General features: G+C 39.2%; 810 protein-coding genes, 32 tRNA genes, 12 rRNA genes, 1 other RNA gene, 2 pseudogenes, 1 CRISPR repeat array, 8 riboswitches and 7 other annotated features (2 of these 873 running past the window's edge). Of the genes and pseudogenes, 389 read left to right on the top strand and 468 right to left on the bottom strand.

Annotation, left to right across the window (positions count from 1 at the left end; all coding sequences use genetic code 11):
* A CRISPR array of direct repeats spans nt 1-2,943; the repeat unit is 29 nt; unit sequence ATTTACATCTCACGTAGTGCAGATAAAAC; it reaches 704 nt to the left of the window's first position.
* A gap of 183 nt (nt 2,944-3,126) precedes the next feature.
* The 13 genes from cas2 to Gferi_RS15585 all read right to left on the bottom strand — a co-directional run bounded on the left by cas2 (nt 3,127) and on the right by Gferi_RS15585 (nt 17,541).
* Nucleotides 3,127-3,390 carry a CRISPR-associated endonuclease Cas2 gene (gene cas2 / locus Gferi_RS15645; RefSeq protein WP_069978091.1) on the bottom strand — a complete coding sequence of 88 codons (264 nt, stop codon included), beginning with the start codon at nt 3,388-3,390 and terminating at the stop codon, nt 3,127-3,129.
* Nucleotide 3,391: 1 nt separating this feature from the next.
* Complete coding sequence (cas1b, locus tag Gferi_RS15640) at nt 3,392-4,372, bottom strand: type I-B CRISPR-associated endonuclease Cas1b (protein WP_069978089.1); 981 nt, start codon at nt 4,370-4,372, stop codon at nt 3,392-3,394.
* Nucleotides 4,369-4,893, bottom strand: coding sequence for a CRISPR-associated protein Cas4 (gene cas4, locus Gferi_RS15635; RefSeq protein ID WP_069978087.1), 525 nt, complete (start codon nt 4,891-4,893; stop codon nt 4,369-4,371). Before cas4 ends, cas1b begins: the two co-directional genes overlap by 4 nt.
* A gap of 30 nt (nt 4,894-4,923) precedes the next feature.
* Entirely contained in the window at nt 4,924-7,170 is a 2,247-nt protein-coding gene (locus Gferi_RS15630; protein WP_069978085.1) for a CRISPR-associated helicase/endonuclease Cas3, read from the bottom strand.
* A gap of 29 nt (nt 7,171-7,199) precedes the next feature.
* The gene (gene cas5b / locus Gferi_RS15625) at nt 7,200-7,877 is read right to left on the bottom strand and encodes a type I-B CRISPR-associated protein Cas5b (RefSeq protein WP_069978083.1); all 678 of its coding nucleotides are present in this window, start codon (nt 7,875-7,877) and stop codon (nt 7,200-7,202) included.
* A 3-nt stretch (nt 7,878-7,880) separates the two neighbouring features.
* Nucleotides 7,881-8,792 (bottom strand): type I-B CRISPR-associated protein Cas7/Cst2/DevR, encoded by a 912-nt coding sequence (cas7i, locus tag Gferi_RS15620; protein WP_069978078.1) that lies wholly within the window; start codon nt 8,790-8,792, stop codon nt 7,881-7,883.
* Nucleotide 8,793: 1 nt separating this feature from the next.
* Nucleotides 8,794-10,560: a type I-B CRISPR-associated protein Cas8b1/Cst1 gene (gene cas8a1, locus Gferi_RS15615; protein WP_156782412.1), complete on the bottom strand. Its 1,767-nt coding sequence runs from the start codon at nt 10,558-10,560 to the stop codon at nt 8,794-8,796.
* 39 nt (nt 10,561-10,599) lie between these two features.
* Nucleotides 10,600-11,328: a CRISPR-associated endoribonuclease Cas6 gene (cas6, locus tag Gferi_RS15610; RefSeq protein WP_069978074.1), complete on the bottom strand. Its 729-nt coding sequence runs from the start codon at nt 11,326-11,328 to the stop codon at nt 10,600-10,602.
* 65 nt (nt 11,329-11,393) lie between these two features.
* Entirely contained in the window at nt 11,394-12,350 is a 957-nt protein-coding gene (locus Gferi_RS15605) for a helix-turn-helix transcriptional regulator (protein WP_069978072.1), read from the bottom strand.
* A 231-nt stretch (nt 12,351-12,581) separates the two neighbouring features.
* Nucleotides 12,582-13,046, bottom strand: a complete 465-nt coding sequence (locus tag Gferi_RS15600) for a QueT transporter family protein (protein WP_069978066.1) — start codon at nt 13,044-13,046, stop codon at nt 12,582-12,584.
* A 211-nt stretch (nt 13,047-13,257) separates the two neighbouring features.
* Complete coding sequence (locus tag Gferi_RS15595) at nt 13,258-14,892, bottom strand: peptide ABC transporter substrate-binding protein (protein WP_069978065.1); 1,635 nt, start codon at nt 14,890-14,892, stop codon at nt 13,258-13,260.
* 282 nt (nt 14,893-15,174) lie between these two features.
* Nucleotides 15,175-15,360, bottom strand: a complete 186-nt coding sequence (locus Gferi_RS15590; RefSeq protein ID WP_069978064.1) for a hypothetical protein — start codon at nt 15,358-15,360, stop codon at nt 15,175-15,177.
* Nucleotides 15,361-15,441: 81 nt separating this feature from the next.
* On the bottom strand, nt 15,442-17,541 hold the full coding sequence (locus Gferi_RS15585; protein ID WP_069978063.1) for a PAS domain-containing sensor histidine kinase: 2,100 nt from the start codon (nt 17,539-17,541) through the stop codon (nt 15,442-15,444).
* Nucleotides 17,542-17,818: 277 nt separating this feature from the next.
* Here Gferi_RS15585 and Gferi_RS15580 point away from each other — a divergent pair, with 277 nt between their 5' ends.
* The gene (locus Gferi_RS15580) at nt 17,819-18,346 is read left to right on the top strand and encodes a GNAT family N-acetyltransferase (RefSeq protein WP_069978061.1); all 528 of its coding nucleotides are present in this window, start codon (nt 17,819-17,821) and stop codon (nt 18,344-18,346) included.
* A 49-nt stretch (nt 18,347-18,395) separates the two neighbouring features.
* Here Gferi_RS15580 and Gferi_RS15575 read toward each other — a convergent pair whose 3' ends face one another.
* Nucleotides 18,396-19,325: a DUF6612 family protein gene (locus Gferi_RS15575; protein WP_069978059.1), complete on the bottom strand. Its 930-nt coding sequence runs from the start codon at nt 19,323-19,325 to the stop codon at nt 18,396-18,398.
* 248 nt (nt 19,326-19,573) lie between these two features.
* Here Gferi_RS15575 and Gferi_RS15570 point away from each other — a divergent pair, with 248 nt between their 5' ends.
* From Gferi_RS15570 to tyrS, 3 genes are all read left to right on the top strand, one after another.
* Nucleotides 19,574-20,608, top strand: a complete 1,035-nt coding sequence (locus tag Gferi_RS15570; protein WP_069978058.1) for a PocR ligand-binding domain-containing protein — start codon at nt 19,574-19,576, stop codon at nt 20,606-20,608.
* A gap of 59 nt (nt 20,609-20,667) precedes the next feature.
* Nucleotides 20,668-21,165, top strand: a complete 498-nt coding sequence (locus Gferi_RS15565; protein ID WP_069978056.1) for a chemotaxis protein CheW — start codon at nt 20,668-20,670, stop codon at nt 21,163-21,165.
* A gap of 67 nt (nt 21,166-21,232) precedes the next feature.
* Nucleotides 21,233-21,438: a binding site (T-box leader), on the top strand.
* Between the two features lie 50 nt (nt 21,439-21,488).
* Nucleotides 21,489-22,715, top strand: coding sequence for a tyrosine--tRNA ligase (gene tyrS, locus Gferi_RS15560; RefSeq protein ID WP_069978054.1), 1,227 nt, complete (start codon nt 21,489-21,491; stop codon nt 22,713-22,715).
* 53 nt (nt 22,716-22,768) lie between these two features.
* Here tyrS and Gferi_RS15555 read toward each other — a convergent pair whose 3' ends face one another.
* From Gferi_RS15555 to murQ, 9 genes are all read right to left on the bottom strand, one after another.
* Nucleotides 22,769-23,269 (bottom strand): GAF domain-containing protein, encoded by a 501-nt coding sequence (locus Gferi_RS15555; RefSeq protein WP_069978048.1) that lies wholly within the window; start codon nt 23,267-23,269, stop codon nt 22,769-22,771.
* Between the two features lie 61 nt (nt 23,270-23,330).
* Nucleotides 23,331-24,518 carry a class I SAM-dependent methyltransferase gene (locus tag Gferi_RS15550; RefSeq protein ID WP_069978047.1) on the bottom strand — a complete coding sequence of 396 codons (1,188 nt, stop codon included), beginning with the start codon at nt 24,516-24,518 and terminating at the stop codon, nt 23,331-23,333.
* A 117-nt stretch (nt 24,519-24,635) separates the two neighbouring features.
* Nucleotides 24,636-25,370 carry a glucosamine-6-phosphate deaminase gene (nagB, locus tag Gferi_RS15545; RefSeq protein ID WP_069978046.1) on the bottom strand — a complete coding sequence of 245 codons (735 nt, stop codon included), beginning with the start codon at nt 25,368-25,370 and terminating at the stop codon, nt 24,636-24,638.
* A gap of 41 nt (nt 25,371-25,411) precedes the next feature.
* Nucleotides 25,412-25,891, bottom strand: coding sequence for a PTS sugar transporter subunit IIA (locus tag Gferi_RS15540; protein ID WP_069978045.1), 480 nt, complete (start codon nt 25,889-25,891; stop codon nt 25,412-25,414).
* A gap of 32 nt (nt 25,892-25,923) precedes the next feature.
* Nucleotides 25,924-26,835: a DUF7916 family protein gene (locus Gferi_RS15535; RefSeq protein ID WP_069978044.1), complete on the bottom strand. Its 912-nt coding sequence runs from the start codon at nt 26,833-26,835 to the stop codon at nt 25,924-25,926.
* A gap of 17 nt (nt 26,836-26,852) precedes the next feature.
* Nucleotides 26,853-28,001: an N-acetylglucosamine-6-phosphate deacetylase gene (gene nagA / locus Gferi_RS15530; protein WP_069978042.1), complete on the bottom strand. Its 1,149-nt coding sequence runs from the start codon at nt 27,999-28,001 to the stop codon at nt 26,853-26,855.
* Between the two features lie 73 nt (nt 28,002-28,074).
* Nucleotides 28,075-29,460 carry an N-acetylglucosamine-specific PTS transporter subunit IIBC gene (gene nagE / locus Gferi_RS15525; protein ID WP_069978040.1) on the bottom strand — a complete coding sequence of 462 codons (1,386 nt, stop codon included), beginning with the start codon at nt 29,458-29,460 and terminating at the stop codon, nt 28,075-28,077.
* Nucleotides 29,461-29,508: 48 nt separating this feature from the next.
* Nucleotides 29,509-30,243 carry a GntR family transcriptional regulator gene (locus tag Gferi_RS15520; protein ID WP_207645758.1) on the bottom strand — a complete coding sequence of 245 codons (735 nt, stop codon included), beginning with the start codon at nt 30,241-30,243 and terminating at the stop codon, nt 29,509-29,511.
* A gap of 83 nt (nt 30,244-30,326) precedes the next feature.
* Complete coding sequence (gene murQ, locus Gferi_RS15515; RefSeq protein ID WP_069978036.1) at nt 30,327-31,220, bottom strand: N-acetylmuramic acid 6-phosphate etherase; 894 nt, start codon at nt 31,218-31,220, stop codon at nt 30,327-30,329.
* Between the two features lie 283 nt (nt 31,221-31,503).
* Between murQ and Gferi_RS15510 the strand changes: the two genes are divergently transcribed.
* Nucleotides 31,504-33,264, top strand: coding sequence for a putative bifunctional diguanylate cyclase/phosphodiesterase (locus tag Gferi_RS15510; RefSeq protein WP_069978034.1), 1,761 nt, complete (start codon nt 31,504-31,506; stop codon nt 33,262-33,264).
* Nucleotides 33,265-33,365: 101 nt separating this feature from the next.
* On the opposite strand, the gene Gferi_RS15505 is transcribed toward Gferi_RS15510, so the two are convergent.
* The 3 genes from Gferi_RS15505 to Gferi_RS15495 form a co-directional block, all read right to left on the bottom strand.
* The gene (locus Gferi_RS15505) at nt 33,366-34,754 is read right to left on the bottom strand and encodes an MATE family efflux transporter (RefSeq protein WP_069978032.1); all 1,389 of its coding nucleotides are present in this window, start codon (nt 34,752-34,754) and stop codon (nt 33,366-33,368) included.
* Between the two features lie 4 nt (nt 34,755-34,758).
* On the bottom strand, nt 34,759-35,211 hold the full coding sequence (locus tag Gferi_RS15500) for a MarR family winged helix-turn-helix transcriptional regulator (protein ID WP_169833004.1): 453 nt from the start codon (nt 35,209-35,211) through the stop codon (nt 34,759-34,761).
* A gap of 124 nt (nt 35,212-35,335) precedes the next feature.
* Nucleotides 35,336-36,778 carry an NAD-dependent succinate-semialdehyde dehydrogenase gene (locus tag Gferi_RS15495; protein WP_236932610.1) on the bottom strand — a complete coding sequence of 481 codons (1,443 nt, stop codon included), beginning with the start codon at nt 36,776-36,778 and terminating at the stop codon, nt 35,336-35,338.
* A gap of 175 nt (nt 36,779-36,953) precedes the next feature.
* On the opposite strand from Gferi_RS15495, the gene Gferi_RS15490 reads away from it, so the two are divergent.
* The 3 genes from Gferi_RS15490 (at nt 36,954) to Gferi_RS15480 (ending at nt 40,733) form a co-directional block, all read left to right on the top strand.
* On the top strand, nt 36,954-37,448 hold the full coding sequence (locus Gferi_RS15490; protein WP_069978028.1) for a ferritin family protein: 495 nt from the start codon (nt 36,954-36,956) through the stop codon (nt 37,446-37,448).
* A 167-nt stretch (nt 37,449-37,615) separates the two neighbouring features.
* Nucleotides 37,616-37,827: a binding site (T-box leader), on the top strand.
* A gap of 192 nt (nt 37,828-38,019) precedes the next feature.
* Entirely contained in the window at nt 38,020-39,300 is a 1,281-nt protein-coding gene (larAH10, locus tag Gferi_RS15485) for an NPN-dependent 2-hydroxyacid racemase, LarAH10 family (protein WP_069978026.1), read from the top strand.
* Between the two features lie 11 nt (nt 39,301-39,311).
* Nucleotides 39,312-40,733, top strand: a complete 1,422-nt coding sequence (locus Gferi_RS15480; protein WP_069978023.1) for a sodium:solute symporter family protein — start codon at nt 39,312-39,314, stop codon at nt 40,731-40,733.
* Between the two features lie 143 nt (nt 40,734-40,876).
* Here the strand turns inward: Gferi_RS15480 and Gferi_RS15475 are convergent, their stop codons facing one another.
* The 6 genes from Gferi_RS15475 to Gferi_RS15450 all read right to left on the bottom strand — a co-directional run bounded on the left by Gferi_RS15475 (nt 40,877) and on the right by Gferi_RS15450 (nt 50,129).
* On the bottom strand, nt 40,877-42,853 hold the full coding sequence (locus tag Gferi_RS15475; RefSeq protein ID WP_069978022.1) for a glycine betaine ABC transporter substrate-binding protein: 1,977 nt from the start codon (nt 42,851-42,853) through the stop codon (nt 40,877-40,879).
* A gap of 147 nt (nt 42,854-43,000) precedes the next feature.
* Nucleotides 43,001-44,845 (bottom strand): nitrilase-related carbon-nitrogen hydrolase, encoded by a 1,845-nt coding sequence (locus Gferi_RS15470; protein ID WP_236932609.1) that lies wholly within the window; start codon nt 44,843-44,845, stop codon nt 43,001-43,003.
* A gap of 109 nt (nt 44,846-44,954) precedes the next feature.
* Complete coding sequence (locus Gferi_RS15465; RefSeq protein ID WP_069978020.1) at nt 44,955-46,430, bottom strand: sodium/glutamate symporter; 1,476 nt, start codon at nt 46,428-46,430, stop codon at nt 44,955-44,957.
* A 368-nt stretch (nt 46,431-46,798) separates the two neighbouring features.
* Nucleotides 46,799-48,019 carry an NAD/NADP-dependent octopine/nopaline dehydrogenase family protein gene (locus Gferi_RS15460; protein ID WP_069978018.1) on the bottom strand — a complete coding sequence of 407 codons (1,221 nt, stop codon included), beginning with the start codon at nt 48,017-48,019 and terminating at the stop codon, nt 46,799-46,801.
* Nucleotides 48,020-48,430: 411 nt separating this feature from the next.
* The gene (locus Gferi_RS15455) at nt 48,431-48,850 is read right to left on the bottom strand and encodes an aconitase X swivel domain-containing protein (RefSeq protein ID WP_069978016.1); all 420 of its coding nucleotides are present in this window, start codon (nt 48,848-48,850) and stop codon (nt 48,431-48,433) included.
* Entirely contained in the window at nt 48,843-50,129 is a 1,287-nt protein-coding gene (locus Gferi_RS15450) for an aconitase X (protein ID WP_069978013.1), read from the bottom strand. Before Gferi_RS15450 ends, Gferi_RS15455 begins: the two co-directional genes overlap by 8 nt.
* A gap of 480 nt (nt 50,130-50,609) precedes the next feature.
* On the opposite strand from Gferi_RS15450, the gene Gferi_RS15445 reads away from it, so the two are divergent.
* On the top strand, nt 50,610-52,397 hold the full coding sequence (locus Gferi_RS15445; protein ID WP_069978011.1) for a sigma 54-interacting transcriptional regulator: 1,788 nt from the start codon (nt 50,610-50,612) through the stop codon (nt 52,395-52,397).
* Between the two features lie 94 nt (nt 52,398-52,491).
* Here Gferi_RS15445 and Gferi_RS15440 read toward each other — a convergent pair whose 3' ends face one another.
* The 5 genes from Gferi_RS15440 to Gferi_RS15420 all read right to left on the bottom strand — a co-directional run bounded on the left by Gferi_RS15440 (nt 52,492) and on the right by Gferi_RS15420 (nt 58,717).
* Complete coding sequence (locus tag Gferi_RS15440; RefSeq protein ID WP_069978010.1) at nt 52,492-53,133, bottom strand: cobalamin B12-binding domain-containing protein; 642 nt, start codon at nt 53,131-53,133, stop codon at nt 52,492-52,494.
* Nucleotides 53,134-53,210: 77 nt separating this feature from the next.
* Nucleotides 53,211-54,020: a methyltetrahydrofolate cobalamin methyltransferase gene (locus tag Gferi_RS15435; protein ID WP_069978008.1), complete on the bottom strand. Its 810-nt coding sequence runs from the start codon at nt 54,018-54,020 to the stop codon at nt 53,211-53,213.
* 32 nt (nt 54,021-54,052) lie between these two features.
* Entirely contained in the window at nt 54,053-55,447 is a 1,395-nt protein-coding gene (locus tag Gferi_RS15430; protein ID WP_069978007.1) for a trimethylamine methyltransferase family protein, read from the bottom strand.
* A 59-nt stretch (nt 55,448-55,506) separates the two neighbouring features.
* Nucleotides 55,507-56,961, bottom strand: coding sequence for a trimethylamine methyltransferase family protein (locus Gferi_RS15425; RefSeq protein WP_236932608.1), 1,455 nt, complete (start codon nt 56,959-56,961; stop codon nt 55,507-55,509).
* Nucleotides 56,962-57,370: 409 nt separating this feature from the next.
* Entirely contained in the window at nt 57,371-58,717 is a 1,347-nt protein-coding gene (locus tag Gferi_RS15420; RefSeq protein WP_069978003.1) for an MmgE/PrpD family protein, read from the bottom strand.
* Between the two features lie 160 nt (nt 58,718-58,877).
* Between Gferi_RS15420 and Gferi_RS15415 the strand changes: the two genes are divergently transcribed.
* Together Gferi_RS15415 and Gferi_RS15410 are read left to right on the top strand one after the other, a co-directional pair.
* A complete protein-coding gene (locus Gferi_RS15415; RefSeq protein WP_069977997.1) occupies nt 58,878-59,519 on the top strand; it encodes a TetR/AcrR family transcriptional regulator in 642 nt (213 codons plus the stop codon).
* Nucleotides 59,520-59,542: 23 nt separating this feature from the next.
* Complete coding sequence (locus tag Gferi_RS15410; protein ID WP_069977995.1) at nt 59,543-60,199, top strand: DUF1638 domain-containing protein; 657 nt, start codon at nt 59,543-59,545, stop codon at nt 60,197-60,199.
* A gap of 177 nt (nt 60,200-60,376) precedes the next feature.
* Here Gferi_RS15410 and Gferi_RS15405 read toward each other — a convergent pair whose 3' ends face one another.
* The 7 genes from Gferi_RS15405 to Gferi_RS15380 all read right to left on the bottom strand — a co-directional run bounded on the left by Gferi_RS15405 (nt 60,377) and on the right by Gferi_RS15380 (nt 66,996).
* Nucleotides 60,377-61,003, bottom strand: a complete 627-nt coding sequence (locus Gferi_RS15405; protein ID WP_069977993.1) for an HD-GYP domain-containing protein — start codon at nt 61,001-61,003, stop codon at nt 60,377-60,379.
* Between the two features lie 59 nt (nt 61,004-61,062).
* Nucleotides 61,063-61,452, bottom strand: coding sequence for a transcriptional repressor (locus Gferi_RS15400; RefSeq protein WP_069977991.1), 390 nt, complete (start codon nt 61,450-61,452; stop codon nt 61,063-61,065).
* A gap of 489 nt (nt 61,453-61,941) precedes the next feature.
* Entirely contained in the window at nt 61,942-62,097 is a 156-nt protein-coding gene (locus tag Gferi_RS27665) for a FeoB-associated Cys-rich membrane protein (protein WP_083273591.1), read from the bottom strand.
* Between the two features lie 60 nt (nt 62,098-62,157).
* Nucleotides 62,158-64,215 (bottom strand): ferrous iron transport protein B, encoded by a 2,058-nt coding sequence (feoB, locus tag Gferi_RS15395; protein WP_069977990.1) that lies wholly within the window; start codon nt 64,213-64,215, stop codon nt 62,158-62,160.
* A 19-nt stretch (nt 64,216-64,234) separates the two neighbouring features.
* Nucleotides 64,235-64,465, bottom strand: a complete 231-nt coding sequence (locus Gferi_RS15390; protein ID WP_069977989.1) for a FeoA family protein — start codon at nt 64,463-64,465, stop codon at nt 64,235-64,237.
* Nucleotides 64,466-64,546: 81 nt separating this feature from the next.
* On the bottom strand, nt 64,547-64,762 hold the full coding sequence (locus tag Gferi_RS15385) for a FeoA family protein (protein WP_083273590.1): 216 nt from the start codon (nt 64,760-64,762) through the stop codon (nt 64,547-64,549).
* 500 nt (nt 64,763-65,262) lie between these two features.
* Nucleotides 65,263-66,996, bottom strand: coding sequence for an ABC transporter ATP-binding protein (locus Gferi_RS15380; RefSeq protein WP_069977988.1), 1,734 nt, complete (start codon nt 66,994-66,996; stop codon nt 65,263-65,265).
* Nucleotides 66,997-67,145: 149 nt separating this feature from the next.
* On the opposite strand from Gferi_RS15380, the gene Gferi_RS15375 reads away from it, so the two are divergent.
* Nucleotides 67,146-68,480, top strand: a complete 1,335-nt coding sequence (locus tag Gferi_RS15375) for an aminotransferase class V-fold PLP-dependent enzyme (protein ID WP_069977987.1) — start codon at nt 67,146-67,148, stop codon at nt 68,478-68,480.
* A 130-nt stretch (nt 68,481-68,610) separates the two neighbouring features.
* Nucleotides 68,611-69,087 carry a DsrE/DsrF/DrsH-like family protein gene (locus Gferi_RS15370; protein ID WP_069977986.1) on the top strand — a complete coding sequence of 159 codons (477 nt, stop codon included), beginning with the start codon at nt 68,611-68,613 and terminating at the stop codon, nt 69,085-69,087.
* A gap of 56 nt (nt 69,088-69,143) precedes the next feature.
* Here the strand turns inward: Gferi_RS15370 and Gferi_RS15365 are convergent, their stop codons facing one another.
* The 7 genes from Gferi_RS15365 to Gferi_RS15335 all read right to left on the bottom strand — a co-directional run bounded on the left by Gferi_RS15365 (nt 69,144) and on the right by Gferi_RS15335 (nt 75,511).
* Nucleotides 69,144-69,947 (bottom strand): GNAT family N-acetyltransferase, encoded by an 804-nt coding sequence (locus Gferi_RS15365; RefSeq protein ID WP_069977985.1) that lies wholly within the window; start codon nt 69,945-69,947, stop codon nt 69,144-69,146.
* Between the two features lie 216 nt (nt 69,948-70,163).
* A complete protein-coding gene (locus Gferi_RS15360) occupies nt 70,164-70,655 on the bottom strand; it encodes a pyridoxamine 5'-phosphate oxidase family protein (RefSeq protein WP_069977983.1) in 492 nt (163 codons plus the stop codon).
* Nucleotides 70,656-70,779: 124 nt separating this feature from the next.
* Entirely contained in the window at nt 70,780-71,478 is a 699-nt protein-coding gene (locus Gferi_RS15355) for a TVP38/TMEM64 family protein (RefSeq protein WP_069977981.1), read from the bottom strand.
* Between the two features lie 16 nt (nt 71,479-71,494).
* Complete coding sequence (locus tag Gferi_RS15350) at nt 71,495-72,118, bottom strand: cyclase family protein (RefSeq protein WP_069977979.1); 624 nt, start codon at nt 72,116-72,118, stop codon at nt 71,495-71,497.
* Between the two features lie 14 nt (nt 72,119-72,132).
* A complete protein-coding gene (gene zwf / locus Gferi_RS15345; protein ID WP_207645756.1) occupies nt 72,133-73,584 on the bottom strand; it encodes a glucose-6-phosphate dehydrogenase in 1,452 nt (483 codons plus the stop codon).
* A 14-nt stretch (nt 73,585-73,598) separates the two neighbouring features.
* Nucleotides 73,599-74,537 carry a phosphogluconate dehydrogenase (NAD(+)-dependent, decarboxylating) gene (gene gnd, locus Gferi_RS15340; RefSeq protein WP_257785944.1) on the bottom strand — a complete coding sequence of 313 codons (939 nt, stop codon included), beginning with the start codon at nt 74,535-74,537 and terminating at the stop codon, nt 73,599-73,601.
* Between the two features lie 176 nt (nt 74,538-74,713).
* Nucleotides 74,714-75,511: an undecaprenyl-diphosphate phosphatase gene (locus tag Gferi_RS15335; RefSeq protein WP_069977977.1), complete on the bottom strand. Its 798-nt coding sequence runs from the start codon at nt 75,509-75,511 to the stop codon at nt 74,714-74,716.
* Nucleotides 75,512-75,766: 255 nt separating this feature from the next.
* Nucleotides 75,767-76,010 (top strand) — a binding site (T-box leader).
* Nucleotides 76,011-76,140: 130 nt separating this feature from the next.
* Between Gferi_RS15335 and Gferi_RS15330 the strand changes: the two genes are divergently transcribed.
* Nucleotides 76,141-76,353 (top strand): hypothetical protein, encoded by a 213-nt coding sequence (locus Gferi_RS15330; RefSeq protein WP_069977975.1) that lies wholly within the window; start codon nt 76,141-76,143, stop codon nt 76,351-76,353.
* Nucleotides 76,354-76,490: 137 nt separating this feature from the next.
* On the opposite strand, the gene Gferi_RS15325 is transcribed toward Gferi_RS15330, so the two are convergent.
* Nucleotides 76,491-77,603: a GIY-YIG nuclease family protein gene (locus tag Gferi_RS15325; RefSeq protein ID WP_069977973.1), complete on the bottom strand. Its 1,113-nt coding sequence runs from the start codon at nt 77,601-77,603 to the stop codon at nt 76,491-76,493.
* 22 nt (nt 77,604-77,625) lie between these two features.
* Nucleotides 77,626-78,171 (bottom strand): RNA 2',3'-cyclic phosphodiesterase, encoded by a 546-nt coding sequence (thpR, locus tag Gferi_RS15320; protein ID WP_069977971.1) that lies wholly within the window; start codon nt 78,169-78,171, stop codon nt 77,626-77,628.
* Nucleotides 78,172-78,425: 254 nt separating this feature from the next.
* Between thpR and Gferi_RS15315 the strand changes: the two genes are divergently transcribed.
* The 3 genes from Gferi_RS15315 to Gferi_RS15305 all read left to right on the top strand — a co-directional run bounded on the left by Gferi_RS15315 (nt 78,426) and on the right by Gferi_RS15305 (nt 81,189).
* On the top strand, nt 78,426-78,899 hold the full coding sequence (locus Gferi_RS15315; RefSeq protein WP_069977969.1) for a DUF4342 domain-containing protein: 474 nt from the start codon (nt 78,426-78,428) through the stop codon (nt 78,897-78,899).
* Between the two features lie 111 nt (nt 78,900-79,010).
* A complete protein-coding gene (locus Gferi_RS15310; protein ID WP_069977967.1) occupies nt 79,011-79,703 on the top strand; it encodes a response regulator transcription factor in 693 nt (230 codons plus the stop codon).
* A gap of 13 nt (nt 79,704-79,716) precedes the next feature.
* On the top strand, nt 79,717-81,189 hold the full coding sequence (locus tag Gferi_RS15305) for a sensor histidine kinase (RefSeq protein ID WP_069981461.1): 1,473 nt from the start codon (nt 79,717-79,719) through the stop codon (nt 81,187-81,189).
* Nucleotides 81,190-81,319: 130 nt separating this feature from the next.
* On the opposite strand, the gene pepF is transcribed toward Gferi_RS15305, so the two are convergent.
* From pepF to Gferi_RS15285, 4 genes are all read right to left on the bottom strand, one after another.
* Complete coding sequence (pepF, locus tag Gferi_RS15300) at nt 81,320-83,212, bottom strand: oligoendopeptidase F (protein WP_236932607.1); 1,893 nt, start codon at nt 83,210-83,212, stop codon at nt 81,320-81,322.
* A 168-nt stretch (nt 83,213-83,380) separates the two neighbouring features.
* On the bottom strand, nt 83,381-85,126 hold the full coding sequence (locus Gferi_RS15295) for a glutamine--tRNA ligase/YqeY domain fusion protein (RefSeq protein ID WP_083273588.1): 1,746 nt from the start codon (nt 85,124-85,126) through the stop codon (nt 83,381-83,383).
* Nucleotides 85,127-85,319: 193 nt separating this feature from the next.
* The gene (locus Gferi_RS15290; protein WP_069977966.1) at nt 85,320-85,829 is read right to left on the bottom strand and encodes a spore coat protein; all 510 of its coding nucleotides are present in this window, start codon (nt 85,827-85,829) and stop codon (nt 85,320-85,322) included.
* A gap of 86 nt (nt 85,830-85,915) precedes the next feature.
* The gene (locus tag Gferi_RS15285; RefSeq protein ID WP_069977964.1) at nt 85,916-86,932 is read right to left on the bottom strand and encodes a hypothetical protein; all 1,017 of its coding nucleotides are present in this window, start codon (nt 86,930-86,932) and stop codon (nt 85,916-85,918) included.
* 132 nt (nt 86,933-87,064) lie between these two features.
* On the opposite strand from Gferi_RS15285, the gene Gferi_RS15280 reads away from it, so the two are divergent.
* Nucleotides 87,065-87,141, top strand: a tRNA-Lys gene (locus tag Gferi_RS15280).
* 543 nt (nt 87,142-87,684) lie between these two features.
* Here Gferi_RS15280 and Gferi_RS15270 read toward each other — a convergent pair.
* From Gferi_RS15270 to Gferi_RS15115, 32 genes are all read right to left on the bottom strand, one after another.
* The gene (locus tag Gferi_RS15270; RefSeq protein ID WP_069977961.1) at nt 87,685-88,320 is read right to left on the bottom strand and encodes a hypothetical protein; all 636 of its coding nucleotides are present in this window, start codon (nt 88,318-88,320) and stop codon (nt 87,685-87,687) included.
* Between the two features lie 102 nt (nt 88,321-88,422).
* Nucleotides 88,423-88,614 (bottom strand): hypothetical protein, encoded by a 192-nt coding sequence (locus tag Gferi_RS15265; protein WP_069977959.1) that lies wholly within the window; start codon nt 88,612-88,614, stop codon nt 88,423-88,425.
* Between the two features lie 220 nt (nt 88,615-88,834).
* The gene (cobT, locus tag Gferi_RS15260) at nt 88,835-89,884 is read right to left on the bottom strand and encodes a nicotinate-nucleotide--dimethylbenzimidazole phosphoribosyltransferase (protein WP_069977957.1); all 1,050 of its coding nucleotides are present in this window, start codon (nt 89,882-89,884) and stop codon (nt 88,835-88,837) included.
* Nucleotides 89,885-89,979: 95 nt separating this feature from the next.
* Nucleotides 89,980-90,158, bottom strand: a riboswitch (cobalamin riboswitch).
* A 48-nt stretch (nt 90,159-90,206) separates the two neighbouring features.
* On the bottom strand, nt 90,207-91,133 hold the full coding sequence (locus tag Gferi_RS15255) for a ketopantoate reductase family protein (protein ID WP_069977955.1): 927 nt from the start codon (nt 91,131-91,133) through the stop codon (nt 90,207-90,209).
* Between the two features lie 95 nt (nt 91,134-91,228).
* Nucleotides 91,229-93,373: a transporter substrate-binding domain-containing diguanylate cyclase gene (locus Gferi_RS15250; protein ID WP_069977952.1), complete on the bottom strand. Its 2,145-nt coding sequence runs from the start codon at nt 93,371-93,373 to the stop codon at nt 91,229-91,231.
* 239 nt (nt 93,374-93,612) lie between these two features.
* The gene (locus tag Gferi_RS15245) at nt 93,613-95,406 is read right to left on the bottom strand and encodes a lytic transglycosylase domain-containing protein (protein ID WP_083273587.1); all 1,794 of its coding nucleotides are present in this window, start codon (nt 95,404-95,406) and stop codon (nt 93,613-93,615) included.
* A 144-nt stretch (nt 95,407-95,550) separates the two neighbouring features.
* Nucleotides 95,551-95,847, bottom strand: coding sequence for a hypothetical protein (locus Gferi_RS15240; protein ID WP_069977950.1), 297 nt, complete (start codon nt 95,845-95,847; stop codon nt 95,551-95,553).
* 59 nt (nt 95,848-95,906) lie between these two features.
* Nucleotides 95,907-96,389, bottom strand: coding sequence for a peptide-methionine (S)-S-oxide reductase MsrA (gene msrA, locus Gferi_RS15235; protein WP_069977948.1), 483 nt, complete (start codon nt 96,387-96,389; stop codon nt 95,907-95,909).
* Between the two features lie 271 nt (nt 96,390-96,660).
* Nucleotides 96,661-98,010: a Na+/H+ antiporter NhaC family protein gene (locus tag Gferi_RS15230; RefSeq protein ID WP_069977946.1), complete on the bottom strand. Its 1,350-nt coding sequence runs from the start codon at nt 98,008-98,010 to the stop codon at nt 96,661-96,663.
* Between the two features lie 63 nt (nt 98,011-98,073).
* On the bottom strand, nt 98,074-98,448 hold the full coding sequence (locus Gferi_RS15225) for a VOC family protein (protein ID WP_069977945.1): 375 nt from the start codon (nt 98,446-98,448) through the stop codon (nt 98,074-98,076).
* Between the two features lie 213 nt (nt 98,449-98,661).
* The gene (locus Gferi_RS15220) at nt 98,662-99,285 is read right to left on the bottom strand and encodes a DUF3298 and DUF4163 domain-containing protein (RefSeq protein WP_069977943.1); all 624 of its coding nucleotides are present in this window, start codon (nt 99,283-99,285) and stop codon (nt 98,662-98,664) included.
* A gap of 91 nt (nt 99,286-99,376) precedes the next feature.
* Nucleotides 99,377-101,236 carry an ABC transporter ATP-binding protein gene (locus Gferi_RS15215; RefSeq protein ID WP_156782411.1) on the bottom strand — a complete coding sequence of 620 codons (1,860 nt, stop codon included), beginning with the start codon at nt 101,234-101,236 and terminating at the stop codon, nt 99,377-99,379.
* Entirely contained in the window at nt 101,226-102,965 is a 1,740-nt protein-coding gene (locus Gferi_RS15210; protein ID WP_069977941.1) for an ABC transporter ATP-binding protein, read from the bottom strand. Before Gferi_RS15210 ends, Gferi_RS15215 begins: the two co-directional genes overlap by 11 nt.
* Before the next feature lie 169 nt (nt 102,966-103,134).
* A 5S ribosomal RNA gene (gene rrf, locus Gferi_RS15205) occupies nt 103,135-103,251 on the bottom strand.
* Nucleotides 103,252-103,314: 63 nt separating this feature from the next.
* Nucleotides 103,315-106,239: ribosomal RNA gene (locus Gferi_RS15200) — 23S ribosomal RNA — on the bottom strand.
* Between the two features lie 107 nt (nt 106,240-106,346).
* A 16S ribosomal RNA gene (locus Gferi_RS15195) occupies nt 106,347-107,865 on the bottom strand.
* Between the two features lie 249 nt (nt 107,866-108,114).
* Nucleotides 108,115-108,190 (bottom strand) — tRNA-Phe (locus Gferi_RS15190).
* Between the two features lie 5 nt (nt 108,191-108,195).
* Nucleotides 108,196-108,272 (bottom strand) — tRNA-Ile (locus Gferi_RS15185).
* A 6-nt stretch (nt 108,273-108,278) separates the two neighbouring features.
* Nucleotides 108,279-108,355: transfer RNA gene (locus tag Gferi_RS15180), tRNA-Pro, on the bottom strand.
* Between the two features lie 37 nt (nt 108,356-108,392).
* Nucleotides 108,393-108,481: transfer RNA gene (locus tag Gferi_RS15175), tRNA-Ser, on the bottom strand.
* A gap of 109 nt (nt 108,482-108,590) precedes the next feature.
* Nucleotides 108,591-108,666 (bottom strand) — tRNA-Lys (locus Gferi_RS15170).
* Between the two features lie 4 nt (nt 108,667-108,670).
* A tRNA-Gln gene (locus Gferi_RS15165) sits at nt 108,671-108,747 on the bottom strand.
* A gap of 9 nt (nt 108,748-108,756) precedes the next feature.
* A tRNA-Arg gene (locus Gferi_RS15160) sits at nt 108,757-108,833 on the bottom strand.
* A 5-nt stretch (nt 108,834-108,838) separates the two neighbouring features.
* A tRNA-Gly gene (locus tag Gferi_RS15155) sits at nt 108,839-108,912 on the bottom strand.
* Nucleotides 108,913-108,921: 9 nt separating this feature from the next.
* Nucleotides 108,922-108,996 (bottom strand) — tRNA-Gly (locus tag Gferi_RS15150).
* A gap of 5 nt (nt 108,997-109,001) precedes the next feature.
* Nucleotides 109,002-109,085, bottom strand: a tRNA-Leu gene (locus Gferi_RS15145).
* Between the two features lie 15 nt (nt 109,086-109,100).
* Nucleotides 109,101-109,176: transfer RNA gene (locus Gferi_RS15140), tRNA-Val, on the bottom strand.
* Nucleotides 109,177-109,183: 7 nt separating this feature from the next.
* Nucleotides 109,184-109,258 (bottom strand) — tRNA-Glu (locus Gferi_RS15135).
* A gap of 4 nt (nt 109,259-109,262) precedes the next feature.
* Nucleotides 109,263-109,338, bottom strand: a tRNA-Met gene (locus Gferi_RS15130).
* Nucleotides 109,339-109,344: 6 nt separating this feature from the next.
* Nucleotides 109,345-109,432, bottom strand: a tRNA-Leu gene (locus Gferi_RS15125).
* 142 nt (nt 109,433-109,574) lie between these two features.
* Entirely contained in the window at nt 109,575-109,787 is a 213-nt protein-coding gene (locus Gferi_RS15120) for a hypothetical protein (protein WP_069977939.1), read from the bottom strand.
* Nucleotides 109,788-109,979: 192 nt separating this feature from the next.
* Nucleotides 109,980-110,225 carry a hypothetical protein gene (locus tag Gferi_RS15115; RefSeq protein WP_069977937.1) on the bottom strand — a complete coding sequence of 82 codons (246 nt, stop codon included), beginning with the start codon at nt 110,223-110,225 and terminating at the stop codon, nt 109,980-109,982.
* A gap of 328 nt (nt 110,226-110,553) precedes the next feature.
* On the opposite strand from Gferi_RS15115, the gene Gferi_RS15110 reads away from it, so the two are divergent.
* Nucleotides 110,554-112,110, top strand: a complete 1,557-nt coding sequence (locus Gferi_RS15110; RefSeq protein WP_069977935.1) for an ABC-F family ATP-binding cassette domain-containing protein — start codon at nt 110,554-110,556, stop codon at nt 112,108-112,110.
* Nucleotides 112,111-112,158: 48 nt separating this feature from the next.
* Here Gferi_RS15110 and Gferi_RS15105 read toward each other — a convergent pair whose 3' ends face one another.
* Nucleotides 112,159-112,881, bottom strand: coding sequence for a GntR family transcriptional regulator (locus Gferi_RS15105; protein ID WP_083273585.1), 723 nt, complete (start codon nt 112,879-112,881; stop codon nt 112,159-112,161).
* Nucleotides 112,882-113,097: 216 nt separating this feature from the next.
* Nucleotides 113,098-115,047, bottom strand: coding sequence for an endonuclease MutS2 (locus tag Gferi_RS15100; RefSeq protein ID WP_069977933.1), 1,950 nt, complete (start codon nt 115,045-115,047; stop codon nt 113,098-113,100).
* Between the two features lie 655 nt (nt 115,048-115,702).
* Here Gferi_RS15100 and Gferi_RS15095 point away from each other — a divergent pair.
* Nucleotides 115,703-116,779, top strand: coding sequence for a M24 family metallopeptidase (locus tag Gferi_RS15095; RefSeq protein WP_069977931.1), 1,077 nt, complete (start codon nt 115,703-115,705; stop codon nt 116,777-116,779).
* An 85-nt stretch (nt 116,780-116,864) separates the two neighbouring features.
* Here the strand turns inward: Gferi_RS15095 and Gferi_RS28185 are convergent, their stop codons facing one another.
* The 5 genes from Gferi_RS28185 to Gferi_RS15070 all read right to left on the bottom strand — a co-directional run bounded on the left by Gferi_RS28185 (nt 116,865) and on the right by Gferi_RS15070 (nt 123,777).
* Nucleotides 116,865-117,023: a hypothetical protein gene (locus Gferi_RS28185; protein ID WP_156782410.1), complete on the bottom strand. Its 159-nt coding sequence runs from the start codon at nt 117,021-117,023 to the stop codon at nt 116,865-116,867.
* 225 nt (nt 117,024-117,248) lie between these two features.
* On the bottom strand, nt 117,249-118,493 hold the full coding sequence (gene mtnK, locus Gferi_RS15085) for an S-methyl-5-thioribose kinase (protein WP_069977928.1): 1,245 nt from the start codon (nt 118,491-118,493) through the stop codon (nt 117,249-117,251).
* 172 nt (nt 118,494-118,665) lie between these two features.
* Nucleotides 118,666-120,855 carry a DNA topoisomerase III gene (locus Gferi_RS15080; RefSeq protein ID WP_069981455.1) on the bottom strand — a complete coding sequence of 730 codons (2,190 nt, stop codon included), beginning with the start codon at nt 120,853-120,855 and terminating at the stop codon, nt 118,666-118,668.
* Between the two features lie 14 nt (nt 120,856-120,869).
* Nucleotides 120,870-121,832 carry a 1,4-dihydroxy-2-naphthoate polyprenyltransferase gene (gene menA, locus Gferi_RS15075; RefSeq protein ID WP_069977926.1) on the bottom strand — a complete coding sequence of 321 codons (963 nt, stop codon included), beginning with the start codon at nt 121,830-121,832 and terminating at the stop codon, nt 120,870-120,872.
* A gap of 91 nt (nt 121,833-121,923) precedes the next feature.
* On the bottom strand, nt 121,924-123,777 hold the full coding sequence (locus tag Gferi_RS15070) for a MutS family DNA mismatch repair protein (protein ID WP_069977924.1): 1,854 nt from the start codon (nt 123,775-123,777) through the stop codon (nt 121,924-121,926).
* A gap of 227 nt (nt 123,778-124,004) precedes the next feature.
* Between Gferi_RS15070 and Gferi_RS15065 the strand changes: the two genes are divergently transcribed.
* The 3 genes from Gferi_RS15065 to Gferi_RS15055 all read left to right on the top strand — a co-directional run bounded on the left by Gferi_RS15065 (nt 124,005) and on the right by Gferi_RS15055 (nt 127,584).
* Nucleotides 124,005-125,594, top strand: coding sequence for an ABC-F family ATP-binding cassette domain-containing protein (locus Gferi_RS15065; protein ID WP_069977919.1), 1,590 nt, complete (start codon nt 124,005-124,007; stop codon nt 125,592-125,594).
* A 105-nt stretch (nt 125,595-125,699) separates the two neighbouring features.
* Nucleotides 125,700-125,791: riboswitch (glycine riboswitch) on the top strand.
* Nucleotides 125,792-125,940: 149 nt separating this feature from the next.
* Nucleotides 125,941-126,210, top strand: coding sequence for an ACT domain-containing protein (locus Gferi_RS15060; protein ID WP_069977914.1), 270 nt, complete (start codon nt 125,941-125,943; stop codon nt 126,208-126,210).
* Nucleotides 126,211-126,225: 15 nt separating this feature from the next.
* The gene (locus tag Gferi_RS15055) at nt 126,226-127,584 is read left to right on the top strand and encodes a PFL family protein (protein WP_069977913.1); all 1,359 of its coding nucleotides are present in this window, start codon (nt 126,226-126,228) and stop codon (nt 127,582-127,584) included.
* Nucleotides 127,585-127,829: 245 nt separating this feature from the next.
* Here Gferi_RS15055 and Gferi_RS15050 read toward each other — a convergent pair whose 3' ends face one another.
* The 3 genes from Gferi_RS15050 to Gferi_RS15040 are packed head-to-tail and all read right to left on the bottom strand — an operon-like array spanning nt 127,830 to nt 133,867.
* Nucleotides 127,830-128,984, bottom strand: a complete 1,155-nt coding sequence (locus Gferi_RS15050; RefSeq protein WP_069977911.1) for a CheR family methyltransferase — start codon at nt 128,982-128,984, stop codon at nt 127,830-127,832.
* A gap of 15 nt (nt 128,985-128,999) precedes the next feature.
* Nucleotides 129,000-132,548 (bottom strand): response regulator, encoded by a 3,549-nt coding sequence (locus tag Gferi_RS15045; RefSeq protein WP_069977909.1) that lies wholly within the window; start codon nt 132,546-132,548, stop codon nt 129,000-129,002.
* A 29-nt stretch (nt 132,549-132,577) separates the two neighbouring features.
* A complete protein-coding gene (locus tag Gferi_RS15040; RefSeq protein WP_069977904.1) occupies nt 132,578-133,867 on the bottom strand; it encodes a hybrid sensor histidine kinase/response regulator in 1,290 nt (429 codons plus the stop codon).
* Nucleotides 133,868-134,082: 215 nt separating this feature from the next.
* Nucleotides 134,083-134,258: riboswitch (Lysine riboswitch) on the top strand.
* Between the two features lie 101 nt (nt 134,259-134,359).
* Here Gferi_RS15040 and Gferi_RS15035 point away from each other — a divergent pair.
* From Gferi_RS15035 to Gferi_RS15020, 4 genes are all read left to right on the top strand, one after another.
* The gene (locus Gferi_RS15035) at nt 134,360-135,679 is read left to right on the top strand and encodes an FAD-dependent oxidoreductase (RefSeq protein ID WP_069977900.1); all 1,320 of its coding nucleotides are present in this window, start codon (nt 134,360-134,362) and stop codon (nt 135,677-135,679) included.
* 114 nt (nt 135,680-135,793) lie between these two features.
* A complete protein-coding gene (locus tag Gferi_RS15030; protein WP_069977898.1) occupies nt 135,794-137,158 on the top strand; it encodes a hypothetical protein in 1,365 nt (454 codons plus the stop codon).
* Between the two features lie 140 nt (nt 137,159-137,298).
* Entirely contained in the window at nt 137,299-139,482 is a 2,184-nt protein-coding gene (locus tag Gferi_RS15025; RefSeq protein WP_069977896.1) for a glycoside hydrolase family 3 N-terminal domain-containing protein, read from the top strand.
* A 143-nt stretch (nt 139,483-139,625) separates the two neighbouring features.
* Nucleotides 139,626-139,889, top strand: a complete 264-nt coding sequence (locus tag Gferi_RS15020) for a glutaredoxin domain-containing protein (RefSeq protein WP_069977894.1) — start codon at nt 139,626-139,628, stop codon at nt 139,887-139,889.
* Nucleotides 139,890-139,930: 41 nt separating this feature from the next.
* Here Gferi_RS15020 and Gferi_RS15015 read toward each other — a convergent pair whose 3' ends face one another.
* Both Gferi_RS15015 and Gferi_RS15010 read right to left on the bottom strand, forming a co-directional pair.
* Nucleotides 139,931-141,856: an ABC-F family ATP-binding cassette domain-containing protein gene (locus Gferi_RS15015; protein ID WP_069977892.1), complete on the bottom strand. Its 1,926-nt coding sequence runs from the start codon at nt 141,854-141,856 to the stop codon at nt 139,931-139,933.
* A gap of 142 nt (nt 141,857-141,998) precedes the next feature.
* Nucleotides 141,999-143,711 (bottom strand): methyl-accepting chemotaxis protein, encoded by a 1,713-nt coding sequence (locus Gferi_RS15010; protein WP_069981454.1) that lies wholly within the window; start codon nt 143,709-143,711, stop codon nt 141,999-142,001.
* A gap of 256 nt (nt 143,712-143,967) precedes the next feature.
* Nucleotides 143,968-144,217 (top strand) — a binding site (T-box leader).
* A 109-nt stretch (nt 144,218-144,326) separates the two neighbouring features.
* Here Gferi_RS15010 and ilvA point away from each other — a divergent pair.
* Nucleotides 144,327-145,571, top strand: coding sequence for a threonine ammonia-lyase (gene ilvA / locus Gferi_RS15005; protein ID WP_236932606.1), 1,245 nt, complete (start codon nt 144,327-144,329; stop codon nt 145,569-145,571).
* A gap of 29 nt (nt 145,572-145,600) precedes the next feature.
* Here ilvA and Gferi_RS15000 read toward each other — a convergent pair whose 3' ends face one another.
* The 8 genes from Gferi_RS15000 to Gferi_RS14965 all read right to left on the bottom strand — a co-directional run bounded on the left by Gferi_RS15000 (nt 145,601) and on the right by Gferi_RS14965 (nt 154,673).
* Nucleotides 145,601-146,962: a B12-binding domain-containing radical SAM protein gene (locus Gferi_RS15000; protein ID WP_069977890.1), complete on the bottom strand. Its 1,362-nt coding sequence runs from the start codon at nt 146,960-146,962 to the stop codon at nt 145,601-145,603.
* Nucleotides 146,963-146,975: 13 nt separating this feature from the next.
* Nucleotides 146,976-148,292 (bottom strand): B12-binding domain-containing radical SAM protein, encoded by a 1,317-nt coding sequence (locus Gferi_RS14995; RefSeq protein ID WP_069977888.1) that lies wholly within the window; start codon nt 148,290-148,292, stop codon nt 146,976-146,978.
* Nucleotide 148,293: 1 nt separating this feature from the next.
* Complete coding sequence (locus tag Gferi_RS14990; protein WP_069977886.1) at nt 148,294-149,643, bottom strand: B12-binding domain-containing radical SAM protein; 1,350 nt, start codon at nt 149,641-149,643, stop codon at nt 148,294-148,296.
* Nucleotides 149,640-150,272, bottom strand: coding sequence for a class I SAM-dependent methyltransferase (locus Gferi_RS14985; protein ID WP_069977884.1), 633 nt, complete (start codon nt 150,270-150,272; stop codon nt 149,640-149,642). Before Gferi_RS14985 ends, Gferi_RS14990 begins: the two co-directional genes overlap by 4 nt.
* Nucleotides 150,265-151,590, bottom strand: coding sequence for a B12-binding domain-containing radical SAM protein (locus Gferi_RS14980; RefSeq protein ID WP_069977882.1), 1,326 nt, complete (start codon nt 151,588-151,590; stop codon nt 150,265-150,267). The genes Gferi_RS14985 and Gferi_RS14980 overlap by 8 nt, the downstream gene beginning before the upstream one ends.
* A complete protein-coding gene (locus Gferi_RS14975; protein ID WP_069977880.1) occupies nt 151,562-152,569 on the bottom strand; it encodes a GNAT family N-acetyltransferase in 1,008 nt (335 codons plus the stop codon). The genes Gferi_RS14980 and Gferi_RS14975 overlap by 29 nt, the downstream gene beginning before the upstream one ends.
* A gap of 61 nt (nt 152,570-152,630) precedes the next feature.
* A complete protein-coding gene (locus Gferi_RS14970; RefSeq protein ID WP_069977878.1) occupies nt 152,631-153,707 on the bottom strand; it encodes a GNAT family N-acetyltransferase in 1,077 nt (358 codons plus the stop codon).
* 186 nt (nt 153,708-153,893) lie between these two features.
* The gene (locus tag Gferi_RS14965; RefSeq protein ID WP_069977876.1) at nt 153,894-154,673 is read right to left on the bottom strand and encodes a prolyl oligopeptidase family serine peptidase; all 780 of its coding nucleotides are present in this window, start codon (nt 154,671-154,673) and stop codon (nt 153,894-153,896) included.
* Between the two features lie 316 nt (nt 154,674-154,989).
* Here Gferi_RS14965 and Gferi_RS14960 point away from each other — a divergent pair, with 316 nt between their 5' ends.
* Nucleotides 154,990-155,190, top strand: coding sequence for a cold-shock protein (locus Gferi_RS14960; RefSeq protein ID WP_069977874.1), 201 nt, complete (start codon nt 154,990-154,992; stop codon nt 155,188-155,190).
* Between the two features lie 112 nt (nt 155,191-155,302).
* Here the strand turns inward: Gferi_RS14960 and Gferi_RS14955 are convergent, their stop codons facing one another.
* The 13 genes from Gferi_RS14955 to Gferi_RS14900 form a co-directional block, all read right to left on the bottom strand.
* Nucleotides 155,303-156,727: an amidohydrolase family protein gene (locus Gferi_RS14955; protein ID WP_069977872.1), complete on the bottom strand. Its 1,425-nt coding sequence runs from the start codon at nt 156,725-156,727 to the stop codon at nt 155,303-155,305.
* Between the two features lie 32 nt (nt 156,728-156,759).
* Nucleotides 156,760-158,310, bottom strand: a complete 1,551-nt coding sequence (locus Gferi_RS14950; RefSeq protein ID WP_069977870.1) for a Na+/H+ antiporter NhaC family protein — start codon at nt 158,308-158,310, stop codon at nt 156,760-156,762.
* Nucleotides 158,311-158,471: 161 nt separating this feature from the next.
* Nucleotides 158,472-159,836 carry a sigma-54 interaction domain-containing protein gene (locus Gferi_RS14945; protein WP_069977869.1) on the bottom strand — a complete coding sequence of 455 codons (1,365 nt, stop codon included), beginning with the start codon at nt 159,834-159,836 and terminating at the stop codon, nt 158,472-158,474.
* Nucleotides 159,837-160,090: 254 nt separating this feature from the next.
* On the bottom strand, nt 160,091-160,270 hold the full coding sequence (locus Gferi_RS14940; RefSeq protein WP_156782409.1) for a hypothetical protein: 180 nt from the start codon (nt 160,268-160,270) through the stop codon (nt 160,091-160,093).
* Between the two features lie 255 nt (nt 160,271-160,525).
* Complete coding sequence (locus Gferi_RS28180) at nt 160,526-160,672, bottom strand: hypothetical protein (RefSeq protein ID WP_156782408.1); 147 nt, start codon at nt 160,670-160,672, stop codon at nt 160,526-160,528.
* Nucleotides 160,673-160,848: 176 nt separating this feature from the next.
* Nucleotides 160,849-161,466, bottom strand: coding sequence for a GTP pyrophosphokinase (locus Gferi_RS14935; protein WP_069981452.1), 618 nt, complete (start codon nt 161,464-161,466; stop codon nt 160,849-160,851).
* 364 nt (nt 161,467-161,830) lie between these two features.
* The gene (gene mglC / locus Gferi_RS14930; protein ID WP_330389292.1) at nt 161,831-162,871 is read right to left on the bottom strand and encodes a galactose/methyl galactoside ABC transporter permease MglC; all 1,041 of its coding nucleotides are present in this window, start codon (nt 162,869-162,871) and stop codon (nt 161,831-161,833) included.
* 17 nt (nt 162,872-162,888) lie between these two features.
* A complete protein-coding gene (gene mglA, locus Gferi_RS14925) occupies nt 162,889-164,415 on the bottom strand; it encodes a galactose/methyl galactoside ABC transporter ATP-binding protein MglA (RefSeq protein WP_257785949.1) in 1,527 nt (508 codons plus the stop codon).
* A 91-nt stretch (nt 164,416-164,506) separates the two neighbouring features.
* Nucleotides 164,507-165,550, bottom strand: a complete 1,044-nt coding sequence (mglB, locus tag Gferi_RS14920; protein WP_069977865.1) for a galactose/glucose ABC transporter substrate-binding protein MglB — start codon at nt 165,548-165,550, stop codon at nt 164,507-164,509.
* A 418-nt stretch (nt 165,551-165,968) separates the two neighbouring features.
* Complete coding sequence (locus Gferi_RS14915) at nt 165,969-167,066, bottom strand: sugar ABC transporter substrate-binding protein (RefSeq protein ID WP_069977862.1); 1,098 nt, start codon at nt 167,064-167,066, stop codon at nt 165,969-165,971.
* A gap of 2 nt (nt 167,067-167,068) precedes the next feature.
* Entirely contained in the window at nt 167,069-168,673 is a 1,605-nt protein-coding gene (locus Gferi_RS29120; protein ID WP_069977860.1) for a response regulator transcription factor, read from the bottom strand.
* A complete protein-coding gene (locus Gferi_RS14905) occupies nt 168,651-170,177 on the bottom strand; it encodes a sensor histidine kinase (RefSeq protein WP_069977859.1) in 1,527 nt (508 codons plus the stop codon). Before Gferi_RS14905 ends, Gferi_RS29120 begins: the two co-directional genes overlap by 23 nt.
* 11 nt (nt 170,178-170,188) lie before the next feature.
* Entirely contained in the window at nt 170,189-171,199 is a 1,011-nt protein-coding gene (locus Gferi_RS14900) for a substrate-binding domain-containing protein (RefSeq protein ID WP_069977858.1), read from the bottom strand.
* Between the two features lie 308 nt (nt 171,200-171,507).
* Between Gferi_RS14900 and Gferi_RS14895 the strand changes: the two genes are divergently transcribed.
* Entirely contained in the window at nt 171,508-172,200 is a 693-nt protein-coding gene (locus Gferi_RS14895; protein WP_069977855.1) for a response regulator transcription factor, read from the top strand.
* A complete protein-coding gene (locus Gferi_RS14890) occupies nt 172,178-174,355 on the top strand; it encodes a sensor histidine kinase (RefSeq protein WP_069977853.1) in 2,178 nt (725 codons plus the stop codon). Before Gferi_RS14895 ends, Gferi_RS14890 begins: the two co-directional genes overlap by 23 nt.
* Nucleotides 174,356-174,402: 47 nt before the next feature.
* Here Gferi_RS14890 and Gferi_RS14885 read toward each other — a convergent pair whose 3' ends face one another.
* The 14 genes from Gferi_RS14885 to Gferi_RS14820 all read right to left on the bottom strand — a co-directional run bounded on the left by Gferi_RS14885 (nt 174,403) and on the right by Gferi_RS14820 (nt 193,736).
* Entirely contained in the window at nt 174,403-175,632 is a 1,230-nt protein-coding gene (locus tag Gferi_RS14885) for an aminopeptidase (protein WP_069977851.1), read from the bottom strand.
* Between the two features lie 135 nt (nt 175,633-175,767).
* Nucleotides 175,768-176,784, bottom strand: coding sequence for a formimidoylglutamase (gene hutG, locus Gferi_RS14880; RefSeq protein ID WP_069977844.1), 1,017 nt, complete (start codon nt 176,782-176,784; stop codon nt 175,768-175,770).
* A 296-nt stretch (nt 176,785-177,080) separates the two neighbouring features.
* Nucleotides 177,081-179,408, bottom strand: coding sequence for a HelD family protein (locus tag Gferi_RS14875; protein WP_330389291.1), 2,328 nt, complete (start codon nt 179,406-179,408; stop codon nt 177,081-177,083).
* On the bottom strand, nt 179,351-179,959 hold the full coding sequence (locus tag Gferi_RS14870; RefSeq protein WP_069977842.1) for a TetR/AcrR family transcriptional regulator: 609 nt from the start codon (nt 179,957-179,959) through the stop codon (nt 179,351-179,353). Before Gferi_RS14870 ends, Gferi_RS14875 begins: the two co-directional genes overlap by 58 nt.
* Nucleotides 179,960-180,178: 219 nt before the next feature.
* A complete protein-coding gene (locus Gferi_RS14865; RefSeq protein WP_069977839.1) occupies nt 180,179-180,553 on the bottom strand; it encodes a hypothetical protein in 375 nt (124 codons plus the stop codon).
* 773 nt (nt 180,554-181,326) lie between these two features.
* A complete protein-coding gene (locus Gferi_RS14860; protein ID WP_069977837.1) occupies nt 181,327-182,736 on the bottom strand; it encodes an NAD(P)/FAD-dependent oxidoreductase in 1,410 nt (469 codons plus the stop codon).
* Between the two features lie 79 nt (nt 182,737-182,815).
* Nucleotides 182,816-182,919, bottom strand: a riboswitch (purine riboswitch).
* A 677-nt stretch (nt 182,920-183,596) separates the two neighbouring features.
* Complete coding sequence (gene thrC, locus Gferi_RS14855) at nt 183,597-184,808, bottom strand: threonine synthase (RefSeq protein WP_069977835.1); 1,212 nt, start codon at nt 184,806-184,808, stop codon at nt 183,597-183,599.
* Nucleotides 184,809-184,950: 142 nt separating this feature from the next.
* Nucleotides 184,951-186,390, bottom strand: coding sequence for a glycosyl hydrolase family 18 protein (locus Gferi_RS14850; protein ID WP_069977833.1), 1,440 nt, complete (start codon nt 186,388-186,390; stop codon nt 184,951-184,953).
* Between the two features lie 293 nt (nt 186,391-186,683).
* Nucleotides 186,684-187,838 (bottom strand): iron-containing alcohol dehydrogenase, encoded by a 1,155-nt coding sequence (locus tag Gferi_RS14845; protein WP_069977831.1) that lies wholly within the window; start codon nt 187,836-187,838, stop codon nt 186,684-186,686.
* Nucleotides 187,839-188,012: 174 nt separating this feature from the next.
* Nucleotides 188,013-189,944 carry a sigma-54-dependent Fis family transcriptional regulator gene (locus Gferi_RS14840; protein WP_069977829.1) on the bottom strand — a complete coding sequence of 644 codons (1,932 nt, stop codon included), beginning with the start codon at nt 189,942-189,944 and terminating at the stop codon, nt 188,013-188,015.
* Between the two features lie 66 nt (nt 189,945-190,010).
* Nucleotides 190,011-190,766 carry an exodeoxyribonuclease III gene (locus Gferi_RS14835; protein ID WP_069977828.1) on the bottom strand — a complete coding sequence of 252 codons (756 nt, stop codon included), beginning with the start codon at nt 190,764-190,766 and terminating at the stop codon, nt 190,011-190,013.
* A gap of 108 nt (nt 190,767-190,874) precedes the next feature.
* Nucleotides 190,875-191,144, bottom strand: coding sequence for a hypothetical protein (locus Gferi_RS14830; protein WP_069977826.1), 270 nt, complete (start codon nt 191,142-191,144; stop codon nt 190,875-190,877).
* A 42-nt stretch (nt 191,145-191,186) separates the two neighbouring features.
* On the bottom strand, nt 191,187-192,122 hold the full coding sequence (locus Gferi_RS14825) for a DMT family transporter (RefSeq protein WP_069977824.1): 936 nt from the start codon (nt 192,120-192,122) through the stop codon (nt 191,187-191,189).
* A 480-nt stretch (nt 192,123-192,602) separates the two neighbouring features.
* Nucleotides 192,603-193,736 (bottom strand): GerAB/ArcD/ProY family transporter, encoded by a 1,134-nt coding sequence (locus tag Gferi_RS14820; RefSeq protein ID WP_069977822.1) that lies wholly within the window; start codon nt 193,734-193,736, stop codon nt 192,603-192,605.
* 89 nt (nt 193,737-193,825) lie between these two features.
* Here Gferi_RS14820 and Gferi_RS14815 point away from each other — a divergent pair, with 89 nt between their 5' ends.
* The 6 genes from Gferi_RS14815 (at nt 193,826) to Gferi_RS14790 (ending at nt 199,767) form a co-directional block, all read left to right on the top strand.
* The gene (locus Gferi_RS14815) at nt 193,826-195,454 is read left to right on the top strand and encodes a spore germination protein (RefSeq protein ID WP_083273579.1); all 1,629 of its coding nucleotides are present in this window, start codon (nt 193,826-193,828) and stop codon (nt 195,452-195,454) included.
* Nucleotides 195,451-196,602 carry a Ger(x)C family spore germination protein gene (locus Gferi_RS14810; RefSeq protein ID WP_069977820.1) on the top strand — a complete coding sequence of 384 codons (1,152 nt, stop codon included), beginning with the start codon at nt 195,451-195,453 and terminating at the stop codon, nt 196,600-196,602. Before Gferi_RS14815 ends, Gferi_RS14810 begins: the two co-directional genes overlap by 4 nt.
* Nucleotides 196,602-196,826, top strand: a complete 225-nt coding sequence (locus Gferi_RS14805) for a hypothetical protein (protein WP_069977818.1) — start codon at nt 196,602-196,604, stop codon at nt 196,824-196,826. The genes Gferi_RS14810 and Gferi_RS14805 overlap by 1 nt, the downstream gene beginning before the upstream one ends.
* Before the next feature lie 158 nt (nt 196,827-196,984).
* Nucleotides 196,985-197,446: a redoxin domain-containing protein gene (locus Gferi_RS14800; protein WP_069977816.1), complete on the top strand. Its 462-nt coding sequence runs from the start codon at nt 196,985-196,987 to the stop codon at nt 197,444-197,446.
* A 173-nt stretch (nt 197,447-197,619) separates the two neighbouring features.
* Nucleotides 197,620-198,927, top strand: coding sequence for an aspartate kinase (locus Gferi_RS14795; protein WP_069977814.1), 1,308 nt, complete (start codon nt 197,620-197,622; stop codon nt 198,925-198,927).
* Between the two features lie 60 nt (nt 198,928-198,987).
* A complete protein-coding gene (locus Gferi_RS14790; protein WP_083273578.1) occupies nt 198,988-199,767 on the top strand; it encodes an ABC transporter ATP-binding protein in 780 nt (259 codons plus the stop codon).
* A gap of 78 nt (nt 199,768-199,845) precedes the next feature.
* On the opposite strand, the gene Gferi_RS14785 is transcribed toward Gferi_RS14790, so the two are convergent.
* The 7 genes from Gferi_RS14785 to Gferi_RS14755 form a co-directional block, all read right to left on the bottom strand.
* Nucleotides 199,846-200,328: a flavodoxin domain-containing protein gene (locus tag Gferi_RS14785; RefSeq protein WP_069977812.1), complete on the bottom strand. Its 483-nt coding sequence runs from the start codon at nt 200,326-200,328 to the stop codon at nt 199,846-199,848.
* Nucleotides 200,329-200,377: 49 nt separating this feature from the next.
* On the bottom strand, nt 200,378-200,785 hold the full coding sequence (locus Gferi_RS14780; protein ID WP_069977810.1) for an FMN-binding protein: 408 nt from the start codon (nt 200,783-200,785) through the stop codon (nt 200,378-200,380).
* Nucleotides 200,786-200,787: 2 nt separating this feature from the next.
* Nucleotides 200,788-201,036 carry a hypothetical protein gene (locus tag Gferi_RS14775; protein ID WP_069977807.1) on the bottom strand — a complete coding sequence of 83 codons (249 nt, stop codon included), beginning with the start codon at nt 201,034-201,036 and terminating at the stop codon, nt 200,788-200,790.
* A 68-nt stretch (nt 201,037-201,104) separates the two neighbouring features.
* Nucleotides 201,105-201,791 carry a response regulator transcription factor gene (locus Gferi_RS14770; RefSeq protein WP_069977805.1) on the bottom strand — a complete coding sequence of 229 codons (687 nt, stop codon included), beginning with the start codon at nt 201,789-201,791 and terminating at the stop codon, nt 201,105-201,107.
* Nucleotides 201,792-201,810: 19 nt separating this feature from the next.
* Nucleotides 201,811-202,926: a sensor histidine kinase gene (locus Gferi_RS14765; protein ID WP_069977804.1), complete on the bottom strand. Its 1,116-nt coding sequence runs from the start codon at nt 202,924-202,926 to the stop codon at nt 201,811-201,813.
* A 158-nt stretch (nt 202,927-203,084) separates the two neighbouring features.
* A complete protein-coding gene (locus Gferi_RS14760; RefSeq protein ID WP_069977802.1) occupies nt 203,085-203,756 on the bottom strand; it encodes a hypothetical protein in 672 nt (223 codons plus the stop codon).
* A 267-nt stretch (nt 203,757-204,023) separates the two neighbouring features.
* Nucleotides 204,024-204,443, bottom strand: a complete 420-nt coding sequence (locus tag Gferi_RS14755; RefSeq protein ID WP_069977800.1) for a DUF3785 family protein — start codon at nt 204,441-204,443, stop codon at nt 204,024-204,026.
* A gap of 330 nt (nt 204,444-204,773) precedes the next feature.
* Here Gferi_RS14755 and Gferi_RS14750 point away from each other — a divergent pair, with 330 nt between their 5' ends.
* The 3 genes from Gferi_RS14750 to Gferi_RS14740 are packed head-to-tail and all read left to right on the top strand — an operon-like array spanning nt 204,774 to nt 208,034.
* On the top strand, nt 204,774-205,157 hold the full coding sequence (locus Gferi_RS14750) for a GntR family transcriptional regulator (RefSeq protein ID WP_069977798.1): 384 nt from the start codon (nt 204,774-204,776) through the stop codon (nt 205,155-205,157).
* The gene (locus tag Gferi_RS14745; protein ID WP_069977796.1) at nt 205,154-206,053 is read left to right on the top strand and encodes an ABC transporter ATP-binding protein; all 900 of its coding nucleotides are present in this window, start codon (nt 205,154-205,156) and stop codon (nt 206,051-206,053) included. Before Gferi_RS14750 ends, Gferi_RS14745 begins: the two co-directional genes overlap by 4 nt.
* Complete coding sequence (locus Gferi_RS14740) at nt 206,028-208,034, top strand: DUF6449 domain-containing protein (protein ID WP_069977794.1); 2,007 nt, start codon at nt 206,028-206,030, stop codon at nt 208,032-208,034. The genes Gferi_RS14745 and Gferi_RS14740 overlap by 26 nt, the downstream gene beginning before the upstream one ends.
* A 71-nt stretch (nt 208,035-208,105) precedes the next feature.
* Here the strand turns inward: Gferi_RS14740 and Gferi_RS14735 are convergent, their stop codons facing one another.
* A complete protein-coding gene (locus tag Gferi_RS14735; RefSeq protein ID WP_069977792.1) occupies nt 208,106-209,053 on the bottom strand; it encodes a sugar kinase in 948 nt (315 codons plus the stop codon).
* A gap of 445 nt (nt 209,054-209,498) precedes the next feature.
* Here Gferi_RS14735 and istA (Gferi_RS14730) point away from each other — a divergent pair, with 445 nt between their 5' ends.
* Nucleotides 209,499-210,740 (top strand): IS21 family transposase, encoded by a 1,242-nt coding sequence (gene istA, locus Gferi_RS14730; RefSeq protein ID WP_069976170.1) that lies wholly within the window; start codon nt 209,499-209,501, stop codon nt 210,738-210,740.
* Complete coding sequence (istB, locus tag Gferi_RS14725; protein WP_069977786.1) at nt 210,740-211,519, top strand: IS21-like element helper ATPase IstB; 780 nt, start codon at nt 210,740-210,742, stop codon at nt 211,517-211,519. Before istA (Gferi_RS14730) ends, istB (Gferi_RS14725) begins: the two co-directional genes overlap by 1 nt.
* 135 nt (nt 211,520-211,654) lie before the next feature.
* On the opposite strand, the gene Gferi_RS28175 is transcribed toward istB (Gferi_RS14725), so the two are convergent.
* From Gferi_RS28175 to Gferi_RS14695, 6 genes are all read right to left on the bottom strand, one after another.
* Entirely contained in the window at nt 211,655-211,816 is a 162-nt protein-coding gene (locus Gferi_RS28175; RefSeq protein ID WP_156782406.1) for a hypothetical protein, read from the bottom strand.
* 155 nt (nt 211,817-211,971) lie between these two features.
* On the bottom strand, nt 211,972-212,826 hold the full coding sequence (locus Gferi_RS14715; protein WP_069977783.1) for an SDR family oxidoreductase: 855 nt from the start codon (nt 212,824-212,826) through the stop codon (nt 211,972-211,974).
* 63 nt (nt 212,827-212,889) lie between these two features.
* Nucleotides 212,890-213,906 (bottom strand): zinc-binding alcohol dehydrogenase family protein, encoded by a 1,017-nt coding sequence (locus tag Gferi_RS14710; RefSeq protein ID WP_069977781.1) that lies wholly within the window; start codon nt 213,904-213,906, stop codon nt 212,890-212,892.
* Between the two features lie 36 nt (nt 213,907-213,942).
* A complete protein-coding gene (locus Gferi_RS14705) occupies nt 213,943-215,223 on the bottom strand; it encodes a TRAP transporter large permease (protein WP_069977779.1) in 1,281 nt (426 codons plus the stop codon).
* Nucleotides 215,220-215,705: a TRAP transporter small permease gene (locus Gferi_RS14700; protein WP_069977777.1), complete on the bottom strand. Its 486-nt coding sequence runs from the start codon at nt 215,703-215,705 to the stop codon at nt 215,220-215,222. The genes Gferi_RS14705 and Gferi_RS14700 overlap by 4 nt, the downstream gene beginning before the upstream one ends.
* A 313-nt stretch (nt 215,706-216,018) precedes the next feature.
* Nucleotides 216,019-217,050: a TRAP transporter substrate-binding protein gene (locus Gferi_RS14695; RefSeq protein ID WP_069977775.1), complete on the bottom strand. Its 1,032-nt coding sequence runs from the start codon at nt 217,048-217,050 to the stop codon at nt 216,019-216,021.
* A 538-nt stretch (nt 217,051-217,588) separates the two neighbouring features.
* Here Gferi_RS14695 and uxuA point away from each other — a divergent pair.
* On the top strand, nt 217,589-218,668 hold the full coding sequence (gene uxuA / locus Gferi_RS14690) for a mannonate dehydratase (protein ID WP_069977774.1): 1,080 nt from the start codon (nt 217,589-217,591) through the stop codon (nt 218,666-218,668).
* 195 nt (nt 218,669-218,863) lie between these two features.
* Here the strand turns inward: uxuA and Gferi_RS14685 are convergent, their stop codons facing one another.
* From Gferi_RS14685 to Gferi_RS14495, 39 genes are all read right to left on the bottom strand, one after another.
* Nucleotides 218,864-219,553 carry a GntR family transcriptional regulator gene (locus Gferi_RS14685; protein ID WP_069977772.1) on the bottom strand — a complete coding sequence of 230 codons (690 nt, stop codon included), beginning with the start codon at nt 219,551-219,553 and terminating at the stop codon, nt 218,864-218,866.
* A 341-nt stretch (nt 219,554-219,894) separates the two neighbouring features.
* Nucleotides 219,895-221,862 carry a glycine betaine ABC transporter substrate-binding protein gene (locus Gferi_RS14680; protein WP_156782405.1) on the bottom strand — a complete coding sequence of 656 codons (1,968 nt, stop codon included), beginning with the start codon at nt 221,860-221,862 and terminating at the stop codon, nt 219,895-219,897.
* Nucleotides 221,863-222,023: 161 nt separating this feature from the next.
* A complete protein-coding gene (locus Gferi_RS14675; RefSeq protein ID WP_069977768.1) occupies nt 222,024-222,266 on the bottom strand; it encodes a hypothetical protein in 243 nt (80 codons plus the stop codon).
* A gap of 1 nt (nt 222,267) precedes the next feature.
* Complete coding sequence (locus Gferi_RS14670) at nt 222,268-223,818, bottom strand: HAL/PAL/TAL family ammonia-lyase (protein WP_236932605.1); 1,551 nt, start codon at nt 223,816-223,818, stop codon at nt 222,268-222,270.
* Nucleotides 223,819-223,910: 92 nt separating this feature from the next.
* Complete coding sequence (locus Gferi_RS14665; protein ID WP_069977766.1) at nt 223,911-224,882, bottom strand: 4Fe-4S binding protein; 972 nt, start codon at nt 224,880-224,882, stop codon at nt 223,911-223,913.
* Nucleotides 224,883-224,956: 74 nt separating this feature from the next.
* Nucleotides 224,957-226,525, bottom strand: a complete 1,569-nt coding sequence (locus Gferi_RS14660; protein ID WP_069977765.1) for a BCCT family transporter — start codon at nt 226,523-226,525, stop codon at nt 224,957-224,959.
* Between the two features lie 515 nt (nt 226,526-227,040).
* Nucleotides 227,041-227,802: a 2-dehydro-3-deoxy-D-gluconate 5-dehydrogenase KduD gene (kduD, locus tag Gferi_RS14655; RefSeq protein WP_069977763.1), complete on the bottom strand. Its 762-nt coding sequence runs from the start codon at nt 227,800-227,802 to the stop codon at nt 227,041-227,043.
* 34 nt (nt 227,803-227,836) lie between these two features.
* A complete protein-coding gene (kduI, locus tag Gferi_RS14650) occupies nt 227,837-228,679 on the bottom strand; it encodes a 5-dehydro-4-deoxy-D-glucuronate isomerase (protein ID WP_069977761.1) in 843 nt (280 codons plus the stop codon).
* 58 nt (nt 228,680-228,737) lie between these two features.
* Nucleotides 228,738-229,418, bottom strand: a complete 681-nt coding sequence (locus Gferi_RS14645; protein WP_069977760.1) for a GntR family transcriptional regulator — start codon at nt 229,416-229,418, stop codon at nt 228,738-228,740.
* Nucleotides 229,419-229,750: 332 nt separating this feature from the next.
* Nucleotides 229,751-230,920, bottom strand: a complete 1,170-nt coding sequence (locus Gferi_RS14640) for a TraB/GumN family protein (RefSeq protein WP_069977758.1) — start codon at nt 230,918-230,920, stop codon at nt 229,751-229,753.
* Between the two features lie 274 nt (nt 230,921-231,194).
* Nucleotides 231,195-232,565 carry an MATE family efflux transporter gene (locus Gferi_RS14635; protein WP_069977756.1) on the bottom strand — a complete coding sequence of 457 codons (1,371 nt, stop codon included), beginning with the start codon at nt 232,563-232,565 and terminating at the stop codon, nt 231,195-231,197.
* A 64-nt stretch (nt 232,566-232,629) separates the two neighbouring features.
* The gene (locus Gferi_RS14630) at nt 232,630-232,824 is read right to left on the bottom strand and encodes a heavy-metal-associated domain-containing protein (protein ID WP_069977754.1); all 195 of its coding nucleotides are present in this window, start codon (nt 232,822-232,824) and stop codon (nt 232,630-232,632) included.
* Nucleotides 232,825-232,896: 72 nt separating this feature from the next.
* The gene (locus Gferi_RS14625; RefSeq protein WP_069977752.1) at nt 232,897-234,012 is read right to left on the bottom strand and encodes a TMEM165/GDT1 family protein; all 1,116 of its coding nucleotides are present in this window, start codon (nt 234,010-234,012) and stop codon (nt 232,897-232,899) included.
* Between the two features lie 394 nt (nt 234,013-234,406).
* Nucleotides 234,407-236,242: a UbiD family decarboxylase gene (locus tag Gferi_RS14620; protein ID WP_069977750.1), complete on the bottom strand. Its 1,836-nt coding sequence runs from the start codon at nt 236,240-236,242 to the stop codon at nt 234,407-234,409.
* 308 nt (nt 236,243-236,550) lie between these two features.
* A complete protein-coding gene (locus tag Gferi_RS14615; protein WP_069977748.1) occupies nt 236,551-236,895 on the bottom strand; it encodes a hypothetical protein in 345 nt (114 codons plus the stop codon).
* 32 nt (nt 236,896-236,927) lie between these two features.
* Nucleotides 236,928-237,182, bottom strand: coding sequence for a hemolysin XhlA family protein (locus tag Gferi_RS14610; RefSeq protein WP_069977746.1), 255 nt, complete (start codon nt 237,180-237,182; stop codon nt 236,928-236,930).
* Between the two features lie 278 nt (nt 237,183-237,460).
* Complete coding sequence (locus Gferi_RS14605; protein WP_069977744.1) at nt 237,461-238,282, bottom strand: hypothetical protein; 822 nt, start codon at nt 238,280-238,282, stop codon at nt 237,461-237,463.
* Nucleotides 238,282-238,668: a hypothetical protein gene (locus tag Gferi_RS14600; RefSeq protein ID WP_069977742.1), complete on the bottom strand. Its 387-nt coding sequence runs from the start codon at nt 238,666-238,668 to the stop codon at nt 238,282-238,284. The genes Gferi_RS14605 and Gferi_RS14600 overlap by 1 nt, the downstream gene beginning before the upstream one ends.
* 2 nt (nt 238,669-238,670) lie before the next feature.
* Nucleotides 238,671-239,225: a YmfQ family protein gene (locus Gferi_RS14595; RefSeq protein ID WP_236932604.1), complete on the bottom strand. Its 555-nt coding sequence runs from the start codon at nt 239,223-239,225 to the stop codon at nt 238,671-238,673.
* On the bottom strand, nt 239,218-240,291 hold the full coding sequence (locus Gferi_RS14590) for a baseplate J/gp47 family protein (RefSeq protein WP_069977738.1): 1,074 nt from the start codon (nt 240,289-240,291) through the stop codon (nt 239,218-239,220). The genes Gferi_RS14595 and Gferi_RS14590 overlap by 8 nt, the downstream gene beginning before the upstream one ends.
* Nucleotides 240,291-240,719, bottom strand: a complete 429-nt coding sequence (locus Gferi_RS14585) for a DUF2634 domain-containing protein (protein ID WP_069977737.1) — start codon at nt 240,717-240,719, stop codon at nt 240,291-240,293. Before Gferi_RS14585 ends, Gferi_RS14590 begins: the two co-directional genes overlap by 1 nt.
* Nucleotides 240,719-241,156, bottom strand: a complete 438-nt coding sequence (locus Gferi_RS14580; protein ID WP_083273577.1) for a DUF2577 domain-containing protein — start codon at nt 241,154-241,156, stop codon at nt 240,719-240,721. The genes Gferi_RS14585 and Gferi_RS14580 overlap by 1 nt, the downstream gene beginning before the upstream one ends.
* The gene (locus Gferi_RS14575; protein ID WP_069977735.1) at nt 241,153-242,121 is read right to left on the bottom strand and encodes an XkdQ/YqbQ family protein; all 969 of its coding nucleotides are present in this window, start codon (nt 242,119-242,121) and stop codon (nt 241,153-241,155) included. Before Gferi_RS14575 ends, Gferi_RS14580 begins: the two co-directional genes overlap by 4 nt.
* A 1-nt stretch (nt 242,122) precedes the next feature.
* The gene (locus Gferi_RS14570) at nt 242,123-242,542 is read right to left on the bottom strand and encodes a hypothetical protein (RefSeq protein WP_069977729.1); all 420 of its coding nucleotides are present in this window, start codon (nt 242,540-242,542) and stop codon (nt 242,123-242,125) included.
* Between the two features lie 14 nt (nt 242,543-242,556).
* Nucleotides 242,557-243,729: a hypothetical protein gene (locus Gferi_RS14565; protein ID WP_069977727.1), complete on the bottom strand. Its 1,173-nt coding sequence runs from the start codon at nt 243,727-243,729 to the stop codon at nt 242,557-242,559.
* Between the two features lie 254 nt (nt 243,730-243,983).
* Nucleotides 243,984-244,379, bottom strand: a complete 396-nt coding sequence (locus Gferi_RS14560) for a phage tail assembly chaperone (RefSeq protein WP_069977725.1) — start codon at nt 244,377-244,379, stop codon at nt 243,984-243,986.
* Between the two features lie 10 nt (nt 244,380-244,389).
* Nucleotides 244,390-244,836 (bottom strand): phage tail tube protein, encoded by a 447-nt coding sequence (locus Gferi_RS14555; RefSeq protein ID WP_156782404.1) that lies wholly within the window; start codon nt 244,834-244,836, stop codon nt 244,390-244,392.
* A gap of 16 nt (nt 244,837-244,852) precedes the next feature.
* Nucleotides 244,853-245,911: a phage tail sheath C-terminal domain-containing protein gene (locus tag Gferi_RS14550; RefSeq protein WP_069977723.1), complete on the bottom strand. Its 1,059-nt coding sequence runs from the start codon at nt 245,909-245,911 to the stop codon at nt 244,853-244,855.
* Nucleotides 245,912-245,913: 2 nt separating this feature from the next.
* Nucleotides 245,914-246,351: a phage tail terminator family protein gene (locus Gferi_RS14545; RefSeq protein WP_069977721.1), complete on the bottom strand. Its 438-nt coding sequence runs from the start codon at nt 246,349-246,351 to the stop codon at nt 245,914-245,916.
* A gap of 32 nt (nt 246,352-246,383) precedes the next feature.
* Entirely contained in the window at nt 246,384-246,914 is a 531-nt protein-coding gene (locus Gferi_RS14540; RefSeq protein WP_069977718.1) for a phage scaffolding protein, read from the bottom strand.
* A gap of 124 nt (nt 246,915-247,038) precedes the next feature.
* A complete protein-coding gene (locus Gferi_RS14535) occupies nt 247,039-247,482 on the bottom strand; it encodes a YcbK family protein (RefSeq protein WP_069977716.1) in 444 nt (147 codons plus the stop codon).
* A 243-nt stretch (nt 247,483-247,725) separates the two neighbouring features.
* Nucleotides 247,726-248,493 carry a hypothetical protein gene (locus Gferi_RS14530; RefSeq protein WP_069977706.1) on the bottom strand — a complete coding sequence of 256 codons (768 nt, stop codon included), beginning with the start codon at nt 248,491-248,493 and terminating at the stop codon, nt 247,726-247,728.
* A 13-nt stretch (nt 248,494-248,506) separates the two neighbouring features.
* Complete coding sequence (locus Gferi_RS14525) at nt 248,507-250,162, bottom strand: Kelch repeat-containing protein (RefSeq protein WP_069977704.1); 1,656 nt, start codon at nt 250,160-250,162, stop codon at nt 248,507-248,509.
* A 13-nt stretch (nt 250,163-250,175) separates the two neighbouring features.
* The gene (locus tag Gferi_RS14520; protein ID WP_069977702.1) at nt 250,176-250,814 is read right to left on the bottom strand and encodes a hypothetical protein; all 639 of its coding nucleotides are present in this window, start codon (nt 250,812-250,814) and stop codon (nt 250,176-250,178) included.
* Nucleotides 250,815-250,833: 19 nt separating this feature from the next.
* The gene (locus tag Gferi_RS14515; RefSeq protein ID WP_069977700.1) at nt 250,834-251,136 is read right to left on the bottom strand and encodes a hypothetical protein; all 303 of its coding nucleotides are present in this window, start codon (nt 251,134-251,136) and stop codon (nt 250,834-250,836) included.
* Nucleotides 251,137-251,170: 34 nt separating this feature from the next.
* Entirely contained in the window at nt 251,171-251,704 is a 534-nt protein-coding gene (locus Gferi_RS14510; protein ID WP_083273576.1) for a putative phage tail protein, read from the bottom strand.
* Nucleotides 251,694-252,764 (bottom strand): baseplate J/gp47 family protein, encoded by a 1,071-nt coding sequence (locus Gferi_RS14505; RefSeq protein ID WP_083273575.1) that lies wholly within the window; start codon nt 252,762-252,764, stop codon nt 251,694-251,696. Before Gferi_RS14505 ends, Gferi_RS14510 begins: the two co-directional genes overlap by 11 nt.
* Nucleotides 252,765-252,996: 232 nt before the next feature.
* Complete coding sequence (locus tag Gferi_RS14500) at nt 252,997-253,488, bottom strand: hypothetical protein (RefSeq protein WP_069977698.1); 492 nt, start codon at nt 253,486-253,488, stop codon at nt 252,997-252,999.
* Nucleotides 253,489-254,303: 815 nt separating this feature from the next.
* Nucleotides 254,304-254,906 carry a SurA N-terminal domain-containing protein gene (locus Gferi_RS14495; protein ID WP_069977696.1) on the bottom strand — a complete coding sequence of 201 codons (603 nt, stop codon included), beginning with the start codon at nt 254,904-254,906 and terminating at the stop codon, nt 254,304-254,306.
* 226 nt (nt 254,907-255,132) lie between these two features.
* On the opposite strand from Gferi_RS14495, the gene Gferi_RS14490 reads away from it, so the two are divergent.
* Entirely contained in the window at nt 255,133-255,828 is a 696-nt protein-coding gene (locus tag Gferi_RS14490) for a response regulator transcription factor (protein ID WP_069977692.1), read from the top strand.
* Nucleotides 255,829-255,832: 4 nt separating this feature from the next.
* Nucleotides 255,833-257,290 (top strand): sensor histidine kinase, encoded by a 1,458-nt coding sequence (locus Gferi_RS14485; protein ID WP_069977690.1) that lies wholly within the window; start codon nt 255,833-255,835, stop codon nt 257,288-257,290.
* Nucleotides 257,291-257,532: 242 nt separating this feature from the next.
* Here the strand turns inward: Gferi_RS14485 and Gferi_RS14480 are convergent, their stop codons facing one another.
* The 7 genes from Gferi_RS14480 to Gferi_RS14450 all read right to left on the bottom strand — a co-directional run bounded on the left by Gferi_RS14480 (nt 257,533) and on the right by Gferi_RS14450 (nt 265,500).
* Nucleotides 257,533-258,051, bottom strand: coding sequence for a nitroreductase family protein (locus Gferi_RS14480; protein WP_069977688.1), 519 nt, complete (start codon nt 258,049-258,051; stop codon nt 257,533-257,535).
* Nucleotides 258,052-258,566: 515 nt separating this feature from the next.
* On the bottom strand, nt 258,567-260,246 hold the full coding sequence (locus tag Gferi_RS14475; RefSeq protein ID WP_069977685.1) for a LolA family protein: 1,680 nt from the start codon (nt 260,244-260,246) through the stop codon (nt 258,567-258,569).
* Nucleotides 260,247-260,264: 18 nt separating this feature from the next.
* Nucleotides 260,265-260,801 carry an RNA polymerase sigma factor gene (locus tag Gferi_RS14470; protein WP_069977683.1) on the bottom strand — a complete coding sequence of 179 codons (537 nt, stop codon included), beginning with the start codon at nt 260,799-260,801 and terminating at the stop codon, nt 260,265-260,267.
* 219 nt (nt 260,802-261,020) lie between these two features.
* Complete coding sequence (locus Gferi_RS14465) at nt 261,021-262,946, bottom strand: sensor histidine kinase (RefSeq protein ID WP_069977681.1); 1,926 nt, start codon at nt 262,944-262,946, stop codon at nt 261,021-261,023.
* The gene (locus tag Gferi_RS14460) at nt 262,943-263,623 is read right to left on the bottom strand and encodes a response regulator transcription factor (protein WP_069977680.1); all 681 of its coding nucleotides are present in this window, start codon (nt 263,621-263,623) and stop codon (nt 262,943-262,945) included. The genes Gferi_RS14465 and Gferi_RS14460 overlap by 4 nt, the downstream gene beginning before the upstream one ends.
* A gap of 147 nt (nt 263,624-263,770) precedes the next feature.
* Nucleotides 263,771-264,565 carry a hypothetical protein gene (locus Gferi_RS14455; protein ID WP_069977678.1) on the bottom strand — a complete coding sequence of 265 codons (795 nt, stop codon included), beginning with the start codon at nt 264,563-264,565 and terminating at the stop codon, nt 263,771-263,773.
* 380 nt (nt 264,566-264,945) lie between these two features.
* Nucleotides 264,946-265,500, bottom strand: a complete 555-nt coding sequence (locus tag Gferi_RS14450) for a helix-turn-helix domain-containing protein (protein WP_069977676.1) — start codon at nt 265,498-265,500, stop codon at nt 264,946-264,948.
* 179 nt (nt 265,501-265,679) lie between these two features.
* Between Gferi_RS14450 and Gferi_RS14445 the strand changes: the two genes are divergently transcribed.
* Nucleotides 265,680-266,393: an AzlC family ABC transporter permease gene (locus Gferi_RS14445; RefSeq protein ID WP_069977674.1), complete on the top strand. Its 714-nt coding sequence runs from the start codon at nt 265,680-265,682 to the stop codon at nt 266,391-266,393.
* Complete coding sequence (locus Gferi_RS14440) at nt 266,390-266,692, top strand: AzlD domain-containing protein (RefSeq protein ID WP_069977672.1); 303 nt, start codon at nt 266,390-266,392, stop codon at nt 266,690-266,692. The genes Gferi_RS14445 and Gferi_RS14440 overlap by 4 nt, the downstream gene beginning before the upstream one ends.
* A gap of 126 nt (nt 266,693-266,818) precedes the next feature.
* Here the strand turns inward: Gferi_RS14440 and Gferi_RS14435 are convergent, their stop codons facing one another.
* Entirely contained in the window at nt 266,819-267,796 is a 978-nt protein-coding gene (locus tag Gferi_RS14435) for a LysR family transcriptional regulator (RefSeq protein ID WP_069977670.1), read from the bottom strand.
* Between the two features lie 166 nt (nt 267,797-267,962).
* Here Gferi_RS14435 and Gferi_RS14430 point away from each other — a divergent pair, with 166 nt between their 5' ends.
* Nucleotides 267,963-268,505, top strand: coding sequence for a DUF2284 domain-containing protein (locus Gferi_RS14430; RefSeq protein ID WP_236932603.1), 543 nt, complete (start codon nt 267,963-267,965; stop codon nt 268,503-268,505).
* 333 nt (nt 268,506-268,838) lie between these two features.
* On the opposite strand, the gene Gferi_RS14425 is transcribed toward Gferi_RS14430, so the two are convergent.
* From Gferi_RS14425 to Gferi_RS14370, 12 genes are all read right to left on the bottom strand, one after another.
* Nucleotides 268,839-269,354 carry an NUDIX hydrolase gene (locus Gferi_RS14425; RefSeq protein ID WP_069977656.1) on the bottom strand — a complete coding sequence of 172 codons (516 nt, stop codon included), beginning with the start codon at nt 269,352-269,354 and terminating at the stop codon, nt 268,839-268,841.
* Between the two features lie 35 nt (nt 269,355-269,389).
* On the bottom strand, nt 269,390-270,559 hold the full coding sequence (locus tag Gferi_RS14420; protein WP_169833003.1) for an MFS transporter: 1,170 nt from the start codon (nt 270,557-270,559) through the stop codon (nt 269,390-269,392).
* A gap of 142 nt (nt 270,560-270,701) precedes the next feature.
* Nucleotides 270,702-272,345 (bottom strand): PocR ligand-binding domain-containing protein, encoded by a 1,644-nt coding sequence (locus Gferi_RS14415; protein ID WP_069977652.1) that lies wholly within the window; start codon nt 272,343-272,345, stop codon nt 270,702-270,704.
* Between the two features lie 114 nt (nt 272,346-272,459).
* Complete coding sequence (locus tag Gferi_RS14410) at nt 272,460-273,419, bottom strand: bile acid:sodium symporter family protein (RefSeq protein WP_069977650.1); 960 nt, start codon at nt 273,417-273,419, stop codon at nt 272,460-272,462.
* 16 nt (nt 273,420-273,435) lie between these two features.
* Nucleotides 273,436-275,106 carry a dihydroxy-acid dehydratase gene (gene ilvD, locus Gferi_RS14405; RefSeq protein WP_069977648.1) on the bottom strand — a complete coding sequence of 557 codons (1,671 nt, stop codon included), beginning with the start codon at nt 275,104-275,106 and terminating at the stop codon, nt 273,436-273,438.
* Between the two features lie 482 nt (nt 275,107-275,588).
* Nucleotides 275,589-276,230 (bottom strand): GntR family transcriptional regulator, encoded by a 642-nt coding sequence (locus Gferi_RS14400; RefSeq protein WP_083273574.1) that lies wholly within the window; start codon nt 276,228-276,230, stop codon nt 275,589-275,591.
* 115 nt (nt 276,231-276,345) lie between these two features.
* Nucleotides 276,346-277,041: an RraA family protein gene (locus Gferi_RS14395; RefSeq protein ID WP_069977644.1), complete on the bottom strand. Its 696-nt coding sequence runs from the start codon at nt 277,039-277,041 to the stop codon at nt 276,346-276,348.
* Nucleotides 277,042-277,215: 174 nt separating this feature from the next.
* Nucleotides 277,216-279,090: a TRAP transporter permease gene (locus Gferi_RS14390; RefSeq protein ID WP_069977642.1), complete on the bottom strand. Its 1,875-nt coding sequence runs from the start codon at nt 279,088-279,090 to the stop codon at nt 277,216-277,218.
* 48 nt (nt 279,091-279,138) lie between these two features.
* Nucleotides 279,139-280,155, bottom strand: coding sequence for a TAXI family TRAP transporter solute-binding subunit (locus Gferi_RS14385; protein WP_069977640.1), 1,017 nt, complete (start codon nt 280,153-280,155; stop codon nt 279,139-279,141).
* Between the two features lie 28 nt (nt 280,156-280,183).
* Nucleotides 280,184-280,906 carry a PIG-L deacetylase family protein gene (locus Gferi_RS14380; protein ID WP_236932602.1) on the bottom strand — a complete coding sequence of 241 codons (723 nt, stop codon included), beginning with the start codon at nt 280,904-280,906 and terminating at the stop codon, nt 280,184-280,186.
* 14 nt (nt 280,907-280,920) lie between these two features.
* Nucleotides 280,921-281,802, bottom strand: coding sequence for a DUF6282 family protein (locus tag Gferi_RS14375; protein WP_069977638.1), 882 nt, complete (start codon nt 281,800-281,802; stop codon nt 280,921-280,923).
* 251 nt (nt 281,803-282,053) lie between these two features.
* Nucleotides 282,054-283,112, bottom strand: a complete 1,059-nt coding sequence (locus tag Gferi_RS14370; protein WP_069977636.1) for an AbrB family transcriptional regulator — start codon at nt 283,110-283,112, stop codon at nt 282,054-282,056.
* A gap of 623 nt (nt 283,113-283,735) precedes the next feature.
* Between Gferi_RS14370 and Gferi_RS14365 the strand changes: the two genes are divergently transcribed.
* The gene (locus Gferi_RS14365; RefSeq protein WP_169833002.1) at nt 283,736-285,130 is read left to right on the top strand and encodes a methyl-accepting chemotaxis protein; all 1,395 of its coding nucleotides are present in this window, start codon (nt 283,736-283,738) and stop codon (nt 285,128-285,130) included.
* 122 nt (nt 285,131-285,252) lie between these two features.
* Here Gferi_RS14365 and Gferi_RS14360 read toward each other — a convergent pair whose 3' ends face one another.
* Both Gferi_RS14360 and mgtE read right to left on the bottom strand, forming a co-directional pair.
* Nucleotides 285,253-286,116, bottom strand: a complete 864-nt coding sequence (locus Gferi_RS14360; protein ID WP_069977632.1) for a PhzF family phenazine biosynthesis protein — start codon at nt 286,114-286,116, stop codon at nt 285,253-285,255.
* A 138-nt stretch (nt 286,117-286,254) separates the two neighbouring features.
* Nucleotides 286,255-287,598, bottom strand: a complete 1,344-nt coding sequence (mgtE, locus tag Gferi_RS14355; protein WP_069977630.1) for a magnesium transporter — start codon at nt 287,596-287,598, stop codon at nt 286,255-286,257.
* A gap of 397 nt (nt 287,599-287,995) precedes the next feature.
* On the opposite strand from mgtE, the gene Gferi_RS14350 reads away from it, so the two are divergent.
* Together Gferi_RS14350 and Gferi_RS14345 are read left to right on the top strand one after the other, a co-directional pair.
* Nucleotides 287,996-288,508: a DUF6323 family protein gene (locus Gferi_RS14350; protein ID WP_083273571.1), complete on the top strand. Its 513-nt coding sequence runs from the start codon at nt 287,996-287,998 to the stop codon at nt 288,506-288,508.
* Entirely contained in the window at nt 288,496-289,893 is a 1,398-nt protein-coding gene (locus Gferi_RS14345) for a DUF6179 domain-containing protein (protein ID WP_069977628.1), read from the top strand. The genes Gferi_RS14350 and Gferi_RS14345 overlap by 13 nt, the downstream gene beginning before the upstream one ends.
* A gap of 156 nt (nt 289,894-290,049) precedes the next feature.
* On the opposite strand, the gene Gferi_RS14340 is transcribed toward Gferi_RS14345, so the two are convergent.
* The 23 genes from Gferi_RS14340 to Gferi_RS14240 form a co-directional block, all read right to left on the bottom strand.
* On the bottom strand, nt 290,050-290,622 hold the full coding sequence (locus Gferi_RS14340; RefSeq protein WP_069977626.1) for a nitroreductase family protein: 573 nt from the start codon (nt 290,620-290,622) through the stop codon (nt 290,050-290,052).
* A gap of 154 nt (nt 290,623-290,776) precedes the next feature.
* Nucleotides 290,777-291,022, bottom strand: coding sequence for an MGMT family protein (locus tag Gferi_RS14335; RefSeq protein ID WP_236932601.1), 246 nt, complete (start codon nt 291,020-291,022; stop codon nt 290,777-290,779).
* A 78-nt stretch (nt 291,023-291,100) separates the two neighbouring features.
* A complete protein-coding gene (locus Gferi_RS14330; RefSeq protein ID WP_069977620.1) occupies nt 291,101-291,802 on the bottom strand; it encodes a B3/B4 domain-containing protein in 702 nt (233 codons plus the stop codon).
* Between the two features lie 135 nt (nt 291,803-291,937).
* Complete coding sequence (locus Gferi_RS14325) at nt 291,938-293,158, bottom strand: hypothetical protein (RefSeq protein ID WP_156782401.1); 1,221 nt, start codon at nt 293,156-293,158, stop codon at nt 291,938-291,940.
* Nucleotides 293,159-293,870: 712 nt separating this feature from the next.
* Nucleotides 293,871-294,368, bottom strand: coding sequence for a hypothetical protein (locus Gferi_RS14320; RefSeq protein ID WP_069977616.1), 498 nt, complete (start codon nt 294,366-294,368; stop codon nt 293,871-293,873).
* A 414-nt stretch (nt 294,369-294,782) separates the two neighbouring features.
* Complete coding sequence (locus tag Gferi_RS14315) at nt 294,783-295,463, bottom strand: epoxyqueuosine reductase (protein ID WP_069977614.1); 681 nt, start codon at nt 295,461-295,463, stop codon at nt 294,783-294,785.
* Between the two features lie 26 nt (nt 295,464-295,489).
* Entirely contained in the window at nt 295,490-295,654 is a 165-nt protein-coding gene (locus tag Gferi_RS28170; RefSeq protein ID WP_236932600.1) for a helix-turn-helix domain-containing protein, read from the bottom strand.
* A gap of 342 nt (nt 295,655-295,996) precedes the next feature.
* Complete coding sequence (locus Gferi_RS14310; protein WP_069977613.1) at nt 295,997-296,470, bottom strand: hypothetical protein; 474 nt, start codon at nt 296,468-296,470, stop codon at nt 295,997-295,999.
* A 562-nt stretch (nt 296,471-297,032) separates the two neighbouring features.
* Nucleotides 297,033-297,698, bottom strand: coding sequence for an HAD family hydrolase (locus Gferi_RS14305; protein WP_069977610.1), 666 nt, complete (start codon nt 297,696-297,698; stop codon nt 297,033-297,035).
* 360 nt (nt 297,699-298,058) lie between these two features.
* Nucleotides 298,059-298,550, bottom strand: coding sequence for a hypothetical protein (locus Gferi_RS14300; protein WP_069977608.1), 492 nt, complete (start codon nt 298,548-298,550; stop codon nt 298,059-298,061).
* Nucleotides 298,551-298,661: 111 nt separating this feature from the next.
* Nucleotides 298,662-298,889, bottom strand: a complete 228-nt coding sequence (locus tag Gferi_RS29290) for a tyrosine-type recombinase/integrase (RefSeq protein WP_083273569.1) — start codon at nt 298,887-298,889, stop codon at nt 298,662-298,664.
* A 778-nt stretch (nt 298,890-299,667) separates the two neighbouring features.
* Nucleotides 299,668-300,723, bottom strand: a complete 1,056-nt coding sequence (locus Gferi_RS14295) for a calcium/sodium antiporter (RefSeq protein WP_069977606.1) — start codon at nt 300,721-300,723, stop codon at nt 299,668-299,670.
* 352 nt (nt 300,724-301,075) lie between these two features.
* The gene (locus Gferi_RS14290) at nt 301,076-302,419 is read right to left on the bottom strand and encodes a hypothetical protein (protein ID WP_069977603.1); all 1,344 of its coding nucleotides are present in this window, start codon (nt 302,417-302,419) and stop codon (nt 301,076-301,078) included.
* Nucleotides 302,412-302,957 (bottom strand): sigma-70 family RNA polymerase sigma factor, encoded by a 546-nt coding sequence (locus tag Gferi_RS14285; RefSeq protein WP_069977601.1) that lies wholly within the window; start codon nt 302,955-302,957, stop codon nt 302,412-302,414. Before Gferi_RS14285 ends, Gferi_RS14290 begins: the two co-directional genes overlap by 8 nt.
* 196 nt (nt 302,958-303,153) lie before the next feature.
* Nucleotides 303,154-303,573, bottom strand: coding sequence for a helix-turn-helix domain-containing protein (locus Gferi_RS14280; RefSeq protein ID WP_069977599.1), 420 nt, complete (start codon nt 303,571-303,573; stop codon nt 303,154-303,156).
* Nucleotides 303,574-303,664: 91 nt separating this feature from the next.
* Complete coding sequence (locus tag Gferi_RS14275; RefSeq protein WP_069977597.1) at nt 303,665-304,609, bottom strand: SPFH domain-containing protein; 945 nt, start codon at nt 304,607-304,609, stop codon at nt 303,665-303,667.
* A 30-nt stretch (nt 304,610-304,639) separates the two neighbouring features.
* A complete protein-coding gene (locus Gferi_RS14270; RefSeq protein ID WP_207645755.1) occupies nt 304,640-305,449 on the bottom strand; it encodes a TPM domain-containing protein in 810 nt (269 codons plus the stop codon).
* Complete coding sequence (locus Gferi_RS14265; RefSeq protein WP_069977594.1) at nt 305,449-306,474, bottom strand: TFIIB-type zinc ribbon-containing protein; 1,026 nt, start codon at nt 306,472-306,474, stop codon at nt 305,449-305,451. Before Gferi_RS14265 ends, Gferi_RS14270 begins: the two co-directional genes overlap by 1 nt.
* 123 nt (nt 306,475-306,597) lie before the next feature.
* Nucleotides 306,598-307,272 carry a PspA/IM30 family protein gene (locus Gferi_RS14260; RefSeq protein ID WP_069977592.1) on the bottom strand — a complete coding sequence of 225 codons (675 nt, stop codon included), beginning with the start codon at nt 307,270-307,272 and terminating at the stop codon, nt 306,598-306,600.
* A gap of 231 nt (nt 307,273-307,503) precedes the next feature.
* Nucleotides 307,504-308,604 carry a hypothetical protein gene (locus tag Gferi_RS14255; protein ID WP_069977590.1) on the bottom strand — a complete coding sequence of 367 codons (1,101 nt, stop codon included), beginning with the start codon at nt 308,602-308,604 and terminating at the stop codon, nt 307,504-307,506.
* Nucleotides 308,601-310,382, bottom strand: a complete 1,782-nt coding sequence (locus Gferi_RS14250; RefSeq protein WP_069977588.1) for an HSP90 family protein — start codon at nt 310,380-310,382, stop codon at nt 308,601-308,603. The genes Gferi_RS14255 and Gferi_RS14250 overlap by 4 nt, the downstream gene beginning before the upstream one ends.
* A gap of 217 nt (nt 310,383-310,599) precedes the next feature.
* Nucleotides 310,600-311,217 carry a DUF2812 domain-containing protein gene (locus Gferi_RS14245; protein ID WP_069977586.1) on the bottom strand — a complete coding sequence of 206 codons (618 nt, stop codon included), beginning with the start codon at nt 311,215-311,217 and terminating at the stop codon, nt 310,600-310,602.
* Nucleotides 311,214-311,540 carry a PadR family transcriptional regulator gene (locus Gferi_RS14240; protein WP_069977584.1) on the bottom strand — a complete coding sequence of 109 codons (327 nt, stop codon included), beginning with the start codon at nt 311,538-311,540 and terminating at the stop codon, nt 311,214-311,216. The genes Gferi_RS14245 and Gferi_RS14240 overlap by 4 nt, the downstream gene beginning before the upstream one ends.
* 297 nt (nt 311,541-311,837) lie before the next feature.
* Here Gferi_RS14240 and Gferi_RS14235 point away from each other — a divergent pair, with 297 nt between their 5' ends.
* Together Gferi_RS14235 and Gferi_RS14230 are read left to right on the top strand one after the other, a co-directional pair.
* Nucleotides 311,838-312,365 (top strand): RNA polymerase sigma factor, encoded by a 528-nt coding sequence (locus Gferi_RS14235; protein WP_069977582.1) that lies wholly within the window; start codon nt 311,838-311,840, stop codon nt 312,363-312,365.
* Complete coding sequence (locus Gferi_RS14230; protein ID WP_069977580.1) at nt 312,346-313,395, top strand: DUF4179 domain-containing protein; 1,050 nt, start codon at nt 312,346-312,348, stop codon at nt 313,393-313,395. Before Gferi_RS14235 ends, Gferi_RS14230 begins: the two co-directional genes overlap by 20 nt.
* Before the next feature lie 207 nt (nt 313,396-313,602).
* Here Gferi_RS14230 and Gferi_RS14225 read toward each other — a convergent pair whose 3' ends face one another.
* The 11 genes from Gferi_RS14225 to Gferi_RS14175 form a co-directional block, all read right to left on the bottom strand.
* Complete coding sequence (locus Gferi_RS14225; protein ID WP_069977579.1) at nt 313,603-314,460, bottom strand: ROK family protein; 858 nt, start codon at nt 314,458-314,460, stop codon at nt 313,603-313,605.
* A gap of 29 nt (nt 314,461-314,489) precedes the next feature.
* On the bottom strand, nt 314,490-315,440 hold the full coding sequence (locus Gferi_RS14220; protein ID WP_069977577.1) for an ROK family protein: 951 nt from the start codon (nt 315,438-315,440) through the stop codon (nt 314,490-314,492).
* Nucleotides 315,437-316,093 (bottom strand): D-sedoheptulose-7-phosphate isomerase, encoded by a 657-nt coding sequence (locus tag Gferi_RS14215; RefSeq protein WP_236932598.1) that lies wholly within the window; start codon nt 316,091-316,093, stop codon nt 315,437-315,439. Before Gferi_RS14215 ends, Gferi_RS14220 begins: the two co-directional genes overlap by 4 nt.
* 127 nt (nt 316,094-316,220) lie before the next feature.
* Nucleotides 316,221-317,156, bottom strand: a complete 936-nt coding sequence (locus Gferi_RS14210; protein ID WP_069977575.1) for an ABC transporter substrate-binding protein — start codon at nt 317,154-317,156, stop codon at nt 316,221-316,223.
* 55 nt (nt 317,157-317,211) lie between these two features.
* Nucleotides 317,212-318,225 (bottom strand): ABC transporter permease, encoded by a 1,014-nt coding sequence (locus tag Gferi_RS14205; protein WP_069977573.1) that lies wholly within the window; start codon nt 318,223-318,225, stop codon nt 317,212-317,214.
* A gap of 23 nt (nt 318,226-318,248) precedes the next feature.
* Complete coding sequence (locus tag Gferi_RS14200) at nt 318,249-319,766, bottom strand: sugar ABC transporter ATP-binding protein (RefSeq protein WP_069977572.1); 1,518 nt, start codon at nt 319,764-319,766, stop codon at nt 318,249-318,251.
* 119 nt (nt 319,767-319,885) lie between these two features.
* On the bottom strand, nt 319,886-321,322 hold the full coding sequence (locus tag Gferi_RS14195) for an ATP-binding cassette domain-containing protein (protein WP_069977570.1): 1,437 nt from the start codon (nt 321,320-321,322) through the stop codon (nt 319,886-319,888).
* Nucleotides 321,323-321,354: 32 nt separating this feature from the next.
* Entirely contained in the window at nt 321,355-322,362 is a 1,008-nt protein-coding gene (locus Gferi_RS14190; RefSeq protein WP_069977568.1) for a sensor histidine kinase, read from the bottom strand.
* A 9-nt stretch (nt 322,363-322,371) separates the two neighbouring features.
* Nucleotides 322,372-323,979 (bottom strand): response regulator transcription factor, encoded by a 1,608-nt coding sequence (locus Gferi_RS14185; RefSeq protein WP_069977566.1) that lies wholly within the window; start codon nt 323,977-323,979, stop codon nt 322,372-322,374.
* A 212-nt stretch (nt 323,980-324,191) separates the two neighbouring features.
* Nucleotides 324,192-324,506 (bottom strand): AzlD domain-containing protein, encoded by a 315-nt coding sequence (locus Gferi_RS14180; protein WP_069977564.1) that lies wholly within the window; start codon nt 324,504-324,506, stop codon nt 324,192-324,194.
* A complete protein-coding gene (locus Gferi_RS14175) occupies nt 324,496-325,221 on the bottom strand; it encodes an AzlC family ABC transporter permease (protein ID WP_083273855.1) in 726 nt (241 codons plus the stop codon). The genes Gferi_RS14180 and Gferi_RS14175 overlap by 11 nt, the downstream gene beginning before the upstream one ends.
* A gap of 119 nt (nt 325,222-325,340) precedes the next feature.
* Between Gferi_RS14175 and pdxR the strand changes: the two genes are divergently transcribed.
* Nucleotides 325,341-326,849 carry a MocR-like pyridoxine biosynthesis transcription factor PdxR gene (gene pdxR, locus Gferi_RS14170; RefSeq protein WP_069977562.1) on the top strand — a complete coding sequence of 503 codons (1,509 nt, stop codon included), beginning with the start codon at nt 325,341-325,343 and terminating at the stop codon, nt 326,847-326,849.
* Between the two features lie 188 nt (nt 326,850-327,037).
* Here the strand turns inward: pdxR and Gferi_RS14165 are convergent, their stop codons facing one another.
* The 3 genes from Gferi_RS14165 to Gferi_RS14155 all read right to left on the bottom strand — a co-directional run bounded on the left by Gferi_RS14165 (nt 327,038) and on the right by Gferi_RS14155 (nt 330,235).
* Nucleotides 327,038-328,741 (bottom strand): S41 family peptidase, encoded by a 1,704-nt coding sequence (locus tag Gferi_RS14165; RefSeq protein ID WP_069977560.1) that lies wholly within the window; start codon nt 328,739-328,741, stop codon nt 327,038-327,040.
* Between the two features lie 229 nt (nt 328,742-328,970).
* Nucleotides 328,971-329,378, bottom strand: a complete 408-nt coding sequence (locus Gferi_RS14160; RefSeq protein WP_069977558.1) for a DUF2000 domain-containing protein — start codon at nt 329,376-329,378, stop codon at nt 328,971-328,973.
* A 68-nt stretch (nt 329,379-329,446) separates the two neighbouring features.
* Nucleotides 329,447-330,235: a helix-turn-helix transcriptional regulator gene (locus Gferi_RS14155; protein WP_069977556.1), complete on the bottom strand. Its 789-nt coding sequence runs from the start codon at nt 330,233-330,235 to the stop codon at nt 329,447-329,449.
* 147 nt (nt 330,236-330,382) lie between these two features.
* On the opposite strand from Gferi_RS14155, the gene Gferi_RS14150 reads away from it, so the two are divergent.
* Nucleotides 330,383-331,174 (top strand): acetoacetate decarboxylase family protein, encoded by a 792-nt coding sequence (locus tag Gferi_RS14150; protein WP_069977554.1) that lies wholly within the window; start codon nt 330,383-330,385, stop codon nt 331,172-331,174.
* 210 nt (nt 331,175-331,384) lie between these two features.
* On the opposite strand, the gene Gferi_RS14145 is transcribed toward Gferi_RS14150, so the two are convergent.
* The 3 genes from Gferi_RS14145 to Gferi_RS14135 form a co-directional block, all read right to left on the bottom strand.
* Nucleotides 331,385-332,326: a TDT family transporter gene (locus Gferi_RS14145; protein WP_069977552.1), complete on the bottom strand. Its 942-nt coding sequence runs from the start codon at nt 332,324-332,326 to the stop codon at nt 331,385-331,387.
* Nucleotides 332,327-332,400: 74 nt separating this feature from the next.
* A complete protein-coding gene (locus Gferi_RS14140) occupies nt 332,401-332,874 on the bottom strand; it encodes a C-GCAxxG-C-C family protein (protein WP_069977548.1) in 474 nt (157 codons plus the stop codon).
* Nucleotides 332,875-333,033: 159 nt separating this feature from the next.
* A complete protein-coding gene (locus Gferi_RS14135; RefSeq protein WP_083273567.1) occupies nt 333,034-333,960 on the bottom strand; it encodes a LysR family transcriptional regulator in 927 nt (308 codons plus the stop codon).
* Nucleotides 333,961-334,085: 125 nt separating this feature from the next.
* On the opposite strand from Gferi_RS14135, the gene Gferi_RS14130 reads away from it, so the two are divergent.
* Complete coding sequence (locus tag Gferi_RS14130) at nt 334,086-334,946, top strand: DMT family transporter (RefSeq protein WP_069977546.1); 861 nt, start codon at nt 334,086-334,088, stop codon at nt 334,944-334,946.
* A gap of 238 nt (nt 334,947-335,184) precedes the next feature.
* Here Gferi_RS14130 and Gferi_RS14125 read toward each other — a convergent pair whose 3' ends face one another.
* Complete coding sequence (locus Gferi_RS14125) at nt 335,185-336,501, bottom strand: pyridoxal phosphate-dependent aminotransferase (protein WP_069977544.1); 1,317 nt, start codon at nt 336,499-336,501, stop codon at nt 335,185-335,187.
* Nucleotides 336,502-336,945: 444 nt separating this feature from the next.
* Here Gferi_RS14125 and Gferi_RS14120 point away from each other — a divergent pair, with 444 nt between their 5' ends.
* The gene (locus Gferi_RS14120) at nt 336,946-337,809 is read left to right on the top strand and encodes a hypothetical protein (RefSeq protein ID WP_069977542.1); all 864 of its coding nucleotides are present in this window, start codon (nt 336,946-336,948) and stop codon (nt 337,807-337,809) included.
* 558 nt (nt 337,810-338,367) lie between these two features.
* Here Gferi_RS14120 and Gferi_RS14110 read toward each other — a convergent pair.
* From Gferi_RS14110 to Gferi_RS14065, 10 genes are all read right to left on the bottom strand, one after another.
* Nucleotides 338,368-339,222 carry a Nif3-like dinuclear metal center hexameric protein gene (locus tag Gferi_RS14110; protein ID WP_069977538.1) on the bottom strand — a complete coding sequence of 285 codons (855 nt, stop codon included), beginning with the start codon at nt 339,220-339,222 and terminating at the stop codon, nt 338,368-338,370.
* Nucleotides 339,223-339,382: 160 nt separating this feature from the next.
* The gene (locus tag Gferi_RS14105; RefSeq protein ID WP_069977531.1) at nt 339,383-340,162 is read right to left on the bottom strand and encodes an EFR1 family ferrodoxin; all 780 of its coding nucleotides are present in this window, start codon (nt 340,160-340,162) and stop codon (nt 339,383-339,385) included.
* A gap of 286 nt (nt 340,163-340,448) precedes the next feature.
* Nucleotides 340,449-342,047, bottom strand: coding sequence for an ABC transporter permease (locus Gferi_RS14100; protein ID WP_069977529.1), 1,599 nt, complete (start codon nt 342,045-342,047; stop codon nt 340,449-340,451).
* Entirely contained in the window at nt 342,044-342,967 is a 924-nt protein-coding gene (locus Gferi_RS14095) for an ABC transporter ATP-binding protein (RefSeq protein ID WP_069977527.1), read from the bottom strand. The genes Gferi_RS14100 and Gferi_RS14095 overlap by 4 nt, the downstream gene beginning before the upstream one ends.
* Before the next feature lie 101 nt (nt 342,968-343,068).
* Nucleotides 343,069-343,701: a TetR/AcrR family transcriptional regulator gene (locus Gferi_RS14090; protein WP_179948103.1), complete on the bottom strand. Its 633-nt coding sequence runs from the start codon at nt 343,699-343,701 to the stop codon at nt 343,069-343,071.
* 473 nt (nt 343,702-344,174) lie between these two features.
* Entirely contained in the window at nt 344,175-344,525 is a 351-nt protein-coding gene (locus Gferi_RS14085; protein WP_069977525.1) for a DUF2200 domain-containing protein, read from the bottom strand.
* Between the two features lie 452 nt (nt 344,526-344,977).
* Nucleotides 344,978-346,618: a hypothetical protein gene (locus tag Gferi_RS14080; protein ID WP_069977523.1), complete on the bottom strand. Its 1,641-nt coding sequence runs from the start codon at nt 346,616-346,618 to the stop codon at nt 344,978-344,980.
* 1 nt (nt 346,619) lies between these two features.
* Nucleotides 346,620-347,411, bottom strand: coding sequence for an ABC transporter ATP-binding protein (locus Gferi_RS14075; protein WP_069977522.1), 792 nt, complete (start codon nt 347,409-347,411; stop codon nt 346,620-346,622).
* A gap of 333 nt (nt 347,412-347,744) precedes the next feature.
* Nucleotides 347,745-348,203, bottom strand: coding sequence for a flavodoxin family protein (locus Gferi_RS14070; protein ID WP_069977521.1), 459 nt, complete (start codon nt 348,201-348,203; stop codon nt 347,745-347,747).
* Nucleotides 348,204-348,248: 45 nt separating this feature from the next.
* Nucleotides 348,249-348,992, bottom strand: coding sequence for a DUF2271 domain-containing protein (locus Gferi_RS14065; protein WP_083273566.1), 744 nt, complete (start codon nt 348,990-348,992; stop codon nt 348,249-348,251).
* 405 nt (nt 348,993-349,397) lie between these two features.
* Here Gferi_RS14065 and Gferi_RS14060 point away from each other — a divergent pair, with 405 nt between their 5' ends.
* Nucleotides 349,398-349,598, top strand: a complete 201-nt coding sequence (locus Gferi_RS14060) for a hypothetical protein (RefSeq protein ID WP_069977519.1) — start codon at nt 349,398-349,400, stop codon at nt 349,596-349,598.
* A gap of 48 nt (nt 349,599-349,646) precedes the next feature.
* On the opposite strand, the gene Gferi_RS14055 is transcribed toward Gferi_RS14060, so the two are convergent.
* The 7 genes from Gferi_RS14055 to Gferi_RS14025 form a co-directional block, all read right to left on the bottom strand.
* On the bottom strand, nt 349,647-350,213 hold the full coding sequence (locus Gferi_RS14055) for a TetR/AcrR family transcriptional regulator (protein ID WP_069977517.1): 567 nt from the start codon (nt 350,211-350,213) through the stop codon (nt 349,647-349,649).
* A 10-nt stretch (nt 350,214-350,223) separates the two neighbouring features.
* Entirely contained in the window at nt 350,224-351,198 is a 975-nt protein-coding gene (locus Gferi_RS14050) for an alpha/beta fold hydrolase (RefSeq protein ID WP_069977514.1), read from the bottom strand.
* A gap of 265 nt (nt 351,199-351,463) precedes the next feature.
* Nucleotides 351,464-352,720 (bottom strand): acyl-CoA thioesterase/bile acid-CoA:amino acid N-acyltransferase family protein, encoded by a 1,257-nt coding sequence (locus Gferi_RS14045; protein WP_069977512.1) that lies wholly within the window; start codon nt 352,718-352,720, stop codon nt 351,464-351,466.
* 58 nt (nt 352,721-352,778) lie between these two features.
* Nucleotides 352,779-353,348, bottom strand: coding sequence for a PadR family transcriptional regulator (locus tag Gferi_RS14040; RefSeq protein WP_069977511.1), 570 nt, complete (start codon nt 353,346-353,348; stop codon nt 352,779-352,781).
* Between the two features lie 218 nt (nt 353,349-353,566).
* Nucleotides 353,567-354,760, bottom strand: a complete 1,194-nt coding sequence (locus tag Gferi_RS14035) for a TolB-like translocation protein (RefSeq protein WP_069977510.1) — start codon at nt 354,758-354,760, stop codon at nt 353,567-353,569.
* Complete coding sequence (locus tag Gferi_RS14030) at nt 354,732-356,186, bottom strand: sensor histidine kinase (protein WP_069977503.1); 1,455 nt, start codon at nt 356,184-356,186, stop codon at nt 354,732-354,734. The genes Gferi_RS14035 and Gferi_RS14030 overlap by 29 nt, the downstream gene beginning before the upstream one ends.
* Before the next feature lie 18 nt (nt 356,187-356,204).
* Complete coding sequence (locus Gferi_RS14025; protein WP_069977501.1) at nt 356,205-356,900, bottom strand: response regulator transcription factor; 696 nt, start codon at nt 356,898-356,900, stop codon at nt 356,205-356,207.
* 207 nt (nt 356,901-357,107) lie between these two features.
* On the opposite strand from Gferi_RS14025, the gene Gferi_RS14020 reads away from it, so the two are divergent.
* A complete protein-coding gene (locus Gferi_RS14020) occupies nt 357,108-358,067 on the top strand; it encodes a M15 family metallopeptidase (protein WP_207645754.1) in 960 nt (319 codons plus the stop codon).
* Nucleotides 358,068-358,889: 822 nt separating this feature from the next.
* On the opposite strand, the gene Gferi_RS14015 is transcribed toward Gferi_RS14020, so the two are convergent.
* Nucleotides 358,890-360,020: a hypothetical protein gene (locus tag Gferi_RS14015; protein WP_069977499.1), complete on the bottom strand. Its 1,131-nt coding sequence runs from the start codon at nt 360,018-360,020 to the stop codon at nt 358,890-358,892.
* Between the two features lie 83 nt (nt 360,021-360,103).
* Nucleotides 360,104-360,379, bottom strand: a complete 276-nt coding sequence (locus Gferi_RS14010) for a helix-turn-helix transcriptional regulator (protein ID WP_069977497.1) — start codon at nt 360,377-360,379, stop codon at nt 360,104-360,106.
* Nucleotides 360,380-361,181: 802 nt separating this feature from the next.
* Between Gferi_RS14010 and Gferi_RS14005 the strand changes: the two genes are divergently transcribed.
* Nucleotides 361,182-362,006 (top strand): MBL fold metallo-hydrolase, encoded by an 825-nt coding sequence (locus Gferi_RS14005; protein ID WP_069981434.1) that lies wholly within the window; start codon nt 361,182-361,184, stop codon nt 362,004-362,006.
* A gap of 566 nt (nt 362,007-362,572) precedes the next feature.
* Here the strand turns inward: Gferi_RS14005 and istB (Gferi_RS14000) are convergent.
* From istB (Gferi_RS14000) to Gferi_RS13975, 6 genes are all read right to left on the bottom strand, one after another.
* Nucleotides 362,573-363,304, bottom strand: coding sequence for an IS21-like element helper ATPase IstB (gene istB / locus Gferi_RS14000; protein ID WP_069977490.1), 732 nt, complete (start codon nt 363,302-363,304; stop codon nt 362,573-362,575).
* Nucleotides 363,301-364,809 (bottom strand): IS21 family transposase, encoded by a 1,509-nt coding sequence (gene istA, locus Gferi_RS13995; RefSeq protein ID WP_069981433.1) that lies wholly within the window; start codon nt 364,807-364,809, stop codon nt 363,301-363,303. The genes istB (Gferi_RS14000) and istA (Gferi_RS13995) overlap by 4 nt, the downstream gene beginning before the upstream one ends.
* 215 nt (nt 364,810-365,024) lie before the next feature.
* Complete coding sequence (locus Gferi_RS13990) at nt 365,025-366,683, bottom strand: peptide ABC transporter substrate-binding protein (protein ID WP_069977488.1); 1,659 nt, start codon at nt 366,681-366,683, stop codon at nt 365,025-365,027.
* A gap of 109 nt (nt 366,684-366,792) precedes the next feature.
* Nucleotides 366,793-367,557 (bottom strand): gamma-glutamyl-gamma-aminobutyrate hydrolase family protein, encoded by a 765-nt coding sequence (locus tag Gferi_RS13985; RefSeq protein ID WP_169833001.1) that lies wholly within the window; start codon nt 367,555-367,557, stop codon nt 366,793-366,795.
* A 189-nt stretch (nt 367,558-367,746) separates the two neighbouring features.
* Nucleotides 367,747-369,837 carry a sigma-54 interaction domain-containing protein gene (locus Gferi_RS13980; protein WP_236932765.1) on the bottom strand — a complete coding sequence of 697 codons (2,091 nt, stop codon included), beginning with the start codon at nt 369,835-369,837 and terminating at the stop codon, nt 367,747-367,749.
* A 101-nt stretch (nt 369,838-369,938) separates the two neighbouring features.
* Nucleotides 369,939-370,751, bottom strand: a complete 813-nt coding sequence (locus tag Gferi_RS13975; protein WP_069977480.1) for a transposase — start codon at nt 370,749-370,751, stop codon at nt 369,939-369,941.
* A gap of 339 nt (nt 370,752-371,090) precedes the next feature.
* On the opposite strand from Gferi_RS13975, the gene Gferi_RS13970 reads away from it, so the two are divergent.
* The 4 genes from Gferi_RS13970 (at nt 371,091) to Gferi_RS13955 (ending at nt 374,150) form a co-directional block, all read left to right on the top strand.
* Nucleotides 371,091-372,359: an IS110 family RNA-guided transposase gene (locus Gferi_RS13970; protein ID WP_069975005.1), complete on the top strand. Its 1,269-nt coding sequence runs from the start codon at nt 371,091-371,093 to the stop codon at nt 372,357-372,359.
* 229 nt (nt 372,360-372,588) lie between these two features.
* On the top strand, nt 372,589-372,912 hold the full coding sequence (locus Gferi_RS29180) for a transposase (RefSeq protein WP_069977478.1): 324 nt from the start codon (nt 372,589-372,591) through the stop codon (nt 372,910-372,912).
* The gene (locus tag Gferi_RS13960; RefSeq protein WP_330389695.1) at nt 372,869-373,738 is read left to right on the top strand and encodes an IS3 family transposase; all 870 of its coding nucleotides are present in this window, start codon (nt 372,869-372,871) and stop codon (nt 373,736-373,738) included. Before Gferi_RS29180 ends, Gferi_RS13960 begins: the two co-directional genes overlap by 44 nt.
* Before the next feature lie 52 nt (nt 373,739-373,790).
* The gene (locus Gferi_RS13955; protein ID WP_069977471.1) at nt 373,791-374,150 is read left to right on the top strand and encodes an ATP-binding protein; all 360 of its coding nucleotides are present in this window, start codon (nt 373,791-373,793) and stop codon (nt 374,148-374,150) included.
* A 286-nt stretch (nt 374,151-374,436) separates the two neighbouring features.
* On the opposite strand, the gene Gferi_RS13950 is transcribed toward Gferi_RS13955, so the two are convergent.
* The 12 genes and pseudogenes from Gferi_RS13950 to Gferi_RS13895 all read right to left on the bottom strand — a co-directional run bounded on the left by Gferi_RS13950 (nt 374,437) and on the right by Gferi_RS13895 (nt 387,282).
* Complete coding sequence (locus Gferi_RS13950) at nt 374,437-375,717, bottom strand: HAD-IIIA family hydrolase (RefSeq protein WP_069977468.1); 1,281 nt, start codon at nt 375,715-375,717, stop codon at nt 374,437-374,439.
* A 32-nt stretch (nt 375,718-375,749) separates the two neighbouring features.
* On the bottom strand, nt 375,750-376,694 hold the full coding sequence (locus Gferi_RS13945) for an NAD-dependent epimerase/dehydratase family protein (protein ID WP_169833000.1): 945 nt from the start codon (nt 376,692-376,694) through the stop codon (nt 375,750-375,752).
* Between the two features lie 61 nt (nt 376,695-376,755).
* Complete coding sequence (locus tag Gferi_RS13940) at nt 376,756-377,553, bottom strand: NUDIX hydrolase (protein WP_069977464.1); 798 nt, start codon at nt 377,551-377,553, stop codon at nt 376,756-376,758.
* Nucleotides 377,554-377,579: 26 nt separating this feature from the next.
* Nucleotides 377,580-378,746, bottom strand: a complete 1,167-nt coding sequence (locus tag Gferi_RS13935) for an ATP-grasp domain-containing protein (protein ID WP_069977462.1) — start codon at nt 378,744-378,746, stop codon at nt 377,580-377,582.
* 21 nt (nt 378,747-378,767) lie between these two features.
* Nucleotides 378,768-379,967: an ATP-grasp domain-containing protein gene (locus Gferi_RS13930; RefSeq protein ID WP_069977458.1), complete on the bottom strand. Its 1,200-nt coding sequence runs from the start codon at nt 379,965-379,967 to the stop codon at nt 378,768-378,770.
* A 418-nt stretch (nt 379,968-380,385) separates the two neighbouring features.
* Nucleotides 380,386-381,565, bottom strand: a pseudogene (locus Gferi_RS13925) (IS110 family RNA-guided transposase).
* 140 nt (nt 381,566-381,705) lie between these two features.
* Entirely contained in the window at nt 381,706-382,542 is an 837-nt protein-coding gene (locus Gferi_RS13920) for an ABC transporter permease (RefSeq protein WP_069977456.1), read from the bottom strand.
* A 1-nt stretch (nt 382,543) separates the two neighbouring features.
* Nucleotides 382,544-383,323 (bottom strand): ABC transporter permease, encoded by a 780-nt coding sequence (locus tag Gferi_RS13915; RefSeq protein WP_069977453.1) that lies wholly within the window; start codon nt 383,321-383,323, stop codon nt 382,544-382,546.
* Nucleotides 383,316-384,284: an ABC transporter ATP-binding protein gene (locus Gferi_RS13910; protein ID WP_069977451.1), complete on the bottom strand. Its 969-nt coding sequence runs from the start codon at nt 384,282-384,284 to the stop codon at nt 383,316-383,318. Before Gferi_RS13910 ends, Gferi_RS13915 begins: the two co-directional genes overlap by 8 nt.
* A 23-nt stretch (nt 384,285-384,307) precedes the next feature.
* Nucleotides 384,308-385,543, bottom strand: a complete 1,236-nt coding sequence (locus Gferi_RS13905) for an ATP-grasp domain-containing protein (RefSeq protein ID WP_069977449.1) — start codon at nt 385,541-385,543, stop codon at nt 384,308-384,310.
* Nucleotides 385,544-385,689: 146 nt separating this feature from the next.
* Complete coding sequence (locus Gferi_RS13900; protein ID WP_069977447.1) at nt 385,690-386,292, bottom strand: D-sedoheptulose-7-phosphate isomerase; 603 nt, start codon at nt 386,290-386,292, stop codon at nt 385,690-385,692.
* An 18-nt stretch (nt 386,293-386,310) separates the two neighbouring features.
* Nucleotides 386,311-387,282, bottom strand: a complete 972-nt coding sequence (locus Gferi_RS13895) for a GHMP family kinase ATP-binding protein (RefSeq protein ID WP_069977445.1) — start codon at nt 387,280-387,282, stop codon at nt 386,311-386,313.
* Between the two features lie 113 nt (nt 387,283-387,395).
* On the opposite strand from Gferi_RS13895, the gene Gferi_RS28160 reads away from it, so the two are divergent.
* The 4 genes from Gferi_RS28160 to Gferi_RS29485 are packed head-to-tail and all read left to right on the top strand — an operon-like array spanning nt 387,396 to nt 388,546.
* The gene (locus Gferi_RS28160; RefSeq protein WP_156782399.1) at nt 387,396-387,539 is read left to right on the top strand and encodes a hypothetical protein; all 144 of its coding nucleotides are present in this window, start codon (nt 387,396-387,398) and stop codon (nt 387,537-387,539) included.
* Entirely contained in the window at nt 387,524-388,042 is a 519-nt protein-coding gene (locus Gferi_RS27645; protein ID WP_156782398.1) for an IS3 family transposase, read from the top strand. Before Gferi_RS28160 ends, Gferi_RS27645 begins: the two co-directional genes overlap by 16 nt.
* 60 nt (nt 388,043-388,102) lie before the next feature.
* Nucleotides 388,103-388,474 (top strand): DDE-type integrase/transposase/recombinase, encoded by a 372-nt coding sequence (locus Gferi_RS27640; protein ID WP_083273559.1) that lies wholly within the window; start codon nt 388,103-388,105, stop codon nt 388,472-388,474.
* A gap of 15 nt (nt 388,475-388,489) precedes the next feature.
* On the top strand, nt 388,490-388,546 hold the full coding sequence (locus Gferi_RS29485) for a hypothetical protein (RefSeq protein ID WP_408607509.1): 57 nt from the start codon (nt 388,490-388,492) through the stop codon (nt 388,544-388,546).
* Nucleotides 388,547-389,044: 498 nt separating this feature from the next.
* Here Gferi_RS29485 and Gferi_RS13885 read toward each other — a convergent pair whose 3' ends face one another.
* From Gferi_RS13885 to Gferi_RS13835, 12 genes and pseudogenes are all read right to left on the bottom strand, one after another.
* The gene (locus Gferi_RS13885) at nt 389,045-389,569 is read right to left on the bottom strand and encodes an integrase core domain-containing protein (RefSeq protein ID WP_069977443.1); all 525 of its coding nucleotides are present in this window, start codon (nt 389,567-389,569) and stop codon (nt 389,045-389,047) included.
* Between the two features lie 166 nt (nt 389,570-389,735).
* Nucleotides 389,736-389,915, bottom strand: a pseudogene (locus Gferi_RS13880) (IS200/IS605 family transposase); the annotation flags it as partial.
* Nucleotides 389,916-390,073: 158 nt separating this feature from the next.
* Nucleotides 390,074-390,208: a hypothetical protein gene (locus tag Gferi_RS29035; protein WP_257785943.1), complete on the bottom strand. Its 135-nt coding sequence runs from the start codon at nt 390,206-390,208 to the stop codon at nt 390,074-390,076.
* A gap of 56 nt (nt 390,209-390,264) precedes the next feature.
* On the bottom strand, nt 390,265-391,416 hold the full coding sequence (locus Gferi_RS13875; RefSeq protein ID WP_069977439.1) for an IS91 family transposase: 1,152 nt from the start codon (nt 391,414-391,416) through the stop codon (nt 390,265-390,267).
* Complete coding sequence (locus Gferi_RS13870; RefSeq protein ID WP_069977437.1) at nt 391,413-392,279, bottom strand: tyrosine-type recombinase/integrase; 867 nt, start codon at nt 392,277-392,279, stop codon at nt 391,413-391,415. The genes Gferi_RS13875 and Gferi_RS13870 overlap by 4 nt, the downstream gene beginning before the upstream one ends.
* Before the next feature lie 275 nt (nt 392,280-392,554).
* Nucleotides 392,555-393,367 (bottom strand): transposase, encoded by an 813-nt coding sequence (locus Gferi_RS13865; protein WP_069977435.1) that lies wholly within the window; start codon nt 393,365-393,367, stop codon nt 392,555-392,557.
* An 87-nt stretch (nt 393,368-393,454) separates the two neighbouring features.
* Nucleotides 393,455-394,321, bottom strand: coding sequence for a damage-control phosphatase ARMT1 family protein (locus Gferi_RS13860; protein ID WP_069977433.1), 867 nt, complete (start codon nt 394,319-394,321; stop codon nt 393,455-393,457).
* A 160-nt stretch (nt 394,322-394,481) separates the two neighbouring features.
* A complete protein-coding gene (locus Gferi_RS28155) occupies nt 394,482-394,775 on the bottom strand; it encodes a hypothetical protein (RefSeq protein WP_156782397.1) in 294 nt (97 codons plus the stop codon).
* A 288-nt stretch (nt 394,776-395,063) separates the two neighbouring features.
* Complete coding sequence (locus tag Gferi_RS13850; RefSeq protein ID WP_069977429.1) at nt 395,064-395,618, bottom strand: DUF1697 domain-containing protein; 555 nt, start codon at nt 395,616-395,618, stop codon at nt 395,064-395,066.
* Between the two features lie 483 nt (nt 395,619-396,101).
* Nucleotides 396,102-396,446 (bottom strand): HepT-like ribonuclease domain-containing protein, encoded by a 345-nt coding sequence (locus tag Gferi_RS13845; RefSeq protein ID WP_069977427.1) that lies wholly within the window; start codon nt 396,444-396,446, stop codon nt 396,102-396,104.
* A complete protein-coding gene (locus Gferi_RS13840; RefSeq protein WP_069977425.1) occupies nt 396,430-396,732 on the bottom strand; it encodes a nucleotidyltransferase family protein in 303 nt (100 codons plus the stop codon). Before Gferi_RS13840 ends, Gferi_RS13845 begins: the two co-directional genes overlap by 17 nt.
* A gap of 231 nt (nt 396,733-396,963) precedes the next feature.
* Nucleotides 396,964-397,467, bottom strand: coding sequence for a hypothetical protein (locus tag Gferi_RS13835; RefSeq protein WP_069977423.1), 504 nt, complete (start codon nt 397,465-397,467; stop codon nt 396,964-396,966).
* Nucleotides 397,468-397,891: 424 nt separating this feature from the next.
* Here Gferi_RS13835 and Gferi_RS13830 point away from each other — a divergent pair, with 424 nt between their 5' ends.
* Both Gferi_RS13830 and Gferi_RS13825 read left to right on the top strand, forming a co-directional pair.
* Entirely contained in the window at nt 397,892-398,089 is a 198-nt protein-coding gene (locus Gferi_RS13830) for an SEFIR domain-containing protein (RefSeq protein WP_069977421.1), read from the top strand.
* Nucleotides 398,090-398,097: 8 nt separating this feature from the next.
* On the top strand, nt 398,098-399,117 hold the full coding sequence (locus Gferi_RS13825; RefSeq protein WP_069977419.1) for a hypothetical protein: 1,020 nt from the start codon (nt 398,098-398,100) through the stop codon (nt 399,115-399,117).
* A gap of 187 nt (nt 399,118-399,304) precedes the next feature.
* Here the strand turns inward: Gferi_RS13825 and Gferi_RS27635 are convergent, their stop codons facing one another.
* The 14 genes from Gferi_RS27635 to Gferi_RS13760 all read right to left on the bottom strand — a co-directional run bounded on the left by Gferi_RS27635 (nt 399,305) and on the right by Gferi_RS13760 (nt 411,783).
* Entirely contained in the window at nt 399,305-399,418 is a 114-nt protein-coding gene (locus tag Gferi_RS27635; protein WP_334292676.1) for a hypothetical protein, read from the bottom strand.
* A gap of 78 nt (nt 399,419-399,496) precedes the next feature.
* Nucleotides 399,497-399,781, bottom strand: coding sequence for a hypothetical protein (locus tag Gferi_RS13820; RefSeq protein ID WP_069977417.1), 285 nt, complete (start codon nt 399,779-399,781; stop codon nt 399,497-399,499).
* Between the two features lie 147 nt (nt 399,782-399,928).
* The gene (locus Gferi_RS13815) at nt 399,929-400,567 is read right to left on the bottom strand and encodes a chloramphenicol acetyltransferase (protein ID WP_069977415.1); all 639 of its coding nucleotides are present in this window, start codon (nt 400,565-400,567) and stop codon (nt 399,929-399,931) included.
* Between the two features lie 182 nt (nt 400,568-400,749).
* A complete protein-coding gene (rlmH, locus tag Gferi_RS13810; protein WP_069977413.1) occupies nt 400,750-401,229 on the bottom strand; it encodes a 23S rRNA (pseudouridine(1915)-N(3))-methyltransferase RlmH in 480 nt (159 codons plus the stop codon).
* 46 nt (nt 401,230-401,275) lie between these two features.
* Nucleotides 401,276-401,443: a CxxH/CxxC protein gene (locus Gferi_RS13805; protein WP_069977411.1), complete on the bottom strand. Its 168-nt coding sequence runs from the start codon at nt 401,441-401,443 to the stop codon at nt 401,276-401,278.
* 62 nt (nt 401,444-401,505) lie between these two features.
* On the bottom strand, nt 401,506-402,768 hold the full coding sequence (htrA, locus tag Gferi_RS13800) for a serine protease HtrA (RefSeq protein WP_236932597.1): 1,263 nt from the start codon (nt 402,766-402,768) through the stop codon (nt 401,506-401,508).
* Between the two features lie 22 nt (nt 402,769-402,790).
* Nucleotides 402,791-403,597, bottom strand: coding sequence for an MBL fold metallo-hydrolase (locus Gferi_RS13795; protein ID WP_069977409.1), 807 nt, complete (start codon nt 403,595-403,597; stop codon nt 402,791-402,793).
* A gap of 111 nt (nt 403,598-403,708) precedes the next feature.
* Nucleotides 403,709-404,962 carry a UDP-N-acetylglucosamine 1-carboxyvinyltransferase gene (locus Gferi_RS13790; protein ID WP_069977407.1) on the bottom strand — a complete coding sequence of 418 codons (1,254 nt, stop codon included), beginning with the start codon at nt 404,960-404,962 and terminating at the stop codon, nt 403,709-403,711.
* Between the two features lie 228 nt (nt 404,963-405,190).
* A complete protein-coding gene (gene yycI, locus Gferi_RS13785) occupies nt 405,191-406,027 on the bottom strand; it encodes a two-component system regulatory protein YycI (protein ID WP_069977406.1) in 837 nt (278 codons plus the stop codon).
* Between the two features lie 17 nt (nt 406,028-406,044).
* Nucleotides 406,045-407,487: a YycH family regulatory protein gene (locus Gferi_RS13780; protein WP_069977404.1), complete on the bottom strand. Its 1,443-nt coding sequence runs from the start codon at nt 407,485-407,487 to the stop codon at nt 406,045-406,047.
* 23 nt (nt 407,488-407,510) lie between these two features.
* Nucleotides 407,511-408,002, bottom strand: coding sequence for a hypothetical protein (locus tag Gferi_RS13775; RefSeq protein ID WP_069977402.1), 492 nt, complete (start codon nt 408,000-408,002; stop codon nt 407,511-407,513).
* A 92-nt stretch (nt 408,003-408,094) separates the two neighbouring features.
* Nucleotides 408,095-409,900, bottom strand: coding sequence for an ATP-binding protein (locus Gferi_RS13770; protein ID WP_069977400.1), 1,806 nt, complete (start codon nt 409,898-409,900; stop codon nt 408,095-408,097).
* Between the two features lies 1 nt (nt 409,901).
* On the bottom strand, nt 409,902-410,591 hold the full coding sequence (gene yycF, locus Gferi_RS13765) for a response regulator YycF (RefSeq protein WP_069977398.1): 690 nt from the start codon (nt 410,589-410,591) through the stop codon (nt 409,902-409,904).
* Between the two features lie 364 nt (nt 410,592-410,955).
* Nucleotides 410,956-411,783 carry a peptidase MA family metallohydrolase gene (locus Gferi_RS13760; protein WP_069977396.1) on the bottom strand — a complete coding sequence of 276 codons (828 nt, stop codon included), beginning with the start codon at nt 411,781-411,783 and terminating at the stop codon, nt 410,956-410,958.
* Nucleotides 411,784-411,972: 189 nt separating this feature from the next.
* On the opposite strand from Gferi_RS13760, the gene Gferi_RS13755 reads away from it, so the two are divergent.
* On the top strand, nt 411,973-413,277 hold the full coding sequence (locus tag Gferi_RS13755; protein WP_069977394.1) for a S8 family peptidase: 1,305 nt from the start codon (nt 411,973-411,975) through the stop codon (nt 413,275-413,277).
* 58 nt (nt 413,278-413,335) lie between these two features.
* Here Gferi_RS13755 and Gferi_RS13750 read toward each other — a convergent pair whose 3' ends face one another.
* Nucleotides 413,336-414,733, bottom strand: a complete 1,398-nt coding sequence (locus Gferi_RS13750; RefSeq protein WP_069977393.1) for a LysM peptidoglycan-binding domain-containing M23 family metallopeptidase — start codon at nt 414,731-414,733, stop codon at nt 413,336-413,338.
* A gap of 208 nt (nt 414,734-414,941) precedes the next feature.
* Nucleotides 414,942-416,456 (bottom strand): M1 family metallopeptidase, encoded by a 1,515-nt coding sequence (locus Gferi_RS13745; protein WP_069977392.1) that lies wholly within the window; start codon nt 416,454-416,456, stop codon nt 414,942-414,944.
* Nucleotides 416,457-416,594: 138 nt separating this feature from the next.
* Between Gferi_RS13745 and Gferi_RS13740 the strand changes: the two genes are divergently transcribed.
* The 4 genes from Gferi_RS13740 to Gferi_RS13725 all read left to right on the top strand — a co-directional run bounded on the left by Gferi_RS13740 (nt 416,595) and on the right by Gferi_RS13725 (nt 419,035).
* On the top strand, nt 416,595-417,653 hold the full coding sequence (locus Gferi_RS13740) for a DnaD domain-containing protein (RefSeq protein ID WP_236932596.1): 1,059 nt from the start codon (nt 416,595-416,597) through the stop codon (nt 417,651-417,653).
* Between the two features lie 14 nt (nt 417,654-417,667).
* Nucleotides 417,668-418,651, top strand: coding sequence for an ATP-binding protein (locus Gferi_RS13735; RefSeq protein WP_069977390.1), 984 nt, complete (start codon nt 417,668-417,670; stop codon nt 418,649-418,651).
* Between the two features lie 228 nt (nt 418,652-418,879).
* Nucleotides 418,880-418,955, top strand: a tRNA-Lys gene (locus tag Gferi_RS13730).
* 5 nt (nt 418,956-418,960) lie between these two features.
* Nucleotides 418,961-419,035 (top strand) — tRNA-Thr (locus Gferi_RS13725).
* A 136-nt stretch (nt 419,036-419,171) separates the two neighbouring features.
* Here Gferi_RS13725 and Gferi_RS13720 read toward each other — a convergent pair.
* The 34 genes from Gferi_RS13720 to Gferi_RS13555 form a co-directional block, all read right to left on the bottom strand.
* Nucleotides 419,172-420,458, bottom strand: a complete 1,287-nt coding sequence (locus Gferi_RS13720; RefSeq protein WP_069977389.1) for an adenylosuccinate synthase — start codon at nt 420,456-420,458, stop codon at nt 419,172-419,174.
* Between the two features lie 204 nt (nt 420,459-420,662).
* Entirely contained in the window at nt 420,663-421,328 is a 666-nt protein-coding gene (locus tag Gferi_RS13715; RefSeq protein WP_069977388.1) for a DUF421 domain-containing protein, read from the bottom strand.
* Nucleotides 421,329-421,426: 98 nt separating this feature from the next.
* Nucleotides 421,427-421,636, bottom strand: coding sequence for a DUF1858 domain-containing protein (locus tag Gferi_RS13710; RefSeq protein ID WP_069977387.1), 210 nt, complete (start codon nt 421,634-421,636; stop codon nt 421,427-421,429).
* Between the two features lie 202 nt (nt 421,637-421,838).
* Nucleotides 421,839-422,471, bottom strand: a complete 633-nt coding sequence (locus Gferi_RS13705; RefSeq protein WP_083273553.1) for a GNAT family N-acetyltransferase — start codon at nt 422,469-422,471, stop codon at nt 421,839-421,841.
* Between the two features lie 154 nt (nt 422,472-422,625).
* Nucleotides 422,626-423,828 (bottom strand): NAD(P)/FAD-dependent oxidoreductase, encoded by a 1,203-nt coding sequence (locus tag Gferi_RS13700; RefSeq protein WP_069977386.1) that lies wholly within the window; start codon nt 423,826-423,828, stop codon nt 422,626-422,628.
* Nucleotides 423,829-423,840: 12 nt separating this feature from the next.
* Nucleotides 423,841-424,329: a ferritin family protein gene (locus tag Gferi_RS13695; RefSeq protein ID WP_069977384.1), complete on the bottom strand. Its 489-nt coding sequence runs from the start codon at nt 424,327-424,329 to the stop codon at nt 423,841-423,843.
* A gap of 157 nt (nt 424,330-424,486) precedes the next feature.
* A complete protein-coding gene (gene dnaB / locus Gferi_RS13690) occupies nt 424,487-425,818 on the bottom strand; it encodes a replicative DNA helicase (RefSeq protein ID WP_069977382.1) in 1,332 nt (443 codons plus the stop codon).
* A gap of 113 nt (nt 425,819-425,931) precedes the next feature.
* Nucleotides 425,932-427,848, bottom strand: coding sequence for a Lon family ATP-dependent protease (lonC, locus tag Gferi_RS13685; RefSeq protein WP_069977380.1), 1,917 nt, complete (start codon nt 427,846-427,848; stop codon nt 425,932-425,934).
* A gap of 13 nt (nt 427,849-427,861) precedes the next feature.
* Nucleotides 427,862-428,308, bottom strand: a complete 447-nt coding sequence (rplI, locus tag Gferi_RS13680; protein WP_069977379.1) for a 50S ribosomal protein L9 — start codon at nt 428,306-428,308, stop codon at nt 427,862-427,864.
* Complete coding sequence (locus tag Gferi_RS13675; RefSeq protein WP_069977377.1) at nt 428,308-430,299, bottom strand: DHH family phosphoesterase; 1,992 nt, start codon at nt 430,297-430,299, stop codon at nt 428,308-428,310. The genes rplI and Gferi_RS13675 overlap by 1 nt, the downstream gene beginning before the upstream one ends.
* 18 nt (nt 430,300-430,317) lie before the next feature.
* Complete coding sequence (locus Gferi_RS13670) at nt 430,318-431,268, bottom strand: YybS family protein (RefSeq protein WP_069977375.1); 951 nt, start codon at nt 431,266-431,268, stop codon at nt 430,318-430,320.
* Nucleotides 431,269-431,280: 12 nt separating this feature from the next.
* A complete protein-coding gene (locus Gferi_RS13665; RefSeq protein ID WP_069981430.1) occupies nt 431,281-431,610 on the bottom strand; it encodes a MazG-like family protein in 330 nt (109 codons plus the stop codon).
* Nucleotides 431,611-431,775: 165 nt separating this feature from the next.
* The gene (locus tag Gferi_RS13660) at nt 431,776-432,291 is read right to left on the bottom strand and encodes an ECF transporter S component (protein ID WP_156782396.1); all 516 of its coding nucleotides are present in this window, start codon (nt 432,289-432,291) and stop codon (nt 431,776-431,778) included.
* Between the two features lie 87 nt (nt 432,292-432,378).
* The gene (rpsR, locus tag Gferi_RS13655) at nt 432,379-432,606 is read right to left on the bottom strand and encodes a 30S ribosomal protein S18 (protein ID WP_069981428.1); all 228 of its coding nucleotides are present in this window, start codon (nt 432,604-432,606) and stop codon (nt 432,379-432,381) included.
* 21 nt (nt 432,607-432,627) lie between these two features.
* A complete protein-coding gene (locus Gferi_RS13650; RefSeq protein ID WP_069977374.1) occupies nt 432,628-433,029 on the bottom strand; it encodes a single-stranded DNA-binding protein in 402 nt (133 codons plus the stop codon).
* 25 nt (nt 433,030-433,054) lie between these two features.
* Nucleotides 433,055-433,342, bottom strand: a complete 288-nt coding sequence (rpsF, locus tag Gferi_RS13645) for a 30S ribosomal protein S6 (protein ID WP_069977372.1) — start codon at nt 433,340-433,342, stop codon at nt 433,055-433,057.
* Between the two features lie 241 nt (nt 433,343-433,583).
* Nucleotides 433,584-435,200 carry a gamma-glutamyltransferase family protein gene (locus tag Gferi_RS13640; RefSeq protein ID WP_456297978.1) on the bottom strand — a complete coding sequence of 539 codons (1,617 nt, stop codon included), beginning with the start codon at nt 435,198-435,200 and terminating at the stop codon, nt 433,584-433,586.
* Nucleotides 435,201-435,273: 73 nt separating this feature from the next.
* Nucleotides 435,274-437,235 carry a TRAP transporter permease gene (locus Gferi_RS13635; protein ID WP_069977368.1) on the bottom strand — a complete coding sequence of 654 codons (1,962 nt, stop codon included), beginning with the start codon at nt 437,233-437,235 and terminating at the stop codon, nt 435,274-435,276.
* Entirely contained in the window at nt 437,217-437,750 is a 534-nt protein-coding gene (locus Gferi_RS13630; RefSeq protein WP_069977366.1) for a DUF1850 domain-containing protein, read from the bottom strand. Before Gferi_RS13630 ends, Gferi_RS13635 begins: the two co-directional genes overlap by 19 nt.
* Before the next feature lies 1 nt (nt 437,751).
* On the bottom strand, nt 437,752-438,768 hold the full coding sequence (locus tag Gferi_RS13625; protein WP_069977363.1) for a TAXI family TRAP transporter solute-binding subunit: 1,017 nt from the start codon (nt 438,766-438,768) through the stop codon (nt 437,752-437,754).
* A gap of 158 nt (nt 438,769-438,926) precedes the next feature.
* Nucleotides 438,927-440,279 (bottom strand): sigma-54-dependent transcriptional regulator, encoded by a 1,353-nt coding sequence (locus Gferi_RS13620; RefSeq protein ID WP_069977361.1) that lies wholly within the window; start codon nt 440,277-440,279, stop codon nt 438,927-438,929.
* Nucleotides 440,276-442,288 carry a transporter substrate-binding domain-containing protein gene (locus tag Gferi_RS13615; RefSeq protein ID WP_069977353.1) on the bottom strand — a complete coding sequence of 671 codons (2,013 nt, stop codon included), beginning with the start codon at nt 442,286-442,288 and terminating at the stop codon, nt 440,276-440,278. The genes Gferi_RS13620 and Gferi_RS13615 overlap by 4 nt, the downstream gene beginning before the upstream one ends.
* 155 nt (nt 442,289-442,443) lie before the next feature.
* Nucleotides 442,444-443,631 (bottom strand): aminotransferase-like domain-containing protein, encoded by a 1,188-nt coding sequence (locus Gferi_RS13610; RefSeq protein WP_069977351.1) that lies wholly within the window; start codon nt 443,629-443,631, stop codon nt 442,444-442,446.
* A gap of 171 nt (nt 443,632-443,802) precedes the next feature.
* Nucleotides 443,803-443,997 carry a DUF951 domain-containing protein gene (locus Gferi_RS13605; protein ID WP_069977349.1) on the bottom strand — a complete coding sequence of 65 codons (195 nt, stop codon included), beginning with the start codon at nt 443,995-443,997 and terminating at the stop codon, nt 443,803-443,805.
* A 193-nt stretch (nt 443,998-444,190) separates the two neighbouring features.
* On the bottom strand, nt 444,191-445,069 hold the full coding sequence (locus Gferi_RS13600) for a mechanosensitive ion channel family protein (RefSeq protein WP_069977344.1): 879 nt from the start codon (nt 445,067-445,069) through the stop codon (nt 444,191-444,193).
* Nucleotides 445,070-445,084: 15 nt separating this feature from the next.
* Nucleotides 445,085-445,345 carry a DUF3343 domain-containing protein gene (locus Gferi_RS13595; RefSeq protein WP_069977343.1) on the bottom strand — a complete coding sequence of 87 codons (261 nt, stop codon included), beginning with the start codon at nt 445,343-445,345 and terminating at the stop codon, nt 445,085-445,087.
* Nucleotides 445,346-445,358: 13 nt separating this feature from the next.
* Nucleotides 445,359-445,946, bottom strand: coding sequence for a sulfurtransferase-like selenium metabolism protein YedF (yedF, locus tag Gferi_RS13590; protein ID WP_069977342.1), 588 nt, complete (start codon nt 445,944-445,946; stop codon nt 445,359-445,361).
* A 146-nt stretch (nt 445,947-446,092) separates the two neighbouring features.
* A complete protein-coding gene (locus Gferi_RS13585) occupies nt 446,093-446,788 on the bottom strand; it encodes a CvpA family protein (RefSeq protein ID WP_069977339.1) in 696 nt (231 codons plus the stop codon).
* Between the two features lie 13 nt (nt 446,789-446,801).
* A complete protein-coding gene (locus Gferi_RS13580) occupies nt 446,802-447,890 on the bottom strand; it encodes a DUF5711 family protein (protein ID WP_156782395.1) in 1,089 nt (362 codons plus the stop codon).
* Between the two features lie 213 nt (nt 447,891-448,103).
* Nucleotides 448,104-449,222: a PP2C family protein-serine/threonine phosphatase gene (locus Gferi_RS13575; RefSeq protein ID WP_169832999.1), complete on the bottom strand. Its 1,119-nt coding sequence runs from the start codon at nt 449,220-449,222 to the stop codon at nt 448,104-448,106.
* Between the two features lie 86 nt (nt 449,223-449,308).
* Nucleotides 449,309-450,337: a YkvI family membrane protein gene (locus Gferi_RS13570; RefSeq protein ID WP_069977330.1), complete on the bottom strand. Its 1,029-nt coding sequence runs from the start codon at nt 450,335-450,337 to the stop codon at nt 449,309-449,311.
* A 73-nt stretch (nt 450,338-450,410) separates the two neighbouring features.
* On the bottom strand, nt 450,411-451,364 hold the full coding sequence (locus Gferi_RS13565; RefSeq protein ID WP_069977328.1) for a calcium/sodium antiporter: 954 nt from the start codon (nt 451,362-451,364) through the stop codon (nt 450,411-450,413).
* 139 nt (nt 451,365-451,503) lie between these two features.
* Nucleotides 451,504-452,139 (bottom strand): SdpI family protein, encoded by a 636-nt coding sequence (locus Gferi_RS13560; protein WP_069977326.1) that lies wholly within the window; start codon nt 452,137-452,139, stop codon nt 451,504-451,506.
* Complete coding sequence (locus Gferi_RS13555; protein ID WP_069977325.1) at nt 452,136-452,405, bottom strand: autorepressor SdpR family transcription factor; 270 nt, start codon at nt 452,403-452,405, stop codon at nt 452,136-452,138. The genes Gferi_RS13560 and Gferi_RS13555 overlap by 4 nt, the downstream gene beginning before the upstream one ends.
* 185 nt (nt 452,406-452,590) lie before the next feature.
* On the opposite strand from Gferi_RS13555, the gene Gferi_RS13550 reads away from it, so the two are divergent.
* A complete protein-coding gene (locus Gferi_RS13550; RefSeq protein ID WP_069977323.1) occupies nt 452,591-453,313 on the top strand; it encodes a lysophospholipid acyltransferase family protein in 723 nt (240 codons plus the stop codon).
* Here Gferi_RS13550 and speB read toward each other — a convergent pair.
* The gene (gene speB / locus Gferi_RS13545) at nt 453,310-454,254 is read right to left on the bottom strand and encodes an agmatinase (protein ID WP_069977321.1); all 945 of its coding nucleotides are present in this window, start codon (nt 454,252-454,254) and stop codon (nt 453,310-453,312) included. The genes Gferi_RS13550 and speB overlap by 4 nt on opposite strands.
* Before the next feature lie 201 nt (nt 454,255-454,455).
* A riboswitch (cyclic di-GMP riboswitch) is annotated at nt 454,456-454,546 on the top strand.
* Between the two features lie 147 nt (nt 454,547-454,693).
* Between speB and Gferi_RS13540 the strand changes: the two genes are divergently transcribed.
* On the top strand, nt 454,694-456,394 hold the full coding sequence (locus Gferi_RS13540; RefSeq protein ID WP_069981426.1) for a methyl-accepting chemotaxis protein: 1,701 nt from the start codon (nt 454,694-454,696) through the stop codon (nt 456,392-456,394).
* Nucleotides 456,395-456,449: 55 nt separating this feature from the next.
* Here the strand turns inward: Gferi_RS13540 and Gferi_RS13535 are convergent, their stop codons facing one another.
* The 19 genes from Gferi_RS13535 to aroD all read right to left on the bottom strand — a co-directional run bounded on the left by Gferi_RS13535 (nt 456,450) and on the right by aroD (nt 478,552).
* Nucleotides 456,450-457,478: a 5-oxoprolinase subunit C family protein gene (locus tag Gferi_RS13535; protein ID WP_069977319.1), complete on the bottom strand. Its 1,029-nt coding sequence runs from the start codon at nt 457,476-457,478 to the stop codon at nt 456,450-456,452.
* 1 nt (nt 457,479) lies between these two features.
* Nucleotides 457,480-458,220 (bottom strand): 5-oxoprolinase subunit PxpB, encoded by a 741-nt coding sequence (pxpB, locus tag Gferi_RS13530; RefSeq protein ID WP_069977318.1) that lies wholly within the window; start codon nt 458,218-458,220, stop codon nt 457,480-457,482.
* 41 nt (nt 458,221-458,261) lie between these two features.
* A complete protein-coding gene (locus Gferi_RS13525; protein ID WP_083273549.1) occupies nt 458,262-459,491 on the bottom strand; it encodes an NRAMP family divalent metal transporter in 1,230 nt (409 codons plus the stop codon).
* A 13-nt stretch (nt 459,492-459,504) separates the two neighbouring features.
* The gene (locus Gferi_RS13520) at nt 459,505-460,275 is read right to left on the bottom strand and encodes a LamB/YcsF family protein (RefSeq protein ID WP_069977317.1); all 771 of its coding nucleotides are present in this window, start codon (nt 460,273-460,275) and stop codon (nt 459,505-459,507) included.
* 179 nt (nt 460,276-460,454) lie between these two features.
* Nucleotides 460,455-461,837, bottom strand: coding sequence for a sigma-54-dependent transcriptional regulator (locus Gferi_RS13515; RefSeq protein WP_069977316.1), 1,383 nt, complete (start codon nt 461,835-461,837; stop codon nt 460,455-460,457).
* Nucleotide 461,838: 1 nt separating this feature from the next.
* On the bottom strand, nt 461,839-463,602 hold the full coding sequence (locus Gferi_RS13510; protein ID WP_169832998.1) for a sensor histidine kinase: 1,764 nt from the start codon (nt 463,600-463,602) through the stop codon (nt 461,839-461,841).
* Entirely contained in the window at nt 463,586-465,073 is a 1,488-nt protein-coding gene (locus tag Gferi_RS13505) for a sodium:solute symporter family protein (RefSeq protein WP_069977313.1), read from the bottom strand. The genes Gferi_RS13510 and Gferi_RS13505 overlap by 17 nt, the downstream gene beginning before the upstream one ends.
* Entirely contained in the window at nt 465,066-465,203 is a 138-nt protein-coding gene (locus tag Gferi_RS28150) for a hypothetical protein (RefSeq protein WP_156782393.1), read from the bottom strand. The genes Gferi_RS13505 and Gferi_RS28150 overlap by 8 nt, the downstream gene beginning before the upstream one ends.
* Nucleotides 465,204-465,486: 283 nt before the next feature.
* The gene (locus Gferi_RS13500) at nt 465,487-466,899 is read right to left on the bottom strand and encodes an aldehyde dehydrogenase family protein (RefSeq protein WP_069977309.1); all 1,413 of its coding nucleotides are present in this window, start codon (nt 466,897-466,899) and stop codon (nt 465,487-465,489) included.
* Nucleotides 466,900-466,961: 62 nt separating this feature from the next.
* Entirely contained in the window at nt 466,962-467,909 is a 948-nt protein-coding gene (locus tag Gferi_RS13495; RefSeq protein WP_236932733.1) for a hydroxymethylglutaryl-CoA lyase, read from the bottom strand.
* A gap of 66 nt (nt 467,910-467,975) precedes the next feature.
* Entirely contained in the window at nt 467,976-469,658 is a 1,683-nt protein-coding gene (locus Gferi_RS13490; RefSeq protein WP_069977307.1) for a methyl-accepting chemotaxis protein, read from the bottom strand.
* Nucleotides 469,659-469,832: 174 nt separating this feature from the next.
* Complete coding sequence (locus tag Gferi_RS13485; RefSeq protein ID WP_069977304.1) at nt 469,833-470,783, bottom strand: DMT family transporter; 951 nt, start codon at nt 470,781-470,783, stop codon at nt 469,833-469,835.
* 13 nt (nt 470,784-470,796) lie between these two features.
* Nucleotides 470,797-471,660: a shikimate dehydrogenase gene (locus tag Gferi_RS13480; RefSeq protein WP_069977303.1), complete on the bottom strand. Its 864-nt coding sequence runs from the start codon at nt 471,658-471,660 to the stop codon at nt 470,797-470,799.
* 22 nt (nt 471,661-471,682) lie between these two features.
* On the bottom strand, nt 471,683-472,468 hold the full coding sequence (locus Gferi_RS13475; RefSeq protein ID WP_069977301.1) for an IclR family transcriptional regulator: 786 nt from the start codon (nt 472,466-472,468) through the stop codon (nt 471,683-471,685).
* Between the two features lie 105 nt (nt 472,469-472,573).
* A complete protein-coding gene (locus Gferi_RS13470; protein ID WP_236932732.1) occupies nt 472,574-474,106 on the bottom strand; it encodes a tripartite tricarboxylate transporter permease in 1,533 nt (510 codons plus the stop codon).
* 12 nt (nt 474,107-474,118) lie between these two features.
* On the bottom strand, nt 474,119-474,589 hold the full coding sequence (locus Gferi_RS13465; protein ID WP_069977299.1) for a tripartite tricarboxylate transporter TctB family protein: 471 nt from the start codon (nt 474,587-474,589) through the stop codon (nt 474,119-474,121).
* 21 nt (nt 474,590-474,610) lie between these two features.
* A complete protein-coding gene (locus tag Gferi_RS13460; RefSeq protein ID WP_169832997.1) occupies nt 474,611-475,663 on the bottom strand; it encodes a Bug family tripartite tricarboxylate transporter substrate binding protein in 1,053 nt (350 codons plus the stop codon).
* Between the two features lie 266 nt (nt 475,664-475,929).
* Entirely contained in the window at nt 475,930-477,732 is a 1,803-nt protein-coding gene (locus Gferi_RS13455) for a thiamine pyrophosphate-binding protein (protein ID WP_069977298.1), read from the bottom strand.
* Nucleotides 477,733-477,778: 46 nt separating this feature from the next.
* On the bottom strand, nt 477,779-478,552 hold the full coding sequence (gene aroD / locus Gferi_RS13450) for a type I 3-dehydroquinate dehydratase (RefSeq protein WP_069977297.1): 774 nt from the start codon (nt 478,550-478,552) through the stop codon (nt 477,779-477,781).
* Between the two features lie 406 nt (nt 478,553-478,958).
* Here aroD and Gferi_RS13445 point away from each other — a divergent pair, with 406 nt between their 5' ends.
* Nucleotides 478,959-479,777: a sugar phosphate isomerase/epimerase family protein gene (locus Gferi_RS13445; RefSeq protein WP_069977295.1), complete on the top strand. Its 819-nt coding sequence runs from the start codon at nt 478,959-478,961 to the stop codon at nt 479,775-479,777.
* A gap of 280 nt (nt 479,778-480,057) precedes the next feature.
* On the opposite strand, the gene Gferi_RS13440 is transcribed toward Gferi_RS13445, so the two are convergent.
* From Gferi_RS13440 to Gferi_RS13380, 13 genes are all read right to left on the bottom strand, one after another.
* Entirely contained in the window at nt 480,058-481,113 is a 1,056-nt protein-coding gene (locus Gferi_RS13440; protein ID WP_083273547.1) for a Bug family tripartite tricarboxylate transporter substrate binding protein, read from the bottom strand.
* Between the two features lie 302 nt (nt 481,114-481,415).
* Nucleotides 481,416-482,198 carry a chorismate mutase gene (locus Gferi_RS13435; RefSeq protein WP_169832996.1) on the bottom strand — a complete coding sequence of 261 codons (783 nt, stop codon included), beginning with the start codon at nt 482,196-482,198 and terminating at the stop codon, nt 481,416-481,418.
* A 72-nt stretch (nt 482,199-482,270) separates the two neighbouring features.
* Entirely contained in the window at nt 482,271-483,317 is a 1,047-nt protein-coding gene (gene aroB, locus Gferi_RS13430; protein WP_069977288.1) for a 3-dehydroquinate synthase, read from the bottom strand.
* Nucleotides 483,293-484,435, bottom strand: a complete 1,143-nt coding sequence (gene aroC / locus Gferi_RS13425; RefSeq protein WP_069977287.1) for a chorismate synthase — start codon at nt 484,433-484,435, stop codon at nt 483,293-483,295. The genes aroB and aroC overlap by 25 nt, the downstream gene beginning before the upstream one ends.
* The gene (gene pheA, locus Gferi_RS13420) at nt 484,436-485,290 is read right to left on the bottom strand and encodes a prephenate dehydratase (protein WP_069977286.1); all 855 of its coding nucleotides are present in this window, start codon (nt 485,288-485,290) and stop codon (nt 484,436-484,438) included.
* 23 nt (nt 485,291-485,313) lie between these two features.
* Nucleotides 485,314-486,594, bottom strand: coding sequence for a 3-phosphoshikimate 1-carboxyvinyltransferase (aroA, locus tag Gferi_RS13415; RefSeq protein WP_236932731.1), 1,281 nt, complete (start codon nt 486,592-486,594; stop codon nt 485,314-485,316).
* A complete protein-coding gene (locus Gferi_RS13410) occupies nt 486,569-487,702 on the bottom strand; it encodes a prephenate dehydrogenase (protein ID WP_069977285.1) in 1,134 nt (377 codons plus the stop codon). Before Gferi_RS13410 ends, aroA begins: the two co-directional genes overlap by 26 nt.
* A 28-nt stretch (nt 487,703-487,730) precedes the next feature.
* The gene (aroF, locus tag Gferi_RS13405; RefSeq protein WP_069977284.1) at nt 487,731-488,732 is read right to left on the bottom strand and encodes a 3-deoxy-7-phosphoheptulonate synthase; all 1,002 of its coding nucleotides are present in this window, start codon (nt 488,730-488,732) and stop codon (nt 487,731-487,733) included.
* A 486-nt stretch (nt 488,733-489,218) separates the two neighbouring features.
* Complete coding sequence (gene orr, locus Gferi_RS13400; RefSeq protein ID WP_069977283.1) at nt 489,219-490,283, bottom strand: ornithine racemase Orr; 1,065 nt, start codon at nt 490,281-490,283, stop codon at nt 489,219-489,221.
* A 36-nt stretch (nt 490,284-490,319) separates the two neighbouring features.
* On the bottom strand, nt 490,320-491,624 hold the full coding sequence (locus Gferi_RS13395) for a tetratricopeptide repeat protein (protein WP_069977282.1): 1,305 nt from the start codon (nt 491,622-491,624) through the stop codon (nt 490,320-490,322).
* Between the two features lie 82 nt (nt 491,625-491,706).
* Complete coding sequence (locus Gferi_RS13390) at nt 491,707-492,780, bottom strand: NAD(P)/FAD-dependent oxidoreductase (protein WP_069977281.1); 1,074 nt, start codon at nt 492,778-492,780, stop codon at nt 491,707-491,709.
* Nucleotides 492,781-493,003: 223 nt separating this feature from the next.
* A complete protein-coding gene (locus Gferi_RS13385) occupies nt 493,004-494,092 on the bottom strand; it encodes an efflux RND transporter periplasmic adaptor subunit (RefSeq protein WP_069977279.1) in 1,089 nt (362 codons plus the stop codon).
* On the bottom strand, nt 494,058-497,453 hold the full coding sequence (locus Gferi_RS13380; protein ID WP_069977277.1) for an efflux RND transporter permease subunit: 3,396 nt from the start codon (nt 497,451-497,453) through the stop codon (nt 494,058-494,060). The genes Gferi_RS13385 and Gferi_RS13380 overlap by 35 nt, the downstream gene beginning before the upstream one ends.
* Nucleotides 497,454-497,847: 394 nt before the next feature.
* Between Gferi_RS13380 and yyaC the strand changes: the two genes are divergently transcribed.
* Nucleotides 497,848-498,450 carry a spore protease YyaC gene (yyaC, locus tag Gferi_RS13375; RefSeq protein WP_069977273.1) on the top strand — a complete coding sequence of 201 codons (603 nt, stop codon included), beginning with the start codon at nt 497,848-497,850 and terminating at the stop codon, nt 498,448-498,450.
* 29 nt (nt 498,451-498,479) lie between these two features.
* Here yyaC and Gferi_RS13370 read toward each other — a convergent pair whose 3' ends face one another.
* The 16 genes from Gferi_RS13370 to Gferi_RS13315 all read right to left on the bottom strand — a co-directional run bounded on the left by Gferi_RS13370 (nt 498,480) and on the right by Gferi_RS13315 (nt 508,045).
* Nucleotides 498,480-498,746 (bottom strand): YkuS family protein, encoded by a 267-nt coding sequence (locus tag Gferi_RS13370; RefSeq protein WP_069977271.1) that lies wholly within the window; start codon nt 498,744-498,746, stop codon nt 498,480-498,482.
* Nucleotides 498,747-498,980: 234 nt separating this feature from the next.
* Entirely contained in the window at nt 498,981-499,859 is an 879-nt protein-coding gene (locus tag Gferi_RS13365) for a diacylglycerol/lipid kinase family protein (RefSeq protein ID WP_069977269.1), read from the bottom strand.
* A 10-nt stretch (nt 499,860-499,869) separates the two neighbouring features.
* A complete protein-coding gene (locus tag Gferi_RS13360; RefSeq protein WP_069977267.1) occupies nt 499,870-500,397 on the bottom strand; it encodes a DUF4446 family protein in 528 nt (175 codons plus the stop codon).
* A gap of 122 nt (nt 500,398-500,519) precedes the next feature.
* On the bottom strand, nt 500,520-501,668 hold the full coding sequence (locus Gferi_RS13355) for an aminotransferase class V-fold PLP-dependent enzyme (protein ID WP_069977265.1): 1,149 nt from the start codon (nt 501,666-501,668) through the stop codon (nt 500,520-500,522).
* A gap of 275 nt (nt 501,669-501,943) precedes the next feature.
* Nucleotides 501,944-502,069: a zinc ribbon domain-containing protein gene (locus Gferi_RS29285; protein WP_236932763.1), complete on the bottom strand. Its 126-nt coding sequence runs from the start codon at nt 502,067-502,069 to the stop codon at nt 501,944-501,946.
* Nucleotides 502,070-502,135: 66 nt separating this feature from the next.
* Entirely contained in the window at nt 502,136-502,594 is a 459-nt protein-coding gene (locus tag Gferi_RS13350; protein ID WP_069977263.1) for a GNAT family N-acetyltransferase, read from the bottom strand.
* 195 nt (nt 502,595-502,789) lie between these two features.
* Entirely contained in the window at nt 502,790-503,311 is a 522-nt protein-coding gene (locus Gferi_RS13345; RefSeq protein WP_069977261.1) for a GNAT family N-acetyltransferase, read from the bottom strand.
* A 256-nt stretch (nt 503,312-503,567) separates the two neighbouring features.
* A complete protein-coding gene (locus tag Gferi_RS28145) occupies nt 503,568-503,741 on the bottom strand; it encodes a hypothetical protein (RefSeq protein ID WP_156782392.1) in 174 nt (57 codons plus the stop codon).
* Nucleotides 503,742-503,761: 20 nt separating this feature from the next.
* Complete coding sequence (locus tag Gferi_RS28140) at nt 503,762-503,905, bottom strand: hypothetical protein (protein ID WP_156782391.1); 144 nt, start codon at nt 503,903-503,905, stop codon at nt 503,762-503,764.
* 72 nt (nt 503,906-503,977) lie between these two features.
* A complete protein-coding gene (locus tag Gferi_RS28135; protein WP_156782390.1) occupies nt 503,978-504,145 on the bottom strand; it encodes a hypothetical protein in 168 nt (55 codons plus the stop codon).
* 131 nt (nt 504,146-504,276) lie between these two features.
* Nucleotides 504,277-504,513 (bottom strand): hypothetical protein, encoded by a 237-nt coding sequence (locus tag Gferi_RS13340; RefSeq protein ID WP_069977259.1) that lies wholly within the window; start codon nt 504,511-504,513, stop codon nt 504,277-504,279.
* A gap of 12 nt (nt 504,514-504,525) precedes the next feature.
* A complete protein-coding gene (locus tag Gferi_RS13335; RefSeq protein ID WP_069977258.1) occupies nt 504,526-504,804 on the bottom strand; it encodes a sodium ion-translocating decarboxylase subunit beta in 279 nt (92 codons plus the stop codon).
* Between the two features lie 37 nt (nt 504,805-504,841).
* Nucleotides 504,842-505,054 (bottom strand): hypothetical protein, encoded by a 213-nt coding sequence (locus Gferi_RS13330; protein WP_069977257.1) that lies wholly within the window; start codon nt 505,052-505,054, stop codon nt 504,842-504,844.
* A 239-nt stretch (nt 505,055-505,293) separates the two neighbouring features.
* Entirely contained in the window at nt 505,294-506,205 is a 912-nt protein-coding gene (locus Gferi_RS13325) for a PhzF family phenazine biosynthesis protein (RefSeq protein ID WP_069981419.1), read from the bottom strand.
* Nucleotides 506,206-506,398: 193 nt separating this feature from the next.
* A complete protein-coding gene (locus Gferi_RS13320) occupies nt 506,399-507,262 on the bottom strand; it encodes a ParB/RepB/Spo0J family partition protein (RefSeq protein ID WP_069981418.1) in 864 nt (287 codons plus the stop codon).
* A 9-nt stretch (nt 507,263-507,271) separates the two neighbouring features.
* Nucleotides 507,272-508,045: a ParA family protein gene (locus Gferi_RS13315; RefSeq protein ID WP_069977256.1), complete on the bottom strand. Its 774-nt coding sequence runs from the start codon at nt 508,043-508,045 to the stop codon at nt 507,272-507,274.
* A gap of 158 nt (nt 508,046-508,203) precedes the next feature.
* On the opposite strand from Gferi_RS13315, the gene Gferi_RS13310 reads away from it, so the two are divergent.
* On the top strand, nt 508,204-508,473 hold the full coding sequence (locus tag Gferi_RS13310) for a TMEM165/GDT1 family protein (RefSeq protein ID WP_069977250.1): 270 nt from the start codon (nt 508,204-508,206) through the stop codon (nt 508,471-508,473).
* A gap of 27 nt (nt 508,474-508,500) precedes the next feature.
* Here the strand turns inward: Gferi_RS13310 and noc are convergent, their stop codons facing one another.
* The 9 genes from noc to rpmH all read right to left on the bottom strand — a co-directional run bounded on the left by noc (nt 508,501) and on the right by rpmH (nt 515,681).
* The gene (gene noc / locus Gferi_RS13305; protein ID WP_069977243.1) at nt 508,501-509,298 is read right to left on the bottom strand and encodes a nucleoid occlusion protein; all 798 of its coding nucleotides are present in this window, start codon (nt 509,296-509,298) and stop codon (nt 508,501-508,503) included.
* A 128-nt stretch (nt 509,299-509,426) separates the two neighbouring features.
* Complete coding sequence (gene rsmG, locus Gferi_RS13300) at nt 509,427-510,146, bottom strand: 16S rRNA (guanine(527)-N(7))-methyltransferase RsmG (protein ID WP_069981417.1); 720 nt, start codon at nt 510,144-510,146, stop codon at nt 509,427-509,429.
* Nucleotides 510,139-512,034 carry a tRNA uridine-5-carboxymethylaminomethyl(34) synthesis enzyme MnmG gene (gene mnmG / locus Gferi_RS13295; protein ID WP_069977241.1) on the bottom strand — a complete coding sequence of 632 codons (1,896 nt, stop codon included), beginning with the start codon at nt 512,032-512,034 and terminating at the stop codon, nt 510,139-510,141. The genes rsmG and mnmG overlap by 8 nt, the downstream gene beginning before the upstream one ends.
* A 14-nt stretch (nt 512,035-512,048) precedes the next feature.
* Nucleotides 512,049-513,431 (bottom strand): tRNA uridine-5-carboxymethylaminomethyl(34) synthesis GTPase MnmE, encoded by a 1,383-nt coding sequence (gene mnmE / locus Gferi_RS13290; protein ID WP_069977239.1) that lies wholly within the window; start codon nt 513,429-513,431, stop codon nt 512,049-512,051.
* Between the two features lie 113 nt (nt 513,432-513,544).
* Nucleotides 513,545-514,162: an RNA-binding cell elongation regulator Jag/EloR gene (jag, locus tag Gferi_RS13285; RefSeq protein ID WP_069977232.1), complete on the bottom strand. Its 618-nt coding sequence runs from the start codon at nt 514,160-514,162 to the stop codon at nt 513,545-513,547.
* A 1-nt stretch (nt 514,163) separates the two neighbouring features.
* A complete protein-coding gene (locus tag Gferi_RS13280) occupies nt 514,164-514,817 on the bottom strand; it encodes a YidC/Oxa1 family membrane protein insertase (protein WP_236932730.1) in 654 nt (217 codons plus the stop codon).
* Nucleotides 514,818-514,838: 21 nt separating this feature from the next.
* Nucleotides 514,839-515,048, bottom strand: coding sequence for a membrane protein insertion efficiency factor YidD (gene yidD / locus Gferi_RS13275; protein ID WP_069977222.1), 210 nt, complete (start codon nt 515,046-515,048; stop codon nt 514,839-514,841).
* A gap of 10 nt (nt 515,049-515,058) precedes the next feature.
* Complete coding sequence (gene rnpA, locus Gferi_RS13270; RefSeq protein ID WP_069977220.1) at nt 515,059-515,394, bottom strand: ribonuclease P protein component; 336 nt, start codon at nt 515,392-515,394, stop codon at nt 515,059-515,061.
* A gap of 152 nt (nt 515,395-515,546) precedes the next feature.
* Nucleotides 515,547-515,681: a 50S ribosomal protein L34 gene (gene rpmH / locus Gferi_RS13265; RefSeq protein WP_069977218.1), complete on the bottom strand. Its 135-nt coding sequence runs from the start codon at nt 515,679-515,681 to the stop codon at nt 515,547-515,549.
* A 593-nt stretch (nt 515,682-516,274) separates the two neighbouring features.
* Here rpmH and dnaA point away from each other — a divergent pair.
* The 11 genes from dnaA to Gferi_RS13205 all read left to right on the top strand — a co-directional run bounded on the left by dnaA (nt 516,275) and on the right by Gferi_RS13205 (nt 528,381).
* On the top strand, nt 516,275-517,609 hold the full coding sequence (gene dnaA, locus Gferi_RS13260) for a chromosomal replication initiator protein DnaA (RefSeq protein ID WP_069977216.1): 1,335 nt from the start codon (nt 516,275-516,277) through the stop codon (nt 517,607-517,609).
* A gap of 233 nt (nt 517,610-517,842) precedes the next feature.
* Nucleotides 517,843-518,946, top strand: coding sequence for a DNA polymerase III subunit beta (dnaN, locus tag Gferi_RS13255; protein WP_069977214.1), 1,104 nt, complete (start codon nt 517,843-517,845; stop codon nt 518,944-518,946).
* Nucleotides 518,947-519,082: 136 nt separating this feature from the next.
* The gene (locus Gferi_RS13250; protein WP_069977212.1) at nt 519,083-519,292 is read left to right on the top strand and encodes an RNA-binding S4 domain-containing protein; all 210 of its coding nucleotides are present in this window, start codon (nt 519,083-519,085) and stop codon (nt 519,290-519,292) included.
* 57 nt (nt 519,293-519,349) lie between these two features.
* Complete coding sequence (recF, locus tag Gferi_RS13245) at nt 519,350-520,465, top strand: DNA replication/repair protein RecF (protein WP_069977210.1); 1,116 nt, start codon at nt 519,350-519,352, stop codon at nt 520,463-520,465.
* Between the two features lie 96 nt (nt 520,466-520,561).
* Nucleotides 520,562-520,858, top strand: coding sequence for an extracellular matrix regulator RemB (remB, locus tag Gferi_RS13240; RefSeq protein WP_069977208.1), 297 nt, complete (start codon nt 520,562-520,564; stop codon nt 520,856-520,858).
* 130 nt (nt 520,859-520,988) lie between these two features.
* Nucleotides 520,989-522,899 carry a DNA topoisomerase (ATP-hydrolyzing) subunit B gene (gene gyrB, locus Gferi_RS13235; protein WP_069977206.1) on the top strand — a complete coding sequence of 637 codons (1,911 nt, stop codon included), beginning with the start codon at nt 520,989-520,991 and terminating at the stop codon, nt 522,897-522,899.
* Between the two features lie 15 nt (nt 522,900-522,914).
* Nucleotides 522,915-525,356 carry a DNA gyrase subunit A gene (gene gyrA / locus Gferi_RS13230; RefSeq protein ID WP_069977204.1) on the top strand — a complete coding sequence of 814 codons (2,442 nt, stop codon included), beginning with the start codon at nt 522,915-522,917 and terminating at the stop codon, nt 525,354-525,356.
* Nucleotides 525,357-525,750: 394 nt separating this feature from the next.
* Entirely contained in the window at nt 525,751-526,068 is a 318-nt protein-coding gene (locus Gferi_RS13220; RefSeq protein WP_069977201.1) for an STAS domain-containing protein, read from the top strand.
* A gap of 11 nt (nt 526,069-526,079) precedes the next feature.
* The gene (locus Gferi_RS13215; protein ID WP_069977199.1) at nt 526,080-526,532 is read left to right on the top strand and encodes an ATP-binding protein; all 453 of its coding nucleotides are present in this window, start codon (nt 526,080-526,082) and stop codon (nt 526,530-526,532) included.
* Nucleotides 526,532-527,329 (top strand): SigB/SigF/SigG family RNA polymerase sigma factor, encoded by a 798-nt coding sequence (locus tag Gferi_RS13210; protein ID WP_083273544.1) that lies wholly within the window; start codon nt 526,532-526,534, stop codon nt 527,327-527,329. The genes Gferi_RS13215 and Gferi_RS13210 overlap by 1 nt, the downstream gene beginning before the upstream one ends.
* 203 nt (nt 527,330-527,532) lie before the next feature.
* Nucleotides 527,533-528,381 (top strand): 4Fe-4S binding protein, encoded by an 849-nt coding sequence (locus Gferi_RS13205; protein WP_069977197.1) that lies wholly within the window; start codon nt 527,533-527,535, stop codon nt 528,379-528,381.
* A gap of 53 nt (nt 528,382-528,434) precedes the next feature.
* On the opposite strand, the gene Gferi_RS13200 is transcribed toward Gferi_RS13205, so the two are convergent.
* Nucleotides 528,435-528,662: a hypothetical protein gene (locus Gferi_RS13200; RefSeq protein ID WP_069977195.1), complete on the bottom strand. Its 228-nt coding sequence runs from the start codon at nt 528,660-528,662 to the stop codon at nt 528,435-528,437.
* Between the two features lie 179 nt (nt 528,663-528,841).
* A complete protein-coding gene (trpS, locus tag Gferi_RS13195) occupies nt 528,842-529,825 on the bottom strand; it encodes a tryptophan--tRNA ligase (RefSeq protein ID WP_069977193.1) in 984 nt (327 codons plus the stop codon).
* Nucleotides 529,826-530,126: 301 nt separating this feature from the next.
* Here trpS and Gferi_RS13190 point away from each other — a divergent pair, with 301 nt between their 5' ends.
* From Gferi_RS13190 to Gferi_RS13165, 6 genes are all read left to right on the top strand, one after another.
* Nucleotides 530,127-531,308, top strand: a complete 1,182-nt coding sequence (locus tag Gferi_RS13190; protein ID WP_069977191.1) for an ABC transporter substrate-binding protein — start codon at nt 530,127-530,129, stop codon at nt 531,306-531,308.
* Nucleotides 531,309-531,406: 98 nt separating this feature from the next.
* Nucleotides 531,407-532,309, top strand: a complete 903-nt coding sequence (locus Gferi_RS13185) for a branched-chain amino acid ABC transporter permease (protein ID WP_330389683.1) — start codon at nt 531,407-531,409, stop codon at nt 532,307-532,309.
* Nucleotides 532,310-532,312: 3 nt separating this feature from the next.
* The gene (locus Gferi_RS13180; protein WP_069977189.1) at nt 532,313-533,368 is read left to right on the top strand and encodes a branched-chain amino acid ABC transporter permease; all 1,056 of its coding nucleotides are present in this window, start codon (nt 532,313-532,315) and stop codon (nt 533,366-533,368) included.
* A complete protein-coding gene (locus Gferi_RS13175) occupies nt 533,365-534,165 on the top strand; it encodes an ABC transporter ATP-binding protein (RefSeq protein WP_069977186.1) in 801 nt (266 codons plus the stop codon). The genes Gferi_RS13180 and Gferi_RS13175 overlap by 4 nt, the downstream gene beginning before the upstream one ends.
* Nucleotides 534,166-534,876, top strand: a complete 711-nt coding sequence (locus Gferi_RS13170; protein ID WP_069977184.1) for an ABC transporter ATP-binding protein — start codon at nt 534,166-534,168, stop codon at nt 534,874-534,876. It begins immediately after the preceding gene.
* Between the two features lie 106 nt (nt 534,877-534,982).
* Nucleotides 534,983-535,984 (top strand): polyprenyl synthetase family protein, encoded by a 1,002-nt coding sequence (locus Gferi_RS13165; RefSeq protein ID WP_083273543.1) that lies wholly within the window; start codon nt 534,983-534,985, stop codon nt 535,982-535,984.
* Between the two features lies 1 nt (nt 535,985).
* Here Gferi_RS13165 and Gferi_RS13160 read toward each other — a convergent pair whose 3' ends face one another.
* Nucleotides 535,986-537,059: a tetraprenyl-beta-curcumene synthase family protein gene (locus Gferi_RS13160; RefSeq protein WP_236932729.1), complete on the bottom strand. Its 1,074-nt coding sequence runs from the start codon at nt 537,057-537,059 to the stop codon at nt 535,986-535,988.
* Nucleotides 537,060-537,163: 104 nt separating this feature from the next.
* On the opposite strand from Gferi_RS13160, the gene Gferi_RS13155 reads away from it, so the two are divergent.
* The 4 genes from Gferi_RS13155 (at nt 537,164) to nifJ (ending at nt 542,618) form a co-directional block, all read left to right on the top strand.
* Entirely contained in the window at nt 537,164-537,721 is a 558-nt protein-coding gene (locus Gferi_RS13155) for a uracil-DNA glycosylase (protein WP_069977177.1), read from the top strand.
* A 12-nt stretch (nt 537,722-537,733) separates the two neighbouring features.
* The gene (locus Gferi_RS13150) at nt 537,734-538,300 is read left to right on the top strand and encodes a uracil-DNA glycosylase (RefSeq protein ID WP_069977175.1); all 567 of its coding nucleotides are present in this window, start codon (nt 537,734-537,736) and stop codon (nt 538,298-538,300) included.
* 2 nt (nt 538,301-538,302) lie between these two features.
* Nucleotides 538,303-538,944 (top strand): cyclase family protein, encoded by a 642-nt coding sequence (locus Gferi_RS13145; protein ID WP_069977173.1) that lies wholly within the window; start codon nt 538,303-538,305, stop codon nt 538,942-538,944.
* Nucleotides 538,945-539,093: 149 nt separating this feature from the next.
* Entirely contained in the window at nt 539,094-542,618 is a 3,525-nt protein-coding gene (gene nifJ / locus Gferi_RS13140; protein WP_069977171.1) for a pyruvate:ferredoxin (flavodoxin) oxidoreductase, read from the top strand.
* A 75-nt stretch (nt 542,619-542,693) separates the two neighbouring features.
* On the opposite strand, the gene Gferi_RS13135 is transcribed toward nifJ, so the two are convergent.
* A complete protein-coding gene (locus Gferi_RS13135) occupies nt 542,694-542,861 on the bottom strand; it encodes a CDIF630_02480 family spore surface protein (RefSeq protein WP_069977170.1) in 168 nt (55 codons plus the stop codon).
* A gap of 210 nt (nt 542,862-543,071) precedes the next feature.
* Between Gferi_RS13135 and Gferi_RS13130 the strand changes: the two genes are divergently transcribed.
* From Gferi_RS13130 to phnD, 23 genes are all read left to right on the top strand, one after another.
* On the top strand, nt 543,072-543,677 hold the full coding sequence (locus tag Gferi_RS13130; protein WP_069977168.1) for a CD3073 family putative ECF transporter S component: 606 nt from the start codon (nt 543,072-543,074) through the stop codon (nt 543,675-543,677).
* A complete protein-coding gene (locus tag Gferi_RS13125) occupies nt 543,670-544,161 on the top strand; it encodes a CD3072 family TudS-related putative desulfidase (RefSeq protein WP_069977167.1) in 492 nt (163 codons plus the stop codon). Before Gferi_RS13130 ends, Gferi_RS13125 begins: the two co-directional genes overlap by 8 nt.
* 422 nt (nt 544,162-544,583) lie before the next feature.
* A 16S ribosomal RNA gene (locus tag Gferi_RS13120) occupies nt 544,584-546,102 on the top strand.
* 107 nt (nt 546,103-546,209) lie between these two features.
* Nucleotides 546,210-549,272, top strand: a 23S ribosomal RNA gene (locus Gferi_RS13115).
* 61 nt (nt 549,273-549,333) lie between these two features.
* Nucleotides 549,334-549,450 (top strand): 5S ribosomal RNA (gene rrf / locus Gferi_RS13110).
* Between the two features lie 188 nt (nt 549,451-549,638).
* The gene (locus tag Gferi_RS13105) at nt 549,639-550,127 is read left to right on the top strand and encodes a ferritin family protein (protein ID WP_069977166.1); all 489 of its coding nucleotides are present in this window, start codon (nt 549,639-549,641) and stop codon (nt 550,125-550,127) included.
* A 167-nt stretch (nt 550,128-550,294) separates the two neighbouring features.
* On the top strand, nt 550,295-552,328 hold the full coding sequence (locus Gferi_RS13100; protein ID WP_207645822.1) for a sigma 54-interacting transcriptional regulator: 2,034 nt from the start codon (nt 550,295-550,297) through the stop codon (nt 552,326-552,328).
* A gap of 230 nt (nt 552,329-552,558) precedes the next feature.
* Entirely contained in the window at nt 552,559-553,554 is a 996-nt protein-coding gene (gene dhaK, locus Gferi_RS13095; RefSeq protein WP_069977165.1) for a dihydroxyacetone kinase subunit DhaK, read from the top strand.
* A 189-nt stretch (nt 553,555-553,743) separates the two neighbouring features.
* Nucleotides 553,744-554,379, top strand: coding sequence for a dihydroxyacetone kinase subunit DhaL (gene dhaL / locus Gferi_RS13090; RefSeq protein ID WP_069977164.1), 636 nt, complete (start codon nt 553,744-553,746; stop codon nt 554,377-554,379).
* A gap of 2 nt (nt 554,380-554,381) precedes the next feature.
* Complete coding sequence (dhaM, locus tag Gferi_RS13085; protein ID WP_069977163.1) at nt 554,382-554,774, top strand: dihydroxyacetone kinase phosphoryl donor subunit DhaM; 393 nt, start codon at nt 554,382-554,384, stop codon at nt 554,772-554,774.
* A gap of 13 nt (nt 554,775-554,787) precedes the next feature.
* The gene (locus Gferi_RS13080) at nt 554,788-555,057 is read left to right on the top strand and encodes an HPr family phosphocarrier protein (protein ID WP_069977162.1); all 270 of its coding nucleotides are present in this window, start codon (nt 554,788-554,790) and stop codon (nt 555,055-555,057) included.
* A 123-nt stretch (nt 555,058-555,180) separates the two neighbouring features.
* Nucleotides 555,181-556,803, top strand: coding sequence for an alkaline phosphatase (locus Gferi_RS13075; RefSeq protein ID WP_069977161.1), 1,623 nt, complete (start codon nt 555,181-555,183; stop codon nt 556,801-556,803).
* 527 nt (nt 556,804-557,330) lie between these two features.
* Complete coding sequence (locus Gferi_RS13070) at nt 557,331-557,510, top strand: hypothetical protein (RefSeq protein WP_207645821.1); 180 nt, start codon at nt 557,331-557,333, stop codon at nt 557,508-557,510.
* A 215-nt stretch (nt 557,511-557,725) separates the two neighbouring features.
* On the top strand, nt 557,726-558,184 hold the full coding sequence (locus tag Gferi_RS13065) for a hypothetical protein (RefSeq protein ID WP_069977158.1): 459 nt from the start codon (nt 557,726-557,728) through the stop codon (nt 558,182-558,184).
* Nucleotides 558,185-558,676: 492 nt separating this feature from the next.
* Nucleotides 558,677-559,243 (top strand): glycerol-3-phosphate responsive antiterminator, encoded by a 567-nt coding sequence (locus Gferi_RS13060; RefSeq protein ID WP_069977156.1) that lies wholly within the window; start codon nt 558,677-558,679, stop codon nt 559,241-559,243.
* 78 nt (nt 559,244-559,321) lie between these two features.
* Nucleotides 559,322-559,696: a Lin0368 family putative glycerol transporter subunit gene (locus Gferi_RS13055; RefSeq protein ID WP_069977154.1), complete on the top strand. Its 375-nt coding sequence runs from the start codon at nt 559,322-559,324 to the stop codon at nt 559,694-559,696.
* A 37-nt stretch (nt 559,697-559,733) separates the two neighbouring features.
* On the top strand, nt 559,734-560,069 hold the full coding sequence (locus Gferi_RS13050) for a Lin0368 family putative glycerol transporter subunit (protein ID WP_069977152.1): 336 nt from the start codon (nt 559,734-559,736) through the stop codon (nt 560,067-560,069).
* A gap of 84 nt (nt 560,070-560,153) precedes the next feature.
* The gene (gene glpK / locus Gferi_RS13045) at nt 560,154-561,647 is read left to right on the top strand and encodes a glycerol kinase GlpK (RefSeq protein WP_069977150.1); all 1,494 of its coding nucleotides are present in this window, start codon (nt 560,154-560,156) and stop codon (nt 561,645-561,647) included.
* 359 nt (nt 561,648-562,006) lie between these two features.
* Nucleotides 562,007-563,488, top strand: a complete 1,482-nt coding sequence (locus tag Gferi_RS13040) for an NAD(P)/FAD-dependent oxidoreductase (RefSeq protein WP_069977149.1) — start codon at nt 562,007-562,009, stop codon at nt 563,486-563,488.
* A gap of 14 nt (nt 563,489-563,502) precedes the next feature.
* On the top strand, nt 563,503-564,768 hold the full coding sequence (locus Gferi_RS13035) for an NAD(P)/FAD-dependent oxidoreductase (RefSeq protein WP_179948125.1): 1,266 nt from the start codon (nt 563,503-563,505) through the stop codon (nt 564,766-564,768).
* Nucleotides 564,768-565,130: a DUF1667 domain-containing protein gene (locus Gferi_RS13030; protein WP_069977148.1), complete on the top strand. Its 363-nt coding sequence runs from the start codon at nt 564,768-564,770 to the stop codon at nt 565,128-565,130. The genes Gferi_RS13035 and Gferi_RS13030 overlap by 1 nt, the downstream gene beginning before the upstream one ends.
* Before the next feature lie 17 nt (nt 565,131-565,147).
* On the top strand, nt 565,148-566,569 hold the full coding sequence (locus Gferi_RS13025) for a sigma-54 interaction domain-containing protein (RefSeq protein WP_169832995.1): 1,422 nt from the start codon (nt 565,148-565,150) through the stop codon (nt 566,567-566,569).
* Between the two features lie 350 nt (nt 566,570-566,919).
* Nucleotides 566,920-568,803 (top strand): phosphate/phosphite/phosphonate ABC transporter substrate-binding protein, encoded by a 1,884-nt coding sequence (gene phnD / locus Gferi_RS13020; RefSeq protein WP_069977146.1) that lies wholly within the window; start codon nt 566,920-566,922, stop codon nt 568,801-568,803.
* Between the two features lie 100 nt (nt 568,804-568,903).
* Here the strand turns inward: phnD and argH are convergent, their stop codons facing one another.
* Nucleotides 568,904-570,280: an argininosuccinate lyase gene (argH, locus tag Gferi_RS13015; protein WP_069977145.1), complete on the bottom strand. Its 1,377-nt coding sequence runs from the start codon at nt 570,278-570,280 to the stop codon at nt 568,904-568,906.
* The gene (locus Gferi_RS13010) at nt 570,277-571,512 is read right to left on the bottom strand and encodes an argininosuccinate synthase (protein ID WP_069977144.1); all 1,236 of its coding nucleotides are present in this window, start codon (nt 571,510-571,512) and stop codon (nt 570,277-570,279) included. Before Gferi_RS13010 ends, argH begins: the two co-directional genes overlap by 4 nt.
* A 656-nt stretch (nt 571,513-572,168) precedes the next feature.
* Here Gferi_RS13010 and Gferi_RS13005 point away from each other — a divergent pair.
* From Gferi_RS13005 to Gferi_RS12950, 12 genes are all read left to right on the top strand, one after another.
* Nucleotides 572,169-572,840 carry a GntR family transcriptional regulator gene (locus tag Gferi_RS13005; RefSeq protein ID WP_069977143.1) on the top strand — a complete coding sequence of 224 codons (672 nt, stop codon included), beginning with the start codon at nt 572,169-572,171 and terminating at the stop codon, nt 572,838-572,840.
* Nucleotides 572,841-572,991: 151 nt separating this feature from the next.
* Complete coding sequence (locus Gferi_RS13000) at nt 572,992-575,427, top strand: M28 family peptidase (protein ID WP_069977142.1); 2,436 nt, start codon at nt 572,992-572,994, stop codon at nt 575,425-575,427.
* A complete protein-coding gene (locus Gferi_RS12995; protein ID WP_069977141.1) occupies nt 575,424-577,724 on the top strand; it encodes an ABC transporter permease subunit in 2,301 nt (766 codons plus the stop codon). Before Gferi_RS13000 ends, Gferi_RS12995 begins: the two co-directional genes overlap by 4 nt.
* Nucleotides 577,725-577,738: 14 nt before the next feature.
* On the top strand, nt 577,739-578,713 hold the full coding sequence (locus tag Gferi_RS12990; protein ID WP_069977140.1) for an ABC transporter ATP-binding protein: 975 nt from the start codon (nt 577,739-577,741) through the stop codon (nt 578,711-578,713).
* A complete protein-coding gene (locus Gferi_RS12985) occupies nt 578,713-579,492 on the top strand; it encodes an ATP-binding cassette domain-containing protein (RefSeq protein WP_069977138.1) in 780 nt (259 codons plus the stop codon). Before Gferi_RS12990 ends, Gferi_RS12985 begins: the two co-directional genes overlap by 1 nt.
* A 250-nt stretch (nt 579,493-579,742) precedes the next feature.
* Nucleotides 579,743-581,821, top strand: coding sequence for a methyl-accepting chemotaxis protein (locus tag Gferi_RS12980; RefSeq protein WP_069977136.1), 2,079 nt, complete (start codon nt 579,743-579,745; stop codon nt 581,819-581,821).
* A gap of 203 nt (nt 581,822-582,024) precedes the next feature.
* Nucleotides 582,025-582,246 carry a nucleotidyltransferase family protein gene (locus Gferi_RS12975; RefSeq protein ID WP_069977134.1) on the top strand — a complete coding sequence of 74 codons (222 nt, stop codon included), beginning with the start codon at nt 582,025-582,027 and terminating at the stop codon, nt 582,244-582,246.
* Nucleotides 582,247-582,378: 132 nt separating this feature from the next.
* Complete coding sequence (locus tag Gferi_RS12970) at nt 582,379-584,493, top strand: CapA family protein (RefSeq protein WP_069977132.1); 2,115 nt, start codon at nt 582,379-582,381, stop codon at nt 584,491-584,493.
* A gap of 201 nt (nt 584,494-584,694) precedes the next feature.
* Nucleotides 584,695-585,228: a transcription repressor NadR gene (locus Gferi_RS12965; RefSeq protein ID WP_069977130.1), complete on the top strand. Its 534-nt coding sequence runs from the start codon at nt 584,695-584,697 to the stop codon at nt 585,226-585,228.
* A 205-nt stretch (nt 585,229-585,433) separates the two neighbouring features.
* Nucleotides 585,434-586,345, top strand: a complete 912-nt coding sequence (gene nadA, locus Gferi_RS12960) for a quinolinate synthase NadA (protein WP_069977127.1) — start codon at nt 585,434-585,436, stop codon at nt 586,343-586,345.
* A 32-nt stretch (nt 586,346-586,377) separates the two neighbouring features.
* The gene (locus Gferi_RS12955; protein WP_083273541.1) at nt 586,378-587,421 is read left to right on the top strand and encodes a PTS transporter subunit IIC; all 1,044 of its coding nucleotides are present in this window, start codon (nt 586,378-586,380) and stop codon (nt 587,419-587,421) included.
* Nucleotides 587,422-587,540: 119 nt separating this feature from the next.
* Nucleotides 587,541-590,288: a UPF0182 family membrane protein gene (locus tag Gferi_RS12950; protein ID WP_069977123.1), complete on the top strand. Its 2,748-nt coding sequence runs from the start codon at nt 587,541-587,543 to the stop codon at nt 590,286-590,288.
* 330 nt (nt 590,289-590,618) lie between these two features.
* Here the strand turns inward: Gferi_RS12950 and Gferi_RS12945 are convergent, their stop codons facing one another.
* The 3 genes from Gferi_RS12945 to Gferi_RS12935 all read right to left on the bottom strand — a co-directional run bounded on the left by Gferi_RS12945 (nt 590,619) and on the right by Gferi_RS12935 (nt 592,488).
* On the bottom strand, nt 590,619-591,248 hold the full coding sequence (locus tag Gferi_RS12945; RefSeq protein ID WP_069977121.1) for a site-2 protease family protein: 630 nt from the start codon (nt 591,246-591,248) through the stop codon (nt 590,619-590,621).
* 72 nt (nt 591,249-591,320) lie between these two features.
* Entirely contained in the window at nt 591,321-592,109 is a 789-nt protein-coding gene (locus Gferi_RS12940; protein ID WP_069977119.1) for a hypothetical protein, read from the bottom strand.
* A gap of 187 nt (nt 592,110-592,296) precedes the next feature.
* Entirely contained in the window at nt 592,297-592,488 is a 192-nt protein-coding gene (locus Gferi_RS12935; RefSeq protein ID WP_083273540.1) for a hypothetical protein, read from the bottom strand.
* Between the two features lie 203 nt (nt 592,489-592,691).
* On the opposite strand from Gferi_RS12935, the gene Gferi_RS12930 reads away from it, so the two are divergent.
* From Gferi_RS12930 to Gferi_RS12915, 4 genes are all read left to right on the top strand, one after another.
* Entirely contained in the window at nt 592,692-593,210 is a 519-nt protein-coding gene (locus Gferi_RS12930; protein WP_069977115.1) for a hypothetical protein, read from the top strand.
* A 47-nt stretch (nt 593,211-593,257) separates the two neighbouring features.
* Nucleotides 593,258-593,474: a binding site (T-box leader), on the top strand.
* 51 nt (nt 593,475-593,525) lie between these two features.
* Nucleotides 593,526-594,803, top strand: coding sequence for a serine--tRNA ligase (gene serS / locus Gferi_RS12925; RefSeq protein WP_069977112.1), 1,278 nt, complete (start codon nt 593,526-593,528; stop codon nt 594,801-594,803).
* A gap of 213 nt (nt 594,804-595,016) precedes the next feature.
* Nucleotides 595,017-596,708 carry a phosphoenolpyruvate--protein phosphotransferase gene (ptsP, locus tag Gferi_RS12920; RefSeq protein ID WP_069977111.1) on the top strand — a complete coding sequence of 564 codons (1,692 nt, stop codon included), beginning with the start codon at nt 595,017-595,019 and terminating at the stop codon, nt 596,706-596,708.
* 116 nt (nt 596,709-596,824) lie between these two features.
* On the top strand, nt 596,825-597,766 hold the full coding sequence (locus tag Gferi_RS12915; RefSeq protein ID WP_069977110.1) for an AEC family transporter: 942 nt from the start codon (nt 596,825-596,827) through the stop codon (nt 597,764-597,766).
* A 51-nt stretch (nt 597,767-597,817) separates the two neighbouring features.
* On the opposite strand, the gene Gferi_RS12910 is transcribed toward Gferi_RS12915, so the two are convergent.
* Entirely contained in the window at nt 597,818-598,681 is an 864-nt protein-coding gene (locus Gferi_RS12910; protein ID WP_069977109.1) for a DUF4438 domain-containing protein, read from the bottom strand.
* A gap of 185 nt (nt 598,682-598,866) precedes the next feature.
* Between Gferi_RS12910 and Gferi_RS12905 the strand changes: the two genes are divergently transcribed.
* From Gferi_RS12905 to rrf (Gferi_RS12835), 15 genes are all read left to right on the top strand, one after another.
* Nucleotides 598,867-600,363: a hypothetical protein gene (locus tag Gferi_RS12905; protein ID WP_069977108.1), complete on the top strand. Its 1,497-nt coding sequence runs from the start codon at nt 598,867-598,869 to the stop codon at nt 600,361-600,363.
* Between the two features lie 90 nt (nt 600,364-600,453).
* Nucleotides 600,454-600,792: a glutaredoxin family protein gene (locus tag Gferi_RS27625; RefSeq protein WP_083273539.1), complete on the top strand. Its 339-nt coding sequence runs from the start codon at nt 600,454-600,456 to the stop codon at nt 600,790-600,792.
* Between the two features lie 120 nt (nt 600,793-600,912).
* Nucleotides 600,913-600,987, top strand: a tRNA-Asn gene (locus tag Gferi_RS12900).
* Between the two features lie 4 nt (nt 600,988-600,991).
* A tRNA-Glu gene (locus Gferi_RS12895) sits at nt 600,992-601,066 on the top strand.
* 7 nt (nt 601,067-601,073) lie between these two features.
* Nucleotides 601,074-601,149: transfer RNA gene (locus Gferi_RS12890), tRNA-Val, on the top strand.
* 88 nt (nt 601,150-601,237) lie between these two features.
* Nucleotides 601,238-601,311: transfer RNA gene (locus tag Gferi_RS12880), tRNA-Gly, on the top strand.
* Nucleotides 601,312-601,327: 16 nt separating this feature from the next.
* A tRNA-Ser gene (locus Gferi_RS12875) sits at nt 601,328-601,419 on the top strand.
* A gap of 19 nt (nt 601,420-601,438) precedes the next feature.
* A tRNA-Trp gene (locus Gferi_RS12870) sits at nt 601,439-601,514 on the top strand.
* 16 nt (nt 601,515-601,530) lie between these two features.
* A tRNA-Pro gene (locus tag Gferi_RS12865) sits at nt 601,531-601,607 on the top strand.
* A 6-nt stretch (nt 601,608-601,613) separates the two neighbouring features.
* Nucleotides 601,614-601,690 (top strand) — tRNA-Ile (locus Gferi_RS12860).
* Nucleotides 601,691-601,697: 7 nt separating this feature from the next.
* Nucleotides 601,698-601,774: transfer RNA gene (locus Gferi_RS12855), tRNA-Ile, on the top strand.
* A 5-nt stretch (nt 601,775-601,779) separates the two neighbouring features.
* Nucleotides 601,780-601,855 (top strand) — tRNA-Phe (locus Gferi_RS12850).
* A gap of 249 nt (nt 601,856-602,104) precedes the next feature.
* Nucleotides 602,105-603,623, top strand: a 16S ribosomal RNA gene (locus Gferi_RS12845).
* A 107-nt stretch (nt 603,624-603,730) separates the two neighbouring features.
* A 23S ribosomal RNA gene (locus tag Gferi_RS12840) occupies nt 603,731-606,655 on the top strand.
* Between the two features lie 63 nt (nt 606,656-606,718).
* Nucleotides 606,719-606,835, top strand: a 5S ribosomal RNA gene (rrf, locus tag Gferi_RS12835).
* A gap of 123 nt (nt 606,836-606,958) precedes the next feature.
* Here rrf (Gferi_RS12835) and Gferi_RS28130 read toward each other — a convergent pair.
* From Gferi_RS28130 to argC, 3 genes are all read right to left on the bottom strand, one after another.
* Complete coding sequence (locus Gferi_RS28130; protein ID WP_156782387.1) at nt 606,959-607,099, bottom strand: hypothetical protein; 141 nt, start codon at nt 607,097-607,099, stop codon at nt 606,959-606,961.
* A 448-nt stretch (nt 607,100-607,547) separates the two neighbouring features.
* The gene (gene argJ / locus Gferi_RS12830) at nt 607,548-608,765 is read right to left on the bottom strand and encodes a bifunctional glutamate N-acetyltransferase/amino-acid acetyltransferase ArgJ (protein WP_069977107.1); all 1,218 of its coding nucleotides are present in this window, start codon (nt 608,763-608,765) and stop codon (nt 607,548-607,550) included.
* A 101-nt stretch (nt 608,766-608,866) separates the two neighbouring features.
* A complete protein-coding gene (gene argC / locus Gferi_RS12825) occupies nt 608,867-609,904 on the bottom strand; it encodes an N-acetyl-gamma-glutamyl-phosphate reductase (protein WP_069977106.1) in 1,038 nt (345 codons plus the stop codon).
* A 160-nt stretch (nt 609,905-610,064) separates the two neighbouring features.
* On the opposite strand from argC, the gene argB reads away from it, so the two are divergent.
* From argB to Gferi_RS12720, 22 genes are all read left to right on the top strand, one after another.
* The gene (gene argB, locus Gferi_RS28125; RefSeq protein WP_069977105.1) at nt 610,065-610,940 is read left to right on the top strand and encodes an acetylglutamate kinase; all 876 of its coding nucleotides are present in this window, start codon (nt 610,065-610,067) and stop codon (nt 610,938-610,940) included.
* The gene (locus Gferi_RS28120) at nt 610,941-612,107 is read left to right on the top strand and encodes an aspartate aminotransferase family protein (protein ID WP_069977104.1); all 1,167 of its coding nucleotides are present in this window, start codon (nt 610,941-610,943) and stop codon (nt 612,105-612,107) included.
* A gap of 566 nt (nt 612,108-612,673) precedes the next feature.
* Nucleotides 612,674-613,156 (top strand): glutamine amidotransferase-related protein, encoded by a 483-nt coding sequence (locus tag Gferi_RS12810; RefSeq protein ID WP_069977102.1) that lies wholly within the window; start codon nt 612,674-612,676, stop codon nt 613,154-613,156.
* 105 nt (nt 613,157-613,261) lie between these two features.
* Nucleotides 613,262-614,341, top strand: a complete 1,080-nt coding sequence (gene carA / locus Gferi_RS12805) for a glutamine-hydrolyzing carbamoyl-phosphate synthase small subunit (protein ID WP_069977100.1) — start codon at nt 613,262-613,264, stop codon at nt 614,339-614,341.
* Nucleotides 614,332-617,550, top strand: coding sequence for a carbamoyl-phosphate synthase (glutamine-hydrolyzing) large subunit (carB, locus tag Gferi_RS12800; protein WP_069977099.1), 3,219 nt, complete (start codon nt 614,332-614,334; stop codon nt 617,548-617,550). Before carA ends, carB begins: the two co-directional genes overlap by 10 nt.
* Nucleotides 617,551-617,632: 82 nt before the next feature.
* Nucleotides 617,633-617,836 (top strand) — a binding site (T-box leader).
* Nucleotides 617,837-617,888: 52 nt separating this feature from the next.
* Nucleotides 617,889-618,962: a pyridoxal-phosphate-dependent aminotransferase family protein gene (locus Gferi_RS12795; RefSeq protein ID WP_069977097.1), complete on the top strand. Its 1,074-nt coding sequence runs from the start codon at nt 617,889-617,891 to the stop codon at nt 618,960-618,962.
* Nucleotides 618,963-619,039: 77 nt separating this feature from the next.
* The gene (gene serA, locus Gferi_RS12790; RefSeq protein ID WP_069977091.1) at nt 619,040-620,632 is read left to right on the top strand and encodes a phosphoglycerate dehydrogenase; all 1,593 of its coding nucleotides are present in this window, start codon (nt 619,040-619,042) and stop codon (nt 620,630-620,632) included.
* Nucleotides 620,633-620,654: 22 nt separating this feature from the next.
* Nucleotides 620,655-621,464: a sugar phosphate isomerase/epimerase family protein gene (locus tag Gferi_RS12785; RefSeq protein ID WP_069977090.1), complete on the top strand. Its 810-nt coding sequence runs from the start codon at nt 620,655-620,657 to the stop codon at nt 621,462-621,464.
* Nucleotides 621,465-621,816: 352 nt separating this feature from the next.
* Complete coding sequence (locus Gferi_RS12780) at nt 621,817-623,724, top strand: BglG family transcription antiterminator (protein WP_069977089.1); 1,908 nt, start codon at nt 621,817-621,819, stop codon at nt 623,722-623,724.
* Between the two features lie 37 nt (nt 623,725-623,761).
* Nucleotides 623,762-624,238, top strand: coding sequence for a PTS sugar transporter subunit IIA (locus Gferi_RS12775; RefSeq protein WP_069977086.1), 477 nt, complete (start codon nt 623,762-623,764; stop codon nt 624,236-624,238).
* A gap of 20 nt (nt 624,239-624,258) precedes the next feature.
* A complete protein-coding gene (locus Gferi_RS12770) occupies nt 624,259-624,570 on the top strand; it encodes a PTS fructose transporter subunit IIB (RefSeq protein ID WP_069977084.1) in 312 nt (103 codons plus the stop codon).
* A gap of 124 nt (nt 624,571-624,694) precedes the next feature.
* Complete coding sequence (locus tag Gferi_RS12765) at nt 624,695-625,876, top strand: PTS fructose transporter subunit IIC (RefSeq protein ID WP_069977082.1); 1,182 nt, start codon at nt 624,695-624,697, stop codon at nt 625,874-625,876.
* Nucleotides 625,877-625,940: 64 nt separating this feature from the next.
* Nucleotides 625,941-627,011, top strand: coding sequence for a M24 family metallopeptidase (locus tag Gferi_RS12760; RefSeq protein ID WP_069977080.1), 1,071 nt, complete (start codon nt 625,941-625,943; stop codon nt 627,009-627,011).
* Nucleotides 627,012-627,016: 5 nt separating this feature from the next.
* Entirely contained in the window at nt 627,017-628,228 is a 1,212-nt protein-coding gene (locus Gferi_RS12755) for a MalY/PatB family protein (protein WP_069977079.1), read from the top strand.
* 150 nt (nt 628,229-628,378) lie between these two features.
* The gene (manA, locus tag Gferi_RS12750; RefSeq protein ID WP_069977078.1) at nt 628,379-629,386 is read left to right on the top strand and encodes a mannose-6-phosphate isomerase, class I; all 1,008 of its coding nucleotides are present in this window, start codon (nt 628,379-628,381) and stop codon (nt 629,384-629,386) included.
* A gap of 148 nt (nt 629,387-629,534) precedes the next feature.
* The gene (locus tag Gferi_RS12745) at nt 629,535-631,049 is read left to right on the top strand and encodes a M1 family metallopeptidase (protein ID WP_083273537.1); all 1,515 of its coding nucleotides are present in this window, start codon (nt 629,535-629,537) and stop codon (nt 631,047-631,049) included.
* Nucleotides 631,050-631,140: 91 nt separating this feature from the next.
* Nucleotides 631,141-632,343, top strand: a complete 1,203-nt coding sequence (locus tag Gferi_RS12740) for a D-alanyl-D-alanine carboxypeptidase family protein (RefSeq protein ID WP_169832994.1) — start codon at nt 631,141-631,143, stop codon at nt 632,341-632,343.
* A 112-nt stretch (nt 632,344-632,455) separates the two neighbouring features.
* On the top strand, nt 632,456-632,740 hold the full coding sequence (locus Gferi_RS12735; protein ID WP_069977076.1) for a CC/Se motif family (seleno)protein: 285 nt from the start codon (nt 632,456-632,458) through the stop codon (nt 632,738-632,740).
* 349 nt (nt 632,741-633,089) lie between these two features.
* Nucleotides 633,090-633,166: transfer RNA gene (locus Gferi_RS12730), tRNA-Arg, on the top strand.
* A 121-nt stretch (nt 633,167-633,287) separates the two neighbouring features.
* Nucleotides 633,288-633,364: transfer RNA gene (locus Gferi_RS12725), tRNA-Arg, on the top strand.
* A 597-nt stretch (nt 633,365-633,961) separates the two neighbouring features.
* Nucleotides 633,962-634,153 carry a hypothetical protein gene (locus Gferi_RS29480; RefSeq protein ID WP_408607496.1) on the top strand — a complete coding sequence of 64 codons (192 nt, stop codon included), beginning with the start codon at nt 633,962-633,964 and terminating at the stop codon, nt 634,151-634,153.
* Nucleotides 634,154-634,470: 317 nt separating this feature from the next.
* On the top strand, nt 634,471-634,890 hold the full coding sequence (locus tag Gferi_RS12720) for a hypothetical protein (RefSeq protein WP_069977074.1): 420 nt from the start codon (nt 634,471-634,473) through the stop codon (nt 634,888-634,890).
* A 46-nt stretch (nt 634,891-634,936) separates the two neighbouring features.
* Here the strand turns inward: Gferi_RS12720 and Gferi_RS12715 are convergent, their stop codons facing one another.
* Nucleotides 634,937-635,698: a transposase gene (locus Gferi_RS12715; RefSeq protein ID WP_069977070.1), complete on the bottom strand. Its 762-nt coding sequence runs from the start codon at nt 635,696-635,698 to the stop codon at nt 634,937-634,939.
* A gap of 319 nt (nt 635,699-636,017) precedes the next feature.
* On the opposite strand from Gferi_RS12715, the gene Gferi_RS12710 reads away from it, so the two are divergent.
* Complete coding sequence (locus tag Gferi_RS12710; protein ID WP_069977069.1) at nt 636,018-636,413, top strand: hypothetical protein; 396 nt, start codon at nt 636,018-636,020, stop codon at nt 636,411-636,413.
* 36 nt (nt 636,414-636,449) lie between these two features.
* On the opposite strand, the gene Gferi_RS12705 is transcribed toward Gferi_RS12710, so the two are convergent.
* A complete protein-coding gene (locus Gferi_RS12705) occupies nt 636,450-636,974 on the bottom strand; it encodes a hypothetical protein (protein ID WP_069977068.1) in 525 nt (174 codons plus the stop codon).
* Between the two features lie 317 nt (nt 636,975-637,291).
* On the opposite strand from Gferi_RS12705, the gene Gferi_RS12700 reads away from it, so the two are divergent.
* The 8 genes from Gferi_RS12700 to Gferi_RS12670 all read left to right on the top strand — a co-directional run bounded on the left by Gferi_RS12700 (nt 637,292) and on the right by Gferi_RS12670 (nt 645,908).
* Entirely contained in the window at nt 637,292-637,828 is a 537-nt protein-coding gene (locus tag Gferi_RS12700; RefSeq protein ID WP_069977061.1) for a sigma factor-like helix-turn-helix DNA-binding protein, read from the top strand.
* A 2-nt stretch (nt 637,829-637,830) separates the two neighbouring features.
* Nucleotides 637,831-637,977, top strand: a complete 147-nt coding sequence (locus tag Gferi_RS27615; protein ID WP_083273535.1) for a YvrJ family protein — start codon at nt 637,831-637,833, stop codon at nt 637,975-637,977.
* 13 nt (nt 637,978-637,990) lie between these two features.
* Nucleotides 637,991-638,215 (top strand): helix-turn-helix domain-containing protein, encoded by a 225-nt coding sequence (locus tag Gferi_RS12695; RefSeq protein ID WP_236932728.1) that lies wholly within the window; start codon nt 637,991-637,993, stop codon nt 638,213-638,215.
* Between the two features lie 567 nt (nt 638,216-638,782).
* Nucleotides 638,783-640,888, top strand: coding sequence for a sensor histidine kinase (locus Gferi_RS12690; protein ID WP_069977059.1), 2,106 nt, complete (start codon nt 638,783-638,785; stop codon nt 640,886-640,888).
* Nucleotides 640,889-641,154: 266 nt separating this feature from the next.
* Complete coding sequence (locus Gferi_RS12685; RefSeq protein WP_069977057.1) at nt 641,155-641,922, top strand: GNAT family N-acetyltransferase; 768 nt, start codon at nt 641,155-641,157, stop codon at nt 641,920-641,922.
* Nucleotides 641,923-642,077: 155 nt separating this feature from the next.
* Nucleotides 642,078-643,127: a P1 family peptidase gene (locus Gferi_RS12680; RefSeq protein ID WP_069977055.1), complete on the top strand. Its 1,050-nt coding sequence runs from the start codon at nt 642,078-642,080 to the stop codon at nt 643,125-643,127.
* A 169-nt stretch (nt 643,128-643,296) separates the two neighbouring features.
* Complete coding sequence (locus Gferi_RS12675) at nt 643,297-645,009, top strand: methyl-accepting chemotaxis protein (RefSeq protein WP_069977050.1); 1,713 nt, start codon at nt 643,297-643,299, stop codon at nt 645,007-645,009.
* A gap of 158 nt (nt 645,010-645,167) precedes the next feature.
* Nucleotides 645,168-645,908: a CAP domain-containing protein gene (locus Gferi_RS12670; protein WP_069977048.1), complete on the top strand. Its 741-nt coding sequence runs from the start codon at nt 645,168-645,170 to the stop codon at nt 645,906-645,908.
* Nucleotides 645,909-646,039: 131 nt separating this feature from the next.
* Here the strand turns inward: Gferi_RS12670 and Gferi_RS12665 are convergent, their stop codons facing one another.
* Genes Gferi_RS12665 through yedE form a run of 3 tightly spaced genes read right to left on the bottom strand, consistent with a single transcriptional unit; the run spans nt 646,040 to nt 647,572 of the window.
* Entirely contained in the window at nt 646,040-646,282 is a 243-nt protein-coding gene (locus tag Gferi_RS12665) for a DUF3343 domain-containing protein (RefSeq protein WP_069977046.1), read from the bottom strand.
* A gap of 2 nt (nt 646,283-646,284) precedes the next feature.
* Nucleotides 646,285-646,497, bottom strand: coding sequence for a sulfurtransferase TusA family protein (locus Gferi_RS12660; RefSeq protein WP_069977044.1), 213 nt, complete (start codon nt 646,495-646,497; stop codon nt 646,285-646,287).
* A complete protein-coding gene (gene yedE / locus Gferi_RS12655; protein WP_069977042.1) occupies nt 646,487-647,572 on the bottom strand; it encodes a YedE family putative selenium transporter in 1,086 nt (361 codons plus the stop codon). The genes Gferi_RS12660 and yedE overlap by 11 nt, the downstream gene beginning before the upstream one ends.
* 182 nt (nt 647,573-647,754) lie before the next feature.
* Here yedE and Gferi_RS12650 point away from each other — a divergent pair, with 182 nt between their 5' ends.
* Nucleotides 647,755-648,909 carry an aminotransferase class V-fold PLP-dependent enzyme gene (locus Gferi_RS12650; protein WP_069977040.1) on the top strand — a complete coding sequence of 385 codons (1,155 nt, stop codon included), beginning with the start codon at nt 647,755-647,757 and terminating at the stop codon, nt 648,907-648,909.
* 110 nt (nt 648,910-649,019) lie between these two features.
* Here Gferi_RS12650 and Gferi_RS12645 read toward each other — a convergent pair whose 3' ends face one another.
* The gene (locus Gferi_RS12645) at nt 649,020-649,763 is read right to left on the bottom strand and encodes an SIMPL domain-containing protein (protein WP_069977038.1); all 744 of its coding nucleotides are present in this window, start codon (nt 649,761-649,763) and stop codon (nt 649,020-649,022) included.
* 301 nt (nt 649,764-650,064) lie between these two features.
* Here Gferi_RS12645 and yhfZ point away from each other — a divergent pair, with 301 nt between their 5' ends.
* The 13 genes from yhfZ to Gferi_RS12580 all read left to right on the top strand — a co-directional run bounded on the left by yhfZ (nt 650,065) and on the right by Gferi_RS12580 (nt 660,488).
* On the top strand, nt 650,065-651,003 hold the full coding sequence (gene yhfZ / locus Gferi_RS12640; protein WP_069977037.1) for a GntR family transcriptional regulator YhfZ: 939 nt from the start codon (nt 650,065-650,067) through the stop codon (nt 651,001-651,003).
* 63 nt (nt 651,004-651,066) lie between these two features.
* Nucleotides 651,067-651,456: a PRD domain-containing protein gene (locus Gferi_RS12635; RefSeq protein WP_069977036.1), complete on the top strand. Its 390-nt coding sequence runs from the start codon at nt 651,067-651,069 to the stop codon at nt 651,454-651,456.
* On the top strand, nt 651,449-651,811 hold the full coding sequence (locus Gferi_RS12630; protein WP_069977035.1) for a DUF2620 domain-containing protein: 363 nt from the start codon (nt 651,449-651,451) through the stop codon (nt 651,809-651,811). The genes Gferi_RS12635 and Gferi_RS12630 overlap by 8 nt, the downstream gene beginning before the upstream one ends.
* 22 nt (nt 651,812-651,833) lie before the next feature.
* Nucleotides 651,834-653,114, top strand: coding sequence for a YhfT family protein (locus tag Gferi_RS12625; RefSeq protein ID WP_069977034.1), 1,281 nt, complete (start codon nt 651,834-651,836; stop codon nt 653,112-653,114).
* A gap of 100 nt (nt 653,115-653,214) precedes the next feature.
* Nucleotides 653,215-654,357, top strand: a complete 1,143-nt coding sequence (locus Gferi_RS12620) for an amidase family protein (RefSeq protein ID WP_069977032.1) — start codon at nt 653,215-653,217, stop codon at nt 654,355-654,357.
* Nucleotides 654,354-655,262, top strand: coding sequence for a phosphotriesterase family protein (locus Gferi_RS12615; protein ID WP_069977031.1), 909 nt, complete (start codon nt 654,354-654,356; stop codon nt 655,260-655,262). The genes Gferi_RS12620 and Gferi_RS12615 overlap by 4 nt, the downstream gene beginning before the upstream one ends.
* A gap of 13 nt (nt 655,263-655,275) precedes the next feature.
* On the top strand, nt 655,276-656,382 hold the full coding sequence (locus Gferi_RS12610) for an aminotransferase class V-fold PLP-dependent enzyme (protein ID WP_069977030.1): 1,107 nt from the start codon (nt 655,276-655,278) through the stop codon (nt 656,380-656,382).
* Nucleotides 656,383-657,558 (top strand): YhfX family PLP-dependent enzyme, encoded by a 1,176-nt coding sequence (locus Gferi_RS12605; RefSeq protein WP_069977029.1) that lies wholly within the window; start codon nt 656,383-656,385, stop codon nt 657,556-657,558.
* Between the two features lie 12 nt (nt 657,559-657,570).
* Entirely contained in the window at nt 657,571-658,791 is a 1,221-nt protein-coding gene (locus Gferi_RS12600) for a phosphopentomutase (protein WP_069977028.1), read from the top strand.
* Entirely contained in the window at nt 658,788-659,513 is a 726-nt protein-coding gene (nagB, locus tag Gferi_RS12595; protein WP_069977027.1) for a glucosamine-6-phosphate deaminase, read from the top strand. Before Gferi_RS12600 ends, nagB (Gferi_RS12595) begins: the two co-directional genes overlap by 4 nt.
* Nucleotides 659,514-659,558: 45 nt before the next feature.
* Nucleotides 659,559-659,825, top strand: a complete 267-nt coding sequence (locus Gferi_RS12590) for an HPr family phosphocarrier protein (protein WP_069977026.1) — start codon at nt 659,559-659,561, stop codon at nt 659,823-659,825.
* A gap of 125 nt (nt 659,826-659,950) precedes the next feature.
* Nucleotides 659,951-660,388 carry a tRNA adenosine(34) deaminase TadA gene (gene tadA / locus Gferi_RS12585; protein WP_069981407.1) on the top strand — a complete coding sequence of 146 codons (438 nt, stop codon included), beginning with the start codon at nt 659,951-659,953 and terminating at the stop codon, nt 660,386-660,388.
* A gap of 7 nt (nt 660,389-660,395) precedes the next feature.
* Nucleotides 660,396-660,488, top strand: a tRNA-Ser gene (locus Gferi_RS12580).
* Nucleotides 660,489-660,608: 120 nt separating this feature from the next.
* On the opposite strand, the gene Gferi_RS12575 is transcribed toward Gferi_RS12580, so the two are convergent.
* Nucleotides 660,609-661,151 carry a GNAT family N-acetyltransferase gene (locus tag Gferi_RS12575; RefSeq protein WP_069977025.1) on the bottom strand — a complete coding sequence of 181 codons (543 nt, stop codon included), beginning with the start codon at nt 661,149-661,151 and terminating at the stop codon, nt 660,609-660,611.
* 145 nt (nt 661,152-661,296) lie between these two features.
* Here Gferi_RS12575 and Gferi_RS12570 point away from each other — a divergent pair, with 145 nt between their 5' ends.
* The 8 genes from Gferi_RS12570 (at nt 661,297) to Gferi_RS12535 (ending at nt 672,013) form a co-directional block, all read left to right on the top strand.
* On the top strand, nt 661,297-661,644 hold the full coding sequence (locus Gferi_RS12570; protein ID WP_069977022.1) for a winged helix-turn-helix transcriptional regulator: 348 nt from the start codon (nt 661,297-661,299) through the stop codon (nt 661,642-661,644).
* Nucleotides 661,645-661,719: 75 nt separating this feature from the next.
* The gene (locus Gferi_RS12565; protein ID WP_207645820.1) at nt 661,720-662,403 is read left to right on the top strand and encodes a SanA/YdcF family protein; all 684 of its coding nucleotides are present in this window, start codon (nt 661,720-661,722) and stop codon (nt 662,401-662,403) included.
* Between the two features lie 93 nt (nt 662,404-662,496).
* Nucleotides 662,497-663,726, top strand: coding sequence for an MFS transporter (locus tag Gferi_RS12560; RefSeq protein WP_069977021.1), 1,230 nt, complete (start codon nt 662,497-662,499; stop codon nt 663,724-663,726).
* Nucleotides 663,727-664,536: 810 nt separating this feature from the next.
* A complete protein-coding gene (gene recQ / locus Gferi_RS12555; protein ID WP_069977019.1) occupies nt 664,537-666,693 on the top strand; it encodes a DNA helicase RecQ in 2,157 nt (718 codons plus the stop codon).
* Between the two features lie 284 nt (nt 666,694-666,977).
* Nucleotides 666,978-667,682: an ABC transporter ATP-binding protein gene (locus Gferi_RS12550; protein ID WP_069977017.1), complete on the top strand. Its 705-nt coding sequence runs from the start codon at nt 666,978-666,980 to the stop codon at nt 667,680-667,682.
* Nucleotides 667,682-670,060 (top strand): ABC transporter permease, encoded by a 2,379-nt coding sequence (locus tag Gferi_RS12545; protein ID WP_069977015.1) that lies wholly within the window; start codon nt 667,682-667,684, stop codon nt 670,058-670,060. The genes Gferi_RS12550 and Gferi_RS12545 overlap by 1 nt, the downstream gene beginning before the upstream one ends.
* A 51-nt stretch (nt 670,061-670,111) precedes the next feature.
* Nucleotides 670,112-671,353 (top strand): efflux RND transporter periplasmic adaptor subunit, encoded by a 1,242-nt coding sequence (locus Gferi_RS12540; protein WP_069977013.1) that lies wholly within the window; start codon nt 670,112-670,114, stop codon nt 671,351-671,353.
* Nucleotides 671,354-671,392: 39 nt separating this feature from the next.
* The gene (locus Gferi_RS12535) at nt 671,393-672,013 is read left to right on the top strand and encodes a TetR/AcrR family transcriptional regulator (protein WP_069977011.1); all 621 of its coding nucleotides are present in this window, start codon (nt 671,393-671,395) and stop codon (nt 672,011-672,013) included.
* A 192-nt stretch (nt 672,014-672,205) separates the two neighbouring features.
* Here the strand turns inward: Gferi_RS12535 and Gferi_RS12530 are convergent, their stop codons facing one another.
* Nucleotides 672,206-673,420 carry an HD-GYP domain-containing protein gene (locus tag Gferi_RS12530; protein ID WP_069977010.1) on the bottom strand — a complete coding sequence of 405 codons (1,215 nt, stop codon included), beginning with the start codon at nt 673,418-673,420 and terminating at the stop codon, nt 672,206-672,208.
* Nucleotides 673,421-673,981: 561 nt separating this feature from the next.
* Between Gferi_RS12530 and Gferi_RS12525 the strand changes: the two genes are divergently transcribed.
* The 3 genes from Gferi_RS12525 (at nt 673,982) to Gferi_RS12515 (ending at nt 675,907) form a co-directional block, all read left to right on the top strand.
* The gene (locus Gferi_RS12525; RefSeq protein WP_069981405.1) at nt 673,982-674,506 is read left to right on the top strand and encodes an FmdE family protein; all 525 of its coding nucleotides are present in this window, start codon (nt 673,982-673,984) and stop codon (nt 674,504-674,506) included.
* Between the two features lie 256 nt (nt 674,507-674,762).
* Nucleotides 674,763-675,299 (top strand): ECF transporter S component, encoded by a 537-nt coding sequence (locus Gferi_RS12520; protein WP_069977009.1) that lies wholly within the window; start codon nt 674,763-674,765, stop codon nt 675,297-675,299.
* Nucleotides 675,296-675,907: a class I SAM-dependent methyltransferase gene (locus tag Gferi_RS12515; protein WP_207645819.1), complete on the top strand. Its 612-nt coding sequence runs from the start codon at nt 675,296-675,298 to the stop codon at nt 675,905-675,907. Before Gferi_RS12520 ends, Gferi_RS12515 begins: the two co-directional genes overlap by 4 nt.
* A 117-nt stretch (nt 675,908-676,024) precedes the next feature.
* Here the strand turns inward: Gferi_RS12515 and Gferi_RS12510 are convergent, their stop codons facing one another.
* Nucleotides 676,025-677,281 (bottom strand): sensor histidine kinase, encoded by a 1,257-nt coding sequence (locus tag Gferi_RS12510; protein WP_069977008.1) that lies wholly within the window; start codon nt 677,279-677,281, stop codon nt 676,025-676,027.
* Nucleotides 677,282-677,959 (bottom strand): response regulator transcription factor, encoded by a 678-nt coding sequence (locus tag Gferi_RS12505; RefSeq protein ID WP_069977007.1) that lies wholly within the window; start codon nt 677,957-677,959, stop codon nt 677,282-677,284.
* A gap of 213 nt (nt 677,960-678,172) precedes the next feature.
* Between Gferi_RS12505 and Gferi_RS12500 the strand changes: the two genes are divergently transcribed.
* From Gferi_RS12500 to htpG, 6 genes are all read left to right on the top strand, one after another.
* Nucleotides 678,173-678,961, top strand: a complete 789-nt coding sequence (locus tag Gferi_RS12500; RefSeq protein WP_069977005.1) for a polyphosphate polymerase domain-containing protein — start codon at nt 678,173-678,175, stop codon at nt 678,959-678,961.
* Nucleotides 678,910-679,596 (top strand): DUF4956 domain-containing protein, encoded by a 687-nt coding sequence (locus Gferi_RS12495; RefSeq protein ID WP_069977003.1) that lies wholly within the window; start codon nt 678,910-678,912, stop codon nt 679,594-679,596. The genes Gferi_RS12500 and Gferi_RS12495 overlap by 52 nt, the downstream gene beginning before the upstream one ends.
* Before the next feature lie 18 nt (nt 679,597-679,614).
* Nucleotides 679,615-681,186 (top strand): CotH kinase family protein, encoded by a 1,572-nt coding sequence (locus Gferi_RS12490; protein WP_069977001.1) that lies wholly within the window; start codon nt 679,615-679,617, stop codon nt 681,184-681,186.
* Nucleotides 681,187-681,405: 219 nt separating this feature from the next.
* A complete protein-coding gene (locus Gferi_RS12485; protein WP_069976999.1) occupies nt 681,406-681,837 on the top strand; it encodes a MarR family winged helix-turn-helix transcriptional regulator in 432 nt (143 codons plus the stop codon).
* Nucleotides 681,838-681,911: 74 nt separating this feature from the next.
* Nucleotides 681,912-683,255 (top strand): MATE family efflux transporter, encoded by a 1,344-nt coding sequence (locus Gferi_RS12480; protein ID WP_069976997.1) that lies wholly within the window; start codon nt 681,912-681,914, stop codon nt 683,253-683,255.
* Between the two features lie 188 nt (nt 683,256-683,443).
* Nucleotides 683,444-685,330, top strand: coding sequence for a molecular chaperone HtpG (gene htpG / locus Gferi_RS12475; protein ID WP_069976987.1), 1,887 nt, complete (start codon nt 683,444-683,446; stop codon nt 685,328-685,330).
* A gap of 136 nt (nt 685,331-685,466) precedes the next feature.
* On the opposite strand, the gene Gferi_RS12470 is transcribed toward htpG, so the two are convergent.
* On the bottom strand, nt 685,467-686,108 hold the full coding sequence (locus Gferi_RS12470; RefSeq protein ID WP_069976984.1) for a lactate utilization protein: 642 nt from the start codon (nt 686,106-686,108) through the stop codon (nt 685,467-685,469).
* A 477-nt stretch (nt 686,109-686,585) separates the two neighbouring features.
* Between Gferi_RS12470 and rocF the strand changes: the two genes are divergently transcribed.
* The 18 genes from rocF to thiT all read left to right on the top strand — a co-directional run bounded on the left by rocF (nt 686,586) and on the right by thiT (nt 706,039).
* Entirely contained in the window at nt 686,586-687,485 is a 900-nt protein-coding gene (gene rocF, locus Gferi_RS12465) for an arginase (protein WP_069976983.1), read from the top strand.
* Nucleotides 687,486-687,652: 167 nt separating this feature from the next.
* A complete protein-coding gene (locus Gferi_RS12460) occupies nt 687,653-688,237 on the top strand; it encodes a DUF2284 domain-containing protein (RefSeq protein ID WP_069976982.1) in 585 nt (194 codons plus the stop codon).
* Nucleotides 688,234-689,415, top strand: a complete 1,182-nt coding sequence (locus tag Gferi_RS12455) for a MalY/PatB family protein (RefSeq protein WP_069976979.1) — start codon at nt 688,234-688,236, stop codon at nt 689,413-689,415. Before Gferi_RS12460 ends, Gferi_RS12455 begins: the two co-directional genes overlap by 4 nt.
* 114 nt (nt 689,416-689,529) lie before the next feature.
* Complete coding sequence (locus Gferi_RS12450; RefSeq protein ID WP_069976978.1) at nt 689,530-691,083, top strand: alanine/glycine:cation symporter family protein; 1,554 nt, start codon at nt 689,530-689,532, stop codon at nt 691,081-691,083.
* 467 nt (nt 691,084-691,550) lie between these two features.
* On the top strand, nt 691,551-692,747 hold the full coding sequence (locus Gferi_RS12445; RefSeq protein ID WP_069976976.1) for a copper amine oxidase N-terminal domain-containing protein: 1,197 nt from the start codon (nt 691,551-691,553) through the stop codon (nt 692,745-692,747).
* 188 nt (nt 692,748-692,935) lie between these two features.
* Entirely contained in the window at nt 692,936-693,562 is a 627-nt protein-coding gene (locus tag Gferi_RS12440; RefSeq protein WP_069976975.1) for a TetR/AcrR family transcriptional regulator, read from the top strand.
* 106 nt (nt 693,563-693,668) lie between these two features.
* Nucleotides 693,669-694,859 carry an efflux RND transporter periplasmic adaptor subunit gene (locus Gferi_RS12435; protein ID WP_069976974.1) on the top strand — a complete coding sequence of 397 codons (1,191 nt, stop codon included), beginning with the start codon at nt 693,669-693,671 and terminating at the stop codon, nt 694,857-694,859.
* Nucleotides 694,860-694,872: 13 nt separating this feature from the next.
* The gene (locus tag Gferi_RS12430; protein WP_169832993.1) at nt 694,873-697,947 is read left to right on the top strand and encodes an efflux RND transporter permease subunit; all 3,075 of its coding nucleotides are present in this window, start codon (nt 694,873-694,875) and stop codon (nt 697,945-697,947) included.
* Between the two features lie 190 nt (nt 697,948-698,137).
* Nucleotides 698,138-698,872, top strand: a complete 735-nt coding sequence (locus Gferi_RS12425; protein WP_069976973.1) for a GntR family transcriptional regulator — start codon at nt 698,138-698,140, stop codon at nt 698,870-698,872.
* Nucleotides 698,873-698,884: 12 nt separating this feature from the next.
* Nucleotides 698,885-699,379: a PTS system mannose/fructose/N-acetylgalactosamine-transporter subunit IIB gene (locus tag Gferi_RS12420; RefSeq protein WP_069976972.1), complete on the top strand. Its 495-nt coding sequence runs from the start codon at nt 698,885-698,887 to the stop codon at nt 699,377-699,379.
* Between the two features lie 59 nt (nt 699,380-699,438).
* Nucleotides 699,439-700,194 carry a PTS mannose/fructose/sorbose/N-acetylgalactosamine transporter subunit IIC gene (locus Gferi_RS12415; protein ID WP_083273532.1) on the top strand — a complete coding sequence of 252 codons (756 nt, stop codon included), beginning with the start codon at nt 699,439-699,441 and terminating at the stop codon, nt 700,192-700,194.
* Nucleotides 700,195-701,007 (top strand): PTS system mannose/fructose/sorbose family transporter subunit IID, encoded by an 813-nt coding sequence (locus tag Gferi_RS12410; RefSeq protein ID WP_069976968.1) that lies wholly within the window; start codon nt 700,195-700,197, stop codon nt 701,005-701,007.
* A gap of 67 nt (nt 701,008-701,074) precedes the next feature.
* The gene (locus tag Gferi_RS12405) at nt 701,075-701,836 is read left to right on the top strand and encodes a sugar isomerase domain-containing protein (protein WP_069976966.1); all 762 of its coding nucleotides are present in this window, start codon (nt 701,075-701,077) and stop codon (nt 701,834-701,836) included.
* Nucleotides 701,837-701,848: 12 nt separating this feature from the next.
* Nucleotides 701,849-702,274: a PTS sugar transporter subunit IIA gene (locus tag Gferi_RS12400; RefSeq protein ID WP_069976964.1), complete on the top strand. Its 426-nt coding sequence runs from the start codon at nt 701,849-701,851 to the stop codon at nt 702,272-702,274.
* 109 nt (nt 702,275-702,383) lie between these two features.
* A complete protein-coding gene (gene nagA, locus Gferi_RS12395; protein WP_069976963.1) occupies nt 702,384-703,523 on the top strand; it encodes an N-acetylglucosamine-6-phosphate deacetylase in 1,140 nt (379 codons plus the stop codon).
* Between the two features lie 4 nt (nt 703,524-703,527).
* Nucleotides 703,528-704,250, top strand: coding sequence for a glucosamine-6-phosphate deaminase (gene nagB, locus Gferi_RS12390; RefSeq protein WP_069976962.1), 723 nt, complete (start codon nt 703,528-703,530; stop codon nt 704,248-704,250).
* Between the two features lie 62 nt (nt 704,251-704,312).
* Complete coding sequence (locus Gferi_RS12385; RefSeq protein WP_069976961.1) at nt 704,313-705,248, top strand: helix-turn-helix transcriptional regulator; 936 nt, start codon at nt 704,313-704,315, stop codon at nt 705,246-705,248.
* A 97-nt stretch (nt 705,249-705,345) separates the two neighbouring features.
* Nucleotides 705,346-705,457: riboswitch (TPP riboswitch) on the top strand.
* A 60-nt stretch (nt 705,458-705,517) separates the two neighbouring features.
* On the top strand, nt 705,518-706,039 hold the full coding sequence (gene thiT / locus Gferi_RS12380; RefSeq protein ID WP_069976959.1) for an energy-coupled thiamine transporter ThiT: 522 nt from the start codon (nt 705,518-705,520) through the stop codon (nt 706,037-706,039).
* A 45-nt stretch (nt 706,040-706,084) separates the two neighbouring features.
* Here the strand turns inward: thiT and Gferi_RS12375 are convergent, their stop codons facing one another.
* The 4 genes from Gferi_RS12375 to Gferi_RS12360 all read right to left on the bottom strand — a co-directional run bounded on the left by Gferi_RS12375 (nt 706,085) and on the right by Gferi_RS12360 (nt 711,742).
* The gene (locus tag Gferi_RS12375) at nt 706,085-707,620 is read right to left on the bottom strand and encodes an FAD-dependent oxidoreductase (RefSeq protein ID WP_069976957.1); all 1,536 of its coding nucleotides are present in this window, start codon (nt 707,618-707,620) and stop codon (nt 706,085-706,087) included.
* Nucleotides 707,621-707,748: 128 nt separating this feature from the next.
* A complete protein-coding gene (locus Gferi_RS12370) occupies nt 707,749-708,783 on the bottom strand; it encodes an acyl-CoA dehydratase activase (RefSeq protein WP_069976955.1) in 1,035 nt (344 codons plus the stop codon).
* Nucleotides 708,761-710,932 carry an acyl-CoA dehydratase activase-related protein gene (locus Gferi_RS12365; RefSeq protein WP_069976953.1) on the bottom strand — a complete coding sequence of 724 codons (2,172 nt, stop codon included), beginning with the start codon at nt 710,930-710,932 and terminating at the stop codon, nt 708,761-708,763. The genes Gferi_RS12370 and Gferi_RS12365 overlap by 23 nt, the downstream gene beginning before the upstream one ends.
* Before the next feature lie 102 nt (nt 710,933-711,034).
* Nucleotides 711,035-711,742 carry a DUF421 domain-containing protein gene (locus tag Gferi_RS12360; RefSeq protein ID WP_069976951.1) on the bottom strand — a complete coding sequence of 236 codons (708 nt, stop codon included), beginning with the start codon at nt 711,740-711,742 and terminating at the stop codon, nt 711,035-711,037.
* Between the two features lie 282 nt (nt 711,743-712,024).
* Between Gferi_RS12360 and Gferi_RS12355 the strand changes: the two genes are divergently transcribed.
* Nucleotides 712,025-712,603 (top strand): RNA polymerase sigma factor, encoded by a 579-nt coding sequence (locus Gferi_RS12355; protein WP_236932727.1) that lies wholly within the window; start codon nt 712,025-712,027, stop codon nt 712,601-712,603.
* On the top strand, nt 712,596-713,342 hold the full coding sequence (locus Gferi_RS12350; RefSeq protein WP_069976947.1) for a DUF4367 domain-containing protein: 747 nt from the start codon (nt 712,596-712,598) through the stop codon (nt 713,340-713,342). The genes Gferi_RS12355 and Gferi_RS12350 overlap by 8 nt, the downstream gene beginning before the upstream one ends.
* Nucleotides 713,343-713,427: 85 nt before the next feature.
* On the opposite strand, the gene speD is transcribed toward Gferi_RS12350, so the two are convergent.
* Nucleotides 713,428-714,240: an adenosylmethionine decarboxylase gene (speD, locus tag Gferi_RS12345; protein WP_069976945.1), complete on the bottom strand. Its 813-nt coding sequence runs from the start codon at nt 714,238-714,240 to the stop codon at nt 713,428-713,430.
* 273 nt (nt 714,241-714,513) lie between these two features.
* On the bottom strand, nt 714,514-714,723 hold the full coding sequence (locus Gferi_RS12340; RefSeq protein WP_069976943.1) for a hypothetical protein: 210 nt from the start codon (nt 714,721-714,723) through the stop codon (nt 714,514-714,516).
* Nucleotides 714,724-714,972: 249 nt separating this feature from the next.
* Here Gferi_RS12340 and Gferi_RS12335 point away from each other — a divergent pair.
* From Gferi_RS12335 to Gferi_RS12310, 6 genes are all read left to right on the top strand, one after another.
* Nucleotides 714,973-715,061, top strand: a tRNA-Ser gene (locus tag Gferi_RS12335).
* A gap of 21 nt (nt 715,062-715,082) precedes the next feature.
* An RNA gene (ffs, locus tag Gferi_RS12330) (signal recognition particle sRNA large type) lies at nt 715,083-715,347 on the top strand.
* Between the two features lie 128 nt (nt 715,348-715,475).
* On the top strand, nt 715,476-717,122 hold the full coding sequence (dnaX, locus tag Gferi_RS12325; RefSeq protein WP_069976941.1) for a DNA polymerase III subunit gamma/tau: 1,647 nt from the start codon (nt 715,476-715,478) through the stop codon (nt 717,120-717,122).
* A gap of 106 nt (nt 717,123-717,228) precedes the next feature.
* Complete coding sequence (locus Gferi_RS12320) at nt 717,229-717,543, top strand: YbaB/EbfC family nucleoid-associated protein (protein WP_330389694.1); 315 nt, start codon at nt 717,229-717,231, stop codon at nt 717,541-717,543.
* Nucleotides 717,544-717,642: 99 nt separating this feature from the next.
* Nucleotides 717,643-718,242, top strand: a complete 600-nt coding sequence (gene recR, locus Gferi_RS12315) for a recombination mediator RecR (protein WP_069976937.1) — start codon at nt 717,643-717,645, stop codon at nt 718,240-718,242.
* Nucleotides 718,243-718,497: 255 nt separating this feature from the next.
* A complete protein-coding gene (locus tag Gferi_RS12310; RefSeq protein WP_069976935.1) occupies nt 718,498-719,919 on the top strand; it encodes a CehA/McbA family metallohydrolase in 1,422 nt (473 codons plus the stop codon).
* A 92-nt stretch (nt 719,920-720,011) separates the two neighbouring features.
* On the opposite strand, the gene Gferi_RS12305 is transcribed toward Gferi_RS12310, so the two are convergent.
* The gene (locus Gferi_RS12305; RefSeq protein ID WP_069976933.1) at nt 720,012-720,626 is read right to left on the bottom strand and encodes a superoxide dismutase; all 615 of its coding nucleotides are present in this window, start codon (nt 720,624-720,626) and stop codon (nt 720,012-720,014) included.
* Nucleotides 720,627-720,989: 363 nt separating this feature from the next.
* Here Gferi_RS12305 and Gferi_RS12300 point away from each other — a divergent pair, with 363 nt between their 5' ends.
* The 6 genes from Gferi_RS12300 to Gferi_RS12275 all read left to right on the top strand — a co-directional run bounded on the left by Gferi_RS12300 (nt 720,990) and on the right by Gferi_RS12275 (nt 725,203).
* Nucleotides 720,990-721,292 carry a YaaL family protein gene (locus Gferi_RS12300; RefSeq protein WP_236932726.1) on the top strand — a complete coding sequence of 101 codons (303 nt, stop codon included), beginning with the start codon at nt 720,990-720,992 and terminating at the stop codon, nt 721,290-721,292.
* A 176-nt stretch (nt 721,293-721,468) separates the two neighbouring features.
* Nucleotides 721,469-721,741: a pro-sigmaK processing inhibitor BofA family protein gene (locus Gferi_RS12295; protein ID WP_069976930.1), complete on the top strand. Its 273-nt coding sequence runs from the start codon at nt 721,469-721,471 to the stop codon at nt 721,739-721,741.
* 431 nt (nt 721,742-722,172) lie between these two features.
* The gene (locus Gferi_RS12290) at nt 722,173-722,751 is read left to right on the top strand and encodes a 2-oxoacid:acceptor oxidoreductase family protein (RefSeq protein ID WP_069976928.1); all 579 of its coding nucleotides are present in this window, start codon (nt 722,173-722,175) and stop codon (nt 722,749-722,751) included.
* Complete coding sequence (locus tag Gferi_RS12285) at nt 722,751-723,059, top strand: 4Fe-4S binding protein (protein WP_069976926.1); 309 nt, start codon at nt 722,751-722,753, stop codon at nt 723,057-723,059. Before Gferi_RS12290 ends, Gferi_RS12285 begins: the two co-directional genes overlap by 1 nt.
* A 15-nt stretch (nt 723,060-723,074) precedes the next feature.
* On the top strand, nt 723,075-724,256 hold the full coding sequence (locus Gferi_RS12280; protein ID WP_069976924.1) for a pyruvate ferredoxin oxidoreductase: 1,182 nt from the start codon (nt 723,075-723,077) through the stop codon (nt 724,254-724,256).
* Between the two features lie 11 nt (nt 724,257-724,267).
* Nucleotides 724,268-725,203: a thiamine pyrophosphate-dependent enzyme gene (locus Gferi_RS12275; protein WP_069976921.1), complete on the top strand. Its 936-nt coding sequence runs from the start codon at nt 724,268-724,270 to the stop codon at nt 725,201-725,203.
* Between the two features lie 75 nt (nt 725,204-725,278).
* On the opposite strand, the gene Gferi_RS12270 is transcribed toward Gferi_RS12275, so the two are convergent.
* The 3 genes from Gferi_RS12270 to Gferi_RS12260 are packed head-to-tail and all read right to left on the bottom strand — an operon-like array spanning nt 725,279 to nt 729,048.
* Nucleotides 725,279-726,415, bottom strand: coding sequence for a Ger(x)C family spore germination protein (locus Gferi_RS12270; protein ID WP_083273528.1), 1,137 nt, complete (start codon nt 726,413-726,415; stop codon nt 725,279-725,281).
* Nucleotides 726,378-727,493, bottom strand: a complete 1,116-nt coding sequence (locus Gferi_RS12265) for a GerAB/ArcD/ProY family transporter (RefSeq protein WP_069976918.1) — start codon at nt 727,491-727,493, stop codon at nt 726,378-726,380. The genes Gferi_RS12270 and Gferi_RS12265 overlap by 38 nt, the downstream gene beginning before the upstream one ends.
* Complete coding sequence (locus tag Gferi_RS12260; protein WP_083273527.1) at nt 727,486-729,048, bottom strand: spore germination protein; 1,563 nt, start codon at nt 729,046-729,048, stop codon at nt 727,486-727,488. The genes Gferi_RS12265 and Gferi_RS12260 overlap by 8 nt, the downstream gene beginning before the upstream one ends.
* A gap of 209 nt (nt 729,049-729,257) precedes the next feature.
* Between Gferi_RS12260 and Gferi_RS12255 the strand changes: the two genes are divergently transcribed.
* From Gferi_RS12255 to Gferi_RS12165, 19 genes are all read left to right on the top strand, one after another.
* Nucleotides 729,258-729,869 carry a 50S ribosomal protein L25 gene (locus Gferi_RS12255; RefSeq protein WP_069976914.1) on the top strand — a complete coding sequence of 204 codons (612 nt, stop codon included), beginning with the start codon at nt 729,258-729,260 and terminating at the stop codon, nt 729,867-729,869.
* Between the two features lie 160 nt (nt 729,870-730,029).
* On the top strand, nt 730,030-730,647 hold the full coding sequence (locus Gferi_RS12250; protein WP_069976908.1) for a 50S ribosomal protein L25: 618 nt from the start codon (nt 730,030-730,032) through the stop codon (nt 730,645-730,647).
* A 673-nt stretch (nt 730,648-731,320) separates the two neighbouring features.
* A 16S ribosomal RNA gene (locus Gferi_RS12245) occupies nt 731,321-732,839 on the top strand.
* A gap of 65 nt (nt 732,840-732,904) precedes the next feature.
* Nucleotides 732,905-732,980: transfer RNA gene (locus tag Gferi_RS12240), tRNA-Ala, on the top strand.
* Nucleotides 732,981-733,031: 51 nt separating this feature from the next.
* Nucleotides 733,032-736,094 (top strand): 23S ribosomal RNA (locus tag Gferi_RS12235).
* 63 nt (nt 736,095-736,157) lie between these two features.
* Nucleotides 736,158-736,274, top strand: a 5S ribosomal RNA gene (gene rrf, locus Gferi_RS12230).
* Between the two features lie 240 nt (nt 736,275-736,514).
* A complete protein-coding gene (locus Gferi_RS12225) occupies nt 736,515-736,697 on the top strand; it encodes a hypothetical protein (RefSeq protein ID WP_069976907.1) in 183 nt (60 codons plus the stop codon).
* A gap of 136 nt (nt 736,698-736,833) precedes the next feature.
* Nucleotides 736,834-737,325, top strand: a complete 492-nt coding sequence (locus Gferi_RS12220; RefSeq protein WP_069976906.1) for a hypothetical protein — start codon at nt 736,834-736,836, stop codon at nt 737,323-737,325.
* 205 nt (nt 737,326-737,530) lie between these two features.
* Nucleotides 737,531-737,740, top strand: a complete 210-nt coding sequence (locus tag Gferi_RS12215) for a sigma factor G inhibitor Gin (RefSeq protein ID WP_169832992.1) — start codon at nt 737,531-737,533, stop codon at nt 737,738-737,740.
* A gap of 95 nt (nt 737,741-737,835) precedes the next feature.
* Nucleotides 737,836-739,284 (top strand): aminotransferase class I/II-fold pyridoxal phosphate-dependent enzyme, encoded by a 1,449-nt coding sequence (locus Gferi_RS12210; RefSeq protein ID WP_069976902.1) that lies wholly within the window; start codon nt 737,836-737,838, stop codon nt 739,282-739,284.
* Between the two features lie 21 nt (nt 739,285-739,305).
* Nucleotides 739,306-739,929 carry a dTMP kinase gene (gene tmk, locus Gferi_RS12205; protein ID WP_069976900.1) on the top strand — a complete coding sequence of 208 codons (624 nt, stop codon included), beginning with the start codon at nt 739,306-739,308 and terminating at the stop codon, nt 739,927-739,929.
* A gap of 35 nt (nt 739,930-739,964) precedes the next feature.
* Nucleotides 739,965-740,294: a cyclic-di-AMP receptor gene (locus Gferi_RS12200; RefSeq protein ID WP_069976898.1), complete on the top strand. Its 330-nt coding sequence runs from the start codon at nt 739,965-739,967 to the stop codon at nt 740,292-740,294.
* 28 nt (nt 740,295-740,322) lie between these two features.
* Complete coding sequence (gene holB / locus Gferi_RS12195) at nt 740,323-741,303, top strand: DNA polymerase III subunit delta' (protein ID WP_069976896.1); 981 nt, start codon at nt 740,323-740,325, stop codon at nt 741,301-741,303.
* Between the two features lies 1 nt (nt 741,304).
* Nucleotides 741,305-742,207, top strand: a complete 903-nt coding sequence (locus tag Gferi_RS12190; RefSeq protein ID WP_069976894.1) for a PSP1 domain-containing protein — start codon at nt 741,305-741,307, stop codon at nt 742,205-742,207.
* Nucleotides 742,208-742,300: 93 nt separating this feature from the next.
* Nucleotides 742,301-742,474 (top strand): DUF362 domain-containing protein, encoded by a 174-nt coding sequence (locus Gferi_RS12185; protein ID WP_069976892.1) that lies wholly within the window; start codon nt 742,301-742,303, stop codon nt 742,472-742,474.
* A 147-nt stretch (nt 742,475-742,621) separates the two neighbouring features.
* Nucleotides 742,622-743,275 carry a TlpA family protein disulfide reductase gene (locus tag Gferi_RS12180; RefSeq protein ID WP_169832991.1) on the top strand — a complete coding sequence of 218 codons (654 nt, stop codon included), beginning with the start codon at nt 742,622-742,624 and terminating at the stop codon, nt 743,273-743,275.
* A 236-nt stretch (nt 743,276-743,511) separates the two neighbouring features.
* Nucleotides 743,512-744,282, top strand: coding sequence for a tRNA1(Val) (adenine(37)-N6)-methyltransferase (locus Gferi_RS12175; protein WP_069976884.1), 771 nt, complete (start codon nt 743,512-743,514; stop codon nt 744,280-744,282).
* Complete coding sequence (rsmI, locus tag Gferi_RS12170; RefSeq protein WP_069976877.1) at nt 744,282-745,133, top strand: 16S rRNA (cytidine(1402)-2'-O)-methyltransferase; 852 nt, start codon at nt 744,282-744,284, stop codon at nt 745,131-745,133. The genes Gferi_RS12175 and rsmI overlap by 1 nt, the downstream gene beginning before the upstream one ends.
* 73 nt (nt 745,134-745,206) lie before the next feature.
* A complete protein-coding gene (locus Gferi_RS12165; protein WP_069976867.1) occupies nt 745,207-745,401 on the top strand; it encodes a DUF1858 domain-containing protein in 195 nt (64 codons plus the stop codon).
* A gap of 53 nt (nt 745,402-745,454) precedes the next feature.
* On the opposite strand, the gene Gferi_RS12160 is transcribed toward Gferi_RS12165, so the two are convergent.
* Complete coding sequence (locus Gferi_RS12160; protein ID WP_069976864.1) at nt 745,455-745,691, bottom strand: AbrB/MazE/SpoVT family DNA-binding domain-containing protein; 237 nt, start codon at nt 745,689-745,691, stop codon at nt 745,455-745,457.
* A 242-nt stretch (nt 745,692-745,933) separates the two neighbouring features.
* On the opposite strand from Gferi_RS12160, the gene Gferi_RS12155 reads away from it, so the two are divergent.
* Nucleotides 745,934-747,370, top strand: a complete 1,437-nt coding sequence (locus tag Gferi_RS12155) for a CCA tRNA nucleotidyltransferase (RefSeq protein WP_069976857.1) — start codon at nt 745,934-745,936, stop codon at nt 747,368-747,370.
* 32 nt (nt 747,371-747,402) lie between these two features.
* Here Gferi_RS12155 and Gferi_RS12150 read toward each other — a convergent pair whose 3' ends face one another.
* Together Gferi_RS12150 and Gferi_RS12145 are read right to left on the bottom strand one after the other, a co-directional pair.
* Nucleotides 747,403-747,798: a DUF948 domain-containing protein gene (locus tag Gferi_RS12150; protein WP_069976852.1), complete on the bottom strand. Its 396-nt coding sequence runs from the start codon at nt 747,796-747,798 to the stop codon at nt 747,403-747,405.
* A gap of 14 nt (nt 747,799-747,812) precedes the next feature.
* Nucleotides 747,813-748,172 carry a YtxH domain-containing protein gene (locus tag Gferi_RS12145; protein WP_069976850.1) on the bottom strand — a complete coding sequence of 120 codons (360 nt, stop codon included), beginning with the start codon at nt 748,170-748,172 and terminating at the stop codon, nt 747,813-747,815.
* A gap of 267 nt (nt 748,173-748,439) precedes the next feature.
* Here Gferi_RS12145 and Gferi_RS12140 point away from each other — a divergent pair, with 267 nt between their 5' ends.
* The 11 genes from Gferi_RS12140 (at nt 748,440) to Gferi_RS12090 (ending at nt 760,662) form a co-directional block, all read left to right on the top strand.
* On the top strand, nt 748,440-749,018 hold the full coding sequence (locus Gferi_RS12140) for a nucleoside recognition domain-containing protein (RefSeq protein WP_330389669.1): 579 nt from the start codon (nt 748,440-748,442) through the stop codon (nt 749,016-749,018).
* Between the two features lie 2 nt (nt 749,019-749,020).
* Nucleotides 749,021-749,554: a spore maturation protein gene (locus Gferi_RS12135; RefSeq protein WP_069976848.1), complete on the top strand. Its 534-nt coding sequence runs from the start codon at nt 749,021-749,023 to the stop codon at nt 749,552-749,554.
* A gap of 109 nt (nt 749,555-749,663) precedes the next feature.
* Nucleotides 749,664-751,118 (top strand): phospholipase D family protein, encoded by a 1,455-nt coding sequence (locus tag Gferi_RS12130; protein ID WP_083273523.1) that lies wholly within the window; start codon nt 749,664-749,666, stop codon nt 751,116-751,118.
* 264 nt (nt 751,119-751,382) lie between these two features.
* Nucleotides 751,383-751,625, top strand: a binding site (T-box leader).
* A gap of 50 nt (nt 751,626-751,675) precedes the next feature.
* Nucleotides 751,676-751,963, top strand: a complete 288-nt coding sequence (locus Gferi_RS12125; protein ID WP_069976846.1) for a hypothetical protein — start codon at nt 751,676-751,678, stop codon at nt 751,961-751,963.
* Nucleotides 751,956-753,926 carry a methionine--tRNA ligase gene (gene metG, locus Gferi_RS12120; RefSeq protein ID WP_069976844.1) on the top strand — a complete coding sequence of 657 codons (1,971 nt, stop codon included), beginning with the start codon at nt 751,956-751,958 and terminating at the stop codon, nt 753,924-753,926. Before Gferi_RS12125 ends, metG begins: the two co-directional genes overlap by 8 nt.
* Nucleotides 753,927-753,939: 13 nt before the next feature.
* Complete coding sequence (locus tag Gferi_RS12115; protein ID WP_069976842.1) at nt 753,940-754,707, top strand: TatD family hydrolase; 768 nt, start codon at nt 753,940-753,942, stop codon at nt 754,705-754,707.
* A 420-nt stretch (nt 754,708-755,127) separates the two neighbouring features.
* Nucleotides 755,128-756,162, top strand: coding sequence for a 3D domain-containing protein (locus tag Gferi_RS12110; RefSeq protein WP_069976840.1), 1,035 nt, complete (start codon nt 755,128-755,130; stop codon nt 756,160-756,162).
* A gap of 96 nt (nt 756,163-756,258) precedes the next feature.
* Nucleotides 756,259-756,792, top strand: a complete 534-nt coding sequence (gene rnmV, locus Gferi_RS12105) for a ribonuclease M5 (RefSeq protein WP_069981399.1) — start codon at nt 756,259-756,261, stop codon at nt 756,790-756,792.
* A gap of 13 nt (nt 756,793-756,805) precedes the next feature.
* Nucleotides 756,806-757,678 carry a 16S rRNA (adenine(1518)-N(6)/adenine(1519)-N(6))-dimethyltransferase RsmA gene (gene rsmA, locus Gferi_RS12100; protein ID WP_069976838.1) on the top strand — a complete coding sequence of 291 codons (873 nt, stop codon included), beginning with the start codon at nt 756,806-756,808 and terminating at the stop codon, nt 757,676-757,678.
* 262 nt (nt 757,679-757,940) lie between these two features.
* On the top strand, nt 757,941-759,518 hold the full coding sequence (locus tag Gferi_RS12095) for a hypothetical protein (protein WP_069976836.1): 1,578 nt from the start codon (nt 757,941-757,943) through the stop codon (nt 759,516-759,518).
* A 127-nt stretch (nt 759,519-759,645) separates the two neighbouring features.
* Nucleotides 759,646-760,662 (top strand): M14 family zinc carboxypeptidase, encoded by a 1,017-nt coding sequence (locus tag Gferi_RS12090; RefSeq protein WP_069976834.1) that lies wholly within the window; start codon nt 759,646-759,648, stop codon nt 760,660-760,662.
* A gap of 41 nt (nt 760,663-760,703) precedes the next feature.
* On the opposite strand, the gene Gferi_RS12085 is transcribed toward Gferi_RS12090, so the two are convergent.
* Nucleotides 760,704-760,913: a DUF1657 domain-containing protein gene (locus tag Gferi_RS12085; protein ID WP_069976832.1), complete on the bottom strand. Its 210-nt coding sequence runs from the start codon at nt 760,911-760,913 to the stop codon at nt 760,704-760,706.
* A gap of 502 nt (nt 760,914-761,415) precedes the next feature.
* On the opposite strand from Gferi_RS12085, the gene Gferi_RS12080 reads away from it, so the two are divergent.
* A complete protein-coding gene (locus Gferi_RS12080; RefSeq protein ID WP_069976830.1) occupies nt 761,416-762,663 on the top strand; it encodes an ammonium transporter in 1,248 nt (415 codons plus the stop codon).
* 40 nt (nt 762,664-762,703) lie between these two features.
* Entirely contained in the window at nt 762,704-763,054 is a 351-nt protein-coding gene (locus Gferi_RS12075; protein ID WP_069976828.1) for a P-II family nitrogen regulator, read from the top strand.
* 47 nt (nt 763,055-763,101) lie between these two features.
* On the opposite strand, the gene Gferi_RS27610 is transcribed toward Gferi_RS12075, so the two are convergent.
* Complete coding sequence (locus Gferi_RS27610; protein ID WP_083273522.1) at nt 763,102-763,539, bottom strand: rhodanese-like domain-containing protein; 438 nt, start codon at nt 763,537-763,539, stop codon at nt 763,102-763,104.
* Nucleotides 763,540-763,706: 167 nt separating this feature from the next.
* Here Gferi_RS27610 and Gferi_RS12065 point away from each other — a divergent pair, with 167 nt between their 5' ends.
* Complete coding sequence (locus Gferi_RS12065; RefSeq protein ID WP_069976826.1) at nt 763,707-764,093, top strand: hypothetical protein; 387 nt, start codon at nt 763,707-763,709, stop codon at nt 764,091-764,093.
* Between the two features lie 89 nt (nt 764,094-764,182).
* On the opposite strand, the gene Gferi_RS12060 is transcribed toward Gferi_RS12065, so the two are convergent.
* A complete protein-coding gene (locus Gferi_RS12060) occupies nt 764,183-765,094 on the bottom strand; it encodes a putative nucleotide-diphospho-sugar transferase (RefSeq protein ID WP_069976824.1) in 912 nt (303 codons plus the stop codon).
* A 293-nt stretch (nt 765,095-765,387) separates the two neighbouring features.
* On the opposite strand from Gferi_RS12060, the gene Gferi_RS12055 reads away from it, so the two are divergent.
* From Gferi_RS12055 to Gferi_RS12045, 3 genes are read left to right on the top strand one after another with little or no spacing between them, the layout of a single operon-like run.
* A complete protein-coding gene (locus Gferi_RS12055; RefSeq protein ID WP_069976822.1) occupies nt 765,388-767,040 on the top strand; it encodes an FAD-dependent oxidoreductase in 1,653 nt (550 codons plus the stop codon).
* Nucleotides 767,041-767,064: 24 nt separating this feature from the next.
* On the top strand, nt 767,065-767,289 hold the full coding sequence (locus tag Gferi_RS12050) for a sulfurtransferase TusA family protein (protein WP_069976820.1): 225 nt from the start codon (nt 767,065-767,067) through the stop codon (nt 767,287-767,289).
* Nucleotides 767,290-767,301: 12 nt separating this feature from the next.
* Nucleotides 767,302-767,775, top strand: coding sequence for a DsrE/DsrF/DrsH-like family protein (locus tag Gferi_RS12045; RefSeq protein WP_069976818.1), 474 nt, complete (start codon nt 767,302-767,304; stop codon nt 767,773-767,775).
* A gap of 49 nt (nt 767,776-767,824) precedes the next feature.
* On the opposite strand, the gene Gferi_RS12040 is transcribed toward Gferi_RS12045, so the two are convergent.
* Nucleotides 767,825-769,039: a phosphate ABC transporter substrate-binding protein PstS family protein gene (locus Gferi_RS12040; protein WP_069976816.1), complete on the bottom strand. Its 1,215-nt coding sequence runs from the start codon at nt 769,037-769,039 to the stop codon at nt 767,825-767,827.
* A 245-nt stretch (nt 769,040-769,284) separates the two neighbouring features.
* Here Gferi_RS12040 and Gferi_RS12035 point away from each other — a divergent pair, with 245 nt between their 5' ends.
* Nucleotides 769,285-769,557 (top strand): metal-sensitive transcriptional regulator, encoded by a 273-nt coding sequence (locus Gferi_RS12035; RefSeq protein WP_069976814.1) that lies wholly within the window; start codon nt 769,285-769,287, stop codon nt 769,555-769,557.
* 4 nt (nt 769,558-769,561) lie between these two features.
* Here the strand turns inward: Gferi_RS12035 and Gferi_RS12030 are convergent, their stop codons facing one another.
* Nucleotides 769,562-770,020: a DUF3189 family protein gene (locus Gferi_RS12030; protein WP_069976812.1), complete on the bottom strand. Its 459-nt coding sequence runs from the start codon at nt 770,018-770,020 to the stop codon at nt 769,562-769,564.
* A 720-nt stretch (nt 770,021-770,740) separates the two neighbouring features.
* Between Gferi_RS12030 and Gferi_RS12020 the strand changes: the two genes are divergently transcribed.
* From Gferi_RS12020 to Gferi_RS11940, 17 genes are all read left to right on the top strand, one after another.
* On the top strand, nt 770,741-772,303 hold the full coding sequence (locus Gferi_RS12020; RefSeq protein WP_069976809.1) for an AbgT family transporter: 1,563 nt from the start codon (nt 770,741-770,743) through the stop codon (nt 772,301-772,303).
* A gap of 136 nt (nt 772,304-772,439) precedes the next feature.
* Entirely contained in the window at nt 772,440-773,552 is a 1,113-nt protein-coding gene (locus tag Gferi_RS12015) for a M20/M25/M40 family metallo-hydrolase (protein WP_069976807.1), read from the top strand.
* Between the two features lie 134 nt (nt 773,553-773,686).
* On the top strand, nt 773,687-773,908 hold the full coding sequence (locus Gferi_RS12010) for a small, acid-soluble spore protein, alpha/beta type (RefSeq protein WP_069976805.1): 222 nt from the start codon (nt 773,687-773,689) through the stop codon (nt 773,906-773,908).
* Nucleotides 773,909-774,016: 108 nt separating this feature from the next.
* Nucleotides 774,017-774,634, top strand: a complete 618-nt coding sequence (locus Gferi_RS12005; protein ID WP_069976803.1) for an NUDIX hydrolase — start codon at nt 774,017-774,019, stop codon at nt 774,632-774,634.
* Between the two features lie 24 nt (nt 774,635-774,658).
* A complete protein-coding gene (locus tag Gferi_RS12000) occupies nt 774,659-775,480 on the top strand; it encodes a metallophosphoesterase (RefSeq protein ID WP_069976801.1) in 822 nt (273 codons plus the stop codon).
* Between the two features lie 155 nt (nt 775,481-775,635).
* Complete coding sequence (locus Gferi_RS11995) at nt 775,636-777,105, top strand: aminotransferase class I/II-fold pyridoxal phosphate-dependent enzyme (RefSeq protein ID WP_069976799.1); 1,470 nt, start codon at nt 775,636-775,638, stop codon at nt 777,103-777,105.
* A 502-nt stretch (nt 777,106-777,607) separates the two neighbouring features.
* Complete coding sequence (locus Gferi_RS11990; protein ID WP_069976797.1) at nt 777,608-778,555, top strand: DMT family transporter; 948 nt, start codon at nt 777,608-777,610, stop codon at nt 778,553-778,555.
* Between the two features lie 325 nt (nt 778,556-778,880).
* Nucleotides 778,881-779,918, top strand: a complete 1,038-nt coding sequence (locus tag Gferi_RS11985) for an acyl-CoA dehydratase activase-related protein (protein ID WP_069976795.1) — start codon at nt 778,881-778,883, stop codon at nt 779,916-779,918.
* Nucleotides 779,875-780,975 carry an acyl-CoA dehydratase activase-related protein gene (locus tag Gferi_RS11980; protein ID WP_069976789.1) on the top strand — a complete coding sequence of 367 codons (1,101 nt, stop codon included), beginning with the start codon at nt 779,875-779,877 and terminating at the stop codon, nt 780,973-780,975. Before Gferi_RS11985 ends, Gferi_RS11980 begins: the two co-directional genes overlap by 44 nt.
* 17 nt (nt 780,976-780,992) lie before the next feature.
* Entirely contained in the window at nt 780,993-781,964 is a 972-nt protein-coding gene (locus tag Gferi_RS11975; protein WP_069976788.1) for an acyl-CoA dehydratase activase, read from the top strand.
* A gap of 111 nt (nt 781,965-782,075) precedes the next feature.
* Nucleotides 782,076-782,258: a cold-inducible protein YdjO-related protein gene (locus Gferi_RS11970; protein ID WP_069976787.1), complete on the top strand. Its 183-nt coding sequence runs from the start codon at nt 782,076-782,078 to the stop codon at nt 782,256-782,258.
* Between the two features lie 125 nt (nt 782,259-782,383).
* Nucleotides 782,384-782,965 (top strand): DUF4230 domain-containing protein, encoded by a 582-nt coding sequence (locus tag Gferi_RS11965; protein ID WP_069976786.1) that lies wholly within the window; start codon nt 782,384-782,386, stop codon nt 782,963-782,965.
* A gap of 175 nt (nt 782,966-783,140) precedes the next feature.
* On the top strand, nt 783,141-783,575 hold the full coding sequence (locus Gferi_RS11960; protein WP_069976784.1) for a tetratricopeptide repeat protein: 435 nt from the start codon (nt 783,141-783,143) through the stop codon (nt 783,573-783,575).
* 122 nt (nt 783,576-783,697) lie between these two features.
* Nucleotides 783,698-786,229, top strand: coding sequence for an ABC transporter permease (locus tag Gferi_RS11955; RefSeq protein WP_169832990.1), 2,532 nt, complete (start codon nt 783,698-783,700; stop codon nt 786,227-786,229).
* Complete coding sequence (locus Gferi_RS11950; protein ID WP_069976782.1) at nt 786,222-786,917, top strand: ABC transporter ATP-binding protein; 696 nt, start codon at nt 786,222-786,224, stop codon at nt 786,915-786,917. Before Gferi_RS11955 ends, Gferi_RS11950 begins: the two co-directional genes overlap by 8 nt.
* Nucleotides 786,914-787,942, top strand: a complete 1,029-nt coding sequence (locus Gferi_RS11945) for an HlyD family secretion protein (protein ID WP_069976780.1) — start codon at nt 786,914-786,916, stop codon at nt 787,940-787,942. The genes Gferi_RS11950 and Gferi_RS11945 overlap by 4 nt, the downstream gene beginning before the upstream one ends.
* Nucleotides 787,943-788,096: 154 nt before the next feature.
* Nucleotides 788,097-788,585, top strand: coding sequence for a hypothetical protein (locus tag Gferi_RS11940; RefSeq protein WP_069976778.1), 489 nt, complete (start codon nt 788,097-788,099; stop codon nt 788,583-788,585).
* A 32-nt stretch (nt 788,586-788,617) separates the two neighbouring features.
* Here Gferi_RS11940 and Gferi_RS11935 read toward each other — a convergent pair whose 3' ends face one another.
* From Gferi_RS11935 to Gferi_RS27605, 3 genes are all read right to left on the bottom strand, one after another.
* Nucleotides 788,618-789,718, bottom strand: a complete 1,101-nt coding sequence (locus tag Gferi_RS11935) for a DUF3810 domain-containing protein (RefSeq protein WP_069976776.1) — start codon at nt 789,716-789,718, stop codon at nt 788,618-788,620.
* Nucleotides 789,719-789,738: 20 nt separating this feature from the next.
* Nucleotides 789,739-790,281 carry a ribonuclease H family protein gene (locus Gferi_RS11930; protein WP_069976774.1) on the bottom strand — a complete coding sequence of 181 codons (543 nt, stop codon included), beginning with the start codon at nt 790,279-790,281 and terminating at the stop codon, nt 789,739-789,741.
* A 156-nt stretch (nt 790,282-790,437) separates the two neighbouring features.
* Nucleotides 790,438-792,567 (bottom strand): DNRLRE domain-containing protein, encoded by a 2,130-nt coding sequence (locus Gferi_RS27605; RefSeq protein WP_179948123.1) that lies wholly within the window; start codon nt 792,565-792,567, stop codon nt 790,438-790,440.
* 244 nt (nt 792,568-792,811) lie between these two features.
* On the opposite strand from Gferi_RS27605, the gene Gferi_RS11920 reads away from it, so the two are divergent.
* The 13 genes from Gferi_RS11920 to Gferi_RS11860 all read left to right on the top strand — a co-directional run bounded on the left by Gferi_RS11920 (nt 792,812) and on the right by Gferi_RS11860 (nt 806,611).
* Entirely contained in the window at nt 792,812-793,153 is a 342-nt protein-coding gene (locus Gferi_RS11920; RefSeq protein WP_069976772.1) for a hypothetical protein, read from the top strand.
* 364 nt (nt 793,154-793,517) lie between these two features.
* On the top strand, nt 793,518-794,288 hold the full coding sequence (locus Gferi_RS11915; protein WP_069976761.1) for a formate/nitrite transporter family protein: 771 nt from the start codon (nt 793,518-793,520) through the stop codon (nt 794,286-794,288).
* 28 nt (nt 794,289-794,316) lie between these two features.
* Nucleotides 794,317-795,327 (top strand): anaerobic sulfite reductase subunit AsrA, encoded by a 1,011-nt coding sequence (gene asrA, locus Gferi_RS11910; RefSeq protein ID WP_069976759.1) that lies wholly within the window; start codon nt 794,317-794,319, stop codon nt 795,325-795,327.
* A 2-nt stretch (nt 795,328-795,329) separates the two neighbouring features.
* Nucleotides 795,330-796,127, top strand: coding sequence for an anaerobic sulfite reductase subunit AsrB (asrB, locus tag Gferi_RS11905; protein WP_069976757.1), 798 nt, complete (start codon nt 795,330-795,332; stop codon nt 796,125-796,127).
* Between the two features lie 12 nt (nt 796,128-796,139).
* A complete protein-coding gene (asrC, locus tag Gferi_RS11900; RefSeq protein ID WP_069976755.1) occupies nt 796,140-797,147 on the top strand; it encodes a sulfite reductase subunit C in 1,008 nt (335 codons plus the stop codon).
* A 193-nt stretch (nt 797,148-797,340) separates the two neighbouring features.
* Entirely contained in the window at nt 797,341-798,198 is an 858-nt protein-coding gene (locus Gferi_RS11895) for a lytic transglycosylase domain-containing protein (RefSeq protein ID WP_069976753.1), read from the top strand.
* A gap of 21 nt (nt 798,199-798,219) precedes the next feature.
* Nucleotides 798,220-798,912 carry a response regulator transcription factor gene (locus Gferi_RS11890; RefSeq protein WP_069976751.1) on the top strand — a complete coding sequence of 231 codons (693 nt, stop codon included), beginning with the start codon at nt 798,220-798,222 and terminating at the stop codon, nt 798,910-798,912.
* On the top strand, nt 798,905-800,323 hold the full coding sequence (locus Gferi_RS11885) for a sensor histidine kinase (RefSeq protein WP_069976749.1): 1,419 nt from the start codon (nt 798,905-798,907) through the stop codon (nt 800,321-800,323). Before Gferi_RS11890 ends, Gferi_RS11885 begins: the two co-directional genes overlap by 8 nt.
* A gap of 194 nt (nt 800,324-800,517) precedes the next feature.
* Nucleotides 800,518-801,744 carry a serine protease HtrA gene (gene htrA / locus Gferi_RS11880; protein ID WP_083273519.1) on the top strand — a complete coding sequence of 409 codons (1,227 nt, stop codon included), beginning with the start codon at nt 800,518-800,520 and terminating at the stop codon, nt 801,742-801,744.
* A 98-nt stretch (nt 801,745-801,842) separates the two neighbouring features.
* Entirely contained in the window at nt 801,843-803,429 is a 1,587-nt protein-coding gene (locus Gferi_RS11875; protein WP_083273518.1) for a spore germination protein, read from the top strand.
* Nucleotides 803,419-804,666 (top strand): Ger(x)C family spore germination protein, encoded by a 1,248-nt coding sequence (locus Gferi_RS11870; protein WP_069976748.1) that lies wholly within the window; start codon nt 803,419-803,421, stop codon nt 804,664-804,666. Before Gferi_RS11875 ends, Gferi_RS11870 begins: the two co-directional genes overlap by 11 nt.
* A 20-nt stretch (nt 804,667-804,686) precedes the next feature.
* Nucleotides 804,687-805,787, top strand: a complete 1,101-nt coding sequence (locus tag Gferi_RS11865) for a GerAB/ArcD/ProY family transporter (RefSeq protein WP_069976746.1) — start codon at nt 804,687-804,689, stop codon at nt 805,785-805,787.
* 470 nt (nt 805,788-806,257) lie between these two features.
* Nucleotides 806,258-806,611, top strand: a complete 354-nt coding sequence (locus Gferi_RS11860; protein ID WP_069976744.1) for a cupin domain-containing protein — start codon at nt 806,258-806,260, stop codon at nt 806,609-806,611.
* A gap of 304 nt (nt 806,612-806,915) precedes the next feature.
* Here the strand turns inward: Gferi_RS11860 and Gferi_RS11855 are convergent, their stop codons facing one another.
* Nucleotides 806,916-807,470, bottom strand: coding sequence for a hemerythrin domain-containing protein (locus Gferi_RS11855; protein WP_069976742.1), 555 nt, complete (start codon nt 807,468-807,470; stop codon nt 806,916-806,918).
* A 167-nt stretch (nt 807,471-807,637) separates the two neighbouring features.
* Here Gferi_RS11855 and Gferi_RS11850 point away from each other — a divergent pair, with 167 nt between their 5' ends.
* The 3 genes from Gferi_RS11850 (at nt 807,638) to glnA (ending at nt 810,087) form a co-directional block, all read left to right on the top strand.
* Nucleotides 807,638-807,817, top strand: a complete 180-nt coding sequence (locus Gferi_RS11850) for an asparagine synthase (RefSeq protein ID WP_069976739.1) — start codon at nt 807,638-807,640, stop codon at nt 807,815-807,817.
* 385 nt (nt 807,818-808,202) lie between these two features.
* The gene (locus tag Gferi_RS11845) at nt 808,203-808,640 is read left to right on the top strand and encodes an Lrp/AsnC family transcriptional regulator (protein WP_069976737.1); all 438 of its coding nucleotides are present in this window, start codon (nt 808,203-808,205) and stop codon (nt 808,638-808,640) included.
* 16 nt (nt 808,641-808,656) lie between these two features.
* A complete protein-coding gene (gene glnA / locus Gferi_RS11840; protein WP_069976735.1) occupies nt 808,657-810,087 on the top strand; it encodes a type I glutamate--ammonia ligase in 1,431 nt (476 codons plus the stop codon).
* A gap of 39 nt (nt 810,088-810,126) precedes the next feature.
* Here glnA and cooS read toward each other — a convergent pair whose 3' ends face one another.
* Nucleotides 810,127-812,259, bottom strand: a complete 2,133-nt coding sequence (cooS, locus tag Gferi_RS11835) for an anaerobic carbon-monoxide dehydrogenase catalytic subunit (RefSeq protein WP_069974581.1) — start codon at nt 812,257-812,259, stop codon at nt 810,127-810,129.
* A 186-nt stretch (nt 812,260-812,445) separates the two neighbouring features.
* Between cooS and Gferi_RS11830 the strand changes: the two genes are divergently transcribed.
* A complete protein-coding gene (locus Gferi_RS11830) occupies nt 812,446-813,264 on the top strand; it encodes a nitroreductase family protein (RefSeq protein ID WP_069976733.1) in 819 nt (272 codons plus the stop codon).
* A 173-nt stretch (nt 813,265-813,437) separates the two neighbouring features.
* Here Gferi_RS11830 and Gferi_RS11825 read toward each other — a convergent pair whose 3' ends face one another.
* A complete protein-coding gene (locus Gferi_RS11825; protein WP_069976731.1) occupies nt 813,438-813,629 on the bottom strand; it encodes a hypothetical protein in 192 nt (63 codons plus the stop codon).
* Between the two features lie 231 nt (nt 813,630-813,860).
* Between Gferi_RS11825 and Gferi_RS11820 the strand changes: the two genes are divergently transcribed.
* Nucleotides 813,861-814,430 (top strand): YhcN/YlaJ family sporulation lipoprotein, encoded by a 570-nt coding sequence (locus Gferi_RS11820; protein ID WP_069976729.1) that lies wholly within the window; start codon nt 813,861-813,863, stop codon nt 814,428-814,430.
* Nucleotides 814,431-814,488: 58 nt separating this feature from the next.
* Here Gferi_RS11820 and Gferi_RS29095 read toward each other — a convergent pair whose 3' ends face one another.
* A complete protein-coding gene (locus Gferi_RS29095; RefSeq protein ID WP_069976727.1) occupies nt 814,489-815,166 on the bottom strand; it encodes a hypothetical protein in 678 nt (225 codons plus the stop codon).
* A gap of 153 nt (nt 815,167-815,319) precedes the next feature.
* Between Gferi_RS29095 and Gferi_RS11810 the strand changes: the two genes are divergently transcribed.
* Nucleotides 815,320-817,149, top strand: coding sequence for an S-layer homology domain-containing protein (locus Gferi_RS11810; protein WP_069976725.1), 1,830 nt, complete (start codon nt 815,320-815,322; stop codon nt 817,147-817,149).
* 278 nt (nt 817,150-817,427) lie between these two features.
* Complete coding sequence (locus tag Gferi_RS11805; RefSeq protein ID WP_069976723.1) at nt 817,428-818,795, top strand: urease accessory protein UreH domain-containing protein; 1,368 nt, start codon at nt 817,428-817,430, stop codon at nt 818,793-818,795.
* 35 nt (nt 818,796-818,830) lie between these two features.
* Here Gferi_RS11805 and Gferi_RS11800 read toward each other — a convergent pair whose 3' ends face one another.
* Nucleotides 818,831-820,303, bottom strand: coding sequence for an FMN-binding glutamate synthase family protein (locus Gferi_RS11800; RefSeq protein ID WP_069976721.1), 1,473 nt, complete (start codon nt 820,301-820,303; stop codon nt 818,831-818,833).
* Between the two features lie 222 nt (nt 820,304-820,525).
* Between Gferi_RS11800 and Gferi_RS11795 the strand changes: the two genes are divergently transcribed.
* From Gferi_RS11795 to Gferi_RS11770, 6 genes are all read left to right on the top strand, one after another.
* On the top strand, nt 820,526-822,694 hold the full coding sequence (locus Gferi_RS11795; protein WP_069976719.1) for a heavy metal translocating P-type ATPase: 2,169 nt from the start codon (nt 820,526-820,528) through the stop codon (nt 822,692-822,694).
* A 220-nt stretch (nt 822,695-822,914) separates the two neighbouring features.
* On the top strand, nt 822,915-824,249 hold the full coding sequence (locus Gferi_RS11790; protein ID WP_069976717.1) for a metal ABC transporter solute-binding protein, Zn/Mn family: 1,335 nt from the start codon (nt 822,915-822,917) through the stop codon (nt 824,247-824,249).
* A gap of 3 nt (nt 824,250-824,252) precedes the next feature.
* The gene (locus Gferi_RS11785; RefSeq protein ID WP_069976715.1) at nt 824,253-825,008 is read left to right on the top strand and encodes a metal ABC transporter ATP-binding protein; all 756 of its coding nucleotides are present in this window, start codon (nt 824,253-824,255) and stop codon (nt 825,006-825,008) included.
* An 18-nt stretch (nt 825,009-825,026) separates the two neighbouring features.
* Entirely contained in the window at nt 825,027-825,881 is an 855-nt protein-coding gene (locus Gferi_RS11780; RefSeq protein ID WP_069976713.1) for a metal ABC transporter permease, read from the top strand.
* A 262-nt stretch (nt 825,882-826,143) separates the two neighbouring features.
* Entirely contained in the window at nt 826,144-827,172 is a 1,029-nt protein-coding gene (locus Gferi_RS11775; RefSeq protein ID WP_156782383.1) for a permease, read from the top strand.
* A 12-nt stretch (nt 827,173-827,184) separates the two neighbouring features.
* Nucleotides 827,185-827,937: a TIGR03943 family putative permease subunit gene (locus Gferi_RS11770; RefSeq protein WP_069976711.1), complete on the top strand. Its 753-nt coding sequence runs from the start codon at nt 827,185-827,187 to the stop codon at nt 827,935-827,937.
* 204 nt (nt 827,938-828,141) lie between these two features.
* Here Gferi_RS11770 and Gferi_RS11765 read toward each other — a convergent pair whose 3' ends face one another.
* Both Gferi_RS11765 and Gferi_RS11760 read right to left on the bottom strand, forming a co-directional pair.
* Nucleotides 828,142-829,326: a GNAT family N-acetyltransferase gene (locus Gferi_RS11765; protein ID WP_069976709.1), complete on the bottom strand. Its 1,185-nt coding sequence runs from the start codon at nt 829,324-829,326 to the stop codon at nt 828,142-828,144.
* A gap of 9 nt (nt 829,327-829,335) precedes the next feature.
* On the bottom strand, nt 829,336-830,274 hold the full coding sequence (locus Gferi_RS11760; protein WP_083273514.1) for a DUF2156 domain-containing protein: 939 nt from the start codon (nt 830,272-830,274) through the stop codon (nt 829,336-829,338).
* A gap of 253 nt (nt 830,275-830,527) precedes the next feature.
* Between Gferi_RS11760 and Gferi_RS11755 the strand changes: the two genes are divergently transcribed.
* Nucleotides 830,528-831,133 (top strand): DUF3793 family protein, encoded by a 606-nt coding sequence (locus tag Gferi_RS11755; RefSeq protein WP_069976707.1) that lies wholly within the window; start codon nt 830,528-830,530, stop codon nt 831,131-831,133.
* Between the two features lie 51 nt (nt 831,134-831,184).
* Here the strand turns inward: Gferi_RS11755 and Gferi_RS11750 are convergent, their stop codons facing one another.
* Nucleotides 831,185-831,613 carry a Fur family transcriptional regulator gene (locus Gferi_RS11750; RefSeq protein ID WP_169832988.1) on the bottom strand — a complete coding sequence of 143 codons (429 nt, stop codon included), beginning with the start codon at nt 831,611-831,613 and terminating at the stop codon, nt 831,185-831,187.
* Nucleotides 831,614-832,146: 533 nt separating this feature from the next.
* Between Gferi_RS11750 and Gferi_RS11745 the strand changes: the two genes are divergently transcribed.
* The 49 genes from Gferi_RS11745 (at nt 832,147) to Gferi_RS11505 (ending at nt 896,572) form a co-directional block, all read left to right on the top strand.
* Nucleotides 832,147-832,752 carry a YhcN/YlaJ family sporulation lipoprotein gene (locus Gferi_RS11745; protein ID WP_069976704.1) on the top strand — a complete coding sequence of 202 codons (606 nt, stop codon included), beginning with the start codon at nt 832,147-832,149 and terminating at the stop codon, nt 832,750-832,752.
* A gap of 572 nt (nt 832,753-833,324) precedes the next feature.
* A complete protein-coding gene (locus Gferi_RS11740) occupies nt 833,325-833,741 on the top strand; it encodes a MaoC family dehydratase (protein WP_069976703.1) in 417 nt (138 codons plus the stop codon).
* 429 nt (nt 833,742-834,170) lie between these two features.
* Nucleotides 834,171-835,769 carry an acyl CoA:acetate/3-ketoacid CoA transferase gene (locus Gferi_RS11735; protein WP_069976702.1) on the top strand — a complete coding sequence of 533 codons (1,599 nt, stop codon included), beginning with the start codon at nt 834,171-834,173 and terminating at the stop codon, nt 835,767-835,769.
* A gap of 150 nt (nt 835,770-835,919) precedes the next feature.
* Complete coding sequence (locus Gferi_RS11730; protein ID WP_207645818.1) at nt 835,920-837,314, top strand: GntP family permease; 1,395 nt, start codon at nt 835,920-835,922, stop codon at nt 837,312-837,314.
* Nucleotides 837,315-837,665: 351 nt separating this feature from the next.
* Nucleotides 837,666-839,120, top strand: a complete 1,455-nt coding sequence (locus Gferi_RS11725; protein WP_069976698.1) for a recombinase family protein — start codon at nt 837,666-837,668, stop codon at nt 839,118-839,120.
* 162 nt (nt 839,121-839,282) lie between these two features.
* A complete protein-coding gene (locus Gferi_RS11720; RefSeq protein ID WP_069976696.1) occupies nt 839,283-840,461 on the top strand; it encodes an acetyl-CoA C-acetyltransferase in 1,179 nt (392 codons plus the stop codon).
* A 94-nt stretch (nt 840,462-840,555) separates the two neighbouring features.
* On the top strand, nt 840,556-842,277 hold the full coding sequence (locus Gferi_RS11715) for a sigma 54-interacting transcriptional regulator (protein WP_069981393.1): 1,722 nt from the start codon (nt 840,556-840,558) through the stop codon (nt 842,275-842,277).
* A gap of 279 nt (nt 842,278-842,556) precedes the next feature.
* On the top strand, nt 842,557-843,297 hold the full coding sequence (gene fabG, locus Gferi_RS11710; RefSeq protein WP_069976694.1) for a 3-oxoacyl-[acyl-carrier-protein] reductase: 741 nt from the start codon (nt 842,557-842,559) through the stop codon (nt 843,295-843,297).
* Between the two features lie 126 nt (nt 843,298-843,423).
* Entirely contained in the window at nt 843,424-844,164 is a 741-nt protein-coding gene (locus Gferi_RS11705) for a YkgJ family cysteine cluster protein (protein WP_069976692.1), read from the top strand.
* 254 nt (nt 844,165-844,418) lie between these two features.
* Nucleotides 844,419-845,852, top strand: a complete 1,434-nt coding sequence (gene spoIID / locus Gferi_RS11700) for a stage II sporulation protein D (protein WP_069976690.1) — start codon at nt 844,419-844,421, stop codon at nt 845,850-845,852.
* 169 nt (nt 845,853-846,021) lie between these two features.
* Entirely contained in the window at nt 846,022-846,288 is a 267-nt protein-coding gene (locus Gferi_RS11695; RefSeq protein ID WP_069976688.1) for a Veg family protein, read from the top strand.
* 169 nt (nt 846,289-846,457) lie between these two features.
* Nucleotides 846,458-847,171, top strand: a complete 714-nt coding sequence (locus Gferi_RS11690) for an ABC transporter ATP-binding protein (protein WP_069976686.1) — start codon at nt 846,458-846,460, stop codon at nt 847,169-847,171.
* Nucleotides 847,168-849,192, top strand: coding sequence for a COG1361 S-layer family protein (locus Gferi_RS11685; RefSeq protein WP_069976684.1), 2,025 nt, complete (start codon nt 847,168-847,170; stop codon nt 849,190-849,192). Before Gferi_RS11690 ends, Gferi_RS11685 begins: the two co-directional genes overlap by 4 nt.
* Nucleotides 849,185-850,537 carry an ABC transporter permease gene (locus tag Gferi_RS11680; RefSeq protein WP_069981392.1) on the top strand — a complete coding sequence of 451 codons (1,353 nt, stop codon included), beginning with the start codon at nt 849,185-849,187 and terminating at the stop codon, nt 850,535-850,537. Before Gferi_RS11685 ends, Gferi_RS11680 begins: the two co-directional genes overlap by 8 nt.
* 366 nt (nt 850,538-850,903) lie before the next feature.
* Complete coding sequence (gene nhaC, locus Gferi_RS11675) at nt 850,904-852,307, top strand: Na+/H+ antiporter NhaC (RefSeq protein ID WP_069976682.1); 1,404 nt, start codon at nt 850,904-850,906, stop codon at nt 852,305-852,307.
* A 522-nt stretch (nt 852,308-852,829) separates the two neighbouring features.
* Nucleotides 852,830-854,059 carry an arginine deiminase gene (gene arcA / locus Gferi_RS11665; protein WP_069976673.1) on the top strand — a complete coding sequence of 410 codons (1,230 nt, stop codon included), beginning with the start codon at nt 852,830-852,832 and terminating at the stop codon, nt 854,057-854,059.
* A gap of 79 nt (nt 854,060-854,138) precedes the next feature.
* Nucleotides 854,139-855,134, top strand: a complete 996-nt coding sequence (gene argF, locus Gferi_RS11660) for an ornithine carbamoyltransferase (protein WP_069976666.1) — start codon at nt 854,139-854,141, stop codon at nt 855,132-855,134.
* 30 nt (nt 855,135-855,164) lie between these two features.
* Complete coding sequence (gene arcC, locus Gferi_RS11655; RefSeq protein ID WP_069976664.1) at nt 855,165-856,109, top strand: carbamate kinase; 945 nt, start codon at nt 855,165-855,167, stop codon at nt 856,107-856,109.
* Between the two features lie 426 nt (nt 856,110-856,535).
* On the top strand, nt 856,536-858,956 hold the full coding sequence (locus Gferi_RS11650) for a YcdB/YcdC domain-containing protein (RefSeq protein ID WP_169832987.1): 2,421 nt from the start codon (nt 856,536-856,538) through the stop codon (nt 858,954-858,956).
* 83 nt (nt 858,957-859,039) lie between these two features.
* Nucleotides 859,040-861,319, top strand: coding sequence for an S-layer homology domain-containing protein (locus tag Gferi_RS11645; protein ID WP_069976660.1), 2,280 nt, complete (start codon nt 859,040-859,042; stop codon nt 861,317-861,319).
* Nucleotides 861,320-861,505: 186 nt separating this feature from the next.
* A complete protein-coding gene (locus tag Gferi_RS11640; RefSeq protein ID WP_069976658.1) occupies nt 861,506-863,080 on the top strand; it encodes a DUF3794 and LysM peptidoglycan-binding domain-containing protein in 1,575 nt (524 codons plus the stop codon).
* 427 nt (nt 863,081-863,507) lie between these two features.
* Nucleotides 863,508-863,595, top strand: a riboswitch (cyclic di-GMP riboswitch).
* Nucleotides 863,596-863,660: 65 nt separating this feature from the next.
* A complete protein-coding gene (locus tag Gferi_RS11635; RefSeq protein WP_069976656.1) occupies nt 863,661-864,506 on the top strand; it encodes a transglutaminase-like domain-containing protein in 846 nt (281 codons plus the stop codon).
* A gap of 177 nt (nt 864,507-864,683) precedes the next feature.
* Nucleotides 864,684-864,767: riboswitch (cyclic di-GMP riboswitch) on the top strand.
* Between the two features lie 164 nt (nt 864,768-864,931).
* Nucleotides 864,932-866,653 (top strand): sensor histidine kinase, encoded by a 1,722-nt coding sequence (locus tag Gferi_RS11630; RefSeq protein WP_069976654.1) that lies wholly within the window; start codon nt 864,932-864,934, stop codon nt 866,651-866,653.
* Complete coding sequence (locus tag Gferi_RS11625) at nt 866,650-867,264, top strand: response regulator (RefSeq protein WP_069976648.1); 615 nt, start codon at nt 866,650-866,652, stop codon at nt 867,262-867,264. The genes Gferi_RS11630 and Gferi_RS11625 overlap by 4 nt, the downstream gene beginning before the upstream one ends.
* Nucleotides 867,265-867,639: 375 nt before the next feature.
* Nucleotides 867,640-868,209 (top strand): signal peptidase I, encoded by a 570-nt coding sequence (locus Gferi_RS11620; RefSeq protein ID WP_069976647.1) that lies wholly within the window; start codon nt 867,640-867,642, stop codon nt 868,207-868,209.
* A gap of 209 nt (nt 868,210-868,418) precedes the next feature.
* Nucleotides 868,419-869,426 (top strand): hypothetical protein, encoded by a 1,008-nt coding sequence (locus Gferi_RS11615; protein WP_069976645.1) that lies wholly within the window; start codon nt 868,419-868,421, stop codon nt 869,424-869,426.
* Nucleotides 869,427-869,549: 123 nt separating this feature from the next.
* A complete protein-coding gene (locus tag Gferi_RS11610) occupies nt 869,550-870,755 on the top strand; it encodes an S-layer homology domain-containing protein (RefSeq protein ID WP_069976643.1) in 1,206 nt (401 codons plus the stop codon).
* A 33-nt stretch (nt 870,756-870,788) separates the two neighbouring features.
* Entirely contained in the window at nt 870,789-872,492 is a 1,704-nt protein-coding gene (locus tag Gferi_RS11605; RefSeq protein ID WP_069976641.1) for a hypothetical protein, read from the top strand.
* 170 nt (nt 872,493-872,662) lie between these two features.
* The gene (gene ispE, locus Gferi_RS11600; RefSeq protein WP_069976639.1) at nt 872,663-873,529 is read left to right on the top strand and encodes a 4-(cytidine 5'-diphospho)-2-C-methyl-D-erythritol kinase; all 867 of its coding nucleotides are present in this window, start codon (nt 872,663-872,665) and stop codon (nt 873,527-873,529) included.
* Nucleotides 873,529-874,215: a GntR family transcriptional regulator gene (locus Gferi_RS11595; RefSeq protein ID WP_069976637.1), complete on the top strand. Its 687-nt coding sequence runs from the start codon at nt 873,529-873,531 to the stop codon at nt 874,213-874,215. Before ispE ends, Gferi_RS11595 begins: the two co-directional genes overlap by 1 nt.
* Nucleotides 874,216-874,239: 24 nt before the next feature.
* Complete coding sequence (locus tag Gferi_RS11590) at nt 874,240-874,974, top strand: nucleotidyltransferase family protein (RefSeq protein WP_069976631.1); 735 nt, start codon at nt 874,240-874,242, stop codon at nt 874,972-874,974.
* Nucleotides 874,975-875,276: 302 nt separating this feature from the next.
* On the top strand, nt 875,277-875,405 hold the full coding sequence (locus Gferi_RS29475; protein WP_408607494.1) for a CLC_0170 family protein: 129 nt from the start codon (nt 875,277-875,279) through the stop codon (nt 875,403-875,405).
* Between the two features lie 137 nt (nt 875,406-875,542).
* Nucleotides 875,543-877,117 (top strand): spore germination protein, encoded by a 1,575-nt coding sequence (locus Gferi_RS11585; protein WP_069976627.1) that lies wholly within the window; start codon nt 875,543-875,545, stop codon nt 877,115-877,117.
* Nucleotide 877,118: 1 nt separating this feature from the next.
* Nucleotides 877,119-878,228 (top strand): GerAB/ArcD/ProY family transporter, encoded by a 1,110-nt coding sequence (locus tag Gferi_RS11580; protein ID WP_069976624.1) that lies wholly within the window; start codon nt 877,119-877,121, stop codon nt 878,226-878,228.
* Nucleotides 878,218-879,393 carry a Ger(x)C family spore germination protein gene (locus Gferi_RS11575; RefSeq protein WP_069976622.1) on the top strand — a complete coding sequence of 392 codons (1,176 nt, stop codon included), beginning with the start codon at nt 878,218-878,220 and terminating at the stop codon, nt 879,391-879,393. The genes Gferi_RS11580 and Gferi_RS11575 overlap by 11 nt, the downstream gene beginning before the upstream one ends.
* Nucleotides 879,394-879,503: 110 nt before the next feature.
* Nucleotides 879,504-880,202 (top strand): stage II sporulation protein R, encoded by a 699-nt coding sequence (gene spoIIR / locus Gferi_RS11570; RefSeq protein ID WP_236932725.1) that lies wholly within the window; start codon nt 879,504-879,506, stop codon nt 880,200-880,202.
* Nucleotides 880,203-880,369: 167 nt separating this feature from the next.
* On the top strand, nt 880,370-881,074 hold the full coding sequence (sleB, locus tag Gferi_RS11565; RefSeq protein WP_069976620.1) for a spore cortex-lytic enzyme: 705 nt from the start codon (nt 880,370-880,372) through the stop codon (nt 881,072-881,074).
* 19 nt (nt 881,075-881,093) lie between these two features.
* Complete coding sequence (gene ypeB, locus Gferi_RS11560; RefSeq protein ID WP_069976618.1) at nt 881,094-882,455, top strand: germination protein YpeB; 1,362 nt, start codon at nt 881,094-881,096, stop codon at nt 882,453-882,455.
* Nucleotides 882,456-882,760: 305 nt separating this feature from the next.
* A complete protein-coding gene (locus tag Gferi_RS11555; RefSeq protein WP_069976615.1) occupies nt 882,761-883,870 on the top strand; it encodes a D-alanine--D-alanine ligase in 1,110 nt (369 codons plus the stop codon).
* 117 nt (nt 883,871-883,987) lie between these two features.
* The gene (locus Gferi_RS11550) at nt 883,988-884,404 is read left to right on the top strand and encodes a DUF1934 domain-containing protein (protein WP_069976613.1); all 417 of its coding nucleotides are present in this window, start codon (nt 883,988-883,990) and stop codon (nt 884,402-884,404) included.
* A 9-nt stretch (nt 884,405-884,413) separates the two neighbouring features.
* Nucleotides 884,414-885,172: a DALR anticodon-binding domain-containing protein gene (locus tag Gferi_RS11545; protein WP_069976611.1), complete on the top strand. Its 759-nt coding sequence runs from the start codon at nt 884,414-884,416 to the stop codon at nt 885,170-885,172.
* A 90-nt stretch (nt 885,173-885,262) separates the two neighbouring features.
* Nucleotides 885,263-886,660: a sigma-54 interaction domain-containing protein gene (locus Gferi_RS11540; protein WP_069976610.1), complete on the top strand. Its 1,398-nt coding sequence runs from the start codon at nt 885,263-885,265 to the stop codon at nt 886,658-886,660.
* Nucleotides 886,661-886,939: 279 nt separating this feature from the next.
* Entirely contained in the window at nt 886,940-887,977 is a 1,038-nt protein-coding gene (gene kdd / locus Gferi_RS11535) for an L-erythro-3,5-diaminohexanoate dehydrogenase (protein ID WP_069976608.1), read from the top strand.
* 18 nt (nt 887,978-887,995) lie between these two features.
* A complete protein-coding gene (gene kamA, locus Gferi_RS11530) occupies nt 887,996-889,249 on the top strand; it encodes a lysine 2,3-aminomutase (protein ID WP_069976606.1) in 1,254 nt (417 codons plus the stop codon).
* A 156-nt stretch (nt 889,250-889,405) separates the two neighbouring features.
* Nucleotides 889,406-890,443 carry a lysine 5,6-aminomutase reactivase subunit KamB gene (gene kamB / locus Gferi_RS11525; protein WP_069976604.1) on the top strand — a complete coding sequence of 346 codons (1,038 nt, stop codon included), beginning with the start codon at nt 889,406-889,408 and terminating at the stop codon, nt 890,441-890,443.
* A complete protein-coding gene (gene kamC / locus Gferi_RS11520) occupies nt 890,443-892,065 on the top strand; it encodes a lysine 5,6-aminomutase reactivase ATPase KamC (protein ID WP_069976598.1) in 1,623 nt (540 codons plus the stop codon). The genes kamB and kamC overlap by 1 nt, the downstream gene beginning before the upstream one ends.
* 297 nt (nt 892,066-892,362) lie before the next feature.
* Nucleotides 892,363-893,919: a lysine 5,6-aminomutase subunit alpha gene (gene kamD / locus Gferi_RS11515; protein ID WP_069976597.1), complete on the top strand. Its 1,557-nt coding sequence runs from the start codon at nt 892,363-892,365 to the stop codon at nt 893,917-893,919.
* Nucleotides 893,919-894,674 (top strand): lysine 5,6-aminomutase subunit beta, encoded by a 756-nt coding sequence (gene kamE, locus Gferi_RS11510; RefSeq protein WP_069976596.1) that lies wholly within the window; start codon nt 893,919-893,921, stop codon nt 894,672-894,674. Before kamD ends, kamE begins: the two co-directional genes overlap by 1 nt.
* An 815-nt stretch (nt 894,675-895,489) precedes the next feature.
* Complete coding sequence (locus Gferi_RS11505) at nt 895,490-896,572, top strand: L,D-transpeptidase (RefSeq protein WP_069976595.1); 1,083 nt, start codon at nt 895,490-895,492, stop codon at nt 896,570-896,572.
* A 170-nt stretch (nt 896,573-896,742) separates the two neighbouring features.
* On the opposite strand, the gene Gferi_RS11500 is transcribed toward Gferi_RS11505, so the two are convergent.
* Together Gferi_RS11500 and Gferi_RS11495 are read right to left on the bottom strand one after the other, a co-directional pair.
* On the bottom strand, nt 896,743-897,312 hold the full coding sequence (locus tag Gferi_RS11500) for an S-layer homology domain-containing protein (RefSeq protein ID WP_169832986.1): 570 nt from the start codon (nt 897,310-897,312) through the stop codon (nt 896,743-896,745).
* Nucleotides 897,313-897,482: 170 nt separating this feature from the next.
* The gene (locus Gferi_RS11495) at nt 897,483-899,897 is read right to left on the bottom strand and encodes a stalk domain-containing protein (protein ID WP_069976592.1); all 2,415 of its coding nucleotides are present in this window, start codon (nt 899,895-899,897) and stop codon (nt 897,483-897,485) included.
* A 264-nt stretch (nt 899,898-900,161) separates the two neighbouring features.
* Here Gferi_RS11495 and Gferi_RS11490 point away from each other — a divergent pair, with 264 nt between their 5' ends.
* The 8 genes from Gferi_RS11490 to Gferi_RS11455 all read left to right on the top strand — a co-directional run bounded on the left by Gferi_RS11490 (nt 900,162) and on the right by Gferi_RS11455 (nt 917,474).
* Nucleotides 900,162-906,530, top strand: a complete 6,369-nt coding sequence (locus Gferi_RS11490; protein ID WP_069976590.1) for an IPT/TIG domain-containing protein — start codon at nt 900,162-900,164, stop codon at nt 906,528-906,530.
* A gap of 230 nt (nt 906,531-906,760) precedes the next feature.
* Nucleotides 906,761-909,559 carry an S-layer homology domain-containing protein gene (locus Gferi_RS11485; protein WP_069976588.1) on the top strand — a complete coding sequence of 933 codons (2,799 nt, stop codon included), beginning with the start codon at nt 906,761-906,763 and terminating at the stop codon, nt 909,557-909,559.
* Between the two features lie 13 nt (nt 909,560-909,572).
* A complete protein-coding gene (locus Gferi_RS11480; protein WP_069976586.1) occupies nt 909,573-911,054 on the top strand; it encodes an S-layer homology domain-containing protein in 1,482 nt (493 codons plus the stop codon).
* 399 nt (nt 911,055-911,453) lie between these two features.
* Nucleotides 911,454-912,866 carry a S41 family peptidase gene (locus Gferi_RS11475; protein ID WP_069976583.1) on the top strand — a complete coding sequence of 471 codons (1,413 nt, stop codon included), beginning with the start codon at nt 911,454-911,456 and terminating at the stop codon, nt 912,864-912,866.
* A gap of 334 nt (nt 912,867-913,200) precedes the next feature.
* Nucleotides 913,201-914,805, top strand: coding sequence for a CTP synthase (locus tag Gferi_RS11470; protein WP_156782382.1), 1,605 nt, complete (start codon nt 913,201-913,203; stop codon nt 914,803-914,805).
* 98 nt (nt 914,806-914,903) lie between these two features.
* A complete protein-coding gene (locus Gferi_RS11465; RefSeq protein WP_069976581.1) occupies nt 914,904-915,413 on the top strand; it encodes a hypothetical protein in 510 nt (169 codons plus the stop codon).
* A 313-nt stretch (nt 915,414-915,726) separates the two neighbouring features.
* Nucleotides 915,727-917,082, top strand: coding sequence for a hypothetical protein (locus Gferi_RS11460; protein ID WP_069976579.1), 1,356 nt, complete (start codon nt 915,727-915,729; stop codon nt 917,080-917,082).
* A gap of 101 nt (nt 917,083-917,183) precedes the next feature.
* The gene (locus Gferi_RS11455) at nt 917,184-917,474 is read left to right on the top strand and encodes a hypothetical protein (protein WP_069976572.1); all 291 of its coding nucleotides are present in this window, start codon (nt 917,184-917,186) and stop codon (nt 917,472-917,474) included.
* A 168-nt stretch (nt 917,475-917,642) separates the two neighbouring features.
* Here the strand turns inward: Gferi_RS11455 and Gferi_RS11450 are convergent, their stop codons facing one another.
* The 4 genes from Gferi_RS11450 to Gferi_RS11435 form a co-directional block, all read right to left on the bottom strand.
* Nucleotides 917,643-918,833, bottom strand: a complete 1,191-nt coding sequence (locus Gferi_RS11450) for an AarF/UbiB family protein (RefSeq protein WP_169832985.1) — start codon at nt 918,831-918,833, stop codon at nt 917,643-917,645.
* 4 nt (nt 918,834-918,837) lie between these two features.
* Nucleotides 918,838-919,932: a DUF362 domain-containing protein gene (locus Gferi_RS11445; RefSeq protein WP_069976569.1), complete on the bottom strand. Its 1,095-nt coding sequence runs from the start codon at nt 919,930-919,932 to the stop codon at nt 918,838-918,840.
* A gap of 123 nt (nt 919,933-920,055) precedes the next feature.
* Nucleotides 920,056-921,009 (bottom strand): lysylphosphatidylglycerol synthase transmembrane domain-containing protein, encoded by a 954-nt coding sequence (locus Gferi_RS11440; RefSeq protein ID WP_069976567.1) that lies wholly within the window; start codon nt 921,007-921,009, stop codon nt 920,056-920,058.
* A gap of 129 nt (nt 921,010-921,138) precedes the next feature.
* Nucleotides 921,139-922,041 carry a decaprenyl-phosphate phosphoribosyltransferase gene (locus Gferi_RS11435; RefSeq protein WP_069976566.1) on the bottom strand — a complete coding sequence of 301 codons (903 nt, stop codon included), beginning with the start codon at nt 922,039-922,041 and terminating at the stop codon, nt 921,139-921,141.
* Between the two features lie 685 nt (nt 922,042-922,726).
* Between Gferi_RS11435 and Gferi_RS11430 the strand changes: the two genes are divergently transcribed.
* Nucleotides 922,727-922,746: the beginning of a stalk domain-containing protein gene (locus Gferi_RS11430; protein WP_069976565.1), read on the top strand. 2,266 nt of this gene lie beyond the right edge of the window; the window shows 20 of its 2,286 coding nt (coding positions 1-20); it begins with the start codon at nt 922,727-922,729; the stop codon falls past the right edge of the window.

The following is a 922,746-nucleotide window of genomic DNA, read 5'->3' as shown; positions in this document are numbered from 1 at the left end:
GCGAAGAAGGATATTCGATTTACATCTCACGTAGTGCAGATAAAACTGTATACTTTTTGGTGATTGTATGGTGTTTGTGGTATATTTACATCTCACGTAGTGCAGATAAAACGAAACTCGGCAACCATACATAAAGGGAGCGAATATAATTTACATCTCACGTAGTGCAGATAAAACAATTATTATAAAAAATCACATAATTCCAATCTTTATGATTTACATCTCACGTAGTGCAGATAAAACATACTTAGTGATATTGTTTAGTGTATCCCAAGTTGAGATTTACATCTCACGTAGTGCAGATAAAACCATGATGTTATGACTTTCTCAGAAGCTTCTGACTTAATTTACATCTCACGTAGTGCAGATAAAACTTTGAGCATAAAAAATCCTCGGTTCATTATCTTCCGATTTACATCTCACGTAGTGCAGATAAAACTTGATGAATTCACCAGTAATAATCTCTGTTGCACCCATTTACATCTCACGTAGTGCAGATAAAACGAAATATGCAGGATACCTCCTTCCTATAGAGAATTAATTTACATCTCACGTAGTGCAGATAAAACGCATCTGCAATGCGGATGTGTATCCATTACTACCCTATTTACATCTCACGTAGTGCAGATAAAACTGTACAAACTTCAAGAGCTAATTTTCCATCCTTATCCTATTTACATCTCACGTAGTGCAGATAAAACAAAACCATATCTGAAAGATCAAGAACCTTTCTATTTATTTACATCTCACGTAGTGCAGATAAAACTCTGGAAGGTGAAACCTGCTTGTGGGTCCTTAAACTCATTTACATCTCACGTAGTGCAGATAAAACTCTACAAAAGATCGTCCTTATCATAAGGTTAGTGAAGACATTTACATCTCACGTAGTGCAGATAAAACTTGGCTGAAAATGTGACATATTCTAGTAGTTTTACAATTTACATCTCACGTAGTGCAGATAAAACTGGTGTATGAAATTTAGTTTGTTTAGGCTGCTGTTTAATATTTACATCTCACGTAGTGCAGATAAAACCTGTAAACTCAACAGAGGGCTTCCTGCGCCGGCTAATCAAATTTACATCTCACGTAGTGCAGATAAAACTTGTTCGCTTCTCATGCCTTTCCCTTGCTATCGCTGATTTACATCTCACGTAGTGCAGATAAAACAAAATTCCAAATAAGAATATTTCCATCATAGATCATTAATTTACATCTCACGTAGTGCAGATAAAACTCATTTCCTTCCGAATGTTGTATATATTGATAATCCCAATTTACATCTCACGTAGTGCAGATAAAACAGATGGATAGAAGCATGGAACAGCAAAGGCCTAGGAATTTACATCTCACGTAGTGCAGATAAAACTTGCCTTTTTTTATGCTGACGCTTATGAGCTAGACTAAATTTACATCTCACGTAGTGCAGATAAAACGAAAAGATATATAAAAGAATTAGAAAAGACTCTATAATTTACATCTCACGTAGTGCAGATAAAACTTAATAGAATGAATAAAAAACTTAACAAGGTTTTAACATTTACATCTCACGTAGTGCAGATAAAACAAAGACATTCAAGAAAATAAAGTTAATACAAATCTAAATTTACATCTCACGTAGTGCAGATAAAACTGTACGTCTTTATCCTTAACCTTATCAATCTTCCAAATTTACATCTCACGTAGTGCAGATAAAACTGAGTAAGTTAGAAAATGCATTTGCTAAAAAAGATTGATTTACATCTCACGTAGTGCAGATAAAACGAAGCTTTTGAAGCTACTGTAAAAGCCTTGCAAAATAATTTACATCTCACGTAGTGCAGATAAAACCAAGCCTGGAAGGAGGTGAATAAAGTGGAAGATATTAATTTACATCTCACGTAGTGCAGATAAAACGCAGAAGGAGATACTGATGAAATTCTCGAGTTAGCATCATTTACATCTCACGTAGTGCAGATAAAACATGCCCTTTCCTCTGCCACTGCCCTTTCTTCTGCTTGATTTACATCTCACGTAGTGCAGATAAAACGAAAAGGTATGTAAGCTAGTTGAAAAGGTTGGATACGAATTTACATCTCACGTAGTGCAGATAAAACAATCGGTGCATGGTTCGCCTTTACGACAGGAGAACTAATTTACATCTCACGTAGTGCAGATAAAACGAATGAAAAGAATGTAAATAAAAAAGAAATATATAGATTTACATCTCACGTAGTGCAGATAAAACGTACCTAAGGGTATTGTATCCTACACTAAGTATCAGATTTACATCTCACGTAGTGCAGATAAAACTTATTTTCAGAATCACTCCAAATTGGAACAAAAGCAATTTACATCTCACGTAGTGCAGATAAAACGAATCATCAACTTTCGTCCGATCTCTCCCCATGCCGAATTTACATCTCACGTAGTGCAGATAAAACTTACCTTCCTATACCATACATAAGAGCTGTCGCATTTAATTTACATCTCACGTAGTGCAGATAAAACTGGGATAATATCATGCTTCAGTATGCTGCTATTATAATTTACATCTCACGTAGTGCAGATAAAACTTGCTTGTCATAATACCATTTCTCATTATGTTTATAATTTACATCTCACGTAGTGCAGATAAAACACTTGGGGTCAATGTGGAAGCAGGGAGAGTTCCAGATTTACATCTCACGTAGTGCAGATAAAACCGAATAGATCGAAGAAGGTGATATAACCATCATCTAACATTTACATCTCACGTAGTGCAGATAAAACTTTGCCTGCAAAATCCATGTCAATTATGTAGTATTCATTTACATCTCACGTAGTGCAGATAAAACTCTCCAATATCCACAGTATCCACATCCTTTACTTAAATTTACATCTCACGTAGTGCAGATAAAACCAGCCACATTTCAATAAGTTTGCTCAGATTACACGAATTTACATCTCACGTAGTGCAGATAAAACCCCAAAAACTAAAATAGCTGTATATATTCATTTTAGCCGATTTGCGTTGCTTTGAGAACTGTTTAAAACTCACTTTGTTGCAGTAAACCTTATATAATGTATGTTAATTTTGTAACAACACATTCAAATTCGAGCTTTTTCAATACATTTAAATACTTTCTAAAAAATAGTGGTTTACTGCAATTATAAAAACATATCATCAACATTCTTTTCTTCTCCAATGATATCCTTTGTAATTTGACTAGGTATTTTTATTTTATAAACATAGATCGAATCTTCATGTTTATTAATTTTTCTACTTAGTTCCATCAAACATTTCTCCAGTTTTCCTTCTGTTATTTCCCCTTCAAAAACAGAATTCTGCACCCATATCAAATACTTTTTTAAATGTTTGCGTACCTTATTTACTCTTTTTTCACCTACATCATAAGTCACTATAACAAACATTTTACCACCAAGCTTTCAGCGGTTTATAAATTTCATCGTCTACAAGATGTTTAATCAGCTTATAACACTCTAGCCGTATAAATGTTTTGTAGGATACTTTTCGACCTAATTTTCTGTGTGTAATGGTTGTCTCCAACTTTGCTTCAAATTCTTTTAAGAACTTTTTCTTTCCTTGTTCGTTTAAAAAGCATACCTCTTCTTCTTCATCAAAATCATCTTCTGTGATCATTCTGTTATTGGCTAGGCGAAATATAATTGGATCAATAATCAAGGGCTTAAATATTTCTGCCAAATCTAGACTAAGGGAGAATCTTTTTGTTGAAGGTTGATGTAAGTAGCTGATAGTGGGTTCTAGTTGAGTTTTATAGATTTCTCCTAGAACTGTCGTATAGATCATACTATTTCCAAAAGAAATGAGAGCATTTACGGGATCTGTGGGAGGCCTTTTCTGTCTTTTTTCTAAGCAAAATCCATTTTTCAAGACTTTATTAAAAGCTTCATAATATATTTTTCTAATCCTTCCCTCAGTACCCATCAATTCATCAATTTGACTGGACTTATATATATTGTTTCTCTCAGTTTCTATCTTTTCAATAAATTCTTCTGTTCCCGCATAATTTCTTAAGTTCCTTAAGATATGAAACACTGCACTATCAATAAAAGATTTTGCTAAATATAACCGTTTACTTAAATTGCTATAATGTTCCGCCTGCTTGACCAGTAAAAAACCGGATACATTCTTTTTCCTGGAATAAAAAGTACCGGTATAAAATCCATGGTAGTTGTAAAAATTTAGCAAAATTCCGTATTTGGACACATAGTTCAATAATTTGCTGTTTAGATCTGTTTCTCCAAAGAAATGTATTTTGTCTACATCTTCAACAGGCAATGCCCTTCTAGCACCAATAGCATCTTCAAAATATATGGTATTATCCTTTCTCATGATTCTTCCATTACTAAAAATATAATAATCCCTACTCATTTATCATCATCCTCTTTAATATAACAAAATCCGTAATAAGCACACTTTTTACAATAAGGTAGTTTTTCAAGTCTAGGAGGCTTGTCCCGAGACAAGATATCGTTAATATCAATTAGAGTCTTCTCAATTTCCTTTTCTAATTCCTCTGTTAATTCAATCTCTTCCCTTTTTCTCTCCTTTACGTAATTGATCATTCCTTTTTTCTTGATCCCCAGTTGTTTTAAATAGTATAGATAGTAAACTGTCTGCATATAATCAGCATTAGTCATTTTACTGGAGATTTTAATCTCTCGAATAAAGTCATTATCCATGATATCGATTTTCAACATATCATCTATCAAAATCTCCCTTGTTTCAATCCTGGGATATGAGCTTTCATGAAGGATCTTTCCCTGCAACACTCGATCACTATTATCCTCCATGGAAATTCCCTTATCAAAAAACCACAGCTTTCGTTTACAGATATAGTAATAGTTTACCTTTGTACCTTGGGTTTTTAGTTTTTCAAAATCATAGTCCATAATATCACCTTCTGAGTATACAATTCTCTACTAAAACATGTTGGATAGAGCCTCGTCTACAATGACACCTTTTCCCTTCATAATATCTTCGGGAAAATCATACTCTCTTTCCAAAATCACAAAATTTTCTAGCCCTGCTATGTTTATCGGACTCACAGCGCCTTTATTCTTTTTTACCTTGTAAAGGGGAACATTTACAGTGTACTTGCTAATCTCTCTTCTCAATCTTTTCCTTTCGTTTTTATCAGCTTCAGCTTTATACTTCTGAAGCAAGTCATCAATGCTTTCATAAATCTCTCTTGGTATCGTATTTATACTTTCAATATCTCGCAAAACTCGCTGTGCCTCGTTAGAAGATAGTTCATAATCATTGTTTGTATCTAAAAAACTAAGAGCATTTTTGAATGTCTTTAAGAATCTTGTCTCTTTTAGATTTTCTTCTGAATAAAGATGATCCACCATGTTCACTTTATCACGCTCTGATAATTCTTTAAAGTTGTATTCCGTGATTGCTGCTTTGCCCATATTCCAAATATCCTTGTCATAAATCGTACCTATGCCTTTTACTTCTTCTGTGTAAATATAAGCATTAGGCTCGCTTAAATCAAATTTCCTCTTTCTATAGCATCTTCCCAAACGTTGGAATAAGCTATCCAACGCAGATAATTCCGTAAATAAATAGTCAAAATCTACATCCAGAGATGCCTCCACAATCTGTGTTGTAATCCAGATGCCTTTTGTGTCTGACATATTTGCAAAGTCTTTAATCTGTCTTTCCAAATAGCTCCTATGCTTTTGTATAAATAGAGAATGCAGCAAATATACATCCGCTTCTCCTGTTCTCGACAGCTCTCCGTAAAGTTCTATTGCCCTATCCACCGTATTTACTATAACAAGTACTTTTTTCTCCTTTCCTCGTTTGATAATCTCATCAATATCACTCATGATGGCTTTGTCTTTAACTTCAATTTTATGTCTTATCCTATCACTCAAATATTCTCCCATCACAAAGTCATCTTGAGTTAATACACCTCTTTCCTGTAAGGTTTGAATATATAGCTTAGGGAGAGTTGCTGTCATGATCATAAATTTTCCACCTATCTGATGTATCATTTCTAATCCCTTTAATAATACTGCTGCTATATCCGGACTATATGCTTGTATTTCGTCAATTACTACTTTAGAATAAGCCATTGTTGCATACAACTTTTCATATCCTCGGTACTTAAAAGGAAATTTAAAGATTTGATCTATCGTTGTAAACGTCAGTTTGCTTGACAATATTCTTGAATGATCATATATTTCTTCCCAATTTTCGTAGCCCGCTTCATCTAAGTGGTCCATACTCGTTGAATGGAGCAATCCTGTATATTCATAGCCCATGCCATCTTCTTTCTTCTCTATATCTTCTTTTTTTGTTACTCTATCATACAGAGCATTGATACTGACCCTTAAGGGCAGAGTAAAAAACGCTTTATCATTGTCTATCCATAACAGCGCAGATTCTGTTTTACCCATTCCCGTAGAGGCAACCACAATTAAATTTTTTTCTTTATTATTTTGAGAAAATATCTGTACATCTCTCAACGGATAGTTTTTCCTTGTCAAATAGTCTGAAGTATATTGGGCTACATTTTTATTCACATCTCTTTCTATTTCTTCAAAATAATCTTGTAAAGATGCAGAAGCAGAGTGATCAATTCTATGAAGCAACCCTTTAATTAAGACATACAGAAAGTAATTTTCATCATCTGATTTTATGCGTTTTAAGGATGAAATATATGCCGTGTATTGAGACATTAATTTGTCTGGAACCTCTACTAACAATTCATTTCTTACATTCTCTATCTTATATTGTAAGTCTTGTTCTATAATGTCTCTTATTTTTAAAGTATCCGGTTCTTGATTCCTTTCATGATGATAGGCAATAGCTTGAACTAACACCTGAAATTCTTTCTTTGAAAGACCTAAATCTTTAAAATGAGGTAAAAACGCAGGGGATAAATAATTATGTGGTAAATCATAATCAACAATTTGTTCTACTCCTTGAATTTCCGCTTTATATTCTTTACGTATATTCTCAATAATTTTATTTTGAAATTGACAATAGATTTTTCCTGCATCATGATATCGTACCGCTGTTAACAACATATTCCACATTTTAGGATTCTGTATTTTCTTTCCATAGCATTCTTGAAGAAGATAATAATTTCGAATTAGTTTATCTGTATGCTCCTTCAAACTTTCAATAGGTTTTGACTTTGCATATATCATCATATATAAACCTCCTTGAGCAAACACCACACTTAGATAAGTGTGGTGTTAAAATAAATCAAATCTCCAGGCTCCCCGTCATTATCTACTTGTACTTCGTCTGTTATCTCTGTACCTTCTTCTACATATTTGACATCAATTTTATCCCATTGTCTCAGTCCATTCACTACATTGTACTTCCAATTTAATCTATAATTAATACCATCTACATCAGAAGGCAAAGAATCTACAGGAATATATATAGGGTTTTGAATAATGAATGACTCTCCCTCTAAATCTGGATCATATGATTTTACTTCAACATATTTTACTTCATCAATCCTCACAAGGTCCTCTTTTCGTCCCAAACTCAAATGTTCCTCTAAGTTCTTCAGTCCTTCAACAATACGGTTTAAGACTTCTTCTACTGCATCTACATGTATAATCAATTGCACATTATACAAAAGATGTATATTTAATGGCATTTTTGTTGTTTCATTTGGCTTAAAAAAATACATACTTTGATAATTCACAAATTTGCTTTCATAATTGCCTTGAATAGAAATCCTCATCGGTACTGGTGGCGATCCTTCTTCTACCTTTAAAATTTTATGAAGCATGCCTTTTACTGTTGAATATGGCGGTAAGGGGTAAGTTTCCCCTACTTTGAATGCAAAAGGCTTTTTATAGCATGCCGTTTCTTGAAATAGCTTTAGTTTTAAAACTTTCATATACTACCTCTGATGATAAATTTCATCTAATTTTTCTTCTAGAGCTTTAAAGTATTTCTCCACAGACAGCACCTGATTAGGTAGAATTTTTTTGAACTCAGCCTTATTGGCAAATATATCATCAACCATACCGATGATTGTGTCCTCTTTGATGGACTTGTCAAATAGCGTTGTCTCTAAAGCACTTTCTATTGGCTTTATTTTAATAGAATATTTATCGCCTTTGGTTTCTAAATCAATTCTTCCTTGAAAAAATGGATTTGCTATATCATAAATACCACCTATTACAAACAACGGAGCTAATGTTTCCTGTCTTCCTCGTATGTTTCTATTTAATAGCTTTACGATCGTAAGCAGTTCCTTAACTCTTTTCTGTTTCTCAGAATTATCTAATATAACCTTTCCATCTACCCCAACCTTATCCAGGTCAATTGTAATGGTGTATGTATAATAGCTTTGATGCTGTTCCACATTGACAGGGTCACATTGTTCATGGATACGATCGGCAAGTCCTTTACTTGTCATAAAGTCCATATCACTTTTATATGGTTCTACTGATATTGCATGACTTATCCTTGCCGCAGCGGATCGAGTATCTGCTCCACCTTTTTCATTGTCTCCTTTAGCTTTTGTCTTCATATAACCGAATAAATCCATTTCCGGTGAATCTTTAATTGTATACTCATCTTTAAACTGCATTGTTCCTTTGCTTTTATCAACAACTTGCAGATTCCAACTAAATAATTCGTGTCCCAGTCTTGCAATATCATATCTCAAGCACTGCCTCGATGCGTAGGTATAAACATTTCCGTTTCCTCTTCTTAATTTTTTTAATTCCGAAATATTTCCGATTCCTTCACCGTAATTTAATGAACCAGCTTGAAAAATCACTGTCATTGAAAGTCCTTTTGCCATATTATTTATCCTCCTTTACACCATGATTTTCACTTGAGATTAATCCGGATACAAATGCATGGGCAACCGTTTCAAATTCTAAATCTTGTTCATGCATTACATTTAAAAAGATTGAAGGTACTTCTTTACCTGCAGTCATATAAATCCTTAATAGCGAATCCAAGAATTCCTTTTTATTACCTGCCTTGCTTGCATTTAAAAGACGATATGCGATTCCCTGAATTTTGTTCTCTGATTGATTTCTTTTGAAATAAGTATTCAATTCTTGTCCGCTCTTGTAGATAACCCATATTTTCTTACTATCCACTTTTTCACACCCTTCCTTCGTTCTATTAAACTTATGTTTTGCTATGGTAGCCAGTAGGGCATCATACGCCGAGTATTTTTCGGAAGAGATAATACTTCTCAACTTGACTTCTATCAATCGCTCAATATTATTGGCAATCTGTTCTTTACCTTTACTTTTCTCATTGTATTGATACGTTATGGTCTTGATAGTCTTATTATCTAACATTAATGCAACGAGGTCCTTCTTAAACGTCTTGTCTTTTATTTCACCTAAATCATTTTGTGCGTGCTTTTTGAAATACGAGGCCACATTTTTAGGGATATTAAAGTAGTTTAATTTGCAATTTTTAGAGTCTATATCCATTTTAAACTCTATAAACAATATATTTTGAAGCATCCACTTACTCTTTTCCCTTGCCTCACTGACAATATCATATATCAAGCTCTCAAAAACATTATCTTCTTCTTTTTTAAGTCTTAAGTTTTCATTCTGTCTGAATAATTCATATACATCTGTATCTAGATTTACAAATCCAAAATACTCATCCTGCATATCAACAGTACCGGCAGGAGTACAAAGCAATATAAGCTTTGCTATATCGCTGATAGGATAGAATGTACAAAAATCCCACATATAATTTTTTGCATTGTTATTACTGACTGCAAGAGGTGCGAAAACGCCTTCTGTGAAATCATTGGTTGCTCTGAAATTTTCCCATACGGAGCAGTACAGCATATCTTCATAAAAACATTTTTTGACCGCTTCCAATGAATCCCTTGTTTTGGCAAGTCCAGATATCGTTTTTAACATTTTTTCATAATTTTTTGACAGACTACTGTCTTTCAATTCATTTTCAAGGTTCATCTTCAATGCGTCAATGTCTTTGCTCTGATCCATTAATTCACTCAACCCAATCACAGGCTTTATATAATCTCTGAACATTATCTCACTTTGCTCTTCTACAGATTTAGCAGCACATGGCTTTTGTAAAAAACTAGCTTGTCCAAAATACTGTTTGGAAAAAATACTTCTTACAAAATTAATTGACAATTTATTATTTACATCTTTTACTGTCATAAGTTTCTTAAATTGTGAAACGCTGTCCTTTAATTCTTCTATCTGATCTGCTTTCTTAATTTTGCTGAGGTTCTTATAAATTTCATCAAATTGCTGTTCAAATACCTTATTTTCAAGCTTTCCCTTTATCTTTTTACGATTATTATCTACAACCCCTTTTATCCAATCAGTAGCATTTTTAAACTTATCTTCCTTCTGAGCGATCAACAGATATCGGTCAATCTTTTCACATTCCCGAACGGATATATCATATCTTTTTAGAAAATAGTCAAAATAGTTTTTATGAAAATCCTCTAATAATTCACTGTTGAATTCTATATAGTTGTTTTTCATCTTTTTTATGTCATTATCATCGATTTTACCTGCTTCCTTCAAAATCCTGATAAAGCCAATCAATCCCATATTAATAAACCAATCATTCAAATACAATTTTAGTTTCAGTTAAATCACCTCCACCATTCCAAATCCCTGATTTCTCTTAAAGCTGATCCCTAATGCATATAAATCTTTTAGATCATCTACATTACCCTTTAGTTTAAAAGTGCCTGCATAGGCATGGATCTGTAAATGCTTGTCTCCTGTATTAGCTTTGTAGTCTCTGATTTCTTCTTTAACAACCGTCTTCTTCATCTGTAAAGGTATAAAATCCAGTTTTTCTTGTAATCCTTGTCCACGATAGTTTCGCAGTACAATATCAGCAATGTAGTTCAATTCATCTACATAGGTTTCATCTTCCGGTTTCATAAATCGATGATTTTTTGTTTTGATACATATGGGAGATAGAGTTTTTAACATTACTTCACTGCTTGTAATTTCTTTTTCTTTCACTAAGTCTATTCTGATCTTGTTTAATAAATAGTCTTTATACTTGAACTGATTGAGCTTCAGCAAACCATTATATACCTTAATCATAAATTCTAAATCCGGTGAACTGATATTTAATACAACTTTATCTTTGATGCTAAATATTTCATCTGCAATTTCGTAATCTTTCATGTATACGGCAAAGGTAAAATTCTTGCTCTGTTTGTTTGCCGCATCTCCATACTTGTACAGTTTTTGAAAATAATCACTATCTGAAATTTTCAAAGCCTCCTTGATTAGGCTTACAAACATCATCTGGTAGGTAATGGGTATTTTGCTGGCTTTGTATTCACATTTTAGACGCATTTTTTCACCTCCTCATATTTTCATTGTACTGATCAACCTGGTCAGATATCAGCACATAATAAAATTTAATAAATTTTGTGCATATTTTTTATTTCATTTTTTATTTTATCCGCTAGGAATTGAGGACTGATTACTTTCACCTTGCTTCCCATACTCAAAATCCAACTCTTAATCTCTTCAACCCCTTTCATCGTTGCCTCATATATAATAGAATGATCTTCTTCATTTTCTGTGATGATTTGATTTTCTACCCATATTTTTTCTTTCACGATCTGTGACATTGGATGATATACCTTCAATTTGATATGGATTTCATCATCTTTGAAAATACCAATGCAATTTTTCATGTACTCGTCCAGATCAAAAGATTTATCCGCTAAAAACTTTTCATTAAGAACGGTATATTCATGTATTCTGCATAGCTTGAAATCTGCAATAGCTTGTTTTCTCTCACAGTATCCTGTAAAGTACATATCTCCTTTGTACTGTATCGTTGCATAGGGTCTTACAATTCTTTCTGTCAAACCTGAACTCAAAGAAGTATATTGAATTTGTATTTTATTTTTGGTTAAAGCAGCGGCATGGATATCGATCAATTTTTTCCTTTCTTCATTTATGTTAATATTTGCTTTTGTTCCTTTCGCGATGAAATTAAAAATATTGATCCTGTCTTTTTCGTTTTTCCCACTTATATACACTTGTTGAATTTTTTGCAATGCAGAATCATAGTCTTTCAAAACAACATGGTTTGATTTTTCCAGTTCTTCTTTTATCATTAGAAATGTCAAATATTCTTCACAAGTCAAATTGAGGCCAAGAAGATAATTGTCATTGTGAAGATAATATCCACCATGTTTTCCTGCCTGTGAGTCTATATATATCATTGCCTGTTCTAAGTCATCCCGATATCTTCTTACGGTTCTCTCATCAACCTCTAATTCTTTTGCTATATCCCTTATTTTCATTTTACCTTTACTTTGAAGCAATAAGTATAGTTTCAGAGCATTTCCTATGGAGCTCATTAGAAAAAGCACCTGCTTTCCTTTTTATTTCGTTAACCCAAGCATATGTAATTATTTCGACTGAAATATTTTTTATCCTCCACTAATATACATAAATTCCAAATTATCTACAAAAGTCCGTTATTAACCATTTATTCTTGATCCTTCTTTATACTATATTTCTCTAATACATCTTTAGTTTAAGGTCTTCACATAAAAAACAGAGGTCGGACTTTCGTCCAACCTCTGTTTTTATCTAAAGATCTTATCTCTATATCTCTCTAGCAGTCCTATCAAGGGATAACCTAACCCGTAGCATGCTATCGTCTGACCCAATGTTACCCAGCCCATTGCAGCAAGTAAGGGAACCTGATATAAATAGTTTAATATAAACCCTACTACGATCCCATTCACAACAATCGGCGGAATCGGCACCATCCACTTCTTCGGCACCTTATAGGACAAAAATGCCGCCAGCAGTGTTGCCAGACTGCCAAATACAATGTCCACAGGTCCTCCGCCACCGTAGATGTTGGCTACGATACAACCTACAAACAATCCCGGTATAGCCGCCGGTGTAAAGAAGGGCAAGATCGTCAGGGCCTCAGAAATCCTCACCTGGATCTCCCCATAACTAATGGGTGCAAAAGCAATGGTAATCACGGCATAGATCGCCCCGATCAGTGCAGCCTGCACCAAAAATACTGTTTTTTTCATTTTTCAACCCTCCGTAGTTTTGTTTTAAGTCAGGATAATTGCGAACTGACTAATTATTCTTATGTATTTTGCCTTATGCTTAGACGTATAATAACGATAGGAAACACTCTTTCAATAGTACCATGTACTTTCCTTCTTTGTCAAATAGAGTCATCTTCGTTTGCAAACCATTATAAAAAGATGGTACTGAACATACCATCTTTTTTCACTGCTACTTTAAAATATCTGCTCCATCTCCAAAATACAAATATCCGCCTGAGGTCCTTTCCCAACCTTTCACATAATCTCTGACCATCATTGGATCGGTATAGTAGTAAAGAGGCATTACAATCATTTCTTCCATCATGATGTCTTGTGCTTTATAGAGTAAATCAAATCTTTTCTGTCCGACAGCTAGTTTTGAGTCTTCAATCAACTTGTCAAACTCTGGGCTTTTCCACTTTCCATCATTGAGGGCAGAAGATGAAGTCCAGAGTTCAAGCATGGCAACGGGATCTGCATAGTCTCCCATCCAACCGGCCCTTGCAATGTGAAAGTTGCCTTGAGATCTTTGGTCCATGAACACTACCCATTCCTGGCTAATCAGCTTTACCTTGATCCCCAGATTTTTCTGCCACATTTCCTGTATCGTTTCTGCAATCAGTTTATTTGCTTCGCTGGTATTATAAAGAAGTTCAACTTCAGGGAAGTCTTTCCCTTCCGCATACCCCGCTTCTGCTAATAGTTTTTTTGCTTCCTCTATTCTTGCGTCATTAGGATCAATTCCATAGTTTCCTGCAGTTTTATGGAATTCTCTGCCTTCCATATCCACCAATCCCGGAGGTGTAAATCCGGTGGCTGGAATCTGTCCGCCCTGTATGTATTGGTCAATTAAAACCTTACGATTAACAGCTAGAGAAAGTGCTTTTCTCACTAGCTTGTTATCTAAAGGGGCCTTTGAGGTATTAAAAACATAATAGGCAGTCCCGACCTGGGGAAAGTTGTAGAAATTGGGCTCTTCGGCTTGAAGTCTTGAGATTTCACTAACAGGTATTGAGTTTAAAATATCTACCTCTCCGGAGTAATATGCAGTTAGGGCTGCATCTTCATCCGGCACAAATAACACATGAATTTTATCAAGTTTTACATCCCCAGCTTTCCAGTATTCAGCGTTTTTCTTTAAAAGTGCCTTACCGGCGCTATCATAGGCTTCCAGTACAAAAGGGCCGTTTGAAACAGCTTTTTGTGGATCTATGCTCCAACCTTCCTCCGATTTTTCTACTCCATCTTTTCTAACAGGCATCAGCATGGGTAATGAAAGAATGCTTAGGAATTGCGGCATCGGCTCTTTCAATACTACTTCCAAAGTACGGTCGTCTACTGCTTTAATCCCTACTTGTTCAGCAGTTCCAAGGGATTGGTTATAGTCTTCAGCACCCTTTACCCCATACAGCATAAAAGCCATCTCTGCAGTTGTCTGAGGATCTAATAATCGCTTCCATGCATATTCAAAATCTCCGGCTGTTACCGGTTTTCCATCGGACCAGTTTGTATTTCTTAGCTTGAAGGTATATCTCATGCCATCCTTTGACACCTCATAGCTTTCCGCAGCAGCCGGCTCCAGCTTTCCTTTTACTTCTCTCATTAATCCTTCATACAGATTATTGATTACAGTACCTTCTGAGGTGCTAATACATAGCTGCGGATCTAATCCTCGGGATATAAATGGCAATTCTACGGTCAGTACTTTTTCATTCTTTGCTTTTTCCCCAGCTTGTTTATCGTATATACCTTCTGCAAATGAAACACCTGTAAACACACTTACATAGAGCAACAATACTACTAATGCCTTTGCAACACTTCTCATGATACATCTCCTCTCTTAGAATTTTTGTGGATTGGATAAACTGTTGTACATACCCTCAAGATAAATCCTCTGTCTAAGAAGACGATTTTCTAAAGCAAATTGTTTCAGAAAAATTTATATATAAGTTGCAATAAATATGTTACATTCGCTACGCCACGAGGACAGTTCCTCAGGCACATAAAAAACATCTGTGCCAGACGAACCGTCCCTATGACTCCGCTATCTCACATAATCGGCGCATATAAATACCTTAAAGAATAAAACCCTCTATACAAGAGGGCCTTATTCTTTATCTTCCGGTGTGCTGCTGGTAGCTCCAGCCGTATTGATTTGGTTTTCTGTCCCAGCGATAGCACCGGATTTTAAAGGTCTTTTATTGAAATGCAGCTGTTGAATATCTTCTACTGCACCTGGCTCAGCAAATCTATTTTCTAGAAATATCTCCGGTTCCTTTTTTTCTTTTTTCATAACTTCATCACCTCATCTTTATTCTTTGACGACATAAAGCAAGGTATTCAGTTTTCTTTCAAAAGCTTTGCAAAAGTATTTCTAAAAATAAATATCGGAAAACTCGATGTTGATTCGCTCTGCCTGATTGGTCCATGCATTCACTCCCGCTGGCTCATCATTAGGCTTCTCCTCATGCGTCACAGGCAGTCTTACGGTAAATACGCTGCCTTTTCCATATTCACTTTTTACTGTGATATAGCCGCCATGCATTTCTACCAGCGCTTTTACGATGGAAAGCCCGATCCCGCTGCCCTCTTGATTTCTAGAGAGCGACTTATCTATCTGATGAAATCTTTCAAATATAATTTTTTGTTTTTCTTGTGGTATGCCAATGCCTGTATCCATAACAGATAATACGATGTATCCTTCCACTTCATCTTCGCCCAGGAATACATCTATTCTACCGCCTTGGTCTGTAAATTTAATCGCATTGGAAATGAGATTCAGAAGAACGCGCTCGATATGGTCCGGATCACAGGTTATTCTTTTTTGAGGGATAGACATATGACATTCAATGATAACGCCCTTGAGGTGAGCGTAGTCTTGAACAGAAGATGTGATATCTTTTACCATTTTTGTGATATCCTCATTTTGCAGCCTCATCTGCATATAGCCACAGTCTATCTTTGTAATGTCAATCAGGTTATTTACTAACCGGATCAATCGATAGCTGTTTTGCTTAATCATTTTTATATTTTTCTGAGTCGTCTCTAGCGGTGCAGTCTTGCCCTTATTCAGGTACAGCTCTTGAAGCTGTACTGCTCCCAGAATTACATTCAATGGTGTCTTTAGTTCATGGGATATGTTTGCAAAAAACTCGCTTTTTAACTTATCATATTCTACCGCTTCAATAAGTCTTCGATTACTTTCATCTACCTCATTCTTCAGCTTGTCCAATTTTTTTCTCTCGCTAATATCCCTGGCAATAAGAAGATAAGTCATTTTATCATCATAGTAGATATACGTACCTGCCACCTCTACATCTACCAGAGACCCGTCTAAACGTACAAATCGTTGTTCTGTAGGCAGTGCATTTTTTCGTTCATTTTTCATCATATTAATTCTTTGCTCGTAAAATTCACGAAGATCAGGATGAACAAAGTCTGTATGTTCTCTTCCAATCACCTCGTCCACTTTTTCTGCACCCAAAAGCTCTGCCGCAGCCTTGTTGACCAGTAAGATCTTTTCTTCATCAATGACAAACAACGCTTCCGGACAAAACTTAAAGAGCTTACGGTATCTTAATTCACTTTGCCGTAATCTCTCTTCAATTTCTTTTCTCCTGGAAATGTTTCGTATAATCCATAGGATATATTGTTGGTCATGAAGTTCAAAATGTTTTAAGCTGATCTCTACAGGAATATACCTTCCTGCCTTTGTACTAACGTAGGTTTCTAATAACTGCTCTCCGGAAATACGGTTCTCTGTGCATAAATCGGACATCAGTTGTTTTATCCGGTTTCCTTCACAGCAAATAAGGGAAAAATCTATTTCCATCAGCTCTTCTCTTGTATATTCCAGCATTCTACATGCTTGATCATTGGCTTCTATAAATTTAGAGCCATGGATATCTGTAATCTTATCCAGAATAATGCCGCTGCTCGAATTATGAAAAACCTCCCGATATTTTTTCTCGCTCATTTTTAGTTCTTCGTCTCTGCGTCTATGTTCTGTAATCTCACAGCTAGCGCCCACATACCCTTGGAACCTTCCCACCTTATCCATAGTAGGCCTTCCCGTATCAATCATCCAGTAATATTCCCCACTCCGATGTCTTAAACGATATTCTCTGGTAAAGGGAATACAATGACTTGCCGCATTTTGATAAATATGGTTATATTCTATCCAATCATCTTTATGGATGGCTTTTCTCCATTCGCCGCCTAACACATCTGTCAATTCCAGCCCTACAAAATCTAGCCAACTTTTGTTACAATAGATTGCTTCTCCGGAAGCATTCGATTGCCAAAGCAGTGAAGGTGATTGATCAATAAAGCGGTAGAAAAAGTTCAACTCCCTATTTAGTGAATCCTCTTTATTTTTTTGTACCGTAAGGCTTTGTTCCAGTTCTAATACTCTCTGTCTTAAGGTTTCATTTTCTGTCATAAGGGATGCCATGTTTTGTTCCGATTCTTTCATCCTAAATACCTCCAAGACCTATTACTGACTTTTATTTTATCATACTTTTTATGGTATTTGACAATAGGTAGTTGGAATTAATTTCTTTTTTAGTAAATATTTTATATATATGATAATTTTAATACTTGGATCGATGATGGCGTTGCGCTTACCGCTTCATTTAACTCTCAAAATGTTTATCTATATTATCGAGTAATTATTTTGGAAAAAGGTTTCATATTTTTTTTATAGAATACTATGATAAATGTCTATATTATTCTATACAGAGGAGGTCAATATGAGAATACCCATCCTTGAATCTGATAAGCTTCTTCTTCTTGAAACAGCATATGATGACTTAGATACTGTTTTATCTATAGAAAACAGCGGGGATGCAAAAAAGTTTGTCTATGCGTGGCCTAAAGATAGGCATCTAATGGCTATAAAAAATCCTGATGAAGCACATCTGCTTATACAGGAAAAAAGTACCGGTGAAACCATCGGCTATGCACTTTTATCCGGTCTTACCAATGAGGATCAGTCCATAGAGTTTCGTAGAATCACACTCTATAAAAGAGGACTGGGATATGGTCAAGAAGCTTTAGAACTTATTCAGAAACTCTGCTTTGACCAGTACAACTGCCATCGGCTATGGTTGGACGTATTTGAGGACAATCAACGGGCGCTTCATCTATACCGTAAAATGGGTTTTATACAGGAAGGTGTCCTTCGGGAATGCAAAAAGTCAGATTTTGGTTACCGGTCTATGATCATCATGTCTATGTTGGCGCAAGAATATGACAAAGTCAAGTTCAATCTTAAGTAAAAAAATTTTGCAAAAGACAAGGACAGGAAAAATATCCTGTCCTTACAGTTTACTCCATTTTATTCATTTCTTTGATGTCTTCCGGTTTGATTTCCGGGAAAGTCACTTCGCCATTAAAATCATAATACTTATAGGTTCCTTCGCTGCTGGTATGACTTTTCATCTCTCCCATATTCATTTGAAGGGTTTGCTTGATTTTCATATCCTCAAACAATTTTGTTTCCTTGTCAATGTACATGGAATACTCCATTTCCATTTCCATCATGCTAATCATTTCTACAATTTGTTTCTTTATGACTTCCGGATCTACCTGCGGCTGCTCTTCTCCTTCTTTCACTGCCATCTCTGCAAACTGAGGCATGATCTTTTCCATGACTTCCTGGTACATCTTTTTGAAGGCTTCCTGATCCATGTTGACATTAATTACATAATAAGTTTTTCCATCCTTCACAACATCTTGACCGTAGGTAGCATACATACCTAATGCGGCCATTTGCTCTTTTGACATCACAGCACCGCCCATTTCCTGGCTGCCTGTTAGTTTTTGAATTTCCTTCAGCAGTGGGTCCATATCCATTTTGATCCACTGTTCCTCCTGTCCGTCACGTATGTACATTGTATTGTCATTCATGTATACTTCAGTTGTCCGATCTCCTCCTGGAAGTTCCATATTCAGAATCTTTCCGGTTGTCTTTCCATAAACCTGCTGTGGTTTTTTGAATACGCCTTCTTGCACTATTTCCATTTTCATCTCTTGCTTTTCTTCTCCAGGTACATCCATTTTCATTTCCATATTTAACACGCCATTATATTTATAGGTGTCAAATGCATCCATCTTTTCACTTGCCAGCTGCATCATCTCCATTGCACTTAACCCTTCACGAGTGAGGTTTGCAGCTTCTGTTTGTGCCATGGCTACTGAAGTCACGGATAAGACCATCATCATAGCCAATAATAAGACAACTTTTTTGTTTTTCATAATCTCTCCTCCATTATCTTTTTTCAATTTCCCTTAAGCACATTCTATTATATACCACTTGTAAGGATTTGAAAACCAGATTATGGAACTATTTCTTTTCATTATTCAATTCTTCTGACATCTGTACTAAAAAGTTAATATTTTATCTTATTTTGTCAATTTTTTGCTCTTTTTGTAGAATATTCGTCGTGATATAATAAATAAACATAATTTTCAAAATATTCCTTATCGGAAGGGGGATCTGTAGAATGAAGGAAAACGTATTCTCAGGACAAGATGTAGTTAATTTAAAGGAGATCATTGACTTAGCCTTCTTACAGCAGTTTCAGGATGATTTTGCAAAAAGTATCGGCGTGGCCAGTATTGCAGTAGACCTAGAAGGAAACCCCATCACTGAACCCAGTTGCTTTACCCGTTTTTGTATGGACTATACCAGAGGAAGCAAAGAAGGCCTGCAGCGCTGTGCAAAATGCGACCGTGAAGCCGGTGAAATCTCTGCCCGTACAGGCAAGCCCTATGTTTATGAATGTCATGCAGGGCTTGTAGATTTTGGTGCACCGATTATGCTTCATGGCAAGCAAGTCGGTTCCATTTTGGGTGGGCAAGTACTGACAGAAGTCCCTGACGAAAATAAATTCAGGCGTATTGCGCAGGAAATCGGCGTAGATCCAGATGAATACATAGAAGCTTTAAAGGAGATACATCCCATACCAAGGGAACGTATAGAATCCGCTGCCAATCTCCTTTATTCCGTTATCAACAATTTATCGAAAACCTGGTATCAACAAAGCCGTTTGAAAGATATGTCCAACATACTCCACAGCAGTCTTGAGCAAATCGCGGCTACTATGGAACAAATGGCCGCTTCCTCTGTAGAGGTCAGCAGCAACCAGGTAGAGTTAAATCAGGAAATTCAACAGGTCAACACAATGTCTGAGCAGATTAATGAAGTAATTGAGTTTATAAAAGAGATTGCTGATGAAACACGGCTTTTAGGATTAAATGCTTCTATTGAAGCAGCAAAGGCTGGCAGTGCAGGCCTTGGTTTTGGCGTAGTAGCAGAGGAAATTCGAAAACTTTCAACAGATTCGAAGCAAACCGTTGGTAAGATTCGTGAGTTTACAAAACGCATACAAGAGTCTGTAGCAAAAACAGCAGCGATGGGCAGTTCTACTATGTTGAATACAGAACAGCAAGCAGCTGCAGTAGAAGAATTAACTGCAAGCGTTCAGGAGATCACTGCACTTTCAGAGAGTCTAAAGGCATTAGCAGAAGAAGATTAGTCAGGGATAAGATATTATCTCGCTAGCAATAAGAGAAATATTGAATAGGAGAGATAGATATGATGGAAATCCGTTATGTGCTTTTCAGTATAGGCGAGCAAGAATACTGTATAGATATTGACTGTGTCGAAGGCATTAATAAGTTAAAGGATTTCAAGGTTTTAAAAGTACCGAATACGCAAAGCTATATTGAAGGAATTATCAATCTTCGAGGAAGTGTGATCCCCCTATATAATCTCCGAAAAAAATTTCAATTCGAAGATCAGCAGTATTCTAGGGATTGCGAAATCCTCATCGTATCTATGAAAGGCATGAAGGTCGGCTTCATTGTGGACACGGTTTTAGATATCATTAAACTAAATGAATCAAATATTGATTTGGCATCTGATCTCTTCACCCAGATCAACAGTGAGTTCATCTATGGGATCGGAAAATCTGAAAATAAGATGTTGATTCTTCTAGATGTCCAGCATATACTAACAAGAGAAGAACGAGATCATATCATTCCACTGGCAAAAGAGAAAGTACAAACTGAAGAAGATCTATTAACCTCATAATCTTCTAGAATTAAATCTTGTCATATTGCTCATACTTATGATAATATAGGGTAAAATAGTTTCACTGGAAAAGACATTGAAGGAGCCTAGTAGTCTTCATGGTTACAACTCAGAGAGCAGACCGGTTGCTGAGAGGCCTGCAGTACATGAATAGATGAAATTACACCTCCGGAGTTTCGAAGCAAAACTTCGACGGTTTCCCATCCGTTATCATGGTTAGAGGCATTTTATAATGCGAATTAAGGTGGTACCACGGGTCTGCTCGTCCTTATGCTCAGGATGAACAGGCTCTTTTTTATTATGGAAAGTAAGGAGGGTTTACATTGACAAATGTATTTGATGTACTAAAGGAGCGTGGTTTCATACAGCAAACCACTCATGAAGATGAAATCCGTGAATTGCTAGGAAAGGAATCTGTGACCTTCTATACCGGTTATGACCCTACGGCCGACAGCCTCCATGTAGGTCATTTTCTACAACTGATCGCCATGGCCCATCTGCAGCGGGCAGGCCATCGTCCCATCCTTCTGATCGGAGGCGGTACAGCGATGGTTGGTGATCCTTCTGGAAGAACAGATATGCGCAAAATGCTGACACTAGAGGATATTCAACACAATGGAGAATGCTTTAAAAATCAGTGCAGCAACTTCCTTGATTTCTCAGAAGGCAAGGGAATCTTAGCCAATAATGCAGATTGGCTGATGAATCTCACTTATGTTCCTTTTTTAAGAGAAATCGGAAAGCACTTTTCTGTCAATCGAATGCTCACTGCAGAATGCTTTAAGAGCCGTATGGAAAAAGGCTTGTCCTTTTTAGAATTTAACTATATGATCATGCAATCCTATGATTTCCTTGAGCTTTATAGAAGATACGGCTGTAAGCTTCAGCTAGGCGGCGATGATCAGTGGTCCAATATTATTCACGGTGCTGATTTGATCCGTAGAGTAGAAGGTGCTCCAGCCTATGGGATGACCTTTACGCTGTTAACAAATAGCGAGGGAAATAAAATGGGTAAAACACAATCCGGCGCCGTCTGGTTAAGCCCTGAAAAAACCTCCCCCTATGAGTTCTACCAGTACTGGAGAAATGTAGATGACAGAGATGTAGAAAAATGTCTTTCACTGCTGACCTTCCTGCCAATGGAGGAGGTTAGACGCCTGGGCGCTCTAGAAGGCTCTGAGATTAACAAAGCGAAGGAAGTCCTGGCCTTTGAGGTTACACAGCTGGTCCACGGGACAGAAGAAGCAAAAAAAGCTGAAGAGGCTGCTAAAGCACTCTTTGGAAAGGGCGCAATGTCTGAATCTATTCCTTTTACTGAGATTGCCCAAGAAGAGTTTCAGGATGGAATGGAGATTTTGACATTGTTGGCAAAAGCAGGTTTAATACCGTCCCGCAGTGAGGGCAGACGACTTGTACAGCAGGGTGGCGTTGCTGTGAATGATCAAAAGATTGAAGATGCAAATCATATCATCCAGCTTACTGATTTTACAGATGGTACACTGATGATTAAAAAGGGTAAGAAAGTATATCACCAAATAAGAATCAACTAAAAGGCAAAGCTATCCACTTTCTTGTGGATAGCTCTTCTTTTTTCTTATATTTATCAACAGATTTGCGACCACTTCACATACTTGCTGAGGATATCTACAAACTTCTGCAGTCCCGCAGCGTCCTTTTCGTCAAATCTTTCTTTGATAGGTGCATCGATGTCTAGCACACCGATTAACTGCTCCTCGTGGATAATCGGTACGACGATCTCAGATTGGGAGGCTGCATCACAAGCGATATGCCCGGCAAAAAGATGTACATCCGGTACTAGCTGGGTTTTTCGTTCTTGTGCAGCAGTGCCGCAAACCCCTTTACCAAGTGCGATATGGGTGCATGCCGGTTTTCCTTGAAAGGGTCCCAATACCAGCTCTCCATTTTTATAAAGATAAAAGCCTGCCCAGTTGATATCTTCCAGCAGTAAGTACAGTAAAGCTGCTGCGTTGGATAGGTTGGCCAGCCAATCCGGCTCTTCACAGATCAAACCGGTCAGCTTTAGGTTTAAATAGTTATAAAATTTCCCTTTATCTGCAGTTTCTATTTTTTTTATATCGTTCATAGTCTAATCCCGCCTTTTTCCATACTTTTGATTCATTGAAATAAATTGTTTTTAAAACATGCTATTCTCCCTTTTTTATCACCAGCCGCTCCTTCAGCCGCTCGCCCAGGACCTTTTCCAAATAAGGTTCTATCTTCCAAAAACTTTTGAAATTAATATATTCTTCCACAGCTTCCTGCGTATTCCTGCCTCCCTTTACAGCACGAATCAATAAATTTTTTGCCGTATGCTCCATACTGATAAACTCCAGAATTTGAGTGGTATATCCCATGATTTCTAAGATATTGGCCCGCACACTGTCTGTCACCAAAGAAGACAGCCTTTCTTTAATGATGCCATGCTTCTCCATAGGCTTCATAACTTCATTATGCAGCTGACCCAAAAGCTCATGCTGGCAGCAGGGAACGGATAGGATCACCTCTGCATCCCACTCCAGAGCTTTAATCAGTGCCGCATCGGTGGCTGTATCACAGGCATGCAAGCTAACCACCATATGAATCTTCTCTTTGCCCGTGTACTGCCGGATATCTCCGGTAATAAATTTCAGCTGCTCATATCCCAAATCACAGGCAATAACATTGCAATGGTTGACAACATCCTCCTTTAGGTCCAAGCCCAGTATATTTACCTTCATGTCCAGGATGGCCGTCAGGTAGTGGTAGAGGGCAAAGGTCAGGTAAGATTTTCCGCAGCCAAAATCTACAATTTGAAGGGGTTCTCCTTTGTTTTTCAGGTGGGGGACAATATCCGCGACCATCTCTAAGAAGCGATTGATTTGCCGAAACTTATCATATTTATTGGCGAGTACTTTCCCCTTTTCATTCATAACCCCTAGCCGCTTCATAAAGGGACAAGGTTCATTCTCCGGAATGATGTAGCTCTTTTTACGGTTATGACTTAGATCTTGAGCTTCTTTTGTAGGAGGCTTTTTCAAGACAGCAGCACTCCCTTTTTTGCTGATCAGTATTTGATAATCCGCTTCAGCAGTATAGAGCTGACCTTGGCGAAAGTACTGCTCCATAAGTTCTCTAAGCTTATTCACGGCTGCTGCACCTTCCAGGTTTTCATGAATCACCTTTTTGGGATAATGATAACTAAACTGATACACCCGGCCACCCTTTATGATGATGGGACGCACATCTACCTTCTGATATTCTACTGCATCTTTCTTACGCAGATTGCTCAATATCCCTGAGATTAGGATTTCCTGATCTATGATCGTATCGATAAGCTGAAATACTTTATCCATTTTCCTGCTTCTTCCTTTCCCTTTTGTCTGTCTATATTATACCAAAGTGAAAATTAAAAGTGCTGTCCTTTTTAGGATACAGCACTAGTTTTTGTGGATTGACGGTTTTCGATGCATCTATATTTCCTTTAGTTCCCCGGCAGCCTTCTGATCTAATATGACTACCACATCATTGTGCAGCTGCAGCACAGAGGCAGGAAGCTCCGGTAAAATTTTTCCCTCCAATGCCTTTTGAACTATCTCTCTTTTTTCATGGCCGCTGGCAAGAAGGACAATCTTCTTGGCTTGCATAATGGTTTTTATCCCCATACTGATAGCTTGTGTGGGTACTTTATCTATAGAATCGAAAAACCTTGCATTGGCTTGTATCGTATCCGCATCCAAGTGCACCAAATGGGTGGTTGCTTCAAACTTTACATCCGGTTCGTTAAACCCGATGTGTCCGTTTCTTCCGATGCCCAATACCTGCAGATCAATTCCCCCCGCTTGCCTGATGAGCCCTTCATAACGGCTGCATGCCTCTTCTATGTCAGATGCCTCTCCATCAGGGATATGGATATTCTCCTTCCGGATATTAACATGCTTAAAGAGGTTTTCCATCATGTAGTAATGATAGCTCTGGGGATTTTCCTTTTCCAAGCCGTAATACTCATCTAAATTAAAGGTTTTTATCTCTCTAAAATCCAGATCCTCCCTTTGGTGCATGGCAACCAGTTCGCGGTACATCCCCAAAGGCGTATCTCCCGTGGCCAATCCTAATACGCTGTCCGGTTTGAGTCTAATCTGACTGGCTAAGATATAAGCTGCTTTTTTGCTTAGCTTTTGATAGTTGTCTTCCACATAGATCTTCATCATCCTTCACCTCGGCTTCATCCTGACATCCATCTGTCTCTCTATTTTAACTGAACTTCCATCAATACTTCTGTAGATGACTCCTTATGCTTTGTAATTCCTTTTACTTTTTCCGACATATTTGTGATTACAACAGGAGTGACAAGAGATTTCCCCTGGACTTCTATATAACTTCTATCAAAGGAGACCAATTTATCCCCTTTTTTTACTGTATCTCCATTCTTTACAAAGCTAGTAAAGCCTTTCCCTTTTAACAGCACCGTATCCAGACCGATATGAATGAGTACCTCCAGCCCCTCCTCTGTCCCCACGGCTACCGCATGCAGACTATTGGCAATGTGAAGTATTGTGCCATCACAGGGTGCTGCAATTACATTTCCTTCTGGAATTACTGCCACACCATCTCCTAAATATTTTTGTGAGAATACTTCATCCGGTGCTTCTGTAATATCGATTACCTTACCGGGAACCGGTTTATAGAGGATTATTTTGTTTTCTTTTTTCTTGAAAAAATTTAGCATTTGTCTTCTCCTTACTTCGATGTTTTTTAGTCTTACACCCGCATGGCCATTCTCCTATAAGTATGTCTCCTGCCACGGATAGCAATGGAATATGCCATAATATTTTCAGGCACTGCAATTCCTGTATAACCTGCATCACCAATATGATGGAGGTCCGCTCCAGCCATTTTGGCATAAAGGGCAATACTTTTAATGGTATCTTCGCCGGCCCCCTCCTGTGAGGTCCCTATGGTAGTCAGCAGCAATGCGCCCCTCTGATGGATAAAATCTCCCATTTCTTTTACAAATTCTAAGGTAATGCCAGGTACAGTTCCCGGAGCAGGCAGCAGGATCACATCTGCTCCGGCTTCTAGAAATCTGCCTATCACGGCTTTGCTGATAATGTCCTCGCCCATTTCTCCGGCAGTACCGGCACTATGCATTTTTCCTGCAATGAGGATCACCCTGTCTCCTAATTCTTCTCTTGCTTCTCTGATAGCGCCTTCGATCCGGTCATTGGAAACACCTGTCTTAGGATTTCCCGTCAAAGTAATGATTTGTGTCCCTTGTTCATAGGCTTTTCGCATGTTTTCCCGCGTAGCGATTCGTCCGGGTTCTAGCATACTCCTCTGCCCCATTACCTTTTGCTCCGGATCTACAGGCTCCAGGTTGATTCCTACAGCTCTTCCCGTAAGCTTTTTGACGGCTTGAATAGGACTTTCACCAGGCATTGGTGCAACCCCAAATATAGCCGGTTTCTGCGTATCGTAAAAATTAAGCAGGATAATATCAGCACCAAAGGCTCCAACCAGCTCTGCATTGGTCACGTCCATCAGCAGGGGCATCACAGGGCAGAGGATTTCACAAATAATCGTTCTCCCCTCTGCCGCCCGTATACTTTCCAGCAGTTGTCTCCCATCCAGGTTTACCAAATCCTTTGGCCGCATATCTAAAATCCGGTCCATACTTCTTCCCCCCAGGTCTATTGAATATTCTCAGCGTTATATACTTCTCTTCCTTTGACAAAGGTACGTTGAATATTTAAGTCCTCATCAAACAGAATCATATCTGCATCCTTTCCCACTTCAATACTTCCTTTTCGGTTTTCCAATCCAAGAATCTTGGCCGGATTTAATGTAACCATTTCAATGGCATCTTCCAAAGGAATTCCGGTAGTTGCAGCAAAATTCTTCACAGCCTTATTCACTGTCAGGATACTGCCCGCTAAGGTGCCGTCCGCGAGACGGGCAGTATCATCTTTCACAATCACCTGCTGTCCCCCCAGATCAAAAATACCATTTTTCAGTAAACATGCCCGCATGGCGTCTGTAATCAATACCATTTTCTCCAGTCCCTTAGCCCGAAATACGATCCGCTGCGCGGCTTTATGGGAATGAATATTGTCAGCAATCAATTCACAAGTCACATCACTGTCCATAGCCGCCCCTACAACGCCAGGATTTCTATGATGAAATGGCGCCATGCCGTTAAAAACATGGGTGACATGGCTTACACCTGCCTCTATCGCTTCCATGGCCTCTTCATAGGTAGCATTACTGTGTCCGATGGAAGCAATGATATTATGTTCTGTACAGCACTGAATAAAGGTATGCTTTTCGTCAAGTTCCGGAGCGAAGGTGACGATTTTTATTACATCGGTATAGGCTTTGATTTGGTCGAAGTTAGGAGGACGCATATATTTTTCATCCTGTGCACCTTTATATCTGTGATTGATAAAGGGTCCTTCCAAATGGCAGCCTAAGATTTCAGCTCCCTCCTGCAAATTCATAGCTCTTCGAATCCGTATTAAAGCACTTTCAATTTTCTCAAAGGCCATGGTCATGGTGGTCGGCAAAAAGGAAGTCACCCCGGTGGAAACAACAGATTTCCGGATGGCAGATAAGGCAGATTCCTCTTCATCCATCACATCACAACCATTACAGCCATGGATATGAAGATCAATAAACCCGGCAGATATATAGGCCCCATACCCATCAATCCACGCCTCTATTTGACCGTGTAGTAGGTCTTCTTCCGGAACAACCGCTTCAATTTTCTCATCAAAGACTACAGCAAATCCCGACATTATTTTTCTGCCGCTGATCAGTCTTATATTTCGGATAGCTTTCATTGTTTTCACCCTTTATATATTTTTTGCAAATTTTTTTCAAAAAGAATGGTGACAGATTGTCACCATTCTCCTATTATGCTTTTACCTTTTTGATTGCTTTTTTCATTTCATCGGCAATAAGTTCTGCCTTGGTACCCACAATAACCTGCAGCATATTGCCTTTTTTAATCATTCCCTTGGCACCTATCGCCTTCAAGCTATTTTCTTCGATAATGTCAGGGTTTTTCACTGTCAGTCTCAAACGTGTAATGCACGCATCCAGACTTTCAATATTCTCTGCTCCCCCCAGCGTTTCTACCAACAGTACGGCCGCTTCGCTTACATTCTCAAAGGACTCTCCCGTTTCTTCATCCAATCGCCCCGGTGTAAGAATATCAAATTTATTGATGGCCCATACGAATACAAAGTAATACAGCGCAGCAAAAGCAAGACCCGCTGGAATAATCAGAATGGGCTTTGTAGCTAACCCCCAGTTAAGGGCAAAATCAATCATCCCTGCAGAGAAAGTAAATCCGTGAAGTGATCCCAGCATGTAGGAAACAACTAAAGCCAAACCTGTGAATATTGCATGGAAGAAATAGAGCATCGGTGCCAGGAATAAGAACATGAATTCAATCGGCTCAGTAATCCCTGTTAAAAATGCAGTAAAAGCAACGGATACCAATGCGCCTCCCAGGGCTTTACGGTTTTCCGGTTTTGCGCATTTATACATGGCCAATGCTGCTGCAGGCAGTGCAAACATGAAGATGATGAAAAATCCTGCCATAAAATTCCCTGCCGTCGGATCTCCCGCAAAGAAGCGGCCTAAATCACCGGTAGCTACCTTCCCTGCTGCATCGCTATATTCCCCAAATACAAACCAAATAAAACTGTTGAGCACATGATGTAAACCAACTGGAATCAATAGACGGTTAAAGAAGCCAAAAGCAAATACACCAACAACGCCTGCACCAATAATCCATTCCCCAATGGCATGGATGCCGTTCTGAATCGGTGCCCAAATGATACCAAAGATGCCTGCTAATACGATGCAGGCTCCAGCTGTCACAATGGGTACAAATCTCTTGCCGCCAAAGAATCCTAGAAATTCCGGAAGCTGAATGTTATAAAACTTATTATAAAGTCCGCCAGCTAACACTCCTACCAAAATCCCCGCCAATACACTCATGTTGAGATCCGGATTAATGGTCTTTAACCCATTGACCAGTACGAAATAACCAACCATTCCTGCAATTCCTGCCGCCCCATTGTTGTCATGGGCTAAGCCTACCGCGATACCGATTGCAAATAATAAAGCCAAGTTGCTAAATACAGCTCCTCCTGCCTCCATGACAAAAGGAATGTTTAAAACATCCGGCGCTCCCAGCCTCAATAGAAGCCCTGCAGCCGGAAGTACTGCGATCGGCAGCATTAACGCTTTTCCCAGCTTGGATAATCTTGCAAATCCATTTTTACTCATGTGGTTTTCCCCCTTTTTTATTTATTTCTTACGCCGCATGGCGCAAAATTAACGTTTTAACATGACTTCATACTTATATTTATCGCTTCTGTAGATGGCTTTGGTTAACTCCATGGGGGTGTGGTCCTTGAGATAGGTTTTTCTGGAGAAGAGTAATCCTAAAGTATTTTTTTCTACCCGCAACAGCTGACTCTCATAATCATCGATAATAACCGGCTCTATGGTTTGATAGGCATACTCCATTTCCAGATTGTAATGCTCTGCTAAAATTGCATAGAGCGAATTGTTTTCCAGTTCTTCTTTTGTTAAATTTTCACATAGATTTGCAGGAATGTAGGCCGTTTCTAATGCATAAGGCTCACCGGATACAATTCGCAGTCTTCTGATTTCGAATACTTGCTGCCCCGTTTTCAGTTGTAGCGCTTTTTCTATCTTTTTTGTAACAGGTTTTCTTTGAAAAGAGATCATCTTTGTCTCTACGGTCATCCCCTGGCGCCGCATATCCTCTGTAAAGCTTCGCAGCGCAGACAATGAATGTCTTTCTTTCGGCCTCGCTACAAAGGTTCCTTTGCCTTGTTCCCTGTACAGCATCCCCTCTGAGACCAAGCTTGTAATCGCTTTGTTTACAGTCATACGGCTAATGCCATGATACTCGCACAACTCTCTCTCCGATGGAATAGGATCCTGGGGTTTTAGTTCTTCATTTTCAATTAATTCTGTAATAATATCCTTTAGCTGGTAGTACAGTGGAACAAAGGAATTTTTATTTACTCTTTTCATCATTTCCTCCTGACATGTTGACATGTTGTATATACCACTTTAATTATATTTTATCACCTTTTTTTGGAAATGCAATGGTTTTTTAATTATTTTTGAAGCGCTTTCCAAAGAATTCCCTCATGTGCCCTTAAAACTTCTTCTGCCTGCTCCCTCGGCAGCCGGGACAATCCCATAAACACTGCTAGTTTAGCAGCATAGCCGGTTTCTGTCAACAGTCTTTCTGCCTCTTCCTCCGTGACATCCGCTGCCAAAGCAACCATTCTTTTGCATCGGTTCTTTAGTTTTTCATTACTGGCTTCTACGTCGATCATCAAATTTTTATATACTTTTCCCAACTTCACCATAGTTCCGGTGGAGAGCATATTGACTACCATTTTCTGTGCTGTACCGGCCTTCATCCTGGTAGATCCCATGATTACCTCCGGCCCGACTACCGGCGCAATAGAAATATCTGCGCGATTGGCCATTTCCGATTGAGGGTTGCAAGTAACAGCAATGATGGATGCTCCAAGCTTCCTTGCATACTCCATGCCGCTGATTACATAAGGAGTCTTCCCACTGGCTGCAATGCCGACCAGTATATCCTTTCCATTGAAGGCAATACGTTTTAAGTCTGCAATTCCTTCCCCGGCCAAATCCTCCGCTCCATCCCGGGGCAAATAGATGGCCTCAATTCCCCCTGCTATGAGCGCCTGCACTATAGACAAATCCACACCATAGGTTGAAGGACATTCTGCGGCATCCAACACCCCAATACGCCCACTGGTCCCTGCCCCCATATAAATGAGTCTTCCCCCTTGTTGGATTTTCTTCACAATTAGATCAACCGCCTTCGCAATCATAGGAATTTCTTTTTCTACTGCAAATGCTACCGTTTTATCCTCTTCATTGATCATGCGGATCATTTCTTCGGTTGGAACGCAATCAATATCAATGGTATTCGGATTCACACCTTCCGTTGTTAATGCTTTAAAATCCATTCTTATTTCCCCCTATTTTTCAAAATATAAAATGCACCTTTCACACTTAACTATATTCCATTTGTTCTTTAAATACAATAAAAGGCTTCCTTGTTTTTCCACCGGACTTTTTTCCCATTTTTTGTACATTTAAAGGATATTTTTACATTTCTGTAGAATTATTGTCATAAGACAATCATTTTTGCCTTATTTTATCAATTTTAGTTGTTGAGCGTGTTCTACCTGGGTATACATACTAAAAGTATCATGATTTGCATTTTTATAAGGGGGAGTGATCCGTTCTATGTCTAAAAAAGTACAACAAGACTTTGATAAGAAGGATATGAAATCCAAGTTCATAAGAGGGACATTTTACATATCGGACCATATTCTCAAATCAGACCATATCCAGAGTTCAAGTCTTGCTGCATTAAAGATCACCTTAATATATGCATTCATCGGTATCTTATGGATTTTATTTTCTGATGAGGTCTTAAAGTATTTTGCACAAGATATTAACGGGCTGACAGATTTGCAAACCTTTAAAGGCTGGTTCTATGTAACTGCTACTGCATCACTGCTATATGTTTTGATCTATCGTCATATGAAAAACACCCTTTACTGGTCAAAAGAACTAATGGATAGCTATGAAGAGTTAGAAGCGATTACCGAAGAACTGCTGGCCGCGGAGGAGGAGCAAAATCAACAATTGATGAAATTGAAAGAAAGTGAAGAAGCGCTTCGGGTCAGCGAAGCACGAGTTTTTGACTTATCCTACTATGATCCCCTTACCGGCCTGCCTAACCAAACACTCTTTTATGATAAGCTCACCCAGGCACTTTCCCAGGCACAGATAAAAAACCATAAAGCCGCTCTTCTTTACTTAGACTTGGATTATTTTAAATTCATTAATGAAACTGCAGGCCACAATACGGGGAATGAATTGTTGGTTAAAGTCGGGGCTGCACTAAAGGCATGTCTTCATGAAATCCACACGGTCACCCGTTATAGTAGAGATGAATTTGCCATACTGCTTCCGGTGATCTTCGATCCTGAGAGCGTGACAGACATCGCAAATAATATTCTAAAGCTGTTTGAAAGCCCTTGGATGCTCAATCAACAAGAAATCTATATTACTGCCAGCATTGGTATTGCCATCTACCCTGATGATTCCCATGAAGGATATGATTTGCTTCAGAAGTCTGAAACTGCCATGTGCTATGCCAAGGATCAGGGCAGGAACTGCCATCAATTCTATTCTCAAAAACTAAATGTTCCTTTGTTGGAAAAATTCCAGTTGGAGACCCATCTGCGTTCTGCCCTGAGAAATAATGAGTTTTTTCTTCACTACCAGCCCCTTGCGGATTTAACCAGCGGCAGAATTGTCGGTGCAGAAGCGCTGCTTCGCTGGCAGCACCCCCTTATGGGTCTAATTCCACCTATGAAATTTATCCCGCTGGCGGAAGCATCCAATCTTATTCTGCCCATCGGTGAATGGGTACTCCGGACTGCCTGCAAACAGTTAAAAACCTGGAAGGATCAAGGACATCCTACGATCGTCATATCTATCAATCTCTCTGCACGCCAATTTCAGCAGAGCAATCTGGTAGATCTGGTGACTTCCATATTGACAGAATATCAAATCGAACCCCATTGTCTAGAGATAGAAATCACTGAAAGTATTGTTCTGCACAATCTGGAGCTTGTCATTGAAGCCCTCCATCACTTTAAGCAGATGGGAATTCGCATTGCACTGGATGATTTTGGCACGGGATACTCTTCATTAAACTATCTAAAACAGCTCCCCATAGATACCATAAAAATTGACAAATCTTTTATCAGCGGTATCATGAAGGACCCTAAAGAAGAGGCTATTGCCAAGGCAATCATCAACTTAGCTCACAATCTAGGACTTTCTGTTACAGGAGAAGGAATTGAAACCAAGGAGCAGCTGTTGTTCTTAAGAAATCGTTTTTGTGATAAGGCTCAAGGCTACTTTATAAGCAAACCTTTGCCTTCTGAAGAATTAGAAAAAGCTTTTATTAAAAACATAAATTTGATTTAGGAAATAATTAATAAGCGCCTGCATTTTTATATGCAGGCGCTATTATATGCAATATCCATTTCCAGCTTGTCAACCCCCGTTATGCTAACGCCGAAACCATCCTACTGTTCAGGTTGTATATGTTCTCTTTTTATTTGAACATCTGCATGACTGTCGCTCAAATGTTTTATTTCAAAAGCCAGCCATATACCGGTAATTACAGAAGATACCAGGTCTGCAGCCGGTGCAGCTGCCCAAACTCCCGTAAGACCATACATATTTGGCAGGATCAGCAAAGCAGGAATAAACACCAAAACCTGCCTGGATAAGCTTAGGATCATGGCTTGTTTCGGTTTTCCAACAGCCTGGAAGTAGTTTGCACTCACAATTTGAAAACCAATGATCGGAAGCATCATCAAGAAAATCTTAATTCCCTGTGTACCAAAAGCAATTAATTCCTGATCCTTGTTATTAAATAATCGGAATAGATTTTCCGGGAAAACCTGAATGACCACAAATCCGACCAGTACGATTGCAGAAGCTGCCACAATAGCCAAGGTAAGGGCTTTTTTCACCCGGTCGTATTTCTTTGCTCCGTAGTTAAATCCGATAATCGGCTGAGCGCCTTGATTGATTCCAAAGATCGGCATCATGATCATCATAGCAATACTATGAATGATACCCATGGCGGAAATTGAAACATCTCCCCCAAAGATTCGCAGCTGGTGATTCAGCAGCGCCATTACTGCACTGGCAGCAACTTGCATGGCAAAGGGTGCAGAACCAATCGCAATAATTTTCATTACGATAGCTCTTTGCAGCTTTGCATTTTTCATACGCATCTTAAGGGAACTTTGATCACTAAATAGATATCGAAGCACCCATAGGGCTGAAACTGCTTGTGAAAGAATGGTTGCTAAGGCTGCTCCCTCGATACCCCAGCCAAATACAAAGATAAAAAGGGGGTCTAACAGGGTATTCAATATGGCCCCAATCAGCATCGTCATCATTGCTGTATGTGGATTTCCTTGGGCACGTATCATGTTGTTCATTCCGAATCCTACGCCTTGAAATACGGCGCCGATCAGAATAATTCTTAAATAAGTTTTTGCGTAGGGCAGTACTTCAGCACTAGCCCCAAAGATTCTCAACATTGGATTTAAAAAAATAAGTCCCAAAACAGAAGCACCCAGTAGAAGCATAATCAGCACCACAAGTGCATTGGTCATGATCAACTCTGCTTCTTCCTTCTTGTTCTCTCCCAGTCGGATAGAAACTAAAGAAGTAGCTCCTAACCCTACCAGCATCCCCAATGCCATCAAAATAGTCATCACCGGGAACCCTATCGTAATCCCTGCAATGGCCAAAGTACCTACGCCCCTGCCGATAAAAATTCTATCTACAATATTGTATAATGCATTTACCAGCATCCCTACGATTGCCGGAATGGAAAACTTCAGCAACAGTTTCCAGACCCGTTCCTCTCCCAATTGTTTTGCACGTTCGTCCATAATTTCACTCCTTAAATTTTTTCATCATTTCTACGGTAGCTTTAACATTCACTGCAAAATCCTCTATTTCATCTTCCCCAAGATTACTAAACATCGCAATGATGCTTTTTTCGAACTCTTTCATCTTAGCATCCATGTACTTTTTTCCTTGGTTTGTCAGATCAATCCAAGTTTTTCTCCGGTCTGTCTCATCTGACTGCCTAAAAATCAGACCCATCTCTTCCAGGCTATCTATCATTGTTGTTAGACTTCCCTTTTTCATGTCTAAACACTGTCCCAGCATAGTGGAAGTCATTCTACCCTTTTTTCCCACAATCATCAGTGCCTTGTTTTGACTCTTGGTACAGGAATATTCAGAATGGCTGCTGCTGCGAAAAACATGACCGAATTTTTGATGGAACAAGGCATTGAATTCCATCAATCCTTGATAAACTTCCTTGAGGTTTTTCTCACGCATTCCTATATAAACTCCTTTCTCGCTATCTTTCGGTATATCTTTCGAACCCAAAAAGGTTAGAATTCTAATAATTAGAATTCTAACCTTTTTGATTGTTCCTGTCAAGGCGGATTCACATAAATTTTTATATGCCAATAGATATATACTTTGTTTCCAAGAATGCATCTATACCATAATGACCGCCTTCTCTCCCTATTCCGCTTTCTTTAAAGCCTCCAAAAGGTGCTTGGGCAGTAGCGGGCAATCCATCATTTACACCGATGATGCCATACTCCAGTTTTTCCGATACCCGGAACGCACGAGACAGGGATTGCGTAAATAGATAGGCTGCAAGGCCATAGGGTGTATCATTAGCCGCTTGAAGAACCTCTTCCTCCGTTTTAAAGGCAACAATAGGGATCAGCGGTCCAAAGGTTTCCTCTGACATCACTGCCATATGCTCTTTAACTCCTGTCAGTACGGTGGGTTCAAAGAAAAATCCGGCATCCTCGTGGTCTGCACGATGATAGCCCTGCCCTCCTGCTGCAATCTGAGCACCCTTTTCCACTGCATCCCGAATATGACTTTCTACCTTCTCAAAGCCCCTACGATCAATCATTGGTCCGATTAGCACGCCTTCCTCCATACCATTTCCGATTTTATAATCCCGTAGACGAAGCTTCAGTTTTTCCACAAAAGCTTCCAAGATGCCTTCCTGTACGTAGAATCGGTTGGAAGCAATACATACCTGCCCACAATTGCGCAGCTTTGATGCAGCTGCACCCTCTACAGCCTGCTCGATATCTGCATCGTCAAACACGATTAACGGCGCATGTCCTCCCAATTCCATAGATACTCTTTTCACCGTGTCAGCTGATTGCTTAATAAGAACTTTTCCCACTTCTGTAGAACCTGTAAAGGTGATTTTTCGTACTCTTGGATCTTCCATCAGTGTATTTCCAACCTCTCCTGCCGAACCCGTAACTAGATTGACAACACCCTTTGGAAGACCTGCCATTTCCAATAATTCAAAGATTTTAACCGCAGTCAGGGGCGTTTGAGATGCAGGTTTTAGGATAACCGTACATCCTGCAGCCAAGGCTGGAGCCAGCTTTCGTGTTACCATGGCAGCAGGGAAATTCCAAGGTGTAATGGCGGCAGTCACGCCGACGGGTTGCCTCAATACCATAATTCTTTTATTTTCTTTTGATGCAGGGATCATCTCTCCATAAATTCTCTTAGCCTCTTCTGCATACCATTCCATAAAGCTGGCTGCATACATTACTTCTCCCTTTGCTTCTGCAAGGGGTTTACCCTGCTCTAAGGTCATGATCTGTGCAATTTCATCTTGATGGTCAACCATAAGATCATATGCTTTCTTTAAGTACGCTGCCCGGCTGGCTGCAGTTAAAGATGCCCAACCGGAAAATGCATCATGAGCAGCTTGAATCGCACTTTCTGCTTCCACTTTTCCTCCCTTGGGCACAGTCCCTAAAACCTCCCCGGTGGCCGGATTAATTACTTCTAAACTTTTTTGCCCTTGCGCCTCTATCCACTCACCATTAATATACATTTTATAATGCTTCATTTTCATTCCTCCTTCTGTACTAAAGAACTCGCGTCCTTTTACTACAATTTCCTCAATAAACAGAAACCTATGCAAATCTGATTCCATTATCTTTCCAATTATTATACCATAATTTTGTTTTAGCTAAAGGAGGAGGGGTATAATTATACAAAATGAAATAAGGAGCGTGACGCCCATGGCGATTCAATTTGATGGCAGTAAATTGCTGCAAACGATCATTCGCAACGAGGCAAAGGTTGCAGAATTCTATTCCAATCTGGCTGCTCAAATGGAAGAGGGAAAAGGGAAAAAAATATTTGAATCCCTGGCCCAAGATGAGTTAAAGCACGAAAAAATTTATACAGGCCTTCTCAATCGCTTGCCTGATGAAGGAAGACTGGAACTGACAGAAGACGACGCATCCTACATAGCGTTATTAATTGAAACCGATATATTTTCACAAAGTGATGATGTATTGACAAAAATACAGGGAAAATTCTCTAAAGAAGATGCCTTGCACATTGCCGAAAAAATTGAACGAGATGCTATCCTATATATCAATGAATTAAAGCTTCTTTTTCCTGAATTGGCACCGGATGAAATCAATATTGTCTTGGCTGAGGAAAAAAAGCATTTACGGATGGTATTATCCAAAGAAGCTGACGCTTCCGTCAAGCTGCTCGGGCTGTAATATTTTCACTACACCACTTTAATAATTTACTTTGGTAAATTATTAAGCAATCAAGAGATTTGTTGAGGATAATCAAATAATATAGAGCTGCTTTCAGTAGAAACCCTATTTTGAAGATTGCCTTTATCATTGTCTCTTTAATATACTTATACTCAATAACATCACGCATAAAAATGTTGACGGAAAGAAGTAATTATGGGATTCATGCAGAGAGCCGATGGATGGTGCAAATCGGTTGATGATCATAATGAAATACATTCCTGAATTGCAGGCTGAACAGTAATTAGTAGGCTGAGCCGTTTTATTCCCACGTTACGGGAAAAGAGTGGATCTATTTGCATCAAATAGGGTGGTACCGCGAAGTATATTCGTCCCTTTCTTTTCGAAAGGGACTTTTTTATTTTACTATGCGCCTGTCCTCTTTATTTTTTACATTTAGATCAACAAGGGTGGTACCGCGATAAACATTCGTCCCTTTTTTGCACGAATGTTTTTTTTATTACTTAAAAATCCCTTGTCTCACCTGCATCGTTAACTGATTTAATCAAATTATTGATAGAGGAGGAACAATATGGATAATACATTTGCACTAAAGTATGGCAGTAATTCTCTAGAGATCAACCTTGAAGGCTTTAAAACCCTTGAGGTTCTTCACTCTAATGAAATGGCTCCTATTGAAGATCTTAAAGAAGCAGTTTGCAAGGCTTTAGATCATCCAATTGGTTCAAAGCCCTTCGATGAGCTTTTTAGTAAAGGGGATCAAGTAGTCATCGTAGTCAGTGACATTACGCGGCTTTGGATTCGTCATGACTTATTTCTTCCCCATATTGTAGAAAGATTAAACACACTGGGTATTCCCGATGAAAACATCATTGTTCTAGTAGCTACAGGCACCCACCGGGGCCAAACCGATGAAGAAAGATGCAAAATCGTTGGTAAAGAATTGTACTCCCGACTGCAAATTATTGACCACAACTGCGACGCCCCGGATCTGGTTCATGTAGGTACTACTACACGAGGGACAGAGGTCAAGATTAACAAATTACTTACTGAAAGAAAAACCATTCTTACGGGAGGTATCGTTCATCACCTAATGGCTGGTTTTGGCGGAGGGCGGAAATCTATTGTTCCTGGTGTAGCTGGTCGAGATACCATCGCCCAAAATCATCTCCATGCCCTAGACCCCCATGCTGAAACTTCTAATCCTAAGATCGGAGTGGGTGTTTTAGCCGATAATCCTCTACATTTAGATATGGTCGAAAGTGCAGCTTTGGTAGATCCACTTTTCCTATTCAATGTAGTCGTAGATACCAAGGGAAGTCCGGCTAAATTTGTTGCCGGCCATTGGTTAGATGCTTGGGAAGCCGGCTGTCAGTGGGCTGACGTAAAATTTGGTGTACCGATCGATGAAAAAGCTGATCTGGTAATCGCCAGCTGCGGCGGCTTTCCAAAGGACATGTCCCTTTATCAGGCAACGAAAACCCTCTTTAATGCGGCACTTGCGGTAAAACCCGGCGGAATCATTCTTCTGTTGGCTGAATGCAGGGAAGGTGCAGGAGCAGATGCTTTCTTTAACTGGAGTACTCCTTTAAAAGAAGGACAATTGGATGCTGCCTTACGAAAAGATTTTACTATACCAGGCTACATCTTTTACGCAGCTGTAGAACTCGCCTGCAAAGCAAAGGTGATCTTATTATCTACCATTGATCCAGCTTTAACTCAGCCTATGGGTATAGAGGCAGTCCATTCTTTAGAAGAAGCACTAAAGCGTGTAGATATAGAAAATATAAATCAAAAAGTTATATTGATGCCTTACGGCGGAAATACAATTCCTATTCAAAAAATAAGATGAGGTGATTATGTATGAACATTCCATTGTTGATTGTTATCTGTTATATCATTGCATTATTTGCAATCAGCGCCTTTGCTAGAAAGCTGGCAGCTAAAGGTTCCGAGGATTTTATTCTTGCAGGAAGAAAGCTCACTACCCCTCTGGTTGCCGTCACAATCACAGGACTTGCCATCGGAGGTGCTTCAACCATAGGCGTTTCAGAACAAGCCTATAATGTAGGTTTGGCTGCAGGCTGGTATAACGTGGCATGGGCTGCAGGCGCTATTGTAATGGGCCTGGTTGCAGCAGCAAGATACCGTTCTCTCAATATCTCCACAGTACCGGAGCTGTTTGAAAAATTTTATGATACCAAAGGTCGTGTCATCTGCGTTATCGGTCAAATCATTATTCAATTGGTTATTACCTCTCTTCAATACGTAGCTGGTGGTGCCATATTGGCTGCACTGCTGCCGGAGATTTTTACCTTCAAGTCCGGCATGCTGGTTAGTGCCATTGTTTTTATCAGCATTACTTTCATCGGCGGTATGTGGTCTGCAGGCTTATCCAATCTTTTGAATGTAGCACTTATTTATTTAGGAACCACGATTGCAGCTATTATGAGTATTGTTGGCCAGGGTGGTCTCAATACAATTCGTCTCGAACTTCCTGCCGAAGTGCCTTATTTGCACCCGATTAATGGTTTAGGCTGGATTGTCATAGCCGGTTGGTTTGCCGTAATGATTACACAAGTATTATCTCTACAGGGAACTGTACAGATCTCCTGCGGTGCCAAGGATGAAAAATCAGCTCGCCGCGGCTTTATTATCGGAGGAATGCTGATGATTCCTATTGGTTTTTTATCAGCACTCATGGGTATCGCAGCAAAGGTTGCCTTTCCTGATATCAGCGCTACCCTTGCACTTCCGAAGATCATTATGTCGTTAAACCCGGTAATCGCAGGCTTGACCCTTGCTGCCCTGTGGGCTGCAGATGTGTCCACTGCCTGTAACCTGCTATTGGGCTCCGCAACCCTATTTTCACAGGATATTTATAAGCGCTTTATTCGCCCGGATAGCACCGAAAAGCATTTTATGCTGATTACGAAAGCATCTATTTGCGTACTTGGACTCTTAACCCTTTTTATGGCTTTTACCGTTGTCGGTATTTTAAAAACCCTGTTAATTGGCCTCAGCCTAACAACAGCCTTTACCGTAGTCTTCCTCTTTACGATTTTCACACCGGGACTTTGCAGAAAAAACTCTGCTTTTTATACAACACTGGCAGGAATGCTGGTACTCATTCTATGGCAGTTTGTACCTGCTATAAGAATTCTACCTCATGTTATCTATCTGGAATGGCTGGTTTGCGTAAGCGTATTCCTACTGATGCCCTTATTGGATAAACGGCCTATCCATAACATCGGCATGCTGAATCCTGGAGATAGTATATCTTAATTTTTTTAATAGAATCAAAAAACCCATAATGCTATGGGTTTTTTGATTACTTTGTTTTTTTCTTTCGTACAACATCTATTTAAAATCCAGTCTGTAATTTGAATGAAATTCTTCCACAATCTGAGATTTATTTTGTTATTTGTTTAGTTTTTGCTTATATACCAATCTGCCGCTTTAGAGAAGCTCATTCCTTTATCAATATGATGCAAAGCCTCATGTATGGCTTTTATGTCTAGTTTAAAATCCTTTATAATCTCATAAACCTCAGGATAATCTTTCTGAAAATCTTTTCTGATCAATGTTGTACAATATTCTTCCTTTCCGAATACTTCCTGGGGATCCTGTAAAAATTTTAATTGATACGTACCAAATATCTTGTGGGGCTGCCATCCTGTAATCACAACAGGCTCTTTCTTTTTAATTCTCAACTCTAGCTCTGCAAGCATTCCATTCTCATCTTTATGTTCTATGTGGAAGCCCTGCAAATTGTATGCTCTCAATGTCTCTGCGGCTAAAGCACCTACCTTTGTTCTCCTTTGTATCGAATAAATTGTTTCTTTAACGTCCATACGAATCTTATTCAAATCCTGAATTGTATTGGCTTCAACATATTCTGGCACAACTAAGCCATATTTACATCCGTACAGGTTTCCTCCTAAATCATCTATACACGCTTTATATTTCTGTGCTAAAGAAGCCCATGAGTAGGGCATCCATGGAGATAAAGAGCATTCAACCTTTCCTTCTGCAAGACTCCTCCATATTTCATTACTATTCAACTGAACAGCTTCCACTGCCAAGCCTAGCCTCTTTTGAACAATTTTTTTAAATATCTCTGCTTGAAGAATGGCGAAATCAAATTCTGTATGCGCAATTTTTATATATTGGAATTTTTCAAGTTTTTGAGATACGCCCTTCACCTTTTGACTAAACTCTAATACCCGTTCATTAATTAGAGCAATGGAAGCCGCCTGTTCTTCTATACTGGCACCAACTTCTTGAGCCCCGGCAGCGGTTTCCTCTGTTACAGCAGAAATGTTTTCTATTGCTCTGTAGCTGTTCGTACTGTACTGATTCAATTCTTTTATTTTACTAAAAATACTGTTGATTTCATTATTTATAGCGGTCACGGAAGTATTTATAAGACGAAATGCTTCTTCTGTATCTTTAATCATATGCTCCTGTGCTTCCACTGTTTTACTGCTCGCATTTACTACTTCTACAATTTGTGTGATTTCCTTTGTAATTTTGGCAACAAGCCTGTTAATTCTTTCTGTTGACAACTTTGAGTTGTCCGATAGTTTTTTAATTTCATTTGCTACTACTGTAAATCCTCTTCCGCCCTCCCCTGCCCGTGCTGCCTCAATCGTGGCATTTAAAGCTAATAAATTTGTTTGTTCCGAAACCATAGAAATCGTATGTGTGATTTCATTAATTTCCATGGCTACTGCTTCTAGCTGAACGGTTTTCTCCTGTATCTTTCGGAAATGCTTAATACTGCCTGTTATGCTTCGTCTCTGGCCTTCTATAATAGCCTGTCCTTCATCAACTGCTTTCGTCATTTTTATTCCATAGTCCTGTATACCCTCCATGTCCAATTGGACCTGCTGAACAAAGCGGTCTGTACTTGCAATATTTCGGCTGGTGTCGCTAACCAAATTCACGATGTGGCTGTTCCCTGCAGCAACCTCTCCCACTGCCGTCGCTACCTGTTGGGCAGAGAGTTCAATCGTAGCTACGTCCTGAGATAGTACATAACCCATTCCTTCTGCACTCCTAATCATTCCATAGATATCTGCAGTCAAACTACGCAACTGGTTTATAAAATCGTATAATGTTTTTTCCCACCCCATCCGGTCATTTGTTTTTTTTGTTTGGGATAAGTCGAATTGCAATAAACGAGCTACTTCTTCTTCCATCTGATTATTTTTAGTTCTTCGATAAAAAGTCAGCCCGATTACGCCCATGATAAGGATTTGTGCTACAATAAAGGAAAAGGTATCTGATAATCCTATTTTTTGTAACAACTTGAATTGATGCATAATATTAACACTAATGCATAGGAAACTACCTAAAAAAAATGGGAATATTTTTTTTAGGTAGTTTAGAACTTTTTCCATTTTTTCACCTTCTCATCCGTCAAAATTCTTTTTCTTATTCTTAATAAATTTATTAGGAAATTCTGTTTGATAATGTATAGATTTCTCAAAGAAAGGCGCCAATTGGCGCCTTTCTTTGACTGCTATTACTTTTTTAGAAACTATTATTTATTTTGCAGACTGAATCAGTGGCTTATAGAAATAGGTCCTTCTGGATTCAATTAATCTTTGCTGATTAAACCACCAGTCATTTTGTAAAGTTTTAATATCCATTAGCAACAGGTCTTCTTGATTCTTTCGTGCTGCCAGCGGTTGATCCAATCCATATAAGGGATCTAGTGTATATAAGCCGCTTTGCCCAAAATAGTTGCTGTCTGTACCGATAAGATTTGAAACAATGGTATAAGCCTGAGCACTCATTGCCACAGAATCCCAAAGACTCATGGCCCCTGCAGGGTATTTATTGGCTGAAATATTTGGATTCATTTCAATTTCTCTATCAAAAATACCATTCCATCGGGCAGGCATTGCTATAATGTCGGCTCTCCTAACGGCCATAATTCCTGCTACTTCTGGAAATGCTGCATCATATCCAATCATTACTCCGATTTTTCCTATATCAGTTGAGAATACTTTTAATGCATTCCCCGGAGTTGCCCATGTCTTATCTGTCTCATTTAAATGGGCTTGCCGATAAGATCCAATCACTTCTCCCTTAGGACCTACAAGGACAGCGCTGTTATATAGCTTATCTCCTTCTTTTTCAATCATTCCAAATACAATATGCAGATGATTCTCTTTAGCTATTTTTTCAAAAAACTTTACAGTTGTTCCATCTAAATCCTCCGCTGCATTCTTGATCGTATCTAATTCTTTGATAGGACCTGTGGCTGACAGTTCTGGCAAGACAACCAGTTGAACTGCCTTTCCCTTTTGTTTTCCTTCTTGCAGGGATTTCTGGAGTAATGTACTGATTTTGTCTAAGTTTTCATCCTTATTGCCAATAACAGGTTCATATTGGATTACTGCAGCGGTTATATCATGCGAATCATTATTTTTGCTATAATCCCACGGGGCAATATATAGCATTAAATCTTTATATAATTCCGGCCTTCTTTCCTTTAATCTCTTTTTACCCTGATTATTGTATTGCATCCGATCAATTTCTCCATAGATAATCGTCGATTCATGGATATCCTCATTGGGAGACGGAACAAATGCTGCTTCAGCTAATTTCTTTCCTTCCGGTGACCAAATGGCACTGGCGCCAATCATATGAAAACCATTTTCTGTGTTGGATCGGTTTGCACTGACAATGTAGAGTCCGTTTTGAATCGCTCTAGCCTGCAGTGCTGCGATTGCCTGTGCGGAAGAATTGGTAGGGAAGGCTAAAATGTCCGCCCCATTTACAGCAGCTAGTCTGGCAGATTCGAAATAGGCTGAGTCCATGCAGATATTCATTGCAATTTTTCCTATTTTTGTATCATAAACCGGTACTCCCAGATCCCCCCATGCTGCCCAGTGTTCCTCTGTTTCCCATTGATGTGTTTTTCTGTATTTGCCGATATACCCCTCTGGTCCTACAAGAGCAGCCGCATTATAATATAGCTCAGTTTCCGGATCTACCTCCGGCATCCCAATCACGATATAGATATCATATTTTTTTGCTACTTCTTCAAATTTCTTGGTTGTATATCCCGGTATCGTATCCACGAAAGGTGCAATGGCATCCCTATTTGCATAATAATATCCTGTGGTTGCCATCTCTGGTGTTACAATCAATTTGGCATCCTGCTTCGCTGCCTCAATAACAACCTCCAGAAGTCCCTCAATATTCTGATCCCGTTCATTTAATTGCGGGTTAAATTGTACTGCCGCTGCTTTAAAGGTCATTGTACTGTCTTCCATAATCGCCTCACTCAATTGTCTTTGGTAATAACCCGATAGTATCAATACGAACAAAAATATAAGTATACAGCTAGTGAATCTCATGAACCTTTTTTCCAAAATCATATGACAGCCTCCTCGTTTAATTAGTGAGAGGAATTGAGTCATGCACAAAGATATTTCATGGCAGACAGCCTGGAATTCCACTTGGCTATCCGCCATGAAAAGAGGAATGCTATGCTTGTTGTCTTGCTTCGCGATCTCTATTGTATTGCTCGATAATCTCTGCTTCGCCTTCTCTCAATTCATCCATCTTTCCTTTATGTACACCATATTTCAGAATGGTTAATCCTACAAGACCTAAGAAGATCAAAGTGAGAACAGCACCGGTAGAGAACATCTGCCCTTTTGCTACAAACACAGGCACCATGGATACAATGAATACCTCTATAACCGAAATGAATACATAGGCCATTCCATAATCCTCTAAGGTTTTACTTCTAAATTCAGGGTCGACAATTCTAAGCAGTGTAACACCCATAGCTACAACACCGGATGCCCAGCCGTAAATGAATATGGATCTTTCAAACCAGAAGTTATGAAACAGTTTTCTTCCAATAACAAATACATAGAATACACAGAAAAAGACTCCACCTAAAACCATGATCAAAATCGGCATGGCATACTGCATCACTACAGATATCCTGATAGAAGCTACTCCAAAGGCTACCAGGTAGTCTGTTACGGAACTTCCGATTCTTGTAATCACTCGCTTATCTACATATTGTCCCAAACCTAATGCATTAAGGATCAACTGCAATAACACCCCTGCCAACATGGATAAACACATCATCGGCAAGCTGATTTTCGGTGCAATAACTTTGAAAGCTTCAAAGGAATAGTACCCTCCAGCTGAAGCAATTAATACGAGAAGTAGATGCCAAGTCAATGGATCGATTGCCATTGGACTTACAGTTTGATTTCCTAGAGAAATTTGCTCTTCTTTTGGTACTAAGCCAGTTTGCATGCTTTGCGGCAGCTGCGCCATAGTCTTGATAAAACGGGTGGCCTTCGCACGGGTTGCAATATTTATCAGCACGAGTCCTCCCAAAATTCCTGTTAAAAGACCAATCGTTGCAAAGGTTTGCCCAATGATTACAGCTTCTTCCCATCCAGCCATATCCTTCAGGGTACCTCCAATAGCTGCTGCATAGCCATGTCCGCCTACAAATCCCGCCGGCAGCATAAGGGCGAAGGCTTGATGAACATCGGGGAATAATTTCGTTAATATAAAGCCTCCAAAAAGAATTGCAAGACCAAACTGTCCAAACTCAACTGCCATATTCAATGTAAAGGTGTCACCCACCTCATTGATAACCTTCTTAAAGGACTGTTTTTCTGAATTACCGATATATAAGGAAGCAAAGAGTACAACAACTAACATATATGGATAGCTTCCAATGTTATTGGTAAAAGGGAGCCATCCTAGGAACTGACTGCTGAGAAATAACCCCATAAAGCCTGCCAAGAGAGAAGAAGGTAGGTATAGATTTTGAACCAGCTTTATTTTCGCTCTCATAAATTGTGCAATGAACAGTAATACAGACATCAGTGCAAAATCCATTAACATATTATATGGTCCAAAAGGAGGAGGATCTGCCGCCTTAGCAAGCATATTTAATGCGCCTAAATTTGTATACAAGATACTCATAGTTGACCACCTTTCCATGTATAAAATTTTCCGAAGATGTACTGAAAGTAGCATAGTGCTCTACAAGTGCTGCGCAGATGTCTTTCTTGAATGAATGATCTTTATATAATCATCATTCATTCTTTTCAAGTGAATCCATTAACACTTGTAATGGTCATGTGGTCACCTCCTTTATTCTGCAGTTAGTCATTACGCGCTGTATGATTCATCATAATTTTTTCTCAGAATAATAAAATGAAGCTGAATTCAGTATGAGCTTTACGCTGTATGAATTGTAACTGAACCATTTTTATGCTATCAGCATATTGAGATTTTCATAATTATAACATTATTTTTGAACATCAATATGCTGATTTTAGTATCCTCTATTATTTGTAAGTTCCCTCATTCAGATATGCCAGCAATTCTTCCTTGCTCATATTGTCTATGCCTATATATTCAAGTGTGTATCCTTCACTGAAGTAGTCTTTACCAAGCATTGCAGATGCAATCGTAATCATAGAGTCGATAATTGGAGTTTTTACACCGTACTTAACCCCGAGTTCATGATATACTTTACATCCTACCGGGACATCTTCCGTTACATATCTATGATAAATACTATTTGGTCCTGTATTTGCCTCAGTCGTAGGCTCGTCTAGGGGCAAATGCATATTCCCTTTACCCATGTATTCTATTGAAAGTACACTCCTTCTTGAAAAGAAATCTTCTTTATCGTATCTGTCAAGATCTACACCAATAGCATCTGCAAGATTAATCTCCTCATGATAGAATTTGTATTGAACTTCACATATAGAAGGACATAAAGCATGAGCATACATTGAATAGCCCGTCTTATCAAAATCACCAAAAATTTTCCCCCAATTCTCCATCGTCGAGACCCCTAGCAGTGTTGCAGGTACGTGGATAACAGGATTAATATTGCTAAAACCGATATCAAGCACTGTCTTAGCCTTTACAGGACCATTTCCATAGGTTACAGCATCCATACACCCTAGGAACTTAACCGTTTCCATAAAATCATCGATATCGGTCATAGGCATGGTTGCACCTCTTAAAGATATGGCTCTGTATTTGATACCACACTTCGGAAAAATGAATCCTCCTGCAGTTTCAACTCTTGTACCGAAAGGAGAACTAGACCAACCGCCTACGATTATCTTTTTAGTACAGTTCATTTCTCTCATTAATTTTCTAAGCAGCAATGTGCCGTAGTTATCCGTAAAAATATGTATGACTTGCCCATCCTCAAGATAAGGTATTACTTGTCTAAATAATACTTCATGTCCGATTGCCGGCATTGCAATAATGATCATTCCTGCTCCCTCTACAGCTTTCTGAATATCCGTTGTAATCATTGCAAGTTTTGCTACTCCGGATCTTTTAAAGTTGTAGAAGTTCCTCTGGATACCATCAATCTCTATACCGGTTCTTTCAACATTGCGTAAGGTTGTTTCTGCGAAAGGAAGCATATCAAAAAGCCTTACCTCTTGTCCTGCCAATGCACAATCAGCTGCACAGGTCTTACCTACTGCTCCACCCCCCAATACTGCAATAGGCTTCTCTTTTAAATAATCCATTTTGCTCATTTAGATTCCTCCATCTCAAGATATGATTTTATACAGTTTAATTTTTACTCATATCTTTTAATAAGCAAAAACCATTCCAAATTTAAGCGGCTTAATATTTAATACTTTTAAAATCTTATAATCCTTGATTTTACGTTAAAAGCTGTATATTAAACATTCTAAATTGATTTACATTTTTTTATCTCAGATCATAATCCTATCTATCATATTTGACATCTATGTCATCTTGACACAATAATTTCGTAGAAGTGTTCTAATATCTGGCCTTTGGCTATCCACATATTAATTGTGTCAATATTATTTTTATCTCACTTTGACACAATAATTTTTTAAAAGTATCTCTTTAAAATAGTACCACTTTACAAGTAAAGGCAATGTTACCATTGCCTTTAAAAGTATTTTTACGAACAGCTATTTTCTCGTAATTTCTATAATTCCTGTATTCCCATTAACTTTTACCCAGTCTCCGTCTTTAATGATTTCAACAGGGTCTACTTCTTCAAAATCAGATACGGCAGGAATATTCAGTGATGCAACAGCCACTCCAAGCCTTGAATCTATTTTTGTTAGGATCCAGCCTTTGGGACCCATACCCATAAGCTGCGCTGATTTACAATGAGCTGAAAATCCAGTGGATCCTTTTGAACAAGGTAATACTAAAATTTTGTCTTTTATAGATTGACCTTTTGCGGCGTTGCCTCTTTCTGCAACAACTCCATTTAAATCTCCCAATCCTCCTGAATTTCCTGAAATACTATCTGGACATACCATTGCCGCTCCTTCTGCAATACCTCCCATTGTTGGTCTTCCTTTTATAATGATCTTATTCATGTTCCCCCTCCCATCTACCGCTTATTGCAGCGTCTATGCATTTATAGATATCACCAAAATAGACTTTCGCTCTAGTCTGAGGCTTTATTGCATGGGCTTGCTTTGCTCCATTAATCACCATTGCTTTTGCATGTTTATGACTCTCTTCTCTCATTACTACCGGACAACTGCTTGTTAAAACATATCCCCCTGTATCTTCTATCACCTTTGTATAGCCATTCACATTTGCCATTTCTTTGATCGCATAGTCTGTCCATATTAGTAATTCAACATTTTCTTTTACCTTTTTATTTTCCATATACAATGCAATGTCCCTTAGTTCATTTAAGGATAAATGGGGACATCCTATGCTAACATAGTCTATTTCTCCACTTCCAGGATCGCAGATCATTTTTACTGACGTTTTATACTCCTTCTCCGTAATATCAACGATTTTTATAGGTACTTTTCCTCCTAAGGCACTCTCTAAGGTTGGAGCTTCCGGTGTGATGCCAACTACATGGCAAATTTCAGCTGCACTAGTAGTCGCGAGGGTTGAAAAACACTGCCTTAATTTATCTATATCCGGTCTTTTAAAGTTTCCATTGATAATGGGTTTTTCATGCGGCGGTAAAACCCTGCCTATGGTATATCCAATAATATCCCAGTCATAAACCGTATCTGCATTACACTGAATATTAAAAACAACTGTACCGTATCTATTTTCTTTTACGTGATTTCCCCATAGAGGTGTTCTGCCAGTTATAGCTGAACATACGGATGCCTCAATTCCATCAGCGTTACCGTAGGCACCAAAAACTGAATTGCTCATTACCACATTACTAGACTCTGTAGTTACAAAGTGTTCTCCCATAAGAGGTATCCATCCTATATAATAAGGGGTACAAGAATTTACAATGTTGACGCCAACTTCTTTTGTTATTTGCAGAAATCTATTGTTTTTATCGAAAAATTCTTTGGATAGGTGGGTAGTCTTATAATCATGCAAATCACATGCTGCTGCACAGGTCTGACAAATACAGTTCTCCGAGAATTGTTCTATTTTTACTTTCTTATCACTACTAAAGTAAAATTTTGAAAAAATTTCATCATAATCACCGGTTTCAAAACAATCTAAGTAATGCTGTGCTCCAATAAATAATGTAGCTCTTGTTACTTCACATAACTCCTCCGCGCCTAAAACATTGGCATATTTCACGATAAACTCCAATGCCTTCTGTTTAAACTCCCCCATTTCCCCATTAAGCATTCTCTGTTCATAGTCTGTTAACTTTACCAATAGTACACACCCCCAGGCAATAAGATATAAGTAATTGTTTTTTTACACAGATATAATATTTTTTTAGATTTTAACCTGTATAAAATTTCAAGATCATTATATCATCTTAGCAAAAACACGGCAATCGTTTTTCATAATATTTAAAATATTTATATTGCACTGAAAAATCATCCATTGTATTATATAATTATTACATGGCTTTACTCTTTTTTGATTCAGCAGCTTAACCTTTGTGAAAACGGTATCATCCAGTGCCTTTTACCCCAAAAGAAGTTTAATATTCAACCCGATTTAAGTCCTTGATCCTGGTAGGAGAGGAGCTGTGGTCCTCCCGAAAATGCAGCGGGCAGACACAAGGCCTGCCCCTACGGTCTTGGATGGATAAGTAAGCTTTCTCAGTCACACATCTATAGATATAATACCGCTTAAATGAGTAATTATCTTGCTTTTTTCATTATACCTACGCTGGAGGTATTCTTAATGATAACAATTAATAACATAATTGATTCTGTTAAGGAACTTGCTGAAGCTACACGGGCAGCATTTAAAATCGATGTAATGGTTGTAGATTCCAATAAAACGATTATTGTTGCCACTGGGATGCTTGAAAGCATGCTCAATAATAAAATAATCGAATCCGGTATTATAAACAGGGAAATGTTTCAGCACAGACAAAAATATTTTATTTTGACAAATCCGCAAAATGATCATATATGTGTCGGTTGCGACAGATACCAAAAAACCTGCATATATAAAAATGTTGTAGCTACAACCATCTATAATGGAGATACCATTGCAGGCGTAATATCTATAAATGCCATTACGGAAGATCAACGGGCTTTTATGGCTAACAATGAACAAAATATACTTGATTTTTTAATCAGAATTTCCCATCTTCTTAGCGCTAAACTATCTGAAAATAAAATGATCAGAGAATTAAAAAAGAATACCGCTTTTCTTGACAATATTTACAATAAAATCAATAAAGGCATTCTCATTACTACGCTTGACTATAAGGTAATAAAGACCAATGATTATATGAAGAAAATGCTGTCTCTTGAAGATTCAGAGTTACTAGATACACATGTAAAAGAAATATTCCCGGATCTGCCTGTTGATGGTACTATAGGAAACTTAGAAAACCCTAAGTATAATGAAATATCCAGAAATGTAAATGGTCAAAGAAAATTTTTTCTCTACACTGCTACCTCTATATTTTTAGACGGAAATATAGAGGCGATCATATATATTTTTGAAGATCCCAAAGCCTTTAACAATATCCTTTATCAAATTTCCGCAAAAAGTAACTGCATTACTTTAGACGATATCATCGGCGAAGATAGCGCCCTAATCGAATTTAAAAAGAAGATAAAAAAAATTTCCCTTAATGATTCAACAGTCCTTTTATGTGGAGAAACCGGTACGGGAAAAGAACTCTTCGCAAGAGCTATACATAATGAAAGTCCAAGATCATCAGAACCTTTTATTGCAATAAATTGCGCCGCTATTCCTGAGACTCTTATTGAGAGCGAATTATTTGGATATGAGAAAGGTACTTTCACAGGTGCTCTCACAAAAGGAAAACACGGAAAATTTTATTTGGCAGATAAAGGCACTATATTTCTTGATGAAGTAGAGTCAATGCCATTATATCTTCAACAAAAACTATTGCGTTTTATCGAAAGAAAGGAAATTGAAAGGATTGGCAGTAATGAGTGCATTGCCGTTGACGTAAGAATCGTTTCAGCAACAAATATTGATCTTTATGAAATGGTTAAAAGGAAAGAGTTTAGAGAGGATCTGTTCCACCGGTTAAATGTCGTAGGATTATTTATTCCCCCCCTTAGGGAAAGAGGCAGAGATCCCTTAGTCCTGGCAAACTTCTTTATCGAAAAGTTTAATAAAAAATTTAATAAAAACATTTTGGGATTAAGCAAAGAAGCAGAAGCCTTGTTTTTAGAATATGATTGGAGTGGAAATGTAAGAGAACTCCAAAACTCAGTGGAATATGCCATCAATATGGAAACCTCCGAATATATCAAGGTTAATAATTTACCGGCTAATTTGAGAAGTTACAAAAAAGTTAGTTCTAATACCAAACAAAAAACAAATATTATTGCACTTGAAGCTTCTGAAAAAGCGAATATTATTAATGCCTTGAATTTATACGGCTATAACGATAAAGGCATCATTAAAGCTGCAAAAAAACTTGGCATCAGCCGTTCTACTTTATATCGTAGAATTGCCAAGTATCAAATTAAGCAGTAAACAGCTTATTCAAGCATTAAATACTACTTTCCATTACAAAAAAGCAGAACACCCCTTCAGTAAAGATTTACTTTTGGGGTGTTCTTTTCATATCTTATTGCTTACTCCAACTTTGGCAGATCTTTACGCCTTCTGCGGCATTGGTTGTGAAAGCATCTGCGCCAATCTGCTCACATGCTTCTTTTGTCACCGGATTTCCACCAATAATAACTTTTACATCGTTTCTTAGTCCTGCATTATTCAACTCTGCTACTGTAACTTTCATAGCATCCAGGGCAAGGGTAAGAACGCCGCTCATTCCTACGATCTGCGGCTTTATCTCTTTTACCTTTTCTACAAAAGCACTTGCAGGTACGTCAATACCTAGATCATATACTTCAAAACCAGCTGCATCTGCCATACTTTTAAATATATGCTTCCCAATGTCGTGTAAATCTCCTTCTACTGTGCCTAAAACGATCTTTCCTACCTTTGCGCCACTTCCTCTTCCGATAACAGGCTTTAATACATTAATCGCACTTGTAAGTAATTCCCCTGCAAAGATCAAATCTCCCACAAAGTACTCCCCTTTGTCAAAGAAATCTCCTACTAAGGCCATTCCCTGTTGACATGCGCCGACTACCTTCTGCGCTTCCTCTTCACCCGGCTTTGTGGCTACAAAATCATTTAACATATCTAATACTGCCTCTTCATCAAGGTCTCCTACTGCCCGTGTTAAAACACTTAAATCCATCATGAACATATATCCCCCTTATTTAAATAATTTTTTCCTTATCATCTGCTAAACATCTTAAGACATGATTTATTAGAAATTTATTCCTCTTTTATAGGTCCAATTTTATTCTTTCTGTATGCAGTGGAATATTTTCTACAGTACTTGTCCCTTCCTAAAAGGGCTTCCGTTGCAAGAAGTGTTGCCAGCATGTCTCTATTGCTTGGGTCCATAATCGCAGAATCCATCCCCACAAAGGCAGCAATGGTTAAGAAACCTTGATTTACAACTTTCCTTAAAGGCATGCTGAAAGAAATATTACTTAAACCTGAAGTAACTTTAATCGTAGGATACAGTGTTTTGATCGTCCTGGTAGTCTCTACAAAGTTCATCAAAGATGTATTGTCTGTTGAAAGGGCCATTACAAGTGGATCGATATGTATTCTGTCTGGTGTGATATCATATTTTTGCGCCTTCTCTACCAATATTTTCGTAATATCTACCCTGGTCTTTACGTCGCAGGGGATGCCGTTATTATCACAGGTTAAACCGATTACCTGCCACTGTGTCCCCTGAATCAACGGATAAATTACTTCACATTTATCGCCCTCTTCAGATACAGAGTTAATAATGCCTGGTTTTTGGGCATACTTGAATACAGCTTCAATGGTTCTAGCATTTGGGCTGTCAATGCATACCGGCTTATCCACTGTATCCTGAACAATGTCCATCAGCCATTTTAAAGTCTCCACCTCAAATTCAGGTGCCGTACTTGCACAGACATCGATATAGTCTGCACCTGCCTCCACCTGTTTGATGGCCAGATTGCGGATAAATTCCCCGTCCTTGGCTTCGATGGCTTTTTTTACACTTGGAATGGTTCCATTGATCTTCTCACCGATCACAATCATTTAAATTCCCACCTTTACGATTTGTATGCGCTCTATCTAAATGCTGCTGGAATAAATTTATCTAATAGTTTTTCCTGCTCTGCTGTATTCTCGGGATCAATACATTTTTCCAATCTTTCAAGATAGATTTTATGAGCCTTTTCCATGACTGTTGGCGATCCACTTTCAACCCAGTTGTTTGTATTGCAATTGTTGAATGCAGGATTAATGAAGAATTCTTTTCGATAATATTTAGATGTTCTTAAATTGATAAAGTTTCCCCCAGGACCAACCTTTTCAATATCTTTCATCAGGAAGCTGTCTTCATCTACCGGCATATCACTTAACTGATTCAGGATTCCTTTAATTAACAACTCATCAAGAATGAATTTTTCTGTTCCAACAGCATTGATTGTATCCAAAATCCCTGCACCCATAATAAAGAAGTCACTGCCTGAAGCAAGTGAGGCAAATAAATTGGAATAGGTCTCCGCTCCAGCCTGATAGTCTACTTGCTTCGCATCGTTAACACTACCGCCTGAACGGCTTGGAAGCCCATAATAATTTGCAATGGCCTTGGTCAGATAAATAGATTTTGCTGTTGCAAAATTACCGTAAACTTTCGTAATTTCTTTTAAGTTAGAGCTGCTTCCCTGACACCCATAAATCACCGGATTTCCGGGATTAATTAACTGGATTAGAACAATCCCTGCTAATGTTGCGGCATTATTAACAGTAAATGCACCAAGTAAACTGGATGGGGTACTCAGTCCAAGAATCCCTCCGGCCGTTAGCAGAATACCCTGATTCTCCTTGGCATACTCAATTAAAGCTTCAACCATATCCGTTGCATATCTTAGGGGATCAATTGCATTGATTAATCCAACCAAAACAACCTTGTCATTCACTCCATAAAATTCTTTTGCCATTTGAATTGAATCTCTGGATGATTCCCTTCCGGCGGTCATACCCATAACTGGCTTTGTATGATATTTTAAAGTTGTGGCTATACGGTAATTGCTGCGAATATCAGCCGGCACTTCCCATGGTTCTAAAATATAAGGTGTACCCCCATCTAAAACATCACTGGTTTCATGAAGTCTGTGAAAGTTCTTAAAATCATTAATGTCAGGTTTTCTCATCACGTTGTTTTCAATAACATAGTTTGGACCATAAGATGGAAATACCAGACTTTTTCCACCCCCAACAGTCACCGAATTACCCCGGCCATACCATTCAAATTGACTTGGGCAGGCTTTTAGTGCATCTTCTACCATTCTTCTTGGAATAAAGACCTTTTCTCCTTCAACTTTAGCTCCATGGTTTTTGAAAATTTCACAAGCCTCTGCACTCTGCATGGCAACACCGATGTTTTCTAACAAGTACAAGGACTTTTCATGAATCTTTTCAATACTCTCTTGATCCGCAAATGTTACATTAATTTTCATACTTTCTCTCCCCCTTTTTAATTCTGTTATTTTTGAACTCAATATAAAGAACTTGATTCTTAGATCTTGTTCTTGTATTTCTCCGGTAAATAGCGGCTCAGTAATTTTTCCTGTTCTGCGGAAATTTCAGGTGGGCAATAGCTTTCCAACCTCTTTTTCACTCCTTCTTTTGCCGCATCTCTTACTGACCTGGAACCATTGCTTTGCCATTGATTTGGGTCATCTTTATTCAAGTAAGCGGAAAGATAGAAATCTTGGCGATAGCTTTTTGGCGTCCGTCCCTTCAAAAAGCTTCCCCGCGGCCCCACCTTTTCAATTTCTGTCATTGAAAAATTTTGATCCTCGCAGTCAATTCCTCTGTAAATGCGTTTATTCATCATATAAATTTCTTCATCTAATAAGAACTTTTCAAAGCTTACAATATTAAAAGTCCCAATCGTTCCACATCCGTGGTGAATAAAATCTGCACCACAATCCAGTGAGGCCTGGATCATCATATTCGATTCAATTCCTGCCTGAATATCAAAATCTTTGGCATCGCTTAATCCCCCACCCGCTCTAAACGGCAAATTGTATAGATCTGCCAAACCGGCTGTTGCGTAGCAAACAAGGGCCGTTTCAGGCGTTCCAATCGTTAACTGAAGTGTCCGCATATCTGTTGAACCAGATGTGTTTCCATAAATAAAAGGAACCTCAGGGTTTACTAATTTGCATAGTATATAGCCTGCCAACACTTCTGCATTGGTCACAGCAATCATTCCTGCCAATGATCCGGGAGCCGTCAACAACGGCATGGCACAGGGAGTAAGCCATAGGGCTTGATTTTCTTTGCAAATGGCTAGTGCCATTTCAATTTGTCCCCCATGAATCGCCAATGGTGTCAATGTGCTCATAATGCCAATATGTACAATTTTATTTGATTCTTCAACACCCTCAAAAGACTTAATAATTTTAAGACCTTTCGTATACTCTTTATAGATTTCTGATTCATTCACATTAAACATATCCGGTCTCGCCAAGGCTGTGCACTTATTACTATATTTCAATTGCGTGGCCAAATTTCCGAACATTTTCTGATCGCTGCTTAAATTACTTCTATCCACGAGAAAATTCATATTGCTTAAAGAAATAACGGCACTCGTATCTGACAGCTTAAATTGATTGATAACATCCTCGTCTGTCATTTTACGGATTTTTCCATCTTCGTTCATATAAATATTGCTGGATGCCGGTCCAACAAGAGCACTTCCGCCGCCAACGGGAATGGCTTCTTCGAGTTTTGAAGAATAAAGATCGAATTTAGGCTTCGCAAGTTTCAGTGCATCAACAACCATTTTTTCAGGGATTTTGACAGTATGGCCCTCTACATTGGCGCCGTGCTTTTTAAATAACTCACAGGCTTCGGCATGTTCTATTTGAATGCCTACATTTTCTAAAATATAAAGTGTTTTTTCATGAATTTTTTCAATCGATTCTTTTGAAATAAACCTTTCATAATTTTTCATTTTCTTCATTTTCCCTCCTTTATCTGAGAAACAGCACAGGAGCCCTCCGAGGCCACAGAGAAGGTCCCCCCTTATGCTAAGACACCCATCAAAACTTTTTCAATACCCGCGAACCCTTCTCTCTATATATTGGATTTAAAGTTTATTTTGTTTAAGCCTACCTAGGAAGTTAAAGCCGTTGTATGCTGGTTTGCCTTCACATAGTATCCTGTTTTGAATAAATTATACTGTATAAAATTTTAATTGTCAATCAATTTTGAACAGTATAATTTTTTTATTTTATACTGTATAATTTTATGTAACTATATAAAATTTATCGATATGCATAGGATTTAAATTAAAAGATGATTCCTATTTTTTATAGAAATCATCTTTTTAAAATTGCTTGGCTTTTTTATGTAATTGACAAAATGTAAGTTTAATGGATTATAATCTCTTTTTCTTCCGGTTTTCTAAAATGGATCATCATTTGAATGATTTCATCCATTCTCACATCGGTATCCGGATTCTTTAAAATATCTAATAACTTTTCCTGGCTGCTTTCTGAATAGACAGACTCTGTTAATTTATTAAATTTCACAATGATATCATCGATTGAAATATTGTCTTTCGGTTCTCCAATAGGCTGGCATAAACCGGATTTATAAACTGAGCCGTCCTTCAATATAATTTCTACTTCACATAAACGCTTTGCAGGGAATGCTTTTTCAAACGCATCATCAATAATAAACTTCATTTTGTCCATCATATCTAAAATTTTAGGGTCAACTATTTTATCATCTAAAACTTGGGCAGGGCCTACTTCTCCATAGACGATCGCTGCTGCAATTGGATAAGCAACATTATATTGGGCTTCCTCTGTATCTGTCGGTTTTCCTTTATATAATGCCTCTGCAGCTTTAAAGGTCAAAACATTAACGTTACTAATATCTCTGTAATCTATTTGATTCTTTTTCATAAGTTCAATACTTCCGCAAATTGGTCCGTGAGCCCACCGACAACATGTGAAAAATTTAAAGTAGAGATCTAAAAATTTATAATCCTCTCCCAGGCTATGAATATACTCAGCATATTTTTCTTCGTGAAGAATATAACGCCTGGCTGTAGTTCCTTCTTGCGCCATAATAACTGCTGCCGCACCAATCAAACTTCCTCCATAAACTCCGTCTTTTCCCATTGCAGGCGTTTCTACCGACCGCATCACGGGAGTTAATGGGGCATTAAAATCAGCAATTCCTAGAGCTTCCCGGATCTGCTCCTCGGGCATTTCTAATATTCTCGCCATACCGGCTGCCATACCAAAGGCCGCCCATGATCCTGACCCGTGATAATAATTATAGAAATCATGAAGTGCCAATCCATGACGAATGGAGGTTTCATATGCTACAATCAAAGCTGTTAAGAATTCTTTATAACTGATTTTTTTATATTCTCCTGCTGCAAGAAGTCCTGAAAAAATACCGCACCCGGGATGTCCCTTTAGCATACTGTAGCCATCATCAATATCCAGCGCATTGGCGACCATGCCATTGGCAAGGGCTGCCCCCGTTATGCTGCTTTTTTCCCCCGTCACTAATAACGTGGCTTCATCGCCTGAAAACAACCGCTTCGCACTGTTTGTCATTCTTAGAGATGAAGATGTCTTATAGCCTACAGATACAGCTCCAATAAGATCGATCATACATTTAATTGCCTGTTCCTGTACCTTTTTAGAAAGCTTCTCCCATGCTTCGTTCAGTATATACGCCTCGACCGTCCTGTACATTTTTTGTTTCACTCCTTTTCATTAATTTTATACTGTATAAATATAATTTTTTAAATTATACTGTACAATTTTTTTGTTGTCAATTAATTTTATACTGTATAATATATATTATTTTAGATTAGATATGCTATAATAGAATCATCAATTTGGAGGTATCGTTATGGCATATAAAAAAAGTAAAGAAACTAGAGACAGGCTCATTGCAGTTGCAAGGGATCTTTTTTACGAGCAGGGCTTTAAAAAAACATCTGTCCGTCAAATATGCAAAGAGGTAAATATCAATCACTCTTTGATATATTATTATTTTAAAAACGGTAAATATGGTATCGGTCAGTTTCTAATAAACGACCACATGCGTCGCTGCATCCGTGCAATTTCAAAGTATTTTCCTTATAGAGACAATTACTTGCTTTACAATCTTTTACTCATCCGTTTTATTTTTAGGGAGATCAGCCAAGACCCGATTGACCTGGAATGCTATATTGCCACTTGGGAGGAGGAACAGATTCATCGTCCTTTTCTAATCGAAACCTACTCCATCACAAAAGAATTAAAACTCAATGTAAACTATACGGATGTAAAAACTGCCGTTTTAATGAGTGATTATGTTTGGCGGGGACTGTATGAAGCCAAGCACAACGGGAATCTTGATCTTACAGATAAAAAAATAAGAGATCTTACAGACATTACCCGTTGGACAAATCTCGGTCTAGATAAAGAATCCCTCATGAAGGAAATAGAAAATGCAGAAAGGCTCCTTGAAACGATCCCTATACAGCATATTCATTTAATTAAACCATAGTCCTGCAGGTGAGGAGGATTAAAATGTCAAAAGCGATTATTTCTTGTAAAGTATTCAAACCTGAAATTGATGCACTGTTGAAACGCTTTAACTATGATTACAAATGCATATATCTAGAGGAGCAACTCCATAATACACCTTCTGATTTGCATGATCAATTACAGGCTGCCATTGATTCTCTTGAAAATATCGAAACAATCTATTTAACGTATGGAAATTGCGGAAACAGTATACTGGGACTAAAGGCTACAACCGCTGCTATCGTATTTCCTAAAACCGATGACTGTATTCATACACTATTGTATTACAACAAAGACTTCCCCAACATGAGAAGAGATACATATTTTTCCTCAAAAGGTTGGTTATTAGGAAAAGAGGATTTAGGGTTTGAATATGATCGAATGAAAGAAAAGTACGGAGAAGCCAGAGCTTTAAGAATTGTTAGGGCTATGTATACTAATTATAAATATTTGTGTTACATAGAAACTGTTGATGAGGATAAAGAAATCACAGAAAAACGATGTGCTTTTAAAGCTGAAAAGTTTGGGCTTGCATTCGTAAAAACAACGGGATCTCTAAAGCTTCTGGAAGACTTGTTAAGAGGAGTCATCGATGAGCGGTTTGTAAAAATTGAGAAAGGTTCTTCCGTCCCATTAAATTTAAGATTTATTACATTTTGAATAGGTTCAATAGAAAGTGGTATCAGCAATATACCCGTTTTAAATATTCATACCCTTCTATTAACGCTTCTGCTTATAGGACCATTAATAAAAAACTCCCGTCGGGAGTTTTTACGCTGTGTCAACAATACATCTAGCCTATCAGGACTATTACCATCTGACATAGGGCAATTAAGATCATATATTCAAATGATCCATTAAATTCTTATTCGTGCGTTTTGATAACCGTTCCCAGGAATCCCATAGATTCCCTATTTCTTCTACTAAGTATGGATCAAATTGCAATCCTTTATTTATTTCAACTTCCTGCTTGCATTTTTCCCATGAAAAAGCACTTCTGTAGGATCTGCTGGAAGTCATCGCATCTATGGCATCACAGATTGCAATAACCCTCGATCCCAAAGGTATATGTTCTCCGGTAAGTCCTTTGCAATATCCTTTCCCGTCCCAGCGTTCGTGGTGGTATAAAACAATATTGGCTATGTCCTTTAGACTGTCTGAGCGATTTAGGATATTATATCCCATTTCTGGATGCTTCTTAATGCATAACCATTCGTCCATCGTTAATTTTTCAGTTTTATTTAAGATATGATCTGGAACACCTATCTTTCCAATGTCATGCAGATGCGCTGCTATATGAATATCTTCCAGCTCTTTCCCCTGTATCCCAATCTTTCTAGCCAGGTCATAGGACATATCTGCAACTCTATTAGAATGGCCGCTCACATATAAATCTTTTGCTTCCAGTGCTCCAACAAGGCATTCAATTACATCATGATAGATTTCTTTTGCAATGCATTTCATTCAATTCCGTCCCCTTTATAAAAAATGATTTTATCCTATTCTAGCGTGTACCCTAACAATTAACTGCATTTTTGACAGAGACCAGAACAATCAATCTGTCCTCCTACGACATAAAAATTCATCAAAGGTTTACCTGTGTATGTGCAATGAACTTCTGAAATTGTTTTACGTTTCCAACCGCATATGCGACAGGTCATTTCAATATAATAATAGTTGGTTAACATAAAATATCGCGTTCCATCTTTTAAACTACTACAGTAAATCTTTCTTTTTAATTGCAGTTGCTCAATCATTCTATAGACGGTTCTTAATGCAATAATCTGTTTGTCTATATTGATAGCAGATAGAACATCATACACACTAAGTTCTTCACCTGCCTTTTCCTTAAAAAGTTGATATATGATCTCTTCATATCTCGATATCCTCGAAGTTTTAGCACTTAACTTCATTGTAATTTGCTCCTTTATCCACTAGGATTTGGTTGTTTACCGGGTCCAATATTTATTGACACCTTTCGAAGGCAAAGATGTAATGATATTAATTATCATTTTCAAAAAGGGGGGAATATTTTATCTTATGTCACATATCCACCATTTTCGTACACGAGTGATTTATGAATTTTACATAGGTGTTCAAATAATGAGTATTGTAATTTAGGGTGGACTATAAGCGGCGGTGTTAGAAACAGCTCCTATTGCAGTCCCTCTTGTCAACAGCATGCGTTTTTAGATTCGGTAGACAGACTTCTCTATGAAGCAAAATCCTCCGGCAAAAATCAAATCCGATCTGCGTAGCCCTAAACCATTGATACCCCAAAGTTTTCTTTATATTTAAAAGGACCTATATAGGTCCTTTTAAATGTTTATTTCCATAGACATGCAGGCAAAAGGCCGCCCCAAAGGTTATTTCCGGGGCAGTCTGCCTTTTCATCAGAAGTGTCATTTATGTGATTGATGGCTTTCACATTGATCAGATACACTACAGGAATCGCCGCAGCTGTCGCAGCCTCCTCCTGATTTCTGTCTCTTAATATAGCGATAGATACTAAAAGCTACAATAGCAGCGATCAATCCGCCAACAATAAAATCAGCCATTTTTTTCCCTTCCTTTCTTCATGGGTTGAGAACGTATAGAGATTTTTTTCATTCATCAACCTATGCCAATCCAATACCTAATAAACTTCCTATTTGATATACCAGCATGGATACAAACCAAGCGATCCCGCATTGATAGGCAACAGTAAACAAAGTCCATTTCCATGAATCCAATTCCTTTTTGGCTGTTGCAATTGCTGCAAAGCAAGGGGCATACAGCAGAACAAATACCATTAGTGAATAGGCGGCCAGTGGAGTAAAATGCGCCTCTAGGGCGGTTCCTAAAGCACTTGTCAATTCTTCCAACTCTTGGCCGATATACAGAATACCCAATGTACCTACAACAGCTTCTTTCGCCACTAAACCAGTAAGCAAGGCCGCTCCGATTTGCCAATGAATCTCTGACGTTCCTTTAATCACGCCAAAACCGTTTAGTGTAAACAGAGGTGCAAGCCATCCGCCAATTACACCAAAAATACTTTCTGCAGAATCCTCAACCATCCGGAAAGAGAAGTCGAAGGTTTGACAGAACCAAATAACCACCATCATGGAAAGTAAAACTGTACCAACTTTTACAACATAACCCTTTGCCTTATCCCATGTATGTATAAGAACAGATTTTATGCTGGGAATCCGGTAAGGCGGAAGCTCCATCACGAAAGGAGGCGCCTCTCCCTTAAATACAGTTCGGTTTAAAAGGATGCAGGACAGCATGGCAACCACCACACCCAAGGCATAGATACTAAATACGATCGTTCCTTGGTTTGATGCAAAGAAAGCTCCTGCAAATACAGCATATACCGGTATTCTTGCTCCACAAGACATAAAGGGCATCAATGTGATCGTCAGTCTTCTGCTTTTTTCATCTTCTAAGGTTCTTGTACCCATAATCGCAGGAATTGCACAACCATAACCCATCAGCAGGGGCACAAAAGCCTTTCCTGAAAGCCCAAAGGGTCTGAATACCCTATCCATTACAAAGGCCACTCTTGCCATATAACCGCTGTCTTCCAATACTGAAAGACATAAAAACAATAATAGTATTAAAGGCAGAAAGCCCAGCAGTGCTCCCAAGCCTGCAAATATTCCATCAACTACAAGACTCATTAGGATATCTGATACCCCAATGCTTTCCAGAAAGCCTGCCACTGCTTCCGGTATCACCTCTCCGGTAAATTCTGCAAAGGGATCTGCAATCGCTGTACCGATAGGTCCTAAGGCAATTTGGAAAATAGCATACATAACTAAAAAGAAAATAGGTAATCCTAGTATTCGGCTCGTGACGATATTGTCAATTTTATCGGAAAAAGAAAGTTCGCCTTGCACTCTTCCCTTTTTAATATATTTTGAAGTAATTTCACTGATATATTTATACCTTAAATCAGCAATCATGGTTTCTATTTCTTCTTCACCTTTGCCTTCACTTGCTGCAGCCATTTCATCAATGGATTTAAACAATGCCGGGTCTATTTTCAATTTTTCCTCAATAATACTGTCCTTTTCCAGCAATTTTACTGCGTAATAAAGGGTGTTGCCGTATCCGGCTTTTTTTAGGATTTCACGAACACTTTCAATCGCAGCTCCCAGTTGTGTCTTCTCTAGAGCAGTCTTGCCCAGAGGCTTAGGATTTTTTGCAGATTCTATTGCTTTCTCCACAAGTTCTTTAATTCCATGTCCTTTTACCGCAGTGATGGGCACTACCGGTACCCCTAATTCTTTTTCCAATCCTGCTGCATCAATAACATCTCCATGTTTGTTTACTTCATCCATCATGTTTAAAGCAATCACCATTGGTATTTCCAGCTCAATCAATTGTGTTGTCAAGTAAAGATTTCTTTCAATATTTGTTGCATCTACGATATTGATGATTAAGTCCGGTGCCTCTTGTGAAAGATAATCCCGGGCAATCACTTCTTCCGGCGTATAGGGTGAAAGTGAATAAATTCCGGGCAAGTCAATAATATGAATCTCTTCCTTAGATTTTTTACACTTTCCTTCTTTTCTCTCTACTGTAACACCGGGCCAGTTTCCTACGTGTGCATTACTTCCGGTTAAATTGTTAAAAAGCGTTGTTTTCCCGCTATTCGGGTTTCCTGCTAATGCAAAACGATAAGCCATTTTTTGCCCCCCTTATTTTCTATATCTTCTCTACTGTAACCTGATCGGCTTCAGCTTTTCTAATGCTCAATTCATAGCCCCTTATGTTTACTTCAATGGGATCTCCTAACGGTGCCACCTTTTTCATAATGATCTTAGCACCGGGTGTTATGCCCATATCCATGAGCCTTCTCCGAATGGGTCCACTCCCACCAATGCTTTTAATGGTTCCGCTTTCATTTGGTTTTAAATCCTTTAAAGAAACTACCACAATTCATTCCCCCTTATTTGATATCTGTATTAATCTGATATCGATATTCATTATCATTAATGATTTAAAATTTTTTTCCCTCTATACCTGTACCATAAGTTGTTGGGCAATTCCTTTGTTTAAGGCCACTCTTGAACCTCTAATACATACAATCAAGTCGCCATTTATTTCAGCTAATACGGATATGGCTGTCCCTGGCAAAATCCCCAATCCTTCAAGAAATTTTTTCGTAGTCTCCTTAGCTACACATCTGTTCACAACGGCTTCCTTTCCTACAGGCAACATGGTTAAGGGCATAATGTTCACTCCTTATAATTATTTTAATAACGATAATCATTATCATCATATGTCCTAAAAAAAATACTATTCCTGACAATTCCGAACAGTAATGATTTTGATCCTTGGATTCGCATATCATTAAATTCTGATTATTGTAGAAGGCATACCTGTGCTACAAAATATCAAAATTCCCTTTTATTATGTACAGTAAATACGGACCCTAACTTCGCTGTTATTGTACCATGTTTTTTTGACAACTGTCAATATTTTCATGAAAAAAAGCACATTTTTTCCTTCCAATCCATCATACTGAAATTTAATTCATTGCTTGTCTTTCCTAATGATTTAGGGGTAAACCCGTATAGGAGTGTGACTGAGAAGTTTTATATTCAACGGAACGGTGAAACACCGTTCCCTACGTAAATCTAAAACAGGAATGCAGGGATCGACGCCCTCACCGTTCCGAGAAATATTAAATTTCCCAGTCACACATCTATATCGCATCTCTTTATAGATGTTTATGCTACATCTGGGATAAACCCATCAAATTGTGCTTTATATAGTCTGGCATAAATACCATTGTTATTTAATAATGTCTCATGGCTGCCTTCTTCTACAATCCCCTCATCCGTCAATACCATAATTCTATCCGCTTTTCGAATGGTAGCCAACCGATGGGCAATAATCAGCGTAGTCCGATTTTCTGACAACTGATAAAGGGATTCTTGAATTACCTGCTCTGTTTCATTATCCAAAGCAGAGGTAGCTTCATCCAGTATCAAAATCGGTGGATTTTTCAAGAATATCCGTGCAATGGAAACTCGTTGTTTCTGTCCTCCGGATAGTTTGACACCACGCTCACCAATATAGGTATCATATCCGTTTTCCAAACCCATGATAAATTCATGGGCATTGGCCAGCTTTGCTGCCGCTATGATTTCTTCATCACTTGTACCTATTTTTCCATAGGCAATGTTTTCTTTTATGGTCCCGGAAAATAGGAATACATCCTGTTGTACAATCCCGATATTCTCTCGGAGAGATTTCTGGGTGATCTTTCGGATATCTATGCCATCAACTCTTATACTCCCCTGATCGATCTCATAGAATCTTGGTATCAGGCTGCAAAGCGTGGTCTTTCCACCACCGGATGGGCCTACTAGTGCTACGGTTTCCCCTGCTCTGATTTGCAGGCTGATATCATGCAGTACGTCCTTTTTGTTATTGTAGCTAAAGGTTACATTCTCAAAGCGAAGATCCCCTTGGATCCTTCCTACAGTCATCGCATCCTTATCATCTTGGATATCCGGTTGGAGATCTAATGTTTCCGTAAAGCGGTTAAACCCTGCCATTCCCTTCTGGAGGTTTTCCACCAAGGTGGTTATCCGCCGGATAGGCTGTAAAAACATGTTGACATATAATAGAAACCCTACCAGTTCTCCAGTCGTTAACTGATCATAGTATAGAAATATTCCTCCAAAAATCACTACCACTAAACTAATGAGATTAGAAAAAAAGTTGATGCCTGAAAAAAACTGTGCCATTACTTTAAAAGCATTTTCTCTCGATACTCTAAAGTTGGTATTGCCTACTTCAAACTTTTTTTCCTCATACCATTCATTGGTAAAGGACTTTACTACTCTGACTCCTGAGATGCTGTCTTCTACCTGGGCATTGATATCAGCTACTTTTAGCCGCATTTCTTTAAAAGCGTTTTGCATATGTTTATTCTTCGAAATAGCAAACCAGAGCATGATAGGCACGATGGTAAAGGTTATCAGTGCCAAGGGCCAGTGAACTGTCAGCAAAATGATGAAAGCGCCCATCAGGGTTACTGTAGCAATAAATAAATCCTCCGGGCCATGGTGGGCCAACTCTGATATCTCATTTAGGTCATTGACCAGTCTTGACATAATGTGTCCTGTCTTTGTGTTATCAAAATAGGTGAAGGAAAGCTTGTGAATATGATTAAACAGATCCTTTCGCATATCATATTCCATTCGCACCCCCAATACATGCCCCCAATAATCTACTACGTAATTTAAAACATACCTCAGTATATACAAGATTAGCAGTACTGCACCCATGATCAGCATTACGCGCAGGTTTTTGTTCGGTAAAACATCATCGATCAGTTTTCCCACTGCCATGGGAAAAACCAGGTCTAAGCCTGCAATGAGAAATGCACAGCCAAAATCCAAAAAAAACAAAGGCATATGTGCACGATAATACTTTGAAAATCTTCGAATCATATCTCTCTACCCCTTTTAGTCCCATTTGTTTCGATCTTCTAAATAGTTACCTCAAATTATTATATCATATCTTTCTTTGTTCCTATCACACATCTTCGGCTGCTGCATAAAATAATTATTAACGCTACAAAATGAGTAGGTGAAATGATATGAAAGCTGTTCCCAGCTATAGAGATCATGTTGTCGGTGTAGAAACACCCATTCCTTTAATGAACGGAACGATCGCAAAAGCAATTAATTTTGACAATGCTGCCACTACACCGCCCTTTATCTCCGTCATACAGGCCATTGTCAATTTCTCCCCCTGGTATTCTTCCATACACAGGGGTACCGGATGTAAGTCGCAATTTTCTTCTAAGCTTTATGAGGAAGCCCGGGAAGAGATTGCGGAGTTTGTCCGGGCAACCGGCTCATCACAAACCGTTATTTTCGTTAAAAATGCTACGGAAGCCATCAACAAGCTTGCCTATCGCCTATGCGACAGTCAAGATCATGGAGTCGTTTTATCCTCCTGCATGGAGCATCATTCCAATGATTTGCCTTGGCGGGAAAAATATACGGTAGATTATATTGACATTGACGAACAGGGCAGATTGTCTCTTCGCGATTTAGCGGCTAAGTTGGAACAATATCAAGGTCGTGTCAAGTTAGTTACCGTGACAGGGGCTTCTAATGTAACAGGCTATCGCAATCCCATACATCAAGTGGCTGCTATGACCCATAACTATGGCGCCAAGATTCTTGTGGACGGTGCACAGTTGGTTCCCCATACTCCCTTTGATATGAAGCCTGTAAGTTCTCCCGAACATATTGATTTTTTAGTTTTCTCTGCTCATAAAATGTACGCTCCCTTTGGCATTGGCGTCTTGATTGGTCCTAAGTCCGCCTTTGAAGAAAGCTGTCCGGATTACAAGGGAGGCGGCACGGTTGATCTTGTAACCCATGACTTTGTCCGTTGGGCACCGCCTCCACAAAAAGAGGAAGCAGGCACTCCTAACTTAATGGGCGTTATGGCCTTAAAGGAATCCATACGGACCTTATCCAGTTTTGGAATGGATAAGATTGATCGATATGAAACTTTTCTGCTTTACTATGCACTTGAAAAGTTACGAAGGATTCCCGATATCGAGCTTATCGGCAGCCACGAACATCAGAACCGCGTAGCTATTATTCCTTTTAATATTTCCGGAATGCCTCACGGCACCACAGCAGCTATTCTCTCCTATGAAGGAGGTATCGCTGTACGCAGCGGATGTTTCTGCGCCCAGCCCTATGTACAGCGGCTGTTAAAGATTCCTCCTGAAGAAATTCACGAACGGATCAAAGATCCTCATGTTCCCCATCCTGGTTTGGTGAGAATCAGCTTTGGATTATATAATACCCGTGAGGAAATAGATACCTTAGCTGCTTTATTGCAGCATATTGTACTTCATAAAAAAGCTTATTTAGATAAATATCAAGCCATCTCCCCTCCCATTCATTAACTTTTTTTCTTCAAAACCCTTCCGCGGAAGGGTTTTTTCCTGCTTTCTTTTCTTATAAAATTCCTCTTTTGGGATACAATAATATTACGCATTGAAAGCATATACCCATGCATAAGGGAGGACAATCGTTTTGGAAAAAAAAATGAATCTGCTGATGTTCAGCGGAGATTATGACAAGGCACTGGCTGCACTCATTTTGGCCAACAGTGCTCGTGAAATGAATGTGGATGTAACAATGTTTTTTGCTTTTTGGGGACTTTTCTTACTGCGAAATCCAGAGACATTTACCCTTGAGGAAAAGACTGTGTATGAAAAAATGTTCAGCATGATGACACCCAAAGGTCCTGAGGACCTTCCCCTTTCTAAAATGAATATGAGCGGTATCGGCAAACAAATGCTGCTAGAAATGATGGATGATAACGAAGCACCTCATCTTTCTGATTTTTTAAAGGGTGCCTTGAAAAAAGGTGTAAAATTTCGCGGTTGTAAACTATCCATGGAAATCATGGGCTTTAAGCAGGAAGAGATGATCCCCGAGTTGGAAATTGTCGATGCGAAGGAATATTTAAAGGATGCCCTTGAAGCGGATATGCAGCTGTTTATCTAAGGCACAATAAAACACCTCCTATTGGTAAACCTATAAATCCCAGGAGGTGTTCTTATTTATTCAGCTGGTTTCCCATATATGATGTCAAAGCCCTCTGCTTTTTTAATTAATTGATATCCTATAAAGCCCTGCTGCAGCAACTGCTGCTGTTTTTCGATATCTCTATTGGAGAAGACAACTTGTTCAACAAAGTCTATTCGACTGGGTTTTCGAAGATCTCTAGCCAATAAAAACCTCAGCTTTCCCTCGTACACACCGCTCCGATTCTTTAAATCCCGTATCACAAGGCCTGTATCCATCACATTTTTTAGACTTGGATAATTATAAGGAGAAATGGTAGAAAAGACATGATAATATCCTAGGCTTTCCAGCAATGGGATCGTGTGCTTCAATAACCTTGCCTGTAATCTATTTCCCCGATACTGGGGATGTACGACGGTTGCCTCTAAAATAGATACCTTTCCAAGCTCTTCTTCAGGAATATTACATTCCCTGCCTAAGTTGTAGTCACTATCCGGTTTTGGAAACGAAATATTTCGATAGGCAATCAGCTTTCCTTCAGAAAAAACACCAATCATTCTACCTCTGCCCGGTGCTAAGATCTCCTCCCGCATAAACGTTTCCGAATCAGCAACAAATGTCTGTTCATTTTCCAAGTGATTACTTACAAAAGCTTGCAACGCCAACACATCATTTAAATAAGCTGCATCGATTAGCATCATTTCATAGGGTACTCTGATTCGTTTTTCTCCTTCGATCTTATTCAGGATCCCTTGCTCTAATAAATGTTTTACCCGCTGAGCTCTTTCTTTTAACGGCATGCTATACAAAATTCGTTTTTGTTTTACTAAATTTTTCATCCGTTCTCCTCCTTTATCGAATTTTTGTCCTCATCTCCTTTAGATTCGTATTCTTGTCTACTATATTTATTTCTTTTTCTTCCCCGTTATTCCTGCTTTTAATCATTTTTTACCCGCATTCCCCTCAATCAAAAAATAAAGACAGCAGGAGGCCGCCTTCATCGATCATTTATTTAACGCAATGATCTACATTTCATCTGTGCTAATTTTCTACCTCTAGTGCAGGGTAATAAAAGACTCTTCTTTAACAATAACTTGATTGTTTTTAAGAATTTGTTTTGTCCGCTCCCCTTCATCAATAGAATCTAAATACACGATTTCCGAAGGTACAATTTTGATCGCTTTTAGAGACTCTCTCTCATGCTCTATAAAAAATGGATCGGGAACATAAGCCTTTGCCTCGTCAAATATTTCAGATTGTTGAATGCTTGTGGTAGCTTTTCCAAAAACCTGCACCCCTTTAATCCTTCTAGGACTGATATATTCAGTATTGACGAGTAGGCATACATTGGGATTTTCATCAATCGCATGAAACTTTTCCCCGCCGGCGGAGAAGATATAAATGTTCATGTCTTCACCGATAGAATATTGTACAGGACTGCTTCTTGGTATATTGTTGAGGCTGGTTGCCAGAGAAGCTTCTCGATGTTCTTTCAAAAATCCCTGAATATGCTCTTTTAATTCTGCTGCAGACATGGCTTTGTCCATATCAAATCCTCCCTTATCATCATGAATCAATGGTTTCTACCGGATACAAGCAGGCAACTGCATTTATAGTATTCGTATTTCGCTAAATCCTATTCAGTTCAGCCCATAAAGATCTACAAAAAAGTCATTGATGGAATTTCTTCTTTTTTTTCTTCTTAATAAGAATCGGAAGCAACGAAAAAGCAGCCAACATTAAAAAGAAAGCAATAATTTTAGGCGAAAATAAATCCTTTGTGGATTGAATGCCTCCTAAATTTTTCCCTGCAATTGTATAAATAATTGATCCGGGAAGGCCTCCTAAAGCTGTTGTCCAGAAGAAGGTTTTAGCAGAAACGTTGGTAACTCCTGCCAAAATATTGATCAAAAAAAAGGGAAGTATGGGAATAAACCGTATGGTTAGTAAATAGTTTTTCCCATATTCCTCTAATTCCCGATTTAGTTTTGAAATTTTCTTTCCATATTTTTTATATACCCATTCTTTTCCTAAATACCGAGCCATTAGGAAGCAAAAAACAGCACCTCCTGTAGCACCAATATTTACATAAATCATTGCGGGTAGCACCCCAAACAAAAATCCTCCAGTAAGGCTTAGAAGAATAGCTCCTGGAATTGCAGTGGCCGCTACAAGAATGTATAGCAAAACATATCCAGTTGCTGAAATAACATAATGTTGTGCTACATAGTCTTTTAACAATTCTTTATTCTGCTGTAAGTTTTCCAAGGTAATCCAATCTACTAGCCGGGTCTGGCTTAAAACCAAAGAAGCTGCTATGATAAATAAGAGAATCCATCCTGTTTTGTCGTACTTTTTAATTGACTTCATCTTTTTCTCCTAATAGTTAAAAGTTCTCCAGTAAAAGGGCTCGAACAGGTGCTGCTTCTGCCTCCGGAATGAAAAGTGGGGGAGCAATAAGAAAATATTCTCCTTCCTGAATTTTTGCCAATCTCAAACCCTCTAAAATGATGACCTCTGCTCCCAGTAATATTTTATGGGTTACATGATTTGATTGTGCTCTTTCAATGCCAAGAGCATCAATTCCTACACCCACAACCTTTTTTTCCTTTAAGTAGGATGCCCCTAATTCATCTAAATAGACAAATTCAAAATCGAAATCCTGCTGGTAGGAGTTTTTTGTTTTAAATAACAAGAAATCTCCTATTTCGATCTGCTTTTTCTCTAAATCCGGTTTTGATATCTTTTCTGACAACGCTGTAAAATCAAAAACCTTACAAGGCCTAATCACTTTTTCTAAATCTAATGCTTCAATAGTTTTTCCTCCCTCCAACATATGTAAGGGCATGTCTAGATGGGTACCTGTATGCATTTCCAGTGAAATTTTAGATTCAAAAGCAGAAGAAGTTTCATAGTCTCTTATTATTTCCAACTTTGGCCTTTTTTCTTCCTTGTTTTTATAAACCGTCATGGCTGAATGGATTGGCATAGAAATATCATAAATTTTCATCAATGGGCCCTCCTTTATAGGTTCCACCACTTACGTCCGCTTCTCTCAATTAATTGCTGCCCCTGCTGCGGCCCCCAACTTCCCGCTGAATAGTTCTCTATCAATTCTGCTTTATTGCTGCAGCAGTTAGAAATCTCATCAATAAAGCGCCATGAGTACTCTACCTCATCCCAGCGTGTAAAGCGGGATGCATCCCCTGACATTACATCTAATAGCAGCTTCTCATAGGCTTCTGGAGAATTATTCTCCAAATTGCAGTTTTGACAGAAATTCATTCCCACAGGGAGTATTTGCTGCAGGTTCCCTGGCTTTTTAGCATTAAACTGAAGTACAGTACCTTCCTCAGGCTGAATTTTAATCACCAGCAAATTCGGATTACAACCCTCTTCACATTCCTTGTAGAAGGGTTTAGGCGGCTGCTTAAACTGCACCACGATCTGAGATGTCTTCTGTTCTAACTTCTTACCGGTCCGAATATAAAAGGGTACGCCACGCCACCGGTCACAGTCTAAGAACAGCTTTAAAGCTACATAGGTTTCTGTTGTAGATTGCGGAGATACTTTTTCTTCCTGTCGATAGCCGCTATACTGACCTAGGGCTACATGCCGGCCAATGGCAGAAGCCTTTGGAAAGTGGATCGCCCTCAATATTCTTACCTTTTCATCCCGTATAGATTCAGCATCATTTTTTTCAGGTGGCTCCATAGCTGCTATTGCCAATAGTTGAAGCAGATGGTTCTGGACCATATCCCTTAGTGCCCCTGCTTTTTCATAATATCCTCCACGGCTGCCTACCCCTTCTGTTTCAGCTGCCGTAATCTGAATATGATCAATATATTGATAATTCCAAAGAGGTTCAAATATTGTATTGGCGAATCTGATTACCATAATATTTTGGATCATTTCTTTGCCTAAATAATGATCAATCCGGTAGGTATCCTTTTCAGAAAAAACCTTTCCGATTCTTTTGTTCAAACGTTGTGCTGAAGGTAAATCCTGCCCAAAAGGTTTCTCAATAACAACCCGCTGCCACCCTTCGTTTTCCGGGATTAGATTATGTTCTTTTATCTTTTCCACAATGGGTGCAAAATTTTCTGGAGATACGGCCAAATAGTACAACCGATTTCCTGCTGTATTATACATTTGATCGATCTGCAATAAATCTGCTTTTAATTTTTCATAGCCGTCTTCCTCATCGAAGGAAAATGCCCGATAGTATATTCTTTCACTCAATCGATCCCAGAGCACTTTCTGTACTTGAAATCGAGAATACTTCAGTACAGATTGGTAAAGTTCTTCTCTGTAATCCGTATTGCTCTTTTGTTGCCTGCCTACAGAAATTACTGTAAAACCTTCTGGAAGCATGCCTTGATACATTAGATGATAGAGGGCTGGGATGAGCTTCCGATGTGTCAGATCTCCAGTTCCTCCAAATATGATCATGCTGCAGGATTGATTTATTGTCAAAATCATCGTCCCCCTTATAGCTTTTCAACACCATGCCCACCGAATTGATGCCTTAAACCAGCGATCAGCTTTCCAGAAAAAGTATCCTGCTGTTCTGAACGATACCTTACAAATAGAGAATCTGTAATCACAGGAGCAGGTACCTTTAGCCGCAAAGCTTCCTCTACTGTCCATAACCCCTCTCCTGAGGAATGAATAACTCCTTTGATTGTTTCCAGTGAAGGATCTTCCTCAAAAACCTTCTGAGTTAATTCCATAAGCCATCCTCGAATCACTGAGCCATGATTCCATACCTGTGTAATTTGTTTATGATCAAAATTAAATTCACTTTTCTCCAAGATCTCGAAACCCTCACCGATTGCTTGCATCATTCCATACTCAATGCCATTGTGGATCATTTTGACATAGTGTCCAGCACCTGTTTTGCCTACGTGGGCATATCCATTCTCCAAGCAGGCATCTCGAAAGAGCAGTTCTAGATAACAAAATACTTCTTTTGCTGCACCGATCATCATACAAGCACCATTTCGTGCGCCTTCTATACCGCCACTGGTTCCTACATCTACATAATCAATCTTCGCATCCTTTAACCGTTCATACCTGCGAAGCGTATCCAAATAATTGGAGTTTCCCCCATCAATGAGGATATCTCCAGGATTTAACCGCGGCATAAGGGATTCTATAAGGTTATCTACCTCTGATCCTGCAGGAATCATCATCCAGATTACCTTTCTTTCCTCTAGGCTGCCGGTTAAGTCCTCCAGGGTATAGGCTCCCAGGATTCCCTCGCCCTCAATCTTCTTGATCTTATCAGTACTTCTGTTATGGGCGATTACTTCATGACCCTTATCCCTTAGATTCAATGCTAAATTATAACCCATCTTTCCTAAACCAATTAGTCCTATTTTCAAGCTTTCCACTCCCTTTATGCATTCTCCCTTCAGAATACACATTTTAATACATTCATATCCCTAGGCAACTATTTTAAACATTCCTTTTGCTATGGTATGCGGTCTTCTGCTAAAACTTTCTTCTATCTTATTAGGATTCCCATCAGATTTTCTTTTCGATGCAAAAAAACAGCCCCCTTTTACGGAAGCTGCCGGATAAACTCGTTATTATGATCAATCTATCGTAGCAATACCAGAATCAGTATCCCTAGAATGATCCGATAATAACCAAAGGGTTTAAAATCTTTTCTGCGGATGTATCCCATAAACATAGAGATCACTACCAATGCTACGAAAAAGGATACAATAAATCCAACGGCTAAAAGCATCCACTGTTCCCCCGTCATCATGGTTGCTGACTTAAGCAAGGAGTAGCCTGAAGCCGCTGCCATTGTTGGAATTGCCAGAAAAAATGAGAACTCTGCTGCTACATTTCGTGACGCGCCCAGAGCCATTGCACCAATAATGGTTGCAGCAGACCTGGATGTTCCGGGAACCATGGCCAAGCACTGGAATATACCGATTAGAAAGACCGTTCCATATCTTAATTCTTCTAAGTAATTGATCCGATAGCTTTTTCTGCGGCTCTCCATCCAAATCAGAATAATACCGCCAACGACTAGTGCAATTGCAACGGTATAGGGATTAAAAAGATATTCTTCAATCAGATCTGCAAAAAGCGCACCCAACACCAATGCCGGAATAACGCCCACAGCGGTTTTCTTCCACAGGCGCCAAATGTCTCTGCGTTGACGTATGGTCTTATTTCCTGAAAAAGGAATCAATTTGTCATGAAAATATATAACCACGGATAGGATTGCTCCTAATTGGATTACTACGTTAAACATATTTCCAAAGCTTCCTTCCAGGTTAAACCACTGGTTCGCAATGATTAGATGACCTGTAGAGGATATGGGTAGAAATTCTGTAAACCCTTCAATAATCCCCAGTATAATTGCTGTAATAATTTTATTCATACTTTTACACCCTTTCCGCTTTCCCGATAATCCTATTGATTATGCCTTATCGAGAAGTGTTGTCTGAAAAACATAGTCAATTTATTATAACAAATATATGCGCACTTTTCTGTTAAAAATAAAAATCTGTAACACTTTTCAAGGGAATGGTAAATATTACAAGGAAAACGTTTATTTCTGAAAATTTTAAATATTATAAAATTTTCCTATTGACTCTGCTTTTGATCCCTGATACAATACATTTAATCGAAATATTTTTATGCGATGACGGAGAAGTGTATTTTGAACATCAGTTCCAGAGAGTCGGTGGTCGCTGCGAACCGATACTGAGCCTTAATACAAATCACTCCTGAGCAGTATCTGCGAAAGTCTCCCAGTAGTGGATACCGATTAGCCTCGATAACGGCTTAGGTTTAAATGAACCGACAGAGAGGCATTTCTTGTCGAAAGGCAGAAATGCAAAGCAGGTGGTACCGCGGGTGAACAGCTCGTCCTTGCAATAGTCATTTATTGTGAGGATGGGCTTTTTATTTTGGTAGAACATGGGAAGGGGGAATTTAAATAACGCTGATTGCGCTTTATAGAGACTATTTGTATAGAATCAACAATAATAGAATGGAGGAATTCCTATGTCAATGGTTCAAATGAAATATGAAAATGCTGTAAACCCAACAAATACTGAAGTTATTTTAAAAGAAGAAAAACAGAAAAGCAATACTTGCGTTGCTGGCCAAGAATCTCAAACCCAAGCCAATAACCCTATGAATGGATTTTCTGTTAACTATTGGGGTGCTGGTTCAAAGACAGATGAACTCTGTTGGGATCTCTGCTGGGACGATTAGACTTATCTACTTTCATTGCTTATTTGTGGTATTTATATACTGTCTTCGTCAAAACCTTAGCATGCTGCTAAGTTTTTTTTTGCACTTTTCCATATTTATCTATCCCTATTGGTTCCGCCTGTGGTAATCCTCCTCTCCTATTCTTCTATACAACCAATCTGATGATATAACTTCTCTACAAGTTTTTCTAAATCCTCTTCCAACTTCCTGCTAGCCTTTTGGGAAAAAGGATGTTTGGGCAGCTTCATGGAAAACAAATTTTTTCTTTTTCCTTGTAAGTAATGATATAAAATTTGCGCCTCATCGAGGGCCTCCCGTTTGAGTCTTTTCTGTTTTTCCGTATTTTCTTCATTTAATTGCAGAAAAATAAACTCTTTTAATTCCTCCAATAGGACCTCTTTACTTTTTCCTTCCAATAATATTCTTCTTTTGAGCCACAGCTTATAGTTGCGAATATAAAATAGCTTTGCTTGCTTCCCATTTAGAAGCTCTACCGCCAACAGATCTCTTTGTTTTTCTATTGTTTTTATTGCCTTTTGGCGCTGATTTAGCATTTTGGCCAAGGCTAATTCATCGCGATAAATAGCCGCTTTGTGATATTCTAGCTGTGCTGCTGCCGCTGCCATTTTTTCCTGTAAAAATATTAAAAGGGATTGATCTCTTCCTTCCAAAAAAGAGACTGCTTTATCGATTTCTTCTCTATAGGCCTTATGGTCACAACTTTCTATACAAGCACCTAAGCAGTTGTGCAGCTGGTAGTTCAAGCATCCTCCCCCTTTAGGAATGCGTTGGCTGCTGCATCTTCTGATCTGAAAATACTTATGAATCAGTTCCAATATCTTTTCTGCCATACTGCTCTTCGCAAAAGGTCCGAAGTAAAGTCCCTGATCCGCAGGGTTATACACAATTGACAACCGTGGAAATTCATCTTCTATGGAAATATGGATATAGGCATAACCTTGATCATTTTTCATCAAACGATTATAAAAAGGCTTGATCTCTTTAATCAATCTGCATTCCAACACCAATGCCTCTAACTCTGTATCCGTAACAATATACTGAAAATCTTTTACAACTCCCATCATGCGTTCAACCTTAGGAGATTGAGATTTCATACTTTGAAAATATTGCTTTACCCGCTGCCGTAGATTTTTAGATTTTCCTACATAAATCACATGATCCATGGCATCTTTCATCAGATAAACTCCAGCTTTCTCCGGCAACAGTTTTGCCTTTTCCTTCAAATTCAACGATAACAACTCCCTAATTAGATCATTTAAGTTCTTTTACAAAAATCGGCACATACTGCAGAACACTGTTGATTCTTGTACTTTCCATTAACGAAATCTTTGCTACCTTAATTGCTTTTGGTACCGTATCTAACTCTCTTGCTAAATCAACCGTGTCCTTTTCCAATACGACTTCTCTCCCTAAGGTAATGTGTGGCGTTAAACCTTTTGCCTCCCTGGAAAATCCGCGTTTTTCCAAGGCTGCTTCCAGACGCTCAAATAAATCCTTTAGCGATTGCAGACCTTCAGAAATTCCAATCCAGAGGATTCGCTTATTCCCCCTTGGAAATTCTCCCATGGCACCTAATTTCATATAAAATAAATCCTTTTTTTCTACAGCCTCTTCCATGGCACTTTCTATCCGCTGAATGTCATTTCTGTCTATTTCTCCAATGAATCGCAGGGTTAAGTGAAGATTTTCCCTTCTTGTAAAATTTCCTTTTTTGCTGTTTTTCCGAATAATTCGCTGCTGGTCTATCAGATAATTTCTGATTCCCTCTTCCAACTCTATGGCAATAAATACACGCATGCATCTCATCCTTTTCTAGGTATTTTCATGGTCTTACGATTTAGCTTATCTTATTGTCTTCCTATTCATTAGCATAGCATATTTTTTAATATTCTATAGGCGTAAAGCTATTTTTTCTAATCTAATTCTAATCTTTCCCTAAGAATCTTCTAATCCCTGACGCTTATAATAAAAATATGAACAGCGAAAACCTTTAAATGCTAAATCATCTATTCATAAGAGGTTTTCACAAATTATATACGGAGGGATATGCAATGAGTATTACACTTGAAAAGATCGATTTACTAAGAGAACGGGCACATGTAAGCTACCAGGATGCCAAAGAGGCACTGGAACGATGCAATAATGACATCGTTGAAGCCCTTGTGTATTTGGAACAGGATCACAAGGTAAAACCAGAAAAAAAAGCTTCCTGTGAAAGCAAGTTTTTCAGTAAAGTTAAAACGGTAGTTCAAAAGGGCAATGAAACAAAGTTGGTTATCGCAGGTAAAAAGGATAATTTAATCAATATTCCCCTAACCGCAGCAATCCTCATCACCATTGTAGCTACACCTGTTGTAATCGTAGGCGTTCCCGTGGCATTGCTGACAAACCACAAAATCAGAATTGAAAAAAAAGATGGCCAGGACGTAGAAGTCAATGAAATTCTAGATAAAATGTCCTCTGCAGTCAGCAGTGTGAAAGAGAAGTTTACTTCCGAGGATCACCCTGTAGAAGAAAAACATTAACCTACATACTTTTGTAGGTTTTTTCTTTCATCTAAAGTTTAATCTATATTTTTTATGAAAAAATACGTTATAATGAAGAAAAGAAATCCTTCATCTTGAGGAGGCATTTTTATGGAATCTTATAAAATATTGTTGGTTGAAGATGAGCTGAAAATTGCCCGATTTGTTGAGCTTGAGCTGAAATATGAGGGTTATCTGGTAGAGCAGGCCCATGATGGAAGAACTGGCTTAGAGAAAGCCCTGCAGCCGGATATTGATCTAGTGCTTTTAGATGTGATGCTTCCAGAGTTAAATGGGATGGAGGTCTGCCGCCGCATCCGTCAATCTTCGGAAGTTCCCGTCATCATGCTGACAGCAAAAGATGAGATTACCGATAAGGTTATGGGATTAGATTTAGGTGCGGATGACTATATTACAAAGCCCTTTGCCATTGAAGAGCTTTTAGCACGGATTAGAGTCGCATTAAAAAGGAAACGTACAGTCACGACTTCCACAAAAACACTGTGTTGCGGCAATCTGTTGTTAGATCTGGATAAACATCTTGTTACCTTCAGCGGTGAATCGATTGACCTGACTAAGAGAGAATATGACTTACTTCAATATCTGATAGAAAACCAGAATATTGTCCTAACAAGGGAAAAAATTCTGGAAACCGTATGGGGATATGACTATTTGGGAGATACCAATGTGGTAGATGTCTATATCCGCTACCTGCGCAGCAAAATTGATGAAAAATACAATAAAAAACTGATTCATACCGTACGAGGGGTGGGATATCTTTTAAAAGATGAACCGCAAAAATAAACAAGGATTGTTCATGAAACTGCTATCATGGCTGTGGCTGTTGCTCCAATTTCTTTTAAAAATTATTCCTTTTCTTCTAAGGATTATTTTCTCTCTGGTAGGGAAGTTGCTGAACCCTACCTTTAAAAAACTTAAGAAGCTTTTTCGTTTTTCTATAACCTTTAAAATAACAGTGGTGTATAGTTTCATCTTTGCATTGTTATTGCTTCTTTCCACCGCCATGATCTTGATAGGCTTTCGTTTCTTCCTGTTCCAGCAGGTACGTCAGTCAATGGATATGACCAGTAGAATTGTGGAAGATTATCTCCATCAGAGTCAAGAAATTCCTGAAACTTCTCTAGAAGAATTGGCTCGCCGCAATGGTGCAGTAATCATCATTTTTGATAATCAGAGAGAATCGATATACAGCAGCACCTCCAAAACCCGAATAACTGGATTTTGGGAAGGTCCCTCTTCTCCTTCTCTATTGCGGCTGGAAGCAAGGCAAATCATATTGTCCAACCGCCAGATTCTCTGGAAAGGTCAAACCCTCCATCTACAGGTCTATAAGGACTTGGAAAGAGAAAATAATTATATTGGAATCTTGTTCGTCATATTGCTGATTGCCAATGGCACTGGTATTCTGGTTACCACTCTTATTGGTTCTAGGGTCAGCAGAAGAATGCTCAGTCCTATTGCAAAGATGACAGAAACCGTTAAAGCCATCACCATACAGGATTTAGACATGCGCTTAGATGTAGGCAGCTCTCAGGATGAATTGAAAGATCTGGCAGAAACTTTTAATGAGATGATTGATCGTATCCAATCTTCCTACGAGCAGCAAAACCGATTTGTGTCCGATGCATCCCATGAATTAAGAACACCGATCTCCGTCATACAAGGCTACGCCAGTCTGATGGACCGTTGGGGAAAAAATGACCGGGAGGTTCTGGAGGAGTCTATTAGCGCCATCAAAGGTGAGTCTGAAAATATGAAGGATTTGACTGAAAAACTTCTTTTCTTGGCTAGAAATGATAAAAATCTTTTAAAGCTGGAAAGGGAATCTTTTCTTCTCAACGAACTCATTGAAGAGGTAGCCAAGGAAACTAGGTTGATTGACACTAAGCATCGGATTTCCACAGCCCTAAATGGAGAGATTATACTGAATGCGGATCGCAAACTGTTAAAGCAGGCCTTTCGTATTCTAGTAGATAATAGTGTAAAATACACTCCTGAGAATGGCAGCATTAAAATTATCTCTTATATACGTAAGAAACAGGTCATTTTGGAGGTTGCTGATACCGGTGTAGGTATCCCGAAGGAGGACTTGCCCCAAATCTTTAACCGCTTCTATCGTGCAGACAAATCTAGGGCAAAAGAAAGCGGCGGACATGGTTTGGGATTATCTATCGCTAAGTTGATTATTGACAAGCATGAAGGCAAAATTGAAGTGGAAAGTACACTGCAAGTGGGTACTACTGTGCGTATGATTTTACCTATGCAATAAAGTCAGCCCTTTTGGTGCACATTGTTGACCGCTACAGCCTATCCCTTTTTCATTTATATAAATTTATTTATATCAGAAAAGCCCTCAGTGCATTGGATTTGCGAGGGCTTTTCAATTCTTTTCCCCTATGTTATTCTTGCATCAGCGATTCGAATTCATCCAGGAGATCATTAAATTTTACCAAGGCTTTTTCTACAGGCTCCGGATTAGATAGATCCACCCCTACTGCCTTCAGCATTTCTACAGGATAATCAGAACCGCCGGCTTTTAAGAAGTTCAGATAAGCATCTCTTGCCGGTTTTCCTTCTGTAGCAATCTTATCCGATAGGATAATCCCTGCAGAAAGTCCTGTAGCATATTTATAGACATAGAAATTCCAATAGAAATGTGGAATTCTTGACCACCAAACCTTTGCCAGCTCATCCACCTCAAAATCTTCTCCATAATATTTCTTCATCAGACTGCCCCATGTCTCGTTTAAGAAGGTGGCATTTAATGCTTCTCCTGATTCTACCGCATCATGAATTTCTTTTTCGAATTCAGCATACATAATTTGCGTATAGATAGATCCTCTGATCTGCTCTAAATAGGAATTGATCAGATACATTTTTTCCTGTTTTGTTTCGGCATTTTTGATGAGGTAATCCAGCATCAATGCTTCATTGGTAGTTGAAGCAACTTCTGCTGTAAAAATCGGGTATTCTGCCTTGGCATAGGGTTGATGTTGATTGGAATAATAGGTGTTTAATGCATGCCCCATCTCATGAGCCAGCGTACTTACAGCATCCAGAGTGCCGTTATAATTCAACAGCACATAGGGATGTGTATCGTAGGCACCCCAAGAATAAGCTCCTGAGTATTTATTTTGTGTCTCATAGACATCAATCCACCCAGAAGATAAGCCCTTCTTCAAATCGGAAATATATTCTTCTCCCAGTGCGCTTAGTGCTTCAAGCATCATTTGCTGTCCATCCTCATACTTGATATCAGAAGCTACAGAGGGCACCATGGATACATACATATCATAGAAATGCACCTTATCCCCAATTCCTAGAAGCTTCTTACGTAAGGAAACATATCGATGGAGGGGTTCTAGATTGTTATTAACCGCTTCGATCAAGCTATTGTAAACCTCCGGTTGAATATTATCCGGGGCAAGAGCTGCTTCTAATGCCGAATCATATTTCCTGGCTTTCGCAAAGAAGACATTAGACTTTACTTCCCCCGAGAGGGCTGCTGCAAGTACATTAATGCTTTCCTTAAAGCTTGTAAACTCTGCTTCAAAAGCCTTTTTGCGCATATCCCGGTTTGGGTGCTCCAGCATCCCACTGTAAGTAGCCGGTGACACTTTGACTTTTTTCCCTTCTTCGTCCTCTATTTCACCAATTCTCCGATCTACGTAGCGGAAGGATGTATAAACATTTTCCGGTGCTGCAGCCATTTCTCCCGCAAGGGCTAACAGGGCTTCTTCGGTTTCTGAAAGCCGATGGGCTTTCGTTCGAAGCAGGTTGTCAAAATATAAGCTGTAATCTTTTAATTCTGCCTTTTGCATATAATCTTTCAAGGTATCCTCTGGAAATTTCAGAATTTCAGGTTCTATGAAGGCTGCAGCTGCCTTCAGTTTGGCAGTTATACCATCGGCACGATCCACCATGGCTCCGTATGTATCATTAGCATTGTCTTCATCACTCTTCATGCCCGCATATACAGTCAATTTATCACTAATCCGCAGCATATCCTCTCTAAGTTTGAAGGCAGCTATCAATTGGTCTGTCTGAGCAAGCTTCCCCTTATAGGTATCCATCTTGGGAATCATCTCTTCCAGTTTTTTATAATCCTTCTCCCAATCCCCATCTGTAGGATAAATGTGTTCCAATTTCCATTTATACTGTGAAGCGATCTGATCTCTGCTAGAAATCTCTCCCTGTGATGCAAAGACTGTAAAGCTGGAAAAAAGCATTACAAATAAGAGTGTCCATACCAGGCCTTTCATGCTGCTCACACTCTTTCGCAAAAATAACATCTCTACTTCCCCCTTCACCCACAATGTTTTTAATTTTTAGAAAATTATAGCCCTATTTACAGAAGATGTCAATTTATTTCATATGACACAATTTTATTATATGTCACATTTTCTTCATACAAAAAGAAACAGCCACTCTAATAGAGGGCCGTTTTTTATACTAATAAATTATGCTTTTGTAATCTTTGACCAAGAGTCTTTTAATCCTACAATACGGTTAAATACCAATTTATCCTTGGAGGAACCCTTTGTGTCTACACAGAAGTAGCCTTGACGCAAGAATTGATATCGGCTTCCCGGCACTGCCTCTGCAAGATTTGACTCTACATAGCATGTTGTTAATTTCTCGAGGGAATTTTTATTTAGTTGTTCCTTCCAGTCAGACGCTTCTTCTTCCTTCTTTTGTTCTTCATCTAAAATCAGGTAGTCATATAGGCGCACCTCTGCTTGTAGACCATGAAGCGCAGATACCCAGTGCAGTGTTCCTTTTACCTTTCTGCCGCTGTTCGCACCGCCACTCTTTGTTTCAGAATCATAAGTGCAGCGGAGTTCCAAGATTTCTCCTGTAGCTTCATCTTTAATTACTTCTTCACATTTGATAATATAGGCATGTTTTAATCGTACTTCTTGGCCCGGTGCCAGTCGGAAAAATTTTTTTGGGGGATTCTCCATAAAGTCATCCTGCTCAATGTATAGTTCCCGGGAGAAAGGCAGCTTTCTGGAACCCATTTCCGGACATTCAGGATTATTTTCTGCATCCAGCAGCTCTACTTGACCTTCCGGATAGTTGGTCAGTACAACTTTTAATGGCCTCAGTACTGCCATAACCCTTGGCGCCTTGGCATTTAGGTCCTCTCTTATGCAGTGTTCCAACAGCGCCGCATCTACAATGCTATTACTCTTGGCAACACCAATACGATCGCAAAAATCCCGAATAGCTGCCGGTGTAAAGCCTCTTCTCCTCAAACCTGAAATGGTAGGCATCCTTGGGTCATCCCATCCGTCTACATAGTTTTGTTCTACCAGCTCTCTAAGATAGCGTTTGCTCATGATGGTGTTTGTTAGGTTTAACCGTGCAAATTCGATCTGCCTTGGTCTTGGCTTAATGCCTAGTGTATCGAGGGTCCAGTCATAAAGTGGCCGGTGGTCTTCAAACTCTAAAGTACAAATCGAATGGGTAATGTTTTCAATGGCATCGGACAACGGATGGGCATAGTCATACATTGGATAGATACACCAATCATCCCCTGTACGATGATGGTGGGCACGCATAATCCTGTAAAGTACAGGATCTCTCATATTCATATTTGGTGATGCCATATCTATTTTTGCACGGAGTACTCTGGAACCATCTGGGAATTCGCCTGCACGCATTCCTCTGAATAGAGCTAGATTCTCCTCTATCGAACGATTTCTATAAGGACTCTCTTTTCCTGGTTCTGTTAATGTACCTCTATATTCCCTCATTTCCTGTGCACTTAAATCACAAACATAAGCATTTCCAGATTGAATGAGCTGCATTGCATAATCATATAATCGCTCAAAGTAGTCAGAGGCATAGTAAAGCCTTTCTTCCCAGTCAAAACCAAGCCAGCGGATATCCTCCTGGATCGACTCCACAAACTCTACTTCCTCTTTACTAGGATTGGTATCATCAAAACGCAGGTTGCATAGTCCCCTATTTTCTGCTGCAATACCAAAATTTAAAGCGATAGACTTAGCATGTCCTATGTGTAAATATCCGTTAGGCTCTGGCGGGAAACGGGTATGTACGCGATCATATACATGCTCTTTTAAATCGTCATTAATAATACTTTGAATAAAATTGGTTGAGGGAACAGAAGCGGATTTTCCATTGTCCTCTGCTTGCTCCTCTACTTTATTCTTATTGTGTTCTTCATTTGACAGGCTCATGTCTTTACTCCTCCCCATGTAGAATTTCCTATGATCTATCTATTGAATATTCGATTTCAGCATAAACTTACTATAATAATACACAATGTATACAAGATGCGCAAGTCCTCCGTAAGATTCTTCCTTCATCTAAAATAAAAGACAGACTTTTAAGGATATTTATCCCAGTCTGCCCTTCTGTCGGTAACCCTTGTTACTGTGGTTGATACATTCCTTTACTGTTCATATACATGTAGATATCTTCTCCATGCTGCTGTTCCTCTTTCTGAATATGATTAAGGGTTTGACGAATATTGGTATCTGTAAACTCAAAGATAGCTGTATCATAAGCTCCTGAAACGTATTTCTCTGTCATCAGCAAATCGTTGCAAAGAAAGGCATCTTGTTGGTTGTATCCGCTGCTTTGGGGTTGTCCCTGAGAATTGTTCTGCATGCCGCCGCTCTGGCTTCCTGATTGGTCTTGCTGTTGCCCCTGTTGCTGTCCTTGCTGATTTTGCTGGGTATTTGGCATTTTACCGCTTAAAATGTCATTGATGGTATTCAAGTGCTGCTGTTCCTGAGAAGCATGGTTTTTGAACAGCTGTTTTAACTGGGAGTCTTCGGCCTTCATGGCATAATCTGAATATTTTTGGATACACATCTCTTCATGCTTTTTTTGATCCTGCAACAGCATTGTTTCTTTTTGTGTCAATTTAATCGTCACAGAAAACACCTCCTGTAACTATTTTTGGATTCTCTGCAAAATTCTATACCTGAAGAAATAAAATATGTTTAGATTTATACTTAAATTTAATATAAAGGCACTTCCCTTTCGTAAATGAAACCGGCCTGGTCCTCCAGCTTTACCCGAACGCTCACGTCACCCCGCAGAACATCTTGAATTTCAAGGATACTGTCGTAGGTAATTGATTCTTCCACTATCTCTCCCTGTTGATCCGCTCCCGAAGATCTTCCTTCCTTTATTAAATCCACAGTTTTCACTTTATGATCGTTTACAAAAATTTCTGCTACAGCAGTTTTCAACTTTAGCTGGTCTTTCGTAATCTTTACTTTTTCCCTGAAAAAATATCCCCGGTCTTCTATAAAATTCGTTACCTGGATATTCAGCTGGAGTTTTTTCCCATCAGGGGAAAATGTATGTCCATAAACTTGTATTCGTTCCGCTAGCATACTATAGGGATTAAACTCCGTCAATTCTGCAGAACGAATCCCTTCTTTGCTCTCCGCTACTGCTTCAAATATATAGCTGCCTTGAAGCGGTAAGGTTAAATCCATTTGATAGACAAGGTCTGTCTCATCCTCAATCGGATACTTCTCCCATACTACTTCAGCCTTCGTATCCTGGAGGATTCTCTTCCCTACTCGCAAGAACACCTTCTCTTCCTTTTGCAGATGATTAAACTGCCAAAACACTCTGACTTCCATTTGTTTTAAATCCTCAGATATACTCATCAGCTCTGCATTAGCCGTCCTGATCCACTGGTTTTCAAGCTTCCAGCTGTTCATGGTGCCAGATACCGAAGAACTTATGTTACTTATGGTATTTCTAAGGTTGTCGTACTGATTCATTTGATGATCCATCCGGTTTGACAGTTCCTTCATTAGACTTAACTGATAAAAATTTAATCCTATTAGCACAATCCCTAAACCCAGAATTCCTTTTGTCGTACGCGTCATCGTTTTTTCCTTTCTTAAAGCGGCGTATTTAAAATATTTTCCACCTTTAATTTTATAGTATTCCTGCTTATACTTCCATACGTAAATAGGACGGTTTTCCCGCCTATTTGTTCCCATTTTACCAGTCATTTCTCTATGCATCTTTAAAATTCAATATAAAAACTTTCTATCGTTGTTGCTCCAATTATTGAATTTTTCTCTATTTATTTACAGATACTATATGCAGTGTTACAATAAAAAACGTAAGAAAAAATTTATCTTACTCTATTAGCTCAGCTGGCTAGAGCACCTGACTCTTAATCAGGGGGTCCAGGGTTCGAATCCCTGATGGAGTACCATAACGTAGAAAACGTGTATTTCAGCCAATTTGAAATGCACGTTTTTTCTTTACTTTGAAATTCTGACAATAGGATTTTTGATGTTTTTTTGTAATCACAACGTCCGATTGGACGTTATTGAAACACACGTTTACCTGTCATTCTTGAAGTTGGGCTTTATTCCTACAAAATAATTGAAGCCGGGGTTTCCCCCAGCCTCAATTACTGCTACCGACGACAACCAAAGAATACAAATAGCACAACGATAATGATAATGATCAGCACGAAACCATTATCACCATCAACTCCACCAACTCCTAATAATAATAGTAAAATGACTATTATCAAAAGGAACATCCAGTCAAAGTTCTTACGACAGTGATATGGTGGTGGATAGTAGCTTTGTTTGAAATAGCTATTCATATAGACACCTCTTTTCATAGGATGTCCCAAGCCCCTCTGGCACTACAATAATATGCTAGTCCATAGAAAAGGTGTATCATTATATTTATAATATTAAAAAAGATCAAATGGTAATAAACACCAGATGATCTTCTTGGATTGTTACTTATTTGTTTTTTTGATTTCATTTACTATTTCAATAGCTTGTTCTACTATGCTTTCAATATTACCAGGATCGATATTCTTTTGTTCGTCTAGATCTTTTAATTTATTTGTTATATTTTCAATTGTATCCGTATCAACTTTTCCTTTAGAATTTTTTATAGCATCTACTACATTGGGGTCTTTTTTCAGTTCATTTGCTATTTCAATAGCTTGTTTTATTATATCTGCAAAGTTACTAGGATTTATATCTCTATCGGACATTATGGGCTGACCTCCTTTATTTCTAGTTTTATTTAATGTATTTATTATTGGGCGCCTATCAGAATTACTCTTTTCTGTCTTAAGCATTCCTAATATATTGAGTATCTTTCCAATGTCCAAGTTGTATTTATTTATAAAATCTTTTGTATTCAAGATTCCTCCTTTAGAAAATATCCCTATCAAAAAAACTGTTACAGCCACTAAGTGTTCTAATGTCACATGAATACTAATTGTATTATAGGAATTAGCTGGATAATTTTGCTTTTGAGTAAATTCTCTAGATCTATTATAAGGATTTTCTATAGGTCTAAAATAAGGACTTTCTATTTCAACATTATTGCAGCGTGGGGTTACCTGTATAGTACTTATCATTTTCTCTCCTCCCTTCAATGAATTTGTTAGTAAATACTTTGGACTCCTGCGAAAGTTTAAGTTTAATTGGAAGCTGGGGTTTCCCCCTAGCTTCCATTACCACTACCAACAATAACCAAAGAATACAAATAACACAACGATAATGATAATGATCAGCACGAAATTATTGTCACCATCAAATCCACCAATTCCTAATAATAATAGTAAAATGACTACTATCAAAAGGAACATCCAGTCAAAGTTCTTACCACAGTAATATGGTGGATAGTGTTTTGCTCTCATTTGGTTATACATATAGGCACCTCCCCTTTTAAATGTTCAGGGGGCTTGGGCACTACAATAATATGCTAGTCCATAGAAAAGGTGCATTATAATGAATTAAATATCCTCTCTATTATTAGCTTACCAAGATAGGGCACCTGAGTCTTAATCAGGGGCTCCAGGGCTCGAATCCCTGATGGAGTACCAACAAAAATAAAAACCACATGGCTGCCATGTGGTTTTTTTATTAATCTTATACGACACCAATCCCTGCCTCTTGGAAGGTAATCATTTTTTCACTCATAAAGGCGGCTGCCTCAATAATATTAAAGGCTAAAGCTGCGCCGGTTCCTTCGCCTAACCGCATATCAAGATTTAGCATCGGTTCAAAGCTCATAAAAGCAGATGCTTTGGCAGCTCCCTTTTCCTCGGATGCATGTGAACAAATCAGATAATCCCGCACCTTCGGCTCAATGGCTACTGCAATAATAGCTGCTGCTGTTGATATATACCCATCTACTACCACCGGAACACGATTTGCTGCTCCTGCCAGCATAACCCCAGCCATTCCTGCAATATCTAATCCTCCAATTTTAGCAAGTACATCAATGCCATCGTTTTTGTCAGGCTTGTTGATCTCTATGGCTCTATGGATAACAGCAATTTTGTTGTCCAGCTGCTGCTTTGGCAGGTTTGCACCCACCCCGGTGATTTCTTCAGGATCTGTTCCGCTCATCACAGCCAGGATCGCTGTACTGGGTGTTGTATTGCCAATCCCCATCTCACCCGTGCCTAATAGATTTCTACCATTCTTGATTTCCTGTTCCGCGATCTCAATCCCAACTTCAATGGCCTTTATCGCTTCTTCTCTGCTCATAGCAGGGCCCTTAGCAATATTACCGGTACCGTGGCGAATCTTTTTATGTAGGATCTTCGAATCTTCAAGATCTCCTGCTACACCGATATCCACCGTAATTACCTGTGCTCTCGCTTGAGCCGCTAAAGCACACACACCACTGACCCCATTAGCTATATAGCCAGTCATTAGTTTGGTAACCGCCTGCGGTGCTGCAGAAATGCCTTCTTCACATACACCATTATCTGCAGCCATAACAATGATCGCCTTGCTGTCCAGCTTTGGATGCAGTTTTCCTGTGATCCCAGACAATTGCACCGCGATATCCTCCAGTTTGCCAAGGCTTTTCTGCGGTTTAATCAAATGATCAATTCTGTTTCGTGCCTCCTCCATAGCCTGCTGATTAAGTCCTTGGATTTTTTCCAAGGTTTGATTTAGCTTTTCCATTATATATCCCCCTTTTTTATACAAATAAAAAAAACCACACCAATAAAAGGCGTGGATTTTCCATCATCCTCACCAAAGCCGACTTTACACACGAATCGACCGGTTCATTTTAGGCAGGTCTCCTGACTTAAGATCATCGTCTTATGCCGCCTTCCCTCTTTACGAGGTGACATACTGGCACTTACTCCCTCTTTACAGTGGCGGGCCCGTTCGGGACTTGCACCCGATTCCCTATTCTCCCAGCTTTCTGGGCACCTAAAGGCTTTTCCTATTCATTTATCAATATTATTATATGAATAATTTTCAGAATCGTCAATAGAAATTAGCGCTCTTGATTCATCTCTTCTAAAACCCGGATCATACGGAAGAGCATATCATTCACCGGGGTCTTTACCCCATGCTTTTTCCCTAGGTTCATTACCGTCCCTGCCAGCATTTCCACTTCAGTCTTCCTGCCTGCTTCCACATCTTGGAGCATGGAGGTCTTTCCTTCAGGCGCCAAAGTATTTAATATTTTAAAGAACTCTTCCATATCTTCCGGCTTCAGATTCACCCCCTCTTTTTGAGACAAAATCAAGACTTCCTCCATGGCCATCTTCATTAATTCTCTAGCATCCTCCATCTCATGAAAAACACCATAGGGTGCCTTTAAAACCGCAGAGACCTGGTTAACCCCTACATTGAGGGCATATTTCCACCATAAGGTCCGCAGCATATCTTCGGGGATATGGTAGGGGATACCTGCTTGGTCGAATAATTCTTTTACTACTTCTACTCTGGAAGACAGTGTAGCATTTTGCTTTTCCCCAAAGTTTATCTTGCCGATATTTGTATAGGAGATGACAGACCCTTCCCGTACCGCGTCAATACCCACACAGCTGCCGTAAAGCATTTTCTCCATGCCATAAACACTGCCCAGAATTTCCTCACTGCTAATGCCATTTAACAATGATAAAATCATCGTATCCTTTTCCACATAATTTCGGATATCTTCGATTACCTGAGGCAGGTCATGAAATTTTACAGCTACAATTATCATATCTACAGGCATGCCCTTTTCTTCCGGCTGTACATAATTAAAATCATAGGGTTTCCCATTAATTGTAAAACCGGTACGCCGGTATCTCTCTGCACGCTCCTGATTGGCAATAAATTTTACAGACTGTGGATTTATATCGTACAGTTTACTTGCATAAGCGGCACCAATGGCACCTAATCCGGCTACGGCTATGGTCTCAATTTTTTTCATTGTCTATTAACCTCCTTTAAGGTCTTCTTCAAGGTTTCCATATGTATCCCCCTTTTTCCTTTTTTATTATATAGTTGTATCATGAATCTTTTTATCTATGTTATTTCCTTTTCTTTTCGCTTATCGCTGTACATATTTTTATCTGCTAATTGAATTAGCTCCTCTATATTCACTTCATTGGATTCTCTCGTTGCAAACCCGAAAGCGGACTCCACCGCAATAGGATTATTTTCAACAATGGATATGGGGTTATTGGCATTTATCCGCTTGATCTCTTCGATAATCTGTTCCACATCACGTTCCTCCATCGCTGTCAAAAGAATCAGGAATTCATCTCCCCCCATCCGGATGATTACACTGTCGGCGGGACAAACAGCCCTTATTGAGTCTGCAAAAGTCTTCAGCAATTCGTCCCCAACATGGTGCCCATACTGATCATTAACAACTTTTAAATTATTGATATCACAGATGATAGCCGTCTGCGGATACCCTTGTTGGTCCATCTGTTCCTTAATTTTTCTTTTAAAATAATTGCGATTATGGAGTTCCGTTAGTGCATCGGTATATAAAAACTGCTCCCTCTGTCTCAGCAGTTCTGTTTCTGTTTTCTCTTTTATCAAGTCATTGATCAACTTAATTACATAGAGAATTATAGCAATAAGCAATATAACCAGTCCTATGATCAGCGCAACCAGCTTTTTATAGGATTCCTGGTCATACCGGTGAGGCACCTCTCTATATCCTTCTTTGAATAATGCATCTATATCCAGTAACGGAATAGCCTTGTCGATAATACCGGCCAGTTCTGGTTGTCTCTGGGCAATACCATAATATAAATAAGAATCTGTACTGGTAACGCCTTTTTCTGTCAGGTCATATAAGCGCAAGTCTTCTATATAGTACCGTGCAACTGTAGGATTTTCAATGAGATAATCCGCCTTTTTACTATGAACAAGCTTTAAGGATTCCTGGATATTATTGGTTTCAATAATTTTTACATTTGTAAGGTTTTTTATCAAATGCTCTCCATGCCAGAACCCTTTTATAACCGCAACTGTTTTTCCTTCTAATCCATATACATCCAGCGCATCCTCGCTTTCCTTTCTTCCGATAATCACATCTCTTTCCGTACTGTAAGGCCTAGGGAAATGGAAACGCTTTATTCGCTCTTCCGTTCTGGCAATGTTGAGCAGGTCTATCTCATCTTTTTCTAGCAGTTCATACAAAATATCAAAGTCTTCATATTTTCCAATAAACTGGATTCCGGTAATTCTGGAAATTTCTTTGATAATCTGCCCGCTAATCCCCATATACTGGCCATTTTTATAATAATCAAAGGGCAAATAATCCTTAGTAACGCCGTAAATTGCTACACCATCCTTGCTTAACCATTCTCTTTCTGACTCCGTTAGATTCATGATTTTTTTATAGTAACCTACCTCTGCCTGTTGAATTAGCTTAGGCAATACAGTATTGCTCATTTGAGCAATTTTTTTATCCAACATCCTTGCCAAAATTTCATCTTCTTTTCTGGTAGAAAGGGTCATATCCGAGGTAATGGTACGAATAGATGCAACTTGTCTTAAATCTGGATAGTTATATATAAACTCATTGATTACAGCGCCGCCGGTTATGATAAAAGCGTCTATCTGATCCTCTAACAATGCCTGTATTCCTTCCTCTTGATCAGAGAATCTTCTTTGGTTATATTTGATATTTTTATATTTTTCAGGCAATAAGTCTATAGCCGCATCCCCATCAATAAATCCTACAATCCTATTATCAATATCCCCAAGGGTATGAATACTGCCATTTACCTTCGCTACGACGGCATATGGATATTGATGCACCGGTCGGGTAAAAGACATCATTTTCTTCCTATCAGGGGTTTCATTGGCGCCACAGAGAATATCTATAGAGCCATTTTGCAATCCCTGATAGATCTGAGACCAGTTTTGATCAGCCTCTATTCTTATCTGCAGCCCCAACTCTTCCTCAAGGGACTTTTTCAACTCCAACAGATATCCCTTATCCTCTCCATTGTACTGATAGTAGTCCGTTCCTGAGTAGGGTACCACTCCCATAATCAATGTACGGCCCTTATTTTCTAAAAGCCATTCTTTTTCTTGTTCCGTCAAGTTTATCGAATGGGTAGGATCCCATTTTTGCGCATTGCCATTAATAAAAGACGTGCAAAAAAATATACATACAATTATAAAAAGGTGTTTTATTCTGTTCATAGAGTCATCTCCCCTCTTGGTGGGTATTGCTCATTTCAATTATTTACAGCACTACATCTATTTATATTTTTTGTATAATATCCATAATTTCAACAATGTATATTATTTATCATAATATATTCATACTATTTTTACAATCTAAGCCTTTCTCTTTACGTTACAAGATGCCTTCCTGAAAACGATCAAAAATAAAACAGCCAAAGTTGAATTGACTGTTTTATTTATTCATCCTCTAATATTTATTTTTCATGAATCCACTCAAGGGTATGTTGGGTATTTTTTACTTTTGTAATATATTCTCTCGTCTCTTGAAAAGTAATCGCCGTAGGAAAATCTGTCTTTGATTTTCCTACCTTGCTTTCACTCCAACGTCTTACATTCCCTGGCCCTCCATTGTAAGCGGCCAGAGCTTTGTCTTCATCATCTCCAAACATGTTTAGCATAGACCTCAGGTAGTACGCACCAAAACGAATATTTACTTCTGGCTTTAGCAGATCTCCATCTTCAAAGGGTACCTTTAACCGTGCTGCAATATCCTTTCCAGTGGCAGGCATAACCTGCATCAATCCTACCGCCCCCACAGGAGAATATACATCTGCACGATAATGGCTTTCCTCTCGCATCACTGCCCAAATCATATTCGGGTCAAGATTAAATTCCTTTGCTGCTTTTTGTACTTCTTCTTCATAGGGTCTCTGATAGGCCAACTCATAAGCCCGCTTGCTTGGCTGCTCCCGCAGGGCTCTAATCCCCCAAAGTACCGCTTGATAATACTTTTCCTGTTCTAAATACCAATCCCCTAGTGCTAACTTATCGGAGTTATCTGCAAATCTTTCACCAATTATCAACTCTATATCTGCCAGTTTCCCTCTGCCACTCTCCCGGTAGATCTCTACCCGATCAATAAACACTGGTCTTTCATAGGAGACTACCGGTACAATCTCCCATTCTGCCTTCTTATTCAACCGTGCGGCCCAAGCTGGGCGCTTTTTCAAGAAGGATAGCAATTCTTCTGTTTCTTGTTTTCCCATTCGCTGCATGAGTATATAGGCACGATAGGCAGCATCATCTTGGTGTATATCCTCCTCTTTTGCAAGGCTCAGATAAATTTCCAATGCTTTTTCTCTCTTGCCCAGCTCTTCCCAAAGTCGGGCGCCCTTCCATCGGGAAATATTTTCACTGCTGCTGCTGAATACTGCTGCTGCAGTCTCTAATGCGCCATCCTTCTCCAGCAATAATCCTAAACGGTAGGCACCCCGGGCATCCAATGATTGATATACCTTTTTCGCCTGTTCCGTTTGCCCCGTTCCTTCCAAGGCTCGCCCATACCACCACTGCAGCTCCTGATCCCACAGGTTTGAAACCATTAAGGGTTCTAATGCCAGTAATGTATCTTTATAAAGACCTAATTCTCCTAGAGCCTTTGCATATTGCTTCTGCAACAGCACCTTTACTTGGACCTCTTCTGTTTGCTCCAAATAAGGCTTTATAAATTCTGCTGCTCTTTTCCACTGTTTACGCTCCAATAACCATTCTCCTAATGCAATTGGTTGGATTTCCAGGTTTAGCAGAGCTAGGCAGGCTTCTTCGTCAGGAATCAACAACTTATATTGCGCTACAGCTTCTTCCTTTCTTCCTTGTTCAACGAGAGCTGCAGCTAATTTGTAACGTACTTCTTTTGTATCGTATAACTCCAATGCCTGTCGATAATAGCTGGTAGGATCCTTCCTCAATGTTGAAATCCTCTCCGCCAATAAAATATTGGCCTGATATCCTACCGCGTCTTTTCTATTGGTTAGTGCTTTCAGTCCTTCTATAGATTCTTGATTTTTCTCTTGCTCCAGCGCTTCCAATAATAGAACTTCTTTTAAAAGATCGTCCTCCTGAGAGTTGCTCCCATCCGCTTGAACAACCCGTTCCTTTTCTCCATTGATATGGGGCAGCAAAATTGAGAAACTGATCCATGCAACTATACCCAATACGAAAACACCTATCAACAAAGGAAACGAAATAAACGACTTTTTTTTCATCATTTTATAATTCCTTTCTATTTGATTGCTTGTGATATCCTTTAAAAAATAAAAACTTCTTAGGTATAAATATATGCATACATCAGTATATATACCTATTCTTTCTTAGGGCAAAAACAAAAGAGCAGAGACTGCTGCTCTGCCGCTTCATATTCCTAGCCACAGACTTATCACCAACCACCAGGCAATAAGGGTCCATATAAAAGAAATACTGTTTAATAGGATTCCCAATAGATCCACTGGGTTTTTCTTTTTTTGCCAACCACTGATCGATATTCCTGCGCCTATCAAATAAAGGGGTGTCAAGTAGAAAAAAGTGTATAGAGGTGAGAGCATTGGAATTCCGATCAATCCAATAATAACAGAGACCCATGCTAAATGGTTTTTTTCTTTTTTACGGCTACGTCTTGTTCTGTATCTCCCATCGGTTAAAAATTCATCCATTGATTCAACCCCTTTTGCAAGGCTAGCAAGTCATGCTTACTTTCATTATACCAAACTTTTTAGTCAGTGGCATCTAAATCAATATGGCAGTATCCCCCAGGATTTTTTTCCAGATACCTCTGGTGATATTCTTCTGCAGGATAAAAGCATCTCAAAGCTTCTATCTCTGTTACAATAGGTATTGGATATCGCTTTTCCTGCTCGGCTTTCGTTTTAAAGATAATTTCCAAATCTTCTTTATCCTTGTAATAGATCCCTGTACGATACTGCGCTCCTATATCTGGTCCTTGTCTATTTAAAACAGTAGGGTCGATAATCTTCCAAAAATGGTTTAAAAGCTTCTCTAAACTAATCACAATTTCATCGTATCGTACATAGCAGGCTTCCGTGTGTCCTGTTTCAGCAGTACAAACCTGTTGGTAGGTGGGATTCTCTATGTGTCCATTGGCATAGCCAACTTTTGTTTCTACTACACCCTCAAGTCTGGACAGGTAGGCTTCTACACCCCAAAAACATCCTCCAGCCAGTATAATCTCTTTCATGAATAAAGCTCCTTTCAAAATCATCACAGTAGTTTATTTTGATCAATGCGTCTACTATTCAATATACCCAAATTTCCTTTATAATTTAACTAGATTTCTCTAGAACTCAAACTTTTTAGATCAATATGCTTTTAAGTGATTTTTTCAAGATTTAGACCTATACTTACAGACTTATTATATAATAGGTTTTCTCAATTCATAGTATTCCAGCAAATAGATGATAAAAAGGACTTGCCTAAACAAGTCTCTTTTATTCATTCATAATTCCTTCTTAAGTTAGTGGTAAGGCACTTTTTTCCTTATGATATCTCCTATCCATGATTCTATAATATAAGACATTCCAGAGGGGAATCAGATAAAGGTAAATGGCAAAGGGGATATAGGCTGTACTGCTTACGTCCATAGTAGTCGTAGGCACTAAGGCTGCAATATTCCATGGAATCAAGGCTGCCAGTACAACACTGGTATTTTCAATATCAAGAGCCAATTGATGTTTATCCAGTTCTCTTTCAGTGTAGGTTCCCTCCATAAGCTGATTTGTCAAAACAATAGATATGGATTGGCTGCATCCAAAAGCTCCAGTCGCAATACTCGTTAAGGTCGTATAGATAAATACAGCAGATTTAGAGTTTGCACGTCTAAGAAATCTTTCAATATACTGAAGCATTTCAGTCCCTTCAAAGATTCCGGCCAAAGCGCAAGATACAAATACTACTAAAGAGGGTTTCCACATAGATAAGATTCCTCCTCCTTTGATAATATTATACAATGTGCTTTGCTCTGACAGTTTGAATCCGAATACGGTATACTGTAGTATTTCCCAAAGGGCGTAACGTTGCAGTACGATGGCTATGGCACCTGCAGTAATAATGCTGATCATCATAGATTTCTTTACATCAATACGAAAAGCAGCTAATATAAGTATCATCAACGCTGGAAGCAAAACAGTCCAGTGGACAGTAAAAACCTGACTGATTTCACTATCTATCGAAGTCCCAGAAAAATTTAGCGGTTGTTGAAAAGAAAGAATTCCATAAAATATAACTGAAAGGGCCAGGGGCATTCCTGCACTTTTAAACATATTTTTTATATTGATATATAGGTCTGTTTTTGTAAGATTTGCTACTAAATGGGCACTAGAGGACATGGGAGAACATCGATCTCCAAAATAAGCACCTGCAATCAGTGCTCCTGCAACAATCGCGGTATCTACATTTCCACTTTTCGCCATCATCATAAAAGAAATACCTACCGTGCTGATCGTTCCAAAGGAGGTTCCCAACAAAAATGAAACGACTACGCTAATTAGAAAAGCATATAGGATAAAATAGTTGGGATTCATAAGCTGTATCCCATAATATACAATTCCCGGAACGGTTCCTGATGCCATCCAGGCCGCAGTAATTGCCCCGATCAATAGAAATATTTTTAAAACAATAAGGGCTTTTTTCCCGCCCCTATAGGCCATGACTGCAGTACTTTGCCATGAAAATCCTCTTCTCCACGCTACGACAGCAAATACCAATAGACATCCTGAAAGTATGTATCCAATAAAAATTCCCCTGTACACGCCATAAACCAATGCCACAAATGCTATTCCTATGCTAATTAGCAGATCCATTGTATCCCTCACTTATTTATATCTTCAATTTACCGATCGTCTACTTTATGTTGTTATAAAAATCTATTTAATTACCTCCATTAATTCGATTCTCTCTCCATCAGGCCCTTGAACAAACATAACCCGCCAACCGAAGACCTCTCTAACCGTATCTGACAAAACTACCACCTGATGTTCTTTCAATTTTTGCATTGCTGCATCTAAATCTTCCACAAAAAAAGCCATATGATCCACTGGCCCATCTGCCCGTTTTTCGTATTCTCCATTTTTTAGTTGCAACAGCTCGATCTCCGTATCGCCAAGCTGAAGAAAGACTACATAGAATCTTTCCGTTTCCTCTCTTCGTGAAAATGGAATGCCTAGAATATCTCTATAAAATTTAGTAGACAATTCAATGTCTCTTGTTCGGATAGAGATATGTCCTAAGTTTCGTATCATACAAATCGCCCCTTATCTACGGTATTTTCAAAAATCCTATATACATATTCTATCCGCAACCTTATATTTCCTTCTTTATTGCGCAGTATAGACTTTCTGCAATTCATATCAAGCTGAGTATATTCGAAGTCATGACTGAGTAATCACAATATAAGCCAAGAAGTTCATTCTTGGCTTATTGCAGTCAGTAATATTGATACTCTTCCGAATTTTTCAGTCATTAACTGCCATAACACCTAATGGCCCATCCTCTCTGATAATATCTTGAATTTCATACACTGAGATAGGAAACATCGGAAAACCGAAGGCATAGGCTGTCAATTCATAAAGCTGATAGTAAATTACCAAGCATTTATCAGCAATATAAAAATCCTGATCCGAAGAGATATCCTTAAAATCATCTAAAAGAAAGATATCTCTATCTTTGATCTGTCTCCGAATAATTGCCGACAACACTTTAACATAATCACTTCCAGGCTTAAATAAGTCTCCAAGGGTGTACACCTTTCCTGTTTGGATATCAAAGGTTAACGACTTTATCACAGTTAATCCGTGGGCGGCTCCTTGCGTATAAGCAAAGTTAATAATATTAAGGCTTAATATTCCCCGCTGATTGTTTTTGATTTCATACCAGCCTTCCACAGAAGTTTGATAGTTCTGATAGTATCCCTGGTCAATAATGATCTTGTTCACTAAACGACGAATGGCTATGTTCATCTGATGTTGTACCGCAGTATCAACCATTCCTACAATTACCGGGTACTCAATATTTAATCGCTGATCGGAGGAAACCATTCGCTGTGTAATAATTTGTACGGGATTCTTTATAAAACTCATATTACACCTTCTTTTCGCCAGAATATATACTTTCATTCTATGCAATAGAAAAAAGAATGGTGATCATGAGATACTCTCTGCTATCTTTTATTTATGATACTTGTCGATGAAATTGACTCATATACAATTGATGATAGAATCCTTTTTTCTGCAGCAGCTCTTCATGGGTACCCTGCTCTCGAATCTCTCCCCTATCGATTACCACAATTTTATCCGCATCCCGTATTGTACTCAATCGATGGGCAATCACAAAGCTGGTGCGCCCCTTCATTAGATTGAGCATTGCCTGCTGGATCTGTACTTCTGTACGGGTATCCACACTGCTGGTGGCCTCATCTAGAATTAATATGGCCGGATCTGCCAAGATAGCCCTCGCAATCGCCAGAAGCTGTCGCTGCCCTTGGCTTAAATTCCCTCCATCTTCCGACAAAACAGTATCATAGCCTTGAGACAGGCGCCGTATAAATCCATCGGCATTAGCTAATCGTGCTGCTGCTTCAATTTCTTCGTCAGTTGCATCCAATCTTCCATAACGGATGTTTTCTTTCACTGATTCTGAAAACAAATATGTATCTTGTAGTACAATACCTAAAGAAGTACGGAGATCATTCCTTTTGATTGTTTTGATCTCTTGTCCGTCAATTCTAATTTGTCCCTGACTCACATCATAAAATCGCATTAAAAGGTTAATGATTGTCGTTTTGCCTGCTCCCGTAGGTCCTACTAGTGCAATGGCCTGCCCCGGCTTTACATGCAAGTCGATGCCTTTGAGTACCGGAACCTCCTCTTTATACCCAAAGGAAACCTGATCAAAGTCTACTTCCCCAGCAATATTGTCAAGCTTCACTGCATTTGGCGAATCTATCGTTTCCGGCTTTTCGTCCATAATTTCAAAAACCCTTTCTGCTCCTGCAATTGCTGATTGGATCATGTTAAATTGATTGGCAAGCTCATTCAAAGGACGGGTAAACTGCTTTGCATAGCTAATAAAGCTGGCAATGATTCCCACAGTTATAACACCTTCTACCGCTAACCATCCTCCTGCACCGGCCACAATTGCCAGACTTAGGTTATTAAGCACATTCATCAGGGGAGGTATTAAACCGGAAAAGATTTGTGCCCGCATACCCGCCTCTCTTAATTGAAGATTATACGCATCAAATTTTTCAATAACTTTTTTTTCCCTAGAAAATACCTTCACCACCCGTTGACCCGAAATAGTTTCTTCTATTAATCCATTTAATTCTCCTAAATGCTTCTGCTGTTCTGAGAAGTAGTTTCTCGTCCTTTTTGCTATAAGCTTGGTACAGGCTGCCATAAGGGGTATGACAATAATACTTAGCAGAGTTAATGCAGGACTGAGCCACAGCATAAATAGGAATGTTCCTACAATGGTAATTATACTGGAAAAAATTTGTGTCGTACTGGTATTTAAGGTATTACTGATGTTTTCAATATCATTAGTTAGCCGACTCATTAGCTCACCATGAGGTTTATTATCGAAAAAACTCAAAGGTAGTGTCTGCAGCTTATTAAATAAGTCTTTGCGCATATGTAAAACCGTATTCTGAGCCATTCCGATCATCCAATAGTTCTGCAGCCATGTACTTACTACATTGAGTCCGTAGATTGCAATCATCACCAAGGCAATATACTGCAGTCCTTCAAAGTCACCGGGTATAATATAACGGTCAATGGCAACACCTATTAAATAAGGTCCCAGCAAATTTAACAGGGCACCGATCAATACAAAGGTAAATACGGTAAGCAGAGTACTCTTCTGTCTGCCCAAATAGTACCAGAGCCTGCATAATGTTGCCTTTACATCCTTTGCCTTTACCACTGGTCCCATCATCATTTTGTGATGCCTACTTCCCATACCGCCTGGACGTCCACCTGGTATTTTCACCATTCCTCCATGATTGTCTTTTTCAGATTCATTATTCGACATGATAGGCAGCCCCCTCTCCCATTTGAGATTGATAGATGTCCTGGTAAATCGCACTTGTTTCAAGAAGTTGCTGATGAATGCCCTCTGCAGCAATTCTACCATCTTCCAGTACAAGGATTTTATCCGCATCCATTACAGAACTAATTCTCTGTGCAATCAGAAATACAGTAGGTTTTTCCTTTCTTTGATTCAGGGCAGCCCGGATTCTTAATTCAGTTCCTAAATCTACTGCACTGGTACTATCATCAAGGATTAGAATGGGAGGCTTTTTAAGTAAGGCTCTCGCAATCGCTAACCGTTGTTTCTGGCCTCCAGAGAGGTTTACACCCTTTTGTCCCAGCTGCGTATTATAACCCTCCGGAAAACTCATAATAAAATCATGGGCTTGTGCCATTTGAGCAACCCTTTCAATCTCTGTATCAGAAGCATTCTCTTTTCCCCAACACAAATTCTCTCTAATAGATCCTGTAAACAAGACTGATTCTTGAAGCACGAAGCCCACTGACCCCCGCAGTAAATCTAGGGGAATATTTCGTACGTCCTGTCCATCGATCAATACCCGTCCTTCTGTTGCATCGTAAAGACGAGGAATAAGACTAACCAAAGTAGTTTTTCCGGAACCTATGCCCCCGAGAATGGCTATCGTTTGTCCTGGATCTGCTGTAAAGCTGATGTTTTTCAGTATAGGCTCACCCTTCGAGCCCGTATAATGGAAACTAACATTCTCAAAAACTACTCCTCCTTGTTTAATAAAGGCAGTGCTTTCTTGAGGCAAATCTTTCAGATCTATTTCTGTCTGTAGTACCTCTTGAATGCGATCTGCTGAAGCTTTGGCACGGGAAAGCATAATAAAAACAAAGGCTACCAGCATAAGGGAAAATAGTATCTGTGTCATATAATTGATAAATGCAACCACTTCACCCACCTGCATCTGTCCATTATTTACCTGAATACCTCCAAACCATAAGATCGCTACGATGCTCAAGTGCATCACCAGCATGATAAAAGGCATAGTTAACGCCATAATCCGAGAGGCTTTTACAGTGATTTCCATCAGCGCTTCATTTGCAGAAGCAAATCTCTCCTTTTCCAGGTCACTTCTTACAAAGGCTTTTACAACTCTAATTCCTGCCAGATTTTCCCGCATTACATCATTTACACGGTCTAGCCTGGCCTGCACCTTAGAGAATAGAGGAAATCCCCTTCGGGCAACAAAGGCTAATACAAATGCCAGGACTGGAATGGCAATCAAAAGAATCCTAGCCAGGCGAGGATTAATACTTACGGCCATAATAATGCCGCCTATTGATAAAAGGGGTGCCCGTACCATAATCCGCAAAGACATCAGTACAACATTCTGTACCTGTGTAACATCGTTGGTCAAGCGGGTAATTAGAGAAGATGTCTTGAACGTATCTAGGTTTGCGAAAGAAAAGCTCTGGACTTTTTTAAACAACGCTGATCGCAAATCAGCACCAAAGCTTTGGCTTGCAATTCCTGATGCAATAACACATCCGAATCCTCCCATGAGTCCTATGATTGCAATCCCGATCATTAATAATCCAGTTCTCATAATATAATCCATATCGCCTGTTGCAATCCCGTAGTCAATAATATTTGCCACTAATTTCGGCTGCAACAGATCTGTAACCACCTCAATCAGCATCAACAACGGTGCTAAAAGTACGGCCTTCCAATAGGGTTTTAAGTATGAGAGTAGCTTCAACATAATAAATCCTCCAGTTAACATTTACTGCCAATCATAAATCCATCGTACCTTGCTGCAGTTTATCTGTCAATCATGATAATATAATGTTTTTTCTTCCTTTTATATAATAGACCTTATTCAAAAACAATAAAACAAAAACCTCAGAAGAAAATCTTCTGAGGTTTTTTAAAACCAGCAACGACCTACTCTCCCAAGGCGCTTCCGCCTAAGTACCATCAGCGCTGAAGGGCTTAACTGCTGTGTTCGGTATGGGAACAGGTGTGACCCCTTCGCTGTAGTCACTGGATTTTATGAAGTTAGAAGGCATATACCTTCAAAACTGAACCATGAAGTTAGAGAAAAAATACATTTGGTCAAGTCCTCGACCTATTAGTATCGGTCAGCTGAAGACATTACTGCCCTTACACCTCCGACCTATCAACCAGATAGTCTATCTGGGGTCTTACTCCTTGCGGATGGGAAATCTAATCTTGAGGGGGGCTTCGCGCTTAGATGCCTTCAGCGCTTATCCCGTCCGTACATAGCTACTCAGCCGTGCTCCTGGCGGAACAACTGATACACCAGAGGTACGTCCATCCCGGTCCTCTCGTACTAAGGACAGCTCCTCTCAAATTTCCTGCGCCCACAGCGGATAGGGACCGAACTGTCTCACGACGTTCTGAACCCAGCTCGCGTGCCTCTTTAATGGGCGAACAGCCCAACCCTTGGGACCTACTACAGCCCCAGGATGAGACGAGCCGACATCGAGGTGCCAAACCTCCCCGTCGATGTGGACTCTTGGGGGAGATAAGCCTGTTATCCCCGGGGTAGCTTTTATCCGTTGAGCGATGGCCCTTCCACTCGGAACCACCGGATCACTAAGCCCGACTTTCGTCCTTGCTCGACCTGTACGTCTCGCAATCAAGCTCCCTTCTGCCTTTACACTCTACGCGCGATTTCCAACCGCGCTGAGGGAACCTTTGGGCGCCTCCGTTACTTTTTGGGAGGCGACCGCCCCAGTCAAACTGCCCACCTGACAGTGTCCCAAAGCCGGATTCACGGCTTATGGTTAGAACTCCAGTATTACAAGAGTGGTATCCCAAGGTTGACTCCACCTAGACTGGCGTCCAAGCTTCCAAATCTCCCACCTATCCTGTACATGCAATACCAAAATCCAGTGTCAGGCTACAGTAAAGCTCCACGGGGTCTTTCCGTCCTGCTGCGGGTAACCAGCATCTTCACTGGTACTACAATTTCACCGAGTCTATTGTTGAGACAGTGCCCAAATCGTTACGCCTTTCGTGCGGGTCGGAACTTACCCGACAAGGAATTTCGCTACCTTAGGACCGTTATAGTTACGGCCGCCGTTTACTGGGGCTTAAGTTCAGTGCTTCACCTTGCGGTTAACACGTCCCCTTAACCTTCCAGCACCGGGCAGGCGTCAGCCCCTATACATCGTCTTTCGACTTAGCAGAGACCTGTGTTTTTGTTAAACAGTCGCTTGGGCCTATTCTCTGCGGCCACCTCGGGCTTTAACACCCTACCGTGGCACCCCTTCTCCCGAAGTTACGGGGTCATTTTGCCGAGTTCCTTAACAATAGTTCTCTCGCTCGTCTTAGGATTCTCTCCTCACCTACCTGTGTCGGTTTGCGGTACGGGCACCTAGATCTAACTAGAGGCTTTTCTTGACAGTGTGGAATCAGTCAGTTCGCTACTTAAATTTCACTCCCCATCACCTTTTAGGATTGTTAGAACGGATTTGCCTATCCTAACTCCCTACGGGCTTAGACGCACACGACCAACGGTGCGCATGACCTATCCTCCTGTGTCACCCCATTGCTCAAACAATCTTCGGTGGTACAGGAATTTCAACCTGTTGTCCATCGCCTACGACTTTCGTCCTCGGCTTAGGTCCCGACTAACCCTGAGCGGACGAACCTTCCTCAGGAAACCTTAGGTTTTCGACGGGTGGGATTCTCACCCACCTCTCGCTACTCATGCCAACATTCTCTCTTGTATGCAGTCCACCACTCCTTACGGTGTGACTTCTACCCGCATACAATGCTCCCCTACCCAGCGCTGACGCGCTGCCGTAGCTTCGGTGACAGGTTTGAGCCCCGGACATCTTTGGCGCAGGATCACTCGACTAGTGAGCTATTACGCACTCTTTAAATGAGTGGCTGCTTCTAAGCCAACATCCTAGTTGTCTGTGCAATCCCACATCCTTTTCCACTTAACCTGTACTTTGGGACCTTAGCTGACGGTCTGGGCTGTTTCCCTTTTGACCACGAAACTTATCTCACGTAGTCTGACTCCCAAATATAAGAATACGGCATTCGGAGTTTGATAAGCTTTGGTAACCGGTGAGGGCCCCTAGGCTATTCAGTGCTCTACCTCCGCATCTCTTCATTTGAGGCTAGCCCTAAAGCTATTTCGGGGAGAACCAGCTATCTCCGGGTTCGATTGGAATTTCTCCGCTATCCACAAGTCATCCCAGCCTTTTTCAACAGACATGGGTTCGGACCTCCACGAAATTTTACTTCCGCTTCATCCTGCTCATGGATAGGTCACCCGGTTTCGGGTCTACGGCATGCAACTGTATCGCCCTCTTAAGACTCGCTTTCGCTGCGGCTCCGCTGCATAACAGCTTAACCTTGCTGCATACCGTAACTCGTTGGCCCGTTCTACAAAAAGTACGCGATCGTCCATATAAAGGACTTTCACTGCTTGTAAACATAGGGTTTCAGGTTCTCTTTCACTCCCCTCCCGGGGTTCTTTTCACCTTTCCCTCACGGTACTATACGCTATCGGTCACCAGGTAGTATTTAGCCTTGGGGGGTGGTCCCCCCTGCTTCCCACAAGGTTTCACGTGTCTCGTGGTACTCTGGAGTATACTCAAGACTTTAGTCGTTTCATCTACAGGACTCTTACCTCCTATGGTGGGCCTTTCCAGACCGCTTCGACTACAACTGCCATCTCTTAACGAGTATATCCGCAACCCCAAGAAGAAATCTTCTTGGTTTGGGCTAATCCCCTTTCGCTCGCCGCTACTTAGGGAATCGAGTTTTCTTTCTCTTCCTCAGGGTACTTAGATGTTTCAGTTCCCCTGGTATGCCTCCTCACTACCTATGGATTGAGTAGTGGGTAACTGGGTATTACCCCAGCTGGGTTCCCCCATTCGGAAATCCCCGGATCAATGCCTGCTTGCGGCTTCCCGAGGCTTATCGCAGCTTACCGCGTCCTTCTTCGGCTCCTGGTGCCAAGGCATTCGCCCTATGCTCTTTATAACTTGACCAGAAATTGTATTTTGATTCTCTCTTCATTGTTCAGTTTTCAAGGTACATTTGAAAGACATTAGTCTCTCAAAACTAGACAGTGTAAGAAAAAGCCTTAGCTCCTTAGAAAGGAGGTGATCCAGCCGCACCTTCCGATACGGCTACCTTGTTACGACTTCACCCCAGTCACTCATTTCACCTTCGGCAGCTGCTTCCTTTCGGTTAGCCCACTGACTTCGGGTGCCCTGAGCTCCCATGGTGTGACGGGCGGTGTGTACAAGACCCGGGAACGCATTCACCGCGGCATTCTGATCCACGATTACTAGCAACTCCAGCTTCATGTGGGCGAGTTGCAGCCCACAATCCGAACTGAGACTGGCTTTTAGGATTTGCTCCGGATTACTCCTTCGCTTCCCGTTGTACCAGCCATTGTAGCACGTGTGTAGCCCAGAACATAAGGGGCATGATGATTTGACGTCATCCCCACCTTCCTCCGAGTTATCCCCGGCAGTCTCTCTAGAGTGCCCAGCTTCACCTGCTGGCAACTAAAGACAAGGGTTGCGCTCGTTGCGGGACTTAACCCAACATCTCACGACACGAGCTGACGACAACCATGCACCACCTGTCTCTCCGTCCCCGAAGGGATTTCACCCGTTACGGCTAATGCGGAGGATGTCAAGTCCTGGTAAGGTTCTTCGCGTTGCTTCGAATTAAACCACATGCTCCGCTGCTTGTGCGGGTCCCCGTCAATTCCTTTGAGTTTCACTCTTGCGAGCGTACTCCCCAGGCGGAGTGCTTAATGCGTTAGCTGCGGCACCGAGGGCTGTCGCCCCCGACACCTAGCACTCATCGTTTACGGCGTGGACTACCAGGGTATCTAATCCTGTTCGCTCCCCACGCTTTCGTGCCTCAGCGTCAGTTACAGTCCAGTAAGTCGCCTTCGCCACTGGTGTTCCTCCTAATATCTACGCATTTCACCGCTACACTAGGAATTCCACTTACCTCTCCTGCACTCAAGCCAATAAGTTTCCAAGGCTTACTACGGTTAAGCCGTAGCCTTTCACCCCAGACTTTATCGGCCGCCTACGCACCCTTTACGCCCAGTGATTCCGGATAACGCTTGCCCCCTACGTATTACCGCGGCTGCTGGCACGTAGTTAGCCGGGGCTTCCTCCTAAGGTACCGTCATTCTTCTTCCCTTAGGACAGAGCTTTACGACCCGAAGGCCTTCATCGCTCACGCGGCGTTGCTGCATCAGGGTTTCCCCCATTGTGCAATATTCCCCACTGCTGCCTCCCGTAGGAGTCTGGACCGTGTCTCAGTTCCAGTGTGGCCGATCACCCTCTCAGGTCGGCTACTGATCGTTGCCTTGGTGAGCCTTTACCTCACCAACTAGCTAATCAGACGCGGGCCCATCCTATACCGATAAATCTTTGACCGGCGCTCCATGCGAAGCATCGGTGTTATGGGGTATTAGCACACCTTTCGGTGTGTTATCCCCCTGTATAGGGTAGGTTGCCCACGCGTTACTCACCCGTCCGCCGCTAGATTGCTTCGTAGCAAGCTACTCCACAATCCCGCTCGACTTGCATGTGTTAGGCACGCCGCCAGCGTTCATCCTGAGCCAGGATCAAACTCTCAAATAAAAATTGCGAGTTGCGCTATGCGCTTTAAACATTTATTGCTGGCTTTAATTCTTACACTGTTTAGTTTTCAAAGACCAATTTGTTCTCGCTGTTTTGCAGCGACTTGTTCTATATTACTAGAACTTTTTCATTATGTCAACCACTTTTTTTATTGGAAGTTTTTACTTATTTCCTGTAGTGACGACAAAATATATCTTATCATAACACATAATGAAAATCAACTGGTAAATCATGCTATTGATTAAAACCTGGTGCCCAGAGGCGGAATCGAACCACCGACACGGGGATTTTCAGTCCCCTGCTCTACCGACTGAGCTATCTGGGCGAAGATGGTGGGCTTAGGAGGACTCGAACCTCCGACCTCACGCTTATCAGGCGTGCGCTCTAACCACCTGAGCTATAAGCCCATACTATGGTCGGGGTGGCAGGATTTGAACCCGCGGCCCTCTGGTCCCAAACCAGATGCGCTACCAAACTGCGCTACACCCCGATTCATTATTGCTATACTACACTAAACTGCAGTATTATGGCGGAGAGGGTGGGATTCGAACCCACGGCCCCTTTCGGAGTCACTGGTTTTCAAGACCAGCTCCTTAAACCGCTCGGACACCTCTCCCTATAGAAGTTGGAAGTTAGAGGTCGGAGGTCAGAATTAGGGTAACTTCTTCGAAGCAAACCTAAAAATCTTTTCTCACTTCTCACCTCTGATTCCTCACTTCTCATTTTGGTGACCCATCCGCGGCTCGAACGCGGGACACCTTGATTAAAAGTCAAGTGCTCTACCTGCTGAGCTAATGGGTCATAATGGCTGGGGTAGCTGGACTCGAACCAACGGAATGCCAGAGTCAAAGTCTGGTGCCTTACCGACTTGGCTATACCCCAATATTAAAGTGGTGAGCCCACAGGGATTCGAACCCCGGACACACGGCTTAGAAGGCCGTTGCTCTATCCAACTGAGCTATGAGCCCACATATGGAGCGGATGATGGGAATCGAACCCACGCTATCAGCTTGGAAGGCTGAAGTTCTACCATTGAACTACATCCGCACAAAAAAATGGAGCGGAAGACGAGATTCGAACTCGCGACCCTCGCCTTGGCAAGGCGATGCTCTACCCCTGAGCCACTTCCGCAAGATTGGTGCGGGTGGAGGGACTTGAACCCCCACGCACGTGGCGCTAGATCCTAAGTCTAGTGCGTCTGCCAATTCCGCCACACCCGCATGTTAAGTTGTAAATGGTGGTCGCAATAGGGATCGAACCTATGACCCCCTGCTTGTAAGGCAGGTGCTCTCCCAGCTGAGCTATGCGACCTTAATATTGGTGACCCATCCGGGAATCGAACCCGGGTTACCGCCGTGAAAGGGCGGTGTCTTGACCGCTTGACCAATGGGCCTTAATGGTTGCGGAGACAGGACTTGAACCTGTGACCTTCGGGTTATGAGCCCGACGAGCTGCCAACTGCTCCACTCCGCGATGTTATGGTGCCGGGGACCGGAATCGAACCGGTACGGTCTTGAGGACCGCAGGATTTTAAGTCCTGTGCGTCTGCCAGTTCCGCCACCCCGGCAACTTCATTACTCCTTGAAGATAACTCTCAATGCTTAACCTGCCGGTTAACAGCCAAGTGCTCCATCATTGAGCTATTCAGAAGTATTTGTGCGTCGTCTTGAAGCGACAATAAACATGTTATCATATCTATTCACTGTTGTCTAGATGTAAATTTTTACAGTTTTTTCATCATTTCTACAAATAATACAGTCATTATCTTCTGGATGTACCCGGTCTTTCGTATATTCAAATCTTACTTTTTCTTCACGGTCATAGCCAAACATCATTAATGCCTTTTCTGAATAGGTCACACCTTTCTTGCTTGAGTGAACAAGCTTATATATTGTTCTCCTATACACATTTCTTGCAAACACGTTTTTATTCTCATACTTCCACTCCTACCCTTGATGCATATGTCGTTCTTAATTTTATGATTATTTCGACATTTTCCGGTTTTTTCCTGTTTTTTTATTGTTTTTTGTCCTTATTCACCTACTGCTGTATATAAAAAAAAATAAAACCTCTTATCTGAGATTCTAGATAAGAGGTTGTTTAGCAGATCTATCTTATAGTATTTTTCTAAGCTTTGCTGCTTCAAACTGTTTAAAGGATTTGATATTGCCTTGATCTACACAAAGGAGTTCTACCATTTGGTCTGTTACATTCATTACTTTTCCTTTAATTTTTGTTCCAATTACATTTACCGGTGCTTTTTTGACAAGATCTTTGAAATTCGGTGATTGACAGTAACTGCATTCTCCGTTAAAAGCAGCAATCCTTCTGCAATCCATACAATAATGCAAGTTTTTCATACACATAACCCCCATTTTTAGTAAGTTGAATTAGAAGTTTGACTTCGCATCGGTTTTGAATACAACCATACTATGTATATTATAGAAAATTATGAAAATTCCTCTAAATTTTAAATTTTTTTTTAATTTTTTTATAAGTAGCCGCTTGTTTTTACATCAAGGTGAATTACCCTGAACTTTCCTGCTTTTTTTAGCAAATTTCTCTTTGAAACAGCAGCTATCTCGTATATAATCTATTATGTATGTTTTCATAAAGTCAAAGCCCGTATTTTGTATGAATTAAATAATATAGTTATCTGAATATATGTAATTAGGAAAGGAGTCTGCAATGAGTATCTTAACCGTAAAAAACTTAAGCCACGGTTTTGGAGACCGTGCCATCTTCAATAATGTATCCTTTCGTCTCCTAAAAGGTGAACATATTGGTCTTATTGGAGCTAATGGCGAAGGAAAATCTACCTTCATGAACATTGTGACCGGAAAACTTGAACCAGATGATGGACAAATTGAGTGGTCTAAGCGTGTTCGTGTAGGATATCTGGATCAACACACTGTCTTAGAAAAAGGCATGTCTATTCGAGATGTGTTAAAGGGTGCATTCCAGTACCTATTTGATTTAGAAACAGAAATGAACCAAATCTGTGATAAAATGGCAGATGCTTCTCCAGAGGAACTGGAACGCTTGCTGGAGGATATGGGTACCATCCAAGATCTTCTGGATAACAATAATTTTTATATCATCGACTCCAAGGTAGAAGAAATCGGGAGAGGCCTGGGACTAGAAGATATTGGTCTGGATAAAGATGTTCATGATCTCAGCGGAGGTCAGAGAACCAAGGTTTTGCTGGCCAAGCTTCTTCTAGAGAAACCGGACATTCTGCTTCTGGACGAGCCTACCAACTATTTGGATGAACAGCATATTGAATGGCTAAAAAGATATTTACAGGAATATGAAAATGCATTTATATTGATTTCCCATGACATCCCCTTCTTAAACAGTGTAATCAATCTGATTTATCACATGGAAAATCAAGAATTAAATCGTTATGTGGGAGACTATAATAACTTCCTTCAGGTTTATGAAGCAAAAAAGCAGCAGCTTGAATCTGCATACAAAAAACAGCAGCAGGAAATCGCAGAATTAAAGGATTTTGTTGCCCGTAATAAAGCTCGGGTTGCCACACGGAACATGGCTATGTCTCGCCAAAAAAAGCTGGATAAGATGGATGTGATCGAACTGGCTAGAGAAAAGCCAAAACCTGAGTTTAACTTTAAGGAGGCCCGAGCTTCTGGTAAATTGGTTTTCGAAACAAAAGATCTTGTAATTGGATATGACGAACCTCTTACAAAACCTCTAAATCTTCGAATGGAGAGAGGCCAAAAGATCGCATTAATGGGTGCCAACGGCCTTGGAAAGACTACACTGCTAAAAAGTATTCTAGGACAAATCCCTTCCATTTCAGGTTCTGTTGAACTAGGAGAATATCTTTATATTGGCTACTTTGAGCAGGAAATCAAGGAAGCCAACTATAACTCCTGTATTGAAGAAGTATGGAAGGACTTTCCGGCCTACAGCCAGTATGAGGTACGGGCTGCATTGGCGAAATGCGGTTTAACCACTAAGCATATCGAGAGTAAGGTATTGGTGTTAAGCGGTGGAGAGCAGGCCAAGGTGCGACTTTGTAAACTGATTAATAGAGAAACAAATATTTTGATTCTAGATGAGCCAACCAACCATTTAGATGTAGATGCCAAGGAAGAGCTTAAACGAGCTCTAAAGGCTTATAAGGGCAGCATATTGCTGATCTGTCACGAACCCGAATTCTATCGTGATGTAACTACTGATGTCTGGAATTGTGAATCCTGGACAACAAAGAATATATAAAAACAAAAGGAAATCCCCGGAAGCTTGATATTTTCCGGGGATTTCCTTTTATATAACTCCGTTCGCATCCTTTATCAAAAAATATTCAGGATACTTTATCATCATCTCTTTCTCTTCATCAATTAGTTTTCTAAGGTGTTTTTGCAATATGAATCGTGCCTGCTCTATGTTCCTTTTTTTAATAGCATCCAATAGCATATCGTGCTGTTCTATCAAAGCATTTAATGCTTCCTTACTCCAAAGCGTCATTACACGAATGCGCTTGTAATGGCCACTTACATCCTGTATAATCTGCCAGCATATTTCCCTTTTGCAGCCATAAAAAATCGTTCGGTGAAATTCTTGATCTAATTCAAGAAAGCGCTCATAATCCACACTCTCTATGCATTCATGTTGATGCTTTAAGTTTTGCTCAAGTATAGGAATGATATCTGTCGGAAAACAGGTCATCGCCTTGTCTAATACAGCAAGTTCAAGACTTTCTCTTATAAAACGCTCCTCTTCCACACGATCAAGATCAATTTTGGATACAACTGTTCCCCGTTGAGGCAATACCTCCACTAAACCTTCTTTTGTCATCTTAATGAATGCCTCCCTAACAGGCATCCGGCTTACACCCAATTGCTCAGATATTCCTTTTTCACTTATCATGACTCCCGGTTTTATGTTCCAATTAATAATATTTTCTCTGATCGTCTTATATACAAAATCGCTAACATTTAAATTGTCTGGCGGCTTTGATATTTCAATTTGATATTTAATAATAATCACCTTCTATATAATACTATAATCTGATTAAGCAGTTTCATTCACAAATCTTTACTTTCATACGTATAGCACAACTTGAATACTAGTATTGTAACATCCTAGTATGTATGAAGTCAATGATATCGTTTTCATAAATTTTGAAAATGATATTTTAAATAACTTTTCCGTTATCATTATAGAGTCCTTCCCCTTTTGTAATATAATATACCTCAAATTCCTCTAACAATCCTCGTATTCTATTCTGACTCCACGCCCTGTTCCTTTTTCTATCTTTTTTTTCTTTTTTCGATTTTCCTTACTTTCCAACAGGATGTCAAAATCATAGTCCTCGGGGTATAATTCTTCACTGTCAATATAGAGGGACAAGCGTTTATGATTGATCTTAAATCTCTTTTTCATCACCAGCACGCCCACTTCCCCTCTGCTGTTTTCAGCTTCGCAGACAATTCCTGGCCTATCCATGGTACTGATATGCACACAATCCCCTACCTTAAATCGTTGCCGAACCTCTTGTTTTTCCGTATTAACTTTTCTTTCCGCCCCCTCCTTTTTTCGCAGAATCTGCTCATAGCTGTTTTCTAAGATCCCATCTTGTATTATTGGTGCGGTTTCAATTTCCTGCATAGAATAGTCCTTATTTTCCTTATAGGTGATTTGATGGGCTCTTTCAATCATCTCTTTTTTCATGCCTAGCTTTAATGCGATCAGAAATGCATTGCTTTCTCCTGGTTTTCCGATACTTAACCGGTATAAGGGTTTTAAAGTTCTAATATCAAAGTCCATACAGCCGTTGATAAAGCCCTCATGCTTTAATGCAAAATCTTTGATTTCACTATAGTGGGTCGTAGCAAGAGTAGTCACTTCTTTCCTGTACAGGTCTTCTAAAACTGCAGTACCGATCCCCATACCTTCTCCAGGGTCTGTTCCCGCTCCTACTTCATCTAAAATCACTAAGGTATTTCTATCCGCACCGGCAAGAATGCTAATAATGTTTTTAATATGCGCAGAAAAAGTGCTTAAGTTTTGCTCGATGCTTTGACCATCGCCGATGTCAGCAAGAATATCGGTAAATACAGCAAAGCTGCTTTCCTCTCCCACAGGTACATGAAGACCTGATTGTACCATCATTGTCAGGAGACCCACGGTTTTTAGTACTACAGTCTTTCCGCCTGTGTTCGGCCCAGTAATAATCAAACTGCGATAGTTATCGCCAATGGCAAAATCCAAAGGTACGGCAGTATTTCCCAGAAGCGGGTGCCGCCCCTGGCGGATGCAAATAGAGTTTTTATCATTTACTGCAGCACACCTTCCATCTATTGCTTTGCTGAATTTTCCTTTAGCAAACAGGAAATCATAGTGGATCATAGTTTCCCGGTTGATGGAAATCTCCCTCTGGTATTGAAGAACATATACTGTAAGCGTGGATAAAATCTTATAAATCTCCTTTTCCTCTTCAAAGTGCAGGGTGCTTAATTCATCCTGCAGCTTCTTCACCTCTGCCGGTTCAACAAATACCGTAGAGCCGCTGCCAGAAGTATCCAGCACATTGCCTTCGATATTTCTTTTGTATTCACTTTTTACCGGAATAACATATCTCCCATCCCTCTGACTGACTGTATGGCTCTGGATATAACTGCTGTAGGCACTGCCCTTCAGATAGGTATCCAGCTTACTCTTGATTCTTCCTTCTACAATGGTAATTCTTTTTCTAATCTTAGCTAAAGTACTGCTTGCCCGGTCATCTACCCGTCCCCGGGTAATGCATCGGTCGATTTCTTCCGTGACATCATCCAGTTCTGCAATAGATTGAGCATACTTGCTGATATGGGGCCCTGCATGTTCCTTATCTTTCATAAATCCCTTCAACCTTCTGCCTTCTCGAATAAACCCCGATAGCAGTTCTAGCTCTTCCGGCGACAGAATAGCCCCTTTTTCAAGGCCCGTTTGCAATTTTGTCATACCCTTTAAGCTGTGCAAAGGGATACTGGAAATAATATTGACAATAGCCCTTGCCTCAGTCGTTTCTTTCAATAGGCGCTCAATAACTGGAAGTTCTATATAAGGGCTCAAAGTATCTATCATCTCTTTTGCTGCCTCTGACAGGGCATAATTTTTCAGTTGTTCCTTGATTTTATGATATTCCATTAATTCCATAGCATTTTTATTCATTTTAGCTATCTCCATTCTATTAATATTTTTAAAGCAAGTCTATCGCCTTAGTTCACACGCAACATATTTACACCTCCAGAAAAAATAAATATAAAAAGGCCGCAAATGAACACAGTTCACCTGCAGCCTATATCCTGATTTTATTAAATACAATTATTTTTATGTCCTACAAACAGCTTATATGGATGTATGATTGAGATGACTACCATATAGCATTTATGGACATAAAAATACCGTGCAGAGCACGGTAAGAATCGCATATTCACCAATGAAAAAACATTGGTTTCATAAGGGCGGCTATTTCGTGTTCTTTAACTAACAGTGACTGAAAGGTACACCAAATAAACCTGACATCAGCAGGCTCTTGAGCACTTTGCAAATCACTTTATTAAATTTGTTAGTTAAGAACAAACTCACTCATCAAAAAAACTCCTTTATTGCATCTTATTAAGATTTTACACTATAAATAAAGTAAGATCAATAGATAGGATGCTCAATTTTTACAAAAACATACTATTAGAAGAGAATCCCAATGCAGATGTATCATTGCGTCTCTTCTTTTCACTTTTTTGTTATGATCGTGAAGGAATATAGATTCTTGTCTAGAAAAGATAGATAAGGTTGTCTCGCAAATCATCATAAAGGAGTGAAGGAAATGCATAAAGAACGCGTTGAAAAGGTTTTGTCCGCAATGCAGCAGCAGCATATCTCTCAAATGATTATCTCAGATCCGGCATCTATATTCTATCTGCTGGGCAAATGGATTCATCCAGGCGAGCGGATGTTGGTTCTTTATTTAAGCTTGGAGGAAAATCATAAACTTTTTATTAATGAGCTTTTTCCGGTCCATGAAGATTTAGGAGTGGATAAGGTCTGGTTTAAGGATACTGACCAGCCTGTAACTCTCCTGGCACAGCATATGGAGGGCGAAAATGTAGTAGGTATTGATAAAAACTGGCCGTCACATTTTTTATTAACGCTAATGGAGCATAAATCCGATTGTAATTATGTTAACGGTTCTCTTCTAATTGACCAAATCCGCTCAGTAAAAGATTCTTTAGAAAGAGATTTGATGCGCAAAGCATCCAGCTTCAACGATACTGCCATGGGCAGCATTATTCATCTCTTATCTTCTACCCATACAGAGAAAGAAATGGCACAAAAGCTGTTGGCTATTTACGAAGAGCTCGGTACAGAAGGCCCTTCCTTTGATCCGATCATCGCTTACGGGGCCAATGCAGCTGATCCTCATCACGGTCCCGGCAATGGGATATTGAAGGAAGGAGACAGCATTATTATTGATATCGGTTGCAAACACGCCTCCTACTGTGCCGACATGACACGAACGTTTTTCTATAAATCTGCATCAGAAAAAGCGCAAAAGGTCTATAATATCGTTAAAGAAGCCAATGCGCGAGCTATCTCTATTATAAAACCGGGAGTAAGGTTTTGCGATATTGATGCTGCTGCCCGAAGCTATATAGAAGAACAAGGCTATGGCAAATACTTTACCCATCGTACAGGTCATTCCATCGGTATTGAGGTGCATGATTTCGGCGATGTCTCTGCGGTTAATACTGACAGTGTAGCTCCCGGAATGATTTTCTCCATAGAGCCGGGCATTTATCTTCCTGGAGAATTTGGTGTCCGGATCGAAGATTTGGTGTTGGTGACTGAGGATGGTTGCGAGGTGCTGAATAAGTTCAGCAAAGAACTAAGCGTTATCGGATAGAAATTCATATATAAGCCCGTGCATAGCAAAAGGAGGGTATGACAAACACCCTCCTTTTGCTATGTAATACTTATATAATTTCTTATCATTTGCCGAGAGCTTCAAACTGCTCTAACTTCAACTCCATATCTTTTAAGTCATCTGCAATTTGCTTTATGTAAGATTCAAGTCTTTCTAATCTTTTCTTATTCTCTCTTTCGTTTTGTTGAAGAACATCAATTCCATATGGGTTTTTATACTTCATTTTAAATCTCCTCCTTTTTTTTATCAATATTGAGAGATGGTCAGAGTACAGACTTTGATCCATCTTTAATTTCATACTACTTTTATATCCAAAAAGTAAAAGTCTAAACAGTTTTTTAATAATTTTTTTTAACGGATATTTATTCTCCTTTGTCATCTTCTCTCATTCTAACTATTCCTTATGTCTTTAGAAAATAAAACAGCTTTGGCAGATACCAAAGCTGTTTTATTTTAGGAGCGTATTTTTTATATAATCTTTCCGAATATCTAAAATGATATGGATCAGCTCATCAATAGATTTTATTTTACTCCTGTTAAGCAGCATAAATTGATCTATGACAATGGATAAACCCTGGGCATTGCATTTATCCGCCATCTCCTCCATCACATCATAATCTGGATAACCGGCTAGTGATATGAGCCTGATCATATTGGCACAGGCAGCAAAACCGATTACCTCCGATAAAAATGTATCTAAAATGGATTCCTTGTAGCCTTTTACACTTCTATACTCTTCTTTTAAATCCTTCTCCCAGCATTCATTAAAGTAATGCACATAATATTCATACATTTCCTTAATGGTATTCAGCAGGTAGCAGCAGTAGTTTTCTTTTTGCTCTTCGCCTATATTCGATTTAAAGGTGAACGCTGAAAACTGAGATACAAAATTAGCGATGAGATATCCCATATCAAAGGAATAGGGGCCCATGAAGGTATATTCCATATCAATGATCTTCATGCGGTCACAATCAATGAAAATATTTGAGGTATGTAAATCTCCATGAATGAGGCACTCACCTCTTTTCATAAAAATATCCCTCATTTTATAGCACTCTAGAATAATTTCCTCCTTCGACCATACGCGTTCCGATACATTTAACAGCCTTTTGTTGGGCGTGTTATAATCAATCTCTGCAAAGGCACCTCTTATGAAGGCAGCATTTTCCATAATGGATCGCATATCTGCATTAATAAAAGAGGCTTGAAGAAGTCTATGCGTTTCTGCATCCAGATAAAGTTCCGATGTATAGAAGTTTGACTTGGCTAGATATTCCCCTATCTGCTTGGAAAATTTGGGAAAGTACATCATTTTATTTAACTGGAAACGCATTACCTTTAAATAAGATAAATCCTCCATAATGAAAATATTGTTTTCCTTATCAATAAAAAAAGTCTTTGGCGTATATTGAGGAACAATTCCCCCTCTTAACTTTAGGGTTTCATGTTCCAGAAGATTCCTCAACGGTGTGAGCGTATAGCTTTCTCCGAAATATTTCAGATAGGGTCTTGCCTGCTTGACGATAACAGATTTTTCGTGATTATAAACTCTGTAGATATAGTTTACAAAACCTTCTTTTTCTTCTTGAGGGTTAAAATCACTGATATCCTCTACACACAATTGCCTCGTAGTAAATAACTCTGTGTTCTTCAGAACATATTCAACGATATTATCTGTTGTAATGATCATCATTTGTCGTCACCTACTCCCACTTGTTGGGAAAATGATATCATGCCCCTTATTGGTTGTCAATAAAGGTAAAAGGATACAATTTTGCCTACTTGTTATACTTTTTTGTGTTCTGGCAAAGCAGTAATCCCTATTGTTTGCAAAAGAGTACCCCTTCGTCAGAAGGGGTACTCACCTACTTCAGCTTCAGCTTTGCCAGCGCCTCGGCCAAGGCTGTATTCACCGGCTCATCCTGTACCTTTTTCTGTTGATTTAGATACTTGGCTACATCCTTTTTGGATACCTTGTTACTGTCCTGCTTCTTTCGTTCCTGGAAGGCAGAAAGCTTTTCACGATGACCGCAGGGGCAGACAAATATCTGTCCTTCTCCTTCGCCTCTCAGTTCCAGCTTTTTATGACAATTTGGGCATCGTGCATTTGTAACGGTAGCAAGACGCTTTCGATGACCGCAATCCCGATCCTGACAAACCAGCATCTTTCCTTTTTTTCCTTTTACCTCCAGCATATATTTTCCGCATTCAGGACACTTTGTTTTTGTAAGATTGTCGTGACGGAAATTCTCTTCACTGTTTTTAATCTCCTGTACCACTTCTTTTGCATAGATCCTCATCTCTTGAAGAAAAGTGTCTTTTTTCAAGCTCCCTTTGGCAATGGCACCCAGTTTTTGTTCCCACTGGGCCGTTAGCGAAGGAGATTTGAGTTCCTCTGGAACCAATTCCAGCAGTTGTTTTCCCTTAGACGTAATCCAAATGTCTTTTCCTCTTTTTTCAATCAAAAAACTGTTAAAAAGCTTTTCAATAATATCTGCCCGTGTAGCTACAGTACCTAAACCTCCCGTCTCACCAATGGTTTTAATTAGTTCCTTAGCTTCACCTGCCATGTATTTTACCGGATTTTCCATAGCTGAAAGCAGAGTTCCTTCATTAAATGGTGCCGGAGGTTTTGTCTGTCCCTTTGTTTGTACAAGGACTATAACTGGAAGTTTATCTCCTTGATTTACAAGCGGCAGTGTTTGTTCTGAAACATCCTCTTTTTGGCCTTCCTCTTCAAAGTGATTGCCATATACCTCTTTCCATCCTTGAGCAATCACTCTTTTTCCCTTTGCAATAAACAGTTCTTCTCCGATTTTTGCTTTGATCGTTGTCTGTTCGTATTCAAAGGGGGGATAGAGTACGGCAAAAAAACGCTTTACAACCAAATCGTATATTTTTCTTTCCTTATCATTCAAATCTCCTAAAAAGGCAGTCTGTTCTGTGGGTATGATGGCATGATGATCAGATACCTTGCCGTCATCCACAAAGCTTTTATTTGCCTTGACCGGCTGTCTCAAAAGCTTGCCCCCTATTGCAGCATAAGGCCCTACGCTGCAGCCTTTAATCCGGTCTTTTAAGGTATCTACAATATCTGTTGAAAGATATCGTGAATCTGTTCTCGGGTAAGTTAACAGCTTATGCTGTTCATAAAGTTTTTGCATAATCGAAAGCGTTTCCTTGGCCGAATATCCAAATACCCGGTTGGCGTCTCTTTGCAGCTCTGTCAAGTCATAGAGCTGGGGTGAAAAACTTTTTTTATGAACTTTATCTACCTCTATCACTTGGGCATCTTTCTTTTGTAAATCTATTAAGATTTTGTCAACTTTGTCCTTGTCAAAGCTTTTTACATCTTTTGACTGTTTATCCTGCCAGGTAAGCTTTAGTTTCTCTGTATCTGCGGTAATCCCATAAAAAGTCTTGGGTTGAAAGCTTTGAATCTCCTGTTCTCTTCTAGCGATTATTGCCAGTGTCGGCGTCTGTACCCTGCCGCAAGATAGTTGGGCATTATACTTGCAAGTCAAGGCGCGGGTAGCATTGATCCCAACCAGCCAATCCGCCTCAGACCGGGCTACTGCTGAGGCATATAGGTTTTCATATTCTTTTCCGTTCCGCAGCTTCTGAAATCCTTCACGGATAGCTTTATCGGTTACCGAAGAAATCCATAGTCTTTTGATGGGTTTCTTAACCTGTGCTTTTTCGATAATCCAACGGGCTACCAATTCTCCCTCTCGGCCTGCATCTGTAGCAATGATGATTTCATTGACATCCCTTCTGCCCATTAGCTCCTTGACCGTATGATATTGTTTGCTGCTCTGCTTGATGACCACAAGCTTAAGATGCTGGGGCAGCATAGGCAAATCTTCTATCTTCCAAGCAGCATATTTTTGATCATAAACTTCTGGGTCTGCTAAGGTTACTAAATGTCCTAAGGCCCAGGTAACAATATACCGTTCTCCTTCGAAATAACCGTTTCCTTTTTTATTACAATTCAATACCCTGGCAATATCTCTTCCAACGGAAGGCTTTTCTGCCAGTACGATCGCTTTACTCATCATAACAATCCCTTCTAGTGAATTAGGAAAAAATTAATCAATAATGCAGTTCCAATGGTAAAAATTCTACTGACGTTAATGATTATAAAATTCTTCACAGCCAATATAAAGGTATCCCGCTTCGTCTGCCTCTCATAAAAAATCTTTAAATTTTTTCTGACCGGAATCAGCGTCAGCAGCATCAATAGAGAAATCATAGGCTCTACACCTACAATCAGTAGTAGAATAATATCTGCATAAGTGATATAGTATAAGGCTTTAAACAGCTTTAATGCATTTTCCTTTCCGATATAAATCGGTAACGTATACCGCTTATTCTCCATATCATCCTCTATGTCGCAGATATTGTTGGCCAGCATGATATTGGCAATCCCCATCACGGCCGGTACAGACATCAAAAAGAGGTATAACAGCTCCACAATATTCATCTCTAATCTAAGCATGCCATCATGATACAGCAGTGTAATGATATTTTTGTCATATACATGTATATAAGCAGAGATAAATACAATAACAAAACCCATAAAAAGACCGGAGAAAATTTCCCCCAAGGGCATCCTTGATATAGGCATCGGTCCAAAAGAATACAATACCCCTACGATAAAGGAGATGACACCTAATAATAGTACGACCTTATTGGTATTCAGAAAGAGTAAGAAGCCTACACATACAGCAATTGCCAATAGGATTGCAATCGTTGCTATAACAATAGATTCTTTCAAGTCATATTTTACGATTGCATTATGGGTTTCATAGTTGAATCCATGGGTTTTGATTGCCTTTTTATAATCTAAATAATTGTTGATTACTGTTGTTACCATATCAAAAGCCAACAAGGAAATAAACATGAGCAGAAAGTTCTTTAAGTTGAACTGCTGGAACCGATACAGTGCATAGAGAGTCCCTAAAGAAAAGGGAATTGCGCTGGCAACTTTTGTTTGAATCTCTACTAATTTTAAGAAACAACTTAATGACATGGATAAATCCTCCTTATTATCTACCTCCACAGTATCAACTTGCTTATTTAATATTTATCACAGCCCCATTGCTATTGTCAACTTGCTCCAATCAGGGTTTTGCATTTACAGCATGCTTTTCCGCTAAAACTTCTTCTCCATCTTCAAATTCTACACCGGCCATTTTCATGAGGTATAATGCATTTCTAGTGGTTGATATTCCTGGTCGTAGCTTATAATCAAAATAGATTTGATTGTCTCTATAGTGCTCCTGAAAGTGATAGTTTTTTACGATCTGCCCACTTTCTTTTTCCAGTTCTCCCAGTTCCAGGTCATGGGTAGAAACCAGTCCAATAGCATTATTATGATGTAACTGCTGTATCAACATCTTCGCACCCATATGACGATCATGAGAATTGGTCCCTTTAAAAATTTCATCTAACAAAAAGAACACTTGTCCATCTTTCTTACTAGCCTCAACAATTCTTTTAATTCTCAATAGTTCTCCATAAAAGGAAGAGATGCTTTTCTCAAGGTTGTCACTGATTCTCATGCAGGTATAGATCTGCAGCATAGAGCATTCCATAATTTTTGCACAAACAGGAGCTCCGGCATAGGCCAGCACAAGGTTAATTCCTAAGGTTCTTAGCAAAGTACTTTTCCCAGACATATTGGACCCTGTAATTAACAATACCTTGGCTGGTGTATCGATAGCTACATCGTTACATACCTGCTTATTGGTCAGCAGCGGATGTCCGATCGTCTTCGCATTTAACCTGGAAGGCGTTTTTGTGATCTCCGGCATCACCCACTGCGGATAATCGTATCTGATCAGTGCCAAGCTGGCAAGTCCTTCTATCTCTCCAATAACTTCCAGATATCTTCGCAGCATGGGTCCTGCCTGCTGTTTCCAATCCTCTACTGCAAGCATACACTGGTAGTCCCATAAAACCAGCAAATTAATCGGAAAAAAGGCCATGTTGTTTCTATTCAAAATCTGATCTACAACCCCCTCTAACTTCTTGATCTGTGCTACAGCAGTAACTCCTCTCGAGTCCATCAACCGCTCCTTTAAGCTGCCTAAATAGCTTGACTCAAAATGAACTTTTTCGAAATGACTCAATATTTTTCCATAGACCTTAATACTGTTTTTGCATCGGTAAATCAGCGCCAGCTCTTGTGTTCTTTTTTTTACATCATAGGAAAGCAAGAAAAAGTGAACTGCAAGTAACAGCAGCGGAATATATCTTGCCAAAAGATTCGTTGAAAAGGCCAGCAACAGTGTAATGGTTGTAACAACAGGAAGCAGCCGCAAGAAGATCCTCACCCAGGTTCTTGAATAAAGAGGATGATCATTTTCTGCCCACTGCAGCAATTCCTCTATATCCTGCGCCTCTTCTCCCTTCAACATGCTTTCTGCCTGAAGCCGTTGACGCCACCAACGTTTCTGAGCCAGTTCCTGAATAGCAGCCTGCCTCTCCTCTATTTGCACTTTATCCTTACAGGGACTTGTCAGCATCTCTGCCAATTTTGCTTTTCCCATACAGGTATTGGCCGTGCTGGTCCACTGATAAAGAGATCCTTGTCCAAAGATATCCAAATCCTTTGAAAAATCATGGTCTTCCTCTTGAAAGACATCTCCTTTATCGGGAAATTCTTTCCACTCTCCGTTTATCCGCTTCATAGAAGTTTCATTTACTTCCTTTAACATGATTAAATACCGGTTGACGCTCTTCATTCGATGATGCATATAGACCAGATATATAAATATGATAAAGAACAAAAATCCAATTCCCCAAGTTACATAATTTATAGCTGTTTTAGACAAGAATATCATACTGAAAACAGCTGCTGCTGCAGTAAATATACGCAAGTGACTAACCCTATTCATTTCCTTTAGTAATTTTGATGACTTTTTCTCATAATGTTCTATTCTTTTTTTATAAGTTTCCTTTGCAGTCTTCAAGTTTTTCTCTCCCCATACATGTTTTTCAGCCTCTGTCTATTATTCTCTTTATTTTTTCCAGATTTTATGATTCTTTCTTAATCCTATTATATCCTATGTTTATTGATCCTTTTAAAAAAAGTTCAACTTTATATGGCTTTACAATTTATTCCTTGATGTAATACAATTCAATATGTGGTATAATATCGCGAAGATTAATTAAATTCATATAGAAGGATGGTAATCAAGTGATCACAGTAACCAATATAAGCTTAAGATATGGAGAACGTAAACTCTTTGAAGATGTAAATCTAAAATTCACACCGGGTAACTGCTATGGCGTAATCGGAGCCAACGGAGCAGGAAAGAGTACTTTCCTAAAGATCCTATCTGGAGAGATCGAACCTAATACAGGGGACGTAAGCATTCCTTCCACCATTCGAATGTCTGTCCTAAAACAGGATCACTACCAGTATGATGAAAATCAGGTACTCGAAACGGTTATTATGGGAAATGCCAGATTATATGAGATCATGAAAGAAAAGGATGCCATTTATGCAAAGGAAGACTTTACAGATGAAGATGGCATCAAGGCATCGGAGCTTGAAGGTGAGTTTGCAGAATTAAATGGTTGGGAAGCAGAAGCAGAAGCATCTTCCCTGCTTCAGGGTCTTGGAATTGGTACAGCACTACACGATAAAAAGGTAGCGGATCTCTCCGGTGCAGAAAAAGTAAAGGTACTCCTTGCACAAGCTTTGTTTGGCAAGCCAGGAATCCTGATCCTGGATGAGCCTACCAATCACTTGGACATAAAGTCTATTAACTGGCTGGAGGAATTCCTTATTGAATTTGAAGGAATCGTCATTGTTGTATCCCATGATAGACATTTCTTGAATAAGGTTTGTACCCATATGGCAGATGTTGACTTCGGCAAGATTAAGTTGTTTGTAGGTAACTACGATTTCTGGTATGAGTCCAGTCAGCTCGCCCTGCAGATGATGAAGGATCAAAATAAGAAAAAGGAAGAAAAAATAAAAGAGCTTCAGGAGTTTATTGCTCGCTTTAGCGCCAATGCATCAAAATCCAAGCAAGCAACCTCCCGGAAAAAACTGTTGGAAAAAATCACAATTGATGATATTCAACCTTCCAGTAGAAAATATCCTTATGTGGGCTTCAAACCGGAACGGGAAGTTGGGAATGACATTCTTTTCGTAGAGGGATTAACAAAAACGATTGATGGTGAAAAAATATTGGACAATGTCAGCTTTACTGTATCCAAAGGAGATAAAATCGCCTTTGTAGGCAGCCGCGAAATCGTTAATACCACACTTTTTAAAATTCTGATGGGAGAAATGGAAGCTGACAGCGGCACCTTCAAATGGGGTGTTACCATCACGAAGGCTTACTTTCCAAAGGATAACTCCGAATTCTTTAATGATGTAGAGTTGAACTTAGTGGACTGGATGCGCCAGTTTTCTGAAGAAAAATCTGAAAGCTATCTGCGCGGCTTCTTGGGCAGAATGCTTTTCTCCGGAGAAGAAGCCCTCAAGCAGGCTAAGGTACTTTCTGGAGGTGAGCGGGTAAGATGCATGCTTTCCAGAATGATGTTAAGCAGTGCCAATGTATTGATTTTAGATCAGCCTACAAACCATTTGGACCTAGAATCCATTACTGCAGTAAACAACGGTTTAAGAGATTTTAAGAGTAATGTACTCTTTACTTCCCATGACCACCAGTTTATCCAGACAATTGCCAATAGAATTATTGAAATCACCCCTTCTGGCATCATCGATAAGCAAATGACCTACGATGAATACCTGGAGAGCATCGGGTTATAAATAAGGTTGCTTTTTATAAAATGTTTGTGTTATAATAGGTTTTAATTTCCATAAAATTTCAAAGAAATCGGTTGAAGGCAGCGGAATACTGGTTAGACCGCTGCTGGACGAGCCTCTGGAGAGACTCATAAGAGCACCGAAGGGGAAAGCCAAGCTTGCTTGGTGAAACTCTCAGGTAAAAGGACAGGGGAATTTTTATTAAGGGAATTATATCTCTTGCTTTTTGTGTATACAATAAGCAGAATATATTCTTTTAGTATGAATTCTAATTTTCCAGAGACAAAATGATTCCATTTGGTCTCTTATTTTTTTCCGGAAAAACTTAATAAAGGAGGAGATTTTTTAAATGAAAGCTTTCATCACTGTGATTGGAAAAGACAAGATTGGTATTATTCATGGGGTAACAACGGTATTAAAAGCGTACCAGATTAACATCCTGGACATCACCCAAACTCTTTTGCAAGAGTATTTTACCATGATCATGCTCGTAGATTTAGAATCCATGACCATCGATTTTAAAGAATTGAAGACAAAACTGGAGGAATCCGGACAGGATTTGGGCATGTCCATCCGAATTCAGCATGAAGATATTTTTCATTCCATGCATACCATATAGACTGGAGTTGAGCAGATGATTAATTATAAAAATATCATGGAAACCATTCGAATGATTGAGAAGGAAAAATTGGATATTCGTACGATCACCATGGGCATCTCCCTTTTAGATTGCTGTGACAGCGATGGAAAGAAATCAAGGATAAAAATTTATGATAAGATTACAAAATGCGCTGAAAATCTTGTGAAAGTAGGCGATGAGATTGAAACAGAATACGGTATCCCCATCATCAATAAAAGAATCTCTGTTACACCGATTGCACTTGTGGCACAATCCAGTCAAGACCCTGATTATGTTGCTTATGCTAAAACTTTAGACCAGGCAGCTGAGACGGTAGGCATCAACTTTATCGGCGGTTACTCTGCTCTGGTACAGAAGGGCTACACAAAAGGAGATCGGACATTGATCCATTCAATTCCTGAAGCATTATCCGTAACAGAAAAAGTATGTGCATCCATCAATGTAGGCTGTACGAAATCCGGTATCAATATGGACGCTGTTCGTGATTTAGGACTCATCATTAAAAAAACTGCTGATCTTACAAAGGATAGGGATAGCATCGGTTGTGCAAAACTGGTGGTATTCGCCAATGCAGTTGAGGATAACCCCTTTATGGCAGGGGCATTTCATGGTGTCGGAGAAGCTGAATGCATCATTAACGTTGGTATTAGCGGCCCCGGTGTGGTAAAGTCAGCACTGGAAGGCACCAAGGGCCAGCCCTTTGATGTAGTAGCTGAAACCATCAAAAAAACAGCTTTTAAAATTACCCGTGTGGGCCAGTTGGTGGCCCAAGAAGCTTCGAAACGCCTTCAGGTTCCCTTTGGGATTGTAGATTTATCCTTAGCGCCTACTCCAGCCATTGGTGACAGTGTCGGTAGAATTTTAGAGGAAATGGGTTTGGAAAGCTGCGGCTGCCATGGCACAACAGCCGCCTTGGCCCTGCTGAACGATGCAGTAAAAAAAGGGGGTATCATGGCATCCTCCCATGTGGGAGGACTCAGCGGCGCCTTTATCCCTGTCAGTGAAGACGAAGGCATGATTCATGCAGTGAACATTGGCTCATTGAGTCTTGATAAACTAGAGGCTATGACCGCTGTATGCTCTGTAGGTATCGATATGGTTGCAGTCCCGGGAGATACTCCGGCTTCCACCTTATCGGCCATCATTGCCGATGAAGCTGCCATTGGGGTAATTAATAATAAGACTACAGGAGTCAGGATTATTCCTGTACATGGAAAGTCCCTAGGGGATACGGTAGAATTTGGCGGCCTTCTCGGCCATGCGCCCATCATGGCTGTCAGCAAATTTTCAAGCAATGATTTCATCAGCCGCGGAGGCAGAATCCCAGCACCGGTTCACAGCTTTAAAAATTAATAAAAAAGAGCTTGCAGTATTTTTATCTGCAAGCTCTTTTTTAATTTCATTCTCTATATTTTTTTCTGCCTTCCCTATCGCTGCCAAGCGCTCCAAATGGGACATGGACTCTTAAACGGACATTCCTTCCTGATGCAGGGCGGATGAAAGGCATGAATGATTAGAATGCAGGTGTGTAATCATCTATTCATCCTCATTGTTTTTATAAGTTACCTTCATTTTGATTTACTTATAGGGAGAATCTGCTATGCCTCTTTTAGTGCTCTTCTCCTGAACATTCGGTTTTCCGGGTCATAATTGCAAAAATATTGATGTCCCCCATTATTTAATATTCCTTCCCTTTTGCCTAATATTAAAAATCCATTTTGGTTTAGGGAGCAGTAGAAGTTCTTTAAAATATTTTTCTGTAGATCCGGGGAAAAATAAATCAGTACATTTCTGCAAAGAATCAATTGAAACTCATTGATGCTCCCACTATTCACCAGGCTATGCTGAAAGAATAGAATACTTTTTTTTAGCCTCACGTCTATTTCCATATATGTCTCTTTTACCTTAAAATACTTCATGAAGCTTTTTGAGCCCTTTGCATTTCTATAATTTCTTATATTATTCTCTATTCCAGCCAGCGGATATAGACCATTTTCTGCTTCTTCTACTACAAAGGGATTAATGTCCGTAGCATATATCTGGGTTTTATTCAGCATGTTGAGCTCATCCAGCATTATTGCAAGGGAATAGGCTTCTTGCCCTGTAGAACACCCGGCACACCATATCTTAATGTGATGAAAAGAATCTAAATAGGGTAGTATCTTATCTCTAATTGCTGCAAAGACCTCCGGGTCCCTAAAAAAATCCGTAATATTGATGGAAAAATCCAGAAAAAGACGCTCAAATACTTCTTCATTCTCTAGTACAACCCTTTTGAATACTTCAAAGCTCTGTATATTTTCTTTCAGCATACAGAGCTTAATCCTCCTCATAATACTATCTATTTGGTACTGGGTATAATCATACCCGTACTGATCATATATTGCCGTTAAAAAATCCATCACCTGCTGTGCATAAAGCGCCTTACTATTTCTGGTTGTCACTTCCGACTCCTTTTTACATCCCTCAGGTTCCTGTGCAACATAATAGCTGCGAATACCTATTTTAGACAAATAAGCATAAAGATAGGGCTTTAATACAAATACTCTAGACCGCTTATGCTTCTGTAAGGCGTATAATTTTTCTATAATGCTCCAATGAAGTATACTGCTATCAAAAAAAGTTATATGTGTTTCTTCTATGTTTTGCTCCATGTGACTTAAAAGTTGTTGGATTTTTTCCCGTGTATCTAACTCCCCAATGATGGCCATATGTCTGATCCCTTTTCCGTCATAGTGGATATTTATATTCATAACGTTTTCTCCTTCTTACTTATTTATCCACGCTTTTACTAATCGGATGAGAACATCATAATCAACCGGTTTGGAAACATAATCATTTGCCCCAGCTGCAATGCATTTAGCTCTATCTTCCTTTAAGGATTTTGCAGTTATTGCAATAATCGGGATATTTTGAAGGCTTTTATCCTCCCGGATTTTTTTCATGGTCTCTAATCCGTCCATAACTGGCATCATAACATCCATCAGAATCAAATCCACTGCCTGTCGATTCAACTTTTTAAGTGCCGCTTCCCCGTTTTCAGCTTCAAGAATTTCTGCTCCATATTCTTCAAGTGCCGTTGCCAAAACAAAGAGATTTCTAGGATCGTCATCGACAATCAGTATCTTTTTTCCATCCAATCGCAGTGCATAGTCCTTGTTTGTCTTGGAAAGCAGATATTGATCTCTTTCTTCCCTCTTCTTCACTTGGTGCAAAAATAAGGTTACTTCATCCAGTAATCGCGCATCGGAGTTTGCTGTTTTTATAATAATGCTGTCTGTATATTTTCTAATCTCTTTTTCCTGCTGGACTGTCAAATCGCTTCCTGTATAAACGATAACAGGGGTTTCCAGTTTTTTCTCCTCAATATACTTGCAAATGTTGATTCCATCCCCCGATCCAAGTCCCAAATCTAAAATAATGGCATCATAGATCCCTTTATCGATTTCCAATATTGCCTCTTCTTCCGTACCTGCAGTTTGAATCTGCACATCTTCTCCGGAAATTAATGCTTCCATGGCTTTACGCTGTGCTTCATTATCTTCGATAATTAACAGTTGTTTTTGTTTCTTATTTGAAAAATCTACCAGCTTTGAAATGCTCTCTACAAGATCTTGCTCTTCTACCGGTTTTTGCTGGTAGCCGATGGCTCCCATTTTTTGAAGGAGATTGTTCTTATCCTTTGCTGAAATTACATGAACAGGAATTTTTCTAAGCGCTGCTGTACGCTTCAATTCTCTTAAAACGTCAATTCCACTCATATCTGGAAGCATTAAATCTAATAAAATACCGTCAACAGGGTATTCTTTTGCATAATGCAGGCCTTCCTTTCCACTTTTTCCAACAATCGTATCAAATCCCATGGCCTTATTCATTTCCATAATGTGATTCGCAAAATTCTCATCGTCTTCAATGATCAAGATTACTTTCTCTGACTTCTGTACAAAGTTTGACTCACTGGTTGCCGCCGCACATTCCTGCAGGGCATCCGTATATTCCTTGGCTGCGTAGTTTTCCTTCGATAGCAGGCTGCTGTCTTTTAAGTATAACGTAAAGGTACTTCCCTCCCCTACTTTACTGCTTACCTGAATTTCTCCGCCCAGCAATTCCGCAAGTTTCTTAGAAATAGAGAGCCCTAGTCCCGTCCCCCCAAATTTTCGGGAGATAGACCCATCCCCTTGCTGAAATTCCTGAAAAATTCTAGACATGTTTTCTTCGCTAACTCCAATACCTGTATCGGTTACGGAAAACTTAACCCTGTTGTTCTGTTGCTTATCGGCCATTATTCTAAGTGAGACAGAGCCTTTCTCCGTAAACTTTATGGCATTGGATATGAAATTACGCAGTATTTGTGAAATCTTATCCCGATCTCCTGAAAGGACAGCGTTGAGCTCATCCACTACGTTAAATTCTATTTTCTTTTCCTGTGCAATACTTTCAAACAGCTGCCGCAGCTCTGTAGCTAAAGCCTTTGTATGAAATTCTGCCTGGTTTATATCCATTTTTCCTGCTTCTATCTTAGATAAATCCAGAATATCGTTGATCAGGCGCAGCAATTCTTGTCCTGAATTGTAAATAACATTTATTTTTTCGTAGTTTTCTTTTCCCAGTCCATCCTTATCCTTTCTCATGAGCAGTCTGGATAATAAAATAATTGAATTCAATGGTGTCCGCAGTTCATGGGACATATTGGCTAAAAACTCAGACTTATATTTATTTGAGATTTCAAGCTGCTTGGACCGTTTCTGCAGCTCACCCCTTGATATTTCCAAGTCGCGGTTTCTCTTATTTAAAAGTACGGATTGTTCTTCCAGCTGTTGCTGCTGTTCTTCCAGTTGAGAATTGGTCTGCTGCAATTCTTCACTTTGCTGCTGCAGCTGTTGCTGCTGTTCTTCCAACTCAGCATTGGTTTTCTGTAATTCTTCTGTCTGCTGCTGTAATAGCACCTGCTGTTCTTCTAATGTCCTATTGGCACGCTTTAATTGATCTGCTGCAGTTCTCGCTTCTCTTTGGGCTTCTTCAGAAATCGCGAGCAAATCTTTTACCTTTTGATTCTGGATTGCTGAGTAGAGATTAATGGCAACAATATTCGCCCCCTCATTCAAAAACTCTTGCTTTAATTCATCAAAGGGCTCAAAAGATGCCAGTTCAATAACCCCATACAGCTCCGCCTCATGTATTAATGGAAAAGTATATACATTGAGGGGAGCTTCATGAAGCACGCCTGTTTCAATATACATTTCTTGTTTATTGATATTTTTAAGAAGAATTGGCTTTTTTTCCAGAGCAACCTGTCCAATAATTCCTTCCCCTAACCGGTAGCAATTGGACAGATGCTCCCTTTGTGTAAATGCAAAAGAAGCGTGGAGATGAAGGGATTTTTCCTTCGGATCATATAAATAGAAAGTGCCTTTTCCAGCATTTAACTCCCTGGCTAAAAGATTTAAGGCCCTCTGGGTTAACCCATCTAATGAAAGGGTTCCTGACATTTCATGATTTAATAAATTCTGGTTGTCTTTTATCCAGAACTGGTTTTCAAGCTTTTGAACCAAAAGGTTGTAGAACTTAGACATTTCTGTAATTTCATTGTCTCCAGCCAAATCTGCTTTCTCAAGCTTTCCTGTCACAGTGCTTCTATTCATAGCAGCCTTTAACATCTCAATAGGTCTCAAAATGCTGCGTATATTCAGCCAGACAAAAAGAGTAAACATAATACCCAAGCCAATAATCAGTAAAATAAGAACAAGCCTAAGATTCTTTTCGATCTGCCGGGCTTGGAGGACCAGGCTGTCGGCAAAGTTTTGGGCATTGTAGTCAATCTGCATTAGCTTCGCATCCATCTGCTCTACCAGAGGACTATTTTGCAGCCTTGTGATGCTAGCAGCCTCTTCCTGTCTGTTTTCTAAAACCAGTGCATAAACTTGCTCATGGCTTTTTCTCCATTTAAGAAATAATTCTCTTACTTCCTTTTCAGCCTCCTGGTTCTCTTTCAGTCCTGCCTGCTGCTTAATGATGTTTAAACACTCTAATACTCTATTCCCTAGAACCTCTACATCCTGCATTTCTTCATTCGCTGCTTCGTCCTTTGGGGAAAGGATAAAACCCTTTATGGCTCTCTGTATCTTTATTATATTGACCCTGGCTTCGACAGCCGCATTAGACACAGTTAGAGGGTCCTCATAGATTCTACTGGTTACGGTCCCCAGGCGATTCATTCCTATGATTGTAAAAATGCCAAAACCGCAAAATACAACTATGGAAAATAATACTATACTGATTAATCTGCTTCGGATACTCAAATCCCTTAGCCATTGCACTCAAATTCCCCCTTCTCGAAGATTTTTATCTATCCTATAGCATCAAGAAAATAGATGTCGGAAAATTCTACTTGGATTTTTTGAACGACACTTTCATTCGGCATGTACCCTGCGCTGCAATCCTCTGAAACCTGCATGCATTTCAAATTGACCGGCAGTTCAACAATAAACTCACTGCCTTTTTGATATTCACTATGAACATAGATACGTCCATCATGCATCTCAACCAGGGATTTTATAAGACTAAGGCCGATTCCGCTTCCCTCCTGCTTCCTCGTCAATAGCTCGTCCACCTGCTTGAATCTTTCAAAGACAAGGTGTACTTTATCTTCTTCAATGCCTATTCCTGTATCCCTTACAGATATCTTCACACGGTCTTGAAGGTCCTCTACATCTACATAAATGTTTCCGCCGGTCTGCGTAAATTTAATTGCATTGGATAATAGATTAAGAATGATGCGTTCTATAGCATCCAAATCGCAGGCTATTATTTTTTCTTCAACATTTGTATCAAATATCAAACGAATCCCTTTATCCTCCACATACTCAGCTACCGATAAGGCAATGGCCTCTACAATCTGGACAATATTGCACTTGCTCATAGAGATTTCAAAATGACCCGTGTCTATTTTGGAAATATCGATAATATTATTTACAAGCCGCAAAAGACGATAGCAGTTTTGCACCTGCATATCCACTTTCTTTCGAATTTGGTCCCGGTCTATTTCCTTATCGCTGCGAAGATATAAATTCAACATTTGTGTTGTCCCCAGTATAATGTTCAAAGGGGTTCTTAATTCGTGGGAAATATTGGCCAAAAAAATATCCTTAGCAGCATTTGCTGCTTCCGCCTCTTCTTTTGCCTTCTGCAGGGCGCTTGTCTGCTCCTTTACCTTCTGTTCCAGCAGAATATTCATATTTCTTTCTTTCTCTATAAGCTTTAGATAAATATTAATCCGGTTGATTAATTGGTATTCATCAATGGGCTTTGTCAAATAGTCCACAGCACCAATTTGGAATCCCCTCTTTTTGAACTCTTCTCCAATATAAGAGGCCGTCAAAAAAACGATGGGGATATCTTTCGTTTTCTTTCTCTGTTTGATCAGAGAAGCGATTTCAAAACCATCCATATCTTCCATCTGAACATCTAATATGATCAAATCTACTACATTCCCTGATATTTCTTGAAGTGCTTTTTTTCCGCTGTCTGCCTCAATAACTTCTGCATCTATGTACTCTTCAATCAGGGTTCTTAAGGAAAATAAATTGTTATGATTATCATCTACAATTAATATTTTATAGGGTGTATTTCTTTTCATCCCATATCCCTTTCCTTATTGATAAAATATTAAGATTATTTCTCCTAGTCTATTTTACAGCAAAATTTGGTAAATTACTATGAATTATCATCCAATTTTTGCCTTTTAATATTTCATAAATAATTTCTTCTTAAAAAAGTTCCATTTATTGTTAAATAGCAATATTGGTTGACACATCCCATGGATTTTGATATCATACATACTAATTAATAATTATTCATGATAGAGGTGTGCCTGACAAGAGTAGGCATGGGGAGGTTTTAGAGAAGCCTGAAATCCATGTTGAAAGGGGAGGGCACCGAAGGGTGAATTGACTCTACAATTCATGCCTGGTTCCAGGGTTAAGAGCTCTGTGACTGTCACCAAAACCTGGTGGAGTGCTATCTTGTTTGTGTCTCGAGTAGCTTTGTGCTATTTTTTGTGATGACAGGCAATTGGTATTCTATACCAATTGCCTTATTTTATTGAAGCAAATATTGAGGAGGAAAATAGATGACAAAAATCGTAGTAATCGGTGGCGGATGGGCTGGCTGTGCTGCAGCAGTAAGTGCTGCAAAAGCCGGTGCACAAGTAACATTGCTCGAAAGAACAGACATGCTCTTAGGTACAGGTCTCGTTGGAGGTATCATGCGAAACAATGGCAGGTTTACTGCTACAGAGGAGCTGATCGCCATGGGCGGTGGTGACCTTTTTCAAATATGCGATCAACACAGCCGGCATAAGAATATTTCATTTCCAGGTCATGATCATGTAAATCTTTACGATATTGCAGATACCCATGGAGCGGTTTTAGGTCATCTGCAGCACTTGGATGTTCATATCGTATTTGAATCCAGAGTAAATAAAGCAGTAATGCAAGAAAAGCAGATCACTGCAGTAGAAGACCAATCCGGCCGGGTCTTCCATGGAGATACTTTTATTGATACCACAGGGACTGCAGGACCTATGCATAATTGTGTAAAGTATGGCAATGGCTGTGCAATGTGTATCTTGAGATGTCCGAGCTTCGGAGGCCGGGTAAGTATAGCCAATCTGGCGGGCATTGAGGAAATGGTCGGCAAAAAGGCTGATGGCAGCATCGGTGCTATGAGCGGTGCCTGTAAGCTGTACAAAGAATCCCTTTCTCAGGAAATACAAGATGCATTGTCTACAAAGGGTGTTGCCATCATTCCGCTTTCGCAGGAACTCATTGAAGATCATTTGGGGGTAAAAGCCTGTCAGCAATATGCCCTGCAGGAATTCAAAGACAATATTATTTTATTAGATACAGGACATGCAAAATTAATGGCCCCTTACTTTAGCTTGGAACGGCTGCGCAAAATCCCCGGATTTGAATATGCAAGATATGAAGATCCCTATGCTGGAGGAAAAGGAAACTCTATGCGATATTTCAGCATGGCACCACGAGATAATCATCTAAAGGTAGAAGGGGTAGACAATCTGTTCTGTGCCGGTGAGAAAGCAGGCTTGTTGGTAGGTCATACAGAGGCTATTATCACAGGCACTCTCGCAGGACATAACAGTGTAAGACAAGCCTTGAACAAGCCGCTTCTCCAACTCTCCAAAGAAACCGCTATCGGAGATGCCATTGCCTTCGTAAAGGAAATGATGACAACTGAGGCAGGTATGGGAAAAAAATATACCTTCTCCGGAAGTATCTATTTTGAAAGAATGAAGGAAAAAGGATTGTACCGCAAAGAGCAAAAGCAGATTTCTAAAGATATCGAAGCCCTTGGATATACTGGCATTTTTGCTCAGAAACTTATAAAAGATATGGACAGTGAAATAATAAAGAGCAAAATTTGTTCATAGCAATCTCGATTTCCGCCCTTATTGGCAATCTGGACATGAACAATCAAGATGAATGATAGAAAGATTCTATTCTCGTATAAAAACTATGAAATGTAAAAATAAGGGGGAAATCAGATGGTTCAATTAACAATGCTGCATTACGCATACTTTTTCATTGTATTGATTATCATGGTTACAATGGCTTTTCGGAAGGATACGGTACTTCCCTGTATATTGGGAATTTTTGCGATTGGCTTTCTTTCATCGGGAAGCCTGCTTACAGGTGTGCAGGTAGTCTATAATGCCTTGATCGCTGCCGGAAATGAATTTTGGGGAATTATCGTCGTTATATCCCTTGTGGTTGCCATGTCCCATGCACTCCAAGACATCGGCGCTGATGAGCTGATGATGGCACCGATTAAGAAATTGATGATTAACCCAGTAGTTGCTTTCTTTGGTTTAGGCTTTATGATGATGTTTTTTTCATGGTTTATCTGGCCGTCTCCTTCCGTAGCTTTAGTGGGGGCTATTATGCTGCCGGCGGCACTGAAAGCTGGCCTGCCTCCTATATGGGCTGCAGTAGCCATGAATATTTTTGGACATGGCGTTGCCCTATCCAGTGATTATTTCATTCAAGGCGCTCCCTCGATTACTGCAAAGGCTGCAGCTATTGAAAATCCATTGATGTTGATTCAAGCAAGCATTCCTTTGTGGCTAACCATGAGTATCGTTACCGTTGCCTGTTCCTTTTTTATGATGCGTAGGGACATGAAAGGTTTTGAGGAAATTGCCGTGGCCGTAGAAGCAGAAGAAATAACAAAGCCTACAATGGGCGTGTATTTGGTTGCAATCCTTACGCCGCTGATCTTCCTGCTGGATGTTTATGTGATGTACAAATATAAGCTACGAGGTGGAGATGCAACAGCTCTGGTAGGTGGGACAGCTATTTTAGTAATGAGTTTCGTAGCCATCGTACAGCACAGCCTAATCGACTCCCTAGAAAAAATAACAGATTATGTTCGAGGTGGTTTTATTTTTGGAATCAAGATCTTTGCCCCTGTTATTATCATCGGTGCCTTTTTCTTCCTAGGCAGTGAAGAAATCGCAAAGCAGATTTTAGGTGAAAATGCCACTGGCTTATTATCCGATTTAGGCATGTATCTGGCAGACCGCATCGCATTATCTAAGTTTCCTGTAGCCATGATCCAAATGATTATCGGTGGTATAACAGGTTTGGATGGTTCCGGTTTCTCTGGTCTTCCACTGGTGGGCTCCTTGGCTCAAACTTTTTCATCTGCCATTAGCATTAACAAAGAGTCTTTAGCTGTATTGGGACAAATTTCTGCGATCTGGGTAGGTGGTGGTACCATTATTCCTTGGGGAATTATTCCTGTTGCCGCCATTTGTAATGTAAGTCCATTGGACCTGGCAAGAAAAAATATCATTCCTGTCGCGGTGGGATTAATAGCAACTTTCATTGTATCCATGTTTATTTTATAGTAAAAATATCAATACCCTCCTTTAAAAGAGTCTTCATACAAGAAACATGCAAGTTTTCTACTTGCATGTTTTTTTATTGTCTAGGAAGATATATAATAGAAGAAAATGGAAATTCAAATACATATATGGAGGTTATAAAAATGTCTGAGATTTATAAAGATCCCTCTTATACCCCCACAGAAAGAGCCCAGGATTTGCTCAGTCGAATGACGATGGAAGAAAAGGTCGGACAAATGTGTCAAGTAGATGGAAGAATCGATGCGGACACATGGATTTATGAGAAGCATATCGGTTCCTTTCTCCATGTAACCGGTGACGCACCCATTTATCTTCAGGAAAAAGCTGCCCATACAAGACTAGGCATTCCTATCTTCTTTGGTATTGATGCTATTCATGGCCATGCTTTTTGCAGCGGCGCTACCGTATTTCCCTCACCACTGGCCATGTCCTGCAGCTGGAATCCTGAGCTTTTAGAAACTGTCGCCCACATTACTGCTTGCGAAGTAATCATGACAGGCCTTCATTGGACCTTCTCACCAGTTCTATGTATAGGTAGAGACCTGCGATGGGGCCGTATTGACGAAACCTTTGGAGAGGACCCTTATTTAATCGGCGTTCTTGCCCGAGCCATGATTAAGGGTTATCAAGGAGAGAAGCTCTCAGATCCCTATAGTATCCTTGCCTGTGCTAAACATTTTGCTGCTTATGGTGAAACTCAAGGAGGCAGAGATTCTGCAGAAGCCGATGTTTCGGAAAGAAAACTCCGTTCAGTTTTTCTACCACCTTTTAGAGAAGCAGTTGATGCCGGTTGCGCTACTTTTATGGCTGGCTATAATGCCATAGACGGTATCCCTTGCTCTGCAAACCGCTGGCTGCTCAATGATGTATTAAAAGAAGAATGGAGCTTTAAGGGCTTCGTTGTAACCGATTGGAACAATGTAGGTCATCTGCACACTACACAGAAAGTCGCACCGACCTTTGAAAAAGCCTGTGAGATTGCAGTATGGGCAGGAAATGATATGATGATGTCTACGCCTGACTTTTATGAAAAAACTGTAGCTTTAGTAAAGGAAGGGGTTATTGGAGAAGCACAGTTGAATGCAGCATGTTTGCGAATTTTGGAACTGAAATTCGCTTTAGGCCTCTTTGATCATAAACGCTTTCCTGACCGCAGCAAAGCCGCTGATATCGTTGGATGTGAAGCCCATAAAAAAGCAGCCTATGAAGCCGCCCTTCAATCCATCGTTCTTTTGAAAAATGATAACCATGTACTGCCACTCTCTAAAGATGTAAAACGTATTGCCCTCATAGGTCCTAACTGCGAAAATGTACAGTCTCAGCTGGGAGATTGGTCCTTTGGTACAAGAGAATATCCGGAACAACCCACTCTCGACTATCATCCGGAATATGATATCTCCCCAATTGTTACTGTTTTAAAAGGTATTCAACAGCGTGCCGGAAAAGGCATCCAAGTGGTTTATGAAAAGGGTTGTGATCTGCTGGATAATAAGGAGCATAATTTCCCGGCAGCTGTAAAAGCAGCAGAGGAATCAGATGTAATCATCGCTGTAGTAGGTGATACAAATACATTAAACGGTGAAACGCGGGACCGGGCAGATTTAAATCTAACAGGGGCGCAACAAAAGCTTTTGGAGACGCTTAAGGAAATAGGAAAGCCTTTAGTAGTTATATTGATTAACGGCAAACCTCTTACAATACCCTGGGTCAAGGATAATGCCGATGCTATTTTAGAAGCCTGGAATCCCGGCATGGAAGGCGGGAATGCGGTCGCCGCTATTCTCTTTGGTGACTTTAATCCTTGCGGCAAACTTACAATCTCTTTCCCCTGTCACGTAGGCCAACAACCTGTTTATTATAACCAGCTGCCTGGATGGCATGGAGGCAAGTATGTGGAAATATCCGAAGATCCATTATTCCCCTTTGGTTTTGGTTTGTCCTATACCCGCTACGAATACAGTAATTTAACTTTATCCTCAACGATGCTGAAAGAAGACGATACACTTATTGTTTCTGTAGACATATGCAACGTGGGAAATTATACAGGTACTGAAATTGTACAGCTTTATGTCAATGACCTCTACAGCTCTGTTACCATACCCATTAAGGAACTAAAAGGCTTTACCCGCGTTACACTCAATCCAGGAGAGCAGCAACGGATATCCATCCATCTGCCCATTGCCTCCCTTTCATTGGTTGACAGACAATGCAGATCAATCGTAGAGCCGGGTGAATTCGAGATTATGGTGGGTAGTTCTTCAAGGGATGAAGATTTATTGAAGAAAGTTATTCGGGTCATGGAATAATTAAATAAAAGATTGATTAATCTTCGTTGAGATGGGAATAAAATGACTATGAAGAAAATTAGCAATAAGCTTCTACGCTATGAATTAAAGAGTGAATTAAGTTTTTTCTATTACATTAATCTCATAAAGGCGGTGCATATTCAATGAAACCAATACTTATGTTTATGATGGATTCTTGTCCCTACTGTAAAGAGGCTTTTAGATGGATGGAGGAACTCAAGAGAGAAGATTCTAGGTACCAGTCTCTGGAAATCAATATGATTGATGAACGGCTCCAGCCGGATTTAGCCAACCAGTATGACTATTATTACGTCCCTACCTACTATGTGGACGGTATAAAGCTCCACGAGGGGGCTGCTACAAAAGAGAAGATTCGAAGTGTTTTTGAAAATGCACTAGGAAAATAAATAAAAAATGATCCCCTGCAATGCAGAGGATCATTTTTTATTTATTTTCTCTTCTCAATTTCTTCAGCCAATTCATTCAGATAAACCCATCTTTTCATTTTCTCATCCAATTGCTTTTCTAAGGCTTCCTTTTCCTCCAGCAGCTGCTGTAAAAGTGTATATTCGGAGGTTGTCTGTTTTATTTTTTCTTCTACGGTCTGTATTTGAGCTTCCAGGCCGGAAATAATCCCGTCAATCTCTTCAAATTCTCTTTGCTCCTTAAAGGAAAACTTTAATGTTTTTTCCTTTGTTGAATTCAACTGATTTTTATTTGAAGGATGGTTATTTCTGCTCTCCTTTTCCCGGTCTTTCCCTGCGGTTTTGTTCTCTATCGGAGTATTTTGCAAATCCCCTATATGGTTCTCTTTAAATTCTGTATAGTTTCCCGTATATTGCCGTATCCTGCCCTTTCCCGTGAACACAAATATCTTTTCAGCTACCTTGTCTAAAAAATACCTGTCATGGGAGACTGCAATCACGGCCCCCTGAAAGTCCTCTAGGTAATCCTCCAGAATTGTCAGGGTTTCTATATCCAAGTCGTTGGTTGGTTCGTCCAAAAGCAGCACATTGGGGCCTTCCATAAGAACCCTCAGTAAATAAAGTCTCCTTTTTTCTCCTCCTGACAGCTTTCCGATCGGGGCCCACTGCATAGACGGCGGAAAAAGAAATCTCTCTAACATTTGTGATGCGGTAATTTTAAGTCCATCGGCAGTGGTTAAGTATTCACTTCCCTCCCGGATATATTCTATCACCCTGGCATGATCATCCATATGATCGGTTTCTTGAGAAAAAAGACCGATTTTCACTGTTTCCCCTATTTCTATTTTTCCGCTGTCGGGTTTTATTTTTCCAGACAATATATTGATGAAGGTAGTCTTTCCTGTTCCATTCGGACCAAGAATCCCTACCCGGTCATTTCTTAATAAAATATAACTAAAATCTTCAATGACTGTCTTTTCATCAAAAGCCTTATAAATATGCTCTAGCTCCACCACTTTTTTACCAAGTCTGCTGCCCGCTATAGATATTTCAAGCCTATTTTCATTCAAATCTGCTGCACTTGCACTTAGTTTCTCAAATCTCTCGATTCTGGCTTTTTGTTTTGTGGTTCTAGCCTTTGCACCTCGTCGAATCCAAGCCAGCTCTTTTCTGAACAATCCTTGCCGCTTTCTTTCATTAGCTGCCACAAGCTCTTCTCTTTCAAGTTTTTTTTCTAAAAAATTATTGTAGTTGCCCTTATATGCATAGAGACTTCCCTGATCCAGTTCAATGATCTGATTAACCACACGATCCAAAAAATATCTGTCATGGGTAATCATTAGCAGTGCCCCTTTTCTTCTATTGAGGTAATCTTCCAGCCAATCGATGGTTTCATGATCCAAATGGTTGGTAGGTTCATCTAGAATCAGCAGATCCGATGGATTGATCAATGCCGCCGCTAAAGCAATCCGTTTTTTCTGCCCTCCTGATAGGGTCCTGATTTTAGCACTAAATTCTGTAATGCCCAGCTTTGTCAATACGGCCTTTGCCTCGTTCTCTAAATTCCAGGCATTCAGGGTATCCATATCATGGGTAAGCTTAATTATGGTTTCATTAGAGGTGCTTGGATTCTGAAGCGCTTCCTCATAAGTTCGAATAAGCTGCATTAAAGGAGAGTCTCCCCGAAAAACCTGCTCCAATACGGTGGCATCTGTATCAAAACAAATATCCTGGGGCAGATATTCAATGCGTACATCATTCCCTTTGATTAAGCGGCCTTCATCTGCTTGCTCTGCCCCGGCAATAATTTTGAGCAGAGTAGTTTTCCCCGTGCCGTTAATCCCGATGATCCCAATCTTATCTCCTTCATCTATGCCAAAGCTAATATGCTTCAACAGCGGTTTTTCACTGTAACTCTTTGAAAGATTCTCTGCACTTAATAGATTCATATTCTTTCCTTTCTGTAGCTTCCTGCGATTTCAATAAATCTATGCTTTAAAAATAAAATGTATTTTTGTATTTATTATATCATAATAGAATGAATAATTTCCTATATAAGATAAAACAGGCAGACATAAGGTCTGCCTTTGGTTAAACTTTAAACCGCTGGATCATTTCATTCAGCTTTTCAGCAATCTCCGCCTGCTCCTGGGATACTTTTGCTGCTTTTTCCAATGCATCTACTACCTGAGATACATTGCTGGATATTTCTTGTGAACTGGCGGTGGTTTCTTCTGAGGTTGCTGAAACCGATTCGATCGCTTCACTGACTTCATTGGTAATCAATGAAATACGCTCTATCTTTAAGCTAAAATCTTCGATGAGTTCATTGATAAATTCTGCATCCTTTTTATATTGAAGACCTGTTTTTTCCAGGGTATCATAGTCCTTTTTCACCTTTTCATCAATAAATTGCAATATTTCGTTTGCATTGCCCGACAGATTCATAAATGCAGTATGTACCTGCTGAATGACACCTTGGATACGGGCCACCGTTTTTGAAGATTCTTCAGCTAACTTTCTTACCTCCTCTGCTACTACTGCAAAGCCTCTTCCATGTTCGCCTGCTCTTGCTGCCTCAATGGCTGCATTTAAAGACAGCAGGTTAATTCGTTCTGCGATAGAGGAAATCCCGCTGGCCATGACCTCAATCTCCTTAACAACCCGTCCATCTTCTATGGCTGTTAAAATCTTATTCTGTTTCTCCTGGTAGATTTTTTCAGCGGCCTCTTTTGATTGCTCCGCCTCACGTTTCATTTGATCTGCTCTCTGCTTAATTTCTACAGCAGCATTACTTCCTTCTCTTGCTTTTTGTACGAGCTGACCTGTTGTTTCAGAAACCTTTTGCGAGGAAGTACTTACTTGTTCTAAAGCAACACTTGCATCCTCTGTTCCTCTTGAAATCCCGTTGGTCGCTGTATCAATATGCTGCATCTGTGCCAATACTTCTTCTGTTGCCGCAGATAATTCTTCACTGGAAACATGCATCTCAGAAGAACTTAAAATAATTTCTTTCAGCAGGCTTTGTATATTGGTTACTGATTTATCGAGAGCTGCAATCAACAGGCCAATTTCATCCCTGCGGTCTATCCTTATTTGTTGTGTCAAATCTCCATTTCCAAAATCCTCAGCAAACCGTAAACTCCTCTTCAATGGTTTTGTTATAATAACAGACAGTATACTTCCGAATAAGACCGCAATGATGACAGCACCTACAATGATCGCAATCATATTCACAACAGATTTTTTATACAAATCATCACTGCGAAACTTAATCTCTTCACCCGATTGATTGTTAAAGTTGATGAGATGATCTAAAGATTGCTGGACCGCATCTCCTGTCTTTTTTATATTCTCAAAAGCAATAGCTGCGCCGCTCATATTGTTGCTCTCCACCAATGCCACATACTTGCTTTGGGCATATCCGTATTCCGTAAGATGATTGGTAAACTGCTGTAGCAGTTGCTCTTCTTCTTCTACTAATGCAATGGAAGTATATCTTTTAATCAGTTCATCAGTTTCATCTTTCAGTTCATTAATAATTTTCTTTACTTCAGAAACAGATAGTTTGTTTTCATACATCAACAGATGAAATAGATTCATACGGATAGACATTACATTTTTCTGGATCTCTCCTAATAGTTGGATGGGAATCAGCCGGTCATGATACATAACATTCATACCTTCATTAATTACCTTCATATTTGTTATCCCAATAAATCCAACTAAGCCTATTAAGATAGACAAAATAAGAAAACCTGAGATAATTTTTGTCCCTGTTTTGAGATTCAAGTACCATTTCATGATTGCACAGCCCCTTTCCATCCTGCTATATTTATGCAAAATTTTAAATATTGTTTCAATTATATATACTTTTTCACTGTTATGCAACAAATTTTTCCTCTAATTTTAAACTGCTTCATGATTGATTTTTTATCCCATAACCTGCGATAAGCAATAATTGATATTAAAACTTTTTATAAAATACATTAAATTTTTCCTTGACAGCCATCAAAAATCGTGATATCTTATTACTTAAATATTTTAAAAATTTCATCAATCCATGGCGAAGATGGAGAGCGGTGTTCTATGCCAAACAGTTTCAGAGAGTCGGTGGTCGCTGCGAACCGATACTGTACTTGAATACAAATCACTCCTGAGCCGTATCTTTGAACATGATAGGGAAGGCTTCTATCAGTAAAAGATACCGTCTAGTCCCGTTATCGACTTAGGTTTGTTAGAACTGAAAAAGGGGTATTTATATTATGAATACAACCAAGGTGGTACCGCGGGTAATCCTCGTCCTTGAAAGCTTATACTTTCATGGGCGAGTTTTTTATTGCCTACATCAGTCTATTCGAACCTATGCAGGGTGTACAATGATAAAAATTATTCGAAATCAATCAAGGAGGTATGAAAATGTCAAATGCAAGCTACTCAACACAGGTTCGAGGGGGGGATGTGGCAGATTCTCTGCAATTTAAGGAGGCAAGGGATCGGTTAAAAAATGTTGTGGAAGAAACCAATCTGCTGTATAGCGCCGTTTTCAGCAGTGAGTTCGGTAATAATGTCTATATTAAACCAGAAAATCTTCAAAAAACCGGTGCTTTTAAAATTCGAGGTGCCTACAATAAAATCAGCAAGCTTTCTCTAAAAGAAAGACAGAAAGGATTGATTTCCTCTTCTGCTGGCAATCATGCCCAAGGTGTGGCCTATGCAGCCCAACAGCTTGGTGTGAAAGCTACTTTGGTGATGCCCAAAACGACTCCCCTGATCAAGGTAGAGGCCACCAGAAACTATGGGGCCCAGGTCGTGCTGTCAGGAGATTGCTATGATGAAGCCTATGCAGAAGCCCTACGACTGCAGAAAGAAAATCAGTCTCTTTTTATCCACCCTTTTAATGATTTGGACGTCATTGAAGGACAGGGAACCATTGGGCTGGAAATTCTTGAAGAACTAGAAAACGTAGATTGCATACTGGTTCCTATAGGTGGCGGCGGGCTCATCGCCGGTATCGCCGCAGCTGTGAAATCGTTAAGGCCGGATATCAAAATTATCGGCGTAGAGCCAGAGGGCGCGAAAGCCATGAAGCTCTCCATGGAGAATAACAAGCTTACCTACCTAAAAACAGTGGATACCATCGCCGATGGTGTTGCAGTAAAGAAACCAGGGGACTTAACCTTTTCCATCATCAAGGATTATGTGGATGAAATTGTGACAGTTTCTGATTTTGATATTATGGAAGCCTTTCTCCTTTTATTAGAAAAACATAAATTGATTGGGGAAAATGCGGGTGTATTATCTCTGGCTGGCCTCAAGAAGATCCAGGAAAAAAACAAAAACGTCGTATGTGTGGTCAGCGGCGGAAATATTGATGTATTAACCATATCCTCGCTGATTAACCGGGGGCTTGTATCTAGAGGGCGTATTTTCTGTTTCTCTGTGGACCTTCCCGATAAACCGGGTGAACTTTTGAGAATCTCAGAAATTCTGGCAAAGTTAAATGCCAATGTTATTAAATTAAACCACAACCAGTTTAAATCACTGGATAGATTGATGGATGTACAGTTGGAAGTAACCGTAGAAACTAATGGACATAAGCATATTGAACAGATTATCCATGAAATGAGTCAGATGGGTTACGAAATTGAGAAAGTCTATTAACAACCAAAAGGGACGATTAGCTCGTCCCTTTATTGCATCATTAGTTTCATATATCTTCTCAATAGTTTTATCGACCCCTTACCCAGTCGAAAGACGGTATTAAAACCAAATTTGCGGATCATATAGCCCGTATTGTTTTGAAACAGATTTACATAGAGATTGGTTTTCAGCATCTCATAGTAGTATCTTTGCAGGCTCATTTTTGAAGGCCTTATAATTACTTGTCCAAAGCTCCAGCTTTCATAATCTTCCTTTTCTACTAAAAGGCGTTCCTTGTATTCCCCATATAAAGGCAGGTTTGGAAAAGGTGTTAGGGGTGAAAAGGTAGAAATCTCCGGCTGCAGGGCTTTCAAATACTTACGGAGGCCTTTGAAATCTTCAGTACTCCAATCGGGATGAAGCATAAAGGAGGCCCAAACATCCAATCCAATTTCCTTCATAAACCTACTGGCTTTCAGATTATCTTCAATGCTGGATTTTTTCTCGTAAGCCTCTAGTTCTTCCTGCTTAAAGGTTTCATAGCCTACCAGCACGGCCTTTAGTCCCAGTCCTTTAAAGCGGCGGATTGCCGTTTGATTCTTAAGAATGCTGTTGACACTGGCATAGCAAATAAAGTTTTTATAGATTTTTTCTTCTTCTAAGAAATCACATAGAGCTTCTATTCGCTCTCCATTATGCAATAAATCATTATCAAAAACCATAATGGTATCTTCTTGAATGCTTCGAATCTCTTCTTTCACAAAATCCAGGGGAAAGTATTTTTCTGTATATCCTTCTATTCGCCATCGGAGACAAAAACGACAGGTTTTAGCACAACCTTGAGCCGTTCCCATGATCGCCGCAGGCTTATATCCAAAATAAGAGTACTGGCTCCGGTATTTTGCGGTAGAAGTTCGATTTGGATGAATATATTCATTGATCCCGCAAACCTTTGTGCTTTGGAACCCATTGCTGCGACTGCAGACGCCATCCAGCAGCGGAGGACTTTCCTTGTTTTCCAGATAGGAAAATAATTTTTCTACGTTCTCCCGAGTGGTATATTTCATTACATGGTCTACTGCATCGATAAAAAATGCTTCACTATTCAGATAGGTTTGCGTACCCCCAATGATGGTGATGATCTCCGGGTTAACCTGTTTCACTCTTTCTGCCAGATCTTTAACTGCAGGTACGTCAATGCACAGCGTAGTGATCCCTACTGCTTCGGGATGAAAGCCGCTCAATTTGGCTTCCAGGGATTCTCCTTCAGACATCAAGTCCAGGATTTCTACCTCATGCCGTTCCTCCAACATAGCATAGATCATTTCTAAGCCGATGGGTTCACTATACATGAACTCACCTAAAGTAATGGCTTGTTTCATTCTCGGGGGCCTTACCAAAAGTACCTTCATCTTCTCTGCCTCACTAAATTATATTTGGGGTAATTTTTCTCTTGATTTGATATCTATAGTAGAGATTGACTAAAAAATAGAATAAATACCGATCCTTTTTTTTCAAAAACTCTTTTCGCAGAATTGTCCGCTTGAAGATAGAAACAAAGGAAAACACTTCATTATAAAGCTCCCAATAAGCTCGCGTCAGCTTCTCCGGACTCATATTTTTCGGTATATGGACAGCTTCGCTTCCATTATAGGAATACATGTCCTCATTGCAAATTCGATTCTCGTCTTTCATCTTATCATAATATTTTGTTCCCGGAATAGGCGTCAGGATATAAAATCTGGGAACTACTACCTTATTCGCCTCGATAAAGCGGGCTGTTTCTTTGATAGACTGCAATGTGTCTCCATCTGCCCCCACTACCATCTCTGTAGATATATCGATTCCTGCTTCTTGAATATTCTTGATTAGTTCTGCATATCTGGCGGGCTTTGCCCAAGCCTTGTCCATGCACTGGAGGCTTTCGGCAGAGATACTCTCCAATCCAAAGCTAAGGGCCGTGCAGCCACTTTCCGCCACCCATTGTAAAAGCTCTGAATCCTCTCCGATCGTGATTGAACATTGGGAAGTCCATTCCATGCCCAGTGACTTAATCTCCTTGCACAGCGCCATAAGATATTCCCGGTCTGAAACAATATTATCATCTAGCAATAAAAACTTTCGAAATCCTAATTCCTTTACCTGTCGAATATCTCTTACAACCTCTGCAATATCTCTTTTCAAGTACCGGTTCTTGTACAGGCAGTATACAGAACAAAAACTGCAGGAATTGGGACAGCCGCGCCCGGCTTGCACGGGTAAAAAATCCCCTATATTCTTTTCTACGATCAGGTCAAATCTTGGCGGCGGGGTTGACAGTGCAGTCAATTCTTCTCGGTAAAAATCCTTCAAATTGTTTGTCTCATAATCCCGCAGAAGCCTTTTCCATATTTTTTCTGCATCGCCGATTACCACACTATCACAATACTGTTTCGCTTCCTCAGCCATCAGACTTACCATGTATCCTCCCATGATCACCGTTTTGCCCCGCCGCTTAAACTCCGTAGCAATATCAATGGATCGGATGACGGCATGTCCCATACTGCCAATGGCGATAAGGTCTGCATCCGTGTCAAAAGGAATATCCTCAATGGTCTCCAGGATTATTTCTACCTGCCAATCCTCCGGCGTTAAAGCAGCTAAAAGGGGCAAGCCTAATCCAACAAAATAGAGTTTTTTCTTTTTAATCAGTTTACGATCCCCATCGTAGGGTGTGGATTGAATCAACAGCAGCTTTTTCATACTATCTCCCCCTTACCATCTTTTGTAGATACTGCAGGGTTACAACACTGCTTCCCCAAGACAGCTTCCATACTTCCGCAAAACCGTACCTTCGGATCAGTTTCCATACATTTTGAGGCGCCATAGTGATCTGATAATATAATTTTATCATTTCAAAATAGTACCGACGCACAGACATTTCCCGAGGTTCCAGAACTAAATGGGCCAGATCCCATTTCTCATATTCCGCCGGGTCTACAATAAAATCCTCTCGATACTGTTCGTAGATCTCCGTCCCCTTTAAAGGTGTAAGGGGTTGTAGATTAACAAAGATAAGTCCTAATCTCTTGATCCATTGATATAAGTTTTGAAAATCTTTTTTAGAAAAATCCATATCCAAAATCAGCGTTCCGTAAATCTCTATATCATATTTTTGCAATATACGAATCGCTTCCTCATTATCTCTAATGCTTGTTCGCTTATTGTACCTGTCTAAATCTTCATTCTTAAAAGACTCCAATCCCACAATCACTGCCCTCAATCCATGATCTCGGAAGACTTGGATCACCGATTCATGCTTACAGATAAAATCCGCTCTGCCATAGACCAAAAACTTTTTATAGATATGATTCTCCCTTATCTTCTGGCAAAATTCCAATATCCGATCCTTTGAAAACAGAAAATCATCATCCACAATATAGATTTCCTGTTCCGGGATCTCTTTAAGCTCTTCAATGACTGAATCAATAGACCGGGTGAAGTACTTTCCATCAGTGATTTCCTTGCAAAAACAAAAGCTGCAGCTGTAGGGACATCCGAAGGAGGTCTTAATCAGTGCGCAGGGATTGTGGAACATATAATAATATCGGCGGCGATATTTTTCTACCTTCTTTCGGTCTGGAAATCGATAGGAAAAATCCATTTCCTTGGAACTCTTTTTTCCCGCGTAATAAGTGCCCTCAATTTCTTTTCCATCGGGATTCTTTATGATTTGGTTAAAGGTCTTAAGTCCATTGGCAGTACAGATAAAATCGATAGCCCCACAGAGAAAATTCTGGGGTACTACCTCTGCATGAACACCGCCTACTACAATTTTGCATTGGGGTTGTATCTTTTTGATTCTTTCAGCATAGTCCTTGATCACATTGACATGCGTAATATATCCGCTCATACCCACAATATCCGGTCTGTATTTTTCAATGAAATGTTCTAAGGGCTTCTTTTCTAGAATCATATCCAGGATTTCAACCTCTGCATGGGGATTATCTATATTTCCTGCAATATATTCCAGCTCCAGGGGCTCACAAATCATTACATGCTGTAATCCAATCGTCTCCGGGTCTGGTTTAGGCCGAATAAGCAAAATTTTCATAGATCCATCCCCTTTAGTATGAAGAAATAGATAGAGGGCATATAGAACCTTGCCTTTATTCTTATGATGCCCTCACATTGAAAAAGTTTCTTTGTCATAGCAAGGACTTCTTTTACACTTGGATATTTCGCTTTACCGGTAGTAAATTTTACAAAAAACATGGTTAAGGCATCATAAGCATTATTCTGAGAGGCTTGTGCCAAAAGCAGGTATCCTTCTGATTTCAAAAGCGCTCTAAAATCCTTTATAGCTAAATCCTGATTCTCATAATATGGAAAGGAATGGGTGCATAGGATAAGGTCATATTGCTGATCTAACCCTTTGATCTCTCTCACATTCATCTGCTGAAAAGTAATTTCATGATCCGGTATTTTTGCCCGTTCAATCATGGCCTTTGAAAAATCAATGCCGAAAAGTTCCAGGTCATATTCAATAAATGCCTCATGGATTTCACAGAGCAATTGTCCTGTTCCACAGCCTACATCTAGAATTCTATACTTCTTTTCCTTTTTCAATATCTCTTTCAAAAAATTTAATATTTCCCTTCTGGTGGGGCCTAAGGAAACTTTTTGTACCCATAAACCTTCATAGTACTTTGACCAAAAATCCCAAACTTTTTGTTTACGCATGTTTGCCTCCAAATGGTAAAATGCTTCGCCAACGATTGAGCAGAAAGCTTCTTATATATTTGCTTCGAAAAAATTGTTCTAAATAGATGCAATAGAATTGAAAATAGAAGGAAAGTGCATGCATTCGGGTAGGTTTTAAAGTCAAATGCAAAAAATCGTATTTAGCTGGGTCATGGGTCAACAAGCGGCTTTTGTAATCCTCATAATAGGCCATTCCTTTAATGGGCGTAAAGATGGAGGCCGTATAGCTCTGCAGATCCATTTTTCGAATCCACCTGCGGAGATTGCGAAAATCCTTCCAGCTAAAATCTATCCCCACAATAAACAAAGCGGTTAGTTGAATATGGTGTTTTTTTAAGATCCCTACGGCTTTGAGATTTTCATACGCAGAGCAAGCCTTTTGATATTCCTTCAGCATTTGATCCTCTACAGCTTCCATCCCAACGATTAGCTCAACAAGTCCTATGTCAGCAAGGCTTTGAATAATATCTTCATTTTTTGCAATAAAATCTACTCTCGAATAGGCAATGAACTTCTTTTTGATATCACTTTTCTTTACTTTTTTAATAAATTCCTGGATTCTTTTTCGATCAATCAAAAATGTATCATCTACAATCCAGATAACTTCTGCAGTGATGCCTCGGATTTCCTCAATTACAGCATCTATGCTTCTGGTGTTATATACGCCTCCGTTTAACTGCTTGCAGTAGCAGAAGCTGCATTGATATGGACAAGACAGGGCTGTTTTCACAATGGCAACGGGACTATAATGCATATATTTTGTTCTGCTTTGATATTTTTCAAAATAGCCCCGATTGGGCATAGGTAGTGCAGATAGGTCTGTAAGCTCCTTGCCATTTATTTTCCACTTTTTATTTTCCCGATAGGCAATACCCTCAATCCCTGCCAAAATTTCTGTTTCAAACCCATTCCTTAGTATCTTTTCCAATGCAGTTAGACCATTGGCGTGAAAAACGATATCGATGGTTCCCACACAAAAATCTTCATAGTTTACTTCTGCATGAATACCCCCTACAAGGACCTTCACCGCTGGATTTTGCCGTTTCGCAACCTTAGAAGCTTCTATAATCACATCGACTGCGGTTATATAGCCGCTCAATAACAACACATCCGGCTCATAGGATTTGAAAACTTCAAGGAAATTGCTTCCTTCCAACAATGGGTCATAGATTCGATGGCCAATTTGCAGATATTCCAATAAAGCAGATAAATATTCCAACTCCAGTGGCTCCGTGACTGCCGGCTCAAATTTGGAATAAATCGTTTTTTTATGGCATTTTGCCAGCAGAATTCTCATCCTTTTCCCCCTTAAATACTTTGTGAAAAACTTCATATTTCTTATATGAAAAAGGCGCTACCCGGGAACTGATGATTTTATTCAAGAGATTATTGCTGTGATGGACATACATCCGCTGGGGATACTGAATCGCTCCCAGCTTCAGCTTGGTTTCCTCGGCAGTCTGCCCTAGATCGATAGAATGACAACCCTGCTCAATTCCGTATCGAATAATTTGCAGCAGCATATTCATATAGAGATCGTATTTTTGATTGATGCTGTGATCGAAACCTCCAAACAGAAAAATTAACTCTTTCTTTTTCTCTAACAGCTGTACAAATCCTACAATTTTTCCATGGACTTTAAACGTAAAGATTGTAGCCGGAAATTCTCTAAAAAAATGAATCGTTAGTTTTTCTAACTTTTCCTTAGAATTCTCATACACGGCTTCATAAAGACAATACATTTCTTCATCAAATAACCCCACATCCGCTAATTTCTCTATTTTCACCTCGGAAAATTTTTCTATAGCTTTCTTAACCCGATAACGGTAGTGACTGCGCATGCTGTTCACATAGCACCCAAAAGTATACCATCCAAGGTCAATCTTGCAGGTGGGAAGGGTATTGCCGCTGGCCAGCCGTAGGCCCTCCCCGGCGTTCAACACTACATAGAAGCCCTGCAAGGAACGGATATATAGACTCAACTCCTCCAGGTCCTCTGGTTCCGCCTTATAACCCCTTCCAGATACAGAGAGGGGGATTCCGATAACCCGTATCGGCAGCTTTAGCGAGAATCCCTCTGCGAAGGTGAAAATATCCAGCTTTATTTGATAAGATACTAATGCCAACTTTTTTTCCCGATGAAGATGATATTGTTGTCTGCAAGGATTCAGTTTTTCCAACTTTTCTAAAACCCTTTTAGATAAGAAAAATTGGTCTGCAACCACTGCATCCCATCTTTCCGGCAATTCCTCAGCATGTTGGTAGGTTTTAAACATAGAAAGCTTCTCCTTTTAAACATCAGAATATCACTAGCGCCATATTCTATCATTAAATAATTTAAACAGGAATTCGAAATACTTTAAAATGCTTGTACTCTTTATCCGCCCACCGATATCCTAATCCTCTGGATGCCCGATTGTGCTCCAGGATCCATCCAGATTCACAATAGTCATACCGATCTCCAACAAATTCACGACATTTGTGAAAAAGCGCGAATACAGCGCCGTTTTTCTGATACTCAGGAAGAATCCCCAACTCAACAATTTTAAATTTTCTAATCTTATGAGCACAAAGTTTGTGTTTAATGAGGGTTTTTATACCCAGAGACTCTCCCGGTCCCATCAGTTCATGATAATCGGGATACCAAAGCATAAAACCAATAGGTTTTCCATTATGCTCTAGGAACAATAGATTTTCTTCTCGAAGCAGCAGCTTAAATTCCTGAAAAAGCTCCAGGTCCTCTTCAGTTCTTCTTTCATAGTAAAATTTATGATTTTGAAAGGCTTGATTGTTTAGCTCAGTATAAATACCTGCCTCTCTCTTAATCTCTTTGAAACTGGCTTTCCGCACCTGGTATTTTTTATTGATCTTATTGATCATTCGATCTTTTATACCGAAATCAAAGCCTTTCATTCTTGCCACATAACTGACCAGATTAAATTCCTCTCCACCAAGACGCTGAAAATAGTCAATATAGTAGGATGGATTATAGGCAGAACCAAAACCTTGTACCTGCTCATATTGATCGGCTAGGAGACCTAGTCCGTAATTGACATGAAAATTTAAGCCGATAAGGATTTCTTTAATCCCATGGGCTTTTGCCAGAGCCTTTCCATAGGTGATCATCTGTTCCACAGCCTTGTCTTGATGAGGAAGGGCTTCAAAGTAAGTAAGCTGTAAAGTATCCTTCATTCGATCCACAATGGCAAAAGTACATACAGCTGCAATTCGCCCTTCCTCCAACACCATGATGGGAACAATCCTACTGTTTTTACAGATTTCTGCTTTCCCCTTTAGAATGCTTGTTAGAACCCTACTCATACTGTCCCGATAATATATATTTCGGCGATAAATTGATTTACAAAAAGAGATATAGGCACTAACAGATGCCTGATCTACTACTCTAATCTCCATACCTCACCTCAAATCGAAGTTAAATGATTGAATAATACATAAATACCCATAAAAATCTGCATTTCCTTTTCATTATAACATTTTTCGTCATTTATTTATTGCTTTGGAAGTACGCTATTTTTTTCCTAATCTAAACAAAAGCTGCTCCTACAAAAAAACTTATTTGTTGGAACAGCGCATTATTTCCTATAGATATTTTTTTAACCATATAATGGCTTCTTCCATCATCCCTGTACTGATATAATGATCCATATTTTGAATTTCCACAAGTCTAAGTCGCTCAGGGCATTCTTTATAATGATAGGATGCACTTTGATAGAATAATCTTTGGCTATTAATAGGCACCGAAGAATCCCGATTTCCATGCAGCATTAAAATGGGCCTTAACTGGAGATTTTCTTTGTTTAGCATAGGATCATAAGGGGATAATTCTTGCATTTCCTCCGGTGTCATAGATAGCCGCTTTGATTTCCGCCGAAATATCTCTTCTGCCTTTACCCAAGCACAAGAACCGTTAAAATTGATTAAACATTTCAAATTTTTGTTCTGCACAAATATTCCTGAAGCACTAAATCCCCCCATAGAACTTCCAATTACAGCCATCCGGCGGGGATCTCCCTGATGCTCTTCAATAATTCCTGCTATAAGCTGCTCCGATTCCTGAACATTCTGAAGAATGACTTTCCAGAAATATGCCTCTAGCATATTCGGATCATCGTGATCGATAGGGTCTCTCTCTCCATGATAGATTGCATCGGGTACAATTACCTGATAGCCATAGCTGGCCAGGACGGTGCCCTTAAATCTTTGATAGACCTTACCAGAGTGCCAGCCATGATAATATAGAATTGTAGGCAATCGTTCCTCTTGGATACCTTTAGGCTTAAACTTTAAGCAAGGTATCTTCTTTATAAGAATTTCCTCTACTGTTACAAATTCATTTTCAAACGAAAAAATAGTCCTCATGTTACTATCCCTCTTTCAGACTGATCTGCATACAAATTCCTGAGATCTCACATATTATAATAATCCCTAATCTATCATATATCAAGTCATAACATCTGTCGATATTCTATTGAAACAAAACATTTTTTTATTCCAATTCTTTCTTCTCAATATTTTTTATTTTTAAATTTCTAGCATAAAAAATTAAAATTTGGGCAATAGTAATATTGCGTGTAGGTTTATCCTATATTTTTATTTTGTTTGACATAAATGAATATTCGTGATAACCTTACATAGTAACAAAGTTACAAAACTTAAATTTTTTGGAGGTTTTTTAATGAAAACAGGTGTAGTTAAATGGTTTAACAGCGAAAAAGGCTTTGGCTTCATTACAGTTGATGGAGGAGAAGATGTTTTCGTACATTTCTCAGCAATCCAAGGTGATGGCTTCAAAAGCTTAGAAGAAGGACAAAAGGTTGAATTTGAAGTAGTAAAAGGTGACAGAGGCCTTCAAGCTGCTAATGTAGCTAAAATATAATAGAATATAATTCATATTTTATATATGTAGACTACTATAAAAGCCCTAAAATTTTAGGGCTTTTATTTTTTAATGACCGATATTGATTTTTGTACCCACTTTACAGTATGGCCTAGAGCTTGCCCTCTGCCATAAATTGTGCATTGGTTCCGTTGATCTCAAAAAATTCCTTGGCTGCCCTCTGTCCAATACCAGCCGGATAACGGGATACGGTCTTAAGGTAATCCTCTTCCTCAATGGTAAGTATCTTTCCGTCCCGCATAATTACCATTCCGTCCACAGCTACGAGAGAAACTTCCTGTCCTCTTGCGCTGTAAACCAGATTTGGTACCATATTCCTCATAGGATAGGTGAAAATGGGCAGCATAGACGGACAACTCAAATCAATAGCAATAAAATCTGCCTGTTTTCCCACCTCTAAGGAACCTACCCTATCTCCTAGTCCAACAGCCCTGGCACCTTCTATGGTTGCCATACGCAACGCTCTCCAAGCAGGCATGACTTCCGGGTTTCCATATTTGATTTTATTGAATAAAGCTACATTTTTCATTTCATTAATGATATTGTGGCAATTATTTCCCGGCGCCTGATCCGAGCCCAAAGCCACATTGCCTCCGGCTTCTTGAAATGCCACAGAAGGTGGAACGATTCCATCAATAATGGCAATGGAACCTGGACAAAGGATCATAGAAGCTCCACTTTTTGCCACTACAGCAGCTTCTTCATCGCTACAGTCGGTCAGATGAACGGCCATCAAGCTTTCATCCAAGTATCCCAAACTCTCTAAGAATGCTACCGGTCTTTTGCCATAACGGTTTACGATCTGATAGGTCTCGCGATCCCCTTGCTGTGTATGCATATGGATTTTTGTTTTTCTTTCTTTTACAATTTTCTGTATCTTTAAAAGCATTTCCGGACTCACAAAGTCAGCCCCCTGAGGACCAAACAATATTTTAATTCTGCCGCCGGCTTTGTTATGCCATCTGTCATAGAGTGCCAAGTTTCTTGTCAGGCTTTCTGTGCCCAGCTCGTCATCAAATTCATAGAGTTCACCCGGTTGATATACTCTGCGCTTCGCCGCGCGAATAGTCTGAGTAATATTGCCTCGGGCACCCACTTTTTCAATAAAGTGACATACATTATCCATTTTGGATTCATAATCTCCCAAAGTGGTCGTACCTGCTTTGATAGCCTCAATAATAGCTACATAGCTTCCGACATCTCTTTCTTCATCAGATATGGCATTATCAAAAGGCTGCAGTCCATACATCATCCAATGATTCGTGTCTTGTGCCAATCCACGCATAATGTTGCACGCCGTATGCATATGTGCATCAATGAATCCTGGGAAGATGGCATGGTGATCCATATCCAGCTCCTCTGCCCCCTTGTAGTTTGCTAAAATCCTTCCTGTTTCTGCAATTTCTATAATTTTACCCCCATCTACTACCATCGCTACCTCTGTTCTGTATCCTACTCCGTCTCCTTCCATCGTATAAAAATGCGGTGCTTTAACAATCATATCTACATTTTTCATTTATTCACCTCAAATTATTTTTAAATAAAATCCTATAGGTGGGCCAATTCCGTACTTTCTATATTCTTGTGTTTAGAAACCTTAGTCAATATAAACAAAGCAGCGTATAGGACAATAGCTGTAACAGCTATGCTCAACATGTATTGACCGGTCAGTCCGCCGACCAGGAATCCAATGAATGCAGATACTCCAACAGCTAACCCGTAAGGGAGCTGCGTCATAACGTGTACCACGTGATTACAAGAGGCTCCAGTAGAAGACAAAATGGTAGTATCGGAAATGGGAGAACATTGGTCTCCAAACATCCCGCCACTGATTACAGCCCCTACTACATAGGGAATCGGTAAGTTAAATGCTACGGCCATTGGAAATGCAATCGGCATCATAATCGACCACACCCCCCAGGAAGAACCTGTTGCAAAGGAGATCGCTGATCCGAAGATAAATACCATAGCCGGTACAAGGCCCGCCGCCAAGTGGTTCTGAACAACCCCTGCCATATAGTTCCCCACTTCCATGGTTCCTGTAATTTTTCCCATAGACCATGCACAGATTAAAATGAAAGGGACGGAGATTAGTTCTGCCATACCATCGACAAAATGATTGAATGCCTTTGCAGGTGTGAACAATTTTGTAGTAACACCCATTACTCCTGCACCTATTCCTCCTGCCAGAAAGCCCATGCAAATTGCCAGTGTAATATTTCCGTTTAAGAATGCTCCTTTCAAACCATTTTCCGCAAAATTACCCGTCCAGAAAATAGTTGCAAATAAAGCAAGAAACAGAGAAGTCATAGGTATTATAAAATTCCACACACTTAATTTATACCCTTCCGGCAAAACATTTTTCATTTCCGGAACCAGCGGATCTACACCGTCAGCCAAAAGCTTTCCAGTTTCTCTTGCTCTCTTTTCTTCTGCATACATCGGTCCAATATTCAGACCAAATACAGCTACAATAATCACGGTAATCATTGCAAATAAGCTGTACATGTTAAAGGGAAGCATTTGGGCCCAGATGGCCCATTCGTTTCCTTTGATTCCGGCTTCCGCCAACTGCGTGGCGATCAACCCTGCAATAAAGGGTCCATAGCTGCTAATGGGAGAAAAGGAGGCTAAATTACATCCCATAGAATCCAGGATATAAGCCAACTTTGCTCTGGATACTCTTACTGCGTCCGTTACCGGCCTCATAATGGTCCCTAAGATAAGACACGGCTCTGTGTAAGAAAAGATGAATGCGCTGAGGCAAGTCACGATCTGTCCTTTTTTCGCATTGTTAATGCTCCTGGTCACCAAAGCTGCAAAGGCCTGTGCCGCACCGATCACCCGCAGCATAGCGATCAACCCCCCAGAGAAGGTAACCAAAACCAGCAGACTGGCGTTCCACTCGCTGGCGATAGCCGGAACCATATAATCGGAAATAATCTTTACAAATCCGACAATAGGATTCCAGCCGTTAATCATGGTGGAGCCAAGCCAAGTAGCTACAAATAGCGAAAGAATTGTCTGCTTGGTGATGAGTGCTAATACGATGGCGACAATCGGCGGTAATAAACATAAAATGCCAAAGGTGGTGCTCATGTTATCATTCCTCCTTTTATTATGGTACTTATACGCTACTCAATTAGAAGCAATAACCATGCCAAGAGAAAAAATTTTGGATTTTCAAGGTTTTCCGTCAAATTTGTTATTTTGTCGTAAAAATTTTTTTCCAGCCAAAGAATTTGGCTGGAAAAAAATTTTTACCCCTTTAGACCATATTTCGTTAATTTATAATTCAATGCCTGCTTGGAAATCTTTAATTTATCAGCAGCAGCAGTCACAGACGGTGAAGAGTCCAGTGCTGCCATAATCAACCTTTTCTCGTAAAGCTCTACCTTTTCTGCCAAAGACAAATTCCGATTACATGCTTCTAGGCGCTCTGATTCCCGATCATACCTGCTAATAAGGTATTGAGGCAGATTTTCTTTTTGTATAAACCGGGAACCTATGATATTAAATGCACCCTCGATAATATTTCGAAGCTCCCGCACGTTGCCCGGCCAATTATAATATTCGAAAATTTCCTTTACTTCCTCCGTTACTCCCAGTACATTCTTATTCATCTTAGAATTATAAACGGCAATAAAATAGTCGGTTAGGTACGAAATATCAGCAATACGTTCTCTCAGCGGCGGAATATCAATCTGTACCGTATTCAGCCGATAAAACAGGTCTTCTCTCAGTTTTTTCAATTTTACGCACCCATAGGGATCTTCGTTGACTGCAGATATAATCTTAACATCAACATATATTGGTTTATTATCTCCGATTCTTGTAATCTTCTTCTCTTCAATAGCCTTCAAGATCTTTACCTGCATGACCATATCCATGGAATTAATTTCATCTAGAAACAATGTACCCCCATTGGCTGATTCAAAGAGTCCGGGCCGATCTTCCGCTCCCGTATAGCTTCCTTTCACAGTACCGAAGAGTATGCTCTCGAGCAGCGTAGTGGGAATCGCTGCGCAATTCTGAGATATAAACTTTTTACTAATCCGATTTCCGCCGGTATGAATGCTCTGGGCAATCAGTTCTTTCCCGGTACCCGTCTCCCCATAAATTAAAACCGACGAATCTGTATTGGCAATCCTAGGGATTAACTGCTTAATCCCTTTCATTTTGGAGGAAGTGGTAATGATATCATTGGCATGATAGAGATTTTCACTGCCATCCACTTCATATTTCGGCAAAACGATATTTTTACGCTGGTTTCCTTCAGCTATACAGCGTGATAAATCGATGGCCCCTATGATTTTTCCATTTTGAATAATCGGCAGTGTACTGTAAATATTTGTGATCTCCTGTCCATGGGGAGTCGTAAGGGTTTCGATATGGTCATAAATTGGTACGCCATCCTTCAGCACCTTCATGATGCTGCTATCCTCTTCTTTCATTTCCGGATGAATTTCTAAAATGGTCTTTCCTACGATCTCTTTTAATTTCAAATCATAGAGATCTGTTCTGAAGTTGGAATAATATAGGATAACACCCTTTTCATCGGTAATGATCGCTCCATCAAAATAATTATACATGTTCAGTATCCGTTCGATATTCAGCGTCCCCATGTAATTCCCCCTTTATGCAGTCTTTAGGGATTGCTTTCAACTCTTTCCGTTTTTTTTATTTTACTGCATTTCACCCTTCCAGAGAAGTAAGTTTCTGAAAATTTATAAAAAAAAGCAATTCGGTGTTTTATAGTCTGAATTGCTTTTCTTCTGAGAATTTTACGGCTGTTATCCTTTAGAGCACATAAATAATGTCGGGTCTACGCCCATAATCTTTTAGCATTATCACCTTTGCTATCCGTACATAGTTATAGTTATCTCGTGCAATTTTCCTTTGCAATATAAATGGCTCTTCTTACTGCTTCTGCCTCTGTAAAGGGAGGTCTGGAAACATGATGGTAATGGGGTGTAGTTTGCCCTTTTTTAATACATTCTTTTCTCAAGAAATCTATAATTTCTCCGTTTTCTGCATGAACAAATACTGTAAGTGTCAAATATAAGGCCCCCATAGCTCCCATAGAAAATATAGCAAAAGGTTTCGGCTCTTTAAATTCCTCCGGCATCCTATTTTATTTGATCCTTTTCTTATCTCTTTCAAACCATTCATTCTTCCGACTATACTTTTTGCTATTTTTCCTACACTTTTGGATACTATTTTTGTGTTGCTTTTCCGTACTTTCCCATATAAAAAGAGAGTATTACTCCCTAGGTGTAATACTCTCTTGGCTTATCTGTTCCTTTACAATTCATCAAAATTGATTTTGCTGGTAGAAAGCGGCATGCACTGCAAAAGCTGTGTTTCTCGCACTATAGATAATCCAGCGTGTACTGTCGGTTTCTGCCGTTCCCACCTGCCATTTTTGCAGCATCCATTCACTTTCCTCTAAATAAGCCACGGGATCACACCTCTCTCTTCTTATCACTGATATTTTCCTATTTATTATCCAATGCTTCAAGCTTGTCCTTTCTTGAGTCCTCCTGCTCTTGCTCTATCTTTTATCCGATGACTAACAACCCCTGGTTCAACTAACATTCAGGTGAAGTCAAAACTCCATCTGAATAAAGTTTCACTTTATTTGTATTGTTCCAATTCATCTTTAATGAATAACATTTTATTGTCTAGGTGTGTAATAACATCGGCACATTCTTTTAACTGCTTTGTTATATATCCGGGAACCGCCTTGTTAAACTTGTAAAAGATTTTATGCTCTAAGCTCGCCCAAAAATCCATTGCAATGGTTCGTATTTGTATTTCCACTTTTGCCTCTTCAATTCTGTCTGAAAGGAATACAGGAATTTCCACAATTAAGTGCAAACTTTGATAACCATTAGGCTTCGGATTTCTAATGTAGTCCTTTACTTCGATTACTTTCACATCACTTTGATTTTGTATTAGATCATATATTAAATAAATATCGGACACAAATGAACAGATAATCCGTATCCCAGCAATATCATAGATATATTCTTTAGCATTCTGAATCGTCGGCTCATAGCCTTTTCTTTTCAGCTTCTCTATAATACTCTCTGGCGTTTTCACTCTGGACTTGATATATTCAATCGGATTATGCAAATGAATAAATTGAAATTCTTCATTAAGAATATTTAATTTCGTATCAATCTCTTTTAATGCAAATCGGTTCATCAGTATTAAGTTTTTCCAATCATTGATATCTCTTGCTAGCATCATTGGTTCCAAAACAGCTCACTCCTTTTGTGCGAATAAACAACCTTCCATATACCCATTCCTATTAAAGGAATCCTATAAAAGAAAAGTACAGACTCATTCCTTCCTTTTCTATTATAGCATATAGAAAATACTGCATTGCTGGCAAGATCTATTGCAAATTATTTTACTTTCCTTTTATTTTAGTGCTTTAGAGCTTGCCATACATGCGAAAACTAACGCCACTCTATAAGCGTTAAATAAGTTCACTGTAACCCCTCTACCTATTTACAGACCCATGTGCAGGAATCGATTTAACACCTATAAAGCAAATGGAGAACCTTGATCAAGATTCTCCATTTGCTTTGTCAAAATACAGCCCTATCTTTTACTTCTTCTTAATATATTTACGGGTATCGATTGCAACTGCTGTAATGATAATGAGTCCTTTTATGATGTATTGCAGGTATGGGTTTACGCCAATAAAGGCCAATCCATAGTTGATAACCTGGAAGATCAATACCCCTGTGACGACTCCTGCTACGGTACCTACTCCTCCGCTGAAGGATACCCCTCCTACTACGCAGGCTGCTATGGCATCCAGTTCATACATGTTTCCTGTGTTGTTGGTGGCACTCCCTACTCTCGCCGCTTCTAATGACCCTGCAAATCCATAGAGCATTCCTGCCAGTACGAAGACGATGATGATGGTTTTTGCTTTGTTTACTCCTGAGACTACTGCCGCATCCGGATTCCCTCCTACCGCATAGATGTTTTTCCCAAAGCGGGTTTTGTTCCATAGTACCCATATGAATAGGGTTACTGCTGCCGCATAGAGGACCAGGTAGGGCAGGATGAATCCTCCTATGTTAAAGCTGCCTTGGGCAAATTTCATGTATCTTGGGTCCAGTCCTCCGATCGGTTGCGCCCCGTAGGGGGGTCTGTCAAAGTAGATGGAGGTTACTCCATAGACGATGATCTGGGTCCCTAGTGTGGTGATAAAGGGGGTTACGTTGAGTTTGGATATGATAAATCCGTTAATGAGTCCAAATACTCCTGCTACTGCTGCTGCCAGCAGGATGGGCAGCAGGATGGGCAGTGCCGGCAGCTCCGGGTACATTCTGTAGGCATAGCTGGGTGCCTGCAGCAGGGATGCGGAGATGACTGCCGACAATCCTACGATTCGTCCTGCGGATAGGTCCGTTCCCTGCAGGATGATGATGCCCCCCACTCCTAATGCGATGATGATCCGGGTTGAGGCTTGGGTTAGGATGTTTCGGAAGTTGTTCATGGTGACAAAGTCCGGGGATATGGTGATGATTACCAGCAGTAATACCAGTAATACGAGAAAGATTGCATTGTTCATCATCCAGGCTAGGATGTCTTTGGTGGTTATTTTCTTTGTTTTTTTTGTTTTTTCCTGTATCACTTTTCTCTCTCCTTATCCTATAGATACTTAGCTGATAGGCGTAATATTTCTTCTTGTGTTGTTTTTTTGGTTTCTACGATCCCTGCCACCCGGCCGTTGCTCATTACTAGTATTCTATCGGTGATTCCTAGGAGTTCCGGCATTTCTGATGAGATCATGAGGATGCCTTTTCCCATTTTCGCCAGTTCTATCATGAGTTGGTAGATTTCATATTTTGCTCCTACGTCGATTCCACGGGTGGGTTCGTCCAGCATGAGTACTTCCGGTTGTGTCAGCAGCCACCGCCCTAAGATTACTTTTTGTTGGTTCCCTCCGGACAGGCTGTTGATCATGGTCTTTTGTCCCGGGGTTTTTACGCTCATGCTGTCGATGACCCATTGGGTGTCTTCTTTTGTTTTTTCTTCTTTCAGGAGTCCTATGGGGTTTGTGTATTTTTCCATGTTGGCGATGGTCGCGTTAAAGAGGATGTTTAGTACGCCGAAGATTCCTGTTGTCCTCCTCTCTTCGGTTACCAGGGCAAATCCGTTTTGGATTGCGGCCTCCGGGGTCTTGTTTTTGATTTCTTTCCCATGGAGGATGATCTGCCCCTTTTTGATTTGTCTTATGCCAAAGAGGGCTTCTACGATGTCTGTGCGTTTTGAGCCTACCAGGCCGGCTATGCCCAGGATTTCTCCTTTTTTCAGTTCAAAGTTTATTTCTTGTATGGAGGGTTGATACTGGGCTGTCACTTCTTTTATCTGCAGGATGGTCTCTCCCGGTTCGTTGGTTTTTTCCGGGAACCGGTGGGTCAGGTCTCTTCCTACCATCAGGTTGATGATTCTGTCGGTTGTCAGTTCTTTTGCCCCTTGGGTTGTGATCCACTTGCCGTCTCTCATGACGGTTACTTCGTCTGAGATTTGTAGGATTTCTTCCATTTTATGTGAGATATAGATGATCCCTACTCCTTTTTCTTTTAGGGCTGTGATGATTTTAAACAGGTGGGCTACTTCTTTTTCTGTCAGGGAGGAGGTGGGTTCATCCATAACGATTATTTTCGAGTTGTAGGATACTGCTTTTGCGATTTCTACCATTTGCATTTCTGATACGGTTAGTTTTTCTACTTTTTCCCGGGGGTCCAGCTGGATGTCCAGTTCTTCAAAGATTTTCTTTGTGTCTTTATGCATTTTTTCTTCGTCGATGAAGGGGCCTTTTCTGGGATACCGGCCCAGCCATATGTTGTCGGTGATGCTTCGCTGGCGTACTTGGTTTAGTTCCTGGTGCACCATGGATACTCCGTTGTCTAGGGCTTGTTTTGCTGATGTGAAGTTTACTTTTTTTCCTTCCAGGTAGATTTCTCCTTCGTCTGCATGGTAGATTCCGAATAGGCATTTCATCAGGGTAGATTTCCCTGCACCATTTTCTCCCATCAGCGCGTGCACTGTTCCTTTGTTGACTCTCAGTTCTACCCGGTCTAATGCTTTTACTCCCGGAAATTCTTTTGAGATACCGATCATTTCCAGCAGGTAGTTTTCTTTGTTTTGTTCTTCTTTTTGTTTGGTCTGCACAGGTTTCACCCCTTTCTATTTCTCTATTTCTATTTAAAAACAAGGATGCATGCTCATACATCCTTGTTTTTTCTGTTCTTTTGGTTGTTGCTTATTTGTATGCTTCTTCTGCTATGGCCAGATTGTCTAATGTGATCCCCACATAGGGTACTCTTACGGCTTTTTTGTCATCTAATGTCCATTTGGTTCCTTCTAATGGGTCTTTTCCATTGGCTACGTTTAATGCCAGGTCTAATGTTGCCTGTCCTTGGTTTTTCGCGTCGTTCAATACGGTTCCTACCATGAGGCCCCCTTTGATTTGTTCTAATGCATCTGGGATGGCATCTACTCCTACTACCGGCATGAATTTGCCGTTTTCAAAGTATCCATTGGCTTTTAGTGAGGATACGGCTCCCAATGCCATGGCATCGTTGTTGGCGATGATGTATTCGATTTTGTCTCCATGTTTTGCCAACCATGCATCTACCAGTTCTTTTCCTTTTACGCTATCCCACATTCCGGTTTGCAGTTCAAGTTCTTCTACTTCGATTCCGGATTTTTTTATTTCTTCGATTACGTATTTTGTACGGGCTTCAGCGTCCGGATGGCCTGGTTCTCCCTTTAGCAGTACGTACTGGATTTTTCCGTCCCCGTTTTTATCCCAATCCGGATTTGCTTTCCAGGAGTCTGCTACGATTTTTCCTTGCATGACTCCCGATTCTGAGGATGTTGTTCCTACATACCATGTATGGTCATAGCTTGCCAATGCTGCTGCATCCGGCTCTTTGTTAAAGAAGACTACCGGCAGGTTTGCCCCTCTTGCTTTTTCTATGATCGATGGTGCTGCTTGTGGGTCAACCAGGTTGATGGCTAAGGATTTTACTCCTTTTGAGATCATCATGTCTACTTGCTCATTTTGGGTTGCCTGGTTGTTTTGTGAGTCGTTTAGGATCAGTTCTGCTTTATCCTTCCCACCGGTCTCAATTGCACGGCGTACAAAGGACATAAAGTTGTCATCAAATTTGTAAATGGTTACTCCTATCTTTGGAACGCCTGCATCCCCACCGGCTGCTGGAGCTTCCGCAGGCTTTTGACCGCATGCAGCCAATGTAAGTACCATTGTCAATGCCAGCAGTAATGCCAATATTTTTTTCATACATACTTCCCCCTCTTAGAATACTTTTATTTAGCGTGCTGCAGAATCCTGCAACTCACATAAATACTGCATTGAAATGTGTTGAAATGATCAATCCTCCATTTTGGGGTATCTATATAATACCCAAGGCAGATTGTGGAAATATTCAGGAAACGTTTGCCCGCTTCTTTAAAAAATTGCTGGCATTCATATCCCAGCTTACAGGCTTGTGCATTGGCTTCCTATGCATCTTACTAAACTCTATTTATTTAATTCGCCTTTCATGCTGGTTTGCCTCTGTAGCTTTTTACGTTCACCTTTTCTATTTTATCTGTTAGCGATTTATGTCCGGTCCCTATAGTATTTTTTTAACACAAAAAAATATAGTTCCCTATTTTTTACAGGGAACTATATTTATACAAACAAGATTTCTGAATCCTTAATTTATATGCTCATTTTCAGGTGAATTTCTATATACCTCATCCCGCATATGAAATCCATCTTTGATGATTGTATCTTCTATATTGCTTTTATCTACGGCAATAGGCTCCAATACATAATAGGGAACACTGTACTTTCCATCATACATGGTCGTTTGAATATTGTTCAAAGATTCGCCTTTCGCTAGCTGAATAGCCGTTTTTGCGGCAGCATCAGCCAGTTTTTCTATAGGCTTATATACTGTCATCAGCTGTGTTCCTTCAACAATTCTTTGACAGGCGGCCAAGTCAGCATCTTGGCCAACAACAATAGTCTTCCCTGCCATTCTGTGTTCCGACAGTGCCTCAATGACCCCATCTGCCAGGCCATCATTTCCAGCAATAATTCCATCTATTTTGCTCTTATTTTGAAGCAGTTCATCCGTAACCTTAAAAGCATACTCCTTCATCCAGTTCGGTGACCAATATTCCTCTATGACTTTAATATTCTGCTCCTCTCCTTGTAACTGCAGCACCTGATCATAGCCATACTTAATCATCTGCGTATTATGATCAGATGTGGCGCCATTTATAATTAGTATATTTCCGTTCTGAACCTGATCCACGATGTATTGTGCCATTAGCGCTCCAACCTCTGTGCTATCAAAGGATATGTAAATATCTACATTTGAATTCAGTACCAGCCTGTCATAGGAAATGACCTTTACGCCTTGCCTTTTTGCCAGTTCAACAGCAGATGCAGCTTTTATCAGGTCATTGGGCACAATAATCAGCACATCAATATTCTGTTCCAGCAGATATTTTACCTGCTTTAATTGATCTTGGTCATCATTATTGGCATTTTGCACAATAATCTCTGCGCCCAGTTCTTTCACCTTTGCCATAATAATATCCCGGTCCTTAATCCAGCGCTCCTCTTTTAATGTTCCCAGGGAAAAGCCGATCTTTATTTTATCGCTCCCCTGTACTGTTGTCCCAGTCTGGTTCCGGTTAACGTAATTCGCATATATATTTCTTCCCAGCAAGTAGATAAGGGATACAAATATAATCAGGAGTATAATTAATATTCCCAGCTTCAGTACTTCTTTTGGCTTCATCCTCACATCACCTCTTGTGACAAGGGATTCGATCTAAATTCCGTAGGTGTCATGCCCGTTACTTTTTTAAATATCTTACAGAAATAATTAGGGTCGCTGTATCCGATCTCATGGCAGATGTCTTTAATACTGGCCGATACATCCTTTAACAGTTCCTTTGACCGTTCGATCCGTATTTCCGTTAGATAATCAACAAAATTCTTTCCTGTCGTTTCTTTAAAAAACTTACTGAAATAGTGATAGCTCATATTCACTTCTTTGGCTACATCATCCAGGCTGATATTTTTTTGATAGTTGTTGTTGATATACTTTAATGATTTTAATATGAGTCCGCTCAATTCTTTTTCCCGGTTTTCTCCGATGGCCAGCGTAGTATTTTTCAAATAATTTGTATAGCTGGCTTTAAGCTCTCTGATATTCTGAATTTTTAGCAGCTCTATAAACTGTCCTTGTTCAGGAACATCGCTTTCCTTAGCTTCATAGGGAATTGACCGTTTTACGACCACCAATAATTCCAGCAGCTTTGACTTGATTTTATCCATATCATCTTTATAGTTTACAGTAAGCCACCAGAAAATCTCTTCAAAGCTTTCCAAAACTCCATTCAAATCTCCGGTGAGCATTTTATGGATCAGCGTTTTCTCTTTATTGGTTGGATAAGTGTCCACTGCGTTTACCGATAAAATCACATCTTCATAATGGACCATCAAATCCTTATTGGCTACAGCTGCTGCCATATAAGCCTCATTGGAGGATTTTAAAAAATTGCTGATATCATATCTTCTTCCTAATCCAATTTTATAATGAATATTGATACTTTTATTGATTCGGCGGATAAGCTTTTGAGCTATTTCGATGGCCATATTTCTAGCTGTATAGCTGTCTTCATTCATATTAACCGGAATATACGCCACAGTCCGGTCCAGCATAGGGGGCCCGATCAGGCAAGGCGTAAGGTTTTTCAGTTCCAGGCTAAAAATATCATAGAATCGCTGCTTGTCGAGACTGTTTTTCAAGGTTTCCTCTCTTTCATAGCTTTCAGACTCCTCCACAATTGCCATCATGACATATCCATGTCCCAACGCCATGGCAAAAACCTCTTCATAGAATGCGATATCCTTGATTATTCTACCGCTAAACAACTGGGAATAGACAAATTGCCCTTCCATATGGGGAATAATTTTATTGATTTTTTCCCTTAACAACATCTCCCTTTGGATGGCGCTTCTTTTAGAGCGTATCAGCTGTGCTGCACTGTTGACGGTTTCCATTACCCGATGCTTGTTTACAGGTTTTAACAGGTATTCATGAACACCTAGATTTACAGCATCCTTTGCATAATTAAAGTATTCGTAAGCAGTAACAATTACAAATACTACATCTCCATTGGTAGCCTTGATTTGACGAATTGCCTCAATCCCGTCAATTCCAGGCATACGTATATCCATAAACACAATATCGGGCTTTAACTCTACTGCCTTTTCAATCGCTTCTCTTCCTGACCGGGCTATACCAACAACCTCTGTCTCATCAGTATATTTTTCAATGATAAATCGAATGGATTCAACCACCAAATGTTCATCGTCAGCGATTAAAAGCTTTATCATCTTCTTTCACCCCCTCAAGGTATGGAATTTTTAAGGTGATTTTCGTCCCATATCCCAATTTACTTTCTATTTCTATCACATCATGTATATCTGCTATATTGTAGAATAATCTTAAGCGGTCGATTACATTATGGATACCTATCCCGGTAACATGTCTTCGGGATAAATCCTCTTTTGCATCCATAAAGAGTATGGATTTCACCCGGTCTTTATCCATTCCCATTCCATTGTCGATTATCTCAATATGAATTTCTGAGGACTGTTTTCTCACATTCAGGTAGATTGCTCCATTTCTCTCCATATTCTCCAATCCGTGAATGTATGCATTTTCTACAATGGGCTGCAGAATTGTACACGGAATCTTTACACCCATAACATCTTCTTCAATATCTTCAAAAAATTGGATCCTGTCTCCAAATCTTGTTTTTAAGATATACATATAGTTTTTTACATATTTAACCTCGTCTGCTAAAGTAACCGGCTCATCCAACCTTCTCAAGTTATAACGGAACAGTTCTGCAATATTTTCGATAAATTCTGAGGCACGATCTGCGCCTTCCATCATAGAAAGCTGAGAGGCCGCGTTTAGTGTGTTAAATAAAAAATGCGGATGAATCTGTGATTGAAGAGACTTCAGTTCTGCATCCTTTAAGAGGCTCTTCATCTTAAAATTTTGCATTTCCTGTTCTTTCAACCTATTTTCAAATTCTGCCTGCTTTTTTATTTCATCTATATAATTTTTGATACTAATCACCATCTTATCAAAGGCAGCTGCCAGGATACTGATTTCGTCATCGGTTTCAATCTTCGTTGGCTGAATATCAAAATCTCCCTTTGAAATTCTTTCTGCTGAATGAGATAGATCAACAATCGGTTTTGTGAGACGGTAAGTAAAAAAAATGGCAAGAAAAATATTAATAAATACGGACAGAATAATAATGGTTAAGTTAATATAACTGACAACAGTCAGGCTTTTTGTTATTTCATCATATCCTAGAGACCCTTTTTGCAGCTTTCGATTCAAAAGTGTATTGATATAGAATTTTATATATTCGCTGATCTGGTTTGCCCTGGAAAAATGTGCAATATATTCGCTGCTGATTCTTCCTCTTTTTGCTCTTACTGCATGATCCGTTTCATTCAGAAGTTCGTCAATCATATAGCCGATATCTTTGAGCATCAGACTGTCTAGGTCATATACAGCCTTTCTGGGAATGTTTCTTGATTTTTCCTGCAATGCATTCAAGGTTGTATAGTAGTTCAGTATAGACTCAGAAGATTTCGTAGTAAGATATTCTTCAACTTCTGTCATTAGTGCATTTACGTCATTATTCAAACTGTTGAGATATACATAATCTCTTATAATGGTCTTTAATCCTGTTAATACAATCCTTGCATTGTAATAAGAAAAAACACTGGTAACACCTAATAAAACAGTCGTTATTAAATAATAGGCAATGAGCTTTTTTCTAATGCCTGTAAAATGAAAAATATCCTTATTCATATATTCACCAACTATTCGACCAAGTCTGCTTTCATCTCATATTCATCCAGATTTCCTTTTGTAATAATCTTTACACCTGTATCAATAAAGGTTGAAACATTATTTTTTTCCTTAATATCCAATAATGCTTTTACGCCTTCGTAACCCATCTTATAAGGATCACTCATTACTGTACCATAAATAATGTTGTTCTTGATATATCTCAAGATATTCACTGTATCACCATAGCCCACCAGTGTAATGGTTCCAACCTTATTTTGATCTACAATGAGCTGAGCTGCACCAAATGTATCTACGGAATTCGTTGTAAGAACCGCATTAATATCTAATTGCCGGTTAATAATCGATTGAGTTATTTCTTCAGCACTCAGAATTCCCATTCTTGACACATATATTTGTGCTACATTCATCCCGGGATAATCCTTGATAGTGCTTAGGAAACCACTTATTTTCAAATTTTGGCTGGCACTGTCCATCTCGTAATCATTACTGACAATAATTACAATATTTGCTTTTCCATTGGTTGCATCAATCATTAACTTTGCGGCTTCTTTTCCCAATACAAAACTGTTGGTACCTACAAAGGCATTCCGGTTGCTGTTCTTCGCATCATTTTCTATAGTAACAACGGGAATCCCCAAATCATAGGCCTTATCAATTAAGGCTGTAAAGCTCTCGTCATTGGAAACATGGGTAATAATGCCGTCAACATTTGATGTAATGGCTATATCCAGATACATCTGTTCCTCTTGGGGATTGTTAAATCTTGGCGCATTAAACTCTACAACAACATTATGATCCCTTGCTGCACTTTCTGCCCCTTGCCGGACTTCTTTCCAAAAAGGATCTACAGAGTTTTGTCCTACAAGATAGAAATGATATGCCGGCTTTGCGGACGGAACCACTGTATCTTCCTGCTGCAGCCAGAGCAGCATTGTGCTCGTTATTGCAATTAAGATGATTAAAATGAGAATGATATGCTTCTTGTTAATCAGGTATAAAATCTTTTTTATGATTTTCATTAATAGCTTATTACCCCCTAGCTGCTTTTCAACAAAGTCATTACAGGTCCCGTAATCAGTTTTATTATCTATTCTATTTATTCACCTAATATCCTTCTATCTATATCTGCTTGCGTCTTAACATTTTTTTACTTTTTAAATGGACAGCCATTTGCTTTCCAATGATTTAAGGCACTTTATCAATTTGTTCAGAAATTCTTAAGAAATATGAGGAGTTTTTTGTAAAAGCTTCATTATACAATAGGAATAAAGCTGCAGCAAGGGGGGGAACAAAGATGGTATAATGGGAGCGAAAGGGTGTGGAGAATATGTCAAAATATAGTGTTTTAGTTGTAGACGATGATGAGGAGATCAGCGATGCCATCGAAATCTATTTAAAAAATGAAAATATAAAGGTCTTTAAGGCAAAGGACGGAATCGACGCGCTGATGATTCTTGAAGAAGAAGAAATTCATCTGATTTTAATGGATATCATGATGCCGCGGATGGATGGCATCAAGGCCACGTTTAAAATCAGGGAAACAAAAAATATTCCGATTATCATGCTTTCAGCAAAATCTGAGGATACGGATAAGATCCTCGGTCTAAATATCGGTGCTGATGATTATGTTACAAAACCTTTTAATCCCTTAGAACTCGTAGCACGGGTAAAATCCCAACTTCGCCGCTACACCAATCTGGGAAACTATAAAACCGGTGAGGATGAGATTACTGTACGGGGATTGTCCTTGAATAAAAGTACAAAAATGATTATCGTGGATGGGGAAGAGGTTCGGCTTACACCTACGGAATATAAGATGCTGGAATTATTAATGGAAAATAAGGGCCGGGTTTTCTCCATCGAAGAAATCTATGAAAGAGTTTGGAAGGAACCCTATTATAATTCTGAAAATACAGTAGCTGTACACATTCGAAGAATCCGTGAAAAAATTGAAATCGATCCAAAAGATCCAAAATATCTAAAGGTGGTGTGGGGTATTGGATATAAAATTGAAAAATAAATATTCTGCCGGAATTGCTTTGCTGTTATGCATCTACCTGCTGGCCCTTTCCTATATGATCATCTTTGACGTGGCCAGTCATGAGAACTATTTGGGCCAAAATCCTTACTTTAACAGTAGCACATTTAAAAATGAGCTTCGGCACTACTTTGAACAGATTAAAGCCTCCCATATCGATTATCAAAATTTTCGGCAGCTTCCTGACGAGGAAAAAGTAACAATGGATGAAATCACCGAGCAAAAAGAACAGTTGGAAGCAAAATTATGGGAAAAAGAGCAGGAAATATTAAGTACCTATGGGATGTATATTAATGAAGCAGAAAATATGGGCAATAAAGACCGCGCACAACTTCTGACAGAGGAACGGGATGCCCAGCTAAAGGAATATCGTGAGAAAACCATTAAGACTACCGATGAAATTAGAGAATCCATCCTGCTGGATAAAACAAAACATTATGAGGAACTGAAAAAGAGTTTATCTAACAAAAATGATCCTATTAAGTATTATATCCAGGATAGCGAAAGAGGAGAAATCTATTCCAACTTAGATGATGTCAAAGATATTGAGCAGTATGTAAGGGAGCATTCTCTATACAGTCTAAAGCTGCCTCAGGCAAACTTTAGAGATCCTTACCTGGGTTGGGTAAACAACAGCTTCCAAGAACTTCGTTGGAGCGGATATTTTATCGTCCCTCTGCAGATTGAAGGATATAGTCAATTACACGTTAATTACCGCTATTATAACGAAATCCGAGAGAGATTGTTTATCGAGATTTTTCTATTGATTTTAGTTACCGGGTTAACGATCTTCTTATTTATCCAAATGAAGAAAAAGAACTTATTGGATTTAACCTATGTTGATCAAATCGGAAGGTTTTATAGAAAAGTCCCTTTGGATATAAGGGCATTTATCCTCTTCGTTTACTCCCTGGGAATGATCGGCTATGCAGTAGAAATATCCTTCTTTAATTCTCCGTTTAGGTTGAGCCATATCCTCAAAATTACTTTTACCGCAGTCTACATCCTGTACCTTATCGTAAATATACGGGAGATACAATGGATGAAAAAGTACAAGGGAGAACTTAAAAATCAATGGCACGGCAGTATTTTACATCGCATTAAACGCCTTCTGAGTGAAAGCTTTGTAAACCGCAGCATATTCTTTAAGGTAATCCTTGTACTCCTCCTCACAGCACTCTTAGGACCCTTTGCCGTCATTGGCTTAATGGGATTATCCGGTCATAATGGGTTTTTCCTCTTGATCTCCTTGGGGTATGCGGGAATATATCTATTCATGGTATTTCCCTATATATTAAAGAATTTAGCCTTTTTAAACCGAATCTTAAAGGGAACCGATGAAATGGTCTCAGGAAATCTGAACTATGTGATTGAAGAAAAGGGGAATGGCGCCCTGGCTCAACTAGCTCGCAATATCAACAACATAAAGCTGGGCCTGAAGGCCTCTGTAGAAAACCAAATGAAAAGTGAACGGCTTAAATCCGAATTGATTACCAATGTATCTCATGATCTAAAAACCCCTTTGACTTCTATCATAAATTATGTAGATTTATTAAAAAACGAAGAACTGCCAAGGGAAGAAATTCAAAACTATGTGCAGATTCTCGATAGGAAATCCCAACGGCTAAAGGTTCTTATCGACGACCTGTTTGAAGCTTCTAAAATGGCCAGTGGTGCGGTAGAGCTCAATATGGAAAAAGTCGATGTGGTCGCTTTATTAAATCAAGCCCTGGCAGAATATGATGAGAAAATTCAACAGTCTACTTTAACCTTCAAAGTAAATATCGAAAAACAAAAAATCTTTGTACAGCTGGACGGAAAGAAGACCTGGAGAGTATTTGACAACCTCATCAGTAATGCTTTAAAATACTCACAGCCGAATACCAGAGTATATGTTTCTCTATCAGAAGAAGCCAATAAAACAGTCTTTACAATTAAGAACATATCCGCCTATGAAATGGATTTCGATGTAGATGAGATTTTTGAAAGGTTTAAGCGGGGAGACACTTCCAGAAATACAGAAGGCTCCGGCCTAGGACTGGCGATTGCAAAAAGCATCGTCGATTTGCAAGGGGGTCAATTGGATATCCAAGTTGACGGAGATCTCTTTAAAGCAATCGTAACCTTTTATAAATAAAAAATTGGGAGGACCAGTGTTCCCCCCCAATTTTTTTATTTGCTATTTTAAAATGCAAAGTTGCCCTGTTTAAAGACAGGAATCTCTTCTCCCGATGCAGTAACGCCGGTAATCTCCAGATCTTTCGTGCCAATCATAAAATCTTCATGAACCAAGGAATCATTCATCCCTAGGGTTTCCAGTTCTTCTTTGCTCATGTTCTCCGCATTCTGGATACATACAGGATAGGCCTTTCCTAAAGCTAAGTGACAGGATGCATTTTCATCAAATAAGGTATTATAAAATAGGATATTGGAATTTGAAATAGGCGAATCATAGGGAACCAGCGCTACCTCTCCGAGATACCGGGCGCCCGCATCCGCCTCGATAAGATTTTTTAATGTTTCATACCCGGCTTCAGCGGTAAAATCAATTACTCTTCCTTCCTCAAAAGTAAGGGAAAACTGATCAATGAGATTGCCATTATAGTTTAACGGCCTGGAACTTACAACCTTTCCGTTTACTCCAGTTTTTTTGGGCAAAGTAAAGACTTCCTCCGTTGGCATGTTGGCAATAAATTCGACGCCTCCTTTTGTGTATTCGGAACCACCCAGCCATATATGCCCCTCCGGCAGTTCAATTTTCAGGTCGGTACCGGATCCGCTCTTAATATAAAGCAGCCGGAATGCTTTCTTGTTCAAAAAGTCCATCCGTTTCTTTAGATTTTCTTTATGGATTTCCCATGCGTCTACGGGGTCCTCCTGATCCACCCTTACCGTCTTAAAAATTGCTTCCCAAAGTCTTTCAACAGCCGCCTCTGCCGGTAGATCCGGAAATACCTTTTTTGCCCACGCTTCAGTGGGAATGGACGCTACACACCAGGAATTTTGGTTGCTCATAAGCTTTTCACGGTATTCTGTTAGTGCCATGTTGTTGGCTTTACGGGCTTTTGCAATTCTTTCAGGATTCACGTCCTTCATCAGCTCCGGATCTGACGCAGAGATGGTTAAAAATGCAGCTCCCTCATGTACATAAGACAGGTAAAAGGTTTTCTGCCATTCAGGGAATTCATCGAAGATTTCCTCCGGCCCATGAATATATCTAATTTTCGAAAACAATTCATCCTTCCAGCTGATCACCACATCTCTTGCCCCTTCCCGATAGGCCTGTTCAGCAACGATACGGGTAAAGGGGGCACACTCGATGGGAGAAAAGACTACCAACGTCTGATTTCTTTGAATGTTAATTCCGGTTTTTACGATCAATCGCGCATATTTTTCAAGCAGGTTATTATCCATATTACAGCTCCTTTCATCATACTCTTTCTATGAATTTTAGTATGCTTCTTATTCCGATTATTATAGAAATAATATATCATACAATTAATAACTGGTCAAAAATACCAGCCTGCCATGGATAAAAAAAGTCCCTTTCTAATCAAGGGACAGATTGTGAATTTGAGACAGTGTATTCACAATGGAAAAAATCAGTACAGCTGCCAGGTTTGCAGTAGTGTTATCCTGATCGAATCTTGGTGAAACTTCAGCAATGTCAAAGCTAATGACTTTGTTGGTCCTCAGTAGATACTTCAAAAACTTCAAAACCCGTTCCGGGTCTAGTCCTAGGGGCTGTGTAGCACTAACCCCCGGCGCAAATGCTGAAGAAAATACATCAGAACAAATGGTAATATATATATGTTGATTTTTTTTCACGAAGTCATCTAATTTCTCCAATACATTCCAATCATCGCTGTCAATGATATCCTTCGCTAAAATATACTTGGCACCCAATCGGTCTGCCGTTTTAAACAATTCAATCGTATTGCTGTGTTTTTGAATTCCAAGACAAAGGTAGGCATACTTTAACTCTTTTTCTTCACATAAGTCTGCGATCTGCCGAAACATGGTTCCAGAACTGCCTCCGTTTGGATAAGGCCTAAGGTCAAAATGGGCATCAAAATTGATAATTCCAATGGTTGGTTTCTCTTCCTGCTTCATTAAATTTTCTAAGATTCCTTTATAGTGCCCAAAAGCTACTTCATGGCCTCCCCCCAGGACTATAGGAAACAGGTTCAGTCCTAATAGTTTTTCCACTGCTGCTGCAAGAGCATTTTGGCTTTCCTCTAATGTGCAGCTTTCACACAATATATCTCCAGCATCAAAGAGCTTTACTGCTGGGTCAAATCGACAAGGAAGGTTGGCCATTTCTTTTCGTATAGCCTGGGGTCCATTTGCAGCCCCTGTTCTTCCTCGATTGCGTCCTACTCCCTCGTCACAGCAAAACCCGATGAATGCAATGCCTAATTCTCCTTCAAAGGGAAGTATATCATTCTTTGATAAGTCAATAGGTTCTATCCATTGATGCCACCGAAACGCGTCATAATTGCTGTCGCTGTCAACCCTTCCCTGCCATGTACCTGCTTTTATTGCTCTATAATTTGCGTTAATCATTTTGTCCCCCCATAGTTTGTTTACATGATTACTTTAACATTAATAGAATATCCTTTAGCCTGTCAATGGTATATTTTGGGGTTTTAAAGGTTGTATCTTTTTGTCCCCTCAGTAAAGCTAAAAGTATCCACTTCCGCCTCTGATCTTAGAGCATATCAGAAATGTAGGGGAGACCTGTGGTCGCCCGATATACATATTAACGGACGACCACAGGTCGTCCTTACATTTTCCAACCTGGTCTCCTACTATCCTCTGTCTGCCGCAAATTGAGCCTTCTAAAAAACAAATCTTCTTTCCTAATCAGGCAAAATTGGACTCCTACTGCCTGTATAACAAAGAATTAGTCTGTGCAGGGCACGGGTACATGCAACATACAGCAGCCTTCTATCCGCAGCATTGTTATAATTATCTGCCGATACATTATATACCACTACAGCGTCAAATTCTAAACCCTTCGCTAGATATACGGGTAAAATCATTGTACCGGTTTCTACGGCTTCTTCATTCCCCAAGATCAGCTTCAAATCCAGCACATCCTTCAGCTGATGATACAGGTTCTCGGATTCTGCTGCCGTTTTACATAATAGGGCAATCGTACCCCATTTCTCTTCCTGAAGCTCTTTTATCCGGGAAATCATCGCTGCTATTAGTTCCAGTCTCCTCTCTTCATAAATAATAGCAGGCCTGGTTCCTTTTCGTTCAAAGTGAATATGTTCTTGCGGGCATCTTAGCAGTTTCTGTGCAAAACTGCTGATTTCATGAGATGAGCGATAGCTTTTGTTTAGAAATAATTGTACGGCTTTCTGCTTCGCCATGATCTCGACGATTGTTTGATATAGGGAGAGATCTCCTTCTCGATCAATCGACTGATAAATATCTCCCAGAACCGTCCATCGGCTGTCTCTAAATAACAGATGAAAAACCTCATACTGCATAGGTGTGTAATCTTGCGCCTCGTCAATCACCACCTGCTTAATTTCCCTAAATTCATCACTGCCCTCCAGCTTTAACTTGAGAAATAACAAGGGTGCACAATCCTCATAAGCCAGGTACCCCCTATCAAGGTTTTCCTTTGTCTCTTCAATGATTTCTTTAATCTCCCCAGGCAAGTCTATCTCTTTGGCTAATTTCTCAAACAACCCATTCTCCGTAAACAACAGCCGGTATACTTCAAAAGCACTTACCTCTGTCATCTTCCTAATCTTCTTCAGCCGCACACTGGATTCTTTCATGGATAGCAGTCTGCTAAATGCCTTGATCTCAAGCTCATGTCCATCCATTTGCTGTACCAGCTTTTCAATTTTTCCTATTCTCAGCTTTCTCTGTTCATGAATCCTATCCAATAAGATGTTTTCAATTCTTTTTAATCGCTTTGCCATGGGTCTTCCAATCTTGTTCTGAAGAAATTGGTTTTTTAATAATTGCTTGGTTGCTATAACCTGCCCATCATAATAGACATCCTCAAAGGGAATATACTTTCTTTCATAGGTTAGAATCAATCGCTCCAGAATCTGGGCAAAGAATCTAGAGCCTTTGAAAACACTGGCTGTCTTTCTCCTTTCCAGCTTCTTGGAAGGATTGCACGCCATAAGTGTTTCCAACCATAATTGCCGTTTCTCAACCTTCAGTTGATCTCCCAAAAGTTTCTTCACCAAAGCATCAAAGGTAATCTGCTGCACATTCTCCTCACCCAGCTCCGGCAGTACTCCCGAAATGTATTGGCTAAAGATTTCATTTGGGGAGAGGATAAGAATATTATTGGAGTATAAATTCTCAATCATGCCATGATAGAGCAAATATGCAATACGATGCAATGCAATGGAGGTTTTTCCGCTTCCTGCAACGCCTTGTACAAGCAACAGTTCGTTGTCTAAGTCCCGAATCACTTGGTTCTGCTCTTTCTGAATGGTTTCAACAATATTGCGCATTCTCGGTGAAGCATTTTGGCTCAAAACCTGCTGCAGCATTTCGTCGTCAATTTTCAGACTGCTGTCAAAATAATACTGTAATTCCCCTTGGTGAATCTTGTACTGTCTTTTTAAGCTAACCTTTCCCTTAATGATGCCTTGCGGTGACCTGTAGGATGCAGGCCCCAATTCGCTTTGGTAAAATATACTAGAAATTGGAGCCCGCCAATCATAGACAAGGATATCATAAGTTTCAGCATCCACAACATTATGAAGGCCTATATAGATTTTTTCTTCTTCCTCCAGCTCTTCCTCTGTAAAATCAAATCTCCCAAAGTATGGAGCGGAAAGCATTTTCTTATATTTGATTATTTGCTTAAAGGTACTATCATAGCTAGTCGTTTGACCCTGATGAAGGCTAAGGTATTGATTAATTTCTGTCATACGTGTGAAATCAGTAGAAAAGTGGACCGTATTCTCATACATCTCTTTTCGCAGCGCCAGCAGCTCATTTTTTTTGTCCGTCAGCTTTTCCGCTTCCCGATCCAGTTCGCCGCGGATAAAGGCCAAGGTTTTCTTCAGATATTCTTTTTCCCTCTCCAGATTTTCTTCATACCTCTCCATACATTTATTCGCCCCTTCCCATACGCCTTCATTGTCTACTGAAAAAGCTTTGTAATGCCGAAAAGATGATACCGGTTCATCCATTGCAGGCATTGTCGTGTTTCCTCAATGCTCCGGGTATTCTCTATAATCCGCAGCGTCATATCGATAAGATTTTCATAAAGAATTTTTAGAAGAAGGCTACCTTCCTTTCCATAACAGAAATGCCCTCCTTGTTGGAGATCACTGGACTTTACTTCTTCTAACAAAAAATCTACTAATTCTTCCTTTGTATTTTCATATCGTGTTCCTTTTCCTTTATGGAGTACGATTAAAATCTGCAGTCGTTTTTTTACCATGAAGGTAATAACCTCTTCATTTACTAACCAAAATTCATCAAAAGTCTCTCTTTCTTGTAAGTTTACATGCTTACTCGATACAATTTTATCTTTCAACAGCTTTTTCAGCTCTTCCGGAAAGCTTTCAGGTATATTCGTATAAAAAATTTCCTCTTTGCTTTTGTAGTAACGATAGATATTTCCTATAGATACACCTGCCTTCTCTGCAATATCTGCAATTTTCGTTCCTGTATATCCCTTCTCTGCAAATACTTCCAATGCCGCAAAATCAATTTTCTCCTTTACTTCATCCTTTTTATACTGCATGTTTTTCTCCTCCAAAAGCGAACGTATTATTCTCTTTTATTATATGCTTTATTAGAAAAATGTAAACAGCCGGACAAAAAAAGAGTCGAAAAAATGATATGCTCCCCTTGTGGTAGACAGTTTAAATAATAGAAACTGTTCACTATAAGGAGGAGCATATCATTTCTCCTGATGACTCCTCTTTCTATTTTTATATGTGCTACAGTACAGTAAAAACAGTTAAATACTTTTACCAATCGATTGTATCTTATTTAGAGTTTTTCCAATAGCTCCTGTTTGCATTTCTGCTATTTTCCCTTGATGCATGGCTATTCCGGCAATCATCTGTACATCAAAGGGCCTCATCCCTGTAACCCGATGCGCTACCTTTCGAACAAGGGCGAAGGCCTCCGGCAAAAGCTGATCCGGAGAAACACCCTCTTGTACCTGCCGTTTAAGCCCTGCTGACATATTCTTAAGACCTTCATTTCTCAAAGTACTTAATTGGATTTTATCTATATCTGCTAGCAGTCTTTGATAGGGTTCTAGATCATAAGATCCTGGTTTATAGAGGTTTTGAATCGTATTTTTGAATGAAAACAAATTTTTAAACATAAGATCCCTCCTGTAATTTTCCAAACGTCAATAGAGCTCCTGTAAATATGTTTAATTTACACGAACTTCAAAGCTATTTATAATCTGTTCTGTTTAGACTTTGAATTATTTTACAGAAAGGATTTTTGTCAGTTTAAGCGTCTGATAAAGAACCAGCATGATCATACTGAAGAGAAAAATAATATCTAAAGAAATAATGAGGTGGTTAGAAAAATGCAAGCAGCTGCTGACGGCAATTTCCGGCTCCTCCAACAGTCTTTTTATGAAAAGGTAATCATGTTGAATGGTAGTATTCGCAAGAGACAAATGGAATAAAATCGGGCATGTCATTAGAGCCTTATTGATTGAAAAAAACGCATATCCATAAAGCTGTCAACTGATTTTACAACTGCATGTATCATTACCAGCATTACAATCATAATGATCATGGATCTATATGCTCCTTTATCCTGAATCCTGCAAAGTAATAGGTTCTATCCCTATTATAACATACACAGATAGAATAAATACCTGGTGAAAACTTCTTTTCACCTTCTCGAATATAGTTATGCGATTGAAAAAGCTTATTTTATCTTGATTTTTTTAGGGTAAAGATCCCCTCCTCTAAGCGTTAGCGTAGGTGGGATTTTAAAATCAGGTGGAGTAGACTCTCCACCTGATTCCCCGATGTTTCAGCTTGCTGGAACGAGTTCACTTGGGGCAGCACAAGGCCGCCCCCTATGAAAGAATCTTATCATTCTTAAGCAAATCCGTCACTTCACTCTCTCGTTCAATTACCGATGCATTTCAGCAAGCATCTGCCCCATCAAGACTCCCATGACAGATGCCATCATAAGTCCCCTTGTCCAACCGCTGGAATCTCCAAGGCAGTATAATCCTCTGATATTGGTTTGAAAATCTTCATTAAGGTTGATCTTATTGCTGTAGAACTTGATCTCCGGACCGTACAATAATGTCTCTCTGCTGGCAAATCCGGGAACGACCGTATTCATCGACTTGATAAAGTTTAAAATGTTTACCATCGGTCTATAGGGAATGGCAGAGGTGATATCTCCTGCTACCGCATCAGGCAATGTAGGCTCTACGTTGGATTGAGCCAGTTCATGCTGCCAGGTCCTTTTTCCGTCCAATATATCTCCATATCTTTGCACCAAAATCTTTCCATTTCCTAACATATTCATCAGTTCTGCCACTTTTTTTCCATACTGTATCGGCTGGTTAAAAGGCTCTGAGAAATTGTGAGAACTTAATATGGCCAAATTTGTATTCTCTGACTTTCTATCTTTATAAGAATGTCCATTGACAATTGCTAAATCATTATCGTAGTTTTCCTGGGAAACGAATCCGCCGGGATTCTGACAGAAGGTTCTGACCTTATTTCTAAAAGGCTCCGGATAACCGATCAATTTTGACTCATAAAGAACATTATTAACCTTTTCCATTACTTCATTTCGCACTTCTACCCGCACACCAATATCCACAGTACCTGAGCTGTGGTGAATGTCATGCTGAATGCACATCTCCTTTAACCAGTCCGCTCCCTTTCTGCCTGAAGCTACAATAATTTGATCCCCATACAATATTTCTTCTTCTTTTTTTGTTCGTGCATTTATGGTTTTAACACCCTTTGCAATCCCATCTTCAATATACAGATCTTCAACAGCTGTATTAAATCTAATTTCTACGCCTGCTTCCATCAGATAGTTTTGTATTTTAAGATAAATCTCCTGTGCTTTTTCTGTGCCTAAATGACGAATTGGACAATCCACTAACTTTAATCCTGCTTCTATAGCTTTTCTTCTAATTTCCTTAATTTGTTCGTTATTTTCCAATCCCTCTACCTTGGGATCAGCACCAAATTCCAGATAAATTTTATCTGTATACTCAATATACTCTTGAGCTTTACGGCTGCCTATCAGCGCAGGCAGGTCTCCCCCTACTTCATAGCTTAAAGACAGCTTTCCGTCGGAAAAAGCTCCAGCACCGGAAAAGCCCGTTGTAATATGGCAATAGGGTTTACAGGAAACACACTTTTTGGTCTGCTCCTTAGGACAAGATCGTTTATCAATGCTGCTCCCTTTTTCAATGATCAATATTTTACAGGAAGGTTTCTGGCGAATCAATTCCAAAGCTGTAAAAATACCTGAAGGGCCTGCTCCTACTATCATTACATCGTACCGCAAAATTATCATCTCCTCTGAAAAATTATAGTTTCCATCTTTAAATTGCAGCTTAACTTTCAGATAAAAATAAAGCTGTAGTACTCATAAGAAAAACACTTATAGCCTACAACTTTTTACGGTAGTTCGGTAGATACACCCAGCCCATATTGCCAGATTTATATAAGTAAACTTTTTGTTTTCAGTTTTCTATATTGTTCGTCTTTTCAATAAGATTATACCGTATTCCTTCTATTAATTCAATATATTTATGTTATATGCAGGTTAATTTTCGAACTTTAATTGCAAACATTTAGTTGTCGTTCGCTCATTGACCTCCTTCTCTCTTATAGATCTGTGACTGAGAAGTTAACATTTACCGGAACGGCACAAGGGCCGTTCCCTACATAAACCTCAATAGGGACGTAGGGATATCCGCATATAAATAAGGTTTCTCAATCACACATCTATATATAGATTTATGCTTCTAAAAGGGGAAATATAAGTAGGGAATGACCCCTGTGTTATTCCGGAAAACGGGCGGACACCTAGGTCTGTATCTACGAAAGAAAATAGATTATATTTAAAAAGCGTATATCTATAAAAATGATAATGATACTTTTATCTTTTCTATAAAGATTAAATTTTCAATCTATATTTCAATCTATACAATATAGTTTTGTTCTTTTTACAGGTTTTTTAAATAAAAAATTAGATACCGCAGCTATAGACAATCTTCTTCAAAATATTTCCTGCCCCAACACATTTCCCGGGAAATTTAACAAAATAATACAAATGACTTACAGCACATATAAAAGGTACTATTCTAATTCGAATAGCACCCCAAAAATTCACGGATTTATGTTTTGTTGTATTTTAATTTATTAAAATCTATCTTTTATAAAACTGCTTAACTCCTCTAAATTACATTCCTTTACATCAAGCTGATGTCGCTCAAGAGCAGCTGTATATTTCAATCCGCTTCCCGTCACAACACAAACAACGGTTTCATCTGCTTTTATGTAATTCTCTTCTCGAAGCTTCTTTGCAGCCGCCAGTGGCACTGCTGATGCAGGCTGCCCAAATATTCCTTCCTCTGCCAGCATTGCTTGTGCTTTGATAATTTCTTCATCAGAAACAGCTACTGCAGTGCCTTTATTTTCCCGTATCATTTTCAATACACGGTTTCCGCTGGGAGGATACGGGTTTTCAATGGCATGGGCAATGGTATTTGGATTTTCTACCCTTGAAATCTTTTCCGCCCTCTTATGGTAGGCATTAAAAATAGGTGAACAACCGCTGGCTTGGGCACATAGAATCTTCGGAATTTCATCAATCAAGCCGCATGTAAAAAACTCCCGAAACCCTTTTTCTATTCCCCGAATATTCCCTCCTGCACTGGTAGGTACAATAACATAATCCGGCATCCTGAAATTTAACTGCTCACAAATTTCAAAGGCTACGGTTTTAGATCCTTCTACACGGAGAGGCACGTCGGAGTTTATAAAGTAGATCTCGTTTTCCTCCCCAATTCTCAAACTTTCAAAATAGAGGTTTCCATAATCTCCTTCAACCTTTATTAAATGAGGATGATAGATGGCAATGGGTTTTAACTTCTCCACTGCAATCCCTTTACTCACGAATATAAAGGTCTCTAGGTTGGCTTTTGCTCCATAGGCAGCTACAGAGGTAGCCATATTCCCGGTAGAAGCAGTTCCGATTCTTTTATAGCCCAGCTGTAGCGCATGCGCCACACCTGCTGCTGTCCCACGATCTTTAAAGGACCAAGTAGGATTCTGGCTTTCGTTTTTAAAGTATAGTTTTTGTATGCATAAATCTTTTGCAAGCTTTTTTGATTCTACTATAGGGGTAAACCCTTCTCCCAGTGAATTGTTCTGCTCTATATCTAAAAAGGGGAAAAAATCTGCATACCGCTCCAACATACTTTGATTGATTGCACTTCCCTCTCTAATTTTTCCTTGTTTAATCTCTTCTACTTCTAAGGGTTCATTGCAGGCACCGCAGCGATGTCGCAACAGATCGATCCTATAGCTTTTTCCACAACCTGTGCAATAAAATTTTATATCCCTGCCCATCGTACACACTCCTAACATGCTTTTCTATTGATATTTATTTCTTATACATTTAGACTTCCTTCTATTCCTATGTCTTTTGTTGAGAAAATCAGAACAGAGATCCTTTTGAGATCTCTGCAGTAATTTAACTTTTCACTAAAGACTATTCTTTTATATATTTTAGTCCTATTGTATCTATGATTTGTGTCCAAGCATTTAGGAATAATTCACCATTATCTGTCATATCTGGGTATTCAGGAATTCTTCCCAAGGACCATAGAGATATTCCACCGATTCCTGCTTCCTTCGCTTTTATAATTTTTTCTGTGATACTGCGGCTATCCTCATACAGAATAAAATTGAATGATTGGTCTTCACTGTTGTAATAGCTTATATAAGGACTACCTAGCACCTCAATATAGTTTGGAATTCCTCTGTCTACATCTCTGGTCATTCTGCTATGGATCTGGCTGTAAGAAGGTGTTGTATGCACACCTTGGGTTTCACCAACTATATTTGACCAATCTTCTTGACTCTTCACGTTGTTAAATTTCCACTGGGCTGTGCCAAAAGAAATTTGCAACAATATCTTTTGCGGATCTTCTACCCCTGTCTCCTTGTCCGTTAGGGCTTGAATTGCCTTTTCAACTCTGTTTATAGGTGCAAGAGAGTTTACAAGGTTGGGATTTTTCAGATACAGCAGCACATCTGATTTTTTAATATTTCCCTTTGGCTCGTAATCATGGGCCATCAAAATTATTTTATCTGCAACAGCTCCGAGCTCCCTGTAATTATATCCGTCATAATAGGGAGAATAAGGGACTGCGATATACAAGTCCTTGCTGGAATCTTGGATGTGTATTCTCTCCTTTAAATCTTTCAAGAAGGTTACATATAGCTCACTCATGTACTTCCCATCATAGGCAACCTTTTCAGCGACTCCAGTACCTGCGCTTATTTGCGTATCCCTAAGCTCTTCAAAATCAATAACTAAACCATCCCAGTACAGCTGGCCATCTATTATTTCCTCATCTAACAACCGGAGGATGCTGTCAATTAGATAATCCCTCTTCTCTTGATACGGTAAAATATTTTTTAGTGCGTTCATTGTGGAAAGTATATTCAGCCGAATAGGGATATGATTTTCTTTTGCCTGCTTTAATGCATCTATGTGTTCTTCTGTAAGCGCTGCCTTGCTTATCTTTATTCCATAGTTTTCTGCAGATAAAGAGTCAAATTTAACATCTGCAAATGCAAAACTAATATCATCAAAGTATTTTATAAGATGCTTTTGGTTCATTTGATTTGATTTAAAAATTTCCTTTGGATAGAACCCGTGAAGTGTTAAAGGACCGATCTGCTGCATAAGTATTTCTGAATCATTTAGGTCGATCACTCCATCTCCATTTAGATCCATAGCATTGTCGTAGCTTAGGTCATTGCTGTTTACTCCATGGCTTTCTGATAATAAGAGAAGGTCATTTCTATTCACCACGCCATTGCCATTAATATCTCCCGGAATTTGTTGGTTCGTCTGTCCGTGGACCACAAAAGATGTAAGGATCAATGCCGTAATGATAAACAAATACATATAGCGTTTCATAAATCTGCAATCCCTCCTAACGGATTCTTCACTCTAACTACTTGTCAATCAGCTTTCAAAAAATCTTATATATATATCCTTCGGCAAAAAAAGACTATTTCCTCCAAAATTTTCATTTTAATTAAAAAAAGACAGACTACTTCTTTTAGAAATCGTCTGTCTAGATGCTTAACAGGTTAGCGTATTCTGCACTTATGGCTATGTGATTGAGAATCCCTATTTATGTTTACGTAGAAAACGATGCCCTCACCGTTCCGAGAAATATTAAATTTCACAGTCACATATCTATAAATCTATAATGCACCTTTATAAATAGCAATAATATCTTCTTTGCTCGGAGTCTTAGGATTACCCGGAGTACATGCATCTGCAAGGGCCATATCTGCCATCGTCTCCAAATCATCTTCTCGTACACCAAGCTCTGCTAATCCTGATGGAATTCCCACATCCTTTGAAAGCTTTTCAATGGCGCTGATGGCAACTGAATTCGCTGCTTCCACAGACAAACCCTCTACCGGCTCTCCCATAGCTATTGCTACATTTCTCAACTTATCCCCTACAGCCGAAGCGTTATATTTTACAACATGGGGCAGCAGCACCGCATTGCAAACACCGTGAGGCAAATCATAAAGGCCTCCTAATTGATGGGCCATAGAATGTACAATTCCCAGACCACAATTGCTAAAGGCCATCCCTGTTATGTATTGCCCGTAAGCCATCTTGCTTCTGGCCTCCAAATCCCCGCCATCTTTAACTGCATCTCTTAAACTGGAGGCAATAATTCTAATGGATTCTAAATTTAATGCATCCGTTAATAAGGAAGCCCCCTGGGTCAAGTACCCTTCTATTGCATGGGTTAGCGCATCCATTCCCGTAGCTGCCGTTAAAGACTTAGGCATTTTCACCATGAGTTCCGGATCATTCACCGCTATGGATGCCAGACTATTGGTGTCTACCAGTACCATTTTTACTTTTCTATCCTCATCGGTTATAACATAATTAATCGTTGCTTCGCTGGCTGTCCCTGCGGTTGTATTGACCGCAACAATCGGCAATCCTCTGTTTTCTGTTTTGTTGACACCCTCATAAGCCCTTAGATCTCCGGGGTTTGTTGCAAGTATGGCAATTCCCTTAGCACAATCCTGAGGAGAGCCTCCACCGATGGATATTACAAAGTCACATTTGTTCTCTTTTAATACTTCCAATCCATTGTATACATTTTTTGTGGTTGGATTGGGTTTTACATCTGAAAACACTACATATTCAATCTGACTTTCATCCAAGATCTTCAATACCGCTTGTGCTACCCCAATGTCCAACAGTACCTGGTCTGTCACGATAAGCGCTTTCCCAACCTTCATTTTTTTGATTTCCGGCCCAATTTCCTTGACACATCCAGGGCCAAGCAAGGCTAACGGCGGAATATACATTCTTCTTGCCTGTAACATTTCATCACTCCTCATTCTATATTTAATAGAATATAAAGCAATAATAATGCCAATTGAAGAAGTTCTTATTTCCGCAATTGATGAGAGCTCTTTTATTTTCTAAAAATAAAAATGTTTAAATATCATACATATCTTTCGCAAGTATATGTCTAAAATTTAAACATTGTCTAAATATTATGCACTCTCTATTTTATATTTCTTTATCTTCGCATATAATGTTGATCTGGTTATCCCAAGAATTTTGGCAGCCATGGAGTAGTTTTGATTACATGCATGCAAGCAGTTTTTGATGGCTTCTTTTTCAATACTTTCTAGGGATTGAAGTCTATCCTCTTGTATATACGCAGCTTCCTGAGGTTGGCTGTCTGCCAAATTATCCGCATCAATTGCGAATGACATTTCTCCATCAAAGTTAACAATATTTTCAATACAATTTTCCAATTCCCTGATGTTTCCCGGCCAATGGTAGGCCAGCAATTTTTTATATAGGGCCCCTTTGATTTGTGGGATTTCCTTTCTTAGAGAAATCGCTTTGTTTCTTAAAAAATATTCTATTAAAAGGCCAATATCTCCAGACCTGTCACGTAAAGGAGGCAGATAGATAGGAATAACACTTAACCGATAATATAAATCTTCTCGGAATCTTCCCATTTTTACTTCTTCCTTTAAATCCTTATTGGTTGCTGCTATTATCCGGACATCCAAATAAATTACCTTATTATCCCCTAATCTCGTGATTCTTCCCTCTTGAAGAAATCGAAGCAGATGTACCTGCATATGGAGAGGCATTTCTCCAATTTCATCTAGGAATAGGGTTCCTTTGTCTGCCAGAGCCAATTTCCCTGAATATCCACCTTTTCTCGCTCCCGTAAAAGCCCCTTCCACGTATCCAAACAATTCGCTCTCTATAAGACTATTGGGTATAGCTCCGCAGTTTATCGCTACAAAACTGTTATGTGCTCTATCGCTGTTGTTATGAATGGCTTGGGCCAGAAGCTCTTTCCCGGTTCCGCTTTCCCCTTGAATCAATATGGTTGAAGGACTCTTTGATACCTTCTTGGCATATTCCTTTACCTGCAGGAGTTCTGGACTCTTTCCTATGATCATGTCAAAATCATACTGTGCAGTCATTCCAACATACTGGTTAACTAATTTAAAGACTGTTCTTATGTCCTTTAAAATAATAATATATCCTGACAGTTTATGATTTTTGTCATAGCTTTGGTTGGAACTAAGAACGAATTTCTTTGTTCTACCGCTTATAACAATATTTATTTCCTTGTTTTCAACCTGCTTCCCCTTGACCAGCAGCCTTCGCAGTTCCATTCCATCTTCGATGAGCTGAAATATATTATGTCCTACAGCCTCTTCTTTATATATATTGATCATCTTGCAAGCGGCATAATTAATCAGCTTAATCCTTCCGTCGAAATCTACAGCTAGAATCCCTATATCTAGAGAATTCATGATGGTATTGGTATAGTTATAAGCCTCCGTTAACTCATTCTGTTTTCTGCCTACCTTTATCTGATTTTCAATAGACCTTACTGCTGCAACCACCAAAGCCAAGGTATGCTTATGAACCCGATTGGACCAACCGGTAAGATTAATGCAGCCAATAATATTTCTCTCTTCGTTATGTACGACTGCAGCAGAGCAAGTAAATTGATGAAAAATTTCTAGATAGTGCTCTTCTCCAACCAATTGAATTGGGCAATCCTCTTGTAGGGCAAGAGAAATAGCATTGGTGCCCGCACTTTTTTCACTCATATCCGTCCCCACAATCATATTCATATCCAGAGATCTTTTCTCAATGTCATCATCCCCGATAATATTGAGAATAATGCCGTTCTTATCAATGACTTCCAGGAAGAATCCCGTATCTTTTACATAATTGTATAGGGTCTCTGTGATCGGCTTTGATATTCTCAATAGTTCTTCATTCTCCAGCAGTAACTCCTCTAACCTTTTTCCTTTAAAGCCATCGGGGATATATGTTGTATCCTTTTTTACTCCATAGTCCTCAGATCGCTTATGAGAGTCCTCTACTAGACTTCTATGAATTTCGTACCTTTCAATAAACCTATGGGCTGCAATTTTTTCCATTTTCCAACCCCCTATCCCTCAGGCTTACCTTACATGCCCGTCTGACTCCCCTTAGAACCTCTCTTTTTATATATTCATTTCCAGCACTACTGGACAATGGTCGCTGCCTATAATACTTGAATGGATCTGTGCATCTATTAATTTATCCTTTAATTTTTCAGATACAATAAAATAGTCAATTCTCCAACCCACATTCTTCGCCCTTGCCCGTCCCATATAGGACCACCACGTATAAGCATCTTTCTGGTCTGGATAAAAATATCTGAATGTATCTATAAAACCAGCTTCCAATAATGCTGTCATTTTTTCCCGTTCTTCATCTGTAAAACCCGCATTTCTTCTATTGGTTTTTGGATTTTTTAGATCGATTTCCTTATGGGCAACATTTAAATCACCACATAGAATAACCGGCTTTATCCTGTCCAATTCCTTCAGGTAATTTCTAAAAACATCCTCCCAAACCATTCTGTAATCGAGTCTTGCCAACTCACGTTGAGCATTTGGCGTATATACATTTACCAAATAGAATTCTTCAAACTCTAAAGTAATAACTCTTCCCTCCAACTCATGTTCGGCAATTCCTACACCATATTGCACCGATAGAGGCTTTTTCTTTGTAAATATGGCTGTTCCCGAGTAACCTTTTTTCACTGCATAATTCCAATATTGTTCATAACCTTCCAGATTGAGTTGAATTTGCCCTTCCTGAAGCTTGGTTTCCTGAACACAGAACATATCTGCATCAACATCTTTAAAATATTCTAAAAACCCTTTCTCTACACAGGCTCTCAGCCCATTTACATTCCAAGAAATTAATTTCATATTTCATCCTCCGCAAACAGATTTTTCTTCTGATTTCTTATAAGAATATTGTACTACAAAACAAAGTGAGTCAAAAAGAATTTTTCTCTTTGACTCATAGCTTCATATCTAATGTGTATATACATCCACAACCTTTGCCACATAATCATCGAACCCTGCTTTCACCAAGATTAAAATAGATTCCTCTTGTTTCCCCGAGATTTGTGCTTTATAGGCTTCTGCACCATTCTTATCCAGTCCTTTGACTCTATTTACTGTAACGGTCTCCTGATTCGCAGCTTCATAATCCTCAAGGATTTCAGTAATTCTGGATTCTAATTCTCCTGTTGGACATTCTAAGACTTTAATTCGTTCTATCGCATCTGTAAGTCCTGCCATATTCTTATCCTCCTGAAAAGCTTATTTTCTTTTATTATCTCTCTAAGCTTTATTTTGATTCCTTGAGGTTTTTTGATTCTCTAATTCTCTTTTGGCTGCCAGCCTTCGTTCCAGCATACCCGTTGTTAAATATACGCCAATAAAAACAAGAAGCCCTCCTCCGAATTGCGATGCCGTCACCGGTTCTCCAAGGATCCAGCTAATCAGGGCTGTAAAAACAGGAATTAAGTTTAAAAATATTCCTGCCTGAGTAGCACCGATTTCCCGTACGGACATATTCCAGAAAACAAATGAGCCTACAGAGGGAAAGATAATCATATACAGAATTCCTATAATTGCCAAAGAACTAATGTTTCCCATATCAATTCCCTGGACAATGGCAAAGGGAGCCATCATAATGGCGGATAAAAAAGCTGACACTGCCGTAGCGGTAATGGGGGGTACTTCCTTGAGCTGCTTCCCCATAACAGAATATAAGGTCCACATTAGCACAGCTGCCAGCATGAGTAAATCTCCCCGATTATATGCAGTTTGAAACACCCGTGTTAGGTTCCCCCCAGTCAGTACTGCCAGTACACCGATCAGGGAAACCCCTATGCCGCTAACCTGGATTTTTGAGATTTTCTCTTTCAGCATATACAGAGAAAATATTGCAATCATGCCAGGTCCTAGAGCACTTACCAGCGCAGCATTTGTTGAAGAAGTATAATCCAAGGCTGAATAAAGGACCATGTTATAGCCGACAAATCCTAGCAGTCCCAATACAACTAATGCAGGCCACTGTTTTAATACAGCCCTCCAATCAGGCTTCTCATGAAAATGAGCTATGGTCAATAAAATAACGGATGCCACCGCCCACCGGGAAAATGTAATCCACAGAGGACTCATTTCTGCTACTACATATTTTCCAAACACATAATTTCCTGCCCAAAATAAATTACAAATCACTAGCAGAAACCAAGTTTGATATTTGCTCATATCCGTTTCACTCCTTTGACAAATCACATAAGGGCTTCTATACTGCGGCAGGCCTTCAAGCCTATCCAACTCTTATTCTATGATTTTTCTTTTTAACCCTGCCTAGTTAAATAAAGATCATTCATATATATAAGTCACACTAAAAGTGCATTACATCCGCTTCGCCAGGGGGACAGTTCCATCGTCTTCCCTCCGGACCTTCGCTATGCTTCGGTGACGCTCGAACTGTCCCCCTGACTCCGCTACTTTGTGACTGACTGTAATATACTTAGTGTTATTTATATAGTTAAAATTTACTTTACCATATTTTCAATTCTTTGTCTTCAGGAAGAATAGCTTTTATTAAAAAAGATGGCTTCTATATTAAATATATCAGCCATCTTTTTAGGCGATTCCTTTAAATTCCTCTGATCTATGCAAAGCTAATCATTCTATATGATAGATCCGTCTCGATACAATGGGTTTCAAAAAAGAAATAAATCATACCATAGGATCTCCTTGTGTATTGTTTTTCCCTTTGTTTTTTATTTTTATCGTTATAAAAATCAGCAGCGGTATAGGAAAAAACAATGGTATGGAAGAGAAAAAGTAGGGTACTACTGTTTTTAAGATAATATCAAATCTGGGGATTAAAAAAGGCATAGATATGCCAATCATAACTGCAACCGGTATTGAAAAATCTTTCGGCCTCCCTGTCTGAAAGTAGTCTGAAATAATTTCACAAATAACGTAATAGGTCAAAATAAATTTAATAAAGGTAGTTCCATAAAACACCGCTAATAGCAGTGCATCCAGCCTCTCTAGAATATCCCCGATCTCTATCAATCGGATGGTGCTAAAGGGAGGATAAGTAAGGGTTATTAGTGTTGCTTCATCAAATGCAGCAACAGAAGCCATTGATCGCAGAGAAAGAAGTACAGTTGCCATAAAAATTGCTGCAAAGATGGACTTTAGAAACTTTCGGCTGCCCCGTGACTCACTTCTGGTATATCTATAAAAAAATGCTACGGGCAATATCTGGGCGTAGGGAAAGTTCATATTCGGGATAGCGCCTGCCAATACCGGCTTCATTCCTTCTGATAAGACCGGCATTAGGTTCCCAAAGTCTAATTTCGGCATTACTAGCAAAAAAAGTGTGCAGTAAATCACTATAAGCAAAGGCAGAAGAAATTCCAGTAGTCGAGCAATCGTCTCTAGTCCCAGCTTTATCGCATAAACTGCAGGAATAAGAAAAAATATAATAAAGATATATCCCGGAGTTTCAGGCATCGTTATCTTTCCAAAATAAAAAACATCAGATATGATCAAGCAGCACAAAATAAAGAAGAAAAAAAAGTAATAAAGATTCACGAATCCTCCCAGAAATCTGCCCCAATATTTATTTAACGTTTCAGTCATGGAGCAGTTAGGGCACAGAGATAGGGGTAGATAATGACTATATACGACAATATATCCTACTATGGAAGCAACAATGTTAGAAATCCAAACATCTCTTCCTGCCTCTGCCACTCCGGGCAGGTAGATGATCGCTGCCCCTCCCAGTTGTGCCAATGTCAACAAGAAAAGCTGCCTAAAAGATATTATTTCTTTATTTTGATCTTCTGTACTGTTCACAATACTTCATCACCTTCTCTCTTTGATAGTCTTTGATATTTCCAACAAAAAATGTACAAAATATTCATATTAAGGCAGGTGTGAGAAGAATGAAACAATCTATGCTGGGACTACTAAAAAGTATTGTTGATAGATTAGAAAAAAAAACAAAATACAAATCTGAAAGTAATGAGTTTAAAAAAGATGAACCTACATACTTCTTAGCTGATATAGATAAAAATATTAACATTCTTCAATCTTTTTTATGTGAAAGTGATGATATTGTCTTTAGGACCTTTCAGATAACTACACTCCCCAGTATAAAAGCTGCTGTTGTATTTATCGAAAGCCTGGTAGATACCAGCGAACTAGAATCTTCAGTATTATCTCCCCTCACTCTGGGTATTGGCGAAAAATCTCTAGAAGAAAGGAAAGTCCTCTCTTCGGACACAGCAGCTTTGATTGAAAAAAACTTGATAAATATCAATATTTCATTTTATCAACAAGCAGAGATGGCTATTGACGAAATACTGAAGGGAAATGGTATTTTGCTTATCAATGGATTCCCTAAGGCTATATCCATTGATATATCTAAAATCATCGGCAAAAAACATGCTGAACCAAAAACAGAAAAAGTTGTGAAGGGACCTCAGCAGGGTTTCGTCGAAGATATTGCTACCAATATTGCTATCATTAGAAGGCGCATTAAATCTCCCCATCTTGCGATCAAGGCGCTTCAATTAGGAAGAGTCTCCAAATCCGAAGTAAAAGTCCTTTATCTGGATAATATTGCAGATCTGTCTATTGTAGAAGAATTGTTTAGAAGATTAAAAAGAATTGATGTGGATGGAATCATGGGTTCTTCCATGATTGAGGAGTATATCACTGATTCACCTGTAAATCTGTTTCCAACAACCTACTATACGGAACGGCCGGACAGGGTGCAGGCGATGCTTTTAGATGGTAGAGTGGCCATTGTTTATGACGGCACACCCTTTGTCATTGTTATCCCTGCTATTGTGTCAGATTTTTTTACTACTCCGGAAGATTACTATCAGAATTATTATTTTTCTACTTTTAATAGGCTTCTAGGGTATTTTGGAGCGCTGATCCTCACATTCTTACCCTCAATTTATATTGCTTTTACCACCTTTCACCAAGAAATGATTCCTACCCGCCTTGCCCTCAGCCTTGCAGGTACAAAGGCAGGTGTACCTTATCCCGCCTTTGTAGAGGCATTGATCATGGAATTTTCTTTCGAGGCTTTAAGGGAGGCAGGCATTCGCCTTCCAATTCATATGGGACAAGCAGTTAGTATTGTAGGGGCACTGATCATTGGACAAGCTGCTGTCGAAGCGGGATTGGTTTCTCCAACCGTTGTCATTATTGTGGCTATCACTGCAATTTTTTCCTTTACCATGCCCTATAACAATTTTTCACTAAGCCTAAGATTAATCCGATTTATCAATATGGCTTTGGCAGCAACACTGGGTATCTATGGCATTATGACCAGCGCTCTCATCATCGCATTGAGTCTTACATCTTTAAGATCCTTTGGTGTTCCTTTCATGGTTCCCTTTGCCCCTTTGAGCCTTCAGGATATGAAAGATTGGGTACTTCGATTTCCTGATTGGTCTATCACGAAAAGATCACCTCATATTGTAAACAACAATATAACCAAAAAAGCAAAAAATCTAAAACCTAGCCCTTCAGGCAATGAAAGGAAAAAAGAGCTATGAGAAAGTTCAGGATCTTGCTGATTATACTTATATCTTGTATTCTCACTACCTCCTGCTGGAGCCGCCGAGAAATAGAAAACCTTGGATTTGTCATGGGAATAGGGATATCTAAAACAGATAAGGGCCTGTATACCGTCGTGGCTCAGGTTGCCAATCCGAAGGCAATCCATGCTGATATACCAACACAAAGAGATGTATACACAATGATGGAAGCAGAGGGCCTTACCGTCTTTGATGCCTTAAGGAATCTATCTCTAATTGCTGCGAGACGTCTGTACTTGGCTCATATTCAATCCATTCTAATAGATGAGTCTATCGCCCGGGAGGGAATCGGCGAGATCGTTGGTTTTCTGGTACAAGACATGGAGCTAAGATTATCTTCTCAAGTATTTATTACCAGAAACAATCCAAAGGATACTTTAGATTCTCCAAACATCTTAGGCCAAATCCCGGCTACCGTATTAGAACTTGCAGCAAAAAACTATGGTGCCCATTCTAAAATATCTGTATCTGATCTTCGGAGAACTGTTGAATCTGTAAATAATCCCGTGATGAACTATACCACTGCCCTTGTTGAAAAAATACCAGCACCAACAAACTACGAACAAAGTCGGCTGAAGCTGACTCAAATGGCTGTTTTCGATCATGATCAATTAAAAGGTTATCTTACCTATGAAGAAGGTCAAGGCTTTAACCTGATTACCAATAAGTTCAAAAATGGGCTAATTGTCTTTGAGTGCAATCAAACTGGTGATAAAATCACCATAGAAATTTTGGAATCCAAAACAAAAATTACACCGAAATATGAAAACCAAACTGTCGTTTTCGATATCGAACTCAAGGTGAAAGGAAATGTAGCAGAAAGAATTACCCAAATGAATCAAATTCATGAATTGGATATCGAAGCTGCACAAAAGCAACTGGATCAAATTTTAAAAGATAAGCTTAAGCAATCTATCACTGCTGCACAAAAAAAGTATAAAATTGATTATTTCAACTTGAGCAAAGATTTCTCTAAAAAATACCCCCATGACTTCAAAGCATTGAAAAGTGAATGGAACGATGCATTTGCTTCTGCCGATATCAATATCAAGGCAGAAAGCACCATTATTCATTCTGCTTTAAATATAAACAGGGGGAGGATCTGATGAATATACTCTTAGTTCTATTCGTTTCACTCATACTGTTGATTGATTTTGTTAAATTAAAAAAAGATGACAAAGCAGTTCCGTATATCTATATTGCCATGACAGCTATCATTCTAACCATTGCTTTGGCACATAAATACCAGTTTTTTCGAACAAGTCCTATTGAGGTATGGATAGAAAAAATGAAACCTCTTACAGACTGGATAGAAACACATCTAAAATAAAGCTTATGGAATGAACCGTTTCAATTCATGAAGATATGTTCAAATTTATCCTCTCCCCATTTAAGATAAAAGAAATATTTTTCCCCTACGCCTATAGACAATTATAAAATCTAGCTGCCCCGGAGATGCTATAACCATTACAGAAAGGAGGTTGATCTATGAAACCTATCGCAGTAGGTGAGCATGCACCGGATTTTGCTTTGATGGATCAGCATGAAAACAACATCCGCTTATCTGATTATAAAGGAAGAAAAGTGTTGCTTTCTTGGCATCCCCTTGCATGGACACCCGTCTGTACAGATCAGATGCGGGCTTTAGAAAATAATTGGCAGGCTTTTCAAAAACTGAACACCATTCCCCTCGGCTTTAGTGTTGATCCCCAGCCAAGTAAGAAAGCTTGGGCAACTGCCATTGTAGTGAACAATGTTAGCCTTCCCTCTGATTTTTGGCCCCATGGAAAAGTTACACAAGCATATGGCCTATTTAACGAGAGTCAAGGTGCATCAGAACGTGCCAATGTTATCGTCGATGAAAATGGCATCATCAAATGGGTGAAGGTCTATTATACCCAGGAACTGCCGGATATCAATGAGGTGCTCCAGGTTCTCTCTACAATGTAAGTAAAAACCGGTGGCAAATATGAACGCAAACGCATTCATGTCTGCCACCGGTTTTTTAATTTCACCGCAAAAAATGGAAAGGAAAATATCTTCCACAAAGTTATGGTTGACTTTTAGCGATACTATCATTATACTATTTCTAATATTCTTACTAATTTAGGAGGTTGACCCCATTGAAATTAAAAGTAGCTAAATTCGGCGGAAGCTCTCTCGCCAATGCCGACCAGTTTCGTAAAGTCCGTTCCATTGTCCTGGCTGATGAAAGCCGCCGATATGTGATTCCATCTGCTCCCGGCAAGCGTTATGCAGAAGACAGCAAAATAACAGACCTGCTTTACTTGTGTCATGCGCATGTACAGCACGCTGTGCCTTTTGAGGAAGTATTTCAGATTATTACCGACCGCTATTTAGGAATTGTGGCCGAACTGGGGCTCGATTTAGATATAGGCGCAGAGTTGAAAATAATAAAAGAAAAAATTAAAAACCATGCATCCTTGGACTATATTGCAAGCAGAGGCGAATACCTTAACGGAATCATTCTAGCCAATTACTTAAACTATGCCTTTGTCGATGCTGCAGAAGTTGTATTTTTTAAACAGAATGGCAGTTTTGATGCAGAACGTACCAATGTAGTCATTGCCCAACGGCTATCCAAATATCCAAAGGCTGTCATTCCAGGTTTCTACGGATCAACACCTAACGGGGAAATCAAGATCTTTTCCAGGGGCGGCTCTGATATAACCGGAGCTATTGTTGCAAGAGGCGTACAAGCTGATATCTATGAGAATTGGACAGATGTATCCGGGTTTTTGATGGCCGATCCCAGAATCATTGACAATCCAAAACCCATTGAAACCATTACTTATCGCGAATTACGGGAGCTATCCTACATGGGTGCCAGCGTACTTCATGAAGAGACTATTTTTCCCGTTAGAAAAGCAGGTATTCCTATTAACATAAAGAATACAAATGATCCCGTTCACCCAGGTACCCTAATTGTAAATGAAGCAAAACGAACAGCAGCTATAACAGGAATTGCCGGCAGAAAAGACTTTACTGTAATCCACCTGGAAAAAAATCTTATGAAATCGGATATCGGATTTGTTAGAAAGCTGCTTACAATTTTTGAAATGAATGGTGTATATTTTGAGCACATTCCCTCTAGTATAGATACTTTATCGATTGTTATAACAGACTATCAGATTGAAAATAAATTGGACAAGATCATTAGGGAAATCCAACAGCAGTGCAATCCTGACGCACTGGAGGTTTATCCAAACATGGCATTGATTGCAACCGTTGGACAGGGCATGTCCTATACTCCGGGTATGGCTGCAAAGCTTTTTACTGCGTTAGCCAACGCCAATATCAATATCCGGATGATTGACCAGGGTTCTAGCGAGATAAATATTATCGTGGGTATTGAAACTCAGGATTTTGAGAAGGCTGTACATGCAATATATAATGCCTTCGTTGAATAGTAAGCGTACTTATAAACGATTATTATTATTGATATATTGTCTATAAAGGGGAGAATTCATTTGGTTATTCAAGCACAGCAAGTTTCTGTAATAAAAGATACAAAAACCATCTTAAAAGATATCAACTGGACTGTTTCTCCCGGCGAGCATTGGGCTATTTTGGGGTTAAATGGTTCAGGTAAAACGACATTATTAAATATGGTAAACGGTTATCTTTTTCCTTCAAAAGGAGAGCTCGCAGTTTTAGGTAAAGTCTTTGGAAAGTTTGATTTGAGAGAGTTAAGAAAATCCATTGGTTGGGTCAGCACTGCACTTCAAGAGAAGCTTTATGTGTCTGAGTCAGTGGAAGACATTGTTTTAAGCGGTAAATTTGCTACCATCGGCTTATATGAACAACCCAAGCTTGAGGACCGGGAATTTGCCATACATTTACTGGAACGCTTAGATATCGGTCATTTTGCAAACCGTACCTATCAGTCTTTATCACAGGGAGAAAAGCAACGGGTATTAATCGCAAGAGGACTTATGTCTGCCCCCCGTTTATTGATTCTGGACGAACCCTGTACAGGTCTGGATATCTTTGCAAAGGAACAACTGCTTTCGATAGTGGAAAAATTAAGTACTGAAAAGGATGCACCAACACTCATCTATGTTACCCACCGTACGGAAGAAATCCTTCCTGTTTTTAGTCATACTTTATTGCTTCGCAGAGGAGAAATTCATTCTTCCGGAAAGACAGAGACTGTTTTGACGGCAAACACACTCTCTGATTTCTTCGAGGCACCCATCCTCTTCGAACAATCCCAGAACCGCTTCTGGCTGCGTCCTGCTTCTCAATAATACAAATCATAGACAAAGGACCATCCGTTTAAAAAGATGGTCCTCCTGTTTTTTATCAGAACGAATAGCAGCAATTGCCTAACAGTCGCTGTTCATAGCCTTTGCAAACCTGTTAATCCGCTCTTCTGAAATATTAAATATATCCTTGTCGGTTTTTGATACCTTCTTAGCAATAAAGCGGTCTATAAAGCTCATTTTATCAAATGTAAATGCTCCTCCAAAGTATTCACATGCAATACTATTGCTTAAAAGCTCATGGGGAAAGGAATTATACAATTGCTTTTCTGCAGTATCTCCCTCCTGCATACAGCATATATATAAGCCGATCTTTTTATCTTTTAAACTACTTATATTCTTTAGGCAAAACGCGTTAATTTCTTTTTGAATTCTGCCCATATAAATAGATCCACCAACAATGATGCGGTCATACTGGGTAAGATCTACCTCCTCTACTGCCTTCAAATCAAAAAGTTCCACTTCTCCATCCAGCTGTTCTGACAGCATGGCAGCACACCTTTCAGTGCTACCGTATTTCGTTCTATAAGCAATTAATGTTCTCATCTTCAAACCTCCATTTTAAAATAATTTGATAAGATTAATACAGATACTTCTATAACCCTTTTTCTAAAGCATTTTCTATTGCCTTTAGTATGATTGTGCTGCTTCCAGTGGCTCCTGAAATCACATCTACCTGCAAGCTTTGCCCATTAATGACACTGTCAGTAATACGCTCTGCCTTCTTCCCTTTTCCATTCTTATGTTCAACAAAATTGATAGCTGCAATCTTGTTGTTTTTTACCGTTACATTTACCACAGCTCCTACAAGATCATTTACATAATATTCCCCTTGATATATCCCATCAGCAATCTTAGATAAATCAATCTCTTGAATTTCAATCTTGCTGATTTCTTCTCTAAATTCCTTCAGCTTGGTTTGAAGTCCTACATAAAAGGCAGCGGACAAGCCCAATGTAAGAATCAGTACAATTGTTAGCACCTTCTTCGATCTTCTACCCATTGTTACACCTCTTTACCTTTCATCAAAAATTCTATTTCCCTTCTGATCGAAGTAATCATAGCCTCCAATCCGTCCATACTTCTCCCTTGTATGAAAAAGAGCAGCTTTCCATGAACGGAAGACCCGATCAATTCACTTACCAAATCAATATGTTTCTCTTCTAAATAGCCTCGCCACGCACAGGCCAGAACGTTCTCTCTAAGCAGCATCCCTACAGACGGCTGCATACCATTTTTCAAAAGTTTCTCCAAGGGTTTCCCCAATTCATCTACAAATATTAACTTGAACATATATTTATTTTAAATATCTATGAAACGCATTAGGAATTAAATCTGTACCCTGCCCCCCAAATGGTTTCAATATACTCTGGATTTGATGAATCTTTTTCAATTTTCTTTCTGATTTTTTGGATATGCACAGCTACGGTTGCTGTATCTCCATAGTATTCTTCACCCCATATGGTATCGAAGATTTGATCCTTACTAAATACAATATTAGGATTGGATGCCAGAAACAATAAAAGCTCATATTCTTTCGCTGTCATTTGAATTTCTTTCCCATTTATATAAATCTTATGGGCTGCAGTATTTATTTCCAGGCCCCTGTGGTTTATGACTTCGTTTGTTGTCTTGGTTCCCATCAGACGTTCATACCTCTTGATATGAGACTTAACCCTTGCAACCAATTCTGCCGGGCTAAAGGGTTTTGTCAGATAATCATCAGCACCAAAACCCAATCCTCTGATTTTATCAATATCTTCGTTTCGGGCAGAAATAACGATGACCGGAATCTCTAAAACCTTTCGAATCTCCTGTATAATCTCATATCCATTTTTATTCGGCAGCATCAAATCTACAAGGACTACATCATAAAAGCCGGATATGGCCTTTTTAAGCCCCTGCATTCCATCTTGAACAATATCTGCTTTATAACCATTAAGTTGAAGATAATCTCGCTCTAATTCTGCGATGTTGATATCATCTTCAATAATCAATATTTGTTTCATAGACAATACTCCCCTCGTACTATTTGACAACTGGAAGCATGATTGTAAAACAGCTTCCTTCTTCTGCAATGCTTGACACAGTGATTTTGCCGCCATGTGCCTCTACGAGTTCTTTGGCGATTGCTAACCCAAGGCCTGTACTCATAAAATCCTTGGTACGTTCATGATCGATTCGGTAAAATCTATTAAAAATATAAGGGAGCTTATCCGTAGAGATTCCTGGTCCATTGTCTTTTATTTCAATACATACAAGATCATTCTGAAAAAGCAGTCCTACCTCTATCGCCAGATTCTCTTTATTCCCATATTTAACTGCATTGCCGATAATATTTCTTATTGCCTGCTGAATCCTTTTTCTATCTAAGCGAACATAATGTTTCGAAGCCACCTTATCCTTATACGTAAATTGAATTTGCCTCTCCTCTAAATCAAATTTGAACTCTTCCATCAGGTCTTCCATATAAGGACGAATCTCTATATCTTCGTATTGAAAATCCAGCTTTTCCATATCTAACTTGGAAAAGAGGAAAAGATCATCAATGAGCTTATTCATATAGATAGTGTTATGGTGTATGATTTTAAGGTATTTATTGACTTTTTCCTGTGATTCAACAAAGCCATCCCGAATTGCCTCTATATATCCCTGAATAGATGCGATGGGTGTTTTCAGGTCATGGGAAATATTTGCAATCAGTGTCTTCCGATTTTCTTCATAGGCCAGTTTTACTTTCTCACTTTGCTGTAACTGCTCTGCCATCTTATTAAAAGAATGTATTAGTACGCCAAATTCATTGGTTACCTCATATTCAACTTTTACATTGTAATTGCCTTTTGCAATTTCATCCACTGCCGCTTTAAGCTGATCCATAGGTTTAAATATTTTATTCTCTAACCGCCACAGAAAGGATAGATGAATGATTTCCTTAATACTGATAAACACTGCAAAAAAAATGCTGACTGTTTGATTGCCAATCCATTTAAACAACAAATACAAGATAGACAGATGAAAAATAAAAACCAATGGCCTTCCCCATCGAAGACATCGATGGTATAGATGAAAATCTTTATGATACCAGCAGCGCTGTTCATAATCCATATGAAAACATTGATGCATATATTTACGTCTTGTATACATATTGATCCCCTTATATACTAATTTTTTCCTCTATTATAACACTTTTTTTCTATAGAATATAAGGGCGTTAAAATGCTTATTTTTAACACCCTTATATTCATAAGTTATCCCTAAATATTTTCCTTATAGATGTGTGACTGAGAAACTTAAGATTCCCTTTACCAAATTAAGTTTAACTCAGCTTCTATATTGATATCCTTCTGTTCTCCCGATTCATTTTTCTGCTTCCCGCCGACAATCACTACTGCCTTTTCTAACTCGCTGTCCTTGTTAATTTGTATTTTTATAAATACATTTATATCTTCTGTAAAACAGAAATCTTTCATGCAGCAGCATTGCTGTTCGCTTCCATGTTGTTCCTCCTTATGCTGTATCTTTTCTTGGAGGACATTTTTTAATTCTTCCGGCACTTCATCAATATGGACGGATAGCAGTACCCCCTTGTCCTCCAGCTCCTCTACCTGCATATTGTTCAGCACATTAAGTATGAATGCAAGCTTTGACAGCTTACTTTTGACCCCGCAGCATTTCATTCCCTCATGGCGATGATGCCCATGCATTTTTCTCATAAAATCATGGTGCTTGCTGTCACAACAATCCTGCAGGTTAAACTCCGTACTGCTTTCATGTTTTATGCTTTTTCCTTCATAGTCCAACATGGTACTAATTTTTGATTTGACTTGACCACTAACAGTATTTTTCTCAAAATCTTTTATGAGGCTAAACACTTTTACCTGGTCTTTCTTCGCTTCTGCTTTTAATGTACCCTTAAAAACCTGCTTTTCTTTTAAAGTCTTTACCACATCATACATTAATTTGATTTTGTTCATAAAAAAATGACCTCCTTTTTATTGATGAGATCATTATAAAAAATGAAATTAAATTCCAAATAAAGCAAATATAAAAATTTCATAAAAATATATTAAATATTTAAATCTATGTATAGATCTGTGACTGAGAAATTTAAGACTCCTTGTTTTTCAGATCTTGGCAGGGGACGACCTATGTGTCGTCCCCTACGGTCTTGGATGGATAAATAAGGATTCTCAGTTTTCCGGCACGACACGAGGTCAATCCTTTCAAAAATACATTTATTTTCATATTTCACATTGTTCAATTTCTATAGAATAGCTCCCGCAGTTCATACATAAGATAATACTTGCAATATAGCTGTTATCCGCTTTCTCCTTCTTTAGCAGTTTATCAAAGGAGGTATCCTTATAGGCTGGTGATATGCTGCTCATTATATATTCACCATTTTTTGCAAAAAGATAAAAGTGATATTCCAAGAATGGAAAATGTTTCGCTTTCTCAGTTTTATTGGCCAAGCAATCAGGGCAAGGCTCACCATAATAGGTGATATCAAAATCAACCTCTTCATGTTGACTTAGCAGTTCTAGTATATCGACAATTTCAATTCCTTTAACGGGATGTATTTCATCATTGATCCATTCACTACAGTTTTCTTGACTAAGGGTATAGATTTTTTCATTAAAAATAAATTGATATTTTTCCACAATGCACCTCCAATATCTAATCGTGTTTATATTACAGATACTTCTCTTTTAGTTCCCTTATTCCTTCAAGAAATTTCCGTTTTTCCCCTTGGGCAGGATGTCTCACCTTATTTTATCTTCTTCATCATACAATCAATCCTTTATGTATTTTATATCCCTCCATATCATTATATATGTTGATCTTTTCTTGTTCAATGCCGTGTAAAATTTACTAAATTAGACGATCTTCCCCGGTGCTTTTTAAATAAATTCTTGACAGGAATAGCGTATGGATATATAATACAACTGTATTAAGTGTATTATTGTTTATAGTACAGTTAGGAGGTGCCTATGTTCCAGTTAGATTTTAAAGACCGGAGACCCTTGTATGAGCAAATTAAAGAAAAAATGAAGTTTCTAATGATTAATGGAGTTTTGAAAGCCAATGAGAAGATTCCATCAGTGCGTGAACTGGCTCAAACCCTTACGATCAATCCCAACACCATTCAAAAATCCTATAAGGATCTTGAAACGGAGGGATTTATTTACTCCATCCGGGGGAAAGGAAGCTTTGTAACACCATTGGATAATACAGTAAATCAAGGCAGATGCAATGAACTGATGGCAGAACTGGAGAGAATTGCCGCAGAACTAATGTATTTGAATGTACAAAAGGAGCAGCTTATACGCTGTATCGATGCTATTTTTCAAAAGGGGGGAAATAATACCGAATGATTGAAGTAAAAGAGCTAACCAAACACTTCGGTGAATTTAAAGCACTGGACAGTCTTAATTTACATGTAAAAGAAGGGTCTGTTTATGGACTTTTAGGACCTAACGGAGCAGGAAAAACTACACTGATTAAACATCTCATCGGTATATATCAACAAGATTCAGGTACCGTTCTGGTCCAGGGGAAACCGGTCTATGAGAATCCTGATATTAAATCTTCTATCGGATACATATCAGACGATCTATATTTCTTTTCCCAGTATACAATTGATGACATGGCAAAATTTTATGCCAGCATATATCCAAATTGGAGTTGGGAAAGATATGAACTTTTAAAACAAGTATTCCCGATTAACAGCAATAGAAGAATTACCCGCCTCTCTAAGGGAATGCAAAAGCAGGTAGCCTTTTGGCTAAGCATCTGCACGATTCCTCAGTTGATGATTCTAGATGAACCTGTTGACGGACTAGATCCTGTAATGCGGAAAAAAGTTTGGAATCTGCTGCTCCAAGATGTGGCAGAGCAGCAAACAACCGTATTGGTATCCTCCCATAATCTCAGAGAATTGGAGGATGTCTGCGATCATGTGGGAATCCTGCACAACGGTAAAATTGTAGTTGAAAGAGAATTAGACAATGTCAAGTCTGATATCCACAAACTGCAGATTGCCTTCTCTAGTGAGGTTCCTAAAGAATTTCTCTCTAAGGAGGAGGTTCTCCATTCTTCCCAGAACGGCAGCGTTCTGCTCCTGATTGTGAAGGGAAACAAAGAAAAGTTGTTATCTAAGGTACAAAAAGAAAATCCTGTGGTACTTGATATATTACCTCTAACACTGGAGGAAATTTTTATTTATGAGTTGGGGGGTATGGGCTATGACATCCAAAATATCACTATTTAGTAAGGGCTTATTCACCGCCAATATAAAACGGTTTTGGTGGGTTAGTGCCCTATATGCATTCATCCTGTTTTTTATCGTTCCTTTTCGCTATATGATGTTTGATCCCAATGCTCAAAATGAATGGAAAAGGGACTTGTTAGAAGCCACTATAAACTTTTTCTCCGGTCGTAACGATATTCAGATGATTATGATTGCTGCCCTGCCTACCGCATTGGCCGTATTGCTCTTTAGATATTTAATGAGCGGCAAGGCTACCGCCATGATCCACAGCCTTCCCTACAGCCGGAGAACATTGTATTTCAATCAGCTTACGGCAGGATTCCTATTGCTCACAGCCCCGGTTCTTTTGATAGGAGTCATTATGGCGGGATTGAAAATTTTTACGCCTTTGGGGATATATTATTCCATGCTCAGTCTATTGCAATGGATGGGAATGACCATACTATTCAATACGCTGTTTTTCTCTATTGCTGTCTTCGTGGGAATGTTTACAGGCAACTCTGTGGCGCATATTGCCTTCACCTATATTCTGCATCTGCTGCCGGTAGCGATTTACGTGCTTGTTCGGGATAATATTGCGGCTTGGTTATACGGTTTTAGCGTCAGCAATAATTATGACCCTTTTTTCGATAAGCTTCCCTGGTTTGTGCTCTTTAACAATTCTCCAGCGCAACCCTTTCTTCCTTGGAAGAATGTATTCGGATATTTGACCGTTGTGTTATTATTCTTGGCAGCAGCAGGATATGCCTATGAAAAAAGAAAATTGGAAGCAGCCGGAGACATTATTGCCTTTACCTTCTTCCGCCCTATTTTTAAATATGGGTTAACTATTTGCGCCATGCTGATGGGTGGATTATATTTTAGGAGCATCTCGGAAGGCGCCTTGTCTATATTCTTAATGGGATATCTGCTGAGCTCCCTGCTGGCCTATGGGACAGCAGAGATATTGATGCAGAAATCGTTCAAGGTTTGGCATACTTACAGAGGGTATCTTGTATACCTGGCAGTAGTTTCGGCGCTGCTGGTAAGCATGCAGGCGGATGTCTTCGGATATGCCCGCCAGATACCGGAATTAGATGAAGTAGAGAAGGTTTACTTTGGCTATTATGCAAATATTTGGACCAGTGAAGATCCTGCGACCGATCCACGGTATAAGAACATGCATCATGAAGCAAACACGTTCTTTAGTGATCCTGAAAATATGAAAAATATCATAGCACTTCACACACAATTGGTTCAACAGCCTAGACAGAAAGTGACGGGTCCCAGCCCTTATATCGTATATATACTGAAAAACGGAAAGTATCAGGTCCGTCAATATACGATCGATGAAAAGCAGTATGCGTCTCTGTTGAAACCTATCTATGAATCCAGGGAGTATAAAAAGGCAAAATATCCGATTGTTGTACAAAAACCTGAAGAGATTAAGTGGATTCAAATCAATGATAACCGAACCTCCAAAAAACCGCTGATTTTAGCGGATAGTCCTGAAATGCGGGAGTTTATGGGTCTTTTTCAGGATGAGGTTCGTTCAATGACCTTTGAGGAAATGTCTGCTCCTTCTAATGGTAATGTTTATATGCAAATTGCAGACAACAAGGATAAGTATTATTATTATGAACTACGTAAGGATTTTAAATCGATGATTGCATGGCTTGAAGAAAAGGATTACTATGAAAATCTGGTACTGCTGCCCAAAGATATTGAATATGCCGTACTGAGAAAAGAAGGGGTAATCGCGCAGGCCGGTAGAAATGGCACTGCATCGAATGCACCTGATAGTGTAGAAATAAAAGATCCGGAAATCCTTAGGGAACTGCTGGAAATTAGTGAAACCGCCCAATATACTTATGAACGGGTATCAATTTATGTAGATTTTTACATCAGAGGACCCTATGGTCCTCATTCCTACCGGACACCATTATACACCAATGTACCTATTTCCGATGCGCTAAAAAGTTATATAGAGACATTGAATTAATCCCAGTCCATAAAAAACCCAGCCTTGACAATAACGTCAATGCCGGGTTTTTTTATTTCTCTGTATAACCTCTAGCGGTCAACATATCCGGTTTTTCCGATAAAGGTCATTAACTGCTCATAGGTTGGAAATCCCTCCATATCTCCGCTCACCAAAGTTGCCATTGCCCCTACTCCGTTTCCATACTCAGCAGCCTCCCGCAGCCCTAGCCCCCTTAGAATCCCAGCAAGAAATCCAGCGGAAAATCCATCTCCTGCGCCTACCGTATCCTCTACTTTCTCAATCAAATATCCTTCTACATAAGCCTTTTCCTTAAGATTTTCCGCATAGCATCCTTTTTTGCCCAGCTTGACGACTACCGTGCTGCATCCTTTATTCATAAAAGCCTCCGCTATCTTTTCCGGTACTTCCGTACCTATCAGCAGCTTCCCTTCATCTTCTCCGATCAGTAAAATATCTGCTTTACTGGCGATTTCTAATAATATTGGTTTTGCGGTCTCTATATTCCAAAGCTTTAACCGAATGTTCGGATCAAAAGAAATGAGAACATTACTCTCTTTAGCTATTCTAATAGCTTCAAAAACTGCTCCCCTGGCTGCAGGAGACAGGGCTGGGGTAATACCCGTTATGTGTAATATCCTGACGCCGCTGATATATGCTGCATCTAAGTCTGCTGCTGATAAGGAACTGGCTGCAGAATCCTTCCTGTAGTAATAGATATTGGGATTTGAAAATCCGAAGCGTTCTTTGAAAAGCAGTCCCGTATTTCTGGCAGGGTCAGTTAGAACTCTTGAAACGTCTACGCCCTCCCCCCGGATTACAGATAGTATATATCGGCCAAATTCATCTGCACCAAGCTTTGAAAACCATCCAACAGAATGGCCCAATCTTGCCATGGCGATAGCAACATTAGACTCTGCACCTGCAATGGTTTTCCTAAAGCTAGTAGCATAGCGCAATGGGCCTGTAGCATCTGGATAGAACAAAACCATACTTTCTCCAAAAGTAATTACTTCCATATAAGATACTCCCTTCCGCAGACTTATATTATTGATAGTTTTGAGCATAGTTGTCTGACGTCTTATGTTATATTAATAATATATTATTTTTCTTTAAAAATCAATGTATATCCCAAGATTTACATACTCATCTTATTCATGGATTTAACCTCGCTTAAACAACTTCTTCGCAACGGCTTAGAATGACGCTTCGATAGGATTTTATGGTAAAATGTAAGCATAGGTTGACGCCTATGGGCCTGCCCCTACGATCTTGGATGGATAAATAGGCTTTCTTAGTCGCATATCTATACTTTTTTGGATTTTGTAAAATAATACTTTACCCACAAAATATGCCACCTTCAATATGAAGGTGGCATTGTCAAAATCGATGATAAAATACCAATAAAAAACGGTTGAAATTTCCCTCTGAAAAACGGTACACTCTTTCCGAAAGGAGAGAGCTATGGTACAGACAGAGGAGATGTTTATGATAAAAGATATGCGAAGTAAAGGGATGTATATTAAAGATATTGCAAAGCTTACGGGTAGAGATCCTAAAACCATTAGAAAATATATAGATTCAAAGGATCTGCCTGAATATAAACGAAGTGTCAACAAAGAATCAAAACTAGATTCATTTAAAGAATATATCTTAAATAGAATGCAGGAAGGCTGCGTTAATGCAGTAGTAATTCAAGAAGAAATAGAAGCCATGGGCTATACAGGTAAGACTACAATTCTACGGGAATTTATGAAGCCCCATAGAGAAAAGAGTTTGGCGAAAGCCAGTATTCGTTATGAAACACCGCCAGGGAAGCAAGCCCAAGTAGATTGGGGCGAATTCACTGTTGAAGATATAAATGGGAAACTAAAGAAAGTACATGGATTTCTAATGATCATGGGCTACTCAAGACAAAAGTATCTGGAGTTTACGGAAGATGAGAAGATAGATACCCTCATCGGGTGCCATGAAAGAGCCTTCGAGTTCTTCGGTGGTCTTCCTGATACAATCCTTTATGACAACATGAAAACCGTTGTAAGATATGCCCATCAGAAGGGAGAAAATAAATGGAATGAGAAGTTTTTAGCCTTTGCTAAACACCAAGGATTTTCACCCATTAGATGCCGTCCCTACGCTCCGCGTACTAAGGGAAAAGTAGAAAACGGTATCAAATACATAAAGAAGAATTTCTGGGTAAGGATCAAATCCATTAGCAGTATAGCAGACCTTAATCATATGGCACTGAACTGGGTTGTTGAGAAGGCAAACAAGCGAGTCCATGGTACAACAAAGGAAGTCCCTGAAGAAAGATTTAAAAGAGAAGTTCTAAAACCTTACAATTCTGCTCCATTCCTATTGGAATATCACGAGCAGAGAAAGGTAATGAATGATTGCATGATCTCCTATGAGACCAATCGTTATTCGGTACCATATCAGTATGTGGGGAGCTATATTGGTGTGAGAGACTTAAGAAATGGAATATTAGAGTTTTACGATGGTTCTGGAAAGTGTATTGCAAGGCATGAAAAGATAATAGGTAAAAACAAAAGCAGCTACAATAAAAAACACTTTGAGAATATTGTTTCAGGGAGTCAGAAAAAGGTTGCCGCCACAGCACCAAAACTCAATCCTGATACAACACCCAAAGTGCAAGAACGCCCACTTGAAGTGTACGATAAGCTTCTTTGTCGGGAGGTGATCTAATGCTCATCGAACGACTTAAAAGCGCCTTTGATGAACTAGGATTCATTCATATTCCACAGATTTATGACCACCTTGCAGAAGAAGCATCTAAAGGAAGTATACCCTATTTGGAGTTTCTAGACAAGCTCTTATGGGCAGAAATTGATGCAAAACAACAGCGAGCCATTAAGACTAATATGAAACTGGCAAAGCTACCCTACGTTAAAACTATAGAAGAGTTTGAATTTGATTTTCAGCCAAGTGTAGATGAAAGGCGAATAAAGGAGCTTATGACCCTGGCATTTGTAAATCGCAGTGAAAATGTGATACTGTTAGGTCCTCCCGGTGTAGGGAAAACCCACTTAGCCGTAGGCTTGGCAGTCCATGCCCTAAAGAATCGGCATACAGCCTACTTTCTCAGTGCCCATGAACTGATTGGTATAATCAAGGACAACATACGCAGTGGGAGGATAAGTAGAAAGATCAAGACCCTGCAAAAGCCTGATGTACTAATTATTGACGAAGTAGGCTATCAAGCTATGGAGGCTGAAGTCGCCCATTACTTCTTCCAAATCGTTTCCGAACGATATGAAAAGGGCTCTATCATACTGACTTCTAACAAGTCCTACGGACAATGGGGTGAGGTGTTTGGAGATCATGTGGTGGCAACAGCCATCCTTGATCGGCTCCTCCATCACTCCACAACCATCAATATCAAAGGCGACAGCTACAGAATCAAAGAAAAGAAAAAAGCTGGATTCTATGATTCCAGCAAGATTAGTGACCAACAGAAACGGTAAAAAAGGGAATTTTCGACCGATGATTTAAAGGAATTTCAAAACGTAATTGACAGCATATTTTCAATGTTTTAGATATTTACAATATTTTTTCATTTACTTGATAAATAAACATAAAGGAGAAATATCTTTACCACATTAAGAGGATCTATTTTTACTCTTAGGGTTCTTTTCTGTGAGCAGTTTTTTATTATGCATCATATCCTCATGATCAATAGCTCCAATGTCTCCTGCAAGCTCATAATTCATCTCTTTAAAAAAATTCTTATCTATAGTTCTGTCACTATGTTTTTTACTCACGCTAATCACCTCATATTTATTTTTTGTTGCAGACTTTTTTCGCATACAAGGTAATTTTAGGGATAAACGTTTAATAACTTCTTTTCTTAGGATTTGGAAGGATTTGATCTCAATAAAAAGACTTGTATGAAATTCATACAAGTCTTTTTATTGGCTTATACTCCTGAATAAGCTAAAAATCCACCATCAACAGGAATAATCGTACCTGTTACAAACCCGGATGCGCGGTGGTCAACCAACCATAAAAGAGTTCCAACCAATTCCTCTGGATTCCCCAATCTTCCCATCGGCGTTTGACTGATAATCTTATTGCCGCGATCGGTATAACTTCCATCCTCACGGGTAAGAAGATCTCTATTTTGCTCTGTTAAAAAGAAACCCGGAGCTATGGCATTTACGCGAACGCCAACCTTTGACATGTGTACCGCCAACCATTGTGTAAAGTTGCTAATTGCTGCCTTCGCACCACTATAGGCTGGTACTTTTGTCATCGGTGCGTAAGCACTCATGGAAGAAATGTTTATAATAACAGCTTCTTTCTTCCCAACCATATCTTTTCCGAAAATCTGTGATGGAAGAAGGGTTCCAAGGAAATTCAAGTTAAACACATATCCTACCCCTTCTGGATCTAGATCAAAAAAGGTAGTATTTCCACTGTCTTTTGAAAAGCTCTCTAGGTTAAAATATTCTTCAGACGTTATGCCCTTTGGATGATTTCCGCCTGCAGCATTGATTAATATATCGCAGGTGCCTAACTTCTCCGTGATGATTTTTTTTGCATTTTCCAAGCTCTCAACGCTCAGCACATCTCCAGATATCCCTAATGCAATACCTCCGGAAGCATTAATTTTTTCAGCAACCTTTTCTGCCTTTTCCTTTGTCCGATTAATAATAGCTACCTTTGCACCACACTGTGCCAAAGCCTCACAAAATGCCGTACCAAGAATACCACCGCCGCCAGTGACAATAGCTACTTTATCTTTTAAATCTACATGAAATGGTATTTTCATAAAAACATCTCCTCTTTAAAAAATCATAAATAAATATTCTATGTGCTTTTTGATTTCGATGTATTAGAACTTTAAAATAACCTTGCAGGTTTTCTCGCTTTGCGTTTCGATAAGCTTTATCGCTTCTTCAATTTGATCGAACTGGAAAGTATGACTGATTAAGGCTCTTGGATTTAGCGCTTTTTTGTTGAAAAGTTCAACGACCTCTGGAAACTTATTATTTTGCAATCTTGAACCTACTATTGTAAGTTCTCTTTTGGTTATTGGTAATTGTGGAATTTGTGAAGGCGCTACACCAAAACCTAATACAACAACTCTTCCTGCCACCGAAGTTACCTCTACTGCCTGCTCAAAGGTTTTAGGAATACATACAGCATCTAAGGTAACATTGGCACCCATTCCTTGAGTAATCTTTAAAACTTCCTCAACAACATCCATTTGCCCAGCGTGAAGAATATAATCTGCACCTAATTTTTTCGCAATCTCTAATCTATCGATATCTAAATCTGAAATCATACAGATTGCACCTTTATGCTTTGCATATTGGAGTAGACATAGCCCGATCGGTCCTGCCCCCATAATAAATACATAATCCCCTTTTCTTACATCTCCGCGCCAGGTAGACTGTGCGGCGATTGTAAAAGGCTCTATCATTACAGCCTCTTCCCAGTCTAAATGTTCATCAAATTTATGAGCATTTTTTTCCGGTACTACAACAAATTCTTGAAATCCACCATCTCTATGAACACCCATTACTTCAAGCTTTTCACATACATTCTGTCTTTCTGTTCTACATGCATAACATTCCCCACAGTAGAGTATGGGTTCAATTGTGACTCTGTCTCCCGCTTTAACGCGCGTTACTCCTGCACCCGTTTCAACTACTTCGCCAACAAATTCATGGCCGATGACTCTGGGATATGTTGCCAACGGATTTGTTCCATGATAAATATGCATATCTGATCCACAAATTCCTACAGCTTTAATTCGCACGAGTATTTCATTTTCAGATTGAATTTTAGGCAAGTCTTTTTCTATGATATCTATTTTCCCTGGCGCTGTTACCATAATGGCCTTCATGAGAAATCCTCCTTTTTGTTTACTTCAGACAAATGCTTATCTTGCTGCCATTAAACTTGGTAAAAACAAACTTATCGCAGGTACATAACTGACTAAAGCCAATATAATTAAACTAACTAATAAGAATGGCAGAATGGCCTTTGTCGCTTGTGCAAGGGATATTTTACCGATACTTGCTGCAACAAATAGACAAACCCCTACTGGCGGTGTGGTTAAACCAATTACCAAGTTTAGTACTGACATTACGCCAAACTGTATTGGGTCCATTCCTACACTGATAGCAACAGGTAACAATACAGGGAAGAGGATTACTAAAGCTGCAATGGTTTCCATAAATGTACCTACAAATAATAAAAGTATATTAATCATAAGGATTACGATGATTTTATTTGTGGAAATAGACAAGATGGTTCTAGCGATCAATTGCGGAATCTGTTCACTTGCCATAATCCAAGCAAATACATTAGCAAATCCAACAAGGATCATGATAGAAGCCGTCATCCTCATAGATTCAATAATAACCCTGGGTATGTCTCTAAATTTCAACTCTTTATAAATAAATTTTCCTACAATGACTGCATACACCACTGCAATGATAGATGCTTCCGTTGGTGTAAATACACCGCCTAGTATTCCATATAGAATCAGTATTGTCATAAATATGGCCCAAAATGCTCCATAAAAAGATTTAACAATAAAGCTAAAGGGTTTCCTTTCTCCTTTTGGATGATTACGCTTTACAGATATAAAGTAAGATACACCCATTAAAGATAATCCAAGGAGCAATCCCGGAATCGCACCTGCTAGAAATAATTTTCCTACAGATATCCCTGTTAACGTTCCTGCTATAATCATAGGTAAGCTTGGCGGAATAATTGGTCCAACCGTTGATGAAGATGCTGTAACTGCTGAAGAAAAGTCTGGCTCATATCCTTCCTCAACCATAGCCGGTATCAAAATTCCCCCGATACTTGCCGTATCTGCAAGAGCTGTCCCAGATATTCCGGCAAAAAGCATGGATGCAGCAACATTGGCTAATCCCAATCCACCTCTAATAAATCCTAGTACCGCATTAGAAAATTCAATAATCCTCTTGGTAATTCCACCGGTATTCATCAAGTTTCCTGCCAGAATAAATCCCGGTATACAGATAAGCACAAAGGAGTCAATACCGGCGTACATCTTCTGTGCTGCAATGCTTAGGGGAATATCCATCATAATAAGGTATAATACTGAAGAAAGTCCTAATGAAAAAGCTACAGGAACACCTACAAAAATCAAAATAATAAATGAAAAGAATAAGACTAATGCCATCATGTTCTATCACCTCTATCTCTCATCCCTCGAATGTCACTTACAAAATTATAGATTCCATAAATCATAATAAAAAAGGATGTTATAGCTATACTTGAATAAATACGATACATCGGTATTCCCAACGTTGCAGATGTTTGTCCCATACCCAATTTTGCAAACTCAATTCCCTTTATAAAAACAACTCCAAATAGACCGATAGATGCAATCTGTATCAATAGTTCTATAGCTTTTCGCATACCTTTCGGCATAATATTTAGCAACATATCTACATTAACATACTCTCTTTTTTTCATAGCGAGGGGAGCTGCAAATACAACAGAATAGATGAAGAGGAATCGTGAAGCCTCTTCTGTCCATACAACGGTTACAGATGGAATTAAGAATCTTGTTACAACTTGAATGGTTACGTTGACTACTAAGGCACCAAATGCTAAAGAAGTACCTAGTTCCAGTATTCGCTCTATTATATCTTTGTTTTTCATTTCATCACCTCTAGCCTGTCGCAATATTTTATTAGCAATAACTTTCCATATAGCTTTCCTACTAGATTCTATCTAAGATGAGCATCCTCAGATACTTCCATCATTTTATCCATATAACATAATCAGTTCAAAATGGGAGGATTAAAATTTCTTCGGATATTTTATTATTCTACAAAATATGCTATTTCAGCCTATTTGTAGTATTTCTTGGAACAAAAATTGAATAGAATTTCACTAAGTTTACGCGAAACTTAGTGAAATTCTATGTGAGATTGTCCTAGAGTAAATATTTTCAAATAATTAATGCTATTTATTACTGAAAGTTTACAATTCTCTCATATAAGTCTGCTTGTTCCGCATCTAATTTACCTTTTACACCCGGCTCCATAGCCTTTTGGAATGCTTCTTTATCTACATTTGAATTAAATTCCATACCTTTTTCCATCAGTTGGTTCTTAAATCCTGTAGTTTCCTCTTCGAATAATCCATCTGCGTATGTTTGTGCTTCTGCAGCTGCTTCTACTACTGCACTTCTTAAATCATCAGATAAAGATTCTAATTGCTTGTTTCCAATTAGAACATACACCCATCCATTTACGTGCTCTGTTTCGTTAACATACTTTTGTACTTCATAGAATCCAGCACTATAGATTAAGTCAACTGGATTTTCTTGTCCATTGATTACACCTTGTTGTAATGCAGTAAACACTTCACTAAATGCCATAGCTTGTGGGTTCGCTCCTGCAGCTTTCCAAGCTTCTACGAAAATTGGTACGTTAGGAACACGCATCTTGAAGCCTTTTAAGTCTTCTGGCTTGCTGATTGGCTTATTTGATGTAAGATTTCTTGGTGCTCTCACGTGATAGTAAAGTGGTGTGATACCAACTTTTTCTTTGATTTGATCGGCAATTTCTTGTCCAAGATCACTTTCAATAACTTTTCTCATATGTGCTGTGTCTCTAAATGCATAAGGCACAGCCATTAAAGCTGCCTTTGGTGCCCAGTTTTGCATAGATTCTCCTGAAACTACTAAATCTGCAGTACCTGCTTTTACCATGTTAATTGTATCAATCTCATTACCTAACTGTTCATTTGGATAAACCTTTATTTCGATTTGTCCATTCGTTTTTTCATCAACTAATTCAGCAAACTTAAGTGCTGTCTTATTCCAAATATGCTCCTCATTGCCAAGGTGCCCTAATTTCCAAACAATTTTCTCTGCAGGCGGCTGTGGTTGTTCAGGTTGCGGCTGTCCACCAGCATTATTTCCAGCACAACCGGACAAAGTTACTGCGAATAATGCCATTACCAACATTAAAGATAAAAATTTAAAACTCTTTTTCATTTTTTCCCCTCCTAAATTATTGTACTGATTATTTGCATTGTAGAAGTTTCCTGTAGAATGAATATGTAGTGCAAATAGGAAATTCTACATAAATGCCCACTGGATTTTTTCGCTTCTTTTCCTCTCTTATAATAGGTTACACCGGATTGTTCTTATATATTAAAACTTAAAACGTTTTCTTAATAGGTCTTATAAATATGATTATATCATATACTACCATACTAGTATAGTTAAGGTCAATTATGAAATTATATATTTTAATCTTTGTTTCCCTTCAGACATCTCTTAATTTTAAGAAAGTTTTCTCTAGAAAGCTATAATGCTGATAATAATAAAATCTCCTGATCAAAATAAAAACATAACAGGATGTAAGTTATAGGTCGACCATGTCAAAATAATAGACATTAAGCCATTTTATGTAGTTATTTTAAAAGTTGCATCTCTATAAAAAATAAATAGTTGAATACAGACATCTGATATGGTAGTATACTAATATATCAGATGTTAATGAATATATTGATGAATAGGAAGTGATTACATGAAAATGACCTTTCGCTGGTTCGGTGTAGACAATGACAGTGTTACACTGGATCAGATAAAGCAAATTCCTGGCATGACCGGAGTTGTAGGTTCTTTGTTTGATGTTCCTGTAGGCGAAGTATGGCCTATGGAAAAAATAAAAGCTTTAAAAGAAACTGTTGTAAATGCCGGACTAGAACTAGAGGTTATAGAAAGTGTAAATATCCATGAAGATATTAAATTAGGTCTTCCCACACGAGACCACTACATCGAGAATTATAAGCAAACCCTAAGACATTTAAGTAAATTTGGTATAAAAGTTGTGTGCTACAATTTTATGCCTGTATTTGACTGGACTCGTTCGGATCTGGCTAAGGTCTTGCCTGACGGTTCCAACGTTTTATCCTATGACCATAATAAAATTCAAACGATAGACCCCAATAAAATGTTAGAAGATATGGATGCAAATTCTAATGGATATGACCTCCCCGGTTGGGAGCCAGAAAGATTAAAAACTATTAAAACTTTATTCACTGCCTACCAAGATGTAAACGAAGAAAAGTTACTTGAGAATTTAGGATATTTCTTAAAAGAAATAATACCGGTGGCGGAACAGTGCGATATTAAAATGGCTATTCATCCGGATGATCCACCTTGGTCAATCTTTGGACTTCCAAGAATTGTGACAAGCAAAGAAAGATTAGAACAAATTGTTAATTTAGTAGATAGTCCTTACAACGGTCTTACTTTATGCAGTGGTTGTCTGGGCGCAAACCCTAATAACAATATTCCTGAAATCGTACGATATTTTGGAGGGAAAGGACGAATTCATTTTGCCCATGTCCGAAATGTGAAGATCTATGAGGGCGGCAACTTTGACGAAGCATCTCATTTATCAAGCGATGGTTCTTTAGATATGTTTGAAATTATGAAGGCTTACCACGACATTGATTTTAAAGGATATATCCGACCTGATCACGGAAGAATGATTTGGGGCGAAAAAGCAAGGCCAGGATACGGACTATATGATCGTGCCCTGGGTGTAACTTATCTTAACGGAGTATGGGAAGCTATCGGAAAAATGAAAAAGCAGAAGTAGCAATGATCCTTCCAAATAAAAGCATGATACTCCCCTTTAGCATAATTTTTTGATAAACCACTTCAACTGAAGTGGTTTATCTTTTTACTGAAAAATAAATACTTGGCATAAAAAAGAGAATTCTTTTTGTTTTAAAAAAATTCTCTTCCCTTATGTTTGTATCTTTATGTTTTCTTTTCTAAGAGAACAGTTACCTTATTCCTTAATAAAGTACTGTGGGTATTTTTCTTTTAATTCTACCTGTTCGAAGATCAGCTTTTTTAAATGTTTCGTAATGATAGCCTGGCCTTTTTCTTCATCTTTATTTCTTATACTGTCTATGATTTGTCCATGTTGTTCGATAACAGCTTTCCAATTAACATCGGCTATAAAAGTAAGCATGCGAACCCGCTTGTATTCAGTATCAATTTGCTCTATGAAAGACCAGGTTCTTGCTTTATTACACCCTGCAAATATCGTTTTATGAAATGCAGCATCAAACTCAAGAAACTTAGAAAACTGTTTTTCTTCTATTAAACGCTTTTGTATCTTTAGATTTTCTTCAAGAATTTCTAGAAGCTCTGTTGGAAATCTTTCTGTTGCGATTTTCATTACAGACCTTTCCAAGCTTTCTCGAACAAATCTTGCTTCCTCAACGGCATCTAAATCTATATAGGATATATACGTTCCCCGCTGCGGAAGAACATATAAGAGCCCTTCTTTAGACAGCTTGATAAAAGCTTCTCTAACAGGAGTCCTGCTTACATTTAGCCGTTCAGAGATTTCTTTTTCACTCACCCTGTTGCCAGGAGTCATGTTTAGATTAATAATATTTTTCTTAATAATCTCATAGACATATTCACCCACTGAGACGCCCTCTTTAGGTCTATCTATTTCTAGGTTCATATACACACTTCCTCAACACTAAACTCTTATTGAATACCTCAATATGCTACCATACAAGAATACTGCTGTCAATAATAATATTGTTTTCATTCAATGGCAAATAATATACCATGATATCAGAATTATATTTACTTCCATAGCACTATAAAATCAATAATACTACGGACCTTTGTACTCTGTCCTAATCTAAAATGTTCACCTAATGGCTATTCGTTACAGGTCATAGAAAAGAATTCTAACACCTGGCAATTTGCTTTAAAAACACAACTCCCTGTTCCTCTTGGAAGTCAATGGAAACAGGGAGTTATTTATGGTATAAATAAAGAATGACTTAAGCTATATCACAACTTTCTCGTAATTAAATTCACATGCTTTAATGCCGCATCCTTGATATTTATACCTTTATGTATCTCACTCAATGCTTTATTTACAATATCCATATCCAGTTCGAAGTCTTTAAGCACTTGATATAATTCAGTATGCTCTTCTTTCAGTCCTTTTCTCACTAAGGTTGTACAATATTCTTCCTTGCCAAATATCTCTTTAGGGTCTGTTAAAAACTTTAGATCATAGACTCCAAATTTATAGTGGGGCTGCCAACCGGTTATGATAATCCATTCTTGATTCTTAATGGCTTTATCTAAGGCTTGCAGCATGATCTCCTCCTCGTTATACTCTACATTAAAATCATACAGGTCATATGCTTTTAAAACTTCTCTCGCCAGTTGCCCTACACCTGTACGTCTTTGAAGGGTATATACTTTATTGTTAAATTTATTGGCATAGTTTTTCATCTCCGTGATGCTGTCTATTGTCACATAGGAAGGTACCACCATGCCCATCTTGCAGCCTTTTAGGTTTGAGCCTAGATTTTCTAAACGATTCCCGTACTGCTTTTCCAGATACGCGTCTGAATTCGGCATCCAAGGCACTATGGTAGCATCTGCTTTGCCTTCTGCAACACTTCTCCATACTTCATGGTTATTTACCAGTATTCCTTCTACTGCTATTCCATATTTCCGCTTAATAATTTCCTTTAGTACTTCCAATCGAAAATAAGATTCTGTATATTCATTATGGGCAATTTTAATAAACTTGTAATGTTCCAATTGCTTTGAAATAACCTGAATCTTCTTTGTGAATTCACTGAATTTCTCTGTTATTTCCCCGATTGAGTCCGCATTTTCCTGCATAGATGCACTTATTTCTTCGGAACTAGCTGCGGATTCCTGACATACTGCAGAAATATTTTCCATCTCTTCACTGATGCTTTCACTAAAAGAAGTAAGCTCATTAATTCTATTCAATATCTCTTTAATATCTTCTCCCACAGTGTGCATAGAGTTGTTTATATCCAAAAAAGCTTCTTCAGTATTTTTTAAATAACTTTCTTGCTCCAAAATTATTTCATTGTTTGTATTTATTACCTCAATAGATTTATCTACCTCTGTGTTGACTTTATTAATTAAGTCCCTTACCTTCGAGGCAGAAGTATTTGACTCCTCTGCTAATTTTCTTATTTCTCCTGCAACGACCGCAAAACCTTTACCTGCTTCACCAGCACGGGCTGCTTCTATAGCTGCATTTAATGCCAGCAGATTTGTTTGTGCGGATATGCTGGAAATCGTGTCCGCAATGGAATGAATCTCTGACGCCATATTTTTTAGATTTCCGATTACACTGCTTACCTGCTTAATTGACTCAATACTTTCGTATAGCTTCTTACTTTGAGTTTTAAGTGCATCGTTTCCCCTATCTACCATTCCTATTGTGTTTTTTGAATTTTCGTTTATTCCTGTTATTTGATGCTTTATATCTACTATAAACTGATGGTTTTTTGTCATTTTATCGGATGCTTTCAGAACTGAATTTGCAACCTCAGAATTTCCACCAGCCATTTCGTTTATGGCTGTTGATATATTGTTCATTCCTCCAGAAACATTATTAATATCTTCCTGCAGCAGGATACCCATACTATCTGCAATTCGTACGACACCATATATTTCTGCCATGGTATGTCTCATCTTACCGACAAACTGTTTAAGTTTTGTTCCAATCACATCTGATTTTTCTGCTGATTTAGCGTCGAATAGATTTCCGTCTGTTAGATTATCAATTATTTTAGAAACATCCTCATTTTTGCCTCCTTTAGGAAGCATCTTACCGCTAATGTATACAGACAGCAGGATGCATGCTTGCGTAGCAATAAAAATCAGTATACTATAGTCCTTATTTGCTCGCATGGATATGAAAAAAATGATATTGAATACAAAACATATACTAGAAATAATTACAGGTCTAAGAAACATATTCAATCCCCCCAGAATTGTCGTTAATTAGAATTAAAACCACCACAACGCGTCTCTATCCTCAGAATCTATCCTTCTCTCATAAAATATTGAATAAGAGCAGTCCGATCTTTGGACTGCTCTTGCTCAATGAAACATACACTCCTCTATAATGATTCTAACTACTTTTTATAAAAATCTTTTTTCCTAAAAACTGATCGCAGGAAGACAATCCACCCCCAGGAAATCGTCAAGGCAGGCAAAGCTGCTGTTAACCCTGCTTCCAAGGGAGGTATTTGAGAAAATCTCAGTGGTCCGAAAAATAGAATGAAGGTAATCACCATTACGAGAAACAGTGTAACGCGCTCATACATGGTTGACGGCGGCGTTAAAAAGATTTTTCTAATGTCAATTTCTACCTTCATTTCACACCAGCTTTCCGATCTTTTCTTCCACCAGATCTATAATTTTTCCTGAATGAATTAAATCTCTCAAGCTATTGATATGAGGATAGAGATACATATCTTCTTCCATCTTGGGCACAGTCAGTGCAATTTCATCCAGAACCGCCTTGGAAGCAGCCCCAGGCAGGATACCTTCTGCCATAAATTGATGGGCTTGAAATACAGATAAAAGCTCAATCGCTAAAATGAATTCAAGCTTTTCTGCAATCTGTCTTGCTTTTTTTGAAGCATTATAACCCATTGCAACATAATCCTCCTGTCCGCCACAGGTGGGTATGCCATCTACAGTGGCGGGATGTGAGAGAATCTTCATATCGTTTAGCAAACCCGCTTGCGTGTATTGAGGTATCATCAGGCCCGAGTTAAGTCCTGGATTCTTGATTAGAAACCAAGGGTACTGGGAAAGACTGCCGTCAACCAATCGGTTGTTTCTTCTCTCCGACATCTTTGCAATCATCGTTGCAGCAATACAGGCCGAATCCATCTCAATCCCAATATAAGAAGAATCCGCATTACATCCTGAAATCGTCTCGCCATCCTCTCCATTGGGCCAGATAATAGGATTATCACAACAGGCATTCATTTCTATTTCGATGGTTTTTAGCGCATCCTTGAAAGTTTTCTTCGCCGCACCGTGGAGCTGAGGAATACATCGAAGGGATAACGCATCCTGCAAGCGATGATGCTCAAAATGCTTGGCAATCTCCGAATCCTCCAGCAACTTTCTCACATTTTCAGCGGTCTTGTGCTGATCCTCATGGGGCCGGACCTGCATTAACCGATTATCGAAGGCTCTGGTAGTCCCTTTCAGTACTTCTAAAGCCATTGCACCTATAACATCTGCTGTTATGGATGCATTTATCATATCATAAAGAGCTAATGCCCCAATAGCAGTGACACTTGTGGTTCCAGATACCAGTGTCAATCCTTCCTTGGATGCAAGTACTGTCGGCATTAAACCTGCCCTTTTTAGAGCTTCTTTAGCAGGTAGAAGCTCTCCATTCAAATAGGCTTTGCCTTCACCGATCAACACCAGTGCCATGTGTGCTTCGGGACTGAGATATCCGACAGAGCCCTCTTTCGGCGCAAAAGGTATAATGCCGCGATTTAAAAATTGTCTATATAATTCCATTGTCTCCATACGGGCTCCTGCATAGCCTTGCCCTACATTCATCAGTACCATTAACATAGTACCTCGAACTTCCTCAATAGAGAGAGGTTCCCCTACAGAGGTAGCATGTGACAGAATGATATTTCTTTGCAGCTTTGCCGTGTCTTCCTTCGATATGACCTGAGTACACAGTGCGCCGAAACCTGTAGTAATCCCATACATAATGCGGCCTTCTTCAGTCCATTTTTCAACGAGACTGCGTGATTTCTTCACACGGGCAATATACGCATCTGAAAACTCTACAATGGCACCATGCCGAGCTACTGCAACAAATTCCTCTATACTGATATGGCCATCAAGAATAATCTTATCAATTTCCTTGGCCGGTATTTTTCTAGTCAATGGCAGCCTCCCCCTTATACATCTTAAATTCAGATTGATACTTTACTGGTTTTTTACATTTTCTTAAGCTGGCTACATAGATAAAATTATTTTTACAGTGGTAATTCATGCTCCACAGAATAGATAATTGCGCCTTTTGGACAATTCTCTGCACATACGGTACATGACCAACATTTTTCCCTATCAAAGTTTACTTTGTTTCCTTCAATCTTATAGAATGCGCCAAAGTTACACATCTTTACGCACTTTCCACAATGAATACATTTTTCTTCATTCCAGTAAATAACATGCGTCGCTTTAGGCCATTTCTTTTTAGATCCAAGCACCCCGGCTGCTCGAAACGGATAGCAGCAGCAGCCATCACAATTGCACAGGGCCTCATCTTCACCAGAATGTATGAGCCCACCTTTATTTGCTTCCTTTAAAACTTCTTTTGCCATTTCCTTTGTCAGCTTTTCTCCCCATCCTCGGTCTGCCGGGGTATTGATCTCACATCCAAACTGAATACATGTATTTTTCGGTTTACTGCAGTTTAGTGCGATGGCCCTGCAGTTACAGGGTTGCAGATATATTTCTCTTTCCATGCTGTCAATCATCTCTTGTGCTTCTTTTAAAGTCATTATATTGCTATTATGAAGGGGGATATTTTCACCCTTGATTTTCTTCTCAATCGTTTCCCGTATATCCTCTACATAGGTTTTAAAACACCATTCGTCCAGTTTTTGTCTCTCATCTTTTGCAATCGCTTGCCACGTTTTCGATTCATATTGGGCAAAATAGGATAGGCGGGTATAAAAGCGATCCACTTTAAAATAAATATTATGATCTTGTTCAAATTTTTTAATAATCGCCCGCTTATAACAGTTTTTTAAAAACGAATCACTATTCTGGTCGAAATTCTCACGAATCAGATTCTCCAACTGCTCAAGATCGAAGGCTTCTCTACCCATAAGACTGATGAGTTTTATTTCATTTTCTAACAGCATGAGCTCGATAAGATGATGGAACGGTTCTGGTACTTCGTAATATTCTATAGCTCTTATATATCGTTCATCATAAGTCATTTTTGACCTCCCTGAAAGGAATAAGGAAGAAGAGAATGAACTCCTCTTCCTAACACTATCTCATAACAAATATTCTATTCCTCAACCTTATCAATAAAGAACATTTTAATACAAGACACTACTTGAAGAACAAACACGAAAAGTACTACGAACCCACCTGCTGCAGAAAGATATTTAACTCCGTTAACACCTTGTGAACCACCGGCGAATGCTACCATTAGGTATGCAATCGTCCCAACAGAGATTCCCCAAAGTAATTTTTGCCAAGTAGCAGGTTCCTCATCATGCTCGATTCCTTTTGTACAAAGAGAAGCAACGGTTCTATTGATAGAATCTGCTGCGGTTGAGAAGGATAATACAAGGGTAATCATTACAATTGGGATAATGACAGCGCCCAGCGGTATATGTCCTAAGAAGGCCCATAGTGCAGCAACCGCACCGTTATTATTAATCGTACCGACTAAATCTAATGTACCATCTGTCTGCCAATAGATGGCAGTGCCTCCCCAGATACCAAACCAAACTACACTAAACAATGATGGCATAATCCAGTTAATAATCATAAATTCACGGATCGTTCTTCCGTAAGAAATAATCGCAAGGAATATACCCATGAGCGGTGCATAAGCGATCCAAATCGCCCAGTCATATAATGTCCACCACATAACTAAGGCTTCGCCACCGATATCAATTGGATCCAGTCCCCATATCCAGAAATTCTGCAGCCAGTATGCCATACCTGCAGTAGACATTCTTAGGATATATAGGGTCGGTCCAACAAGGAACAAGAAAACTAAAAGAATATAGAATATTTTTGAGTTCAAGCTGGAGCACCATTTGATTCCTTTATCAATCCCTAATAAGGATGATACGGTAAAAGTAGCAGTGATCACCAGTGCTAAAGCCAGCCACACGAAAGAACTCTGTGCAATACCGTAAGTCATTTCCAACCCTGAACTTACCAATGTCAGCCCCGCACCAAGGGAAGCAGATAATCCCAATGCGATTCCTAAAAGTGCAAGTGTATCCACCACATCTGCCCAAACTCCTTCAGTAACCTTATCCCCAAATAGCGGAATAAGGGATGATGTAACAGATAATGGCTTTTTACGGTTAAAGTACATATAGGCTACTACAAGTCCGCATAATGAGTACATTGCATAAGGTATAAATGTCCAGTTAAAAAATACACGGGCAAGAGCGAAAACTGCTGCTGTTACGGATCCAGCAGTTACACCAGTTTGTTCCAGTTCTCCCCATACATTTCCGAAGTAAACGATCGGTTCATTTACCCCCCATGTGATAACACCTGTAGCAATACCCCCAGTAAGGGCCATGGCAAACCAAGTTCCAAAAGAATACTTTGGCTTTGCATCAGCACCTCCAAAACGAATTTTACCAAGCTTAGAAAAAGTAATAATGCCAATAAGGATTAATGCCATAATGGAAATAATTTGATAGAGCCAACCAAAGCTTCTAAGTGTCCATAAAAAGGTATTTGTTGCAACTTCAGTTAATAATTCGTTATTAAAAAGTCCTAACACTGCTGAACCACCAATTACAATAATCGATGGCCAGAAAACGCCTTTACGTAATGGTTTTGCTGGTTTTACATCAGGTTTTGTATTTGCCTCTTGTAACATTCACCTTTCCTCCTTTGTTTGTTATTTGTACTGTTAATGAGATTGATCCCCCTTACTGTCTTCACCTCCATTTTTCAGGTATATCGAATACAGTCATCCAATTCGATAACAGGGTTACCAATAATCTATAGCAAGAATAATGCCATTTATATTTTTTTGCCTGAAATTTGTCAAAGCCTTGCAATCAGTTGTTGTTTGATTTAGAATTTTTAGAAAGGTGTTGCTGAGCATGCAAAATTATTTTGCCCTTTTAAGATTGTGCTGCTGAAACCCTGAAAAAATCGCAAGTGAGAGGTGCCTGTTTTTTTTGCACTGCAGCAAAATTATTTTGCGCATTTATTCCATCTAAAAAATGTAACTCTATCTATATTATAGAATGTAATACATACTAAAAACAGAGTCAAAAGGAGATCTCCTTTTGACTCTGTTTTACTGGTTTAACCAACGAGGTTTAAAGCGATTGTCTTTTCGATATATTTTTTTCCCTGCATCCAAGGCTAAGAATGGGTTACCGATTATCGTGCCAGCCAGCCACCATCTACTGCAATTGTATAGCCATTTACATAGTCCGATGCAGAAGATGAGAGAAATACAGCAGCTCCCTTTAAGTCTTCAGGCGATCCCCACTTTCCTGCGGGAATTCTTCCCAGTATTTCCCGGTTTCTTGATTCATCAGCTCTTAAAGCAGCTGTGTTGTCGGTTTCCATATACCCTGGTGCAATGGCATTCACATTAATATTGTGTTTTGCCCATTCATTTGCCATGAGTCTTGTAATACCCATAACCCCAGATTTTGACGCTGTGTAGGAAGGCACTCTGATCCCACCTTGAAAGGAAAGCATAGAGGCGATGTTTATAATTTTACCGCCAGTGTTTTGCTCGATAAACTTCTTTGCTGCTGCCTGACTTAGAAAGAATACCATTTTTACATTGATATCCATCACTTCGTCCCAGTCTTTTTCCGAGAAATTAATCGCATCTTCACGGCGAATGATTCCAGCGTTATTTACTAAAATATCTATTTTTCCGAAATTGCTGATAGCAGCGTCTATAACCTTTGGGATCGCATCCATTTCCATAAGATTTGCCTGAACACCAACAAATCTTCTTCCCAGCTTTTCTACAAGTGTCTTTGTCTCCTCTAAATCACTAGATCCAACTCCAAGTATATCAGCTCCGGCTTCTGCAAGTCCTAAGGCTATGCCTTGTCCTAATCCTGTTCTACAGCCCGTTACGATAGCCATCTTTCCATCTAATTTAAAACGATCTAAAATCATATCTATTCTCCCTTACTTAATTGTATTTTAAATATTATCGTAAGTCACTGGCTTTGATATGATCCATATCAGTAAAGGTTCTATTCTCCCCTGCCATCGACCATATAAATGCGTAGTTGCTAGTCCCGCATCCACTGTGTATAGACCAGCTCGGTGATATGACTGCCTGCTCATTTTGGATGACAATATTGCGTGTTTGCTGCGGCTCTCCCATAAAATGAAATACTACATTCTCCTCAGTAAGATTGAAGTACATATATACTTCCATCCTTCTTTCATGGGTGTGACATGGCATTGAATTCCACACACAGCCCGTATCCAGAACAGTACATCCCATAGATAATTGACAGGTCTCCAGAACTTCAGGGTGAATAAACTGATAAATCACTCGTTTGTTTGAGGTTTCAAATGCACCCATTTCTACTTTGTTTGCCAGCTCTAAAGTTATCAGTTTCGTTTCAAATTTTTTATGTGCAGGAGTAGAACACATGTAAAATTTCGCTGGATTTGAAGGATCCTCACTGCTAAACCTTATATTTTTAGACTCTTTTCCTATATATAACCCATTCATTTTTTCCAGCTTGTACGCTTCATCCCCTACCAATACGCTTCCAGTACCGCCAATGTTGATAATTCCAAGCTCTCTTCTTTCTAGAAAATACTCCACGCCAAGATTTTTCCGGCAGTTTATGCTCTTTTCAAGTGCTATTACTTGAGATACCGGCATAACTCCCATGGTAATGATTCTGTCAATGTGTGAGTAAGTTGAAAGCACCTCGTCTGCTTCAAATAATTTCTCGATCAGAAACTCTTCTCTCAGTTTCTGTGTATCATACCCCTTAACATCTGCCTGATTTGCACCATATCTTATATCCATATTTACCTCCTATTAATAAATCCTAAATTTTTTAAAACCAATTACAGAAAATCTTTCCTTACATAAAATAATCTTTTAACTCATTGTGTATCTTATCCCCCAATCTATTGATATTTCCATGGAGATGCCGTTCCATCATCTCGTCCAGTCTTTCTTTGTCTCCGCTTTTGATAATATCAAACAGCTCACAATGTTCTTCATACAACCTGTCAAATCGGCCTACTGCAACAATATCAAGCATTCTAAACCGCGTATAATACACTTGGAATTCCTGTATGATCTGCCAGAGTCTTGTCTTTCCTGCAAAGTCAAACAATATCCCGTGAAATTGACTATCTATTTTATAAAATTCACTTGGATCAATATCCGGCTGCTTCACAATCTCTTCCTGTTTCTTTAGATTATCAGATAACTTGCAAAGGATTTCCGCCGGGACATTTCCAAGTACGCCTTTGATTACCGTAGTCTCAAGAACTGTGCGCATGTAAATAATCTCTTTGATCAGCTCCATATCCAGTAAGGTAACATAAGTACCCTTTTGTGGAACAATTTCAATATACTTTTCACTGCTGAGTCTTAAAAAAGCTGTCTTAACCGGTGTCCTGGAAACATTGTACTTTTTTGAGATCTCGTTTTCACTGATCAGCTGACCGGGGGTAAGCCTGAGATTTAGAATATCTTTCTTCAAAGCGTGATAAATCTCGTCACTATTCATACTTTTAAAATGGTTATTTGTCATTCTAACACCTACTTATCGCATATAGTTGGCCATTCCTTTTGCTATGAAAATCCAAGTTTTCGTCAACTGATTCCTGCTATTTTTCACAATCTATCTTACTTCTTGAATTCTTGAATGCTTGAATGCAAGTTTTATAAATAGAATACCATTCCATAATTATATTGTAAAGACTCTTTACAACATAATTTCTTTTTAGAAAAACAAATTATATTTTTATGTATAAATATATTCCCAAAAAGTTATAACAAATATAAGGAAGGGACAGATAATTTTCCCTTCCTTATATTGTCTTTTAACAAGTTCATTTCTTGTTGATGTTGAGGAGCAGCAGCTTACTGGATATTTTTAATAAACAAACGGATTACATCAGCTCCACCAATCACGGTTCCTAATGTACTTCCCAAGTTTGTCAAGGTTACGATCAGCAAAATGCGCGTTACTTTATTTCTCCAGAAGCCTTTTATGGTAAAAACATCCTCTGTCAAATTTTCAAAATCTTCTACGCTTGGACGACGGATATAGGCTTCAACGATTCCCGCAAACCAGCCCGCTGCCACTAATGGATTTAAAGAACTCAAAGGCGCTACAACAAAAGCAGTAAGAATGGTAAAGGGGTGTCCAAAAGCGATTAGGGCACCCATTGCCGAAAATAATCCATTCCATAACACCCAGCTCATTGTTTGATCAACGCCTGCTGAACGGTTTGCATAAAAAGTATATCCAATAACCGCAAGTATAAGCAGCGGAATGGTCCAAGCAATCATTTTAGGAACTTTAGATTTGTCAGGCAGCTGGGATAATGCTGCTAAATCGTGGTCTTTTCTGATTTCTTCTTTAATTCCAGGAACATGTGCAGCTCCCAGAACTGCAACAATCTTATTTCCCGGAGCTTCTTTGATTTTTTGCGCCAGATACTGGTCCCGTTCGTCAATTAAGGGAACTTTTAATTTAGGGAAGGATACCGTGAAATCTTCGAGCATGGCATCCAACATATCTTGCGATTTCAATTTTTCCAGTTCTTCTTCTGAAATATTCTCATCATTAAAAATACTAAGGAAAATTTGCATGAGAAGTTTAGCCTTTCCCCATAGACCGATTCCATGCCAAATCCGCGAAAAAGTTATTTGTATATTCCGATCAACCAAGACCAGGTTTGCACCTACTTCCCTAGCGGATTCAATTCCCTGAATCATTTCTTGTCCGGGTTTAATACCAAACTGCTTTGCCACCCGCTTTTGAAAGGAGGATATTACAAGGTTCATTAAAAGAAAAGTAGCTTTCCTTTGCTTAATAACCTTAAAAATATCCATTTCCTTCCATCTGTCTCCAGCCATAATAGACTGATATCTTTGCTCATCCAACTCTATGCAAACAGAATCCGGCCTTTCCGATTCAATAACTTCTTTTACCTGCTCTGCACTTTGCTTTGACACATGGGCCGTTCCGATCAGTATAAGTTCCTTATCCTCTAGGTATATTCTCGTAATATTTTCTTCAGACATAAGCTACCTTCCTTTTTACAGATTTCTCTATCGATAATAATCTTTCTTTAATACCTGGCAAAATTCTTTCCGGCATACTACAATTATGTGCTAGAATACAATAAATTTCAACCGCCATTTATTTGTTCTTTTTCTTTTATGTTATAAATCCTGCCTTTTTATTATTTACAAACAGTTTAATATCATCCGCTTTGCAAATGCCTGTTATTCTTTCTGATTTAATCTCCTATAAAATAAGACGGGTCAAAATAAATAACACTTTTGACCCGTCTTATTAAATGTATTCTGCCTTCACCCTAGCGGATTTATAATTCTTTTTTAAATATACCATAAACCAGGTTGTTAATATAAGGCCTTTCAATATACTGCTTATACTGATACTCCACCAGACACCATTCAAGCCCAGTAAATTTTCATTGGATAAAATTAGGGCCGCTGGTATTCTAAGGGCATTCAGTACGATTCCGATAATAGCTGGCGGAACCGTTCTTCCTAACCCATTAAAGGCGCCTGTAGTAGCAATTTCCATACACATAAAAAACTGTGATACGCCCAGTATTTTTAAATAAACAATCCCATAGCCTATTGCTTCCTCCTCAGAAATAAAAATTGAGAAAACAGGCTTTGCACCGAATATTAAAAGAACTGTTGCAAAAATTCCTATAGTACCTACGATGCCCATGGCAACAAAATATCCACGATATATTCTTTCATGTTTTTCCGCCCCATAGTTCTGGCCTACAAAGGCACTTAGGGCTGTTGAAAAGCCTCCCGCTGTCATCCATGAAACAGCTTCTATCTGAGAACCTATTTTCTGGACTGCAATAGCCACCGGTCCCCATTGGGCAATGATTCTTGCAATAATCATCGCAAAAATGGTAAAACAACCGCTTTGGAGGGCAACAGGAATACCCAGTTTAAAAAAAGTCATGATCCGTTCTTTATGAGGTTTTTGAAGGATCTTTATTTGTTTGAATAAAGGCATTATTTCCTTGAGCTTAAATAAAAAAACCACCATGACCAAAAACTGCGCACCCACTGTTGCTATCGCTGCACCTGTAACCCCCATAGCCGGGAATGGTCCAATCCCTAGGATAAGGACGGGATCAAGAATCATATTGATAATCAATCCAATAACATTAATATAAAATGGCGTTGTACTATTGCCATAGCCATTGAGAATTGCAGTAAATATAGGATTCATAAAATTGAAGATCATTCCAAAGGCAATGATGACTAAGTAATTCTTTGCCATCTGAATGACCTCAATGTCTCCTAAATTAAAGAAGCCGATCAATTGCTCCTTGAAAAGAATTAAAGGAATGCTATATAAAAGGGCCAATACAGCACCGATTTGCAATGCATGTACAATGTGCTCTTTTGTTGCAGCAACATCTTTTCTGCCTACAGACTGCGCTACCCCAACTTCTGCCCCAATTTTAGGTATCAATATAAATGCCATTGCCAGCCATGTGAAAAATCCTGCAGTTCCAACAGCTGCAACAGCTTTACTTCCTATTCTCCCGATCCATATCATATCTGTCATGTTATAAGCCATCTGGACAAAAGATGTGCTCATAATAGGCAGTGACAGCTTCACCAATGCCCGCCATATACTTCCTTCTGTAAGATTATTTGCTTTCATAGACTTTACGGAATTCTCCTTATACTGGATTTAGCGCTATACCTGATTTTTTCAGCAGCTTCTATTATATCTCATAATTTATAAAGGAAGCAAGCCAAGAGGTCCTTGCTTCCTTTATAAATTTTACAATCTTTACTTTGCTGGCGTTAAAAAGCATTTCCACCATTTTCACGCCGCTCATTTTTTTAACTGCACCTTCAATTTTCGTTATACAAATAGGACATGTCAAGGTTTCTAATTGATAAGTTTTTGTTGTCATTGTGATTCCTTCTAACCGGTTTTATTTATTGCTTTGTTTCTTCATTATAAACAAAAAATGGATGATAATCCTTTAATAATTTATCGTTTTAAAAATTCTAACCGCACTAGGCTTATCCATATCGATCAAACATCGTTTATACTCCTCCCAGCTATTCATATGTTCGATGCTTCTGTTGAATAGCAGGATTTCAAGCTTCTTTCTTATTTCATGAATATTTTCATATTCATTACTACAGGGGTTTTTCTTGAGTAATGCAAGTGTCAACCTCAAGCTCTCCAATACTTGCTCTTTATCATAATGCTTGCTCGAAACGCCTTCTGCAGGTACAAAAGCTTCGTGCTGTAAGATTCCGTCTTCTTCGATACCCTGCTTAATCAATGTTTTGGTAAAACCTACTATGCAGTTATTGCCCTGACAGGCTTTACAGGTTTCTATACCCAGGCAGATTTTATCTATGCTTTCTTCAACCTGCTGGTAATAATTATACAGTTCTCTTGATTTTCTTCTAAATACAGATTCCTGCCCTTGTTTTCTTCTTACTATCATTGGTCTTAGCATTATAAAAACCGCAATAGATACTATTCCGATAAATATAGAGATACTTTGTAAACTTATATACGCACTGGGCAAGTTTTGATGTAACTTGGTTATTCCAAAAAACATAAATACAGAAGCTGCTATTATTTTTATTGCGAATTCAGGTATTTTATCCCCTAGCTTTTTACCAATAATGATGCCGATTCCACCCGTAACAATCATACCTAAAACGGTTCCACATAATATTAATAGCGGGTAGGCAGCAGCAGTTGCCAGTGTTATGGCTGTTAATTGTGTCTTGTCGCCTAATTCGCCTATAAAAAACGCCAAGGCCACTGTTAGCACCGGCCCAAACCTAGATTTTTGTTCTTCATCTTTATCTTCATTCTCATCGGATTTTAATGTCCAAAGCGCAAATCCAACAAAGGCAAACCCGGCAGCTATTTGGATTGTATTCACCGGAATAAAGCTTGAAATGTAACTGCCTAAAATTACAGCTAATCCATGGTTCAGAAAAGAACCTAAAAAGATCCCCATCAGTACTTTTTTTACCGGAAATCGTGTAGCAAAGGCCATTGCTAATATTTGAGTCTTGTCCCCCATTTCTGCTATAAAAATAAGAATAAATGCCTTTAATAATTCATGCATATCCGCTTTCACCTCATTGTATTCATATTTAAATAATCACTTGATAATCATTAAGCCTCATATTTCATGAACGCTGTTCAGGACTTTTTTCTATGTAGCTTCTTTAATAATCATTCCCAAAACACATATGGCTTCCTCCCTTCCCTTATAAAGTAATAAAAGCGAGACAAATAGATTAACAAACCATTGTTTAATGGCTTACTAATCTAAAAGTCTCGCTCCTTTAAGTCACGCTTAAAGTAAATAAAACCAGGATTTCTCCAGTATGTTGATTTTATTTATCGGCTTCGCCACAGCTACTCCCTTTTAGAACTTATCCATAATTTATCACATCATCTGCATCCTGTCAATAGCATTCGGGCCTGCTCCTTCTGCGGTTAACATTCTTTCCGTTTCAATTTACCTTCACTTTGCTTAAGCTCCCTCCCTTTACAAATAAACCTTCGATCTTCTTTTCAACTGACGGATCAGGAATTAATGGCGGTGCATGGTGTGGTTTCACGCGGGCATCGATAATCATATTATCACAGGCCCAGTGCTTGTTTTCATAATAGCTGTTAACGCCATAAATATCATGTGAAGGATTGCTTCGCGTAAATGCGGCCCAGAAAAAGTTTTGGAGTGAACCGCTCATAAATGAACTGTCATCGCAGAGGATAATCATTGGACAACCCTGCATCGTGCCCCTTGCCTGAATAGCCGAGCATAACTCCCCCAATTGCTTTTGTGCCTGCTGATAGCCCGAAAATACCGGTCCTTCAATCGCAACGATCCCAGGCATCACCAACCGTGGATTTTTAAAATCACATAGATCCTTCAACTGTTCCGGGACTCCTTTGCACAAATTTCTTTTTTGATCACCGTAGGCGGCAATGATCACTTTACTGCCTGTATTTAATCCTGTTCCCGAATAATCAAGGGTATCTATCGTTGTATTAGTTTGAAAATGAATGTCACGGCGAAGATCCATCCGTTCAAGGATATAAGTTAAAAAATTTATTTCTTTATGTGTATCCAGCGGATGGTTTTCTTCAGCTGTAATAAATAAATACTTGGCCAGGCTCAGCTGTCCTGTTCCTAGAATCCGGTTTGCAATGGTAAGTATTTCTGCCGGCTCTTTGACGTTGCGGTATGGTGTATAGCGCTCGCTGCCGATTACAAATAGCAAGGGATGAACACCCGCTGCATCTACGGCATGGACTTCTTTCACTCCGGGAATCTCCTGTCTTACCGCATGGCCTGTTATCTCATGGATGAGCTCCCCGAAGGCAGTATCTTCCTGGGGGGGGCGGCCAACAACTGTAAAGGGCCAGATCCCGTTGGATTTTGCAAATACTTTATGCACCCTCATGAAAGGAAAGTCATGGATAAGGCTGTAATAGCCTATATGATCACCAAAAGGCCCTTCCGGTTTCGTTTCCCCCGGATGGACTTCACCTGTAATTACAAAGTCAGCATCTAGGCTGATACAATAACCGTCCACATAGCAATAACGAAAATTACGCCCGGAAAGCAAACCGGCAAAGGTCATTTCACTTAATCCTTCAGGCAACGGCATGATTGCAGCTAGCGTATGAGCCGGAGGACCTCCGATAAAAATACTTACTTTTAACGGAACCCCCAGCCTGTTCGCTTTTTCCTGGTGGACACCGATTCCCCGGTGAATCTGATAGTGCAGGCCCATTTCTTTATTCATTTTATAATCGTTACCGCTAAGCTGAACACGGTACATTCCTAAATTGCTGTTTATAATCCCAGGCTTTTCCGGATCCTCTGTATAAACCTGCGGCAAAGTGATAAATGCTCCCCCATCATCCGGCCAATGGTGGATCAGCGGAAGGTCGGAAATTTGTATTTCCTGAAACCCAGTCCGTTTACTGCTTATTTTTTTCAAAGGAAGTGCCTTTGAAGCCGCCCACCCTGTGTGGAAGTGTTTGAAAGGATTTTTCAATAGGTTCATTGGATCATTGCGTAACGCAATCACATCCTTTGCTGCCTCTAAGGTATTCCTAAAAATAAATTTACTCCGCTCCAAGTTCCCGAATAAGTTGGATACGGCCCGGAATTTCGAACCTTTTACATTTTCAAACAGCAGTGCAGGACCCCCGGCTGCGTTAACTCTCCTATGAATAGCTGCCATTTCAAGATTCGGGTCCACTTCCTCGTGTACCCTGACTAATTGGCCGGCTTTTTCTAAATCAAGAATACATTCTTCCAAATTATGATACATCCTTTACGATCCCCATTTCTGTTGTTTAACTGTTCATTTAGTATCCCTAGAAAATCATTTATCTGACTTAATATACTCCCGTCATAGGTCTTTGTATAATTAATTTCCCCATATTTTTTTTAATATTGATTAAATTTATCCTTCGGGAAGCTTTCCCTAATAAATGTTTCTTCAACCGGCGAAAAAAAACACCACTTTGAAGAGTCCCGCCTTTAATCCGTATAATATGCTGCAGTTAATAATTTTCTACAGATGCTGCTTATTTTCCTTTAGGATATATCACAAAAATCCTATCCGCTCACCTTTTTCTATATATGTTTGCAGCATTCCCCTTCATATCCAACTAGGTTTTTTCCCTGTGCCAAATAGGCTTTTAAATACTTCACCGCTTCCTCAATCATTCTGTCAAGCTCTTTTTCTGTTAAGAACCATCTAAAGGATAAGGGCACAATACGGTATATTTTTTCTACAACCATGGCATACTTTAACTCTCCTGTGCCGCTGCCCAGTTGTTTTTCAGCCTGGACTACCAGCACAAGAATGATTTTTTTCAGCAGGTCTTTTCGGTTTATACTGTACAAATACACCAGCGTCAGTATTCCTGCCAATACAAGGACCAACGCTGCAGCGTTGGCCTTCAATAAATCCAACATATTCATTCTCCTTTCAACGGACTATTTCTTTGCTATCGCAGCAGTAATTGCTGAACTGCATAAAAAAAGAACCCCAGCAAGCTTGTTGCAAAAAGTCCCATGAACCATTTCATTGTTGTGATCAAATCTTTAACCTGTTCACATAAATTCTGAATCTGAATTTTATACTCCCTGCTGTCTTCAGAAAGGTGATCCAGCTGGTCAGAATGCTTATTGAGGCGTTTTTCATGCAGGTTCAGCCGTTCTTCTATTTGTTTGTGTTTTTCTTTGCAAAGTGCTTCATTCATGTCGAGCCTCCTGTTGTAAAAAATCTATGCGCTTTGTATTCTTGTGATGCATTAATATCCAAAACTAATATGAAATGTTCATAGAAAATATATTACCACTTCACACAATTTTCATTTCACTTCCAATAACTGAATTTTCTCTTTTTCTGTAATTAATCCAAGAGAAACAGTTTTTTATGTCAGCTATTATTACATGATAGGCTAATTATTATATTTTCAAGTTTCTTTTTATCTTTATTGCATAATATTCATCACATCATTAATATACACCTTTTTCATTATTCATTACCTCCGTATCCATATTCATTAATAGGCGTATATGCAAGTCTAACGTTATAAAGCCTAGTTCGAATACTACTAGCATCAGTTTTTGTAGTTATCGTAATTACGTCTCCTTGTTTTATATTTAATAGAGTACTAGATTGATCTCTATCGTAGTCTGCTGAACCATACAATGTATGAATACTGTATTCAACACCATTTACATTTACAGCTACTCCACTACTTTGTGTTACGCTAAATTCTGTTCTATATATTCTAAAATATAAACGCAAAGACCCTGATATTGGAGAAATTACAGTGCCAAATATTGTGTTTGCTCCTTGGTATCTCGTATAATCTATTGATAAAATATGTTGGACTGTTTGGGATGCCTTACCAATTTTAACACAGCTTGAACTTGTCACAGCATCATATACTTTTCTTAAATACCCCATAATGGTTGTCGTATCTGCTGTTGGGTTTGTAACACCGATTAGATCAAGCTTTCCTATTCTTGTAGTTGTCAAGTTGGTTGACATGTAATCATAAATCTGTTTCAATCTTCCAAATACAGTTGTAGTTCCTGCGACATCAATGTTTGTGCCAACTTTACTGTTAATACTTGATACATTCGTATTAACAGTATTTACCGTTGTGTTCACAGTATCAATAACATCAATTTTTGATGCTCTTGTTGTTGAAAGGTTAGTTGTTAAGTAATCATAAATTTGTTTCAACCTGGCGAATACAGTTACTGTCCCACTTGTATCTACATTTGTTCCAACTTTCGTATTGACAGAATCTAAAGTAGTTTTGTCTGCTATTTGTATTTGTGGCATTATACCGCCTCCTCATAATTAAACATTACTATCCCATTCGCTACACTAAGTCCCCATCTATACGTAGTACCATTATCAACAAATCTGTGTGGCATAGTTTCAGCCTTATGTGCAGCAACCTCATTACTTAACTGCTCCATGGACTTCGTTGGTGGATCCCACCAGTTTCCCTTGCCCACGATAGCTTTAATCCTATTTGCAAAATAACTGGTCCAGTCAACGATTTTAAAAGGTCCGTTTGAAGCCGGAATTTTCGCAGGGTCTGCCTCCGGGGTTAAAGCGGCATCAATTTTTGCATTATCCTCCATAAAGTCCTGCCGCTTCGGATATTCGTTGCCCAACCATTGATTCAAACCATAATTGGTTGTTTTATTCATACTTGGCATGATTATTCCTCCTTATAGCATTCTAGCTGTTCCCAGGTCAAATTCAATGCATCCCATTGATCCCAGGTTTTATTTGCTTGATCGTATTCATCCCATATCAAATAAGTATAGTGATACACTGCAGTCAGATGGGCCGGTTTAATTTCTTCGATAGCCTTCTTTAAATCATCCATATTGGGGGGAATCCCCCTGACCCCGACAAACTTGATGGTAAAACGATAGCTTTCAGGATTTTCAACTACCTCTACCTCTCCATTGATAAAGGATTCTGATACATTTTTAATAAGCTCTACGGTCACCGTCCCTGAACCTCTCAGCTTGCTGGTAATGACAGACCGCCTGTAGGCTATCGGCTTTGTATTGTTAACTGGAATTCCCAGTTCTCTTTCCCACCGCTCAAGAGTATAGGTAGCCGTATCCACAAAGAATTGGCTGCATGTTTCCTCTAATTTCTGCTGAAAGTTTTCCACTTCCTGTCCTTCCATACCCGTAAGGCTTGTGATTACCTTACTGGTCCGGTAATAAGGGGGCATATATTTTGTCAACAGATTACTCAAAGCTGATCGCCCCCAATACCGGAATTTCATTCTCCTGAAGGATGATATTTTCTATTCCCCAGCAGATGGTCCCCGTTGCTTCTTCTTGAATGCCTATGTTCAGACTGCCATATTCCTGAACCTTATCGGCTTCCAACAGCCTGCTTCCTAAAATGGCATAGCTCACATGATTTTGGTGAAAAGCAATCTCCTTAAAGTATTCTTCCGCTTTTCTTTCCAGGTTTCTGAGAACCTCTTCATAATCAGCATTATCCGTATCCCATGTAAAAGAAGCCCTTATATAAATGGGCACTTCCTGAACGCTTTCAACGATGACTTTTGCCCCAATGGGTCGGCGTTCTTCGATATAGTCAAATACCTGGCCAATAAGCTCCGGCTCTGCTTTTCTTTTACTGCTGTCAATAATTACGACCTTCACGGTTCCGGACAGCTCTGGAAAAGTAAAAACCTTTGCATCTCCAACGCCGGAGACCTCCCTGGCCCAGTTTTTATAATGATGCTTATTGCCGCTGGTAGCAGGCGTCCTGATCTTGTCAAAATACCGCTGCCTTAGCTCTGCATCCGTCTCTCCCGGATAGCCGTTTTTAACCGCTTCAGGATTTGTCACACTGACAATCCCGGATAATGTGATGGGGAAGTACCGGATAGCCCCCTTCGGTACATTTCCTATACTGCCGCATTCTTCGCATTCTACAGGCACTTCCGCCTGTCCGTTGACATCTATGGTTTTACTCTCTGTACAAACATAGGTCACTGCATCGCTGGCAACTTTATCCCCTGCCTGAATGCTCACGCCCGCTGCTCCGGTTATGGTTACAACCGTCGTGGCCTTCGTAGGTCTTTTTCTGTATACGCCCTGCTCGGCAGCTTTCTTATCCAACCATTCCCCTTCAGCGGTCTCTCCAAAGCCTTTATCAAGAATTTCTTCCAGCCGCCGATAGGCCGTTTCCAACTCTATAGCTATGGGTTTTACCGCATCATAAAAAAAAGACCCCTCACTGGTGTCATATTCTTCCGGAATTCCTGCTAGCATTCTGTTCTGTATCGTTGTTCTGTCTGCTTCCATTAAAAAATCACCTCCTGACCGAAGGTATTTCCCTGCACAAGATTGACGGTAAATTCAATCATTACCTTCTCTCCGTCTATGGAGAGATTCAGGTTCGATATGCTTTTAATCATCGGATGCTTTTCCAATGCAGTCCTAATTTCCCGTTTCAGCTCGCTCTCCACAAAATCCCTTGGCAAAGTCTGCCCGATAAGATCCTCCAATCCCGTACCGTAGTCTGTATCCTCATAGATTTTAAATTTACCTCTTTCTGTCTTTAACACCTTCATGATCCATACCTTTAAGGCTTCAATTCCATCGGTTTTTATCAGCCGTCCATCCCGCAGTACAAAATCTCCCTGCTGAAAATCAAACAGAAAGGATTTTCCAAAGTCCTCTGCGGCTTTTGTCTCTGTATGAAACTCCAATTGCGCAATCTCAGGCAACATTATAATCTCACCGCCTTATCCACAAGATAATATTTCTGGTTGTCGTTTGAGGGTATGAGAATCACTTTATCTCCCTCCTTCAAGGTATCTGTATATTTTAGGGCTCCCTCTGATTTTGAGGTAGTGCCCGCCGGCAAGGAGAACCCGGTGATGGTATAATTCTGCGGAGGCGGGTTTCCTGTCAGGTGAAAGCTCATATTGCCGCTGCTGGAGCTGACTCCTGTGTTTGTGATGCCGGTTGCTTCAATCTCCCTTTGATATCCGTCCAGGACATGGGCAGCCAGAATCAGATCTTCCTTATCTAATATGATTTTGTCTCCCAGCCCTACCTTGATATTGGGCGGCGGAGAAATTACCGTTCCTAACTGCGGGCCCATGTATAGGATATTTTCCCTTTCCTTAAAAAGCATGGCCAGTTCAGATATTGCATCCATCATACCGCCTCCAATCCTACCGACATGCGGTGAATACCTTTTTCCACCCTGTGGATGACATCCTTCACCAGGTATTTTCCAATCATTCCCGTAATGGGTTCTTCCAGCTCCAGGGTTCTCCCTGCCCGTACCTGGTCATTCCCCGGCAGCTCTATGGAGTTCTCTTCAAAAATCTTTCCCAAGTCCTCCAACATTTTTTGTGCGATATTTTTTGCCTGCACCTTATCCTTATTGCTGATCTGCATAAACTCCTGCAAAACCCCATATTTTCTGATCAGATCCTGATCCTCCTTCGTCTCGATGATCTGGTCATTCAGCAGTATCCCGACACGGTTTTTCATTTCTTCAATGGATCTTTTCCGTGATGGGTTGGATATGGCGCGGGTAACATCATAAGCAGCAATATTTTCTGCTAATTTGAAGGTCGCTTTGACCAGCAAATCCTCTTTCTTTTCAATATGGAGTTTTCCTCTTCTCATTTCCATCCTGTATTTGACTCCTGTTTCTTTTTCCTCGATATCAATAAGGTCTCTGATGATATCACTCACAGGCTCATTTACATATATTTTTTTGATCACCGTATTTAACTGGCTGATATTGCCGATGGGAATCTTGTGCTCTGTTAGAATCATCTCTATGGCTTTTTTGGCAGCTATTTTATTGAACTGGTAGACTGCCTTGTTCTTATTGAGATAAAAGGCATAATCAAAACAGGTATACTGTATAGGTTGTCTTCCGTTTTTCTGCTCTGTGACCACCACGCCTCTGAATAGCTCCTCCTGATTGACCAGGCAAATAGCATTTCCTATGTCCACCGGGTTTTTGGGGAAGTATTGGGCATCATTAAAAGCAATATCAAAATCCAGCTGGTCTCCCAGCTCATTGATATTGCTTCTCCATTGGATGCTTCCTATCAGGGGCGTGATATCAGTCTCAAGGTTCTCTGAGATATTTAAAATCCGATGCATGCTACACACTCCTTTTCCCCAGCTCTATGAACTTGAACTCGCTGAGGGTAAGGGTATAGTAGATATCCCCCGAACCATCCTGCAAGCCATATTCAAAGGATTCAATGGTACATGCCATATTGACAGGCGTATCGCTGATGACAAGCCTTATGGGCACCCTTCTGGTTTTCCAGGACTCCAGCATGTTTATATACTCCCAGCCTTTGTAGGTCCTGTCCTTCAGGAAGGAATAGTCCTTGGACGGAAAAAAGGATTGGATGGATATGGATTTTAATGTCTCCATCCCGATCAGTTTGATTTCCCCCTGGCTGATGGTATCATAGGTGTCGTTTTTCATACCGGATTGTATCCGGAATTCCGTAGGGAGTACAGGTAATGTGATTAACTGCTCCCGGTTGTTAATGGATAGATAGATATCCATGGGTCATCCCTCCTTTATACTGCAGCCCCTGCCGTGTTGGCCAGTGACAATTTTAGCTGGGGTACCAGCTCGTTTATGATCTCATTGGTTGTTTTATTCATACCTGCAATATTTACCACAAAGCTATTATTATTTACTGAATTATTTTTTTGTTGAAGAGCGGATTCCTTATGCCCCTGATCTTTTAGACTCATTGTTTTTACTTTATTCTGTCCTGTACTCTGAGGATTGTACAACTTAAATATGCTGCTGTCATCCTTTCCACTCTGTAGATTTGGGCGTCTGTTGTTCTTGGTATCAATTCTATTTCCCAGGATAAGGGCACCCGGTTGACTGCGCTTCTGTTCTATCGTTTCTATTTGTTTCTTCGTTAGTTCATTAGTCTTTCTATGAATTAACTGCGGCAGCGTTTCCATTGGTTTCCCTTCCTGAGCCATCTTTTCAAGATATCTTGCTTTTTCATGCTTGCTGTTCTGTTTGTCCATTTTTGAATAATTTTTCTCCAGTGCAGCAATGAATTTATCATTATTAAATACCTTCGGCCGTTCTGGTATATCCGGTGCTTTAACCCAACTATCCGCTGATATCCGCTCATCCGATGATTTTGTATAATGATCCTCTTTAAACATTTGGTCTAAAACCCGTCTCCCCTTGTCTTCCAATATTTCATCATAAACATATGTCCCTACAGTATTAACTGTAGAGGTTATGAAGGGTATAGGCGTAGGACCTACCAACATTGTAGCTGTGCCTGCTAAGTCAAGCCGGGCAAGACCCTTTTTGAAATCGCTTTCTTCTTCTTTTACAAGGGTATAAACATTCAGCCCTGCTCCCAATGCAGTACCACCTATTTTTGCCCATTTGCCACTTATATCAACAACTTGCTCCATGGTTTTCATCATCTGTGGATTTTTTCTTAGAACATTCATCAAATCATCACTGTATTGAGGAAAGTATTTTAGCATATCATCTATATTGTAGGGTAACTGCACAACATAATTTATATTGGATACAGTTGTTGCATATTCCTCCATCCACTGGTCCAACTGAATTATCCCTGCATACATATCTTTACGGTAACCTAACAGCAACTCCTGCTGTGCTTTATATGCACGTTCCATCTCTATACGCTTTTTACTGTTATTTTTAATCATATTGCCCATTGTATTGTTCATCTCTTTTTCCATTCGTTCACCACCCCTCGGTTAAAAGCTAGTGAAAAGCAGCCGGTGATCCGGCCTGCCCTTCACCTATTACAAATTTCCTATATGATTATCAAAAGCTTGTACCTATCCTTCCATCTGCCTTTCTTTCACTTCCTGATGAAAGAACCCCATGATCAGGACCAGTTCACCTTTCGGCATGTTATAAAACACAGAAGGCCTGATACCTTTTGTCTTCCAGTAATAATACATCATCTGGGCCAGGCCGTCTGTGTTAATTAGTTTTTTATTTCTTCTATCGCCCCGCCGTCAAAGCCGCTGAGTTCGCCGACCATATTGTAGAGGGTCAGTATTTCCCCGGGTAATAGGATTTTTTTAATCAAATCCTTTGGGGTATAGACATTGAATTTATCCATCAATTCCTTGGATTTAAAGTTTGGGTCCTTGGTCCCCTCCACTACGGTCATGATTTGCAGCTCTGCCATGTTGATATGATCTGTATTTTTATCTATGGACATTTCCTGAATCTCATCCATTTTTGCCGGCGTTAAGGCCTCGATTCTGAAGACCACTTTGCTTCCGGTCAGTTCAGAAAGTCTTTTCACTTCTACTTCTTTACTTGGTTTTTTAAGCTTTTGCTCATCCAATTGCAGTAATAAATCCAATGTATTCATAGTTTTCCTCCTATTCCGGTTTGATTACATCTGTAAAGTCATAGTCGATAAATGTAAAAGGACACTCGATTTCACCCAGTGCCTTTGCCTCGAACTGTGCCAAAGTCAGGTCATCAAAGCTGACATCCTTCAGTACTACCCGTTCTGCCTGTGCATTGGCAGTATCAGGATCAGCCAGCTTCGATACGATAATAAACCGTAAATCCCTGCCTTTTTTCACTGCATCTCCCAGCTTCACAGCCATCCTTGAATTCACCTTATAAAGCTTTAATGTCCCTGTGCCTTCCCAGCCTGTAATCTTCGTATCCTTGGCCAATACACCGCACATCGTTACGTCTTCTTTCTGAATGGTGATCTTTGCCTCAAGTCCCTTTAATTCACTGACCTTGTCTCCATCCAGCCAGATTTCTCCCCATGTTCCGTTAATCACTCTATATCCTGGTATTTTATTTGCCATCTTCTTTCCCTCCTATTTACATATAGATCAGCATTTGCAAATCTTCCATTGCGTCTAAAAACTTGACGTTGGCCTTTGCAAATACCTTTGAATCCGTATTGTATTCCTTGATTTCCTGTTCTTCCAGCGCTTCCACGTCTACGCCCTTCGTCATCAGATACAGTCTTTGGGATTCTGCATCGAGTTCTGCCTTGTTGGTAAAGGCCGGATCCAATACATCAATTCTCTCCAGCTCTCCAAAGTATGCATTGACTGCTGTCATAAACAGTACCTTGTTATCGTAGGAGTTGATAATCTTTCCTACATAGGCATTGTTAAAGGTATCCCGGATATCATCATGGACAAGGTCCACTGCATCGACAATTTTAATTTTCTTAAATTCCCTGCCCTTGGATGCAGTCAGGGTTGTCAGTGAATTCACACCCCTGCCGATTTTAATTCGGGTTCCGTCGTTGATCAGGATCAGTTTTCCATTATCAATATCCGTACCAGGCTCTTCCGACTCCTGGATGCTTTCCACTTCATTCAAAGCAAAATATGTGGAACTGCGAGTAAATGGCAGTCCTGCCATGATGCCGGCAATCCTGCAGGTATATTCACCGGCACTGTAAACCTTCTCTCCCACTTTGATATTCTCTGTGGCAAAATTAATGATCCCTTCATGATCTGCCTGAATATTTGGCAGTACTGCCTTAAAGGTTTTCTTGTTAATGTCTCTTTCTGTCTTGATCCAGGTAGCAATGTTGGTCACAGCTGCACCAGCCACTCCCGGCACTGCCAGGTAGTTCCACTTTTTGCTCTTTAGCCTGGATAGGGCTGCAGAATAGTCAGCGTCCGTTGTTGGAATCCGCTCGACAAGAATTTTGCTCGGCGTGCCCATAAAAGTTTTTTCAATATAATCTTTATTTTCAGGTGTCCAGTCCTCGGCCTTCACCTCGTCAATGGATTTATATACGATAGAATCAAAGTCTTGGGTATCATCTTTTAAAACCAGCGCTACGATCCCCCTTGCGCTCCGTTGTACTGCTGTCAATCCTTGTGTTTTAAACTCTATTAAAATCTCTGGTAATCCCATAATTAATCCTCCTTTATTAATAGTTCTTCCATGTATTCATAATCCTGATAATCATAAGCCTTTTCCTCATCAATACTATCGCTGAATTCAATATCAAAGGTGAAACAAAGAACATTTTCCTCAATAATGGTTCTCGTCTCCTCCACCATCAGCTTTCGGTTTCCTGCCATAAGAAAAGAATCAAAGAGCTCATTCAGCAGATCCGCCATATTCAGATTTTCCAGATGGGTTTCATTCCGGGAAAAGTAACGGATCTCTACATTGATTTTCCTGTTTCTGTAATACTTATTTTCCACCCTTGTGGAGACGGGTAAAATGTGCATAAAAAAAGCAGGTCTGGTAATTTCCTGCGGCATTTCTCCTACATATATTGGATATGCAGGAAAGTTTGTATTCAGTTTGTCATCCACTGCATTCTGGATTTCCGCCAGTTTTATCATACTTTCCTCCTTTGATTTCTTCATGCTGCATTTTACAGTTTTTGAAGCATCCTCCCATGCATCAAAGCCTCTACATAATCATGTATCTTTTCCAAATAGGACAAGGTATCTTCTCCAAATAGAAATGGCTTACTTTCCTGCAGGACCTTCAACTGTTCTTCCAAGCCAATAACCCTTCCATCTTCAAGCAGAACCAAGCCTTCTCTCTTGATGAGTCTGCCGACTGCATCCGTATTTTTCGCATTTATCTTGTGGGCCTGAAGATGGATAGCTGTTATTAGGCTCCTTTCCTTGATTTTTTCATTCTGCTGCTTAAGTTTTTCATTATCATCCTGAAGTTTTTTTACAAGTTCTTCATGCTTCCGGACGATTTTTTGAAGTTCTTTCAGTTTGCCGCTTAGAAGCTTTATTTGATCTTTGTAGGCATTCTTTTTCTGAATAACCTTGTTGAACCGACTCTGGGGGATCAGATTCCCTTCATCCAGCATGATTCTCTTGTCCTTTGTTTTTTCTCTAACCTGCTGATATAAAGCCTCTCCCAACAGGTCTTTCAACTGCTCCATAAGCACTCCTCCGATCCCGGATACTCCGTTTTACGTGTCACGGCACGAATAGTTTTGATTTTTATAACATCTTCCAATGGACAGCCCATGAATTTGTTCCTTCTATAGCCCATTGGGTTTGTTGTTATTTTGTTCGCTCATCCCAAAATGCAGCTGTCTTTCGACTGTCTAAATGAAAAAAGGTGTTGTAAAAACCAACGCCTCCGCCCAGACCATCTGCATTGCATAACTGTGTCCATTTGTCTCTTATGTTATTTAGAAATTCATTTCTTCTCGCCGGGGTATATCCGGAAAACTCCGCCATAGGCAAAGCGATATCCGCTGCAATACCCTGTATGTGATAGCTGTTCGCTGCACCTCCGATTTGTTTATTATAGGCTGGTGTCCGGTACCCGCTATTCACCAACATAGGTCTGCCATACCAATCCCTGAATTTTTCAAGCCTCCGGATATGGTCAATGACCGCTGCATTGACCAGTACTTCCCCATTTGCTTTACACCTGAATTCTTTTATATTGAAATGGGGCGTGATCTGACCGTCAAATACCTGAATGTCCAGCTTCTCCATACTTTCCCCCCTCTCTACAGATTATTTCATTCTTTCGAATTTGGCTGGTTGATGCATGATGTGCTCGATATTTTTGTGCTAAGTTTTGATTAGATCGTCCTATGTCCCAATAATATCTAGATATTGACAGTGAAAATTTATCAACTACTACATCCTGTAACTCAGTTGCATAAGATTTTCTTGAAAAGAACTGTTTTGATTTAAAGGCATTTATTATTTCACCTCTTTTTATTTTATAATTATTTATTGATCTTTTTTCTGTAGATTAAAAGATTGCATTAACCAAGAACCTATAGGACTTGTTTCTCCAAAATGATCTATTACATAGCTAACGATTCCTTTTTCAATACATGCTAACATCATTGTTTCGAACTGCCCTAAGATATTATTTGTAGCTCCAATATCAACACTTTGACCAGCTATATGAAGAACATTATAAGCCTCAATTGCATATCTTTTTGTTAATGAAAGTAATTGGTTTGAATCTTTACTATCTTTATCAAAAGAACTATCATCTAATTCAGTTTTTATTTTGGACCATATTTCAAGTTCTCTTACTCTATCTACTCCTTGTTTTTGCATATATTCTAATTTAAAAGCAAGTTCTTGTTTTTCAAGAGATTTGATTCCTATTTGAGCCTCTATCTTTTTTATTTGCCAAGGCTTTAATTCTAGATTGGTCAATATATCTTCTAACTCTTCTATTTCTGCTTCTTTGATTACGATCTCTCCCTGTGTTTTTCTGTAATTAAAAGATAATTGCATAAGCTGTTCGAAGAATACCATTTGCTCTGTTTTTGCTTGATGATACTTAGAAGCTTTATCTGGAAACATTTTATTTTGCAATACAGAGTATTTTATTTCTGTTTCTGTTCTCCAAACTGTACTCGTATTAAAATTATGTTTTAATTCTGGCAACAAATCATTTACTATTTGCATTTTTTCTGGAGGCAGTAAATTTGCTTTCTTTATTTCTTCTAACGAGTTATTGACTATTTGTAATTCTAACATTTTAAATCCCCCTTTAAGTTCTTAAATAAATCTGTGTATATGCTCTTATATATCCGTTATCACAACCACCAACAGCGACACCTCTATCACTACTAGTAGCACTAGAACCTGCACTTGATAATAAAACCATAGGAGATGCAGAAGTCCAAGTAGAACCATTAAATCTTTCAGTCGTTGCAAGTTGGACTGTTGTACTACTTTCACCGCCAGCAATAATTGCGTTATTATAAGCCGTGCCTACGTTAAATGGGTATTTTCTATCAGAAGACAAACGAGTAAGTTCAACCCAACTTGTTCCATTAAAATATTCTACACGATTTGTTGAACCGCTACTCGTGTAATAGCCACCAGCAAATATAAAAGATGATGCGATACCAACTGCAGCTCCACCATATGTCGGAGTTATTTTGGAAGCTGTTAAAGTGGCGGCAGTGCCATTCCACAATTCAGATGTATAAACAACTGAACTACTATAACTATCTCCAACATTAATATGATTATTTTGAACTCCACAACAGCCATGGTTCTGTCTTGTGTCTGTCATATTACCAGATTGAGACCAGCTAGTGCCATTGTAATATAATATCGTACGCCTTCTATTTGCCGCCATCCTTCCTCCACCTGTAACAGCTACAGCACTTTGGTTAGCTCCAGTTGAAGCATGTCGTGAGTTTGAGGAGGGCATTGAACCTGCACTTGAATAAGAAACACCATTCCATAATTGGCATGAAAATGTATCTGATGAACTACTATCGCCTCCACTAATAACACAACCATAAAAAGTACCGCCAGCCGCATGATTATAATATCCATTAGGTAATATTGAACCACTTGCTATCCATTGTCCTGTACTCCATCCTGTCGGCATAGGTGTTAAAGTTCCAGTAACACCAAATATATTTACTCCCAATTTGATATTTTCTGCTGAAAGATTAGTACTTCCTGCAACTGATAGACTGCTCATATATCCTGAACTTCTTGTTTGTGTAGTAGCACCAGGAGTAATTGTAATAGCTCCATGGTTAGGCATTGTTCCCGCTGTTCCTGCTATAGTCGTACCTGTTAATACCCTTGAAGCATCAAAAGTTACTGCGGATACTATTCCAGAACCATTGTGGTAGCCTGCGGAAATAGTTTGATTTGAATTTGACGGTGTTATTGTAACTGCTCCTCGATTGGGCATTGTGCCTACGATTTCTCCAGCATCCGTAGTAGCTGTCTTGCCAGAGAGAAGGTCGGATGCTGTAGCGTTTCCACTTGCTCCTTCACCCTGTAATATAAAATTTGTGCCATCATACCTCAATGTATAAACACTATTTAATACAAGCTTCCCTGATGTGAGCACATTCCCTTTGCTATCTCTTATAGATTTTGCACCTACTCCATTAATGTTGATTGTCGATGCTCCTGTATTGGCAGCATGGATTTTAACAGCAACGCATACACCTGCTGTATATGCTGTAAGAGCAGGATTAAGTGTAAGTGTGTAGGTATTAGCACTTCCTGAGGTTACTCCATAGCCCGGTTGTCTCACGTAATCAGCCAAATGAGCTTCTATAGATTGCCCGCTTTGGGTAATCACATTGGAAGCCTTTGTAACCGGATACAGGTTATCCCATGCTGTATTGGCTGGGTTTCTCTTTTTTATCTCTACATTGTAATTTGCCATTTCAAAAATCCTCCTAACTCAATACCTCGAAAAATAGTTCTCCAGCTATTGGCGTTGACGGCGCTGTGGCACTGACGGTAATTTCTTTCTGTGCACCTAGCTCAGCTGCAGTAACTGCGCCCCATGATGCAGTCCCGCTCGATCCCCCGTATTTTAATACCTGTCCTGTTGCACCGCCTGTAGGTATATGCTTGTTTCCTGCCGTAGTGGGATGTACATAATTATTTGCTCCTGCACCTATACCCTCTAGTTTTGCCTTATCCGAAGCAGACATAAGTCCGTCTATACTCGTAGTTACTGGTGGAATTGCATCAGACCCTCCAGTCAAATGGGTATCTTTATGTGCAGTTGGTGTTCCTGATGCATGACTGTGACTTGTAATTACACCAGTAAGTTTTGCTTCGATTTCAGCCTTGGTTATGTCACTGTTTTTCTGCGCGTTTACAGGTGCATGTGACGAATCAGAGTGAGTTTTAGCTGTATTCCATGAACTTCTGTCGGTTGATGATACGTGACTGACACCATCAGTTACGTGCTGTTCCACACTTCCTCCGGTTACTTCAACTAAACTCCCCTTTGTCTTGGGATATAAATTATCCCATCCGCTGTTTTCCGCATTTCTTTGCTTGATTTGAATATTTTTATCTGCCATTTTCTCACCTCATTTAAATTTATATATTTTCAAACCATAAATCAGAATCTGGTGGTATATCACTATTAGTGGCGTTCAAAACAGCTATACCACCTCCTTCACCGCCTAAATTAAAATCCGTTTCACCTACATTTCTAATCCAAAAAGTGTTACTGTTTGGATTTTGTGGTTCTATCTCGCTAAATTCAATCTTTACATGACTAACCAAATGCGACGTAATGTTGCTGTCAATCACGTCCATATTATAATTAGCGTGATTCTCCTGATCAAAATAATCATTGGGTTCTGGCTTTTTTAGTCCAAGATGGCTCGTATATTTCATCTGCATCTCCCCTTTCAAAATTTAATTTTTCTTTTTAAAAATCATGAAGCTTAATCTGCCTATAGCTTCGGTTGCCTAGAGCCCCATAGGTGAATGCACCCAGCTCTCCATAGGTGATATAGACATAAACAATCTGCACCCTTAGATGGGCCGGCTTAATTTCTTCGATACTATTGAGCAAATCCTGTATGCCGGTCATGGTCTCATTGACTCCCAAGAGGTAAATGGTAATCGCATGGTTAAACACGACCAATACTTCCCCTACGGCATAGGATTCTGCAATCAACTGTATCAGGGCCCTATCCACCTTTCCTATTCCCCGCCACTTGGCTATGATTGCGTTTCTGCGCTCCTCATCGCTCTTGTGGATGTCTGTTTGGATGCCTAGTTCCTGTTCATAGTTTTCAAGCCCCCAGGTAGCGGTGTGAATCAACAACTGTTTTTTCAGCTGCTCTATCTGCCCATCTTCCTGATCCAGTTCTTTTCCAGCTGCATTCATGATCCCTTGAAAGACCTTTGATTTTCGCTCATAGGCGGGCAAATAGGCCATCATTCGTTTATTCCTCAATGTGAATCACTCCCAAAACTGCCACTTCATCTTCAGCAATGGCGATATTTCCCGTTTGTCCGTTAATTTTTAAACCGATAAAATCAACGATTCCCCTGGAGTCCAATATAATGCTGCCAATTCTGTTATAGCTTATAATACTTTCTTTAAATGCAGCCTGTTTGATATATTGTTCGATATTCTTTCTGATATTTTCGGATCTTTCCGCATCGGTTACAGCCGTATCCTTTACAGCTTTAAAAGTGATGTCCAGACTTTTGCCCACAGCACCAACTACAGTACAGTAAGCACCTATCGGGGCTTTGCCTTCCCCTAAGCCCTCCATGCCGGGATCAATATATTCCTGGACCTGTGCAATCAGCTCTGCATCGGCAGGCTGTTTGTTTGCGTCGATGATGATGATCTTGACGGTATTGTCTCCATTCCATAGGGGTACTACCTTCACGTCCCCAACTCCCGTTACTTCCTTTGCCCAATCTCTATAATGATATTTGTTTCCTGAAGTAATGGGAGTTTGGATTCGTTCAAAATAACGGGCTAAAAGCTCCTGGTCTCCTTCTTCCTCATATCCGCTGGTAAAATCCTCATGATTGGTCACACTTACAAGCCCTGGAAGAGTCATGGGAAAATACCGGATCATCCCGGCAGGTACATTTCCTATGACACCATATGCCTGGCATTCAACCAGCACTTCCGCCTGCCCGTTTTGACCCAGGATTTTCGTTTCTTTGACAATAAAATGAACCGTTTCACTGGCAACAATGCTGTTTTCCTGTACCCGTGCACCAGCGGTTCCTTTAATGGTTACATGTCCCCGGGCCTTGGTTGCAGGCTTCCTCTTTATACCGGTTCTTTCAAATATAAACTGTTCCAGCTCCTGTCCTGTGAGTTTTTCAACCCTTAATTTCTCCTTTACCGACGAAATGCTCTGATGTACGGTTTCCAGTTCAATGGCCATAGGCGCTAAAGCGTCATAAAAAAAAGACCCTTCTGTTTTATCAAACTGGCCTTGTATATTTCCAAGCATACGGTTGAGTATTGTTTTTTGGTCTGCTATCATTATGATTCACCTCCTATAGCAGTTCTTATCTGATTTCTTCTTCATTGCACGGCAGATGGATTTACAATCCCTTAGATTACCTGTAAATCCATCTGTTTTGCCCACAGTCTGTATAGAGACCTGTATGTCCGCTGATATTTATGTCATGCACCCTCACCCCCTTTGGCTCATCCTTAAAATCTAATAAAATATACAGGACACTTCATATTGAAGCAGTATAGTATCCTATTCATTAGTCACTTGTTTTCAGTATATTTAATATCTTGCTTAAGGTTTTATTCTTTATCTCTCTGCATTGTCTCTCTTCCAGATTAATATCAAAGGTTATGTATCTCCATATCTTATTTTCAATGTATTTCTTCTGAATAATCTGCTTCTCTAGTTCTGTTAAGCTGTCGATTGCATTCCACACCCGCTTGATAAACCGCTCAAGATGTCTTTTTTCATATTCCAGCAGTTCAATTTTGTTCTGTAGTTCGGTATCTTCCATTACCTGCATCTCCGTTTTAGAAAAGATATTGTTTGTCCTTATGATATTTTCATAATTAATTCCTTTAAGGCATAGACCCTGCATGTCCTTATACTCTTCGATTTGGATTTCTATTTCTTTGATTTTGGCCTCATACTGTTTTAAGTTTTTCAATATGCTTTCAAGTTCTTTTATGTTTAGTACTTTCTTTTGGCTAAAAGCATCTTTATTTTGATATACATAATTTGTATTCATGATTACTCACCACCTATAATTGTTAATCTTTCCTGCTTGCTTTTGATATGGGTTCCTATTTTAAAGTATACTATGGACAAATCGATCATTTGGGCATACTTGCGGCAATTTTTCGGAGATGTTTATTCCTGTAATAGCTATTGTCTTCTGATAATCTTTTAAGCTTTCCTTATTTTACAGTATATTATAGCTTTACAGTAAATATTGGCGTACTTCCGGCAGATTATCGGAGACATACCAGCGTATTTTGATTGTTCTATTTTTATTTTCACAATGCCCTTCTCTTGTAGATCTCTTTTCTTCTAAATATACTTGCTTGTCATCTTTAAATTTTCAAGACACGCCTCGAACAGCTTGTTTATTGAAATCTCCTCCTTCGTAGTTTTTAAAAATGGCGAAAACGTTGATTTTCTAGGTATTACCTTTTTTGGTAACTTTATTATACCACATAATCGAACATATGTTCGGTATTTGTTCAAAAAAAATCCCTTTTTTTCAATTTAGAACTTAAAGACTATAGCAAACAACACTGGATAACAAGTAAAGTTTTAGATCAAACTGACATCTTAAACCATAAATTCAAAGAGGATAACCAAGTTGAATTGATCCCTATAAGTTAGACAGTATGGTAAACTGCAACTTCGTCAGGATACATTCGACTTTGGCTATCCTCTTATATATACGCCTTTTAAATATCATCTATTTTCTTTCGTAGGCACAGACCTGGGTGTCTGCCCGTTTTCCGGAACGACACAAAGGTCGTTCCCTACTTATATTCCCTTTTAAAAGTGTAAATCTATAGTGATTCAATCCGCTTATTCAATCATGTTTTCGATTTTGTACTCATTATACTTAGCTTGAAGCCAGGTCTCATAGGCTGCCGGTAGTTTTTGTTCTACTAAAATGTCTCTTACTTTATCTTTATTTTCTTCATAACTGGCTTCTTCATTTTCTTCTTCTGTAAACATCTCTTTATTTTCTTCGAAGTAGCTTTGCATTTCTTCTTCTGTTATTGAAACTTCCTGTTCAAGCAGTTTTTTCACCTTTAGGTTCATTTCAATATTCTTTTTTACATCTGTTAATGAATATCCGTACATTTCCATTACTTGGTTGAATTCTTCTTCTCCTCCATATTCTGCTATAATTTTATTGATCTCATTTTCAATATCCCCTTCATTCACTGCAATATTTTGCTTCTGAATTTCCATATCCATAATCTTATCTGCAATTAATGAATCTAACACTTGCGATCCATACTGGTCAACTAAAAGCTGGTACAGCTCCTCCTTGGTAATCACCTGATCGTTTACACGGGCTACGATTTCTTTATTGGAACAAGCCGTTGTCGTTAAAATAACCAACAGCAGCAAACTAAATAAAATAATCCGCCCCACGCTTCTGTTTGTTCTCTTTTTCATCAAATCTCTATCTCCCTTCCTATACTCGTTTTATTTTCTACAGATATTTATTCCTAAAAACCACCACCCACCCTGCTTTCTAAGTTTTTTTCGTCATATCTTTATTTTACCTTACATTCCTCTAATAATTCTTGGCAAAACTGTGGCAATGTTAAAACAAAAATAGATTTTAAAGGATACGATAATTTTTTCATGGTAAAATTATTAAAGAGGTGAATGAAACACTATGGAAAAGAAATTAATATACATCGCAGATGATGAGGTAAATATTTGCAACATTATAAAGTCCTTTCTTGTCAGGGAAGGTTTTGAGGTGGAGACTTTCAACGACGGCCTTTCCATTCTTGAAGCCTTTAACAAAAAACCCGCGGACATGCTTATTCTGGACATTATGATGCCGGAAATAGATGGCTATGCTCTTTGTTCATTAATTCGGAAAAAAAGTCGTGTTCCCATTATCATCGTATCTGCAAAGGATACAGAACCAAATAAAATCGCAGGGCTTACCCTGGGCAGCGATGATTATCTTACAAAACCCTTTAGCCCCATGGAACTGGTAGCTAGAATCAAAAGTATCTTTCGAAGAATTGAATTTGAAAAAACAACCGGAGAAACCAAACAAACTCTGAAAATCTGCAACACGGTAATCAATCCCGATACGAAATTAGTAGAGGTAAACGGAAAAGATATCGGTCTTACGGGGATGGAATTCTCCTTACTCTACTATTTGGCAGAACATAGGGATCGCGCGGTTAGCCGGAGCGAGCTTCTGGATAAAATCTGGGGTTTCGAAAATGAAGTGGAGACTCGGGCAACCGATGATATGATCAAAAGGGTCCGAAAAAAACTATCAGATACCGGTTCAACACTTAAAATAGATACGGTTTGGGGATTTGGCTTCAGAATACAAAATAAGGAATGAGATTATGAAGAAAAATACAATCAAATGGAGAATTTTCAAATATAATCTGATCATCATTGTCCTTTTAATTACACTGACCACTTTTATATTTAATGCGGCAGTCCGTCTTTATATCGAGAGAGATCTAATGCAGCAATTAAGCAGAATTGCATCCAGTACTGTAGACACTGCCCTTCGGCAAGGTCCGTATTTTTTCTCCTCACAAATAATCATCCCTCATTCCTATATGCAAAATCATGATGAACTCATCAAATACTATTTTCGCTTGGACCGTTCACTAAGAGAACCGCTTACGATTTTGAATGCCGATTATATTTTATTGGATAAAAATAAAAACAGAATCATTCCTTTTCCGGAAGACTTCTTTACAGCTTCTGCGGATCAATTGGATGAGATCACTGCTGCCATCCGTCAGTCTGCAAGCTTTCAGCAGGAGGAATTTATAAGCTTTTATATATCCGGCAATAAATACATGGCGGTCATTAAACCGGTATCTCAAACCAATACTTTACAGCTCGGCTGGGTAATCATATACTCCAGCCTCCAAAAGGTAAACCAGCTGCAGTGGGGAATAAACCTTGTGCTTTTTGCTATTCTCAGCATTTCTGCCCTTATTATTGTAATATTTTCTTCTATCCTGTCTAAAAAGATATCTGCACCCTTTTCTTCTCTTAATCAGCATATAAGGGATATCGCAGAAAGAAATTTTGGTACAAAAATCCACATCCCTGTAGACGACGAGCTTCAGGAGCTTGTGAATAATATTAATGTTATGTCAGAAAAACTTGAAACCTATGATCAAGCCCAAAAAACCTTTCTGCAGAACGTTTCTCACGAATTCAGAACCCCGCTCATGTCCATACAGAGCTATGCGGAAGGCATCTTATATGACGTAGTTGATCATCATAATGCTGCAAATATTATTATTGATGAAACCAAACGCATGACGCATCTGGTATCAGACCTGCTATATTTATCCCGTCTGGATACGCTGGAGGAAAATTATCACTTTGATTCTTTGAATCTGAATGAGCTTATCAGTAGCTGTATTGAACGCACCAGCGGCATTGCAATGAAAAACAATATAGAAATACGCCTGGACCAAGAAGACCAAGGGATTGAAATATATGGAGATGAAGAAAAGCTTTCCCGTGCCATCACAAACATTCTTAGCAACTGCATACGTTATGCCCGTGAAGAAATTTCCATCACTACAAAAGCAGGCCAAAGGAATGAGGCAGAAATCAAAATATCCGATGATGGCCCCGGCTTTGATGCCAATGATCTTCCAAATCTGTTTGAAAGATTTTATAAGGGAAAAAAGGGGAATTTCGGGCTAGGTTTGGCTATCAGCAAAAATGTTATTGAAAAACATAATGGGAAAATTTCTGCGCAGAATTCAGACTCAGGTGCATTGTTTATCATTGAATTGCCGCTTCTTTCCGAACAAATCCCTAAATAAGATCCTACGGAACGGTGAAAGACCGTTCCCTACGTAAATCTAAAACAGGAATGTAGGGATCGACGCCCTCGCCGATCCTTATTTGTCCATCCAAGACCGTAGGGACAGATCTGTGTGTCTGCCCTCTTTATTTTCGGGAGGACACACAGGTCCTCACCTTCCGAAACCCGGGAATCAAATCAGGTTGAATGTTAAATTTCTCAGTCACACATCTATATTTTATCTAATCTCTTGATTCTAAGTTAATATTTTTCATAATGCACTATTTCCTGCAGGGGTTTTCTTGTTGTGCTGTGCCGGTCGGGGGATGCGCTTTCTCCCGCAGGATATCCTACTGCTAAAATATTTACTGCTTCGATATGTTCAGGCAAGTCGAATTCCTTTCTTAAAATTTCAGGGTCAAAATAGCAGATCCAAACGCTTCCTAATCCCAGATCAGCTGCTTGAAGCATCATATGATCCGTTACAATGCTGATATCAATATCTAATACATCTTTGCCGTCAAAGGGCCGCTTCCAGGACAGGTTGTGATCTCCGCAAATAATCATTGCAAGGGGTGCTCCATAGATATTTGCACACTTCTTCAATCTGTCCAGCCCTTCCTGCTCCTGAACAACGATGATACTATGGGGCTGGTAATTTGCTGCTGTTGGGGCAATCCTCCCTGCTTCAAGTATCTTAAGTACCTTCTCTTCCTCTACTTTTCTTGCTTCATACTTACGCACAGAATAACGTCTCCTTGCCAGTTCCAAAAATTCCATTATAATTCTCTCCTTCCATATTTATCTATAATTGCATCATATACCATACAGGCTACGCTATCAAGGCCTTACCATTTTGTAATATTGAATGAGTACGAGTAAAAGCGGTTTATTACTATTATCACAAACATAAAAAATAAATGTGTACTTCATAAAAGAAGCCTATAGATATGTGACTGAGAAATTTAATTTTACCCGGGACGACACAAGGCCGTCCCCTACAATATCCGATTTTCGTAGGGGCAGGCCTTGTGTCTGCCCGCTATATTTTCAGCACTGCTAGCAGTGACTCTTCTATCTGTTGAAATCAGGAAAATAACGGGCATAAATAAGGATTCTCAATCACACATCTATATTTTCAATGACGATTCAGAAAAGAATAAATCTATTGACCATGATGATTAATAGATTGCAATTCATATCCTCTACCGGGCTTTTATAATAGTAAAATATTGCTGCAGGCAAATATCTTATAGATTACAAGGGGAGGACCCGTGTGTCATCTCTATATATTCTCACTGCTTTGCAGCTGCCGGATCATATCCTACCACAGTCCATACCCCTGTAGCATCTTGCCGTATAAGCCGTTTTAGATACACTTTTTTGATCGGTGCAGTACTTCCACTGACCTCTACAACTGCTTCTGTTCCAGTGTTTTGGACTATTTTCAGATCCTCTTCCCCAATAGGGTACTCTCCTTGAATGCCTTGTGGAGAGATTTCCAGGCTGACGAAAACTTGAGCTACAAAAGCAGGGTCTAATTTCCATGGAGAGTGACCTGAGTCAGCATTTTTCTGATCTCCTTTTTCCACTTCCAAATCTACAGGTACTTCAACTTGAGGTTTAGCTAAGGATGAATCTTCCGGTACTGATAACTCCACTGATTCACTGGTTAATCCTTGAATAAATTGCGTTAATTCCTCTAATGAAATATTCCCTATTACGGCATATTCAAAGCTCTCCTGCTGCCATCGGACAGAATTTATATTTGTTACGCCTGCATAAATTCCGCCGCCTCCAAGAATCCCAGCTTCATCTTGTACCGGTGCTTGAATTTCTGCAATATTGCCATCTATTTTTCCCAGCATTGCCATAGAAGCCGGTTTCAATTCACCAGCAGCCTTTCCCTGCAATAATACCACCCTTTTCCGGTTATCCTGTGAGATATAGGTGTTTTTAACAACCTTCATATCATTCCCAACAGCGATTGTGTCCCAGATATATCCTGCTGGTATATTCTGCGGCACTCTAGGCATGAATCCTACAATTCCCTGTGCTTCTTCCAGATTGTTCACCTGTTGTTCCGGGTTCCTCTCCATCTCTCTGAATCCTGCAGGCACGCTGTATACTAAAAGTTCCTCTGGTATCCTTTCCATAAAATCAATCTGCGTATAGGATACTTTGTACTGCAGTGAATACGTCATGGCAAATTCTTTCTGCAATGGCATTTTAGTCTCTGCATCAATCCATATTCTATAAGGACTTCCTCCCTGAGGCGTTACTTCCACAACAGCAGCCGTCCTTCCGGCAACGGTATCTTCCACGATTACCTTAGTTTTAAGTGCATTCTTTACATCGTCAATTTCTTTTCCCAATTCAAATGTAAAACTATAAGGGTCAGGAAAAGCCGGAAATATGCTTACCTGTTCTTGATCCGGTTGGATCTGCCACTTTTTTTGTCCGTCATTTACTGTAATAAAACCTTGTTGAAAACCATCCAATCCTTTAACATAATAACGGCCTTCTTTATCGGCCCAAACTGCTATTCTTGCTTGTGTAGAGGTTTTTCCCTCTGCGTTGGTCTCTGCAATTTCAAGAATTCCATGATATGCCTTTACTTCCTGAAAAGCTTTCTCCATTGCATGAACGATATTGTTTTTTCCTAAAGGTGCCAGCATATTGAACAGAAATAAAACCGCTAAAGCTGCTGCAACCGATGCTGCACCAAAAAACCAGGATCTTTTTGATCTCTCTGGTGACTTCTTCACAGCTAATCGCTTATTCAGGTCAACCGCTAATGTTTTGGGATAATCTGACTCTGGCAAGCTGGGTTCTTTTAAACTTTTAACCATTCTAACCGTTTCAAAAAGCTGTTTCATCTCTAGTGCCTCTATTTCACTGTCATGCTCTTCCGGTTTTTTCTCTTCATTTAAACGATCGATATAATCTGATAATCTTTTTTCATCATTACTCATTAATTATATACACCTCCGCTATTTACTGTCATTTTTGAGGATCTTTGTAAGGTTCTGCAGGGCTCTATGCTGCAATACACGAACATAATTTTCTTTTTTGTCCATCAACTTGGCAGTATCTGCCACTGAATATCCTCTTATAATTCTTAAATCTATCACTGTGCGTTGTTCCTCATTAAGATGATTGAGTGCATTTTCTATCGCTTCACGTTCTGCTACCGCTTCCGTAGGGTCTCCTAATGCAGTATCTTTTGGGTTTATTGTTTCAAGATTTACATTTATTCTCTGACGTTTATTTTTCCGCCACTTATCTCTCAGCACATTTAATGCTACAGTTTTTAAAAAAGCAATGTGCTTATCTATTCTGATATTGCTTTTCTGCATATATGAAATTGCTTTAAAGTAGGTTTCTTGGGTAATATCTTCTGCTTCTTCACGGTTTTGAACCTTGTAGTATATAAAGCGATATAACGGTTCCCAAGTAACTGAACAGATTTCTTCGATTGCCTTAATATCTCCCTCTTGCGCTTTAATAATTTTTTCACCCTCCATCATAGATTTGACTCCTTCTTCCCTAGCTAGGTACTTACACTAATAATGACGTTAAAAGATTATAAAAATTACAGTTAATATTATTTTTTTTATTTTTCCAGATTTTAATATAATTTTTATTTTTCACAGATCTGCTATGAAGAGTATATTAAACATATAAAAATGGCCTGCAGCGATATCCTTGCAGGCCATTTTGTATAAAACCAGATCACTATGTCGTTCTTATAAGTTTTTTTCAGCAGTCATTTCCAGGGAAAAGTAAAACATTACACCTTTTTCCGTATTCTTTACACCATAATCACTGCCATGCAGCTCCAAAATATTTTTTACAATCGCTAATCCCAGTCCGGTCCCTCCTGATTTACGATCCCTGGATTCCTCTACCCGATAAAATCTGTCCCAGATATGATTTAATTTGTCCCCTTGAATGTTATCCCCTTCATTTTCAATGGTGATATAAATTTTCTCACGGTCTTTCTCTATGCCGATATGAATAAATCCTCCTATTTTTACATGTCTTATGGCATTGCTAATGATATTGGTTATTACCTGCTCTATTCTTTTTTTATCCGCTCTAACCATAAAATCCTCTGAATCGTAGCTATGGCATACCTCAATGTTTTTTTCCTCTATCTGTTGAATAAATCTATTTTTTACTACTTGCATCAGCGGATTAATATAAAAGTTCTCCTCTACCAGCAGGTATGCTTTGGACTCAAGCTTAGATAAATCCAGCATGTCTAATACCAGTGCATCCATTTTTTCTATTTCTTCCAATATAACATCCAGATAATAGTCCTTTTTTTCAATAGCGATCTCATCTTTAAGGCCTTCGGTAAAACCTCTCATGATGCCTAAAGGTGTTTTTAATTCATGGGAAGCACTAGAGACAAACTCTTTTCTCATCTTCTCTAAAGTCCGCTCCCTTTCTATTTCCACCTTAAGTCTCTCGTTGGTATCCCGTAGTGTTTTCATATTCTTATGCAGACTTGAGGCCAATTTATTTATACTATTGGCTAAATTTCCAATTTCATCGTCAGATTTAACATCACATTCTACGGAAAAATCTAACTCCGCCATTCTTAAAGCTACATTATTAATTCTTATCAAAGGCTCCGCGATCAGCCTGGAATAAATATAGGCTAAGAGCAGGATGATGAATATTGCTGCTAAAAATCCATAAATATAATAATCCTTCATTACACCAATTGCTTCTCCTACAGGTTGTAGAGAGGACATGGCAAATACCATTTCATTCAATACACCATTATGAAAAATCGGTTTGATCATAACGATGTTATCGATTCCATTGATCGGACTTTTATATTTGTAACGAATAACTTTTTCATTTTCTATAACAAAATCCTTCCCCTTTGAAACCCAGAACCAATGATCCATTGCGGTCCAGAGCATACTTTCTCTATAGGGCATCATAAAATCCTTTTGTGCCGGAAAATTCAATTCTACGATCTTGCCTTGAACCTCTCTCATCTTGGCTTTCACAATCCCTTGCACCGCTTCCCTGCTGGCAATGGCAAAGTTACTGGGGATTGCTTTTGATACCTCAGTAAAACCGCCCTCCAAAAGTGTTCGATTTTTATTAATCACAGTAATACTGGGAGTTCCAAGGACCTCGTCACCTTCTGTTTGCTCTGCTGCTTGACTTAAAGCCTCCCATCTGCTTTCCTTGCCTGCGATGCTAAAGGGATATAATGTGTTGTATTCATTATTTGAATAAATTCCTTCAACCACAATTGAATACCCTATTGAAAGATTTAATTCTTGTAGGGCTTCCACTAAAAGCATATTGTTTAGAGGCACCACTACCTTATTTTTATCTTCTGTTTCAATAATTATATTGAATAGAGGAAGGTATTTGGCTGCTGCTTTGTCATTTAAGATTGCGATTTGTGCATTACTTTTATTGATAAAGTCATTAATGTTTTTTGTGATTGTCGCTTGATCCCAATCTTCTTTGTCATATTTCCGGGCAAATTCTTCTAAGCTTCTCTCTAATCTGCTAATTTTTCGATTTATATAAAATTTTTCAAAAAACAAAGATTGACTAAGGACTACAATCATTAAGAAAATTATAAAAAAAGTAGTTGTTATAATAAAAAGCTTGAAGGTGATGCTTTTCTTTTTCATCTATTCACCTCAAATTTATAACCTACTTTATTCATGGTATTGATATGCTTTGCTTTATCTCCTAGCTTGGCTCTAAGCTTTTTTATATGGGTATCAATGGTGCGCAGGTCCCCAAAATAGTCATAACCCCACACGTGATTGAGAATATTTTCCCTTGTCAACACCATTTCTTTATTTTCTATCAGATAAACCAGCAGATCAAATTCCTTTGGAGCCAGCTCTATCAATTCATTATCTATTTTAACCGTTCGGGATAATTTATTCACTTCAATATCCGCACATAAAATCAAGCCATTCTCCTTTACTACATTGCCTTCAGCCCGTTTAAGAAGCATTTTGGATTTTGCAACCAACACCTTAGGGCTAAAGGGTTTTGTCACATAGTCGTCTGCGCCTAACTCATAACCCATAAGTTTATCCTCTTCATCAGAGCGGGCAGTTAACATAATAATGGGTACTCCGGATTCTTTGCGCATCCTTTTACATACAGCCCAACCGTCTATTTCCGGTATCATTATATCCAGGATTACCAAGTGAATGTTGTTGGTCTCAAACAGTTCCAGCGCCGCTCTTCCATTATCTGCTTCAAATATGGTAAAATTTTCACGCTTGAAATAGTCTACTAATATCTCTCTCATTCTTTTTTCATCTTCGATTAATAACAGGTTTCTATACATGAAAACTTCCTCCTGGCCGTGATAAAACTCTAAATGAATACTTTCGTAAAATTTCAGGTTTTTGAATGTCTCCTAATGGATTATAAAAAAATACCTACTTATTCATTATAGCGTATAAGTAGGCATCTAAGTAAATTGAATATTTTACTATTCCAGGGTTAAAGCTGCCGGTATGGCTTTTATCATCATTTGGGGCAGGCTGATAGTTCTATTGTTAACCGTAATTTCCTGGGGTAAAAATACATCTCCGCCAATAGGCGCTCCTTTCACAGCCATTGTTTCAGTTCCTTCTTCATCTATCTTGAATGCTTTTCCAAGACGCTCTTTCAGTTCGCCGGACAGTTCCTGACCCTTTTCGAATACCCTGATATTTCCGAATTCTTTTATTTTTTCCGGATCAATATCTTCCTTTAATTCTTTAAGTACAATGTCTCCACCTTTTGCTTTTATTTCTTCCAGTTTATCTTTGTCAATTCGCATCGACTCTACCTTCAGTTCTCCTTTTGTTTCAAATGTAGATATAAGCGCATCTTTAATTTCCCTCGTTTTCGCTACGTTTAAATCAAGGTCACCTTCATTAGCATCTAATTGGCTGCCATTACGGGCTATTCTGACCATTTGTACAGATTCCAGCTTAGATAAATCTTTCCCGGTTATGGATACTTTCTGTCCTACCTGAACATCTACAGCCTGATATTCTTCAAGGTCTTTAATACCTAAAACGGGTACCGTATATTCCTTGCCCTCAAGATCCTCTACTACCCAATTAAAATCCCCAATTTCCTTAATCGTACCTTCTAAAACATCCCACTCAATCTCTTGCCGTACCGATAGCACATCACCTAAATCCTCCTGTTTATCTAGTTCCTTTGCAGAAACAGGTGAAGTAAATAGGCTCGTAGATAAGGTTAACAATAAAGCTGTTGATAAAATTCTTTTCATGTTGATTCCTCCTTGCATAAAATGTATTTAACTTCTTTACATTTTCTAGTTTAATCTTTTATTGTGTTCTTTCTGTGAACAAATCTGGAACTTTTTATGAAATATCTCAAATCTTAATTAAAGCCTGTTTTATCTAAGAAAACCCAAGGAAAAACCACCCTTGCAACTTGACTAGCAATGTAGATATGTTCTAAAAATATACTGTTATTTGCTGCCAGAAGGACTTGACCCCATGAAAAAATAAGGATCTCCGATTAATGGAGATCCTTATTTTTTCATGGGATTTACCAGCCCATTCCTTTTACGAAAAGTCTATGGAGCATAGTCAGGGCTTCTGCCCGCTTCAGGTCATTGTCAGGTTTGTCGATAGAAAATTCTGTTTATACAGGATAGTAAATAACCATACTGATTCGTATTAATGCATCGGATTTATTATGATAAGCGTGAAGTCTATCCGCCCTGAATTTAATAGCGTCACCCGCTTTTACAATGTATTCTTCATCTTCCACATAGAGAGTTAGTTCGCCTTCATATACTGTAATAAATTCTTGGGTCCTTTCACCATGGGCATTTGAAGAAAATGAGCAGCCCTTCTCTAACTCTACAGTATATATTTCAAACCTGCGTCCTTCTTCAGAAGGAAAAATAGAATAGACCTGATACTTTCCATCATCCTCAATTTGAGGCTCAATATCAGACCTGGAAACAACAAATGTATCCGGTTGGGGGGCATTAATGATAGAAGTATAAGGGACTTTCAAGCCTGTCGCAATCTTCCACACCGTATTAATGGTTGGACTGGACTCGCCTGTCTCAATCTGTCTAAGCATAGCTTTACTTACGCCGGTAATATCCGCTGTCTTTTCAAGGCTTAATTTCATTTCTTCTCTTATTCGTTTCAAATTATTCGCTACGATTGAATTTAAATCTTTCAAAAAATTCTCCCCTCTGCTTGTTATTTATTCCTTAGGATTATATAATAGAATCATTAGTTTGTTATATTATCCAAAACATGCTAATATAACAAACATTTTTTAAAATGTTCTTTGTGTCTAGTATAGCATATTCCGTGTTGCACAAAACAAATATTGGGAAATCGTAAGGAGGTAATAAAATGGAAACAGAAAACAGGATATCAGCGCATTTAAAAGAGGGATTCATTTCAGCACTTCCACTAATGTTGGGGTATTTCCCTGTAGCTATGTCCTTTGGTTTGCTTTCTAAAACTACAGATATTTCCTTTAGGGACAGCAGCTTGTTTTCGTTATTGGTTTTCGCCGGAGCCAGCCAATTTATGGCATTAGATCTGATAAAAACAGGTGTTGCAGCAGGAAATATTATTCTTGCCACATTTCTCCTTAATTTACGGCATTTAATGATGAGTGCCTCCTTGTCCCTGCGCCTTAGAGAAATTAAAAAGCATTGGCTGATTTTCATAGCCTTTGGAATAACGGATGAATTTTTTTCAATTACATCTTTAAGCAACAGAAAATTGACTGCACCTTTTTTACTGGCTCTCCATGGAGCTTCTTATTGTTCCTGGGTATTCGGCACAATGGCTGGATATCTGGCAGGTGCAGTGTTGCCGATGACTGTTCAGAGCAGTTTAGGAATCGGCTTATATGCTACTTTTGCAGCTTTATTGGTGCCTGAAATAAAAAAATCACAACCTGTTTTGTTTTTATCCATTGTTTCCGCCATGATCTATATAATCATTGATTATTTTAAAATTATTTCACCCTCATGGAGCCTTATTACTGCAATCATTGTTGCGTCAGCCATTGGTGTTTTATGCATAAAGGATGATGTGAAGGAGGTAGAAGTATGAAAAGTTATTTACCCCTGATTATTGGTATGATGGCTGTAACCTATTTACCAAGATTAATCCCGCTGCTTATCATGACGGAACGCCCTTTGCACCCATTATTAAGACGGTTTTTACTGTACATCCCCTATACGGCGCTGAGTGTCTTGATTGTGCGCGGTATCATGCAGCCAGCTTCTGATATGCGGTTGGTAACACTTGCAGGAATCAGTGCAGCCGCTATTTATTCGTGGTTTAAGGGCGGTTTGGTATTCCCGGTGCTCCTCTCTATTATTACAGCATTTATCCTTTTACACGTTTAGTAGTTGCAGCAAATGCAGCCGGATACGGAAATGCCATGGCGGATTGTGCTGTAGCCTTGGAAAACATGATGTTGGCAGTTGCTGGATTAATCAACTGAAATGGCTAGGTGGCAAACCAGCACTTATTCAGCCCTTTACCATTTCTTGAGCAGAAGAAAATTCACCCCACGCTAGAGGCTCCAGCGGCATTTCACATCTGCATTCCGCTTCAGGTGAAGCCAAGCTCTCACGTACCACATCTATGAACGCTAACATGGGAGGAGAAAGCCACTTGTTTTTATGATAGACGATCTGGGTTGCGATGTCGAAATCTTGACCGACCCAGCGAAGTACGGCCAATTCCTTTCTTTTTACTTCCTCTTGAACGGTTATAAATGGCAACGCGGTAATCCCCAAGCCGCCGATAACACATTTTTTGATTGCTTCTACACTGCCGTATTCCAATATTGCTTTAGGCTGAACCCCAGCCTTGTTGATCATTTCCTCAAAAACGACACGGTAACAGCTATTGGCCAGACCTTTATCGGTAAGAATTAAGTGTTCCCCATTCATATCTTCGGGCGTTACCGCATCCTTTTCCGCCAAGGGATGACCCGGTTCGCTTAAAATAACTATGGGTTCAGATATAAGGGACTCGGTTATAAGATATGGATAAGAAAGTTTCCGGCCAATCATAAAGGATATATCAATATCATCATTTTTCAGCCAAGACAGCATTTCTGTACAGGCACCGGTCCTAACGACAATTTCAACATCCGGGTAGCGGTTGCGGTACGCTGCCAATATTTTGGGTAAACGATATACGCACAGGGACTCTGGTGCACTGATCGTCAGCGTTCCTTTCGTCGAAGACCCTTTTATAACCTCCTTTGCTTCAGAAGAAAGGTTAATAATTTGCCGTGCATAGACCAGCAGGCGCTTACCGCTTTTGGAGAGGAGAATATTCCGTCCCAGGCGTTCAAAAAGCTTTGTTTCCAGTTCTTCTTCCAGGGATTGAATTTGAGCAGTTATACTGGATTGGGCATAACCCAATGCTTCTGCCGCTTTGGTAAAGCTGCCGGTTTCTGCTATGACACAGAATGTCTTCAGCTGGCGCAATTCCATTTTACCCCCTCCTTTCTATCATATATTTCGATAGATTAATTCGAAACTATCAATTTTACTAAACCCTATCACAATGGTAAGATTTTTTCAAGAGCGCTCTGGCTAATGATGGCTGTAGAAGCATTACAGACCATCATCGTTAAAAATAATAAAATAAGGGGGAAAAATGATGTTAGAAAAAGAAGAACTGGAGAAATTATTCAATCAGCATGGGTTCGCAGACTTTAAATGGATTCATCCAAAAGATATCATTGTTTCACAATGGGTTCGCTTTCGCTGTATGTACGGATGTTCCTCCTACGGCAAATGCGGAACATGTCCGCCTCACACACCGCCAGTCGATGAGTGCCGCAAGATGATCTCCGAATATAAGGAAGCGGTCGTTTTTCACATTCAAAAAGCTGTTGAGAATCCGGAGGACCGCAAACCATGGAGCAGAAAAGTCATATTGAAGCTCCTGGCACTAGAGAGAGAAGTGTTTCTTTCAGGATATCACAAAACATTTATCATAACTTTTGATAATTGCGGGCTTTGTGAAGTATGCAGCGGCAGCAGAATTGATTGCAAGAATCCCAAAATGGTCCGCCCCGGAGCAGATTCCCTGGGAATAGATGTGTACTCAACCGTCAGGGGTATCGGCTATCCTATTCAAGTTTTAAAAGACTACAGTGAGACCATGAACAGATATGCTTTCCTGCTTATTGAATAACCTTTTGAACCTGTACACCAATCAGATAACCGCTAGGTTGTCCGAGTAAATTTATTTATACAGAAGAAAACTTACTTCTGTGGACTTAAGATAAAAAAGAGGCTGTCTTTTAGTGATTTTTTCATCACTGGAAATCAGCCTCAGTAGTTATTTGTTTTATACGGCAGCAGAAAGCCTCAATTATCAGTGATAGAATACCTCTTTCCAGCTTCTATAGCAGCCGCCCCATTATAATGGTATCATGAAAAACTCCATCTATATAATTTTCATTTTTTAATCGTCCTTCGATCTTAAATCCTACCTTCTCATATTTTGTTTTTCTTCTCTCCATTTTCACGCCGGTATATCTGCATTTGTACTTTTTATCTTCAAATATTTTCTTAATGTAATAACATGCATAGGATAAAAATGTTTTTCTTTTTTGTCCAGCAATTCTTCAAGCTCTTCAAGTGAAACCCACCGCATGTTCCTTGCTTCATCCGATTTATCTAGAAGCTCCCCTGCAGCTCTGCAAATAAAAATCTGTACCATAATTGGATAAGTTCCTTCAATGTTTTGGATACTACAAAAAGGCGTGTAGTTCAAAACTTTATACCCATTGCCTTCGTAGACCAATGTATCGCCTTCCCCCTCAATCATAGTAATCTCTAGGCCCGTTTCTTCCCGCACTTCTCTTCTGAGGCAGTTGTAAATATTCTCAAAAGCTTGAATCTTCCCGGCAGGTATTTCTATCAAGCCACGCTCCAGCGGACAATCTGCCTTATACCGATCCTGTATCAGTATATAAGTTACACTATCCACTACCTTTTCGATAATACCGCCTACACCCGGTATAGCAAATGTCTCCATCCCAAGTTCCTCCTTAGTCCTTTTAAATCTCTCAATCACAGCGCTTTATTCATTTTGTTCATCTTCTTATATATTAAAAAAACCATATATCCGCAGCCTGCAATCAGCGCACATGCAGCAAATCCAATCTCCATGGATAAATCAGCAGCCTTTCCAATGAAGGGGTTTATTATTGCAGCAACGAAGTTTCCTGCCATCGCATATATAGATAACATGGTTGCTCTGTCTCCTGTAACAATGGACTTATTCTGTATCTCTAAAACAATAGGATTGATTAAAGACATACTTCCTGAAACCATCATGATGAATACTACAGACAATACTGGATTTTGAGTAAATATAAGCGAAAAGCAGCAAAGGGTTATGCAAAGCATTAATATCTCAATACTTTTATTTTTTCCAAGCTTGTTACTTAGAGCATGAGACCTGTCAGAACTTAAATTTCCAATTTGTATAACTACAGCCAGTATTCCAAAATATCTCATATCGATTCCACTTCTTACATACTGAAGCTGATTTAAAAACACACTTGCCGCTTGTGATATTTCACGAATGAAAGCAATGGCAATAATTAAAAGGATAATCTGCTTATTTCTGAAAATATTTCTAAAGCTGTCTTTTAGCTTTACCCTTTCTTTCATATTTTCCTGTACATCCTTAATGAACAAAGTGAATCCTATTGCTATCCCATAAGGAAAAATTGTGAAAAAGCCTGCTTTATCAATAGAATGCTTCACGATTACCGTAGACATTAGAGACGCAATTATATATCCTAAAGTGGATAAAGCATAATATCTTCCAAATACCTTTTGCGATTCCCCTTCCTCTGTGAAAGCATATAACAAAGCCGCATCACAGCCTGATAAGCCAGATATAGCTATTGCCAGCAATACTCTTTCAAAAAGGAACATTTCAAAAGAAAAGGCTTTGTAGAAAACAATCTTCGATATGAAAAATATTATATTTGATATTAACAGTGTTCTTTTATATCCAAATCTATCGGCGAACCATCCCCAGGGAATTTCAAAGGCTATCATAAGTATCCAAAACACAGATTCTATTAGGAAAATCTGATACATCGAAATCCCTCTGCCCTGCCTGTACAGGGTTGCAACGGGCCCATAAAAAACAAACCCTTGAAAAAAGACAATTAAATACATACAATAGATGTTTAGTCTACTGCTAGACCTCGCTATCTTATCCAATTTAAACACCTCCATAAATTACACTACAAAAAGACCTTTTTAGAAGGCCTAAGTATGAAGAATATGGAAGTTCTTTTAAATTGGATTAACCATAACGATATCTCCTTGCTTAACCGATTTTAAAAACTTTAACAATATTTAATTATCCTATAGGATTTTTTCTGTATTCATTTGGTGTCATTCCTACATTTTTTTTAAATACATTTACAAAGTAACTATTATTTTTAAATCCAACCTTTTTAGCAATATCGCATACTTTTATTGGGGTACTTCTTAAATATTTTTTCCCTTCCTCAATTCTTAGATTCTGTACATAGTCACTAAAGGATATGCGGTTTTTTTCGTTAAACAGAGAACTTAGATAGTTCGGGCTGATATAGAATATCTCCGCTATCAGATTTAAACTCAGATCCTCCTTATAGTGGGTGTTAATATACATATTGATATTATCGATCAATTCTCTCCGGTTACTTTGTCTGATCTTTTTATATTCTTCAATACAATCCATACAAAAACATTTAAGAATTTCCCACGGGTCCTCTTTTTTGATTTGCTGCAGGTGTTTATCATATTTTTTTCTCATCTGTGATATGATTTCTATATTTTCTAAGCTTCTCATAGCAGTTCTGGATAAAACTATAATCATTTCCTGCACTATATTTTCGCTATCAATATATTTATTCCTACAATCATCAATACTCTTTTCTATTTTTTCCAGATCAAGTTCTTTGATCGCATTTTCTAAAATAATTTCCACATCATAAGGATATACAAATTCTTTCGTTATGTTTGCACCACCTGCAAAGATTTTATCATGATATATTTTATGATTTGCTTTTTTAAGTGCGTCTTTTAATTGTATTTTCTCTTTTGTACTCATTAATATTTCATTGTCTTTCTCTGTCAATTCCTGCTCAAAAACACTCCGTTCCAACATTACCTGTGTGAATTGTGCAGCGATGACTAGGTGCTCCTGTATTACATAAATACGGCTTTTAATAATATCAGGGATTTTTTTGTAAATGGTCCAAATAGGATCTCGATCTATTCCTAATCTTTCTTGGATTGCATCAATTTTTTTATCAATTTCTTCGGAATTGCTTAAAACAAAGCTGCCGCTTTTAATGTAACCTAAAATATTATCATTTAAAGTAATCGGGACCTCAAGTTCTATTAAATCGTAATCACATTTATACATGTTATCAGATAATAGATTGCTACTGTCACTGGTATATTTTCGTTTATTACACGGATGCATAGAACTGCAGATTTTGCAAAATTCATTTTCCTCATTATCTTGCGTAAGAAGTTGATGATTCCCATCATAAATATGAATGATGAGCTTTAAAAGCTCTGATAACTGTTCTTTAATATTTTGCAGTATTTCTAGCGGAATCAAATCCTGTATATTTTTATACGCTGCCACAGTATAGGGTTTTTGTAATTGTATTAATTTTATGGGTACATACACAACGACGAAGATCAAGTCCTCTTTCCCTGTGTTGAATACCTCATGTTCTGAATGGGGGGGAATATATACAATCATGGGTTTATAAACATCTTCTTTTTTCCCATTGGTAATAAAGCTTCCCTGCCCTTGCACGACATAAAAGAGTTGCTCTTCTCCTAAATGAAAATGCTTCTCTTGCTGGCATCCCGGATAAATTTTTACTTGTGCCACGCTTAACCTTCCGTACGGCGAATCAATGGGTTCATGCATCCATGAGATTTCTCCCCACTCAAATTTTTGCTTATCATATATGTTCGTGCTGTCAAGTAAGTTCATATCATTCACCCCTAATCATATTATAAGAGCTGATGTATATATATTATAGTCCATCAATAAAAAAAGCAAATCTATTCTATAAGATTTGCTTTTCATGACAGCATATTTTTGTCTTTATTGAGCGTGCGAGGTTTCCTTTTCAAGAGATTTTGCAACCCAGGCAAAAACCGCACCGGATATATTGTGCCATGCGCTAAATAAGGCGGCAGGAACTGCTGCCAACGGCATTGCCGCAAACTGGCTGGCTGCTAATGATGCTGCCAAGCCTGAGTTTTGCATACCTACCTCAACCGCAAGGGTAATACTCTTTTTACGATCCATACCCGTCAATTTACCTACTAAGAAGCCCAGCGCATAACCACATGCATTATGAAGAATAACTACTAAGACGATTAACCCTAAAGAACTTAATATTTTTGCTGCATTTGCCCCAATTACACCTCCAACAATACATGCAATGGAGATTGTAGAAACTGCCGGCATGTAGCTCTCAACAACATCTGCTTTTTCTTTTATAACCGCTTTTACAATTAAGCCCACTGTAATTGGCAGCAGCACTACTTGTATAATACTCATAAACATGCTTACAGGACTAAAGCTTACAGTTTGCTTAATCAGCAAATAGGTAAGTGTCGGTGTTAAAATAGGTGCCAGTAATGTGGACACTGTCGTCATAGCCACAGACAAGGCTACGTCTCCGCCTGCCATATAGGAAATAACATTGGAAGCCGTTCCTCCGGGGCAAGTCCCCACCAATACCACCCCTACCATCAATGCCTCTTCTAATCCAAAGAGTTTTGACAGGAATAATGCCAGCACAGGCATAATAATAAACTGTGCAGCGGTTCCTTTTAAGACATCCAGCGGCCTTTTCAGCACAATTTTGAAATCATTTAAGCTTAATGTCATACCCATACCAAACATAATGATCCCCAGCAAAATATTAATGACAGGCTGTCCAAACAGTTTTGATGTTACCCACTTAAATGCACCTGGTGTTACAAATCCAAGTATCATAAAGACAATAATGATAACTCCAAAATACTTAGAAATGATCCTTGCTATTTTTTGCAAGCACATGACCCCCTTGTTATTTTTTATTTACTTCTAAAACAGCGCCTCTATTGCCTGATGTTACCAGGGACGCATAACGCTCCAGGTAGCCTGTTGTAATCCTTGGCTGCCTTGGAACCCAATTTGCTCTTCTCTTCGCCAGTTCCTCTTCCGTTATATCAAAGCTTATAGTGTTCGCCATAATATCGATCTGAATCATATCGCCCTCTTCTACAAGTGCTATATTTCCTCCTACCGCAGCTTCCGGCGATACATGACCTATGGATGCCCCTCTTGATGCACCGCTGAAACGCCCGTCCGTTACAAGAGCCACCGAGCTGCCTAAGCCCATACCTGCAATTGCTGAAGTTGGATTGAGCATTTCCCGCATGCCTGGCCCTCCCTTTGGCCCTTCATATCTGATGACGACTACATCTCCCGCCACGATTTTTCCGCCCTTGATTGCTTCAATGGCATCTTCTTCACAGTCAAATACCCTTGCCGGTCCTTGATGCTTCATCATTTCCGGCACAACTGCAGAGCGCTTTACCACACAGGAGTCTGGTGCTAAATTTCCTTTAAGCACCGCTATGCCGCCGGTTTCACTGTATGAATTTTCAATGGGCCGGATAACCTCCGGGTCCTTATTGATACAGCCTTTTATATTTTCTGCTACGGTTTTTCCAGTACATGTGATAATGTCTATTTTCAGCAGGCCTTTTTTGTCCAGCTCATTCATGACAGCATATACTCCCCCGGCTTCATCCAGATCTTCCATATATGTATGTCCTGCCGGTGCCAAGTGACATAGATTGGGAGTCTTTGCACTGATGGCGTTTGCAACATCCATCTCTAGTTCTATCCCTGCTTCATGGGCAATGGCCGGCAAGTGCAGCATACTGTTTGTGCTGCATCCCAATGCCATATCTACAGTAAGTGCATTCATAAATGCCTCTTTTGTCATAATATCCCTTGGCTTAATATCTTTTTTAAGCAGTTCCATAATTTGCATTCCTGCTTGTTTCGCCAGCTGTATCCTTGCCGAATATACGGCCGGTATGGTTCCATTTCCCCTGAGTCCCATGCCCAGGGCTTCTGTTAGGCAGTTCATACTATTCGCCGTGTACATACCTGAACAGGAACCACAGGTTGGACATACTTTTCTTTCATATTCTTGCACCTCTTCAAGGGACATATTTCCTGCTGCATAGGCGCCTACTGCTTCAAACATGGAGGACAGGCTTGTTTTTTCTCCTTTGACCCTCCCCGCCAGCATTGGTCCGCCGCTGACAAATATCGTCGGAATGTTGAGCCTTGCTGCAGCCATTAAAAGCCCCGGTACGTTTTTATCACAGTTGGGTATCATCACCAATGCGTCAAAGGCATGTGCCATTGTCATGGCCTCTGTCGAGTCTGCAATTAACTCCCTTGTTACCAGGGAATATTTCATTCCCTGATGTCCCATGGCAATACCATCGCATACCGCAATTGCCGGGAATACGATTGGCGTTCCGCCGGCCATGGCAACTCCCAGTTTTACTGCATCTACAATTTTGTCCAAGTTCATATGCCCTGGTACAATTTCATTATAAGAACTGACAATACCCACTAATGGCCTGTTCATCTCCTCTTGTGTCATTCCAAGTGCATTGAACAAAGAACGGTGTGGTGCCTGCTGCATCCCTTTTGTTACTGAATCGCTTCTCATTTTTTTCATTCCTTTCTTGGCTAGTTTTAGAAAATGGGGATATATTCGTAAATATCTCAGTGTCGATCATCTAAAATGCTTGGAAACTATCGATAAAACCTTTGAATTCCTGTCACAGATCGAATCAATTTATTTTAGAAAATACAAATAATTTCGCCAATTCTCTAGCATCAGTATAATATAATTCAATTCTAAATACTTACAAGATCTATTTAAATATATTACGAAAATCATCATACTAAAAAGTTAAGAATTATATCAAAAAAATAAGATATTTCACTTTTCGTAACATATTTTATCATAAGACAATGCCATAATAGATGGTATCTTATTTTTAGGGTATACGGCTTAACAGATTAAACCATAAATCATTTATTAAATAAAATACTTTAAAAAAACTTTAAAAAACAAAAAACCTGTCAAGGTCTGATTTTCCGTACATTTTAACCTTGACAAGCTTTTATTTTAAGTCTACTTTACACTTAGAAGAGCATGCTATAGTTTTCTTTCAATGTGTGGCGTACGTTTGCAATGTGCTGACGCATTACTCTCTCTGCCTCTTCTGGATTATGCGCTTCTAACGCTTTGAATATTGCTTCGTGCTCGCTATAGGATCCGGTACTTCTCCCGGAGATTAAGATCGTTCTTTTGTTATAGCGCCTTAGTTGTAATTTTATAGATTGAATCATTTCTACTGCTTCTCTGTTGGGGCATATATCATAGATTGTCTTGTGAAGGATGTCATTTATGGCTGAGTATTCGACTAGCTTATTTTCTTTTATTAGCGCTTTCATTTCTTCTAAATTAGTTTTCATAATATCCAGTTCTTTATCTGTGATCACTTGAGCTGCCCTGTAAGCTATTAACCCTTCTAATCTTTCCCTGATTTCAAGCAGGTGTACAGCTTCTTCCATTGTTAGAGATTTGACTCTGGCACTTTTATTGGCTTCCAGTTCTACTAATTTTTCATTAACCAGTTGCATCAAAGCCTTTTTCACAGTATTTCTACTTACCTCTAGTTCCTCTGCTAGTGCAGATTCAACTAAAGTTTGAGATGGAACATAGATATGATCAATAATTCTTTGCTTAATTATCTCATATACTTTTTCTCCTGATGATGACAATGGGTTACCCTTCCTTTCAATCTAAATATTTCATAATTATGCTAATTATACCACAAAACTACTGATTCCGAAACTAATCATACCTAGCATCCATCGGAAGTACCTTTTTAATATATTACCCGATTACTCCTGCCTTTCTAAGTGCTTCATCTATATCTGGTTTTGTGATTACCCCACGCAAAATTTCTTCCATTCTTTTATTGTCTTTCTCTAATTTTGCTTCTGCACCTTTCAGAACTTCATCTATTATGCTTGGATCAATAACCACGATTCCATTTGCATCACCTACAATTATATCCCCTGGGTTGACCGGTACACCTCCACATGATATCGGTGCATTTATTTCTCCTGGCCCACCTTTATCTCCTACTGCCGGGGTAACACATTTTGCAAATATTGGCGCTTTACTTCTTTTAAGTTCCAATACATCTCTTACGCCACCATCTATTACTATTCCTGCGATTCCTTTTTTCACAGCCGCTGTTGCCATTAAATCTCCCAGCACTGAGTTTGACTCGCAACCACAGGTATCTACCACGATTACATCTCCTGCCTGGGCCATACCAATAGCTTTGTGGAGCATTAAGTTATCTCCTGGTCTCATTCTTACTGTTATTGCATTTCCTGCTATTTTTACCTCTTCATAAACCGGTTTTATTGCGTGATGCATCGTATTAAACTTATTTAGTCCATCGCTTATCGCACATGTCCCTACATTTTTTAGTCTTTCAAGTATATCTCTGTCGCTTCTTTTTATATCTCCATAGATTCTAAATCCGATTTTTCCCTGGTTCAATGCTTTAATATCCATATGATTCTCTCCATTCATTACTTTTATAGCGTTACACTCCAAAATTTTGATTTATTAATATTATTTCAATGTTTGACGCTCTGGGCTTGTATAAAAATACTGCAAGGCTATTGCACATATAGCCCTTTTTTTCTAGCTTGTCTTTTATTTGTTCCCACACAATAATCTCTCACTTTAGGATTTTGCCAACTTTTTTTTCTTTACGAAAAATTCTATTCCAAGTATTGCAGTTGCTAAAATACTCCCCAATATATTCACCATAAATGGATTCGTTACAAATAGCATGATTGAACATGGGAATAGAAGGATTCTGCTTATTATTGAAATATTGTGTTTGAACCAACCTATAAGGGCTATAGCCAACAGTATGCATCCTATTGTTGCTGTAATAAGCCCTATCAATATTTCTAAAGGTTGTCCTACTAACAATAATTCTTGATTAAATACATAGATAAATGGAATTATAAATCCTGTTGCGGCCAGCTTCATTGAGTCTATTCCTGTTTTCCAGATATTCGCTCCTGCTATACCTGCTGCGGCAAAAGTAGATAGCGCTACTGGCGGAGTAATCGTTGATAATGCACCAAAATAAAGAATAAACAGATGTGCTGCCAATACGGATGAACCCATGCTAATGATTGCTGGTGCCACTAAGACTGCAAGTATCATATACGCCGCTGATGTTGGCAAGCCCATACCTAGTACTAAGCTTGTTAACATTGCAAGAATAAGTCCCACAACTAGCCTGCCTGCTGCAATTCCTTCAATGATTCCACTGATTTTTAGTCCTAATCCTGTAAGATTTATTACGCCCATAATTACTCCCGCTAGGATACAAGCCGCTGCTATTGGTGCGATGCCATCTGCAGCACTCTTGAACGCTTTGAGGAAATTCTTTACTTTCATCCTTTCTTTATCTACTATAAATCCAACGACCAAGGTTGCTATAATGGCACCAAATGCTGATCTTTGGGGACTAAAGCCCTTAAATAATAAAACTACTAGTATTATTAAAGGAACAAAGTATAACCATCCTGCTTTGAAAGTCTTTTTAAAATCTGCTAACTCTTCTTTTGGAATTGCAGGGATATTCTCTTTTCTGGCAGTAAGATAAACTGCTGATGATAGCGTTAAATAATATAGGGCAGCGGGTATTAATGACGCTTTTGCTATCGCTGCATATTCAATGCCTGTGATTTCACTCATTAAAAAGGCTACCGCGCCCATTACCGGGGGCATGATTTGGCCGCCGCTTGAAGCCACTGCTTCTATGGCACCTGACATGCTTGGCGTAAACCCTACTTTTTTCATAAGGGGGATTGTAAATGTACCCGTTGTTACTACATTTGCAGCTCCAGAGCCATTGATTGTACCCATAAGCATACTGGAATAAATTGCTGCCTGAGCCGGGCCGCCTCTTGAACGTCCAGTTAACGAAAATGCTATATCTACAAAAAAGTTTCCGGCACCAGTTAAATCCAGTATCGCTCCAAATAAAACAAATAAGAATATGAATTGAGCTGATACAAGTAGTGTTTGTCCATATAATCCATCGGTAGACGTATAAAGATAAGGCGCGATTCTATTCATTGAAAAATTTATCGTCTTAAACAGGCCTACAAGGTGTGAACCGTATAATGCATAGGCTACAAATAATACTGAAATAACCGGAAGTATTAAACCGATTACCCGTCGTGCTACTTCTATTGCTATTAAAATGGCTAGAACGGATAATATTACTTCAAATTTTGTATATATTCCTGACCTAAATATCATTTCTTCCTGAATTATGAATTGGTAATAAGTTAGGTATGCTGTTACTGATAAAATAATAATATCAATTGCCCTGCCAAATTTAAATTTTAATGGTTTCGTTAGGAGTATATATGCTGCCACCAACGCCCAATGCACAGATGATTGGGCGTATCCTGGCAATATGCCGAAAGAGGCTGTATATAAATGAAATGCAGCTAGAGCAACCGAAACCAAGATTATACTCGTATCAATAATATTTGTTTTTTTGCTTTGATTATTATCTAATGGTGCCATTTGAAACCTCCTATAAGTTGGTGATATCTCGATTCGGCAAATTTTAAATTATTTTAAAACTCCAATCTCCCGATAATACTTTTCCGCACCCGGGTGTAATGGGACTGGAACTTTCCAGGCTGTTTCAGGGGTAATTTCTTTTACAACAGTATGAGCACTTGTATAATCTGCCACCCCTTCAAGTGCATGTTTAACAAATTCATAGGCTGCTTCATCTGATAATGTTGATTTAGCAAAAATATTGGTCATAATTTTTAAAGTTCTAATATCTTTATCTATACCTTTATAAGTATTTGCCGGAATCGTGTACTTTTCAAAATAAGGAAATTCATTAGCTATTTTATCTAATATCGCATCTTCTACATCTAATAGATCAACGCCGCCAGTTGAGCTTGCATTCATAAGCGCAGCTGTTGGAACTCCTGCCACGAAGAAACTTGCATCTACATCCCCGTCTACCAGCTTTGATACGCCTTCGTCAAATGATAAATAGAATGGTTTGATGTCTTTATCCGGGTCTACTCCGTGTTCTCTTAAAATAGCTTTTGACATTTCCACGATCGTTGTACTTGGAGGTCCAAGGACTACTTTTTTACCTTTCAAATCAGCGTAGCTATTTATTCCTGAGTTCTTTTTTACTACCATATGTCCAGCACTCATATAAAGAGACATTAATCCAACAATATCTTGCTTGCCTCCTTTTTCATAGCTGCCTGTTCCATAGTATCCATCAAATACGCCATCTGCATTTGACATGCCCAGTTGCATTTCTCCTACACTTGTTAAGTTGATGTTTTCCATTGAACCTTTGGTAGCTTGAACAATTATATTTAACTTATCCGAACGCTCTGAAACTACCTTACCCATCGCAGCACCTACAATGTAGTAAGTTCCCGCAGTTCCTCCAGTTCCAAATATTAGTTCTTCTGTACCTCCTGTTGGCGCTGGTGTTGCCGTTTCATTTTGTGACGGGGCTGGATTTGCTGGTTGCGTACATGCTGTTAAAATAAGGACAAGTAATAAAAGCAAACTAATTACTAATTTAAACTTATTTGATTTTTTCATTATTTACACCCTTCCTATATTTGTTTTATCAGAATTCACTTGCAACTCTTGGAAAGAAGTTTGAAAAACTTTCTGCATACTTATACTCCTTTACACCCGAAAGCCGTCTAGCATGATTTCCCCTCATAAATGCCCTTTGCGTATAATATTCTATCAGGTGCCCTTGAGCCTTGAAGCACTTCATTGCTTCAACTTTTTGCTCATATGTTTCTGTGATATCTATAAATGTTCCTGGCTTGAAATCACTTATTTCTGTTTGATGTGGTTCAAATCCAAACAGCATCATTTGCTTGGTAACTGGGAATCCAGGAGTTATTACACCTGCTGAATTTGACATGATACTAGATTGGAAAACGTAATTTCTAACTGCATCATGATCTGGATTAAGTCCATCTTTTTTATCATGAGTAAGAATGATATCCGGCCTTGTTTCTCTTATTTTTTGAGCGAGCCTGTCCAATCGCCCTCTTGTGATTTCCATTGGGTAATCTTCAAAGTCCCAATACTCTATATTTTTTACACCTAATATTTCTGCTGCTTTTGAGGATTCTTCAAGTCTAATCTTCTTAACATTTTCCACTGTTTGATTTTCCTCTTTCCATAGATCATTAGATTCGCCTCTAACACCAAAGCTTAGCACTACCACATGGACCTCCGCACCATGTTTGATGTATTTTGCAATTGTCCCACCGGATCTCCAAACAAAGTCTGCGGCATGTGCACTGACTACTAACATTTTTTTTCCTTGCAATTCAAAAACCTCCCTTACTTTAATAATGTAGTGTTATTGTGAACTGTCATTTTTTCTACTTCTGCTTCTTTTATACCTGCGTCTACCAGTTTTTGTGCAAAGAGCAAAAGCCCTTCATCTGGATATAGTCCTGCAGGCTGCCCTAAATCTGTTCCTAATACTACATGATCAGCTCCTATTGCTTTGATTTGCTCTAATGTTGTTTCAAAGTCTACTTTACCAGTAGCCCATGTCGTATAAACATGTTCCATATATGCACCTAGAGCCACTAGCTCTTTTTGTTCTTCAATTGTATAGAAAGTAGTTGGAAAATCCACATGGGTAACAATAATTCTTTCTACATTTCTTTTCTTAGCCTCTTTTACCAAAGCAAGGGTTTCTCCGTGCGATAGATGTGCCGTTGCCAATATCATTTTGTGTTTCGCTATTATTTCCAACACTTGTATTGTATTGTCAGTTAATTTTCCATTTTCTAATACTGAGAGTGTAGGTGTAATGATTCCCTCTTCTTTCATTTGTATTACTATTTGTGCCCAGTACGGTAATTTTTTGTTTGCATCTCCTGAAAAAACATGTTTTTGCTCGTATGCTCCATCACAGGTTGGAAACCACACAATCTTAGCACCTGCTCTTCCAGCCATTTCAACAGCAGATGGATTAATCCCCCCCACGGAGTTATTTAGTGTAATGGTACCCACAACATGGCATTCTGGATAAAGCTGATTAACCAGGGCAGCTCTTTCAGCAGTGCAAAAGTAGTGAGATTTGGCAGCGTAACCTTTCATTCCCGCTTTAATAATCCTTTGGGCCATTTCTAAATCATCCATTTTTCTAGGCAGTACATCTGGTGCTGAGTGGACGTGTAAATCATAAGCGCCATCAATTAATGATTTCATGCTATCTCTCCTTTATATTTAAAATCGTTTTCCTTTATTGTAGACACTATTGTTCTACAATCTTGTATGCACATTATATCACTCGCTTATTTTTATTGTCAATACATTACTTGATTATTTAGAATATTAGCTGTCGGCAGCAAAGATTGAGCACTCATATCCTATTTTAAACAATCTATCTATAGGAAAGGGCTTCCCAATTCTGCAAAATATACACGCATCTAAAAAGCCCAAATGAAAGCAGTATCTTCCTAATGAATAAAATTTAATAAAGTTTTGATGATAATAGGGTAAAAAGCAATTACACTTACAACTCTTGCGAATTGCAATGTAGCAACTTTAGGAGCATCTGCTCCCATCTCACTTGCTATGATCGCCATATCCGTAAGCCCTCCTGCCGCTGATGCATATAGTGATGTAATTATATCTAAAGTACTATGCTTTGAAATTAAGAATGCTAATAGAAAATTAAGTGCAATATACCCTACTATTACAACAGAAATTATCAGGAGTAAATCTTTCATAGCTACAACCTGCTCCATTGTAATTCTGGCACCTATAAGTGCCCCTCCTAGAAATTGAATACTCTTACGCAAATGAATGGACATATATGCTTTTGAAGTTCTGACGTTGTAAAAAGCACAAGCAACCATTGCAAAACTGATAATTCCAGCAGGGACACCTAAAAAATAACCTATACATCCGGAAATAATACCTACGGACAACGTATAAATGGTTCTTTTAACAACTTCTTTGAAATCGTTATTTGTATCAGTATTTACGCTTATTTCTTCCCGGGAATCATCAAAGCTTTCAACTATATTGACTTTTGCTGCCAGGTGCTTAATAAGCATCGGCATAATTGCAATTACAGATATGAGTCTGATAAGTTGCAACGCTGCAACCTTAGAAGAATCTGCACCAAAATCCACTGAAATCAGCGTCATATCTGTAACCCCAGCAGGAGCTGTTGCAAAAAGTGCCGTTACTAAATCGATATTTGTATAATTTGTTAGGAATATACTCACAGCAATATTAAATACACACATAGTAACGGTTAAAATTATTGCTGGGATAATTGTTTTTTTCAACTCAACAACATCTTTTTTACAGATACGTGAACCTATATATGTACCTGTTCCAATCTGGGTTATCATTTTAAACTCCTGTGGAAATACCGCTTTACCCGTCAAAAGATTAAATACTACTACTGCAAGCAAGGAGCCTATTATTGCACCCGCCGGTACTTTTAACTTAGTAGCTGTTAAGCCCCCTACTGCCGCAACAAGAATTGTAATCATTACCCACATATGAATGCCTCCTTTTATATACCACCTTAAATAACACAAGAAAAAGGCAATTTTTACAATTGCCTTATGTTGGACTGATATTTTAACACGCAAAATTATTTGTTTTATTAAAAAATATCCAAATAAATGGCTGGACATGAAAGCAATATATTTATAAACCCAGAATTCATAATGATATTGATTATCTAATATCATTAGAAATCAATGGGATCAAATGTTTTTTTAAATTTACACCACCCACCCGGAAAAATGTTCAACAATATTGATAACATAATTGTATCAACATCAAATATTTTCGTCAATACAAATTCTTATCAATACATCAAGGGAGAGCACATTTTGCCCTCTCCCTATCAATTAATTTTTAACAACAGATGTATAGAATTTTCTCATTTCACGATGTGATATATTTGGTCTTTACTCTTTCCTCCAACTTTTCTCAACATATGAAATACCTCTCTTTTAATCTTAAAACACTAAACGCGATAGATATTGATAACAATTTTGTTGATCAATATTGGTTGTAATATTGTAAATCATCTGATAAAATATATTCTATCGACAAACTTTTACAGTTTTCTCAGATTTATACAACCTTTATCTATAATATGGGAGGTGTATTCGTGTTTAGCAAACTTAAAGAAAGAAAATATAATAGCATTCATGTTGAACAGGAAGGCAAAGATCTAGCGGAATTACTTTATTTGTTCAAAGAATTGGAAGCAGGAAAAATTGTATTGGCAGATAAATCTAAATTTAAAAATGAAGCATTGGCAACTGTTTGGAATGACATGGTTAACAGCATATATCTGGAAAAGAAGAATAAAATGCTAGAAGTAAATAAAATACTAGGATATATTACTGAAATGACCTATGTAAAAGACATGATAAATGAAGCCAGAGCTCAGAATGACGCAATACATATGATAACTGCAAGCAGCGAGGAAATGAGTGCATCTATAGAAGATGTCTCGTCACGTGCTCAAAATGTTGCAGGTTTTATTAGCAATACATTAGAGGTAACGTCTGAGTCTAATGCTAACATGCTGGATGCATTTTCATTTGTTCAGAAGTCCTTTGAAACAGTGAAAACAATAAGCACAGACATGAATATTCTAATAGATGAAATGAAGCAAATTGATCAAGTCGTGGATATAATAAAAGAAATTGCCAATCAGACTAATTTGCTAGCCTTAAATGCTGCTATAGAGTCTGCAAGAGCAGGAGAACACGGTAAAGGCTTTGGTGTAGTTGCATCAGAAGTAAAAAAACTAGCTGAACATACAAAATCTTCAGTAAACATCATACAAAACAATATAAAAACCTTAAGTGATGAACTATCAAAGGTTGTATCCCATACCGGCAAAACGGCTAGTGAGCTTGAAACGGGTTCTATTCTTGTAAATCAAGTCATTGAAGCAAATAAAAAGGTGGTTGAATCTATAAAACAGTTGAATAATGAGGCAATTCAAATTGCAGCGAATACACAGGAACAAACGGCTGTTACCGAAGAGTTTGCCAGCAGGGCCGCAGAATTGTCTCAATCAGCAGATAATATCCTTACAACTTGTAATAAAACCGGACAGGGAATTTTTAAGGTTAGCCAGTTGAACAATCAAATAAGGCTGGGCATGATTAAGGATACACAACATCTTGCCATAAACGATATCTTAGCGTTATCTAGGACAGATCACCTAAATTTAAGATGGCGTATTTATAATATGCTGCTTGGTTATGAAACAATTGATGTAAATATAGTGGGAAACTACAAGGAATGTAGACTTGGCAAATGGTATTATGGTGAGGGCAGAGATATTTTTAAAGATAATGCTATTTTTAAGAAAATTGAGCAGCCCCATGTGCGTTTGCATGAATGGGCAAAGGAATCTGTAGTAGCGGTCGCCTCAAATGATATGGCTAAAGCAGAAGCCGCCTTTAAAGAGATGGATTCATATTCCGATCAAGTAATTGAAGCATTAGATGAATTGAATCAATATGTATTGAAGACCCTGCTATAAAATATAAAGTTAACTCCCTTCTGGTAAAAATATATAGGCCCTTGAGGAAACCGCTGTTCTCAAAGGCCTATATAAGCATACAAAAATTTATAAATCCCTTTTTCTGAAATTTGATGCACCTTTCATATGTGCCTATCTTGTTCATCCAGATTTAATTCACCTTTAAAGACGATCCGTGCATCTCCAATAATCTCTAATCTATTAGAATCTTTTATTCTTAAAGTCATCTCGCCGCCTCTATAGGAGGCCTGGTGTACTTTTAGTTCATTTATGCCTAAAATTCTTGACCAATAAGCTGCTAATGCCGTATGTACCGAACCGGTCACAGGATCTTCATTGACTCCCGCCCAAGGATTAAAATATCTTGTGATAAAATGGTATTGATTATTGTACGTGGAAGTAATTCCAACGCCTTTTATTCCTTCAACATTTAGCTTTTTCATCTCTTCATATTTGGGTTGAACATTTATAACTTCTTCCTGGCTCTTTAAATGTATAATAAGTTTTTTTGTACTTCTGCCCAATACTATATTTTCATAGGCTGAAATGCCCATAGCTTTTAAAAGTTCACTATACGGGTGAACCGATACTTCTTCCGGTTCATCAAGCGGAAAATCCAAACTAATTCCATAAATATCTTTCTTTGCCTTAAGAATTCCACTTTCTGAATAATATATTATTTCATCAGAAGAAATTCTTTTATGGTCAAATAATACTTGTGATGCTGCAAGGGTTGCATGACCACATAATGGTACTTCTTTTTGGGGTGTAAACCACCGGATTGCATATTCATTATTATTTTCTTTAGGCAGCAAAAACGCTGTTTCTGACAGGTTAAATTCAAAAGCAATTTTTTGCATGAATGCATCCTCTATTTTTTTATCTAAAATACATACCATTGCTGGGTTTCCTCTAAATATTTCTTTCGTAAAAGCATCTACCAGAAATATTTTAATGGTTTCTGCATGCTTTCCGTTCCTCTTCATATAACCACACTCCCTTGCATAAGCCTTAGTCACGGGGACATTTTACCTGTCACCCTTGCCATCATTATATCCCTTTACTTTAGCATAACATAATAAAAACAAGGAAACAAATGGGAAGCTCCCGCACCTTTTTGCCTTTTACATCAGCAGCGGCAAGAACATCTTTGCCAGGCCCAAAAACAAAAAAAATCCAAAAACATCGGTTGCTGTCGTTAAAAATATAGCCGATGCCAAAGCCGGATCTATCCCAAACACCTTCAATAATAATGGAATTAAAAATCCAAAAAACCCTGCTATCACTAAGTTTCCGATCATCGCAGCAAAGATTATTAGACCAAGATAAGGATTGCCATACTTCATATAAAGGATTATACCTGTCAAAATCCCCGTAGTTGCCCCATTAATTACACCAAGGGCAATTTCTTTAAATACCAGCTTCCAATTCTTTTTTAAACTGACTTCCCCAAGGGCAATACTTCTAATTACCACTGACAGCGTCTGGGTTCCTGCATTTCCTCCCATTCCTGCTACAATAGGCATGGCAGCAGCCAAAGCAACTACTTGCGCGATAACGTCTTCAAATAACCCTACGGTAAAAGCAGCTAAAAAAGCCGTTCCCAGATTAATAAACAGCCAGGGCAGCCTCTTTTTAATAGAGGTTGTTAATGCACTATCCACCCTTTCCTCCTTGCTTACGCCGCCTAAACGCAGCATATCCTCTGTCTGTTCTTCTATAATAACATCAATGATGTCATCAACGGTTATAATGCCTAAAAGAGAACGCTTGTGATTAATAACAGGAATAGCCTTTAAATCATATTTTGAAACAAGCAAGGATACCTTTTCTTGGTCCTCTTCAGGATTAACAGAGATTACATTATCATTCATTATGTCGATTAACTTCTTATCTTCAGGAGCAATCAATATATCCCGTAAATCTGCAGTTCCAATCAATCCTTTATTTTTATTCAATACAAATATGGTTTCAATCACTTCTGTTTTCGGTCCAATCTCCTTAATTTTTTTTAAAGATTCCCCTATGGTTAAATCTCCTTTTAATGCAATATACTCTGTTGTCATAATACCACCGGCACTATCTTCCTCATAACCTAACAGTTCTTGTAACTGCTGCGTATCTCCGTCCTTCATCATCTTTAATAAATCTTTTCTCATTTGGATGGGGAGATTCCCCAAAATATCGGCAATATCGTCATTGGACATATAGGAAAATAAGCTTACGATAGCTTTGAAATCGAATAATTTAATCATTCTAACCTGTAATTCCTCACTGGCCTGTTCTATGATCTCAGCCATAAGCGCATCATCTATTAGCGAAAAAAACTTCAATAGGCTTTTATCGTCAAACTCCTCTAAAATTATGGCAATATCTATGGGATACATGTTATCAATCATCCCGTATATTTTATCTCTATCGTTTTCCTTCACACCATCTATTAATGTTTCCTGCTTTTCTTCAAACATATTTGTACACCCCTCTCAAATCTTATTGACACTTCATGCTGATTCTCTCTGTTCATACTGCTACTATTCTCCCCACCTTCTGAAATAAAAAAACCCCATCATAGCTTGAATATGATCGGGTTTTCCAAACGATTTTTTCATTTCTTTTAACTTTATATCCCATATTATACCATAATAGTTTTTAGCAAACAAAAAGTCAAAAAGAATGATGTCTTTTTGACTTTTTATCTATTTAAATAAAATAGACATTTTAGGAGTTGACTTAATATCTAAAAACAAGTATAATTAAAATAACGTCCATTTTTGCAAATGTTACAATATCTCTATTTTATTATATCATATTTTTTATAATTTGTAAATATATTTTTGAAAATTTATTTGAAAGTGAGGGATCTTTATGTATTTTCTTAATATTTTTCATGCTACAGAATTGTCTTTAATGGAAGACATGGCCCATGAAATTATGCTTACAAATGAACTTTCAACACTTTTTGGATTGTATCTCTCCCTACAGGATTCCCGGGAAATTATAACCGCCCGGAACACTATTCTAAAGGAATATAGCCGGGTCGAAATAGATACTGAAATCACGCGCAAAATCATTGCGCAATTTTGCTCGTCACCTTATATTCAACAAACGGATTATGCAGAGACACTGATTGAGATTCAGGAATTGTTTCATTATATAAAAAATGAGTTGGATGATGATATAGGCGATGACACATTGATTGAAAAATTGGCAGAATTGTATAATCATAAATGCTTTGGTGTTATGGATCTGCTAAAAGGAAGGGAAACAGAAAAGATCATTAGGTACTATAGATTTGGAGAGGAAGAGGATCAGGATATTGATGAGGAGACGGATGAGGATCTGTTAGAAAGTTGGGAGGATGCATTATGGGATCAATAATTGGAATAAATAAGGAAAAACTGAATCATGATCAGTACTTTGCTTCACTTGTAAACGAAGGTGTGCGGGGCAGATTATTGCCTTTAGATCTTGCAAAGAATATTCCTCTTGAATTAATGGAAGTTTTCAAAGAAGTGATGAGAATGTATACAAAGGGAGAAAGTTCTACTTTAAAAGCTGAAACAGCAGAAGATTTGATGAAATCCATTGTCTATTCACTAGACCTTTATTTAATGAAGCATCTTAATCCGGAGGATGCCATCAGCCATTTACAGTCCTGCAATATAAAAACCTTATATAAAGAAGCAATGATCTATGCCGAAGATTATTTCGAAAGTACAAAAAATTTATATCAATCCGTCGAAACAAAACGTGTGGCAGTGCCAAATATTGTCTATAACGAAACCTTTACAAAGGCAATACCCAATTTCTTTTTAGATTATGACATACTTTTTTCAGCCCATAATACTTCCAGCGATATAGACTACCCTTTAGTCTTCGATGACATGTCCGTAAAAGGAATCGCTTACATCAGAAGCTATCTTGCTGCCTTTGAATTAGAAAATGACTTTTGCCGCAAGTTTGATTCTAAAAGTATAACCCTACTGCTCCAAGCCTATGGAAAATCCAACAGACTAAATTATGAACAAACACCCATAAACTTATTTGAGCTTGTATTCAATAACCTTGTTTTTCTAACATTACTGGATAAAGGCTACGAAAACCTTTTAATTTCCCCTATAGGGCTTGAAATGATTAAGGCGGAGCTGAGTGGAATAAGCAAAACTAACTTAAAACATCTTATTTCCAATATTTTAGATAAAATCATAAACCGCTTAGAGATCACAGTACCTGACCTTATTGACTTAATTTACCGGTACTCGGAATCTATGGTAGAACGTCTAAATAATGCGTTAGAATATGATCATCTTGTAAATATGATGGTTTTAGAAACCGTGGCTCACCATAAGGAAAAAACCGTTCTAGAAACAGGTTCCAAAATGAATAATAGGATCTTTAGATTTATCTATAAAAAAATAACAGATTGTTCCACTGTTGAAGATAAAATGATTATATTAACAAAGTATGTTAATTCTTTAGAGGATTTTGTTGATTTGCTGAAAGCAGACTGTTTTTATGAAAAAGAGTATGATCACCTCTTCAATAGTTTAGGAAATCTGGAAATAAGTACATTAATCACTAGTAGCTTTAAGGAATATATGTTAAGAGGAGAAGAAAAGCTTCCTACATTCCTTTCAAATTCCATTGCTCACAGCTATGCCTGGGAAACAGCTTTTTTCGATTGGTTAAGAAAATTAGATAAAAGCCGTATTCAGGAAATTGAACTGCTGGTCCATGAAAATCTTGCTTCGGAAATCGTTTAATAAAAACAACCTTGTGAATTACAAGGTTGTTTTCTTAGCATATTCATTATGGCCAATGTACAAATCACAGAAGGCCGCCAGACTGTGCAGGAACTGTCACTCTAAACTTTTTTAGTCCTGTATCTTCTTATACTGTATCTTAAAAAGAGGTGTAGACTATTCTATAAATCTTACCTTTGATTCTATGCTTTTTCTTGTAGGTGCTTGTCCAATATGTTCAGGGTAACCTAGGCAAATAATGGCAACGGGGTCCTTATCCTCATCAATTTCAAATATCTTCCGGACATCCTTTTTTTCAAACAGAGAAAGCCATAAGGACTCCAATCCCATGCTATGGGCAGCCAAAAGCATGTTTTGAATTGCTGCGCTGCAAGCATGCTCATACCCTTGACTGGGTTCTTCAAGAAATTGTTCAGCACCATTTTTACTTGGATCTCCAACCACCACGATTAATGTAGGGGCTTGATTAATAAAGTCAACATTGTATTTAGGTACCCATGACCATCCGCTTTTCTCTGCAATCTTCTCTTTTGACCGCTCTACAGCATCTTTTAGTTTTTGATTGTATTCAGGATTCTCTACCACAATAAATTCCCATGGCTGTTTATTGGCAGGAGAAGGTGCATATAATGCACATTCTAAAATTGCAGTAATCTTTCCCTCTTCTATCTTCTGATTTTTAAAACTGCGGCAGCTTCGCCTTCCTAAAATGGCTTCGATACAATCCACTTTTCTCATCTCCTTTAAGATTAAACCTGATTTTGTCGTGCAAATCGTTAATCAGCTGACTTGCTCTTTGATCTGCATATCGCTAATTCAGCACAAATATATGCCTTTCTTTCCATACACCATTTAAGCTCTTAGCATCTATTTCCCTGCTCCCTTATGGGTGCCACTGGTATTTGTCTAAGTCAATATTTCCGTTTATATCTATTTCAATACCCTCGATCTCTAGAATCATCATTTGTTCATTGTAAGGCCCATCACTTGGCAGCGTAATCTGTCCTTTTCTGTTAATGACCCGATGCCACGGCAGCCCATGCTTCCTGCTCATCGAGTGGAGTATACGGACAACCTGACGGGCAGCCCGAGGATTTCCTGCAAATCCTGCAATCTGTCCATAAGTCATGACCCTCCCTCGGGGGATGCTTAATATAATATTAATCACTTTTTCGGTAAAGGGCGTCACAATAATAGTTCCTTTCCGTTAAAATTCAATACTCGGATTATCTTGATTTACTATGTACCGTTGGCATGTACCGCCAAACCTTTCTACAATAAGCGCTTCCAATGAATCCAGAGCTTTTGTCAGCTGACTGCCCTCATTGCCTTCAAAGCTCACCAATTGAAAGAAAACATCTTTTGTATCCAGCATCATTTTGCCCAGTTCACTCTGACGCCAGATCCATTTTCTTGTCTGAACAATATTTCCGCTGGTAAAAACCAGTTCCCGATCTTCTACCTCTTCATATTCTTTTGCACCAAAAGGCAAAAACCTTTCAGTCCCTTTACTGAAGCAAACGCTCAAATCCTCCTGTATATCTCTTAGATCATGGCCGCCCAGTGAAATCTGATTTTCCAGGGAAACTGCATTGCACAAATCCACTAATGCATTGATTGTAGGTAGTGAAGAACCTTTTAATACCCTTTTCATCATAGCTTCCGTGGATGGAGGATATTTATTGGGGTTTATTCCTGCCTTTTCCATGGTATTTCGGTAATCTCGTATAGTGGGAAGATTTCGGACTTCTTCTTCTCTAATGGTTTGCCTGACATAATTCTCCGCATTTCTAAGCACATCCGTGTCTGAAGGCAATGACGCCGTATTGCTAAGCCCTTTTCCTACCAGAACTCCGAAGTGCAATCTTGGATCGAGCTCAAACACTTCTGGCTTTATCGTATAACGCATGATATCCCCTCCTTTTAAATTCTATATACCTCTAAAGCCACGCATGCCTTTAGATTATTAGCTTTTATTATATCCTTTAATACAAAAATAGTCTAAAGAAATCTCTTCTTACTACTGGAATTTCAACAATATAGCTTACGGTTTACTCAATATTTTCCTGAAAAATTCTAATTCATCCTGTCTAATCTCCTCAGTTATTTCATGTCCTATCCCTTTATATAGAACGAATTCGCTTTTATCTATATTTAACATATCAAAGGTCTCTTTGATTTTTAAAAACCTATCTATTAGAATCTTCCCGTCATACGCCCTAAATAATATTTCCTTTTGTTCTACATCCGTTAGATTTCCTTCAACACAAATCGGTTTAGCACGTTTTTTCAAGCTTTCAATTAGTTGAGGCGCTTCAAATTTCTCATAATATTCTTTCCCTGTACATCTGATTTTTTTACCATTTTCTACCCATAATTGCCATCCGCCTTCATCTTCCGCTCCTTTAAATATATATCTATATACATCCCCTATTAAATTCACATCAAATTCCCTACCTGTAATTTTTTCATAATCATAAATTCCTATGGGGTATGGAATATTCTCTCCATTTAGATTTTTATAAGGAATAATATTGTCACTTCCGCCAATAACAGCGGCCTTTACCATTTCAGGGTGTAGAAAGGTGAACCTATCCACAAAATCTCCTGAAGCAGAAAATCCCGACATGAATATTTTCTCATCAACCATAATCCCTTTTTCCGATAATATCCGCTTAGCATCATCTATCATTGCTATGAGCTGCAAATCCAACCTTTTTAATTCATTGATATTTGTAAAAATCGTTTCTCTGTCAAGGGCGTGGGTATACAATTCATTGTGACTTTCAGGCCTAGGGAAAATAGGTACCAAGAGGGGTATTCCCAGGTCTTCCGCTAATGTTGCTTTATATATAATCAGTTCTTTTGCTTTTTCTTTATGAACATCAATAAGATCGCTGACTTTTCCTGTATTGTTAGGTACGACTAAGAGCTTGCTTTCTTTTATTTTACTTGGAATATATAGCAAGTAATCCCAATAAAAGCTCTTTGATGGATCACTTGGAATAATGCTGTAACCCTCATTAGGAAATGCATTTATTCTAACTATATTTTCATAGCCTAAGGCAGCGGCACCTGTAAAATTAGAAATATTTATGCTCAATATGTATCTTCCTTGCCTTAGAGCTACAAGGTATTCATCTTTCATTTGGTTTGCTTTTTTGCTAAAATAAATTTCCCCCTTTTTATCAGTTATTGTTATCTCAATGCTTCCGGTCAAACTTCTCCACCATAGATTTAATTCTAATTCTTTAGCCTCATCCATAAGAAACTCAATTTTATGACTTGCATTATATAATGGATGCTGTATCATCGTCCAATTGCTATATCCTCCATTGGCTGCAGCTTTTTTATATTGACCTATAATTAGGATGTAATTAATTACTACAAAGATCATAAAGATGGACAGCATAAGAAAAATTCTCTTCATCTTTTTCATTTTCCCCCATCCTAAGCTTTCTTATAAAATTCTACCATAAATTTACTGTTTATGTAATTAATACACTAGGATGATTCTTGTTCGTTTTATTTCCTTCACCTTCTTTTATCTAAATCCGTCGTGTATTTCAAAATATTTGCCCATAAAAAAACCGCAGTCATTTATGGTACGGTTCAGCGTATCATTGTATCAGCGGTTTTTTATAAGCCAAAGAGGTCAAAGGAAATACCATCTTTTTCAGCGACATAGTAGATCTATCTTTACAGCTTCTCTTAGTTATCATCGTAAGCATAAAGGCAAACAAGAACCATCCCCTTCGACCTAACCCACTTGCTATGTATGACTTTTGCCTTCAAAAGCATATCTTCTATTAGCAAAAGGCATGACAACTGTCAAGTTAGGTCGAAGGCGCAGCCAGAGCCGCAAATCCTCGTATTACACGACGGACCGAGCCTCAAAGCTAAGAGCAGCATGGTGCTGCGGTCAATGCCTCATCCTGTAGACTTTCACCAAATACTTTAATTGCCTTTTTTTAACTTTACTTCACAGGAATATATATATCCATATAGTGAACACCATCTATATCATATTCTTCTTCAAATGCAATTCTATTCTCCCATGAAGTAGCTTTATATTCTCCACTGTTTACAAACTCCATCAATATTTCATATCCCTTTGGTATTTTTTCAAAAGAATTACTATGGGGATCTGTTACTGTTAAAGTTGCATATGTATCTTCATTTATGTATGCTATTTCTACTCCTCCACATTCAGGTTTAAAATTCTCTGGAATAATGTATGCACTCACATAACCACGAAGTCCAAACTGTTCTGATTGTTGTTTAGACACAAACGGGAAATCCCAACCTATTCTTCTTGGCTTATAATCTTTAAAATCCAATAACCCACTATTTTTTGCCCAGTTATCCATGTAAGAAATCACATCATGTTCTGGATTGGGACTAATAATAACATATCTTGCAACTTGCATCTTTGGTACTTTTACAATCTTAATTTCGCTATAAACACCTTCCATTTTATTACCCCCTTAAATTTATTTCACTGTAGTTTAGTAAGCGCTAATATTTTAAATTTATTCTATGTATTCCTTGTGAAACACCTACCTTAATACTTATCATGCCAGGACGGTGCCCAAGTTAATCGATCTGTTGTGTAACGTCTCGCATTTGTGACGCCTTCGAACTGGACCCCATAGGAATACCCCTTAGCGGAGCTTCGCTCCCAGTGAGAAGATGTGGTGCTAAACCTGCCCCAAAAACGTGCTTCCAGCACCTTTATGCAAATGCATTGTTCTCCGATGCCATACGTCCCGTGATTCAGAGGGCGACAGGACGTCGCACCCTTAAATCTATTATTTATAGCATACATAACATTTTAGAATACATTACGACTTTTTTAAAAAAGCAAACCAATTTAATCACACATCATGCTAATCACTTTTCTTTCCTTGTCTCATTGGGCAAATTACCCTGCATTTATTGCAGTTAACAGTATTAAAGCCTCTGTCATTGGTTCCATATGTATTCGGTCTGCATTTTGCCTGATTTGCGTTTCGGCCGTCCAATGCTTGAGACGGGCAGTTTTCGATACATAGATTGCAACCATCTATACAGATACTCTCCGCAAGCGAGTCGGAGACAAGATCAAGCTCTGTAAGAACTATTCCCAAAGTCAACAGATTACCATGCTTTTCGTTTAGTAGTAATGTATTTTTACCTAGTGTTCCTAGTCCTGCGAGTACGGCGGCATGTTTCATGGATATCAGACCACGGCCTTCCAGTTTTTCTGCATCCCAGTATTCATAAGGACCGTCTGAGGGAAGCGGTACAGCATAGCCACTAGAGATCCTTTCAATCTCTTTTGCAGCTCTTAATGCGACCCAATCAACCTCTGGACATGTGCTATAATTGAAATGACCGTATATCAGCCTTGGTTCTATCATTGTCAGCCCTTTTGGAAGAGCTATGCCAAACACAATGATCGATTTGCAGTCGGAAAATATATCTCTTGGGTGAAAGCCTGCTGGTGCTTCGGAAAAGCGGTCAACATTAGCGACACCACACACATCCGCACCAAGATTTAATATAAATTCTTTGATTTGCTTCTTCACTCTTAAGCCCCCCTTTTACATATATGCTATATACATAATTCTTGTTTTGCAGTTTTGTACAAATTTTCCCAACTTGATACCATCTCCCATGTAACACTAAGTTTTTCTGCTAATGCTTTTTGAGAAAGGTCTGCACCCTTTCTTTTCTTCAATATATTTTCACCAACTACATTTATTTCCTTTGAATTCAAGTCTATCGCTCCTTTTAATTTGAAACTTAACTACATTGATATTTATGATAGCCCCTTTGCAAACAAACCAATTGACCCCATTACCTTGCTCCGATATTGGAGTGTCATCTAACGTCTCCGTGTTCAAGACGCCATAAATACTTAGCCAGACTTGGCTTAGTATTTATGGTGTGCGCAGCTCTGCTCCAGAGACTTCACCTACCGCACGAACTTGAACACATTGTTAGACGGCGTCTCTGACGGAAATAACCAGCAACTTAAACTTCTAAGATAATTTAAACTACTTTGTTTCTGTTATTTGCACTCTTTCGAATAAAATTTCAAATTACTATATGAGAAAATTTATTTTTCTACAAGCAATAATATTTCTTGAAGTAACTTATCACCATCGATAATATCATAAGCCACTTTGTCACTAGTCTCATACCAAATATTAAAATTGCCCAGTATAATATGCTTAGGTTTATTATTCTGATGAATTGATATCTCTGCAATTACATCCCCTGTTGTATATGGAAAATAATTGGATTTACTTTTTTTGCATTTGTATTTTGTTAATATTTTAAATAGTTTATTATTATCTACAATATGACCAACATCATTAACCTTAATATAGGTAGCATTATCAGATGCTTTTATTTCGGCAACAACTTTGTTATTTTCAGTATAAGTCGACGAAGTGATGTTAATCTGCTCTTCATCGATCAAATTATATATTTTGCCATATATCCGCTTGTCATTCAGATAGGCAGCAGTAATAATAATGCTGATTACTATTATCGTAATTACTATATATAAATATTTTTTCTGTTTCATTTTCCCTCCCCATTTTTACAATCCACTACCCTATTGCAAAAAAATCTAGTCAGATATGCCGTCTAACGTCTCCGCACTCAAGACTTTTCTCAGCCTTAGATAGCTCTTATCTTAGGCTGAGAAATGTGCTTTGCTTCTTCCAAGGGATGACCCCAAATAGGCAAAGCGAACTTGAGTGCAATGTTATGTAAAGAAGATGTATTAGAAGAAAAATAAAAGATATTATTATTTTCAATTTTTCGTGGTTTTAGCGTAGCTTTCTGATTTGGAAAACCATCCCCATCAATCGACGCTATAACGCCACTTTCTGCATTTTAATGAATTTAAGTATTTCTTCAACCGATTTCATGCGTCAACCTCCGACATAACTATTAAATAAATAATCTCTGTTTCTAAAACTAATATGCCATATCATATAACGTTTCGTTTTCACGACGCCGACGAACCGGGCCAGCGGAGCCTTTCCCTTTAGCGGCGCTTACCGCCCGGTGAGGCGGTGTGGCAGAAACGACCCGTGAGCACGCCCGAAGCGTTGAAAACATTGTTTTGAACTGACCTTTATCTATTTATTAAACCACTCGTAGTCAATTTGATGAAAATGCGTAATTATTGGATATTTGTCTATCCATGAATTATAATCACCACTATTTGAATCTACAATTATCACCTTCCCAGCACCAGCCGCCTCAGCTGCTTTTATTCCAGAAATAGAATCCTCAAAAATGATCGTATCCTTTCCTTCTATTCCCAATATACCCATGGCTCTAAGAAACAGATCCGGGAAAGGCTTACCTCTCATGGAACCGTCATTATAAACGATATGCTCTTTTTTAAACCACTTATTCAGTTCAAGTTCCCTAATGTAAAATTCAATATTCTCTATTCCAGATGCTGTTGCAATCACAAAGGGAATGTCCTGTTCCTTAAGCTTATTAAGCAATTCGATTACACCTTCAGCTAATGAAAATTCATTAATCTCCTTACACAGCCTCTGATATTCGTACTCTTTTTCAAGGGCATAACGTTCAATTTCCTCTCTGGTCAACTTGCTTTCAAATAAGTCCTTCAATATCTCGCTATTCAGTCTACCGTGGATACGTTGATGCTTTTCTTCGTCAGACAAAGAGAAACCATGATTCTTAAGAAAATTATCCCATGCTCTGTTATGTAGCTGAGTATCCCATAAAAGGGTTCCATTAAAATCAAAAATAATTCCCTTTCTTTTCATATAATAAAACACCCATCTCTTTCTATCATATTTTTATCTTGCGCATATTAAACAACCAAAGACATTTTTAAATCCACCATAGAACGCGGTGTCTTTTACGTCCCATTTTCGATAACATCTCGCATTTGCGAGGCCTTCGAACTGGACCCTAAAGGATTACCCCCTTGGCGGTGCTTGCCACCCAGTGAGAAGGTGCGGTACTCTGACCTTTCCCTTAAAACGTGCTTCCAGCACCCCTGTGCAAACACATTGTTCTCCGATGTCATACGCCCCTTGACTCAGAGGGCGACAGGACGTCGCCCCCTTAAACTTTTCATTTGGCAATAAAGCACAACATATACATATTGTGTAATATGTCGATTAAATTGTATATTCAAATTTTTCTTCAATGCTAATAACTTTTCCGTCTTGGACTTCAATAAAATAAGGTATTGTTTGTTCAAAAAGCGGAATATCATTTAAATTATACTCACCTAAATGTTTAAGAAATTCATCTTTCTTTGTTGTAATATATACCCTATCATCTTCTGATTCTTCTACAAAATTAAGGTATACATCAGTAAATTTATAAACTACTTTATCTGCTAATTCATAAGTTGTTCTTTCTTGATTTTCATTTATAATCGCATATCCACTTGGCACATCGCTTTCATCTAAATCAAGCTCTTCCATTCTTTCTTTGTCTTCCCTTTTTACAATCTCAACCTGGTCAAAATGCAAATTATTATCTTCTATAACTATATATCCTATTAGTACTTCTATTTCATTTTCAGGATCTTCTACTTCAGTTTTAACACATCCTATCATTGAAAATAATAATACACTAATTAATAAAATAATTGATTTTTTCATAAAATTACCCCTTTTAGAATTAAATTACTTGAACATAAATATACAAATGTGTAGTAAGAAAGCTCTTAAAGTCATCTTCCCCTATCCGCGGCAGGACGCCGCGTCCTTTGCTTATGGTTTCGGAGAACTACTATATTTCCGACCCAAAGTTCGTTTTTTATTCCAAAATAGAAGGATTTGCGAACCATGGTTCGGGAATATCTCCTTATAGTTGTATATTCTATCTTTTCTACCCTTTCCTTGTCTTATATGCATTAGCATTCTATCACTATCAATATCATCTACCTTTAGTCTTACTACTTCACCGACTCTAAGACTTGCTGAATAAGTTAAGAACAATTTATGCTTTTAACATTATTAGGACCTACCCAGCATTTTTTATGCGGCTGCCACCGCCTTCCTTCAACCTTCTTAATCTTTTTTACCAATTCATCATTATACTCAAATGATACGTGAATTTCTCTATCATTCATTCTTTTAATTTTTATCCCATATACGCTCCTCTTTCCTAAGAGATTTCTTTAAAGATAAATTTAATCTGCTTCTATAGTTCTATAAAGCCTATATAAATCCTTTGATTTTTTTACAAATAATAGCAATTTTTGTATTAAAATCTAGGTAAGAAAAAAGCCGAGAGTTTAGTTCTCGACTTTTTGTTGTAGCAATATATAGTTCATCCTTTTTAATTAAAGTTAAGCAGTCCTTGTCCACCATCTTAGCAATTTCGCTATTGAATTATTTGACCTTTTCTATTGCAGTTCTTCCAACCGCTTCAACCTTTTTAACTACTTCCCCTCTAATAGCATTTAATTCATTCTGAAGGTCTGAAAGTACTTCTTTTGCTATTGCCCCCATTGAATCTTGAACCCGTACCATATCCCAAATAAGCACACCCCAGCATATAACCTATTTTCCTTACTTCATATAAGATAATGATTAAAATGCAATTATATAAGCTTAATACATCTAAGTATTTCCAATGCTTCCACCAAAAAACCGCCATCATTTATGATACGGTTCATCTTATCACAAATGACGGCGGTTTCTATTGATAACACTTTGCTTGATTTGAAATATTATTGCCTATATTCCCGGAAAACTCCTTCTCTATATACTATTAAAGCCATGTAAAGTTTAATATTAGATAAACAAAGTAGATGAGAAAGAGTATAAAGCCTTCTTTTTTAGTAATTTCTTCATTGTCACCTTTTGAAAATAACCGGAAGGCAATCAGAATGATCAGCATCGTTGGAATCTGGAGCTTATAGAAATTTAATGGGACATCTAATCCCCCTGATGTTACAGCGGCAGCACTGCCGACTACAAAGAGTACATTCAAAATATCTGCCCCAACAATATTGCCAATAGCAAGCTCACCATGTCCTTTTCTCACAGCAGTAATAGCAGTTACTAACTCAGGCAAACTCGTTCCGAAAGCAATTAAGGTTGCTGCGATGATACTTTGTGGGATTCCAACGCGAACAGCTGAGATTTCCACTGCTGGTATAAGAATTTTTGATGAACCTATAACCAGTGCTATGCCTGCAAATAACTCTAATATTTGAATAATCAAAGGACTTTTTTCCTCGGCTAAAATATCTTCACTCAAGATATGCTCTTCTACCGTAAAGGCAGTTTCCATTTCCATAGATGATCCATCTAAAACCGGGTTTTTAGACCATTTAATTGAGCTATAGATATAGATTATTAATAAAACTATAAATAACCAGCCAACCCATCTGCTGATATTTCCATTACCTCCGGAAAAGAAAGGAAGGCTGACAACTGCAAGTAAAATACCCGCCCATACCTGGACCTTTCCTTGACGTTCTACAACAACCCGGTCTACAGGCAGACGCCCAATAAGCGCAGCTAATCCAAGAATCAGACCCGTATCAGCAATAATAGATCCAATAGCATTGCCCAATGCCAAGTCAGGGTTTCCATTGATTGCTGCCAGCACGGAGACGGTAGCTTCGGGAAGCGTTGTACCTAAGGATACAATTGTAGCTCCGATAATCATTTTAGGAACACCCCAGTGAAGAGAAAGGCTGACAGCCTTATCTACCAACAGGTCTGCCCCTTTACTCAGAATATATAGCATTACGGAAATTATAAGAACTAAAACAAATGTTGGAAACGAAGCTAAATAAGTATGAATCACTGCTTCCATTAAAAATACGCCTCCTTTTGGTATTGGCATCCCTGTGTGGCAATAATGTGCTGTTAGAAAGTTCTAAGCAAAAACAAGAGACTCTACAGAGAATATAAGCTAAATTTGCATTAGCTTATATTCTCTGTAGAGTCTCACCAGGCATACTGCCATTAAAGCCGGGAAATTGTTGTTTCCGGAATGACGACTTTAATCCCTTATAAAGGTCAGTTACTCCCTCTAACTATTTAAGTATAAGTAAAAGAAAAGTATTTGTCAATTCCTTTTGAAATCTAAATTTCAGCAATTGCAAGTGGACCGCTGCAACAGTCCCCTTGTTCCTACCAGCTGAAGGATTGTTTTCTACTCATGCTTACTGCATATCAATGATCCAATTTCCATTTATCACAAAATTAGGATAACTAATTTCAAGATTGGTAGCAGCGAGCTTTTCATCAAATTCTAAAGTCATTGTAGCTTTATCTCCATTAAATTCTGTAGATGCTTTCTTTATATCAGGGCTGTAAAAACTAAACGATCTTATACGAATTTTTTCATTAGCACCGATATTTAACTGAAATTCTACTTCCGCAGATGTCGGTGATATTCTTTTAATATTTTTAACTATAGCTTTTTGAATAGTAAAGTCGATTTCTTTATTCACTGCTACTTCCCCTTTATCAGGAATGTCAAGGGAGAATGAACCGACTGTTTCATGATAAGCAGCAATGATTGCAGGTAATTTCAGTGTAAGCTTTTTATCTTTGGGTGCATTTGTTTCAAATACCGTTACCGGACGGCCTTTTGAATCTTTTGGAGTTTCAAGCCTGTATTCATTACCGGTTCCGTCAAATACATAAAGGTCATCGGTTCGTAATCCGCTACCGCTGCTTACTAAACCATCCTTCCCTAGATTTTCGAATGTTCCTGATGCTCTTGCTTCTGTTGGTTTACCATATTTAGCCAACCTTAAATTTTTATCTTCAAAGGAGGCAATCAGCTGAATGTTTAATTTTTCATTTCCCTCAATGATTTTAGCCCCAATGTTTATACCTTCCAAACCGTTTGTGGCTGCATTAGAAGTATAAATTCCGCTGCCTGCATCTAAACTTTTAGCTTTTTCCAATGAAATCTCATAGGAGTTTCCTGCAATGATAAGTTTAAAATCCTTAAAAGGCTTAATATTGTAGTTTTCTTCTGTTTTATTCATAAAGAGAAAGTAATATTTCTCCTGCTCCTCAGAATACCCTCCTGGAAAATAAACTGTATCCGGATTATTTTTGGGTATAATGTTTATATCCTTTAATTCCTTAGAGTCTAAATTTGAGGTTATTTCCATTTCCAAGTTGCCTTCGGACACCATTATACTTTCTAGAGTAATATGATCATTTAGCGCGTATCTTTCTTTCAAGTAATAGGCTTCTCCATCGACAATCGTTGAATATATTGGCGTTTTATTAAAAAATGATTTTATTGCCTGTGAAATATCATTGGCATATATGGTTGTTACACTTAACAGGCATAGACAGGCGACAGCTGCATATGCAAATCTTTTTCTGCCTTTCATCTTTTTATTGTTCCTGTTTAGTTTTTGGTGAGCTTTTTTATTTATAGAATCCATATCTATTTCCACTCCGTCTAATAGTTTATCCATTTCTTGTTCCACCAAATCATCATCCAAACTGTTTAACAGGTGAATTAGTTTATCTTCATTCATAATTTAATGCCTCCTTTATTATTTTTCTACCTCTCAGAAGCCTATTGTCTATAGCCGATCTGGATAAATTAAAAGTTTTTTCCAAATCACTTATTTTTTCATCAAAAAAATATCTTCTGAAAAATATTTCTTTGTCTATTCGGTTGAAAGAATTGATTATTTCTACAACCTTTTCCTGGTCTTGCCTTAAAAAGAATTGTTTCTCCAGGTTATAGCTGTCCTTTATTTGAAACTCCTCAATATCAACGACATTTTTTGTTGCTTTCTTGCGTTTATATGTAAGTGCTTTATATTTTGTTAGAATGAAAAGCCATGTTCTGAAATTTCCTTTTTCCTGGTTAAATTCATCGATTTTAATCCATGCATCCAGAAATACATCCGATACACACTCTTCAATATCCTCCTTACCAAGCGCCGGCGACAAAATATTATAGGCCAAATAATAAATTGTCTTTGTATATTTGTTTATCATATAGTTGTAAGCAGCCACATCCTTTGCCTTTATTCCTTCCACAAGCGCACTTTGTGAGTATTCCAAAATATTCACCCCTTTACTGATTTTTTATGACCGGTCTTTCATATATTACTACGCACAAAATATTCCCCTTCTCTTAAAAATTTTATATAATTTTTCCCGAATAAAAAAGCCTGTAGAATATTCTCCGCTCCATTGAAATATTCTACAGACTCTGTTAATTTTATTATTTTAAACTCATTTCATAATTTAAAATCCTTTAAAAGTGAAGGCTATAGGCATAATTTAGAAGTTTTCCAATATATGCCCCCATAGTGTATATTAAATTCAAAGCGCCAAACACAATAATGATTCCTGTACAAATTATAACCATCCATACAATAATTTGATAAGAATAAGAAATCTTCTTAAATGAACGATTGATTAAAATCCAAATATCTTTTAAATCTAATTTTATACTGTCGTTGTTTACTGCAATATGATTATCTTCTCTCAATAAATCATCTAAGGATACTTTGAAAATATCACTTAGGAGGATTATTTTATCGATTTCCGGGTAGCCTTGTCCTGACTCCCACTTGGAAACAGCTTGTCGTGACACCCCTAATTCACCTGCAAGTTGTTCTTGTGATAAGCCATTCCTTTTTCTCAATTTTTGTAGTTTTTCATAGAAATTCATTTCAATCACCTCAATCAAATAATACCTAAAATCAAAAATTGATGCTACCAACTTAAACTTGCAAGATGTCAACTTTAAGTTGCAATCGACGTTATATTAGTTTTTCTCCACAGTTGGAGCAAAAATTGCCTTCACCTGTTTTGGTGCCACAGTTAGGACAAAAATTCGGCCTTTTTTGCGAAGCCGTTTTTTGATCCTGATTCATTTGTTTCATCATTTCACTGGCTACATTCATTCCCATCATCATACCGACCATATCAGAAGCGGCACCTCCTCCTTTAACCCGTCCCGATGCAATGCCGTCCACCATTTCTACTTGCTGGTATTTTCCCATATCTCCAACCATACTGTGGGAAGCCGTTTTAGTGATCATTTTTTGTATTTCTTCAGGATAATTAAAGCTAATAATATTAAATCCGGTAATCGTAAGTCCATCCTTCAAGATAATCATATCTAAATCTTCTCTTATTCCTTTAGCAATATCAAAAGCATTGGCTTGAAGATTAAACATATCTTTTCCTTCTCTGCTAATCCATTTCATTAGAAGCTGGTCCAAAGCAGACACGATCCTTAGTTTTACATCCTCTACAAAATAAGCTTCCTTTATCCCGGCAATTTTGTCTATTAACGCCACATAATCATGGACTTTCACATTAAATGTACCGTTCGCCCGTATAGGTATACCTCCTGGTAGTTGCGGGTGGGGTATATGAATAGCATTTTTCGTGCCCCATTTTACTGTAAATTCCTTAGTATTTACAAACAATACTTCTGCCCGCATTCCGCTGTTGAATCCAAACTTAAACCCCTTCAGTGTAGATAGGAATGGAATAATTTGTGACTCAATATCATAATCTCCTTCATCTTTAAATATTCCTTCCACTCTTCCGGAATTTAAAAATATGGCATCTTGCCCCGGCCGAATAATTAACCTGCTCCCTTTTTTTATTTCCCGGTTACTCCATTTCCAAAAAATCATGTCATCTCTAAATTCTTCCCACTCTACTACATTGGCAAATTGCTTTCTAAAAATCATATTGATCCTTCCCTCCACATGGCTGTAATATTAGAAACTTCCCCTGCTTCCGCTATGAGAATGTCCGCCTCCGGACATGCCTCCACCAAAGCTGCCTCCTCCAAGACTGCCGCCGCCGCTCTTTTTCTCATTAGACGGTTTTTTTCGTTTGGTGGTTTCCGTCCTTATATAGACATCTCTTCGATTGGTTATCCCTGAATTCTTGGCATCCAAATAGGTACTCCCTCCAGTGGTAGACCTGCCCCCAGAATGGTATGCCATCGTCACAACACTGACACTGGCAACGATTATGGCAACAAGTACTTGAAACCATAACTTAAATAATATTTTTTCCGGGTTTACTCCTGGCTTTATGCCCATATATTGATAAGATAGTTTTATAAAAGAATGGAAAGCTTCATAATAGTTTCCTCCAGATAAATCTGGGGTTATTTTCTTCCGGATCAAATCGCACCTGCTATCATCCAGATATTTCTCTCCTTTATAAAAACCTGCAACATACACTTCCCGGTGCTCCATGTCAATGGTCAAAATCACAGTATTCCCATGGGGCTTGTCGTATCCCAATCCTTTTTCGTCATAAAAGTCTTCCATATACGTTACAACATCTTTACCTTGCGTATCCTTGGCGGTTAATATGATAATATCTACCTGTCTTTTTTGACTGTATTTATCTGATATCCCCTCTAGTTTTGCTGCTTCCTCTGCCGTTAAAAGCTCGGCAAAATCATAAACTTTTTGATTTGCCTTTTCTGCAGCCATTACGGGATGAACACCAAACACCATAAATATTATCAACATAATCACTGAAAATCTTCTTAAATACAACCGGTTTTTCACTAAAAGCCACCTCCGCTGATCCATGCTGCCGATTTCAGTACGATAAATGTAATGCCGGCAATACCTGCAAACCAGGCAGCCACTTTTCCATAACTGACCGGAGGTTTTCCTACGATCTTCCCTGTCTGACCATTCATTGCAAAAATATGTTCCGACTGATTATAGTCATAGCATACCATCCATACGGGAAATAGTGTATAATAAGCATGTTTTTGCCTCGTATCAATATGCTTGCTCCTATATGCCGTAGTACTGTATCCAGTAATCGTAGAGCTGATATAGGATTCTACATAGTTGTCTATTCTAGACTTTACCCTTGAAAACAACTGCTTATCATTATAATTATATTTCTCAGCAATATAGCCTGCTAAGTAGGGGGTATTAAAATCCTTTAGATGATTATAATCATAGGGCTCCAGCTTATCCATTAACTGATCGTTCATTTTTTCCGATGCATCTACCGGTACCTTTATATAATGAAGATCTAGGCTTCGGTGCACATCATAATAACTGGTCTCTGTATATATGTAATCCCCTCTGCTGTAGCTTCTGACCTTTGTGCAGACAGCATCTGCATGGGCTTTACTGTTCAAATCATATAACCAGAAAGGAACATAGATTCCTGTTATACTCTTTATCCTATCTGCTGTCATAAATCCCTTTGGTGTCAAGAGTCCATTTTTGCACCAAGCTTTGAATGCTTGCATAGCCTTCTCTTTGCTAATTGTAAAGGGGATAACTTTAGCAGGAGCCATATTGCCAGCCAGTCTGTCACCCAGTACAACACCTGCTCCGCAAAAGCTGCAAGTCGTCGCCGTAGTATCTGCATCCGTCAATATCACTGCCCCACAGTTTTTACAATGATACTCCACAGCTTCTCCTTCTGCAAATGCATTCAATATAAACTCTTTTGGAAAATCTTCTACATTGTTCTTTCTTCCACAACTATCACAGGATAACTTTCCTGATTCACTATCAAAAACCATATCCGCACCACAATCCGGGCACTTATAATGGATGACCATCTTTCCCACCTCCCACTATAGATAGAACCTTAAAAATACCAGAGAAGACCCCTTAATAAATTCATCGTTTCCAGCATATCATAAAAGCTGTAGATCACGGCTACAGCTTCATTTGTATAAAGACTACTTGTTTTTTAAACTTGCCTTTAGGGCCTCCAATTCGCTATCTATGTTTGTAGTATTATCATATTTAGCCTCTAAATCTTTTATGTCGTCCTTTGGTCCTGCATTTAGATCTGCCATGGCATTTGCTTTATCAAGAGCCAGATTTGCCTTCTCTTCCATTCTATCAAAAGCGGATAGGGAATTATTGGCACTATTTACAGAAGAACTGATTCTGTTTATTCTTTCCTGCGTTTTTGCAACAGCCAGTTTTCCCTTAATCATGTCCTTACGGGATTCCAGCTCCCGGATATCGGTAACCAGTTTATCATGCATTTCTCTCATTTTACCAGCATTGGATGCTGCTAACTCATAGGCTTCCTTAAGCCCCGCTTCCTTTGCTGCTAAAGTAGATTTTCTTTCTAAAAACTTTCTGGCATCTTTTTCATTATTTTCCTCTAAAGCTCTGACAGCATAATTCTGCATTTTGCTCATCTCTTCTATAAGTTCATCCAATGCTCTTTTGGCCCGGTACTCTTCTGCTATAATCGCAGCCGTTTCAGCTTTAACTTTTCCCAAATCACTATTGAGATTTCGCAAACACTGCTCTATCATCTTTTCAGGATCTTCTACTTTATCCAATAACGCGTTGATGTTACTTGTCATAATATCTCTGAATCTTGTCAAAATAGCCATACGTATCCTCCCCTGTTTTGGTATATTTTCCAAGTAGCCCTCATGAGAACAATATATCATAATATAGAATTCTTTACAATTGTATCATGTATAGATATATAATTGAGAAGCTTAGGGTTTAACAAAACGCTGAGGGCACCGTTCCCTACAAAAACCTAAAACAGGAGCGTAGGGATCGATGCCCTCGTCGATCCGCCATAAAATAAGCAGTCACAAACCTTCTTAGAGTCCCTAAAGCCCCCTACGGGACATAATGGCCGTCCTTATTTCATCAATATATTTCGATCCCGTCGGCTGCCCGTCCCTTTTATCAAATTTAGCAGCTATACTTAAAGCCTGATTTTTACAATGTTCCATTATCTCCTCTACTTTGTATTTTCCATCCTGCTCCGTGAATGGTGCATTTTGGGGCAGCTTCAATACATACTCTTTCCGTTTACTCCGCAGGCTGACATTTTCCCACAGCATCCAGGAAGCTGCATAAAAGCTTAATTTACTCCACTCCTTTTTTGAGTCTAAGACCCACTGAAGATGCCTGGAAAAAATTTTTATACCTTTAATTGGATCGGTAATTGCGTAATAGAGAAGATGTCCATCCAAGTCTCCAAGAAAAGCCTGGTTTTTATAGATTAGTTTATAGGATTTGTCCAGTATTTTTTCTGCTTCTTCCAATTTACCCTTTGTAACATAGTGGTAAAGAAATTTCTGATAGGTCTCATGGGGTACGTGACCACACTTTTTTTCCCCTGAAAATAAAGGTTTTGCTGTTTCCAGCGCCTCCTCCAATTGATCAAAATGAAGGTAGCAAGCCACATCAAAGCTTAGCTCACAGGCTTCACAGTTGCTTAAACGGTCTCTCTTACAAGATTGATATTTGCTAAAGAACTCTCTGATTTCCTCATCTCTACTAAAATAAATGCCATATGCAGCCTGCATAAAATAATAAAATCTTAAAGAATAACCATACTGAATACAGCGGTTTTTAAACTCTTCACACAAAGCGTAAATCTTTTCCCATGGAATTTGATAGAAACTTATCCCATTATTTATTACATATTTAAAGGCCCATAATAAGTCATAATGTTCATTTCTGCCAACTTTGTCACTATTCTCATCGATCAGGGACAGATATCTGGGAAAAGTAGTGATGATTTTAAAAGCATCTCCATAGTAGCCGCTTTGATATATGAGCTGCTCCCTTAAGGCCAGCTGCTGCCTTAAATTGTTCTCACAGTCTGCAAGTCTGATTGCTTCCTCAATAAGAGGAATCTTTGCAAGACCATCCGGTGCCTTCTCGATTATATCCAACAATGCATCTAACTGACTGCTCATTTATTGATCCCCCATTCAATCAGTGATATGATTCCATTATTTAAAACCCGCATCTCATTATATCTCAAAGGGAAATGACCCATAAGAAGAGATTGCACATATAATAGTTCAACTGCATTTTTTAAAGCAACTTCCTCTGTTAGCGTCATTAGTTTTTGAATAAGAGGATTATCAAAGTTAAAGCATAGATTAGAATAGGAACTTCCCTCATATTCATCAATAAATCCGTCCAAAATATCACCAAAGGAACTACGGCTCTTTTCTTTATTCTCTATCAAGTCCCTATAGAACATGGCGTGGGTATCCATTGTATAAAGGGTTGGCATTTCCTTCGGTTTAAAGTGCTTTATACTTGCTTGGCAATTAAATTTGTTCAGAACGATATTAGCTATCTTTAGTAAGCCATAAGAAAATTCTTCTTCTTCATAGGTTAAATCCTCCATGATCTCAACCACATCATCGGTATTCACCAACTCTACCTTGACTTCTTCATGCAAATATCCTAGCATTTCAATCAATTCTGCAATATATACATATCCCCCATTTATCAATAATTTATCTTGAGCTGTAAAAATAGGTGAGATTTGTTTAAACTTATCTACCGAGTTGGTATATTGAAGGATTTTATATTGTGTTCTCAGCTCATAGCCGCTTTTGGTTCCTTGAGATGTTTGAAATAGCAGATAATCAAAAAATACTTTATGCAAGTTGTCATTCTCTACCGCAAGGCTTTTTATCGCCAAATCATGGATACTCACGATTTGAGAAAGCTTTTCTGTATCGGTAACAGCAATATTGGACAAATAGTGTATGATACATTCTCCTAATTCATCACGGGTCTTATCCAGTAAATCATCTTCATAAAAGGTTTCTCTGGATGCCGTAGGCCTGAGTAAATTTGTATTAATAATACACTTCACAAAAAAAGCCCACTCGGGAAGTAAATTATCTCCTTTCTCTGTCAGCAGCATACTTTTAAGATAAATCCTATGGGAGTTTTTTGCCTTAATACCTACTTTTCGAGAAACAATGTAGGCAATCCCCTTAACCTGGGCACTTTTCGATTCCATAGGTATATAGTCAATAAATTCCTCATTAAATATTTCTTTGCCCATAGCCAGGACATCATTTTTTGATAAAGATCTGTCATCCCATATAAAGGTACTTTCGTTTATCCTGCGTTCACTTCCGTTTTTGTTGAAAAATATTGGAATCGGCAGTGCCAGACCATAGTATCGAATCAGTTGGACCAGGTTTTCATCATTGTAATAAACTTCACTACCCTTTTTGCCCCTAAGGTATATGATTGTTCCATAACCAATTTCACCGGCGATCCTTTTTATACTATAGGTTCCATCAGGTTTACCGGTCCAATGATAGCCAGATTCTTCATTTATAGACCGTGTAACTAAATTAATTTCATCTGAAATCATGAAACAAGATAATAATCCGATACCAAATTTTCCAATATAGTCATCTTCTATCTTGCCGCTTATTAAATCTTTTTTCGAAGACTCCCCTATTATAGCAACAAACTTATGTATCTCTTCTTCTGTCAAACCGATGCCATTATCCTCGAAGATAATGGTATCTTCTATTAAGCTTATGGTAATCTTTCCATCCGGCCAAAAATTCTCTGACTTCTTTCTGGCATTTATAGCATCTACTGCATTTTGCAAGAGTTCCCGTACAAAAACATCCGGACTGCTATACAGATGATTGGACAATATATCGATCATCCCACCTAGGTTCACCTTGAACCTATAATCCTTTTCCATAAAAATCCTCCGATAATTTTATATATTGGTATCCCCTAAGAATATCTCCTCTTAAAATTATTCTATATACTGTCGCAAGCTCCTTTTAGACTTTTAGCAAATAGTATCATGGGCCTAATCCCATAAAAATAACCTGCCTCCAAACAACAACCGCCTCAATATAATGATATAGAATCCTGTCATCAGATTGAGGCGGTATTATGTCCTTAGGCAGTACTTAAATTTCCTTTTGAGCAACCTTATACAAATACTGAGCTTTTAATGAAAAGTAAATATACATAATAACTAAAGCCAGAATGAAAAACCATAAGAATCCTCTCATAAGTGCAAATGGTGTCTCAAATATAAATGCTTTCCAAAACTGAAATCCGCTTTTTTCCCATAAACCAGGTGTATAATATAACAACTTTGGATGAACTATCGCATTTACATCAATAGCATTGGAAAAAATTAGTGCCATGATTATTGGCATATAGGAGATAGCTGCCATTAACCATATACGCGATAAACGCTTATATCGTTCTGCTTTAGAGGATGCATCTGAAAAGATATCTTCACTCCCATTTTCACTGATTTTCTTAAAATACTGGGTTGTTGAATTTTTACCTCCTGCAATATGCTTCCAACCACTATCTTCAAACATCGTACAATAATCTGTGAAATCTTTGCTGCTTTTAAAAGTCCGGTGGTCAATTCTAATATTGGCATCTTGTGGTTTTGTCTCTTTAAACTGATACCCCCAAGATACGTTCACCAGTTCATAACCTTGTTTAGCTATCTGGTTCAACCATTCTTCTTCCTTATTGCAGTCGATAAAGATCTTATATTTCTTCACGATTCTTCCCTCCCATGAAATTGGCTTTCTGTTACTGCAATCATATGTTTCATTCTCTCCATGTCCAACCTTAAAATTTCTTTTCCCTCTTCTGTGATGGAATAGACCTTTCGCCTGCTATCTTCGCTTTTGACAGGTTGGATGTATTTTAGCTTTAGTAAATTTTCAATAGCTCCATACAGTGTTCCGGCCGCCATCCGCACATCTCCGTTGCTTAATTCTTCAATCCGCTGGATAATTAAGTACCCGTGGGCAGGTTCCAATAAGGACAACAAAATATAATATACGGTTTCCGTTAATGGTAAATTCTTATTTCTTTTCATACCCTCTTCCTTTCTTTATATAATAAGACTATACAGTCTAGCTGTATAGTCTTATTATATAAAGTGTAACTGTATATGTCAATATCAAAATGGCGGTATGAATCATTTTTAGAAATACAGCTGCTTTATCAATATATAACGATATAGATATGTGACTGAATTGAAAATAAGTTTATACTATAAGCAGTATAATTTTCATCTCAACTTAAAATGAACCATTTACCCTTTCGTGACTAAATAAAGATGAAAGGGTAATTGGAAAGGAGGTTTTTCAAAAATGCTGAAAGGATGGTTCTTATGAACCCTGAACACTTAGATAGCCTTGTTGGCCAGTATGGCAATTCTCTATACAAGTTTTGCCGTAAGCTTGCCCTAAGCAAAGTGGATGCAGATGACTTATATCAGGAAACTTTTTTAAAAGCAGTAGAGCAATGTCATAAAATTGATGCAAGCAACAATCCCAAAGGATACCTCATCTCGATTGCAATATACATATGGAAAAGCAAAGGGCGCAAGTATGCCCGACGGCAAAGGCTAGTCCCTAACACAGGCATTGATGACATCTCTTCACAAGCAGATAACTACAATTTAGAAAATGATATTATTTCTAGAGACCTAAGCGATTGTGTTAAAAATATTGTGGATTGCCTTGACGATAAATTTAAAATACCCCTCTATCTGTATTACACCGTTGAAATGACAGTAGAAGAAATTGCATCCACTTTGAGAGTTCCACAGGGCACAGTAAAAAGCCGATTGCACAAGGCTCGAGCCCTTATAAGAAAAAGACTGGAGGCTGTTGGATATGAAGCAACATCAACATGATTCCATAGATTTGCTATTAAAAAAGACCCTTTCTTCAGCACATGCTCCAGATGAACTATTAAATCAGAGAACAAAAAATCTTATGAAGGAGAAGATGGTCTTGAAAAAAACAAGTAAAAAGTCCATGTCAAGAATGATTTTGATTGCATCGATGCTGACTATAGCTATGTCAGTAACTGCTTTCGCAATATGGAATTTGCTTTCAGCTGACGAATTCGCCGATCACGTCCAATACCCAGTCCTAGCCGAGGCCTTTAGAAGTGAAGGGGCTATACAAATCAATGAATCGGTAACTTCTAACGGATATAAAATTACACTGCTGGGTATTGTTTCGGGGAAGGGACTTACTCCGCTTCCAGACAATGCTGATATAGAGGCTGAAAAAAGCTATGCTGTCGTAGCTATTGAAAATCTGAATGGAAAAATGCCAGATACTTCCGAGGCAGCGTACGACGATGTGCCCTTTTTTATCTCCCCTCTTGTCAAAGGTCTGATCCCTTGGCATATCAATATAGCCACAATGAGCGGAGGTTATTCTTCATCAGTTATTGACGGTGTTATGTATCGATTGATTGAATGTGACTCGATTGAAATGTTTGCCGACAGAGGCCTTTACCTTGCAGTATCTTCCTCAACTTTTTATGATACAGAAGCCTTTGTGTTTGATTTCCAAACCGGTGAAATAAGTCCAAATCCTGACTATAAGGGTGTCAATGTACTTTTTGATTTGCCGATTGATAAGACGAAGGCCGATCCACAAAAATCTCAGCAGTTCTTGGAAGACCGGTACGGTGGAGATTATAAGAAGGAAATGAAACAAATTGAAATCCATGTCAAAGTTCAACAGTATTTAGATGAAAATTACCGGGGAGACCGTACAGAGGATGAAGTAAGGGCTAAAATTACTCAGTTTTTGGAAGAACGATACAAAGGGGATTATACAGAGGAAATGATTAAAGAAATGGTTGAGGGGGCTATGCTAAAAGAGAGAAGTGATAGCTCTAAAATAATTCTGAATGAAGAATCTTGAGGAAACATTGCTTACAATGTAGAATAGTCAAAAAAGATTCCAATTTTCCAAATCAAGTACCTTCGAAAAAATCTGTAAAAACAGCTTTCTATGATAAAATCAATTGATCATAGAAAGCTGTTTTTGTTAGTATTATAAAATCTTTGACCACATAGATGTATGATGGCGAAATCTAATCCATCTTCATTCTTTCTTAAAATACTTATTTTATAAAATTCGTTGGGCTAATATTAAACCGCCCACGATGGCTGCATGATCCCCTAATGAAGGTGTTACGATATATGAATCTAAATCTGGGGTTTCAACGTAGTTTGCCAATAGTAAAGAAAACTCTTCTCTGACTAAATCGATCATCCTGGCCTGATTCATAACACCTCCTCCTAATATAATCTTTTCTGGTCTTAATATCAGTGTATAGTTCATCAAAGCTTGTGCCAAATAATATGCAATCATCCTCCAGACTTTGTGATCAGCATCCAAATTTTGTGCTTTTATGCCATATCGTTTTTCAATGGATGGACCCGCTGCAAGCCCTTCAAGACAATTTTTATGAAAGGGACACACACCTTCAAAATCATCCTCCGGGTGATTACGGATGATAATATGGCCCATCTCTGTATGACCAAATCCCTCTACAATTTTTCCATTTAAGATTGCGCCGCCGCCAATTCCAGTTCCCACCGTTAGATACAGGCAGCTACTGTTATCTGAAGCACTTCCAACTTCATATTCTCCTAGGCAAGCTGCATTTACATCTGTCGTCCATCCGATAGGTATGTCATAATGCCTTTTCATCGCTCCCAGAAAATTAAAGTTTCTCCAATTTGTTTTGGGCGTGGAAGTAATATAACCATATGTTTTTGAATCTTTATTTATGTCAATCGGCCCAAAGGAACCTATTCCGATGGCTTTTAAATTTCCACAAGTATCAAAAAAATCAAAAATCCTTTGTAAAGTTTCCTCCGGGTATGTTGTAGAAAAAGAAATCTTATCAAGTATTTTAAAATCATCATCTCCCACTGCACAAACAAATTTTGTACCACCTGCTTCAACAGCAGCTAACATGTCCATTCCTCCCCATTTAAATAATCTATTTATGCCAGTGCAGTTACTACCGCTCCATAATCTCCAATTTTTTCACCTAATTGTGCAGGAACGATTTTAACTGCCTTTCTGGAAGACTCTAATGCTTGAATTTCAATCTCTTTGTACATCTCTTCATTTAAAAATTTGCCTGCGCGTACATATATACTGCCTACTACGATGATTTCAGGATTTAAAATGTCTATGATTATGGATAACCCTCTCCCAAAATACTTGCCTGAAGTTCTAAACACATCTAATGCATCCCGGTTTCCTGCTTCGGCAGATTCAGCAACATCCTTCGCTGTAATATCATTCATTTCAGTCTTAATAAATGATGCTTTTATCCCTTGCTTTTCCAGTTCATAGGCTTTTAATTTTGCTATTTGAGCGATTCCGCCACCACTGCAAAAGCCCTCAAAACTTCCACCTTTTCCATATCCGATTGGCCCGTGATCTTCCAAAGGGATATGTCCTACTTCTCCTGCCATATTGCTGGCACCCGTATATAAATTTCCGTTAAGAATCAATCCTGCCCCTAAACCGGTTCCAAAGGTAAGAAAAATCAAATTTTCATATCCTCTACCTGCCCCATATTTCCATTCTGCCAGAGCACAGGCATCCGCATCATTTTGAAGCTTTGCCCAAACACCCAGCTTTTCATAGATATAATCAATGATAGGAACATTGTCCCACCCCGGAAGGTTCGGTGGTGACTGTATCATACCTTTTTTGCTATCCAGCGGCCCGCCGCAGGAAATACCTATTTTGAAATTTTCAACCTTTTTGCCATTTCTTTTGAACATAGCTTTTCCTTCTGCTATTAGATGATCGATCATTTCCTTCCAGTTGCTTGTGGTTCTAATTTCTTTCCGGTCTAGAAAATGAATGCTGTCATTAGATCCTTCTGCTAATACTACAGCAGACTTTGTTCCGCCTATATCAAATCCTAAAACAATCATAAGTCCCCTCCAAACATCTCATATTCGAGAGCCCTACAGATCAAATGATATAAAGGCAGATGATATTCCTGTACCTTAAAAGTCTCCCGTGCAGGGACATTTAATAAAATATCACTTAATTTTTTAAGCTCTCCCCCGGTTTCTCCCGTAAGCGAAACCACTAAAACGTCTTTCGCCTTAGCTACCTTTGCAGCATAACAAAGATTCGATGCGTTTCCAGATGTAGACAATCCGATCAATATATCATTCTTTTCTCCATAAGCATATACCTGCTGTGCATAAGCCATGTCGAAGCTTACATCATTTCCATAGGCGGTTAGAAATCCCGTCTGTGACACCAATGATACTGCCGGGATTGCCCCTTGAAGGCATTCTGTCATGTAATTGAATTCACTTTCATGTACATACCCTTTGAGTCTTGCTCTGAAATTTTTATCCACCGGCCTTTTTATATAAAATTCTTTTAAAAGTTCCCCTACAATATGTTCACTATCAGAAGAGCTCCCGCCATTTCCGCAAACAAGTATTTTGCCTCCCAGCTTTATTCTGTCTGCTGCCTGCTCGATTAAATTTCTAATGGCTTCTTCCAGGTAGGCCATCATCGGATACTTTTCTTTAAATTCCTTCAACACCAATTCCGTTTTATTTTTCAAATGTTCTCACCCTCATCATATAAATATGCCTCTGCCAATAATACACGCTGCCCTTTGTGCATAAAAATGATTTATAGCGTTTTAAAGAGGTTACCTAAGTAACCCCTTTATTGAAATGGATCTTCTTCTATAAAGAATCTTTGGTGATAACAGAAACCCCTGTATCCACATAGGCTTTGTCAACCGTATTTCCTTCAAGTACTTTCACTGCGGTCTTCATGCCTTCATATCCCATAACATCAGGATTCTGTGACATAGTAGCTAGAAGGTGTCCTTCTTTAATCAGTTGTAATATGGTATCCGATTTATCAAAACCAACGCCTATAACTTCTCCGCCCGCTTCTTTAATTGCGTTTCCTGTTCCTACGGTTGACCCTTCATTTCCTCCAAATATACCAACAACGCCTTCCGTAATATAGTTCGCTGCTATATCTTTTGATTTTGCTGCATCTCCGTCTCCATACTGTGTCTGGAGAATTTCGAAACCTTTTCCTTCAAAAGCTGCTCTAAATCCTTTTTCTCTCGCAACGGTTGAAGCAGTGGAAGCGTTTACATTTACGATACCAATCTTACCGGATGTTATGCCTTTTGCTGCTAAAGCCTTAAGCATTTCTTCTCCAGCAGTTTTACCGGCTGCTTCATTATCCGTAGCTAATGTTTGTACTGCTGGAAAATCAGCAGGTGAGTCAACATATACGATTTTGATGCCTTCTGCCTCTGCCTCTTTAAGCGCTGAGGTTACTGCAGTTGGTCCGTTTGCTGCTAAAAGGATTGCATGGGCACCACCAGCGATGGCGTTATTGATACTCTCGATTTGTTTTGCATCATCTTTTACATCAGGAGCAAGCCATGTATAGTCTACATTGCCAAGTTCCTGTGCAGCTTTTTTTGCCCCCTGGTCAACAGTAACCCAGTGCTGGTCCATTTGATCCATCGTGATGAGATAAACCTTATAGTTTCCTTCTTCACCGCCTTGCTTGCTTGTACCTGTATTGCTTGCGCACCCCACTACCCCAACGATTAGTACGAAAGTTAAAACTACCGCTAAAAGTTTTTTCTTCATATTTACTCCCCCATTTTATTTATTTTAAAGCTCTCGCTTTAATAACTTAAGTGCCCTAAGCTTTGCTTTTTGCTTTTTTGGTCTTATTCTTATTGGCTCTTACAACGATATCCAGGAGTACAGATATAATAACAATAATACCTATCACGATATTTCTGATGGCTACAGGGGCACCGGCAAATTGCAGCCCATTTTGCAATACGCCCCAGATAGATGCACCTACGATTGTTCCAAGAAGTATTCCCTGCCCTCCAAGGGTGCTGACACCTCCTATTACAGAAGCCGCTACCGCATACAGCTCATAGGTTGTTCCTGCATCCATAGTGCCCATACCGCTAACAGCTGTCATTATAAGCCCTACGGTGGCAGAACATATGGAGCTTACTACATAAGCTTTTGTCACTGTACTGGATATATCCACCCCCGATAGATGGGCAGCATGGATGTTACTGCCTACTGCGTATATATGCCTCCCTGTTCTGGTTCTGCTAAGTATAAAATTAAAAACCATCCAAAAAGCAAGGGCGATCCATATGGTATTGTATAGTCCGAAGGTTTTTCCGTAATAAAAGAAGTCTCTAAACCCTTCAGCCGCCGGTCCTATAGAATCCGTATTGTAATTGTTGTTGACGATCTGCGCTACGCCCCTCGCAATGGTCATGGTGCCCAGGGTTGCTATGAAAGCCGGAAGCTTAGCCTTTGATATCAGCTGGCCATTTAACAGCCCTATAACGAGGGCGGATACATAAGTGACACCTACTGCTAGCCAGGGATTCATACCCTTTGTCATCAGTGTAGCTGAAATCATACAGCTCATTCCTACAAGGGACCCTATGGACAAATCAATATTTCCTGTAATCAATACATAGGACTGTCCGATACCGATAAGTATAATCGGCGCAATTTGTCTTAATAGGTTAGAAATATTTCTATTGGAAAAAAAATTAGGATTCAGCATACCAAACACGATAATCAGGACTAAAAGCCCAACAGATACTGTAACAACTTGCATCATTCCTCTTTTAGATAAGAACTTCATAAATCTATCCGTTTTTTTTCTGTTTTCCATACTATAATCTCCCCCACTTTTTCTCAAGCTTCCATTTCTTCTTTAATCTTTTTCTCAAATTTGGTGGCATATTCAAGGATAATGTCCTGCGTAGCCTCTTGAATATCAAGCTCCTTGGTGATTCTTCCATCTGCCATTATCAGAATTCTATCACTGATTCCAAGAATCTCCGGCATCTCAGATGAAACGAAAAGCACGCCTATTCCCTGACTTTTTAATTCATTCATGAGATTATAGATTTCGACCTTTGAAGCGACATCAATTCCCCTCGTTGGTTCATCAAATATAACAACTCTGGAATTTCTCACCAGCCATTTACCGACAACAACCTTTTGCTGGTTTCCGCCGGAAAGACTGTCTGCATCTACCTCTGCATTCGCCAACCTTATATCCAGATTCTCTATAGATCGTTTTGTTATTTCTTCCTCTTTTTTTCTGTTCACAATACCTAATTTATCCGCGATGATGTCAAGATTCGGAAGGGCGATATTATCCCTTATACTAAGCTTTACGCATAATCCGTCTTTTTTTCTGTTTTCAGGAGCCAATACAATTCCCGCTTTTATTGCATCTATGGGCTTATTAATTTCCACTGCTGCTCCATCAACGATGATTTCTCCCGATTCTTTAGGGTCAACGCCAAATAGGGCTCTGGTGGTTTCTGTTCTTCCTGCACCCATTAACCCGGCGATTCCAACGATTTCCCCTTCAAAAAGAGAAAAATTAATATCCCTAACCATTTTTCCTGCATTTAAATTTTTTACTTCCAGTATTTTTTTTCCTGCACTTTTATCTATCCGTGGGAATTTCTCAGTGATTTCCCTTCCCACCATATAAGAGATGATCTCTTTCAGATTGGTGTCTTTATAGTTCATAGACGTTATATATTGTCCGTCTCTTAAAATCATCACCCGATCCACGATATACTGGAGCTCTTCAAGTCTGTGGGATATATATATGATTCCGCATCCTTCATCCTTCAACTTGTTAATAATCTTAAATAAATCATCAATTTCCCTGGAGGTTAAAGCAGATGTAGGCTCATCCATTATCAGTATTTTTGCCTTTGTAGATAGGGCTTTTGCAATTTCCACCATTTGTTGCTTAGATATGGATAAGTCTCCAACGATGGTTTCGGGATCAATATCAATATTTAGCCCATTAAGAATCTTCCCAGCCTCATCATTCATTTCCCTGTCGGATAAAATACCTCTCCTGGTCACTTCTCTTCCCAGGAAAATATTTTGCGCAACGGTAAGGTGGTCGCACATATTCAGTTCCTGATGAATAATTGCTATGCCTAATTCATGGGCTTTAACCGGATTCATATCATCAATGGTTTCCCCGAATATTTTCATTGTACCTTTATCCCTGGTGTACACACCGGACAATATTTTCATAAGTGTAGATTTACCTGCTCCATTTTCTCCAAGCAATGCAAGAACTTCTCCCGACTTTAGCTGTAAAGAAACATGATCAAGCGCCTTTACGCCCGGAAAGCTTTTGCAAACGTTTTCTAATTCGACAATATAATTTTCCATAAAAACCCCCTAATCCAGTTTCCCCCATGTAATTCTTTAAATAGATCATATCATAATTTAAAAAATAACATGGTAGAGATTCTTTTGAATTAGGGGGACATTTATTAGATCTTTTCTTTTTAAAGATCCAGTTCTTTTTTATCATAATTTTTTAGTAGTCTGCCATCTTCCATAACCAAGAGTCTATCCGAAACCGTTAAGGTATCCGATATATTCACTGCAAGAATAATCACTACAATCCCTTTTTTCTTAAGCTTATTGATAAGTTCTATGATTCGCCCTCTTAAATACATATCTGCATCCGTAAAGGGCTGCATGATAAAAACAACCTTAGGATTGAATATATGTATTCTATAATAGACTAAGTCATATAAGGATTTCACATCCAATCCTGCAAGATCCCGTGCATCTACGTCATTTCCTACGATTGCTCTATACTCTTCCTTTACATTCTTTAATATCTTTTTGCTTATAATACTTTTATTCAGCTTATAGTCTATAAGAAATGTAAGATTTTCCAAGTAGGACATATTATAAAACAGTGTCTTCTTAACAGGATTTTCAGGTATAAATACCACCTTATTCAACAATAAATTTGTAGCATTCATAGGAGCAACAGAATGGTTATCCAATAGGATCTCTCCATCTACCGGCTGGCTTGATCCGTTAAACATTTCAACGATATCCTGAATTCCTTTATTGTTAATATCAAGAATCGTTACACATTCACTTCTCTTTACAGAGAAACTTATGCCTTTAAGATTTTCAGTAACAAAATTTCTGAACTCAAATATTCCTGAATCTTCACGCGGTTCATTCAATCCTGTATTATTGCTGAAGGATATAATATAAGGCTTCAAAATCGCATCAGAAAAATCTTTTTTGTCTATTACCTTTATGATCCTTCCGTTTTCTAAAAGACAAGCCCTGTCACATATTTTAAAAGCCTCCTCATGATGATTGGCCATGTAGAGAAAAGAGATTCCCTGTTGTGTATAATATCGAATTAGCTTTTGAAAGTCTGCAAGCTCTTCAATACTTAAAAAGCTGGACAGTTCGTTGAGTATTACCAATTGTGCACCATTTATAACCGCTTTGATCAGCTCAATAATGGTCTTTTCAAAGATGGATAATTCAGAAACATATGCATGGGTTTCTATTTTTATCCCCAATGCTTTCAACAATGCATCCGTTTTTACTTTTAATTTCTTTTCTCTTATAATGTGGTCATGAAAATTGTGGTTCAGAACGTTAATGTTATCTGTTACCCTAAGATCTTCTACCAGTTTCGTCTCTTTATCAATGGTATAGACTTTGTTATTGGTCATGTTGCTGTGTTCATAATAATTTACAAGCTCTTCATTAAAGTATATTCTTCCAAAATTAATGGATACATTTTGTGATATAAGTTCTATCAACTGTCTTTTTCCATGATTATTCAACGGCATTAAACCCATTATTTCCCCTTTAAAAACATGGAAGTTTATATTGTCCAGATAGGTAATCCCATCTATCCTTCTTGTTACATTTTCTATTCTTAGCAACTCTTCCCTCATAACCCCGTCCTCATCATACACCTGTTAAAATATTAATTCATTATATAGGGCATTGTGATTTCAACATCTGTCCCCGCTCCCACTTTGCTATATACATAAATTCCATATTCATCACCGAAAATAAGCTTGATCCGGTTATTTACATTGAGCAATGCGATTCCGCCTTTGTTTTTATCCTCTTTCATATATTCAAGTGAGGCCCCTCTAAGCTTTTTATTCAGTCTTTTTACCCTTTCTTCTTCTATGCCTGCACCATTATCCGATATTGTAATAATAAGTCTTTTCGCTGTAGCAAGAATTTTCAATGTCAATAGTCCTTTTCCCATCTTCCGTTCTACCCCATGAAAAATAGCATTCTCAAAAATAGGTTGTAAGGTAAGCTTTGGTATTTTTGCTTTAAGTACTTCTTTATCCTGATCATCTTGGAATTCGATGCTAAAATCCAGTTTCTCGCCAAATCTAAATTTTTGTATTTTATAATAGTTTTCTACATTTGTGATTTCATCTTCAAGACTTACAAGCTTATCTACATTTGATATTGTATATCTGAAAAAAGTTGCCAGCGTTTCTGTCATATTCGCAATGCTGTCTACCCCTTCAATCAGGGCTTCACTTCTGATTCCTTCCAATGTATTGTACAAAAAGTGCGGATTAATCTGATTCTGAAGCGCTAAATATTCAGCATGTTTTTTGGAGCCTTCTATAAGTTCTTTTGTATCAATAATCTCCTTAAACTTCTGAAAGGCAAGGAATGATTCACGGTTGAAATGTACTCTAAGGTCAAAAACACCTTTGAAAATATAGCCTTCGTGAAAGAGCCTTAATACTTTGTTGCTTTCTTTATAAGGTCTATAAATCCATTTATAGGAGAAATATAAAACTCCGGCTATGAAAACCGTATAGATCAATAAAAAAATATATGTTCCCCTGCTGATAGCAGTAACTATCAAGTGTAAAAAAGTTATCAAAAGTATCATCATGATGCTAATGAGAACAACAAGTATTCTATCAAATAAATAAAGCCCTTTTTTATCCTTCATGCCATTCTCCTATGCGAATATTTTTCTATATTCATTAGGTTTTAGGCCTGTATGCTTAATAAATGATTTGGTAAAGTATTTGGCATCATTATATCCCACCATTAAGCATACATCCTGTATCCTTAAATCCGATTCCCTTAACAGATCCTTAGCCTTCTCTATCCTAATCTTAGAAAGATACTCGATAAAGGAAGTCCCTGTTTCCTTTTTAAAAAGGCTGCTGAAATAGCTTGGGTTAAATCCTATGTGTGCACCCAAATCCTCCAAAGTGATATTTTTCATATAATTCTCTTCTATATATTTTCTGGCCTGCTTTATTTGTTTAAGGTTATTATGGTATTTCTCCCCGGCTATAACCGTCAATGAAGCGGTTATATGCTCCACCAGCTCACCAAACAAGCAGTCTATAGAGCTGCAATTATCTATTATATTTTTAAGGCTTTGATCGTCACCGGGAGTACTGTCCACCTTTATATGATTACTTTTCATTGTGATGTAATAAACATTCCCTGTTTCATGGATCAGTTTTTTTAATTCAGCGCCCCTTATCCTTTTCCCCCGTATATCCTTCTTAAAATGAAAGATTGTCTTTTTTACCTCATCCACATCTAATAATTCTACCGCTTTAATAAATTTTTTTGAGAAGTTATAGAAAATATCTTCTATTTCAGTCTGATTCGTTCTTTGCCCATCCATTTCTATTATTTTTCCTGTTCCTTTTAGGATTCTATCTTCTATTAACAGTTCTGCCGTTTTAAAGGATCCTGTAATGTCTCTTAAATCTCTGACTTCTTCTCCAAGTGCAATGGTGATTTCCAGTTTTTCAGCAATAAAAATTTTTTGATGAAACCATGCCAGAATCTTTAAAAAAGCCGTCTCAATTTGTTTTTTCTCATTTTGGCCGTAATTTATCAAAATATATAAGCTGCTTTTGTTATAAATAATATCTGTTTCGTAAGTAATGTTTTGTAATTTTGATTTAACCATGTCTATGGTTTCGTTCACTATGTTCTTTATATTATTGGAATAGCCTTTGGTATGGTCAATCTTTAAAGCTGCTATATTAAAAAAGCCCTCCCGAAAATTGAAATGATAGTTTTCGTTAACCTCACTTAAAGTATACTCATTAAAGCTTTCCGGATTGAATCGTATAAGCTTGTTTAAAAATGCCTCTCTGATTTTATTTACATCATTTTTAAGTATCGATTCATACTCTTTCTCTAAACGAATCTGTCCCTTTTTCTTTTTAACACATTCTCCTGCTTTTATTAGAGCCTTGTGTAAATCGTCTTTGTTTATAGGCTTCAAAAGATATTCTTTTACTCCAAAAGCGATTGCTTTCTTGGCATATTCAAATTCGCCATACCCACTGATGATAATAAATTCCAATTCATTATTTATTTTTTTCGCCTTTTCTATCATCTCTAATCCATCATAACCAGGCATTCTTATGTCTGTAATAACAATATCCGGATTTTCCTTTTCAATAAGTTCCAGTGCTTCGATCCCATTACTGGCAGTCCCTATGATAAGCATACCGATCTGATCCCAATCTATAAGTTTCATGATAAGCTTGCATATTCGAGCTTCATCATCCGCTATTATCACTCTGATCATATGCTTCAACTCCCATTATAGATTTTTGCTTAAAATCCTTTAATTTCTCAGAGGTTATTACTTAACCTTTTCAATACACTTTTATGATTTTATTATACAATCATGGTTCTGCGTCCGTCAAACCACATATAAATTAGCTTAAATTCTCTTTATCGTAACGATAAAGAGAATTTCCAATGACGCAGACCATTGGAAGATACATTTCTTCAGTATCACTTGCTCGCAAATATCATTATGGCCATTCCTATAATAATGGTCGTTAATACATTTTTAGTTTTATACGCTGTAAATGCGGCAACCATTCCTGCTAAAAGATAACTATTGTTAAATGATATATCCAGATACCCCTTAGGCAGTAAAATAGCCGGTGTTATCAGTGCTGCCAGAAATGCTGTTGGTACGTGTTTCAACCACTTCTCCAGACAAGCTGGCATTCCCGTACTGGCAAAGATAAGCTGTGCTCCAATGCGCGTAACGAACGTTACCAAAGCCATGCCTATTATAATAGAGATTAGTTTAAAGTTCATTGTCTCTTCCCCTTTCCATGAGTCCTCCAACAATACTGGCAACAACAGCGGCTAGAATAATATACCACTTGCCAGGCAGATATAAGGCCCCCAAAACAGCTGTCAGCGCAGAGACTAGAGCTACAAGCAGGGCAGTGAGGTTAATCAGTCTGGGCATTAACAAAACCAGAAAGGTTAATGGTATGATAAAATCAAGTCCCCATTCCAGCGGGTTAGGGATATTGTGATAAAGTGCAGCTCCTAAAAAAGTAGAAGAAACCCATATAAGGTATAAAAAATAGCTTGCTCCTAACTGGTAATATACTTCATAGCCCTTTTTTTCAATCCGGTTGACCGTCAACGCATAACTTTCATCCGTCATACTGAAGGCTAAGAGATACTGTAGGATTTTAGACTGCTTGAAAAGATAAGGTGATAAGGATGCACCCATTAACAAGTGCCGTAGGTTAATTAAAAAAGTAGTAAAGACCAGTACACCCCAGTTGACAATACCGGAATTAATCATGGCAATCGCCATAAACTGGGCGGCTCCTGCAAAAACTGTCATGGACATAAGGGTTATTTCAAAAGTTGAAAAGCCTGCTGTTTTGCCCATTATACCACAGGTCAAGCCAAAGGGAATAATCCCTGCAGTAATGGGTAAGCAGTCTTTTAATACGTCCTTCCAAATAATTGTATTCCAATTTGATAAAGTGTAAGATGTATTTTTATCCACTAGCAATTTCAACTCCTTTCATTAATAAATTTATTATAATTTAAAAGGAAATATCAAATAAATATCCAATTATAATATTATTCTGTTAAATTGGATACCAAAGGAGTGAAAATCGAGAAATGGATATATCCAAATTGATCATTCATACAAAGTTGGACACTGCTTCACCCTATTACCTGCAGATTGCTGCTCTTATAAAATCGAAGATTGTTGACGGCTCCCTGGAAGCAGGCGAAAAACTTCCTGCCGAAAGAGAACTGGCTTTATTGTTCGAAGTCAGTAGAACCACGGCCATCAATGCATATCGCCATCTAGAAAAGGATGGCTACGTCAGTATAAAAAATGGCAGCGGTACATATGTCAGCGATAGATATTCTTTTGAAAGCAGCACCAATACTGAAATACCCTGGCCTCAACTGCTAAAACCTTATATTCAGTCCTCAATGGCTTCACTGATGAGTGAACTGATGGTTAGCAATGTGCTGGAGGATAAAATTTCCCTTGATGCCGGTATGCCGGATCCTGATTATTATCCGGTCGATATATTTTCTAAACTTCACAGGGATTACTCGGCAGAGTTAGATCCTAGGGATTTTGGACATATTCCTATTCACGGCTATGAACCCTTGAGACATACAATTACTCAAATGTTAGCTTCAGAAGGTATCCGGTGCCATGCTGATGAAGTAGTCATTCTTTCAGGGTCTCAACAGGGTTTATACCTTACTGCAAGGGTATTGATCGAGCCCGGTGATTATGTGGTTATTCAGGCACCTACTTATCTGGGAGCTATCCAAGTTTTTCAATCATTGGGGGCAAGGGTATTGAGCCTGCCGCAAAGGGAGGATTTTCCGCTTGAAATATTGGAAGATTATTTGGCCCGCTACAGGCCAAAATTATTGTACTGTATTCCCACCTTCCGAAATCCTGACGGTACGGTTATGAATACTGGGGAAAGAAAGAAGCTTATCCAGCTCGCAGCGCGTTATAGGTTGGCGATTCTGGAAGACGATCCTTACAGCAACTACTACTATGAAGATACGCCACCAGCAAGCTTGAAATCTCTGGATGACTATGGCGGGGTGGTATACTTAAGCACCTTTTCAAAAATACTGATGCCGGGATTAAGACTGGGATACATGGTTGCCCATCCCTCATTGATTAATAGAATTATTTTGGAGAAACAGTATGTTGATTTGCACAGCAATAATATTTCACAATGGCTGCTTGACTTATTTATTAAGGATGGATACCTGGCAAATCACCTGATAAAGATGCGGGGAATCTATAGGAACCGGAGAAATGTTATGGTTGATGCACTTAACCTGGGACTGAAATCAAAGCTTTCCTTTCAGATCCCTCAGGGAGGGTTTTACGTATGGTGTAAAATCAATGAAAATATTTCACCAAAAAAACTGTTGCAAGAGGCTTTAAAAATGGGCGTATCTTTCGTTCCGGGAGAAGCGTTCTATGCAGCCGCAGGAGAAGAATATGAATTTCGTCTCTGCTTCTCCCGGCATAACGAAAAGATAATATTAGAGGGGATAAGCAGATTGGAAAAAGCAATAGGCAAACTAAGAAAAGGCCAGTTTTCTACTCCTAAAAAAGAAATGCGGCCAATTATCTAAGGGGCATTTGACGCCTCAATCCGTAAAAATTCGAGCAATAATGCTAACTTATCAGACAATAATTAGCATTATTGCTCCAAATACAGCAATCAAAAACCACTAGCATGTGGGACAGATGAGGTCACTAACACTAAATCAGATACCCTGTTAAATATATTACTTAATAAAACTCAAAACTTATACCCGTGTCAGTTGATGATAAGTTCTAGTGCCTTTTCCAAAAGCTCGTCTCTTCCCTCTTTTATTCCTTGTATAGTAGGCTCTATATAAATATCCGGTGATAATCCTACTCTTTGGGTTTCTGATTTATCAGGATAGTAAATTCCAACTCCTGTGATGGCGGTCTCTATTCCTCCCGGCAGCCTAAATACCGCTATATTACCGTCTGTACCGCTTGAATTGCTTCCTATAACCTGTGCATTCGGTGCCTTTCTCAATGCCATAGTTGTAAACTCAGCCTGACTTTGAGTAGATTCGTTTATGATTATAATGACTTTCCCCTTGTAATAATTTGGATTATTGCTTCCAACCTTCAAATCTTCATCAAATACAAATTCTCCCGGCACAGACGGGTTTGCTACGGTTACTTTTGAAAAAACAACTTTTTGAGCCATAAGATAATTCCCCAAACTATAAACAATAAAATCTGAGGGGTAATGTCTTAAATCTACGATAAGTCCTTTCGTATCCCTATACTTACTCATAATATTATCTATTTCGCCCTTTTCTAATGCACCTGGATTGATATATCCTATATTTCCTTCCAAAAGTCTATGGGACTTTTCATTTGCCTCAAACATATTTGTAAGATTATAGCAATTAATATTTTCTTTTAAGGTCTTGCCATCTCTCTCCAGCGTAAGGATTAAGCTGTTGTCAGATGTTCTGAATAAATAGTAAAGCATATTCCTTATAATTCCCTTATCATTTGAAGCAGATATATATTTTGATCTTTCTTTTATGACTTCAAATACATCTTTATCATGAATCTTTAATATAATGTCGCCCTTTTGTATATTGGAATCCATTGCATACTTTTCTGCTTTATCTGTAACAACAATTTTATTCTCAACCAATTGAAATTTTATAGGAGCTACATTATATCCCCAATATTTTTCTAATTCCCTGCTATAATCCCTAACCCACCCATGAGAGTCATGTATTTTCGTTGTTAATTCTGCAACTGTAAGCTTATAGGATATTGAGTCCCTGCATTGGACAAACCTAGGTATAAACGCTGTTAAAACGCCATCCCAATCTTCTCCCATTACGGTTCTGTACGGATAATAATACTCAATGATATTCCAATATCTAAACAAGCTGAGGAGCTTATATCCATCATCGTCAAATTGCATATTTGGATAAGGCTTTTCATTTTTAAAGTCTACAAAAATTGAATCTTTTTCAAAGCGGGTATAGGCTTTATTTCTTTTTGAAATATAGGTTTTTGAAATTTTTACTAATAAATCACTTAACTCCTTGCTTAAAAACTTGTCGTCTTTTATCCAGTCTATATCCGGTGTCACCATAACATCTTTTTTATCAGGCCTGATGCCTTCTTTCACTTTTCCTAAGTTATTAACCCAATTATATAGAACTTTATCCACTTCACCGGAATCTTTTACTTCAATAACCTTGGGTATTATTCTGAACAGCTCATAGTCCCAATTTACTGAAGCGGCTATAACCTTTGGATGATGATATTTAACAAAGCCCCAAACTTTACATAACTTATGCAAATTTTCAACTTGGTCCTCATTTAGGTGCTCAATGCTAATACCACTTTCCTTATCCAGAAGTCCTCTATTTTTCATCATCCCCAAACTTACCAATATAGTAAGCGCAACCAAACCAATTAATAAGCTTCTTCCGACCCACAGATTTTTTCGCATCTATATCCCCCCATAAAATCTAAACTCTACCATCCATATAAATAATTATATGTCAATGTAATTTTAAAGAAAATAAAAAGCCTACTTCTGGCATAAGTAAGCTTTTAAAATACTTGCATATAATAATTATCCGTTTCCTCTAAAGATCGTAATTCCAAGGAGCAACACAAAAACAACAAAATAAGCAGTTGAAGCAACATCTGGTACAGTAAAAAAATCTTTTATACTATCATCTTAACATTTTTAAGTTTCCTGTTAATTTATTAATTTTTTTCTTTGGTCCATAAAGACATAGACCTAAATAATTTATCTGTTGTCTGTTCATTGCAGACAACTTTATTTCATAATCATCATAGCTTAAGGACTTTTGCGCCACCTCACTAAAACCAATAACCTGGATCTCCGGATCCTTATTTTCCAGCAATATATCATATTTTTCCTTAATCTCTTCTTTAGATAAAGTTAATATTGGAATCGGTATGTTTGTAATACCTTCATGAATCCTATCATCCTTATCTGCTACTTTTTTGCCAATTAAATTTTTTGTTTCACTGGCTAAACTAATACCTAATGCTGCCGTAGTGTTTGCTATTATACCCATTGGCAAACTTCCGTCAACAATCATCACGCATTTCATATATCAATACCTCCTTCTATAAAATGATTATAGAGGTATTTTCTATTGCTTTATTGTATAATATTGCTTTAAAATTTTAACGACTTATGATATTGAAGCGGGGTTATCCCATAGGCTTTTTTAAATTCCTTGGTAAAATGAGCTTGATCGTAAAAACCTGACCTTAGGGCAATATCTACTATATTGCTGCTGCTTTTCAGAAGATATTTCCCATAATTAATCTTAAGCTGCAGCTGGTAGGCATTGGGAGTGGTATTAAACTTATCCTTGAAATTTCTAATTAATGCAAATTTATTCATACTAAAATGTTCCTCCATATCCTTCAGATTCAAAGGCTGAAGAAAATGCTCCTTTATATAGGTCTTAACTGCATGGATCTTCCGGCTGCTTTCAAGCTTTATAGCTACATCACAGGTGTCAAATAAATGAATAAGCGTACTGATTAGTTCAACTTCCTTATCAAATCCGCTGACATCGCTCTTTAGAGTATCCACCAAATGCTTAATCTGATTAAACTCATATTCACCTAGTTTTTTTATGCCAATGGAATGCTTTGTATCCAGGTCATCAAAAATCCCCTTACAAAACGCATTGTCTACATAAATCATTGTAAATTGCCATTCGGTAATGTCTAATGGCTGACACCTATGACTTACATAGGGATATATGATTATGGCATCCCCAGCGCTAATATCATAGTTTTTTCCGTTTACATGCAATACCGTTGTTCCCTTTTCTATATAACCTATGGATAATTCCTGATGAAGATGATCTTTATATGCATGTACATCATTTGCACAGGTTTTAATCTCAACCATATTGCATGCATCTGCCCGATAATAATGTATCCCCTTCATAAACACCATCCTACATAAAATATATAATTCATTATATCATTGATTTAACGCTTTAAATTATTAACTATTGCAATATTTTACAATACAGGGTTTTAATTCCCTTATAAAATGTAGGTGTATTCAATATTTATGGCAAGGAGGTAAAAAATGATTAAAGGATATACCCTTCCACGGACACCTACAGGTGAGTCCAGCCTCGTGCCAAGCCCGCCTTGGCATTATGCAGGTAATGTACTGGCTGTAGAATACACAGCAGATCAAGAGAAAGCTGCAGCTTTTTTACCGGAAGGCCTTAGGCTTGCCAGCAGCCAATGTGGAATTTACTTCATCGAATGGCAATATACAAGCGATTCAGAGGAGGTCTATCTGGACCCAGTCTGCAGCCAGTACCGAGAAACGATTATTTTATTATCAGCAATCTATAATGAAACGCCAGTAGCCTATTGTCCTTTTATTTGGGTGGATCAGGACAAATCCCTTATGCGGGGGTTAATTCAAGGCTGGCCCAAGCAGATTGGAGAAACCTGGATAACCCGTTCTTATGATATACCTTCCAAAGCTTCTCCTATTATAGGAAAAGGGGGCAGGTTTGGTGCTGCGCTATCGGTTGGAGGCCGCCGGCTGGCAGAAGCAAAAGTAACGCTGATTGAGGAAAGCAATTCCCTGCCTACCCCAACATTTGCATCTGCTGTAAACGTAAGGTATTTCCCAGAGCTTACCAAAGGTAAGTATTTTGAACCTGCCGTTCACGAGCTTGTTCAGCTTAAATCTCGGAATGTAAACATATCTCCGGTCTGGAAGGGCGAAGCTTCCATGAAAATATTCGATCATCCCTATACTGAACTGCCCGATTTAAAACCCCTAAACGTCATTGCAGGCTACCGGTTTTCAGTGGCCCTTACGGTTGATGATCTGATCTGCCTTCGTGACTTGAGGTAGGAGAATCTATACAATAAATTTATTCTACAAATGGATAAGGTATTTTACTATCCCTTGTCCTTATTTCGGGTTTTTGCAAACCATCACTATTTTCTTTAGGCCAATATAAAATATATTTATTCCTCCTTATTTTAATTAACAAAATAAAGAAAGCAAGGAACATACCCATCTTCTCTTTACTTTGGGATATTCCTTGCTGTTTTTACCGTCTTAAGCTTTTGCTGCTGTAGTCGTTTTAGCAGCCTCTGGGCTTGAAGTCATAAAGAGAATGTATCTTATTAACACATATAGAACCATAATAACTGCCCAAAGCTCCAATATATTTATAAAATAACCCGCAAAAGGTATACCGGGTCCAGTCTCTGTCAGATACGCACGGGTACCCTTCATGGCAATAGCGGTAATGACAAATGGAAAGGTAAAGGCCGAATAGCTTGGATAAAACTTTAACTTAAACAGCTTAGGCATATTCATAATAACAAAAATAAACATTGATAATGAAAGAACGGTTAAAAAGCCTACCATCAATATGCTTTTGCTTTGAAAGGAATTTAGGTAACCGGCCAGGCACAGACTTGCCGGCGCAGTATAGATTGCTAATGTAGGCATTGCCGGCTCAGGAATTTCTTTGACAATAAAAGTTCTATATAAAACAATCGGTAATAACACTAAATAGCATACAAACCCAAACCAGAAAATATATTGACCAAGCTGTGCTAAGTTAAATGCAGGTGCAGTTACACTGGCACATACAATTCCAACATAAACGATAAAATAGCTTGGAAATACCTTCTTTACGTTGAAGTTTACTATATATTTCATTGTAAAGAGCACAATTAATATAATATGCAGGGCCAAACCCAGCAGCCATAAGCCGTATGCTGCTGAAGCGGCATAGGGTTTAATATAAGTTGATAATAATATCAACCCCATCGAAAAAGTAGGGATTATACTGGCAATCACAGGGTTTTCGAAACCTTCCTTGACAGCTTTCGGCATTATGAATATTTTTGTTAATAATAATAGTAGTACAATCCCCGACATAATACCAAATATATTTCTATAAATACTTCCATAAGAAAGCAAAAGATTCCCCGTTGCTGCCAAAGCCAATATTAGTCCGGCTATGGGAAGAGGCAATTTTTTAATCATAAACGAATCATTCTCCTTCTTAAAGTTTATGAATATTTTATTCTTAACCATTCCTCATACTTAATAAAGTTGGATTAGGCTTGTGCAGCTTCGATTTTTTCCGAAACATCAGGGTCCTCCAACAGCTTTTCAGCTATCCATGCAGCTACCTCACCGGTAATTTGGACACAGTGTGCTTTTCTTTCCGGGCTGGTAAACTCATAGCCTTTCACAAGAACTCTGCAACATGTACTTTTGTATATCTCCTTGATGTGATCATGAAGGGCTGCTGAAACAGGAAACATTTTTTCATTCATTGCCTCACCATGCTTCCTTCCGTAAGCCATACCCAGCGCCATGGAACCTCCGCTTACAGCGCCGCACAAACATCCGGATTTTCCCAGTCCAATCGGAAATGCAGACGCAAGCTTAACCACATCTTCTTGGAAGGGGCGGCCCAGGAATTCATTAATCGTATGCACAACAGCTTCTGAACAGAAGAACTCTCCCCGTTGAAAATAACCTTCTGCCTCCTTGCGAACAGCTTCAATGCGTTTGTTTTTCTCCATTTTATTCCCTCCAAATAGTAGTGTAAAAATCTACGATAAGTATATTAAACCGTGTTTGATAATACAAATAGAAAAAATATATAAAACTACTAAATTGAATAGGAATAATCTATAGATAATAGTATTAAATGAAAGGTTTTGCTGAATGGTTGATTCCCTTTATTCATAAATACTGCTTACCCGAAAATTTAAATTTTCCTTATCTGTTGGATATGCAACTCTGGCATAGTTTTCTAAAATTTCTAAGCACTCCAGCTTCATGTTGTTCATATGCTTATGTCTAATCTTATAACATATTCTTGATGGTGCCGAGGATTCAAGCTTTTGAATAACAAATTTTTTGTATGTCATAAAATGATTTGCTACTGATTTTGGTACAATTGTCCACTGATTTTCATCATACATTAGTGAAAAAATCAGTGCGGCAGTATCCACCATTATTCGCGAACCAGGTGTTGTCTCCCACCATTTTTCATGCCAAATTTGATAAGAAGGGCCCCAGTTCATAAAAATTTCATGGTTACTATCCAGTTTTTCAGGTGAAATTAACTCATTAGGCGTCCTGTAATTCGTTGCTAAACGAATCACAACCATTTCATCTTCATAAAAAGGTTCAACCAATATATTCGGTATAATTTTTTCCTTTTTTACAAAAGCAATATCTACGTCCCGCCGTACAACACTTTCATAAGACTCGTCAGTATGCTGGGACAGAATTGTCATATTTACTGTTGGCTTGTGTTGACACATCTTTTGGTACAGGGGAGGCAATATATAACTATTAAAACTATCCGCCGCACCTATAATGATGCTTTTTCGATTCCCTCTTCTTTTAAGTATTTCGGTTTCCTGTTGGAGGCTCATCCACCGCTCGGCAATGCTAATGAATTCTTCTCCAAAAGGCGTGAGTAGTATTTCTTGAAGGCCTTTTTCTCTCACTAAAAGTTTTTTACCAATCTCCTGCTCCAGCATTTTTAGCCTGTAGCTTATCGTTGACTGTGAAAGATGCAATTCATCGGCCGCCTTCGTCAAAGTCCTGGTTTTAACAATTGTTAAAAAAGCTTCGATTCCAAGATAATTCAGCATCCCTATCCCCCATTTATCAAATTTATCGATATTTATTATCTATTTTTTGCGCTTAACATCTATTATTTCTATATATATACTTACCATATTAAGAAAATTTCATCAATGGTATTGGGGGATCTAAAATGACAAGCATAGGCTTCATACTCATTATTTTTTCTGCAATTTGTCATGCAACATGGAACTATACTACAAAAAAGATTAAGAGTAATACAACTTTCATTTGGCTATTTTCAGCGATTTCTTCAGTTATTTATTTGCCATTTGTTTTGACATTATTATTTGTTTATAAGATCAATTTTCAATTTTTCTTTATTTTCTTTATTACGGGAAGCGCAGCATTACATTCTGCTTATTTTATATTACTAAACAAGGGCTATCGTTCTGGAAATCTTTCTGTAATATACCCTTTGGCCAGAGGCACAGGTCCGCTATTTTCAACGGTGATCGCTATTGTTTTTTTAAAGGAAAGTGCATCTCCAGCTGCAATCGTTGCTATTCTTCTAATAATATCAGGAATTGTTTCAATCACAGGGAACCCTGCCTTAATTCTAAATTCAAGCAAAGATAATTCTCTTATTTATGCTTTTCTATGCGGGCTTACGATTGCTTCCTATACTATTTTTGATAAAATAGCAGTAAGTACACTCATGCTGCCACCCATTCTCCTGGACTGGCTAGTGAATTTAGGCCGGGTTTTGCTCCTTACACCTTACGCATTGCGTAGAAGAGATCAACTAAAAGGATTAATGCTTTACCATAAAAAGGAAGTGCTTACGGTAGCAGCATTATCTCCACTGTCATATATTCTAGTTTTAACCGCTATGGTTTCCACCCCCGTTTACTATGTTGCCCCCATAAGAGAACTTAGCATATTAATTGGTACCTTTTTTGGTGTTCGATTTCTTTCAGAAGATTTGACTACAATAAAGCTGATGGGCATATGCCTGATGGTAATAGGAATAATTACCCTTTCCCTTGCATGAATAATAGAGTATCAGCAGACTTAGTCAAGCAAACTGTCCTCACCCTTTCGAGAAATATTAAACTTCTCAGTCACACATCTATAATTAGAAATGTAAATATCAAACTTTCTTAGAGGATTTGCAATATATTCTGCTATATTAAATATTCACACAGCCTGCGTCCTCCAGTCCTATTATATAAAAAACCGCCAGCTTAGCCGGCGGTCATGATTCAAACTAGTACTATATATTATATGCTTTATCTTTGTGCTTCAAACTGTCTTAAAAGTTTAACAAACAATTCAGGAATCTTTGCCATTTTTTCAGGGGTTTCTACAAATGAAATTCGGAATTGCGTGCTTCCTGGATTTTCCTCTCCTGCTTGAATATCATAGAATCCCTTCATCGGTGCTACCAGAAGCGTTGTTTCAACTCCATCGATTTCTACAGACCCTTCTCCTGCACAGTATAAGACAAAATCAATTGCATCAAACCCGGGTTTTACTACTTTTCTAACGTCAATTACAGTGTATATGGATGCATCAGGGCTGGAAACAATCAAACCAGGTTCCTGCTCCTTCAAGCCTTTATACACACCCACGATTTGTTCTCTGTAGTACTCTCGAATATTTTTGCACCATTCAGCGATTTGTTCCTTGCTCTCATGCGCCAGTGCCCCGAATATATACTGTCCGATTACATTGGCGCAAAGGTTTGCAGTATACTCAGCTACGGAGCGGTTGTTGAATTCAGCATTGTCCGTAATCAAAGCACCGATTCTTAAACCGCAGGCATTCCATACCTTTGACGCAGTCTCGATGCTAATTCTCCTGCCTTCAATGCCAGGAACATCTGCATCTGTAACTCCCCAGATACTCACAAGTTTGCTGTCTCCTACATAATAGAGTTCACGATAGGCTTCATCGCTGACCATCCACATGTTATATTTCACACACAATTTAGCCAGTTCTTTAAGGGTTTCATAATCATAGTACTGTCCTGTAGGATTGTCATAAGGAATGACAAGAAGCGCTCCAGGATTATGTGCTTTAATTGCCTCTTCAATTTTATTTAGTTCCGGAAGGTTGTACTTGCCGTCTTCGCCTAAATTACGCTTTACTGTAACGGTTTTACGTCCGATTCTTTCTGCAAAAGAAATATAATTGGTATAGGCTGGATCGATCATCATAAGGGGTTTGTCTCCAGTACCTGCAGCTCCACATACACCTACTAAAAGCAATTCCATAGCCGCAGATCCGCCGTCGGTTACCTGAACAAACAATTTGCTTGTATCGAAACCTTCACACTTAAGGATATTTTTAAACGCATCCTGACACTCTGTATAACCAGCGGTAGTTGAATATCTCACAACACCCTTTGCAAACGGGCTATCCGGTGCATCAAGGCCAAACATCCTTTTTTGCATAGCGGGATTTGTTGGGAGTGAAACGTTACCGATACCTACATTGATTACAGCCTCGGGTTTGACTTTTCGCTCCTCATATTTCATTTGTGCCAGTCGAACAGCTGATGGTTTTCTTGATTCAAAGTGAGCTGATAGAATTGGTTTACTCATTAATAAATCCCCTTTTCTAAAAGTATTTTTTAATTTTCGAGCCGCTTTACTTTAAGTATTCGAGTATAACGTTTTCTTTGTATACTCAGTACTATTTTACCACCAATTTATATTCATTTCACTTTTTTTTTATATGTTTCTTTGATGAAAAATGAATTCCCAAAATCACTTACTTTAGGGTGCGGAACAGTCCCCTGCAATTTTTGTCTGATTGCTAAATGGATATTATTTTGTAACTTCTTTGTAACGACTTATTCTTTAAAAATATATAAAATTTATTTCTAGGAGGAGCATTGTTTTAGGTTAGACATACGCACCGGTAAGAAATAGCAAAGTGGAAAGCGGAGTCTATTCCAGATTTAATCCTCCTTTTTTAGGGTGGAATGTAGTGAAAATCTTATACAGCAGGTTTAGTAAAAATAGTATCATACGGAGGGATAAAAATTGAAAAAATTAATAGTAATTATTTTGACATTCACCATTATATTAACTGGCTGCTCTACCAACAATAATGTAACTGAAACTACGCAACCGGAGAACCGTCAAGATCTTCAAAATGATATAGGGGACAGCAGCAATACCAATTCCAACATACCCGATAATATCAATACGGCTGGCAGCCTTTTTGAAAAAGGATATTATGATTATCAAGGGACTATAAACAATGATATAACAATCCGCATGAGTCTCTATCCGCTAGAAAAAGATATTGTCGGTTCATATTTTTATGAAAGTCAAAAAAAGGAAATTGATCTGAAAGGAAAAGCTGGAGGAGAAGATATTTTGTTGTATGAATACGATGAAACCGGCAAAAATACCGGTGTTTTTAGAGGAAGTATGGATACGGTTGATAAAATTGAAGGAACTTGGACAAGTGCAGATAATAAAAAAAATTATCCTTTTACACTATCCCTCATAAGTAATCTTCCCGGGGCCGAATATGGAAAAAGATATGCCATTGCAGCTCTTAAGGCCAGCGATCAGGATGTGGAAAACTTTATCAATAAAGTTCAAGATTATGTAATGAATAATAAAAAGGAAGAATTATCCAAACAAATAAGCTATCCTATCACCGTAAAAATTGATGGGAAGGCTACAACAATACAAAATAAAGATGACTTTATTAAACATTATGATAAAATTTTCTATTTAGATTATAAACAGGTAATTGGCAGTGCTTCTACAAAATATATGTTCGCAAATTGGCAAGGCATAATGTTTGGCACAGGTTCAAGCAATATTTGGATTAATGAACTGACGGCTACAGATGGTAATCAAAAATTGATGATTACTGCTATAAATCATTAAGATAAATAAATACACTCCCTTAAAGAACGCAGAGACGGCAGACCGCATGAAAATGGAAAATGGTTGGGATGTTCACACGGTCTGCCGCTTCTGCACCTCTATCAAGATTCACAGGAGTTTGAGTTGTCTGTTTGTGCTCTGTACCAATGTCAGGCACTTTATTTAACTAAAGTGCAAGCTAAATTCTTTTATACAAAACCAAAAGGACCCCAAGAATAAAAAAGATAAATATAAAAGTAATAAAATTTAATTTTTTCATTTGAAGTTTTGTCCAAAGGTTTTTATTAACAAATATCAAAGCCGGCAAATAGATGGCACTTAAAAATATTGATAGGATTAAGAATACGACGAACAGTCCTTCATCCAATGTAGGGTCTATTATCCATCCAAAAGACTCAGCGACATACATAAAGGTCATCATCCACGAGAGAGCTACAAAGAAGAATAAACCTCCAAAAATAAAATTAAATAAACCAGAGAATAAAATGTAGATTGTTTTCATTTAATACCCCTGACGCTATATCACAAATTTAATTTTCCCGTCTCATAAATAAAAATTTACAAATCCTCTAAGAAATATTTACCCTCTAAAAACGCTGCACATATTCCTAACTTTTCAAAATAATCAACCATAGATATACATGCATATTTTTCAGTTGAGTAATGGGTTGCCCCAATAACATTGATTTGATTATCTTTTACTATTTTGTGAAATTCCATTGTCGGTTCAAAATACTGTAGCGGTTTTGTAAAACCAGTTAAATATACATTAATGCCCAGGTCTGCTAATTCTGTTGCTACAAACGGATATGATCCTCCGCCTGCCGCTATTGCAATCTTTCCGTTTCTTATATCCGCCTCGCCATAATTTCGTAATTTTATATCATGTCCAATCACTTTTCCAACATGATCTGAAAAATCCAAAACTGATTTGAAACTTGTCTTACAAATAACTCCTACCTTAATATTATCGTATTGACAAAACTCATCAACCACTTCCAGATTCAATGCTTTTGCTAAGCTTACGGATGTTGAGTACTCCCCGTTTCTATCAAGCGGTGCATGAAGCATATAGAAAGAAATACGCCTTTTTTTCATTTCCTCCAGGTACGCAAGGGGGATATTATAAAATGGAAATCCTTCTGCATTTCCCCTGTAACCCATAGCATGATGAGAAAACAATAAAAGATCAAACGCATTGGTATCTAGAATCCTCTCAATAATCTCTTTATCAGGAAAAGTTGCCGTATAGACCTTTTCAATATTATGGGAGTTGTCTAAAATAAGGCCCATATATTTTGATTTGAAAGTTGGAACAATATAGCTATTAAAGTCCATAAAACTCCAATCATCTCTGATATTCTTAATGTCAAAATCCTCGTCTAGCCGGTTATATAATTCATTGGCAAGCATGCAATCCCCTCCTGAATATCCCTTTAACCCATCAAAAATGCATAATAGACAATTACTTGTTTCAAGCCTATTGTATAACAGTATTTTTACATATTATACCACAACATATGTTTGTGTACACCGTGTATATAAAAGCAATGCCCTTTTATACAACACTAAACTATTTTATAAACTCCTTGAGACTCACAAAGGGATTCGTATACCGTTCACGTTCTTGAGTTTTCTTACCGTACTGGATAGCTTGTTTGGGACACCATTGAATACAGGCAAGACATTGCTCACATTTATGGTTCCAAACTGGCTTCCCTTCCTTGATCTCTATATTATCAGCGGGGCAAACTTTATTACATATTCCACAGTGATCACATCTGCTATCCACCCAAAAATCCTTATCCATTTTGGGAAAATGGGGCATAGATACACTATAAAGAGCCTTACTTAAGAAAAAGTTGGCTAAGATTGACCCAGATTCTATACCATGCTCTTCTTGTTTTTTAATGGTGTTTGCTATATGTCCCATTCTATTAACCCAATTCTCGAACATTTTCTTTTGCCGTTCCTCAGATATCGCTCCCCCCCATATAATATAGTTTGTAGGCATTTGTACCACAAAACCCGATGAAAGCTTTATATTTTGCCGGGCAAGCTTTTTCTGGGTCTGTAGCAGAGTTCCTGCGGCAGACCCTCCACAGGTCGCTATGGCAAAAAAGTATTTTGCATGCTCTTTCCTAAGCTTTTTAACAAACTCAGTAACCATCAAGGGCATTCCCCAGCAGTAGACAGGAAATACTATTCCTATGTTGTCCACGGATGTATCCGGCCCTGATTTTATTGCTTTTGGAATAGAGGTTAGTGTTGTTTCTCCTAGTTTCTCCGATATGTCCTTTGCCACTTTTAAAGAATTGCCCGTTCCAGAGAAATAGTAAATATTTGTTTTCATAAAAACACATCTCCCGTTCTAATATTATTTTTGAATATTATATTTCATCCTAATAATACGTTAATACGCTATCATTTGTTTCCATTGTCCTTCAATTCTTCTATACTCTTTAAATATAATCCTGCTATATCTTAGGCTCCACATAGATGACAGCAATCTTTTCAGCAGGATTAATTCGTGTTTTTGACATAGAAAATGCTCCTCCTTATGATAGACAATTTTATTATTTTATCTGTCTACCATAAGGGGAGCATATCAACCACTAAAAAACAGCCCCTTTCATATACTAATTGGTCAGATCACGGCGCTTTAGTCCATAGAATCCTAAAATTACTAGAACAGCTGACAATAGAGTGAGCCCTGCAAAAGTCATGGCACTTGGCCGAAAGTAGGGATTCACATGGGCGAATGGTGATAACACTAAGAACAGCCATTCTGGCAATAACTTCATCTTTACAATAATCTCAGTTATGATGCCCACAGCAAGGGCGGTCCACCCAATAACGTTGCTGACCCGGCCTAATAGCCCAAAAGCTGCCATGGTAATTCCCACGATCACCCATACGGCAGGTACCAAAGAGGTTGTAAGCCTTAACATCCGTGCAATATCCCCGCTGAGATCATTGCTTTGGACGCCGTTGCCTAGCCCGAATCCAAAGCCCAAGATTACTAGAAGAATCACTGGTGCTCCAATTCCAAATGCCAAGTGACTGGCAGCCCATCTACCACGGTTCACTGATGTTGTCAGAATCATCTCCGCTGTACCTTCTGCCTCATCTGATCGCATACGCAGGGTGGCCATGATCGCATACATGGCGATAGGAAAAACCATGACAAAGACCAAATAAGTGAAAAAGGCATCCGTTGGATTCGCAACATTGATGGCAGCAGCATACTCCTGCAGCCACTGGCTTTGGGCGTACTCCTTCATAGCACTTGGACCGACAAAGCCGGAGGGAAGGGCAATAATTGTAATTAACCCAATCCAGAAAAACAGCATACGTCGTTGCAATCTCCATGCCAACCCAATGGGATTTCGTAACCCTGCTGGGGCAGTGGCGGGGCCATTTCTGGCAGGTATCAATCCTGCACCTAAGTCCCGTCTCCCTGCCAGCCTAAAGGCAAGCCTTAGCAGCAGAATTACAAAAACTGCAATTAATCCAAATATCCACCAACGCTCACCGGCAAAGGGGCGCACACGCTCAAGCCATCCATTGGGAACAAGCCATCCCAACCAATCAAGAGACTCTCCTCCCATATCACTGATACCGCGTACGAAGTGAAAACCATAAAAAAGTACAATAGCACTCACACTCGCCACGCCAGAGTTCTCTGTCAACTGGGCAGCTACAGCAGCCATAGCAGCTGCAATCCAGACCGCTGACCCTACTACTAACCCAAGCGCTAGGGACCCAGCCATGGGGAAACCAATACCTATCAATCCAATGCTTGAAACTGCAGCAAGAATGACGCCAGCTCCCAGTACAACAGTTAGGGCAGCAGCAAGGGGGGCATGTCGCCCTACCACGGTGGAGCCAATCAACTCGCGGCGTCCCGTCTGCTCTTCCTTACGGGTATGACGTACCAGAAACAAAGCACTGCCCAAGGCTGCTAAAATTGTGGTACCTCCAAAAGCTTGCTGGGTAACTAGAGCACCTGGACTTATATCAAACGCTTTACTTTGAAAAAGCATAAACATTGGGATATTCATGACCTGATCAAAGCGCTCTTGCCTTGCCTCCACAGTAGGATAGACATTTTCAATAGTGGCAGCGCCCCCCAGTATGATGCTTAAGGTAACCAGCATCCATAATAATAGCAAAATTCGATCACGACGCAGAATAAGACGAATCAGCCCACCCGTTCCGATCAGATCCTTCTTCATCTTTTTCCACCTCCAGCTTTATTTCCTTTTCCTTGGCCTGAATCATTGCTGTAATGACTCATGAACAGTTCTTCTAGGGTAGGGGGTGTACTGGTCAAAGAACGTAGTCCAAATGAAGTTACCTGCTGCATAATACGATCCAACTCCCCAGCATCCACCTGAAAATTTGCCCTCAATCCCTCTACACTCAGGTTGTGAATACCTGTCATTCCCTCAAGACCTGAAATTGGCTTGCTCGTTTCCACCGCTACAGTTGTTCGTGTAAAGTGGCGTAGTTCTGCAAGGGTTCCAGACTCAATAATCTCGCCATTCCGAATGATACTCACTTTGTCACACACTGCCTCTACCTCGGCTAAAATATGACTAGACAGCAGGACAGTCTTTCCAGCTTTCTTTAGTTCAGCTACACACTGCCCAAAAACTGCCGCCATCAAAGGGTCTAACCCAGTGGTTGGTTCGTCAAAGATAAACAACTCGGCGTTGGATGAAAAAGCCGAAACCAGCGCCACCTTCTGACGGTTTCCCTTGGAATAGGTGCGACATTTTTTTCTAGGATCTAACTCAAAACGTTGCAGCAGTTTATTGCGATTTTCAATATCAAATCCGCCTCGCATTCTGCCTAGCAGATCAATAACTTCTCCCCCCGTCAGATTCGGCCATAATGTCACATCGCCAGGTACATAGGCTATTCGGCGGTGAATCTCAGCTGCGTCATTCCAGGGGTCCCTCCCAAAAACACGGACTTCTCCTCCACTTTTTCGTATTAATCCAAGTAAAATCCGTATCGTTGTAGACTTGCCTGCCCCATTTGGCCCTAAAAACCCCATCACCTCTCCTTCCTTTACGCTAAGATCCACTCCTCGAAGGGCTTGATGTTTACCATAGGCCTTGGTAAGTTTATTGATTTCAATAATATTCATAGTAAACACCTCCATATATTATTTATTTTAAAGTTAGATGATATTGATCAATGTATATATACTATAAAACTACCTTGAACGAAAATAAGCTTAGATTCTTGCTAATTATAGGCCCATACTTTGAGAATGTCCAAATAAGCATCGAATTCCTCTAACACTTTATCATAGTCAGGTTCTTCTAGCTCTGATGCCTTTACTTCCTCAATCACCTTATTCGTATATCCTCCAATTGCCCAGAAGATAATATTTTTAGCCTTTTCAACATCAATTCCCTTCTTGAATTTTGATTCATCAATGTTTTCAAACATCTTCGCAAACCCCATGGATTCCATTTCCAGTTTCCTACTTTCCAGTTCCTTTTTCACATCTTTGGAATCTGTAGAAGCTGCAACCGCACTAAACTGGAATAACCATGGATATTCGTGAATTAGTTCTATCTTAAGCAGATACACTTGACGCAGTCTTACAAAGATGTCCTTATCCTTTGTGTTGATCATATCAAAATACTCTGTTTTGATAATCTTCATGCTGTAGTCATAGAGAAATAGGAAAAGATCTTTCTTCGTATTAAAATAGTGAAACAAAAGACCTTTAGAGATGCCCGCTTCTTTGACGATTTCAATGGTAGAAGCATCATCGTAACCCTTACGGGCAAATTCCTTTAGCGCAGCATTTAAAACACGCTGTTGTTTTTCTTTATCTAAGTTTAAGAACTTTGAAAATATTGGCTCCACCTTCTTTCTATTTCATCAACATCATGATCGTATTGTTGTCCAAACCAGTTAATAATATCAAGGAAATATTATCTTATAAGGTCAATCATAATTAAATTTATTGACCGTTATGGTTAATAATATAATATCACCATTGTCCATAATGGTCAATAGTGACATTATATTATTTATTCCTTACTACATCAAAAATACTTGGAGTACTCCAAATCATAACTCAAATAAACTCATCTCTTCGTATGCCCTTAATTTTCCTTAATTCATATAAATCAATAACTAAAAAGCAAATATATTAATCTCTTTTCATCCTAGTATCTTCAATGCTTCAATCAAAAAACCGCCATCATATAGGTGATATAACTTTGCTATACCGGATTACTAGACTCGTTTGCCTGAAGTTTCAATATTATTGCCGATTCAACAAAAAAACACCGATTCTTTTATATAAGAAATCAGTGTTTCTTGGTTTTTAATTATTATTTCCGCAAAATCTTATCCATCGCTTTTCCCTTTGCTAACTCATCGATCAGCTTATCCAAATAGCGAATTTCCTGCATAGTCGGTTCTTGGATGTCTTCCACTCGGACACCGCAGACCACACCTTTGATCAAAGCCCGCGAAGGATTCAGTTGGGGAGCTTCCTCAAAGAAGGTCTCAAAGTCTGTCTGTTTTTCCAGCTGCGCTTCTAACTCTTCCTGGCTATATCCTGTCAACCAACGGATGATTTCATTGACTTCTGTTTTCGTACGTCCTTTTTTCTCCGCCTTCGTAACATAATGGGGATAGACACTTGCGACACTCATTGTATAGATATGATGTTTGGGCATGATACATCCTCGCTTATATGGTTTTCTTTATAGTATCACTAAAAATAGTCGGATTCAAACGAAAGTTGCCTTTATTTTTTATTATTCATATTAAGAGTTTTTAAGCCTTAATTTTTTATGTAAAATAATGGCGAGCTCCTTTATACTCACTTCACAGCCTAGTGTAATTAATTAAGAATAGTTATCAAATAAAGTTTCACATGTCATTTCAACATGAGTTCTTACGAAGAAAACCGCCGTCATTTATGATACGATTCAGCATATCCTAAATAACTGCGGTTTTAGGGATGAAGGCTAAGTCAAAAGAATCGTCTCTTTAACTCCGTTCAAAAAATAAACAATACAGTACACGACTTCATGGCAAAATTTCCCTTAAAATGCTTTTCGTCTAAGTGAACAATACTTTCATTTTAAAATGAAACCCTTCGCTGAACCATAAGCTGCACTATTTCCTACTCTACTAGAGTCTCCCATGATATTTTAAAAGCTGTTCTCCATAGAACTGCATTTATCAATAATGCCACAATAATATAAATATATATCCCAAAAGGTATCCATTTCGAAAGAAAATGAATTCCTCCTAAAATACCCAGCAGCAGCATAAGAAGAAATACAGCTCCTCCAGTTCCTTGCTGTCCAGTTTGAAAAGCCCGGGTAAAAGGCAACTCTTTTTTGAAAGCTTTAAAACATATCACCGTATAGATATAAATATTGAGAAGTACTGCGATTAAATCTGGGAAAATACGAACGCCAAATATCCAAATAAAAATTATACATTCAAATACATATAGAGGTAATAACAGATTCACTAGGAAAGCTTTCAGTGTTCCTTTAAAAACAGACTCCAGTTCATTGATAGGCATGACCTTATAGATCCATGCTCCTTTATAATTGGCAGAATACCGCATCATCAAAACTACAGTAGGTAAGAACAGGGCGCAAAAATAAATATTAAAATATGCATTACTCGAAGCTATACGCTCAAAGCCTCCATCTCTCATTCCGTTGGCCAGAAAAATAAAGGGAAAAATAAAAGCAAAACCTAGGGTAGGGTATACACGCAACTTAAATTCTCTTTCATTTTTCACCATCTTGGAAGCAAAATGAAAAAAGCTTCTTTCTTCTTTAGTTGAACATACGATGGCTGCGATCCAAGATACTAACTTTTCTTTACTTCTTCTATTTCTACCGTTATGATTATTTAGTTTTTGCAGGTTTCTTTCAAAAACTGGGATCAGCTTTATATATAGGAAAATAGAAAGAATAGGAACGACCAATGCAAACATGGAGAATATAATGTAGTGTATATTCAAATCCCCGCGGAGCAAAACCTCAAAAGGAGCGCCAAACCAGGTGGGAATCACAAAATACTGCCACCATTTAGGTTGAAATGTTATATTCAAATCTATAAAATTAAACAATCGTCCGATGAGCTGGTAACCTATGGTTATCACCATAGATAAACCGATTTGCACGTAGTTGATAATATCTTTTAGCTTCTCTCCGTCAAAAAAACGCAGTATCCCTAAGTACAACAACGCCGTTAAAGCCACTATGAAAAAATCTAATAAAATGATCTCTGCAAAGAATAAAAGAAAAAACATAACTCCATGTCGTATGACCGCTGCTACCAAGGCAGGACCTACCAATGCCATGGTGATGAAAAATAAATATACAACAATATGGATCATTTTTGCCATATTTAATGTTATATTGTTTACAGGCTTTGAAAGAATAAGATTCTTATCCTTAACGTCTAACATCACCGAAGAAAAATCAGATATGAGGGAAGTCATTACCATAAACATTGTAATGCCAAATACAAGACTCATTTGAAAGATATAGCTTTCATTCATCATGACGAGAACAACATTTATTATTCCCATCAATACATAGATCCATAGGGATTTAATGAAGCCATTCTCTGTTTCTTGATCTTTTTTTTTAGCATTTCCTATGACAACAGGGACTTTTCTGCCGTCCATCACAAATTTTACTTGAAGGATTCTTCTCATCAGATCGTAATCTACTCCCATTTTTTCAAAGGCTTTTCGGAAGTGATCCAGTATTTTTAACGTTTTGAACTCTTTCATATCAATGCTCCTCTGTAATTATGGATATAAACTCTTCTACAATTGACTGATGTTCATTAAATCCCGTAAGTTGGTTGAAAATCTGCTCTAAGGACTTATCTTGTGACTGTCTTCTTAGTTCCTCAAAGCTTCCATCCGCCAAAATTTCTCCATCCCTCAGTAAGATAATCCGATTACTGATTTTCTCGACGACATCCATAATATGGGATGAGTAAAAGATCGTCTTTCCTTGCTTTGCCAATGCAGCCAGTAACTCCTTTACAAGAATAACACTATTAGCATCCAAACCACTTAATGGTTCATCTAAAAATAGTATGTCCGGATTATGCAACAAGCTTGAAATAATCATCGTCTTTTGCTTCATCCCTTTGGAATATGACGATATTCTTGCATCAATTACCTCTTCAATTCCAAAAATTTTCATTAATTTCGCTGCTTTTTTTTCTATTTGTTTTGGATCCTTACCATAAAGATCTCCAATAAACATTAAATATTCTCTAGCGGTAAGCGTATCATAAATCTCCGCACTTTCAGGTACATATCCGATTCTTTTCTTGTATTCGATATTATCTTTTAACAGCTCATTCCCGAAGATTTTAATATCTCCTTTATATCCTTCCAACAACCCAAGCATGATCTTTATCGTGGTACTTTTTCCCGCTCCATTAGGCCCAATATATCCAATAATCTGTCCGGGATATATCTCGAGGGAGATTCCCTTTAACACTTCTTTAGTGCCAAAGCTCATTTGTAAATTTTCAATCTTTATGACAGCTTCTTTCTTATTTTCCATGGGTCCGTTCTCCATTTCTATTGTATTGAGAAATACAGAGACGTTTCGTCTGTGTTCGCTTTTAAATAAATTATTTTACTATTTCTATTTTATAGCTGTTCCCCAGTTTCAGGATATCATAAAAATATTGCTCAGACAATCAAATGGGCCCTATGTCTAATTCCTTTTTTGCCCTAGTATCTTCCATTGCTTCCATCAAGTAACCGCAGTCACTTATGGTACAGTTCGCCGTATTGCTGTAACTGCGGTTTTTTATAAAGTTTTAGCAGTTATTCTTTTAGCTCAATTGCAACTAAAAGGGACAATGTGCCTGTCCCCTTGTCCTTTATCTTTTCAGTTTGACATCACTTTCTTTAGCAAATCATGGGCAAATTCCCTTGCTTTAAGCAGGTCTTTTTCATTGGGACGACCTTTTCCTATCCCGCCAATCCATTTGAATAAGCCATAGATATTATAACCCCTACAGGAAAATTCACCGACCAGATTAGCACCTTTACTTGCTAAAATATCTGCTAATACTTTATTATATTTTATCTGACCACTTCCACTTGTTGAAAAAATAAAAGTATCCTTTCCCTTAACATTTATATTTTGAGCTATTTTAATAGCGGTATGGTGATGCCTCCCATGAAAGATTCCTGAGCCAAAGCCAATCAAATCATAATCCTCCAATATATTCTCCCTAAAGTCGCTAAATTGTACTAAATCTCCTTGAAGGATATTGCTGATTTCCTTAGCAATTTTTTCTGTATTACCATGATGTATGGAAGAGTATATTACTAATGCTTTCATAGTTTGATACTCCTTTCGATTCCTAAAAAAGTAAACAACTATAATTTATCGGTTTATTGTGAAAGCAATTTTGTCAACAATGTTCTTCGCTGTTGTCAACTTAGTTAGATCGCTATACAGGTTTCCATTACTTCCATCAGGACTACTATGTCCTATCGGTACTAATTCATATGTTTTATTGTCAGCAGCATTTATAGTAGCAGCGTATATTATTGATGGCTGACCGCTCCCAAATTCACCGCCGGAATAATTATTATCCCCTTGGATTGCTTCTTTTGGGTAGTATTCGTTAAAATCAGTTGACATGTTTATTTCTGCTAAAACAACAAATTGATCTTTTGCTGTATTTAGTTTTGTATTAAGTTCTAAATTGCCCTTTGGAGTTGCGGAGGTAATAGCATCAGGCGCTATTTGGCTGTCCCCCCGTTTATGGGTCCAGTATGGAAGAGATTCTTTACGCTGAATTTGATCTTTTAAAGTAGGATCGGAGGGAGCCTTACTCCAGCTTTGATTAACGGTTTTCCTTGTAACATAAAGAGTATCAATATAATTTCCCTCTAGATCTTCAACCCATATAGCCATCTGGGGTGGCGTCTTTATAGTAATCAAATAATTTACTTTAAAATCATGGAGATAATGTTCTCCTTTATAAATGTCTACTATAACACTACTGCCAGCCATGTCATTCTTTAAGTTTATAACTTTTTTTCCTTCCGGGCTTATTATGAAAAATATAATTATACATATGACTAAAATCATAGTGCCTAAAATAATCTTCCGTTTTTTCATGTTCCTCAACTCCTATCTATATTAACTTATTTTTCAATAGAACGAAGTAAGAATTTGAAAGCTTCATCTACCAATTCTGACGGTTTTTTGTTGTGATAATGAATTAAATACTTTTCCTTCTTTTTAGATGTATTCAATACCCCTACTATGCTTGCCACAAAACGAGAGCTGTATTTACTACATCAATGCTCTCTAAGATAGTGCCTTCTTTAATTCCCTCATCTAATGCGTCTTTTAAAAAATTAAATAACTTTTCCCCTTCGCCATAACATTCTTGTACCAACTTATCATCATTCTTTTGGGGTCAAGCTCAAAGGCTTCGACAAAGCGAAATGTTAGGTGAACAATTCAACAGGGAAAAAACAGAAAACTTAAGATGCTAAAATAAAGAAGGAGAGGTTTTTTATGTTCAACGATGTAAGAAGTAAAAAAATAGCATTTGTATGTCATTGTGTTCTAAATCCAAATTCAATCTCTGATGGAACAGCTGACTTTCCAGGTACAAATGCGGAAATTGTAAAAAGACTGATGGATACAAAAGTAGGTGTTGTACAGATGCCCCATCGGCATAGGCCCTGTTCTATTTCTTACTTACCCTTTTGGTAGCTAGATATAGCATTTTCATAAGACTTTCATCATTGTTGAGAGAGATTGCTAGATACGTAATGTCTTTAGAAAAACTTCCATTATTTCCTCGTAATCATCTAATGCATTAGTATGAGAATTATCTTGTTCTTCACCCAAGTACTTTCTTAATCCGCCTTCTTTCAGAAAGACATATTGAATTGGCGCAATAACTTGAATAGCAAGATATTTGATCTCTTTTTCCGATAAATCAGGTTTTATTTCTTTTAACAGACCTACAATTGTTTCTGGTGTGCTGAAACGATCACTGAGTATCTCATCTCTAATAAGTACACTTGTATACTTTTGGTACTTACATACCACCATAGCCATAGCTTTCAAAAATGTCCTCAGTTGCTGTTTTGGAGTGTCGTTAAGATTTGACAATGTCTGAAAGGCTTCGGTGGCAGCATCATCGATTATGGAAGAAATAGCTGCCACAATCAAGTTCCATTTGCTACCAAAATGATAATTAATCAACCCAGTAGATATATGTGCTTCGTATGCGATCTGCCTAACAGTTAACTCTTCAACGTCAAACCCGTCATCAAGCAAGGCTATGACCGATCTAATTAGTTGTGCTTTTATTTCTAACATAGTAACCTCCTTAAAACCCGTTGCTAAAAAAATGCTTTATAGCTTCAGAAATTTCCTCATGATGGCTGAAAAACATATGTCCACCTTCCTTAAAAGAGAGCAAAGTAGAATTTGGAATTTTTTCGTGAGTGTATTCAGCATAATAAAACGGCTGTAGCGTATCATCTTCAGCATGAATCACCAATGTTGGCGCTTTTATCTCCCAAATCGGATAGTCTTCAGGTGACAATTCTTTAAATTGAATATTTGCATTGAAAATCCCTTTTTTTCTCAAGGAAATAGGATTCATCATTTCAAAAAATTCCTTAGCCATCTGTATTTCATCTTCTGTCATTTTTTCCTGAACTTTTTTAGATACCCCCAATACATTCAACAAATCTGACTGGATATACTCTGTAATCATCCAGAATAGAAAATCATTATGAAATATCGTTCCAAAAACGATTGACTGAACAGTTGTCAGCTTTGGTGGCGTTTTACTTTTTGCGCACATCATTGTAAGTGATTTCACACGTTCTGGATACTTTATGGTAAATTTCAACCCAGAGGGTCCTCCATCAGAGACAGCTACTACATGAACTTTGTTTATTCCCAATTTATCCAGTAAGTCCCTATAGAGAGTGGCTTGATGATCTGGGGTAGGCTCTTCTGGCAATGGAGTATCTAGATATCCGAATCTGGACACTGCAATCACCATGGAATCCTTTGGCAGGAATCTGTCTGCCAGCAGCAAGCCTTGGTCATATCCGCCTCCAGCACCATGAATCATTAGAACAGGATCTCCTTTGCCAGAGATTGCATATTCAATGGTTCCCTCCTCAGTTTCAACTACGATACTTTTACCCTTCGCTTTCTCAATCTGGTCCAATTTAACTTTTGAAAATCGCTTGTGCTGAATCCCTAGAAAAACAACAGTTGTGCTTATTAATACAAAAATGATAATCACTGCTATTTTTTTTATGGTAATTCTATTTATTGTACTCATCTTCATTCTCCCTTCTTGAACACGTTCAATCGTTATAAGTATAACTTGGAGAATGAATAAAATCAATCAACGTAAGTTCAAATTGAATCCATTGAAAAGACTGCATTATGGTAATTCGTTCAACACATTCTAAATACCAAATTTCTATAAAAAAAACCGCAGTCATTTATGGTACGGTTCTCCGTAACAGGTATAACGGTGGTTTTTATTTGGTTAATATTACTTTATTAGAATCATTTTAGTAGATATTATCGGAACTGTTCACTTAATTTGTTTTCAAATTAATATCTAAAAACTCTACTGACTTATCCCATGCTACTCTATTTGCCCTACTAACATCTGCTGGCATTACTTTGCAACTATCTACAATAGGTGGAATATTAGGTACAAAGAAAGCATGTCCCATCTCAGAGAAGTTAAGATGTTCATGTTTATAAGAATAACTTTTCATATCTAAAGTTCTTTTTATGCTGTCGCACATCTCCTTTGAAGGCCAAGTATGATCCTTCTCACCTGAAATCATGAGGATAGGGCAATTTATTTTTTCAACTTTTATTCGAGATTCTTCTTTTTGTTGAGGAGAAGCTTGCCTTAATGCTCTTGCATGGATTTCCAATAGCGTAGCAGAATCCATATTCATATTAAAGGACGTGTCTTCAGGATATCTAATAAAGTTCATAGGCTCTCCATTAAAAGACCATGAGGACTTCTTCGGGTGCTCACCCATAGCAATTCCTTCAAAAATATGGGAAGAAGGCGAATATGCAATTACTCCAGCTAGACTATATGATGAAATAGAAGCAATTAATAATGATAGCTCGGCACCCTTAGAAATTCCTATTATACCTATTTTATTCGTATTAACTTCAGGTCGATTACGTAACCAATCTAATGCTTTCAATGAATATTCTAATGGAATTTCTATAAGTTGATTCGGTACACCATAGGTTGATTGATAGTCAAAGTAATTTAAAGCTAGAGCCGCATATCCCCTTGAACTAAGTACAGAGGCTACTTGCTCTGACCATATAAACCCACCTGAAGACCCACCTAAAACAAGTATAGCAGGCAGATTTGTTTTGTTACTTGGTCTAAAATACTTTCCAATAATCTCGTTTTCGATTGTAACCATTTCAGTATTAGGATCAAGAAAATCCATTTGTATAATTTTTTCATCTAACACTACTTCTTCTGATATCAAGCGTAAGGTGATTTTAAAAGGTTTTAAGGTAGTTTTTAAGAATAATGGTAGCTCATTATTATTCTCTGGTGTCATAGACCATAGAAGTCCTTCTGGGCTGCAATTCATATAACTGCCCTTTATAGGAGAACTTTTATCTAATTCAATATTCCCATTTTCATCTGCTATAAAAATCCCAAATGATTTCCATGTGCGGCCAATATCATCTTGTGCTTCTGCTTGTAATGTTACCTCTTGATATGAAGATAATCCCTTTATATTGAATTGTAGATGCCCATCAATCATTATACGTTTTTCTTTAATTGATATAATATCTTTCATTAATACATTTCTCCCTTCAAATAGTTAAGTTTAACTATATTTTTAAAATTATAAGGAGTTATATTTCTCCTTTTTCATCGCATTCTTTAATATAATTTAGAATTGTTTCAAGATTATCTTTAATATAATATAGCAGCTTTAAATCAGCTTTTATATGCTCAATTCCATTTTCAAATATTGCATTGAGAGGTTCTTTCATACTAAAATGCTTTGTCTTTTTTTCTTTCCCCCGCTCCCATAGAGAGATATCCTTCTCTAAGGAGCTAATATTTTTTTGTATTGCTACCCTAATTTCACTTTTAGGTAATACATTTAAAAAAGATAGTGATGTATAGATATCCGCAGGGTATCTGCGAAATGGAGTACCTAAAGCCCCTTTTAAAAGTCTGAAAAACTCTTTCTTTCCTTCCTCAGTAATTTCATATATTACACGAGTTCTATGTCCTGTTTTTTCAGTATTTCTTACTTTTACAAATCCCTCCTTTTGCATTTGTTTTAGTGCAAAGTATATTGAATTAGGCAAAAGATTCGCCCATAAGTCTATACGTTCTTCTTGTAGAATTTGTTGCATCTCATACCCATGCATAGGACTCTTGAATAATAAACCAAGAACAATTATTCTAGACATTTGCAATCTCCAATCAATAAATATAGTTAATATTTAATATTTAATATTAACTATATTGTACAGATTTTAATTAAAATATTCAATAATTAAGTAGCTTCTTTATTAAAAATTTTACATGTTCCCGCTCTCTATTGAAACTTTCCTATGCTAGTGTTCACCGTATCACTGTAACTGCGGTTTCTTGTATAAAATAGAGCCAAGAGAAACCGTCTTTGACTCTATAATCTTTTAAAATTAAATCTCAGTATTTCACTTCTACTAATATTGTCACTTACATAATAAAGCTGATTTCCTCCTTTAGTCCACCCTATGAAGGTTACATAATTTGTATCTATATATATTATTTCATCAGATTTAATCATTTCACCATCATAATAGGCAATGTGTAATTCATTGGAGCCTTTTGTATTCTGAAGTATATAGGCAAGTTTGCCATCGGAGGTAATATCAAAATAATAGATGTTCCCCTTTATAATTGTCTTGTAGGTTTTGTCTTCGGTGTTATAAATAAAAATCCCCTCTTCGCCGTTAATATTTCCTCTGAGCATTAAATTTCTGCTGCTTACTAGAGTAAAATCAACAACAAATCCTGTAGATAATACCTCCAATGAATTATCATTATTTAAATCCAACATATATATCGCTACACCGTCTCCATAAGAGGCTAGAAAATATACCTTGTTTCCATCTATTGAAAACTTATATTTGGTAGATATTAAATGCTTTAGATTGATACCATTAATACTTTTATTAATTTCTTGAGTCCCTTTTTGTTTTTCATAAAAAGCTGATAAGCTAATTATATTCTTTTTCATGCCGCTTTCTATTTCTTGTATAAATAGATTATCATCATCCATTCCAATATAGCGATTTCCATCAGGTAGTATTTGATGCCCAGTACCCTTAAAGGATTTTACAACCTCTTGCTTTTCTAGATCATATATTTGAGTTTCTCTAGTATCGTTACCAGTAGTATATAGCAAAATCTTTCCATCAGGTGAAGAGCTAAAAGAATAGGCATTTTCATTAACTATTTGATGAGCTGTCTTGTTAACTATATTTAATAGTTGAAGACTTAAAGAATTCTCGCGGAAGGAACCTCTCTTTTCTCTGTCTTCAAGTGTGATATACAGCAAGGAATTACTATCTAAAATGTTTATATTCAAAATATGATATGGGGAACTGAATTTATCTAAGCTCTCCACTACTAGCTTTAGTTCAGGTCTTAATGTATTATCATCGAATATGCTTTTATCCAAGATAATTGTTTTAGACTTTGTGGTATCTATAAAACTATTGCTTAAGATATAAAAGGTAAAAACAAACACGCCTAAGGCTAATACAAAATTAATTAAGCTTTGGTATTTTTTAAAATATCCTTTTTTAAATATTGCCCTCACCTCCAAATACAATAATAACTACTGTTCCTTCGTTTAACTTGCTTTTTATGTCAATAGTACCACCATGGTTTTCTATAATATTTTTAACAATAGTTAACCCCAAGCCAGCGCTGCCTTTTTCCTTTGAAGTGTTCGATGAAATTCTATAAAAAGGTTCAAAGATTTTGTTAATATGCTTTTCCGAAATCCCTTCACCCTGATCTTTAATTTTTATTATAATAGCTCCATCTTGTCTGTAAGCGTCCACATCAATGGAGGAATTAACTCTTCCATATTTAATTGCATTATCAAGCAAGTTAATTAGTACTTCCTTAAGCTTATTTTTATCACCCTTTAGAAACAGGTCCTTCTGAAGGCTGTAATGAATAGCAATATTGTACTTTTTACCCTTCATCTTCATTTCATCACAAGTCTCGGCAATTAACTCTGTTAAATTGACCTTTTCATAATGATAGCTGAAATCCATTGTAGCGGTCTTAGAAAGCTCTAGTATTTCAATAACCAATTTATTTAGTCTTTTACTCTCGTTAATAATGTAGGATGTCCCTTTATCAAAAAAGTCTTTATCAGAAAATCCATTTTCCTTTAACACCTGGGCATAACCCATTATTGTAGTTAAAGGAGTCTTCAATTCATGCGTTACATTATCAAAAAAGACTTTACTTTGAGCTTGAACCTCCTTCAGCTTATCTCTATCTCCTTGTATAATTTCAATTTGTTCTTTGATTCTCTGAGCCATAAACTTGAACCTATCAGCCAGTTCTCCTATTTCATCAGGTGAGTTAATATTAATATTTAAATTGTAATCTCCAGTTGAAATTTGCTCTGACCCCTTTATAAGCTGTCTTATCGGTTTTGTTAGTTGCCTAGATAAGTAAAAGGAAGTAAGGAATATAAGAACAAAAATAGCAATAGCAAAATAATTTATTACATTATTAAATCTCCTATTGTAATTGAAAAGCTCAGTATAGTCTTTTGTGCTTCTCATAATGCCTATGATATTCTTATTTAATTCGATGGGATAAGATAAAGTAACAAAAACTCTATTTTCTTCATGACTAATTGTATATGCTGTTTCACCCAGTAATGCTCGTAAAAAATCTTCTTCTAATGCAATTTCTTCTTCTAAAAAGTCCCTTCCGTTTTTTCCTGTAAGACTATTTATTTCTATCATACTTCCTATCTGAGCACTTAAACCCTTAGATAGCTTTTCTGCTTCAGCTTCCAGAGATATTTTATTTAATTCTAAATTATTAATTAAAAAATACTGCCTCAAATATAAGTCGAGACTTTTTCTATCTCCAATCATATCCTTCTCTACAACTTGTAAGGTGTTTTGTTTATTTATGTTATATGAAACAAAAAGTAGAGAAGTCATTCCAATGAATATGACTAGTATAAAGGGGATCAATATTTTATACTGAATTGAATATCTCATAGGATCAACTGTCCTTTTTTACAATATTTTATAACCAATTCCGAAAACAGTCTCTATAATAGAACTGTTCTTATTTTCATCCAACTTCTTTCTAAGCCTTTGCACATGTATATCCACGGTTCTTGTGTCTCCAGCAAATTCAAACCCCCAAACTCTATCCAATAAATCTGCCCGTGAAAAGACTCTTCCTTTACTTTCTGCTAGAAATACTAATAATTCGTATTCTTTGTTGGTAAGCTCTACTCTAGTATTATCTTTAAATACCTCTCTCTTTTCCTTAAATATTTCAATATTTTTTCCTATCCTTATACCTTCAAACTCGTTGTTTTCTCCTGCTTCTGAAATTAAATCAATCCGTCTGAAGACTGCCTTTATTCTTGCGATGACCTCCCTTATATCAAAGGGCTTTGTAATATAATCATCGGCACCCAATTCCATTCCTAAAATCTTATCAACTGTATCTGATTTGGCAGTAATCATTATGATTGGTATGATGTATTCCCTTGTTATAGTTTTACATATTTCAAATCCGCTGATATCAGGCAGCATCAAATCTAATATTATCAAGTCCGGCTTAAACTCCTTTAAAAGCTTTAGTCCTTCCTCTCCATTAGCAGCAACATTTGTGATAAATCCTTCTTTTTTCAAAGAATATGAAATAAGATTTGATATTGCTTCTTCATCTTCTATAATGAGTATCTTCTTATTCGCCATAGCTATACCTCCCTCCCCTTATCATACCTTATTTTCTATCTCTAGTTTATTGAATATCTATATAATTTACAAATTAGATACAAGTTATTTATAAGTTATATACAGTTATGTAAACTTCAGATACATTTGCCCTTTATAATTAGCACTATAGCTTGTCTAGATAATTACTAACTTGTAGAACAAAGGATAAAAAAGGGGGTATATAAAATGATTCAAGATAAAAGAAACGATGGTTCAATGGCACCTAGAACCAGTAAGAGAAGTAAAAGGAGTATGATGAAAAGAAGGAAAAGAAATATGATGAAAAGAAGGCTACTGACATTAGCTGTAATGTGTATTTCAGCTTTGGTAATTACAATTTTTTGGAATAATAATCAGGTTGATGCAAAAGTAATTGCTATTGAACAAAAACCTGCACCGATTGAAGCAAATGATAAAATTACTTCCTCTAAGCCTCAAGAAATAACACCTGTAGATACGAATAATAGAGAAGACATTATAAAAGAAGAAATAGAAGTAAAACCACCTGTGAAAACTTCTAATTCCAATACAGAAGAAAAGTTACCTCCTACTCAAAAGGATTTGAATGATATTCTTATCCTGGTTAACAAAACAAATGGGTTTCCGTCTGATTATAAACCAAACGATTTAACAGTCCCTAATGTTAGATTTAGCTTTGAAGGTCCGCATGAAAAGCAAAACATGAGAAAAGAAGCGGCACAAGCACTGGAAAGCTTATTTAAGTCCGCTGAAAGAGAAGGAATTTACCTTTATGCAGTATCTGGCTTTAGATCCTATAGTAGGCAGCAAGCTATCTATAAAAACAATGTTCAAAAATTAGGACAAATAGAAGCAGATAGGGTTTCTGCAAAGTCAGGTCATAGTGAACATCAAACAGGCTTAGCAATGGATATAACAAGTAAAGGGGCAGGTTTCGCACTTTCAGAGGAGTTTGCCTTTACACGTGAGGGTGAATGGGTGGCTGAAAATGCACATAAATATGGTTATATTATAAGGTATGAAAAAGGTAAGGAGCATTTAACTGGATACAAATATGAGCCTTGGCATCTTAGATATGTAGGAGCGGATGCAGCAAAAGAAATATATGAAAAGGATTTAACTTTAGAGGCTTATCTAGAAGGTAAGGCATTGTCTCAAAACAGATAAATCAAAAAATATAACAGCACTATTATACTTAGAGTCTGTAAATAACTTTGTACTTAAAGGTATAGAACCTTTCTGACAAGATATTAATGATGAGGTTAATGAGAAAAATATTTGCTTTTATATTTGCCAAGAGTATGCAGTCATATGCATAAAATTGTATAATTTTGGAAATAGTTTTAATTATTGGGACATTACTATACTTTGCTACCTCCTAAAATTCCCTCTCTACCTAAGAAATGAATTTCTTTAAAAATCTTCCAGTTGTATTTGTCGACATCAAATTATTTAAAATTCTCTCTTGTTGTCAGCTCATTTAATTTTTTCCAATTAATACTTTTATTTGATGTTGAACCATAAGATATTATTTTCTCCATTCTTTACTTACAAACATGTCTTCAACCCAACCAATTTTCAAGTCACCTTCCTTAATCACGTATAATAGACTTGCGGCTATAATTTGATCTTCCCTAAGGACTAATATCCCCCTAAAATCGGTTTTTTTCTTAAATTCCAATTTCTATTTAGACGTTCAGAAATGAGTGTCTATTTTATTGCCCTAATGGCATGCAATAGGAGCAAATACAGCTTTGTACTATGCGGCTTTTCGGGTATGTTTTCGACGGGGAAGGAGTCGACGCTAAAAGTAAAAGGCTTGTTGTCGCAAGGGCAACAAGATTGTCTTTACCGTTTCCACAGAATTCCTCCATAAGTTTGATTGCGTTTTCGTATTTGCTCATTTTTAATTTCCTCCATTCAAAATATAAACTTTTTTTAACTCAAACACTTTTCCGTTAATCATACGGAAAGTGCTTATTTTCTTAATTAACACGACACCTCATTATCAAGCCATGTTTCAATATTCCTGCTGATATTTAATATTGAGCCATCCAAAGGTATGCGAAACCCCTGACAACCGCCCTGACAGGGTTCATTACGCAGCTTCCTGTCACAGCCATATCCCTTTGCAATTTTTTCCTGTAAAGATAAAGAGAATTTTTCAATAACATCCGCATATTTATCTGTTTTTTTGGCTCTTATAACTAAACAATAACCATATCTCGTAGATAAAGCAAACTCCCATACTCTTAGCTGATATACATCCCGTGAGGATAAGACCCGCCGGCTATTCTTTATATATGAATAAGCAAAATGAACTTCGAATGTTGATATGATCGTTACGCAAGTCATTCCCATATCTATATAACGCTGATGTAATTCTAAGGCGAGCTTTTGGACTTTTTCGGGTAACGGATGTAAAAAATCTTTCAAAACATCGAGTACATCCGTATCTTCTGCTTTCATTAACCTGTAATCGCACCGTAAAAGATTATCGTGATTATTATCGTTCTTATATCTTTTCGTTCGCAGTTCTATATCTGCAATCGACATGGCTTTTAACCCCGTCAGCAAGACAGAAGCATTCGGATATGATACTTCTAATAATTGTACTTCCGAAATATTAAGCGTCTTTGCTTCTAAATCAATACCGGTAAAAACAAAACCACAGAGAGCTAAAAACCGCAAACATTCAATTAGCTTAGAAACAGAGTTTTTAGGCTTCTTTATATTTCCTTTCTCATCAATTGAGGCGGTAAATGACGGTATTTCAGTTATCAATAATGAATCGCCGCTTTCAGCCAGTTTACTATGATAACCTATGTCAGCTAACAGGTCTGTAACATTATATAAAAATGGATAATCTATCGCATTCTTCGGATTTTTTTGCGGCTTGACATATAAATGTCCGTCTGAGATTAAGCGGTCACAAAATAAATATAAAAAATCCCTGAAAGCAATAACGCCATTTCGTATATTTTCTTCGCTTGCAACGTTCTCAAACATGGGTTTCAGCGCATAAGTCTCAGGTATATTCGCCGGTATCAAGTTTTTTATGTATTTAGCGATTTCACTGATGGGTTTTTGCGTTACTGGGCCGCCGTGATATGTACTCATTTTTTCGCTCCTTCTGTTTTTGTTATTATACTGTTTCTAATGTGACAACAGTATGTCATATTTGATAATATAAATGCTGTTCTTCACACTCGTTCAACCATTGCCCGCGTAAAGGTCTCATGGTTGCCAAAGCCATATTCCACCGCGATGTCGAGTATACGGTTTCCCTTGTCGCGAAGCACATCGCGGGCCCTGGCCAACCGGTGTAGCTCGATATATTCCCGTACATAATATTTGGCTGTTGTATCTAAATCTCCAAATACAATAGCATCATTTACATTAAGCATTTTAAGTTTATAAACATCATCAGATGATGAATTGAAAGGCATCAACACAAATATAAATTTCTTCTCGTTCATTTTTCTCACCTTCTTTTCCTCTAGAAAATGCAAATGCATTATTCAAGTCATTTCTTTTTTATGCATTATATCGTTTTGCAAACCCATCACAACTAAGAGAGGCAAGGGGTCAGGTTCATAGTCCTACAAATACCCATTGCCAACTATTTGAGTCATAAAGATACTCCTTTTTTAAATAAATTTACTTATATTCTTACAAACTCCTCTGTTTTTCGTTCGCCTTATTTCGACATATATAATTATCATAAATATAACTACTGATATGAATAATATCATTTCTCCAACTTATCGTTTCGATTAGTGGAGCCACCTTCCCCCAACAAGACCCACACATGCAAAAAAGCCGCATAAAATGTGGCTTTTTTGCTATAGTGTATTTGAATGGTGGAAGCGGTGCGTGGCAGGTGAAATCCACTCATTAGGGAGATAACTCACCTATCCCTACGTCCCATTAGATCAAACTGTACCACATGCCAATCTGATACACTAGTTTATATACCTAGCCTACAGAGAAAATCGCAATCATTTATGATACGGTTCACCGTAACGGATATAATGGCGGTTTTTTTAATAGTTAAGTTTACTATTAATAACTTATCTAATGTTTAATAACTATCTTTTATCGTATAAAACTCTATTCATTGTAAAATACTCAATTTGTTTTTTCTCCATGGGTAAATTAGAATTTGATTCTGAATTATTATTGAAGGATATTTTAAATTTTTATAGAACATTTACAATTCAAGGTATAAAGTTTTTTGTAGACATGAAAAATACTAACTTAGTGGAGGTATATAGTATCGTGATTTTATTTAAAAATAAATATATAAACATATTCCAGAGTCCATTATTTCAAACCAACTCATCTATTATTGAAACAGAAGATATGGTTCTTGTTGTTGATCCAACAACGTTACCTCATGAAATAATAGAAATTAGAAATTATGTATCCAGTATTCGCAAAGATCGTCCTGTATACGTTTTTTTTACTCATTCAGATTGGGACCATATCCTAGGATATAATGGTATTGGAGAAGTAATATATATCGGCAGTGAAAAAATGATGATTCGAAATGATAAAGAAAGAATTCTTGAACAAATAAACTCTTTCGATGATCAATATTATTTAGTAAGAGACTATGAAGTGAGCTATCCACACATAAACTATTTAGTTAGTAAAGATGGTCAACAATTGAAGATTGGAAATACAACTATTACCTTTTATACATCTCCAGGTCATACAGATGATAGTTTATTCGCAATCATTGAACCTATTGGAATTTTACTCTCAGGAGATTATCTATCTGACATTGAGTTTCCGTACATATATCACAATAGTTATGAGTACGAAAACACAATGAATAAAGTGGATAGCATACTTTTAAATCATTCAATTAATTTGCTGGTTCCAGGTCATGGAAATCCGACAGAGGATAGTCAGGAAATCCTTAAAAGGAAAACAGATTCTTTAGCGTATATCCGTGAGCTTAGAAGTTCTTTGAAAAATGAAGATGAACAAAGAGCAGATAAACTTTCACAAGGATGGCAATTTCCAAAAATAATGGGAGAATTCCACAAGGGAAATAAAGACCTTATCAAAAAGGAATTACAAACCTCTAAATATTAAGTTTCTTTACCCTATCATAAAGGCCTAATACACCTTTAATATCTGATTTTTATTAGATATTAAATAAACTTTATTTCTTTTAAGCTCCTTATACACCATTTTTGGCATATCAATTCTATGGTTAAAATAGTTAACAATAAACTTCTAAAGGAAATCATTATTTATCACTAGATACCCTCTCATTTTACAAGTTTATTTTGTAGAAACTTTTACATCATGCGTATTTATCTATATATTACAAAAACCGCAGTTACTTATGGTACGGTTCACCGTACCGTTGTATCGGCGGTTTTTACACCTGTCAATCTAGCAAGCAAGGACCGTCCCCACTTGCATATATCATAGTCCTGTCTTCTTTCCAATTTACCTTGCTTTAATTTCAGCACACATGCCTTTTCACTAATCCATAATCTCTATGTCGAATCTTAGGCCAAGTTTACTAATAGTAGAGAACTGTCCCCATACTACTACTATGTGGGCTTTATTTGACGGATACAGTATAAATGTTTTTGGCAAGTACCTTTCCGTACACTTCGGAACTTAATTTTCCGAGCACCCCATTTCCATTACTGGGATTTCATGGTTGAATGTGTTAGTCTATGACTTGGGCCTGTATAAACCAGCAGATGGCTATGATGAACCAGTCTATCAATAATGGCGCTGGTTAGCTTTTCGTCATAGAAAATACCATTCCACTTACTGAATTCCAAATTTGTTGTGATGATGACACTTCTTCTCTCGTAACATTCTGATATGACTTGGAACAGAAGCTGTGAACCCTCCTTCTCAAAGGGAATATATCCCCATTCATCACATATCAATAAATCTGTCTTTTCTACCAGTCTCATGAAGCGTTTTAGTTCCCCCTTTGCTTTAGCTTCACTAAGTTGATTCACCAGGGATGCTGTACGGAAGAATCTCACTCTCTTACCACTGCTGCAGGCTGCAACACCTATTGCAGTGGCCAGATGGGACTTGCCTGTCCCCACTGGGCCATAAAGGATCAAGTTCTCTTTCCTATCAATAAAGCCTGCTGTCTTTAGCTGTTCAATATCAAGTGCCGGGGGTATTTGTATCAGACTGAAGCTGTAGCCCTCGAAGGTCTTGATCACATCAAAACCAGCAGCTTTTAAGTTTCGGTTCTTACGTGTCAGTTCTCTATTCTCCAGTTCAAGCTTTAATAGCTGTGCCAGAAAGTCTGCATAATCGATAGCCTGTATCTTTTTGTAGTTCTCATAGAGGTTTCTGCCAAACCGAAGTTCTTTGCAGTAGTGTTTAATTAAGGCATCCGAGTTCATAGTCCTAATCCTCCGGAAGTGATCAATTCATCATAGATGTTAATATCTGGAGTGAATCTATTAAGTTGTGGAACTGTATCCGGAAGAGATATATCCATTACCGGCAAACTTCCGGAGTTTATGCGACAATAGGTAGCCCATATACTGTCTGCATCCTTTGCTCCGCATCGGATTCCTTCGTCAATGGCTTCTATCGCTGTAGCCATGCCCGTATCTGCTACCATACGGGTAAATATCTTTAGGGTTTGCTTCTTGCATTCATAATCGCACTCTTTTAAAAACTGTTTTAGGCTCAGCGGAAGCTGATTGAATAGACTCGTGTACTTTAGTGCTGTAGGTCTTCTCGCCATTAATTCCAGGTAAGGAATCCAGATCATTGATTCTTTCTCCTGACCATATAGTCTTTTGTGTCTGACAATCAGATTACAGTTATTATCCAGAATTGCAACATCATAGGCTCCTGCCTTTATCATCACTTGAGTGCCTGCGGCAGCAGGAGAGGATGAATAGGTTCTCGTGTCGAATTTAACCTTGCCATAGTTATCAGCTTTTGCAAACTCATGTAAATATACTTCAAAGGGAACTTCCGGAAGCTTGAAGAATTCCTTTTTATCTTCCTCAAACAGTTCTTTAATGAGGCCAAGGCCCTTGTAATGCTGTCTTTGCATATCCTTATCACAGCGATTTAGAAGTTCTTTGTTGTATTCTCGTAAGTCCTTAAATTCCGGAACCGGCACAAAGAGATTCCGGCGGTGATAGCCTACCTTGTTTTCAACCGAACCCTTCTCATTTCCACTGTTGGGGTTACAGAAGTTACTCTTAAATCCGTAGTGCATCATAAATCTTAAGAATCCTTTGGTTAGGTCCCGCTCACCATAATCCTTGATTTTCTTAACAGCTGTAGACATATTATCAAACCATATGGCGGTTGGCACGCCGCCAATATGCTCAAATATTGTTTTTAGGCCCTCAAGGAGACATTCTTGATTTTCGCTTTTGAATAGCTGTGTATGTCCACCATTGCTGTGTGGGTAGGATATGTTTAGATAATGACCATCATATGTAATTCCATTCTCGATAAATCTTGCTTTGCCAAAATCTACTTGAGCTTCTCCTGGAGGATGCTCAAGTGGAAGTGAGCCATTGGTATCCATCTTCAGTTCCTTCTTAAGCTTTGCAACAAAGTTTCTTACTGACCTTTCTGAGACATCGAATTCATCGGGATAGATCTCACGCAGCCTATCATATACTCTTTTGGCAGTATGCCGTTGCTTATGGGGTGCTTTCCCATCATCGGTCAGCCACTGGAGTACTAACTCCCTATAGGGAGACAGTTTTCCTGTTCTGACTTGCTTAGGGCGGATTTCTATATTAAAATTGGCCTTTTGAACATACTTCTTTACAGTTTCAAAGTCATGACCTGTAATATCTGCTATTTTTCTTAAACTTTTCCCTTCAAATTTCTTCAGATTTCTGATACGATATATTTGCTCCATTGTTAGCATCTCCTTATGCTCCTTTTCAGTTTGGTCACTAAAAAGGATAGTATTTTTCCGGGGTGCTTGCAATGGAGTTTTTCCATTTTTTGCAGGGATTTTTAACTTCCGCTGTGCTTGGTTTCTATTCTACCAAAAACAGTATAAAAGCAGACCATCGCTTTATTTATTAGTAAACAATGATCTGCTTTCTATTTTTTTACTAAGGATTAAAATCTTTTATCCTATTTAACTATATCTGTTGTACCAAAATACCAGTTGCCTAAGGCAGTAGTCTTCTTCCAATCCTTCACATAATCCTTTACTAACATCTTATCTGTATGATGGAAGATTGGCATGAATAGCTGCTCATCGAATAACATCTTTTCAGCTGCATATAAGGCTTCATCCCTTTTAATTGGGTCATTTTCAGTCTTAATCTTATTCATTAGCTCATTATACTCTTTGCTTACCCATTGTGAAGAAGTATTTCCACCATCTGAATTATAAAGATCTAAGAAGGTTACTGGATCTGCATAGTCTCCTATCCAATTATGGCGAGCAACATAGAAGTTACCATTTCTTCTATTATTAGCAAATACTGACCACTCTTGATTTGTTAATGTAGCATGAATATTTAAGTTCTTTTTCCACATTTCCTGTATTGCCTCTACTATAGCTTTATTAGATTCGCTTGTATTATAGGATATATCTATTTCTGGGAAGCCTTTACCATCAGGATATCCAGCTTCAGCGAGAAGTCTCTTGGCCTCATCAACCTTGCTTGAATCTATAGCGATTCCATAATCTGGAGCCATTTCTCTGAAAACATTTCCTCTAGTATCCTTCATCCCTGCAACAGGTGGTACAAATCCTACAGCTGGCATTTCCCCGCCCTTTGTTACATTATCAACTATTAATTTTCTATCTATCGCTAATGTAAGTGCCTTTCTAACTCTTATATCATCTAGAGGTGGTTTTTTTACATTGAACACATAAAAGCTTGTTCCATTTCTCTGAGTAATGTGAAACTCAGGGTTATTGACCATAATTTCAGGTACTTCTTGTAATGGAATATTTGTAATTATATCTAAATCTCCAGATTCATATGCAGTTAAGGAAGTAGATTCCTCTACTATGATATAACACACTATCTCATCTAATTTGACATTATCTGCATTCCAATAATTTTCATTCTTAGCCAAAACTGCCATATCTCCCATTTTATATTCCGCAAGCTTGAAAGGTCCATTTGTTACAATAAGCTCAGGATTTTTTGCCCATCCCTCAGGATCCTTTTCAACCACATCCTGTCTTACGGGCATAAAGGTATAAAATGCCGTTAACTCCAAGAAGAATGGTGTAGGAGCTGCAAGCGTAACCTCTAGTGTTTTATCATCTAAAGCCTTAACCTTAACATCTTCAGAACTTCCTTCACCGTTGAAGAACTCATATCCACCAGCTATATAATACATTAAATTAGCATAGTCAGATGCAGTAGTTGGATCAGCTGCTCTTTTCCATGAATACACAAAGTCATGAGCTGTAATAGGTTGTCCATCTGACCATTTAGCATCCCTCAAATGGAAAGTGTATGTAAGTCCATCATCACTAACTTCATAGGATTCTGCAATACCTGGAACATACTTACCATCAACTTCCCTCATAAGACCTTCATATATATTGTTAATAATATCTCCTGCTTTTATTGAGGAGTTCAATTGTGGGTCTAATGTCCTTGGATCTTCTGCCATGTTATATTTAAGGATCTTTTTTTCCACTTTAGCTTCAGTATTTTCATTGGCGTTGCCACCCGCTGGTCCTGTCTCTTTAGTCTGACATCCAGGTAATAGCATTAGAATCATAACAATTACCAAAAGTAACGATAATACTCTTCTCTTCAAAATCGTCCCCTCCCTCTTAATAGAAAACCCCCACTATTACAACTTATCTGCTAATATATTCTGTGCGATGATATATTAGACTACATTGTATACACTTTAACTAATCCACCTACACCTCCAATTTTAATATTTTCACTTCATTAACAAACAGCCTAAAAAGTTTTAAATGCTCTTCATATTTATCAACCATAGCCTCGGGATGCCATTGTACTCCAACCACAAAGGGATAATCAATATGCTCTATTCCTTCAACCATTCCATCCTCTGCCCAAGCTGTCTTCTTCAACCCATCTCCAATTTTGTCAACTCCTTGATGATGAAAGCTATTAACCATAATCTTGTTTCTTCCAAAAGCTGTATATATTTTACTGTTTGTGTCAACATTGATAGAGTGACAATAACTAAACTTAGGTAGCATTGTTCCCCTATGTTCAATAGTGGTAAACTTGGTTTCCTTTAAGTCTTGATACAATGTACCCCCGAAAAATACATTGATAATTTGAAGTCCTCTACAAATACCCAATATTGGTTTGTTAAGTTCTAAAGCTTTTTTACAAAGCTTTAATTCAAATATATCCCTTTCAGGTACAACTGTACCTAGGCCTATTTTTACGTCTTGGCCATACTCTTCCGGATGTATATCTGAACCTCCGGTTAATAATATCCCATCCAATCTTTCAATGATTTCTGTTATATATTCATCATTATCTTCAAAAACCGGGATAGGTATAGGGATTCCTCCTGATTTTTCTATACATTTGATATTATCCATAGTGCACAGCAACATATCCTGCCCAATAAGACCCTGATCTCTATCCTTGCCTAATTCCCTATCTTTGATATAGTAACTGGTTATCCCAATTAAAGGCTTCAAATCCATCCCCTCCAATCTGTGTATGATAAATCCTAATGCAATATCTATACCATTCTTAAGACTTTTAATCGTATATTTTTACAACTAGTTATTTCTCGGTTATTGAGCTTCACTTGATACCGATAATCTCTGGTGTAATTTTTATCCTCAAAATAATTAATGGGTTAAATGGGTGTTTTATAACCCCAATTAACCCATTTGTTTCAATACTTTTAATGTCTTTCTACCGAATTCTGTTATCTTTGTACCGCCTCTCCCCTTTATTACTTCAACCATGGAGTAGCCATTTAAAGTGTGTAGAATCCTTCTAATCTCTTGCTCAGTTAGAAATAATCCCACTTCCGTTGCTTTTGCCTCTAAACTTCTCCTGCCTACATTTTCCTTTGAAATATAGCTTTTTTCAAGTTTTTCTAAAATAAATCGATAAATTTTAACATCTCGATTCATAGAATTTATAAATCTATTAATAATTATTATTTCTTCTTCCGGTATTTTTTGTAGTTCCTCCCTTGTATTAAAAAAATTAAAGGGAAGGTGCATGGGTTCTATTATTTTTTCTCCTAGATTTGAAATATACTCAATATAGTTTCTTAGTTCCCTAACATTACCCTTCCAATCATGTTCAAAGAACAGCTTATTCGTAGGAACTGATAGTTCAAAACTTGAACCAAACTCCGTCATAAATTCATTAATTAATATATCTAAATCCTCTTTTCTCTGGTTTAAGCTTGGTATCCTTAATGTTAAAACATTTAATCTATAATAAAGGTCTTGTCTAAAATTACCTTTCTCAACCAGCTTATCTAAGTCTCTATTTGTTGCGGTAATAATCCTAGTATCAACATTGATTATACTGTCTCCACCGATTCTCATAACTTCCTTCTCTTGTAATACCCTTAAAAGCCTCCCTTGCAAGCTTATAGGCATTTCACCTATTTCATCAAGAAACAATGTTCCCATATGGGCTAGCTCAAATAAACCTGGCTTACCCCCTTTTCTAGCTCCTGTAAAGGCACCCTCTTCATATCCAAACAGCTCACTTTCCAATAGACTTTCAGGTAATGCAGCACAGTTTATTGCTACAAACTGATAATCCTTTCTTAAAGAAGCATTATGTATCGCTTGAGCAAATAGCTCCTTACCTGTTCCACTTTCCCCAAGAATTAAGATAGAAGAATCGGATTTTGCCATTCGTTTAGCTATATCCTTTGTTTTATTAATTTCCACACTGTCCCCTAAGATATCCTTAAAGGTATACTTAGCTTTATGTCCCTTTCCGATCAACTGAGCCCTTAATTTATACTGTTTCTTTTCCAAATCACTAAACTTTCTAATTGTAGCAATTCCCCCATATAAGGTGTTAGAATTACATAGTGTATTAGAATCACAAATCGGCACCACTGTAGCCACAACATCTATATCTCGTATTTTAATCAATCGTTCCTTTATAGGATTAGATGTTTTTAAAACATCTCTAAAGGGTATTGTAGAAAATATCTCTTCACACCTTTTACCAATAATACTTTCCTTATTAACCCCAAACATCTTTGATGCACTTTCATTACAGGAATGTATTATCCCATCTGAATCTACAGCTATTATCCCTTCATCTAACATTTTCAGCAAGATATCGAATTGACTTTGAAGCCTGTTTGTTTTTCCCATTATTCTATTTAACCCTGTGCTTTCTGATATTACCTCTTTAAAATATTTATTCGTATTCTCATTATTTAATATATGTTCAAGCTTAAGTTTAACTCCTATATCTATTATGGTACTTACATCTAAAACCCTATCTCCTATATCAATAATAGTAGTTATTTTGTCTGGTACATATTTTGCTTCGCCAGGTGTAATCGCTATATCAATATCAGGTATGTTTTCTGTTCCAGGATAAAAAGGAGTCAGTTCAATATGCTTTCCTCCCAATTGATATATTGTAGCTATAGTATCAATTGCCATCTCTACACTAACGTTGACCAGAATTGCTTTGGTACCCTTTGGTAAGCTCATTATTTTTTGAAGTGCCTTCTTTGATATTGTTCTTTTAGCAACGACAATTTCTGGATTGCCCTTAAGATATCTTTTAATAGCGTCATAGGTATCAAAGGATGGAACCAATAATAAATCCGCTACAATATCTTCTTCTATTGTTCTATCCTCAAAACAATACCTATTAACATCTACATAGTCCCCAAATAAATCTTTAATTTGTTGATAATAAAATTCCCCAGAATTTCTATATAATGTTGCAACTGCAATCTTCTTCAAAGTATTCACCCCACAATTACACCTTATTCCTATCTCCCTTATTCTTTTATTCAACAAAGTATCTCACTTAACACCGTAAGGGCAAGCGGGGACGGTCCTTGCTTGCCAATCTAACCATTCAATATTCTACTTATCCTTGATTCACTTATGCCTCCAACAATTTGTCCTATTTCTTTTAGCGTTAGATTTGAATTTTTTCGTAGGTATCTTATCATTTCATTACGTATGTCCTTATTTAAAAGACATTCCTCCATCAAAAGATTTCTATCTGCTAGCATATATGTTACAGTTTCTCTTGCATCGTTAATGGAATCTATAAATACAGTGTTTTCTTTTACATGTTCATGATGATCTTCAATGTCTATTATCTCTACTGTATTCCCTATCTTATTGACATAATTTTGATATTCCTTGATCGCTTTGCTTCTTGTATTAGAAAAACCATCTAATATTTTATCTGTATCAATGAATCCCAATGTTCCATTCCGCATATAGTCTCCATAGCTGCTCCATCTATAGGCCTCCGGCTGTTGCACTATATTAACCTTCACAGGATTGTTATGAATATATTTGCTTACCTCTACTAAATATGTATCATCAGTAATTAATTCGCTTATGAACCGATTTTGAAAGAAGTGTCCATACCTTTTGTATTTTCGATTGAAATATAAGACATAGCTTACATTAATACTTTTCATGATTTTGGATATATCATTGCCGTTATCATTCATTAATAGATGTACATGGTTATCCATCAGGCAATAAGCATAGATTATAAAATTATATTTGTTCTTCATCTTAATCAAGGTTTCTATAAATCGGTTTTTATCATAATCAGATAAAAAAATTTCTTTTCTATCGTTCCCTCGCTGTATGATATGATAGGTCGAAAATTCTCCTTTTTCTCTTGCTTGTCTAGGCAATCTTCCCACCCCCATATCTCCAGTTTATTCCATACCTATACCTATGTCAATCTAGCAAGCAAGGACCGTCCCTTGTAATATGTAGTTAGAAGGATTATTCATTTTAAGATTTTAAAAGTCCGAACAATCATCAAAAAGGGTATATGCATTTTGAAGAATATAAATGTAACCGTCCCAGGGAAGAATTTTCTATACCCGACATTCAGACTATTATTCCATTTCAAAAGCATATACGTTTTGGCTGGTTGGGATCACTTATTCCCGTTTAACGCGCAAGGCTGTAATCTCTAGGGAATGGAATGGATAATCCTTCAAAACTATACTAAGGAGGAATTTCATATGAAAGGAGAATTTCCAGTAATAGGGGCTGATGTGGCAAAAGACTTTTGCTACTATGCTGCGCTTTCTCCAACAGGTGAAACTTATCTCAAACCATTTAAGGCTTTAAACACAGGAGAAGGACTAGCTTCAGTCATCAACCAAATAGAAAAAGTGGAGAAAGCCTTTAATAGGAAACCAGTAATCGTCTTAGAATCCACTGGTCACTATTCAAATCGCCTCGTCCACTTCTTCACACGCCATAACTTGAAGGTATATTTAATTAACCCTCTCCTATCTCATTCTATCAAAAATTCCACGGTTAGGAAAGTCAAAACAGATAAGGTAGACGCTGAGGAACTTGCAAAGATGTACTTCTTTATGAACTTAAAAGAACATCAAATGCAGGATGAGTACCTTGAGAACCTAAAGATATTAACCCGTACCCATTATCATCTTTCAGAGCAAAGAGTTAGTGTAATGAATCAGTTAAAAGCTGCTATCGAACAGGTTATGCCCGGATTTACAAAGGTTTTTAAAAGTATTTCCTGTAAAACATCCCTAGAATTATTAGTTCGTTATCCGTCTCCAACATCTTTTCTAGAAGGAACCAAAGATGATATTGTTCAAATCGTCAGAACTACCTCGAGAACATCTATGGCCTATGCTACGAAAAAATATGAACTCATTCTGAAGAGTGCACAGGAAGGGAAGGAGACTGGAATTCTATTAACTGCCTATGAACAAATCATCATTGTCTATGCAAATCATTTAAAGCATATTAATGAACAACTTGATTTGATAGATAAAAAGATAGAGGCTTTAGCAATCAACATACCTGCAATTCAGCTACTTCGTAGTATTCCTGGTATAGGTAAAAATCTAGCTCCTATCATAGCTGGAGAGATTGGAAGCATTGCAAGGTTTCAAAGTTCTAAGCAGCTTGTAGCCTATTGTGGCATTGACCCATCCGTTAAACAATCAGGTAACTTCATTGGGACAAAGAATAAATTTACAAAGGGAGGATCTAGATTTATTCGCAAGGCACTCTATATTGCAGCCACAGTAGCCATTAGACAAAACCCTAACGGGCAGTACGTCAACAAAGTTATTTATGACTACTATCACAAAAAGATACAGATCAAAGCTAAAAAACAAGCTTTAGGAGCAGTGATGAACAAACTCGTAAGGATCATATTTTCTGTACTTAAAAATGAGAATCCATTTGTCTTAATCACGCCTGAAGAGCAAGTGAAAATGCATCGGTCTAATGTGAAGATAGTAGCCTAGAGAAATGTATTAGCTAAACTGAATATTTTACTTTAGCTCTTTTAAAAAGTTCGGCAGAATAAAAGGGCTGATTCCTATGCCCCTTATCAGTAAATCGTTATTTTAAATTTACTCTTGACATCAGTTAGCTGGTCTACTTGCTTTCTGAACTACTCAACGATCTTGTGGTTGCATATAATAAACCCATAGGGTGAGACACATAATCTGAAATTTAAGTTATAATGATCTTATGAAAAAGAGAACTAATTATACACCAGAGTTTAAAGCTAAAGTTGTACTGGAAATCTTAGCAGAGACATCGACCATAAATGAACTAGCTGCTAAGCATGATATAAGTCCTTTCGTATTATCCCGCTGGAAAAAAGAATTCCTTGAGCGAGCTTCTGAAGTATTTAAGAAAGGGCCTTCAGAATCCGAAAAGGAGCTTGAAGAAAGCAAGGAACATGTAGCTGAACTGGAGAGAAAGGTTGGCCAGCTTACCTATGAGGTAGACTGGTTGAAAAAAAAATCTGAAGAACTCCTCGGACCCAACTGGAAGAAAAAATCTCGTTGATTTTAGTGATACTAACATCTCCATTAAGAGACAGGCTGAACTATTAAGTGTCAATCGTACAAGCCTATATCGTGATCCTCCAAAAGAAATAAGCATTTCAGAAGAGGACTTAAAAGTCATGCACAAAATTGATGAACTTCATACAGATCACCCCACATGGGGTTATAGGATGCTCACAAAAACCATCCGCCGTGAATTAAATGTGATCATCAATAAGAAGAAAGTCCGTAGGATGATGACGGATATGGGAGTTTATACAATCTACCCTAAGCCAAATCTTAGTAAGCGGTATCATGCCCAGTACAAGAGGCCGTACCTACTCAGAAACCTAAATATCAGTCGCCCTAACCAGGTTTGGGGCGTTGATATTACCTACATAAGAATGAACAAGGGCTTTATGTATCTATTCATTATTATTGATTGGTACAGCAGATGCATTGTAGACTATGAGTTATCCACCACCTTAGAGAAGACCTTTGTGATGGACTGCTTAAAAAGGGCATTATCCACAAGAAAACCAGAGATTATCAATAGTGACCAGGGAAGTCACTTTACCAATCCTGACTATATTGAACTTCTTGAATCCGTAGACGTAAAGATTTCAATGGATGGAAAAGGTCAAGCCCTGGACAATGTAAGAACCGAGCGCTTATTTAGAACCCTTAAGTACGATTTAATCTATATTCATGAATTTGAAACCCCGAAGGCCCTAAGACGGGCACTGGGTCAATACATCCATGAGTACAACACCTATAGACCCCATTCTTCCATAGGAGATTTATGCCCTATGGAAGTCTATAATGGAAAACTACCCGAAGTCGCCTAAATATCCAATAGAAAGGAGCATAACTTAAAAAAGTTCATTTCGTGTCTTGACATTGGGGGGCATTATAGCAAGAGGTGAAGGCACATACAAAAAACTGATTAAAACCTATCAAAAGGTAAATCTTTTGATTTTGGATGAGTGGCTCCTAAAACCCCTTAGTACAGACCAGGCCATGGATCTATTTGAAATCATCGAAGCCAGAACGAGACAAGGGTCCATGATTTTCTGTACTCAGTTTGATCCAAGGGGCTGGTATGAGCGTATTGGAGCTAGCGAGGATAGTACCGTGTCGGAAGCCATCATCGATCGTATCAAGCATAATGCTTATGAAATTCTCATTGACGGGAAAGAGTCAATGCGTGAGCGACATGGGCTAAAGCATCAAAGATCTAACAGCAGCATTTCTGATTAAATCTAGTCATTTCAAAGAATACAGGAGCCATCTACTTGGGTGGCCCTGTGTTCCGAAAAAGGCGGCTCAGTTTTAGCGTGAGGGCGGTTCACTTTTGACGACAAAGTGGTACTCTCTCATCGAAATATTCATTATCAAACAACCAAATAAATTGTATAATAAGTGATGAAGATATCTTCATGGGAATCTCTCCTTTGTGATTTGGTCGTCACTTTGAGATTCCCATTTTTTATGCTTTTTTGCAAATGTAATTTTTACCTTGGAATAACATGGGTTAGGTTAACGCCTATGAATTACAAATAAAATTTGCTGCATCTAGTAAATTGTCAAATATATGATCAGGATTGCAATCATTATCCATACATCCATAACCAGTTTTTACCCCTATTGTTGTTAATCCAATTCTTTTTCCACATTCTATATCCCTATAAGAATCACCAATAATAAACGAAGAATTTAAATCTATATTGAAGTCTTTTACAGCTTGAAGAATCATCCCAGGCTCAGGCTTTCTGCAAGAACATTTGATTTTATATTTCCTATTTTCTTCTTTGAACCCAATATCTGGGTGGTGAGGACAGTAATATATAGCATCTATCTTAGCATTCATTTTCCCTAATAAATATTCCATCTTATTATGTATTATTTGAAGCTCACCAATACTGCACATATTTTTTGCTATACCTGGTTGATTAGTCACTACAACAACTAAATATTCTGTATCATTAATCAATTTAATTGCTTCAACTACTAAAGGTAAAAGTTCAAAATCATCACTTCTACAAATAATATTCTTCTCAACATTAATTACTCCATCTCTATCTAGAAAAACAGCTTTCCTTTTATTTATCATATTCATTCTCTCAATTTTGCCTGATAAATAATCTTCTGTTACCTTTTGTAATCTATATGGAGTTCCTATATCCTTTATGTATTCAGCTGTTATGTAGCCAAACATTTTCAACTTGTCAAATATAAACGGGAATATATCTTTTCCAAAGTCTGATTTTTTTCCACTTTCAATATATTGTAAAATACTTGGTGAAAAAATATAAATTGCAGCATTTACAAGGTTTCTGTAATAATTATTCTTATTACGGTATTTGGGATAAAAGTTAATAATTCTATTATTACTATCAATTTCAACAAGATCACTATCATCGGGGTGATCATTAGGATGTAATACAAGCGTACATTCACTATTTTTTTCTGCATGAAACTTCTTTAAATTATCAAGATCAATATCAAAGATAACATCTCCATATATAACAAAAAAATCTTCTCTTAGTTGTTTTTCTATAGCCTTTATTCCACCTGTTGTACCTAAAGGTTCCTTCTCAATAAAATAAGATATATTAACCCCCAAGTTTGAACCGTCGCCAAAATAGTTCTCAATATAGGATGACATATATCCAGTGATAAGAACTATATCACAAATATCGTACTTTTTAAGTATATTAATTTGTATCTCTAATAGAGATTTACCACCAATTAACCTCATTGGTTTAGGGACATCTTTTGATCCAAGTCTAGTACCTTTACCACCAGCAAGTATTATTGCTTTCATAATATATTCCTCTACTAACCTATATAAAATTATTAAGCTAGAATTCGCCTAATTGTTTCACGTACAGCCCCTTCTGAATTTATATTTGGTAGCCAGTCACATTCTTGAATTTTTCTAATATCAAGCATTAATCTTGGTACATCTCCCTTCCAGCCATAATCGTCATCAGATGTCTCTATATGAGTAATATTTTTATACCCCATTTCTTCTATTGCTATTTCTGCAATTCTACGAGCTGAAATTGTATCTTTGTTGGCAATATTTAGTACACAACATTGTTTACTTCCATTTGATAAGTATGCTTTATGAATAGCCTTGACACAATCATCTATTAGTAAATAGCTTCTTTCTTGACAACCATTACCAAGAATTTTTAAACAACTGTAATCATTCTTTAGATTATTAACAAAATCAAATATAATTCCCCTACTCATTCTACCTCCTATTATATTTGATAATCTGCAAATTACTGAATTAATATTAAAAAGATAAGTATAAGCGCTAATTAATGCTTCACAACTTAACTTTGAAGCCCCAAATATTGAAACTGGGAGCAATGGACCATGCTCTTCGGAAATTATTATATTATTCTTAGTTTCACCATAAACAAGTTGGCTTGAAGTAAAAACAATGTTTTTTACTTTATTTTCCACCATGGCTTCAAGTAAATTTTTAGTAGCAATAAATCCATTATTGATTGTTAATTCTCTTGCTGACATACTTGCTTTAGTATCACTATAAGCAGCAAGATGAAATACAACGTCAGTACCTTTTATGCTATCTTTCAATTTTTCTTCATCATTTAAATCTCCATCGATTATTTGCAAATTATCATTCTTGATTGCTGATAGCTTGTTTTCAGCATTTGCGAAATTATCATATACTGTTATATTATAATTATTTAAACTAGTTAAATACTCAACAAAATGACTACCAATGAATCCATTTCCACCAGTCACAAAACATTTAATACTCATATACATTCCTCTTTCTTAATAATAAAATAATAAAAAATACGTTTTTTACATAGATATTCATTTATTCAATCGGATCCGATTTACTATTAAAATAATCTGCAATCTTATTAACTACCTTATTTGTAAACAACTTAACCCCTACGCTATAACTCCATGTAACTTCTATATTGAATTTGTTAAAGCCACCATTACAAACATCATCTAGAGATAAAAAAAGTAAAAACTCCGACTCATCTCTATCCTTTGCATTACTCCATGCACTTATTATTTGCTCTTTAGTAACATTTACTACTGCTGTAGAAAATAGCTCTGGATGACAATAAACTGGGTCATAGGCTAGTCCGATAAAATTAAAATACAGAAATTCATTTGCACCTAATTCTTCATTAACTTCCCTTAATGCTTCATTCATTAAATTAATGCTATTTTTTTCATCAAATTTTGGTTCTGCATACCCCCCACAGAAATATAATTTATTTGGGTTTTGCTCCATTTTTGCAGATCTTTTAGTAATAACTATATTTCTATCTGATGTAATTGGAATTATAGTCATACCAATAGGATTCGCTCTGATTCCTGTTAAACATCTTTCTTTAAAAACTGGATCCCTTGTTCCAATATAATGTGAATAATATGTTATCCCAGTATACAATTTCAAAATCTCATCTTCTTTATTCCAAGAACTAAGTCTTAAAAGTTTGCTATCATAATGCTTTGCTCTTTTTTTGCAATATTCAGACCAAATATCATTTATATATATTTTTGTTTTTTCATCATTCTCAACTAAAGCATTGTCAAATATGACATTTACTTTATTATTCTCCCATGGACCATATGCTAAAATATCATTATTATTCATAAAACACCTCACATTTTATTTTATATTTATAGAATTAATTTTTTGCTATTTTTTAGGCATAAATTATTTATATCATCAATAAAACATTCACATTTACCTTGTTCAATTAAGCCTCTAAGCCGTGGTGACAAAGAGCCTCCCTTTACTTTCGCAGTCACTTTTCCCAAATATCTTTGCGGTGTTTTTGAATAATAAACGTGTATTTCGTCATCATTAATCAACGGAATATTTTGGTAAAAAGGAAACTCTATGACCTTACTAATAGCATCGATCTTGTTATTGAATTCACTTATGCTTAATACCTTTCTTAAGGATAAAGAATACGGATTTACATCTGTAGCCATTGATATCATACGTGTTGTCCCACATAATCGTGCATTAATTTCAGTAACTAGTAAAGTCTTATCGTCACATAAGAACATTTCTACCTCTGCCCATCCAGTGCTTTTTACTGCTTCTACTGCAGCTACTGCAGTAGAAATTATCTGATTTAGTTGCTCTTCTCCCCAATCATATGGACAAATTCTTAATTTATTTAAAGCATGGTCTGATGTAATAGACGTATCCCCCTTGTAAACAGGAGGGTAGCAAAAGTGTTTATCATTGTGCGTAAATATATTAACACTAATCTCAATAGCGTTAATAAACTTCTCCACGATTATTGGATATTCAATACTGTCTAATTTATCTTTTTGAATCTGGTCAGGAACTATAACCAACTGCCCAATTCCAGACCAACTCTTTAATCTTTTGCAGATTATAGGCTGATCTGTAGCTTTTATTATTTTATATAATTCTTCTTCACAATTGCATAATACACTTTTAACTATTGGTACATTATTATAATTTAGTACTGCCTTTGTTAGCCATTTGTCATAACATATAATTGAACTTTCAGTTGATTGTCCAATAAATGGTATATTTATTGAATTACAATATTCTCTAAGATTGCTATCTAAAATAACAAGATCGTCATACCCAGAGGTAGAAAAACAGAAATCTATTTTTTCGTCTACCAATATTTTTTGTACTAATTGAAGATATTTGTACTGATCATGTTCAAATGTTACTTCTGGTATGTCAAATCCAACTAAAGGTTGAGAGCATTCAACTATTCTTAATTCAATATTTAACTCTTCAAATGCTGCTTTAATCATATCCAATCTATCAATTTTTGTAATAAGCCCTTTCAAAATTCCCACCTCCGTATGTAGTTAGCTTTCACATTCCAGCATAAATTGTTCTTCAACCCACATAAGTCTATTAAGTACTTCTCTAGAAGATTTGCCAATTACAACAAATTCTGCTATAGAATCACTACTATATTTGGCATTAGAAAGTACCTGACCAACTTTTACATTAATTTTTTTAAATGGTATCCACGGTTTATCAAACTCTCTAGTGTCAGAAACCTTTTTTATAACCCCTTTTTTAGGAAGTAGAATTATATATCCACTCAAATAACCAGTATTTTTTACTTTAGATAATTGCTGTCCCAATTCTAAGCATATAGCCGCTTTATGTAAATTAATAGTATACGCTTGTTCGTATGCAGGAATAATAGTTGCTCCTCCGGGCCTAGCTGCAATTTCACAAAATGTTATTGTGCCAAATTTATCTATAAACAGTTCTAAATGAGAAACTCCATTTCTAAATCCTAGCGCCTTTATAACGTCTTTATTAAAGGATCTTATGTTTTTATCTAATAAATCATCATCTAACATAAACCCGCCGCCAAATCTATTTGATTCATAATCCATAATTGAATTAATATACTTCATAAAAGAACAAAACATAACTTTTCCATCTTGGACCACAGTATCACAATGATAAAGCTCTCCTTCTATAAACTCTTCAATTTCATAACTCATTATATCTTCGGATATAATTGGCAATATAGTTTGAAGATCTTCCATGCTCTCAATTACAAACGTATTCTCAGATCCCATTCCCTGTCTAGGTTTTATAATTACTTTATTATATTTACTTATAAAATCAACAATATCTTCAACCTGCTTTATCTCTACATAATCTGGAACCTTAATATTAGCTTTTTTTAAAATACTTTTCATTGTACATTTATCTCTGAAAGGATAAATATCATTGTACGTCATACCTGAAATATTACAATATTCCCTAATTAGTCCAGCAGTCAATAAGTTTCTTTCTGATAAAGCAAGCACTTTATCTAATTTATATTTGTTGTGTAATTCCTTTGCAATTTCAATCACTCTTTCATCATTATTTAAGTCTAATGAGATTAATTCTACATAATCATTCACTGGGATTGATTTTGCATGTATTTTTTTTGTCAAAATAAAAACATTATACTTACTATAATCTATTACTGGTTTGTCATTATCATAATAATTACTGAAATCTATTCTATTAAGTATTAAAATATTTTTTTTCATAGACTATAACACCTCCCTCTATAAATTAAGTTTTTCTTTAAAATACTCACTCATTCTTAGAATTTCTTTATCTTTTAAAAGAAGTCCCTTGGATATTTATTTAATATATTCAAATTTCTGGTATTTAGGTTTGACTTTTCATAAGGCTACGCCTAGCTTAGCTAAATATGATCGCCAATGGATCTCCACAATAGCTCATGGTGATTACCCTCCCATGTCTCGCAGGATCAAATCGTCCCTAAATTCCTTCGTTCTATCTATCCATGAGGTGGAGGCTGGAAATGCTCCTTTACAGGATCAATGTCCTTATGGAATATATACCTACCAGCTGCTCCGAGCTTCTTTTATCAAGGTTCAAAGTTCTAAGACATTTCAATACTGTTACCGTGACAAATCAAATACTGTTTTTGAACAACGATTAAGCTACTTGTAAATCTACTGTAGAAGCATTCATATCCTTTAATAGTTTCTGTGAACTGTACATAGTACCCTTTGTGCCTAAAGCAAATAATACCCTAATCAACTTACAACATAATGCAATAAGAGATTGCTTTTTCTTTAATGGGTTATGCGCCCTCGTTGTGTAATATCTATGCAATTCCTTAAACTCAGGATTCTTAGCAACAATTGGCATAATTGCCCTAAACAAGAGTGCCCTTAATTTGTGCCTTCCTCGTTTAGTTATAGTTGTTTGTCCCTTATGTTCACCAGAACTGTTTTCCTTCAAATTTAAACCTGCAAGCTTTTGTATTTGCTTTGGATGTCCATAGTTTTTTAAATCTCCCACTTCAGCCAAAAAACCAGCCACAGTAGTTACACCCAATCCCGACATAGAAAGCATTGCATCTGATCCTGGAATAGTTGATAGAATACTTTCAATCTGTCCCATTAATCCTTCCATTTGAGCATTCAAAAGTTCATATCTATCTAATAGATTATTCAATTGTTTTCTAGCCATTGTAAGTCCAGAATCAATACCAATAGAAACATTAGCGGCTTCCATAAGACTACGAGCTCTTTTAGTGCCTACGGCTCTCTTGACATCTTCTTTCCAAATTCTAAGAATTTGATGTTCTCCAAGTGTTAAAATATCTTTAGGAAATGGAAACTTTCTTAGGGTAATTAAAGAAGCTTTACCTTCCCAATCCTTAAATACTGTTAGAAACTCTGGAAAGTATTTATCAAGCCAACGATGAATCTTGTTCTTAATTGAATTTAGAGAATCGCTAATATCCTTTCTTTCATCCATAGCTACTCGAAGCTCCCCGTAGGGTCCTTCAGGAATGATAGGTTCAGAATATCTACCATCTTTAACTAATTGAGCAATTACTTTTGCATCTTTAAGATCATTTTTTGTAGGAGAATTATCGTCTAATTCCTTAGATTTCTTGACATGCATGGGATTTACTAGGACCAATTTAATATTCTTTTCTTTTAAGAAGTGTCCTATGTTAAATCAATAATGACCTGTGGGTACCATACTCAAAGCCTCTAAAGTCTTGGGCTCTAGCAACATGCTTGTGTTTCGCAATATCAACACCAATAATTAAAGTTCTTTCATTTATTTGAAAAACCTTTCTGTTTTGTGTATAATTCATATTAGAATACCTCCTGTTATTTAAATTTAAGGGTCAGTTTTCCTCGCGAGACTATCTGACACCTCGTATTTTAACAGGTGATATTTCTTTTTTCAAAGTCCATTTTTATTTATTACAGGAATGCTCCTTTTCTATTTTCTTTAATATAAATCAATACTTCCAGCATGTTTTGAATTTAATTCTAAAATTCTAAAAAATATATAACCTAAAATTAAATAGATTGTACCAATAAAAAATTCTTCAACTAGAAGAATTTTTATTTGTTGGAAATCATATCCAATCATAACTTTTCTTATAGCTTCTAATCCATGCGTTAGTGGAAGTATATAGGCAAACTTTTGAATTAATGAAGGCAAACTGGTTACAGGAAAATTTACCCCGCAACATACCAAAAGTATATAATAAATTAAATTTGAAAGAAGATTTACCTCTCTTAATGCTAGTCCAAAACTGCCAATTAATAATCCCAAACCTGACATTGAAAATATTGTTATAAAAATGCAGCACAGAACCAAAAAAATATTAACATTGTTGAAGCTTAAATTTAAAAATACATATCCAAATAAAAATCCTATGCCAGTGGTTATAAGTCCATCTATAATATGTAAAGCAGAACGACTTACAAAAATTCTAACACGATTTGCTGGAGTTCCTAAAATTAAAGCTAAAGTACCTTCTGTTCTTTCTGAGGCTACTGTCATAGCTACCCCATTTATAGCACTAATTGCAGAAATCTGAACAGCATTTCCAATTATATAATAAAGATTTCCACTTCCTTTTATATAATAACTTCCTAAATAAGTAAAAAAGATAATTTGAAAAAGTGGACTTACTATTTTAGTTAAAATATAAATTTTAGGTTCTAACCAAGCAAAAAGAGCTTTATACGAGTATAGAGTTGCTCTCAAAAAGCGTAAAATATATTCTGTAAAAAACATGTTTGAAGTTCTATTATTTTTTAAAAATTTGTTACTCATATTAAAATACCCCCAAGGTTGCAGATTTTTTAGCTTTGTTCTCTACAATTTTGAATAACCAAAGAGATAAAATAATATAAAATATTGTTAATACAATTAAAATTGCTAAATCCATTTTGTAATCAGCCCAATTATTAATTCCTCCACTAGTCTTTTTTAGTGCTTCAATCCCCCACGTTAAGCTTAAGATATAAGATGCAGGTCGAGACCAAAATGGAAGAATTGTTATTGGAAACATAATACCTGATAATAAAAAAATAGGAGTTTCCATAATATTAATTAACCCTCTTGCTGCACGGGACAAAGTGAATAGAGTACATACAATCATTCCTATAGCTGAAACAGAGATTAAAGTAATAATAAGCGTTAAGCAAAATAGTAACGGATGTTTTATAATTACTTGCTGATTAAAGGACAATATGGTTAAATACGCTAATATCATAGAAAATATACCAGAAAAGCTATTAGTCAAAGCTTTTCCCATAATAATTGTTGAAAGTGATGTAGGAGATCCAACTAACATCTCTAATGTTCCCCACTGACGTTCTCTTTCAATATCAGCTCCTGATGAAAATAAAATAGAACTCCATGTCCCCATCATTCCGGCTCCAATAATAGTATCAACAGTATAAATTTTCCTATCACTTCCTTTAAGTATCATCCAAATCATAAATAAATAGAGCAATGGCTGAATAAATACTACAAAGATCCACATATGACTTGTTTTTCGCATAATTAATTGAACTCTTGCTATATTTATAACTTTTAGTATCTTAATCACTAGTTCCATCCCCCACCAACTTTATGTATGCATCTTCTAACGTAGGACGTCTGTTTGTAATTGCCTTAATCCCATTATCATCAATAATTGATAATATACTACTTATATTACACTCTTTTTTTAATTGAATTTGCAAAAGTTTACTATTTTCATTTGAATCAATTTGTAAATTCTGCACAAATTCAAGGTTTCTAATTTTGTTAATTTTATCATTGTCAATGTCATAAACTTCTACCTCAAAAATATTAGAGTCTTTGACTAAGCTTTTTAAAGCTTCGGGTTTATCGTTCGCTAGTATTTTGCCTTTATTTATAACTGCAATCCTTTTACATAATAAATCGGCTTCGTACATATAGTGTGTTGTAAGTAATATTGTTTTGTCTAAATTCAAGAGATTTTGTATTATTTCTCTCAAATCTTTTGCTCCAACAGGATCCAATCCTAAAGTAGGTTCATCTAAAAATATCACTTCAGGATCATTTATTAATGCCTTTCCAATATGCAATCTTTGCTTCATACCTTTAGAATAATTTTCAACTCTTTCATTCTTCCACTCTTTAAGTCCAATGATTTCTAAAATTCTATTAATCCTCTTGTTAGCAATATCCGTAGGCACATTGTATAAATCAGCAAAATATTTCAAATTATCCATTCCTGAAAGTCTCCAATATAATCCTCGTTCTCCACCAAAAGTGAAATTAATTTGATTACGAATCTTTTTAGCATCTTTTCTAATATCTAATCCCATTATATTAACGGTACCTTCTGTAGGAAATAGCAATGTTGTTAATATCTTAATTGTTGTGGTTTTGCCAGCACCATTTGGCCCTAATAATCCAAACATTTCTCCTTTATTGACCTGAAATGATATATTATTAACTGCCACATACTCTTCATTTTTTTTTAATAAGTTCTTTTTTTTGTATCTACGTACTAATTCTTCGACATTTATAGCTATCATATAAAACCTTCTTTAAACGTAATTTAAGAAGGATTCACCTCCTCAGCTTCAACGTATTTTATTTTTATTAAATCTTCTGCTGTACAAGCAGTTTTATATGCTTTTTCTCCAGTAATATCACAAGTAACTACATATCCCATACGTGTAAAGAATCCTTCTGGAGGAACTTTTAATAACCCAAATGGCGGCTTAAACCTTAATTCATGTACATTTGATAACTTTATTACATCTACAAAATCGGGATATTCTAAAATTTCACATGAAGATGGAGGAACAAAAAATTTAATTGCAGAACCTTTTATGAATTTATATTCAAAATCCGGATTTTGACCTAATGCAACCTTAATAGCATTTCTAGCCAGATTTATACCTGTAGCTAGTTGTATTAAATATGGTATTTTATCCCCACCAAGTCTTGCTCCAATCTCTACGATAACAGGACCTGAAGGGGTTAATCTTAATTCTGTATGGGTTACTCCACTATTAATCCCTAAAGCTTCAATACCTTTAGCCGTAACATTAAGTGTATTTTCAATCAAATCATCAGGTAGTTCTGCCGGAAAAGAATGTCCAACTTCTTCAAAATAAGGTTCATTACAAATGTATTTTTGAACAATACCGTAATGATGAATTTTTTTATTAAATATCACAGATTCTACGCTAACTTCATTACCTATAAGATATTCCTCCAAAATAAAAGTAGGTTCAGTTTCAGTAAATTTATTTTTAGAGATTTTCTCAAAGATACCTTTAAGCTCTTCCCATTTTTCAACTTTTATAACTCCAATACTTCCCCAACCATCAATTGGTTTAATAACTACTGGTAATTTTAAACTATCTTGTGCATATTGTAGATCTTCAATGGATCGTATTTTTACATAGTTTGGTGTCTTTAATCCACTCTCTTCAAATCTTTTTCTCATCACATATTTATTTCTAGCTGCCTGAGCTGTCTGTACAGAAATAAAAGGTAATCCTAATATTTGGGCTAATTGCGCAGTAGGATAAACTGCTTCTTCTACATACGTAAATATCCCATTTATACTATTAATATCAATAGATTTTGAGAGCCTTTCATACATAGCAGCAGCATTGTCTATATTAGAAAAAATAATTTTCTTGCATAAACCTATCTCCCAAGTAGCAGACCTATTAGAAACTAAAATAATTTCTAACCCCATTTGAACCGCAGTTTCCAAAATATATCGACGATAATTTTCCGATCCACTTCCTATAACTAATAATCTTTTTTTCTCCAAATTTAATACCACCTTTATATCATTCTATAATATAATAAATATTCTGTAATGGAATGAAAAGTATTTGCTATTTACCTTAAAAATTGATTTTATCCCATGAGTCTTATATTTTCTAAATGCTTCATAATTCGCTATCTTTATATTGTTTATGTTAAACTTAATGCAAATGTATTTCCTTTGCTGTTTACAAAGTAACACTTAAGCATCAGTGATATCATATGGCATATTGATAAATGAACATCTTCTACAACCCCATAGTTATAATTATCTATTAAAATATAGTTATCTAATTTTTCTAAAACCTCCCCACCATCAAACCCTAACAAACCAATAGAATATATATTGTTTTCCTGTGCAAATTTAACTGCTTCTATTATATTTGATGAGTTTCCTGAAGCAGTTAATACTATTAGAATGTCCCCTCCTTGTGATACTCTAGACATTTGATCACTAAAAATCATCTTATAATCAATATCATTAGCGATAGCTGTAAGTATTGCACTACTATCATTTAAACAAATTGCTCTGAGTCCCTTACCAAATTTATCTGCAATTTTTGCTAAATCACATGCTAAATGTGAAGCTGTAGCTGCACTTCCTCCATTGCCTACAATATAAATGCCTTTATCATTCATATAGCAATTGTATATCGCCTCAACAATCTTTATAAGTTCATCATTTTTAATTTTCTGAATTTGTAAAATCAAATCTTTTCTATATTGTTGATAAATTTTTAAATAATTGTACACACCCCTTCATCCTTTCATCTATACTATTTCTATAAAACTTCCATTATCAACATAATTAAAAAATATTTCTTGCAGATCAGACAATTCCTCTCTTACACTTTGCTGATACTCTTGTGGACAATACAGTAATAACATACCTCCACCACCTGCACCTGTAATTTTCCCTCCAATGGCACCTGCTCTTTTAGCTCTAGTATAGAGTTCATTAAGAGAATCAGAGCTAATTTTATCCGACAATCTTTTTTTACACTCCCATCCATGGTCCAACAAATCACCTATCTCTGCTAAACAACCTCTATTTTCAATAATTCTTTTTATTTTTTCCGCCTGTCTACACATTAAATCCAATTCCTGTAACCTAAGGCTAATATTACGCATCTGATCACCTAATATATCGTCTGCTGAACGTTGTATTCCAGTATAAAATAATAAAACTTCCCCATTTATCCATTGTTTTTGCTTTTCTGTTAATTTCAGAGGAATCGTTGTAACTGTGTCATCAGAATTGAATTGAAAATAATTACATCCTCCAAATGCAGCTGCATACTGGTCTTGCTTTCCTATAGGTTTATTCATTATATCAATCTCAATTTTACAGGCTGTTTCTGCTAATATTTGCGAATTTACTTGTTGGTCTTTATATTTATAAAGTGCATTTACTAATCCTACGGTAAAACTGCTAGAAGATCCTAACCCGGTTCCTCCTGGTACATCTCCACAAGATATTATCTCAATGCCTCCACTTATATTGAAAACTTTTAATGCTTCTTTAATGATAGGATGTTCTAATAGTTCTATATTCTCTACAATCTCTTCACGTGATGAATAACTCAATTTTATTCTTTTTTCATCGTAGTTTTTAATGATTACATAAATATACTTATCAATAGTAAAGCTTGTAACAGCTCCATAACCTTTCCGATAATAACTGTGTAAATCGGTTCCACCCCCAGCTAAACTAATTCTTAACGGAGTCTTTGATTTAATCATACAATATCCTTTCTGCCTAGAATTGTTCCTTATTTAGCAATATAGTGTTAGTGTAGAATCGTGGACACGAAAAGTAGGATATAATAACTATATCTAAAAGGAAGTGTGTCCCCATGAAACAAAATGTCAAACGATATGATGAGGATTTCAAGCGCATACTTGTAAACCTTTACAATATCACTAACCATAGCTACAAAAGTCTCGAAAGCGAATATGGCGTAGCAGCTGCAACCATTCAGCGATGGTTAAGGATTTGACTCCTGTTAATCCTTCCGACGAGAGTTCATTAAGTCCTCGCGAAATAGCTGAACTCAAGGAGAAAATTGCGCAGTTCGCGCGGGAGAACGAAATCTTTAAAAAAGGCAATGACCCTATTGGCGAAAAAATAGTGAAAAGCAGTATCTTTGAGACTATCAACACCTTAATAACTCAATATCCAGTTAAAGCCGTTTATAAAACTTTAGGGATTCCACGTAGTTCATATTATGATTTTCAAAAGCCACAACGCTCTCCTAGGGCAATGGATAATAAGCTAATCAAAGAACACATTCTCAAAACTCATTTAGAAAGCAATCATCGATATGGATCATCTAAAATTCATGAATATATGAAGAAAAAGGAAAAACTTCACAAAATACCTGGCCTCAAAAGAATTCAACGATTCATAAAACATATGGGCTTATTTGCTGTGGTCATCAAACGCCTCAATCGCAAGAATAGCAAGACTACCAAAGAAGATCTTCCAAATCTATTGAAGTAAGATTTTTCTACGACAAGATTGAATCAGAAATGGGTGTCAGATATTACCTAAATTCATACAATGCAAGATGGTTGGTGTTACTTAGCCTACATTCTTGATTTGCATAGCCAAAAAATCATTAGTTATGAATTCAGCAGGAGATTGGATGAATCTATTGTTCTGAATGCTTTAGACAAAGCGACACTTAAACAAGGAAAACCTAAAAATGTCATTATTCATACTAATCGTGGAAACCAATATTTGAGCAGAAATTATATCAAATCAATAGAAAATTATGGAGTAAAAAGGTCCTATACTACCAAAGGAAATCCTTATGGTAATGCCGTAATTGAGTCATTTCATGCAATTCTAAGGAAAGAAGAAATCTACCGGAATATCTATCAAACATACAAGAAAGCAAATTTAGCGATATTTGAGTTCATTGAATCTTGATACAATAACAAAAGAATTCATAGCAGCATTGGATATCTTACTCCAAATGAATTTGAAAAACTTGCTGCTTGAGATATCACACTTTTATATCCAAACCATTGACCCTGATCCATAATTTATTAATTATACCATTTAATGGTTATTTTCCATTTTTTTATATAATAACTTAATTATTCCAAAATTTCAACATTAAGTTATCGACAAACGTTGTCATATTATTACACTTTATGTATTTTTTTATCATCTGCCTTTTAGTAGGTAATTAATTTGGAGAAACTACTCCTCTTTAATGAACTTTAAAACTGTATTTGTCAACATAGTTGTCGCTAAATCTCTAATATTTTTTATCACTGAAATGTTAGGCTACCATTTTATTCCACGGTCCTCTTGACAATGAGCCTCCCATGATATGTTCTAGGGCAACAGTGGCATCCCCTTCATTTAAGCAGGATAAGGCTTTGTAAGAGGATGCCGCCCGCAAAACAGTCTAACATATCATGCCTCATTGTAAAGAGGCTTTCGCGGCATAAAACTTCTGATTTTAAAAAATCGAGGTATACCTGGATAATTTTAGGAAGATTTCTCTTTTTCTTCTACGATTTCAGATGATTTTTCTGGGTTAAGCCAAACCTCTTCATCTAAATCCCAATTTCTAATTTCCCTAGACCATCTCTCTGGATGCTTTGATTTAGCTTCTTCATAGACCTTTTTCCTTTGCTCTAGAATTTGTTCAGCTAGTCCATTATGTCTCTGATTTGGAGTCAAGAAATTAAGCCCACTGTGCCTGTGTTCTTGGTTGTACCATCTTACAAAGGATAGCACCCATGTTCTGGCCTGGGTTAGATCCACAAATCCCTTTGATGGATAACTTGGATGATATTTACAGGTTCTAAAGATGGATTCTGCGTAAGGATTGTCATTACTGACTCTCGGACGGCTTCTAGATGGACTTATCCCCAGCTGATAGAGGGTTTCTAATAGGGAAGAGCCCTTCATTGGGCTGCCATTATCAGAGTGTAGTACATAAAATATCATAGCAAGTGGGGACGGCAGACCGTGTAATAATGCTAAAATATTCCAATCCTGTTTTATCAAAATTTGGTTATCTTCATGAGATAAAATGGGTATCTCAAAATCAAAACTACCCGCTCAGCGGATAGTTTGTTCAGCCCTAGAAGGGCATGTTACTCGCTTGAGCCTTAAGGCTCATTGACTGGTTCGCCAACTGTTTACATTTACAGGCTGCTGCTAAAGCAGCTTGTTATTTTTTCTTGCCTTTTTCTACTTGCTCACCCGTAAACAGGTCAATATATTCTTGAAGGCTTATTTGATCGTTGGCTATATCTTCTTGTATTTGGTTCTTTACATATTCCCCAATTTTCTTTTCATTGCGTCCCACTGTATCCACATAATAGCCCCGGCACCAGAAATGCCTATTCCCACAAGCAAGTGGGGACGGTCCTTGAAGGGTTCAATCGGAAGTTTTGCCCCTGAAATAAGACCTAAACATTAGTAAATATCTAGTGTTTAGGTCTTCATATTTCCTTTAGCTACATGTGCAAAATTTTTGATTGCCCTAGAAGAAGGAAGTCGCGGTGATTAGGGCAAATGTGTTTGACCTATGGGGTTTAAATCTTTTAACTTTGCATCTTTTTGTGTTGATATTGTTGTTTTGATGCCTGTTTTGTCGATACAGCCTGTATTTTTGTTCAATATTTCTTGATTTTGGCACATCTCCCCCCTCCCCACTAAAGAGGCCTTTTTGCAGTATGTATTCAATTTCATTGGTGTTATGGTGATGCTCCCGGTAATAAAGTACGGGTTTGCTGGAATTTACCTATCCGGCATGTAGGATACATCCGTACATCCCTACCCACTAATAGACAAAGAATCTCAATGGTTGAATGGCTTTCAAATTGGGGCTTGTAAACTGAACTTACGGTTAATTTTCTGCAAAGGGCTAGCTTCGTTTTTTTGTTGCGGTTGGCAAGCAGCCCGTAGTGTCTGATCTTAACAAAACCCTTAGGAAGTATGTGCATCAAGAACCGCCGAATAAATTCAACGCCTTCCATGACAATTGTCTTTGTCTTGTTTTTATCTTTGTAATCTTTTACGGTAATGGTTACTGTATGCTCATCCATAGAAACAATTCTGTTGTTAGATATAGCGATTCGATGGGTGTACCTGCCTAAATACTTTACAACCGCTAAAGGACCTGAGAAGGTTCTTTGTGTGTAAGTATACCAGTCCTTGGCATAGCATTGCTCAAGTAAGTGATAGAAATTCTTTGGCTGTAGGTATTTGACTGCATCCCCATAAAACTCAAGTTGACTTTGTCTGTAGTATTGCTTTAGGAAATAGATGAATTTGCCTCGAAATTTCTTTGCCAATACCTTCACCGGAATAAAGAATTTTTTGCTGGTCTGAGTCCATTGATTGTGCTTTGTTAGTCCACCAGCTAGTACTACTGTATGAATATGGGGGTGATAGTGCATATCCTGCCCCCATGTATGTAGTAAAGAGAAAAAGCCTATCTGAGCACCTAGGTATTGAGTATCCTTAGAAAGCTCCGAGAGGGTTTCTTCAACGGCCCTGTACATCAACGCATATAATAGTTTCTGGTTTTGATAAATTAGTGGATGAAGCTTGTGGGGTATTGTAAAAACTAGATGAAAATAAGGGGCACTCAGGATATCCTTTCTTCTTTGATCGATCCAAATCGCTTTCGTAATCCCTTGGCATAAAGGGCAATGTCGATTCCGACAGGAATTGTACTGCACAGTAATCCTCCTATATTCTTCACATTCATAAACATGTCCACCTAAAGCTGCACTTCTACAGCTCATGATATCTCTTGCAGCCTTTGCTTGCTGTGCAGATGGGGTATAGTTTTGTTTGTACTGAGAATAAAATCTAAGGAAGATTTCCTGTACCGTACTCATTTTATTTGACCTGTGTCCAGAGGACTTTTAATACCCATCAGGCTTTTTGAGGTCATGTGAAGATAACTTGTTGTAGTTCTAAGATTTTTATGTCCTAGCATTTGCTGTATAAAGACAGGATCTACTCCATCTTCTAAGGCATGGGTGGCAAAGCAGTGTCTTAGTGTATGGGCAGAAATATTCTTGTCAAGTTTAAGGCGATTACGTAGCTTGATCAGGGTATTCTTTATGGTCTTAATATGAATATGTTCACTTTTGTTTTTTCCTGGAAACAGCCAATCATCCAGAATGTAACTCTTATCGGAAAAATGAGCCTTGAAATATTCCCGCAGGAGCTTAAGTGAGGTTTCTGATAAGATCGTATAGCGATTGGTGTTGTGTTTTGCATGGTCTACTCTAATTCTCATGGTTTTGCTGCAAATATCACTAATTTTTAATTTAGCTACTTCGCTGACGCGTAAACCGCTTCCATAAATCAACATTAAAATGGCTTTATGCTTAAGATTAGTGGTTGCCTCTAAGATAGCCAACACATCTTCTTTAGGAGGAATTACAGGAAATTCATGAGGCCTTTTCATTCGGGGGATTTTCAAAGCATCCCATTCTCTACCAAGTACATAAGTATAGAAAAATTTGATAGCAGAAATATAGTTATTGATCGTTCCAGCACAAAGACATCTTTCTTTTTTCAGAAAAAGAATGTATTGTTGGATATCACTTGTGGTGATATCTTCCATAGATATTTGACGATCTTGTATGAATTTAATAAAGGTATTCATCCTTCTCAAATATGATTCTTTTGAAGAATCTGGTGTGCCCTTAAGTTCAAAATATAGATCGACTTGTTGTTCATAGTGATTCATGAAACTACCTCCTTGTAATTGATTTTTTATGAATCAATCAGAAGGCAGGCGGTGCTCTGGTAGTGCTATAAAAGAATTGTGTTTGTATGTTTCTACATGATATAATCATAAAAGTGAAAAGTATGTCTCCTTTCTGTGGCTTGTTTTCTTTGGCGATTAAACAATATCACAAAAGCACATACTTTTCACTTTTTTTTATATGTTTTTTATGCAGTTAATGTTTTTAATAGCCATCGCGGTAGCGATTTCGTTCTTCTTGCTTGCTAATCTATAATCTAAGAACTCGATATCCGGCTTATCCTTGATTCACTTATGCCTCCAACAATTTGTCCTATTTCTTTTAGCGTTAGATTTGAATTTTTTCGTAGGTATCTTATCATTTCATTACGTATATCTTTATTTACAAGGCATTCCTCCATCAAAAGATTTCTATCTGCTAGCATATATGTTAAAGTTTCTCTTGCATCAGTAATGGAATCTATGAATACAGTGTTTTCATTTACACCTTCATGATGATCTTCAATGTCTATTATCTCTACTGTATTCCCTATCTTATTGACATAATTTTGATATTCCTTGATCGCTTTGCTTCTTGTATTAGAAAAACCATCTAATATTTTATCTGTATCAATGAATCCCAATGTTCCATTCCGCATATAGTCTCCATAGCTGCTCCATCTATAGGCCTCCGGCTGTTGCACTATATTAACCTTCACAGGATTGTTATGAATATATTTGCTTACCTCTACTAAATATGTATCATCAGTAATTAATTCGCTTATGAACCGATTTTGAAAGAAGTGTCCATACCTTTTGTATTTTCGATTGAAATATAGCACATAGCTTACATTAATACTTTTCATGATTTTGGATATATCATTGCCGTTGTCATTAATTAATAAATGCACATGATTGTCCATAAGACAATAGGCATAGATTATAAAATTATATTTGTTCTTCATCTTAATCAAGGTTTCTATAAATCGGTTTTTATCATAATCAGATAAAAAAATTTCTTTTCTATCGTTCCCTCGCTGTATGATATGATAGGTCGAAAATTCTCCTTTTTCTCTTGCTTGTCTAGGCAATCTTCCCACCCCCATATCTCCAGTTTATTCCATACCTATACCTATGTCAATCTAGCAAGCAAGGACCGTCCCTACTTGCTTCCATACCTAACTGCTATAATTAGTAAGCACATAGTCCATGTGTTTACATCCTATAGCAGCGGCAACTGAACTGCATTTTGCTCTCAATAGGTAGAATATAGTCTTATCTTTAATGTCACTCAATGTTTCAAAGTTTGCTTGTCCTTTACTTATTATAAGATCTGCTTTACTAAATTCATCCTTAAATGTACTTGAGCAGTCCTTTAGTACCATTCCTTGTGCAGAATGTCCATTGTCAATAACCTTCACTAAATCTACAACACCTGTGCTTATTGCGTCCTCCATAGTTGCGTCATTAACTATGGGCTCACCCTTAACTACATAAGTAACCTTATCTACGGGAAGATTTTTTAATAGGAATTTATCGAATATGATTTCACCAGCATTATCAGCAATATACATAATTCTCTCTGACTTTTCTACTGCTTCTCTTAGGGCAGCTGTTCCAGTTCCAAAAATATCATGCTTGATACTGTCCTCTACTGACTTAACAATATCTGACGGCTCTAACCTTAATCCAACTGAAAAATCCATAATATTTCCTGCAATAGCCAGCCTACAAGCCATATCAAAGGTATTTTCAGCCTTATCTAACCATTTTTCCTCAGTAATTCTATCGTATATCGCTTTAGCAATTTCATTGTATTGTTCCTTCAATCTTAGATAGGGATCATTAATTCCGGCGATATCCTTGGCATGCTGATGCATCCTAAAGGCTATTTCAGGTGCTGTTTCGTTGAAGTCCATTTCTCCTAATTCTCTCAAAGATCTTTTTATTATTGCTTCTTGCATTGTTACATCACTTGTGGCTTCTTCAGCTATTTCTACAGCCTGTCTAGCAAGGCAGTGAATGCATTCGCGCGATATCTTCATATAATCTTCCTCCTTAGAGTACTACGATCTTGTTATCCTAGGCATTATATATAAGAAAAAAAGATGATTAGTTCCCATCTTATTTCTTGGTATTAAGTGTAAATTCCTTCTTGTATTTCTATTTGTCTAATTGATAATCCATATCTATCTCTTAGCTCTCTTATATATGCATTTCTTTTGTATGTACCAAGATTTTGAAGTTCTGCTCCATAACTAACTTTACAATGATCCATAATGATTTTATCGCAGCATCCTCCGTTATTTGCTGCTTTTCCTGCATAGCCAGACATTCATCCTTGTTTCGTTTTGCCATATGCGCAATAAAAACGCTTATTGCTTTTTCTCTATCTAAATTATTGAAAATACCTAACGCAAAATCCGTGTCAGTCCTATTACTTCCGTGGATATAATCAATGTAATTCGTCCATTTGTATTGATGATGTTCATTTGCCAAACCGGCCTTTAACAGGTTTTGTAGTATATACCTGAGGACTGTTAGAAAATATCGGTCATCCTCTACCGGCTCACTTTTAAACCGGTCCTGAAATAAGTGCCCGATTCTCCCGTACTTTTTGTTGTAACATAATACAAAGCTGTCACATATCTGCGCATCACTGTTTCTAATGGTCCCGTACCTTCCATAAGCAGTATATGCAGATGATTACCCATTAAGCAATATGCATTTTCTTTGCCACTGCTTTCTTACCAAGAAACTACCCCTACCCATAGTTTTATCCTTGATTTATTGAGAAGACCTACTTAATTCTTGCATAATTTCATAGATCCTTCTGGTGGTATTGACATTTCTAACAGTCATTTTCTTATATAGGGCAGTACCTACGATCTTCGTCAATCCGCTTTTGGTTACATTTTCTTTATCAACAGACCAAAATATCACTCCTGGGGCAAATAAGACGGTGTCTATATTATGCCTAATTACTAGCATGGAGTCCACTGTCTCTTGATCAAGTTCATCCCATAGAAATAGTACATCTCCTTTCATAGCCCCGTCATTTTTCCAAGATGCAGGCAAGATCCCCATCATAGATTCAAAATCATTCATGCTGCGGACCAAGACCTTTATTTCTATGTTAAAGTCCTCATATATCCCTTTCTCTAAAAGGAATGATATCTCAGGCTTTGTATACCTCTCGTCAATAAAAATAACATTTCCAGAATTAATGTATGTAGTTACTGACCCCATCCCTAGGCGTCCAAAGGTTTCTTTCAGAAGCTTCATGTCAATTTTGTTTTTTCCACCAACATTTATCCCTCGTAACAGAGCTACGTAGATCATGATTGTCCCTCCTCCACATCATCAGAATATCTATAGCTAATCATCATGTACTCCTATCAAATGTTAATTTGTAGCCTAAATTAATAATAAAATTATAAACTATGCTCGTTTTAGAAACCCTCATCCTTTTTATAAATGAATGGAGAGAATAAAAGCTTATTCTAAACCATATATACCTTTCATATAGTTCTTTATCACTCATATTTTTGGATGAAATGCCACTCTAGTCTATCCATATTTATTTCTTGATTTTCAGGTGTTACACTTCTTCATTTATCCGAGAATCTTTTTTGCGGCTTAGTAGCCGATCTTTCTATATTACAACAACCTCGTTATGATTATGGGTTTTCAATATTAGACCTAGCCCAAATATTAAAATCAATTAAACCCGGCAAATAACGCAGTCATTTGTGGTACGGTTCACTGTATTGCTTTATATAGTAAAAGGTCATAGTGAAAGGGATAGGCATGAGCCTATCCCTATTAATCAATTATATTCATCTGTAGCTCTATAACGGCAGCTTGTAGCGGCTGTAGCTTATTTTCGATGACATCCCAAACGATATTCATATTAACCCCAAAGTATTCATGAATCAAAATGTCACGAAGTCCAGCAATCTTCTTCCACGGTATATCCTTATAATTGATTCGTATATCATCTGGAATCTTTTTAACTGCTTCACCGATGACTTCCAGATTCCTTATTACAGCATCCTGTACGAGTTCATTTCTTATTAAATCTTCCTTTGACATGCCCGTGGTATATTTTCTAATCTTTCCAATGGCTGTGATTATATCTTCAATATATATTTTAAGCTCCCTTTGCATATTTAACACTCCTCAAAATGCTAGGTTTCACTAATGGCTTTATTGAATTTAAAATAACCACATCCACTTTTCTATGAAATAACGCTTCCAAATAAAACTTCAAGTCCATATAATTATCAAAAGTCTCATAGCCCTCTTTAAATTCAACTAAAATATCAATATCACTTTTATCGTTTTGCTCATCCCTGGCAAAGGAGCCAAAAAGACCTATCTTTGAAATATGAAATTTTTCTATGTTGTTCATATTGCTATTCAACATTTCCATTATTTCATTTGAAGTATACATAATTTACTCCTTATTTATATTGGACTAATTTTTTATAGATATATTTGCATACTCTTTCTTCTATTATTATATCACAAGTATATTTATCTCAATATAAAACTTTAATTCTTTTTCTGAATCAACAGAGCGGCCTAAAGCTCTCCCTTGACATACTCAAAATTTGGTGTATCATACAGCTAAGGCAATTCGCTGATTTATTGAGTCGTGGGGACGGTTTTTTTTGGCTCGCTTTTACTCTTTGCTTGTTCTTTGCACAACATTTCTATCCAAGCCTAATGCCTCTGCTATTTTCCTTATTGGATAACCTGCGCTTTCTTTAAGTATTAGGATCAATTCATCTCTAAATTCTTTATCTTTTCTTAATCCCTGAATGTCTATATTCTTTTCCTGAAGAAAGCTTTTTATCACTACTTCTAACCCGTCCTCTCTCGCTTCTTTCAATTCTATATCTAGAAAGTCATTATTATCCTTTTGACATGTATATTCAATCATTCGCTGGACTGCGCTCTTTCTATTTTGCCAATACATCTCTAATATTTCGCTGCAAGCAATTAGACCTGATTTATAGCTGCTGCAGTCCAAATACAAAGGAAAGCTACTCCAAGGATATTTCTTTGGTTCAGCAACCAGTCTAGCCTTTACTGGATTATTATGGACATATCTTATTGCTTCTAGTAAGTAGATTACTTGCTCAATGGCCTCACTTTTATACCGATCCTGAAAGACATGTCCCACCCTATCATATTTTTATTATAATAGCTGGCATAACTTGTATTAATCCGTTTCATGATTCGTGCTATCTTCGTCTTCATTAAAGATGACTTTTCTCTCATTTTCCCTTACCATCACATGATAAATCCCCGTACTGCTATATTCCCGAGGTTTTCTAGGCATATATTCCACCTCCTCATTATTATAGGAATAATATGCTAGACAGAAGAAACAGAGTCGAAAGAACCGTCTCCTTGACTCTGAACATTTCTTACAAGAGAAAATTGATCACGCCATGCATATTCACTAAACTTTTATACTAACTGTAAATATGTTCAATGCATCTGATATCAAAATTTTATTTGTAAATATCTCTTAATTATTCTAAAATGATACTGTACTCTTTATGAGGACTTTATTGATATTAAGGTGCTAAAGAGGTCATCTAATGACTGATAAGATCACTACTGCTTTTTTAAGTTATAGTTGGGACAGCCCTGATCACGAAAAATGGGTAATAAATTTGACAAATAGATTACGGATAGAGGGCGGAATTGATGCAAATTGTGATAAATTCGAAATCTATACACAAACTACAGACTTATATTCAATGATGTTTCATCTATTAAGGAAAATGACTACGTAATTATTGTTTTGACAGAAAATTATGCTAAAAAGGCTGACTCTAGACAAGGTGGTGTTGGCTTTGAGACAATGCTAACAACTCCCGTACTTCTAGAAAATAAGGATAAGTTAGTATTTATCACCAGACATAACGGTGATAGATCTAAAGCTATCCCTTTCCACTTAAAATCTTTCTACGTAATTGACTTTTCTGACGGTACAAAATTTAACGAGAAGTTTAAAGAACTACTACATAGAATATATAAGGTTCCTCTTTATGAAAAAGCTATTATTGGAAAAAAGCCTAATTTACACCCTGAAAAGATAGAAATAGGTGACAATACTGAAATAGCACCAGATTTAGAAGTTATAAATACGGATGATTCAGAGCGAGTTATATGGCTACTTCCGAGGGGTTTTCTAATTTTTGATGACATTACATATGAAAAGTATGATCATTGGAGTGTAGTATCTAACTACTATGACTATACTGGTGAGTGGCATCATGGCACCCATTATCATGAAAGCTATAGAGATACCTGGGATAAAAATATTGAAATTCAACTACGAAAACTTAGTATTCCTTCAGGAGATTGGCTATTTGCACGTCCTGCATTACGATTTCTCCAAGAATTACGAGAAGTACCATCTAAGATAGATATGGAGGCTGAGGTTGAGAAGTTAAAGAATTCTGGGAGACACGTATATTACTACCCCCCTTCAACGCCTGCCTTCTTACCTTCATTACCTGAAGAATATCGTAACTTATCAGATACTGGAGACTTGAGGGATATTGCTGCAGATATATACTCTCTAATATTCGATATCTCCACCAATGTTATAGTTAGGCCAGAAATTCGTAGCACTATTCAAGTATTAAGAAGGCGAGCCCATTTGTGGATTTTCAGCCATTATGATAAGGATCATCCAGCAGTAGGTTTTATAAATGAAGTTAATAATAAATATAGTGATACCATGTCTTCCGCCGAGCTTAAAGAGTGGATAAAAGAATTCCATAGTACTATAAACGATATACTATATACAGGCTAAACCTATTAGCGAATTAATCTTAAAAATATAGAAATATATTATTTCTCATGTTGTGTTACCATGATGTTACCACCAAATAAAATATTGAAATACCATATTTAAAAGGGCTGTATTGACGTAAACGGTGTAAACGGTAAACCATCCGTACTAATATAAATAAGGCCGCCATTGCTGGCGGCTGATTGAACTATTGATTCTGTTTTCTGCATTCAACGGGAAGCTTTTCGGACCACGGCAGAAGATCATCTAGGAAATCAAGATTCGTATCTTCCATGTGTTTCGGGATTTCAGTTAGGAGCAACTCAAAATAATGATAGGGCTTTAGATTATTCGCTTTTATTCAGAAGCCTTTATTTTTATAAAAGGTAGTAATATTATATTATTTATAAAAGCTCTTTCTAAGCTCGTCTAAATAACTATCAAATTCTACACGTATTTTTTCAAAATCAAAGTTCATAATTTCTACATTTTTCGTCTCTTCTATTCGATGGGTTGTATATCCTAAAATGCACCAATAAATAAGTTTTTTGCATTTTTCGACGTCTAACCCTTCTCTAAATTTAGATTCATCTATATTATCAAACATAACTTCATAGCCTTCTGCATTTCCTTTTATTATTCTGCCCTCCAGCTCTTTTTTAACTTCAGTAGATTCTGTTAGCATAGCAACTTTTATAAATTCAAAAACATGAGGATATTTAAGTATTACATCTATTTTAAGGAGATAAGTTTGACGAAATCTCTCCAGTATATCCCTTTCCTAGAAATTAATCAGATCAAAATATTCTTCCATTAATATCTATTAGAAAAACTATAAACTTTCACCTGGTTTATTTAAAGCCTCTTGTAACTCCTCAAAATATTTTCCCACATGGAAACCATCCATTAATGCATGATTTACTTGGACTGAAAAAGGTAACTTTAATTCTCCATTATCTTTAAAGAACTTTCCCCATGAAATTCTTGGTATTGAATCGGTTGGTGATAAATGTATTGGGTGTGTAACACTTGTAAATGAAATCCAAGGAATACTAGTTATAAATATTAAATCATCTCTATTCGGTTCATCTTCAACATCAACATTACCATTTAATAAAACCTTTTTTTCTTCCACCTTATTATTAAAGCAATGAAAATCTCCTGTATAATCTACAGTACAAAAGCTAAACACCTCTGGTTTCGTCATAATTGTAAAAGATGGATGGGTAATATTATACTCAGCAATTTTTTCTCCTTGTATCCTATATCTAAACTCTGGTATATTATTTACTACTTTCGAAGTTAAGAATACCATTGCTTTGAAAAATGGTATTTCATTATTCTTTATATAAGAATACGTTTTTGTTATATCTAAATTTGCACATATATTAAAATGAGGATAATCCATCTGTTTAAAAAGCTTGTATTGTGCCTTTCGTGGCCATGATTCTATATCTATATACTTTTTCATTTCTAGACTCCTATCTACTTAATTTTGTAACCATATTTAAGTTACTCACTTTTATCTATAGTACTTAAGAATAGCTAGCTAGTTGGTTTATTTTTTTATTTTATTATATCAAACCTAAGACACAATTTAAAACATTAAAATCAACCTACATATTGGAATCAATTCATTTATAAAAACCGCAATTACTTGTGGTAAGGTTCATTCTTCATAATCCTAAAGCCCCGATAAATCTGTTCCAATAGGATGACCCGCATCAATTGATGAGGAAAGGTCATGTGTGAAAATGAAAGTCTGTAATCAGCCCTGCTCAATACTTTCCCGGATAGTCCCAGTGACCCGCCTATAACAAATGTAATGCTGCTATTCCCCTGCAGGCCCAGGTCTTCTATCATCTCTGCAAACTTCTCTGAGGATAACATCTTTCCCTGGATGTCTAATACAATAACATACATCCCTTCCTTCACATGCTTTAAGATACTTTCGCCCTCTGCTCCTTTGATTTGCTCCATTTCCTTTTCGCTTAAATTCTCCGGAGCCTTTTCATCCGGGACCTCTACGATCGACAGCTTGCAGTATCGGCTGAGGCGCTTCGTATATTCCTCTACCGCACTAACCATAAACTTTTCCTTAATCTTTCCTACGCTAATAATGATAATATTCATACGTTTATTCCTCCATAAAAAATTGACGAGGATTTCCTCGTCAACATTATACCACTAAGTATTTAGGGGAATGCCCACAAAAATCACAGGTATGGGGACTGGTCCACTCAGTAAAAGTGACCTTATCCAACTCATAGAGATCCGGCGGCTGTTCATATACTTCTATAAACTCGTCAATGGCTTCGGGTAAGTGCTCCGTACACACTACATACATCTTGTTCACTCCAAGTCACTTTTTTGTTTATTCTTCCGTTCATTTCTTAAGCTTATACATTTCTATTCGCTTCTTGGTGCCGCTTCTAATAGAACGTCTAGTGTCACCGGCTCACCGTCTCGAATAATCTCTATTTTTACGCTGTCGCCAGGTCTGTATTTATACATCTGCCGCACCAGTTGCCCCATCGTATCTATCTTTTGACCCGCTATTTTAACGATTACATCACCATCCTGCATACCGGCTCTAGCTACTGGAGTTTCCGGCGTCACTTGATGTACGTATACGCCCTGCTTTGTGCCTAGCTGGTCTCCATAACTTTGGATATACTGCTGTACATTAATCCCCCGGATTCCTAAGTAAACCTTTGTAAATTCACCCCGTTCGATAAACTCATCTACAATCGGCCTTGCAGTGTTTATTGGAATGGCAAATCCTAACCCTTCACCGGTTTGAATTTTTGCCGTATTAATGCCGATAACAGCCCCTTCTGCATTGAGCAACGGCCCTCCACTGTTACCTGGATTAATAGAGGCATCTGTTTGAATCAATCCTTCGATGCTTTCAAACTGGGTTAGGGGAATGCTCCGCTCCAGACCGCTAATGATTCCCGCTGTAACGGTTCTTTCAAAGGTTAATCCCAAAGGATTTCCAATCGCAACGGCAATCTCTCCTACTGTCAGTTTATCTGAATCTCCTAAATCTGCTACCGGCAAATTTTGCGCTGCTACCTTTAACACCGCTAAATCCAACATAGGATCGTTCCATAATACATCGGCTTTCAGATTTTCTCCATCATAAAAAAGTACCATGACCTCCTCGGAGCGTCCATCATTGACCACATGGGAATTAGTTAGGATATAGCCTCGGCTGTCTACGATTACTCCCGTTCCAACCCCTTGGCCTCTTCTCGTTCTAGAAAAGATATCCCGCTCCAGGGTAACAGTGGTAATACCCACCACCGAAGGCAATGCCTTTTTGGCTACTGCAGGTATCACCGTCAGTTCTTCCCCCCGGGTAACAATTTCAACCCGCTGAGGTGCGCCTTGGATACCAGGTGCCTGGGGATAGGGAATATATCTTCCATAAAGATAGTTTGGCGCTACATAAGCTCCAATCACGCTACCAATCATTGCAGAAATCAACGCCAGCAGAATCATTAAAAAATAGGGTGGACGTTTTTGCTTGTAATAATAAGTGGGATTCGGACGGTTGACATAGTAGGCGGAAGATTGTTGTTCCTCTTGTCTTTGACTTATCTGCCCTTGCTCTTCTATCCTTTTCTCAAATTCACTTTGCTGGTGATCTCGGTTATGAAAGTCCACAAAGATCCCTTCTTTCTAACAATTATTTATGAATACTATATACCCTACTTACCCGGTCTCTATAGGTTAAATCAATATTTATATCCAGACCAATTTTTATATTTCTCGCCTCTAGAATAGACTTAACCGTTTCATAGGCAAGCTCTGGAAAGTTATTTTCCTTACTAAGATGCCCCAATAACACATTGGAGATTCGTCCCTGTCCTTCCAGCAAGTCAGCAATGACATGTCCGGCGGTTTCATTGGATAAGTGACCGTAGTCTCCTAGAATTCGCTGTTTTAAAAACCATGGATATTTACCCATCTTTAACATTTCAATATCATGATTTGATTCTAACATCAGCAAATCTGCATCCCGCAGTTCTCCCATAATCCTTTCGTCTACATGGCCTAAATCTGTTGCAATGCTGATCTTAGCCCCCTCATGCTGAAAAGAAAATGCCACAGGTTCAGCAGCATCATGAGCAATGGCATAACTTTTAATCATAATATCTCCGATGACAAAAGTTTCCCCGGTTGTAAAGGTTCTTTTGTTTTCTTCCTTGACCAATCCAATTTTACCGCTCATCTCTTCCCATGTATTATTGTTAGCATATATTGGCAAATTAAAACGTCTTGAAAGAATTCCAATACCTCGTATGTGATCACTGTGCTCATGACTGACGAGTATTCCTTCTATTTTTTCGGCTTGTTCTCCGATAGATTCCATACATTCAACAATGCGTTTTCCGGCTAATCCTACATCTAATAAAATTCGCGCTTCTTCACTGGCGATAAACTGACAGTTACCGCTGCTGCCACTGGCCAAGGAGCAAAATCTTAGTCCCATAGTATCCTCCATATCTTTTGTACACTATTCTATCTAAGCATTTTATATCATTATAACTGATTGTTCTAAAATAGAAAAGACAGGCTTAACAACCTCATGCCTGTCCTGATCTTATACTCGCTTTATTTTTGCTCCCAGACTGAGAAGCTTGTTTTCGATGCTGTCATATCCTCTATCGATATATTGTACATTTTCTACTTCTGTTACTCCCTCAGCCATGAGTCCCGCTACTACTAAAGCTGCCCCTGCCCGTAAATCTGTAGCAGATACTGTAGCTCCTGACAGACGGCTAGTTCCTTCAATCACAGCTACACGGCCTTCCACCTTAATTTTAGCACCCATTCGCTTGAGTTCATCTACGTGTTTAAACCGGCCTTCATAAATGGTTTCCGCCACAATACTCGTACCATTGGCAACGGTCAGCAGGGCCGACATGGGCTGTTGCAAATCTGTGGGAAACCCAGGGTAAACTAAAGTTTTGATGTTGCAGGCCTTTAATTTGCTGTTACTGACAACCCGCAAAGATTCTCCATTTTCTTCTATTTCCATACCCATCTCTCTCAGCTTTGCCGTAATGGGATCTAAATGCTTAGGAATTATATTATCAATAATAACGTCTCCACCTGTAGCTGCAGCCATAATCATAAATGTTCCTGCCTCAATCTGATCAGGAATAACACTATAAGTACATCCGTGCATTTTCTCAACACCATGAATTTTGATTACATCGGTGCCTGCACCTCGAATATCTGCTCCCATGGAATTCAGAAAGTTTGCTACATCCACTACATGGGGCTCCTTTGCTGCATTGTCAATGATCGTAGTTCCTTTGGCCATACATGCGGCTAACATGATATTGATGGTTGCGCCTACACTAACGACATCCAGATAAATTTCGGCACCTACCAATTCCTCTGCTTCTGCATGGATGATTCCGTGTTCAATGACTACCTTTGCGCCTAGCGCCTCAAACCCTTTAATATGCTGATCTATAGGTCTTGTCCCAATGTCACAGCCTCCTGGGAATGCAACCTGTGCTTTTTTAAATCTTCCCAATGCCGCTCCTAGTAAATAATAGGAAGCCCTCAGCTTTTTTGCCATTTCATAGGTTGCATGACAGCTTAAAACCAATTCAGTATCTACTTCCATGACTTTCTTTTCTCCATCAAAGGCTACAGTTGCACCTAGTTCTTCAAGAATCTCTCCCAATACATGTACATCTCGAATATTCGGCAGGTTTTCTATTACACATTTGTCTCCTGCCAATATAGAGGCAGGTATAATTGCCACTGCCGCATTTTTAAATCCACTAATGCTTATTTTACCTGTCAGTTTATGGCCACCTTCAATCAATAATTTTCTCATTTATTCTTTCCAACCCTTCCAACAGATGAATATTTATCTTCATATAAATAAACTAATTTACCGCATTTTATTAATCTACAGCTTTTTCCAATTATATAATTTTTCAGTCTTTCACCATTATATCATCATTGACGCAATTTGGTAAGTATCTATTGATTGGAAATCTTTTCATTTTTACAAAAAAAAAGCAAAAGACATAAATAAATGCCTTTGCCCTTTCTTCTCTTTCTAATAATTCTCGTAAGCATCTATAAAAATCGTTTCACCATCCTTTAGGGTCATTCTCCACGCAGGCAATGCCCTACCGGACTTGATGTTTTCCCAGTTGGTTAAGCTTATCTTAGAGGGATCAAACAAATAACCTAAGCTGATTTCAGTAATAATCGTTTCCTGCTCCCAATCCTCCAGCACATTCATTACTTTTAGCAGGGCTTTTGTAGCAGGCATAATTTCATTCTTATGCTCTCCTAGCTGGAGAGGCTTTAACCACATTCTCTCAAACTCCGTTACCCCTGCCTGGGTGACAATCAGCCGCATATAGCTCATTTCCAGGAAGTACCCTTTATATTTCTGTTTATAAATTACCTCGTACTGTCCTTCTTCTTCGAAGGTATTCCAGTATTCTACATCCTGCCGCATATAGCCATGATCTTTTATAAATCTTTCTGCCTCTTCTCGTGCCTTACTTTCATTAATGTTTTTTATTCGAATATCCCTACTGTTGTTTTTGTAGATAATAATTTTATTTTTCGTAACTTCGATCTGTTCTTGACTATTGTTTTGAGAAATTGGGCCTCCACGACCAAAGCGCTGTACCACCTTTTCCTCGTTATAGGTTTCGTACTCTACATCCAGCACAGGCATTTGAAGGAGAATTCTTGGAATTTCCGCTTCTACCTTAATATTTCTGTCAGCTAAAATAGCGACAACATCCTCAATATTCCGATCCTTTAATACGGACAACGAATTGTTTTCGTATAAATTGCTCTGAATATTAAAGATCAAAAAAAGATTCGTAATAATAAAGGCAATAATCAATATATTTTTTGCTTTTGACCAATCCATAGGGTTTCCACCATCCGTTATAATTCAGATCTATTGAGTATTGTTCCTTTATAAGCGTCAAAGTAATATTGATACGTTTTTAATTTGATAATCCAAATAGGAATCAGACTATCCCGCTCTCCCATCGGTTGCTCATAGTACCCCAGCTCTACACCGTCTATAGAGGAAAGGATTTCTTTTAATACCTCATTTTCCTCGATCTCCTCGTCTGTCTCCATTACTTCTCCTAAAAATATGCTTTTAATATAATCAAAATTTATATCTAATACCTGCTGAGGAGTAAGAATGGTTCGATTATCCAACTTTTCTATAAACGTAACATCAATCTTCTCCCTTTTTACATATCTCTTATAAGCGGTTACCTGTCGCCCAGTCACTTCTACCTCGATCGGTGCCCGGATCACTTTATCATAATAATATATTGGCAATCCATTAATGCGATACCCGAAAAGGAATAGGTATCCTCTCTTTTTGTCCCGTTCCACGATTCCCTTTAAATATGCCTCCTTCGGCCAATCTCCGTGCTCTGTGACAAATTTCACTGCAGCTCTCAGCGCCTCTGTTACCTCCGCAGTGAGTACAGGTCGACCATCTGCTTCTTCGTTATACTCTACCGTACCAGAGGCATCAATTTTTAATGCCTTCTGTCCATAGCCATACATATAAATCACAGTACCGCTGGTTTCTGTAATCTTGCGAACAAAGTCAAAATTTTCTCCGAAGAAGGTACCCGCGAGAGGCTCTACCTGCCGCGTATTGGTGGTATCCACTTCTTGTACTACTTTTATCTTAGAGATATCTTCGCTAAGTGCGATCGGCATTAGCGTATTATTTTCAACGCCCATAATATCCTTTACCGCAAAATAATGATCAAAACCGTTCTGCTCTATAGTATTAATAATCTCTGCCATGCTGCCATTTACTTCTCTTGCTCTGACACGATAGAATTTGCTCTCTGCCGGACTGCTTATGTAAAGGGTAGCTTCTTCAGTTACAGGAATGAGTAAACTTCTAAAGCTGCTGATTTTTCCTTGCAGGCCCAAGTCCTTTCCTTGTACCACATTTTTCAAGACAGAAATCGGCATATCATAATCAAAATCCACCCGTATCGACCGGAAGTCATTGACGCTGGTCCAGCGCTCCATATTAATTTCTTCTATTGCAACCTCTTGTTCAAAATATGCCTTTAATATAGGCACAGCCTCTGACCAGATATTATATGCATCTGAAAAAAACACCGTATGATAACCACCCCCAAAGTTAATGGCAAAACTTTGGGGGCTTATTACATTCATCATAAGTGTCGTTATATCGTAGTTCTTTATTTCATTGTTTTCAACATCCTTTGTAGCCGGCAAGATTTCCGCCATGGGAATTCCTACCCAAAGCTGCTGAGTCAAACCAACACTAAGAACAAAAAGCATTGTCAACAAAAGGGTTTTAAAGCCTTCCTTACGCATATGCATCCTCTCGCTTCAATCACCTATTTGTTAAATAGGATATCTTTCAATACGTTTGTATTCATAATATTATTGAGTGATTTCGTCATCTCTTCATCTTTATTCTTAACTGTAAAATATTTTACTACGGGATCTTTTTTGTTTCCATCTTTATCCTTCACTTCAAAAACCATTTTGTATTTGCCCGGAGATAAATCTTTAATTTGCTTATTATAGAACTTCAGATTCTCACCTTGATCTACTTTTTCCGGTCCAAAGATTAACTCATCATCTGTATCTTGCTTATAGATTTTTAATGTTACAGATGCATTGTCCAGTACCTGTACAGAGATCAGAAGACTGTCTTGAACGATCACATCTCCCTTCGGGCTGATGATTTCAATAAGGCCTTGGTTTATTTCTGTATTTGATCTATATTTAATTTGGGCAAACTGCCGATGGGCGGCATAAGCTGTAGTATTTGAAGCGCTTATGATTACCAGAACCAAGGCTCCAGTAATTGCCTTTTTGTACATATGGATTCCTCCCAGTAAGTGCATTGGTGTACTATATTTTACATTATACTCTATTATTATTACAAACGTATTACACCCATTTTAAATTCCGATTACACAACTTTTTCCTGTAGCGGTAAATTAATCACAACCTCCGTACCTTCCCCATAATTGCTTAATATTTCTATTTGCCCCTGATGGGCTTCCACAATTTGCCTTGCAATAGAAAGTCCTAATCCTGTTCCTCCCAGTTCCCGGGATCTGGCCTTGTCTACCCGGTAAAACCGTTCAAAAATTCTTGGTTGGTCCTCCGCTGGAATTCCAATACCATTGTCAACCACTCGGAGTTTCGCACTATTTTCATCATGGGTCAAGTACACATCTATTTCTCCACCATCCGGCGTATACTTGATGGCATTGCTCATAATGTTTAATACAACCTGTTCAATCTTGTCTATGTCCATATAGCCTACTACAGGAACACCTTCACTGACAAACTTTATTTTTTGTTGTTTATTTTTTGCAGTCATGTTTAGTTTTAGTACACAACTTTCCACAATTTTTACAAGATCTGCATTTTTTTTGTTCCATTTTACCTGTTTATAATCCAAACTTGAAAGCTGGAGCAAATCTTTGACCAGACGACTCATACGGTCTGCTTCACTATTCACTACCTGTAAAAATTGTTCTGACAGCTCACGGTTATCCAAAGCACCATCCAGCAGTGTTTCTGTATAGCTCTTGATGCTCGTCAGCGGCGTTTTTAATTCATGAGAAACATTCGCCACAAATTCCTTGCGCATATTATCCAGCTTCTGTCTTTCTGTGATGTCCTGCAGTACCATAACAACACCTGTCTTCTCACCGTTTTCATCCTTAAAAGGAGCATAATTGGCTTGATATATAGCGTCCTGCAGTCGGATCACTTCACTGCCTACCCAGTCAGAATCATTTTCTTCAATACAGCGCAAGGTTAATCGCTCGTTCAGATGTCCAATCAGCTCATCGTAGGACTTTGTTTCGGTTTCTTCCTTTGTAAGATTCAGCATGCTTAAGGCAGTTGGATTCGCATGGACAATCGAGCCTTCATTATTCACAGCAATCAAACCATCGGCCATATAATTCAGGATGGTTTCCAACTTGCTCTTTTCTCTTGAAATCTCAGATAAAGTAATCTTCAACTTCTCTCGGAGATAGTTAAACATTCCTGCCAGTTGTCCAATCTCATCATCAGATTTTACTTCTACAATCTGATCAAAATCTCCACGGGCCATTTTTGCCGCCTTTACTGTCACATCACTGATAGGCTCCGTAACGCTTCTCGCGATTAAAAACCCTAAAACCACTGTAATAAGCAATGCTAGAAGGGTAGCTTGAATTAAGATCATTCTGGATTCATCCAATGTTTTATAAATATCTGACAAGTCTGCCCGGAAATATAAAATTCCAATTACCTTTCCACCAGCATTCTTGATTGGAAAAACGATATTCTTTACATTAATAGGTTTATCTCCACCCGTATTGATCAGTTTATCCTTCTCAGAAATCTGGCCTCTTCGGGCATCAGAAAGCAATATGTGCTCCAATACATCCACTGCACTTTTATCTACCAGAAGTTCATTGCTGCTGGCAATAATCTGAAAATCCGGATTGACAATAAATACCTCTTCTTTAAACTTTAAACCCTTGGTATAAGTATCCACATAATCCTGGATCTTGGCTTTATTCTCATCCAAGTCCTCGTAGCTTTCCAGTTCAGGAACAAAGTAATCACGGGCAATCTTCGTCAGGTTTTCACTGACAACTCCCAGATGATAGTCTTGAAATTGTTGGATAATAAATACACCTACAATTACCATTGCCATAAATACCAGTAAAAAGTAGATGGTGATAAACTTCCATTGCATACTTTTAAACATCCTAAGCCCTCCTAAAGTAATATCCTATACCTCTCTTCGTTAAGATATATTTAGGATTGCTGGAGTTGTCTTCAATTTTTTCCCGCAGTCTTCTAACAGTAACATCAACAGTACGAATATCTCCATAGTATTCGTAACCCCAAACCTCTTCTAATAGCTGCTCTCTTGTGAAAACCAGATCCTCTTGAGTAGCTAAAAACTTTAACAATTCAAATTCCCTTAGCGTTAATTCTACTGTTTCGTTTCTTTTCTTCACTTCATATTTTGTCAAATCAATGGATAATTCTCCAGAAGAAATCATATTGGATCTTCCATTTCCAGGGGTAGTTCCTACCCGCCGGATGTTGGCCTTCACTCTTGCCACCAATTCCCGTATACTAAAAGGCTTTGTAATATAATCGTCAGCCCCTAGTTCAAGGCCTAATACCTTATCCACCTCTTCTTCTTTTGCTGTTAGCATCAAAATAGGCGTATTGAAGCTCTCTCTTATTTTCTTACACACTTGAAAGCCATCCATTTTCGGCAGCATGATATCTAATAAAATTAAGTCCGGTTCAAATTGATACACCTTACGGATTGCATCTTCTCCATCAAAGGCTACACCTACTTCATAGCCTTCCTTTTCCAGGTTGAACTTCACAATATCGGAGATCGGCTTTTCGTCATCTACCACTAATACTTTTCTATTCATCCCTATACCACCTCATCAAATTTGTATCGTGTATTATATTCTTTTTTTTTTTCTTGAATCCTCTTCTTTTGTAGGATTTCTCTATGATTTTACACGGGGTTCATGTACAAATATCCTTAATTCATATATAAAGGGAAATTTTTAGTTCTAAATTTCTTTTTTAGTCCTTTAGACCTATAAAAATCCGACAACTTCTTCATGTTTTATTTACCCAATTCATATATACTATACGTAGAAGAAAAATAACGATTATAGTGGTTGATCATTTTACTTACTAAAGACAGTTTATTCTGAAAAGACTCCTCCTTTTTCATAGATCATTTTGTAGGATCTGTTGTTTCCAACAGATCCTATCTTTTTTGTCTTATTCAAAATATATTTTTAGCACATCCTCTTTAAAAGCCTCTCTTTTTGCTGCTGATAATGTTTTTCCACTGCCTAGACTTTCCAACACTTGCTTCATCCCTTCAAAACCATGATTTTCAATGATATCACGAACAATCTCAAAGGAACGTTTATAGGCAAGCATTTCATCTAAGTTTCCAAACTCTTCCGTCAACTGCTGAAGAGTGTAGGGTCTATCCTCTGGATATCTCAGGTCTTTACCCCATTCATATCCTGTTTGTACATACTCTTGATATAAGGCCATTCCCTCTGTAAACCACAGCGGATAATTTCCTTTTGCCATGTCGTCTACCAGCAGATGAGTAAATTCATGGACCATAGGCCCTTCATTCAGAAATACCTCCCGCATATCCTCATGCTCATTTACCCATAAACGGGGTGAGAGCAACTGTACGGTTGATGCATAATATACACCCATTGGAGGTTTTCCTTTACCCAGATTGGAATTTGTCATTAAAGCAGCAGGATCATTATATAGGATTACTACTGTTTTTCTTTCTGGTCGATAGTTGAACATGTCAACCATTTCTTCATAATGTTTTTCAGATGCTTCAGCCACCAAGTCGATAACCTCTTGGTCTTCTTGATCATATCGGATCACAAAGTTTTCTGTTTCTATTGCCTGATAGTCTCTTGTCTTAAATAAAATCCACTGATATTGAAGCTCTCTCAAATGTGGGTAGAAAAAAGTCTTTAGTGCACCCACATGGAAAGAAGTAGCAAAGACTATAAAAGCCAGTGCGAATATCAACAGGCTGGAAGCAGTTGTTTTCAATACTCTTTTCATGTGTATCCCCTCCCCCTTTAAGAGTATGTATATGAGCGGATACACTGCTATTATAACACATTATTATGTCAACTTCATTGACAATAATAGGAATACCCCTTATTCCTTTTAAGCCATCATTTTGCTTTAACACTTTATGGACTTACTGCATACATTGTATTGAAAATATAATGATATGGAGTGAGCAATATGCCTATGAGATATACGACCAATCGATTTATCGACCCCGTTGTAGCGACAAAAATGTCAGCTGAGCCAAACAAAATGCTGTCTGTTATCGTGCATAGCAGCGACGCTTGTACCCATGTCCACCAATGTATTGAATCTCTAGGGGGTAAGGTAAAGTACGTTCTCCCCTTAATTGGAGCAGTTGCAGCGGAAATCCCCGCAAGCCAAATCGAACGCCTGTCCCTGGAACACGAAGTCGAATATATTAACCATGATTCCAATGTATTCAAGTGCATGGATGTTGCCTCTCTAGCAGTTGAATCTGATTATGTCAATGAAAGCGGTTATACGGGAAAGGGCATAGGGGTTGCAGTTATTGATACTGGGGTCATTAACCATGATGACTTTGTAAGACCGACAAATCGAATCGTCGCTTTTAAAGATTTTGTGAACGGTCGTGCCAACCCCTATGATGATGATGGCCATGGTACCCATGTTGCCGGGATCATCGCCGGAAATGGTTTCATAAAAGAAGATTATAAGGGAATTGCACCAGAAGCCAGCATTATTGGTGTAAAGGTGTTAGACGAAAATGGCAGCGGAAAAACTTCCGATATCCTTGCAGGGCTTCAATGGGTTATTGATACCAAAGATATGTACAACACCAAGGTAGTCTGCATGTCGCTTGGTTCTCCTGCTGAAAATCCCTATAACAAAGATCCTCTTGCAAGAGCCGTCAGCGCCGCTGTGCAACAAGGACTCACTGTGGTAGTAGCAGCCGGTAACAGTGGCCCCGAACGCCGAACCATCACCAGTCCCGGGATTAGCCCCTCTGCCATCACCGTAGGGGCTACAGATGATAACAGAACTGTCACCTTAGAAGACGATTTTATTGCCAAGTTCTCCGGTAGGGGACCCACCATTGACGGCAATGTCAAACCCGATGTGGTAGCCCCAGGTGTTGACATCATGTCCTGCTCCTACAAGAGCCCAACTTCCTACGTAGCTTATTCAGGCACCTCCATGGCTGCCCCAATCGTAGCCGGTGCTGCAGTACTCCTGTATCAAAAGTACCCCAATATCAGCCCAGCAGAAGTAAAGTCCAGACTCGTTCAGTCTGCGATCCCTATAGATCGCAGCCCATACAATCAAGGTGCAGGCTGCATCCGAATACGTCAAGCTATAGGCGTTGAAAAAAAAGAGAATCCACAGCAGCAACAACCTCAAAGTCCTACGCCTCACCCCAGGCAAAGACAACTCCCTTATTGGTGGAGATTCTGGGGACGCGGCATGTTCATGCTGCTTCAACTCATTTTCTTCATTTAGAGGGAATACTGTAAGATAATGAAAAGAAAGCCTGGCACAATGCCAGGCTTTTACTGTTTTAATATTTTACGTAGTTTAGCGGATTCACAGGGGTTCCGTTCTTTCTTACCTCGAAATGAAGGTGCGGCCCTGTGGTTCTTCCCGTATTGCCTACTTCTGCGATTTTTTGTCCCTTATGTACCTTCGTTCCCGTAGATACTACAATTTTGCTGTTATGTGCATAATAGGTCTGATAACCGCCGCCATGGTCAATGATAACCAGCTTTCCATAATTCCCTCTCGTTCCTGCAAATGTCACCTTACCGCCATCTGCAGCATGAACAGCCGTGCCGATTTTCGCAGCGATATCAATCCCTTCATGCTTGCTGCCCCAGCGCCAGCCGAATCGGGAGCTCAAGCTTCCTCTTGTAGGATTGCTAAAAGTCCCTGTTCCCACCTTTGGCGGAACATCCTTAGTTCCCTTTAACACAATCTGCTTTTTCGGATCCTCAAGAATATTTTCCTCCAATATATTTCTGGATACTTCTATGCCGTTCTGTTTTACGATTTCTGCCAAGATCTGTCTTCTACCGTCTTTTCCTTCAACCTTTATGCGGGTCTCTCCTTTGAAAAGTACGGCGGTTTCTTCAAATTCAACATCAAAAGGAATTTTTTCATCTAACCGGGTTTTTTCTATTGTTGCAATTGTAATCAACGGCTTGGGTACAACCAAACTAACTTCTTGCTTTAGCTGTAGTTTATCCGGATTGATACCGGGATTTGCCTTTATTAGATCGTCAACCTTTAAATCATACTTTTTCGCAATACTCCAGAAGCTTTCTCCTTTTTCCACCTGGTGAATTTTCACTTCTTCTGTTCCCTGTTGAATAAGCTTCATGGTATCTTCATAATTTTTAAGTTCTTTCGTCTCTGTAGACACTTCTTCAATCGTCACATTTTCTCCAAAATAAATCTTCTCTACCGATGCGCCTTCAGCAGGTGTATAATTCTTCTTTAAGTCTGCTAAGACACGTTCAGCCTCTTCCTGGGTAGCCAATACAGCAATCACCTGATCATTGACCTTGATCCCGTGGGCCTTTACCTTGAAATTCATGAATGCTTGAACGGATTTTTGCAAAGTACTTTGATCCGTCAACGCCTCGTCTTTAGCTCTTGTTTTTTCATAGGTAATGTTTTGGTTGAAGACGACCTCTGTATTGTAGGCGTTATGTAAATTCCTCTCTATTCTCTCAATGATACTGGAGAAATCTTCCTTTTTCCTGACAACTCCAACTACTTTTCCGTCAACCTTTACCGTGAAGGCCTGATTTTGATGATAGATCACTGTTATTATTGGAACAATCACTAATAAAGCTAGCATTCCAATCATAATTCTTTTTCTGTTTCGTCGGCTAAGTTTTTTATAAAAGGATATCATCTGTCTTTGGATTTGTTCAGGGAATTTACGTATAGGCATCAACTAAAACTCCCTTCTTTTTTCTGTAGTTCTAGAGTCCTAGAATTCTACAAATAGGTTTCTAATTCCTTCTTTTTTGTAATACAATTGTAATAATTTTACCCGGCATTTTTTATTATATCATAGTTTTGATATCAATCAACCGTTCAGAATGATTTTTAATCTCACAGGACAAGTTATATACTTATCATATGCTAAATATTGGATATTATTCCTGATTATAGTTTAGCCACTTATTGAAATAATCCTGCAGTTCCCGATCTGATATCTGTTCACAGAGCTTTATAAAATCTTCTGTAGTAGCATGTTTGAAGCGATATTTATCAAAATAAACCTTCATAATTTGAAAAAACATCTGCTCACCCAGCTCTTTTCGCAGTTCTCCAATAAATATAGCCCCTTTACTATAGACCAATGCCTGGTATTCACGGGCATTGTCGAATTCCTTTAGACTTTTGTAGATCTTCTCCTTCGATTCTGTTCCTGGGACATGATAGGCTTGATACATTCTAGCGATCATATTTTTATAAACATTTTCTTTTACATCATTTCCATATTTTTTTTCATAATACACCAATGTTGAATATTCTGTAAGGGCTTCATCCAACCATGGCTCGTTTACCTGATCATTGCCTACAATTCCATACCACCACTGGTGGGCTACTTCATGAGCAACCACATACTCAAGGATGTCTTTATGGTCCTCTTGATACAGGGATTGATCGATAAAAACTAAATTGGGATATTCCATGCCACCAATAAAAAAATCTGCTGCAGCAACAGAAAGTTGTTTATAGGGATATTTACCAAAAGCCTTATTAAAGATTCCTACAGCATCTTTCGCCGTTTGCAGCGCTAAATCCCCATAAGTGTCGTCTATAAAATAAGATTTAATTTTAACTCCGTCTATTTCATCCTCCAACACTTTGTATTTTTCCCCAGTAATCATAGCAAAATCCCGAACATTTTTTGCCTCAATGGTCCAGAGTGCTTTTCCTCCAATATTTTCACGCTTGATAATGTTTCCGGTGCTGGCTAAAGTGTATTCCGGCAGCATCGTAATATATACTCTGTAGTTGGCAATATCGCTATAGAAAGGATCCCCAATAGCATAATAGGGTTCTAGATTCCAACCGCGGCTATCGTACATTGCAGCGATCGGATACCAGTTAGCAATATTGATGGTGTTTTCCCCATATCCGAAACGTCCATTAGATGGTGGAATTTTTACAGTAAAAATAATCTCTAGATCAATTTTTGACCTTGATTCTAAGGGCTGGTTCAGATTTACTTTCAGAATGGTTTCTCCTACCCCTAAAATTGCATAGTTGAGTGCCTCTCCATTACTTTCAACAGATGTAATTTGAATATATCCCGGTTCAAATCCTTTGGGGTAGGCCAACATCATTTCCCCTTCATCAAAAGGCACGGTATCTTTTGTTTTAAAGGTATTTGGATAGAGATGAAAGTATATTGCTTGAAAGTTGGTATCAGACATATTGGTATAGCTTATCTTTTCATTGGCAACCAAGAGTTTTTCTACGGAGTCAAATTCAGCCTTGATCACATACTCATTGGCAGCGGCTTTAGACCGTTTTTCCCTTTGTGAAAAAACCGCTGCAGTCCCATCCAAAAGATCTAATTTCTCTATTGTAAAAGACATGGTAAGGGATAGCAGGACAACTGAGCACAGGATCAATTTTCTTTTGATCTGCTGCTTCATCCACACACCTCCTATTCTATCGCTTATATAACTATATGTAGAGGTTTTTCCAATATGTACATATTTTGTCAGGGTGCTTAATTTCAACCCCATGGATATGATATAATAGAGTAAAGTTGCTCCGATGGAGCTAGGAAGGTGATCAATTTGCATTTTTTCAAACAAACAAATGATATCGACCTGGGAGATACCCCTGTAGAAAATATTTTTCTTAACGACTTTATGCCCATGGCCAATGGAACCCATGTAAAAGTTTATCTGCTTGGTTATAAATACGCCAATGACAAGGATTCTTCCCTAACGGTCAGTCACCCTACCATTGCAAAGCACTTAGGACTCCCCTTATCCGATGTCATGGATGCGTGGGATTTTTGGGAAAAAAAAGGTGTTATTCGCAAGCATCCCATTGGAGAGGATGATCCTTTTCAATATATGGTTGAGTTCATTAGCCTAAAGCAGTTGTACATAGATAATAATTATAAAGCAGTAAAGATTGGGGAAAGTGCGGAAGAAACTTCGTCGGGTACCTATAGCTGCTCACCGGAAGATTTACTTGAGGCGAATAAGGTACCGGAAATCAAAGAAATGTTTTATCAAGTCAACCAATTGGTCCGACGAAGCCTTGTTCCAAATGAAATGATGGATATACTAGAATGGATCTATAACTACAATATGGATCCTGATCTCGTCATTCGTGCTTTTATGTATTGTATCCATCAGAAGAATGTAAAGAATGTAAAATATGTAGGGGCAGTCATCCGCAACTGGTATGACAACGGTATTACCAGTGTACAAAAACTGGATGAGTACCTTTCAAAAACCGATGAACGCTATAGCCAATACCACAAAATATTTAAAGCTTTGGGTTTTCACTTCAGAGAACCTTCAGCAGCAGAACGAAAGGTTATGGATCAATGGCTGGATGATTGGCAATTTGACATGGAGATTATTTTAAAGGCCTGTGAAAATTCTAAAAAAACTTCAAATCCCAACATCAACTATATCCACAGTATTTTAAGTGCCTGGAAAAAGGATGGGATACAGTCGGTAGAGGAAGCAGCTCAGCGTCAAAAACCGGATGCAGCTCCTGTAAAAAAACCGGTTAAAGCCGCACAAAACCGATTTCATAACTTTGAACAGCGAACTGCAAAATATAGTAAAGATGAATTGGAAAAAATCCTTCGAAAAAAGGAATAAGGTAGGTGTAAACCTTGAAACATCAATTTACCAATGAAATACTGTTAGAGTATGAAAAGATTCGGGATCATCAGCAAAGAGAACTTGAAAAACGAAAGGCTTTGGTTTATAGCAAAATTCCTAGAATCAAAGCCCTAGATGATGAAATCGCTGGAACCGGTGTACTGATTGCAAAAACGATTTTGAATCATCCGACAAACTATGAAAAGGCCTTAGAGGAAATACAAAGCAAGATGGAATTTTTAAAGCAGGAAAAAGCCATTCTATTGACAGAAAACAATATTCCTTTAGACTATTTAGAAGCGTCCTTTCAATGTCCCCACTGCAAGGACACCGGCTACCGCCCCAGCGGAGAAAAATGCAGCTGCTTTAAACAAAAACTGATCAACCGGGCCTATGCCATGTCCAACCTGTCTAAGGTTTTAGAAAAGCAAAACTTCCAATCCTTTAATATTGATCTTTTTTCCGATGAAAAATTTGAAAACCGGGATTTGACGCCCCGGCAGAATATGCTTCAAGTTTTAAATGTCTGTGAAGGCTTTGTACATAACTTTGACAGCAAACAACGGGAAAATCTGCTGTTCTACGGTACTACAGGATTAGGTAAGACTTTCATGTGCAACTGTATTGCCAAAGCCCTGTTGGATAAAGGAAAAATCGTGGTCTATCAAACCGCCTTTAAGATCCTGGAAATATTAGAGGATTATAAATTTAACAAAACTCGTACCTCGGATATAGAAGTCAGCTACCAGCTTCTTTTTGATTGTGATTTACTGATTATAGACGACTTAGGTACAGAGATGACCAATACCTTTACCAATACAGAAGTTTTTAATATTCTCAATACGCGATTGATCAAAGATAAAAACATCCTTATTTCTACAAATCTATCTCCGATTGAAATCGCCAATACTTATAGTGACCGAATTTTTTCAAGGATTTTCGGAGAATTTACCATCTTAGAATTTTATGGTAAAGATGTACGGTGGGAGAAATAATAAGGAAAGTAGGGGCGCACACTGTGCGCCCCTACTTTTTGGCTTATCCCTTAAAGAAGTCCCCTATTGTAGGGAACGATCTGTGATCGTTCCGGCAAATACGAACCCATAATTGCAGCACATAAAATTCAAGTCGTATATTGTTAATTTTGGCAAAAAATTTTTGTCGTTTTTTATTGACAGCTTGCCCATCCTCCTGTAATATATATAAATGTGAGTTGAAAAAATGACCCATTAGCTCAGCAGGTAGAGCACTTGACTTTTAATCAAGGTGTCCCGCGTTCGAGCCGCGGATGGGTCACCACCTTTGCTAGTGTGGCTCAACGGTAGAGCAGCTGACTTGTAATCAGCAGGTTGGGGGTTCGATTCCCTTCACTAGCTCCATTACATAAAAAGGGATGTAGGATAGGTATTCTTATGTCTCTTTTTCTTATTTTTTGAACTTTGAACTATAAAAAAATATCTGTGATTTTAAGAATCCCCGAAGAAAAATTTTATTTTTTCCTTCGGGGGGTCCTTCTTATCGATAAATTTTCTCCCTAATGATGGTCTGGTTTCTGCCAGGTCCTACAGAGATGATCTTTACAGGTACATCGATTAATTCTTCAATACGCTTAATATATTTTCTGGCATTTTCCGGCAGGTCCTCATAAGTAGTACACTGAGTAATATCCTCGCTCCATCCTGCCATTGTTTCATAGATCGGCTCACATTCTGCCAAGGTTTCTAAACAAGCAGGAAAATGCTCTATAACTTTATCTCCCAGCTTATAGCCTGTACAGATAGAGATTTGCTCAAATCCTGTTAAAACGTCCAATAGCATCATCGATAACGCTGTCAAACCATTAATTCTTGCGGCATATCTTACCATTACAGCATCGAACCATCCACATCTTCTTGGCCTTCCTGTAGTTGTACCAAACTCGTTTCCTGCAATACGAATACGGTTACCAATTTCATTATCTTGCTCTGTTACGAAAGGTCCTTTTCCTACACGGGTGGTATATGCCTTGATAACACCTACAACTTCCTGAATCATGTTGGGACCAATACCAGATCCTACGGTAAATCCGCCAGAAATCGGATGAGAACTGGTAACATAAGGGTAGGTTCCCAGATCTACATCCAGCAGGGTTCCCTGTGCGCCTTCAAATAGTACCTTCTTATCTGCTTTTACTGCTTCATATACCACTACAGTGGTATCCTCAACATATTTTCTAATTTGTTCTGCATAACCTAAGTATTGATCTATAATTTCCTGTTTATTTAATTTTTCACCGCCATAAATCTTTTCAATGATTTCATTCTTCTTATCAATCTGCTTCGATACCTTATCAATAAATACCTCTCGGTTCATTAAATCACAGATCCGGATTCCACTTCTTTCCACCTTATCCATATAGCAAGGGCCGATCCCTTTTTTTGTCGTACCGATCATTTCTTCTCCCCGTGAATCCTCCGCTAATGCATCTATTACTTTATGATAAGGGAAAATCACATGGGCTCGATCACTAATCTTTATGTTCTCAGTACAAACTCCCTGAGCCTCAATTTTCTCTACTTCCTTTAGAAAACCTTCTGGATCAAATACAACGCCATTCCCAATAATATTGACAGTCTTCGGATTCAAGATGCCTGAAGGTATCAAGTGAAGCGCATACTTTTTATCTCCTACCACCACTGTGTGTCCTGCATTGTTCCCACCCTGGGCTCTGACAACTACATCTGCTTCGCCTGCCAGATAATCGATAATCTTTCCTTTTCCTTCATCGCCCCATTGCGCACCTACAATTACCACCGTTGACATCTGCGACACCTTCCTCTTATATATTGTTCGTGTTATTTTCATAATTTCCCTGATACACACCTCTTATAGTATCAGAATTACCGCATTCCGTCAACAAATATACGAATAATTAATATATATATTCATTTTTTATTCGACTATAGCTGACTTACCCTAAGGGCAATCATCATAGATTCGAATTCCATTAAAATATCCACAACCATTTTATTTTTTATCATATTTATCCACATGAATAACACCCTGGCTGTTAACAGTCGCCAATGAAACTTCCTCTGCCCCTGCAACGCCATAGGCTTTTAGTGCAAGAGCCAGCCAGCTGATATCTAAGCCGCGATACTTGAGATTTTCCTCCAGTATTCTCCCCTCTATGATCACAGGCAGCGGAATTTCTACGGGCTTCACAGCTAATCCTACATCTGCCGCCTGCAAAGGTCTTTTATCCGCCTTAGGCATCACAGTGACTTTTCCTGTATCCTCCATAATGGCAAATTCTACATCTGCTACATTGCAATAACCCTGCTGGCGCAGTTCATTCATCAAATCCAGCATGGAAAGCTTGGCAGCACGCAGAGAATCTTCGGATATTTTTCCTCTCTGAATTAAAACCTTAGGCGTTCCAAAAATCATATCCCGAATTCTTTGATTCCTACTAATTGAAATCATCAGGAGATGCAGCAGGGTTAGCAGTATAATTCCATAGAATGTGATCATAATATTCTGCGTCATGAGCGGTCCTGCTGCAATCATGCCTAGGATCAGCAGCACTGCCATGTCAAAGTTCGTTAGCTGCGATAAAACACGCTTTCCTATTATACGAAAAATGATTAAAATCAGTATGTAAATGATCAAGATCTTTAACACATAGGCCATAATATTTTGCCTCCGAAATATGGTTTTAACCATAATATAGCTCAAATAATCCATAAATATACAAACGGTGTCTAAGTTCCCTTAGACACCGTTCTGTTTTACTCACCTTTTTTTGCAAAGAATTCATTTAAATCATTTATTAAAGCATCTACACTTAATCCGTGAACCATCGCAGCATCAGCAATGCTTTCCATGGAAGATGCCGGACAGCCTAAGCAATGCAATCCATGTCTCATGAAAATAGGTGCAGTTTCTCTATCCATTCGCAGGACATCTGCAATAATCATATCCTTCGTTATTTTGGCCATATGTCAAACCTCCTTCATTGGTATTCAAAGATACACTAACATTATACCACTTTTCATTTAAAATCAAACTACTATTTACCATTTTTCTCTAGCTTTTGGGTATACTTTCTCCCTACTTTTTAATATTTCTCTTAAGGTTTTGAAATATTCCTTTGTGGATGAATCAAAGATATGGACAAAATTCATCCACATATCCACATAGTTATTCACATTCTAACATTATTTTTGTGGATAAGCTGTTGACGGTATGAGAATAATCTTTTTTTGTCATCCGCATCACCGTATATCGTGTCATTACTACACCATCTACAAAAGTAAACAGCTTTTTAATATCTGGTGCTGTCTCTTTGTAGAAAATCTCCGCATATTGATCTTCAAAAGCAAAATCTTTTTCTTCAACAACCTTAAATCCACATTTTTCGTAACAGCGCTGTGCCCGTGCATTATATTTTGCTGTTCTAAGGCGAATCGCCTGCATATTCATTTCTGTAAAATAGAAATGTAAAAAGGCTTGTATGGCATCAGTCCCGTAGCCTTGATTCATATATTGGGGATCTAATACAATCCCCAGCTCACTTTCCCTTCTAAACCATTGAATGTCCCGAATGAGAAGATAGCCAATAACATGACCTTCCGCATTTTCAATGGCATAGCTTTTCTTTTTCCACTTAACGGTTTTCACCTTATACCAACTATCTCTTTCTCCCTGACTCATCTTCGGAAAATTATAATGAAAAAATAATGGCTCTGTATGTTTTGACCAAAGCTGCATTTTGTCTACATCTTCCCGCAGCAGCCTCCTGATTTTTGTTTTCATCCCTGTTGCAATATACATTCCATCACCCTTCCACAGCTTTTTCCCTTATATAGGCTTTATTGAATCTATATTAACATTTACCGAAAAAAATGTTTCTTTATTCTCTTTATTTTATCATGAAATTTAAAATTTTGTTAATAAACTGAAAAGACATCCTTTTTGGATGCCTTTTTTATAACTTTTCTAAAATTTCAGGAATCGTTAAACCAACCTCTAAAAGTCCTTGTACTGCTGTCTTTTGGGTGACTGCTTTTTTCAGCACTGCCATTTTTTTAATATCTCCTGTTAATACACCGCCAATTAGCTTGCCTTCTTCTATAAAGAGCTTATGAAATACAGTCCCTTCCCGGAAAGTAAGTCCCTGTTTTTCTCCATTTACTTCCCCTACAGAAAATACATTGAACCCGCCAATAGATAGAAGTGTAGCTGGTTGGGGCAGTGTATAGGCGTCTTTGACGCCTACCATACTTCTCCCGGCTACCTTGCCTTGGTCTGAAGCCACTGACCAAAGTCCCATAGCCATCCCTCCAAATTCTGCCACATCTCCAGCTGCATAGATGTTCTCCACCGATGTTTCCATAAAGGCGTTGACTTTGATTCCCCTGTTTTTATCGATATCTGTACTCTCTGCGATGGAGATATTCGGTTTTACCCCTGTAGAAAAAAGCACCATGTCCGTAGGTATAACACGGCCATCCTTTAATGCAATCCCTTCTACTTTTTCTGTCCCAATAATTTCTTGTGTCTCTGCAGTTAGATAGATTTTGAGTCCTTTTTGCTCCAGCTGCTCCTTCACGTATCTTGCCAGTTCAGGATCCAACTGTCTAGGCAACAGATAGGGAAAGAACTCTACTACATTTACACGTAGTCCTCGCTCCTTTAGGGCCCAAGCAGCCTCCAGCCCTAACAGTCCTCCACCAATAACAGCCACTTCTTTGCAATCCAACAAATATGCTTGTATTTCCTCAAGATCGCGAAGGTTTCTTAAAGCAAATACACCGTCCTTCTTTGCCCCCTCTACGGATGGAATAAAGGACGAACTGCCATTTGCCAATAGAAGCTTATGATATCCGACTTCTTTACCACTTTCCAAAAACACCTTCTGCGCATTTGGATGAATAGATTGTACCCGTTCTCCTAGAATCAGTTCTATATTTCTTTCCCGATACCAGTTCTCATCATGGATCAGCAATTCCTTTATTTGAAAGTGTTTACTAATAAAGTGGGATAATTTTACCCGATAATAAGTTAAGACCCGCTCATCTCCAATGATTGTAACATGTGCATCTTTATCGCATTTCCGGATTTCTTCTGCCGCAGTCATACCGGCTACGCCATTTCCGATAATTAGATACGCCCCTTTTACCCCTTCCATAAACCTCACTCCTTATTTTAGCTCTTGAATCAATACCTTAAATTGATATAAATGTTTAACTTCCTCTTTTATTAAACGTTCCAATACTTTTTGTGTCATATCGGTTTTCGTATTCTTTAGAAAGGTCTCATAAAACAAAATCGCATCTTTTTCTGCCTGCATACCGATTAGCAGTGCATCCCTTACAGTATTTACTTGTTGTACTCTATAATATGTAAGTCCATTGGTGTTAAAAATAGCAGTATCACTAATAGCCTTTAGATACTGAACGACCTCTTCCTCCATTAAATACTCCTCGCTCACCCCTAGGCGCGCTGCTACACGATCATATAGCTGTTCAAAAACTTTTACATGCTCAGCTTCTTCTAATGCTAGATAGTGGAACATCTGTTTGATGTCCTCATCCTGAAATCGCTCTGCAGCCTCCATGTAAAACCGATACCCTTCTTCCTCAACACCTTTAGCCATTTTTAATAGCTCTAACTCATTAAATCCTTCCACTTCATTTTCCTCCTCTTGTTTAGGTCTTTTTTCGACTTATTCATACAATGGACGCTTTATAGGATTCTCATGAAATCCTTTCTCTACATCATTCTTACTGGATCGTCAAAACTATAAAATATATTACCCTGACGTCACTTTTCTAAACATCATACTATTAATCTCTGAACTTTTCAAGATTAGCAAACTTAGTAAACTGGCCCAACCATGCCAATTCTACCGATCCAGTCTCCCCATTACGCTGTTTAGCAATGAGAACTTCCCCGATATTCTTTTTCTCACTATCTGGATGGTAGTATTCATCACGATAGAGAAACATAACAATATCTGCATCCTGTTCGATGGCTCCTGATTCCCTCAGGTCAGAAAGAATCGGTCGATGATCTGCTCTCTGTTCTGGAGCACGGGATAACTGAGAAAGTGCCACCACGGGACAGTTCATCTCTCTGGCCAATCCCTTTAATGCTCTGGATATCCCAGATATCTCCTGCTGACGGCTCTCCGCCCGCCCATCACCAGACATCAACTGAAGGTAGTCAATCATAATCATGTCTAAACCCTGTTCCATTTTTAGCCGTCGACATTTTGCCTTCATCTCCATAATCGAGATACTCGGCGTATCATCAATAAATATTTTAGCTTGAGCAAGAGGACCCATCGCCTTTGCCAGTCTTGGCCACTCATCCTCGCTAAGGGTTCCTGTACGAATTTTTTGTATTTCAATATGAGATTCAGCACTTAACATACGCTGTACCAGCTGATCCTTGGACATCTCCAAGCTAAAGATGGCTACAGATGCATTTCCCTTCAAGGCTGCATTTTGACAGAGATTCAGTGAAAATGCAGTCTTCCCCATACTGGGACGCGCTGCAACCAGAATCAAATCAGACCGTTGAAGTCCCGAAGTTTTTCGGTCAATATCGCTAAAGCCTGTAGTGATCCCTGTAATACCGCCTTTGCTTTGGTACAGTTCTTCAATCTTATTGAAGCTTTCCAGCAATACATGTTTAATATGGGCAAAGCCTTCCTTTGACTGATTTTGTGAAATATCGAAAATGCTCTTTTCTGCCAGATCTAGAATCTGTGTAACTTCTTCTTCTGCTTGATATCCTTTTTCCAAAATTTCTGAGGAAGCCTTGATCAATCTTCTCAAAACAGATTTTTCTTCTACGATTTTAGCATAGTATTTTACATTGGAAGTTGTTGGTACAGCTGCAGAAAGACTGGCAAGATAAGTGATGCCGCCTATAACATCTAAAGTTTGGCGCTGTGTCAGCTCTTCTGACAGCGTCACCAAGTCCACTGGTTCATCCCGGCTATAGATGGCAATAGTAGCTTCAAAAATCTCCCGATGAGCCTCTTTATAAAAATCTTCTCCACGGATCATTTCTGAGGCTGTAATCACAGCTTCCTTATCTAATATCATCGCCCCTAATACCGACTGTTCCGCATCAATATTATGGGGCGGAATTCTTCCTAAATACTCCATATTTTCATCTTCCTCCTTACCCCTGTCCCAATAATTCCTTTAACTGTTTCCCAGCAATACATTCAACAAAGACCAGCACAAGCCTTTTAGTGCCCCATGCTGGTCCCTTTTGATTAGCTGCAAAACAAAATCTCCATTACTTCTTCGATTGTCTCTACAGGTATGATCTCAATACCAGAAATACCTGCCTTTACATCCTTTGCATTTTCTTTCGGAATAATTACGGTCTTCATACCCGACTGTTTGGCACCAAATATTTTTTCGTTAACGCCCCCAATGGGCTTTATTTTTCCTTGAATAGAAATCTCTCCGGTTATTGCTGCATCCTGGCGGACTTTCTTCTGCTGAATGGCACTGATCATGGTCATTACAATCGCTGCTCCTGCAGAAGGCCCATCAATCTTGCCACCGCCTATAACATTTACATGAATATCATAATCGTGAAGAATTTCACCGGTTGTTTTACGGATGAGGGAGGCTGCATTGAAAAGAGAATCTTTTGTCATAGAACCTGCTGTATCATTCAATCGCAAACTGCCTTTTCCCTTCTCTACTGCTTTAAAGGCATTACATTCCAACTCAATCACAGATCCTAAGAATCCATTGACCCCTAGTCCAAAAATCTTTCCAATCTCCGGCTGCTCACTTGCTTTTTTTTGTGAGTAAGATATTAATCTACTCATCCGTACCACACTATCCATATGCTTTTTAGTAATATGGATTTCTCCCTCCTTGGATTGTTCGTAAAGGGCCATACTATAGGCATCAGATAAGATATTCATTGCTTTCCTTCCTTCAATGGTGTATTGACTAATCATCTCTGATACACCATTTTCCAGCTCTACAGACAATCGTCTGGCTCCCTGCTCTACAATATTCTGGATATCTTCATTGGAGAGAGGTTCAAAAAATACCTCTGCACAGCGGGAGCGCAGGGCAGGATTGATTTCCTGCGGCTGCCTTGTAGTAGCACCAATCAAAATAAAATCTGCTGGAGCACCTTCATCGAAAAGCTTCTTTACATATAGCGGAACGGCTGGATTATCTGGATCATAATAAGCGGAGTCAAACTCTACTCGCTTATCTTCTAATACTTTTAACAGCTTATTTTGTAAAAAGTCATCCAGCTCTCCGATTTCATCAATAAAGAGAATTCCTCCGTGAGCCTCTGTTACCAAACCTAGCTTAGGCTCCGGTATTCCGGTCTCTGCCAAGTCCCGCTTGCTGCCTTGATAAATGGGATCATGAACGGAACCCAGCAGCGGATTGGTAATTTCTCTGGGGTCCCAGCGAAGGGTTGTCCCATCCACCTCTACAAAGCGCGCATCTTGCTCAAAGGGTGTATATTTCATTTTCTTTGCAAACTCTAGCGCCAAACGGGCAGCAGTTGTTTTTCCTACCCCTGGTGGACCATAGATAAGTATATGCTGAGGAAAAGGAGATGCAATTTTCGATACCAAAGATTGAATGGCTTCCTCCTGTCCTACGATATCTTCCAGCTTTTGAGGTCTGAAAAGCTCCATGGCTGATTTTGAAAGTTTTTTTGTCTCTAACTTTTCCAGATGTGCATACTTCTTTAGGGTATACCCATTCTCCGGCCCTGCATTTTTCTTCAAAAGCTGCAGTTTCATTTCTTCCATATACTGCAGCTGCTTCTCTTCAATCTTTTCTGCCATTTCCTTCTCTAGGCGGCTCTCTACAGCCCGCCTAGCCAACATATCCGCTACCTGACTCTCAATAGCCTTCAAAGCAGGATCAATTTCCTCTGGCTGAAGGCCCTGTGCTTGCTCCTTTGAATTGAAAACAATTCTGTGGAGTGCCAGAATCCTGTCTTCAATTTTCTCCGACTGTATAAAATCCTGCACTTCTAACTTCATAAGTCTTTCTGAAATTCTATCCTTGCCCATCAAGTGATTGACAATATCATAAAGGGCGGATACTTGACGGTTTACTTCTCCGCTCCCAGAGATTTGCTCATATGAATCTTCTGTATTGATAGCTGCTGCCTGTTGCTCTGTTAAAGATTTCATTGAAATCTCCCTTCTATTCTGCTACAATCTCTACTTTCATTTTTGCGATTACCTCTGGATACACCTTAATTTCAACAAAGCTTGCACCAAGCTCCCGAATCGGGTTATCCATTTGAATCTTTCTTTTATCCATTTTAATTTTATGCTGTTTTTCCAAGCCTTCCGCGATATCCTTGGAAGTGATGGAGCCAAACAACCGGCCCCCTTCGCCGGCCTTTCCCTTTAAGCTTACTATCAAGCTAGACAGTTTTTCTGCCAATACCTTAGCCTCCTGGAGTTCTTCCTGCTTCTTTCTAGCCTCTGCAGCCTTCTGCTTTTCCAGCACCTTAATACCGCCTTCTGTAGCTTCCTTAGCAAGGCCTCTTGGAATCAAATAGTTTCTTGCATGACCGTCACTGGCATTTATAATTTCTCCTGCTTTTCCTATACCCTTTACATCTTTTAATAAAATCACCTTCATTATTCTTCACCTTCCTCAAAATATTCATCAATTGCTCTAATGAGCATTTCCTTTGTCTCATCCATGGTATAATTCTTCAATTGGGTGCCGGCCACTGTTAAGTGTCCGCCTCCACCTAATCGCTCTAAAATCATTTGTACATTAATCTCTCCCAAGGAGCGTCCACTGATAAAAATCTCCTCATCATTCCTATATCCCAATACAAAGGACGCAGTAATTCCTCGAATATCCAACAATTCGTCTGCCGCCTGGGCGGCTACCAGCTGCGCGTTGTGCGTATCCTTTGGGCATATGGATAGGGCAATATTTCTACCAATATCCTGAGCATTTTTTACAACCTCTGCCCGGGCCACGAAGGTTTCCAAATCATCCTGGAATAGCTGCCGTACGCTGGTGGTATCTGCACCGGCTCTTCTCAAAAGAGATGCGGCTTCAAAGGTTCTTACTCCTGTTTTAAAGGAGAAATTCTTCGTATCTACCGCGATGCCGGCTAAAAGGGCTTCTGCCTCTATTTTCTCGATACTCATCTTATCTTCCATATACTGAAGAATCTCTGTAACAAGCTCACAGGTGGAAGAAGCGTAGGGCTCCAAATATGTAAGCACTGTATTTTCAATAAACTCTGCCCCTCGTCGGTGATGGTCAATTAATACGATTCTTTCAGCCTTTGCTAAAGCCTCTGGAGATTGAGTAAAATTCGGCCTATGGGTATCCACCACAACAATCAATGTATCTTGATCTACACGGTTTAGAAAATCATCTGGGGTGATAAATTTATATTCCGGATAATCTTTGATCCGATTCCAGAGATTTTCAATAGAGGGATTCACACCTTCCAGTAGGATATAGGCTTCTTTTCCTCTATTTTTCACTGCCCGGTAGACACCGATGGCCGCACCAAAGCTATCCATGTCCGGAATCTTGTGACCCATAATTAGTACACGCCCGGATTGATCAATCAACTGACGCAAAGCATGGGCAATGACTCTCGCCTTCACCTTATTGCGCTTCTCTACCGCCTTTGTTTTTCCTCCGTAAAAGCTTATGGCATCGATCTTTTTCACAACAGCTTGATCCCCACCTCGGCCCAAAGCCAAATCCATTGCTGCCCTGGCATACTCATCATTTTGCTGGGGTGTTCTACCATTAGCCCCTACCCCTACACTAAGCGTAATAGGAATTTCGTTTCCCATTTGGATCTCCCGGAGTTCATCCAATATGGCAAACTTTCTGTTTTCTAACAGCTCTAAATATTTGTTTTCAAAAATCAGAATGTATTTATCCTTCTGAAATTTTTTCATAACTGCATTCATTCTTGCCGCCCAGAGATTAACCCTACGATCGATCTCTGCAATTACAATGGGTCTTTTTGCTTCTTCGGTGCTCTGCATCACATCATCATAATTATCTACCTGAACCAGCGCAACATTGGTTCTCTCTTCATTATAAAGTATTTTTAGGTTATGGAAATTAGTGATGTCAATCCAATAGAGCATCACAATATGTCTCGATTCTAAATCCTCTGTTTTCACTATATTATATAAAACTTTATAATGTCTATCATTAATTGTTACCTCAGTTACCATATCTTTTTTGTCCTGCAAAATATTGTTCAATTCTATTCCTGAAATAAAGTCTTCAATATTTCTTTCTAACAGATCCTTACTGTCTGTAATTTCTCCAAATCGAGCGTTATACCAGATAATGCTGCCATCAAACTCTACGATTACTAAGGGTATCGGCAGGTTCAGCACCGCATACTTGGTTGCAGCATCTATATTAGAGGAAAAACCTTCTATATACTTGCGCCACATCTCCCTGCGATCATGTGAGGTTTTCCAGTTATGGTACAGCAAATAAATCATGACGACAATACCGATTCCGCCAATCAGCGGATTGTAGTAGGCCAACACCAACACCAAAAGTGTCATGATCCATAAATGAATCCTCGTATCAGGAATGAATATTTTTGAAAACCGTTTATTTCCCATCTATTACACTCCTATAATTTATTCGGACTGAAGCCTTCTCAAATTCACAAAGGAATCTGTCAGCCCGATCATGGCAACCATAAAGGCGCCCATTTGGTTTAAAAGTAGAAATAGGAAGATCAATAGCCGCATTGGCTTAGTGAGTTTGTAAGCCTTCATGAAATAAAGGATTACAGCTATTCCCTGTATAAAAAATATAAATTGAAGGATGACAAATATATTTACTACTAAAGTATCGTAATGAATGATGTTTAGATATCTTGTCAAAAGGGTTAATATGATAATAAGAAAACTCCCTGCCAATATGCTTTTCGGCAACCTTAAATTCTGTAAGGGCGGAAGCTGTTCTGCCTTATATCCAATCCGATTTAGTATGTACACGGTTAATAGATAGTTCACATAGGATAAAAATACTGCTGACAGCATAATGGCTGCAGGAATCACCATCACTGCCATTTTTGCGGTATTTTCCAAATTCGTTGTAATTTGCTCCATTTTTTCCGCTTCCATACCCATCCGCTGCATGAGATTGATCTGCATTTCCGTTACTTCTTTAAAGATTTCACTCATCTGCGTAAAAGCATTAATTCCTGAAATGGCTGTAGCCAGACTGATGGACAATCCTGTAGAAAGAAGGGCTGCTGCTGTGCCCCCAGCCAGTACCATTCCTGGAGAATAACCCTTTTTCATCATATACCCCATTACAATGGCTACAATTCCCGGAAGGAGTACTACAAAGACCGAGTAAATGGGTTCCGTCAAACTGCCGATAATAATTGCAGAGGCGATAATGGAAAGTACGACAAAGTTCATTCCATGTCGCTTTCCCAGGATAATAAAAGGTACCGGAATAAAATAAAGTACGAAAGTTAACACAGGAATATACGTACCAATTACTGCAAAAATGCAGGTAATCGCAGTCATTAGGGAAGCTTCTATCAATGCTCTTGTCTTCTTCTGCGTATTCAAACCAAATCACTCCTAGTTTCTGTTTCTATTGAAATATTGTTTCAAATTTGATAGATCCCCATACCATTCTTCTACTCTATGTTCTTCTAGAATGCCCAAACGGATCTTATCCTCTATCTTCATATCTATGGTGGAAAAATTAATTCCCAATCGCTTTCCCAAGATATAAGTAACCAGAATAATATTTGCCAATACATCTATCAATGCCTCTTGACCTGCTTTTGTTCCTTTTATAAGTAACTCGAAAAGTGAAGCGATGGCTGTTAACAGCTCGCTCTTCAACCATTCAATGATTTTAATATTCTTTGTAATGTCTAAATTATTTCTTTCTCCTGTAGTCATTGCCTTATTCCCCTCCTTTATATACATTATAGCAGATTCCACTATCTTGTATATATTCTGCAAGCAAGACAGGTTATCCTTTTTTCTTCCCTCTTTCAGCGAAAAGGATGCATACTTCAAAAAAACTTCCTGCAAGGCACTCCAGGAAGTTTTTAGTGTACAGTCCTATTCTATAGGCGCTTCTTCATCAAGATATGGGTGGAGCAGTTTGGTAACCAGTATTGCCAAAAATCCTCCAGCCAACGCAGTAAAAAGCTGTGTAACGCCAAAGGCTACGGCTACCTTCTCCCACACAGGGGCTGGTAGAAACTGTGTTAAAATCAGCCTAACTGCTACAACGAGAAACAAGAACTTCCCCACAGAAGCCAAGATGATCTGTATATATATATTCTTTCTTCGCAGACCATAGACAATCCAAATTAAAACAAGATTGCTCATCACAATAAAGGGAACTACAGGTGCCATCGGAGGTTGAATAATTCCCACCAAGAAGGCAACTATCGGTGTAATACAGCCAATGGCCGATGCTTCCAATACGCCTATCGTACTTAATGAAATCAGCAGTACGGCATTTACAGCAGTACCGGTTACCAATTGAGGCAAGCGCATCAATTGGATAACCAATGCCAGTGCCAATAATATCCCCGTTCTTGTAATACTTTTTGTGTTTATTTTCATCATACCACATCCTCTCTGTCCTAGAATATCTTACCTCTATTGTATGGCAAATTACGAAAAAAGAGAAGTGATTTCTCACTTCTCCATCGCTTATTCTGCAGTATATGGCAATAACGCAACAATTCTTGATCTTTTGATTGCGATCGTCAAAGCTCTTTGATGTGTTGCACAAGTACCAGAAATTCTTCTTGGAAGAATTTTTCCTCTATCGGTAACATATTTGCCAAGTTTTCTGATATCTTTATAGTCAATATGCTTTGCCTTATCAGCACAGAAGCTGCATACTCTTTTTTTACGGCCGCGTCTTTTCTTCATCATCATTCTGTTTTCCCTCCTTCTCTAGAATGGAATGTCGTCATCCTCTTCAATGGCTTGAAAACCATCTATGTCTATATTGGACGGATTGTTAAATCCTCTGTTCTCGTTTTTGTTTCCCCACTCTAGGAATTCTACTCGATCCGCAACAACTTCCGTCGTAAAGCGCTTTTCTCCACTTTGCGTCTCAAAATTGTTGTTTTGTAGTCTGCCCTGAATGGCAACAAGTCTGCCTTTCGCCAAGTAGTTGGCACAGTTTTCACCTGTTTTTCCCCATACAACTACTCTAAAAAAATCCGCTTCTTTTTCTTTGGCAAATGGTCTATCTACAGCAAGTGTAAAGGTGGCTACTGCTTTGCCGCTACCTGCGGTAAACCGAAGCTCCGGATCTTTGGCCAGTCTTCCGATTAAAGTGACCTGATTCATACCTACACCACCCTGCTTATTTTTATTATTTTTCTTCAAGATTTACGATCATGTGTCTAATCACATCATCAGAGATTTTGAAATTTCTGTCCAATTCCTTTGGTAAGTCCGCACCAGCCTTGAAGTGAACTAGTACGTAGTAACCATCATTCAGCTTGTTGATTGGGTATGCAAGCTTTCTGTTTCCCCACTCATCTACGCTTTCAATCTCACCATCTGTCTCGATGATAGCCTTGAATTTGTTGATTACTTCGTTTCTTTTCTCTTCTTCAAGATTAGACTTCATAATGAACATCGCTTCATATTTTCTCATATTTTCCACCTCCCTATGGACTGATTCGGTCCTGCTCTAACACAGGACAGAGAGTATATTCTCACATCATAGTATTATATCAGTAGTACAAGCTTTATGCAAGAATTATTTAAAAATCCCTTTCAAGATCAAGATTCAATCTTTAAATAGATCAAAATCTAAAGGGTTAATGAAATACTATTTTAAAATAAGCTCTTCATAAACTTCCGATTTACCCCTTTGGTGAAGTCCTTTTTTCTTTTTACCATGCAGCAATTGCACCATCCGTTCTCGGTTCAGTTCCTCCGCAAAGGGTTCCGTCTTCAGTTCTCCAGATGATTTGTCCCCGCCCCATTGAGATTGTATCTATTTGTGGTACGACCTCATGCCCCTTAGCCGCTAACTGTAGGGCTAAGGGGTTTGGAAAATCAGGTTCAATATCGACTCTCTTCCCCCCTACCCACTGCCAGCGATAAGCATCTAAGGCATCTTGTGGGTTCATATGGAAGTCTATTGTATTCATAATTACTTGAACATGCCCTTGCGGCTGCATAAATCCACCCATTACCCCAAATGGCCCGATTGCTTTGTTATTTTTCGTTAAGAATCCAGGAATGATTGTATGGTATGGTTTTTTGCCCGGTGCCAGGGCATTGTCATGGTTTATATCTAATACAAAATTATGCCCTCTGTTGTGTAGAGCGATTCCCGTTTCTGGTACTACAAGGCCTGAACCAAAGCCCATATAGTTGCTTTGGATCATGGAGACCATGTTGCCGTCCTCATCAGCCGTTGCTAAATAAACCGTTCCACTGGCGGTAGGATCTCCCGGTGTCGGCATAAGTGCTTCTTCCCCAATCAATGCTCTTCTCTGCGCTGCATAGGATTCAGAGAGAAGCTGCTCTACTTTCACAGACATCATTCTTGGGTCTGCTATATATTTTTGGCCATCTGCAAAAGCTAGCTTCATTGCTTCTATTTGTTTATGCAGCGTATCTATATTGTCCCGATCTTTAAATTCATAGCCGCTTAGAATCTTTAATGCCAGTAACGCTACAAGCCCATGTCCATTGGGAGGAATTTCCCAAACATCATATCCCCTATAATTGATAGAGATTGGCTCTACCCATTCTGGCTCAAAGGCTTCTAAATCTTCTTTTCTTAGATAACCATGATAGGCCCTGGAAAATTGGTCAATTTTATCCGCCAATGCGCCTCTATAGAAGGCTTCACCTTGGGTTTCTGCGATTACTTCTAGTGTTTTGGCATGGTCTGGTGATTTCCAAGTCTCTCCTGGCTTTGGCGCTCTTCCATTCGGTGCAAAGGTTGTAAACCAGCTGTCAAATTCTTTTCCTTTTAAGCTAACTTTATAGTTTTTATAGTCTCTATCCCATAGTTTTCCCACATTCGGGGTAAGAACATAGCCTTCCGTTGCATATCTTATTGCTGGCGCCAATACCGCTGTAAGAGGCAGCTTGCCAAAACGCTTAGAGAGTGCTGCCCAGCCTGCTGGAGTGCCTGGTACCGTTACAGGTATCCAGCCGTATTTTGGAATCTCTGTAATCCCCCTTTCCTTAAGCTTTTCAATAGATATGGATTTTGGTGATTTTCCGCTACAGTTCAGACCATATAGCTTTTCTCTTGTCCAAACTAAGGCGAAATTATCTCCACCTATGCCATTAGATGTATGTTCTACTACAGTTAAACATGCAGCTGTTGCAATTGCTGCATCAATGGCATTACCACCGGCTCTTAGTATCTCTAATCCTGCTTGTGCAGCCATTGGCTGCCCTGTGGCTACCATGCCTTTTTTTGCATATACTACATTTCTTCTTGATGCATAACGATAAACCAAAGAATCATAATGCAACCTTTCCACCTCCATTTGATGATATCCAATATCTACTAAAAAGAGCCTAGGAACTTCTGCCCCTAAACTCTGTTAAATAGGCTTAATAACTAGAGTGCGTACGCATATTTCCTTTCTTCTTTTTCAGGACCTGCTGTAGGATTAATATTGCTAATATTGCAAAGCCGCCTATATCTTGAAAAAAGTTTGCTGTGATTAATAGTAGTGCACCAATAAAGGATGCCACTCTAAGAACCAGCGGGATCTCTCTTAATAAGTAACCCTCTATAGCGGTTCCTATCATCATAACCCCAATAATTGAGGTAATCGTTACTCTAAGGGCAATCGTCCATGTTGTATCCAACAATAGCAGCTCATTATTGAATACAAACATATAAGGTATAATAAAGCCTGCTAAAGCGAGTTTTACCGAGGCTACACCAGTCTTCATAGGGTCTCCCCCTGATAATCCTGCTGCAGCAAAAGCCGCTAGGGCAACCGGTGGCGTAAGGTTGGCAAACATGGCAAAGTAGAATACAAACAAATGGGCGGCTACTACAGGAATACCCAGTTTAACAAGGGCTGGCGCAGCGATGGTTGCTGTAATGAGATAAGCAGGTATACTGGGTAAGCCCATACCTAAAATCATACAAGTGATCATTGCAAAGACTAAGGTTGCCAGAATACTTGTACCGCCCAATTGAATAATCGCATTGGCCATATTTAATCCAAAACCAGTAATACTGGTAACGGCAATAATGATACCAACAATGGCACAAGCCATGGCAACGGATACTGTGCCTTTTGCTCCACCAGCTAGGGCATCTATGATATCCTTTACGCTCATTCTAGTACTTTCCTTAAACATACTGGTTATTACAGTTACAATGATTGAACAGAAGGCCGAAAACACTACGGTTTTACCACTGAAGAACAGCATCCCTAGTAAAAATAGTATCGGAATCAAAAGATGTCCTCTTTCTCGCATAACATCTTTAACCCTAGGCAGTTCCTCCTTTGGAAGACCCACTAGATTACTTTTAGAAGCTCTTAGATGTACCTGAATAATAATGCCTAGATAATATAAAATTGCTGGAATTGCAGCATAAACAATAATCATGCTGTATTTTATCCCTACCATCTCTGCCATGATAAAAGCTGCAGCACCCATAATCGGCGGGAGCAGCTGACCTCCTACAGAAGCCGTTGCTTCTACTGCACCGGAGAATTCCTTAGAATAACCGGTTCTCTTCATTAAAGGAATGGTAAAGGCCCCCGTGGTAACTACATTGGCAATAGCCGAACCATTAATACTTCCTAGAAATCCACTAGCGATTACTGCAACCTTTGCAGGTCCACCCATGGACCCTCCAGCCAAAGCCAATGCAATATCATTAAAAAATTTACCCATGCCAGATTTATTCATGACTTCCCCGAACAGTATAAATAGGAATATATAACTGGAAGCTACACCTACAGATGTGCCATAGATGCCATCAGTACTAATAAAAAACTGATTGACAAGAGATGCCCAGTCATAACCCCTATGAGAGAATATTCCAGGGATATTCCTGCCATAAAGGGCATACCCAATAAATGCCATGGCCAATAGGGTTAGGGGTAGGCCGGAAATTCTTCTGGAAGCCTCTAAAACCAATACGACTAAGATTGTTCCCACAATCATATCCATGGTATTAATCAAGCCTGCACGGGCAATGATATTGGGGTAGTCGATCCATACATAGAGGGTGATGCCTAAAGATAGTACTGCAAATATCCCGTCATATAGGGGCAGCTTTTTTCTACTTGCCTTATCATTGATCGGATAGAAGATAAAGGATAGAAATAGTATCATACTGACATGCAGGGATCTATGCTTTAAAGTGGCAGGTGCACCGACAAAGGATGTAATAAAATGATATAACGAAATAATAACTGCAGCCCAATAGACCCCCTTTGCTAAGGAAGCCTTATCAAAGGAACGGGTTTTTTGTTCCTTATCATATTTCTCGATAATCTCAACCTGTTGATCATTTATTTGGTTATCTATTGTGATCTTCGACATAGCTTCAACCTCTTTTCTATTTTCAATTTCAATGCTTCATGATGCGGTAAATCCACACCTTTTATGAGGGTCTGATCATTTAACTGAATGTACTCTGTGGCAGTCTGAGAATGAATCCAATTGATTTCTTCAAAATCTTCGTTTATTTCCTCCATAACGATCGTACCGTCTTCTACTCTAGTCAGCTTACCCTTATTATGTGGAATTCCAGCACCAAAGGCGGATAGGGTAATCCTGTAAAGCAGCAGGTGATTGTTTTTCTGTATATAATAATCCTCTGTCCAAGGTATATGCTCAAGGGAATGAATCCAGCCATAGGTGAGCTTATCTCCTGGAACCACCTCTGTTGTTAAATAAACCTTATTGGTGTTTTGATTTATAATAGAAAGCCTTTGGATCTCCGATATTTTAAATAAAAATAACAAGACTACAAATGCAAATATGCTCACGAATAAAGTAATTTTAAAATGAGAAGAAGCAAAAATCTGCTTCTTCTCTGTTGATCTGTCGCTCATCTTATTTTATGATGCCTACTTCCTTGTAGTATTTTTCTGCTCCTGGATGGAATGGAATGTTAATACCTATTTGAGAATTTTCTAGTGATAGATGTGTATTCGCTGTATTGTGAGAGGCTTTGATCTCCTCGATATTTTCAAAAATTCCTTTTGTAATCTCGTACACCACTTCCTCTGGAAGTTCTTCTCTGATAATCATGATATTTCTGACAGATACGGTATTTACATCTGTATCTGTATCGTAAGTACTTGCTGGGATTACTTCCTCTACAAAGAAAGGATATTTTTCTATAAGGTTCTTAGCACCTTCTCCTTCAATGGGTACGATAACAATCTTATTGGTAGTACCTAACTCCATAACGGTTGCATTAGGAATTCCACTGGTTACAAAAGCGGCATCAATTAATCCATTTTTCATTTGGTCGATGGCCTCGCCATAGTTTAGGTAGTCCACCTTGCTATCTTCATAGGTCATGCCATGGGCTTCGTACATCATTCTCGCATTTAACTCAACTCCTGAATTCGGTGCGCCAATTCCAACTCTCTTGCCTTTTAAATCTTCAAACTTCGTTATACCAGATTTGTTTGTAGTAACCAGCTGTACATAGTTTGGATATAGACTCATTAGGACTCTTAAATTCTTTTGTGGTTCCTTACCTTCGAAGGCACCAAAAGCATCATAGGCTTGTGCAATTGCATCAGACATCGTAATGGCTAGATCAGCCTTTCCACCTATGATCAGGTTAATGTTTTCCACAGATGCGCCTGTAGATTGAGCAGAGGACTTATAGCCTAACTTGTTCTTAATAACGTTTGAGAAAGCACCTCCAATGGGATAATACAATCCGCTGGTAGGTCCTGTAGCTACGGTTATAAAGTAATCGTTCTTATTAATGGTATTTGTCTCTGTATTGCCAGCGTCTTGATCTGCCGGTGCGCTGGTTCCGCCTCCACATGCTGTTAGAAATAAAGAAAATACTAATAATAAGGCAACGAATAATATGGACTTTCTCTTCATTTTTAAATTCCTCCTCTAAGTTATTTGACTACAAATTGAATTAATTGCAATTGTCATGCCAAGATTAAGAATAGGCAAAATGAAGACTTTCCGTGATCTCCTAATGATTTAGACAGCAAAAAAAGAGGAAAGAACTTCCCTTGCGGCAATATTTTCCCCTATAATTCGTATTCCTTCAGCTTATTTCTTAGCCCTCGTTCACTGATTCCGAGCATTTTAGCCGTATCTTTCCTATGGCCCTTGTTTAACTCCAATGTTGCCTTTATCATTCGTTTTTCGATTTCATCTAATGGAAGGCCGACTAATGAATCTACTTCATACTCTAGATTCATATAGGTTTTTCCTGCCTTTACTTTTTCCGGAAGATCCTCTAACTCCAAGGTATCACCCTTTGCCATGAGGATACCATACTCCATGATATTAGACAATTCTCGTATGTTTCCAGGATATGAATAATTGAGAAGCAGCTCTTGAGTGGCAGTAGATAGCTTTATTACCTGCTTTCCAAATTCCTTATTATACACTTCCATAAAGTGATTAAAAAGCAGCGGCAAATCCTCTTTCTTCTCTCTTAAGGGTGGCAGCTTGATTTCAATGACATTAAGTCTAAAATAAAGATCTTTTCGAAAAAGTCCTTCCTCCATAAGCTTTTTTAAATCTCTATTGGTAGAAGCTAAAACCCGGGCCTTTAGCTTGATGGGGATATTGCTTCCTAGAGGCGTAACCTCTTTTTGTTCCAATACCCTTAGGAGTTTTGCCTGGAGTATCAAACCCATGTCGCCTATTTCATCCAATAAGATGGTTCCCTTATCTGCAAACTCAAACTTTCCTATACTATCCCGATCCGCCCCTGTGAAAGATCCTTTTTTATGTCCAAACAATTCACCCTCTAGAAGGCCCTCCGGAATGGCCGCACAGTTTATCTCTACAAACTTTTCATTACTCCTTTTCCCCCCATAATGAATAGCTCTGGCTACCAATTCCTTACCCGTTCCGCTTTCTCCTGTTATGAGTACATTGGTATCCACATCCTTGAGCTTATCGATTAAATCAAATATGTTTTTCATAGAGGGGCTCTTTCCCAGAATGCCATTGTAAACATATTTCATTTTTAAAGCATTGCTCAGATGTTCCACCTTTTCATTTAGTCCAATAAACTCTAATGCCTTCTCTATGGTTATCATGAGCTCACTGATATTCAAGGGCTTGGTTAGATAGGTAAAAGCGCCGCTTTTGATTGCCTCTATGGTAGAGTCTATAGATCCATAAGCAGTCATCATAATTACAACAATCTGCGGATGAATCTCCTTAATCTGCTTTAGCACTTCTAGGCCGCTAACTCTTCCTATACGTAAATCTAATAAAATCACGTCAAATTTATTCTCTTTGAGTAAAGTCAACCCTTCTTGGGGATTTGTGGTAGTAACCACCCTATATAAGTCTTCTAAAGCATAGGTAAGGGATGTACATATATTTTTCTCATCGTCTATGATCAGAATGCTATTTCTCATATTGATTCACCTCTAAACATTAAGGTTATTTCTGTATGTTCATATTTAAGACTTTCTATCGATACATTACAGCCGTTCATTTCTAGCATCTGAATAGATAGGGGCAGTCCCAGACCCGTTCCCTTTTCCTTGGTGGTATAGAAAATCTCATAGGCCCTTTCCAGCTCATCCTTATTCATCCCTATGCCGTTATCTCGAAGGGTAAGCTTCACATCATTTCCCTCTTGAAATCCGTCTATAAGGATTCGTCCCTGATAGTTTGGATCATGGACCGCTTCTCCCTTTTCCCGGATCGCATCTATGGCATTTAGAAGAAAATTAATGATGCCTTGCTTAATTTGGTTTTTGTCTCCATATACATAAATCCTTCTCTGCATATGGTTTTCATAGACAATGTTGTTTTGGTCAAAAACAGGCTTAAATAAAGTTAAGCAGGAACTAATAAGTTCCTCTAGCTGAAAGCTTGTTTTATTTTGACGCTTTGGCTTTGCATAATCAATAAGATTTTCTATAAGATTATCCACTCTTTCGATTTCTTCAGGGACCACCACAGCGATTTCTTCTTTAAATTTTTGATTATCTATCTTTTTGGGGATCAGTTCGATAAATGTTTTAATCGTCGTAAGAGGGTTTCTGATCTCATGGGAAATACCCGATACAATTTGTGTGAGGGCACGGTTTTTATCCTTTTCCATGATTTGTTCCTTGAGTTTACACTCCTGTGTTATGTCCTCAATGGTGATGATTGCACCCCTGAGCTTCTGCTCATAATTATGCAAAGGGTACATGATATAGCGATAGATAAATTCTTTATGATTTCTTCTGTATTTGAATTGATCACAGGTATAGCTTTTTCTTTCACGCATAACGATATCCAATGTTTCTTTAAGCATAAGATTCATCGGTTCTATATCAAAGATAGATTTTCCAATCGGAGGCTCCTGTAACACTGCCATAGCCAAGGCAGAACTATTGAAAATAGAAATCATTCCATCCACATCAAATATTGCTATGCCTCTAGGGCTGCTTTCACAGATCAGGTCTTTTAACTCACTGTTGTTTCTAGTTTCGATGATCTGCGCCTCTAGATCCAAATTGGTCTTGGAAAGTTCAAGGGTCTTTAGCTTCACCTGTTCCTTTAACTGCATATTCCACAAGGTACTCATAAATAAAATCACCAGACCAAGGATTAGTCCTATGAGGCTTATTCTGATGATACTTTCCAATCGTCTAGCAATATTTGCTTCTCCATTATCCACCCATTTAAAATAGAGCTTTTCATATTCTCCGCTGAGCTTAAGCTGGCTAATGCCTTTATCTAGTAGACTATATAGATTTCTATTATCTCCCTTAACAGCGATTGAGTACTCAACTGGCGTAGTATAACTATCTATGATCGTGTATTCCGTTGCCGGCTTATGCTTATTAAGAAGATATTCTGCTGTGTCCTTAACCCCTAGAAGGAAATCTGCCCGATCCATCAATAGGAGTTCGAAGGCATCCTCCTGATTAAAGGCTACATTAAAATTGATTAGCCTTACATTCTGGAGAAAGTTAAGTTCAGCAGAATCGTTCTCCACGCTTGCCAAATAGTAGGCACTATTGAGGTTGTTTTGAATTTCCTTGCTATTTTCCGTTTTAGCGAGGATGCAAACCACGGACTGTACGATACTCTCTGTAAAATATACTTGATCTGACAGCCTTGGGTCGTATCGCAATCCTAATACTAGGTCTATACGTCCATCCAACAATTTTCTTATGCTTGATTCCTTGCTCATAGGTATATAATTGATCTGAATGTTATTTTTCTCTGCAATGAGATTTAAGATCTCTATGTTTAGCCCCGTTAGCTGTCCATCCTCTTCAAACTGAAATGGGGGAAGGCTAGGCTCTATACCTACATTCAGTCTTACCAAGGGATTTGAATACGCTGCAAAGACATGATCCGTAGAGATTCCTATTAAAAGAATTATCATAAGCAGTAGAACGATGGGTCTTCTATCTATCATGTTTATCACCGCTTTGCAAATAGTTTCTTCATCACTTTAATCCTATGCTGTAAATATTTCTATATCCTTTTACGTTCTCCTTCACAGAACCTATAATTTCCAAAGCCGAATGAAAAAAGCTGTATCCTATATGATACAGCTTTTTTATAACGTATTTATTTTTGAAGAGCTTCCGCAAATACTTCCCCTAAACGCTTGATGCCTTCCATAATCTTATCCTCGGGCATGTTGGAGTAGTTGATTCTACAGGTATTTTCATGGCCTCCATTTGGGAAGAAGGACCCACCGGGCACAAAAGCTACATTCTTTTCTAAAGCCTTTACCATTAAGTCTCTTGCATTGAGATGCCCGGGCATGGTTACCCAAGTAAACAGGCCGCCCTCCGGATAGGTATATTTAAACTCTGGCGGGAATGCTTCCTTCATGGTTTGAAGCATCAGATCCCGGCGCTTTCTATAAGTATCTTTAATTTTTTCTACATGCTCATCCAGATTATATAATTCTAAGAATTCATTTAATTCTCTTTGAGAAATGGTACTGGACTGCAGGTCTGCTCCCTGCTTTACCAATATATATTTTGTAAGGATTTCCTCTGAGGCACAGACCCAGCCGATACGAAGTCCAGGACAGAAGGTCTTGGAATAAGTACCTAAAAAAATCACGCGGCCATCGATATCAAAGGACTTAATCGAAGGTGGAATCTCTCCCTCAAATCGCAATTCTCCATAAGGATTATCCTCTACAATCGGCAAATCAAATTTTACAGCCAATTCTACCAATCGCTTACGTCTATCCACAGGCCATGTTCTTCCTGTTGGGTTTTGGAAATCTGGAATTACATAGATCATTCTTGCCTGTGGTGTTGTTTCTAGAATTTTTTCCAACTCCTCCATGATCATACCATGATCATCGGTAGGAACCTCTACAAATTCACATTCATAGGCTTTAAATGCGTTAATCGCCCCTAGGTAACTTGGACTTTCACAGATTACAACATCTCCTGGATTCAAAAATATCTTCCCGCTAAAATCCAATCCCTGCTGTGATCCATTTGTGATCAATATGTCGTCTGCCTTTGCTTGAATCCCCAGCTTGGCCATTCTTGCGGCAATCTTTTCCCGCAGCGGCGTAAAGCCCTCTGTAGTACTGTATTGAAGTGCTTGCTGGCCACCTTCTTCTAAAACCTTCAGCGTAACCTTCTTCATCTCTTCTACTGGGAACAACTCTGGTGCAGGCAAACCTCCTGCAAAGGATATGATCTCCGGTCTTGTTGTAAGCTTTAACAACTCACGGATTTCAGAAGCTTTAATACCTTCCATACGATTTGCGAATCGAATCGCCATTTCAAAAGCACCTCCATTAGAATTATAATAAGGAAAAGCATTGCCCGACTATATCTATTTATTATTATATCACTAAACAATTCTGTGTTGCTTAGATTTTTAAAATATTTTTGTAAGTGTTACAAAAATATTTTAAAGAATATTCTGCAATTTTGAATTGTTTTTTACTGACTACTCTTCTTTTCTTTCTAAGATTTTTTTTACACGCTTTTCCAGCTTTACACGGGGAATCCATACTTCATGGCTGCATCCACAGCACTTGATGCGAAAGTCCATTCCCGTACGCGTAACTTCAAATTTATTGCTGCCGCAAGGATGATTCTTTTTTACTTCTAAAATATCCCCCATCTTTAAATCCATGGGCATGCTGCCTCACCCTTCCTGATTGATTTCATTTTATTATATATATTTTATAACGGACGATAGATTTATACACCCTGCTTCCAGACTTAAACCTGTCTGCTTTATCCCGGTAATAGAGTAAAGAAACATTATAGAATATATTAACACAATTTATCCTTTTATAAAAGCAAAGTTCGAGAAAAAATCTCGAACCTCACTATCTTCTTTCACTACTCTCAATAACCACTCTTCTGGGATATGGTATCTCGATTCCCTTCTCTTCCAGTCTTTCTTTAATCCGTTTACGCAGTTCTCTTTCCACTGCCCATTGTTCCATGGGAATGGTCTTGGCCATGATGGCAATCACTACATCGGATTCGCCCAGTTTGGATACGCCAAGAACCGTAGGCCCTTCAACAATCTTATCATTCTCTTCAGCAATCTCTGTACAAAGCTTTCTCAGTACCTCCATAGTACGGTCAATATTTTCCTCATAAGCAATACTAACCTCTACCAAGGCGCGCATATTCCCTCTGCTTCTATTGGTGACTTTATCGATAGAGCCATTGGGAATAATGTGTAAATCTCCGTTAAAATCCCGAATTTTTGTTACACGAATTGCCATTTCATCTACTATTCCCGATTTGCCGCCAGTCTCAATATAATCTCCCACATGGAATTGATCCTCAAATATAATAAAAAACCCTGTGATGACATCTCGCACTAGATTTTGTGCGCCAAAACCAATGGCTAATCCGCCAATACCAGCAGCAGCAATTAATGAAGATATATTCACTCCCAGTGTTTCTAGTATGGGCGTAAAGGCTACAAAATAAATAATATACCGAAAAATGCTTTTGATGATATCCTTAAGGGTATCAAATCGGCGTTGTTCTCCTACAATTTTCAATTTAGATCTGTTTTGAAAAAATTTGTCTACCACCATATTCATAAATCGTATAGCAATTTTTGCAGCAATAAAAATAAAAATGATCTTTATCAGCGCCCCAGAGTATCTTGACAAACGCTCCGAGTCCCCATACATTACAATCGTATCCTTTAGTTTTTCGTTGATAATGCCCATTGTATCTTCCATAGACAACTTCTCCCTCTAGGTTACCTTTGTAATCTGACGTTGACCGCCTACCCATTCAACACGAAATACGTTGTATTTCTTTTCATCCTTTTTCAGTAAATCTGTTACATCTGTAAACAAGTCCTTTGAGAACTTTATAGACAAACCGCAGCTTGCACTGATCTCACGTGGGGTAGGGATGGTTTCAATCTTGAATCTTGTTCTTAAATCCTTTTCTGTTTGAATAGCATGATGTGTAGATTCAAATGCGATTACATAAAATTCTTCATTTTTCATTTTTGGTTCTCCGCTATAACTTTATTGTGTTTTTTGCATTGTTCATTTTGTCTACGATGGTATACATATTGGTAACGCCGCCCACCATCAGCTTATTTTTTAAGTTATAATAGTCCAGGCAGGTACCGCAGGAGAGAATTTCTACCCCTTCGCTCTCCAACTGCCTTAAGTAGTCGAGTACGTCAGAGCCTTCTGTTGTCAATTTGACACCGCTATTAATAAAAAGCAAAGCCTTTGGATAAGGTGAATATTCTGTAAGGGTATACATAAAACCCTTCATAAGGACTTTTCCCAACTCTTCAGAGCCTTCTCCCATACAGTCACTGCCGAATAATATGGCCATCTCCTTAAGCTTCTTAGGCTGCGCCAACACATCCTTAACTACCTCTTGGGAATAAATGTTGATATAGTAATCTCCACCCATCTCCTTAACGTCTACGTTATAGGCCATGCTCTTTGCCAGCTTCGTTACATTTTCCTTTGCTACTTCATTGTCAACAATGGTAACCACGCTTCCTTCTTTTATGCTTTCCAATAATTTCTTTGTTTCAATCACAGGCTTTGGACAATTCCATCCCCTGGCATCCACTTGTCTGTCCACTTTTCATTCCTCCCAGCATTCCTAAAAATTCATCTCTAGTTTTATTATATCGGTTCTTTCATCCTCCATTGTATAGTATTTCTCTATAACGCTTAGAGGATTATAGATTTTTCTTATTCATTCTATTATACCCAAGACTATTTGCTTTAAAGGATTTTTCCAATCATATTGAGCAGCAGATTATGGTCATAAAGATATTTAGCGAAAACTGACTTTTCCAGCCCCTCTGCCAGCAATCCCCTTCCTGCCATAGTATTGACCGGTACCATCAATAGCAGCAAAATAAATATGATCAGGAGTCCCTTCATGCCGCCGAAAGCCAATCCACCGACATGATTGAATTGATTGAGCACTGGAAGGGAAAATAAACCGTCTAATAAATGCCCGATGAGCATCAATGCCATTTTTACGCAGATGAAAATTAGGATCATGCTGAGCAAGTTAATAAACATTCTGGCAAGCACATCGGCTACATAGGCATGAACCCCTTCCATAGCCTTTGTACTGTAATCCCGCAGGGTTTCAGAGCCCATGAATACCTGCTGGATGCCTCTGGGCATACCTAAAATCTGGTAAATGTTATCGGAGGCAATATCTCCCCGGGAAGAAACCTCCTGATAGGCAGCATCCTTAACCCGAAGTCCAACCCATTGCTGCAACTTAAGAAACAAAGTGGTGTTGTCTAAAAGATATTCTGAAAATCTTGGATGATAGAGTTTTGCAGCTACTGCAGCAGCAATAACACTAGCTAGGCTGAAAAAGCTTAATACAAATCCACGCTGCCAACCTTTCATGGCATAAATGGCCAATATCACAAGAACTAGGGTATCAAACCAACTCATGATTTCACCTCTGTTATTCCTTAAATTTTACCCGTATGATTTCTATTTTATCGTTAAAGACCAATGCCAATCGATCCTTATCAACCATATGTACCGATTGTATATCGTTGTTAACTTTTTTTTCAATTAGATCCTTGTCATCCTTTGACAATAGATACAGGGTCCTGTCAGTAAAAGCCACTATGCGATCATCCTTTATATCTATGCCCAATACCTCACCTTTTACAGGGAGCTTGTTCAATTCTTTTCCTTCTTGATCGATAATGGATACCCTGTTTCGATTTTTTGTATCAATGATCGTTTTTTTATTATTTACCAAACCTAGGACGATAAACCCTTCTTCACTCCATGCTGTTTTACCGATCGAATCCTCTATTTCTTTATTCCACAAGAGTCCCTTTTCCTTACTGAAGCCGATCACTTTTTTATCTCCAATATTTACGATCTGCTGTTCTCTTCCTGCATAAACACGGCTGATGATATCTCCATCGTATTTATTTCCCCCTAAAAGCTTCCCCTCCATGTTATAAAGGATCACATTGCTCTCAATTTTATCATTGGCAATACTCATCACTGAGAGAGCCAAAAGGTCTGCTTCTTGTGATAGAGTCATATCCATCAGATATCCTTGGTTCAGGCTTATTTTTCCCCGCTGTTTTTTCTCCATGTCAAAAATGTGAACGATTCCTTTTTCCTCTTCATCTTCACTGTATACTGCCACATAGCCTCTCTCACTGCTCTGAAGCATACGGATCGTTCTTTCAAGATCGATTTGCCAGTCAATACTGCCAAGACTATCTACACAGAAAATTCTTCCTGTTTCTCTCTCCGCAATATATAAGTGGGTAGCCGTATTGCTAAAAATGGGATTTTCTATTTTTTCTTCAAAAACCCATTTTTCCTGACCCTCCAGTCCGTAAGCCTGCAAAGTTTGCGTAGCAGGCTCATAAACCATGAAGTTCTGCTCAAAACCCCGTACTAAAGCTTTATTCTTATCTCTTAAAGAAATGGTTGCTATTTTTTTTAACTCTAGTTCCCCATAACCTAGCAGATTTTTTATCTTCCCTATAACCTGAGTGCTTCCCACTACAAAGACGAACAAAATAACGGCCACAGTAAAAAGAAATCGTATGTTTTTTCTCTTCTGATTCTTCTTTTTTGCTATGGGAATCCCTCCTTTTAAAAATCATTGCTTTTAGTCCCTATAATACTATTCTTTAATACTTTCTAAAATCCTCCCTCTGCATATGCTTAAGGAAGAATAAGGAAAAGCCATGGATTTGCACAGGCTTCCACAGCTTCTTGGTTTGCTGATCTATAGAATTTGCGCCATCATAATGGCAATGTCATCTTTGATTTCACCTTGAGCAAATTCCTGCACATCTGTGATGATCGCTTCCATAAGCGGTTCCATATCCTCTTTGAGATAACTTGTACACAGCTCCAATATCCGGTCGTTTTGGTAGAAACCCTTATCCGGATGAACCGCTTCCACAATCCCGTCCGTATAAAACAATAACCGGTCTCCAGAATGGAGTGTTAAAACCTCATTCTCATATTGTACATCTTCAAAAACCGTACAAATGGGAAAACCAGGCATGTACACTTCCTCTACATAATTTTTCCGCAGGACGATCGGCATACAATTATGACCGGCATTAGAATAGCAGAAGCTTTTATTTTTCTTGTCATACACCCCATAGAAAACGGTAATATAATATTGATCATCGATATGAAGCTCGCGATAGCGGTGGTAGAGATATCGCAGGGTTACAGCTGGATCGATGGCTTTCTCCTCCAGACTTTTTAAGGTCTGCCGAATAAACATCGTCATCATGGAAGAGGTTACGCCATGTCCTGAAACATCTGCAATATACATGCCGATATAGTTTTCATTGATCTCGATTACATCATAGACGTCTCCTCCCAGCAATTCACAAGGAATATAGACGGAAACAATTTTCAGTGTATTATTATATATTCTATTCTCTGGAAGAATCTTATGCTGCAGCTGTTTTGCAAAATTTAAATCTCTTTTCATCTTGGTATTCTGCTCTAAAATTAATTCTTCCATGGCTCTTTTTTCTGTGATATCACGAAAAACCTCTACAGCGTATTGAATGTTATTCTCTTCATCATAAATAGGGGAACTTACCACGGAAAAAATCTTATCTCCCACCACCTCTTCCTTAGTAATGGATTTACCTTCAAAGATAGCACGATTGGTAATGCAATTCTCGCAAGGTTCTTTTTTATTCAATGCCTTGAAGCACTGTTGTCCCGTCGTATCGCCTACTTGTTTTTTCATAGGCTCGTTTAGAAAAAGTACCCGGTTATCTCTATCAATGACCCGCACCCAGTCCTTCATGCCTGATAAAATATCTTCAAAAAATTTTCTCTGCTTCTTTAACTGCAGTTCTAATTCTTTTTTCATATGCATCTCCTCGAAATAGACTTCTATGTTACTATTCGTGTTGGAAGATAAAATTCCTTCTAGATCCATATGATCCGCAAGCTTTCCTATCGTTTGAATACAAATAACAGTGCAACACCTATGCCCATATATCCAAACATGGGATATAGGGCATTGACAAGGGTTTTAAATCCTATGTTGGCCAGAGGGATTGCAGCAATACAAAAAAACAAACAATGCCATATATGCCGTCCCAGCAAGTGCTTTTCTATGGTTTGAATCAGCACAAAGCCGTCGGCAATCGCAGTGGTTAACATGGCAAACCAAAGGAGGATTCCATAACCAATCTGCATAGAACTACCCAGTTTTGAGGCAATTGCCATCATGGGTATTTCCACTCCATTGATATCCGTATAAAGAATCAGTGTAGGCAGTAATAAAAACATGGCCAATAATCCTAATCCCATCCCTCCTAGAACCCCTCCTCTCAGAGCAGCATTAGGACTACTAATCAGCGGTAGGAGGGAACACATTACTACGGTAGCACCAATACTATTGTAGGAGACATAGAGCAGCGCGGAAGTAATCCAATTGCCGGTATATACATTGAAGGTACTGCCTACTTCATTGCTTAAGGTGAATCCACAGCTAAAGATTACCCAAATGCCCATACTCATAATTCCTATAAACAAAATGGGTACCACTACCATATTAATCCATGCCAAGCCTCGAATACTAAATAAAAAAATAATAAAAGTAACAAAACTCATCACTAGGATTCCTGAAAGTTTAGGCAGACCAAACTGCTGTTGGAACAGTGCTCCGCTACCAGCTAACATAATGCAGTATCCAGAAAGGAGCAGTAAAGACAATAATCCTTCTATCATCTTTCCTACCGTATGTCCGAGAACCGGTTCGATTAGCTGATCATAGGATTGGATCTGATAGCGATAAACCTTCCATAAAATAAAGCTCCCTACCAAACTAAATAATAGGGATGCCACCAATATACCATAAAGGCCGTGGATTCCATATCTTGTGAAGAATTGCATGATTTCCTGTCCTGAGGCAAAACCTGCTCCAATAACAGTTCCTATGTAGATGCTGGCAATTTTAAAGGTGTTATTGCTTTCCATCGGAAAACCTCCCATAACGGTTACTACTTCATTGTATGTACATGAGAGGTTGTTTCATGATAGCTGCTCTAATCTATCCTCTAAGAACTACATAAACCCCATAGAATACGTAGGACATCAACAGGATAAATCCCTCTTTCCTGCTGATTCTATGATGGCTTCTAGAGAACACCAATAAGATCGTCATATATAAAATCATCAACTTTATATCAAAAAAGATCTTTGGATCTACTTTTATAGGATAGACCGCCGAAGAAATTCCCAGCACAAATAATATATTAAAAATATTGCTTCCTACAATATTCCCGACCGCAATCTCACTCTGTTTCTTAATGGCTGCGGTCACAGAAGTCATCAGTTCTGGCAGAGAGGTCCCTACAGCCACAATGGTTAATCCGATCATGGTTTCGCTCATTCCCAGTGTTCGTGCAATGGTCGTACTGCTGCCCACCACCAGTTCTCCGCCAAAGATAATAGCCGCCAGGCCTCCCACTGTAAAGACTACGTTTTTCCCCATGGTTTTGGGGCAAAATGCCGTCAAGTCTTCATCTTTTTCTCTACTATGCAGTGCTACCTCTAATAGATAAAACATAAAAATCAGGAAGAAACAGCCCAAAACAAAGCCATCTCCCCTGGTAATCTGATTCGTAACGAAACCCTGCAGCAGAGTATCTGATACTAAAATCAATAATAAGATACTGGATAGTAAGGTAAAAGGAATTTCCTTTCTCACCGTTTCCCGCTCTACCTGTAATGGATTAATCATGGCAGTAATCCCGATGATTAGAGAGATATTAAAAATATTGCTGCCTACAACGTTCCCCAGTGCAATTCCGTTGCTTCCATTTAACGCTGCCCGGATACTGACAGCAGCTTCGGGCGAGCTGGTTCCAAAAGCTACGATGGTTAAGCCGATCAGGATAGGCGGTACCCGAAGCAATTTAGCAATGCCCGAAGCTCCTTCAACAAAGTAATCAGCACCCTTAATTAATAGTGCAAAGCCGATTAATAGCAATAAATACTCCATAGCTTTCCTCCAAACAAATAGTTTCCAGATGTTATTCATAAGCAATGATATTATTATACCCCCCATTTCAATTTTCTTTCCATAGGAATTGGCAGCTTGATTTTTCCGAAAAACGATTTGCAGAAGAAGGAGTCTTTTTTTATTCCTTTGTGACCTTCTTATAGGTCAAATACGAATACACGAAGGTAACAGAAACCATAATCACCAAGCTTCCTATTGTTATAGCAAAAGCAGTTGTTCCTGTAGTGAAAGTAGTTAATACGCTGATGATACCGACAATAACAAAACCATACCCTCCCACTCTGTGGGTCTTTTTCCATACCTGTTCGTTTGCCAGAGTCCAAGGGTTACGGATGCCGAAAAAGTAATTGTGGCGAATCTGACTCATGTAATTGCCTAATAGAATGAATACAATTCCCAGCGCCAAGCGGATAGCAATTCCTATATCAACACCATAGCCTAAGGCTGCGGCAATAGCAATCCACTGAATATAGATTAACAGCAGTACAATCACCCATTGGGCAATCATATAGGCTTTTTCATGTTTTAAATAGGCCGCTCTCTTAGGATCTATCTTTGGCAGGAATACCATCAGCAGGTAGATTCCTAAAGGCAACAATCCCGTAATCCATACACTGGCTTTATGGTCATAGCGGTTCACTTCTCCTGCTGCATTCCAGTGGCCTGGGATTTCTTCCGGAAGCGAAGGGTATACCACCGCAATTCCTATAATGGACAATATAATGATGAGTAACATCCACTTATTGATTTTCATTCTTTATCTCCCCTTTCTCGAAATTCGAAAAACCATTGAATAATATCCTGAAAAACTGTAGTATTCAGCGAATAGTTAATATTTTGCCCTTGCTTCTCACTCTGTACGAGATTTGCTTGTTTTAAAAGACTGAGATGATGACTGATGGAGGGTTTGCTAATATTAAATGCATCTGCAATCTCACCTGCGGTTAAATCTTTTTCTCTCAGCATCGACAGGATTTTTCTTCTTGTAGGGTCTGCCAAGGCTTTAAATATATCATTCATTTATTCAACTCCTTCCATTAATTATATATTTAGATAAATATCTAATTATCTAAATATAGTATATGCCTTTTTTCTTTCTAATGCAATATGCTTTTAATAAAAATTTTATCCAATTTTACCCCTCTATATCCAGGTTTTATGATATGATAAATAAGGTATATCTCGTTATTAAGGGGGAATTCTCAATGCTTCGGACTCTTTTTTGGTTTGTTTATTTCGGAATCTATATGATCTTATTATTACCAAGGCTCTGGAAGGTAAAACATCTGGAAAAACAGGGAAAGTTAAAAGAAATGCAACACCTAACCCACAAAACTGCTAAAGTTTGGGCCAGAAGGCTCATCGCCATTACTGGGACATCGGTACAAGTAGAAGGACTGGAGCATGTTCCACCTGGACCTGTGGTTTTTGTTAGTAATCATCAGGGAAATTTTGATATCCCCTTGTTCCTAGGCTATGTAGAAAAACAAAAAGCTTTTATCGCAAAAATTGAACTGCTTAAAATGCCTTTGGTATCCACATGGATGAAATATATTCGGTGCATTTTTATTGATCGGAATGATGCCAGACAGTCTCTGAGAGCTATTAATACAGGAGTCGATCTATTAAAAGATGGGCACTCTTTGGTAATCTTTCCAGAGGGCACCCGGAGTAGAAGTACTGAAATAGGGGAATTTAAGAAAGGCAGTCTAAAGCTGGCTACTAAAGCCGGTGTACCCATTGTTCCGGTAACCATCAATGGTACTTACCGCATGATGGAAGCCAATGGCGGCCGAATGAAACCGGCTAGTGTCAAGATGATCATCTCCCCACCCATCGATACGACAAACCTCTCAAAGGAAGAGGAAAGCCAGTTGACAGATCGAGTCTTTGAAATTATAAAAGAGAATTTAAAGAGCTTCCTTTAGGAGCTCTTTTCATATTTTCCGTATATATTCATACCTTTTCGCCAGTGATGTCCCCAGCATTCCGTGATAATCTTGCGGGCGGCAAAAAGGGCAATTTTCGATTCTTCCAGGTTAGGTGCCACTTCCACCACATCAAAGCCGATGACTGGAAGCTCAAATAATCCATAAAGCAAGTCCAGCAACTCACGGCCATCCAGCCCTCCAAACTGTGGGGTACCTGTCCCCGGTGCATAGGCAGGATCTAAAGCGTCAATATCAATCGTTATATATATTTTCTTAAATCTAGCCATTTTCCCTTTAACCTTTTCCAACACTCTTTCTATCCCTAATTGGCGAATTTCTCTTGCACCCAATATGTTCATTTTATTTTCCCGAATAAACTTCGCTTCCTCAGCTTCTGCCGAACGAATACCTAAAAAGTATATGCTCTCTGTATCGGGAATATTTTTTAGTTCTAAAGCTCTCCGTTCTGTAGAACCATGAGATAGGTGATCGCCTCCCATCTCATTACAAAGATCAAAGTGCGCGTCAATATGTATAATACCAAAGGACTCCTCAAGGGCTTGATCAATACCCCATAAAATAGGAATCGTTGTGGAATGATCCCCTCCGATAAAAGTGATGAGTTTTCCAGCCTTCACGCAGTCATAGGTAATCTGCTTTACCTTTTTAAAAATTTCTTCCCGGCTTTCTCCTTCTATATCTCCAAAATCCAGCACTTTTAATTCTTCAATACTCTCAAACCGCTCTGTTGTAGGATCGATCGTATAAGTAATCTCCCGCAGCGCCTTTGGCGCTTCCTTTGCACCGGAGCGGAAGCTGACACCCCCATCAAAAGGTATACCACATACCGCCACATCTGCCTCTTGCAGTGCAATATTCGGGTGATTCAGGCCTGCCCAGATTTCTTTTTCTTGAATAAGCTCCTTTACTGTCTTCATTGGTGACTACCTCCTTTTAAATATTGTATCATAGTTTTATTGCTTGAAAATTATAAAAAATTTTTGTCGAATTATTAATATTTTTTTCTTATTTTGGAGGATTTGGAAGAATTATAGAGAATTATTACTCAAGTATAACAGAGATCGTTTTCTTTTGTCCTATAGAATCTTTATAATAGGGAAAACAAAATCATTCATATTGCATGATAATAGCAAACTTACCGAAAAGTAAGGACGCAAAGCCATGGATCTAAGGGGTATTTTTTTATTCTATGATTGCCAGGTTGCCAAAGCATTTAGAAATTTGATCAATTTTAAAATTATCAAATTCATTGTATGTCTTCTGCACCTATCATAGCATAGGTGTATTTATTTTAATCTTTAACAACTTATCTTATAAAAAAAGTACATCAAAGAAGGGGAGCGGTTTGACTTGGGTATGATAAAATGGAGTAATATGAGAATCGGATTTAAGTACGGCATTGCATTAACTGCTACAATTATCTTATTTGTTTTTGCTTCAAGCTTTGTAATTACCTCTTTATTTCAAATTGGAGACGCGGTATCTACGATTGAAGTCACTGCAGACAGATCCATTACTTTAACGCATATGGCCTCTCTATTTAGGGCAAAAGAACTCCTTGTTGCTGACTATATGAGTTTAGAACGAAAAAGTATACTCGATGAATACGAGAAAATACAAAGTGACTTTAAAGAACTTCAAGAACAAATTGATCCTAAAATGGATACAGAGGAACTAAAATTTACCTATGATCTAATTAGCAGAAATAATGAACAAATGGACAATACCTTTAAAAATGTAATTATTCCAAACATGCAGCAAAACAATATGGATGAGGTATCCGGCGGACATATTAAAATATCTTCACTGAGAAATCCTACAGCACAGCTGTTTGAAAAACTTAGGGAGATCGTAGATGGACAGCGGAAAGAATCAATAACCGATGCATATCAAAAGATTGAGAACTCTATTCGAACACTGATCATTTCTATTGTTTTAGCTGCTGTCCTAGGTAGTATAATTGTATTTTTAATCAGCAGGGGCATTAGTAAAAATTTAAACCGGCTTGTAGATATAACTTATAGGGTTTCTAAGGGAGATCTCACGGTAGACAGAAACCACTATCACGGTAAAGATGAAATTGGTCAACTGACATCTGCTATATATGATATGGTGCATAATTTACAAAATATGATGCAGGAAATTACGAAAGCAGCTTTGGAAGTAGATAGTGAAAGCAGTGAATTGAGAAAAATAGCTGATGAAGTGAAAGAAGGCAGTTATCAAATTGCTTCAACCATGCAACAAATGTCAGCCGGGGCAGAAGATCAAGCTCATGCTTCCAGTGAAATTGCCCACTCTATTTTTACGCTAGCGGAATTGATTAGCCAGGCAAATATAAATAAGGAAGTACTTGAAACTTCTTCAAAGGATATTTTAACCGTTGTTCAAAAAGGCAATATACAGATGGAAACTTCTATTAATAATATGAATCAAATAAATATAATTATCAAAGATTCTGTTACAAAAGTTACACAACTGGATGAAAATTCACAAAAAGTGTCCACCCTTGTTCAAGTCATTGATACAATTGCCGAACAGACCAATCTTTTAGCCCTGAATGCAGCCATTGAAGCTGCAAGAGCCGGTGAATCCGGAAGGGGTTTTGCGGTTGTTGCTGAAGAAATCAGAAAATTAGCTGAACAAGTAGGCAAATCGTCAAAAGAGATCACAGCGATTGTTGAAGGTATCCAAAGTGAATCTAAATTCATGATGGAATCCCTTGAAAAAGGATATCAAGAAATTGAAATGGGTACCCATCAAATTAGAACCACCGGAGAAGCTTTTCAGACAATCGATCATGAAGTTATTACCATGATTGAAAAAATAAAGGATGTATCTGAAAGCCTAAGCCAAATATCTCAAAACAGCGATAAGATTAGCGTTGCCGGAGAACAAGTTGCCGCTATATCTGAGGAAAACTCAGCAGGCATTGAACAAACCGTTGCTTCTGTACAGCAACAGAGCAGTTCTATGGAGGTAATTGCCCAAAATACCCATTCATTATCTATGGCTGCAGATAAATTAAATAATGTAGTAAATCAATTTAAATTATAAATGTAAAAACCCACTGATGAATAAAAACCAGTGGGTTTTTTATTAGCTTCCAAGATTATTTTATTTCTTCAACCATAACCTCATAGGATTTTCCATTAATCCTTATCTGAAATTCTCTCGTATGGATTACTTTCTGGTCTTTACAATTCTTCCGTATTTCAGATATTTTATTTTCAAAAGCTCTTAATCGTTGATGTGCATCTTCCACCGTTATTTTCTTGAATCGAATAATATCACCAGGTTTTGCTTGAGCAATTTTATTTAAATCCTCCCATATGACATTGCCGATCTTCGTATATCCTCCTGTGGTTTGTCGATCTGCCATCATAATGATTGGCTTTCCATGTCCAGGTACCTGTATAGCCCCAAGGGCTATACCGTCTGAAATAATATCTCCACCCTGAATATGCTCAATTTCCTCACCTTCCAGCCGAAATCCCATCCTGTCGCATTCGTTTGTAACCGTATAGGGATTCGATAGAAAAGTTTCGATTCCCTTAGTGGTAAAAAGATCATCCTGAGGGCCTAACACAACCTGTACTTCGAAGTGATTTTTATACTCTGGAATATATTGCCTTGGAAGGCTTCTTTTCGATGAAGATAATACGTATTTGGTATTCCCTATATCTAAAATATCTTCGGCTTTTAATAATCTGCCCTCATATCCACCAATTTTTGCTTTTGCATAAGTAGACTTGCTTCCCATAATAATAGGAACGTCTATCCCTCCAGCAAATGCTATGTAACTCCTGCATCCTGTTTTGGCACCACTAAAAGACAAAATATCTCCTGACTTAACATAGATACTTTTCCACATCTCTACAGACCGCCTATTGATCTCTGGAGATAAGTTTCCACCGGTAATAGCAATAACTGCTTCACTTAAAAACTCTATTTGGGGACCTAGTAAAGTAATTTCCAGCACAGCCTCATTTTCTTCATTTTCAACGAGAATATTGGCGATACGATGGGCAAAACTATCCATCACTCCAGCTACAGGAACACCGAATTGCTGATATCCATATCTCCCACCGTCTTGAACAGAGGTTAAAAGTCCTGGATGAAGCACTTTAAACTTTCCCATACTATTCGGCACTCCTTTCTATTGCATAGGTTCTATATTGATAACAATTAGCTTCTACAGCTTTTTCGATCTTTTTATATTCCGCTTCATTAATCGGAATGAATTCTATATAGTCACCTGCATTTAACAAGATCGGTGTTTCTCTATTGGGGTCATAAAGCTTTAGAGGTGTTTTACCGATAAGCTGCCATCCTCCAGGACTGTCTATTGGGTATATGCCCGTCTGATTTCCAGCTATGCCTACCGACCCGCCGCTAATTTTAGTTCTCGGTGTCTTTAATCTTGGTGTAGTAATTCTTTCATCCATTCCCCCCAGGTAAGGAAATCCTGGGGTAAATCCAAGCATATAAATGAGATATTTTCTGCCTGTATGGAGGTTAATGACCGTTTCTACAGATAGACCGTTATGGCTGGCTACATTTTCAATATCTGGTCCGTATTCCCCACCATATACAGTAGGAATTTGAATAACCTTCGGAAGTGGGATTTCTATGCTGTCCAGTTCTTCCTCAAACTGCTGCAGCATATGTATCAAATCTTGAAAACCTAACAGCAGCGGGTCATACTGTATCATCAGAGATCTATATGTAGGTGTCATCTCAACAATTCCTTTAATTTCCTTTCTTTGAATGCCAATCATTACAGATCTAACCTTATGGTTGATTTCTTCCGAAATAATATTTCCAAACTCTAACAATAACGCTTTATCTCCAGCCGTTAAATACCTTGTCTTTTCATACATACCGTGACCTCCAGTGCCTTTTTCTGGGAAAATTCTACCGATTAGCCCAATAGTGCTGCAATACCCTTTAACGAAGCAATACCCGCATACCCGGACACTAAAACAATGATGATTCCAAATACCAGCAGCCATGCAGGATGCTTATATTCGCCTACAATGTCCCTTCTCTTGGAAGCGATTAAAATGGTTCCTATGGTAACCGGCAAGATTAGCCCATTTAATGATCCAGCTAAAATTAATAGTTTTGCAGGACTTCCTACCAGTGCCATAATGAGTGTAGAAACAATAATGAAAGCCATAATAAAGTATTTTTCATTTTTTGCAATAAAAGTATGGAGTGTTTTTAAGAAGGATACAGAGGTATAGGCAGCACCTACTACAGATGTAATGGCCGCACACCACAGTACCACACCGAAAAATTTATAGCCCAGCATACCCGCACCATGTTGAAATGCAGATGCAGCAGGATTGGCAGGATCCAGCTGTAAACCCTTGCTAACTACCCCGAGAACAGCTAAGAATAAGAATATTCTCATAACAGAAGCAATCAGTATACCTGTAACAGAACTTTTTGTAATTTGAGACAAGTTTTCCTCACCAGTAATACCGGCATCGATTAATCGATGACCACCAGCAAATGTAATATAGCCTCCAACCGTTCCGCCTAACAGCGTAATAATGGGTAAAACCAGTGTACTGGGATTTTCAGGAACAAAGCTCCTATAAATTGCTTCCCCTACCGGCGGATTTGTTGTGAAGGCCACATAAGTTACAATAAGAATCATCAGTCCTCCAAGAACCTTAACAAACCGGTCAATCACTGCACCTGCATCCTTGGATAAGAAAATGATAATCCCAACAATTCCGCTAATAATGGCTGCCACCTTAACATCTATACCGATCAAAACATTCAGCCCAAGAGCAGCACCTCCGATATTTCCAATGTTAAAAGCCAGTCCACCTAAGGCCACCAATACGGCAACAAAATAGCCTAAGCCTGGAAGTACCTTATTTGCAATATCTTGCCCCCTAAGCCCTGATATCCCGATAACTCTCCATACATTTACCTGCGCGCCTATATCAAGGATAATGGACAACAAGATAACAAAAGCAAAGCTTGCAGCAAAATCAGCAGTGAATTTTGCCGTCTGTGTTAGAAATCCCGGCCCTATGGCTGATGTTGCCATTATAAAAGCTGCTCCCAGAATAGCACCTGCATTCTTTTTTTGTGATTTTACTGCTTTCTCCAATACGTTTTTAGAAGTATTCATAGCCATTTTCCTCCTATCTAATGAAATTACCAAGCTTTGAAATCAATATACCTTCATCTTCCAATGCTTTCCGGATTTGTTTAACAAAGGCCACTGCTTCAGGATTATCTCCATGAACGCAGATAGATTGTGCATTGATTGCAACATCCTCTCCGGTTATTGCTGTCACTTTCCCTTCCTTCACCATTCTTACAACCCTGGCGATAGCTAAATCTGTATCATGAATCACTGCGCCCGGCAGTGTTCTGGCTACCAGCGTTCCATCTGCATTGTATGCTCTATCTGCGAATACTTCACTGGCAACCTTCAGTCCCACTGCTTCTCCCGCCCTGATCATCTCACTGTTGGCAAGCCCTAAAAGAATGATGTCCTTATCCACCGCATAAATAGCCTCAGCAATTCCTTTTGCCAAACTGTAATCCTTAGCAGCCATATTGTACATGGCACCATGAGGCTTTACATGCTGTATTTTTTCTCCTATGGACATGACAAATGCCATAAGTGCTCCTAATTGGTATTGGACATAGGCCTTTATTTCTTTAGGTGTTACAGTCATGTTGCGCCTTCCGAAACCCATTAAATCCGGGTAGCCCGGATGGGCGCCAATCCCTACCCCCTGCACCTTCGCCATGGCTACCGTTTCCTGCATTACAAGAGGATCTCCCCCATGCCATCCACAGGCTATGTTTGCAGAGCTGACAAATTGAATCACACTTTCATCCAATCCAATCTTATAATTTCCAAAACTTTCCCCTAAATCACTATTTAAATCTACTTGAATCATAATTTCACCTCCAAATATTTTATAAATGACTTACGCAAATTCCATACCAATTTAGAAAAATGCAAAATTCTGTATTTTCCAAAGCAATTATCCAAATATTTTATCTACTGTTTGATTTCGCACATGTAAAATGAGCGTTTTCGCAAATCATGTGCAAAAACGCTCATTTGATGCCATTCCTACTCAAAATATTTTTCCATCTTTCTCTTGAGTGCAAACCGACTGATTCCTAACAGTTGAGAAGCCTTTGAATAATTGCTCTGCGCCAGATCTAATGCCATTTGTATATATGCAGCCTCCAGTTTTTGTGTCTCTTCATCTAAAGAAAACCCCTCTGTAAACAGCCTTTTTGTTAAATCCTTTTCTTCACCAATTGGGCTTTGTACCTCTTGAGAATGATGGATTTCCAAAGGTAAATGCTGTAAATCAATGTAATCATCTTGATAAAGAATAACAATTCTTTCTATCACATTTTTTAACTCTCTCACATTCCCAGGCCAGCGATAGTGCATCAGCTTTTCTTTTGCGCAGGGAGTAATCCCTTTAATACCTTTGCCAAACTTTTTATTATATTCACTTATAAAGTGTTCTGCCAGCAGCAAAATGTCTTCTCCACGCTCTCTCAAGGCTGGCAGGTGAATCGGTACAACATTCAGGCGGTAATACAAGTCTTCTCTAAATTCTTTCTTTTGAAGGGCCTTTTCCAAATCACGATTTGTAGCTGCAAACAACCTTATGTCTACTTCAACATCATCCAGTCCGCCAATTCTTTTGAACTTTCTTTCTTCCAAAAATCTCAACAGCTTTGTCTGTATATCCATAGGTAATTCCCCTACTTCATCTAAAAAAATGACCCCTCCATCAGCCAATTCGAATAAGCCTTTTTTTCTTGCACCTGCCCCGGTAAATGCATTTTTTTCAAAACCAAAAAGTTCACTTTCTACAAGATGCTGTGGTATTGCTCCACAGTTGATTTTCAGTATCGGAGCATCCTTTCTCACGCTATTTTTGTGTATCGCAGAAGCCACGATTTCTTTACCCGTTCCTGTCTCTCCCCGGATTAAAACCGTTACTTCATCGGTTTGTGACAAAATATTGATTTTATCGTATATCTCTCTCATTCTGGGATGTGTGCCGATCATAGACAAATGGTTTTCTTCTTTTTCTTTTTCCAGCAAATAGAGCTTTTTTCTCATTTCCATGTTTTTTAATGCCTTTGCAATCAGTAGCTGAATTTCATCCAGATCAAAAGGTTTATTGATATAGTCAAAGGCACCGTTTTTTATTGCGGCCACAGCAGTTTGGATATTTCCATAAGCCGTCATCATAATAACTTCCACTTCTTTATCCACTTCTTTGATTTTTTTGATTACTTCCAAACCACTTTCTTCTGATAATCTCATATCCAGAAAAATCACATGGGGTTTAAAGACTGTCAGCTTATGAATTCCTTCTTTGCCTGTATAGGCAGCATCTACTTCAAATCCAAGATCCTGCAAACCCTCCATTAACGACATGCAAATTATCTTTTCATCGTCAATAATTAATATACGTTTTTTCATTCTACGCCTCACCGTCTACATGGAATTTAATCTTAAATTTCGTTCCTACTTCAATTTTACTCTCTACTTCAATTTCCCCGTTATTTTCCGTAACCAGCTTGTGGACAACTGACAATCCTAGGCCTGTGCCTTGTGGATAAGTGGTATAAAAGGGATCAAAGATTGTCTCCATATCCTCAGGTCGAATGCCACAGCCATTATCTTCAAATTCCACAGATACAAATTGTCCCTTTGGTTCAGAAATACGTTCAATGTAAATATTTAATGTCCCCTCTTGTTCCACGGCTTTAAGGGCATTGGCAATAATATTTAAAAAAACCTGTTCAATTTGTCCTTGATCCACTATAACCTCATGCTTTTTTCCATCATCCTTAATATTGATCTCGATCTGTTTCTCTGAAGCTGCTTTTTTTATTAAATAAAGGGCTCTGTTTAAAATCTCCCTAACATTCGCTCTTTCATATCTGGGCAGCCTTGGTTTAGCAAAATCCAAAAGATCTGTAATGAGATGATTGAGTCTGTCAATTTCATATAAAACCCCATTAAACAGGTTTTCATTGGATGGTTCTTCTGGCGTGGACAATCTCTTTTTCAATACCTGCATGCCCGTTTTCATTCCCGCCAAAGGGTTTCGAATTTCATGGGCCAAGCCTGCAGCCAGCTGCCCAACCGATGTAAGCCGATTGACACGTTCAATTTTTTTCTCAATTTTTTTTCGTTCCGTAATATTATTAAAATTGCATATAGCGCCGCTGATCTGCCCTTCATCTGTTTTTAGCAATGAGGTGGTTACGTCTATATAAAGCATATCATTATTCTGTTGATATTGAAAAACATAAACATGATTCAATGATTTTTCTAAACTTAGAGTCTCCTTTAATTGGTCAATCAAAACCTTCTCTAGACTCTGATCACTGTCTTGTCCACAAGTATCCTGCTGGAGCATTTCTTCCGCCGTGTGATTGATAGATACGATATTTCCTGATTGATCCGTTGTAATAATTCCTGTAGATATATTTCTCAAAATATCTTCATTAAACTGCTTTATCTCTATCAGCTTAGATGTATTCTTTTGAAGCTTGTTCATCATATTATTGAAAGCATTTGCCAAAACACCGATTTCATCTCTTCTTCTAATAAAAATCTTTTCTTCCAGATTTCCATTTGCAATATTGTTGCAGGTATCTGCCAACAATTTAATAGGTTTGGACAGGTTGTAAGCAATGAGTATCGTCGCTTGCATAGATATGATTAAGAAGATGATAACGATCAATAGATTATACTTTTGTACTGCGATGAGCTCTTCAGAAAATATGTTTTTATTCAGTCCATAACCGACAGTCCATTTCCATGGCTCGTATACGACATAAGTAAAAACAAAACGGTCTGTTTCAACAGCCCCTTTCTTTTGATCACCTCGAATGTCACTGAAAATGTTCTCTAGAGTGGTATTTGATGGCTCAAAACGGTCAACCATGATGTGTTTCTTCTCTGCAATAACGAATCCAATTGGACCTAACTGTTCATAATATCCAACGACCTTTTCTTTTGCCTCTTGTAGTGACAGTTGTTTACTTTCTACCGCTTCATTGAAAGTCTCTATTAAATGAATGGTTTCCGTTAGATTTTCTTGCATGTTCTTTTTCTGATTATCTAATAAAAGCCGGTATCCATTCCAATAAGAGATTCCGCCTACACTGCTAATCGAAAGAATGATCAAAACCATAAAGGGAATTAATATCTTATTTTCAATGTCTGGTTTCAATTGAATCACCTTTTCTGCCATAGGTATATTTGCTAATACTGTAAAATAAAATAATGGCTGCAATCACACCTGGTAAAGCCGGATGAATCACATTACTGGGATCTGCTTCTGTAAACTTGTATTTCAGTACAAAGGCAATCATCGTAGCCAGTCCTCCGACAAAGGAAGCAATCGCACCTTCCTTCGTGGCTTTCTTCCAAAACAAACCTCCATACAGAGGCAGCAAAAAAGTAACTGAAAACACACCCCATATTTGACTGCCATAGATCAATAAACTTTGTGGCGGATTTATCGATAATATTAAGGAAATGGTTCCGGAGAGCAATATGAAAATACGATTCAGATTCATATATTTACCTTCATCTATCTTTAAGCAGGAATAGTTTTTTAAAATATCATAAGTAAAGCCGCTAGCTAATATCAGCAGTTGAGAATTAGCTGTAGACACAGCTGCCGCCGTGATACCGATCAAAACCAATCCGCTGAATCGCGAATAGATGACTTTATTAATCATATAAGGGAAAACTTCATCTACAGAATCAATACTATCAATAGATGGCTGTAAGACTCTTGAACCTAGGCCAATTATAAATATTCCCAGATAGATAATGGCAAGAATCAGTACCGAATAGCAAATCATATTCACTGCTGTTTTTTTATTTCGGGCAGATATGATTCTTAAAGCATATTGAGGATTGCCAGCTAACCCTAGTCCCCAACCGCAAAATCCGGTGATAATCATTAGTGGTGGGTATAAACCTTTTGAAAAAGGATCTAACAGTGCCCCCTGTTCTGTAATAAACGGTGCACGGGGGAAAGGTTTCGTCGCTATTTCTGCTGCTTGTTCATGTATACGCAGAATACCCTCTGTGTTCCTTAAAATCATACCCGATGCCAACAGAATACCCAGAACAATGAGCACGAAGTTTAATCCATCTGTTTTCGCAACGGAAAATAAACCGCCAAAGGTGCTATAGACAATAAACAAATATACCAGTATGATTGCAAGGGTATAGTTGATATCCAGCAGCTCAGACATCACAACACCGAAGCCCCTGATTTGTATAATCATATAGAGCGTATAGCTGAAGATAATGATGCATCCTCCCATGGCCTGCAGCAGTCTGCTGTCATATCTAATCCTAAAGTACTCAGGCACTGTGAGTATGTCATATGCTTTTAATCTGGGCACAATGGATACTAAAAAAGCTGCACCTATAAACCAAGGCACTACGGAATATAACACCATAGCATAGCCATATGCATAGATCGATCCTGTAAGTCCCTGCATGGATGCAGCACTAAACCAGGTGGCTGTAAAAGTGAAAATACTGGCAAGCAGTCCTAAACTGTTTCCTGCAACAAAAAAATCCTTCAAATTGTTCGTCTTCTTAAATCCATCTTTACCAAACCATAACAGCATCAGCGTATAAAGTGTAAAAAATATTAGGTAAATAATTGCTTTATTCATCTTTATCCAACACCTTCTTACATTTTAGGATGAGGGCTACGATAGAAGGCAGCAGTGCAGAGACGATAAAGGTACCGCCTACAATGAATAAAGTTTTCATTGGTAAACCAATATAGTACAGTCCATCCATTTCCTGCATACCTCATTTCATGGATATAATATGTGCTAAAATCCGTTCACTTTACATGATGCATTCGATAAATAACATTCGTCATAAAACCATATTTTCCTCCATAAAATGAACACTCTCGGTGACGCATAAATCTGATTCTATCTTCTATTGGCGCTTCTATCCATACAAAAGGTCAAGAAGCAATCAGATAAAGATGTATCTTCACAAAAATAAGAGAGCAAGGAAGCATAGCTTCAAGCTCTCTTATTTCTTTGTTTACGAAAACCTATTCAAACCTCTTTTATTTTTCCATTTCCGGATCGTAAAATTCTCCGAAAAGTTCTTCGTCAGAGGGTTTATCTTCTGGGATCGGATAAGATACCCAAGTTGTATTCATATAATGCTTTAGGTTAACATTCTCAGAAACAATGTTTCCACCCCACGTTCCGCAGCCTAAGCTTGAAGTCATCGGCATTCCATTTGTGAAGGAGCCTGCATTTGCTTTGGATTGGGGCTGTCGAACCATAATCCGGCTCACAGGAGCTACTAAACCTAACTGATGAATATGTTCATCATTAAAGGAGTAAATTCCTACAGAGTGACCTTTTCCGCCAACATTATAGATCGCATGCATCATCTTTAATGCATTTTCGAAACCCTTCTCATATTTATACACAGCTAAGAGCGTCGTCAGTTTTTCTCTGGAGAATGGATATTCTTTTCCAATACCGTCTCCCATAACAATGATAAATTTTCTATCGTCTGGAATACTAAAACCAGCAGCCTCAGCTAGTTTTTGCGGTGCAACAGCTACTGTATCCACCAGTCTGTGTCCCTCATCATCCCACATCACTTTGCGAAGCTTTTCTTTTTCTTCTTCATTAGCAAGGTAACCACCCTCTACTACTAATTGCTTCACCATCTTATCGAAGATCGTCTCTTCAATGATTAGATTTCCATCGGCTGAACAGCCTGAACCAAAGTCTGAGGTTTTGCTGAGCATGGTGTTTCGAGCTGCTTCTTCCATATTGGCTGTCTCGTCAATAATCATGGTAGAATTTCCGGCACCTACTCCGTACGCTGGTGTTCCAGAACTATAAGCTGCTTGAACCATCGCTGGGCCCCCTGTAGCAAGTACAAGATCTGCCTTAGACATAAGCGCCTTAGACATAGGGATATTTACTTTTGTCAGGCATTGAAGAATATCTGCTGGAGCGCCTTCTCTTTCAAGAGCTTCTCTCATCAGTCTTACAGTTTCAAAAGTAGTCTTTTTAGAACGTGGATGCGGTGAGAAAATTACCACGTCTCTAGCCTTGATGGCATAGATTGCTGTGCCCGCCGGTGTTAAGTCCGGATTTGTGGTAGGTACAATGGATGCAATAATTCCAACAGGTTTTGCATACTTCCGAATGCCTTTTTCTGGAATTTCTTCGATAAGTCCTATACTCTTCTGCCGCAGTGCATCTCGGAGAACACCTCTAATTTTAAATCGCTTACCTTGTCTGCTTACAGGGTCTCCCAATCCACTTTCTTCAATTCCCATATCCACTAAGCGAAGAAAAGTTTTTTTGTTGGATACTGCCCAAGCTACTGCTTGACATAAGCGATCTACTTTTTCTTGGTCATAGGTTTCTATGACAGCCAATGCTTTCTGCGCCCGCTCAAAGGCAGTATCTAATTCTTGTTGTTGTTCTATTGTGAGTTCATTTGCCATTTATAAACACCCTTTCTTTACAATTATTTTCTCTTATTTGCTGTGCTTAATCCTTTCGTACTCTATTTTTGCTTTTTTACTATATCACAAGACTTACCCGCCTTTAAGATCGCACTGGAGGTATCGTAACCGATAAGCTGTTGAACATATCGTCCTATAGAAATAATTCCGTCCAGGTCATATCCTGTTTCAATACCCATTTCGTGACACATATGCACTAAATCCTCTGTAGCTATATTTCCGGATGCCCCAGGAGCGAAAGGGCATCCTCCTAAGCCAGCAAAACAGGAGTCATAGCGTACAATACCTGCCATCATACCTGCCATCACATTGGCTAGGCCCATTCCTCTTGTGTCATGAAAATGTAGATTCCATATAACATCAGGAAATTGTTCCTTTACCCGCAGACTATACTCATAAACCTGCTGAGGGTTGGCCATCCCTGTCGTATCAGATAAAGAAAGTTCTTTCACTCCAATCTCTTGAAATGCTTCAATAACGGAAATAACTTGCTCCAAAGGCACTTTTCCTTCCATAGAACATCCAAAAGCTGTAGAAATTGCCCCTGAAAGGGTCATTCCACGAGCAGCCGCATAGGCTGCACATTCCTCGAATCCTCGTACTGCCTCCTCGGGCGTTCGATTCAGATTGCTTAAAGAGTGGGCCCGGCTGGCTGATACCGTCAACTTTGCTTTCTGTATTCCCGCAGCTTCTGCCCGCTGTAACCCTTTGATGTTCAAAACAAGGGCACGATATTCTACACCCGCTGCTCTTTTTATTCGCTTAGCTACCTCATCGGTATCTGCCATCTGAGGCACCGCTTTAGGATGAACAAAGGAACCTATTTCTATGATCTTGGCACCTGCCTGCACATAACGATCGATAAGCTCTACCTTTTGCTCAACCGTCAAAGTCTTTTCTTCATTCTGAAGGCCATCTCTCGGCCCTACCTCACAAACTAGAATATTTTTAGGCCATTGAATTCTATCCTTCAGTTCATTTGAAGACATCTTTTTCCCTTCTTTCTTTTTTAATTTAGTAATTTGAAAAAAACTTATCCTCTAAAATAAGCTTCATCAAATCTTGAATAATGAAATCCGATTGTTCAATACCTCTGCGATCGATGCCAAATTCTCTGCTGCTCCTGCAATTCCTTCGATCTGTCCAGCTTGTTCCTCAGTAGTAGCACTCACCTCTTGCGCTGACGCAGCTGTTTTTTTAGCAATATTAAACACGGTTTCAAAATCTTCCATAACGCTGTCTGCCTCTTGTACAACCTTTAGAATAGAACAATTCACCATCTCTATTTCTTGTGCCATTTCCTGTATTTCATGGTGAATTTCTTCGAAATTTTGACTTGCCTGATTTACGATAACAGCCCCAGCTTTTAAAGCATGGTCATTCATTGTCATAGAATCGGTAAATACCCTGATCTGCTCCTTTATCCCATTGATTGCGACGGAAATTTGATTCGCTGATTCTGCTGATTGGTCTGCAAGCTTTCTGATCTCTTCTGCAACGACTGCGAAGCCTCTACCCGCTTCACCTGCTCTGGCAGCCTCAATAGCTGCATTTAGTGCAAGCAGATTAATCTGTTCATAAACTGAACCGATCAGCACCATTACACTTGCTATTTTATCCGACGCTTGATTCAGATTTAATATTTTTTCAACAGTTTCCTCAGTATTTGCCTTTATCAATTCAATTTTTTCTGCAGCCTCATAGGATACACGTCTTCCTTCTGTTGTTGATTTTAGATTCTCTTGGGAAAGCTGCAAAACTTTCTGTATCCTCTTTGATACCGTATCCGTATGCTCAAAAATCTGATCGATTTTCATTTTTGACTGCTCAATGGTCAGGGACTCATCATCGGTATCTTTGCTTAGCTCTATAGCAACTGCATTCACCTCTTCCACAGCAGCAGATACCTGCTGGGAGGATGCAGATAACTGCTGGCTTGCAGCACTTATTTCCTCGGCAGAAAGCACAGCTTGTTCAATGAACCCACGTAACTCTCTTACCATTCTATTGAAAGATTCTACTAATAAACCTGTTTCATCTCTCGTCTCTATCTTGATTTCTCTATTTAGATCTCCCGCTGCTACAGCTTGGGCTGCTATACTAAATTGCTGAATCGGGCGAGTAATACTCCTGGTAATCAGTAGTGAAATTAAAAAGCTCAAGGCTATAGCTATCGCAATGAATCCGACCGTCATCCCCTTTGTCCGGTCTTGCAGTCTATAAAGGTCTGTTATTTGTTCATCAACCTGTTTTTCTTTGAAGCTGATGAGAGCAGCTACTGTTAGTTTAATTTCCTGGGTTTTGGGATACGCCTTAAACTGCATATCCTCGATGGCTTCTTCCTCTATCCCCTGTTCTTTTAACGAAAGTATTTTTTCACTGATTCCATCGTATTCTTTTGCTTGGGCTATCAATTTTTCTATCAGTTCCCGCTCTTCTGAGTTCTGACTGTTGGTTAACGTTATGTCGCTGCTTTGAATTCTCTCTGACTGCGCTAATTTAAAATTGTCAATGAATTCTCTTCGTCCTGTAATGATAAATCCCCGTAAGGAAACATCCTGTTCAAGGGCAGACGATTGAATGTTTTTTCCATTTTGTATACTGCTCATTGCCTCCTCAATCATCGCTTTACTGGTCTCTTGTATGTGAAACATATTCATCAAGCTGTAAACGCATAACCCTGCCAATAATAGAATCACAATAAAGAAACTGATTAAAATTTTTGTTCGTATTTTCACGCTTATACTAGCCCCTTCCTCCTTAAGATTTCGAATCTAAAAATCTATGTAGGTGAAAATTAACTTTATTAGGCTCAACGAACATTCTATCTATCTTTTCTTCATATGCAATATACTCTTTTGTCGTCTATGCTGCTGCTTTATTTTTCTCATAGAAATTAATCCATCACAAATTTAACTGCTTTTACAAGCCTGATCTTTCATTATAGGGGGATATTCTTCTATCTTTCTGTTTTTTGAATACACCAGACCCATCATAATAATGAAGCCACCTACAATTTGCATGGGAGAAATTGTTTCTCCTAGGATCAACCAGCCGAATAATACAGATATAAATGGAGGCAAATTGGCATAAATTGCTGTTCTGGTAGGCCCAACTCTATGAACGCCAGTGTTCCAAAGTATATAGGAAATGCCTAAGACAAATACTCCAGAGAAAAATACTCCTCCCCAAGCCGCCGTCGAAAAAGAAGCCCACTCACTTTGTAATACTTGTTTAGCGCTCAGAATTAGAAAAAAAATGGTGGTGAAGGATAAAGAGTAAGTTGTAACTTTGATAGTAGATAAATCTTTAAAATACATTCGTATCATAATCGTATAAATACTCCAGAATACAGTTGCCACAACAATTAGAATATTTCCTTTGGCGGCTTCTATTCCCCCGGCAAAGGGGTTCCCCGAACCCATTACTACCAAGGTTACCCCCATAAAGGATATGATAATGCCTATATAAGTTTTCATAGTGACCTTTTCAAGTTTTAATAATCTTGCCAATAATACTACGCATACTGGTGTTGAGGCAAGAATAATAGAAGTGGCACCTGCAGTTGTTTTTGCAACTCCATATATAAAGGAAATCTGATTGATGCCATGAGCGATAATCCCGGTAAACACTAAGTATATCAATTGTTTTTTACTGATCTTAATCTCTCTCTCCTTAGTAAGAAGAATGATCCAGCAAACCGCTGAACCAATAGCAAATCTTAAGGTATTAAACAATAATGGGACTATTTCCTTGAGCGAAACTTTCACAATTACATAGTTTAACCCCCACATGAGCGTAACGAAAGCAAGCATCAGGTCTGTAGACCCAAATCTATTTTTCTTTGTATCAACAACCTCCACAATAAGCACCTTCTTATTTATTAGAGAAAATGATCTCCTTTATATAGTCCGTAGGCATTTCTACTCCAGTCCATATTTTAAAAGCCAAAGCACCTTGCCAAATCATCATGCCCAATCCATTAATCGTCTTACATCCTACCTGCTCTGCCATTTCAAGCAATTTAGTCTTTACCGGATCATAGATCAAATCTGAAACGATTAATTTGGGATGCAGCATTTCTGGGTCTGGAATAATACTCTTATCCTCGTGAGGATGCATACCTAAAGGAGTACTGTTAATCAGCATATCTGCTTCCTGTAATTTTTGTTTTAGTATATTATTGCTTAGTTCTAACGCTTCTACCTTGCAATTCGATATGTTCGCACGAATGGTATTGCAGATTTCTTCAGCCGGCTCTATAGATCGGTTCATAATAATAAGTTCTGCTGCTCCGTCTAATGCCAATTGAATAGCAACACTTCTAGCTGCACCGCCAGCTCCAACCATTACAATTTTTTTTCCTTCTATGGAGATTCCCTCTTCATTCAAAGATTTTACGTATCCTCTTCCGTCAGTATTATAGCCAATGAGTTTTCCATTATCATTTCGCACCGTATTCACTGAGCCTATCAGCTGTGCCTCTGGACTTATTTCATCTAAAAGGGGAATAACTTTTTGTTTATTGGGCATCGTTACGTTAAAACCTGCTGCATCCAATACTCTCATGGCTTTTACTGCCTCGGCCAAACTGTCTTCTGTTGCTTCAAAAGCAAGATATACATAGTTTAGCCCAAGATATTGGAACGCCGTATTATGCATATGCGGTGAACGGCTATGCCTAATAGGGTAGCCTAATAAACCAATGGGTATTGTTTTTCCGTTTATACAATATTGCATGTAATAACACTCCTTCATCATTCTATATGATCGCTAGCTTATTTTCGTTATATCCTAATTGATGAGAAATTCTTTTAGCTCCATTCACAATCAGTGAACAAAATAGATCTGTATTATCGGGGAAACGGAATACCGGGCCGGATATAGCGACACATCCAATTACTTTTCCATGGGCATCAAAAATAGGCGCTGCAACACAACCTACCTGATCATCTTTCTCTCCTAAACTAATGGCATAGCCATTTTGTTTAACACCTTTCATTGTATTGATAAATACATCGGGATCTGTAATCGTATTGGGTGTAAAAGATTTTAATTCCTTAATCATATCAAACCATAATTTTTCTTCCAAACCTGACAATATAGCTCTTCCACTGGCTCCAGCCCAGAGAGGAGACCGCTCCCCTATTTTTATCGCCTGCCGTATAGGCAGTGGACTCTCTACTTGTGCAAGGCACATACTCTCCAGGTTATCTAATATATAAAGGTTAATGGTCTCCTTTGTTGTCTTGTTGATTTCCTCCATAACAGGACGTGCAATCTCATTCAATTCCAGTTTTTCTTTGGCAATGAGCCCTAAATAATACATGTTATGTCCTAAAGAATATTTATTGTTCTTAGGGTCTCTTTTTATGAATCCCTCTGCTTCTAGAGTTGCCAGCAATCTAGAAGTGGTGGATTTTGCCAAGCCCATTTTTTCAGTAATCTCAGTCATTGTTAGTTCTTTTTCTTTCCAATTAAAACATAATAGAATATGGAGTGCTCTTTGTATGGATCTTACGCTGTTTTCACTATTTTTTTCTGCCATGACAGTCCTCCTATATTTTTCATAACACAACTCTACTCCCACCAATAGAATAATCTTTTACTCTATTAATTCCCTTTCAACGAAAACATGTCCCTTATTTTTTCTCTATTCTGTTATCACGGTCTCTTCTGCTAGATTTTTACTTTTTTTTTCCTTATTCATAATCGCATTGCCTACCTTTGACTGTGCAAAAATCATAACTACGATTGCAACGAATAAAAAGAGTGAAATAGGATTTTGCAAAACGTCTAAAAAGAATTCTGGTATCGACCCTGCAGACATAACCGATCTTCTATAATTGGTATCTAACATCGGTCCCAGTATTAGCCCGAGCACCAATGGCCCCACTGGAAAGTCATAGGTTTTCATAATATAACCAAGTACACCAAATGCCAGCATCCAGTAAATATCAAAAATATTGTTATTAATGGTGTAGGAACCCACAACGGATAAAATAATAATCATAGGAATCAATATTCCTTTTCTTATTTCTACTAATTTTGTGAATATTTTTACCCCAGTAAGTCCAAAGACCAATAAAAAGAAATTCGCTAATATTAAAGAACCTACAATCAGCCAAAATAGATTCGGTGATTCAACCATTAACATTGGGCCCGGCTTTAATCCATGAATAAACAGTGCGCCAATAATAATCGCCGTAACCGCATCTCCTGGAATCCCTAGCGTTAACATAGGGATAAAGGCACCTCCTATGGCTGCATTGTTCGCAGATTCCGGTGCAACAAGTCCCTCTAGTGCACCTTCTCCAAAAGGCCTTGTAGGATTTTTTACCGTTCGCTTTGCATGATCATAGGCCAAAAGTGCAGCCAAATCCCCACCGGTTCCGGGTAGCGCACCTACAACAACCCCTAGTATTGAAGTACGGATCGATAAAGGTAAAAACCGCAATAAAGTCTCCCATGAGGGTATGATTTTCTCAATTTTTTGCTTTACTACGGGCAAATCTTTTGTTTTTATCTGTACCAGCGCCTCAGAAACCCCAAACAATCCGATCATGGCTGTTACATAATTGATTCCCCCCATTAGGTTTAGAGAACCAAAGGTAAATCTTCCTTGGCCTGTTAAAGGGTCCATCCCTACTAATCCCAATAAAATTCCAAATGCTGCCATAAATAGTCCCTTAGGTGTTGATTTGGAACCAAGGCTGCCTACCAGCATTAAACCCATAATTGCTAATAGCAGATAATCTCTTGGTGCAAATTTCAACGCAAATTCTGATACAAAAGGTGCTCCCAACGCCAATGCAGCAATTCCAATAAAACCTCCTAAAACTGACTCTACTGTAGAAATCCCGATGGCTTTACCCGCTTCTCCCAGCTTTGCCAGTGGATATCCGTCAAAACTGGTTGCAATCGCTGCTGGAGCTCCTGGGATATTCAGCAAAATTGAAGATCTGGAACCGCCATAAACGCCACCGGTATAAATTCCTACCATTAAAGCTAGCGCTGAGTGCGTATCCCATGAAAAGGTAAAAGAAATCAATAGGGATACTGCCATTGTAACAGATAATCCTGGTATGGCACCAATATAAATACCTGCAAAAGTTCCTGCTGCGATTAGCAGTAACAAATTTATATCCAGCAGGGGTAAAAAAATATTCATAACATGTGCATCCACGACTCCACCTCCTTAAGGAAGAATAACTTTAAACAGTACTTTGAAAATCAATAAAATAACCCCTAAGTTTAATAATGCAATGAATAGGTTTTTTCCCCAACTGCCTGAAGTCAGGTAACTGATTGCTATCCATAAAAACGCAAATGTTGCCAGCGGGAATCCGACAATACCCAGAAACACACTATATAGGACTAGAAGAAGTATTACAACCACTACATCCTTTTTAAATATTAAATTTCCAAGAGCTTTTATTTTCTCTCCATAATTAGAATAGGATTCTGGGGAGAATTTTTTCTTTTCTCCCCAAATCCACATACTAAACACGAACAACAAGCTGGAGATAAATAGTGGAAACGCTCCTGGAGAAGATGATGTAAGATTTGCACCGGATATCTTTACGGATTCATAGATCGCAAATGAACTCAGTGCAATTAGCATATAGCTAAGTCCTCGTTCTCCAACCTGAAGCTCTCTGTCTTCCACAATAATCCTCCTCACATATTATTATTCTACACGTTTAATTCCGAATTTTTCCGGAGATATTGGTGCTCCACCGGCATCATAGAGCAGCCATGCAGAAACACTCTGCCAGTTGTCTAAGAATTCTTCAGCTTCTTTTCCTGATGTTCCTAGCGGCGTGATATATCTGCCCTTTAGGAAGCTTTGGAATTGCTCTTCTTCAAAAGCCTTTCTAAATGCGTCTTTTAAAATTTGCTTTGTTTCTTCCGGTGTCTCTTTTTTTACAAATACACCATAGAATAACCCCCATGGCAGATATTTATTATAGGCAGGTATTTCTTGTCCAATTGCTGCAACATCTACACCTTCCATTGGTTTGTCTGTGATGGCGGATATAACCTTAATCTTTCCCGCTTTATACATTTCATCGGCAATAGACATCTTTACAATCGTCACCTCTACGTGGCCCCCTAGTAGTGCTGTAAGCACTGGACCGTCGCCATCGAAAGGTATTTGGTTAAACTCTACTTCACTTACAGTTTTCAAGAAAGAAGCTACAACGAAAGGCAATCCTCCCGGGCCTGTAGTTCCTAGTTTAATCTTTCCTGGGTTTGCTTTGGCCTCATCCAATAAGTCATGAATATTATTAAACTTTGAATCAGCCGGAACAACGATTACTGCAGTTTCATAGCCTGTAAGAATTACTGGTTCAAAATCCTTATAGGTTAATTTCGAGATATCCATTACTTGATATAGTTGGGGATTTTCTGCTCCAAATAATAGTGTATGTCCATCTGCTTTCTGGTCATATACAAACTGCGTCGCGATGGCACCTGTAGCACCAGTTTTGTTTTGCATTACAATAGTTCTTCCAAGGTACTTTTCTGCTAATGGTGTGATGGCTCTAGATATCGTATCGGTTCCACCACCAGCACCCCACTGAACAATCCCTGCTAAGTCTTGGGTTGGAAAATCTACCTTTTGTTCTTGTTCCGGCTGCTTTGGAGCCTCTTTTGCACAACCTGCAAGCACGCCTGCCAGCAATACCAATGACAGTACTACACAAAAAACTTTCTTTAGTTGGATTTTCGTTTTCATTTTTTTCCCCCTCATCATTATTATTTCATTGAATCATTCTAAAATCAATGGGTTTGATTTAGAATGATTTGCTGACTTGGAAATCGATTTCTTCTTGACGAATCTGCTTAGCTGATAAATATCTTCCAATTAAAAGAATTAGCTCAGAAGATTTTTCATTATCAGGAGTTTTAATGCTTTTATAAAAACTCCTGATAACTTTCTCCCATTCGCTTACGCTAAATGCAAGCTTATAAAAATACTATTGCCGGTAGCCCTTTACCGGTCTACTTTGTCGTTACGTGTTTTGATTTTGCAGGCTCTCCATACATTAGCTTACCTTCTACAACATTTTCCTTCGGTGTATAGATATCATTGATGTTCCAGATTCCATCTGTAGGTACCGGGATGTTTTCCATCGGCACATCGATTAAGTAGGGTTCATTCGCATCTAATGCTTCTTTAAATACCTCTTTGAATTCTTTTGCGCTTGTGATCTTCTTGGCTTTAATGCCATAGGCTTTTGCCACTTCAGCCCATTCCGGGTTATATCTTGTTCCATCCGGCTTCTGGAATACCGTGCCAAAGGTGTGGTGGTAGTGGCCTGCTTCTAGTCCTGCGATGGTTCCAAAAGCACCGTTGTTCATGACTACCCATACTACAGGTATTCCTTGCTCTACTGCTGTCGCCATAACCGATGGGTTTGTTCCAAATCCACCGTCACCTACCATGGTAATAACTTTTTTATGTGGCGCACCAAGCTTTGCACCTAGTACTGCCGATGGACCAAATCCCATCGTTGCCAGTCCGCCTGGGTGAAGAATCGTTCCAGGCACTGTAATGGGGAACTGCTGTCCCATACCGTTTTTATTCCAACCTACATCTGTTAGAATGATGCCGTCTTCAGGAAGTGTCTCTCGTACGTCTTGGAGGATTCTTTGAGGCGTCATGGGGAACTGGCTGCTCGCTTCTACTTCTTGATTGCTCTTTTTAAAGGCTTCCTTGTATGCTTTAATTTCTTTTCTTAGCTCTGGTCGCTGCACGCCTTCCGGCTTTTTTTTCTTTGCAACGGCTAGCAGATCTTTTAATGCTGCTTTTAGATCGGCCACTGCACCAATTTCTACCGGAAAATTTCTACCGATTTCTGTAGGGTCAATATCTATGTGGATCAGCTTGGTGGGTGGAATATTAAAGGTTACTCCTCCATACCAAGAACTGCTGTCCGCCTCTGCAAAGGTTGTACCTAATCCTAGAATTACATCTGCATTCTTTGTCGTGTTGTTAACATATTCCGTTCCCCAGAAGCCTGTCATCCCTACGGCCAGTGGATGGGTATCGGAAAGGCCCCCTTGGCCCATTAGGGTTCTTGTTGCTGGTATATCCAGAAAATCTACGAAATCTGTTAATTCTTGTGATGCTTTTGCTAAAAGAATTCCACCGCCATAGTGAATAACCGGATTCTTCGCTGCTAACAGCATATCTATGATTTTTTCTCCTGTCTCTTGGTCTAATGAAGGCTTCGCAATATTCATCCTGTGATGGTATGTTCTTTCGAAGTGAATCATGTCAATCTCTCTTGAAAACATATCCATCGGCACTGAAATCAGTACAGGCCCAGGTCTTCCACTGACAGCCATTGTAAAGGCTTTATCCAGAATCTCAGGGAATGCCTCCGGTCTTTCAATCCGCCATGCTCTTTTTACAAATGGCTTGTAAATCTCATATTGTGAGGCATCTGCATGTAAATTAAATTCTTGGTGTGGATGCTTTCCATAGTAGTAACTCGGTATATCTCCCGCAATGACTACCATTGGAATATTATCCAGCGCCGCGTTGGCCACACCAGTAGTAGCATTTGTAAGTCCAGGACCTAAGTGAAGGAGCACCACACCTGGTTTTCCACTGGTTCTTGCATATCCATCGGCTGCATGGGCAGCAATTTGCTCATGGCGAACAGAGATAAACTTTAATTTGCTTTTCTGAAGGGCATCTAACATTCCGATAACGGTGTGACCGCATAGTCCGAAAACGTATTCGACCCCTTGTCTTTCTAAGTAGTCTGCCAGTGCATGGGAAACCAACTTTTTCACCACATTCTCTCCCTTCAAAGTTAAACGATTATTTTTCATCTTTATGCTACATGTTTTTATGCAATATATCTATGACCTCTCGCAGCTCTGCGACAGCAATCTGTCCCGGTGCAGAAGCTGCTTTTCCGGCACCAAAGGTAACCGCAGAGCCGAAAACACCTCCGGCCATTCTGCTAATCAAGCCTTTTCCTGACATAGACATTGTAATTAGGGGTATTTCTGCATATTTTTCCTTCATTGTATTGGTAGCATACAATAGATTCAACACATCTTCCATCGTATTTGGCATCACAGCAATTTTTGCAATATCAGCACCAATTTCCTGAGCTTTTCTCAATCGCTCAATCATTTCCTCTTTTGATGGCGTTTTCTGAAAATCATGGTTGGATATAATTACGTAAATATCGTTTTCATTGGCTTCAGCAATAATTTCCCGTAAAATCGCTTCCCCACTAATTAGTTCCACATCAACAATATCTACTTGTCTGCTTTTTATTACTTTTTTGATTAAATCAAAGCGTAATCCATTCTCTATCTTTCGATGTCCTCCCTCAAGGTCTACCCTGCACGTAAAAATAATGGGGTATGCTTCCAGCTTTTTTCTTAAGTGTGAGAGTATATCTAATACTTTTTGGATATTTTCAACATCATCGAAATAATCAACTCTCCACTCTACCAAGTCTGGTTTTAAAGCTAATATTGCCTCTGCTTCCTGGAATAACTGCTCTTCTGTCTTTGCAACAAGAGGCGTACAAATTTGGGATATCTCTCCACCAATCTTTCTTCCCTTTACCTCAATCACTTTTTCCGATTTACTCATTGCATTAAAACCTCCTAACAAGTATGCTTATTGGCACAAATTTAATTTTTAAATTGAAATCAAAGTAAATTTATATGTATGAAGTTTTGTTGTTCCACTCAATGGTACTACGTTCCTCTCTTTGGAACTTGCTCTTAGTCTACCACCTTTTTTTTTGAGTGTCAATCTAATATTCTTAATTTTTCATATAATTTTAGTTTTATGAATTTTTTTCAAAGCACCACCTTCTTATTTTTCTGTACCATTTGCCGCTATAGTCCATACTTCCTAATGTCTACGTGTTTTTTGAATAGTTTGAAAAGACAAATACAACTATTGACAAGCACGAATAATTTACATATAATTTTGTTAAAAACCGTATAGTAAAACCAGATTCCATCTGACGGAACTCGAGAGGAGTAAGAAAATGAAACGACAATTTTCTTTAGCACATCTCACTGTGCTAGGATGTGCACCGCCTGAAATGACTTATATAGCTGCTATGGCCGGATATGATTATGTCAGCCTGCGGCCTATTTATATGGGTCTTCCTGGAGAACCTAACTATGATTTAGCCGGAAATAACGAGATGATGAAACAAACGAAAAGAGCCCTTGCAGATACAGGTCTCAAACTTTTGGACATTGAATTAGCCCGTATCTATGATGGTCTGGACCCAAAAAGATATCTGCCGGCAATGGAAGTTGCTGCTGAGTTAGGCGGCAAACATGTTCTAAGCAGTATCTGGACCCCTAATCGTAATTTCTATATCGAAAAATTTGGCGAACTTTGTGATCTAGCGAAATCATTCGGTCTGACTGTAGATTTAGAATTTGTTCCAATTGCCGAAGTGTTTGACCTTGCAGGAGCAGTAGATGTTCTTCGTGCGGTTAATTGTGAAAATGCTGGTATTATGATTGATACACATCATTTCCACCGTTCAAAAGACAATGTTGAAGACCTGAATGCATTGCCCCGCCAATGGTTCCACTTTGCACATCTTTGCGATGCTCCTGGAGAAATTCCAACAGAGAGAGATGAAATGATCCGTATCCTTCGTGAGGCCCGTTCCTATGTCGGTGAAGGCGGCATTGATGTTGCGCGTATTTTAAATCAAATACCTGAGGTTCCATACTCAATTGAGCTGCCAAATCTGGAAAAAGTTAAAGAATTTGGTTATGCAGAGCATGCACGTCGCTGCATACAAACGGCTAAAGATTATCTGGATGCTTATCCACGGGAATAGTTTCATAGTTTATTCAGAAAAAATAAGCAAAAAAACTTATTCAACATAGCAACAATATCGTACTTATGTTATCTTTAATTCTTTTACTTCTTCAGCTTTATCCCGTACTTCTACTCAAAAGAACGATCGTAAAGTAAAATTGGAGAGATTTCCTTTTTTCTCTCCAATTCAACGTCACAAACCTTCTAAATATTGTTTGATTAAATTGTAAGATTACAACTAAGATCATAAGCTCTTCCTATGTCAGAACTCTCTTGTCTCTGAAAAATTTCTATCCGTCTTATTCGCCTATACGTTTAATTCCTAATGTCTCTGGTGATATATCCGTACCGCCTGCATCATACAACAACCAAGTAGACAGTCTCTGCCAATTTTCCATAAAGTCCCTTGCCTCTTGTCCTGAGATCCCCATCGGTACTGCACCAAAATCCTTTAGAAAACTCTGGAACTTTTCTTCTTCAAAGGCTTTTTTATAAGCATCTCTCAGAATTTCCTTCACCTCTTCAGGTGTCTCATTTTTTACAAACACACCATAGAAGGGACCCCAAGGAAGATATTTTTTGTATTCCGGCATAATCTGACCAATGACTGGAATTTCTTCCATTCCTTCTACCGGATCATTTGAAATGAGTGCTAAAGGTTTAACTTTTCCACTTCTGTATAGCTCCCTTGCTGCAGCAAGTCCTACACTTGTAAAATCGACATGATTTCCCAGCATTGCAGTTACTGCTGGACCTTCTCCGTCAAAGGGCACCAAGTTAAACTCTGTCCCACTTACAGTGCTGATCAATGATGCAACAACAAAGGGAAGTCCACCAGGGCCTGTGGAGCTCATTTTCATTTTACCCGGCTGTGCTTTTGCAGCATCAATCAGATCCTGTATGGTATTTAACTTTGAATCGGCAGGAACAATAACTACGGCTACGCCTCTTCCCAATATGCTAATAGGCTCAAAATCTTTATAGTCTAGCTTAGAAATATTAAGTACCCCATATAGCTGCGGATTCTCTGCACCGTATAGAAGCGTATATCCATCCGCTTTTTGATCATAGACAAACTGTGTAGCAACAGCACCTGTGGCACCTGTTTTATTTTGCAGTACTACACTTTTATTCAGGTATTTTTCTACCAGCGGCGTAATCGTTCTGGAAACATTATCCATTGCCCCACCGGCCCCCCACATGATATAGCCATTTAAGTCTCTTTCTGGAAAGTTCACTTTTTGCGGTTCAGCAGCAGTATTTTTCTCTCCTTGAGAACAGCCTATCAACATGGTTAGCATTGTGATGAATGCGAGGAATACACAAAACAGTTTTTTTGTATGCCTTTTTTTCATTTTTCTTCCCCCTTGTTATTGTTTTGAGTCTTTAATACAAATTTCTAGACAGAGAGAGTCTCAAAGTTCCACTTAGCGGTACTGTGTTCCTTTTAGTGGAACTTTCTTAAAGTTTATCATATTTAGAATTATCTGTCAATTATTCTTTGCCCATGTTATTTGATCGTTTCTGAAAAATCAATCTCCCCGATCACATCTGTCATATAGATGTGTGATTAAAAAAATGAGGTCACTTTGTTTGGCTACTCAATTTCATTAAAGTGACCTCATTACTAAAAATCTATTTTTTTCAATAACTCTCCCTATTTTCCATTTTTAAGTAATTTATAAACAATTTCCTGACAGATTTCTTCCTTATCCTTATTAGAAGTATCTACAATGATATCTGCCGCTGATTCATATTTATCTTTTCTTTCTTCCATTTTCTTTTGAATAAATTCAATGCTCATATTTCCTTTTAAGACCGGTAAATTCTGGTCCTCCTTCACTCGTTCATATATAATCTCCGGATGCGCACTTAACAAAACAATCTTGCCGTTATCCTTTAACTGCTTCACGTTATCTGGATGTAACACAACCCCTCCACCGCAAGAAATAATAGTGTTTTTTCGATAGCTTACTCTCTTTACCATATCTTTTTCAGCTTCTCTAAAGTACTTTTCTCCATGCTCCTCAAACATTTTCGCTATTGAGGTTTTCATTTGCCGTTCAATCAAAACATCCGTATCAATGCACTCCATTCTTAAAAGTTGGGACAGTCTATCTCCAATGGCACTTTTACCTGTTCCCATAAAACCGATCAGAATAATATTATAAGGAAATAGCCTTATTGACTGCATCTTACGGCTGATATTTAAGATGCTTTTAATGAAGTCTTCTATTTCTTTGCTAAAGTCCCTATTTTTCACACTTCTTAAACCGTGGGCAATAATCTCTTCTTCTCTCGAACTGTCCAGTATGGGCATCCCTTCTTTTGTTTTATATTCCAGTACTTGAAGTACTAACTCCATTCTTTTCTCAAAGGCTTGAATCAATATTTCATCGCAATGATCAATTTCTTTTCGAATTTCTTGAATTGTTTTCAATTGTAGACCCTCCATTACATCTTCTCAGTATTTTTAACCTATAGAAATACACAATTATTTCTATTTTTCATACTACCATTTTACTGCGTCCCTCTGCAGCATCACTTCTTTTACACCACCCTTTTCTATTGGCAATATAAAGGAAATTTTATTTTCCTGATTTTTTTTATCTCCCATCATCTTATCCAGCAGTAACGCTTTATCCATATTGGTAATATCAAGGGATATTCCTGTCTTCTCAATAAGCCCTTTAATTTCTTCATAATACAGTCTATCAATCCAACCCATATCCCATGCCATCTTTGCCTCGACACTCATGCCGATTAATACAGCCTCTCCATGGGTATATTTTTCATAGTTGGTAGCTGCCTCCAGGCTGTGACCAAAAGTATGACCAAAGTTTAGAATTTTTCTTAACCCGCCTTCCCGTTCATCTGCTGCAACTATCACTGCCTTCATCCTGCAGCAGTCATAAATGACCTTTTCCAGAACTTCCTTTTTCAAAGTAAAAAGCTGGTATAGATTTTTATTCATATAAGAAAAAAAATCATAATCACATATAATACCGTATTTAATCACTTCACCGATACCACTGACCATTTCTCTTTTCGGTAAGCTCTTTAAAACATCTATATCAATAACAACCGCTTGGGGTTGATAAAAACTTCCAACAACGTTTTTTCCCTGGGGCATATTCACTCCGGTTTTACCGCCTACACTGCTGTCTACTTGAGCCAGTAGTGTAGTAGGAAGCTGTATCCACTCAATTCCCCGCATATAGACCGATGCACAGAAACCTGCGATATCTCCTACTACACCGCCGCCAAGGGCAATCAGCGCAGATTTTCGGGTAAATTGCTGGTCCAGCATGTAAGAAAGGATTCCCGTCACTGTTTCCATTGTCTTACTGCTCTCTCCCGGTTCTATGACATATTTTTGGCAGTTTTCTTTTCCTACTGCAGCCATAACCTGCTCTCCATAGTAAGCATCTACATTCTCATCGGTCAACAGCAGATAGCGATCTGCTTTGGGCTTAAATTCATCTAACTTTGAAAACAATCCTGTACCAATATAAATAGAATAGCTTCTTTCTCCTAGGTTGATTTGCAGGCTTTCCACCTTTGCATCATCTCCTCCAGCGAATCTCCGCCAAACTTCCGAATAAATTCTTCCCCAATCACAGTCAGAGCTACCATCTCTCCTACTACAGCCGCTGCCGGCACTGCACAGGTGTCACTTCGCTCTACCGATGCATCGGCAGGTTCCCCGGTGTGTAAATCTATGGTTCTTAAAGGTTTACATAGCGTCGGGATCGGCTTCATGGCACATCGAATCACGATGGGTTCACCATTAGTCATGCCCCCTTCAATGCCCCCTGCCTGATTGGTAGAACGATAGATGCCGCGTTCTCTCTCATAAAAGATTTCATCATGGACCTGAGAACCAGGCTTTTGTGCATTTTTAAATCCAAAACCAAATTCAATCCCTTTGATCGCCTGTATGCTCATAAGCGCATAAGCCAGCTTGGCGTCTATTTTCCTATCCCATTGCACATAGCTGCCAAGACCTACAGGCAGTCCTTTTATATGGATTTCGAAAATTCCACCTAAAGAATCTCCTGTTTCCTTTGCATCGTCAATCCGCTGAATCATCTGCTGTGCTACAATAGGATCAACACAACGAACAGGAGAATCCTCCGCCTCCTTGATCTTCTCAAAGTCCCATATTTCTTCTTCCAATGCAGCTTTTCCAATAGCTGTAACATGGGCCGCTGCCTCAATTCCAAAAACCTTTAGCAACTGTTTTACTATACTGCCTGCTGCTACCCGGGCAGCCGTCTCTCTGGCACTACTGCGCTCCAGCACATTGCGGACATCATCAAAACCATATTTTCGTGCACCTGTTAAATCTGCATGCCCCGGTCTAGGGTTGGTAACCTTTTTTGTCTCTATATCTGCTTCCATTGGATCCATATAGGATTCCCAGTTTTCATAATCCTTGTTTTTAATTAGAAAGGCAATAGGGCTTCCTAATGTTTTCCCATTACGGACTCCTGAAAGAATCTCCACCTGATCCTGTTCAATCTTCATGCGTCCGCCACGACCGTAACCCTTTTGCCTTCTTGCTAAATCCTGATGAATTTCATTGATATCCACCCTAACGTTGGAAGGAAATCCTTCTATAATTCCTACCAAGCCTTTTCCATGGGATTCTCCTGCTGTTAAAATTCTTAGCAATTACACCACCCCTAACCTTGTTCTCTGCTGTAACCCCTCTTCTGCGCTTAATGGATATGAACCCAAGACTTTTACCCATCTTGTTATATTTTGAATTTTTTCTAAAACTTCCTGTATCATAACCTCTTTTTGATGTCCATGGAAGTCAATATAGAAAACATATTTACCTAATTCCGCCTTCGCAGGGCGGGATTCGATGCGTGTTAAGTTAATGTCTCTTTCTGCAAATTCTCGCAAAACCTCATATAAGCTTCCAGGATGATCGTCATGAAAAGAAAAAGCAATTGAGGTTTTATCCCTTCCCGTAGCCGATGTTTCTTTTCTACCGATCACAATGAATCGGGTTTGATTCATTAGATTGTCTTGAATTTGATCACTGAGAATATTCAGTCCGTATCTTTCTCCTGCTACTTTATTTGCAATGGCGCCATAGGTGATCCCCTTATTTTTGGCAGTAATACAGGCCTGTGATGAACTCTCGCTGGCTAAAAGCCGTATACTGGGATAATTTTTTCTAAAGAATTCACGGCATTGTTCAATGGCTTGGGGATGCGACAACACACACTGTATGTCTTCCACATTTTTTCCTGTACTGAGCAAATGATGACGGATTTCAAAAACTAATTCTCCAATAATCTGTGCCCTTTTTGTGTGTAAAAGGCCATCCATAACCATGGTAACGGCTCCCTCTGTAGAATTCTCTATAGGCAATATACCCATCTTTATTTTTCCTGTTTCCACTGCCTCAAATACTTCTGAAAAACTTTGCATTGGAATTGCTGTAGCTCCTGATATATAGGCCAGTGCAGCTCCGTGACTATAGGAGCCTTCTGGCCCCAAATATGCGATTTCCATAATGAACCCCCTGTATTTTAGAATTACCAAGTAATTTCTTTTAATGTCTTTTCAAAACCAGGAAAAGATACGGCAATACATTCACTGTTTTGTATTTGAACAGGCTCTTGTGCAAATAAGCCACAGACTGCCATGGCCATGGCAATGCGATGATCTCCATAGCTCTCTACCACGCCTCCGCTTATTCTACCGGTTCCTGTGATTTCCATCCCATCCTCTAGTTCCTCCGCCTGAATGCCTAGTTTTTTCAGTTCGGTAACCATTGCAGCAATCCGATTGGATTCTTTAACCTTTAACTCCTCTGCTCCGGTAATGCGCATGGTTCCTTCTGCCAAGGCTGAAATGGCTGCGATAACCGGAACCTCATCAATTAGTCTCGGCATAATTTCCTTGGTTATCGTAATGCCCTTTAGTTTTCCGCCTTCTACAATAACCGTGCCTAAATCTTCTCCACCGCTGCTATATATATTATCAATCCGAATATGGGCACCCATTTCCCTCAGTACATCTATAATGCCTGTACGGGTTGGATTTAACCCCACATCTTCAATAATCAAATGTCCTCCAGGCATAGCAGCTGCAGCTGCCATAAAAAAGGCCGCTGAGGAGATATCTCCCGGTACCTTTACCGACTGTCCGTACAGCTCTGACTTTTTCAAAACTACGCTTCCGTCCCTTCGCTCCAGGTTTCCTCCGAAAAACTGCAGCATCCGTTCTGTATGATCCCTGGATAAAAACTCTTCTCTTACAATAGTTTCACCTGAAGCATATAAACCTGCTAATAAAATAGCTGATTTCACCTGTGCACTAGGTACTGGCAAGGTATAATCAATCCCTTCCAGATTTCCCCCGCGAATAATCAAAGGTGCCAGCTTTCCACCAACACGCCCGTCAATCTTTGCACCCATCTGGCGGAGAGGATTGGCAATCCTTGCCATAGGACGCTTGCGCAGTGATCCATCACCAGTAATCACAGACAAAAAACTTTGTCCTGCCAGGATACCGGATAAGAGCCGCATGGTAGTACCTGAGTTTCCCGCATCTAACAGATTCTCAGGCTCTTGAAGTCCATACTGTCCTTTTCCCTGAACCTCTAAAAATGTGCCTTCCTGCTTAATGTCGATTCCCAAGCCTCGGCAGCATGCTACCGTACTAAGACAATCCTCGCCTGGTAGAAAACCTTCAATAGTGCTTTTCCCCTTTGCTATACTGGCGAACATTACAGCTCTATGGGATATGGATTTATCCCCTGGAACCTGGATTCTTCCCTGTATTCTCTCAACACGATTCACTGTCAGCATCATTCTTTTCTCCCTTCATGTATGTCCTTGAAAATCCGCCTCCCCTTAATACTAAAAAGGCCTGCTCCTGTTCCTGCGCCGTTGCAAATCCCATTCTTACAGCCCCTTGCTCGCCTTCTCTGGCGTGGAGGATTTCAATTTCTTTTATATTCATAGAATGATCACCCATTAACTGGGTCAACTCTCCTAGTATGCCTGGCCGGTCCTCTACATCAACAACAATATCATATAGGGGAGGCATATAATCCGGTAATCCCTTCGGCACACCGTCCCGAATAAACTTTGCTTTATTTAACAGGTCTAATACCTGATCTTCCTTCTTTTTCTCCAGCAGTTCTCGGAACTCACTCAGCATTTTTTCTAAGCTTTGGATCCCTTGCAGCATCTCCTCTTTGTTATAGAAAAATATATCCTTCCACATCGCTGGATTTCCGGAGGCAATTCTGGTCGTATCACGAAATCCTCCCCCTGCAAAAGCAACACTATTAACCCCACCTTCTCGGTCTAAAAGATTTGTTAGGATCACTGCAGCCAAATGGGGAATATGACTAATTCTTGCAGTGATTTTATCATGTTCCCTCTGTCCTACTACTACCGGGTATGCTCCCAGAGATTTAACGAAGGTTTCCATCTTGGCTACTGTGCCGTTTACTGTTTCCTGTCCCGGAGTAAGAAAATAGTAAGCATTTTCAAACAGTGTTGCACTTGCGGCTTTTAATCCTCCTTTTTCAGATCCTGCCATAGGATGGCCGCCTATAAACTGAATATTTGGGTTTATATGCCCTTTTACTAAATCTGCTACACAGCCTTTAACACTTCCCACATCGGTTAAGATTGCTTCGTTTTTTAGATGAGGGGAAATTTCCTTTAATATCTGGGCGTAAGCCGCGATGGGCGTACACAGAACCACTAGGTCCGCATCTGCTACAGCATCCTTCAACGTATCTGCCTTATGGTCAATGATACCCCATTTTTTTCCTTCAATTGAGGCATCTCCTGATGCATCATAACCAACCAATTCTCCACCGTAACCCCTCTTCTTTAGTGCAGCTGCCATAGATCCGCCAATCAATCCTAAACCGATAAAAGTTATTTTATTAAAAAAGTCCATTGTCTTCTGCTTCCTTTCCTACAGTACACTAGATTGATGCAGAGATTTTTTGGACTGCATGCATTAGCTTTCCAAACTTCTCCGGTTTCAGTGATTGGGCTCCGTCTGATAGTGCCAGCTCTGGCTGATGATGTACCTCAATGATCAACCCATCTGCACCGACTGCGATGGCCGCTCTGGATAAAGGCTCTACCATGGACCATTTTCCTGTTGCATGGCTCGGATCAACAATGATTGGCAAGTGGCTTAATTCTTTGATTAACGGTACGGCACTCAAATCTAAGGTATTACGGGTGTAGGTCTCAAAGGTACGAATCCCTCTTTCACAGAGGATCACATTAGGATTTCCCTCAGACATAATGTACTCGGCCGACATTAAGAATTCTTCTATCGTCGCACTTAATCCTCTTTTTAGCAGCACCGGCATCTGACACTTTCCTGCTTTTTTCAACAGCGCAAAGTTCTGCATATTTCTGGCTCCAATTTGCAGGATATCTGTATATTCCGCTACTACATCAAAAGTATCCAAGCACATTACTTCTGTAACAATGGGCATTCCTGTTTCTTCTTTTGCTTTTTTCAATAGCTTTAACCCATCTTCTCCCATGCCTTGGAAACTGTATGGGGATGTTCGGGGCTTGTAAGCGCCGCCGCGAAGCATGTGGGCCCCATAATCCTTTACAATCCTAGCAATGGTCATTAGCTGTTCTTCACTTTCCACAGCACAGGGCCCTGCAATCACAACCACATTTCCCCCGCCAATTCGATGTTCTCCAACGGTTACAACCGTATCATCGGGATGAAACATTCTACTGGCCAGCTTAAAAGGATATTGTACCCGAAGGACCTTTTCAACATGCTCATTGGCTTGAATTTGGCTAGGATCAATCTTTCTGGTATCCCCTATCAATCCTAAAATACAGTGATTCTCTCCTTGTGTTAACTGTACTTGACATCCTAGACTCTCCATTTTTCTCTTAATTCTCTCCATTTCTGTTTCTGGTGTTTGTGGTTTCATAACGATTACCATCTCCATAACCTCCTTGATTTCTGTATCCTTTTCATCTTTGACGAAAAAAAAAGAGACTCTATTCTAAGAGTCTCTTTTTAAAAAGTATATGAGTATACTTTATGAGTAGATTCATGCACCCATAGGGTACAAAGATTTTCTTAGAAAGGTGGTTTCATATCGGTTATTATTCCATGCAAAAAATCCAGCGCTAAAAAAGTAAAAGCCCCAGTAAAAATAAAAACCGATATAAAGTTTGCAGCCCTTTCTAATTTTCTCTAACATCTTTATCACCCTAACTTATTTTTTGAAAGTTTATACAATTGTATGCAAGAAAAATCTCTTTGTCAACATTAAAAAAAATATTTTATGTATTGTAGATTTTATATGGTTTGAAAATCTATTTTCTGTCCTCTTTAAAAGGCAGCAAATTATATCTCTTTTTCCCTTCATAACACGCCTTTAGCAAACTACTCCATTATACGTCCTACGAATAAAAAAATCTGTTTACTCAATAAATACCTTATGGACATAGGCAGATGTCATAGCAGCCAGCAGGGCGCCATAGCTCATGGTAAATTCCAGTATGTCTCCAATCTTCTTAGTAATTTTCGCATCAGCGATATCCACCAACAAGTGGTCACTGCTAGCTCCCAATATGATCATCTCTTTTTCTATAGGTTGAATCCCATCTAAAAGGATATCCTGCCTTCCCATAGCAACAATAGCCCTTTTCCGCAGGCCTCTATCTGTAAAAACAGGAACATTGCCAAAGGCATCTATTCCTCTTTTTCCAATGGGAACAGAGGGTTTTTCTTTGATTTCCACTACTTGTCCAAAGAGGCGAAATGCATCTTGATATAATCCATCGATAGGCACATTGTAAACATCTTCTTTTCCCAATACAATTGGCTCTCCCAATCGAAGCTGATTGATTCCTTTAGGAATTTGATTCTCCCATAGAAGATGAAGACTATTAGAGTTCCCTCCGGAAATGAATTCCAGTTCTAATCCCCATCTGTTTTCAATTTCTTCTTTGATACCCACCAGTTTTTCCAGCGTATGCCGCTCTGGAATTACACCGCCATAACAACCAAAGTTGGCGCCAATTCCTATCAGGCGAACACCTTTTAGGGCCATCGCCGCCTCCACGATAGTCTGCACCTCATCCTCCCAACAACCCTCCCGGAGATCTCCCAAATCTACCATCAACATGATATCATGGATTTTATTTTGTTTCTGGGCTATTTCCGATACTTTCCTAATTGTGTCAATCTCCGATTGAAAGCTGACATCTACATATTCTACCAAATCCTCCAGTTCACTCAGCATAGGTATTCGCAGAAGCATCTTTGGAACCGAAAGATTGCTAAGCTTTTTTATATTTTGCATTCTTGAATCTGCAAGCATGGTTATGCCCTCTTCGACCAGAACCTGTGCAATTTTGGCCTCACCACAAAAGACCTTTGTCACTGCTGCTATATGAATACCTGCTTTGCTGCATTGGGTAAATAATTCTCTTGCATTATGACGAATCTTTTTTAAGTCAATCTCTAACCTAGGATATCCCACAATCATTGCCCCCTTATATTTGAGTCTACATAGACCTTACATATTAATTACACCTGTTCTTCTAAAAATTTCTATACCTTTTTGATAAAAGTCTACACTTTTTTTCTCCTGCCCTACTTCCCTATAGATTTCTGCCATATCTAGATAACTAGCAGCTAGCTGCTTTGGCAGCTGCAGCTCCTGTAATATTTCTATTACTTCTGCTATTATCACGACCGCCTTTTCATAATCCTTTTTATATCTTTGAATTTTTGCCAGATAGCGAAGTGCATCTATTCTATGTATTTCCCCGTGGTCTCCCTCCACGTATGAAAGTGCTTCATTGATTAGCGCTTCCGCTTTTTCGTAATTTTTTTGCTCTATATAGTACTGAACATACTCAAAAATCGTATTCGGAAGGGTATTATCCTGAATCTCTTTTTTTAGCGTATATGCCTTCTCCAGATGTAGTAGTGCCTCTTCGTATTTTCCTGTTTTTCTGTAAATCTGGCCTAAATTATTTTCAATAAATGCAATTTCTCTTTTTTCATTCTCTTTTTTATAAATGGCCAACGCCTGCTGCAGGCATTCTTTTGCAGACTGCAGATCTCCACTTTCCATATGGCCTGCAGCCAGTAAGGTTAGAGTTTTACCCTGCTCCCTATAATTTTCCATCTTTTCTTGAATTTCCTTTACTTTTAGCGCATAATCCAATGCATGATTTCCCTGACCTAACCCTACATAGCATAGAGATATGTTAAAAAAGGTCTTATACTTTAGCTCCAGATTATAAATGCTATTTTTTTTCAGAATTAGCTCTGCTTGATTGTATTTGTCTAAAGCAGAATGGAAATAGTTTTTATAGTAATAGACCAAACCAAGCTGCAGGTAGCTGTTGACAACACCTTCCTGATTACTGATGCTGGAATAGAGACGTATGCTTTCCTCCAAACAGTGGGCTGCTTCTTTATAGTTCTTCAGCTTTATATAGGTCTGACCCAGCAGATATTTTGCAAAACCATCTAAGTCTGCAATTCCGTATCCTTCTACTAGCTTAATAACCTCTTGAATCCTTTCGCTGGCTTTTAGATATTCTTCACGATAAATCAAAGCTTCCCCTTCTAACAGCTTTATTTCACAGAGTTTTCTCACTTGGGCTTCCTTTGATTCTACTAAATATTCTATAGTAACATCCAGTCTTTTTGAAAAATACTCCAAAAGGTCTTGACTCGGATAGGACTTATCTCTTTCAATATGGCTGATTTGAGCAGCTGTAATCCGATCTCCTGCTAATTCCTTCAAGGTTAAATTCTTTTTTTTCCGTTGCAGCCTTACCTTTTGCCCTAAGCTAAGAATTTCCATTCAATCAAGTCCTCCAAAAATATAAATATCTTTATACTTTTCGATTCGATATACTATAAACCCTTTCAAAATTTATAAAATTTTAATTATTTTTTATTCTGTTCACAAACTTTTTACACTGTAATTCTCTCAAAAATGTCACCTCTGTATACCTTTTTTTATAACACAATAAGCTGGAAATCAGAGCCCCTTGAAGCCTACGGCCAAAGAAATGCTTGCATGCAGCTTCATAATCTGTTATTTTTCCCGCCATAATTTTTTCTGCTGCCAATTCCCCGCTTTGCAACGCATAGTAGATTCCCTCCCCTGTGAAAGGATCTACAAATCCCGCAGCATCACCTGCCAGCAATATATTACCTTTTTGTACTTTTCTTTGAAATCCCCCTGCCGGTAGAAAAGACCCTCTTATACCTTTTGGTTTATCTATATGGAGATATAGCTCCATTACTTTTCTCAAATACACTTGAAAGTAGTCCATCATCTGCTTTTTTTGATAGGCAGGACCTCCAATTCCTATATTGATCCGGTTTCCCTGTGGAATAGCCCATCCCATGGCAAAGGCCAGTGGAAGCCCGAAAAGCTTAAAGTCCTGAAAAGGTTCCTTATGATCTACCGGCAGCAATGTATTGACTGCAAAGCCCATTTTATAGTGTTCAAAAGAGTGTTTTTTTTCTACAAATCTCTTTACAGTACTATGGGTCCCATCACAGCCTAGTAATGTGCTGCATACATATTCTCCTGCAGAAGTAATCACTCTGATATGCTGTTTCTCCTCTACCAGATGCTGCAGTCTCGTCTTCTGATAAAACCGAACCCCTTGAGCAATCGCTTGATTCAATAATTGGTGGTCAAAATCCCTCCGGTTTACAGTTTTTCCTAGAATACCAGGATCTTTATAGGTAGAGGCCCCCATATGCTGACTGTACAAAGTAATACTATGGATTTCATTTAGGATTGTTCTTTTTGGTATTTCAAAATCTAATAGCTTTAATGCTTTTACCGGTATTAATCCTCCACAGTGTTTGTCTCTTGGAAAATCTGCCTGATCTATCAAAAGTACACGACAGCCGGACATAGCTAATTTCCTTGCTGCAGTAGCTCCAGCAGGACCTGCGCCGACTACAATAACATCATAGCTTTCTTGATTTGCTGTCATAGCTTTCTCTTCACTCCTAAAGCTGTATTTTCCTTATTCTATATTGATCACCGCTCGTGTTCCTTCGTGTTTTTCAGTCAATCCGCCAATCTACAGCACATATTAATTTAGTTTACCCGTTCTTAGTAAAGTACATTCTTTTAGAATTTCAAGTATAATGATAAGAGCACTTTCCCAACGGAAAATGCTCCTCAGCCTATAACTAAAATTATTTTTCTATGAACTATTTTGCTTCTACCGCTGCACCGTCTACCAGCTTTTCTTGACCAACGATGATAATCTCTTCCCCTGTTTGTATTCCTCCAGTAATCTCAATATAACCATCTATAGTCATGCCTGTAGACACTTCTTTCTTTATTGCTTTCCCTTCTTCTTTTACAAAAACATAGGACTTTCCATTTTCTTGAATGACAGCTTCCTTTGAAACACCTACTGCTGCTTTTTTGTTTTCTGTTACAATTTCGATGGTAGCAAACATTCCCGCTTTTAGTTGATTATTCCGATTATCCACCAGGACCTTAATAGGATAGGTCTTGGAAGGTTCTATAGGTACCGGGCCGATACTTGTAATTTTCCCGGTGGGATTCTGTCCCTCCAGGGCATCAACTTTCATCAGCACTTGCTGGCCCAACTTAATCAAGCCGATATCTTTTTCGGATATTCCTGCCTCTACATAAAGACTACTTACATCTACAATTGTAAATAAGGTTTTTCCGGGGCCAATGTTTTCTCCCACAGCAACATCCTTCATGCTGATCGCTCCTGATATAGGGGCATAAATATTGGTATAAGCCAGATTTTCTTTTGCCAGATCATAATCATTTTGGGCCAATTCTAAGAGCTCCTTGGCCATAAGATATTGATTCTCTGCACTTTCGTATTCTGTCTGAGCGATTGCCTGATTCTCATAGAGGGATTTCATTCTCTGATAGGTTTTTTCCGCGTTTTCTATCTTGATTTTTTCCATGTTTAACGCTGTTGCCGCTTTATTAAATTGGAGTTGAAACAGTGTGTCGTCTATTTTGCACAGCAGTTGATCTTTCTTAATACTGCTGCCGATCTCGCCATGCAGGGATTGGACTGCACCGCTTGCTTTGGCTGAAACCATTACCTCTTCCCTGGGTTTTAATACCCCTGGAAGAGACAGTTTACTTGTAAAATTCATAGATTCTGCCGGTATCGTTTTAACATAAGTGATTTCCTGTTGAACCGGTTGCTCATTCTTTTCTATATCTGCTTTGGCCCCTGTTTCTTTATTGCAGCCTGCAGTAATCATACTACTGAGCAGGAGTAATATCAGCAGCTTCTTCATGTCTACCGACTCCTTTCTGTAATCGATAATTCTTTCTATTTTTTCTCCATCCTTTAAATTCTTCCAGCATTACATAAAGCACAGGAATGACGATTAGTGTAAGTACGGTTGCCACACCCAATCCAAAGATCAAAGCATATCCTAACGGCGCAAAAAACGGCTGTCTTAAAGTAATCGGCAGGATTCCACCTACAGTAGTAATGGTAGTGGCCATAACCGGAATAAACCGTGTCATTCCGGTTTCTTTTACCGCCTCATAAAGCTCATATCCATTTTTCCTTAGGTAATTAATATAATCTACCAATACGATGGCATCGTTGACAGCAATTCCTACCAGCGCAACCACACCAATGAAGGAAACAAATCCAAAATTATTTCCTGTAATTACGTGCCCGGGCATAACGCCAATTAATGCCATAGGTACAGTAAACAAGATAATTAGTGGCTGTGACAAAGAATTAAACTGAATTGCCAGGATTAAAAACACTAAAATTGCTGCTATGATCATATTTCTAAACATATCCGTAAAAGACTCCTGCATATCCTCAACTTCCCCGCCATATTCTATGGTTATTCCTTCAAGCAAGGGATAATCTGCGATTGCTGTCTGAAATTCCTTTGTAATATCTGCTGCATTATACCCGGCAACCAGATCAGCAGTAATATTCGTTTGACGTTTCAAGTCTTCATGACCGATTGTCAGGATACTTGTTCCTTCTACGATAGAAGCTACCTGTGAAAATGCAACCGGATATCCAGACCGGGAATAGAAATATATTTTTTCTAAATCTTTTATGGTTTCCAGCTTATCTTTTGATGTACGAATCACCACATCAATTTCTTCCTGATTGCTTCGCAGGGTAGTTGCCTTTAAGCCGTGGACTGCATTTCTGATCCCCGTGGCTATTGTCATATTCTCCAGGCCATAGCGTGCGGCCCTTTCTTTATCTACATGAACCTGAATCTCAGGAGTTCCCTCTGCCATGCCGTTTTTTACATCTAATGTACCGGGAATTCCCTTAAGAATCTCTACAAAATCGTCGCCGGTCTTTTTAATATCTTCCAGACGTTCTCCCTTAATCCGGACGGTAATGGCCTTACCGCTTGGAGGCCCGCTCTCCATCTCCTGTACGTTAATTTCCGCTCCTGGAATACCCTCAAGTACTTTACGCATCTCCGCAGAGATCTCCATACTGGAGCGTTTTCGCTCCTTCTCTTCGACCAAGTCAATGATTACTCTCGCAATATTTGGAGTTCCTCCAGAGCTTACCTGGAATTCATCAATACTGTCTGCCCCAATCATCCCAATATTACTAACAAAACTTTTAATTTCTTTAAACTGAAATAACCGCCTTTCGACTTCTTCTGTAATAGCCGAAGTTGTGTCTAAACTTGTGCCGTTCGGGGTTTTGATGTTTACATACAAACGGGTAAAATCTGTAGTTGCAAACATTTCTACTTTTAAAAATCCTAGAGGAATCAGCGCCATACTAAATAGGAATGCTGTCAGAATAATGGCAATTACAGCTCTTCTTCTCCATTTATTTTGAATAATCTTATAGAGTCTTTCTCCATAATTTCTAATAATAAAATGATCTTTTTCTGTTTTTCCTCTTCTTATAAGCTTCAGTATCATCCCACCGGCAAACAAAAAACCAAAAATGACCGACAATGTGCCAAAGCCCATAAGCCCGCCTTCATTGTCCTTGAAGGCATACATCGTCAGAATGAAAACCAGCAATACAGCCCCTATTTTTTGAACTATTTTTTTGGCAGTACTTGTTTTACCGGTCCCGTTGCTCCGATGACCCTTTAATGCCATGGTGCACAAAGCGGGTGTAATGGTTACGGACACGAGGAAGGATGCCCCCAAGGCAAACATTACGGTTTGGGGAATGGGCTTGATAAAGGCCCCCATTACTCCCGGTGTCAGCATAATGGGAAAAAATGCAGCTAGGGTGGTCAGTGTCGATGCTGCGATCGCCGGGGCAATTTGATTTGTGCCTACCTTCGCAGCCTGCTCGGAGGACAATCCCTTAAACCGAAGGCGGTCTATATTTTCCATGATTACAATTCCGTTATCCACCAGCATCCCTACTGCTAGAATTAAGGAGAACATTGTAATGCTGTTAAAGGTCATCCCCGTAGTTTTCATCATCCCAAAAGCAACTAAAATAGACAAAGGGATGACGAAGGATACAACTAAAGATTCTGCAAAACCGATGAATAAAAACAGTACGGTGATTACCAGCAGCAAGCCGGATTTAGAGTTATTGATTACTGTCCCCAATTCATCCTTTACGTAAACGGCTGTATCGCCGCTAACCTCTATTTGTAAATTTTCTGGATATAAATGCCCTTTCTGCTTTTCTAACAGGTCATGGATTTTTTGACTGGTTTTAATAATGTCTGCTGCTTCTTTTTTCTTTACTGCAATAGCTACGGACTGTTTTACAGCTGGCTGATCCGTGCCCAAGCCATAGGACATTCTGGAGTAGGATTCCGGGTCGCGATGCCCATCCTCTACCACAGCCACATCCTTTAAATAAAGGGGGCTGTTATTCATGTAGGTAAGTACAACATTTTCTAACTCAGCTGCTTGTTTCATCTCTCCTACTGTACGAATATTGTAATTCTTTTTATCTAACTGTATATTTCCTCCGGGAAAATTTACATTAGAAAGCATTATTGCATTCTTAATCTGCTCCAATGAAAGATTGTATGCAGACAATTTCTGGGGATCTACGATAATTTTAATTTCTCTTTCCAAGCCGCCAATAATTTGTATACTGGAAACCTCTTTTAATTTCTCTAAATCCTCTTTTATCTTTTCTCCATAGCTTTTCAAAGTCATTAAATCATAATCTCCGCTGACATTGATGATCATGATTGCTGCGTTGTTGGTTTCAAAGCTGTTAACTTCCGGTGTCTCCGCATCGGCAGGCAATTCTTTTTGAATACTGGAGACCTTTTCCTTCATTTTTTGTACTGCATCATCAATATCTACACCGGTTTCAAATTCTACAAAAACCATAGAATATCCGTATCCTGAAGTAGATAATATCTGTTTCACTTTACTGATTTCATCCATTTTCTTCTCGATTTTATCTGTCAGCAGCCTCTCAACTTCCTCTGGAGCAGCTCCCGGATAAGTCGTCAGCACATAGCCATAGGGCAGCACGACCTCCGGCTGCAGTTCTCTTTTCATTTCAAAGTAAGCAGTAATGCCCCATACCAGAATAGCCGCAATCATCAGATATACAATTCTGTAGCGGTCAATGAAAAAACTGGCCCACCTGCCAAGAATATTCACCTTCTCCTCTAGCTCCGGAATATGTCCTTCCTTTTTCTTCTCTTCCATACAATCTCCCTTCTTTCTCTAGCCGCTGTCTGAAGCCAAAAGCATATATAGCTGGATAAGAAATAGCTATCCTTACCTACACGCTTTTTTATGCTGAGTATTTCAAGTTTCCTCCCTTGCATTTCCTTTTACGATAAGAATCCAATTTTGTCTGGTTTGATTTGTAAAAATTTTATCCGACCTATCGCTTTATCGTTCTCAATCTGTATAGATGTATAATTATCTTCTTTTAAAAGAAAAGTTTGGTTAAATCTTTTATTTTGCACTAAAGTTAATAATTCACCGAATCCAATTGATCTGGTTCTATTCTTTGGACATCCTTCATAATGTATTTTATAGGATGATTTCGGAGAAACTTAAATTATAACAGGCAAAAAGGAGTGACTTTCGACATATGAATACTACGGCTGTCATAAAAGATTCTTCCATCAATGTAAATGCCCCTCTAGCCACTTCTACCTTTAGTAGGATTCTTATAGATTATCTGCATACCTACTATCGCAATCCTGAAAGAGATCTTATTATCATGTGCATTGGCACAGATAGGTCAACAGGAGATTCCCTAGGTCCCTTGATTGGATATAAGCTGGATAAAAGCCTTCGGCGTTACAATAATGTTTTCATCCACGGCACCCTGGAGGATCCTGTCCATGCAAAGAACCTAAAGGACTCCATTGACTATGTTTACAACACCTACCAGGATCCCTTTGTGATTGCCATCGACGCCTGTCTGGGAAAACTGGAGAGAATCGGTTATGTAACAGTAGGGCATGGCCCTTTGAAGCCAGGTGCTGGCGTCAACAAAGAACTTCCTCCCGTAGGTGACTTGCATATTACCGGGATCGTTAATTTAGGTGGTTTTATGGAGTATATTATTCTACAGAATACGAGACTCAATTTAGTTATGAAAATGGCAGATACAGTTTCAGAAGCCTTTCAATATGCTTTATGGAAATTCTCCAAAAACACAGAAAAGGAACAGTCAGGATTTCATTAAATCCGGCTGTTCCTTTTTTATAAAAGCAATTAAAAAAGGGATTCGTAACTTCTTCTCTCTATAGCATATATGATGTCATCAATACCTTTCCCTTTTGCATTAATTACTAAGGCACCTCGATCCATGTCAATTACATTGTCAAAATTATTCAGGTAGCTTAAGCGGCTCCTGTCACTGTCGTATAGTATGGCATCTACATATCCATCAAAGTTTTCATGGACAACTTCATAACCTCTGGCTTCCAGCTCTTTTCCAACGTTTTCTAGACCACTCTGAATTGCTATGATTTTCGGCATCCATACCACCTCCTAGCAGTATTATGACTAGAAGGTTATATCTTTATACCTGAAATTTCCTTTATTTATACATGTTATTGGATTTTTTATTGTCTAAGAAAGTATAAATTTTAAGTAAGCTCAAATTAAGTAAGTACAATAGATGTAGAGATTGATGAAAGCTAAACAATAAAAAATAGGGGTTTACAAGGGGATGAAATCCCCTGCCGTACTAAGGAGGGTGCTTTTTTATATTTATTTATTTGGTACAATAACAGAAGTTCTATTTTCTATTATTTCTAAGACTGCCGGAGTTGTGCCACTGATATCTCCATCTGTATTTAAAATCATTGGATCTTTACTGCTAACCCTGATCTTTTTTCCTTTCAAGATTATCACTTCCGACTCCTGGATGTGATCTCCACTAAAAATCGTAGGCAGCAGCCGGAGCATCTTAAATTTTGACATAGGTTTGATCAGGCAAACTGTAAAATAACCATCATCGATTTTTGCCGAAGGCACCACCTTCATACCGCCTCCATAATATTTTCCATTTCCTACAGCAACCAAAGTTATTTTTCCCTTATATACCCAGTCATCTATAACAATCTCTACATCCTGTAGTCGGTACTGGAATAAAGTTTTGAAAAGCCCTGCCATGTAAGCCGTCGGACCCGGGATATATTTTTTCATTTCTTCTGTTTTTTTTACAATCTCCGCATCTAGCCCTATACTGGCTACATTGATAAAGTATCGGCCATTTACTTTGCCGCAGTCGATAGCAGTTATTTCACCGTTAAGAACCGTTTCTAATGCACTTTCTAGTTTTGGGGAAATCTTCATTGTCTTTACAAAATCATTTCCCGTTCCCGATGGAATCACACCTAGGGCTGCAGTGCCTCCTGCTAATCCATTGATGACTTCATAAACTGTCCCGTCTCCGCCAACAGCCACAATTTTTTCATAGGTGCCATCTGCAGCTTCTTTTGCAATATGTTCTGCTTCTCCTTTTAGCGTGGTGAACTTCATGGCATAGTCAATTCCTTTTTCTTTCAGGGTATTCTCAATATAAGCTGCAAATTCTAAGCTTTTTCCCTTTCCTGCTACCGGATTGACAATAAATAATATACTCATATCCCTTACTCTAGGAAATCATCTTTCCATATTCGTCCAATGTATTATTTTTTGCACGATCCAATGCCTGTATTTCTTCAGCAGATAGTGCATAGCTTGCCTTTCCTTTTTTCACAGGTTTTGCATACATAGCACTATTGCTTCTGCCATAGATGCTGGTAATAATAAATCCGTTATGCTGCTCATCTAGAAGCGCTATAGAAAAGCTTAAGTCTCCACCGGTATCATCAAAAGCATTGTATCGAATAATCCCTACTTTTTGAACACATTTTAAAAGTCTTTCGTCCATAACCTCTAACTTTTTATTCATCTGGTTCACACGAATATCTGCCTGATCTACTTTTTCATAATATTTATAAATGATTTCTTCCAGATTTTTGTTCTCTACACCACGAGCTAGATTCATACATTTCTTATCCAATTTGGAAAGCTTACTGCCTTGAATTAAAATCATCAGCAATGCTAAGATATTAAAAATCCCGCTGTACAGTAAAATAATCTCGCTGTACTCCTTAATAAAATCAAATACAATATTCATAAAGATTCCCCTCAATCCAACCAAATTTTATATCACTATCGAATCTATTATCTCATGGAAAGCAAAAAAAATAAATAGCATGTCGAAGGAATAAACATGCTATTTTTTGCTATTTTATAAATCTATACTTCCAACTCTTCTTTAATACGGGTTAATGCGTCCACTGCTTTATCTATATCTTCTCTAGTGTTAAAGTAACCTATACTAAAACGAATCGTACCCTGTTCAAAAGTTCCAATGGTTTTATGCGCCATCGGTGCGCAGTGCAAACCAGAGCGAACAGCAATATCAAATACCTGATCCAGTACATAACTTACTTCCGAAGAATCCTCCTCCCCAAGGTTGATAGAAATTACAGCAGCTTGCTTTCGATGATCCTTGGGTCCATAAATTCTTATTCCTTCAATTTTTTCCAGTTCTTTTAGAAAGTATTTCGTTAATTCCTCTTCGTGCGTTCGGATTTTTTCGATTCCTTCTTCCAGGATATATGCCACACCAGCACCTAGGCCCACAATTCCTGGCGTATTAGGTGTCCCGCTTTCATATCGGTCAGGCAGAATCTCCGGCTGTGTCAAAAATTCTGATTTACTGCCTGTGCCACCCTCTTTCATATGCTTTAATGTTATTCCCTCACGAATATAAAGGATTCCTGTTCCTTGAGGCCCCATCAAACCCTTATGTCCCGGAGCTGCCAACAAGTCAATATTCATTCTTTGAACATCAATGGGGTATATTCCTGCAGTCTGGGCAGCATCTACCAATAGCAGCACATTGCTCTGCTTTGCAATAGCCCCCACTTCTGCAATAGGCATTAAAGTACCAACAACATTTGAGGCATGGGTCATAGCGATTAGTTTTGTATTTGGTCTAAGGGCCGCCTCAATCTGTTTTGGATTTAAGCTCCCCGTAGTGTCGCACTGAACCACAGTGTTTTCTATTCCCAATTCTTCAAGAGCCATAATGGGCCGCATCATAGAATTATGCTCCATGCTGGTGGTAACTACGTGGTCTCCTGGCTTTAATAGCCCCTTCAGCGCCAAATTTAAAGAATCAGTAGCATTATGGGTAAAAATAATTTGCATAGGGTTATCAATATGAAACAACCGGCAAAGCAAGTCTCTTGTATTATAGATGCTTCTTCCCGACACAAGTGCCATCTTATGTCCTGATCTTCCTGGATTTGCATTGTACTCCCGCATGCATTGATCCATGGCTTGATAGACTGCTTCTGGTTTCGGGTAGGTAGTTGCTGCATTATCTAAATATATCATGACGTCACCTCTTTATATAAATCGATTCAGTTTTTCCTATCCACATATTATAGTATATGGTATCTCTATAATATTCGCGTAATGGAAATTTTTGTTTCACGTGAAACTTTTATTTGTTTCCATTGTTTTCATTATATCAAACATTTCTCTATACGTGACATACTCCCACCACCTACGCTAATGCTTAGAGGTGGGGGCTTCTTGGGACCTACCAGCCAACGCTGATATAATTACCAAGCTAACCCCGCTTGCCCAACGGTTTTTTATTTATTTTACTAAGCTATGCCAAGAATCCTACATCCTTCATTTTTTATGTTGATTGCTGCGTTGATATCTCTATGTATTATTTTACCACAGGCACATGTCCAAACCCTATCTGCAAGGGTCAATTGGTTATTTATTGTACCACAGAATCCACAAAGTTTACTTGATGGATTCCATTTGTCTATGACTACTTGTCTCCCTATTTATTTTTGTTCTAGTATAATTCTTCTTGTATAAAATCCGTATCGTTTATAAAACTTTAATGCTGCATCGTTTCCTTCTGCTACTCCTATAATTTTTGTTTTTACCTGCTTACTATCAAGCCATTCTAACGCTTTAACCATGAATTGGTCTCCTAAGCCAAACTTGCGATATTCCCTTTCTATATAAAGGGAATCGATCTCTCCTACTCCCTTCCCATTTACTGTACTAATACAATACCCTACATACAAACTTGTCTCTTTATCTTTCACCAGATCAATTTTTATATCTGAAATATCTTCACCTAAAAACTTACTCTTTCTTATGGTAAAAGTCTGCTGACTAAACTTCTCTGAAAAGTAGTTTGAATGCAGTTTGTGATGTTTGTTTAGCTTCTCCCACAAAGGTTGTACTAAATCAAGCAATTCTTTGCTCCCCTGTATGTATTCTAGATGCTCCATTTATATCCTCCCCTGTGCTTCTATGGGTGAAAAACGATAATTATTGCATAGTTTTGAGTTTTTGACGATAGTGAGAAAATCTTCATACTTTTTCACTCATTTAATTTTTTATTCTCTTTTTCTTATTTACATACCTATGTGTTAAAAAGTTAATTCCTATGAGCATCTCTTTTTAATATTTTTAGCCCCTTCAGATCACTCAAGAATTTTTTCAAAATTTATACTATCCTGCCATCTTCCATCTTGATAAATGTACTGGCTAGATCGGCCGCAAAATTGAAATCCGTTCTTAATCAGCACAATTTGCGAGCCAATATTTTCTGGAGATGTTCCTGCCTCAATCCGATGGAGTTTATGGATGATCAACGCTTTTTCCAAAACAAGATTTACAGCTTTCGTTGCATAACCTTTGCCATTATATGCCTTACCAACCCTATAGCCTAATTCAGCCTTATTAAAACAACCTCTCATAATTGAAACTAGATTTACCCTACCTAAAATGTTCTCCATAAGATCTTTTATTAGATACATATAAACAAATCCTTTTTCTTGTTCTTCAACCAGTTCTGCAATAATTTTTTTGAAATTTTCCCGTTCATAATAGCTATTTCCTCTTGAGGCAACCATGCTTTCAAAAAAAACTCTATTATACAGCTCAAATTTATAAAGCTTTTCTGTATCAACTTCCTGAAGCAGGCAAATACTAATTTCCCCCATACAAATCCCCCTAGGTCTTCATTTTCGATTCATAGAATATTGCTTGTCACGCTTGCCGCCCTTCGGAGGACACAGAAAATCCTCCCTTGCAAGCCTCAGCTAAGTTAATTTTTTCGAAAACGCTCTTAAAATCATCATTCTGACCGATCGTGAAGCATACTGTTGTTCTTAACCTTTTTCCATAATTTGTTTCACGGGAAACAAATTTAAAATTGCTATAAATCCAATCATTTACTGTTCTATCTGATATAATATTTTATTGTCTATCCAGCTTCTCATTAATCTCTCTTATTTGTACTTCTATCTGTTCTAATCGCTGTGCATTCATCTTCATTTGCTTTGGCAGTATAAAGATCAAGTAGAAAAAGATGTAGATGATTCCTATAAACAATACGGAATTAACTAATTGAAAAAATAGTGAAAATCCCAATAGATACACTCCCTTATTCATTATTTGTCTTGAAGCTTTTCCCCGTATATGCTCAATAAAACTTCTATCCTTGTTACCTTTTCTTGAATATCATTTAAGACACCTATAAACCATCCAACAAACATTACCAGTGTAAAAATCAATATATAAACGAATATTGACATTTTACTGCCTCCTAATCAGCACGTTCTTAATCTTTAGCGGTATAGCATCAAACAGTCCACTTCAGAATTTATTTAACTAAATTTATTTTTAAGGGCAAGCAGGAAGTAGGTGAGTACTGTAACGCTTATAAAATACAAAAGAATTTTGGGCGCTGCAACATTAAGGACATTCATTGATACGATAACCATAAGCAGCAGCATATTTATAATATATAATAGATTTTGCAGTTTCTTATTCATAAACACTTCTCCTTTATATTACCTGGGTGAGTTTATATACACGATTAAACGCCAAATTAAAAAAGCAGCTGTGAAACCGGGAAATTTGAGAGGAATAAACATATTTTACTTTTCACATTGATCTCTCCCATTTATTTAAAATTCTCATTTCTACCATATATGTATTGATTCACTATTATTGCATAAGCCCCCGCAAGGATTATTTTAAAAATCCATCCATATTTAAGAGCCATATAAAATTTAGTTTTCAGCATATCCCATACAGTAGCATCTGCAGCAAATTTAACTGATAAAAAAAATGTAGATAAAAACCCTATGATAACATAGGCTACAAGAAAGGTTGCAATAAAGCTAATAACTCTTTTCAATCAATCTCCTCCCTAAGGATTTTTCTCTTCCAAAAATAACTTAACCGGCTTGTATAACATCAGTAGTAAAATAAAAAGGAAGATTTTTAAAAAAATCTCCAGCAATAGCTGCCCTGTAATTTTTCCTGTAACAAATATAGCTGTGGGACCGTCAGCACCACCAATGATGCCAATGCTTGCTGCATGCCTTTCAGCATTAAAAAATTTTTCGAAAGATTGAAAGAATATCACGATCAACAGTGAAATCCCTATGTGGACTTTAAAATTCCACTTTATTTTTCTATTTTTCATACCTGCCCATCTCCTCCTGCAGGCCCTTACGAGCGCTTTATATAGACTTCTCCCAAGTATTTGCAATAAACTCAAACAGTTTCTCTGTAGCAATAACAGAAAATGGCAGCATAATAAAAACAGCCGCGAAGATCGTGACCCATTCTGCCCCCGATACCACTCCCCATAGCATATGGTCAATATAACGCCACAGTCTAAGTAGTAAGCACCAATGAATCATTGTATAGAGGATATAAATCACTTTTCCCATTTATACACCTACTTTAATCATTATTTCTACGATTCTCTGGAATATTCCTTTTTCCTGCACTATTTATTTAAGTTCATTGGGCAGATGTTTCCGCCGTAACCTCTGATCATTCGAGTACCTGTTCCCCAGTATAAACTAGAATAATATTCTAATTCTAAGATGCTGTTCATTATAAATATGTTCCTGTTTTTCACAATATTTTTAGTCAAAAAAATATAAAACCGCTCTTTTCAGCGGTTTTATACCATCATAACCCCTTCCAATGTAATTACAGCCTTACCTCCAACTTTTACAACCAGATCTTCTTTACTTCCTTCAAGCTTTACCAGAATTTTACTCGGTCGATCCATATAATAACCTTGCTCACAAAGTAGCGTATGCTCTCCGCTCCACGGAATGATATTATTTTGAATCAAGTATGCTCCCAGAGCACCATTAGATGTTCCTGTAGCAGCTTCCTCATTAATTCCAGCTGCTGGTGCAAAGTTTCTACAGGCAAGGTCTGAATCTTTCTCCTCTGTTTCCAATGAGAAAGCATGTACCCCCACAACTCCTAGACGATTGCTATAGGCAGCTAAAACATTCCAGTCTGGATCAATCTTCTTTAATGCATCAAGGTTTTTTATCGGCAAAATAATATCAGGAAGTCCAGTAGAAATCACCTGAGGAACTGCGTTCATTCCTCTCAAACCAATGTCTTCTTCTCCTAATTTCATAATTTCAGCTAACTCTCTTATGTTTTCTATCGAAAACGCAAAGCGAGGTTTTGTTTGTGTCATATAGATATGTGCTACCTCGTCCGCTTCAAAATAAATTTCAACAGGTAATATTCCTGCACCGGTTTTTTGTTTTACGATCTTAATTTTTTGATCTCCTTCGATATACCCCTTTTTGGCTAGTACAAAGAAAGCTCCTACAGTAGCATGACCACACAGATCTACTTCTTGAGTAGGAGTAAAAAAGCGAACTTGAAAATCTGCAAACCCATCCTCCTGTTTTGTTATAAAAGCAGTCTCAGAGACATTCATTTCTCTGGCGATCTGTTGCATTTGCCTATCAGTTAATCCCACAGCATCTGGAACCACCGCAGCCGGATTTCCGCCAAAGGGTATATCGGTAAAAGCGTCTACTTGATAGATAATTTTCTCCATTGGCATCACTCATTTCTCTTTATCTATTTATTAAGATGGTATAATTAGATAAATAATTACTCTTTTATCATAGTATAAAGATTTTTTTCTGTCCACCTCTTATAAATGGAAAAAGATTTAAGTTTCAAGGAAGTGCTGCACCTTTTTTCCTTTCTTAAAAAGAAAAAAAGGTTTCACGTGAAACAATGAAACCTTATACACGCTGAAACAAATCAATCAAACGCTCCAGCTCTTCGTCACTATAATATTCTATTTCAATTTTCCCTTTTTTCTTCCCTTTAACAATATTAACTTTTGTACCAAATAAACTCTTTAAGGAATCTTCTAAAGAAACTAAGTGATAATCTTTTACTTTTTGCGCTGGCTGCTCCTTTTTTATTTTTACAGTTAGTAAATTATCTACCAACACCTCTGTTTCTCGAACAGAAAGTTGATTTTCCATAACTTTCTGTGCAGTCTCCAATTGTAGATTCTTATCCGTTAGCCGCAGCAGCGCTCTTGCATGCCCGCTGGTAATCTCTTCATTGACTACCATTTGTTTGATTTTTTCACCTAGATTTAACAGCCTTAAGGTATTTGCAATGTGAGGTCTGCTTTTTCCCACTACCTGAGATAATTCTTCCTGTGTCAATCCATAAAACTCCATCAGCTGTTTATAGGCACTTGCCTCCTCAATAGCATTTAAATCTTCCCGCTGAAGATTTTCTATCAATGCAATTTCAAGACCTGTCCGCTGATCCATTTCTTTAATAATGCAAGGGATCTCTTTAAGGCCCGCTTCTCTAGAAGCTTTCCATCGGCGCTCCCCTGCAACAATCTCATAGCCTTGTTCGATAGGTCTTACAACGATGGGTTGAATCAATCCATGGGCTTTAATGGAATCCACTAATGTCTCCAGTTTATCCTTATCAAAATGCTTTCTCGGTTGATCCTTATTGGGCCGAATCTCTTGAATGGATACTTTATATGCATCACCCTTTGGTGGTATGTTAACTGCCAAAGGTTCTTTACTTGCTGGTATTAGAGCATTCAACCCCTTACCTAAACCACCCTTCACTTTGGCCAATTATATCACATCCTCTTCTAAATCTAAAAACTCTTCTGCCAGCTCCATATAAGCTTCTGCCCCCTTAGATTTGGGATCATATTCAATGATAGACATCCCATAGCTGGGTGCCTCTGCTAATCTTACATTTCTTGGGATGAGTGTTGTATAAACCTTTCCCCGGAAATATTTTTTCACCTCATCCACCACTTGAATCGATAGGTTGGTTCTTCCATCAAACATACTCAATACTACTCCCTGGACCATTAAATCCGGGTTTAAGTTGTTTCTTACCAATTCAATGGTATTCATCAACTGACTGACACCCTCCAAAGCATAATATTCGCACTGGATGGGAATCAATACACTGTCGACAGCGGTTAGGGCATTGATTGTCAGCAAACCAAGGGACGGTGGGCAATCCACAAAAATATAATCATATTTCTGCTTGATCTCCATAATAGCTTTTTTTAAAGTAGTTTCCCGTTCTTCCATTTCCGTCAGTTCGATTTCTGCTCCCGCCAGCTGTACACTAGATGGGATGATATATAAATTTTTACGATTGGCTTCTAGGATACACTTTTCTATACTTGCACTGCCGATAATCAAATCGTACATGGAATACTCAAGGCTATTCTTATCGATACCGAACCCACTGGTGGTGTTTCCCTGAGGATCAATATCTATTACCAATGTCTTCTTTCCCTTTGTTGCAAGACATGCACTAATATTCACATTGGTTGTTGTTTTTCCAACACCGCCTTTTTGATTAAATATGGCAATAACCTTTCCCAACCCAATCACCTCACAATTTCTTGGTATGTATAAATTTCGTTACAACCCATCTGATTCCTTCTTGAAAATTAAGGAACTCAAAAAATATTCAAATAATACATTGAAAACTTCTGAATATAATATAAAAGGTCTCTGTGTATATAAGGGGGAACAAACATATGTTAAGAATCATCATGACTGCTTTTTGGATGGTATTTCTCGCCGAACTAGGGGATAAAACACAACTTCAAACAATGCTTCTGGCTACGCAGTCAAAATCCAGATTGGGTGTATTCATTGGCGCATCTTTAGCACTTAGCCTAAGTGCACTTTTAGGCGTTGTGGCTGGAACCCATATTACAAAATATATTTCTCCCCATTATCTTCAGTTAGGCGCTGGTGTCGCGTTTATTATTATCGGCGTCCTCACATTATTGGGGAAAATTTAAAACTCAGGACCAATGGCCCTGAGTTTATTATGTTTTAGGAATTTTTACAACTACCTCTACATAGTCACCTTTATCCAACTGTTTATATTCTGCATTTAATCCAGTCTCTTTAATTGCATTAAAAGCGTTTTTTAAAGTGTTTAGATAAATTTTAAAGTTAAAAGCACTTTTTATGTTTTGTCTTCTTTCTGGCTCTTTAGGCTTTGAAAGCTTCTCTAAAGTTTCTGTAATCAATTTTTCTGTTTTCTTAACATTAAGATCCTTCTTAATAACCTGTTCTAAAATTTCCATCTGAAGTTTTTCATCGGGAAGCTTTAAAAGTGCCCTAGCGTGTCTTTCTGTTAATTTATGCTCTAAAAGCATGGACTTTATTTCAGGAATTAACTTTAATATTCTCAACTTGTTGGCTATTGTAGATTGGTTTTTTCCAACCTTCTCAGCAATTTCCTGTTGCGTAAAGCCATGGTCATGCAATAAATGAGCATAACCTTCAGCTTCTTCTATAAAATTCAAATCTTCTCTTTGTAGGTTTTCTATCAACGCTAAAATAGCTGAATCTTGATCATCAATATTCACTACAATTGCCGGTATCGTCTCCATATCCGCCAGCTTTGCAGCCCGTAGCCTTCTTTCTCCTGCCACTAACTCATAGCTGTCTTGACCGATTTTTCTTACGTTAATCGGTTGTAATATGCCATATACCTTAATGGACTCACATAATTCATCCAAGGCTGTTTTCGTAAAAACCTTTCTTGGTTGATAAGGATTGGGACGTATTGAACCCACAGGGATTTGCAAAACATTTCGTTCTTGTTCTCTGATCATATTATCTTCCCCTTTGATTTCACAAATACTCTCAATACTACTTATTATTTCGTCAAAAAAGCCCCACTTCCTTCTATCCGTTTGAAATTCCTCTCATTATCGCTCAACAAATAAACCGATGAAACGACTTATAAAAGAGGATTTTTCGTCGGAGTACCCGCTTTCCTAGGATATTTTGTCGGTGTTTGTTTTATTTTTTTTATAATGACAATATTATGCGTAATCTCACTGAATGGCAGCGGTATATCTATTTTTTCTACAATCTTTCCTCCCAATATTTCAATGGCTTTCTCCGCCCTTTTCATTTCTTCTTCGATATTTGGACCCTTCTGTGCAATGAAGAACCCCCCTATCTTTACAAAGGGTATGCAGTACTCTGCTAGGCTATTCAATTCTGCCACCGCCCTAGCTACAGCAACATCATACCTTTCTCGGTAATTTTTATTATTTCCGTAGTCTTCAGCTCTTCCATGTAAAAATTCTACGCTTTTCAATCCAAGGGTTTCACATACCGCTTGTAAAAAATGTATCCGTTTGTTCAGAGAATCTAATAGGGTCAACTGAATGTCTGTATAATACACCTTTAGGGGAATTCCTGGAAATCCGGCCCCAGTACCCACATCAATAATTTTTACCTCATTCTTTAAAGGGGATGCCTTTACACAGGATAAAGAATCAAGAAAGTGCTTAATCATCACATCTTTTTCCTCTGTAATGGCAGTCAGATTTATCTTTTCATTCCATTCTAAAAGCAGTTCTTTATACTTTACCAGCTGCTGCCCTTGCTGTTCCGTTAGCTCGATCCCTAAGGCCTTAGACCCCTCTTTCAGTATGTCCATGCTATTCAACCCCATCACCCTTCCTTCTTCTCTGCTGCTCTAAGTAAACCAACAGTACGGAAACGTCTGCAGGAGAAACGCCGGATATTCTTGATGCTTGACCCATAGAAAGCGGCTTAATAGCATTTAACTTCTGCCTGGCTTCCAGCCGCAGTCCTTCAATCTTATGATAATCAATTTCTGGATCTAACCTTTTGCTTTCCAGTTTTTTAAACTGTTCAATTTGCTTTAACTGCTTATCAATATAGCCTTCATACTTGGTTTGTATTTCGCACTGCCTGATTACATGCTCAGGCAGGAACTTTCTTCCGGTATCAAGTGGATGAATGTTGTCATAAGTCAGCTCCGGGCGCTTCAGTAGGTCATATAGAGAAATGCTGCTTTTAATGGTTGCGCTCTCCATTTTTTCTAAAAATTCATTGCCCTTTTCAGGTGTTATAAATACTTCCCTTAAACGCGCTAATTCCTGCTCTACCTCTTGTTTACGCTTTAAATATCTTTGGTATCGCGCTTCCTTTACTAAGCCTATTTGATACCCCTTCTCTGTTAATCTCAAATCTGCATTGTCTTGACGCAGTACCAGTCGATATTCTGCTCTTGAAGTCATCATGCGATAGGGTTCATTGGTTCCCTTCGTAACGAGATCATCAATTAATACACCAATATAAGCCTCTGACCGGTCCAGTACAAAGGGCTCTTTTTCCTGTATCTTTAAAGCAGCATTAATCCCCGCGATTAACCCTTGTGCTGCAGCTTCCTCATATCCTGAAGTACCATTAAACTGTCCTGCAGAAAAAAGGAACGGAATATCCTTGCACTCCAAGGTTAGCTTCAACTGGGTGGGGTCTACACAATCATATTCGATGGCATAGGCGGGCCGCAAAATCTTTGCATCCTCTAATCCAGGTATAGTTCTTAAAAAACGAATTTGTACATCCTCCGGCAAACTGGTAGACATTCCTTGCACATACATTTCGTTGGTATCTAGGCCCTCTGGCTCAATAAAGAGCTGATGTCTTTCCTTATCCGCAAATCTTACAACCTTGTCCTCTATGGATGGACAATATCTTGGCCCTGTTCCCTCTATATCTCCGCCATACATGGCAGAACGATGAAGGTTTTGACGAATTACATCATGGGTATTTTGATTGGTATAAGTTAGCCAACAAGGCTCCTGCTCCCGTTGAAGATCTTCATTCATAAAAGAAAATGGTACAATTTCTTCATCTCCCGGCTGAATTTCCATTTTACTAAAATCCAGGGTCTTTTTATCTACACGGGCTGGAGTCCCTGTCTTAAATCTTCTCATTTGCAACTTCAGCTGCTTTAGGTTTTTTGTCAGTTCATTAGAAGGTGCTAGCCCATTGGGGCCGCTTTCGTAGTTTACACCACCGATAAAAATTTTTCCCCCTAAATATGTACCTGTAGCCAGTATCACTGCCTTTGTATAATATATAGCACCGGTTCTCATGAGTACACCAACGACTCGATTTTCTTCCATCAATAGAGAAACCACTTCACCCTGTTTTAGATCAAGATGCTCTTCATTTTCTACAACCTTTTTCATTTCTACGTGGTATCGCAGCTTATCTGCTTGAGCACGCAAAGAATGTACTGCAGGACCCTTTGCTGTATTCAGCATTCTACTTTGTATAAAAGCCTTGTCAATATTACGGCCCATTTCTCCACCTAATGCATCAATCTCTCTCACCAAATGTCCCTTTCCGGTACCGCCAATAGCCGGGTTACAGGGCATCATCGCAATAGAATCCAGGTTTATACATAGAAGCAGGGTTTTGCATCCCATTCTGGCTGCTGCCAGTGCAGCTTCACAGCCTGCATGACCAGCCCCTACCACAATTACCTCATAGGTTCCAGCCTCAAATTGTTCCCGCATAACGCTTTTCCTCCTTATTTTCCTAAACAGAAGTTGGCAAATATTTTATCAATCAAATCTTCACCTACTGTATCTCCTGTTATTTCACCTAAATAATCCCACGTATTCTTTACATCCACTTCGATAAAGTCTAAGGGCATGCCACTATCGATAGCTCTAATCGCATCCTCCATGCTTCTTTTCCCGCGCTCTAATGCATTTTTATGGCGTGTATTGGTTACAAGAGAATGATCCTGATGCTTCACTTCCCCACCATAGACCATTTTAACAATAGCATCTTCCAGCTCATGAAGACCCTTTTCTTCTAATACAGATATGGGAATAATCCTTTTTCCCGGCAGCAGTTCTTTAATCTTATTCTCTTCCAACTTTGAAGGCAGGTCTATTTTATTGATCAGAACAATGGCATCCCGGTGCTCAACCAGCTGCATGATTTGTTCATCCTCTGTAGATAGCGGCTCTGCTGCATTGAGTACAAAAATAATTAGGTCTGCACGGTTGAAAAATTCTTTACTTCTCTCTACTCCGATTTTTTCGATTAGGTCCTCTGTTTCCCTTATTCCTGCAGTATCAATAATTCTTAATGGAATTCCTTGTATATTTACATACTCTTCAATTACATCTCTGGTAGTACCTGGAATATCGGTAACAATCGCTCTCGATTCCCGCAGCAGTGCATTCATTAAGGAAGATTTTCCAACATTAGGCTTCCCGATAATTACAGTGCTAAGGCCTTCACGTATTATTTTTCCCGCATGGGCAGTTTTCAACAGGCCTTCTATATTTTGTTCAATACCTTCAGCCTGTTCTTTTAAAGTACGATATGTAAGTTCCTCTATATCCTCATCAGGAAAGTCAATATTTACTGTTATATGAGCCAACATTTCCAAAAGCTTGTCCCGAATAACCTTAACCTCTTTCGACAGACTTCCTTCCAATTGCCCTAAAGCTACATCAAAACCTACATCGGTTTTAGCCCTTATTAGATCCATTACTGCTTCTGCTTGAGCTAAATCAATTCTACCGTTTAAAAATGCTCTTTTCGTAAATTCACCAGGTTCAGCGGTTCTTGCCCCATGTCTCAGCACCAATTCTAATATCTTTCTTACAGGAACAATGCCGCCATGACAATCAATCTCTGTTACATCCTCTGCTGTATAAGTATAAGGTGCCTTCATATAGGTAACCAGTACTTCATCGACTCTACTTTTTGTATCTGGATCTACAATATGTCCATGGGTTAATCTTCTACCGGCATACTCCAATATACTACTTCCCCTGGTGGGCACAAATAGCTTATCTAATATGGCCACTGCATCAGGTCCACTCATACGAACAATCCCTATACCCGCTTCTCCCGGGGCTGTTCCAATGGCAGCAATGGTATCATCTATCATAAACTCACCTCATTTTCTTAGCTGCTTCTATATATTATACCAATTTTTAATTAAAAGGATAACAAAACCCAGTATAGCTACTGGGTTTTAATTGAAGAAATCTTACTTTAAATTTATTTCAGTGAAATGACAACCTTACGATAAGGTTCTTCTCCCTCACTTCTGGTAATAATACCGGAGTGATTCTGCAGCGCGGCATGAATGATTCTACGCTCATAGGGATTCATTGGTTCCAGTACAATCTCTTTTCTGTGTGTCTTTACATTATGGGCTAATCGATTGGCTAAACGGATAAGGGTTTGCTCTCTTTTTCTACGATAATCTTCCGTATCAACCAAAACCCTTAAATAGTTTTCACGATCTTTATTCACTACAAGGCTTACCAAGTATTGGATAGAGTCCAAAGTTTGTCCTCTTCTGCCAATTAATACACCCATATCCGGCCCAAATACATCAATATACAGATTGTCTCCCTTAAGCTTTGTTTTAAACTCAGCTTTTAATCCCATCGTTTTCAATACATCTCTTAGAAAATTAACTGCTGATTCTTCAGGATTATCTTTGACGATTACCTTAACTTTAGCCTGCTTTGTACCAATTAGTCCGAATATCCCTCTACTGGCTTCTTCCAAAACCTCAACTTCTACCTGATCCCTTGTAACCTTAAGTTCTTCCAGGGCGGCAATTACCGCTTCCGCTACGGTTTTTCCGGTTTTTTCTACGAACTTCATACTAATTAGACTCCTCCTTAGGGGTACCAGCTTTCGGTATTACATACTGTTGTGCCATCTGGAACAAGTTACTTACAACCCAGTATAAGGTCAATCCTGCGGGGAAACTTCTACCCCACCATAAAATCATAACCGGAAATATGGTGTTCATCATCTTCATGCTAGGATTTTGTGCTGCACCTGGATTGGAAGCTGTATTCATAGAAAAATATGTTGTAATACCAGCCAACACTGGTAGTATAATCTTATCAGGTTCACTTAAATTAGGAATCCAAAGGAATGACTCATTTACAGCCTGGACAAAATTAGGATCTGCAATGTGTTTTATAGGTTCTCTTAGAACAGCAAATAGACCGAAGATGATCGGCATTTGAATCAATAGTGGCAAGCACCCACCTAGGGGATTCACTTTATATTCCTTATATAGTTCCATGGTTTTTACATTTAATGTTTCTTTATCATTTTTGTATTTATTCTGCAGCTCTTTTAACTTCGGCTGCATGTCTGCCATCATTTTTGTCTGTTTTAGCTGTTGAAAGGTTAATGGTAGCAATAGTAGCTTAACGATAATTGTAAAGAATATAATAGATATCCCGTAATTCCCTATTAATCCATATAGAAAGTTCAACAGCATTCCTAACGGTTTTGCGATCAATACGTTTACCCCCTATCGACACTATTTTAAAGGATCATACCCACCGGTATGAAAGGGATGACATTTCAAAATTCGCTTGATACTTAGATATCCGCCTTTTACTGCACCATACTTTTCAAAGGCTTCCAAAGCATACTGGGAGCAAGTGGGATAAAACCTACAGCTTGGCGCTTTCAAGGGTGAAATATATTTGCGATAAAACTTTACCAGTAGAATAAAGATATGTTTCAAATTTCTTCACCTATTTCAGTAGCTTAGACTTTTTAAAAAGGTGTACCATCGCCTTTTCTATCTCTATGTAAGAAGCATCCTTACTATTTACTCTAGCGATAAATACGAGGTCATATCCTTGTTCCAACTTTTCTGCCACAGTGCGGAAGCTTTCCTTCATCAATCTCCTGACACGATTACGTACAACACTTTTTCCAACTTTTTTACTAGCTGAAAAGCCAATTTTGTTGTAATTTTTCCCATTTTTCATCATAAAAAGTACTAAGTATCGATTTGCCAGCGAGGATCCTTTAGCATAAACCTTTTTAAATTCTGTGTTCTTTTTTAAGCGCATAGCGTCCTTCATCCAATATGCCTTCTTTCAATGGGGAAAAGATCTGGAAACGTTTATCCTTCCGATACTTTATACTTCCTTAAGCAGTGTGCTACATTAAGAAGGTATTTGGCCTTGATCTCTGAGCAACAACGAATTATAGAAAAAGGCCACTGTATGCGGCCTTATGCAGTCAATCTCTTTCTGCCTTTTAATCTTCTTCTTTTTAATACATTTCTTCCAGGCTTGGAACTCATTCTTTTTCTAAATCCATGTTCTTTCTTTCTTTGTCTTGTTTTTGGCTGATAAGTTCTTTTCATCGAAAACACCCCCTTCAAAATCTGTCTATATATTGAAAAGATTATATACCCTTAAAAATGAGCATTTACTAAATAATTATACCGTTGTCCTCCCTATCTGTCAAGGAAGTTCTTTTTTTGTGGATAAATTTATGCCCAGTCTTTTTTGTTGTGGATAATTTTTGGTTTACGATTGAATTTCCCCATAAATTTTGATATGATAGTATAAAACTGTTGATATGTGGAAAATGTCTTTCACAAATCCACTTTTATGCACAGGTTGTGGATAAAAGTGTGTATAACTTGATTTACTTTCTCTTATTTCTTGATTTTTTCCCATAAAGCCTTGTGAATAGTTTATACATTTTCTTTATTATAAATGTGTACAAGCCTTTTTGTGCTTTATTATATATTTGCTGTGTCAAAAATATCCACAACGTTATTCATTTCCTAGATATAAAAAATTATACATCAAAAACCATACAGCGAATACAAAATATCCACAAAATCTGTTGATAATCTGTGGATATTGATTTTTATTCAACTCCTATTTCAAAAATTTTTTCTATTGGATGGGGTTGTTTTTCATTTACTATTGAGTAGGGGGCTGTAACATGAGTAAAAATTTACACGAAATGTGGGAAAAGTCATTAAGTCTCATTAAGACAGAGCTTACAGAGGTTAGCTTCAATACTTGGTTAAAACCAATTGAACCAATGAGTATTAACGGCAATACAATCGTTCTTGCCGTAGCCAATGACTTTTCAAAGGGTATTTTAGAAGCAAGGTATGCCAGCTTAATCATTAATGCCCTAAAACAGATTACCGCTATAGAATACAAGCTTGAATTTATTGTTCCTGGCAGCGAAAAATATATAAAATATTCCCAGACAAGTCATCAGCCAAAAAATACAGATACCTTTGATACTTTAAACTTAAATCCTAAATATGTTTTTGATACCTTTGTAATCGGCAATAGTAACCGATTTGCTCATGCAGCTTCTCTAGCTGTTGCGGAAGCACCAGCGAAAGCCTACAATCCACTTTTTATTTATGGGGGCGTAGGATTAGGCAAGACGCACTTGATGCACGCGATCGGCCACTATATATTGAGTCAAAATCCCAGTGCCAAGGTAGTATATGTTTCTTCAGAAAAATTCACGAATGAGCTCATCAACTCCATCCGTGATGATAAAAATGTGGAGTTTCGAAATAGATACAGAACTGTAGATGTATTATTGGTCGACGATATTCAATTTATCGCCGGTAAAGAGAGGACCCAGGAAGAATTTTTCCACACCTTCAATGCCCTCCATGAAGCCAATAAACAAATTATCATTTCTAGTGATCGGCCTCCAAAAGAAATTCCTACCCTAGAAGACCGTTTGCGCTCTCGCTTCGAATGGGGTTTAATTACCGATATTCAGCCACCTGATTTAGAGACAAGAATCGCCATTCTTCGAAAAAAAGCTGAAGTTGAAGGTATTGACGTTCCTAACGAAGTGATGCTGCACATTGCCAAAAAAATTCAATCCAACATTCGTGAGCTAGAAGGAGCCCTAATCCGAATCGTTGCCTATTCCTCCTTAACCAATAAGGAGGTTACTGTCGAACTGGCCAGTGAAGCCCTAAAGGATATCATTTCCTCTAAACCAAAGCAGATTACTGTACCTTTAATTAAAGAGGTTGTATCTGAACATTGTGGTGTAAAGATGGATGATTTCAATTCTAAAAGAAGAACCCGCTCCATCTCTTATCCAAGGCAGATTGCCATGTATCTTTGCCGAGAGCTTACAGATCTGTCTCTTCCTAAAATTGGTGATGAATTTGGCGGGCGAGATCATACAACGGTTATTCATGCCCATGAAAAGATCACTCAGGATATTGAAAATGATATGGATATCAAAATAAAGATAGAAAATATCATCAAAGATATAAAAGGAAAGTAATGCACATCAGTATGTTGGCATCTATCGAATAAGTTGTGTATAAGTACGGAGCAATTTTACTCCCTTGTATATGTGGATAACTTTTCATAAATTGCACACAGCTAAAAAAATTTTCAAACACAGCATTTATCCTTGCTTAATAGGGTTATCCACAAATCTACAGCCCCTATTACTATTACTACTAAAAATTTATATATTTATATACCTTTTATAACAGAGGAGGTTATCCACAGATGAAATTTATATGCAGCCAAAAACAATTGGCTTCAGCTATTACCATCGTTCAAAAAGCAGTTTCATCAAAAACCACATTACCTATTTTGAAGGGGATATTATTAGAAACTGTTGGACAAAAACTTAAGCTTGTAGGTACAGATTTAGAAATTGGAATTGAACAGACCATAGATGCAGAAATTCTTTCAGAAGGATCCATTGTAATTTCTTCAAAAATATTGGGAGAAATTATCAGAAAACTACCGGATGCAGAGGTTGAGTTCTCAATTGATAATGATCACAACACAGTTATTCATTGTGAGAATTCTGAATTTACATTGGTTGGACAGCCTGCTGTAGAATTTCCAGAGTTACCGGTCGTAGAAGAAGAGCATGCCTATCAAATTTCCCAAGATCTTTTTAAGAATATGATCCGTCAAACTGCATTTGCAACTGCGCTAGATGAAACAAGGCCGATCTTAACAGGTGTATTAATGGAAATTGCTGAAAATAGCATTAATATGGTAGCACTAGACGGTTATCGATTAGCTTTTAGACAGGGAACAATCAAAAGTTATGAAAACAGCAGGGCGGTTATTCCAGGAAAAACACTTAATGAAATTCACCGTATTATCTCTGATGAAGATACTGCAGATGTTGAATTATTCTTTACAGACAAGCATGTACTATTTCAGATGAAAGATATTAAGGTAATCTCTAGACTGTTAGAAGGTGAATTCATTAACTATAAGCAAATTTTGCCAAAAGAATATAAGTCTAGGGTAAAGGTTAAAACCAGAAATCTGTTGGATAGTATGGAGCGGGCATCCTTACTTGCAAAGGAAGGGAAAAATAACTTGGTAAAATTCTCTATTAAGGATGAAACCATGACCATCACTTCCAATGCGGAAATCGGAAGAGTATACGAAACCTTAAACATAGAATTGGAAGGTCAGGATTTGGATATTGGATTTAATTCAAAATACTTCTTAGATGTCTTAAAGATCATTGATAGTGAGGAAATCTATCTGGAATTTACAACAAATGTAAGCCCTTGTATTGTAAAACCAACAGATACGCAGAATTATACATACCTCATTTTACCGGTGAGATTGGCTAACTAATAAAGGAGTTTTCTGTACTGCGGTATAGAAAACTCCTTTTCAAGGTAAATAAAGGTATTTATTTGAATGCAATGGCAAGCTTTTGGTACAAAATAAAGTAGTAGAAGAATGATTTTTGAGCAAGGGGATGTGTATAATGAAAAAGATAAAAATAGAGGAAGATATCATTAAACTAGATTCTTTATTGAAGTTGGCTGATTTTGCCCAGACAGGAGGTCATGCAAAGTTTATGATCCAAGAGGGGCTGGTAAAGGTAAATGGTACCGTTGAATACCAAAGAGGCAAAAAAATTAAGCCAGGAGATCAGGTAAGCGTAGAAGGGGAAGTCATTACGGTTATTCGATAAATAAACCATTATAAAGATAGGTTTGTTACTTCCATCGGAGCTGTGGGGTGTTTTTTTGTGTATATAAAAAACTTAAAGTTAATTAACTTTAGAAACTATCACCAATTAGAATTATCTCTTCATCCTAAGGTAAATATTTTTGTAGGAGATAACGCCCAAGGGAAAACAAATATTTTGGAAGCTATCTATATGACCGCATCAGGAAAATCTTTCCGTACAATCAAAGATAGAGAAATTATTAAAATGGATAAGCAGCAAGGGTATATAAAAATAGAGGGTGAAAAAAGATATGGAAAAGTTACGGTAGAGATAAAGTTAGAAGAAGAAAAGAAAAAACAAGTTAAAGTAAATGGTTTAACTTCAACAAAACGTACAGAACTTCTAGGAAACGTATATGTTGTCATTTTTTCACCGGAAGATTTGAAGTTAGTTAAGGAAGGACCAGCAGAACGAAGAAGATTTATTGATCAGGAGCTTTCAAATATTAAACCAAAATATTTTCATCATTTACATCAATATCATAAGGTTTTGATGCAGAGGAATAATCTTTTAAAGAAAATATATCAAAATAAGAAATATATGGATACCCTTGATATTTGGGATGAAAAGCTGGCAGAATTGGGAGCTCGGTTAATGTTTGAAAGGTTAAGCTTTATCAATCGACTGAGTATGTTAAGTAAGTTGGTTCACCGGAAGATTACTGACAATAGAGAAACCCTTGAACTAAGGTACCAGAGCAGTATTCCAATGAAAAAGAATGATGAAGAAATGAAAGCCTTTTTTATAGAAAAGTTAAAAGAATCACAGGAGAAGGATGTGAATAGAGGGAGTACTACACTTGGCCCTCATCGAGATGACTTGGGCCTCTATGTAAATGGGATTGATATCCGGGTTTTTGGTTCACAGGGTCAGCAACGCACCACTGCTTTAGCTTTAAAACTGGCAGAAATTGAGTTAGTGAAGGGAGAAACAGGAGAATATCCAATTCTTTTATTGGATGATGTAATGTCGGAGCTAGATCAAAAAAGACAACAGTTCTTAATCAAAAGTCTTCGGGATATTCAAACCTTTGTAACGACTACAGAGCTAAATAGCTTGGAGACAATGGAATTTAGCGATAAATCAATATTTTATGTAGAAAATGCAAATGTAAAATATTATGCAAAGGACTAAAGTATCGGTTCTGTGAAATAAGATGAATATTTCTTTTATATAGAACCATAAAAGGTTATAATATAATTTGGATAAATTTTGTAAGGAGGCGTTGAGATGTTCCTTCATTTGGGTGGAGATATCGTTATTCCCATTAGTGATATTGTTTCCATCATAGATATGGGTACTTTGACGAAATCGAAAGATAATAAGGAGTTCTTTAAGATTGCGGAAGAAGAGGGATTTGTTTACCGTATTTCAGGAGAAAAACCAAAGTCCTGTGTGATTACAGAAAGAATAGAGAGCGGAAAAAAAGGATCAAAAGATACGGTAAAATCTATTATTTATTATTCACCCATTTCATCAACAACACTCCAAAAAAGGGCCGGATTTATTGATGAGATTCATATATAGTGTGAAAAATTGTGAAGATCAAAAGGCAGCTACTGATTCTTAAAATGGAGAAAGAGGAGTGGTTGAGTCTGTAGTTTTTTTGTGAAAGTGAGTCGTATTCACAAGAAGTAAATCGTAGGGGGTAAAAAACATGGAAAAAATAAATCAAGAATATGGCGCTGAACAGATTCAAGTATTGGAAGGATTAGAACCAGTTCGGAAAAGGCCGGGCATGTATATCGGCTCTACAGGACCAAAAGGCCTGCATCATCTGGTATATGAGATTGTAGATAATAGTATAGATGAGGCTTTAGCTGGTTATTGCAAAAATATTGATATCATTATCGGTAAGAACAATACGATTCGTGTCAGTGATGATGGAAGAGGTATGCCCGTGGATATACATCCAAAGATGGGCAAACCTGCTGTGGAGGTTATTCATACAGTTCTTCATGCGGGAGGAAAATTTGGCGGCGGAGGATACAAAGTATCCGGAGGGCTTCACGGCGTGGGTGCTTCTGTTGTAAATGCCCTGTCAGAATGGATGGAAGTTACCGTCAAAAGAGAGGGTAAAATCTATCGCCAGAGATATGAGAGAGGGCATACGGTTACAGCGCTTGAAGTGGTCGGAGAGGCGGAGGAAACGGGCTCCAGTACTATTTTTCTTGCGGATTCCCAGATATTTGAAGAGGTACTTTATAAATTTGATACATTAGAGCATCGATTAAGAGAAATGGCATTCTTAAATAAAGGAATCAGAATTAGCCTGACCGATGAAAGGGAGGAAACACCTAAAAAGGTTGTTTTTCATTATGAAGGCGGTATTAAGGAGTTTGTAAAATATCTAAATAAGAATAAGGATATTGTCAACAATACAATTGTGTATTTCGAAGGCAGTAAAGAAGGCTCTTATGCAGAAGTTGCCATGCAGTACACAGATACCTATACAGAAAATATATTCTCTTTTGCAAACAATATTAATACCCATGAGGGGGGCAGCCATTTAATCGGCTTTAAATCTGCTCTTACCCGTGTAGTGAATGATTATGCCCGAAAGAGCAATATATTAAAGGAAAAAGAAGAAAATTTGACAGGAGAGGATATCCGTGAAGGATTAACGGCTATTATATCTGTCAAGCTGACAGAACCACAGTTTGAAGGACAAACGAAGACAAAGTTAGGCAATAGTGAAATGCGGGGAATTGTTGAAACAATTGCAACTGAAGCTTTACAGGCATTTTTGGAGGAGAATCCGGGAGAATCCAAAATCATAATAGAAAAAACAATACGAGCGGCAAGGGCTAGAGAAGCTGCAAGAAAAGCCAGAGAACTTACAAGAAGAAAAGGTTTGTTGGATAGCATGGCCTTACCGGGTAAGCTGGCTGACTGCTCTGAAAGAGATCCAAAATTAAGTGAGATTTTTCTAGTGGAAGGTGATTCTGCGGGAGGATCTGCAAAGCAGGGAAGGGACCGCCGAATTCAGGCAATTTTACCTCTAAGGGGAAAAATTTTGAATGTGGAGAAGGCCCGTCTGGATAAAATATTAAACTACAATGAAATCCGTGCGATGATCACGGCTTTCGGTTGTGGTATTGATGATGAATTTGATCTTGAAAAACTCCGTTATCATAAGATTGTTATTATGACCGATGCGGATGTAGATGGTGCCCACATCCGAACACTATTATTAACTTTCTTCTATCGTTATATGAAACCATTAGTAGATTATGGATATATTTATATTGCCCAACCACCTCTTTATAAAGTCAAAAAGGGGAAAGAAGAGCATTATGTGTATTCAGACAAGGAATTAGATAATTTATTAAATGAAATTGGAAGAACGGGAATCAGTTTACAGCGTTATAAAGGTTTAGGAGAAATGAACCCCGAACAGCTGTGGGATACCACCATGGATCCGGAAAAAAGGACTTTAATTCAAGTAACTGTAGATGATGCAGTGGCAGCAGATGAGATTTTTACTACACTTATGGGAGATAAAGTAAAACCTCGGAGAGACTTCATCGAAGAAAATGCAAAATATGTAAGTAATCTAGATGTGTAGTAAGGGGGCAGGAAGATGTTAGAACATATTGGTAATATTATGCAAGTAGATATTGAAGAAGAAATGAAAAAATCCTATATCGATTATGCTATGAGTGTAATCGTAGGACGTGCGCTGCCAGATGTAAGAGATGGTTTAAAGCCAGTTCATAGAAGAATCCTGTATGCGATGAATGAACTGGGATTAAGTCCTGAAAAGCCGCACAGAAAATCCGCACGTATCGTTGGGGATGTTCTCGGTAAGTATCATCCCCACGGAGACAGTTCTGTATATGAAGCAATGGTTCGGATGGCCCAGGATTTTTCAACTCGGTATTTACTTGTTGATGGTCACGGAAACTTTGGTTCTGTAGATGGAGATGGTGCTGCAGCCATGCGTTATACAGAAGCAAGACTTTCTAAACTGGCAGTGGAATTATTGAGAGATATCGGCAAAGAAACCGTGGATTATGCACCAAACTTTGATGAAACATTAAAAGAACCTGTAGTGCTTCCCAGTAGATATCCAAACCTGTTGGTGAATGGATCCAATGGAATTGCTGTTGGAATGGCAACATCTATTCCTCCGCATAATTTAGGAGAAGTCATTGATGCTACAGTAAAGCTAATTGATGATGAAGAGGCTACCGTTGAAGATTTGATTAAAATTGTAAAAGGTCCAGACTTTCCTACAGGAGCCACGATCATGGGGAAAGAATCCATTAAGGAAGCTTATCGTACTGGACAGGGACGAGTAGTCGTTCGTTCAAAAGTAGAAATTGAGCAAACTGCAAAAGGAAAAACGCAAATTATCGTCAATGAAATACCTTATCAGGTGAATAAAGCCAAAGTAATTGAAAAGATTGCTGAGCTGGTGAGAGATAAAAAAATAGAAGGAATTTCTGATTTAAGGGATGAAAGTGATCGCACTGGTATGCGAATTGTAATTGAAATCAAAAGAGACGCCAATGCGAATGTAGTTCTAAACAAGCTCTATAAGCATACGCAGCTGCAAGATACCTTTAGCATTATTATGATTGCTCTGGTAGACGGACAGCCAAAAATATTGAATCTATATGAAATGATCTATCATTATCTAGGTCATCAAAAAGATGTAATTCGAAGAAGAACAGAATATGACTTAGCTAAGGCAGAAGATCGTGCACATATATTAGAGGGGTTAAAGATAGCGCTAGACAATATTGATGAAGTAATTCAATTGATTAGAAGTTCTCCAAATGTGCAGACAGCTAAAGAAGGATTGATGAGCAGATTTAAGCTTTCAGAGAAACAGTCTCAAGCGATTCTGGATATGCGTCTGCAGCGGTTGACAGGACTGGAAAGAGAAAAAATTGAAGAAGAATATGAAGAGTTGATCAAGATGATCAATCATTTTAGAGAAATACTGGCCAATGAGAGACTTTTATTAAGTATCATCAAAGAAGAATTGTTGGAAATTAAAGATAAGTATAATGATGATAGAAGAACGATAATTGCTGCAGCGGCTGATGAAATTGATATGGAAGATTTAATTGATGAAGAGGACGTGGCGATCACTTTAACTCACTTCGGATATGTGAAAAGACTTCCTTCCAATACCTATAAGAGCCAACGAAGAGGCGGAAGAGGTGTTGCGGGTCATTCTACCCGGGAAGAGGATTTTGTAGAACACCTCTTCATTACATCTACCCATAACTACATCGTATTCTTTACAAATTTAGGAAGAGCTTATCGCTTAAAGGCATATGAAATTCCTGAGGCGAAGCGCCAAGCAAAAGGAACAGCTATCGTAAACCTGCTGCAGCTGCAGCCGAATGAAAAGGTTACGGCAGTCATTCCTATAAAAGAATTCGAGGATAATAAATTCCTGATTCTAGCTACCAAGACAGGAATAATCAAGAAAACTGAGCTATCTCAGTTTGATACCTCTAGAAAGTCGGGTATCGTGGCCATCAGTCTAAGAGATGATGATGAACTGATTAGTGTAAAACTAACAGATGGTGAAACAGAAATCATTATGGCTACTAGAGACGGTATGGCCATTCGATTTAATGAAAAAGATGTAAGAGATATGGGCCGTTCTGCCATGGGTGTAAAAGGAATGAGCCTTGACGAAGGGGATTATGTCGTTGCTATGGAACTGGTAGAAAAGGACAGTGATCTGCTGATTGTCAGCGAATACGGATTTGGAAAGAGAACTTCTCTAGATGAATACCGTATTCAATCCAGGGGAGGAAAGGGTCTAATCACTTATAATACAAAGGATAAAACCGGTATGGTAGTAGGTGCAAAGGTTGTAAATGATCAGGACGAAGTGATGTTGATCAGCACCGATGGTGTAATTATCCGTTTAGAGGTAAAAGGTATTTCAAGAATGGGAAGAAATACACAGGGTGTTACCTTGATGAAGGTAAGACAAGATACCAATATTGTTTCCATTGCTAAGGTAGCACAAGAATTTGAAGAAGAAAATGAATAATAATTATTAAGTAAAAATAAATAAAAAAATTATTTAAAACTTGTTTAATATATCAAAAAAGGGAAATATATAAAATAACAGAAGGTGATTCTAACACTTTTGTTTATGTCGGAGAGTAGAGTCGGCTTACTATACTTTCATTGGCATACATTGGACTTAAAACAACCCCCTTATTTGATATTTGCGCAAAAGCATGAAGCTTTTGCGTATTTTTTTTATAAACAACAAGCGGTTGTCATGGTTGACGAGAATCAATTTTATTTTTACAATAATAGTGTAAAAGAAACAAAGTTTTCTTTATTTTTACAATTAGTAATAAAAAGGTTTTTCATAAACATGTTTAATCGATTATGAATTGGGTAAAATCAAAAAAAGAAAGTTGGGGGGGTTTTTTGTGTCGTTAAAAATAAATACGCAATATTTGTCTGACAAAGATATATGGGTTGTAATGGTAGCTGGTGAAATAGATATTTACACAGCAAATTGTCTAAAAGAAACATTAATTAATTTAATTAATGAACGAAACACCGATATTCAAATTAATTGTGAAGAATTAGATTATATAGATAGTACGGGTTTAGGTGTGTTAATTGGAGCGTTAAAGCGTTTAAAACAGGATAATAAAAATATTATTATTACAAAACCAAAGCAAAATATTTCCAAGCTCCTCAATATTACAGGCCTTAACAAAATATTTATTATAGAAGGGTGAATGAAAGAATTATGAGCAACATAAAAATAATAGAGAAGGTGGAAGATCAAATGGGTGACAGCTTATCTATATCCTTACCGAATAAACCGGAGTATGTAAGTGTGGTTCGTTTAACAACTTCTGCCATTGCCAGCAGAATAGGTTTTAATGTTGAAGAAATTGAAGATATCAAGGTGGCAGTTGCAGAAGCCTGTACCAATGCGATTACCCATAGCAATTGCAGCCAAAATGAAAATTTCAATATTCTTTTTGCGGTGGATGAGCAAAAGATCGTGATAGAAGTGCAGGATCAGGGAACCGGTTTTTATTGTGAAGCTGTGGAAGAGCCGGATTTGACAAGTCCAAAGGAGGGAGGATTGGGTATTTTCATTATTAAATCTCTTATGGACGAAGTAGAAGTAGAATCAAACATTGGCAAAGGTACAACGATAAAAATGACTAAATATTTAGGGGATGATATTTAATGAAGAACGTAGCACCTGCTACCATGAACAGAGATTTAAATTCCCTAAAAGAGTATAATGAAAAAGAATTATTTAAACTATATGCAGCTACCAAGGATAAGGTAATTAGAAATGAATTGGTAAATCGTTATTTATATATTGCTGAGATCCTATCAAAAAAATATGTCAACCGTGGGATTGAATATGAGGATATTTACCAAGTAGCTTCCTTGGGTCTTATTTATGCCATTGAACGTTTTGATCTTAATAGGGGATTCGAATTTTCTAGCTTTGCAACACCGACAATTATAGGAGAAATAAAAAAACACTTCCGGGATAAGGGTTGGTCAATTAGGGTACCAAGAAGAATTCAAGAATTATCAAAAAAAGTAAATGCTGCAAGGGTAGTTTTAAATCAAACACTACAAAAAAATCCAAAAATTGAGGACATTGCAGAATATTTAGGATGCACAGCAGAGCAAGTTTTAGAGGCTATGGAAGCAAGTCAGGTCTATACGCCAAAATCTTTAGATCTAAGCTATGATTCCAATGGTGAGGATAAGGATCTACAGCTGATGGATCTAATTGGAGAAGATGACCGGCATTTTGATATGATTGAAAATCGAGATTTTATAACCAAATGCATGGATAAGCTGAATGAAGTAGAGATAAAAATCGTTAAGGATCGATTTTTTAAGAATAGGACGCAGATTCAGGTGGCTGATGAATTAGGTGTTTCTCAGATGACCATCTCCAGGATGGAGAAAAAGATCATTGAAAAATTTAGAAAAGAATTGGTGAGAATCAAAGATTTATAAAAAGGTTAAATGCAGATTAGGATTTGACCTTTTTATTTATATCTAAAAAAAGTATAAAGTCTAGAGCCAAGGCATTTTGAAGGCTCTTATTTTTTTGATTTAAAAATATAATTTTTTATTGTATCTCACTATGCTATAATAACCTAAGGTTGACAATAATTACGAAAATTTAGGATGAAATCTTCATAGAGGGAGGCCTAATCATGACAAAGGAAGAAGTAGCGCGACTAAAGGCAGAAGGATTCATCGCACAAAAACAAAAAGGATATTTTTCTGTCCGAATTCTTAGCAAAGCCGGAAATTTTACAGCAGAAGAGCTTATATCTATAGGAGAAATTTCAAAAAAATATGGAAGAGGCTACGTGGGAATGACCGTGCGGCTTAGTGCTGAGATTCCATGGATTGCCTATGAAAATATTTCTCAGGTGAAGGAGGCCATTATTAAAAGCGGCTTGTCTTATGGGGGCACTGGTAAGCGTGTGAGGCCGATTTTAAGTTGTAAAGGTACCGTTTGTACCCATGGCGTCATTGATACGCAAGAATACTGCCGTGTGCTTCATGAAAAGCACTTTGCACGGCCTACACCGGCAAAGTTTAAAATCGGCATTGTGGGCTGTCCGAATAATTGTGCAAAAGCTTCTTTAAATGATATCGGATTTATGGGTCAGAGAGAGGTTTTTTTCAATGAATCAATGTGCAAACAGTGTGGTGTGTGTCTGTCAGTATGTAAAGTAAAGGCTTTAGCAAAAATAGATGGAAAGATACATTTTAATCCAGTAGAATGTAAAAGCTGTGGAGCCTGTACCAGAGTATGTCCTGTAGAGGCAATTACTACTAAAAAAGAAGGGGTGGCAGTTTTTATAGGAGGAAAGTTTGGAAGAGATTATCGTGTTGGAAACAAAATGGAAAAAGTTATTTCTACAGAAGAAATGGATCAAATGGTAGACCGAATTATTATTTATTATCAGAAGAATGCAATATCAGGAGAAAGACTATCCGATATGATCGAAAGAATTACCTGGGAAAAGGTTGAAAATGATTTGATGAAATGAAATATGTATAGGAACGAAAGCTTTGCCTTCGTTCCTATATTGAAAAGAATGATCTAATACCCGAAAAACCCTCCAAAGCCTCCGCCAAATAGAACTACTAGCAATAGGAAGAAGAATAATAGACTTGGGTTGTCACCGAATCCGCCTAAAAATCCGCCGATGCCTTTACCACAACCGCCAAAGCCTCCTCCAAACAGGATTACTAGCAATAGGAAGAAGAATAATAGGCTTTCGTTACCTGCACCAAACCAACTGCCTGGTTTTTTTGTAGCGTCTGCCATAGTATAACCTCCTTTTAATAAAGTGTTATCAAAGAATCATATTTTTTTCTTATGTTTACTATTAGGTTATGTTTTTTGTCCTGTTTTCGTTACAAAATAAATATTTATTAAATTAAAAAGAATAAAGATAAAGAACAGGACTGGATTTCCAGTCCTGTTCTTTATCTTTATCAGATTATTTAAAGCATTACAAAGCCCAGTTTCTTTTTTGCTCTTGCCAGTGTCTCGTTTGCAATCGTATTAGCCTTTGCAGCACCTTCCTGAAGTATAATTTTTAACTCCTCAGACTCACGGATTTTATAGAACTTGTCCTGAATTTCTGAAAGAGAGCCGGTTACAACCTCTACTAAATCCTTTTTTAGTGTGCCATAGCCTGAATCTTTATATTTGTTTTCAATCTCAGGAATCGTCAAACCGGAGAAAAGACTATAGATGGTCAAAAGATTGCTAATCCCTGGTTTATTTTCTACATCATAGCGGATTTCATTATCAGAATCAGTGGTAGATTTCATAATGGATTTTTTAATTTGTGCAGGGGTATCCAGTAAAGAAATGCGACTGAGCGGATTTTCTGCGCTTTTGCTCATCTTTTTTGTTGGCTCATCTAAAGCCATAATTTTTGCCCCAACTTCTTTAATCTTTACATCAGGGACAACAAAGGTTTCACCAAATCGATTATTAAATCGGATGGCGATATCTCTGGTCAATTCCAAGTGCTGTTTTTGATCACTGCCAACCGGAACGATATGGGTATCATAAAGCAATATATCTGCAGCCATCAATGCTGGATATGCAAATAGCCCTGTAGGAACAGCATCTTTCCCGGAACTTTTATCTTTAAACTGAGTCATACGGCTTAATTCACCCATATAACTATTGCAGAGCAGCAGCCAGCTCAGTTCTGTATGTGCAGGTACATGAGACTGTATAAATATAGTGGCTTTCTTAGGGTCAATGCCTACAGCCATATAAAGCGCTGCAACATCTAATGTATGTTTATAGAGTTCTTCTGGATTTTGTGGCAGTGTAATAGAATGCAAATCTACAACACAGAAAAAGCAGTCCATGGTTTCTTGCAGCTCTACAAATTGTTTAATTGCACCGATGTAATTGCCTATATGTATATTTCCTGTGGGTTGAACCCCTGAAAATACTCTTTTCATCTTTGAACACCTCCGTCTAAATAATAGGCTTTAAATTATAATATAACCAAATCCAATAAAAAACAAGACAGGAAAAAGTAACTGCCTTTCAAAAGACCGATTCCTTCCAAGTCAGTAATTTACAGCATATCAGTAAAATATGTGGAGGAATAGTTATTGACAAATATGTTACAAAAACTTAAAATATAGTTAATATACATAGTTTTTACCGTATAGTAGCGGTTACAAAAATATTAAAGGAGGAATTGGCTTACAATGCCTGCCTGTAGCAGGAGGCGCACAAGGAGGAAGTGTTATATCCATGAGATATATGGGAATCATATTGAGTTTGATATTGGCAGGGGTTATCTGTATGGGATGTATCGGCTCCGTACAGGTAATAAGATCAAATGAGAGAATAGAGGACCGCATACAAGAGGAGGAGACCATCCGACTAGGTGTTTTCCAGCCTTTAACTGGAGCTGCAGCTGCTGGAGGAAAGATCACTCTAGAGGGAATACAACTGGCAAACCAGCTTTTCCCTGAAGTATTAGGAAAGAAAATTGAATTGGTAGTTATAGATAATCAAAGTGATCGAACAGAGGCAGCAAATGCTGTAACCAAATTAATTCGAGAAGAAAAAGTAAAAGCGATTATTGGGAGCTATGGGAGTTCACTATCAATAGCTGCAGGAGAGATTATAAAAAAAGAAAAAATTCCAACCATAGGATGCTCTCCAACAAATCCGATAGTTACTATGAATAACGATTACTACTTTAGAGTTTGCTTTGCAGATCCTTTTCAAGGAACAGTAATAGCGAATTACGCAGTAAGAGATTTGGGCGTCCAACGAGCTGCCATCATACAAGATGAGGTTCAGGAGTATTCATTAGGTCTTAGCCGTTATTTTATGGAGGCTTTTCAAGAAAGTACAGGAGATCCAGACAGCATTCAAGGCGTGTACAGCTATCACTCTGGTCAGAAGGATTTTTCTGCTATATTAAGGGAAATTAAGCAAAGTAGTGCAGATGTGATTTTTGCACCGGGAAACCATATGGAATCTGCACTGCTCATCAAACAGGCACGAGAAATGGGAATACAAATACCCTTTTGCGGAGGGGATACCTGGGAGACTCCAGATTTTAGAGAGATTGGTGGAGACGCTGTAGAAGGTGTTATATTTAGCAGCCATTTTTCTAAAGAAGCTCAAGTAACTAATCTCACTCAATTATTTTTAAAAGAATATGAGAAAAAGCATCAACAAGAGGTCAATGCTTTCGGAGCCCTGGGTTTTGACGCCTATCTGGTATTGTTGGATGCAATTAAAAGAGCTGGTGTTGAAGATCCGGAAAAAATTCGCACAGCTTTATCAGATACAGAAAATTTTGAGGGAGCAACAGGTAAAATTACTTTAGATAATAATGGAGATGCACAAAAAAGTGCAGTAATTATGAAGGTAGAGAATAAAAAATTAAGTTATGTAACTTTTGTTGAAGCAGAATGAGACATGAACAATGGTAGACTTCCATGGATTTGGAAGTCTACATTGTTAAAGGAAAACAATGTAGTAAAATAAATCTATTAGATATGGGGGATATAAGGATGGCATCTATGGAGTTTCAAGTTTTTATGCAACACTTAACAAATGGCATATCCTTAGGCAGTTTATACGCACTGATCGCCATAGGCTACACAATGGTTTATGGAATTCTGAGATTAATTAACTTTGCCCATGGGGATATTTTCATGATTGGTACTTATGTAGCTTTCTACGGTGTTACACTATTGGCTTTGCCATGGTGGCTTTCTTTTATTGTTGCAATTATATTTACATGTTTTTTTGGAATGATGATAGAAAGGGCTGCTTATAGGCCTTTAAGAAATTCTCCGAAAATATCTGTTCTGATTTCAGCCATCGGCGTATCATTTCTTATTGAAAATCTTGCCATTGTAATCTTTGGTGGAAGGCCTAAAGCTTTTCCGATACCGCCTATGTTTAACAAAATCATTCATATCGGTGGTGTTTCCATTGTGAGCCTTACCTTTTACATTCCTGTTATTACCTTGGCCCTTTTAATGGGATTGGTGTATTTTATCCATCATACAAAAACAGGAATGGCTATGCGGGCTGTATCCAAAGATTATGAGGCTGCTAGATTAATGGCCATCGATGTAGACAAAATTATATCCCTTACTTTTGGAATTGGTTCTCTACTGGCTGCTGTTGGTGGAATCATGTGGGGATTAAAGTTTCCACAGCTGGTACCTTTAATGGGTGTAATGCCGGGATTGAAGTGCTTCATTGCTGCGGTTATCGGTGGTATCGGTGATATTAAAGGAGCTGTTTTAGGTGGTTTTATCTTGGGATTGGGTGAAATCATGATTGTAGCGATGCTGCCTGCACTGACAGGATATAGGGATGCCTTTGCATTTATTCTTCTAATTCTAATCCTTTTGGTAAAGCCCACAGGATTGATGGGACAAAAATTAACAGAGAAGGTGTAAAAGATGAAAAATACGAAAAGAATTTTAAATATTGTTTCAATCATAACTTTGATAGGTTTACTATTCATCTTTGATCAAACCTTCGATTCCTATAAGATGAGAATTGTAAATCTATGTGGTATTTATGTGATCTTAGGATTAAGCTTGAACCTTATCAATGGTTTTACCGGTCTTTTTTCTCTCGGACATGTGGGTTTTATGGCTGTAGGTGCCTATACTGCAGGACTTTTGACTATGTCTCCGGCAATGAAGCAAATGAATTACTTTATGAAGCCAATTGTTCCTTTTCTAGCAGATGTGGAATGGCCTTTTTTACCAGCATTGATTATGGCAGGACTTGTGACTGCACTGGTAGGATTCTTGATCGGCGCGCCGGCTTTAAAGCTTAGAGATGATTATCTGGCCATTGCTACTCTCGGTTTTGGGGAAATTATCCGGGTAGTTTTTACCAATACGCAAAGTTTGACCAATGGTGCGCTAGGTCTTAAGGGGTTACCAAACCATACGAATATTTGGTGGACCTGGGGAATCGCATTTTTTACAATCCTATTTATGGTGTTCTTGGTAAAGGGAAGTTATGGAAAGGCCTTCAAGGCGATTCGGGAAGATGAAATTGCTGCAGAGGCCATGGGAATCAGCCTTTTTAAACACAAGGTGATGTCCTTTACCATGGGCGCATTTCTAGCAGGAATTGGTGGAGCGCTATTAGGCAATCTATTAGGAACCATTGACCCGAATATGTTTCGTTTCACACTAACCTTTAATATACTGCTGATTGTGGTTTTAGGCGGTATTGGAAGTATTACCGGTACGGTAATCTCTGCCGTAGTAGTTACAGTAGCTATGGAATATCTAAGAGTTTTAGATGAAGCGATCAATCTCGGATTTATAAGAATTGAGGGAATACCGGGAATGCGTATGGTTGTTTTTTCACTCCTTCTAATGATCGTTATTTTGTTCTATCAAAATGGGTTAATGGGAAGTAATGAATTCACCTGGGATTGGGTTTTAGAAAAAAGATTCCTTAAAAAGACAGGAAAGAAGGAAGTGAAACAATGAGTATATTAAGGGCTGATAATATTACAATGAAATTTGGAGGACTGGTTGCTGTATCTAATTTTCAGATGATGCTGCAAGAGGGTGAAATTGTAGGGTTAATAGGTCCTAATGGGGCTGGAAAGACCACAGCATTCAATATGATTACCGGTGTATATACACCTACAGAGGGACAGATTTATTTTACCGAGGGAAAAAAGGATGAACAGGGTAATCAAAGCAGTCATGAAATAAATATTACCCAGTATCGGCCAGATCAGATTACAAAACTGGGAGTAGCCAGAACCTTTCAAAATATTAGATTGTTTAAGGAATTATCGGTGTTGGATAATGTAATCATTGCAAATCATCTTCGGATTAAATCTGACGTAATTTCTTCCATACTAAGACTGCCAAACTATACAAAAGAAGAAAAAGCAATGGTTGAAAAATCAATACATCTATTAGAAGAAGTTGGTTTAAAGGATTTGGTACATGAAAAATCATCTTCTCTTCCTTATGGAAAACAGAGAAGATTGGAAATTGCAAGGGCATTGGCCACAAGTCCGAAAGTACTCCTTTTAGATGAGCCGGCAGCAGGGATGAATCCGAAGGAGTCTTTAGAACTAATGGAATTTGTCGGAGAAATCAGAGATCGCTTTAAGCTGACGATTTTTATGATAGAACATCACATGCAAGTGGTTATGGGAATTTGCGAGCGAATTTTTGTACTGGATCATGGGGTAACCATTGCCAAAGGAACCCCCAGTGAAATACAAAATAACGAAAAAGTTGTTGAAGCATATTTGGGGGTGGATTAGATGTTGGAGATTAAAAACCTGAATGTACATTATGGGGGAATCCATGCCCTAAGAGGGATCAATATTGATATTCCTGAAAATAAGATTGTAACTTTGATTGGTGCCAACGGTGCAGGAAAAAGCACCACTCTGCGCAGTATTATGGGTCTGACAAAAAGTAGTGAAGGAAGTATCCAGTATCAAAATGAAAGTTTATTGAAGTACAAAACAAAGGATATTGTAGAAAAGGGAATTGTTTTGGTACCAGAAGGCAGAAGAATTTTCCCTAACCTGACAGTAGAGGAAAATCTTATCCTAGGTGCATACAGTCGTAAAGATAAAGCTGGAATTACCAAGGATATGGAACGGGTTTATGAATTATTCCCAAGATTAAAGGAAAGATCCTGGCAGAAAGCTGGAACCATGTCTGGAGGAGAACAGCAGATGCTGGCTGTAGGGCGCGGGTTAATGTCGAAGCCAAAACTATTGATGATGGATGAACCCTCTCTTGGTTTGGCACCGCTTTTGGTAAAGGAGATTTTCAGTATCATTAAGGAAATTCATCTGCAAGGTGTAACGATTCTGTTAATTGAGCAGAATGCCAAAGCATCTCTAGAGATTGCTGACTATGGATATGTATTGGAAACAGGATCTATTGTATTGGAGGGGAATGGAAGAGACCTGCTCACCAATGAAGAAGTAAAGAAAGCCTACTTGGGTGAAGCAAAATAAAAAGTCTGAAGTCCGACAAACGTCGGACTTTTTTTAGTTTTTCGTTTTAAATTCTTTCTTACAGACCATAATAGTAAATAAGGTTTGTAAAGAAAGGAAGAGTAATTTGAACAATTTAATAAAAAAAGATACGCTGCGTCAAAATAAGGATATATTTCAGGCTGATCCTATTCCGGGAATGGAAGCTGTGGAGCAGATGCTGCACCAGGCAGTCTCCGATAGCCATCATTTTACGAATAAAATATGTACAGATCTTATAGAAGCAGGAGGAAAAAGGGTGAGACCCTTGCTTGTGTTAAGTTCTGCCCAATGCTTTGGATCTTTGAATCAGGAAACTGTCTATACTGCTGTAGCTTGCGAACTCATTCATATGGCTTCTCTGGTACATGATGATGTAATCGATCTGTCCAAAACCAGAAGAAATAAACCTACCCTGAATGTACAAATTGGCAACCATGCCTCCGTATTAGTAGGGGATTATTTATTTGCAAAAGCCTTTGAGATTCTATCTGCAAACAAGTTACTCTCTAGCATGAACTTAGTGGTAGAAGCTATTGGAGAAATGTGTGATGGAGAAATTGTACAAGCAGATAATAAGTTTAATCTTAATCAGACGATGGAGGACTATTATAGCAGAATCTACAAGAAAACAGGTATTTTAATTGCTGCCTGCTGTCAAGCTGGTGCTATTGTTGGCGGAGCAGAGGATCATGAAGTGGAAGCATTTCGAGAGTATGGGAAAAATATTGGATACGCTTTTCAAATTATCGATGACCTTTTAGATTTTACGGGAAATGAAAAGATTATGGGAAAACCTGTAGGATGTGACCTTAGAGAAGGAAATATAACACTGCCGGTTTTGAAATTAATTGCACAAGCGGAATATAAGCAATGGATTCAGGGCATTTTTGAACAAGGAAATGTAGGTAAAAGCCAATACCTTGAAATTTTGAGACTTATGAAGGACAGCTATGCCTTAGAGGAATCTTATCAGGAAGCAGTTGTCTGTGTTGAAAAGGCTAAAGCAGCATTGGGAGAAATCAAAGATTCTCCCAACAAAAATATGCTGTTGAACTTAGCAGATAAAATTATCCGAAGGAAAAACTAGACTATATAATATTATTTCTTCTAAGTATTTTACAGATATAATAGTACATAGTAGCTGAAGGGGGTGCAGCACGAAGCAGTTGCTTTGAAAGCAAACTTTCCTCAGGGAGAGAAGTTTTTGGGTCAGACAGATACATAGATAAGAGTCCCTCGATTACTGTTAAATGGAAAAGTGGGTAATCTAATGTAGATATTTTATCCATGGATTGATGTAAAAACCAAAGAAGACGCTGACGTTTATGATGGAAATTCTCATAATAAGAAACAAAATTTAAATCACCGGTAGAAGAATCTTCCTGTAGATCGATAAAATAGTCTAACAGAATATGAAGTCCACAAACCCAGGGAAAATAAGCGTCCATTACCTGGGTTACTTTATTTTTTGTCAAGTCCGGGTTTCGAGCTAGAGTACAAAGCATAAAAATTCCTAATGTAGATCCCGCTGCAGCAGAGAATTCCCAAGTAGAAAGCTCCGGATATTTTATAAGATGGGGCTTTGACCAAAGCTGCATGTGTTTTTCCCTAACGGATAAAGAAGTGTGCTTATAAGCCTGCATCTCACTATAAAGGCCTCCTAAATAGAGAACTTCCTCCTGGACCAGTGGATAGGAAGGTAAAGTACGGATATATTCTTTACAGGTTGATACGAGGCGCTGCAGGTAACCTCCATCTTCTTCATAGGGATAAAAAGCATAATAATCTTTGTAATCTTCCTCCCTATGCAATGCATCAGTAATAGCACAATGAAGCTGTAGAAAAGCATTAACATCCTCTACCCCTACGCGGTCACATAAATTATCCAGGTAATCACTAATCGTCTGTAATGCTACAATAAATTTTATTAAATTTTCATCCATAGATGAACCATAAAGACTATAAATACTGCCACCTTGGGCATGAAAGGATTTTTTTCCGATGCTGGCTGATGCCTGTTCTGAGAGGATATTGCTGGAAGCTTCTGCAGCCTTCTGCTGCCAGAAGTGGAGTTCTTTTTTTACGACGGGGAATACATCCTTCACAAAAGTATAGATTATTTTTGATTGGTCCATATGATGACGAAAGGTTTTTGAATACAAATAAATCACCTCAAAATAAAATATATATCCTATTGTTGACAGGCGGGCAGGAAATCATTCTTTTTTGGAAAATATATAGATTATAAAGGTGGGGGTGGAAGCGGATGTATACCTTAGAAATATTACAGCAGATTGTGAGCCAATGCAGGAAATGCGCTCTACATCAGGGTAGAAATAAAACTGTTTTTGGGGTAGGAAATCCCAGTGCGGATATACTATTGGTGGGAGAGGGACCAGGGCAGCAAGAAGATCAGCAGGGAGATCCCTTTGTAGGACCTGCAGGTCAGCTGTTGACAAAGGCTATTGAAGGAATCGGTATGAATAGAGAGAAGGTATACATTGCTAATATTGTTAAATGTAGACCCCCTGGCAACCGAAACCCACTTAAAGAAGAGATGGAAAGCTGCATTCCCTATCTCCGATGGCAGGTAAAATTGATACAGCCTAAAATAATCCTATGTTTAGGCGCTATTGCAGCTACAAATATCATTGATCAAAATTTTAAGATTACGAAGCAAAGAGGGCAGTGGATTGAAAAAAAAGGCATTTGGCTGATCGCTACTTTTCATCCTTCGGCAGTACTTAGAGACGAAATGAAAAAAAGGCCCTTTTGGGAAGATTTTAAAGAATTAAAAAGAAAATATGATGAAATATTGAGATAGGAGTTGTATTTTGTGAAACAGGAGAAGTTAGAGCAATTAAAAAAACAGTGTATTGAGGCGAGCAGTGAAACAATTGTCTTTGGGGAAGGAAGTATAGATGCACAGATTGTATTAGTAGGAGAAGCTCCAGGGGCAAAAGAAGTAGAACAAGGAAAACCCTTTGTAGGACAGGCAGGAAAGAATTTGGATGAATTTCTAAAAGTTTTAGAATTAGAGCGAGATGCTATTTATATTACTAATGTAGTAAAGATTAGACCATATAAGGTTAATGAAAAAACAGGAAGAAAATCAAACCGTCCGCCCAGTAAAGAAGAGGTTGAATATTATAAAAATTACTTATTGGAAGAAATCCAGGTCATTCAACCCAAAGTTGTGGTAACATTAGGCAATGTACCGCTTAAGACAGTATTGAAGAACGCTAAAGCAGCCATTGGGGAGAAGCATGGCATACCGGTCCAATTAGAGAATTATTATGTTTTTCCGCTATATCATCCTGCCTCGATTATTTACAGACAGGAACTAAAAAAGGTTTATCGAGAAGATTTAGAAAAACTAAAAGAATTTTTAAAGGGGATTTGAATATGAAGATCATTGATTTAACCCATAGGATTGATTCAGAAATGCCAGTATTTCCAGGAACAGAAAAACCAATCATACAAAAAGCGAATACCATAGAAAAGGATGGTTTCGCAGAAGTAAAAATTACGATGTATTCCCATACGGGAACTCATATGGATGCCCCTGCACATATGATACCTCAGGGTACCACTTTAGATAGTTTTCCTATAGAACAGTTTATTGGAAAATGTATTATTCTCGATTTTTCCAACATCAGCGAAAAAATAATTAATGTAAGCACTTTAAAAGTATATGAAGAGAAGATCAAAGAAGTTGAGTTTCTGATCCTCAAGACCGGTTGGTCTCAGTACTGGGGAAGTGAGGCTTATTACAAGGAGTTTCCTGCGCTAAGTGATGAAGCTGCTCTATGGCTGACGAAGTTTAAATTAAAGGGAATAGGAATAGATGCCATATCGATTGATGATATGGATTCTGTTACTTTTGCCGTTCATAAGAAGCTAATGGAAGAAAATATATTAGTAATTGAAAATCTAACGAATTTGGATGAAGTAGGAGAAGAAACTTTCACTTTAAGTGTTTTACCATTAAAGACAGGGGATGCAGATGGATCACCGGTGAGAGCGGTTGCGATAAAGAATATATAGAGAAATATGAAGAGAGCTTTCGGCTCTCTTTTTTCGTCTAATAAGTTTAAATCATTCCCAAATTCATTTGTATGTATGATAATCCAAAAATTTCAAATACTATTCTCTGAAACATTTATAAAGGATTTTAACCAGAGGGAGGAAAGATGATGGCAAGAAAGATGAAAACAATGGATGGAAATGAAGCTGCTGCATATGTATCCTATGCTTTTACCGAAGTAGCTGCGATCTATCCCATAACCCCTTCATCGCCGATGGCCGAGGGCGTTGATGAGTGGTCCGCCTATGGAAAGAAAAATATTTTTGGTCAAACTGTAAGAGTAGCAGAGCTGCAATCAGAAGCGGGAGCAGCCGGTACGGTACATGGATCTCTGCAAGCTGGTGCACTTACCACAACCTATACTGCATCACAGGGACTTCTTTTAATGATCCCAAATATGTATAAGATGGCGGGAGAACTGCTTCCGGCAGTATTTCATGTAAGTGCCCGTGCTGTAGCAGCCCATGCATTATCTATATTTGGAGATCATCAGGATGTGATGGCTACAAGACAGACCGGCTTTGCCCTACTGGCATCCAGTAGCGTACAAGAGGTTATGGATTTAGGCGGTGTTGCCCATTTGGCAGCAATCAAGTCTAGAGTACCCTTCCTGCATTTCTTTGATGGATTTAGAACATCTCATGAATATCAAAAAATTGAAGTAATGGATTATGATGATTTAGATAAGCTCTTAGATCGAAATGCATTAAGAGAATTTAGGGATCGTGCTTTAAACCCTGCACATCCGGTTATGCGAGGTACGGCACAAAATCCGGATATTTACTTCCAGGGAAGAGAATCTGCCAATCCATATTATGAGGTGGTTCCAGATATTGTGGCTGATTATATGTATGAAATCAGTAAGATCACGGGAAGAGATTATCAACCCTTCAACTATTATGGTGCAGCTGATGCCGAATATGTGATTGTAGCCATGGGCTCTGTATGTGATACCATTCAAGAAACCATTGACTATTTAATGGCAAAAGGAGAAAAAGTAGGGTTGATTCAAGTACATCTGTACAGACCCTTTTCACCAAAGTATTTCTTTGGTGCACTTCCACCATCTGTAAAACGTATTGCTGTATTGGATAGAACAAAAGAACCGGGAGCCATAGGTGAACCACTCTATTTAGATGTAAAGGCCCTTTTCTATGATAAGGATACAAAGCCCATGATTATAGGCGGTCGTTATGGATTAGGTTCTAAGGATACAAGACCATCTCAAATTATTGCTGTCTATAAGAGTCTGATGTCCGATGAACCGAAGAATGGATTTACCATCGGGATTGTAGATGATGTGACCAATACTTCCCTTCCAGAGAAAGATATTGTAGAAACCTCACCGGAAGGAACCATTCGATGTAAGTTCTGGGGATTAGGTTCAGATGGTACTGTAGGCGCAAACAAGAATGCTATTAAAATTATTGGAGATAAGACTAATTTATATGCCCAAGGATATTTTTCCTATGATAGTAAGAAATCCGGAGGGACTACGATCTCTCATCTTCGCTTTGGGAAAAAACCTATTCGATCTCCTTATCTTGTGTATAATGCAGATTTTATTGCTTGTCACAACAAATCTTTTATCTATCACTATGATATTCTAAAAGGATTAAAGGATGGAGGGACATTTGTACTGAGCTGTCCATGGTCCGTGGATGAATTGGATGAGAAGCTGCCGTCCTATCTGAAGCGATATTTAGCAAAAAAGAATATTCATTTCTATATCATTGATGCGATTAAGATAGCTGACGAAATTGGATTAGGCAACCGGATCAATATGATCATGCAATCTGCCTTCTTCAAGCTTGCCAATGTAATCCCTCTGGAAGATGCGGTTGGATATCTGAAGGAAGCGATTGTGGATACCTATGGCAAGAAGGGTGAAAAAATTGTTGACATGAATATTGAGGCTGTAGGTGCAGGGGTCAAAGGCTTGATAAAGGTAGAAGTACCTACAGCGTGGGCCAATGCAGAGGATGAGCCGCTGCCAATCAAAGACGAACCGGAATTTGTAAAGCGTATTCAACGACCGATGGCAAGGAATGAAGGCGATGAACTTCCTGTTAGCACCTTTAAAGGTATGGAGGACGGAACCTTTCCGATGGGAACGACTACCTATGAAAAACGAGGTATTGCTGTATTGATTCCACAGTGGCAGACGGATAAATGTATTCAATGTAATCAATGTTCTTATATCTGTCCCCACTCTGTAGTAAGGCCCTTCTTATTGGATGAAAAAGAAAAGGATAAAGCGCCCCATACCTTTGAAACAAAGAAAGCTGTGGGAAAGGGTTTGGAACAGTATGAATACCGGATTCAAATCAGTCCAATGGATTGTACAGGATGCGCCAACTGTGCGGATATTTGTCCTGCTCCGGGAAAGGCTTTGGTAATGGTAGAAGCTGAGGAAGAAACCATTCGCCAGTCTGAAAACTGGGAATATGCCATGACGGTTACAGAAAAGGATCATGTGATGGATAAAAAGACAATTAAAGGAAGTCAGTTTGCCCGACCGCTGCTGGAGTTCCACGGAGCTTGTGCTGGCTGTGGAGAGACTGCCTATGTGAAGTTGTTGACACAGCTCTATGGAGACAGGATGATGATTGCCAATGCCACAGGCTGTTCTTCAATCTGGGGTGCCAGTGCACCATCTATGTCCTATACCACAGATGTGGATGGAAGGGGACCTGCGTGGGCTAATTCTCTTTTTGAGGATAATGCAGAGTATGGTTATGGTTTTTATTTAGGCGCCAGTAAAGTAAGGGAAGGTTTAGCAATCCTAATGAAACAGGCGATAGAAGCAGGTGTAGATCAGCTGCGAAAAGAAGTGTTTAAAGAATGGTTAGACAGCATGGATGATGGTGAAGCGTCAAAAGCCGCTACGAAAAAACTTTTGTCGGTGATTGAAGATGATCAGTATAAGAATGATCCTATGGTACAAGAAATCTTGGAGAAAAAGGACTTCTTGATAAAACGGTCCATATGGATTATCGGAGGAGATGGCTGGGCCTATGATATTGGTTTTGGCGGCTTAGACCATGTGCTGGCTACAGGAGAAGATGTTAATTTACTGGTTATGGATACGGAAATCTATTCAAATACCGGAGGGCAGTCCTCTAAGGCAACGCCTACCGCTGCTGTAGCGAAATTTGCAGCAGCAGGAAAGAAGGTGCGCAAGAAGGATTTAGGCTTAATCGCTATGAGTTATGGCTATGTCTATGTTGCACAAGTATCTATGGGCGCTAACATGAATCACGTAGTCAAAGTAATGGCTGAGGCAGAAGCTTATAAAGGGCCTTCTATTGTAATCTGTTATGCACCTTGTGTAAGTCATGGAATAAAAACGGGTATGGGTACCAGCGTTGCTCAGGAGAAAAAAGCAGTAGAAGCAGGCTACTGGCATCTGTATCGCTATGATCCAAGGCTAAAAGAACAGGGTAAGAATCCATTTATCATGGATTCTAAGGAGCCAAAGGCTTCTTTCAGAGAGTTTATAGAAGGAGAGATCCGTTACTCTCAAATTATGAATACTTTCCCCGATATTGCAGACGAACTGTTTACACAAGCGGAAAAGCATGCACGAGATCGATATGATACCTATCGACGATTAGCAGAAATGCAGTATTAGAATACAAAAAAATGGAAATCCACACGCTGGTGGATTTCCATTTTTTAAAAGGAAAAGGAGTCTTGAGAAAGACACTTACTTTTCATTGGTATCTACATATTCCTTCGCATTTTTTACTTGAACATCGGAGGGAATAGGAACTCTTGATACCTTTTTCATTTTTTCAATATTTGCCCAGGCAGCAGTCCTTTGATTTTCAACAGGAATCGATAGATTTTTTTCCTTAAATCTGTTTTCTGCCATGATATACGCCTCCTTTTCTTTTATTATTTTCAAAGTTAACAGAATCTATTTATTTAAAAGAGGGTTTCGGGGAGAAAATAAAAAGTGAAAAAAATTATATAATAGGACATTTCTATTGCAATCGTTTTGTCTATAGAAAAACTCAATTTTTTTATTTTTTATAAGGAGAATATAATTAATGATGATAGTAAATAAGGGGGGGTATTTATCATGAAAAATTCAGTGTTTTCATCAACGAATGCCATGGTTATGGCTGCGCTAGGGATTGTTATTAATATTGTTTTTGGTACAGTTGTACAAACGCTGCAAATTCCACTGCTTTTTTTAGATACGATCGGAACCATATTTGTTGCAGCAATATTTGGTCCATGGGCTGGTGCGCTTACAGGAGGGTTAAGCAATATTATACAAAGTATGATTACCAATCCCAAAAACTTGCCTTTTGCTGTTGTAAACATTGCCATAGGTATTATCGTTGGTTTTGCAGCAAAGCGGTGGAAGTTTGACTTAAAGGTTGCAGGGATTACAGGTCTTATACTGTCTGTCATAGCACCTTTAATCGGAACACCGATTGTTGTATGGGTATACGGAGGGTTAACTGGTGGTGGTACAGATTTAATCTTTGCATGGCTATTAAACAGTGGACAAAAAATATTTACCGCAGCTTTTATTCCTAGAATTTATGGGAACTTTGTTGATAAGATTGGCAGTTGTCTCTTAGTAGCGGTTTTAATCCAAAAACTGCCAAAGGAGCTATTAAAAGGACAGACTACAAAGAGAGATATGGAAGAGGATGAGATCACAAAAGATGCATAGAAAAAAAAGAATACTCTTTACCGCCCACTGTATTCTCAATCAGAACGCGGTTATTCGAGGGTGGGAACGGGCAAAGGGTGGGTTTAATGGAATCATACAAATTATTTTAGAAAATAATATTGCCATTGTGCAGCTGCCTTGTCCAGAGTTTACATTTTTGGGTGAAAACCGGCCGCCAATGACAAAGCAGGAATATGATACAGAAGGATATCGAAAACATAGTCGAGAGATCTTAGAAATCATTCTGAAACAGTTTGGAGAATATATAACCCAGGGATATAGTATCGTAGGGATTCTTGGTATTGAAGGAAGTCCATCCTGTGATACATTAAGAGAAAAAGGGGTTTTTATGGAAGAACTGTTGGAAATGCTAGCAAAGCAAGGCATTTATGTTAAGACCTTTGATGTTCCTGAGGATTATTTGGAGGGAAAAGATCATTACATATTGAAGGAGTTCGAGGAATTTATCCATCAGCAAGTTTAAAAATTTTTCGTAGGGGCAGGCCTTGTGTCTGCCCGCTTAGCTTTCATAACAACAAAATAAGGTAAGGATTTTCCTAGGGGCGGCAGGGGAGATGTGGTAGGATATAACAGTTGACCAAAGTCTATGTCCATGGTAAGATAGTTCTTGTCGTCACCGCAAAGAATTAGAAAAAACTGGTGGTTGACGGGAGCGCAAGAAGATGATAAAATATTACTTGTCGTTACCGAAAGAAAGGTACTAAAAACTACCAAAAAAAACGGTGTTGACATAAGATGAGAAATATGATAATATGTTTAAGTCGGTGTCGCTAAGGCGCCAAAGCAAATTGGTCTTTGAAAACTAAACAGTGTAAGAATTAAAGCCAGCAAATATAGCGCGCAAGCGCAAACCCGTTCAATATAATTTGAACGAAGCGAGCATTTTTATTTGAGAGTTTGATCCTGGCTCAGGATGAACGCTGGCGGCGTGCCTAACACATGCAAGTCGAGCGGGGTTGTGGAGTAGCTTGCTACGAAGCAATCTAGCGGCGGACGGGTGAGTAACGCGTGGGCAACCTGCCCTATACAGGGGGATAACACACCGAAAGGTGTGCTAATACCCCATAACACCGATGCTTCGCATGGAGAGTCGGTCAAAGATTTATCGGTATAGGATGGGCCCGCGTCTGATTAGCTAGTTGGTGAGGTAAAGGCTCACCAAGGCGACGATCAGTAGCCGACCTGAGAGGGTGATCGGCCACACTGGAACTGAGACACGGTCCAGACTCCTACGGGAGGCAGCAGTGGGGAATATTGCACAATGGGGGAAACCCTGATGCAGCAACGCCGCGTGAGCGATGAAGGCTTTCGGGTCGTAAAGCTCTGTCCTAAGGGAAGAAGAATGACGGTACCTTAGGAGGAAGCCCCGGCTAACTACGTGCCAGCAGCCGCGGTAATACGTAGGGGGCAAGCGTTATCCGGAATCACTGGGCGTAAAGGGTGCGTAGGCGGCCGATAAAGTCTGGGGTGAAAGGCTACGGCTTAACCGTAGTAAGCCTTGGAAACTTATTGGCTTGAGTGCAGGAGAGGTAAGTGGAATTCCTAGTGTAGCGGTGAAATGCGTAGATATTAGGAGGAACACCAGTGGCGAAGGCGACTTACTGGACTGTAACTGACGCTGAGGCACGAAAGCGTGGGGAGCGAACAGGATTAGATACCCTGGTAGTCCACGCCGTAAACGATGAGTGCTAGGTGTCGGGGGCGACAGCCCTCGGTGCCGCAGCTAACGCATTAAGCACTCCGCCTGGGGAGTACGCTCGCAAGAGTGAAACTCAAAGGAATTGACGGGGACCCGCACAAGCAGCGGAGCATGTGGTTTAATTCGAAGCAACGCGAAGAACCTTACCAGGACTTGACATCCTCCGCATTAGCCGTAACGGGTGAAATCCCTTCGGGGACGGAGAGACAGGTGGTGCATGGTTGTCGTCAGCTCGTGTCGTGAGATGTTGGGTTAAGTCCCGCAACGAGCGCAACCCTTGTCTTTAGTTGCCAGCAGGTGAAGCTGGGCACTCTAGAGAGACTGCCGGGGATAACTCGGAGGAAGGTGGGGATGACGTCAAATCATCATGCCCCTTATGTTCTGGGCTACACACGTGCTACAATGGCTGGTACAACGGGAAGCGAAGGAGTAATCCGGAGCAAATCCTAAAAGCCAGTCTCAGTTCGGATTGTGGGCTGCAACTCGCCCACATGAAGCTGGAGTTGCTAGTAATCGTGGATCAGAATGCCGCGGTGAATGCGTTCCCGGGTCTTGTACACACCGCCCGTCACACCATGGGAGCTCAGGGCACCCGAAGTCAGTGGGCTAACCGCAAGGAAGCAGCTGCCGAAGGTGAAATGAGTGACTGGGGTGAAGTCGTAACAAGGTAGCCGTATCGGAAGGTGCGGCTGGATCACCTCCTTTCTAAGGAGCTAAGGCTTTTTCTTACACTGTCTAGTTTTGAGAGACTAATGTCTTTCAAATGTACCTTGAAAACTGAACAATGAAGAGAGAATCAAAATACAATTTCTGGTCAAGTTATAAAGAGCATAGGGCGAATGCCTTGGCACCAGGAGCCGAAGAAGGACGCGGTAAGCTGCGATAAGCCTCGGGAAGCCGCAAGCAGGCATTGATCCGGGGATTTCCGAATGGGGGAACCCAGCTGGGGTAATACCCAGTTACCCACTACTCAATCCATAGGTAGTGAGGAGGCATACCAGGGGAACTGAAACATCTAAGTACCCTGAGGAAGAGAAAGAAAACTCGATTCCCTAAGTAGCGGCGAGCGAAAGGGGATTAGCCCAAACCAAGAAGATTTCTTCTTGGGGTTGCGGATATACTCGTTAAGAGATGGCAGTTGTAGTCGAAGCGGTCTGGAAAGGCCCACCATAGGAGGTAAGAGTCCTGTAGATGAAACGACTAAAGTCTTGAGTATACTCCAGAGTACCACGAGACACGTGAAACCTTGTGGGAAGCAGGGGGGACCACCCCCCAAGGCTAAATACTACCTGGTGACCGATAGCGTATAGTACCGTGAGGGAAAGGTGAAAAGAACCCCGGGAGGGGAGTGAAAGAGAACCTGAAACCCTATGTTTACAAGCAGTGAAAGTCCTTTATATGGACGATCGCGTACTTTTTGTAGAACGGGCCAACGAGTTACGGTATGCAGCAAGGTTAAGCTGTTATGCAGCGGAGCCGCAGCGAAAGCGAGTCTTAAGAGGGCGATACAGTTGCATGCCGTAGACCCGAAACCGGGTGACCTATCCATGAGCAGGATGAAGCGGAAGTAAAATTTCGTGGAGGTCCGAACCCATGTCTGTTGAAAAAGGCTGGGATGACTTGTGGATAGCGGAGAAATTCCAATCGAACCCGGAGATAGCTGGTTCTCCCCGAAATAGCTTTAGGGCTAGCCTCAAATGAAGAGATGCGGAGGTAGAGCACTGAATAGCCTAGGGGCCCTCACCGGTTACCAAAGCTTATCAAACTCCGAATGCCGTATTCTTATATTTGGGAGTCAGACTACGTGAGATAAGTTTCGTGGTCAAAAGGGAAACAGCCCAGACCGTCAGCTAAGGTCCCAAAGTACAGGTTAAGTGGAAAAGGATGTGGGATTGCACAGACAACTAGGATGTTGGCTTAGAAGCAGCCACTCATTTAAAGAGTGCGTAATAGCTCACTAGTCGAGTGATCCTGCGCCAAAGATGTCCGGGGCTCAAACCTGTCACCGAAGCTACGGCTTGATGTAGAACCAATAGTATTCTTTAGGAAAATCCCTAACGGGATGAAGGACATCTTCGCGAAAGATTTCGAGCTTACCTAAAAGAGCGAGAAAACTTACGCCAAGATCCAAAAAGCTAAAACCTAGAGGGTAGTACTGGTTCTACATCAGGGGTAGGGGAGCATTGTATGCGGGTAGAAGTCACACCGTAAGGAGTGGTGGACTGCATACAAGAGAGAATGTTGGCATGAGTAGCGAGAGGTGGGTGAGAATCCCACCCGTCGAAAACCTAAGGTTTCCTGAGGAAGGTTCGTCCGCTCAGGGTTAGTCGGGACCTAAGCCGAGGACGAAAGTCGTAGGCGATGGACAACAGGTTGAAATTCCTGTACCACCGAAGATTGTTTGAGCAATGGGGTGACACAGGAGGATAGGTCATGCGCACCGTTGGTCGTGTGCGTCTAAGCCCGTAGGGAGTTAGGATAGGCAAATCCGTTCTAACAATCCTAAAAGGTGATGGGGAGTGAAATTTAAGTAGCGAACTGACTGATTCCACACTGTCAAGAAAAGCCTCTAGTTAGATCTAGGTGCCCGTACCGCAAACCGACACAGGTAGGTGAGGAGAGAATCCTAAGACGAGCGAGAGAACTATTGTTAAGGAACTCGGCAAAATGACCCCGTAACTTCGGGAGAAGGGGTGCCACGGTAGGGTGTTAAAGCTCGAGGTGGCCGCAGAGAATAGGCCCAAGCGACTGTTTAACAAAAACACAGGTCTCTGCTAAGTCGAAAGACGATGTATAGGGGCTGACGCCTGCCCGGTGCTGGAAGGTTAAGGGGACGTGTTAACCGCAAGGTGAAGCACTGAACTTAAGCCCCAGTAAACGGCGGCCGTAACTATAACGGTCCTAAGGTAGCGAAATTCCTTGTCGGGTAAGTTCCGACCCGCACGAAAGGCGTAACGATTTGGGCACTGTCTCAACAATAGACTCGGTGAAATTGTAGTACCAGTGAAGATGCTGGTTACCCGCAGCAGGACGGAAAGACCCCGTGGAGCTTTACTGTAGCCTGACACTGGATTTTGGTATTGCATGTACAGGATAGGTGGGAGACTTGGAAGCTTGGACGCCAGTCTAGGTGGAGTCAACCTTGGGATACCACTCTTGTAATACTGGAGTTCTAACCATAAGCCGTGAATCCGGCTTTGGGACACTGTCAGGTGGGCAGTTTGACTGGGGCGGTCGCCTCCCAAAAAGTAACGGAGGCGCCCAAAGGTTCCCTCAGCGCGGTTGGAAATCGCGCGTAGAGTGTAAAGGCAGAAGGGAGCTTGATTGCGAGACGTACAGGTCGAGCAAGGACGAAAGTCGGGCTTAGTGATCCGGTGGTTCCGAGTGGAAGGGCCATCGCTCAACGGATAAAAGCTACCCCGGGGATAACAGGCTTATCTCCCCCAAGAGTCCACATCGACGGGGAGGTTTGGCACCTCGATGTCGGCTCGTCTCATCCTGGGGCTGTAGTAGGTCCCAAGGGTTGGGCTGTTCGCCCATTAAAGAGGCACGCGAGCTGGGTTCAGAACGTCGTGAGACAGTTCGGTCCCTATCCGCTGTGGGCGCAGGAAATTTGAGAGGAGCTGTCCTTAGTACGAGAGGACCGGGATGGACGTACCTCTGGTGTATCAGTTGTTCCGCCAGGAGCACGGCTGAGTAGCTATGTACGGACGGGATAAGCGCTGAAGGCATCTAAGCGCGAAGCCCCCCTCAAGATTAGATTTCCCATCCGCAAGGAGTAAGACCCCAGATAGACTATCTGGTTGATAGGTCGGAGGTGTAAGGGCAGTAATGTCTTCAGCTGACCGATACTAATAGGTCGAGGACTTGACCAAATGTATTTTCTCTAACTTCATGGTTCAGTTTTGAAGGTATATGCCTTCTAACTTCATAAAATCCAGTGACTACAGCGAAGGGGTCACACCTGTTCCCATACCGAACACAGCAGTTAAGCCCTTCAGCGCTGATGGTACTTAGGCGGAAGCGCCTTGGGAGAGTAGGTCGTTGCTGGTTTTAAAAAACCTCAGAAGATTTTCTTCTGAGGTTTTTGTATTTGCTGATTTTAAATATGGCAGCGGGGAAAAGTATTCTTTCAGATCCCTTAGATTTTTATTTTTTGTTTTCATGAATACACCATACATGTGTTTTAGATAGAAATTTGGGTAAGAATGATAAAGATAGAAATTATAGGGAGGGATAAGATGTTTGATGCATTAACACCATTATCGGCAGCTGTAATTGCACAGGCTATTGAGAAGAAGGGATATAGATTTTATGAGAAGGCCGTAGAAGCTTTTAAAGTGCCAGTAATTCAGAATTTATTTATTACCCTTAGAGATCAAGAAAAAAAGCATTATGAACTTTTTAGCGAGTTGTATAATGATTTGATCGAGAAAGGGGAGCGAGAACTCAGTGAAGATGAAAAAAATCTAATTGTGCAAAAAGCGAATATTGATGCCTTTTTCTTGAACATGGGAGATATTACAGGAGTAAAAGAACCGGAAGATGTACTTAAAAATGGTATTGTAGCAGAGCAGAAAAGTATAGAGTTTTATAATGGAATTAAGGATAAGTATGGCAGTAAAAAGGCAAAAGAAATTTTCGATACGATTATCCTGGAAGAACAACAGCATGAGCAAAATTTAACAGATATGCTGAAGCTGGTGGAAGAGAGAGGATTATATTATTAAACTGTGGTTTGACCACGGTTTTTTATTGTAAATTTTTAGTACATCAGTCGTGATTCTTTGTTCTTTTAGGAAAAATGAGATATAATGAAGAAAATTATATAAGAATTGAGAAAAACAGGCATAAAGCATCAGGATGAAATTATTGGCGTAAAGGTGGGGAGAAGATATTGGAACATAGAATGAATGTGATCATCCATAACTACAAGGGAATTCATGCAAGAATTGCAGCTATGATTGTCTTTCGGGCCAATCAGATTAACAATCAATATGGTGTTTATATGTTTATTCAAAAGAAAAGTGGTAAGCAGAAAATTCCTATTACCAGTATGGTAGCCCTTACTTCTTTAGGAGTCAAGTCTGGGGATGAAGTGACCTTGCTTTGTCAAGGCGAAAAGGGGGCGGAGGCATTACAGGAAATGACCCAATACCTGTCAGGACAAATAGAAATAGACAAAGCAAATATTGATGAAATGGATACCATTATCGAAAATGCTACCTTGACCAGTGAAAAAATCTTCGAAAGTTTATCTAATGGGTTGGTCGTAGTAGATGAAAATAACAATATAACGACATTCAATCGAGCTGCGGAGATCATCACTGGTTTAAAGCGCGAAAATGTGATCGGAAAAAAGGCCCAGGAGGTTCTAGAGGACTCTAAACTTCATGTGGTTCTAAAAACAGGACAAGAAGTAAAGGGCGCCAGACAAAAAATCGGTAAGACTACAATTATTACCAATAGAACGCCTGTAATTGTAGAAGATAAAATTGTAGGAGCAGTAGCTATTTTTCAAGATATATCAGAAATAGACCGTCTTTCTAGTGCATTAGAATCCGTGAAGGAACTAAAAGAGAGGTTTCACAATATATTAGAGCATGCTCATGATGCCATATCTATGGTAGATGATCAAGGTATTATTACCTATGTAAATCCGGCCTTTGAGGAAATGTGGCAAGTACAGCGTCAGGAAATCCTGGGAAAAAACATATCTGATACTTTTGCCCAAGATGTAGGCATTGAAGTATTAAAAAGTGGAAAAAAGAAGCTGGGTGCTAGAATTCAAAAAGAAGATGGTACAAAAATAATTTCCAATGCCTCGCCGATTTTTATTAATGGAATGATGAAGGGGGTTGTGGCTACCTCAAAGGAAGTAACGGAGCTTCAAAAAATGATGGAAAAGCTGGAGGCAGCAGAGGCAAAGGTAAAGTATTTTCAGGAAGAACTATATCGTAAAGATAAATTTGATGAGGCATTTCAGCGGATCATTGGAAAAAGCGGATCGCTGCGAGAGATTTTGACGATTGCTTCAAAGGCAGCAAAAACTTCTTCTACCGTATTAATCCGGGGAGAAAGTGGTACAGGAAAAGAGCTGCTGGCTAGGGCAATTCATCAAACTAGTGAGAAGAAAAACAAACCTTTTATTCGTGTAAATTGTGCCGCTATACCCGAAAGTCTTTTGGAGTCAGAGCTTTTTGGCCATGAAAAGGGAGCCTTTACGGGTGCCATTCGAAGGAAATTAGGAAAATTTGAATTAGCTAATCATGGTACGATTTTTCTTGATGAAATTGGGGATATTAGTCGTGATATGCAGGTAAAACTCTTAAGAGTACTGCAGGAACGGGAGTTTGAAAGAGTAGGAGGTTTAGAGACCATAAAATGCAGTGTTAGAGTAGTTGCAGCTACGAATAAAAATCTGGAACAGGCTATGCTGCAGGGGAGCTTTCGGGAGGATTTATATTACCGTCTAAATGTAATTCCCATTACACTGCCCCCCCTACGGGATCGTAAAGGAGATATTCCCCTGTTGGCAGAACATTTCATTGAAAAGATTAGTAAAAGAGAAAACATGACAGTTAAAGGGATCTCGAAGAATGTATTGGGACTTTTAGAGGCATATCATTGGCCAGGGAATATTAGAGAATTAGAAAATATTATTGAAAGAGCATTGGCCTTAGGAGAGGGAGAGTTACTGGATGAAGATGCACTGCCCGGTTATCTTAAGTCAGAGAATACTCCGAAGACAGTAGAGTTGGTTAATTTAGTGAATGGAGAAGTCATGAGCATGGCGGCTTATGAAAAACAAATTATCCAAAAAGCACTACAAAAACATAAATCCTTTAATCGTGCAGGAAAGGCCTTAGGATTGGCTCATCGCACCATTGCATTAAAAGCTCGAAAATATAATCTCATATCCGAAGAATAGAAGTTGATAAATTTTATCAACTTCTATTCTTTTTTTAATAAAAACTGTCAAGTAAAAAAATAACAATATGGAATTTTCAAACGATTTGATTTGGCATCATTTTTGCTATATTAATAATTAATAATGTTGGTCATGCTAAGGCTTGTCTATGCATAGAATAGTGTTGAGCAAAAGCATGCTAATGTTGTGCCGAAAAATTAAAATAAATTAACCGAAAAGGGGGAATTTTTATGAAAAAATTAATCAACAATCCAGAATTTGTAGTAGAAGAAATGTTAGAAGGCGTTGTAAAAGCACATCCCAAATATGTAAAGAAGCTTGATGGATTCAATGTGCTGGTACGTGCCAATTCACCAATACAAGGCAAAGTTGCTTTGGTCAGTGGCGGCGGCAGCGGACATGAACCTTCTCATGGAGGATTTGTAGGAAAAGGAATGTTGGATGGCGCTGTAGCAGGTGCAGTTTTCACTTCTCCTACACCAGACCAAGTTTTTGAAGCCGTGAAGGCTGTAAATGGGGGTGCAGGGGTCTTATTAGTAGTTAAGAACTATACAGGAGATATTATGAACTTTGAGATGGCAGCAGAAATGGCTGCAATGGAAGATATTCAAGTTGCCAGTGTTGTTGTAAATGATGATGTTGCGGTAGAAAATAGTACATGGACAACCGGAAGAAGAGGAATTGCCGGAACCGTATTCGTACACAAAATTGCTGGTGCTGCTGCGGAAAAAGGAAAGAATTTAGACGAAGTGAAGGCGGTAGCTGAAAAAGTTATCGAAAATGTACGGTCTATGGGTATGTCACTAACTCCTTGTACAGTTCCTGCAGCTGGAAAACCAAGCTTTGAGCTGGCAGAAAATGAAATGGAAATGGGTTTGGGTATCCATGGAGAACCGGGAACTTTTAAAGATGTTATTAAGCCTGCAGATGAAATTGCAGAGCATTTGGTAGAAAAAATTCTAGCAGATATTGATTATAGCGGCAGTGAAGTAGCTGTGATGATTAATGGTTTAGGCGGGACTCCATTGATGGAACTTTATATCATGAACAGAAAAGTTAGTAATCTATTGGAAGAAAAGGGAATTAAGGTCTATAAGACATTGGTTGGAAACTACATGACTTCATTAGAAATGGCTGGGGGTTCTGTAAGCATCCTAAAGCTTGATGATGAATTAAAAGAGCTATTAGATGCTACTGCTGATACACCTGCATTTGTACAAATATAAAGTAATGAGAGTAGGAATAGAGAAATTCTCTATTCCTACTCTTTTCAATCGTTAGCCGATGGGGAACAAGCATGGGTTCATCTAAAATAAGTTGTAGTGTAAATACCCTTCGGCTAACGGCTAAAAAATTAAAAGTATAGGATAGATAGCTTATTGCTAGAAAATCAATAATAGGGGAAGGTGCAGAAGATGATTCATCGAGATCAGTTACTAAAAATAATAGAAGAAATCACAATGGTAATCGGAACCAATAAACAGTTTTTAACGGATCTAGATCAGGCAATTGGAGACGGAGATCATGGTATAAACTTGGATCGGGGTTTTCGTGCCATTAAGGACAAGGTTGAAGCAGTGAAAGATAGGGATTGTGGTACCATATTAAAAACCGTAGCTATGGGTCTAATCTCAACGGTTGGTGGTGCTTCGGGACCGCTCTATGGGACTGCTTTTATGAAAGCAGGTCAAGTTGTGGCCAATAAGATGGAAATCAGTCCAGAAGATGCTGTAAAAATAATGGATGAGGCTATTCAAGGTATTATGGCAAGAGGAAAGGCCGCACAAGGAGATAAGACAATGCTAGATGCATTAATTCCTGCTCATGAGGCACTTAAAGCTTCCGTGGAAAGCGGAGAAGCTTTAATCAGTGCGATAGCGAAAGCTGTAGAAGCAGCAGAAGGCGGTGTAGCTTTTACGAAGACCATCGCAGCAAAGAAAGGGAGAGCCAATTATCTTGGAGACAGAAGCATTGGGCATCAAGACCCAGGTGCTACTTCAAGCTATCTCATGCTAAAGGCGATTTCTGATGTGTTAGTGAGGGAGGCCTAGATATGGTAGGATTAGTTATTGTTTCTCATAGCTACGAAATAGCAAAAGGGGTAAAGGAATTGAGTATGCAAATGATTCAAAGTGATATCAAAATCGTTGATGCAGGTGGAATGAGTGATAGAGAAATTGGAACAGATCCCAATAAGATAAGGGATGCGATTCTTGAAGCTGACACTGGAGATGGTGTCGTAGTCCTGGTGGATTTAGGCAGTGCGATTATGAGTTCTGAGATGGCTATAGAGTTTTTAGATATGGATCAACAGGGAAGAATTTTAATCGCAGACGCTCCAGTGGTTGAAGGGGCCATTGCAGCAGCGGTTCAGGCTTCCGTAGGAGGAACCCTACAACAAGTAAAGGATACAGCAGAGGAATGTAGAAATACAAGCAAATTATAGAAAGGATGAAACCATGCTAGAACGATATTTGCAAGTACTAAACAAAGAAGGGTTTCATGCAAGACCAGCTACTGCACTGATTAAAGAAGCAAGTAAGTTTAAGAGTAATATTGAAGTTGAATACAACGGAAGATTAGTAAGTTGTAAAAGTATTATTTCTCTGATGACCTTAAAGGCAAAACAGGGGGATCAAATAAAGGTATATGTCTATGGAGAAGATGAAGCTGCTGCCATGGATTCAGTAGTGGCTTTGTTTGAAAATCGATTTGGAGATAAGGAATAGTGCATATTTTGCTTTAAACTATTCAGAGATGGGGGTTTCTGAGTAGTTTTGGGATAGAGTAGATAATATTTAAAAAGGAGGGTAGCAGAGTTATAGAATGAAAAAATTACAGGGGGTATGAATATGTTAAATAACAAAAAAAGACTATCATTGCTTTTAGTTGTACTCTTATTAATTATGACGTTAAGTACCGTGGGGGTACAAGCCAACGAGAAAGCGGAGATCAAAAATGTTATTCTTCTGATTCCTGACGGCATGAATATTACCAGTACAACACTAGCTAGATGGTATAATGGGGGTGGTCCATTGGCTATGGATGAAATGGCCTGTGGGCTAATAAGAACATATTCAGCTGATGCAGCCATTGCAGACTCAGCACCTGCAGGCACAGCGATGGCTACAGGATTTAAGTCTCATACAGGATTTATATCTGTATTACCAGATGTGGCAGATATGCCAGGACAAAAGCCTATTGCAGCAGGAGATGAAAGAAAGCCTGTAGCTACAGTATTAGAGGCAGCAAAGCTTGCAGGTAAAGCGACAGGAATTGTTGCTACTTCAAATATTCAACATGCAACACCTGCAGACTTCACAGCTCATTATCCAGACAGAAATAAATATGAAATTTTAGGAGAGCAGCAAGTTTATGCTGAAATAGATGTAGTTTTAGGTGGAGGAAAAAAATATCTAGTGAAAGAAGGACGAAGCGATCAGGAAGATATGATTGCTGAAATAAAGAGATTGGGTTATGACTATGTTACAACCCCTACAGAATTAGCTGATGCTAAGGGTAATAAGTTATGGGGAATGTTTGCAGATGATGCTATGAGCTATGATTTTGACAGAGATCCTGAGAAGGAGCCAAGTTTAGCAGAGATGACAGAAAAAGCCATTGAAGTATTGTCTAAGAAACAAAAAGGATTCTTCCTAATGGTAGAGGGCAGTAAGATCGACTGGGCAAATCATGCGAATGATCCTATTGGAACCATCAGCGATGTATTAGCCTTTGACCAAGCCGTAAAAGTAGCTTTAGATTTTGCGAAGGAAAATAAAGAAACTATAGTAATTGTTGCTCCTGACCATGGAACCGGCGGATTGAGTATCGGCAATTGGGATACAAATAAAAACTATGATAACCTACCACTCTCTACCTTCATCGATCCTTTGAAGAAAGCGAAACTGACAGGAGAGGGCGTTGAATCGAAACTCAATGCAGATAAGAGCAATGTGGTAGAAGTCATGAAGGAATACTATGGCATTGATGATCTAACAGAAGAAGAGATAACTGCTATTCAAGCTGCAGCAAAAACGAAGCTAAACTATGCTGTTGGAAAAATGATCAGCAAGAGAGCTTTCTTAGGCTGGACAACAGAAGGTCATACAGGTGAAGAAGTTGCACTATATGTATATAGTCCGAACCGTGAAAGATTAACTGGAGTTGTTGAAAATACAGATATTGCAAAATACATTGAAAGTGTTCTTAAATTAAATTTAAAAGAATCCAACGAAAAGCTGTTTATTGCAGCACAGGCTGCTTTTAAGGCAAAAGGAGCAACAGTAAGCTTAGATGAATCCGATAAAGAAAACCCTGTACTGACTGTTACAAAAGACAAGATAGAGTTAAAGTTTCCTGCATTTAAAAATATTGTTATCAAAAACGGTCAATCTATAAAGATGAAAGGATTAACCATCTTTAATGGTGAAGTTTTCTACGTACCAAAAGAAGCAGTGGATATGATTCAATAAGAAGAACCATAAAGTAAAATAAAGGATTTGCCTCTCTAGGGACTGTAAATTAAAGGAGAGGCAAATCCACTATTATTCGTATTCAAAATTTTATTGGCGTATAGGTCTGTGACTGTAAAATTTAATTTTACTCGGGACGACACGAGACCGTCCCCTACAATACCTGATTTTCGTAGGGGCAGGCCTTGTGTCTGCCCGTTATATGTTTGCGAGGCATGTTGCCGAGCCGATGGTTTGAAAGATAACCTGTCACCTAGCTAATGGGAAGACAAGCTGTAAGCAAGGGCGTTTTCGGCGACGAAAGGGTCTGAAGGAAGCTGATGGCGGTTGTTGGAACGAAACGTAAGTGAACCAGTGGTGGCATATGTAGCGGATAACCCTCCATATAATGGGAACGTCCTAAAATTAGCTGAGCTACATGTGTTATGATGGTCGTTTTAACAGCAGGCGGAGCAACTTAACCTTGGAAGTGCTGTACTCGAAGCTGTAGGTTTCACCTACAAGCGAAAGCAAGAGGTGATATGAGGGTGCAGTATGCAGATGAAGCCGTAGTAGTGACAAAACCTAAGCCAATGAAAGGAAGTAATTCCATGGAGGGGAAAACTCAGGTGACATATTACAGGGTTGATATGGCTATCGTAGGTCAAAAGTTTACGATAGATGCGAAGGGCGGAAGAGATTTCAAAGTGTATCAGAAGGAATTTTAAGTAAGGGTAAAGATGTTAAAAGAAGGCTGAGATGCTGGAAGGTACGAATAGTTGGCATAAGAAAACTTGCGAACGATCTTGACGACATAGATATGAAGTAATTAGGAGAATAAAGATAAGATTGCCATAGAGCTAGAGACGTCTTGTAAACCTAGTGAAGAACATATAGCCTAAACAAAGGATACTGGAAGATACAGCAACAAAGGAGGGAAATCATGAAGAAATGGTACAGCCTTATCGATAAAATCTATCGACAAGAAAATTTAGAACTAGCCTTTAAGAGAGTCAAAAGAAACAATGGAGCTCCTGGGATAGATGGAGAAACTGTTTCTGATTTTGGCGCTATGGCAGAACTAAACATTAAGTTTCTTCATGAAGAACTAAAAACCAACAAATATGAGCCTAGTCCAGTAAGAAGAGTAGAGATCGAAAAGCCAGATGGTGGAATAAGATTGAGAATGGTGAAAATGAAACAATGGAAAACATACAAGGCAATGCATAAAGAAATGAGAAGGTTGGGAATCAAAGGGAATGGTTTAAAGATGGCGGTAGCCAAGTGGAAGAATTCCAATGCCCGTATTATACATCAGATACTGCCTAAGCAGTACTTTGATGAACTTGGCCTCATTGACATACAAAAATATGAAGTTGGATTGTTGTCGAATTACTATTAGTTCGGTGAGAAATTTCAGGAGCCGGATACGGCAAACGTAAGTCCGGTTCTGTGAGAGCAAAGAAAACAGGACTAATTATCCTGTTTTCTAGCTACTCGATTTCCAGCACTGCTAACAGATCATCTTCTATCTGTTGAAATCAGAAAAATAACGAGCATAAATTAGGATTTTCAATCGCATAGCTATAAGACAAAAAATTATACATTCGGCAAAGAATTAAGATAAAAAATTATCTTAATATTTCGATAAATTACAGTAAAATCCCAATATCAAGTAAAAGGATTTTCATAATCAATATAGAATACTAATGAAAATGGAGTATGTTGAATAATTGTAATGATTGATACTTTTTACCAAGCATAAAAAGAAAAGAAGGCCGTTTATGGGAAAAAGTATCAGAGCCGGGTTCTGATAAAGCTGGGAAATTAGAATATTTAGACTATTTTTGTTTGGCACGAATATTGCATTGTTTTTCTGTGGAGGTTGAGTTAAATGGGAAATAAATTTTACAGCAAGATTCAAGCAAATCCGATTGTTGCGGCAGTAAAAGATATAAGCAAGTTAGAATCAGCCATTCGATCTCCCAGTGAAATCATGTTTTTACTTGCAGGGAATATTTTCAATCTAAAAAGTATCGTAGATAGGGTTAAAAATGAAGACATGTTCATATATATCCATATAGATTTAATGGAGGGATTTTCAAAGGATGCCGTAGCACTAAAATATATTAATGAAAACATAAAACCCGATGGAATTATAACGACTAAAAGCAATCTAATCAAGATAGCTAAGGATCTAGACATTTTTGCTATTCAAAGACTTTTTATTCTAGATTCGCTCTCTTTAGAAACCGGTATCAAGGCCATTCATGCTACAAAGCCTGATGCGATTGAAATACTGCCTGGAATCATGCCAAAGGTGATCAAAACCATCCATCAAGAAACAAGGATTCCTGTCATTGCTGGAGGATTAATCAAGGATAAAGAGGATGTGATTGAAAGCTTAAAGGCAGGTGCCATGGGCATTTCTACAACCCGAGAAGAGGTATGGTACTTTTAGTCTACTGTTTTTACCGCAAAAGGTAAACGTTTACCTTTTGCGTAAAATAATACTTTTAAATCTATAGGGGGTGAAAGAATGAAAATGTTCAGATCAATTGTAGGTTTTGCCATCGCTGGTATGTTTGTTATGAGCGTATGGGGAGCATTTGCTGGAGCTTATGGTATTGCAGGTGGATGGTTTGCAGGTTTTATAATCATCAGTATCATGTGGTTCTTAAATCACTTTATTGGAATCATTGATAATCCAGGCGCATTCGTAGATATGGCTATGGGTATTGCGATCTGCGGTACATTAAGACCTGTTTTCTCAGCAGGTTCTATTACACCGTTAATCGAATCTTTACCTACACTAATTATCGTGATTCTAGGTGGTATGACAGGCGGTATCGTAGCAGTTATGTTCCAAAATGATTTAGCAAAGAAATCTGAAGAAGTAAAAGAAGAGGCATAAAAAATTAAAATATTAGGAAGTGAAAGGAGGTTACAATATGACACCTGGATTGATGATAGCAACTTTTGTTGGCGGTTTTATATTTCCATTTCTAATTAGTATGTGCTGGGGTAGATTGGTAGAAGCTTTTGGACCAGCGGGTGGATGGTTTGCAGCAGCATTTATCGTTGGCACAACTTGGACACTAAATCATGGCGTAGGATTGATTTACCAATCAGGCGGTGCTTGGATTGATATGGCATGGGCAGCAGCTTTCGGATTATTGGCAGGAGCTGTTTATTCTGGGGCGAGCCTCAGTAAAGCAATGCCTACAATCGTTTCCGCAGCAATTGGAGGAACATTAGGTGCTTTAATTTTATCCTTTGTTCTATAGTTATTTCAGAATGCACTGACAACATGGCAAATTACAAGGTTTTTTTAAATAATAAACATCTCTTAGATGAAGGGGGCAATAAACATGGGTAAATATATTTTGGCATTAGATCAAGGTACAACAAGTTCAAGAGCAATCATTTTTGATAATAACGGAAAGAGTGTAGGTGTAGCACAAAAAGAGTTTACACAAATTTATCCTAAGCCAGGCTGGGTTGAGCATGATGCAATGGAAATTTGGGGAACTCAAAGCGGTGTTGCTAGAGAAGTTTTAGAAAAAGCTGGTATTAGACCACAGGATATTGCTGCCATCGGTATTACTAACCAAAGAGAAACAACGGTTGTTTGGGATAAAAACACCGGAAAACCTGTATACAATGCTATCGTATGGCAGTGTAGAAGAACTGCAAGCATCTGTGACGAATTAAAAGCAAAAGGCTGCGAGCCATATATCCGTGAAAATACAGGCCTTGTAGTAGATGCTTATTTCTCCGGTACAAAGGTGAAATGGATCCTTGACAACGTAGAAGGAGCTAGAGAAAAGGCTGAAAATGGCGAATTGTTATTCGGAAATATCGATACTTGGTTAATCTGGAACTTAACAAGAGGAAAAGTGCATGTTACAGATTACTCCAACGCATCCAGAACGATGCTATATAACATTAAGGAGCTTAAATGGGATGAAACAATCCTTAAGGAACTAGGAATTCCTGTTTCTATGCTTCCAGAAGTAAAACCATCCAGTTGTGTATATGGTGTAACTGACCCACAAACTTTTGGTGGTGCAGAAATTCCTATCGCAGGAGACGCTGGAGACCAGCAGGCAGCATTGTTTGGTCAGGCTTGCTTCGAGCCAGGTATGGCAAAGAATACTTATGGAACAGGTTGCTTCATGCTAATGAATACAGGCGATAAGCTTGTACCGTCCAATAACGGGTTATTAACGACGATTGCCTGGGGCGTAGGTGACAAGGTTGAGTACGCATTAGAAGGAAGTATCTTCGTAGCAGGTGCTTCTGTACAATGGTTGAGAGACGAATTAAAATTAATAGACTCTGCAGCCGCCAGTGAAGAATTGGCTACAGCAGTAGAAGATACAAATGGCGTATATGTAGTTCCTGGCTTCGTAGGTATGGGTGCTCCATATTGGGATATGTATGCCAGAGGAACGATCGTAGGCTTGACACGTGGTGCTAATAGAAATCATATCGTAAGGGCTACTTTAGAGTCTATCGCATATCAAACAAGAGATGTATTGGAAGCGATGCAAGAAGATTCTGGTATCAACCTGCAAGCATTAAAGGTTGACGGTGGTGCGGTTGCAAATAACTTCTTAATGCAGTTCCAGTCTGATATCCTAGGTGTGCCGGTAGACAGACCGGAAGTAACAGAAACTACTGCTTTAGGTGCAGCTTATCTAGCTGGTTTAGCAGTGGGCTACTGGGATGATAAACAAGAAATTGCCAAGAAGTGGAACGTAGACAGAACCTTTACTCCAGCAATGGAAGGCGAAGCAAAAGAGAAGAAATACAGTGGCTGGAAGAGAGCGGTTGATAGAGCGCTTAAGTGGGAAGAATAAGTATTATAAAATAGCCTAATCATCAATTGTGGGGCTCAAGCATCAAGAACATAGGCTTGGGCTCCGCAGTTTTTATGCAAGTAGGAAAAAGTTTTCATACAAAGGGAAAATGTTTGCTTTACAAATAAGTTAAAGATATAGTATAATAATAAAAAGTGAATATTATGAGAGCTTGAGAAACGGAGAGCTGCACAAGTTAACCTATGGAAAGATAGGGTTTACTTAGTGCGGTTTTTTTATGTCCTAAACAAATATTTTAATATTCTGAAAAAACTAAGAAAATTTTTAAAAATTTTAATATAGATGGATTTCATGGATGAAAGATTAAAACTCAACAAATATTCCAAGGGGGAATGAGTATGTATGATGTAGCAATAATCGGTGCCGGAATCAGTGGTACTTGTATTGCAAGAGAGTTATCAAAATATAATGTAAAGGCTGTACTGATCGATAAGGATACAGACATATCCAATGGAACGACGAAGGCCAATAGTGCGATTGTTCATGCGGGCTATGATGCCAAGCCAGGTACACTAAAGGCAAAGTTTAATGTACTGGGAAATGCGATGTTTGACCAACTATGTGAAGAATTACAGGTGCCATTTAAAAGAATTGGTTCTTTTGTTGTAGCTTTCAACGAAGAAGAAATGAAAACGCTTCAAGAACTATATGAAAAAGGATTAAAAAATGGCGTACCCGATATGGAGATTATACCGAGAGAGCAAGTGCTTGCCATGGAGCCAAATTTGAGTCCTGAAATTGTAGGTGCATTGTATGCAAAAACCGGTGGGATTGTAGGACCTTGGGAGTTAGCTATTGCAGCAGCGGAAAATGCAGCGGACAATGGGGTGGAAATCAGGCTAGAGAGCCAAGTAACCAATATCGAAAAAATTGAGGGTGGGTATCGGATCTTTATAGATGAAGAACAGTTGGATGCGAAGTATGTGATTAACTGTGCGGGCCTTTATGCAGATGAAATTCACAACATGGTAGCAACACCTTCTTTTAAGATCCTTCCAAGAAGAGGACAATACAATATTTTTGATAAAAGTGTAGGAAATTTTGTGAATAAGGTGGTTTTTCCTTGTCCCAATGAATTTGGTAAAGGTGTATTGGTTGCACCAACAGTACATGGAAACCTACTGGTAGGGCCGGATGCTGAGGATTTGGATGACAAAAAAGCATTGAATACAACTATAAAGGGATTAAGCTTCATACGGGAACATTCTGTAAGATCTGCAGAAAAGGTGCCTTTTAATGCCATCATTACAGCCTTTGCAGGACTTCGGGCAAGGCCGAATACAGGAGATTTTATTATAGAAGAGCTTCAGGAAGCTAAGGGTTTTATCGACGTAGCAGGAATTGAGTCTCCAGGATTAACTGCTGCCCCGGCGATCGCTGTATATGTGGTCGAAATGCTTCAGCAGATAGGCAGCTTTGAGAAAAAAAATGATTTTAATCCAACACGGAGAGATGTTGTACACTTTATGGATTTATCTAATGAAGAAAAAGCAGCTATGATTCAGAAAGATCCTCGATACGGAAGAATTATTTGTCGCTGTGAAAACATTACTGAGGGAGAAATTGTGGATGTAATCAAGCGTAGTGCAGGAGCTAGAACAGTAGATGGTGTCAAACGACGGGCAAGACCGGGAAGTGGCAGATGCCAAGGGGGCTTCTGTGGACCCAGAGTAATGGAAATTCTTGCGAGAGAAATGAATATAGAGATCGTAGAGGTAGTGAAAGACAGCAGAGCATCTTATATATTAACAGGGCCTACGAAGGAAGCGGCGATCCTAGAGGAGACGATGGAATCTGTGGCAGCTTCGAAAGAACAATAAATGGGGGTGAGTATATGTTGAAATATGATATTGTGGTAATCGGCGGAGGACCCGCTGGGCTGGCAGCGGCTATTGAAGCAAAGAAAAATGGTGTAGATCATATTCTTGTTTTAGAAAGGGATAGAGAACTGGGTGGAATACTGCAGCAATGTATTCATAACGGCTTTGGACTTCATATTTTCAAGGAGGAGTTAACAGGGCCTGAATATGCACAGCGATTTATAGAAGAACTCCATGACTTAGGTATTGATTATAGATTAGATACGATGGTATTGGATATACAAGATGACAGAAGTATAAATGCCATTAATACGACTGATGGATTTATGCAGATTCAAGCAGCGGCCATCATTTTATCCATGGGATGCAGAGAAAGAACCCGAGGGGCTATCAATATCCCAGGTACAAGGCCTGCAGGTGTTTATAGCGCGGGAACGGCCCAAAGGTTTGTAAATATGGAAGGCTATATGGTAGGAAAGAAGATAGTTATCCTGGGTTCCGGGGATATCGGACTGATTATGGCCAGAAGACTTACGCTGGAAGGTGCAGAGGTTAAGGCTGTTGCAGAGTTGATGCCTTACTCCGGAGGATTGACGAGAAATATCGTACAGTGTCTGGAGGATTTTGACATACCACTCTATTTGAGCCATACGCTGATTGATATTCAAGGAAAAGATAGAGTAGAAGGGGTTACCATCGCAAAAGTAGATGAAAATAGAAGACCTATTGCGGGAACGGAAATGTATTATGAATGCGATACTTTGTTGCTTTCTGTAGGATTGATTCCGGAGAATGAGTTATCAAAGAGTGCGGGAATCCAACTAGATGGCATTACAGGAGGGCCTGTTGTTAATGAGGCCATGGAAACAAGCGTTGAAGGAATATTTGCCTGTGGCAATGTAGTTCACGTCCATGACTTAGTGGACTGGGTGACAGAAGAGAGTCGAAAAGCAGGAAAAAACGCTGCGCGATACGTTAAGAAAGAATTGACGACGGAGGGTATTACTGTAAAGACACAGCCAGGTAAAGGCATTCGCTATATCGTGCCTCATACTCTTCGGTTAAATAACATAGAAGACAGCGTCGATTTAATGATGCGCGTAGATGATATTTATCATGATGTAAAAATGATCGTCAGCGTTGATGGAGAGCCAATTAAAACGATGAAGAAAAGACACTTGGCACCGGGAGAAATGGAATCTGTTAAAGTGTCTCTAAAAGAGTTAATAGACCGTAAAGGTGCGGTTATTTCCGTAGCCATTGAAAAGGAGGGGGCATAATGGAAAAAAGAGATATGGTCTGTATTGTTTGTCCGATGGGATGCCGTCTCACCCTAAAGGAAGATGCAACACAGCCGGGCGGCTATGAAATCATCGGAAATCAATGTAAAAGAGGAATAGAGTATGCCATTAAGGAAACGACAAATCCTACAAGAACGATTACGACAACCGTAAAAATAAAAAATGCATTATTAAATAGAATTCCAGTAAGAACAGATCAATCTATTGCAAAAAATAAAATATTTGAGTGCATGCGGCAACTGGATCTAGTGGAAGTTACTGGTCCTGTGAAAATGGGTGAGGTTATTGTTGAAAATATTCTTGGTACAGGAGTCAATATCATAGCATCGAGAAGTATGTAATGAACGGAGGGATGAAGGTGAGGGTTGCAGCTGTTACTAACTTAGGCACAAAAAAACGGATGGGGGTAAAGGACCATCTAGAATTGCGATTTGAGCAGGTTTTTGACAATATGCAGGATGGTGTATGTATCATCAATGAACTTGGTAATATCCAATATATGAACGATATTTATATAAAGATGTTTAGAGTTAGTAACCCCGCGGAGATAGGGAAGAGTATTTTTCAAACAGCACATGATGATGTGATTTTAACTGCCTATAGAGAAAAAAGACCTGTCAAAGGAAATCTCAGCGGGCATTACGGTATATATTTAATTAGCGTTGCTGCTTCACCCATATTTCATAACGATGTGTTTAAAGGTGTGATGGCTATTTATAGAGAAGAACTATCTTCAGAAAAAGGAAAGAAAAAAGAGACGGTTATAGAATTGTCTATTCCAAAGGAAGCTGCTCAACAAGAATCACTAAATACCATCTTTCAGCAGATTGTTGGAAAAAGTAAAGTTATGGAAAGGGCTTTGTTGATTGCACAAAAAGCTTCTAAAACCTCTTCTACCGTATTGATCCGCGGAGAGAGTGGAACAGGGAAAGAACTGGTTGCAAAGGCCATCCATTATTCCAGTGATCGTTGTAATAGGCCGTTTATAAAGGTTAACTGTGGTGCAATTCCCGGAAACTTGTTGGAATCAGAATTGTTTGGTCATGAACAGGGTGCCTTTACGGGAGCCATTCGCAAAAAAATCGGTAAATTTGAACAGGCTAGTACAGGTACAATCTTTCTTGATGAAATCGGAGATATGCCAATGGAAATGCAGGTCAAGCTTCTGAGAGTGCTGCAAGAGAAGGAATTCGAACGGGTTGGAGGAGAAGAAACCCTTCGCTGTGATGTTCGGATTGTGGCAGCAACCAATCGAAACTTAGAGGAGCTGATTGAAAAAGGCGATTTTCGAGAAGATTTGTATTACCGGCTCAATGTAATTCCTATCTATCTTCCGGCGCTTAAAGAACGGCGGGAAGATATACCGATATTGGTGAGACACTTCTTAGACAAAATCAACAGCAAGTTGGGAAAGAATGTTCAACAAATTGCTGAGGAAGTGGAAGAGGCATTTCTTTATTATGATTGGCCAGGAAATATACGGGAATTGGAGAACCTGATGGAGCGATTGATTGCCTTAGTAGATGGAGATTGTATTGAATTAAAAGATATCCCTTCCCATATTTCAAACCTTTATACAGTCCATTACTCTGAAGAAAATCAAAGCAGCCTAATCAATATGGATTGGAAAGGAGATCTGGCTACCTTAGAGGAGTATGAAAAAGAGATTATTCAATATGCTATTAAGCGTTTCGGCAGTTTCAACGCCGCAGGCAAAGCTCTTGGCGTAACCCATAAAACCGTAGCCTTTAAAGCACGAAAATATAAGATTATAGAGTAAGTTTGAAATCCTTAGAGCCATATAGAGATAATTCTCTAAGTGGCTCTTTTTAAAACCTTCATAAGAATTGCTGCTACAATAGAAAATTTGTTGATTATTTAGAATAGAATGAAAAATTAAAGGGTTTTTGAAGATATTGGTAGAAAATATCAAAATATAGTGATTAAACATCCTATATTATGTAAAATTATGGGGGTAGAGAGGAAATTTTATTCTGAAGTGAATAAGTAAATTTGGCATTTTATAGAAGTTTCGTTGAACATGCTTTTCTTTTTCATAACAAATGCGTATACAATGGCATACTTATTGCAATGTACTTTATTAGATAAAAAAGAGGGGGCGTTGCAGAAATGAGTGATAAAAAATGGTTTTTAATCGGTGCTTTTAATGGGCTACTCGCATTTCTTTTGGGTAATTTTCATCTGCCTTACAGAGGGATATTCATTTTTATCGCGTTGACAGCAGGGCAGGGCATACTGTTTAAGCTGCTAAAAACTGATAGAAATCAAAAAAAGGCTATGATACAAACAACGGGGTTGGAGGGAGGTCGAGAGGATAATTTACTAGAAGTTTCGGAGCAATTAGCAATTGCTGCACAAAATCTAATTAATCTCTCTAACAGAAATGCAGAAGATGCAGTAAAAATGGAGCAGTTAGCAAAGAATATGACAGATAATGTCAGTCTGACTGCAAAAACTACTGATGAAGTAAATGCAGGTATTCAGCAGTGGGCAGCGTCTTCACAGATGGCCAGTGAACAAGCGAATAACATGTTAAGCTTTACCAATGCATCTATGACCCTTATTCAAAGCAGCAGGGATACCATAAAAGAATCAAACACGCTGCTTTTACAACTGGCTCAAGATATTGAAGGTTCTTTCCAGTCTATAGAAGAGCTAAAACCGATAACAGACCAAATCACTCAGTTCTTAAGCAATATAGAAAACATTTCTAGTCAAACGAACTTGCTTGCATTGAATGCTGCTATTGAGGCCGCGAGAGCAGGTACTGCAGGAAAAGGTTTTTCTGTAGTAGCGGACGAGATCCGGAAGCTGTCTGATGAAAGTGCTCAATTGACAGGAGAAATCAAAAATGTAGTAAAATCAATCGGTCAAAGGATTGATAAAGTAAATCATGTTTTTTCAGCAAATATTAAAAAGATTACAGGTGTAGAAGAAATCTCTAGGAAATCTTCTCAAGCAATCCTGGAAATTGAAAATAAACTAAAGGATATTCAACAGGCTGTGGCTGTATTATTTGAAACAGCTGAAAGTCAAGCGAGAACGGGGGATGAAATTTCTAGTTCGGCACAACAGATTGCCAGTGTAGCCAATAATTCTAAAGCTGTTGGAGGAGAAACTATGGAATCGGTGCTTCACCAACTGAAAAACAACAAAGAAATTACTATTTTAGCAGGAGAGCTTGGAAATTTAGCCTATGATTTACAAAAGACAGCGATACAGTTTAAATCAGACCATGAGGTGTTTTTTGGGATCAATCCAATAGCATCTCCTGAACTGAGAAAGCAATATTTTGGTATTATTAATGAAGTTGCCAGGCAGGCAGGTTTCAAGGCAAGAACCATTATTGTAAAAGATTATAATGCACTGGCTGAGGCCATGCAAAACAATATTATCGATGTAGGATGGTTTTCTCCTTTTGCTTATGTCAATGCCAAAGAGAAGGTGAATACGGAGCCTATTGCCATGGGGGTTTTAAATGGACAACCTTTTTATCATGGTTGTATTGTAACAAAAAAGAATAATGGTATTCAGCAACTGAAAGATTTAAAGGGAAAAGTGTTCGGATATGTGGATGTGAAATCTACCTCCGGATATGTTTACCCCAGGTATTTATTAAAAGAAAACCGGTTGAATCCGGATACTTTATTTAAAGAGGTACAGTATCTGGGCACCCATAATAAGGTAATAGAAGCTGTTCTTAATGGTGAGATTGACGGCGGTGCTACCTATGATGTAGGAATCGGCGTAGCAGGGAAAGCAGGACTGAATATTAATAATCTAAACATTTTAGCGAAAACGGAGCCGATTCCAGCGGATGCCATAGCAGTCAATCCTAATTTGGTTCATGAAAAGAAAGAAAAGCTGAAGTATGCATTTTTGAATTTGAAGCAAATAGAAGAAGGAAGAAAATTATTAACCAACTCCATCTTTACAGATTTCATCCAGAATGATGATAAGTACTATGATGTAATCCGAAAAGTATCTAAATAAAAAACAACAAAAAAAGTACACCCAAGGGTGTACTTTTTTAGAACGAATGCTAATCTATGGGGAATAGGGATTTGTACATAATAATCAAGTTATTGCAGTTTTATAAAACAGAAGTATATCGCTTTGCCTTTTCTATCATAATCTTTACATTTTCCGGTGCGGTAGATCCTTTGGAAACTTTGGAAGCGATACAATGCTCCGGTGTAATAACAGGAAAGATGTCCTCTGTAAAGTCAGGAGAAAAGCTTTGAAATTCTTCTATTGTCAGATCTTCTATAGCCTTTTGCTCCTGAATGCAGTACAATACCATTTTTCCTACTACCTCATGGGCGCTTCGGAAGGGCAGCCCCTTTTTAACCAGATAATCTGCTACATCAGTAGCATTCATAAAGCCTTCCCGAGTAGCTTTTTTCATTTTATCCTTACGAATTTTCATGGTTGTAATCATTGCGGTGAAAATTTCCAGACAATCCTTCAGGTTCTCTACAGTGTCAAAAAGAGGTGGTTTATCCTCCTGCATATCTTTGTTATAAGCTAAGGGAAGGGCTTTCATAATCGTTAATATATTTGTTAGGTTGCCATAAATCCTGCCGGTTTTTCCTCGAATGAGTTCTGCCACGTCAGGATTCTTCTTCTGAGGCATGATGCTGCTGCCAGTACTGTAGGCATCATCCATTTCAACAAACTGAAATTCTGCAGAACTCCACAAAATCAATTCTTCACAGAAACGGCTTAAGTGCATCATCACCATAGAAGCATCACTGATAAATTCGATGATAAAATCCCGGTCACTAACGGCATCTAGAGAATTATCGCAGTAGGCAGAAAAACCCAGTTCTTCTGTTAAGAAATCACGGTCAGTGCCATAGGTAGTGCCTGCTAAGGCTCCTGCGCCTAAAGGCATGATGTTTACTCTTTTATAACAATCTTGTAATCTCTCATAATCTCTTTTAAACATTTGGAAGTAAGCCATCATGTGATAACCAAAGGTTATGGGCTGAGCGCGCTGCAGGTGAGTATATCCCGGCATAACCGTCTCTATATGACTGGCAGCTAAATCTGTTAGGCTTATTAACAGGTTTTTTAATAATCCACAGATGCAATCTATTTCTTCCCGCAAATATAGGCGGATATCCACAGCTACCTGATCATTTCGGCTTCTGGCTGTGTGCAACTTTTTACCTGTATCGCCGATTTTATCCGTTAGCAGTTTTTCAATATTCATATGGATATCCTCATAGGCCAGCTGAAATTCAATCTGGCCATTTTCAATATTTTCGAGGATGGACTGTAAACCTTCTATGATTTTTTGTGCTTCTGCTAGGGTTATAATTTGTGATTTGCCTAGCATTTTGGCGTGGGCAATACTACCCATAATATCAACCTTATAAAGCTTTTGGTCAAATCCGATGGAGGCGTTGAATTGGTCTACTAATGATGCAGTTTCTTTGGAGAAACGTCCTCCCCAAAGCTTCATATAACTTTTTTCTCTTTCTTTTGCTCCTGCTGCATTTGGCTATGCATTAAGGAACGAATTGTAATCGGCAGGGCAAATAGATTGATAAAACCTTCCGCATCTTTTTGATTGTAGACATGGTCTTCTCCAAAGGTAACAAACTCTTCATTGTATAAAGAATAAGGGGATGCAGAAGCTACGGCTGCGCAAGTACCCTTATAAAGCTTCAATTTTACTTTACCCGTTACAACTTGTTGGGTGCTATCTACAAATTGATCCAGTGCATCCTTAAGTGGTGTAAACCATAATCCATCATATACCAATTGGGCATATTTTTCTGATACGGTTTTCTTAAAGCTCATGGTTGCACGATCTAAAGTTAATTTTTCCAATGCTTTATGGGCTTGGAACAAAATTGTACCGCCAGGAGTCTCGTAAATCCCTCTGGATTTCATCCCTACCAGACGATTTTCTATAAGGTCGATAATACCAACACCATTTACTCCACCAATTTGATTGAGCTTATGAAGCATATCGATTGGTGAATACTTCACACCATCTACAGCAACAGGAACACCTTTTTCGAATTCGATCTCTACAAAGGTAGGCGTATCTGGAGCCTTTTCAGGTGCAACTCCCATCATATAAATGCTGTTGTCATGTTCATTCCAAGGATTTTCCAAGTTTCCACCCTCATGACTTAAGTGCCAGATATTTCGGTCGCGGCTATAGATATCTTTTTTTGTTACAGGGATTGGAATATTATGTTCCACAGCAAAATCTACACAATCTTCACGGGATTTTAAATCCCAGATTCTCCAAGGAGCAATAATCTTCAAATGAGGATTGAGGGCCTTAATGGTTGCTTCGAAACGTACTTGGTCATTTCCTTTTCCAGTAGCACCATGAGCAATGGCAACAGCGCCTTCTTTTTCAGCTACTTCTACCAGTTTTTTTGCAATTAGAGGTCTTGCAAAGGAAGTTCCTAATAAGTAATCATCTTCATAAACAGCACCAGCCTTTAGGGTAGGGTAGATATAATCTGTAATAAATTCCTCTGTTACATCTACTACATAGGCTTTAGAAGCTCCAGTAGCAAGGGCTTTTTTCTTAACTGCAATCAGGTCCTCTCCTTGACCTACATCTACGCATACCGCAATAACCTCATAGCCATAGTTTACTTCTAACCACTTCAATATAACCGATGTATCTAAGCCACCGGAATAAGCCAACACAACTTTTTGCTTTTCCATTAATTAAAACCTCCTTAAAATAATTGATGCTAATACATATTATAAACGGAATTGTATTTTCATGCAATATAAATATGCAAAAAACTTCATAAAAATACATAAAAATTTTTTTGGGAGTGTCTGAGTTTAATTGTTTTATAGTAACAGCTGTGCGATAAAAAAAGAAGTAGTGCTAAAAATAAAAATTCTGTATTTATGCATAATAATGTATAAAAAGACGGAGAACTGAAAATGCGTATTTGTATAAAAAATATCTTTTCAAGACGGCATAAATGATTGGAGATTTCTTTTTTTCAAAGGCTGCGTGTTGTATTAGGTTTAAATATCTGATGAATAAGCATACTTTTTAGAATTAATGAATAAGCTTCTAACCATAGGAAACACTGATATAATGAAGGAAATACATATAATTCCTGCAATTGATTATAAAGGGGCATCATTATTTTTCGATAAATATGAAAGAATAAGCGGAAAAAATGAAACTATATTCTAAGCTGCTTAAAAATAAACAGAAGAATTATGCAGGAAACGGGCAAAATACTTGTATACGTTGACAATGGTATGGGATTATAATACAATGAATATAAGAAAAACCTTTGCCTACCAGGAAAAACATAACTGGTAGGTTAAATATTATTGAGGACATGGAGGACAGTATGGGAAGAGATCTATTAAACGATGATCAAGCCGGAAGATTATCCTTGACTTCTAAGATTTTTAATATCCTAAGAGATGATATATTAAATGAAAAATATAAAGAAGGCGAAAAACTGATAGAAGCGAAACTGGCAGAAGAACTTGGAGTAAGCCGTACTCCTGTAAGAGAAGCCTTAAAGCAGTTGGAACTGGACGGCATTGTAGAAAATATTCCAAATCGCGGTGTGATTGTAAAAGGCATCACAAAGCAGGATATTCAAGACATTTTTACTATTCGTATTGCAATAGAAGGTATTGCAGCAAGCTGGGCAGCAGAAAGAATTACCGATGAGGAGATTCAGAACTTAAAAGAAATCTTTGAACTGATGGAATTCTATGCTTATAAAAACGATCTGGAGAAGGTGGCAGAATTTAATACTCGTTTTCATGAGGCCATCTATCGTGCAACAAAAAGTCGTTACCTAGAACAAGTATTGAGAGATTTCCAATACTATATGAAAAAAACACGAAAAAAATCTCTTCAAGTGGAAGGCCGAGTGGAGCATGCACTCCAGGAACATAGAGAAGTATTGGAGGCATTTATTGCAAGAGATAAGGAACGGGCACAAAAAACCTTATCAGAGCATGTAAACAATTCAAAAAAAAACGTAGAAAGACTACTAAGTAAGTAGTCTTTTTTGTCGATGGACAGTTCTCCCGATAATTGAAACAAGCTTTGCCATTCCAATTATTAACAGTTATAATAATATTGAGAAGAGTTGAAAGTTCAATGTTAATAAATCTGTGTCTTAATTTTAGGTATTGGCGGAAAGAAGGGTTTTGATGAAAAGGGTTAATCGTAGAGGAATTACGGGAAGAAAGATGCAAATAATCAGTCTGATTTTTAGTGTAGGACTTATTTTTTTCATCTTTTTTTTAAATGTCTATCGTGCCTTTGATGAATCGCTATTTCAGGTAGATTATGTGTATGATCACATCAAAGAGCTGTCTCAGCCTAAGTATGAAGGAAGGTACCCTGGCACGGAAGGGAATCAGCTGGCCCTTAAATACGTTGCTGATTATTTTGAAAAAATTGGTGTAGGACCAGGCGGTGAAAGAGATACCTATTTCCAATACTTTGAGGCAATGGTTCCTTTTTATGGAAGCGAACCATTTTTTCGTGTAATGAACCAGGAGGGAGAAATTATTCAGCGTTATAGAATTCGCGAAGATTATCGGGATTCCCATCAAGGAAGAGGTTTTGTAGAGGGAGAGCTGATGTATTTAAATCAGCATATGATTTTTTACGAAAAAGAGAAACTGAAAGATAAAATTGTTTTAGTAGATCTCCCACTGAGAGCGGAGGATACCCGATATGCGAAGGAATCCGGAGTAAAAGCGATCATTTTGACGGCCTACAGTGATCGTTGGGCTGTGGTTGATCCTGTTAAAATGACGAAGGCCTCTGGCAATTTATTGAGGTTAGAAGATGAGGGGATCATTATTCATGCCATGGAAATTCCTACTTTTCTACAACTAAAAGGATATGCAGAGAAGGGCTATCGAACAGCCATTGGGTATGAATATGTTTATCGCAAGGTTCAAACAGCGAATGTATTAGGAAAAATTGATGGAAAAAAGAAAGATGCAGGCTATGTGATTTTTTCAGCCCATATTGATCATGTAGGGACAGATTATGATGGCAGATATTTTCCCGGTGCTTTGGATGATGCTTCCGGTATGGCTATGGTGATGGAGTTGGCACGGGTTATAAAAGAACAGAAATATCAACCGGATAAAACAATTCTCTTTGTGGGATGGAATCATGAGGAAGGAGGCATTGTAGGTTCAAATTATTATGCAGATCATCCGCTCTACCCTCTGGAAAAAACACAAGTAGTTCAACTGGATTGTATAGGCTTTAGGGGTGTGCAGGAACTTCTCTTTGCATCGGGAGGAAGAAAAGGGGAAATTCTACGCAGCAAGTTTCGCCAAATAGGAGAAATATCGGAATTGAAGGTATTGGAGAATGCTTTTATGTCCAGTGACCATGCGCCTTTTGTTGAAAAAGGTGTGCCTGCGGTATTGGTCACGGATAATTTATGGAATATCAAGGAGGGAAATCCTTTACATACCTATCGGGATACGATTGATGTAATCAGTAAAGAGAATCTGCAAAAAATTGGATCTGTGCTGCTCTCTTATATACAGAATGAACTCTATAACGAGGGAATTGTTAAAATTTTTTATCCGAAAGAAAAGCTGCTGTTAGGTTTTTTCATGACGGCAGGTATTTGTATTTACCTAATCTATCGTCTTAACTTCTCCATACCCAATCAGAAGATCGGAAGGTTTGCCATCGAGGATATTTATTATTCGGTGTCATTTCAATTAGCTGCGAAGTTTTTTCACTATATTCTCTTGATTGGTACCGTAACCTTTTTACTGGTCTTTATCTCCAATATCCCTACGGATTTTAATCTGCTGATGGAAAATGGAGAGGTCTATACAAACTTTTCTATTTCCTTGACCGTGCAAAAAAGTATCGTTTATATCCGCAATCTTTCCACAGAAGGACTGGGAAAATCGTTAAGAAATATCAGTGTATTGGAGATTATTCAAACCTCCTTCTTTAAAAGTATGAAATTGATTTTAAGCACTTTAAGTTTTTCCATTATCATAGGAATGATGAAAGGAATCCTGGATGGATATCGTGATAAAGGGAAGGAGAACCTGCACTCCCTCGGTACGATCGGTGCCTTGTCCATACCTGATGTATTGGTTGTGATGATTGTGCAGATCCTTATTGTCTGGATGCATCAGCATCAGATTCTAGAGCCAATTATGGCCACGGAGACGATGCGTAAATTTTTTATTCCGCTAATTTGTTTATCTGTAGTTCCCAGTGTCTATATTTCTAGAATTACAGCTGTTGCTTTGCAGGATGAGATGAAGAAGGACTATGTCAAAGCAGCAAAGGCCAAAGGGCTCTCAAGAAATAAAATTTTGATCTCCCACCTTTTAATAGGTGCTGCGATGAAGGTAGTGGACTCTCTGGTTTCTGTAATCCCTATTCTCATTTCTAATTTGATACTGGTAGAGTACTTTTTTCACTATCCGGGTGTGATTTATATGCTTTTGAAAGCCTATCAAGAACAGGACACGGCTACCTTTATCGGATTATCCCTTGCATTAGGGAGTATGTATGCTTTGTTTAATCTAATATTTAAGCTAATTGCCTATTGGGTAAATCCGCTGAAAAGGGAGGGAGCCTATTGAAAAAAGTAAATTTGCCATTATTGATAGGTGTATTCATTTTGATGATACTTATCCTCATCCTTATGTTTCCAAAGCTGTTTACGGAAGTCAATCCCTATGCTACGCAGACCTTAAAGACCTGGAGCCAGGAAAACGGTGAATTCAATTTGGAAGCACCTCCTTTTCCACCCTCTAGGAATTCACCCTTCGGAACGGATGAAATGGGACGGGATTTATTGAGCTTTATTGTTCATGGGACGAAGATTACAATGACCATTGGGTTACTCGTCGTAGTAGGACGATTTCTCGTTGCGCTGCCCATCGGTATTGCGGCAGGTTTTGGCAGCTATCTAGCTAAGATGACCATTGAACAATTCAGTATTATTTTCAGTGCGCTTCCGGCTCTATTAATTGGTGTTATTATTCTAAAGATGAATTTTTTTGCTAATTTATATCGTGAGCAATCTATCCTTGCTTTCGTGGTGGTTCTAACTTTTATAGATTGGGCTAGACTAGGAAATCTCATCATGGAAAGAGTCCAGGAAATATTGGCTAGACCCTTTGTTAAGGGAGAGATTGCCATTGGGAAAAGCAGATTTCAGATTGCCGTAGAAAGCATAGTACCCCATCTGGCAGCAGAATTGATCGTATTGTTTTTTATGGAAATTGCCAGGGCCTTAACCATGATGATGCAGTTAGGCATTTTTGGCGTATTTGTAGGAAATATGGGGTTTGTACTGGATAGTGAAGGCGGAAATGTAACATTTATGAATATTAGCTTTGAACCGGAATGGGCCAGTTTGCTGGGAAGTGCAAAAGATTATATCCGCTCGGCTCCTTGGATTGTGATTTTTCCAGGCATAGCTTTCTTTATTAGTATTCTGGGATTTAATCTAATTGGAGAAGGATTACGCAGATTGTTGCAGGAAAGGGACTCAAAGCTATTATTTCACTTACGGCAGTTTTTTCTGCCAAAGGTTAGGAAAGAGCTTTGTTTTAAGACAAAAAAGTTCCATGTGCCAGGACTTGGACGAAGCTTTATCCTACTATTCTGCATGATATTATTTGTTTCCTTCATGCTGGATAGGAGTCAAGAGTCATTCAAACATGCAAATGCTGCTGCATTTCTTTCCTATGAAGCAAAAGATCAGGTATTGATCGGAACAGCTCAAGCCAAAGAACGGGCTGAAGAGATCGCCTCTGCTTTAGAACAAATAGGGTTAGTGCCATTAGGAGAAGAAGGATATATTTCTTCTTATGAGACTGAGGACCTCTATATGCCTGTGCAGACAATTTTTAGAATAGGAGATTTAGGAGCAGGAAAAATAGAATTTCAGCACGGAAAGGATTATACCTTTGGCAGTTTTGGGAATTTGGACATAAAGGGAGGCCTTTATGATGCATCCGGGGAGGATCTGCTATATCCTTTAGATTTTGAGCGGTTTAGAGGAAAGTTTGTGCTCTTGGATAGTCAGATATATTCTCCAAAAGCCTGTAATTATCTTATAGAAAGACTGATCCAGCAGGAGGGGATAAAGGGTGTGATCTGTATTCTTGGAGAGGAAGCTCAACTGCCCTATAGTGCGGGAAAAGACCAATATGAGGGTATCATTGTATGGGTAACCAGAGAAACTGCAGGCCAACTTCAAAAAAGGGATGGGCAGGAAGTCCATATGACTCTTGCCAGCGAAAAATTTACTCCTATAGGGAGAAACATTCTGGGGATGATTCCCGGAAGCGATAAAAAGGTTGGCAAAGAAGCGATTATTCTAGGCTTTGAATATAATTATGACTCTTCTCAGCAGCAACTAGGCAATCAAAAACTATTGTTTTCCATGGAGTTGATAACGCGGCTGGTTCAGCAGAAGGAACAAAGCAATAGAACCATTATTTTTGCTTTCTGGGATGGAACGCTGACAGCGGATTACAATGGCTTGAAAGCTTACTGTGAAAAACCACTTTATGATCCACAGCAAAGTATGCTTTATATGGACCTAACAAAAATAGATGTAGAGCAGGCAGAAGCCATTACTTACAGCGGGAGGCAGGCACCGGTTACCCGATATTTTGCATTTCGTTTCAATCATCAGCTAGGTGAAGTACTCCGTAAGAGCAGCATTCCTCAAAAGGAATATCCTGTGGATATGCATATAGAAGCTAAACGAGAAAACTACTTAGACAAAATCATGTATTATGAGGTCAATACTCCGACCATTATTTTGGGCCTGCAAGGAGAATCAGGAGATAGGGAAAAGCAGGCGACCTTGGATCAATTGGGGAAGGTAATATTAAGAGCTATACAAAAAAAACTTTATTAAGGAGAGGACGAGGGATGGATCAGAATCAGCTGCTCCAAATCAAAGATCTGCGGATATCTTTCCCCTATAGCAAAGAGAAGCTTCAGGTGGTTAGAGGCGTGGATCTGACAGTAAAACAAGGTGAAATCATTGGCATACTTGGAGAATCAGGCAGTGGAAAAACCGTATCTTCTACAGCTGTACTAAGACTGTTTCAGGAGGTCGAAGGTGTGGTTGATTCAGGAGAAATACTGTATAAAGGGAGAGACTTATTACATTTATCTGAAAAAGAGATAAATCAGATTCGGGGGAAGGAGATTGCTTACATTTTTCAGGACCCCACTGCATCTTTAAACCCCTATCGAAGAATTGGAAAACAATTGATGGAGGCAGGAAAGACCCATGGACACAAGCTTACAAAAGAGATCATACAAAAACAAATGGCAGATGTGGGATTGGACCAACCGAAACTCATTTATAACATGTATCCTTTTCAATTAAGTGGAGGACAATGCCAGCGTATTGTGATTGCCATGGCACTTTTAACGCAACCGGAGCTGATTATAGCGGATGAGCCTACCAATGCCATTGATGCCTCCCTTCGAAAAAAAATACTATCATTGCTAAAAAAAATTAACACGGACCATGGAACTGCTATGATGATTATTACCCATGACTTTGATGTAGTAAAATTTTTATGCAGCAGGGTGGTGGTCCTCTATGGAGGACTTATCATGGAGGAGGGGAGTATAGAGGAGGTCTTGGAAAAGCCGATGCATCCCTATACAAGAGAACTTCTTCATTGTGTAAATTCTCTCCAGGATGGTGAATCTACCTTGTACTGTCTTGAGGGAAAGCCCCCTAGTCCCTATGAGTTTGAAGATTTATGCCCTTTTTATGATCGTTGTAAAGAGCGAGAAGCTTCCTGCAGGGAGGGCATTCCCCTAATGGTAGAGTTGGAAAGAAGAAGAAAGTCAAGGTGCATTCATTGTGAAAGAAAGGTGATCTGATGAATAGAATTCTGTTAACAGTTGAAAATCTTTCTAAGCACTATACCTTAAGAAAAGGTCTGCTTTCCCCTAAAAATGTAATCAAAGCGGTAGATCATATTTCTTTTGAGGTTTATGAGGGGGAAACCTTAGGTCTGATTGGTGAGAGCGGTTGTGGAAAAACAACAACAGGAGAATTGATCTTAAGACTTAATCGGAGTGATACGGGAAAAATATGTTTTCTAGGGCAAGATATTACTGTAATACAGGAAAAAGAGATGCGAGAACTTCGAAAGGATATGCAGATTATTTTTCAGCAGTCTCAGGAAACCTTAGATCCTAAGGCCACCATCGGAGAACTAATTGCTGCACCGCTGCGGCTTCATGCAATTGTATCGAAAAATGAAATAGCAGGAGAAGTAGTAAGGCTTTTAAATTTGGTAGGATTGCGGTCGAAAGATCAGTATAAGCATACGTATCAATTGAGCGGCGGACAAAAACAAAGAGTGGGTATTGCCAGAGCCATTGCATCCCGGCCCAGGTTTGTGGTTTGTGATGAGCCGGTTTCTGCTTTGGATATTTCAGTACAGGGACAGATTCTGAATTTGTTGATGGACTTGAAAAAAGAATTAGGATTAACCTATTTGTTTATATCCCATGATTTAAAGGTGGTACAGCACATTTGTGACCGAATTGCTGTCATGTATCGGGGGCAAATTGTAGAAATGGGGGAGACAATGGAACTTATAGATAACCCTAAGCATGGATATACAAAAAAATTGTTTCAGGACATAGTATAAACACCTTCACGAAAGTATTTTTCATTGATAGACTCCTTAAACAAATCTGTTATGCAGTAAAAAGATAATTGAGAAAAAACAAAATTGCAATAATGGATGAAAGAATAGGAAAGATTTACTAAATAAATTTAATAGATATTGAAAATTTTAACAATACGTCAAAATATAGAGGAATATTATAAAACTTGTCGAAAAAGATGAACATGGAATATTGTACTTATTTTATGCACTACTCAAAGGAGGAAAACCAGTGAAATCTATTCAAAACAAGCTGATTCTGATTACGCTAACCCTAGTGCTGATTCCCTTGATGATATCTAATATCTTGGGATTCTATTTTATTTCAAAGGACTTAAAAGAACATGCCCAAGAAGATCAAATCATGATAGCCAATACGATTGCGGACAGTGTTCATGCGTTTATTGATAAGGCTTATGTTATCACAGAACACTTGGCAAATGATAATCACATTATTAGTTTTGAAGGAGAGGCACAGAGAAAAGAACTCGTTGGGACGGTTCAGCGTCATCCTTATTTCGAATTACTGTACATACAAGGAACTGATGGGATGCAGACTGCACGGTCCTCTGGGGATTTAGGAGATCGATCGAACCGCTGGTGGTTTATTCAAATGATGGCAGATAAAAAGCCCTTTGTCAGCAAATCCTACTATTCTGTTACCGGAAATAAACCCGTGACATCTATCTTTCTGCCAATTTATGATGAATCACAAGCCTTTGTGGGCATCATAGGATCAGACCTTAGTTTAGATGCGCTTCAGGCTGTAGTTGAGAAGCATAGCAGTGAGGGCAGTTATGCTTATATTATCGACGGAGAGGGCGTTGTGATTGCCCATCCGGATAAATTGCAAGTATCAGAGCTATATAATTATAAGACCTATGAAAAGACGGTACAAGTTAGAGATAGCCAGGGAAATGTAGTCAGGGACGAGAAAGGTAATGAAAAAACAGAGATTCAACCGATTACAATACCTGTGAAGTTGAAAGAGATTACAGAAAAAGTGTTATCCGGTGAATCTGGTATTGAAGAATACGAGGACCTTAAAGGAGAATCAGTGATCAGTGCCTACAAAAGTATTCAGCTGCCGGGACAATCTGCACCGTGGGCGGTAATTACAGTGGAGAAAAAAGCAAAGGCCCTAGGCATGATCAATGCGATGCAGCAGAGAAATCTGCTGATGGCGGGAGCTCTGGCGCTGGTTGTTATCCTAATTACCTATTTTGTAGCAAGAAGTATTACGAAACCAATTACAGGCCTGATGGAGTTGATGGAAAAAGCATCCAGAGGAGACCTAACTATAAAAAGCAGTTACCAATCCCGTAATGAGCTAGGCAAGCTTAGTGAGAGCTTTAACCGGATGCTGGCAGGAATGTCAGGATTTATTCGAGAGATTCAACATAATGCAGTTCAGGTTTCTGGAACCTCCGATATGTTGGCATCTACCACAGAGGATACTGCAAAATCTATTGAGGAAGTAGCAAAAACCATATCGGAGGTAGCTAATGGGGCAAATGATCAGGCTTCAGAGGCGGAAAAGGGAGCGGCTGCCGTACAGAGTCTTTCTGCAGAATTAGAAAATATGGCAGTCCATATTCAAGGAAGCAGTCAATCCTCTAATCAGGTATATGAGGCCAATCAAAAAGGACTGGAAGCGATTGAGATCTTAGAGGAGAAATCCAAGGAGAATAATCAAGTAGCGATGAAGGTGGTAGCTGTGGTAGAAAGCTTAAGTCAAAAGGCCAATACCATCGGAGAAATTGTTGAAACCATTACTTCTATTTCAGAACAAACCAACTTATTAGCATTAAACGCAGCCATTGAGGCAGCCAGAGCAGGGGATGCAGGTAGAGGCTTTGCCGTTGTTGCAGAGGAAGTGAGAAAGCTGGCTGAAAATAGTGCACAGTCCAGTAATCATGTAAAAAATATTATTGCAACCATACAGCAGGACATTGAAAAGGCACAGCAAACCATGAAGGATGCGGAGATTGTAGTAGGGGCTCAAAATAATGCGGTGAATCATACGAGAGAAACTTTTAGGGTCATCGACCAAGGGGTAGAAGGAATTGTTGCAAAAATAGAAGACATCTCCCAATCGCTTCAACAAGTCATGGAGAGCAGAAGCAGGGTAATGGAAGTGATTGAACAGGTATCTGCTGTTTCTGAGGAAACTGCAGCTGCAGCCCAGGAGGTATCTGCAGCTACCCAGCAGCAAAATGCAGCAACAGAGCAGGTTAGCGCCCTTGCTGAAGAAATGAATGAGATGGCCAAGCGGATGGAAGTAGCAATTAAAGCTTTTAAAATTTCATAAGCAATAAAGATAAACAGCTGCCTGCAGCTTTATTGCTGCAGGTAGTTTTATTTTGCCCTAAATCATAAATCATAAGGGACGGTTTTTGAATTGAATTCTGATTCGAATGATTGTAGGGAATTCTTGAGAAAGTGTCTTTAAAACACCTTATTGTGTAAATATTTGCATAAATGATATACTGTACATAGAAAAGGAGGAGGAGGGTGAGGCAAGAAATGTATCTATCAGAGGCGTACAAAAATAAAGTAGTTGATTTTTTATTGAAAGAATTCCATCCAAAGTTTATCTGTCTTTTTGGTTCCCTTGCCAAGGGGGAAGGACGAGAGGATAGTGATATTGATATAGCTATTTATACAGATCAGGTGATCCCTCCATATATCCTTTTTACAGCTGCTAATGTAATGTACAAATATTTAAACTCATGAAAACTCTAAACCTATCAAGCATGCGAGTGATGAAGAGACCCTCTGGGATTTTTTGTATAAGGGTGTTGAAAAGGAAGGTCTGCTTAGGGAAGACAAAGAGAATTAACGAGTTGAACGGGGGGATCAAATCCTATGAAATTTACATTGACCTTTGCAGGGGATACTAGTCTAGGAGAATGGTATCTTCGAAAGCCAGGAAAAGAAGAACTGGTAAAACGGTTAGAAGAAAATCCTTTTTCATTTTTTGAAGGGGTTAAACCTTTAGTTGAAGGAAGCAATTTTTTTATTTTAAACTTTGAATCTGTATTAGCGGATCATCCTTCCTCTGGTATAGAAGGCAAAGAATATCCCAATTGGGATCAACCTAAAAGAATGTTAGATGTTTTACATAGACTTGGTGTAACAGCTGTAGGGATGACCAATAATCATACAATGGATTTTGGTGCTAACATAATGTTATCGACAAAAAAAGAAATAGAAGCTTCAGGTATTGCAACCTTTGGTTCAGGGGAGAGTATTTCTGAAGCGGCAAAACCATGCATCATGAGGCTGGAAGGAGAATACAGCAGCAAGAATGTATATATCCTTACAGGAATGCGGGCATCAAGACGTTATGAAGTAGATTATAAATTCTTTGCTGAGGAATATCGTCCAGGCATAAATACTTTAGATCAACAACAAATGGTGGATCAAATCACCCAGTTGCGCATGGAGGATTGGGAAGGAATTATCATTGTGTATCCCCACTGGCAAGGCCTTGATTATAGGTTTGCCTCAGAGAATAGTAATATTCAAAAGAGATGCAGAGCCTTCATAGAGGCCGGGGCAGACTATGTATTTGGTCATGGGCCACATATAATTAATGATATTGAAAAATACAGAGATGGGACTATCGTATATTCTATTGGAAATTTTATATTTAATTCCCCTGGCAGATACGAAAAAATGCAAGCTCCTCCCTATAGCTTTGTTGTTCAGCTTAAATTGGAAGAGGGCAGTGATAGCTGGCACATCGAAGAACGATATTATCCAATCCTCTCAGACAACAAAATTACCCAATTTAAAAGTCGCCCGATAGAAGAAAATGAAGTAGAGGATCTGGAGGGATTTATAAAGGATAAAGCCTATGAGGGACTACAAAACACTTATGTTCTCAAAAAAGATCATCGAGGCTATTATTATTCATTTGATTATGCAAGAACAGAGCATTCTATAGACAGAAGCACATGCAACATAGATTATGAGCTATTTAAACCATTAATTGGAAAGACTCAAAATATTTACAATGAAGGGCGATTCTCGGTAAAAAAGCTGCTAGCTGAGGAATTTGCTAGGCTGGGATATGAATCTAAAAGCCTAGGTAAGTACCTTGTTGCCAATTTAGAAAACACTAAATTGTGCTTTTTAGAGACGGAATCATCAAACACATCCTTGCTTGGCTGGAGAATATTAAAAAATAAAGCGGTTGCTAGAGAGTTTTTAATGGATGCTGGGGTGGCGATTACAAAAGGTAAGCTTTTTTTTGAACGTCAAAAAGAAGAGGCGGAGAAGTTTGCAAAAAGCCTTAAATCCTACGTAGTAAAGCCTGCTGATGGAAATAGAGGTAGTGGTATAACCGTTGGTGCAAGCGATTTTGATAGTGCTTGGAATACTGCTTTATCAATCAGCAGCACAGGGATACTCATAGAAGAACAATTTATCGGAGGCACAGAAGCAAGATATCTAGTCGTTGGGAATCAATGTGTAGCCGTAATTAAACGAATTCCTCCTCATGTTATAGGAAATGGTATGGATACAGTAGAGATGCTCATACATAAAAAGAATGATATTAGGCTTAAGAATCCTGCTTTGTGCTATAGACTAATCAAAATGAACGAGCATAGGCTTTCGATAATTCAAGACCAAGGGTTTAAATTAGACAGTATACCAAAGAAGGATCAAGTGGTTTTGATTGATTGGAAGGGTGGATTATCTACAGGCGCGGATTCCTATGACATTACAGACGAAGTACACCCATTATTTAAGAGGATTGCCGAGAAGGTATCGATGATTGCACCTGGCCTTGACATCATAGGGGTAGATATACTTGCCTTTGATCATTCGAAAAAACCTAACAGAAGAAATTATATTGTTGTTGAAGCGAATACAAGACCCGATATCGGTGGCCATCATTATCCTGTTTATGGGAAAGCCAGGAATGTTGCACGCTGTATTGTTGAGCATAACTTGCGCTTATTGCAAAAATAAAGTTATTGAAAAGTCTGGGTTAGGATAAAGGTCTCCTCAAAATATAAGAAGATTTGTAATAATGCTGTAATAGTATTTTATCTTTGAGTACGGTACAATTATTTTATTATTTTTCTTTGTGGTAAAATAAAGACATAAATGGGATAAATACATTGACGCCATTTAGTAGATGAATGGATTGCCGATAGAAAGGAAGAGCGTATGTTATCGGAAAAGAGACGTCAAAGAATATTAGAAATGCTAAAAATGGAGGAAGAAGCGGTTACAGGAGGAGCACTGGCAAAGGCCTTTGATGTGAGTCGGCAGGTCATTGTACAAGATATTGCAGTGCTTAGGGCTCAAGGTTATGACATTCTAGCAACGGCTAACGGATATATGCTGCCAAAACCACAGCCGTCAGATCGATACCTCAAGGCCATTGCCTGCAGGCATATGGGCTATGAAGAGATGGAAGAGGAGTTAACCATCATGGTGGACATGGGGGCTAAAATATTAGATGTGGTGGTAGATCATCCTGTTTATGGAAAAATATCTAGAAATCTTATGATTTGTTCACGGATGGATGTTCAGGATTTTATGCATAAGGTAAAAACCCAACGGGCAGAACCCTTGTCATCCTTGACAGGGGGAGAGCATATTCATCATTTAGAGTTGCCTAGCGAAAGAGCATACAAACGAATGATGGAGACCTTGGTGGAAAAGGGATTTTTCTTACGAGAAGTTACCGCTACTTAAATTTTGAATGATTAGAACAAATCAGAGGTTGCAAAAGCGCTAAAGATTTGTTATATTTTTACTATGAGGTGACAAGACAGGTGATATACACATGACTATTTAAGTCTTAAGGGATAGGAAAGGTATCCTTTAAGACAGTATGTATAATCTAGAGAAGAACGCAAAAAATGAAAGATAAAGCGTGAAGGAGAAAGGATTTGAAATCATGACAGAACAAGAGATGATCAAAGAAGTGGTGCGTCTAAAAAAGGAAAAGAAAGGGGTTATTTTTGCTCATAACTATCAAATACCTGAAATTCAGGATATTGCTGATTTTGTTGGGGATTCATTAGAGCTTATTCAACAAGCCGTCAATACGGATGCAGAGCTTATTCTTTTCAGTGGCGTTGACTACTTAGCGGAAAGTGCAAAAATCCTGGCGCCAAATAAAAAAGTGCTGCTGCCCGTTTTAGATGCGGGATGTCCGATGGTAAACATGGTTGATGCAGAACAGCTGAGGGTATTCCGAAGGGAATATCCCCATATTCCGATCCTCTGTTATATCAATTCATCAGCAGCAGCTAAGGCAGAGAGCGACCTTTGTTGTACAGCATCCAATGTAGTAGAGCTTGTACGAGAAATAGAGGCAGATAAAATTCTATTTGTGCCGGATCAAAATATAGGCAGATATCTTGCAAAACAGGTGCCGGAAAAAGAAATTATCAACTGGGAAGGCTTTTGTATGACTCATCATATGGTAAAACCTTTAGAAGTTGATGTGAATCGAAGAAAACATCCGGAAGCCCTAGTGCTTGTACATCCTGAATGCAGTGCAGCGGTAGCAGAGAAAGCTGATTTTGTAGGAAGTACTACAGAGATCATTCGTTATGCCAATCAGTCAGAGAAGAAAGAATTCATCATCGGTACAGAGATGGGTGTGCTGCACCGGCTGCGTAAAGAAAATCCTAATAAGAAATTTTATCTTTTATCACCGTCTCTAACTTGCTTTAATATGAAAAAAACTGCCCTTGGAGATATCTATCATGCATTGTTAAAGGAGCAGCATGAAATAAAAATTGATGAAGCCATTCGGCAAAAGGCACAGCTTTGCCTAGAAAAGATGTTCATTAAAAGATAGCTGTTAAAGCGTATAAAAAGACATGGGGGTTGATGGGAATGAAACAAAAAGATTTCTCCTTCCGAGAATATATTACACAGGCGCTAAATGGAATGGCCTTAGGATTATTCAGTTCACTGATTATCGGACTTATTCTAAAACAGATTGGAGATTATACACATTTGGAGACAGTATCTGCTTTTGGCAGAATGGCTCAGTTTTTAATGGGACCTGCTATTGGTGCAGGGGTGGCCTTTAGTGTCAAAGCACCTCCTTTGGGAATTTTTGCGTCTATTGTGACCGGTGCCATTGGCGCAGGAACCTTTGTACCGGCAGAGGGTGGTATCTTCATAGCCAAAACGGGAGAACCGGTAGGTGCCTTTATAGCAGCCCTAATAGGGGCGGAGTTCTCTAAACGAATTGCTGGAAAAACAAAGGTGGATATTGTGTTGGTACCGGCAGGAACCATCCTGTTGGGAGGGTTGGCAGGCCTGTTTATCGGACCGGTCATGACGCAGATCATGAAGGGCTTAGGAGGGCTCATTAACAGTGCTACAGAACTGCAGCCAATTCCTATGGGAATCATTGTAGCTGTACTCATGGGCATAATTCTTACACTGCCCATCAGCAGTGCGGCACTAGCCATATCCTTAGGCCTAAGTGGACTGGCCGCAGGTGCCTCCGTTACGGGCTGCGCAGCGCAGATGATTGGTTTTGCGGTAGCCAGTTACCGTGAAAATGGTATGGGGGGATTGCTTGCCCAGGGATTGGGAACATCCATGCTGCAAGTACCTAATATCATACGGAATCCTTTGATTTGGATTCCTCCAACTTTGGCCGGTGCTGTTTTAGGACCCATTTCTACTTATATCATGAGGATGGAAAATAACAGCGTGGGTGCAGGGATGGGTACCAGTGGATTGGTAGGTCAATTCGGTACCATGGCAGCCATGGCAGGAATGGAACCTACAGTGATAATTCTTGGAAAAATTGCAATCCTTCATTTTATTCTCCCAGCCGTCTTAACCCTGATGATTTCCGAATACATGCGAAAGAAAGGTTGGATCAAGTTTGGAGATATGAAGTTAAATTCTTAGAAAAGCTTTCCTCCCGATCGTATTTATGGATATAATAATACTATCGGGAGGTTTTTTATGTGAAGATAAATTAGATTTTTGAATAATGAGGATGAATAATAAAACAGAGGTGATGTGATTTGAAACATGGAAAGCGTGTGTTGGTGTTTATCGGAATTGCAGCAGTAATATTTTTACTGACATCCTTTACTACCATCATTAACTTTATTACAGATTACCAATGGTTTAAGGAACTTGGATACGAACAGGTATTTTTTACGAAGCTGATGACGCAGATTAAGATTGGAATTCCCGTTTTTGTTGTGTTAACAGCTTTAATCTATATTTATCTGTTGTCGATTAAAAAGGATTATTATAAAAAGGTAAGCATCTTAACCGTTGCTGGAGACGAAAAAAGAATGAATCGAATGGCGCTGCTGGCAGCAGTTTTTGTTTCTTTCTTAACCAGTATGGCTTTTACAGGAAGCCTATGGTATGAACTGCTGCAATTCCTTAACGCATCGGAATTTCCTACTGTTGATCCTATTTTTGGGAGGAATATTTCTTTTTATATGTTCCGATTGCCATTAATTCAGCGGGTTTATTATATGCTCATTAGTTTTATTGTACTAATGGCTATCCTTACTTTCATATTCTATATCATCCTACTCAGTATGCGTAGGCCCACTGCCTTTGATGAAGTACATGAACCGGAAACAATCCGAATGGGGAGAGGAATGAACCTTACAGAAGGTAAAAGAATTTTAGAGATTGCCATTCGTCAAGTGAGAATGATCGGAGTAATCTTTTTTCTGATACTAGGATTTGGATATTATCTCAGAACTTTTGAATTATTATATTCCCCGAGAGGCGTAGCTTATGGAGCCAGTTTTACTGACGTTCATGTAACTCTTTGGATGTATCGGGCAATGGCCGTGCTGGCCCTGATTTCCGCAGTGCTTTGGACTGTGGGTATTCGAAGGGGGAAAATGAAGCAGGCCATCCTAGGACCGGTATTGATTATTTTGGTTGGAATCATTGGCAATGGTGCAGCCATGGTTGTGCAAAACTTTATTGTGGCACCGGACGAGATTTCAAAGGAGCGTACGTATCTGGAGTACAATATCGAATATACTAAAGAAGCCTATGGACTAAATACCATTGATACCAGAGATTTTCCTGCAGACAATACCTTAACACGGGAAGACTTAGAGAGGAATAAGGAGACGATTAGAAATATACGGATCAATGATTATCGTCCCACCATACAATTTTACAATCAACGGCAGGGAATACGACCCTACTATCAGTTTAATGATGTAGATATCGACCGTTACGAAATTGACGGGCAATATACCCAAGTGTTTTTATCCGCGAGAGAAATAGACTCCAAGCGGGTGAATGAACAATGGATTAACCAACATTTAAAATATACTCATGGCTATGGGGTTGCCCTTTCTCCTGTCAATACCATCACCCCAGAGGGAGCACCGAGATTGCTGGTAAGCAATATTCCACCGGAATCAGAAGTCAAAGACCTGGAGATTACCCGGCCTGAAGTTTATTTTGGGGAATTAACCAATCAGTATATTATTACGAATGCCAAGGAAAGAGAGTTTGACTATCCTCAAGGGGAACAGAATGCAGAAGCTATTTATGAGGGAACTGCAGGTATTCGCCTGGGAGGCTTCAACAAGCTCCTTTATGCAATCCGGCAGGGGAGTCTAAAGCTTTTTGTATCGGGAAATATTACCGGAGAGAGCCGGATTCATCTCTATCGAAATATCAATGAACGGGTTAGAAAAATTGCACCTTTTATCTATTATGATGAAGATCCTTATCTGGTAATTGATGAAGGCAAGCTTTACTGGATCATCGATGGGTATACTGTTAGCGAAAACTATCCCTATGCGGCGCCTTATGTGGGTGATCGGGGTAACTACATGCGCAATGCTGTAAAAGTCGTAATTGATGCCTACAACGGTACCACAACGTATTATATTGCCGATGAACAGGACCCGGTGATCCAAACTTTAGGCAAGATTTTTCCCCAACTCCTGACTCCAATGGATCAAATGCCGGCAGGTATTAAAGCCCATATCCGGTATCCACAGACTTTTTTTGATATACAGGCAGAGGTATACCGAATCTATCATATGCGGGATATTGATGTTTTTTATACCAAGGAAGACCTGTGGGACATTGCCCGGGAGATGTATGAACGGAAGGAACAAGTGATGGAATCCCACTATAATATTATGAAGCTGCCTGGAGAGGAACGTGAGGAATTTATCCTGTCGATTCCCTACACGCCTAAGAATAAACCCAACATGACCGCACTGCTGATGGCACGGTCCGATGGGGAGCACTATGGGCAGCTGGTACTGTACCGCTTGCCAAAGCAGAAGAATGTTTACGGACCAATGCAGATCGAATCTAAAATTGATCAGGATACCAATATCTCTAAGGAGTTCTCGTTATGGGGGCAGCAGGGTTCCACCTATATCCGCGGAAATCTGCTGACAATCCCAGTCGAAAATTCTCTGCTTTATGTAGAACCGATCTATCTGAAGGCTGACAATGAAAGCAGCTTGCCGGAAGTAAAACGGGTGGTTGTATTCTATGGTGAACGAATTGCCTATGAGGAAACCTTAGAAGAAGCTCTAGAAAAGCTCTTTGGTGCAGCAGAAGAGGTGCCTGATCCCGTAACGCCCCAGCCACCGGCTATAGAGGGAGAAACAGAGGATTTCCAAGCGCTGATCCGTCAGGCCAATGAGGTATTTGACCGGTCCCAGGAGGCACAGCGGGCAGGAAACTGGTCAGAATATGGCGCTCGGATCGATGAGTTAAGAAGAATATTAGAAAAATTAAACCAAGTGTCACAATAAGCTGGAGAGGAACATAAAAGAATTTCGGCAAAGCAAATTTGGCAAAGATTTGCTTATCGTGGAAACTTTTATGTTCCTTTTTCGTCTATATTATTGAAGTATGCTAAACTGGGGAGATTTCTTTGAAAAAAATATGATTGAATTATTACTTAAATCACATTGATTGTCATAAGCTGCACGTACCAGGATTATAGTTGTTATATTTGAGGGACTTGATATAGGCGGTTATACATTCTTTCGCAGTGTATGTACTTGGGCAGGCCCATAACTTACTTGTCAAAATGAAAAAGAGACCTTTTTGTATGAATAGGTCTCTCTTTTCGCTATTATTTAGAAAAAAATACTGAAAAGCCCATTGTAGATTAGAGCAATGGGTGGTCCGATAACTCGGTCAAGGGCGTTGCTGATAATTAACAGTGGAAGAATAATTCTGCCCTTCGTAAAAAATTCATAGAAGAATGCTGTATGCTTGAGATTAAATAGTCCGAAAAAGATATGGGAACCGTCCAATGGTGGAATTGGCAGCAAATTAAATACAAAAAGCACCACATTAATCCAAAGAGTATAGTCGAAAACATCCATTACTGTGTCATAGACTCCGTCGGGAAGGATGGTCGAGGGAATGTAATAGGTAGCTTTCATCAGGAGTAGAAAAAATAATGCGATGAGTAAATTCATTAGAGGACCTGCTAGGGATACAAGAATATCGTCACGCCTTGGATTTCTAAAATTGGTTTCATTTACTTCTACTGGTTTTGCCCATCCAAAGCGGGCGATCAAAATCATTAGAAATCCGAAAGGATCAATATGCACCCAGGGACTTAAGGTCAAGCGGCCTTGATGTTTTGGGGTATCATCTCCCAACCATACAGCCATCTGTGCATGGGCATATTCATGGAAAGAAAAACCAAGAATAATTCCAGGTAGGATCAACAATATTTCCCGAATGTCGAAATTCATAAAAAACCTCCTTGTGTAGATAGTCGTACATACTCATTGTACAGGAAAGGAGGATAAGTGCAAACCGTTAAATTAAGGGAGCTGAGTCTCTTTTTTGTATTGTTCATACTGTTTGTTGAACACAATTTCAGCTTTTTTTAATTTTTCTTCTATGTAGTCTTCAAAACGGTAGGTGCCAATGGCTTTTTTGAATTTTTCCTTACTCAATTCCTGTTTGATTTTTTCGTACATGTGGTTTTTATAACTCTCTTCTGTTTCTAGTTCAAATAAATCCATTTCTCTTGCCTTTGCATATTGATAATAATACTGATAGAAGATATTGCTTTCAATATCCTCTCTAATTCGGGTTTGATAGGCTAAATAGGCGCCATCTATCTCACTGGAGGAGGGGATTAGATTTCGTGCCTCTAATTCCTGCATAATAATGGATTTAGCCAAAGTTTGCTGAAAGGCATAAAGAAGGGTTTGCTTTTTCAGAAGCCTTTCATAACTGTCAATTTCTTTTAATACGAAATATTTCAATGTATTTTTATCCTCTGGAATAGCCAGATTTTGTACGGCAGCTCTCGCTTCATCTAATTTTCCCTGCTGAATTAGAAGGATAATGTCATCTACTAAGGAGGGCCGAATGTTCAGAAGCTCCAGCTTTGGATAAATGTTATTTCGAAAGCGATTATACTCATAAAGCTGTTTTTCCAGTTGTAGAAACTTTAATTGACTTTCTACGTCTTTAACGGTAATAATATGGCCATTGACCATAGCTACCTGATCTGCATCTAAGTTTTTTTGCTCTGAGCAGGAAGCTAGGAAAAAAACAAGAATCGGTATAAAAAGCAGGAAAAATAGACGTCCCATCCGCATAATATAAAATCCCCCTAAAAAAACCTTCATAAGTATAGACGGAATTTTCGGCAAAAGGTTTCATAATTTACAAATAAAAAAAACCTAAGTTTTAGGTTTTTTTTATAAGGGCCTTCTTTTTCAATTTTAATAGAAGGGCTTTTATATTCAATAAAGGAGTGTATTTGTAAAAGTAAGCAGCGATTTACTAGCGGCTGCGTAAAAACTTTAATTCTTCGATTGTCATATTATCCAGTTTTTGTGCCATTTGAGAAAATTCCTTTCGCTGAATTAAGCCTTTATCAATCAGCAGCTCAATCATGGTAGCGATGGCCAAGGTATTGCGGTAGTCAACTTCTTTTAAGTCGCCAATTTGAGCATATAAGTCGATATCATGCATACATATTCCCCCCTACATTCTTTGCTACTTGTAAGTATAGGCAATAGGACAAAGTAATATACATCTTTTTTCACAAATATCCGAAGCCATAGGAATCCTTATAGAAACAAGCGTATCAAAGCAAGGTATTTTTGCATAATATGAATATAGTACAAATATAATCCTTATTATAGACAAAATGCCCTGATAAGGGGGGGGAATCCATGGATAATCAGAGGGTATTGACCACCGGCAGCTATTTTTGGATGTTGACGAAAATATTTTTTCGATCTTTAGTGGCCTATTATTTTCAGAGAGACGATAATCGTTTAGAAGAATTGTATTATGAAACCCTGGATCTTCATGAACAATATATTGATATATACTGTGACGAAGAGGACAAAGAAGAACGGCTAAAGGAGAAGGTCTATGAGATGCTGGAGCTAATTTTGCTAAAGGAACAAAAGGACATACTCCATATGAAAGGCTCCGGCAAAACTTTTCGAGGGCTAAAACTGAGAGAGAATATCATTCATGATATTTATGTAGAACTGTGGTTATTAGGACAAAATCTTTGGATTTATACCTTTGGAGGCAGAGATCAACAGGAAAACATTCTTCCTTTCGATATAGAAAATCCATATCTTCTGCGCATCGACCAAGTATATCACTGTTTAAAGGGACAACGTGTACCAGGACTTTTATCGATGCTTTATGAAAAAGAAAAAGAGAATAAAAAATAAGGTTCTTGCCAAACTAAAGGTAATATGTTAGAATATTTTAAAATATGGAAAAGACTGTGAAGAGAAATAGTAAATAGTCGGATTTCTACAGAGAGCTGGTGGCAGGTGCAAACCGGTGAAGTTGGCTATTGAATCCATCTCGGAGTTGTAGGTTGAAAGCTTTTGTAGGCCTAAACGGGTGCGACCGTTATATCGCAACAAAGAGGATTGAAGGAATTCAATCAATTTGGGTGGCAACGCGGGAACATAACTCCCGTCCCTTTTATGGTAGGGACGGGAGTTTTTTTTACGAAATGAGATAAGGAGGTAGGTCAAATGCTAGATTTAAAACGCATTCGAAATGAATTGGAGTATGTTAAGGAACGAGTTATGTCCAGAGGCCAGGGAGATTATGGCTTAGATCAAGTTGTGCAGTTGGATGAAAAACGCCGCAACCTGCTTCAGGAAGTAGAACAGATGAAAAACAAGCAAAATATAGTATCAAAGGAGATCCCAAAGCTGAAGAAAGAAGGAAAAGATGCTTCTGCAGTGATGGAAGAAATGAAAGGATTATCTGATAAAATCAAAACACTGGACGAGGAAGTAAAAACAGTTGAACAACAAATTCAAGAGATGCTGATGGGTATTCCCAATGCACCGCATCCAAGTGTTCCTGCAGGGAAAAGTGATGCAGACAATGTGGAGGTGAAAAAATGGGGAGAACCAAGACAATTTGATTTTGAGCATAAGGCCCATTGGGATGTGGGTACTGACTTAGGCATATTAGACTTTGAAAGAGCAGGTAAAATTACAGGTACTCGCTTTACCGTATATAGTGGACTGGGTGCAAGACTGGAAAGAGCTATCCTCAACTTTATGCTGGATTTGCATACGGGAGAGCATGGCTATACAGAAGTGCTGCCGCCTTTTATGGTAAATCGCGCGAGTATGACAGGGACAGGACAGCTGCCAAAATTTGAAGAGGATATGTTCCATATTCCATCGAAGGATTATTTCTTGATTCCAACAGCAGAGGTTCCGGTGACCAATTTGTATATGGATGAAATTCTGGAGGCAGACCAGCTCCCAATTTATCATACGGCCTATACGCCTTGTTTTAGAAAAGAAGCGGGCTCTGCCGGAAGAGATACCCGTGGATTGATCCGTCAGCATCAGTTTAATAAGGTAGAGTTAGTAAAGTTTACAAAACCTGAAACTTCTTACGAGGAGCTGGAGAGCCTATTGGCAGCGGCAGAAGAAGTACTAAAGCGTTTAGAGCTTCCTTATAGGGTGGTGAAGCTGTCTACTGGAGACCTGGGCTTTAGCTCTGCTTGCACCTATGATATAGAAGTATGGATGCCCAGCTATAACCGCTATTTAGAGATTTCTTCCTGCAGTAATTTCGAGGACTTTCAGGCAAGAAGAGCCAATATACGCTTTAGACCTGAACCAAAGGGAAAGGTAGAGTTTGTTCATACCCTCAATGGTTCTGGGTTGGCAGTAGGCAGAACCTTTGCAGCAATCCTGGAAAACTTCCAGCAGGCGGACGGTTCTGTAATGATCCCTCAAGCCCTAAGACCTTATATGGGCGGTATTGAAAAAATTACAAAATAAGTAAAAGTCAGACCGTAGAAATTTCTTCTTCGGTCTGTTTTTTTGTTTTTTGAATGCGCAAAAAAAAACAATTTTTTCAAGCAAACGCTTTCATATGAGAAAAAAGTTGACGGGCTAATCATAGATAAAATATGATATAAGTAAACACTAGAGGGCAGCGTCAGTATAGCTCTATTTGAAGCAAAGGATAAAAATAGAGGGGGAATGAAGGATATGTTTAAAGGAATTGCAGCATCTCCAGGAATTGCCGTAGGGAAGGCACTTGTATTAAAAAAAGAAAACATCATTATTGAACGGAAAAAAGTTGATGATCTGGAGAATGAAAAGAACAGATTCCAGGAAGCCGTAAAAGTATCAAGGACGCAAATAGAGAGGATCAAAGAGAAAGCAGGAGAAGAGCAAAAGAATATTATGGATGCCCATATTATGATTTTGGAGGATCCGGAACTGCTGAGCAATGTAGAAGATAAGATTCAATCGGAAAATATCAACGTGGAAGCGGCGTTAGATGATGTATTGAACTTATTTATTGCGATGTTTGAAAGTATGGATAATGAGTATATGAAGGAGAGAGCTGCAGACATCAAGGACGTAGGTCAACGTCTGCTTATGAACCTACTAGGAAAAGAAATTCCTAATCTGTCGGTATTAAAGGATGAGGTCGTACTGGTGGCCCATGATATTACACCTTCAGATACTGCGCAAATGGACCGAGAGAAGGTATTGGGATTTATAACGGATATTGGAGGCAGAACATCACACAGTGCCATTATGGCACGTTCTATGGAGATTCCAGCAGTACTCGGATTAAAAAATATAACGGAACAGGTTAAGACAGGAGATTATGTAGCATTTGACGGAGATGAAGGGGTTGTATTCGTTAATCCGGAAGATTCCGTAGTAAAATCATACTTAGAAAGAAAAGAGAAGGAACTGGCAGTAAAAAGAGAATTAATGCGGTTGGTGGATAGTCAGAGCGTATCCTTAGATGAAAGAAGAGTAGAAATTGGCTGCAATATAGGAAACCCACAGGATGCGACAAAAGCTCACGAGAACGGAGCAGAGGGAATTGGCTTATATCGTACAGAGTTTTTATATATGGATAGAACGACACTTCCTTCAGAGGATGAGCAATATCAAGCCTATAAGGCTGTGTTGGAAATCATGGGGGGACGGCCGGTAGTGATTAGAACCCTAGATATCGGTGGAGACAAAGAACTGCCTTATATGAACCTTCCTAAGGAAGCAAACCCCTTCTTAGGCTATCGGGCCATAAGAATTTGCCTTGACCGAAAAGATATTTTCAAAACCCAGTTAAGGGCATTACTAAGGGCTAGCGTATATGGCAACCTAAAGATCATGTATCCTATGATTTCTTGTGTGGAAGAAATCCGAAGTGCCAACCGTATCTTAGAAGAAGTAAGGCAGGAGTTGGACAGGGAAAACATAGCGTATGCTTCCGACTTTGAGGTGGGAATCATGATTGAGATTCCTTCTGCAGCGGTGATTTCTGATCTGTTAGCTGACGAAGTAGACTTTTTCAGTATTGGTACCAATGATTTGATTCAATATACTACTGCAGTGGACCGTATGAACGAAAAGATTTCCCATCTGTACAACCCTTTTAATCCTGCAGTGTTGCGACTGATTAAAACAGTTATTGACAGCGGACATGCAGCAGGTATTTGGGTAGGTATGTGCGGTGAGGTAGCTGGTGACAAACGCTTGATTCCAATACTGCTGGGAATGGGTCTTGATGAATTTAGCATGAGTGCAGGTTCTATCCTGCCAGCCAGAAAGCAAATTCAAAATCTGTCTTATGAAAAGATGAAAGCTCTGGCTGATCAAGTACTAAAGATGAAGAGTGCCGAAGAAATTGAAAAGTTTGTTGCACAGAACGTGTAACATAGAAAACCCGCCTGTTATTGCTTAACCGGTGGGTTTCATTATAACAAAACACCCAGGATAAATAGGTAACAATATATAGGACTTTGTTTTTATACTATCAGGAGGACAGATAAATGGTTATGTTCAATGCATTACAAAGCATCCTAAGCATTATCATACTGATTTCGCTGGGATATCTATTAACAAGAGCAGGATGGTTTAATGAAGAGATTTCAAAGTTATTTTCCAAATTGGTAACAACCATATCCCTGCCAGCATTAATGATCGTAAATTTTACCACCACCTTTGACAAAAAGACGCTGATTCAGTCTAGTTCTGGCCTTGTGATCCCATTTGCATCTATATTCCTATGTTTTATCATTAGCAGTATTATGGCCTATTACTTTGTTGCAGATGGAAGAAGAGGTACCTTTGAGGCACTCTTTAGCGTTTCAAATACAATTTTTATTGGTTTGCCGGTAAACATTGCTTTATTTGGCGAGCAGAGCATTCCTTATGCTTTAGTTTATTATATCGCCAATACTTTTTTCTTTTGGGTTGTAGCTGTATTTAAAATAAGCCGTGATGGAAATATAGGACAAATTCCTATTCTATCGAAGCAAACGATTAAAGCTATTTTGTCCCCGCCTCTACTAGGATTTCTTGCTGGAGCTGTTTTGGTGTTAGGGGAGATCAGGCTTCCGGCTTTTATATTGGATACTTGTAAATATCTTGGAAACCTGACTACACCCTTATCCTTGCTGTTTATAGGTATAACTTTTTATTCTATAGATCCTAAAATTTTATCCTTTAATAGAGATATGTTTCTTGTTTTTCTAGGAAGATTTTTTATTTCACCGGCAATTGTATACCTGTTAGCGATTTTCTTTCCAATACCTCCACTAATGCTAAAGGTGTTTATTATCCAATCGGCAATGCCTGTAATGGCGCAAACTGCTATCATATCTAAGACTTATGGTGCAGATCACGAATATGCAACGATTATGATTAGTGCTACCACGCTAGCCAGTGCGTTTTTTATACCTGTTTATATGAGTATTTTGAGCTTGTTTTGATAAAAATGGAAAAAGGCCCATTATATATGGGTCTTTTTTTCCTTTTTATGCTTACCGGATGCCGAAATAATGGGCAATGTTGGCTTTTGCATCTTTGATGCCACGAATTTTAGGTAGTTTGCAAGTCATGAGGGTGGTAACTCCGGGCCCGTGACCCATTTTAACACAATCACTGTGAACGACCACGCCAATGGATACTGCGCCCTTTAGGAATCCTCTGCCGTAGCTGTTGTCGCAATCACGCAGCAGTACAATATCTCCAAAGCGAAGATCATTTAATCCAAAAGCCGCATTTGCCCCTGCATCAGCCGTCATGATATCATAATCTCCACTAGCAGCCGTTACAGCGCCAATGCCAGAACCCATTAGGTAGGCCGGTACCTCTGTTACCACAGGAACTTCTAATACGCCGTCTTTTCCAATTCGAAGATCCATCTTTTCCAGCAGATTCGGGTCTAGGTTCATGACTGTAACCTCCGGAAGGTTAAGCAGCTGCAGTCCTTGTCCATAGGCTTTAATGAGAATTTTATCGCCAATGGCCATATTTTCTAAATCCTTCTCATGAAAATAGATCAATACATGCTCAATGCCTCCGTGGGTTCCTGTCACAAAACCTTTTGCACCCTTTGCATCACCGCTGACAATCTTGGCTTCATTTCCTACACAGGCTAAAAGATTGAGTCCTCCATTTGTTTTGTTGTCCTCTAGTTTGATGCTTACACCGGGTTCTACATGGTCTCCGGCCCAACCCATAGCCGGATCACCTACCTGTACATTATAGGTGATGCCACCGGTTGCGGGCAATACGAGAGAATTACCTTCATGACTTAAACGATAAGGGTAGACTGCGGCAGGATGAGCAATCTGACCTTGAACAGATTGCATAACTACTCGATCTCTATTGGTTTTGATCATAGACTAGGGCCTCCTTTGCATAAAAAAAAATTTTTATGATAGAATATTCTACAAAAAAAAGTAAACCCCTTTTTCCAAAGAGCGTAAAAACATGGTAAAATAAAAATATGAATATTCGGAAAAATAAATAGCGGTATGATGGACGAATCAAGGACAGCGTATAAAGCATCGAGGGGGAATGGGGCGTGCAGAAGATTATAGGGAAGAAGTTTTGGATGATTGTAGTATTATTTTTATCCGTTAACAACAGCTGCGGCGGAGCTTTAGAAATATGGGGCCAAGATTTTATAAAAAGTCAGTCAAAACAATTTCAGATCATACATGTATTTCAAGATGCCAAGCCCTTTGCCCAGGCGGAGGAATGGACTTACGGATGGGATATACTGCAAGGGAAACAGCAAATGGGTCGACTGACCATGAATCAGTACCGGCTGAAGAATGGAGATCTGTATTATTATCTTCGTTATCTGCCAGAGCAAAATAGCAAACACCCTCTGATTCTATCTATTCCGATAAATCTTACTGACTTTACTTACCGTTATGTAACTTATCCGCTTGGTTATGATTTTGCTAAATCCCAATGGTCGGAAACAATGGTTGGGGACAAGGATACAAAGCTTACTAAAGAGTCCATGTATATCGATGATGTGGCAGGGTCTTATTATCTAAGCTATATCGATGTTTTTGAATTACAGGATAAGTCGGTAAAAAAGGAGCGGTATGATCTAGGAAAAGCTTTACAGATTTCAGATGAAAGTATCTTTTTAGAATTTCCTCATATTAAAGGAACAAGTGTAGAGCAGTGGGGGGTATTATCGCAGGAACGCCTGGTTGACTGGGAAGATCCCATGGGGACCATGCACTTACGAATGGCAGATTTGAACCGAGTCCGAAAGCAGGGACAAGAGGGAATCTATTATTTTACGCCTAGCAGTTACTATCCTAGTTCACCTACCAGCTTTTGGTTCAATCCCGCCCATCATATTGGAGAGCTGTTTATTCGTACAGAGGGAGCGCGATTTTTTGATGATTTTGGCCTGGTTTCTCTTTATAAAGCTGTAAGGTCGCAAAATCAAAAAGGTTATTGGTGGTCTACTCCCCGGTCCAATTGGCTGATGGAGGACTATGGTATTGACAGCAGCTTTTATGATACGCGATTTTCTACAGATGCAGCCATCTTTTTACTGAAGGGATATGACAAATATCAAGATCCTGTATTTTTGGATGCAGGAAAAAAATACGGAGATTTTCTGCTGCAGTTTGCTGAAGACCATCATTATGAAACAGAAAATCAAGGATGGTTAGTGATGGACTACGGACATGATTTAAGACCAGAGGTAAAAACCCATGTTTCCCTCAATCATTTATTAACGGAGATGAATTTTCTTTATCATCTGTATATACTTACAGAGGATGAGGCGTATTATGCATTGGCAAGGAAGATCAAGCAAGGGGTTAAAGATACAAGTATTCATTGGATCAAAGAAAACGGGGATCTATGGTATGCCTATATGATGGATGGCACCTATGGAAAGTTGGATTATCCCGTATTGACTTTAAACGATCTACGGATTAGCCAGCAGTTTTTCGAAAAACTGGAAGGAGAAAGAGATGATGATTTTGAAATGCTGATCCAAAGCAAGGAGAACTATCTAAAAGACAATAATCTATCCCTATGGTAGCTGAAGTGAGAGGAAAAGGACATATCAGATGCTATGAGTGACATAAAAGAGCAAATCAGTTTATAGAAATTTAATTCAGGAGGTGGGAAAGTGAAAAAAGTACTTCTTTTTACCAGTAAAACCTGACCACATTGCTATACGGCGAAAGAGTATCTTTCGGAAAAAGGAATTCCCTATGAGGAACGGGATATCAATGAAGATTTAAATGCCAGACAAGAATTGATGAAAAGAAAAGTAATGGGGGTACCTGCATTTCTAATTGGAGAGGATATCGTTGTCGGTTTAGATAAGGGGAAGATTGAATCCTTGCTGGACTTTATCGTTCAACCTTGTCCCCAATGTACTATTCGTATGCGAATTCCTAAAAATAAAGGGACACTGTTGGTGACTTGTCCGAAATGCGAACATAAAATAAAAATAAGGACATGAAAAGTAGGGCATACTTTTCGGTTTCTAGTATACCAAGGCATTTGGAATAAATTTCATGTAGACAACTTGTAATATATGTGGTAATCTATTCATTGTCGCTCTAAGGTGACGAGGAAATATTCCAGAGTAGCTCAATGGTGGAGCACCCGGCTGTTAACCGGTAGGTTGAGGGTTCGAGTCCCCCCTCTGGAGCCATTAAGGCCCATTGGTCAAGCGGTCAAGACACCGCCCTTTCACGGCGGTAACCCGGGTTCGATTCCCGGATGGGTCACCAATATTAAGGTCGCATAGCTCAGCTGGGAGAGCACCTGCCTTACAAGCAGGGGGTCATAGGTTCGATCCCTATTGCGACCACCATTAAAATGGCCCGGTAGTTCAGTTGGTTAGAATGCCAGCCTGTCACGCTGGAGGTCGAGGGTTCGATTCCCTTCACTAGCTCCATTTTGCGGATGTAGTTCAATGGTAGAACTTCAGCCTTCCAAGCTGATAGCGTGGGTTCGATTCCCATCATCCGCTCCAATATATAATATTATGTGGAGAAGTACTCAAGTAGGCTGAAGAGGACGGTTTGCTAAACCGTTAGGCCGGGAAACTGGTGCGAGGGTTCGAATCCCTCCTTCTCCGCCACATTTTAGATTTTTAATACAGGGGTATAGTTCAGTTGGTAGAACAGTGGTCTCCAAAACCACGTGTCGTGGGTTCAAGTCCTGCTACCCCTGCCAATTTCCAATCTAATACCGGGGTGTAGCGCAGTTTGGTAGCGCATCTGGTTTGGGACCAGAGGGCCGCGGGTTCAAATCCTGCCACCCCGACCATAGTATGGGCTTATAGCTCAGGTGGTTAGAGCGCACGCCTGATAAGCGTGAGGTCGGAGGTTCGAGTCCTCCTAAGCCCACCATAGATTGGGGCCTTTAGCTCAGTTGGTTAGAGCGTCCGGCTCATAACCGGTAGGTCCGGGGTTCGAGTCCCTGAAGGCCCACCATTCTCGCCCAGATAGCTCAGTCGGTAGAGCAGGGGACTGAAAATCCCCGTGTCGGTGGTTCGATTCCGCCTCTGGGCACCAGGTTTTAATCAATAGCATGATTTACCAGTTGATTTTCATTATGTGTTATGATAAGATATATTTTGTCGTCACTACAGGAAATAAGTAAAAACTTCCAATAAAAAAAGTGGTTGACATAATGAAAAAGTTCTAGTAATATAGAACAAGTCGCTGCAAAACAGCGAGAACAAATTGGTCTTTGAAAACTAAACAGTGTAAGAATTAAAGCCAGCAATAAATGTTTAAAGCGCATAGCGCAACTCGCAATTTTTATTTGAGAGTTTGATCCTGGCTCAGGATGAACGCTGGCGGCGTGCCTAACACATGCAAGTCGAGCGGGATTGTGGAGTAGCTTGCTACGAAGCAATCTAGCGGCGGACGGGTGAGTAACGCGTGGGCAACCTGCCCTATACAGGGGGATAACACACCGAAAGGTGTGCTAATACCCCATAACACCGATGCTTCGCATGAAGCGCCGGTCAAAGATTTATCGGTATAGGATGGGCCCGCGTCTGATTAGCTAGTTGGTGAGGTAAAGGCTCACCAAGGCGACGATCAGTAGCCGACCTGAGAGGGTGATCGGCCACACTGGAACTGAGACACGGTCCAGACTCCTACGGGAGGCAGCAGTGGGGAATATTGCACAATGGGGGAAACCCTGATGCAGCAACGCCGCGTGAGCGATGAAGGCCTTCGGGTCGTAAAGCTCTGTCCTAAGGGAAGAAGAATGACGGTACCTTAGGAGGAAGCCCCGGCTAACTACGTGCCAGCAGCCGCGGTAATACGTAGGGGGCAAGCGTTATCCGGAATCACTGGGCGTAAAGGGTGCGTAGGCGGCCGATAAAGTCTGGGGTGAAAGGCTACGGCTTAACCGTAGTAAGCCTTGGAAACTTATTGGCTTGAGTGCAGGAGAGGTAAGTGGAATTCCTAGTGTAGCGGTGAAATGCGTAGATATTAGGAGGAACACCAGTGGCGAAGGCGACTTACTGGACTGTAACTGACGCTGAGGCACGAAAGCGTGGGGAGCGAACAGGATTAGATACCCTGGTAGTCCACGCCGTAAACGATGAGTGCTAGGTGTCGGGGGCGACAGCCCTCGGTGCCGCAGCTAACGCATTAAGCACTCCGCCTGGGGAGTACGCTCGCAAGAGTGAAACTCAAAGGAATTGACGGGGACCCGCACAAGCAGCGGAGCATGTGGTTTAATTCGAAGCAACGCGAAGAACCTTACCAGGACTTGACATCCTCCGCATTAGCCGTAACGGGTGAAATCCCTTCGGGGACGGAGAGACAGGTGGTGCATGGTTGTCGTCAGCTCGTGTCGTGAGATGTTGGGTTAAGTCCCGCAACGAGCGCAACCCTTGTCTTTAGTTGCCAGCAGGTGAAGCTGGGCACTCTAGAGAGACTGCCGGGGATAACTCGGAGGAAGGTGGGGATGACGTCAAATCATCATGCCCCTTATGTTCTGGGCTACACACGTGCTACAATGGCTGGTACAACGGGAAGCGAAGGAGTAATCCGGAGCAAATCCTAAAAGCCAGTCTCAGTTCGGATTGTGGGCTGCAACTCGCCCACATGAAGCTGGAGTTGCTAGTAATCGTGGATCAGAATGCCGCGGTGAATGCGTTCCCGGGTCTTGTACACACCGCCCGTCACACCATGGGAGCTCAGGGCACCCGAAGTCAGTGGGCTAACCGCAAGGAAGCAGCTGCCGAAGGTGAAATGAGTGACTGGGGTGAAGTCGTAACAAGGTAGCCGTATCGGAAGGTGCGGCTGGATCACCTCCTTTCTAAGGAGCTAAGGCTTTTTCTTACACTGTCTAGTTTTGAGAGACTAATGTCTTTCAAATGTACCTTGAAAACTGAACAATGAAGAGAGAATCAAAATACAATTTCTGGTCAAGTTATAAAGAGCATAGGGCGAATGCCTTGGCACCAGGAGCCGAAGAAGGACGCGGTAAGCTGCGATAAGCCTCGGGAAGCCGCAAGCAGGCATTGATCCGGGGATTTCCGAATGGGGGAACCCAGCTGGGGTAATACCCAGTTACCCACTACTCAATCCATAGGTAGTGAGGAGGCATACCAGGGGAACTGAAACATCTAAGTACCCTGAGGAAGAGAAAGAAAACTCGATTCCCTAAGTAGCGGCGAGCGAAAGGGGATTAGCCCAAACCAAGAAGATTTCTTCTTGGGGTTGCGGATATACTCGTTAAGAGATGGCAGTTGTAGTCGAAGCGGTCTGGAAAGGCCCACCATAGGAGGTAAGAGTCCTGTAGATGAAACGACTAAAGTCTTGAGTATACTCCAGAGTACCACGAGACACGTGAAACCTTGTGGGAAGCAGGGGGGACCACCCCCCAAGGCTAAATACTACCTGGTGACCGATAGCGTATAGTACCGTGAGGGAAAGGTGAAAAGAACCCCGGGAGGGGAGTGAAAGAGAACCTGAAACCCTATGTTTACAAGCAGTGAAAGTCCTTTATATGGACGATCGCGTACTTTTTGTAGAACGGGCCAACGAGTTACGGTATGCAGCAAGGTTAAGCTGTTATGCAGCGGAGCCGCAGCGAAAGCGAGTCTTAAGAGGGCGATACAGTTGCATGCCGTAGACCCGAAACCGGGTGACCTATCCATGAGCAGGATGAAGCGGAAGTAAAATTTCGTGGAGGTCCGAACCCATGTCTGTTGAAAAAGGCTGGGATGACTTGTGGATAGCGGAGAAATTCCAATCGAACCCGGAGATAGCTGGTTCTCCCCGAAATAGCTTTAGGGCTAGCCTCAAATGAAGAGATGCGGAGGTAGAGCACTGAATAGCCTAGGGGCCCTCACCGGTTACCAAAGCTTATCAAACTCCGAATGCCGTATTCTTATATTTGGGAGTCAGACTACGTGAGATAAGTTTCGTGGTCAAAAGGGAAACAGCCCAGACCGTCAGCTAAGGTCCCAAAGTACAGGTTAAGTGGAAAAGGATGTGGGATTGCACAGACAACTAGGATGTTGGCTTAGAAGCAGCCACTCATTTAAAGAGTGCGTAATAGCTCACTAGTCGAGTGATCCTGCGCCAAAGATGTCCGGGGCTCAAACCTGTCACCGAAGCTACGGCAGCGCGTCAGCGCTGGGTAGGGGAGCATTGTATGCGGGTAGAAGTCACACCGTAAGGAGTGGTGGACTGCATACAAGAGAGAATGTTGGCATGAGTAGCGAGAGGTGGGTGAGAATCCCACCCGTCGAAAACCTAAGGTTTCCTGAGGAAGGTTCGTCCGCTCAGGGTTAGTCGGGACCTAAGCCGAGGACGAAAGTCGTAGGCGATGGACAACAGGTTGAAATTCCTGTACCACCGAAGATTGTTTGAGCAATGGGGTGACACAGGAGGATAGGTCATGCGCACCGTTGGTCGTGTGCGTCTAAGCCCGTAGGGAGTTAGGATAGGCAAATCCGTTCTAACAATCCTAAAAGGTGATGGGGAGTGAAATTTAAGTAGCGAACTGACTGATTCCACACTGTCAAGAAAAGCCTCTAGTTAGATCTAGGTGCCCGTACCGCAAACCGACACAGGTAGGTGAGGAGAGAATCCTAAGACGAGCGAGAGAACTATTGTTAAGGAACTCGGCAAAATGACCCCGTAACTTCGGGAGAAGGGGTGCCACGGTAGGGTGTTAAAGCCCGAGGTGGCCGCAGAGAATAGGCCCAAGCGACTGTTTAACAAAAACACAGGTCTCTGCTAAGTCGAAAGACGATGTATAGGGGCTGACGCCTGCCCGGTGCTGGAAGGTTAAGGGGACGTGTTAACCGCAAGGTGAAGCACTGAACTTAAGCCCCAGTAAACGGCGGCCGTAACTATAACGGTCCTAAGGTAGCGAAATTCCTTGTCGGGTAAGTTCCGACCCGCACGAAAGGCGTAACGATTTGGGCACTGTCTCAACAATAGACTCGGTGAAATTGTAGTACCAGTGAAGATGCTGGTTACCCGCAGCAGGACGGAAAGACCCCGTGGAGCTTTACTGTAGCCTGACACTGGATTTTGGTATTGCATGTACAGGATAGGTGGGAGACTTGGAAGCTTGGACGCCAGTCTAGGTGGAGTCAACCTTGGGATACCACTCTTGTAATACTGGAGTTCTAACCATAAGCCGTGAATCCGGCTTTGGGACACTGTCAGGTGGGCAGTTTGACTGGGGCGGTCGCCTCCCAAAAAGTAACGGAGGCGCCCAAAGGTTCCCTCAGCGCGGTTGGAAATCGCGCGTAGAGTGTAAAGGCAGAAGGGAGCTTGATTGCGAGACGTACAGGTCGAGCAAGGACGAAAGTCGGGCTTAGTGATCCGGTGGTTCCGAGTGGAAGGGCCATCGCTCAACGGATAAAAGCTACCCCGGGGATAACAGGCTTATCTCCCCCAAGAGTCCACATCGACGGGGAGGTTTGGCACCTCGATGTCGGCTCGTCTCATCCTGGGGCTGTAGTAGGTCCCAAGGGTTGGGCTGTTCGCCCATTAAAGAGGCACGCGAGCTGGGTTCAGAACGTCGTGAGACAGTTCGGTCCCTATCCGCTGTGGGCGCAGGAAATTTGAGAGGAGCTGTCCTTAGTACGAGAGGACCGGGATGGACGTACCTCTGGTGTATCAGTTGTTCCGCCAGGAGCACGGCTGAGTAGCTATGTACGGACGGGATAAGCGCTGAAGGCATCTAAGCGCGAAGCCCCCCTCAAGATTAGATTTCCCATCCGCAAGGAGTAAGACCCCAGATAGACTATCTGGTTGATAGGTCGGAGGTGTAAGGGCAGTAATGTCTTCAGCTGACCGATACTAATAGGTCGAGGACTTGACCAAATGTATTTTTTCTCTAACTTCATGGTTCAGTTTTGAAGGTATATGCCTTCTAACTTCATAAAATCCAGTGACTACAGCGAAGGGGTCACACCTGTTCCCATACCGAACACAGCAGTTAAGCCCTTCAGCGCTGATGGTACTTAGGCGGAAGCGCCTTGGGAGAGTAGGTCGTTGCTGGTTTTAAAAAACCTCAGAGGATTTTCTTCTGAGGTTTTTTTTATGCACATATATTCTGTTTTCAATCAAATTAAGGCTTATGGAAATATTCAACATTCAAAAACAAATTAAAGGAGTTTCCCCTTATCAGCGAAAGCTTTCTAAAAATGTTTTTCTGCTGTTTGTAAGTTTCCAGTGCTGCTTTGCAGTAATAATGCCATCTAAAAGCAAATGATCACACAACTGTATAAAGTTTTTTATTGTTTCTATTAACTTCGTTTCTTTCATTCTTTCGCCTCCATGGTCTTGTATCATATAAGATTATAAGAACCATAAAGAATTACGTAGAATAGAAGGAATTTGTGTACCATAAAAATATCTTTTATAACATTATGACGCATCTTTTCATTTCATATGATACAAGCAATATCATGAGGAAATAGCACCGGGCATTAAAAATAGACTAATCTCCGCAACGCGAATAAATTTTTCCTATGAAAGTAGACAACTTTTCTATGTTTTTATTTTTTCTGCAGCGTATTTTTTGCAATCTACACAATAATGTTTTTATCATAAAACCATCCTTAACCTAGAGTCTATACACAGTATGGTCAATAACTGATAAAAACATACAAAAAACGACAAAAACCCCCTTATAGCCAAGTGTGATGCAGATGATTATAAGGGGATTTGAAAAATAGAAATTGCTAAACCGTCAGATTTTACTGGTTATGGTTTACGTACGATAAGCACCGTTAATTTTTACATATTCATAGCTAAGGTCGCATCCCCAGGCAGTAGCGCTATACTGTCCGTCCTTTAAATTAATCACTATGTTGACATAGCTTTCATCTAAAATCTTTTTGGCTAAATCCTCATCAAAGGGGAGTCCTGCACTGTCTTGAACCAGTTGGAGCGTACCTTTATCGTTTTTAAAAAAAACATCTACAGAATCTGGAGAAAAGGCGCCGCCTGAATAACCTAGCGCACACATGATTCTTCCCCAGTTAGCGTCAGCACCAAAGAAAGCAGATTTAACCAGATTTGATGATATTACTGACTTAGCACAAAGCTTAGCATCTTTTTTTGTGCAGGCATTATGGAGAGATACCTCAATAAATTTTGTTGCACCCTCTCCATCCTTTGCAATTAATTTGGCGAGTTCGGTATTGACATAATCTAAGGCTTGTTTAAATAACGTATAATTTTCGTTTTCAACATCAATGATTGTATTTTTTGCAGTACCATTAGCTAAGGCGATGACCATATCATTCGTACTGGTATCTCCATCTACAGAGATCATATTATAGGAGTCACTGACACTTTCCTTAAGGGCTGTAGACAACATAGATTTTGAAATATTTGCATTTGTAACCACAAAGGAAAGCATGGTGGCCATGTTTGGGTGAACCATACCAGAACCTTTTGCAAAACCGCTGATGCGCACCGGTTGGTTATCTAATGTAATTTCAACTGTAATCTGCTTAAGAAAGGAATCGGTGGTCATAATCGCTTCTGCAGCACTACTGCCATTTCCGCTATCCAACATTTCACAAGCTGCTTTAATGCCTGGAATAATCACATGCATCGGCATAGGTACACCGATAATTCCTGTAGAACTAACCATTACCTGCTGGGGACTCAAACCCAATGCTTCGGCTGTGATATTGGCCATTTCCTTTGCATCCTGTAAACCAGATGCACCAGTGCAGGCGTTGGCATTACCGCTATTAATGACAATGGCTTGTGTTGTATCTGACTTCAGATGCTCTATATTGACCTGTAAAGGAGCAGCTTTTACTGTATTGGTCGTAAGGGCGGCTGCAGCTACTGCAGGCTTTTTACTATAAAGAATGCATAAATCTTTTTTTCCGTTCTTTTTAATGCCGCAGTGAATGCCTACTGCTTGAAAGCCGGATACATCTGTAACAGACATATTCTCTAAAATTTTCATGAAAACAACCTCCTATAGAACAATTATAATTTTGATTTTAAATATTTGTAGGAACTGATTCTGTTTTGCTTGTTGATTTACACATTTTCTAAGGCTATTCTTTAGGGAATCATAGGCAGCACATCTAATCCCGCTATTTCCTCTAATTCAAACATTAAATTCATGTTATGAACAGCCTGGCCAGCCGCTCCTTTAATCAGATTGTCAATCGCTGAGATTACAATAACCCTTCCGGTTCGCTCGTCGATGCACAATCCAATGTCACAGAGATTGGAGCCTTTTACATTTCTTGTTTCTGGTATCGTGTCTATTACCCGAACAAAATATTCATTCTGGTAAAAGGCTTGATAATAGTCATGCAAGGCTTCCTTTGTAATTTTTTTTCGCAGGCTTCCATAGCAGGTTGCCAATATACCTCGATTCATTGGCACCAGATGGGGCGTAAAGGAAATGCAAAAGGAGCTGCCGTTCAGTAAGCTTAATTCCTGTTCGATTTCAGGTGTATGCCTGTGACTGGCAACACCATAAGCTTTTATGGACTCACTGCACTCTGTATATAAGGTTGCAATATTGGCAGTTCTGCCTGCTCCTGATACACCGGATTTGGCATCGACAACAATAGATTCTTCTATAACTAACTGTTCCTTTAATAATGGCGCCAGGGCCAATATACTGGCTGTAGGATAACAACCCGGATTGGCAATTAAATTAGCCTTCTTTATTTTATCCCGATGGAGCTCCGGCAAACCATATACCGCTTCCGGCAACAGTTGGGGACAGCCGTGATCCAGATCATACCAGTCTTTATAAAGGGCAGCATCCTTTAATCGAAAATCTGCCCCCAGATCAATAACTTTTACATTTAGTGCTAAGGCTTTTTTTGCTAATTCGAAAGATTTGCCGTGGGGCAAGGCAATAAATAATACATCTATCGTTGAGAGTTGTTGCTCTGCTTCGTGGATATCTATGCAAATATTTTGCATAAAATTCCTGTAATTCGGATAGGTATTTGAAAAGGGATTGCCTGTATGATTATGAGAACTAAGGAAAGAAATCTTTACTTGTGGATGCCTGTGCAAGAACCAAACAAGCTGTTGTCCTGCATATCCGGTTGAACCAATCACACCTACATTTATCATAATTATCACCTCGAAGATTTATATTTGTAATTATACAACAATATAACATAAATATTCAATACAAAAAAGAAAAAACTCAAAAACATATTGAATAAATATTACAATAAACGTATAATTATAATTATCATTTTTAAAAAGAAAAGGTTGGTGGATCTAATTTATGAATGGCGAAACAGTAAAAATTCTCATCGAAGCCTTGCCCTATATTAAAAAGTTCAGGGAAAAAACCTTTGTGATTAAGTATGGCGGCAGTATTATGAAGAATGAAAAAGCAAAAAAAGCCTTTATTGAAGATGTGGTATTAATGAAACTGGTAGGAATCGACATCATCATCGTTCACGGCGGCGGCCCCTGTATTTCTTCCATGCTGGACCAACTGAATATAGAGAGCAGATTTGTCCATGGCCTGCGTGTTACCGATGAAAAGGCAATAGAAGTGGTGGAGATGGTTCTGTCTGGACAAATCAACAAAGAAATTGCAGCTGCATTGTGCAAGCATGGCGTTAGTGCCATTGGTATAAGCGGAAGAGACGGACATCTCATCGAAGCAGAAAAGAAGTATATTTATGATGGAGAAGAAAAACTGGATATTGGCTATGTAGGAGAAGTTGTTAATATCAATAAGAAGCTGTTGGCGGATCTTCTGGAAAAAGAACAGCTGCCGGTTATCTCACCGGTAGGCTGTGATATAGAGGGAAAGGTATACAATATTAATGCAGACTATGTAGCTTCTGCTGTGAGTACAGTATTAGAAGCAGAAAAGCTGATCCTATTGACGGATATTGAAGGAATTTATAAAGATATTAACGATCCGGAGAGCTTTATCTCGGAAATCAGCATAGAAGAAATGGGGGAATATATTCAAACAGGAATTTTAAAGGGAGGTATGATTCCAAAGGCGCAATGCTGCATCGATGCCCTTGAACAGGGAACGAAGAATGTACATCTCATCGATGGAAGAAAAGAGCATAGCTTGCTATTGGAGATCTTTACCAAAGAAGGAATTGGAACCATGATAAAAGGGAGGGAGTTATAAATGAAAAAAGAGCATATCATGAATACCTACGGAAGATTTGATGCCACTTTTGTAAAAGGTTCTGGCACCAAGGTTTACGACGCTCAAGGAAAGGTCTATCTTGATTTTGTATCAGGTGTAGCGGTAAATTGTTTAGGCCACAGCCATCCAGCTATTGCAAAGACTTTGGCAGATCAGAGTCAAACCCTGATCCATGTATCCAATTTATATTGGAATGACAAGCAGCTAATGTTGGCAGAAAAGCTTGCTGCCTATAGTGATCATCACCAGGTTTTTTTCAGCAACAGCGGTAGTGAAGCAGTAGAGACGGGGTTAAAGCTGGCACGGAAGTACGGAAAAATAAAGGGCGGCAGTGATAAAAATGTAATTCTCTATATGGAAAATTCTTTTCATGGCAGAACCTTAGGTGCACTGGCTGTAACGGGACAGGAAAAATATCAAAAGGATTTTATGCCTCTGATGCAAGGTCTTAAGGCGGTAAAGTTTAATGATCCGGATGATCTGGAAAAAAAGATGGACGACACAGTATGTGGCGTGATTCTTGAACCGATCCAGGGAGAAGGGGGTATTATTACTGTCAGTCCGGAATTCTTACAAAAAGCGAGAAATCTGTGTGATCAGTATCAAGCACTGCTCATTTTTGATGAAGTGCAATGTGGTATCGGTAGAACAGGAAAGCTTTTTGCCTATGAGAATTTTACGATCCAACCAGATGTGATTTGTATGGCTAAGGGTTTAGGGGGAGGATTCCCGATTGGTGCTACCCTAGCAAAAAAAGAAGCTGCCCAAGCCTTTGTACCGGGAGACCATGGCTGTACCTTTGGGGGAAATCCTTTAGCCTGTGCAGTCGCTTTGACAGTGCTGGAGGAATTAATGGAAAAAGGGGTATTGGAAAATACAAAGCAGCAAAGTGTTTATATTATGGATCAACTTTCTAAACTGCAGAATAAGTATCCTGTGGTGCAAGGGGTACAGGGTATGGGATTAATGTTGGGATTAGGATTAAATATTGAGGGAAAGCATCTGGTGCAGAAATGCTTTGAAAAAGGTCTGCTGCTGGTAGGTGCGGGAGAAAAGGTCGTTAGAATCCTGCCGCCACTGAATGTAACACAAGGAGAAATTGATAAAGCCATAGCAATTATCGAAGCGGCATTAAAGGAGCTATAGAAATTTCTTGACAATACTAAAAAAAGTATGATAATATTTGATGAAATGAAAATAGGTTTTCCTTTAAAATGGTCCAGAGAGGCCAAAAAGGAGGTGAAGTAAGATGCGGGATTTCCTGTATCTCTATGATCTATGCAACCAAACCTTCTGCCTCTGACAGAAGGTTTATTTTTTTCTTACAGTGGATATATATGCATAAAAAGAAAGAAAGAACCTGCAAAAGCAAATGAATAAATATTATCAAAAAACTTATAAATTTACATTTTGTTTTGTTTAAAAAAGAAAAAACCAACATAAACAACAATATATTTTGCAACGAAATAACTAGTGAAAAACCGGGTTGTCCCTATCTGTTGAAAGACATCCTGCAAAAGTAAAAAATCCCATAAAAAAACGGGAAAAATTTTTAAATAACTGTTGCATAAATATATAATACTAAGTATAATTATAAATAACCAAGTAAAGAAGGGTTGATAAAATATGAAGCGATATCGTAAAAGGCCCAGGCCTCTACAGTAAGCAGAATTGAAAATATATAATAATCAATAAAGAAAGGATGAGAAATCATGACATATATGCTTTCACCAAAAGCACTTCATACAATGGATATGGAAGAGGTTTGCAGCAGCTGCAAAGGAGGATACTTTCACATTGCACCAAAGATCACGAAGATCGCTGTGATCAATCTGGGGATGCAAAAAGAAAGCTTTATGGATATGGTAAATATGAAATGCAGTTTGAACGTATTCGATGAAGATTTTAGCATAAATCAATTAAATATGGTACCCCATGATGTGGTGATGGTATCAAATGGCAAAGTGGATGCCGAAAAGATGCCTATGCTAGTCGATAAGATTAAAACATTGATTGGGAAAAAGAAAATTTTCGGAATCGGACTGGGTCAGCAACTGGTAAAAGAAGCTGCAGCGCAAGCAGGGGCAAAAGCTTGGAAACAGGAAGGGACGATTATGATCAGCGAAGATCATAAACTATACTGCTGTGATATGAGCCAACAAAACCAACTGGAAGAAATTATGAAATATGCATAAATCGCAAAGGGAAACAGAAAAGAAAATGAACTTTTCTGTTTCATTATGTAGAGGAGATTGGCACGCTCAATCAATAAGAATCTATAGAAAATAGAGGTGTGAACAATGAATGGATTAATCTATTTAGAAGACGGAACAGTATACGAAGGAAAAGGCTTTGGTAAAATAGGAACCTCTGTTGGAGAGTTGGTATTCAACACCTCTATCACAGGGTATCAGGAAATTCTCACAGATCCCTCCTATGCGGGCCAGATCATCACCATGACATACCCCTTGATTGGAAATTATGGAGTAAACCAATGGGAGAAGGAATCTGAAAAGGTATATGCGAAGGGGTTTGTGGTTAAGTCTATTGCACAAAATCCTTCCAACTATATGAGTGAAAATACGGTAGAAGAAATGCTGCAAGCAATGGGTATCGTTGGCGTGAGCGGCGTAGATACCCGTAGTATCACGAAGAAGATCAGAAATACAGGGGCACTAAAATGCGTAATCACTAACGAGTCCCTATCTATCCAGCAGCTAGAGGACCACCTCAAACAGGCAAAGCAAGAAGATGACTGGATGAAGGATGTAAGCACAAAGAAAGTCATTCATATCCCTGGTCAAGGACCAAAGGTTGCATTAGTCGATTTTGGTGTGAAGGCCAATATTGTCAATAATCTAAAGGCTAGAGGTTGTGACATTACGATCCTGCCTTACAATGCATCCTACGAAGAAATTATGAATCTTAGTCCCGATGGTGTGCTGCTGAGTAACGGACCTGGGGATCCAAAGACAGTTACAGAGGCCATTGCTATGGTTAAGAAAATCATCCATAAAATACCTACTTTCGGCATTTGCTTAGGACATCAGATCTTAGCATTATCCGTAGGCGGCGATACTTACAAAATGAAGTATGGACATCGTGGCGGCAATCATGGTGTATATGATATTGAAAAGGACAAAGCTTATATTACCTCTCAAAATCATGGATATGCAGTGGACCCGGAGAGTGTAAAAGATAAAGGAATGGTTGTAACCCATGTAAACCTGAATGATAACACGGTGGAGGGCATGAAACACAAGGAATTGCCGGTATTCTCCGTACAGTTCCATCCAGAAGGAGCACCCGGCCCGACAGATTCCTCCTACCTATTTGACAAATTTATGAACCTGGTGAAGGAGGACGCAGTATGCCTTTAGACAAAAGCTTAAAAAAAGTATTGATCATCGGATCTGGCCCTATTATCATTGGTCAAGCTGCAGAGTTTGACTATTCAGGGACACAGGCGTGTAAGGCCATCAAAGAGGAAGGTATTGAAACGGTTCTGGTAAACAGTAATCCGGCTACAATCATGACAGATATGAACGTGGCGGATAAGGTTTATATCGAACCGCTGAATCTGGAAAGCTTAGAGAAGATTTTAGAAATGGAAAAACCCGATGGAATCCTGGCAGGGTTTGGTGGGCAGACCGCATTAAATCTAGCGATGAACCTGCAGGATCAGGGAATTTTAGATAAATACAATGTAAAGCTTTTAGGCACCGACAGTGATACCATCAAAAAGGCAGAGGACAGGGAAGCCTTTAAAGAGTTAATGCTGGAGATTGGTGAGCCTGTACCGATGAGTATTATTGCTACAAACTTAGCCCAATGCGAAGAATTTGTACAACAGTACGGATTTCCGGTGATCATTCGTCCTGCCTTTACCCTTGGGGGTACTGGTGGGGGGATTGCTACAAACCATGACCAGTTAATTGAAATCTGTGAACGTGGTATTCACAACAGTCCGATCGGACAAATCTTGTTAGAACAAAGTGTAGCCGGTTGGAAGGAAATCGAGTATGAAGTAATCCGGGATGGAAAAGACAATTGTATTATTATCTGTAATATGGAAAATATGGACCCAGTGGGCGTTCATACGGGAGACAGTATCGTAGTGGCTCCTTCTCAAACACTGAGAGATAAAGAGTATCAGATGCTGCGACAAGCTTCTATTAAAATAATCCGAAGCTTAAAGATTCAAGGGGGCTGTAATATTCAGTTTGCCCTAGATCCAAAGAGTTCAAACTACGTGGTTATCGAGGTTAATCCGAGGGTAAGCCGTTCCAGTGCTTTAGCTTCTAAAGCAGCAGGATATCCTATTGCGAAAATCGGCGCTAAGATTGCCATCGGATTCAGCTTAGATGAGTTGAAGAATTATGTTACCAAAAATTCAAGTGCTTGCTTCGAGCCAACCCTTGACTACATCGTGGTGAAGTTTCCAAAATGGCCTTTTGATAAATTCAGCAAGGCAGCCAGAACCCTTGGTACACAAATGAAGGCTACGGGAGAAGTTATGGCGATTAGCCGAAGCTTTGAAAGTGCATTGTTAAAGGCAGTAACCTGCTTAGAAGGCAAATTTACGGGACTGCGTATGTTTTCCATTATGGAAATGAACGAAGAAGTGCTCTTTGAAAAAATCGGAAAGTGTGATGACGAGCGAATTTTTGCCCTAGCCGATGCACTGCGAAGAGGGATTACCGTAGAGAAGCTTCATGACGTTACGCAAATAGACCCTTGGTTCCTTCATGGGGTAAATAATATTGTAAAAATGGAGCAGCAGTTACAGCAGGAAAAAATGGATGAAAAGCTGCTTTATGGCGCAGAATCCATGGGCTTTACGGATACAGAAATTTGTGATTTGACAGGTTTAAATCGTGAAGTACTGCAGGAGATCCGGAAAGAACATAAAATCTATCCAGTGTACAAGATGGTAGATACCTGCAGCGGTGAATTTGATGCACAAACCCCTTACTACTATTCTTGTTATGAAGAAGATGATGAAAATATCATCAGTGACAATAAGAAAATCTTAGTTATTGGCTCTGGGCCAATTCGTATCGGACAGGGAATTGAATTTGACTACTGTTGTGTTCACGGGGTATGGGCGATCAAAGAAGCCGGTTATGAGTCCATTATCATGAATAATAACCCGGAAACTGTGAGTACGGATTTCGACACAGCAGATAAGCTGTATTTTGAATCCCTCTATATTGACGATGTGATGAACGTAATTCGTAGTGAAAAACCAGAGGGCGTTGTCCTTCAGTTCGGCGGTCAAACCTCTGTAAACTTAGCACCGAAGCTCTATGACAGAGGGGTAAATATATTAGGTACCTCCTATCAGTCTATTGACCTGGCAGAAGACCGGGAAAAATTCAGAGACTTCCTGGGCCAAATGAGTATTCCTACACCAACGGGAAAGTCTGTAACCAGCATTGCAGAAGCAAAAGAAGCGGTGAAGGAATTAGGATACCCTGTAGTGGTGAGACCTTCCTATGTTATTGGCGGCCGTGCCATGCAGGTAGTTTATAATGACTATGCATTGGAAAGTTATATGCAGGAGGCGGTGGATCTTTCCAAGAAGTATCCGATCCTTGTTGATAAATATGTGAAGGGGATTGAGATTGAAGTGGATGCCATTGCCGATGGTGAAGAGGTATTGATTCCAGGCATTATGGAGCATGTGGAGAAAACAGGTATCCACTCTGGGGACAGTATCACCGTATATCCTTACGTGTCTCTATCAGAGGAAACGGTAGCAACCTTGGTTGAACATACCAAGAAGATTGCTAAGGGACTAAAAATTATTGGTTTGGTGAATATACAATATGTATTTGATGGCAAGGATGTCTACGTAATTGAAGTAAACCCACGAGCTTCCAGAACCGTACCGATCCTCAGCAAGGTTACCCAGGTGCCGATGGTTAAGGTGGCAGTAGAGATCATGCTGGGCAAGAAGTTGAAGGAAATGTCCTATGGAACAGGTTTAATGGAAAACCAAGACCTATATGCAGTAAAGGTGCCGGTATTTTCAGGAGAAAAATTAACCGATGTAGATACCTATCTGGGACCAGAAATGAAATCTACCGGTGAAGTACTAGGAATTGATCAAGACTTGGACATTGCCATCTATAAGGGCTTTAGTGGTGCAAATATCAAGATTCCTACAGATGGCGGCATCTATGTATCTCTGAAGGATGTAGACAAAGAAGAAGGCCTAGAAGTAGTAAAGGCTTACGGGGAAATGGGCTTTAAGATCTATGGTTCAGCAGGTACGAGTAAGTATCTTACAGAAAAAAATGTTTCTTGTGAAACAATTGAACTAAACCAGCTGGTGCAGGAGCTTTCTAAAGGAACTATTCAAATGGTGATCAATACCCCAACCATCGGTAATGACAACCATCGTGAAGGCTTTAAGATGCGCAGAAAGGTCAGCGAGTATAGAGTGCCGATCTTCACTTCCATTGATACAGCCCGTGTGTTTTTAAAAGCCATCGCTGTAAAGAAAGAAGGTAGACCCGTGGTCTATAAAACTTTAGATTCCTTCTTTCCAGAAAAAGATAACCAAGAAAAATACAGCGCTTAGACAGATTAAATAATATTATATATAAAAAATTAATTTAAATGGTTGCTTTTTCTAAATAATCATAATATAATAGAAAAAATCATCAAAGGCTTTGAACGGTAGTAGTAAATGGTTGCTTATTTGCAGAGAGTCGATGGGTGGTGCGAATCGACAATAGAGACTGTTGAATCCGACCGGGAGCTGTGCAGGGGTAAAAACCTGCGCCGGAATTTTCCGTTATCAAATCGAGGCTGCAGTAGCAGTAAAAAAAGGTGGTACCACGTGGATGTTGATCTCCGTCCTTTACATCATGTAAAGGACGGGGTTTTTTATTTTATTCATAAAGGGAGGAATAGACGATGCAAATGATATTGATGACCCCAGGACCTACAAATGTGCCGGAGCGGGTACTGGAGAAAATGAAGAATACCCAATGCCATCACCGAACAAAGGAGTTTGGCAAAATTTTCGGAGAGTTAAATGAGGGATTAAAGTATGTATTTCAAACGAAGAATCCGGTATTGACTTTTCCTGCTGCAGGAACAGGCGGATTAGAGGCAGCGATCGTAAACCTGTTTTCTCCTGGAGACCGGGTGCTGGCGGTATCCATTGGTGTATTTGGAGATCGGTTTATTGAGATTGGCCGAACCTTTGGACTACAGATAGATGTATTAGAGGTGCCACGGGGGAGAGGTGTTACGGTAGAAGAGATTCAAGGGGCTTTAAGAGATGAACATATCGCTCTAATTTTGACCCATAATGAAACCTCTACAGGGGCGGTCAATCCAATTAAAGAAATTGGCGAATTTATGAAAGATAAATCTCAGATTTACATCGTTGATGCAGTCAGTTCCCTGGGAGGAAGCGAAATTCGTATGGACAACTGGCATATCGATGTACTGATTACCGCGTCTCAGAAAGCACTGATGTCACCACCAGGGCTGACCTTTATCGGTGTCAGCGACAAAGCCTGGGAGCAGGTAGAGAAAGCAAAGCTTCCCCGATTCTACTGGGACTTTAAAAAGGCCAGACGGGATATGGAGAAGGCTACACCCCAAAACCCATATACACCGGCTGTCGCTTTGATCGGAGCGGCTAATGAGGCGATCAAAATGATGCAAGAGGAAGGATTAGAGGCAGTATTTGAAAGGCATAAGAAGCTGGCCGCTTATTTTAGAAAAGAAGTAGAGAAGCTGGGATTGCCTTTATACACGGATGAAAATTATTTGTCTGATACCATCACTGCCATTGCTACAGTAAAAGGAGAAGAGATCAAAAAAATCATGGAAACCCAATATGGTATCGTGATCGCAGGCGGGCAGGACCAACTAAAGGGAACAATGATTCGTGTAGGCCACATGGGCTATGTAGATCAAGATATGATTGATCGTACTTTAACCGCTTTAAAAGGAGCGATAGAGGAGGTTTGCTAAAACCGGTTTTCTTTACACATGAACACTTTTACACAGCATAACTGGATAACAATAAAGTGAAAAAGGAGAGGATACTCATGGATCATAAAAAGAAAGTATTGATTACAGAAAAAGTAGATGAAGAAGGAATCAAGTTATTGCAGCAGGAATTAGAGGTAGATATTGCTTTAGGCCTTCCACGGGAAGAACTGCTGCAGCGCATTGGAGATTATGATGCACTCATCGTAAGAAGTGAAACAAAGGTCAATGAAGAATTGATGAATTATGGAAAAAAACTAAAGGTAGTAGGAAGAGCAGGAAATGGCATCGATAATATTGACGTACCTGCAGCTACAGAAAGAGGGATTATTGTAGCCAACACCCCAGAGAGTAACACCCTTTCTGCTTGTGAGTTGTCTATTGGCCTATTATTGGCTCAGGCAAGAAACATCCCTCAAGCCAACAGCTTTTTAAAAGCAGGAAATTGGGAGCGGACCCGGTTTAAGGGCTCAGAGCTTTATAACAAAACCCTGGGAATTATCGGTCTGGGAAGGATTGGTTCTTTAGTAGCTACCAGAATGGCTCCCTTTGGTATGAAGGTGATTGCCTATGATCCTTATATTTCCGATGAACGGTTCCGCCGCTTTGGCGCAGAGAAAAAAGAAACACTAAAAGAGCTTCTGGAAGAGGCTGATTTCATCACGATTCACACACCAAAGACAAAAGAGACCTTTAAGATGATTGGAGAAAAAGAAATCCAATGGATGAAAAAGGGTGTGCGTATTGTTAACGCAGCCCGAGGAGGCATTATCTGCGAGCAAGCCTTGTATGACGGTCTTGTAAGCGGAAAAATTGTTAGTGCAGGACTGGATGTTCATGAGCAAGAACCCTGCTTCAACACACCGCTTTTTGGTTTAGATCAGGTGATTGTGACACCCCATATTGGTGCGGATACCTTGGAGGCCCAACAAAATGTGGGAATCACCGTATCTCAGCAGGTGCTAAATGGCTTAAAGGGAGAAATTGTGCCGAACGCAGTGAATCTTCCGGCCTTGCACCGGGATGAACTGGTGGCTATAAAGCCCTATATTGACTTAATGGAGCGATTAGGAAAGCTGTATTATCAGCTGCATAATGAAACCATTGAATTGATAGAAGTAGAATATTGGGGAAATATTGCAGGTCAGGACACAGAAATGGTTACCATTGCTTTTGTAAAGGGATTGCTGGAGCCGGTCATCAAGGAAAAAGTAAACTATGTAAATGCTTTCTTGCAGGCAAAGCAGCGGGATATTATCATTGAGCAGAAAAAGATGCACCAGCCTTATAACGGTTATGCAGATCTTATCTCTGTAAAGGTGAAACATAAAGGAGGCACCTTTACTTTAGCAGGAAATCTTTCAACCAAACGAGAAGGTAAGCTAGTGGAAATCAACGGCTATGAAGTAGATGTAAACCCAAGTGAGCACATGCTGTTTATTCAGAACCAGGATGTTCCTGGTGTTATCGGTAATATTGGAACCCTATTGGGAACAGAGAAAATCAATATTGCTACCATGCAGGTAGGCAGACATCACCGGGGAGACAGAGCCTTAATGGTCTTAAATATTGATGATGAAGTAGGAAATGGTACTTTAGAAAAACTAGAGAAAGTGGATAATGTACTGTGGGCCAAAGGGATTAAACTATAATATGGATTCAGGGGGGATGGGTATGTATTATCGTATCGGATATGCAGCAGCGATGGGAGAGAAGGATGTGCTATCTGCAATTGATTTCGCTGTGGCACAGGGCATGAATGCAGTAGAAATCAATATGAATATGCCCTGCTTCTTTCCAGAGAATTATAGTAAAGAGGCCAGAAATGATATCCGTTTATACAGAAGAGAAAATGATGTGGCGTTAACCCTCCATGCACCAGAGGATATTTCTTTACTCCAACTTCATGAGGAGGTAAGGGAAGCGGGAATAAAACGCCTCAAGGAAATCATTGATTTTGGATGCGATATCGGTGCGACACGCATGACGATCCATATAGGCACCTCCGTTTACTTTACCATGACAGAAGGAAAAAGTTATTTGGAGGAACTGCATTATGAGGACTTTAAGCGAATATTGAAGAATAGTCTGATTGGCTTGGGCGATTACTGCGGAGATCGCATGAAACTTTGTGTGGAAAACTCTGGGCGGTTTCCGAAGGTGTTGGTCCAGGAAGTACTAGAAGAATTAGTTGAGAGAGAAAATATTTATCTTACCTGGGATATTGGACACTCCTACACCAACCTTTATGGAGAAGTAGAATTCTTTCAGCGGCATCTTCATCGCGTAAAGACTTGCCATCTCCATGATGTTACACAAGTCAGCGATCACCAGATCATCGGAACAGGAAAGGTAGACTTTACAGGACACATGGCAAAAATGGGCAAGGAGGATATGATCTATATCATTGAGGTGAGACCTAGAGAGAAGGCTGCGGTTTCCTTTGAAAATTTAAAAAAGACACTAGGATATAAAAACCGGTAAAGGCCGGTTTTTGTTTTGTAAAAAACCATTAGATACATAATGTGTTTTTATATAAATAGGAAAGTTCTACTTTTCTATTTATATAAAAAATAGGGGTTGTAGGGGATGGAATCCCCTGCCGTACTAAGGAGGGTGCTCAGACTGCGGCAGCAGTCGTCGAAGGGAACCTAGGGTTCCCTAGCGAAAGCGTCCCTAGACGCTATTTTTATGGGCTTTCAAATCAATTTTATATTAAAATATAGAGAATACAAGCAATTATAGATATAATGGCTTAATGTCACTTGTTGTGACATTGTTTACAAATACCTTTTGCTGAGGAAGCATTACAATATAGTTAAGGATGGTGGTTAGGTTGTTAAGCAAAAAACATTATCGAATAATTAAATACCTCAATGACCAGGACATATACCTAACATCCCAGGTATTGGCACAAAAATTAGGAGTATCTTCACGTACAGTCAAACGGTATGTGGAAGATATAAATTATGAGATAAAAAACTCCGGAGTAGGAATTATTTCAACGAAGGGGGTTGGATATAGATTAATTGGACCGCCTAAAACCATTCAAAATATCTTGAAAGAAGCTTTAAGAATCATAGAGGGATTTGAAGCAGATGATTCTATTGAAAGCAGAGTTGAAAATACTATATGCCTGTTCATAAACAATGACTATTTAAGTGCGGATGAATTGGCAGATAAATTGAATCTAAGCACATCCAGCATAAACAAAATGACATCAAGAGTAAAGGAATGTCTGGCTAAATATAATTTACGGCTGATTTCAAAACCCTATCATGGGACCTGTATTGAAGGAGAAGAATTAAATATTCGATCCTTGATTTTAGATTATGGCATTAAATATGATGACAACAATAATCTGAAGGTCTACCTTTCTAACATTACAAATGAGGATATAGAGAAGGTAGAGGAAATTGTTGAAACTTATTTGAAAAGAAGCAACATCATTGTTGCCGACAAAGACTTTAATAATCTTCTGTCAAGCATATTGGTAGCCATTTCTAGAACCAAAAATGGGAATAACATTGGAAACCTGTTCCAGATAAGCAGCTATCGGGTACACAACTATATTGTCATTCACCACATCATGACTCAAATACAGGAACGTCTATCCCTCACATTTGATGAAAACGAATACAAATATGTATCCCTCTATTCTGGCTTTATGATCTATAACTATGGAATAAAAAATGCACAATTGGAGGAGATGATTCATAAAGACCTGCATCATTTTATATATGAACTATTGGATGAGATAAAGATCATTACAGGAAATGAGTTCCACAAAGATTTAAAGTTTATCAGTGCACTTGCTATTCATATAAAAATTGCTATCAATAGGGCTAAAACAGAATCTCAGATTAAAAACCCGCTGCTTTTGCAAATCAAGTCCAATTATCCCGTAGAAATGAATTTTGCTATGTTTACAGCAAAAAAAATTCATGACCACTTTGCAATAAAGCTGAATGAGGATGAGATCGGCTTCATAGCAATGCATTTCGCTGCTGCCCAAGAAAGAATCAATATTCATAACACGAAAAAAATATGTATTTTATGCCATTATGGTATTGGCACTGCCCAGCTGTTGGCTGAAAAAATAAAAAAATACATAAAGCATGTAGAGATTATTGGCGTATATCCTGTGAGATATTTAGATCTAGCTTTAGCACAAAATGTAAACTACATTATCTCCACAGTAAAGATAGAAGACTTTAATGGAAATGTACCAATGATTATCGTAGATAATGTCCTATCAGATGCTTCCATAAAAAAAATTGATGAAACCATTTCAGTAGCAATAAGAGAGCGGGAAGTTCTTTATGGAATGTTTAATGAAAAGGCTTTTTATAGAATGGAGGCCCATTCAAAAGAGGAAGTAATAGAAGAAATGGGCAGAAGAATGATTATGGAAGGGTTGATCGATAGCAGTGTTATTGCGTCTGTTCTTGAACGGGAAAAAATGTTAGCCACAGATATCGGGCATATGGTAGCCATACCTCATTCTCCGATTAATGGGATACATAAATCTGTAATCTGCGTAACTGTATTGGATAAGCCTATTCTTTGGAAGAGCTATGAAGTACAGCTTGTATTTATGATATGCTTTAATCTGGCAGACCGAAAGAACTTTGAAATATTTAAATATATGTATAATTTAATAGAAAATACTGATCTCGTAAAATCCATTACGAAAGCTCAAAGCTTTCATGAATTTATTCAGATGATCAAAGAAGGAATTTAAATGAATTCCAATATAATATGGACAAGGGGAAATAAGGATGGACAAAGTTACTTCAATCTTTCAAAAAAATCATATAAAATTGAACATTGATATCCGGCATAAAGAGGAAACATTGAGGTATTTAGCGGAACTTGCACTGGATGTAGGTGTATCTCACGATCTGGTGCAGACTTATGAAAGCATGTTAAAAAGGGAAGGGGAATTTACTACAGGCTTTGGAGAAGGCTTTGCCATACCCCATGCAAAGTGTGCCAGTATTGTGAAACCAGGTGTATTTTTAGTAAAGCTTAAGTCTCCTATCGATTGGAATGCTATAGATGGAGAACCTGTTTCTTTAATCATTGGACTGCTGACACCGGCTGAAAACAACGGAAGTATCCATCTGACTCTATTGGCGAGTTTGTCAAGAAAATTAATGGAGGAAGATTTCAAGAAAAGGTTCTTTCTTTCTCATGATCAGGATGAACTGTTTAATCTGATTACAGAGGCCCTTACAGCCTTTGAAAATGAATAAAAAATAAAGGGGGGAATGAAATGAGCAAAAAATTAATCGCATTATGTGCATGTCCTATGGGATTAGCCCATACCTTTATGGCAGCCCAAGCAATCAAGAAAGTTGCTGAGGAAATGGGGTATGAAGTAAAAGTTGAAACACAAGGAGCAGATGGTATTAAAAATGAGCTAACCACGAAGGATATCAAAGAAGCTGATATTATCATCCATGCGATCGCTGTTACACCTATGGATGTCGAAAGATTCGACAACTATACGGTTCATGAAGTTACACTGCAGGAAGTGATTAAAGATGCAAAAGGTGTAATTCAGGCAATTGAAGCAAGCAAATAAAAAAATACCTCCTCTAGAAAACGAATAAAATAAGGAGGCATAAAAAAGTATCTACAATAGAATATAACCTATTATCCCGGTATGTGCAATATCTGAATGATTAAAATTAAAGTGGGGGATTTGTATGATAAGTGTAAAAAAACCCGGTACTTCTATTTGGAGAACTTTCAGTAAACATGTAATGACAGGTATTTCTTATATGATTCCGATTCTGATCATGGGGGGACTTATAGGTGCATTTTCTCAAATGATTCCCTATGTATTCTTAAAGATTGATGCATCCCAATCTATCGTGGATGCAGTAAATTCAGGACAGTTTAATGGTACATCCCTGAGTATGTTAAAGTTAGCATATGTGATGGAAAACTTTGGATTTACATTGTTTGGTTTTGCAATTCCCATATTTGCAGCCTTTGCAGCAAATTCTATTGGTGGGAGAACTGCACTGGCAGCAGGATTCATCGGTGGATATGTGGCAAATAGACCTACTGCACTATTAACCTTAGATGGAGGCAGCTGGGCAGCAAAGGCACCGGTACCCTCCGGATTTTTAGGTGCAATTATTATCGCTTTTGCAGTGGGTTATTTTGTAAAATGGTTAAATCAGAAGATTGAACTTCCTCAAAATTGGTTAGCCTTTAAATCTACATTTCTAATTCCCTTATTAGCGGCATTATTTTGTATGGTAGGTATGGTATTTATCGTAACACCTTTTGGAGGCTGGTTAAACACATTGATTCGGGCAGGCCTGCAAGCTGCAGGAAATGCCGGTCAAATCGTATACTCCATTGCTCTTGCAGCAACTACGGCCTTTGATTTAGGAGGGCCCGTGAACAAAGCCGCAGGCTTCGTAGCCTTAGGATTTACAACTGAAAAAGTACTCCCAATAACAGCTAGATGTATCGCTATCGTAACACCATCTTTTGGCCTGGGATTGTCTGTATTAATTGACAAAAAGCTGGTTGGCAGAAGAGTCTATGACAAACAATTCTACGAAGCAGGAAAAACCGCTATTTTCCTTGCATTTATGGGAATTTCTGAAGGATCAATACCTTTTGCATTGGAAAGACCCGGTTTCACCATTCCGCTTTATGTGGGAGGTTCTGTGATCGGTGCGCTGACAGCTGTTGTCCTGGGTGCGGTACAATGGTTTCCTGAGTCTGCAATATGGGCATGGCCGTTGGTCAGCAATTTAGGGGTATACATAGTAGGACTAATTGTAGGTGCCGCATTCATAGCAGTTATTAATGTACTCTACAGAAATAAGCTAATAAAAGAAGGAAAGTTAGAAGTGATGGCAGATTAAGAAAATAAAAAAATATGAAGGGTTGACTTGTAAAGGTCAACCCTTTAATAAAGAAGGAATCCATATGCAAAAAATTTTAAAGATCAGGAAGTTGCTCAAAAGTAAAAAAATAGAGGCGATCTTAATAGCATCCTCCTATAATAAATTCTATTTAGCCAATCTCTATAGTGGATCAGGGTATGTATTTGTAACAAAGCGCAGTCAATATGTTATTGTTGATTTTCGATATTATAAACAGGTAAAGGAAGATACAAAAGGTTTTACTGTCATAGAACAAACAAGAGCAAATAAGCTGGAAAATATATTAAACAAGATCATTCATGATGAAGAGATTAGAACAATAGGCTTTGAAGGAGACTATATTGTTTATGATGCATTTTCAAACCTAGATACAAATTTGGAAGCCCAGCTGGTTCCCGTTTCGTTAGAGGCCCTGCGGTGTTTAAAGAGCACAGAAGAAATACACCTGATAGCGGAAGCTGCGGAGATAACAGACAAGGCTTTTTCACATATTCTTGACTATATACAGTGCGGGATGTCGGAAAAACAGGTAGAAAACGAGCTTGTAAGATGTATAAGGGAATGTGGTGGAATAAAGGAATCTTTTGATATTATTGTTGCATCAGGAGAGCGGGGAGCCCTGCCCCATGGAAAAGCTTCAGACAAAAAAATCTGTGCCGGTGAACTGGTAACCATTGATTTTGGTGTAAACCTTAAACATTATTGCTCAGATATGACAAGAACTTTTGCCATGGGATATGTGAAGGATGCGAAACTCGTTGAAATCTATGAAGTTGTTAAAAGGGCTCAAGAAGAAGCGATAAAACAGATTCGATCAGGAATCCGTGCAGGAGAAATTGATGCCGCAGCCAGAAGCATTATTCAAGCTGAGGGATACGGAGAATACTTTGGGCACAATTTAGGCCATGGTATGGGCATTATGGTTCATGAATATCCAGCGCTATGCCCAGATTCTTCTGTAATACTTGAAGCGGGAATGGTCGTTACCGTTGAGCCGGGTATTTATATTCCACAATTGGGTGGCGTAAGAATAGAGGATGATATTTTGGTAACGAAAGAGGGTGCGATACCCTTAACAAAGAGTCCAAGAGAACTGATTATTGTAAAAGGATGATGTCCATGTATAATTTTAATGAAAAAGCAGATAGAATGAATGAGCGTTGCCGCAAGTGGGATAGAAAGGTGATAGAGGAACATTTTGGTAGAGTACCAGAGGATTTCATACCCCTTTGGATTGCAGATATGGATTTCAAAATACCAGAAACCATCAGCAATGTTTTTCAGAAAGCAGTGGAAAGAGGTGTCTTTGGGTACACCTACGTATACGATGAGTTTTATGATGCGGTGATCCACTGGCAGCGGGATATGCACCATGTGGAGGTGGAGAAGGAGCAAATTACCCTCACCTACGGTACAGTATCTACCTTGCATTATGTCATCCAAGCCTTTTGTGGTGAAGGAGACAAAGTACTAATGAATACACCCATATATAATCCTTTTTATCATGGGGCTATAAAGCAAAGGATAAAGTGTTTATATAACACTTTATCTATAGTAAACAACAGGTATTATATTGATTTTCAACGATTAGAAACCCAGCTGAAAGAAGAAAAACCCAAGGTGTATCTTTTTTGTTCACCGCACAACCCTTCGGGAAGAGTCTGGAGCAAACAGGAGCTTCTTACTGTATCAACGCTCTGTAAAAAATATCATACAATTCTCGTGGTAGATGAGGTACATGCAGAACAGATACTATTCGGGGATTTTACATCTGCCCTATCTATGGAAAAGGATTTGACCGACAATGTCATTCTGCTGGCTTCACCGAATAAGGCTTTTAATCTAGGGGGCCTTAAAACCTCGTATGCCATCATTCCAAACCCGGAGATCAGAAAAAAATTTAAAACGCTTCTGGAAAGAAACTCAATTACTTCGCCCAATACATTTGGGATTATGGGACTGATTGCGGCCTATGCTAATAGTCGTCAGTGGTTAGAAGCGGTTACTGTATATATTAAGAAGAATTATGAATTTTTTGAGAGCTACATATCAGAAAGAATTCCAGAACTGCAAATAATGCAGATGGAGTCTTCCTATCTGGTATGGGTAAATATCGAAAAAACAGGACTATCATCTAAGGCCCTGACAGAAATCCTTGCTGCCCAATATGGGGTTTTGGTAGAAGACGGGAATCATTTTGTTCGTGATGGAGAAGGGTGGATTCGGGTAAATTTAGGAACCCAGAGAGAAAATATTATAGAAGCCGTGAGAAGGATAGAAAGCTGCATAAGGGCTATCGATCCAAGGAGAGGATATCTCATTTTGCGCTAAAAATACTTTTGCCCCATTGTTAGCGAAAGCTTTATTTATTACAAAACATGTAAAATCATGGTATGATAAATATAAAGAAAATATTCCGAACATATTGGGCCTTATAAAAAATACCACAAACCGTAAAGGGCAGAAGCAGGAGGGATTGGTGTGTATCCATTAAAATTTGAGCATATTTATGTGGATAAAGTATGGGGTGGAAGAAACTTATCCACATTTAGAACAGACTTGCCTAAGGGAGACATCGGAGAAAGTTGGGAACTAGTTTGCAGAAGTGGTGCAGTCAGTAAAGTTGCAAATGGGGAATACAGCGGTTTAGGATTAAATGAACTGATCCGCATGAAAAAGGAAGCTTTGGTAGGGCACAAAATTTCTATAGAGCAGTTTCCTCTGTTGGTTAAGTTTTTAGATGCAAGGATTAAGCTATCGATACAGGTTCACCCTGATGATAACTATGCAGCAGAAAAGGAAAATGATCTGGGAAAGATGGAAGCCTGGGTGGTTCTGGAAGCAGCAGAAAATGCCAATATGATTTTGGGTTTTAAGGATTGCTCTAAAAATGAATTTTTGGAAGCGATAGAAGATGGGAGCTTAGAAGACTATTTAAATGTTGTACCTGTTAATAAAGGAGATGTTTTTTTTATTCCCAGTGGTTTGATTCACTCTATGGAAGGAGTTGTTGTGGCTGAAATTCAGCAGAACAGTGATACGACCTATAGAGTGTATGATTATAACCGGGGTAGGGAACTTCATGTGGACAAGGCTGTAGAGGTTGTGGATTTTTCCCTAGAAGCAAAAAAGATAAAGGGTATATGGAAAGAAAAAGAAGGCTACAAGAAGATTTATTATTGTTACAATCCATACTTTTCATTGGAACAATATGAAATTAAGACTTTCTGCACTGAAAAAAGCAACCCGGACCGATTTTATATTTTTACTTGCATTGAGGGAAGTGGAAAAATAGTCTATGAAGAGAAAAGTGAAGAGATTATAAAAGGGGATACTGTGCTTATTCCTGCTTGTTTAGGAGAATATACATTGGAAGGACCTATGTCCTTGTTAAAATCCTATGTACCGGATATAGAAGCGTTAGAAAGTGAAATACTTGATGGAATTAAACATATACCGAAAGACAGGAAAAAAGATTCTTTCGTATAAAACATTCCGTTTATAATCCGGCTTTACTGAAGATCAGTGGAGCCGGGTTTTATTTTGCTTTTCTTTATACCCTTTTATACAAATATATTCCATGGCTGTGACATATTCTGTATAATAGGGATATCAAATATTTTTCAGGAGGCATATCATGAGAAAAATTGAAAAAGGGATTGGCGTCTTGCTCTTAATCTTCCTGCTTACAGTAACGGGATGCAAAGGGCCATCGCCTGTGGGGCCAATACAGCAGGAAACCCTGATCGTGGAAGATCTCAACGGGTTTGATCCAAATAAACTTACCCAATACCATATGGATATTGTGTTTACACCTGAAGAAGCTGTGATTCACGCTGAACAGAAGATTGATTATATTAATAGCGAAACCATTTCTCTGGATAAATTATACTTTCACTTATACCCAAATGCTTTTCGGGATCAAGAGACCACTCCTTTCCTATTCGATGACTTTGATAGAGCCTATCCTGAAGGCTTTCAACCGGGATATATGGATATCAGTGAAATCAATATTGGAAAAGAAAAAATAAATTATCGTATTATTGGTGAAGGAAATACCATTTTGGAGATTAACCTTCCCAAGATACTACAACCAGGAGATAGAATTCTGCTCGAGATGACGTATAGTGTAAAGCTGCCATCTGCCCAAGAAAGATTTGGATATGGGGAAAATACCTTTAATTTCGGAAATTGGTATCCTGTAGCTGCGGTGTATGATGAAAAGGGTTGGAATCTAGATCCCTATTATCCCATTGGAGACCCCTTTTACAGCGACGTCAGCAATTATAACATAAGGATTGAGACACCAAAGGATATGGTGATTGCCAGTACTGGAAACATATTGAGTGAAGGCATACAAGGAGAAAAAAAGATTTGGCAGATTGAGGCAAAGCTCATCCGGGATTTTGCCTGGGTTGCCAGCAAAGATTTTGAAGTAGTGGAAAAGGATGTAGAGGGTACGATTCTAAAGATGTACTTTATCAAGGACCGTGCCCTCAAGCAAGACATTAAAGATTGGGCTACAGCTGCTGCGGAAAATTCTCTCATAATTTTTAACCGTACCTTTGGCAAATACCCTTATGGACAATATTCTGTAGTACAGACAAATTTCCCCAGCGGTATGGAATACCCTGGAATCGTATTTATTGGAAAGCAGTACTATGATAAGCGATGGAAAAATTTTTTAGAGATTGTCATTGTGCATGAAACAGCGCACCAATGGTGGTATGGCATCGTAGGCAACAACCAAATCGAAGAAGCTTGGCTGGATGAGAGTTTGGCGGCCTACTCCGAGGTTATCTATGCTATGGAAAAGTACGACGAAGAAGTCGGACAGCAGTACCATATCCAATTCAATGAAGATGAGTATAGGGAAGCCGTGGAGACCATAGAGGATGAAGTTATTCTCAAGTCCCTAAGAGCCTTCCAGGGCTGGTATGATTATGGTCCATTGGTATATAGCAAAGGGGCCATGTTTTTAAATGAAATCTATACGGAATATGGAAAAGACACATTGTATCAAATTTTAAGTAAATATTACCAGGAAAATCGGTTTAAAAATGCGAAAACAGGAGACTTCCGCAGGATCAGTGAGGAAATTACAGGAAAAGATCTGGGATCATTCTTCGAAAAATGGCTGTTGGCAAAATAATATAAAAACCACAGGGAAAAACTACCTGTGGTTTTAAATTTAGCACTTCTTTAATATGAATAGATATAGAGCAAAGATGCAAAGGAGGAGCATGGTGAAAAAAATATATATCCTTTTGATTGGGATTCTTCTAGTTTTTGTAATGAATGTATTTCCTGCTTTTGCACAAGAAGAAGTGAGCATTCAATCCCGGGCAGCTATTTTGATGGAGTTTGATTCCGGAAAGGTTATATGGAGTAAGAACCCGGATATGAAAACCCCTCCAGCTAGTATTACCAAGCTGATGACTTATCATTTAGTCATGGATGCAGTGGAAGTCGGAAAGATCAGTCTGGAGGACCGGGTAATTATCAGTGAAAAAGCAGCAGCAGAAAAAGGCACCAGCTATAATCTGAAAGCAGGAGATATTGTATCCTTGGAAAAACTCATTGATGCGATGCTGATTGTATCCGGCAATGATGCGGCTTATGCCATTGCAGAATATGTGGGAGGTTCAGCAGAATACTTCATAGATCAAATGAATGTAGAAGCAAAAAGACTGGGGATGGAGGGTACTACCTTTGTGAATCCAAACGGAATGCCGGCGGAAGGTACGGGAAACATCACAACGGCCAGAGATATCGGAATTCTTTCTAGATATTTGATTGACCGCTATGGAGAAGATCTCCTGCCGGTCACCCGCCGCGGGAGCTTTGAAGATGCTGAAAGAAGCTTCAAAAAGGATAATACCAATAGACTCTTAAATGTACTGCCCAGGGTAGATGGCCTTAAAACCGGATTTACCAATGCTGCAGGATATTGTTTATCGTCAACGCTGAAAGTAGAATCTCAAGAAGTAGGAACATCGGACTTTCGGTTGATCGCGGTGGTGCTGGGTGCTCAGAGCGATCAGCAGCGGGTTGCTGATAGCAAAAAGCTCTTGGAATACGGTGCTTCAACCTACAGCAGGCAGGGTATTATAAAAGCAGGCGAGATTGTGCAGAAATATCATTTTTGGGACATAGAATCCTTAGAGATCGGTCTGACGGCAGAGGAGGATGTTTTGCTCTTTGGGCCTAAAGCAGGTGCTGTCAAGCAGCAGGAGATTTTTATGCTGCCGGAGTTGGGTCTGCCGATAGCGGAAGGGCAGAAACTGGGAGAACTTATATTGACCCTTTATGATGACAGCAAAATGTATGTAGAATTAGTCAGCGACAGAGACCTGAAACGGGTCCCGCTAAGGCTCAGAATGCTCAAATGGTGGTGGGGTTTTTCCGGATTTATGGTAACTTTGGTGGAATATTTTACTGGTTAGCCAGTACTATATACCAATAATCTTATTTATATGTTGTCATAATGAAAAATTCACTTTATAATGGATAAAAAGCTACTTTAAAAGAGATAAAATAACAGTGAGGATGAGCGTGATGAACATTCAGATTGATGAAAAAGTAAAGAACTTTTTAAAGAAAAAGGAGAAAGAGACTTTAACTGTAGAGCTTCAAGTGAGTGACTCCTGCTGTATCCCTGCATCACTGCCCCATGTAGTTATGGAGCAGCCAAAAGAGCCTGAAAAGTATGATCAATTTGACGTAGAAGGTTTTACCGTTTATGTTTATAAAGGAGCTGTAGTAAAAAATGCTTTGCGTCTGGTTTTAAATAACTATATTTTGTTTAAGGAAATCGAAGTAGAAGGTATTCAAATTCTATAGAGAACCCATTGGGGCAGCCTAAAGAGGCTGTCTTTTTAATTCTGACATTCTTATATCCGTTTTTAATTCTTTTCTGAGTAAACTGACAATACGGCTAATACTGACATAGGAAGCTTTATCCTGTATTCCTTTATGAATTATACAGGATAGAAAATATCTATCTCTCTCAAAACGGTAAGCCGATATAGGATCCTTTTGCCTTTAAGTATTGAGATATAGTATAAAAAAAGATAAATGGGAGATGCTGAAAAAAGAGGCACTGGGAGCAAAAGATCCTTTGCATTTTTATTGAATGCTTTTATAGTCTTGACAAAAGTGAAATTTGTGAATATGATTATAATTGATCCCTGCACCTGTAGCTCAGCAGGATAGAGCGGCGGTTTCCTAAACCGTGTGTCGGAGGTTCGAATCCTCTCAGGTGCACCATATTGAAATGAGAAATCCCAATACCTTGAAGGTGTTGGGATTTCTCTGTCTTTGAGGGATAAGGGAATTGTTGACCAAATGTTGCCCAATTGGGCAACAATATCTACATTAAGTATGATATGTTTCCGTAGCTCAGTAGGATAGAGCAACTGCGTCCTACGCAGTAGTCCGTGGGTTCGATTTCTGCTGGGAACACCATCTTGAGTGTTGACAAAGTCTTGCAGCATAGTTTGCAGGGCTTTGTTTTTTTAGGTTCTCTTAGATCTCATTTTAAGAATAGTGCGACATATTGGTGGAGTGTGGACCTATGTGTCTACCCGTTAATTTTGCCGTCTCTTTGGTCAGACACACAGGTCTGCCCCTACCGCTATCCTTATGTTGGAGACAATGTGCTCCCCTACAGGAAATAACAGCCTGTCGGTATGTGATGCATGGAACACTCCCTGTGGTGTTCCCCTGTATGTCGCATCATTCTACCATTGTGTCATTGCTTAATTATACAGAATACCAATATAAATTTCAAATATTTACCATGATTTATCTTAAATCTAGCCCTAAGTTTTTATTCAAGTTGTTACTCATTTTTTTAGTCTCTGCTTAATCCAATATCCACTATTCAATCCTACAGTCCTCTGTCACTGTTTTAATACCCGTACCTATACTAGTACCATAAACCGTTGTGAGGCCGCTTTGAGGGTGACGGACTAATGCTAAAAAGGCTCTTGTGTCGATAAGGTTTTGGAGTTATGATGGAGACCATTATATGGGGGTGGTTAAATAGATTTTATAGAAGGTTTGTATCACGACGGTATATATCCAAGTGAAGGAAATACTTGTCCTACATGCGTAAAATATGATGGACTACAAGGAAAATTATTTAACTTGCACAAACAACTGCAAGAAAGCTTGAACAATGAGCAGAAAACTTTGCTAAACGAATTGATGGAAACAAAATCAGTTTATCTTCTACTAATTATTATAAAATAGAACGTGTTAACTGGTATCCTTATCAAGGATGACTAGGAAAGACAGCTATTCTACAAAAAGGTGATTCTATATTTTTAGTAATCATCTTTTTGTAATTTCAAATTGTAATTGTAAAACTAATGATAAACTCGTGCGTTAAGTATATTTATTGGTATACTCATTAAGTACGTATCTTGTACTAATTTATTAGTCTGTTCCCACTGGGTAAGGTGTATGTATACAGAAGATTTTATCAAATAGATTAAAATATATTTCTACTTGTATAAGTAATACGAATACTGTAATCTGTTATTAATTGAGATAAGAAAGGAGCTATTATGATTATAAAATCATCCTTTATCAAGGTTAAAGTTTTACTTTTGTTGACGATAGTATTTTTCGTAACGATATCTTGTGCAGCATGTAATAAAAAAATTGATGAAAAGCCAAGTAAGTATTTGATAGATATAGAAGTAGTTAATAAAACCAATTTAAAAATTGATTATTTAGAGTTATATGAATTTGGAAAAAACTGGGAATATCTAATTACTAAGGCCTATGAAAATGAAGATGGATATGTTCATTTTGCAATTAGTTACAATAAAGATAGCAATTTTTATATTCAAGGATCTGTAGATCAAAAAGAAGTTAAAAAATATGAATTTGATTTACATGGATTTGATCAAGTTTATACGAAACAGACTCTGTATATTTACCTTATCAGAAATGAAGATGGAAGATTTGAATTACAAAAGTAGAGCATCCAAGTAGTTAATGTGACAAGGGGACGGGGTTATCGTCACATTACACTCTTTGAATGATGCCTCTACTAATTCCTGTCAATCTTTCAATTTGTCTAATTGATAGGCCGTATCCCTCCTTTAACTCTTTTATACATCTATTTCTTTTATCTACATCAACCATTTGTAAATCTAAACCTTGCTCAATCTTACAATGGGCCTTGATTATTTTTATAGCATCATTATCGGTTATCTGCTGGCTTTCTTTTATTTCTAAACATTTATCATCGTTATCTTTATTAATATACTCAATAAATTTCTTTACAGCTTTTTCTCTATCTACATTTAAAATATCAAGGGCATAGTCCCTATCAGCCTGATATTTTTCTCCAATATAGTCTGTATAATTCGTCCATAAATAGTCTTCAACTCTAGCTGCTATACCAGCTTTTACAGGATTCTGAAAAATATATCTCAGAACTGTCAGGAAGTAGGCATCGTCCTCTACAGGCTCACTTTTAAATCTATCCTGAAATAAATATCCTACTCTTCCATGTTTTTTGTTATACCATAAAACATAGCTGCCACATATCCTTCGCATAACCGTCTCTAATGGCTCCTTATATTCCATTAGTAGCAGATGAAGATGGTTACCCATTAAACAATAGGCATATAATTTGTACTCACTAATCTCTCTATATTTTTGCAAGGTTTGAATAAACTTATGGCAATCTTCCTCATCTTCAAACACAGTTTGACGATTTATTCCTCTCATAACAATATGATATATTCCGCTTTTGCTTTTTATCCTTGGCATTCTTGGCATAAAAACCACCTCTATGATATGTTATATCATATGGACGAACACGTGTCAATAACCCCGTCCCCTTGTCACTTTCTAACCCCGTCCCCTTGTCACTTTATTTAATATTTTCCTATTTTGTTGGAACTCCACTCTATATAAAACAGATAAAGCGGTAAATAAATCAACCACTTTTGAAAAAAATTTAAAAAAAATTTTTGCCACGTAGTTGATTTATTTACCCATTTAATCTTCTTATCTAGTGTAGGGCAAAACGAACTGGCCAGAGAGTGGAAGAGCCTAACAAAATATAAAAATACAAAATGAAAAGGAGAGGTTTAATATGCCAAACCCAGGTGAAGTTAAATATGTAACAACTAATAAACTGACAGCAGATGATGTTTTAGCACTTCATGATGATTGTAAGGCCGTTATAAACAGATATCAAAAGGTTGATCCCATAATGACTTTATATAGAGTTGTTTCAGCTTTCTTATCTTTAACAACTATTGGCTCGGGTTTCGTAACGCTACAAGGAGTTGGAGCTAGTAGTGATCCTGTAAAACAAGCACTTTTAATGGACTCCTTTTATTTTGACGCCTACATAAGACTTACAAAAGACGGAGCCACATATATTGAAATGAGACAAAAATTTAGATACATGGAGGGTGGCCCTAACAGCAGCGCAGGATGGGTGCCTGTAGAGAGTCCTTGGATTTGTGCAACTTATTTCTATTAAAGAACAGATAAAACCATCAGTATTATATTGATGGTTTTATCTGTTCTTTACCAAAGTATTAATGGCTTCTAAAGTTTCAACGATCTTTTTATTAGGATAATACTTGGTATAAAAAAAACTTTTTTTCTCTAAGATAATTTTTGTATTATTTAAATCCTCTTTATATTTTACTATTTCACGCAAAATGTTCATATCTTCCTGTAAAATAATTTCTTTTTTAGACAGCTTATCTAAATAATTAATTAATGGGGTTAAGTCTGCATTATATAGATTTTCCTTATCAATAAAACGGAGATTGAGGAAGATTTTTGTATAAATAATTATTTCTGATTTGGCGTGTGAAACAGATGCAAGAAATTCTTCATTATCGATTATTTTATTCTTCGAAAAAAGCTCATCACTTAAAACTTCTAAAGTCATTGCTGTGTATTCAACGCAATCTTCAAAGGTCGAAGCCAAATAAAAGTTTTCCAATGCTCTTTCTTTCATCAGTGATCTAAAAGCAATCAAATTTGTAACAATTAGCAGAAAAACAAATGTAATAAGTAATACTTTTCTCATAATCTAACACCTCATTGTTTATAGATCTTACCAAAATTTTAATACCTATAATTATATCATATTATTACATATATGGTTTATTGTGGAATTTTATGTCTTGTTGCAGTGTAGCTTTTATAGGCTTAACTTGGATATAAATAGCCATTAACGAATCTATAGAAAATATTTTTAAAATAATAGAAAATTTTACAAAATATGGGTGATTATTTTTTGTATAACACGTCTTATATAGTAAGGGGAAGCTTAATTACTTTAAGCTTAAAGTTTTTTACTAATTGGGAAAGAGTGTATGGAGGTTTACGTAAGGAGGGGATAAGATGGATCACCTGGCAAGGCGCTTTCTAGAAGGGGATACAGAAAATAGGGATCTATATATCAATGGCATCCTATTGAAGGATCGGACATCCCTAGAAAGCCTCAATAAGAAATTTAATGATTATCTATTCAGAATCAGTCTGTGCAGCTACATAAAAAAATCTATTGTCTTTGCTTCAATAGATTTAAGGAAAAAAGAAAGCACGATCAGGGAAAAGGAAGGACTCTATTTAAATACCCTGGACGAAAACTTTGATGAAGAAAAAATCAATACCATTCCCGATGCTTCTGTTAATTTTGAAGAAGAAATCTACGCGGATAAAGAGTATCTGAATCTTTGTGAAATATTTACAGATAGAAACATATTAAAGGCTATTCACAATCTTACAGAGAGACAAAAACAAATTGTTTATGAATGTATTGTTAAAGACAAGAAAGACCATCTGGTTGCCAAAGAATTAGGCATCAGCAAACAATCGGTCAATAAAATTAAAAATACTGCATTGAATAAACTAAGAAAACAGATCGGAGGGGAATAAGCATGGAAATATTTAATGACTGTATTTCAAATTTAGGCTTCCCCATAGCCGTAACAGCCTTTCTTTTAATCCGGATAGAAAAGAAGCTGGATGAGTTGAACAAAACCCTCATTCAGGTAGTTGAAAGCCTTGTGAAGGCTAGTCAGTAAAGGAGGTCCTCCTATGAGTGATACTTCGATGAGAGATCTTTTTGACCAAGCGAAAGGTGGAAATCATGAAGCAATCGGTGCTTTTTTAGATATATTTAAACCTATTCTTTATAAAAGTAGTATTGTAAATGGCTATTTTAACGAGGACCACTTTCAAGAACTTAGCATCAAGCTGATTTACTGCATCAAAACCTTCCAATTTGCTAATGTTTCAGATATAACAGCATATTTTCATTAAACTATAAAAAGTAAAATCAACTTTACCAACCCACCACAGTTACAATTGGGCTGTATTCATTGAAACCATTCAAATAATTAATATGACTGGATTTAAAGGTGATGTTAGCAATCACCTTTTTCTTTTAATGATTTTTAAGGCGAGGAAACACTTCGTTTGCCTTTTCATTAAAAAGGATTGAACACGGCAAACGAAGTATCTCCTAGTCCTGCAATTAAAACCTATCCATATCTTTCTACTTTATGGAAGGTTATTACATATCATAAGTCGAATAGTCTAAAAACTTATATTAAAACAGAAGGCAATGGGAGGATTAATATGGATGAGGGTCGAGGGCTAGAAATACTGTTCATGTGGATGAAAAAATCTAAATTCACAGTAGTTTTGAAAAGAAACCCTATGTAAACCGGATCAAGTCATAGAGATCCAATAGTATAAAAATCCAAGAATAAAGGGAATGTTCGATGGAGGCATGATAATGAAAAAAAATTTATTTCAATTTTCAATTTCAACAAAAAAATCTCAGGAATTTATAGATATTACATATTTAGGGGGGATTGTGAAAAGATGACTGATAACAACAGGCTTGATTACACTTTTGAAGACTCCGCTTTAAAATCACTTTTTGATCATCCGGAAATCGGTGTGTATACTTCCACACTAGCCGGAAAGTTTCTTAAGGTAAATAAAAAGTTCAGTGAAATCGTAGGATATACAGAAGAAGAGCTTATTAATATGGCCATAGAAGATATCTATTTCGTAGAAAATATCGATAGAATATCTGAAGACCTGTTATTTGATCAGGGAAAAGCACATTATTCTTTTGAGAAGAAGATTATACGAAAAGATCATTCTATTATATGGTTAAGTTTTATTTTATCATTTAATTATGATACTGCAGGAATACCTTATCAATATATAGGCATCGTACAGGATATAACTAAACATAAAAATAATGAAACTGAATTATATGATGTCAAGAACACTTTAGAGAGTATTTTTGATACAAAAAGTGCTATGATCGCTTATCTTGATAAGGACTTCAACTTTATTCGTGTGAATAAGCGGTATGCCGATGCAGGTAATCATCCTCCTGAATTTTACATAGGAAAAAATCATTTTGCTCTTTATCCATATGCTGATAATGAAGTAATTTTCCGCCGTGTAATTGAAACCGGCCAGCCCGTTTCGTTTTATGCAAAGCCCTTTGAGTACAAGGAGTTCCCTGAGATAGGGATTACCTATTGGGATTGGGATTTAATTCCTGTGAAAAACACCCATGACACGGTTACGGGACTTGTTTTTAGTCTAGTGGATGTAACGAAGCGGAAAAAAGCAGAAGATGAGCTTCGTAAAACAAATGATTTGCTTGAAAATAGAGTTAGAGAACGAACGATTAAACTGCAGGAGGAGGTAGCAGAACGTAAAAGGGTAGAAGAGGCATTAAGGCAAAGTGAACAGCGTTACCGAGAAGTCTTTGAAAATACCTCTAATGGGGTTCTGCTTATGGATGCTATTTCAAATGACCGTTTCAAAATTGTAGCCATCAATCCTTCTATTGAAAAGAGGCTGAGGATGAAAACTGCAGATGTTTCAGGCAAATATATAGAAGATGTTTTTCCTAAGGATTCTGCAGAACTTCTAAGTAACAATTATAGAAAGTGTATTGAATTAGGAACCATGCAAAGCTATGAAGAGTGCCTGAACATGCCAGCAGGAATTATATATGTTTATACAACGCTTATACCGATTCAGGATGATACAGGAAAAATTTATAGAATTTTAGGAGTTTATCGTGATATCACAGAACATAAGGCAATGGCTGAAAAATTAAAAAAGGCAAAGGAAGAAGCGGAGTATGCCAATAGCGCAAAAAGTGAATACATTGCAAATATGTCTCATGAACTAAGGACGCCCCTTAATGTTATCTTGAGTGCAATACAATTGTTCGACCTATATTTAAAAGGAAATCCATCTTTAGAAAGTGATAAATACTTTCACCATTTAAAATCAATGAAGCAAAATTGTTTCAGATTGCTGCGACTCGTAAATAACCTTATCGACACAACAAAAATTGACGCAAATTTTTATGAGTTAAACTTGGGAAATTACGATATTGTAAACATTGTTGAAATAATAACGCTGTCGGTAATGGATTATGTGAAAGATAGAAGGATTGAACTTAGTTATGTTTCAAATGTAAATAAAAAGATTATTGCTTGTGATATTGATATCATCGAAAGAATTATGCTTAATCTTCTTTCAAATGCAATTAAGTTTACAGACGCTAATGGCACGATACAGGTAAGCTTGATAGATAAAGGTAAAAAAGTTGTGATTTCCGTTAAGGATAGCGGGATTGGTATTCCTGAAGACAAACAGAAAACGATATTTGAGCGGTATAAACAGGCAGACCAACTGCTTACAAGAAAGTACGAAGGCAGCGGCATTGGATTATCTCTAACAAAAGCTTTTGTGGAAGTGCTTGGAGGCAAAATATATGTAAAAAGTAAAGTAGGATTTGGAAGTGAATTTATTGTTGAACTGCCATGCAAGGTGATTTCAACAAATAATGATAAAACAGAGATAGAGTATGCTTTGAATGATTATTCAATTATACAAAAAATCACTGTTGAGCTTTCAGATATATATTCGATTAAAGAGATTAACTAACTTTTACATTTAGTATAAAACATAAAGGCAAAGCCGGTTCTGATGGCTTATTTTTCTGAGAAAAAAGCACAAATAAATTTAAGATATATTTCAGGTTCTCTCAGACGGAGGGGTTGGGAGAACTTTTTCTATTATATCATTGATAATATGACAGCATGTTGTCATATTATCAATGATATAATAGGGCTATAAATAATTCCTATAGAAGTCTTGAAATTTATAGAGCATTTCTGTGCACTTTTAAGATTCAAAAAAGAGGTGAAAAAATGCAATATATAACTTTGAATAAGAGCAACATTGATTCTGAGCATATTTGCTGTGCTTTTTCCGATAAAAAATGTTCAGAGGGCTATGAACTAAAAAAAAAATGGCTGAGAAGAGCATTCGATAATGGATATATTTTCAGAAAGCTGGACGAACGGGCAAAAGTATTCATCGAGTATGGACCTGCTGAAAAGGCGTGGGTTCCTGTAGCAGCGCCCAACTATATAATGGTGAACTGCTTCTGGGTTTCAGGAAAATATAAAGAAAATGGTCATGGTAAGGCACTATTGCAACAGGCGATGGATGATGCTGCCGCACAGGGAAAAGATGGTTTGGTAACCGTTGTGGGTACACAGAAATACCACTTTATGAGTGATGGCAAATGGCTGCTGAGACAGGGGTTTGAAATATGTGAAAGCATACCTTCTGGATTTAGCCTTCTGGTCAAAAATATGAACCGCAAAGGAATATCGCCTGTTTTTAACGAATCGGTAAAAACAGGGGAGTGTCCAGAGAAAAATGGCTACGTTGTATATTATTCTAACCGCTGCCCTTATTCCGAGTATCATGTTAAAAATTCACTGGTTGAAACAGCAGCAAAGCGAGGTCTTTCTTTAAAGATCATTAAGCTGGAAAGTATGGAACAAGCGCAATCGGCCCCTTCACCGGCCACGATTTTTAGTCTTTTCCATGAAGGGAAATTTGTTACAACAGATATCAGTGTTTGTATGGATAGTCGGTTTGATAAGATTATGGGAAAAAATAAATAACGCAGATAGACCTGCCCTCACTGGAACAGATGAAATTACAGGGTTCTTAAACAAGTCAAATTAACCCGGATTTGGACTTTTTCAGCAGTTTGGAAATGTGCCATTTTTTCATCAAGCAGGATTTAGTTAAATACTTACTAAGATAGGAGATTATTATGCAGAGAAAAAGATTAAGAGAATTAGGCATAACGATTGGTAAATTAAAAACAGGAAAATTGAATGCAATTACAGACGTGGAAGGAATTGTTGTAGGACATAAAACCATTATAGATAAAGATGTTTGTTCAGGACTTACAGTAATTATGCCGAATAACGGAAAACTGCAAGAATGTCATTTTCCCGCAGGAATTTTTGCCTTTAATGGAACAGGAGAATTTACAGGCACCCATTGGATTGATGAAACGGGGACCCTGGTAACACCAATTGTTTTTACAGGCAGCCATTTACTAGGATTAGCACATCATTATCTTTCGTTAGCAACGAGAAGAATTGATAATCTTGAACCATTTTCCAATGGGATTGTAGCTGAAACCTGGGACGGATGGTTAAGTGATCTGGAAAAAACCACAATAAAATATGAGGACATGGAGGAAGCAATACGGGGTGCTAAATCTGGAGTTGTTGAAGAAGGTAATGTTGGCGGCGGAACAGGAATGATTTGTTTTGAGTTTAAAGGAGGTATAGGGACTGCTTCCAGAATCGTTGAATGTGACTGTGGAAGCTTTACGATTGGAGCACTGGTTCAAACAAATTTTGGAAGAAGACAGGATCTTGTTATCGCGAATCAAATGGTTGGGGAAATAATAAATGAGCAGGAAGTTCCCTTACCCTGGGATACTCCGGAAAATGATGGCTCATTATTAGTCACGTTAGTAACAGATGCTCCTTTAATCCCTTTACAGTGTAAAAGAGTATCAAAAAGGGCAGCGTTAGCAATGGCAAAGTTAGGAGGTATTGGGGAAGAAGGCAGCGGCGATTTTTTTATTACTTTTTCTACCGGAAATTGTTACGCTTATGGTCATGAAGCAATTTATCCTATAAATATGTTTCCGTCAGAGCAACTGGATGTTATTTTTGAAGGCGCGATTGAAGCTGTTGAAGAAGCAATCATTAATTCGATGTGTATGGCAGAGACCCTGCAAGGACAGAAACAAAGACAGGTACATGCACTACCGCAAGACAAATTGTTAGAAATATTAAAGTGATTTTTATAGGGTGACACTTCCTTTGGCGTGGATAAAGCTTCAACAGTAGGTGAAATTATAGAAAGTAGCCAAAAACTTGTACGCAAATAATGTAATGATTACATAATAATGGTATAATTATCCTTATCTATATAAGTACTATGAATTTGTGAGGGGGGGCTGCGTACAAATGAAATGGCTGTCAAATTTAAAAATCGGTACGAAGTTGATTTCTGCTTTTCTAATAGGGATTCTTCTTATGGGAAGCCTTGGATGGATAGGAATCAAAAGCTTGAAAGATACGGATGCCCGTATTGAATCTATGTATACAGATAGAGTTATTCCTTTAGAGCAGATTAGCGATGTACAGAAGAATGTATTATCTGTCCGGTTAAATCTATCTTTTCTGATGATGCCTAATAATACATTATCCGTTTCGGAAGTTGAGAAGCTTGTGACGCTTGCAAGAAACAGCAATGATGAACTGATGAAATCCTATACCGATACCTATATGACAGAGGAAGAAAAGCTGATGATAGAATCTTTCAACAGCAAACTTGCTTCCTATAGAATGGCACAGGACAAATATTTAAGGTTTATAAAAGAAAACAAAATGGATGAAGCCATGGTCGAATTTGATAACCTTACAATATGGGAAAATAGTATACAGCAAGCATTACAACAATTGGTAGATCTAAATAAGCAGCTTATGGAAGACGTAATGAAGGAGAACAAGAAAGCATATGCTAAAACTGTTCAGGATACGCTGATTTATTTAGCCATAGCTATTGTCTTTGCCTTGTCTATGGGAATCATACTAACGAAGATTATCACCAATGGATTAAGAAAAGTCATAGAATTTGCAGAAGGATTTGGAAACGGCGATTTAACAAGGCAAATGGATGTACATACAGAGGATGAAATAGGGACTTTGGTCAGGGCATTAAATAGAGCTGTACAGAATACACAAAATCTGATAAAAGAAATTGTAAACAATGCAGCACATATGAATACTTCCAGTCAGGAACTCTCTGCGACCATTGAAGAAGTATTGGCCCAAGCCCATAACATTGATGCTGCAACACAAGGAATTTCAAAGGGCACAGAAGATACCAGCGCTTCACTTGAAGAAGTAAATGCATCAGGACAAGAAGTGGCTGCAGCCGTAAACCGATTGGCAGTGAGGGCAAAGGAGGGCAATTTTGAATCTATTGAGATTAGCAAACGGGCTGAAGGGATGAAAGAAAGTGCAGAGCAATCCCGACAAGTAGCACAGGACATATATAAAGAAAAACAAAGAAGTATCCTCCAAGCAATTGAGGCAGGAAAGGTCGTTGGAGAAATCGAAACCATGGCCACAGCCATATCAGCTATTTCAGATCAGGTGAATCTTCTTGCGCTCAATGCAGCTATCGAAGCAGCCAGAGCAGGGGAACACGGGAGGGGATTTGCTGTTGTTGCAGATGAGGTAAGAAAATTAGCAGAGGAATCTTCTAAAGCTGTTTCAAATATCCAGGAAACGATAAAACATGTTTATGGTGCTTTCAATAATCTATCCAGAAATTCCAACGATATTCTGCAGTTCATTGACGAGAAGGTACATAAGGATTATGAAACCCTTGTAGACACAGGAATTCAATATAAAAAAGATGCAGAATATATGAATCGTCTCATTTTCGAATTTGATCAAAATGCACAAAGCATTGCAGAAGCCGTCAATCAGATCAATGTAGCGATTGAATCTGTATCAGCCACTTCTGAACAAACGACTGCCGGTACTCAGGAGATATCAAGCAATGTGTCTGAAGTTGCAGATGCATTGGAAGAGGTTGCTAAGGTATCTCAAAAACAAGCAGAACTGGCCGGAACCTTAAATCATATGATACAAAAATTCAAAATTTAACTCAAAAACCCGTTAGAGGAAAGCATCTACTGATATTCCATATATTACATCGCCTATAAACTCATATATCATTGTATAATGAATGCTATAAGGCGTATCCGATAGCCTTATGGCCGCTACTGTACGAGTTGTGATAAAGGAAAAGGAGATGGATATGAATGAAGAAGATGAAAAAAGGATTATCGGTAGTATTGGCATCAACACTTCTGATGGTTCCATTCAGTTCAATGGCAAATGCAGAAGTACAGTACAAAGTTTATGTAAATGGCAAGGAGCAAAACAAAGTTTCACTGACCAATGCAACACTAAATAAGTCCTGTAATGTTAAAGACGTAACTGCTTGGTACAAGACATACATAAAAACGAATCCGAATAAGTCTGTGCCTGCTCCGGCAGAAGAAAAAGAAGTGAAGCCGGCACCACAACCAGCACCGGCACCGCAGCCAAAACCGGAACCACAGCCAGCACCGACACCAGCACCGCAACAACCGGCAGAAACAGGAAAATACCAGGCTGGTGTATACGAGATGCTGGAGTTGATCAATGCTGAGAGAGCAAAAGTAGGGGCTGCACCACTACAGCTTCATGACAAATTAATATCTGTTGCACAGGAAAAGTCTGAAGATATGGTAAGAAACAAATATTTTTCTCATACTTCACCTACCTATGGAAGTCCTTTTGATATGATGAAGACCTTTGGAATCAGCTATAGTACTGCAGGGGAAAATATTGCTATCAACAGCAGCGTTGCGAAAGCACATACCGCTTTCATGGGCTCTGAAGGACACCGAAACAATATCTTAAATCCCAATTATACGCATATCGGTATAGGAATAGCAAAGGATTCAGGAAATTCTAACAGCTATAGGTTTACACAAATGTTTATAAAAGCTAAATAACAACCAGCTGAAGGCTGTATGAAAAACTACCTGTTTACATCTACAGGTAGTTTTTTCTGTATTATTTGTAATATATTTTATAGAAACAGGATAAAATTTTTTATCTCTTGGAAAAAGCAAACGGGCGAAGATTATTCTTCGCCAGCTTTATATAGCAGTTTGTACGCTTTTTCTTCCACGATATAAAGGGATTCGATATCATCGCTAATGATTGTCCGGATCTTATTTTCATAGCTGAATTTTGCGGCGATACCACAGTTAGAGCTTACCTTTCGGGGTACCGGCATTAAGTCGACGGAGCAGCCTTGGTTTCTAAGTAATTTCTGATATTTTATGGCTCCTGAGTGGGTAAAAAAAGTTGCTAAATATTCCATAATTATTTTTTCAGGGTAAGGACAAAATCCTCACCTTTTTCAGCAACTTCTACTTTATAGCCTGAATGACTTCCGAACCGTTTAATGTTCTCACAGGCAGTAGTATTATCTACTAAGACCTGTATCCCTTCTGAATTTAAAGCTACAGCTTTTTTAGTCATAAGCACAGGTTCAGGACATGATCTTCCTCGTGCATCAATGGTTTTAAGCTTCAAGCTTTACATCTCCTTTCATTTTTATAGCTTCTTTTTCCATATTGAAATAAGAAACAACCAGCAGTATGATCAAACCTGTTATTACAGCAATTTTACCATTCGGTGCAGGCCCGTTTGCAGATGCGGCAAGGCTGAAGTTATGCGCAAAAGCTGCACCGGTGAGCATGCCCATAGCTGTTATTGCAGAGTCAATATTTCCTTCTCCGGCGAGTATCAGCTGACGAAGGGGGCAGCCGCCCAGCAGTACAGAACCCCATCCGGCCAACGCCATGCCCAGGAAGTTCCAAAGACCGTCCATATGGGCTACCGGCTGACCAGAAAAGCCAAGATGGAAGGATTTGGTTATTAGCAGGTTGCCGATTAAAGCAGCTGCAAATATGGATATAAATCCCGATATCAGATAAGCATCTTTAAAAAGAATTAAATCTCTAATTCCGCCTACCATACAAAGTCTTGTTCTTTGGGCTAAGGCGCCAACAATAAGACCGGATATAAGGGCCAATAGCCACGGGGCATGCTTTGACCCAGGGCCTTCTGTACTGAAAAATATAAATGCAGGTGCAGCAAGGAGCAGTGCAAGAAGTCCCAGATTAAGAGAAGGAAATACGAAACCTTCAAAGCTTGTAAGGGTATAAGTTCTTTTCAGGCTGAAACCTTTGTTTAGGAACAATATGCCTACCCCGATACCCCCAGCAAAGCCAAGGAGACCGACCAAAGCGTTTGCATCTCCACCGGCCATTCGAAGTACCATTCTGAGTGGACATCCGAGGAACATGAGAGCCCCGATCATAACGATAAAGCCAAGGACAAATCTTAAAAACGGGGAAGAGCCGCCTCTTGTCCTAAATTCTTTCATGCCGAAGGACATTAGAAAAGCGCCCAGTACCAGACCAATGATTTCTGGTCGTATGTATTGTACTACTGCAGCTCTGTGGAGACCTAGGGCGCCTGAGATATCTCTCAAAAAGCAAGCTATACAGTAGCCCATGTTTGCCGGATTGCCGTATTTAACAAGGAGAACAGATATAAGACCAATGACGGCACCCGTAGAAATAATACCTTTCTTGTCTTTCATTTTAACCCTCCTTAGTAATGAATAATGATCTCATGGATATTATATTATCAATGATAGAGGATGTATAATTGACAGAAAAAATGATGGTAAAGATTCCCATAGAAAATATCTATAATCTCCTATCCCTCCGTCCTGTATAATGAAATTAAAGTGGAAGTACATATAGATTGGAGAGAGATGTGATGCATAACATTTATATGGATAATGCAGCAACTACGTTTCCGAAGGCCCCAGGGGTAGGTGCCGCAGTAAAGAACTATATAGATAATGTAGGAATTAACGTAAAGAGAGGGACTTACAGCAGCGCGTTCTCAGCTGGTGAAGTGGTGCTTGAGGTCAGAGAAATGATTTGCAGACTTTTTAATTTCGATAATCCGGATAATGTGGTTTTTACCATGAATATAACCCAAAGTATGAATTATCTTATAAAAGGTATACTGCAGGCAGGAGATCACTGTATCCTGTCCTCTATGGAACATAATGCAGTGATGAGACCACTATCACAACTGTGCAGTCAAAGAATAGAGTTTTCCAAGGTACAATGCGACCGCTTTGGAAGGTTGGATGTTGAGGATATTAAGCAGCATATAAAGCCAAATACAAAAGCTGTTATTATGACCCATGCCTCTAATGTATGCGGGACAATCCTTCCCATTTATGAGATAGGTAAGCTATGCAAGGCATATAATCTCAATTTTATAGTAGATAGTGCACAAACTGCAGGGATCTATGAGATAGATTTTAGAGAAATGAATGCAGATGCAGTTGCATTCACAGGACACAAAGGATTGTTAGGGCCACAGGGGATTGGCGGATTTGTTATCAGCAATCCATTAGCGAAAAAGATGGATTCCCTCATATGCGGCGGTACTGGGAGCGCCTCGGAGTCTGAATTCCAACCGGATTATTTGCCGGATAAGTTTGAACCGGGAACCATGAACCTTCCTGGAATCTTTGGACTGCATGCAGCACTTACATATCTTATGAAAACAGGAATTAAAAGTATAAGAGACGAGGAACTGCGGATCACACAGCAGTTTATTGAAGGAATATTGAATATGAGAGGTATAAGATTAGCAGGGCTGCCTGGAGCACAAGGCCGGACAGCAGTGGTTTCTATTGATTTTACAAAAGGGGACAATGGAGAAGTCGCTTATCTTCTGGACAAAGAGTATGGCATTATGACCCGGTGTGGTTTGCACTGTGCGCCATCAGCTCATAAAACCTTGGGAACTTTCCCCCAGGGTACAGTACGGTTTAGCTTTAGCCATTACAATACAATAGAAGAAGTAAAATATGCGATAGACAGTATTCATAAAATCAATAAAGGGCTGTAGGGAATATAATTCCCCTGCCGGCAGAAAGTATATTCACGGTATTAAAAGTCTATCGGGAAAAGGCATCAAAAAACCCTGAATAAGCAACGATTCAAGGCTTTCTGCAGTACCTATTGTACTTCAAATTCACAGGTCACTACCGATGTGATTTCCTTCTCAATGGAGGTTGTATCATTCATCCCATAATCGGAAATTTCATCGGAATATAGGGGTGTTATTTGGAAAATACCTACATATGCTGATTTTAGCGTGCCAACCCGGTTCCCTGTGGCTCCGAGCATCTTTTCTGCCCTGGCTTTGGCATCTTTGGTTGCAAGCTCAATCATATCTATTTTTAACTCTGACAGTTTTGTATAAAAATATTGAGGCGTGTTAGACTGGAACTCTACACCTTCATTAATTAAATCTGTAGCATTTCTTGAAATTTCTGTTATCTTATCAATATCATTAGATCGAATCTCTACACTCTGATAGAGCCTGTAACTTTCGATTTGGTTAGAGTACATCCCGTTCGGCAGCATCACATGATTGGTATTGGTGGATATAGAAGAAAATATGATGTCTTGCTCTTTAATTCCCTGCTTTACTAAATAGGTTCTTACTTTTTTCTCACTATCCTTTAAGTTTTGATATGCCTCAGAAAGACTTGAAGACTGCAAACTGAAGGAGCCAGTCCAGACGGCTAAATCAGATGTAATTTGCTTCTTTGCAGAACCTTTTACCGACAATGAATTTGTAGAGCCTTTGATTTCTTTGATTCCGGAGGTCAAAATATAGGATGAAACAACAATCCCCAGTGCCAGAATAAGCGATACGACCATCCATACAGCATTTTTTTGATCCTTAATAAACATAGTTATCCCCCTTTAATCTATTGAAAGGCGCTCACACCTTACCATTTATTCTCATCGTATCATAAATATCATGAAAGAAAGTTAAGAATTGTTTACAAAAAAACAACGTAATTATGTTTTTGAAGTTTTTTATATAGAAGTTTTTTAAAAACTTTATCTAGGAAAACCTGAACCAGCTGCAGCTGTGGATTTTTATCAAAAATGAAATAAAAAATAGAATTTTCAGTTTTAAAGTTTAATTTTTTATGCTATAATCAAATTACAATATACAAAATAATGTACATTGCGAGAGGATAAAAATATGGATGATTTTAAAAAGAAGCTAATGTCCAAAAACGGAATTATCATTACACTTCTTGCCCGGGAATTCCTCACTTATGGTGAAGGCGACAGGATAGGTACGGTCAGTCAGTATACGGAAAACTTTAATACGGCTAGAGGAACCGTTCAATCCGCCTTGAAGTTTCTTCAAGAGATAAAAGGAATCGGCTTAGAATCAAGGGGGCATTTAGGAACCTATATTGTAAAAATAGATTATAAAAAATTATGGGAGATATCCGATTTTGGCGTGATCATGGCGGTAATGCCCCTACCCTATTCAAAGAGATATGAAGGGCTTGCTACCGGACTTTATAAGACCTTTGAGCAAAGCAGCATACCCTTTAGTCTAGCTTTTATGAGGGGTGCTTCGAAAAGAATCGAGGCTTTGAATTTGGGGAAATATAACTTTGCCATTGTTTCCAAATTAGCAGCTAATTTAGAGATGGAAAAATCATCGGATATAGAAATTGTACATGAATTTAGTGAAGAAAGTTATGTAGGAAATCATGTGATCATCTTTAGGGATCATCAACAAGACAAGATCAAGCGTGGCATGCGGGTAGCATTAGACTCTACATCCATTGACCAGATTATATTAACTTCCAGTGAATGTGAAGGGATAGATGTGACGTATATTAATACGCCCTATAATCAGATACTTCAAAAGATGAAAAATAATGAAGTAGATGCTGCTATTTGGAATATCGATGAGATCAAAGAAAAGAATCTTGAATATAATATTTGTCCTTTAAAAAATCTCATATCCAAACAAAATAGCAAAGAAGATACCATCGCGACGATCGTAGTAAATAAAGAAAATAAAGAATTTGGACATATTTTAAAGAAGTTTATTAATATGAATGAAGTAGAGAATATTCAGCAGAAAGTGATTCGGAACGAAATGATTCCGACTTACTAGAAAAGGAGCTCTTTTTTTAGCTTGAATGTACAAAAAAATGTATATTGAATCGGAGGTGATAAAATGGATGACTTACTAAAGCAAAGACTGGATATCTTAGAGGAATCAGATCAAATAAGTCCCGAAATAAAGATTGCTGTCATAGATTTTGCACAGGAATTTGAAAAAAAATACGCTCTGATACTGACCGAAGAAAATGGTTCTATGTTAATAACCCATTTAGCGATCGCATTGACCAGAATAAAAAATGGAGAAGAAATCAATGCGATCGATGAACTGGTTTTAGATGAGGTTAAACAAAGCAAACTTTATGATGAACTCCCTAAATTTTATAAACGTCTTGAAGAACAGTTAAGCATTAAGATACCGGATTCAGAAAAAGGGTTTATTGCTGCACACGCATGTACAATACTTTCAAAATTACAGAATGAAGGAGGAGAAAAGGGTGATTAAATTTGTAATTGGCGGGCAAGTTGAAAAGCAAAAGATCGCAGATTTAGTAAAAGAAATAGGTGGTGATAAAGTAGAAGTACAGATAAAAGGCGATTTGCAAGCTGCCAGTGATATGAAGGCGGGTAAAGCGGACTATTATTTGGGGGCTTGTCACACCGGTGGAGGAGGCGCTTTAAGCATGGCCATAGCCCTACTTACAAGAGATAAATGCGCTACGGTTTCTATGCCTGGAAAAGCACCAAAGGAAGAAGAGATTATAAAAGCTGTAGCAGAAGGAAAAATAGCTTTTGGTTTTACCGGGGATCACTATGAAAAAGCGGTCTCTGCAATTGTTAAGGAAATTTTGAAAAAATAAAAACTTAAAAGGGGGAAAAACAATGAATATCCTACTGATTATGTTGATTGGGGCTTTAGCCGCCATTATGGCGAATAAAGGGATTGCCGTTTTTAACGATGGACTGCGCCCCATAATGCCGGAACATATAGAAGGGAGAATGACAAGAAAAGAAATTGCAGCGACTTCTTTTGCAATGAGTTTCGGTTTAGTTATCGGTTTTGGTATACCTTTCTCATTAACTGCAAGTATTATTTTAATTCATTGTATTTTGTTAGGGACAGATATTATAGGGAACTCTTCACCGGATGGGAAAAAGGGAATAGCTGTTGCAGGTATTATAGGAGCACTTTATGGTGCCGGAATTTTATTAGGATTGGAAAGTGTAGTAAAAGCCTTTGAATTACTCCCTGTGAATTTTATGGGAAGTCTGGGGCAGGTGGGCAGCCCGGTAGTGATTGCCTTTGCCGCATTCCCGGCCCTTGCTACCGGATATCAATACAGCGCGAAAAAAGGTTTGATTAATTTAGTATTTTCTGTTTTAGCAAGACAGCTGGCGATTATATTTAGCCCAGTACAGCTGGGAACCATTACAGTCAACATTAATCCGGAGGGTACTGCACTGATTGTAGGTATGATTATTTTGATTATCTATGCCATGAAAGAAAAATCAGAAGAAGAAACAATAGATCTAGTCTCTGTGTTTGCAGAAAGAGTAAAACGAATAAAGAAAAACATTCCCTACTTTATGGTGATAGGTGGTTTGATTTCTGCAGCTACAGCGCTAAGCCTTATGGCCGGAGATCCAATATCTCTAAATTTGTTGGCAGAAGGCAAGCACATTGATGCAGGTGTAGCTGCATTGGCAAGAGGAATAGGTTTTATTCCATTAATTGCTTCTACCGCTATAGCAACAGGCGTATATGCACCAGCAGGGATGACTTTCGTATTTGCAGTAGGATTATTTATTAGAAATCCATTGATTGCAGCAGTTGTTGGGGCACTGGTTATAGGTGCAGAGGTATTATTCCTTGATCAAATATCCAAGTTTCTAGATAAATTTCCAGGCATAAGAAAGTCAGGAGACAATATCCGTAATGCCATGTCTAAGCTTTTGGAAGTTGCTCTTTTAGTTGGAGGTATGAACGCTGCCAATGCCATGGCTCCCGGAATCGGCTTCTTCATCGTTCTAGGGCTGTATATCTTAAATGATATCGCCGGTAGACCTGTTGTTCGTATGGCAGTTGGCCCAATGGCGGCAATCCTGGTAGGAATTCTGGTAAACATTCTTACAATAATCGGATTATTTGTACCTGCAGCATAAAATGACTTTTGTGTGGTGGGGTTTCCATGCCTGCCAGCGTGTAATACCGGAGGTCCAGAGACCCTTCCATACATTCATTAAAGAAATAAGGAGCGAGCGTATGAATATTCTACAAGACAATTTGCTGCTGCAAATGAAAAAGCTTAATAAAGCCATGTTGAAGGCAAAGGATATGGAGAATAAAAGCGTAGTTTATTTCAGAAAGGAAGTACTGGAAGAAGCTGTGGTTACTTTAACTGAAGACCCAATGGCTTCCTTGGTATTGTTTGGCGTCAAGAATACAGTCCAAATAGGTCCAGCCCTTGTGCAGCGCTTAAAAGGGATAAAAGGCTTTTTATTTCATACTGTTGACAAAATGTCTGAAAGAGGAAGAGCCATTGACGTGGATTTGATCAATCCATTAACAGGAAGAGTGATGACAGGTTCTTCCAGCGGAAGCTGTGTAAATATATTGCGTGGTATCAATGATATTGCCATAGGTACCGATGGGGGAGGGTCGGTTCTTGCTCCTGCCATGAGTACAGGACTTTTTTCTATTATGGGTAAGGGCTTGGGATTAAAAGGCAGCCATCCAAGAATTTCAACAGATAATATAAATTTTATACCGGGTATCGGAGTAATCTCCCATGATTATGATTTGTGTAAAAAAGCAATCGGTGCACTTAGCAATATGAAAGAGATTGGCTGCAGTGATATTCAGAATAGGAAAGCAAGGGTTGCTGTACCAAAGGAAGGCTCTGTGCGGCTGCCCAATGGAAAGGATATGAGAAGACAGCTTGATAAGGTTGTGAATGAGATCTCCGGATTCGTGGAAATTGTTGAGAAGGATTTTAAGCATATAGAAGACCGGCATCTTGCAATCTCCACCTGTGAAGAACTATTTAATGAGGATATAGACATGATTATTACCCTGGAAGGGCCCATAGATGTATATGGTACAGGAGATTCTGTACTAGGGCTATTCGGCCAAACAGGAAGAGACATTCAAAATAATTCGGGAAAGTATCTGTTAAAGGTCGCCAATATGATTGATGGGACGGCCATTACGATTCCAAGCGATGAACTGGGAATGGGCATTTTAATTGTAGGGAAAAAAGGAGTAGAAAGCGGTAAGCTGGCGATTGCCCTTGGGGATCGTATAAGAACATTATTTCCAAAGCCCGATTTATTTGAGCGGTATTTTATAGAAGGTTATAAAGAGAAAGACCTTGGATTTTGGGGATGGAAAGGAGAGGACCTATGAGTATAACAACGATTCATGGAATAATTAGTGCAGAGGATTTAGGAAAAACCTATATTCATGAACATCTTAAAATAGACTTGTCAGCCCAAAAGAAAGATCAAGATGCAAAATTTGATGATATAGATGCTGTCATTGGAGAAATGAAAACCCTTAAGGGAAAAGGGATCGATACAATCGTCGAAGTTACGAACCGCGGCATGGGAAGAGATATACAGGCGATGAAAAAAATTGCCGATGCAAGCGGAATCAATATCATCATCAGTACAGGATTTTATAAAGAACCTTATTTGCCCCAATATGTATATGAAATGGAAGAAACAGAGATCAGCAAGCTTTTGATAAAAGATTTATTGGAAGGAATAGAGGATACAAATATAAAAGCCCATGTCATTGGAGAGATCGGAACCAGCAACAATGTCATGACGCCTATGGAACTTAAGGTATTCAGAATCGCAGCAAGGACCCATTTAGAAACCGGAAGGCCGGTTTCAACCCATACGACATTAGGGACTCATGCATTGGAGCAGCTAAAGTTTTTCAAAGAATTTGGCGTGGATGCAACAAAGGTAGTGATCGGACACTTAGATTTAAACTGTGATCTGGATTATCACCTGAGCATTGCGGATAAAGGCTGCTTTTTAGCTTTCGATACCATTGGCAAGCTGAACTATCAATCAGATGAAAAGCGGGCAGCACATATAAGGGATTTAATCCATAGGGGACATTTGGATCAAATTGTATTATCTCAAGATATGACGAGAAAATCCCATCTAAAGGCTAATGGAGGAATTGGATATAGCTATCTAATCGATCATTTTATACCAAAATTGATGGATGCCGGAATAACGGAAGAACAAATTGATGTTATGATGATTCACAATCCAAAGAGATTTCTAAAGATTTAGGGGGCGTATATTGATGAGGACATATCCGATCGCGACCATGGACTTAGAAAAAGCGAAAGAGATGCAATTTAAATTGGTAGATATTATACATCAACACTTTGATGGATATGAATTCTTCAATGGTGGAGATTATGGTGTGGTGCCGGGTATTGGACAGCCAAGGTATACCAAGAAGGTTGAGGAAGTGCTGGCTCAATTTTTTGAGGCGGAGGATGCAGTGCTGGTTCGGGGAGCAGGAACAGGTGCCATCAGAAGTGTTATGAATGCGGAATTAAAGCCTAACCAAAAAATACTGCTGCACGAAGCACCCATATATCCAACCACAAAAGTAATTATAGAATCAATGGGGTTAGAACCTGTTTTTATTAATTTTAATGAGCTGTCTTATAAAGACCGTGAAGTCCTTTCATCAGTATCCTTTGTGCTTATTCAGCATTCCAGACAAAAACTGGATGACAGCTATGACCTGGGCCAGGTAGTAAGCATAATTAAGGAAATAAACTGTAACACAACCCTATTGATTGATGATAACTATGTTGTAATGAAAGCAGAAAAAATAGGGGTACAGCTTGGCGCAGATGCCAGTGCCTTTTCTTTATTTAAACTGCTGGGCCCGGAAGGCATTGGCTGTGTCGTTGGTAAAAAACAAATGATAGACAAAATTAGAAAGATGAATTATTCAGGGGGCAGTCAAGTTCAAGGCCATGAGGCAATGGATGCTTTACGGTCGTTGGTGTATACACCTGTATCTTTTGCTGTTCAGGCGGAAGAAGGAAACAAAATAATCAATCGATTAAATTCCGGTGAGATAAAAGGCATTCAATCAGCTTTTATAGCAAATGCACAATCTAGAGTGGTTTTAGTTGAACTTGAAGAACCTATCGCAAAGAAGGTTTTAGAAATTAGCGCCAAACTGGGTGCAGCGCCCTATCCAATAGGTGCAGAATCCAGATATGAGGTTGCTGCCATGTTTTATAAGGTATCTGGAACATTTTTAAAATCAGATCCTGGATTGGCTGATTCTATGATACGGATAAATCCAATGAGAGCCGGAGCAGATACAGTCCTTCGAATATTAAAGGCATCCATGGATCAGGCCTTAGAGGAAGGAGAAAAGTAAATGTTTTTGGATATGACGATAAAAAGAAATCCTAAATTGATAGAAACTGCAATTAAATTTCATAGGGAAGGTTTAATCAACCCGAATTCCTATGTATTAGATATAGATGAAATAAAGAGCAATGCCCAGAAATTATCGCAGGCTGCTAAAAAGCATAATATAACCCTCTATATGATGACCAAGCAGATCGGAAGAAATGCGGAAATAGCAAAGATTATTGCAGAAAGTGGGATAGCCAAGGCTGTTGCGGTAGATCCATGGGAAGCTATAGAGCTTGGCAGGGCGGGAATAAAGTTAGGACACGTGGGACATTTGGTTCAAATTCCTTTTGGAATGATACGAGAAGTTTTATCTTATAAACCGGAAGTGATCACAGTATTTTCGGTGGAAAAGGCACGGGAGATTTCGGAGGAAGCCTTAAGATTAGAAATGCGGCAGGATATTTTATTAAAGGTTGTAGGTCCTAATGATCTGGTCTGTGAAGGGCAGGTAGGGGGATTTAAGGAAGAAGAGCTGATAGAAAAGGCGAAAGAAATAAAAAAATTGCAGGGGGTTACCATTACAGGGGTTACAGCCTTTCCTTGCTTTTTATATGATTCGGAGAAAGGGAAGATTAAAGAAACAGAAAATGTATATACCGTCATTCGAAGCGTGAAAAAACTAAAAGAGGAATTGGGTATAGAAATCAAACAAATCAATACGCCAAGTGCCAATGCAGTAGCTTCTTTCCCTTTGCTAGCGAAACTAGGTGCAACCCATGGGGAGCCGGGACATGCGCTTACGGGAACGACGCCAATCCATGAAAATGAGATAGTTGAAGAGAAGCCTGCAATGGTGTATGTAAGCGAAATATCTCATTGTTTTGAAGATAAGGCCTATGTATATGGGGGCGGGTACTATAGAAGATCCCGTGTAAAGAAGGCTATGGTTGGCAGGGATTTTGAAAATATGAGGCAGAATATCCTGGAAGCTGAAGAGATTTCTCCTGAGGCCATAGACTACTATGGAATATTAAAATTAGGAGAAAGAGCGGTTCATATTGGAGACACAGTAATTTATGCATTTCGCACGCAGATTTTTGTAACCAGGAGTGAAGTCGTTTTGGTAAAAGGAATACAAAGCAATCATCCTGAAATTATTGGGGTCTATGATAGTCTGGGTAAGAAACTTAGATAAGGTTGTGATACGATGAAAAAACGAGCGATTGTATTGATAATCGATAGCCTGGGTGTCGGACACATGGAAGATGTCGTCAGGATCCGCCCTCAGGATCAAGGAGCCAATACCTTTTATCATATATTGGATAAAGCAGAAAATATAAGCATACCTAATTTAAGCAGATTAGGCATCAATAAGATTGTGAAGCACCCCAGATTAAATGGGAATACAAGTATAGCCAGCTATGGCGTTTTAAATTTGCAGCACTATGGAGCAGACAGTTATGCGGGACACCAGGAAATAATGGGTACCAAACCGATGAAACCCCTCATGGAACCCTTTAAAAATTCCATGATGACTGTAAAACGGGCCCTTGAGGAACAGGGTTATGTGGTTGCAGTACCAGATAGGGATAAACCTTATCTATTCGTCAATGAATTGGTTATCGTGGCGGATAATATAGAAACTGATTACGGGCAAATTTATAATATAACGGCCCCATTGGATGCCATATCCTTCGATGAAGTTCTAAAAATAGGGAATATGGTGAGAAACAATGTTCAGGTAAACCGTGTGATTGCTTTAGGGGGAAAAGAGCTTAGCGTAGAAACGCTTATAAACAGCATAGAAAGACGAGGGGATGGATTGGTAGGCGTTAATTCACCCAAATCAGGCGTATATAAAAGCGGATACCAGGTACGGCATTTAGGATATGGGGTAGATCCTGAAAAGCAGATTCCCAGTATATTAAAAAAAGCGGGAAAAGAGGTTGCACTGATTGGAAAAATGCAGGATATTATTCAATGTGAAGGTGCAACAAAAGTGGTTGCCATTGATACAGAGAAGGTCATGAAAGAAATCATAAACACTGTAGATAGAATGAATGAAGGACTTATTGCTGCTACTGTTCAGGAAACGGATTTGGCAGGCCATGCGGAAGATGTTTCAAGATATTCGGAAAAGCTAATGATTGTAGATAAATATTTGGAAATGATCATAGAAAAAATGGAAAAGGATGATTTGCTTATAATCAGTGCGGATCATGGGAATGATCCTACCATCGGACATAGTCAGCATACAAGAGAAAAGACATTTTTGCTTGCATATGGAAAAGCATTAGACAGTAAACCCCTGGGAGAAAGGGAAACCCTATCGGATATAGCAGCTACCATTGCTGAATACTTTGATGTCAGATACCCACAAAACGGACGCAGCTTCTACAGCCTGATAAAGGGGGATCATTTCGTATGAACATCATTGTAGTAAAAAATTATGAAGAATTGAGCGAACAAGGAGCATCTATCATTGCACGAGAGGTAAAAACGAACCCAAATGCTGTATTGGGATTAGCTACAGGGAGTACGCCCTTAGGTACCTATAGGAAATTAGTGTGTATGCATAAGGAGGAGGGCTTGGATTTTTCTTCGATTACAACCTTTAATTTGGATGAATATTATGGATTAGCCCCAAACCATGAACAGAGCTATGCTTATTTCATGAGAAGAAATTTGTTTAATCATGTGAATATTCAACTGAAAAATACCTATATACCGAATGGCATCGCAGCGGATATTCTCGAGGAATGCAAGAGATATGACGAGCTGATTGAAGAAAAAGGAGGAATAGATCTTCAACTGCTAGGGATAGGGGCCAATGGACACATTGGATTTAATGAACCCAGCGAAGAACTATTGATTGGAACCCATTTGGTTGATTTGGCAGAGAATACAATTAAGGCAAACAGCAGATTCTTTCATTCGGTAGAAGAGGTTCCTAAGCAAGCGGTTACCATGGGGATCGGCTCCATCATGAAGGCAAAGAAAATTCTTTTGTTAGCATGTGGAGAAAATAAAGCAAAGATTATATCTAAGATTATAGACGGAAAATGCAGTACGAAAGTACCGGCTTCTATATTACAGATTCATCCACAGGTAACCATCGTAATAGATAAAGAAATAAATGATCAATTATAGGAGAAAATATAATTTAAATTCAAAGTGCATAGGAGGAGGAAAACAATGTATAAGGCAGAAGTAATCATCAGCAATAAGTCGGGATTGCATGCAAGACCAGCCAGCTTGTTTGTAAAAGAAGCAGGAAAATATGATTCGATAATTAAAGTTATAAAGAATGGTAAAGAATATGATAGTAAAAGCATCATTGGAATTTTAAGTATGGGAGCCGTTGAAGGAGATAGGATCACCATATCAGCTGAAGGTCCTGACGAAAAAGAAGCAGTGGAAGGATTGGTTAGGCTTTTAGAATCTAAATTTGGTGAAGCATAAGAAGCGCTGCCTCTTTGCGCATTATTGGAAGATGTAAGCCGTTGTTAAGACATCGTTTTTATGATATAATTCTGGCTAGATGTATTACCCCTTTTGTAGGAGGCAACTCTGTGGATGAATTTTTTATGCAGGAAGCACTAAAAGAAGCCGCGAAAGCCATGGAACTGAAAGAGGTGCCCATTGGCGCAGTCGTTGTAAAAGATGGGGAAATCATTGCAAGGGGTTATAACTTACGGGAAACCTCTAAAGATCCTACTGCCCATGCTGAGATTATAGCGATTCGTGAGGCAGCAAGGGTTTTAGGCGGATGGAGATTACATGGTTGTGACCTCTACGTGACCATAGAGCCTTGTCCTATGTGTGCAGGAGCTATTCTAATGGCCCGGATCGATCGATTGATTGTGGGCGCTATGGACCCTAAGGCAGGGGCTGCCGGATCGCTGCTCAACATTCCAGAGGATGAGCGGTTCAATCACCAGACAGAGGTTGTCAGCGGTGTATTGGAAGAAGCATGTAGTGAAATGATGAAATCATTTTTTCGGGAGCTGCGAAAAAGAAAGTAGATATTACGGAGAGATGTCCGAGTGGCCGATGGTGACGGTCTCGAAAACCGTTGTACGGGCAAACCCCGTACCGAGGGTTCAAATCCCTCTCTCTCCGCCAGTTAGATTTTACTCAGATACAGTATAAAAAGAACCCAGTTTTTCCTTAGTATTTTAGGAGAACAGGGTTCTTACTTTTTAGGATAAGCGGGTAGACTTTTGTAGCTAATTATTTTATCTGCTAAGTATTTCTTAACACTGTAATAAACCCATTGAGTATCTGGTGACTTGTTTTAAAACCTTTACTTTGATAGAATTTCAATGCATCCCCATTCCCGTTTGATACAAAGATGAACAAATCATTTATGAATTTAAATGATTTTAGCCAGTCCATAGACTTTTCGAACAAAACGGAACCTATGCCAGTTTTACGATAACCCTCTTTTATATAAAACTGAGAGAGACAACCGACATCATCCCCTTTAACAGAATCAAAGTCAAAGAAATTGACAGGTTTAAGCGTAGCAAATCCGCCGGAATAGGTTTCCTTGGGACAAATATTGCTATAGGCATATCCAACAATTTCATTGTCATCTTTAGCGATGATTATTAGGTTGGCCTGAGCACTCTTGATCGATGGAAGCATTCTCGTTTCAAAACACATATTGTCAAACCATTCAGGATGGATATGGGCTTTAGATTTTTGATAAGCCATCAATTCATTACATAAATCCTTAATACAAAATATACTTTCATCAGAAATAACCTCATAATGTATACTCATATGAATCTTCCTTTCTACAAAAGATTAAAAAAATATATTTGATTGATCAATCAGCTTTGATATGATTATATCAATTAAGGTTATTATGACAAGTATGCAGTTTTTTCTGTTTAAGGAAGTAAAAACTAAGTATTGGAGTGATAGTATGAATGACAAAGAACTGTATAAAGGTCCTCTAGACAACTGTCCGTTAACATTCGCACTAAACCTTATCAGGGGAAAGTGGAGGTTGCCAATAATTTGGATATTAAGTAAAAACGGAACGATGCGATATAATGAATTAAAAAGGGGTATTGATGGAATTACCAACATGATGTTGACGCAAACACTAAAAGAATTAGAATCATATGATATTATAAACCGAAAGCAATTTATGGAAGTGCCGCCTAGGGTAGAGTATTCACTGACAGAAAATGGAGAAAATCTAATTCTAGCTCTTAAAGTACTAGCCAACTGGGGAAGCAAAATGAAGAACCGCGGTGATTCAGAATAGCATGGCGTTAAGACTTGTTTTAAGAAGAGGACAAGCTTTTGTCTGATTGTAAAAATACGAAAAGAGGAAGATTAAATGGAGCGAAGAATGAAGAAACTAAAGTGTGCATGGAAAATATTCATCTATTTATCGATCCTTACAGTTGTTGGGTTAACTGCCCTGTTTAGTATCAATAGCTATGTAAAAAGCTCTGTTAAAGATCAAATACTGTCCACACAAGAAGCTGCTCAAACAGACTGGGATTGCATTCTTGTACTCGGCGCAGGGGTTCGGGGTGAGAAGCCAAGCCACATGCTGGAGGACCGACTTCTTCAAAGCATCAGCCTCTATGAAAAAGGTGTTTCAGATCGGCTGATTATGAGTGGTGATCATGGGAGAAAAGAATACGATGAAGTGAATGTCATGAAACAGTTTGCTATGGATGCAGGTATTCCCTCTAAACAAGTTTTTATGGATCACGCAGGATTTTCTACCTATGAAAGCCTGTATCGTGCAAGAGATATCTTTCAGGCCAAGAAAATCATTATCGTTACCCAGGAATATCATTTGTATCGCGCACTATATATTGCAAGAGCACTAGGTATAGAAGCCAATGGTGTTGCTTCCGATCTACGCTTGTATGCCGGTCAGGAATATAGAGAGGTACGAGAAGTATTAGCAAGAGTCAAAGATTTCTTTTATACGATGATAAAGCCAGAGCCGACTTACCTTGGGGATGCTATTCCAGTCACAGGGGACGGCGATTCGACAAATGATTGATAAGCTAATACAGGATAAAGAGATGTTTCATTAATCAGTAGACTTGCAGTGCAGGTATCACAGTATACATCCAGATTGGAGTGCAGTTCAAATATGAAAGATAATTGGAAAAAGAACATCTTCTTGTTTCTATTAAGCCAAACCTTGTCGCTTTTTGGTTCTTCATTGGTTCAGTATGCAATTATGTGGTATATTACGCTCAATACCAAGTCGGGTCTCATGATGACGATTTCTATTATTTGTGGTTTTCTGCCGACATTTTTCATTTCGCCTTTTGCAGGAGTTTGGGCAGATCGATATAATCGGAAAATACTTATCATGTTGTCGGATTCATTTATTGCAGTAACAACCCTACTGCTGGCTATCTTATTTCTTCTAGGCTATGGTTCCATGGGATTACTTTTTACTATGTCTGCTTTCAGGGCAATTGGTTCTGGTATTCAAACGCCAGCTATTGGAGCATTTATTCCTCAAATAGTGCCGGAGGATAAGCTGACAAAGGTCAATGGTATCAACGGAAGTATCCAATCTATAGTTATGCTGACCTCGCCTATGCTTAGCGGGGCGCTTCTTATGATGGCAACCATTGAAGCAATCTTTTTTATTGACGTAGTTACAGCTGCAATTGCGGTATGGGTACTGCTTTTTTTCCTGAAGATGCCAGCCCATGCCAAGGCGCAAAATTTGCAACAAGTCAGTTATTTTAAAGATATGCGTGAGGGTATCGTTTATATAAGGGACCATACTTATGTGAGAAAGTTCTTTGTATTCTGTGCCTTTTTCTTTTTTCTAGCGGCTCCGGTTGCTTTTTTAACCCCACTTCAGGTCACTAGAAGCTTTGGCGACGATGTATGGCGCCTAACCGCCATAGAAATCACCTTTTCTCTTGGGATGATGCTAGGGGGTATGATCATCGCTTCTTGGGGTGGTTTCAGTAATAAGATTTATACGATGACATTTTCGAGTTTTGTCATTGGTATTTGTACCATTGCCCTTGGCATTGTGCCTGTCTTTTGGATTTATCTATTAATTATGGGGATTGTGGGCATTTCCATGCCGCTTTTCAATACTCCTTCAACGGTTCTGCTGCAGGAAAAAGTTGAAGCGGATTTCCTAGGAAGGGTATTCGGTGTCTTAGTAATGATATCAAGCTCCATGATGCCCTTGGGAATGCTGGTATTTGGACCAATAGCCGATATGATCCGAATCGAATGGCTGTTAATAGGAACTGGGTTTCTACTATTTATTCAAAGTTTTTTCCTGATTGGCAGCAAGGATCTGGTTGAAGCGGGAAAACCCCAAAATAAGCCCAATCAAAACTAACTCAGAAGCTATTCCCGATGAGGCTAAAGCTATAATCAAAAAAGAAAACACATTTCTATATGAAGTATTAGCCCGGATTATCACCGAAGGTCAAAAGGATGGTTCAATTAAGAATTTACTACAATCCTGCTACGGGTCCTCTTTTCCCAGAGGCTACACAAGCATTGGAAGAAATTCGTTCTTTTATAAATAAGCACATAGGCAGTTTAGATTAGGAATATATCATAAACCGCAGTTACAGCGATAGGGTGAAGCACATCATAAGTAACGGCGGTTTAATTAATTATTTAATATTTTTTACATTCTGTCCTCTCAAGATAGGTTTTTATCTGTGCTTATGTTTCGTTAAGAGATTTATGGTCACTCCATTCTCAAATTTTATGATAGGCATATGCGGTGAGTTTATATAATCTTCAAAACCAACAATGATACCTCGCCCATATTCTTGATTGACTGTGGGTTCTCCTAGTTTAAAGAAATTATATGAACGTGCAGCATCCTTAAATATTATAGAAAATAATCGGTATTAGGAGACTTTATTAGAAAAACAAACGTATCAGCAATACATATGAAAACGACTATTTTATGTGGAGGTCAATTTATGGAAAATGAAAAGATAAATTTCTTTCAACGGATATTTCAATAAAGAGGCAGAAAGAAGAAAAGCTTGATGAGGATGATTTGATAGAGATGATTTAGAAAAAGGTATTTATCTTTATGTTATAATCATAAAGTATAGAAGTATTGAACAATGGCAGGACCTAAAATATAGATTACAAAAGAAGCAGTTGGAATGAATGAGGTGTAAATATGGATCTGAACCGTATACTAAGAGAATATTTTGGTTATGAAAGTTTTAGAAAAGGCCAATATGAATTAATTCAAGGGATATTAAGTGGACAAGACGTATTAGGCATTATGCCTACCAGTGGAGGGAAATCTTTATGTTACCAAATTCCTGCTTTATTGATGGAAGGCATAACGTTAGTCATTTCACCGCTTATATCATTAATGAAAGATCAAGTAGATGCCTTAAGAGAATCCGGTATATCAGCTACTTATCTAAACAGTACCTTAACATCACAAGAACAAAGAATACGGCTAGAGGAAATAAGAACAGGTCAATATAAACTTGTGTATATCGCTCCAGAAAGATTAAACACTCCCGACTTCTTAAATATTGTGATGGATGTAAGCATTCCGTTTATAGCAATAGATGAATCCCATTGCATCAGTCAGTGGGGACATGATTTTAGGCCGAGTTACAAAGAAATACCCAGGTTTATCGCTAGATTGAATCGCCGGCCAATACTAGGTACCTTTACAGCTACGGCGACAGAAGAAATTATAAAAGATATAAAAGGAATCTTGAGGCTTAACCGACCATTAGAGATCGTGACGGGTTTTGACCGGCCCAATCTTTATTTTCGCGTTGAAAAAGGCATAGATAAGAAAAAATATCTTCTAAATTACTTAAAAAAGCGTTCAGATCAATCAGGAATCATTTATTGTGCTACACGGAAAGAAGTAGAGAGCTTAAATAAAGAATTAAAAGACAAAGGTTTCTTTGTCAGCATGTATCACGGGGGAATGGGAACTGAAGAAAGACAAGAAGCTCAGGATACTTTTCTCTATGATCAGAGTTCAATTATGATAGCTACCAATGCTTTTGGGATGGGAATAGATAAATCGAATGTTCGGTATGTGATTCACTTTAATATGCCAAAGAACATGGAAGCTTATTATCAGGAGGCTGGCAGGGCAGGCAGAGATGGTGAAAACAGTGAATGTATCTTATTGTTTTCTCCCCAGGATGTAGTAAAGCAAAAATATCTCATAGAGCTCAATACGATGCACTCTGAAAGAGAAATCGTAGCATATAAAAACCTGCAGATTTTGATCGACTATTGTCATACCCATGACTGTTTAAGGAAAAGACTTCTAACATATTTTGGGGAAACGACCGATTGGGTGCAATGTGGAAAATGTAGCAATTGTTTAGATGACAGAGAGAAGAGAGATATTACCTTGGAAGCGAAAAAGATTCTCTCCTGTGTTTACAGGATGAAGGAAAGCTTTGGTGTTACAATGGTAGCCAATGTTTTAAGTGGATCTAAAAATAAGAAAGTATTCGCATTAGGTTTGGAAAAACTTTCGACCTATGGAATCATGGAGGAATATACGACAAAAGATATACAGCAGATTATTCTATTTCTCGTGGCAGAAGGGTATCTTACGATGACGGAAGGCAAATATCCTGTAGTCAAATTAACACCTCAATCGGCAGCCGTATTAAAAGGAAAGGAAGAAGTATATAAACGAGGAGAAATTACTGCAATGGAGTGCCAAGAAGAAGGGACAGTTCATGAAAGCCTATTGAAAGATCTAAAGGATTTACGTATGAAAATTGCCTTAGAGAAGGGTGTGCCTCCCTATGTTATCTTTCCTGATACCACATTGAAAGAAATGGCTGTATATTTACCAGAAAGCAAAGAAGCACTGCTAAAGATAAAGGGGATTGGAGCGGTTAAGGCCGAAACCTATGGAGGGCTGTTCCTTCGCACAATTATAAGCTATATGAATAAAAACAACATTGAATCCACTGTTTCAAAGCCAGAAAAAGACTTGTCATCAAAATCAAAGGGGCCTGATAAAATTCAATCCCATCTTGAGACTTATGCACTGCATCAACAAGGATTATCTATAGAGAAAATGGCTGAAGAAAGAGGCTGTACAGAGAATACAATATTAAGCCATTTAGAGAAGTGTTTTTCAGAGGGTTTAGAGATAAACCCTGAGGGCATGGTTGATGAAGCTATAGAGAAACAGATCTTGGAAGTGATAGACCGGGTTGGGAGCCAGTATCTCAAGCCGATTAAAGAGGCATTGCCGGAAGAGATATCTTATTTTGATATTAAGAAGGTGCTTTTAAAGAAAAGCATAGATACTGCTTCAAGTAGTATGTGATAAAAAGTATATGGCATAATCTATTTTAAGGATTCCAATCTTGAGAGACTATGAGGATATGCATGAGAGAGGATACTATAGGTTTTAATCTCTCTAGATCGCTGAAATAAAGGACTGTAGAATTTTTTCTGCGGTCTTTTTTGTGTGTTTTTATAATATTTTTAAGATTTATTTTAAGAAACAGCATGTCAATGACCATGTGGTCATTGACTAGCGATGGAGGGAGCAGTATAATGATTATAAAATGACCATATGGTCATACTGGTGTAAGGGGGAACGGCTAAATGAAACCAATTATTACAATCAAGGATGTAGTAAAAGAGTATGTAATGGGAGAGGTAAAAATCAGGGCTGCCGATGGCATATCCTTTGAAGTTGTCCAGGGAGAATTGGTAGTTGTGCTTGGGCCCAGCGGAGCAGGGAAAAGTACGGTATTGAATATTTTAGGCGGAATGGATTTTCCTACCTCTGGAGAGGTATGGGTCGATGGGAAGGATATAGCAAAGTTGAACCAGAGTGAATTGACGATGTACAGAAGAAAGCATATTGGATTTGTATTCCAGTTTTACAATCTGATGCCCAATCTGACAGCCTTAGAGAATGTGGAGCTTGCAGCTCAGATTTGTGATAACCCCCTAGATGCTGTATCGGTGTTAAAAGAGGTGGGACTAGGGGAAAGAATAGCCAATTTCCCTGCTCAACTTTCCGGGGGGGAACAACAAAGAGTATCTATTGCCAGAGCCGTTGCTAAAAACCCTACTTTGCTTTTATGTGATGAGCCTACAGGGGCGCTGGACTATATGACCGGCAAAGCTATCTTGAAGCTGCTCAAAGATGTAAACCGGGAATTCAAAAAGACTGTGATGATCATTACACATAATAGCCCTATCGCACAAATGGCGGATAAGGTTGTAAAGATCAAAAATGGGAAAGTAGAGGCGGTTGAGTTGAATGAAAACCCCATGCCGATAGAAAGGATTGAATGGTAATGTGGATCTTTTTAAAGAAATTTTATAGGGATCTAGGGGAATCAAAGGGACAGTTTATATCTGTTCTGGCGGTGGTTATGATTGGCGTGATGTTCTATACCGGATTGAATTTTGCTCTGGAGAACCTTTCAGAAGCGGGCAGCAAGCATTTTAAAGATTACCGGCTGGCGGATCTATGGAGTTCTGTATATCGTGCGCCTGAAGGTGTGGTTAAACGGATAGAAGCTATCCCTGGAGTGAAAATGGCCATAGGAAGGGTTGTTCAGGATGTAAGGATAAGTATGCCGGAAAAGGAAGCGACGGTCAGGCTGATTTCTCTTCCCGATAAAAGAAGTACAATTGTCAACGACATCCAATTGAAATCCGGCAGCTATTTTTCTATGGATGCGAGCAATCAATGCATTGTATCCGATTCTTTTTTTTATGCCAATGGATTAGCAATCGGCCAGACTATAGAACCCATTATTAACGGAGATCGGGTGAAGCTAAAGGTAGTGGGCACGGCGAAAAGCCCTGAATATATATTAGAAATGCGGGACCAAAGTGAAATAGCACCTGATCCCACACGGTTTGGTATTATCTATGTGAAGAAGTCTTATTTGCAAACCATCCTGGATTTCAAAGGATCGGTAAATGATATAAATGTACTTTTAAATCAGGAAGGAGATGTCAAAAAGGTTAAGGATGAACTGAAAAGAATGTTGAAGCCCTATGGCATGATCAGTACCATCGAAAGAAAGAACCAGATCAGTTACAGTATGTTTGATGCAGATGTGACCGCCTTGAATTCTATGGCAGCAGTTTTTCCCATGCTCTTTTTTATCGCATCTGCAGTGATTATTTATATTACGATGACGAGGATGATTGAGAATCAGCGGACGCAGATGGGAGTTCTTAAGGCTTTAGGCTACAGCAACCTGGATATTATGCTCCACTATCAAACTTATCCTTTGCTGGTCGGTGTACTTGGCAGCATTGCTGGAGCGGTAATGGGAGTATTTATTGTCGGGAGGGGTTTACTCAATATGTTTAACATGATGTACAGCCTTCCCATTGAAGGAACAGCAGTTTCCGGATCGCTGGTACTGCCGGCGGCATCATTGGCTTTGTGCTTTTGTGCCGCTGCGGGCTATAATGCATGCAGGAAAGAGTTGTATCTGGTTCCAGCCCAGTCCATGAGACAGAAAGCGCCTGCTTCCGGTAAAAAAATGTTTTTGGAAAACATCCAACTGCTTTGGAAAAGGTTTAATTTCAGCTGGAAAATCATCTTGAGGAACCTTTTCCGCTATAAGAAGCGGTCTGCAATGGCTTCTATAGGAATCATTTTTTCAATGGCCCTGCTTTTAGTAGCATTTGGATTGAAGAACTCAATCGATGATTTAATGCGGGTACAATTTTCTGAAATACAAAAACATGATATAAAAATTAGTTTTTCAAAAATCATGAATATAGATGAACTTGATTTTATACGAAGTATTGACCCTATTCGGTCTGTTGAACCGATATTAGAAAGCGGAATGGAGATCACGAACGGCTGGATGAAAAAAGATATCGGCCTGGTTGCCCTAAACAGGAATTCTACGTTATATGGTATTCTTGATGAGACTGGAAAGCAGGTAGTACTTCCGCAAGAAGGGATTTTGCTTCCTGTAAGGTTACTGGATACGTTAGATTTACAAGTTGGAGAAAAAGCATACCTCCGGTCTTTTTACCCCGGAAAGAATGAAGAAAAGAATAAAAAAGAGGTGCATATAAAAGGCGTCATAGCCCAATATACAGGTCAAAGCGCCATATGCAGTACAGATTATCTAAAGTACTTGCTGAAAGAAGGCCTTATAACCAATGGGGCCTATATTAAACTAGAAAATCCGAAGCATGAGAAAGCCGTCATCGATCAATTAAAAGATATCCTGACGATTAGTACCATTCAGTCGAAATCAGAGATTGTCGCCAATAATGAGAAAATGCTGGAGTCGATGAACTCCGTCATTGTCTTTATGATTCTTGGAGCGGGCATTCTAGCTTTTGCGGTCATTTATAATATAGCAAATATCAATATTTTCGAACGTCGAAGAGAAATTGCAACGTTGTCGGTACTGGGGTTTACAGCCAGGGAACTAAAAAGTGTGGTATTCAACGAAAATTTCTTTATTAGTGCTTTTGGAATTATCGCCGGAATTCCCTTGGGGAGATTTCTTTTGGATATTGTGATTAAAATGCAGATGACGGACAATATGCAGCTGCCCGTTGTTCTTAAGCCATCCAGTTATTTGATTGCAGCATTATTGATTATTGCTTTTACAGCAACGGCAAATTGGATGCTTGCAAAAAAAATCTTATCCATTAATATGGTTGAATCTCTAAAAAGTGCAGAGTAATGGCAAAATGATTATTTCGGGTAGGCAATATTTTATAGGAGGTTAAATGTGATGAAAAAGAAAGTGATATGGAGCTTGATGATCGGGATTGTATTGATAGCTTCTCTTTTGTGGGGCCTTTTAAATCAAGGAACAGCAGTGGAAGCAGCAAAGGTAGAGAGAGGAGATATAAAAAAATATGTAGAAGATATAGGAACTGTGAAATGTAAGGAATTAGAGACCATAAGCATTGAAGGCAGCGGACGAATCCAAAATGTAGCGGCTGAAGTGGGGCAACAGGTGAAAAGGGGTGAACTGCTCCTTACTATGGAGAAGGAGCAGTTGGAAATACAGCTCAAGAATGCCAATGAAAAAATAAAGGAAATAGAGGCAAGCTTTCAGGGAAGTGAGATACGAAACTATGCAACACAGGTAGAAAAGGCAAGGATTGCCGTTCAACAAGCAGAGGATACTTATTTATCAGCATTAGATGATTTTAATAATGCAAAGCTGCTTTATGCGTCAGGCACAGTAAGCCGCCAAGAGTTCAATCAAAAAGAATCCGGACTGAAAAATGCACAGGCTTCATTAAATACTGCCAAAATTCATCTGCAAGAGATAGAAAATAATACGCCGGACAGTATTCGGGCAGCCTATAGGGCTCAACTGGAGCAAGCCGTACTGAACCGGGAAAGTATTTTATTAAGCTTGAAAAAACAGGAGATGCGATCCCCCATAGACGGAATCATTCTTGAAAGAAAAGTAGAAGCCAATACAGTGGGTGTGCCAGGAACGATCGCATTTATGATCGGAAATATAGAAAATGTTGAAATTGAAGCGTATATTCTTACAGATGATGTTACCGGTGTGAAACTGGGAGACGAGGTAGAGCTTATAGAAAGATCGGAAAGAAAACAGATGGTAGAAGGAAAAGTTGTTAAAATTGCACCCAGTGCAACAACGATCACATCTTCTCTTGGCGTCAATCAAAAAAAAGTCTCTGTGACGATTGAGGCATTGAAACAAATTGTAGAATTGAAGCCTGGGTATGAGGTGGACATAAAAGTGATTACACAAAGGAAAAATAATGTTATAATGGTGCCTGTAAGCGCGGTGTTTGACTATAAAGGAAAAAGCTGCGTATTTGTGATAGAATCGGAAAAAGCAGTTCTTCGAACAATACAGAAGGGAATACAGGATGAGTTTTTTGTAGAAATTATGGATGGGTTAAAAGAAGGAGACCTTATTTTATCCGCGCCTGACAACAGTATTCGGGAAGGTATGAAAATAAAGCCTATAGAATCTAAAGAATAAAAATGAAAGTTTAACGCTGTTTAGAGGAGGGGAACACGAATGTATGAGACCTTCGAAAAGTTACCCGAAAGCAAAAAAAATGATATTTTACAGGTATGTATCGAGGAATTTGCCATAAACGGCTATATAAATACCTCAACCAATACAATCGTCAAGCGTCTTGGCATCTCTAAAGGCGTATTGTTTCTTTATTTTAAAAACAAAAAGAACCTATATTTATATCTTCTGGACTACCTTTTTGAATCCCTTACCAACAAGTTCTTGGAAGACTTTCAGAGAGAAGAAGGAACCATTGATGTGTTTGACCATTTTGACCGCATAGGAGAATATTATAAAGACGTTATGCAGGAGAATGTTTATGTATTAAAGTTTATGCTGGGCGCCATACTGGAGGCCCCTGCTGAACTCAGAGAAGAGGTTGATGAGCGGCATAACCGTTCACATGAACGGTTGTTTAAAATGATAAATACCGATAACTACCGGAAGGATATTGACCCTGAAATGGTTATGGACCTATTGCTTATTGTATCCCATCATATTGAAAATACGGCGGTTAAGCGACTTAAAGAGGGGGAGGATAATTTAATAGGGTGTATTGATAAATATATGGAACGGTTTGATCAATACCTGAGAATTATTAAGTATGGTGTGTATGAGTAGTCCTTTGCCGATACTTCATATTATGGATATGTGACTGAGAAAGCTTAATTTTATCCAGGCAGACACGAGGTCGTCCCCTACAATACCTGATTTTCGTAGGGGGGGCCTTGTGTCTGCCTGCTTCATTTTCAGGATCATACATAGGTCCTTCCCCTACGTATAATTATTTTTAGAAATGCAAAAGATCGTTTTCTATTTCTTTTTGTATGCCGTTAAAAGATTTACGGTCATCCCATTCTCAAATTTTACGATAGGCATATGAGGTGCATTCATATAATCTTCAAAACCAACAATGATGCCCCGGCCATATTCTTGTGTAACGGTGGGTTCTCCTACTTTAAAGAAATTTGTGCGGCGAATAAAAATATCTACGATATTAGGATCAAGTCTCTTCCCTCTGTTTTCCCAAACTAATTTTATAGCCTCTCTTGGTTTTGTTCCATTGTTATGGAAATAGCCGCCCACCTTTTCCTCATAAAAGTGAGCAATTGAAATTATTCTGCCAAATAAACTTATGTCTTTACCTTTTTTCCCTTTTGGATAACCTTCACCATTGTAATATTCATAATAATCAAGGACTCCATAAATAATAGATTCCTTTCTGAGCAGAGGAAGCTCATTAGACAGGCTTTTTATAAATTCTACATATACTTGGTAAAAATCTTTTTGTTTTGAAGCGTATTGCAGGTGGGTATTGAAAGTATCCTTAGGAAGCTTCGTTAAGGATGCGTCCATAAGTAGCGCTGTAACTGCAAGATCTACAAGTTCCGCTTCTGTTAGCTCGAGGGTCAATCCAATCATTAGGGAAATACTTGTTGTATTGATACTATGTATCAGCAGGATGTCTTTATAGTTTTTTATTTGGTTAAGGGCCTGCCGAAGGACATCATTTGATTGAATCATATCAAGTAAAGTTCGCCTTACTTCACCAGCCCTGTCTTTTAACCGGGATGATTCAAGATTATTTTCAAAAGCTAAAAACAGTGGAAACTTATACAACGTACTTAAGTAGTCATTATCGCTCTTGTGGTTTTGCTCTGGGATAGAACTTTGGTTTGCATCTTGGAAATTAGCCCTTGAATCTATCAAAGAGCTTATATTTAAGGCCATTAACATGATTTTATTATATTCGGTGGTCGTTTCTCTTAATAAACGAATATACTGTGCATCTTCATACTGCTTATCTTCGATAAACTGTTCATATAGTGCTTGTTTAGTTGCAACGATTACTGGCATTCGTGATGGTATATGATAAACAATCTTTTGAATAATATCTGCTGACAATGTCTTGTATTGATTGATCAGCATTAATCCATCGGTTCTGTAAACCGGATGCAAGATTATATCACCCGGAACAAGCTCACTAATTTGTTTTTTTACATATAGGGCATTTTTATTATTTCCCATTCATATTCACACTCCTCGTTTAGAGAATCAAAAAAATACAGCAGTTCTTTTGAGTTTACTTCCAATATTATCAAATCTGTCTTAGATTAATTATATGCGCTTTTAACATTTGAGTAAATATTCAAATAGTTGGTAAAGAAATGATATGAATGTGCTGGCAAAGGTGGACCTTCCTTGCTTGTTAGGTTGATAGGAGTATATAAAAGAAATGGGAAAAAGATTGCTTAGGCAAACTTGTACAGGGATGTTAGATAACAAGAAAGAGAATTAATAAACTATTGACAAAATTCAAGAACTTTAATATAGTGAAAACATAAATAAACTTTAAGATTGAAATTTTAAAGTTTATTTATGGCATATAAATCGTTAGAAAAATATTTAAACAGCAGTGCTTTATGTGTTGTAGCGGATTGTTGCATTGTACCATGTAGAGATATTTTAACAAGAACTCGGGATATAATGATAAACGTTGATTTAATTCGTCAAGAAGACGATTTAAGCCATGACGGCTATTTTATTAGCATTCATGGCTTATTTTTATTTTTAAAAGGAGATGAAAAGATGATTAAGAAGTTATGGGAAAAATGTGTTGATTTTCATGGACATGAATGTCCAGGGCTAGCCATCGGCTACAAAGCCAGTCAGGCAGCTAAAGAAAAACTAAAGATTGATTTTTCTAAGGACGAAGATGTTGTTTGTATTACTGAAAATGATGCCTGTGGTGTGGATGCGATTCAAGTACTTTTAGGCTGCAGCTTTGGAAAAGGAAACCTTATTTACAGAGGAACTGGAAAGCAGGCTTTCAGCTTTTTTCATCGTCCTACCAATCAAAGCATTCGTATTGTTCTAAAGCCATTTCAGGTAGAGATGGGAAGAGAGGAGCGACAAGCCTATCTATTAAATGCACCGGTGGAGGAGATTTTTGAATTCAAAAGCCCGGGCTTTCAATTGCCGGAAAGAGCGAGATTGTTCAAAACCATTATATGCGAAAACTGCGGGGAAGGCGCCCCAGAGCATAAGATTCGATTAATGGAGGATAAAAAGGTTTGTTTAGATTGTTTTAAGGATTATTCCAGGGAGTTATAAGAAAAAAGAAGAGAAAAATACAGCTTATGTTGCTCAAAAAAATGAAGGAAATAGGATAAGAATGCCTTCTAAAAGGGTGATGCAGTAATTGAGTTACTGTATGAAATATGTTATATTAATGACAATAAAACAAGGCCATGAAGGCTTTGATGAATTTGTAAACTTTGATTGATGGAAATTAAACCATGAAGGGATGCTATTTGAAAATAGCTCTTTTGTGGTTTTTTTATTTTAAACAAAGAAAAGGGGATTTTTTATGAAAAACAAATCGAGAAAGGAAACAGTATTATCAGGTTTTTTTATTGCTCTAGGGTTAATTTTACCTACAGTGTTTCATACGTTTGGCGGAGGCTCAACTTTTTTACCCATGCATATTCCGGTTCTTATTGCTGGTTTTGTTCTTAGTTTACCCTTTGCCATTGCAGTAGGAGCCATTACGCCGATTTTAAGTTCATTGCTCACAGGCATGCCTCCGGCTTTTCCGGTATTGCCTTTTATGGTGTTTGAATTGGCGGCATATGGAGCGGCTACAAGCTTGCTGTATAAGAAATTCAAACTAAATGTCTATATTTCCCTTATCTGCAGTATGCTTGTTGGGAGGATTATTTCATCGATCGTTGTATGGGTCCTTGCAACATTCTTTATGGCTAAACTGCCCAGTCCTATTGTATTTATAACCGGAGCAATTGCTCAAGGAATTCCAGGAATTATAATACAAATTGTGTTTATTCCGGCAATAGTTTTTGCATTGGAAAAAAGCAATCTAATTAAAAGGGAGGGTATAATCGTTTGATTACACAAAGGGAGTTTTTTGATTCAATGGCTGAAAAATGGGATATTATTTGTAAGCATGATACAGACAAAATCAAGTATATTTTAAACTTACTAAATATTGAAAGCGGAGCCAAAATCTTGGACGTAGGGACAGGAACAGGAATTTTAATACCTTTTCTTGCAGAGCAGGCCGGAAAAAAAGGAGAAATAAAAGCAATCGACATTTCCGATAAAATGCTTGAAATTGCTCAACGTAAATATAAATATGACAATGTCTCTTTTATCTGTGGAGATGTTCTGGAATCTAACCTGCAGCATGGATACTTTGACTTTGTCATTTGCTACTCGATGTTTCCTCACTTTAGCGAAAAGCAATTGGCCATTAAAATTATTGCAAAGTATTTAAAAAAGGGTGGTCAGTTTGCAATTTGTCATTCTCAAAGCAGAGAAGCGATAAACAATCTGCATAAAAATACTTCAGAAGCAGTATCGGAGGACAATTTGCCACAGATGCATATAATTAAAGAGTATTTTAAGAACTCAGATTTAGAAACAATTGTTGAAATGGACAATGAAGAAATGTTTGTTATTGTTGCAAAAAAAGTCAAAAGGGACGGTTCTTTTTGACCGTCCCGAATGACTCGCTTGCACAATTGCCTTAATAAGAAAAAACCCCCTTTAGATAGGTTTAAAAACTTATCTGAAGGGGGTTTTCTTTAGTCGAAAGGTTATTTCACAGCTTGATCAACAGCTCGAACAAGGCAGCTCAATGGAAAAGGTTGTACTTTGAGATACCACGCTTTTGGCGGAGATTTTCCCTTTATGCTGTTCAATGATTGCTTTAGCGATGGCCAGGCCAAGTCCGTAACCGCCTCCTGCCCTTGATCGTGATGCATCGGTGCGGTAAAATCTATCAAAGATTCTACCGATATGTTCAACGGAGATACCTTCGCCTGTATTGGTTATGGACAAGATAACCTGATGATGGCTTTTTTTCAAAGAGAAATCTATATAGCCCTGGTTGTTTGTATATTTTATTGCATTGTCCAGAAGAATCATGATTACCTGTTGAAGCTGTTCACGATTGCCGTAGAGAAAGACATTGGGCTCAATATTGTATTGGAGAGAAATATTATTTTCAAAGATAACCGCTTCCATGGTTAATAGCACATCTTCAGCGGCTTCACTGAAATCAAAATTGGAATAGATCATTTTCATGTTTGAATAATCTATTTGAGCAAGATACAGCAGATCATTCGTGAGCCTCGTCATCCTTTCTGTTTCAGACTTGATATAGTGAAGCCATTTTACCTGATCATTGATGGATTCCTGGCGGTTAGATAAAAGAACGTCTACATTTGTATTGATTACCGTAAGGGGTGTTTTCAATTCGTGAGAGACATCGGCAATGAATTGTTTTTGTTTGTCGAAGGCTTCTTTTATGGGCTTGATGGATCTATTAGCAAAGAATCTGCTGATAAAAAAGATAAAAATCAACATAATGAGTGCAACCGCTAAAAAAGTATAGATCAGATTCGTAAGAATGCCCAGCTGGGAAGTGACATCTAAGAAAATGATTTTGTTATAGCCGTCAAAATGGGGCCGGGTCATAAAGGCCCAATAAGTGCCGTCCATTTTAAAGGTGCCTGTATTTGCATCCCGGGATAAGGCAGCTTCTTTTGCAGATTCATAAAAAGTATTGTCCATATCAAATATAGATGCAATATGAACGAGGGTCCCTTCTCCATCTGTGATTAAAACAAAAGAAACAGAACGGTTGGGCGGAGGTGGAGGCGAATTAAGATCCCGGTCTAACGGTGGTTGACCGGGGCCGCCGTCCTTTTTACGGCTAAATTCTGATATTCTATGGAGCTCCCTGTCAATGTCCCTATATACATTGGTATAAGTGAGTCCGTAAATAGAAAGAAAAGCAGCCAGCATCAGGATCGAGATAATGATTAAATTAAGAATAAGAAATTTATTTCTAAGCTGTTTAAACATTTATTCCTTCACCTCCAAAATATATCCTACCCCGCGAACGGTACTAATGGTTACTTCAGAGTTTATAAACAAAAGCTTCTTCCTCAAAAAAGAAATATACACTTCCACATGATTATGTTCAGCCTCTGATTCAAATCCCCAAAGTTTTTCGATAATTAACTCTTTTGGAGAGGTTACATTTTTTCTTAAAATAAGGAATTCCAACAATTCACTTTCTTTTAATGTGAGTTTTACCTCTTTATTACTTCGGGATAATTTTAAAGTTGAAGTATTTAATTCAATATCACCATATTTTAAAGTGTTATTTGATAATATTTCACCTTTGCGCCTTGATAGTGCCCTTATCCTGGCTAATAGTTCCTCTGTTGCAAAAGGTTTTGCCAGGTAATCATCGGCACCGCTGTCCAGGCCAGTCACTTTATCGGAAATTTCTCCCTTTGCTGTGAGCAGGATAACAGGCGTGGAGATTCCTTCCTGGCGCATGTTTTTTAATATGCTGAGGCCATCCATTTTCGGCAGCATGATGTCCAACAGGATTAAATCATAAATATTGCTTAAAGCATTATCCAATCCAACTTCGCCCTCATGAACCACATCTACGGTAAAATTATTTTTTTTCAATATTTGTACCAATGCTTCAGCTAAAGGAAGCTCATCTTCTACGACTAATATGCGCACATTAAAACCTCCCATTCAATTTCATTTGCTGTATTATATCACATTCAGGCTTAAAGCAACCTTAAATGTGAGGGATTTATGAATTTTTATTGATGTTAAATCTTTGTTAAATGTTTAAGGTTTCTTTAAGCTTCTCTTTGTAGAATGAGATCAAGAAATAAGTTTTGCAGCTGCTTCAATCTTTAAAATTTGATTTGAAAGGGAGCGATTATCGTGGCAATAGAGGTTTTTAACCGATATGAAAACAAATTTTTACTGGATCAAACCACATACCAAAAAATTCAACAAAGGCTGCTTTGGTATATGGAGCCGGATCAATATAACAGAGATCAGGAATTTTACACCATAAGCAACATTTATTATGATACAAAAGACAATTACCTTATCAGGAATTCTTTGGCCAAACCAAAGTACAAAGAAAAACTGCGCATTCGTTCTTATGGGACGCCTAAAGCAGATGCAAAAGTGTATGTAGAGATTAAGAAAAAGGTGTGCGGGTTGGTCAATAAAAGAAGGACAGCCCTAAAGCTAGATGAAGCCTATAATTTTGTAAGTACAGGTATTCAGCCAGAGCTTAAAATCTATATGAATAAACAGGTAATGAATGAAATCGCGTATATTTTAAGCTTATATTCCCTTGAACCAAAGCTCTATCTGGCCTATGACAGAAAAGCCTTATTTTGCAAGGACGATAATGATTTAAGAATCACTTTTGACACAAACATCAGAACAAGAAGATATGATTTGAGGCTTGAAAGTGGAGATTACGGAGAAAGCTTACTTGAAAGGGATCAATGGCTTATGGAAGTTAAAGCAGAAAAGAGTATTCCACTATGGTTATCAAAGCTTCTTTCTGAACACAAAATTTTTCCCACCAGCTTTTCAAAATATGGTGTGGAACATAAACGAATGGTATTAAGAAATAAACAATTGAAGGGAGACGTAAATGTATGTTTGAGACCTTATTCAACACAACGGCAGCTAGTGCCTCAATATCTTTAACCAGTGCCATATTGACGATCATTGTATCCTTTGTTCTAGGAGGCGTTATCAGCCTAACCTATATGAAAACCTGCGGAAAAGGCAGCTGTTCGCAAAACTTTTCACTTACACTGGTGCTGGTACCCACGGTCATTGCCATCATTATCCTTTTGATCGGCAGCAATGTGGCAAGGGCATTTAGCTTAGCCGGAGCCTTTTCCATCATTCGGTTTAGAAGTGCACCAGGAGATCCGAAGGATATTGCCTATGTTCTTTTTACAATGGCTGCAGGACTTGCCTGTGGGGTTGGGTTTTATGGATATGCTGTTTTGTTTACAGCAGTTCTTTGTTTGCTGATGTTAATCCTGAATCTATTAAATTTTGGAGCTAAAACAACTTCCCAGAAGCTTTTAAAAATTACTATTCCTGAAGATCTGGATTTTGAGGGAGCTTTTGATGACGTATTTGAAGCATTTACAACGAATTATATGCTTAGAAAAGTAAAAACAACGGATTTGGGCAGTCTATATGAGTTGAATTATATCGTAGAAATAGATAAAGAAATAAATCAGAAAGAATTCATAGATGCAATCCGTTGTAGAAACGGGAATCTGAATATTACCTTATCCATGTGTGCCGACGCGACAGAATATTAACCAATAGGAGGAATGAAAATGAAAAAGAAGATTATAGCAAGAAAATTCATGAGCATTATACTGGCAGGGATTCTCTTATTTACAACCGTAGCAGTTTTGAGAGCCTATGCCCTTGAAGTTATATCGTCCAAGGAGACTGCCGAGTATGGCGGAATATTTGAAAAAGACCGTGTGATAGATATCCACGTGGAAGTCAGCGAAGAAGATTGGAAGAGTATGCTAAGCGATCCTCTGGCAGAGGAGTACAAGAGTGCAAAAGTAACCATTGATGGGAATACAGTAGAAAATGTAGGTTTTAGAACCAAGGGGAATCTTTCTTTAAGGTCGGTAGCAAGCAGTGATTCTGATCGCTATAGTTTTAGAATTAAGCTGGACAAATATGTAAAGGGACAGACCCTTTTTGGACTGGATGAATTTGTGGTAAACAACATGTATTCTGACCCTTCCTATATGCGGGAATACTTAAGCTATGAAGCATTGCGGGAAATCGGAGCGGATGTACCCCTTACAGCCTTTGCCAATATCTATATTAACGGTGAATTATATGGTTTTTATCTTTGTGTAGAAGCAATTGACGACAGCTTTTTAGAGAGGAATTTTGACAACGACAAAGGAAACCTTTATAAGCAGGAACAAGGCAGTACCTTACAATATGTAGAAGGCAGCAACTATGACAAAAGCGAACAAAAATCCGGTAAAGATGAGACAAAAACAGATCTGAAAAACTTCATAAAAGTTTTGAATGATATGAAGGCCGGCGAAAAGGGGAATATTGAGAGCGTATTAGATGTGGACAGCACATTAAAATATATTGCGGCCAATACCGTGCTTGGCAACTATGACAGTTACAATGGAAACATGGCACAGAACTACTATCTCTACGGACAGGATGGAAAATTTACGGTACTTCCTTGGGATTATAATATGTCCATAGGCGGTTTCGGCGGCGGCGGAGGAAATGGCAGCAGTACAACTATTCCCATCGATGAGCCTGTATCGGGGGCAAATATAAAAAACCTTCCGATGATCAATAATCTGCTGGCAGTGCAGGAATATAAGGAAAGGTACCATGGATATATCAAAGAGCTTGTTGCATATCTTGAAAACTTTGAAGGTAGAGTTGATGAACTGGCCAAAATTATCCGACCTTATGTTGCAGCAGACCCTACGAAGTTCTATACGATGGAGCAGTTTGAAACTAGTATCGTCTATTCTGAAACAGAGGCAGCGGCGATAAAGGATGCTGTTCAGAATATGCCTGTGAAACCGGATGAGAGTGCTGGAGAAAAAACAAATGAAATGTTTAGACAGCCGCCTCAAGATCAGCAGCAAGGCATGCCGCCAGTATTTCCAGAGGGAGAAAGACCCGAGAGACCTGATGGTGAAGAAAGGCCAGAAAGACCGCAGGGGGGCATGGGTGAGAATATGAAAGGTGGACCGGGCGGTAGAATGGGAGGAAGCTCCGTTTCCATTATAAATTATGTAAAAGCTAGGGTTGAAAATATAAAACAGCAGCTGGCAGGTACGCTTCCTACCACCGGAAATACGACCATGAATAGGATGCAAGGAGAAACACAAAAAAGCAACTAAAGTCTAATCATAGAAAGGTACATTTTTGTCCAAACTTTTACCATAATAAGAACAGGGTCAGGCAGACATAGCTTAATATCTCTGCCTAGGCCCATTCTTGATTAAATGCGCATTATCTGAAGGAAAACAATTCCCCCAAATTTATACAGGGATGTTGACTTTTTTAAAATCCAAATGTATAATTGTAGCATGCTACACGTTTAGAAAGGAAGGATGTCTATGCACCAAAATGAGGATGTCGGTTTTCTGATAAAACTCATCCATGATTGCATTGAGAGGAAGTCAAATCAAAAATTAAAGCTATTTGATTTGACCTTGTCTCAAGGAAGAGTGTTGGCTTATCTAAATGAGCGTAAGGGATTAAAGACCTCACAGAAAGACATTGAAGACTATCTTGAAGTAGCGCATCCTACCGTCGTTGGAATTTTAAAACGCCTGGAAAGCAAAGGATTTATTACGAGCGAATTTGATGCTGAGGATAAGCGAGTTAAAAATGTCTATCTCACACAAAATGAAGCCTCTGTTCATCGTGCCATGTGCGAGTTTAAAATTCAAATGGAACAGAAACTACTTCAGGGGCTCACAGATACCCAAGTTGAAGAGTTACTATATCTATTAAATTTAATCTATGAAAATATTCAAGAGCAGTAGACGGAGCGAAAAAGCTCCTATCTTTTTCAAAATATATGTAGCAAGCTACACTATTTTATAAGGAGTGATTCTTGATGGAACAAAATATAGCATTATTTGAAAGAATGTCTGTACCGAAAGCCGTTGCCCAAAATGCAATTCCTGCCATTATCAGTATGCTGGTGGTGTTCATTTATAATATTGCAGACACCTTTTTTGTAGGTCAAACTGGTGATGAATTACAGGTGGCTGCGGTATCGTTAACCACCCCTGTTTTTTTGCTGTTTATGGCAGCAGGCACCCTGTTTGCTGTAGGTGGAACCTCTTTAATATCTAGGGCATTAGGTGAAGGCAGACGGGAATATGCCAAAAAAGTATCTTCCTTCTGTTTCTATGCTTCTATAGGGATAGGCTGTTTATTAATGATATTATTTTGGGTTTGCATGCCGACGATTCTCCGCTTGATTGGTACCAGCAAGGATACCATTGGTTTAGCAGGAGGGTATCTGAATTATGTAGCATTAAGCGCACCCTTTGTAATCCTTTCCCAGACGTTTAGTAACATTGTTCGTGCAGAAGGGAAACCCAATGAAGCAATGTTTGGGATGCTGCTTGGTACAATTGCTAATATTGTACTGGATCCGATCATGATTCTTACGATGAATATGGGTGTTGTTGGTGCCGCTGTTGCTACAGTAATTGGCAATATAGTCGGTGCGGGATATTATATTATTTATTTTTTGCGTAAAAAGTCTATTTTATCTATTTCTTTTAAAGATTTTCAGATGGGTGATCAAATTCTAACGACCGTACTGGCAATAGGTATTCCCGCATCTCTTAACAATATTTTGATGACGGTGTCCAATGTAGTTTTAAATAATTTCCTAGCCGGTTATGGTGATATCCAGGTAGCCGCTATGGGTGTTGCAATGAAAGCAAGCATGATGATTGTCTTGCTGCAGCTTGGTTTAGGACAAGGAATTCAGCCGTTGTTGGGGTATAACTATGGTGCAAAGAATTACAAACGATCTGGAGAAGTATTAAAGTTTTCAGTTATATGTTCGGTAGTCCTTGGCACTATACTAACGATTATCTATTGGTTGGGTGCAAATTCAATTGTTCGAACATTCATTAACAGTAAAGCAGTAATTGAATATGGCATGATTATATTAAGAGCTTTGATGCTGTCTGGTCCGGTCATCGGTATCCTGTTTATTTTCACCAATGCTTTACAGGCAATGGGTCAAGCCATACCCTCCTTGGTTTTATCTGTAAGCAGACAAGGTTTTGTATTTATTCCCCTACTGTTCATACTAAACGCATTTGGCGGCTTTACAGGAATCGTTTATGCGCAACCATTAACAGATTTTGTATCTATTCTGATTTCCGCTGTTCTTTATTTTATAGTAAGCCGAAAGCTGCCGGCTAGAGTCCAGTGAAATACTAGAATATTGCTTCTTACAGCTCCAAAAAATACCTCCCCAAACTAGCGCTCTCGTGAAGAGAGTGCTAGTTTTGTATTGACTACCTATTGAACTAGGTGTAATATAAATTTGTAAAAGATATACAGTTCCTTTAGGATATTAGAATAAAAAAACAATTATATTAAATGATCAGGAGGGTATTTATGAGTAAACAAAAAGGAAATTTGTCTATCCACAGTGAGAATATTTTTCCTATCATTAAAAAGTGGCTATATTCAGACCACGATATTTTTATTAGGGAACTTATCTCCAACGGGTGTGATGCCATTACAAAACTAAAAAGACTACATAGCCTGGGTGAAGCAGACCTAAACGGTGAAACTGATTTTCAGGTGAAAGTGGTATTGGACAGAACTGCAAGGACATTGAAATTCATTGACAATGGTATCGGTATGACCGATGAAGAAGTGAAAAAATATATCAATCAGATTGCCTTTTCCGGCGCTGAGGATTTTCTGAAAAACTATAAGGACAAAGGAGATACCGATCAAATCATTGGTCATTTTGGATTAGGTTTTTATTCTGCTTTTATGGTAGCAGACGTTGTAGAAATCCATACCCGCTCTTACAAACAAGATGCGCCGGCAGTGAAATGGCGCTGCGATGGCGGTACTGAATTTGAGATGGAGGATGGCAGCAGAACTGAAAGAGGAACTGAAATCACCCTGCATCTGGGACAAGATGGAGAAACCTTCTTAAGTGAATACACGGTAAAAGATACCATTGAAAAATATTGTTCCTTTATGCCTTATCCCCTTTATTTTGAGGTGGCGGACAAGGAGCCGGAAAAAGATAAGGACGGAAATATCATTATCACAGAACCGGAAGCATTGAATGATGTTTCACCGCTTTATCTGAAGCAGCCCAATGCGTGTACCGATGAGGAGTATAAAGACTTTTACAGAAAGACCTTTAGAGATTTTAAAGAACCGCTGTTCTGGATTCACCTGAATATGGACTATCCATTTAACCTAAAGGGAATTCTTTATTTTCCGAAGCTCAATACAGAGTTTGACACCATTGAGGGGCGCATCAAGCTTTACAACAGCCAGGTTTTTGTTGCCGATAATATTAAAGAAGTGATTCCAGAATTTCTGCTGCTGCTGAAAGGTGTCATTGACTGTCCTGACCTGCCATTGAACGTTTCCAGAAGCTTCTTGCAAAATGATGGTTTTGTAAGAAAAATCTCTGACTACATTACGAAGAAAGTAGCGGATAAATTAAACAGTCTGTTTAAAGAGAATCGGGCAGAATTTGAAAAGTTTTGGGATGATATCAGTCCATTTGTAAAATATGGACTCATCAAAGATAACAAGTTCTATGAAAAAATAGAGGGGATCGTCCTGTATAAAACGACGGGGGAGCAATATGTAACTGCTCAGGAATACCTGGAAAAGCATACGGGAAAATTGGAAAAGCAAATCTATTATGTATCGGACCCCATCCAGCAAGCCCAGTATATTAAGCTGTTAAAGGAGCATGAAGTTGAGGCTGTTGTCCTGGATCACAGCATTGATTCAGCCTTCATCTCACATATAGAGATGAAGAAGAATGATATCAGCTTCAAACGGGTAGACTCTGATATTTCAGAGCTGATGAAGGATGCTGACCAAGGGGTGGATGAAGAGACAAAGAACAAAGAAATAGAGGCATTGACAACGATCTTTAAGAAGGCCCTCAACAAAGAGAACTGCAAGCTTCAGCTGGAAAATCTGAAATCTGGGGATATTGCAGCAATGATTATTCTTTCCGAGGACAGCAGAAGGATGCAGGAGATGATGCAGCGTTACAGTTTAGGGGGATTTAATCCTGGTGTGATGCCAAGTGAAGAAATCCTTGTGCTGAATAAAAAGCATCCCCTGATTCAATATTGCTTAAAGCATGCCGGTGAAGCGTCAGAAGTACTAAACTTAGTTGCACAGCAGATATACGATCTCGCTGTGCTAAGCCATAAACCTCTTGAGCCGGAAGCGATGACAAGTTTTATCCAACGAAGCAATGAAATTATGAAGCGTATGATACAGAACTAAAATCCATAGAATTTGACATAAACTTTCTTACGGTCTGCTGCTTTATACAAAAAACCGGAAGCCCCGTTTATGAGAAAACAATGAAAAACGAGTCAAGGGAGAAAGCTGCCTTTGACTCGTTTTTTAAACCCTATTTCTAGAAACCCAGTTCTTCTTCTACAAGCAAAATGTGAATGTCTGATGCTGGCGGGCGTTTATGCAGTACTGTTGTGACATTACATAGCCGTGTCGGACCTTGACAATCCATGCATTTACCTGTTTGAACACAGGGGTTGGAGCGGTTTAACCTTTTATTGTTAAGGGGGGCAGCAGTGGCGCGAATACGTTCCTCGGCTTCCTCCAAGCTTTGTACAATCTTATTTACCCCTGCAATGACAATCACCTTTTTAGGACCAAAAATCATGGCGGCTACCCGGTTACCCGTTGCATCTGTGTTTACCAGCCGGCCATCGATGGTAATGGCATTGGTACCTGTCAAGAAAACATCACAGGTTAACTGTTTGCGTCGGGTTTCTAAAACTTCCTCCGGGCTTAGTCCAGGCTTATGGTGACAGAAAACGGTGTTCCCGCGTTCCTCTAGCGTTTCTACCACACCCAACTGCTGTAAAGTCCAAGACCCTGCAATTCCAACAGAATCCTCTGGTGTAACCATTGAAAAAAGTTTTTCCAGGGCCTCCTGAGCGGTCTTATAAAAAGAAGCATTAAATCTGTTTTTCTGTAATGCTTCAACGGTTTTCAGTCCAAGTGCTTCGTAATTTAGATCTAATTGGGTATTCATTTGCAATCCTCCTATGTTTCCAATTGAATTGATGCGGATACGAAATTTCGTATCCATAGATATATTAAATGTACCATGTTGTGACGGGTTTGTAAATTTATAGACTTAAAAATTTTTCCATCGACTCTTTTAATATTCAGGAAACTGTTTTTTTATAAAACAATGAATGAAATGTAACAAAGGTTTACATGTAGAGATTATAGGAAGTGGAGAAGGAAATTCTTCATATAAAAACAGCGCCTTAAAAATATGAAAAGAATAATTATTCAAAATTAATAATTATTCTGAAAGATTAATAAATATTTTCATTTACCTGCAATTTGGCGGATGCTATAATCACTATTGTACTGTTCTATTGGGCAGTTAGTAAATAATATTTTCAGAAAATAGTTATAAACAGTAAAACACTTTCTTTTATACCATAGATCTTAGAATAGAATTTTGACAATATGACAGCAAAATAGGAGGTAATAGAAGATGAATATTAGTTTAATTGGTGTTCCAATGAATTACGGCTGTGACAGGGAAGGTGCACAGTATGGTCCGGAAAAACTGCGAGAGAAAAAAATCGTAGATGTTATTAAAAAATACAACCACAGTATTTATGATTTTGGAAACTTGTATGTTCCAAAAGTATGTGATACGGAAAAGTATGCCTTCCATAATAGAATGAAATATCTTAAGCCGATTGTTGAAGTAAACACAAATCTGGCCCATCAAGTTTATAGTGCCTTAGCTGCAGGAAACTTTCCCTTTGTTATCGGAGGAGACCACTCGTTGGGTTTAGGAAGCATTGCAGGAGCAAGCAAATACTATGAGAATTTAGCGGTTGTATGGATTGATGCCCATGGCGATATCAATACCGACGAAACCTCTCCATCAGGAAATGTACATGGTATGCCTTTGGCAGCAGCCATGGGTGTCGGATGCACTTCATTGACAGATGTTTATTATAAAGGGGTAAAAGTAAGACCGGAGAATGTATTTATCATTGGCGCTAGAGATTTGGATGAGGGAGAGGTTCAGCTAGCAAAAGATAAAAAGCTTAACTTGTATACCATGGACAAAGTTAAGTATATGGGTGTTGATGGAATACTTAAAGATATTGTTGAAAAATTAAAAGCAAATAATGTAGAGGCAGTGCACTTGAGTTTCGATATGGATGCCTTGGATTCAGATCTTGTACCTGGAACAGGTACGCCTGTAACCGATGGTATGACAATTGATGAAGTAAAATATGTATTTAAGCATCTGATGGATACAAAGCTTGTAAAATCAATGGATTTAGTAGAGTTAAATACCCATCTGGATAAAAATGATGTTACTGCAGAGGTAGCAATAGATTTAGTAGATTGGACCTTTAAGCTGATTGCATAATCAAAAAATATAAACTTATCAATAAGTTGAGAGAGCGATGAGAGCGCTCTCTTTTTGTGATTAAATAAAATGGAAAAATTGACAAAATTTTTTAATAATATAGTATATAGATACATAGATAATTGAGAAGAGAAAGCAAAAATTTATAAGCAAATAGGGGTGGGAATATGACAGACCGGATAGAAGCGATAATTCAGGATGTATTGGCATTAAACGCTGCACATGCTGCGGTTGTGGGTATAGAACAGGTGAAATTTTCCGATGAGCTGCGAAAGTTGTGTGAACAAAATAAGTGCGGCATGTATGGAAGCAATTGGATGTGCCCTCCCGGCGTAGGCACTGTAGAGGACTTGAAAGCTAGAGCCATGCAGTATGGACAGGGGCTGTTGTTTCAAACTATACATCCTTTGAAAAGTTCCTTTGACATGAAGGGAATGATGGAAGGAAAAGCAGTACATACCGGCGTATTTAAAGCTATCCGCCACTTGCTCGCAGCAAAATATCAAATGAAGGAAATACTTCCACTGAATGTAGGGCCTTGCGGACACTGTGAGAAATGTGCCTATAAAGAAGGAAAAGAATGTTATTTTCCAGAAGAAGCGGTTGCATCTGTAGAAGCCTATGGGATTGATGTCATGGGATTAACCCGCAGTTGTGGTATCCCTTATAACAACGGGAAAAATACCGTATCCTATATAAGCTTAATTTTATATAACAACCATTCGGTCAATTTTGAGGAGGATGCCATATGAAATATGATTTTGATACCGTCATAGACAGAAGCAATAATTTTGCAGCGAAATACGATGAATTAGAAGTGAAGTTTGGAAGAAGAGATTTATTGCCGCTGTGGGTTGCAGATATGGATTTCAAAGCTGCAAAGCCTATCGTAGATGCCATTCAGGATCGTGCTGCCCAAGAAATCTACGGCTACACCGCTAGACCAGATTCTTATTTTGAAGCAGTGATGGACTGGTATAAGAGAAGATATGGATGGGAGATTAAACGGGAATGGATTTGCCATAGTCCTGCTGTAGTGACATCTATGAGTATTATGATGCGAGAATTTACAAAACCAGGGGACAAAATTATTATACAAACACCAGTATACTATCCTTTTTTTAGTGTCGTTCAGGATAATGACAGAGAGCTTATATGCAATCCGCTAAAGCGAGTGGGAGAAAAATATGTGATGGACTATGAGGATCTGGAGCGCAAAATCGATGATGGCGTAAAATATCTGATTCTCTGTAATCCGCACAATCCAGTGGGGCGCGTGTGGACAAAAGAAGAACTGATCAAGCTGGGCAACCTTTGTATTAAAAACAATATCAAAGTAATCGCCGATGAAATCCATGGGGATTTGGTTTTAGGCGGTAAAAGGTATACTCCCTTTGCCTCCATATCTGAAGAATTTGCCAAGCACTCCATTACATGTGTCGCTGCGACAAAAACTTTTAATATTGCAGGGCTTCAGGCATCAACAGTGATTTTTCCAGATAAAAAAGATTATGACAAATTTGAGAAAGTATTAAATATATTAGATATAAAAAGAAATAATTGTTTTAGTTTGGTTGCTGTTGAGGCTGCCTACAGAGAAGGGGAGGAATGGTTAACCCAATTGATCGCCTATTTAGAGGAGAATATTCAGTTTGTCACGGATTATTGCAGGACGAATATTCCTCAAATAAAACCGAATAAACCAGAGGGAACCTATCTCCTATGGTTGGATTGTAAAGAACTTGGCCTAAACAATGAGGAACTTCAGGATCTTATGGTGAATGAGGCAAAAGTGGCACTCAATAGCGGAATTGGCTTTGGAAAGGAAGGCAGCGGATATATGCGAATAAATGTGGCTTGCCCAAGAGCCCTTTTACAAGAGGGACTAAATAGAATGGAAAAAGCCATCAGAGGGAAATTTTTAGAATAAATACTTATGCATAAATGCTTTCTACTAGATACCGGAAGGTTAAAGGAGGGGGATAAGCCCACCGGGGAAAGATGGGTCTATTCGAATTAAAAAAATAATAAGGAGGTATAGTGAATGAACGAAGTATTTGAATCGATCAATAGTTTTTTTGAGTTTATTGTTCCAATCGCTGATTTTTTATGGGACTTCCCGACAAATTATGACTGGTATGCCAGCATCCCGATCTTAGGCAAATTTACCTTTGCAATTCTTCTTCTTGTAGGCTGCGGTATTTATTTAACTTTTAAAACTGGCTTCGTACAATGCACTAGATTTTCTAGAGGAGTTCGCATCCTGATGGAGAAGAAGGCATCAGATACTGGCGTAAGTCCATTGGCAGCCTTCCTATTAAGTTCAGCCATGCGGGTAGGGCCTGGTAATATTATGGGTGTTACCGGTGCGATTTCAGTAGGAGGACCGGGTGCTGTATTCTGGATGTGGGTTTCTGCCTTTTTCGGAATGGCTACAGCTTTTGCAGAAGCCGTTTTAGCCCAGATATTTAAAGAGAAAAAAGGCGATGAATTTGTTGGAGGACTTCCTTTCTATGGTAAGAAAGTTTATGGAGATAAAAGATGGGTGGGTGTTTTGCTCTCTTGGATCTTCATCATCTATGCTTTGTTCAGTATTCCTGGGCAAACCTTTCATATGTTTACGGCATTAGGATCTGTTGCAGATACATTAGCAGGTACGACCTTCGATCGCCAATCTGTTGTTTACTATGCCATTGCAATTTTCTTAGTTATTTCTGTAGCAATGACGGTTTTTGGAGGACTTAGGCGCGTTACTGCAGTGACGGATTTATTGGTCCCTCTTATGGCAGTGATTTATACAGGGATTATTTTTATACTGATCCTTATTAACTTTCCATTAATCCCCTACTTCTTTAAGGCTGTATTTGCCGGAGCGTTTACTCCCGATGCAATTTTTGGCGGTGCGTTTGGGGTGGCATTGTCCCAAGGGATTAAGCGTGGGTTGATGTCAAATGAAGCCGGTCAAGGTACAATTACCATGGCCGCTGCGGTAGCAGATAATGATCACCCATGTGAACAGGGCTTTGTTCAATCTCTTGGAGTTTTTCTAGATACCATTGTTATTTGTACGATGACTGCTTTTATGGTTGTTATGGCACACGTTTGGACGGGAGATGCAGGTGTTGCGTGGGAGTCTATCAGCTCTTCCAAGCTAACCGTATATCTTACATCCATTCAGCATCTTGTGCCTGGTACTTCCATGGATGCTGCGATAAAAATGATTGTTTCACTATGCTATGCTTTGTTTGCCTTTACAACACTCATTGGGCTCATCCTTTTTGCTGAGATTTCAGGAAACTTTATTTCAAGAGGCAAAAGCTTTATTACAGGGATTCGTGCGGCAGGAGCATTGTTTTTTGTTCCCTTTGGTGCATTAACGGTTCTTGCAGGACTTGAATTAGGAAATTTATGGTACATTTCAGATTTTGTAAATATCATGGTGGTATATGCAAACGTACCAATCCTTATTATGGGTTCCGGGATTATTATTAAAACCCTAGAGCATTATAACAGAACCAATGGTGCCCGATTCATCTCCCAAGAGATCGGAATAGAGACAGAATACTGGACGGGAAATGCGCGCACCAAGGCGAAGTAGCAAGTAAATAGTCCTTTAGATATGATGAAATTACCTCATCTATGCAAGAGTTGAATCGTATGATGAATCAACTGGGAGAAAGTATAAAAATATTTAAGCTATAGGCAAAGAGTCAAAGAACAGGAATTGTTCTTTGGCTCTTTGTATTATCCAAAACATGCATAGACGATAATGAATCTGCTTTTTTCTGGTATAAAGGTAGAAAGAATTATTTCCATATATAAATTTTGTTCAATAAATTGCATATATACCGATGTTTTAAGAAATCTAAATCGTAGATTTATGGAACGAAATCATTTTTTCATCGTCTAAGGATATAAGGAACGGTTAGAAAGGAGGCAGATAAGATACCCGATGGTGCAAACTTTTTTAGATATACCATAATTAAAATAAGCAATTACCATGATCAAGGGAATTCCGTCAAATTAAAATAATGGAATAAGATTAAAGGCGTAAGGAGGAATTTTATGATTAAATCAAAGGTTACAAAAGCGTGGATTATGGGTATGTGCATAACGGCGATTTCATCAGGTACAGTTTTTGCCAACTCTGATGATATGGCATTTAATAGGGCTTCAAGTATAGAAGTAGAAACTGAAAATTACCTGGTTCAAAAACATAGGGAAATTGACCAGTACATATTTGAGAAGAATGCCAAAGAAATAGCAGAAAAAGGGTTTACCGTAACCCACACAGGACCAATGGGAGACTATATTGAAATAGGTATTACACCCTATGCTGAAGAACATGCAGCGTATCTTTATGAGATTTTTGGAAGAGAGCTTGTAAAGGTAGCTAAAGGAGAACAGGCCTATCTCTTGAAACTTCCGGCAGATTCAAGTGATTCTGAAGCTGGCAGTAGAGAGGACAATCTGCCAATAGAAAACAGAGTGATTATGGATCAGGGCATTCGTATACAAGTGAATGATGAGTGGGTTGAAACGGATGTTGCCTCTTTTATCGAAAATAGCCGGACCTTAGTTCCTTTGAGGGGAGTGATGGAAAAACTAGGGACTACAGTAGCGTGGGATGCAGAGAAGCAAGCAGTTAAAGTACTTGCAGAGGATATGGACATCGTATTAACCATTGGACAGGACACTGCAACCATAACTAGAAAGGTCGATGGAATACAAAGTGTAGAAACTGTGCAGCTAGAAGTGCCTGCAAAGCTTGTAGAGGGACGTACCTTTATTCCTGGGCGTTTTGTAGCGGAATCTTTAGGTGCCATAGTAGGATGGGATGATTCAAACCGTATCGTTACGATTAAAACAGACGGGAACAGGGAACAGCCTGCCGGAAAAAAACCTGCTCCCGCTGAAATCGGTGAATCCCTGGAAGCAATGGGAAAAGCAATACCGATTGATGAGATTAAAGAAATGAAATTATATAGCTTGATGCAGGAAGAAATAAAAACCTATACACCAGATGAAATAAATAATTTAATTAATCTGTTAAATATAAATCCTACACATAAAGGTGTATATCCCCTTATGCTTGCAGGCAACAGCATAAGCATTGTCTTAAAAGATGAAACCAACATTCAGCTGACCAGCTATGGTTTTGAGGAGCATGTTTTGGTGAACGGACAAGTAGACGGGGAACAGATATCCTACTGTATTGTTAGCCCTGAAATTGGAAGAATTCTTCTGAATAAAACAGAATAATAGGATAAAAATAACAACGCTACTTTCTTTGCCGCATAAAGAAAGTAGCGTTGTTTATGTAAATGGGCAGCGTAAAATAGAAATAATCTTCTGCAATACCAAAAATAATTGACTTTTAATATAACAGGATATAAAATTTAACTAAACAGTTAATTAATGAGCTGAAGAGGAGGCAGAGAATTAATATCATGAAAGCAGATAGTCAGGAAAGTAAACAAAGGATACTGGATGCAGCTTTAGATGTATTTTTTGAAGTTGGATTTGAGGGTGCGAGGGTAAGCGATATTGCAAAAAGGGCACAGGTAAACCAGGCTCTCATTTATTATTATTTCAAAAGCAAAGAAGAATTGCTGACAGCGTTGATCAATATTCATATAGATGAAATGGTTCTGCTAAAAAGTCAATTAATGAAAAATAAAAGTATTTTAAATAAAAAGGATGTTAACGAAGTTGCCGATGAAATGATGGATTTTTTGAAGGATAAAAAAAAGATTTTCAGTATTTTATTTGGAGAAATGATAAAAAATTCCGGCAGTGAAAAAATCAACAAAGCATTTGAATTTTTTTCTCCTATCATGGAAGATAGCAGACAGCGGTTAAATGTTTTAGAGATTGACCCTGAGGGAATAGACAGAGGAATTATCGCTGGATTTTTCTTTGGAATGATGCCTTTAACTACATATATCATGGTAGGAGAAAAGTGGGCGGATTATTGTGGCTTTGATAAGAAACTTGTAAAAGAAACTTTTGATGAGTTCCTCTATGATTTTTATATAGAATCTATCACGAATTATTTAAAGAGATGGCAAAAATAAAAAAATTTTTATAGAATATTAACTAATTAGTTAATTAAAATGAAAGAAGTTATGATTTTTTTAAAACGGATTAACTAACTATTTAATTAAAAAAGGGGGGGTAAATATGAAGAAATTCATTGTATGCATACTGATAGGAGTATTTCTTTTAACAGGCTGCCAGCCTCAAAAAGAAATAGAAGTACAGAGAAAAAACGTCAGGGCCATGCAGGCTGAAACAAAAAAGGTTCCGCTGACTTTAGCGTACATGGGAATCGTAGATGCACAGGATGTAAGGACATCTGCCTTTAAAACGGGAGGAAAAGTAGAAGAGATATTTGTAAAATCGGGACAGCAGGTAAAAAGAGGAGATAAGCTGGTCAGGATCAGTGAAGAAGATTTAAAAACAAAAGTTGATATAGGGAAAGCCCAGTATGAAATAGCAAAGACCCAATATGATATGGCTGTGAAGGGAGCTGTACAGGAAGATATTAACCAATTAAAGATAAGTGTGGAAGTTGCTGAAAAAAATTACGCAAACACGAAAGATAATTACGAAAAATATGAAAGGCTCATGGAAGCAGGTGCAATCTCATCCCAGCAGTTGCAAGAAATGAAGCTGAAGCTGGATTTGGAGGAAAAGCAGCTTAACAGCGCGAGAGAGGCTTACAACAAGATATTAAGGGGAGCAAGGAAAGAAGAGATTGAAATATTAAAAAACCAAGTAGACATTGCATTGGCCAACTACCGGCAAAACCAGGAATTAATGGAAAACAGTGTTCTGAAGAGCGAAATTGACGGTGTGATCCTACAGATACAAGTAAAAGAGGGAGATTATATAACATCCGGGTTGCCCGTCATTTCCATAAAGGGAGTAGAGAGCACCGTTAAGGTTGGTGTTACTAATGAAGATCTAGGCAAGATATCATTGGGAACGGATGTTGCAGTAAGGTATCAAGGTGATGAGATCAAGGGAGTTGTGGAAACCCTATCTTCCATTCCCGGCAGCCAAAGCAGCCTGTATGAAGTAAAGATAAGCATTGAACCCAATGAAATTCCCATAGGAACCTTAGCAGATGTCGTGTTCATACTGGGAGAAAAACAGGGGGTATTTATTCCTATGAACAGCCTTTTGAACGAAGGATTTGACTTTGTTTATATTGTACAGGATGGAAAAGCTGCAGCAAAAGAGGTGACTTTAGGAGAAGTATTTGGGAATGAAATAGAGGTAAGAAAGGGGATCAATCCTGGGGACAAAATCATTGTAGAAGGGATGAGAAGCATAAAAAATGGGGATAGCGTGGACATAAAAGAGTAGAGGAGGGATCAATTTGTTTAAACATATACTTCGATTACCGATAAAAAACAAGACTGTGACCATATTCACCATCATAATGATCATCATTTTTGGTGCATATAGCTACCACACGATTCCCAAGCAAGAATATCCCGAAGTTCCTGCTCCGGCAGCAATGATCACCGTCATCTATCCAGGGGCTTCCGCAGAAGAAGTTGAGATACTGGTAACACAAAAATTTGAAGAAAAACTTACGGAATTGAGAAACTATGATTATACCAGTTCTTCTTCTCTCAACAGTGCAGCGGCAATTCTTCTCGTTTTGGATATGGACATTTCTGAGAGTGAACTGGATCAAAGCTGGAATGAACTCTATAGGATGATTGAAGATATAAAGGAAGAACTTCCTGACGGGATAGCAGAAATAGATATCAATACCAACCTTATAGAAACCACCGGAATGTTAATCGGATTGTCCGGTGACGGATACAGTTATGAACAGCTGGTATCCTATGGAGAAAGATTGAAAAATAGGCTGGTAAAGCTTGGCGGCATCAAGAGATTTGACATCATTGGAGAGCAGGAGAAAGAGATAAAAGTAGAAGTAGATTTAAAGAAACTGGATTTATACCAGCTGTCCCTCAGCCAAATAAGTAGTATACTTGCTGCGCAGAATATTCAAATGCCTTCAGGAAATATACAAGATGAAAAGATGAAGTTTTATGTAAATCAGGAGGGTTTATTCCAGACGCTGGATGAAATCGCCAATAGCATTATAGATATCCGGGAAGACAAAATGGTTGTAAGACTCAAAGATGTGGCACAGGTATATATGGGAGAAAAGGATTCTAATTATAAAATAAGAAACAATGGGGAAAACGGAATTATTTTGGTAGGGTATTTTAAAGGAGATTTAAACGTAGTTACAGCAGGAAAGGAGGTAAGAAAAGTTTTAGAAGACTTTAAAAGAGAACTTCCTCCAGATATCAGCATAGATGAAATTGTTTACCAGCCTGACGAGGTCGCCAAATCGGTAGATCATTTTTCTGCAAATCTTTTGGGCGGAATATTCATCGTTATTCTGGTGATTATGATGGGAATGGGACTTCGGAACGCTTCAACGGTTTCCTTTGCCATCCCTTTATCCATGCTGATTACTTTTATAACGATGGGCATCATGGGAATCAAAATTCATATGATTACCATCACGGGGCTCATCATGGCCCTGGGGATGTTGGTAGACAATGCCATTGTAGTAAGTGATGCCATTCAAAACAAAATAGATGAAGACATAGACAGACTGACTGCATGCATAGAAGGAACAAAGGAAGTTGCCATACCCATACTATCTTCTACCCTTACAACCATAGCCGCTTTTTCTCCCCTTCTGTTTCTGCCGGCAACAACAGGGGCTTTTATAGGAGGCATCCCTCAGATGATTATCATATCCCTGACAGCCTCTTATGGGATTGCAATTTTAATAACACCGCTTTTAGCTTTTTTATTCTTTAGAAAAAGCAGAAAGAAAGAGAAAGCAGGGAAAGTGAAGGGCGCATTTGAAAAACTGCTGACTTTAGGAATGCGATACAAGAAAACAACCCTTGCACTTGCCTTTATTATTTTGGTTTTCTCTTTATCCTTAAGCGGCGTTTTACAGCAGCAGCTTTTTCCTAAATCTGAGAAAGATATGATCTATATTGATATACAAACGGAATATACCAGCAATATAGATAAAACCGACGGCTTGGTAAAAGAGGTGGAGGCGGTACTGGGAGAGCAGCCGGAAATTACGGCCTATACATCATCCATTGGCGGAGGTCTTCCCAAGTTTGATTTATCCATTATGCCTCAATCCAATGCTCCGAACCTGGCGCAGATTGCTATAAGAGTAGATTTGGAAAAAGGAGGGCGCTTTAAAAGCAATGAAGAATTGGTTCGAGAGCTTCAACAGATCTATGACAAAAGGGTTATAGGCGCAAGTGTCATTGTGAAAGAGCTGGAAGTACAAGGGGGATTGGGTGCGCCTATTCAAATCCGCATCAAAGGAGACGAAATGGAGGACATCCTCTCGGCAAAAGAGAAAATCAAAGAAGCTCTGGAAGATATAGAGGGAAGCACTAATGTACGGGATGACCTGCCACAACTGGATTATCAGTTTAAAATGAAGGTAGACAGTAATAAGGCACTTTCCTATGGACTTACGAAATATGATATACAAAAAGAAGTAAATCTAGCTTTGATGGGGAGAAAGGCAACGATATTCAGAGAAAAACATCAGGAGTATGATATCTTGGTAAAAGGGGATATCAAAAAACTGGAGGATTTGAAGAACTTGAAAATAAAATCTACTACTGGCTTGCAGGTACTGCTGAAGGATGTAGCAGATATTCGATTTGAGCCGGTTATTGCACAGGTAAACCGTTATGAAGGGGAGAGGGCCATAGCTGTTCAAGGGGAGGTACTGCCTGGATATAATGCAATTGATGTGCAGACGGTCTTGGAAGAAAAGATAAAGGACATGGACTTTCCCGGTGTTACGATTATTCCAGAAGGAGAAAAAGCAGACCTGGAAGGGGATATGGGAAATATAGGTATTGCGGCCCTGTTTGCAGTATTTATGCTGTTCATCATTTTAATGATACAGTTCAATTCAGTTGTTCAGCCGGGCATCATCCTTGTGGCAGTACCATTATCCCTAATAGGCTCTATGATTGCCCTGGTAGTATTTATGCAGCCTTTATCCCTATTTAGTATATTGGGTGTCGTCAGCCTGATGGGGGTAGTGATTAATAATGCGATTATTTTAATCGATTATATTAATGATCAACGAAAAGAAGGCATAGGGATTGAATCGGCATGTACCAAAGCGGTCAGTGCCAGATTCAGACCGGTGGTGCTAAGTACCACTACAACGGTATTTGGCCTGTTTCCGTTAGCATTCTTTGGCAATGACTTATTTCGCCCCATGGCAGTAGCCTTTATGGGCGGGTTAATGGTATCTACCCTATTGACCCTGGTGGTGGTACCTGTGCTGTATAGTCTTATCGAAAGCAAAATAGAAGCATTCAAAGAAAACTACAGACATAAAAAATTAAAAGTAAATATGTAGAAGCTATCAGCATCAAAGGCAGAGACCTTGTCTCTGCCTTTGATTTGTTTTATAGGGTACTTACGGTTTTAAATATGTCAGAAAATTAAAAAAAGGTTTGCAAGACAAAAAATTTGTGCTATTATAAAAATAAAGTTAGTATAAGAACATAAGAACATACTAACATGAATATATATAAATATACCGAGGGGTGATCGCTATCAATAAGAATATACCCATTCCGCTCTACTATCGGGTGAAAGAAGATATCATCAATAAAATAAAAGACGGAACATATAAAGTTGAAGAAAAAGTTCCAAGTGAAAACGAGCTTCAGAAGATCCATAATGTCAGTTCCATTACGGTGAGAAAGGCCTTAACGGATTTAGTAAATGAAGGGTACCTTTATAGAATACAGGGGAAAGGAACTTTTGTAGCAAAGCCCAAAATCAACAGAATGTTGAATCTTATGAGCTTTACAGATGAGTTAAAGGAGAAGGGAATTGAAGCGGAAACAAGAGTCATCGAAATTAAAGCTATCCTCGATGAAACTATTGCTGAAAAATTGAATATAAACAAGGACAACGGGATTACGAGGATCAAGCGGTTAAGGCTGGTGGACGGAGTGCCGATAGCATTGCAGACATCCCATATACCATCTAACTTTTTATCAATAGAGGAGGCAGGGCTAATAGAAGATATTGGCTCATTATATAAAATATTAGAGACCAAAGGGATTACACCGCACAGTGCAAAAGAAATCTATAACATCAGCATTTTGGAAGAAAAGGCTATGTACACACTGTTTGGTCAAAAGAAAGGCACTCCTGTATTTGATGTGAAAAGAATAACCTATAACAGCAGTGGTGTTCCATTTGAATATGCAGAATCTATTTTAAGGTGGGACAGATATTCGATAGAAGTGGAATTAAAAAGTGAGTATTAGGGAGGCGGGAAAATGGGAAAAAACTTTATTCGGGTAGATGATCGATTAATACATGGTCAGATCATAACCAAGTGGGCGATAAATCTGGAAATTAAAAATATCGTTGCCATAGACGATAAAACTGCGGCAAATCCTATGCTGAAATCAATTATGACCATGTCCGTACCTAAAAATTATAAGACCTATATGTGCAGTATGGCAGAATCCAAGGAAATGATAGAAAAACTAGATTCTGAAGAAGGAAACAATTTGATTATCGTGAGGTTTCCGTCCTTACTTAAGGAATTATGCAGGAATGAATTTCGTCCTCAATGGATCAATATTGGAAATGTATCTAAAAAAGAAGGTGCCCAGTATGAGATTACCCATAATGTTTTTTTAAGTGACGCCGATATTGAAATACTCGAAGTGCTTCACGGGGAAGGCTTAAAAATTTCTTTCCAGTTGGTCCCGGATACCCCTTTGATAACATGGGACAAGGAAAGGCACAAATATGTAAGGGAATAGGAGGTGAAAGAATAGAAACAAGGCTTTACTTTGAAAAATAAATAAAGGGAGGAATGAAAGTGACGATCCAATTAGTGTTCATTGCGCTGCTGACTTATTTAGGAGCAATTGGGGCACCTTGGTTTTTTGGAACTACCGGTGGTTTTTATACCTTAGGCAGACCACTTATCGCGTCAGCTCTTGTAGGTATTATTCTGGGAGATGTAAAGCTTGCATTAGAAGTGGGAGTTCTAATACAGGCAATGTATATCGGTATCATCACACCAGGCGCCGTAATGCCATTTGACGTGAATTATATTGGCTATCTCACCACAGCTCTTGTAGTTCTATCCAAGATGGACCCCCAATTAGCTCCAACCCTGGCTATACCAGTTGGATTGCTGGGTGTACTCTTATGGAATGTAGTATGGATTGTAAATGTTTACTTTGTCCATAAAGCTGACAAGTATGCTGAAGCAGGAAATATGAAGGGTGTAAAGATGATGAATCTTCTGCCTCAGGTCGTAAACTTTGCACTAAGATTTATACCAGCATTCGTAATACTTTACCTTGGAAAAGACTTTCTACAGAATTTTATATCATCAATACCTCCATTTGTCAATCATTATCTGCAGGTAGTAGGAGGAATGCTGCCTGCGCTCGGTATAGGCCTTCTTCTAAATATGATTATAAAAGAAAAAATTTACTTCGGTATATTTCTTATAGGATTTTTAGCTGTAGTATATCTGCAGCTGCCGATTATACCGATTGCCTTGTTTGGCACGGTACTGGCATTATTCTGGTTTAAATTTACAGCAGAGAGCGAGGTGTCATAAATGACTGAGAAGAAATTATCCCAGAAGACTTTATTCAGATCATGGCTGACATGGTTCTTCTTTAATGGATCATCACAAAGCGGGGAAAGGATGCAGGGGATTGCTTTTGCCCATTCAATGATTCCCGTAATAAAGGAGTTGTATCAAAAGGAAGAGGATATCAGAGACGCTTTGAAAAGGCATTTAATGCTCTTTAATGTTGAACCGCAGGTAGGAAGTGTTATTAACGGTGTAACAGCAGCGATGGAGGAACAAAGAGCGAATGGGGTAGATATTGATGATGACACGATAAGCACGGTAAAAATTGCTCTCATGGGGCCTATGTCCGGGATCGGCGATACCCTTGTACCGGGGACTCTGATTCCTATCTTATTGGCAATAGCGCTGGGCATTACAAATTCTTCGGGTTTATTGGGGCCCGCTTTCTATTTTCTGCTCTACCCGACGCTGACAATGGCATATTCATGGTATCTTTATAAGTTTGGATACAACGCTGGTTTAAATGGTATCCAGAATGTTATGTCAAGCGGTAAGATACATGCTTTGACAGATTCCTTGAATGTATTGGGTCTTCTGGTTATGGGTGCACTAAGTGCCAGTTATATAAACGTAACTACGCCGCTTAAATATTCATCCGGTGAAATGGTGCTTTCACTGCAGGAAATTCTGGACAGAATCATGCCAGGGATGCTGCCCTTAGCAGTCGTGGGAATGGTGTGGTATCTGCTATCAAGAAGGAAAATGTCACCACTGCGGGTTATGGGTTTTATATTTATCTTTGCACTAATAGGCGTAGCAATAGGAATGCTTTAATATAGCCTTTAGAGGATCGTTAATATTAATTGCAGTAGATAAGACAAAATCGAAGGGAGAAATGTAAATGTCAGTAGAATACTTTGTAAAAGCAAACGAGGTATTAGATAAGATTGCATCGACACAGGAAGAGAATATTAAAAAAGCAGCTGAAATTATGTCAGAATCCATAACAAAGGGTGGATTGGTTCATTTATTCGGCAGCGGGCATTCTGTTATTCCCATATTAGATGTATTTCCAAGATATGGTGGTATCGTTGGATTTCATCCTTTAATGGACTCAAGACTTATGTGGTTTAATGTTATTGGAACAGGCGGCGCACGTGAGTTGTTGTGGATTGAAAGGCAGGAAGGATACATTAAAAATTTCCTGCAAAGTTATACATTCAAAAAGGATGATACAATGGTCGTCTATTCTCACGGAGGCCTTAACGCCGCTCCCGTAGAGGCCGCGATGTATGCCAAAGAAATAGGAATGAAAGTGATTGTCGTTGCTTCAGGGGAAAACTATAAGAAAGCAAAAGCAACGCATTCTACGGGTAAGAAGCTTGGAGATTTTGCAGATGTATTTATAGATAATTGTGTTCCCCTTGAAGATGCCCTTGTTCCGGTGGAAGGATATCATCAAAAAGTGGGGGCAGGATCGACTCTTTCCGTAATATATATCAGTCAGGCATTTGCATCAGAGACGGCTAAACTCTTGCAGAAGAAAGGTTTTGAACTGGCGATATTTGTTTCGCCGAATGTTGTAGAAGTCCCTCAGGAAAATAATGACAACGTATATGCAAAATATACGGAAGTAATCAAAAAAAATAACGTCGTAATCTAAAAAGGTGATAAAATGGTAGCATTTGTTATTACAGGACACAATCATTTTGCAAGCGGTATGATCAGTGCTGTAGAAATGATTATGGGAGAACAGAAGAACGTTGGAATCGTGGATTTCCTACCGGAGGACGACATAAATGTATTGGATAGAAAGTTAATGGAGTCTTTCGAAAAACTGGATACAACGGAGGGAGTTATCATTTTTGCAGATCTCCCTGGGGGCAGTCCTTTTAACCGTTCGATGGTGATGCTCGCCGAAAATCCTAAGTTTAATATACATGTCCTAAGCGGCACAAACCTGCCTTTGTTGGTTGAGGCGCTAAATGCCAGAACCTATACCAGCGGCGTCAGTCAGATGATAGCTGATTTAGTGAATATATCATCTTCGACAATCGTCTATGGAAATAAAATGCTGGAAGATCACATGGGCAAGGAATAGCAATACTTATAGAAGCAGGTAGATAGGGGCATGATCTACCTGCTTTTATTACAACTTGATCAATCTAAAACTAATTTCGGTGAAGCCTAATGATAGGGAGGAATGAAAACTGAAAGCAATCATACATGGGAGAATAATAACTGAAAAAGGGCTGCTTGATGACAATGTCCTATTATTTGAAGATAAAATATTCGGTATTGTTCCGGAGAAGGAAATTGACCGTTATAAAATAGAAAGGTTTATTGATGCGAAAGAACGCTATGTATCCCCAGGCTTTATTGATATGCATATCCATGGTGCAGCAGGACATGACATTATGGATGGCAGTGAGGAGGGGATTAGGGTCATAAGTGAAAACCTGGTTGCTTCAGGCGTCACAGGCTTTCTTGCAACAACGGCGACAATGGATTGGAATACGATTGAAAAGGCGCTGGACAATATCAAAAAAGCAATGGATAAGCGATATGGCTCTAAGGTGCTGGGATGCCATCTCGAAGGGCCGTTTATCAGTAAGAAATATCCCGGAGCACAAAACGGTCTTCATATTATTAGGACTGATTTTTCTTTTCTGGAAAATTATAAAGATGTGATTAAAATGATTACTACAGCTCCGGAGCTGGAAAATTCTCAAGGATTTATCCGGCGGTGCGTTGAGGAAAATATCCTTGTATCCATAGGTCATAGCTGTGCCACATATGACGAGACATTGAATGCGATCAAACTGGGAGCCAGAAGTATTACGCATATTTTTAATGCAATGACGCCTCTTCATCATAGAAATCCCGGTGTAGTGGGTGCGGCTATGGACGATAAGGACGTAAATTGTGAGTTGATCGCCGATAACATTCATATCCATCCGGCTATACAGCGAATTTTGTTGAAGGTAAAGGGAACTGAAAAAATAGTTCTTATTACTGATTCCATGCGTGCCTCCGGTATGGAGGAAGGCTGCTATAAAGTAGCAGGACAGACCGTTATTGTTAAAGATAACAGTGCCAGATTGGAAAATGGAACCCTTGCAGGAAGCATACTAACGATGGATAGAGCTTTGAAAAATTTTAGGGATAATACGGGTGTACCCATTGAAGAAGCTGTAAAGACTGTAACCTTCAATCCTGCGAGATTGTTGGGCATATATGACAGAACAGGAAGTCTAGAGAAAGGAAAAGATGCGGATATTGTAATTTTTAACGAGGAATTTAATATTGCATATACATTTGTAAGGGGAGATCAATGCTACAAGGAGTGATCCGATGAATTTCGTAGTTGTCAAGGATTATCATGAAATGAGTAAAAGAGCTGCAGTGATTGTAGCCGGGCAGATTTATTTAAAATCTAAGTCTGTTATTGGATTTGCCACGGGAAGTACACCTATGGGAATGTATAGAGAGCTTATAAGTATGTACAGGGAGGAGAAGCTAAGCTTTTCAGAGATGATTACTTTTAATTTGGATGAATACATCGGGCTTGCAAAAGAAAATACGAACAGCTATCATTATTACATGATGGAGAATTTCTTCAAACATATCGATATAGAAAAAGAAAATATCAACATGCCGAACAGCAATATTGAAGATATTGATAAAGAATGCCGTGGATATGAAAAAAAGATAGCTGAAACGGGAGGAATTGACTTACAAGTTCTAGGTATAGGCAAAAATGGACATATTGGTTTTAATGAGCCCAATATAAGTTTCGAAGCCACTACCCATCAGGTTAAGCTTGATGAGGAGACAATACTGGCAAACTCAAGATTTTTCACAAATATTGAGGATGTACCCCGTTATGCAATCAGTATGGGTATTCAAACAATTATGTTTGCAAGAAAAATACTTTTGCTCGCAAACGGAAAAGAAAAGGCGGATGCTCTGTGTAAGGCGGTAACTGGGCCTATAACACCCGATGTTCCGGCATCAATTCTTAGACTTCACAAAGATGTAACCGTAATAATGGATGAGGAAGCAAGTTTTTTATAATAAGGCTATGGCGGCTATTGTTTTGAAAAGATTTATTCCTGTGCTGGAAGGATGGATGCTATATGAAGCTGGATAGATTACTGGCGATTACAATGACCTTGATGAATAAGAGGAGAATCCAGGCAAAAGAACTTGCAGATTTATTTGATGTATCTGTAAGAACGATTTATCGGGATATTGAGTCATTGAATATGGCGGGCATACCCGTAATTACATATCAGGGGATTAATGGGGGCATAGGTATTGTAGATGGATATAAGCTGGATAAAACCCTTTTGACCAATGATGAACTGGCTTCTATTGTATCTGCGTTAAAAAGTGTGGCTTCATATAGTGACACCCGCTCCGACAGGCTGCTGGACAAGCTCCAGGGAGTTGTTCAGGATAAGGAAGCCGAGGCTTTCAGGGCAAAAACAGAGCAGATCTTTGTAGATTTTAGTTCTTGGGGGAATGAAGCTTTCCTCAAAGAAAAGATTGATATAATCAAGGAGGCAATCCAGTCCTTCCGTGCCATATCTTTCGTTTACAGGGGCAGCAATGGAGAGTCTTCAGCCCGTGAGGTAGATCCTTATACGATCGTGCTAAAGAGTCAAAAATGGTATCTTTATGGCTATTGTAAGCTGCGGAAGGAATTCCGTATTTTTAGGCTTTCAAGAATGAAAGATATCAAAATAACGGATAGTTCCTATCAGCGACAGCCAATTGACTTAGAACAAATTCCTTGGATGAAGGGGTGGCACCAGCCCTCAAATACTGTGCAGCTGGTGTTGAAATTTGCAGCGGACATGAAGACTATGATAGAAGAATGGTTTGGCAGCGAGAATATTTTGGTGGAGGAAGCTGATTATTCAATTGTACAGATAACATTGCCGGAAGAAAACTGGGTTTATGGTTTTATTCTGGGTTTTGGGGATCGGGTAGAAGTGCTGGAGCCGGAGGATATTCGCCGAAAAGTAAAGGAGATTGCAAAAAAAATTTACAGGCTTTATAATAAATAAAGCTATGACCTTCTAAAGCTATAGATGAATAAAATTTTCTACACCAAAGGATGATTGCAAAATCAATATAGCTGTGATAAACTAAATAAGAAAACTGAATCGTTTATCGGGGAGCTGGAAGAATCCGGCTGAGAGGAAGGTCTATTGATCCTTCGACCCGCATACCTGATCTGGGTAATGCCAGCGTAGGAAGTATAATATATATTTTGCTTTTCATGCTGCATTCAATCGATGCAGTTTTTTTATTGGTGTAAAAAGGAGGAAAAATCATGAAAAAATTATCTACAAAAATGTTGGTGGAAGCAGGGATTATGATAGCATTGGCACAAATCCTAAGCTATGTAAAGATTTTTGAAGCCCCTTATGGGGGATCTGTTACTGCAGGGAGCATGGTTCCCATTTTGCTCTTCGCCATTCGGTGGGGAGTAGGACCGGGGCTTCTAGCCGGTACCGTTTATGGACTGCTGCAGTTTATACTAGGACCGAAATATTCATTTCACATCCTTTCCATATTGTTGGACTACCTTGTAGCTTTTGGATTACTGGGCTTAGCAGGGCTATTCCGGAAAGATTTAAAGGGTGTATATGCAGGAACCTTTCTGGGGGTATTTGGAAGATTTGTATCATCAGTGCTTTCCGGGGTGATCATTTGGGCATCCTATGCACCGGAAGGGATGAATCCCTGGATCTATTCGATTATCTATAATGGAGCCTATCTGCTACCGGAGCTTGGGATTTCTTTTATTCTCGTAGGCATTCTATATAAAGCTTTCAAGTCCATTCCCAAGTAAAAGGAAGAAGCTGTAGTCGAAAACTACAGCTTTTTTATGCGGGTTTTACGATTCTATCTTTTTCAAAGGCATCACTGTTGGACCCTCAATAATCTCACCATCATAGGTATATCTGGAGCCGTGGCAGGGACAGTCCCAGGAGTTTTCCGCTGCATTCCACTGAAGCTCACATCCCAGATGGGTACAGGTGGTATCTACAAGGTGAACTTTTCCTGCTTCGTCCTTGTATGCGCCGGCTCTTTGGCCATTAACTTCTACAATTTTTCCCTCTCCCGGTTGAGGGTCGATGCGGTCGGGAACCGGCATCAGCTTTCCGGAAATAAATTCTGCAGCCACATCTGCGTTCTCAACGATAAAGTTCTTTGCAGAAGCAGCAGGTGTAAAGCGGGCAGGATCATATACAGGCGTCCAGGGATTCTCTCCTTTAAGGATTAAATCTTTCAAAATAATTGCTGCTACGGTACTGTTGGTCATACCCCACTTTTGGAATCCTGTGGCGATGAATAGATTGTGCTTGTCTGCGGTAAGCCTGCCGACATAGGGCAGTCCATCCATCGTGATGCAATCCTGTGTTGACCAGCGATAGGGGATGTCTTCAACCGTATAGATTTCCTGGGCGAAATGTTTCAGGTTAAGATAATGCTGCAGGGTATTTTCTCCTTGACCGGTTTTATGGTGGTCTCCGATAAACATAACGAGTTCTCCGCCTTCATAGGGAAGAGACCGGAGAGATCGGGTAGGCTGCTCTGCATTGATGTACATGCCGCCGGGGAACGGCTCCTTGATTTTAGCAGCAAGGACGTAGGAACGTTCCTGATAGATTTTAGCGAAATAAAAACCGGGTTTGTCATAAAAGGGATAATGGGAGGCAATGATTATATTTTTCGCATAAATCTTTCTGCCACTGGCACTGATTACAGCAGGCAGATCTCCTTCTTCAATGTCTACGGCTCTGGTTTGTTCGAAAATATGGCTGCCCTCGCCGGGGATCTTCTTCGCTAATGCCAGCAGATATTTTCGCGGGTGAAACTGGCCTTGATCCTCAAAGCGGACGGCAGCTTTTATTGGGAAGGGAAGCGGAATTTCCTGTTGATAAAAGGCTTTGATCCCTAAAGCAGCCGCAGTTTTTACCTCGTCCTCGATTTTTTGTATATATTGCTCTGATTGGGTATAAACAAAAGCTGGCTGCCATGAAAAATCACAATCGATATTCTGATCTTTGATCAATTCAGCCACCATTCTGATAGCAGTTCCATTAGCTTCTGCATACTGCCGAGCCTGTTCCTCTCCCATCTGCTGTGCAATCTTATTGTAAATCAGTGAATGCTGGGAAGTGAGTTTTGCCGTAGTATACCCGGTGGTTCCCTGAAGAATCCTGTCGGCTTCAATGACTGCAACCTTTAGACCTTCCTGCTTTAATAAAAATCCCACAGTGATGCCTACCATTCCACCTCCTACGATTGCTACATCTACAGAGCTATCTTCACGGAGTTCTGCATAATCCGTTTGCGGTGTAGAGGCAATCCAGTAGGATTGTGGGGGATTTGAAAAACTGTCTTCTTGTAAAGCTGATTTTTTCACGCTTCATAACCTCCCTACAAAATATAAATTTTTATACAGATTTATGTTTTTTGAATAAAATGTATTTTTGTAAACGCAGGCTTCATGTCTGCCTGTTTTTCGGAACGATACAGAGGTCATTTCCTGCATCATGAGGAAACTTGACGACGAAAACCTTGAAGCGGGAAATCCCGTTCTTCCCGATAGTTTTTTGAGGACCGTTCTAAGTCAGACCATTTGTTGCAACGGCTGCCCCAGCGGCTTGCCAGACTTTCACCGATATATAGCTCATTGATTTCACAGTGATTGGAACAATCTGAACAAGAAAAGGTTTTTGGTACACAGGAAAAAGAAGCAATGGGTTTGATCCCACGAAAAGCGGAAGCATATCCTGTTCTTTCATGACACTGCTTTGCCAATAAGGCTGCACCCCAAGCGCCCATGACATTATGATGCCGGGGAACCGTAATAGGAATGCCTAGTCTCTGTTCAAAGGCCGCTTTGATCCCCAGATTGGCAGCTACGCCACCCTGAAAAAGGACTGCCGGTTCAATTCTTTTTCCACGAGCTACATTGGAGAGATAATTGCCGACCAGCGCAATGCATAACCCGGCAATCAGATCTTCCTTTTTATAGCCCATTTGCTGCTTATGGATTAAATCTGATTCTGCAAAGACACCGCATCTGCCGGAAATTTTCACAGGACTATAGGATTTCAAAGCATAGGCACCAAATTCTTCGATCGGAATACCTAGGCGTCCTGCTTGATGATCAAGAAAAGAGCCTGTCCCTGCGGCGCAGATACTATTCATGTTAAAACCCGTGGACACACCATTTTTGATAAAGATGATTTTTGAGTCCTGGCCGCCGATATCAATGACAGTCCTTACTTGAGGGTCTACATGCTTGGCTGCAGCTGCATGGGCAGTAATTTCATTTTTTACAATATCTGCTCCCACCATAACAGCAGCCAAATGACGTCCACTACCGGTAGTGCCGATGCCTTTGATTTCTTGATCTAAATCACCCATCTCTCTTGAAAGCTGTAGAAAAGATTTTTGAATGGTCTCAATAGGTCCGCCCTCTGTGCGCATATAGGTATCCCAGACCATTTTCCCTTGCTTTTCTATTAATGCCAATTTTGTAGTCACACTTCCCACATCAATACCGATATAGTATCCCATTGTCAACACCTCTCTGCGTTTTCTCATAACGTCTTTCCAATAATAAATCTAAGAAGGCATCCAAACGTGTCTCAAAGCCGGCTTCTCCTGTTTGATCGCTAACGATCAGCGAAAGAATAGGAATATCCAGCTGTTCAGTAACTTGGCTTAAAATACTCTGGGCTACGATTTCAGGCATACAGGTAAAGGGCATAAGATGTATGACTCCATCTACGCCTTCATGGGCAGCCAATATACTCAATCCTACGCTATGTATACCGTGTCCTCCAACTTGTTCAGTTAAATAGGGAGCTGCAGCTGCATGGACAGCCCGGGTTCGAGCCTTTGCAGCGGGGGTATGAAAAAGATTCCCTTGGAGCCAGTGACTTACGCTAATTTCTCTTTCTACCAGTACCCGAACATCGGAATGTCGGCCTAAAAATCTTTCGATTTCCAGATTTACAAAGGGTTCCAGCAATACCCATATCTCTCCAACAAGAGCGATTCGTAAAGGTTCTGTCTCTTCAATTGCAATAGAATGCATTTCTTCAATAAAGTCTTTGTTTAGCCGGGAAAGTTCCCTATGTGAAAAGAGTTGATCCACTTTTGTTTGAAATTTTGAAAAAATACGATCTGCTTGCCCTCTTTTTATTTCATAAGCTCTAAATTTTCGTAGCAGCTCTTCTGCCTGATCTAGAAGTTGCAGCTTGTAGTAGGCCAGCCAGATACTTTTACCGATAGTGCTCCAAGAAGCACCATTGGTTATTTTTTTTACAGCATGGATAAAACTGGCGCCATTTTGCTTCAATGGAAAGGGAGAATCGAGAATAGTCATATCGAAAGATAATCCCTTTCTTTTCAGCAGCATATCTTGAATTTGTGCATACCACCCCAACCTGCAAATACCCTTTCCACCTACCATTAGAAAACCATTGACCCCCTTCTCTAATAGTTCAATCATTTGTCCCAGTGTAGCAGTCAGAGGGAGACATACAAATTCGGGAACCAATTCTTTGCCCAGCTCAATAGAGCGCCGGGATATGGCAGGGGGGCGAATGGCTTCTACGCCGCATTCTTTCAAAATAGAGTGAATGATAATATCCAGGCGGCCCATAGATGGAAACCCGATGATGGGGTTTTTGGGTATAATGCCGGGGGCTAAAGATGGAGCAGGCGGATTTATTTTTTTGGTTTTTTCATATTTATCAACGGCCGTATCCATGAAAGCCTCTATTCTAGTCACGAGACCTGCTTCGCCAGTCTGCTCGTCCATAAAGAGCTTGAGCAGAGGAATGTTCATTTCTTCAGCCAATGTTTCTATATAGGGCTCTATGATTGATTCAGGGCCGCATTCAAAAAGGCCGACTAAAATCAAACGGTCCACCAAGTGATTTTTCATCAGATGAAAAGCGGCCCCTAACATCTGGGCCTCGAAGGTCCACAATCTTTCTCCTTCGAAGATCTGCTTCATTTGCTCGCGAATAAAAGTTGTCTCTACCATCTCCGGAGTAATGACGTTGCCATAGCGGCGAAGACGGCTGGGAAGATCATGACTGATCCACTCATATAATACATAAGGATGGCCGATAAGGCCAATAGTACAAGGGAGTACTTCAGATGATTTGGCATGAGGTTTTTCTTCTAAAGAGCCATCAAAGATTCTATAGGCTTCTTCTACGGTTAATCCATGATTTGTCATTAAAGAAGAAACGCGTTGTTGTACTTCCCAACCGTGCTGAAGATGCTTTGATAGATCTTTTTTATTTAATCCAAGGTGATCAGCCAATTGTGCCAGATCTTGAAGCATGGATTCTTGATTTTGAACATCTATCCGGGGCATTAGGATACGGTCCTCTAAATGAAAGGCTGTTTTGACCATATCAGGTATACCGATAAATTTAGGACAGCAGTAGCTTCCCTTTTCCACACGAATGAGCTTCGGTAAAAATACATAATCGCAGTCGGTTTCTAATAACTGTTGTACGTGGGCAAAATAGAGCTTTACAGCTACACAGGGTTCATCGGTAGGACAGGCTGACAGATTCTCCAAAGTAGCTTTGGTTGTAGGTTGAGATAAGGTTACTTCGGCCCCCATATCAGAAAGCAAGGTTTTAAAAAATGGATACAGATAATAATAGGACATAGCCCTTGGGATTGCGATACGAACCATAGGAACCTCCATATTCTATAGATTTGAAACATTTCCTAGTATTGCCATTCTCTCTAGGGATATACCTTTTGTAAGGCTATGGACGCAGATCGGGTTGAGTATTTATTGCTTTACATCCGTGCCGGACTCAAAGGGTATCACTAAAAGACCTTCATTCCTCTCCCATTCTGCGTATAAAACATCCTTTACATCACGAATACCATGCATGTGGAGCTGATCCATCAGCCATTGGTTGTCAAGGCCATAGTTCGTGAGATTATCTTCAATAATTTCCCTATCCATTATTAAGGCGATCGGTAAGAACACAGGTTTTTCTGGAATTTGAAGATCTTGACGATCCGGTTGATCATAGTTAGATTTTTTCAGGATACTTAAAGAGCCGCTGAGTTCTAAAACCGCATATTCTACTTCTCGAACGGAAAATATATCCTTCTGTCTCATCAAGCTTAATAGTTCATTGAGATCCATCCGGTTCTTTTTTAATTCCTGATAGTCAATTTTTCCTTGTCGAATAAGAATAGAGGGGTTCCCTTGAAAAAAATTTCTAGTCTTTTTAAATTTTTGCGTTAAAATTTCAATAAGAAAAAGGAGGCCACCCCATAGGAAAAGGGCATAAAGCACATACTTGATGCTGACTTCCCGATCGTAGATGGCGTTGCCCAATAATTCGCCCAGTACCAGTGCAGATATGAAGTGAAAGGGTGTAAACTGACTGATTTGAGTCTTGCCCAAAACATTTGTGACGACTAAAACGGCAAAAAAGCCTATGATTAACTCAACTGTCAGACTGTAGAAATCTAATTTGTTCAAAAAATCACCTGCCTTTGGAGAATGGAATAGCAAATATATGCATTTACTCTCATTATTCTTCCTGAACCTGGCAAAATCTATGTATTTTATTTCGATGATATATAAAAAAGTGACAAGAATGTGGAAGAAGTTTGCATAATTTGAGGGGGTAGTCCTAGAGGAAAAGTTTGGAAACATATGGAGTTCATGATAAAGATAAGGTATGATAGAATGGGGGAGTAGTATCGAAAGAAAATGTTTTATATCAGGAATAGAATCTGCCATCATAAAGGGGTTGAAAAAGTGGGGATATTTTCGGGATTAAAAGATCGAAAGAGTGATACGCTTTCACTACATAAGATCTTATTTGAAACCTATAGAAGTAAGGTATATAAAACAGCGTATTATATTGTAAAAAATGAAGATGATGCAAAGGATATTGTGCAAGATACCTTTGTAATTGCTTTTAGCAAGTTGGAACAGTTGAGAGATAAAGAAAAATTTGAATCATGGCTTTGTACCATTGCATGCAATCTGGCAAAGGACAAATATAATAGGAATAAAAGGGAGATCTGCATGGCAGAGGAAGATCAGATTTTAGCCTACAGCCATGACAACAATAAATATGGGTTTGAACTCCCAGAGGAAGTGTTGGAAAAAAAAGAAATCAATCATCATATTCGGGAACAAATTTTGAGTTTGAAACATCATTATAGTGAAGTATTGTATTTATACTATTATTGTGATTTATCTTATGAAGAGATTAGTAAAGCGTTAAATCTAAATATAGGTACTGTTAAAACCAGGTTATTTCGAGCTAAACATATTCTAAAGAACAGCCTTCGATCGATACAGGTGGAAAAGGAGGGTAGTCATGAATAAAGAAGACGTTATGGATATCCTAATCAAAAATGCATTGGAATCTTCCATGGAAGATATCAGTGTTCCACCTATGGAAGATACTTGGAAACGTGTTGAAGAACAGATCGGGGAAAGAAAAAAGAAACCTCCTGTACATAAAAATACAGTAGCAGCAGCTGTGCTGCTGCTGATCGGCGTGGCTGTAGGCAGTGGACTAAACCACGAGGGCTATGCCAATTATTTTCGTACTATGAATATTTTTACCAGTATCTCAGATCAATCCATTAATGTACAGATGCATAACAAGACTCCCGGTGAAATGGCAGATAAACAAGGAGCGCCGTCCGTTGTGGAAGAAGTTTCCCTTGAAGACATGGAAATGGGCATAGAGGATGCAAGGGATGTTGCCAGTTTTCAAATACAAGAGCCTACCTATATGCCGGAGGAATATCCGATAGATAAGGTGATTCTAACAAACCTAGGGACAAAGACTATCCAAGTAAGGATATTATATGGTCAAGAGGACCAGGGGATAGAATTGCTGCAGGAGCCGCTGTTTGGGGAGTATGCTGCTACAATTAATATCAACCCTAAATATGGGAAAGTTTTAGAAAAAAGAATTCATGGCTTAAACTATATGATTTTTGAATTTGTAAATGGCGAGATAAGAATCCACTGGGATCGAAATGGAGTAAAATTCACATTAAATGGAAAATTGGAGCAAGAAGAAATGCTAAAGATTGCTTCGTCTATTCGATAGCATCAAAGGTAAAGGAAATTAAATCATAAACACAGAAATAAAAAAAGCTTCCCATTCTAAACATTTAGAAGGAGAAGCTTTTTTACTATACTTTAGGTATATTTCGGCCATAAAAGATCTCGGCCATTTCCTTCTTCAAACGCTGCTTGATTTTTTTCTTTTCACCGGGAAGAAGTTCTTTCTTTGTAATACCAAACAGATAATTATCTAAATCAAATTCTTTAAGCAACATTTTCGTGTGGAAGATATTTTCCTGATATACATTTACGTCAATCATATGATAACGATCGCGGGTATCTCCTGCGATATAGTTTTGAATAGAATTGATTTTATGATCAATAAAATATTTTTTACCACTTACATCTCGAGTAAAACCTCTCACACGATAGTCTATGGTCATGATATCGGAGTCAAAGCTATGAATTAGATAATTCAAGGCTTTCAAAGGAGAGATATGACCACAGGTAGAAACGTCGATATCTGCCCGAAAAGTACTAATCCCTTCATCGGGATGATATTCAGGATAGGTATGGACGGTGATATGACTTTTATCCAAGTGAGCAACCACAGCATCAGGAAGAGGGCCTGGAGCTTCATTGTTTGCAGATGTATCACTGTGATCTACATGGCCTTCTGAAACCAATATTGTAACACTTGCTCCCTGGGGATCATAATCTTGCTTGGCAATATTTAGAATATTTGCACCGATAATGTTGGCTACATTGGTTAAGATGTTTGTAAGCCGCTCTGCATTATATTGCTCATCAATATATTCTATATAACCTTTACGGTCCTCAACGGTTTTCGCATAGCAAATGTCATACATGTTGAAACTTAAGGTCTTTGTAAGATTATTAAAGCCATAAAGCTTTAGTTTTTTAATAGACTTAATTTCCATCTTTTCCTCCTTCTTCCATTGTGGTCTATTTTTGAAAAAACCTTGTATTTACTAATATTATTCCTTGCGTTATCAATTATAAACCTAGTGATTGAATATATCAAGGGAAATGTTAAAAGCTTTGCTCTCAATTAATCATTAGATAATAGTATAGCACTTTTTGAATGCATAGAAAAGAAATATTGACAGCGCTGCAAAGAAAAAGTAAAATGAAAGACATGCTTAGAGGAAAGAAAAAAGAACCGGAAAAGTCCGATCCTTTCAGAGATTGTGCTACCATAGGTTTAGGAATGGGAATCCCCCAGAGCATAGCAGGATTACAAGCAGGATGATAAACAAACTGTTATCACTTCCAAATCCCCCAAAGATGTTTCCCAAGGGGCCTATTCCGCCACACAAAACAATAATGATCAAAACCCAAAATAGTATGTTGCTGTCACCCAAGAATCCAAAACCGGATTTTGCTGCAGTTGTATCAGTCATCTTTAGACACCTCCTTTATGGCTATGTAAAGGTAAACGAGTTCCTTTTATAATAGCTTATGCAGATTAGCCAGGGGATGTGACTCAGTGTAGTATGATCAGGCAAGTAGATTTAAACAAAATGGCCAATTGAAAATATTGCCAGAAAAATATTTGCTAGGATTCATTGACAGAAGACATGTTTTTCGCTATAATAAGATTCTGTTAAGACATTGCACATTGCGTCATCAAAATGACAGATCATAATTACGGAGAGGTGTCCGAGTTGGCTAAGGGGCACGCCTGGAAAGCGTGTAAGGCCGTATGGCCCCGCGGGTTCGAGTCCCGCCCTCTCCGCCAGTATACAGTTTATAAGTTTTGCCGTGCTAGATGGGGAGGTAGCGGTGCCCTGTAACCTGCAACCCGCTGTAGCAGGATTGAATTCCTATCGGAGGCCTGCTGTTGTTGAGTCTGCCCTGAATAAGTGGCGAGGAAGACTGGGTCCTGCGCAACGGGAACTTATGAACCCCGCCAGGTCCGGAAGGAAGCAACGGTAAGTAAGCACTCTCGTGTGCCGCGGGGGAGCCTGGTCTGAGTTAACTGTTCAGGTAACGTCAGTAACAGCTTGTCAACGATAGGTGCACGGCCCTATATATGTTTATCAAACATGTAGAATGATTCTACATGTTTTTTTATATTTTAGTGTGTTATAATGATAAATAATTGAGCTTAAAAGAAGTAAATAATAATTCCAATGGAAAGCGGGTGATTCCCTTGACATATATTGCCCTATATCGAAAGTGGCGTCCCAGAACATTTGAGGATGTGATCGGTCAGGAGCACATTACACAAACTTTAAAAAATCAGATTAAAAATAATAATATTGCCCATGCCTACTTATTTTGCGGTACCCGTGGGACTGGAAAAACCTCAACCGCCAAGATTTTTGCACGGGCTGTAAATTGTGCCAATCCGGTTGACCTGAATCCCTGCAACCAATGTGATACTTGCACGGGTATCCAACAGGAAACGGTCATGGATGTTATTGAAATCGATGCAGCTTCGAATAATGGTGTTGATGATATTCGAGAGCTGAGAGAGAATGTAAAATACCCTCCGACAAAAGGTAAATATAAAGTATATATCATTGATGAAGTGCACATGCTCTCTACAGGAGCGTTCAATGCTCTGCTGAAAACCCTGGAAGAGCCGCCCCATTTTGTAATTTTTATCTTGGCTACCACAGAACCTCATAAGATTCCTGCCACCATTTTGTCCAGATGTCAGCGCTTTGATTTTAAAAGGGTAAAAGAAGAAGAAATGGTGAAATTGTTGGCCGATATCTGTGAGAAAACAGGTATTCAAGCGGAATCAAGCGCCCTTCGTCTAATTACAAGAAATGCAGACGGCGCGATGCGGGATGCTTTAAGTTTGTTGGATCAATGTATTGCCTACTGTGTAGACGGGATTACATATGATGATGTAATTGGTGTATTAGGGACTGTAAGCGACGAATTTATATTCAGCCTTGTCAATGCAGTGATAGAGGGAAACTCAAGAGAGGCGATGGAGAACATCGAGGCGCTTATTGGTGCGGGGAAAGACATCCAGCAGTTTATTAAGGACTTGATCAGGCACTATAGAAACCTGCTGATGACAAAGGCTTCTCAAAATGTAGAAGGAATTATCAATCTTTCTAGAGAAAATATTGAAAGATTAAAGGAACAAGGAGAAAAGACGGATACCTCTGCGGCTATTCGTGCTATTCATATTCTGTCTGAGGTGGAGGTAAATGCCAAGTGGTCCAGCCAACCAAGAATATTACTGGAGGTAGCAGTGTTGAAGCTATGTCAACCAATGTTAGATCCTTCGATAGACGGGCTGTTGGAGCGGATTGCAGCATTAGAGAAGAAACTGCAGCATGGATTTGTAAGAAGTGAGGTAGAAAAAAGAGCAGAGGAAGAAGAAAAACCGATTGAAATATCAACAAAAAAAGTAGAAGAAAAACAACCACAACCGATGCCAAGACCGCCGGCTTCAGGGAAATCCATTTCTTTAGAGAAGATTGAAAAGCTTTGGTCGGATATCCTTAAAGAGATTAAGAAAAGAAAGATCTCAGCCCATGCAGTACTGATGGAAGGAAAGCCGGCTACTGTAGATAGGAACACACTGCTGATTGTTTTTAAAGAAGGCTTTGGTTTTCATAAGGAAGCTGCCGGAAACAGTCCGAATAAGGAATTTATTGAAGGGGTCCTTGAAGAAATTCTGGGAGAAACAGTCTATATCAAATGTATTATGGAGGATGAAGCGCCCCAGCTATCTGAAGCCGGCAAAGAAATTTCTATAGCTGAAGAGGATTTGGAAGTACAAAAGATCATTGAGATCTTTGGAGAAGACCTGGTTGAAATCATAGAAGAATAATCATGATTATATCAATATTTGGAAGATATATATGATATAATAATTGAAGAAAAAAGAAATTCGTAAAACGGAGGAGATAAAATTGTCAAAAGGAAAATTCCCCGGAATGCCCGGTAACATGAATAATATGCTGAAGCAGGTACAGAAAATGCAAAAAGAAATGGAGAAGCTTCAGGAAGAGGTTGAACAGAGAGAGGTAGAAGCCAGTGCAGGTGGCGGAGCCGTAACTGTAAAGGTGAATGGAAAGAGAGAGATTCTAGATATCGCGATCCAACCTGCAGTGGTGGATCCTGATGATATCGAAATGCTGCAAGATCTAATCTTAGCAGCAGCCAATGAAGCTTTGAGAAAAGCTGAAGAAATGATGGCTAAGGAAATGGGTAAAGTGACAGGTGGAATGAATCTGCCAGGCTTATTTTAATTGTAGGAAATCCACGGGTAGTTGTAAACTGTAAATTAAGGCGGGCCTTGTGTCCGCCTAAAATTGTAGCGAACCATTTGCTGAAAAGAGGAGATTTAAATGAATTATTATGCGGCGCCAGTGGCTAGACTGATTGAAGAGTTTTCAAAACTTCCCGGGATAGGAAGAAAATCTGCTCAGAGACTTGCCTTTTATGTGCTAAATATGAGAGAAGAAGACGCTGTAAATCTATCTGAAGCCATTGTAGAAGCTAAGCAAAGAACGAAATACTGCTCTTATTGTGGGAACATCACAGATATAGATCCATGCAACCTCTGTAGAAGTGAACAGCGGGATAGAAGTATGATCTGTGTGGTGGAGGACCCTCGCGATGTGGTAGCCATGGAGAGAACAAGAGAATTCAAAGGCGTATATCATGTGCTCCATGGAGCCATTTCTCCTATGGAAGGCATTGGACCGGAGGATATACGCATTAAGGAACTGCTCCTTCGACTACAAAATGTATCAGTCAAGGAAGTGATCCTAGCAACGAATCCAACCATTGAAGGAGAAGCCACTTCTATGTATATTTCTAAGCTAATCAAGCCTATGGGAATCAAAACCACAAGAATTGCCCATGGAATACCGGTAGGCGGAGACTTGGAATATGCAGATGAGGTGACCTTGTCTAAGGCTTTAGAGGGAAGAAGAGAGATATAAGTATGAAAAAGATAAAGGTTTACAATAAGACATGGTTTTGAGGAGTCATTCGTCTCTTTTCAAACCATGTTTTTTATTAGAAAAAATCTGTGCCAAATATATTTTAAATGCTAAAAGCGGATAAAGTTAACATAGATTTTATACAAGGTTAATGATCTGTTAATATTTCTTTCATATAATAAGTGCAAGAATTATAAAAAATTTCAATATCCTGAAAAGTTTTATGCATGTTGATCTTATGAAGGGATGTTATAGATGCGTGACCTGGCCCATTTAACAGAAGCGAGTCCGGTAGTATATCGTTACCAGGGAGTTTTCTCAACCAGAGATCAAAAAAAATACTTTCAATTTCCCTTTGAAGTTAAAGAAGGAGCTACAAAGATTTATGTTCATTTACAATATAATAAAGAGCCTAAAAACATACTTTACCTACAGCTTTATGATTATCGAAGATTTCGAGGAATCGGAAAATATACTGCCAATATCAAAAAAAATGAGATCGAAATATTCATTACACCTACTTGTGCATCTCCGGGGGCACTATTTGGCAATATTCCTAAAGGACGATGGATTGCTGAAATTGACAGCGTAGAAGTATTTGCAATTTGTAAATATCATCTCAGTATAGAAATATATTATGATAACAACACTGTCAGCCGATTTGCTATAAAAAAACCAACACAAAAAAAGCATATCGTATCGAATGAGAAAAGATGGTATAGAGGAGATTTGCACATACACTCCCAAGAAAGTGACGGGAAAGAGCCGGTAAAGGAAATCATTAAAGCAGCCCGGGAAAACCAGTTGGATTTTATTGCAATTACTGACCATAATACGATCAGCAGCTGGCAATATTTTAAAAGACATAAGGATATTCTGCTGATTCCGGGGGTGGAGGTGACTACACCGAGGGGGCATGCCAATGCCTTGGGGATCGATGATTGGATTGATTGGCGTATCGGTTACCGTAATAGAACCATTTTTGATATCATTAAAGATACGCGCAGTAAAGGCGGTATTTTCTGCATCAACCATCCCCGTATATTAAATCATAATGGTCAAGTCAGCTGGAACTATCAGGGAATTGATTATCATCAGGTGGATGCCATAGAAATATGGAATGCGCCATGGCTTTTAAAAAATACTAGAAGCAACGAAATGGCTAGAAGTTTATGGAATGATCTGCTGAATCAAGGATATCGATTAACTGCTGTGGCGGGGAGTGATCTTCACAGTTTTGACCTATATGCAAAAAGATTGGGCAGTCTGCTAAATTACATTTACTGTGAAAACCTGTCCCAAGAAGCACTGCTTCAAGGAATAAAAAGTGGAAAAGTTTTTATGACTGCAGGGCCGATGGTAGACTTTAACGCCATATACAAAGGAAAAACCTATATGATCGGGGAGGAGATTGTGCCCTCAGAGAATCAAGTCGTTGAATTTCATATAGGTGTGACTAATACAGAAGAGGAACTGGAATTAAGAATTATTCAAGATGGGTATATCCTCAAAAAATATTCGTGTCCGCCAAAGGAGAAATTAAACCTATATTTTGAGAAGGTAGTCCATGATACTGGATGGTATCGGATTGAGCTGCATCATAAAATCACTGATGATGAAGAGGATTCGCTGGTAGCAATCACCAACCCCATCTATATTGTTTTGTCTTCCCAATAGAAAGAGGCTGCATGGGATCATTCCCTCGCAGCCTCTTTCTATATTATTCTTGTTTTTTATTCTCATACAAAATTCTGAAGTGCGTAAAAAGATTATTTTTTTAAAAGCTGATAACGTTTTTCAACAGCGTCCCAGTTTACAACATTCCACCAAGCATTTATATAATCAGGGCGCTTGTTCATATATTTTAAGTAATAAGCATGTTCCCATACGTCCAACCCTAAGATTGGCTGTAAGCCATCTGAGACGGGGTTATCCTGATTTGGTGTGGAAACTACGGATATGGAACCGTCGGGATGAAGAACCAGCCATGCCCAGCCACTGCCAAATCGGGAGAGGGCTGCCTTATTAAAAAGGTCTTGAAATTGTTCAAAGGTTCCAAAGGTATCTTTAATCTTTTCTGCCAGTTCCCCAGAGGGATGGCCGCCGCCATTCGGACTTAGCAGTGACCAAAAGAGGGTGTGATTGAAGTGGCCGCCGCCGTTATTTCGTACAGGCCAATAAATTGACTCGGGTAACTGATCTAGAGATTTAAGCAATTCTTCTAAAGATAATGCTTGTAAATCTTTATAGTTTTCCAATGCATTATTTAAATTATTGACATAGGCAGCATGATGCCGGGAGTAATGGATTTCCATTGTTAGCTGATCAATATGCGGTTCAAGGGCATCATAAGCATAGTCCAGTTTAGGTAATTGATGTTGCATAAAAAAATCCTCCTTATTATTGAATTGTTTTTAATTTATCTTTTTGATATAGATTTACGCTTTAAAAATAAAATATATTTTTGTAGGAGCAGGCCTTATGTTTGCCCACTTATTTTGGGGATAAGGCATAGATCATTTCCGACTAAAATCCATAAATCAAATGATCTTAACAGATATCATTGATTGAGTACAACCAGCGATCTTATCTCATATATATCCATTTGTGATATTAATAATCATTATCAATAAATATTTTTTGGAGATATTACCCAAGGTAAATATTCCATCCTTGAAGACAGGTATAGATCATCCAAAATATGGATAACATACAAAATAGAATTAATGTACATGGGGGGTACTAAAATGGGTCAAATGACACAATACTCAAGAAATAATAAGGAGTCGGAAAATAAGTTTCTGAGTGCCGTTAATAATTTTTACGCAAGAATTATCAGTGGCGCTGATCTGCGGTCAGAAGATGAAAAAATGATTGATACTATTCGGATTGCCCATGAAGAATGGAAGAATGCAGAGGCATATTTTCAAAATGTTACCGATGATGATCTGGTAGATTATGCGATCTACCGAGTACAAGCGGCAAAAACCAGATATGTCTATCTCATGAAGCTGGCAAGAGAAATGGGTGTACGAGATGGACTTCAATAACATAAAGAGATCGATACATTTTATCCAAGGGCAGAATGGAGAGTGGGACAGACTCTCTCGCTGTCCTTTTTATTTTTCACAAAGCTAAAAATGTGACATATTCTTCGTACAAACTCTATATAATGTAACAATAGAGTCTGGATAAAAAATGATTATACATGCCAGGAGTGAAGCGGATGGGAATTGGAATGGAGATTAATATTATTTTAGCCTACGCCTTCGGCTTGATACTGTTATATATTGTAGGATATATTTTGCTGGTGCCTATTAAGATTGTAATCAAGTTAATGTACAATGGAATCGTTGGTGGTATTGCGTTGCTGATTTTAAACTTTATTGGTGGCTTCTTTCAGATAGGCATTGCGATTAATCCGGTTACTGCACTGGTAGCAGGATTTTTAGGTGTGCCAGGAATCTTCTTGATGCTAGGATTACGATACTTATTATAATAAAGGAAATATTTTTAATAAAAGAAAATCTGTTTAATTTGTATATTATACCTTCGCTATTTCATAAGCGGCGAAGGTGTAATTTTTTTTGTTTTTGATGAAATACCAAGGAAAAATAAGGTTTTTCATGGAGGAAATATCTATATTGACACTTATAAAAGCATCTGTTATACTAGGCTTTGAAAGCTGTAACAATATATTGTAGCCAGAATTAATAAAAACTATACATACTGTTACAGTAGAGTTTTAAACTGTAATAATACAGACACACAAATATACCGCTGTAATAGTACAGTTGTATACCGAGAATTGTCAGTAAATTGACAATAAGGAGAATTGCCTGATCAGGCACAGTTTTGAAAGTTGCTGGGCTTATGCTTTCAAAACGGAGGCTTGCATTATATTGAAGGAATATGAAGGGAGGAAAAACAATGGCAATGCAAATGACAGAAATCCGCTGGCATGGCCGTGGTGGTCAAGGTGCCAAGACAGCTTCTTTATTGTTGGCAGAGGCTGCTTTTATGACTGGTAAATATATTCAAGGATTTCCGGAGTATGGTCCGGAAAGAATGGGTGCACCGATTACCGCTTATAACAGAATCAGTGATGAAAAAATTAGAATCCACAGCAATATCTATGAGCCAGACTTTGTAGTAGTAGTAGACGAGTCCCTTATCAAAGACGTAGATGTATGTGCAGGATTAAAAAAAGAGGGCGCAATCATCGTTAATACAGACAAAGATCCTGAGCAACTGAGAGCAAAATTAGGTGGATACGAAGGAAAAGTCTATACAATTGATGCGCGAAAAGTATCTATGGAGACGCTGGGAAAATATTTTCCTAATACACCAATGCTTGCAGCCGTAGTGAAGGTAACAGGCGTTATGACTGAAGAAAAGTTCTTAGAGTCAATGGTAGAATCCTTCCAACACAAGTTTGCATCTAAACCTCAAGTAATTGAAGGAAACATGAGTGCATTAAAAGTAGCTTTACAGGAGGTGAAAGGCTAATGGCAAACAAGAAAACAACGCCTTCACATTTAGAAGAAATTCTATGGAAAGATGCAGCTCCCGGTGGTGTTATTTATGAAGCTGGAAATGCTGAAAAATATAAGACCGGTGCTTGGCGATCTATGAAGCCAATCTGGAATGAGGAAAAGTGTAAGCATTGCATGCTTTGCTTCCCTGTATGCCCAGATTCATCGATTTTAGTAAAAGATCAAAAAATGACTGGTATAGATTATGATCATTGCAAGGGCTGTGGTGTCTGTGTAGAGGTCTGTCCATTCAAAGTATTTGATTACGTTGTAGAAGAGTAAGAGGGGGGAAAAAGAATGGCAATTCGAGAAAGATTAAGTGGAAACGAAGCCGTAGCAACGGCGATGAAGCAAATAAATCCTGATGTAGTTGCTGCTTTCCCAATTACACCATCCACTGAGGTGCCTCAGTACTTCTCAACATATGTTGCGAACGGAGAAGTGGATACGGAGTTTGTAGCAGTTGAAAGTGAGCATAGTGCCATGAGTGCCTGTATCGGTGCGGCTGCAGCGGGTGCTAGGGTTATGACAGCAACTTCAGCAAACGGTATGGGATTGATGTGGGAGATGTTATACATTGCATCTGCCGATAAACTTCCAATCGTTATGCCTTTGATCAATAGAGCAATGTCTGGACCATTAAATATCCATAATGATCACAGTGACGCTATGGGCGCTAGAGATTCTGGGTGGATCCAATTGTTCTCAGAAGACAACCAAGAAGCCTATGACAATACGATTATGGCTGTTCGGATTGGAGAGCATAAAGATGTTAGACTGCCTGTAATGGTATGTTTAGATGGATTCATTATCAGCCACTCTGTTGAAAATATAGAGCTTTTAGAGACAGATAAAGTTAGAAACTTCGTAGGAGAACCAATGGCACCATTCTATCTATTGGATAGTGAGAATCCTGTAGCCATGGGACCACTGGATTTACCCGCTCATTACTTTGAACACAAGAGAGAGCAAGCACAGTCAATGTTTAACGCAAAGACTGTAATCGCTGAAGTTTTCGCAGATTTTGAAAAGCTTTCAGGAAGAAAATATAGCTATTTTGAAGAATATAAGTTGGACGATGCAGAGGTTGCTGTTGTAGTATTGGGATCTACTGCAGGTACGGCGAAAACAGTTGTAGATGAACTAAGAGCGCAAGGAATGAAAGTTGGTTTATTGAAGCTCCGTGTATTCAGACCATTCCCGGCAGCAGAGCTAGCAGAAGCTTTAAAGCATCTAAAAGCTGTTGCGGTAATGGACAAGGCTGAATCCTTCTCAGCAGCTGGCGGTCCGATCTTCATGGATGTACGTTCTGCTTTATACGATTTAGAGGCAAGGCCGAAGATTACTAGCTATGTATACGGTCTAGGCGGAAGAGATGTAAGAACAACAGATATTGAAAAAGTATACAATGAGCTCAAGGAAGTTGCTGCAACAGGTGTTGTTTCTTCACCGTACAACTACCTTGGCGTAAAAGAGTAGGAGGTGCAGACATGGCTGTAAATTTGAAGGAATTAACAGAAAGACCTGAACGTTTGACAGGTGGACATAGATTATGTGCTGGTTGTGGAGCTTCTGTAGTAGCTCGTGCCGTGATGCGTGCACTGAAGCCGGAAGATAAAGCGGTTGTAGGTGTAGCAACAGGATGTCTTGAAGTATCTACTTGTATTTACCCATATACTGCTTGGAAAGACTCTTTTATCCACAGTGCATTCGAAAACGCAGGTGCTACAGTGAGTGGTGCGGAAGCAGCTTACAAGGCTATGAAAAGGAGAGGCAGAGTAAAGGATACCCATAAGTTTATCACTTTCGGTGGAGACGGCGGTACTTATGATATCGGGTTACAGTCTTTATCAGGCGCTATGGAGAGAGGCCACGATATGGTATATGTATGCTACGACAACGGGGCCTACATGAACACGGGTATCCAAAGATCTTCTGCAACACCAAAGTATGCAGATACCACTACATCTCCTGCTGGGGATGTAATCCCAGGTAAACCGCAATATCGTAAGGACTTGGCTACAATCTTAGCTGCGCACCACATTCCATATGTGGCGCAAACGGCTCCTTTCGGCAACTTCAATGATATCCATACCAAAGCGGAAAAAGCGATCTATACAGAAGGTCCGGCTTTCTTAAATGTCTTGGCACCATGCCCAAGAGGTTGGAGATATGATACGCCTAAGCTAATGGAAATCACGAAATTAGCGATGGATACTTGCTTCTGGCCGATCTTCGAAGTAGAAAACGGTAATTGGAAGTTAAACTATAAGCCAAAGACAAAACTGCCAATTGAAGAATATCTAAAAGTACAAGGCAGATTTAGCCACTTATTCGAAGAAGGAAACAGACATTTAATTGAAGATATGCAAAAAGAAATTGACCGCCATTGGGAGATTATCCTGGAAAGATGCGGAGAAAAGTAAAAAAGCGAAGGCTAGCACTAATCAGTGCTAGCCTTTATTTTCACTATCTGCATCCTGCAAATATTGAACTAGAACTTATTGACGTGTGAGCTTTGATGTATAGGCTGAATGAACAACTGCTTCTATATGAATATCAAAATCGACCTTTTTGTATTCTTCGCGCCAATCAATCTGATCCCAATAGGTAGGATATTTTGCACGTACATATTTCCCGATGCGCAGTATATCTGTATTATATTTTTTAGTCTTTTTTATAAGATTGTTACCATTTTTCTCAAGCAGCTCTTCTAATTGTTTACCGGCAAAATGATAAATCTCTTCATCAGAGGTGCCCGTTGGACGTTCAGGATATTCTGCAATAACTCCCCATAATTTAATATGTACTTGTGCAGTGATTCTTCCCTCTTTTAAAAAAACTTTTATACTACTTTTTTTATTGGCAATCCGTATAGAAAACACGTCTTGAGGATTTTTGTTGTAATACTGACCTCTGACAAGGTAGTATTCTTCAGTGTGCTTTTGATAGGGAAGCAAGGATAGAAATCTTGTTTCTTCCCCATTAATAGTGCCAACCATATCAAATCCATTAAATAAAGCCATTCCTTCAACAGAAATCGTATTATTATTTGTTGTAATAATAGGTATTGCTGGATCTGCATCATGGCTCTCTACATCCAGTAAAAAGTTATCTAAGGTGGTAGGGATAAAGGAATTACTGACATTTACATCAAACATGTTTCTTAAATCCGTCATCGGGGCAGTATCTAAGGAGCTGGAAGCAGAAATAACATTTCTTGCTTCACCGGATGTTATTAATAGGTAGACATGCCTTTGGATCTGCGGGTTTCTGGATAATGTATCGATGATATTTTTCATATGAGTTTTAGCGATTTGCTCATTGATTACAACGATTTGAAGATGCCCGATATATAATTTCTTTTTCAGCTCCTTTCCCATTTTCTCTAAGGCTGTCAATACGGTTTTGCCGGATCGGGTAACAATTTTTGCCTCCTGCATGAGTGTAGAAGCCTCTTGCAGGTTGCTAGAGGGAACGGGAATCCGAGCAGAAACCATTAAATCCTCAGAACCAGAATGAGGGTCAATAGCGATTCCCACAATCAAAAAATGATTTTGGATTTCCCGAAAATCCCAGCAACCAGGAAGAGCAATAATACTAAGAATTATTAGGAGAATTACGAGCTTTCGCATCATAGAACCACCTCTTCAGATAAATGATAATAAGAAGTGCAAGAGGGATGATTACAACAGGAATAATGCCGAAATATCCGATAAAATCCAGAAACTTTATGATTACTTCTATATTTGGGATATATGCCCCAGTAGTAAGGCAAACCAAGGATACCATTAAGACAATATAGCCAAATTTGAGTTTGGGAATCAACTGTTTTATTAGATAACAGCAGGAAAAAAAGAAGACACCGATAGTGGTGGAGGCAGCCGCCATCCAAAGCATTAAAAAAACTAGTTCCAGCCGTTCCGGTATGATTAAGCGCAGGTGGAGCGACTTAAAAAGGCTAATAACGGGGTAAATTAGAATTTTTAGCTGATCGATGCCAAAAAAACCAATGGTTAGGGTTACTAGGCCCGTATAAAGCAGGCCAACGAAAGTGAGACTTTTAACTACCATAGACTTGATTTTATTCTTGTTTTGAGTATATTTATAAAAGATGAATAACACTTCGCCACCGAAAAAAGAGAGGAATGAGCTGCCAACACCTTTGGAGAGATGAATAAAATCTGTATGAAATACAGGTTGAATATGGAATATTTTTATATATGGAATAGATGCAATGGTTACCATTACTACAGAGCCAACATTGAAAATTAGTAGAGTCGTACAGAACCGAGCCACGCCTTCAACTCCTTGAAGTGCTAAGAATGCGGTTACGCCTAATATGATAAATAGGAGAACGAAAATTGGCGTCAGCGGCAGCATCCAGGTATTTACTGCAGTGGCAGTAAAACTAACGGTACCTATGGTGAATAATAAGAAATAAAGAATATACATTAATGTAACAATCGTCCCTATTCCTTTGCCTGTCAGAATAAAGGCGATATCCCGAATATTTTGATCGGGAAAGTATTCTAAAATCTTTAATATGATTAATTTACTGGCAATAATTAATAGTGTAGCAATGAGCAAGGCCAACCAGGAAGCTGTACCTGCCTCAACGGCTATAGTACGTGGCAGAGAAATAACGCCAATACCAATAATTGTCGTGATGATTATTGCCCGAAGCTGAATGATATTGATGACTTCTTTACTCATGAGAGTTCACCTTGCTTTCATCCTGAATTCTATAGTAGCTGTGTCTCTTTTTTGAAAGCTTGAAAGGAATCCTTAAAACATCCTTTATACTGATCAAAATTCCTTTTTCCGAAAAGGGTGCCAGATAAGGAATGCCAAAGCAAGTCAGGGAGCACATATGGATGATTAAAATCGTTATGACAGCACCAATGCCAAAGATTCCGAATAGGGAAGAAAAAATAATCAATAATCCTTTCACAATTCGAAAGGTTGAGACCAGATCCGCATAAGGGATAGCAAAAGAACCAATGGCGGACAGGGCAACCACAATCGTCAGAAAAGGACTGGTAAATCCAGCGTTCACAGCTGTTTGGCCGATCACTAGTCCTCCGACAATACTGATGGCAGGACCAATAGGACTTGGAATACGCAGTCCGGCCTCACGGAGCAGCTCTAGGGTGATTTCCATGATGATGACTTCTACAACCAGAGGAAACGGGATTACATACCGAATTTGTGAAAAGGGCAAAGCCAGCTTTACGGGCAGCATGTCCAGATTAATTGCAGTGAGTGCTATATATAGAGGTGTAGCCAATGTGGCTAAAAAAGCTCCCAAAATACGAATCATTCTGGATATAGAGGCAATATAGAAGTAATCATAGTAGTCATCTTGAATATGAAAATAGTCCCCAAAAACAGTAGGGATCAGGACTGCAGTGGGACTGTTATCAGATAAAAGCACGATTTTTCCTTCTAAAAGATTGGAAGCTACTTTATCAGGTTTTTCGGTTTTTAAAAGCAGAGGAAAAATGCTAAAGGGATTGTCTTCAATCAAATGGGCGATATAGGTACTGTCCTGGATATTGTCAAAGTTTATTTGGAGAAGTCTATTTTGAAGCTCTTCAACAATTTTTAAATTAGCGATATCGCGTAAATAGGCAATACAGACACCTGTGCCGCTTCTGGAGCCTAAGGTCATATTTTCAATCTGTAAATTTAGATTTTTTATCCTACGACGGATAAGAGAAGTATTTGTTCGCAGATCCTCAACAAAAGCATCCCTAGGACCGCGAAGATTTTTTTCTAGCTTGGAATCTTCTAACGATCGCTTTTCGCCTCCGCTAAAATTCAATGCATAGGCTTTTTTGGAGCCTTCAAATAAAACGATGACAAAACCATCTAATAGATTTAGGTAAACATCTTTAAAAGTATGGCTTACGATCACGTTGGTAGATGGAATCATTTGCTTGGAAAAAAACTCTATGGATTGATCATTACGGGGTTGTTCGGTGCTTTTTAAAAGAGAATTTATTAAAAAGGCACTGATATCGGTTTCGTTAACTAAACCATCGATAAAAAACAGTGTGATTTTATAATTTCCGGCAGTAGTTATTTTACGCTCATACAAATCGCTGCTTTTACCGAAAGCAGTCTTTATCTTTTCCATGTTGCGGGTCAATGAGGAAGAAAGCGACCCGTAATCAATATCTGTCCTGTCGTATTGAATATCAGAGGCTGGAAGGTCTTTTTGGTTGTGCTCTGACCTTATAATGTTGAGCAAGTCGCGAAGCATCATATCATCCTATCTGTAACATATAATAATAAGTGGGTTTAGTTTTTGAAAGTTACTAAAAATTATTCCACTAGAGGTATCAAATTAAATTCCTATAAAAAACTGGAAAATCTAGACAAAAATAAATAAAACTATTTGAAAAATTACGAATTATCTGTTTTAATAATAATAAGGGCATAAATGCTTACTAATCCAAAGGGGGAAAAGTGAACATGAGCAGACCATTATTAAGATCAGAAGTTAGGGCAGGCACGGGGAAAAGTCATCTGAAAGTTATACGAAGTGAAGGATATGTGCCGGGAACTGTTTACGGACATAATAAGGAAAGTAAAAATGTATGCTTCCCAAGAAAGGAATTGGAACATCTGTTAGGTAAATATGGCGTTGGTGCCAGCGTTGAATTGTTAATTGGGGACGAGGTACGTCATGCAATTATTAAAGATATCCATCGCCACATTATAAAGCAGAATGTCCTACATATTGATTTACAGGAATTAGACGCATCTGAGAAAGTAAAAGTAAAGATTCCGCTGCATTTGACCAATAAGGCTGCAGTAGAATCAAGTGTTTCTGTTGTACAACACCAGATTACAGAACTGGAAATCCAAACCTATCCCAAACACCTGCCGCAGATGATAGAAGTAGATGCATCTAGTATAAAATTTGGCGAACCAATGAGAATAAAGGATTTAGCTGTATATGCGGACGTCAACATTGAGGTACTGCATGATCCTGAGGAAATCGTTGCATTGATTGCTTCTGCGTCTAAGGATGTAGTCGTTGAAGAGGTATCTGAAGAAGAAAAATTAAGAAAGTTGTATTAAAGTTTTTAGGGCATATCGTGAGATATGCCCTAAGTTTTTTTTTACAAAGCTTACGTGTACATATTCTCTCGATGCCTTTCTATAATTCATGAATGAAAAGTATATAAAGAAATGAGATTGGAAATAATGTCAAATAGATTGAAGCCTAGGAGGGGAGAATATGTTAAAGTCAGCACTTAATGCGAGTATAAGGAATGACGTCGGTTCAAAAGCCTGCCATAGAATCAGAAGCCATGGACATATACCAGGTGTTATTTATGGACATGATGTACATAATAAGACAGTAGAACTGGATAAAAGGGAAATGGATGCAATTGTAAGGAATTATGGAACGAATGTATTGTTAGATTTAGGTATAGATCAGGATCATGCAACTGTAATGATTAAAGATGTTCAACGCCATCCGGTAACCAATGAGATCATGCACATTGATTTTCAAGAAGTATCTTATAGTAAAGAGATTCATGCCACCATTCCAATTTTATTGAAAGGAAAGGATAAAGTAGAATCCAAAGAAGGAATCGTGCAGCAGCAACTTAGAGAACTACATATCAGCTGCTTGCCCCAACATATACCTGAACGTATTGAATTAGATATATCTATTCTAACGCCAGGACATCCGCTGCGGGTTGCGGATGTGGAGTTTGCAGGTGAATTGAGCATACTCAATGATCCTGGCGAGATTATTGCTTCTCTGGCAAGAACAGAAAAAGTAATCGACGATCCTGGTGAAGGAGAGTCGGAGGATTTGTTGGATCGTTTAATGAAAACACAATAAAGTATTTCAACCGTTAGTGATGGATCATTCACTAACGGTTTTTATTTTGATGAAATAAAACCATATAAACGCATATGTCTTTATATAGACCATCGCTATTTGACAGTAAGCCTATCGTAGGGGCAGGCCTTGTGTCTGCCCGATTGACTTTCATAACAATATAATAAGGTGAAAATCTTTTCAGGGGTGGCAGGATAGGTATGGTAGGATATACCAGTTGACCAGCAATAAGAACCATGGTAAGATAGTTCTTGTCGTCACTGCCGAAGATTAACAAAAACTGGTGGTTGACGGGAGTGCAAGAAGATGATAAGATATTCTTTGTCGTCGCCGAAAGAAAGGTACTAAAAACTACCAAGAAAAACGGTGTTGACATAAGATGAGAAATGTGGTAATATGTTTAAGTCGGTGTCGCTAAGACGCCAAAGCAAATTGGTCTTTGAAAACTAAACAGTGTAAGAATTAAAGCCAGCAAATATAGCGCGTAAGCGCAAACCCGTTCAATATAATTTGAACGAAGCGAGCAATTTTATATCAAGGAAAGTTATTTCCTTGATATGGGGAGTACAGAGGGGATTCCCCTCTGTCGCAGTCAGGAGGGTGCTCAGACTGCCCCCGCAGTCGTCGAAGGGAACCTAGGGTTCCCTAGCGAAAAAATTGTTGCAAACAATTTTTATTTGAGAGTTTGATCCTGGCTCAGGATGAACGCTGGCGGCGTGCCTAACACATGCAAGTCGAGCGGGATTGTGGAGTAGCTTGCTACGAAGCAATCTAGCGGCGGACGGGTGAGTAACGCGTGGGCAACCTGCCCTATACAGGGGGATAACACACCGAAAGGTGTGCTAATACCCCATAACACCGATGCTTCGCATGAAGCGCCGGTCAAAGATTTATCGGTATAGGATGGGCCCGCGTCTGATTAGCTAGTTGGTGAGGTAAAGGCTCACCAAGGCGACGATCAGTAGCCGACCTGAGAGGGTGATCGGCCACACTGGAACTGAGACACGGTCCAGACTCCTACGGGAGGCAGCAGTGGGGAATATTGCACAATGGGGGAAACCCTGATGCAGCAACGCCGCGTGAGCGATGAAGGCTTTCGGGTCGTAAAGCTCTGTCCTAAGGGAAGAAGAATGACGGTACCTTAGGAGGAAGCCCCGGCTAACTACGTGCCAGCAGCCGCGGTAATACGTAGGGGGCAAGCGTTATCCGGAATCACTGGGCGTAAAGGGTGCGTAGGCGGCCGATAAAGTCTGGGGTGAAAGGCTACGGCTTAACCGTAGTAAGCCTTGGAAACTTATTGGCTTGAGTGCAGGAGAGGTAAGTGGAATTCCTAGTGTAGCGGTGAAATGCGTAGATATTAGGAGGAACACCAGTGGCGAAGGCGACTTACTGGACTGTAACTGACGCTGAGGCACGAAAGCGTGGGGAGCGAACAGGATTAGATACCCTGGTAGTCCACGCCGTAAACGATGAGTGCTAGGTGTCGGGGGCGACAGCCCTCGGTGCCGCAGCTAACGCATTAAGCACTCCGCCTGGGGAGTACGCTCGCAAGAGTGAAACTCAAAGGAATTGACGGGGACCCGCACAAGCAGCGGAGCATGTGGTTTAATTCGAAGCAACGCGAAGAACCTTACCAGGACTTGACATCCTCCGCATTAGCCGTAACGGGTGAAATCCCTTCGGGGACGGAGAGACAGGTGGTGCATGGTTGTCGTCAGCTCGTGTCGTGAGATGTTGGGTTAAGTCCCGCAACGAGCGCAACCCTTGTCTTTAGTTGCCAGCAGGTGAAGCTGGGCACTCTAGAGAGACTGCCGGGGATAACTCGGAGGAAGGTGGGGATGACGTCAAATCATCATGCCCCTTATGTTCTGGGCTACACACGTGCTACAATGGCTGGTACAACGGGAAGCGAAGGAGTAATCCGGAGCAAATCCTAAAAGCCAGTCTCAGTTCGGATTGTGGGCTGCAACTCGCCCACATGAAGCTGGAGTTGCTAGTAATCGTGGATCAGAATGCCGCGGTGAATGCGTTCCCGGGTCTTGTACACACCGCCCGTCACACCATGGGAGCTCAGGGCACCCGAAGTCAGTGGGCTAACCGAAAGGAAGCAGCTGCCGAAGGTGAAATGAGTGACTGGGGTGAAGTCGTAACAAGGTAGCCGTATCGGAAGGTGCGGCTGGATCACCTCCTTTCTAAGGAGCTAAGGCTTTTTCTTACACTGTCTAGTTTTGAGAGACTAATAGTCTTTCAAAAAGTTGGGGATGTAGCTCAGCTGGGAGAGCACCTGCCTTGCACGCAGGGGGTCAGGAGTTCGATCCTCCTCATCTCCACCAACATGTACCTTGAAAACTGAACAATGAAGAGAGAATCAAAATACAATTTCTGGTCAAGTTATAAAGAGCATAGGGCGAATGCCTTGGCACCAGGAGCCGAAGAAGGACGCGGTAAGCTGCGATAAGCCTCGGGAAGCCGCAAGCAGGCATTGATCCGGGGATTTCCGAATGGGGGAACCCAGCTGGGGTAATACCCAGTTACCCACTACTCAATCCATAGGTAGTGAGGAGGCATACCAGGGGAACTGAAACATCTAAGTACCCTGAGGAAGAGAAAGAAAACTCGATTCCCTAAGTAGCGGCGAGCGAAAGGGGATTAGCCCAAACCAAGAAGATTTCTTCTTGGGGTTGCGGATATACTCGTTAAGAGATGGCAGTTGTAGTCGAAGCGGTCTGGAAAGGCCCACCATAGGAGGTAAGAGTCCTGTAGATGAAACGACTAAAGTCTTGAGTATACTCCAGAGTACCACGAGACACGTGAAACCTTGTGGGAAGCAGGGGGGACCACCCCCCAAGGCTAAATACTACCTGGTGACCGATAGCGTATAGTACCGTGAGGGAAAGGTGAAAAGAACCCCGGGAGGGGAGTGAAAGAGAACCTGAAACCCTATGTTTACAAGCAGTGAAAGTCCTTTATATGGACGATCGCGTACTTTTTGTAGAACGGGCCAACGAGTTACGGTATGCAGCAAGGTTAAGCTGTTATGCAGCGGAGCCGCAGCGAAAGCGAGTCTTAAGAGGGCGATACAGTTGCATGCCGTAGACCCGAAACCGGGTGACCTATCCATGAGCAGGATGAAGCGGAAGTAAAATTTCGTGGAGGTCCGAACCCATGTCTGTTGAAAAAGGCTGGGATGACTTGTGGATAGCGGAGAAATTCCAATCGAACCCGGAGATAGCTGGTTCTCCCCGAAATAGCTTTAGGGCTAGCCTCAAATGAAGAGATGCGGAGGTAGAGCACTGAATAGCCTAGGGGCCCTCACCGGTTACCAAAGCTTATCAAACTCCGAATGCCGTATTCTTATATTTGGGAGTCAGACTACGTGAGATAAGTTTCGTGGTCAAAAGGGAAACAGCCCAGACCGTCAGCTAAGGTCCCAAAGTACAGGTTAAGTGGAAAAGGATGTGGGATTGCACAGACAACTAGGATGTTGGCTTAGAAGCAGCCACTCATTTAAAGAGTGCGTAATAGCTCACTAGTCGAGTGATCCTGCGCCAAAGATGTCCGGGGCTCAAACCTGTCACCGAAGCTACGGCTTGATGTAGAACCAATAGTATTCTTTAGGAAAATCCCTAACGGGATGAAGGACATCTTCGCGAAAGATTTCGAGCTTACCTAAAAGAGCGAGAAAACTTACGCCAAGATCCAAAAAGCTAAAACCTAGAGGGTAGTACTGGTTCTACATCAGGGGTAGGGGAGCATTGTATGCGGGTAGAAGTCACACCGTAAGGAGTGGTGGACTGCATACAAGAGAGAATGTTGGCATGAGTAGCGAGAGGTGGGTGAGAATCCCACCCGTCGAAAACCTAAGGTTTCCTGAGGAAGGTTCGTCCGCTCAGGGTTAGTCGGGACCTAAGCCGAGGACGAAAGTCGTAGGCGATGGACAACAGGTTGAAATTCCTGTACCACCGAAGATTGTTTGAGCAATGGGGTGACACAGGAGGATAGGTCATGCGCACCGTTGGTCGTGTGCGTCTAAACCCGTAGGGAGTTAGGATAGGCAAATCCGTTCTAACAATCCTAAAAGGTGATGGGGAGTGAAATTTAAGTAGCGAACTGACTGATTCCACACTGTCAAGAAAAGCCTCTAGTTAGATCTAGGTGCCCGTACCGCAAACCGACACAGGTAGGTGAGGAGAGAATCCTAAGACGAGCGAGAGAACTATTGTTAAGGAACTCGGCAAAATGACCCCGTAACTTCGGGAGAAGGGGTGCCACGGTAGGGTGTTAAAGCCCGAGGTGGCCGCAGAGAATAGGCCCAAGCGACTGTTTAACAAAAACACAGGTCTCTGCTAAGTCGAAAGACGATGTATAGGGGCTGACGCCTGCCCGGTGCTGGAAGGTTAAGGGGACGTGTTAACCGCAAGGTGAAGCACTGAACTTAAGCCCCAGTAAACGGCGGCCGTAACTATAACGGTCCTAAGGTAGCGAAATTCCTTGTCGGGTAAGTTCCGACCCGCACGAAAGGCGTAACGATTTGGGCACTGTCTCAACAATAGACTCGGTGAAATTGTAGTACCAGTGAAGATGCTGGTTACCCGCAGCAGGACGGAAAGACCCCGTGGAGCTTTACTGTAGCCTGACACTGGATTTTGGTATTGCATGTACAGGATAGGTGGGAGACTTGGAAGCTTGGACGCCAGTCTAGGTGGAGTCAACCTTGGGATACCACTCTTGTAATACTGGAGTTCTAACCATAAGCCGTGAATCCGGCTTTGGGACACTGTCAGGTGGGCAGTTTGACTGGGGCGGTCGCCTCCCAAAAAGTAACGGAGGCGCCCAAAGGTTCCCTCAGCGCGGTTGGAAATCGCGCGTAGAGTGTAAAGGCAGAAGGGAGCTTGATTGCGAGACGTACAGGTCGAGCAAGGACGAAAGTCGGGCTTAGTGATCCGGTGGTTCCGAGTGGAAGGGCCATCGCTCAACGGATAAAAGCTACCCCGGGGATAACAGGCTTATCTCCCCCAAGAGTCCACATCGACGGGGAGGTTTGGCACCTCGATGTCGGCTCGTCTCATCCTGGGGCTGTAGTAGGTCCCAAGGGTTGGGCTGTTCGCCCATTAAAGAGGCACGCGAGCTGGGTTCAGAACGTCGTGAGACAGTTCGGTCCCTATCCGCTGTGGGCGCAGGAAATTTGAGAGGAGCTGTCCTTAGTACGAGAGGACCGGGATGGACGTACCTCTGGTGTATCAGTTGTTCCGCCAGGAGCACGGCTGAGTAGCTATGTACGGACGGGATAAGCGCTGAAGGCATCTAAGCGCGAAGCCCCCCTCAAGATTAGATTTCCCATCCGCAAGGAGTAAGACCCCAGATAGACTATCTGGTTGATAGGTCGGAGGTGTAAGGGCAGTAATGTCTTCAGCTGACCGATACTAATAGGTCGAGGACTTGACCAAATGTATTTTTTCTCTAACTTCATGGTTCAGTTTTGAAGGTATATGCCTTCTAACTTCATAAAATCCAGTGACTACAGCGAAGGGGTCACACCTGTTCCCATACCGAACACAGCAGTTAAGCCCTTCAGCGCTGATGGTACTTAGGCGGAAGCGCCTTGGGAGAGTAGGTCGTTGCTGGTTTACAAAAACCTCAGAGGATTTTCTTCTGGGGTTTTTGCTATATAAAGAAGATTTGTGTCACATATATATAGTATGTCAAATGATGACGTAAACTATATGTTGTGCATGCGGTTCCAAAAACAGACAGAAAACACGCTAAAAACATAAAATAGGACAAAACTACTAATATTTTGATGAAGGAAAAAAGAAAGAAATATAGAATTCTATTTTAATAGAAAATCCTAGTAAAGGAATGGTACGATGCTTATTAAATTAATTTTTCTAATCATGCTTTGTATTCCAGTAGGATGCCTTCAATATTATTTATTGACAGAAACCCTCAAGGATCTAAAAAAGGGAAAAAAAGTTGCTGCGCGGAAGCAACAGCCTACTTATTATGAAGATCCTTATTTTCAGCGTGAATATTTAAAGGTTGTGCGTTAAGTTGTTTCTGGTAAAAGCCTGCAGAGGGCTTTTTTTGTTGCTATTTTTCAGTGAGAGTTGATAAATTTCGGGGAAAATGATATCATGGACATAATGCTTTAGACTATAGAAAAAAGATATTGTAGGGAGACAAAACATGGCACTATTGATTAGACAAACGATTCGGCAGCAGAAAATTCCCTTTTGGAAGCTGCTGGCGCTGATTATGGCTTCTTTGGTTGTAATGGATATAGCGATTAGTATTTTTAGCAAAATAAGCCCCATTGCCGGAAGTGTAGCGGGGATGGTTACCTTAATTGCTGCCATTACCACGTGCTTTACCCTCATTTATCGGCAGATTGCCTATTTTAACTATAAGCTGATTCAGGATGAGTTAATCATGGAGCGGGTAATTGGCAGGGCTAATCATTTATTTTTATCGTTAAAGCTCAGTGAGTTGGAAAGTATTAAAACTTATGATCAAATGGAAAATAATAAGGTCGCTAAGACCTATAAATTTGTATCCGGAAAAGACACGGAGAATTGGTATGTTGGAGAATTTACCAGAAGTAGTGACCGATACCGATTTATTTTCGAACCCAATGAAGAATTAAAAAACGCCATTTTATCTTTTGTAGTAGAAAAATAGGGAAAGCCTCTGTGACAGTAGATGACACAGAGGCTTTTTTATTCTACATGTTGTGCATTGTGTCGCATGATGACACTACATATGGGTTTCTTAATAAAATACAAATAAAGCATAAAAAAAGGATTAACCAGACAGACTGCAACTGAATAAACTAAAGCATATAGGGTTATAATCTCAAAAAATGATGAGAGTAGGTGTACTGTTTATGAGAGAGGTCCTATGCTTTACATGTAAAAAGCAATCTACAAATTATATAGAGATATTAGGAAAATACATATGTGAAAGCTGTCAACAGGAGATACTTACTTTAAGTCCTGGAGATTATGGATATGATCATTTTCATAATGAAATCAAAATCCTTTGGGAAGAATATCTGGAATGCCTCATAAAGAATCAAGTCATTAACCATGGTTAATGACTTGATTCTTTTCTAATGACAATTATTCTTATAGCACATAAAGGAAAATTCTAGGGAATATCGAAGTTATAAGAAATACAAGGAGGGTTTCTATGGAGAATAATATTTTAATAGATAAATTGCTAAAACAAGCAAACAGAAACATGGTATCCTTTCATGTGCCGGGACACAAGAATGGAAAAATCTTTGAGCGATATAATTACAAAAACTTCTTACAATATCTAGTGTCTATGGATGTTACAGAAATAGAGGGTATGGATAACCTTCATGCGCCAGAGGGAATGATCTTGGAAGCCCAGAGAAAGGCAGCAGAGTTTTTTGGTGCGGACGAAAGTTACTTTTTGGTAGATGGTACCTCCTGTGGAGTCTTATCTGCTATTATGGCTGTGACGAATCCCAAGGATCAAATTCTTGCTCCCAGGGATTGCCACAAGTCAGTGAGTAATGGGATAATTCTTGGAGATTTGTATCCAATATATATAAATCCCAAGGTGAATCATGATTTCCAGATTTCAGCAGGATTGACGCCAGATACTGTAGAAGCAGCTCTTTCTACCCATGTTGGAATTAAGGCAGTAGTATTAACTTATCCCAATTATTATGGGATTTGTTCTGATATTGAGGAAATCGTGAGAATTGCTCACCAATATGATAAAATAGTAATTGTAGATGAAGCCCATGGCGCCCATTTAAAGCTACATGAGAGATTACCTATTTCAGCACTGGAAGCCGGGGCAGACATCGTTATACAAAGTACGCACAAAACCTTACCTGCTTTTACGCAAAGCTCTATGCTTCATGTAAAGTCAAATCGAATTGATCGGGAACGGTTAAGATTGATGCTGTCCATACATCAAAGTACAAGTCCATCGTACTTACTGATGGCGTCTTTGGATATGGCCAGAGCAATTGCCCAGCAGGACGGACGATTTTTGATGGAGAAACTCTTAGAAGCGGTTAATGAATTTCACATGGAGTTGAAAAATGAGAAAGGGATACGCATTCTAGGAAAAGAAATGATTGGAACCAGTGGGATTCAAAATATTGACCCGACAAAGCTCGTAATTGATTTATCTGATCTAGGGATTAGCGGTCCGGCATTGGAGAAATTGCTGCGGACACGATGCCATATTCAAGTGGAGATGGCAAATATTTATAATGTAGTTGCACTATCCTCTATCGGAAATGAGCAAAAGGATTTTGCCCGTTTACTTCGGGCACTGCGCAGCATCAAGGCGGGTAAAGGAATTGCCCATAAGAATATAACGCTGTCTGAGTATTCCTATGGAATACCTGATATGCAAATGACTCCGAGGGAGGCTGTATACAGCAGGAAAAAAGAGATAGCTTTTCTACAGAGTTCTGGTAAAATAAGTGGAGAGTATATTATACCCTATCCTCCAGGTATACCGATCCTCTGTCCGGGAGAAGTGATTACAGCAGAAATGATAGAGTATGTTCAACAGTTAAAGGACTATGGTATTTACAGTATTGGAATGCAGGATGATCAATTGGAGACCATTAAAATTATAGATGTATAAACAATTAGGAAGAGGTGCAGGATGGGTGGTTTGTTTATTACCATAGAAGGGCCTGACGGATCAGGCAAGTCAACACAAATAAAAAAGCTGGCTGAATATTTAGAGCAAAAAGGACATGCGGTTATTCTTACGCGGGAACCTGGAGGCACGAAAATAAGCGAAAAGATTAGAGAAATTATTTTGGATAAAGAAAACATGGAAATGGACCCTGTTACAGAAGCCTTATTATACGCAGCTTCAAGAGCGCAACATGTTGCAGAAGTGATTCAACCGGCGTTAGAAAGTGGCAAAACGGTTATTTGTGACCGATTCGTAGATTCAAGCATCGTATATCAAGGAATTGGAAGAGGGTTAGGGATTGAGGCAGTAGAGAACGTCAATCGAATTGCTGTAAAAAATATCTTGCCTAAAATCACATTTTTATTTCAGCTATGTCCTGAGATCGGACTGGAAAGGAAGACTGAGCAGGGAGAAAAGGATCGGCTGGAACAGGAAACTTTGGATTTTCACCAAAAAGTATTTGAAGGCTATCAAGGCTTGAAGGCATTGTATCCACAAAGGATTGTTGTTGTAGATGCCAGCCGGTCTATTGAAGAAATTCATAAAGATATCATTCTTGCTATAGAAAAGAGAATGAAGGGGTAAAAGTATAAATAAAAGAATAGAAAGGAGAAGGGTGTATGAAACTGATTATTGCGATTGTTCATGATGAGGATACCCATAATGTAATGGAGAAGCTGACAGATCAAGCGTATCGTGTAACAAAGCTGGCTTCTACAGGAGGCTTCTTAAGAGCAGGGAATACAACCCTCCTGGTAGGGGTAGAAAAAGAAAAGGTACAGGATGTCATTGAGACCATCAAAGCTACCTGTAAGAACAGGAAGGAAATTGCACCTGCTGCTGCACCTATGATGGGTGCATCCGGCGTATTTATGTCCTATCCTGTGGAAGTACAGGTAGGCGGTGCTACGATTTTTGTATTAGATGTAGAGCAGTTTGAAAAGGCATAGGGTGACCACTGGTTAGCGGAGGAAAGCGATGGGATTTTCAGAAGTATTTGGACAGGAACAGATTATAAAAAACCTAACAATGGCGATACAAAAAGACAGAATTGCTCATGCTTATATTTTTGACGGATCAGATGGTTTGGGCAAAGGAATGATGGCAATGGCTTTTGCCCAAGCCATTGTATGCAAGAACTTCCGGCAAGATGTTTGTAATGCATGCGCTGCATGCATCAAATTTCATCATAATAATCATCCGGATATCATGATCATTGAACCTGAGGGAACGAGTATAAAGAATAAACAGATAGAGGCATTTCAGCAGGATTTACAGCGTAAACCCTATGAAAGCAGAAAAAAAATATATATCATACAGCAGGCGGATCAAATGACGGAAAGTGCTCAGAATAGGCTCTTAAAAACCCTAGAGGAGCCTCCAGCCTATGCAGTGGTCATTTTGATCAGCATCAATGCCAACCGATTCCTGCCAACGATTCGATCCCGTTGTCAAATGATAAAATTTCATCGGCTAGGGGAACAACAGATACATGTGTTTTTAAAAGAAAAGTACGGAATGTCCTCTGAAGCGTCAAAGATATATGCAGCCTTCTCAGATGGCATTATCGGTAAAGCAATCCAACTAAAAGAATCTCCTGACTTTTTAGAAAAACGGGAAGCTGCGATTGGTGTGATTGAAAAGGTATTAGAAGGAGATCCGTTAAGTGTATTTCCGATGTTGGAATTTTTCGAAAGCAATAAGGAAGATGTATATGAGCTGCTGGACTTCATGTTAACCTGGTTTCGTGATATACTCATTTTAAAAGAAACTGCTTCAGAGGATTTTTTAATTAATCTGGACAAAAAAACTATGCTGGAAGAATGTGGACTTCGTATAGGATATCAGCAAATAAGTCATATTATAAAAATAATAGAAAGAACGAAACAGGATATTAAGGCAAATGTAAATTTCCAACTGGTTATAGAAAATATGCTTTTAAGCATGCAGGAGGTATAAGATGATACTTGTAGTCGGTATACGATTTAAAAAAGCAGGGAAGATTTACTATTTCGACCCTGACAGTATAGATGTAATAAAGGGACAAAATGTAGTTGTTGAAACCTCCCGTGGAATAGAGTTCGGAGAAGTAGTTGTAGGCCCTAAAGAGATTGCTGAAGAGGATATTGTAGCCCCTTTAAAGAAAGTATTAAGAATCGCTACAGTAGAGGATGAACTGCAAAACAAGCAAAATCTTGAGAAGGAGAAAGAAGCTTTCTCAACTTGTTTAGAGAAAATTGACCAACACCAGTTGGATATGAAGCTGATTGATGTAGAATATACCTTTGATAACAACAAAGTGATCTTCTACTTTACAGCCGATGGCAGAGTAGACTTCCGGGAGCTGGTAAAGGATTTGGCGGCCATATTTAAAACCAGAATTGAATTGCGTCAGATCGGGGTTCGGGACGAGGCAAAGATGATTGGCGGCATTGGACCGTGCGGTAAATCCCTCTGTTGTGCAACCTGGCTTGGAGATTTTGAGCCGGTTTCTATCAAAATGGCAAAGGAACAAAGTTTATCTCTAAACCCTACAAAGATTTCCGGGATTTGTGGAAGATTGATGTGCTGTTTAAAATATGAGCACGAGATGTACCAAAGATTAAGAGAAGGGCTGCCTGAGGCAGGAGAAAAAGTTATTACACCCGATGGGCCCGCCATTGTGATTGAGAACAATGCTTTGCTGGAATGCGCAAAGGTGAGAAGTATATTGGAAGAAGCAAGAGATGGGAAGGAACAGAAGCTCAGCGACGATATCAAAGTGTACGACAAGAGTGCCATTAAAAGAACCGGCTGCTGCAATGGAAGAATGAAACGGGAAGAAGAGCACCTAGATGAGGAAATCATCAATCTAGAGGATTAGCATCAATATTTTCTGAAAAGAATATCATAATTTGCAGATCTCTTGGAAATACTTTACGAAGATAAGGATTATCAAGAGATGGAGGTGAAGCCTATGGCATATGTTATTTTAGATTCATGCATCAGCTGTGGTGCATGCGAACCGGAGTGTCCTGTAGATGCAATCACTGCCGGAGCGGACAAGTATGTAATTGATGCTGCTACGTGTATTGACTGTGGGGCTTGTGCAAATGTGTGTCCCGTTGATGCACCGGTACCTCAAGATTAGAAATTGTAAATAAGAGAAGATCCTTTCAAAAGGGGTCTTTTTTTATTGAAAATATAGTATAATGGTTGTATAACATCATCCGACCTAAAGACATTGATTCCAGCAATGCATAGGAAGGGTGTGGGAACTGTGAAAGGAGCGATCGGTATGCGTCAAAGACAAGGTATGAAACTTCTACTTATGATCATGGTATTACTGCTGACGATGTCCATGCTGTCAGGCTGCCTTTTTAGAAGAGAAAAACCGACAGATAAAGGAAAGATCACGGTAGAGGACCCAAAGAAACAGGATCAAGCCCAAGAGAGTCAGCCACCTGCCGGAGATGCGAATGGGGATGAAAGCCCAACAGAAGAAAAAACAGGTGTTTTTGTCGGGGATAAGGCTTTTGATTTTACATTACTGGACAGAGAGGGGAATGAAATCAGTCTTTCCTCCCTTCAAGGAAAGGTTGTATTTGTGAATTTCTGGGCTACTTGGTGCCCGCCCTGTGTTCAAGAAATGCCATACATACAGGCAATCTATGACCAGTATCAGAAAAAGGATGTAGTCATTTTGGCTGTAAATGTGCTTGCTACAGAGAAAAGTAAGGATGCGGCTACTGTCAATCAATTTCTTGAAGAGAATGGATATACTTTCCCTGTTCTTTATGATGTAGACGGATCTGTTACGGTAAAATATAGAGTAAGTGCTTTCCCTGCAACCTATATTATTGATAAGGACGGCTATATTGCAGACTTTGTTTCTGGCGCCATGAATAAAGATACAATGGAAAAGAAGATCGAAAAGGTTTTAAATCCATAATCAAGCGTTATTGAAGGGATAGCTTTTATACCTGACCTTAATAATAAACCCCTCATAAGATTCTCACGGCTCCGTGGCAAGGCCACTTTAGCGGAAGTGACCTCGTCAAAGCCGCGTTTCGGAAGCTTATGAGGGGTTTATTTGAAAATAAGCTGAGGTACAGTTTCTGTACCTCTAATAGTTTGGAAGGGGTTGTGTTATAATAAGTAGAAACATGGACTATAGGAGAGAACTGTATGGAAGAAGTACTTGTTAAGGAAATGGAACGGGTGGATGATCTACAGTGTAAAGGGCTGCGTCTCATTCAAAATCCAGAAGGGTTTTGTTTTGGCATTGATGCAGTATTGCTCAGCAACTTCTGTGAAATCCGTAAGGATTGGAGCGTGATTGATTTAGGGACAGGCACAGGGATCATACCAATCCTCCTGGCAGGAAAAACCCAGGCCAAAGAGATTATTGGTGTTGAAATACAAGAAGAAGTAGCAGAAATGGCTGCAAGGAGCGTGAGGCTTAACCGGCTGGAGAAACGGGTCAGAATTATGCCCCAGGATTTGAATAAGGTCGTAGAGGACTTAGAGCCCTATTCCTTTGATGCAGTGACTTCAAATCCTCCTTATATGAATGAGGGTGGAGGATTGTTGAATCCGGAAAGTATGAAAGCCATCTCACGACATGAAGTCAAGTGTACCTTGGAGGATGTCATTCGTGTGGCGTCTAGGCTGGTAAAAGATAGAGGACATTTTTATATGGTTCATAGACCCCATCGCTTAGTGGATATTATTTATTTGTGCAGGCAGTACAAGCTGGAGCCGAAAAAAATAAGGTTTGTTCATCCCAATAAAAGTAAAAAGCCCAATATATTGCTGCTGCAGTGTGTGAAATATGGAAAACCCGAGTTAAAATTCATGGATCCTCTCTACGTTTATGAGGAAGATGGCAGCTATACCGAGGAAATCCATGGCATCTACGGTAGGGATTGTATGGATGAGAATAAGGATGTGGAGTAATGAAAGAGGATTATGGGAAGCTATACATATGCCCAACCCCCATTGGCAACCTGGAGGATATCACCCTAAGAGTATTGCGGATTTTAAAAGAAGTGGATTTAATCGCAGCAGAAGATACCCGGCATACGATTAAGCTGTTGAATCACTATGACATTCAAAAACCTCTTACCAGTTACCATGAGCATAACCGGGAAGGAAAAGGGAAGGTTTTACTGGAGAAATTGATTGCGGGAGAAAATATAGCCCTTGTCTCTGATGCAGGGATGCCAGGCATATCGGACCCTGGTGCGGATTTGGTAAAGCTGTGTGTGGAAAATGAAGTGACAGTGGAGGTACTGCCAGGTGCGGCTGCTTTTGTAACTGCTTTAGTAGCTTCAGGGCTTTCTACGGATAAATTTACCTTTGAAGGATTCCTGGATAGGGATAAGAAGAAAAAAAAGAAACGATTAGAAGCAATTAAAGGAGAAGACCGTACCCTCATATTTTATGAAGCGCCGCACCGTATTCGCGCAACCCTCCAGGATCTGAAACAGGTACTGGGAAATCGACATGCAGTAGTAGCCCGGGAACTGACAAAAAAGCATGAGGAGATTCTACGGGGAGAGTTGGAAACGCTGGAAGTGCATTTTGAGCAGAAGGAGCCAAAGGGAGAAATGGTGTTAATGGTCGCTGGAGCAAATCCAGAAGATCGGAAACAAAAGGCATACGCTTGGGAAAATTTATCGATTCAAGAGCACTTAACACAATATTTGGAAACAGGTATGGATAAAAAGGAGGCCATTAAGACCGTTGCCAAAGAAAGAGGGATTCCAAAACGAGAAGTCTATGAATGCAGTATCCATTTGGAATAAAATTGCAGCAGGAATCAGCGTTTTTGCATAGAATTAAATTAGGAAAGATTTATGGTGGTTGGGAGGGGATAAGATGGTTTATCAGAAGGATATGATGATTTCCGAAGTACTTTACAGCCATGAGGATGTATTTGAAATCTTTGAGAAGCATGGCCTGCCTTGCTCTGTTTGCAATGGAGCAGGATCAGAGTCTTTAGAAATTGCAGCGAGGGTACATGGCTGCGACTTGGAAAAGCTGCTAGAGGATTTGAATGATCTACAGCTCTAAAGAAAAGAAAAGATGCTTGAGAGTATCCTCAAGCATTTTCTATGATGGCCGTATTATTTTATTTCAGAGATACAGGCAGGGCAAATATTTTTTCCCTTAAAATTCTTAACATCCTTTGCCTGGCCGCAGAAGATGCAAGCAGGCTCATATTTCTTCAGAATGATGTGCTCTGTATCCACATAGATTTCTAAAGCATCTTTTTCTCCTATATTTAAAGTACGCCTTAATTCTATAGGAATAACGACTCTTCCGAGTTCGTCAACTTTTCTTACAATACCAGTAGACTTCATACATAATCCTCCTTTATTTTACAATATTCGACAAGTTTTTCTTATTTAAATCGTACCAAATCTACCAATAAAAGTCAATAGGATTATGTGCAGTTCAGAAAATAATATTTTTGTTCATCGATATTTCGGGTAATATAATGAAAATGGGATGATGAAGAGATGTGGATAGGATTGACAATAAAATACAAAATGTTTATGATAGATGAAAGGTTTTTCCATTTCAATTTCAAGGAGTGAAAACCATGGATACGTTAAAGTCCTGTATACAGCTTATTAGGAGTTATACAGGGTCAGATATTTATATTGTTGGAGGCACCTTGCGGGACCATTTAATGGGGCGGGAGAGTAATGATATTGATTTGGTTGTTGAAAAGGATGCGGTCTCCATCGCCAAAAGATTTGCCCAGGAAAATGGAGGAAGCTTCATCTTATTGGATAAAGACCATGGCACAGCAAGAGTCGTATTTAAGGATAAACAACTCACGGTGGATATTATGGAAAGCAAAGGAAAGGATATCTATGACGATCTAGCTAAAAGAGATTTTACAATGAATGCGCTCGCATGTAAGATAAGCTTGAATGGCACCTTTGATCTGGATCAAATCATAGATCCCTTCGGAGGTATAGAAGACATCAAGAAAAAGCAGATAAGAGCGATATCAAATATAGGTTTCCAAGAAGATCCTATTCGCATGATGCGGGCTGTTCGATTTATGGCAGAGTTTGATTTTGACTTAGAGGATCATACGGTCTGTTTAATTAAGGAAAATAGTGACAGGTTACAAGAAGCGGCTGTAGAACGAATTGCCTATGAGCTCTTCCACCTGTTGAAATGCAGCCGTACCCACTATTATTTTAATATCATGGATAAATATTTAAATCTATTGAATAAAGTTTTTCCAGAGATTGAGCCTATGAAGGATGTAGGCCAGTGCAAATATCATGTGGTGGATTCATGGACGCATTCTTTGTACACATTAAATGTGGTAGAAAGCATCATCTATGCTGATGGATACTTTGAAAACCACTTAAAGAGAGCTTATGAGGAGCATACGCGCCAGATTCTGGGTGGAGGGCACACCCGACTGCAGCTGATTAAGCTGGCTGCACTATTTCATGATATTGGAAAACCCAGTGCCCGATGGGTGGATGAGACAGGAAGGGTACGCTTCAGAGGTCATGAGATTACCGGAATGGAAATTATGGCAGACATTTCGGATCGATTGAAGCTGAGCAGCAAGGAAAAGCAATTTTTGTGCAAAATGGTAAAGGAGCATATGTGGCCGCTTACCTTATATAAAGAGAATGATGTGAGCGGAAGTGCTGTATACGGGTTGTTTAAAAATTTTGGTGAAGATACCCTGGATATATTGTTGATTTCTTTGGCGGATATTATTGCTACCCGAAAGCTGTTGCATCCTCATGAGGAGATGGGTATGTATAAGGTACACATTGAATATCTGGCAAACAATTATCTTACACGATTTAAGGATATTGCAGATCTGTCCAATATATTAAATGGAAATGATATCAAGTCAAGATTTTCCCTAAAAGATGATGAACAAATTGGAGCGCTTTTGGAAGCTGTTCGAAAGGGTATTTTCTTTGGCAAGATACCACCAGAGAGGGAAAGAGCATTACAATATATTATGGATGAAATACTAAAGCAGCCGGAATAAATTTTTTCGGCTGCTTTTTGTCAATTATTTATTTAGAACCATTTTCTTTTTCTGCGAAAACCGCTGATAAAATCGCGGAAAATATTGATGACTTGAACAAAACCCACAAGGATGGAGAGGATATCTGTGTTTTCTGACAACGCACCTGCAGCAGCTTCCGTAGTACCTACAATCTGATCAATGGTACCCTGTACTGCACGGACATCGTGGGAAAGGTCACTGCTGATACTTTCAATATTTGTAGCAATTCCAGGCACTTTATCCAGTATTTCATCGATATTGGAACGATTGTCCTCTACAATCTTTCGAATGACCTTCAGGGTATCGTTGAGATTTTTTAATAAGAAGATTCCATATGTAATTAAAACCAGCAGGGCACCCCCCAATAGCAGGGTAGCTAAATCTCCGACTCTAATGGTTGCATCCATTGGCATTCACTCCATTATTCTTTATTTTCCTCTTCTGGCATGGTCTGTTCTTCAGCTATAGCTGCTTCTTCTTGGCTCGATTTACCTATGGTACGGAGTTTCTGTACAGCTTCTTGAATCTTTGTTTTTCTATCTGTCAATGTACTGCCGATATTGTTTTTTGCTTCATCAATATTTTTTTGCACGTTGCTTTTTACATCTGTAGCACCTTCTTGAATTTTCTTCCGTGTATTCTTTCCTGAGTCCGGTGCCAACAGCACACCTGCGGCACTGCCTAAAAGGCCTCCTACCAGTGTACCCATGGCCAAGCCTTTGGCCACTTTCTTTCGCTCTTCCATTTTTTTCTTGCGCTGCAGATTTCTAATCAATCTCATAGATGCTCTCCTCCCTACTATTTTTTCTATTAATTGCCCTATGACACGATAGGACAAAGAATACATATAAAATTTTATTACCCTATTTTACCATATAAAAACAAGCATTTAATAGAGAATATTTTAAAGGAAAAAAATTTTTGAAAAAGTCAGCGATAAGTTCCAAGCATCAGACCTTAACCACAGTCCACATACAGCAATGCACTTGTCATATACATCTTGGCCCACTTCATATATTGTCTTAAGGCTGGCCAAAGGAGATGAAAAATGATGCTGAGTATCATATGGTTTGTGATGATCGTGATCGGAATTTTTGTGGCAATGCTGAAAGGACAGCTAGATATTGTGAATCAGGTAGTCATCAATTATACACAAGAGGCGGTTGTTTTTGCTATTGGACTTACGGGGATCATGTCTGTATGGCTGGGATTAATGAAGATTGCAGAGCGTTCCGGATTAATCGATACAATTGGAAAACTTATGGGACCAATTATAAGACTGCTTTTTCCGGAGATACCTTCAAACCATCCTGCGATCAGTGCGATTATGATGAATCTAGTGGCGAATATGTTCGGCGCGGGTAATTCTGCAACAGCCTTAGGATTAAAGGCTATGGAGGAGCTGCAGCAGCTTAATGCCAGAAAAGAGCGAGCTACCAATGCTATGTGCATGTTTCTTGTCATCAATATGTCCTCTGTACAATTGGTTCCGCTTACCGTATTAAAAATACGAGCAGATGCAGGGTCAGCAAATCCTGCGGAAATCATTGGAACTACTTTAGTAGCCACTACGGTATCTACCATTGTGGGAATTTTGTCCTGTAAAATATTAGAAAGGAATCGATAGAAATGATAAAGATCTTGAGTATTTTGTCTATTGGTATGATCCCTGCTATGATTACACTTATTCTAATACACGGAGTCATGTATAAGATAAATCTCTATGATGCATTTGTGGAAGGGGCAGGAGAAGGTTTCAAAACAGCTTTGCGCATTATGCCCTATCTTATAGCTATTTTTTTTGCTGTAGGGATTTTTCGGGAGTCTGGTGCCATGGATCTATTTACCCAGCTATTGGCTCCAGTGACAAACTTGATCGGGATTCCTAAGGAAGTTCTTCCCTTGGTAGTGATGCGGCCTATATCGGGCAGTGGCGCATTAGGGATTGTACAAGACTTAATCCGAAACTATGGACCCGATTCCTTTATTGGCCGGGTAGCTGCCACCATGATGGGCTCTGCAGAAACGATTTTTTATACGATGGGCATTTATTTTGGTGCTGTTGCAGTAAAAAATACACGACATACCCTATCCGCTGCGCTGGTATCCCATTTAGCGGCAGTCATTGCCTCTGTAATCCTTTGTACCATTGTTTTTGGATAGAGAACAGGATGTATCTGTCAATGAAAATAGATAGATTTAACCTAAGACTTCTTTACAGGAAGGGAATGTATCAGGTATACTGAATAAAAAACAAAAGGAAGAGGAAATCGTGGAAACGGTAAAAACATTAACAGATACAGCGTCAAAACAGAAAAAAAGATCATTTTATAAAAAAATTTTTATAAGCTTATTGTTTGCCATTATTCTATTCAATGGTTTTATTTCACAAATACCTGTAGGAACATCTTATGAAGGAGATCTACACCAGGTATCGGATATTTCGTTTTTGTATGATTTAACCTATGAAAAAGGAGGAGAAATTCTACAGGAACAGACAATTTTTCAGGAACAGCTAAAATTAATTGAAGCGGCAGAGACGTTCATTGTTGCCGATCTATTTTTATTTAACGATGATTATGATAGGAAGGATCAATTTCCTGATCTGTCCGGACAATTAACCCAAGCACTGATTACGCAAAAGAAAAAAAATCCTGGATTGCAGGTGGTTTTTATAACAGATGAAATTAATAATTTTTATGGAGCTTATGAATCCAAACAGATCCAAGCCTTAAAAGAGAATGATATCGAGGTAGTGATTACAGATACTACAAAAATGCGAAATTCTAATCCCTTATATTCCGGGATCTGGAAAGCCTTGCTGCAATGGTTTGGAACGGAAGGAAAGGGCTGGGTGAGAAATCCCTTCAGTCCAGATTCTCCCAAAGTAACCCTGCGTGCATATTTAAAATTGCTGAATTTTAAGGCCAACCATAGGAAGGTTTTGATTACAGAGGATGCAGCAATTGTAACGTCTGCCAATCCCCATGATGCCAGTGGGAATCACTCTAATATAGGGTTCCGTGTAGAAGGATCAATCCTTAAAGATTTAATTCAGTCTGAAAGAGCAGTGGCTCAGTTCTCCGGGAGTGACTTTCCGGAGCTTATAGTAAATACGAAGGCAGAGGTCGTGGGGGATACGCAGGCAGCAGTGATTACAGAAGGAAAAATAAGAAAGCATATATTGCATGCAATCAATCACGCTCAGCCAGGAGAGCAGATTTCCATAGGCATGTTTTATTTGTCTGAACGTAAAATTATCGATGCCCTTATAAAGGCTTCAAATCGCGGTGCTGAGATTCGAATTATTTTAGATGCGAATAAAGATGCATTTGGAATAGAGAAGAATGGTATTCCAAACCGTCAGGCTGCTATGGAGCTGGTAAAAAAATCTCAGGAGAAAATCCAAGTAAGATGGTACAATACCCATGGAGAACAATACCATGCAAAAATGATGATGGTGGAGAAAAGGAATGAAGTAATCATCATTGGAGGCTCAGCCAACTTTACGGGGAGGAATATAGGGGACTATAATCTGGAAACAAACTTAAAAATAGAGACAACTACAGATAGCACACTGGCCCGGGAGATCAGAGCATATTACGACAGGTTGTGGAAAAATGAGGAGGGTCAGTATACTATGGATTTTTCTGAATATGCTGAGGATAAGTTTTTTAAGAATGTGGTCTACCGATTCCAAGAATGGAGCGGATTATCTACTTTTTAGAGCGAGCAAAGCAGAAAAATGATTCGGAGCTGTGGATAAAGTTTAAAAGACTCAATAGATATCCACAGTTTTTATATATTTTTAAAAAAAATGGGTATGAAAAATTTTCTGAAATGTAAAAGACTTTAGCTGTTGGTTATAAATAAAGGGATTTTCTGCTGGAAAATGGACATAATAGCATATATCCTGCGGGAGATAAGGAAAAATTAGAAACCTTATTGACAAAAAGCCTATATTTTAATACATTAGATATATAGATATTTATTAAAAGTAATGATGGGAATAGTAAATACATTTGGGTAGTAAAAGAGAGCCAGGATAGGTGAAAGCTGGTACTATCAAATTTATTGAAGATGGCCCCTGAACTGCATGGCTGAGGCTTCTGCTTAGGTTATGCCGGTGTTGCGTCCGTTATGTGTGCAAGGTGATAGAAGTCACCTACCGAGGTTATTGTCGTGAGATAATAATAAATTAGGGTGGTAGCGCGAGTACAATCTCGTCCCTTTTATAGGGACGGGATTTTTTGATTTATTTTTTATTAAAGCGAGGTGATGTGATTGGCAGCCGGCAAGCAGCTGGGGATAAGTTTACGATTTGTATATGGATGCCTTAAGGGTTTTATATTGATCTCAATGATTTATATGGCCATAGCAGCAACGATTATTGCATTTCATCCTGAAGCTTTTTCCATCTATATCATTGAGTACATAAAAACTCCAGAATATAGTAAACTAAGAATTACATTATTTGGTTATTTATTGATGGCTTTTAATGGAATTCTTGAATTAATAAAATTGAGAGATGAAAATATAAAAAATCGAAGGAGGAGAAAAAAAAATGAGTAAAGGAAGCTACTATATTACTACCCCAATTTATTATCCAAGCAGTAAACTCCATATCGGACACACCTATACGACGGTGGCTGCTGATGCTATGGCAAGATTTAAGCGCGCTACAGGCTATGATGTGAAATTTCTTACAGGAACAGATGAGCATGGACAAAAGCTCCAGCGTGCAGCGGAAGAAAGAGGAATGAAACCAAAGGAATACATTGACGGCATTGTAGATGGTATTAAAAAACTGTGGGAGACCATGGAGATTTCTTATGATATTTTCATTAGAACAACAGATGACTATCACAAGCGTAGGGTACAACAGATTTTTCAAAAACTTTATGACAAAGGGGATATCTACAAGGGGGCCTATGAAGGCTGGTATTGCACCCCTTGTGAAGCCTTCTGGACAGAAACACAGGTTCAGGAGGGGAAATGCCCAGATTGTGGCCGTCCGGTAGAATTGACCAAGGAAGAGGCTTATTTCTTTAGACTATCAAAATATCAGGATGCACTGTTAAAGCACTTTGAAGAAAATCCTGAATTTCTAGAACCCCTTTCCAGAAGAAATGAGATGGTGAACAATTTTTTAAAGCCTGGTCTAGAGGATCTTTGCGTATCTAGGACAACATTTAGCTGGGGAATTCCTGTCCCCTTTGATGAGAAGCACGTAATTTATGTTTGGATTGATGCCCTATCAAATTATATTACCGCATTGGGATACCCAGAGGATCAAGAAGGCCTTTATCAGAGATATTGGCCTGCAGATGTACATTTAATGGCAAAGGAGATTGTGCGATTCCACAGCATCATTTGGCCGGCGATGTTGATGGCATTAGATGTACCCCTACCCAAAAAGGTTTTTGGTCATGGGTGGATTCTGTTGGAAGGCGGAAAAATGTCAAAGTCTAAGGGCAATGTAGTAGATCCGGTAATACTGACACAAAGATATGGTGTAGATGCACTGAAATATTTCCTGCTAAGAGAATATTCCTTCGGACAGGATGGCATTTTTAGCAATGAAGTATTGCTTAACAGAATTAACGCGGACTTGGCTAATGATTTAGGCAACTTGGTGAGCAGAACCGTAGCGATGATTGATAAATATAATGGTGGAATTATTCCTGAGGCACGGGTTGAAGGAGATTTTGATCAAGAGTTGAAGAACCTGGCTACCGCTGTATCTACAAAGTTGGAAGAGCGTATAAATAAACTGGATTTCAGCAATGCATTAGATGAAATCTGGAAGCTGGTAAGAAGGACGAATAAGTATATTGATGAAACAGCCCCTTGGATTCTGGCAAAAGATGAGGAAAACAAGGGGAGATTGGACACCGTATTATATAATCTGGCCGATTCTATTCGCATCATTTCTGTCCTCATCCGGCCATTCATGGAAGCGACCACCAAAAAAATCTGGGTACAGCTAGGATTGGATGAGCATCAAGGGACTGCGTGGGAAGATACTTTCCATTTTGGAAAACTGCCTGGCGGTATTAAGGTGCACAAAGCAGAAGCACTGTTCCCGAGAATTGATGTGGCAAAGGAATTGGAGTTTTTAAACAGCTTAACAGAGCAGAAGCAGGAAGCGGCACCAAAGCCGGAAGAAAAGAAAAAAGAGGAAAAAAAGGGGGCAGAAGAGCCCTTGGAGGAGAAGCCGGAGATCACCATAGATGATTTTGCAAAACTAGATCTTCGGGTAGGGGAAGTACTGGAATGCAAAAAGCATCCAAAGGCAGACCGATTATTGGTGTTCCAGATTAAAATAGGCGAAGAAACCAGACAAATCGTATCGGGCATCGCAAAATACTATGCACCAGAAGACTTGATCGGGAAAAAGGTGGTTGTGGTAGCTAATCTAAAGCCTGTAGTATTACGGGGAGAAGAGTCAAGAGGGATGATTCTTTCTGCTGAGAGCGGGGAAAAACTGGATCTGCTGACTGCAGATATTGAAAGTGGTGCTTCTGTAAGATAAGAGGGGTGAGTACATGTTATTTGATTCCCATGCCCATTTAGATGATGGGCGATTTGACCAAGATCGAGATCAAATCATAAAAAATGCTCAGGAAAAAGGACTTGCCTATATTATGAATCCTGGAGCGGATTTTCGCTCTTCCGTGAGAGCAGTAGAATTAGCAGCGCAATATGAAATGGTTTACGCAGCAGTAGGGGTGCATCCTCATGATGCGAAGGACATGGATGATGTGACATTAATGCTGCTGAAGGATTTAGCAAAGAAACCAAAGGTAATGGCCATTGGGGAGATCGGATTGGATTTTCACTATGACCATTCTCCAAGAGATGTTCAAAGACAGGTTTTTAGAGATCAGATTCAACTGGCTAGAGAGGTAAATCTTCCTATCATTATCCATGACCGGGAAGCCAATGAGGAAGTTTTCAAAACCCTGCGGGAAGAAAAAGCCTTTGAAGTAGGGGTAGTAATGCATTGTTATTCTGGCAGTGCGGAGTTGGCAAAACAGTATGTAAAGCTTGGGGCATTGATTTCCATTGCTGGCCCGATTACCTACCCTAATGCCCGAAAAACCGTGGAAGTGGTAGAGCAAATTCCCTTAGAGCATCTATTTATTGAAACAGATTGTCCCTATTTAACCCCCGTACCTTATAGGGGAAAGCGCAATGAACCGGCCTATGTCTACCATGTAGCGGAGAAAATCGCGGAGATTAAAAAGATATCTTTGGAAGCGGTAGCGCAGAAGACCACTGAAAATGCTAAAAGATTTTTCAAGATTCCATAAAGTAAAGAGGGCTGGTAAAACAGTCCTCTTTACTTTTTAATGATACCATATGCTACGTATAAAAATTATAACAATGGAATATAATACAATATTGTGAGGGAATTGTGATGCAGAATTGACACATTTTGAATATTTCCTGGGAAATATGACGGATTATAGAAGAAAAAAGAAAATGCTTGTAAAAGTATAAAGGTTATTGCTAGAGTATTCTGTGAATACTGCATCCGAGAAATAGGGCTTTTCGTTTATCGGTTAAAATGGTATAATACACCTATATAATTGGTAAAATTATGCATAACTACGAATACCTATGACAATACTAGAAAAACCTAGGATTCCCACAAAAATTTGACATAGGCCGGATTTTTGTGTAGAATACATTACATTGCCCCGTATTAAGAAAGGGAGGTATAAAAACCTATGGAAACAGACAGGAGAATCGATAAGCTTCTTACTAAAAAGAATCTTATTATTCTCGGGATTGTGTTGGTAATAGGGATTTTTTCTGTTAGCAGTGCATTAACAAAAGAGATTACAATCAAAGATGGAGATAAAGACATAGTTGTAGCAGCAAAGTTCTCCAATGTGGAGGAAGTACTGAAAAAAGGGAAAATCGAATTAACGGAGCATGATCAAGTGCTTCCGGCTCTAGATACCAAAGTGAATGATGGGATGGCTATAACTATAAAAAGAGCACATCCTGTAAATCTCGAGGTTGATGGAGAAACAAAAGAAGTTATGACAGCATATGAAACGATAGGAGACATTCTAAAAGAATATGAAATTACCCTCGGAGAATCAGACCGGGTAGAACCTGAAATGGAAGCCGTAATTATGCCTTATGATACCATTAAGGTTATCCGGATAGAAGAAAAACGAATATCCGAGAAAGTCGTCATTCCTTATCAAAGCATCATCAAGCATAATGACAGCTTGGATAAAGGAAAGGCCAATGTTATTCAAAAAGGTAAAAACGGGGAAAAACAAGTAGAATATGTAGTACTTTATGAAAATGGAGAAGAGGTTTCTAAAATCTTAAAGGAAGAAAAGATATTAGTGGCAGCAGAAAATGAAGTCGTTGAAAAAGGGACTGCCCAGTATCTTGCTACTTCTAGGGGTGCAGTAAGATTTAGAAACGCAATCAAGATGTCTTCAACAGCCTATGATGCAAGCTTTGAAAGTACCGGAAAAAACCCGGGAGATAAGCATTATGGTCTAACCAAAAGCGGTACGAAGGTGAGGCCAGGGGTTGTAGCTGTAGATCCCAAAGTCATACCATTAGGAACAAAGCTGTACATAAAATCCTTGGACAGCAAGTGGCCTGATTATGGATTTGCTATAGCGGAAGATACAGGAGGGGCTATTAAGGGCAACAAAATCGATTTATACTTCGAGAATACCCAAGATGTAAAGCGGTATGGCCGAAGGAACGTAGAAGTATATGTTTTAGAATAAGGCGGGCAGGGAAAAATTTCCCTGTCCTAACTTGTTTTAGTAAAGAAACTAGGATACAATGATTTAGAAATAAACTGGAGGAAGATGAGAGAGACTATGATCAAGGAAGTTATTGTAGTAGAAGGAAGAGACGATGCAATTGCTGTTAAAAGAGCTGTAGATGCGGAGATCATCATCACTCATGGATTTGGACTCACAGAGGAGACATTAAAGAGAATCGCCTTTGCACAACAACGGAAGGGTGTTATCATTTTTACGGATCCTGATCACGCTGGAGAAAAAATACGGAGGATCATTTCCAATCGGGTGAAAGGATGCAAGCATGCTTTTTTGCCTAGAGAGGAAGCAATCAAGAATGATGATATCGGCATTGAAAATGCGTCTCCAAATAGTATTCTTGCAGCTCTGGAAAAAGCAAAAATAGAGCAGGTAGCTAAGCGGCAAGAGTTCTCTCAGGCTGATATGCTTCAGTATGACCTGTTGGGATCTGAGCGTTCAGCTGAGCGAAGGGATATACTTGGGAAATGGTTGGGTATAGGACATGCCAATGCAAAACAGTTTTTAAATCGTCTAAATCATTATGGAATTACCAGAGAAGAATTTGAAGCAGTAACAAAAAAACTTTTGTAGAGTAGGGGAATAGATGGAAAGATTGATTTCACCAAAGAAAACGAAGGAAATTGTTCGAAAATATGGATTTAAGTTTTCGAAGAGTTTAGGGCAAAATTTTCTAATCGATGAAAATATATTAAATAAAATTATTGATGGAGCAGAAGTGACTAAGGAAGACCTGGTTATGGAAATTGGACCGGGTATTGGAACGCTTACCCAAGCCTTAGCAGATCAGGCTAAAAAAGTCGTAGCCGTGGAAATAGATAAAAGTCTGCTTCCCATTCTGGCAGAGACTCTGAGAGAAAGTAAGAATGTAACTGTTGTTAATGCCGATGTACTAAAGCTGGATTTACATCAGTTGATTCAGAAGGAATTTGAAGGGGCACCTGTAAAGGTGATTGCAAATCTGCCATACTATGTGACGACACCCATTATCATGAAGTTTCTGGAGGATCGGGTACCATTGAAAAACATGGTAGTCATGATCCAGAAGGAGGTAGCGGATAGAATGCAGGCGAAACCAGGTACAAAAGATTATGGTGCGTTGTCTGTTGCAGTGCAATATTACTGTGAACCTCAAATTATTACCCGCGTGCCGTCATCTGTATTTATTCCTCAACCGAATGTAGAATCTACGGTGATTCGGTTAACATTATTGGGAGAGCCAAGAGTTAAGGTGAAAAATGAAGAGGTATTATTTCAAGTAGTGCGGGCGTCCTTTGGGAAAAGGCGAAAAACATTGCTTAATGCCTTATCTTCCAGTGAGTTAGGAGTAACAAAAGAGCAGGTGAAAACTGCTTTGGCTGCAGCACAGATCGAAGAAAATCGCCGGGGAGAAACCCTTACCATAAAAGAATTTGGGATATTGGCAGACGCTATTGCGGAAGTTAAATCTATATCATAGGCTTATAAATAAGCTGAGATTATTGATAAACCTCTCATAAGATCCTCCCTCCTCCGGGACAAGACCATTTTTATTGAATGAAACAATTGAAAAAAGTGACCTTTGTCAAGTGGCGAATCGGAAGCTTATGAGGGGTTCATCTCAAAATATAACTGCATTAACAGCTTGGGTCTATAAATAGGCTTATTTTTTTTGCCAAAAAGTAAACTATTTATAATTGTAGACATATATTAATAATGAATGAAAAAAGGGGGAGGGTACTGTGGATTACAAGCGATATCGAAGATATTTCATCATACTGGATCGAGAAGATAGCGGCTTTGACAATAAACCGGGAAAGAGCCCTAAGGGATATACGAAAATAGAGATAAAGAATGGAAAAGGCGTACTTAGTCACTTTGTACAAAACCTTAAATACGATGAGAAGGCACCCTATATATATAGAGGATATCTGGTAGGTATCGCAGGAAATCATCCCATCTATGCAGACACCGGCAGTATTGTTATCGATCAACAGGGAAAAGGGGAATTAACCTGGCGTTTTGATCCTGAAAATGTGGACGGAAAAGGGAACTCCATCGATGCATTTAAAATCATTGCTATTGTAGGGGAAAAATTAGGAACATCGTCGGAGACAGTTACAGCACCTTTGGTAGGTTACGTTGATAAAAAAAAGGCGCCTTGGAAAAATGCCTTTATTGAGATTGCATCTTCCCAAAAACAAGAGGTAAGAGAGGTAGATAGCGAGCCAGTAAAAGAGGAATTCCAAGCAGCGGTACAGGAAGAATCAATATTGCCGGAAAAGAGCGAAGAAACAATGGAAAAAGCTGCGGTACTTGAAGCAGATACGGCAGAAATACCGGAAGTAGAGGAGTCTAAAGCGCTAAGGGAAGAAATGATATTAGAGGAAGTAGAGGCAGCAAAGATAGAAGTGAATCTGCAGGAACCGGAGAAGACCGAAGAATCAGAGGAAAAAAATATGATCGAGGACGAGATTCCAGTGGAAATATTGGCGGCAAAGGAGAATGCAGCCCTGAAGGGTGAGGTGGTGGAAGAATCTGTAGATAAAGTGGAGGCCGTAAATATAGAAAAAGAGAATATAAGGGTATTAGAAGATAAAACGCCTACAGAATCCATATTTGAAAAACCTATAGAGGAAATGAAAGATAGAAGTGTAGATGTAGAAGAAATGAAAACAATAGAGGAAGGAGAGGAAGCTGCAAAGGATCAAATTCCAGAAGAAGATCCAAAGGGAGAAACGCCTCCCATACCACCACGGCAAAAAGGGATCTTCAACCAATATCAGAATCTGGAATCAGAGCAGATGAAATATTATAGAGGAAAGTCATCACAGCAATACAACCAGCAAAATTTTAAGATGGCTGTCAATTACGTGAAAAATGTACTCAAACACTATGAAAAGGCTGAACCTTTTGAGAACAATTTAGAGGGATATCAATGGTGGAAAATTGAAAGCAGTCCACAGACAATGCAGCGGGGATTCCCACCTTTCTACGGATATATTTCCAATATGTATACCTATTATCCTTATATGAATTATATGACAGGCTATCCAGATTTGATCTATAAGTATCAACATTATATTTTTGGTTTAAAGGCTGATGAGAATGATGAACCAACCTATTTTGTTTACGGAGTTCCTGGAAAATTTGCCTTGAGTGAACAACCTTATGAAGGAATGACGGGTTTTGTTTATTGGCACTCTATGCAAGATAAAGAGCCAAATCTGGGGGATTATGGATATTGGATTCTTCATATTGATGCGAAAACGGGAAGTGTAGCAATGCCGTTAAAGGCCACTCCGCCACCAGGATATTAAAAGGAAAGGCACACCGAAGGGTGTGCCTTTGGTCATTTTAAAATTTATAATTTATCCAATATATAATCGTATGTTTTCGATAGAAAAATTTTGTAGTTGCATATAATAGCTATAAGAGGTGATTTTCTTGCAAAAAATTTTTTTGCTAATGATTGCAGTTTCGGTGGCGGTATCAGCACTCGGCTGTGAATCCAGCTATGCAACGAAGAATAGGATTAGGAAAGAGCAAGATAAGATCGTAGTCGAAAAATTAAAATATGATTACGATGAGATGGAAAAAGATCTAAAGGCATTAAAGGAAAAATATGAGGATGCAGTATCCTATACCTCTATTGGAAACTCTCTGGAAGGCAGAGCGCTTTATGCTGTGACCATTGGAAAAGGAGAACAGAAGCTTCTTGTAGTAGGGAGTGTACATGCAAGAGAATGGATGACCTCCTATTTACTTATGAATCTTCTAGAGCTTTATCTAGACACTGGACAAGCTGGAAAGAGAGTTGGTGCATACAATATTAAAAAGATGCTTCAGGATACCACAATTACCTTTGTTCCCATGTTGAATCCAGATGGTGTAGATTTGGTACTGAACGGAGTAGGTGATCGGGACCTTGTACCTTTGCTTCACATGAATGAAAATCTCAAGGATTTTTCAAGGTGGAAAGCCAATATTGCTGGGGTAGATTTAAACCGTCAGTTTAATGCGGATTGGGTGGCAACAGACAGTAAAGAAGCACCTTCTTTTGAAAATTACAAAGGGGAAAATTATCTGGATCAGCCAGAGAGTCAAGCCTTGGCAGCATTGACACAGAAAGAGGACTTTGATATTACAGCCGCCTATCATCTAAGTGGCTCCGTGATCTTCTGGTATTACCACCAAGAGGGAGCAAATTATCGGCGAGACTTGCGGATCGCTCGGAGACTTAGATGGATTACTGGATATAAATTAGTAAAGGAACAAGATAGTGATGAGGTTGCTGCAGGCTTTAAAGATTGGTTTGTAAAAGCTTATAAAAGGCCAGGTTATACGATCGAAATTGGGGATAAACGCTATGATGAGATTAGCGTCAAAGATATAAATCAGTTTGTTCGGGAGAATCGGAAGGTGATACCTTACTTAGCCAAGGAAGCAAAAAAAATAAAATAAGTATGAAAAAATCTCTGGCCAGGGTCAGAGATTTTTTAAGGTTACTGCTGCTGTCTATATTGGGGCTCTTCGCTCTTAACAAATTCTAGTCTGCTTTGAAGCATCTGTGTTACATTATCCACTGTAGTAGATAACTGTGTGAACATTTGTTTTGCTTGTTGATCATCTGTATCCATGGAAAAAGTTTTTAAATCGGTAGCTAATCCTTTTGCGCTCGTCAGCGCCTGTTCTAATTTGTTCTTTGTTGTCATAGAAAAACCTCCTTTTTAACTGTGTATCAAAAATAGTATACCAAGTCTAATTATAGAATATTCTTTGGAAAACCTTTGCTTTTTAAAATCATCATGTTAATGAAAGTTTAAAAAAAGTTATTGCAAAAAAATTGAAAAAGAAACGTTTTCTAATGATTTTAAATATTCAAACTATATTTACATTAAAGTGATGCTGTGCTAAAATGACTTTATATTTAAATCAAATAGACCATTGCTTGCTTAGCAGTAGGGATAAAAAGACCTTTTGTCCAAAAACTGTAAGATAACGCAGTGGGCCAATCTTTGATACAGCGATAGATGGGATACATCTACTGGTAAAACAAAGAAAATATAACAAAATAAGGGTGTATACATTATACAATATGCTGATATTTGTCTAATAAGAGAAGTGAGGTGAGAGCAGATGGGGCAGAAACTTGAGGCAGACCAGAAAAAGCATTGTGGCGGATAGAATGTGATAATAAAAAAGGAGGATTTAATTATGGAATATGGTATGGCGATCGATACGGTATGGGTTTTACTTGCAACAGCATTGGTGTTCTTCATGCAAGCAGGCTTTGCTATGGTGGAAACTGGATTTACCCGGGCCAAAAACGCAGGTAATATTATTATGAAAAATCTAATGGACTTTTCTGTAGGTACGATTATGTTTTGGATTTTAGGATTTGGCATTATGTTTAATAATGATTTGGGTGGATGGATTGGGCAAATTGATTTATTTTCACAAGGAAGCTATGAACACCTTGGGTTAGGAATTCCAAAAGAGGCTTTCCTGATCTTTCAAACAGTATTTTGTGCCACTGCAGCCACGATTGTATCGGGAGCTGTAGCAGAGCGGACAAAATTCATATCTTACCTTATTTTTAGTTTTATCATTAGTGCATTAGTCTACCCTATTGCTGGTCATTGGATCTGGGGTGGCGGCTGGTTAGCTGAAAGAGGTTTCCATGATTTTGCTGGTTCTACCGCAGTCCATTCTATTGGTGGATGGGCAGCCCTGATGGGTGCATGGATTGTAGGACCACGTATTGGTAAATACACGAAGGATGGAAAGAGTAATGCCATTGCAGGACATAGCTTAACACTAGGTGCCTTGGGGGTATTTATCCTATGGTTTGGTTGGTTTGGGTTTAATCCTGGCTCAACCTTGTCGGGCATGGATGCAGAAGGCATTGCCCACATATTTGTAACGACCAATCTATCTGCCGCAGCCGCAGCTGCTGTGACCATGGTTGTGACTTGGTTTAAATATGGCAAACCTGATGTGAGTATGACGCTAAATGGTGCATTGGGCGGTCTGGTGGCGATTACGGCAGGCACTGACGCTGTAGGCCCTGGAAGCGCAGCAATAATCGGAGCTTTAGCAGGAGTCGTGATTGTATATGCTATAGAGTTTATTGATAAGGTTTTAAAAATAGATGATCCGGTAGGTGCTATTGGTGTTCATGGTGTATGTGGAGCCCTTGGAACGATCTGTGTAGGATTATTCGCAACCGAAGGAGGGTTATTGTTTGGCGGGGGGGCAGAATTGCTAACGATACAGTTGATTGGTGTAGCTGCAGTAGCCTTATGGACTCTCACAACAACCTATGTATTGTTTAAAGCCATTGATGCTGTTGTTGGCTTAAGAGTAACCGCATCGGAAGAGCAAATCGGGTTAGACATTGAAGAACATGGTATCGACAGTTATGCAGATTTCCAAATGAAGGGGATTCAGATACCCTCTTAGAATAAAAGGATTGATAAAATAAAAAAGAGGGGGATTTAAAATGAGTGAAAAATTAACGAAAATTGATATTATTGGAAGGTCCGGAAAGTTTGAAGAATTGAAAGAGGCCTTAAATGAAATTGGAGTAACGGGGATGACGGTGACCCAAGTACTAGGTTCAGGAATGCAGAAAGGAAAAACAGAAAGTTATAGAGGGGTACCCTTTACAGTAGACCTACTGCCGAAGGTAAAGGTAGAGATTGTTGTCTGTGAGGTGCCTGTAGAAAAAGTGGTAGAAACTGCACGGAGAGTTTTAAATACAGGAAATATCGGAGACGGTAAAATATTTGTCTATGAGATTGCCAATGCAATTCGAATTAGGACAGGAGAAGAAGGTGCTGATGCAATATAGTAAAAAAGACTAGGGAGGCCTAGTCTTTTTTGATGAAAAAATGAGGGTCATTCAATTTCATAAGGCCATTGTTCAATGCCGCCATTCAAAACGTAAACCTTGGAAAAACCATTATTACTGAGAATTTCTGCAGCTTTTGCACTGGTCTTATCATTTTTAGCGTAGATCATATAGACTTTTTCCTGATCAAAGGCAGTTATTTTTTTCTTAAGTTCTTTCTGGGAAATCAACGTTGCTTGCGGAAGATGACCCTGTAAATACTCTTTTTCATCGCGAACATCAAAAACCATCAGATCTGGATTCTTTTCCATAAGTACCTTTGCTTGCTCAGCAGAAATCTTCTTATAGGCATACTTAATGGTTTCTGAGAAAGTTTCATCAGAGCCTGACAGTGCAACAACTGCTGCAATACCTAGCACAAGCAGTAAGAGCACAGTCAAGGCGATGTATAAGGTCCGTCTTTTGAAAACGAAGATTCTTAACATACCGATATCACCTCATCACCTTGTCTCGTACTACTAATATATTTGCACTAAATCAGTTTTATTACTGAAATATTCAGGGAAAATCCCTAGGACCATGCACGCAGTACAAGTAGAGTGACATATGATGAAGTGAATTAAAAATTGGGTACAATAAGGAGGGCACCAATATGTATAACAATATGTATTATACAAATCAATATGAACAGGCAGCAGAAAGTCTATATCCTCAAATCTATCATGATTTGAATATCCACGTCAAAAGGGTATGTCAAAGAGTAGACCGCCCTAATGGTACCACGCTGTATGGCTTGCCAAGCAAGGAAGTAGTAGATCAAATGATTGAAGAAGTTTATGATGCCTATCATACAGAAACCTTAGGGAGTCAAAGCAGAGAAAGCTATATGCCTGAGGATGAATATTATGCCGCACAAAGAAATCCATTGAGAAATCTTATCGGAGTTATTTTAATTGGAGAGCTATTAAGAAGAAGAAGAATATATCCTTATCCGACACCCTATCCATACCCATCTCCCTATCCCTATCCTTACTATTAGAATAATGTGCTGAATAAAAGCATAAACAAGTTATAGGATTTTTAAACTTGTTTATGCTTTTTCTTTGTAAAGAGCCAGCTTATCATGCATTATATGTTAAAATAAACAGCGCTATCCCTATATTTATCTTCAATATAAAAACCATTGAAATCAGGCGCAATTTTTTCGATTTTCTCAATAACATCTTTTAAAATATGGATATAGGGTAGATAAATCAACTCATCTACTTTCTTATTTCCAAGAATAAGGGCAAATTTTCCTTTATCTATAATTCTAAGTCCAGAAAAATGATAACAGATCAATTTGTGATTATTAATATAGACTTTGCCATCCCGTCGACGAAAATTATACTTTTGCTCGTTCCAGGGGGCTATATTTACACCCGGTGTATTGATTCGGAAAATTTTCTCAAAGGATCTGGGCATCAAATCGAGATATTTTTGATCTCCGAAATTACCGCCATCTACCCTGTCATAACACCACTCCATGCATTTATGCTGCCACCAGGTGAGGACTTTTTTGCTGGACTTATTATTTCTAAATACGATAAAGCCGGAATTATATTTACCGCATATAAGCTCTATCTCTCTACTCCCTTTTGAAAAATCGTGGGGGGAAAGCATTACAGTATACTCTGTATTTTTTTCATAGATTGGTGCTGGGTCATTAAAAAAACACATATCTGCATCTGTATAGGTAAGGTGTTCACCTAGATTGCGTTGTTCTAAAAGATATTTGATAAAAATAGGTTTAAGCGTCCAGCAGTATTCATTTAACGCTCTTTCATTTTTCATTAAAGTTAGTGAGCTGTTTTCCAGATCTTTTACGTGAACCAATATGGCATTGTACAAATTCAGCTGATTGCATATAGCATATACATCATCATCCATACATAGGATGTATATCTTAAAATCTTTTGTATTATAAAGCAATGATTGATATAAAGCGATTCCCTGATACAGTTTATACCTGCTTAAAATCGTACAAAAAGCATTTTTCAACTATACCCACCTCCTTCTTTTAATTCCGTCCTCCAAGCGGTGTTGAACTTCCTGATGATACATGATCGATTATCCTCCTTATATTCAACCATAAATCTTTTCTCACTTTAGCATATGTATAAGCTTGGCATTGTGTTAAAGTCTCCTGGTATGAAAAGCATTCCTCTTACAGCAGGGTTCTAAAAAAGCATTGAATTTTCCAATAATTTTTATTGACATTTTATTTAAAAACACATAAGATATAAATAGAAATACCCCACCCATAGGGGGAGGGAAAAGAAAGGAAGAAGAGAATGAAAGAGCGTATTCTCGTCATCGGAGCAGTAGCAGCTGGAACAAAGGCAGCTGCCAAAATGAAAAGAGAAAATTCAGAGGCTGATGTGGTGATCGTTACAAAAGATCAAGACATTTCTTATGCCGGCTGTGGCCTACCCTATTTCATAGGAAGCTTGATTGAAGACAGAAAAGAGTTGGTAGTTAAGACACCAGGGGATTTTAAGGCAGTTACAGGGGTAGATGTATGGATCATGCATGAAGCAACAAAGATCAATCCACAGGAAAAAACTGCAAACATAAAGAGTTTAATAACGGAGGAGGAAAAACTTTTTTACTATGATAAGCTGGTGATTGCAACCGGAGCCTCACCTTTTGTTCCCCCCATACAGGGTAAGGATTTAGAAGGTGTGTATACACTCAGAACGATTGCTGATGCTGTTTCCATTCGAGAATCCGTAGATCAGGGCAGTGTAAAAAAAGCAGTGATCGTAGGCGGAGGATTTATCGGTCTTGAAGTAGCGGAGAATTTAAGAGAAAGAGATATTGAAGTATCTGTTGTAGAATTAGCACCCCATATTTTGCCGCCCTTCGATGAAGAAATGGCGTTGTATGCACAAAACTATATGCAAGAGATGGGTGTAAATATATTTACGGAGGAGAAAGTTACTGCATTAGAGGACTGCAAAGGAAAAGTTTGCCGCGTCATTACGGATCAAAGAGAAATAGAAGCTGATTTAGTGGTTCTATCTGTAGGGGTTCGGCCTAATGTAAGCCTGGCTAGGGAAGCTGGTATAGAAGTAGGAAGCACCGGTGCCATAAAGGTAGATAAATCAATGAAAACGAGTGTTCCAGACATTTACGCTATTGGAGACTGTGCAGAAACCTTGCATCTGGTTACTGGCAGACCTGCATGGATTCCCATGGGCTCTACTGCAAATAAAATGGGCAGAGTTGCCGCTGTTAATCTAATGGACACAGGGAAAGAAATATTGCCGGGGGTATTAGGGACTACAATTGTTAAGCTGTTCAAGTTAAATGCAGGGAAGACCGGTTTGTCAGAAAGAGATGCTAAAAAGGCAGGTTATCCAGTGATAACAGCTATTGTACCCGCCAATGATCGAGCCCATTATTATCCCGGATACAGGGAAATCATTACCAAGCTGATTGTAGATCAGGAAACGCACAAAATCTTAGGAGCACAGGTTATTGGAGAGGGTGTTGTAGATAAACCCATTGATATTTTGGCAACAGCCATTAGCTTCGGTGCGAAGGTAGAGGATATTGAAAAGCTGGATTTGGCTTATGCGCCGCCATTTTCTATGGCGATGGCTTCAACAATTGTAGCTGCTAATGTTGTAGTCAACAAGTTAAAGGGAAAGCTGGAAAGCATCTCCCCCATAGAATTAAAAAATAGACTGGAGTCGGTACAGGTAGTAGACACAAGAGATGAAGGTTCTTATACCATCGGTACGATTCCGGGAGCCATAAATATCCCGGGAGGAGAGCTTAAGTTTCGAGCCCGGGAGTTAAACCCAGACAAAGAAATCGTGTTAGTCTGCAAGATTGGGAAAAATGCATATTTATCCTATCTCACACTTAAAGGGCTGGGATTTAAAAAGGTGAAGATTTTAGATGGCGGTGTCCGTGTCTATCCATTTGAATTAGAATAAAAAAGGTGAAGGGAGATTTAAATCATGGCAGAAATTATATTAAATTGTAAAGGATTGCAATGTCCCGGCCCAATTATGCAAGTGTTTAAGACGGCTAAGGAGGCACAAGCTGGAGATGTGATCCTCGTAAAGGTAACGGATAGGGGATTTGCAAAAGATATACAGGCATGGTGCAAAAAAACAGGCAATACACTGCTGGAGTTAAACGAGGGAGAAACAGAGATATCTGCAAAAATATTGAAAAAGTAAGAGGGTGGTTACATGACAGACAAAAAGACGATTATCGTATTCAGTGGAGATATGGATAAGGTAATGGCCAGCTTGATTATTGCCAACGGTGCAGCTGCCATGGGTAATGAGGTTACCATGTTTTTTACCTTTTGGGGATTAAATACGCTGCGGAAGGCAAAAAAGATAAAAGTTAAGAAGGATTTTATGGAAAGATTATTTGGCTGGATGATGCCACGGGGTGCTGAAAAGTTAGGCCTTTCAAAGATGAACTTTGGAGGAATGGGAACTGCTATGATGAAAAATATTATGAAAAAGAAAAATGTCAGCAGCCTGCCAGAATTAATCGAGAGCGCCCAGATGATGGGAGTTAGAATGATTGCCTGCACGATGTCCATGGATGTAATGGGCATTAAGGAAGAGGAATTAATCGAAGGAATTGAGCTTGCAGGGGTAGCCAGCTATTTAGGTGAAGCAGACGAGGCCAATGTTAATTTGTTTATCTAATAAAAAGAAAAGGGATGTTCTCAAGAATATCCCTTTTTCTGTATAAAAACTATTGTGTGATGGTGATGGTTTGTGTTGCAGCATTCCAATCTACATTTGCTCCAAAAGCTTCACTAATAAAACGAACAGGTACTACCGTTCTGCCACCGGTTACGATTTTTGCCGGTACATCTAGTTGGATGGACTTACCGTCCTTTGTGGCAGTCGTTTTGCCGATGGTTAATACAACTTTAGAATTAGATTTTGTAGCTGTTACTGTTTGTGCTTTTGCATCCCAGTCAAGCTTTACGCCAAGGGCTTCCAGGATGGCTCTCACAGGCACCAGTACTCTTCCGTTGTCATTCATAGGCTTTGCATCGAATGCTACTTTTTTTCCATTTACCATTACAGTGATCTCGGTGGGTGCTTGAGATTTAGGGGCTTCTATTTGTGAGGCTTCTTTAACGGTTATGTAGTCTTTCCCTACAATCTTTTGTCCCTCCGCACTGAGGATAAAGTCAATAAATTGTTTTACAGCACCGGATGGGGCAGATTTTGTTAGGAGCAAGAAAGGTCTATAGATGCCATATTTTTTTGCTTTGATGTTGGCTTCTGTAGCCTCTACCCCAGCGATTTTTAAAGCTTTCACAGTGGTATCCATTGCACCTAAAGATACATAACCGATAGATTCCGGTGTTACAGCAACAGTTTGTTTTACGGCACCAGTAGAAGGCTGTGTGATCGCTTTGTTGGTTGTGTTGTCTACTGTTTTACCGCTGGCATCTTTGCCTTGTATGCCTGTAATTTCAATAAAAGCGCCTCTTGTACCGGAACCTTGCTCTCTGGATACGACTACGATCGGTTTATCGGCACCGCCAACTTCTTTCCAGTTGGTAATTTCACCAACAAAGATCTTTTTTACCTGGTCCATTGTCAAATCACTGGTTTTATTGGATGGGTTTACCACCACTGCGATTCCGTCCAATGCAATTTCAAATTCATGAAGTCCTTTTTCACTTGTAGTCAATTCTCTTGAAGACATACCAATGTCAGCAATTCCATCTGCTGCGGATTTTACGCCTACACTGGATCCTCCGCCCTGTACTTCAATCTTGATATCTTTATTTTTTTGCATATAGGCAGCTGCTAATTCTTCAGCAAGAGGCTGTACGGAGGTGGAGCCTGCAAGGACAATCTTTGTTTCAGCTGCAAAGACTGCGGAAAAAGGTGTACATACTGCGATGATCATAGCAAAAACCAACAATCTGCTGATCATTTTTTTCATGAAATTTCCCCCTAAATTTTTATTTTTGAAGAACGAATTCTTTGTTGTCTGTCCTTCTAAAAAGTATTATAATTCATACAAAATCTAAGGAAAATAGACTTGCCAGAGTTTTAACATAATTTACTATAGTTTAACAAAAATTAGTAATATTCTTCATAGCTGTGAATTAGTGCTTTTTGAAAGCAGGTCTTTGTGGCAAAATAAGAATAGAATGATAGGATGTTATTTGAGGAGGTATTTGAGATATGTCGAGAGAGCAAGCAAAAAAGGATGTCATTAATCGTTTGAGGACGATTAAAGGACATATTTCTGGGATTGAAAAAATGATAGAAGAAGATAAGTCATGTGATGAGGTGTTGCTTCAGATTGGTGCCATTAAGGCATCCATTCATAAAGTAGGCCTGGTGATTATGGAGGAACACGCCAAGGAATGCTTGATCAATATAGAAGAAGGCGAATCGGTGAGCAAAGAGAAAGTAGAGAAGGTATTAAATACCATTGTAAAATATGTAAAATAAAAGATTACGGCTCGAGCTTCAGTTGTGTTTTCCATACAAGAGAAGATAATTGAGGGTAAGCTTGAAGAATGCCCAGGATGAGAAGGGGCCTCCCGAGGGATGCAAGTCCGGCTCTTCTGGCATAGCTGCCTCCAATAATCATCTGGGTGTTTGCAAATGGCATCGTATCTATGTAAAGTAGATCTTTGGGATCTTTCTTGGTGATCGTCATAATACTGCTAAAGGCATTCAGAAACATAGAAGGTGCATAGCGACGGGCAAAAGAAAATATTTGATGGCCATAATGATCTTTTCCATGAAAGACTAACCGCCCTTCCGAATCAGTTCTGAACCGCTCAGATAAAATGAGCTTTTCGATTTCAGTTTTTCCGGGAATTTCGTCAGAGGGCAGTTCATTTAAATGAATTGCTGCAGCTATGCTAGGACCATGAGTGCCACCAATATCATGATAAATAATGTACAAGGATATTCATTCCTTTCCTAGGCAGTCTTCTATATTGTTTACTTAGGGTGAAAATTCTATACTTTATCAAATTTTTTACTAGATTACGAGAATTACATTCATTTTAAGAAATGATTACAAATCCCATGTGTAAAAAGAAATATGCTACAATAAAATTACCCAATCATATTTTTATACCACTTCATCTCATAGTACATGACTATGAAAGGATGCTGAACCCCAGCATCCTTATTTTTGTGCTATAATCCGTATGGTGTGAGCAGTAGCACTAAGATGAGGAAAAATAATAAAAAGGTTGTTGGATGCTCTGTGCAATAAGATGTATCTTTAAGGATGAGTATTAATAGTAAGAAAAAGAATAATAGACTGTCACCTGAAAATATCTTATTTGTTGTCATTGTCATAAATACACCTCCTTCTATCTTATAATATTCTGAACCCTAAGGGGATGGACCTATAGAGGCAGGCAGGAATATGGATAGAAAAGTTTAAAGATTAAGAATATTTATTCAAAAATAGGATTACAAAAACTTAATACACTTAAAAGGGCTATTATGCTATTATGTATAGTACATGCAGCTTGCGGATACCGTTTTCCTAAAAGAGGAAAACTGCATAAAATTTCATTGAGAATTCATAAATATGCAGAAATGGGTCCATGTAGCTTGAAAGCAATTTTAGCATTATTCATTAAAATATTAGAAGAAGGAGGAAAAAAGAATGGAAAAAGTAAAAGTACAGAACACAAAGAAAAAAGGACTTTTTAATGTTTTTCTTAATATGATTGAAAAGGTAGGAAATAAACTGCCGCATCCAGTAACACTTTTCGTACTGTTCAGTATTGCTGTAATTATTATTTCAGATTTAGCTGCACGTGCAGGTGTTTTCGTTGAATTTACTATGGTTGACGCAGCTACGAAAGAAGTGAAATTAACAACAGTACAGGCCATCAGTCTGCTAAATGCAGATGGAATCCGATATATGTTTTCTAAGGCCGTATCAAACTTTACCGGTTTTGCGCCTTTGGGAACCGTATTGGTAGCGATGTTAGGTGTTGGGGTAGCTGAGGGAACTGGATTAATTCAAGCTGCTTTAAGAAAGCTTGTTTTAAGTACACCGAAGGGATTAATTACTGCAGTGGTTGTATTTGCAGGGGTTATGTCCAATGTAGCATCGGATGCAGGGTATGTAGTATTGGTACCGCTGGGAGCTATTGTTTTCTTAAGCTTTGGACGACACCCGCTGGCGGGACTTGCAGCAGCATTTGCAGGGGTATCAGGAGGATTTAGTGCCAATCTGCTCGTAGGAACGATAGATCCGCTGCTAGGGGGAATCAGTACAGAGGCTGCAAAACTGTTCAGCCCCGGGTATACAGTGGCTGCAACTGCGAACTGGTATTTTATGATTGCATCTACATTCTTGATTACAATTTTAGGTACGCTGATCACAGAAAAAATTGTTGAACCACGACTGGGAGAATATAAAGGAAGTGCGAAGGTAGATTTACACAATTTAACAAGTGAAGAGAAAAAAGGTTTAGCTGCAGCAGGTGTTGCATTATTACTGTATGTTGTTGCAATCGCTGCAATGGTAGTACCTGCTAACGGAATCTTAAGAGACCCTGAGGCTGGTACAATTTTAGGACATTCTCCGTTTATGGATGGAATCGTACCCATCATTGCGTTATTCTTCTTAATTCCTGGTATTGTTTACGGTATTTTTGCTAAAACCGTTAAGAATGACAAGGATATTGCAGCTGCTATGGGTAAAGCCATGAGCACAATGGGCGGATACCTTGTATTAGCCTTTGCGGCAGCACAGTTCGTATCTTATTTTGGATATACAAAACTTGGAACAATCTTAGCGGTTAAAGGTGCGGATTTCTTAAAGGCAACAGGGATGACAGGATTCCCATTAATCATTGGATTCATCATCGTATCTGCTTTTATCAACCTGTTTATCGGATCTGCTTCTGCGAAATGGGCGATTATGGCGCCGGTATTTGTACCGATGTTGATGGCTGTAGGATATTCACCAGAGTTTACGCAGGTAGCTTACAGAATTGGTGATTCTACAACAAATATTATTTCCCCATTAATGTCTTACTTTGCAGTAATCGTAGCATTTGCAGAGAAATACGATGAAGAGGCGGGAATCGGAACCCTGATCTCTACGATGGTTCCTTACTCTATTGTATTCCTGCTTGGATGGTCAATCCTGTTGGTTGCTTGGTATTTCTTAGGATGGCAATTAGGACCAGGTGTGACAATGTTCCTTCAATAAACTTCAACAAAGGCACCCAAGGGTGCCTTTACTTACATATAGAAGATGAAAATATTTATGATAAAGAAGGGAAAAATAAAACCTTAGAGAATAGGAAAGAATATGCACAAAGATATACGAAAATGGAGGGAAAGTTATGATCAATAGGGAACGTATTGTGGGAGAGTTTTTGAAGTATGTACAGATTAACAGCTTAACAAAAAAGGAAGGCAATTTTGCGAAATTTATTGCTGAAGAACTAAAGGCCATCGGACTGGACGTGTATGTAGATGATGCTGGAGAAAAAATCGGCGGCGATACAGGAAATGTGATTGGGAGACTAAAAGGAACGAAAAGTGCGCCATCCATACTCTTTAGCTGCCATATGGATACTGTAACGCCAGGGCAGGGGATTAAGCCTGTTATTAAAGAGGATGTTATTTATAGTGACGGAACTACGATTTTAGGTGGAGACAATAAAGCAGGAATTGCAGCGGTTATAGAAGCCCTTAGAGTGATTAAAGAAAATAATTTGACCCATGGAGATATCGAGGTAGCCTTCAGCATCGCAGAAGAAGGGGGACTTTTTGGAGCCAAAAATTTAGATTATAGTAAAATTGAATCAAAGTTAGCTTTTGTATTGGATAGCGGTGGAGATCCAGGACAAATTATTGTCAAAGGGCCGGCACAGGATAAAATCAATGTAAAAGTTATTGGGAAACCTGCTCATGCGGGCGTTGCTCCGGAAGAAGGTGTGAGTGCGATTCAGGTGGCTGCTGCGGCAATCAATAGAATGAAGCTCCTAAGAATTGATGAGGAAACTACTGCCAATATTGGTGTGATTCAAGGCGGTCAGGTTACCAATATCGTATGTCCGGAAGTAGAAATCAAAGCAGAAGCCCGAAGCCTAAATGATGAGAAGCTGGATCAACAGACTGCACATATGGTAGCTTGTTTCAAAGAGGCAGCAGAAGAATTTTCTGCGAAAGCTGAGATTGAAACAGAGCGGATGTACGGTGCCTTTGTGGTAGATGAAAAGGACGAGATCGTAAAGCTGGTAAAGAAGGCTTGTGCGAAGATGGGAATTAATGCTTTTACGGATTCTAGCGGAGGCGGAAGCGATACCAACATCTTAAATGGCAACGGTATCAAGGCAGTGAACTTAGGAATCGGTGAGCGAAAACCCCATACCTTGGAAGAGCATTTAAAAATAGATGATTTAGTGAATTCTGCAAGATTAGTATTGTCCATTATTGAGACAGTAGAATAATGAAGTATAGGTATTGAATAAAATATATGAGTATAAGAAGCTGATGTATTTCATCATCCTTAATTTTCCTCACATGAACATCTAAGCTGTACAAACAATAATAATAGACTCTGTTTAAAAGTGAGGGAACTAGAATGAGCAGAAGAACAGTTTTTGGAAATGCACAGGAAGCTTTGGAGCAGCTAAAGGAAGAAATGGCTGCTGAACTGGGTGTCGATGGCAGTCAGCTGGATACAGGGGATTTGCCTTCCCGCAGTATCGGACACTATGGTGGGATCTATGGCGGCAAGATTGGCGGGCAGATGACCAGGAGACTCATCGAAATGGGTGAACAGCAGCTTACTCGACAGAAATAATATTTTAATAAGCAAAAGTTGAAAGACAAGGTTAGCACATGCCTTGTCTTTTGTGTATATTCGCATATACTATAGTTATAAAGGATTAAAGAACAGGGGGAAAAGAAAATGAAATATCCATGGATAGAGATTGCTAAGAAGATTCAAGCCCTTGCTCAATCAGGGCTCACCTATGCAAATAACAGCTATGATATAGAACGCTATGAAGCCTTGAGAGACATAAGTATTGAAATGATGGCTCTTTTTTCAGATATGGAAATGGAGCAGGTCAGAGAGCTGTTTGCCAACGAAACAGGGTATCAAACCCCTAAGGTAGATGTACGGGGCGTAATTTTTCAAGAGAATAAAATTCTTATGGTACAAGAAAATATTGATGGATGCTGGTCTTTGCCCGGTGGCTGGGCGGATATCGGGTTGAGTCCGGCGGAAGTGGCAGTCAAAGAGGTTTTGGAGGAAGCAGGCTATGCAGTAAAGGCTTTACGTCTATTGGCTGTAATGGATAAAAAGAACCATCCCCATCCGCCATCCCCTTATCACATTTACAAAATATTTATACAGTGTGAAATTACAGGCGGAGCGCCAAAAGCAGGCATGGAAACCAGCGATGTAAAATTCTTTGGAAAAAATGAATTGCCAGAGCTGTCATTAGATCGAAATACCCAGTGTCAAATTTATAAGATGTTTGAATTTCTAGATGATCCGCATAAGCCCTCCCTATTTGATTAAAAATAAAAGGAAGTTGTATAAAAAATGAAAAATTATATTCCGTTCATAATACTGCTGATACTGGCCACAATCATTGCTTATTTTTATGCCCAGGCAAATTTTACAAAGCTCAACTATGTTACGATTGCTACATCTAAATTTTCTAAAGGGGGAGTATTCCGCATCCTTCAGATTTCTGACGTGCATGGCAAACGGTTTTCCGATGGCTATAAAAGGATTATAAGGCTGGTAGGAAGTGCAGATCCTGATTTGATTGTGCTAACAGGAGATATTATTGATGTCAATACAAAAAATTTTCAGCCGGTTTATGATTTTTTAGATGAGCTGATTGAGAGACAGTATCCTGTCTACTTTGTCTGTGGAAACCACGACCGGAAAAATATAGAAGGGTATATTTTTGTACAGGAGATTTCTAACAGAGGCATTCATGTGCTCAATAATCGCAATAAAGTGATTAAAAAAGAAGGTCTTCAGATCAATCTATGCGGCGTAGATGACCCCCATACAAGGCGTGAGAAGTTAGATAAGGCATTGAATGGAATTAATATAGAGAAGTTCACCATTCTCTTGGCCCATTCACCTAAAATTATTAAACGCTATCCTAAAATTCCGGTGGATTTGATTTTAAGCGGCCATACCCATGGGGGGCAGATTCGTTTGCCTTTTATTGGTGCGCTGGTATCCTCCGGAGATGGGTTTTTTCCCAAATATAATAAAGGATTATATCTATTGCGAGAAAAACAGCTGCTTTACATCGACAGCGGCTTAGGTACGCGGATGATTCCAATCAGGACTTTTAATCGGAGTCAAATGAGCCTGCTGACCATAGAAGGTCAGGATATATAGGGCGAAAAGCATGGAGAATTTATCCATGTCGGATAAATAAAAATAACTATTGCAATTCTAGGAAAAATAGTTTTTAATATATCTATTGGCAATGTACATGCATTCCATTTGGATAATTATACAGTAAGAAAGAACAAAGGAAGGACGTGATCATTATGAGAAGATTAGATCATAACAAGGCTCCTTTATTTGAAGCCATGAAGGCATACCACAGGAAGAATGTGGTTCCTTTTGACGTTCCCGGTCATAAGCACGGGAAAGGGATTCCGGAGCTGGTAGAATATTTTGGCAGTGCAATGTTGGAGTTGGACGTTAACTCCATGAAGGATCTGGATAATCTTAGCAATCCTATTGGTGTCATTCGAGATGCAGAAGAACTGGCCGCAGATGCTTATTATGCAGATCATGGTTTTTTCTTGGTAAATGGTACAACAGCAGGGGTTCAGGCTATGGTAATGAGTGTGTGTGAACCTGGAGACAAGATCATCCTTCCTAGAAATGCACATAAATCAGCAGTAACTGCACTTATTTTAAGTGGAGCGAGTCCTGTATATATACAGCCAGAGGTAAATGAAGAACTTGGAATTGCAATGGGAGTAAGTCTGGAGAGCGTAGAAAAGGCGATTGCCAGACATCCTGACGCAAAGGCAATCTTTTTAATCCATCCAACTTATTATGGCGCCATATCCGATGTAAAATCTATTGTTAAGACTGCCCATAAATATGGGATGACGGTACTGGTAGATGCTGCCCATGGAGCCCATTTAAATTTTCATGCAGAGCTGCCGGATGATGCGATTGCGCTAGGCGCAGATATGTGTGCCGTCAGTACCCATAAGACTGGAGGATCACTGACCCAGAGCTCCCTGCTTCTGCTGCGTGAAGGTATCGTAGATGCAAAGGCGGTAAAAACAACGCTAAATTTAACACAGACCACCAGTGCATCCTATTTACTGATGGGAAGTATTGACGTAGCCAGGAAGCTTTTGGTTACAAAGGGCGGAGAAATGCTTGCGGAGGTGCTTAAACTCAGCCGCTGGGCTAGAGAGGAAATCAATAAGATTGATGGGTGTTATGCCTTTGGAAAAGAGTTAATTGGTACTCCCGGAGTATTTGATTTTGACGAAACGAAGCTAGGGATCAATGTAAGAAATCTTGGCCTGACAGGCCTTGAAGTATATGATATTTTACGGGATGAATACAACATTCAAACCGAGCTGGGGGATTTATATAATGTATTGGCGATTGTCAGTCTCGGGGATACCCAGGAATCTTTGGGGGCGCTGGTAGCTGCCATGAGGGAGATTGCTGTAAAATACCGAAAAAGTGAAGAAGTTAAGCTGACAAAGGGGATTTTGAAGAATCCGGATATTATTGTATCACCGAGGGATGCATATTATAGTGAAAAAAGAGTAGTGCTTTTAGAAGAAGCAGTAGGAGAGATCAGCGGAGAGTCTATTATGGCCTATCCGCCGGGAATTCCGATTGTTACGCCCGGTGAAAAGATTACAAAGGAAATGATTGAGTATATTAAGCTTCTGAAACAAGAAGAAAGTTTGTTGCAGGGTACAGAGGACCCTTATGCAGAGCATATTAAGGTGCTGGGTGTTGGCGGCACACGATAAAATCAAGACCTCCATAGGAAACTATGGAGGTCTTAGTATATAAAAAGGGAAGAGAATGGCCTCTGCAAAAAGATTGAGAGATGTATGGCAAAGAGAAGTAAATCAATCAATAGAATTAGCTGTATGATCAACAGTTAATTCTATTGATTGATTTGAAAATCTATTGTATACTATTATTCAAGGCAGAGTCATCAGACAACGCACCAGTAGAAAAGCGGTTATAGATTTGGGGGAAAAGAATGATTAAAAAGTATAAACTGCGCAAAGGCTGTATGTACTATATTAAAGTTAAGGAGTTTAACTCCAAATGGCAAGAACGCATTTATCGATGGAAATTAAGTCTAAAAGGGTGGACATTTGAAGAACTTCAAGACTAAGAACACATAAGGTGTTCTTTTTTTTAAAAAATTTTTTGTCGGAAAGAAAAAATTGAGAAATTCTGTAAATCTATATATAATTATTTAGAGGATCAAAATATTCATACAAGTAGTGAGGAAAATATATGGAGCCATCTCTTGGGAAAAAGAAAAAGTCCTTTCAAATGGTAGATCTATTGCTGTTGATTACAGTAATTATTTGGGGAATAAATCCAACGGTCGTAAAAATAAGCCTGCGGGAATTTTCTCCCTTTGCTTTTAATGCAGCCAGGTATGTGGTAGCTACTGTTGTATGTTGGGTACTTTTGTTATGGATAGAAAAGGATTGGCGGGTTCATAGGAAGGATTTAATTCCTATATTGGTAATCGGATTGTTTGGTAATTTTGTGAATCAAACCTTTTTCATTATCGGTGTAAATAATACAACCGCAGGAAACTCTTCTCTGATTATGGCAGGAGTACCTATGATTGCAGCGATTATAAATGGGATACTCAAAATTGAAAAAATCAGCGAAAGAGTTGCTTTAGGGATTGCAACTTCCTTTGCAGGGATTCTCCTGATCATCTTAGGAAGCGGCAGCCGTATCAGTTTGGTAGATCAATATTTCTACGGGAATTTGATGATGATGGGCAATGCCATTACCTGGTCCTTTTATACGGTTATAAATAAAAAATACCTGAATAAATATTCGGCTCTGAGGTTGACTACTTACGGAGTCAGCGTTGGAACCCTATGCATGTTAATATTTTGGTCTGGAGCCCTGCGTACGCAGGATTGGAGAAGTATCTCCATGATCAATTATGGTGGAATGTTTTATTCCGGCGCACTTTCCATTGCAGCAGGCACCTTGTTCTGGAATCTGGGGATTGAAAAGGTGGGGAGCACAAAAACCTCACTTTTTAGTAACGTAACGCCAATTGTGTCTGTTATTTGTGGGGGTATACTGCTTCAGGAAAGTTTTAAACTTCTGCAGGGTGCAGGTGCCCTGCTGATTTTTGCTGGATTATCCATCGTCAATAGAAAAGAGATCAAAGAAACAGCTGTAGCAGCTGTAGAGGAACAGTCTGTGTAAGGGAAAAGAATACAATAAAAATAACAATCCCTGAACAATTGTTTTCAGAGGTTGTTATTTTTTATTAAAAGGGGTATATTTTGAAAAAAACATAAAAGTCAAAGCTTTTACACTATAAATCGAGAGAATGAGCAAAGGAAGGATATGGTTTCACCAAAGGTAAAAATTAAAACAGAATAAGTCAAAAAACGCATAAAACGACCTTAGCTAATCCCATAAAAAAATAATATAATTTGAAGATAGCATAGTGAATAAAAGGATTGTAGCAGTCATAAATATTAGTGAAATCAGCTGTTACGCTATTACTGGATGAGGAGTGGAAAAGATGAAAGTAGGCATCCCTAGAGCCTTGCTGTACTATTATTATTATCCGTTTTGGAAGACTTTCTTTGATGCGCTAAGTGTAGAAACGGTAGTTTCCAGGCCTACATCAAAGGTGATCGTCAATAAGGGCATTGAGGTTTCTGTTCCTGAAATTTGTGTGCCTATTAAAGTTTTTGCTGGACATGTTGCAAGTATTGTTGATCAGGTGGATTATATATTTATCCCAAGGATGGTGTCGATATCAAAAAATGAATTTTTTTGTCCTAAATTTATGGGATTGCCTGATATGGTTAAATATACAGTGCCAGGGGCGGCTGACAAAATACTGAGCCCCAAAATCCAGTCTGATAATGACAGTATTTCAAATCCTAAATATTATGCAGAAGTTAAACGGGTCCTGGGAATTAGTTCTTGGGAGCTTCAGCGAGCGCTAGCCAAAGCTGAAAAGGCATGGCAGAAATTTAGACAGCTCAGCAAGGACGGATATGTATTATCAGATGCGCTGAAAATCTTTGAAGGAGAGCCATTGAAACAGGAAATTTCTAAGAATAATGAGGATGTAGTCACCATCGGGTTAATGGGATATGTATATGATATCTATGATGAATTTGTCAGTATGAACGTTATTGAAAAATTAAAAGAATCAGGGGTAAAAATTATTACCTTCGAGATGCTTGAAGAGAAGCAATTGCTAAAAAGTCTGCAGTTTATGAAAAAACAGTTATTCTGGACTTTCAGCAACAAGCTTCTGGGTGCAGGCTACCATTTTTACCATGATCCAGAGGTAGATGGTGTTATTCAAGTGACAGCCTTTGGTTGTGGCCCTGACTCCATGATTGGAAAAATGATGGAATTAGATTCTGGCGCCTATGATAAACCGTTTATGACAGTCCGTGTAGATGAACATACAGGAGAAAGCCATCTCCAAACAAGGGTGGAAGCTTTTGTAGATATGATTCGAAGAAAGAACCGAGAAAGGGGAGGTGGAATACAGTATGAAAGTAACCTTTCCATACATGGGAACAACGCTGGTTTATAAAAAACTGGTGGAAATGCTGGGACATGAAGCCATATCTCCGCCGAAGCCCAGTCAAAGAACCATTGATTTGGGGGTAAAACATAGCCCGGAATTTGCATGCTTTCCTATGAAAGTAATCATGGGCAGTTACTTAGAGGCGGTAGAAAAAGGAGCAGAAGTAATTCTTACATCGGGAGGACACGGGCCCTGCCGTGCCGGCTTTTACGGCGAAATGCATAAGCGGATCCTGCAAAATCTTGGGTATAATGTAGACCTGATTGTATTCGATTCTATTCGCAGGGATTTTAAGTCAGTAGTAAGCAATATCTTGAGATTAAAAGGAAATAATTCTTGGATAAAGCTTTGGAAAATTTTTATACTGGTATATAAAATGGCTTATCAAGTAGATGAGCTGGAAATGCAGCTGCAGACGAAACGTGCCTATGAGGTGCAGCAGGGAAGCTGCAGCAAAACCTGGGAAAAAATTCAAAGGCTTTATGAGAATGTATATACAGAGGGTGAATTGGCCCAGGCATGCATACAAGCCCAAGAATGGATCGATGAAATCTTGATCAAGGAAGTACCGGAGGATCAAAAAATCCGGATTGGCATTGTAGGAGAAATCTATGTGGTGATGGAGCCTACGGTGAACATGAAGATGGAAGAAACTCTAGGCAGCTTAGGGTGTGAGGTCAGAAGGGGCCATTACCTGTCTCACTGGATCGAACACAATATTATTCCAAGACCTTTTAGCAAGTCACGGGAACACATTATTCAGCAAAAAGGTGAAAGATATATTGAAATCCAGATCGGGGGACATGCCCAGGAAACCATGGGACATATTGTAGACTATTATGATCAAGGCTTTGATGGGATTATACACCTGATGCCTTTCGGATGCTTGCCGGAACTCGTTTCTCAAAGTATTATGCCAAAGCTGACGGAAGATACAGGAATGCCGGTGTTGACCATTGCCTTAGACGAACAGACAGGACTTGCGAACAACCTGACTCGGGTAGAGGCATTTTTGGATTTAATCCGAAGTTCTAAGAATAGCAAATTAAGTAAAGTATCCTAAAAAGTGGGGGCAGAAGCATGGATAAGGTATTTTTAGGAATAGATGTAGGATCAGTGAGCACAAACGTGGTGGCCATCGATGAAAATCATCAAGTGTTGTCCCGGCAATATATCCGTACCAATGGTCAACCTTTAGAGTCAGTAAAAACAGGGATTCGAAACCTTCGTAAAGAATTAGAAGGGAAGTATACAGTACACGGTGTAGGTGCCACTGGAAGCGGACGGCAGCTGATCGGGATTATGGTTGGCGCAGATGTAATCAAAAATGAGATCACTGCCCATGCCACGGCAACGATTAATTATGTGCCGGAGGCCAATACCATTTTTGAGATAGGAGGCCAGGATTCAAAAATCATTTTTTTAAATAAAGGGCTTATTACAGACTTTGCCATGAATACCGTTTGTGCAGCCGGAACAGGTTCCTTTTTAGACCATCAGGCAGAGCGGTTAGGGATTCCGATTCAGCAGTTTGGAGAATATGCCCTCCGTGCAAAACGGAAGGTGCGCATTGCAGGAAGATGTACAGTTTTTGCAGAATCCGATATGATTTCTAAGCAGCAGTTTGGATTTTCAAAGGAAGAGATTATTAACGGACTATGTGAGGCATTGGTGCGTAATTATATCAACAACCTAGGCCGGGGCAAAAAGCTAAAACCCCCTTATGTATTTCAGGGAGGCGTAGCGGCCAATGTAGGCATTCGGGCTGCTTTCGAAAAAGAACTGGGTGAAGAAATTGCAATACCTAAGTATTATGACGTGATGGGTGCACTGGGAGCCGCCATCCTTTCAAAAGAAGCCATCGAATATTCAGGAGAGAAAACCAAGTTTCGGGGGTTTGAAGCAGCGGATATTGAATTTACACCTACCAGTTTTGAATGCAGCGGCTGCAGCAATCTTTGCGAGGTGATCAAGGTTGAGATCGACGGGGAAACTGCTGCCATGTGGGGAGACAAGTGTGCTAAATGGACCAATAGTGTAAAAAGCATATAGTTAAATTTCTATATGCAAAGAATAGAATCAATTTTTTAATGTATATCTCTCTGAGCTTTATGACATAATAAAAACATCTTTTTGAGATTGACAGCGAAGGGAGAGAACAACATGTTTTTTAGAAGCCATGAACCGCAGGAACCGGTCTACGAGAAAAAGCTGGTAGAAGTTTGGCAGTGTCCCGATTGTATCGGCTGGATGCAGAAGGAGTTTGCATTATCGCAGCAGCCAAGCTGCCCTTTCTGTTCAGCCAGTATGGTCGATGGTATGAAAGAAATCAATGTACCCATATAGTTTAAAAGCTATCGTTTGACGGTAGCTTTTATTTTTGTTCCAGGTTTGTACTTTTTTCTACATAGTATGACATTATGGAAACTTTCAGGGTATAATAGAAGGGAATAAATAAAGGGGGATATTATATGAAATGGAAAGTGCGGGAACTTTGGATTGCGTTAGCCATTCTTCTGCTGATGCAGCTTGGATTAAGCTATTCATGGAAGGGTATGACGAGCAAGGCAGAGATTCACAGTACAGGTGTATTGGAAAGAATTCGGGGAATATCGGAATTAAGCACAGTTGAAATGTATTTTCATGAAATTCTCGACTTTCAGGATGCCAAGTATTTTAGAGAAATAGAGATTCCCTTTACAAAAAAGAGCTTTATCTTTACCGTAAAAGCCAAGGTAAAGGCAGGCATAGATTTAAGTTTAATGAAGGATGAGGATATAGAAGTCATCGACGGCAAGACCATCCGGGTGAGGTTACCGGAAAGCCGTATCACATCCAAAGAGATACTGGAGTATAATTCCTACCATGAAAAGGATGGGTTATTTAACGAAGTACGGAATCAAGATGTATTTAATGCATTGGAACAGTTAAAAGAAGATTTGGAAAGCCAGGCAATTGAGATGAAAATTTTAGAGCAGGCAGAGAAAAATGCCCATAGAGCAATAAGTCAACTGTTATTAGGCATCGGTTTTGAGGAAGTAGTATTTGAATAATCCTAGATGAATGAAGCCGTAGAGTTGAGATGAATATGGGTAGGGACGACCAGTGATCGTCCGCCTTATACGGTATCTTTTTTAAAATTAGCCTGAAGGCTTTATTTGTTTAGAGAGAAGGATTTTAGAGAGGGAAGGAGAATACATAACAAAAATGTAGATGAGGGGGAGACGAATGGATTGGAAGGAACTTTTTCGGGAAGGAGAGCTTCTCGTCAGTGATCGGAAGATTGGAGAAGCCATAGAACACTATCAAGGGATGATGGAAAAATCACAGGAGGAGCCTACAGTATACTTTTGGGCATTAAAGCACTTAGGAGATGTGGTAGGTTATTTAGGCCTTAAGGATTACCTGCAGGCTATTGATATATATCAAAAGATTATCAATGAATATGAAGATGAGGAAGATACATTGTATAACTGGTGCCAGTTGGATATTTCCAGAGCCTATATGGAAATGGGTTTAGAAATGCTCCAGAATTTTGATAATATGCGGGAAATCATTGAGCCGGCAGATGAGGAAATGAAAAGATATTATGCTAAGATTTTAGAGAAACGAAATGATTATATCGAAAGAGAAGCAGAGATTCTCTACCGAGAAAGAATGTAGATAAATACCTCCCCTAAATTTAGGGGAGGTATTTTCTGGTGTTATAAAGTGAAAATTTTGGAAGGATTAAAAAATTCTAATCTTCTTGGGTAGACATACAGACAAAAATGGGGATAATCCGTATGATGAAAGGGAATGAAAAGAAACGATTGAGGTGTGCAGTTATGGGAATTATTATCAAATTTATATTGCGAAATATTCGGGAAAAAAAATTCAGGACCTTCTTAATTATATTTTCTATTACCCTTTCTGCGGGACTTTTTTTTGCTTCTAGTGCTATTTCTGGTACTCTTGAAGAAATGTATGTTAACCGTATGCGCAAGCATTTTGGAAGTGCTGAAATCCTGATACATGCCAATGAAAAGTCCCCCTCTGGATATTTGTCCGGTGCCAGTGCTGAAGTTTTTAAAGAAGATTTTCAGTACATCATAGAAGCTGTAGAGGGCGGGGGATTTTATAAACCCAGTCGGGATGAGAGTGTTCAAGTGGATTTGAAGGGCTTTGACTGGAAGGATCTACAGCAGATGAATCCTGTTCAGCTTAGCCATTCTTTTCATCCAGACGGTTTCAAGGGAAAAAAGACAATGATTAGCCGTGTAACGGCAGAGAAATACAAGCTGGATATTGGCAGTACCATGGAAATTGAAATAGGCGGTCAAAAACATCGGTTCTTGATTGCAGCCACCGCAGAGCCTATAGGGCCTTTTCAAGAGGATGGTCGTTCTACCACAGTCTATATGCCAAAAGATACCCTCAGTGCCCTTCAAAACAATAGGGGAAGAGCTACCACGGTTTTTATAAAATTAAAGGATCCAACGCAACTGCAGCAGATGATGGAAGCGTTGTCCAAGAGCTATCGGCGTTATACAGTCCGTGAACCTGTGACCCGGGAGGAAATTAAACAGTATACCAACCGAATTACTACTCCATTCATGCTGATGACCATCATGGTTCTGTTTATGAGTGTTTTTATCATCTACACATCTTTCAAAGTCATCACCATGGAAAGGCTGCCGATTATTGGCACCTTTCGCAGTATTGGTGCGACCCGAAAAATTACAGATGCCGTATTATTGTTGGAAAGTATGGTTTACGGTATCCTTGGCGGTTTGCTGGGCTGTGGTTTTGGAATAGGGGTATTATGGATAATGACTTATCTCATGTCCGAGAATCCTTGGACTGGAGTACGGATGAATGTAGAGATTCAATTTAGTCCTGTGCAGTTAGTCACTAGCTTTTGTATAGCTTTGATCCTATCAGTCATCAGCTCCTTGGTGCCGATTATTAAGATTTCAAAAATCCCTGTGAAAGATGTCGTATTGAATAAAGTTGAAATACAGCATAAAAAGGAAAATAGAAAGCTTTATATAGGCGTGTGGTTTTTAGCCACAGCTATTTTGCTGCCAAGGTTTGTACCCCGTCAGGCAGCGTTAGTTTTCGGAGGCCTCTGTATGCTTTTGTCTGCTGTTGCAGTAACCCTTCTGATTCCTTACATGATCATTGGCTTTGTAAAAGTATTTGAACGGGTTTATTTACATGTATTTGGAAATGAAGGTGTTTTGGCTGCTAAGAATTTGCGGGATAATCGAAATATCATTAACAACATTACCTTATTATCAATAGGAATCTCCAGTTTGTTGATGATCAATACCATTAGTCATAGTGTTGTCAAAGAGTTGGTGAGCTTTTACAGGGAAGCTACTTTTGATGTTTGGATGTGGACTTACCAAGGAGATCGGAATCTGGACCGGCTGTTAAAGACTGTAGAAGGTGTATCGGAGGTATATGGGGTTATAGGTGCCCAGAATGTAGAGATTGCAGATACAACAAATCAAATCAACCTGCTTCATGGAGTGGATAAAAATAGATATGCAGATTATTGGAATGTAGGCTTAACCAATGTACAACTGCAGGAACTAGATCAGGATAGAAATATTCTTTTAACCCATATATTAAAACAGAAATTTGGCGTAAATCAGGGTGATATCCTTATGCTGGAAACACAAAGAGGAAAGAAGCCTTATCGGGTAATTGGCTTTTTTAATTCCCTTCGATGGACGGGCAATTATGCATTGATTTCGGAACGATTTTTAAAGTCGGATATGGGAGAAAAATATTATGATGATATTTACATCAAAACAAACAAGGAGCCTGAAATAGTGAAAGATAGTATAAAGAAAAAGTTTGAACGAAGGCAGCCTTGGGTTATGACCATCGCGCAAATGGAAGAAAACGAGCATAAGTCTAATGGTCAGCTCTTTATCATTCTCAATGGCTTTTCCATCATGGCGATGGTGATCGGCATTTTTGGAATATTAAACAACTTTATTATTAGCTTTATTGAGCGAAAGCGTTTCTTGGCGATATTTCGTTCTATCGGGATGAGTAAAGGGCAAATGATCAAGATGATTTTTATAGAAGCATTAACGGGAGGATTGATTGGTGGGATTGTAGGAGTTTTTGCCGGGATCGCAATGATTTCGATTATACCCTATGTAATGCGGGCCATGGATACACCTATACCCATGCATTATTCCTTCACTTTGTTCTTATATGCCCTATGGGCAGGGATGAGTATTACGGTCATTGCATCCATCAGTCCTTCGTTAAAATCTTCAAAGTTAAATATTGTGGAGGCCATCAAGTATGAATAGAGGTGAAACCTTGGAGAAGATCATAGAAACCATAGGACTATATAAAACCTATCAATTAGGAAACATTGAGGTAGAGGTGCTCAAAGATATTAATCTAACGATTCCCAAGGGAGAGTTTGTATCGATTATGGGGCCTTCGGGTTCGGGAAAAAGTACCTTGCTGTATCTGATTGGCGGCTTGGATCAACCTACCTCCGGCAGCATCAGAATTAAAGGGAAAGAGCTTTCTGACATGAAGGATCAGGAGCAAAGCATCATGCGCAGGCGGGAAGTGGGTTTTGTATTTCAATTTTATAATCTGATTCCTAACCTTAGTGTGGAAGAGAATACGTTGCTGCCTGTATTGTTAGATGGGAAAAGGATTAAGGAATACCAACAAAGATTGGATGAAATATTAGAAGTTGTGGGTCTTTCGGATCGTAGAAAGCATACCCCGAGAGAATTATCCGGGGGACAGCAGCAGCGTGTAGCAATTGCAAGAGCCCTCATTAACGAACCGGATATTATACTAGCCGATGAACCCATTGGAAATCTAGATAGCAAAACGGGGATGGAAGTGATGGCACTATTGCAAACCATCAACCGGGAAAAAGGAAAAACTATTGTGCAGGTTACCCACTCCAGGGAAGCTGCTGCTTATGGTCAGCGAACGATCCATGTTAGGGATGGAAAGGTGGAGGAACAATGAAAAATAAAACAAAGAAGCTTTTGCTTATAGGATTGATCTTGCCCATGCTCCTCACAGCAGGCTGCAATCGAGCAGAGAATAAATCCGTGGAGGACGAAGATGCTGTAGAAGAAAAAAATACAATAGAAGCTTTTGGTTATGTGCGGGCAGAGAATCCTAGAAATATTGTTATCGACATTCCTGCTAAAGTAGAGCGAATTGAAGTAAAGGAAGGGCAGCGGGTATCTAAAGGAGATCTGCTGATCCTTTTAGATATAACGGATTTCGATGCAGAGATCCGCAAAAAGGAGCAGGAACTGCGGGTATTAGAGCTAGAAAAGCAGAAGGCAGAAAAGACTGTTTTTGAAGATTTGAATAAGGACCCAGCTATGAAAAAATTAGTGGGAGATCTGCAGTTTGCAGAGGATGAGTTGAGGAAAGCGCAGATAGATCTTCAAGCAAAAGAAACCTTATATCAGCAGGGTGCCATTCCGCAGCGGGAGTATGATGGAGAGCAAAAAATCTATCAGGGAAAGAAAAAGGCTGTGGAAGACGCGCAGCTGGCTATAGAAGGTATGGAATACGAAAAGAAGCAGGAAAAGGATCAGCTGCTTATACAGAACGAAAAAATTATGGCGATGAAAAGTGAACTGGTTTTATTAAAAGAAAAAGTGAATAGAGATTATTTAATGGGCACCCAGATTATATCTGACATAGAGTCGGGGGTGATTTATGAAATCGGCTATAGCCAGGGAGATATCCTCAGCCCAGAGAAAAAACTGTGCAGCATTTTGAATCTAGAGAGTTTAATAGTAAAAGCAGAGGTGGCCGAAGAATTTATTAAGGATGTAAAGCTAGAGGCAGAGGCGACCATCATTCCGTTGGCAGATAAGTCAAAGGAATACAGAGGAAAGGTTGCAGCCATTGCTGGAAAGGCTGTGGAAAAAGGGGGAGAGACTTTGGTCTTAGTGGATATTGCCATTGAGAACAACGATGGTTTTTTACTGCCGGATTTTAATGTGGATGTATCCATTGATATAAAATAAGCTTATATGAGTATATTATTCATCGAGACATGGGGAAGTTCCTTGACGCAGGAAAGGTGCGTCCCCATGTCTCAGTTTTTAGAATCATTTTGTTTCATAAGTATAAATTTTTACCCTCCTGACCATCCTATAGAAAGAGAAAGGGGAGGTAGAAATGAAGTATATTCAGGCAAATATCGAGCAGGGCACAGTGTCTTTAAACAGCGAAGAGATAAAGGATATGATTGAAAACAGCAATTTTTTTGAAGAGGTAGTGGATATCAGCCACCAAGTATATGAAGACAATATCTTGGCCTTTCGAGTAAAGCTGGACGGGTCAATTTTAGAAGAAGAAGTGGAGAGGGATTTAGAAGAAGAAGGATATGTTATGACGGATGAGGATGAGTATACTTCTGTTTTGCTGGAGCAAGCAGAGTACTTTATTGATTCAGCTGTAGATGACATTAAGGATCGTATCGAGAGTCGATATAATATCGCCCATATGGGGAGCTCGTATAATATTTATCAAAGCAGCAGCGGCACATCAAATGTACGGTTTGTGCTGACCTTATCCTTTGGTGCTATCGGACATGGTCAGCTCTTTGAAATTACCAATGCAGTTGTAGATAAAAACTATACAAGGAATACAGGAGAATTCCAGTAAAAAGGAAGGATGCAAGAGGGCATCCTTCCTTTTTACTGAAATTTCATCCGATATTCTGCAATTAACAAATCTACCATTCTGCCGTAGCTGTATACCCCATCCTCCTGCCGGTTAGACTTTAGATAGGCATTGTTAATCTTTGTATGGGCCCGTTCAACGGGACCTGCGTAACGTTTGTTGTATTCTTGAATAGCAGCCAAATCTCTAATAATACCCGAACTGTATTGAGACCTTAATTCTCTGTAACGCTCCTGATCATAGCGGTACAATTGGTTCATGGCATTCATAAGTGCCAACAAAACACCAGAGTATTGAAAGTCAGTGTCCGGATGGAAGCTAGCTGTAAGATAGGCGATATAATTGGCTTCATCTTCCCGTGCAAAGCCTCGCTGATGAGCCATTTCATGAGTAGTAGTAGCAAGAATAAGAGGGTCAGGCGTAGTTGTATTTACATTGGCTTCCCCCGTCAAAGGAAAGTAGATACCGGAGATTCCTGTATAGGCCATGGCATGAGAAAACAATATGCCCTTAGGCCTGCTTAGCGCGCCTCCAAGCTCTGGATAGACTGCAGCTGCTGCATCATATCCTAAATGTGCACGACGGAACATATCTGACTTTCCTTTAGGAAGAAACATTACCCCTTGATCATTTTCTGCTACTTCCTCACGGAGGGAATTGGCTCTTTCAATAAGGCTTTCAGACAAGGCAGCCAATTCTTCTACGGAAGCAGGCTGAGTATCCAAACCTGCAATCTCTGCAAAAGGCAAACGATGATAATTCAATCCCCATAGAATAACAAAGGAAAAGTAGATGAAACAGAAGGAGATAAAAAGATGGATTACCCAGTGGCCCAAAATACGGAATCCTTCGGGTTTTCTGCGAATAATTTGCAGAATTCCACGGGAAAATCCAAAAATCAAATAAAGTAAAAGTAAAATAACCATAAATTCCCCTACAGAAAAAGGAACAAATCCTGTGATCAGGCTTAGAATACGCTGGATTAAAGGATATAAGGAACCGACATAGATTTGTTCAACCAATGAGGGACGTGCAGCGGCGACAGCGGTAAGCAGCAGACTAAGGGGCAACAAAAGGAGAAACGGTAATTTTTTTGGAAACCTTTGATTGCTCATTGTAGTTACCTGCTTTCTAATTATTTGAATTCTTCCATGCCCAGATTTGCTAAGGCATCCGCCCGAATATTCATTTTAGTGACATACTCAAAATCCTCCAGGGTGAAATTGGAACCGTTCCACTCGATAAATTTCTTAAACCACTTTTCCATTTCATTTTTACGTTCAAGGCTTAGGTGGCCCTTGACTCTACAGAACTGAATATCTTTCTGGCGGTTGATCTGCTCCAGTAAGGCCTCCCAAAGTTCCTGGTTTTCTACAGGCGTTTTAGCGGAAGTCATCCATCCGTTCATTTGCCATTTAATATACCATTTTTTCGTGAAACATTCAATCAAATAAGCACTGTCAGAATATACCTTAAGGGTTAATCCATCCTGTGTTAAGGACTTCAGAGCTTCCAGCAGTGCGGTCATTTCCATGCGATTGTTGGTTGTATTGACTTCCCCTCCCCAGAGCTCTTTTTGATGCTTGCCATATTCTAAGATGGCACCCCAGCCGCCAATATTTTCATCATACTGATTACCGGAACAGGCTCCATCCGTATAAATATTAATCACCTTCATTTTTTTCCTCCTCCGTATCGAAGTATACTACCTTATTATAACAAATAATAATTGTCTTATGTCATTATTCAATGGGATTCGTTTATGATGTTTAAATGTTGTGAAATACAATTTAAATAAGGACAGAGTTTAACTCTGCCCTTATTTTATATTATTCTATCTTTGATCACTAATAGAAGCGTCGCTGTTATTAGCAGCTAACTCTGTTAGAGGATCATATGGAGGGCCAATTATAGTTCCCACCAATAATGCTATATCAACAGCATTTTCCGGAATCCCCCATGAGTTGCCTGATAAAACAACTACAGCCCTATCGACAACAAACCCTCTAGTATTATAAACAACGTTACTAACAATATGCCCGGTTGTATTGGGATTCAGATAAGCAGGCTGACGGAGAGAGTAAAAAATATTATCTTGGACGGTCAAATTGGTTGTATTGTTTTGAGATACAAAACCCCGATTTACTACCCAATCCGTAGATGGCCCTGCTTGCGGGGGACCGAAAATAATATTGTTAATAATTTTATGATTCGTTCCGCCAACCTGGATAAATTCAACGGCATACGGAATATTACTAGTGATTGTCAAGCCGTCAATGGTTATTCCAGTTCCCGTTGCCAGGAATGGAATAACGGCTGCTTGTAATTCAATGATTGTACCTGGATAGCCTTTTAGGGTAACGCCTTGCTTATTAACGACGATTGTTGCTGTAACTGGATATGTGCCGACTAGTATATGAACGGTTCCTGTTGGAGATACTGCCGTTACTCCTTGCTGAATGGTACCAAATGGATTTTGTTGTGTGCCGTCACCGCCAACTGCTCCTGCTCTGACATACACTTCAAATGGGTTCGGTTCAAAGGTGCCAGTCGGTCCTGTTGGGCCAGTCGGTCCGATTGGTCCCGTTGGACCAGTGGCTCCTGTTGGCCCGGTAGGCCCTGTAGCACCAGTCGGTCCTGTTGCTCCAGTGGCTCCTCCTGGCGGGCCGGCAGCTCCGGTTGGACCAGTGGCTCCCGTTGGCCCGGTAGGCCCTGTCGGCCCTGTTGGCCCCGTTGGTCCTGTTGGCCCTGTATCTCCGCCAGCAGGCCCCGTTGGACCCGTAGCACCGGTGGGCCCTGCTGGCCCTGTAGCGCCTGTCGGACCTGCTGGCCCTGTAGCACCTGTAGACCCTGCTGACCCTGTAGCGCCTGTAGGCCCTGCTGGCCCTGTAGCGCCTGTCGGACCTGCTGGCCCTGTAGCACCTGTAGACCCTGCTGACCCTGTAGCGCCTGTCGGACCTGCTGGACCCGTAGCGCCTGTCGGACCTGCTGGACCCGTAGCACCTGTAGGCCCTGCTGGCCCTGTAGCGCCTGTAGAACCTGCTGGACCCGTAGCGCCTGTCAGACCTGCTGGACCCGTAGCACCTGTAGGCCCTGCTGGACCTGTAGCACCTGTAGAACCTGCTGGACCCGTAGCACCTGTAGAACCTGCTGGCCCTGTAGCGCCTGTAGAACCTGCTGGACCCGTAGCGCCTGTCAGACCTGCTGGACCCGTAGCACCTGTAGAACCTGCTGGACCCGTAGCGCCTGTCGGACCTGCTGGACCCGTAGCACCTGTAGAACCTGCTGGACCCGTAGCGCCTGTCGGACCTGCTGGACCCGTAGCACCTGTAGGCCCTGCTGGCCCTGTAGCGCCTGTAGAACCTGCTGGACCCGTAGCACCTGTAGGCCCTGCTGGCCCTGTAGCACCGGTAGGTCCTGTTGGTCCCGTAGGCCCTATTATAGATTCGTACTCAATAATAAGAGTAGGCCAGTTTTCAACGATTCCATCCTCATATCCTCTGAATCCCATTAAACTTGTTTGGTCCTCGAATGTAGTAAGCAATATTCCGTTATTGGAAAATAAATCTTCATACCAGCCCTGTACCACCGGAGTTAGACTCAAATAAATATAGTCTCCTACAAGATCTTCAGATAAAACTGTCTCAAATGCAGGTTCTCCTGCAACCGCTGGCTGAGTATTCCAAGTTACGGTGTTCTGTGAGAATCCGTTTAACAACCGCCGTGCCGTTAGTGGCTGAAAACCAGGGGCTATCTTTTGAAAGAACAAGAGTCTTAATGTAGCGTTTGTAATAACTGATGCCGGCGGTACTGCACTTATATCAAATCTTAGTAGTGTTCTAAATACATCATTGGGTACTGCAGTTCGTCCGACAAAAAGGTTCTCTTGGGGACCAAAATTTGTGTTTGGCTGAAGCTGCGATACAATTGTTGCATCTGTAGGGGTTAAAAATAATATAGGCACAACCATCCCTCCTTAACTAATATTTTGTTGGCCTATAGGGTTTTAGATAGTCACTTAGTACGGTTTACAAGCAAAACGATATAACATCAAAATCAGGACGGCCTACTTTCAGTTCATACTATGTGGATAAACATTTAAGGTTACAAAAATATACTATGAAATACCTATTGTAATACTGTATTCATTGCAATGTTTTTGCCGGTGATGAATATAGATAAAGTAAAGAATTGAAGGGGGAGTCACCATGGCTGCAAGAATGTTTTCCCTATCCATTCCCCCAGCCGAGGTTTTACATACCTTGATGGGAGAAGTCGACGGGGATGTGCTTCATCATGAATACTATCCCCTGGCGAGTGATAGGGGTTTTGGATTCATTGTATTTGAAAGATTTTACAGTAGAGGAAATCATCATATTGTCTGGGTACTGCATACAGAAAATATACAAGGTGTAACCAATGCTACACTGATCTGCACGGCTAACAATGGAGAATGGAATATACCCTTGGATGAACAGGATGAGTGGGAATGCATGGATACGATGATGGGAATTCTAGATGAATATATTGTAGATGAGAAAGAGATTTAGGAGACAGCCAAGCAGACTGTCTTCTTTAATTATTTGAAAACATATTGATAGGTGATTAGGGAAATTTATTTGTAATCATTGTTTTTTATCAAGAGGGTAGGGGACGACCTGTGTGTCGTCCTGATAGGATTTAGATACTCTGAGGGTGCTGGAAAAGCAGCAAGGGGTATTCAATGGGGCAACTGGATAAAATACAGGAAAAAATTGGACAGGAAAACGTTGTTTTTTCTTTTTCTTTGTGATTTTTCTCACAGAAGAAAAAGAAAGGTTTTGATATATTTATAACAAAAGGATAAAGGTACTTATTTAAATGTAAAATGCTTTTATGTATCTATTGTGTAATGATTAGAAAGGACGGAGGCAAATGTATATTGAAACAGTGAACAGAATTGCGGAAGGAGCAGTAAACCGCGCGAACTTTATAAAGAGAAGTCTTACAAAGTACATGATTTCGTCTATGATGGCCGGAGTTTATGTAGGGTTTGGGGTAATGCTGATATTTTCTATTGGTGCGCCCCTGTCGGCGGCAAATTCCCCTGCTACCAAAGCAGTGATGGGGGCAACCTTTGGAATTGCATTAAGTTTAATTATATTTGCAGGAGCAGAACTTTTTACAGGCAACAACCTATTTATGACCATAGGGAATCTTACAAAAAAAGTAACGTTGGCAGACACCTTGAAGGTGTGGATATTCAGCTACATTGGAAATCTGATTGGCGCACTGATTTTTGCCTATTTAATTGTACAATCCGGTTTGGTCAGCAATGCACCGCAGTCTGACTTTATTGTAAAGGTAGCAGAAGGAAAAATGAATGCACCTTTTATGCAGTTGTTTATTCGGGGAATTTTCTGCAATATGCTGGTTTGTTTAGGGATCTGGACGTCAAACCGTGCTAAAGAAGATATTGCTAAATTAGTATTGATCTGGTGGTGTCTCTTTGGATTCATCGGAGCTGGGTTTGAACATAGCATCGCCAATATGTCTCTATTGGGGATGGCACTAATGCTGCCCCATGATCCAGCTGTAGTTTCCGTAGCCGGGTATGTAAAAAATATAGTAGCTTCTACTGCTGGAAACATGGTTGGAGGGATATTCCTTATTGGCATGATGTATTGGTATATCTCTAAGGAGTAAGTTCTTACAAATAAAGGAGGACAAAAAAATGGCAATACAGCTAAGTTATGAGGCGTTTAATAAAGTGTTGGGAAAATTAAAGAAAGATTATAAAATTTATGCGCCGATTCGTCTGGCAGGAACCGGTAGATTTTCTGATACAGATGTTGTGAGATATGGGGAAATCAACGATGTGACAGAGATCGTTACGGAAGAAAAGTCCCATTTTTCGCCGAAAGAAATATTGTTTCCTATAACACAGACACTTTTTTATTACACAGAAGATGCATGTCAAGAGCCAAAGGAAGAAGATAAAAAACTGCTTGTATTTTTAAGACCTTGTGACATCCATGGTGTGACCAGGTTAGACCAGGTGTTTCTGCAAAATGGAAATCAGAAGGATGTCTATTATGAAAGATTGCGGGAAAAGGTAAAATTCTTCATGATAGAGTGCAGGGAAGGCTTTGAAAACTGTTTCTGCGTTTCCATGGGAACCAATCAAACAGACTGGTATACAGCAGCCATAAGATTTGGAGAAGAACTCTCTATAGATATTAAAGATGAAGGTTTGAGGGCAGCATTTGACGGTCTTGGAGAAACTATAGATTTTTTACCGGAATTTGTTCAAAAAAATAAAGTGAATGTAAGTTTGCCGGATATTGAAAACATAGACACTAGCTTGTTTGAACAGGAGATGTGGAAGGAGTACAGCCAGCGTTGTATTGCATGCGGGCGCTGCAACTTTGTCTGTATGACCTGCAGCTGTTGGACAATGCAGGATATCGCCTACGGAGAGAATGAGAACAATGGAGAAAGACGGCGGGTATGGGCAGGCTGTCATGTGGATGGTTTTACAGATATGGCAGGAGGCCATGGATTCCGAAAGAATTATGGTGACCGCATGCGCTTTAAGACCATGCACAAGATTTATGATTTTAAGAAGCGCAACGGCTACCATATGTGCGTCGGATGCGGGCGGTGTGATGATGCCTGTCCGGAATATATATCCTTTTCTAATTGTATCAACAAGGTGGCAGAAATTGTCGGGAAGGAGAAATAAACATGAACAATCCATATATTCCAAAAAAGTATGAAATCATAGATATACAGCATCAAACCGACATTGACTATACCTACCGGTTAGCCTGCGATATAGCACCGCAAAATGGCCAGTTTGTAGAGGTTTCTATTCCCAAAATCGGGGAGGCGCCTATTTCCATCAGTGACTTTGGACCGGGTTATATCGATATGACCATTCGAAGGGTGGGAAAGGTAACCAACTACCTCCATGATCTAAAGATCGGAGACAGTATGTTTTTGAGAGGCCCTTATGGCAATGGTTTTTCATTGGACCAGTATAAAGGAAAGCATCTAATGATCACTGCAGGGGGAACCGGTTTGGCTCCCGTAAAGAGTATCATTAACCATTTTCACCGGAATCCACAGGAAATCAAAAAATTGGATTTATTAATCGGTTTTAAATCTTCCAAGGACATTCTATTTGCAGAAGAAATAGAGGCCTGGAAGAAAAATGAGAAGTTCAATGTGATTCTGACCATAGACCGGCAAGAAGAAGGATGGACTGGAAATGTGGGATTGGTTACCCAATATGTGCCTGCCCTTGAAGTGCTCGATGAGGATAATCTGGAAGTCATCATCGTAGGCCCGCCAATGATGATGAAATTTACAGGATTAGAATATCTAAAACGAAATATTGGCGAAGAGAGAATTTGGGTATCCTTTGAACGAAAAATGAGTTGCGGGATTGGCAAATGCGGTCACTGTAAGATTGATGAGACCTATGTATGCCTGGAAGGTCCGGTATTTAACTATGTCAAAGCTAAGCAGCTGATGGACTAGGGGGGATGATCAATGGATATCAATACGAAAAAAATCAAAAAAAATGCCTATAGAGTGACAAAGGAAAGAGGCAAAACTGCCCTGCGGATTCGTGTTCCCGGAGGACATTTGGAAGTAAAGTATTTTGACATTATCAAAGATATTGCTGAAAAATATGGGGATGGCAGTGTTCATATCACCATCCGTCAAGGATTTGAGGTGCCTGGTATTGATTTTGATAAGATTCCGGAAATCAATCGGATGATTGCACCGATTATCCAAGGGTTGGAACTGGATTATGGTGTAAACATCGAAGAAGTAGAACAGGGCTATCCCGCTGCGGGAACCAGAAACGTATCAGCATGTATCGGCAATAAGGTATGTCCCTTTGCCAACTATCATACCACGGATTTAGCGATAAAAATTGAGAAGGCGATCTTTCCCAATGACCGCCATGTAAAGATTGCATGTACGGGATGTCCTAATGATTGTATCAAGGCGCACATGCAGGATTTTGGCATCATCGGTCAGGTTGAACCGGTGTATGATGCAGCAAGATGTGTGGGGTGCGAGGCCTGTGTGAAAAACTGTACCAAGAGGGTTAGCGGTGCATTGAAAATGGAAAATTATAAGGTCAAAAGAGATGAAGGCCGGTGTTTAGGCTGTGGGGAATGTATTTTAAAATGCCCTACAGGAGCATGGTCTCGAAATCCGGAAAAATTCTTCCGGGTGGTAATCATGGGAAGAACAGGAAAGCGAAACCCGAGACTGGCGGAGACTTTCCTGGAATGGGTAGATGAGGCTGCTGTGATTAAGATTATTCAAAATACCTATGCTTTCATAGAGAATTATATCGACCAGGAAGCGCCCGGCGGAAAAGAGCATATCGGTTATATTGTAGACAGGGCCGGATATTATACCTTTAAGGAATATGCATTAAAAGATGTAGCCTTAGGACCTAAAGCAAAAGTTGCCCAATATATTGATTTTGGTGGATATAAATATGAGCGAAATGTTTATTTTGACAAATCGGGCAAATAGTTTTTTCCTAAAACATGATTCAATAGAGTCATGTTTTTTTCTATGGAGCTTTGTAGAATTGCAAGGGAAATCTACCCTTCTTGTCTGCTCGCTGGGCTTTAGCCGTTACAATAGAGAAATAAGCCTTTTGCCGAGTTGATTTTTATTCAGGATCTCATTATAATACTTGTATAAGCTAGGGGGAGGAATAAGGATGAAACAGTGGAAGCAGTATGGAATTTTTATCCTTGCATTAATTATAGTAGACACAGCCCTAGCACTTTTTGTAGTGAAATTCTGGGGAGATGATCTTGTGGCCTATTTGGAAGGCAGGGGAAATACTGCTCGGAAAACAGTAATACAACAAGAGAAGGTCCAGTTGGAAGAACTCCCCATAAAGGAAGAAGAAAAGAAAGAAACCGCAGCGAAGAGAACAGAAAAAGCTCCGCCAACTGCAAGGGAAAAAGCAGAATTACCCAGAGAAAAAAGAGCGCCGTTGATTGCTTTAAATCTGTCAGAAATCAAGGAAATATTCTCCCGTTTTAAGAACAATTTTTTTGCCAGCAGTAAGGCAGATTCTCAAAGTAAAGAGGATATGGGGAATATAAAAAAGGAAAAAATAATAGAAATGACAAACCTGTCAGAAAGCGCTGCGACGCAAATTTTAGCCTACAGTAGGAAGACAGAGGTGCCTGTCAGTATGATTCTTGCAGTGATGGAGCAAGAAAGCCGTTTTGATAAAAATGCCCTGGGAAAGGATGAGGACCGCGGCTTGATGCAGATCATTCCTGGAACAGAGAAATGGCTTTGTGATAAATACGGAAGAGAATTTAACATTACATATGACCCCGGCCGTATTTTCCACGAAGAATACAATATCGCCCTGGGCACCATATACTTGTGGCATCTTAGTAAGGCTTATCCAGGGGATATACATAGAATTCTTACAGAATATAACCGGGGTTATTATAAATCCAGAAACTTATACACAGAAAAGAAAAATTATGAGACAAAATATTCTCAAGGAATTATCAGCCGAATGGAAAAATATCAAATCTTTGATGAGCAGTAGAATAAGCGGAGGTGAACCCATATGGCATCAAAAAAAATTCTGGTAGTAGAGGATGACTACAATATCTATGATCTTATCAGCATCTATTTGAAAAAAGAGGGCTATGCAGTACTGGGAGCCGCTGACGGAGAAAAGGGACTGGCCGTTTTTAAAGAAGACGCACCGGATTTGGTCGTATTGGATTTGATGCTGCCTAAAATGGACGGCTGGGATGTATGCCGTGAAATTAAAAAGATCAGTGATATTCCAATTATTATGTTAACGGCTAAAGGAGAAACCTTCGACAAAGTTTTGGGATTGAAATTAGGGGCGGATGACTATATGGTTAAACCCTTTGATCCGAAAGAACTGATTGCCCGAATAGATGCGGTTCTTAGGCGGTATCAGAAAGGAACCAGCAGTACAAGACAGATTATACTGCCCAATCTTGTAATTGATATGGAGCGTTATATTGTTAAAATACAAAATGACACCATAGAATTGCCGCCTAAGGAGATGGAGCTGTTATACTTTTTAGTGAAAAATCAGAATAGGGTTTTTACACGGGAACAGTTGATTGAAAGCATCTGGGGATATGATTTTGATGGAGAACTCCGTACCATTGACGTGCATATCAAACGGCTGCGGGAGAAATTAAGACCGCTGGAGAAACAGTATAAAATTAAAACCCTATGGGGCGTAGGATATAAGTTCGAGGTGGGAAAAGATGCTTAATACCGTATTCAAAAAGCTTATGGCCGCATATGTGGCCATTATTCTTATCAGCTTTCTAATTTTAGGACTGCTTTTTTCCCAGTTGGCCAACAGCTACTTCTTTCAGCGACACGAAAAATTGCTCATAGAGGAAGGCGGCAAGCTCAATGAAATGGTCGTTGCCCATTTAAATGGCCGGATTTCTGCAGAAAGACTGAATTTAGAGCTTCAGGCAATGGAACGGTTCCTCAATACCCGTATCTGGGTGATGGACAAGAGAGGAACCATTTATGGTGTATCCAGCAATGAAAAACAGTGGATTGGAAAGCAGATTACGGCTAAGGAAATGCTGCAGGTGCTGCAGGGCAGTGTCATTGTAAAAAAGGGAATCTTTGACGCAGAATGGAAGGTGCCCATGGTCACTGTAGGAATGCCGATTATGGTCAATGGACGGGTAGAAAATGCGTTGATTATGCATTCGCCTCTCTATGAAATTACCGATGCCATCCAAGGGGTACATCGCATCATATGGCTTGCCATGGGTATTTCCTTTCTTCTGTCTACATTGATTATTTATTTTGTTTCCAAGCGAATGTCTTCTCCTCTCCAAGCAATGGGATCAGCAGCAGAAAAGCTGGCAGACGGAGATTTTACCCAAAGAATTGTCATCAATACAGAGGATGAAATCGGACAGGTGACGAAAGCTTTTAATGGAATGGCTGAGAAGCTGGAAACGATCGAAGAAAACAGGAGAAACTTTATTGCAGCTGTAGCCCATGAGCTGCGCTCACCATTGACACTGATCAAGGGCTTCGTAGAGGGAATACTGGATGGAACCGTAGAAGAAAAGGATCAAGGCAAGTACCTGCAGGTGATTTTAAAAGAAACGGAAAGGCTCAATAAATTAACCACAAATCTGCTAGACCTGCAAAAAATGGAATCCGACCAGTACCCCATTCACCTGCAAGTCTTTGACATCAATGAGTTAATTCGGCGAACCCTGCTGAAATACGATGAGGAGATAGAGCGTAAAAGCGTCGGGGTCTTACTGCAGCTGCAGGGAGAAAAAATGATGGTTTCAGGAGACCGGGATGCGATTGAACAGGTGCTTAGCAATCTTTTGGATAATGCAATGAAGTTTATAGAGGAAGAAGGGCGTATCAAAGTAATCAGCAAGACACATTTGCAGAAGGCTTGGATCTCAGTACGGGATAATGGAATTGGCATACCACTGGAAAACCAGCAGTCTATCTGGGAAAGATTTTATAAGGTGGATAAATCGAGAGACCGAAACAAAGAAGGCACGGGATTAGGGTTGTATATCGTAAAAAAAATCATCGACCGTCACGGGGAAAGGATACAGGTAGAAAGTGAAGCAGGACAGGGAACGGTCTTTACTTTTACACTGCCCCTTGCAGCGGTTAGACGATAAATAGTGGTTGGAAAACATGTTATTGTACAGATTTCTGCATTTGTAGTAGGGATGACCTTTGGTCGTCCGCCCATGATGCTTTTTTACTAAATCTTCCTCCCAATAAAAAAATATTTGTTCACAATTTATTCATAAATTGTTCATAACCTCCTTTTATAATAAAGTTATCCACAGAAAAAAAGGAGGTTTTTTATATGGATTATTTTGATAACCAAGAAGATTTACATGAAGATCAGTCCATCATAGAGCCGGAAGAACCAAAACCATCATCCTATTATGTAGCATACCAACAGCAGCAGGAACCTAAAAAAAGTGGATCAAAAAAAAGCTTGATCACTACAGCTTTGGTTTCTGCTTTAATCGGGGGCATGCTTTCCAGCTATATTTTTCCTGTATATGTATTTGGCAAGCTGATTCCCTATCCTGATAATTATTTCGGACAGGATGTCAAGCAGGTGATCCAGGTGGAGCCTCAGCAAACGGAGTTCCTCGTTTCGGCAGTAGCTAAAAAAGCCATGCCTTCTGTAGTGGGAATTACCACGCAAACGGTCCGGCAGGATTTCTTCTTTGGAGAAGTGAGAAACAGCGGAGTAGGGACTGGGGTAATTGTAGACAGCAGGGGGTATATATTGACCAATGCCCATGTGGTTGATAATGGCAGTGCGGCCGCCGTTCAGGTACTGTTTCATGACGGATCAACCAAAGAGGCCAAAGTGCTTTGGAATGACCCGGCCCTGGATCTGGCTGTAATCAAGGTAGATGGCGTCCAGGTTACCCCTGCTGATCTGGGAGATTCCGAAAATATAGAAGTAGGAGAGGTCGCCATTGCCATTGGAAATCCTTTAGGACTGCAATTTGAAAGAACGGTGACCTCCGGAATCATCAGTGGCCTTGGCAGGCGGATTGATATCAGCAGGAGTGAAGCGATTGAGGATCTCATTCAAACCGATGCTTCCATCAATCCCGGCAACAGCGGTGGCCCCCTTTTAAACAGCAAAGGGGAGGTTATTGGGATTAATACAGCCAAAATACAATCGGGAGAGGGTTTGGGCTTTGCCATTCCCATCAATATCGCCAAGCCTATTGTAGATCAGTTTATTGAAAAGGGTGAGTTCAGCAAGGTATACATGGGGATCAAGGGTGTGGATGTAGAGGTGTTTGAACGGTCTATGGGTACAGAGCTTTCTGTAGATCAAGGGGTCTATGTAGTGGAAATTACTAAGGAGTCTCCAGCTTCCCGTGGTGGTTTGAAGAGCGGAGACGTGATTGTTGGAATGCAGGGCAAGGAAATTACTACCATGAGTCAACTGGTGCGGCAAATGTACCAGTACAGACCCGGTGAACAGGTAGAAGTAAAAATCGTGCGGGATGGAGAAAATAAAACACTAAATCTTACCTTGGAACAAGTGCCTAAAAATTAATAGAGAAAAGTAAGTCAGACCTATCTAAAGGCTGGCTTATTTTTATGCAAAATTTAGGGAAACCTAAATTATTATTAAGCGCATAGGGGAAAACTGTTATGAAATTTTTCGACAAATTCAAAAAAATACTGGGGATAGAGGCAGGAGAAGCAAATAATATCATTGAATATGAGGCGTTTAAGAACGTTTATGTCCGCAAGAAAGTAAAGGACAACCGAAAATATTTGCAGGAAATCCTAAGCAATGCAGCGGATATTGTTTATCGGGAGTTTGTGATTGGTGCAGCGCAGCAGCATCTGCTAATGGTATTTGTAGATGGCATGGTGGAGAAGAAACTGATTGGTGAGCAGGTACTGAAATCACTGATGGTAGAATTAAATGAAGCAACTTATCGAGAGATTTTTACCATTGAAGAAATTAAGAACAGGTTGGTCAGCACTGCAGAAATTCGGGAGGCAGAGACCTTTGATACCTTGATGCTGGCGCTGATGTCAGGGGATACTTTGATCTTTGCCGAAGGCTCTGCCCATGGGCTGATTATTGGCAGCAAAGGATGGGAAAGCAGGGGGGTTTCAGAGCCAACGACAGAAAAGGCGGTAAAGGGACCAAAGGATTGCTTTATTGAAACCCTTCGAAGTAATATCGTACTGATTCGGCGGAGAATCCGGGATCCTAATTTAGCGGTTGAAGTACTTCAGATAGGCAGAAGAACCAAGACCGATGTAGCTATTGTCTATATTAAGGGAGTGCTGAATCCGGAAATTGCAGAGGAAATCAAAAGGAGAATTCAAGCTGTGGACATTGATGGGATCACGGACAGTTCGCAACTGGAGGAGCTGATAGCCGATCATCCGTGGACGATTTTTCCCCTGGGCAGAATTACAGAAAGGCCCGACAAGGTTACGGCAGCCCTGTTAGAAGGCAGAGCTGCCATCGTAGTAGACGGAAGTCCCTTTGTATTGATCGTTCCGGTAACCTTTTCTACCTTTCTCAGTGCTGTAGATGATTACTACCAGCGGTCGATTGTAGCTTCTACCATCAGGCTGACGCGTTATCTCAGCTTTTATATCTCAGCTGCCCTGCCAGGATTATATTTGGCCCTGGTATCCTTTCATCCCGGAATGATTCCTCCGCCACTGGCATTGGCCATCGTAGGGACCCGGGTGGCATTACCTTTTCCCTCCTTTGTAGAAATGATATTGATGGAAACGGTGCTGGAAATCCTGCAGGAGGCAGGAATCCGCCTCCCCCAGGCCATAGGACAGACTGTAAGTATTGTCGGCGGTATCGTCATCGGACAAGCGGCGGTACAAGCGGGGGTCGTCAGCCCGATTATCGTGATTATCGTTGCGCTGACAGCCATTACCTCCTTTACCCTGCCCAGTTATCATATTAATTTGAGTTCCAGAATTTTAAGAATGCCTTTTATATTGGTCGGTGCGACTTTAGGATTTTATGGGATTGTAATATTGTCCTTATTTGTGTTGCTGCATATGGCCTCCTTAACCAGCTTTGGTGTAGGATACCTGGAAGACTTTTCTCCCTATCGCATACGGGATTTCAAGGATATATTCATCCGGGTACCTATGAAGCTGATGCGAAAGCGGCCGGAGTTTTTAAAGCCGGAGGATACCCAGCGGCAAGTTGACAGAAAAAAGATGAAGGAGAAGACAGATGATCAATAAAAGGAAGGAAAAGGATAAAAGGACAAGGGCTAAAAGGGGGATAGTACTGGTTATGCTTACAGGATGCTTCCTCACAGGCTGCTGGGATCATGTGGAGATTCAGGAAAGAGGCTTCGTACTTGGGGTGGCCATAGACAAAGCGTCTCCCCTACCCATGAAACAAGAAACAGACTACCGCAGTGAGCGGGATATAGAAAAAATGCCCCTGCAAAAAGGAGAACCAAGTTATACGTATACCATTCAGGTGCCTATTATAGTTTTCGCAAAAAATCAGCCTACCGGCGTAGCTGGGGGAGGGGCGGAAGCAGATGCTACGTGGAATATGACGATTCAAGGAAAATCCTTTATGGAGGCCAATCGGCAGTATTCAACCCGCACAAACTACCCGCCCTTTTATGAGCACCTTCAGGCCATCATCATTAGTGAAGACGTAGCCCGAGAAGGAATTACCGCATCGATTGATTTGTTTCTGCGGGATCATGAGATGCGGAGAAGAACCAGGGTGTTTATTACACCGGGAGAAGCGAAAACGGTACTGGATGTTCAACCTCGAATCGAGGATTACCCTGCTATGTATCTAGCCCAGCTCCCCTTTAATGCCAGTAAGACCTCCCGAATCCTTCACAAAACTGATCTGGGAGAGATGTCTGAATTGCTGCATGCGGGTGCAGATTTTGTACTGCCCAGAGTGGTTGCTACAAAGGATGAAATCAAAGATGCAGGAGCAGCAGTATTCAAAGGGGATAAAATGGTGGGTTGGCTGGGAGAGTTGGATACTATTTATCTCAAATGGGTACGAGATGCAGTGCTGGGAGGGGTGATTGTAGTAAGCATGCCCAATGATCCGGAGAGTGTGGTTACACTGGAAATCAAAAGTGCCAAGACAAAAGTGAGGCCAAAGGTAGAAGGCAACGGCATCAAAATGGATATTCGAGTGAAGGCTGAATTTTCCCTGGCAGAAAAAACAGAAGCCCATTTTCGCAATGCATTGGATGAGGACTTTTTAAAGGAACTGGAGACAAAAGCAGAAAGGGACTTAAGGGAAAATATGGAGGATACGGTGCGGTATGTTCAAAAGGAATTTGGGGCAGATATCTTTCTTTTTAATCTGGCGATGGAGCGCTATGCACCGGATACCTGGGACCAGGTGAAGGATAAATGGGCGGATATTTTTCCTCAAGTAGAGGTAGCAGTTTCCGTGAAAGCCAAAATAGCGGAAATCGGTACCATGAAATGATATGGTCTGGGGTGAAAACGATGGATAGAAAGAGATATTTGCATAAATCCCATATATTGCCCTTTATTGTGATGGCATCTCTGGGACCGAAGGTGTTAACCCTGCCCAGGGATGTCAGCTGCTATGCCGGAAATGACAGCTGGCTTTCTGTAATCCTTGGAGGGACGGCAGTATTGATTTTAACCTGGATGATTTATTGGATCATGATGAATTATCCTGAATTAAATTTATCTCAAATATTTGAAGCGAGCTTCGGAAGATTTTTCGGAAAGCTTACGATGGTATTGTTCGGTCTGTTCAATGTTTTTGCATTAGGAATGAGTTTGAGGATTTTTGCAGACAACATATCACTATACCTGCTGGATAAAACGCCTGATACGGTGATTAAGGGACTGCTGGTGCTGCTGTGTATTTATGCACTGCTAAAAGGGATAGGAACCATCACCACCACGTTGAATATTCTTTTTCCGGCTACCCTTATCTTTCTTTTTATACTGCTCCTACTGCCCTGGAATAAGGCAGAGAGCGGCAATTTACTGCCTGTGCTCCATGAGGGAATATTGCCTGTGGTGAAGGGCAGCCACCATGTGATCAATGCATTATCTACGTTTTTTTTTATCGGATACATTACACCCTATATCCGGGACTTGAAAGGAGGCGGCCTATGGGGGGCAGCTGCCATTGGCCTATTAATCTTTATCTATTTGTGGATCGTGCTCATGTGCATTTTAGTATTTGGTGCTGCTGAAACAACAAGATTACTTTATCCTACGATTACCCTGTCCAAATCCATACAGCTTAGAGCCCAGCTTTTTGAACGGGCAGAAAGTCTGATGATGACGGTGTGGATCGTAAACACCTTTGCAGTTACACTAATTGCCAGCTTCGTCGCCGTCGAAAACATGAAAGCCCTTTTTGGAACAGAAAAAAAGCGGATGATGATTTATGTTCAAATGACAGCCGTTTATTTGTTAGCCCATATACCCCGGAATATAGCTGTACAGCAGAGGATTTTTAGATATGTAGATATAGCTACCCTAGGGGTTGTGATGCTGATTCCTGCCATTGCAGGCATTACCTTGCTAAAGAAAAGGAAAAAATCGAAAAGTTCACCGGAATAACTTTCTCCTTTGATTTAAGTCACATCGTTGATTCTATTTTTGTCATAAAATGAGTTTAAAGACGGAGCGCTGGGCAATTACAGCGGGGGATACAAGCCTAGCAGAAAAAAGTATACCAATAGGACGGCAAAAAGAAAACATAGAAGCATAGCACAATGGAAAACCTAAATAAAGTGGGTGAATAAAAATGGAGTTTATTATTTCAGAGGCGGCAAAAGGGCAATTAATAAAACAGTTTAGCCGTAAAACGGTAAGGATTTTTCCCAAAATGAAGACCTGAGCGGGGATTACTTATAAACTGGTTCTGGATGAGCCAAAAGACACAGATAGGGTTTACTTGGTGGATGAAATAAAGTTTATAATTGATCAGCAGGAAGAAAAAGATTTATCTCATCTTGAAATTGATTATGAGAAAGACTGGTGGGGAGAAGACTTTGTTGTAACCGCAGGATTTTAAGGAGGTATGAAAAATGAAAATCGAAAAAATTGTCGAAAGAATTGTGTACTCGGACAGTACCTTTACGAAGAGAGTACTGTTCAGTGAAGAAAAGGTTTTAAATTTTGTACTCAATATGCGTTCAGGACAGGAAATTCCGCCCCACCAGCATGAGGACAGCGATCTGATCCTGCATGTGATGGCTGGTGGAGCAGAACTGACAGTGGACGGAAAGATACAGGATATTGTTGCTGGGGACGTTATTTACTGTGAAGGGCATGAAACTTTTAGTTTAAAAAACAATACCGGGGTAGATATGTCCTGCTTTGTGGTACTCGCACCCAGGCCTGGTTTGAAAATCTATGCCGATGAAATTGGCAATCAATGATTATGTGGGTTACACAATGTACAACGCCTGTAATTCCAAAGGAAACTAGAAATGGGCCGCATGCCGTGCAGCCCATTTTACTCATTAAAAATATCTTGTAGGGGCGAACAGTGTTCGCCCGATTTAGCATTTACGGACGAACACTGTTCGTCTCTACGAAAAATGTAATATACTGCAAACTTAGGCGGTTATCTATACCAGCGGTTTTATATTCGACGACTGCTATCGCAGTCTGAGCACCCTCCTTAGTACGGCAGGGGATTTCATCCCCTACAACCCCTATTTATATAAAAAAGCGTTGAGATTAACCAACGCTTTTTTCCAATTCATCAATTAATGTAATATACTTATCTTGCAGCCGATTTTTGTGGGCTTCACTTTCTACTGCTTTGCATCTTTCTTCCACTTCAGCCATGGATTCTGCACTTAATTTATTTTGAGCAAAAGTATAAATAGCAGTATCCTCCTTGTCGATATGCCGATAGAGCAGGTCTGTATAGGCGATGGCATTGGCAATGATATCAATTCTTGCATCAGCATCGCCAGCCTTTGCCTTTTGTAAGGCCGTTTCTAGATTGCTGATAAAAAGTCTGCCCAAATCGTGTTCTGCAAACATACCCATTATTGGACCATGGGCAATGACCTCACCCAGTTCTTCTGACATTCTTTTAAACAAAATATCTTCTTCCTTGCTGTGATGATGCTTATCCGCATAATTACGAACAAAGTCGATAATCTTATAAAATGCTTCATAATTTACCGGAGTACCATTTAAAATTTGTATACAAGCTCTTCTTGTAATTCCAAGTACTCTTTTTATATGCTTATGTTCTTCAATCATTAAAGCGATGGCGTCCATAAAAATCCCTCCTTATATCTTTATTATTCACTTTTTTGTTCAAAATCAAACAGACTATGACAAATATCACAAATTTGTTACCAGATCTGAAAGCTTTTGTCAGGGATAACAACCATTAAATGATAGCATGCTAATAATGAATTCCAAAAAAAAGGAGGGAATTTTTTATGGATATTCGTGAAGGATTAATTCCAACAGTGCTAGGAACAGCAGTTACGGCTACGGGTGCAATGATGAAAAGAAGAGATGTGGCGCCAATGATCGCGGCAGGGATTGTAGGCTTTGGGCTGGCACATGTAGTTTTAGGAGCCATCGACTTGGTACAACACATGGATGAAAGAGAGTAATCACGAAAAAGTGAGGCAGGTCCTCACTTTTTCTTTATAAGAAAATTTAGCAGCAGACAAATTTTGAGCCTCAAATTACATTTTGTAGGGGTAGACGCCCCGGTCCACCCAAGTATTATACTAGGTTAAAACGGTCGGACAGGGGCCGTCCGACCCTACAAAAAACAGTGGACGTGTAGAGGCGAACATTGTTCGCCCGCATCATTTAATGGATAAAAAGGGATATTATCTGATGAAAACATTTTCCCTAACATTAATTCACTAAAAAATATATATAATTAAGTTATATTCTTTTAAATTGTATAAAAATTCAGTTAAAATAACTTGTAAAATATTTTAGCAAGAGGTACAATAAAATTAGAAAATTATGGTAGGAAGGTGACCTATGGACCAGTTCGACAAAAAAATCATAGAAGCACTGCAGAAAAATGGAAAAATAAGCATGGCAGAATTAGGTAGAAGTATTGGATTATCTACCTCTGCTACCAGTGAACGGGTAAAAAAGATGGAGCAGGAGGGTATTATCAAAGGATATACTGTATTAATCGATGGAGGAAAAGTGGGCATGGACATCACTGCATTCATTAGCGTTCCCGTAGGAAATATGGCCATTGAAGCGATGGCAAAAATGATCAGTGAGATTCCGCAGGTCCAAGAATGTCATAAGGTTACTGGCAATACCTGTTTTATGGTGAAGGTAAAGGCTAGAAATACAAAAGAACTAGAACAGCTTATTGATCAAATCAATCATGTAGCACCCAATACTTATACCTATCTGGCTCTATCCACCGCAAAGGAAACCACCTGGATCAATATTGAATGACTAAAGGAGGATGAACATGTTTAGTAACCTGGAAGAATTAAAAGAATTTTGCAGGAAGCAGGAAATCCGACTCATTGATTTTAAGGTAGTAGATTTGGCAGGAAGATGGCACCATTTGACCATTCCTATGGAAAGATTTACAGAGAAAACCATGAAAAATGGTATTGGATTTGACGGTTCCAGTTATGGCTTTTTATCCGTAGAAAAATCTGACATGGTTTTTAAGCCCGACATTCGTACTGCATTTGTAGATCCTTTCTCTGAAATACCGACGCTGACGATGATTGGAGACATTTATACTCTTGGAGAGAAACGTGCGCGCTTTGAAGGAGACCCCCGATATATTGCAGAAAAAACAGAACGGTATATGAAGGAATCTGGGATTGCCGACTACAGTTTATTAGGTCCTGAATTTGAATTTTACATCTTGGATCATATTTCCTTTAAAACCACACCTCAACATGTAGAAGTATTGATGGATGCGCAGCAAGCGGAGTGGAATACAGATAAAAAAGATAAACAGAATTTAGGATATAAGGTACTCAATCATAAAGGCTATCATGCAGATCTGCCCTATGATAGCAGCTTCCATTTGAGAAACAAAATGGTTTTGGCTTTGGAAAAACATGGGGTGCCTGTAAAATATCATCACTCTGAAAATGGGGGACCGGGGCAGGTAGAAATAGAAGTGAGTTTTGGGCCATTAAGAGAAATGGCAGATAGAACCATGATGCTGAAGTATATTGTAAAAAATACAGCTATTGCCAACGGGAAAACGATTACCTTCATGCCGAAGCCATTTTATGGAGAAGCTGGCAGCGGCATGCATGTGCATATGCAGCTATTTAAGAATAAAGAACCAATCTTTTACGATGAAAAAGGGTACTCAGGCCTTAGCAATATAGCGCTTTATGCCATTGGCGGCATTCTAAAGCATGCTGCTGCCTTAATGGCCATTACAAACCCCAGCACCAATTCCTATAAACGTCTAGTGCCAGGCTATGAGGCACCGGTAAGCATTTGCTATGCTACTGCAAACAGAAGCTCTGTGATCCGGATTCCAGGCTATGCCATCCAACCGGAGGAAAAGCGCTTTGAATTTAGACCCTCAGATGCTACCTGCAACCCGTACTTGGCTTATTCCGCACTTTTAATGGCTGCATTTGACGGTATTAAAAACAAAATTGATCCTGTTGATGAAGGATTTGGCCCCTATGATGTAAATGTCTATGCACTGTCCGAAGCGGAGAAGGCAAAAATAAAAGGATTGCCTAAATCCTTAGAGGAAGCAGCAGATGCATTGGAACAAGATCATCAATTCTTATTAGAGGGCGGCGTATTCTCTAAGGGTATGATTTACGACCAATTACGCCGTATCCGTGCCGATGCTGTGCAGGTAAGTATTATACCTCATCCGCTAGAGTACAAAATGTATTATGACCTATAGAAATACCCCCTTCATGTAATATGAAGGGGGTTTAATACATTAATTCAAACCTAATTCCTTGCGCTTCTTCTCAATATGATCCACATAAATCCGGATCGTTTTTTCTGCATCCATTTCTACTACAACTTTACCAAGTCCCAGGGTTTCCGTAGTCTCTGTCAGGGTTTTTACTACCACATCACTGCCGGTAATCGATGGTACGGGAGCTACATGCACCAGCCAGCCTAAAGCCACTGCAGTGCAGGCATCTGCTACTGCCTTTTGCTCCAGGTATTCCGGTGCACCAATGACCAAGGGCAGCTTATTGGTATCCACATCTAAGGCATCTGCCAGCTCTTTGGCTGTATGGGTCATCTTGCCGATATCTACACAGGCACCATAGGTCAGTACCGGTGGGATGCCCAGCTTCTTGCACACTGCCTTTAAGCCCTCACCGCATTCCTCTGCCGCCTTTGGATTGGTAAGGCCTGTATACTCCATGACACTGGAGGTACAGCCTCCGGACAGCACCAGGATATTGTTTTCGATCAAGCCCTTGGTGATCCTGAAGATGTTGCTGCCTCCCTGTCCATATCTTGCTGTAGTACATCCTACAATGGTTGCAATGCCACGAATATTTCCATTGGCAATTTGCTCGATCAATGGTTTAAAGCTTCCGCCCAAGGCTTTCTTCACAGATTCCGTACTAAAGCCTACCATACAGTCGGATACATGGGGCGGAATATAAGTTTTTCTGTTCTCGGATTTACGCTGCTTGAAGGCTTCTATAGCCATATCCAAAGCCTTTACTGCCTGCTCATTCATTTTTTCCGGAACAAAATCCAAGGTATCCGTTCCCTGCAGCTTAATGACCGGATGGGTGCTTAAGAGCTTTGTACCAAACCGTTTTGCAAAGAGGGGCATAGTGGGTACCGTACAGTTGTAGTCAAACATGAACAAATCTACTACACCGGTAGCCAGCAGGTATTCCTGGGAGAGCCACTCACCTTCCTGACCGCCATAGCCCTTCCGGTTGTGCATCCCTTCATAATTAATCAACTGCTGTCCTTCACAAACATGTCCTAAAATCTGAATACCGTCGGCACCCGCAGCTTTTGCCTTTTGCTGCCATTCATCGGTGGATGCCAGATCAATGGCTACATGGGCAAGCAGGGGCATGTGTCCGTTGGTAATCACATTGATCATATTTTCCTTCAGCAGACCCATGTTTTGCTGCTTCATGGCGATTTCTTGGGTACCCATCAGGATTTCTTGAATGATATCCAGCAGGAACAGACCTTGATACTCATTGGCAACCCCAAGACGTACACTGTTTAATAAAAATTCCACAGGATCAGAAGTGAAATTGGTCATGCAGCGGGTCTGTGCATAGGCCACCTCACTATACCCGCCTCCTGGGAATAAGCCAAGCTGTCTCCAAAGCTCCTTTCTTTTCGTAGGGGCAAAGGCTTCAACGGTTTTAGATTCTATATGATAAGGTGCATGAATATCATTCATTACCCAGTCTGCAAAATCTACAGCCAACGCATTGATTGGCTTATTGGCATTCAGACCTGCCATATCTGCATACTTTTTCAGCTTTTCAGGGTCTCTGATTTTCAAACCGCTTTCAGGATGCTCTCCGGCAGCCTTCAGCGTTCTGGCTGCCTGATGGCAGTGGAAAATATTTGCCGAAGTACCGATGGTAACATGCCGATAAACAAAGTTTCTGGAGACCATCGTATGGGCATCAACCCCACAGACCCCTCTGGGAGCCTTGGAACTGATTCTGCAAGGGCCATTGGCGCAGAGCTGGCAGGATAAACCTTCAATACAGAACTTACACTGGGTAGGCTGCTGCTGGCTGAAACGGTCAAATACATTGGTCATCCCTGCATCGTGAACTACCTGATACATCTCCCGCATGGCCGGGTCGATAATCACATTCAAAGGATAGCCTTCCTTAGACTGATCATCCTTTTGGATATGTTCCCGCTGCCACCTATGTACTTCCTCCATATCCGGCATTTTGTCAATCTTATCATAATCTACAGAAACGCTATTATGGATATCTTCATGTAAACTTGGATCATTATAATCTTTAGCCGTAAGATCCGCAGCAAAAGTTTTATTGTCTCCCCGCATCCTTTCAGCACTTCGTTCATATGACTTTTCAACATCTTTATCTGACATATATACGCCTCCTATCTTTGTACTTGTATTTGCATTCACCGAATATTTTTTACAATAATAGGGATTTCTATGTATGGATTGAAAATTCATACAGTGGAGAAAATGGGCATAGAAAGAAAAAAAGTTTAAAAATGAAAAAAAAGGATATCTATTGAACATAGATGTGGAAAAAAGGGAGGCAGGCCTATGAAATTTTCAAAATTAATAGAGGATTTTAGAACGGTTCGGGACTACAAGAAACAATCGGTAGAACACGAAAAAATAGAAGAATTGATCCATGTAGGGAAAGAGATAAAGGGAATCGCCAAAGGAAGAAATATATCTGTTCTTTTTTTAGACCGGGGACAGGAGATTTATAAGCAGCTTTCAGGCAATGCAGGATATTACGGAAAAATGATAGAAGCACCCCACTATCTGGTGATTACATCCAAGCAATTTCAGAGTTATCTGGAGAACAGTGGTTATGTTATGGAGCTGCTGAGATTGAAGGCTTGGGAACTGGGCTTGGGAACCTGTTGGCTAAGCGTCGAAAACCAAGAGATTATTAAGGAAGTGCTTGGTATTGAAAGTGAAGATGTGGTCACGGCCTTTGCTGCAGTAGGGTATCAGTATAAGGGCATTTTTAAAAAGGATACTTCTCCTAAAAGCAGCCGCTTAGGGGTAGAAGAGTTGATTTATTCTAGGCATTGGGGAAAACCCTGCACCATAGAGGAATTAGAAAACAGAGCCCTTGTTAATGTATTCTATTATGCGCGATATGCACCTTCTTGGGGAAACCAGCAACCATGGAGATTTGTTTTAGATAAAGATCAAGTAACGCTCACAGTGCTGCAAGAGGATGAAGAAAGCATGGGATTAGATGCAGGAATTGTGATGCTGTACTTTGAAAAGGCAGCCCACGAAGAGGGCATCAACGGGACATGGGACATCGAGGCAGACGAAAGCTTGAAAGCTGTTTATGGAATACCGAAGGAATACAAAGTTGTGGGGACCTTTAAACTTTAAATCTATATTATTTTAAAAAAATACAGTAGGGGCAGGACTTGTGTCTGCCCGTTTTATTTTTCGAATAGTCCTACATCTTCCCTACAGTATTTTTCCATGTAGGGAAGGTGTAGGGCTGCTCCGGTTTTTTCCCACAAAAGGAAAAAACTGCCCTAAAGGCAGTTAGGTTCGGATTAATATCCAAATCCGCCGAAGTTGAAGAAAAAGATGATCAATAGTAGGAAGAAGAACAATAGTGAGGAGTCATCACCTAATCCACCGCTGAAAAAGTCACCGCCGAAGAATACGACGAGCAACAGAAAAAAGAATAATAATGAAGAATCATCAGCAAAACCGCCAAATAATCCCTTTTTAGATTCACTCATACATGTACCCTCCATTTTTAAAATTATAAAAATTAACAATATACTACATCATACGGAAATACAAAAAAAGTGTGACTATTTTCAAAGAATTTCTTGAAAAAATAGTATTATTTCCTATGGATGTGAAAAGTTATAAGCTTTTGATAAAAATACAAACCATAAAAAAGAGTAAAATCACAGAAACTAAAAATGTGAGGTAAAACACAAAAGAGAATAGAAAGGAGAATGGCTTTGTTGAAAAAGATTAAGCTGATTTCCATGATTTTGGCTTTTGTGATTTTTGGTTCACTGGCAATTATCGGGTGTAGGCCTGCCCAACGTCCGATGGATGAAAGAAGTCGAACGGATATCAATCAGCAGCGGGCTGGAGATCTAGGTGCAGGAGACGGAAATTTAGATCCTGATGAGGTAACTCCGGATGAAAGACTGATTCCTCCCGATGAAAGGGTAGGAGAAAACCGTGAAAGCGATATCAATTATGATAATATGCCCATGGATATGGCAGGTGTCAATATAGAAACAACCATTGAAGCGATGGAAGGAATTCGCAATGCAGTAGTGATTTTGGTAGAAGACAGGGCATATGTGGGGATAGAAACAAAAGAAGATATTGAGATTACAAATATGAAAGCATTGCAGTCAGAAATAGCTGCTAAAATTAGAGAGACTGCTCCGGATATTACCCGTGTCTATATGACATCTGATCAAGATCGAGTAAAGCGATTAAGAATCTATGCCGATAAATTTAATTATCAAAGAGCACCGGAAGAAGTGCATAGAGAATTAGAAGTACTCTTTTAAAAATGTTTAGATTAAAAAGTTAGAGGCCTTTCGACTTGGTTCGAAAAGCCTCTAACTTTTATTTACACTTTATTAGACATTGCATCGCTTTTAGCTTTGCAGCTTCTGCTTCATGAAGGTGAGCTCTGTGCTTGTGCATGTTTTCCATGTAACAAAGTGTGCTTTCGTCTTCTACCACCGGCATCATGTCAGGTGTAGGCGGCTGAACCGAGTGTATGCAATCCATATGCGGCATCATACCTGCAGCAGGCAGTACCCCAGGCATCGGTGTAACTCCTGGAGGCATACAGCCTGGCATAGGATATTTTTTATCCATGATGGGCAGCATGCCCGGATGGATGTTATCCATAATCGGCATCATACCTGGCATAGGATGGATGTTATCCATAATCGGCATCATACCTGGCATAGGATGGATGTTATCCATAATCGGCATCACACCCGGCATTGTCGGATACATATTATCCATAGCAGGCATCATACCCGGCATTGTTGGATATATATTATCCATAGCAGGCATCATACCCGGCATTGTTGGATATATATTATCCATAGCAGGCATCATACCCGGCATTGTTGGATATATATTATCCATAGCAGGCATCATACCTGGCATTGTCGGATATATGTTATCCATGGCAGGCATCATACCTGGTGTTGGCATTTGTGGATGCATTGGATTGGGTTGGTCGACCCGAATATCCCTGTCTCTCATGGCTTCATTTTTTTCGTCCACTATAGTTCCCCCTTTATTCATTTTAAGAGTATCTTCTCTCAATTATAGGGTATGCAGATAGTGCTTATTATGGCACAAGAAAAATTCCCTTTTAATGGTACCTAAATTTTTTTTAGAGGGCGTAATCCTATAAAAAAATAAGGAGGTAAAATCATGAAAAAAATGATAAGTTTTCTATTGGTGTTAACATTGCTTCTTTCAGTGGCCATGATACCTGGTTATGCATATAGCGGTAAAGATTTCACACCACCTGGGTTGGCAAAAAAAGGCGGAATTCCTCCAGGAATTTCTAAATTTATCGACCTGAAAGAAGTAGAGTGGGCACGAAATGCGATTGAAAAGATGGCTGACAAAGGAATCCTCAAGGGGATTGCAGAAGACAAATTTGCACCGAATAAACCTGTAACCAAGGCAGAAGCATTAGCTATGATTCTTCGTGCCTTAGGCTATGAAGAAGAGGTTCAAAAGGAATTAACTGCAATCAAGGAAGGGAAGAAAAAGAGTAAGCTTAAAGATGCAGCACAGGAATGGGCACTCGGGTATATTGCTGTTGCTAAGGACGGAAAGATACTTGCCGACGAGGAGGAGCTTACTTGGAAAAATCTAAATAAGCCAGCTCAGAGACAAGAAGTAGCAAAGTATATTGTTCGGGCTTTAGAAGAGTTATATGGAGAAATAGGCGAATATAAAGGAGCATTGCCTTTTAAAGATGCAAATGCAATCAAAACAGCATATCGCGAATATGTTGGTAAAGCTTATGCTGCAGATATGATGAAAGGCGACAATAATAATAACTTTCAGCCGAATAAAGCTGTAACACGGGCAGAAATGGCTGTATTGGTTGAGAAACTCGATGATTATGATGGAAAACCCGTTGATGGTTCAAAGAAAATTATCGAAGGAAAATTGATACGCATCATAGATAATAGTGAGTTGGTTATAAGGGTTAATGGTGTAGATCGGGAATATGATATCAGCAAGAATGTCAAAGTATACATTGACAACCGGTTGAAGGATTTAGAGGATTTAGAAAGAAACAAAACGATTGAGATTACCGTGAAAGACGGCAAGGTTATTGAAATCAGATGGAATAGTGATACTGTGATTGTGGGTGATGTCTATGAAGGAAGGATTACAGCAATAAACAGCACCGATAAAAAAATTAGCGTAGAAAATGGAAATATAGAAAGGTTATTTACAATTACAAATGATACACAAATAAAAATCAATGGAGAAACCACTACATTTTCAAAACTGGTTGTAGGCATGGATGTAAAGATAACCGTAAAAGATGAAAAGGTTCGACTGGTGGAAGGCACAAATTCTGCTATAACCTATAAAGGTGCAATTACAGATATCAACTGGAATACAAAAGAAGTTACGTTAAGGATCGGTAATGTTGCCAGAACCTATAGAGCCAATGAGAACACAGTAGTTCGTATTGATGGAAGTTCTCGAAGCTTTGACCGGTTGGATACCGGAATGGAAGCGGATATAAAGGTGGCAGGAAATATCCTTCAGGAAATATCGGCCCGAAATGTAAGAGAAAATTTGAGTGGAACACTGACAGCAATTAATCGCTCGATTAAAGAAATCACCATAAAATCAGGAAATACAGAGAGATCTCTGAAGGTCAATTCTGACGCAGTGATTAAGTTGGATGATCAAGTGGTTACCTTAAATGATTTAATGCCTAAAATGGAAGTCGAGGTTGTGGTGAATAATGACAAGGTAGATCGAATAGATGCCTATGCAGTGGAAAGCCAGTATCGTGGAGAATTAGTAGAGAAGTATATGGGAAATCCATATCGATTGGTATTAAAGAGTAATGGACAGAATAAAACCTATAATGTGGATAGAAATGTTACCATTATAGAAGAGGATGACGACGATGATATTAAATTTAAAGATTTAGTCTTAGGCAGTCAAATAAAGATTACGGTGGTAAACGAAACCGTTGTAAAAATTGTTGTTGAAGATTAAATCCTAGGAAGTCCGATAGGAACTGTAGTTGATTATAAAAGTTTAATATTGGGAAGCAATATTCATGTCTGTGCAGAGAGGCATGAATATTGCTTTTTTTATTATGTTTAGATGTGTGATTGAGAAAGCTTGCAAGTTAGGGTTGCATTCAAACAGGAGATTCGATATGATAGGCATATATCTAGACATTAGGAAATACTTTTAAGAGAAACTAATTATTTATTTCATGAGAGCGGTCTATTTTGGAGATAAAATGAACACATAAAGGGGTGTGGTATATGGGAAAACAGGTTACTTTTAGGGTTGATGGAATGGTATGCGGGAGTTGTGAAAAGCGAGTGGAAGGGGCCCTGATGTCTGTAAAGGGAGTAAAAGAAGCTCGAGCTAATTTTCAAAGATCCAGCGTACAAGTTTTTTTCGATGCTGAAAAGATTGATGATCTACAGTTAAAATCAGCCATAAGGAGAGCTGGATACGAGGTCTTAGAAGGTCAGGAGCATTCTTTAAAGAGTGTGATTCCCTGGGCTATACTATTAGTAGGGGCATATACGATTATCAATAATTCTATTGGTTTTAACTTTATACCGCCAATCACAGACAATATGAGTTATGGTTTGCTGCTAATCGTAGGAATACTAACCTCCTTTCACTGTATTGCCATGTGTGGGGGGATTGCATTGTCCCAAAGCATTGGCGTGGAGAATCAGAGCAAAGTAATGCCCTCTTTTTTATACAATGCAGGAAGGGTAATCTCCTATACGACTATCGGGGGAATTGTGGGAGGATTAGGCGCTGTGATTTCTCCTTCAGGGCAGTTTAAAGGGATTGTAGCTGTGGGAGCAGGTATCTTTATGGTTCTTTTTGGACTAAAGATGCTCAATCTTTTTCTGCTTCCTAGTTGGTTTCGTCTGCCAATACCGCATATTTCCATTGGAAGTACAAAAACTACAGGTCCTTTGCGTCCATTGATCATTGGATTATTAAACGGCTTTATGCCTTGCGGGCCCTTACAAACCATGCAGCTGTATGCATTGGGAACAGGCAGTGTGCTGCAGGGGGCTCTCTCCATGTTCTTTTTTAGCTTAGGAACAACCCCTTTATTATTTGCTTTTGGCGCAATTACTTCTATGATTAGTGGTGGGCTGGGAAAGAAAATGATAAAAGCAGGAGCTGTATTCGTCATGGTTTTAGGATTGATTATGGTCAATCGGGGCCTTGCTCTTTCAGGTGTTTCCACAGGACCAGGATTGGTGAATACCGTAGTTGAACAAGAAAATGAAATTCGAATGGAGGATGGAAAACAGATTATTGATTTGACCATTACTTCTAGAAATTACATTCCGAGTACTCCGGTGGTGCAGGCAGGTATACCCTTAAGAATACATTTGGATGTGCAGGGAATCAATGGCTGCAACAATCCTATTGCCATTCCTCAGTATGGAATTGAAAAAGACCTGACTTCCGGAGAAGCGTTCATTGAGTTTACGCCGGATAAGGAAGGTCCCATCACGATAACCTGTTGGATGGGCATGATCACTACAAAACTGACAGCAGTAAATTACCTGGAAGAAGCATCCATGCCACCTGAAGTACCGGCTGCAAGCGGGGGATTCTTTGGCGGCGGAGGCTGCTGCGGCGGTCAATAAGAGAAAAAGAGTAGGACACCCGAATTTTCGGAGGCCTACTCTTTTTCTCTTTCCGGTTCCTCTTTTTTTTCCATTTTACGAATCTTCCTCCGCTGTGCACCGACCTGTACATGTTTTTGCAGCTTATCCGGATATTCATAAGGCTCGTAAGCCATAGGAACGCCGCAGCCTTTTGAAATGAGCTCACTCAGAGAGACCAAATCTCCTTTGTTGACATCCTTTAAGTCTTTTTTCCCCAGGGCACGGATTCCTCTATCCAGTTCTTCTTTACAGGACTTTAGATAGTTTGCCAAGGAAGCAGCACCGGCTTCGAGGTCAAATTCGTCTGTATATTTCGCACCATGCCAAACCAGTTGGGTAACCGGTTCATAGGGAATCGTTTTTAGTGCCTGGGTGTGAGAGACGGTAAAAAGTGCTGCGTTGCCTATATAACAAGCGTCTGCCCCTAATGCACAGGCTTTGAGCATATCTCCCGGCGCCCGGATTTTTCCGGAAGCAATCAATGTAATCTGATCTTTAAGATGATGCTTATAGAGCCACTCCGCTGAACGGGAAATGGCAAAGGGAGCGGGTATGCCGAAGTCATCCTGCAAAATAGGGACAGAACCCTTGGTACCTGCTTCACAGCTGTCTACACAAATAAAATCAACACCACTGCTGCATAATATGTCCAGGTCTGCTTCTAAATACTTTCCGGCACCAATTTTAGCACCGATAGGTACACCTCCTGTGATATCCTTAAGTTTTTTTACCAGCTTCTCCAGGTCTTTTGCATGCTGTACTTCAGGCTGGCGGGAATGAGCTACCAGATCATAGCCTGCAGGATAGCGGAAATATTTCAGCATTTCTGCATCAATTTTTTCAGCTTTAGTTCGGCTGCCGATTCCGCCGATGGCGCCTTGTCCGAACTGAATCTCTATGGCATCACTGCTGCACAGCATTTCTTCATCTTTAGCCCAATCCCCACGATTATATTGTAGAATACAGTACTTTGCAGCATCCCGTTCCTCGGGCAGGATAGGACCTTCTCCGGAGGTAGCGGCGGTACCGACCTGTGCAGCAGCCTTGGCAAAAGCAATTTTCACATCTCTTGAGAGTGCTGTACCATAAGCCATGGGAGCGATTAGGATAGGAATATCAATGGTAAAGGACTTTTTAGACTTCTTTCCGATAACCACACGGGTATCCACATAATCCTCAAATTCTATGGGCATAGTATGCAGCTGTGCGATACCGAACATCAAATCATTAAGACTGGGGAATTTTCTCGCAGAACCCAAAGGGCGGTCAATGGCGATCCCCGATGCTGCGCGAAGTTCATTCTCCAGGGTTTCTGTAAACCCGGTTTTATAAGAAGCGGTAAAGATTTCCCAGACATTTTCTTCATAATCGTCGGTCATCAATATCTCTGTATAGGTTGCAATCATACGCTTAAGCATACGGCGAAAGAGATACCGGATAGGATGAAATACTGGAGAAAGAGCTCTTTGTTTTGATTTCTGAGACATAATGAAACCCTCCTTCGCAGGGCATTTATGATATTATTTTGCTTGAAAGCGTGAGAAATATGTGAGAAACAAAGAATTTAAAAAGAAAAGATTGTATATGAATATTTGAAATTTAATCGATCGAAATAGCTGCAAATCATTCCGCTTAATAGAAACTTCGCATAGAGTTGGCAGCAATATGCCAAAATATATGTAATATAGACAGTCAGGGAGGCAGCTTTGATGAAAGAATTAGAAATTTTATCCTTTGTCCCGGGAAGGATAAGAATCAAATACCAGGCAATTTATCAATCTTACCCCAGGGCCATCCAGCTGGAGCAGCATCTCTACAACATTGAGGGTATCCAAGGGGTAAGGATTACCAGTGTACGGGACAGTATCTTGATCCTTTATAATGAGGATCAGCTGGATCAAAGGAAGATTTGTAAGCTAATTACAGGACAAAATTTAAGTATTCCAAATGGAAAAAAGGAATTGCAGCGAAAATATCCACGTAAGCTGGATGTTGAAGAAACCTCCATTGCCTATCAAAAAAAACAGGTAATTGCAGGGGGCCTGGTGCTAACGTATACATTTGTAAAAACAATTATTTTAGGGATTCCTATTATTTCATTAGGTCCACTAAATATTGCTTCAGTAACAACCGTAATTACTGGATATGCACTTTTCAAAAATGGAATAAGGGGATTGCTGGTACATAAAAAATTTAACAACGATCTGCTAATCACTGCTGCCACAGTCCTTTCTTTGGCAATGAATGAATACATGACAGGATTGGTTGTAATTGGGCTGATTAATTTAAGCGAGTTATTTGAAGCGATGACAGTAGACCGATCCAGAAAAGCCATACGAAGCATGCTGGATAACAATCAGGAAAAGGCTTGGCTTTTGGTAGACGGAATAGAAGTATCTGTAAGTACAGAGCAGTTGAAGGTAGGAGATACTGTAGTCATTCACAGTGGGGAAAAAATTCCTGTAGATGGTATCGTGCTAAGTGGGGAAGCCGTAGTGAACCAGGGGCCGATTACAGGAGAATCGGTGCCTATTATCAAAGAAAAGGGAGAAACGGCTTTTGCTGGAACCATTGTGGAACAGGGAAAAATATTTGTGCAGGCAAGTAAAGTAGGGGATGATACCTCTATCTCCCGCATTATTCATATGATAGAGGAAGCTAGTACCACGAGAGCACCTATACAGAACATTGCAGATATCTATGCAGATAAATTGGTACCCTACTCTTTCCTGCTATCAGGACTAGTATATTTGTTCACAGCAGATTTTGTCAGAGCTGTGACGATTCTCATTGTAGCCTGTCCCTGCGCTGCCGGGCTGGCAACACCTACAGCTTTGGCGGCGGCCTTAGGGAATGCAGCAAAGAAAGGAATATTGATCAAGGGAGGCAGATATTTAGAAGAAATAGGACAGGTGGATACGGTGCTGTTCGATAAAACAGGTACCCTTACAAAAGGAAAACCCTATGTAACTTCTATTTATATGCTTGGCCAGGAGGTTAATCAGGAGGAAACCATGTATCTTGCGGCATGCTGTGAACAGGGTAATCGGCACCCCCTTGCAACGGCTGTGGTCAGTAAAGCACTAGAGATGGGCATCAAGCCGGAAACACCTGAAGCGGTAGAGGTAGTGGTAGGGCGAGGGGTGATCGCAGCTATAAGAGATGATCAAATTGTTCTTGGAAGTAAGCGCATGATGAAAGAGCAGGATATTGATACATCGATCGGGATGGAAGTTGAAGAAAAAATGAAGGCAGCAGGAGAAACGACGATCTATATGGCAAGAAACGGAGCATTAGCTGCCCTCATTGGCATCAAGGATGTGGTAAAGGAAGAAAGTGCAGGAGCAGTGGACGGATTGAAGCAAAGAAGGATCGAAAACATAGCCATGATTACAGGCGATCACCAGGCTACAGCCGAGGCAATTGCAGTGCCTTTGGGTATTGAAAATATCTATAGCGATGTTCTCCCGGAAGGAAAGGCAGCAATTGTTCGACAAGAGAAAGAGAAAGGAAGAAAGGTACTCATGGTGGGAGATGGAGTAAATGATTCTCCGGCTTTAGCCATCGCTGACGTTGGCGTTGCCATGGGAACAGGAGGAACAGATATTGCTATCGAAACCGCCGATATTGTCTTAGCAGGAGATGATCCACAAAAAATTGTGAAGGCTGTCGACATTAGCAGAGAAACAATCGGTGTAATAAAACAAAGTTATGGTATTGCAATAGGGATTAATGGGCTAGGCGTTCTCCTTGGAGCCGGAAGACTGATTTCACCCTTTATGGCTGCTATCTTGCATAATCTCAGTACAGTGGGTGTAGTGCTGAATTCCAGTAGATTATTAAAATATGATCCGATGAAAAAAAGTCATAAAATGTAAAAGGTTGCGTAATTATTGCCTAATAATATAATGATTAGGCAATAATTATGTATAAAGCTTACGTCGAATAATGCAAATAGGAATTACTTGCATTTAGAAAAAATGTATGATATATTTTAGCTAGGTAAACGAACAGCACTTCGTTTCCGCCCATTTCGGCAGCAGCAATTGAGCTGCTGTATTTTTTAGAGAATCCATTACATAGAAAGGGGTTTTTTAGGTGAAGAGAAAAGGGAAAATTTTGATTGCAATGATCTTGGTAGTGACAATGGTGTTGGCCGGCGGATGCACAAAAGAAGATACGCCGCCTGTACAAGTTGAAGCCGCAGAGGAAAAATTATTAGTATATGCCAGTTTTTATCCAATGTATGATTTTGCCACAAAGGTTGGCGGGGATAAGGTAGATGTTAAAATGATGGTGCCGCCGGGGGTAGAGGCCCATGACTGGGAACCTACGGCAAGGCTGATGGGCGAATTGGAAAAAGCGGATGTGTTCGTTTATAATGGGTTAGAAATGGAGCCTTGGGCCGAAAAACTTCTGGGTTCTGTCCAGAATGACAAATTGATAGCGGTAGAGGCTTCAGCAGGCATTAAACTGCTTAAGTCTGAGGAAGAGGAGGACCATGAGGAGGAATTGGAATGGAGCGGTGTGTACACCTTGGAAAAGGGAACCTATTCTTTTGTTTTTAAAGAAAGCGAAGACCCATCCATGAATATTGTATTCCTTGATTTTGAAAAGATGGGGAAAGATCGTGACAAAGCAGAGCATGAAGCAGAACATGTGTTAGAAGAGCATGGTAAAACAGTACAGGCAGAAGGAACTTTTTCTATAACACATAAAGCAGCCTATGAACTGCAGCTGAATAAAGCGGGTACAAATTTCACAGTAAAAGTGGAAACTCCGGGCACCTACATTACTTTCATGGAACACTTACCGGAGGAATTTGATCTTCAATTATTGGACGAGACAGGGAATGTCATAGAACCGGCCGATGCAGAAGAACACGGAGATGGCCACCATCACCATGGAGAATACGATCCCCATGTATGGTTAAGCCCAATGAATGCAATGAAGCAGGCAGAGAATATCAAAAATGCTTTTATTCAGGCCGATGAAGCCAATCAGGATTATTATGAAGCAAATTACCGGGAGTTTGCAGAAAAATTAACTGCATTGGATGACAAGTTTAAGCAGGAATTGAGCAATGTAAATAGAAAAGAAATAATAGTCGCCCATGCAGCCTTTGGATACCTGGCAGACCGCTATGGTTTAAAGCAGGTTGCTATCCGGGGAATATCCCCTCAAGAGGAGCCTAGTGCTGCAAAAATGGCGGAAATCAGTAAGTTTGCACAAACCAATGACGTTAAATTTATTTTCTTTGAAACCTTAACCAATCCAAAGCTGGCTGAAGTATTGGCGAGGGAGGTAGGTGCCCAAACCATGGTACTAAATCCGCTGGAGGGGCTTGCTGAGGATGAGCTAAAGGCTGGAAAGGATTATATTTCAGCCATGGAGGATAATTTGGCAGCGTTGAAAAAAGCGTTGGGAGAATAGATCATGAAAAAAGTGATTCAATTAAAGGATGTATCCTTTGGATATGATGGAAACACTGTATTGGAAAAGATTAATTTAGAAATATTCGAAGGAGATTATTTAGGCATTGTGGGGCCAAACGGCTCAGCAAAGAGTACGCTTATAAAGTTGATATTGAATATTTTAAAGCCCCAAGAGGGAAGCATCAGGCTGTTTGATCAGGAACAGCATCGTTTTAAAGATTGGGGCCAGTTGGGATATGTTCCTCAAAAGGCTACATCCTTTAACAGCAGTTTTCCTGCTACTGTAGAAGAAGTGGTAGGAGCTAATCTTTATCCGCTAATTGGTCTTTTTAAGCCGATTAGGAAGGTTCATCGGGAAAAAGTCTACCAGGCGCTTGAGGTAGTTGGCATGGATCAATTTGGGAAACGGCTCATTGGCAATCTGTCTGGGGGACAGCAACAGAAGGTTTTTATTGCCAGAACCCTTGTCAGCTCTCCGAAGATTATTTTACTGGATGAGCCTACGGTGGGAATTGACCTAAAATCTCAAGGGGAGTTTTATCAGCTGTTGGAGAAGCTGAACAAAGAAATGAATATTACGATCGTAATGGTATCTCATGATATAGGTGTGATTACTGAGAAAGTAAACCGTGTAGCGTGTATGGGTGACAAGCGTCTTGTCACCCATCACAGCTGCTGTAATATTCCTTTTAATGAAGTGCTTGCCCAGTTCTATGGAGATAAAATGAAGCTGATGGTTCATAAACATAATCATTGATATAAAAGGAGCAGTCATATGCTGGAAATTTTACAATACAGCTTTATGCAGAGGGCATTACTGGCAGGGATGATTATCGGAATCCTATGTCCCTTAATCGGTATTTTCATAGTCCTTCGGCGGATGTCGCTTATAGGGGATAGTTTGTCTCATGTGGCTTTGGCTGGAATTGCTGCAGGGATTCTAACGGGGATTTACCCCTTAGGAATGGCTTTAGGAGCCTCTGTACTTGCAGCCCTGGCGATGGAGAAATTAAGAAAAACCTATGAACAATATGCGGAGTTGGCGATTGCCATCATTTTGTCAGCGGGAATTGGGATTGCAGTGGTATTGATCAGTATGGCCAAATCTTTCAATGTAGATTTATTCGGATATCTTTTCGGCAGTATTACCACTGTGTTGCCCGAAGATTTAAAGATTATTTCGGCACTAGGTCTCTTTATTATTATTTCTGTGGCGCTGCTGTACAAAGAATTGTTCTACATCGCCTTTGATGAGGAAGCTGCTGTGTTGGCAGGGATTCCTGTCCGGTGGATTAATATTTTTTTTATTGTGGTGATTGCAGCTACCATTACGCTTTCTATGCGTATTGTAGGGGTGCTGTTGGTTTCATCTCTCATGGTGATACCCGTTGCTACCAGTCTCCAGATTGCCCGCAGCTTCAAACAAGCGATGATTTTTTCGCTGATATTTGCTGAGCTGGCAGTGATTTTAGGAATTATTATTTCCTTCTATTTTGAACTGGCATCGGGGGGAACCATTGTTTTGGTTGCAATTGTTATCCTGCTGGCAGTACTTCTGGGAAAGAACCTCAGACAGCGTATACAGGCCAAAAAAAATATATTGGATAATAAAAATGCGGCTTCTGCTTAAGGGAAGCTGCTTTTTCACAAGTGTAGGGGCAGGACTTGTGTCTGTACGTTTTCCGGAACGACACAGAGGTCGATCCCTACATTCCTGTTTTAGATTTACGTAGGGAACGGTGTTTCACCGTTCCGTTGAATATTAAACTTCTCAGTCACACAGCTATAAGAAAAACTAATAAATAATTTCTATTTTCAGACTTTTGTCTGTATAATAAAAATAACGTTATTTTTATTATACAGATTCAAAATCTAATTATGTGAGGTGAGATATGCTGCAAAACAGTATCTTAGAAGGTTTTTCAACCATATTTTTAAGCATCATTTTGGAGGCCATTCCTTTCGTGATGATTGGTGCTTTCGTTTCTTCACTCATTCAAATTTTTGTATCAGAAGAAACCATTTCAAGGATTATCCCTAAAAATAGATGGCTTGGACTCATTGCGGCATCTTTAATGGGCTTTATATTTCCCGTATGTGAATGTGCCATCGTACCCATTATGAGAAGACTGATGAAAAAAGGGGTACCGTTGCATATTGCGGTAACTTTTATGGCGGCTGTTCCCATTTTCAATCCTGTGGTATTGGCATCTACCTATTATGCTTTTTCAGGTCAAATCCATATGGTATTTCTTCGCGGATGGCTGGGTTTAACCAGTGCAATTCTAATCGGTCACATTATTGGTATCTGGCAGGGAAAAAACAATCCGATGAAGGAAACCCCTTCTCTTGTACATGCCGGCTGCGGATGTGGGCATCACGACCACGATCATCATGTGCACAGCCATGATTGTGGCTGTCATAGTGAAGCGGAAGAGGGGGTATTCGATTTAATGGATGATAGCTGCTGTGGCCATCACCATAGTTATCATGGGAAGCAAAGAACCGGAGTTTTTTCGAAAATCTCCGAGATTATTGAACATACCAGCCTGGAGCTGTATGATGTAGGCAAATTTTTGATTATGGGTGCTTTTATTTCTGCGATGATGCAGACTTTTGTAGCTAGAAGTTATTTACTATCTATTGGGCAAGGACAGTTGACTTCTATTGCGGTGATGCTGGTGCTGGCTTTTGTATTATCTTTATGTTCAGAAGCAGATGCATTTATTGCCAGAACCTTCCTGGGACAGTTCACTACAGGATCGATCGTAGGCTTTATGATCTTTGGTCCCATGAGTGATATTAAAAACACCATGATGCTGATGGGCACCTTTAAGAAGGGTTTTGTTATTCGATTGACGGCTTTAATGTTTGCCGTGTGCCTTATGATGGCGCTTTTGGTGAATTTTGTGGGATTGTAGGAGGGAAGATCTATGAAACGGTTGAATGTAAATGAGTGGATATGGTTTGCAATTTTATTAGGGTTTTCCTACTATATTTATGATCTGATTGCTACAGAAAAAATTTCAATATTTATTCATCCGAAGATGATGAAATATGTTTATTTTTCCCTGTTTATATTTGTGCTGCTTTCAATCTTTCAGATTAGACAGCTCTTTCAAAAAAGTAATCGAACACCAGTCAAACTTGGATATATTTTGTTTGTAATCCCATTAATTCTGGGTTTTGGCGTAAATCCACAAGGAATCAGTGCGGATGTGGCAGCGAAGAAAGGTGTTACCATTAATCAGGGGAAAGGTTCCATCTCTATTCAGAAAGACCAGCCAGAGATTTCAGACTTTATCCAAGATGGTATGGTAGCCTTTGACGATGGAAACTTTGCTTATATTTTAGAAGACATGATGAGAGACTACTATAAATACAAGGGAAATAAAGTAGTAATCACAGGTTTTGTATTTCGAGAAGATGATTTTGATGAGAAGGAATTCGTAGTGGGAAGAATGATGATGACTTGCTGTGCGGCAGACGCACAGGTTGTTGGATTATTGAGCCGCTGGGAGAATACGGCAACCCTCAGCAACGATCAGTGGGTAAGGGTTGTAGGTACCTTGGATGTTACAAATTTCTACGACAAGTATTTGGGACAGGAGCATGAGCTCACCGTAATTCAGGTAGAACAGGTAGAGCTTATAGAAAAGCCTTCAATACAATATATCTATCCTTAAGTTGATTTAGACACAGTTAAAAAAATGCGGTCTATTTTGGAACGGCACAGAGACCGTTCTCTGAATCTGCTGCCCTTGTATTTTGTTGCTTATAGGGTCAGACGATGCTGCGATGCGTATATAAGCGGACGACCACAGGTCGTCCCTACGAAAATCTCCATTATAGGATCTGTAGGGGCGTCCTGTGGTCGTCTGTTTCATCTTCTAAAAAAATTCATTGATAAAGTTATTCTGTTTTAGAAAGATTTGAGAGAGAAGAGACTGCTTCTCTTGTTTTATTTGAACAAGGTCTAAGCTTATGGCCTGCTGAATATCAACAGCTCCCCAGAAAAGCTGGGAGAAAGTATTAATGGTACACCGCAGATCTGTTTCATTACCGGAGTAAGAAGAAACCTGTGCAACGCCTTTGTCTATACAGATAATAAACTTTCTATGATTCCACGGAGCTGATAAATCTTCAATTTCCATTGAAAATTCACCTGTAACCGCCCCATCAAAGCGGCTGTTTTCTAAAGCCAGTTTCACATCAACCACGCGGCCTGCCATAAAGGGAAGGATTTTGATCGTGTTCGCTGCCTTTGGTGTTAAGGTGTCCCGCAGATACAGGCAGGTATTGTCTCCCATGGGAGCAGTCCAGCTGATTTGATCTACCTGGGCTTTATGACGATAGAGGAAATCAAAAATAGCCTTCTGAGCCCAAGCCGTGGTATAGGCCATTTCCTTGGCAAAAATTCTTTGATCTTTAAGATAGTAAAGGATGTAGCCTGCCGGTTGACTTTGTGAATCTTTCAGCAGTACGGCATAACCTCCATCGCAATACAAATCTTCCAACAGATTTTGCCAATCCCTATGAGTTCTGGAAATATACCCCTGATATTGAGTTAAAAATTTTCGGTATACGGCATCCATAGAAGGGAGATCTGAAGCAGAGGAGATTTTAGAGAAAAAACCACCGGATTTTGATAATCTTTTTAAGCTTTCAGCCGGAACTTCATAACGAAGCTGCGTATAACAGAGCTCCCAACCATAAGGTTGATAATAACCGGTATCAAAGGGCATTAATATAGATAATCCATGATTTCGCCGCTGTATTTCTCGTAAGGCTTCTTCCAACAGAGGTTTCATTAGTCCCCGGTTTCGAAATTCCGGTGCAGTAATAACCCCTACCACATAAGAACAGGGAAAGCGATTATTTTTCAATACTACATCATAAGGATTGAGCTGCAGGCAGGATACAAGATGGTCTTCCAGAAAAACACCCAATGCATTTTCCGGTTGAAATATTGTATCAAAGTACCAACTGTAGAAGGGTTCATTTTTTTCAAAGGCATATCCCCACAGCACCTTGGCAGCGGGGATATGTTTTTTATCCAGTAATTTTATATGCATAGGACACCTCTACTCCACAATAACATCATATTTTTCCAAAAATTTTGCAGGATGATAAGATTCTTTTGCTTTTCTCAAATTTTCAAATCCCATATCTTCTTCACGGTTTATACACTTAACGCCGCCACATTCTTCCTGACAGAAAAGATAGTTGATGGCTTGATAAAGGCCCCGAATTTCCGCATTTGCTTTTTCAATATGAATCAGCATGGTGTCATTAGTGGTCTTTTCTCCCAGCGTAAATGCTTCCACCCGGTCATTGATAAGAATGGCAGCCCCAATATAATCCAACTGCTTCATATGAATGAGTGCTTCATAAATAGCCTGTTCCTCATTTTCGAGCAAGTCCTTTTCTAAGGGAGGATACTCTCCTAATTTTAATTTTCTGGTTAAATCCATACATTGATCGACTAGGGAAGCGGTCAAAGGAACATATTCATAAACGGTGTTACGCATGAAGAAATTCAAATGGTTTTTTTTGCTGTGATATTTTCGCCCCTGCAGCGTTGATAAATCTTTGGTAGCATAAATATAATCAAAATTATCTCTGTCACTATTAAAGGAAATCTTATGATGCTTTAAATCCTGAAATTCATTTAACATATGAACCGGCAAAAATTTAATTTTTAATGGATGGGAAAAAATTTTAAAGCGGTTTTTTAAAATGGTTAGTGTGTGAGAGAGAATTTCCGGATTATAAGGTTTTAATGTTAAAGGAGGAAGTATAAAGGGTTCCCCGTAATAATATCCGGATATACACAATAATCCATTGATCACTTCATAACGCAGTTCGTAGAGGTGCCGCCACATAAACAAATTTGTAAAATTAATATCGGAAACCTGATAAGGAAAGCCATGGATGTAGCGGTTAAATAGTTCTTTGTCCTCGATGCGGATTTCGTTAGAAAGTAAATGTGTTGTGCTTACATAAGATTGACATGGTAACATAAATATCCCCTTACTATTGTTTGTATTAACTATCCTATATTGTATATGTTTCCAAGAATAGCTGTTCAATATATACCCCAAAATATGCTGGTTAATCCAAGACAAGGCTGATTAAATACTTCAGGAATATTATACCTTTTAATCCTTCTAAAATCAAAAAATCCTTTGACAAAGAAAAGAAGTATATACTATAATTATAAATGAAAATGATAATCATTACCATAAATATAATTAATTTTATGCTCTTGGAGGGATGAAGGTGCATACAGCGATAAATCATTGTTACTGCTTACATAAAGATAAAACGAGCTTTCTGTATTGGCTGACCGAGATATTGGGACCAGTGATTTTAGGTGCCAAACCTTCTGAAATACTTAGCTTTCGGCTGCATGAAGCGGATAGCATTATGAAGATAGAAGCAATACAGTCTATTTTTAATCAAAGCAGTAAAATTGCATACAAGCAAATATCTTATCATAATAATTGCATCAAAATACTATTCTATCATCCAACCTTATTAGAGGATACTTTAAAAGATCAAAAAAACTTAAGGTTTTTACAACATATTGGATATAATACAGCATATGACCTGGAAAACTATCTTGATCATCTAACAGAGAAGATTGCACGGGGAAATATTCCGGATGAAATCGGAATATTTCTAGGATATCCCCTAAAGGATGTTTTAGGCTTCATAGGACACCCTTCATTGAAGCTGACAAAAATCAATGGGTGGAGAGTATATGGAGATGAAAGGCTTTCCGATCGGAGATACAATGAGATTCTTAGAACAAAAAATGAGATTAGGAGCATGTTGCAGTGCAATACTCCGAAAGATATTCTTCAATCGGTATCCTAGCAATTATTTCATTTATAAAAAATAATCCCAGGCAAGCGGAATTGCCCGGGATTATTTTTTATGAACACACTTTTCGCAGTATCCATATAGTTCAAATTTATGATCTGTTAACGTAAACTTTTTATTTACTTTTTCATGAATATCAGGGAAAGGACAAAAGTCAATGGATTCTGTTTTACCGCAGCTTTTGCAGATTATATGATGATGATGACTGTCTTCGCTGATTAAACCATAATAAAAAGTACCATCGCTGAGATTCGTTTTATGGAGAAGACCCAGTTTCTCAAAAACCTCAAGATTGCGATATATAGTAGAAAAGTTGGTCTGCTGATATTTTTCTTTAGATTTCACATAGATTTCCTCAGCAGACAAGAACCGGTTTTTATGCTCAAAAAATACATCCAGCATGGCATTGCGCTGGGGGGTTAGTTTGTACTCATTATCTTTTAAAATTTGTCTCAATTTATCTTTATCGACCACGGAATTCACTCCCATAGATTTGTTTCTCTTATTGTATAATATTATGTCCATGAAAGCAATGGATAAGCCTGTACAGAAGAACTTTTGAAATGTCTGCTCAAAAAAACAGCAGGGACAGAAAACCCTGCTGTTTTTTTAAAAATGGATGGAGATTTAATTATCGCTTTGCCTCCGCATAGTCATAGGAAGGCTCTGCCGCATCACGATCTTCTTTGCTGTCAATCGAAATATATATGATTACACAAACCAAAATGAGCAGAATTTCCATCCCTATCACCACCAATTATTTGATAAATTGATTATACCACAATAATATTCTGAAAATTTCAATGTCATTAAATTGTAATAAAAATGTAACTTGTGTAATAAAATGGAAAAGCTTGTCTAAAAAAAATAGGTGCAAAGAAGAAAAAAAGTTCTTTTCCAGTAGTTGTGAAATTGATTAAAAATTACATCGAGTAGTTATTCCATAAAGAGAAAAAAATATTAGCAGGAAACAAAATATTTATTATGTTGAAAGGAGATCTATAAGTATGAGATTGCATAAATCGATGATCATTTTTGTTGTATTTGCCCTTGTCATAGGTTTGGCAGCTGCAGGTTGCGCACCAGCCAGAAGACCTATCAATGACAGCGGCGTAACACCAGAAGTTGGTGATACAGGAGGACTCAGAGGGACACCAGGCGTTGATGGAACAGGCGGACTTGGCGGCGCTGGAGGCACAACTGGAACAGCACCGATCCCTCCTGCAACAGAACCCCTGCCTCCTGGAGATGTGGGACCCAATAGAGATCTTGGCGGAGCTGTAAACCGTGAAACAGAAAACAGAATTCAAAGAGAAGTTGAAGCAATGAATGGTGTTAGAAATGCAGTGGTTCTAATTAATGAAAACGCTGCCTATATTGGAGTAGAAATGGAAGGGGCAGGTGCAGGACAACTGACAACAGATATGCGAGATCAGATTGCAGAGCGTGTTCGAAGAGTAGAGCCGACAATTACAAGAGTACAAGTATCAGCAGAAACAGGTGTGGTAGACCGGTTAAGAGGTTTTGGTACAGAAATTCGAGGCGGAAGACCTATTACAGGATTCATGAGGGAAATTGAAGATCTTTTCAGAACACCAGCAGGAACGAGATAACAAGAAGACTTAACAAATAAGAACCGGAAATTTCCGGTTCTTATTTGTTGTAGGAATATAAAAAGAGTATGCACCACCCATTTTCCTGGAACATAAGATATAGTACTTAGAATTTTCTTTTTTAAGGCGTTCACCGCACAGGGTACTAATGGAGTGGAGACTGTAGAAAGAATTCAAGATGTGTACATAAATTGAACACAAAAACGGAAAGGTGCTTCAGCCCTCCCCTTGTATATTCATATTTAGACGTGCACGTCTACATAGATATAGATCTAGATCTGTGGCTAAGAAGTTTAATATTCAACGGAACGGTGAAACATCATTCCCTACGTAAATCTAAAACAGGAATGTAGGGATCGAAGAGGGCGTCGATCCCTACGTCCTTATTGAGGCTTATATAGGGAACGGCCCCTGTGCCGTTTTGTTGAATGCTTATATACAATGGAAAAAGCTTCCGATAAAAATTAGATTTTTCAGAGATTGAGCCGAATACGACTAACCTAAAAACCATGGCACTATAATTGCAATAAACATTGTTGGCCTATTAATTAACAAGAAAAGGGGGATTCTTAATGCGATTTACCTATGAAGAAATAAACATAGGAGATAAGGCAAGCTTTGAAAAGACAGTTACAGAAACAGACATCTATCTTTATGCAGGAATAACCGGTGATCTTAACCCAGCCCATATTAATCAAAAAGCATCGGAAAATAGTATATTTAAAGGCAGGATTGCACATGGAATGCTATCTGCAGGATTTATATCCGCTGTACTGGGGATGCACCTTCCTGGCCCTGGAACCATTTATCTTTCTCAAGAACTTAGATTTACAGCACCGGTCTTTATTGGAGACACAGTTAAAGCAGAGGTAGAAGTCATTGAAAAAATGGAAAAAGGAAGAGTAAAACTGAAAACCACCTGTTATAATCAGGATAAAAAAATTATATTAGAGGGCGCTGCAGTTGTATTGGCGCCAAAGGCTAGTTAGCAAACTAGCTAAGAAAGCCCAGGGAAAGACTGCCTGGGTTTTTAAATTGAAAAAATTATATAACTGGATAATAATGAGAGGATTTACAAACTCCTACTTTGTCAGCAGTCTGGTAAATTCAATTTGTTCACTTTTTGTACACAACAATGAGGGCTAAAATGTAAGCAAATAACAGGAGTTAAGAAAAACTATGAGCAGGCTAAATGTGTAAATATTATGAACAATTTCTTAAGAATTAGTAAAACATAAATTAGTATTTTTGATCGGTAAGCCTTTAAAGTAAAGTTTTTTGAAAAAGAACCCGCAGCTAATGGGGTAAAATGCCTATAGCTGCCATAGGAGACGCTGAAAAGATAAGTTGTTTTTGAATTGGCACAGTCCTTGCAATATCATCTATGAAAACATTTGCATGAGTCAGGAGGTATGTAGATGAGAGTAAAATTTGCTACGGCAGAAGAAGCAGTAAAAATTATAGATAGCAATAAAACAATTGCTACAGCAGGATTTGTAGGAAATGCTGTTCCGGAAGAATTAGAAATTGCATTAGAAAAACGTTTTGTCGAAACCGGTGAACCAAAAAATATGACCTTGGTTTATGCAGCGGGGCAGGGCGATGGTAAAGACCGGGGATTAAATCACTTGGGACACGAGGGCTTACTGAAGCGAGTCATAGGCGGTCACTGGGGTTTGGTGCCAAAGGTACAGAAGCTGGCTTTTGAAAACAAGGTTGAGGCATATAACCTGCCACAAGGGGTAATATCTCATTTGTTTAGAGACATTGCTGCAGGAAAACCGGGTACCATAACTCATGTGGGCTTGAAAACCTTTGTAGATCCGAGAATTGAAGGGGGGAAACTCAATCAGGTTACAACAGAAGAGATTGTAGAGCTTGTTGAGGTGCATGGGACTGAATATTTGCTATATAAGGGATTTCCCATTGACTATGCTTTTATACGAGGTACCTATGCCGATGAAAATGGAAATGTAACCATGGAAAAGGAAGTGGGATCCTTAGAGGTCTTATCTATGGCGCAAGCTGTGAAAAACTCAGGGGGAAAGGTGATCGTACAGGTTGAGAAGGTTGTCAAAGCAGGGACGCTGGATCCAAAATTGGTAAAAATACCAGGTATTTACATCGATACAATTGTAGAAGTTCAAAATCCCCAAAATCATATGCAGACCTTTGCAGAGGCTTATAACCCTGCCTACTGTGGAGAGGTGATAATACCAGTGAACTCTGTAAAACCCCTCGCCTTGGATGAAAGAAAAATTATTGCAAGACGGGCTGCGATGGAATTGATTCCCAATGCAGTTGTTAATCTGGGTATAGGAATGCCGGAAGGCGTGGCTTTGGTGGCTAACGAAGAGGGTGTGGGACATCAGATGGTGCTTACAGTAGAGCCTGGACCCATTGGAGGAATACCTGCCGGTGGATTAAGCTTTGGTGCTGCAGTGAATGCAGAGGCGATTATTGATCAACCCTATCAGTTTGATTTCTATGATGGCGGAGGATTGGATGCAGCTTTCTTAGGCTTAGCCCAGTGTGATCAGGAAGGAAATATCAATGTAAGTAAATTTGGCCCCAAGATAGCAGGATGCGGTGGATTTATCAATATTACGCAGAATGCAAAAAAAGTAGTCTTTTGTGGAACTTTTACAGCAGGGGGATTGGAAGTTGCTGCTGAAAATGGGAAATTGCACATTCATCAAGAGGGAAAAGTAAAGAAATTTATCAGTAAGGTAGAGCAGATCACTTTTAGTGGTGATTATGCCAAGGATACGCAGCAGCCAGTGCTATATATTACGGAGCGCGCTGTATTTCAATTAGAAAAAGATGGACTTGTGTTAAAAGAGATCGCGCCGGGTATGGATTTGGAAACAGATATTCTCCAGTACATGGACTTTAAACCGATTATTGCTGCAGATTTAAAAATCATGGATGAACGGATTTTCAAGGAAGAGAAAATGGGATTGATCCTATCTCCGAAAGAAATCTATGATATTGAAGCACTGGAAGCCAGCGCTTAATGCTTCTTGGAGAATTCTTTTATACATTATAGTATGTGACGATAAAGAAAGTTCTATGGTGTAAACCAAATAAAGGCAGTGGCTCCTGGTTTTGCAGCTATTTTCTTAAAATTTTGTATTGTATAATTTTTAAAATGAGGAGGTATTATAATGGGTGTTTTTGGTATCATTTTATCTTTAGGTTTATTGATGTATCTAGCCTATCGCGGAATAACCGTATTGGTTTTAGCACCGATTCTGGCATTGCTGGCTGTATTGATGAGTGGGGAGGCATCGCTGCTGCCCACTTATACAGAGGTCTTTATGGTGAATTTGGCCAACTACCTCAAGTCGTATTTTCCCCTGTTTTTGTTAGGTGCAATTTTTGGTAAGCTGATGGATGAGACAGGAGCAGCGAAGGCCATTGCCCATGCAATTGTTGAAAAGCTGGGAAAAAACAGATCCATTCTTGCCATTGTATTATCTTGCGGTATTCTAACCTATGGGGGAGTATCCTTATTCGTAGTTGCTTTTGCAGTATATCCTTTGGCGGCTGCACTATTTAAAGAAACGGGTATGCCGAAACGGCTAATTCCTGCTTGTATTGCCTTGGGATCTTTTACATTTACCATGACCGCACTACCCGGCACCCCTCAGATTCAGAACGCAATTCCCATTCCCTTCTTTAAGACAGATGCTTATGCAGCGCCGGTTCTAGGACTTATAGCAGGAATTGTAATGTTTTCATTAGGTACCCTATGGATCCAGCAAAGAGCAAAGAAAATGATTGCGGCAGGAGAGGGGTATTTACCGGACTATATGACAGATGAAACCGCTGCAACCGTGGAAGCAGGCGTGGAGGCAAAAATGCCCCCTCTGGGATTATCCCTTATCCCTATAGGGATCGTTTTACTGCTAAACTTCTGGTTATCGAAAGTGTATTTTCCAGGACAAACGGAAGCATTGACACCCATTCTTGAAAAATTTGGCACCACACCGGGTAAGGTTATCGGTATCTGGAGCATTATCGTATCTTTGGTCATTTCTATTATATTTATTCTTGTGACCAACTATAAGCGAATCAATGTAATGGAGGCAGTAAATAAAGGGGCCTATGGTTCTATGCTTGCCATACTCAATACAGCTTCTGAAGTCGGGTATGGAAATGTTATTGCAGGACTGGCAGCTTTTGCTGCAGTGAAAGGTGCACTTTTAGGTATAGCTCCCGGAAATCCGCTGATTTCGGAAGCGATTTCCGTAAATGTTCTTGCAGGTATTACAGGGTCTGCCTCCGGGGGGATGAGTATTGCGTTGGGCGCTCTTGGAGAAACCTATTACAACCTGGCGATTGCAAAAGGAATTAACCCACAGGTACTTCATAGGATTGCAGCATTGGCTTGCGGCGGTTTGGACTCCCTTCCCCATAACGGAGCGGTAATTACCCTATTGGGAATTTGCGGACTAAACCACAAATTGTCCTATGCCGATGTAGGAATGGTATCTGTTGTCATTCCCCTTGCTACGACAATTGTAGCGGTTATCCTCGGAACTATCGGAATTGTATAAAACAAAAATATAATCACAAGTCAAATAGCACAAATCCTACGCTGAATAGGATTTGTGCTATTTGTACCTTGATAACGAAGCAATTGTAAAGGCCATGAAGACATTGACGGAAATGATGGAAAAGCTGGGGGAAGTGGCTGAAAAAGTGGGATAGAGGGATAATTGGAGTATATTCATTCTATAAAAAGGTGTGCTGTCATAACTATTTAATAGATTTCAGTTTTAGGAGGGATGAGAATGAAAAAGCCAATTACGGAAGTAATAAATGTTTTCGAAGGAAAAAAGCCTTTAAAGGAAGTGCTTAAGGAGCTAGTCATCCTAAAACTAAATAATAAATAGGAGGGTCAGCCGTTGAGATGTGCCGTATATGTCCGTGTTTCTACAGAGATGGAAACACAAAAAACAAGTATTGCACATCAGATAAGCTATTTTGAAAAGTACATAGGAGAACGGAATTGGATATTATATAAAGTTTATCAGGATAGAGAAAGCGGAGTTCAGACAAAGAATAGAGGAGGTTTGCAACAACTTCTGGAGGATAGCCGGAAAGAGAAATTTGATGTGATTCTTACCAAGAGCGTATCCAGGTTTGCACGGAATACTTTGGAAGGACTAACAATCATTAGAGAACTAAAGGGAAGAAATATTCGATTTATTACCATAGAAGATGGGTTTGACTCCCAGGAATACGATGAATTCATGCTAACCCTGCTGCTTTCTATGGCGCAAAAAGAATCGATTAAAATTAGCGAGAGAATTAGATTTGGAAAACTTTGCAGGGCAAGAAACGGATATTTTAATGGTAGTACGGTACCCTATGGATACATAAGGAATCATGAAAAGGGACTTCTGCCGGCAGGAGATCTTTCTACTTTGGTAGTGCAAAAAATTTTCAAAATGTATTTAGAGGGAAAAGGACTTTATAAAATTGCAAAGGAACTCAATGAAAAATCCTATCCTACGCCGGGACAGGCGGCAGGAAGAAGCAATGGGAGCAAGATTTGGCACCAAAGCACCATACGAAAAATCCTTGGAAATCCGGTATATGTTGGAGACATGATACAGAACAAAACCAAAACGGTGGACGTTTTGACAGGCAAACGTCAGAAAAATCAAGAATCGGATTTGATTTGCATATCAAGAACCCATGAAGGCATCATAGACCTCCAGACCTTTGAGGAAGTACAGAAACGATTGACATTGAAGCAAAGAGAACAGATTGGCAATCAGAAGTACCTGTTTTCCAATCTTTTAATCTGTGGTGAATGTGGCAGTAAAATGCATTTTAAGAAGGATAAAGAAGCATATCTGTGCGGTAAAGTCAATAAGATGGGAAAAAAGATGTGTGAGGGAGCATACATTCGTCAGGAAATGCTGAAGGTTGTAGTGATAAAGGAACTGAAAAAAATCATCACAGAGAAAATTTCAGAAGAGGGTCTTTTAGAAGAAATCAAAAAAGAGATCTATAAGAAGACCGATGAGAAAAGAGTAAAAAAAATAGAGCAACTAATAGGAAAAGCTGTTGGGAAAAAAGAACGATTGTTAGAGCTGCTGCTTCGAAATGTTATTGATGAGGGGAGTTATCAAAGAAAAGTAAAGGAAATACAGATAGAAATAAATACATTTGAGGACAGAAAAAAGGAACTGTTGAAGGAATTAAAAGACGGAGAAAAGCAAATTATACTTCAAGTAAATCAAATACTGGAGATGAAAGACTTAGATTTTATGACTATTCAAAAACTCATTCATCATATCAAAATTTTTAAGGAAAAGAAAATAGAAATCAGCTACGCATTTAGGGTATAATAATAAGTGTACAAAAAGTGTACACTATTATAAGGAAACCCATATACAAGGAAAGCTGATCAAAGCGACACCAGGAAAGGACAGCAGCTTCGCATTGGCAGGATATTTGCATGAATAACAGGTAGATACTTATATAAATTATTTCTAAGGAGGAGTACAATCATGAAGGAAGTTGTTATTGCCAGTGCTGTGAGAACCGCAATCGGAAGTTTTAATGGTGCTTTATCAGCCTTGTCACCTGTAGAATTAGGAGCCATTGCAGTGAAGGAAGCTATCCATAGAGCCGGTATCAAACCAGAGCAGATCGACGAAGTATATCTAGGCTGTATATTGCAATCAGGGCATGGACAGGGAGTAGCAAGGCAAGCAGCAATAAAAGCCGGTATACCTGTAGAGGTTCCGGCAACCACTGTAAATATCCTGTGCGGATCAGGTCTTAGAACCGTCTCTTTAGCAGCACAGACCATTGTGGCAGGGGATAATGATATTGTGATTGCTGGAGGAACAGAATCCATGAGCCAAGCACCTTATCTTGTAAAGAATTCCAGATGGGGACATAAAATGGGTCATGGAGAATTTATTGACTCTATGATCTTTGATGCCTTAACTGACGTATTCAATAATTACCATATGGGTGTAACTGCGGAAAACGTTGCCGAGCAATGGGGGATCAGCAGGGAAGAGCAGGACGCTTTTGCAGCAAGAAGTCAAAATAGAGCAGAAAAGGCTAAAAACGAAGGCAAATTCAAAGAAGAAATTGTGCCTGTAGAAATCAAAACAAAGAAGGGGACTACAGTTGTCAAGGAAGATGAATATATTAAAGAAGGTATAACCGTTGAAGGATTAGCAAAGCTGAAACCGGCTTTTAAGAAAGACGGTACGGTTACAGCAGGCAATGCATCCGGTATCAATGATGGGGCGGCTGCGCTTGTGATCATGTCAAGGGAAAAGGCAGAAGAACTGGGAGTTACGCCATTAGCTACGATCGTGTCCCATGCTACTACTGGTGTAGATCCAAGCATCATGGGCATTGGCCCTGTTTCAGCTTCTAAGAAAGCTTTACAAAAAGCAGGGATGCGTATCAAAGATATTGATCTGGTTGAAGCCAATGAAGCCTTTGCAGCACAAGCTCTTGCGGTTGCTAAAGATTTAGAATTGGAAGATGAGAAAGTAAATGTAAATGGAGGCGCCATTGCCCTGGGACACCCTGTTGGTGCCAGCGGTGCAAGAATCCTGGTAACACTGCTCCATGAAATGAAGCGAAGAGATGCAAAGCGTGGGTTAGCAACGCTTTGTATCGGGGGCGGAATGGGAACTGCATTAATTGTGGAAAGAAAATAACTTTTTATAATAAGGGGATGCAGCAAAGCATCCCCTTATTATAAAGAAGATTAGAACAAAGGTGGTATAAATGTGTGAAGGAGGTGTAAGTGCTATGAAACATACAGAAAATGCGTATGTATATAATACACTCAAAACACTGATTGACATATGTGATGAAGGGATTGTAGCCATTGACAGAGATGAAAATGTCACATATTTAAACAATACTGCTGCTGCAATGCTTGGGGTAGAGGCCAAGGATTATATCGGAAATAAGATGAAGAACCTGATTGAAGATACTACTTTGTATCGGGTAATGAAAACAAAAAAGCCGGAAAAAGATGTGCATTTCAGCAAAAATAATAGGGACTTTATTGCCTACCGTATGCCCATTTTTAATGGAGAAGAAGTAATTGGTGCCTTAGCAGTTTTTAAGGATATTACAGACTATAACCGTATGGATAAAGAGTTAATCAATGAAAGAGAGCATTCAAAAATTCTGGAAACCATCTTCGAGACAGCCTATGACTGGGTGGTGTTAGTGGACAAGGACGGCGTTGTTACGATGATGAGCCAGACTTATCTGGACTTCTTAGGCTTAAAGAAGGAAGACGCCGTGGGTAGACATGTCACAGAGGTGATTCCCAATACACGCATGCATATTGTTGCAAAGACGGGAAAAAGTGAAATAGGAGAAATCCAGGAAATAAAGAGCAATCATATGATTGCTACCCGGCTTCCCATTGTAATAGACGGCAAGGTGATTGGCGCTGTGGGTAAGGTAAACTTTAAGGATATAAGTGATTTTAACACAATGGCAAAAAAAGTATTCAATATGGAAAAAGAACTGGAATATTATCGGGATGAGTTGAAAAAGGAAAGGGCTGGAAAATATTCTTTTGAAAGCATTGTAGGGGTTAGCTCAGGGATTGTAAAACTAAAAAGCATGAGTCAAAAGGTTGCAAAGAGAAGTTCAAATGTTTTGATTCTTGGTGAAAGCGGTACGGGAAAAGAATTGTTTGCCCATGCTATTCATAACTTTAGTATGCGAGCCAATGGACCTTTTATCAAAGTGAATTGTGCGGCCATACCATCAGAACTGTTGGAATCTGAGCTATTTGGATATGAAGAAGGTGCCTTTACCGGTGCTAAAAAAGGTGGAAAGATTGGAAAGTTTGAATTGGCAGACAAAGGAAGTATTTTTTTAGATGAAATCGGAGACATGGACATGAAAATGCAGGCGAAGCTCCTCCGAGTTTTGCAGGAAAAAGAAATTGAACGGGTAGGAGGGAATACGACAAAGGCCATTGATGTTCGTATTATTGCAGCAACCAACAAAAAACTTGACAAGATGGTGGAAGAAGGGAAATTTAGAGAGGATTTATACTATCGACTCAATGTAGTGACCCTCAACATACCTCCGCTTCGGGAGCGGGTGCAAGATATTAAACTCCTGGCAAAATATTTGGTAGATAAATTGTGTCATAACATGGGGATTATCGTAACGAATATTTCAGAAGAAGTAATGCGTTATTTGACCAATTACAGCTGGCCAGGGAATATACGGGAATTAGAGAATGTTTTAGAGAGAGCGTTAAATCTACTAGACAAGGAGACGATCATTGAATCGCATCATCTTCCTACTAAAATTGTTGAAAATGTCAGTGTTTCTAATGGGAATATAGAAGATTTACAAAGTACCCTTGCACGGATGGAAAAAGAAATTATTTTAAAATGTCTAAAAAGTGTAAATGGGAATAAAAAGGAAGCAGCAAAGCGGTTAAATATCAGTAGAACCAGTTTATATCAAAAACTAGAAAAGTATGGATATTAAATGCATCCATTGAGATGTGTTCAAAAAATAAACATGGAAAAGCCTTATTTTATCTAATGTCTTTAATTTTATTGCTATAATTATGTACACTCTTTGTACACGATAGAAGTGCATAAAACAATAGCCTTCAATCACGATTCTTTATAATCTCTGAAGTGCTGTAAAGAGCAGGAGTAGGTAAATTTATTGAGTTAAGGGGAAAACTCTTTCACATTGGCATGAAGCTTGCGAAATATAAAGACAAACAAATCATTTACCCAATGTGAGGAGGATAAAAATATGAGATTAAAAGATAAGGTGGCAATGGTTACAGGCGGTGGAAGAGGCATAGGGGAGACTACATGCATCCGGTTTGCAGAGGAAGGGGCCAAGGTAGTTGTTGTAGATATGAATGGAGAAGATATTAAATCAGTAGTAGGAAAAATTAAATCCTTTGGCGGAGAGGCCACAGGTATGCAGGTGGATGTAACGGACCGTGTGCAGGTAGAGAAAATGGTCGCTGAAACGGTAAAAAAGTATAGCAAGCTGGACATCCTGGTAAATAATGCGGGAATCACTGCGGATACCAAGCTTGTAAAGATGACAGAAGAACAATGGGATAAAGTAATCAATGTAAACTTAAAGGGTGTCTTTAACTGTGGTCAAGCTGCGGCCAGAGTGATGAGCGAGCAAGGTTATGGAGTAATATTGAATGCTTCCTCCATCGTAGGCATATATGGAAACTTTGGTCAGACAAATTATGCAGCAACGAAATGGGGCGTAATCGGTATGGCAAAGACCTGGGCCAAAGAATTAGGATCTAAGGGTATTCGTGTAAATGCAGTAGCACCAGGATTTATCATGACACCTATGACCGAAAAAATGCCGGAAAAGGTATTGGATATGATGAAGGAAAAATCACCGCTAAAAACATTAGGATATCCGGAAGATATTGCGAATGCTTATGTTTATCTTGCATCTGATGAAGCAAAGTTTATAACAGGGGCCGTACTGAGTGTGGATGGTGGTGTAGTATTATAAGTATATAAATCCTTACAATAACAGGTAGAGATGTTTTGCCTGTTATTTTTATGTTAACAATTATAGCTATATCCTTCGTTATGTTATAATGAAAGTAAAGAAAAAATGCTTTAAAAGGAGTAAAAAATGAAAAAACTAAATAGCAAGGACATCGAGAAATCTATCAATACTGCTGAAAATAATGGATATTTTGAAAACCTCAACAGGATTTACCGTGCCATTCCCCAGGGAAAGTGCAGCAGCTGCACCCGATGCTGCAGCGAATCTGTAAATACCTATTATATAGAATTTTTAAATCTGTACCGTTACTTTCAGGAAAATAGGAGATTGTATGAACAACTGTTTCCAAAAATACTGCGATTTTACTTTTTGGAAATGGTTGAGCAGCAGGATTGCCCCTTTTTAATGGAAGACGGACTTTGCAGCATCTATCATTATCGACCGCTGAACTGCCGGCTCTTTGGACACTGGACGCGGGAAGAGTATGAAGAAAATTATAAAAATGTACTGGCGGAAAATTTACAAACTGTGAAATTATATAAAAATCGTTATGGGATTGATCTGCCGGATCAGGTGATTCACCACAAAATCCGATATTGTGAAGATTTTGAGATTCATAAGCGGATCACCAGGCCACAGCGGCAAAAGATGATTGACAGTATTTTTACTATGGAATCGGCATTTTTTATGCGGGGACTCCTGTCGGAGGATGCCATCGGTACGGGTTTGATCAGCTGGTTGATTCATACAGTTTTTGACGGGGAAGAAGCCGGAGAGCTGCGGATTAAAATTATGAGAGAATATTTGGAGACAGATTATAGTGAAACGCTGGAAAATATTATTAAGAAAACGCGACCTGTAATTTAGCAACGTGTTAGTATGCAGGTCACATACCTATATAGGGTTGCACATTGTGCAGCCCGTTTTATTTTTAGCCTGTCGACTATAGGGGCTGGCCTTCGGTCGTCAGCTTTTTCTTTTCTACACTCTACACGCTATACTAACGGAATGATTAGACCCTGTATTCTTATAGGATAATGAAATTGCGCTACTGGTATAAAAAGATAGATCCCCGTTGGCAGAGATATAAGACTGAATACACGGGAAAAGGGGGTAAGAATTTGGATGTTAAGCAAGAAATCATAAATATTCGTATCTATGATCATAGGATACAACAAATTATTGAAAGGCCTATGGATGAGATTATAAGAGAAATGGTTGCAGCACAAATACCCATAACTTTTGAGATAGAAGCCCTAAAAGCGCAGGCGATTATTGCTAGAACCAGCATCGTTAGAAAAGCCAGGGTTTTTGGCGGAGAGGGATGTTGCAAGTTTGATGGCGCGGATTTTTGTAATTGTGACTGTGGAAAGTGGATCCCAAAAGAGGAATGGCAGGACATCTGGGGATCTGATTTTGAAGCCAATTGGAACAAATTGGACCATGCGGTTCGTGAAACGAAGGATTCTATTCTTACGATACACAATAAACCGATAGAGCCTAAAGTACATTCTACCTGTGGTGGCGCCACAGAAAACTCAGAGAGTGTAGAGGAACATAAAGTGATCTATCTTAGGAAAGTATTATGTGACTACTGCCGTAATTCTCCTGAATGGCGAGAGGTAAAGGAGATTACGTTGGAAGAGTTGGAAGAGAAGCTGAATATCACAACGGGGGATCTTTCGCCTTTTCGGGAGGTACCTATGACAGGGATCTTTGATAGTATAGAAAGGGATGACGCGGGAAGAATTGTTTCCTTAAAAATTGCAGGAAAAAAATTTGCAGGGAAAGAAATAATGAGATTATTAGGACTTAATTCTACGCGGTTTGGCTGGAAACCTACAGTTTTTCAATTCGAGACACAAGGAACGGGTCATGGCTTGGGACTTTGCCAATACGGTTCCAATCAAATGGCCATTGAGGGAAAAAAAGCAGAGGAAATTTTAAACTATTATTTTACAGGAATACAAATCAAAGAATTTGAACAACCTAGTATAAATAAGCCTTTAAGAGGCAAAATATTTGTAGTGGACCCAGGGCATGGCGGAGATAATGAAGAAGATGTTAGAGGACCTACGGGACTAAGGGAAAAGGATGTCAATCTAAGCATTGCATTAAAGATCGCTGATCTGCTGGAAAAGGCAGGGGCAGAAGTATATACAACAAGAGCAGAAGATATCTATGTACCATTGGGAAAACGTGCAAGTTTAGCCAATTCTGTCCGTCCAAACTTCTTTCTAAGCATACATCAGAATTATTTTGCGAATCCCAATATATCCGGCAGTGAAATATACCATTATCGGGGGGATCAGGATGGAGAGGAATTGGCAGTACAAATTCTTAGAGAACTATCTCAAGGACTAGGGACAGCAGATCGTGGCGTAAAAGTGGCAGATTTTTTTCTGCTGAGAGAAGTTAGAACCAGTGCATTGCAGATAGAAGTTGCCTATATAACCAATCCTGAGGAAGAAGAGAAGCTCAAGGGAGAAGAATTCCACAACAAGGCAGCGGAAGCTATTGTGAAAGGACTGATCCGGTACTACACTTACCAATAAAATAGAAGAACAGTTTAGTTCTTCTATTTTTATTTATATTTTCCATAAAGAATTTCTCCTGATTTATTGACATTCATACTATACCATTGTATAATATTTGATCAATAATTTGACATATTTCGTGAAGTATGGTATGATAATACTGTATACTTTGAAAGAAGGTGATTAGGTGGCTTCAAAAAATACTTTAGCCGAAATTAAGAAAAATGTAGAGCATCTTGTTGGTGAAAAGGTAAGATTAAAAGCCAACAAGGGAAGAAAGAAGGTATCCATTAAAGAAGGGATCCTTGAAACAACTTATCCTAACATCTTTGTTGTGCGTATTGACGGCGGATATAATTCAGTAAGAAGAGTTTCTTACAGTTATTCAGATATACTTACAGAAACAGTTGAGATTACTCTTTGCAACAATGAGAAAAAAGTACAAGTGAGTTAGCAAAAAACCATCTATCAGAGGATAGGTGGTTTTTTTATGGGAAAATTTTTATTAGAAGATATTGGACAAATATGAAACTTTTTCACTGTTTTTCGCGTCTATCATATGGTTGTCGTCAATTTTTTACGTTAGGATAAAACAAGCAAAGGAAACCGATAAGGAGGTAGAAATGAATCACGCAGTAGAAATCAATCATGTACGTAAAGTATACCGTGTAGGGGAGCAAAAAGTGGTGGCACTAAACGACATTAGTCTACAAATTCCAAGAGGTGAAGTATGCTGTCTATTGGGTACCTCCGGCTCGGGCAAAACCACACTGCTAAATCTAATGGCCGGACTGGAGAAACCTACAAAGGGGACGATACAAATCGAGGGGAAATCCATAGAAAAAATGGATGAACAACGATTGGCAGAGTTCCGCCAACGCTATGTGGGCTTTGTATTTCAGTCCTATAACCTCTTGCCCTCCCTAACGGCATTGGAAAATGTCAGTTTACCATTGACTTTTCGAGGGATGAAAAAGCAGCTGAGGGAAAATGCGGCCTTAGACCTTTTAAAGGCAGTTGGGCTGAAGCGTTATGCGACCCATAAGCCTACCCAGATGAGCGGCGGACAGCAGCAAAGAGTAGGTATTGCCCGGGCTTTTGTAGGAAAACCGCCGATTGTATTTGCCGATGAGCCCACGGGAAATCTGGATTCCAAAACGACCCATGAGGTGATGCAGTTGATTTTGGAGATGGCAAAACAAAACAACCAAACCCTGATTCTGGTTACCCATGACCGCAGTATTGCAGCCTATGCCGATCGGGTTGTCTACATACTGGATGGACATATTGAAAAAATTGAAATAAATCATGAAAAATACAAGGGGGAAAATCAGTGAGAAAAATATGGACTTATTTAATGATTACGATTTTAATCTTTACCACCTTCGGAGCGCTTGATATTGCTTATGGAGCTGCAGATGAGCTGGGTTCAGTTGCCGAGCCGGCGAAACTGGTGGTTGGCCGGGGGGTTAAAACACCTGTATTTAAAGCCGGCGGAGAAGTGCTGTTGGTGGTTCCCGTAGAGAATATAGGTGGTACTGCCGCTGAAAATGTAAGTATATCCCTATCCTTAGAAGATGTAAAAGACGCTCCCTTTAGGATGGAGCGTACAGAATCCAAAAAGAAAATCTCTTCTATTGATGCCAGGAAGAGAGAAAATGTAATTTTCTTTTTGGATATTCCAAAAACCGTAGAACCTAAGATCTACGGAATGACAGTTCAGGTAGAGGCTGCTTCCGGCTACAGCGCCTCAGAGAAGATTTACATAAAGATTGAAAATGATTTTAAAGTTCCTGCGTTAAGATTGGCGAAGCTGGAGGTTGATGGCGAGAAACTTTTGGCCGGGACTGCGAAAAAAGTAAGTCTCACCATTGAAAATACAGGGGATCTTCTGGCAAAGGACGTAGAAGTGCGGCTAGGGGGATTTGGAAGCAGTGGATTGACACTAGTTTCTCCTATAGATGTAGCGAACCTCAAAGAGATAGAAGGGAAAAGACAGGAGATGGCTTCCTTTAAAATTTCGGCTGAAGAGGATCTGGAAAGCGGCACGATTCCGTTAGACTTGATTTTGACCTATAAGGATGAGGATAACAAAAGCTATACGAAGGAAAGCAAGATATATTTTCAGGTGGAAAGCAAGAACAGCCAAAGCCCAGATCTTACCTTTGAAAATATTGCCTATCCCCAAAGTGGCGTAAATCCAAACGAAGACTTTACCATATCTTTTAAAGTGAAGAATAATGATGAGGGAGAAATAAAGGGTATTAAGGTTGGGGTTGATGCGGGCACCGATATCCTGCCTAAAAGTGCATCTATTAAAAATATCAGCCTCTTGCCCATGGGAAAAGAAGAGGAGGTAAGTTTTACACTTTTTGCAAAGGAAGGGATTGAATCCAAAAACTATCCCATTAAAATTTACATCGAATATGAGCAAAAATCCGGGAAAGACAAAACCACAGAATCGATCAGTCAATATGTAGGTATATTTGTGAATGAAGAAAGCAATACGAAATTGACGCCGAAGATCATTATTGATAATTATACCTATGGCGGAGAATATACGACAGCTGGAGTAGATTTTCCGCTTACGCTCTCTTTTCTCAACACCAATACCCACCGGCGGGTGCGAAATATCCGGGTGAGTATAAGCTCTGAGGGAGAGATATTTTCGCCGGTGGGCGGAAGCAGTTCTTTTTTTATTGATGAGATCCCGCCCCAAGAGAGACTGCAAAAGACCATAACATTAAAGCCTAAGGCAGATGCTGCCTATAAGACCCATAATGTTTTTGCAGATATTGAATATGAGGATGACAAAGGGAATAAATATAGTACAAAGGAATTTGTAGGTATTCCTGTAATACAACAGATTGGCTTGATGGTTGGTGAAATAGAATGGCCTCAAGAAATTTATGTAGGGAATAATACTGCAATATCCATAGATTTTTACAATGTAGGAAGATCGTTAATCCGTAATTTAATCGTTCGTACGGAGGGAGATTTTGAAGCAAAGGGGAACAGTTCCTATATAGGTAATTTGGAAGCCGGTAAGGATAATTACTACGATGTAACGATCGTCCCCCAAAAACCGGGAATGTTGGCAGGAAAAATTATTTTTGAATACGATGATGAGATTGGCAACCACCATGCGGCTGAAAAGGAGTTTAACCTTACCGTCAATGAGCCGGAGCTGCCGCCAATGCCGCCGGAAGGGGAGATGGATGTAGCCCCGCTTGCGTCAGGAAATTCTTTTAAAAAATATGGAATTCCTATTGGAGGAGTACTTCTTGCAGGTATAATGGGGATTGTCTACTATAAGAAAAAGAGAAGAAAACTGGAGGCGTTGAGTGAAGATGAATAACCTGGACATTTTTCATATGGCCGTTAAAAATCTTTGGAGACGCAAGACGAGAACATTTCTGACAGTTCTTGGCGTTGTGATTGGGACCAGTTCCATTATTGTCATGCTCTCTCTGGGTATTGCTATGGACCAAAGCTTTAAAGAGCAATTGTCCCAAATGGGGAGTTTAAATATTATTGAAGTAAATAATTACGGATATTATGTTGAATCTGGAAGCGGAGGTTCGAATGGAAAACAAGTAAAACTAGATGATGATGCTGTATCTAAATTTAAAAAAATCCCTGGTGTAGAGGCGGTAATGGCAGCAAAGTCTGCTTATTTGAAGGTAGCTTCCGGAAAAATGGTGGCAGGGGTTCCTGTTTATGGAATTGATCCCAGTGTAATGGAGGCCTTTGATTTTAAGGTCGAAGAGGGGCGGTTATTACTGCCTACAGACAAAGACACTTTGGTTTTTGGTAAACAAACTACTCGAAGATTTCGTAATCCTAGATTGAGAAATGAAAACTTTAATCCCTGGGACGGTAATGCGCCTCAAGTAGAGCTAATCAGCAGCAAACTGCTTTTGACCACAGATATGGAATATGGGGAGCGGCAGGATAGCCGGGTTCAACAGGATTCCAACTATAAGCCTCCAAAGCCCCATAATGTGAAAGGCGTGGGAATCCTGGCAGAAAGCAATAGTGAAAAAGATTATGGTGTTTATATGAACATTACAGCTTTGGAAAGGCTTCTGGAGGAAGATCGGCGGGTTAATCCGCAGCGAACTTCACGGGGAGAGGATAGAGATGCCGACAAATATGAGCGAATCGATGTGAAGGTCAGGGATATACAACAGGTAGAAGCGATACAGGAGAAAATTAAAACGATGGGATTTCAAGCCTATAGTTTGACAGATATGCTAAAATCCATGAAGGAAACCTCGAAAAAATTGCAGATGCTTCTTGGGGGAATTGGAGCGGTTAGTCTGTTTGTGGCAGCCATTGGTATTACCAATACGATGATTATGAGCATATATGAGCGTACAAGAGAGATTGGGGTGATGAAGGTACTGGGAGCCAATTTGAGAGATATCCGAAAGCTTTTTTTGCTGGAGGCAGCGATGATTGGCTTTTTCGGTGGTGTTCTTGGCATGGTTCTAAGTTATGGAATTTCGCTGATTCTCAATAAGGTAGGAGCAGGATTCTTAGGAAGGGGCATGGGTGGTTCCAATAGTGTCTCCGTGATTCCATGGACACTGGCTGCCGCTGCTGTAGTCTTTGCAATGCTGGTGGGTATTTTATCGGGATATTCCCCTGCTAGAAGAGCGATGAAGCTTAGTGCGATTGATGCCATTAAAACCGAATAGATATAGAAACATATCTTATAGTACACTTCCTCCAATGCTTGATAAAACCCGGATATGCTTAAATTTGTGAAATTTTTTATGAGTTTCTAAAAAAAGTAGCAGGAAATAAGAAAATTAAGAAGAATTTTAAAATATTACTTTTTTGTAAAACTGCTTGTAATCTCTAATGCATAAAAGGAAGGGAGGGAAAACAGAGCAACTGCAATTATTATCGTTTTTACAGTGATCCTGCTACGGCTGAAAATTGAACTTTTTATAGGACTTAAGGAGAAGAGAAGCAGAAAGTTATAATTTTATGATACTTCAGAAAGAAAAAAGGGAAACAGCTTTATGATGATCTTATTAAAAGGATGGAGGGATTGATAGGTGGAAAATAAAATACCTAGAAAAATTACCTTTGGTGAGGCTTTCTTTGTTATTGTCTTTCTAGTTGCAGCATTAATGAGTACATTGATGCTTTTCGGCGGAGATCCGCATATGCCGATTTTAGCGACGACCATCGTCGCAGCCTTAGTAGCCATTCGTGCAGGATTTAAGTGGAGTGACATTGAGGAAGGCATCGTGGAAACGATCAAAATGTCCATGCAAGCAATTTTAATTCTTATGATTATTGGTTGTATCATCGGAACATGGATCTTAGCCGGTATTGTGCCGACAATGATCTATTATGGATTAAAAATATTATCTCCAGGAATCTTCTTGGTGGCTACATGCTTGATTTGCAGCATCGTTTCTTTGGCCACAGGAAGCTCTTGGACAACAGCAGGAACCGTAGGGATTGCACTGCTAGGCGTTGGCGGAGGACTGGGTATTCCGCTGCCTATCGTAGCAGGGGCTATCATCTCCGGAGCCTATTTTGGAGATAAAATGTCACCGTTATCTGATACAACAAACTTGGCGCCAGCTATGGCAGGAGCCAATCTATTCGATCATATCAAGCATATGATCTATACGACCGGACCTAGCCTCTTGATTGCCCTGGTGCTCTATGGTGTTATTGGGCTAAGGTATGCCGGTAAGGAATTGGATGTTGTAGGTATTAACGCCTTGTTAGATACATTGGGAGATCAGTTTACGATCAGTCCATTGTTGCTAATTCCACCAGTTTTAGTTATTGTCATGGTTATTTTAAAAGTACCGGCAATCCCGGGACTAATCGGCGGAACCCTATTGGGCGGACTATTTGCAGCCTTGTTCCAAGGTGCCGGTATGAGTGCAATCATAGAAGCAGCCCACTTTGGATATGTAGCAGAAACAGGAGTAGAAGCCGTTGATGAGTTATTGACACGGGGCGGTCTACACAGTATGATGTGGACCATTTCTTTGATCCTGTTAGCAATGTCTTTTGGTGGAACCATGGAAAAAACAGGAATGCTCAATGCGATTGCAGAAAAGATTTTGACCTTTGCAAGAAGTACCGGATCTTTAGTTACAGCTACGATTTTGACTTGTATCTTTACGAACCTGACTACAGGGGATCAATATTTGTCTATCGTTGTACCGGGAAGAATGTACAAAAACATTTTTGCTGAGAAAGGGCTTCATCCCAAAAATCTATCCAGATGCTTAGAGGATTCGGGAACCCTAACCTCGCCGCTGGTACCGTGGAATACTTGCGGAGCCTTTATGCAGGGTGCCTTAGGGATTCATCCGTTTGCATATCTGCCCTATGCTTTCTTAAATCTGATAAACCCATTTATCTCCATTTTCTATGGATTTACGGGAATTACGATGGAGAGACTGCCAGAAGCAGAGGTACAAGAAAATTAAAAAAGTTCATGGAGACTGTCTAAAATGGCAGTCTCTTTCTTTTGGAGCACATAGGCTTAACGGTCGATGGGTGATGGAAAGCCCTAAGTTATATACGGGATGACACGCGGCTGCCCCCTGCATTAGCGCTTATTTGTAAGGTCAGGCCCTGTGTCTGCCAGAAACTAGGAACAAGTATATCAAATTAAATTTCTCAGTCATAGATCGACTATTACAAATATATAAAAAAATGTTTATTTATTTTTCTAAATTTTTATACAATATGCAAATAAATTTCGCTTCCGAAATTTATACAAAACCTGCAGAAAATTTCAATAAAAGTGAAAATGGTTATAAAAAAGCCTTTTCGAAGAAGATGAATGAATATCCAAAGAAAATACAAAAAATGGAAAATGCTTTATGTGTATTGAAAAAGCCTGGCTTGAAAGTAGACCGAATATTGTATATACTGAAGCTAGAAATGCAATTTATTCATATCCGAAATGAATGGACGTGGATGAAAATAAGAGAGGAGGCAAAATAATGTCAGACAACAAACCATTTCTGCAGGTTAGATCAGAGATCGGGAAGTTGAAAGCCGTTATGTTGCATCGACCTGGAAAAGAACTGGAAAGAATCACACCACAATACTTGCACGAATTGCTATTCGATGACATTCCCTGGTTGAAAAAGATGCGCAATGAACACGACGGATTTGCAGACGCCTTACGGACCAATGGATGTACAGTATACTACTATGAAGAGATGTTGGAAGAAATTTTGCGCGATGACAAGATTAAGGAGCAGCTGGTTGCCGAGGTTTTAGAAAAGAGTAATATTGCAAATCCAGACTTAGAGGCTCAAATCAAAGAGTTTTTGATGAAAAAGACCTCATCAGAGGTTGCAGAAACCCTGATTGCAGGGCTTCACAAGAAGGATTTTCAAGAAACGATTCGAGACAAACGACTGGTGGACTATATCAAAGAAGAATATCCCTTTTATATCAATCCCTTACCGAACTTATACTTTACCAGAGATCCTGGTGCGGTTATTGGAAATGGCCTTTGCATCAACTCTATGAATACGTTTGCCAGAGAACGGGAAACGATGATTTTAAAATATATTTATACCTTCCATTCTACATTCAAGAAAGAAGTTACGCCTCTATGGTATGATTATCATAAAAAATATAGCTTAGAAGGAGGAGATATCCTGGTCCTTGGCGAAAATGTAGTAGCTATTGGCTGCAGTGAAAGAACTTCTGCAAGGGGAATCGAGGATGTAGCTGCCAATCTTTTTAGTCAAGATGAAAAGGTCCGTCAGGTATTGGCAGTACAAATTCCCTTTACGAGGGCGTATATGCACCTGGACACTGTGTTTACGATGGTAGATCATGATAAGTTTACGATTTATCCGGGAGTTGAAGAAAAACTAAGAGTGTTTCGCCTGAGTCCGGGGAAGACGCATCCAAAGGTAGAAGTACTGCCGGATTTACAAAGTGCCCTAAAAGAAACCTTAAACCTATCAGCCATTGACTTGATCCAAAGCGGTGGCGGAGATGAGGTCACTGCTGCGAGAGAGCAGTGGAACGATAGTACCAATACCCTTGCCATTGCGCCGGGCGTTGTGATAACCTATGATCGAAATGAAGCTTCTAATGAGACCCTCAGAAAGCATGGGATTAAAGTAATTGAAATTGAGGGTTCTGAGCTGGTACGAGGCAGAGGGGGCCCACGCTGCATGAGCATGCCCTTAGTGCGGGAAGATCTGTAAAGCAATATGGGTATAAAAAAAGGCTGTTTAAAGAAAACTGTTTATGAATTATTTATATTTATGAAGGAGGAATAGACCCATGGCAGTAAATTTAAAAGGAAGAAGCTTTTTAACATTAAAGGATTTTACACCGGAAGAAATCAGGTATTTGTTAGAGCTATCCAAGGATTTAAAAAATAAGAAAAGAATCGGCGGTAAAGAAAAATTATTGGCAGGAAAAAATGTTGTGCTGCTTTTCGAAAAGGCGTCTACTAGAACAAGATGCGCCTTCGAAGTAGCGGCAATGGATGAGGGCGCTGGTGTTACATTCCTAAGCTCCAATGACAGCCAAATGGGCAAAAAAGAATCTTTAGAGGATACAGCGAAGGTATTGGGCAGAATGTACGACGGTATTGAATTTAGAGGATTCGCCCAAAAAACAGTGGAGCTTTTGGCAGAACATTCAGGTGTACCCGTATGGAATGGATTGACGGATGCAGATCATCCAACGCAAATCTTGGCGGACCTGCTGACTGTTATGGAGCATATACCAAAGGCGTTGAATAAGGTGAAAATGGTTTATGCAGGAGACGCCAGAAACAATATGGGCAATGCATTATTAATCGGTGCTGCAAAGATGGGTATGCATTTCGTTGCTTGTGCACCGAAAGAATTGTTCCCTGAAGAAAGCTTAGTTGCAGAAATGAGAGAAGTTGCAAAGGAAACGGGTGCAGTTATAGAGTTAATTGAAAATATCGACGAAGCGGTAAAAGGTGCCGATGTCATTTACACAGATGTTTGGGTATCCATGGGAGAAGAAGATCAATTTGAGGAAAGAATTAAGCTGCTTCGTCCATACCAGGTAAATATGGAAATGCTTCAGAAAACAGACAACCCGGATGTGATTTTTTTACACTGCTTGCCAGCCTTCCACGACCTTGAGACAAAGGTTGGAAAAGAGGTCTATGAGAAGTATGGATTAAAGGAAATGGAAGTAACCGATGAGGTATTTAGAAGCAGATATTCTAAAGTATTTGATGAAGCTGAGAATCGATTACACACCATTAAAGCAGTAATGGTTGCAACCATGGCATAGAAAATCGAAACAAAGTAAGGGGGGAACAGCATGAAAAAGGACAGAGTAGTTATTGCCCTTGGCGGAAATGCCCTGCAGGCGGATCCCAAGGATACAACCGCAGAAGCCCAGTTGATAACAGCAAAAGAAACTGCGAAACCCTTAGTTGATCTAATAGAAGACGGACATGAATTAATTATTGCCCATGGAAATGGCCCTCAGGTAGGGCAAATCGTGGCCACCTATGAGGCAGCAGCAGGTGTGCCAACCATGCCTTTTCCTGAATGTGGTGCTATGAGCCAAGGGTATATCGGATACCATCTCCAGCAAGCGATTCGTGAAGAGATGCTGCATAGAGGGCTGGAGAAGAATGTAGCGGCGATCGTAACCCAGGTAGTAGTAGATAAAGAAGATCCTGGATTCAAGAATCCTACAAAGCCAGTGGGCTCTTTCTTCTCTGAAGAAGAAGCAGAATTCCTGCAAAATGAAAAGGGTTATGTGATGAAGGAAGATGCAGGGAGAGGTTGGAGAAGAGTGGTTGCATCTCCAGAGCCTGTAGATGTGGTAGAAGCACCGATTGTAAAGACACTGGTAGATGCAGGCCATGTGGTGATCACTGTAGGCGGTGGCGGTGTACCGGTAATAAATAAGGGAAATGGTGTATTGGAAGGGGTACCTGCAGTTATCGATAAGGACTTTGCATCAGAGAAAATTGCAGAAATCCTAGATGCGGATTATCTGATTATATTGACCGCCGTTGAAAAGGTATCGATCAACTTCAATAAACCAAACCAGAAAGATTTGGACCTTATGACCATCGCGGATGCGCAGCAGTATGTCGAAGAAGGGCATTTTGCGCCAGGTTCTATGCTGCCGAAAGTAAAAGCGGCCATGAAGTTTGTTGCCTCCAAGCCAGGAAGAAAAGCGTTGATTACCTCTTTGGGAAAAGCAAAAGAAGGGATTCAAGGGAAAACAGGTACAGTAATCATAGGGTAATATTTAAAAATACCGGAGAAAACTCCGGTATTTTTTCAAGTTTGTGAGACATGGGGAAGTTCTTCGATGTAGGAGAGGTGCGTCCCCATGTCTCATAATGTAAATTAAAATTTCTATATAGAATAAATCAGAAAATACCGATATTTTCTATAGGATATGATAAAATATATATGGAACAAATTACCACGATTTTTTTTGGAAAAACCTCGTTTTTTATGAAACTTTTTCTAGTGTTTATACGTCTATTTATATACAGGTAAACCATTTCATAGTAATAAAAACAATTTTTCGCAGAAAGCAAGGTGATTCATTCAAGCGAAAAGAAAGATAAATCCAACGAATGAGAAAATAGCTTTAAGCTTTAGGGATTAGGGTATAAAAACCATGAAGAATTACCAAGTCAAAAGAAACAAAAATGGAGGGGTCATGATGGTAAAAAGAAAAAGCCTTGTATTTGTTCTTGCTACTGCTATGGTTGCGGGACCAACGCTTCCTGCCTTCGCAGATCAGCCAGCAACAGCGGTTGAAATGACAAGAGCAGTGACAACACGTAACGCGGTAGCGGGACCGGTAAACGTAACCATTACAGGTGTTGAGGAAGTAAAAAATGCAGCAGCTGTCTCGGACGAAAAGGCAGACATCAGTAAAGAAAAAGCATTGGAAGCAGGCAAAAAAGCTTTAAAGGATTACTTCGGCATAACAGTGGAGGATAAAAAATATCAAACCAGTACAGAGTATCGAAAAGATTGGAATAGCCCCGACCGGTATGTATGGGCGATGAATTGGAACTATAATGATCATATGGAATATTTCTATGCAGGAATCACCATTGATGCAAATACAGGCGAAATCCTGGAAATGAACAAAGACGGCGGCAAATATAACGAGCAAGGCGCAAAGGTAACAACGATTACCAGGGAAGAAGCCCAAAAAAAGGCGGAGGAATTTGCTAAAAAGATTGTTCCGGGAATTTTGGAACAGACAAAATTAATGGATAATTATGATGATTACTACCGGGACATGTATGGCGGATCCTATCCGGTATTTTATAATTTTAATTACCAGAGAGTACATGAGGGAACGAAATATGATGCCAACTATATCAATGTAGGCATCGACGGGGCTACCGGAGAAGTTCGGAATTTTGGTTACCGTTGGGATAAAAGCCTCCCGAATCTGCCGAAAAAAGACGGTATTAAGAGCGTGGAAGAGGCTACTAAGATTTACCGTGACAATATGAATATGGAACTGATTTATTTCCCGATCCGGGACCAATTCAGATACGAACCGGTACCGAAAAGCGTAAAGCTGGCCTATCGTGCTACTTATAATTTTGCAGATATGGTAGATGCCAAGACTGGAAAAATGATTGGATGGAATGGAAAAGAACAGGATCAGCAGGTGAAATTTGCAAGCCTGACTGAAAAACAGATTGATGACATTTACAAAAAGGCCAAACCGATTGTAAAAAGAGATAAAGAGTTGACAAAAGAAGAAGCAGAAAAAGCAGCAGCAGCAGTTCTAAAGGCAGAGTTTGGTGACGGTGTGAAGATTAACAGCACCAACTATGTTGAAGGAGACGGTTATTGGGAAAGTGCCGGAAGAAAAGCTTGGAACATAGAATTTAGCATGGAAAATAAAGACAGCAAGGCAACCGATGCTAAACTGGGCATTATGCCTATGAACGGCAGGGTCATGATCGATGCAGTTACAGAAGAAATATTGGCCCTGAATAATTGGCAGTATTATGAAGGGCCTTACGGTCAGTCTTTTGAGCCGGCTCTAACTTGGGAAGAAGCATATGCAAAGGCTGTTGAAATGATTGAAAAGTATCATCCGGGAAAGATCAAAAGCGTCAGAACGGAGCAGGCCAATGTAGTTTACCAAGAGATGGTGGACGGCAAAGTGATTCCGCCGATGGAATACTATTTCACCTTCCCAAGAAAAGTTAATGGTGCAATTTACGAAGAAAATCAAATCAGTATTAGTTTTAATAACAGAACAGGGAAGGTACAGTATTTTAATGCAAGATGGCAGGAAGACCTAAGGTTCCCATCTACCGGGCAGGCAATTTCTAAAGATGCAGCAAAGGATACACTGTTTAAAGTAAATGAATTAGAGTTAGCCTACTATCGTTTCAATACCAACAATGATTATCAGAATCCTGTTTTCGATACAAAATTAGTATATAGAATTGCGCCGAAAAAGGCTCCTTATAATCCTTATATGATGATTGATGCGGTATCTGGAAATATGATGGATTATAATGGGAAAACAATACCGATTGATGCTGTAAATGATTTTGACAGCTTGATCAAGGGCCATTGGATAGAAAGAAGTGCGAAGCTGCTGGCACAGCAAGGGATCATTGACAAAAATACTTTTAAGCCCGATGCAGAACTCAGCAAGCTGGAAGCGGTAAAGATGCTTGTAAAAGCCAGAGGAATGGATTATTATTATCCAGTTAAAGAAGCTGCAGATAAGCTGAAATTCTCTGATGTCAGCGAGGACAGTGATGACTATCGGTTCATCCATATGGCGATGCGCTATGGAATCATCGAAAACAAAGAAGGTAAATTTGATGGTGATGCAGCTGTCAACCGTGAGGAATTAGCGGTGATGATGGTAAAAATGCTAAAATATGATGCCTTGGCACAGGGCAAGGATATTTTCAACGTATTCTTCAAGGACCAAGGGGATATCACCCCGGAATATGTGGGGTATGTGGCAATTTGTAAAGGCTTAGGCTTATTGGGTGAAGATACAAACTTTAGGCCTAAGGATGAGACTACTATGGCAGAAGCTGCCGCTATGGTATATAAGGCGCTGGGAAATATCAATAGATAAGCGTTTTTAACGATACAGAATATCCGATTGAATTCAATCGGATATTCTGTATCGATATTTTATTTTTTTCAGGAGGTGTCTATATGACAGCAAAGAGAATACTTGCCATGTTGATTGTTCTTATTCTTGTGTTAGGGACAATAGCTCCAGCCTTTGCAGAAGAGAAGAACAACGGGCAGCCAGAAATGAACGCAGGGATTTCAAAGGATGAGGCGAAGGCTGCAGCAGAAAAGGTGCTAACGGAATATTTTAAGCAAGAAATCGATGATAAAAAATTCCAAAGCAGATATGAACTGCGAAAAGACTATGATCTCCCGGGGAATCCTATCTGGGAAATCTATTGGGATTACAGCGGTGGTGACAGAGGACTGCATATCCGTGCTGTAGTAGATGGAACTACAGGTAAGGTACTCGATATTAACCGGCACGAATACCTATTTGGCCAAGAGCAGCCTGCAGTGGCAGCCATCACTGAGGAAGAAGCGAAAAAGATTGCCGTAGACTTTCTTCAGAAAATTAATCCTAAGGAGTTTAAAGAGGTTAAAGAAGTAGAAGATTCTATGAATATGTACTATGGAGGATATTACCCGAGAAATTACTACTTCCGGTATGTACGTATGGTAAACGACATAGAATTTGAAAGAAATTACATAAACGTAGAAGTAGACGGGATTAAAGGGAGCATTTCTTCTTACAGCTGCCGTTGGTATGATGCGTTAAATGTACCCTCTAAGCAAGGTGTAATTGGAGAGGAGAAGGCAGCAGAAATTTTAGCAAAAAATGTGAAAATGGAGTTATCTTACCTGCCCCAGAGAAAAGATCCAAATTTCTATGACCAAAAGGTTGAGCGGGCGAAGCTGGTTTATGCTCCGAGCTATATGAATGGGTATGTTGTAGATGCAAAAGAAGGCGTTATGCTGAACTGGAGGGGCCAAAGCACCATTCAGGAGAAGATCAAGGATATTACCCAGAAGCAGAAGGAAGATATTTTAAAGGGTGCGAAACCCGTTGTAAAGCAGGAAAAAGAGATTGATAAAGATCGTGCAGCTAAGATTATGGAGGAGATTTTGAAGCAAGCGATGGGTGAGGGCTATGAGATTGAGTCCATGCGCTACCTATCGGGAGAAAATTATTGGGAGACTTCTGGAAACAAGGCTTGGTCAGGCCAATTTGTAAAAAAAGATAGTGCCCGAAGATATGATGAGGGCGGCACCATCACCATCAATGCCCTTACCGAAGAACTGATTGCCATGTACAGTCACTACTGGTATGGTCCAGAAACAGAAGCATTTGAACCAAAGCTGGATTGGGAAGCTGCATATGATAAGGCCATCGAAGCGGTTGGGACCTACTTCCCTGAAAAAATTAAGAATATCAAAACAGAACAAACCTATATAAAGAATGATCATTACGTTAATGGCAAGCTCGTACAGGAACAGTATTATTATTTCTATTTCCCAAGATTGATTAATGGAATCCCTTACAGTCAAGATAACATTTCGGTAAGCGTGGATGTGAAAACAGGTCAAATGAGGGAAATTAGAAGCAGCTGGAATGAGGATTTGATCTTCCAAACTGCCCAAGGGGCCATAGGAAGTGACGCGGCCCTAAAGATGTATTTGGAAAACCATGAGCCACAGTTAATTTATACGATGTTTGACATGTCAGAGAATCCAGAAAATCCAAACTTGCAGACAAAGCTGGTTTACCGTTTGAAGGCAAAAAATACCGCTTATCCATTTGTTCAAATGGATGCATTTACCGGTAAGTTTGTAGATTACAACGGAGAGGAAATCAAAGAAAACGGAAGTGAATTTAAAGATAAGATCAAGGGGCACTGGGCAGAAAAAGAATTGAGCGTACTGGCTTCACAAGGAATCATTGACGCAAAAACTTTTGACCCGGATAAAAAAATCACTAGAATGGAAGCCATAAAAATGCTGATTTCTGCCAGGGGAAGAGTATATATGACCCAGGAAGCAGAGGATCTGAAGTTTACAAACATCAGCAAGTCTGATACCAATTATAGAGAACTGCAGATGGCAGTACGTTACGGCCTGCTTGAGAATAAAACAGTTGAATTTGACGGGGAAGCTGTGATCACCCGTGAAGAGATGGCCGTACTTCTGGTTAGATTAATGCAAATGGAAAACCTGGCAAAGATAAAAGATATTTATATCCTGCCATTCAAGGATGCAGACAAGGTAAGTCCTGATAAAATCGGATATATTGCTCTTTGCAAAGGATTGGAGCTTGTGGGCGGAAGCGATGGTTTATTTAGGCCACAGGAAGAAGCTACCATGGCAGAGTTGGCTGCGGCAGTCTATAAAGGGTTAAACAGTATTCGAAACCTAAGATATTGATAAAATACCCTATCCTATACGAAAGAAGTGGAGAATTTCAATTTTTCCACTTCTTTTTTTGTTACGAACCGCATAAATATAGTAAAGACAAATCGGCTTGGCTACACAAAAATATAACATATTTTTGTGTCCTATAAATATGAATATAGTAAGAAATAGAAGGCTAAAAAAGGAGGAGGAAAATGCATGTCCGTTGAATTAATCCGCGATTTACTGAAGATAGATCAGGTTACAGGGGAGAACCATACACAAGCCCTTGTAGAGGGAGATATTCTTGTTCCGGACATTAAACCGGATATATCCAATGTACTGTCCGTTGATGGGATGGTTAACATTACCAAAAAAGAAATTCTACAGGATAAAATTGTCGTAGATGGCGTTGTGAATTTTAAAATTTTCTATACAGCAGAAACTGGAGATCAGCCGATGTACAGCATGAATGCCAGTGCAGGATTCAATCAAAATATAGATATGCCCGGTATAAAGTCTGATATGATGAGTGAAGTAATTGCAGCGGTAGAGCACGTAGATTTCCAAATCACCAATGAAAGAAAGCTTGCAGTAAAAAGTGTAGTCAATCTTTCGGCAAAAGCGCTTGACAGTTCTAAGATGGATGTGCTGCGAGAAATCTATGGTCTGGAGGATGTTCAAGTATTGCGAAATAAAATCCAGTATAATGATCTGGTAGGCAGCAATCAGGCAGAAACGATCGTCAGGGAGACCTTCGAAATCGATGAAGACCTTCCTGAAATTCGAGAAATCCTAAGATGTGAAGCTGTTGCCGTTGAAAAAGAAACGAAGGTAACCGATGGAAAGGTTATTATCAGCGGGATCGTGAAAACCAATACACTTTACTTAGGGGAAGATGAACGCAATCCAATGATTCAGCTGAAGCATGAAATTCCATTTACCCACTTTGTCGAACTAAATGGGGCGATGAAGGATATGGATAGCAAAATTGCTGTTAAGGTAGATGATATTTTTACTGAAGTAAAAGAAAATCTTGATCGGGACCGAAAGCTGTTTGATGTGGAAGCTACAGTAAAAATAGAGGCCTCTGTCTTTGATCAAGAGGAGAAAGAGGTAATCATAGATGCATACAGCCCGAGCAAAAAACTAAAGGTCGAGAAAAAACCTGTTGTATTCCAGCAGACCCTGGGCAAAAATACAGCCAATATGATCGTGAAGGAAACCTTGGATATTCCTGAAAATCAAGGAGATGCGTTCAAAATATTAAGTGTAAACACTAGGCCCGTGCTTACGGACTACAGTTTGACAGAGGATAAAACCATTATTGAGGGGCTCATTGAAACCGGTGTACTATACTTATCACAGGGTAAAGATCAAAAAGTACATAGTTTCCAGCAAGAAATTCCATTTAGACACTTTGTGGAGATTCCCGGTGCTAAGGAAAATATGGAAGCAGATGTGGATTTGAAGGTGTTCGACGTAGACTTTAGTCTCATTAACCCAGAGCAGGTAGAAGTAAAAGTAAATGTAGGGGCTGCCTGCGTCGTTAAGAAAAATGCACAACTGGAAGTATTGGTAAATGCAGAGGAGATGGAGGAAGTCGTAGATGTAACCAAGAATCCAAGTATGACGATCTACTTTGTACAGCCGGGGGATACCCTGTGGAAGATTGCCAAACGCTACAATACTACAGTAGAAAGCATTGTGAAGACCAATGAAATTTCAGATGAAAACCATATTCTTCCAGGGAGTCAAATTATCATCCAAAAGAACTATGAATATAAATTCTAGATTTATGAACCCGCAGCAAATGCTGCGGGTTTTATCTTGCTTGATGAATAATACATAAAGAATACGCCATGAGCGGGCGACCGAAGATCGCCCCTACGAGAATTCCTGCATTGGCAGGGGTGACCTTCGGTCGCCAGAGGTTATCGAAAAACCCCTTGATTTAAGAAATTGCATTATGCGAAGTCTTAATTTTCAAGGAGTTTCTTTATTAATTTCGCAGATTCAGCACTTTTTCGATGGTAGTAGGGGCGACCTTTGGTCGCCAGTTTTTCATAATAGAAGCCTTACACCGCATCAATCTACAATTGTCTATTACGTATTATCAAGATAGAACATTAACAGATCCCCAAAATTGAAGTACAGGTAAAAATATGTTGATATAAATGGAAAATTCAGATAAAATAGAATCAAACGAAATAGACAAGCTTTCCGATAATAGCAAACCCGGTGAAAGCCGGGGACGCAAAGCCTACAGATCTAAGGTGAGAAATCACGATGATGGCTGGGTTGCCGAAGAAGCACAGAGAGCATTCTCTTTTTGCAGGCAATTCAGAAGTTTGTCTGTAAAGGGGGATGTTCCATGGGGCCAGTAAGCTTTAAAAAACTTCTTTTAGTATTTTTGACAGGTATACTCTTCATGTCTCAAAGCATTACTGTTAAAGCAGAAGCGGCTTACTTGAAAAGTAAAGACGTTACATTAATGAATATAGGAACACAAAAAGTCGAAGGAAAAATACATTTAAAGGGCGATAGTAAACAGAAGCAAATAAAGGTGCTGCTCATAAAGGATGAAGAAAAGAAGTGGTACGAGCTGCCTCTTAAGGAAGGTAAGTTTGATGAAGAAATTTGGCTTACCATGGGAAAGGGAAAATATACCGCAGCGATTATGATTCATGAAGAAGGAAGAAAATACAGTTATGGCCCAAAGATCACCGTAGAAAATGTAGGAGAAGTAAATCCATTTTTAGTACCCGTAAAGCATGTAGAAAGTAATGATGAGAAGATTATTCAGCTGGCAGAAAAGCTTATAGAAGATAAGACTACAGACCGGGAAAAGGCAAAGGCCATTTATGATTGGGTAACAGGCAACATTACTTATGACTATGAAAAGTTTGGTAAACACCAAGAGGGAGATTATGACAATACATATGGAGCACTGCATACTCTTGAGACAAAGAAAGGGGTCTGCTATGATTATGCTGCCTTAACTGCATCCCTCGGAAGAGCTGTAGGACTGCAAACAAAGGTGGTAAAAGGACAAGTCTCCAGTGAACTATATAAAGGCTACCATGCATGGAATGAGATATACCTGGCGGATGAAAATCAGTGGATTTTTCTGGACAGCACTTTTGGCGTCGGAGGAAAGAAAGAATACTTCGACAAAAAACAATCAGAATTAAGCCATAGTAAACAAGAGGAACTTTAAGAAGATGAACATATTGTTCATCTTTTATTCAAAAAAGCGGATAAGAATAAAGCAACTGGGTATAACTTGGTGAAATTTGCAAAAAAGGATAGACAAGTTTATAGGGAGAGCGGACAAGATTCTACAAATATTTTCCAAATCTATAAGTATAATATGAATAAGCGCATAGGCGTAAAATCCTATGAGGGAGACGAAGAGACGTGATCGACAGTTGGGCACCTAGGTCATGAGGAGTCAGTGGTGCAACCGACCCAATGATGATTAGGTCGGTTTTTTATTATTTATAATAGTAATAAAAAACAAATGATTCTCTGTAAGCCATGCGAAGCAAAAAAGGTATAAAATATGAAAACCGGCAGATAATTCAAATATAATTTTGTGCCTGAGATATGCTAGAGATCTTTAAAAAAGAGGGAGGCATATATTTGAAGCTTCATCGACTTTTTAAAAACAATCTTTTTATAAATAATAAAACCCAAGAAACACAAATGCTTATTTTTTATAGAGCTTTATCGATTGTCATTACTTCATTCTTTTACTTCATCGGAGACCTTAATCATTCTATTGAAAGAAAGCTGTTTCTCATTGGAACGATTTGTATATCCGCTGTAGTGTTTATTTATTTGTATACCAATGCGGGAGAGGATAAGCACAAAATAAAGCTGCTGGTACTATTGGAAACAGTAGGAAACTGTTTGATTCTAATACCTTCAGGAGGATTTAACAGTCCCTACGTTTGGTATGCACTCAATACCATCATGATTACGGCTGTAAAGCTGGACAACAGTTATTGCTTTTTAAATTTAACTGCCTATTTATTTATCTCTATAGAAATTATTCATATGAGCTCGGGCAGCGGTGTTCTAGCATTATTTGAAGCAATAAAGATTGAGTCCAATCGAATTATTAGTTTCATTCTCATGGCTGTAGCCATGCAGCGATTATCTACACTCTCCAAAGATGTACAAAGACAAAGCGAAAAGATTACAAAAGCAAATGAAGAGCTGGCAGCAGCAAATTTTAAAATAAAAGAATCGGTAGAGCACATTATGTCTCTATATCAAACAGTAAACTCTTTGTCCGCTCAGAAGAATGAGGATCGGTTAATGGAATTATTCGTGCACTATGCGAAGCTGATTACCAAAGCAGAAACAATTTTCTTTATGAATATTATGCAATGTCAAAATGAAGTGTTATTTGAAAAGAGCCAGGATGAGATTTTGCTGCTAAAGCATCAATTAAGAAATGAAATATTAAATAAATGGAATAGCCTGATAGAAACAGAAATCCCTATTGAATTAGAAGTAGAAGGCACGCGGTTTGTTGTTACAATTTTAAGATCTACTTATAAGATTTATGGGATCATAGGGATTGAATCCACGATCCATAAGGAAGACATCGTCTACAGGGAAAATGTAGATCAGCTAAGATTTTTAGCGAATCTCGGTTCTATTGTACTGGAGAGGGCCCGTCTGGAAGAAGTAAACGAACGATTGGTAATTGCTCAGGAGCAGAACAGGATTGCAACCGAAATCCATGATAGTGTACTGCAAAGGCTCTACAGTATGTCCTTCAGTATATTTGCATTGATGAAAAATGTAGAGAAGATGAATCACCATCAAATAAAAAAAGAGTTGAATGCCTTACGAAGCGCCATGGACAGTGCCATGAAGGAACTGCGTTCTACAATCTATGGACTGAGCTGGCAAAAAAATGGAATAGATACTTTTCGTGAGGATATTTTAAACTATATTCATGAAATACAAGCCTTGAGAAATATAGATATCGCCTTGGATATTAAAGGGAATCATGCATTTTTGACAGTCTCACAGAAGAAGGCTATTTACCGGATTATCTGTGAAGGGATAGGAAATGCAGTGCGCCATGGCAATCCAACGGATATTCAAGTGATGCTTGACCTCAGTGATGATCCCTATCAACTCAAAATTACAGACAATGGAGCAGGATTCGACGTGAGTCTAATCAAAGACGGTACGCAGCAGGGATTAGGCTTAAAGAATATTCATTATCTTGTAAAGTCTTTAGGTGGGGAGCTGATTATCGATAGTGTTATAGGAAAGGGAACCGCTGTTTTAGTGGATATTCCTAACACAAATCAAATACTGGAGAAGGTGAATGCGGTATGAAGATCCTTATTGTAGATGATCATCCAATGGTTCGGAAAGGGCTTTCGGCTACTTTGCTATTGGAAGAAGCCGTTAAAGAAATTAAAGAAGCTACGAATGTAGAAGAAGCAGTGAGAATGATTAAAGAGGAGAAACCGGAAATTTCGATTGTGGATTTAAGGCTAGGCAGGGAAGATGGCCTTGATATTATTAGAATTTCAAAGCAGGAAGGATTAGAGACAAAATTTATCATATTAACATCTTCCATGAAAAAAGAAGATTTTATGAAGTCCCGGGAATTTCAAATAGACGGGTATGTATTAAAAGATGCCTATGCAGAAGATATACTTTATGCAGTACATACAGTTGCAAAGGGACGCAAATTTTTCCATCCGGAGATTTCTCAATTGATAGATAATCAACAAGAGGATGGAGAGTTAGAGCAATTAACACCAAGGGAAAGAGATGTATTGGAAGCACTGGGAAAAGGATTAAGCAATATAGAAATTGCTAAAAAGCTGTTTATATCAGAGCATACAGTGAAAAAGCATGTAAGCAGTGTTTTACTGAAGCTGGGGTTAACACATCGTACACAGGCCGCATTATATGCAAAAGAAACAATGTATATCTGATGATTAAATGAAAGTATGCTGAAACAGGGTTTGTACACCCTGTTTTTTGTATGGGGTATAAGGGGATACCTATGGTAAGAAAGTAGCAGTGCCTTATCCATTAGAACCATATAACAGGAAATGATATAATACAAATTCATTAATGAAAACTACGCTTTAGCAGGGAGAAAAAAAACAGGAAAAAAACTATAATCAAATATAGAGAAATTCGTGGTTTTGATTGAATAAAAGAGAGCGGGCTTATCTAGTGGGAGATGGTTTGGATAAGGTATAGGCATAAGTTAATTCTTTCTTGTATAGGATTCGAAGCAAATACTTATACAAGCGTTATAACTTATGCCATTTCTGCATTAAAAACACTTAGGGGGTAGACAAATGATAAAAACCATGCTGAAGTGGATCGGAGACAGTATCACAATTGTATTGGTGTTCATTATAGGTGTATCCGTTTTTACGATGTTTCAGGCAAAAACAAATCCACAAAAGGTGCCGTCGGTTTTTGGATTTAAGCCTTTGAAGGTGCTTACCGGCAGTATGGAACCTGTTTTAAAGCCGGGTGATATGGTAGTAACAAGGGAAACAGAGCCGGAGGAGATCCAAATTGGAGATGTATTGACTTATCGGATCGAGGGAAATACATTAGTCACCCATAGAGTAATCGGGATTGTTGAAGAAAATGGTATCGTTAAGTTCAGAACAAAAGGAGATGCCAACAATACAGAAGACCAGGAGCTTATAGAGGGCAAACAAGCGATCGGAACCATGGCCTTTAAAATTCCCGGAGGAGGTATGATTGCTGATTTTGCAAAGACAGGAAGAGGGTTTTTATTGTTTATTCTATTACCGATTTTTTTACTGATTGTTTCTGAGCTAAGGGTTATATGGTTGGAGTTGAAAAAAGTCAACAATAAAAAAACAGAGGCGCCAGACCATATAAAAGCTTAGCTGGAATAAATTGATTTACTATCATATAAATTACAACGATGGGGATTTGAATGAGAGATGAGGTTTTGGAGGTGGTTGTTAGAACGGCAGAAATAAAAACGGGTCATCTCTGACAAGATCACCCAAAAAAGCAATAAAAAAATATCTTCTAGGCTTATTTTACCACAAAAATGAAAGAAAAAACAGAAAAAGAGGAGGATCTTTGAAAAATGAATAAGAGAATTATACTGAGCATTTTATTAATCGGAGTTTTAATGTTTGGTGCAGGCATGGGAACCATTGCATACTATGCTCAAATGTTCACCAGTGAGGCCAATGAAGTTGTGGCAGCAGCATGGGAAGTTAGTCCAGGCGGTATATTACAAGAGGAATTTACTGCTGATTCAGTGAAATTAGCTCCTGGTGAAGAAAATAATTATGAGTTTTCTATTGATAAAGCTGGTACAGAGGTTCCTGTGGAATACTTAGTAAAAGTGCTTACAGCTGATGGAGAAAGCGAAGCAGGAGTCACCGGCACTCCGTCAAGTTTATTTAGTACAGGAACGCCTATTCAATTTAGAGTGACCATGAATGGGGAAGAGGGTCCTACGAAGAGACTGACTTTAAATGGGGATGCTGTGAAGTTTCCAGTAACAAACAAGGGGAAAGATGAGTTTGTTTTAAATGTGAAATGGCCTTGGGGAAGTGGAATTGCTGAAGGAGAAACACGATCAGCTGATGTTGAATTCGCTGGATTAAGCGGAAACTTTGTTTTAAAGGTTGAAGCAAAACAAGGAAAGATAGCAGTACCTCCTGTAACACCAGAGCCTTTAACAGCAAAAGCTAAACTTGAAGTTGATAAGCTCATTGGCTCAGATATAACATCTTCCAATTCAAATGTTGAGGTGGAATTATTAGCAAGTGAAACTGAAAAGGAATTAATAATTAAAAATCACCCACAATTTGGAAATTTAGGATTTAGAGTTTCTAAAAATGGAGATAAATTCGCATTTAATAATGCGTTACTTTACTATGCAGAAGGTGGAGTGAGCCCATATAATTATTTAGAGGACAAAACAAATACTTATGGATGGCGTATAACTACTCCTTCTGACTTTAGCTTTGTTTCTATTGAGATAACAAATGAATTTGGAGCTTTACTAGCCAAAGTATGGATAGATCTAGATCTTACAAATCTATCAGATCCAAGTGCAGTACATAACTGGTTTAGACCATAATTTCTTGATTAACATTAAAGAAGGGTGGATGTACATCCACCCTTTTAAAACATAAATAAAATTAAGCATTTAAATAATTTTAAATCCTTAATTTTATTTATGTAAGGAGGTGAATATGAGAATATGTTCAAAAAATCTACCTCAAAAACCTTGAGGCTGTCTTTGATTTTATTATTACTGATCCAACTCATCATACCCAGCTTTATATATGCAGAGGATAGCTACACCGCCATTGTGGTAGGAGGAAGCAGCAGTAAGGCAGGAGCTATTTTTAAAAGTAATGGCATTGGAGCTAAAGGCCCTTGGTATCCAGGCTACTCTGCCAGCAGTGTACTTAGAGTGGAAAACAAATATGGAAAAAAAATCACCTTAAATACAATCGGTATGAGTATATCCTTAAAAAGGAAAGGTGAAGAGCTATCTTTTGACCATAAGGATGCCAAAGACTATATGGAAAAAATGAAAATCAAGGTAGATTATAAAAATCCACTGGATAGCCTGCTAAAGGGTACGATCTATGATGGGGATTTTTCCGGCTTCAAGTCTGGTGCCGCCTGTTCCATTGCGATCGGTAATAATAACTATATAGATCTTGTATATACCATCAAGATGGATGAAAGTGCTGAAATTAATGTGGCTGGTATTGCCGGTAAAATAGACTTCACAGTAAATGTGAAGGAACTGGAGGATGGATCCAGTGATCCGGATAAACCGGATCGGCCGGATCGACCCGACCGACCGGACAGACCAGGTGAACTTATGGAAGAAGAACCCATTGAGGTGATTCCGGATATAGCGGGACACTGGGCCCATGATTGTATTGTTACGCTATTGGAGCATGACATTATTAAAGGCTATCCTGATGGAACCATTCGACCGGATCGCCCCATCACCAGGGCAGAATCTGCTGTACTTATTGGCAGGGCGTTGAAGCTGGAAGAGAAGAATAAGTTCTTCTCAGGATATATTGATTGGATACCCGGCTGGGCGAAGGGATATATTATCGCTACCAGTGAAAAGGGAATATTTAAGGGCTATCCTCTGAAACGGTTTAAAGCCAACAAAAATATTTCCAGACAGGAGATGGTCACCGTACTCATCCGGGGATTTGAACAGGAATCATCAGATATAGAATTAACCTTTACGGATAAGGATAAAATCGGAGATTGGGCCTTAGAATATGTAAAAGCAGGTGTAGATCAGGAGATTCTCGTAGGATACCCCGATGGCTCTTTTAAGCCGTTAAATGATATTACCCGGGCAGAGGCTTTTGTAATCATCTGCAAGCTGCTGGGCCTTCATGAGGAGCATGCAAGTAAAAATGAATGAAATGATAATAAAAATTTAAGGAGGTGAAGATGTGTGACCTATAAAAAATCTGGAATAGGATTTCTGTGCCTACGGGTTTTTTGTTGTCTGCTTTCCGGGTTGTTAGTTAGCATGGCACTTTTGGGAATGCTGGATACTTATTCCTACTTCTCTGAGTTAATGCCAAGAAGTATAGAAGTAAGTGCTGTATCTTCAGAGGAGATCCTGCCTACCTTTGAAATAATTCAAAAGATACCGGGAGAATATGCAGAAATCCATATACAAGGTGCTGAAGATTTAAAATATGCACCGATTATTTACTTTACTGTAGAAATCGGGACGCCAGAGAAGAATGCGCTAACAAATCTTCCTGATTATATTCTCCATATTAATCCGGTAGAGTTGCGTAAGAATCAGCTGTATAAAATACCTATCGAACCCATTATAAACTTGCCGCAAAGAGTAGAATTGTTGTTTCATGAACTACTCAAAAAGGAAACCGTTAATGGCGTGATTAGAGCGAAGTATCTCAACGGATTTATAGATAAGGAAGTACCCGTATCCTTTAACATCTCTTATTTGAAAAAATGCTTCGAACAACAAGTGCGAAGAAAGCCTATAGAAATTGAAGATACGGATGAAAAGCAAGAAGCATTGCAGCAGGAATTGACAGAGATGATCTCCACCGTAGCCAGTTATGGAAATTGGGAAGAAGTAAGGTGGGGGAACTCAGGTGAAAACCAGCTGGAGGTATCCATTCAGCAAGCACCTGCACTTCTCAGACAACAGGAAAAAAATAGGACAGCACTTAACAATAAAAGTAACGAATTCGAGGCGGTTGTAACTCCAATTACAAAGCTGGAGATCCCAGAAGATCAGCAGAAGCTTTTGAATATCCTTGTACCTCAATTAACTACTTATTTAGATGAAGTTTATCAGACCGTGCTGGATTTAGTAAGCCAACTGAATGGAAAAATCTCTGAGATTGTCAGTTTAACAAAGCAGATAGAGGAGTTTGTAGAGCAAAACGAGGAATTGATGGCTGAAAATGAGGATTTAAAGCAGGAGAAAGAAAGCTTATCCGCAGAAAATAAAAAACTACAAGAAGAAAATAGTAAATTATTACTGAAAGTCGATGATTTGCAATCTCAGGTTTATAGCCTGCAAAATCAGCTGGAAATATCTTCATCAGGAGGCGGTGGAGCTGCTTCGTCGGCAGTAGGTAGATCGGAGGAGCCGCCAGCAGGAGAGGACCCTGGAGAAGAGATTAAACCGGAGGAGCCGCCAGCAGGAGAGGACCCTGGGGAAGAGATTAAACCGGAAGAGCCGCCAGCAGGGGAGGACCCTGGGGAAGAGATTAAACCGGAAGAGCCGCCAGCAGGAGAGGACCCTGGGGAAGAGATTAAACCGGAAGAGCCGCCAGCAGGGGAGGACCCTGGGGAAGAGATTAAACCGGAAGAGCCGCCAGCAGGGGAGAACCCTGGGGAAGAGATTAAACCGGAAGAGCCGCCAGCAGGGGAGAACCCTGGGGAAGAGACTAAACCGGAGCAACCAGCAGGAGAGGACCCTGGAGAAGAGACTAAACCGGAGCAACCAGCAGTTGAAAACGCAGGTCAAAACAGTGATCATTCAGAAAAGGCATCAGATGGTCATAATGACGGAAGCAAAGATGAATCTATCAAAAGTCTTAAGGTAAAAATGTTCGAGGAAACAGTTATCAATAAAAAAGAAGAAGATGAGACATCTCCATTAGAATAAAAGGCTGCTATGTATTTAGAGACGAAGAAAATTCGTCTCTTTTTTTCTTTTCTCTCCTAGGGTTGAAGGAATTTAGATATGCAGTATATAATATTATATATTGCATACATGATTGGATAAGACGAGTGATACAATAAAAATAGACACAATCCTTATGAGGAGTGAATTTGGTGAAAGAAATCAGACGCAAGGCCAGGGCTAAGATTAACATATCCCTGGATGTATTAGGCAGAAGGATCGATGGCTATCATGAAGTAAAAATGATCATGCAGCAGGTAGATCTCTACGACGAGGTAGAAATTAAAGAGATTGAGGGTGGGATTATACTGGAAAGCAACTGCGGTTTTATCCCGAAGGATGAAGGCAATATCGCCTATAAAGCTGCAAAGCTGATGCAGGAGCAGTATAATATCCACAAGGGTGTATATATATATATAAACAAACAAATCCCTGTGGCAGCAGGCTTAGCCGGGGGCAGCACCGATGGTGCGGCGGTGATGCTGGGGCTGAATGAGTTGTGGAACATTAGAGCCAGTAGAGAAGAGCTGATGGCCCATAGCTTAGCATTAGGAGCAGATGTGCCTTTTTGCATATTAGAAGGTGCTGCATTGGCTGAGGGAATTGGAGAAAAATTAACACCTATTAAAGGATTAGAATATGCATGGGTTGTGCTTTGCAAACCGAATTTGTGTGTTTCAACGGCAGAGGTATATAAAGGTCTCCAATTGGAAAAGCTTCAGAAGCATCCTGACACAGATAAACTGCTGATGGCTATGGAGAACAACGATCTGCAAACCATTGGAGAAAACCTGCACAATGTGTTGGAACAAGTGACGGAAACAATGCATCCCATCGTGAAGGACATCAAGCGGCGCATGATGGAATATAATGCGATGGGAAGTCTGATGAGCGGGAGCGGTCCGACCGTTTATGGATTGTACAAAGATTATCACAAGGCAAGAAGTGCTTGTGAGAACCTATCGAAGGTATATAAACAAACTTATGTTGTCAAAACTTACAATAGGGGGAATGCGTGATGAGTCTTCAGGGTATCAATGGTTTAAAGCTGCAAAACTATCAACCGCTTCGAGATGTAGTTTTTGAACATTTGCGAAATTCTATTATCAACGGGGAACTGAAGCCAGGAGAAAGACTCATGGAGGTGCAGCTGGCGGAGCACCTGGGGGTCAGTAGAACGCCCGTAAGGGAAGCTATTCGAAAGCTGGAGTTAGAAGGTCTTGTAGTAATGGTGCCAAGAAAAGGTGCCTATGTGGCAGATGTATCGATCAAAGACATTCTGGATGTACTAGAGGTTCGCTCTGTTTTGGAAGGACTTGCGGCATATTTGGCAGCAGAGCGAATGACAGAGGAAGAGCTTGAAGAGTTAGAGTTGATTTCCTATCATTTTAAGCGATGCATTGAAAACGGCAATACAGAGGGTATGGTTGAAAAAGATATGCAGTTTCATGACAGGATTTTCAAGTCGACCCGCAATGCGAAGCTCATCCAGATTGCCCAAAGCTTCCAGGAACAAGTGCAGCGGTTCAGAATCACATATTTTTCCGAATACAACAAGCCAAAAGACCTGTTAGTAGAGCATCAGGCCATTTTAGAGGCTATTGCCAACCGGGATGCAGTAGCAGCCCAGCAGGTAGCCCAACAACATATTGACAGTTTAGAGAATAATATCGTAACGCTGGCGAATAAAAATGCAGGAAAATAGAGTTAAAAAGAGGTGAAACAAAATATGACAAAGGCTGTGATCTTAGGGGGACAAGGAGAAGCCTTGGCGGGGCGGCTGCAAAATAAGTCGCTGCTAAAAATACGAGATAAGGCAATGATCCGCTATGTAATTGATGCCCTACTAGAAACACAGTGCATAGACGAAATTTTGGTCATTGGAGACCTGGAAGAATTAAAGAAATTAGCATTGGACGAAACTGTGCGGATAAAGCAGAGCAGTCCATCATTGATTGACAATATACAGATGGGAATTGAAGCCTTTCCGAAAAAAAGGATATTGATTTCTACCAGTGATATTCCTATGATTACAAAGGATGCCATCAATGATTTTGTGGGGCAAAGCCTGGCGTTAGAAGCAGACCTGTGCTATTCCGTGGTTCAGAAGGAGACGCTGGAGGGGAGATATCCTGAGGCAAAGAGAACCTTTGTAAAGCTGGCTGATGGAATTTTTACGGGAGGCAATCTGTTTTTTGTAGATACGGAAAAAGTAGGACGGTATATGGAAATAGGAAGAAAGATGCTGATGCATCGGAAAAATCCGCTTAGGATGTGCAGCTTGTTGGGGATCAAGTGTTTGCTCAAGCTGGTGATCGGGAAGCTTTCCATCAAAGATATCGAGACACGGGTAGAAAATCAAATGGGGATTCGGGGGAAAGCCATTATCTCGACTTATCCTGAGGTGGGTAATGACATTGATAAACCGGAAGACATTCTCATAGCAGAAAAGTATATCATATAATTCCAATAAAGAAGTGAGTTTTGTAAAAACGAGACTTGGGGAAATTCCTTAACGTAGGAGAGGCGTGTCCCCATGTCTCGTTTTCTGGGAGTAAAGCCTATCTATAACAAAACATGCAAAAGGAGCAGTTAAAGACTGCTCCTTTTGCATATCTATGGAGAATTATGCAAATAGTATAGTATGAGACTTTCATTGGAGAAGGTGATACTATTTTACTGAAATGGATACGTTTATTTTATCAAGAAGTAAAAGACCTCTACACGCCAACCGGCGGACTCGTACTGATCGCCATTGGGCTGTTCTTGCTATTGCTTGACTACCCTTCCTTGAAGCAAAAAAAGCTAAAAAAAGAAGGGAGGATTTGCAAATATATGGGGATTGCCTATATCGTAGGCAGTATTGGAATGTACGTTGTGTTCCGCATTTTTTGATATATATGTGACTGAGAATCCTGATTTTTATTCGGAACGATAAGGGCGTCGATCCCTACATCTCTCATTTTAGAATTTTGTAGGGAACAGTGCCCTCACCGTTCCGTCATATATCAAGCATTGGAGGGAGACACAGCATGAGCTTTTTTGAGGAGCTGTTTTCAAAGAAAAAAGAAGATCCCAGGGGAAAAATCCCTGTAGAAAAAGACTATGAGAAAAACCTGGAAAGCATCAAAGAGATTCTAAAAGGTACTGATGATGTGGTTTACCGTGAATTTAAGGTAGGCCAGCAGCAGAAAATGAGCTTTGCTACCATTTTTGTAGATGGATTGGCAGATAAGGATTTATTGAATGAAAATGTACTGAAAAGTTTAATGCTGCTAGCCCGTATGGCAGACTTAGACCTCCATAACCTGCGGCAAAAGATTTATGAAGTGATCAAAGATGGGACAATTTCTGTTTCTGATTTAAGAGAAGTGGAAGATATCAATGAAGCAGTAGACAATATTCTTTCAGGTGAAACTGTACTCATTTTAGATAAATGGGAAAAAATTGTGATCATTGCCACCAAAAAGTGGCCTTCCAGAAGTGTGAGTGAGCCTTCAACAGAAACCGTTATTCGCGGTGCACGAGAAGGTTTTACGGAGACCATGCGGATGAACACTGCTCTGGTACGTCGCAGAATTCGAGATCCTAAGTTTAGTATCAAGCAGATGCAAATCGGTAGGCGTTCTAAGACGGATATTGCCGTCATGTATATTGAAGGGATCGTCAATAAGCCCGTACTGAAAATGGTAAAAGAGAGATTAGATTTGATTGATATTGACACCATTATGGAAAGTGGATATATCGAGCAGTTGATTGAGGATGAATGGCGTTCCCCGTTCCCGCAGCTGCAGCATACCCAGCGTCCCGATGTAGTAGCAGCAGCACTTTATGAAGGAAGGGTAGCCATCCTTATCGACAATACACCCTTTGCATTGGTTGCACCGGCTACAATAACGACCTTGCTGCAGTCACCGGAGGACTACTATGAACGGTTTTTTATTGCTTCAGCCGTTCGCGGCCTGCGATATCTTTCGATTTTGATTGCATTGATCCTGCCGGCACTGTATATTGCCGTTACCTCCTATCACCCCGGTATGCTGCCTACGGCTTTAGCTTTATATGTAGCAGGAAGCCGAAACAATGTACCCTTCCCTGCATTTCTAGAAGCTTTTCTAATGGAAGGGGCGCTGGAGCTGTTGCGGGAAGCAGGGATTCGACTGCCGGCCCCCATTGGTGCCACCATCGGTATCGTGGGCGGTCTTGTATTGGGGCAGGCAGCAGTAGAAGCCGGCGTGGTTAGTCCCTTGATGGTGATCGTAGTAGCCTTGACAGCCATGGCCGCCTATGCGTCGCCCAGCTACAGCTTTGCCATTGCATTCCGATTATTGAGATTTATCCTAATGGCGTCGGCCGCTGTTTTTGGTCTGTATGGCGTGATTCTTTCCTTATTAATGGTGATTACCCATTTGTGCAATCTGAAGAGCTTCGGTGTACCTTACATGAGTCCCTATACTGCCAGCAGCACTACCTTTAATGACTTTAAAGACGCCTTTATCAGAGTACATCTGCGCTTCATGAAAAAGCGGCCGCAGTACTTGCATCAGGAGGATAATATTCGGATGAAAACACCCAAGAATGATATAAAAAAGGAGGATGATGTATAGGATGAATCGCGACAACGATGTCATTTTGAGCAGCCAGCTGTCAGCCATCCTCGTTATGACCATTATGGGCGTAGGGATCTTATCGCTGCCGAGAATGGTAGTAGAAGAAGCAGGGCCCGACGGACTATTTTTAGTACTAGGGGGCAGTATATTTGCCCTTTTAGCAGGCTGGATCATATTCCTTCTGGTAAAAAAGTTTCCTGGAGAAACCATAGTAGAGTTTGGAAATACCCTGCTGGGGAAGTTCTTTGGAACGGTCATCGCACTAGGTTTTTTTGGATATTTAATGATTCTTTCGGCCTATGAGGTAAGGAGCTTTGGTGAGATCACCAAGCAGTATCTGCTTTTTGAAACGCCCATAGAAGTATTGGCGATCACTATACTGCTGGGTTCCGTTTATACCGCAAGAAGTGGTATTGAATCCATTGCCAGGATGGCAGAATTTCTGTTTCCCATTATTACCATTATATCTGTCCTAATACTGCTGCCGATCATACCGGAGATAGATTACACCCAGTTTTATCCCATTTTTCGGACTCCCATCCTAAAGCTGATCAAAGGAATACCTGTGGTGTTTTTTAGCTTTATCGGCATCGAATTAACTCTATTATATGCTGCTTTTGTCAAGGAACCTAAAAAAATCGGAAATGCCATGCTGCTGACCGTGGGCCTGGTTTCCTTTTACTATATTTCCATTGTATTTGTTGTTGTAGCACGGTTTGGGCTGGTAGAAACCACCCATATCATCTGGCCCACCCTAGAGGTTTTCAAAACCGTGGATTTGCCCGGAGCCTTTATAGAAAACCTGGATGCCTTTATTATGAGCATATGGGTAATTGCAGTTTTTATGAGCCTGGTAAGTGCATATTATGGATCAGCCTTGATATTAAGCCGTATTTTTAAAACAAAGGAATTTAATTTTTTTGTACTACCCTTACTTCCGATTATATATTTTTTGGCTTTTATTCCTGATAATTTGATCCAGTTAAACGATTGGATCGATATTTATTCCAATTATGCCGGTAGCTTTTTTATGGTACTGCTGCCTCTTTTATTGTTGATCATCAGCTTTTTCAAAAAAAGCAAGGGAGGAAAGAAAAATGCCCCTTAAAAAGTGGATCATATTGTGTGGGATCAGCCTTCTTTTTTTAACCGGCTGTTGGGACAAGGTAGAAATCAATGAACGGGCCTTTATTGTCGCTGTTGGCCTCGATAAGTTTGAAGAAAAAGTGAAAGTAAATGAAAAAAGCCCCTTGGGGGAACCCAGTGAACCGGAGGATCAACCCAGAAATCGCTATACCATCACCTATACATTTCCTAATACGGGCGTGATCGCAGGGAAAGGAGAAGGGGAGGCTTCCTTTATCTTTACTGGAGCGGGGAAAGACTTTTATGACGTTGAGAAGCTGATGTCTACAAAAATAAAGAATACAGTCTTTTTTGGGCATACGAAGGTTTTTGTAATCGGAGAAGCCTTGGCCAGGGATGAAGCGTTGATGCGGGAAGTACTGGATGCAATCGAAAGAAGTCCCTTGCTGGGACGTAAGATAAACATCGTTATCACACCGGAGAAGGCAAAGGATGTTTTAAACAGTAAACCTCCTCTAGACCCAAAGGCAGGAATCTACATATTTGAACTGCTGCGGCAGAAAGCGAACACCGCTCGTATGGCCGATGCAGATCTGGGGTATATTCTGCGCAGTCTTCATGAAAGCCAGACAGCCATTGCACCCCGGATCGTGGCAACAGAGGAGGATATAAAAATCGCCGGTGCTGCTGTGCTAAAGGAGTATCGTTTAGTAGGATGGCTGGGAGAAATGGAGACCCGGGCGCTGATGTTCATGCAGGATAAGATAAAAACCACAGAGGTTAGCCCAAAGATAGATGAAAAGATAATCCCAGTGGAGATCACTGAATCCAATACAGAGATGCGGGCGTTTGAAAGGGATGGAGAAATTGTGGTGGCCTTTAAGGTGGAAGCAGAGGGCGTTATAGAACAGCATCTTTTTGGAGTCAAAGGAGAAACCTTTGATGAGAAGTATATTCGAAATCTAGAAAAAATAGCAGCAAGAGACATTCATATGCAGATTCAAGAAACCTATGAAAAGCTGCAGAAAGAGTATCAGGTAGATGTGGTACAAGCAGGTGAGCATTTGAGAAAGTTTCAGCCGGATCTTTGGGCGCGCGTAAAGGACCAATGGAAGGAAATATATCCTTATACGAAGCTTGAAGTCAGTGTAGAGTTAAAAATTCGAAGAGTCGGTGTGTCGAGATAAGAGGAATCCGGTAAAAAGTTCCAAGGAAAAAATCCTACAATGCAGTTTAAAAATTCCCCTCTTTGCTAATACTGAAAGTAGAATAAAATCGTAGCAAGAGGGGGATTTTTATGAAGATCAACTTTAGGATGATAGATATGCATCAAGCAAGACAACGATGTATGATCGGTATAGTTTTTATTGCCATGGTAACTACATACTTCTTTTCTGCAGCTTTTGAGGCAAAGGCGGATAAGGACAGCTATAAGGAGCGGCTTATAAGATTTCATGTGCTGGCCAACAGTGATTCTCCGGAAGATCAAGCCCTAAAGCTCAAGGTACGGGACCGGGTGATCGCAGAGATGAATCCGAAGTTCGAGCAATCGAAAAGCCTGGATGAGACGAGAAAAATTTTGCAGGCAAGCCTGGAAAATATTGAAACCATCGCTATGGAGGAACTGCAGAAGAATGGCAGCAGTGATACGGTGAGAGCGGAGCTGGGAGAAGTAAACTTTCCTACGAAGAACTATGGCAGCATTACTTTGCCCGCCGGTTCCTATGAGGCTTTGAGAATCGTCATCGGAAGAGGACAGGGTGCAAACTGGTGGTGCGTGCTCTTCCCACCTCTATGTTTTGTGGATATGAAAAGCGGCTTGACCAATGAAAAAACAAAGCGTGAATTGATGAGTGTATTGACAGAAGAAGAATTCCGGAGGATCAGTACCGCCAGTAGTGAGGAAGCTGTTCCCGTTAAGCTGAAGTTTAAAGTAGCGGAAATCTTTGAAAGTGCAAAGGCAAATATTGGACGGGTAGTAGGATTGAATGAATAGGATGTAGGGGCAGGCCTTGTGCCTGCCCGTAATATATTTAAGGAAACGGCGTTGTCGTTTCCTTCTTGTTTTTGAAATTATACCCAGTAGCCAATCTTCGCATAATTGCTTCCAGCCCTACAAAAAATAGAGTTGTATTCACAAATCTGTGAAGGGAGGAAAAAAGTATGCGAAAGATCGCATTGGCTGCCACTGCCATCATGCTGGCAGCTTGTATTGGGTCGCTGATCTACTTAGATAGTTATTTTAATGTTGCAGCAGCACAGACCATGTACTGGGGATCTACCGGTGCAGAGGTAAGAAAGCTGCAGCAAACTCTGAAAGACTGGGGCTATTATAAGGGTCCGGTAGATGGTGTATTTGGCGGAGGAACCTTTGAAGCGGTGAAATCCTTTCAACGAAAACATGGGCTAACCGCTGACGGGGTAGTAGGTTCTGCCACACGAAAGGCGTTGGGATTTCCTGTAGAAGCAAAAGCAGCACCTAAGGATTATCAATCCAGCAGCAACGTAATATCAAGAGATCAGGAAACCACGCTATTGGCAAGAGCGATCACAGGAGAAGCCAGAGGGGAGCCTTACATTGGACAGGTGGCCATTGGTGCAGTTGTTCTCAATCGAACGAGACATCCGTCCTTCCCCAACACCATTGCAGGAGTGATTTATCAGCCCGCAGCCTTTACTGCAGTAGCGGATGGACAAATGAATATGGAGCCGACAGAAACCAGTTTTAAGGCTGCGCGGGATGCCCTGAACGGCTGGGATCCTACCGGTGGCTGTCTCTATTATTGGAATCCTGCTACAGCCACCAGCAAATGGATATGGTCTAGAACGGTAGAGAAAAAGATTGGAAAACACTGGTTTGGTAACTAGTGAATAAGGAGGTGTAAGGATGAAATATATACTGCCAATCCTATTGGCCATCGCGCTAATTGTCGCAGGTGTATGGGGGTACAATCAGCAGCAGGCCAGAGAAGAATACGCAACCTTTTTTATGAATAACAATCAGCGGTTGTATTATGATCTGACAGGAAGTGTACAAAGTATTACCACGGATTTGTCAAAACTGATGGTGTCAGGCCAAACACGACAAAATATTATCCTATATTCAAACATATGGAAAAATTCCTATAATGCCCAGGAAAAGCTTGCACAATTGCCCATCCAGCATGCACAGGTTAGTAAAACAGAGAAGTTTTTAAATCAGGTGGGAGATTATACCTTTGCTTTGGCAAAAAGAAACCTAGATGGAGAACAGCTTTCAGAACAGGAGCTAGAGAATTTAGAAAGTTTACATAACTATTCAGCCAGTCTATGCTTAGAGCTGCAGGAACTCCATAACAGCATATTTAAAGGAGAGGTATGGACTGGAGAACTGATCCGGAAAGCAAACAAAAAACTAAATCGAAAAGCAGAGGAAGAAAATCCTATCGATGTACAGTTTAACAAATTTGAAGAGAGAATGGTAGAGTATCCGGAGCTGATTTATGATGGTCCCTTCTCCGAACATGTGGTAAAGGGCAAAAAGCCTAGACTGGAGGGTGATAAAATCACAGAGGAGCAGGCCCGGGAAAAAGTAAAGGAGTTTTTAGGAGAAGGCACGATCAAGACAGCAGCCTCCGCACCGGGAAGTACAGGCAGAATCGATACCTACAGCTTTGAGGCTATTCCAAAGAATCAAGCAGAAGGGAAAGGAAATACTATCTATATAGATATTAGTCAACGGGTTGGTTATCCTGTCTATATTCTCAACAATAGAGATGTACCAAAAGCCAACATTTCACCTAAGCAAGCGATTAAGCGGGCAGATAAATTTTTAGAAGAAAAAGGCTTTAAAAACATGATGCCTACTTATACGATGCGGTATGACAATGTAGTATTAGTCAACTATGTTTATAAACAGAATGATATCGTTATTTATCCTGACTTGATCAAAGTTAAGATTGCATTAGACAATGGAGAAGTGGTAGGCTTTGATGCTACCCAATTCTTAACCTCCAATTATCAGCGGGATATTGAGACTCCGAAGCTGACCTCTGCTGAAGCACGGAAAAAGGCGACGATTCGGGCACAGATAGAAGAAGAGGGACAGCTGTGTATCATTCCCACCGATGCTTTTGGAGAAATTCTGTGCTATGAATTTGAAGCAAACTATAAGCAGGATAAATTCTTAGTCTATGTCAATGCCAACACTGGTGTAGAGGAAAAGATCTTAAAGACTGTGGAAAAAGAAAACGGAACGTTGATGATTTAATCGACGTTGAATATCGATTATGGAGACATGCAAGGGGGGAGAGAGAAATCTCTCCCTTGTTTATTTGCAAGCATTTTGTCCAGTTTTGCTTCTTGCATAAAGTACGCACTATCTCTCGCAATTTATAAATCATTTGAATAATATCCGATAGAAGTATAGAATATTAATGATAGTAAGGGTAGAATGTATATAAATACTTTCTCAATCACACATCTATAACCTTTTAAGGCTATAATTTCTTATTCGATAAAAGTTCTATAGAAAATTTGCTATGTGATCACCCAAATATAAAAGGGGGTTTTTCTATGACCAAAAAATTAAACATAGGGATCATATTCGGGGGCAAATCAGGAGAGCATGAAGTGTCTCTCATGTCAGCTGCTTCTGTGATGCGCGCCATGGACAGAGAAAAATACAACATTATTCCTATTGGCATTACAAATGAAGGCAGTTGGATGCTATATAACGGTCCTATAGAGAAGATCGAATCAGGAGAGTGGGAAGGGATTTCCAATAAGCTGCTTCAGGAAGATCCCCAGCACAGCGTTTTTACTGTGATCCCCATGGGAAATGAACCTTCGCAGGCGATTGTGCCTGGGATTCCCCCCTATTTGGGAGAACAGATCGATGTGATTTTTCCTGTACTCCATGGTCCCTATGGAGAAGATGGCACGATACAGGGGCTATTGGAGATGGCGGATATTCCCTATGTTGGTGCAGGGGTATTGGCTTCTGCTGTAGGAATGGATAAGATTTACTCAAAAAGAATATTTGAAATGGTCGGCTTGCCTATGGGCAAGTACATGCTGGTTATGCGGAAAAAGCTTCGAGAAAATCCGCAGGTTTATGTGGAGATGATTGAAGAGAACTTTTCTTATCCTGTGTTTATCAAACCTGCCAATTTAGGCTCCAGTGTGGGGATTAGCAAGGCCCGCAACCAAGAGGAGCTGTTGAAGGGACTTCAGGCAGCTGCCCGGCATGACAGAAAGATTTTGGTGGAAGAATTTATTGCTTGCCGGGAATTAGAATGTGCTGTACTGGGTAATGATGAACCGAAAGCATCAGTAGTAGGGGAGATTATACCTTCCCATGAGTTTTATGATTATGAGGCCAAGTATTTTGACGATGGAAAATCTAAGATGATTATACCTGCGGATATTCCAGCGGAAAAGGCTATGGAGATTAGAGAAATGGCAATAAAAGCCTATAAGGCCATAGATTGTTCCGGGTTAGCCCGCGTAGATTTCTTTATGGAGAAGGAAACGATGAAAATCTATATTAATGAAATCAATACCATGCCCGGCTTTACCAAGTATAGCATGTATCCGCTGTTGTGGGATGCTGCGGGTCTTCCTTACCCTCAATTGATCGATCAATTGATCCAACTGGCGGTTGAGAGGCATCAGGATAAGTAAAGTTGAGAGATATATGCATTTATTAGAATTATGAGTTTTCGTACGGGTAGATCTCTGTGTCTGCCCGTAAAATAGGCAGGTACCTTTGTACCTAATAAAGAGAGTGAGGATTTACTAATGAAAAATATCATGCTAAGAATAGAAGGAACCCAGCGCAATATAGGTGGAGAAGAAAGTACGATCGAGCTGACCACAGAGGGGAAGCTCTATAAAAAAGAAAATGCTACTTATCTCGTTTACGAGGAAAGTGAAATCTCCGGGATGGAGGGGTGTACGACTACTGTAAAGGTAATCCAGGACCAGGTGTCGATGCGGCGCTTTGGTACAGCCAACTCGGAGATTATTTTTCAAAAAGGAAAAAAATATGTTACCCATTATAACACACCCTATGGGATCTTTGATATGGAGGTACTCACTCGTAAGATTACGTGCAATATGACGGATGCAGATAAGGGAGATATTTATATTGAGTATAATATCAGCCTTGAAGGTTTGGTGGAAAGCCACAATAAACTAAGCATACGCATCATGTAGGAGAAACTTATGAAAGCGGAGATCAAAAGACAGATACTGCTGGCACTGCCTGAAATAGAGAACGCAGAACAGATCGAGGTCATGGAACCGAAAAATAAGGACCATGGAGATTTTACGAGCAATGTTGCACTAAAAATGGCAAAGGAATTGAGAAAAAGTCCAATGATGTTGGCTGAAGCGCTGGCAGAGAAAATAAAAAATAATTGGACAGCAGTGGAGGTCAAGGTCATTACACCGGGATTTATTAACTTCTATCTGAAAGAAAAATGGCTTTATAAAGTGTTTGAAAATGTATTGCCAGAGTCTATGTCCTCAAATGTGAAGGAACGTATAGAAGTGATTTTAAAGACACAGGAAGCAAAGGAATTGATTCAAGAGAAATTGCTGCCGGAAGAAATTAAAAGAATCCAATATGCTCACAGCAGAATTTGTTCTGTGCTTGAAATCTTAAGATCTGAGGGTATTTGTCATAAAGGTCCGGGAATCAGCTTCGACTATCATGGCAGTGATACAGAAAAGCAGATTCTAAAGCAGTTATTGGGTTATCCTGCAATGATTGGCCAAACCTTAGAAAATCGGGATAGCAAAGTGCTCCTGGACTACCTGGTGGGGTTGAATAACCTCTTTTATCGGTATCATGAGGGACTTTTATTCCGTTCTTTGAATCCTTCTTTGCTTTATGGTACACTAAAGGTATTGGCGTCGATGGGAAGGATCATTGGAGAATTATTAGGTCTTTTGGGTATCGATGCACCAGTAAAAATGTAATGAATGCTCACCGAATGTGAGCATATTTTATAAATCAACTGACGAAAATTGGGCAGAAGATGACGAAAAATCGGCAGAGGAGGATGGAAGATGGATTTAATTTTTTCTAAGAGGAATATGGAGATTTTGTTGGATCATATCGCAGAGGGTGTACAGATCATTGACAGCCGGGGAAGGATTATCTACTATAACCGGGCGGCGTCAGAACTGGAGGACATTAAGCAAGAGGATACCATCGGACGGCATATTCTGGAGGTGTATCCCTCCCTTTCACCGGAAACCAGTACCTTGCTTCATGCCATCCGTACCGGACTGCCTAGCTTCCAGGTACAACAAACCTTTATTAATTATAAGGGAAAAAAGATTACAACCATAAATACTTCTCTGCCCATAAAAGCAAATAACAAGGTTGTAGGAGCGATTGAGGTCTCGAAAAATATTACTGATGTGCGGGAGTTGTCAGAACGGCTGGTGGACCTCCAGGAGCGCTTACTGCACAAAGAGAGTGGTCAGAAACAAAAAAAAGTGAAGGACAGTGCTGCCTATACATTTATTGATATTATCGGACAAAGTCAAGAGATGTTGGCCTTAAAAGGATTAGCCATGAAGGCATCCCAGACTCCTTCGCCGATTTTGATTTATGGAGAAACCGGCACAGGAAAAGAGTTGTTTGTACAGGCAATCCATAATGCCAGTCCGAGAAGGGACAAACCTTTTATTGCCCAGAATTGTGCCGCGCTGCCAGGAACACTTTTGGAAGGGATTCTATTTGGCACGGTGAAGGGAAGCTTTACAGGGGCGGATGATCGGGCAGGACTTTTCGAGCTGGCTCATGGAGGGACCCTGTTCTTAGATGAAATCAATGCGATGCCTATGGAGCTTCAGGCAAAGCTGCTGCGGGTATTGCAGGACGGCAGTATTCGGCGTGTTGGAGATATTAAGACCAGAAATGTAGATGTGCGGATTATCGCCGCCAGCAATATGGAGCCGAGGGCAGCTGTTGAAGGAAAACAGTTGAGACGGGATTTATACTATCGACTAAATGCAGTGGAGCTCCGAATCCCTGATTTGAAAGAAAGAAAGGAAGATATTCCCCTGCTAACTCAGTACTTTATTGATAAGTTTAATGACAGATTGGGGAAAAATATTACGGGAATTACATCGGAAGTTCAGTCGGTGCTTCAACAGTACGCCTGGCCAGGAAACGTCAGGGAATTGGAGCATATCATTGAGGGTGCCATGAATTTAATGGACGGACAGACTATTCAGATGGAGAACCTGCCTGCCTACTTCCGGAAGAACAAGAAAAACAATGGAAAAGAAGAAAAATCTGTATCCCTTAAAAGAGCTTTAGAGGACTATGAGCAGGAAATGATTCGCAGCTGTTTTGAATCCTGTGGAGGAAATGTAAGCCGTGCAGCAGAAGAACTGGACATCCCACGCCAAACATTGCAGTACAAACTGAAAAAGTATGGCTTGACGAAGTAGGAAGTGTGGGTTTGATTGGGAGAATGTAGGGAATGGCCTCTGTGCCGTTCCGGAAAATGTGCCGAAAATTGAGCACAACAAATATCCTAAAATGCTTCACAAGGAAAACATTTTCCCGGAAATTTGTTCACTTTCTAGGAATTGCAAGGGTTTTCCCTCCGGCTTGCACCTGATACCTTGCAATGGATTCATATGGCACGATCCTTGCAATATAATTGCCTTCGGTGAATAAAATAAAAAATTAAAAAGTTAGAAAGATATATAAGGAGGAGAAACAGTATGAAAAAAGGATGTCCTTTAGGAACACACAGAGTAATTGAACCGGCAGGTGCACTGCCACAACCGGCGAAAAAAATTGACAACACGATGGAGCTCTATGACAATGAAATATTAATTGATGTACAAACTTTAAATATTGACTCTGCCAGCTTTACACAAATTAAGCAGCAGGCAGAAGGAGACCTTGAGAAAATAAAAGAAATTATGCTTGAAATTGTAGCGGAAAGAGGAAAGCATCAAAACCCAGTGACAGGCTCCGGGGGGATGCTGATTGGGACGGTAGAGAAAATCGGATCTGCCCTAGAGGGAAAAGTTGATTTGAAAGCAGGAGACAAGATTGCTACATTGGTATCTCTTTCTTTAACACCTTTGCGCATCGATGAAATTTTAGAAATCCGAAAAGATATTGATCAAGTAGACATAAAAGGTAAGGCGATCGTATTTGAAAGTGGTATTTACGCGGTCATTCCAAAGGATCTGCCGGAAAACTTAGCCCTATCGGTATTGGACGTGGCGGGTGCTCCTGCACAAACCGCTAAACTGGTGAAGCCTGGAGATACAGTGGTGGTAGTAGGCGGTGCAGGAAAATCCGGTATGCTCTGCTGCTATGAAGCAAAGCGCAGAGCTGGAGTTACAGGAAAAGTGATCTGTTTGGGTCATAGCGAAAAGAGTTTAGCCAGAGCTAAGGAAGCAGATATTGCTGATGTATATATTGCCGCAGATGCTACAAAACCTGTAGAAATCATGGAAAAAGTCGCAGCAGCTACAAATGGAAAAATGGCAGATATCACGATTAACTGTGTAAATGTTCAAGATACAGAAATGTCTTGTATATTGGCAACGAAAAAAGATGGATTGATCTACTTCTTTAGTATGGCTACCAGCTTCACAAAGGCTGCTCTAGGCGCAGAGGGTGTGGGCTCGGATGTAACGATGATCGTTGGAAACGGTTATACAAAAGGGCATGCAGAGATTACACTGCAGATTATGAGAGAAAGCCAAGCATTAAGAAAAGTTTACGAAGAATTATATGCGTAAAAACTGGGAGGGTTTATAATGAGAAATTTTAGAGAAATCGAACTATGGAAAAATGTGACACAGGAACAGTGGGATGACTGGCACTGGCAGGTACAAAATAGAGTTGATAATCTTGAAGACTTAAAGAAGGTAATCAATCTGACGCAAAAGGAAGAAGAAGGAATTATAAAGTCTCTTGAAATACTGCGGATGGGGATTACACCTTACTATGCTGCATTGATGGATCCCAATGATCCTGACTGTCCTGTAAGAAAGCAGGCAGTACCCACCCTGTACGAGACCTATAAGAGCGATGCAGATATGGATGATCCTCTCCATGAAGATACAGATTCACCGGTACCGGGCTTGACGCATCGATATCCGGATAGAGTACTGCTGCTGATCACAGACATGTGTTCCATGTACTGCAGACACTGTACAAGAAGAAGGTTCGCGGGACAGCAGGATGATGTTCTGCCAATGGATCGAATCGATGCCGCCATTGAATACATCAAAAACACACCGGTAATACGGGATGTACTGCTATCCGGCGGAGACTGCCTGCTGGTAAGTGACGAAAGATTGGAATACATCATCAGTAAACTAAGAGCTATTCCTCATGTGGAAGTCATTCGTTTAGGCTCTAGAACGCCAGTGGTTCTCCCGCAAAGAATTACACCGGAGCTCGTAAATATGATGAAAAAATACCATCCAATCTGGTTGAATACCCACTTCAATCATTCAAAAGAAATGACGCCTGAAGCGAAGCGGGCATTAACATTATTGGCAGATGCAGGGATTCCATTGGGGAACCAGTCTGTACTGCTAAGAGGTGTAAATGACTGTGTGCATATCATGCGAGACCTAGTGCACAATCTGGTAAAAAATCGTGTAAGACCTTACTATATCTATCAATGTGACCTTTCTGTAGGAATAGAACATTTTAGAACACCGGTAGCCAAAGGAATTGAAATTATCGAAGGATTAAGAGGCCATACCTCCGGATATGCAGTACCGACTTTCGTAGTAGATGCACCGGGTGGAGGCGGAAAGATTCCTGTAATGCCGCAATACTTAATTTCCCAATCTCCGGAAAAAGTAATCCTAAGAAACTTCGAAGGAGTTATCACAACTTATACACAGCCAGAGCCTTATAAAGAGACGTGCAGCTGTCCGGTATGCAAAAAAGAAAGAGAACACAAAATAACAGGCGTAGCAGGACTGCTTCAAGGCAATCAAGTGGCATTAGAGCCAGGAGACTTAGAACGGCACAAAAGAGGGCATCACGAGTAGACAACAGAAAATGTAGGGGCAGGCCCTGTATCTGCCCGCACATAGGGTATGTCGTTTCTATACAATAAAGAATAGTAGGGGACGACCTGCGTGTCGTCCCGTAAAATTCTCATTTTTTCAGGCAACATGTATTGGCTTTCAAAGGAGGTTTCAACCATGCAATTAATGGATCTCATACAAAGTAAATATAGAATCATTTCCGTGGTAGGAATGGCAAAGAATGCAGGAAAAACCATGACGCTAAATGCACTCATCGATGAAGCCGTGGAAAGAAATGTACGCTTGGGGATTACCTCCACAGGTCGGGACGGAGAAAAACAGGATCTTGTGACCAGTACTGAGAAACCTTTAATCTACGTGGCTGAAGGGACCTTGATCGCAACAACGGAAGAAACTTTTAAGTGGTCGGAAGTAAGAATGGAAATACTTGAGGTGACGGATTTTTCCACCTCCATGGGCAGAATTGTAATTGCACAGGCAAAAAATGCGGGATATGTGCAGATTGCAGGCCCTAATACCAATGGAGAGATGAAGGAAGTGGCCCAGAAGCTGCTGTTTTATGGGGCGCAGCTGGTGATTGTGGATGGCGCCATTGATCGGGTGGCATCGGCTTCACCGGCAGTTACAGAGGCGACGATATTGGCGACAGGTGCAGTACTCAGCCGGGATATGAACCGGGTAATTGAACGCTCTATTCACCAAACCCGGTTGTTTTCCCTGCCGGTGGTAGAGGATGAAAGGTTAAGACAGCGGATTGCATCCATGATGGAGGAGAAAGGCTGCTACATGGTGGATGAAGCGGGAAATACCAAAAGGCTGGAGATCAAGACTGCCCTCAATAGCGGTGCGGTCATTGGAAGCGCCATTGAAGAAAATACAAGGTATGTGGTAATCGGAGGTTCACTGGTTAGCAAAACCTTGAAAGATATTATTGCTGCTACACAAAGATATAAGCAGGTGATTTTTGTTGTAAAGGATGCTACAAAGATATTTATTGATGTCCGGGATTTTTTATATTTTGAGAAAATAGGCATTCAGATACAGGTCGTAGACAAAATTCAGGCGGTGGCAGTGACCGTGAATCCTTATGCGCCCCAGGGCTATTATTTTAATCCTGAGGAGTTTAGATATAAGATGGAGCAGTTTTTAAATCCTATTCCTGTATTTGACGTAGTATTAGGCGGTGATGCCTAATGATTACAGAAAAAATAGAAAAGAATTTAGATCTGGACTATATATTTGATCGAATAACCGTATATACGCCCTATGGAGAAGTGCAAAAAAAGGAAATGAGACCTTTTAGCTTGGGAGAAGAATCTCTGTTGGAAGAGGAATTAAACCGGACAGAAAAGGTATTGATGTTATTGGAAAAACATCGCTACACCTTTGTGGAGATCCGAAGTCAATTTAAGAATATGAAAGATTTGAGAGGATCCTTCAAGCGTGTAGAGGAAAATACAGTACTCAGCGTGGTGGAGTTGTTTGAGATCAAGGTGTTCTTAAGCATTTTAGAAAAGCTGCAGGAGCTTTTGCAGAAACTCCCTTGGAACCTTCCAAGGGAACTGCAGATTCAACCTATGTTCCGTCTGCAGAAGCTTCTGGATCCTCAAGAGTCTGGGGTCAATACCTTTTATATCTATGATGAATATTCAGAGGAATTGCGAGCCGTCCGGGAAAAGATTAGGGACTTGGAAAACACCATTAATCAAGCCAAAATACAAACCCGGGATCGGGTGCAGGCTGAGTTGGGCTTTAAGATTCGACCCAATGGAGAACTAACCATCAACAAAGGAAACCGTGAAATGATGGAAATGGCTGCAGCCTATGATGGCTTGGTGTACAGTGCAGAAACTTACATGAATATAACTTATAAAGTGAAGATGGATGAGCGGTTTGATCAGTTGTTCCAGCAAATTGAAGATCTGAAGCTGGAGGAAGAGGCGGAGGAATTTCGAGTTCGCCAAAAGCTGACAAAGGAGATTGAGACGGATTTATCCGGGATTTATGATAATATTCGTGCAGTAGGTGCTTTAGATCTGCTGATTGCAAAAGCCTATTTTGCATTAGGCTTTCACGGAGTAAGGCCGGCTTTATCGAAAGCGTGTATATTAAATATTCAAGAGGGCCGTCACATCAAAGTGGAAGATACCTTGCGAAAACAGGGGAAGTCATTTACGCCGATTACTGTAGAATTAAGGAAAGGTGTTACTTGCATAACAGGTGCTAACATGGGCGGTAAAACCATCTCTCTTAAGCTGATCGGCCAGCTCAGTGCTATGGCACAGTTTGGCATTTTTGTACCGGCCAAAGGGATGACATTTTCCTTAAAGGAATATATCTTCCTATCCCTCGGAGACTTGCAGTCTACCGACATGGGCCTGAGTACCTTTGGTGCAGAGATCGTAGAGATCAAAAAAATATTGAAACGAGCGGCAGAGAAGGGCTTGATATTAATTGATGAATTGGCCAGAGGAACGAATCCCTCAGAGGGCTATGCCCTATCCAAGGCAATCATAGAATACTTGCAGGATAAGAATGCCATTACAGTCATTACAACCCATATTGACGGCTTGGCAGAAGGTCCGGTTTGCCATCTGCAGGTGCGCGGGTTGGTGGATGTAGACTTTGATGCGTTAAAGGAGGCTTGGGCCCAGCAGGAGGTTGGCGGTATTGAAATAGTTCATCAATATATGGATTATCGATTGGAGCCTGTCAACGGAAGAAGCAGCGTACCCAAAGATGCCATCAACATCGCCCGTCTGATGGGACTGGATGAAGTGATCTTAGAACAGGCAGAAAAATATTTAGACAGATAATATTCTAGGGGATGGCCCATAGGTGTCAACCTAATCCATAGTTTGTCATCCTGAGCGGAGTGAAACGGAGTCGCAAGATCTAGATTAAGGTAATTAGATTCTTCGCCAAGGCTTAGAGTGACACTTTGATAGGGTTTCTGGAAATACTTAGCTTAGAGTGACGCCTAGGGAGAAGGACGATCCTTTCGTCCCGAAGATAGGATAGACTAGACTTGTATTTTGTAGGGAACGATCAGTGATCGTTCCGTTAAATGTTCGAATCTTATAACTGATTCAAAAAGGAGGTTTATAAAGCAAATGCAAAGCAAATTAAATTTAGATGAAAGCTTGATTAAAAAAGCGCGGAATGCTGCAAAAGTCATTGCAGAGGACACGCAGCAATTTATTGATCAGCATACTACAGTAACGGTGGAAAGAACCATTGCCAGACTGTTAGGAATAGACGGCGTAGATGAAATCGAAAAGCCTCTGCCCAATGTGGTAGTAGATAATATCATCGAAGGGGGCGGCTTGTCTTCCGGAACAGCCTATTGGATCGGGAATGCCATGGTGCATACAGGAAAGGATCCTCAAGGGGTGGCAGAGATGGTGGCACGGGGAGAACTGGACCTCACAAAAATCCCGATAGCTTCAGATGAAAAAATTCGACTGGCCATTCAGCCGCTAGCAGAGGAAATGGTAGAAAGAATCCGGCAAAACAGGAAACAGCGAGAGGCATACATTGAAAAATTGGGAGAAGGCAGAAAGCCTTATTTATACGTGATCGTTGCTACAGGAAATATCTATGAAGATGTACTGCAAGCACAAGCGGCAGCAAGACAAGGTGCCGATGTAATTGCAGTAATCCGTACAACAGCACAGAGCTTGTTGGATTATGTACCCTTTGGACCTACCACGGAAGGATTTGGCGGTACCTATGCGACGCAGGAGAACTTCCGCATCATGCGAAAGGCATTAGATGAGGTGGGAGAAGAAATTGGAAGATATATCCGCCTATGCAACTACTGCTCTGGATTGTGTATGCCGGAGATCGCAGCCATGGGTGCCATTGAGAGGCTGGATGTTATGCTCAACGATGCCCTCTACGGTATTCTATTTAGAGATATCAATATGCAGAGAACTTTGGTAGATCAATACTTCTCAAGAATCATCAACGGATTTGCGGGAATCATTATCAATACAGGAGAAGATAACTATTTAACCACTGCAGACGCAGTAGAAGAAGCGCATACTGTACTGGCTTCCCAATTTATCAATGAGCAGTTTGCCTTAAAGGCAGGAATTCCGGAAGAACAAATGGGACTGGGGCATGCATTCGAAATGAGCCCGGATATAGAAAACGGCTTCCTACTGGAACTGGCACAAGCGCAAATGGCAAGAGAGATTTTCCCGAAGGCGCCTTTGAAATATATGCCGCCTACAAAGTTTAAGACTGGAAATATTTTTAAAGGACATATTCAGGATGCCATGTTCAACATGATTTCTGTTATGACCAACCAAGGAATTCAATTGCTGGGGATGTTGACAGAAGCCATCCACACACCGCTGTTGCAGGATAGAGCCCTTTCTATTGAAAATGCAAAATATGTATTTAACAACGCGCGGGCTTTGGGAGAAGATATTGAATTCAAAAAAGACGGCATCATGCAAAGAAGAGCCCGGGAGGTTGTGGCAAAAGCTGCTGAAATGCTGGAGGAAATCCAGCGGGAAGGATTGTTTACTACCATCGAACAGGGGAAATTTGCCGGTGTAAAGAGAGCAATGGACGGCGGCAAAGGACTTCAAGGGGTTACCAAAAAGCATGAGAAGTATTTCAATCCCTTTGTAGCATTGATGCTGGGAGGTGAAAGATAATGGCAGTACAACAAATAGATTTAACCAAAATCAAACCCTATGGAGATACTATGAATGACGGGATGGTACAGCTATCCTTTACCTTGCCGGTACCTTGTGGAGAAGAAGCAAAGGAAGCAGCCAGACGTCTTGCCCTGAAGATGGGACTGGAAGAACCTAGTGTGGTTCACGCAGAGGATTTGGGTGTAGGCTATACCATGTTTGTCCTCTATGGAAAGTGCCAGCATACTGTAGACTACACTGCCATCGAAGTGCCTAAGGTAGATGTGGATGTGATGGACAAATACGGGGTAGAGGATTTTATTGATGAGAATATTGGCAGAGATGTAGTGATCGTAGGTGCCTGCACAGGAACCGATGCCCACACCGTAGGGATTGATGCCATCATGAACATGAAGGGATATGCAGGACACTATGGTTTAGAGCGCTATAAAGGGATCAAGGCCTATAATCTTGGCAGTCAGGTACCCAATGAGGATTTTGTTGCTAAAGCCATTGAGCTGAACGCCGATGTATTGTTGGTATCTCAAGTAGTTACCCAAAAAGATGTGCATATTCCAAACCTGACACAGCTGGTGGAGCTTTTGGAAGCAGAAGGAATCCGAGATAAGATGGTATTGGTATGCGGAGGGCCCCGGATCAACCACGAACTGGCTAAGGAGCTTGGCTATGATGCAGGTTTTGGCAGCGGCAGCTATGCGGAGGATGTAGCTTCCTTCGCAGTTCAGGAAATAGTAAAAAGAAAATTAGTATAGACGAAGAGACGGACCATCCGCAATGTCATTAAGTTAAGACAATTGTAATAAAACTACCTAAAAGAGTAGAGTACAGAAAATGTACCCTACTCTTTTTTTTACAAAAAACGACTTGTGCAATGAAATTTGATAGTATATGATTATCATGTTGTAGTAGTAGTAGTAGTAGTAGTAGTAGTAGTAGTAGGGGCGACCTGTGGTCGCCCGCACAGGTTTCTACATTTGCACTTCAGAAATCCGTTAAAACAAGAGGGCTGTTATTATCAAAAGGATAATGAAGATTGAGTATTTAGAATAACAGCAAGAGCATGGTTCCTTATAAACGGGCGACCACAGGTCGCCCCTACCTTTTCAGTATTTCGGAAAGGTATCTTTGTCATCCCGAATGCAGTGAAGGATCTGGAGTGCTGAATGAAAGGTTTTTCGTCACATCAAGGATGACAGATACGAAAGCATTGCTTTACCATCATTGTAGGGGAGAACAGCGTTCTCCCGTTCTATATTATTGGCGGACAAATATTGTTTGCCTCTATAGGTCTTGCACTGCATTATTCAACTACTATAAATAAAATCTATTACCGGAAAAATATAAAATAAGAAAGAAGGAATATTTTGTAAAATAAAGAAGAGATATAGTAGAACCTGTAATATATGTACCCAGAACGCTGGCTGCGCAGCAAAAACTGTCTGCTGCACGAATAAAACATAACACAAAAACATAAATTTCAACAAAATTCGACAAATGACTGGAAGATTATACTATATAATAATAGGGCAGAGCATTAACTAGTAAAAAGCAAGGAGGCAAATGCATCGTGGGAAACAGGAAAAAATATCATTGGGTCTTATTTTTAATCATTCTGATTTTACTGATGCCGCAAACCGGGCAAGGGGCGGTTATGAAGCACGCCTATGAAGTGAAAGAACATAAAGACGGATACAAGCAGGTAATCATCCGGGATCTAAATAGAGAGCTTTTGTTAAAGCCTGGAAACACCATTTTCTATGCAAATGGGGAAGAGTATTATACAGAAGAGCCCTTTGTGATGAAAGAGGGAGTTTTAGACATAACGGAGGCACAGCAGCGCTTCATAGAGGAAAATATTGCGAATAAAAAGATTTTAAAAGTACATAAGGGTGTTGCGATTGACCGGGTAAAATATCATAAGAATGTACCGGTTTTTACGGACCTATCCATGAAAAAGATCATAGAACAGATTCCTGTGAATCAAGAAGTACGCGTATTAGAAACGGTATTGGACGGCTATTTTAAGGTGATGACACCGGCTTTTAAAATAGGATATATGGATGCGAGATTTGTAAAGCTGCAGGGAGATACACTACCGGCGATCCATAATAACCTGGACAAGGTAAATAAGGACAAGGTATTCATCGTGAGCCAGAAGGAACAAAAGCTCTTTGTCTATGCGAAGAGAGAAGACGATGAATATGATCTGGAAAAAGAGATCATTGTCAGTACAGGACTCCCGGCAGAGCACACGCCCAATGGATATTTTCTCATCAAAGAGCGCCGGGGAAAGTGGTTTTATAACCCTAAATACCAGGCGGGGGGACACAACTATGTGGAGTTTAAAGGAAGCTATCTCCTGCACAGTGTTGCCACAGATAAAAATGGAAAGCCAAAGCCGGATCGAGTGGAAAAGCTAGGACAGCAGGCTTCTATGGGATGTATCGGCATGTCAATCCCTGATTCAAAATATATTTATGATCATGCGAAAGCCAACATGTTGTTGGTAATTGATCATGAAACCAAAAAAATTGAGGATATTTTCTCGCATTTGAAAAAATCCGCAGATGATCCATCGATACTAGTTGAAGTAATGCCTACAATAGAGGAGACCGCAGAGATAGAAGCCAACGATGCTATAGATCTGTGACTGGGAAATTTAAAATACCCGATTTTTGTAGGGGCAGGCCTTGTGTCTGCCCGCCCCTTCTATCCAGCAGCATGGGAATGATCAATAAACCGCAGGCTGGCTTTGTGTCTCGCAAGACTTGCACATCCTTTTGATTAAAATACCAATAAAATAGGACACCAATCGGTGTCCTATTTTATTGGTATTGTTAAGCTATTGTTCAGCATTCTGGCAACATCTCCTCTAGTTGCAGGGGTAGACGGCTTAATCGTTATGCCCTTAGTAATGCCCAGTTCATTGGCTTTATCAATAAAGTTATTTGGCCAGTTGCTACCCTTTACCGTATCCTTATAACCTAATGCGTTTACCAGGATGGTCAGTGCTTCTGCATGGGTAATATTTCGCTGCAGTTTAAAGGTATTGTCAGGATAACCGGTAATGAGATTGTTTTCTACAGATACATTAATGTGTCCTGTACTCCAGTGGGTTCTATCCACATCTTTGAACTTGGTAGCACCTTTACGGCTCAGCGCTTCAGCTTCTTTTCCAATCATGCGTACAGCAACAGCGGTAAATTCTGCTCGTGTAATATTATCTCCAAATCGCATATTGCCGTTTGGATCTCCGATCAAAAGCCCTAGTGCCTTTAGCTTTACACCGATTTCATCAAGGGTTGGGGAACTTGCCGCAAAGACTAAGGAACTGGTGGCTAAGACCAGAATGAAACAGCAGAGAAGCAAATTTCTAAAAGAAAATTTCATCCGGTGCACCTCCATTTTGGATTTCCTTCTTAAGAACATTATACCAGGCCCTCCCCTTTGGACATATTTCATTTTTATGACATTCAGGTTACATCAAAAGGACAAGGGTCCTCCAGTTGTTGGAGGACCCTTGTAATATTATTATAGGAGAGTATTGAACCGGATGTGCACTAAGGGCGGCTGATGGACATAACATGCTGCCCGTTCTGATCATAAATTTCCGCAGTTAAATTTACAGGGAAAACATCTGCGATAGTATCTAGTGCATTCATAACATAACTTTCAAAGCTACTCATGCCAGATTCCTCGATATATTTCCACTTAGAATCGGACTTAGAGAAATTGCCTTCCATTTTTACTCTGTAATGGGTTGCATCCTTCTCTGTAATATAGTACGTAAATCTAAGGGTTTCATCACCATAGGAAAATCTTTGATTATACTTATTCAGACTGTTTTCCAATTCTTCCAGCAGGGTTGCTGACCGGATGATGCCATCTTCAAAGCTGAAGCGCAATGCTTCTTTGTTCGTAGATGAATCGATGATTTTACCGTTTATGTTGATCGGCCCGTAGTATGTATCGATTTTATCCTGCAGTGATATCAGGTAATCCATTTTACGGTATTCGCTCCAGTCATAGAAGCGGTCGTCGTTGAAATAGATATTCAAGTTTGCATTCTTGCGGACCGCGCTGACTTCGTAATAGAAGTTAATATTGTTAAAGCGGCGGAGCCTATTATTGAGTTCATCAGCCAGTTCTTTCACATCTACCTTATCCTTGCCTTTGCCGCCATGCTCTTCAAAATCGAAGGAAAGTTGGCCGTCTTCGGTTTTAAAGGTAATATAGGTAGTATCTACACTGTTTGAAGGTGTACTGCGGATAGAACCGGTGATTTTAGCATAACGATCAAACAGGTCCCGGACAGCAGCATACATATCATCAACCCAGTTTCTGATCATACTATTGGAAAGTACATCAAAATCATCAAAATCATTGAGATCATAAGTGATGCGCAGTCTGTATTCATTGTCGCTAATACGGCTGAAGCGGATAGCCGTATCGAAATCCTCGAAATCCTCATAATTGTCCCGAAGAAAGGCTTCCATCCTTGATACGGAAAAAATCTGTGCGTCAGTATAGGGTGATGCTGCCATTTTCAATACAGTTTGCCGGAGATCTTCCACCTGTTCGGTTAGACGGTTAATCTCTTGGTTTTTTATGAAGATTCTCCCTAATAACGCATTGTCTGAATCTAACCGCAATGCGCCATTGGTGGAGATATCAATTTTTTTCTCATCCACATCATAATGATAGCCCATATATAAATCATCTGCAAAATCGGCAGCGGAAATATAAACTTCACCCTCATAGAGGAACGGATTTTCTGACAGATAAACCGGTTTTTGATCGACTACTACAGATATGTCATAGAACCATAGGGTCAAGTTCCGTGTTACCGCGGTGGAAACAGGAGTTTTTTCATTTTTTTCTCTTGGAACCTCCGGCTTAGCGGCACTTTTTGGATTGCTGCTGCTGATTTCACCATCTTCAAAGGTAAATAGCAATGCTTCCATATCGGTATTTGCGTCGACAATTCTGCCATAAACCGTTTTTTTGCCTTGCAGGTCTTCTATTTCCTCTTGTATATTGCGTAAAAAATCACGCCGTTTCGCAGAACTCCAATCATAGTAGTCATCATTATAAAAAGATACGGTTACATCAATACGGTTATTGTCTATATATACATCATAATAAAAACGGACATCATTATAGGTGCCAATGTTAGATTCCAGAGCTTCTTTTAATTTTCTTGCTTCGACAGATTGTGAACTGCTGGAGGAAGAACGATTAAAATAGGATTCCAATTCTCCTTCGTTTGTTTCAAACTCAATATAGGTACTCTCGGGATTGGAACGATCATGCCGGATATATCCGTCTATATCTGCATGACGATTATATAGCTCACGAATGGTATGTAAGATATCTTCCAAATACCGGTTTACCGTTCTTTGGCTGATTGTATCAAAATCTCCCCGGTCGCTGTAGGGGAAAGTAATGTGCAAACGGTAGCGGTCGCTACGGTAATGATAGAAGCTAATGGTCATGGGAATGTTATTTAGGGTGTCAAAGCGATCCTGCAGGTAGGACTGCATTTCCGAATCGGAACGGATACTGACATCGGAAGATGTCTTTCCGGAAGCTTCCCCCTTCTGCTGCTCCAGTGCCTTCAGTTCTTGATTCAAAGCTGCAATTTGATAATCCCGCTGTACCAATTGGGCAGCAAAGCTTTCTTTTTGCGTTTGCTGGCTGGCTCCCCCCGTTGTCAGGGTTGCCTTTTTATCCTTGTCAGAATAAGTGTACTGCAAGGACAGTGCCCTGGAGAAATCTGCAAGCGGTACATAGATATCCCCGTTTATCAGAAATGGTTCCCGGGACATATGGATAAGCTGTCCATCTACATACAACTGAAGATTATCGAATGTTGCAGTGACATTGCGGCTGTAGCCTTGACTAAAGCCAACTGCCGGGAATGCTGTAAACAAAAGCATCAGTACAAGCAGAACGGCTGTAAATTTTCTTTGCATGGTTTGACCTCCTTTGTTGCGATTCAGGCTTGTTTCTAATTATTATATCGTAAAAACATACCCAAAACTATAGGATTTCTTTCAGAAAAAATAAACAGGTCTTTTGTTTCATTTTGTTTACAGTTATCGAATATTTGAAAATCCTGGCAGTTCCTATGATATAATTAAGGTACTATTTTCCATTCAATTTTCTAAATTTTAGCTGAACCTTCAATTTGATTGTGACGATAGATTAGTAGGACATAAATAGCGGGAGGCGAAACAATGAAGAAGAGTACAATCGTAAAAAGAATTTTAGCATTATGCATTATATGGGTTATGATATTCTCTTTAGTCCCCTGGGAGGATATAACCGTGTATGCCTTTGATCAATCCCAGTATAAGGTAGATCAGGTAACGCTGTTTAAAATATATGACCGCAACCGGAATATGGAGCAGAGAAGAGTACTGATTCTCGGAAGCTTCTTAAAGGATGCGGAGGTAGGGATTATTACCAGCAGCGGCTATGTCGCTTTAAAAAACCGGACACAGAACACAGACGGTCTGCTTCAATTCGACATTGACTCGGACCAATTGGGGAGCAAATTGTTGGTAGGATCTGTACAGATTGATTTGAATGAAGAACAGATGCCGAACCTTACGTCCGCCAGCCGTAAAGTGAAACTGGGTACAGAGTCCCTGACCTTAACAGGAACAAACTTTTTAAACATCAAGGACCTGGCTGCAGTTAAGGCAAAATATGAACACGACGGTGCTGAAACAAGCATGCCTAAAGATGTATTCACCTCGGATACTACTGCCAGCTATACGCCAACAGTAGGGAGTTTAGGGATGCAGAACATTATTTTTGAAAAAACAGAAACCAGTCAATACAATTTTAACGATAAGTATCCAAATCATCCTGTAAACGTAGTGATCAAATATACCTACAAGGACCAATTCCAGTTTTACAAGGACTTAGTTATTAATGGCTTAACGATGCGTCCGAATCGAGGAGAAAAAGGAGATACCGTTTATTTTGAAGCACCAACCCCCGGTCTGGATGCCTATGACGTTTTTTTTCTAAAAGAAATCAATGGAACAGACCCTTATACGGTGAATAACCGGGGTACCAACAAAACCTTCCGACCGAATGTAGAGGGAAAAGATATTCTAACGGTACAGGTACCGAGCCTGTCTGTAGGAGAGTATTATGTGGTGTTGACCAACGCCACGGGAAAAGATCCCATGCAGGAGGTCATTCAGGAAAGGATTGTGGGAACTGCACCGGACTACGAAAAGTTTACCATTATTGATGCAAACATCAAATCGAAAATTATCAACATCCAACCGAACAGCGGCCCGGATACGGGATCAAAAGCGACGATATCGGGACAGTTTTTCGGAACGATAAACATTCCGGAGTTTACCCGGGATAATCCGACAGATCCTTTAGGCGTCACATTAACCGATTCAAAAGAGATGATTGTAGAATATGGATCCGGATGGTACAACAAGGGCAAACCGGGAGCCATTCAAGTCGAATCCGCTGAACGGAGGATAACGGTAATCATTGGGGAACAGGCCTCCTTTAAAACACCTGGGGGAGACCCCTATGACTACAGCTTCAATACGGATTTAGACCGTCTTACGATACATACCGCCCAGGTGGCTGATGCAGAGACCAATCCGCAGAAAGATGTAATTGTTGAAACCGTCACCATTTTAAAATATGATACAAACAAAAAAATTGAAATCAAAGAGAGAGCAGAACTTAAAAACGGATATACTTATATTTCCAGCAAGGTTACACCCACCATTCAAACGGTAACACCGGATAAAATACAGGTTACGCCTGAAGGAGGCAGCTTCAGGGTTGCAGCCAAGGGGAGCGTAACCGAAAAGGGGAAAACTTATACCGGTTTAATGATGGCCATCCATGGAACCAATTTCATGATTCACCGGTACGTAAAGGCTGATGGGACAGAAGTCGTACGGTATCCTGTGATTGAACTGGGGAATCAGATCCAATTGGACAGAAACCTGGATGACAGTATATACATAAAGGTGTTGGATGCTTCGGGAAATGAATTAGACGGTACGGAAGGCAATGAAATCGGAACCAAAATTATCGTTGTGGTGCCGAATGATAAGACTGTCAGCACGCTGGGAAAAACTTTCCTGCGAGTTACCAATCCTGTCCGTAATTCCGATACATTAGGCTTAAGTGCCCAGCGGACAGATTTTATAGAATTCGTGAATCCTGATGCCAATAAAAATCCGATTATTTCTTCCGTGAAACCGGATACTGTTTCTGTAGACGGGGGAGAAGAAGTCATCATAGAAGGAAGTAACTTCCTAAGCGGTATCAAGGTATTTATTGATGGAACAGAAGTGACGGGAGTCAACCGTCAGGAAGATGGGAAAAAGATCACGATTAAGGCGCCGAAGGGCAGGGAAGGAGAGACCCAGCTGTTGGTCATGAACCCGGAAGGCGGAACGGATTCCAGACCCTTTACCTATGTAAAGACCTTTACCAATCCAAAGATTACAGATTTTTCTCCCAAGAGAGGAAATACGGGAACACTGGTCATTATAAAAGGGGAGAATTTCCTAAAACCGGAGCCTACTGCACCGGAGGATAGTATTTATCGTTTGATCGGCACCCGTGTGTTGTTGGGGAATATCGAAGTAAATGAATATAACCTGGATCCAATTACAAAGAAAATTGTTCTAAGAGACTATGCAGCCTCTTCACAACAGGATCCTATTTTCAGAATAGATTCAACCAACAAATCCTTAAAAGTAGCCGATTATTTTTCCGGCCTGATCCTGGAAGCAGAAGGAAGCAGCCCAAAACAATTTTACACCATAGATGTGGATCAAAAAGGCGTTGTATGGTTAACTGACGGTGCAAGCAACCAGTATCGTGTACAGCTGAATGAAAGTAAAACAGCCATCATGGCCAATAAAGAGGGCGGAAGCATCCATCCGCTGCAAATATCCGACAACCGGATACAGATTGGCGCGGCAGGCGCAGGGACTTTTACACCTATCGTCACTTTGAATTTTAGAACGCCTTACAAAATAGATGACAGCAACAACATTGTAGGGAATCGCATAAGGGTAACGTCCCGAAATGAAATTTATTTCCGGGTACCTATTTTGGAAGCCGACGGTTACTATGACGTGACAGTAATCAACCCGGATACAAAAAAGGACAGTAAAATAGGACAGCAGGGATTTTATTACTATACACAGCCCCAATCCAAACCGGTAATCACAGAAATTCGCCCCAATGAAGGTTCAGCAGAAGGGGGCTATACCATTGATATTCTGGGGAAGGATTTTGAGGATGACGGAGCCAATAAAGTAAAGGTTTATATCAATGGGGTGGAGGTCAGCGCAGCAAATACGACTGTATCTGTAGGCGGAGACCGGATAACGGTGATTGTTCCAAAGTATCCGGGGGATCTCCGGGCAGATACGGGAACCAACCGGCTGACGGTTCCGGTAGTTGTCGTAAATCCCGACGGAGGCAGCGCCAGCAATGAGAAGGGCTTTACCTATGTGGTGCCCAGCAGTAAGCCTCAGATCACCAAAATTGTTCCCGCCAAAGGAACTGCTGCCGGTGGGGACATCATAGAAATTACAGGAACGGACTTCCGTTATTATGAGCCCTATGACGATGCCAATCGAAACCAGATTAAGGATATAGACGAAACCTTCAATGATTTGAACTATAACGGTCAATGGGATGATCTGTTGAACATACAAAAGGAAGCCGGAGAGTCTGACGAGGCCTTTCAGGCCAGAAAAGATGAACTGTTGGGAAAAACCCCAACCAATCATAAGCAGTATGATTACTACTACGATTCGCCTGTTCTGCCAAAGGTTTATTTTGGAAATGAATTGGCAAAGATTGTGGAATTTTCCCGGGGATATATAAAAGTGATTACTCCTCCCGGGGCATCCAACCGGGCAGATGTATACATACTGAATAATGATGCAGGGATATCCAACAAAGTTCCCTTTACCTATGAATCCTCCAATCCTAAGATTGATAAGGTCATTCCGGAAGAGGGAAGCCGGTTGGGCGGCGATAAAGTAGAAATTCTCGGAAGCGGTTTTGCCCAGTCGGAGATGGAGATTTACACGGAAGGAGAAACCAACGGCGTTACCAATTATGTACGGGTAACCCGTCCGTTGATCCGCTTTACGGAGATTGGGAACCGGAACATTGCAAGAGAGGCAGAAAACGGCGGCCTGATCAATAACAACCGTACCACTGTAAAAATTGCTGGGAATCTGACAGCAGAGTACAACGGTAACGATAAAAGAATCACCATTACGGTAGAAGAAAATAATAAAACCTATCAAAAAGTAATCAACGGCTATGATAATACAGTAAAATACATACCGCTGTCTCTCATGAAAGAGATCAGTACGGAGGAAGCCTATAACGGAAAAGAACTGGTGCGTGTTGAGGTAACCGACAGAAGACTGTTTGTGGAGAGAGGTTATGCACCGAATGCAGAATACGTCAGTCCGCAGCAGGTGCGGGTTGAAACCGCTTCTTACTATACGGTTGGAAAGGTTCCGGTCGTTATTATCAATCCCGATGGCGGGAAGGGTACCGGCGGATATGAATATAAATATCCTGACAGCCGGCCAAGGATTATTGATATCCTGAAGGAAGGCGTACCGGCCAAGACTGAAGTGATGAATGGAGAGACCGTAAGAGTACTCCGAATGACCTATAAAGGGGGCAATATCGTCACTATTACAGGAGAGGACTTCCGAGAAGGTGCGACCGTTCAAATCTCCGATGTGGCCAAAATTACTGCCGATCGAATTGATTATGACATCAGCAGCCAGCCCAATACCCTAACCTTTGAAATGCCAAACGTGGGACAAGGTGCATTGGACAAGCTGCACCGGGTTGTGGTGACCAATACCGATGGAGGCTCTGCTTACTCCGATGGAATTACTGCAGCGCAGGGTGGTCCGATCTATATCATCTTTGTTGAAGGACAGACCAATCCCCGTATTGATAAGGTAACGCCTGTAGAGGGACCTGCCAGTGGGGGGACAAAGGTTAGAATCGAAGGTACCGATTTTAGAAAAACCATGGAAGATGGCTTTGAAGGCAATACACTAAACGTCTATTTTGGAGAAAATAAAGTAGACGAGAGCAAAATGAATGTGATTGATTATAAAACCATTGAAGTCTTCGTACCCACCAGTCAAAAGCAGGGCGTTGTAGATGTAAAGGTGGAAAATCCTGATGGGGAGCTGGCGATTCTGAGAAATGCCTTTACATACATCAGCGAGCCGAAAATCGAAGGAATTGATCCGCTGAAGATTTTTGCAAATGATGTCAATGCCGAAGTGACCATTACCGGAAAAATGTTTATGCCGGGTGCGAAAGTGATCATCGGAGGAAAGGTTATTCAAGAGAAGGATGTCAAGCAGGACATGCAGGTGATGGGTACCGGGATTCAGGGGGTGGATGATGACGGAAATAATATCCGGGTAGCTGTGGTCGGAGGAAAAGAAGCCGCCTCTGTAACTGTGGTAAATGCTACCACCATCAAGGTGAAATTCAATGAAACCCTGGATTTGGAGAACAATCACTTGGTTGTGATTAACCCTGATGGGGGAATATCCAAGCCCTATGACAAATTTGACTACCAGATTCCGGTACCGGGTAAGCCCTTGGTATTAGAAGCTATACCAGGTTACGAATCCACCATGCAGCTGTTGTGGTCTGAGTCCTCACCGGAGGTGCTCAATGCAGCAGACCGTTATGAGGTTTATGCGAAAAAAGCAGCAGACAGCCAGTATATTTTCATTGGGGATACTAAAGATGCTTCCTTCCTCATCAAAGGATTAGAGCCGAATACCCGTTACAGCTTTATGGTGCGGGCCCTGAACAAATATGGTTCGGCCATAGAATTTGCAGAGGTTACGGCGAGAACCCTCAGTGAGAAAGATGACGATAAGCTGAAGGAAAAAATAGAGCAGTTGGAGAAGGAGAAAAAGAAACTGGAGGAAGAGGGCAAGGAAGAAGTGAAAGATGGCGTACTTATTAAAACCATCGGCAGCAAACAGATTTCTTCCGGCAATACAGCCTATGTCATTGATTTCTCCCTGGCTAAGTATAAAGGGCAAAATAAATATGTAGTAGCCATTCCGTTATCGGCACTGCAGACAATAAATCGCCAGATTACCGTTACAGACGGTACGGTTAGCCTTACCTTCCTGCCGAAGGATCTTTACACACGGGAGGTCAGCCAGGTGTCCGGTAAGGATATAGAAGATGCCTATGTCCGTGTAGGATTTGAGCGCATTGGCGGGAAGCTGGAAGAGAGTCTTAAAGGTGCAGTACCGAGAACCCAGCGACAGGCATCCCGGTTTTATGAGATTTCCTTTGAACTGCAGGTGGGCAAGGACATCAGCAGCATCCGTAGAATGATGCAGCAGGGAACTTTGGATATCAAGCTGGATACAGCGGCTTATTCCACAGCCAATAAAGACAAACTCTTTATCGGAGAATATGACCCGTCACAGGACAAGTTCATCAAGCTGGGCAATGGCAGCCGTGCCTACCCGCAAGCCGCCGGAAGATATGTGCTGCTTTCTGAAAGATAGACGGCAGGATATGGATGAATGAATAAGAACTGCAGGAGACGACCTGTGTATCGTCCCGAAAGATGATTATCTACATCCTGGAGAATAATGTTCTTACCGTTTGAAGAATTCCAAGTCTAAAGCAGGGGAGGGCCTCGTGCCCTCCCACTATTGAAAAATATATTTAGTAAATAAGGGACGGCGAACCTGTCCCCTTGTCCCGAAAACAAAAAAAGAATGGAGCGAAACCAATGGGAAATCTTCGAAACAGACTTAGCCTGTGGCTGGCAGTACTCTTAATGGTCCAGATATTCCCTTTTTCTGTATTTGCATTTGATGATACCGATTATCCTGTCTATGAGGGGAGCGCCAATCAAACTGCCCTATATAGCACCATCCAGTTTAATGATCTTCAGGGCCATTGGGCAAGACAAGCGGCACAGGAAGCTGCTGCACTGTCCATCATGAAAGGCCTGAACAACCGGCAATTCGGACCTAACCGTACCCTTACCTATGCGGAGGCGCTGACAGTGGTGGTAAAGGCGATGGGGCTGGAGGCCGATGCCCAGCAGGCAGGAGAGGCTCAGATGCGGCCAAAGGTAAGGGATATCCTGCTGATGAGTGCTGCGGATAATTGGGCAAAAGGATACATACAGGTGGCATCACAAAAAGGGATTCTAACCCCGCAAGAAAGCAATGAGATTTTAAACCTAACGCAAACAGAGCGGGACCGGATCGAAAGTCAGGTAGAACAGCAGCTAAGCATCTATGAAAATAGGGATTTAACCCCAGCCGAAATCAATACTTTGCAAAACCAGGTACGGGAGCTGCTTACTACAAAGGCTACATGGAACCGCCCTGTAAGCAGGCAGCAAGTGGCGGCCTGGGTTTCCAGAGCCATCGAACTGGAACCTGTATACGGCAGCGATATGGTCAATGTTTACCGGTTTAACGACTGGAGACAGATTGATACAGAAAAAATACCCATGGTGGAGGCCGTACTGCAGCGCGGGCTGATGACCGGTACCAGTGCCACAGCCTTTTCTCCAAAGGGACAACTGACCCGGGGTCAAATGGCCCAATTGGTTGTCAATATGCATGATGATCTTCTGGAGGCGCGGGGCCTCAGGCGTATCAATGGAGAGGTCAACGATGTTGAAAATATACAGGACGCAGGAAAAAACAAAAGAATCTATACGATGCGCAATGATGACAACAGCAAAAACTATATTTTGGTAGAGCCGAATCAAAAGGATTTCATTACACAAAAAAACGGAAACCTGGGCCTGTCAGCACAACTTAGCATTGGAGACGGAATGCGTTACTACATAAACGATAAGGATGAAGTGGTCTATGGAGCTGTAGATGCTGCCAGGGAAAGCAAATTGGAAGGCTTTATTGATGCAGTCGATGAGAGCCAACAGCAGCTAAACCTGATGGATTTCTCAGATAAACTTCATATGCTGACACTGCAGCCTTCAACACAAATACGAATTAACGGCAGGGACGGTGCTTTAAAGGACTTGCTTTACGGTATGGAGATCGTCGCTACCCTTAAGGGCGATAGGATCACTGCAATCGAGGGGATATTAGAGGAAGATCCTTACCGTCACGGCTACATTCCCCCAGGAAGCCGGGTGAAAGTAGGGGATGTACTCTTTATCAACAGTGATACAGTAGAAATTAAGGTGGGAGATAAAAGAGAAAAGTATCATATCACAGCATATACCCAGCTATTAAGAAGTGATGCACGGGCAAACCTGTTTGAGATCAAAGAGGGAGACAGAGTTCTGCTATCCTTCGATGATATCTATAGCCCCGATATTGCGTCTATCCAAGTCGAAGATCAGGAGCGACATATCGATAAAATTTACCGCGGAAAAATCGATTCTGTCAATGAAAGAGGGAAAGAAATTCTTCTAAGCGAGGTCACCTTTTACGAGAGCGGCAAATGGGTGAAACATCCGGATCAGAAGGTGAAACTAAAGGCAGAAAATGACAAACTCTATGACGGAGCCCTTAAAACCACACTAAAATCATTAAGTGCTGCTAAAGGATCAGAAATCTATGCAGCAGTAGAGAAAAGCTACGGCGTGGAGCGGGTGGCAAAGCTGTCCCTCAAGCAGGGATCTGCAGTACTCTATGAAAGCCGCATCACAGATATACAGTTTGGTACCAATAGAATGGTTGTGGACAACAATAGCTTCAGTTTCCATCCGGGTACCATCGTCGTCAAGAACAACAGGCTGGTAGATATGCTTAACCTAGACTTAAGCCAAAGTATTTATATGGCAGCAGACGTCAACCGGGGAAACCGCAGTGCATCATTCATTGCCATCGGCGACAGCGGTATCTTGGATGATCGTATTGACGGTACGAGAATCATGGTGTATCAGGGCAATGTGGAAGACATTTATGATTATGGCATTACCATCGGGCGTTTGAGTTACCAGCTGGATTATCTAAAACTTGAAAACAACCAATGGACAGAAGTCTCCCGCAGCAAGAAGTTTACATTGACGGAGGACAGCTATATTTTTGACAGTGACCTGAAAAAAGAAATTAACAGCAGTTACTTTATCGATACGCGGTATATTGATCCGGAGGACGTAGAGGACGAGGAATTGCGGAAGCGGATTGAGAACCGTTTCTATATTGGCAAAAGTGCATACTTTGTTGTAAAAGAGACCACCATTGATGGAGAAACCTATGCAGAAGTATTGGCGTTGAATCTGACACCAAAGATCATTTACGACCGGGGCCGTGTCAATACAGAGCACAGTGCCATGGCTGTCATTGATAAGGTAGATTTGGATAACGGCACCATAACCCTTGGAAATCTGAAATACTGGAATGCTTTAAACAAACGGTGGGAAGCTGCCAGCGGCAGTGAGGCTGTTACTATGGACAATGCTGTAGTTCTAATCAATGACCGTCCGGTTAGCCAGGATGAAATTCATAGACTCAAACCGAAGGCCCGGGCATATGTTATAAAGAACAAGAAGAGTTCCGTCAACGATGATGCCTATGTGGTTATCGTGGAACAATAAAGGGGGGAGCCATATGAACAAAAAAGCTCTGGGATTGGCCGTTTTATTGGTGCTTTCCTTCAGCCTGCAGGGGGTAGCGGCAGCACCCCCCGGCTATGAGGGCGGCATCAAAAATGAGTCAACCTATAAAGAAGTAATCTTTTTAACAGGAGAACCCATTGTTTTAGAAGGAACACTGGATATCTCCATAAGAGAACGGAACAACCAGGTAACGGAACGGTACACCTATAAACTGGAAAATGCTGAAAAGAATGCAAAAATGAGCAGAACCGTTTCTATCAACAAGGATTTGCAGAAAAATGGAGATCAATTGACAGAGAAAGCTTCCATTATAAGCTTTAAAGAAACCATTGATGTGAATGGATCAAGATATGAAGCTACGGACAAAAGCTACCAATGGAGTAAATCCGATATATACCAAAACAAACCCGGAGTAACCTACTTTGCTGGAAACTGGGATGGCCGCAAGACTTATACCATCAATAAAAACCAGGGAAAAGTTACGGTAGAAACGAGAAGCAGCGTGGTAGGTTATGACCACTATTGGGGAACTACAGAAACCCAGAGCATTGAATACTATATTGATTCAGAGAGAACAATCAGTGTTGAAGGTGAGGCGGAGACGGTTCGGTGGCAGGGCACTGCCGTTGTGGATGCATCCCACAACCGCACAAGGGATTTTAATTATGAAGCCAACCAGCCTACTCAAATTAGTTTCCGGGGCGGATATTTACTTACAGAGCAGCAGGAGAATGTATTAAAAGTTACCTATGACCTCCCTCGATTGGACGAGGAAGGAAAGCTAAGATCCCGGAGAAACGCAGGCAGTACCAGTTTCAGTATTGATACCAATCCTGTCAACCAACGGCTGAATGTACCCAATATGAGGGACGTGGCAGGCCACTGGGCAGAGAAAGATATCCTCCTCTTGACCAGCATGGATGCCTTTACTGCCAACAGCTCCTATTTTGGACCTTCACTGCCTATGAACCGGGGAGAATTTGCCAGGGCAATTGCTGTCGTAATGGGCCTGAAGGTAGAAGAGCCAAAGACGACGGCGAGAAACAGCAAAGTGACGGAAACTCCCTCAATTTTTACCGATGTAACGAAGGAAGACCCCAACAGGAAATATATCACTGCCGTATATGAAAAAGGAATCATGCAAGGGTCAGGAAAAGACCGCTTTGCTCCAAATCAAGCCTTGACAAGGGCGCAGGCAGTAACGGTGCTGGTTACCACCCTGGGTTTTGAGAATTTGGCCCCTATCCAGCAGTATAGTACCGGATTTAGAGATGACGGGCAAATACCCATCTGGGCAAAGGATGCCGTTTATATGGCTAAGGAATTAGGACTGGTTCAGGGAAGTGACGAAGGCTATTTCCAACCGAATAAGGTACTGACCAAGGCGGAGGCAGTAGCTATGATGACAAACTTCATCCGCTACCTGCAGCAAGATCTGCGCTATGACTACCGGGAGCGCATCCTAAATTTCTAGAATTATATTTAGGATTCTATTCATGTAGGGAACGATCAGTGATCGTTCCGCTTCCTTTATATAGATGTGTGACTGAGAAAGCTTACTTATCCATCCAAGACCGTAGGGGCAGGCCTTGTGTCTGCCCGCTGCATTTTCGGGAGGACCACAGGTCCTCCCGTTTAGATGAGACGTGGGGAAGTTTCTCGACGCAGGAGAGACGCGTCCCTATGTCTCACACCATTAGGAAAAAATAATTTAACAAAAAACCTACTGTTGAAAATCCTAAATATAGGGTAAAATACAAGAGAGAAAAAAATTTGCTGCAGTCACTTAAGGATTGCAGCACTATTTTATAGACATAAAAAGATAAGGGGGGGCACTGTCCTCCTACCATGAAAAATTAAGGAGGGCTCCATCATGGTCAAAAAAATTCAAGGCAAAAGTCGCATTTTAGCTTGGGTACTTATCATCTTTTTAACCTGTGCCAATTTTTCCTATGCAGCAGAACCAACAGTAACCTTTCGCAATCTTAATGAAAGAATAAGCTACTTAAAGGATATCATCCAATACATACAGGCGAATTATGTAGGAGAGGTGTCAGAGGAAGCCCTGATGGAGGGGGCCTACAAAGGCTTGTTTGAGGCGCTGGACCCTTACAGCAGGTACTTTACGGCAGAGGACCTGGATGCTTTTGAACAGCTGACTTCCGGCAGCTACAGCGGCATCGGTGCTACAGTAGGCTTTGAAGACAATCAGATTGTGATCATTGCACCTATGGAAGGCGGTCCCGCAGCAAGGGCAGGAATCAAACCCGGGGATATTATTGTATCCGTTGACGACATTGATGCAAAAGGCAACGCCTTAGAAAAGGTGGTCGACAAGCTTTTAGGCAAACCGGGAACAAAAGTGAAATTAGGGATCAAACGAGGTGATGCAAATGAAATATTATATTTTAACATCACCCGCGAAATAATCAAGCTGAAAACAGTAAACGCACAGATACTGGAAGGGAATATCGGCTATATACAGATCGCAGAGTTTAATGAAAAGGTCAGTGAAGAGGTAGAAAAGGTACTAAAGGATTTTCAACAGAAAGAGGTTAAAGGAATCATCCTGGACCTGCGCAACAACCCGGGAGGATTGATCGATGAATCTGTAGATGTGGCTGATTTCTTTGTGCCGAAGGGGCAGGTAGTAAAAATCGTATTTAAAAACAAGAGTCACCAAATCTACTCGGCAATGAAGGAGGGTATCAAAAAACCATTAGTTGTGCTAATCAATGAAGGAAGCGCCAGTGCTTCTGAAATCGTGGCAGGTGCGATTCAGGACACAAAAGCAGGCACCATTATCGGGACCCAAAGCTACGGAAAAGGAACCGTACAGTCCATTGATCCAATCAGCAACGGGGGCGGGATCAAACTAACCATTGCCAAGTACTTGACGCCAAATGGCAGGGTGATTGATGGTGTGGGAATCACGCCGGATATTATTGTCCATAATCCTGACCAGTTGGACATTACAAAGATAAGCAGCTTTGTGCCAATGATTGAAGAGACAACTGCTGAAGCCGGGGACAAAGGACTGAATGTCTATGGTGCACAGCAAAGGCTTCATTGGATAGGCTATACGAGTATAAAGGCTTCAGGCATCATGGATGAAACTACTGTCGAGGCGCTGAAGAAATTTCAGACGACTGCAGGCCTAACCGCCAGTGGAACTTTAGATGGGGAAACTGTGCTAAAACTGGAAGAGCAGATTTTAGAGATCATGAAAGGCAGTATAGAAGACCTTCAACTAAAAAAAGCCATCGAAGTCATTAAAAACAAATAATTTTATTTCTAGCCTTGTAGGGGAGGGTCTTGTGTCCTCCTGTGTACACATTGCATAATTATTCTAAAAAAGTGGTAAATATTTGTTGACGAAAATATATTCAATAGGATATACTATAAAAGTTATTTAATTCATAGGATATGAGCACCCTGCGTGGGTGCCCTGCCATAAAAAAACGGATCCGGTTATCGGTAGGTCACCCGTAGGGGTGACCTCTCACTTTTTTTGGAGGTCAATGCTACTAGCCTGTTTCATATAGCGTGTGATGCAAAACACGTATCGAAAAAGCCAATAAATATAAGAATAATACCAAATGATGAAAGGAGTAAAGTGTATGACGAAATATATCTTTATTACCGGTGGCGTTGTATCTTCATTAGGAAAAGGAATCACAGCGGCTTCACTGGGTCAACTTTTAAAAAGCAGAGGCTTAAAGGTTACGATACAAAAATTTGACCCCTATATCAACATTGACCCGGGAACCATGAGTCCCTATCAGCATGGAGAGGTATTTGTTACCGATGACGGCGCCGAGACGGATTTAGATCTGGGGCATTATGAACGTTTTATTGATACCAATTTAAATAAGTATAGCAATGTAACTACCGGAAAAATCTACTGGTCTGTGATCAGCAAGGAGCGAAAGGGGGATTATCTGGGGGGCACTGTACAGGTTATTCCCCATATCACCAATGAAATCAAAGAAAGGGTCTACCGGGTAGGCAGAGAGACCAACGCAGATGTAGTGATCACAGAAATCGGGGGTACGGTGGGAGATATCGAAAGCCTGCCTTTTTTAGAGGCTATCCGTCAGATCAAATACGATATTGGCAAACAGAATGTAATGTATATCCATGTGACCTTAGTGCCATTTTTGGGCAAGGCCGGTGAAATAAAGACGAAGCCTACACAGCATAGTGTAAAGGAACTGCGGGAAATTGGTATTCAACCGGATGCCATTGTCTGCCGGACGGAAAAGCCATTGTCTGACGAAGTAAAAGAGAAGATCGGTCTGTTCTGCAACCTGGACAGCAACAACGTCGTACAAAATATGGATGCAGAGTCTTTGTATGAGGTACCATTGATGTTGGAAAAAGAGGGACTGGCGGATATGGTATGTGAGCGGTTGGAAATTCAATGCGGCCCGGTGGATTTGACCGAATGGATTGAGATCGTAGAAAAAGAAAGAAATGCAAAGGATACGGTGAAAATTGCTTTAGTTGGAAAGTATGTAGAACTCCATGATGCCTATCTTTCCGTAGCAGAAGCACTGAAACATGCGGGTATTGCCAATGGTGTGAAAGTAGACATTGACTGGGTGCATTCAGAGGACGTTACGGAGGAAAATGTAGCGGAGTATTTAAAAAATGCAGAGGGGATTTTAATTCCCGGTGGCTTTGGCGATAGGGGCATTGATGGAAAAATCGCTGCAATCCGGTATGCCAGGGTAAACAAAATCCCGATGTTCGGTATTTGCCTGGGGATGCAGCTGGCTGTAGTAGAATTTGCCAGAAATGTGGCAGGACTCAAGGATGCCCACAGTTCTGAACTAAATCCGGATACGCCGTATCCTGTCATCGACTTGATGCCGGATCAAAAGGATATTGAAAACATGGGTGGTACCATGAGGCTGGGAATCTATCCGTGCAAGATCTATAACGGCACCAAGGCGGAAGATGCCTATGGAGAGGACTTGATTTATGAAAGACATCGCCATAGATATGAAGTAAACAATCAGTTCAGAGATCAGCTGCAGGCAGCAGGCTTGATAATCAGTGGGATTTCTCCCGATGAAAGGCTGGTAGAGATCGTGGAACTGCCTGATCATCCATGGTTTGTTGCGGGACAATTCCATCCGGAATTCAAATCCAGACCCACCAGACCCCATCCGTTATTTAGAGACTTTATCAAAGCATCCTACGAGAATAAGAAGAAATAAAGGGAGTGAACCTGGCCGATAAATTATTTTAATTCGATAGCGCGGACTGTAGTTTGTGATATAATAGGGTAAAGTATAAATCGAAAGGTGAATGCGGTATGGAAAAAATACTTCAGCAGATACTTATCGAAATCAAGGACATGAAACAATCCCAGATTGAAATGCAGCAAGATGTATCAGGGATACGGCAGGATGTATCGAAGCTGCAGCAGGACATGTCAAGAGTACAGCAGGATGTATCAAATCTGCAACAGGATATGTCAAGAGTACAGCGGGACGTATCAAATCTGAAACAGGATATGTCAAGAGTACAACAGGACGTATCAAATCTGCAACAGGATATGTCAAAGGTACAACAGGATGTATCAAAATTGCAGCAAGATATGTCAAAGGTACAACAGGATGTATCGGATTTACAACAGGATGTTCAAGAATTAAAAACAGACATGAAGGCTGTTATGCACCAAACAGCGGATTTGACAGAGTTTAAAACGGAGACGAGACAAAACTTCTCTGACATTAAGGACACTTTAAAGTTTGTACTGCATAAAGAGCTCGAAACGGAGAAAGAAATCTTTCATTTAAAGCAGGCAAATCAGGAAAAATAGGTTTGAGGAAATCGATGAAAAAACCGACAAAATTCAGGTCTCCGTCAATGACATATTTATAAAAACTGCATCCCATGATTCAAGGATCATTGAACTTACCAGAAACCTAAAAAATGTAAAATAATCAAATAAAGGGGCAAGGAGACAGCGTACCTGTTCCTTGTCCTTCTCTTACTGTAAGACGCAGTCTTAATTAGGTAGGGGAGGGCCTTGTGTCCTCCCGGAAAATTAAAATATTGTAGGGAACGATCAGTGATCGTTCCGAGCCTTAGAAAATACATAATCATGATCATTAGAAAGTAGGATTATCACCATGAAAAATATATCCAAAAAACGAGTCGCATACATTCTATATATCCTCTTCGTGGCTATTTTCGGTTTCTATGCACGACTCTGGTGGATTCATAACATTCCCACCCAACAAGTCTTCGATTTCGAAACCTACCAGGAAATCGCAACCAACATCTTTCAGCACAAGGGTCATTCCTTTGGCGGAGAACCTATAGCTTTCCAAGGCATGGCCTATCCTATGACATTGGGATATCTATACCGGTGGATGGGAAGCAATGATATCATGATTGCAAAAACCTTCAACGTAGTACTTTCTACCCTGACTTATATCATCAGCTTTTTTATCTTTGCAAGGCTAACCAATAAGCTGTGGGTACTGGCCACAGCCTTTACCGTCGTAGCTTTACTGCCGAATTATATCGCCTATACCAATGTGGTGGGTACCGAAGTATTGAGTGCCTTTCTATTTTCGGTGGTTATTCTGCTACAGTTGTATCCCTTTGATAAACGGCTCCATTATCCCCTGCTGGGTCTCTTTATCGGAATAACTGCCCTGGCAAAGCCTTTTTTCATGGCCTACCCTGTGGTTGCAGCTGCAGCCTTGTGGCTGAGAGAAAAGGATGTCAAAAAGACGGCTGTTTATTTTGCTGCCCTGTTTGCTGTAATGGTGCTGGTAATCGCTCCATGGACCTATCGCAATTATCAAAAATTTGGACGGTTTATTCCTGTGTCCTATAATTCGGGATATGTGTTTTATTTAAACAATAATGAAAATAACAGCACCGGCGGTTGGATGCCGATCAAGGATATGTATGCAACAGAGGAATTCAGAAAACAGGTAGATGAGATTCTAGAGCACGGACAGCGAAGCGAAAAGCTGGCCCATGAACTAGACCCCTTATTTAAGGCGGAAGCGAAGAAATGGATATTAGAGAATCCGGGTAAGTTTCTAAAACTAGGATTTCTAAGAGTGAAGGGCACTTTTTTCAGCGGCGCATGGGACATTGACTCATGGACGATGAATGAACTGCGGGAAAAACAGGAATGGTGGGATAAAGTAGCCTTTGAGCGGAATAAGAACCTGTTTAGAGGCTTTAGCGATATGATGATTCATCTGATGAGCTCCTTTGGCCTGGCTTATGTATTTTTCAATATAAAGTCGGCACTTATCAGCTTATTTAATAAAAAGACACTGCTAGGAAATCACCTGATTATTCCTACGGTAAACATAGGATTTTTTCTGGCGATTTACTTTATCTTCGAAGGTCAAGCCAGATACAACTTTCCTTTATTATTCCTGCTGGCTATCAGTGCAGTGCTGTGTATAGAACGCATTCACCGGGGCTTTGCCAATACTGGGAACACCCCACAAGTATAATAATCTGTAGGGGAGGACCTTATTGCTCTCTTTAAAATATTTTGTATTTTCAATAGACCCTCTTTTCATTTATGATATAATAATACAAAGAGGTGGATAGGATGGAAGATAAAATCTTTGATCTGCTAGCCAAAATGTATACGGAAGTGCAAGAAATGAAAGTGAAAATGCACGACATGGCAGAAAACATGGCGACAAAACAGGATATTAAAAGATTGGAAGACAATATGATAAGACTTGAAAACAAAATGGATGACAACCATAAAGCCCTGTATGATGGCTATCAGCAAAGTATGGAAGGCATCCATACATTAAACGACAAAGTCGATAAGCTGACAGACCGTGTAGAACATCAGGAAATCAAACTGCAGGTCATTAAAGGCTCAAAATAAAACAACACGCCCAAGCCGATGGGCCTGTTGTTTTTCTGTATTCGTCTTTTTTAGGATAAATCTCTATATCCATTTGCCGCCAATACGAGATTGATAGGGAGGCGACTTTGTGTTCAACCAAGATTGTAGGGAATGATCAGTGATCATTCCGCCTAATGAATCGTTTCATTACACATCTACATACGGATACACATTAAAAACCTTCTCATCCAAATGATAAATATGGGCAATACACCCATGGAACACCCGGAATAATATTAATAAATCCTTTGGCAAGGACAAGGTCTTTTCAAAAACCTTGGACCCCATGATGGTATTTAACTTATAAGTCAGCTTCCAATACTTAAAGTCAAATGCCTCATCGAGTAAAAGAGGTTCAAAAATGGTGTCCAATATAGGGGCCAAAGCCTTGCCATAGGACGCAATTTCATCTTCCTTAAAACCCAGATTTATAAGAAGCTGAGGCACCTCGTGATAACTTTCCTTTCGAAGGCACCGGATCAGGCTTGCCGTATCCTGTACAAAGGCCTGGTCATATTCTTTTACACAGCCAAAATCAATAACCTCCAGCAGCAGCTTCTCTTGGCTCTTGCGTATAAAAAAATTACCGCTATGTGGATCCCCATGCAGGATACCATGTTGAAAAAAGGACTGAAAATAAAAGGAGAAGAGAAGATCTAAAGCTACTCTTTTTTCATTCTCCGGCGCACTTTTCAAAAAAAGCTTTAAGGGTGTACCTGTACACTTTTCTTCTACGATAATATCTTTTTTTGTAAATTGTGTATATACTTTAGGAATAAAGAACGAAGAATTGTCTGAAAAAACTTCATGAAACCGCATTAAAAGTTTTTCTTCCTGAAAATAATCTGTCTCTACTTGAAAAGTATCTTCAAATTCCTGAAGATAGGCGGTTAACAGTGCTTTACTTTCCCAGGGAAAGCGAAAAAAGTTAAAGAAAAAATTAAAGACCTTTTTCATAAAGCGAAAATCATGATCCATGTTTGCCTGAACTTCAGGGTACTGAATCTTTACAATAACGGGATTGCTTTCAAAGTCCCCTCCATAGACCTGACCGATAGAAGCTGCTGCAATAGGAGCTTCGGCTAAATCTATCCGGTGGCCGGTCAACTGACGGGCCCGTGTATACAAGGAATGATCTTTTACAGGAATACCTTCATCCAGCAGCCTGCCAAAAGCTGTATATTTCCGTCGGTCCTTTAGGTATAAAAACTGTCCAAACTTCTGGGGAACCCCCTTCAGCTCACCCAGCAGTTCGAATAGTTGATCTGTATTTTGAGACTCTTCCTTTATAACGGAAAACAAAAACTTCATTAATTTATATTTACGTCCTAACCTCATATGCTTACTCTTCATATTGATCAAATAACTCCGCCCACTGGCTTTCTTTTCTCAGCTTTGCCATCCGCTTCTTTCCTTTATCCGGCCACCAAATATAATCATGATAAAAGAAAGAGCCAAAAATAAACAGGTTCACCAAGGGGGTTTTAAAAAATACATCCTGTATCCGCTTTAGCGGCCCAAACCACAGAAAATCCCCAACCTTTGAAGCAAAATTATCTCCTACGGTAAAGCCCCAGCTTTCCTTACTTATATCTTCTCCAATAATCTCGATTTCTTCCATCTTTCCAATACCCAGTCCCCGGTCATGGGCCAGTTTGATATACAGCAGCTCGTTATAGGGATCGAAGCCCATCATCTTGGCAGCTACCGCATCGATGGCTACCTGGTCGTCACTGGCCAGTATAAAATCCTTCTCAATGGGCAGCATGGTCCTTGGGCCGGGTCCATTGCCTGCCACCGTACCATCCATCACAGCAAAGATGCCGCTGTGGATTTCCTTCTGAATCGCCAGCAAATCCACTAAGGTTTCATGAATCACACTATGGGTATAATGCCTTTTGGAATTCAACAGTCCCCCAAATGCATTTTTCATGGCACCGGTCGTCGTTGTGTAGATATGGCACTTCATGGTGGGCAGGTGGAGTACGTTCTTATCAAAGAAATAGTCGGGGATTCGGATGCCCTTCTTAAAAATCTCATGCAGTGCCAGCATCTCTGTCTTAGGCTTATACTCCACCCAGGACATATCCTCTTCCCGGAAGTTAAACCGTGTAGGCACGTTATATTTCTTTAAAATAGGTACGTATTTATTCATTTTTTCGCCTTTGAAAGGATCTGTTACCACCGTATTGTTCTGCACGCAGGTGATAGCATCATATCCATGCTTCTGCAATCCCTGGATGACACCCTCCAGCTGCCAGGGCGTTGTATTGGCACTGAGATAAGGGAAGTGCCAAGAGATATTATCCTTTAAGATAGTAGTTTTATCCTTGGGAAGATACTGTTGAAAATCAGCCACCTCCATCAGCTTAATATAATCTTCTAAAACCGTTTCCGGCCTTGTTTTCAATACCACAACCCTTGCTTTTTTCTTCATGATTTTCACCTCGTATATTTGTTAGAGATATATACCGCCTGCATTGTAACAAGCCATGCAGACTTTCATAGAACGCTTTTGTTTCGTAGGGGTGGGCCTTGTGTCCACCCGCTTCTTTCTACCTTATTTCTCTAAAATAACCTTCTTACGCATTAATCCAATCTTCACCAATCCTAATAATCCAATCCCAACCCCCAGCCATAAGGTCGAAAAACGGGTAATAATCGTCGTGGCTACCGCCACATCCTTGGGTAAATCCATCATTACCAACAATCCTACGATACTGCCTTCTGCTGCAAACAACCCGCCAGGCATCATGGAAACCGCTCCGACAATCGTCGAAAACGAAACGACAAATACGGAAGCTAAGAGTGACAACTCGATTCCCATAGCCTTTACCGTCAGATAGATCACCAATCCTTCAAAGAACCAGGATACGGTACCGATGCCGATGGCAAACAGCAAAGGCTTTAACTGAAAAATGATATAGGTTTTATCATAAAAATTTTCCATAGCTTTTCCGAAACGGGTTAAAAAAGGAATTTGCTCCAATCTCCATAAAAGTTTATGCACAAGACTTGGAGACTGAACAATCGCAACAAACACAACCATTCCAAGCAAAACCATAACCAAAGCTGCCTTGCCGTAATTAAAGGCAATAGTACCCAAACTGGCTAAGATCAGCATACTGATCCCGTCGGTCAGCCGTTCTCCCATAACCAGCGGCGCCGTACTGCTGACCGGAATTCCTGCCCGCTCCTTCAACAAATAAGATTTAAAAAACTCCCCTACCTTACCCGGGGTAACGGTCATGCACAAACCGCTGATGAATATATAGAAGCTTTCTTTCTTATCTACCTTTGCATCAATCAAATGGAGATAATAGGACCATTTCACAAAGCGAAACAGATAGTTCAGGGGTGCCAGTATCAAAATAAAGGGAAGATAGAGGTAATCAAATCCAACAAACACATCTATCAGGCTATTGGCATCGGAATAGATGGACAACCCTGCAAACACGATAACACCTATAACCAATGAAATAAACAAATTCTTCTTCAACTTTGCATAGTCCAAAGACATTCTCCTTTCAAATCCACGAATCGTTTTCTACTTTCTAATATTGCAGGAAACAATCACTGACCGTTCCGTTTCAGATATATCTTCACAGAACGTAGGGGAGGGCCTGGTGTCCTCCCGCTCAATCTACAACCAATACAATATCACAACACAACTGACCACCCACAATAATATATTCACAATCAATGGAATATCGTTCAACAAAATCAACTCGGGATTCTCCCCCATATCCTTTGTATGGGCAATATACTGGTACCGGAAAATCCCATAAATCACAAAGGGAATGGTCCCCATCATATAAATAGAATGGGTACCTGTAAAGGTATAAAGGGAATAGGCCATAACCGTAGAAGAGGTTACGATGTGAAGCATATCATTGATCAGCTCAGGGGTATAATCTTCTAAGATCTTTCTGGAGCCCTTATTCCCATTGGCTACCAGCTCCAGTTCACTCTTCCTTTTATGCAGTGCGAGGAACATGGAAAGCAAAATGGTACACAGCAGCAACCAGGGAGAGATCTTCACATGAATTAACACTGTACCCCCTACCGCCCTTAGTACAAAGCCAAGAGCGATGGTCATCACATCAAGAATCACAACATTCTTTAAGTAGAAAGAATAGAAAGTTACCAATATAAAATAGGCAATTCCGATAGCTGCAAATAAAGGATTAAATCTGTAGGAGGCTAGAACGGTCAAGGTAAAAATAATTATAACAAAGCCTATTGCCTGTTTAACTGAAATATGTCCCGATGGGAGAGGCCGCTTGCACTTCTTCGGATGCTTGCGGTCTTTTTCTATATCCACAATATCATTGATAACATACACACTGCCAGAGAACATACAAAACAGAAAGAAACCGGAGACACTTAGCTTGAGCAACTCCATATTGAATAGGTTATCGGAAAAAAGCAGCGCTGCAAACACAATCAGATTCTTTGTCCACTGTTTGGGCCGCATGATCCTGATCAGTGATTTAATCGTATTGACTACATTAGTATATCTAAGTTTCGCAGATAAGTTTTCCATCTCAAAAGACCTCTTTCATTCGTATTGTTACAATTTACTTCCCAATAGTTCTATAAACCTGCGGGAAGGCAAACCTCCTTTATATATACTACCACTTTTACATTGACTTATAAACTGGTATATAGAAGAAGACATAGAAAACCGTATGCATATTAAATAATTTTTTTGATATTTGCAGGAATTCCAGACAAACTGTAGAATATATATTACCGTGTCAAAGTAAAGGTATTGTCTACAGGGGTAACCGCAAAAAGATAAGACTTTTTGATTTGTAATACACACGTAACCATTTGTAATATAACTGTAATGGTATTTTCTCCAAAGGTTATGTATAATAACTATAGAGACAAGGACATAATCCAGTTGAAACTACATAATGTTACACTTATATTACAACTGCCTTTGATTGGTTGACGGATAAGAAATGAGTTGGTATAATGGGTTTCAGGGTATGGCTAAGGACGTTGTTCGTTGGAAACATATTAGCTACATAAAACTGTGTTAATATGTTTCCAAAGGATAATGTCTCTCACAAGAGGGCGTGATCCTAACCTTGCAAGTTTATCGGCGGTCTGAAAAATTCTGTTCTTAGGAATGGAGAAATGGATGACTAAAGATAAAGCATTTTACAAAATGGGGGTGACCCCCAAAAAACATCAAACATTATTAAAGGAGGGTATTTTAAGTGAAGAGAAAATTATCACT

It is taken from the genome of Geosporobacter ferrireducens (assembly GCF_001750685.1).
Lineage (GTDB): Bacteria > Bacillota > Clostridia > Peptostreptococcales > Thermotaleaceae > Geosporobacter > Geosporobacter ferrireducens.
Note: the sequence above shows the minus strand (reverse complement) of the source record. Positions and strands in the feature narration are given on the sequence as shown.

Excerpts from the sequence above, each read along its gene's own strand:
- Gferi_RS11920 (WP_069976772.1), top strand. The coding sequence starts at position 792,812 with ATGGCTGCAAGAATGTTTTCCCTATCCATTCCCCCAGCCGAGGTTTTA.
- Gferi_RS14065 (WP_083273566.1), bottom strand. The coding sequence starts at position 348,992 with ATGAAAAAACGGAAGATTATTTTAGGCACTATGATTTTAGTCATATGT.
- Gferi_RS29035 (WP_257785943.1), bottom strand. The coding sequence starts at position 390,208 with ATGTGCCAAAATCAAGAAATATTGAACAAAAATACAGGCTGTATCGAC.
- Gferi_RS15470 (WP_236932609.1), bottom strand. The coding sequence starts at position 44,845 with ATGATTTTGGAAAAAAGGTTCATGAGATTCACTAGCTGTATACTTATA.
- Gferi_RS11745 (WP_069976704.1), top strand. The coding sequence starts at position 832,147 with ATGAGATTGCATAAATCGATGATCATTTTTGTTGTATTTGCCCTTGTC.
- Gferi_RS12470 (WP_069976984.1), bottom strand. The coding sequence starts at position 686,108 with ATGAATACCCAATTAGATCTAAATTACGAAGCACTTGGACTGAAAACC.
- Gferi_RS15500 (WP_169833004.1), bottom strand. The coding sequence starts at position 35,211 with ATGCGTGAGAAAAACCTCAAGGAAGTTTATCAAGGATTGATGGAATTC.
- Gferi_RS12285 (WP_069976926.1), top strand. The coding sequence starts at position 722,751 with ATGGCAAACAAGAAAACAACGCCTTCACATTTAGAAGAAATTCTATGG.
- Gferi_RS13395 (WP_069977282.1), bottom strand. The coding sequence starts at position 491,624 with ATGGAAATTCTTAGCTTAGGGCAAAAGGTAAGGCTGCAACGGAAAAAA.
- Gferi_RS11490 (WP_069976590.1), top strand. The coding sequence starts at position 900,162 with ATGAAGAAGAGTACAATCGTAAAAAGAATTTTAGCATTATGCATTATA.
- kdd (WP_069976608.1), top strand. The coding sequence starts at position 886,940 with ATGAAAAAAGGATGTCCTTTAGGAACACACAGAGTAATTGAACCGGCA.
- Gferi_RS13380 (WP_069977277.1), bottom strand. The coding sequence starts at position 497,453 with ATGGAAGAGAAGAAAAAGGAAGGACATATTCCGGAGCTAGAGGAGAAG.
- Gferi_RS12570 (WP_069977022.1), top strand. The coding sequence starts at position 661,297 with ATGAATGACAAAGAACTGTATAAAGGTCCTCTAGACAACTGTCCGTTA.
- Gferi_RS13185 (WP_330389683.1), top strand. The coding sequence starts at position 531,407 with ATGGCATCTATGGAGTTTCAAGTTTTTATGCAACACTTAACAAATGGC.
- gnd (WP_257785944.1), bottom strand. The coding sequence starts at position 74,537 with ATGTGTATTCTGAAGGGAGAATGCATAAAGGGAGTGGAAAGCTTGAAA.
- Gferi_RS12445 (WP_069976976.1), top strand. The coding sequence starts at position 691,551 with ATGATTAAATCAAAGGTTACAAAAGCGTGGATTATGGGTATGTGCATA.
- Gferi_RS14225 (WP_069977579.1), bottom strand. The coding sequence starts at position 314,460 with ATGTTAGCTGCTGTTGAAGCAGGTGGTACAAAATTTGTTTGTGCAGTG.
- Gferi_RS27610 (WP_083273522.1), bottom strand. The coding sequence starts at position 763,539 with ATGTTAAGAATCTTCGTTTTCAAAAGACGGACCTTATACATCGCCTTG.
- Gferi_RS12450 (WP_069976978.1), top strand. The coding sequence starts at position 689,530 with ATGAACGAAGTATTTGAATCGATCAATAGTTTTTTTGAGTTTATTGTT.
- Gferi_RS11495 (WP_069976592.1), bottom strand. The coding sequence starts at position 899,897 with ATGCAAAGAAAATTTACAGCCGTTCTGCTTGTACTGATGCTTTTGTTT.
- Gferi_RS13460 (WP_169832997.1), bottom strand. The coding sequence starts at position 475,663 with ATGAAAACGAAAATCCAACTAAAGAAAGTTTTTTGTGTAGTACTGTCA.
- Gferi_RS12675 (WP_069977050.1), top strand. The coding sequence starts at position 643,297 with ATGAAATGGCTGTCAAATTTAAAAATCGGTACGAAGTTGATTTCTGCT.
- Gferi_RS12915 (WP_069977110.1), top strand. The coding sequence starts at position 596,825 with ATGGTTATGTTCAATGCATTACAAAGCATCCTAAGCATTATCATACTG.
- Gferi_RS11885 (WP_069976749.1), top strand. The coding sequence starts at position 798,905 with ATGCTTAATACCGTATTCAAAAAGCTTATGGCCGCATATGTGGCCATT.
- Gferi_RS12735 (WP_069977076.1), top strand. The coding sequence starts at position 632,456 with ATGAACATTCAGATTGATGAAAAAGTAAAGAACTTTTTAAAGAAAAAG.
- Gferi_RS11780 (WP_069976713.1), top strand. The coding sequence starts at position 825,027 with ATGCTGGAAATTTTACAATACAGCTTTATGCAGAGGGCATTACTGGCA.
- Gferi_RS13845 (WP_069977427.1), bottom strand. The coding sequence starts at position 396,446 with ATGCAAAGGGAGCTTAAAATATATATTGAAGATATAATCACAGCCATT.
- Gferi_RS14385 (WP_069977640.1), bottom strand. The coding sequence starts at position 280,155 with ATGAAAAAATCAAATAAGTTTAAATTAGTAATTAGTTTGCTTTTATTA.
- Gferi_RS13750 (WP_069977393.1), bottom strand. The coding sequence starts at position 414,733 with ATGCCTATACGTAAATTCCCTGAACAAATCCAAAGACAGATGATATCC.
- rocF (WP_069976983.1), top strand. The coding sequence starts at position 686,586 with ATGAATATTAGTTTAATTGGTGTTCCAATGAATTACGGCTGTGACAGG.
- Gferi_RS12210 (WP_069976902.1), top strand. The coding sequence starts at position 737,836 with ATGGAGAATAATATTTTAATAGATAAATTGCTAAAACAAGCAAACAGA.
- kduI (WP_069977761.1), bottom strand. The coding sequence starts at position 228,679 with ATGGATATAAGATATGGTGCAAATCAGGCAGATGTTAAGGGGTATGAT.
- Gferi_RS13795 (WP_069977409.1), bottom strand. The coding sequence starts at position 403,597 with ATGGGACTAAGATTTTGCTCCTTGGCCAGTGGCAGCAGCGGTAACTGT.
- Gferi_RS11890 (WP_069976751.1), top strand. The coding sequence starts at position 798,220 with ATGGCATCAAAAAAAATTCTGGTAGTAGAGGATGACTACAATATCTAT.
- Gferi_RS13805 (WP_069977411.1), bottom strand. The coding sequence starts at position 401,443 with ATGTATGTAGTGTGTACGGAGCACTTACCCGAAGCCATTGACGAGTTT.
- Gferi_RS14110 (WP_069977538.1), bottom strand. The coding sequence starts at position 339,222 with ATGCTTGCCAATGAATTATATAACCGGCTAGACGAGGATTTTGACATT.
- Gferi_RS12635 (WP_069977036.1), top strand. The coding sequence starts at position 651,067 with ATGGATGACTTACTAAAGCAAAGACTGGATATCTTAGAGGAATCAGAT.
- Gferi_RS12620 (WP_069977032.1), top strand. The coding sequence starts at position 653,215 with ATGAATATTCTACAAGACAATTTGCTGCTGCAAATGAAAAAGCTTAAT.
- Gferi_RS15110 (WP_069977935.1), top strand. The coding sequence starts at position 110,554 with ATGAGTATCTTAACCGTAAAAAACTTAAGCCACGGTTTTGGAGACCGT.
- Gferi_RS11470 (WP_156782382.1), top strand. The coding sequence starts at position 913,201 with ATGACGAAATATATCTTTATTACCGGTGGCGTTGTATCTTCATTAGGA.
- Gferi_RS15600 (WP_069978066.1), bottom strand. The coding sequence starts at position 13,046 with ATGAAAAAAACAGTATTTTTGGTGCAGGCTGCACTGATCGGGGCGATC.
- Gferi_RS14975 (WP_069977880.1), bottom strand. The coding sequence starts at position 152,569 with ATGTTTAAAACCTACCAACATGCTGAGGAATTGCCGGAAAGATGGGAT.
- Gferi_RS12755 (WP_069977079.1), top strand. The coding sequence starts at position 627,017 with ATGTATAATTTTAATGAAAAAGCAGATAGAATGAATGAGCGTTGCCGC.
- Gferi_RS11450 (WP_169832985.1), bottom strand. The coding sequence starts at position 918,833 with ATGAGGTTAGGACGTAAATATAAATTAATGAAGTTTTTGTTTTCCGTT.
- Gferi_RS13550 (WP_069977323.1), top strand. The coding sequence starts at position 452,591 with ATGCTTCGGACTCTTTTTTGGTTTGTTTATTTCGGAATCTATATGATC.
- Gferi_RS13625 (WP_069977363.1), bottom strand. The coding sequence starts at position 438,768 with ATGAAGAGAAAGTCCATATTATTCGTTGCCTTATTATTAGTATTTTCT.
- Gferi_RS11770 (WP_069976711.1), top strand. The coding sequence starts at position 827,185 with ATGAAACGGTTGAATGTAAATGAGTGGATATGGTTTGCAATTTTATTA.
- Gferi_RS15465 (WP_069978020.1), bottom strand. The coding sequence starts at position 46,430 with ATGAGTATCTTGTATACAAATTTAGGCGCATTAAATATGCTTGCTAAG.
- Gferi_RS14780 (WP_069977810.1), bottom strand. The coding sequence starts at position 200,785 with ATGGGTAGAAGATCGAAGAAGGTGCTAACAATTGTACTGATTCTTACA.
- cas4 (WP_069978087.1), bottom strand. The coding sequence starts at position 4,893 with ATGGACTATGATTTTGAAAAACTAAAAACCCAAGGTACAAAGGTAAAC.
- argB (WP_069977105.1), top strand. The coding sequence starts at position 610,065 with ATGAATGGCGAAACAGTAAAAATTCTCATCGAAGCCTTGCCCTATATT.
- Gferi_RS14515 (WP_069977700.1), bottom strand. The coding sequence starts at position 251,136 with ATGAAATATACGAGCCATCTTGGACTAAAAAAGCCAGAACCCAATGAT.
- Gferi_RS13665 (WP_069981430.1), bottom strand. The coding sequence starts at position 431,610 with ATGACTACAGGAGAAAGAAATAATTTAGACATTACAAAGAATATTAAA.
- Gferi_RS14280 (WP_069977599.1), bottom strand. The coding sequence starts at position 303,573 with ATGAATTTCTATGAAAAACTACAAAAATTGAGAAAAAGGAATGGCTTA.
- Gferi_RS14740 (WP_069977794.1), top strand. The coding sequence starts at position 206,028 with ATGACATCCAAAATATCACTATTTAGTAAGGGCTTATTCACCGCCAAT.
- Gferi_RS14960 (WP_069977874.1), top strand. The coding sequence starts at position 154,990 with ATGAAAACAGGTGTAGTTAAATGGTTTAACAGCGAAAAAGGCTTTGGC.
- yycF (WP_069977398.1), bottom strand. The coding sequence starts at position 410,591 with ATGAATAGAAAAGTATTAGTGGTAGATGACGAAAAGCCGATCTCCGAT.
- istB (WP_069977490.1), bottom strand. The coding sequence starts at position 363,304 with ATGAACTCGGATGCCTTAATTAAACACTACTGCAAAGAACTTCGGTTT.
- Gferi_RS12765 (WP_069977082.1), top strand. The coding sequence starts at position 624,695 with ATGATAAGTGTAAAAAAACCCGGTACTTCTATTTGGAGAACTTTCAGT.
- Gferi_RS12305 (WP_069976933.1), bottom strand. The coding sequence starts at position 720,626 with ATGCAACATCAATTACCTAAACTGGACTATGCTTATGATGCCCTTGAA.
- Gferi_RS14685 (WP_069977772.1), bottom strand. The coding sequence starts at position 219,553 with ATGAACCTAGAAATAGATAGACCTAAAGAGGGCGTCTCAGTGGGTGAA.
- istA (WP_069981433.1), bottom strand. The coding sequence starts at position 364,809 with ATGCTAACAATGGAGCAAATATATCGTATCAGAAATCTGAAGAAATTT.
- Gferi_RS14095 (WP_069977527.1), bottom strand. The coding sequence starts at position 342,967 with ATGAATATTATTGAAATCAATAAACTTACCAAGGCCTATGGTAAACAT.
- Gferi_RS14640 (WP_069977758.1), bottom strand. The coding sequence starts at position 230,920 with ATGTCTGAAGAAAATATTACGAGAATATACCTAGAGGATAAGGAACTT.
- istB (WP_069977786.1), top strand. The coding sequence starts at position 210,740 with ATGCTCATCGAACGACTTAAAAGCGCCTTTGATGAACTAGGATTCATT.
- Gferi_RS12075 (WP_069976828.1), top strand. The coding sequence starts at position 762,704 with ATGAGTGAAAAATTAACGAAAATTGATATTATTGGAAGGTCCGGAAAG.
- Gferi_RS13390 (WP_069977281.1), bottom strand. The coding sequence starts at position 492,780 with ATGACAGCAAATCAAGAAAGCTATGATGTTATTGTAGTCGGCGCAGGT.
- Gferi_RS13325 (WP_069981419.1), bottom strand. The coding sequence starts at position 506,205 with ATGGAGAAAATTATCTATCAAGTAGACGCTTTTACCGATATACCCTTT.
- Gferi_RS28130 (WP_156782387.1), bottom strand. The coding sequence starts at position 607,099 with ATGAAAGAAACGAAGTTAATAGAAACAATAAAAAACTTTATACAGTTG.
- Gferi_RS15315 (WP_069977969.1), top strand. The coding sequence starts at position 78,426 with ATGAGTATTACACTTGAAAAGATCGATTTACTAAGAGAACGGGCACAT.
- hutG (WP_069977844.1), bottom strand. The coding sequence starts at position 176,784 with ATGATTAACGCAAATTATAGAGCAATAAAAGCAGGTACATGGCAGGGA.
- Gferi_RS14195 (WP_069977570.1), bottom strand. The coding sequence starts at position 321,322 with ATGAGGGAAGAGTTGCTAAGAATAGAAAATGTAACAAGAAGGATAGAT.
- Gferi_RS13370 (WP_069977271.1), bottom strand. The coding sequence starts at position 498,746 with ATGCCGAAAATCATAGCAATTCAGAGTGGTCTAGAAAACGTTGGAAAA.
- mglB (WP_069977865.1), bottom strand. The coding sequence starts at position 165,550 with ATGAAAAAAATATTGGCATTACTGCTGGCATTGACAATGGTACTTACA.
- Gferi_RS11690 (WP_069976686.1), top strand. The coding sequence starts at position 846,458 with ATGAATCACGCAGTAGAAATCAATCATGTACGTAAAGTATACCGTGTA.
- Gferi_RS12110 (WP_069976840.1), top strand. The coding sequence starts at position 755,128 with ATGGAAACAGACAGGAGAATCGATAAGCTTCTTACTAAAAAGAATCTT.
- Gferi_RS14060 (WP_069977519.1), top strand. The coding sequence starts at position 349,398 with ATGTTCAACGATGTAAGAAGTAAAAAAATAGCATTTGTATGTCATTGT.
- Gferi_RS12520 (WP_069977009.1), top strand. The coding sequence starts at position 674,763 with ATGAAAAACAAATCGAGAAAGGAAACAGTATTATCAGGTTTTTTTATT.
- argH (WP_069977145.1), bottom strand. The coding sequence starts at position 570,280 with ATGAAGCTTTGGGGAGGACGTTTCTCCAAAGAAACTGCATCATTAGTA.
- Gferi_RS12185 (WP_069976892.1), top strand. The coding sequence starts at position 742,301 with ATGGCATATGTTATTTTAGATTCATGCATCAGCTGTGGTGCATGCGAA.
- Gferi_RS15025 (WP_069977896.1), top strand. The coding sequence starts at position 137,299 with ATGTCTGAGATTTATAAAGATCCCTCTTATACCCCCACAGAAAGAGCC.
- Gferi_RS15425 (WP_236932608.1), bottom strand. The coding sequence starts at position 56,961 with ATGAAGAAAATGAAAAATTATGAAAGGTTTATTTCAAAAGAATCGATT.
- nagE (WP_069978040.1), bottom strand. The coding sequence starts at position 29,460 with ATGAGTAAAAATGGATTTGCAAGATTATCCAAGCTGGGAAAAGCGTTA.
- Gferi_RS14185 (WP_069977566.1), bottom strand. The coding sequence starts at position 323,979 with ATGATCAGAGTGATAATAGCGGATGATGAAGCTCGAATATGCAAGCTT.
- Gferi_RS12940 (WP_069977119.1), bottom strand. The coding sequence starts at position 592,109 with ATGCGGATGGGACGTCTATTTTTCCTGCTTTTTATACCGATTCTTGTT.
- Gferi_RS14155 (WP_069977556.1), bottom strand. The coding sequence starts at position 330,235 with ATGAAGGGGATACATTATTATCGGGCAGATGCATGCAATATGGTTGAG.
- Gferi_RS13350 (WP_069977263.1), bottom strand. The coding sequence starts at position 502,594 with ATGGAGCATCTAGAATACATACAGGGGAGCAAAGAATTGCTTGATTTA.
- Gferi_RS12495 (WP_069977003.1), top strand. The coding sequence starts at position 678,910 with ATGTTTGAGACCTTATTCAACACAACGGCAGCTAGTGCCTCAATATCT.
- Gferi_RS28140 (WP_156782391.1), bottom strand. The coding sequence starts at position 503,905 with ATGTCAATATTCGTTTATATATTGATTTTTACACTGGTAATGTTTGTT.
- Gferi_RS14525 (WP_069977704.1), bottom strand. The coding sequence starts at position 250,162 with ATGGCAAATTACAATGTAGAGATAAAAAAGAGAAACCCAGCCAATACA.
- Gferi_RS14705 (WP_069977779.1), bottom strand. The coding sequence starts at position 215,223 with ATGATGGCATTAGTCTTATTCTTTTCATTTATTATTTTGATTTTTGTA.
- Gferi_RS14435 (WP_069977670.1), bottom strand. The coding sequence starts at position 267,796 with ATGGAATTGCGCCAGCTGAAGACATTCTGTGTCATAGCAGAAACCGGC.
- Gferi_RS12200 (WP_069976898.1), top strand. The coding sequence starts at position 739,965 with ATGAAACTGATTATTGCGATTGTTCATGATGAGGATACCCATAATGTA.
- nagB (WP_069977027.1), top strand. The coding sequence starts at position 658,788 with ATGAACATCATTGTAGTAAAAAATTATGAAGAATTGAGCGAACAAGGA.
- Gferi_RS14390 (WP_069977642.1), bottom strand. The coding sequence starts at position 279,090 with ATGGCACCATTAGATAATAATCAAAGCAAAAAAACAAATATTATTGAT.
- Gferi_RS13945 (WP_169833000.1), bottom strand. The coding sequence starts at position 376,694 with ATGAGTATTAAATGTTTTGTGACTGGTGGAAATGGATTCATTGGTAGT.
- kamE (WP_069976596.1), top strand. The coding sequence starts at position 893,919 with ATGGCAGTACAACAAATAGATTTAACCAAAATCAAACCCTATGGAGAT.
- Gferi_RS14540 (WP_069977718.1), bottom strand. The coding sequence starts at position 246,914 with ATGGAGCAGTTGAAAGACCTGTTGGGAGAGGCTTTATATCAGCAGGTT.
- holB (WP_069976896.1), top strand. The coding sequence starts at position 740,323 with ATGGGATTTTCAGAAGTATTTGGACAGGAACAGATTATAAAAAACCTA.
- Gferi_RS14825 (WP_069977824.1), bottom strand. The coding sequence starts at position 192,122 with ATGAGCAAATATCAAACTTGGTTTCTGCTAGTGATTTGTAATTTATTT.
- Gferi_RS12255 (WP_069976914.1), top strand. The coding sequence starts at position 729,258 with ATGAGCAGACCATTATTAAGATCAGAAGTTAGGGCAGGCACGGGGAAA.
- Gferi_RS13650 (WP_069977374.1), bottom strand. The coding sequence starts at position 433,029 with ATGAATCAGGTCACTTTAATCGGAAGACTGGCCAAAGATCCGGAGCTT.
- fabG (WP_069976694.1), top strand. The coding sequence starts at position 842,557 with ATGAGATTAAAAGATAAGGTGGCAATGGTTACAGGCGGTGGAAGAGGC.
- Gferi_RS13125 (WP_069977167.1), top strand. The coding sequence starts at position 543,670 with ATGCATAGAAAAAAAAGAATACTCTTTACCGCCCACTGTATTCTCAAT.
- Gferi_RS12985 (WP_069977138.1), top strand. The coding sequence starts at position 578,713 with ATGAATAGAATTCTGTTAACAGTTGAAAATCTTTCTAAGCACTATACC.
- Gferi_RS15215 (WP_156782411.1), bottom strand. The coding sequence starts at position 101,236 with ATGTCGAATAATGAATCTGAAAAAGACAATCATGGAGGAATGGTGAAA.
- Gferi_RS13075 (WP_069977161.1), top strand. The coding sequence starts at position 555,181 with ATGTTAAATAACAAAAAAAGACTATCATTGCTTTTAGTTGTACTCTTA.
- Gferi_RS13330 (WP_069977257.1), bottom strand. The coding sequence starts at position 505,054 with ATGGGAAAAGTGATTTATATCCTCTATACAATGATTCATTGGTGCTTA.
- Gferi_RS15360 (WP_069977983.1), bottom strand. The coding sequence starts at position 70,655 with ATGGACAAAGCCATGTCTGCAGCAGAATTAAAAGAGCATATTCAGGGA.
- Gferi_RS15265 (WP_069977959.1), bottom strand. The coding sequence starts at position 88,614 with ATGTATAACCAAATGAGAGCAAAACACTATCCACCATATTACTGTGGT.
- Gferi_RS14585 (WP_069977737.1), bottom strand. The coding sequence starts at position 240,719 with ATGTTGCCTGAGATTGCGCAATTGGAGTTTCATACAGAGACAAAAGCC.
- Gferi_RS13250 (WP_069977212.1), top strand. The coding sequence starts at position 519,083 with ATGAAAAAGATAAAAATAGAGGAAGATATCATTAAACTAGATTCTTTA.
- istA (WP_069976170.1), top strand. The coding sequence starts at position 209,499 with ATGGTACAGACAGAGGAGATGTTTATGATAAAAGATATGCGAAGTAAA.
- Gferi_RS13850 (WP_069977429.1), bottom strand. The coding sequence starts at position 395,618 with ATGATCTACGTAGCTCTGTTACGAGGGATAAATGTTGGTGGAAAAAAC.
- Gferi_RS13180 (WP_069977189.1), top strand. The coding sequence starts at position 532,313 with ATGAAAAATACGAAAAGAATTTTAAATATTGTTTCAATCATAACTTTG.
- cas1b (WP_069978089.1), bottom strand. The coding sequence starts at position 4,372 with ATGAGTAGGGATTATTATATTTTTAGTAATGGAAGAATCATGAGAAAG.
- carA (WP_069977100.1), top strand. The coding sequence starts at position 613,262 with ATGAATGGATTAATCTATTTAGAAGACGGAACAGTATACGAAGGAAAA.
- cooS (WP_069974581.1), bottom strand. The coding sequence starts at position 812,259 with ATGTCAGATAAAGATGTTGAAAAGTCATATGAACGAAGTGCTGAAAGG.
- Gferi_RS14460 (WP_069977680.1), bottom strand. The coding sequence starts at position 263,623 with ATGTATAGAAACCTGTTATTAATCGAAGATGAAAAAAGAATGAGAGAG.
- Gferi_RS11805 (WP_069976723.1), top strand. The coding sequence starts at position 817,428 with ATGGGAAAACAGGTTACTTTTAGGGTTGATGGAATGGTATGCGGGAGT.
- gyrA (WP_069977204.1), top strand. The coding sequence starts at position 522,915 with ATGTTAGAACATATTGGTAATATTATGCAAGTAGATATTGAAGAAGAA.
- Gferi_RS11775 (WP_156782383.1), top strand. The coding sequence starts at position 826,144 with ATGCTGCAAAACAGTATCTTAGAAGGTTTTTCAACCATATTTTTAAGC.
- Gferi_RS12485 (WP_069976999.1), top strand. The coding sequence starts at position 681,406 with ATGCACCAAAATGAGGATGTCGGTTTTCTGATAAAACTCATCCATGAT.
- Gferi_RS14255 (WP_069977590.1), bottom strand. The coding sequence starts at position 308,604 with ATGAGCAGTCAGTTAGATGCATTGTTGGATATAATCGAGAAGGCACCG.
- Gferi_RS11895 (WP_069976753.1), top strand. The coding sequence starts at position 797,341 with ATGAAACAGTGGAAGCAGTATGGAATTTTTATCCTTGCATTAATTATA.
- Gferi_RS15575 (WP_069978059.1), bottom strand. The coding sequence starts at position 19,325 with ATGAAAAACAAAAAAGTTGTCTTATTATTGGCTATGATGATGGTCTTA.
- Gferi_RS12370 (WP_069976955.1), bottom strand. The coding sequence starts at position 708,783 with ATGGGATACTATATCGGTATTGATGTGGGAAGTGTGACTACAAAATTG.
- spoIIR (WP_236932725.1), top strand. The coding sequence starts at position 879,504 with ATGAAGATCAACTTTAGGATGATAGATATGCATCAAGCAAGACAACGA.
- Gferi_RS13030 (WP_069977148.1), top strand. The coding sequence starts at position 564,768 with ATGGAAAAAAGAGATATGGTCTGTATTGTTTGTCCGATGGGATGCCGT.
- Gferi_RS13005 (WP_069977143.1), top strand. The coding sequence starts at position 572,169 with ATGGGAAGAGATCTATTAAACGATGATCAAGCCGGAAGATTATCCTTG.
- Gferi_RS14135 (WP_083273567.1), bottom strand. The coding sequence starts at position 333,960 with ATGCTGAATTATCTTGGAATCGAAGCTTTTTTAACAATTGTTAAAACC.
- Gferi_RS15375 (WP_069977987.1), top strand. The coding sequence starts at position 67,146 with ATGAAAGCTGTTCCCAGCTATAGAGATCATGTTGTCGGTGTAGAAACA.
- Gferi_RS11480 (WP_069976586.1), top strand. The coding sequence starts at position 909,573 with ATGAACAAAAAAGCTCTGGGATTGGCCGTTTTATTGGTGCTTTCCTTC.
- Gferi_RS14165 (WP_069977560.1), bottom strand. The coding sequence starts at position 328,741 with ATGCGAAAAAATCTGTGGGTCGGAAGAAGCTTATTAATTGGTTTGGTT.
- Gferi_RS12540 (WP_069977013.1), top strand. The coding sequence starts at position 670,112 with ATGAAAAAGAAAGTGATATGGAGCTTGATGATCGGGATTGTATTGATA.
- Gferi_RS13105 (WP_069977166.1), top strand. The coding sequence starts at position 549,639 with ATGTTTGATGCATTAACACCATTATCGGCAGCTGTAATTGCACAGGCT.
- Gferi_RS14490 (WP_069977692.1), top strand. The coding sequence starts at position 255,133 with ATGGAAAAGAAATTAATATACATCGCAGATGATGAGGTAAATATTTGC.
- Gferi_RS15365 (WP_069977985.1), bottom strand. The coding sequence starts at position 69,947 with ATGAAAAATTTAGTAAAACAAAAACGAATTTTGTATAGCATGCCGTTA.
- Gferi_RS12590 (WP_069977026.1), top strand. The coding sequence starts at position 659,559 with ATGTATAAGGCAGAAGTAATCATCAGCAATAAGTCGGGATTGCATGCA.
- recR (WP_069976937.1), top strand. The coding sequence starts at position 717,643 with ATGAATTATTATGCGGCGCCAGTGGCTAGACTGATTGAAGAGTTTTCA.
- Gferi_RS13035 (WP_179948125.1), top strand. The coding sequence starts at position 563,503 with ATGTTGAAATATGATATTGTGGTAATCGGCGGAGGACCCGCTGGGCTG.
- Gferi_RS13705 (WP_083273553.1), bottom strand. The coding sequence starts at position 422,471 with ATGTATATTGCAACAGGGATGAAAACAAAAATCAGGAGGCTGCTGCGG.
- Gferi_RS13475 (WP_069977301.1), bottom strand. The coding sequence starts at position 472,468 with ATGGCAGAAAAAAATAGTGAAAACAGCGTAAGATCCATACAAAGAGCA.
- Gferi_RS14305 (WP_069977610.1), bottom strand. The coding sequence starts at position 297,698 with ATGAAAAGAAAGGGAATTATTTTTGATTTTAATGGAACCCTTTTATGG.
- Gferi_RS13715 (WP_069977388.1), bottom strand. The coding sequence starts at position 421,328 with ATGGCCTATGTGTTAAAGATCTTGATCATTTACATACTGATTTTAATC.
- Gferi_RS12135 (WP_069976848.1), top strand. The coding sequence starts at position 749,021 with ATGATAAAGATCTTGAGTATTTTGTCTATTGGTATGATCCCTGCTATG.
- Gferi_RS13345 (WP_069977261.1), bottom strand. The coding sequence starts at position 503,311 with ATGGGGGAAATTAGTATTTGCCTGCTTCAGGAAGTTGATACAGAAAAG.
- thiT (WP_069976959.1), top strand. The coding sequence starts at position 705,518 with ATGAAAAAATTATCTACAAAAATGTTGGTGGAAGCAGGGATTATGATA.
- Gferi_RS13000 (WP_069977142.1), top strand. The coding sequence starts at position 572,992 with ATGAAAAGGGTTAATCGTAGAGGAATTACGGGAAGAAAGATGCAAATA.
- Gferi_RS12040 (WP_069976816.1), bottom strand. The coding sequence starts at position 769,039 with ATGAAAAAAATGATCAGCAGATTGTTGGTTTTTGCTATGATCATCGCA.
- Gferi_RS12565 (WP_207645820.1), top strand. The coding sequence starts at position 661,720 with ATGGAGCGAAGAATGAAGAAACTAAAGTGTGCATGGAAAATATTCATC.
- Gferi_RS12160 (WP_069976864.1), bottom strand. The coding sequence starts at position 745,691 with ATGAAGTCTACTGGTATTGTAAGAAAAGTTGACGAACTCGGAAGAGTC.
- Gferi_RS14330 (WP_069977620.1), bottom strand. The coding sequence starts at position 291,802 with ATGCGTTATACGATAAAGCCAGAAGTGTTTGAGCTCGATCCAAGATTG.
- Gferi_RS14010 (WP_069977497.1), bottom strand. The coding sequence starts at position 360,379 with ATGAACGAGAAGAAATTTATATTTGTGTTGATGCCTTTCAATTCATCA.
- Gferi_RS14530 (WP_069977706.1), bottom strand. The coding sequence starts at position 248,493 with ATGTTAGAATTACAAATAGTCAATAACTCGTTAGAAGAAATAAAGAAA.
- Gferi_RS14580 (WP_083273577.1), bottom strand. The coding sequence starts at position 241,156 with ATGATGGATGCAATATCTGAACTGGCCATGCTTTTTAAGGAAAGGGAA.
- pepF (WP_236932607.1), bottom strand. The coding sequence starts at position 83,212 with ATGTTATTTTTGCGAAAGAGTGTGAGCAGCATGAAAGGCCTGGTATGG.
- Gferi_RS11445 (WP_069976569.1), bottom strand. The coding sequence starts at position 919,932 with ATGAAGAAAAAAGCAAGGGTTGTGGTATTGAAAACAAGGCCGGAAACG.
- Gferi_RS14680 (WP_156782405.1), bottom strand. The coding sequence starts at position 221,862 with ATGTTTCTTAGACCTGTAATTATTTCTAGTATATGTTTTGTATTCAAT.
- Gferi_RS12965 (WP_069977130.1), top strand. The coding sequence starts at position 584,695 with ATGTTATCGGAAAAGAGACGTCAAAGAATATTAGAAATGCTAAAAATG.
- Gferi_RS12155 (WP_069976857.1), top strand. The coding sequence starts at position 745,934 with ATGGATACGTTAAAGTCCTGTATACAGCTTATTAGGAGTTATACAGGG.
- Gferi_RS12930 (WP_069977115.1), top strand. The coding sequence starts at position 592,692 with ATGGATAATCAGAGGGTATTGACCACCGGCAGCTATTTTTGGATGTTG.
- Gferi_RS15405 (WP_069977993.1), bottom strand. The coding sequence starts at position 61,003 with ATGAAATGCATTGCAAAAGAAATCTATCATGATGTAATTGAATGCCTT.
- Gferi_RS12945 (WP_069977121.1), bottom strand. The coding sequence starts at position 591,248 with ATGAATTTCGACATTCGGGAAATATTGTTGATCCTACCTGGAATTATT.
- Gferi_RS15415 (WP_069977997.1), top strand. The coding sequence starts at position 58,878 with ATGGCATATAAAAAAAGTAAAGAAACTAGAGACAGGCTCATTGCAGTT.
- Gferi_RS11870 (WP_069976748.1), top strand. The coding sequence starts at position 803,419 with ATGATCAATAAAAGGAAGGAAAAGGATAAAAGGACAAGGGCTAAAAGG.
- Gferi_RS14295 (WP_069977606.1), bottom strand. The coding sequence starts at position 300,723 with ATGGAAGCAGTGATTCATACTTATTTAGCTTCGTTTCCAACATTTGTT.
- Gferi_RS13040 (WP_069977149.1), top strand. The coding sequence starts at position 562,007 with ATGTATGATGTAGCAATAATCGGTGCCGGAATCAGTGGTACTTGTATT.
- Gferi_RS14715 (WP_069977783.1), bottom strand. The coding sequence starts at position 212,826 with ATGAAAATACCATTTCATGTAGATTTAAAAGATAAAGTAGCTATTGTC.
- Gferi_RS11990 (WP_069976797.1), top strand. The coding sequence starts at position 777,608 with ATGGAGCCATCTCTTGGGAAAAAGAAAAAGTCCTTTCAAATGGTAGAT.
- dnaA (WP_069977216.1), top strand. The coding sequence starts at position 516,275 with ATGAGTAAAAATTTACACGAAATGTGGGAAAAGTCATTAAGTCTCATT.
- Gferi_RS14445 (WP_069977674.1), top strand. The coding sequence starts at position 265,680 with ATGGAAACAGAAAACAGGATATCAGCGCATTTAAAAGAGGGATTCATT.
- Gferi_RS12680 (WP_069977055.1), top strand. The coding sequence starts at position 642,078 with ATGCAGAGAAAAAGATTAAGAGAATTAGGCATAACGATTGGTAAATTA.
- Gferi_RS15350 (WP_069977979.1), bottom strand. The coding sequence starts at position 72,118 with ATGAAAATTTATGATATTTCTATGCCAATCCATTCAGCCATGACGGTT.
- Gferi_RS11860 (WP_069976744.1), top strand. The coding sequence starts at position 806,258 with ATGAAAATCGAAAAAATTGTCGAAAGAATTGTGTACTCGGACAGTACC.
- Gferi_RS12295 (WP_069976930.1), top strand. The coding sequence starts at position 721,469 with ATGGGAATTGGAATGGAGATTAATATTATTTTAGCCTACGCCTTCGGC.
- Gferi_RS12400 (WP_069976964.1), top strand. The coding sequence starts at position 701,849 with ATGGTAGCATTTGTTATTACAGGACACAATCATTTTGCAAGCGGTATG.
- Gferi_RS13500 (WP_069977309.1), bottom strand. The coding sequence starts at position 466,899 with ATGGCAAATGAACTCACAATAGAACAACAACAAGAATTAGATACTGCC.
- Gferi_RS15310 (WP_069977967.1), top strand. The coding sequence starts at position 79,011 with ATGGAATCTTATAAAATATTGTTGGTTGAAGATGAGCTGAAAATTGCC.
- Gferi_RS12720 (WP_069977074.1), top strand. The coding sequence starts at position 634,471 with ATGATTATAAAATCATCCTTTATCAAGGTTAAAGTTTTACTTTTGTTG.
- Gferi_RS12625 (WP_069977034.1), top strand. The coding sequence starts at position 651,834 with ATGAATATCCTACTGATTATGTTGATTGGGGCTTTAGCCGCCATTATG.
- Gferi_RS11580 (WP_069976624.1), top strand. The coding sequence starts at position 877,119 with ATGAATCGCGACAACGATGTCATTTTGAGCAGCCAGCTGTCAGCCATC.
- Gferi_RS13135 (WP_069977170.1), bottom strand. The coding sequence starts at position 542,861 with ATGGCAGAAAACAGATTTAAGGAAAAAAATCTATCGATTCCTGTTGAA.
- Gferi_RS14900 (WP_069977858.1), bottom strand. The coding sequence starts at position 171,199 with ATGAAAATCATAAAAAAGATTTTATACCTGATTAACAAGAAGCATATC.
- Gferi_RS12005 (WP_069976803.1), top strand. The coding sequence starts at position 774,017 with ATGAAATATCCATGGATAGAGATTGCTAAGAAGATTCAAGCCCTTGCT.
- Gferi_RS12225 (WP_069976907.1), top strand. The coding sequence starts at position 736,515 with ATGCTTATTAAATTAATTTTTCTAATCATGCTTTGTATTCCAGTAGGA.
- Gferi_RS14710 (WP_069977781.1), bottom strand. The coding sequence starts at position 213,906 with ATGAAGGCCATTATGGTAACAGCGCCAGGGAAAATAGATATCATAGAA.
- Gferi_RS14470 (WP_069977683.1), bottom strand. The coding sequence starts at position 260,801 with ATGATGGAGGGTGAAAAAATTATTAAAGCGCAAGAGGGAGATATTAAG.
- Gferi_RS13410 (WP_069977285.1), bottom strand. The coding sequence starts at position 487,702 with ATGGACTTTTTTAATAAAATAACTTTTATCGGTTTAGGATTGATTGGC.
- uxuA (WP_069977774.1), top strand. The coding sequence starts at position 217,589 with ATGAAAATGACCTTTCGCTGGTTCGGTGTAGACAATGACAGTGTTACA.
- yyaC (WP_069977273.1), top strand. The coding sequence starts at position 497,848 with ATGAATACTACGGCTGTCATAAAAGATTCTTCCATCAATGTAAATGCC.
- Gferi_RS11585 (WP_069976627.1), top strand. The coding sequence starts at position 875,543 with ATGAGCTTTTTTGAGGAGCTGTTTTCAAAGAAAAAAGAAGATCCCAGG.
- Gferi_RS15245 (WP_083273587.1), bottom strand. The coding sequence starts at position 95,406 with ATGATGAAAAAAAAGTCGTTTATTTCGTTTCCTTTGTTGATAGGTGTT.
- Gferi_RS11625 (WP_069976648.1), top strand. The coding sequence starts at position 866,650 with ATGAAGATCCTTATTGTAGATGATCATCCAATGGTTCGGAAAGGGCTT.
- dhaK (WP_069977165.1), top strand. The coding sequence starts at position 552,559 with ATGAAAAAATTAATCAACAATCCAGAATTTGTAGTAGAAGAAATGTTA.
- Gferi_RS15585 (WP_069978063.1), bottom strand. The coding sequence starts at position 17,541 with ATGAAAGAATCGGAACAAAACATGGCATCCCTTATGACAGAAAATGAA.
- Gferi_RS14805 (WP_069977818.1), top strand. The coding sequence starts at position 196,602 with ATGAATATACTCTTAGTTCTATTCGTTTCACTCATACTGTTGATTGAT.
- Gferi_RS14300 (WP_069977608.1), bottom strand. The coding sequence starts at position 298,550 with ATGAAAAAATCAATTATTTTATTAATTAGTGTATTATTATTTTCAATG.
- asrB (WP_069976757.1), top strand. The coding sequence starts at position 795,330 with ATGAACAATCCATATATTCCAAAAAAGTATGAAATCATAGATATACAG.
- thrC (WP_069977835.1), bottom strand. The coding sequence starts at position 184,808 with ATGGGCAGGGATATAAAATTTTATTGCACAGGTTGTGGAAAAAGCTAT.
- Gferi_RS14430 (WP_236932603.1), top strand. The coding sequence starts at position 267,963 with ATGATGTTAGAAAAAGAAGAACTGGAGAAATTATTCAATCAGCATGGG.
- Gferi_RS15040 (WP_069977904.1), bottom strand. The coding sequence starts at position 133,867 with ATGAAAAGAAATACACCCTATAAAATATTAATTGTAGATGATAATCAT.
- Gferi_RS15210 (WP_069977941.1), bottom strand. The coding sequence starts at position 102,965 with ATGTTGAAGCTACTCTCATACTTAAAACCCTATTGGAAGGCCGTACTT.
- Gferi_RS13065 (WP_069977158.1), top strand. The coding sequence starts at position 557,726 with ATGAAGAAATGGTACAGCCTTATCGATAAAATCTATCGACAAGAAAAT.
- Gferi_RS12715 (WP_069977070.1), bottom strand. The coding sequence starts at position 635,698 with ATGCCAAGAATGCCAAGGATAAAAAGCAAAAGCGGAATATATCATATT.
- Gferi_RS12215 (WP_169832992.1), top strand. The coding sequence starts at position 737,531 with ATGAGAGAGGTCCTATGCTTTACATGTAAAAAGCAATCTACAAATTAT.
- pheA (WP_069977286.1), bottom strand. The coding sequence starts at position 485,290 with ATGGAAATCGCATATTTGGGGCCAGAAGGCTCCTATAGTCACGGAGCT.
- nifJ (WP_069977171.1), top strand. The coding sequence starts at position 539,094 with ATGGCAAGAAAGATGAAAACAATGGATGGAAATGAAGCTGCTGCATAT.
- Gferi_RS13815 (WP_069977415.1), bottom strand. The coding sequence starts at position 400,567 with ATGAAAAAGTATATAGATATAGAATCATGGCCACGAAAGGCACAATAC.
- Gferi_RS14590 (WP_069977738.1), bottom strand. The coding sequence starts at position 240,291 with ATGGAAGCAGACAGAACAACGATACAGAACAGAATGCTAGCAGGAATT.
- Gferi_RS15010 (WP_069981454.1), bottom strand. The coding sequence starts at position 143,711 with ATGAAATGGTACTTGAATCTCAAAACAGGGACAAAAATTATCTCAGGT.
- Gferi_RS14480 (WP_069977688.1), bottom strand. The coding sequence starts at position 258,051 with ATGGAATTTTTGGAACTGGCAAGGAGACGTTATTCTGTGCGTAAGTAT.
- Gferi_RS14015 (WP_069977499.1), bottom strand. The coding sequence starts at position 360,020 with ATGAGTACATATCACGGCGGCCCAGTAACGCAAAAACCCATCAGTGAA.
- lonC (WP_069977380.1), bottom strand. The coding sequence starts at position 427,848 with ATGAAATCTTTAACAGAGCAACAGGCAGCAGCTATCAATACAGAAGAT.
- Gferi_RS11475 (WP_069976583.1), top strand. The coding sequence starts at position 911,454 with ATGGTCAAAAAAATTCAAGGCAAAAGTCGCATTTTAGCTTGGGTACTT.
- Gferi_RS11855 (WP_069976742.1), bottom strand. The coding sequence starts at position 807,470 with ATGGACGCCATCGCTTTAATGATTGAAGAACATAAGCATATAAAAAGA.
- Gferi_RS14605 (WP_069977744.1), bottom strand. The coding sequence starts at position 238,282 with ATGCCACAAATACAAATAGCAGACAAAACTACTTTAGATTCTGTCAAT.
- Gferi_RS13620 (WP_069977361.1), bottom strand. The coding sequence starts at position 440,279 with ATGAGAAATAGCATTCTGATCATAGACGATGAGAAAAATATATGTACA.
- Gferi_RS11615 (WP_069976645.1), top strand. The coding sequence starts at position 868,419 with ATGAATAAGAGAATTATACTGAGCATTTTATTAATCGGAGTTTTAATG.
- Gferi_RS13515 (WP_069977316.1), bottom strand. The coding sequence starts at position 461,837 with ATGAAAAAACGTATATTAATTATTGACGATGAAAAGATAATTTGCATG.
- Gferi_RS11955 (WP_169832990.1), top strand. The coding sequence starts at position 783,698 with ATGATGAAAGGGAATGAAAAGAAACGATTGAGGTGTGCAGTTATGGGA.
- Gferi_RS12770 (WP_069977084.1), top strand. The coding sequence starts at position 624,259 with ATGAGCAAAAAATTAATCGCATTATGTGCATGTCCTATGGGATTAGCC.
- tadA (WP_069981407.1), top strand. The coding sequence starts at position 659,951 with ATGCAGGAAGCACTAAAAGAAGCCGCGAAAGCCATGGAACTGAAAGAG.
- arcC (WP_069976664.1), top strand. The coding sequence starts at position 855,165 with ATGAAAAAGGACAGAGTAGTTATTGCCCTTGGCGGAAATGCCCTGCAG.
- Gferi_RS12320 (WP_330389694.1), top strand. The coding sequence starts at position 717,229 with ATGCCCGGTAACATGAATAATATGCTGAAGCAGGTACAGAAAATGCAA.
- Gferi_RS11610 (WP_069976643.1), top strand. The coding sequence starts at position 869,550 with ATGTTCAAAAAATCTACCTCAAAAACCTTGAGGCTGTCTTTGATTTTA.
- Gferi_RS15330 (WP_069977975.1), top strand. The coding sequence starts at position 76,141 with ATGTCAATGGTTCAAATGAAATATGAAAATGCTGTAAACCCAACAAAT.
- Gferi_RS14770 (WP_069977805.1), bottom strand. The coding sequence starts at position 201,791 with ATGAAACAAATATTGATTATTGAAGATGATATCAACATCGCAGAATTA.
- Gferi_RS13355 (WP_069977265.1), bottom strand. The coding sequence starts at position 501,668 with ATGATATATTTAGATAATGCAGCAACTACCTACCCGAAACCAGAAGCA.
- Gferi_RS12180 (WP_169832991.1), top strand. The coding sequence starts at position 742,622 with ATGCGTCAAAGACAAGGTATGAAACTTCTACTTATGATCATGGTATTA.
- nadA (WP_069977127.1), top strand. The coding sequence starts at position 585,434 with ATGACAGAACAAGAGATGATCAAAGAAGTGGTGCGTCTAAAAAAGGAA.
- asrA (WP_069976759.1), top strand. The coding sequence starts at position 794,317 with ATGGCAATACAGCTAAGTTATGAGGCGTTTAATAAAGTGTTGGGAAAA.
- Gferi_RS12460 (WP_069976982.1), top strand. The coding sequence starts at position 687,653 with ATGACAGACCGGATAGAAGCGATAATTCAGGATGTATTGGCATTAAAC.
- Gferi_RS12795 (WP_069977097.1), top strand. The coding sequence starts at position 617,889 with ATGCAAATGATATTGATGACCCCAGGACCTACAAATGTGCCGGAGCGG.
- Gferi_RS28185 (WP_156782410.1), bottom strand. The coding sequence starts at position 117,023 with ATGAAGTATAAAAACCCATATGGAATTGATGTTCTTCAACAAAACGAA.
- Gferi_RS15410 (WP_069977995.1), top strand. The coding sequence starts at position 59,543 with ATGTCAAAAGCGATTATTTCTTGTAAAGTATTCAAACCTGAAATTGAT.
- rpsR (WP_069981428.1), bottom strand. The coding sequence starts at position 432,606 with ATGATGAAGAAAAGACGCGGCCGTAAAAAAAGAGTATGCAGCTTCTGT.
- Gferi_RS15250 (WP_069977952.1), bottom strand. The coding sequence starts at position 93,373 with ATGAACAGAATAAAACACCTTTTTATAATTGTATGTATATTTTTTTGC.
- arcA (WP_069976673.1), top strand. The coding sequence starts at position 852,830 with ATGTCAGACAACAAACCATTTCTGCAGGTTAGATCAGAGATCGGGAAG.
- Gferi_RS14475 (WP_069977685.1), bottom strand. The coding sequence starts at position 260,246 with ATGAGTAATGATGAAAAAAGATTATCAGATTATATCGATCGTTTAAAT.
- Gferi_RS11590 (WP_069976631.1), top strand. The coding sequence starts at position 874,240 with ATGACAAAGGCTGTGATCTTAGGGGGACAAGGAGAAGCCTTGGCGGGG.
- Gferi_RS12050 (WP_069976820.1), top strand. The coding sequence starts at position 767,065 with ATGGCAGAAATTATATTAAATTGTAAAGGATTGCAATGTCCCGGCCCA.
- Gferi_RS13745 (WP_069977392.1), bottom strand. The coding sequence starts at position 416,456 with ATGAAGCAGCAGATCAAAAGAAAATTGATCCTGTGCTCAGTTGTCCTG.
- Gferi_RS12310 (WP_069976935.1), top strand. The coding sequence starts at position 718,498 with ATGCGTGACCTGGCCCATTTAACAGAAGCGAGTCCGGTAGTATATCGT.
- speB (WP_069977321.1), bottom strand. The coding sequence starts at position 454,254 with ATGAAGACAGTAAAGGAGCTTATTCAAGAAAAAGAAATCTGGGCAGGC.
- larAH10 (WP_069978026.1), top strand. The coding sequence starts at position 38,020 with ATGGATAATACATTTGCACTAAAGTATGGCAGTAATTCTCTAGAGATC.
- Gferi_RS14020 (WP_207645754.1), top strand. The coding sequence starts at position 357,108 with ATGATTCAAGATAAAAGAAACGATGGTTCAATGGCACCTAGAACCAGT.
- Gferi_RS12115 (WP_069976842.1), top strand. The coding sequence starts at position 753,940 with ATGTTATTTGATTCCCATGCCCATTTAGATGATGGGCGATTTGACCAA.
- Gferi_RS11960 (WP_069976784.1), top strand. The coding sequence starts at position 783,141 with ATGGATTGGAAGGAACTTTTTCGGGAAGGAGAGCTTCTCGTCAGTGAT.
- Gferi_RS28135 (WP_156782390.1), bottom strand. The coding sequence starts at position 504,145 with ATGAATAAGAAACTGCAAAATCTATTATATATTATAAATATGCTGCTG.
- Gferi_RS12525 (WP_069981405.1), top strand. The coding sequence starts at position 673,982 with ATGATTAAGAAGTTATGGGAAAAATGTGTTGATTTTCATGGACATGAA.
- Gferi_RS12610 (WP_069977030.1), top strand. The coding sequence starts at position 655,276 with ATGAGGACATATCCGATCGCGACCATGGACTTAGAAAAAGCGAAAGAG.
- Gferi_RS15030 (WP_069977898.1), top strand. The coding sequence starts at position 135,794 with ATGGTTCAATTAACAATGCTGCATTACGCATACTTTTTCATTGTATTG.
- Gferi_RS13600 (WP_069977344.1), bottom strand. The coding sequence starts at position 445,069 with ATGGAAGATACAATGGGCATTATCAACGAAAAACTAAAGGATACGATT.
- Gferi_RS14625 (WP_069977752.1), bottom strand. The coding sequence starts at position 234,012 with ATGCATGAATTATTAAAGGCATTTATTCTTATTTTTATAGCAGAAATG.
- Gferi_RS14995 (WP_069977888.1), bottom strand. The coding sequence starts at position 148,292 with ATGAAAAAGCTGCTGTTGATTCAATCCACACCCTACGATGGGGATCGT.
- Gferi_RS15440 (WP_069978010.1), bottom strand. The coding sequence starts at position 53,133 with ATGATGGATTTAAGTGTTTTAACACGGGCAGTAGGAGACCTTGATGAA.
- Gferi_RS12410 (WP_069976968.1), top strand. The coding sequence starts at position 700,195 with ATGACTGAGAAGAAATTATCCCAGAAGACTTTATTCAGATCATGGCTG.
- Gferi_RS14320 (WP_069977616.1), bottom strand. The coding sequence starts at position 294,368 with ATGGAAGGTGTTTATAGCGAAATTAAGATTGTAAAAGTACCAAAGATG.
- Gferi_RS13310 (WP_069977250.1), top strand. The coding sequence starts at position 508,204 with ATGTTAAGAATCATCATGACTGCTTTTTGGATGGTATTTCTCGCCGAA.
- Gferi_RS14760 (WP_069977802.1), bottom strand. The coding sequence starts at position 203,756 with ATGAACAAAATCAAATTAATGTATGATGTGGTAAAGACTTTAAAAGAA.
- Gferi_RS14275 (WP_069977597.1), bottom strand. The coding sequence starts at position 304,609 with ATGATTTTTAGAAAGCAATTTGCCAATGTAGTAGAGTGGGAAGAATTT.
- Gferi_RS11935 (WP_069976776.1), bottom strand. The coding sequence starts at position 789,718 with ATGAGCAATCAAAGGTTTCCAAAAAAATTACCGTTTCTCCTTTTGTTG.
- jag (WP_069977232.1), bottom strand. The coding sequence starts at position 514,162 with ATGAAGTTCGTAGAAAAAACCGGAAAAACCGTAGCGGAAGCGGTAATT.
- Gferi_RS14610 (WP_069977746.1), bottom strand. The coding sequence starts at position 237,182 with ATGAATGAAGCACTTTGCAAAGAAAAACACAAACAAATAGAAGAACGG.
- Gferi_RS15535 (WP_069978044.1), bottom strand. The coding sequence starts at position 26,835 with ATGGACCGGATTTTAGATATGCGGCCAAAGGATTTGGTAAACCTGGAT.
- Gferi_RS14150 (WP_069977554.1), top strand. The coding sequence starts at position 330,383 with ATGATTAAAGGATATACCCTTCCACGGACACCTACAGGTGAGTCCAGC.
- Gferi_RS13595 (WP_069977343.1), bottom strand. The coding sequence starts at position 445,345 with ATGAAAAATGAAGAATTTTATGTAATCGCATTTGAATCTACACATCAT.
- Gferi_RS12175 (WP_069976884.1), top strand. The coding sequence starts at position 743,512 with ATGGAAGAAGTACTTGTTAAGGAAATGGAACGGGTGGATGATCTACAG.
- Gferi_RS12480 (WP_069976997.1), top strand. The coding sequence starts at position 681,912 with ATGGAACAAAATATAGCATTATTTGAAAGAATGTCTGTACCGAAAGCC.
- Gferi_RS14335 (WP_236932601.1), bottom strand. The coding sequence starts at position 291,022 with ATGACTTATGGACAGATTGCAGGATTTGCAGGAAATCCTCGGGCTGCC.
- Gferi_RS15460 (WP_069978018.1), bottom strand. The coding sequence starts at position 48,019 with ATGAGCAAAATGGATTATTTAAAAGAGAAGCCTATTGCAGTATTGGGG.
- Gferi_RS14800 (WP_069977816.1), top strand. The coding sequence starts at position 196,985 with ATGAAACCTATCGCAGTAGGTGAGCATGCACCGGATTTTGCTTTGATG.
- Gferi_RS12350 (WP_069976947.1), top strand. The coding sequence starts at position 712,596 with ATGAATAAAGAAGACGTTATGGATATCCTAATCAAAAATGCATTGGAA.
- Gferi_RS14850 (WP_069977833.1), bottom strand. The coding sequence starts at position 186,390 with ATGAAACGCTATATGTATTTGTTTATCATTACGGCATTGATCCTTACA.
- Gferi_RS11635 (WP_069976656.1), top strand. The coding sequence starts at position 863,661 with ATGGGGCCAGTAAGCTTTAAAAAACTTCTTTTAGTATTTTTGACAGGT.
- Gferi_RS27645 (WP_156782398.1), top strand. The coding sequence starts at position 387,524 with ATGGTTAAGGATTTGACTCCTGTTAATCCTTCCGACGAGAGTTCATTA.
- Gferi_RS11800 (WP_069976721.1), bottom strand. The coding sequence starts at position 820,303 with ATGTCTCAGAAATCAAAACAAAGAGCTCTTTCTCCAGTATTTCATCCT.
- Gferi_RS12560 (WP_069977021.1), top strand. The coding sequence starts at position 662,497 with ATGAAAGATAATTGGAAAAAGAACATCTTCTTGTTTCTATTAAGCCAA.
- Gferi_RS12615 (WP_069977031.1), top strand. The coding sequence starts at position 654,354 with ATGAGTATAACAACGATTCATGGAATAATTAGTGCAGAGGATTTAGGA.
- Gferi_RS14070 (WP_069977521.1), bottom strand. The coding sequence starts at position 348,203 with ATGAAAGCATTAGTAATATACTCTTCCATACATCATGGTAATACAGAA.
- Gferi_RS12550 (WP_069977017.1), top strand. The coding sequence starts at position 666,978 with ATGAAACCAATTATTACAATCAAGGATGTAGTAAAAGAGTATGTAATG.
- Gferi_RS14635 (WP_069977756.1), bottom strand. The coding sequence starts at position 232,565 with ATGAAAGCAAATAATCTTACAGAAGGAAGTATATGGCGGGCATTGGTG.
- Gferi_RS15225 (WP_069977945.1), bottom strand. The coding sequence starts at position 98,448 with ATGATACGAAACTTAGGACATATCTCTATCCGAACAAGAGACATTGAA.
- dnaN (WP_069977214.1), top strand. The coding sequence starts at position 517,843 with ATGAAATTTATATGCAGCCAAAAACAATTGGCTTCAGCTATTACCATC.
- Gferi_RS15055 (WP_069977913.1), top strand. The coding sequence starts at position 126,226 with ATGATTAATTATAAAAATATCATGGAAACCATTCGAATGATTGAGAAG.
- Gferi_RS13870 (WP_069977437.1), bottom strand. The coding sequence starts at position 392,279 with ATGAATCACTATGAACAACAAGTCGATCTATATTTTGAACTTAAGGGC.
- Gferi_RS15220 (WP_069977943.1), bottom strand. The coding sequence starts at position 99,285 with ATGAGTTTTATAAAGAATCCCGTACAAATTATTACACAGCGAATGGTT.
- Gferi_RS15630 (WP_069978085.1), bottom strand. The coding sequence starts at position 7,170 with ATGATGATATATGCAAAGTCAAAACCTATTGAAAGTTTGAAGGAGCAT.
- Gferi_RS15060 (WP_069977914.1), top strand. The coding sequence starts at position 125,941 with ATGAAAGCTTTCATCACTGTGATTGGAAAAGACAAGATTGGTATTATT.
- Gferi_RS14145 (WP_069977552.1), bottom strand. The coding sequence starts at position 332,326 with ATGATTAAAAAATTGCCTCTTCCCATAGCCGGACTAATATTGGCTTTG.
- Gferi_RS11830 (WP_069976733.1), top strand. The coding sequence starts at position 812,446 with ATGAAATTTTCAAAATTAATAGAGGATTTTAGAACGGTTCGGGACTAC.
- Gferi_RS11940 (WP_069976778.1), top strand. The coding sequence starts at position 788,097 with ATGAAGTATATTCAGGCAAATATCGAGCAGGGCACAGTGTCTTTAAAC.
- Gferi_RS14160 (WP_069977558.1), bottom strand. The coding sequence starts at position 329,378 with ATGAAATGCGTGATGATTGTTGACGGAAGTTTGCCAATGGGTATAATA.
- Gferi_RS13830 (WP_069977421.1), top strand. The coding sequence starts at position 397,892 with ATGACTGATAAGATCACTACTGCTTTTTTAAGTTATAGTTGGGACAGC.
- Gferi_RS13575 (WP_169832999.1), bottom strand. The coding sequence starts at position 449,222 with ATGAAAAAAGAATTAGAACTGCAGTTAAAGAAGCAGAGAAAATTTTTT.
- Gferi_RS13540 (WP_069981426.1), top strand. The coding sequence starts at position 454,694 with ATGATAAAATGGAGTAATATGAGAATCGGATTTAAGTACGGCATTGCA.
- kamB (WP_069976604.1), top strand. The coding sequence starts at position 889,406 with ATGCAATTAATGGATCTCATACAAAGTAAATATAGAATCATTTCCGTG.
- Gferi_RS15295 (WP_083273588.1), bottom strand. The coding sequence starts at position 85,126 with ATGAGCCTGTCAAATGAAGAACACAATAAGAATAAAGTAGAGGAGCAA.
- Gferi_RS15255 (WP_069977955.1), bottom strand. The coding sequence starts at position 91,133 with ATGAAAAAAATTGAGACCATAGCCGTAGCCGGATTAGGTGCCATTGGT.
- pxpB (WP_069977318.1), bottom strand. The coding sequence starts at position 458,220 with ATGTATGAAAAGACAAGGTATTTAACGGCTGGAGATAAAGCGTTATTG.
- cas7i (WP_069978078.1), bottom strand. The coding sequence starts at position 8,792 with ATGGCAAAAGGACTTTCAATGACAGTGATTTTTCAAGCTGGTTCATTA.
- Gferi_RS14205 (WP_069977573.1), bottom strand. The coding sequence starts at position 318,225 with ATGGAAAACAGAAAAAAAACGGATAGATTTATGAAGTTCTTATCTAAA.
- Gferi_RS13060 (WP_069977156.1), top strand. The coding sequence starts at position 558,677 with ATGGGAAATAAATTTTACAGCAAGATTCAAGCAAATCCGATTGTTGCG.
- Gferi_RS11500 (WP_169832986.1), bottom strand. The coding sequence starts at position 897,312 with ATGAAATTTTCTTTTAGAAATTTGCTTCTCTGCTGTTTCATTCTGGTC.
- Gferi_RS14075 (WP_069977522.1), bottom strand. The coding sequence starts at position 347,411 with ATGGAAAATAAGAAAGAAGCTGTCATAAAGATTGAAAATTTACAAATG.
- Gferi_RS13755 (WP_069977394.1), top strand. The coding sequence starts at position 411,973 with ATGCCTATGAGATATACGACCAATCGATTTATCGACCCCGTTGTAGCG.
- Gferi_RS11435 (WP_069976566.1), bottom strand. The coding sequence starts at position 922,041 with ATGGAAAACTTATCTGCGAAACTTAGATATACTAATGTAGTCAATACG.
- Gferi_RS13535 (WP_069977319.1), bottom strand. The coding sequence starts at position 457,478 with ATGGGAAAGTTTAAAGTGCTTCATCCAGGACTTTTAACCTCTGTTCAA.
- Gferi_RS11765 (WP_069976709.1), bottom strand. The coding sequence starts at position 829,326 with ATGCATATAAAATTACTGGATAAAAAACATATCCCCGCTGCCAAGGTG.
- Gferi_RS14645 (WP_069977760.1), bottom strand. The coding sequence starts at position 229,418 with ATGACAAATAACCATTTTAAAAGTATGAATAGTGACGAGATTTATCAC.
- Gferi_RS14915 (WP_069977862.1), bottom strand. The coding sequence starts at position 167,066 with ATGAAGCCAAAAGAAGTACTGAAGCTGGGAATATTAATTATACTCCTG.
- Gferi_RS11755 (WP_069976707.1), top strand. The coding sequence starts at position 830,528 with ATGAAGGTGCATACAGCGATAAATCATTGTTACTGCTTACATAAAGAT.
- trpS (WP_069977193.1), bottom strand. The coding sequence starts at position 529,825 with ATGAAAAGAGTATTTTCAGGGGTTCAACCCACAGGAAATATACATATA.
- Gferi_RS14665 (WP_069977766.1), bottom strand. The coding sequence starts at position 224,882 with ATGACTTATGATGAACGATATATAAGAGCTATAGAATATTACGAAGTA.
- htpG (WP_069976987.1), top strand. The coding sequence starts at position 683,444 with ATGAGTAAACAAAAAGGAAATTTGTCTATCCACAGTGAGAATATTTTT.
- Gferi_RS11950 (WP_069976782.1), top strand. The coding sequence starts at position 786,222 with ATGAATAGAGGTGAAACCTTGGAGAAGATCATAGAAACCATAGGACTA.
- Gferi_RS13630 (WP_069977366.1), bottom strand. The coding sequence starts at position 437,750 with ATGAGCGACAGATCAACAGAGAAGAAGCAGATTTTTGCTTCTTCTCAT.
- Gferi_RS15400 (WP_069977991.1), bottom strand. The coding sequence starts at position 61,452 with ATGAAGTTAAGTGCTAAAACTTCGAGGATATCGAGATATGAAGAGATC.
- aroD (WP_069977297.1), bottom strand. The coding sequence starts at position 478,552 with ATGAGTAAATCGGAAAAAGTGATTGAGGTAAAGGGAAGAAAGATTGGT.
- Gferi_RS14395 (WP_069977644.1), bottom strand. The coding sequence starts at position 277,041 with ATGGATATTAAAGCATTGAACCAGGGAAAAATCGGATTTAGAATCTAT.
- Gferi_RS13820 (WP_069977417.1), bottom strand. The coding sequence starts at position 399,781 with ATGCTAACAGAATCTACTGAAGTTAAAAAAGAGCTGGAGGGCAGAATA.
- Gferi_RS14250 (WP_069977588.1), bottom strand. The coding sequence starts at position 310,382 with ATGGAAAAGGATTATAGGTTCAAGGTGAACCTAGGTGGGATGATCGAT.
- Gferi_RS14545 (WP_069977721.1), bottom strand. The coding sequence starts at position 246,351 with ATGATAAAACTGGCGGAAATCCAGAATGCAGTGGATGACAAACTGAAT.
- Gferi_RS12385 (WP_069976961.1), top strand. The coding sequence starts at position 704,313 with ATGAAGCTGGATAGATTACTGGCGATTACAATGACCTTGATGAATAAG.
- Gferi_RS11545 (WP_069976611.1), top strand. The coding sequence starts at position 884,414 with ATGAAAGCGGAGATCAAAAGACAGATACTGCTGGCACTGCCTGAAATA.
- Gferi_RS14050 (WP_069977514.1), bottom strand. The coding sequence starts at position 351,198 with ATGAGTACAATAAATAGAATTACCATAAAAAAAATAGCAGTGATTATC.
- Gferi_RS15230 (WP_069977946.1), bottom strand. The coding sequence starts at position 98,010 with ATGGATCTGCTAATTAGCATAGGAATAGCATTTGTGGCATTGGTTTAT.
- Gferi_RS15605 (WP_069978072.1), bottom strand. The coding sequence starts at position 12,350 with ATGAGCTCCATAGGAAATGCTCTGAAACTATACTTATTGCTTCAAAGT.
- Gferi_RS13950 (WP_069977468.1), bottom strand. The coding sequence starts at position 375,717 with ATGAAAGCAATAATACTTGCTGGTGGTAAAGGTACTAGACTTGGATCA.
- Gferi_RS15240 (WP_069977950.1), bottom strand. The coding sequence starts at position 95,847 with ATGGATGAATTTTTAACCGATGGGAGATACAGAACAAGACGTAGCCGT.
- Gferi_RS13775 (WP_069977402.1), bottom strand. The coding sequence starts at position 408,002 with ATGTACAAAAAGGCAATTACTGGAGCCTTGGTTCTGGTAATCATAAGC.
- Gferi_RS11785 (WP_069976715.1), top strand. The coding sequence starts at position 824,253 with ATGAAAAAAGTGATTCAATTAAAGGATGTATCCTTTGGATATGATGGA.
- phnD (WP_069977146.1), top strand. The coding sequence starts at position 566,920 with ATGAGTGATAAAAAATGGTTTTTAATCGGTGCTTTTAATGGGCTACTC.
- noc (WP_069977243.1), bottom strand. The coding sequence starts at position 509,298 with ATGATCAGAGAACAAGAACGAAATGTTTTGCAAATCCCTGTGGGTTCA.
- rpmH (WP_069977218.1), bottom strand. The coding sequence starts at position 515,681 with ATGAAAAGAACTTATCAGCCAAAAACAAGACAAAGAAAGAAAGAACAT.
- Gferi_RS14240 (WP_069977584.1), bottom strand. The coding sequence starts at position 311,540 with ATGAAAAGAAATAAGAATTTACCATTAACGGAAACCGTATATTATATT.
- Gferi_RS13660 (WP_156782396.1), bottom strand. The coding sequence starts at position 432,291 with ATGATGAAAATAAACACAAAAAGTATTACAAGAACGGGGATATTATTG.
- Gferi_RS15520 (WP_207645758.1), bottom strand. The coding sequence starts at position 30,243 with ATGATGAAAAGAGTAAATAAAAATTCCTTTGTTCCACTGTACTACCAG.
- Gferi_RS12685 (WP_069977057.1), top strand. The coding sequence starts at position 641,155 with ATGCAATATATAACTTTGAATAAGAGCAACATTGATTCTGAGCATATT.
- Gferi_RS12405 (WP_069976966.1), top strand. The coding sequence starts at position 701,075 with ATGTCAGTAGAATACTTTGTAAAAGCAAACGAGGTATTAGATAAGATT.
- Gferi_RS13910 (WP_069977451.1), bottom strand. The coding sequence starts at position 384,284 with ATGATAGCTATAAATGTCGAAGAATTAGTACGTAGATACAAAAAAAAG.
- Gferi_RS12535 (WP_069977011.1), top strand. The coding sequence starts at position 671,393 with ATGTATGAGACCTTCGAAAAGTTACCCGAAAGCAAAAAAAATGATATT.
- Gferi_RS15285 (WP_069977964.1), bottom strand. The coding sequence starts at position 86,932 with ATGACTGGTAAAATGGGAACAAATAGGCGGGAAAACCGTCCTATTTAC.
- Gferi_RS13210 (WP_083273544.1), top strand. The coding sequence starts at position 526,532 with ATGAAGAACGTAGCACCTGCTACCATGAACAGAGATTTAAATTCCCTA.
- Gferi_RS13610 (WP_069977351.1), bottom strand. The coding sequence starts at position 443,631 with ATGGCGATTCGATTCGCAAATCGTATGGAAGGTATTAAAGCTTCTGAA.
- glpK (WP_069977150.1), top strand. The coding sequence starts at position 560,154 with ATGGGTAAATATATTTTGGCATTAGATCAAGGTACAACAAGTTCAAGA.
- ptsP (WP_069977111.1), top strand. The coding sequence starts at position 595,017 with ATGTTTAAAGGAATTGCAGCATCTCCAGGAATTGCCGTAGGGAAGGCA.
- rnmV (WP_069981399.1), top strand. The coding sequence starts at position 756,259 with ATGATCAAGGAAGTTATTGTAGTAGAAGGAAGAGACGATGCAATTGCT.
- Gferi_RS14660 (WP_069977765.1), bottom strand. The coding sequence starts at position 226,525 with ATGTTACAAGAGGCAAATACAAAACCTGATGTAAAACCAGCAAAACCA.
- Gferi_RS14520 (WP_069977702.1), bottom strand. The coding sequence starts at position 250,814 with ATGGCAGATAAAAATATTCAAATCAAGCAAAGAAATGCGGAAAACAGC.
- Gferi_RS11595 (WP_069976637.1), top strand. The coding sequence starts at position 873,529 with ATGAGTCTTCAGGGTATCAATGGTTTAAAGCTGCAAAACTATCAACCG.
- Gferi_RS15580 (WP_069978061.1), top strand. The coding sequence starts at position 17,819 with ATGAGAATACCCATCCTTGAATCTGATAAGCTTCTTCTTCTTGAAACA.
- Gferi_RS14750 (WP_069977798.1), top strand. The coding sequence starts at position 204,774 with ATGTTCCAGTTAGATTTTAAAGACCGGAGACCCTTGTATGAGCAAATT.
- murQ (WP_069978036.1), bottom strand. The coding sequence starts at position 31,220 with ATGGATTTTAAAGCATTAACAACGGAAGGTGTGAATCCGAATACCATT.
- Gferi_RS13505 (WP_069977313.1), bottom strand. The coding sequence starts at position 465,073 with ATGAATAAAGCAATTATTTACCTAATATTTTTTACACTTTATACGCTG.
- Gferi_RS14865 (WP_069977839.1), bottom strand. The coding sequence starts at position 180,553 with ATGTTTAAAAATTTGTTTTCATTCAAAAATACGATTCAAAACCTCTAT.
- mtnK (WP_069977928.1), bottom strand. The coding sequence starts at position 118,493 with ATGATGATCATTACAACAGATAATATCGTTGAATATGTTCTGAAGAAC.
- Gferi_RS14290 (WP_069977603.1), bottom strand. The coding sequence starts at position 302,419 with ATGAATGAAGATAAACTAATTCACCTGTTAAACAGTTTGGATGATGAT.
- Gferi_RS12420 (WP_069976972.1), top strand. The coding sequence starts at position 698,885 with ATGGGAAAAAACTTTATTCGGGTAGATGATCGATTAATACATGGTCAG.
- Gferi_RS14440 (WP_069977672.1), top strand. The coding sequence starts at position 266,390 with ATGAAAAGTTATTTACCCCTGATTATTGGTATGATGGCTGTAACCTAT.
- Gferi_RS13635 (WP_069977368.1), bottom strand. The coding sequence starts at position 437,235 with ATGTCGAAGATCACAATAGATAACCAAATAAATGATCAACAGGTTGAG.
- serS (WP_069977112.1), top strand. The coding sequence starts at position 593,526 with ATGCTAGATTTAAAACGCATTCGAAATGAATTGGAGTATGTTAAGGAA.
- Gferi_RS13970 (WP_069975005.1), top strand. The coding sequence starts at position 371,091 with ATGAAAGGAGAATTTCCAGTAATAGGGGCTGATGTGGCAAAAGACTTT.
- Gferi_RS12575 (WP_069977025.1), bottom strand. The coding sequence starts at position 661,151 with ATGAGTATACATTATGAGGTTATTTCTGATGAAAGTATATTTTGTATT.
- Gferi_RS29120 (WP_069977860.1), bottom strand. The coding sequence starts at position 168,673 with ATGATAAAGCTTTTAATCGCTGACGATGAACATTTGGTGGTTGAATCC.
- Gferi_RS14955 (WP_069977872.1), bottom strand. The coding sequence starts at position 156,727 with ATGAAAAATGTAGATATGATTGTTAAAGCACCGCATTTTTATACGATG.
- Gferi_RS12785 (WP_069977090.1), top strand. The coding sequence starts at position 620,655 with ATGTATTATCGTATCGGATATGCAGCAGCGATGGGAGAGAAGGATGTG.
- Gferi_RS12165 (WP_069976867.1), top strand. The coding sequence starts at position 745,207 with ATGGTTTATCAGAAGGATATGATGATTTCCGAAGTACTTTACAGCCAT.
- kamD (WP_069976597.1), top strand. The coding sequence starts at position 892,363 with ATGCAAAGCAAATTAAATTTAGATGAAAGCTTGATTAAAAAAGCGCGG.
- Gferi_RS14485 (WP_069977690.1), top strand. The coding sequence starts at position 255,833 with ATGAAGAAAAATACAATCAAATGGAGAATTTTCAAATATAATCTGATC.
- mnmE (WP_069977239.1), bottom strand. The coding sequence starts at position 513,431 with ATGATAGATGATACCATTGCTGCCATTGGAACAGCCCCGGGAGAAGCG.
- Gferi_RS14935 (WP_069981452.1), bottom strand. The coding sequence starts at position 161,466 with ATGATGCTAGCAAGAGATATCAATGATTGGAAAAACTTAATACTGATG.
- Gferi_RS29180 (WP_069977478.1), top strand. The coding sequence starts at position 372,589 with ATGAAAAAGAGAACTAATTATACACCAGAGTTTAAAGCTAAAGTTGTA.
- Gferi_RS12145 (WP_069976850.1), bottom strand. The coding sequence starts at position 748,172 with ATGAGATTGATTAGAAATCTGCAGCGCAAGAAAAAAATGGAAGAGCGA.
- Gferi_RS14965 (WP_069977876.1), bottom strand. The coding sequence starts at position 154,673 with ATGAGGACTATTTTTTCGTTTGAAAATGAATTTGTAACAGTAGAGGAA.
- Gferi_RS13930 (WP_069977458.1), bottom strand. The coding sequence starts at position 379,967 with ATGAAAAAAAATATTTTAATACTTAATAGAATAGATTTCAGTAATTAT.
- Gferi_RS12190 (WP_069976894.1), top strand. The coding sequence starts at position 741,305 with ATGATACTTGTAGTCGGTATACGATTTAAAAAAGCAGGGAAGATTTAC.
- Gferi_RS12085 (WP_069976832.1), bottom strand. The coding sequence starts at position 760,913 with ATGACAACAAAGAACAAATTAGAACAGGCGCTGACGAGCGCAAAAGGA.
- Gferi_RS13385 (WP_069977279.1), bottom strand. The coding sequence starts at position 494,092 with ATGAAGAAGCTGCTGATATTACTCCTGCTCAGTAGTATGATTACTGCA.
- Gferi_RS14345 (WP_069977628.1), top strand. The coding sequence starts at position 288,496 with ATGGGATCAATAATTGGAATAAATAAGGAAAAACTGAATCATGATCAG.
- Gferi_RS11645 (WP_069976660.1), top strand. The coding sequence starts at position 859,040 with ATGACAGCAAAGAGAATACTTGCCATGTTGATTGTTCTTATTCTTGTG.
- Gferi_RS14600 (WP_069977742.1), bottom strand. The coding sequence starts at position 238,668 with ATGCCAAGTATGAATAAAACAACCAATTATGGTTTGAATCAATGGTTG.
- Gferi_RS11720 (WP_069976696.1), top strand. The coding sequence starts at position 839,283 with ATGAAGGAAGTTGTTATTGCCAGTGCTGTGAGAACCGCAATCGGAAGT.
- Gferi_RS14575 (WP_069977735.1), bottom strand. The coding sequence starts at position 242,121 with ATGCATCGGATTTTAAATATCTCAGAGAACCTTGAGACTGATATCACG.
- glnA (WP_069976735.1), top strand. The coding sequence starts at position 808,657 with ATGTTTAGTAACCTGGAAGAATTAAAAGAATTTTGCAGGAAGCAGGAA.
- Gferi_RS15480 (WP_069978023.1), top strand. The coding sequence starts at position 39,312 with ATGAACATTCCATTGTTGATTGTTATCTGTTATATCATTGCATTATTT.
- Gferi_RS11620 (WP_069976647.1), top strand. The coding sequence starts at position 867,640 with ATGATAAAAACCATGCTGAAGTGGATCGGAGACAGTATCACAATTGTA.
- Gferi_RS13525 (WP_083273549.1), bottom strand. The coding sequence starts at position 459,491 with ATGAATACTTCTAAAAACGTATTGGAGAAAGCAGTAAAATCACAAAAA.
- Gferi_RS12065 (WP_069976826.1), top strand. The coding sequence starts at position 763,707 with ATGTATAACAATATGTATTATACAAATCAATATGAACAGGCAGCAGAA.
- Gferi_RS28160 (WP_156782399.1), top strand. The coding sequence starts at position 387,396 with ATGAAACAAAATGTCAAACGATATGATGAGGATTTCAAGCGCATACTT.
- Gferi_RS13555 (WP_069977325.1), bottom strand. The coding sequence starts at position 452,405 with ATGAATGATATATTTAAAGCCTTGGCAGACCCTACAAGAAGAAAAATC.
- Gferi_RS11995 (WP_069976799.1), top strand. The coding sequence starts at position 775,636 with ATGAGAAGATTAGATCATAACAAGGCTCCTTTATTTGAAGCCATGAAG.
- Gferi_RS14265 (WP_069977594.1), bottom strand. The coding sequence starts at position 306,474 with ATGGTCATCCATTATAAGTGCCCGGATTGTGGTGCGGATATGGTTTTT.
- Gferi_RS15420 (WP_069978003.1), bottom strand. The coding sequence starts at position 58,717 with ATGTACAGGACGGTCGAGGCGTATATACTGAACGAAGCATGGGAGAAG.
- argF (WP_069976666.1), top strand. The coding sequence starts at position 854,139 with ATGGCAGTAAATTTAAAAGGAAGAAGCTTTTTAACATTAAAGGATTTT.
- Gferi_RS12670 (WP_069977048.1), top strand. The coding sequence starts at position 645,168 with ATGAAGAAGATGAAAAAAGGATTATCGGTAGTATTGGCATCAACACTT.
- Gferi_RS15590 (WP_069978064.1), bottom strand. The coding sequence starts at position 15,360 with ATGAAAAAAGAAAAAAAGGAACCGGAGATATTTCTAGAAAATAGATTT.
- htrA (WP_083273519.1), top strand. The coding sequence starts at position 800,518 with ATGGATTATTTTGATAACCAAGAAGATTTACATGAAGATCAGTCCATC.
- Gferi_RS11640 (WP_069976658.1), top strand. The coding sequence starts at position 861,506 with ATGTCCGTTGAATTAATCCGCGATTTACTGAAGATAGATCAGGTTACA.
- Gferi_RS13605 (WP_069977349.1), bottom strand. The coding sequence starts at position 443,997 with ATGCCCATGGATTTAAAGATGGGGGATATTTTAGAAGTAAAAAAGAAT.
- Gferi_RS12220 (WP_069976906.1), top strand. The coding sequence starts at position 736,834 with ATGGCACTATTGATTAGACAAACGATTCGGCAGCAGAAAATTCCCTTT.
- ilvA (WP_236932606.1), top strand. The coding sequence starts at position 144,327 with ATGTCAAATGCAAGCTACTCAACACAGGTTCGAGGGGGGGATGTGGCA.
- Gferi_RS15570 (WP_069978058.1), top strand. The coding sequence starts at position 19,574 with ATGAAGGAAAACGTATTCTCAGGACAAGATGTAGTTAATTTAAAGGAG.
- kduD (WP_069977763.1), bottom strand. The coding sequence starts at position 227,802 with ATGATTTTAGATCGTTTTAAATTAGATGGAAAGATGGCTATCGTAACG.
- Gferi_RS13675 (WP_069977377.1), bottom strand. The coding sequence starts at position 430,299 with ATGGGAAATAAACGGTTTTCAAAAATATTCATTCCTGATACGAGGATT.
- Gferi_RS12510 (WP_069977008.1), bottom strand. The coding sequence starts at position 677,281 with ATGTTTAAACAGCTTAGAAATAAATTTCTTATTCTTAATTTAATCATT.
- Gferi_RS14360 (WP_069977632.1), bottom strand. The coding sequence starts at position 286,116 with ATGAAGAGGAACGGAAAGCATGCAGAAACCATTAAAATATTTCTGGTA.
- carB (WP_069977099.1), top strand. The coding sequence starts at position 614,332 with ATGCCTTTAGACAAAAGCTTAAAAAAAGTATTGATCATCGGATCTGGC.
- Gferi_RS13700 (WP_069977386.1), bottom strand. The coding sequence starts at position 423,828 with ATGGAAGGGGTAAAAGGGGCGTATCTAATTATCGGAAATGGCGTAGCC.
- Gferi_RS13940 (WP_069977464.1), bottom strand. The coding sequence starts at position 377,553 with ATGAATAATAATGATATTTTAGCATATGGTCCATGGGAGAATAATAAA.
- Gferi_RS12935 (WP_083273540.1), bottom strand. The coding sequence starts at position 592,488 with ATGCATGATATCGACTTATATGCTCAAATTGGCGACTTAAAAGAAGTT.
- Gferi_RS12700 (WP_069977061.1), top strand. The coding sequence starts at position 637,292 with ATGGATCACCTGGCAAGGCGCTTTCTAGAAGGGGATACAGAAAATAGG.
- Gferi_RS15385 (WP_083273590.1), bottom strand. The coding sequence starts at position 64,762 with ATGCCCTTAACCATGTTGCCTGTAGGAAAGGAAGCCGTTGTGAACAGA.
- metG (WP_069976844.1), top strand. The coding sequence starts at position 751,956 with ATGAGTAAAGGAAGCTACTATATTACTACCCCAATTTATTATCCAAGC.
- Gferi_RS12260 (WP_083273527.1), bottom strand. The coding sequence starts at position 729,048 with ATGATGCTTCGCGACTTGCTCAACATTATAAGGTCAGAGCACAACCAA.
- feoB (WP_069977990.1), bottom strand. The coding sequence starts at position 64,215 with ATGGCTTATCGTTTTGCATTAGCAGGAAACCCGAATAGCGGGAAAACA.
- Gferi_RS14735 (WP_069977792.1), bottom strand. The coding sequence starts at position 209,053 with ATGGAAGTAATTACTTTTGGAGAAAGTATGGTTTTGTTCTATCCAGAT.
- Gferi_RS11970 (WP_069976787.1), top strand. The coding sequence starts at position 782,076 with ATGTTTTTTAGAAGCCATGAACCGCAGGAACCGGTCTACGAGAAAAAG.
- Gferi_RS14615 (WP_069977748.1), bottom strand. The coding sequence starts at position 236,895 with ATGTTGGATTTATTGAAGGCCAACGCTGCAGCGTTGGTCCTTGTATTG.
- Gferi_RS14200 (WP_069977572.1), bottom strand. The coding sequence starts at position 319,766 with ATGGAAAATTATATTGTCGAATTAGAAAACGTTTGCAAAAGCTTTCCG.
- Gferi_RS12775 (WP_069977086.1), top strand. The coding sequence starts at position 623,762 with ATGGACAAAGTTACTTCAATCTTTCAAAAAAATCATATAAAATTGAAC.
- Gferi_RS11540 (WP_069976610.1), top strand. The coding sequence starts at position 885,263 with ATGGATTTAATTTTTTCTAAGAGGAATATGGAGATTTTGTTGGATCAT.
- mnmG (WP_069977241.1), bottom strand. The coding sequence starts at position 512,034 with ATGCGGGAACAATTTGAGGCTGGAACCTATGAGGTAATTGTGGTAGGG.
- Gferi_RS11975 (WP_069976788.1), top strand. The coding sequence starts at position 780,993 with ATGGATAAGGTATTTTTAGGAATAGATGTAGGATCAGTGAGCACAAAC.
- Gferi_RS15565 (WP_069978056.1), top strand. The coding sequence starts at position 20,668 with ATGATGGAAATCCGTTATGTGCTTTTCAGTATAGGCGAGCAAGAATAC.
- Gferi_RS14190 (WP_069977568.1), bottom strand. The coding sequence starts at position 322,362 with ATGAAGGATAAAAAAGGGCTTTATTTATTTGATAGAATACTTGTTGTT.
- Gferi_RS14980 (WP_069977882.1), bottom strand. The coding sequence starts at position 151,590 with ATGAGAATTCTGCTGGCAAAATGCCATAAAAAAACGATTTATTCCAAA.
- Gferi_RS12605 (WP_069977029.1), top strand. The coding sequence starts at position 656,383 with ATGTTTTTGGATATGACGATAAAAAGAAATCCTAAATTGATAGAAACT.
- msrA (WP_069977948.1), bottom strand. The coding sequence starts at position 96,389 with ATGAAAGAGATTATACTGGCTGGAGGATGTTTTTGGGGTGTAGAAGCC.
- Gferi_RS27640 (WP_083273559.1), top strand. The coding sequence starts at position 388,103 with ATGCAAGATGGTTGGTGTTACTTAGCCTACATTCTTGATTTGCATAGC.
- Gferi_RS12140 (WP_330389669.1), top strand. The coding sequence starts at position 748,440 with ATGATGCTGAGTATCATATGGTTTGTGATGATCGTGATCGGAATTTTT.
- Gferi_RS14375 (WP_069977638.1), bottom strand. The coding sequence starts at position 281,802 with ATGAAATCATTAATTGATGGCGCTTATGATTTACACGTCCACTCAGCA.
- Gferi_RS13190 (WP_069977191.1), top strand. The coding sequence starts at position 530,127 with ATGAGATATATGGGAATCATATTGAGTTTGATATTGGCAGGGGTTATC.
- argC (WP_069977106.1), bottom strand. The coding sequence starts at position 609,904 with ATGATAAATGTAGGTGTGATTGGTTCAACCGGATATGCAGGACAACAG.
- argJ (WP_069977107.1), bottom strand. The coding sequence starts at position 608,765 with ATGAAAATTTTAGAGAATATGTCTGTTACAGATGTATCCGGCTTTCAA.
- Gferi_RS14675 (WP_069977768.1), bottom strand. The coding sequence starts at position 222,266 with ATGAAGGTAGAAATTGACATTAGAAAAATCTTTTTAACGCCGCCGTCA.
- Gferi_RS15050 (WP_069977911.1), bottom strand. The coding sequence starts at position 128,984 with ATGAATATAAATATCCACTATGACGGAAAAGGGATCAGACATATGGCC.
- Gferi_RS14785 (WP_069977812.1), bottom strand. The coding sequence starts at position 200,328 with ATGAGAACATTAATTGCTTATAGAACGAAATACGGTAGCACTGAAAGG.
- Gferi_RS12710 (WP_069977069.1), top strand. The coding sequence starts at position 636,018 with ATGCCAAACCCAGGTGAAGTTAAATATGTAACAACTAATAAACTGACA.
- Gferi_RS14555 (WP_156782404.1), bottom strand. The coding sequence starts at position 244,836 with ATGGCAAATAAAATACCAGGATATAGAGTGATTAACGGAACATGGGGA.
- nagB (WP_069978046.1), bottom strand. The coding sequence starts at position 25,370 with ATGAAGATCTATGTGGAAGACAACTATCAAAAGCTAAGCAAAAAAGCA.
- Gferi_RS15495 (WP_236932610.1), bottom strand. The coding sequence starts at position 36,778 with ATGAAGCATTATAAAATGTATATTAATGGTGAGTGGATAGAGGCGCAA.
- Gferi_RS14700 (WP_069977777.1), bottom strand. The coding sequence starts at position 215,705 with ATGAAAAACAAAGATATAATAGAGCGAATACTGGAACTAGGTACTTCT.
- yedE (WP_069977042.1), bottom strand. The coding sequence starts at position 647,572 with ATGAAAGACAAGAAAGGTATTATTTCTACGGGTGCCGTCATTGGTCTT.
- Gferi_RS14950 (WP_069977870.1), bottom strand. The coding sequence starts at position 158,310 with ATGAGCACCACCTTTGGCATTTTATGTTTATTACCGCCGATTGTCGCC.
- Gferi_RS12340 (WP_069976943.1), bottom strand. The coding sequence starts at position 714,723 with ATGACTGATACAACTGCAGCAAAATCCGGTTTTGGATTCTTGGGTGAC.
- Gferi_RS14045 (WP_069977512.1), bottom strand. The coding sequence starts at position 352,720 with ATGAAAGATATTATATCAATTAAAGAAAAACGTATAATGATTGATGGG.
- Gferi_RS12020 (WP_069976809.1), top strand. The coding sequence starts at position 770,741 with ATGGAAAAAGTAAAAGTACAGAACACAAAGAAAAAAGGACTTTTTAAT.
- Gferi_RS13445 (WP_069977295.1), top strand. The coding sequence starts at position 478,959 with ATGAAACGACAATTTTCTTTAGCACATCTCACTGTGCTAGGATGTGCA.
- Gferi_RS13130 (WP_069977168.1), top strand. The coding sequence starts at position 543,072 with ATGAAAAATTCAGTGTTTTCATCAACGAATGCCATGGTTATGGCTGCG.
- Gferi_RS12665 (WP_069977046.1), bottom strand. The coding sequence starts at position 646,282 with ATGGAATATTTAGCAACTTTTTTTACCCACTCAGGAGCCATAAAATAT.
- Gferi_RS15430 (WP_069978007.1), bottom strand. The coding sequence starts at position 55,447 with ATGAAAATTAATGTAACATTTGCGGATCAAGAGAGTATTGAAAAGATT.
- Gferi_RS15035 (WP_069977900.1), top strand. The coding sequence starts at position 134,360 with ATGACAAAAATCGTAGTAATCGGTGGCGGATGGGCTGGCTGTGCTGCA.
- Gferi_RS12955 (WP_083273541.1), top strand. The coding sequence starts at position 586,378 with ATGGGAATGAAACAAAAAGATTTCTCCTTCCGAGAATATATTACACAG.
- Gferi_RS13495 (WP_236932733.1), bottom strand. The coding sequence starts at position 467,909 with ATGTCTTCAAATGAACTGAAGGATAGAATTCAATGGCCTAAAAATATT.
- Gferi_RS11455 (WP_069976572.1), top strand. The coding sequence starts at position 917,184 with ATGGAAGATAAAATCTTTGATCTGCTAGCCAAAATGTATACGGAAGTG.
- Gferi_RS12045 (WP_069976818.1), top strand. The coding sequence starts at position 767,302 with ATGACAGACAAAAAGACGATTATCGTATTCAGTGGAGATATGGATAAG.
- tmk (WP_069976900.1), top strand. The coding sequence starts at position 739,306 with ATGGGTGGTTTGTTTATTACCATAGAAGGGCCTGACGGATCAGGCAAG.
- Gferi_RS11650 (WP_169832987.1), top strand. The coding sequence starts at position 856,536 with ATGATGGTAAAAAGAAAAAGCCTTGTATTTGTTCTTGCTACTGCTATG.
- Gferi_RS14505 (WP_083273575.1), bottom strand. The coding sequence starts at position 252,764 with ATGATAGCAGACCAAAAAACAATACTCAACCGTATGCTTGGAAATATA.
- Gferi_RS15020 (WP_069977894.1), top strand. The coding sequence starts at position 139,626 with ATGAAACCAATACTTATGTTTATGATGGATTCTTGTCCCTACTGTAAA.
- Gferi_RS14455 (WP_069977678.1), bottom strand. The coding sequence starts at position 264,565 with ATGAAAAGAATTTTATCAACAGCTTTATTGTTAACCTTATCTACGAGC.
- Gferi_RS14560 (WP_069977725.1), bottom strand. The coding sequence starts at position 244,379 with ATGAATACATTGGATTTATTACTGCAATTGGATGAGCAAAAGCTTAAA.
- Gferi_RS11985 (WP_069976795.1), top strand. The coding sequence starts at position 778,881 with ATGAAAGTAGGCATCCCTAGAGCCTTGCTGTACTATTATTATTATCCG.
- Gferi_RS14025 (WP_069977501.1), bottom strand. The coding sequence starts at position 356,900 with ATGGCGAATAAGAAGATACTCATTATAGAAGATGAAGAAGCAATATCA.
- Gferi_RS13760 (WP_069977396.1), bottom strand. The coding sequence starts at position 411,783 with ATGAAAAGAGTATTGAAAACAACTGCTTCCAGCCTGTTGATATTCGCA.
- Gferi_RS12015 (WP_069976807.1), top strand. The coding sequence starts at position 772,440 with ATGATCAATAGGGAACGTATTGTGGGAGAGTTTTTGAAGTATGTACAG.
- Gferi_RS14905 (WP_069977859.1), bottom strand. The coding sequence starts at position 170,177 with ATGAATAAGGATATTTTTCATTTTACAGGCATTAGAAAAAAGCTCATT.
- Gferi_RS14535 (WP_069977716.1), bottom strand. The coding sequence starts at position 247,482 with ATGGAGAAGCTGGACATTCAGGTATTTGACGGTCAGATCACGCCCCAT.
- cobT (WP_069977957.1), bottom strand. The coding sequence starts at position 89,884 with ATGGAAAAGCTAAATCAAACCTTGGAAAAAATCCAAGGACTTAATCAG.
- Gferi_RS13570 (WP_069977330.1), bottom strand. The coding sequence starts at position 450,337 with ATGGAAAGCAATAACACCTTTAAAATTGCCAGCATCTACATAGGAACT.
- Gferi_RS14810 (WP_069977820.1), top strand. The coding sequence starts at position 195,451 with ATGAGAAAGTTCAGGATCTTGCTGATTATACTTATATCTTGTATTCTC.
- ypeB (WP_069976618.1), top strand. The coding sequence starts at position 881,094 with ATGAAATATATACTGCCAATCCTATTGGCCATCGCGCTAATTGTCGCA.
- Gferi_RS11845 (WP_069976737.1), top strand. The coding sequence starts at position 808,203 with ATGGACCAGTTCGACAAAAAAATCATAGAAGCACTGCAGAAAAATGGA.
- Gferi_RS15550 (WP_069978047.1), bottom strand. The coding sequence starts at position 24,518 with ATGGATAAAGTATTTCAGCTTATCGATACGATCATAGATCAGGAAATC.
- Gferi_RS14835 (WP_069977828.1), bottom strand. The coding sequence starts at position 190,766 with ATGAAATTAATTTCTTGGAATGTAAATGGGCTGAGAGCCTGTGTAGAG.
- Gferi_RS11705 (WP_069976692.1), top strand. The coding sequence starts at position 843,424 with ATGAAAAAACTAAATAGCAAGGACATCGAGAAATCTATCAATACTGCT.
- Gferi_RS11850 (WP_069976739.1), top strand. The coding sequence starts at position 807,638 with ATGGATATTCGTGAAGGATTAATTCCAACAGTGCTAGGAACAGCAGTT.
- Gferi_RS14620 (WP_069977750.1), bottom strand. The coding sequence starts at position 236,242 with ATGTATCATAATTTGGAAGAATGTATTCTTGATTTAGAAAAAGCCGGC.
- cas8a1 (WP_156782412.1), bottom strand. The coding sequence starts at position 10,560 with ATGGGATTGATTGGCTTTATCAGGATTTTGAAGGAAGCAGGTAAAATC.
- Gferi_RS13480 (WP_069977303.1), bottom strand. The coding sequence starts at position 471,660 with ATGCAATATTGTATAAACGGAAAAACAATACCCATTGGTTTATTAGGC.
- Gferi_RS12695 (WP_236932728.1), top strand. The coding sequence starts at position 637,991 with ATGAGTGATACTTCGATGAGAGATCTTTTTGACCAAGCGAAAGGTGGA.
- Gferi_RS11550 (WP_069976613.1), top strand. The coding sequence starts at position 883,988 with ATGAAAAATATCATGCTAAGAATAGAAGGAACCCAGCGCAATATAGGT.
- Gferi_RS13050 (WP_069977152.1), top strand. The coding sequence starts at position 559,734 with ATGACACCTGGATTGATGATAGCAACTTTTGTTGGCGGTTTTATATTT.
- Gferi_RS13895 (WP_069977445.1), bottom strand. The coding sequence starts at position 387,282 with ATGATTAAATCAAAGACTCCGTTAAGAATTAGTTTAGCTGGGGGTGGA.
- Gferi_RS13080 (WP_069977162.1), top strand. The coding sequence starts at position 554,788 with ATGCTAGAACGATATTTGCAAGTACTAAACAAAGAAGGGTTTCATGCA.
- Gferi_RS12970 (WP_069977132.1), top strand. The coding sequence starts at position 582,379 with ATGAAATTTACATTGACCTTTGCAGGGGATACTAGTCTAGGAGAATGG.
- remB (WP_069977208.1), top strand. The coding sequence starts at position 520,562 with ATGTTCCTTCATTTGGGTGGAGATATCGTTATTCCCATTAGTGATATT.
- Gferi_RS13770 (WP_069977400.1), bottom strand. The coding sequence starts at position 409,900 with ATGTTTAAAAGTATGCAATGGAAGTTTATCACCATCTACTTTTTACTG.
- rlmH (WP_069977413.1), bottom strand. The coding sequence starts at position 401,229 with ATGAATATTATCATTATTAGCGTAGGAAAGATTAAGGAAAAGTTTATG.
- Gferi_RS14350 (WP_083273571.1), top strand. The coding sequence starts at position 287,996 with ATGTATTTTCTTAATATTTTTCATGCTACAGAATTGTCTTTAATGGAA.
- Gferi_RS15540 (WP_069978045.1), bottom strand. The coding sequence starts at position 25,891 with ATGCTAAATTTTTTCAAGAAAAAAGAAAACAAAATAATCCTCTATAAA.
- Gferi_RS28120 (WP_069977104.1), top strand. The coding sequence starts at position 610,941 with ATGAAAAAAGAGCATATCATGAATACCTACGGAAGATTTGATGCCACT.
- sleB (WP_069976620.1), top strand. The coding sequence starts at position 880,370 with ATGCGAAAGATCGCATTGGCTGCCACTGCCATCATGCTGGCAGCTTGT.
- rnpA (WP_069977220.1), bottom strand. The coding sequence starts at position 515,394 with ATGAAGGACGCTATGCGCTTAAAAAAGAACACAGAATTTAAAAAGGTT.
- rpsF (WP_069977372.1), bottom strand. The coding sequence starts at position 433,342 with ATGAGAAAATATGAAGCGATGTTCATTATGAAGTCTAATCTTGAAGAA.
- Gferi_RS14630 (WP_069977754.1), bottom strand. The coding sequence starts at position 232,824 with ATGACAACAAAAACTTATCAATTAGAAACCTTGACATGTCCTATTTGT.
- Gferi_RS13360 (WP_069977267.1), bottom strand. The coding sequence starts at position 500,397 with ATGAATATTGTATTTGATTTTATTAAGGAGTACAGCGAGATTATTTTA.
- Gferi_RS13585 (WP_069977339.1), bottom strand. The coding sequence starts at position 446,788 with ATGAGTTGGTTTGATACCCTAGTTCTTGTGATATTGGCCATTTATGCC.
- Gferi_RS11945 (WP_069976780.1), top strand. The coding sequence starts at position 786,914 with ATGAAAAATAAAACAAAGAAGCTTTTGCTTATAGGATTGATCTTGCCC.
- ilvD (WP_069977648.1), bottom strand. The coding sequence starts at position 275,106 with ATGAGAAGCGATTCAGTAACAAAAGGGATGCAGCAGGCACCACACCGT.
- Gferi_RS11965 (WP_069976786.1), top strand. The coding sequence starts at position 782,384 with ATGAAATGGAAAGTGCGGGAACTTTGGATTGCGTTAGCCATTCTTCTG.
- Gferi_RS12035 (WP_069976814.1), top strand. The coding sequence starts at position 769,285 with ATGTCGAGAGAGCAAGCAAAAAAGGATGTCATTAATCGTTTGAGGACG.
- Gferi_RS14895 (WP_069977855.1), top strand. The coding sequence starts at position 171,508 with ATGTCAAAATATAGTGTTTTAGTTGTAGACGATGATGAGGAGATCAGC.
- Gferi_RS12455 (WP_069976979.1), top strand. The coding sequence starts at position 688,234 with ATGAAATATGATTTTGATACCGTCATAGACAGAAGCAATAATTTTGCA.
- Gferi_RS14695 (WP_069977775.1), bottom strand. The coding sequence starts at position 217,050 with ATGAAAAAGAGTTTTAAATTTTTATCTTTAATGTTGGTAATGGCATTA.
- kamC (WP_069976598.1), top strand. The coding sequence starts at position 890,443 with ATGATTACAGAAAAAATAGAAAAGAATTTAGATCTGGACTATATATTT.
- Gferi_RS14840 (WP_069977829.1), bottom strand. The coding sequence starts at position 189,944 with ATGGAAAAAATTGCAGCCCATAGGTTTATTGAAAGGTACGAAATTCAT.
- Gferi_RS27665 (WP_083273591.1), bottom strand. The coding sequence starts at position 62,097 with ATGGCTGATTTTATTGTTGGCGGATTGATCGCTGCTATTGTAGCTTTT.
- Gferi_RS15270 (WP_069977961.1), bottom strand. The coding sequence starts at position 88,320 with ATGATAAGTACTATACAGGTAACCCCACGCTGCAATAATGTTGAAATA.
- Gferi_RS14180 (WP_069977564.1), bottom strand. The coding sequence starts at position 324,506 with ATGAACTTTAAACTAATCTCTATTATAATAGGCATGGCTTTGGTAACG.
- Gferi_RS12810 (WP_069977102.1), top strand. The coding sequence starts at position 612,674 with ATGACATATATGCTTTCACCAAAAGCACTTCATACAATGGATATGGAA.
- asrC (WP_069976755.1), top strand. The coding sequence starts at position 796,140 with ATGGATATCAATACGAAAAAAATCAAAAAAAATGCCTATAGAGTGACA.
- Gferi_RS13790 (WP_069977407.1), bottom strand. The coding sequence starts at position 404,962 with ATGAGAAAATTATTGATTGAAGGTGGCCATAAACTGACAGGTAAAATA.
- Gferi_RS12290 (WP_069976928.1), top strand. The coding sequence starts at position 722,173 with ATGGCAATGCAAATGACAGAAATCCGCTGGCATGGCCGTGGTGGTCAA.
- Gferi_RS12365 (WP_069976953.1), bottom strand. The coding sequence starts at position 710,932 with ATGGTTCGTATCGCAATCCCAAGGGCTATGTCCTATTATTATCTGTAT.
- Gferi_RS11865 (WP_069976746.1), top strand. The coding sequence starts at position 804,687 with ATGGATAGAAAGAGATATTTGCATAAATCCCATATATTGCCCTTTATT.
- cas5b (WP_069978083.1), bottom strand. The coding sequence starts at position 7,877 with ATGAAAGTTTTAAAACTAAAGCTATTTCAAGAAACGGCATGCTATAAA.
- Gferi_RS11760 (WP_083273514.1), bottom strand. The coding sequence starts at position 830,274 with ATGTTACCATGTCAATCTTATGTAAGCACAACACATTTACTTTCTAAC.
- Gferi_RS12435 (WP_069976974.1), top strand. The coding sequence starts at position 693,669 with ATGAAGAAATTCATTGTATGCATACTGATAGGAGTATTTCTTTTAACA.
- Gferi_RS13920 (WP_069977456.1), bottom strand. The coding sequence starts at position 382,542 with ATGAGTAACAAATTTTTAAAAAATAATAGAACTTCAAACATGTTTTTT.
- Gferi_RS14745 (WP_069977796.1), top strand. The coding sequence starts at position 205,154 with ATGATTGAAGTAAAAGAGCTAACCAAACACTTCGGTGAATTTAAAGCA.
- Gferi_RS13215 (WP_069977199.1), top strand. The coding sequence starts at position 526,080 with ATGAGCAACATAAAAATAATAGAGAAGGTGGAAGATCAAATGGGTGAC.
- Gferi_RS15000 (WP_069977890.1), bottom strand. The coding sequence starts at position 146,962 with ATGAAGGTACTTTTGGTAAGGCCCCCGAGAATGAAACAAGCCATTACT.
- Gferi_RS12645 (WP_069977038.1), bottom strand. The coding sequence starts at position 649,763 with ATGTTTATTAAGGATCAAAAAAATGCTGTATGGATGGTCGTATCGCTT.
- thpR (WP_069977971.1), bottom strand. The coding sequence starts at position 78,171 with ATGCGTGTATTTATTGCCATAGAGTTGGAAGAGGGAATCAGAAATTAT.
- Gferi_RS12740 (WP_169832994.1), top strand. The coding sequence starts at position 631,141 with ATGGTGAAAAAAATATATATCCTTTTGATTGGGATTCTTCTAGTTTTT.
- Gferi_RS15335 (WP_069977977.1), bottom strand. The coding sequence starts at position 75,511 with ATGAATAAAATTATTACAGCAATTATACTGGGGATTATTGAAGGGTTT.
- kamA (WP_069976606.1), top strand. The coding sequence starts at position 887,996 with ATGAGAAATTTTAGAGAAATCGAACTATGGAAAAATGTGACACAGGAA.
- Gferi_RS15435 (WP_069978008.1), bottom strand. The coding sequence starts at position 54,020 with ATGATTGTGATCGGTGAGAAGATCAATGGAACCATTCCAAGTGTAAAA.
- Gferi_RS12530 (WP_069977010.1), bottom strand. The coding sequence starts at position 673,420 with ATGGGAAATAATAAAAATGCCCTATATGTAAAAAAACAAATTAGTGAG.
- Gferi_RS11915 (WP_069976761.1), top strand. The coding sequence starts at position 793,518 with ATGTATATTGAAACAGTGAACAGAATTGCGGAAGGAGCAGTAAACCGC.
- Gferi_RS14040 (WP_069977511.1), bottom strand. The coding sequence starts at position 353,348 with ATGTCTAGAATAATTGTTCTTGGTTTATTATTCAAGAGTCCTATGCAT.
- rsmA (WP_069976838.1), top strand. The coding sequence starts at position 756,806 with ATGGAAAGATTGATTTCACCAAAGAAAACGAAGGAAATTGTTCGAAAA.
- Gferi_RS14140 (WP_069977548.1), bottom strand. The coding sequence starts at position 332,874 with ATGGAGAAAAACAAACGCATTGAAGCTGTTCGCAAGGAGGCAGAAGGT.
- Gferi_RS12990 (WP_069977140.1), top strand. The coding sequence starts at position 577,739 with ATGGATCAGAATCAGCTGCTCCAAATCAAAGATCTGCGGATATCTTTC.
- Gferi_RS13840 (WP_069977425.1), bottom strand. The coding sequence starts at position 396,732 with ATGTATACTTCAAATGAAATAATGGAAATGTTGAATAGCAATATGAAC.
- Gferi_RS11575 (WP_069976622.1), top strand. The coding sequence starts at position 878,218 with ATGCCCCTTAAAAAGTGGATCATATTGTGTGGGATCAGCCTTCTTTTT.
- Gferi_RS14765 (WP_069977804.1), bottom strand. The coding sequence starts at position 202,926 with ATGTATACAAGACGTAAATATATGCATCAATGTTTTCATATGGATTAT.
- Gferi_RS13175 (WP_069977186.1), top strand. The coding sequence starts at position 533,365 with ATGAGTATATTAAGGGCTGATAATATTACAATGAAATTTGGAGGACTG.
- Gferi_RS14495 (WP_069977696.1), bottom strand. The coding sequence starts at position 254,906 with ATGAAAAAGAGAACAAACAGAAGCGTGGGGCGGATTATTTTATTTAGT.
- dhaL (WP_069977164.1), top strand. The coding sequence starts at position 553,744 with ATGATTCATCGAGATCAGTTACTAAAAATAATAGAAGAAATCACAATG.
- Gferi_RS14875 (WP_330389291.1), bottom strand. The coding sequence starts at position 179,408 with ATGCCTGCAATGGATGAACCGGTATCATCTTTTCGGCATTACAAAGCT.
- Gferi_RS13860 (WP_069977433.1), bottom strand. The coding sequence starts at position 394,321 with ATGAAGATATCGCGCGAATGCATTCACTGCCTTGCTAGACAGGCTGTA.
- yhfZ (WP_069977037.1), top strand. The coding sequence starts at position 650,065 with ATGGATGATTTTAAAAAGAAGCTAATGTCCAAAAACGGAATTATCATT.
- Gferi_RS12265 (WP_069976918.1), bottom strand. The coding sequence starts at position 727,493 with ATGAGTAAAGAAGTCATCAATATCATTCAGCTTCGGGCAATAATCATC.
- Gferi_RS15555 (WP_069978048.1), bottom strand. The coding sequence starts at position 23,269 with ATGAACGATATAAAAAAAATAGAAACTGCAGATAAAGGGAAATTTTAT.
- Gferi_RS12010 (WP_069976805.1), top strand. The coding sequence starts at position 773,687 with ATGAGCAGAAGAACAGTTTTTGGAAATGCACAGGAAGCTTTGGAGCAG.
- Gferi_RS13170 (WP_069977184.1), top strand. The coding sequence starts at position 534,166 with ATGTTGGAGATTAAAAACCTGAATGTACATTATGGGGGAATCCATGCC.
- Gferi_RS14970 (WP_069977878.1), bottom strand. The coding sequence starts at position 153,707 with ATGGAGATTAGAGTAGTAGATCAGGCATCTGTTAGTGCCTATATCTCT.
- Gferi_RS12690 (WP_069977059.1), top strand. The coding sequence starts at position 638,783 with ATGACTGATAACAACAGGCTTGATTACACTTTTGAAGACTCCGCTTTA.
- Gferi_RS14235 (WP_069977582.1), top strand. The coding sequence starts at position 311,838 with ATGAACCCTGAACACTTAGATAGCCTTGTTGGCCAGTATGGCAATTCT.
- Gferi_RS14030 (WP_069977503.1), bottom strand. The coding sequence starts at position 356,186 with ATGAGATATTCAATTCAGTATAAAATATTGATCCCCTTTATACTAGTC.
- Gferi_RS12000 (WP_069976801.1), top strand. The coding sequence starts at position 774,659 with ATGAAAAATTATATTCCGTTCATAATACTGCTGATACTGGCCACAATC.
- Gferi_RS13010 (WP_069977144.1), bottom strand. The coding sequence starts at position 571,512 with ATGGAAAAGCAAAAAGTTGTGTTGGCTTATTCCGGTGGCTTAGATACA.
- Gferi_RS13155 (WP_069977177.1), top strand. The coding sequence starts at position 537,164 with ATGTATACCTTAGAAATATTACAGCAGATTGTGAGCCAATGCAGGAAA.
- pdxR (WP_069977562.1), top strand. The coding sequence starts at position 325,341 with ATGGATATATCCAAATTGATCATTCATACAAAGTTGGACACTGCTTCA.
- Gferi_RS12910 (WP_069977109.1), bottom strand. The coding sequence starts at position 598,681 with ATGATCAAAACCAATAGAGATCGAGTAGTTATGCAATCTGTTCAAGGT.
- Gferi_RS14230 (WP_069977580.1), top strand. The coding sequence starts at position 312,346 with ATGAAGCAACATCAACATGATTCCATAGATTTGCTATTAAAAAAGACC.
- mgtE (WP_069977630.1), bottom strand. The coding sequence starts at position 287,598 with ATGTTTGAAGAAAAGCAGGAAACATTAATAGATGGTGTGAAGGAAAAC.
- Gferi_RS12705 (WP_069977068.1), bottom strand. The coding sequence starts at position 636,974 with ATGAGAAAAGTATTACTTATTACATTTGTTTTTCTGCTAATTGTTACA.
- cas2 (WP_069978091.1), bottom strand. The coding sequence starts at position 3,390 with ATGTTTGTTATAGTGACTTATGATGTAGGTGAAAAAAGAGTAAATAAG.
- Gferi_RS14570 (WP_069977729.1), bottom strand. The coding sequence starts at position 242,542 with ATGGATATCTATCTATCCATTAACAACCGGGAGCAGTTAATCACATTA.
- Gferi_RS14990 (WP_069977886.1), bottom strand. The coding sequence starts at position 149,643 with ATGAAAATTTTGCTTATTCGGCCTAAACCAGACCCGGAGACGATTGGA.
- Gferi_RS13055 (WP_069977154.1), top strand. The coding sequence starts at position 559,322 with ATGAAAATGTTCAGATCAATTGTAGGTTTTGCCATCGCTGGTATGTTT.
- Gferi_RS12250 (WP_069976908.1), top strand. The coding sequence starts at position 730,030 with ATGTTAAAGTCAGCACTTAATGCGAGTATAAGGAATGACGTCGGTTCA.
- Gferi_RS27615 (WP_083273535.1), top strand. The coding sequence starts at position 637,831 with ATGGAAATATTTAATGACTGTATTTCAAATTTAGGCTTCCCCATAGCC.
- Gferi_RS14415 (WP_069977652.1), bottom strand. The coding sequence starts at position 272,345 with ATGAACTTACTTGACAGCACGAACATATATGATAAGCAAAAATTTGAG.
- nagB (WP_069976962.1), top strand. The coding sequence starts at position 703,528 with ATGAATTTCGTAGTTGTCAAGGATTATCATGAAATGAGTAAAAGAGCT.
- dnaB (WP_069977382.1), bottom strand. The coding sequence starts at position 425,818 with ATGGAGTATTTAGGAAGAATTCCGCCCCATAATATTGATGCGGAACAG.
- Gferi_RS14125 (WP_069977544.1), bottom strand. The coding sequence starts at position 336,501 with ATGAGTAAACCAATTCTATCAGCTCACTTTGAATCAAGAAAACCATCA.
- Gferi_RS14310 (WP_069977613.1), bottom strand. The coding sequence starts at position 296,470 with ATGAAACAGAAAAAATATTTATATATAGTAATTACGATAATAGTAATC.
- Gferi_RS14260 (WP_069977592.1), bottom strand. The coding sequence starts at position 307,272 with ATGGCTATTTTGACAAGATTCAGAGATATTATGACAAGTAACATCAAC.
- Gferi_RS13875 (WP_069977439.1), bottom strand. The coding sequence starts at position 391,416 with ATGAGTACGGTACAGGAAATCTTCCTTAGATTTTATTCTCAGTACAAA.
- Gferi_RS15305 (WP_069981461.1), top strand. The coding sequence starts at position 79,717 with ATGAAACTGCTATCATGGCTGTGGCTGTTGCTCCAATTTCTTTTAAAA.
- Gferi_RS14105 (WP_069977531.1), bottom strand. The coding sequence starts at position 340,162 with ATGAAAACAAATATTTACTATTTCTCTGGAACGGGCAATTCTTTAAAA.
- Gferi_RS28150 (WP_156782393.1), bottom strand. The coding sequence starts at position 465,203 with ATGGATGGACTGTACTATATTGGTTTACCAATGAAAACTTTATTCATT.
- Gferi_RS11485 (WP_069976588.1), top strand. The coding sequence starts at position 906,761 with ATGGGAAATCTTCGAAACAGACTTAGCCTGTGGCTGGCAGTACTCTTA.
- speD (WP_069976945.1), bottom strand. The coding sequence starts at position 714,240 with ATGGAAATTAAGTCTATTAAAAAACTAAAGCTTTATGGCTTTAATAAT.
- Gferi_RS13780 (WP_069977404.1), bottom strand. The coding sequence starts at position 407,487 with ATGCGTAAGGAAGGCTTTAAAACCCTTTTGTTGACAATGCTTTTTGTT.
- Gferi_RS13365 (WP_069977269.1), bottom strand. The coding sequence starts at position 499,859 with ATGAGTATATTATTTATTGTCAATCCGGTAGCAGGAAAGGGAAAAAGC.
- Gferi_RS11460 (WP_069976579.1), top strand. The coding sequence starts at position 915,727 with ATGAAAAATATATCCAAAAAACGAGTCGCATACATTCTATATATCCTC.
- Gferi_RS12440 (WP_069976975.1), top strand. The coding sequence starts at position 692,936 with ATGAAAGCAGATAGTCAGGAAAGTAAACAAAGGATACTGGATGCAGCT.
- Gferi_RS14985 (WP_069977884.1), bottom strand. The coding sequence starts at position 150,272 with ATGCGTAAACAAAAAGTTTGGGATTTTTGGTCAAAGTACTATGAAGGT.
- rsmI (WP_069976877.1), top strand. The coding sequence starts at position 744,282 with ATGAAAGAGGATTATGGGAAGCTATACATATGCCCAACCCCCATTGGC.
- Gferi_RS11740 (WP_069976703.1), top strand. The coding sequence starts at position 833,325 with ATGCGATTTACCTATGAAGAAATAAACATAGGAGATAAGGCAAGCTTT.
- Gferi_RS14885 (WP_069977851.1), bottom strand. The coding sequence starts at position 175,632 with ATGGATAATAACCTGCTTGAAAAATATGCGCGATTGATCGTAAAAACC.
- Gferi_RS11810 (WP_069976725.1), top strand. The coding sequence starts at position 815,320 with ATGAAAAAAATGATAAGTTTTCTATTGGTGTTAACATTGCTTCTTTCA.
- Gferi_RS15510 (WP_069978034.1), top strand. The coding sequence starts at position 31,504 with ATGTCTAAAAAAGTACAACAAGACTTTGATAAGAAGGATATGAAATCC.
- Gferi_RS12490 (WP_069977001.1), top strand. The coding sequence starts at position 679,615 with ATGAAAAAGAAGATTATAGCAAGAAAATTCATGAGCATTATACTGGCA.
- Gferi_RS14945 (WP_069977869.1), bottom strand. The coding sequence starts at position 159,836 with ATGGGGACGCTGAATATCGAACGGATACTGAACATGTATAATTATTTT.
- Gferi_RS14325 (WP_156782401.1), bottom strand. The coding sequence starts at position 293,158 with ATGGATGAGGCTAAAGAATTAGAATTAAATCTATGGTGGAGAAGTTTG.
- Gferi_RS14100 (WP_069977529.1), bottom strand. The coding sequence starts at position 342,047 with ATGAAGAAGGATCTGATCGGAACGGGTGGGCTGATTCGTCTTATTCTG.
- dhaM (WP_069977163.1), top strand. The coding sequence starts at position 554,382 with ATGGTAGGATTAGTTATTGTTTCTCATAGCTACGAAATAGCAAAAGGG.
- Gferi_RS14220 (WP_069977577.1), bottom strand. The coding sequence starts at position 315,440 with ATGATTGTTTTAGGATTTGATATAGGCGGAACAAAGTCTGCTGTAGTA.
- Gferi_RS11980 (WP_069976789.1), top strand. The coding sequence starts at position 779,875 with ATGAAAGTAACCTTTCCATACATGGGAACAACGCTGGTTTATAAAAAA.
- Gferi_RS14085 (WP_069977525.1), bottom strand. The coding sequence starts at position 344,525 with ATGCCCAAACATCATATCTATACAATGAGTGTCGCAAGTGTCTATCCC.
- Gferi_RS11930 (WP_069976774.1), bottom strand. The coding sequence starts at position 790,281 with ATGAAGGTGATTAATATTTATACGGATGGAGCCTGTTCCGGTAATCAG.
- Gferi_RS12745 (WP_083273537.1), top strand. The coding sequence starts at position 629,535 with ATGAGAAAAATTGAAAAAGGGATTGGCGTCTTGCTCTTAATCTTCCTG.
- Gferi_RS15445 (WP_069978011.1), top strand. The coding sequence starts at position 50,610 with ATGATAACAATTAATAACATAATTGATTCTGTTAAGGAACTTGCTGAA.
- Gferi_RS12650 (WP_069977040.1), top strand. The coding sequence starts at position 647,755 with ATGCATAACATTTATATGGATAATGCAGCAACTACGTTTCCGAAGGCC.
- Gferi_RS13200 (WP_069977195.1), bottom strand. The coding sequence starts at position 528,662 with ATGGCAGACGCTACAAAAAAACCAGGCAGTTGGTTTGGTGCAGGTAAC.
- Gferi_RS14500 (WP_069977698.1), bottom strand. The coding sequence starts at position 253,488 with ATGAATACAAATTATGTATATCAAAATAAAGATGCTTTTAGCCAAAAG.
- Gferi_RS15015 (WP_069977892.1), bottom strand. The coding sequence starts at position 141,856 with ATGAATCTATTAAGTGCAGAGAATCTTTCAAAGAGTTACAGTGAAAAA.
- Gferi_RS15490 (WP_069978028.1), top strand. The coding sequence starts at position 36,954 with ATGGCGATTCAATTTGATGGCAGTAAATTGCTGCAAACGATCATTCGC.
- Gferi_RS11825 (WP_069976731.1), bottom strand. The coding sequence starts at position 813,629 with ATGAGTGAATCTAAAAAGGGATTATTTGGCGGTTTTGCTGATGATTCT.
- Gferi_RS13205 (WP_069977197.1), top strand. The coding sequence starts at position 527,533 with ATGACAAAGGAAGAAGTAGCGCGACTAAAGGCAGAAGGATTCATCGCA.
- Gferi_RS13615 (WP_069977353.1), bottom strand. The coding sequence starts at position 442,288 with ATGATAGATAGAAGACCCATCGTTCTACTGCTTATGATAATTCTTTTA.
- Gferi_RS11730 (WP_207645818.1), top strand. The coding sequence starts at position 835,920 with ATGGGTGTTTTTGGTATCATTTTATCTTTAGGTTTATTGATGTATCTA.
- serA (WP_069977091.1), top strand. The coding sequence starts at position 619,040 with ATGGATCATAAAAAGAAAGTATTGATTACAGAAAAAGTAGATGAAGAA.
- Gferi_RS14550 (WP_069977723.1), bottom strand. The coding sequence starts at position 245,911 with ATGGGATTACCAGAGATTTTAATAGAGTTTAAAACACAAGGATTGACA.
- Gferi_RS12150 (WP_069976852.1), bottom strand. The coding sequence starts at position 747,798 with ATGGATGCAACCATTAGAGTCGGAGATTTAGCTACCCTGCTATTGGGG.
- Gferi_RS15095 (WP_069977931.1), top strand. The coding sequence starts at position 115,703 with ATGCATAAAGAACGCGTTGAAAAGGTTTTGTCCGCAATGCAGCAGCAG.
- cas6 (WP_069978074.1), bottom strand. The coding sequence starts at position 11,328 with ATGCGTCTAAAATGTGAATACAAAGCCAGCAAAATACCCATTACCTAC.
- Gferi_RS11555 (WP_069976615.1), top strand. The coding sequence starts at position 882,761 with ATGACCAAAAAATTAAACATAGGGATCATATTCGGGGGCAAATCAGGA.
- Gferi_RS14080 (WP_069977523.1), bottom strand. The coding sequence starts at position 346,618 with ATGAAAGAGTTCAAAACGTTAAAAATACTGGATCACTTCCGAAAAGCC.
- Gferi_RS14210 (WP_069977575.1), bottom strand. The coding sequence starts at position 317,156 with ATGAAGAAAAAACTTTTAGCGGTAGTTTTAACTTTCGTACTAATCGTT.
- Gferi_RS12600 (WP_069977028.1), top strand. The coding sequence starts at position 657,571 with ATGAAAAAACGAGCGATTGTATTGATAATCGATAGCCTGGGTGTCGGA.
- Gferi_RS15595 (WP_069978065.1), bottom strand. The coding sequence starts at position 14,892 with ATGAGAAGTGTTGCAAAGGCATTAGTAGTATTGTTGCTCTATGTAAGT.
- Gferi_RS12080 (WP_069976830.1), top strand. The coding sequence starts at position 761,416 with ATGGAATATGGTATGGCGATCGATACGGTATGGGTTTTACTTGCAACA.
- Gferi_RS13560 (WP_069977326.1), bottom strand. The coding sequence starts at position 452,139 with ATGAAAATCAATAAGTGGATGTTACTCATCATTATATTGTCCATTATA.
- nagA (WP_069978042.1), bottom strand. The coding sequence starts at position 28,001 with ATGAAAGCTATCCGAAATATAAGACTGATCAGCGGCAGAAAAATAATG.
- Gferi_RS13565 (WP_069977328.1), bottom strand. The coding sequence starts at position 451,364 with ATGGAGTATTTATTGCTATTAATCGGCTTTGCACTATTAATTAAGGGT.
- Gferi_RS12275 (WP_069976921.1), top strand. The coding sequence starts at position 724,268 with ATGGCTGTAAATTTGAAGGAATTAACAGAAAGACCTGAACGTTTGACA.
- Gferi_RS15455 (WP_069978016.1), bottom strand. The coding sequence starts at position 48,850 with ATGAATAAGATCATTATAAAAGGAAGACCAACAATGGGAGGTATTGCA.
- Gferi_RS11735 (WP_069976702.1), top strand. The coding sequence starts at position 834,171 with ATGAGAGTAAAATTTGCTACGGCAGAAGAAGCAGTAAAAATTATAGAT.
- Gferi_RS15100 (WP_069977933.1), bottom strand. The coding sequence starts at position 115,047 with ATGAATAAAAATGCTATGGAATTAATGGAATATCATAAAATCAAGGAA.
- Gferi_RS11680 (WP_069981392.1), top strand. The coding sequence starts at position 849,185 with ATGAATAACCTGGACATTTTTCATATGGCCGTTAAAAATCTTTGGAGA.
- Gferi_RS14845 (WP_069977831.1), bottom strand. The coding sequence starts at position 187,838 with ATGTTACAGGCAAGAAGAATGTATATTCCGCCGTTAGCCTTGCTTGGC.
- aroF (WP_069977284.1), bottom strand. The coding sequence starts at position 488,732 with ATGGTAATCGTTATGAAACCACAAACACCAGAAACAGAAATGGAGAGA.
- gyrB (WP_069977206.1), top strand. The coding sequence starts at position 520,989 with ATGGAAAAAATAAATCAAGAATATGGCGCTGAACAGATTCAAGTATTG.
- Gferi_RS12270 (WP_083273528.1), bottom strand. The coding sequence starts at position 726,415 with ATGATGCGAAAGCTCGTAATTCTCCTAATAATTCTTAGTATTATTGCT.
- Gferi_RS14870 (WP_069977842.1), bottom strand. The coding sequence starts at position 179,959 with ATGCAGTATAAAAAGGATGAAGTAAAGGAGAAAATTGATTTTGCGGCA.
- Gferi_RS14565 (WP_069977727.1), bottom strand. The coding sequence starts at position 243,729 with ATGGAAAAAGAGATGAACAATACAATGGGCAATATGATTAAAAATAAC.
- Gferi_RS11875 (WP_083273518.1), top strand. The coding sequence starts at position 801,843 with ATGAAATTTTTCGACAAATTCAAAAAAATACTGGGGATAGAGGCAGGA.
- Gferi_RS11465 (WP_069976581.1), top strand. The coding sequence starts at position 914,904 with ATGGAAAAAATACTTCAGCAGATACTTATCGAAATCAAGGACATGAAA.
- Gferi_RS13335 (WP_069977258.1), bottom strand. The coding sequence starts at position 504,804 with ATGAAAAATAGAAAAATAAAGTGGAATTTTAAAGTCCACATAGGGATT.
- yycI (WP_069977406.1), bottom strand. The coding sequence starts at position 406,027 with ATGGATTGGTCAAAAGCAAAAAATATATTGATTATTGCCTTTATTATT.
- Gferi_RS14830 (WP_069977826.1), bottom strand. The coding sequence starts at position 191,144 with ATGGCAGGACTTACAGATGCGATAGAACGAATTAAAGTCTTAGAATGT.
- Gferi_RS14425 (WP_069977656.1), bottom strand. The coding sequence starts at position 269,354 with ATGGAGACATTTGCTATACCGGGTGTAGGCGGTATTATCGAAAAGGTA.
- aroA (WP_236932731.1), bottom strand. The coding sequence starts at position 486,594 with ATGATGCTGACAGTGAATCGTGTTGAGAGAATACAGGGAAGAATCCAG.
- Gferi_RS15080 (WP_069981455.1), bottom strand. The coding sequence starts at position 120,855 with ATGAGTAAAGCGATCGTACTGGCAGAAAAGCCTTCCGTTGGAAGAGAT.
- Gferi_RS12760 (WP_069977080.1), top strand. The coding sequence starts at position 625,941 with ATGCAAAAAATTTTAAAGATCAGGAAGTTGCTCAAAAGTAAAAAAATA.
- Gferi_RS12280 (WP_069976924.1), top strand. The coding sequence starts at position 723,075 with ATGGCAATTCGAGAAAGATTAAGTGGAAACGAAGCCGTAGCAACGGCG.
- rplI (WP_069977379.1), bottom strand. The coding sequence starts at position 428,308 with ATGAAGGTGATTTTATTAAAAGATGTAAAGGGTATAGGAAAAGCAGGA.
- Gferi_RS13710 (WP_069977387.1), bottom strand. The coding sequence starts at position 421,636 with ATGGCCAAAATAACGAAGGATATGATTATTGCAGATGTCCTGCGAATG.
- Gferi_RS14370 (WP_069977636.1), bottom strand. The coding sequence starts at position 283,112 with ATGTGGGTAATGATTACAATTCTTGTTGCGGCAGTAGGGGGCTTAACA.
- menA (WP_069977926.1), bottom strand. The coding sequence starts at position 121,832 with ATGTCATTAAGTTGTTTCTTAAAATTAGTAGAGATTCAAACAAAAGTT.
- Gferi_RS11795 (WP_069976719.1), top strand. The coding sequence starts at position 820,526 with ATGAAAGAATTAGAAATTTTATCCTTTGTCCCGGGAAGGATAAGAATC.
- Gferi_RS13145 (WP_069977173.1), top strand. The coding sequence starts at position 538,303 with ATGAAGATCATTGATTTAACCCATAGGATTGATTCAGAAATGCCAGTA.
- Gferi_RS15115 (WP_069977937.1), bottom strand. The coding sequence starts at position 110,225 with ATGAAAAACTTGCATTATTGTATGGATTGCAGAAGGATTGCTGCTTTT.
- Gferi_RS12055 (WP_069976822.1), top strand. The coding sequence starts at position 765,388 with ATGAAAGAGCGTATTCTCGTCATCGGAGCAGTAGCAGCTGGAACAAAG.
- Gferi_RS13720 (WP_069977389.1), bottom strand. The coding sequence starts at position 420,458 with ATGTCAACGGTGGTAATTGTAGGTGCGCAATGGGGCGATGAAGGAAAA.
- Gferi_RS15380 (WP_069977988.1), bottom strand. The coding sequence starts at position 66,996 with ATGATTCGAAGATTTTCAAAGTATTATCGTGCACATATGCCTTTGTTT.
- Gferi_RS13440 (WP_083273547.1), bottom strand. The coding sequence starts at position 481,113 with ATGAAAAAAAGGCATACAAAAAAACTGTTTTGTGTATTCCTCGCATTC.
- Gferi_RS14055 (WP_069977517.1), bottom strand. The coding sequence starts at position 350,213 with ATGTTAGAAATAAAAGCACAACTAATTAGATCGGTCATAGCCTTGCTT.
- Gferi_RS15355 (WP_069977981.1), bottom strand. The coding sequence starts at position 71,478 with ATGAAGTCAATTAAAAAGTACGACAAAACAGGATGGATTCTCTTATTT.
- Gferi_RS11715 (WP_069981393.1), top strand. The coding sequence starts at position 840,556 with ATGAAACATACAGAAAATGCGTATGTATATAATACACTCAAAACACTG.
- Gferi_RS14130 (WP_069977546.1), top strand. The coding sequence starts at position 334,086 with ATGACAAGCATAGGCTTCATACTCATTATTTTTTCTGCAATTTGTCAT.
- Gferi_RS14465 (WP_069977681.1), bottom strand. The coding sequence starts at position 262,946 with ATGAAAAAGAAAAGCATCACCTTCAAGCTTTTTATTATAACAACTACT.
- Gferi_RS15505 (WP_069978032.1), bottom strand. The coding sequence starts at position 34,754 with ATGGACGAACGTGCAAAACAATTGGGAGAGGAACGGGTCTGGAAACTG.
- Gferi_RS14815 (WP_083273579.1), top strand. The coding sequence starts at position 193,826 with ATGAAACAATCTATGCTGGGACTACTAAAAAGTATTGTTGATAGATTA.
- recQ (WP_069977019.1), top strand. The coding sequence starts at position 664,537 with ATGGATCTGAACCGTATACTAAGAGAATATTTTGGTTATGAAAGTTTT.
- Gferi_RS12545 (WP_069977015.1), top strand. The coding sequence starts at position 667,682 with ATGTGGATCTTTTTAAAGAAATTTTATAGGGATCTAGGGGAATCAAAG.
- Gferi_RS12300 (WP_236932726.1), top strand. The coding sequence starts at position 720,990 with ATGGGTCAAATGACACAATACTCAAGAAATAATAAGGAGTCGGAAAAT.
- Gferi_RS13520 (WP_069977317.1), bottom strand. The coding sequence starts at position 460,275 with ATGATTCAAGTAGATTTAAATAGTGATTTAGGGGAAAGTTTTGGAAAT.
- Gferi_RS15475 (WP_069978022.1), bottom strand. The coding sequence starts at position 42,853 with ATGGAAAAAGTTCTAAACTACCTAAAAAAAATATTCCCATTTTTTTTA.